General features: G+C 71.1%; 847 protein-coding genes, 2 tRNA genes and 3 riboswitches (2 of these 852 only partly in view). Of the genes, 466 read left to right on the forward strand and 383 right to left on the reverse strand.

Annotation, left to right across the window (positions count from 1 at the left end):
• The 5 genes from HNR30_RS02975 to HNR30_RS02995 all read right to left on the reverse strand — a co-directional run.
• On the reverse strand, window positions 1-3,244 hold the 5' portion of the coding sequence (locus HNR30_RS02975; protein ID WP_181608071.1) for an ATP-binding protein. 11 nt of this gene lie to the left of the window's left edge; 3,244 of the gene's 3,255 nt are visible here — the first part of the coding sequence; it begins with the start codon at window positions 3,242-3,244; its stop codon lies off the left edge, out of view.
• On the reverse strand, window positions 3,244-3,900 hold the full coding sequence (locus HNR30_RS02980; protein ID WP_181608072.1) for a hypothetical protein: 657 nt from the start codon (window positions 3,898-3,900) through the stop codon (window positions 3,244-3,246). Before HNR30_RS02980 ends, HNR30_RS02975 begins: the two co-directional genes overlap by 1 nt.
• Before the next feature lie 2 nt (window positions 3,901-3,902).
• Window positions 3,903-4,871: an endonuclease domain-containing protein gene (locus tag HNR30_RS02985; protein WP_181608073.1), complete on the reverse strand. Its 969-nt coding sequence runs from the start codon at window positions 4,869-4,871 to the stop codon at window positions 3,903-3,905.
• Window positions 4,872-4,964: 93 nt separating this feature from the next.
• Entirely contained in the window at window positions 4,965-6,422 is a 1,458-nt protein-coding gene (locus HNR30_RS02990; RefSeq protein WP_181608074.1) for a S1 family peptidase, read from the reverse strand.
• A 60-nt stretch (window positions 6,423-6,482) separates the two neighbouring features.
• Window positions 6,483-7,415 carry a LysR family transcriptional regulator gene (locus HNR30_RS02995; protein WP_181608075.1) on the reverse strand — a complete coding sequence of 311 codons (933 nt, stop codon included), beginning with the start codon at window positions 7,413-7,415 and terminating at the stop codon, window positions 6,483-6,485.
• Between the two features lie 72 nt (window positions 7,416-7,487).
• Between HNR30_RS02995 and HNR30_RS03000 the strand changes: the two genes are divergently transcribed.
• Entirely contained in the window at window positions 7,488-7,712 is a 225-nt protein-coding gene (locus tag HNR30_RS03000) for a DUF6158 family protein (RefSeq protein ID WP_181608076.1), read from the forward strand.
• Window positions 7,709-7,942 carry a hypothetical protein gene (locus HNR30_RS03005; RefSeq protein WP_181608077.1) on the forward strand — a complete coding sequence of 78 codons (234 nt, stop codon included), beginning with the start codon at window positions 7,709-7,711 and terminating at the stop codon, window positions 7,940-7,942. Before HNR30_RS03000 ends, HNR30_RS03005 begins: the two co-directional genes overlap by 4 nt.
• Here the strand turns inward: HNR30_RS03005 and HNR30_RS03010 are convergent.
• Window positions 7,939-8,739 carry an alpha/beta fold hydrolase gene (locus HNR30_RS03010; RefSeq protein WP_181608078.1) on the reverse strand — a complete coding sequence of 267 codons (801 nt, stop codon included), beginning with the start codon at window positions 8,737-8,739 and terminating at the stop codon, window positions 7,939-7,941. The genes HNR30_RS03005 and HNR30_RS03010 overlap by 4 nt on opposite strands.
• A 68-nt stretch (window positions 8,740-8,807) precedes the next feature.
• On the opposite strand from HNR30_RS03010, the gene HNR30_RS03015 reads away from it, so the two are divergent.
• Both HNR30_RS03015 and HNR30_RS03020 read left to right on the forward strand, forming a co-directional pair.
• Entirely contained in the window at window positions 8,808-11,507 is a 2,700-nt protein-coding gene (locus tag HNR30_RS03015; protein ID WP_181608079.1) for a helix-turn-helix transcriptional regulator, read from the forward strand.
• Between the two features lie 45 nt (window positions 11,508-11,552).
• Entirely contained in the window at window positions 11,553-12,785 is a 1,233-nt protein-coding gene (locus tag HNR30_RS03020) for a serine hydrolase domain-containing protein (RefSeq protein ID WP_181608080.1), read from the forward strand.
• A gap of 15 nt (window positions 12,786-12,800) precedes the next feature.
• Here the strand turns inward: HNR30_RS03020 and HNR30_RS03025 are convergent, their stop codons facing one another.
• The 3 genes from HNR30_RS03025 to HNR30_RS03035 are packed head-to-tail and all read right to left on the reverse strand — an operon-like array spanning window position 12,801 to window position 15,143.
• Entirely contained in the window at window positions 12,801-13,310 is a 510-nt protein-coding gene (locus HNR30_RS03025; RefSeq protein WP_220133152.1) for an NUDIX hydrolase, read from the reverse strand.
• A 10-nt stretch (window positions 13,311-13,320) separates the two neighbouring features.
• Window positions 13,321-13,488 carry a hypothetical protein gene (locus HNR30_RS03030; protein WP_181608082.1) on the reverse strand — a complete coding sequence of 56 codons (168 nt, stop codon included), beginning with the start codon at window positions 13,486-13,488 and terminating at the stop codon, window positions 13,321-13,323.
• Complete coding sequence (locus HNR30_RS03035) at window positions 13,485-15,143, reverse strand: sodium:solute symporter family protein (RefSeq protein ID WP_312894197.1); 1,659 nt, start codon at window positions 15,141-15,143, stop codon at window positions 13,485-13,487. Before HNR30_RS03035 ends, HNR30_RS03030 begins: the two co-directional genes overlap by 4 nt.
• Window positions 15,144-15,190: 47 nt before the next feature.
• On the opposite strand from HNR30_RS03035, the gene HNR30_RS03040 reads away from it, so the two are divergent.
• Complete coding sequence (locus HNR30_RS03040) at window positions 15,191-15,988, forward strand: putative hydro-lyase (protein ID WP_181608083.1); 798 nt, start codon at window positions 15,191-15,193, stop codon at window positions 15,986-15,988.
• Here the strand turns inward: HNR30_RS03040 and HNR30_RS03045 are convergent.
• On the reverse strand, window positions 15,927-16,445 hold the full coding sequence (locus tag HNR30_RS03045; RefSeq protein WP_312894198.1) for a P-loop nucleotide/nucleoside kinase family protein: 519 nt from the start codon (window positions 16,443-16,445) through the stop codon (window positions 15,927-15,929). The two genes, HNR30_RS03040 and HNR30_RS03045, sit on opposite strands and share 62 nt — an antisense overlap.
• A gap of 130 nt (window positions 16,446-16,575) precedes the next feature.
• Here HNR30_RS03045 and HNR30_RS03050 point away from each other — a divergent pair, with 130 nt between their 5' ends.
• The 7 genes from HNR30_RS03050 to secY all read left to right on the forward strand — a co-directional run bounded on the left by HNR30_RS03050 (window position 16,576) and on the right by secY (window position 24,361).
• Window positions 16,576-17,298: a GntR family transcriptional regulator gene (locus HNR30_RS03050; protein WP_181608085.1), complete on the forward strand. Its 723-nt coding sequence runs from the start codon at window positions 16,576-16,578 to the stop codon at window positions 17,296-17,298.
• Complete coding sequence (locus HNR30_RS03055) at window positions 17,295-17,522, forward strand: 4Fe-4S dicluster domain-containing protein (protein ID WP_181608086.1); 228 nt, start codon at window positions 17,295-17,297, stop codon at window positions 17,520-17,522. The genes HNR30_RS03050 and HNR30_RS03055 overlap by 4 nt, the downstream gene beginning before the upstream one ends.
• Before the next feature lie 12 nt (window positions 17,523-17,534).
• On the forward strand, window positions 17,535-18,893 hold the full coding sequence (locus HNR30_RS03060) for an ABC transporter substrate-binding protein (protein ID WP_181608087.1): 1,359 nt from the start codon (window positions 17,535-17,537) through the stop codon (window positions 18,891-18,893).
• Window positions 18,890-19,672, forward strand: coding sequence for an ABC transporter permease (locus HNR30_RS03065; protein ID WP_220133154.1), 783 nt, complete (start codon window positions 18,890-18,892; stop codon window positions 19,670-19,672). Before HNR30_RS03060 ends, HNR30_RS03065 begins: the two co-directional genes overlap by 4 nt.
• On the forward strand, window positions 19,669-20,334 hold the full coding sequence (locus HNR30_RS03070; protein ID WP_181608088.1) for an ABC transporter ATP-binding protein: 666 nt from the start codon (window positions 19,669-19,671) through the stop codon (window positions 20,332-20,334). Before HNR30_RS03065 ends, HNR30_RS03070 begins: the two co-directional genes overlap by 4 nt.
• On the forward strand, window positions 20,335-22,980 hold the full coding sequence (locus tag HNR30_RS03075; protein ID WP_181608089.1) for a fumarate reductase/succinate dehydrogenase flavoprotein subunit: 2,646 nt from the start codon (window positions 20,335-20,337) through the stop codon (window positions 22,978-22,980). It begins immediately after the preceding gene.
• Between the two features lie 109 nt (window positions 22,981-23,089).
• Window positions 23,090-24,361: a preprotein translocase subunit SecY gene (gene secY / locus HNR30_RS03080; RefSeq protein WP_220133254.1), complete on the forward strand. Its 1,272-nt coding sequence runs from the start codon at window positions 23,090-23,092 to the stop codon at window positions 24,359-24,361.
• Window position 24,362: 1 nt separating this feature from the next.
• Here the strand turns inward: secY and HNR30_RS03085 are convergent, their stop codons facing one another.
• From HNR30_RS03085 to HNR30_RS03095, 3 genes are read right to left on the reverse strand one after another with little or no spacing between them, the layout of a single operon-like run.
• The gene (locus HNR30_RS03085; protein WP_312894199.1) at window positions 24,363-25,025 is read right to left on the reverse strand and encodes a response regulator; all 663 of its coding nucleotides are present in this window, start codon (window positions 25,023-25,025) and stop codon (window positions 24,363-24,365) included.
• Window positions 25,022-26,296, reverse strand: a complete 1,275-nt coding sequence (locus HNR30_RS46650) for a sensor histidine kinase (protein ID WP_220133155.1) — start codon at window positions 26,294-26,296, stop codon at window positions 25,022-25,024. The genes HNR30_RS03085 and HNR30_RS46650 overlap by 4 nt, the downstream gene beginning before the upstream one ends.
• A gap of 44 nt (window positions 26,297-26,340) precedes the next feature.
• Window positions 26,341-27,231, reverse strand: coding sequence for a phosphotriesterase family protein (locus HNR30_RS03095; RefSeq protein ID WP_246377119.1), 891 nt, complete (start codon window positions 27,229-27,231; stop codon window positions 26,341-26,343).
• A gap of 131 nt (window positions 27,232-27,362) precedes the next feature.
• Between HNR30_RS03095 and HNR30_RS03100 the strand changes: the two genes are divergently transcribed.
• Window positions 27,363-27,803, forward strand: a complete 441-nt coding sequence (locus tag HNR30_RS03100) for a TIGR02611 family protein (RefSeq protein ID WP_181608092.1) — start codon at window positions 27,363-27,365, stop codon at window positions 27,801-27,803.
• On the opposite strand, the gene HNR30_RS03105 is transcribed toward HNR30_RS03100, so the two are convergent.
• Window positions 27,800-28,120, reverse strand: a complete 321-nt coding sequence (locus tag HNR30_RS03105; protein WP_181608093.1) for a GroES family chaperonin — start codon at window positions 28,118-28,120, stop codon at window positions 27,800-27,802. The two genes, HNR30_RS03100 and HNR30_RS03105, sit on opposite strands and share 4 nt — an antisense overlap.
• Before the next feature lie 166 nt (window positions 28,121-28,286).
• On the opposite strand from HNR30_RS03105, the gene HNR30_RS03110 reads away from it, so the two are divergent.
• The 6 genes from HNR30_RS03110 to HNR30_RS03135 all read left to right on the forward strand — a co-directional run bounded on the left by HNR30_RS03110 (window position 28,287) and on the right by HNR30_RS03135 (window position 33,445).
• Window positions 28,287-29,006 (forward strand): spherulation-specific family 4 protein, encoded by a 720-nt coding sequence (locus HNR30_RS03110; RefSeq protein ID WP_181608094.1) that lies wholly within the window; start codon window positions 28,287-28,289, stop codon window positions 29,004-29,006.
• Window positions 29,003-29,572, forward strand: coding sequence for a DUF1349 domain-containing protein (locus tag HNR30_RS03115; RefSeq protein ID WP_246377121.1), 570 nt, complete (start codon window positions 29,003-29,005; stop codon window positions 29,570-29,572). Before HNR30_RS03110 ends, HNR30_RS03115 begins: the two co-directional genes overlap by 4 nt.
• 81 nt (window positions 29,573-29,653) lie before the next feature.
• Window positions 29,654-30,694: an iron-siderophore ABC transporter substrate-binding protein gene (locus HNR30_RS03120; protein WP_181608095.1), complete on the forward strand. Its 1,041-nt coding sequence runs from the start codon at window positions 29,654-29,656 to the stop codon at window positions 30,692-30,694.
• Window positions 30,691-31,668 (forward strand): FecCD family ABC transporter permease, encoded by a 978-nt coding sequence (locus HNR30_RS03125; protein WP_376771723.1) that lies wholly within the window; start codon window positions 30,691-30,693, stop codon window positions 31,666-31,668. The genes HNR30_RS03120 and HNR30_RS03125 overlap by 4 nt, the downstream gene beginning before the upstream one ends.
• Window positions 31,665-32,657, forward strand: a complete 993-nt coding sequence (locus HNR30_RS03130; protein ID WP_181608096.1) for a FecCD family ABC transporter permease — start codon at window positions 31,665-31,667, stop codon at window positions 32,655-32,657. The genes HNR30_RS03125 and HNR30_RS03130 overlap by 4 nt, the downstream gene beginning before the upstream one ends.
• Entirely contained in the window at window positions 32,654-33,445 is a 792-nt protein-coding gene (locus HNR30_RS03135; protein ID WP_312894200.1) for an ABC transporter ATP-binding protein, read from the forward strand. The genes HNR30_RS03130 and HNR30_RS03135 overlap by 4 nt, the downstream gene beginning before the upstream one ends.
• On the opposite strand, the gene HNR30_RS03140 is transcribed toward HNR30_RS03135, so the two are convergent.
• Window positions 33,432-34,346 carry an endonuclease/exonuclease/phosphatase family protein gene (locus HNR30_RS03140; protein WP_181608098.1) on the reverse strand — a complete coding sequence of 305 codons (915 nt, stop codon included), beginning with the start codon at window positions 34,344-34,346 and terminating at the stop codon, window positions 33,432-33,434. The genes HNR30_RS03135 and HNR30_RS03140 overlap by 14 nt on opposite strands.
• Before the next feature lie 52 nt (window positions 34,347-34,398).
• On the opposite strand from HNR30_RS03140, the gene HNR30_RS03145 reads away from it, so the two are divergent.
• On the forward strand, window positions 34,399-35,652 hold the full coding sequence (locus HNR30_RS03145; RefSeq protein WP_181608099.1) for an ArgE/DapE family deacylase: 1,254 nt from the start codon (window positions 34,399-34,401) through the stop codon (window positions 35,650-35,652).
• Between the two features lie 11 nt (window positions 35,653-35,663).
• Here HNR30_RS03145 and HNR30_RS03150 read toward each other — a convergent pair whose 3' ends face one another.
• Complete coding sequence (locus tag HNR30_RS03150; RefSeq protein WP_181608100.1) at window positions 35,664-35,999, reverse strand: rhodanese-like domain-containing protein; 336 nt, start codon at window positions 35,997-35,999, stop codon at window positions 35,664-35,666.
• 37 nt (window positions 36,000-36,036) lie between these two features.
• Here HNR30_RS03150 and HNR30_RS03155 point away from each other — a divergent pair, with 37 nt between their 5' ends.
• Window positions 36,037-36,633 (forward strand): TetR/AcrR family transcriptional regulator, encoded by a 597-nt coding sequence (locus tag HNR30_RS03155; protein ID WP_312894201.1) that lies wholly within the window; start codon window positions 36,037-36,039, stop codon window positions 36,631-36,633.
• Here the strand turns inward: HNR30_RS03155 and HNR30_RS03160 are convergent.
• Window positions 36,605-37,558: a phosphotransferase enzyme family protein gene (locus HNR30_RS03160; protein WP_181608102.1), complete on the reverse strand. Its 954-nt coding sequence runs from the start codon at window positions 37,556-37,558 to the stop codon at window positions 36,605-36,607. The two genes, HNR30_RS03155 and HNR30_RS03160, sit on opposite strands and share 29 nt — an antisense overlap.
• 45 nt (window positions 37,559-37,603) lie before the next feature.
• Window positions 37,604-38,140, reverse strand: coding sequence for a cysteine hydrolase family protein (locus HNR30_RS03165; protein WP_181608103.1), 537 nt, complete (start codon window positions 38,138-38,140; stop codon window positions 37,604-37,606).
• A gap of 86 nt (window positions 38,141-38,226) precedes the next feature.
• Here HNR30_RS03165 and HNR30_RS03170 point away from each other — a divergent pair, with 86 nt between their 5' ends.
• Both HNR30_RS03170 and HNR30_RS03175 read left to right on the forward strand, forming a co-directional pair.
• Window positions 38,227-39,210 carry a GlxA family transcriptional regulator gene (locus tag HNR30_RS03170; protein WP_181608104.1) on the forward strand — a complete coding sequence of 328 codons (984 nt, stop codon included), beginning with the start codon at window positions 38,227-38,229 and terminating at the stop codon, window positions 39,208-39,210.
• Between the two features lie 66 nt (window positions 39,211-39,276).
• Window positions 39,277-39,885 (forward strand): cysteine hydrolase family protein, encoded by a 609-nt coding sequence (locus tag HNR30_RS03175; RefSeq protein ID WP_181608105.1) that lies wholly within the window; start codon window positions 39,277-39,279, stop codon window positions 39,883-39,885.
• Window positions 39,886-39,888: 3 nt separating this feature from the next.
• Here the strand turns inward: HNR30_RS03175 and HNR30_RS03180 are convergent, their stop codons facing one another.
• On the reverse strand, window positions 39,889-42,279 hold the full coding sequence (locus HNR30_RS03180) for a helicase-associated domain-containing protein (protein WP_181608106.1): 2,391 nt from the start codon (window positions 42,277-42,279) through the stop codon (window positions 39,889-39,891).
• Window positions 42,280-42,444: 165 nt separating this feature from the next.
• Entirely contained in the window at window positions 42,445-42,912 is a 468-nt protein-coding gene (locus tag HNR30_RS03185; protein WP_181608107.1) for an ATP-binding protein, read from the reverse strand.
• Between the two features lie 174 nt (window positions 42,913-43,086).
• On the opposite strand from HNR30_RS03185, the gene HNR30_RS03190 reads away from it, so the two are divergent.
• The 6 genes from HNR30_RS03190 (at window position 43,087) to HNR30_RS03215 (ending at window position 46,473) form a co-directional block, all read left to right on the forward strand.
• Window positions 43,087-43,947, forward strand: coding sequence for a Sco1979 family transcriptional regulator (locus HNR30_RS03190; RefSeq protein WP_246377123.1), 861 nt, complete (start codon window positions 43,087-43,089; stop codon window positions 43,945-43,947).
• Window positions 43,948-44,193 (forward strand): DUF397 domain-containing protein, encoded by a 246-nt coding sequence (locus tag HNR30_RS03195; protein ID WP_181608108.1) that lies wholly within the window; start codon window positions 43,948-43,950, stop codon window positions 44,191-44,193. It begins immediately after the preceding gene.
• Window positions 44,194-44,271: 78 nt separating this feature from the next.
• The gene (locus HNR30_RS03200; protein ID WP_181608109.1) at window positions 44,272-44,517 is read left to right on the forward strand and encodes a hypothetical protein; all 246 of its coding nucleotides are present in this window, start codon (window positions 44,272-44,274) and stop codon (window positions 44,515-44,517) included.
• Between the two features lie 36 nt (window positions 44,518-44,553).
• A complete protein-coding gene (locus tag HNR30_RS03205; protein ID WP_181608110.1) occupies window positions 44,554-45,297 on the forward strand; it encodes a hypothetical protein in 744 nt (247 codons plus the stop codon).
• 28 nt (window positions 45,298-45,325) lie between these two features.
• Window positions 45,326-46,210, forward strand: a complete 885-nt coding sequence (locus tag HNR30_RS03210; RefSeq protein WP_181608111.1) for a maleylpyruvate isomerase mycothiol-dependent enzyme family protein — start codon at window positions 45,326-45,328, stop codon at window positions 46,208-46,210.
• Complete coding sequence (locus tag HNR30_RS03215) at window positions 46,210-46,473, forward strand: RNA polymerase sigma factor (protein WP_181608112.1); 264 nt, start codon at window positions 46,210-46,212, stop codon at window positions 46,471-46,473. The genes HNR30_RS03210 and HNR30_RS03215 overlap by 1 nt, the downstream gene beginning before the upstream one ends.
• Here HNR30_RS03215 and HNR30_RS03220 read toward each other — a convergent pair whose 3' ends face one another.
• Together HNR30_RS03220 and HNR30_RS03225 are read right to left on the reverse strand one after the other, a co-directional pair.
• Complete coding sequence (locus HNR30_RS03220; RefSeq protein WP_181608113.1) at window positions 46,474-47,043, reverse strand: histidine phosphatase family protein; 570 nt, start codon at window positions 47,041-47,043, stop codon at window positions 46,474-46,476.
• An 11-nt stretch (window positions 47,044-47,054) separates the two neighbouring features.
• Complete coding sequence (locus HNR30_RS03225) at window positions 47,055-47,933, reverse strand: TIGR03621 family F420-dependent LLM class oxidoreductase (RefSeq protein ID WP_181608114.1); 879 nt, start codon at window positions 47,931-47,933, stop codon at window positions 47,055-47,057.
• Window positions 47,934-47,977: 44 nt separating this feature from the next.
• Between HNR30_RS03225 and HNR30_RS03230 the strand changes: the two genes are divergently transcribed.
• The 3 genes from HNR30_RS03230 to HNR30_RS49905 are packed head-to-tail and all read left to right on the forward strand — an operon-like array spanning window position 47,978 to window position 50,818.
• Window positions 47,978-48,721 carry a phytanoyl-CoA dioxygenase family protein gene (locus HNR30_RS03230; protein ID WP_181608115.1) on the forward strand — a complete coding sequence of 248 codons (744 nt, stop codon included), beginning with the start codon at window positions 47,978-47,980 and terminating at the stop codon, window positions 48,719-48,721.
• Entirely contained in the window at window positions 48,718-49,650 is a 933-nt protein-coding gene (locus HNR30_RS03235; protein ID WP_312894202.1) for a phosphotriesterase family protein, read from the forward strand. The genes HNR30_RS03230 and HNR30_RS03235 overlap by 4 nt, the downstream gene beginning before the upstream one ends.
• Window positions 49,640-50,818 (forward strand): cytochrome P450, encoded by a 1,179-nt coding sequence (locus HNR30_RS49905; protein ID WP_181608117.1) that lies wholly within the window; start codon window positions 49,640-49,642, stop codon window positions 50,816-50,818. Before HNR30_RS03235 ends, HNR30_RS49905 begins: the two co-directional genes overlap by 11 nt.
• Here HNR30_RS49905 and HNR30_RS03245 read toward each other — a convergent pair.
• Window positions 50,815-51,468, reverse strand: coding sequence for a hypothetical protein (locus tag HNR30_RS03245; RefSeq protein WP_181608118.1), 654 nt, complete (start codon window positions 51,466-51,468; stop codon window positions 50,815-50,817). The two genes, HNR30_RS49905 and HNR30_RS03245, sit on opposite strands and share 4 nt — an antisense overlap.
• A gap of 57 nt (window positions 51,469-51,525) precedes the next feature.
• Here HNR30_RS03245 and HNR30_RS03250 point away from each other — a divergent pair, with 57 nt between their 5' ends.
• The 5 genes from HNR30_RS03250 (at window position 51,526) to HNR30_RS03270 (ending at window position 56,019) form a co-directional block, all read left to right on the forward strand.
• Window positions 51,526-52,374, forward strand: a complete 849-nt coding sequence (locus HNR30_RS03250; protein ID WP_312894203.1) for a Gfo/Idh/MocA family protein — start codon at window positions 51,526-51,528, stop codon at window positions 52,372-52,374.
• Between the two features lie 193 nt (window positions 52,375-52,567).
• Window positions 52,568-53,518: an ABC transporter substrate-binding protein gene (locus HNR30_RS03255; protein WP_312894204.1), complete on the forward strand. Its 951-nt coding sequence runs from the start codon at window positions 52,568-52,570 to the stop codon at window positions 53,516-53,518.
• A 58-nt stretch (window positions 53,519-53,576) separates the two neighbouring features.
• Entirely contained in the window at window positions 53,577-54,572 is a 996-nt protein-coding gene (locus tag HNR30_RS03260; protein ID WP_181608925.1) for a FecCD family ABC transporter permease, read from the forward strand.
• Window positions 54,569-55,342: an ABC transporter ATP-binding protein gene (locus tag HNR30_RS03265; protein WP_181608120.1), complete on the forward strand. Its 774-nt coding sequence runs from the start codon at window positions 54,569-54,571 to the stop codon at window positions 55,340-55,342. The genes HNR30_RS03260 and HNR30_RS03265 overlap by 4 nt, the downstream gene beginning before the upstream one ends.
• Complete coding sequence (locus HNR30_RS03270; RefSeq protein ID WP_181608121.1) at window positions 55,339-56,019, forward strand: adenosylcobinamide amidohydrolase; 681 nt, start codon at window positions 55,339-55,341, stop codon at window positions 56,017-56,019. Before HNR30_RS03265 ends, HNR30_RS03270 begins: the two co-directional genes overlap by 4 nt.
• A gap of 40 nt (window positions 56,020-56,059) precedes the next feature.
• Here the strand turns inward: HNR30_RS03270 and HNR30_RS03275 are convergent, their stop codons facing one another.
• Window positions 56,060-57,649, reverse strand: coding sequence for a hydantoinase B/oxoprolinase family protein (locus tag HNR30_RS03275; RefSeq protein WP_181608122.1), 1,590 nt, complete (start codon window positions 57,647-57,649; stop codon window positions 56,060-56,062).
• Window positions 57,642-59,609: a hydantoinase/oxoprolinase family protein gene (locus tag HNR30_RS03280; protein ID WP_181608123.1), complete on the reverse strand. Its 1,968-nt coding sequence runs from the start codon at window positions 59,607-59,609 to the stop codon at window positions 57,642-57,644. The genes HNR30_RS03275 and HNR30_RS03280 overlap by 8 nt, the downstream gene beginning before the upstream one ends.
• A 94-nt stretch (window positions 59,610-59,703) precedes the next feature.
• On the opposite strand from HNR30_RS03280, the gene HNR30_RS03285 reads away from it, so the two are divergent.
• From HNR30_RS03285 to HNR30_RS03295, 3 genes are all read left to right on the forward strand, one after another.
• Window positions 59,704-61,197 (forward strand): zinc ribbon domain-containing protein, encoded by a 1,494-nt coding sequence (locus tag HNR30_RS03285; protein WP_181608124.1) that lies wholly within the window; start codon window positions 59,704-59,706, stop codon window positions 61,195-61,197.
• Window positions 61,197-62,711 carry a serine/threonine-protein kinase gene (locus tag HNR30_RS03290; protein WP_181608125.1) on the forward strand — a complete coding sequence of 505 codons (1,515 nt, stop codon included), beginning with the start codon at window positions 61,197-61,199 and terminating at the stop codon, window positions 62,709-62,711. The genes HNR30_RS03285 and HNR30_RS03290 overlap by 1 nt, the downstream gene beginning before the upstream one ends.
• A gap of 79 nt (window positions 62,712-62,790) precedes the next feature.
• Window positions 62,791-63,444 carry a response regulator gene (locus tag HNR30_RS03295; RefSeq protein ID WP_181608126.1) on the forward strand — a complete coding sequence of 218 codons (654 nt, stop codon included), beginning with the start codon at window positions 62,791-62,793 and terminating at the stop codon, window positions 63,442-63,444.
• On the opposite strand, the gene HNR30_RS03300 is transcribed toward HNR30_RS03295, so the two are convergent.
• On the reverse strand, window positions 63,393-64,088 hold the full coding sequence (locus tag HNR30_RS03300) for a hypothetical protein (protein WP_181608127.1): 696 nt from the start codon (window positions 64,086-64,088) through the stop codon (window positions 63,393-63,395). The genes HNR30_RS03295 and HNR30_RS03300 overlap by 52 nt on opposite strands.
• Window positions 64,089-64,232: 144 nt before the next feature.
• On the opposite strand from HNR30_RS03300, the gene HNR30_RS03305 reads away from it, so the two are divergent.
• The 3 genes from HNR30_RS03305 to HNR30_RS03315 are packed head-to-tail and all read left to right on the forward strand — an operon-like array spanning window position 64,233 to window position 67,920.
• A complete protein-coding gene (locus HNR30_RS03305) occupies window positions 64,233-66,251 on the forward strand; it encodes a DUF6421 family protein (protein WP_181608128.1) in 2,019 nt (672 codons plus the stop codon).
• Entirely contained in the window at window positions 66,248-66,877 is a 630-nt protein-coding gene (locus tag HNR30_RS03310) for an SDR family NAD(P)-dependent oxidoreductase (protein WP_181608129.1), read from the forward strand. Before HNR30_RS03305 ends, HNR30_RS03310 begins: the two co-directional genes overlap by 4 nt.
• On the forward strand, window positions 66,874-67,920 hold the full coding sequence (locus HNR30_RS03315) for a threonine aldolase family protein (RefSeq protein WP_181608130.1): 1,047 nt from the start codon (window positions 66,874-66,876) through the stop codon (window positions 67,918-67,920). Before HNR30_RS03310 ends, HNR30_RS03315 begins: the two co-directional genes overlap by 4 nt.
• Here the strand turns inward: HNR30_RS03315 and HNR30_RS03320 are convergent.
• Genes HNR30_RS03320 through HNR30_RS03330 form a run of 3 tightly spaced genes read right to left on the reverse strand, consistent with a single transcriptional unit; the run spans window position 67,914 to window position 71,368 of the window.
• The gene (locus tag HNR30_RS03320; RefSeq protein WP_312894205.1) at window positions 67,914-69,293 is read right to left on the reverse strand and encodes an MFS transporter; all 1,380 of its coding nucleotides are present in this window, start codon (window positions 69,291-69,293) and stop codon (window positions 67,914-67,916) included. The two genes, HNR30_RS03315 and HNR30_RS03320, sit on opposite strands and share 7 nt — an antisense overlap.
• Window positions 69,294-69,341: 48 nt before the next feature.
• A complete protein-coding gene (locus tag HNR30_RS03325; RefSeq protein ID WP_181608132.1) occupies window positions 69,342-70,742 on the reverse strand; it encodes a phytoene desaturase family protein in 1,401 nt (466 codons plus the stop codon).
• 17 nt (window positions 70,743-70,759) lie between these two features.
• On the reverse strand, window positions 70,760-71,368 hold the full coding sequence (locus tag HNR30_RS03330) for a DUF305 domain-containing protein (RefSeq protein WP_181608133.1): 609 nt from the start codon (window positions 71,366-71,368) through the stop codon (window positions 70,760-70,762).
• 101 nt (window positions 71,369-71,469) lie between these two features.
• Between HNR30_RS03330 and HNR30_RS03335 the strand changes: the two genes are divergently transcribed.
• The gene (locus tag HNR30_RS03335; protein ID WP_181608134.1) at window positions 71,470-72,210 is read left to right on the forward strand and encodes a thioredoxin-like domain-containing protein; all 741 of its coding nucleotides are present in this window, start codon (window positions 71,470-71,472) and stop codon (window positions 72,208-72,210) included.
• A gap of 2 nt (window positions 72,211-72,212) precedes the next feature.
• Here the strand turns inward: HNR30_RS03335 and ald are convergent, their stop codons facing one another.
• On the reverse strand, window positions 72,213-73,322 hold the full coding sequence (ald, locus tag HNR30_RS03340) for an alanine dehydrogenase (protein WP_181608135.1): 1,110 nt from the start codon (window positions 73,320-73,322) through the stop codon (window positions 72,213-72,215).
• 67 nt (window positions 73,323-73,389) lie between these two features.
• On the opposite strand from ald, the gene HNR30_RS46655 reads away from it, so the two are divergent.
• Entirely contained in the window at window positions 73,390-74,229 is an 840-nt protein-coding gene (locus HNR30_RS46655) for an excalibur calcium-binding domain-containing protein (RefSeq protein ID WP_246377495.1), read from the forward strand.
• On the opposite strand, the gene HNR30_RS03350 is transcribed toward HNR30_RS46655, so the two are convergent.
• The 3 genes from HNR30_RS03350 to HNR30_RS03360 form a co-directional block, all read right to left on the reverse strand.
• Complete coding sequence (locus HNR30_RS03350) at window positions 74,226-75,590, reverse strand: NCS2 family permease (RefSeq protein ID WP_181608136.1); 1,365 nt, start codon at window positions 75,588-75,590, stop codon at window positions 74,226-74,228. The two genes, HNR30_RS46655 and HNR30_RS03350, sit on opposite strands and share 4 nt — an antisense overlap.
• Window positions 75,591-75,652: 62 nt before the next feature.
• Window positions 75,653-75,886, reverse strand: a complete 234-nt coding sequence (locus HNR30_RS03355) for an EF-hand domain-containing protein (RefSeq protein WP_181608137.1) — start codon at window positions 75,884-75,886, stop codon at window positions 75,653-75,655.
• Window positions 75,887-75,921: 35 nt separating this feature from the next.
• Entirely contained in the window at window positions 75,922-78,072 is a 2,151-nt protein-coding gene (locus HNR30_RS03360) for a xanthine dehydrogenase family protein molybdopterin-binding subunit (RefSeq protein ID WP_181608138.1), read from the reverse strand.
• Window positions 78,073-78,166: 94 nt separating this feature from the next.
• Between HNR30_RS03360 and HNR30_RS03365 the strand changes: the two genes are divergently transcribed.
• Entirely contained in the window at window positions 78,167-79,747 is a 1,581-nt protein-coding gene (locus tag HNR30_RS03365; RefSeq protein WP_181608139.1) for a PucR family transcriptional regulator, read from the forward strand.
• On the opposite strand, the gene HNR30_RS03370 is transcribed toward HNR30_RS03365, so the two are convergent.
• Window positions 79,740-82,568 carry an AfsR/SARP family transcriptional regulator gene (locus HNR30_RS03370; RefSeq protein WP_181608140.1) on the reverse strand — a complete coding sequence of 943 codons (2,829 nt, stop codon included), beginning with the start codon at window positions 82,566-82,568 and terminating at the stop codon, window positions 79,740-79,742. The genes HNR30_RS03365 and HNR30_RS03370 overlap by 8 nt on opposite strands.
• A 370-nt stretch (window positions 82,569-82,938) precedes the next feature.
• On the opposite strand from HNR30_RS03370, the gene HNR30_RS03375 reads away from it, so the two are divergent.
• The 4 genes from HNR30_RS03375 (at window position 82,939) to HNR30_RS03390 (ending at window position 87,308) form a co-directional block, all read left to right on the forward strand.
• On the forward strand, window positions 82,939-84,225 hold the full coding sequence (locus tag HNR30_RS03375) for a helix-turn-helix domain-containing protein (protein WP_312894206.1): 1,287 nt from the start codon (window positions 82,939-82,941) through the stop codon (window positions 84,223-84,225).
• 44 nt (window positions 84,226-84,269) lie between these two features.
• The gene (locus tag HNR30_RS03380; RefSeq protein WP_181608141.1) at window positions 84,270-84,872 is read left to right on the forward strand and encodes a copper resistance CopC family protein; all 603 of its coding nucleotides are present in this window, start codon (window positions 84,270-84,272) and stop codon (window positions 84,870-84,872) included.
• Complete coding sequence (locus tag HNR30_RS03385; protein WP_181608142.1) at window positions 84,869-86,833, forward strand: bifunctional copper resistance protein CopD/cytochrome c oxidase assembly protein; 1,965 nt, start codon at window positions 84,869-84,871, stop codon at window positions 86,831-86,833. The genes HNR30_RS03380 and HNR30_RS03385 overlap by 4 nt, the downstream gene beginning before the upstream one ends.
• A gap of 100 nt (window positions 86,834-86,933) precedes the next feature.
• Window positions 86,934-87,308, forward strand: coding sequence for a sensor histidine kinase (locus HNR30_RS03390; protein WP_181608143.1), 375 nt, complete (start codon window positions 86,934-86,936; stop codon window positions 87,306-87,308).
• On the opposite strand, the gene map is transcribed toward HNR30_RS03390, so the two are convergent.
• The 4 genes from map to HNR30_RS03410 all read right to left on the reverse strand — a co-directional run bounded on the left by map (window position 87,295) and on the right by HNR30_RS03410 (window position 91,393).
• Window positions 87,295-88,143 carry a type I methionyl aminopeptidase gene (gene map / locus HNR30_RS03395; protein ID WP_181608144.1) on the reverse strand — a complete coding sequence of 283 codons (849 nt, stop codon included), beginning with the start codon at window positions 88,141-88,143 and terminating at the stop codon, window positions 87,295-87,297. The genes HNR30_RS03390 and map overlap by 14 nt on opposite strands.
• 10 nt (window positions 88,144-88,153) lie before the next feature.
• A complete protein-coding gene (locus HNR30_RS03400) occupies window positions 88,154-89,365 on the reverse strand; it encodes an esterase-like activity of phytase family protein (protein WP_181608145.1) in 1,212 nt (403 codons plus the stop codon).
• 91 nt (window positions 89,366-89,456) lie between these two features.
• The gene (gene npdG, locus HNR30_RS03405; protein WP_181608146.1) at window positions 89,457-90,110 is read right to left on the reverse strand and encodes an NADPH-dependent F420 reductase; all 654 of its coding nucleotides are present in this window, start codon (window positions 90,108-90,110) and stop codon (window positions 89,457-89,459) included.
• Window positions 90,111-90,256: 146 nt separating this feature from the next.
• The gene (locus tag HNR30_RS03410; RefSeq protein ID WP_181608147.1) at window positions 90,257-91,393 is read right to left on the reverse strand and encodes a lipase family protein; all 1,137 of its coding nucleotides are present in this window, start codon (window positions 91,391-91,393) and stop codon (window positions 90,257-90,259) included.
• Between the two features lie 106 nt (window positions 91,394-91,499).
• Here HNR30_RS03410 and HNR30_RS03415 point away from each other — a divergent pair, with 106 nt between their 5' ends.
• A complete protein-coding gene (locus tag HNR30_RS03415) occupies window positions 91,500-92,075 on the forward strand; it encodes a hypothetical protein (protein ID WP_181608148.1) in 576 nt (191 codons plus the stop codon).
• Between the two features lie 84 nt (window positions 92,076-92,159).
• Here HNR30_RS03415 and HNR30_RS03420 read toward each other — a convergent pair whose 3' ends face one another.
• Window positions 92,160-93,131 (reverse strand): LysR family transcriptional regulator, encoded by a 972-nt coding sequence (locus tag HNR30_RS03420; RefSeq protein WP_181608149.1) that lies wholly within the window; start codon window positions 93,129-93,131, stop codon window positions 92,160-92,162.
• A gap of 72 nt (window positions 93,132-93,203) precedes the next feature.
• Here HNR30_RS03420 and HNR30_RS03425 point away from each other — a divergent pair, with 72 nt between their 5' ends.
• Both HNR30_RS03425 and HNR30_RS03430 read left to right on the forward strand, forming a co-directional pair.
• Window positions 93,204-93,455, forward strand: coding sequence for a CBU_0592 family membrane protein (locus tag HNR30_RS03425; protein WP_181608150.1), 252 nt, complete (start codon window positions 93,204-93,206; stop codon window positions 93,453-93,455).
• Window positions 93,452-94,105, forward strand: a complete 654-nt coding sequence (locus tag HNR30_RS03430; protein ID WP_181608151.1) for a cyclase family protein — start codon at window positions 93,452-93,454, stop codon at window positions 94,103-94,105. Before HNR30_RS03425 ends, HNR30_RS03430 begins: the two co-directional genes overlap by 4 nt.
• Window positions 94,106-94,444: 339 nt before the next feature.
• On the opposite strand, the gene HNR30_RS03435 is transcribed toward HNR30_RS03430, so the two are convergent.
• The 8 genes from HNR30_RS03435 to HNR30_RS03470 all read right to left on the reverse strand — a co-directional run bounded on the left by HNR30_RS03435 (window position 94,445) and on the right by HNR30_RS03470 (window position 100,566).
• Entirely contained in the window at window positions 94,445-94,732 is a 288-nt protein-coding gene (locus HNR30_RS03435) for a response regulator transcription factor (RefSeq protein WP_220133158.1), read from the reverse strand.
• A gap of 77 nt (window positions 94,733-94,809) precedes the next feature.
• On the reverse strand, window positions 94,810-94,983 hold the full coding sequence (locus HNR30_RS03440; RefSeq protein ID WP_181608153.1) for a hypothetical protein: 174 nt from the start codon (window positions 94,981-94,983) through the stop codon (window positions 94,810-94,812).
• Between the two features lie 27 nt (window positions 94,984-95,010).
• Window positions 95,011-95,616: a response regulator transcription factor gene (locus HNR30_RS03445; protein ID WP_181608154.1), complete on the reverse strand. Its 606-nt coding sequence runs from the start codon at window positions 95,614-95,616 to the stop codon at window positions 95,011-95,013.
• The gene (locus HNR30_RS03450) at window positions 95,613-96,812 is read right to left on the reverse strand and encodes a sensor histidine kinase (protein WP_181608155.1); all 1,200 of its coding nucleotides are present in this window, start codon (window positions 96,810-96,812) and stop codon (window positions 95,613-95,615) included. The genes HNR30_RS03445 and HNR30_RS03450 overlap by 4 nt, the downstream gene beginning before the upstream one ends.
• Before the next feature lie 22 nt (window positions 96,813-96,834).
• Window positions 96,835-97,566, reverse strand: coding sequence for an ABC transporter permease (locus HNR30_RS03455; protein ID WP_181608156.1), 732 nt, complete (start codon window positions 97,564-97,566; stop codon window positions 96,835-96,837).
• On the reverse strand, window positions 97,559-98,443 hold the full coding sequence (locus HNR30_RS03460) for an ABC transporter ATP-binding protein (protein ID WP_181608157.1): 885 nt from the start codon (window positions 98,441-98,443) through the stop codon (window positions 97,559-97,561). The genes HNR30_RS03455 and HNR30_RS03460 overlap by 8 nt, the downstream gene beginning before the upstream one ends.
• A 45-nt stretch (window positions 98,444-98,488) precedes the next feature.
• Window positions 98,489-99,130, reverse strand: a complete 642-nt coding sequence (locus HNR30_RS03465; RefSeq protein WP_181608158.1) for an alpha/beta fold hydrolase — start codon at window positions 99,128-99,130, stop codon at window positions 98,489-98,491.
• Window positions 99,131-99,150: 20 nt separating this feature from the next.
• Complete coding sequence (locus HNR30_RS03470) at window positions 99,151-100,566, reverse strand: aminotransferase-like domain-containing protein (protein ID WP_181608159.1); 1,416 nt, start codon at window positions 100,564-100,566, stop codon at window positions 99,151-99,153.
• Between the two features lie 59 nt (window positions 100,567-100,625).
• On the opposite strand from HNR30_RS03470, the gene HNR30_RS03475 reads away from it, so the two are divergent.
• The 3 genes from HNR30_RS03475 (at window position 100,626) to HNR30_RS03485 (ending at window position 103,035) form a co-directional block, all read left to right on the forward strand.
• Window positions 100,626-101,795 (forward strand): trans-sulfuration enzyme family protein, encoded by a 1,170-nt coding sequence (locus HNR30_RS03475; protein WP_181608160.1) that lies wholly within the window; start codon window positions 100,626-100,628, stop codon window positions 101,793-101,795.
• Window positions 101,792-102,724, forward strand: coding sequence for a threonine/serine dehydratase (locus HNR30_RS03480; protein ID WP_181608161.1), 933 nt, complete (start codon window positions 101,792-101,794; stop codon window positions 102,722-102,724). Before HNR30_RS03475 ends, HNR30_RS03480 begins: the two co-directional genes overlap by 4 nt.
• A 107-nt stretch (window positions 102,725-102,831) precedes the next feature.
• Window positions 102,832-103,035, forward strand: a complete 204-nt coding sequence (locus HNR30_RS03485; RefSeq protein ID WP_181608162.1) for a hypothetical protein — start codon at window positions 102,832-102,834, stop codon at window positions 103,033-103,035.
• A 58-nt stretch (window positions 103,036-103,093) separates the two neighbouring features.
• Here HNR30_RS03485 and panB read toward each other — a convergent pair whose 3' ends face one another.
• Entirely contained in the window at window positions 103,094-103,933 is an 840-nt protein-coding gene (gene panB, locus HNR30_RS03490) for a 3-methyl-2-oxobutanoate hydroxymethyltransferase (protein ID WP_181608163.1), read from the reverse strand.
• 165 nt (window positions 103,934-104,098) lie between these two features.
• Here panB and HNR30_RS03495 point away from each other — a divergent pair, with 165 nt between their 5' ends.
• On the forward strand, window positions 104,099-105,322 hold the full coding sequence (locus tag HNR30_RS03495) for an MFS transporter (RefSeq protein ID WP_181608164.1): 1,224 nt from the start codon (window positions 104,099-104,101) through the stop codon (window positions 105,320-105,322).
• Between the two features lie 20 nt (window positions 105,323-105,342).
• Here the strand turns inward: HNR30_RS03495 and HNR30_RS03500 are convergent, their stop codons facing one another.
• The gene (locus tag HNR30_RS03500; protein ID WP_220133159.1) at window positions 105,343-106,173 is read right to left on the reverse strand and encodes an intradiol ring-cleavage dioxygenase; all 831 of its coding nucleotides are present in this window, start codon (window positions 106,171-106,173) and stop codon (window positions 105,343-105,345) included.
• Window positions 106,174-106,330: 157 nt separating this feature from the next.
• On the opposite strand from HNR30_RS03500, the gene HNR30_RS03505 reads away from it, so the two are divergent.
• The 6 genes from HNR30_RS03505 to HNR30_RS03530 are packed head-to-tail and all read left to right on the forward strand — an operon-like array spanning window position 106,331 to window position 112,599.
• Window positions 106,331-107,866: an MFS transporter gene (locus HNR30_RS03505; RefSeq protein ID WP_181608165.1), complete on the forward strand. Its 1,536-nt coding sequence runs from the start codon at window positions 106,331-106,333 to the stop codon at window positions 107,864-107,866.
• A gap of 7 nt (window positions 107,867-107,873) precedes the next feature.
• Window positions 107,874-108,479, forward strand: coding sequence for a TetR/AcrR family transcriptional regulator (locus HNR30_RS03510; RefSeq protein WP_181608166.1), 606 nt, complete (start codon window positions 107,874-107,876; stop codon window positions 108,477-108,479).
• Between the two features lie 22 nt (window positions 108,480-108,501).
• On the forward strand, window positions 108,502-110,466 hold the full coding sequence (locus HNR30_RS03515) for a right-handed parallel beta-helix repeat-containing protein (RefSeq protein ID WP_181608167.1): 1,965 nt from the start codon (window positions 108,502-108,504) through the stop codon (window positions 110,464-110,466).
• On the forward strand, window positions 110,463-110,846 hold the full coding sequence (locus HNR30_RS03520; RefSeq protein ID WP_181608168.1) for a cupredoxin domain-containing protein: 384 nt from the start codon (window positions 110,463-110,465) through the stop codon (window positions 110,844-110,846). Before HNR30_RS03515 ends, HNR30_RS03520 begins: the two co-directional genes overlap by 4 nt.
• Window positions 110,843-112,051, forward strand: a complete 1,209-nt coding sequence (locus HNR30_RS03525; protein ID WP_181608169.1) for a hypothetical protein — start codon at window positions 110,843-110,845, stop codon at window positions 112,049-112,051. The genes HNR30_RS03520 and HNR30_RS03525 overlap by 4 nt, the downstream gene beginning before the upstream one ends.
• Window positions 112,048-112,599, forward strand: coding sequence for a TetR/AcrR family transcriptional regulator (locus tag HNR30_RS03530; protein WP_181608170.1), 552 nt, complete (start codon window positions 112,048-112,050; stop codon window positions 112,597-112,599). Before HNR30_RS03525 ends, HNR30_RS03530 begins: the two co-directional genes overlap by 4 nt.
• A 462-nt stretch (window positions 112,600-113,061) precedes the next feature.
• Here the strand turns inward: HNR30_RS03530 and HNR30_RS03535 are convergent, their stop codons facing one another.
• The 5 genes from HNR30_RS03535 to HNR30_RS03555 all read right to left on the reverse strand — a co-directional run bounded on the left by HNR30_RS03535 (window position 113,062) and on the right by HNR30_RS03555 (window position 121,048).
• Window positions 113,062-114,831, reverse strand: a complete 1,770-nt coding sequence (locus HNR30_RS03535) for an NAD+ synthase (RefSeq protein WP_181608171.1) — start codon at window positions 114,829-114,831, stop codon at window positions 113,062-113,064.
• A gap of 13 nt (window positions 114,832-114,844) precedes the next feature.
• Window positions 114,845-116,536: a histidine kinase gene (locus tag HNR30_RS49910; protein WP_181608172.1), complete on the reverse strand. Its 1,692-nt coding sequence runs from the start codon at window positions 116,534-116,536 to the stop codon at window positions 114,845-114,847.
• Window positions 116,533-117,999, reverse strand: a complete 1,467-nt coding sequence (locus HNR30_RS03545) for a BTAD domain-containing putative transcriptional regulator (RefSeq protein WP_246377125.1) — start codon at window positions 117,997-117,999, stop codon at window positions 116,533-116,535. The genes HNR30_RS49910 and HNR30_RS03545 overlap by 4 nt, the downstream gene beginning before the upstream one ends.
• The gene (locus tag HNR30_RS03550; RefSeq protein WP_312894207.1) at window positions 117,974-119,788 is read right to left on the reverse strand and encodes a sensor histidine kinase; all 1,815 of its coding nucleotides are present in this window, start codon (window positions 119,786-119,788) and stop codon (window positions 117,974-117,976) included. The genes HNR30_RS03545 and HNR30_RS03550 overlap by 26 nt, the downstream gene beginning before the upstream one ends.
• 66 nt (window positions 119,789-119,854) lie before the next feature.
• Window positions 119,855-121,048, reverse strand: a complete 1,194-nt coding sequence (locus tag HNR30_RS03555) for an MDR family MFS transporter (protein ID WP_181608174.1) — start codon at window positions 121,046-121,048, stop codon at window positions 119,855-119,857.
• A 60-nt stretch (window positions 121,049-121,108) separates the two neighbouring features.
• On the opposite strand from HNR30_RS03555, the gene HNR30_RS03560 reads away from it, so the two are divergent.
• Window positions 121,109-122,053, forward strand: a complete 945-nt coding sequence (locus tag HNR30_RS03560) for an ArsR/SmtB family transcription factor (protein ID WP_181608175.1) — start codon at window positions 121,109-121,111, stop codon at window positions 122,051-122,053.
• On the opposite strand, the gene HNR30_RS03565 is transcribed toward HNR30_RS03560, so the two are convergent.
• Entirely contained in the window at window positions 122,036-122,986 is a 951-nt protein-coding gene (locus HNR30_RS03565; protein ID WP_181608176.1) for a terpene synthase family protein, read from the reverse strand. The genes HNR30_RS03560 and HNR30_RS03565 overlap by 18 nt on opposite strands.
• A 136-nt stretch (window positions 122,987-123,122) precedes the next feature.
• On the reverse strand, window positions 123,123-123,668 hold the full coding sequence (locus HNR30_RS03570; protein WP_181608177.1) for an EF-hand domain-containing protein: 546 nt from the start codon (window positions 123,666-123,668) through the stop codon (window positions 123,123-123,125).
• Window positions 123,669-123,846: 178 nt separating this feature from the next.
• Between HNR30_RS03570 and glnA2 the strand changes: the two genes are divergently transcribed.
• Window positions 123,847-125,208 (forward strand): gamma-glutamylpolyamine synthetase GlnA2, encoded by a 1,362-nt coding sequence (gene glnA2 / locus HNR30_RS03575; protein WP_181608178.1) that lies wholly within the window; start codon window positions 123,847-123,849, stop codon window positions 125,206-125,208.
• Here the strand turns inward: glnA2 and HNR30_RS03580 are convergent.
• Complete coding sequence (locus HNR30_RS03580) at window positions 125,168-125,797, reverse strand: dihydrofolate reductase family protein (protein WP_181608179.1); 630 nt, start codon at window positions 125,795-125,797, stop codon at window positions 125,168-125,170. The genes glnA2 and HNR30_RS03580 overlap by 41 nt on opposite strands.
• Window positions 125,798-125,827: 30 nt before the next feature.
• On the reverse strand, window positions 125,828-126,697 hold the full coding sequence (locus tag HNR30_RS03585; RefSeq protein ID WP_181608180.1) for an aldo/keto reductase: 870 nt from the start codon (window positions 126,695-126,697) through the stop codon (window positions 125,828-125,830).
• 62 nt (window positions 126,698-126,759) lie between these two features.
• On the opposite strand from HNR30_RS03585, the gene HNR30_RS03590 reads away from it, so the two are divergent.
• The 3 genes from HNR30_RS03590 to HNR30_RS03600 all read left to right on the forward strand — a co-directional run bounded on the left by HNR30_RS03590 (window position 126,760) and on the right by HNR30_RS03600 (window position 130,522).
• Window positions 126,760-127,104 (forward strand): MerR family transcriptional regulator, encoded by a 345-nt coding sequence (locus HNR30_RS03590; RefSeq protein WP_181608181.1) that lies wholly within the window; start codon window positions 126,760-126,762, stop codon window positions 127,102-127,104.
• A gap of 86 nt (window positions 127,105-127,190) precedes the next feature.
• On the forward strand, window positions 127,191-129,614 hold the full coding sequence (locus tag HNR30_RS03595; protein ID WP_181608182.1) for a collagenase: 2,424 nt from the start codon (window positions 127,191-127,193) through the stop codon (window positions 129,612-129,614).
• A 194-nt stretch (window positions 129,615-129,808) separates the two neighbouring features.
• On the forward strand, window positions 129,809-130,522 hold the full coding sequence (locus HNR30_RS03600) for a PaaI family thioesterase (protein WP_181608183.1): 714 nt from the start codon (window positions 129,809-129,811) through the stop codon (window positions 130,520-130,522).
• 37 nt (window positions 130,523-130,559) lie between these two features.
• Here HNR30_RS03600 and HNR30_RS03605 read toward each other — a convergent pair whose 3' ends face one another.
• Window positions 130,560-131,390, reverse strand: coding sequence for an alpha/beta hydrolase (locus tag HNR30_RS03605; RefSeq protein ID WP_246377127.1), 831 nt, complete (start codon window positions 131,388-131,390; stop codon window positions 130,560-130,562).
• Window positions 131,391-131,411: 21 nt separating this feature from the next.
• Between HNR30_RS03605 and HNR30_RS03610 the strand changes: the two genes are divergently transcribed.
• A complete protein-coding gene (locus tag HNR30_RS03610; protein WP_181608185.1) occupies window positions 131,412-132,089 on the forward strand; it encodes a type 1 glutamine amidotransferase in 678 nt (225 codons plus the stop codon).
• Here the strand turns inward: HNR30_RS03610 and HNR30_RS03615 are convergent.
• On the reverse strand, window positions 132,086-132,580 hold the full coding sequence (locus tag HNR30_RS03615; RefSeq protein ID WP_181608186.1) for an HXXEE domain-containing protein: 495 nt from the start codon (window positions 132,578-132,580) through the stop codon (window positions 132,086-132,088). The two genes, HNR30_RS03610 and HNR30_RS03615, sit on opposite strands and share 4 nt — an antisense overlap.
• Before the next feature lie 55 nt (window positions 132,581-132,635).
• Here HNR30_RS03615 and HNR30_RS03620 point away from each other — a divergent pair, with 55 nt between their 5' ends.
• The 3 genes from HNR30_RS03620 to HNR30_RS03630 all read left to right on the forward strand — a co-directional run bounded on the left by HNR30_RS03620 (window position 132,636) and on the right by HNR30_RS03630 (window position 139,080).
• Entirely contained in the window at window positions 132,636-133,199 is a 564-nt protein-coding gene (locus tag HNR30_RS03620) for a TetR/AcrR family transcriptional regulator (protein ID WP_181608187.1), read from the forward strand.
• An 11-nt stretch (window positions 133,200-133,210) separates the two neighbouring features.
• Window positions 133,211-136,081, forward strand: a complete 2,871-nt coding sequence (locus tag HNR30_RS03625; RefSeq protein ID WP_181608188.1) for a bifunctional [glutamine synthetase] adenylyltransferase/[glutamine synthetase]-adenylyl-L-tyrosine phosphorylase — start codon at window positions 133,211-133,213, stop codon at window positions 136,079-136,081.
• A 167-nt stretch (window positions 136,082-136,248) separates the two neighbouring features.
• The gene (locus HNR30_RS03630) at window positions 136,249-139,080 is read left to right on the forward strand and encodes a DUF7824 domain-containing protein (RefSeq protein WP_181608189.1); all 2,832 of its coding nucleotides are present in this window, start codon (window positions 136,249-136,251) and stop codon (window positions 139,078-139,080) included.
• 33 nt (window positions 139,081-139,113) lie between these two features.
• Here HNR30_RS03630 and HNR30_RS03635 read toward each other — a convergent pair whose 3' ends face one another.
• The 5 genes from HNR30_RS03635 to HNR30_RS03655 are packed head-to-tail and all read right to left on the reverse strand — an operon-like array spanning window position 139,114 to window position 144,700.
• Window positions 139,114-140,703 carry an FAD-dependent oxidoreductase gene (locus HNR30_RS03635; protein WP_181608190.1) on the reverse strand — a complete coding sequence of 530 codons (1,590 nt, stop codon included), beginning with the start codon at window positions 140,701-140,703 and terminating at the stop codon, window positions 139,114-139,116.
• Window positions 140,704-140,718: 15 nt separating this feature from the next.
• A complete protein-coding gene (locus HNR30_RS03640) occupies window positions 140,719-141,549 on the reverse strand; it encodes a carbohydrate ABC transporter permease (RefSeq protein ID WP_181608191.1) in 831 nt (276 codons plus the stop codon).
• Window positions 141,546-142,412, reverse strand: coding sequence for a carbohydrate ABC transporter permease (locus tag HNR30_RS03645; RefSeq protein ID WP_181608192.1), 867 nt, complete (start codon window positions 142,410-142,412; stop codon window positions 141,546-141,548). Before HNR30_RS03645 ends, HNR30_RS03640 begins: the two co-directional genes overlap by 4 nt.
• Window positions 142,396-143,676: an ABC transporter substrate-binding protein gene (locus tag HNR30_RS03650; protein WP_181608193.1), complete on the reverse strand. Its 1,281-nt coding sequence runs from the start codon at window positions 143,674-143,676 to the stop codon at window positions 142,396-142,398. Before HNR30_RS03650 ends, HNR30_RS03645 begins: the two co-directional genes overlap by 17 nt.
• A gap of 10 nt (window positions 143,677-143,686) precedes the next feature.
• The gene (locus HNR30_RS03655) at window positions 143,687-144,700 is read right to left on the reverse strand and encodes a LacI family DNA-binding transcriptional regulator (RefSeq protein WP_181608194.1); all 1,014 of its coding nucleotides are present in this window, start codon (window positions 144,698-144,700) and stop codon (window positions 143,687-143,689) included.
• A gap of 143 nt (window positions 144,701-144,843) precedes the next feature.
• On the opposite strand from HNR30_RS03655, the gene HNR30_RS03660 reads away from it, so the two are divergent.
• The 9 genes from HNR30_RS03660 (at window position 144,844) to HNR30_RS03700 (ending at window position 154,055) form a co-directional block, all read left to right on the forward strand.
• The gene (locus HNR30_RS03660; protein ID WP_181608195.1) at window positions 144,844-146,427 is read left to right on the forward strand and encodes an alkaline phosphatase D family protein; all 1,584 of its coding nucleotides are present in this window, start codon (window positions 144,844-144,846) and stop codon (window positions 146,425-146,427) included.
• A gap of 40 nt (window positions 146,428-146,467) precedes the next feature.
• The gene (locus HNR30_RS03665) at window positions 146,468-147,520 is read left to right on the forward strand and encodes a hypothetical protein (protein ID WP_312894208.1); all 1,053 of its coding nucleotides are present in this window, start codon (window positions 146,468-146,470) and stop codon (window positions 147,518-147,520) included.
• Between the two features lie 71 nt (window positions 147,521-147,591).
• Entirely contained in the window at window positions 147,592-148,596 is a 1,005-nt protein-coding gene (locus HNR30_RS03670; protein WP_246377129.1) for an ABC transporter substrate-binding protein, read from the forward strand.
• On the forward strand, window positions 148,593-149,444 hold the full coding sequence (locus HNR30_RS03675; protein WP_312894209.1) for an ABC transporter permease: 852 nt from the start codon (window positions 148,593-148,595) through the stop codon (window positions 149,442-149,444). The genes HNR30_RS03670 and HNR30_RS03675 overlap by 4 nt, the downstream gene beginning before the upstream one ends.
• A complete protein-coding gene (locus tag HNR30_RS03680; protein ID WP_181608197.1) occupies window positions 149,441-150,127 on the forward strand; it encodes an ABC transporter ATP-binding protein in 687 nt (228 codons plus the stop codon). The genes HNR30_RS03675 and HNR30_RS03680 overlap by 4 nt, the downstream gene beginning before the upstream one ends.
• On the forward strand, window positions 150,124-151,137 hold the full coding sequence (locus tag HNR30_RS03685; RefSeq protein WP_181608198.1) for an ABC transporter substrate-binding protein: 1,014 nt from the start codon (window positions 150,124-150,126) through the stop codon (window positions 151,135-151,137). The genes HNR30_RS03680 and HNR30_RS03685 overlap by 4 nt, the downstream gene beginning before the upstream one ends.
• Window positions 151,137-152,054, forward strand: a complete 918-nt coding sequence (locus tag HNR30_RS03690) for an LLM class flavin-dependent oxidoreductase (protein ID WP_181608199.1) — start codon at window positions 151,137-151,139, stop codon at window positions 152,052-152,054. The genes HNR30_RS03685 and HNR30_RS03690 overlap by 1 nt, the downstream gene beginning before the upstream one ends.
• The gene (locus tag HNR30_RS03695; protein ID WP_181608200.1) at window positions 152,044-153,159 is read left to right on the forward strand and encodes an LLM class flavin-dependent oxidoreductase; all 1,116 of its coding nucleotides are present in this window, start codon (window positions 152,044-152,046) and stop codon (window positions 153,157-153,159) included. Before HNR30_RS03690 ends, HNR30_RS03695 begins: the two co-directional genes overlap by 11 nt.
• Window positions 153,156-154,055: an ABC transporter substrate-binding protein gene (locus HNR30_RS03700; protein WP_181608201.1), complete on the forward strand. Its 900-nt coding sequence runs from the start codon at window positions 153,156-153,158 to the stop codon at window positions 154,053-154,055. Before HNR30_RS03695 ends, HNR30_RS03700 begins: the two co-directional genes overlap by 4 nt.
• 62 nt (window positions 154,056-154,117) lie before the next feature.
• On the opposite strand, the gene HNR30_RS03705 is transcribed toward HNR30_RS03700, so the two are convergent.
• A complete protein-coding gene (locus tag HNR30_RS03705; RefSeq protein ID WP_246377131.1) occupies window positions 154,118-155,431 on the reverse strand; it encodes a glycoside hydrolase family 16 protein in 1,314 nt (437 codons plus the stop codon).
• A 246-nt stretch (window positions 155,432-155,677) separates the two neighbouring features.
• Between HNR30_RS03705 and HNR30_RS03710 the strand changes: the two genes are divergently transcribed.
• Window positions 155,678-157,489: a bifunctional metallophosphatase/5'-nucleotidase gene (locus HNR30_RS03710; protein ID WP_181608203.1), complete on the forward strand. Its 1,812-nt coding sequence runs from the start codon at window positions 155,678-155,680 to the stop codon at window positions 157,487-157,489.
• Window positions 157,490-157,596: 107 nt separating this feature from the next.
• Here the strand turns inward: HNR30_RS03710 and glnA are convergent, their stop codons facing one another.
• On the reverse strand, window positions 157,597-159,021 hold the full coding sequence (gene glnA, locus HNR30_RS03715) for a type I glutamate--ammonia ligase (protein WP_181608204.1): 1,425 nt from the start codon (window positions 159,019-159,021) through the stop codon (window positions 157,597-157,599).
• Window positions 159,022-159,121: 100 nt separating this feature from the next.
• A complete protein-coding gene (locus HNR30_RS03720) occupies window positions 159,122-160,174 on the reverse strand; it encodes a hypothetical protein (protein WP_181608205.1) in 1,053 nt (350 codons plus the stop codon).
• Between the two features lie 127 nt (window positions 160,175-160,301).
• Between HNR30_RS03720 and HNR30_RS03725 the strand changes: the two genes are divergently transcribed.
• Window positions 160,302-160,802, forward strand: coding sequence for an RDD family protein (locus tag HNR30_RS03725; protein ID WP_181608206.1), 501 nt, complete (start codon window positions 160,302-160,304; stop codon window positions 160,800-160,802).
• Between the two features lie 9 nt (window positions 160,803-160,811).
• On the opposite strand, the gene HNR30_RS03730 is transcribed toward HNR30_RS03725, so the two are convergent.
• The 9 genes from HNR30_RS03730 to HNR30_RS03770 all read right to left on the reverse strand — a co-directional run bounded on the left by HNR30_RS03730 (window position 160,812) and on the right by HNR30_RS03770 (window position 169,352).
• A complete protein-coding gene (locus HNR30_RS03730) occupies window positions 160,812-161,573 on the reverse strand; it encodes a class I SAM-dependent methyltransferase (RefSeq protein ID WP_181608207.1) in 762 nt (253 codons plus the stop codon).
• Complete coding sequence (locus HNR30_RS47250) at window positions 161,573-162,247, reverse strand: DUF4191 domain-containing protein (protein WP_181608208.1); 675 nt, start codon at window positions 162,245-162,247, stop codon at window positions 161,573-161,575. Before HNR30_RS47250 ends, HNR30_RS03730 begins: the two co-directional genes overlap by 1 nt.
• A 63-nt stretch (window positions 162,248-162,310) precedes the next feature.
• A complete protein-coding gene (locus tag HNR30_RS03740) occupies window positions 162,311-164,662 on the reverse strand; it encodes a glycoside hydrolase family 3 protein (protein WP_181608209.1) in 2,352 nt (783 codons plus the stop codon).
• A 93-nt stretch (window positions 164,663-164,755) separates the two neighbouring features.
• The gene (gene lipA, locus HNR30_RS03745) at window positions 164,756-165,685 is read right to left on the reverse strand and encodes a lipoyl synthase (protein ID WP_181608210.1); all 930 of its coding nucleotides are present in this window, start codon (window positions 165,683-165,685) and stop codon (window positions 164,756-164,758) included.
• An 18-nt stretch (window positions 165,686-165,703) separates the two neighbouring features.
• Window positions 165,704-166,561, reverse strand: coding sequence for a hypothetical protein (locus HNR30_RS03750; RefSeq protein ID WP_181608211.1), 858 nt, complete (start codon window positions 166,559-166,561; stop codon window positions 165,704-165,706).
• A gap of 13 nt (window positions 166,562-166,574) precedes the next feature.
• Window positions 166,575-167,255 (reverse strand): lipoyl(octanoyl) transferase LipB, encoded by a 681-nt coding sequence (gene lipB, locus HNR30_RS03755; RefSeq protein ID WP_181608212.1) that lies wholly within the window; start codon window positions 167,253-167,255, stop codon window positions 166,575-166,577.
• A 14-nt stretch (window positions 167,256-167,269) separates the two neighbouring features.
• A complete protein-coding gene (locus HNR30_RS03760; RefSeq protein ID WP_181608213.1) occupies window positions 167,270-167,989 on the reverse strand; it encodes a Type 1 glutamine amidotransferase-like domain-containing protein in 720 nt (239 codons plus the stop codon).
• Window positions 167,990-168,056: 67 nt separating this feature from the next.
• Entirely contained in the window at window positions 168,057-168,938 is an 882-nt protein-coding gene (locus tag HNR30_RS03765) for a TIGR01777 family oxidoreductase (protein WP_181608214.1), read from the reverse strand.
• A gap of 9 nt (window positions 168,939-168,947) precedes the next feature.
• The gene (locus HNR30_RS03770; RefSeq protein WP_181608215.1) at window positions 168,948-169,352 is read right to left on the reverse strand and encodes an organic hydroperoxide resistance protein; all 405 of its coding nucleotides are present in this window, start codon (window positions 169,350-169,352) and stop codon (window positions 168,948-168,950) included.
• A gap of 82 nt (window positions 169,353-169,434) precedes the next feature.
• On the opposite strand from HNR30_RS03770, the gene HNR30_RS03775 reads away from it, so the two are divergent.
• Window positions 169,435-169,998 carry a TetR/AcrR family transcriptional regulator gene (locus HNR30_RS03775; protein WP_220133161.1) on the forward strand — a complete coding sequence of 188 codons (564 nt, stop codon included), beginning with the start codon at window positions 169,435-169,437 and terminating at the stop codon, window positions 169,996-169,998.
• Here HNR30_RS03775 and HNR30_RS47255 read toward each other — a convergent pair.
• Window positions 169,995-170,954 (reverse strand): GNAT family N-acetyltransferase, encoded by a 960-nt coding sequence (locus tag HNR30_RS47255; protein WP_181608217.1) that lies wholly within the window; start codon window positions 170,952-170,954, stop codon window positions 169,995-169,997. The genes HNR30_RS03775 and HNR30_RS47255 overlap by 4 nt on opposite strands.
• 50 nt (window positions 170,955-171,004) lie before the next feature.
• On the opposite strand from HNR30_RS47255, the gene HNR30_RS03785 reads away from it, so the two are divergent.
• Window positions 171,005-171,595 (forward strand): TetR/AcrR family transcriptional regulator, encoded by a 591-nt coding sequence (locus HNR30_RS03785; RefSeq protein ID WP_181608218.1) that lies wholly within the window; start codon window positions 171,005-171,007, stop codon window positions 171,593-171,595.
• 81 nt (window positions 171,596-171,676) lie between these two features.
• Here the strand turns inward: HNR30_RS03785 and sucB are convergent, their stop codons facing one another.
• Genes sucB through HNR30_RS03800 form a run of 3 tightly spaced genes read right to left on the reverse strand, consistent with a single transcriptional unit; the run spans window position 171,677 to window position 176,081 of the window.
• Window positions 171,677-173,170 (reverse strand): 2-oxoglutarate dehydrogenase, E2 component, dihydrolipoamide succinyltransferase, encoded by a 1,494-nt coding sequence (gene sucB, locus HNR30_RS03790; RefSeq protein ID WP_181608219.1) that lies wholly within the window; start codon window positions 173,168-173,170, stop codon window positions 171,677-171,679.
• Between the two features lie 28 nt (window positions 173,171-173,198).
• Window positions 173,199-174,575, reverse strand: a complete 1,377-nt coding sequence (gene lpdA, locus HNR30_RS03795; RefSeq protein ID WP_181608220.1) for a dihydrolipoyl dehydrogenase — start codon at window positions 174,573-174,575, stop codon at window positions 173,199-173,201.
• Window positions 174,576-174,587: 12 nt separating this feature from the next.
• Window positions 174,588-176,081: a leucyl aminopeptidase gene (locus tag HNR30_RS03800; protein WP_181608221.1), complete on the reverse strand. Its 1,494-nt coding sequence runs from the start codon at window positions 176,079-176,081 to the stop codon at window positions 174,588-174,590.
• Window positions 176,082-176,158: 77 nt separating this feature from the next.
• Between HNR30_RS03800 and HNR30_RS03805 the strand changes: the two genes are divergently transcribed.
• The 3 genes from HNR30_RS03805 to HNR30_RS03815 all read left to right on the forward strand — a co-directional run bounded on the left by HNR30_RS03805 (window position 176,159) and on the right by HNR30_RS03815 (window position 178,955).
• On the forward strand, window positions 176,159-176,506 hold the full coding sequence (locus tag HNR30_RS03805; protein ID WP_181608222.1) for a GntR family transcriptional regulator: 348 nt from the start codon (window positions 176,159-176,161) through the stop codon (window positions 176,504-176,506).
• Window positions 176,503-177,483 carry an SdpI family protein gene (locus HNR30_RS03810; protein WP_181608223.1) on the forward strand — a complete coding sequence of 327 codons (981 nt, stop codon included), beginning with the start codon at window positions 176,503-176,505 and terminating at the stop codon, window positions 177,481-177,483. Before HNR30_RS03805 ends, HNR30_RS03810 begins: the two co-directional genes overlap by 4 nt.
• Before the next feature lie 503 nt (window positions 177,484-177,986).
• The gene (locus tag HNR30_RS03815; RefSeq protein ID WP_181608224.1) at window positions 177,987-178,955 is read left to right on the forward strand and encodes a CPBP family intramembrane glutamic endopeptidase; all 969 of its coding nucleotides are present in this window, start codon (window positions 177,987-177,989) and stop codon (window positions 178,953-178,955) included.
• A 368-nt stretch (window positions 178,956-179,323) separates the two neighbouring features.
• Here HNR30_RS03815 and HNR30_RS03820 read toward each other — a convergent pair whose 3' ends face one another.
• Both HNR30_RS03820 and HNR30_RS03825 read right to left on the reverse strand, forming a co-directional pair.
• Window positions 179,324-180,226, reverse strand: a complete 903-nt coding sequence (locus HNR30_RS03820) for an adenosylcobinamide-GDP ribazoletransferase (RefSeq protein WP_181608225.1) — start codon at window positions 180,224-180,226, stop codon at window positions 179,324-179,326.
• Between the two features lie 365 nt (window positions 180,227-180,591).
• Window positions 180,592-181,830: a phosphotransferase gene (locus HNR30_RS03825; protein ID WP_181608226.1), complete on the reverse strand. Its 1,239-nt coding sequence runs from the start codon at window positions 181,828-181,830 to the stop codon at window positions 180,592-180,594.
• A 76-nt stretch (window positions 181,831-181,906) separates the two neighbouring features.
• Between HNR30_RS03825 and HNR30_RS03830 the strand changes: the two genes are divergently transcribed.
• The 4 genes from HNR30_RS03830 (at window position 181,907) to HNR30_RS03845 (ending at window position 185,556) form a co-directional block, all read left to right on the forward strand.
• Window positions 181,907-182,701, forward strand: a complete 795-nt coding sequence (locus tag HNR30_RS03830; RefSeq protein ID WP_181608227.1) for an ABC transporter ATP-binding protein — start codon at window positions 181,907-181,909, stop codon at window positions 182,699-182,701.
• Window positions 182,702-182,860: 159 nt separating this feature from the next.
• Window positions 182,861-183,904: an ABC transporter substrate-binding protein gene (locus tag HNR30_RS03835; protein ID WP_181608228.1), complete on the forward strand. Its 1,044-nt coding sequence runs from the start codon at window positions 182,861-182,863 to the stop codon at window positions 183,902-183,904.
• An 87-nt stretch (window positions 183,905-183,991) separates the two neighbouring features.
• Window positions 183,992-184,858 carry an ABC transporter permease gene (locus tag HNR30_RS03840; protein WP_181608229.1) on the forward strand — a complete coding sequence of 289 codons (867 nt, stop codon included), beginning with the start codon at window positions 183,992-183,994 and terminating at the stop codon, window positions 184,856-184,858.
• Entirely contained in the window at window positions 184,855-185,556 is a 702-nt protein-coding gene (locus HNR30_RS03845; protein WP_220133276.1) for an ABC transporter ATP-binding protein, read from the forward strand. Before HNR30_RS03840 ends, HNR30_RS03845 begins: the two co-directional genes overlap by 4 nt.
• A 60-nt stretch (window positions 185,557-185,616) precedes the next feature.
• Here the strand turns inward: HNR30_RS03845 and HNR30_RS03850 are convergent, their stop codons facing one another.
• Both HNR30_RS03850 and HNR30_RS03855 read right to left on the reverse strand, forming a co-directional pair.
• Entirely contained in the window at window positions 185,617-186,462 is an 846-nt protein-coding gene (locus HNR30_RS03850) for a bifunctional adenosylcobinamide kinase/adenosylcobinamide-phosphate guanylyltransferase (protein WP_312894211.1), read from the reverse strand.
• A gap of 498 nt (window positions 186,463-186,960) precedes the next feature.
• Window positions 186,961-187,617 carry an SCO2322 family protein gene (locus HNR30_RS03855; RefSeq protein WP_181608232.1) on the reverse strand — a complete coding sequence of 219 codons (657 nt, stop codon included), beginning with the start codon at window positions 187,615-187,617 and terminating at the stop codon, window positions 186,961-186,963.
• Between the two features lie 80 nt (window positions 187,618-187,697).
• Between HNR30_RS03855 and HNR30_RS03860 the strand changes: the two genes are divergently transcribed.
• The gene (locus HNR30_RS03860; protein ID WP_181608233.1) at window positions 187,698-187,904 is read left to right on the forward strand and encodes a hypothetical protein; all 207 of its coding nucleotides are present in this window, start codon (window positions 187,698-187,700) and stop codon (window positions 187,902-187,904) included.
• Between the two features lie 53 nt (window positions 187,905-187,957).
• Here the strand turns inward: HNR30_RS03860 and HNR30_RS03865 are convergent, their stop codons facing one another.
• A complete protein-coding gene (locus HNR30_RS03865) occupies window positions 187,958-188,956 on the reverse strand; it encodes an aldo/keto reductase family protein (RefSeq protein ID WP_181608234.1) in 999 nt (332 codons plus the stop codon).
• A 63-nt stretch (window positions 188,957-189,019) separates the two neighbouring features.
• On the opposite strand from HNR30_RS03865, the gene HNR30_RS03870 reads away from it, so the two are divergent.
• Entirely contained in the window at window positions 189,020-190,108 is a 1,089-nt protein-coding gene (locus HNR30_RS03870; protein ID WP_181608235.1) for an SMI1/KNR4 family protein, read from the forward strand.
• Between the two features lie 84 nt (window positions 190,109-190,192).
• Here the strand turns inward: HNR30_RS03870 and HNR30_RS03875 are convergent, their stop codons facing one another.
• Window positions 190,193-190,804, reverse strand: coding sequence for a DUF3043 domain-containing protein (locus HNR30_RS03875; RefSeq protein WP_312894212.1), 612 nt, complete (start codon window positions 190,802-190,804; stop codon window positions 190,193-190,195).
• A gap of 117 nt (window positions 190,805-190,921) precedes the next feature.
• Here HNR30_RS03875 and HNR30_RS03880 point away from each other — a divergent pair, with 117 nt between their 5' ends.
• The 8 genes from HNR30_RS03880 to HNR30_RS03915 all read left to right on the forward strand — a co-directional run bounded on the left by HNR30_RS03880 (window position 190,922) and on the right by HNR30_RS03915 (window position 198,134).
• Window positions 190,922-191,731 (forward strand): PspA/IM30 family protein, encoded by an 810-nt coding sequence (locus HNR30_RS03880; protein ID WP_220133162.1) that lies wholly within the window; start codon window positions 190,922-190,924, stop codon window positions 191,729-191,731.
• Entirely contained in the window at window positions 191,728-192,006 is a 279-nt protein-coding gene (gene pspAA / locus HNR30_RS03885) for a PspA-associated protein PspAA (protein ID WP_181608237.1), read from the forward strand. Before HNR30_RS03880 ends, pspAA begins: the two co-directional genes overlap by 4 nt.
• Window positions 192,007-192,016: 10 nt before the next feature.
• Window positions 192,017-192,901, forward strand: coding sequence for a M48 family metalloprotease (locus HNR30_RS03890; RefSeq protein ID WP_312894213.1), 885 nt, complete (start codon window positions 192,017-192,019; stop codon window positions 192,899-192,901).
• A 16-nt stretch (window positions 192,902-192,917) separates the two neighbouring features.
• Entirely contained in the window at window positions 192,918-193,463 is a 546-nt protein-coding gene (gene pspAB / locus HNR30_RS03895) for a PspA-associated protein PspAB (RefSeq protein ID WP_181608238.1), read from the forward strand.
• Window positions 193,464-193,499: 36 nt separating this feature from the next.
• Complete coding sequence (locus HNR30_RS03900) at window positions 193,500-193,832, forward strand: NIPSNAP family protein (RefSeq protein ID WP_181608239.1); 333 nt, start codon at window positions 193,500-193,502, stop codon at window positions 193,830-193,832.
• Entirely contained in the window at window positions 193,817-195,166 is a 1,350-nt protein-coding gene (locus tag HNR30_RS03905) for a DUF998 domain-containing protein (protein ID WP_181608240.1), read from the forward strand. Before HNR30_RS03900 ends, HNR30_RS03905 begins: the two co-directional genes overlap by 16 nt.
• Before the next feature lie 4 nt (window positions 195,167-195,170).
• Window positions 195,171-197,411: a serine/threonine-protein kinase gene (locus HNR30_RS03910; RefSeq protein WP_181608241.1), complete on the forward strand. Its 2,241-nt coding sequence runs from the start codon at window positions 195,171-195,173 to the stop codon at window positions 197,409-197,411.
• A 105-nt stretch (window positions 197,412-197,516) separates the two neighbouring features.
• Window positions 197,517-198,134, forward strand: coding sequence for an SIMPL domain-containing protein (locus HNR30_RS03915; protein WP_181608242.1), 618 nt, complete (start codon window positions 197,517-197,519; stop codon window positions 198,132-198,134).
• A 59-nt stretch (window positions 198,135-198,193) separates the two neighbouring features.
• On the opposite strand, the gene nadA is transcribed toward HNR30_RS03915, so the two are convergent.
• Window positions 198,194-199,324, reverse strand: coding sequence for a quinolinate synthase NadA (nadA, locus tag HNR30_RS03920; RefSeq protein WP_181608243.1), 1,131 nt, complete (start codon window positions 199,322-199,324; stop codon window positions 198,194-198,196).
• A gap of 113 nt (window positions 199,325-199,437) precedes the next feature.
• On the opposite strand from nadA, the gene erpA reads away from it, so the two are divergent.
• Window positions 199,438-199,791, forward strand: a complete 354-nt coding sequence (gene erpA, locus HNR30_RS03925; protein WP_181608244.1) for an iron-sulfur cluster insertion protein ErpA — start codon at window positions 199,438-199,440, stop codon at window positions 199,789-199,791.
• A 101-nt stretch (window positions 199,792-199,892) separates the two neighbouring features.
• Window positions 199,893-200,879, forward strand: a complete 987-nt coding sequence (locus HNR30_RS03930) for a carbohydrate kinase family protein (RefSeq protein WP_181608245.1) — start codon at window positions 199,893-199,895, stop codon at window positions 200,877-200,879.
• 4 nt (window positions 200,880-200,883) lie between these two features.
• Here HNR30_RS03930 and HNR30_RS03935 read toward each other — a convergent pair whose 3' ends face one another.
• The 4 genes from HNR30_RS03935 to HNR30_RS03950 all read right to left on the reverse strand — a co-directional run bounded on the left by HNR30_RS03935 (window position 200,884) and on the right by HNR30_RS03950 (window position 204,457).
• Window positions 200,884-202,503, reverse strand: coding sequence for a serine/threonine protein kinase (locus tag HNR30_RS03935; RefSeq protein WP_181608246.1), 1,620 nt, complete (start codon window positions 202,501-202,503; stop codon window positions 200,884-200,886).
• Between the two features lie 52 nt (window positions 202,504-202,555).
• Window positions 202,556-202,975 (reverse strand): CBS domain-containing protein, encoded by a 420-nt coding sequence (locus HNR30_RS03940; RefSeq protein WP_181608247.1) that lies wholly within the window; start codon window positions 202,973-202,975, stop codon window positions 202,556-202,558.
• A gap of 73 nt (window positions 202,976-203,048) precedes the next feature.
• Window positions 203,049-203,294, reverse strand: coding sequence for a sulfurtransferase TusA family protein (locus tag HNR30_RS03945; protein ID WP_181608248.1), 246 nt, complete (start codon window positions 203,292-203,294; stop codon window positions 203,049-203,051).
• A complete protein-coding gene (locus tag HNR30_RS03950) occupies window positions 203,291-204,457 on the reverse strand; it encodes a cysteine desulfurase family protein (protein WP_181608249.1) in 1,167 nt (388 codons plus the stop codon). Before HNR30_RS03950 ends, HNR30_RS03945 begins: the two co-directional genes overlap by 4 nt.
• A gap of 199 nt (window positions 204,458-204,656) precedes the next feature.
• Between HNR30_RS03950 and ctaC the strand changes: the two genes are divergently transcribed.
• The 4 genes from ctaC to HNR30_RS03970 all read left to right on the forward strand — a co-directional run bounded on the left by ctaC (window position 204,657) and on the right by HNR30_RS03970 (window position 208,840).
• On the forward strand, window positions 204,657-205,433 hold the full coding sequence (ctaC, locus tag HNR30_RS03955; protein WP_246377136.1) for an aa3-type cytochrome oxidase subunit II: 777 nt from the start codon (window positions 204,657-204,659) through the stop codon (window positions 205,431-205,433).
• Window positions 205,430-207,103 carry an aa3-type cytochrome oxidase subunit I gene (gene ctaD, locus HNR30_RS03960; RefSeq protein ID WP_181608251.1) on the forward strand — a complete coding sequence of 558 codons (1,674 nt, stop codon included), beginning with the start codon at window positions 205,430-205,432 and terminating at the stop codon, window positions 207,101-207,103. The genes ctaC and ctaD overlap by 4 nt, the downstream gene beginning before the upstream one ends.
• Entirely contained in the window at window positions 207,103-207,516 is a 414-nt protein-coding gene (locus HNR30_RS03965; RefSeq protein ID WP_181608252.1) for a cytochrome c oxidase subunit 4, read from the forward strand. The genes ctaD and HNR30_RS03965 overlap by 1 nt, the downstream gene beginning before the upstream one ends.
• 136 nt (window positions 207,517-207,652) lie before the next feature.
• Window positions 207,653-208,840: a L,D-transpeptidase gene (locus HNR30_RS03970; protein WP_181608253.1), complete on the forward strand. Its 1,188-nt coding sequence runs from the start codon at window positions 207,653-207,655 to the stop codon at window positions 208,838-208,840.
• A gap of 656 nt (window positions 208,841-209,496) precedes the next feature.
• Here the strand turns inward: HNR30_RS03970 and trpD are convergent.
• The gene (gene trpD, locus HNR30_RS03975) at window positions 209,497-210,546 is read right to left on the reverse strand and encodes an anthranilate phosphoribosyltransferase (protein WP_181608254.1); all 1,050 of its coding nucleotides are present in this window, start codon (window positions 210,544-210,546) and stop codon (window positions 209,497-209,499) included.
• Window positions 210,547-210,836: 290 nt separating this feature from the next.
• Window positions 210,837-211,232, reverse strand: a complete 396-nt coding sequence (locus HNR30_RS03980; RefSeq protein WP_181608934.1) for a response regulator transcription factor — start codon at window positions 211,230-211,232, stop codon at window positions 210,837-210,839.
• 202 nt (window positions 211,233-211,434) lie between these two features.
• Between HNR30_RS03980 and ctaE the strand changes: the two genes are divergently transcribed.
• The 5 genes from ctaE (at window position 211,435) to HNR30_RS04005 (ending at window position 216,421) form a co-directional block, all read left to right on the forward strand.
• Window positions 211,435-212,079: an aa3-type cytochrome oxidase subunit III gene (gene ctaE, locus HNR30_RS03985; protein WP_181608255.1), complete on the forward strand. Its 645-nt coding sequence runs from the start codon at window positions 211,435-211,437 to the stop codon at window positions 212,077-212,079.
• Window positions 212,080-212,092: 13 nt separating this feature from the next.
• Complete coding sequence (gene qcrC / locus HNR30_RS03990; protein WP_181608256.1) at window positions 212,093-212,899, forward strand: cytochrome bc1 complex diheme cytochrome c subunit; 807 nt, start codon at window positions 212,093-212,095, stop codon at window positions 212,897-212,899.
• A complete protein-coding gene (gene qcrA, locus HNR30_RS03995) occupies window positions 212,896-214,011 on the forward strand; it encodes a cytochrome bc1 complex Rieske iron-sulfur subunit (protein ID WP_181608257.1) in 1,116 nt (371 codons plus the stop codon). Before qcrC ends, qcrA begins: the two co-directional genes overlap by 4 nt.
• A complete protein-coding gene (gene qcrB / locus HNR30_RS04000; protein WP_181608258.1) occupies window positions 214,008-215,666 on the forward strand; it encodes a cytochrome bc1 complex cytochrome b subunit in 1,659 nt (552 codons plus the stop codon). Before qcrA ends, qcrB begins: the two co-directional genes overlap by 4 nt.
• A gap of 215 nt (window positions 215,667-215,881) precedes the next feature.
• Complete coding sequence (locus HNR30_RS04005) at window positions 215,882-216,421, forward strand: DinB family protein (protein ID WP_181608259.1); 540 nt, start codon at window positions 215,882-215,884, stop codon at window positions 216,419-216,421.
• Window positions 216,422-216,440: 19 nt separating this feature from the next.
• Here the strand turns inward: HNR30_RS04005 and HNR30_RS04010 are convergent, their stop codons facing one another.
• Window positions 216,441-217,019, reverse strand: coding sequence for a hypothetical protein (locus tag HNR30_RS04010; protein ID WP_181608260.1), 579 nt, complete (start codon window positions 217,017-217,019; stop codon window positions 216,441-216,443).
• A 66-nt stretch (window positions 217,020-217,085) separates the two neighbouring features.
• On the opposite strand from HNR30_RS04010, the gene HNR30_RS04015 reads away from it, so the two are divergent.
• Window positions 217,086-217,751 carry a TetR/AcrR family transcriptional regulator gene (locus tag HNR30_RS04015; protein WP_181608261.1) on the forward strand — a complete coding sequence of 222 codons (666 nt, stop codon included), beginning with the start codon at window positions 217,086-217,088 and terminating at the stop codon, window positions 217,749-217,751.
• Here HNR30_RS04015 and HNR30_RS04020 read toward each other — a convergent pair.
• Window positions 217,723-219,006, reverse strand: coding sequence for a UDP-glucose dehydrogenase family protein (locus HNR30_RS04020; protein ID WP_181608262.1), 1,284 nt, complete (start codon window positions 219,004-219,006; stop codon window positions 217,723-217,725). The genes HNR30_RS04015 and HNR30_RS04020 overlap by 29 nt on opposite strands.
• A 119-nt stretch (window positions 219,007-219,125) precedes the next feature.
• On the opposite strand from HNR30_RS04020, the gene HNR30_RS04025 reads away from it, so the two are divergent.
• From HNR30_RS04025 to HNR30_RS04065, 9 genes are read left to right on the forward strand one after another with little or no spacing between them, the layout of a single operon-like run.
• On the forward strand, window positions 219,126-219,836 hold the full coding sequence (locus HNR30_RS04025) for a glutathione S-transferase C-terminal domain-containing protein (protein ID WP_181608263.1): 711 nt from the start codon (window positions 219,126-219,128) through the stop codon (window positions 219,834-219,836).
• Entirely contained in the window at window positions 219,829-221,127 is a 1,299-nt protein-coding gene (locus tag HNR30_RS04030; protein ID WP_181608264.1) for an NtaA/DmoA family FMN-dependent monooxygenase, read from the forward strand. The genes HNR30_RS04025 and HNR30_RS04030 overlap by 8 nt, the downstream gene beginning before the upstream one ends.
• The gene (locus tag HNR30_RS04035; RefSeq protein WP_181608265.1) at window positions 221,124-222,344 is read left to right on the forward strand and encodes an LLM class flavin-dependent oxidoreductase; all 1,221 of its coding nucleotides are present in this window, start codon (window positions 221,124-221,126) and stop codon (window positions 222,342-222,344) included. The genes HNR30_RS04030 and HNR30_RS04035 overlap by 4 nt, the downstream gene beginning before the upstream one ends.
• On the forward strand, window positions 222,341-223,360 hold the full coding sequence (locus HNR30_RS04040) for an LLM class flavin-dependent oxidoreductase (RefSeq protein ID WP_181608266.1): 1,020 nt from the start codon (window positions 222,341-222,343) through the stop codon (window positions 223,358-223,360). Before HNR30_RS04035 ends, HNR30_RS04040 begins: the two co-directional genes overlap by 4 nt.
• On the forward strand, window positions 223,357-224,457 hold the full coding sequence (locus HNR30_RS04045) for an LLM class flavin-dependent oxidoreductase (RefSeq protein ID WP_181608267.1): 1,101 nt from the start codon (window positions 223,357-223,359) through the stop codon (window positions 224,455-224,457). Before HNR30_RS04040 ends, HNR30_RS04045 begins: the two co-directional genes overlap by 4 nt.
• Window positions 224,454-226,070: an ABC transporter substrate-binding protein gene (locus HNR30_RS04050; RefSeq protein ID WP_181608268.1), complete on the forward strand. Its 1,617-nt coding sequence runs from the start codon at window positions 224,454-224,456 to the stop codon at window positions 226,068-226,070. Before HNR30_RS04045 ends, HNR30_RS04050 begins: the two co-directional genes overlap by 4 nt.
• Entirely contained in the window at window positions 226,067-226,984 is a 918-nt protein-coding gene (locus HNR30_RS04055) for an ABC transporter permease (protein WP_312894215.1), read from the forward strand. Before HNR30_RS04050 ends, HNR30_RS04055 begins: the two co-directional genes overlap by 4 nt.
• A complete protein-coding gene (locus HNR30_RS04060) occupies window positions 226,984-227,838 on the forward strand; it encodes an ABC transporter permease (protein ID WP_181608269.1) in 855 nt (284 codons plus the stop codon). Before HNR30_RS04055 ends, HNR30_RS04060 begins: the two co-directional genes overlap by 1 nt.
• Window positions 227,835-229,427, forward strand: coding sequence for a dipeptide ABC transporter ATP-binding protein (locus HNR30_RS04065; RefSeq protein ID WP_181608270.1), 1,593 nt, complete (start codon window positions 227,835-227,837; stop codon window positions 229,425-229,427). The genes HNR30_RS04060 and HNR30_RS04065 overlap by 4 nt, the downstream gene beginning before the upstream one ends.
• Here HNR30_RS04065 and HNR30_RS04070 read toward each other — a convergent pair.
• From HNR30_RS04070 to HNR30_RS04085, 4 genes are all read right to left on the reverse strand, one after another.
• Window positions 229,414-229,797, reverse strand: coding sequence for a PPOX class F420-dependent oxidoreductase (locus HNR30_RS04070; protein WP_181608271.1), 384 nt, complete (start codon window positions 229,795-229,797; stop codon window positions 229,414-229,416). The genes HNR30_RS04065 and HNR30_RS04070 overlap by 14 nt on opposite strands.
• 31 nt (window positions 229,798-229,828) lie before the next feature.
• The gene (locus tag HNR30_RS04075; protein ID WP_181608272.1) at window positions 229,829-230,269 is read right to left on the reverse strand and encodes a MarR family winged helix-turn-helix transcriptional regulator; all 441 of its coding nucleotides are present in this window, start codon (window positions 230,267-230,269) and stop codon (window positions 229,829-229,831) included.
• A 297-nt stretch (window positions 230,270-230,566) separates the two neighbouring features.
• Window positions 230,567-230,854: an Lrp/AsnC family transcriptional regulator gene (locus HNR30_RS04080; protein WP_181608273.1), complete on the reverse strand. Its 288-nt coding sequence runs from the start codon at window positions 230,852-230,854 to the stop codon at window positions 230,567-230,569.
• Between the two features lie 26 nt (window positions 230,855-230,880).
• The gene (locus HNR30_RS04085; protein WP_181608274.1) at window positions 230,881-232,578 is read right to left on the reverse strand and encodes a DEDD exonuclease domain-containing protein; all 1,698 of its coding nucleotides are present in this window, start codon (window positions 232,576-232,578) and stop codon (window positions 230,881-230,883) included.
• A gap of 60 nt (window positions 232,579-232,638) precedes the next feature.
• On the opposite strand from HNR30_RS04085, the gene HNR30_RS04090 reads away from it, so the two are divergent.
• The 3 genes from HNR30_RS04090 (at window position 232,639) to HNR30_RS04100 (ending at window position 237,025) form a co-directional block, all read left to right on the forward strand.
• Window positions 232,639-234,114 carry a serine/threonine-protein kinase gene (locus HNR30_RS04090; protein ID WP_181608275.1) on the forward strand — a complete coding sequence of 492 codons (1,476 nt, stop codon included), beginning with the start codon at window positions 232,639-232,641 and terminating at the stop codon, window positions 234,112-234,114.
• A complete protein-coding gene (locus tag HNR30_RS04095) occupies window positions 234,104-235,456 on the forward strand; it encodes a serine/threonine-protein kinase (RefSeq protein WP_181608276.1) in 1,353 nt (450 codons plus the stop codon). The genes HNR30_RS04090 and HNR30_RS04095 overlap by 11 nt, the downstream gene beginning before the upstream one ends.
• Before the next feature lie 63 nt (window positions 235,457-235,519).
• Window positions 235,520-237,025: a hypothetical protein gene (locus tag HNR30_RS04100; protein WP_181608277.1), complete on the forward strand. Its 1,506-nt coding sequence runs from the start codon at window positions 235,520-235,522 to the stop codon at window positions 237,023-237,025.
• A gap of 35 nt (window positions 237,026-237,060) precedes the next feature.
• Here HNR30_RS04100 and HNR30_RS04105 read toward each other — a convergent pair whose 3' ends face one another.
• Genes HNR30_RS04105 through HNR30_RS04115 form a run of 3 tightly spaced genes read right to left on the reverse strand, consistent with a single transcriptional unit; the run spans window position 237,061 to window position 239,308 of the window.
• Window positions 237,061-238,614, reverse strand: a complete 1,554-nt coding sequence (locus HNR30_RS04105) for a PH domain-containing protein (protein ID WP_181608278.1) — start codon at window positions 238,612-238,614, stop codon at window positions 237,061-237,063.
• Window positions 238,611-239,096 (reverse strand): PH domain-containing protein, encoded by a 486-nt coding sequence (locus HNR30_RS04110; protein WP_181608279.1) that lies wholly within the window; start codon window positions 239,094-239,096, stop codon window positions 238,611-238,613. Before HNR30_RS04110 ends, HNR30_RS04105 begins: the two co-directional genes overlap by 4 nt.
• The gene (locus HNR30_RS04115) at window positions 239,093-239,308 is read right to left on the reverse strand and encodes a hypothetical protein (protein ID WP_181608280.1); all 216 of its coding nucleotides are present in this window, start codon (window positions 239,306-239,308) and stop codon (window positions 239,093-239,095) included. The genes HNR30_RS04110 and HNR30_RS04115 overlap by 4 nt, the downstream gene beginning before the upstream one ends.
• 110 nt (window positions 239,309-239,418) lie before the next feature.
• Between HNR30_RS04115 and HNR30_RS04120 the strand changes: the two genes are divergently transcribed.
• Both HNR30_RS04120 and HNR30_RS04125 read left to right on the forward strand, forming a co-directional pair.
• The gene (locus HNR30_RS04120) at window positions 239,419-240,594 is read left to right on the forward strand and encodes a sensor histidine kinase (RefSeq protein WP_312894216.1); all 1,176 of its coding nucleotides are present in this window, start codon (window positions 239,419-239,421) and stop codon (window positions 240,592-240,594) included.
• Window positions 240,595-240,639: 45 nt separating this feature from the next.
• Window positions 240,640-241,281: a response regulator transcription factor gene (locus HNR30_RS04125; protein ID WP_181608281.1), complete on the forward strand. Its 642-nt coding sequence runs from the start codon at window positions 240,640-240,642 to the stop codon at window positions 241,279-241,281.
• Window positions 241,282-241,289: 8 nt separating this feature from the next.
• On the opposite strand, the gene HNR30_RS04130 is transcribed toward HNR30_RS04125, so the two are convergent.
• Complete coding sequence (locus HNR30_RS04130; protein WP_181608282.1) at window positions 241,290-242,327, reverse strand: phosphotransferase family protein; 1,038 nt, start codon at window positions 242,325-242,327, stop codon at window positions 241,290-241,292.
• Between the two features lie 99 nt (window positions 242,328-242,426).
• Here HNR30_RS04130 and HNR30_RS04135 point away from each other — a divergent pair, with 99 nt between their 5' ends.
• The 10 genes from HNR30_RS04135 to HNR30_RS04175 all read left to right on the forward strand — a co-directional run bounded on the left by HNR30_RS04135 (window position 242,427) and on the right by HNR30_RS04175 (window position 252,332).
• Window positions 242,427-243,746, forward strand: coding sequence for an NYN domain-containing protein (locus tag HNR30_RS04135; RefSeq protein WP_181608283.1), 1,320 nt, complete (start codon window positions 242,427-242,429; stop codon window positions 243,744-243,746).
• An 84-nt stretch (window positions 243,747-243,830) separates the two neighbouring features.
• Window positions 243,831-244,811, forward strand: coding sequence for a C40 family peptidase (locus HNR30_RS04140; RefSeq protein ID WP_312894217.1), 981 nt, complete (start codon window positions 243,831-243,833; stop codon window positions 244,809-244,811).
• Window positions 244,812-244,938: 127 nt separating this feature from the next.
• Window positions 244,939-246,447 carry an alpha-amylase family glycosyl hydrolase gene (locus HNR30_RS04145; protein WP_181608284.1) on the forward strand — a complete coding sequence of 503 codons (1,509 nt, stop codon included), beginning with the start codon at window positions 244,939-244,941 and terminating at the stop codon, window positions 246,445-246,447.
• A gap of 245 nt (window positions 246,448-246,692) precedes the next feature.
• Window positions 246,693-246,838: riboswitch (cyclic di-AMP (ydaO/yuaA leader) on the forward strand.
• Between the two features lie 49 nt (window positions 246,839-246,887).
• Window positions 246,888-247,421, forward strand: coding sequence for a C40 family peptidase (locus HNR30_RS04150; protein ID WP_181608285.1), 534 nt, complete (start codon window positions 246,888-246,890; stop codon window positions 247,419-247,421).
• A gap of 149 nt (window positions 247,422-247,570) precedes the next feature.
• A complete protein-coding gene (locus tag HNR30_RS04155) occupies window positions 247,571-248,344 on the forward strand; it encodes a hypothetical protein (protein WP_181608286.1) in 774 nt (257 codons plus the stop codon).
• Window positions 248,341-249,669 carry a M48 family metallopeptidase gene (locus tag HNR30_RS47260; protein WP_246377140.1) on the forward strand — a complete coding sequence of 443 codons (1,329 nt, stop codon included), beginning with the start codon at window positions 248,341-248,343 and terminating at the stop codon, window positions 249,667-249,669. The genes HNR30_RS04155 and HNR30_RS47260 overlap by 4 nt, the downstream gene beginning before the upstream one ends.
• Window positions 249,666-250,775 (forward strand): glycosyltransferase family 4 protein, encoded by a 1,110-nt coding sequence (locus HNR30_RS47265; protein WP_312894218.1) that lies wholly within the window; start codon window positions 249,666-249,668, stop codon window positions 250,773-250,775. The genes HNR30_RS47260 and HNR30_RS47265 overlap by 4 nt, the downstream gene beginning before the upstream one ends.
• Window positions 250,776-250,833: 58 nt before the next feature.
• Window positions 250,834-251,379 (forward strand): toxin-antitoxin system HicB family antitoxin, encoded by a 546-nt coding sequence (locus HNR30_RS04165; protein WP_181608287.1) that lies wholly within the window; start codon window positions 250,834-250,836, stop codon window positions 251,377-251,379.
• Window positions 251,380-251,397: 18 nt separating this feature from the next.
• Window positions 251,398-252,174 carry a DUF4097 family beta strand repeat-containing protein gene (locus tag HNR30_RS04170; RefSeq protein WP_181608288.1) on the forward strand — a complete coding sequence of 259 codons (777 nt, stop codon included), beginning with the start codon at window positions 251,398-251,400 and terminating at the stop codon, window positions 252,172-252,174.
• On the forward strand, window positions 252,171-252,332 hold the full coding sequence (locus tag HNR30_RS04175; protein WP_181608289.1) for a hypothetical protein: 162 nt from the start codon (window positions 252,171-252,173) through the stop codon (window positions 252,330-252,332). The genes HNR30_RS04170 and HNR30_RS04175 overlap by 4 nt, the downstream gene beginning before the upstream one ends.
• 185 nt (window positions 252,333-252,517) lie before the next feature.
• On the opposite strand, the gene HNR30_RS04180 is transcribed toward HNR30_RS04175, so the two are convergent.
• Window positions 252,518-253,312: an IclR family transcriptional regulator gene (locus HNR30_RS04180; RefSeq protein ID WP_181608290.1), complete on the reverse strand. Its 795-nt coding sequence runs from the start codon at window positions 253,310-253,312 to the stop codon at window positions 252,518-252,520.
• 93 nt (window positions 253,313-253,405) lie between these two features.
• A complete protein-coding gene (locus HNR30_RS04185) occupies window positions 253,406-255,130 on the reverse strand; it encodes a 1-deoxy-D-xylulose-5-phosphate synthase (RefSeq protein WP_181608291.1) in 1,725 nt (574 codons plus the stop codon).
• Between the two features lie 131 nt (window positions 255,131-255,261).
• Here HNR30_RS04185 and HNR30_RS04190 point away from each other — a divergent pair, with 131 nt between their 5' ends.
• The 4 genes from HNR30_RS04190 (at window position 255,262) to HNR30_RS04205 (ending at window position 261,240) form a co-directional block, all read left to right on the forward strand.
• On the forward strand, window positions 255,262-256,293 hold the full coding sequence (locus HNR30_RS04190) for a polyprenyl synthetase family protein (protein ID WP_220133165.1): 1,032 nt from the start codon (window positions 255,262-255,264) through the stop codon (window positions 256,291-256,293).
• Window positions 256,294-256,334: 41 nt separating this feature from the next.
• Window positions 256,335-257,726 carry a family 2B encapsulin nanocompartment shell protein gene (locus tag HNR30_RS04195; protein ID WP_181608292.1) on the forward strand — a complete coding sequence of 464 codons (1,392 nt, stop codon included), beginning with the start codon at window positions 256,335-256,337 and terminating at the stop codon, window positions 257,724-257,726.
• Window positions 257,727-257,806: 80 nt separating this feature from the next.
• On the forward strand, window positions 257,807-259,846 hold the full coding sequence (locus HNR30_RS04200; RefSeq protein ID WP_181608293.1) for a terpene synthase family protein: 2,040 nt from the start codon (window positions 257,807-257,809) through the stop codon (window positions 259,844-259,846).
• On the forward strand, window positions 259,843-261,240 hold the full coding sequence (locus tag HNR30_RS04205; protein WP_181608294.1) for a family 2B encapsulin nanocompartment shell protein: 1,398 nt from the start codon (window positions 259,843-259,845) through the stop codon (window positions 261,238-261,240). Before HNR30_RS04200 ends, HNR30_RS04205 begins: the two co-directional genes overlap by 4 nt.
• Window positions 261,241-261,270: 30 nt before the next feature.
• On the opposite strand, the gene HNR30_RS04210 is transcribed toward HNR30_RS04205, so the two are convergent.
• The 3 genes from HNR30_RS04210 to HNR30_RS04220 all read right to left on the reverse strand — a co-directional run bounded on the left by HNR30_RS04210 (window position 261,271) and on the right by HNR30_RS04220 (window position 265,768).
• On the reverse strand, window positions 261,271-262,308 hold the full coding sequence (locus HNR30_RS04210) for a GNAT family N-acetyltransferase (RefSeq protein ID WP_312894219.1): 1,038 nt from the start codon (window positions 262,306-262,308) through the stop codon (window positions 261,271-261,273).
• A 63-nt stretch (window positions 262,309-262,371) separates the two neighbouring features.
• Window positions 262,372-264,042, reverse strand: coding sequence for a VanW family protein (locus HNR30_RS04215; protein ID WP_181608295.1), 1,671 nt, complete (start codon window positions 264,040-264,042; stop codon window positions 262,372-262,374).
• A 19-nt stretch (window positions 264,043-264,061) separates the two neighbouring features.
• Window positions 264,062-265,768, reverse strand: coding sequence for an AMP-dependent synthetase/ligase (locus tag HNR30_RS04220; protein WP_181608296.1), 1,707 nt, complete (start codon window positions 265,766-265,768; stop codon window positions 264,062-264,064).
• Window positions 265,769-265,828: 60 nt separating this feature from the next.
• Between HNR30_RS04220 and HNR30_RS04225 the strand changes: the two genes are divergently transcribed.
• Genes HNR30_RS04225 through HNR30_RS04250 form a run of 6 tightly spaced genes read left to right on the forward strand, consistent with a single transcriptional unit; the run spans window position 265,829 to window position 270,271 of the window.
• Window positions 265,829-266,596, forward strand: coding sequence for a metallophosphoesterase family protein (locus HNR30_RS04225; RefSeq protein ID WP_181608297.1), 768 nt, complete (start codon window positions 265,829-265,831; stop codon window positions 266,594-266,596).
• A gap of 21 nt (window positions 266,597-266,617) precedes the next feature.
• A complete protein-coding gene (locus HNR30_RS04230) occupies window positions 266,618-267,049 on the forward strand; it encodes an SRPBCC family protein (protein WP_181608298.1) in 432 nt (143 codons plus the stop codon).
• Window positions 267,049-268,197 carry an ArsA family ATPase gene (locus HNR30_RS04235; protein WP_181608299.1) on the forward strand — a complete coding sequence of 383 codons (1,149 nt, stop codon included), beginning with the start codon at window positions 267,049-267,051 and terminating at the stop codon, window positions 268,195-268,197. Before HNR30_RS04230 ends, HNR30_RS04235 begins: the two co-directional genes overlap by 1 nt.
• A complete protein-coding gene (locus HNR30_RS04240) occupies window positions 268,194-268,607 on the forward strand; it encodes a DUF5304 family protein (RefSeq protein WP_181608300.1) in 414 nt (137 codons plus the stop codon). The genes HNR30_RS04235 and HNR30_RS04240 overlap by 4 nt, the downstream gene beginning before the upstream one ends.
• A 14-nt stretch (window positions 268,608-268,621) precedes the next feature.
• Entirely contained in the window at window positions 268,622-269,554 is a 933-nt protein-coding gene (locus HNR30_RS04245) for an ROK family glucokinase (RefSeq protein ID WP_181608301.1), read from the forward strand.
• Window positions 269,555-269,563: 9 nt separating this feature from the next.
• On the forward strand, window positions 269,564-270,271 hold the full coding sequence (locus HNR30_RS04250) for an endonuclease/exonuclease/phosphatase family protein (RefSeq protein WP_312894220.1): 708 nt from the start codon (window positions 269,564-269,566) through the stop codon (window positions 270,269-270,271).
• Here the strand turns inward: HNR30_RS04250 and HNR30_RS04255 are convergent.
• Window positions 270,225-270,671: a DUF1579 family protein gene (locus HNR30_RS04255; protein WP_181608302.1), complete on the reverse strand. Its 447-nt coding sequence runs from the start codon at window positions 270,669-270,671 to the stop codon at window positions 270,225-270,227. The genes HNR30_RS04250 and HNR30_RS04255 overlap by 47 nt on opposite strands.
• Window positions 270,672-270,750: 79 nt before the next feature.
• Here HNR30_RS04255 and HNR30_RS04260 point away from each other — a divergent pair, with 79 nt between their 5' ends.
• Window positions 270,751-271,866 carry a hypothetical protein gene (locus HNR30_RS04260; protein ID WP_246377142.1) on the forward strand — a complete coding sequence of 372 codons (1,116 nt, stop codon included), beginning with the start codon at window positions 270,751-270,753 and terminating at the stop codon, window positions 271,864-271,866.
• A gap of 106 nt (window positions 271,867-271,972) precedes the next feature.
• Window positions 271,973-272,314 (forward strand): VOC family protein, encoded by a 342-nt coding sequence (locus tag HNR30_RS04265; protein WP_181608303.1) that lies wholly within the window; start codon window positions 271,973-271,975, stop codon window positions 272,312-272,314.
• A 36-nt stretch (window positions 272,315-272,350) separates the two neighbouring features.
• On the opposite strand, the gene HNR30_RS04270 is transcribed toward HNR30_RS04265, so the two are convergent.
• Complete coding sequence (locus tag HNR30_RS04270; protein ID WP_181608304.1) at window positions 272,351-272,533, reverse strand: hypothetical protein; 183 nt, start codon at window positions 272,531-272,533, stop codon at window positions 272,351-272,353.
• A gap of 47 nt (window positions 272,534-272,580) precedes the next feature.
• Here HNR30_RS04270 and HNR30_RS04275 point away from each other — a divergent pair, with 47 nt between their 5' ends.
• On the forward strand, window positions 272,581-272,883 hold the full coding sequence (locus HNR30_RS04275) for a DUF1905 domain-containing protein (protein WP_181608305.1): 303 nt from the start codon (window positions 272,581-272,583) through the stop codon (window positions 272,881-272,883).
• Between the two features lie 83 nt (window positions 272,884-272,966).
• Window positions 272,967-273,983, forward strand: coding sequence for a zinc-dependent alcohol dehydrogenase family protein (locus HNR30_RS04280; RefSeq protein ID WP_181608306.1), 1,017 nt, complete (start codon window positions 272,967-272,969; stop codon window positions 273,981-273,983).
• Window positions 273,984-274,122: 139 nt separating this feature from the next.
• On the opposite strand, the gene HNR30_RS04285 is transcribed toward HNR30_RS04280, so the two are convergent.
• A complete protein-coding gene (locus HNR30_RS04285) occupies window positions 274,123-274,623 on the reverse strand; it encodes a hypothetical protein (protein ID WP_181608307.1) in 501 nt (166 codons plus the stop codon).
• A gap of 65 nt (window positions 274,624-274,688) precedes the next feature.
• Window positions 274,689-275,447: an alpha/beta hydrolase gene (locus HNR30_RS04290; RefSeq protein ID WP_181608308.1), complete on the reverse strand. Its 759-nt coding sequence runs from the start codon at window positions 275,445-275,447 to the stop codon at window positions 274,689-274,691.
• Between the two features lie 138 nt (window positions 275,448-275,585).
• Between HNR30_RS04290 and HNR30_RS04295 the strand changes: the two genes are divergently transcribed.
• Entirely contained in the window at window positions 275,586-276,299 is a 714-nt protein-coding gene (locus HNR30_RS04295; protein WP_181608309.1) for a lysophospholipid acyltransferase family protein, read from the forward strand.
• 4 nt (window positions 276,300-276,303) lie between these two features.
• On the opposite strand, the gene mmuM is transcribed toward HNR30_RS04295, so the two are convergent.
• Genes mmuM through HNR30_RS04315 form a run of 4 tightly spaced genes read right to left on the reverse strand, consistent with a single transcriptional unit; the run spans window position 276,304 to window position 282,354 of the window.
• On the reverse strand, window positions 276,304-277,161 hold the full coding sequence (gene mmuM, locus HNR30_RS04300) for a homocysteine S-methyltransferase (protein ID WP_181608310.1): 858 nt from the start codon (window positions 277,159-277,161) through the stop codon (window positions 276,304-276,306).
• Between the two features lie 13 nt (window positions 277,162-277,174).
• Entirely contained in the window at window positions 277,175-279,409 is a 2,235-nt protein-coding gene (locus HNR30_RS04305; protein WP_181608311.1) for an arylsulfatase, read from the reverse strand.
• A gap of 45 nt (window positions 279,410-279,454) precedes the next feature.
• Window positions 279,455-281,779 (reverse strand): VIT domain-containing protein, encoded by a 2,325-nt coding sequence (locus tag HNR30_RS04310; RefSeq protein WP_181608312.1) that lies wholly within the window; start codon window positions 281,777-281,779, stop codon window positions 279,455-279,457.
• Window positions 281,776-282,354: a helix-turn-helix domain-containing protein gene (locus tag HNR30_RS04315; protein ID WP_181608313.1), complete on the reverse strand. Its 579-nt coding sequence runs from the start codon at window positions 282,352-282,354 to the stop codon at window positions 281,776-281,778. Before HNR30_RS04315 ends, HNR30_RS04310 begins: the two co-directional genes overlap by 4 nt.
• A gap of 111 nt (window positions 282,355-282,465) precedes the next feature.
• Here HNR30_RS04315 and HNR30_RS04320 point away from each other — a divergent pair, with 111 nt between their 5' ends.
• Window positions 282,466-282,933, forward strand: coding sequence for a Dps family protein (locus HNR30_RS04320; RefSeq protein WP_181608314.1), 468 nt, complete (start codon window positions 282,466-282,468; stop codon window positions 282,931-282,933).
• Window positions 282,934-283,015: 82 nt separating this feature from the next.
• Here HNR30_RS04320 and HNR30_RS04325 read toward each other — a convergent pair whose 3' ends face one another.
• Window positions 283,016-285,895 carry a KAP family P-loop NTPase fold protein gene (locus HNR30_RS04325; protein WP_181608315.1) on the reverse strand — a complete coding sequence of 960 codons (2,880 nt, stop codon included), beginning with the start codon at window positions 285,893-285,895 and terminating at the stop codon, window positions 283,016-283,018.
• 104 nt (window positions 285,896-285,999) lie between these two features.
• Here HNR30_RS04325 and HNR30_RS04330 point away from each other — a divergent pair, with 104 nt between their 5' ends.
• Complete coding sequence (locus HNR30_RS04330; RefSeq protein ID WP_181608316.1) at window positions 286,000-287,154, forward strand: alkaline phosphatase PhoX; 1,155 nt, start codon at window positions 286,000-286,002, stop codon at window positions 287,152-287,154.
• Between the two features lie 22 nt (window positions 287,155-287,176).
• Here the strand turns inward: HNR30_RS04330 and HNR30_RS04335 are convergent, their stop codons facing one another.
• Complete coding sequence (locus HNR30_RS04335) at window positions 287,177-288,085, reverse strand: bifunctional helix-turn-helix transcriptional regulator/GNAT family N-acetyltransferase (protein WP_246377144.1); 909 nt, start codon at window positions 288,083-288,085, stop codon at window positions 287,177-287,179.
• A gap of 31 nt (window positions 288,086-288,116) precedes the next feature.
• Between HNR30_RS04335 and HNR30_RS04340 the strand changes: the two genes are divergently transcribed.
• Entirely contained in the window at window positions 288,117-289,043 is a 927-nt protein-coding gene (locus HNR30_RS04340; protein ID WP_181608318.1) for a lactonase family protein, read from the forward strand.
• 55 nt (window positions 289,044-289,098) lie between these two features.
• Window positions 289,099-290,478: a N,N-dimethylformamidase beta subunit family domain-containing protein gene (locus HNR30_RS04345; RefSeq protein WP_181608319.1), complete on the forward strand. Its 1,380-nt coding sequence runs from the start codon at window positions 289,099-289,101 to the stop codon at window positions 290,476-290,478.
• Here HNR30_RS04345 and HNR30_RS04350 read toward each other — a convergent pair.
• Both HNR30_RS04350 and HNR30_RS04355 read right to left on the reverse strand, forming a co-directional pair.
• Window positions 290,467-291,201 (reverse strand): Clp protease N-terminal domain-containing protein, encoded by a 735-nt coding sequence (locus HNR30_RS04350; RefSeq protein WP_181608320.1) that lies wholly within the window; start codon window positions 291,199-291,201, stop codon window positions 290,467-290,469. The genes HNR30_RS04345 and HNR30_RS04350 overlap by 12 nt on opposite strands.
• Before the next feature lie 31 nt (window positions 291,202-291,232).
• Window positions 291,233-292,663 carry an FGGY family carbohydrate kinase gene (locus tag HNR30_RS04355; protein ID WP_181608321.1) on the reverse strand — a complete coding sequence of 477 codons (1,431 nt, stop codon included), beginning with the start codon at window positions 292,661-292,663 and terminating at the stop codon, window positions 291,233-291,235.
• A 101-nt stretch (window positions 292,664-292,764) separates the two neighbouring features.
• On the opposite strand from HNR30_RS04355, the gene HNR30_RS04360 reads away from it, so the two are divergent.
• Complete coding sequence (locus HNR30_RS04360; RefSeq protein ID WP_181608322.1) at window positions 292,765-293,790, forward strand: 6-phosphofructokinase; 1,026 nt, start codon at window positions 292,765-292,767, stop codon at window positions 293,788-293,790.
• Window positions 293,791-293,923: 133 nt separating this feature from the next.
• Here HNR30_RS04360 and HNR30_RS04365 read toward each other — a convergent pair whose 3' ends face one another.
• Both HNR30_RS04365 and HNR30_RS04370 read right to left on the reverse strand, forming a co-directional pair.
• Window positions 293,924-294,661: an MHYT domain-containing protein gene (locus HNR30_RS04365; protein WP_246377146.1), complete on the reverse strand. Its 738-nt coding sequence runs from the start codon at window positions 294,659-294,661 to the stop codon at window positions 293,924-293,926.
• Window positions 294,662-294,795: 134 nt separating this feature from the next.
• Window positions 294,796-295,578: an MHYT domain-containing protein gene (locus HNR30_RS04370; protein ID WP_312894221.1), complete on the reverse strand. Its 783-nt coding sequence runs from the start codon at window positions 295,576-295,578 to the stop codon at window positions 294,796-294,798.
• A 151-nt stretch (window positions 295,579-295,729) separates the two neighbouring features.
• Here HNR30_RS04370 and macS point away from each other — a divergent pair, with 151 nt between their 5' ends.
• The 3 genes from macS to thiI all read left to right on the forward strand — a co-directional run bounded on the left by macS (window position 295,730) and on the right by thiI (window position 298,989).
• Window positions 295,730-296,833 carry a MacS family sensor histidine kinase gene (macS, locus tag HNR30_RS04375; RefSeq protein WP_181608325.1) on the forward strand — a complete coding sequence of 368 codons (1,104 nt, stop codon included), beginning with the start codon at window positions 295,730-295,732 and terminating at the stop codon, window positions 296,831-296,833.
• Between the two features lie 281 nt (window positions 296,834-297,114).
• The gene (locus tag HNR30_RS04380; RefSeq protein ID WP_181608943.1) at window positions 297,115-297,756 is read left to right on the forward strand and encodes a response regulator; all 642 of its coding nucleotides are present in this window, start codon (window positions 297,115-297,117) and stop codon (window positions 297,754-297,756) included.
• Window positions 297,757-297,792: 36 nt separating this feature from the next.
• Complete coding sequence (gene thiI, locus HNR30_RS04385; RefSeq protein ID WP_181608326.1) at window positions 297,793-298,989, forward strand: tRNA uracil 4-sulfurtransferase ThiI; 1,197 nt, start codon at window positions 297,793-297,795, stop codon at window positions 298,987-298,989.
• A gap of 122 nt (window positions 298,990-299,111) precedes the next feature.
• Here the strand turns inward: thiI and HNR30_RS04390 are convergent, their stop codons facing one another.
• Both HNR30_RS04390 and HNR30_RS04395 read right to left on the reverse strand, forming a co-directional pair.
• Complete coding sequence (locus tag HNR30_RS04390) at window positions 299,112-299,711, reverse strand: NTF2-like N-terminal transpeptidase domain-containing protein (protein ID WP_181608327.1); 600 nt, start codon at window positions 299,709-299,711, stop codon at window positions 299,112-299,114.
• A 29-nt stretch (window positions 299,712-299,740) separates the two neighbouring features.
• Window positions 299,741-300,319 carry a dienelactone hydrolase family protein gene (locus HNR30_RS04395; protein WP_181608328.1) on the reverse strand — a complete coding sequence of 193 codons (579 nt, stop codon included), beginning with the start codon at window positions 300,317-300,319 and terminating at the stop codon, window positions 299,741-299,743.
• Window positions 300,320-300,396: 77 nt separating this feature from the next.
• Here HNR30_RS04395 and HNR30_RS04400 point away from each other — a divergent pair, with 77 nt between their 5' ends.
• Both HNR30_RS04400 and HNR30_RS49915 read left to right on the forward strand, forming a co-directional pair.
• Window positions 300,397-300,999 carry an ArsR/SmtB family transcription factor gene (locus tag HNR30_RS04400; protein ID WP_181608329.1) on the forward strand — a complete coding sequence of 201 codons (603 nt, stop codon included), beginning with the start codon at window positions 300,397-300,399 and terminating at the stop codon, window positions 300,997-300,999.
• A 57-nt stretch (window positions 301,000-301,056) separates the two neighbouring features.
• The gene (locus tag HNR30_RS49915) at window positions 301,057-303,189 is read left to right on the forward strand and encodes a tetratricopeptide repeat protein (RefSeq protein WP_181608330.1); all 2,133 of its coding nucleotides are present in this window, start codon (window positions 301,057-301,059) and stop codon (window positions 303,187-303,189) included.
• 4 nt (window positions 303,190-303,193) lie between these two features.
• Here HNR30_RS49915 and HNR30_RS04410 read toward each other — a convergent pair whose 3' ends face one another.
• Both HNR30_RS04410 and HNR30_RS04415 read right to left on the reverse strand, forming a co-directional pair.
• Window positions 303,194-303,445: a hypothetical protein gene (locus HNR30_RS04410; RefSeq protein ID WP_181608331.1), complete on the reverse strand. Its 252-nt coding sequence runs from the start codon at window positions 303,443-303,445 to the stop codon at window positions 303,194-303,196.
• Between the two features lie 13 nt (window positions 303,446-303,458).
• Window positions 303,459-303,755: a YiaA/YiaB family inner membrane protein gene (locus HNR30_RS04415; RefSeq protein ID WP_181608332.1), complete on the reverse strand. Its 297-nt coding sequence runs from the start codon at window positions 303,753-303,755 to the stop codon at window positions 303,459-303,461.
• Window positions 303,756-303,864: 109 nt separating this feature from the next.
• Here HNR30_RS04415 and HNR30_RS04420 point away from each other — a divergent pair, with 109 nt between their 5' ends.
• The 5 genes from HNR30_RS04420 to HNR30_RS04440 all read left to right on the forward strand — a co-directional run bounded on the left by HNR30_RS04420 (window position 303,865) and on the right by HNR30_RS04440 (window position 308,258).
• Complete coding sequence (locus tag HNR30_RS04420) at window positions 303,865-304,485, forward strand: molybdopterin-dependent oxidoreductase (protein WP_181608333.1); 621 nt, start codon at window positions 303,865-303,867, stop codon at window positions 304,483-304,485.
• 45 nt (window positions 304,486-304,530) lie between these two features.
• Entirely contained in the window at window positions 304,531-305,661 is a 1,131-nt protein-coding gene (locus HNR30_RS04425; protein WP_181608334.1) for a sensor histidine kinase, read from the forward strand.
• A 76-nt stretch (window positions 305,662-305,737) separates the two neighbouring features.
• Window positions 305,738-306,481: a LytR/AlgR family response regulator transcription factor gene (locus HNR30_RS04430; RefSeq protein ID WP_181608335.1), complete on the forward strand. Its 744-nt coding sequence runs from the start codon at window positions 305,738-305,740 to the stop codon at window positions 306,479-306,481.
• Window positions 306,478-306,771 carry a hypothetical protein gene (locus tag HNR30_RS04435; protein WP_181608336.1) on the forward strand — a complete coding sequence of 98 codons (294 nt, stop codon included), beginning with the start codon at window positions 306,478-306,480 and terminating at the stop codon, window positions 306,769-306,771. The genes HNR30_RS04430 and HNR30_RS04435 overlap by 4 nt, the downstream gene beginning before the upstream one ends.
• Window positions 306,771-308,258, forward strand: coding sequence for a sodium:solute symporter family transporter (locus HNR30_RS04440; protein WP_181608337.1), 1,488 nt, complete (start codon window positions 306,771-306,773; stop codon window positions 308,256-308,258). The genes HNR30_RS04435 and HNR30_RS04440 overlap by 1 nt, the downstream gene beginning before the upstream one ends.
• A gap of 429 nt (window positions 308,259-308,687) precedes the next feature.
• Here the strand turns inward: HNR30_RS04440 and HNR30_RS04445 are convergent, their stop codons facing one another.
• The 3 genes from HNR30_RS04445 to HNR30_RS04455 are packed head-to-tail and all read right to left on the reverse strand — an operon-like array spanning window position 308,688 to window position 311,689.
• Window positions 308,688-309,530 carry a deoxyribonuclease IV gene (locus HNR30_RS04445; RefSeq protein WP_181608338.1) on the reverse strand — a complete coding sequence of 281 codons (843 nt, stop codon included), beginning with the start codon at window positions 309,528-309,530 and terminating at the stop codon, window positions 308,688-308,690.
• A gap of 13 nt (window positions 309,531-309,543) precedes the next feature.
• Complete coding sequence (locus tag HNR30_RS04450; RefSeq protein ID WP_181608339.1) at window positions 309,544-310,113, reverse strand: DUF6624 domain-containing protein; 570 nt, start codon at window positions 310,111-310,113, stop codon at window positions 309,544-309,546.
• Window positions 310,114-310,135: 22 nt separating this feature from the next.
• The gene (locus HNR30_RS04455) at window positions 310,136-311,689 is read right to left on the reverse strand and encodes a PucR family transcriptional regulator (RefSeq protein ID WP_181608340.1); all 1,554 of its coding nucleotides are present in this window, start codon (window positions 311,687-311,689) and stop codon (window positions 310,136-310,138) included.
• A gap of 131 nt (window positions 311,690-311,820) precedes the next feature.
• On the opposite strand from HNR30_RS04455, the gene uraD reads away from it, so the two are divergent.
• The 9 genes from uraD to HNR30_RS04500 all read left to right on the forward strand — a co-directional run bounded on the left by uraD (window position 311,821) and on the right by HNR30_RS04500 (window position 321,203).
• The gene (gene uraD, locus HNR30_RS04460; protein ID WP_181608341.1) at window positions 311,821-312,279 is read left to right on the forward strand and encodes a 2-oxo-4-hydroxy-4-carboxy-5-ureidoimidazoline decarboxylase; all 459 of its coding nucleotides are present in this window, start codon (window positions 311,821-311,823) and stop codon (window positions 312,277-312,279) included.
• A complete protein-coding gene (gene uraH / locus HNR30_RS04465) occupies window positions 312,276-312,569 on the forward strand; it encodes a hydroxyisourate hydrolase (RefSeq protein ID WP_181608342.1) in 294 nt (97 codons plus the stop codon). The genes uraD and uraH overlap by 4 nt, the downstream gene beginning before the upstream one ends.
• A 3-nt stretch (window positions 312,570-312,572) precedes the next feature.
• Window positions 312,573-313,439: a factor-independent urate hydroxylase gene (gene pucL, locus HNR30_RS04470; RefSeq protein ID WP_181608343.1), complete on the forward strand. Its 867-nt coding sequence runs from the start codon at window positions 312,573-312,575 to the stop codon at window positions 313,437-313,439.
• A gap of 5 nt (window positions 313,440-313,444) precedes the next feature.
• A complete protein-coding gene (locus HNR30_RS04475) occupies window positions 313,445-314,302 on the forward strand; it encodes an FAD binding domain-containing protein (protein ID WP_181608344.1) in 858 nt (285 codons plus the stop codon).
• A complete protein-coding gene (locus tag HNR30_RS04480) occupies window positions 314,299-314,772 on the forward strand; it encodes a (2Fe-2S)-binding protein (protein WP_181608345.1) in 474 nt (157 codons plus the stop codon). The genes HNR30_RS04475 and HNR30_RS04480 overlap by 4 nt, the downstream gene beginning before the upstream one ends.
• A 2-nt stretch (window positions 314,773-314,774) precedes the next feature.
• Complete coding sequence (locus HNR30_RS04485; RefSeq protein ID WP_312894278.1) at window positions 314,775-316,145, forward strand: 8-oxoguanine deaminase; 1,371 nt, start codon at window positions 314,775-314,777, stop codon at window positions 316,143-316,145.
• A complete protein-coding gene (locus HNR30_RS04490; protein WP_312894222.1) occupies window positions 316,142-318,439 on the forward strand; it encodes a xanthine dehydrogenase family protein molybdopterin-binding subunit in 2,298 nt (765 codons plus the stop codon). The genes HNR30_RS04485 and HNR30_RS04490 overlap by 4 nt, the downstream gene beginning before the upstream one ends.
• Before the next feature lie 121 nt (window positions 318,440-318,560).
• Window positions 318,561-319,955: an NCS2 family permease gene (locus tag HNR30_RS04495; RefSeq protein WP_181608346.1), complete on the forward strand. Its 1,395-nt coding sequence runs from the start codon at window positions 318,561-318,563 to the stop codon at window positions 319,953-319,955.
• A gap of 63 nt (window positions 319,956-320,018) precedes the next feature.
• Window positions 320,019-321,203 (forward strand): XdhC family protein, encoded by a 1,185-nt coding sequence (locus HNR30_RS04500; protein WP_181608347.1) that lies wholly within the window; start codon window positions 320,019-320,021, stop codon window positions 321,201-321,203.
• Window positions 321,204-321,215: 12 nt separating this feature from the next.
• Here HNR30_RS04500 and HNR30_RS49035 read toward each other — a convergent pair whose 3' ends face one another.
• Window positions 321,216-321,743, reverse strand: coding sequence for a CGNR zinc finger domain-containing protein (locus tag HNR30_RS49035; protein ID WP_181608348.1), 528 nt, complete (start codon window positions 321,741-321,743; stop codon window positions 321,216-321,218).
• Window positions 321,744-321,788: 45 nt separating this feature from the next.
• Here HNR30_RS49035 and HNR30_RS04510 point away from each other — a divergent pair, with 45 nt between their 5' ends.
• Window positions 321,789-323,267, forward strand: coding sequence for a hypothetical protein (locus tag HNR30_RS04510; protein ID WP_181608349.1), 1,479 nt, complete (start codon window positions 321,789-321,791; stop codon window positions 323,265-323,267).
• Window positions 323,268-323,271: 4 nt separating this feature from the next.
• On the opposite strand, the gene HNR30_RS04515 is transcribed toward HNR30_RS04510, so the two are convergent.
• The 4 genes from HNR30_RS04515 to HNR30_RS04530 all read right to left on the reverse strand — a co-directional run bounded on the left by HNR30_RS04515 (window position 323,272) and on the right by HNR30_RS04530 (window position 326,831).
• Complete coding sequence (locus HNR30_RS04515) at window positions 323,272-323,949, reverse strand: NAD(P)-dependent oxidoreductase (protein WP_181608350.1); 678 nt, start codon at window positions 323,947-323,949, stop codon at window positions 323,272-323,274.
• Window positions 323,946-324,917: an NAD(P)-dependent alcohol dehydrogenase gene (locus tag HNR30_RS04520; protein ID WP_181608351.1), complete on the reverse strand. Its 972-nt coding sequence runs from the start codon at window positions 324,915-324,917 to the stop codon at window positions 323,946-323,948. Before HNR30_RS04520 ends, HNR30_RS04515 begins: the two co-directional genes overlap by 4 nt.
• An 86-nt stretch (window positions 324,918-325,003) precedes the next feature.
• Window positions 325,004-325,693, reverse strand: coding sequence for a TetR/AcrR family transcriptional regulator C-terminal domain-containing protein (locus HNR30_RS04525; RefSeq protein WP_181608352.1), 690 nt, complete (start codon window positions 325,691-325,693; stop codon window positions 325,004-325,006).
• A complete protein-coding gene (locus HNR30_RS04530; protein WP_312894223.1) occupies window positions 325,680-326,831 on the reverse strand; it encodes a winged helix DNA-binding domain-containing protein in 1,152 nt (383 codons plus the stop codon). The genes HNR30_RS04525 and HNR30_RS04530 overlap by 14 nt, the downstream gene beginning before the upstream one ends.
• A gap of 181 nt (window positions 326,832-327,012) precedes the next feature.
• On the opposite strand from HNR30_RS04530, the gene HNR30_RS04535 reads away from it, so the two are divergent.
• The 7 genes from HNR30_RS04535 to alc all read left to right on the forward strand — a co-directional run bounded on the left by HNR30_RS04535 (window position 327,013) and on the right by alc (window position 334,182).
• Entirely contained in the window at window positions 327,013-327,375 is a 363-nt protein-coding gene (locus HNR30_RS04535) for an allophanate hydrolase-related protein (protein ID WP_181608353.1), read from the forward strand.
• Window positions 327,372-328,133 carry a hydroxypyruvate isomerase family protein gene (locus tag HNR30_RS04540; RefSeq protein WP_181608354.1) on the forward strand — a complete coding sequence of 254 codons (762 nt, stop codon included), beginning with the start codon at window positions 327,372-327,374 and terminating at the stop codon, window positions 328,131-328,133. The genes HNR30_RS04535 and HNR30_RS04540 overlap by 4 nt, the downstream gene beginning before the upstream one ends.
• Entirely contained in the window at window positions 328,109-328,963 is an 855-nt protein-coding gene (locus HNR30_RS04545) for an NAD(P)-dependent oxidoreductase (protein ID WP_181608355.1), read from the forward strand. The genes HNR30_RS04540 and HNR30_RS04545 overlap by 25 nt, the downstream gene beginning before the upstream one ends.
• A 2-nt stretch (window positions 328,964-328,965) precedes the next feature.
• Window positions 328,966-330,663 (forward strand): glyoxylate carboligase, encoded by a 1,698-nt coding sequence (gene gcl, locus HNR30_RS04550; protein WP_181608947.1) that lies wholly within the window; start codon window positions 328,966-328,968, stop codon window positions 330,661-330,663.
• Between the two features lie 84 nt (window positions 330,664-330,747).
• Complete coding sequence (locus HNR30_RS04555; RefSeq protein ID WP_312894225.1) at window positions 330,748-331,920, forward strand: glycerate kinase; 1,173 nt, start codon at window positions 330,748-330,750, stop codon at window positions 331,918-331,920.
• Window positions 331,921-331,943: 23 nt separating this feature from the next.
• Entirely contained in the window at window positions 331,944-333,257 is a 1,314-nt protein-coding gene (gene allB, locus HNR30_RS04560; RefSeq protein ID WP_181608356.1) for an allantoinase AllB, read from the forward strand.
• Between the two features lies 1 nt (window position 333,258).
• Window positions 333,259-334,182 (forward strand): allantoicase, encoded by a 924-nt coding sequence (gene alc / locus HNR30_RS04565; RefSeq protein ID WP_181608357.1) that lies wholly within the window; start codon window positions 333,259-333,261, stop codon window positions 334,180-334,182.
• A gap of 55 nt (window positions 334,183-334,237) precedes the next feature.
• Here alc and HNR30_RS04570 read toward each other — a convergent pair whose 3' ends face one another.
• From HNR30_RS04570 to thiO, 5 genes are all read right to left on the reverse strand, one after another.
• Window positions 334,238-334,387: a hypothetical protein gene (locus HNR30_RS04570; protein ID WP_181608358.1), complete on the reverse strand. Its 150-nt coding sequence runs from the start codon at window positions 334,385-334,387 to the stop codon at window positions 334,238-334,240.
• Between the two features lie 30 nt (window positions 334,388-334,417).
• The gene (gene pknB, locus HNR30_RS04575) at window positions 334,418-336,334 is read right to left on the reverse strand and encodes a Stk1 family PASTA domain-containing Ser/Thr kinase (protein WP_181608359.1); all 1,917 of its coding nucleotides are present in this window, start codon (window positions 336,332-336,334) and stop codon (window positions 334,418-334,420) included.
• A gap of 165 nt (window positions 336,335-336,499) precedes the next feature.
• Complete coding sequence (locus HNR30_RS04580) at window positions 336,500-337,252, reverse strand: thiazole synthase (RefSeq protein WP_181608360.1); 753 nt, start codon at window positions 337,250-337,252, stop codon at window positions 336,500-336,502.
• Window positions 337,245-337,445, reverse strand: coding sequence for a sulfur carrier protein ThiS (gene thiS / locus HNR30_RS04585; protein ID WP_181608361.1), 201 nt, complete (start codon window positions 337,443-337,445; stop codon window positions 337,245-337,247). Before thiS ends, HNR30_RS04580 begins: the two co-directional genes overlap by 8 nt.
• Window positions 337,442-338,515, reverse strand: a complete 1,074-nt coding sequence (gene thiO / locus HNR30_RS04590; protein WP_181608362.1) for a glycine oxidase ThiO — start codon at window positions 338,513-338,515, stop codon at window positions 337,442-337,444. Before thiO ends, thiS begins: the two co-directional genes overlap by 4 nt.
• A riboswitch (TPP riboswitch) is annotated at window positions 338,505-338,618 on the reverse strand. Its footprint overlaps the gene before it by 11 nt.
• Window positions 338,619-338,646: 28 nt before the next feature.
• Here thiO and HNR30_RS04595 point away from each other — a divergent pair.
• Genes HNR30_RS04595 through thiE form a run of 3 tightly spaced genes read left to right on the forward strand, consistent with a single transcriptional unit; the run spans window position 338,647 to window position 340,831 of the window.
• The gene (locus HNR30_RS04595) at window positions 338,647-339,807 is read left to right on the forward strand and encodes an NAD(P)/FAD-dependent oxidoreductase (RefSeq protein WP_181608363.1); all 1,161 of its coding nucleotides are present in this window, start codon (window positions 338,647-338,649) and stop codon (window positions 339,805-339,807) included.
• A gap of 30 nt (window positions 339,808-339,837) precedes the next feature.
• Window positions 339,838-340,212, forward strand: coding sequence for an Rv2175c family DNA-binding protein (locus HNR30_RS04600; RefSeq protein ID WP_181608364.1), 375 nt, complete (start codon window positions 339,838-339,840; stop codon window positions 340,210-340,212).
• Window positions 340,202-340,831 (forward strand): thiamine phosphate synthase, encoded by a 630-nt coding sequence (gene thiE / locus HNR30_RS04605; RefSeq protein WP_181608365.1) that lies wholly within the window; start codon window positions 340,202-340,204, stop codon window positions 340,829-340,831. The genes HNR30_RS04600 and thiE overlap by 11 nt, the downstream gene beginning before the upstream one ends.
• A gap of 137 nt (window positions 340,832-340,968) precedes the next feature.
• Here the strand turns inward: thiE and HNR30_RS04610 are convergent, their stop codons facing one another.
• Window positions 340,969-342,036 (reverse strand): polyprenyl synthetase family protein, encoded by a 1,068-nt coding sequence (locus tag HNR30_RS04610; protein WP_181608366.1) that lies wholly within the window; start codon window positions 342,034-342,036, stop codon window positions 340,969-340,971.
• Window positions 342,037-342,088: 52 nt separating this feature from the next.
• Between HNR30_RS04610 and metF the strand changes: the two genes are divergently transcribed.
• Together metF and HNR30_RS04620 are read left to right on the forward strand one after the other, a co-directional pair.
• Window positions 342,089-343,012 carry a methylenetetrahydrofolate reductase [NAD(P)H] gene (gene metF / locus HNR30_RS04615; RefSeq protein WP_181608367.1) on the forward strand — a complete coding sequence of 308 codons (924 nt, stop codon included), beginning with the start codon at window positions 342,089-342,091 and terminating at the stop codon, window positions 343,010-343,012.
• Between the two features lie 24 nt (window positions 343,013-343,036).
• Window positions 343,037-343,687, forward strand: a complete 651-nt coding sequence (locus HNR30_RS04620) for a hypothetical protein (protein ID WP_181608368.1) — start codon at window positions 343,037-343,039, stop codon at window positions 343,685-343,687.
• Here HNR30_RS04620 and HNR30_RS04625 read toward each other — a convergent pair.
• The gene (locus tag HNR30_RS04625; protein WP_181608369.1) at window positions 343,679-344,221 is read right to left on the reverse strand and encodes a GNAT family N-acetyltransferase; all 543 of its coding nucleotides are present in this window, start codon (window positions 344,219-344,221) and stop codon (window positions 343,679-343,681) included. The two genes, HNR30_RS04620 and HNR30_RS04625, sit on opposite strands and share 9 nt — an antisense overlap.
• Entirely contained in the window at window positions 344,218-344,694 is a 477-nt protein-coding gene (locus HNR30_RS04630) for a YbaK/EbsC family protein (RefSeq protein ID WP_181608370.1), read from the reverse strand. Before HNR30_RS04630 ends, HNR30_RS04625 begins: the two co-directional genes overlap by 4 nt.
• A 179-nt stretch (window positions 344,695-344,873) precedes the next feature.
• On the opposite strand from HNR30_RS04630, the gene HNR30_RS04635 reads away from it, so the two are divergent.
• A complete protein-coding gene (locus HNR30_RS04635; RefSeq protein ID WP_312894226.1) occupies window positions 344,874-345,620 on the forward strand; it encodes a L,D-transpeptidase family protein in 747 nt (248 codons plus the stop codon).
• On the opposite strand, the gene HNR30_RS04640 is transcribed toward HNR30_RS04635, so the two are convergent.
• From HNR30_RS04640 to HNR30_RS04670, 7 genes are read right to left on the reverse strand one after another with little or no spacing between them, the layout of a single operon-like run.
• Window positions 345,610-346,488, reverse strand: coding sequence for an aldo/keto reductase (locus HNR30_RS04640; protein WP_181608371.1), 879 nt, complete (start codon window positions 346,486-346,488; stop codon window positions 345,610-345,612). The genes HNR30_RS04635 and HNR30_RS04640 overlap by 11 nt on opposite strands.
• The gene (locus HNR30_RS04645; RefSeq protein ID WP_220133169.1) at window positions 346,485-346,766 is read right to left on the reverse strand and encodes a cupin domain-containing protein; all 282 of its coding nucleotides are present in this window, start codon (window positions 346,764-346,766) and stop codon (window positions 346,485-346,487) included. The genes HNR30_RS04640 and HNR30_RS04645 overlap by 4 nt, the downstream gene beginning before the upstream one ends.
• Window positions 346,753-347,736 (reverse strand): aldo/keto reductase, encoded by a 984-nt coding sequence (locus tag HNR30_RS04650; protein ID WP_181608372.1) that lies wholly within the window; start codon window positions 347,734-347,736, stop codon window positions 346,753-346,755. Before HNR30_RS04650 ends, HNR30_RS04645 begins: the two co-directional genes overlap by 14 nt.
• A 3-nt stretch (window positions 347,737-347,739) precedes the next feature.
• Complete coding sequence (locus HNR30_RS04655) at window positions 347,740-348,594, reverse strand: carbohydrate ABC transporter permease (protein WP_181608373.1); 855 nt, start codon at window positions 348,592-348,594, stop codon at window positions 347,740-347,742.
• 4 nt (window positions 348,595-348,598) lie between these two features.
• Window positions 348,599-349,486, reverse strand: a complete 888-nt coding sequence (locus tag HNR30_RS04660; protein WP_181608374.1) for a carbohydrate ABC transporter permease — start codon at window positions 349,484-349,486, stop codon at window positions 348,599-348,601.
• Entirely contained in the window at window positions 349,486-350,979 is a 1,494-nt protein-coding gene (locus HNR30_RS04665) for an ABC transporter substrate-binding protein (RefSeq protein ID WP_181608375.1), read from the reverse strand. The genes HNR30_RS04660 and HNR30_RS04665 overlap by 1 nt, the downstream gene beginning before the upstream one ends.
• Complete coding sequence (locus HNR30_RS04670; RefSeq protein WP_181608376.1) at window positions 350,972-352,267, reverse strand: alpha-L-fucosidase; 1,296 nt, start codon at window positions 352,265-352,267, stop codon at window positions 350,972-350,974. Before HNR30_RS04670 ends, HNR30_RS04665 begins: the two co-directional genes overlap by 8 nt.
• Window positions 352,268-352,377: 110 nt before the next feature.
• On the opposite strand from HNR30_RS04670, the gene HNR30_RS04675 reads away from it, so the two are divergent.
• Window positions 352,378-354,111: a glycoside hydrolase family 97 protein gene (locus HNR30_RS04675; protein ID WP_181608377.1), complete on the forward strand. Its 1,734-nt coding sequence runs from the start codon at window positions 352,378-352,380 to the stop codon at window positions 354,109-354,111.
• Window positions 354,108-355,370 carry a heparin lyase I family protein gene (locus HNR30_RS04680; protein ID WP_181608378.1) on the forward strand — a complete coding sequence of 421 codons (1,263 nt, stop codon included), beginning with the start codon at window positions 354,108-354,110 and terminating at the stop codon, window positions 355,368-355,370. The genes HNR30_RS04675 and HNR30_RS04680 overlap by 4 nt, the downstream gene beginning before the upstream one ends.
• 241 nt (window positions 355,371-355,611) lie before the next feature.
• Here HNR30_RS04680 and HNR30_RS49040 read toward each other — a convergent pair whose 3' ends face one another.
• Window positions 355,612-357,438 (reverse strand): glycoside hydrolase family 36 protein, encoded by a 1,827-nt coding sequence (locus tag HNR30_RS49040; RefSeq protein WP_181608379.1) that lies wholly within the window; start codon window positions 357,436-357,438, stop codon window positions 355,612-355,614.
• Window positions 357,439-358,620 (reverse strand): ROK family transcriptional regulator, encoded by a 1,182-nt coding sequence (locus HNR30_RS04690; protein WP_181608380.1) that lies wholly within the window; start codon window positions 358,618-358,620, stop codon window positions 357,439-357,441. It lies immediately after the preceding gene.
• 542 nt (window positions 358,621-359,162) lie between these two features.
• Between HNR30_RS04690 and HNR30_RS04695 the strand changes: the two genes are divergently transcribed.
• Window positions 359,163-359,609: an SAV_6107 family HEPN domain-containing protein gene (locus HNR30_RS04695; RefSeq protein WP_181608381.1), complete on the forward strand. Its 447-nt coding sequence runs from the start codon at window positions 359,163-359,165 to the stop codon at window positions 359,607-359,609.
• Between the two features lie 1,654 nt (window positions 359,610-361,263).
• Window positions 361,264-361,722, forward strand: a complete 459-nt coding sequence (locus HNR30_RS04700) for a hypothetical protein (RefSeq protein ID WP_181608382.1) — start codon at window positions 361,264-361,266, stop codon at window positions 361,720-361,722.
• Between the two features lie 842 nt (window positions 361,723-362,564).
• Here the strand turns inward: HNR30_RS04700 and bldD are convergent.
• The 9 genes from bldD to HNR30_RS04745 all read right to left on the reverse strand — a co-directional run bounded on the left by bldD (window position 362,565) and on the right by HNR30_RS04745 (window position 371,435).
• Window positions 362,565-363,059, reverse strand: a complete 495-nt coding sequence (gene bldD, locus HNR30_RS04705; protein WP_181608383.1) for a transcriptional regulator BldD — start codon at window positions 363,057-363,059, stop codon at window positions 362,565-362,567.
• A gap of 271 nt (window positions 363,060-363,330) precedes the next feature.
• A complete protein-coding gene (locus tag HNR30_RS04710; RefSeq protein WP_181608384.1) occupies window positions 363,331-364,206 on the reverse strand; it encodes a universal stress protein in 876 nt (291 codons plus the stop codon).
• Window positions 364,203-365,615, reverse strand: coding sequence for an amino acid permease (locus tag HNR30_RS04715; protein ID WP_181608385.1), 1,413 nt, complete (start codon window positions 365,613-365,615; stop codon window positions 364,203-364,205). Before HNR30_RS04715 ends, HNR30_RS04710 begins: the two co-directional genes overlap by 4 nt.
• Window positions 365,615-366,550, reverse strand: a complete 936-nt coding sequence (arcC, locus tag HNR30_RS04720) for a carbamate kinase (RefSeq protein WP_181608386.1) — start codon at window positions 366,548-366,550, stop codon at window positions 365,615-365,617. Before arcC ends, HNR30_RS04715 begins: the two co-directional genes overlap by 1 nt.
• Window positions 366,550-367,557: an ornithine carbamoyltransferase gene (gene argF, locus HNR30_RS04725; protein ID WP_181608387.1), complete on the reverse strand. Its 1,008-nt coding sequence runs from the start codon at window positions 367,555-367,557 to the stop codon at window positions 366,550-366,552. Before argF ends, arcC begins: the two co-directional genes overlap by 1 nt.
• A 23-nt stretch (window positions 367,558-367,580) precedes the next feature.
• Window positions 367,581-368,825: an arginine deiminase gene (locus HNR30_RS04730; RefSeq protein ID WP_181608388.1), complete on the reverse strand. Its 1,245-nt coding sequence runs from the start codon at window positions 368,823-368,825 to the stop codon at window positions 367,581-367,583.
• Window positions 368,822-370,204 carry an amino acid permease gene (locus HNR30_RS04735; protein ID WP_181608389.1) on the reverse strand — a complete coding sequence of 461 codons (1,383 nt, stop codon included), beginning with the start codon at window positions 370,202-370,204 and terminating at the stop codon, window positions 368,822-368,824. The genes HNR30_RS04730 and HNR30_RS04735 overlap by 4 nt, the downstream gene beginning before the upstream one ends.
• 61 nt (window positions 370,205-370,265) lie before the next feature.
• Entirely contained in the window at window positions 370,266-370,481 is a 216-nt protein-coding gene (locus HNR30_RS04740) for a DUF3040 domain-containing protein (protein ID WP_181608390.1), read from the reverse strand.
• A 60-nt stretch (window positions 370,482-370,541) separates the two neighbouring features.
• Entirely contained in the window at window positions 370,542-371,435 is an 894-nt protein-coding gene (locus HNR30_RS04745; RefSeq protein ID WP_181608391.1) for a F0F1 ATP synthase subunit gamma, read from the reverse strand.
• Window positions 371,436-371,574: 139 nt separating this feature from the next.
• Here HNR30_RS04745 and pyrR point away from each other — a divergent pair, with 139 nt between their 5' ends.
• From pyrR to pyrF, 8 genes are read left to right on the forward strand one after another with little or no spacing between them, the layout of a single operon-like run.
• Entirely contained in the window at window positions 371,575-372,117 is a 543-nt protein-coding gene (gene pyrR, locus HNR30_RS04750; RefSeq protein WP_181608392.1) for a bifunctional pyr operon transcriptional regulator/uracil phosphoribosyltransferase PyrR, read from the forward strand.
• Window positions 372,114-373,028: an aspartate carbamoyltransferase catalytic subunit gene (locus HNR30_RS04755; protein WP_181608393.1), complete on the forward strand. Its 915-nt coding sequence runs from the start codon at window positions 372,114-372,116 to the stop codon at window positions 373,026-373,028. Before pyrR ends, HNR30_RS04755 begins: the two co-directional genes overlap by 4 nt.
• Window positions 373,028-374,314: a dihydroorotase gene (locus tag HNR30_RS04760; protein WP_181608394.1), complete on the forward strand. Its 1,287-nt coding sequence runs from the start codon at window positions 373,028-373,030 to the stop codon at window positions 374,312-374,314. The genes HNR30_RS04755 and HNR30_RS04760 overlap by 1 nt, the downstream gene beginning before the upstream one ends.
• Window positions 374,311-375,417, forward strand: coding sequence for a glutamine-hydrolyzing carbamoyl-phosphate synthase small subunit (gene carA / locus HNR30_RS04765; protein ID WP_181608395.1), 1,107 nt, complete (start codon window positions 374,311-374,313; stop codon window positions 375,415-375,417). Before HNR30_RS04760 ends, carA begins: the two co-directional genes overlap by 4 nt.
• Window positions 375,404-378,691, forward strand: a complete 3,288-nt coding sequence (gene carB / locus HNR30_RS04770) for a carbamoyl-phosphate synthase large subunit (protein ID WP_181608396.1) — start codon at window positions 375,404-375,406, stop codon at window positions 378,689-378,691. The genes carA and carB overlap by 14 nt, the downstream gene beginning before the upstream one ends.
• Before the next feature lie 19 nt (window positions 378,692-378,710).
• Window positions 378,711-379,562, forward strand: a complete 852-nt coding sequence (locus tag HNR30_RS04775; RefSeq protein WP_376771725.1) for a dihydroorotate dehydrogenase electron transfer subunit — start codon at window positions 378,711-378,713, stop codon at window positions 379,560-379,562.
• A gap of 23 nt (window positions 379,563-379,585) precedes the next feature.
• The gene (locus tag HNR30_RS04780) at window positions 379,586-380,554 is read left to right on the forward strand and encodes a dihydroorotate dehydrogenase (RefSeq protein ID WP_181608398.1); all 969 of its coding nucleotides are present in this window, start codon (window positions 379,586-379,588) and stop codon (window positions 380,552-380,554) included.
• 8 nt (window positions 380,555-380,562) lie between these two features.
• On the forward strand, window positions 380,563-381,264 hold the full coding sequence (gene pyrF / locus HNR30_RS04785) for an orotidine-5'-phosphate decarboxylase (RefSeq protein WP_181608399.1): 702 nt from the start codon (window positions 380,563-380,565) through the stop codon (window positions 381,262-381,264).
• Between the two features lie 49 nt (window positions 381,265-381,313).
• Here the strand turns inward: pyrF and HNR30_RS47285 are convergent, their stop codons facing one another.
• From HNR30_RS47285 to HNR30_RS04805, 4 genes are all read right to left on the reverse strand, one after another.
• Window positions 381,314-385,156: a discoidin domain-containing protein gene (locus HNR30_RS47285; RefSeq protein ID WP_181608400.1), complete on the reverse strand. Its 3,843-nt coding sequence runs from the start codon at window positions 385,154-385,156 to the stop codon at window positions 381,314-381,316.
• Window positions 385,157-385,265: 109 nt separating this feature from the next.
• A complete protein-coding gene (locus tag HNR30_RS04795; protein WP_312894227.1) occupies window positions 385,266-385,964 on the reverse strand; it encodes a response regulator in 699 nt (232 codons plus the stop codon).
• On the reverse strand, window positions 385,961-387,127 hold the full coding sequence (locus HNR30_RS49920; protein WP_181608402.1) for a sensor histidine kinase: 1,167 nt from the start codon (window positions 387,125-387,127) through the stop codon (window positions 385,961-385,963). Before HNR30_RS49920 ends, HNR30_RS04795 begins: the two co-directional genes overlap by 4 nt.
• 2 nt (window positions 387,128-387,129) lie before the next feature.
• Window positions 387,130-388,032 carry a polyprenyl synthetase family protein gene (locus tag HNR30_RS04805; RefSeq protein WP_246377608.1) on the reverse strand — a complete coding sequence of 301 codons (903 nt, stop codon included), beginning with the start codon at window positions 388,030-388,032 and terminating at the stop codon, window positions 387,130-387,132.
• Window positions 388,033-388,430: 398 nt separating this feature from the next.
• Here HNR30_RS04805 and mihF point away from each other — a divergent pair, with 398 nt between their 5' ends.
• From mihF to rpe, 14 genes are all read left to right on the forward strand, one after another.
• A complete protein-coding gene (gene mihF / locus HNR30_RS04810) occupies window positions 388,431-388,754 on the forward strand; it encodes an integration host factor, actinobacterial type (protein WP_181608404.1) in 324 nt (107 codons plus the stop codon).
• A gap of 30 nt (window positions 388,755-388,784) precedes the next feature.
• On the forward strand, window positions 388,785-389,417 hold the full coding sequence (gene gmk, locus HNR30_RS04815; protein WP_181608405.1) for a guanylate kinase: 633 nt from the start codon (window positions 388,785-388,787) through the stop codon (window positions 389,415-389,417).
• 5 nt (window positions 389,418-389,422) lie between these two features.
• Window positions 389,423-389,692 (forward strand): DNA-directed RNA polymerase subunit omega, encoded by a 270-nt coding sequence (rpoZ, locus tag HNR30_RS04820; RefSeq protein WP_181608406.1) that lies wholly within the window; start codon window positions 389,423-389,425, stop codon window positions 389,690-389,692.
• Window positions 389,693-389,927: 235 nt separating this feature from the next.
• Window positions 389,928-391,124, forward strand: a complete 1,197-nt coding sequence (gene coaBC, locus HNR30_RS04825) for a bifunctional phosphopantothenoylcysteine decarboxylase/phosphopantothenate--cysteine ligase CoaBC (protein WP_312894229.1) — start codon at window positions 389,928-389,930, stop codon at window positions 391,122-391,124.
• Window positions 391,125-391,211: 87 nt separating this feature from the next.
• Window positions 391,212-391,580, forward strand: a complete 369-nt coding sequence (locus HNR30_RS04830) for a hypothetical protein (RefSeq protein WP_181608408.1) — start codon at window positions 391,212-391,214, stop codon at window positions 391,578-391,580.
• Between the two features lie 148 nt (window positions 391,581-391,728).
• Window positions 391,729-392,916: a methionine adenosyltransferase gene (gene metK / locus HNR30_RS04835; RefSeq protein ID WP_181608409.1), complete on the forward strand. Its 1,188-nt coding sequence runs from the start codon at window positions 391,729-391,731 to the stop codon at window positions 392,914-392,916.
• A gap of 135 nt (window positions 392,917-393,051) precedes the next feature.
• Entirely contained in the window at window positions 393,052-395,715 is a 2,664-nt protein-coding gene (locus tag HNR30_RS04840) for a primosomal protein N' (RefSeq protein WP_376771726.1), read from the forward strand.
• A 49-nt stretch (window positions 395,716-395,764) separates the two neighbouring features.
• The gene (locus HNR30_RS04845) at window positions 395,765-397,252 is read left to right on the forward strand and encodes a hypothetical protein (protein ID WP_181608410.1); all 1,488 of its coding nucleotides are present in this window, start codon (window positions 395,765-395,767) and stop codon (window positions 397,250-397,252) included.
• A 31-nt stretch (window positions 397,253-397,283) separates the two neighbouring features.
• The gene (locus HNR30_RS04850; RefSeq protein WP_312894230.1) at window positions 397,284-398,567 is read left to right on the forward strand and encodes a hypothetical protein; all 1,284 of its coding nucleotides are present in this window, start codon (window positions 397,284-397,286) and stop codon (window positions 398,565-398,567) included.
• A gap of 30 nt (window positions 398,568-398,597) precedes the next feature.
• On the forward strand, window positions 398,598-399,146 hold the full coding sequence (gene def, locus HNR30_RS04855) for a peptide deformylase (RefSeq protein WP_181608411.1): 549 nt from the start codon (window positions 398,598-398,600) through the stop codon (window positions 399,144-399,146).
• On the forward strand, window positions 399,143-400,072 hold the full coding sequence (gene fmt, locus HNR30_RS04860; RefSeq protein ID WP_181608412.1) for a methionyl-tRNA formyltransferase: 930 nt from the start codon (window positions 399,143-399,145) through the stop codon (window positions 400,070-400,072). Before def ends, fmt begins: the two co-directional genes overlap by 4 nt.
• A 227-nt stretch (window positions 400,073-400,299) precedes the next feature.
• The gene (locus tag HNR30_RS47295) at window positions 400,300-401,832 is read left to right on the forward strand and encodes an RsmB/NOP family class I SAM-dependent RNA methyltransferase (RefSeq protein WP_312894231.1); all 1,533 of its coding nucleotides are present in this window, start codon (window positions 400,300-400,302) and stop codon (window positions 401,830-401,832) included.
• Between the two features lie 59 nt (window positions 401,833-401,891).
• Complete coding sequence (locus tag HNR30_RS04870; protein WP_181608413.1) at window positions 401,892-402,878, forward strand: phosphatase PAP2 family protein; 987 nt, start codon at window positions 401,892-401,894, stop codon at window positions 402,876-402,878.
• Window positions 402,879-402,891: 13 nt separating this feature from the next.
• Window positions 402,892-403,563 (forward strand): ribulose-phosphate 3-epimerase, encoded by a 672-nt coding sequence (gene rpe / locus HNR30_RS04875; protein WP_181608414.1) that lies wholly within the window; start codon window positions 402,892-402,894, stop codon window positions 403,561-403,563.
• Here rpe and HNR30_RS04880 read toward each other — a convergent pair.
• Genes HNR30_RS04880 through HNR30_RS04900 form a run of 5 tightly spaced genes read right to left on the reverse strand, consistent with a single transcriptional unit; the run spans window position 403,531 to window position 409,262 of the window.
• Entirely contained in the window at window positions 403,531-404,535 is a 1,005-nt protein-coding gene (locus tag HNR30_RS04880) for an ABC transporter ATP-binding protein (RefSeq protein ID WP_181608415.1), read from the reverse strand. The genes rpe and HNR30_RS04880 overlap by 33 nt on opposite strands.
• The gene (locus tag HNR30_RS04885; protein WP_181608416.1) at window positions 404,528-405,535 is read right to left on the reverse strand and encodes an ABC transporter ATP-binding protein; all 1,008 of its coding nucleotides are present in this window, start codon (window positions 405,533-405,535) and stop codon (window positions 404,528-404,530) included. The genes HNR30_RS04880 and HNR30_RS04885 overlap by 8 nt, the downstream gene beginning before the upstream one ends.
• Window positions 405,532-406,512, reverse strand: coding sequence for an ABC transporter permease (locus HNR30_RS04890; RefSeq protein ID WP_181608417.1), 981 nt, complete (start codon window positions 406,510-406,512; stop codon window positions 405,532-405,534). The genes HNR30_RS04885 and HNR30_RS04890 overlap by 4 nt, the downstream gene beginning before the upstream one ends.
• A 57-nt stretch (window positions 406,513-406,569) precedes the next feature.
• Window positions 406,570-408,354, reverse strand: a complete 1,785-nt coding sequence (locus HNR30_RS04895) for an ABC transporter substrate-binding protein (protein ID WP_181608418.1) — start codon at window positions 408,352-408,354, stop codon at window positions 406,570-406,572.
• Window positions 408,354-409,262 (reverse strand): ABC transporter permease, encoded by a 909-nt coding sequence (locus HNR30_RS04900; protein WP_376771732.1) that lies wholly within the window; start codon window positions 409,260-409,262, stop codon window positions 408,354-408,356. The genes HNR30_RS04895 and HNR30_RS04900 overlap by 1 nt, the downstream gene beginning before the upstream one ends.
• On the opposite strand from HNR30_RS04900, the gene HNR30_RS47300 reads away from it, so the two are divergent.
• The 13 genes from HNR30_RS47300 to HNR30_RS04960 all read left to right on the forward strand — a co-directional run bounded on the left by HNR30_RS47300 (window position 409,192) and on the right by HNR30_RS04960 (window position 419,173).
• The gene (locus tag HNR30_RS47300; RefSeq protein ID WP_246377150.1) at window positions 409,192-409,353 is read left to right on the forward strand and encodes a hypothetical protein; all 162 of its coding nucleotides are present in this window, start codon (window positions 409,192-409,194) and stop codon (window positions 409,351-409,353) included. The two genes, HNR30_RS04900 and HNR30_RS47300, sit on opposite strands and share 71 nt — an antisense overlap.
• Before the next feature lie 138 nt (window positions 409,354-409,491).
• On the forward strand, window positions 409,492-410,298 hold the full coding sequence (locus HNR30_RS04905) for an oxygenase MpaB family protein (RefSeq protein ID WP_181608420.1): 807 nt from the start codon (window positions 409,492-409,494) through the stop codon (window positions 410,296-410,298).
• Window positions 410,299-410,379: 81 nt separating this feature from the next.
• Window positions 410,380-410,510, forward strand: a riboswitch (FMN riboswitch).
• Window positions 410,511-410,603: 93 nt separating this feature from the next.
• Window positions 410,604-411,731, forward strand: coding sequence for a bifunctional diaminohydroxyphosphoribosylaminopyrimidine deaminase/5-amino-6-(5-phosphoribosylamino)uracil reductase RibD (gene ribD, locus HNR30_RS04910; RefSeq protein WP_312894232.1), 1,128 nt, complete (start codon window positions 410,604-410,606; stop codon window positions 411,729-411,731).
• Complete coding sequence (locus tag HNR30_RS04915) at window positions 411,731-412,318, forward strand: riboflavin synthase (protein ID WP_181608421.1); 588 nt, start codon at window positions 411,731-411,733, stop codon at window positions 412,316-412,318. The genes ribD and HNR30_RS04915 overlap by 1 nt, the downstream gene beginning before the upstream one ends.
• On the forward strand, window positions 412,315-412,962 hold the full coding sequence (gene pnuC, locus HNR30_RS04920; RefSeq protein ID WP_181608422.1) for a nicotinamide riboside transporter PnuC: 648 nt from the start codon (window positions 412,315-412,317) through the stop codon (window positions 412,960-412,962). The genes HNR30_RS04915 and pnuC overlap by 4 nt, the downstream gene beginning before the upstream one ends.
• The gene (locus HNR30_RS04925; protein ID WP_281389484.1) at window positions 412,959-414,158 is read left to right on the forward strand and encodes a bifunctional 3,4-dihydroxy-2-butanone-4-phosphate synthase/GTP cyclohydrolase II; all 1,200 of its coding nucleotides are present in this window, start codon (window positions 412,959-412,961) and stop codon (window positions 414,156-414,158) included. Before pnuC ends, HNR30_RS04925 begins: the two co-directional genes overlap by 4 nt.
• Window positions 414,155-414,619 carry a 6,7-dimethyl-8-ribityllumazine synthase gene (ribH, locus tag HNR30_RS04930; RefSeq protein WP_181608423.1) on the forward strand — a complete coding sequence of 155 codons (465 nt, stop codon included), beginning with the start codon at window positions 414,155-414,157 and terminating at the stop codon, window positions 414,617-414,619. Before HNR30_RS04925 ends, ribH begins: the two co-directional genes overlap by 4 nt.
• Before the next feature lie 49 nt (window positions 414,620-414,668).
• Complete coding sequence (locus HNR30_RS04935) at window positions 414,669-415,109, forward strand: PH domain-containing protein (RefSeq protein ID WP_312894233.1); 441 nt, start codon at window positions 414,669-414,671, stop codon at window positions 415,107-415,109.
• Window positions 415,110-415,490: a hypothetical protein gene (locus HNR30_RS04940; protein WP_181608424.1), complete on the forward strand. Its 381-nt coding sequence runs from the start codon at window positions 415,110-415,112 to the stop codon at window positions 415,488-415,490.
• Window positions 415,491-415,555: 65 nt separating this feature from the next.
• On the forward strand, window positions 415,556-416,416 hold the full coding sequence (locus HNR30_RS04945) for an AAA family ATPase (protein ID WP_181608425.1): 861 nt from the start codon (window positions 415,556-415,558) through the stop codon (window positions 416,414-416,416).
• Complete coding sequence (locus HNR30_RS04950) at window positions 416,413-417,504, forward strand: vWA domain-containing protein (protein ID WP_181608426.1); 1,092 nt, start codon at window positions 416,413-416,415, stop codon at window positions 417,502-417,504. Before HNR30_RS04945 ends, HNR30_RS04950 begins: the two co-directional genes overlap by 4 nt.
• Window positions 417,497-418,585: an XdhC family protein gene (locus tag HNR30_RS04955; RefSeq protein ID WP_181608427.1), complete on the forward strand. Its 1,089-nt coding sequence runs from the start codon at window positions 417,497-417,499 to the stop codon at window positions 418,583-418,585. Before HNR30_RS04950 ends, HNR30_RS04955 begins: the two co-directional genes overlap by 8 nt.
• A gap of 24 nt (window positions 418,586-418,609) precedes the next feature.
• Window positions 418,610-419,173, forward strand: coding sequence for a nucleotidyltransferase family protein (locus HNR30_RS04960; RefSeq protein WP_181608956.1), 564 nt, complete (start codon window positions 418,610-418,612; stop codon window positions 419,171-419,173).
• Here the strand turns inward: HNR30_RS04960 and HNR30_RS04965 are convergent.
• Window positions 419,153-420,040 carry an endonuclease/exonuclease/phosphatase family protein gene (locus HNR30_RS04965; protein WP_181608428.1) on the reverse strand — a complete coding sequence of 296 codons (888 nt, stop codon included), beginning with the start codon at window positions 420,038-420,040 and terminating at the stop codon, window positions 419,153-419,155. The two genes, HNR30_RS04960 and HNR30_RS04965, sit on opposite strands and share 21 nt — an antisense overlap.
• Before the next feature lie 57 nt (window positions 420,041-420,097).
• Here HNR30_RS04965 and HNR30_RS04970 point away from each other — a divergent pair, with 57 nt between their 5' ends.
• Together HNR30_RS04970 and HNR30_RS04975 are read left to right on the forward strand one after the other, a co-directional pair.
• Window positions 420,098-421,144: an LLM class F420-dependent oxidoreductase gene (locus HNR30_RS04970; protein WP_181608429.1), complete on the forward strand. Its 1,047-nt coding sequence runs from the start codon at window positions 420,098-420,100 to the stop codon at window positions 421,142-421,144.
• A 191-nt stretch (window positions 421,145-421,335) separates the two neighbouring features.
• On the forward strand, window positions 421,336-422,634 hold the full coding sequence (locus HNR30_RS04975) for a dicarboxylate/amino acid:cation symporter (RefSeq protein ID WP_181608430.1): 1,299 nt from the start codon (window positions 421,336-421,338) through the stop codon (window positions 422,632-422,634).
• Between the two features lie 320 nt (window positions 422,635-422,954).
• Here the strand turns inward: HNR30_RS04975 and HNR30_RS04980 are convergent, their stop codons facing one another.
• Together HNR30_RS04980 and HNR30_RS04985 are read right to left on the reverse strand one after the other, a co-directional pair.
• Window positions 422,955-423,437 (reverse strand): hypothetical protein, encoded by a 483-nt coding sequence (locus HNR30_RS04980; protein ID WP_181608431.1) that lies wholly within the window; start codon window positions 423,435-423,437, stop codon window positions 422,955-422,957.
• Between the two features lie 92 nt (window positions 423,438-423,529).
• Window positions 423,530-423,892 (reverse strand): hypothetical protein, encoded by a 363-nt coding sequence (locus HNR30_RS04985; protein ID WP_181608432.1) that lies wholly within the window; start codon window positions 423,890-423,892, stop codon window positions 423,530-423,532.
• Window positions 423,893-424,117: 225 nt separating this feature from the next.
• On the opposite strand from HNR30_RS04985, the gene HNR30_RS04990 reads away from it, so the two are divergent.
• A complete protein-coding gene (locus HNR30_RS04990; RefSeq protein ID WP_181608433.1) occupies window positions 424,118-425,530 on the forward strand; it encodes a serine/threonine-protein kinase in 1,413 nt (470 codons plus the stop codon).
• 83 nt (window positions 425,531-425,613) lie between these two features.
• Here HNR30_RS04990 and HNR30_RS04995 read toward each other — a convergent pair whose 3' ends face one another.
• Window positions 425,614-427,383 (reverse strand): glycoside hydrolase family 9 protein, encoded by a 1,770-nt coding sequence (locus tag HNR30_RS04995; RefSeq protein WP_246377152.1) that lies wholly within the window; start codon window positions 427,381-427,383, stop codon window positions 425,614-425,616.
• 145 nt (window positions 427,384-427,528) lie between these two features.
• On the opposite strand from HNR30_RS04995, the gene HNR30_RS05000 reads away from it, so the two are divergent.
• From HNR30_RS05000 to HNR30_RS05020, 5 genes are all read left to right on the forward strand, one after another.
• Window positions 427,529-428,557, forward strand: coding sequence for a M24 family metallopeptidase (locus HNR30_RS05000; protein WP_181608435.1), 1,029 nt, complete (start codon window positions 427,529-427,531; stop codon window positions 428,555-428,557).
• Window positions 428,558-428,582: 25 nt separating this feature from the next.
• Complete coding sequence (efp, locus tag HNR30_RS05005; RefSeq protein WP_181608436.1) at window positions 428,583-429,143, forward strand: elongation factor P; 561 nt, start codon at window positions 428,583-428,585, stop codon at window positions 429,141-429,143.
• The gene (nusB, locus tag HNR30_RS05010; protein WP_181608437.1) at window positions 429,143-429,553 is read left to right on the forward strand and encodes a transcription antitermination factor NusB; all 411 of its coding nucleotides are present in this window, start codon (window positions 429,143-429,145) and stop codon (window positions 429,551-429,553) included. The genes efp and nusB overlap by 1 nt, the downstream gene beginning before the upstream one ends.
• Window positions 429,554-429,727: 174 nt before the next feature.
• On the forward strand, window positions 429,728-432,760 hold the full coding sequence (locus tag HNR30_RS05015; protein WP_181608438.1) for an AfsR/SARP family transcriptional regulator: 3,033 nt from the start codon (window positions 429,728-429,730) through the stop codon (window positions 432,758-432,760).
• A gap of 50 nt (window positions 432,761-432,810) precedes the next feature.
• A complete protein-coding gene (locus tag HNR30_RS05020; protein ID WP_181608439.1) occupies window positions 432,811-433,137 on the forward strand; it encodes an MmcQ/YjbR family DNA-binding protein in 327 nt (108 codons plus the stop codon).
• A gap of 47 nt (window positions 433,138-433,184) precedes the next feature.
• Here the strand turns inward: HNR30_RS05020 and HNR30_RS05025 are convergent, their stop codons facing one another.
• On the reverse strand, window positions 433,185-434,093 hold the full coding sequence (locus tag HNR30_RS05025) for a cation diffusion facilitator family transporter (RefSeq protein ID WP_181608440.1): 909 nt from the start codon (window positions 434,091-434,093) through the stop codon (window positions 433,185-433,187).
• A gap of 97 nt (window positions 434,094-434,190) precedes the next feature.
• Here HNR30_RS05025 and HNR30_RS05030 point away from each other — a divergent pair, with 97 nt between their 5' ends.
• From HNR30_RS05030 to HNR30_RS05050, 5 genes are all read left to right on the forward strand, one after another.
• On the forward strand, window positions 434,191-434,913 hold the full coding sequence (locus HNR30_RS05030) for a methyltransferase domain-containing protein (RefSeq protein WP_220133171.1): 723 nt from the start codon (window positions 434,191-434,193) through the stop codon (window positions 434,911-434,913).
• A 9-nt stretch (window positions 434,914-434,922) separates the two neighbouring features.
• Window positions 434,923-436,188 (forward strand): DNA polymerase IV, encoded by a 1,266-nt coding sequence (gene dinB, locus HNR30_RS05035; RefSeq protein WP_181608441.1) that lies wholly within the window; start codon window positions 434,923-434,925, stop codon window positions 436,186-436,188.
• Between the two features lie 192 nt (window positions 436,189-436,380).
• Entirely contained in the window at window positions 436,381-436,776 is a 396-nt protein-coding gene (locus HNR30_RS05040; RefSeq protein WP_181608442.1) for an SCO2097 family morphological protein, read from the forward strand.
• Between the two features lie 162 nt (window positions 436,777-436,938).
• Complete coding sequence (locus tag HNR30_RS05045; protein WP_181608443.1) at window positions 436,939-438,624, forward strand: sensor histidine kinase; 1,686 nt, start codon at window positions 436,939-436,941, stop codon at window positions 438,622-438,624.
• Window positions 438,624-439,274: a response regulator transcription factor gene (locus HNR30_RS05050; protein ID WP_181608444.1), complete on the forward strand. Its 651-nt coding sequence runs from the start codon at window positions 438,624-438,626 to the stop codon at window positions 439,272-439,274. The genes HNR30_RS05045 and HNR30_RS05050 overlap by 1 nt, the downstream gene beginning before the upstream one ends.
• A gap of 28 nt (window positions 439,275-439,302) precedes the next feature.
• On the opposite strand, the gene HNR30_RS05055 is transcribed toward HNR30_RS05050, so the two are convergent.
• The 3 genes from HNR30_RS05055 to HNR30_RS05065 form a co-directional block, all read right to left on the reverse strand.
• On the reverse strand, window positions 439,303-441,756 hold the full coding sequence (locus tag HNR30_RS05055; protein WP_181608445.1) for a transglutaminase TgpA family protein: 2,454 nt from the start codon (window positions 441,754-441,756) through the stop codon (window positions 439,303-439,305).
• Entirely contained in the window at window positions 441,753-443,009 is a 1,257-nt protein-coding gene (locus HNR30_RS05060) for a DUF58 domain-containing protein (protein ID WP_181608446.1), read from the reverse strand. Before HNR30_RS05060 ends, HNR30_RS05055 begins: the two co-directional genes overlap by 4 nt.
• Window positions 443,010-443,093: 84 nt before the next feature.
• Window positions 443,094-444,131: an AAA family ATPase gene (locus HNR30_RS05065; protein WP_376771727.1), complete on the reverse strand. Its 1,038-nt coding sequence runs from the start codon at window positions 444,129-444,131 to the stop codon at window positions 443,094-443,096.
• A gap of 416 nt (window positions 444,132-444,547) precedes the next feature.
• Here HNR30_RS05065 and mraZ point away from each other — a divergent pair, with 416 nt between their 5' ends.
• The 18 genes from mraZ (at window position 444,548) to HNR30_RS49045 (ending at window position 465,299) form a co-directional block, all read left to right on the forward strand.
• Complete coding sequence (mraZ, locus tag HNR30_RS05070) at window positions 444,548-444,979, forward strand: division/cell wall cluster transcriptional repressor MraZ (RefSeq protein ID WP_181608448.1); 432 nt, start codon at window positions 444,548-444,550, stop codon at window positions 444,977-444,979.
• Between the two features lie 234 nt (window positions 444,980-445,213).
• Window positions 445,214-446,170, forward strand: a complete 957-nt coding sequence (gene rsmH, locus HNR30_RS05075) for a 16S rRNA (cytosine(1402)-N(4))-methyltransferase RsmH (protein ID WP_181608449.1) — start codon at window positions 445,214-445,216, stop codon at window positions 446,168-446,170.
• Window positions 446,171-446,207: 37 nt separating this feature from the next.
• The gene (gene ftsL / locus HNR30_RS05080) at window positions 446,208-446,582 is read left to right on the forward strand and encodes a cell division protein FtsL (RefSeq protein WP_181608450.1); all 375 of its coding nucleotides are present in this window, start codon (window positions 446,208-446,210) and stop codon (window positions 446,580-446,582) included.
• A gap of 821 nt (window positions 446,583-447,403) precedes the next feature.
• A complete protein-coding gene (locus HNR30_RS05085; RefSeq protein ID WP_446685823.1) occupies window positions 447,404-449,119 on the forward strand; it encodes a peptidoglycan D,D-transpeptidase FtsI family protein in 1,716 nt (571 codons plus the stop codon).
• Between the two features lie 244 nt (window positions 449,120-449,363).
• The gene (locus tag HNR30_RS05090; protein ID WP_181608959.1) at window positions 449,364-450,875 is read left to right on the forward strand and encodes a UDP-N-acetylmuramoyl-L-alanyl-D-glutamate--2,6-diaminopimelate ligase; all 1,512 of its coding nucleotides are present in this window, start codon (window positions 449,364-449,366) and stop codon (window positions 450,873-450,875) included.
• Window positions 450,872-452,314, forward strand: a complete 1,443-nt coding sequence (locus tag HNR30_RS05095) for a UDP-N-acetylmuramoyl-tripeptide--D-alanyl-D-alanine ligase (protein WP_181608451.1) — start codon at window positions 450,872-450,874, stop codon at window positions 452,312-452,314. Before HNR30_RS05090 ends, HNR30_RS05095 begins: the two co-directional genes overlap by 4 nt.
• Entirely contained in the window at window positions 452,311-453,366 is a 1,056-nt protein-coding gene (mraY, locus tag HNR30_RS05100) for a phospho-N-acetylmuramoyl-pentapeptide-transferase (RefSeq protein WP_181608452.1), read from the forward strand. Before HNR30_RS05095 ends, mraY begins: the two co-directional genes overlap by 4 nt.
• A complete protein-coding gene (gene murD / locus HNR30_RS05105; RefSeq protein ID WP_181608453.1) occupies window positions 453,363-454,724 on the forward strand; it encodes a UDP-N-acetylmuramoyl-L-alanine--D-glutamate ligase in 1,362 nt (453 codons plus the stop codon). Before mraY ends, murD begins: the two co-directional genes overlap by 4 nt.
• Complete coding sequence (gene ftsW / locus HNR30_RS05110) at window positions 454,721-455,992, forward strand: putative lipid II flippase FtsW (protein WP_181608454.1); 1,272 nt, start codon at window positions 454,721-454,723, stop codon at window positions 455,990-455,992. The genes murD and ftsW overlap by 4 nt, the downstream gene beginning before the upstream one ends.
• A 4-nt stretch (window positions 455,993-455,996) precedes the next feature.
• Entirely contained in the window at window positions 455,997-457,067 is a 1,071-nt protein-coding gene (gene murG, locus HNR30_RS05115) for an undecaprenyldiphospho-muramoylpentapeptide beta-N-acetylglucosaminyltransferase (RefSeq protein ID WP_181608455.1), read from the forward strand.
• Window positions 457,064-458,452 (forward strand): UDP-N-acetylmuramate--L-alanine ligase, encoded by a 1,389-nt coding sequence (gene murC, locus HNR30_RS05120; RefSeq protein ID WP_181608456.1) that lies wholly within the window; start codon window positions 457,064-457,066, stop codon window positions 458,450-458,452. Before murG ends, murC begins: the two co-directional genes overlap by 4 nt.
• 33 nt (window positions 458,453-458,485) lie before the next feature.
• Entirely contained in the window at window positions 458,486-459,148 is a 663-nt protein-coding gene (locus HNR30_RS05125) for a cell division protein FtsQ/DivIB (protein ID WP_181608457.1), read from the forward strand.
• 194 nt (window positions 459,149-459,342) lie between these two features.
• Entirely contained in the window at window positions 459,343-460,836 is a 1,494-nt protein-coding gene (ftsZ, locus tag HNR30_RS05130) for a cell division protein FtsZ (RefSeq protein WP_181608458.1), read from the forward strand.
• Window positions 460,811-461,554 carry a YggS family pyridoxal phosphate-dependent enzyme gene (locus HNR30_RS05135; RefSeq protein WP_220133173.1) on the forward strand — a complete coding sequence of 248 codons (744 nt, stop codon included), beginning with the start codon at window positions 460,811-460,813 and terminating at the stop codon, window positions 461,552-461,554. Before ftsZ ends, HNR30_RS05135 begins: the two co-directional genes overlap by 26 nt.
• 130 nt (window positions 461,555-461,684) lie before the next feature.
• On the forward strand, window positions 461,685-462,179 hold the full coding sequence (locus HNR30_RS05140; protein ID WP_181608459.1) for a cell division protein SepF: 495 nt from the start codon (window positions 461,685-461,687) through the stop codon (window positions 462,177-462,179).
• Between the two features lie 62 nt (window positions 462,180-462,241).
• Window positions 462,242-462,535 (forward strand): YggT family protein, encoded by a 294-nt coding sequence (locus HNR30_RS05145; RefSeq protein WP_181608460.1) that lies wholly within the window; start codon window positions 462,242-462,244, stop codon window positions 462,533-462,535.
• Between the two features lie 103 nt (window positions 462,536-462,638).
• Window positions 462,639-463,553, forward strand: coding sequence for a DivIVA domain-containing protein (locus tag HNR30_RS05150; RefSeq protein WP_181608461.1), 915 nt, complete (start codon window positions 462,639-462,641; stop codon window positions 463,551-463,553).
• Window positions 463,554-463,574: 21 nt separating this feature from the next.
• Complete coding sequence (locus tag HNR30_RS49045; protein ID WP_181608462.1) at window positions 463,575-465,299, forward strand: hypothetical protein; 1,725 nt, start codon at window positions 463,575-463,577, stop codon at window positions 465,297-465,299.
• Window positions 465,300-465,384: 85 nt separating this feature from the next.
• Here the strand turns inward: HNR30_RS49045 and ileS are convergent, their stop codons facing one another.
• Window positions 465,385-468,528, reverse strand: a complete 3,144-nt coding sequence (gene ileS / locus HNR30_RS05160; protein WP_181608463.1) for an isoleucine--tRNA ligase — start codon at window positions 468,526-468,528, stop codon at window positions 465,385-465,387.
• 439 nt (window positions 468,529-468,967) lie between these two features.
• On the opposite strand from ileS, the gene HNR30_RS05165 reads away from it, so the two are divergent.
• Genes HNR30_RS05165 through HNR30_RS05175 form a run of 3 tightly spaced genes read left to right on the forward strand, consistent with a single transcriptional unit; the run spans window position 468,968 to window position 470,843 of the window.
• Entirely contained in the window at window positions 468,968-469,357 is a 390-nt protein-coding gene (locus HNR30_RS05165; protein ID WP_181608464.1) for a TraR/DksA family transcriptional regulator, read from the forward strand.
• Entirely contained in the window at window positions 469,321-469,917 is a 597-nt protein-coding gene (gene lspA / locus HNR30_RS05170) for a signal peptidase II (protein WP_312894236.1), read from the forward strand. The genes HNR30_RS05165 and lspA overlap by 37 nt, the downstream gene beginning before the upstream one ends.
• Window positions 469,914-470,843 carry an RluA family pseudouridine synthase gene (locus HNR30_RS05175; protein ID WP_181608466.1) on the forward strand — a complete coding sequence of 310 codons (930 nt, stop codon included), beginning with the start codon at window positions 469,914-469,916 and terminating at the stop codon, window positions 470,841-470,843. The genes lspA and HNR30_RS05175 overlap by 4 nt, the downstream gene beginning before the upstream one ends.
• Before the next feature lie 8 nt (window positions 470,844-470,851).
• On the opposite strand, the gene HNR30_RS05180 is transcribed toward HNR30_RS05175, so the two are convergent.
• The 8 genes from HNR30_RS05180 to HNR30_RS05215 form a co-directional block, all read right to left on the reverse strand.
• Window positions 470,852-472,084 (reverse strand): serine/threonine-protein kinase, encoded by a 1,233-nt coding sequence (locus HNR30_RS05180; protein ID WP_246377156.1) that lies wholly within the window; start codon window positions 472,082-472,084, stop codon window positions 470,852-470,854.
• Window positions 472,085-472,133: 49 nt separating this feature from the next.
• Window positions 472,134-472,445: a branched-chain amino acid transport AzlD family protein gene (locus HNR30_RS05185; protein WP_181608468.1), complete on the reverse strand. Its 312-nt coding sequence runs from the start codon at window positions 472,443-472,445 to the stop codon at window positions 472,134-472,136.
• A complete protein-coding gene (locus HNR30_RS05190; protein WP_181608469.1) occupies window positions 472,442-473,095 on the reverse strand; it encodes an AzlC family ABC transporter permease in 654 nt (217 codons plus the stop codon). The genes HNR30_RS05185 and HNR30_RS05190 overlap by 4 nt, the downstream gene beginning before the upstream one ends.
• 14 nt (window positions 473,096-473,109) lie before the next feature.
• The gene (locus HNR30_RS05195; RefSeq protein WP_181608470.1) at window positions 473,110-473,910 is read right to left on the reverse strand and encodes an AraC family transcriptional regulator; all 801 of its coding nucleotides are present in this window, start codon (window positions 473,908-473,910) and stop codon (window positions 473,110-473,112) included.
• Complete coding sequence (locus HNR30_RS05200) at window positions 473,907-475,547, reverse strand: serine/threonine-protein kinase (RefSeq protein ID WP_181608471.1); 1,641 nt, start codon at window positions 475,545-475,547, stop codon at window positions 473,907-473,909. The genes HNR30_RS05195 and HNR30_RS05200 overlap by 4 nt, the downstream gene beginning before the upstream one ends.
• A 13-nt stretch (window positions 475,548-475,560) precedes the next feature.
• A complete protein-coding gene (locus HNR30_RS05205) occupies window positions 475,561-477,351 on the reverse strand; it encodes a serine/threonine-protein kinase (RefSeq protein WP_281389485.1) in 1,791 nt (596 codons plus the stop codon).
• A gap of 75 nt (window positions 477,352-477,426) precedes the next feature.
• Entirely contained in the window at window positions 477,427-478,461 is a 1,035-nt protein-coding gene (locus HNR30_RS05210; protein ID WP_181608473.1) for an SGNH/GDSL hydrolase family protein, read from the reverse strand.
• Window positions 478,462-478,527: 66 nt separating this feature from the next.
• Window positions 478,528-479,883: an amino acid permease gene (locus tag HNR30_RS05215; RefSeq protein WP_312894237.1), complete on the reverse strand. Its 1,356-nt coding sequence runs from the start codon at window positions 479,881-479,883 to the stop codon at window positions 478,528-478,530.
• Between the two features lie 180 nt (window positions 479,884-480,063).
• Between HNR30_RS05215 and dnaE the strand changes: the two genes are divergently transcribed.
• Window positions 480,064-483,594 carry a DNA polymerase III subunit alpha gene (dnaE, locus tag HNR30_RS05220; RefSeq protein WP_181608474.1) on the forward strand — a complete coding sequence of 1,177 codons (3,531 nt, stop codon included), beginning with the start codon at window positions 480,064-480,066 and terminating at the stop codon, window positions 483,592-483,594.
• 335 nt (window positions 483,595-483,929) lie between these two features.
• Here the strand turns inward: dnaE and HNR30_RS05225 are convergent, their stop codons facing one another.
• From HNR30_RS05225 to HNR30_RS05240, 4 genes are all read right to left on the reverse strand, one after another.
• A complete protein-coding gene (locus HNR30_RS05225; RefSeq protein WP_181608475.1) occupies window positions 483,930-484,403 on the reverse strand; it encodes an SRPBCC family protein in 474 nt (157 codons plus the stop codon).
• Between the two features lie 12 nt (window positions 484,404-484,415).
• Window positions 484,416-484,787 carry an ArsR/SmtB family transcription factor gene (locus tag HNR30_RS05230; protein WP_181608476.1) on the reverse strand — a complete coding sequence of 124 codons (372 nt, stop codon included), beginning with the start codon at window positions 484,785-484,787 and terminating at the stop codon, window positions 484,416-484,418.
• Window positions 484,774-485,205 carry an SRPBCC domain-containing protein gene (locus HNR30_RS05235; RefSeq protein ID WP_181608477.1) on the reverse strand — a complete coding sequence of 144 codons (432 nt, stop codon included), beginning with the start codon at window positions 485,203-485,205 and terminating at the stop codon, window positions 484,774-484,776. The genes HNR30_RS05230 and HNR30_RS05235 overlap by 14 nt, the downstream gene beginning before the upstream one ends.
• A 119-nt stretch (window positions 485,206-485,324) precedes the next feature.
• Window positions 485,325-486,083 (reverse strand): DeoR/GlpR family DNA-binding transcription regulator, encoded by a 759-nt coding sequence (locus HNR30_RS05240; protein WP_181608478.1) that lies wholly within the window; start codon window positions 486,081-486,083, stop codon window positions 485,325-485,327.
• 48 nt (window positions 486,084-486,131) lie between these two features.
• Between HNR30_RS05240 and HNR30_RS05245 the strand changes: the two genes are divergently transcribed.
• Window positions 486,132-486,515 carry a DUF4406 domain-containing protein gene (locus tag HNR30_RS05245; protein WP_181608479.1) on the forward strand — a complete coding sequence of 128 codons (384 nt, stop codon included), beginning with the start codon at window positions 486,132-486,134 and terminating at the stop codon, window positions 486,513-486,515.
• Between the two features lie 180 nt (window positions 486,516-486,695).
• Here the strand turns inward: HNR30_RS05245 and HNR30_RS05250 are convergent, their stop codons facing one another.
• Together HNR30_RS05250 and HNR30_RS05255 are read right to left on the reverse strand one after the other, a co-directional pair.
• A complete protein-coding gene (locus HNR30_RS05250; protein WP_181608480.1) occupies window positions 486,696-490,205 on the reverse strand; it encodes a serine/threonine-protein kinase in 3,510 nt (1,169 codons plus the stop codon).
• Between the two features lie 68 nt (window positions 490,206-490,273).
• Window positions 490,274-490,840 carry a TetR/AcrR family transcriptional regulator gene (locus HNR30_RS05255; protein WP_181608481.1) on the reverse strand — a complete coding sequence of 189 codons (567 nt, stop codon included), beginning with the start codon at window positions 490,838-490,840 and terminating at the stop codon, window positions 490,274-490,276.
• Window positions 490,841-491,119: 279 nt separating this feature from the next.
• On the opposite strand from HNR30_RS05255, the gene HNR30_RS05260 reads away from it, so the two are divergent.
• Entirely contained in the window at window positions 491,120-494,593 is a 3,474-nt protein-coding gene (locus tag HNR30_RS05260; RefSeq protein ID WP_312894238.1) for a M28 family peptidase, read from the forward strand.
• Here the strand turns inward: HNR30_RS05260 and HNR30_RS49050 are convergent.
• The 4 genes from HNR30_RS49050 to HNR30_RS05280 all read right to left on the reverse strand — a co-directional run bounded on the left by HNR30_RS49050 (window position 494,590) and on the right by HNR30_RS05280 (window position 502,146).
• Window positions 494,590-497,379 (reverse strand): ATP-binding protein, encoded by a 2,790-nt coding sequence (locus tag HNR30_RS49050; protein WP_181608483.1) that lies wholly within the window; start codon window positions 497,377-497,379, stop codon window positions 494,590-494,592. The two genes, HNR30_RS05260 and HNR30_RS49050, sit on opposite strands and share 4 nt — an antisense overlap.
• A gap of 131 nt (window positions 497,380-497,510) precedes the next feature.
• Window positions 497,511-499,682, reverse strand: a complete 2,172-nt coding sequence (locus HNR30_RS05270; protein WP_181608484.1) for a transglycosylase domain-containing protein — start codon at window positions 499,680-499,682, stop codon at window positions 497,511-497,513.
• 30 nt (window positions 499,683-499,712) lie between these two features.
• Complete coding sequence (murA, locus tag HNR30_RS05275) at window positions 499,713-501,035, reverse strand: UDP-N-acetylglucosamine 1-carboxyvinyltransferase (protein ID WP_181608485.1); 1,323 nt, start codon at window positions 501,033-501,035, stop codon at window positions 499,713-499,715.
• A gap of 4 nt (window positions 501,036-501,039) precedes the next feature.
• Window positions 501,040-502,146: an FAD-dependent monooxygenase gene (locus HNR30_RS05280; protein ID WP_181608486.1), complete on the reverse strand. Its 1,107-nt coding sequence runs from the start codon at window positions 502,144-502,146 to the stop codon at window positions 501,040-501,042.
• 61 nt (window positions 502,147-502,207) lie between these two features.
• Between HNR30_RS05280 and HNR30_RS05285 the strand changes: the two genes are divergently transcribed.
• The gene (locus HNR30_RS05285) at window positions 502,208-503,134 is read left to right on the forward strand and encodes a TetR/AcrR family transcriptional regulator (RefSeq protein WP_181608487.1); all 927 of its coding nucleotides are present in this window, start codon (window positions 502,208-502,210) and stop codon (window positions 503,132-503,134) included.
• Window positions 503,135-503,144: 10 nt separating this feature from the next.
• Window positions 503,145-503,681, forward strand: a complete 537-nt coding sequence (locus tag HNR30_RS05290; RefSeq protein ID WP_246377158.1) for a hypothetical protein — start codon at window positions 503,145-503,147, stop codon at window positions 503,679-503,681.
• Here HNR30_RS05290 and HNR30_RS05295 read toward each other — a convergent pair.
• From HNR30_RS05295 to HNR30_RS05315, 5 genes are all read right to left on the reverse strand, one after another.
• Window positions 503,665-504,366, reverse strand: a complete 702-nt coding sequence (locus HNR30_RS05295) for a response regulator (RefSeq protein WP_312894239.1) — start codon at window positions 504,364-504,366, stop codon at window positions 503,665-503,667. The genes HNR30_RS05290 and HNR30_RS05295 overlap by 17 nt on opposite strands.
• Complete coding sequence (locus HNR30_RS05300; RefSeq protein ID WP_181608488.1) at window positions 504,363-505,640, reverse strand: sensor histidine kinase; 1,278 nt, start codon at window positions 505,638-505,640, stop codon at window positions 504,363-504,365. Before HNR30_RS05300 ends, HNR30_RS05295 begins: the two co-directional genes overlap by 4 nt.
• 16 nt (window positions 505,641-505,656) lie before the next feature.
• Window positions 505,657-506,217 (reverse strand): hypothetical protein, encoded by a 561-nt coding sequence (locus tag HNR30_RS05305; protein WP_181608489.1) that lies wholly within the window; start codon window positions 506,215-506,217, stop codon window positions 505,657-505,659.
• Between the two features lie 78 nt (window positions 506,218-506,295).
• Window positions 506,296-507,666, reverse strand: a complete 1,371-nt coding sequence (locus HNR30_RS05310; RefSeq protein WP_181608490.1) for an amidase — start codon at window positions 507,664-507,666, stop codon at window positions 506,296-506,298.
• Between the two features lie 64 nt (window positions 507,667-507,730).
• Complete coding sequence (locus HNR30_RS05315; protein ID WP_246377159.1) at window positions 507,731-508,543, reverse strand: AraC family transcriptional regulator; 813 nt, start codon at window positions 508,541-508,543, stop codon at window positions 507,731-507,733.
• Between the two features lie 72 nt (window positions 508,544-508,615).
• Here HNR30_RS05315 and HNR30_RS05320 point away from each other — a divergent pair, with 72 nt between their 5' ends.
• Window positions 508,616-509,728: an MFS transporter gene (locus HNR30_RS05320; protein ID WP_181608492.1), complete on the forward strand. Its 1,113-nt coding sequence runs from the start codon at window positions 508,616-508,618 to the stop codon at window positions 509,726-509,728.
• On the opposite strand, the gene ybaK is transcribed toward HNR30_RS05320, so the two are convergent.
• A complete protein-coding gene (gene ybaK / locus HNR30_RS05325) occupies window positions 509,709-510,206 on the reverse strand; it encodes a Cys-tRNA(Pro) deacylase (protein WP_312894240.1) in 498 nt (165 codons plus the stop codon). The genes HNR30_RS05320 and ybaK overlap by 20 nt on opposite strands.
• Window positions 510,207-510,351: 145 nt before the next feature.
• Here ybaK and hisD point away from each other — a divergent pair, with 145 nt between their 5' ends.
• The 9 genes from hisD to hisF are packed head-to-tail and all read left to right on the forward strand — an operon-like array spanning window position 510,352 to window position 516,315.
• On the forward strand, window positions 510,352-511,659 hold the full coding sequence (hisD, locus tag HNR30_RS05330) for a histidinol dehydrogenase (protein WP_181608493.1): 1,308 nt from the start codon (window positions 510,352-510,354) through the stop codon (window positions 511,657-511,659).
• Between the two features lie 38 nt (window positions 511,660-511,697).
• The gene (locus HNR30_RS05335; RefSeq protein ID WP_246377711.1) at window positions 511,698-512,726 is read left to right on the forward strand and encodes a histidinol-phosphate transaminase; all 1,029 of its coding nucleotides are present in this window, start codon (window positions 511,698-511,700) and stop codon (window positions 512,724-512,726) included.
• A complete protein-coding gene (gene hisB / locus HNR30_RS05340; RefSeq protein ID WP_181608495.1) occupies window positions 512,723-513,313 on the forward strand; it encodes an imidazoleglycerol-phosphate dehydratase HisB in 591 nt (196 codons plus the stop codon). The genes HNR30_RS05335 and hisB overlap by 4 nt, the downstream gene beginning before the upstream one ends.
• Before the next feature lie 28 nt (window positions 513,314-513,341).
• Window positions 513,342-513,497: a CG2302 family histidine operon protein gene (locus tag HNR30_RS05345; RefSeq protein ID WP_181608496.1), complete on the forward strand. Its 156-nt coding sequence runs from the start codon at window positions 513,342-513,344 to the stop codon at window positions 513,495-513,497.
• Window positions 513,491-514,132 carry an imidazole glycerol phosphate synthase subunit HisH gene (gene hisH, locus HNR30_RS05350; protein ID WP_312894241.1) on the forward strand — a complete coding sequence of 214 codons (642 nt, stop codon included), beginning with the start codon at window positions 513,491-513,493 and terminating at the stop codon, window positions 514,130-514,132. The genes HNR30_RS05345 and hisH overlap by 7 nt, the downstream gene beginning before the upstream one ends.
• On the forward strand, window positions 514,125-514,454 hold the full coding sequence (locus HNR30_RS05355; protein ID WP_181608498.1) for a hypothetical protein: 330 nt from the start codon (window positions 514,125-514,127) through the stop codon (window positions 514,452-514,454). The genes hisH and HNR30_RS05355 overlap by 8 nt, the downstream gene beginning before the upstream one ends.
• Entirely contained in the window at window positions 514,455-515,171 is a 717-nt protein-coding gene (priA, locus tag HNR30_RS05360) for a bifunctional 1-(5-phosphoribosyl)-5-((5-phosphoribosylamino)methylideneamino)imidazole-4-carboxamide isomerase/phosphoribosylanthranilate isomerase PriA (RefSeq protein WP_181608499.1), read from the forward strand.
• The gene (locus tag HNR30_RS05365; RefSeq protein ID WP_181608500.1) at window positions 515,168-515,557 is read left to right on the forward strand and encodes a Rid family hydrolase; all 390 of its coding nucleotides are present in this window, start codon (window positions 515,168-515,170) and stop codon (window positions 515,555-515,557) included. Before priA ends, HNR30_RS05365 begins: the two co-directional genes overlap by 4 nt.
• The gene (gene hisF, locus HNR30_RS05370) at window positions 515,554-516,315 is read left to right on the forward strand and encodes an imidazole glycerol phosphate synthase subunit HisF (RefSeq protein WP_181608501.1); all 762 of its coding nucleotides are present in this window, start codon (window positions 515,554-515,556) and stop codon (window positions 516,313-516,315) included. The genes HNR30_RS05365 and hisF overlap by 4 nt, the downstream gene beginning before the upstream one ends.
• On the opposite strand, the gene HNR30_RS05375 is transcribed toward hisF, so the two are convergent.
• The 4 genes from HNR30_RS05375 to HNR30_RS05390 form a co-directional block, all read right to left on the reverse strand.
• A complete protein-coding gene (locus HNR30_RS05375) occupies window positions 516,312-517,673 on the reverse strand; it encodes a glutamine synthetase family protein (protein ID WP_181608502.1) in 1,362 nt (453 codons plus the stop codon). The two genes, hisF and HNR30_RS05375, sit on opposite strands and share 4 nt — an antisense overlap.
• 39 nt (window positions 517,674-517,712) lie before the next feature.
• Window positions 517,713-517,874: a cytochrome c family protein gene (locus HNR30_RS05380; RefSeq protein WP_181608503.1), complete on the reverse strand. Its 162-nt coding sequence runs from the start codon at window positions 517,872-517,874 to the stop codon at window positions 517,713-517,715.
• An 86-nt stretch (window positions 517,875-517,960) separates the two neighbouring features.
• Window positions 517,961-518,431 (reverse strand): ABA4-like family protein, encoded by a 471-nt coding sequence (locus HNR30_RS05385; protein WP_181608504.1) that lies wholly within the window; start codon window positions 518,429-518,431, stop codon window positions 517,961-517,963.
• Complete coding sequence (locus tag HNR30_RS05390; protein ID WP_181608505.1) at window positions 518,428-519,351, reverse strand: hypothetical protein; 924 nt, start codon at window positions 519,349-519,351, stop codon at window positions 518,428-518,430. The genes HNR30_RS05385 and HNR30_RS05390 overlap by 4 nt, the downstream gene beginning before the upstream one ends.
• A 95-nt stretch (window positions 519,352-519,446) precedes the next feature.
• On the opposite strand from HNR30_RS05390, the gene HNR30_RS05395 reads away from it, so the two are divergent.
• Window positions 519,447-520,091 (forward strand): MerR family transcriptional regulator, encoded by a 645-nt coding sequence (locus tag HNR30_RS05395; protein WP_181608506.1) that lies wholly within the window; start codon window positions 519,447-519,449, stop codon window positions 520,089-520,091.
• 33 nt (window positions 520,092-520,124) lie between these two features.
• Here the strand turns inward: HNR30_RS05395 and HNR30_RS05400 are convergent, their stop codons facing one another.
• From HNR30_RS05400 to HNR30_RS05435, 8 genes are read right to left on the reverse strand one after another with little or no spacing between them, the layout of a single operon-like run.
• On the reverse strand, window positions 520,125-521,378 hold the full coding sequence (locus HNR30_RS05400) for an endonuclease Q family protein (RefSeq protein ID WP_181608507.1): 1,254 nt from the start codon (window positions 521,376-521,378) through the stop codon (window positions 520,125-520,127).
• A gap of 41 nt (window positions 521,379-521,419) precedes the next feature.
• A complete protein-coding gene (locus HNR30_RS05405) occupies window positions 521,420-522,046 on the reverse strand; it encodes a TIGR03085 family metal-binding protein (protein WP_181608508.1) in 627 nt (208 codons plus the stop codon).
• Complete coding sequence (locus tag HNR30_RS05410; RefSeq protein ID WP_181608509.1) at window positions 522,043-523,137, reverse strand: mandelate racemase/muconate lactonizing enzyme family protein; 1,095 nt, start codon at window positions 523,135-523,137, stop codon at window positions 522,043-522,045. Before HNR30_RS05410 ends, HNR30_RS05405 begins: the two co-directional genes overlap by 4 nt.
• A complete protein-coding gene (locus HNR30_RS05415) occupies window positions 523,128-524,051 on the reverse strand; it encodes a D-2-hydroxyacid dehydrogenase (protein WP_312894242.1) in 924 nt (307 codons plus the stop codon). The genes HNR30_RS05410 and HNR30_RS05415 overlap by 10 nt, the downstream gene beginning before the upstream one ends.
• Window positions 524,048-525,022, reverse strand: coding sequence for a hydroxyacid dehydrogenase (locus tag HNR30_RS05420; RefSeq protein ID WP_181608510.1), 975 nt, complete (start codon window positions 525,020-525,022; stop codon window positions 524,048-524,050). Before HNR30_RS05420 ends, HNR30_RS05415 begins: the two co-directional genes overlap by 4 nt.
• The gene (locus tag HNR30_RS05425; protein ID WP_181608511.1) at window positions 525,019-525,837 is read right to left on the reverse strand and encodes a carbohydrate ABC transporter permease; all 819 of its coding nucleotides are present in this window, start codon (window positions 525,835-525,837) and stop codon (window positions 525,019-525,021) included. The genes HNR30_RS05420 and HNR30_RS05425 overlap by 4 nt, the downstream gene beginning before the upstream one ends.
• Window positions 525,834-526,748 carry a carbohydrate ABC transporter permease gene (locus tag HNR30_RS05430; RefSeq protein ID WP_181608512.1) on the reverse strand — a complete coding sequence of 305 codons (915 nt, stop codon included), beginning with the start codon at window positions 526,746-526,748 and terminating at the stop codon, window positions 525,834-525,836. Before HNR30_RS05430 ends, HNR30_RS05425 begins: the two co-directional genes overlap by 4 nt.
• Window positions 526,748-528,193, reverse strand: coding sequence for an ABC transporter substrate-binding protein (locus tag HNR30_RS05435; protein ID WP_181608513.1), 1,446 nt, complete (start codon window positions 528,191-528,193; stop codon window positions 526,748-526,750). Before HNR30_RS05435 ends, HNR30_RS05430 begins: the two co-directional genes overlap by 1 nt.
• A 146-nt stretch (window positions 528,194-528,339) precedes the next feature.
• Between HNR30_RS05435 and HNR30_RS05440 the strand changes: the two genes are divergently transcribed.
• From HNR30_RS05440 to HNR30_RS05455, 4 genes are all read left to right on the forward strand, one after another.
• Window positions 528,340-529,251 carry a sugar phosphate isomerase/epimerase family protein gene (locus HNR30_RS05440; RefSeq protein ID WP_181608514.1) on the forward strand — a complete coding sequence of 304 codons (912 nt, stop codon included), beginning with the start codon at window positions 528,340-528,342 and terminating at the stop codon, window positions 529,249-529,251.
• Complete coding sequence (locus HNR30_RS05445) at window positions 529,252-530,244, forward strand: LacI family DNA-binding transcriptional regulator (RefSeq protein WP_181608515.1); 993 nt, start codon at window positions 529,252-529,254, stop codon at window positions 530,242-530,244. It abuts the gene before it with no gap.
• Window positions 530,245-530,348: 104 nt separating this feature from the next.
• On the forward strand, window positions 530,349-532,127 hold the full coding sequence (locus tag HNR30_RS05450; RefSeq protein ID WP_181608966.1) for an ABC transporter ATP-binding protein: 1,779 nt from the start codon (window positions 530,349-530,351) through the stop codon (window positions 532,125-532,127).
• Window positions 532,124-533,902 carry an ABC transporter ATP-binding protein gene (locus tag HNR30_RS05455; RefSeq protein WP_312894243.1) on the forward strand — a complete coding sequence of 593 codons (1,779 nt, stop codon included), beginning with the start codon at window positions 532,124-532,126 and terminating at the stop codon, window positions 533,900-533,902. The genes HNR30_RS05450 and HNR30_RS05455 overlap by 4 nt, the downstream gene beginning before the upstream one ends.
• On the opposite strand, the gene HNR30_RS05460 is transcribed toward HNR30_RS05455, so the two are convergent.
• From HNR30_RS05460 to HNR30_RS05470, 3 genes are read right to left on the reverse strand one after another with little or no spacing between them, the layout of a single operon-like run.
• Complete coding sequence (locus tag HNR30_RS05460) at window positions 533,899-534,492, reverse strand: TetR/AcrR family transcriptional regulator (protein WP_181608517.1); 594 nt, start codon at window positions 534,490-534,492, stop codon at window positions 533,899-533,901. The two genes, HNR30_RS05455 and HNR30_RS05460, sit on opposite strands and share 4 nt — an antisense overlap.
• Before the next feature lie 10 nt (window positions 534,493-534,502).
• A complete protein-coding gene (locus HNR30_RS05465) occupies window positions 534,503-536,953 on the reverse strand; it encodes a PEP/pyruvate-binding domain-containing protein (protein WP_181608518.1) in 2,451 nt (816 codons plus the stop codon).
• Entirely contained in the window at window positions 536,950-538,281 is a 1,332-nt protein-coding gene (locus HNR30_RS05470; protein WP_181608519.1) for an MFS transporter, read from the reverse strand. Before HNR30_RS05470 ends, HNR30_RS05465 begins: the two co-directional genes overlap by 4 nt.
• Window positions 538,282-538,416: 135 nt before the next feature.
• On the opposite strand from HNR30_RS05470, the gene HNR30_RS05475 reads away from it, so the two are divergent.
• Entirely contained in the window at window positions 538,417-539,394 is a 978-nt protein-coding gene (locus HNR30_RS05475) for a MerR family transcriptional regulator (protein ID WP_220133175.1), read from the forward strand.
• On the opposite strand, the gene HNR30_RS05480 is transcribed toward HNR30_RS05475, so the two are convergent.
• The 4 genes from HNR30_RS05480 to HNR30_RS05495 form a co-directional block, all read right to left on the reverse strand.
• Window positions 539,346-540,926 (reverse strand): beta-N-acetylhexosaminidase, encoded by a 1,581-nt coding sequence (locus tag HNR30_RS05480; protein ID WP_181608521.1) that lies wholly within the window; start codon window positions 540,924-540,926, stop codon window positions 539,346-539,348. The genes HNR30_RS05475 and HNR30_RS05480 overlap by 49 nt on opposite strands.
• Window positions 540,927-540,964: 38 nt before the next feature.
• Window positions 540,965-541,480 (reverse strand): DinB family protein, encoded by a 516-nt coding sequence (locus HNR30_RS05485; protein WP_181608522.1) that lies wholly within the window; start codon window positions 541,478-541,480, stop codon window positions 540,965-540,967.
• A gap of 77 nt (window positions 541,481-541,557) precedes the next feature.
• Entirely contained in the window at window positions 541,558-542,016 is a 459-nt protein-coding gene (locus tag HNR30_RS05490; protein WP_181608523.1) for an ATP-binding protein, read from the reverse strand.
• Window positions 542,013-542,870 carry an MEDS and STAS domain-containing protein gene (locus HNR30_RS05495; protein ID WP_181608524.1) on the reverse strand — a complete coding sequence of 286 codons (858 nt, stop codon included), beginning with the start codon at window positions 542,868-542,870 and terminating at the stop codon, window positions 542,013-542,015. The genes HNR30_RS05490 and HNR30_RS05495 overlap by 4 nt, the downstream gene beginning before the upstream one ends.
• A gap of 108 nt (window positions 542,871-542,978) precedes the next feature.
• Here HNR30_RS05495 and HNR30_RS05500 point away from each other — a divergent pair, with 108 nt between their 5' ends.
• From HNR30_RS05500 to trpA, 8 genes are all read left to right on the forward strand, one after another.
• Window positions 542,979-543,323, forward strand: coding sequence for an STAS domain-containing protein (locus HNR30_RS05500; RefSeq protein ID WP_181608525.1), 345 nt, complete (start codon window positions 542,979-542,981; stop codon window positions 543,321-543,323).
• A 94-nt stretch (window positions 543,324-543,417) separates the two neighbouring features.
• Window positions 543,418-543,759: a phosphoribosyl-AMP cyclohydrolase gene (gene hisI, locus HNR30_RS05505; protein WP_181608526.1), complete on the forward strand. Its 342-nt coding sequence runs from the start codon at window positions 543,418-543,420 to the stop codon at window positions 543,757-543,759.
• Window positions 543,756-544,193, forward strand: coding sequence for a Trp biosynthesis-associated membrane protein (locus HNR30_RS05510; protein ID WP_181608527.1), 438 nt, complete (start codon window positions 543,756-543,758; stop codon window positions 544,191-544,193). The genes hisI and HNR30_RS05510 overlap by 4 nt, the downstream gene beginning before the upstream one ends.
• Before the next feature lie 67 nt (window positions 544,194-544,260).
• On the forward strand, window positions 544,261-544,839 hold the full coding sequence (locus HNR30_RS05515; protein ID WP_181608528.1) for a DUF4190 domain-containing protein: 579 nt from the start codon (window positions 544,261-544,263) through the stop codon (window positions 544,837-544,839).
• 9 nt (window positions 544,840-544,848) lie between these two features.
• On the forward strand, window positions 544,849-545,259 hold the full coding sequence (locus HNR30_RS05520) for a DUF2752 domain-containing protein (RefSeq protein ID WP_181608529.1): 411 nt from the start codon (window positions 544,849-544,851) through the stop codon (window positions 545,257-545,259).
• 120 nt (window positions 545,260-545,379) lie between these two features.
• Complete coding sequence (trpC, locus tag HNR30_RS05525) at window positions 545,380-546,234, forward strand: indole-3-glycerol phosphate synthase TrpC (RefSeq protein WP_312894244.1); 855 nt, start codon at window positions 545,380-545,382, stop codon at window positions 546,232-546,234.
• 44 nt (window positions 546,235-546,278) lie between these two features.
• A complete protein-coding gene (gene trpB, locus HNR30_RS05530; RefSeq protein ID WP_181608968.1) occupies window positions 546,279-547,484 on the forward strand; it encodes a tryptophan synthase subunit beta in 1,206 nt (401 codons plus the stop codon).
• A gap of 2 nt (window positions 547,485-547,486) precedes the next feature.
• Window positions 547,487-548,284 (forward strand): tryptophan synthase subunit alpha, encoded by a 798-nt coding sequence (gene trpA / locus HNR30_RS05535; RefSeq protein WP_181608530.1) that lies wholly within the window; start codon window positions 547,487-547,489, stop codon window positions 548,282-548,284.
• 53 nt (window positions 548,285-548,337) lie between these two features.
• Here trpA and HNR30_RS05540 read toward each other — a convergent pair whose 3' ends face one another.
• Window positions 548,338-550,026 (reverse strand): glycoside hydrolase family 35 protein, encoded by a 1,689-nt coding sequence (locus tag HNR30_RS05540; protein WP_181608531.1) that lies wholly within the window; start codon window positions 550,024-550,026, stop codon window positions 548,338-548,340.
• A gap of 65 nt (window positions 550,027-550,091) precedes the next feature.
• Here HNR30_RS05540 and HNR30_RS05545 point away from each other — a divergent pair, with 65 nt between their 5' ends.
• The 6 genes from HNR30_RS05545 to HNR30_RS05570 all read left to right on the forward strand — a co-directional run bounded on the left by HNR30_RS05545 (window position 550,092) and on the right by HNR30_RS05570 (window position 554,919).
• Window positions 550,092-550,886 (forward strand): helix-turn-helix transcriptional regulator, encoded by a 795-nt coding sequence (locus HNR30_RS05545; protein ID WP_181608532.1) that lies wholly within the window; start codon window positions 550,092-550,094, stop codon window positions 550,884-550,886.
• Window positions 550,887-550,997: 111 nt separating this feature from the next.
• The gene (locus HNR30_RS05550) at window positions 550,998-551,477 is read left to right on the forward strand and encodes a MauE/DoxX family redox-associated membrane protein (protein ID WP_312894245.1); all 480 of its coding nucleotides are present in this window, start codon (window positions 550,998-551,000) and stop codon (window positions 551,475-551,477) included.
• Entirely contained in the window at window positions 551,477-552,229 is a 753-nt protein-coding gene (locus HNR30_RS05555; protein ID WP_181608533.1) for a DsbA family protein, read from the forward strand. Before HNR30_RS05550 ends, HNR30_RS05555 begins: the two co-directional genes overlap by 1 nt.
• 26 nt (window positions 552,230-552,255) lie before the next feature.
• Window positions 552,256-553,479, forward strand: coding sequence for a prolipoprotein diacylglyceryl transferase (gene lgt / locus HNR30_RS05560; RefSeq protein WP_181608534.1), 1,224 nt, complete (start codon window positions 552,256-552,258; stop codon window positions 553,477-553,479).
• 34 nt (window positions 553,480-553,513) lie between these two features.
• On the forward strand, window positions 553,514-554,338 hold the full coding sequence (locus HNR30_RS05565; protein WP_181608535.1) for a hypothetical protein: 825 nt from the start codon (window positions 553,514-553,516) through the stop codon (window positions 554,336-554,338).
• Complete coding sequence (locus tag HNR30_RS05570; RefSeq protein ID WP_181608536.1) at window positions 554,338-554,919, forward strand: hypothetical protein; 582 nt, start codon at window positions 554,338-554,340, stop codon at window positions 554,917-554,919. Before HNR30_RS05565 ends, HNR30_RS05570 begins: the two co-directional genes overlap by 1 nt.
• A 191-nt stretch (window positions 554,920-555,110) precedes the next feature.
• Here the strand turns inward: HNR30_RS05570 and HNR30_RS05575 are convergent, their stop codons facing one another.
• Entirely contained in the window at window positions 555,111-556,679 is a 1,569-nt protein-coding gene (locus HNR30_RS05575; protein WP_246377165.1) for a bis-aminopropyl spermidine synthase family protein, read from the reverse strand.
• Window positions 556,680-556,805: 126 nt separating this feature from the next.
• On the opposite strand from HNR30_RS05575, the gene HNR30_RS05580 reads away from it, so the two are divergent.
• A complete protein-coding gene (locus HNR30_RS05580; RefSeq protein WP_181608537.1) occupies window positions 556,806-557,363 on the forward strand; it encodes an LGFP repeat-containing protein in 558 nt (185 codons plus the stop codon).
• Here the strand turns inward: HNR30_RS05580 and HNR30_RS05585 are convergent.
• The 5 genes from HNR30_RS05585 to HNR30_RS05605 are packed head-to-tail and all read right to left on the reverse strand — an operon-like array spanning window position 557,358 to window position 563,107.
• The gene (locus HNR30_RS05585; RefSeq protein WP_181608538.1) at window positions 557,358-557,705 is read right to left on the reverse strand and encodes a response regulator; all 348 of its coding nucleotides are present in this window, start codon (window positions 557,703-557,705) and stop codon (window positions 557,358-557,360) included. The two genes, HNR30_RS05580 and HNR30_RS05585, sit on opposite strands and share 6 nt — an antisense overlap.
• 54 nt (window positions 557,706-557,759) lie before the next feature.
• Entirely contained in the window at window positions 557,760-558,431 is a 672-nt protein-coding gene (locus tag HNR30_RS05590; RefSeq protein ID WP_181608539.1) for a response regulator transcription factor, read from the reverse strand.
• Window positions 558,413-560,050, reverse strand: coding sequence for a sensor histidine kinase (locus HNR30_RS49925; RefSeq protein ID WP_181608540.1), 1,638 nt, complete (start codon window positions 560,048-560,050; stop codon window positions 558,413-558,415). Before HNR30_RS49925 ends, HNR30_RS05590 begins: the two co-directional genes overlap by 19 nt.
• A gap of 4 nt (window positions 560,051-560,054) precedes the next feature.
• The gene (locus HNR30_RS05600) at window positions 560,055-562,433 is read right to left on the reverse strand and encodes an ABC transporter permease (protein ID WP_181608541.1); all 2,379 of its coding nucleotides are present in this window, start codon (window positions 562,431-562,433) and stop codon (window positions 560,055-560,057) included.
• The gene (locus HNR30_RS05605) at window positions 562,430-563,107 is read right to left on the reverse strand and encodes an ABC transporter ATP-binding protein (RefSeq protein WP_312894246.1); all 678 of its coding nucleotides are present in this window, start codon (window positions 563,105-563,107) and stop codon (window positions 562,430-562,432) included. The genes HNR30_RS05600 and HNR30_RS05605 overlap by 4 nt, the downstream gene beginning before the upstream one ends.
• Before the next feature lie 233 nt (window positions 563,108-563,340).
• Here HNR30_RS05605 and gltB point away from each other — a divergent pair, with 233 nt between their 5' ends.
• The 9 genes from gltB to HNR30_RS05650 all read left to right on the forward strand — a co-directional run bounded on the left by gltB (window position 563,341) and on the right by HNR30_RS05650 (window position 575,711).
• Window positions 563,341-567,855: a glutamate synthase large subunit gene (gene gltB, locus HNR30_RS05610; protein WP_181608542.1), complete on the forward strand. Its 4,515-nt coding sequence runs from the start codon at window positions 563,341-563,343 to the stop codon at window positions 567,853-567,855.
• Window positions 567,852-568,004 (forward strand): hypothetical protein, encoded by a 153-nt coding sequence (locus HNR30_RS05615; protein WP_181608543.1) that lies wholly within the window; start codon window positions 567,852-567,854, stop codon window positions 568,002-568,004. Before gltB ends, HNR30_RS05615 begins: the two co-directional genes overlap by 4 nt.
• 3 nt (window positions 568,005-568,007) lie before the next feature.
• Complete coding sequence (locus HNR30_RS05620; RefSeq protein WP_181608544.1) at window positions 568,008-569,459, forward strand: glutamate synthase subunit beta; 1,452 nt, start codon at window positions 568,008-568,010, stop codon at window positions 569,457-569,459.
• Between the two features lie 97 nt (window positions 569,460-569,556).
• Complete coding sequence (locus HNR30_RS05625) at window positions 569,557-570,969, forward strand: phospholipid carrier-dependent glycosyltransferase (protein ID WP_181608545.1); 1,413 nt, start codon at window positions 569,557-569,559, stop codon at window positions 570,967-570,969.
• Window positions 570,970-572,565 carry a S8 family peptidase gene (locus HNR30_RS05630; RefSeq protein WP_181608546.1) on the forward strand — a complete coding sequence of 532 codons (1,596 nt, stop codon included), beginning with the start codon at window positions 570,970-570,972 and terminating at the stop codon, window positions 572,563-572,565.
• 25 nt (window positions 572,566-572,590) lie between these two features.
• Window positions 572,591-572,941: a DUF2784 domain-containing protein gene (locus HNR30_RS05635; protein ID WP_181608547.1), complete on the forward strand. Its 351-nt coding sequence runs from the start codon at window positions 572,591-572,593 to the stop codon at window positions 572,939-572,941.
• 35 nt (window positions 572,942-572,976) lie between these two features.
• Entirely contained in the window at window positions 572,977-574,404 is a 1,428-nt protein-coding gene (gene pyk / locus HNR30_RS05640; RefSeq protein WP_181608548.1) for a pyruvate kinase, read from the forward strand.
• Window positions 574,405-574,515: 111 nt separating this feature from the next.
• Window positions 574,516-575,094 (forward strand): dihydrofolate reductase family protein, encoded by a 579-nt coding sequence (locus HNR30_RS05645; protein WP_181608549.1) that lies wholly within the window; start codon window positions 574,516-574,518, stop codon window positions 575,092-575,094.
• A 32-nt stretch (window positions 575,095-575,126) separates the two neighbouring features.
• Window positions 575,127-575,711: a hypothetical protein gene (locus tag HNR30_RS05650; RefSeq protein ID WP_181608550.1), complete on the forward strand. Its 585-nt coding sequence runs from the start codon at window positions 575,127-575,129 to the stop codon at window positions 575,709-575,711.
• On the opposite strand, the gene HNR30_RS05655 is transcribed toward HNR30_RS05650, so the two are convergent.
• From HNR30_RS05655 to HNR30_RS05670, 4 genes are read right to left on the reverse strand one after another with little or no spacing between them, the layout of a single operon-like run.
• A complete protein-coding gene (locus tag HNR30_RS05655) occupies window positions 575,695-576,834 on the reverse strand; it encodes an alpha/beta hydrolase family protein (RefSeq protein ID WP_181608551.1) in 1,140 nt (379 codons plus the stop codon). The two genes, HNR30_RS05650 and HNR30_RS05655, sit on opposite strands and share 17 nt — an antisense overlap.
• Window positions 576,835-576,852: 18 nt before the next feature.
• A complete protein-coding gene (locus tag HNR30_RS05660) occupies window positions 576,853-578,292 on the reverse strand; it encodes a S41 family peptidase (RefSeq protein WP_181608552.1) in 1,440 nt (479 codons plus the stop codon).
• Window positions 578,289-579,356: an ABC-2 membrane transporter-related protein gene (locus HNR30_RS05665; RefSeq protein WP_181608553.1), complete on the reverse strand. Its 1,068-nt coding sequence runs from the start codon at window positions 579,354-579,356 to the stop codon at window positions 578,289-578,291. Before HNR30_RS05665 ends, HNR30_RS05660 begins: the two co-directional genes overlap by 4 nt.
• Entirely contained in the window at window positions 579,353-580,087 is a 735-nt protein-coding gene (locus tag HNR30_RS05670) for an ABC transporter ATP-binding protein (protein ID WP_181608554.1), read from the reverse strand. Before HNR30_RS05670 ends, HNR30_RS05665 begins: the two co-directional genes overlap by 4 nt.
• A 201-nt stretch (window positions 580,088-580,288) precedes the next feature.
• Here HNR30_RS05670 and HNR30_RS49930 point away from each other — a divergent pair, with 201 nt between their 5' ends.
• Together HNR30_RS49930 and HNR30_RS05680 are read left to right on the forward strand one after the other, a co-directional pair.
• Window positions 580,289-581,677 (forward strand): sensor histidine kinase, encoded by a 1,389-nt coding sequence (locus HNR30_RS49930; protein WP_312894247.1) that lies wholly within the window; start codon window positions 580,289-580,291, stop codon window positions 581,675-581,677.
• Window positions 581,674-582,348: a response regulator gene (locus HNR30_RS05680; protein ID WP_181608555.1), complete on the forward strand. Its 675-nt coding sequence runs from the start codon at window positions 581,674-581,676 to the stop codon at window positions 582,346-582,348. Before HNR30_RS49930 ends, HNR30_RS05680 begins: the two co-directional genes overlap by 4 nt.
• Before the next feature lie 114 nt (window positions 582,349-582,462).
• On the opposite strand, the gene dapD is transcribed toward HNR30_RS05680, so the two are convergent.
• Together dapD and HNR30_RS05690 are read right to left on the reverse strand one after the other, a co-directional pair.
• Window positions 582,463-583,440: a 2,3,4,5-tetrahydropyridine-2,6-dicarboxylate N-succinyltransferase gene (dapD, locus tag HNR30_RS05685; protein WP_181608556.1), complete on the reverse strand. Its 978-nt coding sequence runs from the start codon at window positions 583,438-583,440 to the stop codon at window positions 582,463-582,465.
• 17 nt (window positions 583,441-583,457) lie between these two features.
• Window positions 583,458-583,530, reverse strand: a tRNA-Leu gene (locus HNR30_RS05690).
• Between the two features lie 101 nt (window positions 583,531-583,631).
• Between HNR30_RS05690 and HNR30_RS05695 the strand changes: the two genes are divergently transcribed.
• The gene (locus HNR30_RS05695; RefSeq protein WP_312894248.1) at window positions 583,632-584,216 is read left to right on the forward strand and encodes an ANTAR domain-containing response regulator; all 585 of its coding nucleotides are present in this window, start codon (window positions 583,632-583,634) and stop codon (window positions 584,214-584,216) included.
• A gap of 7 nt (window positions 584,217-584,223) precedes the next feature.
• Here the strand turns inward: HNR30_RS05695 and HNR30_RS05700 are convergent, their stop codons facing one another.
• Window positions 584,224-585,057: a hypothetical protein gene (locus tag HNR30_RS05700; protein ID WP_181608557.1), complete on the reverse strand. Its 834-nt coding sequence runs from the start codon at window positions 585,055-585,057 to the stop codon at window positions 584,224-584,226.
• 186 nt (window positions 585,058-585,243) lie between these two features.
• Here HNR30_RS05700 and HNR30_RS05705 point away from each other — a divergent pair, with 186 nt between their 5' ends.
• Window positions 585,244-586,548: an ABC transporter substrate-binding protein gene (locus HNR30_RS05705; protein WP_181608558.1), complete on the forward strand. Its 1,305-nt coding sequence runs from the start codon at window positions 585,244-585,246 to the stop codon at window positions 586,546-586,548.
• A 51-nt stretch (window positions 586,549-586,599) separates the two neighbouring features.
• On the opposite strand, the gene HNR30_RS05710 is transcribed toward HNR30_RS05705, so the two are convergent.
• From HNR30_RS05710 to HNR30_RS05735, 6 genes are all read right to left on the reverse strand, one after another.
• Window positions 586,600-586,992, reverse strand: coding sequence for a hypothetical protein (locus HNR30_RS05710; RefSeq protein WP_181608559.1), 393 nt, complete (start codon window positions 586,990-586,992; stop codon window positions 586,600-586,602).
• Window positions 586,993-587,052: 60 nt separating this feature from the next.
• Window positions 587,053-587,838, reverse strand: a complete 786-nt coding sequence (locus tag HNR30_RS05715) for an ABC transporter ATP-binding protein (protein ID WP_181608560.1) — start codon at window positions 587,836-587,838, stop codon at window positions 587,053-587,055.
• On the reverse strand, window positions 587,835-588,773 hold the full coding sequence (locus tag HNR30_RS05720) for an ABC transporter ATP-binding protein (RefSeq protein WP_181608561.1): 939 nt from the start codon (window positions 588,771-588,773) through the stop codon (window positions 587,835-587,837). Before HNR30_RS05720 ends, HNR30_RS05715 begins: the two co-directional genes overlap by 4 nt.
• Window positions 588,763-589,749 carry a branched-chain amino acid ABC transporter permease gene (locus tag HNR30_RS05725; RefSeq protein WP_181608562.1) on the reverse strand — a complete coding sequence of 329 codons (987 nt, stop codon included), beginning with the start codon at window positions 589,747-589,749 and terminating at the stop codon, window positions 588,763-588,765. The genes HNR30_RS05720 and HNR30_RS05725 overlap by 11 nt, the downstream gene beginning before the upstream one ends.
• A gap of 13 nt (window positions 589,750-589,762) precedes the next feature.
• Window positions 589,763-591,049, reverse strand: coding sequence for a branched-chain amino acid ABC transporter permease (locus HNR30_RS05730; protein WP_181608974.1), 1,287 nt, complete (start codon window positions 591,047-591,049; stop codon window positions 589,763-589,765).
• Between the two features lie 472 nt (window positions 591,050-591,521).
• On the reverse strand, window positions 591,522-591,869 hold the full coding sequence (locus tag HNR30_RS05735) for a PaaI family thioesterase (RefSeq protein ID WP_181608975.1): 348 nt from the start codon (window positions 591,867-591,869) through the stop codon (window positions 591,522-591,524).
• Between the two features lie 110 nt (window positions 591,870-591,979).
• On the opposite strand from HNR30_RS05735, the gene polA reads away from it, so the two are divergent.
• From polA to HNR30_RS05765, 6 genes are all read left to right on the forward strand, one after another.
• The gene (gene polA / locus HNR30_RS05740) at window positions 591,980-594,667 is read left to right on the forward strand and encodes a DNA polymerase I (RefSeq protein ID WP_181608563.1); all 2,688 of its coding nucleotides are present in this window, start codon (window positions 591,980-591,982) and stop codon (window positions 594,665-594,667) included.
• An 874-nt stretch (window positions 594,668-595,541) separates the two neighbouring features.
• Window positions 595,542-596,570, forward strand: a complete 1,029-nt coding sequence (locus tag HNR30_RS05745; protein ID WP_312894250.1) for a polysaccharide deacetylase family protein — start codon at window positions 595,542-595,544, stop codon at window positions 596,568-596,570.
• A 189-nt stretch (window positions 596,571-596,759) separates the two neighbouring features.
• A complete protein-coding gene (gene rpsA, locus HNR30_RS05750) occupies window positions 596,760-598,229 on the forward strand; it encodes a 30S ribosomal protein S1 (protein WP_181608565.1) in 1,470 nt (489 codons plus the stop codon).
• 411 nt (window positions 598,230-598,640) lie between these two features.
• Window positions 598,641-599,855 (forward strand): ArsB/NhaD family transporter, encoded by a 1,215-nt coding sequence (locus HNR30_RS05755; protein WP_312894251.1) that lies wholly within the window; start codon window positions 598,641-598,643, stop codon window positions 599,853-599,855.
• Window positions 599,856-599,917: 62 nt separating this feature from the next.
• The gene (locus HNR30_RS05760) at window positions 599,918-600,826 is read left to right on the forward strand and encodes a hypothetical protein (protein WP_181608566.1); all 909 of its coding nucleotides are present in this window, start codon (window positions 599,918-599,920) and stop codon (window positions 600,824-600,826) included.
• A 38-nt stretch (window positions 600,827-600,864) separates the two neighbouring features.
• The gene (locus HNR30_RS05765; RefSeq protein WP_181608567.1) at window positions 600,865-601,341 is read left to right on the forward strand and encodes a GNAT family N-acetyltransferase; all 477 of its coding nucleotides are present in this window, start codon (window positions 600,865-600,867) and stop codon (window positions 601,339-601,341) included.
• On the opposite strand, the gene HNR30_RS05770 is transcribed toward HNR30_RS05765, so the two are convergent.
• On the reverse strand, window positions 601,289-602,449 hold the full coding sequence (locus HNR30_RS05770) for a pyridoxal phosphate-dependent aminotransferase (RefSeq protein WP_220133177.1): 1,161 nt from the start codon (window positions 602,447-602,449) through the stop codon (window positions 601,289-601,291). The genes HNR30_RS05765 and HNR30_RS05770 overlap by 53 nt on opposite strands.
• A 145-nt stretch (window positions 602,450-602,594) precedes the next feature.
• On the opposite strand from HNR30_RS05770, the gene coaE reads away from it, so the two are divergent.
• The 4 genes from coaE (at window position 602,595) to HNR30_RS05790 (ending at window position 605,833) form a co-directional block, all read left to right on the forward strand.
• Window positions 602,595-603,194, forward strand: coding sequence for a dephospho-CoA kinase (coaE, locus tag HNR30_RS05775; protein WP_181608568.1), 600 nt, complete (start codon window positions 602,595-602,597; stop codon window positions 603,192-603,194).
• 72 nt (window positions 603,195-603,266) lie between these two features.
• Window positions 603,267-604,424, forward strand: coding sequence for an SLC13 family permease (locus tag HNR30_RS05780; protein WP_312894252.1), 1,158 nt, complete (start codon window positions 603,267-603,269; stop codon window positions 604,422-604,424).
• 93 nt (window positions 604,425-604,517) lie between these two features.
• Window positions 604,518-605,549: a M4 family metallopeptidase gene (locus HNR30_RS05785; protein ID WP_181608569.1), complete on the forward strand. Its 1,032-nt coding sequence runs from the start codon at window positions 604,518-604,520 to the stop codon at window positions 605,547-605,549.
• Window positions 605,546-605,833, forward strand: coding sequence for a protealysin inhibitor emfourin (locus HNR30_RS05790; protein ID WP_181608570.1), 288 nt, complete (start codon window positions 605,546-605,548; stop codon window positions 605,831-605,833). Before HNR30_RS05785 ends, HNR30_RS05790 begins: the two co-directional genes overlap by 4 nt.
• Window positions 605,834-605,945: 112 nt before the next feature.
• Here HNR30_RS05790 and HNR30_RS05795 read toward each other — a convergent pair whose 3' ends face one another.
• The 3 genes from HNR30_RS05795 to HNR30_RS05805 are packed head-to-tail and all read right to left on the reverse strand — an operon-like array spanning window position 605,946 to window position 609,540.
• Entirely contained in the window at window positions 605,946-606,719 is a 774-nt protein-coding gene (locus tag HNR30_RS05795) for a sporulation protein (RefSeq protein ID WP_181608571.1), read from the reverse strand.
• Window positions 606,720-606,730: 11 nt separating this feature from the next.
• Window positions 606,731-607,936 carry an SPFH domain-containing protein gene (locus HNR30_RS05800; RefSeq protein ID WP_181608572.1) on the reverse strand — a complete coding sequence of 402 codons (1,206 nt, stop codon included), beginning with the start codon at window positions 607,934-607,936 and terminating at the stop codon, window positions 606,731-606,733.
• Complete coding sequence (locus tag HNR30_RS05805) at window positions 607,933-609,540, reverse strand: SPFH domain-containing protein (RefSeq protein WP_181608573.1); 1,608 nt, start codon at window positions 609,538-609,540, stop codon at window positions 607,933-607,935. Before HNR30_RS05805 ends, HNR30_RS05800 begins: the two co-directional genes overlap by 4 nt.
• A gap of 192 nt (window positions 609,541-609,732) precedes the next feature.
• Between HNR30_RS05805 and HNR30_RS05810 the strand changes: the two genes are divergently transcribed.
• Genes HNR30_RS05810 through HNR30_RS05820 form a run of 3 tightly spaced genes read left to right on the forward strand, consistent with a single transcriptional unit; the run spans window position 609,733 to window position 611,639 of the window.
• Window positions 609,733-610,560 (forward strand): ABC transporter ATP-binding protein, encoded by an 828-nt coding sequence (locus tag HNR30_RS05810; protein WP_246377756.1) that lies wholly within the window; start codon window positions 609,733-609,735, stop codon window positions 610,558-610,560.
• Complete coding sequence (locus tag HNR30_RS05815) at window positions 610,557-611,399, forward strand: ABC transporter permease (protein WP_181608575.1); 843 nt, start codon at window positions 610,557-610,559, stop codon at window positions 611,397-611,399. The genes HNR30_RS05810 and HNR30_RS05815 overlap by 4 nt, the downstream gene beginning before the upstream one ends.
• A 6-nt stretch (window positions 611,400-611,405) precedes the next feature.
• Entirely contained in the window at window positions 611,406-611,639 is a 234-nt protein-coding gene (locus tag HNR30_RS05820) for a helix-turn-helix transcriptional regulator (RefSeq protein ID WP_181608576.1), read from the forward strand.
• Here HNR30_RS05820 and HNR30_RS05825 read toward each other — a convergent pair.
• Window positions 611,631-612,797, reverse strand: coding sequence for an FAD-binding protein (locus HNR30_RS05825; RefSeq protein ID WP_181608577.1), 1,167 nt, complete (start codon window positions 612,795-612,797; stop codon window positions 611,631-611,633). The two genes, HNR30_RS05820 and HNR30_RS05825, sit on opposite strands and share 9 nt — an antisense overlap.
• Window positions 612,798-612,900: 103 nt before the next feature.
• Between HNR30_RS05825 and uvrB the strand changes: the two genes are divergently transcribed.
• A complete protein-coding gene (gene uvrB / locus HNR30_RS05830; RefSeq protein WP_181608578.1) occupies window positions 612,901-615,009 on the forward strand; it encodes an excinuclease ABC subunit UvrB in 2,109 nt (702 codons plus the stop codon).
• 266 nt (window positions 615,010-615,275) lie between these two features.
• On the opposite strand, the gene HNR30_RS05835 is transcribed toward uvrB, so the two are convergent.
• Complete coding sequence (locus HNR30_RS05835; protein WP_181608579.1) at window positions 615,276-615,680, reverse strand: VOC family protein; 405 nt, start codon at window positions 615,678-615,680, stop codon at window positions 615,276-615,278.
• Between the two features lie 54 nt (window positions 615,681-615,734).
• Between HNR30_RS05835 and HNR30_RS05840 the strand changes: the two genes are divergently transcribed.
• The 3 genes from HNR30_RS05840 to HNR30_RS05850 all read left to right on the forward strand — a co-directional run bounded on the left by HNR30_RS05840 (window position 615,735) and on the right by HNR30_RS05850 (window position 617,441).
• Window positions 615,735-616,166, forward strand: a complete 432-nt coding sequence (locus tag HNR30_RS05840) for a MarR family winged helix-turn-helix transcriptional regulator (protein WP_181608580.1) — start codon at window positions 615,735-615,737, stop codon at window positions 616,164-616,166.
• Window positions 616,167-616,368: 202 nt separating this feature from the next.
• Complete coding sequence (locus HNR30_RS05845; RefSeq protein WP_181608581.1) at window positions 616,369-616,923, forward strand: GNAT family N-acetyltransferase; 555 nt, start codon at window positions 616,369-616,371, stop codon at window positions 616,921-616,923.
• 11 nt (window positions 616,924-616,934) lie between these two features.
• Window positions 616,935-617,441: a methyltransferase family protein gene (locus HNR30_RS05850; RefSeq protein WP_181608582.1), complete on the forward strand. Its 507-nt coding sequence runs from the start codon at window positions 616,935-616,937 to the stop codon at window positions 617,439-617,441.
• 90 nt (window positions 617,442-617,531) lie between these two features.
• Here the strand turns inward: HNR30_RS05850 and HNR30_RS05855 are convergent, their stop codons facing one another.
• Both HNR30_RS05855 and HNR30_RS49935 read right to left on the reverse strand, forming a co-directional pair.
• A complete protein-coding gene (locus HNR30_RS05855; RefSeq protein WP_181608583.1) occupies window positions 617,532-617,909 on the reverse strand; it encodes a VOC family protein in 378 nt (125 codons plus the stop codon).
• A 117-nt stretch (window positions 617,910-618,026) separates the two neighbouring features.
• Window positions 618,027-618,902, reverse strand: a complete 876-nt coding sequence (locus HNR30_RS49935) for a serine protein kinase RIO (RefSeq protein WP_181608584.1) — start codon at window positions 618,900-618,902, stop codon at window positions 618,027-618,029.
• 200 nt (window positions 618,903-619,102) lie between these two features.
• Here HNR30_RS49935 and HNR30_RS05865 point away from each other — a divergent pair, with 200 nt between their 5' ends.
• Window positions 619,103-619,645, forward strand: coding sequence for a hypothetical protein (locus HNR30_RS05865; RefSeq protein ID WP_181608585.1), 543 nt, complete (start codon window positions 619,103-619,105; stop codon window positions 619,643-619,645).
• On the opposite strand, the gene HNR30_RS05870 is transcribed toward HNR30_RS05865, so the two are convergent.
• Window positions 619,638-620,249: a hypothetical protein gene (locus HNR30_RS05870; protein WP_312894253.1), complete on the reverse strand. Its 612-nt coding sequence runs from the start codon at window positions 620,247-620,249 to the stop codon at window positions 619,638-619,640. The two genes, HNR30_RS05865 and HNR30_RS05870, sit on opposite strands and share 8 nt — an antisense overlap.
• A gap of 99 nt (window positions 620,250-620,348) precedes the next feature.
• On the opposite strand from HNR30_RS05870, the gene lipP1 reads away from it, so the two are divergent.
• Window positions 620,349-621,260: a LipP1 family hormone-sensitive lipase gene (lipP1, locus tag HNR30_RS05875; RefSeq protein WP_181608586.1), complete on the forward strand. Its 912-nt coding sequence runs from the start codon at window positions 620,349-620,351 to the stop codon at window positions 621,258-621,260.
• 121 nt (window positions 621,261-621,381) lie between these two features.
• Here lipP1 and HNR30_RS05880 read toward each other — a convergent pair whose 3' ends face one another.
• The 3 genes from HNR30_RS05880 to HNR30_RS05890 are packed head-to-tail and all read right to left on the reverse strand — an operon-like array spanning window position 621,382 to window position 623,833.
• Window positions 621,382-621,975: a DUF4126 domain-containing protein gene (locus HNR30_RS05880; RefSeq protein ID WP_181608587.1), complete on the reverse strand. Its 594-nt coding sequence runs from the start codon at window positions 621,973-621,975 to the stop codon at window positions 621,382-621,384.
• A 28-nt stretch (window positions 621,976-622,003) separates the two neighbouring features.
• Window positions 622,004-623,110 carry an NAD(P)H-dependent flavin oxidoreductase gene (locus tag HNR30_RS05885; protein WP_181608588.1) on the reverse strand — a complete coding sequence of 369 codons (1,107 nt, stop codon included), beginning with the start codon at window positions 623,108-623,110 and terminating at the stop codon, window positions 622,004-622,006.
• Between the two features lie 9 nt (window positions 623,111-623,119).
• On the reverse strand, window positions 623,120-623,833 hold the full coding sequence (locus HNR30_RS05890; protein WP_181608589.1) for an MgtC/SapB family protein: 714 nt from the start codon (window positions 623,831-623,833) through the stop codon (window positions 623,120-623,122).
• 81 nt (window positions 623,834-623,914) lie between these two features.
• Here HNR30_RS05890 and HNR30_RS05895 point away from each other — a divergent pair, with 81 nt between their 5' ends.
• Complete coding sequence (locus HNR30_RS05895) at window positions 623,915-625,162, forward strand: FAD-dependent monooxygenase (protein ID WP_181608590.1); 1,248 nt, start codon at window positions 623,915-623,917, stop codon at window positions 625,160-625,162.
• Here the strand turns inward: HNR30_RS05895 and HNR30_RS05900 are convergent.
• Window positions 625,090-627,738 (reverse strand): AfsR/SARP family transcriptional regulator, encoded by a 2,649-nt coding sequence (locus HNR30_RS05900; protein WP_181608591.1) that lies wholly within the window; start codon window positions 627,736-627,738, stop codon window positions 625,090-625,092. The two genes, HNR30_RS05895 and HNR30_RS05900, sit on opposite strands and share 73 nt — an antisense overlap.
• A 69-nt stretch (window positions 627,739-627,807) precedes the next feature.
• A complete protein-coding gene (locus tag HNR30_RS05905; RefSeq protein ID WP_312894254.1) occupies window positions 627,808-628,395 on the reverse strand; it encodes an acyltransferase in 588 nt (195 codons plus the stop codon).
• 161 nt (window positions 628,396-628,556) lie between these two features.
• Here HNR30_RS05905 and pyrG point away from each other — a divergent pair, with 161 nt between their 5' ends.
• From pyrG to HNR30_RS05950, 9 genes are all read left to right on the forward strand, one after another.
• Entirely contained in the window at window positions 628,557-630,191 is a 1,635-nt protein-coding gene (gene pyrG, locus HNR30_RS05910; RefSeq protein ID WP_181608593.1) for a CTP synthase, read from the forward strand.
• A complete protein-coding gene (locus HNR30_RS05915; protein ID WP_312894255.1) occupies window positions 630,188-630,790 on the forward strand; it encodes an NUDIX domain-containing protein in 603 nt (200 codons plus the stop codon). The genes pyrG and HNR30_RS05915 overlap by 4 nt, the downstream gene beginning before the upstream one ends.
• An 11-nt stretch (window positions 630,791-630,801) precedes the next feature.
• Entirely contained in the window at window positions 630,802-631,698 is an 897-nt protein-coding gene (locus tag HNR30_RS05920; RefSeq protein ID WP_181608594.1) for a tyrosine recombinase, read from the forward strand.
• A 115-nt stretch (window positions 631,699-631,813) separates the two neighbouring features.
• Window positions 631,814-632,755, forward strand: a complete 942-nt coding sequence (locus HNR30_RS05925) for an AAA family ATPase (RefSeq protein ID WP_181608595.1) — start codon at window positions 631,814-631,816, stop codon at window positions 632,753-632,755.
• A complete protein-coding gene (locus tag HNR30_RS05930; RefSeq protein WP_181608596.1) occupies window positions 632,752-633,570 on the forward strand; it encodes a segregation and condensation protein A in 819 nt (272 codons plus the stop codon). Before HNR30_RS05925 ends, HNR30_RS05930 begins: the two co-directional genes overlap by 4 nt.
• Window positions 633,563-634,267 carry an SMC-Scp complex subunit ScpB gene (gene scpB / locus HNR30_RS05935; protein WP_181608597.1) on the forward strand — a complete coding sequence of 235 codons (705 nt, stop codon included), beginning with the start codon at window positions 633,563-633,565 and terminating at the stop codon, window positions 634,265-634,267. The genes HNR30_RS05930 and scpB overlap by 8 nt, the downstream gene beginning before the upstream one ends.
• Before the next feature lie 9 nt (window positions 634,268-634,276).
• Window positions 634,277-636,394 carry a pseudouridine synthase gene (locus HNR30_RS49940; RefSeq protein WP_312894256.1) on the forward strand — a complete coding sequence of 706 codons (2,118 nt, stop codon included), beginning with the start codon at window positions 634,277-634,279 and terminating at the stop codon, window positions 636,392-636,394.
• A 66-nt stretch (window positions 636,395-636,460) separates the two neighbouring features.
• Window positions 636,461-636,820 carry a chorismate mutase gene (gene aroH / locus HNR30_RS05945; protein ID WP_181608598.1) on the forward strand — a complete coding sequence of 120 codons (360 nt, stop codon included), beginning with the start codon at window positions 636,461-636,463 and terminating at the stop codon, window positions 636,818-636,820.
• Complete coding sequence (locus HNR30_RS05950; protein ID WP_181608599.1) at window positions 636,817-637,887, forward strand: prephenate dehydrogenase; 1,071 nt, start codon at window positions 636,817-636,819, stop codon at window positions 637,885-637,887. The genes aroH and HNR30_RS05950 overlap by 4 nt, the downstream gene beginning before the upstream one ends.
• Before the next feature lie 20 nt (window positions 637,888-637,907).
• Here HNR30_RS05950 and HNR30_RS05955 read toward each other — a convergent pair whose 3' ends face one another.
• From HNR30_RS05955 to HNR30_RS05965, 3 genes are read right to left on the reverse strand one after another with little or no spacing between them, the layout of a single operon-like run.
• Window positions 637,908-639,686 (reverse strand): PP2C family protein-serine/threonine phosphatase, encoded by a 1,779-nt coding sequence (locus HNR30_RS05955; RefSeq protein WP_181608600.1) that lies wholly within the window; start codon window positions 639,684-639,686, stop codon window positions 637,908-637,910.
• A 42-nt stretch (window positions 639,687-639,728) separates the two neighbouring features.
• Window positions 639,729-641,555: a CheR family methyltransferase gene (locus HNR30_RS49945; protein WP_181608601.1), complete on the reverse strand. Its 1,827-nt coding sequence runs from the start codon at window positions 641,553-641,555 to the stop codon at window positions 639,729-639,731.
• Between the two features lie 30 nt (window positions 641,556-641,585).
• The gene (locus tag HNR30_RS05965; protein WP_181608602.1) at window positions 641,586-642,578 is read right to left on the reverse strand and encodes a chemotaxis protein CheB; all 993 of its coding nucleotides are present in this window, start codon (window positions 642,576-642,578) and stop codon (window positions 641,586-641,588) included.
• Between the two features lie 78 nt (window positions 642,579-642,656).
• Here HNR30_RS05965 and HNR30_RS05970 point away from each other — a divergent pair, with 78 nt between their 5' ends.
• The 3 genes from HNR30_RS05970 to der all read left to right on the forward strand — a co-directional run bounded on the left by HNR30_RS05970 (window position 642,657) and on the right by der (window position 645,700).
• Window positions 642,657-643,238 (forward strand): STAS domain-containing protein, encoded by a 582-nt coding sequence (locus tag HNR30_RS05970; RefSeq protein ID WP_181608603.1) that lies wholly within the window; start codon window positions 642,657-642,659, stop codon window positions 643,236-643,238.
• 371 nt (window positions 643,239-643,609) lie between these two features.
• Window positions 643,610-644,266 (forward strand): (d)CMP kinase, encoded by a 657-nt coding sequence (gene cmk / locus HNR30_RS05975; protein ID WP_181608604.1) that lies wholly within the window; start codon window positions 643,610-643,612, stop codon window positions 644,264-644,266.
• A gap of 33 nt (window positions 644,267-644,299) precedes the next feature.
• Complete coding sequence (gene der / locus HNR30_RS05980) at window positions 644,300-645,700, forward strand: ribosome biogenesis GTPase Der (RefSeq protein WP_181608605.1); 1,401 nt, start codon at window positions 644,300-644,302, stop codon at window positions 645,698-645,700.
• Here der and HNR30_RS05985 read toward each other — a convergent pair.
• Window positions 645,675-646,025, reverse strand: a complete 351-nt coding sequence (locus HNR30_RS05985; protein WP_181608606.1) for a hypothetical protein — start codon at window positions 646,023-646,025, stop codon at window positions 645,675-645,677. The two genes, der and HNR30_RS05985, sit on opposite strands and share 26 nt — an antisense overlap.
• Before the next feature lie 406 nt (window positions 646,026-646,431).
• Between HNR30_RS05985 and aspS the strand changes: the two genes are divergently transcribed.
• Window positions 646,432-647,679, forward strand: coding sequence for an aspartate--tRNA(Asn) ligase (gene aspS, locus HNR30_RS05990; protein ID WP_181608607.1), 1,248 nt, complete (start codon window positions 646,432-646,434; stop codon window positions 647,677-647,679).
• Window positions 647,680-647,735: 56 nt separating this feature from the next.
• Here aspS and HNR30_RS05995 read toward each other — a convergent pair whose 3' ends face one another.
• Window positions 647,736-648,275, reverse strand: a complete 540-nt coding sequence (locus tag HNR30_RS05995) for a CGNR zinc finger domain-containing protein (protein ID WP_312894257.1) — start codon at window positions 648,273-648,275, stop codon at window positions 647,736-647,738.
• A gap of 82 nt (window positions 648,276-648,357) precedes the next feature.
• Here HNR30_RS05995 and HNR30_RS06000 point away from each other — a divergent pair, with 82 nt between their 5' ends.
• On the forward strand, window positions 648,358-649,470 hold the full coding sequence (locus tag HNR30_RS06000) for an MFS transporter (RefSeq protein ID WP_181608609.1): 1,113 nt from the start codon (window positions 648,358-648,360) through the stop codon (window positions 649,468-649,470).
• On the opposite strand, the gene HNR30_RS06005 is transcribed toward HNR30_RS06000, so the two are convergent.
• The 4 genes from HNR30_RS06005 to HNR30_RS06020 form a co-directional block, all read right to left on the reverse strand.
• Window positions 649,449-651,473, reverse strand: coding sequence for a carbohydrate binding domain-containing protein (locus HNR30_RS06005; protein ID WP_181608610.1), 2,025 nt, complete (start codon window positions 651,471-651,473; stop codon window positions 649,449-649,451). The genes HNR30_RS06000 and HNR30_RS06005 overlap by 22 nt on opposite strands.
• A 97-nt stretch (window positions 651,474-651,570) precedes the next feature.
• Window positions 651,571-653,067, reverse strand: coding sequence for an MFS transporter (locus HNR30_RS06010; protein WP_181608611.1), 1,497 nt, complete (start codon window positions 653,065-653,067; stop codon window positions 651,571-651,573).
• Complete coding sequence (locus HNR30_RS06015) at window positions 653,064-653,720, reverse strand: LppX_LprAFG lipoprotein (protein ID WP_181608612.1); 657 nt, start codon at window positions 653,718-653,720, stop codon at window positions 653,064-653,066. The genes HNR30_RS06010 and HNR30_RS06015 overlap by 4 nt, the downstream gene beginning before the upstream one ends.
• A 9-nt stretch (window positions 653,721-653,729) precedes the next feature.
• Window positions 653,730-654,191, reverse strand: a complete 462-nt coding sequence (locus tag HNR30_RS06020; protein ID WP_181608613.1) for a MarR family winged helix-turn-helix transcriptional regulator — start codon at window positions 654,189-654,191, stop codon at window positions 653,730-653,732.
• A gap of 51 nt (window positions 654,192-654,242) precedes the next feature.
• Here HNR30_RS06020 and HNR30_RS06025 point away from each other — a divergent pair, with 51 nt between their 5' ends.
• Entirely contained in the window at window positions 654,243-655,166 is a 924-nt protein-coding gene (locus tag HNR30_RS06025) for a cation diffusion facilitator family transporter (RefSeq protein ID WP_181608614.1), read from the forward strand.
• Here the strand turns inward: HNR30_RS06025 and HNR30_RS06030 are convergent.
• On the reverse strand, window positions 655,163-655,342 hold the full coding sequence (locus HNR30_RS06030) for a hypothetical protein (RefSeq protein WP_181608615.1): 180 nt from the start codon (window positions 655,340-655,342) through the stop codon (window positions 655,163-655,165). The genes HNR30_RS06025 and HNR30_RS06030 overlap by 4 nt on opposite strands.
• A gap of 4 nt (window positions 655,343-655,346) precedes the next feature.
• Entirely contained in the window at window positions 655,347-655,934 is a 588-nt protein-coding gene (locus tag HNR30_RS06035; RefSeq protein ID WP_181608616.1) for a 4'-phosphopantetheinyl transferase family protein, read from the reverse strand.
• A gap of 187 nt (window positions 655,935-656,121) precedes the next feature.
• Here HNR30_RS06035 and HNR30_RS06040 point away from each other — a divergent pair, with 187 nt between their 5' ends.
• Window positions 656,122-657,225: a S1 family peptidase gene (locus HNR30_RS06040; protein WP_181608617.1), complete on the forward strand. Its 1,104-nt coding sequence runs from the start codon at window positions 656,122-656,124 to the stop codon at window positions 657,223-657,225.
• Here HNR30_RS06040 and HNR30_RS06045 read toward each other — a convergent pair.
• The 12 genes from HNR30_RS06045 to HNR30_RS06100 form a co-directional block, all read right to left on the reverse strand.
• Window positions 657,222-658,034 (reverse strand): hypothetical protein, encoded by an 813-nt coding sequence (locus HNR30_RS06045; protein WP_181608618.1) that lies wholly within the window; start codon window positions 658,032-658,034, stop codon window positions 657,222-657,224. The two genes, HNR30_RS06040 and HNR30_RS06045, sit on opposite strands and share 4 nt — an antisense overlap.
• Before the next feature lie 4 nt (window positions 658,035-658,038).
• Window positions 658,039-659,379 carry an MlaD family protein gene (locus tag HNR30_RS06050; RefSeq protein WP_181608619.1) on the reverse strand — a complete coding sequence of 447 codons (1,341 nt, stop codon included), beginning with the start codon at window positions 659,377-659,379 and terminating at the stop codon, window positions 658,039-658,041.
• Entirely contained in the window at window positions 659,376-660,392 is a 1,017-nt protein-coding gene (locus HNR30_RS06055) for an MCE family protein (protein ID WP_181608620.1), read from the reverse strand. Before HNR30_RS06055 ends, HNR30_RS06050 begins: the two co-directional genes overlap by 4 nt.
• Entirely contained in the window at window positions 660,389-661,387 is a 999-nt protein-coding gene (locus HNR30_RS06060; RefSeq protein ID WP_312894258.1) for an MCE family protein, read from the reverse strand. Before HNR30_RS06060 ends, HNR30_RS06055 begins: the two co-directional genes overlap by 4 nt.
• 35 nt (window positions 661,388-661,422) lie before the next feature.
• Window positions 661,423-662,448 carry an MlaD family protein gene (locus HNR30_RS06065; protein WP_181608622.1) on the reverse strand — a complete coding sequence of 342 codons (1,026 nt, stop codon included), beginning with the start codon at window positions 662,446-662,448 and terminating at the stop codon, window positions 661,423-661,425.
• Between the two features lie 2 nt (window positions 662,449-662,450).
• Window positions 662,451-663,494 (reverse strand): MCE family protein, encoded by a 1,044-nt coding sequence (locus HNR30_RS06070; RefSeq protein WP_181608623.1) that lies wholly within the window; start codon window positions 663,492-663,494, stop codon window positions 662,451-662,453.
• A complete protein-coding gene (locus HNR30_RS06075; RefSeq protein WP_181608624.1) occupies window positions 663,491-664,504 on the reverse strand; it encodes an MlaD family protein in 1,014 nt (337 codons plus the stop codon). The genes HNR30_RS06070 and HNR30_RS06075 overlap by 4 nt, the downstream gene beginning before the upstream one ends.
• A gap of 4 nt (window positions 664,505-664,508) precedes the next feature.
• Window positions 664,509-665,363, reverse strand: coding sequence for an MlaE family ABC transporter permease (locus HNR30_RS06080; RefSeq protein ID WP_181608625.1), 855 nt, complete (start codon window positions 665,361-665,363; stop codon window positions 664,509-664,511).
• The gene (locus tag HNR30_RS06085; protein WP_181608981.1) at window positions 665,363-666,154 is read right to left on the reverse strand and encodes an MlaE family ABC transporter permease; all 792 of its coding nucleotides are present in this window, start codon (window positions 666,152-666,154) and stop codon (window positions 665,363-665,365) included. Before HNR30_RS06085 ends, HNR30_RS06080 begins: the two co-directional genes overlap by 1 nt.
• Before the next feature lie 134 nt (window positions 666,155-666,288).
• Window positions 666,289-667,749, reverse strand: coding sequence for a sensor histidine kinase (locus HNR30_RS06090; RefSeq protein ID WP_312894259.1), 1,461 nt, complete (start codon window positions 667,747-667,749; stop codon window positions 666,289-666,291).
• Window positions 667,750-667,757: 8 nt separating this feature from the next.
• A complete protein-coding gene (locus HNR30_RS06095) occupies window positions 667,758-668,444 on the reverse strand; it encodes a response regulator transcription factor (protein ID WP_281389486.1) in 687 nt (228 codons plus the stop codon).
• A gap of 36 nt (window positions 668,445-668,480) precedes the next feature.
• On the reverse strand, window positions 668,481-670,205 hold the full coding sequence (locus HNR30_RS06100; protein ID WP_181608627.1) for an efflux RND transporter periplasmic adaptor subunit: 1,725 nt from the start codon (window positions 670,203-670,205) through the stop codon (window positions 668,481-668,483).
• Between the two features lie 144 nt (window positions 670,206-670,349).
• On the opposite strand from HNR30_RS06100, the gene HNR30_RS06105 reads away from it, so the two are divergent.
• The 9 genes from HNR30_RS06105 to HNR30_RS06145 all read left to right on the forward strand — a co-directional run bounded on the left by HNR30_RS06105 (window position 670,350) and on the right by HNR30_RS06145 (window position 678,198).
• A complete protein-coding gene (locus HNR30_RS06105) occupies window positions 670,350-671,489 on the forward strand; it encodes an efflux RND transporter periplasmic adaptor subunit (protein ID WP_312894260.1) in 1,140 nt (379 codons plus the stop codon).
• Window positions 671,486-672,319, forward strand: a complete 834-nt coding sequence (locus HNR30_RS06110) for an ABC transporter ATP-binding protein (protein ID WP_181608628.1) — start codon at window positions 671,486-671,488, stop codon at window positions 672,317-672,319. Before HNR30_RS06105 ends, HNR30_RS06110 begins: the two co-directional genes overlap by 4 nt.
• Window positions 672,316-673,563, forward strand: a complete 1,248-nt coding sequence (locus tag HNR30_RS06115) for an ABC transporter permease (RefSeq protein WP_181608629.1) — start codon at window positions 672,316-672,318, stop codon at window positions 673,561-673,563. Before HNR30_RS06110 ends, HNR30_RS06115 begins: the two co-directional genes overlap by 4 nt.
• A gap of 12 nt (window positions 673,564-673,575) precedes the next feature.
• Entirely contained in the window at window positions 673,576-674,106 is a 531-nt protein-coding gene (locus HNR30_RS06120; RefSeq protein WP_220133180.1) for a hypothetical protein, read from the forward strand.
• 37 nt (window positions 674,107-674,143) lie between these two features.
• A complete protein-coding gene (locus HNR30_RS06125) occupies window positions 674,144-674,560 on the forward strand; it encodes a hypothetical protein (protein ID WP_181608631.1) in 417 nt (138 codons plus the stop codon).
• 144 nt (window positions 674,561-674,704) lie between these two features.
• A complete protein-coding gene (locus tag HNR30_RS06130; RefSeq protein ID WP_181608632.1) occupies window positions 674,705-675,493 on the forward strand; it encodes a polyphosphate polymerase domain-containing protein in 789 nt (262 codons plus the stop codon).
• Window positions 675,494-676,171: a DUF4956 domain-containing protein gene (locus tag HNR30_RS06135; RefSeq protein WP_181608633.1), complete on the forward strand. Its 678-nt coding sequence runs from the start codon at window positions 675,494-675,496 to the stop codon at window positions 676,169-676,171. It begins immediately after the preceding gene.
• Window positions 676,171-677,649: a CotH kinase family protein gene (locus HNR30_RS06140; RefSeq protein ID WP_220133181.1), complete on the forward strand. Its 1,479-nt coding sequence runs from the start codon at window positions 676,171-676,173 to the stop codon at window positions 677,647-677,649. Before HNR30_RS06135 ends, HNR30_RS06140 begins: the two co-directional genes overlap by 1 nt.
• Before the next feature lie 42 nt (window positions 677,650-677,691).
• A complete protein-coding gene (locus tag HNR30_RS06145) occupies window positions 677,692-678,198 on the forward strand; it encodes a histidine phosphatase family protein (RefSeq protein ID WP_181608635.1) in 507 nt (168 codons plus the stop codon).
• Between the two features lie 37 nt (window positions 678,199-678,235).
• On the opposite strand, the gene HNR30_RS06150 is transcribed toward HNR30_RS06145, so the two are convergent.
• Entirely contained in the window at window positions 678,236-679,630 is a 1,395-nt protein-coding gene (locus HNR30_RS06150; protein WP_312894261.1) for an aminopeptidase P family protein, read from the reverse strand.
• Window positions 679,631-679,772: 142 nt separating this feature from the next.
• On the opposite strand from HNR30_RS06150, the gene HNR30_RS06155 reads away from it, so the two are divergent.
• Entirely contained in the window at window positions 679,773-680,201 is a 429-nt protein-coding gene (locus HNR30_RS06155) for a CBS domain-containing protein (protein WP_181608636.1), read from the forward strand.
• Window positions 680,202-680,204: 3 nt separating this feature from the next.
• On the opposite strand, the gene HNR30_RS06160 is transcribed toward HNR30_RS06155, so the two are convergent.
• Genes HNR30_RS06160 through HNR30_RS06180 form a run of 5 tightly spaced genes read right to left on the reverse strand, consistent with a single transcriptional unit; the run spans window position 680,205 to window position 685,011 of the window.
• Entirely contained in the window at window positions 680,205-680,834 is a 630-nt protein-coding gene (locus HNR30_RS06160; protein ID WP_181608637.1) for an ABC transporter ATP-binding protein, read from the reverse strand.
• Window positions 680,821-681,708, reverse strand: a complete 888-nt coding sequence (locus tag HNR30_RS06165) for an ABC transporter ATP-binding protein (RefSeq protein ID WP_312894262.1) — start codon at window positions 681,706-681,708, stop codon at window positions 680,821-680,823. Before HNR30_RS06165 ends, HNR30_RS06160 begins: the two co-directional genes overlap by 14 nt.
• Window positions 681,705-682,514 carry an ABC transporter permease gene (locus tag HNR30_RS47355; RefSeq protein ID WP_181608639.1) on the reverse strand — a complete coding sequence of 270 codons (810 nt, stop codon included), beginning with the start codon at window positions 682,512-682,514 and terminating at the stop codon, window positions 681,705-681,707. Before HNR30_RS47355 ends, HNR30_RS06165 begins: the two co-directional genes overlap by 4 nt.
• Complete coding sequence (locus tag HNR30_RS06175; RefSeq protein WP_181608640.1) at window positions 682,511-683,479, reverse strand: ABC transporter permease; 969 nt, start codon at window positions 683,477-683,479, stop codon at window positions 682,511-682,513. The genes HNR30_RS47355 and HNR30_RS06175 overlap by 4 nt, the downstream gene beginning before the upstream one ends.
• The gene (locus HNR30_RS06180) at window positions 683,476-685,011 is read right to left on the reverse strand and encodes an ABC transporter substrate-binding protein (RefSeq protein WP_181608641.1); all 1,536 of its coding nucleotides are present in this window, start codon (window positions 685,009-685,011) and stop codon (window positions 683,476-683,478) included. The genes HNR30_RS06175 and HNR30_RS06180 overlap by 4 nt, the downstream gene beginning before the upstream one ends.
• Window positions 685,012-685,085: 74 nt before the next feature.
• Here HNR30_RS06180 and HNR30_RS06185 point away from each other — a divergent pair, with 74 nt between their 5' ends.
• From HNR30_RS06185 to HNR30_RS06195, 3 genes are read left to right on the forward strand one after another with little or no spacing between them, the layout of a single operon-like run.
• Window positions 685,086-685,661, forward strand: a complete 576-nt coding sequence (locus HNR30_RS06185; protein ID WP_181608642.1) for an Rv1352/Rv1906c domain-containing protein — start codon at window positions 685,086-685,088, stop codon at window positions 685,659-685,661.
• A gap of 32 nt (window positions 685,662-685,693) precedes the next feature.
• Window positions 685,694-686,455 (forward strand): cyclase family protein, encoded by a 762-nt coding sequence (locus HNR30_RS06190; RefSeq protein WP_181608643.1) that lies wholly within the window; start codon window positions 685,694-685,696, stop codon window positions 686,453-686,455.
• Window positions 686,452-688,158, forward strand: a complete 1,707-nt coding sequence (locus tag HNR30_RS06195; protein ID WP_181608644.1) for a thiamine pyrophosphate-binding protein — start codon at window positions 686,452-686,454, stop codon at window positions 688,156-688,158. The genes HNR30_RS06190 and HNR30_RS06195 overlap by 4 nt, the downstream gene beginning before the upstream one ends.
• A gap of 12 nt (window positions 688,159-688,170) precedes the next feature.
• On the opposite strand, the gene HNR30_RS06200 is transcribed toward HNR30_RS06195, so the two are convergent.
• The 3 genes from HNR30_RS06200 to dhaK are packed head-to-tail and all read right to left on the reverse strand — an operon-like array spanning window position 688,171 to window position 690,127.
• Window positions 688,171-688,536, reverse strand: coding sequence for a PTS-dependent dihydroxyacetone kinase phosphotransferase subunit DhaM (locus tag HNR30_RS06200; RefSeq protein WP_312894263.1), 366 nt, complete (start codon window positions 688,534-688,536; stop codon window positions 688,171-688,173).
• Between the two features lie 5 nt (window positions 688,537-688,541).
• Window positions 688,542-689,138, reverse strand: a complete 597-nt coding sequence (gene dhaL, locus HNR30_RS06205; RefSeq protein WP_246377176.1) for a dihydroxyacetone kinase subunit DhaL — start codon at window positions 689,136-689,138, stop codon at window positions 688,542-688,544.
• On the reverse strand, window positions 689,138-690,127 hold the full coding sequence (gene dhaK / locus HNR30_RS06210; protein ID WP_181608647.1) for a dihydroxyacetone kinase subunit DhaK: 990 nt from the start codon (window positions 690,125-690,127) through the stop codon (window positions 689,138-689,140). The genes dhaL and dhaK overlap by 1 nt, the downstream gene beginning before the upstream one ends.
• Window positions 690,128-690,193: 66 nt before the next feature.
• Between dhaK and HNR30_RS06215 the strand changes: the two genes are divergently transcribed.
• Window positions 690,194-690,943, forward strand: coding sequence for a lysophospholipid acyltransferase family protein (locus tag HNR30_RS06215; RefSeq protein ID WP_181608648.1), 750 nt, complete (start codon window positions 690,194-690,196; stop codon window positions 690,941-690,943).
• Window positions 690,944-690,968: 25 nt separating this feature from the next.
• On the opposite strand, the gene HNR30_RS06220 is transcribed toward HNR30_RS06215, so the two are convergent.
• Together HNR30_RS06220 and HNR30_RS06225 are read right to left on the reverse strand one after the other, a co-directional pair.
• The gene (locus HNR30_RS06220) at window positions 690,969-691,805 is read right to left on the reverse strand and encodes a serine/threonine-protein kinase (protein WP_376771728.1); all 837 of its coding nucleotides are present in this window, start codon (window positions 691,803-691,805) and stop codon (window positions 690,969-690,971) included.
• Window positions 691,806-691,832: 27 nt separating this feature from the next.
• Entirely contained in the window at window positions 691,833-693,056 is a 1,224-nt protein-coding gene (locus HNR30_RS06225) for an MFS transporter (RefSeq protein ID WP_181608650.1), read from the reverse strand.
• Window positions 693,057-693,119: 63 nt separating this feature from the next.
• Between HNR30_RS06225 and HNR30_RS06230 the strand changes: the two genes are divergently transcribed.
• The gene (locus tag HNR30_RS06230; protein ID WP_181608651.1) at window positions 693,120-693,704 is read left to right on the forward strand and encodes an ArsR/SmtB family transcription factor; all 585 of its coding nucleotides are present in this window, start codon (window positions 693,120-693,122) and stop codon (window positions 693,702-693,704) included.
• On the opposite strand, the gene HNR30_RS06235 is transcribed toward HNR30_RS06230, so the two are convergent.
• The 3 genes from HNR30_RS06235 to HNR30_RS06245 form a co-directional block, all read right to left on the reverse strand.
• Window positions 693,682-695,103 carry a M81 family metallopeptidase gene (locus HNR30_RS06235; RefSeq protein ID WP_220133182.1) on the reverse strand — a complete coding sequence of 474 codons (1,422 nt, stop codon included), beginning with the start codon at window positions 695,101-695,103 and terminating at the stop codon, window positions 693,682-693,684. The two genes, HNR30_RS06230 and HNR30_RS06235, sit on opposite strands and share 23 nt — an antisense overlap.
• Window positions 695,104-695,112: 9 nt before the next feature.
• Complete coding sequence (locus tag HNR30_RS06240) at window positions 695,113-695,925, reverse strand: dioxygenase family protein (RefSeq protein WP_181608652.1); 813 nt, start codon at window positions 695,923-695,925, stop codon at window positions 695,113-695,115.
• Window positions 695,926-696,008: 83 nt separating this feature from the next.
• A complete protein-coding gene (locus tag HNR30_RS06245; protein ID WP_181608653.1) occupies window positions 696,009-696,971 on the reverse strand; it encodes a GlxA family transcriptional regulator in 963 nt (320 codons plus the stop codon).
• Between the two features lie 90 nt (window positions 696,972-697,061).
• Between HNR30_RS06245 and HNR30_RS06250 the strand changes: the two genes are divergently transcribed.
• From HNR30_RS06250 to HNR30_RS06275, 6 genes are all read left to right on the forward strand, one after another.
• The gene (locus tag HNR30_RS06250; protein WP_181608654.1) at window positions 697,062-697,427 is read left to right on the forward strand and encodes a hypothetical protein; all 366 of its coding nucleotides are present in this window, start codon (window positions 697,062-697,064) and stop codon (window positions 697,425-697,427) included.
• Window positions 697,428-697,436: 9 nt separating this feature from the next.
• A complete protein-coding gene (locus HNR30_RS06255; protein ID WP_181608655.1) occupies window positions 697,437-698,330 on the forward strand; it encodes a siderophore-interacting protein in 894 nt (297 codons plus the stop codon).
• A gap of 78 nt (window positions 698,331-698,408) precedes the next feature.
• Complete coding sequence (locus HNR30_RS06260) at window positions 698,409-699,212, forward strand: ABC transporter ATP-binding protein (protein WP_181608656.1); 804 nt, start codon at window positions 698,409-698,411, stop codon at window positions 699,210-699,212.
• Window positions 699,213-699,229: 17 nt separating this feature from the next.
• Window positions 699,230-700,213, forward strand: coding sequence for an ABC transporter substrate-binding protein (locus HNR30_RS06265; protein ID WP_181608657.1), 984 nt, complete (start codon window positions 699,230-699,232; stop codon window positions 700,211-700,213).
• Window positions 700,210-702,285 carry an iron ABC transporter permease gene (locus HNR30_RS06270; RefSeq protein ID WP_312894264.1) on the forward strand — a complete coding sequence of 692 codons (2,076 nt, stop codon included), beginning with the start codon at window positions 700,210-700,212 and terminating at the stop codon, window positions 702,283-702,285. Before HNR30_RS06265 ends, HNR30_RS06270 begins: the two co-directional genes overlap by 4 nt.
• Window positions 702,286-702,295: 10 nt before the next feature.
• Complete coding sequence (locus HNR30_RS06275; RefSeq protein WP_181608659.1) at window positions 702,296-705,196, forward strand: NACHT domain-containing protein; 2,901 nt, start codon at window positions 702,296-702,298, stop codon at window positions 705,194-705,196.
• Here the strand turns inward: HNR30_RS06275 and HNR30_RS06280 are convergent.
• The 3 genes from HNR30_RS06280 to HNR30_RS06290 form a co-directional block, all read right to left on the reverse strand.
• Window positions 705,182-705,598 carry a hypothetical protein gene (locus tag HNR30_RS06280; protein ID WP_181608660.1) on the reverse strand — a complete coding sequence of 139 codons (417 nt, stop codon included), beginning with the start codon at window positions 705,596-705,598 and terminating at the stop codon, window positions 705,182-705,184. The two genes, HNR30_RS06275 and HNR30_RS06280, sit on opposite strands and share 15 nt — an antisense overlap.
• Window positions 705,599-705,764: 166 nt before the next feature.
• Window positions 705,765-707,477, reverse strand: coding sequence for an ABC transporter ATP-binding protein (locus HNR30_RS06285; RefSeq protein WP_181608661.1), 1,713 nt, complete (start codon window positions 707,475-707,477; stop codon window positions 705,765-705,767).
• Window positions 707,474-709,108, reverse strand: coding sequence for an ABC transporter ATP-binding protein (locus HNR30_RS06290; protein ID WP_181608662.1), 1,635 nt, complete (start codon window positions 709,106-709,108; stop codon window positions 707,474-707,476). The genes HNR30_RS06285 and HNR30_RS06290 overlap by 4 nt, the downstream gene beginning before the upstream one ends.
• Before the next feature lie 83 nt (window positions 709,109-709,191).
• Between HNR30_RS06290 and HNR30_RS06295 the strand changes: the two genes are divergently transcribed.
• The gene (locus tag HNR30_RS06295) at window positions 709,192-710,181 is read left to right on the forward strand and encodes a pyridoxal-phosphate dependent enzyme (protein ID WP_312894265.1); all 990 of its coding nucleotides are present in this window, start codon (window positions 709,192-709,194) and stop codon (window positions 710,179-710,181) included.
• A gap of 10 nt (window positions 710,182-710,191) precedes the next feature.
• On the forward strand, window positions 710,192-710,650 hold the full coding sequence (locus HNR30_RS06300) for a hypothetical protein (protein ID WP_181608664.1): 459 nt from the start codon (window positions 710,192-710,194) through the stop codon (window positions 710,648-710,650).
• On the opposite strand, the gene HNR30_RS06305 is transcribed toward HNR30_RS06300, so the two are convergent.
• The 7 genes from HNR30_RS06305 to HNR30_RS06335 all read right to left on the reverse strand — a co-directional run bounded on the left by HNR30_RS06305 (window position 710,643) and on the right by HNR30_RS06335 (window position 720,668).
• Entirely contained in the window at window positions 710,643-712,313 is a 1,671-nt protein-coding gene (locus HNR30_RS06305) for a DUF4832 domain-containing protein (protein WP_181608665.1), read from the reverse strand. The two genes, HNR30_RS06300 and HNR30_RS06305, sit on opposite strands and share 8 nt — an antisense overlap.
• 11 nt (window positions 712,314-712,324) lie before the next feature.
• On the reverse strand, window positions 712,325-714,769 hold the full coding sequence (locus HNR30_RS06310) for a putative glycoside hydrolase (protein ID WP_181608666.1): 2,445 nt from the start codon (window positions 714,767-714,769) through the stop codon (window positions 712,325-712,327).
• A 3-nt stretch (window positions 714,770-714,772) separates the two neighbouring features.
• Complete coding sequence (locus tag HNR30_RS06315) at window positions 714,773-716,416, reverse strand: spherulation-specific family 4 protein (RefSeq protein ID WP_181608667.1); 1,644 nt, start codon at window positions 716,414-716,416, stop codon at window positions 714,773-714,775.
• Between the two features lie 16 nt (window positions 716,417-716,432).
• Window positions 716,433-717,236, reverse strand: coding sequence for a carbohydrate ABC transporter permease (locus HNR30_RS06320; protein WP_181608668.1), 804 nt, complete (start codon window positions 717,234-717,236; stop codon window positions 716,433-716,435).
• Window positions 717,229-718,182 (reverse strand): carbohydrate ABC transporter permease, encoded by a 954-nt coding sequence (locus tag HNR30_RS06325; RefSeq protein WP_181608669.1) that lies wholly within the window; start codon window positions 718,180-718,182, stop codon window positions 717,229-717,231. The genes HNR30_RS06320 and HNR30_RS06325 overlap by 8 nt, the downstream gene beginning before the upstream one ends.
• Window position 718,183: 1 nt before the next feature.
• Entirely contained in the window at window positions 718,184-719,449 is a 1,266-nt protein-coding gene (locus HNR30_RS06330) for an ABC transporter substrate-binding protein (RefSeq protein ID WP_181608670.1), read from the reverse strand.
• Window positions 719,450-719,525: 76 nt separating this feature from the next.
• Window positions 719,526-720,668, reverse strand: a complete 1,143-nt coding sequence (locus tag HNR30_RS06335; protein WP_181608671.1) for an ROK family transcriptional regulator — start codon at window positions 720,666-720,668, stop codon at window positions 719,526-719,528.
• Window positions 720,669-720,743: 75 nt separating this feature from the next.
• Between HNR30_RS06335 and HNR30_RS06340 the strand changes: the two genes are divergently transcribed.
• From HNR30_RS06340 to HNR30_RS06360, 5 genes are all read left to right on the forward strand, one after another.
• The gene (locus HNR30_RS06340) at window positions 720,744-722,003 is read left to right on the forward strand and encodes a Gfo/Idh/MocA family protein (RefSeq protein ID WP_181608672.1); all 1,260 of its coding nucleotides are present in this window, start codon (window positions 720,744-720,746) and stop codon (window positions 722,001-722,003) included.
• A gap of 157 nt (window positions 722,004-722,160) precedes the next feature.
• The gene (locus HNR30_RS06345; RefSeq protein WP_181608673.1) at window positions 722,161-723,036 is read left to right on the forward strand and encodes a MarR family transcriptional regulator; all 876 of its coding nucleotides are present in this window, start codon (window positions 722,161-722,163) and stop codon (window positions 723,034-723,036) included.
• 45 nt (window positions 723,037-723,081) lie between these two features.
• Window positions 723,082-723,486, forward strand: coding sequence for a roadblock/LC7 domain-containing protein (locus tag HNR30_RS06350; protein WP_181608674.1), 405 nt, complete (start codon window positions 723,082-723,084; stop codon window positions 723,484-723,486).
• A 28-nt stretch (window positions 723,487-723,514) separates the two neighbouring features.
• The gene (locus HNR30_RS06355; RefSeq protein WP_181608675.1) at window positions 723,515-723,955 is read left to right on the forward strand and encodes a hypothetical protein; all 441 of its coding nucleotides are present in this window, start codon (window positions 723,515-723,517) and stop codon (window positions 723,953-723,955) included.
• A gap of 71 nt (window positions 723,956-724,026) precedes the next feature.
• Window positions 724,027-724,239 carry a CsbD family protein gene (locus tag HNR30_RS06360; protein WP_181608676.1) on the forward strand — a complete coding sequence of 71 codons (213 nt, stop codon included), beginning with the start codon at window positions 724,027-724,029 and terminating at the stop codon, window positions 724,237-724,239.
• A 60-nt stretch (window positions 724,240-724,299) separates the two neighbouring features.
• Here HNR30_RS06360 and HNR30_RS06365 read toward each other — a convergent pair whose 3' ends face one another.
• The 3 genes from HNR30_RS06365 to HNR30_RS06375 form a co-directional block, all read right to left on the reverse strand.
• On the reverse strand, window positions 724,300-724,482 hold the full coding sequence (locus tag HNR30_RS06365; RefSeq protein WP_181608677.1) for a hypothetical protein: 183 nt from the start codon (window positions 724,480-724,482) through the stop codon (window positions 724,300-724,302).
• A gap of 109 nt (window positions 724,483-724,591) precedes the next feature.
• Window positions 724,592-726,217 carry an L-glutamate gamma-semialdehyde dehydrogenase gene (gene pruA, locus HNR30_RS06370; RefSeq protein ID WP_181608678.1) on the reverse strand — a complete coding sequence of 542 codons (1,626 nt, stop codon included), beginning with the start codon at window positions 726,215-726,217 and terminating at the stop codon, window positions 724,592-724,594.
• A gap of 2 nt (window positions 726,218-726,219) precedes the next feature.
• Window positions 726,220-727,119 carry a proline dehydrogenase family protein gene (locus HNR30_RS06375; protein WP_181608679.1) on the reverse strand — a complete coding sequence of 300 codons (900 nt, stop codon included), beginning with the start codon at window positions 727,117-727,119 and terminating at the stop codon, window positions 726,220-726,222.
• Window positions 727,120-727,196: 77 nt separating this feature from the next.
• Here HNR30_RS06375 and HNR30_RS06380 point away from each other — a divergent pair, with 77 nt between their 5' ends.
• Window positions 727,197-728,243: a PucR family transcriptional regulator gene (locus HNR30_RS06380; RefSeq protein WP_181608680.1), complete on the forward strand. Its 1,047-nt coding sequence runs from the start codon at window positions 727,197-727,199 to the stop codon at window positions 728,241-728,243.
• On the opposite strand, the gene HNR30_RS49070 is transcribed toward HNR30_RS06380, so the two are convergent.
• From HNR30_RS49070 to HNR30_RS06400, 4 genes are all read right to left on the reverse strand, one after another.
• Window positions 728,231-729,676, reverse strand: coding sequence for an AAA family ATPase (locus HNR30_RS49070; RefSeq protein WP_181608681.1), 1,446 nt, complete (start codon window positions 729,674-729,676; stop codon window positions 728,231-728,233). The two genes, HNR30_RS06380 and HNR30_RS49070, sit on opposite strands and share 13 nt — an antisense overlap.
• A 40-nt stretch (window positions 729,677-729,716) precedes the next feature.
• On the reverse strand, window positions 729,717-730,301 hold the full coding sequence (locus tag HNR30_RS06390; protein WP_181608682.1) for an FMN-binding negative transcriptional regulator: 585 nt from the start codon (window positions 730,299-730,301) through the stop codon (window positions 729,717-729,719).
• Window positions 730,302-730,357: 56 nt separating this feature from the next.
• Window positions 730,358-731,473, reverse strand: coding sequence for a glycosyltransferase (locus tag HNR30_RS06395; protein WP_181608683.1), 1,116 nt, complete (start codon window positions 731,471-731,473; stop codon window positions 730,358-730,360).
• A 94-nt stretch (window positions 731,474-731,567) separates the two neighbouring features.
• Window positions 731,568-733,415: a SpoIIE family protein phosphatase gene (locus HNR30_RS06400; protein WP_246377179.1), complete on the reverse strand. Its 1,848-nt coding sequence runs from the start codon at window positions 733,413-733,415 to the stop codon at window positions 731,568-731,570.
• A gap of 73 nt (window positions 733,416-733,488) precedes the next feature.
• Here HNR30_RS06400 and HNR30_RS06405 point away from each other — a divergent pair, with 73 nt between their 5' ends.
• On the forward strand, window positions 733,489-734,199 hold the full coding sequence (locus HNR30_RS06405) for an ANTAR domain-containing protein (RefSeq protein ID WP_181608684.1): 711 nt from the start codon (window positions 733,489-733,491) through the stop codon (window positions 734,197-734,199).
• Here the strand turns inward: HNR30_RS06405 and HNR30_RS06410 are convergent.
• A complete protein-coding gene (locus HNR30_RS06410) occupies window positions 734,185-734,529 on the reverse strand; it encodes an STAS domain-containing protein (protein WP_181608685.1) in 345 nt (114 codons plus the stop codon). The genes HNR30_RS06405 and HNR30_RS06410 overlap by 15 nt on opposite strands.
• A gap of 159 nt (window positions 734,530-734,688) precedes the next feature.
• On the opposite strand from HNR30_RS06410, the gene HNR30_RS06415 reads away from it, so the two are divergent.
• From HNR30_RS06415 to HNR30_RS06425, 3 genes are read left to right on the forward strand one after another with little or no spacing between them, the layout of a single operon-like run.
• Window positions 734,689-735,453, forward strand: coding sequence for a SigB/SigF/SigG family RNA polymerase sigma factor (locus HNR30_RS06415; protein WP_181608686.1), 765 nt, complete (start codon window positions 734,689-734,691; stop codon window positions 735,451-735,453).
• 8 nt (window positions 735,454-735,461) lie between these two features.
• Window positions 735,462-735,863, forward strand: a complete 402-nt coding sequence (locus tag HNR30_RS06420; protein WP_281389487.1) for an ATP-binding protein — start codon at window positions 735,462-735,464, stop codon at window positions 735,861-735,863.
• Window positions 735,864-735,867: 4 nt separating this feature from the next.
• The gene (locus HNR30_RS06425; RefSeq protein WP_181608688.1) at window positions 735,868-737,166 is read left to right on the forward strand and encodes an NAD(P)/FAD-dependent oxidoreductase; all 1,299 of its coding nucleotides are present in this window, start codon (window positions 735,868-735,870) and stop codon (window positions 737,164-737,166) included.
• A gap of 69 nt (window positions 737,167-737,235) precedes the next feature.
• On the opposite strand, the gene HNR30_RS06430 is transcribed toward HNR30_RS06425, so the two are convergent.
• The 4 genes from HNR30_RS06430 to HNR30_RS06445 all read right to left on the reverse strand — a co-directional run bounded on the left by HNR30_RS06430 (window position 737,236) and on the right by HNR30_RS06445 (window position 739,575).
• Window positions 737,236-737,433 (reverse strand): hypothetical protein, encoded by a 198-nt coding sequence (locus HNR30_RS06430; RefSeq protein WP_181608689.1) that lies wholly within the window; start codon window positions 737,431-737,433, stop codon window positions 737,236-737,238.
• A 3-nt stretch (window positions 737,434-737,436) separates the two neighbouring features.
• Window positions 737,437-738,183 (reverse strand): hypothetical protein, encoded by a 747-nt coding sequence (locus HNR30_RS06435; RefSeq protein ID WP_181608690.1) that lies wholly within the window; start codon window positions 738,181-738,183, stop codon window positions 737,437-737,439.
• 269 nt (window positions 738,184-738,452) lie between these two features.
• Window positions 738,453-739,070, reverse strand: a complete 618-nt coding sequence (locus HNR30_RS06440; RefSeq protein WP_246377183.1) for a SurA N-terminal domain-containing protein — start codon at window positions 739,068-739,070, stop codon at window positions 738,453-738,455.
• 79 nt (window positions 739,071-739,149) lie between these two features.
• Window positions 739,150-739,575: a hypothetical protein gene (locus HNR30_RS06445; protein WP_181608691.1), complete on the reverse strand. Its 426-nt coding sequence runs from the start codon at window positions 739,573-739,575 to the stop codon at window positions 739,150-739,152.
• A gap of 97 nt (window positions 739,576-739,672) precedes the next feature.
• On the opposite strand from HNR30_RS06445, the gene HNR30_RS06450 reads away from it, so the two are divergent.
• Window positions 739,673-739,746, forward strand: a tRNA-Pro gene (locus tag HNR30_RS06450).
• A gap of 92 nt (window positions 739,747-739,838) precedes the next feature.
• Here HNR30_RS06450 and HNR30_RS50600 read toward each other — a convergent pair.
• The 10 genes from HNR30_RS50600 to HNR30_RS06495 all read right to left on the reverse strand — a co-directional run bounded on the left by HNR30_RS50600 (window position 739,839) and on the right by HNR30_RS06495 (window position 748,250).
• The gene (locus HNR30_RS50600; protein ID WP_220133183.1) at window positions 739,839-740,096 is read right to left on the reverse strand and encodes a tyrosine-type recombinase/integrase; all 258 of its coding nucleotides are present in this window, start codon (window positions 740,094-740,096) and stop codon (window positions 739,839-739,841) included.
• Complete coding sequence (locus tag HNR30_RS06455) at window positions 740,023-740,469, reverse strand: site-specific integrase (RefSeq protein WP_220133184.1); 447 nt, start codon at window positions 740,467-740,469, stop codon at window positions 740,023-740,025. The genes HNR30_RS50600 and HNR30_RS06455 overlap by 74 nt, the downstream gene beginning before the upstream one ends.
• Window positions 740,470-740,697: 228 nt before the next feature.
• The gene (locus HNR30_RS06460; RefSeq protein WP_220133185.1) at window positions 740,698-741,069 is read right to left on the reverse strand and encodes an MBL fold metallo-hydrolase; all 372 of its coding nucleotides are present in this window, start codon (window positions 741,067-741,069) and stop codon (window positions 740,698-740,700) included.
• Between the two features lie 68 nt (window positions 741,070-741,137).
• On the reverse strand, window positions 741,138-741,686 hold the full coding sequence (locus HNR30_RS06465; protein WP_246377185.1) for a universal stress protein: 549 nt from the start codon (window positions 741,684-741,686) through the stop codon (window positions 741,138-741,140).
• A gap of 91 nt (window positions 741,687-741,777) precedes the next feature.
• A complete protein-coding gene (locus tag HNR30_RS06470; protein ID WP_181608694.1) occupies window positions 741,778-742,809 on the reverse strand; it encodes a zinc-dependent alcohol dehydrogenase family protein in 1,032 nt (343 codons plus the stop codon).
• Between the two features lies 1 nt (window position 742,810).
• Complete coding sequence (locus HNR30_RS06475; RefSeq protein WP_181608695.1) at window positions 742,811-743,509, reverse strand: CBS domain-containing protein; 699 nt, start codon at window positions 743,507-743,509, stop codon at window positions 742,811-742,813.
• Window positions 743,506-744,108, reverse strand: coding sequence for a CBS domain-containing protein (locus HNR30_RS06480; RefSeq protein WP_181608696.1), 603 nt, complete (start codon window positions 744,106-744,108; stop codon window positions 743,506-743,508). Before HNR30_RS06480 ends, HNR30_RS06475 begins: the two co-directional genes overlap by 4 nt.
• 2 nt (window positions 744,109-744,110) lie before the next feature.
• Window positions 744,111-744,794: a CBS domain-containing protein gene (locus HNR30_RS06485; protein WP_181608697.1), complete on the reverse strand. Its 684-nt coding sequence runs from the start codon at window positions 744,792-744,794 to the stop codon at window positions 744,111-744,113.
• A 17-nt stretch (window positions 744,795-744,811) separates the two neighbouring features.
• A complete protein-coding gene (locus HNR30_RS06490) occupies window positions 744,812-747,367 on the reverse strand; it encodes a bifunctional acetate--CoA ligase family protein/GNAT family N-acetyltransferase (RefSeq protein ID WP_181608698.1) in 2,556 nt (851 codons plus the stop codon).
• Window positions 747,360-748,250: an Acg family FMN-binding oxidoreductase gene (locus tag HNR30_RS06495; RefSeq protein WP_181608699.1), complete on the reverse strand. Its 891-nt coding sequence runs from the start codon at window positions 748,248-748,250 to the stop codon at window positions 747,360-747,362. The genes HNR30_RS06490 and HNR30_RS06495 overlap by 8 nt, the downstream gene beginning before the upstream one ends.
• Before the next feature lie 171 nt (window positions 748,251-748,421).
• On the opposite strand from HNR30_RS06495, the gene HNR30_RS06500 reads away from it, so the two are divergent.
• The 5 genes from HNR30_RS06500 to HNR30_RS06520 all read left to right on the forward strand — a co-directional run bounded on the left by HNR30_RS06500 (window position 748,422) and on the right by HNR30_RS06520 (window position 754,999).
• The gene (locus HNR30_RS06500) at window positions 748,422-750,839 is read left to right on the forward strand and encodes a cation-translocating P-type ATPase (RefSeq protein WP_181608700.1); all 2,418 of its coding nucleotides are present in this window, start codon (window positions 748,422-748,424) and stop codon (window positions 750,837-750,839) included.
• A gap of 72 nt (window positions 750,840-750,911) precedes the next feature.
• Window positions 750,912-751,619, forward strand: a complete 708-nt coding sequence (locus HNR30_RS06505; RefSeq protein ID WP_181608701.1) for a universal stress protein — start codon at window positions 750,912-750,914, stop codon at window positions 751,617-751,619.
• 65 nt (window positions 751,620-751,684) lie between these two features.
• Window positions 751,685-752,686 (forward strand): Acg family FMN-binding oxidoreductase, encoded by a 1,002-nt coding sequence (locus HNR30_RS06510; RefSeq protein WP_181608702.1) that lies wholly within the window; start codon window positions 751,685-751,687, stop codon window positions 752,684-752,686.
• A gap of 51 nt (window positions 752,687-752,737) precedes the next feature.
• Entirely contained in the window at window positions 752,738-753,253 is a 516-nt protein-coding gene (locus HNR30_RS06515) for a DoxX family membrane protein (protein ID WP_181608703.1), read from the forward strand.
• 90 nt (window positions 753,254-753,343) lie between these two features.
• Window positions 753,344-754,999: a sensor histidine kinase gene (locus HNR30_RS06520; protein WP_181608987.1), complete on the forward strand. Its 1,656-nt coding sequence runs from the start codon at window positions 753,344-753,346 to the stop codon at window positions 754,997-754,999.
• Here HNR30_RS06520 and HNR30_RS06525 read toward each other — a convergent pair.
• The 6 genes from HNR30_RS06525 to HNR30_RS06550 all read right to left on the reverse strand — a co-directional run bounded on the left by HNR30_RS06525 (window position 754,977) and on the right by HNR30_RS06550 (window position 760,879).
• The gene (locus HNR30_RS06525; protein ID WP_181608704.1) at window positions 754,977-755,396 is read right to left on the reverse strand and encodes a pyridoxamine 5'-phosphate oxidase family protein; all 420 of its coding nucleotides are present in this window, start codon (window positions 755,394-755,396) and stop codon (window positions 754,977-754,979) included. The two genes, HNR30_RS06520 and HNR30_RS06525, sit on opposite strands and share 23 nt — an antisense overlap.
• A 53-nt stretch (window positions 755,397-755,449) precedes the next feature.
• Window positions 755,450-756,091: a response regulator gene (locus HNR30_RS06530; RefSeq protein ID WP_181608705.1), complete on the reverse strand. Its 642-nt coding sequence runs from the start codon at window positions 756,089-756,091 to the stop codon at window positions 755,450-755,452.
• A 96-nt stretch (window positions 756,092-756,187) separates the two neighbouring features.
• The gene (gene pflA, locus HNR30_RS06535; RefSeq protein ID WP_181608706.1) at window positions 756,188-756,919 is read right to left on the reverse strand and encodes a pyruvate formate-lyase-activating protein; all 732 of its coding nucleotides are present in this window, start codon (window positions 756,917-756,919) and stop codon (window positions 756,188-756,190) included.
• Window positions 756,916-759,144 carry a formate C-acetyltransferase gene (gene pflB, locus HNR30_RS06540; RefSeq protein WP_181608707.1) on the reverse strand — a complete coding sequence of 743 codons (2,229 nt, stop codon included), beginning with the start codon at window positions 759,142-759,144 and terminating at the stop codon, window positions 756,916-756,918. The genes pflA and pflB overlap by 4 nt, the downstream gene beginning before the upstream one ends.
• A 107-nt stretch (window positions 759,145-759,251) precedes the next feature.
• Window positions 759,252-760,145 (reverse strand): sigma-70 family RNA polymerase sigma factor, encoded by an 894-nt coding sequence (locus tag HNR30_RS06545; protein ID WP_181608708.1) that lies wholly within the window; start codon window positions 760,143-760,145, stop codon window positions 759,252-759,254.
• 167 nt (window positions 760,146-760,312) lie between these two features.
• Window positions 760,313-760,879: a hypothetical protein gene (locus tag HNR30_RS06550; RefSeq protein WP_181608709.1), complete on the reverse strand. Its 567-nt coding sequence runs from the start codon at window positions 760,877-760,879 to the stop codon at window positions 760,313-760,315.
• Window positions 760,880-761,068: 189 nt separating this feature from the next.
• Between HNR30_RS06550 and HNR30_RS06555 the strand changes: the two genes are divergently transcribed.
• Both HNR30_RS06555 and HNR30_RS06560 read left to right on the forward strand, forming a co-directional pair.
• On the forward strand, window positions 761,069-761,491 hold the full coding sequence (locus tag HNR30_RS06555; RefSeq protein WP_181608710.1) for a CBS domain-containing protein: 423 nt from the start codon (window positions 761,069-761,071) through the stop codon (window positions 761,489-761,491).
• An 18-nt stretch (window positions 761,492-761,509) separates the two neighbouring features.
• Window positions 761,510-761,647, forward strand: coding sequence for a hypothetical protein (locus tag HNR30_RS06560; RefSeq protein WP_181608711.1), 138 nt, complete (start codon window positions 761,510-761,512; stop codon window positions 761,645-761,647).
• A 35-nt stretch (window positions 761,648-761,682) separates the two neighbouring features.
• Here HNR30_RS06560 and HNR30_RS06565 read toward each other — a convergent pair whose 3' ends face one another.
• Complete coding sequence (locus tag HNR30_RS06565) at window positions 761,683-762,141, reverse strand: GbsR/MarR family transcriptional regulator (RefSeq protein ID WP_312894267.1); 459 nt, start codon at window positions 762,139-762,141, stop codon at window positions 761,683-761,685.
• Window positions 762,142-762,311: 170 nt separating this feature from the next.
• Here HNR30_RS06565 and HNR30_RS06570 point away from each other — a divergent pair, with 170 nt between their 5' ends.
• From HNR30_RS06570 to HNR30_RS06585, 4 genes are all read left to right on the forward strand, one after another.
• Entirely contained in the window at window positions 762,312-763,925 is a 1,614-nt protein-coding gene (locus HNR30_RS06570) for a CocE/NonD family hydrolase (RefSeq protein WP_181608712.1), read from the forward strand.
• The gene (locus HNR30_RS06575) at window positions 763,922-764,929 is read left to right on the forward strand and encodes a Rossmann-fold NAD(P)-binding domain-containing protein (RefSeq protein WP_181608713.1); all 1,008 of its coding nucleotides are present in this window, start codon (window positions 763,922-763,924) and stop codon (window positions 764,927-764,929) included. Before HNR30_RS06570 ends, HNR30_RS06575 begins: the two co-directional genes overlap by 4 nt.
• Before the next feature lie 18 nt (window positions 764,930-764,947).
• On the forward strand, window positions 764,948-766,105 hold the full coding sequence (locus tag HNR30_RS06580) for an FAD-dependent monooxygenase (RefSeq protein WP_181608714.1): 1,158 nt from the start codon (window positions 764,948-764,950) through the stop codon (window positions 766,103-766,105).
• A gap of 153 nt (window positions 766,106-766,258) precedes the next feature.
• A complete protein-coding gene (locus HNR30_RS06585) occupies window positions 766,259-766,918 on the forward strand; it encodes a DUF998 domain-containing protein (protein WP_181608715.1) in 660 nt (219 codons plus the stop codon).
• Window positions 766,919-767,179: 261 nt separating this feature from the next.
• Here the strand turns inward: HNR30_RS06585 and HNR30_RS06590 are convergent, their stop codons facing one another.
• Both HNR30_RS06590 and HNR30_RS06595 read right to left on the reverse strand, forming a co-directional pair.
• A complete protein-coding gene (locus HNR30_RS06590; RefSeq protein WP_181608716.1) occupies window positions 767,180-767,380 on the reverse strand; it encodes a hypothetical protein in 201 nt (66 codons plus the stop codon).
• Window positions 767,381-767,711: 331 nt separating this feature from the next.
• On the reverse strand, window positions 767,712-768,359 hold the full coding sequence (locus HNR30_RS06595; RefSeq protein WP_181608717.1) for a helix-turn-helix domain-containing protein: 648 nt from the start codon (window positions 768,357-768,359) through the stop codon (window positions 767,712-767,714).
• Window positions 768,360-768,499: 140 nt separating this feature from the next.
• On the opposite strand from HNR30_RS06595, the gene HNR30_RS06600 reads away from it, so the two are divergent.
• Genes HNR30_RS06600 through hypE form a run of 6 tightly spaced genes read left to right on the forward strand, consistent with a single transcriptional unit; the run spans window position 768,500 to window position 774,624 of the window.
• Complete coding sequence (locus HNR30_RS06600; RefSeq protein ID WP_181608718.1) at window positions 768,500-769,342, forward strand: universal stress protein; 843 nt, start codon at window positions 768,500-768,502, stop codon at window positions 769,340-769,342.
• Between the two features lie 42 nt (window positions 769,343-769,384).
• Window positions 769,385-770,041, forward strand: coding sequence for a CBS domain-containing protein (locus tag HNR30_RS06605; RefSeq protein ID WP_181608719.1), 657 nt, complete (start codon window positions 769,385-769,387; stop codon window positions 770,039-770,041).
• A 6-nt stretch (window positions 770,042-770,047) separates the two neighbouring features.
• On the forward strand, window positions 770,048-772,273 hold the full coding sequence (hypF, locus tag HNR30_RS06610) for a carbamoyltransferase HypF (protein WP_181608720.1): 2,226 nt from the start codon (window positions 770,048-770,050) through the stop codon (window positions 772,271-772,273).
• Between the two features lie 2 nt (window positions 772,274-772,275).
• Complete coding sequence (locus tag HNR30_RS06615) at window positions 772,276-772,485, forward strand: HypC/HybG/HupF family hydrogenase formation chaperone (protein ID WP_312894268.1); 210 nt, start codon at window positions 772,276-772,278, stop codon at window positions 772,483-772,485.
• Window positions 772,469-773,551, forward strand: a complete 1,083-nt coding sequence (gene hypD / locus HNR30_RS06620; protein WP_181608722.1) for a hydrogenase formation protein HypD — start codon at window positions 772,469-772,471, stop codon at window positions 773,549-773,551. The genes HNR30_RS06615 and hypD overlap by 17 nt, the downstream gene beginning before the upstream one ends.
• Window positions 773,548-774,624 (forward strand): hydrogenase expression/formation protein HypE, encoded by a 1,077-nt coding sequence (gene hypE, locus HNR30_RS06625; RefSeq protein ID WP_312894269.1) that lies wholly within the window; start codon window positions 773,548-773,550, stop codon window positions 774,622-774,624. Before hypD ends, hypE begins: the two co-directional genes overlap by 4 nt.
• On the opposite strand, the gene HNR30_RS06630 is transcribed toward hypE, so the two are convergent.
• The 8 genes from HNR30_RS06630 to HNR30_RS06665 form a co-directional block, all read right to left on the reverse strand.
• A complete protein-coding gene (locus HNR30_RS06630; protein ID WP_181608723.1) occupies window positions 774,551-775,012 on the reverse strand; it encodes a hydrogenase maturation protease in 462 nt (153 codons plus the stop codon). The genes hypE and HNR30_RS06630 overlap by 74 nt on opposite strands.
• On the reverse strand, window positions 774,997-776,253 hold the full coding sequence (locus HNR30_RS06635; RefSeq protein WP_181608724.1) for a Ni/Fe hydrogenase subunit alpha: 1,257 nt from the start codon (window positions 776,251-776,253) through the stop codon (window positions 774,997-774,999). The genes HNR30_RS06630 and HNR30_RS06635 overlap by 16 nt, the downstream gene beginning before the upstream one ends.
• Window positions 776,220-776,915 carry an NADH-quinone oxidoreductase subunit B family protein gene (locus tag HNR30_RS06640; RefSeq protein WP_312894270.1) on the reverse strand — a complete coding sequence of 232 codons (696 nt, stop codon included), beginning with the start codon at window positions 776,913-776,915 and terminating at the stop codon, window positions 776,220-776,222. Before HNR30_RS06640 ends, HNR30_RS06635 begins: the two co-directional genes overlap by 34 nt.
• On the reverse strand, window positions 776,912-777,715 hold the full coding sequence (locus HNR30_RS06645) for an FAD/NAD(P)-binding protein (RefSeq protein WP_181608726.1): 804 nt from the start codon (window positions 777,713-777,715) through the stop codon (window positions 776,912-776,914). The genes HNR30_RS06640 and HNR30_RS06645 overlap by 4 nt, the downstream gene beginning before the upstream one ends.
• Window positions 777,712-778,842, reverse strand: a complete 1,131-nt coding sequence (locus tag HNR30_RS06650) for a 4Fe-4S dicluster domain-containing protein (RefSeq protein WP_181608727.1) — start codon at window positions 778,840-778,842, stop codon at window positions 777,712-777,714. Before HNR30_RS06650 ends, HNR30_RS06645 begins: the two co-directional genes overlap by 4 nt.
• 1 nt (window position 778,843) lies before the next feature.
• The gene (locus tag HNR30_RS06655) at window positions 778,844-779,542 is read right to left on the reverse strand and encodes a CBS domain-containing protein (protein WP_181608728.1); all 699 of its coding nucleotides are present in this window, start codon (window positions 779,540-779,542) and stop codon (window positions 778,844-778,846) included.
• An 18-nt stretch (window positions 779,543-779,560) separates the two neighbouring features.
• On the reverse strand, window positions 779,561-780,244 hold the full coding sequence (locus HNR30_RS06660) for a CBS domain-containing protein (protein ID WP_181608729.1): 684 nt from the start codon (window positions 780,242-780,244) through the stop codon (window positions 779,561-779,563).
• A gap of 104 nt (window positions 780,245-780,348) precedes the next feature.
• Window positions 780,349-781,344, reverse strand: coding sequence for an NAD(P)H-dependent glycerol-3-phosphate dehydrogenase (locus HNR30_RS06665; protein ID WP_181608730.1), 996 nt, complete (start codon window positions 781,342-781,344; stop codon window positions 780,349-780,351).
• Window positions 781,345-781,450: 106 nt separating this feature from the next.
• On the opposite strand from HNR30_RS06665, the gene gap reads away from it, so the two are divergent.
• From gap to HNR30_RS06690, 5 genes are all read left to right on the forward strand, one after another.
• Entirely contained in the window at window positions 781,451-782,434 is a 984-nt protein-coding gene (gene gap / locus HNR30_RS06670) for a type I glyceraldehyde-3-phosphate dehydrogenase (RefSeq protein ID WP_181608731.1), read from the forward strand.
• Between the two features lie 49 nt (window positions 782,435-782,483).
• Window positions 782,484-783,059, forward strand: a complete 576-nt coding sequence (locus HNR30_RS06675) for an ABC transporter (RefSeq protein ID WP_181608732.1) — start codon at window positions 782,484-782,486, stop codon at window positions 783,057-783,059.
• A 32-nt stretch (window positions 783,060-783,091) separates the two neighbouring features.
• Window positions 783,092-783,820 (forward strand): hypothetical protein, encoded by a 729-nt coding sequence (locus HNR30_RS06680; protein ID WP_181608733.1) that lies wholly within the window; start codon window positions 783,092-783,094, stop codon window positions 783,818-783,820.
• A gap of 49 nt (window positions 783,821-783,869) precedes the next feature.
• Window positions 783,870-784,388, forward strand: coding sequence for a DoxX family protein (locus HNR30_RS06685; protein ID WP_181608734.1), 519 nt, complete (start codon window positions 783,870-783,872; stop codon window positions 784,386-784,388).
• Between the two features lie 80 nt (window positions 784,389-784,468).
• Window positions 784,469-785,086 carry a GAF and ANTAR domain-containing protein gene (locus tag HNR30_RS06690; protein WP_181608735.1) on the forward strand — a complete coding sequence of 206 codons (618 nt, stop codon included), beginning with the start codon at window positions 784,469-784,471 and terminating at the stop codon, window positions 785,084-785,086.
• 11 nt (window positions 785,087-785,097) lie between these two features.
• Here the strand turns inward: HNR30_RS06690 and HNR30_RS06695 are convergent, their stop codons facing one another.
• Both HNR30_RS06695 and HNR30_RS06700 read right to left on the reverse strand, forming a co-directional pair.
• Complete coding sequence (locus tag HNR30_RS06695; protein WP_181608736.1) at window positions 785,098-785,817, reverse strand: GAF and ANTAR domain-containing protein; 720 nt, start codon at window positions 785,815-785,817, stop codon at window positions 785,098-785,100.
• A complete protein-coding gene (locus HNR30_RS06700; RefSeq protein ID WP_181608737.1) occupies window positions 785,814-786,536 on the reverse strand; it encodes a GAF and ANTAR domain-containing protein in 723 nt (240 codons plus the stop codon). Before HNR30_RS06700 ends, HNR30_RS06695 begins: the two co-directional genes overlap by 4 nt.
• A gap of 251 nt (window positions 786,537-786,787) precedes the next feature.
• On the opposite strand from HNR30_RS06700, the gene HNR30_RS06705 reads away from it, so the two are divergent.
• The 5 genes from HNR30_RS06705 to HNR30_RS06725 all read left to right on the forward strand — a co-directional run bounded on the left by HNR30_RS06705 (window position 786,788) and on the right by HNR30_RS06725 (window position 790,718).
• Window positions 786,788-787,348, forward strand: coding sequence for a GAF domain-containing protein (locus tag HNR30_RS06705; protein WP_181608738.1), 561 nt, complete (start codon window positions 786,788-786,790; stop codon window positions 787,346-787,348).
• A gap of 120 nt (window positions 787,349-787,468) precedes the next feature.
• Window positions 787,469-789,328 carry an ATP-dependent zinc metalloprotease FtsH gene (ftsH, locus tag HNR30_RS06710; RefSeq protein WP_181608739.1) on the forward strand — a complete coding sequence of 620 codons (1,860 nt, stop codon included), beginning with the start codon at window positions 787,469-787,471 and terminating at the stop codon, window positions 789,326-789,328.
• Window position 789,329: 1 nt separating this feature from the next.
• Window positions 789,330-789,959 (forward strand): DedA family protein, encoded by a 630-nt coding sequence (locus HNR30_RS06715; RefSeq protein ID WP_181608740.1) that lies wholly within the window; start codon window positions 789,330-789,332, stop codon window positions 789,957-789,959.
• A 4-nt stretch (window positions 789,960-789,963) separates the two neighbouring features.
• Entirely contained in the window at window positions 789,964-790,524 is a 561-nt protein-coding gene (locus HNR30_RS06720) for an Rv1733c family protein (RefSeq protein WP_181608741.1), read from the forward strand.
• Entirely contained in the window at window positions 790,521-790,718 is a 198-nt protein-coding gene (locus tag HNR30_RS06725) for a DUF1918 domain-containing protein (protein ID WP_181608742.1), read from the forward strand. The genes HNR30_RS06720 and HNR30_RS06725 overlap by 4 nt, the downstream gene beginning before the upstream one ends.
• Window positions 790,719-790,764: 46 nt before the next feature.
• On the opposite strand, the gene HNR30_RS06730 is transcribed toward HNR30_RS06725, so the two are convergent.
• Window positions 790,765-791,139: a hypothetical protein gene (locus HNR30_RS06730; RefSeq protein WP_181608743.1), complete on the reverse strand. Its 375-nt coding sequence runs from the start codon at window positions 791,137-791,139 to the stop codon at window positions 790,765-790,767.
• Window positions 791,140-791,271: 132 nt separating this feature from the next.
• On the opposite strand from HNR30_RS06730, the gene HNR30_RS06735 reads away from it, so the two are divergent.
• The gene (locus HNR30_RS06735) at window positions 791,272-791,616 is read left to right on the forward strand and encodes a spore germination protein GerW family protein (protein WP_181608744.1); all 345 of its coding nucleotides are present in this window, start codon (window positions 791,272-791,274) and stop codon (window positions 791,614-791,616) included.
• On the forward strand, window positions 791,613-791,822 hold the full coding sequence (locus tag HNR30_RS06740; RefSeq protein WP_181608745.1) for a PLDc N-terminal domain-containing protein: 210 nt from the start codon (window positions 791,613-791,615) through the stop codon (window positions 791,820-791,822). The genes HNR30_RS06735 and HNR30_RS06740 overlap by 4 nt, the downstream gene beginning before the upstream one ends.
• Here the strand turns inward: HNR30_RS06740 and HNR30_RS06745 are convergent.
• Complete coding sequence (locus HNR30_RS06745; RefSeq protein ID WP_181608746.1) at window positions 791,798-792,667, reverse strand: universal stress protein; 870 nt, start codon at window positions 792,665-792,667, stop codon at window positions 791,798-791,800. The two genes, HNR30_RS06740 and HNR30_RS06745, sit on opposite strands and share 25 nt — an antisense overlap.
• Window positions 792,668-792,775: 108 nt before the next feature.
• On the opposite strand from HNR30_RS06745, the gene HNR30_RS06750 reads away from it, so the two are divergent.
• The 9 genes from HNR30_RS06750 (at window position 792,776) to HNR30_RS06790 (ending at window position 804,114) form a co-directional block, all read left to right on the forward strand.
• Window positions 792,776-793,660 (forward strand): ABC transporter ATP-binding protein, encoded by an 885-nt coding sequence (locus tag HNR30_RS06750; RefSeq protein WP_181608747.1) that lies wholly within the window; start codon window positions 792,776-792,778, stop codon window positions 793,658-793,660.
• Window positions 793,657-795,222, forward strand: a complete 1,566-nt coding sequence (locus HNR30_RS06755) for an ABC transporter permease (RefSeq protein ID WP_181608748.1) — start codon at window positions 793,657-793,659, stop codon at window positions 795,220-795,222. Before HNR30_RS06750 ends, HNR30_RS06755 begins: the two co-directional genes overlap by 4 nt.
• Window positions 795,219-797,465 carry a heavy metal translocating P-type ATPase gene (locus HNR30_RS06760; RefSeq protein ID WP_181608749.1) on the forward strand — a complete coding sequence of 749 codons (2,247 nt, stop codon included), beginning with the start codon at window positions 795,219-795,221 and terminating at the stop codon, window positions 797,463-797,465. Before HNR30_RS06755 ends, HNR30_RS06760 begins: the two co-directional genes overlap by 4 nt.
• Before the next feature lie 64 nt (window positions 797,466-797,529).
• Window positions 797,530-798,879, forward strand: a complete 1,350-nt coding sequence (locus HNR30_RS06765; RefSeq protein ID WP_181608750.1) for an amino acid permease — start codon at window positions 797,530-797,532, stop codon at window positions 798,877-798,879.
• Between the two features lie 2 nt (window positions 798,880-798,881).
• A complete protein-coding gene (locus tag HNR30_RS06770) occupies window positions 798,882-799,733 on the forward strand; it encodes an ornithine carbamoyltransferase (protein WP_181608751.1) in 852 nt (283 codons plus the stop codon).
• Complete coding sequence (locus tag HNR30_RS06775; RefSeq protein ID WP_181608752.1) at window positions 799,730-800,605, forward strand: amino acid kinase family protein; 876 nt, start codon at window positions 799,730-799,732, stop codon at window positions 800,603-800,605. The genes HNR30_RS06770 and HNR30_RS06775 overlap by 4 nt, the downstream gene beginning before the upstream one ends.
• Window positions 800,605-801,498 (forward strand): ABC transporter ATP-binding protein, encoded by an 894-nt coding sequence (locus HNR30_RS06780; RefSeq protein WP_181608753.1) that lies wholly within the window; start codon window positions 800,605-800,607, stop codon window positions 801,496-801,498. Before HNR30_RS06775 ends, HNR30_RS06780 begins: the two co-directional genes overlap by 1 nt.
• Window positions 801,495-803,024: an ABC transporter permease gene (locus HNR30_RS06785; RefSeq protein WP_181608754.1), complete on the forward strand. Its 1,530-nt coding sequence runs from the start codon at window positions 801,495-801,497 to the stop codon at window positions 803,022-803,024. Before HNR30_RS06780 ends, HNR30_RS06785 begins: the two co-directional genes overlap by 4 nt.
• Entirely contained in the window at window positions 803,017-804,114 is a 1,098-nt protein-coding gene (locus tag HNR30_RS06790; RefSeq protein WP_181608755.1) for a Glu/Leu/Phe/Val family dehydrogenase, read from the forward strand. The genes HNR30_RS06785 and HNR30_RS06790 overlap by 8 nt, the downstream gene beginning before the upstream one ends.
• 3 nt (window positions 804,115-804,117) lie before the next feature.
• Here the strand turns inward: HNR30_RS06790 and HNR30_RS06795 are convergent, their stop codons facing one another.
• Window positions 804,118-804,525, reverse strand: coding sequence for an OsmC family protein (locus HNR30_RS06795; RefSeq protein ID WP_181608756.1), 408 nt, complete (start codon window positions 804,523-804,525; stop codon window positions 804,118-804,120).
• 126 nt (window positions 804,526-804,651) lie between these two features.
• Between HNR30_RS06795 and HNR30_RS06800 the strand changes: the two genes are divergently transcribed.
• The 3 genes from HNR30_RS06800 (at window position 804,652) to HNR30_RS06810 (ending at window position 807,215) form a co-directional block, all read left to right on the forward strand.
• The gene (locus HNR30_RS06800; protein WP_181608757.1) at window positions 804,652-805,464 is read left to right on the forward strand and encodes a universal stress protein; all 813 of its coding nucleotides are present in this window, start codon (window positions 804,652-804,654) and stop codon (window positions 805,462-805,464) included.
• Complete coding sequence (locus tag HNR30_RS06805; RefSeq protein ID WP_181608758.1) at window positions 805,461-806,309, forward strand: universal stress protein; 849 nt, start codon at window positions 805,461-805,463, stop codon at window positions 806,307-806,309. The genes HNR30_RS06800 and HNR30_RS06805 overlap by 4 nt, the downstream gene beginning before the upstream one ends.
• Window positions 806,310-806,519: 210 nt before the next feature.
• Window positions 806,520-807,215, forward strand: a complete 696-nt coding sequence (locus tag HNR30_RS06810) for a sigma-70 family RNA polymerase sigma factor (protein ID WP_181608759.1) — start codon at window positions 806,520-806,522, stop codon at window positions 807,213-807,215.
• On the opposite strand, the gene HNR30_RS06815 is transcribed toward HNR30_RS06810, so the two are convergent.
• The 3 genes from HNR30_RS06815 to HNR30_RS49950 are packed head-to-tail and all read right to left on the reverse strand — an operon-like array spanning window position 807,130 to window position 810,987.
• The gene (locus HNR30_RS06815) at window positions 807,130-808,803 is read right to left on the reverse strand and encodes a SulP family inorganic anion transporter (protein ID WP_181608760.1); all 1,674 of its coding nucleotides are present in this window, start codon (window positions 808,801-808,803) and stop codon (window positions 807,130-807,132) included. The two genes, HNR30_RS06810 and HNR30_RS06815, sit on opposite strands and share 86 nt — an antisense overlap.
• Window positions 808,804-808,807: 4 nt before the next feature.
• Window positions 808,808-809,659: a universal stress protein gene (locus HNR30_RS06820; protein ID WP_181608761.1), complete on the reverse strand. Its 852-nt coding sequence runs from the start codon at window positions 809,657-809,659 to the stop codon at window positions 808,808-808,810.
• Window positions 809,656-810,987 carry a DUF4389 domain-containing protein gene (locus HNR30_RS49950; protein WP_181608762.1) on the reverse strand — a complete coding sequence of 444 codons (1,332 nt, stop codon included), beginning with the start codon at window positions 810,985-810,987 and terminating at the stop codon, window positions 809,656-809,658. The genes HNR30_RS06820 and HNR30_RS49950 overlap by 4 nt, the downstream gene beginning before the upstream one ends.
• Before the next feature lie 50 nt (window positions 810,988-811,037).
• Here HNR30_RS49950 and HNR30_RS47375 point away from each other — a divergent pair, with 50 nt between their 5' ends.
• Genes HNR30_RS47375 through HNR30_RS06835 form a run of 3 tightly spaced genes read left to right on the forward strand, consistent with a single transcriptional unit; the run spans window position 811,038 to window position 812,407 of the window.
• The gene (locus HNR30_RS47375) at window positions 811,038-811,313 is read left to right on the forward strand and encodes a universal stress protein (protein ID WP_246377194.1); all 276 of its coding nucleotides are present in this window, start codon (window positions 811,038-811,040) and stop codon (window positions 811,311-811,313) included.
• A gap of 12 nt (window positions 811,314-811,325) precedes the next feature.
• Entirely contained in the window at window positions 811,326-811,940 is a 615-nt protein-coding gene (locus HNR30_RS06830; protein WP_246377196.1) for a universal stress protein, read from the forward strand.
• Window positions 811,937-812,407, forward strand: coding sequence for a CBS domain-containing protein (locus HNR30_RS06835; RefSeq protein ID WP_181608763.1), 471 nt, complete (start codon window positions 811,937-811,939; stop codon window positions 812,405-812,407). Before HNR30_RS06830 ends, HNR30_RS06835 begins: the two co-directional genes overlap by 4 nt.
• On the opposite strand, the gene HNR30_RS06840 is transcribed toward HNR30_RS06835, so the two are convergent.
• Window positions 812,342-813,169 carry a universal stress protein gene (locus HNR30_RS06840; RefSeq protein ID WP_181608764.1) on the reverse strand — a complete coding sequence of 276 codons (828 nt, stop codon included), beginning with the start codon at window positions 813,167-813,169 and terminating at the stop codon, window positions 812,342-812,344. The two genes, HNR30_RS06835 and HNR30_RS06840, sit on opposite strands and share 66 nt — an antisense overlap.
• A 97-nt stretch (window positions 813,170-813,266) precedes the next feature.
• Between HNR30_RS06840 and HNR30_RS06845 the strand changes: the two genes are divergently transcribed.
• Window positions 813,267-813,758, forward strand: coding sequence for a flavodoxin family protein (locus tag HNR30_RS06845; protein WP_181608765.1), 492 nt, complete (start codon window positions 813,267-813,269; stop codon window positions 813,756-813,758).
• Here the strand turns inward: HNR30_RS06845 and HNR30_RS06850 are convergent.
• A complete protein-coding gene (locus HNR30_RS06850; RefSeq protein ID WP_181608766.1) occupies window positions 813,719-814,759 on the reverse strand; it encodes an acetate/propionate family kinase in 1,041 nt (346 codons plus the stop codon). The two genes, HNR30_RS06845 and HNR30_RS06850, sit on opposite strands and share 40 nt — an antisense overlap.
• Window positions 814,741-817,026 carry a phosphoketolase family protein gene (locus HNR30_RS06855; RefSeq protein WP_181608767.1) on the reverse strand — a complete coding sequence of 762 codons (2,286 nt, stop codon included), beginning with the start codon at window positions 817,024-817,026 and terminating at the stop codon, window positions 814,741-814,743. Before HNR30_RS06855 ends, HNR30_RS06850 begins: the two co-directional genes overlap by 19 nt.
• 138 nt (window positions 817,027-817,164) lie before the next feature.
• Between HNR30_RS06855 and HNR30_RS06860 the strand changes: the two genes are divergently transcribed.
• The 7 genes from HNR30_RS06860 (at window position 817,165) to HNR30_RS06890 (ending at window position 822,864) form a co-directional block, all read left to right on the forward strand.
• Window positions 817,165-817,368 carry a hypothetical protein gene (locus HNR30_RS06860; protein WP_181608768.1) on the forward strand — a complete coding sequence of 68 codons (204 nt, stop codon included), beginning with the start codon at window positions 817,165-817,167 and terminating at the stop codon, window positions 817,366-817,368.
• Between the two features lie 65 nt (window positions 817,369-817,433).
• Window positions 817,434-817,847 carry an Hsp20/alpha crystallin family protein gene (locus tag HNR30_RS06865; RefSeq protein WP_181608769.1) on the forward strand — a complete coding sequence of 138 codons (414 nt, stop codon included), beginning with the start codon at window positions 817,434-817,436 and terminating at the stop codon, window positions 817,845-817,847.
• A gap of 114 nt (window positions 817,848-817,961) precedes the next feature.
• Window positions 817,962-818,378 (forward strand): universal stress protein, encoded by a 417-nt coding sequence (locus tag HNR30_RS06870; protein WP_181608770.1) that lies wholly within the window; start codon window positions 817,962-817,964, stop codon window positions 818,376-818,378.
• Window positions 818,379-818,408: 30 nt separating this feature from the next.
• A complete protein-coding gene (locus tag HNR30_RS06875) occupies window positions 818,409-818,762 on the forward strand; it encodes a hypothetical protein (RefSeq protein ID WP_181608771.1) in 354 nt (117 codons plus the stop codon).
• A 75-nt stretch (window positions 818,763-818,837) separates the two neighbouring features.
• Complete coding sequence (locus tag HNR30_RS06880; RefSeq protein WP_181608772.1) at window positions 818,838-821,285, forward strand: cation-translocating P-type ATPase; 2,448 nt, start codon at window positions 818,838-818,840, stop codon at window positions 821,283-821,285.
• The gene (locus HNR30_RS06885; protein WP_181608773.1) at window positions 821,282-822,136 is read left to right on the forward strand and encodes a universal stress protein; all 855 of its coding nucleotides are present in this window, start codon (window positions 821,282-821,284) and stop codon (window positions 822,134-822,136) included. The genes HNR30_RS06880 and HNR30_RS06885 overlap by 4 nt, the downstream gene beginning before the upstream one ends.
• Window positions 822,133-822,864: a DUF6544 family protein gene (locus tag HNR30_RS06890; RefSeq protein WP_181608774.1), complete on the forward strand. Its 732-nt coding sequence runs from the start codon at window positions 822,133-822,135 to the stop codon at window positions 822,862-822,864. The genes HNR30_RS06885 and HNR30_RS06890 overlap by 4 nt, the downstream gene beginning before the upstream one ends.
• Window positions 822,865-822,955: 91 nt before the next feature.
• On the opposite strand, the gene HNR30_RS06895 is transcribed toward HNR30_RS06890, so the two are convergent.
• Window positions 822,956-823,435, reverse strand: coding sequence for a PNPOx family protein (locus HNR30_RS06895; protein ID WP_181608775.1), 480 nt, complete (start codon window positions 823,433-823,435; stop codon window positions 822,956-822,958).
• A 214-nt stretch (window positions 823,436-823,649) separates the two neighbouring features.
• On the opposite strand from HNR30_RS06895, the gene HNR30_RS06900 reads away from it, so the two are divergent.
• Window positions 823,650-825,023: a WS/DGAT/MGAT family O-acyltransferase gene (locus HNR30_RS06900; protein WP_181608776.1), complete on the forward strand. Its 1,374-nt coding sequence runs from the start codon at window positions 823,650-823,652 to the stop codon at window positions 825,021-825,023.
• Window positions 825,020-826,351 carry a wax ester/triacylglycerol synthase domain-containing protein gene (locus HNR30_RS06905; RefSeq protein ID WP_181608777.1) on the forward strand — a complete coding sequence of 444 codons (1,332 nt, stop codon included), beginning with the start codon at window positions 825,020-825,022 and terminating at the stop codon, window positions 826,349-826,351. The genes HNR30_RS06900 and HNR30_RS06905 overlap by 4 nt, the downstream gene beginning before the upstream one ends.
• A 1-nt stretch (window position 826,352) precedes the next feature.
• Here the strand turns inward: HNR30_RS06905 and HNR30_RS06910 are convergent, their stop codons facing one another.
• On the reverse strand, window positions 826,353-826,589 hold the full coding sequence (locus tag HNR30_RS06910; RefSeq protein WP_181608778.1) for a BON domain-containing protein: 237 nt from the start codon (window positions 826,587-826,589) through the stop codon (window positions 826,353-826,355).
• Window positions 826,590-826,755: 166 nt separating this feature from the next.
• Here HNR30_RS06910 and HNR30_RS06915 point away from each other — a divergent pair, with 166 nt between their 5' ends.
• The 6 genes from HNR30_RS06915 to narI all read left to right on the forward strand — a co-directional run bounded on the left by HNR30_RS06915 (window position 826,756) and on the right by narI (window position 835,882).
• On the forward strand, window positions 826,756-827,820 hold the full coding sequence (locus tag HNR30_RS06915) for a nitroreductase/quinone reductase family protein (protein WP_181608779.1): 1,065 nt from the start codon (window positions 826,756-826,758) through the stop codon (window positions 827,818-827,820).
• A gap of 177 nt (window positions 827,821-827,997) precedes the next feature.
• The gene (locus HNR30_RS06920) at window positions 827,998-829,233 is read left to right on the forward strand and encodes an MFS transporter (RefSeq protein WP_281389489.1); all 1,236 of its coding nucleotides are present in this window, start codon (window positions 827,998-828,000) and stop codon (window positions 829,231-829,233) included.
• Window positions 829,234-829,330: 97 nt separating this feature from the next.
• Window positions 829,331-832,942, forward strand: coding sequence for a nitrate reductase subunit alpha (locus tag HNR30_RS06925; RefSeq protein ID WP_181608781.1), 3,612 nt, complete (start codon window positions 829,331-829,333; stop codon window positions 832,940-832,942).
• Complete coding sequence (gene narH / locus HNR30_RS06930) at window positions 832,942-834,576, forward strand: nitrate reductase subunit beta (protein WP_181608782.1); 1,635 nt, start codon at window positions 832,942-832,944, stop codon at window positions 834,574-834,576. The genes HNR30_RS06925 and narH overlap by 1 nt, the downstream gene beginning before the upstream one ends.
• Window positions 834,573-835,184 carry a nitrate reductase molybdenum cofactor assembly chaperone gene (narJ, locus tag HNR30_RS06935; protein ID WP_181608783.1) on the forward strand — a complete coding sequence of 204 codons (612 nt, stop codon included), beginning with the start codon at window positions 834,573-834,575 and terminating at the stop codon, window positions 835,182-835,184. Before narH ends, narJ begins: the two co-directional genes overlap by 4 nt.
• Window positions 835,181-835,882 (forward strand): respiratory nitrate reductase subunit gamma, encoded by a 702-nt coding sequence (gene narI, locus HNR30_RS06940; protein ID WP_181608784.1) that lies wholly within the window; start codon window positions 835,181-835,183, stop codon window positions 835,880-835,882. The genes narJ and narI overlap by 4 nt, the downstream gene beginning before the upstream one ends.
• A 71-nt stretch (window positions 835,883-835,953) precedes the next feature.
• Here narI and HNR30_RS06945 read toward each other — a convergent pair whose 3' ends face one another.
• Complete coding sequence (locus HNR30_RS06945) at window positions 835,954-836,889, reverse strand: phospholipase A2 (protein ID WP_181608785.1); 936 nt, start codon at window positions 836,887-836,889, stop codon at window positions 835,954-835,956.
• A gap of 224 nt (window positions 836,890-837,113) precedes the next feature.
• On the opposite strand from HNR30_RS06945, the gene ppk2 reads away from it, so the two are divergent.
• Window positions 837,114-837,929, forward strand: coding sequence for a polyphosphate kinase 2 (gene ppk2, locus HNR30_RS06950; RefSeq protein ID WP_312894271.1), 816 nt, complete (start codon window positions 837,114-837,116; stop codon window positions 837,927-837,929).
• A 539-nt stretch (window positions 837,930-838,468) separates the two neighbouring features.
• Window positions 838,469-838,696 (forward strand): hypothetical protein, encoded by a 228-nt coding sequence (locus tag HNR30_RS06955; protein ID WP_181608786.1) that lies wholly within the window; start codon window positions 838,469-838,471, stop codon window positions 838,694-838,696.
• Here HNR30_RS06955 and HNR30_RS06960 read toward each other — a convergent pair.
• A complete protein-coding gene (locus HNR30_RS06960) occupies window positions 838,688-838,864 on the reverse strand; it encodes a hypothetical protein (protein WP_181608787.1) in 177 nt (58 codons plus the stop codon). The two genes, HNR30_RS06955 and HNR30_RS06960, sit on opposite strands and share 9 nt — an antisense overlap.
• Window positions 838,865-838,998: 134 nt before the next feature.
• On the opposite strand from HNR30_RS06960, the gene HNR30_RS06965 reads away from it, so the two are divergent.
• Window positions 838,999-839,520 carry an NUDIX domain-containing protein gene (locus HNR30_RS06965; protein ID WP_181608788.1) on the forward strand — a complete coding sequence of 174 codons (522 nt, stop codon included), beginning with the start codon at window positions 838,999-839,001 and terminating at the stop codon, window positions 839,518-839,520.
• 16 nt (window positions 839,521-839,536) lie between these two features.
• Here the strand turns inward: HNR30_RS06965 and HNR30_RS06970 are convergent, their stop codons facing one another.
• Window positions 839,537-840,079, reverse strand: a complete 543-nt coding sequence (locus tag HNR30_RS06970) for a hypothetical protein (RefSeq protein ID WP_181608789.1) — start codon at window positions 840,077-840,079, stop codon at window positions 839,537-839,539.
• The gene (locus HNR30_RS06975; protein WP_181608790.1) at window positions 840,076-840,600 is read right to left on the reverse strand and encodes an RNA polymerase sigma factor; all 525 of its coding nucleotides are present in this window, start codon (window positions 840,598-840,600) and stop codon (window positions 840,076-840,078) included. Before HNR30_RS06975 ends, HNR30_RS06970 begins: the two co-directional genes overlap by 4 nt.
• 916 nt (window positions 840,601-841,516) lie before the next feature.
• Here HNR30_RS06975 and HNR30_RS06980 point away from each other — a divergent pair.
• From HNR30_RS06980 to HNR30_RS06995, 4 genes are all read left to right on the forward strand, one after another.
• Window positions 841,517-841,792 (forward strand): hypothetical protein, encoded by a 276-nt coding sequence (locus HNR30_RS06980; RefSeq protein ID WP_181608791.1) that lies wholly within the window; start codon window positions 841,517-841,519, stop codon window positions 841,790-841,792.
• A 922-nt stretch (window positions 841,793-842,714) separates the two neighbouring features.
• A complete protein-coding gene (locus HNR30_RS06985; protein ID WP_181608792.1) occupies window positions 842,715-843,215 on the forward strand; it encodes a SigE family RNA polymerase sigma factor in 501 nt (166 codons plus the stop codon).
• A 1-nt stretch (window position 843,216) separates the two neighbouring features.
• Window positions 843,217-844,089, forward strand: a complete 873-nt coding sequence (locus HNR30_RS06990) for a hypothetical protein (RefSeq protein WP_181608793.1) — start codon at window positions 843,217-843,219, stop codon at window positions 844,087-844,089.
• 494 nt (window positions 844,090-844,583) lie between these two features.
• The gene (locus HNR30_RS06995) at window positions 844,584-845,111 is read left to right on the forward strand and encodes a GNAT family N-acetyltransferase (RefSeq protein ID WP_181608794.1); all 528 of its coding nucleotides are present in this window, start codon (window positions 844,584-844,586) and stop codon (window positions 845,109-845,111) included.
• Between the two features lie 487 nt (window positions 845,112-845,598).
• On the opposite strand, the gene HNR30_RS07000 is transcribed toward HNR30_RS06995, so the two are convergent.
• The 3 genes from HNR30_RS07000 to HNR30_RS07010 all read right to left on the reverse strand — a co-directional run bounded on the left by HNR30_RS07000 (window position 845,599) and on the right by HNR30_RS07010 (window position 848,277).
• Window positions 845,599-846,003: a hypothetical protein gene (locus HNR30_RS07000; protein ID WP_181608795.1), complete on the reverse strand. Its 405-nt coding sequence runs from the start codon at window positions 846,001-846,003 to the stop codon at window positions 845,599-845,601.
• Window positions 846,004-846,602: 599 nt separating this feature from the next.
• On the reverse strand, window positions 846,603-846,974 hold the full coding sequence (locus HNR30_RS47380) for a DUF2637 domain-containing protein (protein ID WP_246377200.1): 372 nt from the start codon (window positions 846,972-846,974) through the stop codon (window positions 846,603-846,605).
• 655 nt (window positions 846,975-847,629) lie between these two features.
• Entirely contained in the window at window positions 847,630-848,277 is a 648-nt protein-coding gene (locus HNR30_RS07010; protein ID WP_181608796.1) for a TetR/AcrR family transcriptional regulator, read from the reverse strand.
• Window positions 848,278-848,377: 100 nt separating this feature from the next.
• Here HNR30_RS07010 and HNR30_RS07015 point away from each other — a divergent pair, with 100 nt between their 5' ends.
• A complete protein-coding gene (locus HNR30_RS07015; RefSeq protein WP_181608797.1) occupies window positions 848,378-849,574 on the forward strand; it encodes an FAD-dependent monooxygenase in 1,197 nt (398 codons plus the stop codon).
• Between the two features lie 9 nt (window positions 849,575-849,583).
• Here the strand turns inward: HNR30_RS07015 and HNR30_RS07020 are convergent, their stop codons facing one another.
• Window positions 849,584-850,195 carry a low temperature requirement protein A gene (locus tag HNR30_RS07020; protein WP_281389491.1) on the reverse strand — a complete coding sequence of 204 codons (612 nt, stop codon included), beginning with the start codon at window positions 850,193-850,195 and terminating at the stop codon, window positions 849,584-849,586.
• Window positions 850,196-850,357: 162 nt separating this feature from the next.
• Entirely contained in the window at window positions 850,358-854,026 is a 3,669-nt protein-coding gene (locus HNR30_RS49955) for an nSTAND1 domain-containing NTPase (RefSeq protein WP_181608799.1), read from the reverse strand.
• 217 nt (window positions 854,027-854,243) lie between these two features.
• Here HNR30_RS49955 and HNR30_RS49075 point away from each other — a divergent pair, with 217 nt between their 5' ends.
• Complete coding sequence (locus HNR30_RS49075; RefSeq protein ID WP_181608800.1) at window positions 854,244-861,752, forward strand: LamG-like jellyroll fold domain-containing protein; 7,509 nt, start codon at window positions 854,244-854,246, stop codon at window positions 861,750-861,752.
• A 289-nt stretch (window positions 861,753-862,041) separates the two neighbouring features.
• Here the strand turns inward: HNR30_RS49075 and HNR30_RS49080 are convergent, their stop codons facing one another.
• Window positions 862,042-866,244, reverse strand: a complete 4,203-nt coding sequence (locus HNR30_RS49080; RefSeq protein ID WP_220133186.1) for a LamG-like jellyroll fold domain-containing protein — start codon at window positions 866,242-866,244, stop codon at window positions 862,042-862,044.
• 301 nt (window positions 866,245-866,545) lie between these two features.
• On the opposite strand from HNR30_RS49080, the gene HNR30_RS49960 reads away from it, so the two are divergent.
• Complete coding sequence (locus HNR30_RS49960; RefSeq protein ID WP_181608802.1) at window positions 866,546-867,325, forward strand: IclR family transcriptional regulator; 780 nt, start codon at window positions 866,546-866,548, stop codon at window positions 867,323-867,325.
• A 110-nt stretch (window positions 867,326-867,435) separates the two neighbouring features.
• Here HNR30_RS49960 and HNR30_RS07045 read toward each other — a convergent pair whose 3' ends face one another.
• Window positions 867,436-867,870 carry a MarR family winged helix-turn-helix transcriptional regulator gene (locus HNR30_RS07045; RefSeq protein ID WP_181608803.1) on the reverse strand — a complete coding sequence of 145 codons (435 nt, stop codon included), beginning with the start codon at window positions 867,868-867,870 and terminating at the stop codon, window positions 867,436-867,438.
• Between the two features lie 38 nt (window positions 867,871-867,908).
• On the opposite strand from HNR30_RS07045, the gene HNR30_RS07050 reads away from it, so the two are divergent.
• A complete protein-coding gene (locus tag HNR30_RS07050) occupies window positions 867,909-868,922 on the forward strand; it encodes an FAD-dependent oxidoreductase (RefSeq protein ID WP_181608804.1) in 1,014 nt (337 codons plus the stop codon).
• A gap of 102 nt (window positions 868,923-869,024) precedes the next feature.
• Here the strand turns inward: HNR30_RS07050 and HNR30_RS07055 are convergent, their stop codons facing one another.
• Genes HNR30_RS07055 through kduI form a run of 7 tightly spaced genes read right to left on the reverse strand, consistent with a single transcriptional unit; the run spans window position 869,025 to window position 876,624 of the window.
• The gene (locus HNR30_RS07055; RefSeq protein ID WP_181608805.1) at window positions 869,025-870,515 is read right to left on the reverse strand and encodes an aldehyde dehydrogenase family protein; all 1,491 of its coding nucleotides are present in this window, start codon (window positions 870,513-870,515) and stop codon (window positions 869,025-869,027) included.
• A gap of 11 nt (window positions 870,516-870,526) precedes the next feature.
• Entirely contained in the window at window positions 870,527-871,519 is a 993-nt protein-coding gene (locus tag HNR30_RS07060) for an ABC transporter permease (RefSeq protein ID WP_181608806.1), read from the reverse strand.
• On the reverse strand, window positions 871,519-872,985 hold the full coding sequence (locus HNR30_RS07065; protein WP_181608807.1) for a sugar ABC transporter ATP-binding protein: 1,467 nt from the start codon (window positions 872,983-872,985) through the stop codon (window positions 871,519-871,521). The genes HNR30_RS07060 and HNR30_RS07065 overlap by 1 nt, the downstream gene beginning before the upstream one ends.
• Complete coding sequence (locus HNR30_RS07070; protein WP_181608808.1) at window positions 872,982-873,938, reverse strand: ABC transporter permease; 957 nt, start codon at window positions 873,936-873,938, stop codon at window positions 872,982-872,984. The genes HNR30_RS07065 and HNR30_RS07070 overlap by 4 nt, the downstream gene beginning before the upstream one ends.
• Complete coding sequence (locus tag HNR30_RS07075) at window positions 873,935-875,020, reverse strand: sugar ABC transporter substrate-binding protein (protein WP_181608809.1); 1,086 nt, start codon at window positions 875,018-875,020, stop codon at window positions 873,935-873,937. The genes HNR30_RS07070 and HNR30_RS07075 overlap by 4 nt, the downstream gene beginning before the upstream one ends.
• A gap of 36 nt (window positions 875,021-875,056) precedes the next feature.
• On the reverse strand, window positions 875,057-875,815 hold the full coding sequence (locus tag HNR30_RS07080; protein WP_181608810.1) for an SDR family oxidoreductase: 759 nt from the start codon (window positions 875,813-875,815) through the stop codon (window positions 875,057-875,059).
• Entirely contained in the window at window positions 875,812-876,624 is an 813-nt protein-coding gene (gene kduI / locus HNR30_RS07085) for a 5-dehydro-4-deoxy-D-glucuronate isomerase (RefSeq protein WP_181608811.1), read from the reverse strand. The genes HNR30_RS07080 and kduI overlap by 4 nt, the downstream gene beginning before the upstream one ends.
• Window positions 876,625-876,705: 81 nt before the next feature.
• Between kduI and HNR30_RS07090 the strand changes: the two genes are divergently transcribed.
• Window positions 876,706-877,506, forward strand: a complete 801-nt coding sequence (locus tag HNR30_RS07090) for an IclR family transcriptional regulator (protein ID WP_312894272.1) — start codon at window positions 876,706-876,708, stop codon at window positions 877,504-877,506.
• 19 nt (window positions 877,507-877,525) lie between these two features.
• A complete protein-coding gene (locus tag HNR30_RS07095; RefSeq protein WP_181608812.1) occupies window positions 877,526-877,750 on the forward strand; it encodes a tautomerase family protein in 225 nt (74 codons plus the stop codon).
• Window positions 877,751-878,208: 458 nt separating this feature from the next.
• On the opposite strand, the gene HNR30_RS07100 is transcribed toward HNR30_RS07095, so the two are convergent.
• Together HNR30_RS07100 and HNR30_RS07105 are read right to left on the reverse strand one after the other, a co-directional pair.
• Window positions 878,209-878,883: a dihydrofolate reductase family protein gene (locus HNR30_RS07100; RefSeq protein WP_220133187.1), complete on the reverse strand. Its 675-nt coding sequence runs from the start codon at window positions 878,881-878,883 to the stop codon at window positions 878,209-878,211.
• Window positions 878,884-878,984: 101 nt separating this feature from the next.
• Entirely contained in the window at window positions 878,985-879,437 is a 453-nt protein-coding gene (locus HNR30_RS07105) for a MarR family winged helix-turn-helix transcriptional regulator (protein WP_181608813.1), read from the reverse strand.
• Between the two features lie 94 nt (window positions 879,438-879,531).
• On the opposite strand from HNR30_RS07105, the gene HNR30_RS07110 reads away from it, so the two are divergent.
• The 3 genes from HNR30_RS07110 to HNR30_RS07120 all read left to right on the forward strand — a co-directional run bounded on the left by HNR30_RS07110 (window position 879,532) and on the right by HNR30_RS07120 (window position 882,561).
• Window positions 879,532-880,371 carry an alpha/beta fold hydrolase gene (locus HNR30_RS07110; protein WP_181608814.1) on the forward strand — a complete coding sequence of 280 codons (840 nt, stop codon included), beginning with the start codon at window positions 879,532-879,534 and terminating at the stop codon, window positions 880,369-880,371.
• A gap of 144 nt (window positions 880,372-880,515) precedes the next feature.
• Window positions 880,516-881,961 (forward strand): serine/threonine-protein kinase, encoded by a 1,446-nt coding sequence (locus HNR30_RS07115; RefSeq protein WP_181608815.1) that lies wholly within the window; start codon window positions 880,516-880,518, stop codon window positions 881,959-881,961.
• A gap of 174 nt (window positions 881,962-882,135) precedes the next feature.
• Window positions 882,136-882,561 (forward strand): ATP-binding protein, encoded by a 426-nt coding sequence (locus HNR30_RS07120; RefSeq protein ID WP_181608816.1) that lies wholly within the window; start codon window positions 882,136-882,138, stop codon window positions 882,559-882,561.
• A gap of 467 nt (window positions 882,562-883,028) precedes the next feature.
• Here the strand turns inward: HNR30_RS07120 and HNR30_RS07125 are convergent, their stop codons facing one another.
• The 4 genes from HNR30_RS07125 to HNR30_RS07140 form a co-directional block, all read right to left on the reverse strand.
• Window positions 883,029-884,006 carry an L-threonylcarbamoyladenylate synthase gene (locus HNR30_RS07125; RefSeq protein ID WP_181608817.1) on the reverse strand — a complete coding sequence of 326 codons (978 nt, stop codon included), beginning with the start codon at window positions 884,004-884,006 and terminating at the stop codon, window positions 883,029-883,031.
• Between the two features lie 218 nt (window positions 884,007-884,224).
• Complete coding sequence (locus tag HNR30_RS07130; RefSeq protein WP_181608818.1) at window positions 884,225-885,424, reverse strand: Rossmann-fold NAD(P)-binding domain-containing protein; 1,200 nt, start codon at window positions 885,422-885,424, stop codon at window positions 884,225-884,227.
• Window positions 885,421-885,804 (reverse strand): SDR family oxidoreductase, encoded by a 384-nt coding sequence (locus HNR30_RS07135; RefSeq protein WP_181608819.1) that lies wholly within the window; start codon window positions 885,802-885,804, stop codon window positions 885,421-885,423. Before HNR30_RS07135 ends, HNR30_RS07130 begins: the two co-directional genes overlap by 4 nt.
• Before the next feature lie 179 nt (window positions 885,805-885,983).
• Window positions 885,984-886,952 (reverse strand): alpha/beta hydrolase, encoded by a 969-nt coding sequence (locus tag HNR30_RS07140; RefSeq protein WP_181608820.1) that lies wholly within the window; start codon window positions 886,950-886,952, stop codon window positions 885,984-885,986.
• A gap of 219 nt (window positions 886,953-887,171) precedes the next feature.
• On the opposite strand from HNR30_RS07140, the gene HNR30_RS07145 reads away from it, so the two are divergent.
• Entirely contained in the window at window positions 887,172-888,122 is a 951-nt protein-coding gene (locus HNR30_RS07145; RefSeq protein ID WP_181608821.1) for an ABC transporter substrate-binding protein, read from the forward strand.
• A gap of 55 nt (window positions 888,123-888,177) precedes the next feature.
• Here the strand turns inward: HNR30_RS07145 and HNR30_RS47410 are convergent, their stop codons facing one another.
• Window positions 888,178-888,450, reverse strand: coding sequence for a hypothetical protein (locus HNR30_RS47410; protein ID WP_246377202.1), 273 nt, complete (start codon window positions 888,448-888,450; stop codon window positions 888,178-888,180).
• Window positions 888,451-888,461: 11 nt separating this feature from the next.
• Here HNR30_RS47410 and HNR30_RS47415 point away from each other — a divergent pair, with 11 nt between their 5' ends.
• The 5 genes from HNR30_RS47415 to HNR30_RS07170 all read left to right on the forward strand — a co-directional run bounded on the left by HNR30_RS47415 (window position 888,462) and on the right by HNR30_RS07170 (window position 892,912).
• Entirely contained in the window at window positions 888,462-888,983 is a 522-nt protein-coding gene (locus HNR30_RS47415) for an amino acid ABC transporter permease (protein WP_312894273.1), read from the forward strand.
• A gap of 2 nt (window positions 888,984-888,985) precedes the next feature.
• Window positions 888,986-889,738 (forward strand): amino acid ABC transporter ATP-binding protein, encoded by a 753-nt coding sequence (locus HNR30_RS07155; RefSeq protein WP_181608993.1) that lies wholly within the window; start codon window positions 888,986-888,988, stop codon window positions 889,736-889,738.
• Window positions 889,735-890,850, forward strand: a complete 1,116-nt coding sequence (locus HNR30_RS07160; RefSeq protein ID WP_181608822.1) for a M20 family metallopeptidase — start codon at window positions 889,735-889,737, stop codon at window positions 890,848-890,850. Before HNR30_RS07155 ends, HNR30_RS07160 begins: the two co-directional genes overlap by 4 nt.
• Entirely contained in the window at window positions 890,847-891,989 is a 1,143-nt protein-coding gene (locus tag HNR30_RS07165) for a cyanophycinase (RefSeq protein ID WP_181608823.1), read from the forward strand. Before HNR30_RS07160 ends, HNR30_RS07165 begins: the two co-directional genes overlap by 4 nt.
• Window positions 891,990-892,051: 62 nt before the next feature.
• A complete protein-coding gene (locus HNR30_RS07170) occupies window positions 892,052-892,912 on the forward strand; it encodes a MurR/RpiR family transcriptional regulator (RefSeq protein WP_181608824.1) in 861 nt (286 codons plus the stop codon).
• Window positions 892,913-892,960: 48 nt separating this feature from the next.
• Here the strand turns inward: HNR30_RS07170 and HNR30_RS07175 are convergent, their stop codons facing one another.
• Together HNR30_RS07175 and HNR30_RS07180 are read right to left on the reverse strand one after the other, a co-directional pair.
• Window positions 892,961-893,752, reverse strand: a complete 792-nt coding sequence (locus tag HNR30_RS07175; RefSeq protein ID WP_181608825.1) for an MBL fold metallo-hydrolase — start codon at window positions 893,750-893,752, stop codon at window positions 892,961-892,963.
• Between the two features lie 28 nt (window positions 893,753-893,780).
• Window positions 893,781-894,650: an alpha/beta hydrolase gene (locus tag HNR30_RS07180; RefSeq protein ID WP_220133188.1), complete on the reverse strand. Its 870-nt coding sequence runs from the start codon at window positions 894,648-894,650 to the stop codon at window positions 893,781-893,783.
• A gap of 215 nt (window positions 894,651-894,865) precedes the next feature.
• Between HNR30_RS07180 and HNR30_RS07185 the strand changes: the two genes are divergently transcribed.
• Window positions 894,866-897,121, forward strand: coding sequence for a helix-turn-helix domain-containing protein (locus HNR30_RS07185; protein ID WP_181608827.1), 2,256 nt, complete (start codon window positions 894,866-894,868; stop codon window positions 897,119-897,121).
• A gap of 261 nt (window positions 897,122-897,382) precedes the next feature.
• On the opposite strand, the gene HNR30_RS07190 is transcribed toward HNR30_RS07185, so the two are convergent.
• On the reverse strand, window positions 897,383-898,110 hold the 3' portion of the coding sequence (locus tag HNR30_RS07190) for a cupredoxin domain-containing protein (RefSeq protein ID WP_181608828.1). The gene runs 499 nt beyond the window's last position; the window shows 728 of its 1,227 coding nt (coding positions 500-1,227); the start codon falls outside the window, past its right edge; it ends in the stop codon at window positions 897,383-897,385.

Consider the following 898,110-nt stretch of genomic DNA (forward strand, 5'->3'; position numbering starts at 1 on the left):
TGCGCTCCAGCACCTCCTCCACCGACAGCGGGGCGCGCGGATGGTGGCTCAGGCACAGCGGCGCCTGGATCTTCACGAACGGTTCGCCGTCCAGCGCGGCGTAGAACTGCCCGGTGCGCAGCCGGGCGATGTCGTCGACGGAGCTGCCCTTGGCCGAGGCCAGCTCGCGTGCCGCCGCGATCTGGGCGGGGGCGTTGAGCAGGCCGAAGAACTGGGTGGCCGCGTTGCCGGGTATGCGGTTGTGCAGGCCGCGCGGCGCCTGGGTGGCGAACACCAGGCCGAGGCCGTACTTGCGCGCCTGGGCGGCCAGGGCGAGCGTGCTCTGCGTGCACGCGGTCATGGTGCCGGAGGGGGCGAAGGTCTGGGCCTCGTCCATGACGAACAGGCCGCCGAGCGGCCGGTCGCCCGCCGGGTTCTTCCTGATCCAGGCGAACAGCGCCATCTGGAGCTGGTTGACGAAGCTCTGGCGCTGGTCGTCGGCCTGCAGCCCGACGAAGCTGATGACCGAGATCCTGGCGCGTCGGCCGGGGGAGGGGGTGAGCAGCACTCCGGGGTCGGCGGGTGCGCCCGAGCCGCCGAACAGCGGATCGATGATCATGGCGGCTTTGAGGCTCTCACCGATCTCGGCGGCGATCTTGTGGGCGCCGTCGAGGGTGCTGAGCCCGTCGGGCAGGTCGCACAGCAGGTCGACCAGGCCCGCGAGGCCGGTGCGTCCGCGCCTGCCGTAGAAGTCGATCGCCTCGCGGAGCAGGGCCTGGCCGCGGTGGGTCTTGGCGGTGCGGCCCTCCAGCTTGGCGCGCGGGATCAGGGAGGCGACGGCCGACTCGACGGCCTCGTTGAACTCGTCGGGGTCGTCGATCACCGCGGTGAAGTCGGGGAGCGGCTGGAAGACGAGGGGCCTTCCGCCGTCGCGGCGCGGCGTCCAGACGACGACCTCGGCGCCGTGCAGGTACTCCTCGGCGCGGGCGGCCTCGTGGTGCGGCTGCGGCCAGGGGTCGCCGAGGCGGGCCAGGTCGTTGTTGGGGTCGAGCACGATGGCCGAGACGCCGAGGAGCGCGCACTCCTCGATCAGGCGCCTGATCAGCACCGTCTTGCCCGAGCCGGATCCGGCGAAGATGACGGCGTGTTTGCGGAGGGCCTCCAGGTCGAGGCGGGTGGGGGTGCCGGTGAGCAGGTCGCGGCCCACGGGGATGACCGGCGGCGCGGCCGGTTTCGTGGACGGCTTCGCGGGCGGGCTGGGCGCGACGGCCCGGCCCGGCGTTGACGGCGTGCTTGGCGTTGATGGCGTGCCCGGCGTTGACGGTGTGTCGGGCGATGACGGCGTGTCGAGCGATGACGGCGTGTCGGGTGTCGACCGCACGTCAGGCGTCGATCCCACGTCGGGTGTCGGCCGCAGCCGAGGTGTCGACCGCACGTCAGGGGTCGACACCCCTTCAGCCGGTGTGGCGGGCGCCGGGTCGCCGAGGGCGTCCTGGAAGACCGCCAGGTCGCGGGTGGGGCGGCGGGTGGCCAGCCAGTCCGCCAGCCCCGGCGGATTGACCGCCAGCAGATCCCGCAGCGCCCCCAGCAGCGCCAGATCCTCCGCCCCGAGCGGCAGCACCCGCCCGCCCCGCTTCTCGAACTCCTCCACGGTCGTCCGCGTCACGGGCCCGCCGGGCCAGGCGCCGTTGCGCAGCACGAACAGCCGCCGCTTGGGCACCGCCGAGTCCAGCCCGGCGGCCACGGAGGCGACTCGCAGCCGGGAGAGCACCGCGTTGTGATGCTTGGCGCTGATCGCGCGGAACGCCCAGTGGATCTCGTCCTCGGTGCGCTCGTCGAGCGCCCGGCGCAGCCGCGCGTGCAGGGCGGGCTTGGCGCTCGGCGGGGCGTCCTGCCGGTAGGCGCCCGCCTCGGGCCCCTGCTCCATGATCCAGGCGGCCAGTCCCGCCGCCAGCAGCGGCGGCATCACCTGGTCCTCGGAGTCGGGCTCCAGCCGCGGGTTCTGGTCCGTACGGCTCCGCAGCCCGGCCCAGAGCGCGTCCACTTCCGCGTGGTCGTGCTCGGTGGGCGCCACGGGCACGGAGGGCACGCTCGCCCCGGCGCCGAGCTCCCTGACCACCCCGTCCTTGAGGCAGTCCTGCACGTGCCGGTCGATGTCCAGCAGCAACTGCCGCGGCGTGAACTCGGTGGCCTCGCGGAGGTATTCCGGCCGCACCGGCCAGGTCGGGTAGGCGGGTTCGAAGCCCAGCTCGGAGAACCGTACGGCGAAACGCCGCGCGACCAGTGCGAGCGCCCGGTCCTCCGTGCCGAGGTGCTGCAGGAACGGCACCTCGCGGAACCGGTCCTGGACGGAGTCCGTGGCGTGCTTCTGGATGAGCGTCCAGGTGGAGGGCAGGCAGCTCAGCACGGTCAGCGTGCGGGAGGTGACCTCGCGCAGCGACATCAGCCCGCCTCCGACCCGTTCCACGACGAGCCGGTCGTTCCAGGAGAAGCCCTCTTCCGCCGAGGTGGTCATACCCGCCTGGGCCAGGAGCGTGTCGATCTGGTCGACGGCGATGACGCAGTGCCCGGTCAGCGCCAGCAGCCGGGAGATCCCGCGGACGATCTCCTGGGGCGTGGGCCGCGCGCCGCTGATGCCCCAGCGGCCGCGCTCGCCGGGCTCGCCCTCGGCCACGCAGGTCAGGAAGGACTCGCCGATGTCCTGCAATCCCAGGTCGCCGGCGCCGAGCAGGACCAGGGCGCGGGCGACGTCGCGCTGTTCGCGGCCGGTGCGCGGATGCAGCAGGCGCAGTTTCTCCACCAGCTCGTCGAGCGTGGCCCGGGTCAGCGGGGAGCGGCCGTCGGCCTCGCGCCGTTTCATCCTGGGCAGGTTCGTCTCGGCCGCCAGCTTGGCCAGGAACGCGGCGAGCTGGGTACGGCCGTCCGCCGAAGGCCTGGCCAGGCCTTCCAGCAGGGAGATCACGACGCTCTCCCAGAAACCCTTGGCGTCGAGCAGGCCGACCAGGAAGAAGTAGCCGCCCTCCGCCTGGGTGCGCTCGCGCAGCCAGCCGAGCAGGTGGGTCTTGCCCGTGCCCCTGATGCCGCGTACGGCCAGGCCCACCGGGCTGGCGCCCTGGCTCTGGCGGGCTTCCTCCAGTGCCGAGCCGATCACGCGCTCGGCGGCCGGGTACAGCGCCTCGACGTGGAACGGCGACGGGCGCCAGACGTCGTCGGCGTGCTCGACCGGGTGCAGCCTGAGCGCGGCCAGAGCCTGAAGCTCGCTCATCAGGCGCCGATCGCCAGCAGGTGCTTGTCCTGGTTGCCGATCACGATCGCGGCCGCCCTGTCGCCAGGTGTCAGGGTCTTCTGGTTGCCCTCGGGGATCAGGATGCCGTCGGCCCTGTTGAGCTGGACCAGGGCGGCGTCGACCGCGTCGCGGGGCAGGTCGGCCAGGTGCTCGCGCAGGACGGCGAGGCGGACCCACTCGCCGGGGCGCGCGGCGAGGGCGGCGTAGGCGGCGCGGACCCGCCCTTCCGCGTCTTCGTGGTGCCCGAGCACCGCCGTCGCGCCTTCCGTGGCCGGCGCCGTGCTCGCGGACACCTCGTCGGGGGCGAACAGCTCGGCCAGGCTGCGCTCGCCGCGCCGTACGGTGGCGCCGAGCCAGGCCAGCAGCACACGGGCCGCGACGGTGCCCGCCCGCGACGGCACGGGCACGCCTTCGCGCAGCGCCTCCGCGGCCCTGGCCCAGCCGGAGTCGGTCAGGACGTGCTCGAACCCGCGTCCGTGCCTGTGGCTCTCGACCAGCTTCGCCTCGTTCAGGGTGCGCCGGAGCTGTCCGTCGATGGCGCTGCCGTACCGGTCCTTGAGCACCGTGTTGGTGGCCTGACCTGTCTCGGCCATGAGCATGAGCAGCGCGCTGAGCTGGGAGAGGGGGAGGGTCATGGTCAGCCTTCTCTGCGGGTGCGGAGGAAACGTTCGATCCGTGCCACCACGGACGCCACATCGGTGAGGACGTCCTGGTTGGTGAAGCGGAGCACGGCGAAGCCGTCGAGCTGGAGGTCGACGTCGCGGCGGCGGTCGCGGGCGAACTTGTCCGGCCCGCGATGGTCGGGGCCGTCCGCCTCCACGACACACCTGTCGGCCCGCCACATCAGGTCGGGATGGATGGGCGGGTGCAGCGGCGTGTGCTGGTAGGTCCGGTTCCATTCGCGGCCCGCCGCCCACGGATGGCGGGCCAGGGCCTGCTCCAGCCGCAGTTCGGCGGGGCTGCCCGGATGCGGGCGCCCGGCCACGGGCGGGTAGCACGACGCGGGAAGATCCGGGTGCCAGCGGGAGGGCGGGTCGACGGGCACCTCGGCGCCCTCGATCGGCTCGCGCAGCTCGGCTCCGGTGAGCCAGACGCCGAAGCGGCCGGACCTGGCCAGCCAGTGCGCTCCTGACACGAACGCCCGCTCGTCGGCGGGGTCCAGGCCCTCGGGGACGCGCACCAGGAGGGCCGCCGACGCTCTGCCGTACGAGGCGGCCAGGACTCTGGACAGGCCCACGGCCCTGGTCTCGGCGGGGAACCGGCGCCCGCGCGAGCCGGTGACGGCGCGCTCGGCCAGGTCGCTCAGCCACGGGCCGAAGTGGGAGGTACGGCGGGCGAGGTCGTGGGCCAGGCTCCGCGCGGCGGCCGGCGCGGCGCCGCCGGATCCGGACAGCCCCTCGGCGCCGGGTAACCAGGCGGGGAACAGCCGCAGGCAGGCCGACTCGACCTCGTCGAGCGCCTGCGACGTCAGGTCGCGCCCGCGCGGGCTAAGCACGGCGACGGCGGGCGTCAGCGGGCTGGACGCCGGCGCGTCCGTGCGCGTGCCGGTCACCCGTACGGCCCGGCCCACCGGCAGATCGTTCCACCCCGACCCGATATTCAGCATCAGGCGTGGTTATACACCAACGATCAGCGCATCTGCTGGTTCATACGGGATCCGGACGGTGCCACCCTCGGGAGGCACCGTCCGGAAGGTGGATTACGGACGGTTCAGGCCGATCGTGTAGGAGCCTGAGCCGCTGTAGGCGTGCACCCGGTAGCGGTAGTAGCCGGAGGTGCCGTTGTAGGTGGTGCTCTCATCGGGTCCCGAGCCGCTGCTGGTGGCGACGGTCGCCCAGGAGGAGCCGTTCCACTTCTGGAGGTAGAGGTCGAAGTCGACCCCGGCGGGACCGTCGAGGCAGCCCGCGTGGGTGCCGGAGGCCGAGGAGTAGTAGTAGGAGTTGTTCGGGTGGTACTGGTTCTGGCCGGAGGAGATCGACGCGGTGAACTTCTCGTTGTAGGCCGCGCATCCGGTCGGCGGGTTCGGGCCGCCGCCCGCCAGCACCAGGGTGTAGCCGCGGTTGAGGATCTCGGCGAGCGGCTGGAAGTAGGTGGTGCCGCCGGAGGTGCAGTTGCCGCTGCCGCCCGAGGTCATGCCCTGGGCCTGGTCGTTGGTGATGAACGCGCCGCCCGAGTCGCCGCCCTCGGCGCAGACGGTCGTGCGGGTCAGGCCGGAGACGGTGCCCTCGGGGTAGTTCACCGTCTGGCCGAGCGAGGTGACCGTGCCGCAGTGCCACTGGGTGGTGGAGCCGGAACGGCAGATCGAGCCCTGCGGCTGCGTGACGGTCTGGCCGCGCACCGGCAGGATGCCCGCGCTGTAGCCGTTGACCACGCCGGGCGCGGTCCAGCTGGAGTTCGTCTCGACCCAGGCGTAGTCGTCGCCGGGGAACGACGAGACGCGGAAGGTGCCCTGGGCCTGCTGGTTGGCGCCGTTGGTCGCCTGGCCGACGTCGCCGCAGTGCCCGGCGGTGGTGAAGCCGAGCGCGTTGTCGCTGTTGCGGCGGGCGGCGAAGCCCACGGAGCAGCGGTAGCCGGCGGCCGGGATGTAGTAGGCGTCGCCGCCGCGGATGTCGGCCAGCGGCTTGGGCTGCTCTGCCGACGCGACGATCTTCACGCTCGCGGGGTCCACGCCCGCGGAGGCGATCCACGCCTGCGCGGCGGAGGCGTCGGAGGCGGCCACGACGATCGCGTTGTCCTGCGGGGAGACGCCCCACGAGTGCACCGACGACGACGGGCGCGCGGCCTTGTCGAGGCCTTCCTTGGCGCCGTTGAGCTGGGCCAGGGAACGGGCGACCACCCTGGCCTGGGCGCCGGCGCGGCGGATCGCGCGCGAGTCGGAGCTCTTGACGGTGCCGACCACGAACGTGCCCTCGGGGCCTTCGTACCAGGCGCCCGCGTAGGAGTCGCCGAGCTGCTTGGCCAGGTCAGGAGCGGTGGCGTTACCGTGTGCCTCGTTGGCCAGGCGCTTGATCGCCTGATCCTGGCTGATGCCCAGGTCGCGCTCCATGGCGTCGACCATGCCCTGCGGGGGCTCGGCGGTGGGTGCGGCCGAGGCGGGGACGGGGGTCAGGAGTAAGGCGCCGATCGCGATGGCGACCAGCGCGGGGGTGCGTAGCATGGTTTCTCCTTGCTCGCTGGGGGGTGCCGTCACCGTAACGGCGCTCCCGGCGGCCGAGGACTACCACTTCGCCCCTATCACGGGGTTATGGACCAGCCACGCGTCGTAGACCGGGCTCTGCCGTACCGCCTCCTGGTGGGCGAGCCTGGCCTGGGCCAGCACCCACGAGGCGCCGGGCGTCGACGGATGCCAGCCCAGCAGGTGGCGCCAGCGCAGCGGCGCGCCGCGCAGGGGCAGCATCACCAGGCCGGGCGCGGGCCGGTGGGTGGCCTGGCAGAGCACCACCGCCCGTCCGACCCTGGCCAGGTGGTAGCAGGTCGCCACGTCGGTCTCGTACATGGTGCCCGGGGTGAACCCCGCCCGCGCGCAGGCCGCGGCGAAGCAGTCGCCGAAGCAGCCGTCGCCCGGATTGACCGCCCAGTACTCCCCGGCCAGGTCCGACAGCTCCACGTCGTGCTGCCCCGACAGCCGGTGCCCCTCGCCGACCATGACGAACACCGGGTCGGTGCCGATCGTGCCCCAGCTGATCGACTCTCCCGGCGGCCCCGCGTCGCCGCAGACCCCGACCAGGACGAAGTCGAGCCGCCCGAGCTCCGCCATCGTCGCCAGCTCGTTGGCCGACCAGGAGGTGGAGGTGCGCACGGGACCGTGACCGGCCAGGCGGTCGACCAGGCCGCCCAGCACGTTCCCCGCCGTGGCGCCGATCCGGTAGCCGGTCGTCGGCCCGTTGGCGAAGCGCACCGCCTCGTCCTGCAGCTCCTTGGCCGCGGGCAGCAGCACCTTGGCCCGGTCGAGCACCAGCTCGCCCAGCGGCGTCGGCCGCGCCCCTGTCCTGTCGCGCTCGAACAGCGCCCCGCCGAGCAGCCGTTCGATGCGCTTGAGCTGGGCGGTCAGCGCCGGTTGCGCCAGCCCTAATCGGGTCGCGGCCTTGCTGACACTCCCGGCGTCCGCGACGGCGCGGACGATCCTGAGGTGCCTGAGCTCGAGGTCCATATGCGGAGTGTGACACATATGTCAGGAAATATGACGAGCAACTGTCGGGCATTCCTGGGTAGAGGCTGCCCCATGACAGCCATGGGAATCGACCCGCGCGGCCTGACCGAGGACGACCTGCTCCGAGAGTTGCGCCACCTGCACCAGACCAGGACCGACACGTTCCTGCACGGCTCCGACGACGCCCTGGCCCGGCACACCTCGCGCACCAATGAACTGGAGAGCGAGTACCTGCGGCGCCACCCGGAGCGGCACGTGGAGCCGGGCAGGCTCAGGGAGGGGGCACGAGAGCGATGAGCGATCACGACGTCCAGGGATTGTCCGACGCCGACCTGCACGTCTACGAGGCGGTGGCCGCGGAGGCGGTGGAGGGGAAGGGGGCGTTGTTCGACGACCTGTGCCGGTTGACGGGCCTGCCGGAGGACGCCGTACGGCAGAGCCTGACCAGCCTCGTCGCCCAGGGGCACGTCGTTCCCCGCGGAGAGGGGTACGGACTGGGGGAGCACACGTTCGAGGTGGACTACTAGGCCGGGTGCCCCTCCTGGCCGAGCACGTCGAGCAGGCGGGCCGCGTACGCGCGCGGATGGGTGACGCCCCCGTCGTGGCCGCCGGGAAACACGACCGGCTCGATGCCGAGCAGGCCGGCCAGCTCGGCCGCGCACCGATGGGCGAAGCTCGTCGGCGGCGTCGCCCCGCCGTACGCCGGCACGATGCGCACCGTGCTCTCCCTCAGCGGCGCGTAGTCAACGGCGTCCTGGGTGAGCGCGGTGCAGTCGTGCTCGATGAGGAACCCGAAGTTGACCACCCGCCGCGGGGTGAGCGGGTGCGGTGTCAGTCCGGGCTCGACCGGCGCTTCTGACAGGCCGAACGACCTGGCGACGGCCCTGAAGGCGGCGGCCACGCCGTCGCGCCGGTGGATCTCCTGGATCCCGGCCAGCTGGCGCTCGTAGTGCCCGCGGGCGAGGGCGGGCAGCAGCGGCGGCGCGACGGGCTCGTGCGCCACGAGGGCGCCGACCTGCGCGGGATGGCCCAGTGCCAGGTGCAGCCCGATGACGGCGCCGATGCCGCAGCCGAGCATGCGGACGGGTTCGTCGGTGAGCCCGGCGACGAGGTGGTGGAGATCGTCCGCGTGTTCCGCCATCGTGACCCCGGCTCCTCGCCGGTCCATGGCGCTGCGTGACAGTCCGCGCCGGTCGTAGGTCACCACGGTGTAGTGATCGACCAGCCGGTCGACCAGGTCGACCGTGTATCCGGCGTCGCCTTCGAGTGTCGGAGAGACCACCAGAATCGGCCCATTGCCGCGTTTCTCGTAATAAAGGGTCATGTCGGGCGCAACGCTAAGCTTTGTGGCTGCTGGTCCGAATCAGTAACACGACTGGTGGGAGAAATTACGTGCTCCACGGGCGCGAAGCCGAACGGGCGGTCATCGACAGGTTGGTGACCGACGCCCGGGCCGGCCGCAGTGGAGCGGTCGTGGTGCGGGGTGAGGCGGGGATCGGCAAGAGCGCGTTGCTGCGATACGCGGCCGACACCGCCGAGGGCATGCGGATCCTGCGCGGCGTGGGCGTGGAGACCGAGGTGGGGCTGGCCTTCGCCGGACTGCACCTGCTGCTCGGCTCCTTCGCCGACCGGATCGCCGCCCTGCCGCCCCTCCAGGCCGAGGCGCTGCGCGGGGTGTTCGGGCTGACCGAGGCCCGCCCCGCCGAACGGTTCATGGTCGGCCTGGCCACCCTGTCGCTGCTCAGCGAGCTGGCCGAGGACCGGCCGCTGCTGTGCGTGATCGACGACGCCCACTGGCTGGACCAGGCCTCCGCCGACGCGCTGCTGTTCGCCAGCAGGCGCCTCGACGCGGAGGGCATCGTGATGATCCTCGGGGCCCGCGACGGCGTGCCGTTCGCCGCGCCCGGCCTGCCCGACCTGCGGCTGGGCGGGCTCTCCCGGGCGGCGGGCGCCGCGTTGCTGGCCGAACACCCGACCGGCCTGGCACCCCACGTGCGCGACCAGATTCTCGACGAGGCCCAGGGCAATCCGCTGGCCCTGCTGGAGTTGCCGGGCGCGCTCACCGCGGCGCAGCGGGCGGGCGAGCTGCCCGTCGAGGCCTTCCGGCTGGGCGCCCAGCAGTTGTCGGGCCGGCTGGAGGAGCAGTTCGCCCAGCGGTTGCGTGCGCTGCCCGAGCGGTCGCGGCTGCTGGTGCTGATCGCCGCCGCCGAGGAGAGCGGCGCCCTGGACGTCGTCCTGGACGCGGCGAAGATCCTCGGGGCCTCGCTCGACGACCTGGAGCCGGTGGAGATCGACGGCCTGGTCGGCTTCGTGGACGGCCGCCTCACCTTCCGTCACCCCCTGGTGCGCTCGGCCGCCTACCGGGAGGCCACGGTCACCAGGCGGCTCGCCGTCCACCGGGCTCTGGCCGAGGTGTCCGGCGCGCGCGGCGACCAGGACCGCCGCACCTGGCATCTGAGCGCCGCCGCCATCGGCCCCGACGAGGAGCTCGCGGCGGATCTGGAGCGCATCGCCGAGCAGGCCTTCGCCCGTGGCGGTCACGCCGCCGTCGCCGCCGCCTACCAGCGCTCCGCCCAGCTCACCCCGGACACCGAACGGCGGGCGGAGCGGCTGGCCCGCGCGGCCGAGGCCGCCGCGGACGCCGGCCAGACCCAGGTGGCCGCCGCCCTGGACGAACAGATCGTCGCCTCCACCGCCCGTCCGGACGTCCTGGCGCGCCTGGCCAAGATGAGGATCACCCTCGCCCAGGAGCAGGAGCACGGCGCGCAGGCGGTCGAGCTGGCCGAGGTGGCCGCCAGAATCGCGGGGGAGGCGCCCGCCGAGGCGGCCTTCCTGTTCCTCAACGCCATCGTCTCCGCCTGGTCGGCGGGGGATGTGCCCGCCATCACGGGCCTGGCGGCACGCACCGCGGCAGGATCCCGCGACCCCCTGCTGACCGGCGCCACGAGCGCGATCGCGCGGCTGGCCGACGGCGCGACGGCCCCCCTGCTCGATCTCATGGACTCCATCGGCGCCGACCCGGAACGCGGCCCCCGGGAGCGGCTGATCCTGCACTCGTGGTTGTCGTGGGTGGCCGACGCCGAGGCCGCCCACGACGAGGCCCTCGCCATCGTGCGGGAGTGCCGCGCGCGGGGCGCCATCGGCGCGCTCCCCAAGGCGTTACTGTACGCCGGCCGCGCCCAGTGGCTCCTGGGGCGCTTCCGTGACGTGGAGGTCACCGCCTCCGAAGGGCTGCGCATCGCCCAGGACACCGAGCGCACCCACTACGGCAGGCACCTGGCCGGCCTGCTGGCCTGCGTGGCCGCGATCCAGGGCGACGAGGCGCGGTGCAAGGAACTGACCGACGACATCCTGCGCCACGGCATCACGGAGAGCGGGACCGAGGCCCTGGACGCCCGCGACCTCCTCGACCTCAGCCTGGGCCGTCACGAAGAGGTCCTGAGGTGGAGCGTGCGGGACGTCTCCAGCGGGCTGTTCGCCATGAACAGGACCTACTTCCACCTGGCCGCCCACGTCGAGGCCGCGGTCCGCGCCGGACGGCCCGAGCTGGCGGCCGAGCCCTCGTCGAGCCTGACCGCCTGGGCCAGGGCGACGGGACAGCCGTGGGTGACCGCCGTCGCGCTGCGCTGCCAGGCGCTCCTGGCCGAGGGTGAGGCGGCCGAGCGGCTGTTCGGGCAGGCCGTGCGCCTGCACGGATCGAGCATGGTCCCCTTCGAGCAGGCCAGGACCGAGTTGCTCTACGGCGAGTGGCTGCGGCGCGCACGCCGCAGGGCCGAGGCCCGCCCCCGCCTGCGCAGCGCGCTGGAGATCTTCCTGCGGCTGGGCGCCACCCCCTGGGCCGAGCGCGCCTCCACCGAGCTGCGGGCCACCGGCGAGACGCCCCAGGCCCGCGAGCAGGCCCCCGACCTGCTGGCCCAGCTCACCGCCCAAGAGCTCCAGGTCGTACGGCTGGCCGCGGCGGGCATGAGCAACCGCGACATCGCCGGGCAGATGTTCCTCAGCCCGCGTACGGTCAGCCATCACCTGTACAAGGCCTATCCCAAGCTCGGCGTCGCCTCCCGTCACGAGCTCGCCCGCATGGATCTACGGTAACGCGACAGATTCGGCCCCCCAGGGCCGCCGCCTAGCGTCCTCGGCATGGCGAACCACGAATCACACGGCTTTTCCTCCACCGGGCTGCGCAGGCTGCACGAGACACTGGCCCGGCACGTCGACTCGGGCAAGGTCCCCGGAGTCGTCGCCCTGGTCAGCCGGGGCCGGCAGACACACGTCGAAGCGCTCGGCACGATGGCGGTAGGCGGCAGCGCTCCCATGCGGCGTGACACGATCTTCCGGATGGCCTCCACCTCCAAGCCGGTCACGGTCGCGGCGACGATGGTGCTGGTGGACGAGTGCCGGGTACGGCTGGACGACCCGATCCAGCAGTGGCTGCCCGAGCTGGCCGACCGGCAGGTGCTCAAGCGGATCGACGGCCCCCTGGACGACCTCGTCCCGGCCCGGCGGCCGATCACCGTGCGGGACGTGCTGACCTCGACCTTCGGGCTCGGCCTCGACTTCACGGCGGTGGGCACGCCGATCTTCAACGCGATCTTCGAGCAGGGGCTGACGCCGAACCTGCCGGTGCCGATGCCCGAGCCGGACGAATGGCTGCGCCGCCTGGGCACGCTGCCGCTGATGAGCCAGCCGGGCGAGCGCTGGCAGTACCACATCGGCAACGACCTGCTCGGTGTCCTGGTGGCCAGGGTGAGCGGCCGGCCGTTCGAGGAGTTCCTGCGTGAACGGATCTTCGACCCGCTCGGCATGAAGGACACCGGCTTCCACGTCCCGGCCGACCAGCTGTACCGGCTGCCCGACCTGTACGCGCCCGACCCGGAGACCGGCGAGTTCCACGTCTGGGACCCGGCGGACGGGGGACGCCACAGCCGGCCGCCCGCCTTCCCGTCGGGCGGCGGCGGACTCAACGCCACCGTCGACGACTACGACGCCTACTTCCGCATGCTGCTCAACGGCGGCGTCCACAACGGGCGGCGCATCCTGTCGCGCGCCGCCGTCCGGCTGATGACCACCAACCGGCTCACCGCCGAGCAGAACGCCGCACGCGACGAGCTGGCCCGCGACAACGTGCACATCTCCTTCGGCCAGGGCCAGCACGGCGGCTGGGGCTTCGGCATGGCGGTTCGCACCTACCAGAGCGACTACGCCCCGATCGGCCAGTTCGGCTGGGACGGCGGCAGCGGCGCCTCCGCCTACGCCGACCCGGTCAACGGGCTCACCGGCATCCTCGTCACCCAGGTGGGCCTGTCCGTCCCCAACTCGGCCCACGTCTTCCACGACTTCTGGACCACCGTCTACCAGGCCCTCGACGACTAAGGAGCAGGCGGCGGGCTAGGACCACAGCTCGAACGGCTGGTCGATCCGCTCACCCGCGAGAAACGCCCCCAGCAGCCGTGGCAGCTCCCGCGGGTAGAACAGCTCCGCACTCCCCACCACCTCGTCCACCTCCCACCACCGGAACCCGAAGTAGTCCTCGTCCTCGAACTCCACCCGCCCGCCACCGTCGACGGCGGGTCCTGGCACTCCCAGCCGCACCGCGACCACCACCTCGTGCTGCAGCCGCCGGGTCCCCCGGTACCGGAACGACGCGTCGCGTCGCCACGTGGGCGCCGAGACCTGCTCCGGCGACACGACGATGCCCGTCTCCTCGCGCAGTTCCCTCACGGCCGTCTGCGCGGGGCTCTCGCCCGGGTCGATCCCGCCCCCGGGCAGCTCCCACCACTGCCCCTTCTCGGGCATCGTCGGGTCTCTGGTGTGGAAGAGCAGGATCCGGTCCGCGGAGTCGATGACGACCACGCGGACCGCGTCGCGTTCGATGATCGGCAGGTTCTCGGGTGGCACACCGGCCACTCTAGATCCGCTTCAACCGCGCCCACGCGAGGAAGGCGCCGCCGAAGACGGCCATGGCGGCGCCCGTCCACAGGTTGGGCGCCTCGCCGCCGATCAGGCCGACCGCGATCAGGATGACGCCGTAGAGCAGGAACAGCCCGCCGATGACCTGCCTGATGTCGAGCTTCACAGGATCACTCCGTACATGGCGATGGACAGGACGAGGGCGCCGATGCCCAGGAAGAGCGGGTTGCGGTACCAGCGTTCGTCGCCCTTGAGCGCGTCGTCCTCGACGTCGACGGTGAGCCCGTACACCAGGCCGCGCAGTTCTTCGACGGGCTTGGGCGCGGTGACGAAGGTGACGAGGACGGAGATGAGGATGTCGGAGGCGAACGCCAGGCCCGCCCCCCAGAAGCTGGCGTTGAGCTCGGTGCCGAAGTCGATCGTGCCGCTCTTGTACAGCACGTACGAGGCGATGGCGACGAGCGTTCCGCCGAGCAGTCCCCAGAATCCCGCCCAGGCGGTCATGCGTTTCCAGAACAGCGCGAGCAGGAAGGTCGCGAACAGCGGGGCGTTGAAGATGGAGAACAGCGCCTGCAGGTACTCCATGATGTTGGAGTAGCCCGCGGCGATGAAGGCGGTGCCGACGCCGAGGGCGACGCCGACGACGGTGGCGATGCGGCCGACGCGCACGTAGTAGGCGTCGTCGCGGCCCTTGACGACGTGGGCGGCCCACAGGTCGTTGGTGAAGACGGTGTTGAAGCCACTGATGTTGGCCGCCATGCCCGCCATGAACGACGCCAGCAGGCCGGTGACGGCGATGCCGAGCAGGCCGTTGGGCAGCAGGTCGCGCATCAGCATCGGGATGGCGTCGTTGTAGGCGGAGTCGCCCTGCCCCAGGCCGTCGAACATGACGAGCGCCACCAGGCCGGGGATGACGGTGACGAGCGGGATGAAGATCTTGGGGTAGGCGGCGACGATCGGGGTCAGCCTGGCGGCGTTGGTGTTGCGGGCCGACAGGGCACGCTGGACCTCGGCGAAGTTGGTGGTCCAGTACCCGAAGGAGAGCACGAAGCCCAGGCCGAAGACGATGCCGATCCAGTGCGCCTGCATGGGGTTGTCGCCGGCGGTGTCGGCCCAGGTGTGCAGTCCGGCCTCTCCGAGGGTGCTCTGCCGTACCCGGTCGGCCAGGCCGTCGATGCCGCCCACCCGCATCAGGCCCAGGACGGTCAGCGGGATCAGCCCGGCGAGGATGACGAAGAACTGCAGCACCTCGTTGTAGATCGCCGACGACAGCCCGCCGAGGGTGATGTACGACAGCACGATCAGCGCGGAGACCAGCACGGAGGCGGGCAGCGGCCAGCCGAGGAGCGCCTCCATCACCAGGGCGAGGGCGTACAGGTTCACCCCGGCGATGAGGATCTGCGCGACGGCGAACATGATCGCGTTGAGCAGCTGCGTGGACGGGTTGAACCTCCTGCGCAGGAACTCGGGCACGCTGCGCACGCGTGAGCGGTAGTAGAAGGGCATCATCACGATGCCGAGGAAGACCATGGCGGGCACCGCGCCCACCCAGTAGTAGTGCACGGTCATCGCGCCGTACTGCGCGCCGTTGGCGGCCATGCCGAGGATCTCGATGGCTCCCAGGTTGGCCGAGACGAAGGCCAGGCCGGTGACCCAGGCCGGCAGGCCACGGCCGGCCAGGAAGAAGTCGTCCTGGGTGGTGATCGCCCGGCGGGCGGCGAAGCCGATGCCGAGGACGACGACGAAGTAGATCGCGATGAGCGCGTAGTCGAGGAGGTTGACGTCCAGCCGCATGGGAGCGCCGCTACCCGGAAATGTCACGACATCACGGTCTGGACGGAGCGGGACTCGGGGGGATAAGACCAACTATGGAGGTTGCCAGACTCACCCCCGCCCAGGCGCGCGCCAGGTTCCGCCACGGCGAGAAGGCTCCCACGGCGGGCTGGTGCGCGGGCTGGACCCAGGCGAACCTGATCGCGGTCCCCGAGGAGTACGCCGGTGACCTGGAACGTTTCGCCCGGCTCAACCCCGCGGCCTGCCCGCTGGTCGACGTCGGCGAGCCCGGCGCGCACAGCACCCGCTGGTTCCCCGGAGACCTGCGCACCGACCTGCCCGGCTACCGCGTCTACCGCGACGGGGCCGCGCGGGAACACGGCGAGGTGACCGGGCAGTGGCGCGAGGACCTCGTCCCGTTCCTGATCGGCTGCAGCTTCACCTTCGAGGAGGCGCTGCTGGCGGCCGGAGTGCCGGTGCGCCACCTGGAGCTGGGCCGCAACGTGACGATGTTCGTGACCAGCATCGCGTGCCGGCCCGCGGGGCGGATCTCGGGCCCGATGGTGGTGTCGATGCGGCCGATCCCCGACCGGCTCGTCGCGACGGCGATCGAGGTGAGCCGGAGGTTCCCGCACGCGCACGGCGAGCCCGTCCATGTCGGTGACCCCGAAGAGATCGCCATCAATCTCGACAAGCCAGATTTCGGGGATTTCGTGGAGGTACGCCCGGGTGAGACGCCGGTCTTCTGGGCCTGCGGCGTGACGCCCCAGGTCGCGATCATGGTCAGCGGGGTGCCCTACGCCATCGCGCACCTGCCCGGCCACATGGCGATCACCGACCTGCCCGCCGATCGACCTCCAGGTGAGGTACGGCGGGCGGCTCGTCCACTCTGATCGCCTTCAGCCACTCGTCGAAGCCGGCCAGCTTCGCCGCGTCCTGAGGCCGCCCTCGCGCCTCCAGCCGGGAGCGCAGCGTCGGCCCGTCGGATCGCACCCAGACCAGATGCACGGCGGGCCCGCCGAGCTCCTCCACCCACGCCTCCCACAACGACGCGGAGTGGATCTGCGAGGTGAAGGGCGCGTCGAGCATCACCGGGCAGCCGTGGGAGCGGATCTGCCTGGCCAGGCGGGTGAGCCCGGCGTATTCGTGGCGCTTGACGTGCTGGTCGTACCAGGGGCCCTCGCGCTCGCCGAACGGCCTGCCGTACGCCTGCAGGATCGCGCCGGCGAAGTCGCCGTAGACCGTGTCCTTGTCGAGCAGGGCCGGCGTGGGGGAGAGCGTCGCCAGGAGTTCGGCGGCGACGGTCGACTTGCCCGCTCCCGGCGGTCCGCTGATCACCCAGACATCCACGGACGCCACGGTATCCGGTGGCGGATGTAGCCCCTTACGCCAGGTCGGAGCGGCCGGAGAGTGGCGCAATCCCGCCGTTATTCCCTTATTCCTACCACCTAAGTAGGGTTAATAGGGAAAGGAGGTCGCGATGCGGACACGCGCGGATCGTGCCAGGCAGGTGGCCGACCTGCTACGCCGGCAGGTGCTGCACGGGCAGTTCGGCGACCGGCCGCTGCCGCTGGAGGCGGCGCTCGCGCGGGAGTACGGCACGACGCGCAACACCGTGCGCGAGGCCCTCGACCTGCTGCGGCGCGAAGGCCTCATCGACCGCTGCCCCGGCGTGGGCACCACCGTCGCGGGCGAGAAGTACCCGCACGGCCTGCACCGGCTGCTGGGCCTGGCCGAGACCCTCCACGAGCACGGCCAGGTGGTCAACGAGGTCAGATCGATGACGATCATCGAGGCGCCCGCCGCCGTCGCCGGCCGCCTGCGGATCGCCGAGGGGGAACCGGTCGTCTACATCGAGCGGCTGCGCAGGCTCAACGGGGTGCCGCTCTCGCTGGACCTCACCTACATCGTCACCGACGTGGGCGAGCCGCTGTTCGACGCCGACCTGGCCCACAACGACATCTTCGTGCTGCTGGAGCGGATCGCCGGCCAGCCGCTGGGCAGCGCCGAGCTGACCCTCGAGGCGATCAACGCCGACCCCCACACCGCCGCCGTCCTCGGCGCGCCACGCGGCGCCGCCCTGCTGATGGTGGAACGCCTGGCCCACCTGGCCGACGGCCGCCCCATCGACCTTGAGTTCATCCGCTTCCGTGGCGACCGCCTCACCATGCGCGGCCACCTGAGCAGACAGGAGAGCCCGTGAGTCTCGTCAACCAGCGCGTCGAGGTCCCCGTGACCATCGACCAGGCGCTGTGCATCAGCGGCTGCACGCTCTGCGTGGACGTCTGCCCGCTCGACTCCCTGGCCATCAGCGACGAGACCGGCAAGGCCTACATGCACGTCGACGAGTGCTGGTACTGCGGACCGTGCGCCGCCCGCTGCCCGGCCGACGCCGTCACCGTGAACATCCCCTACCTGCTGCGCTGAAGGACCACCGCCATGAAGCTCCGGACCACGCTCGCCCTCCTCCTGCTGGCGACCGGCTGCTCGCTCTCCCAGGCCGCGCAGCCCGACAAGCCCACCCTGGTCGTCGGCTACCAGTCCAAGACCATCAACACCGTCACCGCCGGGACGCTGCTGCGCTCGCTCGGCTACCTGGAAAGGCGCCTGCCCGGCTACCGGATCACCTGGCAGGACTACGACACGGGTGCCCCCATCACCGCCCAGATGATCGCCGGGAAGATCGACATCGGCTCGATGGGCGACTACCCGCTACTGATCAACGCCTCCCGCTCGGGCGGCAGCACCCAGATGGTAGCGATCACCGGCTACAACCTGCGCGGCGGGCTCAACATGGTCGTCGTCCCGCCGGACTCGACGGTCAAGACCCTCGCCGACCTCGAGGGCGCCAAGGTCTCGGCCAGCGTCGGCTCCGCCGGGCACGGCACCCTGGTCCAGGCCCTGGAGAAGGCGGGCGTCACCGGCGTCGAGGTCGTCAACCACCAGCCCCCCGTCGGCGCCTCCGCGCTGCAGTCGGGCGCCGTCCAGGCCTACGCGCAGTTCGTCGCCTGGCCGGGACTGCTGGCCTTCCAGGGGCAGGGACGGCTGATCTACGACGGCTCCGCGCTGGACGTGCCGACCTTCCACGGCACCGTCGTGCGCAAGGCCTACGCCCAGGACCGGCCCGACGTCGTCGACGCCTTCCTCAAGGCGCAGATCGAGGCCACCCGCTACCTGCACGAAAACCCCCTCAAGGCCGCCGAACTGGTCGCCAAGGAGACCGGGCTGCCCGCCGAGGTCGTCTACCTCTACAACGGCCGCAACGGCATCGCCACCTTCGACACCACGCTCAAGCCGCGACTGCGCGCCGCCCACGAGCACGACGTGCCGTACCTGAAGCAGATCAGCGCCGACTTCGGCTCCGTCGACCTGGCCGCCTTCTACGACGACAGCTACCTGCGCAAGGCGTACGGCCAGGCCTACGACAGCGACACCGCCTCCACGAAGAACCCGGCCGCGATCACCGGCACCGACCCGGTCTGCGGCACCGCCGTCTCCGACCCGGCCCTGGCCTCGGAGGTGTGGATCGAGGGCGCCGCCGACACCCAGCCCGCCGCCAGCCCCACCTGCCTGCTCAGGCAGATCGCCGCGGCCACCGGCAAGGTCCGCGCCGCCTACGTCCCCGACGCCGCGACCGGCACCCGATGGTTCGCCGACAAGGCGGTCTGGGTGCGCGACGGCGACGGCTTCCTGCCGTTCACCACCCAGGACGGCGCCGCCGCCCACCTCAAGGCGCGCCCCGGGGCCACCGAGATCACCTACGCCGACGCGCTCAAGGCGAGCGGTGACGGCCGATGAGCTCGATGAGCTCCTGGGCGCGGCGCATCCTCGCGCTGCTCGCCGCCGCCGGGACATGGCAACTGCTGACCGCCACCGACGCCGTGCTCTGGCTGCGCTTCGACCGCCTGCCCACGCTCGGCGAGATCGCCGCCGAACTGCTCCAGCAGGTGACCACCCCGATCTACTACCTCGACCTCCTGCAGAGCGTCATCCGCATCCTGACCGGCTTCGCACTGGCCGCCGCGGCAGGCATCACCGTCGGCATCCTGATCGCCCGCTCGCCCAAGGCCTCCGACCTGCTCACACCCCTGCTGGAGGCCGTCCGCCCGATCCCCGCCATCGCCCTGGTGCCGATCGCGATCCTGCTCTTCCCCCAGGACGAGCAGGGCATCGTCTTCATCACCTGCGCCGCCGCGTTCTTCCCCATCATGGTCAGCACCCGCCATGCCGTACGGGCCCTGCCGACCCTGTGGGAGGACGCCGTCAGGACCATGGGCGGCGGACGGCTGCACGTGCTGCGCAACGTCATCCTGCCGGGCGCGCTGCCGGGCGTCTTCGGCGGCCTGTCGGTCGGCATGGGCGTGGCGTGGATCTGCGTCATCTCCGCCGAGATGATCTCCGGCGACTTCGGCGTCGGCTACCGCACCTGGCACGCGTACACGATCGTCGACTACCCGGCGGTCATCGTCGGCATGATCACCATCGGCGCGCTGGGGTGGCTCGCCTCGGCCGCCATCGAGCTGACCGGCCGCCGCACCACCCGCTGGCTGCCGCGAGCGGAGGGGAGCTCGGCATGAGCCTGTCGTTCAGACTCGACGGGGTACGGCTCGGCTACGGCCACGGCGCGGTGCTCGACGGCATCGACCTCGACGTCGCCCCGGGCGAGCTGCTGGCCGTCGTCGGCTCCTCGGGATCGGGCAAGTCCACCCTGCTGCGCGCCCTGGCCGGGCTGCTGCAGCCGTACCAGGGCAAGATCCTCGCCGACGGCGAGGAGGTCCGCGGCACCTCACCCGACCGGGCCATGATCTTCCAGGAGGACGGCCTGCTGCCCTGGCGCACCGTGCGCCGCAACGTCGAGCTGCCGCTCCGCATCCGCCGCAAACCCCTCGACGTGAGCGCCTGGATCGAGCGTGTGGGCCTGGCCGGGCGCGAGGACCGGCTGCCGCGCGAGCTGTCAGGCGGCCAGCGCCAGCGGGTCCAGCTGGCCCGCGCGCTGGTCGGCGGGCCGCGCGCGGTGCTCATGGACGAACCCTTCGGCGCCCTGGACGCCCAGACGCGCGCCGACATGCAGCGCCTGCTCCTCGACGTGCTGCGCGACACCGCGGCCACCGTCGTCTTCGTCACCCACGACGTGGACGAGGCGCTGCTGCTCGGCGACCGCGTCGCCGTGCTCGGGCGCGGCGGCATCAAGACCGTGCTCACCTCGGCCACCCGCGAACGCATCCTGGAGGAGTTGTAGATGGACGACCGGCTCGAGCTGGAGTGCGAGGTGCTGGTGGTCGGCGGCGGCACGGCGGGCACCATGGCCGCCATCACCGCCGCCGAGCGCGGCGCGCGGGTCCTGCTGCTGGAGAAGGCCCACGTACGGCACAGCGGCGCCCTGGCGATGGGCATGGACGGGGTGAACAACGCGGTCATCCCCGGCAAGGCCACCCCCGAGGACTACATCGCCGAGATCACCCGCGCCAACGACGGCATCGTCAACCAGAAGACCGTGCGCCAGACCGCCGAGCGCGGGCACGCCATGGTGCAGCGCCTGGAGAGCTACGGCGTCAAGTTCGAGAAGGACGAGTACGGCGAGTACGCCGTGCGCCGGGTGCACCGCTCCGGCAGCTACGTGCTGCCGATGCCCGAGGGCCGCGACATCAAGAAGGTGCTCTACCGGGTGCTGAGGCGCCGCGACATCAGGTCGAAGGTGACGATCGAGAACCGCGTCATGCCGGTCAGGGTCCTCGTCTCCGGCGGCAGGGCCGTGGGCGTGGCCGGGTTCGACACCCGTTCAGGACGCTTCGTCGTGGTCAGGGCCGGGGCCGTCATCCTGGCCACCGGCGCGGCCGGACGGCTGGGCCTGCCCGCCAGCGGCTACCTCTACGGCACCTACGAGAACCCCACCAACGCCGGGGACGGCCACTCGATGGCCTACCACGCGGGGGCCGAGCTCAGCGGCATCGAATGCTTCCAGATCAACCCGCTGATCAAGGACTACAACGGTCCCGCCTGCGCCTATGTCGCCAACCCGTTCGGCGGCTACCAGGTCAACAACAGGGGCGAGCGGTTCGTCGACTCCGACTACTGGTCAGGCCAGATGATGGCCGAGGTCGCCGACGAGATCGCCTCCGCCCGCGGGCCCATCTACCTCAAGCTGTCGCATCTGCCGGAGGAGACCGTCAGCGCGGTCGAGACCATCCTGCACTCCACCGAGCGGCCCACCCGCGGCACCTTCCACGCCGGACGCGGGCACGACTACCGCACCCACGACGTGGAGATGCACATCTCCGAGATCGGGCTGTGCGGCGGCCACTCCGCCTCCGGCGTGTGGGTCGACGAGCACGGCCAGACCACCGTGCCCGGCCTCTACGCCGCGGGTGACCTGGCCTGCGTGCCGCACAACTACATGATCGGCGCCTTCGTCTACGGCGACCTCGCGGGCGAGCACGCGGCCGCCCACCTCCAGACCCCCGGCGAACTGCCGGAGGACCAGATCGCCGAGGCGCACGAGCTGATCTACCGGCCGCTGCGCAACCCCGAAGGGCCCCCACAGCAGCAGGTGGAGTACAAGCTGCGCCGCTTCGTCAACGACTACGTCGCCCCGCCCAAGAGCTCGGCCAAACTGGAGATCGCGCTGGAGTCCTTCGAGCGCATGAAGGACGAGATCGCCGCGATGGGCGCCACGACCCCGCACGAGCTCATGCGCTGCGCCGAGGTGAGCTTCATTCGCGACTGCGCCGAGATGGCCGCGCGCTCCTCCCTGGTGCGCACCGAGAGCCGGTGGGGGCTCTACCACGCCCGCGCCGACCTGCCCGAGCGCGACGACTCCGGTTGGATGTTCCACCTCAACCTGCGCAAGAGCGACACCGGTATGGAGTTCATCAAGCGGCCGGTCGAGCCGTATTCGGTGCCCGTGCCCGAGTTCACGCCCGTCACCGCAGAACCCGAGGTCATCGGCAGCTTCAGCGCCGCCGCCGTCCACCAGGCCACCGCGCGGAACTCCGCCGCCGGGCCGGTCGCGCGCTCGCCGCGCATCCTGGAACTGCTCCGCCTCGCCGAAGGACAGCCCTCCCTGGAACAGATCCGCCCCTTCCTGGCCGACACCGACCCGAACGTGCGCCGCGCCGCCATCGCCACCCTCACCGAGACCACCCCACCCGGAGTCGGCCCCGCCCTCGTGCGGGCCCTGTCCGACACCCACGGCACCGTACGGCGGGCGGCAGCCTCAGGACTGCGGGAACTCGTCGAGGTGCTCACCCCCGACGTCGCCGACGGGCTGCGGGAACTCGCGGGCACCGGCGGCACCGACCCCGTGGTGCGCGCCACCGCCCTCGACGTGCTGCGCGCCCTGCGGCTCGGCCGGCCCGCCCTGTACACCGCGGCCCTGGTCGACGCCGACCACCGGGTGCGCATCGAAGCGGTGCGCGGCCTGGTCTCCCACGACGCCTGGGACGCCGTCGCCACCGCCACCGCAGACGCCTCCCGCGAGGTGCGCGTCTGGGCCGCCAGAGGACTCGGCACCATCGGCAAGCCCGAGTCGGCCGGGGTGCTCAACACGCTCACCGTCGACGCCGACCCGCTGGTGCGCGCCGCCGCCTTCGAGGCGCTCGGCGCGGTGTCCAGGCCCGACGTGGACGCCGCCGTCGCCGCCCTGGCCGACGGCAGCTGGCAGGTACGGGTGGGCGCCGCACGCTGCCTGGCCGCGGCCGGACCGGCCCTGGCGGCCGCGCCGCTCGTGGCCGTGCTCGCCGACGCCAACCTCGACGTGCGCAAGGCCGCCGTCCAGGCTCTCGCGGGCTGGGCCGACCGGGCCGAGGTGGCCGAGGCGCTGCGCGGCGTGCTCGCCGACCCGGACGCCGACGTCCGCGCCTACGCCCGTCGCGCCCTCGCCGCCTGACCTCGGTTTCGATGTGTTGTCTTCCTGCTGGTCGCGGCCCGCCGTACGCTGATCTGCGTACGGCGAAGCCGCGGCTCGGCGGACGCCCGCCAAGGGCCGGGAAGCCAGGCTGTCCGGCATGCTGATGCGTGCCCTGCGCCTGCCCGACCTGCGCAAGAAGATCCTCTTCACCGTGGGGATCATCGTGCTGTTCCGCCTCGGCCAGGTGCTCCCGGCGCCGGGCGTCGACGTGGTGGTCGTACGGCAGTGCCTGGCCGGGGCGTCGGGGGGCTTCTACGACATCGTCCAGCTCTTCAGCGGCGGCGCGATGCTCAAACTGTCGGTGTTCGCCCTCGGGGTGATGCCCTACATCACCGCGAGCATCGTCATGCAGCTCCTGTCGACCGTCGTGCCCCGGCTCGACCAGCTGCGCAAGGCGGGGGAGCAGCGCAAGATCACGCAGTACACCAGGTACCTGACCGTCGCCCTGGCCGTCCTGAACGCCACCACCGTCGTCACCATGGCCCAGAGCGGGCAACTGCTGTCGAACTGCCCGCACCCGCTCCTGCACGACACCGGCCTGCTGGCGATCGCCGTCATCATCGTTACCATGGTCGCGGGCGCCTGCGCGGTGATGTGGCTGGGCGAGCTGATCACCGAGCGCGGCGTCGGCAACGGCATGTCTCTGCTGATCTTCACCCAGGTGGTGGCGGTCTTCCCGTCCTACCTGGCGAGCATCTACGTCGCCAGCCCGTTCGCCCTGGTGGTGCTGCTGGGCACCGGCGTCTTCCTGGTCGCCGCCGTCGTCTACGTCGAGCAGGCGCAGCGGCGCATCCCCGTGCAGTACGCCAAGCGCATGGTCGGACGCCGCATGTACGGCGGGAGCAGCACCTACATCCCGCTGAAGGTCAACCAGGCCGGAATCGTGCCCGTCATCTTCGCCTCGTCGCTGCTCTACCTGCCGGTGCTGCTGCAGCCGGTGCTCGGCGACTGGGTGGCCCTCTACCTGACGCGCGGCGACCACCCCGTCTACATGGCCGTCTACGTCACGCTCATCGTCGGGTTCACCTACTTCTACGTCTCCATCACCTTCAACCCGGCGGAAGTGTCCGACAACATCCGCAAGTTCGGCGGCTTCGTGCCCGGCATCAGACCCGGCCGCCCCACCGCGCTCCACCTGTCGCACGTGCTGTCGCGCCTCACCGCTCCCGGCGCCCTCTACCTGGGCGTTCTGTCGCTGCTGCCGCTCGTCGCGATGGCGGTCCTGCGCGACCCCTCGACGCAGCAGAACTTCCCGTTCGGCGGCGCCACGGTGCTGATCATGGTGAGCGTCGGGCTCGACACCGTCAAGCAGGTCGAGGCACAGCTGCAGCAGCGCAACTACGAGGGCTTCCTGCGCTGAGTCAGGGCAGGGCCAGGCCCGACCTGATCGCGAACACCACCAGCTGCGCGCGGTCACGGGCGTGGAGCTTCAGCATCGCCCGGCTCACATGGGTGCGCACGGTGTCGGGGCTGATCACCAGCTCCCTGGCGATCTCCTCGTTGGACCGGCCGGTCGCCACCCAGGCGACCATCTCACGCTCGCGCGGCGTCAGCGTGTCGACCCCGTCGACCGGCGCGGCGCCGTGCCCCCCGAACCGGTCGATCACCCGGCGGGTGATCGACGGCGACAGCAGGGCCTCACCCGCCGCCACCACCCGCACCGCGTTGACCAGCTCGTCGGGCGGGCTGTCCTTCAGCACGAACCCACTCGCGCCCGCCTGGAGCGCGGCGAACACGTACTGGTCGAGGGCGAACGTGGTGAGTATGACCACCCGCGTCGAGACGCCCGGCTCGGCGGCGATGTCGCGCAGCGTCTGGATGCCGTCCTTGCCCGGCATCTGGATGTCGAGCAGGAGCACGTCAGGGGACAGGCGCCTGACCAGCTCGAGTGCCGCACCACCATCGGGCGCCTCACCCACGACACGCAGGCCGGGCTCGCTGTCGACGAGGGCACGCAGCCCCATGCGCACGACGGCCTGGTCGTCGGCGATGGCGATCGTGATCTCGCCGGAGTTGCCGGTCACGCGGTGATCGCGGGGGAGACGGCGGTCGCGGGCGTCCCGGTCGTCGCGGGCACCGAGGTGGTCGCGGGCGTTGCCGGGAAGCGGGCGACCACCTGGAAGCCGCCGCCCTGGCGCGGGCCCGCCGCGAAGACCCCGCCCGCCGCGGCGACCTGGGCGCGCATGCCCGCCAGGCCCCGGCCCTCCGGGGCGGGCAGGAGGGCCCTGCCCTGGTCGGCCACCTCGACGACGAACTCGCCCGGGGTTGAGGCCAGCTTCACGCAGACGCCTGCCGTACCGGCGTGGCGCAGGACGTTGGTCAGCGACTCGCGGACGACGCCGTAGACGGGGGCGGCGAGGTGGGCGGGAACGGGGTCGCCGGGCGCGACGGCCACCACAAGCCCGGCCGCCCGCACCCCGGCGATCAGCCGCGTGAGATCGGCGCCGGGGACGGGGTCTTCGAGCATGGGATCACGGGGGACGGGATCACCGGGCACAGGGTCGCCGAGCACGGCATCACCGGGCACGGGGCTGCCGGTTATGGGGCTGCTGGTTATGGGGCTGCCGGGCACGGGGCTGACGGGCGTGACTTGAGCGCCACGCACCGGGTGGGTGCCGGGCAGGGCGTGGGTGGCGTGGTCGGCGGCCGGGGGCCGGGCTCCGGAGGCCGGGTCCATGGCGTCTAGTGCGCCCCGGAGCCTGGTCAGAGCCTCGGTGCTGGTGTCGCGGATCGCCTCCAGGGAGGCGCGGGCCTGCTCGGGGTTCTGCTCCAGCAGGCGCAGGGCGATGTTGGCCTGCATGGCGATCGCGGCGAACCCGTGCCCTGCGGCGTCGTGCACCTCGGCGGCCAGCTTGGCCCGCTCCGCGCTGAGCGCCGACGACGTTCCGCCGGGCACCGCCGTACCACTGCCCGCCGACCCGGCGGGAGGATGCTGCACGACCGGGAACGCCGCTCCGGGAACGGTGGCGACGCGAGCCACCTCGTCCGCCGAGGGGAGGGCGTGGACGCGCGTGACCTCGTCCGCCGAGGGGAGGGCGCGGACGCGCGTGAACTCGTGTGTCGAGGGGAGGGCGTGGACGCGGGCGACCTCGTGCGTCGACGGCGGCAGAGCGGTGCCCTGGCCGCCGGTGGTCTCGGTGGCGGTGTGGGCCTGCGCGAGGGCGCCGAACGACCACGGCATCGCCAGCCAGCCCGCCCAGGCGAGCATGGCGACGGCGGGAAGGTCGCCCAGACGCGAGAGGGCCGCCAGCGACGTGCGCAGGCGGCCGTCCGGCTTGGTGCGCGCGGCCCTCATGATGCCTCGAGTTTAGTCACTCCCGACCGCCCCCGCGGCGCCCGTCAGGCGCCGGCCAGCCACCGCAGGGGGTTGTCGTGCACGAGGGTGCGGATGAGCTCCTCGTCCACTCCGGCTTCGCGCAGGCGCGGCAGCAGGATGTGGAAGATGTGGGCGTACCCGCCCCCGGAGTAGCGCTGGATGTGGGCCATCCGGTTGACGCCGCTGCTGAGCAGCAGCCGCTCGGCGTGGCCGTCGGCGATGAGGTCGAGGGCGAGCCGTACGGCGTGGTCGGAGCCGAGGGCGAGGCTGGCGAGCGAGACGTAGGCGCCCGCTTCGGCGATCTTGCGCAGGACGGCGGGGTCGTTGCCCGCGTAGGAGACGCTGACGCGTGAGCCGGGCAGGCCCTCGCCGAGGAGGGTCTCCAGGATGCCGAGGCCGTCGCGGCCGTAGGTGGCGACGGGCAGCTGCGAGGAGCGGGAGGCGCGGGCGGCGGCGACGAGGCAGCGTTCCTCTGCGCCGGTCAGTTCGGCGCCCCAGCAGCCGACCTCGCCGATGACGCCGGGGAAGACGCCGGTGCCGTCGAGGCCGGAGGTGATCTCGTGCATGAGGCGGGCGGTGAGCTCGTCGACGTCGGTGGCGCCGACCCTGGTGAAGGGCTCGGTGAACAGGCCGGTGGCGGCGACGACGGGGACGCGGCTGCCGGTGGAGATGCGGGTGAGGGCGGCGGCGTCACGGCCCATGCCGATGCAGCTGAGCTCGACGACCAGGCCGAGCTGGTCGGAGTGGCGCAGGTCGCGCAGCTCGCCGGTGACGGCCTGCTCCTCGTCGAGCCAGCGGTGCGGGTCGGAGTCGACGCCCACGCCCCAGCGCAGGTCGGTGCGCAGGTGCTCGTGGGGGAGTACGGCGCCGGTGATGGCGGCGACGCGAATCGGGCCGGTGACGGCGCGGAGCATGGGCTCCATCCTGACCTGGGGCATGCCAGACATTAACCGATATTTTTGCGAAAACCATGGTTGAGCCGGAAAGCTTTACCCGGCCAAGCCGTCCTCAACCCATACGCAAGCGACGCCCGTATCCTGGGGGCGTGGACGTGAAGAACTCGGAGACGGGCAATGCCGACGAGCTGAAGGAAGAAGCCGCGCGGCGTTCGCCCCTGCAATCGTGGCTCGACGGCGTGCGCTCCACCCGCACCGGCGCGCTGACGCTCAAGATCGTTATCGGGACGATCGGCGCGGTCATGGTGGTGGGCGGGCTCATCATGGTGCCCTTCCCCGGCCCCGGCTGGCTGGTGGTCTTCGCCGGGCTGGCCGTCCTGGCCACGGAGTTCGACTGGGCGCACAAGCTGCTGGAGTTCGGCAAGCGTGTGCTGCACGCCTGGACCGAGTGGTACAAGCGGCAGGGCTGGACCGTGCGCATCCTGGTGCTCATCGTCACCCTCGCGACCATGGCCGCGATCATCTACCTGGGCATGAAGAGCATCGGCATCGACCTGATCGACCTGGGCCGCGGCTTCCTGGAGCGCTAGAGGTACAGGCCCGTGCCGTGGTCGGTCTCCTGGGTGGCCACGGCGTGCAGGTCGCGCTCGCGCATCACCAGGTAGCTCTTGCCGTGCACGTCGACCTCGAGCTGGTCTTCGGCGTTGAGCAGCACCTTGTCGCCCACCTTGACCAGGCGCACGTTGTTGCCGGTGCCGCACACCTCACCCCAGACCAGGCGGTTGGGCGTCTTGACGGTCGCCGGGATCACGATGCCGGCGCCGCTCCTGCGCTCTTCGGCCTCCTGCTCCAACTGGATCATCACCCGGTCGTGCAGCATCTGGATCTCGAACTTCGGATCTGGCACACGGGCAGTCTAGCCCCGATGGCCCGCTGGACATTTCCCCAGGTAAGTGTCTTCGCCGGTGGTCGATCAGGCGGGCGCGTTATAACCGTTCGATGATTGTGCTGCTGGGCGCCTCAGGATTCATCGGCCGCCGCGTCGAGGCCGCGCCGCGAGAGCGGGCCGCCGGATGACCGGCACGCGTGCCGTACGGCCCGGCCCCACGGCTCCCGCGAAGGGGCGCCAGCAGGCGGTGGCGAGCTCCGTGCCCGCTCTCGTCCCCGCCTACTTCCACCCCGCCACCGCCTCCGACTCCTGGCGCAGGCTGCTGGCCAATCCGCCCAGGATGGTGGTCGTCAACCTCGACGCCGGACCGGGCCGCGCCAAGGATCCCGAGCTAGCCCCCCTGATCGGCCGCCTGGTGGCGGCGGGCACCGAGGTGCTCGGCTACGTCGACACCGACTTCGGCGTGCGCCCGCCGTCCGACGTGCGTGCCGACCTGCGCAGCTACCGCGCCTGGTACGGCCTGCGCGGCGTCTTCCTCGACCAGGCGGCGGCCGACGAGGACAGCCTCGACCACTACCGCGACCTGGTCGAGGGGGTGCGGGGCACGATCGTCCTCAACCCGGGCGTCTATCCCGATCCCGGCTACGCCGACCTCGCCGACGTGCTGGTCACCTTCGAGGGGCCGCTGGCGGCCTACCAGGCGATGAGCGAGCCCGCCTGGGCGAGCGAGCTGGCGCGCGGCCGGTTCTGCCACCTCGTCCACGACGTGCCCTCGCCCGCGCTGGAGCGCACCCTGCGTCGCGCGCTCGGCCACGCCGCCACCGTCTACGTGACCGACCGCAGCGGCCCGCAGCCCTGGGGCGAACTTCCGGCTTACCATGGCAGGCCGATCGTGACAGGATGATCCGCATGATCACGGCGTTCGGCGCATCCGGCTGGCAATGGGTCAATCCGCCGCGAGAATGGGTCGCCGACGACGGCTTGAGCCTGTTCTGTGATCCCGCCACCGACATGTGGCGCGTCACCCACTACGGCTACACCTACGACTCGGCCCACCTGTTCGGCCGGGTCTGCCCCGGCGACCTGCGCCTGAGCACCACCTTCTCCGGCGAGTTCGCCGAGCAGTACGACCAGGCGGGCGTGGTGCTGCGCATCGACGAGCGCTCGTGGATCAAGGCAGGGGTGGAGTACGTCGACGGCGGCCTGCATCTGAGCACCGTCGTCACCCGCGACTTCTCCGACTGGTCGGTGCTGCCGCTGGGGCGCATGGCCGAGCGGGTCACCTTCGACCTCGAGCGCACCGGCGACGCCGTGACCGTGCGTTACGGTCTCGACGGCGGGCCCGCCGAGACGATGCTCCGCCTGGCCTACTTCCCGCCCGGCCAGCCCGCGCTGGCGGGAGTCATGGCGGCGGCGCCGGTCGGCAAGGGGTTCTCCGTACGTTTTCGTGAGTTGTCCATTTCTGGGTGATATGGACCACTCTGGGTCAGAGGTAAGCCTTGCCTACGTTAGGCTTCCCTAAGTTCGGCTGACCCACTGCAAGGATCTTCGATGTCGCCCAGGTTCCACCGCTACGCGGCCGCCGCCGTCGCGGCCCTCTCCCTCACCGCCTGCTCGTCGACTCCCGAGGCCACCACCTCGGCCGCGCCGACGCCCGCGCAGTCCAGCGCGGCAGCGGCCGCCTTCCCCGTCACGATCAAGCACGCCCTGGGCGAGGCGGTGATCAACGAGGAGCCCAAGCGGGTCGTCACGCTCGGCCAGGGCTCCGCGGAGACCTCGATCGCGCTGGGCGTCGTCCCGGTCGGCATCGAGGAGTACACCTGGGGCGCCGACCCCAAGACCGGCTACCTGCCGTGGATCCACGAGGCGGTCACCAAGGCCGGGGGCGCCCTGCCCAAGCAGTTCGCCGGCATGGAGAACCTCGACGTCGAGTCCATCGTCGAGCTCGACCCCGACGTGATCCTCGCCCCGTGGTCGGGCATCACCAAGGAGCAGTACGACGTCCTGAAGGACATCGCGCCCACGGTCGCCTACCCCGACCTGCCCTGGTCCACCAACTGGGACCAGCAGATCGAGACGGTCGCCACCGCGCTGGGCAAGCCCGCCGAGGGCCCGCGGCTCATCGAGCAGGTCAAGAAGCAGCTGGCCGACGCCGGCGCGACCCGCCCGCAGTACAAGGACCTCTCCTTCTCCTACATCTACAACACCGGCCCCGGCACGCTCGGCATCTTCAAGCCCGACGAGCAGCGGGTGGCCTTCCTGTCGATGCTCGGCCTGAAGGTCGACCCGGTCGTCGACGAGTTCAAGGAGACCGAGGGCACAGACTCGGCGCTGATCGGCCTGGAGAACGCCCAGAAGCTCGCCGGCAGCGACATCCTGTTCACCTTCTACATGGACGAGAAGGCCCGCAAGACGGTCGAGGCGCAGAAGCTCTACGCCGAGATCCCCGCGGTCAAGCGCGGCGGCATCGTCTACAGCCACGACACCTCGTTCGTCACCGCGTCGTCGATCATCAACCCGCTCACCGTGCCGTGGGTGGTCGACAAGTACCTGCCGCTGATCGACAAGGCCGTCGCCACCGTCAAGAAGTGACCCGCTTCCTGACCAAGCTCATCGTGGCCCTCGCCGTCCTGGCGGGGGCCATGCTGGCGAGCATCGCCTTCGGCAGCCACCCCACCTCCTTCGGCGACGTCCTGGACGTGCTCTCCAGCACGGCGGACCCGAACGTCGCCACCGTGATCGAGAGCCGCTACCCGCGCACCGCGCTCGGCGTGCTCGCCGGGGTGTGCCTGGCCGTGGCGGGCACCCTGATGCAGGGCGTGACGCGCAACCCGCTGGCCGACCCCGGCCTGCTGGGCGTCACCGCGGGCGCCTCCGCCGCGATCGTCACCTCGATCGCCTTCCTGGGCATGTCGGGCGACGCCGTCTGGTGGGCGCTGCCGGGCGGCCTGCTCGCCGGGCTCCTGGTCCACGTGATCGGCTCGTCCGGCGGCGGTTCCGGGGTGGCCAGGCTGGTGCTCGCGGGCGCCGTCGTCAGCGCCGTGCTCACCGCCTACGTGCAGGCGGTCACGCTCAGCCTGCCCAAGGTCTTCGACAGCTACCGCTACTGGGTGGTGGGCGCGCTCGGCGGGCGCGGCTTCGACGTGCTCACCTCCGTGCTGCCCGTGGCCGTGGCCGGGCTGCTGCTGGCCGCCGTGCTCGGCTCCGGCCTCAACACCCTGGCGCTGGGCGAGGAGTCGGCGGCGGCGCTGGGAGCCAACCCCGGGCTGACCCGCGCGCTCGGCATGCTGGCCGCGGTGCTCCTCAGCACGGCCGCCACCGCCGCGGTGGGTCCCATCGCCTTCGTGGGACTGGCCGTGCCGCACATCGCGCGCTGGCCGGCCGGCAGCGACAGCCGTGCCCAGCTCCTCTTCTCGGCCCTGGTCGGGCCCGCCCTGCTGCTGCTGGCCGATGTCGTGGGCAGGCTGGTGCTGGCGCCGACGGAGCTGATGGTCGGCGTCGTGACCGCCTTCGTGGGCGCGCCCGCGCTGCTGCTGGCCGTACGGAGAATGAAGGCGGCCGCATGATCCGGGTCCCCATCGCGCGCAGGGCCGTGGCCGTCGCGGCAGGTCTGGTCGTGCTCCTGCTGGCCGCGGGAGTCGCCACGCTCACCCTGGGCCGGCTGGGCCTCTCGCTCGCCGATCTGACGAGCTGGCCGCCCACGGGCAAGTCGAAGTTCGTCCTCGAACGGCTGCGCGGCCCCCGCCTGGTCGTGGCGGCCGGCGTCGGCGCAGCGCTGGGCCTGTCGGGCGCGCTCTTCCAGAACGTCACCCGCAACCCGCTCGGCAGCCCCGACGTCATCGGGCTCAGCACCGGGGCAGGGGCCGGCGCCGCCATCGCCGCGCTGCTGTTCCCCGGCGTGGTCCCGACACCGGCCGGCGCGCTGGCCGGAGCGGTCGCCGCCATGGCCCTGGTCTACTTCTCCACCGGCACCGGTTTCCGCCACCCCGGACGGCTCATCGTCGCGGGCATCGGCGTCTACGCGATCGGCACCGCGATCATCCAGTACGTCGTCTACGCCGTCGAGCGCGACAAGGCCAGCGTGCTGACCGCCTACGTCAACGGCAGCCTCAACACCCGCTCCTGGGAGCAGGCGGCGACGATCTGGGTGGTCCTGCTGGCCGTCGTGCCCTTCGTGATGCTGCTGTCGCGCCGCCTGACCATGTCGGAGCTCGGCGACGAGCTCGCCGCCGGGCTCGGCGCGGAGCCGCAGCGGACCCGCGTGGCCGCGGTGGTGCTGGCGATCGTGCTGAGCGCCGGCGCGGTCGCCGTCGCCGGGCCGATCTCCTTCATCGCGCTGACCGCGCCCCAGATCGCGCGCAGGCTGACGCGGCTGCCCGGACCGCACCTGACGCTGTCGGCGCTGACCGGCGCGCTGCTGCTGGTGCTCGCCGACCTGGCCGCCCAGCAGGCGCCGATCCCGGTCAGCCTGCCCGTCGGCATCTACACCCTGGCCCTCGGCGGCCTCTACCTCGGCTACCTGCTGATCCGCGAGTGGAAGAAGGGCACCCTGTGAAAATCGCCACGCGGAACCTGACGATCTCGTACGGCGGAGCCCCCGTCGTCGGCGACCTCACCCTCGACATTCCCGAGGGCGAGTTCACGATGATCATCGGCCCGAACGGCTGCGGCAAGTCGACCCTGGTCAAGGCGCTCGGCCGGGTGCTCAAGCCCGACTCCGGCACCGTGGAGCTCGACGGCAGGGACCTGTGGTCCTACCGCGGCAGGGAGGCGGCACGCAAGGTCGCGCTGCTGCCGCAGAACCCGGTCGCCCCCGAGGGCATCACCGTCTCCGGCCTGGTGCGGCGCGGCAGGTATCCGCACCACACGCTGCTGCGCCAGTGGTCGCGCGACGACGAGGGCGCCATCGCCGCGGCGCTGGAGCGCACCGGCCTGAGCGAGCTGGCCGACGCCCAGGCCGGGCAGCTGTCCGGCGGGCAGCGCCAGCGTGCCTGGATCGCCATGGTGCTGGCCCAGCAGACCGGTCTGCTGCTGCTCGACGAGCCGACGACCTTCCTCGACATCTCCCACCAGTACGAGCTGCTCGAGCTCTGCCGCGACCTGCACGACGAGGGCAGGACCATCGTGGCCGTGCTGCACGACCTCAACCAGGCCGCCCGCTTCGCCACGCACCTGATCGTCATGAACGGCGGCACGGTCGTGGCGCAGGGCCCGCCTTCGCGGATCGTCACCACGGAGCTGGTCCGCGACGTCTTCGGCCTGGCGTGCGACGTGCTGCCCGACCCGCGCACCGCGACGCCGATGGTCGTCCCCCACGCCGGGCGGGTGGCTACGGCACCGTGAGGTCGGCCATGACGGGCCGGTGGTCGGTGCCCGCCAGGGGGAGCACCTCGAAGCCGCGCACCCCCAGGCGGCGGTCGGCCAGCACGTGGTCGATCGTCACCCCCGGCACCGCCCCGTAGCCCATCATCGGCCACGTCGCCGTCAGCCCCTGTCCGGTGACGTCACCCGCGTCCCGGTATCCGCCGTCGAGCAGGTCGCGCACCAGCGGGTGGTCCAGCGTCGCGTTGAAGTCGCCCGCCAGCACGACCGGGCGCTCACCGCCCGCCCGCGGCAGCGCCTCCAGCCCTTCGCGCCAGCAGGGCAGCCGTTCGCCCCGCTGCGGCGCGCACGGATGCACCGAGACGACCTCCACCTGACGGCCCTCCGGCATCGTGACCACCGCCCTGACCTGGCGGAAGTGCCCGTACTCGATCAGCGGCAGCTCCGTCAGCGGATGGCGCGCGTAGATCGCCGAACCGACCGCACCGCCGGTCTCCCGCTCGATCGCGTACGGCAGCAGCCGGCCCAGCCGCCGCTTGGACGCGGGGGTCAGCTCCTGCACCGCCACCACGTCCGGCCGCACCCTCTCGACCAGCTCCAGCACCGCCCCGGCGTCGGCGCCTCCCAGCCGCAGGTTCATCGCCAGCACCCGCAACGGCCGGCCTGCGGGCTCGGCGCCCCCATCGGAGAAGTAGCGCGGCAGCACCGCCGCGGCCAGCGCGAGCGTGGCCACCAGCATCGCCCCGATCGCCGCCCGCCGCCGCGCCAGCACGGCCACGAACAGCCCGAGCGCCGAGGCCAGGGCGACGTACGGGGTGTAGGCCGCCAGGGCCACCCACAACCACACGTGGTCGAGCGGGGAGTAGCGGAGAACGGCCCAGGTCACGAAGAAGCCGGTCACGGCATAGAGGATCCACTTCACACCCGGTATCTCCACTCGCGCGATCAGGAGTTCGCCTGCGAAGGTAAGCCTCATGCATGATGTGGAAGCGCGGGTGCTGAACGCGATCGATGACGCCGAGACGGTCGAGCTGCTGGCCGAGACGGTGAGGGTGCCCAGCGTGACCGGCACCGATGCCGAGTCCGACCTGCAGCACCGGTTCGCCCGCCTGCTGACCGAGGCGGACCTCGACGTCGACGTCTGGAAGCTCGACCTCGACACGTTGCGTGCCTCCGAGGGGTTCCCCGGCACCGAGGCCGAGCGGGTCGAGGGTTACGGCGTGGTCGGGGTGACGCCGGGCGAGGGTGAGCCGGTCCTGGTTCTGCAGGGGCACGTCGACGTGGTGCCGACAGGCGATCTGGCCAAATGGCAGGGCAGCGACCCGTTCGCGGCGCGGATCACGGGTGACACCCTGCACGGGCGCGGCGCCTGTGACATGAAGGCGGGCCTGGTGGCGAACCTGGCGGTGGTGCGCGCGCTGCGCCGGGCCGGGGTGCGGCTGGTGCGGCCCCTGGCGGTGCACTGCGTGGTCAGCGAGGAGGACGGCGGCCTGGGGGCCTTCGCCACCCTGGCGCGCGGGCACTCGGGCGAGGCGGCGGTGATCACGGAGCCGACCAGCGGCACCGTGATCACCGCGAACGCCGGGGCGCTGACCTTCCGGCTGGAGGTCGCCGGGATGGCGGCCCACGGCGCCACCCGCGCGGAGGGTGTCAGCGCGATCGAGATGTTCTGGCCGGTTTTCGAGACCCTCAGGCGCCTGGAGGCCTCGCGCAACCGCGATCTGCCCGCGCTGTTCGACGGCAACGCCCTGCCGTACCCGATCGAGATCGGCACCGTCAGGTCGGGCGACTGGGCCAGCACCGTGCCCGACCTGCTGGTGGCCGAGGGCCGCCTGGGCGTGCGCCTCGACGAGGACCCCGCCGAGGCGCGTGCCGCCTTCGAGGAGGCCGTGGACGGCATCGCGCATCCGTGGCTGCGCGCCCACCCGGTGGCGGTGACCTGGCCGGGCGGGCAGTTCGCCAGCGGGCGGCTCCCGGCGGCGCACCCGCTGCTGGGGGAGGTGAACGCCGCCGTGGCCGCCGTGCGGGGTGGCGTCCCGGCCGAGACCGCCGCGCCGTACGGCAGCGACCTGCGGTTGTACAACGGCGGCGGGATCCCGGCGCTGCACTACGGCCCCGGCGACGTGCGCTTCGCGCACGCGCCGCGCGAGCAGGTGGCGCTGGGCGAGCTGCGCGAGGTCACGCGGGCGCTGGCGCTGCTGGCCGTACGGCGGTGCGGGGTGCGCTAGCGGTGCGTGGGTCAGACGGTGACGCCGGTCTCGACCGGAAGTCCCGCCTCCACCCAGTCCTGGATGCCCTCACGGTACTTGCGCACGTTGGTGTATCCCAGCCTGTCGAGCCTGAGCGCCACGGCCTCGCTGTTGGCGCAGGCGGGGTTGGAGCAGTAGGTGACGATCGCGGCGTCCCGGTCGGGCAGCAGCTCGGCGGCGCGCTCGGCCACCTCGCTCTCCACGAGCGCGATCGCGCCCGGCAGGTGCTGCTGGGCGTAGTAGTCGCCGCCGAGGGCGTCGACGACGGTCACGGTGCCCGCGGCGATCGCGGCCTCGAGTTCGGCGCGCGAGATGAGCTCGGTCATTTGCAGCCTCCAGATCAAGTGGACTACAGTCCGTTTTGTGGATGGCTTGGAAATTACCGGACCGCAGTCCGTTTCGTCAAGGCGGGTTCGTGCCGATGCCGCGCGCAACCGCGAGAAGGTGCTGGCGGCCGCGGCCCGGTTGTTCCGCGAGAAGGGCGTCGCGGCCGTCTCGATGGACGCCGTCGCCGCCGAGGCGGGAGTCGGCAAGGGCACGATCTTCCGCGCCTTCGGCGACAAGTCGGGACTGGCCGTGGCCCTGCTCGACACGCAGGAGACGCTGCTGCAGGAAGGTGTCCTGTCGGGGCCGCCGCCTCTCGGGCCGGGCGCGCCCGCGCGCGAGCGCCTGGGCGCCTTCTTCGACGCCTACCTCGACTACCTGTTCGGCCACCTGGACCTGGTCCGCATGTCGGAGACCGCCAGCCCGGGAGCCCGCTACCGCATCGGCGCCTACCGGTTCTGGCACCGGCACGTGACGGTGCTGCTGGAGGAGGGCGGACCGAGGGCCGACGCGGCGGTGCTCGCGCACCTGCTGCTGGCCGGCGTCTCAGGCGAGCTCGCCGGGGTGCTGGACGAGGAGTACGGCAGGGAGCGGGTGCGGGCCGCGATCACCGCCCTGGTCGAAGCCCTCGTCTGAGCGGCGGCCCGGCGTGTTGGGCGGCGGCGTCGAGGACCCGCTCGAAGGCCTCCATGGTGGGCAGCTTGGCCAGCACGTCCGCGACGGCGTCGACCGCGAAGCGCCGGTGCTCCGGCTCGGCGCCCTCGTCGGCGGCGAGCCGCGCCTGGGCGTCGAGGTAGTTGAGCAGGACGGCCACCTCCATGGAGAAGGCCCCCAGCCCGCCCGGCGGCTCCAGGCCGCAGGCACGCCGGTAGGCGGCCACGGTCGCCTTCACGCCGCCGCCGTCCACCTCGCCGTCGTGGTGGTGCCAGCGCAGCAGCGTGCCCGCCAGCTCCTGCTCGGGCACGCCGGGGCCGGCGTTGTCCCAGTCGAGCACCACCAGGCCGCCATCGGGGGCGCGCATCAGGTTCGACTGCTTCATGTCCAGGTGGCACAGCCGGGCGCGACCCGGATCCGCGGGCCGGACCAGGGCGGCCAGCTCGGCGAGCCGCTCTTCGTACGGCGCGGCCTCGGGGATCTCGCTCCACCGCCCGGGCGCCGCCACCCGGTCGTACCAGGGATCGACGGGCCGCTCCGTGGCCAGTGCGGTCGCGTGCAGGGTGCCCAGGACGGTGCCGACCTCCTCGGCGCCCGCCGGGCTCCCGGGGACGCCGTCGGCCCAGGAGTACAGCCGGACCTGGACGCCGTCACGCTCGGCCAGGTAGCGGCCGCTCGTCGTGGGCAGGTTCAGCGGGGCGCGCAGGCCCAGCTCCACGGCGCGATCACGCAGGGCGGCCTCCTCGTGGACGGCCCGCTCGTCGAGGCCGGCCCAGAAGAACTCCTTCATCGCGTAGCTCCGGCCGCCGCTGTCGAGGCGCCAGACCCTGCCCATCGCGCCTCGCCCGGCCACGCTCATCGTGCCGTCGGCCAGGCCGTACTCCGCGAACACCCACGCCATCGACATGGCACGCAGCCTGCCCGCCCGGCCCGCCTGCGGTCCACCGGATATTCAGAGGCAGTGCTCGCCCGGCGCGGCCTCGGCGCGCATGTTGCAGGTCATCATCCGCATCGCCGCCTCGGCCAGGTCGGCGTGGATGTGGGCGACGCAGTCGGCGGCGACCCGGACGTCGAACTCCCGCACGTAGGCGTCCAGGGCGCTGTAGAGCACGCACTGCTCGGTCACCTGCCCGGCCAGAACCACCGTGCCGACCCCCTTCCTGCGCAGGAGGTAGTCGAGGGAGGTGCCGTAGAAGGCGCTGTGGCGCACCTTGGGCAGGAACGCGCAGCCTTCGGGAGGGAGGATCGGTTCGACGAGGTCGGGCCGCCGCCCTTCCAGGGCGCGCCGCGTGAGCTCCGCCGGGCCGGCGGCGAAGTCGCCGTGGTTGTCGTTGACGTAGACGAGTTCGACGTCGTCACGTTCCTCCGCCTGCCGTATCAGCGCGGCCAGCGGGCCGACGACCTCCTCGACGCTCTTGGCCAGCAGGTCGGCGTCGTCGTGGTCGTAGCTGTTGAGCATGTCCATGACGACCAGCGCGGTGACGTTCATCCCGGTCCCCTACCCAGGCCGGCGTGTCCGTATCTGACAGTTAACTGTCGTTGCAGTCATTCGGTGCATTAAGTGACAATCGAGACATGTCCACCGCACATCGCGTCGTGATCGCGCTCTTCCCTGACGTCGACCTGCTCGACGTCACCGGCCCGGCCGAGGTGTTCGCCCTGGCCAACCGGGTCGCCGGGCGAGCACTCTACGACGTGCGGCTGGCCGGGCCGGAAGGCGGCCAGGTCACCACGTCGGCCGGGGTGCGGCTGCTGGCCGACCTCAGCTTCGACGAGGTCGGCGACCAGGTCGACACCCTGCTGGTGCCCGGCGCGGTCGAGGTCACCCCCGACGGGCCGCGCGCCCTGACGGATCCCCGGGTGGTGGCCTGGGTACGGCACGCGGCACCCGCCGCGCGCCGGGTGGCGTCGGTGTGCGTCGGCGCCCACATCCTGGCCGAGGCCGGGCTCCTCACGGGCCTGACCGCCACCACCCACTGGTCCACCGCCGCCCAGCTGGCGGCCGACCACCCGGAGGTCACGGTCGACCCCGACCCCATCTTCGTGCGCTCCAGCGCCCGGGTGTGGACGGGGGCGGGCATCAGCGCCTGCCTCGACCTGACGCTCGCCCTGGTCGCCGAGGACCACGGCGAGGAGACGGCCCTGGCCGTCGCCCGCGAGCTGGTCATGTACCTCAAACGCCAGGGAGGCCAGAGCCAGTTCAGCGTGCCGCTGGCGCACGCCGCCACCGGACGCCGCGACATCGACGAGCTGCGCCTGTGGATCGCCGAGCACCTCGACGAGGAGCTCACCCTCGTCGAGCTGGCGGCCAGGATGGGGCTCAGCCGGCGCCAGTTCGCCCGGGTCTTCCGCCAGCAGACCGGCACCACACCCGCGGCCTACATCGAGTCCGCGCGGGTGGAGGTGGCCAGACGGCTGCTGGAGACCACCGACCTGCCCCTGCCACGGGTGGCGGCCGACAGCGGGCTCGGCTCGGTGGAGACCCTGCACCGGGCCTTCCGCCGCCGCCTGGGCACCGGCCCCGGCACCTACCGCCGCCGTTTCCACACGGTGGCCTGAACCCGGCTCGCTCGAATGCCGCCACGCGGCGGCGCGAGCGTGCCGGAAAACGAAAGGAATCACGCCATGAGCACCACCGTCTCCACCACGTTGCGCGAGGTCGTCGGCCTGCCCGCGGACCTGCCGCGCCTGGCCGGCACCACCCTCGTCATGATCGACTACCAGAACACCTACCGCACAGGGGTCATGGCCCTGCCCGGCGCGGAGGCCGCGATCAAGGCGGGCGCGCGCCTGCTGGAGCGTGCGCGCGCAGCCGGGGCCGGCGTCGTGCACATCGTCAACGACGGCGGCCCCGGCACGCCGTACGACATCCACGCGGAGATCGGTTCCATCAGCCCGGAGGTCGCGCCGCGCGAGGGCGAGCCCGTGGTGGTCAAGACGGCGCCCAACGCCTTCCACCAGACCGGCCTGGAGCGGGTGCTCAAGGACCTCGGCGCCGGCGGCGACCTGGTGCTGGCCGGGTTCATGACCCACATGTGCGTGACGTTCACCGCCGAGGGCGCGTTCCTGCGCGGCTACCGGCCGGTGGTCGTGGCCGACGCCTGCGCGACGCGCACGCTGGCCGGCCCCGGCGGCACGCCGGTGGACGACGCCACGCTGCACCGCGCCGCCCTGACCACCATCGGCGACCTGTTCGGCCTGGTCGTGCCCACCGCCGCCGCCCTGGAGGACTGAGGCTCAGAAGGTCGCGCGGACCTCGACGATCTCGGCGAGCGGGAACTCCAGGTAGTCGCCCGCCTCCTCACACCAGGCGTCGAGCACGCCCGCCCGGAGCTCGCCGTGACTGATCGTCGCGGTGAGCCCGTCGGTGAGCCGGATCCCCGCCCGCACCCCCCGGTCGACCACGAACCCCAGCAGCGACTGCTGGGCCGTGGGCAGCCTGGTGGCCGTGCGCCCGATGACCGCCCATGTGCGGGCGCCCACCTCCACGCTCTCGTGGGCGGTGACCAGGCGCTTGGCGTGTTCGTGCGGATCGGGGGTCGGCTCGGTGAGCACGTAGGGCGGCGGCAGCTCGGCGACCTGGCCGCCGGGCAGCAGGATGAGCTTGCCGTTCTGCGGCTCCTCGACCCTGGTGCGCCGCCTGATCTCGACCTCGCCGGTGTCGGCGACGGTGACGGGCGCGTAGCCGTTCTCCCGCAGCAGGGCGAGCGTTCGCTCGGCCGGGGCGGAGCTGACCAGCACCGTGGGCGCCAGCAGCCGCAGGCCCAGGCGCGACAGGCGGCGGTGGCCGGCGATCTCGGCCAGCAGCCCCGGGTCGGAGGCCTGCACGATGCAGCCGACCGTGGTCACGGTGACCTCGCCGTGGCGGCGGGCCACGTCGCGCACGAGGTACTCCAGCGGCTGCGGGATGGCGCCGACGGAGGCCAGTTCCTCAAGGAGCTCGTCGCAGTCGTAGCCGTCGTCGAGCGCGCGGCGCACGCTCTCGGCCGAGAAACGCCAGACCGAGGCGGCGCCGCGCGACTCGCGGTCGGCCGAGCGGTCGAGCAGGGCGGCCAGTTCGGCGGAGGGCGGCCCGGTCACCACGGCGGTCAGGTCGGGGCCGAACAGCGCGCTGCGCCGCACGCTGGCCAGGGCGCGGGTGGAGACCTCGACCAGGCCGGGATCGTGCTCGACGACCGGCACGCAGTCGTCGTTCTCGTCGCCCGCCTTGCCCGCCAGGCCCGCGAGCGCCCGGCCCAGGTCGGTCAGGGCGTTGTTGGCCAGGACGCCGAGCAGCCTGGCCTCGTCGAGCACCGCGGGGGCGCACTCGGCGAGCAGGGCCTGGTCGAGCAGCGGGGCGTGCCAGTGGACCGCGCGGACCAGCGCGCCTCGTTCGGCGAACGCGATGCCGGACGGCAACGAGCACAACACCTGCACGACGGCGCGCCGCACGCGGGCGATGGCGGCGCCCGACTGCTCGTCGCCGAGCGCGGTCGGGTACTTGCCGTCGATCTTGCGCAGGGACGAGCGCTCCATGCGCCACCACGCCGACAGCAGCACGCGCAGCCGGGCCGAGCCCTCGTCGAGCCGCCAGCGGTCGAACCGGTCGGTGGGCACCATGCCGCCCGACTTGTCGTCGAGGGCCAGGAGCCGCGCGACGGCGCAGATCTCCAGGAGCAGCCGGGCCTCGTCCTCGTCGCAGCCGGTCTCCTTGGCGAGCCTGCGCACCTCGCGCACGCCCACGCCGCCGGTCTTCAGCAGGGGCAGCGGCGTCTTGGCGGTGTTGTCGAGCAGGGCGGCGCAGCGCTCGACGAGATGCGGCGCGGCCAGGGTCATCAGGTGGTCGACCTCTTCCGGATCGACCGGGATGCCCGGGATCTCGGGGGCGACGGGGGTGAAGGGCGGGTGGTAGTCGGGGCCGCGCAGGCTCAGCGCCACCTCGCGCGGCATCTCGGCGACGTGCCAGTTGGGGCGGTAGAGCAGGCCGTGGTCGGCGGCCCAGCGCTCGGGGGTGCCGGGCAGGACGAAGCGGTTGCCGTCGACGTCGCGCAGCGGGCCGTCCCAGGCGAACTCCTCCAGGAACTGGCGCGTGCCCGCCGGGGCGCTGGACAGCAGGCCGGTCAGGCGGGTGGCGTCGCCGAGCACCTCGGCGACGCGGGAGATCGTGCGCCGCCGGTTGCCGTGCGGCGGGAGCCCCAGGTTGCGGGAGAGCAGGCGCAGCGTGTCGTTGCTGATCGTCCAGGAGTTCAGGTAGTGGTCGAGCGGCTCGCCCAGTCCGAGCGGAGCGGTCCACCACCGCGAGACGGCCTCGGCCAGGTGGATGTGGCCGTCGCGGTCGGGCCAGGCCAGGGCGTGGTCGTAGAGGCCGTCGAGCCAGTGGCGCACGTCGTCGGCGGTGGCGTCGAGGAAGTCCGCGAGCGCGGGGACGGTGGGGGAGTCGAGCACGAGGCAGGTCTGCGCCAGCTCCAGGCAGGGCTGGGGCAGGCTGCGCATCGCCTCCATGACGGCGAAGCCGTTGGTCAGCCGCTGCGCGAGCGATTCCAGCCGCCGGGGCCAGGGCGCCGCGATCGCGTCCTGCCGGTTGGTGAGGACGCGGGCAAGTCTGTCTTCGTCGAGTGTTCGCAGCCAGCCGAGCAGGTGATCATCCATCGGTCAGCACTCTCAGGGGTCGCGCGCGGGACTCGCGAGCTGTTGGGCGCTCATCCCTTCTCGTTCGCTTCGCGGGCGGCTTGCTGCGCCGCGCCGACCGCTCCGCTCACTCGTCGGGTTCGCGCCGCGAGCCATGACCATCCACGGTAGTGCAGATCACCGTTGTCAGGAGAGGACTGCCCAGACGATCTTCCCTTTTGGTGAGAGTGCCGACCACCCCCAGCGGAGCGCCAGCGAGTCGACGATGTGCAGCCCGAGCCCGCCCACGTCGAGCGGCCCGGCGTAGCGCAACACCGGGACCGAGGGCCCGGGGTCGGTGAAGGCGCAGGTCACCAGCCTGCCCCGCCGTACGAGAGACATCTGTACGGCCGGCGGCACCCCACCCAGGGCCAGCCCGTGCCGCAAAGCGTTGGTCGCCAGCTCCGACACGACGAGTTCCATGTTGTCCACGACCTCCGTCAGCCCCCAGGCGGCGAGCGTCCCGGCGGTGAAGCTGCGCGCCGAGTGCACGGACGAGGCCGCGGGGGGAAGGGCGAACGTGGCGCTGGAGGCGGGACCGCCTTCGAGGAGGTCACGGGCCGCGTCGGGCCACCAGCCGACCGGGGGCCACCAGTCGAAGGTGGTCCAAGTCATTGTGGACTGCACATGATCATTCTGAGGCAGAATGTCGTGCATGTGCAAGAGCGAATGCACGTGCAGAGAAGGCGTGCATTCGCTACGGTTACGGATGAAAAAAGGTACTCCGGGGGAAAGGAACCTTCCTGTCAGACTATGAGTTAGGAACCGACTAAGGAGCAGCACGTGTCCATGGATCCACCTGGATCGGGGTCGACCGTCCGGCGCATCATGCTCGGAGCGAGCCTGCGCCGGCTGCGCGAGAACGTGGGGCTGGAACGCGATGCGGCCGGGTTCCATATCCGCGCGTCCGCGTCCAAGATCAGCCGCATGGAGCTCGGCCGCGTCGGCTTCAAGACACGTGACGTGGAGGATCTGCTCACGCTCTACGGCGTCAGCGACAACGCCGAGCGCCGTGCTTTGCTGGAGATGGTGCGAGAGGCCAACACCCCCGGGTGGTGGCACAAGTACTCGGACGTCCTGCCCGGCTGGTTCACGACCTACGTGGGCCTGGAAGAGGCGGCGACCCTGATCCGCACCTACGAGGTCCAGTTCGTGCCCGGACTGCTCCAGACGGCCAACTACGCGCGGGCCGTCTACCGCCTGGGCAACCCCGATGCAACTCCCGAGGACGTAGAACGGCGCGTGCGCTCACGTCTGCAGCGCCAGCAACGTTTCACCCAGAAAGACGGCCCCCGCCTCTGGGCGGTCATCGACGAGGCCGCGCTCAGGAGGATCATCGGCGGTACGGAGATCATGGCCGAGCAGCTTCAGCATCTGCTGCACGTCGCGACCCTTCCGCACATCACCATCCAGGTGATGCCGTTCAAGTACGGCTCGCACGCCGCGGAGGGTGGCGCGTTCAGCATTCTGCGGTTTCCCGAGTCCGACCTGTCGGACGTCGTCTATGTCGAACAGCTCTGGGGTGCTCTCTACCTGGACAAGCGTGAGGACATCGACCCGTACCTCACCGCCATGGACCAGCTGTGCGTGGAGAGCACCACGCCCGGCGGCACCGTCGAGCTCATCGACGCTCATCTCAGAAAGATGTAGATGGACCACACCTACAACGGCATGCCCGCCCGCGACCTCACGGAGCTCACCGGGGCCGCGTGGCGCAAGAGCCGCTACAGCAACTCCCAGGGCAACTGCGTGGAGCTCGCCGAGCTCCCCGACGGGGCGATCGCGGTCCGCAACTCGCGCTTCCCCGACGGTCCCGCGCTGATCTACACCCGAGCAGAGATGCGGGCCCTGGTGCTCGGGGTCAAGGACGGGGAGTTCGACACCCTCCTGGTGTAACTGCGTGTTAACAGCCCGGCGCATCCGCTTAACGCGGGTGCGCCGGTGATGTAACAGGTCAGCGGCACAATCGGGACCATGCTCGACCAGATGACGCTCTACCCGATAGCCGACGACGTCCTCATCGCCCCCGGCGGCAAGGTCGTGGTCCGCACCTACGGCATCGCCTCCGACTCCGAGCGGGTCTCCTACCGCACCTGGGTCACCGGCCTTCGCGACCAGCCCCGCTACTGGCACTGGGGACGCTACGAGGAGGCCGCCACCGGTCACCGCAAGGTGCTCGAGTGGCTGACCGGACGGGGGCCACAGCCGATGGTAGCCTAGCAATCGCTTGGTCAAATCCAGCGAGGAGGGCCGCCGATGCGCCGCGGGATCTACCTGATCGAAGAAGTCGACTTCCGGCCCATGAACTCCCGCAGGCCCCTCGAATACCTCACCTGGCTCACCCGCTACAAACGCGAGGACGAGAACCTCCAGCGGCACACGCTCACCGAGGGCATGTCCATCAGATCCCGCGAGATCGACCTCGTCGGCGCCTTCTACGCCGTCGGCATCACCGGGCACCAGCAGTTCAAGGCCGTCACGCTCTGGCACTGCCACGGAGGCTGGGACGGAGGCTGGCGCCAGATGCTGGAGATCTACGACGGCGTCGGCGACAAGCTGTTCCTGTCCGACATCGACGACCTGCGCTTCTCCGCCTTCTCCCGCCCGCTCGGGGCCGTGCACGGCACCCCGGGGCTGGGCGACACCGTCAGGCCCCTCTACCTCTACGAGAGCGCCACCGTCCGGCCGGGCGCCGCGCTCGACTACCTGGCCGCCGTGCGCGAGGAGCGGCTGCCGGTGCTGCGCGAGCACGGCCACGACCTGGTGGGCCTGTACGAGGTGCTGATGTGCGACAACGAGGTCGTCACGCTGTGGGGCACCACCATCGACGCCCACCTGGCGGTGCAGCGGGCCCGCGACGCCGCGCTCGGGCTCGACGACGAGGTGGCGCCAGACTCCCGCCTGCTCGACTGGTCCAAGCGTGCCCGCGACTACCTGGAGGGCCCGTGGCGCGAGACCCTGCTCGCTCCCTTCCCCGGCTCTCGCCTTGCGCCCGGCTAGCGGGTAGCGTCGGCAGGCGGAGGCACACATGGCCGACGAATACTGGCGGAACGGGCAGCCGCGGCCGTCGCGGCATGGCCCGGACTGCCCGGAGTGCGCTCTCGCACTGGCGTCGATAGGGGTCCTGGAGCAGGAGATCGCCCCGCCGCCGCGCTTACGCGAGGCGGTGCTGTCCAAGGCCGGGCGTGTCAGGCCGCCGGCCAGGCCCGAGGTCGTCGAGGCCGCGGTGCCGTACGCCGCCCAGCTCGCCCTGATGGACGAACTGCTCGCGGAGCTGAGCGAGGACGAATGGAGCGCGCCGGTCGTCAAGCACGGCACGGTGCGCGGCATGGTCGAGCACCTGGCCGCCAACGACCGCCCGGTGGCCGCGCTCATGGGCGTGCCGGAAGGCCCGTGGCCCCGCTTGTGGCGCGGCCAGGCGACCACGCTGCTCGAACGGTTCTCCCGCAACGCCGGGCCGCTGCTGGAGGTCGAGGTGGACCTGGCGGGCCGCGCACCCGCCCGCGGACCGCTGCGCGCGGCGATGGTGCAACGGGCCTTCGAGACGTGGACCCACGCCGACGACATCCGCACCGCCCTGGCCCGGCCGCTGACGGCGCCCGATCCCGAGCACGTGCGCCGTATCGCCGGTTTCGGGATCCCGAAGCTGCCCGGGGCCCGCCAGGGTCCGCCGCGCGACGTCGCGGTGATGATCTCGCTGCTCGGCCCGGGCGGCGGCACCTGGACGGTCTCGCTGTCGGAGGTGCCCGGCCGCAGGGTGCCGCTGGCGCTGACGCTCAGGGCCGACGCCGTCGGCTTCTGCCGCCTGATGGCCGGACGCGTGCCGCCCGACGACTTCCCCTACGAGGCGGAGGGCCGCGCCTCGCTCGCCCACGAGGTGGTCTGGGCCGCCTCCAGGCTGGGGTGTGACTGATGGACGACCACGCGCTGCACATCCGCCTGGTGGCGGGCGACCTCGACGCCCTGGCCGAGCTCTACGACCTGCACAGCCCCTTCGTGTACGGCGTGGCCCTGCGGGTCACCGGCAGCGAGGGCCTGGCCGAGACGATCACCCAGGAGCTGTTCGCCCACCTGTGGGAGCAGCCCGGTCAGTTCGACCCCGCGCTCGGCTCGCTGCGCGGCTGGCTGGTCTCGCGCAGCCTGCACGACGCGGCCACCCGCATCGAAGTCGGCTGATCAGCCCGCCACGGGGGCGTTCCAGGTCAGCACGACCTCCCTGGCGTGCTCGTGGCCCAGCCGCGAGTAGGTGCCGGTGTCGAGGCGGAAGAAACGGCCGTCGGCCGCGGGCAGCCCCAGCCACCGCGCGGTGAGGACCCGCAGGAAGTGGCCGTGCGCCACCAGGGCCACATCGCCCTCCACGTCCGTCACGCGGGCGATCACCCGGTCTGCACGTGCACCGACGTCGTCGGCGCTCTCGCCGCCCGGCACGCCGTCGTCCCACAGGTACCACCCGGGCCTGGACTCCCTGATCACCGGGGTGGTGATGCCCTCGTAGTCGCCGTAGTCCCACTCCCACAGGTCGGGCTCGACCTCGTAACCGGTCAGCCCGGCCAGGTCCGCCGTACGGCGTGCACGTGCAGCGGGACTCACCAGCACCAGGGCGAAATCGTGCGCCCGCGCCACCGGGGCCAGCAGCTTGGCCTGCGACTCGCCGTTGGCGGTCAGGGGCAGGTCGGTGCGGCCGGTGTGGCGCCCGTTCCTGCTCCACTCGGTCTCACCATGCCTGAGCAGCAACATCTCGTTCATGGCTCCATCATCTACGTGCCGCTCAGCTCTTCCACGACGGGGGTGAACCTGTCGAGGTCGTCGTCGTAGTGCAGCACGTAGGTGGAGATGTCGTGCTCCGAGCGCCAGTGCCGGAGCTTGTCGGCGACGTCCCGCGTGGTGCCGGGCAGGACCTGTGGCGAGCCCTCCGACCCCTGGGCGAAGCTCCACGACCGTCCGGGGCGGGCGTCGCCGACCTGGAGAACGCTGGTGCCGAGTTCCAGCTCGTCGTAGCGCTCCGCCGCGCGCAGCAGGTCGACCTTGGCCGCGAAACCCGTGTCGGCCGGGTCGGGGCCGCTGCCGTCGGGCAGCACCCGCGAGGCCAGGTTGATCACGTCGGCCTCGCGCGCGGCGAGCTCCAGCAGGCGCCGGCCGCCCCCGCCGAGCAGCAGCCTGGGCCGCCCGGAGGGCTGCTGGCGCAGCGCCTCGATCCGGTAGTGCTCGCCGTGGAAGGTGAGGGGCTCGCCCGACCACAGACCCTTGAGCACGGTGATCGCCTCGGCCAGCCGTGCGATCCGCGTGCCCGGAGGGTCGAAGGCCAGCCCCGAGCCCGCATAGTCCTGCGCGAGCCAGCCCGTGCCCAGCCCCAGGTCCAGGCGTCCGTCCGAGAGCAGGTGCAGGGTGGCCGCCTCCTTGGCCAGCACGGCGGGATGGCGGAAGTCGTTGGCCAGCACCAGCGTGCCGACGCGCAGTGTGCTCGTGGCGCAGGCGGCCGCGGTGAGGGCGACCATCGGCGCCAGGCGGTCGCCGACGAGATGGTCGGGCACGTAGAGGGCGTCGAAGCCGGTCGACTCCAGCCGCCTCGCCTGCTCGGACCACTGCTTGGCGGAGGCCGCTGAACGCAGGACCGCCGCGAATCGGAAGCGCCGCATGCCCGGACTTTACCAAGCGCTTGCTACACGCAACACTGGACGCCATGCGCGATGTCACCGACCACGAGATCGCCGCCTTCAGGCGCGACGGCTGGGTGCACCTGCCCGGACTGGTCGAGGAGGTGGGCGAGCTGCGCGAACGCGCGATCGAACGGCTTCGTGCCCGCTCCACGGCCCACCTCACGCTGGTGGACGAGGCCTTCGGCCAGAGCCGCGACGTGGCGCTGGAGGAGCGGTGCTTCGCCGGGCTGATGACCTCCTTCGGACCCAACGCCGTCCGGCTGCTGCACGGCGTGGACGCGGTGCGGGTCCAGGTCACCAACCTGCTCGTCAAGGAGCCGGGCGAGCACGGCGCCACCGAGTTCCACCAGGACTTCCCGTGGATGCCGATGGACCGCTCGGCCATGCTCACGCTCTGGGTGGCGCTCGTGGACGTGCCCGCCGAGATGGGGTCGCTGCGCTTCTACACCGGCTCGCACGCCTACGGCCTGCTCGGGCGCAGCTTCGTGCGCGAGGGCGACGACCAGATCACCGCCCATCCGTGGCTGCGGGACCTCACCCTCTCGCCGCCGCTCGACCTGGCCGCGGGCGACGCCACCGTGCACCACAGCCTCACCGTGCACGGCGCCCCCGCCAACCGGGCGAGCGGGACCCGCCTGTCGTTCACCGCGACGTACTTCGACGCCGAGACCCTCTACACCGGCGCGCCGTACAAACAGACCGACGAGCTGGAGCTCAAGGTCAACCAGCCCTTCGACCACCCGAGGTTCCCGTGCCTGAGACCGTGAGAGGCCCCGTCGCCGACCTCGGCGCCACGCTCATGCACGAGCACGTCTTCGGCCTCAGCCCCGAGATCCTGTGGAACTGGCCGGACATCCCCGAGCGGCGCGACATACGGCAGGCCGCCGCCAAGCTCGACGCGCTCAAGGCGGAGGGCATCGACACCATCGTCGACCTGACCGTGGTCGGGCTGGGGCGCTACGTCCCCGCCGTGCAGGAGGTCGCCGCGCTCACCGAGGTCAACATCGTGGCCGCCACCGGCCTGTACACCTACGACGCGCTGCCGCCCTACTTCGGCAACCGCGGTCCCGGCTCGCTGTTCGGCGGCCCCGACCGGCTGGCGGAGTTCTTCGTGCGCGACATCGCCGAGGGCATCGGCCGCACCGGGGTCAAGGCGGCCATCCTCAAGTGCGCCACCGACAAGCCCGGCATGACGCGCGGCTGCGAACGGGTCTTCCGCGCGGTGGCCGAGGCGCACCTGGAGACCGGGGCGCCGATCACCACCCACAGCAGCGAGCCGGGCGGCCTGGAGCAGCAGCGGCTGCTCGCCGAGTGCGGCGTCGACCTGACGAACGTGGTGATCGGCCACGCGGGTGACTCCACGAACCTGGCCTACCTGGAGGAGCTGCTCGCGGGCGGCTCGTCGCTCGGCATGGACCGCTTCGGCATCGACACCTTCTGCTCCTTCGAGGACCGCGTGGCGACGCTGGTGACGTTGTGCGAGCGCGGCCACGCCGGACGCCTGGTGCTGGGCCACGACTCCTACTGCTTCAACGACCGCTTCGACGCCGACGTGGTACGCCGGCGCCATCCGGACTACCAGCTGCTGCACATCCCCCGCGACGTGCTGCCGGAGCTGCGCAAGCGCGGCGTCACGGAGGAGCAGATCACGCAGATGCTCGTCGACAACCCCCGGAGGATCCTCGGTGGACTTTGACGTCTCCTCGGACTGGCACGTCGCCGCGCCGTACGGCTTCCTGCGCACGCTGCGCCACGAGCACCCGGTCTTCCACAGCGAGCACCTGGGCGCCTACGTGCTGAGCCGCTACAGCGACGTGCGCGGCGCCTACGCCGACCCGCGCCGCTTCTCCTCCAAGGGCTCGCTGACGATCTCGCGCAGCCTCACCGAGGAAACCAGGGCCAGGCTGGGCGAGCACGGCTCGTTCCTGTCGAGCTTCGTCGCCAACGTCGACCCGCCCGATCACACGCGGCTGCGCCGTTCCGTCTCGCGCGCCTTCACCCCGCGCGCGGTCGCCAACCTGGAACGACAGTTCCGCGAGCTCAACGAGCGGCTGCTCGACCGCGTCGAACCGCAGGGCAAGGCCGAGTTCGTGGCCGAGCTCGGCCACGAGCCCTCGGTCAAGCTCACCGCCCGCTTCATCGGCGTGCCGGAGGAGGACGAGGCCTTCGTCCAGGCCAGGGTGAAGGACTGGTTCCAGCTGTTCCTGTCGCCGCAGCCGCCCGAGCGCCAGCTCGAACTCGCCGACAGCTTCCTGACCTATCTCGCCTACGTGGACCGCCTGGTCGCCGCCCGCCGCGACGACCCACGTGACGACTTCGTCACCCTGATGACCGGCAGCGAGCTGTCGCACCGCGAGGTGGTGGAGCTGATCTCCACGATCCTGCTGGGCGGCAACGACACCGTCCCCAACCAGCTCGGCAACAGCGTGCTGCGGCTGCTGCGCGAGGGCGTCTGGCCGGTTCCCGGCGACCGGCTGGCCGGAGCGGTCGAGGAGTGCATGCGCATCGACGGCGCCTCGCTCGGTTCCTTCCGCTACGCGACGGAGGACATCGAGCTGCACGGCGTGACGATCCCGCGGGGCTCGCTGGTGCTGCTGTCGACCGACTCGGCCGCCCACGACGAGACCGTCTTCCCCGAGCCGGAACGGTTCGTGATCGACCGGCCCAACGCCGACGCCCACCTGGTCTTCGGCTACGGCATCCACTTCTGCGTGGGCGCCGCGCTCGGCCGCCTGCAGCTGCGCACCGCCCTGGAGGTGCTCGGCGACCGGCTGCCGGGCCTGAGACTGGTCGAGCAGCCGGTCGTCTACCGCACCTCCCTCGTCGGCCGGGCGCTCGCCGCCCTGCCGGTGGAGTGGGCCTAACGCTTGAGCAGGCCCAGGGAGACACCGCCCATGCCGGCAGCCAGTGCGGCCCAGGCGATCGCGGCGAACACGTTGCCGAGCCCGGCGAACCAGGCGACGGGGACCAGGAAGGGCGCCACGATCAGCGTGATCGCCGCCCAGGCGGGACCCGTCCTGCCGAGCAGGACGGCCACGCCCAGGATCACCAGGCCGACCAGGCCGGCGAACCACAGCAGGCCCAGCGGCGAGGTGGGCAGGTCGTTCATCTCCGCGTTGTAGAGCCTGGTCGCGGCGGTCACGTCCAGCCCCGCCTTGCTGGCGGCGTAGAGGGTGTCGTCGGTGTTACCCGACAGGGGAAGCGCCAGCGAGAAGGCCAGGATCATGCCGACCAGGCCGAGCGCGGGTCTGCCTGCGCGCGCCACGCGGGCGACGCCGAAGAGCGCGGGGATCGTCAGCACCATCGCCAGCGCGCCGATCCACGCCGACATGGGGTAGGAGCCGAGGTTGTCGTAGAAGTTCTGGACGTACGGCCGGCCCTCCTCGGTGACCCCGGGCGGGGCGGTGACCAGGAGCAGCACGAACAGCAGCGGCATCAGGAACGCCGAGGCGACCATGGCGTAGCGGGCGAAGGTGTCGGCGCCCGACCTGGACGTGGTGTCGAGACTCGTCATGGCTTCAAGGTCACTCGGCCGGGGACGGCGGGCATGAGTACGCCATACTCAAAACTCGTGGAGCCAGTATCTGTGGGTTTGGTGGGGGCGGGTCCGTGGGCTGAGCTCGCGCACGCGCCGATGTTGAAGTCCGGGCCGCACACCCGCCTGGCGGGTGTGTGGGCGCGCAGGCCCGAGGTGGCCGCGCGGCTGGGCGTGCCGGTCTACGAGCGGATCGAGGAGCTGTTCGAGGTCTGCGAGGCGGTCGCGTTCTGCGTGCCGCCCGGCGTGCAGGCGGACCTGGCGGAGCGGGCGGCCAGGGCGGGCAAGGCCCTGCTGCTGGAGAAGCCCCTGGCCGACTCGCTGGAGAACGCCGAGCGGCTGGCCGGGGTGATCGCCGAGACGGGCGTCGCCTCGCAGATGATCCTCACCATGCGTTACGCGCGGGCCACCAGGGACTTCCTGGCCGCCTGCCGGTCCATCGAGCCGCTCGGCGGCCAGGCCATCAGCGTCTCCGGCGCCCTGCTCGGCGGCGACTTCGCCACCCCGTGGCGGCTGGAGCGCGGCGCGATCCTCGATGTGGCGCCGCACGTGGTCGACCTCATGGACGCGGCGCTCGGCACGATCACCGCGGTGCGCGCGCACGGCGACCCGCTGCGCTGGGTGGGGCTGCTGCTGGAGCACGAGTCCGGCGCGGTCTCCGAGGTGTCGTTGTGCCAGGCCTCCAAGGATGAAATGCAACGATTTGTCATCGTTGGCCGCGACGGCCTGGTCACCCTCGGGCACTCCGACGACGACCCGCTCGACGTCGTCGCCGAGGAGTTCGCCCAGACCGTACGGCAGGGCGGCGGCCACGAGCTCGACGCCCAGCGTGGTCTCCACCTGCAGCGTGTCCTCGCCGAGGCGGAGAGGCAGCTCTTGACGTAAGGCCACTCCGGAGAATTGATAGCGTTTGTCTGACGCGCATTGCTGCAGCGAAGTCCGGTGCGAATCCGGCGCTGTCCCGCAACTGTCATAGCCAGGTCGCCTGCCTTTGCGCTGACGTCATCAACCCTCGTGGAAAAGGGTGATCCGTCGCTTCAACGCGGGTCTCTCGGTTCCAGCAGTGAAAGGACAACTCGTGAGACCCGTAGGAAAGGTCTTCGCGGGCCTGATGCTGGGTGCCCTCGCTCTGGCCGGCTGCGGCCAGAACAGCGCGAGCGCGCCCAGCCCGTCGGCCTCCTCCGCCACCTCGGCCGCGGCCCCCGCTCCCTCCACCTTCCCCGTGACGATCGAGGCGGGCAACGGCTCGGTCGCCATCGCCAAGAAGCCCGAGCGCATCGTCTCGCTGTCGCCGACCGCGACCGAGACCCTCTTCGCCATCGGCGCGGGCGCCCTGGTCGTCGCCGCCGACGACCAGTCGAACTTCCCCGCCGAGGCGCCCAAGACCGCGCTGTCGGGCTACAAGCCGAACGTCGAGGCGATCGTCGCGCACAAGCCCGACCTCGTCGTCGTCGCCAACGACACCGACAAGATCGTCGCCGAGCTGGGCAAGCTCAACGTGCCCGTGCTGCTGGAGCCGGCCGCCATGAAGCTGGAGGACGCCTACGACGAGATCCTCGACCTCGGCGCCGCCACCGGCAACGGCGACCAGGCGGAAGAGCTCGTCAACACCATGAAGGGCCAGCTCACCGAGCTCGCCGCGGCCGCGCAGAAGGACAAGAAGCTCACCTACTACCATGAGCTCGACCAGACGCCCTACGCCGCGACGTCGACCACCTTCATCGGCCAGATCTACTCCCTGTTCGGCCTGGAGAACATCGCCGACAAGGCGCCCGACGCCGCGGGCGGCTACCCCAAGCTGTCGGCCGAGTTCGTCGCCCAGGCCGACCCGCAGCTGATCTTCCTGGCCGATGTCAAGTGCTGCCAGCAGAGCAAGGAGACCCTGGCCAAGCGGCCCGGCTGGTCGAAGCTGTCGGCGATCAGGAACGACCAGGTGATCCAGCTCGACGACGACATCGCCTCCCGCTGGGGCCCGCGCATCGTCGACCTGGCCAAGAGCATCTCCGACGCGGTGGGGAAGGCCGCCTGATGCTCGCGGCCGACCGGCCCCTCCTGCGGGAGCCGCGGTGAGCCGGATCCGGCCGCTGATGGCGGCCGGGGCCGTCGTGGTCCTGGCCGCCTCGATGATCGCCGGGCTGCTCGGAGGCGCGGCGGACATCTCCCCCTGGCAGGTGGTCCTGCAGTGCCTGGACTGGCTGCCCCTCGTCGACGTCGACTCCGGCCTGGCCCCGGTCGAGCAGGGCCTGCTGTGGGAGCTGCGCCTGCCCAGGGTGCTCATCGCCGCCGCCGTCGGCGGCCTGCTGGCGATCGCGGGAGCCGGCTACCAGGGCGTCTTCCGCAACCCGCTCGCCGACCCCTACCTGCTGGGCGCGGCGGCCGGGGCAGGGCTGACCGTCACCCTCGTCATCGTCGCCTTCCCCGGGGCGCCCCTGTCGATCCCGGTGGCGGCCTTCGCCGGCGCGATCGGCGGCGTCATGCTCGCCTACGCGCTCGGCAACACCGCCGGGCGGTCCGGCGGCACCGCCACCCTGGTGCTGGCCGGAGTCGCGGTCACCTCGTTCCTGACCGCCATCCAGACCTTCGTCCAGCAGCTGAAGGTCGAGGAACTCCAGCGCATCTACGCGTGGATCATGGGCGATCTCGGCGGCGGCTGGGACCAGCTCGTCCTCGTCCTGCCGTACGCGCTGGTGTCGGGGGTCGTGATGCTCCTGCACGGCCGCATGCTCGACGTGCTGTCGGTGGGCGAGGAGGAGGCCGTCAGCCTCGGCGTGCGCGCCTCCCGGGTGCGGCTGGTGGTGCTGCTGGCCGCCTCGCTGGCCACCGCCGCCGCGGTCGCGGTCAGCGGGCTGATCGGCTTCGTCGGCATCGTCATCCCGCACGCGGTGCGCCGCGTGTTCGGGGGCAGCTATCGCGTCGTGCTCCCGATGTCGCTCATCGTCGGCGCCGCCTTCCTGGTGGTCGCCGACCTGTTCGCGCGGACCGTCATGGCGCCCGCCGAGCTGCCCATCGGCGTCGTCACCATGTTCGTGGGAGCGCCCTTCTTCGTCGCCGTGCTCCGTACGACCAGGAAGGTGTCGGTGTGATCTCCGTCCAGGGGCTGTCGGTGACGCTCGGGTCCCGCGAGGTCCTGCACGAGGTGCGGGCCGACGTCGCGCGCGGGGAGTGGCTGGCGGTCATCGGGCCCAACGGCGCGGGCAAGTCCACGCTGCTGCGGGCGATCATGGGCCTGGTACGGCACGGCGGCACCGTCACGCTCGACGGCCTGGAGACCGGGACGATCAAGCCGCGCCGCCGGGCCAGGCTGATCGCCTACGCGCCCCAGTCGCCGCTGCTGCCGCCCGACATGACCGTCTTCGACTACGCCCTGCTGGGCCGCACGCCGTACATCCCCTATCTCGGACGGGAGAGCCGCCACGACCGCGAGGTCACCGGCTCGGTGCTGGAGCGCCTGGACCTGGCGGAGCTGGCCGGCCGGCCCCTGGCCCACCTGTCGGGCGGCGAGCGCCAGCGGGTGGTGCTGGCCAGGGCGCTGGCCCAGCAGGCGCCGATCCTGCTGCTCGACGAGCCGACCACCGCCCTCGACCTGGGCCACCAGCAGCAGGTGCTGGAGCTGGTCGACCGGCTGCGGCTGGCCGACGGGCTGACCGTGCTCACCACGCTGCACGACCTCAGCGTGGCCGCGCAGTACGCCGACTCGCTGCTGCTGGTCGCCTCCGGGCACGCCGCCGCCTCGGGGCGCCCCTCCCAGGTGCTCACCGAGGCGCTGGTCTCGCGGCACTTCGGCGCCCATGTGAAGATCGAGCCGGGCCCCGACGGGCGGCCCGTCGTCCACCTGGTCAGGGGAGGACCGTGAACCTGTCGTACCGCGACGAGGACGGCGCCGAGCTCGGCGCGCTGCTGTGGGAGCTGGAGCCGGGCTGGCGGGCGATCTCGTCGGCCATGGTCGGCGGCGGCATCGGGCCGGTGTCGTGGGTGCTGAACGCCCAGGTCGTCGCCGGTTACTCGCGCATGGACCCGGTCGACCACCTGCTGTCGCTTGCGCCCGGCGGGCCGGGCGTCGGCATGATGACCGCCGCGTACGTCTCCCGCTACGTGGCGGTCGACGACGAGGACGTCTCCGTCGTGGCCACGGTCGGGCTGCGGGTGCCCACCTGGGCGGCCGCGCCCGCCGGGACGGCCGACCCCGAGCTGCGCCCGACGCGCGTGGGGACGATCAACATCGTGGCCTTCCTGCCCGTCGCGATGTCGGACGCCGCGCTGGTCAACACCGTGATGACGGTGACGGAGGCCAAGTGCCAGGCGCTGGCCGAGGTCGGCTATCCGGGCACCGGCACCGCCTCCGACGCGGTCTGCGTCGCCGTACGGGCCGAGGGGGAGCAGGAGCTGTTCGGCGGCCCGCGCTCGGTCTGGGGCGCGCGCCTGGCGCGCGCCGTCCACCGGGCGGTACGGCAGGGCGCCGAGGACTGGCGCAGGGTGGCCGAGCGCATCGACTACCAGCCGCTCGCCCGCCCGATCGAGCCCACGCCCTGACGAGCGCCCGGCCGGGCACACGCCGGGACGAGCGCCTGACTCACCGGCCGGGCGCCTGGTCCGGTGTGCCGAGCCCGGCGCCGCCGGTGGTCTCGACCACGAAGGCCTCACCGGCCGCGAAGCGCACGTTGTTGGCCTTCGACGGCAGCCGCTCCAGCGTCCCGTCCAGACGCCGCTTGAAGAAGCCGCCGAGACGCCCGGGGGAGCCGCCGTCCCGCCCCGGCGGCGCGTTCCTGAGCCGGTCGCCCCGGGTGGTCACGTGGGCGTCGGCCAGGAAGCGGTAGACCGTGCGCGACCCGCGCCCGCCCCGGTGGCGTCCCTCGCCCCCGGAGCCCTCGATGACCTCGATCGACTCCACGATCAGCGGGCAGCGGCTCTCCACCGGCTCCACCTGCGGCACCGAGTTGCGCCCGATCCCGAAGTGCACGCCCGTCGCGTCCGGCCCGTCGAGCCCCGGCCTGGCGCCCACGCCGCCGAAGTCGTAGGCGAGGTGGATCCAGTAGGGCGCACCCACCGCGGCGATCGAGAACGGCTGCAGGATGCCGCTGGGCGCGATCGCCCGCTCCGGCACCGCCTCCGACAGCGCCTGGAAGATGGCCTCCATGGCCGCGTAGATGGGGACGAAACGCCCGCCGCACGGGTGCGGGGGAGTGGCGTTCAGCAGTGAGCCGGAGGGCAGGTGGATGTCGATCGCGCGCAGGCACCCGTCGTTCATCGGGATCGACGGGTCGAGGAAGCACCGCACCCCGAACACGGCGGCCGCCAGCGACTGCGAGGCCGAGGCGTTGATCGCCGCCGGCACCTGGGGATCGGTGCCGGAGAAGTCGGCCAGGACGCGCCCGCCCCCGATCTCCAGCGCGAGCCGTACGACATGCGGCCTGTCCTGGTCGATGCCGTCCTCGTCGATGAGGTAGCTCGACTCGAACCGCCCCTCGGGCAGCAGCGCGATCGCCTCCCGCGTGCGCTGCTCGGTGTGGCGCAGGTAGTCGTCGATGCCCTCCTGCAGGCCCGCCTCGCCGTACTCCCCGATGAGCCGTTCGAGGCGCCTGGCGGCGACGGCCGTGCCCGCGATCAGCGCCCGCACGTCGCCCATCACCTTGTCGGGCGTGCGGCTGTTGGCGCGCAGGATCGCCTCGATCGCGCCCTCCACCCCGCGGGCGGTGGCCAGTCTGACCGGCGGGAGCTGCAGTCCCTCCAGGAAGATGTCGGTGGCCAGCGGCGCCATGCCGCCGGCCGACAGGCCGCCCAGGTCGGAGACGTGGATCATCGTGGCGGTGAAGTAGCGCGGTCTGCCGCCGACGAAGATGGGGCGGTAGACGAGCAGGTCGTTGGTGTGCACGCCGCCCCGGTAGGCGTCGTTGAGCGCGTAGACCTCGCCCTCGGCCATCGTGTGCGCGGGGATGTCCTTGAGCACCTCGGGCAGCGCGGTGGCCAGGGCCATGCTGTTCATCAGCGTGGTGGCCGTCGACTGGGCGATCAGGCGTCCCGCCGCGTCGAGGATGGCGGCCGAGGCGTCGGAGCCCTCGACGATGAAGGTCGAGTAGGCCGAGCGCACGACCACGATGCTCGCCTCCTCGGCGGCGACCACCAGGGCGTTGCGCAGGACCTGCGCGGTCAGGGCGTCAGGCATCGCCGCCTCTTCTCAGGTGGACGGCACGCGTCCGGTCGGTGGTCGCCGTCCAGCCGGGCGGGACGACGATGGTGGACTCGGGGTCCTCGACGACGGCCGGGCCCCGCATGACGGTCAGGTGCTCCCTGGCCAGCACGGGGATGTCGGTGGTCCCGCCCAGCTCGGGGAAGAAGGCGGGCCTGGTCGCGTGGACGGGCGGCCCCGCGCCGGGCGGCTGCGCCGGTGGCGCGGCAGGTGAGGCGTCGAAGTGGCGCGTGAGCCGCACCCGGTACGACACGACCTCCACGGCGCCCTCCTGGGCGATGCCGTACACCTCCTCGTAGCGGGCGAAGAACCTGCGCGCCAGTTCCTCGGGCAGGTCCGACCAGTCCACGGTCAGGTCGTGCGACTGCCCGGCGAAGCGCACGTCGGCGGAGCGGCCGACGGAGACGGTTGGGTCGTCGAGCGAGACGCCGAGGTCGTCGGCGGCCGAGGAGGCGAGCGAGGCGAAGACCGCGGCCGGGTCCTCGGCCGCGAGCTGGGTGCGCACCCGCGAGGTCGACAACGACCCGGCCAGCAGCCCGGCCGCCGAGGCGACACCGCAGTGCGCGGGCACGATGACGTGCGAGATCCCGAAGCGCTCCGCGACCCTGCACGCGTGCATCGGCCCCGCGCCGCCGGTGGCGACCAGGGACAGGCCGCGCGGGTCGACGCCCCGCTGCACGGTGACGACCTCGACCGCCGAGGCCATGGAGGCGCAGACGATGTCGTAGACGGCCAGCGCCGCCTCCTCGCGGGAGACCCCGAGCGGCTCGGCGATGCGGTCCACGGCCTTGTGCGCCTGGGCGGGGTCGAGGGGCAGGCAGGCCGAGCCGAGGTAGCCGAGCACCAGGTTGGCGTCGGTGACCGTGGGCTCGGTTCCGCCCAGGCCGTAGCAGGCGGGCCCGGGGGACGAACCGGCCGAGAGCGGTCCGACCCTCAGCGTGCCCGACGACAACCACGCGATGCTGCCTCCGCCCGCGCCGACCTCGGCAAGGTCGACGGCGGGCGTCTTGATGGGCAGGCCGGTGCCCGCCCGGCGCCCGCCGAAGCTGCCCTTGCCGCCGACGTGGAACTCGTGGGTGATCGCCGGCCGCCCGTCGCGCACCACGCAGGCCTTGGCGGTCGTGCCGCCCATGTCGAAGGCGATGGCCGGGCCGTAGGGCACCGCCGCCAGCGCTCCGGCGGCCGGTCCCGACTCGACGGTGGAGACGGCGCGCCGCGCGGCCAGGTCGGCCGAGACGACGCCGCCCGCCGAGTCCATCACGTAGACGGGAGCGGTGATCCCGAGCCCGGCCAGCGCCGAGCGCAGCCGCGACAGGTACGCGGTCATGAGCGGGCCGACCTGGGCGGAGACGATCGTGGTCGTGGCGCGCTCGTACTCGCGGATCTCCGGCCAGATCTCGCACGAGGCGACGACGGAGGGCAGGTGCTCGCGCAGCACGGCGGCGACCTGCCGCTCGTGGGCGGGATTGGCGTAGGAGTGCAGCAGGCAGACCGCGGCCGAGGTCAGGCCGCGCTCCACGATGGCGCGGGCCGCCTCCCGCACGGAGCCGGGATCGAGCGCCGTGAGCACCTCGCCGCGCGGCCCGACGCGCTCGGTCACCTCGAAGCACTCCACGTCGAGCCGCGGGGGAGTGAACCGCAGGTCGTAGCGGTCCTCCTCGACGCGGGCGTAGCGCCCCAGGGGGATCAGGGAACGGAAGCCGCGGGTGGTGACGAAGGCGACGCGAGCCCCCTTGCCCTCCAGGATGGCGTTGGTCGCCAGCGTGGTCGCGTGGACCACCCGGGTGACGTCGATCAGGCCCAGTCGGGTAACACCGTGAACTATTCCGGCGATGGGGTCGTCGTGAGTGGTAAGCACTTTCGCGACCCGGACGGCGCCGGCGCTGTACACAACGTCGGTGAAGGTGCCGCCCACGTCGATGGCCAGGGAACCCATCGCAGTAAGGTAAAACACGTACCAAGCGCTTGTCTCCCTTGACTTACGCTTGGCGCTTGGGACCCTGGTCCTAGGCTCTGCAGGGGAGACAGAGATGGTCCGAGTCACCGCGTCAGCCACCGCATTGGCGGTCGTGCTCCTTGCCATGGGAGCGCTTCCCGCGACGGCTCACGAGCATCCCAGCGGGATCACCGATCTGGTGACCCCGTCGGTGGTGCGCGTCGAAGCCGGCCAGCGCGTCGACATCACCCTCCTCGACCACGTGAGCGAAGTGGTCAAGGTCAAACGCAGCTACGACGTGCCCGTGGGCTCCGGCACCGGCATCATCGTCAACCCCGAGGGCGCCGTCGTCACGCTGACGAGGGTCGTCAAGAGCGATCAGAACGCCGCGATCTACGCGGCCAACCGGATCTTCGCCGACCACCACAAGGTGAAGGTGCCCGCCGACTTCGCCAAGCACACGGTGAAGGACGACATACTCAACCACCACCTGCAGTCGTGCTACACGCCCGAGAAGGACACCTCGGCGTGCATCGTCGAGGTCACCCCGACCATCACGATCTTCCCCAACATCAACCCGCCCGACCCCAAGGGTTACGGCGCCGTCCTCACGCTCGCCGGTGACAAGCCCGACGCGCCCGCCGTGCTGACCCCGGTCGGCCGCGCCGACGGCGGTGTGGGCCTGCCCACCGCGCCGCTGGCCGACAAGGTGCCCGACCAGGAGGGCGCCCCCACCTCGATCGCCGGCTTCCTGGGCAAGCCCGCCGCCGACGTGAAGATCACCACCGAGATCGCCCACCTGGGCAAGGGCGGCGCCGCGGGTGAGGGCGGACGGCCCTTCTCCGACCCGCAGAAGAAGGTCGACGAGCCGGTCAAGCTGGGCGCGCTCGCAGACAAGGGCCTGCTCGGCGCGCCGGTGATCGGCGACAAGGACGGCCACGTGGTCGGCATGCTGATCGGCGGCGGCAAGGACGCCCGCATGATCGGCGTGCGCGAGATCTCCACGACACTCACCAAGGCCAACGTCCCGCCCAGGCGCGGGGTGGTCGACGCGGCCTTCGAGCACGCCCTGGCCCGCTTCCACACCAAGTACTACGCCGAGGCCACCCCCGGCTTCCAGCACGTGCTCGAGCTCTACCCCGGCCACACCGTGGCCGCCGAGCACCTGAAGACCTCGCTGGCCAAGCGCGGCACCGCCGAGGACGCCGGCACCAAGCGGGTCGCCGCCCAGCCCGTCAAGACCACGACGCCGCTCTGGCCCTACATCGCCGCGGCCGCCGCCGTCCTGCTGCTGGCCGCCCTGGCCGGGGCCTTCCTGCTGTGGCGCAGACGGCGCACTCCAGGCGAGCCCGTGCCGCCCCCCGCGGTCACCACGCCTCCGCCACCCCTGGCGCACACGCCGGTGCCCTACGATGAGGGTGCGCACGAGACGGTCGTGGTTCGCCGTTCGCAGCTGCAGGAGGCTCTGCAGCAGCAACCACAGCCCGTCCTGACCGCGCAAGAGGCCACCTTCTGCACGGCCTGCGGGGCGAAGCTGGGCCGGGGACACCGGTTCTGCGGGTTCTGCGGTCACCCCAGCGAGACGTGATGCATGTGAACGAGCGCTCCCTCATCGGCCAGGAGGTGGCTGGCTACTACATCGAGGACGTCATCGGCAAGGGCGGCATGGCCGTCGTCTACCTGGCCCTCGATCCCCGGCTCAGCCGCCGGGTGGCGTTGAAGATCCTCAACCCGATCCTCAGCGTCGACGACCGTTTCCGCCAGCGCTTCATCCTGGAGTCGCGCACGGTCGCCAGCATCGAACACCCCAACATCATCCCGATCTACGAGGCCAACGCCGACGCCGGCGGCGTGCTGTACATCGCGATGCGCTACGTGGAGGGCCTCGACCTGAGGCGTTTCATCCACGAGCGCGGCCCGCTGCCGGTGGGCAACGCGCTGCCGCTGTTCGCCCAGATGGCGGCGGCGCTCGACGTCGCCCACCGCCACGACCTGATCCACCGCGACGTCAAGCCCGCCAACATCCTCGTCGCGGGCGACCACGTCTACCTGACCGACTTCGGCATCACCAAGCACCGCACCTCGATCTCCGGGCTGACCCAGACCGACCAGTTCATCGGGACCCCCCGATACATGGCGCCCGAGCAGATCAACAAGGAGGTCATCGACGGCCGCTGCGACCAGTACGCCCTGGCCTGCGTGGTCTACGAGTGCCTCACGGGCCGCTTACCGTTCGAGCGCGACAACGACATCGCCCTGCTCTGGGCGCACCTGGCCGAGTCGCCCGCACCGCTGTCGCAGCTGCGGCCCGAGCTGCCCCCCGCCGTCGACGCGGTGATGATGAGGGCCCTGGCCAAGGCCCCCGAGCAGCGCTACTCCAGCTGCAGCGCGTTCGTCACGGCGCTGCGCGACGCCATCAGCGGCATCGCCCCGGCCACCGCCCCCACCCTCGGCGCGGTGCCCGCCGTGCGCAAGCCGCCGGGCAGGCTGCCGATCATCCTGGTCTCCGTCGTGGGCGCGCTCGCGGCGGTGGCGCTGATCCTGATGCTGGCTCTGGGCGGCCTCGGCGGCGGCGGCGAACCCGAGTGGAGCGCCTACGCCGGCAACCCCGGCGCTCCGGTGGCCTACGAGCATCCGGCCGACTGGACCGTCCGTACCCACGAGGACCTGTTCTCCGTGGCCTCGCCGAAGGCGCAGGAGTTCGAGACGCTCTTCTTCGCCGGCACGGGCGCCGACTGGACCCCCATCTCCGCGCTGATGAAGTCGGAGCCGGAGTCGGTCACCGGGCTCTACGTGCAGCTGGCCGACGGCATCGACTACAACGCCGACGCGGCCCAGCTGAAGGGCGCGCTCGACGCGATCCTGCCGGGTGAGGTGGAGATCGGCGTCAAGCCGGTCACCGACAGCCTCGGCACCACGACCGCGGCCCGCCGCTTCGAGGGCACCATGGTCGACCGCAAGAGCCGCACCTCCGCGCTGTCGTTCACCGGCTACGTCGTCGACCGGCCGGGCAAGCGGCTGCTCATGCTCTACTTCTGCGCGGGAACGGCCTGCAGCGACACCACCCAGGAGCGGATCAGGAGCAGCTCCCGGTTGATCTGACTTGCGGCTGACTTGTGGCGGGCTTGGCGGCCCCCCACCGGCCCTGTCGCCGCGCGTCGCGCCCGATTACCCTCCCTACGTGGGTATTCGCGTCGTCATCGCAGACGATCAGGCCATGGTCCGGGTGGGCCTGCGCATGGTCGTGGACAACGAGCCGGACATGACCGTGGTCGGTGAGGCCTCCGACGGGCTGGAGGCGGTCTCCATCGTGCGCCGCACCCGGCCCGACATCGTGCTCATGGACATCACGATGCCGCGCCTGGACGGCATCTCCGCGGCCGCTCAGATCCTCGACGAGCCGGGCGCGCCCCGCGTCATCATCCTGACCACCTTCGACACCGACGAGAACCTCTACGCCGCGCTCCGGGCCGGCATCAGCGGGTTCCTGCTGAAGGTCTCGCCGCCGGAGCAGCTCATCGAGTCGATCAGGGTCGTCAACAGCGGCGAGGCGCTGCTGGACCCGGCGGTGACGGGCCGCGTCATCGCCTCCTTCGCCGGGCGGGCGGAGGTCGCCCCGCCGCCCGAGCTCGACGATCTCACGCCGCGCGAGCTGGAGGTGCTGACGCTGCTGGCGCGCGGGCTGACCAACGCCGAGATCGCCCAGGAGCTGTTCGTCGGCGACGCCACGGTCAAGACCCATGTGGCGCGGGTGCTGATGAAGCTGCACCTGCGCGACCGGGCTCAGGCGGTGGTCTTCGCGTACGAGGCGGGCGTGGTGCGGCCGGGCGCGTAGAAGGAGGCCCAGGCCTCGTCGCTCATGCGCAGGATCCGCACGCCGATCCAGCCGATCGCCACGACGGGCGCGGTCCACATCGGGACGGTCGCGGGCCCGTACGGCACCGCGAAGGTGCCCAGGTACCCGGCGGCGGTCACCAGCGGCACCCACCACGGGGCGTGGCCCGCTCGCCAGACCACCACGAGCAGCAGCGGCAGGCCGAGGATGGCCATGAACATCCACGGCATCTGGAAGCCGAACGTGGGACCGGGCAGCCCCATCATCTCCTCCAGGATCTGCTGGGCCCGCTCGGGCGGGTAGTGCTGCCCCAGCCACCACTCGACCGGATCGGTCAGCAGCAGGCCCGAGGCGTTGATGTAGCCGACGACGGTGATCGCGCCCAGGATGTGGCCCGAGCGGAAGTGGCTGCGCCGGGTGAGGTGGATCAGCCCGAGCGCCCCGATGGCCAGCAGGATCCAGCTCCAGTGGTAGAGCACGGACTGCACCTGGGCCAGGGCGGGGTTGTCGCCGAAGCTGACGGTCTCGCGGTCGTCGCCCCAGGTGCCGGGGTCGACCATGACGGCCACCGCCTGCAGGAGCGGGGCGAGGATGAGCAGGATGCCGGAGACGGTCCGGCGGAAGCTGATGTGGTCGGACAACATAGAGCGCGACCGTAGCCGCGTCCGCGTGGGGCCGTCGTCCCCCGCCCGGCCTATCCCGCATCGTCCACCAGGTGGACACCTGGCGGACCATCCCCTCTTTGTGTGTATATTTTCCGTTATTGAACGTATTTGGCAGGAGGATTTATGTTCCCGCGCGTGTTGTTCGACGAGACACACGGTCAGGCCTGGACCATCAGGCGTGAACTGGCCGAGCAGCTGAACCCCGGCCACCCGGACGACAGCAGCTACGCGCGCGCGGCAGGGCATCTGCGCCGCCTGGGCCACCAGGTCACCGCCGGCGGCCTCGACCTCGACGGCCAGGACGTGCTGGTCATCGCCCACCCCTCCGACCCCCGCTTCGAGAAGGTGCTGCCGGGCAGCCCCGTCTACTCCGCCGGCGAGCTCGACGCCATCGAGGAGTTCGTCAGGCTCGGCGGCGGCCTGGTCGTGCTGGCGGAGGAGGAGCAGGACAAGTACGGCAACAACCTGCGCGAGCTGCTGCAACGCTTCGGGGTCGGCGTCGAGCACACCACGGTGCGCGACGTCGCCCGCTCCCACCGCGAGGTGGCCACCTGGGTGCTCGGCACGCCCGGCTCCGGCGGCCTGCTCGCCGGCGCCTCGCGCGCCTGTTTCTACCGCTCCGGCACGCTCGTCGCGCCGCCGTCGGCCCAGGTCCTGTTCGCCTCCTCCCCGTCGGCCTCGCCCGCGGGCGCGCCCCTGGCCGTCGCCCTGCCGTACGGCCAGGGCCGGGTCGTGGTGTTCGCCGACTCCGACCTGTTCGGCGACGACTCGATCGACGACTACGACCACCTCGCCCTGTGGGGCAACATCGTGACCTGGGCGGCGCGGACGCCCGCAGACACCTCGGGCCGCTCGCAGGACCCGGCCAAGGCGGCGCTGTTCGGCGAGCTCAAGGCCGCGATCGAGGAGCTGCGCCCGCTGCAGGCCAAGGACGGCTCCGTCGAGCCCGCCCTCCACGGCCGCGCGCGCGAGCTCGTCACCCGCATCTCCGCCACGGTCGAGAAGCTGGCGCCCTACTTCCCGCACGACGCCGCCTACCTGGCGCAGGTGCGCGCCGACCTGGCCGCGTGGGACCTCGGCGTGCCCGACTTCCTGCGCTCACTCGACCTGTTCCACCCCGACACCCAGCGCGTCGACGGGCTGGAGCACCTCGTGCTCTTCCCGATGTACACCCAGAACGGCAACCCGGGCCGCAACTTCGAGGCCGTCTGGCTGCGCACCATCTGGCCGGACTGGATCGCCGAGCTGGAGTCGTCCGGCTACGACAACCCGATGTTCGTCCCGATCGCCTTCGAGGACTTCACCGCCGGGTACGACACCTTCTCCGCGGTGCTCTTCCCCGAGACCGTCTCGGTGGCGGCCAAGCCCGAGAAGTTCTCGTGGGGCGGCATCTTCGCCGACCGCGAGGCCGCCCGATTCCGCGTCGTGTCCGAGGCCGCCGCGAAGACACTCAAGCTCGACCTGCCGCCGGACGCCGAGCGCCTGCTGGCCTCCCAGCAGCTCGCCCAGGACGTGTTCGTGATGTGGGACCTCATCCACGACCGCACCCACAGCCACGGCGACCTGCCCTTCGACCCCTTCATGATCAAGCAGCGCCAGCCGTACTGGATGTACGCCCTGGAGGAGCTGCGCTGCGACCTCACCGCGTACGGCGAGGCGGTCAAGCTGGAGGCCCAGGGCGTGGCGCACGCGCGCTTCGTGCAGCTGGCCATCCTGTTCGACCGGCTCTTCCGTTTCCCGATCACCGGCGAGCGGGTGCGCAACTACGACGGGCTCGGCGGGCAGTTGCTCTTCGCCTACCTGCACCGCAACGACATCGTGCGCTGGACCGACAACAGCCTGTCCATCGACTGGGCGCGCGTGGCCGACGGCATCGCCGACCTGCGCGGCGAGGTCGAGAAGCTGTACCGCGACGGTATCGACCGGGCCAAGGTCGCGCACTGGCTGGCCGCCTACGAGCTGGTCGCCGAGTACGTCGAGCCGCACCCGATGTCGGCCTGGAAGCGGCGCGAGCTGCCCGAGGAGAACAAGGCCATGGTCGACGCCGTGCTGTCCGACGAGTTCCCCCTGAGCATGTTCTACGAGGCGCTGCGTCGTAAGCTCGCCGCAGTGGTGGAGTCGACGCGAGGGATCCGGGCATGATCATTCTCATCACGGGTGGGGCGGGCCCCACCGGACAGGCTGTCGCGGCACGATTCGCCAAGGACGGCCACACGGTCATCAGCGTCGACAAGGACGACGTCGATCTCCTCGACCGCTCCGCCGTACAGGAGCTGGCCTCGCGCGTCGAGGCCGAGCACGGCCGCGTCGACGGCGTGGTGCACCTGGTCGGCGGCTGGCGCGGCGGCAAGACCTTCGCCGAGACCGACCTGGACGACTGGGACGCCCTCCACAACCTGCTGGTGCGCACCCTGCAGCACGTGTCGCTCGCCTTCGAGCCGCTGCTGCGCAAATCCGGAAAGGGCCGCTTCGTCATCGTCTCCGCCAAGGCCGCCGAGCGGCCCACCGCGGGCGGCGCCTGCTACGCCGCTGCCAAGGCGGCCTCGGAGGCCTGGGTCATGTCGCTGGCCGACGGCCTGCGCGACTCCTCGGCCGCCGCGACCATCCTGGTCGTCAAGGCGCTCCTGAACGACGCGATGATCGCCGCCAAGCCGGGGGCGGCGTTCGCCGGGTTCACGCACGTGAATACGCTGGCCGATGCGGTGGCCGGACTCTACGACCGGCCCGGCACGCAGATCAACGGCACGCGATTGGACCTCACGCAGTGATTCCCCGGCACGACCCCGACCTGAAGGCCTTCGCCAGCGACAACTACGCCGGCGTGCACCCGGAGATCCTCCAGGCGATCGTCACCGCCAACGGCGGCCACCAGGTCTCCTACGGCGACGACGTCTACACCGAGGCGCTCCAGGACGTCTTCAGGCGGCACTTCGGCCCCGACGCCGTCGCCTACCCGGTCTTCAACGGCACCGCGGCCAACGTGGTGTCGCTGCGCTCGATGACCGCCCACTGGGAGGCGGTCATCTGCGCCGAGACCGCCCACATCAACTGCGACGAGGGCGGCGCCCCCGAGGTCGTCGGCGGCATCAAGCTGCACACCGTCGCCGCGCCCGACGGCAAGCTCACCCCCGAGCTGGTCGACCGGCAGGCATGGGGCTTCGGCGACGTGCACCGCGCCCAGCCGCGCGTGGTGTCGATCTCCAACAGCACCGAGCTCGGCACCGTCTACACCCCCGGCGAGATCCGCGCCCTGTGCGACCACGCCCACTCACTTGGGCTTGCCGTGCACCTCGACGGCTCCCGCCTCACCAACGCGGCGGCCGCCCTCGACGTGCCGATCGCCGCGCTGACCACCGACGCGGGCGTGGACGTGGTCTCCTTCGGCGGCACCAAGATCGGCCTGCTGTACGGCGAGGCGGTCGTGGTGCTCAACCCGTCGGCGGCCAAGGGCGTCGACTACATCCGCAAGTCGTTCATGCAGCTGTCGTCGAAGATGCGCTTCGTCTCCGCGCAGTTCGAGGCGCTGCTCGGCGGCGACCTGTGGCAGCGCAACGCCAGGCACGCCAACGCCATGGCCAGGCGCCTGCACGAGGCCGTGCGCGATCTGCCGGGGCTGAGCGTGGTCCGCCCGGTGCAGGCCAACGCCGTCTTCGCGGTCCTGCCCGCCGAGGTGACCGAGCGGCTGCAGAAGCGTTTCCGCTTCTACACCTGGAACCCGGCGACGGGCGAGGTGCGGTGGATGTGCTCGTTCGACACCACCCCCGACGACATCGACGCCTTCGCGGCGGCGGTGGCGGAGGAGCTTCAGTGAGCCCGGCCGCGCGCGCCTAGCCTCAGGTCGACCAGCGCGACCACCAGGGCGCACAGCACGAAGACGAGCACGACGAGCAGGCCGAACCTGAAGGCGGCGGCGAAGTCGCCGTGGTCGCGGGCCACGGCCGCGAAGAAGGCGGAACCGACCGCGGCGATGCCCACCGCGTTGCCCATGCGCTGGCCCGTCTGCAGCACCCCGCCCGCCGTACCTCCCTGCTGGAAGGGAACCTCGGCCAGCGCGAGGGTCTGGTTCGGCGCGATGACCAGGCCACTGCCCAGCCCCGTGACCAGCAGGGGCAGGGCGGTGGCATAGGCCGCGGAGTGGCCGGGCACCAGCTCGACGGCCAGCCAGGAGGCCAGCAGCCCGGCGCAGACGACGACGAGACCGAAGACGATCAGCGCCCGCCCGTACCTGGACACCAGGCGGCCGCCCACGAAGGCGGCGATCGCCGAGCCGAGCGCGAACGGCGTCACGGCGACGCCCGCCTGCAGCGCGGTGTACGACAGACCGCTCTGCAGGTAGACGGTGAAGATGAAGAAGATCGCGGTGAAGCCCGCGAAGTACACCAGGCCGAGCAGCGTGCCCAGGGCGTAGGACCGCAGCCTGAACAGGGTGAGGTCGACCAGCGGCGACTCCACGCGGCGCTCCCACGCCACGAACACCCCCAACACGGCGGCCCCGAGCGGCAGCAGCAGCCACTTGTACGGACCCTCCCACGCCTGCTCCTGCAGGAACGGCAGCATCAGGCAGACGACGCCGACACCCAGCAGCGTGACGCCGACCGGGTCGAGGCCCTTCTGCTCGCCGTAGATCGGCTCCGGCAGCAGCCGCCTGGCCAGCGGCAGGGCGACCAGGCCGACCGGCACGTTGACGTAGAAGATCCAGCGCCAGTCGGCCACCTCGATGAGCAGGCCGCCGAGCAGCGGCCCGACGGCCGTCGCGATGCCGACGACCGAGCCGAGCACGCCGAAAGCCCTGCCGCGCTCGGCCCCCTGGAACTGCTGCTGGATCAGGCCGGAGACCTGCGGCGTGAGGATGCCGCCCGCGGCGCCCTGCACCAGCCGGGCGACGATGAGCAGCTCGATCGTGGGAGCGATGCCGCACAGGGCGCTGGCCACGGTGAAGGCCGCCAGGCCGAACATGAACACCGCCCGCCTGCTGCGGGCGTCGCCGACCCGACCCGCGGGCACCAGCATCAGGCCGAAGGTCAGCGCGTACCCCGACAGGATCCACTGCACGCCGGCGTCGCTCGCGTGCAGCGCGCCCTGGATCGAGGGCAGGGCGACGTTGACGATGCTGACGTCGATCAAGGTCATGAAGGTCGCGACCAGCGCCACCGCCAGCGCGCGCCACCGTCTCCTGTCGTCCACATCTGCGCAGCTCCCCGCCATTCCGGCAAGGAAAACCCCGCAACGCCCCTAGGCCTGGCCGCGGAGCCGGGCCGGGCGCCGGGCGTCGTGGGCGATCAGCCGCGCCGCCTGCCATCCGCCCATGCCGTGCACGCTCCCGCCGGGCGGGGTCGAGGCCGAGCAGAGGTAGACCCCGGGCAGCGGGGTGCGCCACGGGGTGAGCGACCACACCGGGCGCTTGACGAACTGCCCCAGCGTGGCCAGGCCGCCGCCGATGTCACCGCCGACGTAGTTGGCGTTGTGCGCCGCCAGGTCGGCCGTGTTCATGGCGTGCCGGGCCAGGATCCGGTCGCGGAAGCCCGGCGCGAACCGCTCGATCTGCGCCTCGATCTCCGCCGTCATGTCGCGGGTGGAGCCGTTGGGGACGTGGCAGTAGGCGTAGAGCGGATGGCCGCCGCGGGTGGGGTCGGCGGCGTACGGCTGCACGAGCAGCACGAACGGCCTGGGGGAGTGGCGGCCGCGGAACGTCTCCGCCTCACTCGTCACGATCTCCTCCAGGCTGCCGCCCAGATGCACGGTGCCCGCCCGCGCCACCTCCGGATCGCGCCACGGCACCGGGCCGTCGAGCGCCCAGTCGAGCTTGAACACCCCGGGGCCGTGCCTGAAGGAACGCAGCCGCCTGCCGTACGGCTCGGGGAAGTCGGCGGCGAACTGCACGGGCTCGGCGTCGAGCACCACCGTGGGCGAGTCGAGCTCGCGCAGCGAGCGCACCCGGTGGCCGGCCACCGTCTCGCCGCCCAGCTCGCGGAAGGCGGCGACCAGCGCGTCGGCCAGGCGCCCGCTGCCACCCCGCACCACCGGCCAGCCGGCCAGGTGCACCAGGGAGGCGAGCACCAGGCCGTAGCCCGCCGTGATGGGCAGCCGCAGGTCGATCATGGAGTGGGCGGCCATGCCCGCGAAGGCGGCGCGGGCGCGGCCGGTCCGGAACAGGCGGGCGAGCGCGGTCGCGGGCGGCGCGCCGTACAGGCCGAACCGGGCGGCCCGCAGCGGGGCACGCGGGAGGCCGAGCGGCGACAGGAGGGTGTCGATCAGGTCCTGATGGGCGCTCGTGCCCACGGTCGCCCGCCAGGCGCGGCCGTCGGGTCCCAGCTCGGCGACCGTGCGCTCCAGATCGCGGTGCAGGAGGACGGCGGGGCCGTCGTCGAGGGGGTGCGCGGCGGCGACGGGAGGGTGCGCGAACTCCACGTCGGGGCGCAGCGCGCGCATCGCGGGCGAGGCCAGGGCCATCGGCACGACGGTGGCGCAGACGTCGTGCACGACGCCGGGAAGGGTCAGCTCGGCGCTGCGCAGCCCGCCGCCGAAGGTGCCGGCCGCCTCGACGAGCAGGACCCTGCGGCCGGAGCGGGCCAGCAGGATCGCCGCCACCAGCCCGTTGGGACCGGAGCCGACCACCGTCACGTCGTGGGCCACCCGACCAGCCTAGACGGCTAGGTGAGAGGTGCCGCTCCGCGGTGTCGCAGCAGGTCGGTCATGAGCTTGATCTCGCCGCTCTGCCCGCCGACGATCTTCTGCGCCATGCGCACCACCTCGTCACGGTCCGACACCGCGAGCAGCCCCTTGGCCATGTCGACGCCGCCCTGGTGGTGACGGATCATGAGCTGCAGGAACAGGACCTCCGCCTCCTGCCCCTTGAGGCTCTTCAGCCTGGCCAGCTCCTCCTTGGTGGCCATGCCGGGCATCGCGGCGGGGGCGTCGACGGTGCCGCCGTGCCCGTGTCCCACCATCCACGCCATCGGCCGGCGCCCGCCGTTCTCCGGCAGGCCCCACTGCTCCAGCCATCCGGAGAAACGGCCACGCTGGCTGGACTGGGTGTTGATGATGTCGAAGGCGAGGTTGCGCACATCGGGCGCGGTGCCCCGGTCGTAGACGAGCCACGACATCTCGACGGCCTGGCCGTGGTGCACGCCCATGTCGCGGGCGAACCCCGCCTCTGGCGAGGTGTCTGACGGCGGCCGCAGGGAGCTGAACAGCACGAACGCGCCCGCGACGAGCAGCAGGGCGACGGCGGCGGCGAAGAGGGTTCTGGACTTTTGCATGACACGTCCAGGGTACCGACCCACGTATAAGGCGCACTTATTCTCCATATACGCCCCAAGGGCATAGGGTGACCCCTGTTTGGTACGCCGATGGAGGAACGATGACGAAGGAGAAGGCGCAGCAGCGGCGCGATCAGCTCGCCAAGATGCGCGCCCAGCAGCGAGCCAAGGATCGCCGTGGCGCGATGCTCATGTGGGGAGCAGGCGGCCTCGTCATCGTGCTTCTCGTTGGATTGGTCGGTTTCTACCTGGTGAGGCAGGCGCAGCTCACGAACCTCGACGCCGCCATCTCCAAGAAGTACGAAGGCAGCCAGCACGTCTGGGAAGCCGTCAAGTACGAGGAGAACCCGCCGATCGGCGGCCCGCACAACAACCTGTGGCAGCAGTGCGACATCTACGACAAGCCCATCCACAACGAGCACGGCGTGCACTCCCTGGAGCACGGCGCGGTGTGGATCACCTACCGCTCCGACCTGCCCAAGGCCCAGGTCGACAAGATCAAGGAGATCGCCTCCTCCACGGGCCAGCAGGACTTCATGCTCGTCAGCCCGGTCCAGGACCTGCCCTCGCCCATCGTGGCCAGCTCGTGGGGTCACCAGCTGAAGTTCGCGTCGCTGGAGGAGGAGCGCCTGGCGGCGTTCATCAAGAAGTTCCAGAACGGCCCCGACACTCCTGAGCCCGGCGCCACCTGCGGCGGCCAGTACGCGGTGACCACCACCGCCGACCAGGCGCCGCTCCCGCCGGAGCCGCAGCCGGAGGCCACCGCGACGCCGAGCGTCCAGCCCTCCGCCCAGCCGTCGGCCGAGGCCTCCGCCTCGCCGTCGCCGTCCGAGTCCAGGTAGGGCTAGCCTTCCTCGAAGGGCACCCACCCGAGTCCGTGCGCCTGCGCGACCGGCTCGCTGGTGAGGTGCCCTTCGTGTGTGCTCAGCCCCCTGGCCAGCGCCTGGTCCTCGCCCAGCGCCTGCCGCCAGCCCAGGTCGGCGATGGCCAGCGCGTAGGGCAGCGTCACGTTGGTCAGCGCGTACGTCGAGGTGTGCGGCACCGCTCCCGGCATGTTGGCCACGCAGTAGAACAGCGACTCGTGCACCCGGTAGGTGGGCTCGGCGTGCGTGGTGGGACGTGAGTCCTCGAAGCAGCCGCCCTGGTCGATGGAGATGTCGACGAGCACCGAGCCGGGCTTCATGTGCGAGACCAGCTCGTTGCTCACCAGCGTCGGCGCCTTGGCGCCCGGCACCAGCACCGCGCCGATGACCAGGTCGGCCTCCATGACCGCCTTCTGGATCTCCAGCGCGTTGGAGGCCACCGTCTGGCAGTGGCCCTGGTAGATGGCGTCGGCGTGGCGGAGCTTGTCGATGTCGCGGTCGATGAGCAGGACCTCGGCCTGCATGCCGAGCGCGATGGCGGCCGCGTTCATGCCCGAGACGCCGGCGCCGATGACCACGACGTGCGCGGCACGCACGCCTGACACCCCACCCATCAGCACGCCGCGCCCGCCCTCGGGACGCATCAGGTGGTAGGCGCCGACCTGCGGCGCGAGCCGCCCGGCGACCTCCGACATGGGCGCCAGCAGCGGCAGCCGCCCGTCGTCCGTCTGGACGGTCTCGTAGGCGACGGCGGTGACGCCCGAGTCGAGCAGCGCCCTGGTGCACGCCTCGGAGGCGGCCAGATGCAGGTAGGTGAAGAGCACCTGGTCCTTGCGCAGGCGGTGGTACTCCTCGGCGATGGGCTCCTTGACCTTCAGGATCAGGTCGCCCTCGCCCCAGACGTCGTCGGGGCCGGGCAGGATGACGGCGCCCGCCTGTTCGAAATAGGCGTCGGGGATGGCCGACCCGGCTCCGGCGTCGTGTTCGACGAACACCTGGTGGCCGTGACGGACCAGTTCGTGGGCGCCGGCGGGGGTGAGGGCGACCCGATACTCGTGGTTCTTGACCTCGCGTGGGACTCCGACCTTCATAAAACCTCCCCTACCCGCGATTACCCGGCATTCGCCTCTCCTCGATAGGCTCGGGCGCGTGTCGACGATGGAGAACCCCCCGCCCGTCCAGGTCGAAGAGGCCGAAGACGCGACCAAGGCGAGCAAGTTCACCACCATCGTGCTGCTCTCCGCGCTCGTCCTCGTGATCGTCACCGCGGGCGTCCTCGGCACCGTGGCCGTGCTGATGACGCGCAACCCCGACAGCCCCCTGCTGGGCGGCAAGAAACCCGTCCAGCTGGCGCAGGGCATCCACTTCGCCCCGGTCACCGAGACCAAGCCCGCGTGCCCCGGCGAGCAGGCGGCGACGGACGCCAAGAACGTCTGCTACTTCCTGGCCGAGGGCGTCACCGTCACCGCCGTGCAGAAGATCGAGACGGTCTCGCTCGCCGGAGGCACCTACGGCGTGCGCATCGCCTTCGCCCCCGCCTTCCTGGAGCGCATGACCAACCTGACCGAGGAACTGGCCCGCGCGCAGCAGCAACTGGCGGTCGTGCTGGTCGACAACCCGCAGATGGTGCTGGCCGCGCCCCTGGTCACCCAGGCGCTCAAGGGCGACAGCCTCATGATCACCGGCTTCACCAAGGCCGAGGCCGACGCGCTGCGCGACTCGCTTCTCGGCGGGGCGGGCGCCACGCCGACGCCTTCGTCGCCGGTGTCGTCCGGCGCCTCTCCGACCCTGCCGCCGGTGCAGAGCACGAGCCCGCCGGTGGGAGCCACGACGCCCGCGGCGGTGCCCTCCGGTGCGCTCGACCGCAGGTTCTCCAGCTGCCAGGAGGCCATCGACAACGGGTACGGCGGGCCGTACACCAAGGGCGTGCACCCGGAGTACTCCTGGTACCAGGACAAGGACAACAACGGCGTGGCCTGCAACCCGGCCGACTTCTAGCCGAACTGTCCCACGAAGAAGTACACGACGAAGATCAGCGACGTCACCCAGAGCAGCACCGGGATCTCGCGAGGCTTGCCGGACGCGAGCTTGATGACCGTGTAGGAGATCACGCCCGCCGCCACGCCGTTGGTGATGCTGTAGGTGAACGGCATCAGCGCGATCGTCAGGAACGCTGGCACGGCCATCTCCAGGTCGTCCCAGGGGATCGCCCGGCTCTGCGTCATCATCAGCGCGCCCACGAGCACCAGGGCGGGCGCCGCCGCCGCGGCGGGCACGACCGTGGCCAGCGGCGTGAACAGCAGCGTGAGGCAGAACATCGCACCCGTGACCACGCTGGCCAGACCGGTGCGCGCGCCCTCGCCGACACCCGCCGCCGACTCCACGAAGACGGTGTTGGCCGAGGCGCTCGCGGCGCCGCCCACCATGCCCGCGACGCCGTCCACGGTCAGGATCCTGCCCAGGCGCGGCACCCGGCCCCGCTCGTCGATCAGGCCCGCCTCGTCGCTGACGCCGATGATCGTGCCCATCGCGTCGAAGAAGCCCGACAGCACCAGGGTGAACAGCACGACCGTGGCGGTGATCGCGCCCGCCCTGGCGAAGCCGCCGAACAGGTCGAACTGGCCGACCAGCCCGAAATCCGGCCAGGCGATGAGCGCGTCGGGCACTCGCGGCACGACCAGGCCCCACGTGGCGGGATCGATCGTGGCGACGGCGTTGACGACGATCGCGACCACGGCGGTGACGACGATGCTGATGAGGATCGCGCCGGGGACCCTGCGCACGTACAGGGTGATCATGAGGAGCAGGCCGAAACAGAAGATCGCCACCGGCCAGCCCGTCAGGTGCCCGGTCGCGCCCAGTTGCAGGGGGGTGCCCGTGCCCTTGGCCACGAAGCCCGAGTCGACCAGGCCGATCAGCGCGATGAACAGGCCGATCCCCACCCCGATCGCGTGCTTGAGCGCGAGCGGGATGGCGTTCATGATCAGCTGGCGCAGCCCGGAGACCGCCAGCACGATGATGACGAGGCCCTCCAGGACCACCAGGCCCATCGCCTGGGCCCACGTCATGAACGGCGCCGCCTGGTAGGCCACCACGGCGTTCAGCCCCAGCCCGGCGGCCACCCCGAACGGCGCGTTGCCGACCAGGGCCATCAGCAGCGTGCACAGCGCCGCCGCCAGGGCGGTGGAGGTGGTGAGCTGGGCCAGGTCCAGCTTGGCGCCGGTGACGTCGGTCGCCCCGCCCAGGATGATCGGGTTGAGCAGGATGATGTACGCCATCGCCATGAACGTGGTCAGGCCTCCGCGCACCTCGCGTGCGACGGTCGTGCCACGTGCGGACAGCTCGAAGAACCTGTCCACCGATCATCCCCCTCCTGGCGTGCGAGGGGGATGATCGTCGTCCTACCCGTTGCGGTGAGCGCCTACGCGCGCTCGTGCTTGCCGCCCCCGATCAGGGCGACGAACTCGTCCAGGCCGATGAGGCCGTCACCGTCGCTGTCGGCGGCGGCGATGGCGCCCTCGATCTCCGCGTCGGACAGCCCGTCGGTGCCCATCGCCTCGTTCACCTTGCGGATCTCCTCGGCGGAGATCCGGCCGTTGCCGTCGGTGTCGAACCGCTCGAACTCCGCCTTGGCCGCGGCCTGCACATCAGACATCGCACAATCCTCCCGTTAGTCAGGCGGGGGTCAATCTACCGAAGTGCGATGTCCTGCGGGCGCAGGGGGACGCGGTGCAGGTCCAGACCTGTGGCATCGCGCACGGCCGCCATCACCGCCGGAGTCGAGGACAGGGTGGGCGGCTCGCCCGCACCGCGCAGGCCGTACGGGGCGTCCGGATCCGGGAACTCCATGACCTCGACCTGCATGGGCGGCATGTCGAGGACGGTCGGGATGAGGTAGTCGGTGAACGACGGATTGAGCACCCTGCCGTCGCGGACCTGGATCTCCTCCATCAGCGCCAGCCCCAGCCCCTGGGCCGAGCCGCCGTGGATCTGGCCCTCCAGCGCGATCGGGTTGAGCGCCCTGCCCACGTCCTGCACGGCGTCCAGCGCGACGACCTTGACCAGGCCCAGCTCGGTGTCCACGTCGACCACCGCGCGGTGCACGCACAACGCCAGCTGCGTGTGCGAGTCGCCCTGGCCGGTCACCGGGTCCAGCGGCACCGTCGGACGATGGCGGTACTCCCGCGTCTCCTCGATCGGGCCGAACCTCTCCACGGCCTGCGCCGGCGCCAGGCCCTTGCACCTCTCCCGTACGGCCAGGCAGGCCGCACGCACCGCCCCGCCCGTCACGTACGACTGACGCGAGGCGCTGGAGGAACCGGCCGAGCCCACCGAGGTGTCCGCGGTGGCCACCGTCACCCGCTCCACACCCAGCTCGGTGCGGGCGATCTGCGCCTGGACGGTCACCAGGCCCTGGCCCACCTCGGCGGCGGCGGTGTGCACGGTGACGTGGGGCTCGCCGTTGAGCAGCTCCAGGCGCACCCGGGCCGTCGAGTAGTCGTCGAAGCCCTCGGAGAAGCAGATGTTCTTGATGCCCACGCCGTAGCCGACGCCCCGCCGTACGGACTCGCCGTGGGTCGTCTGCGAGACGCCGCCCGGCATCGAGCGCAGGTCGTCGTCGGCGGGGCCGGGCAGCGGCAGCGCCTCCAGCCTCTCCAGGAGCTCGGCCAGCGGCGCCGGGGAGTCGAGCAGCTGGCCCGTGGCAAGGCGCGAGCCCTGCTTGACGGCGTTCCTGCGGCGGATCTCCAGCGGCGTCAGGCCGCACGCCCTGGCCAGCCTGTCCATCTGCGACTCGTAGGCGAAGCACGCCTGCACCGCGCCGAACCCGCGCATCGCGCCGCACGGCGGGTTGTTGGTGTACACGCCGATCGCGGTGACGTCGACGTTGTCGCATTCGTACGGCCCGACGCCCAGCGAGGCCGCGTTGCCCACCACGGCTGGCGAGGAGGAGCAGTAGGCGCCGCCGTCGAGCAGGATCTCGGCCTTGACGTAGACGAGCCTGCCCTCGCGCGTCGCCCCGTGCTCGTAACGCATGCGCGCGGGATGACGGTGCACGTGGCCGAAGAACGACTCCTCGCGGCTGTAGGAGATCTTGACGGGCCGGTTCAGCCTGAGCGCCAGCATGCAGGCGTGCACCTGCATCGACAGGTCCTCGCGCGCCCCGAACGCGCCGCCCACCCCTGCCAGCGTCAGCCGTACCTTCTCCGGCGCCAGCCCCAGGCACGGCGCCAGCTGGTCGCGGTCGACGTGCAGCCACTGGGTGGCGATGTAGAGGTCGACGCCGCCGTCCTCGGCGGGCACCGCCAGGCCGGACTCGGGGCCGAGCGGCGCCTGGTCCTGCATGCCCACCTCGTACTCGCCCGTGACGACCACGTCGGCGACGAAGGTCTCGCCCTTGGTGACCGGCTGCCTGCGCAGGACCCTGGTCGCCTTGGCGGGATCGGTGACGGCCTGCCGTACCTCGTAGTCGACGACGATCGCTGCCGCCGCGCGTCTGGCCGTCTCCGGGTGCTCCGCGGCGACCAGCGCCACCGGCTCGCCCTGGAAGTTGACCTCGTCGATGGCCAGGACCGGCTGGTCCTTGTGCTCCAGGCCGTAGAACTTCTCGCCCGGCACGTCCTCGTGCGTCAGGACGGCCAGCACGCCGGGGATCTTCAGGGCGGGGCCGACGTCGATCGACCTGATCCTGGCCGACGGGTGCGGGCTGCGCAGCGTGACGCCCCAGACCATGCCGTCGAGCCACAGGTCGGAGGCGTAGGCGAACTCCCCGGTGACCTTCAAGGTGGCGTCCGGCCTGGTGGTGCTGGCGCCGACGCCCTGCGAAACGGCGGTGTGCGTCATCTACCGAGTACAGCACTACGGGATGGTCACTCCTATGTCACTACCGTTAAATAACGACATATCTCGGCAACATGCTGCTTGTATATTCCTCCAAATGCGGCTCAGCGACCTGTCCCCGCTGCGCGTCGAACTCCTGGCCGGAGACGCGGAGCGGGAGTTCACCTCGGTCTACGTCACCGACCTGCCCGACCCCGGGCGCTACCTGTCGGGTGGCGAACTGGTGCTGACCGGGCTCATGTGGTGGCACGCGCCCGGCGACTCGGCGCTCTTCGTCCGGCGGCTGCTGGACGCCGGGGTCGCGGCGCTGGGGGCGGGACAGGGGTGGCTCGGGCACGTGCCCGACGACCTGGTGGCCGCCTGTGCCTCGGCGGGGCTGCCGCTGATCGAGATCCCGGCGGACGTGTCGTTCCGGGCGGTGCTCGACCTCACGGCGCGGCGGCTGGCGGGCGACGCCAGGGAGGCGCTCGGCCGCCACCGGCGCCTCGTCGCCGCCGTGGCGGAGGGCGCGGACCTGCCGGAGCTGTTCGCGGCGATGGGAGTCACGGGCGCGGTGCTCTCGGCCACGGGCACCACCATCAGCACCACCGGCCCGGCACCCTCTGGCACCGCTGCGGAATCCGCCACCACCGTCACCACCGCCGCCACCGCCGCCACCGCCACCGTCACCGGCCCTGCCGCTCCGGCCCCTGTCATCGGCCCGGCTCCCGCCCCTGCCTTGTCCGATGCCGCCCTCGCCGACTCCGTTCGGCTGGCGCGGGCCTTCCTCGCCGCTCCTCGCCTGCCGTACCTCGTCTCCGGCCGCACCCTCTTCGCCGTGGGCCGCATGCCGCGCGCCGCCGGCTGGGTGCTGGTCGTCGACGGCGACTTCACCGACCGGGCCGACCTCGGCTACGAGCTCGCCTCCTGCGTCGCCCTCGTGCGCCGCCGCCTCGACGAGGGACGCCTGGTCGAGCGCCGCCTGCTGGCCGAGCTCCTCGACGCCCCCTCCGGCGCCCGCCTGGAGACCTGCGGCCTGTCCCGGGGCGACGCCTTCTGCGTCGTCTCGGCGACCTGCCCGCCCGAGGTCCTCGAAGAGCTCCTCGACCGCCACGTGGTCGCCGCCTCCGGCCCCGCCTCCACCGCGCACTCCGGCCCCGCCTCCGCCGCGCACTCCGTCGCCGTCGTCCCCGCCCCCGACCGTGCAGCCTGGGAGGCCGTCGCCGCCCGCCTCCGCTCCGCCCTGGCCGTCCTGTCCGACCCGTCCCTGCCCGGCCCCTCCCTGTCCGTCGGCCTCAGCGGCCGCCTCATCGGCGCCCCCGCCCTCCGCGGAGGCCTGGAGGAGGCGGGCCACGCCCGCGGCCTGGCCGAGTCACGCTCGGGCGGCGTGGTCACCAGCGACGAGATCTACACCCACGCCCTCCTCCTGGCCACCCTGCCGGGCGACGTGCGACGCTCGTTCACCGGCCACCTGCTGGGCCCGCTGATCGACTACGACGCCGCCCACCAGTCGGAGCTCGTCCGCACCCTCGAGGTCTTCCTCGACAGCGCCGGCTCCTGGCAGGTGTGCGGCGAACGCATGCACGTGCACGTCAACACGGTCAGGTACCGGATCAGGCGGGTGGAGGAGCTGACGGGCAGGGATCTGTCGTCGATGGCGGACCGGGTCGACCTCTACCTGGCACTGCGCGCTAGATGATCTTCGCCAGCCGCGGCCCGCCGTCCGGTCCTTCTGCCTGGGTCAGGAGGGTTTCCTCCTCGTGGAACTCCTTTTCCCAGACGCCTCTGCGCGACCTTCGGCCCAAAATCGCGGCGGCCTCGTTCAGGTGGCGGCGGGCGGCGGGCAGGTCGCCGGCGAGCCGATGGGTCTGGGCCAGGCCGAGAGCGCACTCGAAGGACGTGATCTTCGACTGCGTGACCTGCGCCAGCTCCTGGCCCTCCTTGAGCAGGCGCAATGCCACGTCGTAGTTGCCGAGGCCGAGGTGGATGCGTCCGAGCTTGGCCGTCATGATGCTCACGTGCCAGCGATCTCCGGCCTGGTGAGCCGACTCCAGGGCCCTCTCCATGGAGGTCCGGGCCTGCTCCGGCCGGCCGAGGCCCAGGTGTGCCAGCCCGACGCTCAGGAGGGCGTAGCGCCTGCCGACCTCCGATCCGATCTCGGTGGCGATGCGCAGCTGCTCGGTCGAGTGTTCCAGCGCCTCGCTGTAACGCTGGGCGGTGTCCAGGGTCGCGGCCATGTTCGCATGCGCCCGCTGCTCGCAGAAACGATCGCCCAGCAGGCGGGCGAGCTCCAGCTGGTGCCGATGGTGGACGAGTGACTCGTCGGTGCGGTCGAGCGCGTTGAGCGCCGATGCGACGTGGTTGTGCGCCTCCAGCGCCATCCTGACGTCCTCCAGCCGTCGGCTGAAGTCCAGGACCCGCTCGTTCAGCCGCAGCATGTCCCAGGCCTGGCTGCTGATGTGCAGGTGCCAGTGCAGGCCGAACACCACGGCCACGCCGAGCCGTGCGATCTCGTCGTCGGGCTCGGCCAGCGCCTGGGAGGCCGCTGCCACCAGGTTGGTGTCCTCGCGCGACAGCCATTCGTGGGCGGAGGTGGCGTCGGCCAGGGGGAGCGGCGCGCTGCGGACCTCGGGCGCCACGGCCTGGACCCGGTGCGGGTCCGCCAGCACGGCGGCGGAGCGGACGGTGGCGGCGAAGTGCCCCAGCGCCCGGAGCAGGACCGACCGGCGTTTGGCGGGGGCGAGCTCGGCCGCGAACAGCCGGATCAGATCGTGCATGTGATAGCGGCCGCTGCTGCCCCGCTCGAGCAGGTGCGCCGAGGCCAGGCGTTCGAGCGCCAGGTCGGCCTCGGCCCAGGTGCCGCCCAGCATGGCGGCGGCCGTGTCCGTGGTCACGTCGGGCACCTGGAGCTGGCCGAGCAGCGACAGGGCTCGTGCCGCGCTCCGATCGAGTGCCTCGTCGCTGGAGGCGAGCGCCGACCAGCTCGTCGCGAAGCTCGTGCGCACCGCGAGGTCTCCGGCCTGCAGCTCCTGCAGGCGCCTGCGCTCGTCGGCCAACCGGTCCGCCAGCACGGACATGTGCCATCCGGGCTGATCGGCCAGCCTGGCGCCCGCGATGCGGAGGGCGAGAGGCAGCCCGCCGCACAACCGTACGATGCGTTCCGCATGCTCCGGATCGGCGGCGCAGCGCTCGGCTCCCACCAGCTTCGCCAGCAGGGTGAAGGCCTCCGTCTCCGGCATGCGCCCGAGCCGGACCTGGACGCAGTCGTCGATGTGCGACAGGGACTCGCGACTGGTGACGAGCACGCTGCATCCGGCCGGCAACGGCAACAACGGGCGGATCTGCGCCGGCCCCGCCGCCCCGTCGAGGACCACCAGGATCCGCTGCCCGGCCATGACCTCGCGCAGGCGCTGGACGGCCTCGCCGGGTTCGCGCGGGATCTCCTCCCGATCCTCGCCCAGAGCTCTCAGGAGCCGGCCGATCACGTCCAAGGGGCGCAGCGGTTCGACCCCGGGAGTCGCTCCCTGGAGACTCACGAACAGCCGCCCGTCGGGGAACCCGTCGCCCGCCAGGTGCGCGGCGTGGACGGCCAGGGCGGACTTCCCTGCTCCGGGTGGGCCGGAGATCGCCACGACGGCGGGTGGAGGGGAGCCGTCCCACGGAGCCAGGACGGACCTCAGCCGGATCGTCTCGGCATGGCGGCCCACGAAGCTCTGCAGATCGCGGGGAAGCTGGTTCGGCGCCGCCCGGTGCTCGCGCAGGACGGCGGGGGGCGCCGCCCGCCGGATGATGTCGTGGCAGCGTACGAGGCGCTCGCCCGGAGCCACTCCCAGCTCGTCGGCCAGGATCCGGCGGCCGTCTTCGTAGACGCGGAGGGCGTCGGCGGTCCGTCCCGCCTGGTGCAACGCCACCATGAGCAGCTCGCGCAGCCGCTCGCGCAGGGGGTGCAGGCGGATACGCCCGCTGAGATCGTCGATGGCGTCGTCGGGTCGCTGGAGATCGAGCAGGAGCTGTCCCCGCGTCTCGGCCACCCGCAGGTGAAGCTCCTCGAGGCGCGTGCGCTCGGCTTCCGCGAAGGGACCGGGTAACCCGCAGAGCGGAGTGCCGCGCCACAGGCGTCCGGCGCGTTCCACCAGCGCGAGGGCGGCCTCGGCCGGGAGCTGCCTGGCCTCATGGAGATAGGCGTCGTACAGGAGGGAGTCGACGTCGCGCGGATCGAGGTCGAGCCGGTAGCCCTGTGGGGCCGCGACGAGCAGGGCGGCGGGCGCCCGCGGCCCCCGGTCGGGTTCCAGCGCGCGCCTCAGACCGGCCACATAGGTGTGGAGGTTCTGGAGGGCGCTCCTCGGAACCCGCTCCCCCCACAGATCATCGATCAGGCGATCGGTGGGGACGACCTGGCCTGCGTTCGTCGCCAGGATCGCCAGAACCGCACGCTGGCGGGGCGAGCCCAGGGCGACGGCGGCCGACTTCCTGAGCGCGGTGACCTGACCCAGGAGTCGAACGAAGACGATGCCAGACAACGAGGTGCTCCGCGGTGGCTGGGGGAGATCGGAACCGCAGCCTAACGGCATCACCGACCACAGGTAAGTGTCTGCGGTCATGTAGTTGAAATGTAGAGCTCTCGCCTACCCTGGCCGGTCTCGGCTTGGTCAGAGCCGGGACCCGCCAGGTGCGCTTGGCGCACCTTCACGGGGTGCGCCAAGCGGTGGTCAACAGCAGGGCGAGTCCGCGTATGCACTCAGGGGGGACACGGTGGCGTGTGCGGTCGTACTATTGCCACCAAGTGTTACCAGAGCCGCGACGGCGGCAATGAGCGCGGACAGGGCAATGCGCTTGCGCATGGGGGGTTCTCCCTCGCCAGGTGAGTTGCTGGGACTATCTTCTCAGGGAGTGGAAGCGGTGGCCACATCTGACTTGGTCGGACTGCGAATTAAGACGGTTCGGCGCCAGCGCGGTCTGTCTCAGGCGCAACTTGCTCATCCCGAACTGTCCGACAGCTATATCTCATTGATCGAAAGTGGTAAGCGCACTCCGACTCCCTCCGTCCTCGAACTTCTGGCCCAGAAGCTCGATTGCTCGTTGTCGTATCTGCTCAACGGCGTGACCGCGGAGCAGATGCGCGACCTCGAACTGGCACTGGGCTATGCCGATCTCGCGCTGGAGAATGGCGAAGCCTTCGAAGCTCGTGTCCGATTCGTGGAGCTTTTGGCGGACAGTAATCTGACAGGTCTGACTGCCCTGCGTCAATCCGCGGAATTCGGGCTCGCCCGCGCACACGAGGCATGTGGAGAGCAGAAAGAGGCCATCGTCATCTTCCGCAGGCTTCAGGGCGAGCAGCTTTCCGACGAGCAGCAGATCGAACTCGCCAAGTCGCTGTGCCGCCTTTACAGGGTCAGCGGACGTCTGACCGAGTCTGTCGAGGTGGCCGAGTCCACTCTGGCGTCCCGCTCGGCGTGGTCCGACGCGTATGTCGAGCTCGGCGCCACTCTGCTGGCGGCTTACTGGGAGCGGGGCGACCTGCTGCGCGCCCGTCAGTTCGTCGCCGAACTGCTCGACGCCGCCGAGGCGCTGGGCTCGCCGCGCGCGCTGGTCGCGGCGAACTGGAACGCCGCCTACACCGCCCGGCGCACGGGACACGGCGGCGAGGCGCTGAACTTCGCGGAGAAGGCGCTGGCCGTGCAGGTGGAGAACGGGCCCTCCCGCTTCTCTGGCGCCATGCACGTGACCGTCGCCAACCTCTACCTCCGGTTGCGGCCGGAGCAGACGTCCCGCGCGATCGAGTTCCTCGAGCGGGCCATGCAGATCTTCTCCGAGTCGCCGGCCACCGCCTTCGAACAGGCCAACGCCCGGCTGGAGCGATCGCGCGCCGAGATCATGTCCGGACGCCTCGACACGGCGATCAGCTTCGCCGAGGAGGGTCTGACCCTGCTGCCCGACTCGGCGCAGATCCTCGCTACCGAGGCGCACCTGCTGAAGAGCCGCGCGTACGGCCTGCAGAACCACGCGGAGGAGGCGGCCCGCGAGCTCAGCCTCGCCCGCGACGTGCTCTTCACCATGGAGAAGGCCGACATCGCCGTCGAATACTGGTTCGCCGCTGCCGAGACCTCTGAACTGCTCGGCGACTCCGACGGTGCCGTGGACGCCTACCAGAAGGCGCTGGCGGCGGCAGGCCTGTAGCGACGTCCAGACCGGGTGGTGCCGTGGGTAGCCTTGGGGGTGCCATGAAGAGATCCCCGCTCGCGGCACTCACCGCGCTTCTCGCTGCCCTGCTGGCCCTCGGCGTCGCCACCCCCGCGCTGGCGCACGACACCCTCAAGGGCAGCGACCCCAAGAAGGACTCCACCGTCGAGAAGGTGGAGCAGGTCAAGCTCGAGTTCAACGCCAGGGTCCGCATGCCGTACGTGATCGTGCGCGACGCGGGCGGCAAGGCGTTCCAGGACGGCAAGCCGGAGCTCGACGGCAGGTGGGTCACGCAGGCGCTGACGGAGACGTTGCCCGACGGCGCGTACACCATCGCCTACCGCGTCGTCTCCTCCGACGGTCACCCGATCGAGGGTGAGGTGCCGTTCACGGTCAAGGGCGCGCCCAAGGCCGAGCCGAGCGAGAGCGCCACTCCGGAGGCGAGCGCGAGCGCCGCGGCGACGCCGGTCGGCACGCCGACGCAGGCGCAGGCGACGGCGACCGAGCAGGCGAGTGCCGAGCAGGCGAGTGCCGAGCAGGGTCAGGAGGGCGGCGGGTTCCCGGTGTGGCTGATCGTCGTGGTCGGCGCGCTCGTGGGCATCGGCATCGGGTTCCTGATCAGCGCGCGGAAAGCCAAGCCATGAGCCGGGCGGCGCGGCTCGGGCTGGTCGCGGGCGCGGCCGCGCTGGCCGGTCTGGCGCTGGCGATGGTCCTGGGCGGGGCGGCGTTCCCGAGGATCATCCCGGGGCTGCCGACGGCCGACGCCTTCGTGCGGTGGGCGCTGCCGGTCTCGAGGCTGGTCATGGATGTGGCCGGCGCGCTGACGGTGGGTCTGCTGATGGCGGCGGCCGCGTTCTTCCCCAGTGACAAGGGCATGCTCGGCGCCACCGCGCAGGGGTATGTGAAGGCGGCTTCGTGGTCGGCCGTGGTGTGGGCGGCGGGCGCGGCGGCGACGCTGCTGTTCGGGGCGGCCGACACCTTCCCCGACCCGCTGCCGGTCGTGGTGCAGGATTATCTGACCAGTTACGCCAGCCAGACACCGCAGGGCATCGGGTTGACGCTCGTGGTGCTGTTCGCGCTGGCCATCGCCCTGTTCTCGCGCGGCGCGATCACGGTGGGCGCGGCCGGCGGGCTGCTGGTGCTGGCGATCGCGACGATGTTGCCGCCGTCGCTGACGGGCCACGCGGCCAGCTCGCCCAACCACGACATGGCCATTTCCGGCCTGGCCGCCCACGTCGTGGGCATCGCGTTGTGGGTGGGCGGCCTCGCGGTGCTGTCGTTCCACGCGCTGCGCAAGGGGCCGCAGCTGGAGATCGCGGCCGACCGCTTCTCCCGCATGGCGCTCTGGGCCTACATCCTGGTCGGGCTGTCGGGCCTGTTCAGCGTGCTGGCCAGGCTCGCGGCGGTCGACGACCTCTGGACCTCCTCGTACGGCATGCTGATCGTCGCCAAGATCGCCGCTTTCGTCCTGCTGGGTTATGCCGGGTGGTGGCACCGTCGTTCGACGCTCGCCCAGCTCGGCAAGGGTTCGCAGCAGGCGTTCGTCAGGCTGGCGGTCGGCGAGGTCGTGCTGATGGCGGCGACGATGGGCCTGGCGGTGGTGTTGTCGCGCACCCCTCCGCCGGTGGTCGACCTGCCCGCCGATCGTGCCTTCGAGCTGCTGGGCTTCCTGATGCCGCCGGAGATCTCGGCGGCCAACCTGGCGAGCCTGTGGCGGTTCGACCTGTTCACGGCCTCGATCGCGGCGCTGCTCGGCGGGCTGTACGCCGCGGGTGTCGTCCGGCTGGTCAGGCGGGGCGACGCGTGGCCGTGGGGCCGCACGATCTCCTGGTTCGTCGGTGTGGCCATCCTGGTCGTGGCCACGCAGAGCGGCCTGGCCCGCTACGCCATGGTGATGTTCAGCGCCCACATGGTCGAGCACATGACGCTGACCATGGTGGTACCGATCTTCCTGGTGCTGGGCGCCCCGATGACGCTGGCGCTGCGGGCGCTGAAGCCCGCCGCCAAGCGGGGCGACCGGGGGCCGCGCGAGTGGCTGACGGTGATCCTCAACAGCGGCTTCGTCAAGGTAATCTCGCATCCGGCGATCGCGACGGCGATCTTCGTCGCCTCGACGTACGCGCTGTACTTCACGCCGCTGTTCCAGTCGGCCATGGAGGAGCACCTGGGTCACATCGTGATGACCGTGCACTTCCTGGCCAGCGGGTGCCTGTTCTTCTGGGTGATCATCGGGGTCGATCCGGCTCCGCACCGCCTGCCGTACGTCGGGCGGCTCCTGACGCTCTTCGTCACCATGCCCTTCCACGCGTTCTTCGGCATCGCGCTGATGATGTTCGGCTCGGTGATCGCGCAGGACTGGTACGAACAGCTGGGCCGTACCTGGGGCGGCACGCTGCTGGAGGACCAGAACAACGGCGGGGCGATCGCCTGGGGCTTCGGCGAGATCCCGACGCTGATCGTGCTGATCGCCCTGGCCTACCAGTGGTACCACGACGAGGAGCGCAAGGCCCGGCGCTCCGACCGCCGCGCGGAGAAGGGCGACGTCGAACTCGCCGCCTACAACGCCTACCTCGCCAGGCTCAACAAGGCCGACAAGGGAGAGTAGCCACGAAGGCCTCCCCTTTTTCCGGTGCGCGGGTAGCCTGGCAAGTGGGGGAGGGGCATCGCCACCTACGGAAGGCGAGCGATTGGTGGATGAGACGCGCATGCGCGGGGGGCGGAGCCTGGCCGAAACCTTGGGGGAAGATCTCGACGAGTGGTCCGCGCGCACGGGCATCACGGTCGAGACGTGGGCTCTGCCCGACCATGACGTCCCCCCGAGGCTGGCCGACGGGATCAGGCGGGCGTTGCGCGAGGCGCTGGCCAATGTGGAACGTTTCAGCCGGCCCCGCGTGGTCTCCGTGGCGATCACGGTGTCGCCCAGCGGCCTGCGCATGACCGTGGCCGACGACGGCGAGGGCACCGGCTGGGAGCTCGCCGGGCTGCGCGCCGTCTTCGCCGAGCTCGGCGGGCGGGTCTCGGCCAACCACCTGCCCGGCCAGGGCACCACCCTGACCGGGGTCGTGGCTAGGGCGCGGTGAGGATCTCGCTGCCCGAGTCGGTCACCAGGATGGTGTGCTCGAACTGGGCGGTGCGCTTGCGGTCCTTGGTGACGGCGGTCCAGCCGTCGGCCCACATGTCGTAGTCGATCGTGCCGAGCGTCAGCATGGGCTCGATCGTGAAGGTCATCCCCGGCAGCAGCGTGACCTGCAGCGACGGGTCGTCGTAGTGGGGCACCATGAGGCCGGAGTGGAAGGTGGTGCCGATGCCGTGGCCGGTGAAGTCGCGCACCACGCCGTAGCCGAAGCGCTTGGCGTAGGCCTCGATCACGCGGCCGACGACGTTGAGCTGGCGGCCGGGCGCGACCGCCCTGATGGCGCGGTTCATCGCCTCCTCGGTGCGCTCGACGAGCAGCCGTGACTCCTCGTCGACCTCGCCCACCAGGAAGGTGGCGTCGGTGTCGCCGTGCACGCCGCCGATGAAGGCGGTGATGTCGACGTTGACGATGTCGCCGTCGTTGAGCACGGTGTCGTCGGGGATGCCGTGGCAGATCACCTCGTTGATCGAGGTGCACAGCGACTTGGGGTAGCCCCGGTAGCCCAGCGTGCTGGGGTAGGCGTCGTGGTCGAGCAGGAACTCGTGGCCGACGCGGTCGAGCTCGTCGGTGGTCACGCCGGGCGCGACGTGCTTGCCGACTTCCTGCAGCGCCTGGGCGGCGATGCGACCGGCGATCCGCATGCGCTCGATGATCTCGGGCGTCTTGACGTCGGATTCGCCGGTCTTGGGCCGCTTCTTGCCGACATACTCCGGCCGCTCGATGTGGGCGGGGACCTTCCGCATGGGCGAGATCCGCCCTGGCTGGAGCACTGTCGTCATGGGACCGAGTTTAGTGGAGCGACTCGGCAAGCCGGATCGTCAGGATGCGGCTCCTTGTGCCGGAATCCTTCAGCCTTCCGTCCTGACCGAATTCGCCGACCCCGAAGTCGTTGTCGTTGGCGATGACCAGCGTGCGCGCGTCGAGCAGGGCCACGCCCTCGATCTTGTCGGGGACGCCGGGGATGGCCTCCAGGTCGACGGCGAGCCGCTTGGTGACGGGAGTGACGCCCTGCGTGCCCGTCTCCAGCGGCAGGTCCTTGCCGAGCACGTCGGTGGCCTTGCGCAGGTCGACCACGTAGAGGCGGGCGACGGCGTCGGTGCGCTCCTCGACCAGCAGGCGGTCCTTGCCGAGCGCGACCAGGCCGGAGATCTTCAGGTCCTTCTGCTCGGCCTCGAAGCTCGCGGCGTCCTCGAACCGGTAGACGTGCTCGGCGGCGGGCTTGCCGGTGCGGAGGTCCACGACGAGCAGGCGGCCGGTCCTCGACGACTTGCCGGTCTTGGTGTCGGGGTTGGCCAGCGGGCTCTGCACGGCCAGGTAGAGCCGGTCGCCGTCGATCGCCAGGCCCTCGAAGCCGCGGTTGTCCTGCCGCTTGAGCAGGATCTCGGGCAGCGTCTCGACCACGGGGTAGCCGGCGCCCCTGAGCCCCATGCCCTTGGGCACGTAGCGGGCCAGCACCCGGCCGTCGCCGGCGATCTTCAGCAGGGAGGGCCCGTACTCCTCGACCACCCAGAAGTTCCCGCTCCTGTCGCGGACGATGTCCTCGGTGTCGACGCCGTTGGGGTCGTACGGCAGGACGTCCTGGCCGTCCCAGCCGTACGGCTTCTCGTGGCCTTCCTTGTTGGGCAGGCCGCTCACCGGGGTGCCGTCGCTCTGCTTGATCGTGATGGACCTGGCGATGACCGCCTTGCCCTTCTTGATCTCGACCCTGACGATCGCGGGGGCGAAGTCGGCGACCGGGAAGGTGCGCTTGTCGCCCAGCTCGCCGTTGGGGCCGCGGTCGGTGACCATCCAGAAGGCGCCGCTGTGGTTGGCGGGGAACAGGCCGCTGCCCACACCGCCCAGCTTGACGCCGCGGTCGTCGGCGACCGGCTGGAAGTCGCCCAGCGCGGGGGCGGGCAGCTCCACGTCAGCGATGATCTTCGCGGCGGGGGCCGCGTGGGCGTCGGGGACGGCGAGGGTCGCGGCGATCACCGCGACCCCGGCGGCCAGAAAGCGTTTCACGTTCTCTCCTGCACCAAAAGGGACATACGGCTCGAAACGTAGTGACGCTTCTGGTCGCGGAGATGGCGGCAGCGTGAACGACCGGCTGAGATCAGATGTCGGTGATCCGCAGGCCGGCGTGCGCCTTGTAGCGGCGGTTGATGGCGATCAGGTTGGCGGTGAAGGCCTCGACCTGGTGAGCGTTGCGCAACCGCCCGCCGTACACGCCCCTGATGCCGGGGATCCGCTCGGCCAGCGCCTGCACCAGGTCGGTCGCCTCACGGTCGTCGCCCAGGACCAGCACGTCGAGGTCGACCTTCTCCACCGCGGGGTCGAGCAGCAGCACGGCGGAGACATGGTGGAAGGCGCCCACCACGCGGCTGCCGGGCAGGACCGCCGCCGCCTGCTGGGCCGCGCTGCCCTCCTCGACCGGCAGCGGGAAGGGGCCCTGCTTGTCGAAGCCGAGCGGGTTCACGCAGTCGACCACGATCTTGCCGGCCAGCGGCTCGCGCAGCGACTCCAGGAGCTCCTTGTGCCCGTCCCACGGCACCGCGACGATCACGATGTCGGCGCGGGCGGCCACCTCGGCGTTCTCGGCGCCGGTGGCGCCCTCGCCGATGCTCTCGGCCGCCTCCTGGGCCCGCTGCGCGTTGCGCGAGCCGATGATCACCGGGTGCCCCGCGAGGGCGAAGCGCCGTGCCAGACCCTTGCCCTGGTCGCCGGTGCCGCCGAGGATGCCGATGGAAAGTCCCGTCACGTCTGTCATAGGCCAGATCATGCCAGGGCGACCCCGGCCCCGCCGTACACGGGGGGCTGTACGGCGGAGCCGGGTGGTTCGGTGGCTTCTCCCCGGCGGAGCCGGGTGGTCCGGCGGCTGGAGGGCACGTGGGCCGGTACGGCGGAGCCGGTGGTTCAGCAGGTGGAGAGCGCGGGCACGCCGATCACGCGCAGCGCCAGCCACTCGATGGCCAGCGGTCCTCCCTCGACGGCGCCGATGACGTGGTTGCCGCCGGGGAAGCTCGCCCAGCGCACCGTCACCCCCGCCGAGCAGTACTGCGAGCGCAGCGCGGCGCCGACCGCGTGCGGGATGATCTCGTCGCCCTGGGCGTGGTAGAGGAACATCGGCACCCGGGGAGCCGTCGTGCCGAGCCGGTTCTCGGTGAGCCTGGCGACCCACTTGGGCTGGTTGAGCAGGTCGATCGGCGACAGGTCGGAGAAGCGCAGCCCCGCCAGCTTGCTCAGCTCGCCCACGCAGTCGTCGCTCGCGTCGGCCAGCAGCGCCCGCCCTCGGTCGTTGAGGTCGGCCTCCAGGTCCAGTTCTGGGTAGGCGGCGTCGAAGCCGACGCCGGCTGCGGCGCCCAGGCCGAAGTTCGCCGTGCCGTCCAGGTGCTCGGCGACGGCCTTGAGGTCGGCGGGCACGCCGCCCGCGGCGACGCCGCGCAGGCGCAGGTCGGGCGCGTACGACGGCTGGAGCTGCGCGGCCCACGCCGCCGACGCTCCGCCCTGGGAGTAGCCCATGACCCCGACCGGCGCGGCCGTCGACAGCCCGGCGCCCGGCACGCGCATGGCCGCGCGGACCGAGTCGAGAACCGCGTGGCCCTGCGAGATGCCCGCCATGTAGGTGTGCGTGCCCGGCGTGCCGAGCCCCTCGTAGTCGGTGACCACGACCGCGAAGCCCTTCAGCAGGAAGAGGCTGATGAGCGCCAGCTCCGCCTCGCGTCCTTCGCGCATGCTGGCCGATGGCGCGCACTGGTCGCCCAGGCCGTGGGTGCCGACCGCGTAGCCGATGATCGGGCGGCGGCCGAGCAGCCAGGACGCCTTCGGGACCAGCAGGGTGCCGCTGACGGTGTTGATCTGCCCGATGGCCGAGGTCGAGTTGTAGTGCAGGCTCCAGGCGTTGACCGGGACCTTGAGGAGCTGGCCCGGCAGCAGGTAGACGGTGGTCGGCTGGGCCGAGACCACGGTGCCGGGAGAGGCGGCCCGCGCCGGTGGGGCCAGGCCCAGGGCGGCGATGAGGAAGGCGACGAGGAACAGGACGCTACGGCGCATGTTGAGCCCCTCTCATGTAATTGTGAGCCGATGGTTACTCGGCGGTAACCCCTCGTCAAGACCCAAATGACCCACGGAGGAAGGCTCGGTCAGGCACGATGGGTTGATGGACTCAGGTTCTGTGGAAGTCCTGCGTGACCTGCTCGCCGGCTCCGGCTGGCTCGAGCGCACCAGGGAGTTCGGACTGGCCCTGCGGACCACCCGCTCACCAGGCGGGCTCCTGCTCGTCGGCACGCCGCTCGAGGAGCCGTGGCACCTCACCGCGCACCTGACCGACGAGGCCCGCTACGCCGACCTGCCGCAGCTGACGCCCACCCTCGTCCGCTGGAGCCCGCCGCCGGGGGCGCCGCCCCACCTGGCCATCGGGCTCGAAAGGCTGGAGGCCGCCAGGCGGGGGGAGACGCTCCTCGTGGTTGCCGAGCAGGAGGCGCCCGTGCCGCTGCTGGAGCGGGTCGACGACGCCCGGCGCACCGGGGCCACCATCCTGGCTCTGGAGGGGGGCGACAGGGAGCTGGCGGGGCTGGCGCACGACGCGATCATCGTGCCCTTGGACGCGCCGGTGTCGTTCGACGGGGCCCAGCACCTGGTGAGCGCGGCGGCCGGCGAGATGCCCAAGCGCCCGGGGCTACGGGACCGGCTGGCGCGGCTGCTGGAGCGCGTGAGCGGGCCTCAGGTGGACTGACCGGCTCAGTGTCGCGCCGAGCTCACGCCGGTGTCTCGTGTCAGGCGCTTCAGTGTCGCGCCGGGCTCACGCCGGTGTCCCGTGTCAGGCGCTTCGGTGTCGTGTCGAGCTCACGCCGGTGTCTCGTGTCAGGCGCTTCAGTGTCGCGTCGAGCGCCTGCGTGGCCTCCTCGATCGCGCCGATCACCACGGCCTGCACGGGATCCGGCTCCCCTGAGCGCGTGCGGCTCACGCGCGTCACGACGTCGAGCCGCCGCGCCCCCACGTCCGTGATCGAGCTCACCCGCACCTCGCCCTCCGGCACGTCGAGCAGCGCCAGCGAGGGCACGATCGCCACCCCGTGCCCCGCCGCCACCAGCGCCAGCACAGGCGCGAACTCCGTGATCACATGCACCCTGCGCGGCACGAACCGGTGATGCGCCGCCAGCCGTTCGAGCGCCTGCCCGCAGGCCTGCGATGGCTCGCCCGCCACCCACGGCACCTCGGCCAGCTGCTCCACCGAGTGGTAGCTGTCGGTCCACGAGGGCGGAGTGACGATGCGGTACTCATCGATGTGAATCGTCCGGCTGGCCAGCGAGGGCTGCGAGAGCGCGGGCAGCGACATGTCCTGCTCGGTGATGAGCACGTCCACCGCGCCCAGCCGCAGCTCCTGCAGAGCTGCGGCACCCTCGACCTCGTGGATCAAGGGGATGATCTTCGGATGTTCCGCCGCCAGCGTGCGCATCGCCGGCACCAGCACATGCTTGATCGCGGTGTTGAACGCCGCGATCGACACCGGCCCGGCCAGCCGCTCGGTGAAACGCGTGAGCTCCTGTCTGGCCTCGGCGAGCTCCTCCTCCACCCGCTCCGCGTACCCGGCCAGCACCCGCCCGGCCGGCGTCAGCGAGACCGTGCGCTGGGAGCGGTCGATGAGCGCCAGGCCCACCTCGCGCTCCAGCTGGGCCAGCTGCTGGGAGACGGCGGAGGGGGTGAGGTGCAGCGCCTCGGCGGCGCGCATGACCCCGCCGCGCCGTGCCACCTCGTGCAGCACGCGCAGCCGTCGGGGGTCGATGTCCATGCAGGTCAGCTTACGCTTGGATTTAGATAACGTTATTTGCGCTTGACCTGACAGGCTCGGAAAAATCAGGGCATGAGCATCCTGATGGCGGTCATCGGCTGGGGCGGCGCGGCCCTGCTGCTGTACGGCTACGCCATGGTCTCCAGTTCCCGCATGTCGGGCGACGGCCTGCCGTACCAGCTGATCAACCTCGCCGGCGCGCTCGGCCTGATGATCAACTCGGCCTATCAGGGCGCCTGGCCCTCGGCCATCCTCAACGTCGTCTGGACCGGGATCGGCGTCGCCGCATTGATCAAACTGTCGAGAGTGAAGGCACCACGATGATCGTCGAGCTGAGCCACCGCATCACCGACGGCATGACCACCTACCCCGGCGTGCCAGGGCCCGTGCTCGGGACCCACCTCAGCCGCGAGGACTCCAAGGAGGTCTACGCCCCCGGCACCGAGTTCCACATCGGGACGATCAGCCTGGCCGCCAACACCGGCACCTACCTGGACACTCCCTTCCACCGCTACCCCGACGGGCAGGACCTGGCGCGGCTGCCGCTGGAACGCATGGCCGACCTGCCAGGGCTCGTCGTCCACGCCAAGCCCGACACGCGGGAGGTGGGGGTGGAGCTCTTCGAGGGCCTCGACGTACGCGGGCACGCGGTGCTCATCCACACGGGCTGGGACCGGCACTTCTCCACCGGCCAGTACTTCACGCAGCACCCATACCTGGCCCCCGAGGCGGCGTCGTGGCTGGCGGAGCGGGAGGTGGCGCTGGTGGGGATCGACTCGCTCAACATCGACGACACGCCGCCCCGGGGCGAGCGTCCAGCCCACACGGTGCTGCTGGGGGCGGGGGTCGCGCTGGTGGAGCACCTCACGGGACTGGACGCACTGCCGGACAGCGGGTTCCGCTTTCACGCGGCACCGCCGATGATCGTCGGCATGGGCACATTCCCCGTCCGCGCCTACGCCATCGTGCCGTAGCCACCTCACGCCTGCCGTACGGCTCGCGCCCCGTGGAGCCGCCGCGCCCGCCGTACGGCTCGCATGCCGTCGCGCCTGCCGTACGGCTCTCAGGTCGTGAGGCCGTCGTGTCTGCCGTACGGCCAGCGTGTCGTAGCGGGCTGTGGCGTAGGAAGGGCGCGCTGGCGCCGTGAAAGCCGTCGGCCGCCCGGTGATCCGTGGCGCGCGGGATCAGGCGGGCGGCCGGTCGACGTGCGTGGCGGGGCGCCTCAGACCGTGGTGCCTCAGGCGGCGGTGCCTAAGACTGTGACGCTGTAGGCCGTGATGCCCAAGGCTGTGACGCAGTGGGCGGGTGATGCCTCAGGCTGTGATGCCGTAGGCGAGCAGGGCGGCCTCGGTGCGGTTGGCGGCGCCGAGCTTGCCCCGCGCGTTCTCGACGTGCTTCTCGACCGTGCGCGGGCTGATCTCCAGCTTCCTGGCGATCTGCACGTTCGTCAGCCCCTGCGCCACCAGGCCGAGAACCGCGCTCTCCCGCTTGGTGAGGAACTCGTCGGCGTCCGGGTCAGCGATCAAGATGGCGTGCGGCGACACCGCTCGAACCACCAGACCTTCCGGAAGCGACTCCAGCAAAGCTCGCAACCTCGACATGACGCGACCTCTCTTAAGGGGCGGACCATCTCCGAGTGTGCGGGTGGCGGTTGCAGTTGGCATGAGTACCCCTGTACTCACTCCTCGTCGTCTCTCCCGTCGTAGGCCTCGTTGCGCTCCTTGGCGCGCTGCAGCGCCCCGGCGGCCTCCTGCTCGGAGGCGTAGGGACCCATGCGGTCCTTGTTCGGGCAGCCCTGCTCGGGCTCGACCCGCTGGTGCTTGAGGCAGAACCACCACTGGCTAGTGCTCATGCGGTGGATTCTGCCCCGCGCGCGGGATCACAACCAGCCGGCGTCCTGAGCGATGCGGATGGCGTCGATCTTGTTTCTGGCTCCCGTCTTGGTGATCGCTCCGGTCAGGTAGTTGCGCACGGTGCCCGTCGACAGGTGAAGGCGCTGGGCGATCTCCTCGGCGGAGGCGCCTCGCGCGGCCTCGCGCAGCACGGTCGTCTCACGCTGGGTCAGCGGGCTCTCGCCGTACTCCATGGCCGCCGCGACCAGCTCCGGGTCGAGCACACGCAGGCCCGCGGCGGTGCGGCGGATCGCGTCGGCCAGCCGGTCGCCGGGGGCGTCCTTGACCAGGAAGGCCTCGATGCCGTGGTGCAGCGCGCGGCGGACCTGGCCCGGCTGGCCCATGGCGGTGAGCACCAGGATGCGGGTCTGGGGCCGTCTGGCCCGGAGCTCTGCGGCGGCGGTGATGCCGTCGACCACGGGCAGGTCGATGTCGACGATGGCGACGTCGGGCTCGGTCTGCAGGGCGCGGGGCACGATCTCGTCGCCGCGCGTCACCTCGGCGACCACGTGGATGTCGCTCTCCAGGCGGAGCAGGGCGGTGAGGGCGGCGCGGATCATGTGCATGTCCTCGGCCAGGAGCACCTTGATCACGCGGGCACCTCCACGCGTACGCGGAACGCGCCGCCGTCGCGGCAGGCCGACGACCGGCCGCCCGCCTGTTCGGCGCGTTCGCGCAACCCCGTCAGCCCACCGCCCGCCTCGACCACGCCGCCGTCGCGGGTGGCCACGGAGGAGGAGCGGGGGTTCGCCTCGGCCGCGTCGTGGTGTGAGGGGCCGGCCGAGCCGCTGTTCGCCTCGCCACCCGATACACCGTCGTTGACCACCTCCAGTTGCGCCGACCCGCCGCCCACCACCGTGGTGATCGAGCACGTCGTGGCCCGGCTGTGGCGCAGCACGTTGGTCACCGCCTCCCGCACCGCCCACGCCAGCGCCTCCTCCGAGGCCCTGGGCAACACCGCCGCGGCCAGGTTGACCTGGCACTCCACTCCCGAGGCCTCCAGCAGCGCCACCGCCCGATGTGTCTCCTGGGCCAGCGAGATCTCCCGATACCCCCTGGCCACCTTGCGGACGTCCTGCGCGGCCTCGCGGGCGACGGAGACGAGCTCGGCCACCTCCACCCGCGCGGCCCCCGGGTCGCGGTCGAGCAGCCGCGAGGCCAGGTCGCCCTTGAGCGCGATGGCCGTCAGGCTGCGCCCGAGCCCGTCGTGCAGGTCGCGCGAGATGCGCAGCCGCTCGCCGAGCACGGCAGCCTCGGCGAGGTCGGCGCGGGCCTGCTCGAGCTCGGCGGTGACGCGCACCAGCCGGATCAGGGCGTAGATCGCCGTGGAGCCGAGGAACAGGTTGAGCGCGTTGGTGGTGAGCGTGACGATCGCGACGCCGGCCGGCAGCATCGACGCCGCCGCGCTGTCGAACAGGACCGCGAAGTGGTAGCCCGACATGGCGAGCGTCATCGGGATCGAGAACCGGAGCGGCACGAGGGCCAGCAGGGCGCCGCCCAGCAGCGGCGCGGTGACCCCTGACCAGCCGTCGGGCAGGTAGGCGTCGGGCAGGAAGGTGGCCACCGCCTGCACGAGCAGGGGGAGCGGGTGGAGCGGCGGGCGGGCGCCGTCGAGCGCGGCCCGCATGTTGAGGAAGTGGGGCACGCAGACCCCGGCCACCGCCAGGGCCACGGTCACGCTCAGCCAGGGGATGCCGCGCCCGAGGTAGAGGACCGTCGCCCAGGTGAGATACAGGAGGGAGAAGCCGGCGATGACGGTGATGGCCAGCCTGCGGGCGGTGATGCTCATGCCGGGATGGTAGCCAGCCCGGTCATCGCCGGGGTTCCCAGCGGAACGCCCTGTGGATAACCAGGGCGGCCAGGATCACGCCCGCCCCGACCCGCAGGATCGCGGGAAGGTAGTCGGTCCCGCCCGTGTAGGTCTCGCCGAGGGCGTCGGCGACCGCGATGCCCGGCCACCAGCCCAGCACCTGCGCCACCCAGCCGGGCAGGAGTTCGATCAGCGGCCCGAACCCGCCCGAGCCCAGGCCGGCCAGCATGAAGAACGGCATGGCCAGCACCGGGGCCAGTTCGGCGCGCGGCACCACGACGGTGAACGCCGCCCCGAGTGCCGCCAGCACGATCGCGCCCACGACCACCCACGCCGCGAACAGCACCGGCTGGGCGGGAGGGGGCAGCACGCCCATCACCCAGAGCGCCACCGAGATGATCATGACCTGGACGACCGCCTGGAGAGCGATGTTGGCGATCTCCCCAGCGAGGATGGAGCCGTCGCCCAGGCCGGTGGCGCGCATGCGCTTGGCCACGAGCTGGTCGCGCCTGGCCGTCAGGGTGATGGCGGCCTGCTGGAAGGCGATGATCGTGAACACCATCGCCAGCACGCCGAGGTGCGTGCGTGTGTCGGCCGTCGCCCCGAGCCTGTGCATCATGACGGGCAGCCCGATGCCCAGTCCGAGTGGCAGCGCCAGCCCCACGGTGAGCACCACCCGGTCGCGCCAGTACAGCCGCCCGGCGAACCGGGCCACGGTCAGGGTTTCACGCATCGGTACCCACCTCCAGGAACAGCTCCTCCAGCGACGCCGTACGGACCTCGAGGCCGCGCAGCCGCACACCCTGCGCGGCCGCCCAGCCCAGCAGGGTCTGGGCGGCCAGGTCGGGGTCGTCGGCCGAGCACACCCAGCGCCCGCCCTCGACGCGCACCGGCAGCGGCAGCGATGAGGGGTCGATCCCCGGCAGCGCCTCGAAGATCACCCGCCCGGTCCCGGCGGCCAGGATCTCGGCCATGCCGCCCGTGGTGACGATCTCCCCCTTGTCCATGATCGCCACAGAGCGGGCGAGCTGCTGGGCTTCGTCCAGGTAGTGGGTGGTGAGCAGGATCGCCGTGCCCTCGTCCGCAAGGGAGCGCACGACCTCCCACGTGGCGCGGCGGCCCTCGGGGTCCATGCCGGTCGTCGGCTCGTCCAGGAACAGCACCTTCGGTCGTCCCAGGAGCGCCAGCGCCAGGTCGAGCCGCCGCTTCTCGCCACCCGACAGCTGCCGCACCTTCACCGCCGCCTTCTGCAGCAGCCCGGCCAGCTCCAGCGCCTCGAACGCCGGCCGCGCCGAGGGGACGAAGGCGCGCCACGACTCGGCGGTCTGGTTCACCGTCAGGTCGGGGAAGAACCCGGCCTCCTGCAGCATGATGCCCGTGCTCCGCCGTACGGCACGCCGGTCCTTGACGGGGTCGAGGCCGAGCACGCGCACCTGGCCCGCGTCGGGCCTCTGGAAGCCGGCCAGCAGCTCCAGCGTGGTGGTCTTGCCCGCCCCGTTACGCCCGAGCAGGGCGAAGATCTCGCCCCGCGCCACCTCGAACGAGACGCGCCTGACCGCCTCGAAGCCTCCGTAGGACCTGCTCAGGTCCCGAACCGTGATCGCTGTCATGCCTACGATCGTTGGCGATCGGCGGCGCAGGCGGCAGTGAGGAATTCACAATCTCGCGGCGACCGCCTCCGGGTCGGCCAGGTGGTGCAGGTGGTGGCCGGGGATCTGCTCCACGGTCCAGCCGCGTGCCTGGGCCTCGCGGGCGTCGTCACCGTACGGCGGGCCGTACCAGAGGTAGGTGCAGGGACGCGCGTCCCACCCGGAGGGCACGGGCACCGTCTGCTCGAAGTAATCGAGCGGCAGTCGCGGCTGCTCCTCGCTCACCCGCCTCCTGATCTCCTGCGACGGGAAGAGCGCGGCCACGTCGGGCTCCATCCACCAGTCGGTCCAGCGCGGCAGCACGCCGTCGAGGTCGGCGAGCTTGCGCAGGAACGCCACCTGCTCGTCCTTGCCCGCCGAGACGGACCCCTCCGCGGGAGGCAGCAGCGCGTCGACGAAGACACACCGCTCGACCTCCAGGGCCTGGCACAGCAGCGGGACGAACAGCCCGGCGTTGCTGTGCGGCACGAGCGTCAGCGGACCCGCGGGCACCTGCGCCGCGACCGTCTCGACGACGCTGTTCCAGTACGGCGGAGCCTGCCTGGCGATGCGCCTCAGATCCGGCACCACGGCGCCCGGCAGCAGCGCGGCGACGGGGGACCAGCTGGCGGGACCGAGCAGGGGGCTGTGGAGCAGGACCACGGTCATGCCAGTGACGTTCCCAGATTTCACACGATCAGTGCATGGCGCGTGCTCCTGGCGGCGCTGCCGTCGTAGGCGGCCCAGGCGCGGGCGAGGTCGCGTACGGCGGCGCTCAGCTCCTCCCGCGCGAACAGGAAGTGCAGGCGCATGCGGTCACCCGCGGCGCCCAGGGGGTCGAACCCGCGCCCGGGGGCGATGGCCACGCCGTGACGCTGGGCGAGCTGGGCGAAGGCGTCGACGTCGCCGCGGGGGATGCGCACCCACAACGTCTGGCCGCCCATCGCGGGCCTGAACTCCCAGTCGGGCAGGTGCGCCGCCAGCTCGCGGCACAGGTGGTCGTGGCGCTCCTTCAGCAGCTCGATCCTGCTGCGCCGTACCTCCTCCATACGTTCCAGGAGCCAGGCGGCGGCCAGCTGGGAGGCGACCTCGCCCCCGAGGTCGTGGATGGCCCGCAGCCTGGCCAGGCGCGAGACCAGCGGCGTCGGGGCGCGCACCCAGCCCACCCGCATGCCGCCCCAGACGGACTTGCTCATGGACGAGATCGTGATCGCGCGCTCGTCGAAGGCGGCCAGGGGAGGGGGCACCTCGCCGTCGAAGCACAGCTCGGCGCAGACCTCGTCGTCGATCACCGGGAAGTCCTGCCCGGCGAGGTGCCGACGGGTCGCCGTGTCCATGATCGCGCCGCCGGGGTTGCTGGCCGTCGGGATGACGTACAGCAGGGCCGGGCGCTCGCCCCTGAGCGCACCGCTCAGGGGATCGGTGTCGACGGGCCTGATCACGGCGCTGGCCTGGCGGAAGACCTCCAGCGCTCCCGGATAGGTCGGCGACTCGGTCAGCACGGTGTCGCCGGGGCTCACCAGCAGCGTCGTGAGCAGCGTGAGCGCCTGCTGCGCGCCGGTGGTCACGATGATCTGCTCGGCACTCGTGGGCAGGCCGCGGCGGCGGTAGGAGGCGGCGATCGCCTCGCGCAGGAGCGGATGCCCGGCGGGCTGGTAGCCCAGGTCGTGGCGGGTGCGGGCGATCGTGGACGCCGCGTGGTGGTAGGCCTCGGCCAGGATCGCGGGAGGCTCCTCGGGGGCGGCGCAGGTCAGCAGGCGCACATTGTCGGGCGGGTTGAGGATGTGCATGAGCAGGGGATTGGGGATGACCTCCTTGTTCGCCGACGGCGCGGCGTCCATCTCGGCCACCCGCGTGCCGCTGCCCTGCCGCCGTACGACGCGGCCTTCCTGCTGGAGCAGGTCGTAGGCGGACACGACCGTGCCGCGGCCGACGGCGAGCCGCTCGGCCAGCATCCGGTCGGGCGGCAGCTGGGCGCCGGAGCCGAGCACGCCGTCGTCGATCAGCGCGCGCAGGCGGGCGGCCAGCAGCAGGTAGAGCGGCCCGCGACCGGAGGCCCAGCGGCCGAGCAGGTCCACCAGGTCATCCAGATTGGCTCCATTCATGGACCAATTTTGCATGATTGGCTCTGACATCGGGCCATTTGGCGAGAAATCCTGAAGACATGCGACCTGAGACCCGTACCGTCCGCCTGCCCCAGCCGCCCGTCACCGGCAGCACGCCGATCACCGTCCCCCTCTACCAGACCTCGGGTTTCGTCTTCGACGACGCGCAGGCCATGGCCGAGGGCATGAGCCGCCCCGACGGGGCGTTCGTCTACGGCCGCTACTCCAACCCGACCGTGCGCTCCCTGGAGGAGGCCGTATCGGGCCTGGAGGGCGGCGTCGCCGCGATCGCGACCGGGTCCGGCATGGGCGCGATCAACAGCGTGCTGCTCGGACTGCTCAAGCCCGGCGACCACCTGATCGCCCAGGAGGCCCTGTACGGCGGCACCGCCGCGATGATCAACGAGCTGGTGGCCAGATTCGGCGTCACCGTCACCTACGTGCCCGAGACCGACCCCGCCGCGCTGCGCGCCGCCGCCACCCCCGCGACCAGGCTCGTCTACCTGGAGACCATCGCCAACCCCGTCGGCCAGGTGGCAGACCTGCCCGCCATGTGCGCCGCCGCCCGCGAGCTCGGCCTGACCACCGTCGTCGACAACACCTTCGCCACCCCCGTGCTGTGCCGCCCGATCGAGCACGGCGCGGACATCGTGGTGCATTCGCTGACCAAGTACATCTCCGGCCACACCGACGTGGTCGGCGGCATCGCGGTCTTCGCCGACGACGCCCTCTACCGGAAGGTCTGGCACTTCGCCATCGAGCTCGGCGCCTCCGCCGACCCCTTCGCCGCCTGGCTCACCCTGCGCGGCCTGCAGACCCTGGCGCTGCGCATGGAACGCCACTGCGCCAACGCCCAGCTCGTCGCCGAGCGCCTGGCCGACCACCCGAAGGTCACCAAGGTGCACTACGCGGGGCTGCCCGGCCACGCCTCCCATGAGGTGGCGGCCAAGCTCCTGTCGGGCTCCGGCGGCGTGCTCGCCTTCGACCTGGCCGGGGGCAGGCAGGCGGCCGAGGCGTTCATGCGGTCGACGCGGCTGGTGCTGCTCGCGCCCTCGCTCGGCGGCGTCGAGACGCTGATGCTGCACCCGGCCAGCACCTCGCACCGGGCGCTCGACGAGGCGGAACTGGCCCGTACAGGGATCTCGCAGGGCACGGTACGGCTCGCGGTGGGTATCGAACACGCGGAAGACTTGTGGGAGGACATCGCCCAGGCATTGGACAACGCATGAAATTTCAGGACGCGCTCGACGCGGCCGAGCGGATCTCGGGGTACGTCCTGCGCACCCCGACCCTGCGGGTGACGCCGACGCTGACCTTCAAGCTGGAGCTGCTGCAGCACTCCGGATCCTTCAAGGCGCGCGGCGCCTTCAACCGCATCCTCACCGGTGACGTGCCAGAACCGGGCGTCATCGCCGCCAGCGGCGGCAACCACGGCCTCGCCGTCGCCTACGCCGCCCGGCGGCTCGGCGTGCGGGCCGAGATCTTCGTGCCGACCGTGACCAGCCCCGTCAAGGTGGCGGGGCTGCGGGCCCTGGGAGCCGAGATCACCCAGACCGGGGCCATCTACTCGCAGGCCGCCGAGGCCGCGGCCAAACGTGCCGCCGAGACGGGGGCGCTGCAGGTGCACGCCTACGACCAGCCCGAGGTCATCGCCGGGCAGGCGACGACCGGGGTGGAGGTGATGGAGCAGGCGCCCGACACGGACACGATCCTCGTGGCCGTGGGAGGCGGCGGCTTCGCCGCAGGCGTCTCCCTGGGCAGCGGCGCCGTGCCCGGTACGGCGGGCGGTGGGGGGCCGAAGATCGTCGCGGTGGAGCCCGAGCTCATCCCGACGCTCAACGCCGCCCTGAAGGCGGGCGAGCCGGTGCAGGTGCCGGTCAGCGGGGTGGCGGCCGACGCCCTGGGCGCCTCCAAGCTGGGGGCGCTGGCGTTCGACCTGCTCAGCCGTACGGCACTGACCAGCGTGCTGGTGACGGACGAGGCCATCGAGGACGCTCGCCGTACGCTCTGGCGTGATCACCGGATCGCGGCCGAGCACTCGGGGGCGACGGCCTACGCGGCGCTGCTGTCGGGAGCGTACGTTCCGGCGCCCGGAGAGAGGGTGGTCGTGGTGATCTGCGGCTCCAACACCGATCCGGCCACACTGGTAATCAATTGACAACTCTGAGTCAATGTGATCCACATGTGTGCCGGTAGGGGGCTCGCTAGCATGGAGGAGTGAGCGTACCTAGAGAGGAATTCAACGCCTTGGTCGAACGAGTGGAAGTGCTCGAGACCTGGGCGGGCCCCGGCCAAGCCGAGGCCCTGGCTCAGACGATCAGAAGCACACGTACAGATGTCACCGACATCAAGGGGCGCATGACGAAGATCGAGAGCCGAATGACATCGCTCGAGAGAATGGTCACGGTGATTCAGCAGGAGCACGGCGTGCTCCTGAGGGAGATCCTCGACCGCCTCCCGTCGAAGTAACGGAACAGGTCACTCACGAAGTCCGGGCGACCCAGCGCCCGGACTCCGCAAGCCCGGGTTAGCTGTAACTGTGCTCCCGCGTCGGGAACGCCCCGTTCACGACCTCGTCCGCGAACGAGCGCACAGCCTGGTCCATCGCCTCGTGCATGTTGAAGTACTGCTTGACGAACTTGGCAGGCTGCGGGGTGAGCCCCATGAGGTCCTGCCAGACGAGCACCTGCGCGTCGGTCGAGGGTCCGGCGCCGATGCCGATGGTGGGGATCGACAGCGACGTGGTCACCCGCTCGGCGAGCTCGAACGGCACGCATTCGAGCACCACGGAGAAGGCGCCCGCCGCCTGGAGGTCCTTGGCGTCGGACATCAGCTCGTCGCCCGCCTGGCCGCGGCCCTGCACGCGGTAGCCGCCGAAGGCGTTGACCGACTGGGGAGTCAGCCCGAGGTGCGCCATCACCGGGATACCCGCGCTGACCAGGGCTTCGACCTGGGGCAGGACCCGGCGGCCGCCTTCGAGCTTCACCGCGTGCGCGCCCGCCTCCTTCATGAAGCGCGCTGCGGTCTCGAGAGCCTGCTGGGGAGAGGACTGGTAGGAGCCGAAGGGCAGGTCGGCCACGACCATCGCCCGGCTGGAGCCCCGGACGACGGCGGCGGTGAGCGGCATCAGGTCGTCGACCGTGACGGGAAGGGTGGAATCGTAGCCGTAGACGACCATCGCCGCGGAGTCGCCGACGAGCATGACCGGGATGCCGGCCTCGTCGAACACCCGCGCCGTCATGGCGTCGTAGGCGGTGACCATGGGCCACTTCTCGCCGCGGTCCTTGGCCGCCGCGATGTCGCGGACGGTGATCCTGCGCCCTGCCTTGCCGCCGTAGAGGGTGGTCGGCTGGCTGGTTGAGGACATAACTATCCCTCCAGATGAGTCTCGAGGCGCCCCTAGTGGCGTACCCGGACGTTTCTGATGATTGCACGCGTCGCACTGGATTCAACACCCCTGGGTGCGCAGGTAATCCGGTGGCGAAACTGTCGGTGCCTCCCGTCACAATAGAGGTGGAGGTAAGCAATCAACATGGCTATCGAACCTTACCGGCGTCTGCTGCAACTGCCCGGTGTGCGCACCCTGCTCCTGGTGGGGCTGATCGCGCGCATCCCGGCCACCGCCACGGCGATGGCCCTGACCCTGCACGTCGCGCCCGCGTCCGGCCTCAACATGGGCTTCGCGGCGGCGGGAGTCGTGGGCATGGCCAGCACCATCGGCATGGCCGTCGGCTCGCCGCTGTCGGGAAGGTTCGTCGACCGGTACGGCATGCGTCCCGTCCTGCTCGCCACGACCCTGGCGCAGGCGCTCTTCTGGGGCACCGCGTGGCTCATGCCGTACTGGGTGCTCGTGGTCGCCTCCGGGCTCGCCGGCCTGCTGGCGCTGCCGGTGTTCTCGGTGATCCGGCAGAGCCTGACCGCGATGGTCCCCGTCGAGCAGCGGCGCGTGGGCTTCTCCTTCGACTCGATGTCGGTGGAGTTGTCCTACATGGCGGGCCCCGCCCTGGCCGTGCTCGGCTCCACGATCCTGGGCAGCACGTGGACGATGGCGGTCATCGCGGTGGGCATGACCGGTTCGGGCGTGGCGCTGCTCGTCCTCAACCCCCCGGTGCGCTCGGCCGCCGAGCAGCGGGAGGCCGCTGTCACCGTGTCGCGTCGCAGCTGGTTCACGCCGGCCTTCGTGGCCCTGCTCGGCACGACCGCCGCCGCCACCTTCGTGCTCACCGCCACGGAGCTGTCGCTGGTGGCGACGATGGAGCACACCGGGGCGCTGCAGTGGGTGGCGCTGGCGGTGCCGATCTGGTGTGCCTACTCCCTGGCGGGCGGGTTCATCTACGGCGGGCTGCCGCGCGGGTTCTCGCCGCTGTTCCTGGTCGGCGCGATGGGGCTGCTCACGATCCCGGTGGCGCTGCTCGCGCATGACTGGCGGCTGGTGGTGCTGGCGCTGGTGCCCGCGGGTCTGTTCTGCGCCCCGTCGCTGACCTCGACGGTCGACGTGCTCAGCCGGTGGGTGCCGGCGGGGGCGCGTGGCGAGGCGATGGGCTTCCACGGCACGGCGCTGCTCATCGGCGGCGCGGCCTCGGCGCCGATCGCGGGCGCCATCATCGACTCGGCCGGCCCGGCCTGGGCCTTCGCGATGGCGGGCGGCGTGGGGGCGGGCATGGTGCTGCTGGCCCTGCCGTTCTGGCGGCGCCGCGGCTCGACGACCGAGACGCCGGCGGAGGAGGAGCTGGTGCAGGAGAGCATCCCCGCTTGAGTTCCCCGACTCAAGGCGCCTTATGGAGGCGCTCCTCCACCGCCGCCCTTCGACGTGGCGCCCGGGTCGACGCCCAGCGTCATGGTCAGCGTGTACCCGTCCTCCACCACCGACGGCGTGAGGAGCGTCAGTGTGGGCACCATCGCCTTCGGGTCGCCCCCTGACCGCTCCGCCTCGCCGTACACCTGGTCGTCGGCGAGCTTCGTCGGCTCCAGCACGTGCCGCGCGTACGGATCCAGCCCGGAGTAGGCTCCGACCACGTCGTCGGGAAAGAGGATCTGCGTCGTCTGCACCGTGGTCCCGCCGTCGTACGTCCTGCCGATGTCACCGCCCTGGTGCACCTTGACGTGGATGTGCGTGACCCGCGGGCTGTACCACCCGGGCACGATGCTGGTGAAGGTCGCCACCCCGGACGCGTCGGTGACCTGGACGCCGCGCAGGAACGTCTTCTCGTCGCCGGTTCCGTCCTCGGCGGGCACCTGTCCGCCGGGTGACTTGTCGGTGTAGCCCGAGTAGTACCCCCACGCGTCGCAGTGCCAGATCTCCACGGGGGCGTTCGAGACGGGCGCGCACCCGTCGGTCAGGTCGACCACGGTGAGCGTGAGGGCGAGCGGGAAGCCGGGTTTGCCCTCGGTGATGTCCTGCCGTACGAGCTGGTTGTCGAGGTAGTAGGGCCCCTGGGTGACCTCGGGGGTCATGACGCAGACCGCGCCCGAGGTGGCGGTCGCGGTGCCGCCTGCGGACCCTCCGGCCGCACCGGTCTGGCCGGAGGTGCCGCAGGCGGCGGTCAGTCCGATGGCGAGGCCCGCGGCCAGCACGTCGCGGCGGCTTGGTGCGATGTCGTCCGTCACAAAAGCCACTCTGACCAGTGCGGATCCATGACCGGGCAAAGGCCGGTCCCGTGGCGCCCCCGACTTTACGAAACGAGCCCGTTGCGTATCGGAATACCTTGCGATACGCTCACGTTGCGAAACTCAAGCGTATCGAAATGAGGAATGAGGCGGGACCATGTCTGAGGAAGCCGGACACCCGAAACGCTGGACCATCCTGGGAGTGCTGGTCTTCAGCCTGCTGGCGGTCGTGCTCGACAACACGATCCTGAACGTCGCCATGAAAACGATCGCCGATCCCGTCCAAGGCCTGGGCGCGACCCAGGCCGAGCTCGAGTGGGCGATCAACTCCTACACGCTGGTCTTCGCCGGTCTGCTGTTCACCTTCGGCGTGATCGGCGACAGGACCGGCCGTAAGCGCATGTTGTTCATCGGCATGGCCCTGTTCGGGCTGGCGAGCCTGGCCAGCGCCTACGCGCAGGATCCCATGCAGCTGATCCTGGCCAGGGCGGCGATGGGCATCGGCGGAGCCGCGATCATGCCCGCGACCTTGGCGATCATCTCCAACGTCTTCCCCGCCAAGGAGCGCGGCAAGGCGATCGGCATCTGGGCCGGCGGCGTCGGCCTGGCCGTGGCGATCGGCCCGATCACCGGCGGATTTTTGATCGAGCACTTCTGGTGGGGCTCGGTCTTCCTGATCAACGTGCCGATCGTGCTGATCAGCATGATCCTCATCGGCACCATCGTGCCGGAGTCGCGCGACCCCAAGCCGTCCAGGCTGGACCTCGTGGGTGTGCTCCTGTCGATCATCGGACTCATCGCGCTGACCTACGGCATCATCCGGGCGGGCGAGCTGGCCACGCTGGCGAGCGCCGAGGTGCTCGTGCCCACGATCGCCGGCGTCGCGGTGCTGGCCGCCTTCGTCTGGTGGGAGCGGCGCATCCCGAACCCCATGTTCGACGTGCGCAGCTTCGGCAACGTCCGGTTCTCGACCGCCATCGGCATGATGGGCATCGTCTTCTTCGCCATGATGGGCGGGATGTTCTTCCTGACCTTCTACATCCAGATCGTCAGGGGCTTCAGCCCGATCGAGGCGGGCGCGCTCATGATCCCGTTCGCCGCCGCCCAGCTGATCTTCGCTCCGCTCAGCCAGCGCGTGAACGAGCGCTTCGGCGCCAAGCTCACCGCCAGCGTCAGCCTGCTCGTGGTCACCGGCATCCTGGCCTCGTACGCCACGCTCGACCTGACCACCAACATCGTGCTGATGGAGGTGCTCTTCTTCCTGCAGGGCGCGGCGATGGCCAACATCATGCCGCCCGCGACCACCGCGATCATGGAGTCGCTGCCCAGGGAGAAGGCGGGTGTCGGCTCGGCCATGAGCAACACCGTCCGCCAGGTCGCCGGCGCGATGGGCGTGGCGGTGCTCGGCTCGCTGCTGTCGTCCACCTACCGCGGCGAGATCGCCCCGGCGCTCGCGGGCCTCCCGCAGGACGTGCAGCACGCGGCGGGTGAGTCGCTGATGGCGACCGTGGCCACCGGAAACCCGGCGCTGATCCCGCCGGCCTTCGACGCCTTCCTCGACGGCATGCACCTGACCACCCTGGTCTCGGCCGGCATCACGCTCCTGGGCGTGCTGATGGTGCTCAAGTGGATGCCCGGCAAGGAGCCTGCCGCGCCGAAGCAGCAGGAAACCAAGGAACCAGCGGTAGTGTGAGGCCGCGATGAGCACGACAGAGACCGGTACGGCCCGCCCCGCGGGCCGTCCGCGCAGCGAGAAGGCCGAGAAGGCCATCCTGGAGGCCACCCTCGACCTCATCGGCGAGGGCAGCGGCGTCACCGAGCTCACGATCGAGGCGATCGCGGCACGGGCCGGCGTGGGCAAGACGACGATCTACCGGCGCTGGTCCAACAAGGAGGACCTGGTCGTCGACGCCCTGGCCACGCTGAAGTCGCCGGTGCCCCACCTGTCGGGCGAATCGGTGCGCGGCGATCTCATCGTGCTCATGGAGGCGATGCGGCTCGACGCCCTGCAGAGCGACCGCCGATGCGTGATGAACATCGCGATGAGCGAGTCCGACCGCTATCCCCACCTGTTCGAGAAGTTCCGCCGCATCGCCATCGAGCCGCGGCGCGAGGCGATGCGTCAGGTGCTGCGCAGGGGGGTCGCCAACGGCGAGCTCCAGCCGGATCTCGACATCGACCTGGCCGTGCAGATCGTGAGCGGCCCGATGGTGATGTTCACCCGCTGGGCCGACCCCGAGGACCTGACCGAGGACCTGCCGCGGCGGATCGTCGATCAGGTGCTCGCCGGTCTAGGCAGAAAGTGAACAATGCTCTAGTCTCCGCCGCATGCGCCGTTTATTCGCCCTGGTCGGTCTGACCCTGGGGCTGCTCCTGCCCGCGAGCGCCGCCTTCGCGCACGAGGAGCGGGAGATCACCATCCCCGACGGCTCCGGCTCGGTCCCCGCCCACCGGCAGGCCGAGCCGGACCTGCTCGTCTGCAAGAGCGACAAGGCCGCGTTCGAGCGGGCCGTCGCCGACTTCCCCGCCGAGCTCAAGACCCGCAACCTCCAGCTGTGGGAACGTTGCCAGCAGGACGGCACCCGGCACCTGCAGGAAGCCGTCGACAAGGTCGACCGCCCGGGCATGACGATCGCCATCCTGCCCGGCCTCTACCTGGAGGAGCCCAGCCAGGCCGCCCCCGCCGGAGACTGCGCGAAGCTGCCCGCCCGCTGGTCGGACTGGGGCTACCAGATCCTCACCTTCGAACAGCAGCAGAAGTGCCCGCACAACCAGAACCTGGTCGCCATCCTCGGCAAGCGGGACCTGCAGATCGAGGGCACCGGCGCCGCCCCCACCGACGTGATCATCGACGCGGAGTACCGCAAGCTCAACGCCGTGCGCGCCGACCGTGCCGACGGGATCTACTTCCGCAACTTCACCGCCCAGCGCACCACCTTCAACGGCGTCTACGTGCTCGAGACCGACGGATTCGTCATCGACCGGGTGCTCGGCCGCTGGACCGACGAGTACGGCTTCCTCACCTTCGCCACCGACCACGGCCTCTACACCGACTGCGAGGCCTACGGCAACGGCGACGGCGGCCTGTACCCGGGCAGCGCCTCCAACCTCAACGACGGCAAGGGCCACGACGTCGAGCGCTACGCCGTGGAGATCCGGCGCTGCAAGTCGCACCACAACGCCCTCGGCTACTCGGGCACGGCCGGCGACTCGGTCTGGGCGCACGACAACGAGTTCTACGACAACATGGTCGGCGCCACGATGGACAGCCTCTGGCCCGACCACCCCGGACTCCCGCAGAACCACGCCAAGTTCGAGAACAACAAGATCTACAACAACAACGAGGACTACTACCGCCACCTGCGCGACGGCACCTGCTCCAAGCCGCCCGCCGAGCGCGGCTACGAGAACGGCGTCGTCTGCCCCCAGGTCGGCGTGCCGACCGGCGTCGGCCTGCTGGTCGCGGGCGGCAACTACAACCTCTTCAAGGGCAACCAGGTCAGCGGCCACCGCACCACCGGATTCCACCTGTTCGGCGTGCCCGCCTTCATCCGCGGCGAGGAGGACCTGGCCAAACAGGCCGACACCTCCAACCACAACCGCTACGAGGGCAACGTCTTCACCGGCAACACCCTCGACGTGTGGTGGGACGGCCAGGGCACCGGCAACTGCTTCCAGGGCGACACCGGCGCCTCCAGCCCTGCCGCACTGCCCGTCTGCACCTCCGAAGGGCTGACCGGCGGCTCCAGCCGCGTGCTGGCCGAGCCGATGAAGGTGATGAAGCTCTACCTGTGCTCCGACTTCAGCGCCCGCGACGTCCGGCTGCCCGCCGGCTGCGACTGGTTCGGCGCCTCCGGGATCGGCATGGTCGAGACCCAGGTCGCGCTCGGCGGCTCCCTCGTGCTCGCGCTGCTGGCCGTGCTGTTCGCCGTCCGGGTACGGCGCGGCCTGGTGATCGTCGCCGCTGCCGCCGGAGTCGTCGGCCTGGCCCTGGACGTCTTCGCGGCCGCCACGGGCTCCACGCTGCTCACCGGGGCGGCGGTGGCCCTGATGGGCGCCTGGCTCACGCTGCTCGGCGCGGTGCTGCGACGGGAACGGCCGGTGTTCGGGTGGTTCACGCTGCTGCTGGGCGTGCTCACGCTGGCCGACGCCGTCGACCGGCTGATCTACCTCATCCCGCTGATCCCGCTCGGGCCGGGCTGGTTCAGGGGGCTGTTCACCGGCATCTGGGTGTTGTGGGCGGTCGTCGTGCTGGCCCCCCGGCCCCGCCGTACGGTCAAGCAGGCCGCATGAGGGCCTGGCTCGCCCTCGCGGCCTGCCTCGCCCTGGCGGGGTGCGGGCCGCTGTCCGACACCCACCACCGGCCCGGCACCAGCCACCAGGTGGTCACCGGCACGCCGACGGGCGCCGCCGACGCCAGCGCGACCGTCACCGTGAGCGGCGGCAAGGTCTCGCCGCCGCCCGGCTGGCTGTCGGTGGCCAAGGGACAGCAGGTCAGCCTCACCGTCACCAGCGACGTCGCCGACGAACTGCACGTGCACGGCTACGACGTCACGGCCGAGCTCCCCGCCGGGCAGGCCGTGACGGTCACCTTCGTCGCCGACCTCACCGGCGTGTTCGAGGTCGAGACGCACGGCAGCAAGCTGGTGCTCGTGCAGGTGGCCGTCAAATGATCTTCGCGCACGGGGTCGGCAGCCGCAGCGATCTGCCGATCCCGCTGTTCTACGCCTACGCCGGGGCCTTCGCCGCCCTGGTGATCTCCTTCCTGGCGCTGGGACTGCTGTGGGCCGACTCGCGCTTCGACGCCGACCGCGGCCGCGCCCTGCGGATACGGCCGCCGCTGCGGGCGCTGCGGTGGCTGACCCTGGCCGGTCTCGTCTACACCCTCGGCTGGCTGATCCTCGGGCCCGCCGACGACAACGCCGCGCCGTACCTGATCTACGTGCTCTTCTGGGTCGGCCTCGTCCCGCTGTCGCTGCTGTTCGGGCCGGTGTGGCGCGCCCTGAGCCCCTTCCGCCTCCTGCCCGACCGCCCCCGCGCTCCGCTGCCCGCCCGCCTCGGCTACTGGCCCGCCGCCATCGGACTGCTGGCCTTCACCTGGATGGAACTCGTCGCCCCGGAACCCGCCGCCCCCGGCACGCTCCTGGCCTTCCTCCTGCTGTACGGCACAGCGCAGGTCACCGGCGTGCTGCGCTACGGCCACGCGTGGCTGCAGCGCGGCGACCCGTTCGAGGCCTACTCCACGCTCATCGGCCACCTGTCACCCGTCGGCAGACGCGATGGTGCGCTCGTCCTGCGCAACCCCTTCGACAACCTCGACGCCATAGCCCCGGCGCCCGGCCTCGTCGCCACCGTCTGCGTCCTGCTCGGCAGCACCGGCTACGACGGATTCTCCACCGCGCCCGCCTGGGTCGACGCCCTCCAGTCCGGCCCCCTCGGCCGCGTCGGCCTCGGCACCGCCGGCCTGCTCGCCGCGATCACGCTCGTCGCCCTGCTGTACGGCGCGTGCCTGCGCCTGGCCGGCCTCATCGGCGGCGCCCGCGACCTGACCCCGCGCTTCGCCCACTCCCTGGTACCCATCGCGATCGGCTACCTGGTGGCGCACTACTTCTCGCTCCTCGTCATCGAAGGCCAGCGGGCGGTCATCCTCGCCCTCGGCCTCGACGCGCAGGTCAACCAGGAACCCGTCTCGCCCGGCGTGATCGCCACCGTCCAGGTGCTGGCCATCATCGCCGGCCACGTCCTCGGCGTCGTGGCCGCCCACGACCGCTCCGTGCGCCTGCTGCCCGCCGACCGCGCGGTGGCCGGGCAGATCCCGCTGTTCGTGCTGATGCTGTGCTACACCCTCGGCGGGCTGACCCTACTCTTTGCGGCATGAGGCGAACACCGGTCCAGCAGCGCAGCGTCGAGCGGGTCAACCAGATGCTCGACGCCGCCGCCGAACTGCTCGAGGAAGGCGGCTACGACGCGCTCAGCACCCGCGCCCTGGCCGCGCGCACCGGATTGCCGATCGGCTCCATCTACCGCTACTTCTCCGACAAACGCGCCCTGGCCGAGGCGCTCACACGGCGCAACCTGGAGCGCTTCCGCCAGCGGCTGGAGCAGCGGCTGGAGGGTGTCAGCCGGCTCGAGACGATGATCGACACGGTCGTCGCCGAATACCTCGACATGAAGGCGAACGTGCCCGGCTTCGCCGTCATGGACTTCGGCGACAACAGCGAGGTCGCGGGGGAGCTGGCGGGCATGGTCTCGGTGCTGCTCGGAGCGCCGCTCGACGACCGGCTCCGCCGTACAGTGCTGGCGGCCGTCGAGGCGGCCGACGCGTTGCTGCGCGCGCACCACGACGATCCGGAGATGATCGAGGAGACGAAGGAGCTGCTCCGCGCCTATCTGGGAAGGCGGCTGTCGATCGTTCCCCCTCCCTGAGCCTCCGCTCCATCGCCCGGCCAGGGTCTTTCCGCACTGAGCCGCACCGACCAGTAGGCGGCCAGCAGGCGCCGGAACTCCAGCACCCGCCCCGCGTCGTAGGAGAAGTGCGACAGCAACCACGAGGCAGGGAACGACAGGGAGACGTGTTCGACGATCTCGGCCAGGTCGTAGGCGCGGTCGCAGCGCCCCGCTCGTCCGCTCCACCCGCCCGCCTGGGCGCGCCGTCGGCGGGGCAGGAGTGCAGCGTTTTGATCGCGGCAGCCATCGCCGCCACGTGCTCGGGTGTGATCTGCAGGGAGCGCAGTGGCACTCCCGGCAGGCGGGTCATCACCACCCGCGTCCCGTCGGACTCGATGGGCTCGGGTGCCAGGCCGGGGGCGTGTTCGGCCAGGTATGTCAGCGTGCGCCACTCACGCTCGGCGCCGCCCGGATCGTCAGGGAAGTCCTTGACGAAGGGCGTCACAGCGTCTCGCGCCACCGGTTGGTGATCGGCAGGCGGCGGTCGCGGCCGAAGTTCTTCGGCGTGATCTTCGGCCCCGGCGGATACTGCCGCCGCTTGTACTCGGCGATGTCGACGAGCCGGATCACCCGCGCCACCAGCGCCGGGTCGTGTCCGGCGGCGATCAGCTCGGCCGAGCCCATGTCCTTCTCGACGTAGTCGTCGAGCAGCCGGTCGAGGATCTCGTACGGCGGCAGCGAGTCGGTGTCACGCTGGTCGGGCCGCAGTTCGGCGCTGGGCTCCTTGGTGATGGAGTTGGCCGGGATGGGCTCGGCGGCGTCGAGCATGAACCAGTCGTAGGAGTTGCTGTTACGCCAGCGCGACAGCTCCCAGACCATGGTCTTGAGCACGTCCTTGATGGGCGCGTAGCCGCCCGCCGAGTCGCCGTAGAGCGTGGAGTAGCCGGTGGCGAGCTCGCTCTTGTTGCCGGTGGTGAGCACGAGGTGGCCGTGCTGGTTCGACAGCGACATCAGCAGCATGCCGCGCACGCGGGCCTGGAGGTTCTCGGCCGCGAGCCCGGAGATGGAGATCTCCTTCTCGAAGGCTTCGACGATGTCGCCGACCGGCACGATCTGCGAGGTGACGCCCTGGCGGCGCACGAGTTCCTCGGCGTCGGTGATGGAGTGGTCGGAGGAGTAGCGCGAGGGCATGAGGATCACGTTCACGCGCGAGGGCCCGATGGCGTCGGAGGCGATCGTGGCGGTCAGCGCGGAGTCGATGCCGCCCGACAGGCCCAGGATGACCGACTCGAAGCCGTTCTTGGCGACGTAGTCGCGCACGCCGAGGACCAGGGCGGCGTAGACCTCGCCGATGTCGTCCATGCGCGGGGCGATGGCGGGCGGGTCGGGCGTGTAGGCGGGGACCGGCTCGGACGTCAGCACGAAGCGGTCCACGGTGATCATGCTGCCGTCTCCTGCGTCGAACGGCGTCTGGCCCGGCTCCGCCGTACCTTCTGGCAGGTCGAGGTCGACGACGAGGAGTTCCTCCTGGAACTGCCCGGCGCGGGCGACGAGGTCGCCGGTGGCCGAGACCACGATGGAGTCGCCGTCGAAGACGAGCTCGTCCTGGCCGCCGACGGCGTTGCAGTAGACGAGCGCGCAGCCGGCCTCGCGGGCGCGCTCGGCGCACAGCTCCAGCCGCACGTCGTCCTTCTCGCGCTCGTACGGCGAGGCGTTGGGGACCACCAGTAGCCCGGCTCCGGCCTGGCCGACGACGGAGACGGGGCCGCCCTGCTGCCACAGGTCCTCGCAGACGGCGATGGCCACGTCGACGCCGTGGAGCCGGAAGATCGGCAGCCGGTCGCCGCGCACGAAGTAGCGGTATTCGTCGAAGACGCCGTAGTTGGGCAGGTGGTGCTTGGCGCTGCGGGTGACGACCCGGCCCTCGTGGAGCAGGGCGACGGCGTCGAGCGGCGCGCCCTTGGGCTGGCCGACGCGGGGTGCCAGGCCGGCCCGGTCGACGTAGCCGACGACCACGGGCAGCGAGCCCAGTCCGGCCTCGGCCAGTTCGGTGGCGGCCGATTCCAGCGCGGCGATGGAGGCCTCCACGAAGGAGGCGCGGAGCACGAGGTCCTCGACGGGGTAACCGGTGAGGAACATCTCGGTGAAGACCGCGAGGTGCGCGCCTTGTGAGGCGGCCCGACGGCTCCACTCGATCAGCTTGGCGGTGTTGGCGGCGAAGTCGCCGACCACCGGATTGGTCTGTGCCAGGGCAATGCGCAGCTGTCCCACATCAGGAACCCTATCACCTCTCGTCAGAGTGACGATAAGTAGGGTGCAGTCCGTGGACCAGCTCCCTCACCTCGCGCGCGACCTGGTCCATGCCCGCGTGCAGATCGGCCAGCAGCCGCTCGGTGTCGGCGGGCGCTCCGCGCAGGCCCGCCACGGCGACGTCGACCGTCCCGGCCATCCTGGCCAGCGCGGGAGCCAGGCCGTCGTGCAGGTCGCCGCGCAGCCGCCGTCGCTCCTCCTCGCGGGTGGCCAGGATGTGCTCGCGCGAATGCTGCAGGTCGGTGGAGACGCGCACGGCATGCGCCACGTCGGCCGCGTACGGCACGGCGGCGGCGATCAGGCGCTCCACGTAGTCGGCGGGGAAGTGGCGCGCCCCGGGCGGCCCGACGAGCAGCGTGCCCACGGGCTCGCCGTGCCAGACGAGCGGCACCTCCCGCGACCACGGTCCTTCGCGCCCCACCTCCACGCTGCGCCCGTCGCGCACGCGGATGGCCAGTCCTGCCGTGCCCAGCCCGTCCATCGTCACCTCGGCGACCGCCCCGAGCGCCCGCATCGGATCGGCCGCGCCCACCTCGGCGGCCAGGCGCCTGGCCAGGCGGCGCGGATCGCCGTGCGTGCCGTACATGGCCTGGTCGACCAGGCTCCGCAGCCGGAGGCGCAGGGGCTGGAAGAAGATGCCCGCGATCATCGCCGCCGCGAGCCCGGCGAGCGAGTCGTACTCCGAGACGAGCAGGCCGGCCAGCGCGGAGACGCCCAGGTAGACGGCGGCGACGGCGGCGAAGATCCCGCCGCCGACCACGGCCCGCCCGACCAGGACGTCGATGTCGAGCAGGCGGTGCTTGAGCACGGAGAAGGCGATGGACGTCGCCGTGAAGATCACTCCGAGCTGGGCGGGCAGCCAGAACGACGGCCCGGCCACGATCCCGGCGACGTAGAGCACGTAGCCCGCCGCGGGCCAGGCGATCTGCCGCCTGACCAGCGCGTCGCCCCGCCGGGCGCGCACCACGAAGGCGATCAGCGCCAGGACCAGCATGCCCTGCATGGAGGCCATGTAGAACAGGCGGATCGGCTCGCTGAGGCCGAACAGGTGGAAGGCGTGCGGGTTGGGGATCACCTCCGGCCAGGGATATCGCGACATGTCCGGCGGGTTCGGGCGCACCAGGTTGCGCACGATCTCGACCACCATCAGCGCGATCGCGAACGGCACGACCCACCGCCACCGCCGCGAGGGCAGCTTCCCGTCAGGCAGGTACAGCGGCAGCAGCCCGGCCAGCAGGACGCCGCCGATCACCCAGCCGATGTGCGCGGGCCAGCGCAGCGCCGCCGCGAGCTCCAGGTCGCCCGAGGCCGCCGCGGCCAGCATCGCCGTGGTCATGGAGACCTTCACCGCGCAGCCCAGCCCGCCCGCCACCGCCAGCCAGGCCAGCCGGTAGGTGGGCCGCTGAGCCAGGATGAAGGCGCCGATGGCGGGGAAGGCCAGCGCGGCGGCGAAGTCGGGGATGACGGGCGCGCCCTCGTTCGCCAGGGACGGCCGCCAGGCTTCCGGCAGCGCGTAGCCGTACGCCAGCCCCCAGACGGCCAGCACCGTCGACAGGCCCGTCAGCATCACGGCCGCCGTGGGCGCCGGCCCGCACCAGGTGATGTCGCGCAGCGCCCTGCCGTCGAGGAGCCGCAGGGCGAGGCCTCCGCGAGAACGTGTGGTCACGACGAGGGCTTCACCAGGCCCGACTCGTAGGCCAGCACGACCAGCTGGGCCCGCTCGATCAGCCCGAGCCGCCCCAGCAGCCCGGCGATCGCCGTGCCCACGTCGGGCTCGTCGAGGTGCAGCGTGGCGGCGATCTGCGCGTTGGTGAGCCCGCGCGCCACCAGCCTCACCAGGTCGAGCTCCTCGTCGCCGAATCCGGCCAGCGCCGGGGGAGCCGTCGGGTCGCTGCGCCCGGCGAAGGAGGCGATCAGCCGTGTCGTGACCGCCGGGTCGATCAGGGCGTCGCCCGCGGCGGCGGCGCGCATGGCGGCGATGAGCTGCTCGGGAGGCGAGGTCTTGAGGATGAACCCGCTGACCCCGGCCCGCAGCGCGGAGTACAGGTTGTCGTCGGTGCCGAACGTGGTCATCATGACGACCTTCGGCGGGTCCGGCTGCGACAGGATGCGCCGCGCGGCGGTGAGGCCGTCGACGTTGGGCATCTGGATGTCGAGCAGCACCAGGTCGGGCCGGTGCGCGCGGACCGCGGCGATGGCCTGCTCGCCGTCGGACGCCTCGCCGGCGAACTCCAGGCCGGGCTCCGACTCCAGCACCACCCGCATCCCGGTGCGGACCAGCGCCTGGTCGTCGGCGACGAGCACCCGCAGCCCCGCCCCCGCCGGGACGGCCGGGGCGGCGGGCGCGGGCGGCACGTCGAGCCGCTGGGCCAGCATGTCGCCTTCGAGCTGCTGCAGCGCGGCCGACAGGTCGAGGCCGAGCTCTTCGCGCCAGGAGTGGCGGGCGCGCCGCAACGCGCCGAGCGCGTCGCCCTGACGTCCCGTGCGATACAACGCCAGCGCCAGCAGCCGCCAGGCCTCCTCGCGCAGCGGGTGCGCCGAGGCGTGCGCCTCCAGGTCGGGGACCAGCGCCCCCGCCTTGCCCAGCTGGATGCCGGCGTCGGCGCGCCGCTCGACCGCCATCAGCCGCAGCTCCTCGAGCCTGGCCGCCTCGCTGGCCGCCCACGGCAGGTCGGCGAACTCCGCCAGAGCCGGGCCGCGCCACAACGAAAGCGCCTGCTCCATCGCCGCCCACACGGCTTCTGGACCGCCTGCCGTACGGACCACCAGGCTCTCCAGCCGCCAGGAGTCGACCTGGTCGGCGGGCACCCTGATGGCGTAGCCGGGCGGCGCCGACACCAGCACCGCGGCCTCCTCGCGCGGCGCGCGCTCGGGCTCCAGCGAGCGCCGCAGCCGCGACACGTAGCCCTGGATGGTCGACAGGGCCTGCGCGGGCGGGCTGCCCGGCCACAACTCGTCGATCAGCATGCTCACGGGTACGGCACGGCCACGCGCCACCAGCAGCCGCGCCAGCACCGCCATCTGGCGCAGCCCGCCCAGATCGAGCGTCTCGTCACGCAGGCGCACCTGGAAGGGGCCGAGCGTGTGGAAGCTCAGGAGCTTCTCAGAGTGGTAGGTCGGCGTGGACAACCGTTCCGCCCCCTTCTGCGGGCCGTACCGTGCAGGTGCCGCCGAGTTCGGCGGCACGCTCGCGCATGGAGCCTAGTCCCACGCCGGCCTGCGGCCGTAGGGGCAGCCCGCATCCGTCGTCGCTGACGCTCACCCGCAGCCGGTCGCGTTCGCGCACCAGGCACACCTCGATCGTGCGCGCTGCCGCGTGTTTGCGCGCGTTGGTGATGGCCTCCTGCAGGATGCGGTAGGCCGCGACCTCGACCGCGGCGGGCAGGCCCGCCAGCTCGCCCTCGGTGCGCACGGCAGCGTCCAGGAGCTGCTCGGCGGCTCCGGCCAGGCCGAGCTCGTCGAGGGCGGGCGGTCGCAGGCCGTACACCAGGGTCCTGATGTCGTCGCTGACCTCGGCCATGCCGGTGCGCAGACGGCCCAGCAGCTCCTCGGCGGTGTCGGGGGAGTCGCGCATGGTCATCCTGGCCAGGTTGATCGACATCGCCATGCCGGTCAGCGACTGGCCCAGGCCGTCGTGCAGGTCGCGGCGCAGGCGGCGGCGTTCCTCCTCGCGCGCGGTCAGGATGCGCTCGCGTGAGCGTTGCAGGGCCGTGGTCAGCCGTACGGCATGCGCCGCGTCGGCCAGGTACGGGGTGAGCGTGGCCAGCACCCGCTCGTCGTGCGCGGCCGGGAAGCGCCGCTTGCCGGGCGGCCCGATGAGGAGCGTTCCAACCGGCTCGCCGTGCCAGGTCAGCGGGATCTCCCTGACGGTGTGGGTCAGGTCGCCGCTGGTCGTGGTGCCGCCGTCCAGGCGTACGGCGGCTCCGGTCACGGCCAGGCCCTCGCGCAGCACCTCCAGCGTGGCGAGCAGGCCGTCGGCTGGCTCGGCCTGCTGCAGGCGGCGCTTGATCTCCTCGGCGAGCGCGGCCGGGTCGCCCGTGCTGCCGTACAGCATCCGGTCGACGCCGCGCTGCACGAGCTTGCGCATCGGCTGGAAGAACACTCCGGCCAGCAGCGCGGCGCCCAGGCCCGCGACCTGGTCGACGCCCGACAGCAGGACACTGGAGGCGGCGACGCCCGCGAAGTACACGCCGACGATCACGATGGCCAGGGCGATGCCGATCAGTGCCCGGCTGATCAGGGTGTCGATGCCGAACAGGCGGTAGCGCAGGATCGCCACCGCGATCGCCGCGGGGATGAGCGGGATGGTCAGCGTCGAGACCCACCACACCGGATCGCCGATGATCCACGGCACGATGACGAACGGCAGGGCGACCAGCAGCCAGAGGATCTGCCTGCGCTCGGCCTCGTCGGACTTGCGGAAGCGCAGCACCAGCGACAGGAACGCCACAGCCAGCACCAGGCGGTGGGCCTGGTCGAGCAGAGGGCGCCAGTCAGGCGTGCCGAACCAGTACACCGCCGACAGCACGGGCGCGGCGATGATCAGCCAGCGCCAGCGCGGCGACGGCAGCCTGCCGTTCGGGTAGAGCAGGGGCAGCAGCAGCCCGCACAGGAACATGAACAGCTGCCACGACAGGGCCACGACCGGCCAGCGTGCCGGGTGCGAGCCGGCCAGCCAGGCGGCGTTGGCCGACACGATGTTGACCGCCGCCGCCAGCCCGCCCAGGGACAGCAGCCACCCGATCACCAGGCGCGGGCGGTGGTGGACCAGGATCGCGCCGAAGATCGGGAAGGCGGTGCCCGCCATGTCCTCGGGCTGCATGGGCAGGGGGGTGTAGGGAGAGGGGGGCAGCTGGGCGGTGATCCAGACGTCGGTCAGTTCGAGCACGACGGCGAGCGTGGCGATGCCGATCGCCACGCTGCGAGCCCACTGTGTCCGTCCCATGATTGATGGGGAACTTAGCGGACATTTGCCAACAACCGATCAAAACTCGTTCAATGCGGCACGCTCGCGGATCGCCGGGCCCAGCGTGAGCAGGGCGGCGGCCGAGACCAGGCCCACCCCGGCCACGGTGAACCACAGCGCCATCGGGCTGATCTCCAGCAGCGCGCCGCCGAACAGCGGCGCCAGGACCGCGGCCAGCGCCCAGGCGAAACCGAACAGCCCCGAGTAGCTGCCCCGCAGGTGGGCGGGGGCCAGCGCGGCGACCACCGTGCCCGCGATGCCCGCGGTCGCGATCTCGCCGGCCGTCCACACCACGATCGTCAGCGCCAGGCCCATCGTCGAGGTGACGAACGCCGTCAGGCCGAAGCCGATCGACATCACCGCGATGCCCAGCGCCATCGTCCTGGCCCAGTCGAGCCGGGCGATCAGGTCGGAGACCAGAGGCTGGACCACCACGATGAGCACGCCGTTGAGCGCCATCGCCAAACCGAACTGCCCGGTCGTCAGCCCGGCCTCCGTCATCGCCACCGGGAGCATCGTGACCGTCTGCATGTAGACCAGCGCGTTGCCGAGCACCACCAGCGTGAAGACGACCATCAGCCGGTCCTTCAGCACGATCGCGAAGCCCGTGCCCCTGGCCGTGGACTCCGGCCTGGTCTCGGGGACGGCCCGCCACACCAGCACCGCGAAGACCAGGCTGGTCGCGGCGTTGATCCAGAACAGCCAGGTGAAGCCCATCTCGGCCAGGCGCCCCCCGGCCGTCATCCCCACCGCGTAGCCCAGGTTGATCGCCCAGAACAGCAGGCCGTACGCCCTGGGACGGTCGTGCGGCGAGATCAGGTCGGCCACCATCGCGTTCGACGCCGGCCGGTAGGCGTCGATCACCAGGCCCAGCAGGAACATCGCGGTCAGCAGGGCGGGCAACGTCGTGCTGTAGCCAAGAGCGATCATCGTCGCGGCGGTGGCGAGCATGCCCCCGGTCAACGTGGCGCGGCGGCCGATCCGGTCGGTCAGCACCCCGGCCACCAGCTGCGACAGCAGCGCGCCCGCGCCGTACACGCCCATCACCAGGCCCGCCGCCGCCACCGACATGCCGCGGCCCTGCGTCAGGTACACGCCGATGAAGGGGGAGACCACCGTGCCCAGGCGGTTGACCAGCGTGCCGCCCCACAACGCCCAGAAGGGTTTCGGCAGCCCGCCCACTTTTGCTTGCATGAAAGTCGTCGCACTCATGCTCGCATCATGCGGAAACGCCCGTCGCCGCTGCGATCGATTTAGCCTAGATTAAAAGGTATGGCCATCGAATGGGTGCTGACCGCGGAGGATGTGGCGCGCATCCGGTTCGCCTTCTCGCCCCTGTGGGAGCTCGTCGCCAGCGTGCGCACCCTCCAGGACCCGGCGCGCCAGTCCATCCACCTGCCGTGGATCAAGGCCGTGCGCAGCCGCCTGCCCGACCTGTCGGAGCTCGTCGAACTGGTGCCGCGCGAGGGGTACATCGCCGACTTCATCACCCCGCCGCCCAACACGCCCCTGCCGGACTTCCACGAGGAACTGGCCAGAGTACGGCGCACGCCACCCGAGCAGGCGCTCGACGAGATCGGGAAACTCTCCGGGCTGGAGCGCTTCAGGGCCGACCCCGCCGCGGGCGTGCAGCGCGTCGCCGACACCCTGGAGGCGTACTGGCAGGCCTGCTTCGCCGAATACTGGCCGCGCATCTACGCCCTGCTCGAACGCGACGTGCTGCGCCGCTCACGCCAGCTCGCCGAGGGCGGCGCCCAGGAACTCTTCGGCGCGCTCGACCCCGCCGTGGTGTGGACGGGGGAGCGGCTGCTCATCGACCGGCCCCACTGCAACCGCGAGGCCCTCGGCGGCGAAGGCGTGCTCCTGGTGCCCAGCGCCTTCTACTGGCCCGCCGTCGCCGTCATGTCGATGCCCTACCAGGCGACCGTCATCTACCCCGTGCAGGGCGTGGGCACCCTGTGGGAGCAGGGGCCACCGCCCGCCCCCGACGCGCTCGCCTCACTCATCGGGCGCAGCAGGGCCCAGATCCTCCTCGCGCTCGGCGAGCCGGCGACCACCTCCTCGCTGGCCCGCCGCGTCGAACTCACCCCCGGCGCCGTCAGCCAGCACCTGGCCGTCCTGACCGGCAGCGGGCTGACGGTCGGCATCCGCGACGGCAAGCGCGTGCTCTACCGCCGCACCTCCATGGGCAACGCCCTGTCAGGCGTACCTGGTTGATTCCAGCAGCCAGTCCAGGTGCGCGCGCGGAGCGGCCAGGAAGGCGCAGGCCACCTTGCTGACGTCGCGGGCGGTCTTCGGGTCGACGTCGCCCAGCGGCAGCGTCCTGGCCGCCACGTGCATGTCGTAACAGCGCTCGGCGATCCGGTCCAGCACCCAGGCGGTGGCCGCCTGCTCGTCGAGGCCGTACTCCCTGGTCGCCAGCACCACCAGGTTGTGCGGGTCGCCGTGCTCCTTCGGCTTGCTCGCCACGTCGTTGCACCACGCCGTCACGTCGCTGCACGCCTCGACCAGCTCCTGCCACGGCTCGCTGCTGTGCAGCCAGGCCGGGACCTCCACGCGCAGGCACGGCTCGACCAGGTCGAACAGGTACGGCCCGACCGTGCCCCTCCTGAGCGCCGGGTACTCCGTGAGCGTCGGGGTGCGGCCCGTCAGCCGGTTCTCCGCCTCCGTACGGCACGCGTCGTACTGGATCTTCAGGTGGCCGGCGAACCGCGAACGCCAGTGGTCGCTCATCCGCGAACTCGTCACCCGCCACAGATCCGCGAACGACGACTCCAGCGGATGCTCGGCCGAACCGTTGAGCAGACCGTGGAAGATGTCCAGCGGGCACGGGCCCTCGTCCAGCTCGTCGTCGAGATGGAACAGCCACGTCAGCCACTGCGCGAACAGCGCCGCCGCCGCCGCGTCGAACTCGGCGAACGCCCGGCCCGCCAGCCGATGGAAGCCCACACCGGGATCGGCGCGCAGGCCCGTACGGCGGGCCCAGTCGATGACGGCCGCCTCGATCGCGTACACCGACGGGTGCATCCGGCACGGCGCGGCCATCGCGGGGACCCGCTCCACCAGCGGCAACAGGTCCTGCGCCGCGATCCTTGCGGGGACGCGGCTGCGCGGGATGAGACTGGACAGGGATTTCAGGACCGACCTCACAGCGACCTCGACTCTTCCACGCTGACCTTCACCGGGGTCCGCGCAGGACCCCGCACAGGACCCCGCACGCAGGCCCTCACAGGGACCCGTGCGAAACCCCTCACCGGGCCCCCGCGAGGGACCCTCACAGGGACCCTCACAGGGGCCCGAAAAGCCAGTTGCCCGGGGCGTGGGGATCGTCGCCCGTGTAGTACTCCCTGACCGCCAGCACCAGCTCGGAGACCGTCAGAATGCCGTCATGATCACGGTCGAGCCGGTCGAACGCCTCGCCGACGTCGTCGTAGGCGGTGCCGAACGCGCCCAGCATCAGGCGGAACTCGCGCATGCCGATCGTGCCGTCGCGGTTCTGGTCGCACAGCTCCGCCACCGCCTCGACAGCCGGGCGGAACACCGCGTCGTAGCCGGACCCTTCGACGAAGGCGGCCGTCATGCCCTTGCGGAAATCCTCGGGCGACAGCCGGGCGTCGTTGTCACGCTCCAGCGACCGCGTCAGGGCCGTCCAGATCCCGTCGAACCCGTCGACGAGCCTGCGCCCGATCAGCGAGGTGGGAGACTCGCCGAAACCCACGAGGAGCCGGGCGCCCAGGCCCAGCACATCCTCGCGATCGATCTCGCCCGTGCCGCTCACGTCGAGATGACCAAACGCACGATCGAGCTTGTGATCGCGCAGGTCAATAGGCATTTTGCCTCCCCCGAGACTCTGCTTGGATCACATTAGGGGCAGTGGGTGAGGTTTGTCAGCGAGGCGCGTCGTCAGCGGCTTCGCCGGGTCTTTCACAGAACCCCCTCGTAACGTGTGCGAAACACGGACACGGCATGCTGGTATGGAGACACCGCCGTCTATTTCGCAAGGGGAATCCGTGGACCGTCAGCAGGAGTTCGTGCTGCGCACGCTGGAAGAGCGTGACATCCGGTTCATCCGGCTGTGGTTCACCGACGTGCTCGGCTTCCTCAAGTCCGTCGCCATCGCCCCCGCCGAACTGGAAGGCGCCTTCGCCGAGGGCATCGGCTTCGACGGCTCGGCCATCGAGGGCTTCGCCCGCGTCTACGAGTCCGACATGCTGGCCAAGCCCGACCCGGCCACCTTCCAGATCCTGCCCTGGCGCAGCGAGATCCCCGGCGCGGCCCGCATCTTCTGCGACATCCTCATGCCCGACGGCTCGCCCTCGCACGCCGACCCCCGCTGGGTCCTGAAGCGCGCCCTGGCCAAGGCCGCCGACATGGGCTTCACCTTCTACACCCACCCCGAGATCGAGTTCTTCCTGCTCAAGCAGCGGCCCGCGCCCGGCGTCAAGCCCGAGCCGATCGACGCCGGCGGCTACTTCGACCACACCCCGCACAGCGCCGGCCACGACTTCCGCCGCCAGGCGATCATGATGCTCGAGTCGATGGGCATCTCCGTCGAGTTCAGCCACCACGAGGGCGCCCCCGGCCAGCAGGAGATCGACCTGCGCTACGCCGACGCCCTCACCACCGCCGACAACATCATGACCTTCCGCCTGGTCATGAAGGAGGTCGCGCTCGAGCAGGGCATCTGGGCCTCCTTCATGCCCAAGCCCTTCACCGAGCACCCCGGCTCCGGCATGCACACCCACATGTCGCTCTTCGAGGGCGACCGCAACGCCTTCCACGAGCCCGGCGCCGACTACCAGCTCTCCAAGATCGGCCGCTCCTTCATCGCGGGACTTCTCAAGCACGCCGCCGAGATCACCGCGATCACCAACCAGTGGGTCAACTCCTACAAGCGCCTGTGGGGCGGCGCCGAAGCCATCGCGGGCATGGGCGGCGAGGCGCCCTCGTACGTCTGCTGGGGGCACAACAACCGCTCGGCCCTCGTGCGGGTGCCGATGTACAAGCCCCACAAGGGCGGCTCGACGCGCATCGAGTTCCGCTCGCTCGACTCGGCGTGCAACCCCTACCTCGCCTTCGCCGTCATCCTCGCGGCTGGGCTCAAGGGCATCGAGGAGGGCTACGAGATGCCCGCCGCGGCCGAGGACAACGTGTGGGCCCTGACCAGCTCGGAGCGCCGCGCGCTCGGCATCAGGCCGCTGCCGCAGTCGCTCGACGAGGCGATCGGCATCATGGAGCAGAGCGAACTGGTGGCGGAGACGCTGGGGGAGCACGTGTTCGACTTCTTCCTGCGCAACAAGCGCAGCGAGTGGTCGGAGTACCGGCGCCAGGTCACGGAGTACGAGCTGGGGCGCTACCTGCCCGTCCTGTAGCTCCCACCCGATAGATCAAATGCAGCACCCGGTCCCCCTCCACCACCGCCCGGGGGTTCCCCAGCATCGTCAGCGGCCCCCCGAACCCGCCGAAGAACCGCTTGCCCGTCCCCAGTAGCACCGGCACGACGTTGAGGTTGATCTCGTCCACCACTCCCGCCTCGAACGCCTGCCCGCCCACCTCTCCCGCGGTGACCGACACCACCCCGTCCCCCGCGTACGCGCGCGCCTGGGCGATCGCAGCCGTGACCCCGTCGGTGACGAACGTGAACGGCGCGTCGGGGAAGGGCCAGTCGCCGGGCGCCTCGTGGGTGACGACGAAGACGTGTTCCCCGGCGGCCGGGACGCCGTTCCAGCCGTTGGTGAAGTCGAACAGGGTGCGCCCGATCACGCAGGCGCGCACGTCCGCGGTGCTGGACCGGATGAACTGCGCGCTCTGCGGGGTGACGTGGAAGACCCTGTCCGGGTCGCCCATGGTGATGGGCACCTCGCCGTTGCCGTACCAGTCGAAGAGCGGGTCGACGGTGTTGTCGTGGTGGGCGATGAAACCGTCGAGGGATACCGTCGCGCTGACGATCACTGTGGCCATGTCCGTACAGACCGGCGCCGGCGGGAGAACTCATCGAATCCTCGCGAACTGCTCCGCGCTGAGCCTCACCTCCAGCGCCGCCACGTTCTCCTCCAGGTGCCCGATCGACGTGGTCCCCGGAATGGGGATGATCGTAGGCGACCGGTGCAGCAACCACGCGAGGGCCATCTGTGCCGGGCTGGCGCCCAGGTCGGCGGCGATCTCGGCGACGGGTGACCCCGCCCCGGCGTGGCCTCCCATGGCGATGGGGAAGAACGGCAGGAACGCGATCCCTTCTCGCGCCGCGTGGTCCACAACGTCGTCGTGGCCGCGTGCGGCGAGGTTGTACAGGTTCTGCACGGCCGCGATCGGTGTGATGGCGGCGGCGGCCGTCAGCTCGGCGACCGTGACCTCGGACAGCCCGATGTGCCGCACCTTGCCCTCCTCGCGCAGCCGGTGCAGGGCACCGATCTGGTCGGCGAGCGGCACCGTGGGGTCGATGCGGTGCAGCTGCAGCAGGTCGATGCGTTCGACGCGCAGGCGCCGCAGGCTGAGTTCGGTCTGCTGGCGCAGGTATTCGGGGCGGCCGAGGGGCACCCATTCGGCCGGGCTGGGCCGTACGACGCCGACCTTGGTGGCGACGGCGACGCCGGGGAAGGGGTGCAGGGCTTCGGCGACGAGTTCCTCGTTGCCGCCGAGGGCGTAGGAGTCCGCGGTGTCGATGAGGGTGACGCCGAGTTCGACGGCGCGGCGCAGGAGGGTGATGGCGGAGGCGCGGTCGGCGGGGGTGCGCCAGATGTGGGCCTGGTCGGCGGGGCGGGTCCTGGGGTCGTCGCTGAGGCGCATGGTGCCGTAGCCGATGCGGTTCACGCGCAGGTCGCCGCCGAGGAGGAAGGTCTGGTCGATCTCGTGAGTTGTCATGGCTGAGAAGCTAGGACTTCTCACTGATGTGAGATTCAAGTCGATGTGAGGAGCGTCACACCGTGAAGATCGGGGAGCTGTCTCGGCACACCGGGGTGAGCGCGCGCCTGCTGCGCTACTACGAGGAGCAGGGGCTGCTCGCGTCTGTCAGGACCGAGGGCGGCCATCGGCATTACGGCGCCGACGCGCCGGAAACGGTGGCGCACATCCGGGCGCTGCTCGACGCGCGGGTTCCGACGAGGACGATCCGCGAGCTCCTGCCGTGCGTGGAGGGCGAGGGGCCGTCCGGGCCACGCATCAACGCGTGCGTCTCCGGCCTGCTGCGGGATCATCTGGAGGCGATGGAGCGGCAGATCGCCGAGCTCCAGCAGTCGCGGACGGCTCTGACCGGCATTCTGACCGCCTGACAGCTCGCGGAAAATTGGGCCTTGCCTCCCGGTGAAGCTATGTGAAATTTTACACATCACATTCCATAGCCCCCCGGGAGTGTTCCATGCGAATCGTGTTAGCCACCCTCCTCACCCTGGCCGGCTTAGCCGTACCGGCCCAAGCGGCGACAGCCGCGGCCCAGGAACCCCCGCCCAGGCCCGCCGCCACCGCGCACGACCACGACCACGACCACGAGCAGCTCAAGCCCGAGGACCGCCCGCCGCTGTCCGCCGACAGCAAGCAGGAGCTGCGCCGAGAGTACGACGACGCGAACAGCGCCCGCCCCCAGGCCCGCTCGCTGGCGGCCGCAGCCTGCGACGTCGCGAACTTCACCGGCAACACCGGCTCCGCCCTCGTCGCGGCGATCAAGGCCGCCGACACCACCTGCGTGAACACGCTGTTCTCGCTCACCGGCACCCAGGCCAGCCAGGCTTTCAGGGAATCGCAGATGGCCACCGTGGCCTGGGCCCTGCGCGACAACGGCCAGTCCTACCCGGGTGACAACAGCACCCAGACCCTCCAGCTGGTGATGTACCTGCGCGCCGGCTACTTCGTGCAGTGGTACCACCCGTCGGACGTCGGCTCCTACGGCCAGACGCTCAAGACCGCCATCCAGGCCGGTCTGGACGCCTTTCACAACAGCTCGGGCGCGGCACGCGTCACCGAGGCCAACGGCGAGGTCCTCGGCGAGGCCGTCACCCTGATCGACAGCGCCCAGGAGAACGCCCGCTACCTCGGCGTCGTCAAGCGCCTCCTCACCGGCTACACCAGCAGCTACGGCTGGTACATGCGCAACGCCGTCAACAACGTCTTCACCGTGCTGTTCCGCGGCCACCAGACGACCGGCTTCGTCGCCGCCGTCCAGAGCGACACCGCGGTGCTCACCACGCTGCGCGACTTCGCCGTGCGCCACCTGAACCTGCTCGGCACCGACAGCAGCTTCCTGCCCTCGAACGCCGGCCGCGAGCTGGCCCGCTTCGTCCAGCACTCCGCCCTGCGCTCGACGGTCCGCCCGATGCTGACCGACCTGCTGCAGCGCACCCAGATCACCGGGCCGACCGCGCCGCTGTGGGTCGGCGTCGCCGAGATGGCCGCCTACTACGACGACTGCGCCTACTACGGCCTGTGCGACCTGGCGACCCGCCTGACCGCCGCCGCGCTGCCCATCACCCATACCTGCGGCGCCACCCTGAAGATCCGCGCCCAGCAGATGAGCTCCGCCGAGCTGGCCGCCACCTGCTCCAGCCTCGCCGGGCAGGACTCCTACTTCCACGGCATCGCCCGCGACAGCGGCCCGGTCAGCGGCGACAACAACGCGGCGCTGGAGGTCAACGTCTTCGACTCCAGCACCGACTACCAGACCTACGCCGGGGCGATCTTCGGCATCGACACCAACAACGGCGGCATGTACCTGGAGGGCGACCCCAGTGCGGCCGGCAACCAGGCCCGCTTCATCGCCTACGAGGCCGAGTGGGTGCGCCCCGACTTCCAGATCTGGAACCTCAACCACGAGTACACCCACTACCTCGACGGCCGCTTCAACATGTACGGCGACTTCGGCGCCGGGGTGAGCACGCCGACCATCTGGTGGATCGAGGGTTTCGCGGAGTACGTCTCGTACGGCTACCGCAACGTCGTCTACGACGCCGCCCTCACCGAGGCGGCCAAGAAGACCTACGCCCTGTCGACGCTCTTCGACACCACCTACGACCACGACACCACCCGCATCTACCGCTGGGGCTACCTGGCCAGCCGCTACATGATCGAGAAGCGGCGCAGCGACATGGACACCGTGCTCGGCCACTACCGCTCCGGCAACTGGAACGCCGCCCGCACCCTGCTCAAGTCGCGCAACTACGACGCCGACTTCGCCGCCTGGCTGGGCACGCTCGGCGGTGGCGGCGGCACCAACCAGGCGCCCGTCGCGAGCTTCACCTCGGCGGTCAACGGCCTCACCGTGAGCCTCGCCGACACCTCGACCGACTCCGACGGCACCATCGCCGCGCGCCTGTGGGACTTCGGCGACGGCACCACCGCGACCACCGCCGGCCCGTCCAAGACGTACGGCACCGCGGGCACCTACACGGTCAGGCTCACCGTCACCGATGACGACGGCGCGAGCGCGACGACGACCAGGAGCGTCACCGTGACCAGCACGCCCGAGTGCCCGGGCTCCGACACGCGCGCCCTGGGCAAGAACTGCAAGCGCGGCAACGTCGCCCACTCCCAGGGCAACTACGCCTACTTCTACATCCTGATCCCGTCGGGCGTCCCGAGCCTGACCGTCACCGTCTCCGGCGGCACCGGCGACGCCGACCTGTACTACAACGCCGCCTCCTGGGCGACGACCGGCTCCTACACCCAGCGCGCCACGGGCGCGGGCAACAACCACACCCTGACGATCACCAACCCGGCGGCCGGATACCGCTACATCAGCCTGTACGGCACGGCGGCCTTCTCCGGGGTCACCGTGACGACGTCCTACTAGAAGGAAGCTCTCCGGGCCGCCGTGTGTCACAAATCACGCGGCGGCCCGGAAGTCTCGTGTGCACAGTGGCGTTACCCAGGCATAACGACCCCGCAATCACCCCCTGTTTGGCTGGACGAACCAGGGATCCGGTAAAATCGGTCCGCTCAAAACCGATATTTCCGGACTTGACCCCTTTTCAGGAGTGGTGTGGCATGACGACGGCTGCCCTTCAGACCTCGCTCACGGTGCCCGAACGGTTCCGCGGCCCTGCCGGGATCGCCAACGGCGGCTGGATCGCGGGAACGGTGGCCGACGCGCATCTGGGCGAGCACTCCACCGTCGAGGTCACCCTCCACGCGCCCACCCCGCTGGAGACCTCCCTGTGCCTGTCGCAGGTCGCCAACACCGCCTCGCTCTCGCACGGTGAGAAGCTGCTGGTGGAGGCCATCCCGGTGGCCGAGGACCTGGAGGCCCCGGCGTTCGTGCCGCTCATCGACGCCGCCCGCGCCGAGGCGGGCTTCGCCGGGCTGCAGGGTCACGCCTTCCCCGAGTGCTTCGTCTGCGGCCTGCGCGAGCCGGGCGACGGCCTGCGCATCTTCCCCGGTTCCGCGGAGGGCGCGGACGTGGTCGCGGCCTCGTGGCGGGTCCCGCACTCCGTCGTCGAGAACGGCGTCGTGCCCAACTCGATCATCGGCGCGGTGCTCGACTGCGTCACCGGCTGGGCGCACTTCGCGCCGGGCGAGTCGGCGCTGCTGGGCCGCCTGACCCTGCAGGTGCACCGTCCGGTCAGCCCGGGCGGCAGCTACTCGGTCGTCGGCAAGGCCACCGGCCGCGAGGGGCGCAAGCTCTTCGGGCAGAGCGCCATCTACGAGGTCGACGGGTCCCTGGTGGCCACCGCCAAGGCCGTTTGGATCGTTCCCCGCTAGTTTCCTCGAAGGACGGCCCTTGTACGGGGGCCGTCCTTCATGCTGTCAGGCGGTCGGCCACCAGCGCGGCGCAGCGGGGGTCGAGCAGGATCGTGTAGTGGTTGCAGTCGTCCACCATCTCGTCACGCACCCGCGAGGACCACGGCGCGACGAGCACGTCGGGCACGAAGGGCTCCGGCTGGTCCAGCAGCCCCCGGGGAGCCCGCAGCAGCGTGATCGGCGCGGAGACGCGCTCCAGCGCCCCGGCGATCGCCTCGCCCCGGGTGCGCAGCCAGCGGCCGTCCTGCCGTACCGCCTCCTCGACCGCGCGCGAGCGCAGGGCGCCCTCGGGGCCGACCAGGTCGTAGGTCACGTAGTCCTCGGCGTCCTGGTTCCATCCGCCCGCGAACGCGGGATGCCGCTTGAAGAAGTCGACGTAGGCGGCCTCGTCGGCGAAGGTCAGCCCCAGGCGGGCGACGGCCGGGCCCAGGGTCTGCTCCATCACCGCGTCGACGTCGGCCTCCGGCGGCAGCGGCGGCAGCGGCAGCCCGCCGTCGACCAGGACGACCTTGCCGAACCGGCGCTCCGCCGCCGCCAGCACGGCGACGAAGGCGCCCATCGAGTGCCCGGTCAGCACCTCGGGGCGGTAGCGCTCCGCGACGGCCAGCACGTCCTGCGCGTGCCGCGGCAAGCCGTACGGCCCGGGCAGGTCGCGGCTGTGCCCCCGCCCGCGCAGGTCCATCGCGACCAGCGACCAGTCGTCCGGCAACCTCCTGGCCACCGCCTGCCAGGCCATGAGCGAGGCGGTGATGCCGTGGACGGCGACGATCGTGCGCTCGCCCGTCCCGAACCTGGCCACACGCAGGCCGTTCACCGAATCGATGTCCATGCGCATACCCTATGAGCCACTATGCGCATCACCGTCATCGAGCACGAGGCCGACGCGGGCCTCGGCTATCTGGAGTCCTGGCTCGGCATCCCCTGCGACGTGGTCCGTCCCTACCTGGGCGAACCCGTGCCGGAGCGGGCCGCGGACGGCCTGATCGTGCTCGGCGGCGAGGCCTCCGCCTGGGACGACGCCGGTTACCCGTGGTTGCCCGCCACCCGTGACCTGCTGCGCCGTGCCGTGGAGGACGGCGTTCCCACCTTCGGCATCTGCCTCGGCGCGCAGCTCGTGACCCTCGCCCTCGGCGGGACCGTCGAGCGCGGCGCGGCGGGTCTGGAGGTCGGCGCCTGCCCGGTCACCGCCCTGCCCGCCGCCGACGCCGACCGGCTCCTGGCCGGCCTGGGCACCGCCGTCGCCGTGCAGTACCACCAGGACGCCATGACCCGCCTGCCCGAGGGCGCGGTGCTGCTCATGACCGGCGCGCAGTATCCCCACCAGGCCTACCGGATCGGCTCGTCGGCGTGGGCGGTGCAGTTCCACCCCGAGGCGACCCCCGAGATCTTCTCCTCGTGGACCGCGGCCGGCGGGAAGCAGGAGCTCGACGCGGCCGTCAAGGCCGCCGAACCCGCCCTCGTCGCGGCCTGGCAGCCTGTCGCCACCCGCTTCGCCGCCGTCGTCCGCGAGCGGGCGGCTGAGGCCTAGAACCAGCGGTCGGCGGGCGGCGTGCTGAGCAGCTTGGCGATGCCGTGCACGCCGCCGACCGCGACCAGGAACAGCGCCACGCCCGACAGCGCCGACCGGCCGCCCGACACCTGCACGCCCTCGGCCCTGAGCCTGCGCCAGGCCCAGACGGAGTACGGCAGGACCACGGTCGCCGCGGTGAGCAATCCGGGCGTGTACCCCCGTGTGAGCAGCCCCTGCGCCAGGTGGATCACCCCGTGCAGTCCGAACCCCGCCAGCGCCGTCTGGAAGAGCCGGCTGCGCGGCCCCGCGGCGCACGCGGCCGTCATGACCAGCCCCATCAGCCCGATCGCGATCGTCACATGGCGCTGCGAGACCCGCAGCAGATCCCATCGGATCCACGGGTACATGCGCTCCAGCCGCGGCCGTTCGCGTTCGACCCATCCGGCCATCGTCGCCAGTTCCTCGGCGTCGTGGACGGCCCAGGCGACCAGCAGACCCCACGGTGACATGAGATCCTCCTTCCAGGAGAGTGCAACGCAACGTTGCGTTGTATTATTGACCACTATGGCACCCAGAGCACAAGAGCGCATCTTCGAGGCGACCCTCCGTCTCCTGGCGGAACACGGCTACGACGGCCTGACCGTCGAGGGCGTCGCCAAGGAGTCCGGCGTCAACAAGACGACCCTCTACCGCTGGTGGAGCTCCAAGGCGGCCCTCGCCAGGGACGCCCTGGTGCACAGCGAGCTGCTCGCCCTCGACCCGCCCGACACCGGCAGCCTGCGCGGCGACCTGATCGCCCTCGTCGAGCACGTGATCGGCCTGCTGACGCTGCCGAGCGTGCGCGCCGTCGTCGCCGCGATGGCCGGGGCCGCGGGCAACGGCGAACTCGCCGAGACCGCCAAGGCCTTCTTCGCCGACCGCTTCGACCGGGAACAGGCGATCTTCGAGCGGGCGCGGGAACGCGGAGACCTGCCTCCGGGAGCCGACCCGATGCTCGTCGTCGACCTGCTGGCCGGAGCCGTCTGGACCAGGCTGCTGCTGCGCCAGGAGCCCCTCGGCGACGCCTTCGCCGCCCGCGCCGTCGATCTGGTCCTCGGGGGTTCTCCTGGATCTCCCCGCCCTGCGTAGACAATGGACGGGTGCCCAGGATCGAGTCCAACGCCGCCCGGTTGGCCAAGCTCGGCTTCGCCGACGCAGCGCGGGCCGAACGCCTGCTCGCCGGGATCGGCGGGCTGCCCGACCCGGTCATGGAGGTGCTGACCGAGGTCGCCGACCCCGACCTGGCCCTCACCTCGCTGACCAGGATCGCCGAGCGTGCGCCCGAGGCGGCGGGGATCGACGGCCGCCTGCTGCGCGTGCTGGGCGTGAGCGACGCCCTGGGCGAGCACCTGGTCCGGCACCCGGGCGACCTCGACCGCCTCGACCGCCCCCGGCGCAACGCCAGGGACGAACTGCTGGAGGCCGTCGGCGCCGCCGACATCCAGGCCGCGGAACCGGAGGCGCTGGCCAGGCTCCGCGTGGCCTATCGCGGGCGCCTGCTGGCCCTGGCGGCCCGCGACCTGGCGGGCGAGGCCACCTTCACCGAGGTCACCGCCGAGCTGTCCGACCTCGCCGCCGCCGCGCTGGAGGCCGCGCTGGCGATCGGCCGCGCCGAGACCGGCGCCGATGCCGTACGGCTGGCGGTCGTGGGCATGGGCAAGTGCGGCGCCAGGGAGCTCAACTACATCAGCGACGTCGACGTGATCTTCGTCGCCGAGCCGGTCGAGGGCGCCGACGAGGTCGAGGCGCTGCGCCAGGGCACCCGCCTGGCGCAGGCGATGATGCGCGCCTGCTCGGCCGTCACCGCCGAAGGCGCGCTGTGGGAGGTCGACGCCGGGCTGCGCCCGGAAGGCAACGCCGGACCGCTCGTGCGCACCCTCGCCAGCCACCTGGCCTACTACCGCCGCTGGGCCAAGACCTGGGAGTTCCAGGCGCTGCTCAAGGCCCGGCCGGTCGCCGGCGACCTGGAGCTGGGCGCGGCCTACGTCGAGGAGACGAGCGAGCTGGTCTGGTCGGCGGCCACCAGGGAGAACTTCGTCGAGGACGTGCAGGCGATGCGCCGGCGCGTCGAGGAACACGTCAAGCGCGAGGGCGAGCGGCAGCTCAAACTGGGCCCTGGCGGACTGCGCGACATCGAGTTCGCGGTGCAACTGCTCCAGCTGGTGCACGGCCGCCTCGACCCGCTGCTGCGGCGCCGCGGCACGCTGCCCGCGCTCAACGCGCTGTCCAGGGGCGGCTACATCGGCAGGGACGACGCCAAGGCCCTGGCCGAGGCCTACACCTACCTGCGCCGCATCGAGCACCTGCTGCAGCTTCACCGGCTGCGCCGTACCCACCTCGTGCCCGAGGGCGAGGCCGACCTGCGGCGGCTGGGCCGCGCGTTCGGCCAGTACACCGACCCGGTCGGGGAGTTCACCCGGCGCTGGAAGCAGCACGCCAGGGAGGCCCGCCGCCTGCACGAGAAGCTGTTCTACCGGCCGCTGCTCCAGGCGGTCGCCCGGCTGCCGGAATCGGAGGACCGGCTGTCGCCGACCGCCGCCGCGGCCCGGCTGCGGGCGCTGGGCTACGAGGACCCGCAGGGCGCGCTGCGCCACATCGCCGCCCTGGCCACCGGCGTGACCAGGCGTGCCGCCATCCAGCGCACCCTGCTGCCGGTCATGCTCGGCTGGTTCGCCGACACGCCCGACCCCGACGCGGGCCTGCTCGGCTTCCGCCAGGTCAGCGACAAACTCGGCACCACCCCCTGGTACCTGCGGCTGCTGCGCGACGACACCGCCGTCGCCGAACGCATGGCGCACGTGCTCGGCAGCAGCCGCTACGCCACCGGCCTGCTGCTGCACGCGCCAGAAGCGGTCGCGCTGCTCGGCTCCGGCGCCGAGCGGCGCGGGCCCGCCGAGTGGGCGGCCGAGGCCGCCGCCGCCGTGACCCGCCACGAGGAGGCCGAGAGCGCGGTGGCCGCCGTCCGCTCCCTGCGCCGCCGCGAACTGTTCCGTACGGCCGTGGCCGACCTCGGCGGCGAACTCGACATCGAGCAGGTCGGCGTCACCCTCTCCGACCTCAACGACGTCACCCTCCAGGCCGCGCTCGACGCCGCCATTGCCAAGGTCTGCCTCGAACGCCACCGCCGGCCCCGCTTCGCCGTGATCGCCATGGGCAGGCTCGGCGGCATGGAGTGCTCCTACGCCAGCGACGCCGACGTGATGTTCGTGCACGCCGACGGCGACGAGAGCGAGGCCGCCTTCGCGGTCGCCAACGAGCTGCGCCGCCTCCTGGCCCTGCCCGCGCCCGACCCGCCGCTGCTCATCGACCCCGACCTGCGGCCGGAAGGACGCCAGGGCCCCCTCGTCCGTACCCTGGCCTCCTACCGCGCCTACTACGCGCGCTGGTCGTCGCCCTGGGAGTCGCAGGCGCTCCTGCGCGCCCGCTTCTGCGCGGGCGACGCCGCGCTCGGCACGGAGTTCGCCGCGATGGTCGACGAACTGCGCTACCCGAAGGGCGGGCTGCCCGAGACGTCGGTGCGTGAGATCAGGCGGCTCAAGGCCCGCATGGAGGCCGAGCGGCTGCCCCGCGGCGCCGACCCCGCCCTCCACACCAAACTGGGCCGCGGCGGGCTGTCCGACGTGGAGTGGGTCGCCCAGCTCCTGCAGCTGCGGCACGCGTCCGACCACCCGGGGCTGCGCACCACCAGGACACTCCAGACCCTGCGCGCCGCCGTCGCCGCGGGGCTGCTCGACGCCGCCGACGAGGCGGTGCTCGGCGAGGCCTGGCGCTTCGCCTCCCGCATCCGCGACGCCATCATGCTCGTCAAGGGGAGGGCGGGCGACATGGTGCCCGCCGACGGCCGCGACCGCCGCCTGATCGCCCGCACGCTCGGCTACCCGCCCGACGGGTCGGAGGACTTCCTCGACGACTACCGCCGCGTCACCCGCCGCGCCCGCCAGGTGGTGGAACGGGTCTTCTACGGCGACTGAGCGGGCCGCACGATGAGATGGAGCGGTACGTCCGCGCCGATCGACAGGGCCTTCCTGGCCGCGGAATCGGGTTTCCTCCGCCCCGGACGCTGATCCCCCAGGGCCGCCGCCACTGGCTCCTCCACTGACGCGATTTCTGTCGGCTCAGGCCGATATCCTGCCCCATCATGAGCGCCTGGACCGACATCCGCGACCTCATCGACCGGCACGACGCCGACTCCGTCGCGGCCAGGGTCGCCACCCTCACCGCCGACGAGCGGCGCGAGGTCGCCAAGCAGTTACCCGGGAGGCTCAAGGAGCTGCGCCAGCTCCACGACAGCTGGCGCGGCGCGGGCGACCACGCCGAGGCGCTGCGCGCGGCGGGCGCCGGCACCATCGAGAGCGCCACCTCCGTCGCCTCGTGGCTGACCAGGCGCGGGCTCATCGGCGCCAGGGAACGGGTCGCCGACTCCGGCCGCCTGCTCGCCCTGGTGCGCCGGCGCGACCCGGCCTGGCAGGTCACCCTCGCGCAAGAGCTGGCCGGCCGCCTGCGCGGCCGCGACTCCAGCTACGAACTGGCCGCCATGCTCATCCGCGACACCGGCATCGACCCGCCCGACGGCGACGGCTTCGTGGCCGGCTGGGTCGCCGCCTGCGTCCAGGAACGCGACGTCGCCGCCGTGCTGGAGGCCGACCCGCTGCTCGACCTGCTGCTGCCGCGCGTCTTCCGCGCGCAGGGCGTCGCCGAGATCCTGCAATGGGAGAACGACCCCGCCAACTCCATGAGCATGCTCGGCGGGCTGTGCCGCCTGGTGGAGCGGGGGCGGCTCGACCGGCAGGCCTTGCTGGGGGAGTGCGTCGCCCGGTTCCTGCGTGGCGGCACCGCTCTGGAGCTGCGCTTCTTCGTCCGGCTGCACCACGCGTTGCAGCCCGCCTCGAACGAGGCGTTCCTGCGCGACTACCTGTGCCTGCTGCCCGTCGCGCCGGGGCCGGTCGCCGAACTGGCCCTCGATCATCTGCGCGAGCACGACGGCTTCACCCCGGCCGAGCTGGGGGAGGCGTGGCAGGCGCTGCTGTTCCGTCCGGAGAAGAAGCTCGCCAGGGCCGCGCTCGGCTGGCTCGACCGCTCGGCCCGGCTGTCGCCCTCCCACCGCGAGGAGGCGGCCGTGGCCCTCATGGCCGCCTTCGCCCACCCGGCCTACGAGTTGCAGGATCGCGCGGTACGGCTGGCGCGCAGGCTCGGGCTGGTGGAGGCCGTGTCGAGCGCGGCCCACCTGCTGCCCCCGGACCTCAGGCGCGACTTCGCAGCGTCGTTCCCCACCCCGGAGACCGCCGGGGGAGAAGACCACGAGGGGCCGCCTCACGCCGCCTCGACGGGCCTGGCACTGGGCGACATATCGCCGGGCGACGTGGGGCCGGGCGACGTGGCATCGAGCGACGTGGAGCCGGGTGGCGTGGCATCGGGTGGCGGGAGGTCAGGTGGCGGGTCGCCGGACACGGACCCAGGTGGCGTGGCGGCCGACGACATGCGGCTCGCGGGCGGGGCAGCGACCGCGGGCGTGGCGGCGGGGGGCCTTCCCCTCACGGGCGTGGTGCCAGGGAACGCGGAGCTGGCAGCTCCTCCCGTGCTTCCCCCGATGCCGCCCCCTCTCACCACCCCCGGCGAGATCGTCGCCACGATCGAGCGCCTGACCGACCCCCGCGACCTGAGCCCGATGCCCGAGGAGTGGTGGCTGCTGCCGCGCCGCGAAGACATCGACCCCGTCCTGGAGTGGCTGCTCATCGAACGTCTGATGGCCGCCCTCGTCACGGTGGCGCAGCCCGGCGACGAGGGCGCGCGCGACGCGTTGAGCCGGGTGGGCAGGGTGGGCGGCGACACCCCGCTGGCCTGGATCACGGCCGCCTGCCGCGATCTGGCGACCGGGCACGTGCCCGAGTTCGCGATGCCCACGTGCGCCGTCGGCCTCGACCGGCTGATCATGCGGCGAGTGGCAGAGCTGCGCCGGGCGCTCAGCAGGCCCGGCCTGCCGCCCGTGCTGCTGGCCACTCCCACCCGGTCGAGCGGTCACGTCGACCCCGGCGTGCTGCTCGCCCGGCTGGAGGCCGTCGAGGCGGCGGGCGCCGAGCCGCTGCGTGCCGACCTGCAGCAGGCGTTGTTGCGGTTGCCGCGCCGCATCGATCCCGCCGACGCCGCGCGGGCGGCCAGGCTCGGGAGCGAGGCGGGGCGGGTCGTCGCCGGGTGGATGGCGGGCGACCGGCCGCGGGTCGAGAGCTCGGTCCGCTACATGAACGACGGGCGCGACCATTTCACCGAGGCGCCGCTGCCGGGGCGGGTCTCCTTCACCTCGCCCGTGCCCTGGCCCGACCTGGCGGCGCAGCGGTGGACCGGCCTCGACCTGATCGACGGCCTGTTCCACGAGCCGCAGCGGTACGGCTACGGCCGCGGCAGGTTCGCGGGGTGGTGGGCCTTCGTGGTGCCGTCCGACCCTGAGGTGGCGGCGGCTCATCTGATGCCCGATTTCTTCTACAACGGCGGCTTGCGTTCGCCTGGTCCGGTCGTGTTGCGCGGGCTGGCCGGGGCCGACGGCGGGCTCGGTGCCGCGTGTGCCGTCGTGTTGATGTCGCAGCTCAACCATGACGATCCCGGGGAGCGGGGGTCGGTGGGTGATGTGCTGCTCTCCCTGGCCGCTCGCGGGGTGTTGCCTGGTCACGAGCTGGGTGACCATCTGGGCAGGCTGGTGCGCATCGAGCAGGTCATGGTGACGAGGGCCGTGCCGGTGCTGCGGGAGCTCGATCGGATGGGGGTCGATCTCTGGCCGGTGGTGGCGGGGGCGCTGGCGTGGCTGATCCCGGCCGAGGGTGAGCGGCCGGCCGCGGGACTGGCCGACCTGATCGCGCTGGGAGTGGCGGGTGCGCACCCGGACGCGGTCGCGTCGGTGCCGGGCCTGGCGGAGCTCGCGGCGCGCAAGGGGTCGAGCCGGATGATCAAGGAGGCCCGCCGCCTGGTCGCGATGAGGTAACGCGACCAGGCGGGCCTCAGTCGCAGGCGGGCCTCAGTCGACCGTCGCGCGGCGGATGTCGTCCGGCCAGGCCAGCGGGACTCCCAGCGCGCCGCTCAGCAGCTCCTGGAAGTCCCGCGGCTCAGCCCGCACCTCGGCCGGGGTGCGGCCCGTGTCGAGGCAGTGAACGGCGAGCGCCCCCGCTGCCTCGCCGATCGACCACTCCACCGGGTGCAGCCGGTAGGCGCCGTTGGAGATGTGTGTGGTGCCGATGTTCTTGTTCGCGGGCACGAAGTTGGCCACGTCCGGCGACACCAGCGCCCCCAGCGGGATCTGGAACGGATAGGACGCGATGTCCACGTAGGTGCGCCCTGACGTCGAGGGGTGCAGGTCGATGCGGTAGTAGCCGATGCCGACGCTGTCGTCGAAGATCGCCGATCCGGCGCCGGGCCCGCGCATGGCGTGTCCGACGTGCGCCTCGGTGACGGTGAACAGCGCCTTCATGCGCCGCGACTCCCTGATGTAGGCGGTCTTGGCCAGCCCGTCGAGGGTGCCCAGCACGTCTCCGCGCAGCCGCAGCTCCGGATAGCCCTTGCCGCCGTCGTGCCGTGGCGCCTCGGTCTGCATCCAGCGCACGAAGGAGAGCGTCAGGTCTCGCGCCCTGCGCAGCGCCGTCTGCCGGGTCTGGGCGTCGACGCCGAGCAGCGGCAGCTCCCAGTAGTCGGTCTGCGGCCAGTTGATCAGGGAGATGTCCGCGAACCCGGGGCGGTCCAGGAGTGCGCGCGACAGGATGCGGCGGTAGTGCCACAGCCCGCGGTCGTCGTGGCAGGCCGCCTCGTCGGGGTCGCGCAGGAACAGCGGCCTGTCGCGCTCCTCCAGGGTGATCGGATGCACGTCGAGCCACGACAGCTGCGGCCCTGGCCAGCGTTTGTCCACGGTGTCGCGCCAGTGCCGGTATCCGGCGGGCTCGTCGATCACGTGCGACTCACCCGCCCGGTACTCCACCGCGGCGCACCAGGTGATCGCCTGCTGGTCGAGAGGGTCGGCCCGGTCCGGCGCGTGCAGTTCGCCGGTCTGCGCGCGCGACTCCGCGCCCATGACGTACGGGATGTGCGCCAGCTCCAGCAGGTCGCCCAGTTCCGTGGCGTCCAGGATGAACCCTGCGCCGAGCCGTACGGTGGAGCCGTCGCGGTGCCGTACGGTCACCGAGGTCAGCCGGTCGCCGTCGCGGGCGGCGGCGACCGGCTCGTGCTCGCGCAGGACCAGCAGGCGGCCCTGTGCCACCCACGACGAGAGCATCTCGTCCAGGACGGCGGCGGCGACGCGCGGCTCGTGGCAGAGCGCGGAGACGAAGCCGTGTCCGGGGTTGAGCAGCGGGTCGCCGAGGGCGGACGGGGTGAGCGGGTAGGCGCGCCGGTAGTGGTCGCGGATGCCTTCGCGTAACGCGCGGTAGCCGCGCGAGCCGTGCTGCTCGATCCACGGGTGCTCGTCGGGCGGCACGCCCTGGCTGGTGAGCTGGCCGCCGAGCCAGTCGGTGGCCTCGGTGAGGATGACGCTGCGGCCCAGGAGGAGCGCGGCGCGGGCGGCGGCGACCCCGCCGAGCCCGCCGCCCACGATGACGACGTCTGCTTGGTGCTGGTTCACGTGACCCCGAATCTGTTAGCCCTTGATGCCGCCCTCGGACAGGCCCGCGATGAATCCCCGCTGGTTGGCGAGGAACACGGCCATGACCGGGAGGCTGACCAGGATGGTGGCGGCCATCAACGCGCCGTACTTGACGTTGCCGGTGGAGGCGAAGACGGTGATCGCCAGCTGCACCGTGGTGCTCCGCTCCGAGGTGGAGACCACCAGCGGCCACAGGAAGTCGTCCCACACCCCGGTGAAGGAGAAGACGGCCACCAGGGCCAGCAGCGGGCGTGCCAGCGGCAGGTAGATGCTAAGGAAGATGCGCAGCTCGCCGGCGCCGTCCATGCGCGCCGCCTCGGCGAAGCCGCGGTCGAGTCCGGAGAAGTACTGGCGGGACAGGAAGATGTTCATGGTCCCGACCAGGTACGGCAGGAGCAGGCCGCCGAGCGAGTCGAGCAGCCCGCTGCCGCCCTGCCCGAGCAGGTCGTTGCCGCCGGTCAGGGGGAAGTGCTTGGCCATCAGGAAGAGCGGGATCAGCGTGACGGAGACGGGGATGGCCGCGGTGGAGATCAGCCCGTAGAAGATCACCTTGCTGCCGCGGAACGGCAGGTGGGCGAAGGCGTAGCCGGCCAGGACCGGCACCACGCAGTTGGCGGCCACCGCGATGATCGTGACGATGGAGGAGTTGGCGAAGGCCCGGTCGAGGTCGGCCGCCTGGACGGCGGTGCCGAAGTTGTCGAGCGTGGGCCGGTCGGGCACGAAGCCGATCGGGTCGCCCTCGGGGGTCAGGGCCAGGCTGATCATCCACCAGAACGGCAGGAGCACCACGGCGGTCACCGCGGCCAGGACGAGCGCGCGCCTCATGACTTCCTTCCCCTGATGACCAGCACGGTGAAGCCCGCGATGAAGGCGAACAGCACGAACGCCATGGCCGAGGCGCTGCCCATCTCGTTGTACTGGAAGGCCTCGGTGTAGATCAGGTAGTTGACCGTGGTGGTGCTGCCGTACGGCCCGCCCTGGGTGAGTACGAAGATCTCCGGGAAGCCCTGGGCGAGGTAGATGACGTCCATCGCGACCACGTAGGTGAGGATCGGCCGGATGCCCGGCAGGGTGACGTGCCGGAACCGCGCCCACCTCCCCGCGCCGTCGACCTTGGCCGCCTCGTAGAGCTCGCGCGGGACGGTGTGCAGCCCGGCCAGCAGCAGCACCATGTTGCTCCCGAGGGCCTTCCACACGCGCATCGCCGAGGCGGCGTTGAGCGCGGCGTCCTCGCTGACCAGCCAGCGTTGCTCGGGCAGCCCCAGCAGCGCCAGCACGTCGTTGACCAGGCCCTGCTCGGAGTAGATCCACAACCAGATCATGCTGACGGCGGTCAGCGAGACGATGTGCGGGATGTACAGGGCGGTGCGGAAGAATCCGACCCCGCGGAAGGCCTTGCCGGCCAGCAGGGCCAGGCCGAGTGCGATGCCGACGGTGAAGGGCAGGACCTGGAGCACGTATCGCCCGGTGACCAGCAGCGCCTGGACGAACTCCGGGTCGTCGAGGAGAGCGGCGTAGTTGTCGAGGCCGACGAAGACGGCGCCCTCCCGGCTGAGCGGGCTGTAGCGGCTGAAGCTGAGCACCAGGCCGTAGAGCACCGGGCCGAGCTGGAAGATCGCCACGTACAGCGCGGCCGGGAGGACGAACAGCAGGCCGAAGAGCCTGCGGCGGTCAGGAGCCCGTCGCAATGATCTTGTCCACGTCGGCGGTGGCCCGCTTCAGCGCCTCGGCGGCGGGCAGCTTGCCGTGCAGCGCCATCTCCAGGCTCTTGCCCATGGCGTCGCGCATGCGCACCCAGCCGGGCACGTTCGGGTTGGCGTGGTTGACGGGCAGCGCCTCGACGGCCTTGCGCAGCTCGGCGTTCTGGCCGATGTAGGGCGAGTCGACCGAGGAGGCGCGCACGGGCAGCGCGCCGAGCGCCTCGGCGTAGCTCAGGCTGGTGTCGGCGCCCATCATGTGGGCGATGAACTGCCAGGCCGTGTCCTTCTGCCTGCTGTCCTTGTTGATCATCAGGCCGTTGGCCGGGCCGCCGAACGCCCGGGGGCCGTGGCCGTGGAAGCCGGGCGGCGGCATCAGGCGCAGGTCGCGGTCGGGGGCGGCGGCCTGGTACTTGACGATGTCACCGGCGTTCGACAGCTGCATCGCGGCCGCGCCGGTGACGATCGGCTGCTCGGCGGGCGGCGAGTTGGCCCAGGTGGCCCCGAGGGTGTTGTCGACGGCGCTCGCGCCCTGGTAGAGCCCGGCGAAGAACTCCAGCGACGCCAGCGCCTGCGGGGTGTCGAGGGTCGCCTTCTTGCCGTCGGGGGAGAGGAACTCGCCGCCGTTGGACCACAGGAGCGTGCCGTACGACTGCTGGATGCCGATCGGGTTGCTGGGCAGCACCAGCCCCGCCTTGACGATCTTGTCGCCCTCGCGCTCGGTCAGTTTCTCGGCGGCGGCCCTGACGTCCTGCCAGGTCTCGGGCGGCACCTCCGGGTCGAGCCCGGCCGCCTTGAAGTCGGCGCCGCTGTAGACGATCATGCGCAGCGTCATGATGAGCGGCACGATGTACTGCTTGCCGCCGACCTGACCGCCGGGCAGCGCGGCGGCCAGGTCGGCGCGCCCCTCCAGCTTGGCCACGTAGGGGGTCAGGTCCTCGATGCGGTCGTTGGCCGCCAGGTCCGCGGTGGCGGCCACGCCGTGGCCGATCACGTCGGGGGCGGTGCCCGCGGCGAAGGCGGCGTTCAGCTTGGGCGAGAGCTCGGCCCAGTCGACGTAGGTGACCTCGACGTCGGCGCCGCTCGCCTTCTCGAAGGCGGGCACGATGCTCTCCTTGACGAGCTTCATCTCCGCCTCGCTGTTGCCGGGGAACCACACGGTCAGCTTGCCGGGGGGCTGCCCGCCGGAGGGGGCGGCGGAGGAGCACGCGGTCAGGACCAGGGCGAGCAGGCCCGCGGTGAATAAGGTGCGCATGGGGGACCCCCTAGGAGATGCGGTTCAGCGTGGCGCCGGGTGCGAAGCCGCAGGGCAGCCGTTCGTGGTAGTGCAGGTCGCGCCGGCCGTCGAGGACTTCGAGCAGCAGCTCGACGGCGCGGGCGCCCATGGCGCGCCGGGCGACGACCAGATGGGTCCAGTCGTGGGTGACCGGGGTGGATTCGTTGATGGAGTCGAGGCCGACGGCCGACAGCCTGCCGGGGATGTCGACGCCGAGGGCGGCGACCTCCTCCAGTTGCTCGGTGCTCTCGACCAGCAGCACGGTGGTCTCGCGGGCGAGCAGGCCGTCCAGCCAGGCCCGGTCGAGCTCGCCGTGGCCGGCGAAGCTCTCCCCGGTGACGGTGAGCCCCAGCTCGGCGCAGGCCGCGGCGAAGGACTCGCGGCGCTCCACGCGCGGCTCGGCCCGGTCGGCCAGGCCCAGGTAGGCGACACGGCGGTGGCCGTGCTCGTGGAGCATGGCCACGAGCTGCGCCATTGCGGGGGCGTAGTCGGCGGTGACGTACGGCATCAGCGCGGCGGCGCGCTCCCTGCGCCCGATGAAGACGAAGGGGAACCCCTCGGCGGCCAGCCGCTCCAGCTCGTCGTCGTGCTGTTCGAAGCCGAGGATGATCGCGCCGTCGGCGATGCGCAGCCGGTTCTGGCCGCCGCGGAAGACACTGGGGTCGCCTCCCTGGTGCATGGAGGTGAACAGCACCAGGTCCTGCCCCGAGCGGATCGCCTGCTGCTCGATGCCGATCATGAATTCGTCGTAGTAGGACTCGCGCCCGGTCGGGAACAGCGGCTCGAAGGTGTGCACCCCGAGCAGGCCGTTGCGCCCGCCGCGCAGGGCCCGGGCGGTGACGTTGGGCACGTAGCCGAGTTCGCGGATGGCGTCGAGGATCTTCTGCTCGGTCTCTCTGTTGATGCCGAGCTCGGCGGTCTTGCCGTTGAGCACGAGGGAGACCGTGGTCTGGGAGACGCCCGCCAGCTTGGCGATGTCTCTCTGGCGCGGCCTGCGTGTCACGGCTGGGACCCTTCTAATTGGAATTAGACGGGATCGTAGACAGACCCCCGATTACTGTCAACGGCGCCTTGGATGGCTCTAGCACGAATCTAATTTGTATTAGATGGCTTGACGGCGGGCGGAGCGGCAAGGACTGTTCGAGCATGTCTGGAAATATCGCCCGACGCCGGTTTCTCGGCTACTCCGCCGCGGGCGCCGCGGCCGTCATGCTCGGCACCGGCGCGTGGTCGACGAACGCGGCCAGAGCCGCCGTCTTCGCCAGCACGCCCTTCACTCTCGGAGTCGCCTCGGGTGACCCCTCGCCTGACGGGGCGGTGCTCTGGACCAGGCTCGCCCCCGACCCACTGGCCGCCGACGGCCTGGGCGGCGTGTCCGGCACCGCTCCCATCGCCGTGGAGTACGAGGTGGCCGAGGACTCCGCCTTCACCGCCGTCGTCCAGCGGGGCACCGTCCACGCCACCAGGGAACTGGGCTGGTCGGTGCACCCCGAGGTCGCCGGGCTGCGGCCGTGGCGCCTCTACTGGTACCGCTTCAGGTCAGGGGGCCACATCTCGCAGGCCGGCAAGTTCAGGACCGCGCCGGCCCCGGGCACCATGCCCTCGCAGCTGAGATTCGCCTTCGCCTCCTGCGCCAGCTACGAGGGCGGGCGCTACACCGCCTACTACTACCTGGCCAGGGAGGACATCGACCTGGTGGTCTTCCTGGGCGACTACATCTACGAATACGGCGTCACCAGCACCGCGCACCACTACGACATCCCGCTGCCGTCGTACATGGCCGCCAAGTGCACCGACCTGACCCGCTTCCGCCTGCAGTACGCCCTCCACAAGCTGGATCCGAACCTGCGCAACGCGCACGCCAACGCGGCCTGGATCATGACCTACGACGACCACGAGGTGGAGGACGGCTTCGCCGCCGACCTGTCCAGGTACGGCACCGATCCCGCGGTGTTCCGGCGGATGCGTGCCGACGCCTACCAGGCGATGTACGAGAACCTGCCGTTACGCCAGACCCAGGTGCCCTCGGGACCCTCCATCGGCATCCACCGGCGCCTGCAGTACGGCCTGCTGGCGGACTTCACGATGCTCGACACCCGGCAGTACCGCACCGACCAGCCGGTCTGCTCGACCGGTTGCCCCGAGCGGTTCGACCCCAACGCGACCATGCTCGGCGCCGCCCAGCGGCAGTGGCTGATGGACGGGCTGACCACGTCGCAGGCCCGCTGGAAGATCGTCGGCAACCAGCTGCCGATGGCCGAGACCGACCGCGACGACAGCGCGGCCAAGGTGGTCTGGACCGACCCGTGGGACGGTTACGTGGCCGAACGCAACGCCATCCTCGGGCAGGCGCGCACCGCGGGGGTCAAGAACCTGGTCGTGGTCACCGGCGACCGGCACACCAACTACGTCATGGACCTCGAGACCACCTACGAGAACACCAGCGGCGTGAAGGTGGGCACCGAGTTCGTCGGCACCGCGATCTCGACCATGGGCGACCGCGACCCGGCCGAGATGGCCGCCATCGCGGCGAAGTACATGCGCGCCAACCCGCACATGAAGTGGTGCGACATGCTCCACGGCTACAGCCGGGTGACGGTGACGGCGGCCCAGCTGGTCAACGAGTTCCGAACCGTGCCCTACATCGAGGTCACCGGAGGTGGCATCAGCACCAAGGCCACCTTCGTCGTGCAACACGGTGTACCGGGTGCGCAGGTGGCCAGCGTGTAGTGTTGCGCGCTCCCCGCCGCGGGTGTATCAAGGCGCGGGGGTGATCGCTTTGCTGTCGCTTTACGCGGACCTGGCCGTCGGCCTGGTGATGCTCTTCCTGCTCATGTCGCTGCTGGTGAGCGGCCTCAACGAGGCGTTCGTCAGGCTGCTGTCGATCCGCTCCAAGTTCCTGTGGGCCTACCTGCGCGACACCATGGACGGCAGCGACGAGCAGGGCAAGTCGTGGCTGCCGGCCAAGGTGCGCGACGTCTTCGCCGCGCTGCCCTTCCAGCGTGACCCGCGGCCGGAGTTCAGCGACCAGCCCGCGCCCAGCGATGCCGCCCCCGCGCCGACGGCGGCGGAGGAGGCGCCGGCTCCGATGACCGAGCGCCTCTACGAGCGCGTGCAGGAGATCGACCATCCCAGGACCGGCAGGACCAGCATCGCCAACATCCCGCCCGAGCGGTTCGCGGTGGCGGTCGTGGAGATGGCGGCGGCCGAGCCGGAAGGTGTCGAAGGCCTGCTCGGCAAGCTCCAGGAGCTCAAGAGCCCGCTGCACGGCCACCTCAAGGGCGTCTGGGAGGGCGCCCAGCGCGACATGGACCGCTTCCGCCAGGGTGTCGAGATCTGGTTCGACGCCGAGATGCAGCGCCTGTCGATGCTCTACAAGAGGTACGTCAAGTGGGTCGTGGCCGTGCTCGGCCTGCTGATCACGCTGATCTTCAGCCTCGACGGGGTGGAGTTCGCCAAGTCGGTGCTGCGCGACAACGGCTACCGCGCCGCCGTCGCCGCCGCCGCGTCGGGAGGGCCGGAGGTGGTCGAGCAGCTCAAGGTCAAGTGCACCCAACCGGGGGAGTCGAGCGACCTGGCCGGCTGCATCACCGAGACCCTCAGCTCGCCCGCGCTCATCCAGGCGCTCGGCAACGCCGTCGTGAGCGTGTCGGTGCCCGCCGAGGGCGACCCCAGCGTCCAGTGGAACGGCGGCGCCTGGTGGGACCGGCTGACCACCTGGACCCACTGGCCCGGATTCCTGCTCACCTATGTCGCGCTGCTGTTCGGAGCGCCGTTCTGGTGGGACATCCTGCGGCGAATCACCGGTTTCAAGCGGTCCTGACCTATGACGACCACCTTGTGTAGACATCGCCTGACTTGACTACCTAAATTCCTACCGGGATTATGGGGAATATGCGGATTCCCCATCGTCTCCTGCCCGTCCTGACCGCCCTCGTCGTCACCGTCACCGCCTGTTCGTCCGCGGGAGCCAGCCAGGGAGCCGCTGACGCGGCGGTGCTCAAGCTCCAGGACCCCGGCAACGCCGGACCCCTCGCCTACGCCAAGAAGACCGGCATCCTCGAGCAGCGCCTGGCCAAGGTCGGCGCGAAGGTCGAGTGGGGCGGCAGCTACGCCTCCTTCACCGCCACGATCGACGCGGTGCGCTCCGGCTCCGTCAACGTCCTGCAGGGCGCCATCTCGCCGGTCCTCGGCTACCTGGCCAACAGCAAGGACATCAAGATCTTCTCCTTCACCGACCGGGTGACCGACCCGGCCGCTCCCAAGACCGACGGGCTGGTGGTCCCGGCCGGCAGCCCCGTCAAGGACATCAAGGAGCTGGCAGGCAAGCAGGTCGCGGTCAACAAGGGCGGACGCGGCGAATACCTGCTGCTGCTCGCCCTGGAGCAGGCCGGAGTCCCCGTCGACCAGGTCAAGCGCGTCTACCTCAACCCCGACCAGGCCGCCTCCGCCTTCGCCACCGGCAAGGTCGACGCCTGGTGGGCGATCGTGCGCGCCTACCCGGAAGTGATCGCCAAGGGCGCCCGCGTGCTCGTGCACAGCAACGCCCTGCCCGACCAGGACATCAGCATCTACGCCGCGCGCAACGAACTGCTCGACCGTCACCCCGAGGCGGTCAGGACCTACCTCGACGTGGTGCGCGAGCTGACCGAGGAGGCGAAGAAGAGCCCGGAGAAGTTCCAGAACGTCTTCCTCCAGCAGGGCCCGACCGCGCTCAGCGGCGAGCGGCTGCAGATCGAGCTCGACAAGTCCCGTTACGCCAACCCGCCCCGTCCGGCGACCGCCGCCGACGGAGCGTTCGTGACCGACGTCGCCTCGATCTTCACCAAGTACGGCGTGCTGCCCGCCGCCATCGACCCCGCCTCGGTGATCCACGAGTTCAGGAAGGCGGCGGCGTGAGCACGCTCGCGCAGAGCCCGGCGCTGCCGGCGGAGGCGGCCGGCACCCTCGAGACCCCGCGCCACCTCGGCGTGCGACGCCGGCCCGCCGCCCTCTCCCTGACCGTGCGGCTCAGCGTTCCCCTGCTGCTCCTGCTGGCCTGGTGGTACGGCTCGGCGTCAGGCGCCCTGTCACCCGACGTCCTGGCCGGACCCGGCGCCGTCCTCGGCGCGCTGGGCGAGCTCATCGCCACCGGGCAGCTCGGGGAGTACCTGGCCGCCTCGGCCGTGCGCGCCGGTCTCGGCGTCGCCGTCGGCGCGGGACTCGGCCTGCTCCTGGGCGTGCTGTCCGGCCTGTCGGCGCTCGGCGAGGAGCTGATCGACCCGACCATGCAGATGAAGCGGGCGGTGCCGTTCCTGGCACTGGTCCCGCTGTTCATCTCCTGGTTCGGCGTCCAGGAGACCTTCAAGGTCGTGCTCATCGCCGTGGCCGCCGCCGGACCCATGTACGCCTACGTCTACCTGGGCGTACGCGGCGTCGACCGCAAGGTCGTCGAGGCCGCGCGCGGCTTCGGGCTGCGCGGCGCCCGCCTGGCCTTCGGCGTGATCATTCCCAGCGCGCTGCCGAACATCCTCATGGCCCTGCGCATCTGCCTGTCGATCTCGCTCACCGGCCTCATCGCCGCCGAGCAGATCGGCGCCACCGAGGGCATCGGCTACCTGGTCACCCTCGCGCAGCAGTACTACCGCAGCGACTACATGGTGTTGTGCATCGCCATCTACGCGGTGCTCGGCCTCGCCATCGACCTGGCCATCCGCGGGGTCGAGCGACTGGCGATGCCCTGGCGTGCGCACCTGGCGGCCCGATGAGCGCCGTCAAGATCAGCGGGCTGCGCAAGAGCTTCGGGCCCAAGACCGTCCTGGACGGGGTCGACCTGGAGATCCGGCGCGGGGAGTTCTTCGCGCTGCTCGGGCCCAGCGGCACCGGCAAGACCACCCTGCTGCGCATCCTGGCCGGACTCGAACTGCCGGACGCGGGCACCGTGCTCGCCCCGCCGCGCCGTACGACCGTCTACCAGGAACCCCGCCTCGTGCAGGCCCGCCGTACGCTGCCGAACGTCACGATCGGCCTGCCGCGCGGCTCGCGCGCCAAGGGCGCGCAGGCGCTGGCCGAGGTGGGCCTGGAAGGGTACGGCGCGGCCTGGCCCGCCACGTTGTCGGGCGGCGAGGCCCAGCGCGTCGCCCTGGCCCGCGCGCTGGTGCGCGAGCCCGAGCTGCTCCTGCTCGACGAGCCGTTCGCCGCGCTGGACGCGCTCACCCGGCTGCAGATGCAGGAGCTGGTCGCCGAGCTGTGCGCCCGCCACCGGCCCGCCGTCGTCCTGGTGACCCACGACGTGGACGAGGCGGTACGGCTGGCCGACCGCGTCGCCGTCTTGCGCGACGGCCGCTTCGCCGTCGAGCAGCCGATCGAGCTGCCGCACCCGCGCGACCGCGACGACCCCGACTTCATCGCCCACCGCCGCCTGTTCCTCTCGACTCTTGGAGTGTCATGACTCAGATCTGGTACACCCGCTGCCCGGTGCCCACGGCCAGCGGCCTGGCCCACCGGCTCGGCTGGCTGGCCGACGAGCTCGGGCAGGTGGGAGTCCTGCAGGACGCGCCGCCCGAGATCGCCAGGCACCACTTCGACCACCAGCTGCTCGGCCTGTTCCGCGAGGGCGGCAACGTGCCCGCCCTGGCGGCCCGCTCGGAGGGCGCGCCGACCCGGCTGATCGGGCTCACCTGGATCGAGGAGTGGCAGTCGATCCTGGTACGCCCCGATTCGGGGATCACCGACGCCGCCGGGCTGAAGGGTGCGCGCTTCGCGCTGCCGCGGTGGGCGGCCACACGCGGGGAGAGCTTCCCGCGCGCCATGGCGCTGCACGGCGCCAAGGGGGCGCTCGCGCAGGCCGGGCTGACCCTCGACGACGTCACCCTGGTCGAGGTCGAGCAGCCGCCCTCGCGCATCGGCCGCGCCGAGCCCGGCGCTCCTCGCGGAGCTGCCTGGTCGTGGCCCGGCATCGCCGAGCTCGCCGCCGGTCAGGTCGACGCCGTCTACGTCAAGGGCGCTCGGGCGGCCGAGCAGGCCGCCGAGATCGGCGCCGTCGTCGCGGTCGACCTCGACGCGCACCCCGACCCGCGCACCCGCGTCAACAACGGCACGCCCCGCCCGATCACCGTTCACGAGCAGCTCCTGAAGGAGCAGCCCGAGGTGGTCGTCAAGTTCCTCGTGCAGTCGCTGCGCGCCGGCGACTGGGCCGCCTCCAACCTGCCAAGCGTGCACGAGATCCTCGCGGGCGAGACCAACTCCGGCCTCGACGGCGTGCGCACCGCCTACCGCAACGACTTCCACCTCGACCTCCACCCGGACCTGTCGGCCGAGCGGCTGGAGCTGCTGGGCATCCAGAAGCGGTTCCTGCTCACCCACGGTTTCCTGGCCGCCGACTTCGACCTGGAGTCATGGGCCGCCCCCGAGCCGCTGGAGCAGGCCCGGGCGCTGCTGGCGGACAGGCAGGCCGCGTGATGGCCGTGGAGTTCCACATCACCCTGCCCACCCGCGCCCGTCGCCGTCGCCCCTTCCCCGAGCACCTCACCGACCCGGCACGCCCGGTTCTCGGGCACGCGCCCGCCGACCCCTACGACCACATCGCCCAGGTCGCGCGCGCCGCCGAGCTCGCCGGGCTGAGCGGTGCCGTGGTGCCGTTCGACCCCGACGGCGAGGAGAGCTTCATCGTCGCCGGGGGAGTGCTGCGCCGCTCGCGCCACCTGCGCGTCGCGGCCGAGTTCCACCCTGCCATCGCCACCCCCGTCTACGCCGCCAAGCTCTCCGTCTCCCTGGCCCGCTTCTCCGGCGACCGGCTCGACTGGAAGCTCGGCGACCTGGACCCGCTGACCGCCCGCGCCCACGGCGACTTCCTCGACGGCCCCGAGCGCCACCGCCGCGCGGCCGAGTTCCTCACCATCGCCAAGGGGGTGTGGTCGCAGAGCGGTTTCACCTACGAGGGCCGCCACTTCCAGGTGCTGGAGGGCGGATTCGCCTCCGTGCTCGACGACGGCGTGCCCTCGCCGCTCGGCGGGCGGCCCTTCCCGCGTGTGCACCTGTCTGGCACCTCGCCCGAGGAGCTCGACCTGTCGGCCGAGCACGCCGAGGTGCACCTGTTCGACCCGTGGGACGACATCGAGTCGGCCGTCGAACGCCTGCCCGGCCTGAAGTACGGCGTGCGCCTGCGCGTGGCGGCCCGCGAGGACGCGGCCGAGGCACGAGACCTGGAAGGAGACCTGGTCGGCAGCTACGACAACGTCGCCGCGGGCATCAGGGAATTCGTCTCGCGGGGCGTCACGATCTTCCACCTGGAGGCGACGCCGCACCTGGAGGAGACCTACCGGATCGGCGAGCACCTGCTCCCGCTGCTGACCAAGGAGAGTGCCGATGTCCATTGACGTCTACTGGCGCATCGGCACCCACGGCGACCAGCCCTCGCTGCGCCGCCGCGTGTCCAGCAGGGGCGGCTGGGCGCCTGTCGGGCCCGGCAGCCTGGCTCCCGGGCTGCGCGACGGGCGGCCGGACGGCTACAGCCACGTCGAGCACATGGGCGACGTCGCGAGGGCCTCCGAGAGCGCCGGCTTCGTGGGCGGGCTGCTGCCGTCCTTCCCGTTCACCGACGACCCGTGGTCGGCCGCCGCGACGCTGGCCAGGGAGACCTCCACCTACCGGTTCATGATCGCCTTCCAGCCCGGCTTCCTCCACCCGGTGCAGGCCGCGCGCATGTCGGCCTCCCTGCAGCGGGCCACCGGAGGGCGTGTCGTCTACAACATCATCTCCGGCGGCGGAGGCCCCCAGCAGCTGTGGTGGGGCGACAAGGTCGACCACGACGACCGCTACGCGCGCACCTCGGAGTTCCTGGACGTGCTGCGCGGAGTCTGGAGCGCCGAGCCGTACCGGCACAAGGGCCGCTTCTACCAGGTCGACGGCGCCGCGCTTCCCGAGGAACTGGCCGCGCAGCCCTTCCCGGAGATCTACTTCTCCGGCTCCTCCAAGGCCGCGATCGACGCGGCCGGGCGGCACGCCGACTACTACCTGTCGTGGCTGGAGCCGTTCGGGCCGCTGGCGGAGAAGTTCGCCCAGGTGCGCGAGGCCTCCGACCGGGACCCGCGTTTCGCCGTGCGCATCGACGTGGTCGCCCGGGAGAGCGAGGAGGAGGCCTGGGACGAGATCCGCCGCGGATGGGACAACATCGACCCCTCCGTGCTGCGTGACGCCACCGGCGACTCCATCGGCTGGCAGCGCAGCCGCTCGTTCGTCACCGGCAAGGTCACCGGCCACCGGGACCTGGAGGTCGAGCCGAACGTCTGGGGCGGCTTCCACCTGCTGCGCGGAGGGCCCGCGTTCGGGCTGGTCGGCAGCTACCAGCAGGTCGCGCAGCGGCTCGACGAGCTGATCGAGCTCGGAGTCGGATCATTCATCCTCGCCGGTGTCCCGCACCTGGAGGAGGCCTACCGGGTGGGCGAGAACGTCCTGCCCTTGTTGAAGAGGAGCACGTCATGACGGTCCGTGTTGGATATTTCCCCCACAACAACTCCCTGTGGGTGCTGCGGCACCGCGGCATCCTGGAGAAGAGCCTGCCGTCGGTCGAGTGGGTGGACTTCCGCTCGCTGCCCGCGGGCGAGCGTCCCTCTCCGCAGGAGGGCCTGCCCACCGCGCACGGTGACCACCTGTTCGACGGCGGATACGACTTCATCGGCACCGGTTCGACCCCTCCGGTCACCGCGCAGGGGCAGGGACACGACGTCGTCTACGTCGCCGTGTCGGGCTCCCGTCACGAGAACGGCCGGCTCGTCGTGCGGGCCGACTCGCCCGTGCGGTCGGTCGCCGACCTGAAGGGCCGGCGCGTGGCGCTCGGCCACGGGTCGTGGCAGACGACGTTGCTGCTGTTCGCCCTGGACGACGCCGGGTTGTCGTGGAAGGACATCGAGCCGGTCGACGCCGGGGTCAACGCGGCCCAGCTGCTGATCGACGGCGAGGTCGACGCCTGGGTGGGCTCCTACCCGTCGCTCGGCGGCATCGAGGAGCAGACCCGCACGCTGGTCGAGACCGACGGGCTGTTCAGCCACCGCTCGCTCTGGTTCACCCGCCGCGACTTCGCCGAGAAGCACTTCGAGGAGCTGTCGGCCATCGTCGCGGCACTGAAGGAGTCGGACTCCTGGATCACCGGCAACTACCGTGAGGCCGCCGAGCTGTTCGCCGCCGACGACGGCGGCGACGTCGAGCGGTGGGAGCACGCGCTGCGGCACCGGCCGTTCGGTCTGGAGCCGGTGACCGACGAGTTCGTCGCCGAGCAGCAGCGGGCCGCCGACCTGTTCCACGCCGCGGGACTCATCGACAGGAAGGTCGTCGTCGCCGACGCGGTGCTGCCGGAGATCAACGAGCTGGTCAGCCGCTGACGGTGGGGTGAGCCAGGCCGGGGCGATGGCGCGCGCCCCGGCCTTTCCCCGTCTCGCTCGGTCTAGCCGAAGGTCAACCAGTTCACGTTGACGAAGTCGGCCGGCTGACCGCTGCTGAAGGTCAGGTAGACGGTGTGGGTGCCGGTGGTCGCGGCGAGGGCGCCCGGCACCGTCGTCCAGCTCTGCCAGCCTCCGGTGTTGCCCACGGCGAAGTCACCGATCGGTGTCGCCGTGGGGCTGCCCAGCCGTACCTGGACCAGGCCCGACACGCCACCCGCCGCGCCCGAGGCCACCCGGACCCTGAACTGGGTGGCGGCGGTCGAGCCGAAGTTGACGTTGTCGAAGCGCAGCCAGTCGCCGTTGGCGATCCAGCCGACGTTCTGCCCGCCGCCGCTGTCGGAGGTCGCCTCCAGCGCCGTGCCCGACTGCGCCTGATAGCTCTCGGCCTGGATCGTGGAACGCGCGTCGACGCCGCCGGGATCGCTCCCGCCGCCGTTCGACTGCCACACGGCCACGTAGTCGACCACCATCGGACGGCCGGAGACGGTCTGCGCGGTCGGCGTGGCGAAGCCCGCGACGCCGTTGGGGAAGGCGCCGCCCATCGCGACGTTGAGCAGGATGAAGTACCCGGCGTGGCCCGTCATGTTCGACCAGGTCGTGGCGTCGAACTGGCTCTGGCTGACGCTGTGGAACTGCTGGCCGTCGACGTACCAGCGCAGCTGGTTGGGGCTGACGCTGCGGTCCCATTCGAAGCGGTAGGTGTGGAAGGCCGACTGGCAGGTCGAGCCGGGGCAGGCGCGGCTGGCGCCCAGGCCGTTGTTCTCGTTGCACGGCCCGCCGGGAGCCACGCCGCAGTGCAGCACGGCCCAGACGGAGTTGATGCCGTTGACGTTCTCCATGATGTCGAACTCGCCGATGGCCGGCCAGTTCCAGTAGTTGCCGCGGTACGGCGAGCCGAGCGCCCAGAACGCCGGCCAGTAGCCGAGGGCCTGGTTGCCCGTCACGTTCGGCATCTGGATGCGGCCCTCGATGCGCAGGATCCGGCCGTCGGCGGGCTTGAAGTTCGAGCGCACGGTCTCGATGCGGGCGCTGGTCCAGCTCTGGCTGCTGCCCAGCGGGGTGATGCGCAGGTTGCCGGAGCCGTCCAGGCTCACGTTCTGGGGGCTGTTGGTGTAGTTCTGGATCTCACCGGTGCCCCAGTTGGCGGGGCCGCCTGGGTAGTTGTGGCCGGTGTCGATGATCCAGTTGGCCGAGCTCGGCAGGCTGCCCGCCGTACCGTTGAAATCGTCCGACCAGACCAGGGACCAGCCGCTCGGCGTCGGCGGCACGGCGGCCGACACGGGCGCCGCGGACAGCACCAGGGCGGCCGCGGCCATAACAATCAGGACTAAGCGTGGCATCGGCAGGCTCTCTCCTTTGGGGGGTGCAGGGCTAGAGAGCGCTCTCTGAGAGAGATGTGAACATGCCCTTTACTCCGTGTCAACCGCAGGTTTCGCGCGGTGTGAGAGCGCGTTCTCGGCGGCGGTGCGGAAACGGCGGCCGGCGGGTCCCCGCCGCATCGGTCACCAGGGCGGATCGCTATCTTTCTGGGGATCGTCCTCCCTGAGTAAGGTGACCCCCGCATGAAGCAGTTTCCCGAGATCAGCCGCCGACAGGCCCTCGGCGGCCTGAGCGCCACCGCCGCCCTCGCCCTCGCCGGCTGGCCCGGCGCCGCCCACGCCTCGCCCGGCGGTCCGGTCACCATCACCGTGATGGGCACCTCGGACCTGCACGGCAACTGCCGGAACTGGAACTACTTCAACGATGACGTCTACAAGGACTCCGCCGGCAACCACATCGGCGTCGCCAAGGTCTCCTCGCTCGTCAAGCAGATCCGCAAGGACCGCGGCGAGAAGTACACCCTGCTGTTCGACTCGGGCGACACCATCCAGGGCACCCCGCTCACCACCTACTACGCCAAGATCAAGCCGATCACCGAGACCGGCGAGCTGCACCCGATGGCGCGGGCCATGAACCCGCTCCGGTACGACGCCGTCACCCTCGGCAACCACGAGTTCAACTACGGCATCCCGCTGCTGAACGCCTGGGCCGAGCAGATGAACGCCCCCGTCCTCGGCGCCAACGCCCTCGTCCACGGCACCGGCAAGCCCGCCTTCCGCCCCTACATCGTCAAGCGGATGCGGGTCCCCGGCCAGGGCAGGCCCATCCTCGTCGGCGTGCTCGGCCTGACCAACCCCGGCTCGGCCGTCTGGGACAAGGACAACGTCGACGGCAAGCTCGACTTCGAGGACATCGTCGTCTCGGCCAGGAAGTGGGTCAAGGTCCTCAAGGACCAGGAGCGCTGCGACGTCGTCGTGGTCACCGCCCACGCCGGCGACGACGGCTTCTCCTCCTACCTCGACGTCAACAACGGCGGCACCATCCCCGTCGAGAACGCCTCCAAGCTCGTCGCCCAGCAGGTCCCCGGCATCGACGTGATCATCTTCGGCCACGCGCACAAGGAGGAGAAGGGCTACCTCGCCTCCGGCCCGAACGGCGAGCAGGTCCTCGTCTGCTCGCCCAGCAAGTGGGGCATGCGCCTGGCCGTCGTCGACCTCACCCTCGCCTGGAAGCGCGGACGCTGGACGGTCACCGCCAAGACCTCCACCACCGTCAACGCCAACACCGTGGCGGAGGACCCCGAGATCGTCGCCGCCGTCGACGCGCAGCACGAGGTGACCAAGAAGTACGTCAACACGGTCGTCGCCACCTCCACCGAGGCCATGTCGGCCGCCGAGGCGACCTACAAGGACGCGCCGATCATCGACTACATCCAGTACGTGCAGACGAAGGTCGTCAAGGAGGCGATCGCGGGCACGGAGTACGCGTCCCTGCCCATCGTCTCGATCGCCGCGCCCTTCAGCCGCACCGCGGCCTTCCCCGCCGGGGAGGTGTCGATCAAGAACATCGCGGGGTTGTACATCTTCGACAACACCCTCATGGCGAAGGTCATCACCGGGGCGCAGATCAAGGACTACCTGGAGGACAGCGCCGACTACTTCAACACGGTGCCGGTAGGCGCTCCGGTCGACGTCGCGACCCTCACCAACGCCGTCGTGAACGGGCAGGCGACGCCTGACTACAACTACGACCACATGGCCGGGGTCTCCTACGACATCGACATCTCCAAGCCGGCGGGGTCGCGGATCGTGAACCTCACCTTCGAGGGCGCGCCCGTCGACCCGGCGCAGCGGTTCGTGATCGCGGTGAACAACTACCGGGCCACGGGGGCGGGGCAGTTCAGGCACATCGCCGGGGCGCCGACGATCTACAACAAGCAGGTGGAGATCCGGCAGGCGATGATCGACACGGCGGTGGCCGAGGGCGTGATCGACCCCTCGACGTTCGCGGTGTCGAACTGGAAGCTCGTGCGCGAGGGCGTGCCCGTCTTCTGACGGTCCGAGCTCCCGGGATCCGAGGATGGTTCGGCACCCGCCCATACGAAAGGCCATCGGCCGCGCCCCGTGAGGGCCGGCCGATGGCCTCCGGAACTCCTGGGAGATCAGACGTCGTAGTACAGCTCGAACTCGTGCGGGTGCGGACGCAGCCGGATCGGGTCCACCTCGTTGACCCGCTTGTAGTCGATCCACGTCTCGATCAGGTCCGGCGTGAACACCCCGCCCTCGAGCAGGTAGTCGTGGTCGGCCTCGAGCGCGTTGAGCACCTCGGTCAGCGACCCCGGCACCTGCGGGATGTTGCGCGCCTCCTCCGGAGGAAGCTCGTACAGGTCCTTGTCGACCGGCTCCGGCGGCTCGATCTTGTTGCGGATGCCGTCGATGCCCGCCATCAGCATCGCCGCGAAGGCGAAGTACGGGTTGCACGACGGGTCGGGCACCCGGAACTCGATGCGCTTGGCCTTCGGGTTGGAGCCGGTGATCGGGATGCGCACGCAGGCCGAGCGGTTGCGCTGGGAGTAGACCAGGTTGACCGGCGCTTCGTACCCCGGCACCAGGCGGTGGTAGGAGTTCACGGTCGGGTTGGTGAACGCCAGCAGCGACGGGGCGTGCCTGAGCAGGCCGCCGATGTAGTAGCGCGCCGTGTCGGACAGCCCCGCGTAGCCGACCTCGTCGTAGAAGAGGGGCGCGCCGTCCTTCCACAACGACTGGTGGCAGTGCATGCCCGACCCGTTGTCACCGAAGATCGGCTTGGGCATGAACGTGACCGTGTGACCGTACTCCAGCGCCGTGGACTTGATGATGTACTTGTACAACATCAGGTTGTCGGCGGTCTTGAGCAGCGTGCCGAACTTGAAGTCGATCTCGGCCTGGCCGGCGGTGCCCACCTCGTGGTGCTGCATCTCGACGTCGATGCCGCACTCAATGAGGTTGCGGACCATCTCGCTGCGCAGGTCGGTGAAGTGGTCCATCGGCGGGACCGGGAAGTAGCCGCCCTTGTAGCGCGGCTTGTAGCCGAGGTTGCCGCCCTCCGAGGCCTTGCCGGTGTTCCAGGCGCCCTCGATGGAGTCGATGGAGTAGAACGCGGCGTTCTGCTTCGTCTCGAAGCGCACGTCGTCGAAGATGTAGAACTCGGCCTCGGGCCCGAAGTAGACCGTGTCGGCGATGCCGGTGCCCTTGAGGAACTCCTCCGCCTTGCGGGCGACGTTGCGCGGGTCGCGGCTGTAGGCCTCGCCGGTCAGCGGGTCGTGCACGAAGAAGTTGATGTTCAGCGTCTTGTGCTGGCGGAACGGGTCGAGCACGGCCGTGCTGGGGTCGGGCAGCAGGAGCATGTCCGACTCGTGGATGGCCTGGAAGCCGCGAATCGACGAGCCGTCGAACATGAGGCCGTCGCTGAAGACGCTGGCGCTGAAATTCTCCACGGGAAAGGTGAAGTGGTGGGTCGTTCCGGGCAGGTCGGTGAACCTGACGTCGACGAACTGCACCTCTTCTTGCCCGATGAATTTAAGGACCTCGTCGGCGGAGTTGAACACTCTCGAAACCTCCCAAGGGACGGGCTATCAGCCCGACGCTAGGGCTCTGGGGTTTCCGTACCGTGTCTCGTTTGTTTCGAGGTTGTTAAGGAGACTTGCGTCACACCGGCTTCGTCCACCGGCAACCATCCCGGTCGTCCTCGTCGAGTGCGTACGGGTCGACCAGCTCCCTGTCCTTGACCTTGAGGGCTTCCTGGTCGGGCGCCGAATCGTCGTAGTAGGGGTGCACGAAGCCGTCGCCGACGTCGCATCGGGCGCCCGACACGCCCCCGCCGTTCCACGATCGCACCCAGTGCACGCCGTTCGGGTAGAGCCACACCTCGCCGACGTTGTGGGCCACGATCCGCCGGGCGGTCCGCGGCTGGCCGGGCCGCTGGATGGCGTAGACGAACAGGAAGTTCACCTTGACCTTGGCGCCGCGCCGGCCGTTTCTGTCCTCGAAGGCGCCGAGGCTGGACCTGCCGTGCACCTTGATCACGTCGGTCACCAGTTCCGCCGTCTTCGGGGCGAAGCTCGTGACCCACTCCCGGGTGTCGCTCTCGTCCTTCTGCTTGTCGAGGTGCGAGGTGAACCACCGGCGATCGGAGGGATCGAGCAGCTTCATCAGCGCCTTGGGCTTGCCGCCCATCAGCGTGGCGCGGTCGAGGTGCGAGGCGGCGAGCATCGCCCGCACCCGCTTCAGCCCTGCCGCCACCTGCGCCTTGGAGACGCCGCCCATCGCCTTGGCCTTCGGCATGGCCAGCCCCGCCTGCCCGTCGGCGTACTGCTCGGCCGGCGATCCGGCGAACGGCCCCGCCGGCGTCTGGGCGGCGGTGGGCGTCGCCGAGGCCTCCACCGTGCTCTCAGCCGCACCAGCCGCCGTGCTCTCGGCCGTACCCTCCGCGTCGGACGGCGGGCCCATGCGCACGGGCGCGGTCTCCTCCGGGATCGGCCCCGTGGCCTCCAGCGAGGCCGAGCCCAGCCACTCCGGCTGCAGCGTGACCATCACTCCCGCCACCGAGACGACGGCCACCACGGACCACGCCGCCAGCCAGGCCCGCCGCCGGCGGTGACCTCGCACGCTGGGATGCCGCTGACGCGCCGCCTTGGCGGCGCCCTTGGAGGCGGCCGCCCGCATGCGGCGGCGTTCCCCCTCGTCGAACTGCTCCATCAACTCGGCAAATCGTGCGTCAATGTCATCCCCGTGCGACATGGGGACAATGATGCAGACGGCGCAGATCAGGGTGAAGCGCGGTTGGGTCACGATCCCGACCGGCCACCAGGCCGGATACCGTTAGTACATGAGCAAGGGCCCCCAGTCCAAGAAACCCCAGAAGAAGTCCGAGCCGGTCAATCCGCGGTGGACGCAGACCTGGCTGGGCGGGGTGCGGTCGGCCGGAGTGGATCTCGGCTACCCCGGCGAGCGGCTGGGCCTGCCCGAGGAGGGCCCCGAGTCGATCGCACGGTTCGGCCGGCGCATCGGCGCGCTGGTCATCGACTGGATGATCTGCACGTGGGCGATCACCCAGGCGCTGCTGCGGATCAACCCCGGCGAGTCGCCCTGGGTGCCGGTGGTCGTCTTCGGCGTGCAGTACCTCCTGCTGGTGGGGCTCACCGGCCAGACGTTCGGCCACCGCCTGCTCGGCATCCGGGTGGCCGCGATGGACGGCGGGCGCCCCGCCTGGTTCCCCACGCTGGTGCGCACGGTGCTGCTCTGCCTGGCCGTACCCGCCCTGATCTTCGACCGCGACCAGCGCGGCATCCACGACCGCGCCTCCAACACGATGGTCGTGCGGAGCTGAAAGACGCCGTCAGGGCTGTGCGCCGCAGATGAAGATCGCGGTGCCCGGCAGGTGGTGGCCGCGTAGCGGGCTCCAGCCGCCCCACACGCCCGTGTGGCCTTCCGGCCACTCCGGCTCCACCAGGCCTTCCATCCGCAGCCCCGACGCGACGATCAACGCGATCCAGTCGCCGAGCGTGTGATGGTGCTCGATGTAGGTGACACGCGAACCGTCGCGTTCGGCGTACGGCGTGCGGTCGAAGTAGGAGCGGTCGGAGGTCAGCCCGCGAGGCCCCGGATCGTCGGGGAAGGCCCACCGGATCGGATGGCTGGTGGAGAAGACGAAGCGGCCGCCGGGCCGCAGCACCCGCCGCACCTCCGCCAGCACGGCCGCCGGATCGGCGACGAACGGCATGGCGCCGTAGGCGGAGCAGACCAGGTCGAACGAGCCCGCCGAGAAGGGCAGCTCTTCGGCGTCGGCCTGGACGACTGGGACGGTCAGGCCGCTGTCGAGATCGATGCGCTGGGAGTGGCGCAGCTGGCGGTGGGAGATGTCGAAGGCGGCCACGCGGGCGCCCTGGGAGACCAGCCAGCGGCCGCACTGGGCGGCCCCGCAGCCGATCTCGAGGACATCGCGGTCCTTGACCTCGCCGAGCAGCCCGGCGGAGGCCTCGTCGAGCCCCTCGGGACCCCAGATGAAGGTGGAGTCGCCGAGAAACTCGCCGTGTTCGACCTGGTAGTCGTCGGCGTTGCCGTCCCACCAGTGCCGGTTGGCGGCGCTGGAGACCCGCACTACCGCATCTTCGGGCCGCGCGGCATGCGCGTGCCCTTCGGCATCGGACCCTTGGGCATCGGGAGGTTCTTGGGCAGGGAGCGCAGCCGGTCCTTGACCTCGTTGACCGAGGGCTTCTTGAGGTTGCGCGGCAGCTTCATGATGTGGCGCTGCAGCTTGGCGATGGGCACCTGGCCCTCTTCGTCGCCGCACTGGATGTCGTAGATCTCGACGCCGAGCACCACGCGGGCCACGCGCTTCTTCTCGGAGGCGAGCATCTTGCCCACCCGGCTCTTGGGACCCTCGGAGACGAGGATGACGCCGGGGAAGCCGACCACCATGTGGATGAGGTCCTGGTCGCGGTTGACCGCGATGGCCGGGGTGACCTGCCAGTTGCCGCGCATGCCCTGCAGCACCGCGGCGGCGGCGCCGGTCTGGCCGTGGAGGATGGAGTACTGCGCCTTCTGGGCGAGCTGGCCGAAGACGATCAGGCCGACCAGGACGGCGAGCATGAGTCCCAGCGGGATCGCGTACCAGACGAACCCGAGCAAGAGGCCGAGCACGACGACGACAGCCAGCGTGGCCACCGCCGAAAGGAAGACGATGGGCATGCCCTTGGGATTGGCCTGCTGGATGATCTGCGCGATCATGCGGAGCTGCTTGATGCGCCCCGGCTTCTCGTCGGACGTCGCCATACTCTGAAGGATATCGAGAAAGCGGGCCTGCTCCTGCATTGGGAGCAGGCCCGTCGTGCCGTACTAGAGGGTGATCTGGTCGCTGAGGCGGATGTCGGCGTAGGAACGCCCCACCTCGACCGTGTACGAGCCGTTCGCCGTGTGCCACGCGCCGTCTTCCCACTCCTGGAAGGCCCGCTCAGGCAGGAAAAGCGTGGTGACGACCGTTTCGCCGGGACCAGCCTCGATCACGTCGAATGCGGCCAGTGTACGGTCGCGTCCCTCGCCCGAGACGTACGCCTGGACGACCTCCCGGCCCCGCCGCGAGCCGGTATTGGTCACCGAGACCGTGACAGAACCGTTGCCGGCCTCGACGGCGTTGTAGCCCCACTCGGTGTACCCCAGCCCGTGCCCGAACCAGAAGGCCGGCGCGACGTCGCCCCGCGCCCAGGCGCGGTAACCGATGAACACCCCCTCGGTGTACGGCACGGCGCCGTCGACCGGGGTGACGTCCACGACGGGGCAGTCCTCCAGCGTGACCGGCCAGGTCGTGGGCAGGCGCCCGCCGGGTTCGGCGTCGCCGTACAGCACGTCGGCCAGCGCGAGCCCGGCCTCCTGCCCCGGGAACCACGTGAGCAGCACCGCGGCGACCTCGGACAACCACGGCATCTCGACCGGCGAGCCCGCGTTGACCACGACGATCGTGCGCGGGTTGGCCGCGGCGACGGCCGCGATCAGCTCGTCCTGGCGGCCGGGCAGCTTGAGGCTCTTGCGGTCGAAGCCCTCGCTCTCGACCTCCAGCGTGGTGGAGGCGACCACGACGGCCACGTCGCTGGAGGCCGCGGTGGCGACCGCCTGCGCGATGAGCTCGTCCTCGCCGAGCGTCGGGTTGGCGTGGCCGAGCGTGAACATGATCAGGACCATGCCGTTGAAGCTCGAGACCGCGTGCTGGCGCAGGGTCAGCTCGATGCGTTCGCCCTCGTCGAGGGTGACGGGGAAGCGCCGCTCGGGCGCGTGCAGGAACGCCACCGCCGGGTCGTCGCCGTCGGGCGCGATGGAGTCGTCGAAGACGACCGTGTCACCCGCGGTGAGGGTGAAGCGGCCCACGCCGGAGATCGAGAACTGGTGCTCGCCCGCGGCGTCGGCGGTGTAGGCGGTGCGGATCTCGACCGCGGCCAGCCGTTCGACGTCGACGTCCGAGGGCGCCTGGCCGACCCAGCGGGCCTCGGAGTTGGGCACCGCGTGCTCGGCCAGCACCTCGCCGGAGGCGTCGAGGAAGAACGCGCGGCTCTCGGCGGCGATGGGGGAGAGCTTGACGCGCGGGTCGGTGCCCAGCGCGTAGCGCACCTCGACGGTGCGCTCGCTCAGTCCCTGCAGCGGCGAGACGATCCTGTCGGGGAAGACCTGGGCGCTGCCGCCGCCCATGATGCGGGCCTCGTCGGCTGCCGAGCCGATCAGGGCCAGGCTGTTCACGCCGGCCAGCGGCAGCAGGCCGCCGTCGTTCTTGAGAAGGGTGAAGGAGCGGGCCGCCACCTCCCGGGCGAGCGCGATGCCGTCGATCTCCTCGCGGACCGGCTCGTCGAGGTCGCCCAGGGCCCCGGTGCGGTGCGCCAGGCGCAGGATCCGGCGGACCTTGTCGTCGATCACCGATTCCGGCACCCGGCCCTCGCGGACCGCCTCCTCCAGCTTCTCCCCCCAGGGGCCGTTGGGCCCCGGCATGGCGACGTCGGTGCCGCCGACCGCCGCCGGCTCGGTGCTGCGCACCGCGGTCCAGTCGGACACGACGAAGCCGTCGAAGCCCCACTCCCGCTTGAGCACCCCGTTGACCAGGTCGGAGTGCTCCGACATGGTCGTGCCGTTCACGGAATTGTAGGAGGTCATCAGGCCCCAGGCCCCGGCCCCCACCACCCGCTCGAAGGGGCGCAGGTAGACCTCGCGCAGCACCTTGTCGGTGACCTTGACGTCGACTGTGAAGCGGTCGGTCTCGAAGTCGTTGGCCACGAAGTGCTTGGGCGTGGTGGCCACCCCGCCGCCCTGCACGCCCTCCACGTACGCCGCGCCGATCTCGCCGGTCAGGTGCACGTCCTCGGAGAAGCACTCGAAGTGCCGCCCGCCCAGCGGGCTGCGGTGCAGGTTGATCGTGGGAGCGAGCAGCACGTGCACGCCCTTGCGCCTGGCCTCCTGGGCCAGCAGGCCGCCGACCTTCCTGACCAGGTCCACGTCCCAGGTGGCGGCCAGCGCGGTCGGGCTGGGCATGGCGATCGACGGGTCGGCCGAGCTCCACTGCTCGCCGCGCACGCCGATGGGGCCGTCGCTCATCACCAGGCGCTTGAGCCCGATGCCGGGTACGGCGGGCAGCGACCACATGTCGGCGCCGGTGAGCAGGTTGACCTTGGTAGCGAGGTCCAGTTTGGAGATGAGTGCGTCGAAATCCACTCGCCCAGTGTTATACGTCTAACCGAGTACTAGCTAGGTTTGTTACCTTGAGGTTATAAAAAAGGCCGCTCCCCAGGGGGAGCGGCCTTGATCTCAGACGTTCTGTCTGGCCTCGATCGCCTGCTTGTAGAGCTTGCCCGCCCGGTAGGAGCTGCGGACCAGCGGTCCCGACAACACCCCGGCGAACCCGATCGCCTCGGCCTCCGCCTGCAGCTCCACGAACTCCTCCGGCTTGACCCAGCGCTCCACCGGGTGGTGGCGCGGCGTCGGGCGGAGGTACTGCGTGATCGTCAGCAGGTCGGTGCCGGCCTCGTGCAGGTCGCGCATGGCCTCGACGATCTCGTCGCGGGTCTCGCCCATGCCGAGGATGAGGTTCGACTTGGTGACCAGCCCGGCGCGGCGGGCCTTGGTGATCACCTCGAGGCTGCGCTCGTAGCGGAACGCGGGCCGGATGCGCTTGAAGATCCGCGGAACCGTCTCGATGTTGTGCGCGAACACCTCGGGCTTGCTGGAGAAGACCTCCTCCAGCTGCTCGTCGACGTTGTTGAAGTCGGGGACCAGCAGCTCGACGCCGCAACCAGGCAGCAGGTCGTGGATCTGGCGCGCGGTCTCGGCGTACAGCCACGCGCCGCCGTCGGGCAGGTCGTCGCGGGCGACACCGGTCACCGTGGCGTACTTCAGGCCCATCTGCTGCACCGACTCGGCGACCCGGCGGGGCTCGTCCTTGTCGTACTCCTTGGGCTTGCCGGTGTCGATCTGGCAGAAGTCGCAGCGCCGCGTGCACTGGTCTCCGCCGATGAGGAAGGTCGCCTCGCGGTCTTCCCAACACTCGTAGATATTCGGACAGCCCGCCTCTTCACAGACCGTGTGCAGGCCCTCGCGGCGCACCAAGGATTTCAGCTCGGTGTACTCGGGACCCGTCTTCAGCTTGGTCTTGATCCACGGGGGCTTGCGCTCGATAGGGGTCTGGGCGTTGCGCACCTCAAGTCTGAGGAGCTTGCGACCATCAGGAGCAACTGTCACGTTGCCAGCTTACGTCCATCACGAGATCAGGCCGAACCCGCGTACCGCCCGGATGTAGTGCCTGCTCAGCTCGTGATCTACCGCCGCCGACGCTTCGTCCGTGAGCAGGGCGTTCGTTCCCTCGGGCACCCGCTCCAGCACGCCCCGCCTGATGGCCTCCACGCTCTCGCCCCGCAGCGCCGCGGCCTGGATGGGGGCGATCCTGCGCGAGTCGAGCGGCCGCGGCACCGCGGGAGGGCCGGCCAGCGCCGTCAGCCCCCGCTCGGCCAGCAGCACCGGGCCGACGAACACCCGGCCCAGCGTACGGCCCAGCATGCCGGTCACCTCGTAGGTGGTGTCGGGCGCTCCCAGGCTGATGGCGGCGGTCATCTGCGTGTTTGCCTCGACGCGGCTGCTGAGCGGAGCCGAGTGCAGCAGCGCGTCACGCCAGGCCTCCAGCGTCGTCAGGGCGCTCTCGACCAGCAGGCCGCGGTCGTGGCGGCTGTAGACCTCGACCAGGTGCTCGACCCGTTCCGCGGGGGAGAGGGTCAGCCAGGCGGGCAGGCCGATGACGAGGACACCGCGCACGTACTCGCTGGTGGTGCCCAGGTCCCTGATCGCCACCGCCTTCGGCCGTACGGCACCGCACGCCTGCGCCACACGTTCGGCGGCGCCGTACAGCATCTGGGCCCGCGCCCGGTCGAGCACCTCGGCGTCGGCGGGCACCCGCCTGCGCCTGGGCCGCAGCAGCACGCCGACGGCGATCAGCAGCCCGCCCAGCAGCCAGGCGGGCCACAACGTGCGGTTGACCAGGATCACCCAGAGACCGAGCAGCAGGAAGGCGAGAGTCGTGAGATGGACGGATAAGGCCAGGACGACAGTGGTGACGCGCTTCACAGCGCGATGATAACTACACCCGCCTCAGGTCTTCCTCGTGCATTTCGTACGGCTCCCGCCCGAGCATCTCCGCCAGCCGCTTCTCGGCGATCGGCATCACCTCGTCGACCACGATGCGCCGCCCGGTCTCCGCCGACAGGCTCGACACGCCCGCGCCCGCTATGCCGCACGGGTCGATGCGGTTGAACCAGCGCGGATCGTTGGCGCAGTTGAGCGCCATGCCGTGCATCGACACGCCCTTGACCAGGCGCACCCCGACCGCGCCGAGCTGCCGGTCGGGCAGGCCGAGCGCGGCGTCGCCGGTGGCCCAGACGCCCGCGCGTCCCAGGATGCGCCGGGCGGTCACCCCGAAGTCGGCGCAGACCTGGATCATCGTCTCTTCGAGCCGCCCGACGTAGTCGCGCGCGTCGGTGACCCGCATGATCGGATAGGCGACCAGCTGTCCGGGGCCGTGCCACGTGATGCGTCCGCCCCGGTCGACGTCGACGACGGGCGTGCCGTCGGCGGGCCGCTCGTGCCCGGCGGTGCGCCTGCCCGCGGTGTAGACGGGCGCGTGCTCCAGGAACAGGACCGTGTCGGTCACCTCACCGGCCACGCGCTGGGCGTGGACGGTGCGCTGCAACTGCCAAGCCTGCTCGAAGGGGACGTCAACCCCAAGGCGGACAATCGCGAGGCGGGAGGGACCTGTGTGCACATATCAAGGGTAAGTCAGCCCGTAAGGAGCCGAGGCTCGATCCTGAACTCCTTGTCCCTTTCGATCTTGTATGCGTAGCCCTGGGGGTCGACCGTCACGGCCTGGATGAACTCGGTGCCGACGTAGTGCAGCCCCACGCCCTCGTCCGCGGCGTAGCCCTCGGGCAGTTCGCCGCTGGCCACCGATGCCTGCAGCAGCTCTCGCCGCTGCGGGTCGGAGTTGTAGTGGACGCCGCAGGAGTACGGCAGGAAGCCCAGGCCCTCGGCCCAGACCTGCAGGGTGGGCCCGAAGGAGTCGGTGTTGCCTCCCACGTGCCAGCACAGCGCTCCCGCGCTCTGCCCTGACAGCACCACGCCCGCTTTCCAGGCCTCGGCGAAGGCCTCGTCGAGGCCGTGCAGCCGCCACAGCGCCGCCAGGTTGGCCACGCTGCCGCCGCTGACGTAGATCATGTCCTGCTCGAGGATCCACTGCCGGGGGTCGGCGACGTTGGGCATGGGGAAGACGGTCAGGTGGCTGACCTCGACGTCCCATCCCGCGAACGCGCCGTACATCTTCAGCAGCCAGTCGGCGTTGTCGCCCGTCGCGGTGGCGAGCAGGCCGAGCTTGGGGCGATCCTGGCCGGTCAGATCCAGGGCGTAGCGCAGCAGGGGACTGGCCTCGATGAAGCCGTATCGCTCACTGGGACGGAAGGATCCTCCGCCGATCGCGAGAATGTGAGACTGGCCGCTGCTCATCGTTGGAACTCCCACTGGTTGTGCTCGTAGAACAGGCGCACCCTACCGCCTCGCCTCGCCCGCCTGGTTAGAGTACGGCGGCCAGCGCCTGATCGAGGTGGGTATGGGCGAACGCGTAGCCGCTGTCAACCAGCTTTTTCGGGATAATGCGGTGGCTGGACAGCAGGGCCTCGTCGCCGAAGTCACCCAGGCCCAGTTTGAGCGCGGTTTTCGGCACGGGGATCGGCATCATGGGGCGCTTCAGGGATTTGGCCAGGATTTGTGAGAATTCACGATTGGTGACCGGATTGACCCCTGTGAGATTTACTGGGCCACTTATTTCCGGATTTTTCAGGATGTGAACGGTGGCCTGGACCCAGTCGTCGACCGTGATCCACGACCACCACTGCCTGCCGTTGCCCAGCGGTGCGCCCAGCCCCATTTTGAAGATCGGCAGCATCGGCTTGAGCGCACCGCCCTTGCCGGTGAGCACCAGCCCGGTGCGCAGCTGGGCGTTCCGTGTCGCGGACGTGTCCGCCGCGGCCTCCCACTGCTCGCACAGGTCGGCCAGGAAGCCGTGGCCCTTGGGGGCGCTCTCGTCGATGGTCAGCTCGCCGGTGTCGCCGTAGAAGTCGACGCCCGACGCGGTGACGAAGACCCCTGGCGGGTCGTCGAGCCGTTCGATCGCCTGCCTGAGCGTGCCCACGCTGCGCAGGCGGCTCTGGACGATGTCACGCTTGGCGTCCTCGCTCCAGCGGCGGTTGATCGGCGTGCCCGACAGGCACACCACCCCCTCGGCGCCGCGCAGGACGCCGTCGTCAACGTGGCCGCTCCCCGGGTCCCAGCGTGCCTCGTCAGGGGATGCCGGCGCTTGCCGTACGAGTCTGGTCACCTGCAGGCCGGCGGCCCGCAGGCCGCCGATCAGCGCGGTGCCGAGCAGGCCCGAGGCCCCGGCTACAACGATCGCCATACGACCTTTCTACTCGATCACCAGCTCGACCGGGATGTTGCCACGCGTCGCGTTGGAGTACGGGCACACCTGGTGGGTGGCCTCGACGAGGGCCCGGCCCTGCTCGGGGGTGAGGTGGTCGGGCAGTTCCACGCGGAGCGTGGCCGCCAGCCCGAAGCCGCCCTTGCCGTTGCTGTTCAGCTCGATCTCGGCGGTCACCGACGCGTCGCCGATCTCCAGCGACTGCTGCTTGGCCACCAGCTGCATCGCGCTGGTGAAGCAGGACGCGTAGCCGACCGCGAACAGCTGCTCGGGGTTGGTGCCCGAGCCGTCGCCGCCCAGCTCGGTGGGGAGCGAGAGCTTGACGTCGAGCTTGCCGTCCGAGGTCACTCCGCGGCCTTCGCGCCCGTTCGCCGTGCCGATCGCCGTGTACATGTCGTCTCCCTCAAGAATCGAACAGACAGGTCTGTCTGGCTGTGAGCCCACAATAGACAGGTCTGTCTGGTATCGTCAAGGCGTGTCCACTCGTTCCGTGTCCCCGGCCCGCCGGAGGGTCCTGTCGACGGCCAGCGCGCTCTTCTACGCCGAGGGCATCCACGCCGTCGGGATCGACCGGATCATCGCCGAGGCGGCGGTGGCGAAGGCCACCTTCTACCACCACTTCCCGAGCAAGGACGCCCTCGTCCACGCCTACGTCGAAGAGCAGGCCCGCACCCAGCGCGAGGCCATGGCCCAGGTCACCGAGACCGCGCCCCGCGAGCGGCTGCTGCGCGTCTTCGACGCCATGGGCGAGATCGGCGCGCTGCCCGGCTTCCGCGGCTGCCAGTTCATCAACGTCGCCGCCGAATACCCCGAACGCGACCATCCCGTACGGCAGGCGGTCGACGCCCATCGCCGCTGGTTCCACGAGGAGTTCCGCTCGGAGCTCGCCGCCATGGGCGACCCCGACCCCGCGGCGACGGCCTCGATGCTGATGCTCGTGCGCGACGGCATCGCCGTCGGCGCCAACCTCGACGACCCCGCCGACGTGCGCGCCATCGTGCGCCAGGCCGTCACCCGGCTGCTCGGACCGGCCGTCTAGACCTCGTCGTCCCAGGCCATGGAGCTGATCCGCCAGCCGTCCGGCGTGCGGACGAACTGGGTGGTCTTGTGCCCCGCGCCCTCGAACGCGTCGCCGTCGAGGCGGCCGGCCTTGCGGTAGTGGCTGAAGCGGTGGGCGACCGTCCCGTGGATCTCGGTGCGCTCGGCGACCTCCCACTCGGAGAAGTCCGTCAGTGTCCCGTCGGTGAGCATGCGCTGGCGGGGCTCGATGAACGCGCCGAGGTCCTGCACGACCGGCTGCGCCCCGAGATTCTTGATGATCCTGGCCTCGGGGATGAACACCTGGCGAAGGCTCTCCAGGTCCGGCCGCCGGCCGCCGGTGTTGTCGAACGCGCCCAGGAAGGCGGCCGCGAGCCGGTCGAGCTCCTCCTTGTCGCCGGAGCGGCCGTCGTCGTGCCGCCACTCCGAGGCCAGCACCGACCAGATCTGCACGTCGCGGCGCGGTCCCTCCCGGCCGGGCAGGACCTGGCGCAGGGTGCCGTCCAGGCTCATGCCCAGGCGCTTGGCCACGGCGACGCTGCGCGTGTTGCCGGGCAGCGTGCGCCACTCGGCCCGGCTCAGCCCGCGCACGCGGAACGCCCAGTCGATCATCATGCGCGTCACCGGCGTGATCAGCCCGCGTCCCTCGGCCGCCGGCTCCAGCCAGCAGCCGAGCTCGCACACCCCTGAAGCGGCGTCGAACGAGACGAACATCGTGCCGCCGACCAGGACGCCGTCGAGCCAGATGCCGAACAGCCGCCGCCGGTCGGCCGCCTGGTCGTCGGCATAGCGCTGCAACACCCGGCGTGCGCCGTCCAGGCCGGACGCGACGAAGCTCTCGCCGACCCACGGGGCGATGTGGGCACGGGCGCGGTCCAGGTGGGCGGCGAACTCCTCGGCGTGGTACGGCTCCAGCGGGCGCAACTGGGCGTGGCCTGGCAGGGACAGGGCGAACATGGCGGCCTTCCGTTTACATAACAAGCGTTGTGCGAATGTATCCTTCCGGCATGCCGCGCCACAAGGGAGACCACGACGCCCGCCGCCGCGAGGTGTCGGGAGCCGTCAGGAGGGTGCTGGCCGTGCACGGCTTCGGCGGCCTGACCCTGCGCGCGGTCGCCGCAGAGATGGGGGCCACGACCGGGCTCCTCACGCACTACTTCCCGAGCAAGCGGGACCTGGTGGCCTACGCCCTCGAGGTGCTCGACGAGCAACGCACCAGCCGGCCCAGGCCCGCGCCCGACACGGGGGAGGGCCTGGCGGGAGTACGCGCGATGCTCGCCGACATCCTGCCGACCACGGCGGAGTCCGTGGCGTCCAACCGGGTCTGGGTGAGCTCGTGGGACGCGGCGCTCGGCGACCCCGAGCTGGCCGCCGGGCACGCGGCCCGCTACCGGCGCTCGCGCGAACGGCTCCAGCGGCACGTGGAGGCCGCGCAGGAACGGGGCGAGGTGGCCGAGGGCGACGCGGGGGAGGTGGCGGCGGCGCTGCAGTCGTTCGTGCTCGGGCTCATCGTCCAGGTCCTGCTGGAGGTGGACGCCTTCCCTCCCGAGCGGCAGCTGCGGCTCCTGGACGACTACCTGGCGTCGCTGCGCCCCTGAGCCCGGACCGCTCCGCCGTACCCAACGGAAAAGCCGGGCACGACCGCGACGGTCGCACCCGGCCTCTCGCCGTCAGGCGTGTTACGCGAGCCCGAGCTGGGCCTCGAAGCGGCCCTCCTCGAGGCGCTTCTTGATGGTGGTCAGGAAGCGCGCGGCGTCGGCGCCGTCGACCAGGCGGTGGTCGTAGGTCAGCGCGAGGTAGACCATCGACCGCACGGCGATGACCTCACCCTCGGGGGTGTCGACCACGACGGGACGCTTGACGACGCCACCGGTGCCCAGCATGCCGACCTGCGGCTTGTTGAGGATCGGGGTGTCGAACAGGGCGCCGCGGCTGCCCGTGTTGGTCAGCGTGAACGTGCCGCCGGCCAGGTCGTCCGGGCTGATCTTGTTGGTGCGGGTGCGGTCGGCCACGTCGGCGATCTTCCGGGCCAGACCGGCCAGGTTGAGGTCACCGGCGCCCTTGACGACCGGGACGATGAGGCCCTTCTCGGTGTCGACCGCGATGCCGAGGTTCTCGACGTCGAAGTAGGTCACCTCGTTGGTCTCGTCGTTGATCGTGGCGTTGAGCTTCGGGTGCTGCTTGAGCGCCTCGACCGCGGCCATCGCGAAGAACGGCAGGAACGACAGCTTGGCGCCCTCACGGCGCTGGAAGTCGGCCTTGGCCCGGTCGCGCAGGCGAGCGATCTTGGTCACGTCGACCTCGACCACCGTGGTGAGCTGGGCCGAGGTCTGCAGCGACTCCAGCATGCGCTTGGCGATCGTGGCCCGCAGGCGCGTCATCTTCTCGGTACGGCCACGCAGCGTGGTGTCGACCTCGACCGACTCGGGAGCCGCGGACGCCGGGGCGGCGGCCGGAGCCTGAGCCGCGGGCTGAGCCTGCTCCTGGGCGGCCGGAGCCGGGGCCTGCGCCGCGGGAGCGGCGGCCGGAGCGGCCTGCTCACGCTGGGCGTTGGCGGCCTCCAGGACGTCCTGCTTGCGAATGCGGCCACCCACGCCGGTGCCGGTCAGCGAGTTGAGGTCGACGCCGTGCTCGCTGGCGAGCTTGCGCACCAGCGGCGTGACGTACGGGCTCTCACCGGACGACGGCAGCGGAGCCGGCGCGCTCGCCGGGGTCGTCGCGATCGGCGAGGACTGCTGCTGAGCCTGCTGCGGCGCCTGCTGGGGGGCCTGCTGCTGCGGGGCCTCCTGCTGCGGCGCGGGAGCCTGCGCCTGCTCCGGAGCGGGCTGCGGGATCGAGGAGGCCGCGGGGGCGGGCTCGGGCTCCGGCTGGGGCTCGGGCTCCGGCTGCGCGGCCGGAGCCTGCTCCTGCGCGGGGGCAGAGGCGCCTTCGGTGCCGTTCTCGTCAATGATGGCGAGCTCGGCGCCGACCTCGACGGTCTCGTCCTCCTGGACCACGATCTTGGTGATCACACCGGCGGACGGAGAGGGGATCTCCGTGTCGACCTTGTCGGTCGAGACTTCGAGGAGCGGCTCGTCGGCCTCGACGCGCTCGCCCTCCTTCTTCAGCCAACGGGTGACCGTGCCCTCGGTCACGCTCTCACCGAGCTGGGGCATCTGTACAGAAACCGGCATCGTTTTATCTCTCGCTATCGAGGGCCTGTTAGTTGTGAACGTGGAGCGGCTTGCCCGCGAGAGCCAGCATGGCCTCGCCGACAGCCTCCGACTGGGTCGGATGGGCGTGGATCAGCTGGGCGACCTCCGAAGGGAGCGCCTCCCAGTTGTAGATCAGCTGCCCCTCGGTGACGAGCTCGCCGATGCGGCGCCCCACCATGTGGACACCGACGACCGGTCCGTCCTTCTGCGCGATGACCTTGACCGCGCCAGCCGTACCGAGAATCTGGCTCTTGGGGTTGCCGGCCAGGTCGTAGACCTGCTCGACGATCTCCAGGCCGCGCTCGCGCGCCTGGGCCGAGGTGAGGCCCACCGAGGCCACCTCGGGGTCGGAGTAGGTGATGCGAGGCACCCCCGCGTAGTCGATCGGCGCCGGATCGAGCCCCGCGATGTGCTCGGCGACCAGGATGCCCTCCGCGAAACCGGCGTGCGCCAGCTGCAGGGTCGGGATCAGGTCGCCGATGGCGTAGACGCCGGGCACCGATGTCCGGCAGCGGTCGTCGACCACGACGGAGCCGCGCTCGACCGTGACGCCCTGCTCCTCGAAGCCCAGCCCCGCGCTCACCGAGCCGCGGCCGACCGCCACCAGGAGCTGGTCGGCCTCGAACGTCTTGCCGTTGGCGAGCGTCACCACGACGCCGGTGTCGGTGGTCTTGACGCCCTCGAAGAAGACGCCCAGCTCGAACTTGATGCCACGGCGGCGGAAGGCCCGCTCCAGCAGCTTGGAGCTCGACTCCTCCTCGGTCGGCAGCAGGTGCGGCAGCGCCTCGACGATGGTCACCTCGGCGCCGAAGGAGCGGTAGACGCTGGCCAGCTCGACGCCGATCACGCCGCCGCCCAGCACGATCACCGAGGCCGGGAGGCGGTCCATGGTCAGGACGTGCTCGCTGGTGATCACCCTCGAACCGTCGATCTCCAGACCGGGCAGCGACTTCGGCGCCGAACCCGTGGCCAGCACGACGTTGGCGCCCTCGACGATCTCGCCGTTGACCTGGATCTGCCGCGGGCCGACCATCCGGCCCTCGCCCTCGATGACGGTGACGCCGGCGGACTTGAGCAGGCCCTGCACGCCCTTCCAGGCGCGGGTGATGATCTTGTCCTTGAAGGCGTGAACGCCCGGCAGGTCGATGCCCTCGAAACGGGCCTTGACGCCGTACGCCTCGCTCTCGCGCGTCTCGTCGGCCACCTCGGCCGAGTGCAGCAGCGCCTTGGTGGGGATGCACCCGCGGTGGAGGCAGGTGCCGCCGATCTTGTCCCTCTCGATCAGCGCGACGGACTTGCCCAGCTCGGCAGCTCGCAGAGCGCAGGCATAGCCGCCACTTCCGCCACCCAGGACGACGATGTCATAGGCCACAGGATTGCTCATGACATCATCTTTTCACTTGGCAAGGCCGGATGCGTGCCGCTCGGCCAGTCCGATGAGGGTGCGCACGAAGGCGCCGGTGCCGCCCTTGGGGGTGTAGCCGTGGGGCTCGCCCCGGTTGAAGGCGGGTCCTGCCATGTCGATGTGCGCCCACTTGACGCCGTCGGGCACGAACTCCTTGAGGAAGATGCCCGCGGCCAGCATGCTGCCCCAGCGCTCCGGCTGCAGGTTGGCGATGTCGGCGGTGGGGGAGTCGAGACCCTTGCGCAGCTCCTCGGGCAGCGGCATGCCCCAGGCGCCCTCGCCCTGCTGGCCGGCGACCTCGACGACCAGCTCGCGGGTGGCGTCGTCGTTGGACATGACGCCTGCCGTACGCCAGCCGAGCGCGACGATCTGCGCGCCGGTCAGGGTCGCGACGTCGACGATCAGGTCGGGCTCGTCCTCCAGCGCGCGGGCGATGCCGTCCATGAGCACCAGGCGGCCCTCGGCGTCGGTGTCGAGCACCTCGACGGTCTTGCCGCTGTAGCTGTGGAGCACGTCGCTGGGGCGCTGTGCCGTACCGGAGGGCATGTTCTCGGCCAGGCAGAGGTAGCCGACGGCGTTGACCTTCAGGCCCAGCCTGGCGATGCCGACCAGGGCGCCGAAGACCGCGCCCGCGCCGCCCATGTCGGACTTCATCCAGTCCATACCGGCGCTCGGCTTGATCGACAGGCCGCCCGAGTCGAAGGTGATGCCCTTGCCGACGTAGGCGACGGTCTTGTCGGCCTCGGGGTGGGTGTAGGACAGGCGCACCAGCCGCGGCGGGCGGGCGGAGCCCTGGCCGACGCCGAGGATGCCGCCGTAGCCGCCCTCCTTGAGCTGCTTCTCGTCGAGCACCTCGACCTTCAGTCCCGCCTGGCCGCCGGTCTCCTCGGCGATCTCGGCGAACCGGCCGGGCCACAGGTCGGACGGCGGCGTGTTGACCAGGTCACGCACCAGGTTGACCGCGTCGGCCAGCGTCCTGGCCCGCTCGGTGTCGCCGTCGGTGAGCACGTCGAGCGCCTCGACGCTCTCGTGCTTGTCGGCGCGGTAGCGGTTGAAGGTGTAGGCGCCCAGCAGCGCGCCGAGCGCGACCGCCTCGGCCTGCTCGGGGCTGCCCGCGGGCAGCGCGAGCGCCGCGCGCTTCGTGCCGGCCAGCGAGCGTACGGCGGCGCCGGCCGCGCGGCGCAGGCCCTCGGAGTCGGCCGACTCGCCCAGGCCGACGGCGACCAGGACCGGTGCGGTGATGGAGCCGAAGGTCGGCACCTTGGCGACTTCGCCGGCCTTGCCCTTGAAGCCGAGAGACTTCAGTGTCTGGGCGAGCTTGCCGCCGAAAGCCTGCTCCAAGCCCTCGACGCCCGTCGTGGGGGCGTCGGAACCCGGGTGGAACCCGACGATGAGTGCGTCGGTGTCGTACGAGACAGGGTCTGCTGAGTTCAGCCGCACAGTGGTCACGTAAACCGATGCTATCCAGGGTTTGTCCCTATGCATAACACAGGGTCATCCCATCAATATGAAGCTACCGGGGGTGGCACCATCCGGCTGATGGTGCTAGTTTCATTGGCATCATGCTGCTGACGCTGAACCTGAACGACCCGCGGCCACTCCACGAGCAGGTGGCCTCGGCGATCCGCCATGCGATCGCCGAGGGCTCCTACTCGGCCGGAGACCGGCTGCCACCCGCCCGCGACCTGGCCGACGCCCTCGGCATCAACGCCAACACCGTCCTGCGGGCGCTGCGCGAGCTGCGCGACGAGGGCGTGCTGGAGTTCCGGCGCGGGCGCGGGGTCAGCGTCGCCAGCGTGGTCGAGGGCCGGCTCGCCATCCTCACCAAGGCGCGCGAGCTGCTCGAAGAGGCCCGACGCTACGGCTACAGCCGTGATGACCTGATCGAGATCGTGAAGGAGTTGCCATGACCTCCCGCAACCGTGCCCTTCTGGCCGGCGCCGCCTGGGGCGTGCTCGTCACCGCCGCCGTCGTCGCCGTCTCCTTCGCCTTCCGTGATCGATTGCCCTCACCGCTGGCCACCCACTGGGGCTCGGGCTTCGAACCCGACGGCAACTCCGGCTTCACCGCCATCCTGCTGTCGGTGCTGGGCATGTGGGCGCTGTTCTGGGTCGTCCTGATGGGCATCGCGGCCGACGGCCGCGCCTTCGCCCGGCGGCTGTCACGCGCCTACTGGTGGGGCGCGCTGATCTGGAGCGGCTCCTTCGTCGCCCTGATGCACGCGTCGACCATCCTGGCCAACCTCGACGCCCCCGCCTGGACCGACGCCCACCTGTCCGGGTGGAGCGTCGCCGCCGTCGTCGCCGTCCCGTTCGCCCTCGGCGCACTCGCCGGCTTCCTCGGTCGCGGCGAGCCCGACCAGCCCACCCCCGCCGGCGAGGCCCCGCCCCAGCTCCGCCTGCGCGCCGGCCAGCGCTCCGCCTGGGTCAGCCGGGTGACCAACGCGTGGCTCTACCCGCTCTCCGTCGTCCCCCTCGCGGTCGCCGTCGTCGCCGCCGTGCTCTGGCTGACCGGCGTCCTGCCGCCCGGCGTCACGGCCACCGTGGTGCCGCTCATGTTCGTCGCCGCGGCCGCCGGGATCGCCACCTGCGCCGTCACCGTCCGCGTCAGTGACGACGGCGTCGCGATCGGCTTCGGGCCCTTCGGGTGGCCGGTGCGGAGGATCCGGCTCTCCAAGATCGAGTCCGCTTGGGCGGAGGAGCGTTTCCCCAGCCAGGTCGGCGGCTGGGGCTTCCGCGGGGTGCCGGGGATGGCGGCGATCATGATCAGGGGAGGGGAGTGCCTGGTGCTGCGGTACCACTCCGGGGGGCAGCTGGTGATCAGCATCGACGATGCGACGCGGGGGGCCTCGCTGCTCAACGCACTCATTCAGGAGCGAGTGTCATGACCACCCATCCCGAACCCGCCGCCCCCGCACCCCGCCCGGTGCCCGCCCCTGCTCCTACCTCTGCCTCCGGCCCTACCTCTGCCTCCGGCCCTGCCCCTGATTCTGCGCAGGGCCCCGGGCCTGCCCCTGCCCCTGCTTCTGCTCAGGGCCCCGGTCCCGCCTCTGCCTCCGCCTTCGCACCCGCCTCCGCACCCGGCGAGGCGGGGGCACGCCCGGCCTCCACGTCAAGCGAGGCTGGGGCTCGCCCCACGCCCTTGCCCAGTGAGGCCGAAGCTCGTTCCGCCTCCGCACCCGCCTCCGCCTCTACCCCCGCCTCCGCCTCTACCCCCGCCTCCGCCTCTACCCCCGCCTCCGCCTCTACCCCCGCCTCCGCCTCCGCGCCGACGCTCACACCCGGCGAGACCGGGGCTCTCCCGGCGTCCATGCCCGCCAAGGCCGCAACCCGTAGCCCCAAGCCCTTGCCCGGTGAGGCCGACCCTCGCCCCACGCCCTCACCCGGTGAGATGGCCGAAGCTCGCCCCACGCCCTCGCCCCGCGTGGCCGAAGCCCTCCCTACGCCCTCGCCCAGCGAGGCCCGAACTCGCCACTCCACCCCCACACCCAAGCGCGACCTCGTCGTCTTCCTCGCGGTGTCCTTCGGCCTGTCATGGCTCGTCGCCCTGCCCCTGTGGCTGGGCGACGGGCTGGAGTCCACCCAGTTCCTCCTCTGGGGCTCCCTCCTGATGCTCACCCCCACAGTCGGCGTCCTCGCCGTCTGGCTCACCCGCCGAACCCCGTTCCGCCGCTTCGCCAACGAGACAGGCCTCACCCTCGGCCCCGCGCGAGGCCGTACCGCACGCCTGATCCTGGCCGCCTGGCTGGGCATCCCGGCCATCATCCTCACTTCGATCGCACTCAGCCTGCTGCTCGGCTGGCTCCAGCCCAACCTGTCCGGCCTGGCCGCCACCCTGCGCTCAGCCGGCCTCCCCGTCCCCGCCGACCTCGCACCGGCCTTCATCGCCCAGGTGGTGGGCGCCACGCTGATCGGGCCGTTGGTCAACGCCGTCCAGAGCTTCGGCGAGGAGTGGGGCTGGCGCGGCTGGCTGCTACCCCGCCTCGTCGAGGAGCGCGGCGTGTGGTTCGGCGTGCTCGTCTCCGGCGTGATCTGGGGCGCCTGGCACGCACCCCTGACCTTGCTCGGCTACAACTACCCCGACCTGGGCGCCTGGGCCGCACTCATGTTCGTGGGAGCCACGGTGCTGATCGGCGCCCTGTTCGGGTGGTTGCGGCTGCGCTCGGGAAGCGTCTGGCCTGCTGTGGTGGCGCACGGGTCGCTCAATGCGGTGGGGCCTGTGGTGCTGGCGTTCGGCGGCTCTCCCAACGCCGCTCTCGTCGGCGTCGCGGGGGTGGCCGGGTGGGTGGTCCTGGCGGTGGTGACGGCGGTGCTGTTCCGCGCGTTCCCGGTGCGGCGGGCGGAGGTGGCCGGCGCCTGAGGCTGCGGTGGCATGAGGCACACGGCGGGGGCATTCAAGGGTGCCGTGAAGTCTGCCCGCGCGATCGTGGCGCGTTTGAGACGGGCCCCGCGTGATGCTGGCCCCTCGCGCGGGGGGATGTGTGCAGGGCCTGTGGTGTGCTGGCCCGCGTGATGCCGGGTCCGCATGGCGTCGGCTTGCATGGCGTCGACCTGGGTGGCGCTGGTCCGTGTGGTGCTGGCCTGCGTGGCGTCGGCCCGTGTGGTGCCGGCTCGCGTGGCGTCGGTCTGTTTGGCCGTGGGCGTGTGGCGTCGGTCCGCGGCCAAAGACATTAAGGGGCGTCGTGATGCCGAGCGGCCGCGGCAGAGCGTGCGAGGCTCGTGCGGCCATCACACGAGCGCGGCGAAGACGACCAGGGCCGCCGTGGTAGCGGTCTCGACGAGAGCGCCGAGCACGTCGCCCGTGACGCCGCCGAGCCGCCGCCTGGTGTGACGGAGCAGCAGCAGCGCCACCGCCAGCCCGCCCAGGGCGGCCAGCGTAGGCGTGAGGGTGACGAGCCAGCCCTGCTCGACGAGCGAGCCCTCCGCGAGCCCGCTCTGTTCGATGACCGCGTCGTTTGCTGCGAGCCGGGTTTGTTCGGCAGGCGAGCTCGCGGCAACCGGCAAGCTTTGCTCGGCGATGCGAGCTGCGCCTGTCGCCGGCACGATCCACTGCGTGCCCACGCCCACGAGCGGCACGGCACCGACCACGACCAGGGTGACGACGAGCACCCAGCTCCGCCGTACGGTGCCGGCCACCATGGCGCCGAGGCCGTCGGGGCGGGCGCTCGGGACGGTGGTGCGGCAGGCCCAGGTGAGGGCCAGGCGTCCGGAGACGGCGGCTGTCACCAGAGCGACGGGAGCCAGGCCGGGGCCGAGGCTGGAGAGGGCGGCGGCCTGGGTGAGGAGGAGGAAGATCAGTGACATTACGCCGAAGGGGCCGATGTCGGATTTCTTCATGATCTGCAACGCCTGGTCGGCGGGTTTGCCGCTGCCGAGGCCGTCCGCCAGGTCGGCGAGGCCGTCGAGGTGGAGGCCTCGGGTGAGGAGGGCGAGCAGGCCGAGGCTGAGCGCCGCCCCGAGCAGGTCGGGCCGCCACCACAGGGGGGTGGCGGCGATGAGGCCGAGGAGGAGGCCGGCCGCTGGGGCGAGTGTCATCGCCCGGCCCGCCACGTCGCGGTTCACGACGGTCACGTGGATCGGGAAGATGCTCAGCGTGCCGACTGCGAATCGGGCACCCGCACTCCAGGACATGACCGTTGATCCTAGGCGGGTCCGTGTTCGCCCTGGTCGGGTGCCTTGGCGACGGGCCGGTGGGGGTGAGTAGGTGACCCTGGTGGTGGGACGGGTCGGGGAGCCGTGGTGGCGGGCGAGCTTGGCGGGTGGACGGGGCAACCGGCCGGTGCCGGTAGGAGGGGCGAGGTTGGTGGGCCGGTGGAGATCGGCGTGCCCGGCCGCGGAGCCGGTGAGGCGAGTGAGACCGGGTGAGGCGAGTGAGAGCGGGTGAGGCGGGTGAGGCTAGTGAGGCGAGTGAGGGCGGGGGAGTTCGGTGGCGGGCCCAGGTGAGTGGGCGAGCTTGGCCCGTGGGTCGGTTGCGGGCGCCGGTGAGGCGTGGCGCGTTAGAAGAGCTCGTCGATCAGCCGGTAATACGCGAGCCTCGCCGTATCCGGCGCGTGCAGGCCGTACGCCGTGAAGAACTCCCCGACCGCCCCTTCCCCGAAGTCCTCGCGCAGGTCGCGGACGGCCAGTGCGAGGTCGCGGTAGCGGTCGCCTGTGCCCACGCGCCCGAGGTCGATGAGCATCCCGCCGTTCAGCACGTTCGACGGTGTGAAGTCCCCGTGCGTGACCACGAGGTCCTCGTCGCGGGGCCGCTCGGCGTGGAGCCGGTCGAGGACCTGGCGGGCGGTGAGGCCGAGGTTGTCCTCGTCGAAGTCCTCGACGTCGACGAGGCCTTCGATGACCTGCCGCCGCGCCCGGGTGAGTTGTACGTCGAGGCGTTCGTCGAAGGGGCACGTGGCGACGGGTAGCGCGTGGAGAGCTTTCAGCACCGACCCCATGACCGCGCCGATCCCGGGTGGTGGGGAGGTGGCGAGGCTGGGTGCGCCGGCGTCGGCGAGGACGAGCACGTCGTCCTCGAAGGCGGCGACCTCGGGTACGGCGATGCCGTGCGCGCCGAGCCAGGTGAGCCGCTCGTGCTCGCGGCGGGCGTGGGGGCCGCGTTTGACGTAGTACGCGTCGTTGACGAAGGCCACGGTGCCGCTGAGCCCCTCGTGGGCGTCCGACCAGGAGGGGGAGGGGCCCAGCAGGGCGGCCACGGAGGGCGGGAGGGGGAGGACGAAGGCGGGGTCGTCGAGGGCGGCCAGCGCGGCGCGGGTGCCGGCCGCGAGCGACGGGTCGCCTGGAGCGGCTTTGCGCACGGTCAGGTCGCTTGGGGCGGCTTTGCGCACGGTCAGGTCGTCTTGGGCGGCTTCGCGCAGGGCCAGCGCTTCGGTCAGCAGGTCGCGGGCCTCGTCGAGCCGGCCCTGTTCGCCCAGCGCCTTGCCGAGGTGCTGCAGCGCGAACGAGACATACACGGGAGCGGCCGTGCGGGCATGGGAGAGGGCGCGGCGGTAGAGGGTCTCGGCTGTGGCGGTGTCGCCCGCGTAGCGGTACACGTCGGCGAGGTTGATCGTCACGGCGACCACGCGCGCCGGGGTGTCGGCCAGTTCCATCGCCTGGTCCAGCAGGTCGAGTGCCTGGTCGTGGGAGCCCAGCGCGAGGTGGCCGATCGCGGCGGCCCGCAGGTCGGCGAAACCGGAGGGCGGTGTGGGGGAGAGTGCGACGAGAGCGGCTAGGGCGTCACGATCGCCCGGGATCATCCGCTGCCGAGCGTCATACGTGATCAGTTGATTTATCTGCTCATGTAGCACGTTTACGCACGTTATCGTGAGCTGCGTGTATGCGCTTGAGCTGACCGGGGTCACCGTCAACGTCGTAGGCAGGACTCTCCTGGCGGGAGTCGACTGGCAGGTGGGGTACGGCGAGCACTGGGTGGTGCTCGGCCCGAACGGAGCGGGCAAGACCACGATGCTCTCGCTCGCCGCCGCCGTACGGCACCCGAGCGAGGGTACGGTCACCGTCCTCGGACATCGCCTCGGCCGGGTCGACATGCGTGAGCTGCGCCGCCACCTCGGCCTGGTCAGCGCCAGCCAGCACCTGATCGACGAGGAGCTCCTGGAGGAGGAGGGCGCGACCGCGCACACGGTCGTGCTGACCGGGCACACCGGCACGAGCGCGCCGTTGTGGGACAGGTACGGCCCCGCCGAGCGCGAGCGTGCCACCCGCATGCTGGCTGACCTGGGCTGCAAGGAGCTGGGGGAGCGGCCGTTCCGTGTCTGCTCGCAGGGGGAACGGGCGCGGATCAGGGTCGCCCGTGCGCTGATGCCCGAGCCGTCCGTGATTTTCCTGGATGAGCCGTTCGCCGGGCTGGACCTGCCGGCCAGGGAAGATCTGATCGAGGCCGTGGAGGAGTTGGCGGGCAACCGGCCGATGCTCACCACCGTGACGGTGACGCACCATCTGGAGGAGATCCCCGCGACGACCACACACGCGTTGCTGATGAAGGACGGCAGGGTTCTGGCGCAGGGCGAGGTCGAGCAGGTGCTGACCGGGGAGCTGCTGTCGGAGTGCTTCGGCCGTCCGCTGCGGGTGGAGCGCGACGGGGGGCGCTGGTACGGCAGGCGGGGCTGACCAGGGGCGGAGGATAATTTCATATAAAACCAGTAGGAAATGTTGACTTAGCCTCATGCCCTCCTTACCGTTGAGGGCATGACGTGCTGTTGCCGCTCCTGAGGCGGCCCTTTTCGGCCCCTTCGCGCCACTCATCCGTTTCACGTTGAAGGGTTAGCCATGTCCCCCCGTTCACTCAGGTACGTTCTGCCTGCCCTCCTGCTGGCCCTGAGCTCCGCCTGCGGCTCCGGCTCCGAGACCGCGGCCGCTCAGCTCAAGCCCACCGACCCCCTGCCGACGACGGTCCCGCAGGGTACCGTCCTGAGAGTGGGCGACCCGTCCACCAAGGTGGCGCTGACGTTGTCGGGCCAGATCGACTCGTTCTCCTTCAAGATCGAGTGGGCCAACCTCAGCGGAGGCCCGCAGACCTCCGAGGCCTTCCGCGCCAAGGCGCTCGACGTGGGCGCGGTCGCCGAGATCCCGCCCATCCACGCCGCCTGGACCGGCCTGCCGACCAAGATCGTCGCATCCCGCTACCGCAAGGACGCGCTCAACCACCCGACCTACGTCCTGGGCGTCGCGCCCGGCACCGCCGTCACCACCCTGCAGGAGCTGCGCGGCAAGAAGATCGCCTTCAGCCCCGGCCAGGCCCAGGGCGCCCTGATCCTCAAGGTGCTCAAGAAGGCGGGACTGACCAAGGACGACGTCACCCTGATCGAGCTGCCGAGCACCGGCGACGTCTACGCCAAGGCGCTGGCCTCCAAGCAGGTCGAGGTGGCGCCGATCGGCGGCGTGCAGATCAAGCGCTACCTCGCCCAGTTCGGCAAGGACGGCGCGACCACGGTCAACCACGGCCTGCGCGACGATCCCGGCCACCTCTACGTGCCGACCGAGGTGCTGCAGGACCCGGCCAAGGCCGCCGCGGTCAAGGAGTACGTGGCCGCCTGGGCGCGCGCCGTCAAGTGGGTCCACGAGCACCCGAAGGAGTGGATCGACGGCTACTACGTCAAGGACCAGGGCCTGACCCCCGAGGACGGGCAGTACCTGGTCGACGCGGCAGGGGAGCCCGAGCTGCCCGCCGACTGGAGCGAGGCGATCACCCGGCACCAGGAGACCGTCGACCTGCTCGCCGCGGAACTGGGCAACAAGCCGCTGAAGGCGGCCGACCTGTACGACCTGCGGTATCAGACCGTGGGAGCCGACGCGATCAAGGCAGGTGCCTGATGACGACCGTCCACGCCCCCGCGACAGAAACGGCAGGTGCCTGATGGCGACGCCCCAGGAGTCCGCGACCGGAACGGCAGGTGCCTGATGACGACGCTCCAGGAGTCCGCGGCCGCCGCGGCGAGTGCGCTCTCGCCTGCCGGACCGCCCCTGCCCGCCCCCGTACGGCGCGCCAGGCGCGGCACGCTGCGGCCCGGCGCCCCGATCAAGTTCGGCTTCCTCATCGGCCCCGGCCTCATCCTGGCCGCCTGGGTGATCGGATCCGCCGCCGGGCTGATCGACCCCAGGTTCCTGTCCGCCCCCTGGCAGGTCGTGGCCACCACCGTCGAGCTGATCGAGAGCGGGCGCCTGCAGCAGAACCTGCTCGCCTCGGTGCAGCGCGTCGCCCTGGGCCTGGGCTTCGGCGTGCCGATCGGTGTCGCCCTGGCCGTCGTCAGCGGCCTGAGCCGGGTGGGCGAGGCCCTGATCGACGGCCCGATCCAGCTCAAGCGCTCGATCCCGTCACTGGCGCTGCTGCCGCTGCTGATCCTGTGGCTCGGCATCGGCGAGGGCATGAAGGTCACCATCATCGCCCTCGGCGTGATGATCCCGATCTACATCCACACCCACAACGGCCTGCGCAGCATCGACAGCCGCTACATCGAGCTGGCCGAGACGGTGTCGCTGAGCAAGGTGCAGTTCATCCGCACGGTGGTGCTCCCGGGAGCGCTGCCCGGCTTCCTGCTGGGCATGCGGTTCGCGGTGACGATCTCGTGGCTGTTCCTGGTGGTCGCCGAACTGATCAACTCGACCGCCGGCATCGGCTACATGATGGACCTGGCCAGGACCTACGGCCAGACCGACATCATCCTGGTGGGCCTGGTGCTGTACGGCCTGCTGGGACTGTTCTCCGACGCCGCCGTGCGGCTCGTCGAAAGGAAGGCCCTGTCGTGGCGCAAGACGCTGGCGGACTGATCACGCAGGCGCCTGCCGTATCGTCGCAGGCTCCTCAACTTCGTATACGGATCAGGAACCTGACCAGGACGTACGGCGAGCGCGCGGTCCTGGACGACCTCGACCTCGACATCCGGCCGGGCGAGTTCGTCGCCCTGCTGGGGCACAGCGGCTCGGGCAAGAGCACGCTGCTGCGCGCGCTGGCCGGGCTCGACTACGACGTGAGCGGCCACGGGGAGCTGGACGTGCCGGCCCAGGTGTCGGTCGTCTTCCAGGACGCCCGCCTGCTGCCGTGGCAGAAGGTCCTCGACAACGTCGTCCTGGGCCTGCCCGGCGCGGAGGACAGGGGCAGGCGGGCCCTGGAGGAAGTGGGGCTCAAGGGGCGGGAGAACGCCTGGCCCAACGAGCTGTCCGGTGGCGAGCAGCAGCGTGTCGCGCTGGCCAGGTCGCTGGTCAGGGAGCCGGAGCTGCTGCTGGCCGACGAGCCGTTCGGCGCGCTCGACGCGCTGACCAGGCTCAAGATGCACGCCCTGCTGAAGAAGTTGTGCCTCGCGCACAACCCGGCGGTGCTGCTGGTCACGCACGACGTGGACGAGGCGATCGCGCTGGCCGACCGGGTGCTCGTGCTCGACAACGGCCGCATCGCCGCCGAGCGGCGCAGCGACGAGCAGGGCATCAGGGACGACCTGCTCCGGGCGCTGGGGGTGACGGCGGCCTGACCGCCTCCGGGGACGGGCCCACAACGGCGTGGCCCCTCCCCGGGCTCCACCGGTCGCGGCTCACAGCCGCGTGACACGTCCCGCCACGACCAGGCAGACCTCCTCGGACTCCGCCGCCAGGCGCTGGTTCACGCGTCCCAGCGCGTCGCGGAAACGGCGTCCGCTGGTCGTGGCGGGCACCACGCCCATACCGACCTCGTCGGAGACGGCCACGACCGGCGCCGGCGCCTGCCGCCAGGCCTCGACGAGGTCGTCGCAGCGGGACTCGAACCCGCCGGGGTCGAGCCACTGCACGGTCGACACCCACGTGCCGATCCCGTCGATCAGCAGCGGTGTCTCGGCCCCGGCGATGACCTCGGCCAGGTCGGTGCTCTCGACCGTGCGCCAGTGGGCGGGCCTGCGCTCGCGGTGGGCGGCCACCCTGGCCGCCCACTCAGGGTCGTCGTCGCCGGACGGGCCGGTCGCGACATAGGTGACGTACGGCTCGGCGGCCAGCCTCAGCTCGGCCTCGGCCGACTTGCCCGACCGTGACCCGCCCAGGACGAGGGTGCGCCGGGGCATCGGCCGCGCGGCCGAGGGGGCGCGGGTGTCGAGGACGAATCCGTCAGGTACGGCACGCGCACCCCACAGGGCCAGGCGGCGCTCCAGCTCGTCGAGGGAGCGCACCCGGTGGTCCAGGCCGACGGCCACCACGTGGACGGAGCCGTCGAGCCCGGCCCGCCGCAACTCCGCCAGGCGCTCGGGCAACGTCGCCACGTCGAGCAGCACCACATCGGGGGGCAGCTCGGCGGGGACCGTCGCCAGCGGCGCCCGGTGGTGTTGCGGCGGCGCCAGACAGGACCTGCACGCGCAACCGGGCGCCGCCCAGCCGCCGGGGGCCGCCGTACCGAGGAAAACGATCTCCACGGGGCCCAGTCTCCCAGCGCGGGCCGAGGGACGGGCAAGCGGGGCGCCCGGCGACGCGGCGCCCCGGAGCACGCCCCGGCGTGGTGACCTGGAGCGCCCCTGCGTGGTGGGCCGGTGTGGTGGGCTGGCGTAGTGCCCCCGTGGCCCCCGGCGTGATGCCCCGCGTGGCCCCCCGCGCCCCCGGGCGTGGCGCTCCGGCGTGGCCCCCCGGAGCGGTGGGCCGGCGTGGTGGGCCGGCGTGGTGGGCTGGCGTGGTGGGCTGGCGTGGTGCCTCGCGTGCCCCCGCATGGCCCCCGCATGGCCCCCGCATGGCCCCCGCATGGCCCCCGCATGGCCCCCGCGTGGCCCCCGGCGTGGCCCCCCGGCATGGTGGCCCGGCACGGTGGGCCGAGAGGGGGTGGGCCGAGAGGTAAGGGGCGGCCGGGGGTGGGTGGTGTGCGGCGGTGCCGGGTCAGCGGTGAGCCGGGCCGGGGGTGGGTGGTGTCCGGCGGTGCCGGGTCAGTGGCGGGCGGGGGTGCGGCGGCGGGTCGCGAGGAGTGCGCCCCCCGCCACCAGCACCACCGCGCCCGCCCCGCCGAGGATCCAGCCCCACGGCACCCCGTCCGACGCGGCGGCGGCGGTGTTCTGCTCGCCCGCGCCCGCCGGGGCGGCCAGGTCGGTGCCCTGGGCGCGAGCCGGGTACCCGTTGACCGCGACCACCTGCTGCGACCCGTCCACTCGCGCCTTGGCGGCGCCGGCCAGCAGCTGCAGGGCGGTGGCGTCGGCGGAGCCCGTGGCGCAGGTCAGCACGCCCTGGGTGGGCGGCTGATCACCGGGGTGGGCGTCGACCTCGGCGTCGCCGAAGTCGACGGCGATCACGACGCGCTTGCTGCCCGCGGGCGCGGCGGCCTGCTTGCCGCAGACGGTGGCGAAGTCGGGCACCTCGCCGCCGGGCGGTTCGGTGTCGGTCCCGGCGGAGAAGCGCCAGCCGATCACCGAGCCCTCGGGGGGCGACTCGGCGGAGGAGGCGGACAACCAGGCCGTGCCGTCGCTCTGCCAGAAACTCCAGCTCCGCGGAGCGTTGGGGTCGGCCAGAGCGGGGGAGGACAGGGTCAGTGCGGTGACGAGTGAGGTTGCGACGGCGGAAAAGGTGGCGACACGAAATGCGCGCAGCATCGATCGGCCTCCATGCTCGGGAGTAGGGTGCAGCCTGAATGATGGTCCGCGCGAACCGGTGTGAAAGAGGAGCGTAATTCATGACATGGCGGTGGCGTTATGAAAACGCCAATGGTGGTGAGGTAACGGATCGCCCTCTGCCCAGAGAGGTCTTTCCGAGCCAGGCGGATGCGGAATCCTGGCTCGGCGAGAACTGGCGTGAGCTGCTGGAATCCGGAGTAGAACAGGTCGCGCTCCTCGAGGACGACAGAATTGAATACGCCGGTATGTCATTGCGCCCCGAGTGAATGAGAAAACCCCTTGAGTCGAATGTGACTCAAGGGGTTTTCGCATTCACCGGTTACGGACGGGTCGCCGGGCTGACGGTCTTGGCCGGGTCGCGCTCCACGATCGGGTCGAGGATCGCGTCGATCTTCTTCAGGACCTCGGAGTCGAGCTTGACGCCGGAGGCCTTGACGTTGTCGCGGACCTGCTCGGGGCGGGTCGCGCCGACGATCGCCGAGGCCACGTTCGGGTTCTGCAGCACCCACGCCACCGCCAGCTGCGCCATCGTCAGGCCCAGGTCGGCGGCGATCGGCTTGAGCTCCTGCACGCGGGTGAGGACCTCGTCGGTGAGCATGCGGTTGATGAAGCCGCCACCCGCCTCGGAGGTGGCGCGCGAACCCTCGGGCGGCGCCTGGCCGGGAAGGTACTTGCCGGTCAGCACACCCTGCGCGATGGGCGACCAGACGATCTGGCTGACGCCCTCCTTCTCGCTCAGCGGCACGACCTCGGACTCGATGACCCGCCAGAGCATGGAGTACTGCGGCTGGTTGGAGACGATGCGGTCGAAGCCCATCTCGTCGGCGATCTTCAGCGCGGCGGCGATCTGCTCGGCGTTCCACTCGCTCACGCCGACGTACAGGACCTTGCCCTGGCGGACCAGGTCGTCGAAGGTCTTGAGGGTCTCCTCGAGCGGCGTGAAGCGGTCGAAGCGGTGGGCCTGGTACAGGTCGACGTAGTCGGTCTGCAGGCGGCGCAGCGAGCCGTTGATCGACTCGGTGATGTGCTTGCGCGACAGCCCGCGGTCGTTCTTGCCGGGGCCCGTCGGCCAGTAGACCTTGGTGAAGATCTCCAGGCCTTCGCGGCGCTGGCCCTTCAGGGCCCGGCCCAGGACCTCTTCGGCCTTCGTGCCCGCGTAGACGTCGGCTGTGTCGAAGGTGGTGATGCCCTCCTCCAGCGCCGCCTGAACGCAGGCCTTGGCGGCGTCCTCCTCTACCTGGGAGCCGTGGGTGATCCAGTTGCCGTAGCTGATCTCGCTGACGAGCAGGCCGCTACGGCCGAGGTGACGAAATTCCATACATCCGACCTTAGGGGCTTGGGACAACCGCTGCCGCCACGGCCTGGCGATAGGGTCGTCGCCGTGGCGAACATCCTGCGGGCGTTGCTCACCGCCGCCGTCCTGGCCGCGATCGTGGTGCGGCTGCGCCGCCGCGGAAGCCGTACGAAAGCCGAACCTGTGCCGTCGCCCGCGCCAAAGGCCGGGGAGAGCCGGGAGAGCCCGGGGAGTACGGGGAGCCGGTGGGTGCCCGTCTCGGTGGCCGCCGGTGCGCTGGTGATCACGCTGGCTGTGGTGCTCACCCCCTCGGTCTCGCGGGGCGAGCGCGCGGACTCCGTCGCGGGCCCGCACGTCACCCCGGCCGCGAGCGCAGCGCCGGGCTTCCGGGCCACCGGTTGGATGTTCGGCTCCCGGACCACCGGCTCCCAGAACACAGCCTCACCGACCGGCTCCCAGAACACAGCCTCACCGACCGGCTCCCTGGCCACAGCCTCGCCGACCGGCCCCCTGGCCACCGGCTCACCGATCGGCGCCGAGGCCGACCCGGCCGCGGGCCCCACGCCGTCGCCCTCCGTCACGCCGCCGCCCCTCGCCTGCCCGGCGCCGCGTCGGACGGTCACGGTCCGCGCGATCTCACCGCAAGTACGGCAGGCGGTCGCGCGCCAGTGGCGGCGTATCGAACGCTGGATGGCGGCCAACGCCCCGCGCTCCCTCGCCGAGCTGGGAGGCCGGGGCCGGGTCGGCACGGTGGCCGTCGCCGAGGCCCGTATGGGCGTCGACCTGCCCGACGACCTCAGGGCCTCGCTGCTGCGCCACGACGGAGGGCTGATCCTGCCGCCGATGCAGGTCGGCCCCGCTTACGGCACGCGGCAGATCCTGCGCTCCTGGCGGGAGCACTGCGCGGGAGGCGGCGGCGTGCTGGTGAGGGCGGACGACGGAAGCTGGGCGGTGCGCCCTGTCATCCCGGTCGCGTCGTTCGCCTGGCTCGACCCGGTCACCGGCGCGGTGGACTACACCCTCCCCCAGAGTTCCTCGTCGTTCCCCGTCCGCCTGGGCGCTTCGTGGGCGCACGCGCTGCGTGCCGTCGCCGTTGCCCTGGAAGGAGACCTTCCTGTGAACGGTTTCCGTCCTCGCGTGGTCGACGGGCGCCTGCGCTGGGAGACGGCGAACTGAAACGCGCCGAGGTGCGCGGGCCGAGCGCCCGCGCACCTCGTCTCAGGCACCGCGATGAAGAAACCCCCAGGAAAGGGCAAAAACTCAGCGCTTGGGCTGAACGGGCTTGCCGCCGGGCGCGAACTGGGGCGGCGGGAAGCGCAGCTTGCGGATCTGGAGCGCCCGCATGGCGGCGTAGAAGCCGATGCCCTTCATCGACTCGCCGGGGAACTTCGCCAGCGCCTCCTTCTTCACCTTCCACGAGACGTAGATCGAGGTGAAGAGCACGCCGACCATCATGATCGGCCAGCCGACCGTGATCACGTAGGTGTAGACGAGCCCCTGGGTCTGCGGGTTGCCCCACGGGATCCAGGTGAGCAGCAGGATGAGCAGCGAGAACGGCAGGAAGTACTGCGAGGGCAGGCGACGCGAGTCGACCCAGTCACGGGCGAACTTGCGGACCGGGCCGCGGTCGCGGGCGGGGAAGTACTTCTCCTCGCCGCGCATCATGCCCTCGCGGGCCCGCGAGCGCTCGGCGGCCTGCTTGGCCCGCAGCTGCCGGTAGGCCTCTTTGCGGTCCTTGGGCGCGCTCACGGGCTGGCGCCGGCGCCCTTCGGCGTCTCGGCGCTTGGGAGTGGGTCGTCCTTTACCCTGGGGCTTAGGATCGTCAGCGGGGACGGGGGAGTCCGCGGTGGTCTGGGAACGGCGTCGCAACACGACGTCAACCCTACCTGGACTGCAACTTAGTGACGCCCCCGTGCGTTATGCGTAGGGTAATCCCAAGGCGGCTTGGGTGACCGACAGCACAACCTAAGAAGGGGATGGCCGACGCGCATGAGCGTGATGAAGAGACTTTCCATGATCTTCAAGTCCAAGGCCAACAAGGCCCTGGACAAGATGGAGGATCCGCGCGAGACGCTGGACTACTCCTACCAGCGACAGCTCGAGCTGCTGCAGAAGGTGCGCCGCGGCGTCGCCGACGTGGCGACCTCGCGCAAGCGCGTGGAGCTTCAGATCAACCAGATCGAGGCGCAGGCCAGGAAGCTGGAGGACCAGGGCCGCAAGGCGCTGTCCGTGGGCCGGGAGGATCTGGCCCGTGAGGCGCTGACCCGCCGTGGCAGCCTGAACACGCAGATCGCCGACCTGCGGGTCCAGCACGACAACCTCCAGGCCGAGGAGGAGAAGCTCACCACGGCCTCGCACCGCCTGCAGGCCAAGGTCGACGCCTTCCGCACCAAGAAGGAGACCATCAAGGCCACCTACACCGCGGCCGAGGCGCAGACCCGCATCAACGAGGCCTTCTCCGGCATCTCCGAGGAGATGGGCGACGTGGGTCTGGCGATCCAGCGCGCCGAGGACAAGACCGCGCAGATGCAGGCCCGCGCGGGCGCCATCGACGAGCTGCTGGCCAGCGGCGTGCTCGACGACTTCAGCGGCAGCCGTGGCGACGACATCCAGCTGGAGCTCGACCGCATGGGCGGGCGCGACGTGGAGCTGGAGCTGGCCAAGATGAAGGCCGAGCTCGGCATGGGCTCGCAGCCGCAGCAGTCGATCGAGCAGGGTCAGGGCGAGCCCCAGGCGCAGCCGACCCAGCAGAACCACACGCAGCAGCAGCCACAGCGCCAGCCGGGGGAGGGCGTATGATCATCAGGATCATGGGCGAGGGGCAGGTGGAGGTCGCACCCGACGACATCGCGGTGCTCAACGACCTCGACAGCGAACTCGAGGCGGCCATCGTCGCCGACAACGAGGACGAGTTCCGTACCAAGCTCCACGCGCTGCTCGACAAGGTCCGCCACGTCGGCAAGTCTCTCCCCGACGAGAGTCTTGAGCCGTCGGAGCTGATCCTCCCTCCCGCCGACGCCTCGATCGAGGAAGTGCGGGAGATGCTGACCGACCAGGGTCTCATCCCCGGTTAGGCCAGCGACCGTGCGTTCGCGGTTCGCCCCCGACGCTCGCCTGATCCGGCGCATGCTGGTGACGCTGGCGCTGCTGTCGGTGCTCTATGTCGCCTTCGCGGCCGCCCTCATCGCCTTAGGCGTGGGGGCGGCCATCGCCACCGGGGTCGTGGTGGCCGTCCTCGTGGTGCTCCATCTGGCCGGTGACCGCATGGTCGTGGCGGCGATGGGGGCGCGCGAGGTCTCCCCGGCCGAGGCTCCCGAGCTGCACGCCATGCTCGACCGCCTGTGCGCCCTCGCCGACCTGCCCAAACCTCGCCTGGCCGTCTCCGAGTCGGCCGAGCCCAACGCCTTCGCCGCCGGGCACACCTCGCGCCGGGCGGTCATCTGCGTGACCAGGGGCCTGCTCGACCGGGTCGACCGGCGCGAGCTCGAAGGGGTCCTGGCCCACGAGCTGAGCCACGTGGCCCACCGCGACGTGGCGCTCGGCACGATCGTGTCGGTCTTCGGCGTGGCCGCCGGGCTGCTGTGGGGCATGGCGATCGGTCTCGGCCTCGGGCCGCGCCGCCGCTTCCTGATCCCGCTCGGCCTGGTCGTGGCCGCGGTCGCCGCCGTCGTCCACGTCGTCAGCCTGCTGCTCACCCGGGCCTTCTCCCGCTATCGCGAGCTGGCCGCCGACCGTGACGGCGCCCTGCTCACCCAGCAGCCCTCCGCCCTCGCCTCCGCGCTGACCAAGATCACCGAGGATCTGTCGGCGCAACCGGCCCACGCGCTGCGCGGCTCCCACGCGCTCAACGGCGCCATGTTCGCCCCCGGCCTGTCGGGCGACCGTGTCAACGCCCTGCTGGCCACCCATCCACCGACCGCGCGCCGCCTGGAACAGCTGCGATGGATCGCCACCGAGCTGGGCACATGAACCTTCCCGGCCGCCCGTGAGGTGGCTCGACGCTCTGCTGGGGCGCCAGGCTCCGGCGGAGCCCGACCTCGACGCGCTGTTCGCCCTGCCGCAGGCGGCGCCCCACCTGGAGGGTGCCACCGGCCTGGCGCCCACCGGTCAGGGAGCCGTGTGCTTCCGCGCCGCCGAGGGCAGGGCCTTCACCCGCGTGCAGAAGGACGCCAAGGCGCTGCTGGGCAGCCGTGTCCGGGAAACCTCCGACCCCTACGGCTACACCTGGCTGACGGTCGACCATCCTCTCGACAAGCTGGTCGCCGAGCTCCACTCGGTCAACTCCACCCTGGAGGGCGCCGACTTCGCCCCCTCGCTGCTCTGCTCGGCCGTCGCCTTCGCCAACGGCTCGCAGCGCCTGGCCATGGTCTACCTGTACCGTCGCGGCAGCTTCTACCCCTTCGCCCCGCTGGCCGGACGCGGGCGCGACACCGCGCTGGAGCGCAAGGTCGCCGCGACGCTCGCCGGCGACCTGCCCGTCGAGCCCGACGAGGCCCGGTGGTTCGCGCTCTGGGACAGCCCGATGGCGTGACAGAGGATGTCAGTGTTCGCCGCCTAGAGTGCGCCCATGATCTACGAGGTCCGTACCTACCGGCTCAAGCCGGGCACCCTCGACGACTTCGTCCACGTCATGCGGACCCAGGGTGTGCCCCTGCTGCGCAGCTTCGGCATCACCGTCGTCGCCGCCGGGCCCTCCCTGGTCAAGGAGGGCGACTGGGAGGAGGCCTACATCATCAGGGCCTTCGCCGACGCCGACGAGCGCGACCGCCTGGAGGAGGCGTTCTACGGCAGCCCGGAATGGCACAACGGCCCACGAAACGCCATTCTGGAGCGAATCGAGCACTACCACACCGTAGTGATTCCGGACAGTGATCTAATGATCACGTGGAGCGAAGACTGATCATCGGCGCCGCCTGGGCCTTCGTCATCGCGGCGATCTTCTACAGCGCGTGGGTGACCGGCCAGTTCGTCGACCCGGCGGTCGACCGCAGCAGCGGCTACGTCAGCGAGCTGGCGGCGCGCGACCAGTCGTGGTCGGCGATGTTCAGGCTGACCACCGCGGTCGCCGGGCTGGCCACGCTCGCCGGCGTGGCGCTGGTGCCCAGGGTCGCGCACGAGTGGGCGGGCTGGCTCGCCCTGGGGCTGTTCGGCCTGTTCACCTTCGGGGAGGCGCTCTTCCCGCTCGACTGCGCGGCGCTCAGCGACCCCGCCTGCGAGCGGGGCGGACGATCGTTCTCGCACCACGCGCACTACGTCACCGCCGCCCTGGCCATCGCCTCGGTGACGGTCTCGATGCTGCTGCTGAGCCGTACGAGACTCGCGTGGGCCGTGACCGGCGCCGCGCTGCTGGCCACCGTCGCCGAGCTGGCGGCCATCGCCGCCGGCACCCTGGCGGGCCTGGCCCAGCGGACGCAGCTCGCACTGATCGCCGTGTGGCTGCTCTACATCGCGCTGCGGCTGGTCACGCATCGCCCGGTGATCGACCCGGGCGTTCAGCACGTGGTCCGCGCGGGAGAAGGGCCGGCCGTCCTGATCACCTCGGGGCCTTCCGGCGCCTGGTACCACTGGGACAGGGTCGCCGACGAGCTGGCCGTACGGCACCGCGTGATCCGCTTCGACCGGCCGGGCCTGGGCCTGAGCGCCTGCGAGGAGCTCCCTCCCACCCTGTACGGCGAAGCGGCCAGACTCGCCGCGCTGTCGCCCGCGCACCCCGAACTGGTCACCGTGGTCGCCCACGCGACCTCCGCCTGGCACGCCGAGGCCTTCGCCCGCCTGCACCCCCTGCGCATCAGGAGCCTCGTCCTGGTCGACCCGGTCGTGCAGCGCGCCCGCAAACGCGGCACCAGCCAGCTGGGCCGTACGGTGGGCCGCTGGCTGCCGGCCCTGGGCGGCACGTGGGGAGCGCACGCGGCGGCCGTGACCGCCGGGCCCGCCCTGCATCGCGCGGTCACCGGCGCGAGCGACCGCAGCGGCCTGTACCGCTCGGGACGGGTGCTCGCGGCGACGCTGGGAGAGTGGCTGGCGGGCCGCGACATGTGCGCCGAGCTGTGGAAGGTGCGCGAGGAGCACGACTTCCCGGCGATCCCCGTCGTGATCATCAACGCCGGCCGCCCCGACGCGGGACAGGAGGTCCTGGCCCGCTCGCTGGGCGCCCGCATCGTGCGCGCCGAGGAACGGGTTCAGTGGCGGCAGCCCGATGTCGTCGTCCGGGCATGCGCGCCACAGGCACAATAGGGGCATGTTGGACCTGAGGCCGGGCGATCCCTCCTGGGTGGGGGAGTACGCCCTGACCGCCCGCTTAGGCGAAGGCGGGCAGGGCACCGTCTACCTGGCCGAGGCCAAGACCGGCGGCAAGGTCGCCGTCAAGCTCATGCGCGCCGACCTCGCGGGAGACCGCGAGGCCTCGGAACGGTTCGTCCGCGAGGTCTCGCTGGCCCGCCGCGTCGCGCCCTTCTGCACCGCCCAGGTGATCGAGACGGGCATGTTCGGGCAGCGGCCCTACATCGTCAGCGAATACGTCGCCGGGCCCACGCTGGGCGAGGTGGTGCGGGCGGAAGGCCCGCGCTCGGGCTCCTCGCTGCACCGCCTGGCCATCGGCACCGTCACCGCGCTGGTCGCCATCCACCAGGCCGGGATCGTGCACCGCGACTTCAAGCCCTCCAACGTCGTGCTCGCGCCCGACGGGCCGCGCGTCATCGACTTCGGCATCGCCCGCGCGCTCGACCTGACCTCCTCGCTGACCGCCGCCGCCATCGGCACGCCGTCGTTCATGGCGCCGGAGCAGCTCGTCGAAGGGCAGCCCGGGCCCGCCTCCGACCTGTTCGCCTGGGCGTGCACGCTGCTGTACGCCGCCTCGGGGCACGCGCCGTTCGGGACCGACAGCCTGCCGGCGGTGTTCAACCGCATCATGAACGTCGAGCCGGACCTGGGGGTGGTGGCCGATCCGGCGCTGCGGGCGCTGGTGGCCGACTGCCTGGCCAAGGACCCCGCGCGGCGGCCCACGGCCAGCCAGGCGCTGATGCGGCTGCTCGGCCACACGGGCGCCACCACGACCGGCGGCCAGAGCGGGCCCGCCCCCTGGACCCCGAGCCCGCCCAGCCGGCCCACGAGCCAGCCCACCGGCCAGCCCACCGGCCAGCCCACCGGCCAGCCCATTGGCCAGCCGCACCAGGTGCCCGCCGGGCCGCCCTCGGGTCCCGCGCTCCTGGCCCAGGGCAGCGCCGCCTCCGCCCCGCCGCCCCACGCCACGCCCACGTCACCGCCACCCCACGTCTCGGGGCCGCAGAACCCGGCCCACCCAGGGCCCCACCCGCACGGGCCCGTCTACACGGGATCCCACCCGGGCGCCTACCCGTCGCAGCCCCACGCCCCCGGACCGCACCCGCCGAGCCGTCCCGCCGTGCCGTACGCCCAGCCCGCCCCGGGCGCCCGCCCGAACGCCGGGCGGTCGGGCCGGTGGGCGATCGTCGTGTCGGTGGTCGCCGCCGTCGTGGTCCTCGTCGCGGTCATCTACGTGGCCGTACGGCTGACCCGCCCGCCCGAGGTCACCGGCACCGGCCCCACGCCCACCCTCACCCCCGTCACCCAGCCGCCGGCGTCGCCCTCGATCGCCCCCACCGGCACCGCGCTCAAGCTCCCCGGCGCCCCCGTCACCCTGACCGAGCACGCCTCCGACCCGATCAGGCTGGCCAGCTACAGCGTCGACGGCGGCACCAAGCTGTACGTACGGCAGGGCAGGACGTTCGTGCTCAACGCCGACTACTTCGAATACGCCCTCAGCCCCGACGGCAAGCAGGCCCTGGCCACCGATCGCGACTACACCAGCGACAGCTACGCGCAGGTCTCGATCGTGCAGCACGCCACCGGTTCCAGGAAGGCCATCACGCTGAGCAAGGCCCCGATCTACCCGACCACGCCGCGCTGGTCGCCCGACGGCGGCACCGGCCTGGTCACCCTGTACAAGGCGGAGGGCGACAGCAGCGTCGCCTACGGCTTCGGCACGATCGACATCGCCACCGGCACCGTCAAGATCTTCCCCGCCAAGGAGAAGGGCGCGGGGGAGTGGCGCTACTTCTGGGCGGGCGAGGACCGGGTGGCCACCTGGGCGGGCGGCAGGATGCGCTTCTACGACCTCGACGGCACGCTCGTGAGCTCCGAGGGCTCGGTCGGCGCGCCGCTCTGGGTCGAGAGCGGCACGGTGTCACCGTCAGGTGAGTATTTCCTGTCCCACTGCACCACGGCGGGCAGCGCGGTCTGCGCCCATCCCGTGTCGGGCGGAGGCGAGCCCGTCACCATCCCGCTGGTCAGCACCCGCCTGATCGGGTGGTTCGGCGACGATCACATCGCCGGATGGGTCGCCGACGGCACCGGGCAGAAGGCCGTCATCGTCGACCTGCGCGGCAAGGTCGAACGTGTGCTGGCCACCACGACTGACCCGGTGGCTCTCGGGAAGATGGGCCTGCGCTTCACCGGTGCCTAGAGATGGTCAAGTCACCGCGTCGTATCCGGGGCCCCCGGACGGGTGGTGACATGACTCATATGATCAAGTTGACTCCCGGCCGCTGCTGACGCTGCGAGGCTGACGATGGACCACACACACGAGCAGATCACGGTCGTCGGAGAGGGCGCGATCACCGCGGCCCCCGACCTGATGCGGCTGATGGCCGGGGTGGAGGTGCGGCGCGCCACGCCGGGCGAGGCCTTCTCCGCCAGCCGCACGGCCGCCGCCAAGCTGACCAGGACTCTCGTCGAGGCCGGCATCGACGCCAAGGACCTGCGCACCAACGAGCTGTCGCTGGGGCCGGAGTACGAGGCCTACCCGAAGGTCGCCGGCTACCGCGCCGCGCAGGGCGTCGAGGCGGTCATCCGCGACCTGGTCAGGGCCGACGAGATCATCGACACCGTGGCGGGCGTCGGCGAGGAGGTGCGCCTCAACGGCGTCGCCTTCGAGTTGTCGCAGCCCGACCAGGTGCTGGAGAAGGCACGCGAGCGCGCGTTCGGCAACGCCGCCGCCAAGGCCGGGCAGTACGCCACGCTCGCCGGACGACGGCTCGGCCGCGTCGTGTCGGTCAGCGAGGAGGTCAACAGCCCGCCGCAGCCGCTCATGGCCGCCGCCGAGTCGTTCGACGCCAAGGGGTCGGTGAGCCCGGGCCGTCAGACGATCTCCGTCACGGTCAGAGTCGTGTACGGCTTCGCGGACTGACCCCGCCTGCCCCCGGCGGCCTGGTCACCGCCGGGGAGCTCTCCCGGGCACCGCCCCCGTTACGGCAGGGCGAGCATGCGGTCGAGCGCGACCCTGGCCCAGTGGGCGGTGTCGTCGTCGACCGTGATCTGGTTGACCACCTCGCCCAGCACCAGCGACTCCAGCGCCCACACCAGGTGCGGCAGGTCGATGCGGTTCATCGTCGAGCAGTAGCAGACCGTCTTGTCGAGGAACGAGACGTTCTTGTCGGGGAACTGCTGGGCCAGGCGCTTGACCAGGTTGAGCTCGGTGCCCACCGCCCAGCTGCTGCCCGGCTCGGCCGCCTCCAGCTTCCTGATGATGTACTCCGTCGAGCCCACGTGGTCGGCCTTGGTCACCACCTCGTGACGGCACTCCGGGTGGACCAGGACGTTCACGCCCGGCACGCGCCGCCGTACGTCGTCGACCGACTCGGCGGTGAAACGGCCGTGCACCGAGCAGTGGCCCTTCCACAGGATCATCTTCCTGCCGCGCAGCTCCTCGGCCTTCGGCGGCCGGTGGGGGCTGTACAGCACGCAGTCGTCGAGCGACATGCCCATCTCCAGCACCGCGGTGTTGCGGCCCAGGTGCTGGTCGGGCAGGAACAGCACCTGCTTCTTCTGTGAGAAGGCCCACTCCAGCGCCCGCTTGGCGTTGGAGGAGGTGCACACCGCGCCGCCGTGCCGTCCGCAGAAGGCCTTGATGTCGGCACTGGAGTTCATGTACGTGATGGGAATCACATCGTCGGCGATCCCCGCGTCCTCCAGCGCCTCCCACGCCTCCTCGACCTGGTCGAAGGTCGCCATGTCGGCCATCGAGCAACCGGCCGCCAGGTCGGGCAGGACCACCTTCTGCCGCGGCGTGGTCAGGATGTCGGCCGACTCGGCCATGAAGTGCACGCCGCAGAAGACGATGTACTCGGCCTCGGGGCGGGCCGCGGCCTGCTGGGCGAGCTTGAAAGAGTCACCGGTGACGTCGGCGAACTGGATGACCTCGTCACGCTGGTAGTGGTGGCCCAGGACGAACAACCGGTCGCCCAGCGCCTCCTTGGCCTTGCGCGCGCGCTCGACCAGGCCGGGGTCGGAGGCGGCGGGCAGCTCGCCCGGGCAGTCGACCCCCTTCTCGCTGTGCGGATCGGTCTCCTGGCCCAGGATGTACAGCGGAATCGCCATGGCGTACCCCTTATCGTCGAAGTGACGAGTATGGAGTCTACACGCCGGGGAATGTGTGGCATCGGCGCGGTGTTGGTAGCGTCTTAGTAGGACCTCAGAACGGGAGTCAGCACATGACGGTTGAGAGCAGCGAGACCACGGCGCAGGGCCTGAACCTGACCGACGCGGCCGCGGCCAAGGTCAGGAGCCTGCTCGAGCAGCAGGGTGAAGAGGGTCTGCAGCTGCGCGTCGCCGTGCAGCCGGGCGGCTGTTCGGGCCTGCGCTACCAGCTCTTCTTCGACGACCGGTCGATGGACGGCGACGTCGTCACCGACTTCGGCGGCGTCGGCGTGGTCACCGACAGGATGAGCGCCCCCTACCTGATGGGCGCCACGATCGACTTCGTCGACACGATCGAGAAGCAGGGCTTCACGATCGACAACCCCAACGCCACCGGCTCCTGCGCCTGCGGCGACTCCTTCAACTAGAAGGGGTGGTGAGGCCTCGTTCGCCTTTGGGGTGAGCGGGGCCTTCGCGTATCCTCGTGTGGCTTCACTTTGGCCTGCTGACAACGAGGAAGAAGAATCCCGTGCGCATCGCCGTCACCGGCTCTATCGCGACAGACCACCTGATGACCTTCCCCGGCAGTTTCGGGGAGCAGCTCATCGCCGAGCAGCTCGACCGGGTATCCCTGTCGTTCCTGGTCGACGACCTGCAGATCCGTCGCGGTGGATGCGCGGCGAACATCGCCTTCGGCATGGGATGCCTGGGGCTCAGCCCGATCCTCGTCGGCGCTGTCGGCAACGACTTCGCCGACTACCGCTCCTGGCTCGAGCGCCACGGCGTCGACTGCGCCTCCGTGCACACCTCCGACGTGCACCACACCGCGCGCTTCCTGTGCACCACCGACGAGCACCACAACCAGATCGCCTCCTTCTACACCGGCGCGATGGCCGAGGCCCGCCAGATCGAGCTGGGCCCGATCGCCGACCGCGTGGGCGCCCTCGACCTGGTGCTGATCAGCCCGAACGACCCCGACGCCATGCTGCGCCACACCGACGAGTGCCGCCAGCGAGGCATCCCGTTCGCCGCCGACCCCTCCCAGCAGCTGGCCCGCATGGGCGACGAGCAGATCCGCCTGCTCATCGACGGCGCCGCCTACCTCTTCTCCAACGACTACGAGAAGGGCCTCATCGAGCAGAAGACCGGCTGGTCCGACGAGGAGGTCCTCGACCGGGTCGGCGTCCGGGTCACCACGCTCGGGCCCAAGGGCTCGCGCATCGACCGCAAGGGCGAGCCGTCCATCCACGTCACCCCCTCGCCCGAGCTGGGCAAGGTCGACCCCACCGGCGTCGGCGACGCCTTCCGCGCCGGATTCCTGGCCGGTCTCGGCTGGGGGCTGTCGCTGGAGCGCTGCGCCCAGATCGGCAACCTCACCGCCACCCACGTGCTGGAGCGCGTCGGCGGGCAGGAGTACGAACTGGGCCAGAAGGTCTTCCTCGAGCGGTTCACCGCCGCCTACGGCAAGGACGCCGCCGCCGAGGTCGCCGAGCACGTGCGCTGCCACCACGCGTGAGCCGCTAGCTCTTCCTGCAGTCGACCGACCCCTGGGTCCCGGTCGGCACACCGGCCGTCGTGCCGGGGTACTTCCACTGGCACACCTGGTGCGGGCTGTAGAAGTCCATGCCCGAGGTGATGCAGGACAGGTTGTACCACGACCCGGCGGCCGTGCCTCCCTTGGCGGCGCAGAACGCCTCGGCGTCCGCCCATACCAGCGTCCCGCTCTCGGCCGCCTTCGGCTCGGAGGTGGGCACGGGGGACTGGGTGGCGGTCGGTTTGGTGCTGGGCTTGCTGCTCGGCTTCGAGCTCGGCCTGGCCGTGGTCCTGTCCGGGGTGGGCTCGGGCTGGACCGCGGCCTTCGTGGTCTGGGCGGTCGGTCCTGGGTTGGTGTCGCCCTTGGGCGAGCGTGCCGGGCTCGTCGGGGCGGCGGTCTTGCGCTTGCCGGGCTCCTGGCGTTGCCGGTCACGGTGGGCCGGGGTCGTGGTGGGGCTGGGGGAGACCGGGTTGAGGGTCGGGGACGGGGTCGTGGTGGCCGCCGACGCCGGGGGCACGGTTATCGGATCGGAGGGCCACAGGGCGTAGCCGGTTCCCGCGGTCGCGACGAGGACGACCGCCCCGGCCCACGCCAGCCGCCGCCGAAGCCGCCGCGGGTGGTGGCCGGGCGCCGAGGCCTGCACGGCCGGTGACGGCTGCGTGGGCCGTGCCGGTACGGCGGGCGGGTGTGCTTGAACGGCGGGCGGACGGTCCGTCAAGGCGGGTGGGTGTGCCGGTCCAGCGGGCGGACGTGCCGTTGATGCGGGCGGTCGGGCCGACTCCACTGTCGCCTGCCAGGCCGGGGCAGGCAGCGCGCGCAGGCGCTCGGCGACCGACGCCGCCGAGGGCCGCAGGCTCGCATCCTTGGCCAGGCACTCCAGCAGGATCCCCCGCAGCGGATCCTCCAGCGTGCCCAGATCCGGCTCGCCGTACACGATCGAGTGCATGAGCGCCGGAATCCGTTCCCCGGGAAAGGCGTGCCGCCCGGTGGCCGCGTAGACCATGGTGGCCGCCCAGGCGAACAGATCCGCCGCCGCTCCCACGGGCCCGCCCGCGAACTGCTCGGGAGCCATGTAGGCAGGCGTCCCGACGATCTGGCTGCTGATCGAGGACCGCGTCAGGTCCACGGCGCGGGCGATGCCGAAATCGATCACCACCGGCCCGTCAGGGCTGAGCACCACGTTGCCCGGCTTGAAATCCAGATGGATCACGTCCGCCGCGTGGATGCCCGCCAGCGCGGTCACTGTGTTGATGGCCAGCCGCTGCAACGCCCCCGCTCCGCGCGGGCCGGAGTCGCGGACCGACTCCTGCAGCGACGGCCCGTCGACGAACTCGCTGACGATGTACGGCCGGGAGCCGTGGAAGCCCGAGTCGAGCACCTGGGCCGTGCAGAACGGCGCCACCCGCTTGGCGGTCTCGACCTCGTCGAGGAAGCGGTCGCGGGCGCCGTCGAGTGGCGGGTCGAGCAGCTTCACGGCGACGGAGGCCCCGTCGGACCCCCGCGCCGCGAACACCGTGCCCTGGCCGCCGGAGCCGAGCCGGGCGTGCACCTGGTACGGCCCCACGCTGGGCGGATCTTCCGGCAGCAATGGCCGTAAGCTGGGCACATCGCCTCCAACTCCCTCGACTGGGGATGATCGTATCCCCGTCGAAGGAGTGTCAGGCGCCCGCGTAGATCCGGTGCACGAAGTCGGCGAGCTGGTCGTCCGGCAGGTGCTTGGCCAGATCGGCCTCGCTGATCATGCCGATGATCCGGTGATCCTCGATGACCGGGAGCCGGCGGATCTGGTTCTCCTGCATCCGCGTGAGCGCCTCCTGAACCGTGGCGTCGGCCGGCACCCACACCAGGCCGGTGGCCAGGTCCGCGGCGGTGACCTTCGACGGGTCCTTGCCCTCGGCGATGCACTTCACCACGATGTCGCGGTCGGTGATGATGCCCTGGAGCCGGTCGTCAGGTCCGCAGATCGGCAGCGCGCCGACCCCGTGGTCGCGCATCATCTGCGCCGCGCGGTCGAGCGTCTCGTGGGACGGGATGCACTCCACGCCCGAGCTCATCAGATCGCGAGCGGTCTCGCTCATCGGATTCTCCCCCGGAATGTCGATGATGTTCCGAGGTTGATTTACCCATTTCGTCCGGACCGCAACGGAGGGCTCAGTAATTCCGCCGCACGTGGATGGCCCACCCGCCCTGCGGCAGTTCATACGTTCCAACATGCGGATGCGACTTCAGCCTGCACCACGCCGGCACGTCCGTGTAGGCCGCCGGGTCGTCGGCGAGCACGGCGACCACGGCGTTGAGCGGCACCGCATTGATCTGCTCGGCCAGCATGATGATCGGGATCGGGCACTTCTTCCCGAGCGCGTCGATCGTCAGAGCGGGCTGAACCGGCGAACTCATGCGACTCCTGCGTCTAGGCGGATCCTGCGCACCACGTCGGGAAGAACGGTCAGGAAACGCTCCACATCGGCGGCCTGCGCGCCTCGCGGCAGCGAGACCCGGACGTTGCCGTGGGTGAGCACCCCCATCGCCTCCAGAACGTGCGATGGACGTAGCGTACTAGCGGTGCATGAACTGCCCGACGAAACGGCGAATCCGAGCCGGTCGAGCTCGGTCAGCAGCACCTCGCCGTCGACGTACAGGCACGAGAACGTGACGATGTGCGGGGCCCGCTCGACCGGGTCGCCGATGACCTCCACGTCGGGCACGAGCTCCGGGACCCGGCGCCTGACGAGGTCGACCAGGGCCGACAGCCGGGCGTTCTCGGCCTCGGCCTCGGCGAGCGAGGCGCGCAGGGCGGCGGCGGAGGCGACGATGGCGGGGACGTTCACGAAGCCGGGCACCCGGCCGCGCTCACGCTCGTCCTCGGGCAGGGCGGAGCGGAAGCGGGTGCCCTTGCGCACGGCCAGCACCCCGACGCCCGACGGGCCGCCCCACTTGTGGGCGCTGGCGGCGAGCACCGACCAGCCATCGGGGACGGGCAGCCGCCCCGCGGTCTGGCAGGCGTCGACCAGCAGGGGCACGCCTGCCGTACGGCACGCGGCCGCCGCCTCGGCGACAGGCTGGAGCGTGCCGACCTCGTGGTTGGCCGTCTGGAGGCAGGCCAGCGCGGTGCCCTCGGCGGACACGGCCGCGGCGAACGCGGCCAGGTCGACGCGGCCGGTGAGCGACACGGGGACGGTCACCAGCCCCGGCGAGCCGGACGCCGTCGCGGGTGCCGTGGCGGGCGTCGTCGCGGATCCGAGCGTGGCCGCGTGCAGGACGCTGGAGTGTTCGACGGCGCCGGCGACCACGCGGGAGCCGACCCGGCGGCGCCCGCCGAGAGCGCCCAGCACGCCGAGGTGGACGGCCTGGGTGCCGGAGGCCGTGAACGACACCTCGTCGGGCCGGGCGCCGAGCGACTCGGCGATCTCCGTGCGGGCCTGATCGAGCAGGAGCCGCGCCCGGCGAGCCGATCCGTAGAGCCGTGCGGGGTCGGCCCAGCCGGTGTCGAGCGTGGTCAGGAGTGCTTCGCGGGCCGCGGGGTGGAGCGGCTCGGTGGAGGCCGCGTCAAGATACGCCACGATAGTTATCGTCCCATCGAGGGGTCGCGCGGGAGGCCGGGGGGCCTGCACGCTAATGTGTCTGGCTATCAGCTGTGCATGACTTGAGTAACTGGAATACGAGCGCCCAGGAGGGACTCCTGGGCTTCATCTGTGGGGTAGGCGATCCGTGAGTCCGACCCGCCGTTCGATGCGGCGTCCGTGGGCCCGGCGTGGAGTGATGAGCGCCGCCGCTTTGGCGTTGCCGCTTATGCTCGCGACGGCGTGTAGTGGTGATGAGGGCGCGAGCCTGAGCAAGTCGGCGCAGGAGGGTTTTCTCCCGCCGGAGGGGCGGATCACGGCCGAGGCCGACATCGTCCGCAATCTGTGGGACGGCGCCTGGATCGCCGCTCTCGCCACGGGCGCGGTGGTCATCGTCCTGATCCTGTGGGCGTGTTTCTTCCACCGTAAGCGCAAGAACTCCGCCGCGCTTCCGGCGCAGGTGCGCTACAACCTGCCGATCGAGATCTTCTACACGCTCGTGCCGCTGGTCATGGTGTCGGTGTTCTTCTTCTTCACCGCGCGCGACCAGAACGCCATGCTGGCCGTCAACAACGACGCCACCGTCAAGGTGAAGGTGGAAGCGGTCCAGTGGAGCTGGCGCTTCACCACCGAGTCCGGTGGCAAGGTCAAGCAGGTGATGGGCAAGCCGGTGAGTGACTACACCCAGGGACCCCAGCTGGTCCTGCCGGTCGACACCAAGGTCGAGTTCCAGCTCGAGTCGCCTGACGTCATCCACTCGTTCTGGGTTCCCGCCTTCCTGTTCAAGCGCGACGTCATTCCCGGCATCGCCAAGGAGAAGAACCGCTTCGAGGTCACCACGCTGAACAAGCCGGGCGTCTACGCCGGGCGTTGCGCCGAGCTGTGCGGTGTCGACCACAGCCGGATGCTCTTCAACGTCAAGCTCGTCTCGAAGCAGGAATTCGAGCAGAACCTCGCCGCGGGGAGCTCGCAGTGACCGCCATTCAGGAACCCATCAGCACCACCGGTGTCCGGCCGGTCACCAAGGGACAGATCATCGCCAAGTGGCTGTCCTCGACCGACCACAAGGTCATCGGTCACCTGTACCTCATCACGTCGTTCATCTTCTTCCTGATCGGCGGCGTGATGGCCCTGGTGATGCGGGCCGAGCTCGCGGGCCCGGGGCTGCAGTTCGTCAGCAACGAGCAGTTCAACCAGCTGTTCACCATGCACGGCACGATCATGCTGCTGCTCTTCGCGACGCCGCTGTTCGCGGGCTTCGCCAACGAGCTCATGCCGCTGCAGATCGGCGCCCCCGACGTGGCCTTCCCGCGTCTGAACATGGTCAGCTACTGGCTCTACCTGTTCGGCGGCATCATCACCGTCTCGGGTTTCTTCACCCCCGGCGGCGCGGCCAGCTTCGGCTGGTTCGCCTACGCCCCGCTGTCCGACGCGATCTACTCGCCCGGCATCGGCGGCGACCTGTGGATCATGGGTCTGGCCCTGTCGGGCCTGGGCACGATCCTCGGCGCGGTCAACTTCATCACCACGATCATCTGCATGCGCGCGCCGGGCATGACGATGTTCCGCATGTCGATCTTCACCTGGAACGTCCTGCTCACCAGCATCCTGGTGCTCATGGCCTTCCCGGTGCTGGCCGCCGCGCTGCTGGCGCTGGAGGCCGACCGCAAGCTCGGCACCCACATCTTCGCCTCGGAGACCGGCGGTGCGATGCTCTGGCAGCACCTGTTCTGGTTCTTCGGGCATCCCGAGGTGTACATCATCGCCCTGCCGTTCTTCGGTATCATCACGGAGATCCTGCCGGTCTTCAGCCGCAAGCCGATCTTCGGCTACATCGGCCTGGTCGGCGCGACGATCGCGATCGCCGGTCTGTCGATCACCGTGTGGGCGCACCACATGTACGCCACGGGACAGGTGCTGCTGCCGTTCTTCGCGTTCATGACCTTCCTCATCGCGGTACCGACCGGTGTGAAGTTCTTCAACTGGATCGGCACGATGTGGCGAGGCCATCTGAGCTTCGAGTCGCCGATGTTGTTCTCGGTGGGCTTCCTGATCACCTTCCTCCTCGGTGGTCTGACCGGCGTCATCCTCGCCAGCCCGCCGCTCGACTTCCAGCTGTCCGACTCCTACTTCGTCGTGGCGCACTTCCACTACGTGGTCTTCGGCACCGTGGTGTTCGCGATGTTCGCGGGCTTCTACTTCTGGTGGCCCAAGTTCACCGGCAAGATGCTCAACGACAAGCTCGGCAAGCTGCACTTCTGGCTGCTGTTCATCGGTTTCCACGCCACCTTCCTGGTGCAGCACTGGCTCGGCGCGATCGGCTTCTCCCGCCGCTACGCCGACTACAGCGTGATCGACGGCTTCAGCACGCTGAACATGTTCTCGTCGGTCGGCGCGTTCCTGCTCGGCGCCTCCACCATCCCGTTCCTCTACAACGTGTGGCGGACCTGGAAGACGGCGCCGAGGGTCACGGTCGACGACCCCTGGGGTTACGGCGGTTCGCTCGAGTGGGCGACCTCCTGCCCGCCGCCGCGGCACAACTTCACCTCGCTGCCGCAGATCCGCTCCGAGCGCCCCGCGTTCGACCTGCACTACCCGCACGTGTCCGCCAAGCGTCCCGTCGCTGCCGTCGAGGGTGAGGCCTGATGAAGGTTCAGGGTTGGTTGTTCCTGCTCTGCGGCGTCTTCTTCGCGGCCGCGGACATCGCCTACTGGTTCTGGACCAAGGCGGAGAACGGCGTCGGCGAGCCGGTCGGCACGACGGCGATGGCCATCTCGGTGGCCTTCGCCTTCATGATCGGCTACTACCTGATGTTCACGGCCAAGCGCATCGGGCACCAGCCCGAGGACGACAAGCAGGCCGACATCAGCGAGGGCGCCGGTGAGATCGGCTTCTTCTCGCCGAGCAGCTGGTGGCCGCTGTTCGTCTGCCTCGCCGCCGCCTTCGCCTTTGCCGGCTTCGCGGTGGGCCTGTGGATGTTCATGATCGGCACCGCCTTCGTGATCATGGCGATGGTCGGCTTCGTCTTCCAGTACTACCGGGGGAACTTCTCCCACTGAGCAGTCGAGGATCAGCAGCCGGTACGCCTCGCCGTACCGGCTGCTTTTTCGTTGTTTTGACTCGCCGGATGTGGCTAATCGATCACTTAGGGTAATAACCCGGTGACAAGCTGGATCTTTCGGTGGGGGAGTTCCCATGGTGCGCGGCACAGTCGGGCTGCTGGCCCTGTCCTCGATGGTCGCCTGCTCGGCGGTGAGTGCGTCGGACGGCGAAACGGCCAGCCCGGCGCCGGTGGCCGAGGCGAAGCTGACGGTGTTCCCGCAGCACAAGGCGGACAACGTCGACACGGACGCTCTGGTGACCGTCGGGGCGGTCGACGGGACGCTGCAGAGCGTCAAGGTCCGGGCGGCGGGCGGGGAACTGGCCGGCGACCTGAGCGCCGACGGCACCCGCTGGCGCAGCGTGCGCACGGCCAGGCCGGGCACCACCTACACGGTCACCGCCGTCGCGGTGAACCCGCAGGGGCGCAAGACCGAGACCAAGACCACCTTCACCACCGACGACGCCGAGCGCACGTTCGACATCGAGCGCATGCTGCCGAACAAGGACGAGACCGACCTCACGGTCGGCGTCGGCATGCCCATCATGATCGAGTTCAGCCGGGACATCACCGACCGCGTCGCCGTCGAGCGCAACCTCATCGTGCGCAGCTCCAAGCCCGTCGAGGGCGCCTGGCACTGGTTCGACGACCGGCACATCGACTTCCGCCCCAAGACCTACTGGCCCGCGCACACGCGCGTCAGGCTGGAGGCCAGGCTCGCGGGCGTCGCCGGCGGCGACGGCCTGTACGGCAAGCGCGACCACGTGCTCAACTTCAAGATCGGTCGCGAGCAGATCACCAAGGGCAACATCGACAACCACCACCTGACCGTGCGCCGCAACGGCAAGGCGATCCGCGAGATCCCCATGAGCGCCGGGCAGGGCGGGGCGTGGAAGTACTACACGACCTCCGGCGTGCACCTGGCGATGTCGCGCGAGCCGGTGACCATCATGATCTCGCCCGGGATCGGGCCGGGGCAGGCGGGCTACTACCGCAAGACGGTCTACAACACGGTGCGCATCTCCAACTCGGGCGAGTACGTGCACAGCGCCCCCTGGTCGGTCGGGTCGCAGGGCTACGCCAACGTCAGTCACGGCTGCGTCAACGTCAGCCCAAGTCACGCCTCGTGGTTCATTAGAAACACTTTGATCGGCGACCCCATCGTGTTGACCGGCACACCGCGTAAGTTGGAGCCGACCAACGGTTGGGGGCACTGGCAGGAGGACTGGAAGCAGTGGCTCAAGTGGAGCTCCACCAAGTCCTTCCCCACCGGCACGCTGTAGTCACGCGCCGGCGGGCGCCCGTTCGCGCGTCCTGCACGGCACCGGGGCTCCGCCCGGACGGACGGGCGTCTCGTACGGCACGCGGGCTCACCCCGGACGGACGGGCGTTTTGTACGGCACGCGGGCTCACCCCCGCCCGCCGTACGGGGCCGGGCTCTGTCCAGGGAGACGCCACTGCGGTGTGCGTGGCCGGGCGCCGTGACGCGACGGCTAATCGGCAACGGGTCGCACCCGCTTGGAGGGTGGGTGTGGCCTGCTCCGGGGCGGTGTCCGCCGCTGCGGCGCCCCGGGTGCGTCGCCCCGCCGTGAGCGTGCCCGTTCCCCAGGGTGGAAGGCGAGGGTGTGCGGTGGCCGGGCAGCACGCGCAGCCCGGCGACAAGCCGCGCCCGTTATTAGCCGGGCGGCCGCTGTGGCCGCTGTGGCCGCCGTGCCGCCGTGGTCGCTGTGGCCGCCGTGGTCACCTTGTCGCTGTGGCCGCGCGCAATTCCGGTAGGCGGTGCTGTCGAGGCCGCGACCCTGCCGTGGGCCCTGACGCTGCGGCCCCATAATCCTCTGAGCGGCCCTGATGCGGCCGCCTGCGACCTCCGGCGGCCGGACGCACCCCCGGTGCCGCCGCGCCCCGATGATCGGCTCAGCGACGTCTGCAGGGCCCTGGCTCAGCCCGCGGGGCGGAACGAGCGGCTGACCTCGATCCAGCGGTCGAGCGTCGAAGCCGCGCGGCCCGAGTCCACCGCCTGGATGGCCCGCGCGTAGCCGTCGATCATCGCCGAGTCGAGATCGTCGCCCGCGCCCTCCAGCGACACCAGCGCCGCCGCCGCGTTGAGCAGCACCGCGTCGCGCACCGGCCCGTGCTTGCCGCGCAGCAGGTCGTGCACCGCCTGCGCGTTGAAGGTCACGTCGCCCCCGCGCAGCGCCCCCACGTCGGCCCGCGCGATGCCGAGCACGGCCGGGTCGAACGTCGTCCGCGTGGCCTGCCCGTCGCGGACCACCCACACCGTGGAGGTGGTCGCGATGGTCAGCTCGTCGAGGCCGTCGTCGCCGCGGAACACCAGCGCCGAGACGCCGCGCTCGGCGAAGACGCCCGCGAGGACCGGCAGCATGTCGGTGTCGTAGACGCCGATGGCCTGGGCGGCCGGGCGGGCGGGATTGGTGAGCGGGCCGAGGAAGTTGAAGACCGTCGGGACGCCGAGCTCCTTGCGCGGCGGTCCGGCGAAGCGCAGCGCGGGGTGGTAGACGGGGGCGAAGCAGAAGGCGATGCCCGCCTCCTGGGCGACCCGCGCGGTCTGCTCGGGGGACAGGTCGAGCACGATGCCCAGGTGCTCCAGCACGTCGGCGGCGCCGCACGAGGAGGAGGCGGCCCGGTTGCCGTGCTTGACCACGCGCGCGCCCGCGGCGGCGGCCACGATGGCGGCCATCGTGGAGACGTTCACCGTGTGGGCGCGGTCACCTCCGGTGCCGACGACGTCGACGACCGGGCCGGGGACGCTCAGCGGCGTGGCCAGGTCGAGCATGGTGCGGGCCAGGCCGGTGACCTCGGCCACGGTCTCGCCCTTGGCGCGCAGCGCGATCGCGAAGCCGGCGATCTGGGCGGGGGTCGCGGTGCCCGACATGATCTCGCGCATCGCCCAGGCGGTCTCGTCGGCCGTCAGGTGCTCGCCGGCGAGCAGAGCCGACAGCAGCGCCGGCCACGTGGTGCGGGAGTCCATCGCAGTACCTACTTCGCGTCGTCGTGGGCGTCTGTCGGGCATCTGTCGGGCGTGTGCCGGGCGTGTGCCGGGCGTCTGTCGGGCGTGTGCCGGTGGTCGGTCGGGCGTCTGTCGGGCATGTGCCGGGCGTCTGTCGGGCGTCTGTCTGGCGGCCGGCAGTTGGAGGCGCCGGGCGGTAGGGCGGGCTTGGTCCGGCCGGTCCTGTGGCCTTCGGCTGGTCCCTGCGGGCCGGCCGCCCTGGGGAGGCGGCCCGCGGGATCACGGGCGCCGCGCCGTACGCCCAGGTGCGGTCAGGCGGTCAGGCGGGTGGCGGTGCGCTTGCGCATCAGCTCGGCCACGGCGTCGGCCACGGCCACCGGCTCCAGCGGCTGCGCCACCACGGCGTCGGCCTTGGACCAGTCGGCCAGCCACCGGTCGTCGCGCCGCGCGATGAGCAGCAGCACCGGCGGGCAGTCGTACACCTCGTCCTTGGCCTGGCGGCAGACGCCCATCCCGCCCGCGGGCTGGGTCTCGCCGTCGAGGACGGCCACGTCGATCTCTCCGGAGGCGAGCCACTGGTGGACCTTGGGCTCGGTGGCGCACTCCACGATCTCCACGAGGGGGAGGTCCGCGGCGGGACGTCGGCCGATCGCCAGGCGCACCTTCTCCCTGGTGTTGGCGTCGTCGCTGTAGACGAGGACCTTCATCGTGTCGTCGGCGGTGGTGCTCACGTCACGGCTCACTATCGGTCGTAGCTTGTCTGGTCATCAGGATCGTACCGGGGTGCCAGGTCGGATACCGAGGGTGGCGGTACCGGTAGGTGATTTATTCCCATTATCCCTGCTTGGTGCGACCTCACTTGCCACTATCGGGGGGTCGAGAAGCGACCCGACCATGGGAACCGCAATAATGCTGCCCGTGGCGACAGCATCCGCAATAACTTCGACGACAGCACACTCGTCGCGCAGACCGAACCTGGTCAGCGTGGGGACGATCGTGTGGCTGTCCTCTGAGCTCATGTTCTTCGCGGCGCTGTTCGCGATGTACTTCACCATCCGGTCGGTGAGCCTCGGCGAGGGCTTCGCGTGGGAGCCTTCGCTCCCGCCCGCGGGCACCGAGGGCACAGCTCACCTGAACATCCCGTTCGCGACGGTCAACACGATCATCCTGGTTCTGTCCTCCGTGACGTGCCAGCTGGGCGTGTGGGCCGCGGAGAAGGGACAGGTCGGCAAGCTCCGCTTCTGGTACATCGTCAGCTTCCTGATGGGCGCGGTCTTCGTCGCCGGTCAGATCTACGAGTACATGGAGCTGGCGCACGAGGGCGCGACCCTGTCCGCGAACGCCTACACCTCGGTGTTCTACCTGACGACGGGCTTCCACGGCCTGCACGTGACCGGTGGCCTGATCGCGTTCCTGTTCATGCTGGGACGCACGTACGCCGCGAAGCGCTTCACGCATGAGCAGGCCACCAGCGCGATCGTCGTGTCCTACTACTGGCACTTCGTCGACGTCGTCTGGATCGGTCTTTTCGCGACCATCTACATCATCCGATAGGGACGGGATCTCTGTGTCTAGGATCACCGCTCGACGGCGGCATCCCCTCGCGAGATACGCCGTCCTGATCTTCGCCTTGGCGATCTTCGGTGTGGGTTACACCACGATCGCCAAGTTCTCGCGTCCGGCCGAGGCGACACTGGCCACCGGCCAGGACCCCGTGGCCGAGGGCAAGAACCTCTTCCAGGCGCACTGCTCCAGCTGCCACGGCCTCAGCGCCGAGGGCACCTCGACCGGCCCGACCCTGATCGGCGTCGGCGCCGCGGCCGTCGACTTCCAGGTCAGCAGCGGCCGCATGCCGGCCGCCAACCCCGGCGCCCAGGCGCCGCGCAAGCCGACGGCTCCGTGGGTGACCCCGGAGAAGATCGAGGCGCTGGCCGCCTACGTGCAGTCCCTGGGCGGCGGTCCGACCGTGCCCGAGGAGAAGTGGCTCGACGCCTCGCTGGGCAGCGAGGCCAAGGGCGGAGAGCTGTTCCGCGCCAACTGCATCCAGTGCCACAACTGGGCGGGCGGCGGCGGCGCGCTGACGCAGGGCAAGTACGCCCCGGCGCTCAACGCCCCGTCCGAGAAGCAGATCTACGAGGCGATGGCCACCGGTCCGCAGGCGATGCCGGTGTTCAACGACAGCACCATCACGCCCGAGCAGAAGCGCGACATCATCGCCTATGTCAAGGGCGTTCGTGAGCAGACCGACCCGGGAGGTTTCGGTCTCGGGCGCATCGGCCCGGTCACCGAAGGCCTTGTAGCGTGGATCGTGGGCATCAGTGTGCTCGCCCTCGCCGCCATCTGGATCACCGCGAAGAAGCGACAGAAGCCATGACAGACAACGAGCACGAGATCGAGCAGCCGGAAAGCCGCGTTCCCAAGCGCGTCATCGGCACCCCTGCGCCGGGCACCTCGATGCTCGGCGCCCAGGAGGCCAGGCACGACTCCGACGACGAGCCGGGCGTGATCCTCCCCGACGAGGTCAAGGCCCGCAAGGCCGAGAAGATCGTGGCCCTGTGCTTCATGGTCACCTTCGCCGCGGCGATCGCCTTCCTGGTCTTCTACGTCATCCTGCCGGTCGACAGCCTCGACAACACGGCGCTGTCCAACCTGGCGCTGGGTGGCACGCTGACGCTGGCGCTGCTGGGCCTGGCCTCCGGCATCGTGATCTGGGTCCGCCAGCTCATGCCGAAGTACAACCTGGTCCAGGAGCGTCACCCGATGGCGACCGACGGGGAGACCCGCGGCTACGTCGAGGAGACCTTCCTCAAGGGCGCGAACGAGAGCGGCTTCGTCAAGCGCAAGATGCTGCGCCGCACCCTGCTGCTGGCCTCCGCGCCGCTGGGCCTGCTTCCTCTGGTCCTGCTGCGCGACCTCGACAACAACACGCCGCTGCCCGCGTCGAAGTTCCACACGACGCTCCGGCACACGGTGTGGGGCACCAAGACCAAGGAGGGCAAGAACCTCCGCCTGGTCGTCGAGGGCACCGGCCAGCCGATCAGGGCGGCCGACTTCAACTCGCCCGGCGGCATCCTGTCGGTCGTGCCGGAAGGCTACGAGCACGACCTCAACGCACTCGCCAAGGCCACGCTCATCCTGATCAAGTTCCGCCCCGAGGAGATCAAGGGTGGCGTGAACAAGAACTGGACGCACGACGGGATCGTGGCCTACTCCAAGATCTGCACGCACGTGGGCTGCCCCGCGGCCCTGTACGAGCAGACGACCCATCACATCCTGTGCCCCTGCCACCAGTCGACGTTCGACGCGGCCGACGGCGCCAAGGTCATCTTCGGCCCGGCCGCCCGGCCGCTGCCGCAGCTGCCCATCGCCGTCGACGAGCAGGGCTACCTCATCGCCCAGGGAGACTTCGCGGTGCCGCCCGGCCCGTCCTACTGGGAGCGCGGCGACGCCGAGCAGCTGGCCCGGGAAGAAGGTAAGTCAGCATGAGCGAACTGAAGGCGACTCCCAAGGCGATCTCCGGCCCGTCGAGCTTCATCGACGACCGCATCGGCGCGGGCAGCTTCCTCAAGCGCAACATGCGCAAGATCTTCCCCGACCACTGGTCGTTCCTGCTGGGGGAGATCGCGCTCTATTCCTTCATCATCCTGCTGCTGACCGGTACGTTCCTGACGTTCTGGTTCCAGCCGAGCATGGGCCACGTCGAGTACAACGGCCCGTACGCACCGCTGCAGGGCGTCATGATGTCGGAGGCCTACGCCTCGGCGCTGGAGCTCAGCTTCGAGGTCCGTGGCGGTCTGCTCATGCGGCAGATGCACCACTGGGCCGCCCTGCTGTTCGTCGCCGGCATGATGGTGCACATGCTCCGCGTGTTCTTCACGGGTGCATACCGCAAGCCGCGCGAGCTCAACTGGGTCATCGGCGTGCTGCTGCTCACGCTGGCCCTGGCCGAGGGTCTGACGGGCTACTCCCTGCCCGACGACCTGCTGTCGGGTGCCGGTCTGCGCATCACCGAGGGTGTGGCGATCTCGCTGCCGCTGGTCGGCACGTACATCACGTTCTTCCTGTTCGGCGGCGAGTACCCGGGTGTCGATGTCATCTCCCGGTTCTACTCCCTGCATATCCTGCTCATCCCCGGCATCATCCTGGCGCTGGTCTCGGCCCACATGGTGCTCATGTGGGTGCAGAAGCACACCCAGATGCCGGGCAAGGGCCGCGACAACAAGAACGTGGTCGGCGCGCCGTTCTACCCCGCGTTCATGCTCAAGGCCGGGGCGTACTTCTTGTTCACCTTCGCGGTGATCGCCGGCCTGGGGACCTTCGCCCAGATCAACCCGATCTGGATCTTCGGTCCGTACAACCCGGCCGACATCTCCGCCGGTTCGCAGCCGGACTTCTACATGGGCTTCCTCGAAGGCTCGCTGCGACTGATGGTGCCGTGGGAGATCAACCTCGGCGGCACGAACACCTGGGGCACGCTGCCACTGAGCGTGATCATCCCGGCGCTCGTGCCGATGGGCATCATCATGACGGGCCTGGCGCTCTATCCGTTCCTGGAACAGTGGATCACGGGCGACCGGCGTGAGCACCACATCGCCGACCGTCCGCGCAACAACCCGCACCGCACCTCGATCGGCATGGCCGCGATCGCCTTCTACGGCGTGCTGTGGCTGCTGGGCGCCAACGACGAGCTCTCGTGGGTCTTCTCGATCAGCCTGAACTGGACGACCTACATCGGCCGGGTCGCGGTGTTCGTGCTGCCGGTGATCGCCTACATCGTGACCTACCGCATCTGCCTCGGTCTGCAGCGTTCCGACGCGGCGATCATCGGGCACGGGGTGGAGTCCGGTGTCATCAAGCGGCTGCCGCACGGTGAGTTCATCGAGATCCACACGCCGCCGGCGGACGACATCGAGGCTCACATGCGCGGCAAGGAGGCGGTGCCGATGGTGCCGGTCCTCGTCGACAGCGCGGGCATCCCGCCCAAGGGCATGCGCGGGCCGATCGGGAAGCTGCGGGCCCGGATGTCCAGGGCCTACGGCGGGGAGAAGATCCCCTTGGACGACGGTCACGGGCACGACGGTCACGGCGACGACCACGCCGCGATCGGTACGGGTGGCGACGAGAAGTCGATCACGCACTGACCTGATCGCTTGAAGGAGGGGCCCGGGCGGGGATTCACCGCCCGGGCCCTTTCGCTTGCCGTACCGCAGGAGCCAGGGGCCAGTGGCCGGGGCCGTGTCGGACGGCAGGGCCAAGGGGCGGGGGCCTGTCGGACGGCAGGCGGCGCGGGGCGCCTGCCGCGTGGCGTACGGCGGAGCCTGTCGCCTGTCGGTGATCGGCCCTACACTCACCCCTCATGACCGAAGTAGACGAGCACGGCCGTCCGGAACCGCCGCTCGCGGGGGACGAGGTCGGAACGCTCCTGACGTTCCTCGACTACCAGCGCGCCACCTTCGCCTGGAAGTGCGAGGGCCTCGACGCCGAGGGGCTGCGCGCGACGGTGGGCGCCTCGTCGATGACGCTGGGCGGCATGCTGAAGCACCTGGCCTACGTCGAGGACGACTGGTTCGGCCACTGGCTGCACGGCCTGGAACTGCAACCGCCGTGGGACGAGGTCGACTGGGACGCCGACCCCGACTGGGACTGGCACTCCGCGGCCGAGGACCCGCCGCAGGAGCTGCGTGAGCTCTGGCAGGCGGCGGTGGCGCGCTCGCGGGTCAGGATCCAGCAGGCGATGGCCGCGGGCGGCCTGGAGTACCTGTCGCTGCGCGGGTGGCCCGACGGCAGGGCGCCGAGCCTGCGCTGGATGCTGGTGCACATGATCGAGGAGTACGCGCGTCACAACGGGCACGCGGACCTGATCCGGGAGTCCGTGGACGGCACGACGGGCGAGTGAGGCGCCCGGCCCGCGCCCGTCAGGCGGTGGCGGCGAGGGCCGGAGCGCTCCGTCCGGCCAGCCACAGCCGCCTGGCCATCCAGGCGACCCCGATCGCGGCCATCACGAGCCCGCCCAGGTAGACGGGTTCCGGTACGAGGTTGCGCAGCGATCCCGGCGTCATCCCGGCCGCGTACAGCACGACGGCGGGCACGGCCATCGCGCGGCTGCGGATGGCGGCCGCGCTGAAGGCCAGCACGCCCAGGAGCAGGATCACCGAGGTGACCAGGAACGCCCGGCCGGTGGTTCCGGCGAGCAGGCCGGTGACGACCGGCCGGTCGAGGTAGGGGAAGACGAAGTGGAGGATGTACTCCACGGCGAAGGCGCCCGTCAGCCCGGCCGCGTTGAGGACGAATCCGGCGAGCCCGAGCCGTCCGGCGGAGTCGCGGATGAGCAGGTAGATCCCGACGATGGCGAATAACCCGGCGAGTGCGGCGAACGGTGCGATGGCATGGGTGAAGGCGGTTTCCGGCAGGAACCCGCCGCGCCGTGCGGCGTTGACGACGAGAAGGGCGGCGCAGGCGAAGCCCGCTGCCGCGCTGACCTGATAGATCCTCACTGTGCTCTCCTTCCGAGGGCGATAACGCTTGTTATGATGCGCGTTATCGCGGGATATGGTGAGAGCGTGGCGAGAGACGTAAGCACCTCGAAAGATCTCGGCTCGCTGCGCCGCGACCTGCTCGACGCCGCCGTGCGCGTGCTGCGCGACGAGGGGGCCACGCATCTGACGCTCCGCCGCGTCGCCGACGCCGCCGGCACCTCCACGATGGGGATCTACACCGCGTTCGGCGGCCGGGCCGGGCTCCTGGAGGCGGTCTACGAGTACGGCTTCGGCGTCCTTCACGGGTCGCTGACGGCCTCACTGGAGGGGCACGCCGATCCGATCGGCCGGATCCTGGCGGTGGCGCACGGCTACCGGGAGTTCGCCCTGGCGGATCCCCGCCTCTACGCGCTGATGTTCGAGCGGCCGCTCGCGGGCTTCGATCCCTCGCCCGAGGTGCGCCGAGCCGCGCTCGACCGTACCTTCGCCCTGCTCACGGCGGCGATCGAGGCGGCATCGCAGGCGGGTCTCATCCGTCCGCCGGATCCGGTGCGCGCGGGCTATCTGGTGTGGACCACGATCCACGGCATCGTCAGCATCGAGCTGACGTGCGGCGGCAGGAGCCGGTTGCCCGGCTGGTTCCTCGACTCCCGCGAGGAGGGCGAGCGGGTGCTGGCCGAGGGGGTCGCGACCCTGCTCGCCGGGCTGGGCGCCCGCGAGGTCACGGCCGCCCGACGCTCATGTAGGTGAAGCCGAGCGCGCGCATCTTGGCCGGGTCGAGCAGGTTGCGCCCGTCGAACATGACGGGCCGCCGCATGAGGTCGTGGGCGTCGTGCCACGGCAGCTCGCGCAGCTCCGGCCAGGCGGTGGCCAGGATGACCGCGTCGGCGCCGTCGAGGGCGTCGAGCGCGCGCGGGTGGCGAGTGGTCTGCGACCACGGCTCGGGCAGCTCCTGAGGCGCCAGCGGGTCCCAGCAGCGCACCCTGGCGCCCTCGGCGAGCAGCCGGGCCGCCAGGACCGTGCTGGGCGACTCGCGCATGTCGTCGGTGCTGGGCTTGAAGGTCATGCCGAGCAGCGCGATCTCGGTGCCCTCCAGGCTGCCCAGGGCCTGCTTGAGGGTCTGGATGGCGCGCCGCTTCTGCAGGTTGTTCACCTCGATGGCGGCGTTGAGCAGCTGCGGGTGGTATCCGGTGTTGCTGGCCAGCTGCTTGAGCGCCTCGGAGTCCTTCGGGAAGCAGCTGCCGCCCCAGCCGATGCCGGCCTGCAGGAAGTGGGAGCCGATGCGGTGGTCGAGCCCGATGGCCTTGGAGACGAGCTCGACGTCGGCGCCGGTCAGCTCGCACAGGGCGGCGATCTCGTTGATGAAGCTGATGCGGGTCATGAGCGCGGCGTTGGCGGCGAGCTTGGTCATCTCGGCGGAGGCGACGTCCATGATCTCGATGGGCGCGTTGATGCCGTGGTGCAGGTCGGCGACGAGGCGGATGGCATCCTGGTCGGAGCCGCCGATGACGATGCGGTCGGGGGTCATGAAGTCGGCGACGGCGCGGCCCTCGGCGGTGAACTCGGGGTTGGAGGCGTAGCCGACGTGCTCCAGGCCCGACTCGTTGAGCACCGTGCGGATCCGTTTGCCTGTGCCGACCGGCACCGTGCTCTTGACGACCACGGCCAGCAGGGCGGGCGCGCCCCTGAGGGAGTCGACGACCGACCACACGCGTGACAGGTCGGCGTCGCCCGAGACGGTCGGCGGGGTGTCGACGCAGACGTAGGCGACCTCCGCGGCGGCCAGGGCGGTGGCGGCGTCGAGGGTGAAGCTGAGCCGCTCGGTGTTGCGGGCGATCATCTCGGCCAGGCCGGGCTCGAAGATGGGGACCTCGCCCGCCTGCAGCCGCTGGACCCGGTCGGGCTGGATGTCTCGGACCACGACGGCGTGCCCGAGCTCGGCCAGGCAGGCGGCGGTGACCAGGCCGATGTATCCGGCTCCGAAGACGGCGATGGTGCGTGGCATGGCAGCCCGTCCTGTATGTGATCGCTGGCGGTCAACCACCTTACCGCTGAGTTCATGCATTGACATATAAAGCCTATTTTCCTACTGTCTATGTAGGTAATGTGGAGAAAGGGACCGGAATGACGGCAAGCCCTGTTGACCTGGACACCTACGGCCCCTACGGCAGGGGCACGCCGACCTACCCCTTCCAAGGACGGATCGGCTCTCCCCGATTCCCGGCAGAACCCGGCCGCTACCACCTGTACGTCGCGTGGGTCTGCCCCTACGCGCAGCGAGCGGTCATCGTGCGCCGGCTCAAGGGCCTGGAGGACGTGGTGAGCCTGTCGTACGTCGACGACGAGCGCGACGGCAGGGGCTGGGCCTTCAGGCAGCGGCGCGGCGCCGACCCGATCAACGGTTTCGACTTCCTGGAGCAGGCCTACCATGCCACCGAGCCCGGCTACCCGGGCCACATCTCGGTGCCGGTGCTCTGGGACAAGCAGCAGGGCGTCATCGTGAGCAACAACTACCCGGACATCACGATCGACCTGGCCACCCGGTTCGGGGGCGGCGGGCCCGACCTCTACCCCAAGGACCGGCGCGCCGAGATCGACGAGCTGAACGACTGGATCTTCCACAACGTCAACAAGGGCGTCACCCCCGGCAGCCTGGAGGTGCTCGACGACCGGCTGAAGGACCGGCCGTACCTGTTCGGCGAGGAGATCACCGAGGCCGACGTGCGGCTGTGGCCGTCGCTGGTCCGCCTGGCGCCCTTCCCGGAGCACAAGCACCTGTGGGACTACACCGGCCGCCTGCGCGAGCACGACGCCTTCGGACCGACCCATGCGTAAGCAGGTCCACCTCGCCGCGCACTTCCCCGGCGTCAACAACACCACCGTCTGGGCCGATCCCCGCTCCCTGAGCCAGATCGCCTTCTCCTCCTTCGCCCACCTGGCCCGCACGGCGGAGCGCGGCACCTTCGACTTCTTCTTCCTGGCCGAGGGGCTGCGGTTACGCGAGCACAAGGGCCTCATCCACGACCTCGACGTGGCGGGGCGGCCCGAGGCGCTGACCGTGCTGTCGGCGCTGGCCGCCGTGACCGACCGCCTCGGCCTGGCCGGCACGGTCAACGCCACCTTCAACGAGCCGTACGAACTGGCCAGGCGCCTGGCCAGTCTCGACCACCTCAGCGCGGGCCGCGCGGCGTGGAACGTCGTCACCACCTCCGACGCCTTCACCGGCGAGAACTTCCGGCGCGGCGGCTATCTGGACCGCGCCGACCGCTACCGCAGGGCGGAGGAGTTCCTGCACGTGGCCGGCGCCTTCTGGAACTCCTGGGAAGCCGACCCCTTCCAGGGCCAGGACTTCGTACGGCAGGGCGCGATCAGACAGGTCACCCACGAGGGCACGCACTTCGGCGTCACCGGCACCGCCACGCTGCCCGGCGGCCGCCCGGTGATCATCCAGGCGGGCGACTCCGACGAGGGCAGGGAGTTCGCCGCACGCAACGCCGACGTCATCTTCAGCCGCCACGGCACCCTGGAGGACGGCAAACGGTTCTACACCGACGTCAAGACCAGGCTGGCCGGGTACGGGCGCAAGCCGTACGAACTCAAGATCATGCCCGCCGCCACCTTCGCCCTCGGCGGGACCGAGGAGGAGGCCAGGTCCAACGCCGACGCCATCCGCCGCCAGCAGGTCGGCCCGCGCACGGCGCTGGCCTTCCTGGAGCAGGTGTGGGGGCGCGACCTGTCCGGCCACGACCCCGACGGCCCGCTGCCCGAGACCGACCCCGACGACGGCGAGGGCGTCACGCAGGGCCGGGTGCCGCTGGGCGACCGGCAGGCGATCGCGGCCAAGTGGCGCGCGCTGGCCGCCGAACGCGGCCTGACCACCCGCGAGCTGGTCATCGAGGTCACCGGCCGCCAGACCTTCGTCGGCACACCCGAGCAGGTGGCCAGGCAGATCGACGAGCACGTGCAGGCCGACGCCGCCGACGGCTTCATCCTCGTGCCGCACCTGACACCCGGCGGGCTCGACGACTTCGTCGACACCGTCGTACCGCTGCTGCGCGAACGCGGCGTCTTCCGCGAGTCCTACAGCGGCTCGACCCTTCGAGAGCACCTGGGGCTGACCCGATGAGCCTGCACCTGGCGGTGGCGCTGGAAGGCGCCGGATGGCATCCCGCGGCCTGGCGGGAAGGGCTGCTCACCCCGTCGGAGGTGTTCGACGCGCAGTACTGGACCGCGCTGGTGCGCGAGGCCGAGCGGGGGCTGCTCGACTTCGTGACCTTCGAGGACTCCTTCGGCCTGCAGTCCACCCTGCTCGACGGCCTCGACTCGCGCACCGACCAGGTGCGCGGGCGGCTCGACGCGGTCCTGCTCGCCGCCCGCATCGCGCCCCTCACCACCCACATCGGGCTGGTACCGACGGCCACGACCACGCACACCGAGCCGTTCCACGTCGCGATCGGCATCGCCTCGCTCGACTTCGCCAGCGAGGGCAGGGCCGGCTGGCAGCCGCGGATCTCGGCCCGCTCGTCCGAGGCCGCGCTGATCGGCAGGAGGGACTTCCCGATCCTGGGCACGGGCACGCGAGCCCAGGCGCACGAAGGGCGCCCGACGGCCTTCGAGGCGGCCATGGACGACGACTTCCGACGGCACGTCGCCGGCCTGTTCGAGGAGGCGGGCGACGCGGTCGAGGTGGCCAGGCGGCTGTGGGACAGCTGGGAGGACGACGCGGAGATCCGCGACGAGGCCACCGGGCGATTCCTCGACCGCGACAAGCTGCACACGATCGACTTCGAGGGGCGCTTCTTCAGCGTCAGGGGCCCGTCGATCACCCCGCGCTCGCCGCAGGGCCAGCCGGTGGTGACCGCGCTGGCGCACTCGCGGGTGCCGTACGAGTTCGCCGTGCGGCACGCGGACGTGGTGTTCGTGACGCCGCATTCACGCGAGGAGGCCGCGGCCACGGTCGCAGAGCTCCGCGACCTGGAAGCCGGCTCCTCGCGCGGACCGGTCAAGATCTTCGCCGACCTGCTGGTCTTCCTGGGCGACGACGCCGCCGAGCGCAAGGCCCGCCTGGACGCGCTGGACGGCGCCCCGCTCGCCTCGGACGCGCTCGTCTTCGCCGGGAGCGCCGAGGAGCTCGCCGACCTGCTCCTGGACTGGCGGGAGGCGGGCGTCGAGGGCTTCAGGCTGCGCCCCGGCGCCCTGCCGTACGACCTGAAGGTCATCGCCCGCGAGCTGACCGCCGTCCTGCGCGCCCGCGGGGCCTTCCGCGACGCCTACGAGGCCGGCACGCTGCGCGGCCATCTCGGCCTGACCAGGCCCGCCAGCCGCTACGCGGAGGTGTCATGAAATTTCTCGGCATCACCCTGATCACCCACCTGGACGGCTCCACTCCCACCGAGCGGCTGCGTGAGGTGGTCGACACCGCGGTGCTCTTCGAGGAGCTCGGCTTCGACGGCTTCGGCGTGGGGGAGCGGCACGAGCGGCCCTTCATCTCCTCCTCGCCGCCCGTGGTCCTCAGCCACATCGCCGCCAGGACCCGCGACATCAGGCTCTTCACGGCGGTGACGACGTTGTCGCTGCTCGACCCGGTGCGCGCCTACGAGGACTACGCCACGCTCGACCACCTGTCGGGCGGGCGGCTCGAACTGATCATCGGCAAGGGCAACGGCGCCGCCCAGCGCGAGCTGTTCAGCGTCACCCCCGACGACCAGTGGGAGCGCAACCGGGAGGGCTACGAGCTGTTCCGCAGGCTCTGGCGCGAGGACAGGGTCACCTGGAGCGGGAAGTACCGGCCGCCGCTGCGGGACGCCGAGGTGCTGCCCAGGCCGCTGCAGAGGCCGGTCCGCGTCTGGCACGGCAGCGCCACCAGCAAGGAGTCGGTGGAACTGGCCGCCGCGTACGGCGATCCGCTGTTCTCCGCCAACGTCACCAACCCCATCGGCCCCTACGCCGAGCTGGTCGACCACTACCGCGAACGCTGGGCCCACCACGGCCACGACCCGGCCAAGGCCCTGGTCGGCGCCGGAACGGCCGCCTTCTACGCCGCCGAGAACTCCCAGAACGCGATCGAGACCTACCGGCCGATCTTCACCGAGCGGCTGAAGCTGTTCGAGCGGGCCGGCCTCGACCCGGTCTTCCCCACCGTGGAGGACTTCGCCGAACGCAGCTCCGCCCTCATCGGCAGCCCTCAGCAGATCATCGACAAGGTGCTGCGCTACCACAAGCGCTTCGGCCACGAGGTGATCCACATCCCGGCGGACCGCGAAGGGCTCACCGAGGCCCAGCACCGCCGCACCCTTGAGCTGTTCCAGAGCGAGATCGCCCCCGTGCTGCGCGACGAGATCCCGGCGGTGAAAGCATGACCGCGTTGTCCATCCTCGACCTGGCCCCCATCCCCTCGGGCGGCACCGCGGGCCAGGCCCTGCGCAACAGCATCGACCTGGCCGTCAAGGCCGAGCAGTACGGCTACCGCCGCTACTGGGTGGCCGAGCACCACTTCGCCAGGGGCGTGGCGAGCGCGGCCCCCGCCGTGCTCATCGGCCTGGTGGCCGCCGCGACCTCCCGGATCCGGGTGGGATCGGGAGCGGTGCAGCTCGGGCACCAGACGCCGCTGTCGGTCGTGGAGTCGTTCGGCCTGGTGGACGCCCTGTATCCGGGACGCGTCGACCTGGGCATCGGACGCTCGGGGCAGCGGCGTGCCGAGCTGGCGGCCGAGGCGCCGCCGCCGCCCAGGTCCGAGGCTCGTGTGGTCGACGGGCTGCTGATCCCGCCGCCGTTCGACTACTCCGTCCTGGTCAAGCACCCGCAACTGCGCCACCAGATCGCCTTGCTGCAGCAGCCGGGCGCGCAGACGCCCGACTTCGCCGACCAGATCGACGAGGTCGTCGCCTTCCTCGACGGCACCCACCAGGCGCCCGCCGTCCCCGGCGAGGGCGCCCGGGTCGAGCTGTGGATCCTCGGCAGCAGCGGCGGGCAGTCCGCACGGGTCGCGGGGGAGCGGGGGCTGCCCTTCGCCGCCAACTACCACGTCGCGCCCTCCTCGGTCCTGGAGGCGGTCGAGGCCTACCGGGAGGCGTTCAAGCCGTCCGCCACGCTCGCCGAGCCGTACGTGATCGTCTCGGCGGACGTGGTCGTGGCCGGCACCGACGACCACGCCCGCGAGCTGGCCTCCCCGTACGGGTTGTGGGTGCGCTCGATCCGCAGGGGCGACGGCGCGATCCCGTTCCCCACCCCGGAGGAGGCCGCCGCCTTCGACTGGAGCGAGGAGGACAGGGCCCTGGTCCAGGACCGGCTCGACACCCAGTTCACCGGCTCGCCCGAGACCGTGGTGGAGCGGCTGCGGACCCTGCGCCGGGTGACCGGCGCCGACGAGCTGCTCGTCACGACCATCACGCACGACCACGCGGACCGGGTCCGCTCCTACGAACTGCTGGCCAAGGCCTGGGAAGGACGAAAGTGAAGATCCTGCGGGCAGTGCTGCCCCTGGTGTTGCTGGCGGCGGCGTGCGGGACAGGGGCGCCGCAGGAGGCGGCCACCGGCACCGTCACGGGCACGAGCCTGACCTGGGCGATCGAGACGCAACCCGTGACGCTCAACCCGCACCAGTGGGCGCAGAACAAGGCCAGGCTGCTGGTGTTCAACCAGTTCGACGCGCTGATCGCCCGCGACAAGACCGGAAATTTCGTGCCGTGGCTGGCGAAATCGTGGCAGGTTTCGCCCGACCACCTGACCTACACCTTCGAGCTGCGTGACGACGTCACCTTCCACGACGGGACGAAGTTCGACGCCGCCGCGGTCAAGGCGAACCTCGACCAGTTCGGCAAGGCCGACTACAACGCCGTCGTCAAGGCCATCCAGCTGCGCAACCTCGAAAGGACCGAGGTGCTGTCGCCGACCTCGGTCAGGCTCACGCTCAAGAATCCCGACGCGCTGCTGCTGGACTTCCTCGCCTCGCCGTACGGAGGGCAGGTCTCGCCGAAGTCGCTGCAGAACGCCAAGGACCTCAAGGCGGGCGGTCCCGACCTGGTCGGGACCGGGCCGTTCGTCCTGGAGGCGTTCGTGCCGGGCCAGGAGATCCGCTACCGGCGCAACGACGCCTACGCGTGGCCGCCCGCCACCGCCGCGCACCAGGGCCCCGCGCACCTGTCGACGCTGACCTACCGCATCCTGCCCACGGCCTCCGTGCGCGTCGGCGCGCTCACCTCGGGCCAGGTCCAGGTCGTCGAGGGCGTGCCGGCCACCGAGATCCCCCTGATCAAGGCCGATCCCGAGCTGACGTTCGCCAGCGAGCTGAACACCGGCACCTCCTTCACCTACTACTTCAACGTCTCCCGGGCCCCCTTCGACGACAAGCGGGTACGGCAGGCCTTCCGCGAGGCCGTCGACGTCGACAAGGTCCTCGCCTCCGTCTACCAGGGCAGCGCCAGCCGCGCCTGGAGCCTGGTCGGCAGCCGCAGCCCCTTCTACGACGCCTCCCTGGAGAAGAGCTACGGCGGTGACACCGCCAAGGCCAACGCGCTGCTCGACGAGGCCGGATGGACGGCGCGTGACGCCGAGGGCTTCCGCACCAAGGACGGCAGGCGGCTCACCGTCAGGACCGTCGCGGCCGCCCCGTTCGTGCGCGACCGCCGCGACGTGCTGGCCCAGGCCATCCAGGCGCAGGTCAAGCAGAGCGCGGGGATCGACTTCCAGGTGAAGATCGTCGACGCGGGGACCGCCACGAAGGCGGTCGAGGACAACGAGTACGAGCTGTTCGAGAACTCGCGCGGGGACTCCGACGTGGGGGCCGCGCTCAACCTCATCCTCCCGGCCAAGGGCGCGATCAACCGGACCAGGCGGGACGACCCGGAGCTCGACGCCTGGCTGGTCGAGGCATCGACGACGTCCGACCCCGCGCGGCGCAAGGAGCTGTACCTGAAGGTGCAGCAGCGGGTCGTGACGGAGGAGGCGATCGTGCTGCCGGTCTACCAGCCGGCCGACCAGATCGCCGCCCACCGGAGCGTCGGCGGGCTCGGCTTCGACCCGTCGTCGGGCACGCCCGGCAGCGCCTACGACGTGCGGATCGGCACGTGAAAACCGTCGTCGTCCGGCTCGCGGGAGGCGTGGGCGTCATGTGGGCCGCGGCGACCGCCTCCTGGCTGGCGTTGCTCGTCGCGCCGGGCGACGTCACCAGCATCCTGCTCGGCGACGGCGCCGACACCCCCGAGATCCGCGCGGCCATCGCCCGAGAATGGGGCCTCGACCAGCCCCAGATCGTGCAGTACCTGTCGTATCTGGCCCGGCTCCTCCAGGGCGACCTCGGCCGCTCCTACACCCTCCAGCAGGGCGTCGGCGACCTCCTGGCGGGCCAGCTCGGACCCACCGTCGAGCTGATGCTGGCCGCCACCGCGACCGGCATCGTCCTGGCGCTCCTGCTGGCCGTCGCGACCGCCGGCAGGGGCCGCTGGCTGCGCGGCGCCGTCTCCGGCGTGCAGCTCGCCTGGGTGTCGGTGCCGCCGTTCCTGGTGGGCATCCTGCTGCTGTTCGTCTTCTCCTTCACCCTCGGCTGGTTCCCCGTCTCCGGCGCGCGCGACACCTCGGCCCTGGTGCTGCCCGCGCTCACGCTCGGGCTGCCCATCGCGGGCTCGCTCGGCCAGGTGCTCAGGGAAGGGCTCGAACGCGCGCAGGAGCAGCCGTTCGCGGTGACGGCGAGGGCACGCGGGCTGACCGAGAGCGCCCTGGTGGTGCGTCACACGCTCCGGCACGCCTCGCTGCCCGCCGTCACGCTGGCGGGCATGCTGACCGGCAGCCTGCTGGGCGGCGCGATCATCACCGAGTCCCTGTACGGCAGGCCGGGGCTGGGACAGCTGACCCTGACCGCGGTGACCAGTCAGGACCTGCCCGTCATGATGGCGATCGTCATCCTCGCCGCCGCCCTGTACGTGCTGATCAGCACCGTGCTCGACCTGCTCTACCGGATCATCGACCCGAGACTGCGGAGCGCGTGATGGCCGGAGTCCTCGCCCCCACACCCTGGGCGCCACGCCTGGGCGCCCGCATCGTCACCGCGCAGCTGTTCCTGCTGCTCCTGGCTCTGGCGGCCGCCGTACCCTCCCTGCTCACCCCCGTCGACCCGCTCCAGGCCGACCCCCTCACGGCGCTCGCCCCGCCGAGCTCCGAGCACTGGTTCGGCACCGACCACCTCGGCCGCGACGTGCTCGCGCGGGTCGTGCACGGCGCACGCTTCTCGCTCGGCATCTCCCTGGCCGCCACCGGCCTGGCCCTGACCGCGGGACTGCTGCTCGGCCTCGCGGCGGGCCTGGCGCCCCGCTGGCTCGACGAGCTCATGACCCGCGCCTTCGACGTGCTCTCCACGCTGCCGGAGATCCTCTTCGCCCTGCTCGTCATCGCGATCATCGGCCCGGGCACCGCCAACGTCGTCGTCGCCATCGCGATCGCCCAGCTGCCGAACTACGCCCGCGTCGTGCGCGCCCAGACCTTCGTCGTGCGCCGCTCCGGCTACGTCGAGCAGGCCGTCACCCACGGCCACCGGCCATGGGTGATCACCACCCGGCACGTCCTGCCCAACGTGCTCGGGCCGCTGCCGGTGCTGGCCACCATCGGGCTCGGCACCGCCATCGTGGCCGCGGCGGGGCTCAGCTTCCTTGGCATGGGACCGCAGCCGCCCGCGGCCGAATGGGGCGCCATGTTGTCCGAGGCGCGCAACTATCTGCGCGTGGCCTGGTGGGAGGCGTTCTTCCCCGGGCTCGCGGTCACCGCGACGGTGATCAGCCTGACCGTCGTCGGCAGGCGCCTGCAGCGGCGCTTCGAAGGCCGGCCTTCCGAGAGGGGTGTGGGGTGAGCCTGGTCAGCATCGACGACCTGCGGGTCTCGTTCGCGGGGACGCAGGTGGTCAGGGGGATCTCGCTGACGATCGAGCCGGGCGAGTGCGTCGCGATCGTGGGCGAGTCGGGGTCGGGCAAGAGCGTGACCGCCAGGTCGCTGCTCGGCCTGGCCGGTCCCGGGTCACGGGTGGAGGCGTCGCGGTTCCTGCTCGGCGGGGAGAACGCGCTGGCCTTCGGGGAGAGGCAGTGGCGGCGGGTGCGGGGGCGGTTCGCCGGTCTCGTGCTCCAGGACGCGCTGGTCTCGCTCGACCCGCTGCGCACGGTGCGGGCGGAGATCGCCGAGTCCCTCCGCCGCCCGGGACCCTCCGCCGCGCTCGCCCCCGCCGGTTCGACACGGCAGAGAGTCCTCGACCTGCTCACCGCCGTCGGCGTCCCCGAGCCGGAGACGCGCCTCGGCCACTACCCCCACCAGCTCTCCGGAGGCCTGCGCCAGCGTGTCCTCATCGCCTCGGCCATCGCCGCCGACCCGCCCCTGATCATCGCCGACGAGCCCACCACCGCCCTCGACGTCACCGTCCAGGCCCAGATCCTGCGCCTCCTGGCCGAGCGCAAGGCAGCGGGCACAGCACTGCTCCTCATCAGCCACGACCTGGCCGTCGTCGCCTCCGTCGCCGACCGCATCCTCGTCATGAAAGACGGCCTCGTCGTCGAACAGGGCAGCACCGCCCGCGTCCTCGGCGAACCCACCCACCCCTACACCCGCCGCCTCCTGGCCGCCGTGCCCTCCGCCGCCTCTCGCGGCCACCGCCTCTCGGACGGCACCCGCGTCACGGCCGAGCGCCCCCGCTCCGACGAGGTGGTCCTGTCCGCCTCCGGCCTGTCCTTCTCGTACGGCACGCGCACGGTCGCCCAGGACATCGGCTTCGTCCTCCACCGCGCGGAGACGCTCGGCGTGGTCGGGGAGTCGGGCAGCGGCAAGACCACTCTCGCCCGCCTGGCCCTGGGCCTGCTGAAACCCACCTCGGGCACCGTCACCCTCCTGGGCAGCCCGTGGAGCGGCGTGACCGAGAAGTCCCGGCGCCCCCTGCGCCCCCGCATCCAGGTGATCTCCCAGAACCCGCTCGACTCCTTCGACCCCCGCTACACCGTGGCCCGCCTCGTCTCCGACCACCGCCGCCTGCCGGAGGAACGCATCGAGGAACTCCTGGAGTACGTCGGCCTCGACCTGTCCTTCGCCGCCCGCCGCCCGCGCGACCTGTCGGGCGGGCAGCGCCAGCGCGTCGCCATCGCCAGGGCCCTCGGCTACCGGCCCGACGTGCTGATCTGCGACGAGCCCGTGTCGGCGCTGGACGTCTCCGTGCAGGCGCAGGTCCTCGACCTGCTCGCCGACCTCCAGGCGGAGCTGGGGATGGCGATGGTGTTCATCTCCCACGACCTGGGAGTGGTGCACCACGTGTCGGACCGGGTGCTGGTCATGAAGGACGGCCGGGTCGTGGAGAGCGGGGAGGCGGACGACATCTTCTTCGACCCCGGCCACCCGTACACGAGGGAGCTCCTGGCCGCCGTCCCCGGCCCGGTCGTCGGCGTGGCGGCTATTGGCGAGTGAACCGGGTGGGCCGCACCACCAGCACCACCCGCCGCTCGGCATCCCCCACCGGCCTGTCGTACGGCAGGCCGTACCGCCGCGCGAGCACGTCGAAGAACTCCCCGCCGGGATCCGCCTCCACCCGCTCGACCGTGCCGCGCACCTCCAGGTACCGGTACGGCTGGTCGGGATCGTTGATCGACATCGCCACCCGCGGCCGCGCGGCGGCGTTGCGCCCCTTCTGACGGTCATGGGTGGTGGTGAAGCGCAGGAACTCGCCGTCCCAGATCGTCCACACGGGCGTGACCTGCGGGCTCCCGTCGGGCATCAACGTCGCCAGGTGGGCGAAGAGCGGACGGTCGAGCAGATCGGCATGAGTCTCAGGAATCATGCCGAGCAAACTATCAAAGCTTTTATGGTTATCAAGACTCGAATGCTCCGAGCGTCTTCGTCGCCCTCTCCAGCAGCGCCCGCAGCTGCGCCCGCTCGGCCTCCGAGAACGCGTCGAACAACCGCCGCTCGACCCCCGACGCCGCCTCATCGGCCCGCTCGACCAGCGCCTCGCCGTCGGGAGTGAGCCGGGTGACGAGCACCTGGGCGTGATCGGGCGAAGGGGTGCGCTCGATGAGCCCCCGGCCCTCCAGGGTCTTCAGCACCGTGGTCATGCTCTGCGGCGTCACCAGGCACAACCTGGCCAGCCGCGCCCCCGAGACGCCGGGCACCAGCCACAGGGACAGCAGGGCGGCGTACTGCGGCACCGTCAGCCCGAAGGGGCGCAGCACGCGTGTCTTCTCGGCGATCAGCGCCTGCTCGGCCTGCTTCACGTACCCGCCGAGCCGCCACTCGGTCGCCTTGATGCTCATGGGTCGAGGGTATGCCATCAGGGGGTTGACGGTTCATCAGCGCGCTGGGCGCCGCATCGGCCTCGTCGGCTGGATCACGCGATCACCGGCGGCCCACTGACGCCACGCTCATCGAGGCCGCACCACCCTCTCCAGGGAAGCGCCGCACGACGTCCGCCACCGAACCAGCGCCACGACCGGGGTCCGGGGCCGGCAGGCCCCGGCTGGGGGTCGTGGAGGGCTTGGCCCCCGCTGAGGGAGCCCGAGCTCGGCCCGCGCCGAAGGCGCACGACCGGCGAGGAGCTTGCCGTGACGAGGTCAGTCGGATTCGGTCAGCCCGATGGAGAACGCCGCGTCCAGGTCATGCTTCGAATACGCCCGGAAGGCGATGTGCGTCTCGGTGTGCAGCACCCCGGGCACCTTGTTGATGCGCCCCGGCACGACCTCGGCGATCTGCTCGTAGGCGGGCACGCGGACCATCGCCAGCAGGTCGTACTCGCCCGTGATGGAGTACACCTCGCTGACCCCGCCGATCTCGGCGATCGTCTGGGCGATCTCCGGGATGCGGTCCACCTCGGCGTTGATGTGAACGATTGCCGTGACCATGAGCCACACTGTATCGGCCCCCGGACTCAGCGCGGATACCCGCCTTGGTAGGCCTGGTCGAGCCGGGCCTTCACGCGTGCCGCGCCGTGCACCGGCAGGGCCCAGTCGCCCTCCACCTGGACGAGCCGCACGCCGGGTGACTCCAGCCAGCGCAGGATGGTCTCGCTCTCCTCGGCGGTGGCGGCGTGGACGGGGCCGTGGCCCGGGATGACGGTTTCTGCGCGGGCGATGAGGGAGTCGACGAACGGGGTCGGGTGGGCGCCGCGGGGCATGACGCCGGCGGCGCACAGGCGGCCGTGGCGCACCACGTGGATCTCCCAGCCGCCGTCGAAGGCGGGGGAGGCGGCCACCAGGTGGGGGATGCGGGTGAGGGCGGTCAGGCGTTGCATGCGCGCCGCGGTGCGGACGTAGACGGCGAGCCGGTCGCGGTCGAGGGAGGCCTCTTCGTAGCGTTGCTCGACCGACAGGCGTTCCATGCGGGCGAGCAGCGCGGTGTAGACGGGGGTGATGTCGGTGAGCATGGCGCGGCGGGCCACGTCGGTGTGGACGGAGTAGTCGGCGACCGACTCCCTGCCCTCGCAGGGCGCGCCGCAGCGGCCCATCTCGTAGAGCACGCACGCGCGGCGGCTGCCGGTGAGCGACAGCCGGTCGGAGCACTGGCGCAGCGGCACGGTGTCGTAGAGGGCGGTGCGGGCGTCGTCGGCGGCCCGCTGGTTGGGGAAGGGGCCCAGGTAGGTGGCGGAGTCGCCGCGCAGCTCGCGCACGATCGACAGGCGCGGGAAGGGTTCGTCGGTGAGCTTGAGCCAGACGACCTTGTCGGGAAATTTCGACCGCCGGTTGTAGCGCGGCTTGGCGCCGCCGATCAGCCGCAGCTCGCGCACCTCGGCCTCGAGCGTCGTGGCGCACACCACGTGGCGCACCCGCTCGGCGATGCCGATCATCTCGCGGATGCGGGGGCGGGTCTCGCTGGCGGTGAAGTAGGAGCGCACCCGGTTGCGCAGGTTGGTCGACTTGCCGATGTAGAGCACCTCGCCGCGCTCGTCTTCGAACAGGTAGACGCCGGGCGCGTGGGGGACGTGCTCGGCCAGGTGGCGTTTGCGCTGCTGCTCGGGCGTGGGCGCGCGGACGAACGACTTCAGCTCCTCGAAGGTGTGCACCTGGAAGGAGCCCGAGCGGGCGATGAGGCCGTGGAGCACGTCGACGGTGGCCCGCGCGTCGTGCAGGGCGCGGTGGATCGGCTCGGTGGTGCTGTGGAAGAAGCGGGCGAGCGTGCCGAGCTTGTGGTTGGGGGTCTCGTCGCGCGTCAGCACCCGCCTGGCCAGGTCGACGGTGTCGAGCACGGCGTTCTTCGGCGGCGCGTAGCCGTGTTTCTGGCAGGCGGCCTTGATGAAACCGGTGTCGAATCCGGCGTTGTGGGCCACGAGCACCGTGCCGGAGATGAATTCGAGAAAGGAGGGCAGCACCGCCTCGATGCGCGGCGCGGCGACCACCATGGCGTCGGTGATGCCGGTCAGCACGGAGATGAACGGCGGGATCGGCCCGCCGGGGTCGATCAGGGTCGCGAACTCCCCGAGCACCTCGCCCCCGCGCACCTTGACCGCCCCGATCTCGGTGATGGCGTGCTCGGCGTGGGAACCCCCGGTGGTCTCGAGGTCGAAGACGACGAAGGTCACCTCCTGAAGGGGTGTGCCCAACTCGTCGAGAGTGCCCTGAACCGCGTCCACGACCAAGACCTTAGAAGGGGCCACCGACAGTTCCTTGGCAGGTCCGTTACTCTGCCCTTTATGTCTGGGGGACGACTGGCCGGGCGCTACACCTTCATCCGGCAGCTGGGCGCCGGCGGTATGGGGACCGTCTGGCACGCCCGCGACGAGGTCCTTGACCGTGAGGTGGCGGTCAAGGAGCTCACCCTGCCCGAGGGCATCGACGAGGCGAGCAGGCGCGAGATGCTCACCAGGGCGGTGCGCGAGGCCCAGGTGACCGGCAGCCTGCGCCATCCGGCGATCGTGGCGCTGCACGACGTGGTGGAGGAGTACGGCAGGCCGTGGCTCGTCATGGAGCTGCTGCGGGGCCGCAACCTCGGCGACGCCGTACGCGATCACGGCCCGATGTCCCCCGAGCAGGTCGCCCGCATCGGCGCCGAGGTGCTCGACGCGCTCATGGCCGCCCACGCGCAGGGGCTGCAGCACCGCGACGTCAAGCCGGGCAACATCTTCCTCACCGATACCGGCCGCGTCGTGCTCACCGACTTCGGCATCGCCCGCCAGGAGGGCCAGGCGACGCTCACCCAGGCCGGGATGATGATCGGCTCGCCCGGCTTCATCGCCCCCGAGCGCCTGGAGGGCGAGCTCGGCGGCCCCGGAAGCGACCTGTGGTCGCTCGGCGCCACGCTCTACTCGGCGGTCGAGGGCCGCCCGGCCTACGAGGGCCACGCGGCCGACCGCATCCGCGCCACCCTGAGCGGGCCGCCGCCGCCCTGCCGGGTTCCGCTGTTCAACGCGATGATGGCGCCCCACCCGGCCTCCCGCCCGTCGACGCAGGCGGCGCTGCACGCCCTGCGGCAGCTCGCCGCGGGCCGGCAGGTCGATCTGCCCGAGGCGACCCGGCTGAGCCGCAGGCCCCGCCGTACGAAAGCCGCCGCGATCGTGGCGACGGCCGCGGCCGTGCTGGTGGCCGCGGGCGTGGGCGGCTACCTGTACCTGAACCGCGCGCCGGCCAAGCCCACCGCCTTCACCCTGCCCGTCGACCTGTGCACGCTGCTCACCCCCGAGCAGGTCGGCGCGATGCTTCCGGCCAAGAACCCTCCCAAGGGCGTGTCCGACACCGACGACGAGGGGCCGTCGTGCGGGTGGACGATGGTCAACATGGGCCTGCAGGTGCAGGCGCAGAAGGACTCCGACGCGCCCAGCCCGTGGGCGATGACCCCCGAGCGCGCCCGCTCGCTGATGATCGCCCAGGACCGCAAGTGGAGCGGGTCGAAGGGCACCTGGTCCTGGCCGGAGATCGGTGTCGGCAAGGCGCAGAAGGCGGCCTTCACCAAGTCGCGGTGGCTGCAGGGTGTGGGCGAGGAGGCCTTCGCCATGGAGATGACCGGCCCCGACGGGCGCGTGCACACCGGGCGCGTCTACTACCGGCTGGCCAACCTGGTGGTGCGCGTCGACTACACGACCATCATGAGCAGGCCCACCGACGACGACATCCGGCAGACCGCGCTCAGGGCCGCCAAGGCCACGGAACAGGCACTGAACCGTGCAGGGTGAACTGGCGGGCCGCTACCGGCTGCTCGAACGGCTCGGCGAGGGCGGGGCGGGCACCGTCTGGCGTGCTCACGACGTGATGCTGAACCGGCTCGTGGCCGTCAAGCAGGTCCGCATGCCCGCCGACCCGCGCCAGCGGGCGGAGTTCGCCCAGCGCGCCATCCGCGAGGCGCAGTCCGCCGGGCGGCTGCGCGACCCGGCCATCGTGCTCGTGCACGACGTGGTCGTCGACCACGGCCAGCCGTGGATCGTCATGGACCTGGCCACCGGCCGCTCCCTCGACAAGGTCATCGCCGAGCACGGCCCGCTCCCCGCCGAGCACGTGGCCCGCATCGGGCTCCGGGTGCTGTCGGCCCTGCGGGTCGCGCACACGCACGGCATGCTCCACCAGGACGTCAAGCCCGGCAACATCCTGCTCGACAGCGACGGCACCGCGATGCTGACCGACTTCGGCATCGCCACCCCCATCTACGGCAGCAGCGACGGCTTCAGCAGCGCCGGCTCGCCCGCCTACATGGCGCCGGAGCGGTTCAACCACCAGCCCGCCGGGCCCTCCTCCGACCTGTGGTCGCTCGGCGCGGCCCTCTACGCGGCGGTGGAGGGACGCGGGCCGTTCGAACGGCCGATCCCGGCCGCCGTGGTCGCCGCCGTGATCATGCAGGATCCGCCCTTCCCCAAGCGGGCGGGCAGGGAGCTGGGCTCGCTCATCATGGACCTGCTGGCCAAGGACCCGGCGCGCAGGCCGGGCGCCGACGAGGTCGAGCGGCGGCTGTCGCTCGGGCCGTCGCGGGCGCCGGTCGGCAGGAAGTGGCTCCTGGCGCCCGTCGCGCTGGTGGTGGCGGGCGGGCTGGCCTGGGGCGGCTTCGCCGTACTGAACAGACCGGCCGAGACCGGGAGGTTCGCGACGGCGCCCGACCCGTGCGCGGTGATCACCGCCGACCAGGCGGCGGGCCTGCTCGGCGGCAAGGTCGAGCTGTCGCGCGGACCCGCGGGCGTGTGCGGGTGGAAGAGGTTCGTGCGCAGTACGGCGGAGCGCACGCTGACGCTCAGCCTGCGGCCCCAGCGGCCCTCGGGCAGGTCGAGCGGCCCCGAGGTGGCCAAGCGGGTCTTCGACGGCGAGCGGGTCAACCAGGGCGACGTCGCCGACCTGCAGGGAGTCGGAGAGGCCGCCTACATCCGGCACGACGACCAGACCGGCAGGAACCGGGGGAGAAGCACGGTGCGCTTCCGGCTCAGCAACCTGCTGGTCGAGGTCTCCTTGGACGTACGGCGCGACAGCGGGCTCTCCCCGCAGGACCGCGACATCGCCCAGAAAGCCGCCCAGACCATCGCGAAGGAGCTTTAAGCATCCTGCAAGCGCCATTACTAGCATGTGTGGCCATCTGATGGGCTTACCTCAGGAGTCTCAGTGACCGAACCCCCCACCAACCCCTACCGAATGCCGCAGCAGCCCTACTACCAGCCGCCGACCCAGCCTCCGACCCAGCCGCAGCAGCAGCGGCGGCGCGGCTGGATCCTGCCCGTTGGCGCCGCGGTCGTGGTCGTGCTGGTCGGCGGGGGCGTGGGCGGCTACCTGTGGCTCGAGAACCGCTCCTCCGGCAGCCCGGCGGGCACGCCCGACGTGGTCGACGTCAAGACCTCCCAGGCGCCGGTCGCCGCGTCGGCCGCCGCCCCGCCCGACGTCTGCACCATGCTGCCCAAACAGGAAGTCGAGCGCCTGGTGCCCGACGCCACCGTCCGCGGCGACTCACGCGAGAGCGACTACACGGTCGACTTCGACTGCACCTGGGAGAACCTCAACATCTCCTTCGGCGAATACACGCGCTCGCGCACCATCGAGGTCAAGATCGACCAGCACAAGCCCGACGGCGCCAAGACCGGCCGCGCCATGGCCGAGCAGTCCTACGACTTCGACTACACCTCCGCCCGCTACCGCGAGACCCACAAACCCACGCTGAAGCCGGGCGAGAAGGACTACTCCTCCTCGGTCACCGAGATCCCCGGCGTCGGCGACGGCGCCTACGCGCAGTACACCTGGCGCCGCGACAAGGTCCTCGCCTACGCGTACGGCCAGGCCTTCGGCCGGGTCGGCGACATGACGATCGAGGTCCGCTTCCAGGCCGGCCAGCAGCGCAAGGACGCCCTGGTGCTCACCAACGACACCAAGCAGTCCATCACGGAGGCCAACGCCATCCGCGAGGTCAGCGGCATCATCGGGCACATCGCCAAGGGCCTGGCCGACTGGCAGGCCAAGCACCCCGGCGCGCTCGCCTCACCCAAACCCGCCGCCACCACCTCGCCCAGCGCCCGCCCCACCCCCTCGCAGTCGACGCTCGCCGCCATGCCCCCGCTCTGCCAGGCGGTCTCGGAAGCGGCCACGGCGCTCGTCCCCGAGCCCCTCGTGCGCACCCGCGCCCAGGAGGACGGCAACGACAGGCAGACCGAATGCCGCTGGCTCACCCAGAACGGCCCCGCCTCCGCCGGGATGAAGCGGCTCGCCTCCGTCATGATCACCATCCACGACTTCGCCAACCGCGCCGGCACGGCGGACCCGGTGTCGGCGAAAGGGTTCTACACGAAGAAGTACGGCTCGGCGAAGCTGATGCAGGACTTCATCGGCGACAAGCGCATGACCTGGGGGCCGCTGACCGACCACAAGGGGCTGGGGGAGGCGGCGTTCTCGCAGTACCTGGGGGATCGCAAGAACGAGTTCTTCAACGGCAGCACGAACCTGTTCGTCAGGAAGGGCGCGCTGGTCGTCGAGATCTCGTACGGCGGGGCGGTGCTGCCCGTCGACGCGGCCAACAACAGCCCGAAGGTGAAGATCTTCGAGCCCAAGGAGGCCGACGCGGGGGCGTTGAGCGTCGCCAGGGCGGTGGAGGCCTATTTCAAGGGCGGCGCCACAGGCAGCTGACAGGCAGCTGACGGGGCATGGCCGCGCGCCGTGCCTCACCGTACCACGAACGGCTCCAGCAGCCCCGGCACCGCCTCTCCGGCCAGCTCCAGCCCGTCGTCCTGCCCCACGTCCACCACGTCGTAGTGCCCCGCCCCCGCGGCCGTCGTCGCGCGGACGGTGATCAACCCGAGCCGCCGCTGGAAGTACGACTGCTTGATCTCCCACCCGATGATGCCCTTGCGCTCCAGCGCCACCGTGCGCAGGTTGCTCACCCCCATCCGCGTGACCAGGTGCCGGGGCGCCAGGGCGTTGCCGAGGGCGCGGTAGTCCGCGCGGGCGTGCCACAGCGTGAACGGGACGTAGGCGATCAACGCCGCCCACACCCACGACGGCAGCCACAGCCAGTCGGCGGCGGCGAGCGCGGCCACGACGACGGCGACCTCGACCAGCGACATGCGCACCCGCTTGGCGCGGGCCGCCGGCGGGTGCGGGTGCAGGCGGGGGAGGGGGCCGCCGGTGAGACGGTCCGCGAGCCGTACGGCATCGGCGCGGGGCAGCGGCGGCGTCAGCGCCGAGAGGTCCTCGGCCGTCTCGTTCTCCTCCGCCTTGCGCTTGAGACCCGTGGCCACCACCTTGAGCCGCGCCGCGCCGCCCAGGCGGGCCAGCAGCGGCTCCGACAGCTCCACGCCGCGCAGGCGGCGCTCCTCCATCGTGAGTGAGCGGGTCGTGAGCAGGCCGCGGCTCAGCTTCAGGCGTCCCGGCTCCTGCTCCAGGCGATAGTTGCCCCACTGGACGGCGAACACGACGGCGGCGCCCACGACGCCGAGCAGCACGTTGGCCAGCAGGATCAGGGGGACGCGCAGCCACGGGTCGGCGGTCAGCCAGTTCCAGGCGGCCTCGCGTACGGCGTTGTCCCACAGGTCGACGCCGAGCCAGCCGAGCGGCTTGGAGACGATGCCGACGACCAGGGCGGCGCCGATGAACGACCACACCGTCAGCGGGGCGAACCTGGTCCACGACCAGTCGAAGCTCGACAGCGGGCCCTGCTCGGCGGCCGTCCCCTCGGCGGCCTGGTGCCCGGAGTGGAGGAGCACGCCGCGCAGGTGCTCGGCCTCCGTACGGCTCAGCGGGTCGAGGGTGAGGGTGCTGTCGCCTCCGGCGTTGTGCTCGCCGGTGCCGACCTTGACGACGGACAGGCCCAGCACGCGGCGCACGGGGTCGGCCTTGAGGTCGACGCTGCGCACCCGGTCGCGGGGGATGGAACGGTGCTGGCGTACGGCGATGCCGCTGCGCAGCTCCAGGCGCTCGGCGGTGAGCCGCCAGGTGGTGGTGCGCAGGCGGAGCAGGTCGTAGGTGAGCACGGCGACTATCACCAGGACGAGGGCGGCGGCGCAGGCGGCGACGACCCAGGACATCGGCCAGTGCTGACCGTTGGCGAAGCGCAGGACGGCGAGCGTGACGGGGACGGCGATGGCCAGGGAGAGCACGGAGGAGGCCGCCAGGCTCCTGTTGTCGAGGGTGCGCCAGGCGGGCGCCCCAGGTTCCGGTGCCGTGCCGAGGTGCTCCGGCCGCCTGGTCGGGCCGGTCGGGCCGGTGGTGCCGCTCACGTGGCATCTCCGGGCGTCGCCTGGGTGATCGCGGTGAGCCGCGCCGCGAGGTCGGCGGCGAGGTCGGCGTCCAGCGCCTCGATGGCGATCGCCCCCGACGCCGACGCCGTCGTCACCTTCACGTCGGCCAGCCCGAACACGCGCTGCAACGGCCCGCGCTTGGTGTCGACCGTCTGGATGCGCGACATCGGCGCCACCCGCCAGGTCTGCTCGAACCATCCCTTGCGGGTGTACACGGCCTCCTCCGTCACCTCCCACCGCTGGAAGCGGTAGAGCATCCGCGGCCCCACGAACGACATGACGAAACAGAACACCGCGAGCGCCGCCACGAGCAGCGTCAGCCACCACGGCCGGTCGGTGAAGAACCAGTAGGCGGCGAACGCGACACCCACCACGATCACGGAGAGGATCAGCCGCTCGGTCGTCCACCAGGCCACGGCCCTGGGGTCCACCTGGTTGCGCGGAGGTCGGAGTGTGGTCACCGTCGTTCCTTCTTCTGGACATTGCGAGAACTCTGCGACGCCGCCGCCAGGCAGGTCGCCGTGCCGAGTACGGCGACGGCGATGCCCGCGAACAGCTCGTGCCCGTCGAGGACGGGCAGCAGGTTGATCACGAACCAGCCGCTTTCACTGATGGCGGCGCCGACACCCTGGATCACGGCCAGGACGCCGACGACCTCCAGAAACACCCTCATGCTCCCAGAGTGGCCCATGGGAGGCGCCCGCCACGTCGGACGACAGTCGAACGACCCACCGACTTTGGTAGCTGTCTTCTCGCAGGTCGCAGCGCCTAGGCTCGGATGGTGTGACGGAGTATCGGTGGCTGCTCCCCTCGGTGCTGCTGGGGGACGGGCAGGACGGACGGACGGTCAGGCGCTCGACGCGTGACTGGTTCGTCGACATCGTGATCTTCGCGTTGTGCGCGTTCGGCACGCTGGCGCTGCTCGGCGAGCTCCAGGCGTCGGGCACCCGCGTCTCCGACTTCGAGCAGCTCCTGGCCGCGCTGGCCTGCGTGGCGGTGTGGCTGCGGCGGCGGTGGCCGGTCGGGTTGTGCCTGGTGCTGACGGTGATCACCACCTACTTCATCCTCGCCGGGCCGCCGGCCGCGGTCGCGCTGTTCACGGTGGCCGTGCATCGCGCGTTCAACGTGTCGGGGCCGATCCTGCTGCTCAACCTGCTCACGGTGCTGCCGTCGGCGCAGCTGCGGCCGGATCCGACGCTTCCGTTCTGGGTGAACGTGGGGATCACCGAGGCGGCGCTGCTGGCGATCTTCGCCTGGGGCATGGTGGTCAGGGCCAGGCGGCAGCTGGTGTGGTCGCTGCGGGCGCAGGCCGACAAGGCGGCCGAGGAGGCCAGGCGGCTGGAACGCGAGCGCATCGCCCGCGAGATGCACGACGTGCTGGCCCACCGGATCTCCATCCTGAGCCTGCACGCGGGGGCGCTGGAGTTCCGTCCCGACGCTCCGGCGGAGGAGATCTCCAGGGCGGCGGGGGCGATCAGGGGCAGCGCGCACCAGGCGTTGCAGGATCTGCGCGAGGTCATCGGGGTGCTGCGCGCCGGTGACGCCGAGGAGCCGACGCCCGAGCGTCCCCAGCCCACGCTGGACGACCTGCCAGGGCTGGTCGCCGAGTGCCGTCAGGCGGGGATGCGGGTGGAGCTGGAGGTCGAGGCGGGAGAGGTGCCCGAGCGGGTGGGACGCGACGCCTACCGGATCGTGCAGGAGGCCCTGACCAACGCGCGCAAGCACGCTCCCGAGGTGCCGGTGTCGATCAGCGTGGGCGGGGTGGCGGGTCAGGGGCTCGGCATCCGGGTGCGCAACCGCCTCCCGGCCAGGGCAGGGCGGGGGATGGGCATCCCGGGCTCGGGGTCGGGGCTGATCGGGCTCACGGAGCGGGCCTCGCTTCTGGGGGGACGGCTCAGCTACGGGCCGACGCCGGGAGGCGAGTTCGAGGTCGAGGCCTGGCTGCCGTGGAAGACGTGAGCGGGCGATGAGAAGCGGGGAGGTGGGTGTGACATGGTGGACGGCATGATCCGTGTGGCCATTGTCGACGACGACGCCCTGGTGCGGGCCGGTCTGTCGATGATCCTCGGCGGCGCCGCCGACGTCGAGGTCGTGGGGGAGGCCGCCGACGGCGCCGAGGTGCCCCGGCTGGTGGCCCTGCACAAGCCCGACGTGGTGCTGATGGACATCCGCATGCCCGAGGTCGACGGCCTGACCGCCACCGAGGCCCTCAGGGCGGCCCCGGCGCCTCCCGAGGTGGTGGTGCTGACCACCTTCCACGCCGACGCCCAGGTCCTGCGGGCCCTGCGCGCGGGGGCGGCCGGCTTCCTGCTGAAGGACATCCCGCCGGGAGAGCTGGTGGAGGCCATCCGCAGGGTCTCGCGCGGCGAGCCGATCCTGTCCCCGGCCGTGACGCGCCAGCTCATCACGCACGTCGCCGACGGCAACGACGACCGCCGCACCCGGGCGCGCACCCTGCTCGGCAAGCTCAGCGACAGGGAGCGCGAGGTGGCGATGGCGGTCGGCCAGGGCAGGTCGAACGCCGAGATCGGCGCGGAGCTGTACATGAGCGTCGCCACGGTCAAGGCGCACGTCTCGCGCGTCCTGACCAAGCTCGACCTGAACAACCGGGTGCAGATCGCCCTGCTGGTCTACGACGCCGCGTAGACCCGGACTCAGTCGCCGAGCATCTGTTCTATCGCCGCCCGGTGCATCACCAGGTCGTCGGGATCGTCCGGCATCTCCTGCTCCCCGAAGTGGATCCGCCGATGCCACACCCTGGCCATGATGATCCCGTGCCGGAGCGCCGCGTACATCTCGTAGAACTCCATGTCCCGCGGCTCATGACCGGAAATGTCGTGGTAGGTGCCGCAGACGTCGTCCCGCCGCATGAAGTCCGGTAACCCGGGCAGCTCGAACACCTCGGCGACGTCCTGGAAGAACCGGTGCAGGAAGATCATCCACCCCAGGTCGACCTCCCGTGGCGCGTGCGCCGCCATCTCCCAGTCGAGCACCGCCACCGGCGAGAAGTCGCGGTACATCACGTTCCCGATCCGCGCGTCGCCCCAGTTCAGCACGTCGGGCCCGGGCGAGGCCGGCCAGTGCTCCTCCAGCCACCCGAACGCCCGCTCCAGCACCGGGATCCGCATCGCCGCGTGCGCCCACTCGTAGTAGGCCCGCGAGGCGTCGACGTGGGCGCGCAGCCCGGAGACCGGGAACAGTCCCGGCGGCACCTCGGCCTCGTGCAGCCGCGCCAGCAGCCCGACCGTGCGGTCCTGCAGGGCGCGGCGCTGCTGCGGCGCCGCCTCCAGGAGCCAGCCCTCGAAGGTGTACGGCATGACGTCCGGCGGCACCATGCCCTCCTCCCGCTCCATCACCAGGAACGGCGCCCCGAGGAAGCCGGGATCCGGCTCGTACCACAGGGCCCTGGGCGCGGCGACCAGCTCTCCGGCCAGGCGCATCACCTCGAACTGCGTGCCCAGGTCGTAACTGGGGAACACGGGGACGGCCTCCGCGGCGGGGGCGAGGCGGGCGACGCAGCGCTGTGCCGTACCGATGGTGAAGAAGAGCGTCTCGCTGGACATGCCGTTCGCCTCCGGCCGCTCCAGCTCGGAGACGGTCGCGGGTGCGCCCAGGCGGCCGCCGAGCCAGGCGGTCAGGCGGGCGCGCAGGTCGTCGAGATCCCTGGTGGAGGTGCGCAGCTGCTCCGGCATGGCACAGTCGTACACGCCAACCAAGCGCTTGTCTAGGTTCACCACTTGTTCGGCAGCCGTACCCTTGTGACAGAAAGACAACGTGATGGAGGCACCGGGATGAGCTCAGCCGGAGAGGGCCTGTCTCGTCCGCTTCCTGAGCAAGTTCGGCTCAACGTGGTGGATCTGGCGGCTCAGGTGCTCGGGTCGATGCCCGCTGCGCTCGTTCCGCCGCCCCTGCGCAACATCGCGAAGTTCGACCCTCGCAAGCGCGCCAAGCTGGGCAGCGCCCCCATCGCCGCGCAGCTCGAGAACGACAAGGAGTTCCGCGAGGCGGTCGCGGAAGCGGTCGAGAAGGGCTGGCCCGAGCTGGCCGCCAGCCTCGCCGAGGGCACCGTCCCGCCCGCCGCCGACCCGGTCGTGGTCGCCGCCGCCGCCTACCTCATGCGCCCGCCCGGCTGGCCCGACATGGTCGAGGCCGCCCGCGCCGACCTGGAGCAGGTGGCCGCCGCGGCCGAGGGCAACGCGCAGGAGCAGACGGTCACACGCCTGCGCGAGCAGCTCGCGGCGCAGAAGAGCTCCTCCAAGGAGGAGATCGAGCGGGTGCGCGAGCAGCTCAAGGCCGCCCGTGCCGAGAACGCCGACCTGCGGCGCAAGCTCCACGACGCTCGCGAGCGCGCCAAGGCGGCCGACCACCGGGCCACCGAGCTCGACCACGAGGCGCACGCCGCCCTGGAGTCGAAGGCCGCCGCCTCCGGCGCGCTGGAGGCGGAGCTGCGCCGTCTCAAGGAGCGACTGGCCGACGTCGAGAGGCAGCTGGAGGCCTCGCGCCGGGCCGCGCGCGAGGGCCGCAGCATCGAGGACGCCCGCATCCGCGTGCTGCTCGACGCGCTGCAGGACGCCTCGGCGGGCCTGCGCAGGGAGCTGGCGCTGCCCACGACCATCCACCGGCCCGCCGACTCGGTGGTCGGCGCGAGCGCCGAGGGCAGTGGCGTGCGCGTGCCGGCGCGCGCCCTGGCCGACGACGACCCGCAACTGCTCGACCAGATCCTCGCCCTGCCCCAGGTGCACCTCATCATCGACGGCTACAACGTCACCAAGACCGGCTACGGCACCCTCACCCTGGCCGACCAGCGTGCCCGGCTGATGACGGCGCTGGCCGGCCTGGTCGCGCAGACCCGCATCGAGGTCACCGTGGTCTTCGACGGCGCCGAGCTCAACTCGCACGTCGCGGTCAACGCGCCGCGCGGTGTCCGGGTGATCTTCAGCCCGCACGGCCAGATCGCCGACGACATGATCCGCCAGCTGGTGCGGGCCGAACCGGCCGGCAGGGCCGTAGCCGTGGTCTCCTCCGACCGCGAGGTGGCCGATTCGGTGCGGAAAATGTCTGCCAGACCCGTTTCGTCTGCGTTGCTGCTGCGCAGGCTCGGACGGGCTTAGGTTACAAATCGGGCGAAGGTGGGTTTTCCCATCCGCCACTTCTGTACTATTTCGCCCCAGGCGTGATCACTGGGAGGCGAAGCTGTGAGGTTGGGCCGGGTGCCGCTGGCCGCCGCGATGGCGGCGGGGGTGTTGCTGATGCATCCCGGTGGGGCCATGGCCGATCCCAGACCCACGATCAAACAGGCCAAGGCCCGCCTGGAGAAGCTGAACGACAAGGCCGACAAGGTCGTGGACCGCTACAACAAGGCCGCGGAGGAGTACCGCGCGGCCCGCGGCCGCTACACCAAGCTCAACGGCACCTACAAGGAGAAGCTGGCCACCGTCGCCGGGCTGCGCGGCCAGGTCACCCAGATGGCCGCCGACACCTACCGGATGGGCACCACGGTCGTCTCCTGGCCCGCCATGATGGGCGGCGACGACCCCACACTCCTGCTCAACGGCATGGCCCTGTCCAGCCAGATCACCGGCGAGCGCGCCCAGCGCCTGCAGCAGTTCGACGCGGAGAACCGCGGGCTCAAGGCCAGACGCGACGCGGCCCAGGCCGCCCTCGCCGAGGCCGACAAGCACCGCGACGGCGCCGCCGCCGAGCGCGCCGAGGTGCTCAAGCTCATCAAGCAGCAGAAGGCCCTGCTCGTACGGCTCGGCGCCTACCGGGTCGGCAACCCCAACAGCACCGGCATCAAGTACTCCGGTCCCGCCACCGGCAACGCCGCCGCGGCCCTGTCGTTCGCCTACGCCCAGGTCGGCAAGCCCTACCAGTTCGGCGGCACCGGCCCCGGCGGCTACGACTGCTCGGGGCTCACCCAGGCCTCCTGGCGCCAGGGCGGCGTCGACCTGCCCCGCACCACCTGGGACCAGTGGAACTGGGGCAAGACCAACAACCGCATGGTCGACCTGAACTCCCTGCAGGCCGGCGACCTCATCTTCAGCGAGGGGCTCGGCCACGTCAGCCTCTACGCGGGCGACGGGAAGATCGTCCACGCGCCGCAGACCGGTGACGTGGTCAAGGTCGTGTCCCTGTCCGACTACGGCAGGCCGCTCGTCGGAGCCGTACGGCCGTAAGGCGTGTCGCTCCCTCCTGGCCGCTCGCCGGTCGCCCACCACGGCCCCAGCCGCGGCTGACCGGTTACAGGGGGCTTCGTCGGGGGATGCTGGCGGGATATATCCCCCTTTGATCGCGAGGCCCTCGATGACCGACTGGCTGCGTGACGCAGTGCTGTACCAGATCTACCCCCAGAGCTTCGCCGACGGCAACGGCGACGGCATCGGCGACCTGGCCGGCCTGGAATCCCGCCTGGAGTACCTCGCCTGGCTCGGCGTCGACGCCGTCTGGCTCAACCCCTGCTTCGACTCCCCGATGGGCGACGCCGGCTACGACGTGCGCGACTACCGCACCGTCGACCGCAGGTACGGCACGCAGGACGACATGGTCAGGCTCGTCGAGTCCGCCAGGAGCAAGGGCATCCGCGTCCTGCTCGACCTCGTCGCCGGGCACACCTCCGACCAGCACGCGTGGTTCCGCGCCGCCGCCGACGACCCGTCCGACGACCGTTACATCTGGTCGGACGGCCAGGTCACCGGCTTCGTGCCCTCGCCCGGCAGCCGTCCCGGCTCCTACCTGCCCAACTTCTTCTCCTTCCAGCCCGCGCTGAACTTCGGCTACGCCCGCACCGACCCCGCCGAGCCCTGGCGGCAGCCGGTCGACGCCGAGGGTCCCAGGCGCAACCGGCAGGAACTGCGCGACATCATGACCCACTGGATCGATCTGGGAGTGTCGGGCTTCCGGGTCGACATGGCCGCCTCGCTGGTCAAGGACGACCCCGACCGCGCCGAGACCGCCAAGCTCTGGCGCGAGCTGCGGGGCTGGATCGACCACAGGCACCCGCAGGCGGTCCTGCTGAGCGAGTGGAGCGACCCCAAGGTCGCGGTGCCGGGCGGCTTCCACGCCGACTTCTTCCTGCACTTCTCCGGCATGGCCTTCCGCTCGCTCTGGGACAACGGCGCCGTCAAGACCCGCTGGGCGAAGGTCGAGTCGTGCTTCTTCGACGCGGCCGGCCTCGGCTCGCCCGAGGACTTCCTGGCGGAGTGGCGCGAGGCCGTCGAGGCCATCGACGGCAGCGGCCACATCTCCCTGCCGACCTCCAACCACGACTGGCCGCGCCTGGCCAGCGGCGCCCGTACGGCGGAGCAGCTGCGCGCCGCCTACACCTTCCTGCTGACCTGGCCGACGCTGCCGGCGATCTACTACGGCGACGAGATCGGCATGCGCTACGTCCCCGGCCTGCCGGACGTCGAGGGCAGCCAGATCACCCCCGACTACAACCGGGCGGGCTCGCGCACCCCGATGCAGTGGGACAAGGCGGACCCGGCGGTCACCTACCTGCCCGCCGACCCCTCGCCCGACCGGCCGAACGTGGCCGACCAGCGTGCCGACCCCGGCTCGCTGCTGCACACCGTGCGCGACCTGATCGCGCTGCGGCGCGCGAACCCGGAGCTCGGCACCTCGGGGGAGGTCGAGGTGCTGCACGCCGGATACCCGCTCGTCTACCGCCGCGGGCGGTTCCTGGTCGCGGTCAATCCCGGGGCCGCGCCCGCCGCCGCGCCGATCGATCCGCCCCGGGGGCGGCTGATCTTCGGAGCGGGCGCCGAGGGCGCGCGGCTCGACGGCTTCGGCTACGCGATCTACGAACTGGTGTGACATATGTGACAGGAGTGACTTGACCGTCGCTGTGAGGAGGCGAGTGTGACGAGCATCACATCCTGGTAACGTTCCACGGATTTATCAGGAGCTGACGCCCTGACTGTTAGGCGTCGAAATTCTGACTCTTTACGTTCGCTTTGCCCTGCCCTCATGAGCCGAGTACCTTCTGGCCTCGCGGCGCTCAAGCCATGTCGCCGCATTTCACGCATCGGCCGCCCCAATGCCGCCGATCTGGACAGATAGAGATCCGCTTGCCGAATCCGCGCAGCCAGGAGGCGCGGAACCGGGGACCCAAGGTACTGGGGTGAGTCGGCGCGACATCGTGCCGTAGGGCGACTTCCACGCCCGAATCCGTCAGCTAACCCGGTAGGCGTTCGTGGAAGTCCCAAGGAGACACACTGTCTACCCGTCGAATCCCCCGTCTGTCGTGCCTTGCCATGGGTGGAGTCGTCCTGACCACAGGACTGGCCGTCACCCACACCGCTCCCGCCTCCGCCTCCACGCGGCCGGTTCAGGTGCAGGCAGCGCCGACAGGCACCCAGGCCGTCACCGGCGTCAGGACCGCCAAGGTCACCCTGAGCGCTCGTGCGGCCAGGGCCGCCAGGCAGAAGGCGAGGGCCTCCAAGGCCGTCGCCACCGCCAAGGCCCAGCTGGGTGACCCGTACCGCTACGGCGGCACCGGTCCCGGCTCGTTCGATTGCTCCGGCCTCGTCCAGTTCTCCTGGAGGAAGGCCGGGGTGAAGATCCCCCGCGTGACGCACAGCCAGTACGCGCGCATCCGCACGAAGGTCTCGTGGCGCAACCTGCGCCCCGGCGACCTGATGTTCTTCAGCGGTCGCGGGCACGTGGGCATGTATGTCGGCAACGGCAGGATGATCCACTCGCCCAGCACGGGCAAGACCGTGCGCATCGAGAAGCTGGACGGCTGGCGCAAGCGGTCGTTCGCCGGCGCGGTGCGTCCGGGAGGCTGACCCGCGCACGAAGGCCCCGGCCCCCCCAGGCCGGGGCCTTCGCGCTGTCCGCCCGGCTCCCACCCGGGTCGGCGCCTTCGGCGGCCCCCTGGTCTCACCCGGGTCGGCGCCTTCGGCTGTCCGCCCGCCGCCCGGATACTCTTGCGAACGTGTCCGTCCAGGTGAGCCGCAGAGCAGCAGCGCTCGCGTTCCTCACCGTGACCGCGGCGGCCGCGGCGCCCACGGGCCTGTCCTCCTTCTTCGCCGACGCCGTCTTCGCCCGGGGCGAGCGCTCCACCGTGATCGGCCACCGCGTGCCGTACGGCCTGCTCGACGATCTGGCCCGCAGGGCCGACAGGGCGGCCCTGCGAGTCGGAGCGGTTCTGGGGACCCCGGTGCGCCCTCTGGTCGTCGTCCCCGCCTCCGACGCCGAGGCCGCGTCGCTGGCTCGCACCGGCGCCGTCGACGGGCTCGCCGCGCTGGCCGACCGGGGCAGGGTCATCGTCGTCCCCACCACCTTCGCCACGCTCTCGCCGACGGGCCGCGACGTGGTGCTGACCCACGAGCTCACCCACGTGGCCGCGGGCACCGGCAGGGCGCCGCTGTGGCTGCGCGAGGGCCTGGCCGACTACGTCGCCTACCGCGACGCGGGGCTGCCCGTGCCCGTCGCCGCCGCGGAACTGGCCGCCGAGGTGCGCGCGGGCCGGGTCCCGCGAGTGCTGCCAGGCCCGGAGGCGTTCGCTCCCGGCGGGCCCCGGCTGGCGCAGGCCTACCAGGAGTCGTGGCTCGCCTGCCGCATGATCGCGGCCGAGTTCGGCGAGGAACGGCTGGTGAGGCTCTACCGTGATGCCCTGGAGGGTGACACGGATTTGTCGCCCTTCGGCGACGTCACCACCCGATGGCGCGCCTATCTGCGCGAGCAGCTCGAAGGGGGAGCGGGATGAGCGAGCGGCAGGACACCGAGCCCGACGCGGGCCAGGCGGCAGCAGGCGGCACTGGCCTGGCCGATGCGGCGGGCGCGGGGAGCACGCGGACGCTGCGGCGGGAGGCGGGCGTCGCGCTGGCGGTGCTGGGCGCGGCGATCGTGGCGGTCGTCGGCTTCACCACGCCCTGGCAGCTCCTGCCCCTCACCGTGCAGCCCGACCCCGCCCGCGACTTCACCGCCGCCGAGATCGCCCGCTCCCAGGCCTTCGACGCCGCCGTCAGCACGCCCAGCTATCTCTCCCTGGGCCTGACGATCCTGTTCGCCGGGATCCTCGTCGTCACCCCCTTCGGCCGCAGGACTTTGGCCCGCCTGAAGGGCCCCTGGTGGATCCAGGTGCTGCTGGCCGTCCTGGTGCTCACCGCGATCGTCGAGGCCCTGCGCTGGCCGCTGGGCATGTGGTACGAAGTCCAGCTTCGCGACTTCGGCCTGTCCACGCAGGACTGGGCCTCCTGGAGCGCCGACCGGCTGAAGAACATCGCGGTGCGCGTCGTGATGCTCGGCATCATGATCGTCGTCCTGGTGGCCCTGGCCGGACGCCTGAAGCGGTGGTGGATCCCGGCCGCCGCCGGAGCGTTCGCCTTCACGCTGCTCGCCTCCTTCATCTACCCGCTGGTCTTCGAGCCGCTCTTCAACGACTTCCGCTCGATGCCGCCGAGCAAGCTCAGGACCGACCTGCTCGCCATGGCCCAGCGCGACGGCGTGCCGGTCGAGGACGTGCTCATCGCCGACGCCTCGCGCCGCACCACCGCGCTGAACGCCTATGTCTCCGGCTTCGGCGCCACGCGCCGCATCGTCGTCTACGACACGCTGCTCAAGGCCCCCGAGGACGAGGTCGAGCTGGTGGTCGCCCACGAGCTGGGTCACGCCAAGAACAACGACGTGCTGCACGGCACGCTGGTCGGCGGGCTGGGCGCCGCGTTCGGCGCGGGGCTGCTGTTCCTGCTCTTCCCGCTCGTGCGGCGGCGCGCCGGGGTGGCGTCGATCGCCGACCCGAAGGCCGTGGGCGTGGTGATGGGCCTGATGAGCCTGGCCACGGTGCTGTCGGGCCCCGCCCAGAACGTCGTCAGCCGCCACATCGAGGCCAGGGCCGACCTCAACGCGCTCGACCTGACTCGCGACCCCGCCACCTTCATCGCCATGCAGAAGCGCCTGGCGACCACCAACATCGCCGACCTGTCGCCGGATCCGCTGGAGTACGTGCTGTACGCCTCGCATCCCACCGCCCCCCAGCGCATCGCGATGGCCCGCGCCTGGGCCCTGGTGAACCGGCTCCCAGAGCCGTGACGCGGGTCCTGGTCGTCACCAACGACTTCCCGCCCCGTCCCGGCGGCATCCAGTCGTTCGTGCACGGCCTGGTCTCCAGGCTGCCCGGCGTGCTCGTCTACGCGCCGTCCTGGCCCGGTGACGCGGACTTCGACCGGCGCCAGCCGTACCCCGTCTTCCGCCATCCCACCTCGCTCATGCTGCCCACCCGCGACGTGGGCCGCCGGGCCGCCGCGCTGGTCGAGCGGCACGGCGTCGACACGGTCGTGTTCGGCGCGGCGGCCCCGCTCGGGCTGCTCGCGCCCCGGCTGCGCGCCGCCGGGGCTCGGCGGATCGTCATGCTCACCCACGGCCACGAGGCGTCCTGGGCGGCCACCCCCGGCTTCCGCGCGGTGCTGCGCCGCATCGCGCGCGGCGCCGACGCTGTCACCTACCTGGGCGGCTACACCCGCCGCAGGCTGGAGGCGGTGATCCCGCCCGCTCTGCTCGTGCCGCTCGCGCCCGGCGTCGACCCCGGGCGTTTCCATCCCGAGGTGCCGGGGACGGTGGTCAGGCAGCGCCTCGGCCTGGGCGAGCGCCCGGTCGTCGTCTGCGTCTCCCGGCTGGTGCCGCGCAAGGGCCAGGACCGGCTGATCCGCGCCTGGCCGCGGGTGCTGCGCGGGGTGCCGTCCGCGGTGCTGCTGCTCGTCGGCGAGGGACCCTACCGCCGCCGCCTGGCACGGCTCGGCGCGGGCCTGGGCGACGCGGTGCGTTTCGCGGGCGCGGTGCCCGCCGAGGAGCTGCCGCTCTACTACGCGGCGGGTGACGTCTTCGCGATGCCCTGCCGTACCCGATGGCGCGGGATCGACGTCGAAGGCCTCGGCATCGTCTTCCTGGAGGCGTCGTCGAGCGGCCTGCCCGTGGTCGCCGGCTCCTCCGGCGGAGCCCCCGACGCCGTACGGCACGGCGAGAGCGGCCTTGTCGTCGACGGCGACGGCGTCGATGAGCTGGCGGAAGCCCTGGTGGACCTGCTGTCGGACCCCGTGCGGGCCCGCAAGATGGGCGAGCTGGGCCGCGAGTGGATCCTGCGGGAATGGGCCTGGGACCAGGTCATGACGCACTTCGACGACATCCTGCGTCATCGGTGACGCCGACGACTGTCATGGAGGACTTGCGCTGACGTCGCGATGATGTCATGATGACGTCATGGAGTTGACGACCTACATCGAAACCCTCCGCCGGGAGCTCGGCTCCGCGGCGGAGGTCGCCGGGCCGGAGGTGAGCGCCGCCGCCGAGCGGCTGGCCATGGCCCTGGACCCCGCGGTCCGCATGACGCTGATCGAGGTCCTGTCCGACGCGGCCGACGAGGTCACCAGGCAGATCGACCCGGGCGTCGTCGAGCTGCGGATCAGGGGCCGCGAGCCCCAGTTCGTGGTCACCGCGCCGCTCGTCCACGAGCACGCCGCCCCGATGGAGCCCCCGGCGCCGCCGGCCCCACCGGCCCCGCCCTTCCCGGGCGAGGGCGAGGACGGCACCGCCCGCATGACCCTGCGCCTGCCCGAGTCGCTCAAGTCGCGCATCGAGCAGTCGGCCGCCTCGGCCGGGGTCTCGGTGAACGCCTGGCTGGTCAGGGCGCTGGGAGCGGCGGTCGGCAACCAGCAGTCCGGCCCGCCCTACGGCCCCCCGCCCGGCTACGGCCCGCCCCCCGGCCGTCAAGGCCCCGGCAAGCGCATCAGCGGCTGGGCCCGCTGACCCACGAGAGGACCAGAGATGACCGAGTTCCCCACGCCCAAGCCGATCACGCTCCACGTCGACGTTCCCGCCGGACGCGTCGACATCACGGCCTCCGACCGCCCGACCACCGAGGTCGAGGTGAAGGCGGCCAGGTTCACCGACGAAAGCTACGCCGAGCAGGTCAGGGTCGAGCAGAACGGCGACACCGTCTCCATCGTCGCCCCGCACGAACGCCGCGGCCTGCGCTCCTCCAGCCTGCGCGTCACGGTGTCGCTGCCCACGGGCTCGCGCCTCGACGTGACCACGGCCTCCGCCGACGTCACCGTCACCGGCCACGTCGCCGACGTGATGCTCGGCACCGCCTCCGGCGACGTGAAGGTGGAGTCGGCCGACAGCGTCCGCATCAAGACGGCGTCAGGTGACGTCAGATGTGACGTCATCGCCGGTCAGGCCACTGTCACGACCGCCTCGGGTGACATCGTCCTGCGCTCGGTCGGCGGCGCCGCCGAGGTCGGCACGGCCTCGGGCGACATCACGCTCACCGACGTCGGCGGCGACCTGCTCGCCAAGTCCGCCTCCGGCGACCTGTCCTTCGGAGCGGTGCGCGGCGGCCGCGCCGAGGTGCGCTCCACCTCGGGCGACGTGCGGCTCGCAGTCCCCGAGGGCACCGCCGCCTGGCTCGACGTCTCCAGCCTGTCCGGCGACATCTCCTCCTCCCTCCACCAGGGCGAGCAGCCCTCGGAGGGCGAACGAACCATGGAAGTCAGCGTCCGCACCCTGAGCGGCGACATCTCGATTGTGAGGACCCGATGAACGACGACATCATGCTCCAGGCTCTGACCATCGAACACCGCGAGCGCATCGCGCAGGCCGACCACCACCGCCTCGTGCGCAAGGCGCCCCGGCGCCGCAACCCCGTCCGGCACCGCATCGCCAGTGCCCTTCACCACCTCGCCAACGCCATCGACTGACGGCGGCGCGTCATGAGAACGACCGCGAACCCCGCTCCGGCAGGCCCCACGGGTTCTGCCGGACCACTCCCCGGCGTGGCGGACCGCCACACCTGCCCGCCCTCCCGCCCGGCCGCCGATCGGCCCGGAGCTCGCCCCGCAGGCCACCCCGCAGGTCACCCCGCGGGTCGGCTCGCTGGGCAGGGTCAGGTCGGAGAGCCGCGGCGGGTGCGCAGGGCGGTGGTCGTGGCCAGTGCCACCCGCCAGACCGCCAGGCCGTGCTCGGCCAGCCTGGCCTCGCCAGCCTGACCGGCCACCCCGACGGCCATGCAGATCCGCCCGTCCGGCCCGAAGACCGGGGCCGCGGCGCAGGAGAGGCCCCCGGAGAACTCCTCGCGCGAATAGGCCACCCCTCGCCGGTGCACCACCGCGAGCTCCTGCTCCAGGGCGGAGAGCCGGGTGATGGTCCGGCGGGTGAAACGTTCCAGGACCCCGTGGCCGAAGAACGCCCGGCGCAGGCCGGGATCGAAGGCCAGCAGCACCTTCCCGGCCGCCGTGCAGTGCAGCGGAGCCCGGTCGACACCGTCGGAGGGCGACTCCACCCGGTCGTAGCCGTAGAGGCGCTCGATGTAACCGGCCTCCAGACCCTGGCCCACGGCCAGGTTGACCGTCTGCCTGGTGGTTTCGTACAGGTGGAGCAGATGCGGCAGCACCACCCGGCGCGTGCCGGGCACCCGGGTGCGCAGCGCCCCCGTGAGCTCGGACAGCTCCTGGTCGAGTGTGTAGTCCGTGCCCACCCGGCGGGCCAGCCGCTGGCCGCACAACATGCCCAGCAGCCGATGCACCGTCGACTTGGGCAGGCCCGTCTGCCGTGACACGTGGGCCACGCCGACCGGATGCGCGTTGCCGGCCAGCGCGCGCAGGATCTCGACCCCCTTCTCCAGACTGCTTGGCTGCGCTTGCGTGGAAACATCCTCATGAACGGAGAGGGTCCGCGCCATCCGTTGATCGAACCTCTCTGTGGCCCCGATGCCGTGCAGGTCAAACCCTCCTCAGTGGAGGTCAAAACTTTGACTACCCTGCGTCGCGGGCGATCACACCTGGTGTTCCAGCCGGACGGCGCGCGCGATGGCCGGTCCTGTCAGCCCCGCGGATGCCAGGAGTTCCTCCCGCGTGCCGTGCTCGACGAACGTCCGCGGGAGCCCGAGTGTGCGGACCCGGGCTCCCGGGGCGCAGGCCTGTATGACGGCGGCGCCCACGCCGCCGCTGACCACGCCGTCCTCGACGGTGACGACCAAATCGTGCTCGGCGGCCAATTCGGCCAGGCCGGGCGTGACCGGCAGCGCCCAGCGCGGATCGGCGACCGTGACGCCGATCCCGGCCGAGGTCAGCCGCTCCGCCGCGTCCACGCAGGCCGCCGCCATCGCGCCGACGCCCACCAGCAGCACGTCCCGGCCGCTGAGCCACAGGATGTCGAGGCCTGCGGACCGTTCCAAGGCGGCGAGTTCCGCGCCCGCCGGGCCCTTGGGGAAACGCAGCACCGAGGGTCCTGGCAGTGACAGGCATTCGCGCAGCAGCTCGCGCAGCCGTACGGCGTCTCTCGGAGCGGCGACGGACAGGCCGGGCACGGCCGACAGCATCGCGAGATCCCACATGCCGTGGTGGCTGGGGCCGTCGGGTCCGGTGACGCCCGCGCGGTCCAGCACGATCGTCACCGGCAGCTCCCGCAGCGCGACGTCGAGGAGCAGCTGGTCGAAGGCGCGGTTGAGGAAGCTCGCGTAGATCGCGACGAGCGGGCGCAGCCCGCCCAGTGCCAGGCCCGCCGCGGAGGCGACGGCGTGCTGCTCGGCGATGCCGACGTCGAACATGCGGCCCGGATACCGGGCGCCGAAGGCCGACAGCCCGGTGGGGCCCGGCATCGCGGCCGTCACGCACACCAGGTCCGGGAGCTGTTCGCCGAGCGCGCACAGCTCCTCGGAGAACACTCTGGTCAGCGAGCGCGCGCCGGCGGCGGGCACCGCGTGCAGGTGATCCTCCAGATCCTGCTCGGCGGGACGGTAGCCGGCGCCCTTGCGGGTGATGCAGTGCACCACCACGGGACCCCTCAGTTGCCGGGCCGTGCGCAGCGCCGACTCCAGGGCCGCCAGGTCGTGGCCGTGCACCGGGCCCAGGTAGCGGAAGCCCAGGTTCTCGAAGACGGTCACGCTCAGCCGGTCGCCGCGCAGCGCCGCCAGGTGGTCGGCGATCGCGCCGTGGGTGGGGGCGTAGGAACGGCCGTTGTCGTTGAGGACCACGATCACCGGGCGGTCCTTGGCGGTTCCGAGGTTGTTCAGCGCCTCCCAGGCCATGCCGCCGGTCAGCGAGCCGTCGCCGACGACCGCCACGACCGCGTGCTCGCGGTCGCCGGCCAGCTGCCTGGCCTTGGCCAGGCCGTCGGCGTAGGACAGGGCGGTGGAGGCGTGCGAGTTGCCGATCACGTCGTGCGGCGACTCGGCGGGCTCGGGATAGCCCGACAGGCCGCCGCGCTTGCGCAGCTTGTCGAAGCCCGCACGCCGCCCCGTCAGCAGTTTGTGCACGTAGGCCTGGTGGCCGGTGTCGAAGAGGATCGTGTCGCCGGGGGAGCGGAAGACCCGGTGCAGCGCGATCGTCAGCTCCACGACGCCCAGGTTCGACCCGAGATGCCCGCCCGACGCGGTGACCTTGCGCACGAGGAAGCTCCGGATCTCCGCGGCGAGCGCGGGAAGCTGTTCCGGCGCGAGCGCACGGAGATCGTCCGGGGAGGAGATCCGCGCCAGCAGCCGGCTCAGAGTCGTCGACATGTGGTCGAGTGTGGGCGGATCGGGCGTCCGAGTGAACACATTGTTCCGCTCTTCGGGATGCGGCATTTACTTCCTGTGATAGATACATGACCTTGCGTATACCGAAGGTTCGGGGGACGGAAGGTTCTGGAGTGACGACTGAGACCATGGGACGCACCGACGATCGCACGCGCTGGCTGCGCGCGCGCGTGGACGAACGGCTGGCCGCGTTCTTGACCGAGCACGTCTCGCCGGTCGACGACCCCGACGTCGTCTCGGCCTACGCCCTGCTGCGGGAGTTCGTGCTCGACGGCGGCAAGCGCATCCGCCCGGTCCTGTGCTACTGGGGCTGGCGCGGGGCGGGAGGCGACGACTGCGAGGAGATCATCTCGGCCGCCGCCTCGCTGGAGTTGTGCCACGCGGGCCTGCTGATCCACGACGACATCATGGATGCCAGCAACACCCGCCGAGGCCGCCCGACCGTGCACCGGGTGCTGGGCGAATCACCCGCGATCCTGCTCGGCGTGCTCGCCATGACCTGGGCCGACGAGCTGATGGCCGGCTGCACCTCCGACGCCGCCCGCCTGCGCGGCGCCCGGCTGCGCTACGACGCGATGCGCACGGAGGTCATCACCGGCCAGTACCTCGACCTGCTCGCCCCCGCCCGCGACGGCGTCACCGTCGAGCAGACCCTCACCACCATCCGCTACAAGACGGCCAAGTACACCGTGGAGCGCCCGCTGCAGATCGGCGGGGAGCTGGCCGGGGCCGACGCCGCCTTGCTGGGCGCCTACAGCCGCCTGGGCCTGCCCCTCGGCGAGGCCTTCCAGCTCCGCGACGACATTCTCGGCATGTTCGGCGACCCCGCCCAGACCGGCAAGTCACGCCTCGACGACCTGCGCGAGGGCAAGCACACCGTGCTCATCGCCCACGCCCGCGACCACGCCGCCGGGTCCGCCGCCCACTACCTGCGCACCTGGTACGGCAACGCCGCCCTCGGCGAGGAGCACGCGGAGCAGATCCGCGAGATCGTCGCGGCCACCGGCTCGCTCGCCCACGTCGAGCAGCTGATCGCCGACCGGGTGGGCCAGGCCCTGGAGACCCTTCACACCGCGCCGATCACCGAAGAAGGGCGGCAGGCGCTCAGCGCGCTGGCCGACCGCATCGCCAATCGCTCGCGATAACCGCGATCGATGTCCTTACCAACTGATGGGTGGTGTTCAGCATGACCGAAACCGTCGAGAACGGCCAGAGCCAGCTCAGCCTCGGTACCGCTGCGGCGAGGAACCTCGCCACGACCACGAAGACAGCCCCGCAGATGCAGGAGATCACCTCCCGCCATCTGCTCAAGGTCCTGCCCTGGGTACAGGTCGTCGGCGGCGCCTACCGGGTCAACCGCCGCCTGTCCTACGCGCTGGGTGACGGCCGGGTGACCTTCACCAACACCGGCGCGACGATCCGCGTCATCCCCGCCGAGCTGTGCGAGCTGGCCCCGCTGCGCGGCTTCGACGATCCCGAGGTGCTCAACGAGCTGGCCGAACGGTTCGTCCAGCGTGAGTACGAGCCCGGCCAGGTCATCGCCGAGGCGGGCGCCCCCGTCACGGAGGTGCTGCTGCTGGCCCATGGCAAGGTGAACAAGATCGGCGAGGGAGCCTACGGAAACCAGACGCAGCTCGGCGTGCTGGCCGACGGCGACCACCTGGGCGACGAGGTGCTCACCGGAGAGGAGGCGGCCTGGTCGTTCACCGCGACGGCGGTGACCGCGGTCACCATCCTGGCCCTGCCCGCCGCAGCCCTGAACGACCTGCTTGACCGTGAGGAGGGCCTTCGCGCGCACCTGCTGCTGCAGCGCGACGGCGGTGACGGCAGGGCGTCGAACGCCTTCGGCGAGGCGGCGATCGAGCTGACCTCCGGTCACACGGGCGAGCCGGTGCTGCCGGGCACGTTCGTCGACTACGACCTGGCGCCCCGCGAGTACGAGCTGAGCGTCGCCCAGACGATCCTGCGCGTGCACTCGCGCGTCGCGGATCTGTACAACGAGCCGATGAACCAGACCGAGCAGCAGCTGCGCCTGACGATCCACGCCCTGCGCGAGCGTCAGGAGCACGAGCTGGTCAACAACCGCGACTTCGGCCTGCTCCACAACGCCGACCTCAAGCAGCGCATCCACACCCGCTCGGGCCCGCCCACCCCCGACGACATGGACGACCTGCTGGCCACGGTCTGGAAGGAGCCCGCCGTCATGCTGGCGCACCCGAGGGCCATCGCCGCCTTCGCCCGCCAGTGCAACGCGCGCGGGCTCTACCCCGACGCCGTCGAGATCAACGGGCAGAAGGCGCCCTCCTGGCGCGGCGTGCCGCTGCTGCCGTGCAACAAGATCCCCGTCACCGAGCACGGCCTCAGCTCGATCATGGTGATGCGCACCGGCGAGCAGAACCAGGGCGTCATCGGCCTGTGGCGCACCGGCCTGCCCGACGAGTACGAGCCCGGCCTCTCGGTCCGCTTCATGGGCATCAACGACCAGGCGGTCATCAACTACCTGGTGACGACCTACTACTCCGCCGCGGTGCTCGTCCCCGACGCGCTCGGCATCCTGGAGAGCGTCGAGGTCGGTTAGTGTCCAATGAGTCCGGGCTCGCAAGCCCGCCCTTCAGTGTCGACTACTACCTCCCGTATCCGGCCCGCCTCAATCCCCACATGGAGCGGGCCAGGGCGCACACCAAGCAGTGGGCGCGCGACATGGAGATGATCGACGACGTCGTCTGGACCGAGGCCAACTTCGACGGCATGGACTACGGGCTCATGTGCGCCTACACCCATCCCGACTGCCCGGCCGAGGAACTGGACCTGGTCACCGACTGGTACGTCTGGGTCTTCTTCTTCGACGACCACTTCCTGGAGACCTTCAAGCGCAGCAGGGACATCGCGGGCGGCCAGGCCTACCTGGACCGGCTGGAGCTGTTCATGTCCGACGACCCGCCCGAGCCGGGCAACCCGTGCGAGCGCGGGCTGAAGGACCTGTGGGAGCGCACGGTCCCGCACCGCAGCCAGTGCTGGCGCGACCGCTTCGTCGACGTCACCCGCGACCTGATGCAGGAGTCGATGTGGGAGCTGTTCCACATCGAGACCGGCCAGGTCTCCAACCCCATCGAGTACATCGAGGAACGCCGCAAGGTCGGCGGCGCCCCCTGGTCGGCCTGCCTGGTCGAACACGTGTCAGGGGCCGAGGTGCCCCCGCGTGTGGCCTACAGCAGACCGGTCAGGGTGCTCATGGAGACCTTCTCCGACGCCGTGCACCTGCGCAACGACCTGTTCTCCTACCACCGCGAGGTCGAGGTGGAGGGCGAGCTGTCCAACTGCGTGCTGGTGTGCGAGCGCTTCTTCGGCTGCGACACCCAGCAGGCGGCCGACCTCACCAACGACCTGCTCACCTCGCGGCTGCACCAGTTCGAGAACACCGTGATGACCGAGCTGCCGCCGCTGTTCGCCGACCACGGCCTGCTCCCGCACGAGCAGGCGGCGGTGCTCAGCTACGTCAAGGGGCTGCAGGACTGGCAGGCGGGCGGCCACGAGTGGCACATGCGCTCCAACCGCTACACCAAGGGCGGTCAGAGCGCGGGCGTCTCACCGCATCACCTGCTCGGACCGGGCGGGCTGCGCAACCTGACCGCCCCGCCGTACCCGAACGTGGGGGTGGTCGACGAGCCCGACTTCTACATGCCGTTCAAGGCGGGCGACAACCCCCACTACGACGCCGCGCGCAGGGCGGAGCTGGCGTGGGCGCATGCCATGGGCTTCAACGACGGTGTGTGGACCGCCCACAAGATCGACATCTTCGACTTCGCGCGGTGCGCCGCGGGCATCGACCCCGACGCGACCGAGCGTGAGCTGATCCTGTCGACCAACTGGCTGACCTGGGGCACCTACGCCGACGACTGGTTCCCGGCGGTCTTCGGCCGCCGGGACCTGACGGCGGCCAAGGCGCAGAACGCCAGGCTGTCGCTGTTCATGCCGCTCGACCTGGTGCCGGTGGCGACCCCGCTGAACCCCCTGGAGCGCGGCCTGGCCGAGTTGTGGCTCCGTACGGCCGAGCACATGGAGGAGCCCGGCCGCGCGGTCTTCCGCCACACGGTCGAGACCATGACGAGCAGCTGGATCTGGGAGCTGGCCAACGTCATGCAGAACCGGGTGCCCGACCCGGTCGACTACATCGAGATGCGCCGCAGGACCTTCGGCTCGGAGCTGACGGTGGAGCTGTCGAGGCTGAAGGCCGGGCGCGAGGTGCCGGCCGACGTCTGGCGCAGCCGCCCGCTGTGGAGCCTGACCAACGCGGCCCACGACTACTGCTGCCTGATGAACGACATCTTCTCCTACCAGAAGGAGATCCAGTTCGAGGGAGAGGTCAACAACGGCGTCCTGGTGCTGAAGACCTTCTTCGGCTGCGACCTGCCCCAGGCCATCGGCATCGCCGACGCCCTGATGACCTCCCGGATGCGGCAGTTCGAGCACGTGGCCGCCACCGACCTGCCCGCCTACCTCGACGACTACCAGATCGGTGAGAGCGCCAGGGCGAGCGTCGCCGGATACGTCGACGGCCTGCGGGACTGGATGTCGGGCGTGCTGCGCTGGCACCGCGAGACCGGGCGATACGTGGAGTACGCCCGCTGGGAACCCGGTCCGCGTGGCTTCGGCACCGCCACCACCCGCATCGCCAACCTGCTCGGAGGAGCTCGATGACCACAGACCAGTCCGAGATCGCCTCACAGCTCAGCCTGAGCACGGCGGCGGCTCGCAAGCTCGCCTCCCTGAGCAAGACCCCGCCGCAGATGGCCGAGATCACCCCTCGCCACCTGCTGCGGGTGCTGCCCTGGCAGGAGGTGACGGGCGGCGCCTTCCGGGTCAACCGCCGCCTCACCTACACCGTGGGCGACGGCCGGGTCTCGTTCGTCAACACCGGCGCGTCGGTCCGCGTCATCCCCGAGGAGCTGCGGGAGATCCCGGCCTTCCGCGACCACGACGACGTCGAGGGCCTGGCCGGGCGGTTCGTCCAGCACGACCTGCGGCCCGGCGACCGGGTGCCCGACGCGGGGCTGGTCCTGGTCGCACACGGCAAGATCAGGGCGTTCGGCGCCGGCACCTACGGCTCGCGCGCCGACCTGGGCGTGTACGCCGACGGCGACCACTTCGCCGTCGCGTCGGCCCCCTCGGTGCCCGCCCCGGCCGCCGAGGCCATGCCCAGCTTCGTGCCGTCGGTCGAACCCGCCGCACCGGGCGTCAGGCCGACGGCCGGGCGCGAGGTGCGCGAGGCCGAGGCGATCACTCCCTGCACCGTGCTCACGCTCCCGGCCGAGGAGCTGGCCCGCGTCGCCGGGGAGGGCGACGCGGACCGGCCGGCCAGCAACAGGTACGGCGAGGCGGCGATCGAGCTGACCTCCGGCCACAGCGGAGAGCCCGTGCTGCCGGGCACGTTCGTCGACTACGACGCGGCACCCCGCGAGTACGAGCTGAGCGTCGCCCAGACGATCCTGCGCGTGCACACCCGCGTGGCCGATCTGTACAACGAGCCGATGAACCAGACCGAGCAGCAGCTGCGCCTGACGATCCACGCCCTGCGAGAGCGTCAGGAGCACGAGCTGGTCAACAACCGCGACTTCGGCCTGCTCCACAACGCCGACCTCAAGCAGCGCATCCACACCCGCACCGGGCCGCCCACCCCCGACGACCTCGACGAGCTGCTGTCGCGCCGCCGCAGCTCGCACTACTTCCTCGCGCACCCGAAGGCCATCGCCGCCTTCGGGCGCGAGTGCAGCAGCCGCAGGATCTATCCCGACACGGCCGGTCCCGGCATCATCGCCTGGCGCGGCGTGCCGATCCTGCCGTGCGACAAGATCCCCGTCTCCGACCGCGGCCTGACCTCGATCATCGTCATGCGCCTCGGGGAGGAGAAGCAGGGCGTGGTCGGCCTTCGCCGCACCGGCCTGCCCGACGAGTACGAGCCCGGCCTGTCGGTTCGCTTCACCGGCATCAACGAGCAGGCGGTCGCCTCCTACCTGCTGAGCACCTACTACTCGGTGGTGCCGCTGGTGCCCGACGCGCTCGGCGTGCTGGAGAGCGTCGAGATCGGCCGGTGAGGATGTCCTGAACCGGGCGGGAGCCGGGGGTCAAGGGGTGCGGTTGCGCAGCCTGCCGTACGTCTTGAGCAGGCGGTCGGCGGGCGCCCGCAGGGCGGGGCTGGCCAGCACGGTGTTGCGCAGCGCGCGCACGGGCACGGTGGTCGCCCAGTGCAGCGCGGCGGCAGGCGTCGCGCGTGCCAGCCGCCCCTCGGCCACCGTCAGCGCGCCGTTGCTGAGCTTGTCCTTGTACTCCTTGGCGCCGCGGCCCAGGTCGATGAGGGCGATGCCGTGGGCGGCGGCCTCGCGTGCCATGGCCAGGTGGTGGATGAGGCCGGGGGAGTAGCGGGAGAAGGCGGGGTCGTAGGCGGGGAACCAGCCGGTGAGCACCTTGTCGCTGCGCAGGCCGAAGTGGCCCGCGACCGGCAGGCCGTCGGCGTAGACCAGGTCGAGCACGCCGCCGAAGCCGGGGGTGTCGATCAGCAGCAGCTCCTCCACCAGCCGCACGATCCACGGTGCGGCGAAGCGGTCGGTGCGCCCGGTGCGCCGGTACTGCCTGCTCTTCCAGCCCAGCAGCGTGCGCAGCGCCTCGGGGTCGGTGGTGGCGTAGTCGTGGCGCACCGCCCCGATGTCGCGCTCGAGCTTGCGCTCCTTGGCCATCGTGGACTTGACGGTCTTGTTGGACGGCAGGCCCTTGCGCAGGTCGATGACGGGGGAGGGGTGGCGGCTGGTGTGGAAGGCGGGGAACTGGTCGGCCACCAGATGGTCGAACTCCCACACCGACAGCCCGCAGGCTTTCAGCAGCGCGCCCACCTCGAGCTCCAGGCCCTCGGCCAGCGCGGCGCCCTGGGCGTCGGTGAGGCCGGCGCCGACCGGCCTGCCGATGCCCAGCCGGTCGCGCTGGAAGGGCAGGAAGCCGGCCGTCCGGCCCGACTCCTCGATCACGGCCACCCGCACGTCGTCACGGCAGCGGCCGACGGCCTGGGCGAACTCGGGCGCGAGGAACGGGTTCACCAGCTCGTGGCGCGACCGCAGCAGGTCGTGCCAGGTCGTCACCTCGCTCGCGCCCAGCTCTTCCGGGCGAATCACAGTGATCTTCAGGGAACCCACAAGAATTCACGCTAGGCCGGGCCCGTGAAGATTGGATGAGATTCAGCTGCAGGTTAGCTTCGGCTCCGGCGCGTAGACCGTGTGGAAACGCTCCTCCTTCAGGACCTTGCCGTCCCGCTTGAAGATGCGCCAGACGTCGATGTCGAAGCCCTGGGCTCCCGGCATCGGGATGCACTCGGGGCCCGACTCGCTGAGCGTCTCGAACGAGCGGTGGTTGTACGGTCCCGACGTGCGCGAGGAGATGTCGTAGCGCTTGGTGCTCCAGAACTGCACGGTCACCGAGGTGGCGGTGTAGGAGGCCTTGACCAGCACGCCGTACTTCGAGTCGTTCTTCCACCGGAAGTCCGGCTGCGGGAAGGAGACGGTCGACTCGCGTCCGGCCGGGTAGCGGGAGATGTAGTACTGGTGCGCCCGGTGCTGCACGTCCTTGAAGCCGCCGAAGAACACCGCGTTGAACATGGTGGTGGCGAACTGCGAGACGCCGCCGCCCACGTCGTTGACGAACCGGTTGTTGAGGATCATCGGCGCCTCGACGAAGCCGCGGGCCTTGTCGCGCTTGCCGACGACGCCGTTGAGCGAGAACGTCTCGCCCGGCATCACGACGTGGCCGTCGAGGATGTCGGAGATCACGTGGATGTTGGTCACCCGCGGCGCGCAGCAGGGATAGTTCGTGGTGAACTGGCTGACCTTCTCCTTGATGCCGAGCTTCTCCGCCTTCTCCGTGGTGAGCTTGGGAGCGGTCTCCTTCAGCGGCACCTCGACCGTACGGCTGCCGCCCTGCGCCAGGGCGGCGGCGACGGCCTGGCCGAGCGCGGGCTCGTCCAGGCCCTTGCCGGGTACGGCGGGCACCACGCGCGGCCTGCCCTTGACGATCTTGAAGGAGGCGTCCTTGGGCAGGTGCTCCTCGTCGACGAGCCGGCCGCCCAGGTCGGAGGTGAGCTTGCCGGCGTTGAAGCGCGGCTCGAAGCCGCCCTTGCCGTCGGACAGGAAACGCAGCCTGGCGGCGAGCTGCTCGCGGGTGAGCGTCGCCTTCCTGGATCCGCTGGTGAGCGTCAGCGGGGCCGCGATCGCCTCGCGCGCGGTGGTCGCGGCCAGCTTCTCGACCGTGGCGCGGTCGGCCTGCGGCAGCACCGGCTTGACCGGGATGGTGATCGGGCCCTCGGCGCGCAGGTACGCCTGCCGTACGGCCTGGGCGGCGGCGTCCCTGTCGACGGCGCGCCCCGCCTTGGGCAGCACCGTCACCGGCTCCAGGCCCCGGTAGAGCACGCCGCCCTCGCGCGGTTTCTGGTCGACCTTCTTGGCCTCCTCGGCGATGGCGGCCGACAGCTTGGCGTCGTCGACCTTGACGACCGGCGGCACGGCTCGGCGCCCGAACAGGGAGCGGGCGACGCCGGCCGGGGTCAGCGCGCCGTCGCGGGCGGTGGCCACGGTGGCGGCGGTGTCGAGGGAAAGGCCGAGTTGTCCGGGCCTCAGCCGTACCTCGGTGCCGGCGAAGTCGAGCGTCAGGGGTCCGTCGGCCAGGTAGGCCAGGTCCGTGGCGAGCTTCGCCTCGGCGGCACGGGGATCCAGGCCGCCCAGGTCGACGTCGGCCACGCGGGTGCCCGGCGGCACCTCGCCCGCCAGCGTGGCGGCGGGGATGCCGTAGGCGAGGGCCGGGAGGAGGACCAGCGCGGCCGCGAGCATGATCCAGGGCCGCTTAGCGTGCGTCCTCATGGGCACACTTTAGTGGGATTTAGCCACCATAAAGGGCGTCGATCTCCCCGGCGAAGTCCCGCATGACCAGGTTGCGCTTGACCTTGAGCGTCGGCGTGAGGTGCCCGGACTCCTCGGTCAGGTCCGACTCCAGGACCACGAACTTCTTGATCTGCTCGGGCCGCGAGACGGTCGCGTTCGCGGCGTCGACGGCCTTCTGCACCTCGGCCTGGATCTGCTCCTGCGTCAGCCGCACCTGCGCCAGCGCCTCGGGGTCGAGCGTGACCAGCACCGCCACGAACGGCCGGTTCTCGCCCACCACCATCGCCTGGGAGACGATCGGGCTGGCCCGGACGATGTCCTCCAGGGGCCCCGGCGCGACGTTCTTGCCCGCCGCGGTCACCAGGATCTCCTTCTTGCGCCCGGTGATGCGCAGGTAGCCGTCGCCGTCGAGCTCGCCCACGTCGCCCGTGGCGTACCAGCCGTCGGACAGCGCCTGGGCGGTGGCCTCCGGGTTGTTCCAGTAGCCGTCGAAGATGTGGCGGCCCCTGGCCAGCACCTCGCCGTCGTCGGCGATGCGGACCGAGGTGCCGGGCAGCGGGCGGCCGACGGTGCCGACCTTGTTGCCGCCCGGCATGTTGACCGAGATCGGCGCGGTGGTCTCGGTCAGGCCGTAGCCCTCGAAGACCTCGATGCCGACGCCGCGGAAGAAGTGGCCGAGCCGCTCGCCCAGCGCCGAGCCGCCGCTGACGGCCGCGGTCAGGCGGCCGCCCGTGGCCGCGCGCAGCTTGCCGTACACCAGCCTGTCGAAGATCCAGTGCAGGAACTTCGGCGAGCCGGTCCTGCTGTAGGAGACCGCCACCGAGGCGGCCTTGGCGAAGATCCTGCCCTTGCCGTCGGCCGTCGCCTTCTGCTCGGCGCCGTTGTAGACCTTCTCGAACACGCGCGGCACGCCCAGCAGGAAGCTCGGCTGGAAACTGGCCAGGTCGGGCGCGACGTTCTTCATGTTCGGCGTGTGGCCCAGGACGGCGCCGGTCTCCACGAAGACCACCTGGATCACCCGGGCGAAGATGTGCGCCAGCGGCAGGAAGAGCAGCGCCGAGACGCCGGGACCCGAGAACAGCGGCGCCAGCGGCCCCTTGACCACGTTGAGCGCCACGAACAGCAGGTTGTCGTGCGTGATCCGGCAGCCCTTGGGGCGGCCGGTGGTGCCCGAGGTGTAGACGATCGTGGCCAGGTCGGCGGCCTTGAGAGCCGCGCGGCGCGCGTGCAGCTCGTCGTCGGAGACGCCCGAGCCGTCGAGGGACTCGTCGACGCGCCAGACGTTCTTCAGCTCCGGCACCGCCTCGGCGACCGTCTTGGCGTGGTCGTCGAGCTCCACGAAGGCCGCCTTGGCGCCGCTGTCGGTGAGGATCCAGCGCACCTGCTCGGCGGAGGAGGTCTCGTAGATCGGCACCGTGACCGCGCCCGCCGCCCAGATCGCGTAGTCGACGAGGGTCCACTCGTAGCGGGTGCGCGACATCAGCGCGACCCGGTCGCCGGGGCCGATGCCCGCGGCGATCAGACCCTTGGCCACGGCGGCGACCTCGTCGCGGAACCGGGCCGCGCTCACCTCCGGCCAGGCGTCGCCGTCCTTGCGGCGCAGCACCACCGCGTCGGGCTGCTCCTGGGCGCGTCGGAAGACGGTCTCGGCCAGATTCGCCGACTCGGGCACATCCACCAGGACAGGGACGCTGTACTCACGCACGGAAATACTCCTCAGGACGGACGATACTCACGCTAGCAGCAGCTCCGTAGGATGACGGCCATGCGACTTCATGTCGTCAGCGACGTCCACGGCAGGGCCGACGCCCTCGCCCGCGCCGGTGAGGGCGCCGACGCCCTGATCTGCCTGGGAGACCTCATCCTCTTCGTCGACTACGACGACCCCGCGCAGGGCATCTTCGCCGAGCTGTTCGGCGCCGACAACGCCGCGCGGTTCATCGCGCTGCGCACCGCCAAACGTTTCGACGAGGCCCGCGCGATGTCGGCCGCGCTGTGGGCGTCGCTGGACGGCGATCCGCGCGAGCACATCGAACGCAACGTGCGCCGGCAGTACGAAACGCTGTTCGCCGCGATGCCGGAACCCGCCTACCTCACCTACGGCAACGTCGACCTGCCCCGCATGTGGGCCGACCACCTGCGGCCCGGCCACCGGGTGCTCGACGGCGAGACCGCCGAGATCGGCGGGCTGCGCTTCGGCTTCGTCGGGGGAGGGCTGCGCACCGTCTACCGCACGCCCAACGAGCTCGACGACGACGTCTTCGACGCCAAGGTGGCGGCCCTGGGCGAGGTCGACGTGCTGTGCACACACATCCCGCCCGCCGTTCCCCAGCTGCTCTACGACACCGTCGCCCGGCGGCACGAGCGCGGCAGCGAGGCCACCCTGGAGCTGATCAGGAGAGTCCAGCCCCGCTACGCCCTCTTCGGCCACGTGCACCAGCCGCTCTACCCGCGCATGCGCATCGGGCGCACCGAGTGCGTCAACGTCGGACACTTCCGGGGAAAGGGCGTTCCCTACATCCTCGAATGGTGACCTGACCGGTACGGTGGTCGCATGGCTGATCGCACCACTTCGAGCATCACCATCGCCGCCGACCGCGCGAGCGTGATGGCGGTCATCGCGGACTTCGCCGCCTACCCCGAATGGGCCGGGCAGGTGAAGAAGGCGGAGGTCCTCAGCTACCACGACGACGGGCAGCCGGCCGAGGTGCGCTTCGTGCTGGACGCCGGGGTCATCAGCGACGCCTACACCCTGCTCTACCAGTGGGAGCACTCGGGCGTCTCCTGGCAGACCTCCGAGTCGGGCACCATGGTCTCCACCCTGACCGGGAGTTACCTCCTGGCCGACGTGGGCAGTGGAACCCAAGTGACATACGAACTGGCCGTCGAGCTCAAGGTGCCGATGATCGGCATGATCAAGCGCAAGGCCGAGAAGGTCATCGTCGACACGGCCCTCAAAGGCCTGAAGAAGCGTGTAGAGGCTTGATGAGGGTCCTGCTGTTCACCGGCAAGGGCGGGGTGGGCAAGACCACGGCCGCCGCCGCGACGGCCACACTGGCGGCGCGGCGGGGGCTGAAGACCCTCGTGGTCTCCACCGACACGGCGCACTCCCTGGCCGACGCCCTGGGGGTCGAGGTCGGGGACGAGCCCGTCGAGATCGCTCCGGCGCTTCACCTGCACCAGGTCGACACCCAGCGCTCGCTAGAGCGCCACTGGGGCGAGCTGCAAGACTACCTGCGCAACGTCCTGGGCGAGCTGGGCCTCGACGAGATCACCTCCGAGGAGATCACCGTCCTGCCCGGCGCCGAAGAGGTCATCGCCCTGCTGGAGCTGCGCGAGCAGGCCCAGACCGGGCGCTGGGACGTGATCGTGGTCGACTGCGCGCCGACCGCCGAGACGCTGCGCCTGCTGGCCCTGCCCGAGGCGCTCGACTGGCACGTCAGCAAGCTGCTGCCGGTCGGCCGCAGGATCCTCAAGATCGTCGGCCCGTTCGTCAAGAGCATGGCCAGGGTCAGCACCCCGGGCGACGACGTCATGAGCGCCACCGAGCGGTTCCACCGCGGCATGCTGGAGGTGCGCGAGCTGCTCACCGGACCCGGCGCCTCCGTCAGGCTCGTGTTCACCCCCGAGTCCGTGGTGCTCGCCGAGGCACGCCGCACCCTGACCCTGCTCAACCTGTACGGCTACCGCGTCGACGCGGTGATCGCCAACCGGGTCTTCCCCTCCGAGGGCGCCGACGCCTGGCGCGCCAGGTGGGTCGAGGCGCAGTCGCGTTTCCTGGGCGAGGCCGAGCAGTCGTTCGCGCCCCTGCCGATCCACACCGTGCCCTACCTGGCCGCCGAACCCGTCGGGGTCGAGGCGCTGGCCGAGGTGGGCCAGGCCCTGTACGGCGACGCCGACCCGTTCGCCGCTCCCACGATGGAGCCGCCCCTGCGCGTCGAGGGCACGACGCTCACCCTCGACCTGCCAGGAGCCCGCAAGGGTGACGTCGACCTGGCACGCAAGGGAGAGGAGCTGATCGTCACCGCCGGGCCGTACCGCAGGATCATCGCCCTGCCTGCGGCGTTGTCGCGGCGCAAGGTCGCCTCGGCGGCGCTCGACGACGGCGTCCTGGAGGTACGGTTCGAGGCATGACTGAGACTCCCAGGCAGCCGGGCAAAGACCCCATCGGCACCGTGACCGACGAGGCGCGCAAGCTCTTCGAGGCCATCCAGGGCCGCGCCACCCGCCAGGTCGGCAAGTCGGTGCTCGGCTCCTTCACCGGGGGCGGGCGCCAGGACCGCGGAGACGTGTGGAGCGAGGCGGTCTCCGAACACGACGAATACATCTGCCGGGCCTGTCCCTGGTGCCGGGCGATCGCCGCCCAGCGCGAAGCCGGAGGGTATCGCGAAAGCGGCGCCGACGTCGCCGAGCACCTGGCCGCGGCGGGTGGCGAACTGTTCGCCGCCTTCCGCCAGGCACTCGACACGCTGAGCCGACCCGCACCCAGGCGACGCCCAGACGACGAGACCAGGCAGAATGTGGAGCACATCGACCTGGGCTGAAAGGGATCGGCGGAATGCTCACGATCGGCATTGACATCGGCGGTACGAAAGTGGCCGCGGGCGTGGTCGACGAGGAAGGCACGATCCTCGCGCAGGCCCTGCGGCCCACCCCCGCCGACCGGCCGGACCAGGTCGCCGAGACCGTGGCCGACGTGGTGCGCGAGCTGTCGGCCGACCGGCAGATCGAGGCCATCGGCGTGGGCGCCGCAGGATTCGTCGACGAGACGCGCTCCGTGGTGCGGTTCGCCCCCAACCTCGCCTGGCGTGAGGAACCACTGCAGAAGAAGATCACCGAACTGGTCGGCCTGCCCGTGGTCGTCGAGAACGACGCCAACGCCATGGCCTGGGCCGAGAGCAAGTTCGGCGCCGGACGCGACCAGGACCACATCGTCTGCATCACCGTCGGCACCGGCATCGGCGGCGGCCTCATCTTCGACGGCGCCCTGTACAGAGGGCGCTGGGGCATGGGCGCCGAGCTCGGCCACATGCAGGTCGTGCCCGAGGGCAAGAAGTGCGGCTGCGGCAACCTCGGCTGCTGGGAGCAGTACGCCAGCGGCAACGCCCTGGTCGCCCACGCCCGCGAGATCTCCACGGCCACGCCCGAGCGCGCGCGAATCCTGCTGGAGCTCGCAGGGGGCAGCATCGAGGGCGAGGAGGTCACCGAGGCCGCCCGCCAGGGCGACGAGGCCTGCCTGGAAGCCTTCGCCTCCCTGGCCGAGTGGCTCGGCCAAGGCATGGCCGACCTGGCCGCCATCCTCGACCCCGGCTGCTTCATCGTCGGCGGCGGCGTCTCACGCGCCTCCGACCTGTTCCTCGACCGCGCCCGCGACAGCTTCCAGCGCAGGCTCACCGGCCGGGGCCACCGGCCCTTCGCCGAGGTGCGCCTGGCCGAGCTGGGCGCGTCCGCCGGACTCGTCGGGGCTGCGGACCTGGCCCGCCAGCGCTAACGTCTGGGTGTGCGGATCGGCACCTACAACATCAGGGGCATGCACGACGACGTCCCCGCCCTGGTCAGAGTCATCCAGGCGATGGACTGCGACGTGTTGTGCGTCCAGGAGGCCCCCAAGTTCCTGTGGTGGCGCAGCAAACGCCACGAACTGGCCGACCTCACCGGCATGCGCATCGCCGCCGGTCGCCGCCTGGCGGGGCTGGCCGTCTACGTCCGCCCGGGGGTGAAGGTCCTGCACGAGGAGACCCACGTGCTGAAGATCTTCTTCCCCCGGGAGATCCGCGGTCTGGCCCTGGCCGTCGTCGAGGTCGAGGGCGTACGGCTCGCGGTCGGCTCGATCCACCTCGCCCTCGTGCCCGCCCAGCGGCTGCACCACGCCAACCAGATCATGAGCCTCGTCGAGGCCGCCGCCGCCCGCTTCTCCGCCATCCCCGTGGTCTGCGGCGACCTCAACGAGACCGACCACCAGCCGACCTGGCGCTACTTCGCCGGCCGGCTGTCCGACTGCTACCCGGCGGCGCCACGCGGCGACGGCCGCACCTTCACCGCCCGCAACCCCTCCTCGCGCATCGACGCCGTCTTCGCCGGGCCAGGCCTGCGGATCGACTGGTGCGGCGGCGCCGAGGCCGCCCCCGCGGACCTCGTCAGCGCCACCGACCACCTGCCGGTCATCGCCTCGCTGACACCGGCACCTCCGCCCGCCGATACTCCATGAGCCAGTTCGTCTCGTAGGTCACCCCGTCGTCCTGCGAGACCGCCTGCTCCCACGCCACCGTGCCGTCCGCCCTGCGCTCCCAGCGGAAGCGCAGGCCCGGCGCGTGGAACTCGCCGTGGTCGCCGTCGAACCTGCCCACCACCGGCGTGAAGTCGGGGGAGACCCGCGAGTCCAGCCACGCGTGGTGCCACAGATCCGTCGCCGGGTCGTAGGCGATGATCGCCAGGCCCTTGACCCGCTGACCGTCGGGGAAGACGGCCTGGAAGTTCTCCAGGATCACCCGGCCGTCGAGCCTCGGCTCGGCCGTCACCTGGGCCGTGAACTCCTGCCACTGGCCGTCGCGTGATTTCTTGGAGTTGACCACGGTCCACGAGCCGAGCAGGAAGTCGAATGCGTTCATGGGCCCAGGCTGCCGGGGCGGGGCCGCTCACAGCCACCATTCAGCCGTGGCCTAATCCACGTCACGGTACGATCAGGACATGACCCGTCGCTACCTGCGGCGTGCGATGGCTACGTGGGCGGCCGCCCTGCTCGCAGCATTCGCTGCCGGGCCAGCCGCGCACGGCGATCCGAAACCTCCGACGACGATCGAAGCCTGGCAGCAGTCGACCAGCATCAGCCTCGACGCCGACGGCGCGCTGACCGACGTCCAGGCGCTGCCCTCCGGCGACGTGTGGGCCGTCGGGCAGCAGCAGATCTGGGACGTCTGGCGCAATCGCGGCGCCATCCGTCACTGGAACGGCACCACCTGGAGCGAGGTGGCCGTACGCGACTCCATGGGCGCCAGCCTCCTGCGCGGCGTCTCGGCCTCCTCGGCCACCGACGTGTGGGCGGTCGGCGACGGCCACGACGGCCTGCCGTACCTGGCCCACGGCGACACCTCCGGCTTCGACCGCATCCGCGTGCCCGCCCTCACCTCCCGCGACCGCCTCACCGGCGTCGACGTACGGCCCGGCCGCGTCTTCGCCGTCGGCAGCCGCGGCGGGCACCCGCTCATCCTCACCGGTCAGCAGCAGCAGTGGAACGCCACCTCCTTCGACCGGACCGGCTCGCTGTACGCCGTCTCCGGTTCCATCGCGGTCGGCGACACCGGCAAGGCGCCCCTCGCCTTCCGCTACGCGGCGGGCACGTGGAGCCCGATGCCGATGCCGTCCGTGCCCGGCGGCTACCTGCGCGACGTCCAGGCCGACGGCGCCAAACGAGCCGTCGCCGTCGGAGGCGTGTACACCCAGGCCGGCGACGTGCAGCCGCTCGTGCTCTCGTGGAACGGCAAACGGTGGAGCCGCCTGGCCCTGCCCGTGACGGGAGCGCAGCTGTACGGCGTCGCCGGCGACGGGCAGGGGCGCTTCTGGGTGTCGGGGTTCGACCCGTCGACGCCGGGCGAACCGTTCCTGATGCGGCTCGAGAAGGGGGCCGCGACCGTCATCCGGGGCGGATCGGTGGCCGGGCGCAGCAGCGTGCGGCTGCAGGCGGTGACGTATCTGCCGGACAAGCGGCTGGTGTGGGCCGTGGGACACGCGGTCGACGCGGACGACCGCTACACGGGCGTCGTGGAGACCTTCGGGCCGCGCACGGCCAAGTCGACGGTGAGCTAGCTTCTCACCCTCGACTTGACCGTGCGGCGATGACTTTTCCCGGCGCGGCGAGTCTCCCCCTTGGGCAGAGGGACCTTCCCTGCCCCACGAGAGAGGAGATCCGGCCATGGCCGTGGGAATCTTCGCGGGAATCCCCGTGCGCGACTGCAAGAGCGCCGTCGAGTGGTACACCAAGCTGCTCGGCAGGGATCCGGCGTTCTGGCCCAACGACGTCGAAGCCGTGTGGCAACTGGCCGACGACCTGTACGTGTACGTCATCGAGGACGCCGCGCGGGTCGGGGGCGGCGTGAGCATGATCTGGGTCGACGACCCAGCCTCCGAGGTCGACAGGATCGCGGCGCGCGGGATCAGGCCGACGGGCAAGGAGGAACACGGCGGCGTCTGCAAGTGGGTCTTCCACGACGCCGACGGCAACGAGACCGGCATCGGGGGACAGGTCGCGTCATAGCGGCCTGCCGGGCGGCACCGTCCATCCGCCCGCAGGTCAGATGCCGCGGGTCTGGTAGGTGCAGCTCGGATCCGACGCGGCGCCCGTGTCGAAGAGCACGGCGAACCTCACGAACACCTGGTGGCCCTTCGGCCTGCTCACCGCGATGTTGTGCTGGCCCGTCCCGCCCCCGGTGAATCTCAGCGCCTTGAACACGATGTCCGGCTGGGCGTCCCGCATGAAGGAGAACCGGATATGTTGTCGGACCCGCCTGCCATGCTGGGCGCGTGAAGGTCGTATTCGATGCCGAGTTGTGGATCTGGGACGCCCGCAGGGCCGACAGCTGGACCTTCGTGAGCCTGCCGGTGGAGGAGTCGGAGGAGATCCACGACCTGACCGGCGGGTCGCGGCGCGGGTTCGGCTCGGTGCGGGTGCGGGTGACGATCGGCGTGAGCAGTTGGAAGACGTCGATCTTCCCCGACAAGGGCAGCGGCCGCTACGCGTTGCCGATCAAGCGAGCCGTACGGCGGGCGGAAGGACTCGACGCGGGCGACGTGGCGAGCGTCACCGTCGAGCTCGTCGACTTCTGACGCCCAGGACCGGGGCCGGTCCGAGGAGCGGCGAACACTCTGGGTTACAGTCCGTTGCATCAGGTGACAGCGAGGGGGCGGTCATGCGTGGTGTGGTCATGCACGGAGCCGGAGACGTCAGGGTCGAGGACCGTCCCGATCCGGTGATCGTGGAGCCGACCGACGCGATCATCCGGGTGAGCGCGGCCTGCGTCTGCGGCTCCGACCTGTGGCCCTACCGCGGCCTGGAACCGGTCACCGAACCCCGGCCGATGGGGCACGAATACGTCGGCGTCGTGGAGGAGGTCGGCGACCAGGTCACCACCCTCAGACCGGGCCAGTTCGTCGTCGGCTCGTTCTGGGCCTCCGACAACACCTGCGAGATCTGCCGGGCGGGCTACCAGAGCGCGTGCGTGCACCGGGTGCTGATGGGCACCATCGGCACCCAGGCGGAGCGGGCGCGCATCCCGCTGGCCGACGGCACCCTGGTCGCCACCCCCGGCGTTCCCGCCGACGACCTGGTGCCAAGCCTGCTGGCCGCCTCCGACGTGCTCGGCACGGGATGGTTCGCGGCCGTCGCCGCGCAGGCGGGGCCGGGCAAGACCGTGGCCGTCGTCGGCGACGGCGCGGTCGGGCTGTGCGCGGTGCTGGCCGCCCGCGAACTGGGGGCGGAGCGGATCATCGCGATGAGCCGCCACACCCCGCGTCAGGAGCTGGCGCGCCACTTCGGCGCCACCGACATCGTCACCGAGCGCGGAGCCGAGGGCGTGGCGCGGATCAGGGAGCTGACCGGCGGGCTCGGCGCGCACAGCGTGATCGAGGCCGTCGGCACCCAGGAGTCGGTGATGCAGTCGATCGGGTCGGCCCGGGCGGGCGGGCACGTGGGGTTCATCGGCTACCACGGCGAGGTTCCGGTCGAGGAGCTGTTCTACTCGCTGGTGCACCTGCACGGCGGGCCCGCTCCCGTGCGCAGGTTCCTGCCTGAGCTGGTGGAGGCGATCTGGCACCGGCGCATCGATCCCGGCGCCGTCTTCGACCTGGAGCTGCCCCTGGAGGAGGCCGCCGAGGCCTACCGCGCGATGGACGAACGCCGGGCGATCAAGGCCCTCCTGCGCCCGTGACCTGACGGACCCGCCGACCCGCCGACCCGCCGAGTCGTGGGGGGTCGTGTGGCGGGGTCGTGTGGCGGGGTCGTGTGGCGGGGTCGTGTGGCGTCGTGGGCCGGGGGCCGGGCGGCCGTGGGGTCACGGCCGGCCCGGCTTACACGACGGCGCCGTCGTCCCAGCCCGAGTCGTTGGGCGGGCCGTCGCCCATGCGCACCACCAGCACCACGAAGCCGCCGATGAAGGCCGCCACCGCGAGGATGACCGCCCACCCCTCCAGCGGCCACTTCGCCATCGCCGCCACCAGGAGGTAGGCGGGCCCGCCGAACAGCGCACCCCAGGCGATCTTGGTCGTGACGTCGACCTTGGGCAGCGGCGGGGGCGGTGGAGGGGTGTATCCGTCCTCCTCCTCGGCCGGCGCCTCGCCGTCGTCGTCGTCCTCGTCACCCGCTTCGCCCGCGTAGCGTTCGCGCGCGAACTCGCCGGCACCGGAGCCGGAGTCGGGGTCCTCGGTGGGCTTGACCACGCGACGGCTCGGCTCGGCGGGAACGTTCTCGCTGTCGGGCCATGGCTGATCCGCCGAGTCGCGCTCGGCCGTGTCGTTGAAGGACGCGACGATCTGGCGCCAGACCTCGTCCTCGTCACTCTGGGGCGTCACCCTCGCGCCTTCCCCTCCGCACGAACACACGTACTCCACCGGACCTGGTGCCCCCCGGCGTGCGTTCAGTCCCTCTGCAAGGGTACCGAGGCATGTGTCCTGATGAAGTCGAGGCTCCCGGCAAAGATCGTGTCCGCATCGTTGTCCAGAGTCGCAACATGATAGCTATCTGACAATTCCTCAATCTGGGTGTTAGGCAGGATTCTTCTGATGATGGCGACACTGGTCGGTTTCACCACGTGATCGTCGGTGCTGTGGTAGACGAGCAGCGGCTGGGTGACCTTCTCCAGCTCCGCCTGGACCAGCGACCACAGCCGGGGCAGGGTCGAGGCGGCGGCGACGGGCGTGCGCGTGTAGGCCAGCTCCGTCACCCCCTCCTTCTTGACGTCGTTGGCCACGCCCGGCACGGAGCGCACGAACCAGCGCAGCACCGGAGCGATCCTGAGCAGGGGCACGTCGTTGGCGATCGACGGGTTCACCGCGACGACCCCCCTGATGGCCTCGCCGTGCACCTGGGCGAGCCGCAGCGCCATGCATCCCCCCAGGCTCAGCCCGGCGACGAACACCTCGGGGCAGCGCCCGCGCAGATCCTGGAAGGCCTTCTCCAGCTCCGAATACCAGTCCTCCCAGCGCGTGCGGTTCATCTCCTGCCACGTGGTGCCGTGGCCGGGCTGGCGTGGCAGCGACACGCTCAGTCCGTGCGCGGCCAGGTACTCCGCCCACGGCCGCAACGACTGCGGCGTCCCGGTGAACCCGTGGCAGAGCAGCACGCCGACCTGCCCCGCTTCGTGCCTGTACGGCTCCGCGCCCGCCATGAGCGGCATAACAAGCTCCTCGGATGGAAATCATCCCGAATTTCCCGATCGTTGCACGATCGGGGGCGGTTGTGCGAGAGCTGGGTGTAGGAGCACACGCGAACTGATGCGAAGATGACCGTGCACGACATTGATGGAGGTGGCCGGGTGTTCTACTGGGTGGCTAAGGCGATTCTGGCGCCGATCCTCCACCTGCTGTTCCGCCCCTGGTTCGAGGGCATCGACAACGTGCCCAAGCAGGGTCCGGTGATCCTCGCGGGCAACCACCTGTCGTTCGCCGACCACTTCTTCGGGCCGCTCCAGCTCAAGCGCAAGGTCATCTCGCTGGGCAAGTCCGACTACTTCACCGGGCGCGGCATCAAGGGATTCTTCACCCGGCTGTTCTTCAGCGGCGTGGGCACCGTCCCCATCGACCGCTCGGGCGGCAAGGCGTCGGAGGCGGCGCTGCGCACGGGCCTGCGCATCCTGCGCGAGGGCCAGATCCTCGGCATCTACCCCGAGGGCACCCGCTCGCCCGACGGCCGCCTCTACAAGGGCAAGACCGGCGTGGCCCGGCTGGCCCTGGAGTCGCGGGCGCCGGTCATCCCGTGGGCGATGGTCAACACCTTCGAGATGATGCCTCCCGGGCACCCGCTGCCCAAGATGGGCATCCGTCCCGGCGTGCGGTTCGGCAAGCCGCTCGACTTCTCCCGCTACTACGGCATGGAGGACGACCGGCTGGTGCTCAGGGCGGTGACCGACGAGATCATGTACGCCCTGATGGAGCTGTCGGGCCAGGAGTACGTCGACAAGTACGCCGCCAGCGCCAGGGTCGAGATGGAACGCGCCGCCCGCGCGGCGTCGTCCGCCGAGTCTCGCTAGGGGGTCACCCCGGCAGGTGGGCGCGGACCTGCCTGATGTGCTCGGGCGTGGTCCTGCAGCACCCTCCGACGTAGCCGGCGCCCCACGCGGCGGCCGCCTCGCCGTACTCCACCGGGTCGGCCAGGCCCTCCCAGCGGCGCGCGGCCGCGTCCCACCGCTCGCCCGAGTTGGGGTAGGCCACGGCAGGCTTGCCGCTCAGCCGCTCCAGGAGGCCGGGCACGAAGCGTGGCGCGGTGCAGTTGACCCCGAACGCCACCACCTGCGGCAGGTCGGCGAAGAGCTTGGCCGCCTCGTCGATGGGCGTACCGTCGTTGAGATGCCCGTCGTCGCGGCACGACACGGCCACCCACGCCCGGGTGCCGGGCGACTCCTGTAGCAGGCGGGCGACGGCCCTGAGCTCTACGACCGAGGGGACGGTCTCGACGGCGAGCAGGTCGGCTCCCGAGGTGGCGAGGATCTCCCAGCGCGGCCGGTGCCAGGCGACCAGCCCGTCCTCGTCGAGGTCGTAGTCGCCGGTGTATTCGGCGCCGTTGGCCAGATACGCGCCGTACGGCCCGACGGAGGCGGCCACGAGCCCGGAGCCGTGCGTGTCACGGGCCTCGACGGCGAGCGACACGGCCTTCCTGATCAGCGCCTCCGCCTCGCCCACGCTCAGCCCGCGGCGCGTGAAGCCCTCGAGGGAGGCCTGGTAGCTGGCGGTGGTGGCGACCTCGGCGCCGGCCGCGAAGTAGTCGCTGTGCACTTGCCGGATCAGGCCGGGGTCCTCCAGCAGCAGCCGCGCCGACCACAGCTCGTCGCTGAGGTCGGCGCCGAGGGTTTCGAGATGGGTGGCCAGGCCGCCGTCGAGTACACGCGAAGTCATCTGATCAGGCTACTCACTCGTAGCGCTGCCCGATCTGCCTGACCACCTCCACCCAGTTGGCCCCCGCGTCAGGGGCGTACTCGCCCGGTGTGTAGACCACCTCGGTGATGCGCCCGGTGAACGGGAAGGAGCCGTTCTCCCACACGACGGGCGAGCGGCGGTCGACGCCGACGTCGATGCCCTCCATCGGGCAGAAGCCCGTCAGCATCGGCAGCCCGGCGAGCTTGCCGCGTTCCTCGCCGTCGACGCTGACGGTGGCCTCCCACATCCAGCCGCCCGGCGCCGCCACGTCCAGGCGGACGCGCTCGCCCGGAGGGCCGCAGCGCAGGGTGCGCAGCTCGCCGTGGCCGTTGTGGGTGAAGGTCAGCTCGTCGTCGACGTAGAGCACGTAGCCGCCGCCCTGGCCGCCGTGAGCGACCAGGACGCCCCTGCCGGGCCGCGCGAGGGTGACGTCGACGGTGAACGCGCGCCACTGGATGAGCTGGAGGGAGGTCCAGCGCTCCAGCGTGTGCACCTGCGGCGTCAGCCGTACCGGGGCCGGGGCGGAGTGCCACGGCGGGCGCAGCAGGAAGCGCAGGCGCGAGCCCTCGTCGAGGGGGTAGACCTGGTTGGCGTGGGCGGCCCGCTCCCACGCCCCGGCCAGTTCGGCGACCAGGTCGGGACGGTCGGCGGCCAGGTCGTGGAGCTGGGTGCGGTCGGCGGCGCGGTGGTAGAGCTCCCACTCGTGGTCGCCGAACGGCGTGAGCGGCTGGTGACGGGTGACGATCTCCCACTCGCCGCGCACGTAGCCGCGGTGGCCCTGCAGCTCGGAGTACTGCTCCTGGTGGGCGTGGGCGGCCGTGGCGTCGCCGACGATCCCGGCCATGGAGTGCTCGGCGCCGGGCTGGAGCCCGGCCAGGTCGAGCAGGGTGGGCAGCACGTCGGTGACGTAGGCCCACTGGTGGCGCAGCTCGCCGCGCTGGGGCAGGGCTGCGGGCCACGACAGCAGGAAGGGTACGGCGTGGCCGCCCGAGTGGGTGTTGCACTTGTACAGGCGGAAGGGCGTGTTGGAGGCCATGGCCCAGCCGCGCGGGTAGTGGGCCAGGACCCGGGGGCCGCCGATCAGGTCGTAGCGCTCCACGTCGGCGGCGGGGTCCTCGCGGTCGTTGCCGCTGATCTTGGAGATCAGGGTGCGCAGGTACTGCGTCGTGCCGTACTCCTCGCCCTCGCGGGAGCCGCCGTTGTCGGAGGTGAACACGAAGATCGTGTTGTCGAGCTCGCCCAGGTCGGCCAGGGCGGCGCGCAGCTGCCCGACGCTGCGGTCGATGCCGGCGACCATGGCGGCGTAGACCTCCATGTAGCGGGCGTAGAGCCGCTGCCGCTCGGGCGGCAGCTCCGCCCAGGCGGCCACGTCGTCGCCCGGCTCGGCGTTGCGTCCTGGCAGCTCGGTGCCGGGCGGGATCAGGCCCAGCTCCCGTTGCCGCTCGAAGCGGCGGCGCCTGATCTCGTCCCAGCCGTCGTCGTACACGCCCGCGAAGGCCTCGATGTCGCAGGCGGGGGCCTGCAGCGGCGCGTGCGCGGCGCCGTGCGCCAGGTAGAGCAGGAACGGCTTGCGCGCATCCGAGGCCTTGGCCTGGCGGATCATCGACACGGCCTGGCCGGTGAGGTCGTCGGTCAGGTAGTAGCCCTCCGGGTACTCGTCGACCTCGACGGGGGAGTTGTCGCGCATGAGCCGGTGCGGCTGGTGGAAGTTGGTGAACGCCTCGAGGAATCCGTAGTAGCGGTCGAAGCCGCGCTGCAGCGGCCAGGCGTGCTTCGGACCGGCCTCGGACATGTCGCTGTCCTTGGTGAGGTGCCACTTGCCCACCGCGAAGGTGTGCCATCCGGCGGCGCGGAACAGCTCGGCCATCGTCGGCACGTCCGCGGCGATCTCGCCCGCGTAGCCGGGGAAGCCGGGGTCGGAGTTGGCGATGTGGCCCACTCCCGCCAGGTGCGGGTTGCGCCCGCTGAGCAGCGCGGCCCTGGTCGGGGAGCACATCGGGGTGGAGTGGTAGTCGGTCAGCCGTACGCCCGCCCCGGCGAGCTCGTCGAGGTGCGGGGTGGGGATCTCCGACCCGTAGCAGCCGAGGTCGGCGAAGCCGACGTCGTCGACGAGCACGACCACCACGTTCGGCGCCCCCGCCGGGGCGGCGGGGCGCTCGGGCCACCACGACTCGGATCCGGCGATCGTACGGCCGACGCGGCCCTGGAACCCGCCATAGGGGATCATTCCCGGAGTATAGAACGATGTTCTACACTCCGGGCGTCTCCCAGGTCAGCCGCGCTTCCAGAACGGCCTGCGCTCCGGTGTGCCCTCGGGCCCGGCCAGGCGTGCCAGCACGTCGATCGCCCGCTGCCACAGCGCGCCGACGTCGGCGCCCGGCCGGTCGGCCCGCTCCAGTTCGCGGGCGAGCGCCTCCAGCTCGGCATGGCCGCCGAGGAAGGCCGCCAGCGCGGACAGGCGGCTCGCCAGGTCGGCCAGATAGAGCTCGCGGTCAGCGGTCACCTCGCGCAGCCGGACGAGCTCGGCGGCCAGCTGAGCCTGCACGTGGTCGGTGGGGGCGGGTGCGGGACGCATGGCACGCTTGGCGAACCCCCGGCCGCGTGCCGCGGGCGGCGGCGGGGGACCGGCGGGCGCGCCGGGTGCGACGGGACCTCGCGCGGGTGCGCCTGCCTGGGCGGCTCCTCCGGCGAGGAAGTCGGGCAGGTCGAGCTCCGCCTCCTGCGCGGAGTAGGCGGCGGGCGCGAAGGAGCGGGAGGCGGGCTTGGGCATCGGCATGGCGGCGGCCATCATCGGCGCCGCGGCGGCCACCGGCATCTCCCAGCCGCTGGGCAGCTCCACGGGCTGGATCACCCGGTGCTGCGGCCCGCCCTCCGCCACCACCCGGTTGTCGATCGCGACATAGGCGGTGAAGCGGCACAACACCCCGTGGTCGAGCGAGAGCCGCACGATGCGCGGCTCCAGCGCGTGCTCGCCCATCGCGTAGCGGTCCTCGAGCTCACGCAGCCGCGCCCGCGCCCACAACGCGGGCAGGGCGGGGTTGGCGACGGTCACCGGGGCGACGCTCTGCTCCCACGGGCTGCCCGCCGCCAGACCGTGCACGGTGAGTGGCCCCTCGCCGGAGCAGCGCCCGAACACCTGCAGCGGCACTCCGGGGAAGATCGACCCCAGGTGGGTGACCTCCTCCAGCCCCTGGCCCTTCAGGGACAGGTCGGTGACGAGCGGCGCGCCGATCCTGCGGTGGATCTGCTCCATCGCGGCGTCGAGCCGGTCCTCCGACTCCACCAGCTCGCAGCGGCCCGCGCCGAGCCCCGCCAGCCGTCCCAGGAACCCGGCGTTGACCGCCCTGTCGATGCCCACCACGTGCACCCGCATGGCCGACAGGGCGCCGCCGACCTGCTCCAGGATGTGGTCCTCGTTGCCGACCTGGCCGTCGGTGACCAGCACCACGACCCGCTCCCTGCCGGGCTCTCCCAGCAGGGATACCGCCTGGCGCAGCGGGTCGAGCAGTTCGGTGCCGCCGCGCGCGTCGACCCGCGACAGGTGCTCCACCGCGCGGAAACGGTTGCGGTCGCTCGCCTCGCGCAGCCCGTCGAAGGCGGACTCGACCACGCTGTCGAAGGCGAGGACGGCGAAGCGGTCGGCGGCGGTGAGGGTGTCGACGATCCTGGCCGCGGCCCGGCGGGCGGCGACCATCTTCCAGCCGCCCATGCTGCCCGAGCGGTCCAGGAGCAGCACCACGTCACGCGGCACCCGGCCCTCCGGTACGGCGGGCGGCACCACGGTGAGCGAGAAGGCCCCGCCTTCGTCCACCTGAAGCGACGTCGAGGCGGCGAAGCCCAGGCGCAGGATGAAGTCACGGTCGAGCCGCTCGCCCGGCCGCACGCTGACCGTCGTGCCCTCCTGCTCCACCACGTGCAGGCTGGAGGCCAGCTCCGTCAGCTCCAGCCCGGCCGCGTCGACGGTGGCCGACAGGCTGAGCCGTACCGGATGGGGGAAGCCGGGCAGGAGCACGGGCGGCGTGATCCGGGAGGCGTCGGGCACCTGGTCGGTGTCGGGGTAGGCGCCCGAGCCCGCCTGCTCGCCGTCGAGGGGCGCGCCCGGGATGTAGCGGGGGGCGACCACGAGCGGGAAACGGAAGGTGGCCGCGCCGTCCTCGTACGGCAGCGGCTGGCTGAGCGTCAGCCGGACCGTGACACGCTCGCCGGGCACGATGTTGCCCACCGTGATGGTGAAGACGTCGGGGCGGTCCTCCTCCGCGAGCGCCGCGCGCCTGCCCTCGCGCACGGCCTGGGCGTAGTCGGCCCTGGCCTGGCCGCGCTCCTTGAGCACGCCCTCGATCACCCGGTCGTCGGCCTCCATGCGGAAGCCGGTCACCGCCGCCCTGTCGGGCAGCGGGAAGACGTAGGTGGCCTCCAGGGAGACGTCGAACGGGTTGCGGAAGCCCTGCGCCACCTCCACGCCGGCGATCAGGCCGGTGATGGACGCCTTGACGTCGAGGGACTCGAGAGGCAGGTTGCCCTGCTCGGTCCTGAGGGCGCCGAAGCCGGAGTCCTCCAGGGGGAGGCACAGGGTCGGGTCGAGCGAAGTGATCTTCACAGGAGGCTCCGTTCTTCGAGTACCTCGAGGAGCGGCCCGGCGGCGGCCAGGACTGCCTCGATGTCGTGTGGAGTGGGGGTGCGGGTGGCGCCTTCGAGGAGGAGCGTGACGTGCGGGGTGAGCTTGATGCCGTGCAGCGGCGTGGGGGTCGCAGGGGCGGCTGAGGGAGTGGTCGTCGGGCGTGCCGTCCAGAACCTGGGCGCCGCACGTGTCGCGCCGGGCGGCGGCTCGGCGGGCGGTGCGTCAGTGAGTGGTGCTTCGGGCGGTGGCGTGTCGGCCACCTTGGCGAGCACTGAGTCGGGCGCCCCCGCCAGCGCGGCCTGGATCTCGGCGATCGACAGCCCGCTCGCCTGCAGCCGCTTGACGGCCACGAGCTGCAGCAGGTGGCGCCTGCCGTACCTGGCGACCCGGCCGCGGCGGGTCAGTGGCGGGTCGACCAGGCCGATCGTGGTGTACCAGCGGATGAGCCGCTCGCCGGGCACCTCGCGCACGCGCCCGTTGGCGGCGGGGGATCCGCCGCCGAGGGCGTCCGCCGCCTGCTGGGCCAGCTCGCCGATCGTCCAGGTCTCGCTCATGCTCCCACAATGACACTGTCATAGTTACAGTGTCAAGGTGGGAAGATTCGGGCGCTGGAAGTGGTTCTTTAAGGGGTAGGACAAACGCCGAACGACGGAGGAAAACAGCTCATGGCACCCATCACCGGCCCGCTGTCCGGCACTGACAAGGCGACTGTCGCGGAGGCGCTCCAGGGCGCGCTGGTCGACCTCGTCGACCTGTCGCTCGTGGCCAAGCAGGCGCACTGGAACGTCGTAGGCCCGCACTTCCGTTCCATCCACCTGCAGCTCGACGAGCTCGTCGCCATCGCGCGCGAGCACGCCGACACCATCGCCGAGCGCGCGGTGGCGCTGGGCGTCAACCCCGACGGCCGCTCGGCCACCGTCGCCGGGAACACCGCCATCCACCAGCCCGAGAACGGCTGGATCGAGGACGGCAAGGTCATCGCCACGATGACCGACATCCTGGAGGGCGTCGGCAAGAGGCTGCGCGAGCGCATCGCCGCCACCGAGGAGGCCGACCCGGTCACCCAGGACCTGCTGATCGCCGTCGCCCAGGACGTCGAGAAGCAGCACTGGATGTTCCAGGCGCAGCGGTGACCCCCGCGCGGCGCCCGGCAGACGACGGTCTGCCGGGCGTTTTCGCGTTTAGAGGGCCGTGAGACTCGCGTGGGAAGGGCCGTCAGAGCAGGTCGCGGGCCAGCCGGGCGATCGCCGGGCGGGTGGCGAGGAACTGGCGCAGATCCCCCTCGTCGGTGAGATCCGCCTCCATGAGGGCGCGGGCCCAGGTGTCGCCGTCGGCGTTCTGCGCCGCCGTCTCCAGGCGGGCCAGCAGGCTGGTGCCCGGATGTGACTCGCGGCCCAGGGCCGCCAGCAGGTGCGGCCAGCGCACGGTCAGCGCGGCGAGCTTGGCCACCTCCATGTCGGTCACCCTGACGCCTCCCGCCTGGTGGCGGCGGAAGGTGACGAAGGCGTAGAAGCGGTAGACGTTGAGGTAGCGCTTGACCTCGCGGGGATTGCGCAGGCCCAGCGCGGGGAGGGCGGCCTCGATGGCGCGGAAGGCGTTCTCGTCGCTGTGGAGCTCGTCGAAGACCCGCTCGGCGGCGATCCTGGCCGGCTCCGACAGCCGTCCTGGCCGGGTGGGGAAACCCAGCGTGTCCTCGGCCCGATGGGCGGCCTCGTCGAGGGTGTCGATGGTGGGGGCGTGGGCGCGGATGAGGACTTCGAGGTGGTCGACCAGCTCGGGGTGCACGACGGTGCGGGCGGCGGCGCGGGCGTCGATCCGGGCGGCCGGGGGCACGCTCGCCGCGGGTCCGGACGTCGCGCTCTTGACGCCCGGCTGCGCCGTACTCCCCCCTGTCGTCTCGGCGACGTGAGGCGCGGGGGCCTCCGGGGAGGGCGGCAGGCCGAGGAGGGTGCGCACGTAGGCGGGCAGGCGCTCGTCGTCGTCGAGCAGCGGCACGCTGAGCGGCAGCTGAACGATCTTCTCCAGGAACCTCCACCCGATGCTCTCGTCGGGCAGGTGGCACATCAGCTGCCGATAGGCCACCTGCACGTGCGCCGCCACCACTTCGGGCTCCATGGCCAGCACGAACACGCAGTTGGGGAACTCCCCGGCCAGGAACAGGTTGATCGCCTCGATGACCTGCGCGACCGTGCTCGACGAGCACCGGTCGAGGTCGTCGACGAAGACCACCAGCGGCCGGTCCTCGGTGGCGACCAGGGCGAGCACCCGGCGCATGTCCGTCTGCACCAGGTGCAGGAATCCCGCCTTGGAGCTGTAGGCGTGCTCGGGGATGATCCCGCTGGTCGCGAAGGGGTCGGGCTGGTTGATCAGCGTGCCGAAGGCCCCGTTGGCCGATTCGCCGAAGAAGGTGCTCAGCCGCAGGGTGCCGGCCACGACCGAGGCCAGGCATCCGGCCGAGGCCACGCCGGCCGCCGCCTCGGCCAGCCACGGGAACAACGTCGACCCGGCCCAGGCCGAGCCCGACAACACGAGCGTGACCGCGAGGCCCAGGGCGACGGGCGCCAGCCTGGTCACGGCCAGCCGGTACATCCGGCGCCTGACGGCCTCCCTGTCGATGCGCGACAGGTTGAGCTCCAGCCAGAACCGCTCACGGTCGGTGCGCGACATGCGCCCGGTGACCTGGCTGATCAGCTCGTGCGCCAGCCCGGCCCACACCTGCTCGCCGTTCTGGTACATCCACGGGTTGAACCACACGGTGGGCCGCCAGCCGGGGTCGGCGACGGACTCGGCGCTGTCGTACGGCACGCCGCCGGTGTGCAGCCGCTGCAGCACCTCGGCGTTGGTGACGTCCCCTGCCCGCCCGCCCAGCCGCAGCGTGCCCGCCGAGCCCGGGTCGAGCAGCTCGCGCACCATGCGCATCAGCGAGGTCTTGCCCGCCCCCCACGGTCCCTTGATGCCGATGGTCAGCGGCGGCGCGGTGTCGGGGTGGCGGATGAAGGCGGCGATGGCCTCCGCGTACACGCGGTGCCCGAGCCGGTCGTCGACGGTCCACTGGTCGGGGGTCAGCCGCGTCCTGGGCGGCACGGGACGGCTCTCGGCCCGGTGGCGGCGCAGCAGGACCGAGACGCGTGCCGCCTCGTGGGAGGGCATGCGCGCCAGCCCGAGCTCGCGCACGGCCGGGTGCTGCGGCCCGGTGAGCGCCCATCCGGCCAGTTCGGCGAAGCCGTCGGCGGCCTCCAGCCGGGCGGCCAGGTCGGGGGTGAGCGGCTCCCGCAGCAGGCAGGAGCGCCGGAGCAGGGTCTGGGCGGCGGGCGACAGGTGCAGGTCGTAGACGCGGGAGGCGATCTCGGCGGGGGTGCGGGGCAGGGACTGCTCGCCCCGCTCTGCCAGGCGCCGCAGCGTCTCGGCGAGCGGGTCCTCGACCGCCTCGTGCCCGCTCTGCGCCGGGACCAGGGGGAGCGCGTCACCCGGCGGGCGTCCCGCCGAGACCTCGACGTCCTCGATGTCGCCGTGGCTGAACAGCATCGGGCACAGCTGGGAGCCGAGGCGCTCGTAGTGCTGCTTGGCCAGGCCGTACAGGTCCTGGACGGTGACCCGGCCGCGTCCGGTGAGCAGGCCGTCGGCGAGCACCTCGGTCAGCGAGGGCGCCGCGCCCGGCCGCTCGCCCGCCGCCGCGGACGAGGCGGTGAGCGAGGCGGTCAGGGCGGCGGCCGCGACCGGCGGGTCGCCCGGCACGTTGAGGCGGGCGTGGCCCGGCTCCTGCGGGCCGGCGGACAGCACCCAGCCGAAGTCCACGACGAGCAGCAGCGCGGTGGCGCTGGAATGGCCGACCCCCCGCCCGAAGTCCATGATCAGCTTGGTGAAGGAGCTCGGCACCCATCCGGATCCGGACGGCCAGCGGATGACCAGCAGCTCCCCGGGCGCGGCCGCGCTCAGGAAGGCGGCCAGCGCGGGGTAGGGATCCTCCCCGGTGTCGGTGGTGACCTCGAAGCCCGACACCCGCAGGGCGTGGGCGAAGCGGGCCGCCTCGCCGTCGAGGAAGACCAGGGCCCGCCGGGCGCGGATGGCCGGAGGCAGCTCTACCAACGCTGTCATAGGTGAGGAATGTGCCGACTCGGGGAAGCCGTCAGCGTAGGGTTTGCAGAGAGTTTGACGTTCCCCAGCAGCCTCATTCATGTTCCCCCAGTCGGATAGTGCTCATGTTGCGCAGAACTCTCCTCCGCAATGGCGCCCTGGCGGCCCTGGCCGGTTCGTTGTGGCGCGGCTCGTGCGAGCCCGCGGGGGTGTCACCGGCCGCCAGGACGACCCCGGCCGGTCCGCAGGCCCCCTACGGCCCGCTGCGCCCGCCGAACACCGACGGCCTGGCCCTGCCGGAGGGCTTCTCCAGCCGCGTCGTGGCCCGCACCGGCCGCAAGGTGGCCGGTTTGCGCTGGCATCCCGCCCCCGACGGCGGCGCCTGCTTCCCCGACGGCGACGGCTGGATCTACGTGTCGAACTCCGAGGTGCCCGTGGTCGGCGGCGCCTCGGCGCTGCGGTTCGGCGCCGACGGCCGGGTGCGCGAGGCCTACCGGATCCTGTCGGGCACCGACGTCAACTGCGCGGGCGGCGCCACCCCGTGGCGCACGTGGTTGTCGTGCGAGGAGGTCGAGCGCGGCCGGGTCTTCGAGTGCGACCCGTACGGCACGCGCTCGGCCAGGCCGCGCCTGGCGATGGGCCGCTTCAAGCACGAGGCCGCCGCCTGCGACCCCGAGCACGAGGTCGTCTACCTGACCGAGGACGAGCCCGACGGCTGCTTCTACCGTTTCACCCCCACCGACTGGGGCGACCTGACCGAGGGCCGGCTGGAGGTGCTGTGCGGCGAGGGGCGCGAGGTGCGCTGGCGCAAGGTGCCGCAGCCGGCCGCCCTCCACCAGCAGACCCGCCATCAGGTCGAGCAGGCCCGCCACTTCAACGGCGGCGAGGGCTGCTACTTCTCCGGCGGCGTCTGCTACTTCACCACCAAGGGCGACAACAAGGTCTGGGCCTACGACGCGGAGCGGTCGACGCTGGAGGTGATCTACGACCGTCACTCGCCGCTGACCGGCGTCGACAACATCACCGGCACCCCGGCGGGCGACCTGTTCGTCGCCGAGGACGGCGGCAACATGGAGATCAACGTCATCACCCCCGAGCGGCTGGTCGTGCCGTTCCTGCGCCTCGACGGCCACGGGCGCTCCGAGATCACGGGACCCGCCTTCTCGCCGGACGGCACGCGGCTGTACTTCTCGTCGCAGCGCGGCCGCAGCGGGGTGCGCGAGGGCACCGACGGTCACACCTTCGAGGTCACCGGCCCCTTCAGGGCGGCCTCCGGGTGACGGGCCGCCCCCGAGCTCGTGGTCATCGTTCCAGCGTCCGTGACCAGATCTGCTCGGTGACCGGCAGGCCGTTCTCCGTGCCGGGCTCCGACGACTCCAGCTCGAAGCCCGCCGCCTCGTAGAGCTTGCGCGCGCTGGTCAGGCAGTCGCGGGTCCACAACATGATCCGCTTGTAGCCGGAGGCGGTCGCGTGCCGCAGGCACTCGTCGAGGAGCCGCCCGCCGATGCCCAGGCCGCGCGCGGACGGCTCGACGAGCAGCATGCGCAGCTGCGCGGTCTCGGGATCCTTCTCGTAGCAGAAGACGCAGCCCGCCCGCTCGCCGCCGACCTCGGCGATCCAGCCGGCGTCGGTGCCGGGCCGGTAACCCTCGCAGATGCCCAGGACGACCTTCTCGAAGCCGTGACCCCAGCCGTATTCGCGGGCATAGACCTCGGCGTGCCGCCACGCCACCCAGCTCAGGTCGCCCGAGCGCGGAGGACGGATCACATACGGCTCGCGGGCGTCGTCGGGCTGGAGCACCTCGCGGATGGCGGCCATGCTCCGCGCCAGCCGCTGCTGACCTGCCTCGGGCAGGTCGTGGAGCATCGCGCGGACCTGCTCGGCGCTGAGCCGGTCGAGCTCGGCGAAGGCCTGCGAGCCCGCCTCGGTCAGCCGCAGCACCTGCTTGCGCGCGTCGGCGGCCGAGCGCTCGCGCACGAGGAGCCCCTCGGACTCGAATCGGGTCAGGATGCGGCTGAGGTATCCGGCGTCGAACCCGAGCATGCGGCGCACCTCGCCGGTCTCGAGCCGGCCCGCCTGGGCCAGCTCGAACAGCACCCGCCCCTCGGCGAGAGAGTACGGGGAGCCGTGCATGCCGCTCTGGAGCACGCCGATGACCTTGGTGTAGAAGCGGTTGAACGCCCGGATCTCCGAAACCCTTGCTTCCGTCAACGAATTCATTGTCATAGTCAACCATGAGAGGATGCCTGCTGTGAAGCACCTCTACCTCGGCGGGTACGGCCCGGCCGTCGTCCTGATCGACGAGGCCCTGCAGCCCCGGGCCCGCGCCCCCTTCCCCCGCGCCTCCTTCCTGGCGCTCCACCCCACCCAGCCGGTGCTGTACGCCGTCGGCGAGACGGACGAGGGTGTGGTCGCCGCCTTCGACCGAGACGGGCTGACCCCGACCGGCGAGCGCTCCAGCGGGGGATCGGTCGCCTGCCACCTGGCCGTGCATCCGTCGGGCGACGTGCTCGCGGTGGCCAACTACGGCGACGGCACGGCGAGCCTGCACCTGCTCGACGAGCGTGGTCACTTCACCGGCGAGCCGATCCTGCTGCCCCACACCGGCAGCGGCCCGGTCTCCGACCGCCAGCAGAACCCCCGCGCCCACCAGGTGGTCTTCGAGGGCGACGTGCTCCACGTCTCCGACCTGGGCACCGACGAGATCCGCCGCTACAGCCTGTCGGGCGAGCCGCTCGGCTTCGTCCGGCTCGCGCCCGGCCTGGGCCCGCGCCACTTCGCCTTCGACGGCGCCCACTGGCACGTGGCCGGCGAGCTCGACAACTCCGTGACCTCCTACGACGCCTCCTGGCAGCCGGTCGCCCGCGCCGACGCCTCCGCCACGGCGGGCAGCTTCCCGTCACACCTGGAGGTGCGCGACGGCCTCGTCTACGTGGCCAACCGCGGCCCCGACACGATCAGCGTGCTGCGCGCGGGCAACCTGGAGAAGGTGGCGGAGGTGCCGTGCGGCGGCGCCTGGCCCCGCCACTTCGCCCTGGCCGACGATCGCCTGCTGGTGGCCAACCAGAACTCCGGCGAGGTGGTGGGCTTCATCCTGAAGGACGGCGTGCCCCAGCCCGACGGGCTCGTCATCTCCCTGGAGAGTCCTGCCTGCGTCTTGCCCGCGTAAGGAGCTCGCCAAGCCGGTCGTGGGTCACGCGCGGGCCGGTCCAGCATCGTGGGTCGTGCGCATCCTGTTCATCATCGCCGCCCTGCTGCTGCCGTCCGCGTGCTTCGCCGTACCCGACGCGGAGCCTCCGCGACGGGCGGCCCAGGGCGAGGCCGCGCTCGACGGCACGGCCCTCGGCGGCGAGACGGGTCGGGGCGGCGCGGCCACGGCGGGCCGGGCCGCGGGCACGCCGGTCGACTGGCGCATCGAGCGCCCCCGCGGCGTCGAGGGCTTCGCCGACCGGGTGAGCGTGCTGCCGGGGCAGAGCTTCAGGCTCTACGTCTCCACCCGCGCGCCCCGCTTCGTCGCCAGGGCGATGCGGGTGGGCTCGCCCACCACCCAGGTGTGGGTCTCCGGGCCGGTCGAGGCCGTCAGCCAGCCCGCCGCCCGGCTGACGGGCGGCATGGTGAGTGCCTCCCACTGGAAGCCGTCGCTGACCGTCGAGACCACCGGCTGGCCCGAGGGCGCCTACCTGATCAGGCTGGAGACCTCGCGCGGCCACCGCTACGTGCCGATCACCGTGCGCTCGGCCTCGACCGCGGGCAAGGTGGTCATCCTCAACGCCGTGACCACCTGGCAGGCCTACAACCAGTGGGGCGGCAGGAGCCTGTACAGCGGGCCGGGCGGATTCTCCGGGCGTTCGCCACGGGTGAGCTTCGACCGCCCCTACGACCGCTCGGGCGCGCGGCTCTTCCTCGACTTCGAGCGTGACGCGATCGAGCTGGCCGAGCGCAGCGGGGCGCCGCTGGCCTACCTGACCGACCTCGACCTGGTGCCGGGGGCGCTGGACGGCGCGACCGCCCTGTTCTCGCTGGGCCACGACGAGTACTGGTCGCCGACGATGCGCTCGGTCGTCACCCGGGCCCGCGATCGCGGCACCAACCTGGCCTTCCTCGGCGCCAACGCCGTCTACTGGCGCATCGCCGTCAAGGGCAGGGTGGTCGAGTGCGACAAGGCGGTCAGGTGCCGGCTGTGGCGGTCGGTCAAGCCGGAGAGCGAGCTGGTCGGGCAGCAGTACGACTGCTTCCCCGCCGAGGCCGCCTACGTCGTGACCAGGGCCGACCACTGGATCTTCGAGGGGACCGAGGGCAGGAGGTTCCCCGGCCTGGCCGGGGTGGAGACCGACAAGGTCTCGCCGGGCTCGCCCGCCAACGTGCGGATCCTGGCCGAGTCGCCGGTCAACTGCGGCGGGCGGCGGACCGTCGCCCACTCCACCTACTACGCGGCCGACAGCGGGGCGGGGGTGTTCGCCTCCGGCACCATGCGCTGGATCTGCGGGATGCGCGGCAGCGCCTGCGGCCACGGTGTGACGGACGCGGCCGCGGCCTTCACCCGCCGCGCCACCATGAACCTGCTGCGCCGCTTCTCCGCCGGTCCCGCCGAGTCAGTCCGCTGAGGGCTTCCTGCCCGCGATGAGCGCGTCGAGCTGGCGCTTGATGTCGTCCTCCGCCTTCTGCCTGGTGACGCCCATCTCCTCCAGCACCACCACGCCGGGGGAGTCGGCGCCCAGGTGGAGCAGGCCCAGCAGGATGTGCTCGGTGCCGACGTAGTTGTGGCCGAGCCGCAGCGCGTGGCGCAGGGTCAGCTCCAGCGCCTTCTTCGACGAGGCGCTGAACGGGAAGGGCGGCGACAGCTGGTCGGAGGCGGGCCTGAGGCAGGCGGTCACCCGCTCGCGCACGTCGTCGAGCGAGGCGCCGAGATTGACCAGCGTCTTGCCCGCGATCGCGTCGGGCACGTGCAGCAGGCCCAGGATGAGGTGCTCGGGCTCGATGTGGCTGCAGTTGGACAGGCGCGCCTCCTCCTGCGCCGCCACCACGACGTGGCGGGCGCGCTCGGTGTAGCGGCTGGCCTTCTCGATCTCCTCGGCCAGCGAGGAGCCGCCCTCCTTGGGCACGAAGCGCTTCTGGGCGGCCTGCTTGGACACGCCCATGCTGCGGCCGATGTCGGTCCACGAGGCGCCGCCGCGCCTGGCCTGGTCGACGAAGTGGCCGATCAGGTGATCGGCCACCTCGCCCAGGTGCTCGCCCAGGGTCACCGCGTCGCTGAGCTGGTGGAGGGGGTCGGTGTCGCGGCTCTTGATGGCGTTGATGAGGTCGTCCAGGCGGACTGTGTTCTCCATGCGTCAACCATAGGTTGACGACTCGGAAGCGTCAACCCTGAGTTGACGCCAGCCGTACGGCATGCCGCCAGCGTTCGTAGGCCTCCTCGTCCCGCGTGCCCGGGTCGAAGCGGCGGTCCAGCTGCCACGTCTCGTGCAGCTCCTCCTGCGACTTCCAGATCCCCGCTCCCAGCCCCGCTAGGAACGCCGCGCCCAGCGCCGTCGTCTCCTGGATGCGCGGGCGCTCCACCGGCACCCCGAGCTGGTCGGCCTGGATCTGCATGAGCAGGTCGTTGGCACTGGCCCCGCCGTCGGCCTTGAGCACCGAGATGGGCGGCATCACCCCCACGACGTCGCGCACCTCGTAGGCGACCGCCTCCAAAGTCGCCCTGACCAGGTGGGCGCGGGTGGTGCCGCGGGTGATGCCGGTGATCAGGCCGCGGGCCTCCGGGTCCCAGTGAGGTGCGCCCAGGCCGGTCAGCGCGGGCACGAAGACCACGCCGCCGCTGTCGGGCACGGTCCTGGCGACGGCCTCCGACTCGGGCGCGCTGCCGATCACGCCGAGCCCGTCGCGCAGCCACTGCACGGCCGCGCCGGTGACGAAGATCGAGCCCTCCAGGGCGTAGGTGAGCTCGCCCGACGGGGTCTGCCAGGCGACCGTCGTGAGCAGGCCCGCGTCGGAGCGCACGATCTGCGTGCCGGTGTTGACCAGGATGAACGAGCCGGTGCCGTAGGTGCACTTCACGTCGCCGGGGGTGAAGCAGGTCTGGCCGAACAGCGCCGCCTGCTGGTCTCCGGCCACGCCGCTGATGGGCAGCTCCAGGCCGAGGAAGACGCCCGGGTCCGTGGTGCCGAAGTCGCCGTAGTTCGGCAGGATCTCGGGCAGGCAGTCGCGCGGCACCCCGAACAGGTCCAGCATCGCGGGCTCCCAGCCGCCCGACGCCAGGCCGTACAGGAGGGTGCGCGAGGCGTTGGACGGGTCGGTCACGTGGCGCGCGCCGGCGGTCAGGCGGGCGATGAGATAGGAGTCGACGGTGCCGATCGCGTAGTCGGCCAGGTTCGTCCCGTTCTCGGCCAGCCAGGTGAGCTTGGTGGCGGTGAAGTACGGATCGAGGCGCAGGCCGGTGAGCTCGGAGACCTCGCTCTCGTGGGGCCTGAGCCGTTCGCACAGCTGGGCCGTCCGGCGGTCCTGCCAGACGATCGCGCGGCGCGGCGCGGCCAGCGTGCGCCGGTCCCACAGGACCGCCGTCTCGCGCTGGTTGGTGATGCCGACGCAGGCCGGCGCCACCTTCGTCTGCGCCAGGGCACTCTGGCACGCCGCCAGCGTGGCCTGCCAGATCTCCTCGGGAGCGTGCTCCACCCAGCCCGGGCGGGGGAAGTGCTGCGCGAACTCCTCGTAACCGCGCGCGGCGATCCGGCCGTCCTCGGTGACGATGAGCGCGGTGACTCCGGTCGTTCCCGCGTCGATGGCCAAAACGCTCACGTGCGGAGCCTCCTTATGACACCGTTTGGTCTAGACCAATGCCCGCGCGCGCGGGCACAATGCGATTCTGGTTCGTGAACCCCATCGGGAGGAACCCCGCCATGCGTATAGGAGTGCTGACCGGAGGCGGCGACTGCCCCGGTCTCAACGCTGTGATCAGGGCTGTCGTGCGCAAGGGGGTGAGCGTATACGGGCACGAGTTCGTCGGATTCCGCGACGGCTGGCGCGGCCCGCTCGAAGGCGACACCATGCCGCTCGACATCCAGGCCGTCCGCGGCATCCTCCCGCGCGGCGGGACGATCCTGGGCTCGTCCCGCACCAACCCGATCAAGATCGAGGGCGGGGTCGACCGGATCAAGGACAACCTCGCCTCCGGCGACGTCGACGCGTTGATCGCCATTGGCGGCGAGGACACCCTCGGCGTGGCCAAGCAGCTGTTCGACCGGGGGGTGAACGTCGTCGGCGTGCCCAAGACGATCGACAACGACCTGTCGGGCACCGACTACACCTTCGGCTTCGACACCGCGGTCAACATCGCCACCGAGGCCATCGACCGCCTGCACACCACCGCCGAGTCGCACCACCGGGCGCTGATCTGCGAGGTCATGGGACGCCACGCGGGCTGGATCGCGCTGCACGCAGGCCTCGCCGGCGGCGCCAACGTCATCCTCATCCCGGAGAAGCCGTTCGACATCGACCAGGTCTGCGAATACGTGGAGTCGCGCTTCCGCACCCGCTACTCGCCGATCATCGTGGTCGCCGAGGGCGCGCACCCGACCGAGGGCTCGATGGCCGTGCAGACCGGCGAGCTCGACTCCTTCGGCCACGTACGGCTCGGCGGCATCGGCGAACTGCTGGCCAAGGAGATCGAGAAGCGCACCGGCAAGGAGGCCCGCACCACCGTGCTCGGCCACATCCAGCGCGGCGGCACCCCGACCGCCTACGACCGGGTGCTGGCCACCCGCTTCGGGCTGGGCGCCATCGACGCGGTGCACGACGGCGACTTCGGCAAGATGGTCGCCCTGCGCGGCACCGACATCGTGCGCTGCGGGCTCGACGAGGCGACGGCCGAGCTCAAGACGGTGCCGCCGTCGAGGTACGCCGAGGCCGAGGTCTTCTTCGGTTAGGAACTTGCAGGCGGGCTGCAAGCGGCCCGCCTTACGTTGAACACGCAAATCCCCTTCGAGAGTACGGCTGGCGCCGGATCCATCGGCGGCCCACCACACCCGGTGCCAAGCCGTACTCTCTCTTTTTTCGCCCTCAGGCCTTGAAGAGGTTGCCTTCGCTGGAGGTCGGCTCGTCGTCGCGGCGGTTGAGCCGGGCGCGAAACTCCTCGTCGCCGCGCAGTTCCTTCTCCGACGGCGAGAGCAGCACGGTCAGCAGCAGGCCGACGGTGATCATGCTGATGCCGACGATCAGCGGGAGCAGGAAGTCGATCGCCTTGGCGCCGTGGATCTCCCCGTGGTCGGCCATGACCTGGACCGACATCGAGAACATGCCGGTGTAGTGCATGCCCGTGACGGCCACGCCCATGATCAGCGCCGCGGCGCCGATGGCCACCGCGCCGCGCACCCGCAGCGTGAACCACAGCGCCACGGTGGCGGCCACGACCGCGATGAGCACCGACAGGGCGACGATCTTGATGTCGTAGTTGACGTGGCCCGCCATGTTCATGGCCGCCATGCCCAGGTAGTGCATGCCCGCGACGCCGATGCCGGCCAGGGTGCCGCCGCCCAGCAGGTAGGCCGGGCGGCTGCCGCCCCTGTTGACCAGGAACAGGCCGGCGCCCACGACGATCACGGCGAGAAGGGCCGAGACGACCGTGCGCAGCACGTCGTAACGGATGGTCGTGCCCTCGACGGAGAAGCCCATCATCGCGATGAAATGCATGACCCAGATGCCGGTGCCGCCGATGGACACGGCGGCCCCGACGAGCCACCAGCGCGCTTCCTTCGGGCTGAGCAGCCGAGCGCGCGAGGTGAGCAGGAGCCCCAACATGGAGCCGGCGCTCGACATGATGTAGGCCAGAGCGGGTGTCAGAGCACCAAAGGAGAAATGATCAATAGGCGACATGGGGGTCCCTTGAAAAGTGAATTCAAGGGAGTATGAGGGATATTCATATAAAAGGGCAACTAGCGGTGAGCGGGTGGCGGCAGAGGGCTGCGGTGATGGGTCGTGCGGCGGGCTCGCAGGCGTTCCAGGAGCTCTTCGTCCTCACGCTGCTCGGCCTCCGACGGCGACAGGATCGCCATGAGCAGCATCGTCAGGGTGATGAGGCTTACCACGGTCATGAGCGGCACGAGGAAGTCGATCGCGTCGGCGCCCGCGACATGGGCGGCCGGGTCGGACAGGGTCACCTCCATGGCGAACATGCCGGTGTAGTGCATGCCCGCGACGGCCACGCCCATGATGGCCGCGGCGAGAGTGATCCAGACCGTCTTCCTGACCCGCACCGTGAACCACAGCGCGACCGTGGAGGCGACCACGGCGATGACCACGGACAGGGCCACCGTGGGCAGCCGGTAGGCCACGTGCGCGGACATGTTCATCGCGTACATGCCCAGGTAGTGCATGCAGGCCACGCCCAGGCCCGTGAGCAGGCCGCCGCCCAGCAGGGCGGGCAGCCGGCCCTCACCGGCCGAGACCAGGAAGAGCCCCGCGCCCACGACGGTTATCGCCACCAGGGCCGAGGCGACGGTGAGCGGCACGTCGTAGCGGATGGTGGTGCCATGGACGTCGAAGCCCATCATGGCGATGAAGTGCATGACCCAGATCCCGGTGCCGCCGATCGAAATCGCGGCGCCCGCCAGCCAACGGTAACGCGTCGCCCCGCGGCTGCGGTGAGCCTGGGCGGTCAGGCGCAGGCCGAGCATGGATCCGACGCATGACATGGCATACGCGAGCAGCGGAGTCACGGGGCCATAGATGAAATGATTGACAACGGACATATAACGGTGCATCCCATCGATCAGGTACCTTTCCCGATTTTTACGGGGATCCCGTACGTCACGCATGGATATCCCAACTATCTGTCAAGAAGCTCTGTCGGAAACGCGAGAATTTTTCATGGGTATTGAGGGGCCCTTCTGGCGGGCGATCGCGGTCTTCCGCGTCGCCTCCCTCGCCTACGCGGCGGCGCTGATGGTCCAGCACGACGGCTACGCCGAACCCGCGCTCGGCTGGACCGTCATCGGGCTCATGGCCCTGTGGACCGCGGCCTCCATCTACGCCTACTCCGTCGAAACCCTGCGCCGCTGGCCGCTGCTGGCGATCGACATGCTGGTCACCCTCGCCTGCCTCCTGGCCACCCCCGACGTGCAAGGCGACCTTCAGGCCGGACCCGGCACCATGCCCGTCCCCGCCACCTGGGTCGCCGGACCCGTCCTGGCCTGGGCCGTGTACGGCGGGCGCCGCCTCGGAGCCGTCGCCGCCGCCATCGTCGGAGCCGTCGACATCTGGCTGCGCTGGCAGGTGCCGGGCGTACCCATCCTGCTCAACGGGACCGTCCTGCTTTTCCTGTCAGGAGTGGTCGTCGGACACGTCGCCCGGCTCGCCAAACAGGCCGAGGAACGCATGCAGCGCGCCGCCGAGATGGAAGCCGCCCAGCGCGAACGCGACCGGCTCGCCCGCGGCATCCACGACTCCGTCCTCCAGGTGCTCGCCCTCGTCCAGCGGCGCGGCCAGGAACTCGGCGGAGAGGCGGCCGAACTCGGACGGCTGGCGGGCGAGCAGGAGATCGCGCTCAGGCAGCTCATCGCCACCCGGCCCCAGTCCTTGGAGGAGGGCTCGACCGACCTGCGCACGCTGCTGCTGCCGTACGCCACCGCCCGCGTCACCGTCTCCACGCCCGCCACCCCGCTCGACCTGCCCGCCCGGGTCGCCACCGAGACGGCCGCGGCCGTGGGGGCGGCGCTCGACAACGTCCGCGAACACTGCGGGGCCGACGCCCGCGCCTGGGTACTGGCGGAGTCGGGGGAGGGGACGGTGATCGTCAGCATCAGGGACGAGGGACCCGGCATCCCGGACGGCCGCCTGGCCGAAGCGGCGGCGCAGGGGCGCCTGGGGGTGGCACAGTCGATCCTCGGGCGGGTGGCGGACCTCGGGGGGTCGGTGGAGGTCGTGTCGCGGGCGGGGGAGGGGACGGAGATCGAGATCACCGTGCCCACTTGACCGGCCCCCGCCTCTTCTCGCCTCGCGCGCCACCGCTCCCCGCCGCCCACCTCTGTCTCCGCGCACTGTCTCCGCGCCTTGGCTTCGGCGTCCGCGCCCCGGCCTCGGCGTCCGCTGCCCGGTCTGCGCCTCGACTTGCCGCCCGCCTCGCTCGCTCCCGCGTCCCGACCTCCCGCGTCCCGACCTCCCGCGCGGCCGCGCCCCCGCTTCCTGCGCGCCCGCTTCGCCCGGTGGTCAACCTCCTTCTCCTGCTCCTCGGCGCCCTGAAGTACGCTGCCGACATGGTGCGGGTCATGGTGGTCGACGATCACCCGATGTGGCGCGACGGTGTGGCCAGGGACCTGGCCGAGGCGGGCTACGAGGTCGTCGCCGCCGTGGGCGAGGGGCGGCAGGCGGTGCGGGTGGCGCAAGCCGTACGGCCCGACGTCGTCGTCCTCGACCTGCAGCTCCCCGATCTGTCGGGGGCCGAGGTGGCGCGCGGTCTGGCGACGCTGGAGCAGCCTCCGCGGGTGCTCGTGCTGTCGGCGAGCGCCGAGCAGGAAGACGTGCTCGAAGCGGTCAAAGCGGGTGCGTCGGGATATCTGGTGAAGTCGGCCCAGCGGGAGGAGTTCCTCGACGCCGTGCGCAGGACGGCCGACGGCGACGCCGTGTTCACGCCGGGGCTGGCCGGGCTGGTGCTGGGGGAGTACCGGCGGCTGGCCGCGCAGCCCACGCCCGCCGAGGGGCCGCGCCTGACCGACCGCGAGACCGAGGTGCTGCGCCTGGTCGCCAAGGGCCTGTCGTACAAGCAGATCGCCGACCGCCTCGTGCTCTCCCACCGGACCGTGCAGAACCATGTCCAGAACACCCTCAACAAGCTCCAACTGCACAACCGGGTCGAGCTGGTCAGATATGCGATCGAGCAAGGTCTGGACGAGGACTAGACTGGAGGGCTGTCCCCCACGGAAAGGTCCCCTGTCATGACGATGTCCGCCCTGGGTGAGCCATGCGTTCTGCTCAAGCTGGGCGAACTCGTGCTGAAAGGCAAGAACCGCGAGCTGTTCGAGCGGCGGCTGGTCGGCAACATCCGCGCGGCGCTCAAGGAGTTCGAGCTGAAGGTCGACGTGCGCGCCCGCCACGGCGTGATCGCGATCTTCCTGCCTGAGGGCACCACGGTCGAGCAGGCCGACGCCATCGCGCAGCGCGTCACCGACGTGCCCGGCACCATCTGGATCCACCGCGCCTGGCGCGTGGCCAAGGATCCCGACTCGGTCGTGAAGGCCGCCGTCGAGCTGGTGCGCGACCGCCCCGAGACCGCCCGCGGCGCCTCCTTCCGCGTACGGTCGCGCCGCCGCGACAAGCGTTTCCCGCTTACCTCCGCCGAGCTCGACCGCATGGTCGGCGGCACCATCAACGACGAGTTCAAGCTGCCGGTCGACCTGAAGAACGCCGAGCTCAGCATCTACGTCGAGGTCGACCGCGACGAGGTCTTCGTCTTCACCGACGGCCTGCCCGGCCAGGGCGGCCTGCCCGTCGGCATCAGCGGCCGCGCCCTGGTCCTCATGTCCGGCGGCATCGACTCGCCGGTCGCCGCCTACCGCATGATGCGTCGCGGCCTCCACGTCGACTTCCTGCACTTCTCCGGCATCCCGTTCACGACGAGCGAGTCGATCTACAAGGCGTACGCCCTGGTGCGCAAGCTCGACCGCTTCCAGGGCAGGTCGCGGCTGTGGGTGGTGCCGTTCGGCAAGGCCCAGCAGTCGATCCGCACCTCCGGTCAGGACCGCCTGGCCGTGATCGCCCAGCGGCGGCTGATGCTGAAGACCGCGGAAGAGGTGGCGCACCGCATCAGGGCCGAGGCCCTCATCACCGGTGACGCGCTCGGGCAGGTCTCCTCCCAGACCCTGGCCAACATCACCGCCCAGGACAACGCGGTCGAGCTGCCGATCCTGCGGCCGCTCGTGGGCTGGGACAAGACGGAGATCATGGCCGAGGCCCGGCGTATCGGGACACTGGAGATCTCGGAGCTGCCGGACGAGGACTGCTGCTCGTTGCTGGCGCCCAAGCGCGCCGAGACGCGGGCGAAGATCGAGGATCTGAAGCAGATCGAGAAGCGGCTGGATGCCGAGGAGCTGTGCGTGCAGCTGGCGGACTCGATCCAGGAGTACACCCTCTGAGCGCACGGGGTGTTCGCTGGGGGAAGCCGGCGGGCGGGTAACCGGGGGGAGCGGAGTCGAGGTGGCTGCGTCTCGCGACGAGCGGGTCAGGGCCGGGCTTGGCTGCTCCTGACAGTAAAGACCTAACCGCCGGCGTCACGCTGCGCCAGCGTGGCGACCAGCTTCAACCCCTCCCTCTCGAACAGCGCCCCCGCCTGTTCTCCCGGCGCCCGTTGCTCCAGGAGGACCAGGCGGGACGAGCCGTCCGGCTGCCGGACCACCCGGACGGAGCGCACCTCGCTGGAGCCGATCTCCTGCAGCCCGGGGTGGATCGCCGTCGGCGACCAGGTGACCTTCCAGGCGCGGTCGAACTCGATGACCTCGAACTCTCCCTGGTAGGAGTAGGGCACCGGGCCGTCGAGGGTGACGGAGAAGGTCACCAGGTACGTGGCTGCCTCGCCGACGTTGAGGTGCTCCTTGGCGCGCAGGCCAATCTCCCCGACCGTGATCCGCCTGACCTGGGCGCCCTCGGTGAAGGCCGCGTAGGCCTGGTCGAAGGACCGTGGCGCTTCGACCACCTGGGCTCTCATGGCCGCCAGATCCCCACGCTGCCATGCCGACAGGAAGGCGGTGGCGGTCTGTTCCGGTGAGCCCGGGGTGCGCGTGGCCAGGTAGGCGGCGGCGGCCAGGGCGATGAGGATGACCGTCGCAAGAGCGGCGGTGAAGCGGCGGGAATGGGTCATTGCCGGACAAAGTGTAGAGGGCCCGGCCGTCAGTCGATGGCGGCGAGGAAGGCGAGGGTGCGCCGCGTCAGCGCCGCCGAGGCGTCGGCGTCGTAGGTGGGCAGGCTGCTGTCGGAGAACAGGTGCCGATCGCCCGGGTAGAGGAACAGCTCTCCGCGCTTGGCCGAGGCGACCAGGTCGCGGGCGGCGTCGAGGTCGCCCTCGCCGGCGAAGCTGGGGTCGGCGTCCATGCCGTGGATCTGGACCGGCAGGTCGTCGGGCCAGGAGGCGCCGAACTCGGAGGCGGGCAGGCACGCCTCGAAGAACAGGGCGCCCCGTGCCCCCGGCCTGGTCTGGGCGAGCTTCTGGGCGGGCATGACGCCGAGCGAGAAGCCCGCGTACACGAGCTCGCCCGGCAACGGGTCGGCGGCGCGGGTGCCGCGCTCCAGGAGGGTGGCGAAGCCGACCTCGCGGGCGTGGGACAGGCCGTCGTCCAGGGTGGCGAAGGTGCGGCCGTCGAAGAGGTCGGGCGTGTGCACGGTGTGGCCGGCGCGGCGCAGTTGACCGGCGAAGTCGAGGAAGCCGGCCGTCTGGCCCTGGACGTGGTGGAACAGCAGGACCTCGGTCATGAGGGTCGCCTTTCATCCGGCAAATGCTGAACGTCCGGGAAATCCCGAACGATCGATGAGGCTAGACTAATCGCACCATGTCCAGCAATCCACCGGTTCCGGAGGGCGATCCGGCCGTCCCGGACTACGACCTGGCCGAGGTGATCGAGCTGACCACTCCGGCGCAGGTCAGAGCCATCGGCGATCCGTTGCGGACCACCATCCTCGGCCTCCTGCACGAGCGCGCCGCGACCGTGACGGAGCTGGCCGCCGCGGTCAGGCGGCCCAAGGGCACGGTCGCGCACCACGTCAACGTCCTGGCCGAGGCGGGGCTGCTGCGCGTGGTGCGGACCCGGCGGGTGCGGGCGCTGGAGGAGCGCTACTACGGCCGTACGGCACGCATGTTCTACGTCGGCGTCGGCGAGTCCGCCGACGGGGGGACGATGCCGCTCGACTTCAACGACTTCGAGGTGGCGGCGAAGGAGTCCGCGGCGGCGTTCCAGGCGCACCGGCTGTGGGCGTTCATCCGGCACGCCCGGATTCCGGAGGAGCACGCCACGGCGTTCTGGCACCGGATCAAGGAGCTGGTGCAGGAGTTCGACCACCTGCCTCGCTCGGGTGAGACGACCTACGGGTTCGCCGTGGGGCTGTACCCCATCACCGACTACCCGGCGCTGCCGGTGCGGGACGAAGGCTCTTGATCTCGAGTGTGAGCTTGTGCATGGTGCGCCCGCCCGGCCTGTGAAACCTTCGTCGGTGTGAGACGGTCACGCGTTCTGATCGCGACCCTCGCACCGCTGGCCACGGGTGGGCTGGCGTGGTGGGCGTGCGTCGCCGGGGGCATGGATCTCGACACCACCGGGATCGTGGTGGGGCTGGTGGTGCTCCTGCCGGCGACCCCGCTGGCGATCTGGGCGGGGGCGGGGGAGTCCAGGCGGGCTCCGGTGCGAGAACCGGTGAGGCCGGAAGGCGGCGCCGCCGCGATCGGGGAGGTGCCGCGCCGGCCCAGGGCCTTCCAACAGCGGCCCGGCCTGCGTGACCGGATCGAGGAGATCCTCGCCTCCGGCCGCCCCTGCTGCCTCATCGGCGGCAAGGGCGTGGGCAAGACCCAGCTGGCCGCCGCCTACGCCAGGACGTGTCTCGACGACGGCGTTCCCGTCGCGTGGCTGGCCGCGGAGCCGCTCACGGCGGCGCTCGCGGAGATGGCGGGGGAGCTCGGCCTGCTGCGCGAGGGCGACGGCCCGGAGGAGGTCCGGCGCAAGGTCAGGAGCTGGCTGGCCGGGCGGCGCGAGCCGTACGTGCTGGTCCTGGACAGCGCGGCCGATCCGGACGAGGTCGCGGCGCTGCTGCCCGCCACCGGCGGGACCCGGGTGCTGATCACCACGAACACGCACGCCTTCGAACGGGTCGCCGAGCCCGTCGTCGTCGACCGGTTCACGGCGGGGGAGGCGCTGGCCTACCTTCGGGAGCGAGTCGGGCCGGGCGACGTGGCCGCCGCGCGGGCGCTGGTGCGGGAGCTGGACCGGCTGCCGCTGGCGCTGGCCGTGGCGGCGGCGTGCATGGTGGGCCCGCCGAGGCTCCCCTACAGCGCCTACATCGCGCGGCTGCGCGCCGAGCCGGTGGACCGGCTGCTGGAGCGGCCTTCGGGCGAGCCGTACCCGAGGGGGGTGGCGCAGGCGATCCTGCTGTCGCTGCGCGCGGTGGGCCGCGCATCGCGCGAGCTGCTGGCGGAGCTGTCGGTGATGGCGCCCGCCGGGGTGGGGACGGAGTTCCTGGAGGGCGAGCGGCTGACGGAGCTGGCGGGGCAGTCGCTGATCAGCTTCAGCCGCGACGGCTCGACCGTGGTCGTGCACCGGCTGGTACAGCGCGTCGTCAGGGAGAGCGAGGGCTCGCTCGCCGCGACGGTGGAACGTGCGGGGCGGCGCCTGCTCGGGATCCGGGAGGTGGCCGACGAGGACACCTGGCGGCGCCTGCCGTACATCAACGCGGTCGACGGGCACGCGGCGGCACTCTGGCAGCACACGAAAGGCGACACGAAAGGCGACACGAGAGGCGGCCCGAGAGGCGGCCCGAGAGGCGACGCGGCCGCGGAGCTGGTCCTGGAGGTACGGCAGGCGGTCGCGCAACACTTCCTCTACCTCAACGACGGCCTGAGGGCGGCCCCGATCCTGCGGGAGGTGGCCGAGGGGTGGGCGCGGCTGCACGGCCAGGACGATCCCCGCGTCCTGGAGGCGCGGCACCGGCTGGCGACGGCGCACGAGTTCGCCGGCCGCTTCGAGGAGGCCGTCGAGCGGTTCGGGCAGGTGGTCGCCGATCGTGCGCGGGTGCTGGGCTCCGGCCATCCCGACACGCTGCACTCCAGGGCCAGGCTCGCCTCGTCGCTCAGCGGCGCGGGGCGGTTCGCGCCGGAGTTGTTCGAGAGCGTGGTGGCCGACCAGGCGCGGGTCCTCGGCCCGGACGATCCGGCGACGCTGATCACGCGCTTCAACCAGGCGCTCGCCCATGCCGGGGCGGGGCGGCACGAGGAGGCGGTCGCGCTCTTCGAGGCGGTGGTCGCCGACCAGGGGCGGGTGCTGGGCGAGTCCCATCCGGAGACGCTGGTGTCGCGCGGGCGGCTCGCTCAGGCGTGCGCGGGCGCCGGGCGTACGGGGGCGGCGATCGTGTTGTTCGAGCGGGTGCTGGGCGATCAGGAGCGGGTGGTGGGGGCCGATCACCCGGACACGCTGATCACCCGTCTGGGGCTGGCCGCGGCCTACGAGGCGGCGGGCGAGCGGGAGGAGGCGCGGCGGGAGTACGGGCGCGTGGCCGAGCGGATGGAGGCGGTGCTGGGCGCGCAGCAGCCGATGACGGCGGCGGCGTGGGAAGGGCTGGCGAGGGTGTCGGCCGGGTGAACGCTCAGGCGGTCCCGGTCGCGGTGCCCTCCTCCGGCGCGTGCAGATCGGCCAGGTTCACGATCTCCTCCAGCTCGTGCAGCTGGTAGTAGCCCGGCACCCCCAGGGCCATTCCGCGCCGGGTGATCCGGTACCAGACCTCTCCTGGCTGGGCCCCCGGCTCGCGGATCTGGGCCATGAGCAGGTGAAGGCTGCCTGCCTTCAGCTGGACGGGCTCGACGCGGAGCCCGTCCGGTCCCTCGAGGTATGGAGACACGCCTCCAGATGTATCACGCGTCCACTTTGAACGGATCGTGCTGGGCGAGCAGTTTGTCGAGCCGGGCCTGGTCGACGCGCGTGGAGACCGTCGACAGCTCCTGACGGTCGCGCACGACCTTGGCGAGCATGAAGCTGGAGGTGACCAGGTAGAGCATGCCCACGGCGAGGAAGCCGCGGACCCAGGCGTCGGCCGGCAGGTAGGCGATGCCGAGGGCGACGGCGACGAGGGCGAGGCCGAAGGAGATCACGGCCTGCAGATAGAACGCGGTGGTGCTGGTGGGCTGGATCGGCTTTGTCGTCGAAGTCATGGTCACATGCTGATTCAGCGCGATATGGCGGCACATGAGGGGAAGTACTCAAGTTACCCGTGAGTACAACGGCAGCCCGCTGCAGCCTCCCCCGACCCCCGGTGGCAGTATGGCCAGGGTGAGTGAGGCCAAGAGCGAAGAGTCGCGCCTGCCCCCGGGCCAGTACGTTCCTCGTGGGAGGCCCGTCATTCACTACGGAAGGGTGCCGGAGTTCAAGCCCGACAAGTGGGACTTCCGCGTCTTCGGCGCCACCGCCGACGGCCGGGAACACGTCTTCACCTGGCCCGACTTCGATCAGCTGCCCAAGACCGCTGCCCTGGCCGACTTCCACTGCGTCACCCGGTTCTCGATCATGGGCAACGAGTGGGGCGGGGTGGACCCCGCCGTCCTGCTGAAGATCGCGCCGCCCGATCCCGGCGTGAGGCACGTCATGATCTGGGCGGAGTACGGCTACAGCGCCAACATCCGCATGAGCGACCTGACGGCCGACGGCACCCTGCTCGTCACCGAGCTCGACGGCAAGCCCCTGACGGCCGACCGCGGCTTCCCGCTGCGCATCGTGGTCCCGCACCTGTACGCCTGGAAGAGCGTCAAATGGGTGCGCGGCATCGAATACCTCCTGGAGGACCGGCGCGGATTCTGGGAGGAGCGCGGCTACCACAACGTGGCCGACCCCTGGCGGGAGCAGCGTTACTCCTACCAGGAGGAACCAGGCGAGGGCCCACCTTAGGTATTCGTCCCGCTACAGAGGGCAAACGCCGCTACGGTTACCCGCATGTCGACCCCGGCCTGGGTGGCCCTTGTCGCGATCGCGTTCGGGTGCGGCCTGCTGCTCTCGCGCCGCCGCCCCCACCTGCCCTCCGGTGGATGGAAGGACGAGGCCACCTTCACCACGCTCCACATCGCCGCCCTGGCGGGCCCGTCGTTGCGCGACGGCCTCACCCGCGACTCGGCCCGCAAGGCCGTACGGCACCTGCGCTGCCTGCTGGGCACCGAGGCCGTCGCGCTGACCTCCACGGAGGCGGCGCTCGCCTCCGACGGCCCGTGCGGCGGCGACGTCCTCGCGCAGGTACGGCAGGCCCTGGCCTCGGGCCGCCCCCAGGTGACGGGCGCCTCCGTAGCGGTGCCGCTGGCCGTGGCCGGGCGTACGGTGGGCGCCCTGGCCGCCTATGACGCCGAGGTCAACGGGGCGCTCGTGCGCACGGTCACCGAGGTCGCGCGATGGATCGGCGGGCAGCTGGAGCTGGCCGAGCTCGACGCGGCGCGGCGGGAGGCGCTGGCCGAGCTCGACTCCTCCAGGCGGCAGGCCGTCGAGGCGGAGATGCGCGCGCTGCGCGCCGAGATCTCCCCGCACTTCATCTACAACGCCCTGACCACGATCGCCTCCTTCGTGCGCACCGACCCGGTGCGCGCCCGCGACCTGCTGCTCGACTTCGCCGACTTCGCCCGCTACGCCCTGCGCCGCACCCGCGACTTCACCACCCTGGCCGACGAGCTGACCTGCGTCGACCGCTACCTGCTGCTCGAACGTGCCCGCTTCGGCGACCGGCTGCGCTTCACCGTCCAGGTCCCGCCCGAGGTCCTGCCGGTGCCCGTGCCGTTCCTGTGCCTGCAGCCGCTGGTCGAGAACGCCATCAAGCACGGCATGGGAGGCGAGGTCCGGGTGGTGGTGCGCGACGCCGGCCCCGAGGTGGGCATCAGCGTCGAGGACGACGGGGTCGGCATGGACCCGGAACGCGCCCGAGACCTGCTCGACGGCGACACCCGCCGCGAGGGCGGCATCGGCCTGGCCAACGTCGACGTGCGGCTGCGCCAGATCTACGGCGAGGACTACGGGCTCGTCGTGGAGACGGCTCCCGGGGCGGGCACCAAGGTGCTCCTGCGCATCCCCAAGACCTCCACCTAGCTCTTTGTAGTCAAACTTTTACCCAACGTAGGCGAGTCGCTTGTGAAGGACGCGCTCTTGCGGCAGGTTGGTGGGCATGCTGCGCGTGCTCGCCGTCGATGACGAGGTGCCGGCCCTGGAGGAGCTCGCCTACCTTCTGCGCCGCGACTCACGGGTGGAGCACGTCGTGACCGCCTCCGACGGGGTGAGCGCGCTGCAGGACATGGTGGCGATGATCGGCGCGGGCGAGCGGATCGACGGAGTCTTTCTCGATATCCGCATGCCGGGCCTCGACGGCCTCGACCTGGCCAGGATGATCGGCGGTTTCCCCGATCCGCCCCGGCTGGTCTTCGTCACCGCCCACGACGACAGCGCGGTGCAGGCCTTCGAGCTGCGCGCGGTCGACTACCTCCTCAAGCCGGTGCGGGCCGAGCGGCTGGCCGAGGCCGTCCGCAGGCTCGAAGCGGTCACGGCGCCGGTGGCCGACACCGGACCCGACGACGTGATCCCCGTGGAGCTCGGCGGGCGCATCCGCTTCGTGCCGCAGCAGGCGGTCTGGTTCGCCGAGGCCAAGGGCGACTACGTGCGCCTGCACACCGGCGACGGCAGCTACCTCGTGCGCATGTCGCTGGCCGCGCTGGAGCGGCGCTGGGCGAGCGCGGGCTTCATCCGCGTGCACCGCAGCACGCTGGTTTCGGCGCGCCACGTCACCGAACTGCGCTTCGAGCAGGGACGGGTGCTGCTGACCGTGGGCACCGAGACGTTGCCGGTCAGCCGCCGTCACACCCGCCAGGTGCGCGAGCAACTGGTCCACCAGTTCAGGGCGGGGCTGGTGTCGTGAAGCGCGTGACCGTCGAGCGGCGCCCGGCCCCCGTCGGCCGCGTCGTCCTCGAACGTGCCGCCGATCCGCACGGCCACGACCCGCTGAGCGTGGCCCGCGTCAAGGCCGCCCAGCTGCGCCAGGCGCTGGCCACCGTCGCCGTGGTCCTCGGGGTCCTGGTCGGCCTGCCGCTGCTGGTCGCCGCGCTCGACGGCCCCACCGGCTGGGCGGTGCTCACGCTCGCCGCGCAACCGCTGTGGATGGCCATAGCGGTGTGGCAGCTGCGGCGCGCCGAGCGTCTGGAACGCTGATGCTCGCCGCGGTGCTGGCCGGCGTCGCCGCGGTGCTGGTCCTGTCGGTCGTTGTCGGGATGGTACGGCCCCGCCGCTACGCCACGGTGGAGCAGTTCTACCTGGCCGCCCGCGCCGTGCCGCCCCTGCGCAACGGCGCGGCGATCAGCTCCGAATACACCTCGGCCGCCGCCTGCCTGGGCCTGGCCGGGCTGATCGCCACCCACGGCTCCCAGATGCTCTGGTATCCGGTTGGCGCCGCCGCCGGGTTCGTGGTCCTGCTCGCCCTGGTCGTGGCGCCACTGCGCCGTTCCGGCACCTACACGCTCTCCGACTTCGCCCAGTGGCGTTTCGGCTCCTCCGGCCTGCGGCGCCTGACGACCTGCACGGTGCTGGTGATCGGGCTGGTCTACCTGGTCGCCCAGTTCCACGCCGCGGGCGTGGTGCTGCGCCTGCTGACCGGGCTGCCCGCGTGGGGCGGCTGGCTGGCGGTGGCGGTGCCCGCGGTCGGGATCGCGCTGGCCGGGGGCATGCGGAGCGTCACCCGGGTGCAGGCGACGCAGTTCTGGCTCAAGCTCGTCGTCTTCACCGGCTGCGCCCTGGTGCTGTGGTGCACCTGGCGCTGCCTGGCGGCGCCGGAGCCGCTGCGGGTGGCCGGGTTCGCCGGGCCGTACGAAGGGGCGGGCACCCTGGCCGGGGCGGGGGACCCGTCGCTGCCGGGCATCCTGACCGTGCTGCTGGCCTGCGCGCTGGGCACCATGGGGCTGCCGCACATCGTGGTGCGCGTCTACGCCAACCCCGACGGGCGCAGCGCCCGCCGCTCCATCGTCGCCGCGCAGGTGTTGCTGGGCGTCTTCTTCCTCGTCCCGCCGCTGTACGGCATCCTCGGGCGGGTGCACGTGCCCGACGCGCACTCCGACGAGGTCGTGCTGCTGCTGCCGTCCATGATGCTGCCGGGCGCGGCGGGCAACGTGCTGACCGGCCTGCTGGCCGCGGGGGCCTTCGCCGCCTTCCTGGCCACCTCCTGCGGAGTCCTGGTGGCGGTGGGCGGCGCGGTCTCCTCGTGCGTCAGCCGGGTCTCGGTCACCTCCTTCCGCGTGGCCGTCGCGGTGGTCGCGGTGGCGGCCCTGGGCATGGCGGCGCTCACGAGCCCCGGCAGCTCGGTCCTGCTCGTCCTGGTCGGCTTCAGCCTGTCCGCGGCCACTTTCTGCCCCCTGCTGGTCCTGGGGATCTGGTGGCGCCGGCTGACGGCCGCCGGGGTGGTGGCCGGGTTCGTGGTCGGGGGCGGCCTGACTCTGACCCTTGTCTACGCCGATCTGGTGGGCTTGAAGGCAGGGCTCGCGGCGGCCTATCCGGCGGCGTTCTCGGTGCCGGCGGCGTTCGTGGCGATGGTCGTGACGTCGCTGGTCACGCGGGGTCGGGTGCCGGGGAACGTGGATGCGCTCATGGCGCGCATGCACTGGCCGGAAGACCGCTCGTCGCGCCAGGATGCCCGCTCGTCGTTCTGACACTCTCCGTATGTCGATGACTACAGACCGTTGGGCGAGCTGTGCCGAAACCGGGGTTCGCTTCCAAGATCGCGACCGTAGTGTCTACGCATCGGAAGCCACACCGCCGCAATGGGGGGGCACGGAGCCACAGGCTCAGGACAGGCCCCTTGCGTCGGATCCACGGCGGCCCTCGGGGCCGCCACGGTCGCCGGGCCCTCAACCGGGGGGTAGGGCCCGGCGACCGAGCCGTGGAGGGATGTCCGCCGGGCCGCGGAAAGGACCGCGATCCGGCCAAACGGGGGCGGCCGGATCGCGGGGCGGACATCCCTTCACAGGCACGACCCCGGGGGTTCACGGGGCCAGGGCGGGCGACAGCCGCCGACGAGCAGGACGTGCACGAGGACGCCTCCCTGGCCGGGGTGACCCGATGCCAGGGAGGCGTCCTCGTCACGCGTCGCGCAGAGACTTCAGCAACGCGATGTCGACCCGGTAGTCGTCGGCCTTGCCCGGCGTCTCGATGCAGAACGGGATGCCCGCCGCCACCGGGTGCGCGAACAGCTCGGCGAAGGCGCGCTCGCCGATGTGGCCCTGGCCGATCTTCTCGTGCCTGTCCTTCTTGGCGCCGCAGACGTCCTTGGAGTCGTTGGCGTGGATCAGTTTGAGCCGGCCCGGCGCGATCTTGTGCAGCGCGTCGAGCGTCTCGGCCACCCCGCCCTCGGCGGCGAGGTCGTGGCCGGCGGCGAAGGCGTGGCAGGTGTCGAAGCAGACACCCGCCTTCGGGTGCCAGTCGAGCGCCGCCAGGTACGGCTCGAGATCCTGCACGGTCGCGCAGAGCATCGCCCCCTGACCGGCCATCGGCTCCAGCAGCAGGTCGGGGCCGCCGTCGGGGATCTCCTCCAGCAGGGGGAGCAGGTGCTCGTGGAGCTGGCGCATGGCGTCGTCGCGCGGCTGCGAGACGGCGCTGCCGGTGTGCACCACCACGCCCTTGGCGCCGGTCTCGACGCCGCGCCGCAGCGTGTAGCGGGTCAGCGCGATCGAGTTGGCCAGCGTCTCGGGGTTGGGCGAGCCGAAGTTGACCAGGTAGGGGAGGTGGATGTAGCTCTCCACTCCCGACTCGGCGAGCTTGGCGTCCTCGTCGGACTTTCCCTCGGTCAGCGCCCAGGCGCGGGGATTGGTGACGAACACCTGCATCATCTCGGCGCCGATGTCGGCCATGTACTTCAGGCCGCCTGTCGCCAGGCCGCCCGCGACGGACACGTGTCCGCCGATCAGTGATGTGTGAGAGCTCATGATGGCGCCAAGTCTAGGAGATGCCCTGGAGCTCCTTCAGATATTCCGCCAGCGGCCGCAGTCCCGCCTCGGCGCGGCGCTTGTCGACCTCGGCCTCGTTCTCGATGCCGATCTGCGGCTTCCACTTCCCCTGGGCGTCGGTCTCCCACTGCGTGCCGTACACCTGGGGCTTGTTGTCCTTCACCCTGACCCGGTCGGTGAGGTAGGCCAGGTCGCCCTTGGAGGCGTCACCCGCCTCCACGGCCTTGCGCAGCAGGCCGAGGCCGCGCCGCTGGAAGTCGGGGTCGAGGTCGGCGTGCTGGACGAGCGCCCACGCGGCCGTGGAGCCGTCCTTGCCCACCATGGCCCACCCCGGCCAGCCGTACTGGTCGAGGACCTGCTTCATGCGGGCGGTGTTGGCCTTCTCGACGCGGTCGAACTGCTCGTCGGTGACCTCGGCCGTGCGGGTCAGCTGGTCCTCGTCGAGCATCTTCAGCAGCTCCGCCCGCAGGAGCGGGTTGCTCGGGCGGCTCGGCGGCTCCTGGGCCGTGGAGCACGCCGCCAGGGTGGCGAAAGCCAGGAATGCGCAGAAAAGTGCTCGCACGGACGCACCGTACCACGGAGCATCAGCCCAGGCGGAGGGCCAGGAAGAAGTCCACCCGGTCCTCCAGGCGCGACAGGTCGCGGCCGGTCAGGTCCTGGATGCGCTGGATGCGGTAGCGCAGCGTGTTGACGTGGACGTGCAGCAGCTCGGCGCACCTGGTCCAGGAGCCCGAGCACTGCAGGAAGGCCTCCAGGGTGCGCACCAGCTCGGCGCGGTGCACCTGGTCGTAGGAGCGCAACGGGTCGAGCAGGCGCACCCGGAACATGTGGCGCACGTCGTCGGGGACGCTGGCCAGCAGCAGCACGTGGGTGGCCAGCTCGTCGTGGCCGACGACCGCGTCGGGGCCCGACGCCGAGACCGGCCGGCCCTCGGCCATGCGCCGCGCGTAGCGGGCCTCCTCGACCGCGCCGCGCAGGCCCTCCACGGGAGCCACGCCACTGACGCCGACGGTGAGCCGGGTGCCGCCGAGCCCGGGCGCCAGGGCGTGCACGGCGGCGCGGATGCGGGTGGTCAGCTCGGCGTCGGCTGCGGGGATGAGAGCGATCGCCTCGTCCTCGATGACGCCGATCACCGGGTGTATCGGATGTGCCCCGGGTGCCGCTGCGGCTCCGCCGTACAGGATCTCGCGCACCACCGAGCGCAGCTCGCCGGGACGCAGACCGCCGTCGGAGCCCCCGCTGGCCTGGGCGGCGACGGCGACGAAACCCTCGGCGCCGGCCAGCCCCGTGACCTCCAGCCTGGGCAGGATGTCGCTGGGCTTGCCGTCGGTCAGCACGAGCCGCACCAGCTCCTGGGCGATGCGGCCCTCCGGGCTGAGCCGGTCGTCCTGCCGCACCCGCTCCAGCGCCGCCACGGCCGCCAGCTCGCCCGCCAGCGCCTGCCGCTCCTCCGGCCAGTCGTCGTAGGAACCCTCGAAGGCGACGAACCAGTCGGCCACCCGCGAGGTGGTCTGCTCGTCGACCGGGAAGATCGAGTAGCCGCCGCGCACGCACGGCATGCGCTTGGCGGTGAGGAAGACGCGGGCCAGCATGGCCGCGGCGTCCGCGGCCAGCTCGGCGTTGCCCGACACGACCCGGCCCGACGCCGTCAGCACGGCGCACCGCATGCCCAGGTCGCGGCCGATCATCTCCAGCACGGGATCAAGCCCGGCGCCCGAGACGAGCTGCCGGTGCCGGTCGAGCACGGCCTTGACGTCGGAGGCCCGCTCGCCCGACAACCGCCGCACGATGTGCTCGGTGACCTCGGCGAACCCGAGCGCCTGGGGCACGTGGAAGAGCGGCACCCGATGGCGGGCGCACGCCTCGACCAGGTCGGCGGGCAGCTCGCCGCTGGAGGCCTCGCACGCGCCCAGCGCCGACACGCCGGCGCGGGCCAGGGCCGCCACGAAGGTCTCGCTGTCGGCCGGGCGGGTGCGCCAGACGAGCCCGGTCAGCACCAGCTCTCCACCGGTCAGGTAGCGGCCGGGATCGAGCAGGTCGGTCGTCACCACCCAGCGGATGGGGCGGGCCAGCTCGTCGTGCCCGCTGAGCGCGGACAGGCCGAGCTCGGGCATCTCGAGCAGGGCTTGCAGTCGCATGTCTATTAGTAACGCACAGGTGAACGTGCAAAGAACTTGGAGCATGACACGAAAGGGCCAGGCCAAGCCTTGGGCTGTTTCGGAGTTCTCGCCGCTGGACCGGGCATGCCGGGCATGTGTGTACTGCTGGCATGCCGATCGCTCCAACCGAGCAGGACCTGCTGACCTGCTGCGCCTCCCGGGCCTTCGCCCGGCATGTGGCCGCCCTGCGCCCCTACCGGGACCTGGCCCAGCTGACGACCGTGGCCGACGCCGCCGTGCGCGGCCTGGAGTGGCCGGACGTGCTGGAGGCGCTGGCCGCCCACCCGCGCATCGGGGAGCGCGCCGCAGGCGCCGACCGTGAGGCCGCCTGGTCGCGCCAGGAGCAGTCGGGCGTGACCGACGGCACGCGCGCCGAGCTGGCCGAGGGCAACAAGGCCTACGAGGAGCGGTTCGGCCACGTGTACCTGATCTGCGCGACCGGCCTGAGCGGTGAGGAGATGCTGGCGCGGCTGCGCGAGCGGCTGCTCAACGACGCCGAGGCCGAGCAGGCCGTGGTCCGCGAGGAACTGGCCAAGATCACCCGACTGCGATTGGCGAAGATGCTGTGAGTTTCTCCAGTCATGTTCTGAACGCGGCTAGCGGCCGCCCGGCCCAGGGCGTGCACGTACGGCTGGAGCACGAGGGGCAGACCGTCGCCGAGGGCCGCACCGACGAGGACGGCCGCGTCAAGGGCTGGAATCCGGGCCCAGGAGTCCACCGGGTGATCTTCACCGACCTGCCCTACCAGGACTTCTACCCCGAGGTGATCATCACCTTCCGGATCGACGACCCCGCCCAGCACTACCACGTCCCCCTGCTGCTGAGCCCCTTCGCCTACTCCACCTACCGCGGGAGCTGAACCGTGACCCTCCTCCTAGGCCCCAACAGGTACGGCAAAGCCGAGACCCGCCTGGTGCGGGTCGTCCGCGACGGCGACGTCCACCACCTCAAGGACATCAACGTCTCCTCCTCGCTCTCCGGCGAGATGGAGTCGGTGCACCTGACCGGCGACAACGCCGCGGTGCTGCCCACCGACACGCAGAAGAACACCGTCTACGCCTTCGCCAGGCGGCACGGCGTCGACCAGATCGAGGACTTCGCGCTGCTGCTGGCCCGCCACTACGTCGACAGCCAGCCCACCATCCACCACGCCAGGGTCGAGATCGAGGAGTACGCCTGGGAGCGCATCCCGGCGACCGGCCACTCCTTCGTCCGCACCGGCCAGGAGGTGCGCACCTGCGTCGTGCACTACGACCGCGACGGCTCGGTCAGCGTCGTGTCGGGGCTGAAGGACCTGGTGGTGCTCAACTCCACCGGCTCGGAGTTCCACGGCTACATCGTCGACGGCTACACGACACTGAAGCCGACCACCGACCGCATCCTCGCCACCGCGGTGACGGCGCGGTGGCGGCACTCCGTTACCGACGTGGATTTCGGGAAATCATACGCTGAAGTGCGGAAACTCCTGTTGGAGGCCTTCGCCGACACGCACAGCCTGTCCCTGCAGCAGACGTTGTACGCGATGGGGCGGCGGGCCCTGGAGGCCAGGCCCGAAGTGTGCGAGATCAGGTTCGCGATGCCGAACAAGCACCACTTCCTGGTGGATCTGGAGCCCTTCGGACTCGACAACGACAACGAGGTGTTCTACGCGGCCGACCGGCCCTACGGGCTGATCGAGGGCACGGTGCTGCGCGAGGACGCCCCTGACGCCGGACAGGCGTGGGAGTGACGGGCATGGACTTTCTGCGACCTTCGAGCTGGGACGAGGCACTGGCCATGAAGGCCGGGACGCCCGGCGCCGTACCCATCCAGGGTGGCACCGACGTCATGGTCGAGATCAACTTCGACGTGCACAGGCCCGCCGCGCTGCTCGACCTCAACCAGGTGCCCGAGCTGTTCACCTGGGAGCGGATCGACGGCTCCTACCGGGTCGGCGCCGGCGTGCCGTACGTGCAGATCATCGCCGAGCTCGGCCACGAGCTGCCCGGGCTGGCCCAGGCGGCGCGCACGGTCGGCTCGCCGCAGATCCGCAACCGCGGCACCGTCGGCGGCAACCTCGGCGCGGCCTCGCCCGCCGGCGACAGCCACCCGCCGCTGCTGGCCGGCGACGCGATCATCGAGGTGGCCTCGGCCGCCGGCACCCGCATGATCCCCGCCCACGAGTTCTACCTCGGGGTCAAGAAGTCGGCGCTGCGGCCGGACGAGCTGATCAGGGCGTTCTGGATGAAGCCCGCCGACGGGCCGCAGTACTTCTCCAAGGTCGGCACCCGCAACGCCATGGTCATCGCGGTCTGCTCCTTCGCCGTCGCCCTGCACCCCTCGGAGCGGCGCGTCGGCACCGGCATCGGCTCGGCCGCGCCCACGCCGCGCAGGGCCCTCGAAGCGGAGGCGTTCCTCGCCGAGTCGCTCGACTGGGAGGCGCGCATGGATCCCGAGGTGCTGCGCCGCTTCGGTGAGCTCGTCGCGGCCGCCGCCTCGCCGATCGACGACGTGCGCGGCACGGCCGACTACCGCAGGCACGCCCTGGCGGTCATGGCCCGCAGGACCCTGACCTGGGCCTGGAACGACTACCGGAAGGTTCGTGCGGCATGAGAGTGAACTTCACCGTCAACGGCCGCGCCGAGGCCGTCGACGACGTCTGGGAAGGCGAGAGCCTGCTGTACGTGCTCAGGGAGCGCGTCGGGCTGCCCGGCTCGAAGAACGCCTGCGAGCAGGGCGAGTGCGGATCGTGCACGGTCTACCTGGACGGCACGCCGGTGTGCTCCTGCCTGGTCGCGGCCGGGCAGGTCGAGGGGCGCACGGTGCGGACCGTGGAGGGCCTGGCCACCGAGGACGGGCTCGACCCCGTGCAGGAGGCCTTCGTGGAGTGCGGGGCGGTGCAGTGCGGCTTCTGCACCCCGGGCCTGATCGTGCAGGCGCACGACCTCATCGACCGCGTGCCGGACCCGTCCGACGCCGAGATCCGCGAGGCCCTGGCGGGCAACCTGTGCCGCTGCACGGGCTACGAGAAGATCCTCGACGCCGTACGGCTCGCCGCCTCGCGGAAGGCCGTCAGCTCGTGATCATCGAAAACGTCTACATCGCCCCGGTCGCGGGCGCCGAGATCGAGTCCGGCTACATCCGCATCGAGGGCGACAGGATCGCCGACCTCGGCCCCATGACCCAGGCGCACGCCGTACCCGGTGAGCGCATCGACGGGCGCGGCATGCTGGCCACCCCCGGCCTGGTCAACACCCACCACCACCTCTACCAGTGGGCCTCGCAGGGCCTGGCGCAGGACGCCACGCTCTTCGAATGGCTGGTGGCGCTCTACCAGGTGTGGGCGGCCATGGACGCCGAGGTCGTGCACGGCGCCGCCTCCGCCGGGCTCGGCTACCTGGCCCTGTCGGGCTGCACCCTGTCGAGCGACCACCACTACGTCTTCCCCAAGGGCCGGGGCGACCTGTTCGCCGCCGAGATCGAGGCCGCGCGGAGCATCGGGCTGCGCTTCCACCCGGCGCGCGGCTCCATGGACCGCGGCCAGTCGCAGGGCGGCCTGCCCCCGGACGTCGTCGTCGAGCGGCTCGACGAGATCCTGGCCGCCACCGCCGAGGCCATCGACATCTACCACGACCCCTCCTTCTCCTCGAAGCTGCGGATCGCGGTCGCGCCCTGCTCGCCGTTCTCCGTCAGCCGCGACCTCATGACCGAGGCCGCCTCGCTGGCCAGGGGCAAGGGCGTGCGGCTGCACACCCACCTGGCCGAGACGGTCGACGAGGAGGAGCACTGCCTGGAGCAGTTCGGGCTGCGGCCGGTCGACTACATGGAGAAGCTCGGCTGGCTCGGGCCCGACGTGTGGTTCGCCCACAGCGTGCACCTGTCCGACGCCGACATCGACAAGTTCGCCCGCACCGGCACCGGCTCGGCCCACTGCCCCTCCTCCAACGGGCGGCTGGGCGCGGGCATCGCGAGGGTCTCGGAGATGCTCAGGCGCGGCGCCAACGTCGGGCTCGGCGTCGACGGCAACGCCTCAAGCGAGCTGACCCCGATGGCGGGCGAGATGCGCCAGGCGATGCTCTTCCAGCGCGCCAGGTACGGCCCGACCGCGCTGACCGCCCGGCAGGCGCTGGAGATGGCCACCCTCGGCGGCGCACGCAACCTGGGCCGCCAGGGCGAGCTCGGCACGCTGGAGGTGGGCAAGCTCGCCGACATCGCGCTGTGGCGCGTCGACGGCCCCTTCACCTCGGCCGTCGCCGACCCGGTCGCGGCCCTGGTCTTCGGGCCGCAGCCGCCGCTGGCCAGGCTGCTCGTCGGCGGCGAGACCGTCGTGCAAGACGACGAGCTGAAGACCGTCTCCCAGGACCACGTCGGCCGGCTGGGCGCCGAGGCCTCGCGCCGGCTGCTGGCGCTGGCCGAGAAGAAGGGCATCACCGCCCAGAAGGAGGTGCACCAGTGACCACGCCGCTTCGCGCGCCTCGCGAGATCGCCGCCCCCGGCAACGGGGGAGTGGGCGACAGCCCGCTGCGGCCCGACGGGACACTCAAGGTCCGCGGCGAGTTCGCCTACTCCAGCGACCTGTGGATCGAGGGCATGTTGTGGGGCGCGACGCTCCGCAGCCCGCACCCGCGCGCCCGCATCGTCTCCATGGACATCGGGCTCGCCCTGGCCATGAACGGCGTGCACGCCGTCCTGACCCACGACGACGTGCCGGGACGCAAGCACTACGGCCTCGACCTCACCTGGGACCAGCCGGTCCTGGCCATCGGCGAGGTGCGCCACCAGGGCGAGCCGATCGCGCTCGTCGCCGCCGACCACCCGGAGATCGCCCGCCGCGCCCTGAAGGCGATCGCGATCGAGTGGGAGGTGCTCGAACCCCTCACCGACGCCCGCAGGGCCGCCTTCGACCCCACCTACCCGCAGGTGCAGGAGCGCCCCAACCCCGCCCGCTACCAGCCGGTGCGCTTCGGCGACGTCGAGTCGGTGCGCGACCGGGCCGAGGTCGTCGTCACCGGCACCTACGAGGTCGGCATCCAGGACCAGGCCTTCCTCGGGCCCGAGTCCGGCCTGGCGGTGCCGCGCGAGGACGGCGGGCTCGACCTGTACGTCGCCACCCAGTGGATGCACAACGACCTCAAGCAGATCGGGCCGTGCCTGGGCCTGACCGACGAGCAGATCCACATGACGCTCTCGGGCGTCGGCGGAGCGTTCGGCGGGCGCGAGGACCTGTCGATGCAGATCCACGCCGGCATGCTCGCCCTGCGCACCGGGCGGCCCATCAAGATCGTGTACAACCGCGAGGAGTCGTTCTTCGGCCACGTGCACCGGCACCCGGCCGAGATGCGCTACGAGTACGGCGCCACGCGCGACGGCAGGATCCTCTACGCCGACGTGGAGATCCTCCTCGACGGAGGCGCCTACACCAGCGCCACCCTCAACGTCGTGGGCAACGCCGCCTCCCTGGGCGTCGGGCCGTACGCCATCCCGAACGTCAAGATCGACACCTACGGCGTCTACACCAACAACCCGCCCTGCGGCGCCATGCGCGGCTTCGGCGCGGTCCAAGCGTGCTTCGCCTACGAGTCGATGATGGACAAGCTCGGCGCCGCCTGCGGCATCGACCCCGTCACCATCCGCCAGATCAACGCCGCCTCCCAGGGCACGCCCCTGGCCACCGGCCAGATCATCTGGGCCCCGCTGCCCATGGCCGAGATGCTGGAGCAGGCCAGGCGGCTGCCCATGCCCGCACCGCTCGACGCCTCCGACATCCGCAACCTGCCGGGCGGCGCCTCCCAGACGACGCACGGCGAGGGCGTACGGCGGGGCGTCGGCTACGGGGTCGGGCTCAAGAACATCTGCTTCTCCGAAGGCTACGACGACTACTCCACCGCCCGCGTGCGGCTGGAGGTCATCGGCGGCGTCGCCACCGCCCTCGTGCACACCGCCGCCGCCGAGGTCGGCCAGGGACTGGTCACCGTCGAGGCCCAGATCGCTCGCACCGAGCTGGGAATCGAGCACGTGGTCATCCACCCGGCCGACAACGGCGTCGACAGCGCCGGGTCCAGCTCCGCCTCCCGCCAGACGTACATGACCGGAGGCGCGGTCAAGACCGCGTGCGAAGCCGTACGGCAGGAGCTGTTCGCGCGGGTGCCCGGCGGCCACACCGACCTGTCGCTCGTCGGCGGGAAGATCGTCTCGGAGAGCATGGGCGTGCTGGCGGCCATCGAGGACGTCCTCGGCGAGGACGCCATCGAGGAGACCAGGCGCTTCCACCACCACCCCACCACCGGCATGGACAAGCGGACCGGGCAGGGCGACACCCACGCCCAGCTCGGCCTGTGCGTGCACCGGGCCGTCGTCGACGTCGACGTCGAGCTCGGCCTGGTCAAGGTGGTCGAGCTGGCGGCCGTCCAGGACGTCGGCAAGATCATCAACCGCCTGTCGCTCGAAGGCCAGATCCACGGCGGCACCGCCCAGGGCCTGGGCCTGGCGGTGATGGAGGAGATCGTGGTGCGCGACGGCAAGGTCCGCAACCCCTCCTTCACCGACTACCTCATCCCGACGATCCTCGACATGCCGCCCATGCGGCTGGAGATCCTCGAGAACGCCGACCCGCGCGCCCCCTACGGCCTGCGCGGCGCCGGAGAGCCACCCACGCTCTCCTCCACGCCCGCCGTCGTCGCGGCCATCCGCGACGCCACCGGCCTGGACCTCACCCGGGTCCCCGTACGGCCGGAACACCTCACGGAGTGATCCCTGCTCCGGGTTAGTTGATCAACAGGGGCAGTCCCCCAGCGGCTCCACAACCAACCCGAGCGGCAGGACTCGACGAGTCCTGCCGCCGGTCGACCACGCCCTTAGGAGGGCCCGACCGATGACCCAGCTCCAATCCCCGCCCACCACCGGCCTCGACCGGTTCTTCCAGATCACCCCGCGCGGCAGCACCGTCGGCCGGGAGGTGCGCGGCGGCATCACGACCTTCGTGGCCGTCGCCTACGTCATCCTGCTCGTGCCGATCATCCTGTCCGGCGCGAAGGACGTCACCGGCGCCTCGCTGACCATCCCGCAGCTCACCACCGCCGTGGCGTTGTCGGCCGCCATCACCACCATCCTCATGGGACTGGTCGGCAACGCGCCCTTCGCCCTGGCCTCCGGCCTCGGCATCGCCCCCGTCGTCGCCTTCCAGGCAGCGCCCCACATGACCTGGTCGCAGGCGATGGGCCTGGTCGTGCTCGAAGGCGTCGTCATCGTCATCCTCGCGCTGACCGGCGTCCGGCAGCTGATCATGGACGCGATCCCCACCCCGATCAAACACGCCATCGGCGTCGGCATCGGCATGTTCATCGCCCTCATCGGCCTCGTCGACGCCGGCTTCGTCGGCAAGGGCGCGGGCACCCCCGTCACCCTCGGCGAAGGCGGCCACCTCGTCGGCTGGCCGATGGTCGTCTTCTGCGCCGGCCTGCTGCTCACCTTCGCGCTCTACGTGCGGCGGGTGCCCGGCGCGATCCTCATCGGCATCGTCGCCTCCACCACGCTGGCCATCGTCGTCAACGCCCTGGTCTCCGGCATCAAGTGGCCCGGCGTCGTGCAGCCCACCATGCCCTCCGACATCGTCGCCCTGCCCGACTTCGGGCTCTTCCTCGACATCGACCTGTTCGGCGGATTCGCCCAGGCCGGCCCCCTGACCGCACTCGTGGTGCTCTTCACCCTGGTGCTGTCGGGCTTCTTCGACGCCATGGGCACCATCCTCGGCGTCGGCGAAGCGGCCGACATGGCCGACTCCCAGGGCCGCATCCGCGGCATCGGCAAGATCCTCACCATCGACGGCTTCGGCGCCATCATCGGCGGCGCCACCGGCGGCTCGGCCAACACCATCGTCGTCGAGTCGGCGGCGGGAGTAGGGGAGGGCGCTCGCACCGGCCTCGCCAGCCTCGTCACCGGCACCCTCTTCGCCGGCGCCATGTTCCTCACCCCGCTGGCCGCCGTCGTCCCCGCCCAGGCAGCCGCGCCCGCCCTCGTCCTGGTCGGCGCGCTCATGATGACCGCCGTCCGCAAGATCGAATGGGACGACCTGGACCTGGCCATCCCCGCCTTCCTCACCATCTCGCTGATGCCGTTCACCTACTCCATCACCAACGGGGTCGGCGCCGGCGTCATCGCCTACACGGTGATCAAGGCCGCCCGCGGGCGGCTCGACCAGATCCACTGGCTGCTGTGGGTGATCAGCCTGATCTTCGTGGGCTACTTCGGGATCGGCATCCTCAGCTGATCCGGCGGTGCGGGCCGCGCCCGTCACCCCGGCGCGGCCCCCTCTTCTCGTAAGGAGCACGTCATGCGGGAACTCGCCCCGGCCCTGCGCGCCTGGCTCGCCGAGGGACGCGCCTTCGCCGTCGCCTCGGTCGTCTCCACCAGCGGCAGCGCCCCCCGCCAGCCCGGCGCCGCCCTCGCGGTCAGCATCGACGGCGAGGCGATCGGGAGCGTGTCGGGCGGGTGCGTGGAGGGGGCGGTGTACGAGCTGTGCCTGGAGGTGATCTCCACGGGGCAGGCCGTGCTGCGGCGCTTCGGGTACAGCGACGACGAGGCGTTCGCGGTGGGGCTGACGTGCGGGGGGATCATCGACGTGCTGGTGTGGCCGGGGGCGGACGGGCTGGCGGGGTACGTGGAGTCGCTGGCCGCGGACGAGCCGGTGGCCCTGGTGCGCACCCTGCCGGATTCGGAGGTCACACCGTATTCGCCGCCCGATCGGGGCCTCACGCCCGCCTCGCCGCCCGATCTGGGCTTCACGCCGCCCGCGTCCCCCGATCTGGGCCTCACGCCCGCTTCGTCGTCCGCTTCTCCCGGCGCGACGCGGCCCCGGCTCACCGTCGTCTGGCCCGCCCGTGACAGCGGCGGCGACCCCGAGCTGGTGGCCGAGGTTCGGGCCATGCTGGAGGCCGGCCAGACCGGCGTGCGCGACCTGTGCTCGCGCCGCGTCTTCGTCGAATCCCACACCCCGCCCCCACGCATGATCGTCTTCGGCGCCATCGACTTCGCCGCCGCCCTGACGAAGGTCGGCCGCCTCCTCGGCTACCACGTCACCGTCTGCGACGCCCGCCCCGTCTTCGCGACCCCTCGCCGGTTCCCCGACGCCCACGAGGTCGTCGTCGAATGGCCCCACCGCTACCTCGCCCGCACCCCCGTGGACACCCGCACCGTGATCGCCGTCCTCACCCACGACGCCAAGTTCGACGTCCCCCTCCTGGAGGTGGCGCTGCGCCTGGACGTGGCCTACGTGGGCGCCATGGGTTCGCGCCGCACCCACGACGACCGTCTCGATCGCCTGCGCGCGGCCGGCCTCACCGATGGCGAGCTGGCCCAGCTGCACTCGCCGATCGGCCTCTACCTCGGCGCCCGCACGCCTGAGGAGACCGCGCTGTCGATCGCCGCCGAGTTCGTCGCGCTGCGCCGCGGCGGCACGGGCCTGCCGCTGTCGGCGACCACCGGCCCGATCCACTCCCGCCTCCGCCCGGCCGTCTGAGCGCCTCCGGGCCTAAGGTGTGCTGTCCGGTGCCTGCCTGATCCGTTGCCGGTATGCGCGGACCTTGGCGATGCTCCCGCATCCGCGTGCCTCGCTGCCGCCCGGGTTCATCACGCACCAGCGCCTGCTCCCGTTGCGGCTGTGGTCGTAGAACACCCATCCGCAGTCCGGGCACGCCTTCAACCTCGCCCACCGCCCAGCCCCCACCGCGTCGGCCACTATCGCCAGGATCCGGCCGACCGCACCGTCACGCTCGGGCCTCAGCACCACCCCGCCCTCGGTGAACTCCACACGAAGGGGGTGCCGCTCCGCCCACTCCTGAAGCGCCACCGGGTCACCCAGGGCCTCGCGCAGTGCCGTACGAAAGCCCTCCAGGCCGGCCTCGGCCGGGATCCCCGGCATCTCCCGCCGCCATGCCCCCGCGTCGGCGGCGAGTGCGGGGAGGCGGTCCTCCGGGACGCGGGTCTCGTTGGGCAACCACCACGTGTTGAGGAAGGTTCTGACCTGCTCCAGCTCGCCCGGTGCCTCGCTCTCCGACATGTAACCACTTTACCACTTAGCCGGTAACAGTTACCGTCTATAGATATGACTGGTAACAGATACGCGCAAGTCCTTCGTGCTCCCGGGCTGCCCGTCTGGCTCGCGGTGCTGGTCGCCCAGCGGTTCCCGGTGGCGATGGCGCCGCTCGCCCTCGTCTACCTGGGCCACGCCGCGACCGGTTCGTACGCGATCGGAGCGTTGCTGGGCGGCGTGCACGCGCTCGCGGAGGCGGTGGCCGCCGCGCCGCTGGGACGTCGCTTCGACCGTCGCCCCGCCCGGCGGGAGGTGGCCGTGGTGCTGGCGGTGGAGGCCGTGGTGTTCGCCGTACTGGCCCGGTTCTCGGGGGAGTTGCCGCTGGCCGGGCTCCTGGTCCTGGCCGCGATAGGCGGGGCTGCTCCGGCGGGCGCGCACGGCGGGTTGCGGGCCTGGGTGGTCCGTACGGCGCCCGCGAGCGCGCGGGTGCCGGCGTTGAGCGTGGAGTCGGCACTGAGCACGTTGGTGTGGACGGCCGCGCCGGGGCTCGTCGCGCTGCTGGCCGTCGTGGCGCCGTCGGCGGCCGTGTACGGCATGAGCCTTCTGGCGGCGGTGGGGGCGCTGACCGGATTGTGGCTGCGCGACCCGGCGGCGCAGGGAACCGCCGGGCGGGGGAGGGACGGGACCGGCGACGAGACGCGGGGGAGCGAAGGGGCCGGGGACGGGAGGCCGGGCGTTGGCAGGCCAGGCGATGGCAGGACAGGCGATGGCAGGACAGGCGGTGGCGGGACGGGCGGCGAGGGGCCGAGCGGTGGAGAGGCCGGCGGCGTGACATCGGCCGGGCGGCGGGAGGCGGGGCTCTGGCGGGTGGCGTGGACGGCGATGGCCTTCGACGCCGGGCTGATGTTCGCCTTCGCGGGCCTCAGCTTCTGCCTGCCCCTCCTGCTCACCGGCTTCGGCGCCGGCGCGGGCCTGGCCGGTCCGATCCTCACCGGCTTCTCGCTGGCCGGCATCGCGGGCGGCCTGCTGTACGGCGCGCGGACCTGGCGGGGTACGCCGTTGCGGCACGCGGTGGTGCTGTACGTGGCGATCACCGGGGCTCTGGTGATCGCCGTGTCCATGCCGTCGTTGCCCGCCGTGGCGGCGCTCGTGGTGGTGGCGGGGGCGTTCTCCACCCCGGCGCTGACCGCGCGGGCGGTGGCCCTGCAGGACAGGCTGCACGAGAGGCAGTGGGCCGCCGGATTCTCGGCCGCCTATGCCGCCGCGGGGGTGGGGTTCGGGGCGGCGGGGCTGGTGGTGGCGCGGATGGTGGAGTCGTGGGGCGCCCAGGCGGCGATCGGGCTGTGTGCGGTGGTGGGCGCCGTCGTGGCGCTCGCCTCGTCGGCGGCGGAGGCGCGTGCCCGGCGCACCACCGGGCAGGCCGCCATGCACCTCCAGAAAGCCCCGGAGCAGGCCGCCGAGCAGGCCACCGAGCAGGCCACCGAGCAGGCCACCGAGCACGCCGCCGAGCAGGCCGCCGAGCACGCCACCGAGGCGGCGCGGGGCCGGTGAGCGCTCAGGCGTGGGCCAGCGCCGACGGCGTGCGGCACCCGTTGATGGCCGGAGCCTCCTGGACGAGCGTGTCGTCGGTGAGCGCCGCCACCATGAACAACGCGAAGTCCACCCGCCGCGTCATGTTGCTGGCCAGGATCGGGTCCCCCACGTGCCTGCTCCAGACCGGCAGCCCCTGGCTCTCGCCCTCCTCCAGGTCGCTCCCGCGCACGACGGTCCACCGGGTGTCGCTGGCGAAGATGCGGCGGCAGGCCTCGATCTGGTCGTCGATCTCGGCGAAGCGTGCGAGCCGCATCAGCGGGGCGACGACCTTCAGCATCAGCCGGAAGGTCCACGGGTAGACGTCGCGCCCGTCGCGGGTGATGTGCCACCCGCACGAGAAGATCAGCCGCGCTCCGGGCTCGGCGTGGTCGAGCACCGCCTGGGCGGTGCCGCTGGAGTACTGCTGCACCCTCCACGGCACCAGGACCGACAGCACCCCGTCGCACCCGGCGACGGCCTTGCGGATGACCTCGCGGTCGTTGGTCTTGCCGGGCAGGATGGTGATGCGGTCGGCGTACGGCGCGAGCTTGCCGACGCTGCCGGGCCGGCAGACGCCGACGACCTCGTAGCCTCGCTCGAGGCAGTGCTGGACCATGTAGCGCCCGAGTTTCCCCGAAGCGCCGACGATGCAGACCTTCATGCGATCCCTCCGATGACGACCTTGCCACGGGCGTGGCGGCTCTCGACGTGGCGTACGGCCTCGGGCACTTCGGCGAACTGGAAGACCTGGTCGATGACGGGCCTGATGTCCCCCGCCTCGGCATGTGCGGCGAGGCGGCGCAGCGACTCGGCGCCCGGCTCCCAGGTGATGGGGGTGATGTTCTGGCGTACGAAGCGCGTCATGAGCGAGCCCGTGACGATCTGGATGAGCGGCCCGAACAGCCGTCCGCCGCCGGTCAGCCCGCCGACCAGGGCGAGCGTGCCGCGGGGGGCCAGGGCGCGGCGGAAGCGCCGCAGCGAGTGGTTGCCGACGAGGTCCACGATGAGGTCGTAGCGCTCGCCCGAGCGGGTGAAGTCGGTGCGGGTGTAGTCGACGACGCGGTCGGCGCCGATGGAGCGCACGAGGTCGGCGTTGCGGGTGCCGCACACGCCGGTGACGACGGCTCCGGCGGCCTTGGCGAGCTGGACGGCGCAGGTGCCGATGCCTCCCGCTGCCCCGTTGACCAGGACGTGCTGGCCGGGCCGCAGCGTCTCCAGCGCCTTCATGGCGGTCTGGCCGGCCATCGGCAGGGCGGCGGCCTCCTCGAAGGTGAGGCCGTGGGGCTTGGCGGCGAGGCGGCCCTGCGGCGCGGAGACGAGTTCGGCGAAGGCGCCGAGCTGCACGTCGCCGAAGACCTCGTCGCCGGGGCGGAAGGCGGAGCCGGCGGGTGCGTCCTCGACGACTCCGGCGAGGTCGGCGCCGAGGATGGAGCCGGGCTTGGGGCGGCGCAGTCCGGCGTACAGCCGGATGAACTGCGGGTCGGCGCGCAGGTGGCGCCAGTCGTAGGGGTTGACGGAGGCGGCGCGCACCCGCACCAGGACCTCGCCCTCCTTGCGCAGGGGCGGGTCGATGTCACGCATCTCGAGCACGTCGGGAGAGCCGTAGCGCTCCCAGGTCCAGGCCTTCATGATCGCTCCATACGCTGTAAGGTTGCCATACGCCATAAGGGTGCCATACGGCGTAAGTCTGTCAAGGCCCAGAACTGAGAGGGTTCTCAGGAGGAGCGGCGGCGCTCCAGGCCCTCAAGGAGCAGATCGAGCCCGAACTCGAACTCGGACTGGTCGTCGCACCAGCTCAGCGTGGTGTCGGGATCGTCGTGCACGATCGCCGCCATCATCCCCGCGATGTTCGGGAACTGCTGGGCCATCATCGCCATCATCTCCGGGTCGTCGTCACCGGAGCCGGCGTCGTCGGGCTGGAAGAGCTCCATGGCGAAGCCGATCGCCCTGCTGCCCAGGGCGTGGATGGCGTGGTGCGCCAGGTCCCAGGAGAAACCGCCGGATCGCAGGATGGCCAGCACGCCGTCGTAGTAGGCGATCAGCGGCGCGGCGATCTCCTTGCGGGTCTGGAAGACCGCGGGCGCCCACCGGTGGCGCAGCAGCACCTCGCGGGCGGCCAGGATGCGCCGCCGCAGCGCCGCCTGCCATCCGTCGTCGCCGGACAGGCCGCCCACCGCCTCCAGGATCTCCCCGACGATCACCTCGATGAGGCCGTCGAGGATCGCCTCCTTGTTGGCGACGTGGTGGTAGAGCGACATGGGCTCGACGCCGAGCTCGGAGGCCAGCCGCCGCATGGTGAGCGCCTCGACGCCCGCCTCGTCGGCGATCGCGACGGCGGTGCGCAGGACACGGCGTCTGCTCAGCGGGACGCGCGGCTGCGCGTCGGTCTCCTCATCGATCCACATGGGACAGCTTACGCTCCAGGGGAGTACGGAATCTCGGAATCACCTTCGCACCACCGAGCCACTTCGACAGGCTCGCCGCCTCGGCCTCGATCAGCGCCCCGGCGTCGGACCCGACGTCGTCGAGCAGCTCCCAGACGATCTCGCCGTCGGCGCGGGTCGCCCAGCCGCCGACGATCCTGCCCTCCCACCATACGGTCGGCCCGATGTTGCCGCTCCGGTCGAACAACGCCGCCCGGTGCTCGGGCTCCAGGTAGAAGTCGCGCTGCTGCCAGCCCATCGGCGTCGGGTCGAGCGCGGGCAGGAACGCCGCCCAGGGGCCGGGCGCGGCGACGGGTTCGAGGTCGTCGGGCAGGACGAACCCGCAGTCGACCTCCACGGCCCCGACCGCCGCGAGCGCCCTGCGGGTGTCGCCCAGGTTCCAGCCGGTCCACCACTTGACGTCGGCCTCGGTGCCGGGGCCGAAGGCGGCCAGCCAGTGCCGTACGAGCCGCGCCTGCGCCTCGCGCACGTCGAGCTCCAGGAGCGGCGGCCCCGCCGACCAGTTGTGCTGCTGGCTGATCCAGGTGCCCGCGGTGCGGCCGCGCCGGACGATCCTGCCCTCCATGCCGAGCAGCGCGATCAGCCGCGAGCCGATCGCCTGGCTCGTTTCGTACGGCTTGCCGATCCCGAAGCGCATCTGCTCGCGCAGCCGCGGCTCGGCGGCGGTCAGCTCGTTCACGCTGATCTCGCCGTGCTCGGCCACCAGCCGCAGCACCGCCGCCTCGACGTCGGCCATGTCCTCGGGGCTCCATGCGAGCCCGCCCTCGGCCATGTGCTTGACCAGCTGCCTGCGCTCGCGCACCGCGATGGCGGCACTGGTGGAGAAGTGCACGACGGGCGCGAGCTCGGCGGGCACCACGAAGACGGTGCGGCGCATGCCGTGCAGGCGCACCAGCGAACCGTCGTACAGCTCCCGCTCGATGCGCTCCAGCCCGGGATCGGCGATGCGGGCCCCGGCCGACAGGTAGACGGTGGCCGGGTCGGTGGCGTGCAGGGCCACGACCGCCGAGGCCGCGGCGGCCACGCCGGGAGCAGGAGCCGTCAGCGCGTGCCGCACACCCAGTCGGGCGCGGCGCTCGGCAGCCGTGATCGTACGCACAGCACCGATTGGACCATGGCACAACTCCGGCGCGCCAACCGGCACGGAGCTTCGGACGTCTTGCCGCTATCGCGAGCGCCGGAGCGGATTGTGTACTGGGACACACGAAGCCAGCAGGTACCGCGCCGCCCGGCTCGCACCCGGGCGGACCTACGGGCCTCACCTTGCGAGAGGACCTGCGATGGCCCTGATGTTCCTCAACGGCGGCGCCATGCGCGGCGGACCCCTCCACCACCTGCTGGACGGGTCGCCGCTCGTCGCCGAGACCGAGACCGCAGCCAAGTACCGCTTCTACTCCGTCGGCGGGCGCTGCCCCGCCCTGTCGCCCGTCTCCCACGGCGGCGCCGCGATCGCGGGCGAGCTGTACGACGTCGACCTGGACGTCCTGCGCGACAGGCTCCTGCCCGCCGAACCACCCGAACTCGAGCTGGGGGTGATCGAGCTGGCCGACGGCGGCTCGTCGCTGGCCATGCTGCTGCGCCGGCCGGTCGTCTCGCACGCCGAGCTGGTCGACATCACGACCCGGGGCAGGTGGGCCGGATGATCAGATTCGACGTGAACTGCTCCATCCTCTTCACGCACCTGCCGGTGACCGAGCGGCCCGCCGCCGCTCGCGCCGCCGGATTCGAGGGGGTGGAGTTCTGGTGGCCGTTCGCCGCCGACGTGCCAGGGGAGCGCGAGGTCGACGCGTTCGTCCGCGCGGTGGAGGACGCGGGGGTGCGCCTGGTCGGGCTGAACTTCGCCGACGACATTCCCGAAGGCGGGCGCGGGCTGTTCTCCCGTCCCGCCGACGCCGTACGGCTGCGCGACAACCTCGACGTGGCGGTCGGCATCGCCGGGCGCCTGGGCTGCACCGCGCTCAACGCCCTGTACGGCAACCGGGTCGGCGGCCTCGACGCCCAGCAGGACGAGCTGGCGCTGGAGAACCTGCGCCTGGCCGCCTCCAAGGCCGCGGGCATCGGCGCCGTGGTGCTGGTCGAGGCGCTCAACTCCTACGAGTCGCCCTCCTACCCGCTGGTGTCGGCCAGGGCCGCGCTCGACGTGATCGAGGCGGTCGGCGAGCCCAACGTGCGCTTCCTGTGCGACCTGTACCACCTGGCGCGCATGGGCGAGGACCTGCCCGCCGCGCTGGCGCACCCCCTGACGGGACACGTGCAGATCGCCGACAACCCCGGCCGCGGCCGCCCCGGCACGGGCGAACTGCCCCTGGCCGAACTGCTCGACGGCTACGACGGCTGGGTGGGTCTTGAGTACAAGGACCCGGATCTCGACTTCGAATGGATCAAGGAGTTCACGCAGTGAAGATCGCCTTCATCGGGCTGGGCATCATGGGCCGTCCCATGGCCGGGCACCTGGTCGCCGCCGGGCACGATGTCACCGGCCACGACCTGCAGCCGGTCGACTTCGGCGGGCGCTTCGCCGACAGCGTGGCGCAGGCCGTACGGGAGGCCGAGGTGGTCATCACCATGCTCCCCGCCGACCCCCAGGTCCTGGCGGTCTTCCCCGAGATCGCCGAGCACGCCCCGGCCGGCGCGCTGTACATCGACTTCTCCACCATCACCCCGCAGACCTCCCGCACGCTCGCCTCCCAGTGGAAGCGCACCCTCGACGCCCCGGTCTCCGGCGGCGAGAAGGGCGCGGCCGACGCCGTCCTGTCGATCATGGTCGGCGGATCCCAGGACGACTTCGAGGCGGCCCGCCCGATCTTCGAGGCGGTCGGCAAGACCTTCAAGCTCGTCGGCGGCCCGGGAGCGGGCCAGTTCGTCAAGGCGGCCAACCAGCTCGTCGTCGGCGGCACCTACGCCCTGGTCGCCGAGGCCATCGTGCTGATGGAGGCCGCGGGCGTCGACGCCGGGGCCGGGCTCGACGTGCTCGCCGGAGGGCTGGCGGGCTCGCGCATCCTGGAGCTCAAGCGCACCTCGATGCTCAACCGGGAGTTCGCCCCCGGCTTCCGCATCGACCTGCACCACAAGGACATGGGCATCATCCTCGACGCCGCTCGCACCGCCGAGGTCGCCCTGCCCATGGGCGCCCTGACCGCCCAGCTCATCGCGAGCGCCCGTGCCCAGGGGTACGGCTCGCTCGATCACTCCGCTCTGCTCAAGGTCGTCGAAGGGTTGTCGTCCCGATGAAGATGCCCGCAATGAACGCCGTCGTCCACGTCATGCGCGACGAGGGCGTGGACGTGGCCTTCGGCTGCCCAGGCGCGGCGATCCTGCCGCTGTACAAGGCGATGGAGGAGCTCGGCGGCATCGAGCACCTCATCGTCCGGCACGAGGAGGGCGCCACCCACATGGCCGACGGCTGGGCCCGCACCAACGGCAGGGTCGGCGTCGCCATCGGCACCAGCGGCCCGGCCGGCACCAACATGATCACGGGCCTGTACACCGCCTTCGCCGACTCCATCCCGATGATCGTCATCACCGGCCAGGCGGCCTCCACGAAGCTGCACCAGGAGGCCTTCCAGGCGGTCGACATCGTCGAGATCGCCAAGCCCGTCACCAAGTGGGCGGTCCAGCTCAAGGAGGCCGGCCAGGCTCCGTGGATCTTCCGCGAGGCCTTCCGCGTCGCCCGCTCGGGACGGCCGGGCCCGGTGCTCATCGACATCCCGGTCGACGTCGCCAGGCAGATCATCGAGTACGACCCCGCGATCGACGCCCCGCTGCCCGTCACGAAGGTCGAGCCGCACGCCCCCCGCGTCGAGCGCGCGCTGGACATGCTGCTGGCCGCCGAGCGCCCGCTCATCCTCGCGGGCGGCGGTGTGATCCTCGGCGAGGCCTCGGCCGAACTGCGCGAACTGGCCGAGCTCCTGCAGATCCCCGTGCAGGCCACCCTCATGGGCAAGGGCTCCATCGACGAGGACCACCCGCTGTACGCCGGCATGACCGGCATCCAGACCTCCCAGAGGTACGGCAACGCCTCGTTCCTGGAGTCTGACCTGGTCCTGGCCCTCGGCGCCCGGTTCGGAGACCGCCACACCGGCACCCTCGACGTCTACCGGGGCGAGCGGCAGTTCATCCACGTCGACATCGAGCCCACCCAGATCGGCAGGGTCTTCGAGCCCGACCTGGGGGTCGTCTCGGACACCCGGCTGTTCCTCCAGGCTCTCATCGCCTCGGCCACAAGCCGTGGCCTGAGCCGTACGCCCGGAGCGTGGACGGCCCGCGTCGGCGAGCTCAAGCGCACCCTGACCAGGCGCGAGGACTTCGACGACATCCCGGTCAAGGCGCCGCGCGTCTACAAGGAGATCAACGACTTCTTCGACGACGAGACGTACTTCGTCACCGCGATCGGCCTCTACCAGATCTGGGGCGGCCAGCACCAGAAGGCGGGCAAGCCCCGCCGCTACCAGGTCTGCGGCCAGGCGGGCCCGCTCGGCTGGGAGATCCCGGCCGCGATCGGCGTCAAGAAGGCCGCCCCCGAGGCGCAGGTCGTGGGCGTGGTCGGCGACTACGGCTTCCAGTTCCTCGTCGAGGAGCTGGCCGTGGCGGCGCAGTACGACGTGCCGTTCGTGCTGATCATGCTGAACAACGAGTATCTGGGCCTGATCCGCCAGGCGTCGATCCCGTACTCCATGAACTACGAGGTGAACATCCACTTCGACGAGTACGGCACCGACAACGTCAAGATCATGGAGGCGTACGGCTGCGCGGGACGCCGGGTGTTCGACCCGGCCGACATCCGGCCCTCGCTGGAGTGGGCGGTCAAGGAGTCGCAGCGGCTCTCGCGGCCGGTGCTCGTCGAGATCATGATCGAGCGCGAGGCGAACACCCCGCACGGTCCGTCGATCGATGCGGTGGCCGAGTTCGAACCGCTCGCGGCCCAGGTGTGATGATGGGGCACGCCTTCCTGCCCGCTCGCACCGGGCAGGAAGGCGTGTTCCGCCTATTGTTCATCATCGCCGGAGGAGTTCGCAGTGGTTGACCCCGTCCAGAACCACGCCCGGAACCATGTGTTGATCGCACCCGACAAGTTCAAGGGCTCGCTGACGGCCGCCGAGGTCTGCGCCCACCTGGCGGCCGGGCTCGGCGTGCCCAGTGTCGCGCTGCCCGTCGCCGACGGGGGAGACGGGACTGTCGACGCGGTGGTGGCCTGCGGTTTCGCACGGGTCGAGGTGTCCGTCACGGGGCCGACGGGGGAGCCCGTGACCGCCTCCTACGCCTGGGACGACTCCGGCCGCACCGCCGTGATCGAGCTGGCGGAGGCCTCGGGGCTGCGGCGGCTGCCCGGTGAGCTGCAGCCGTTGACGGCCACCAGTTTCGGCACCGGCGAGCTGATCGCCCACGCCCTGGACGCCGGCGCCCGCCGCATCGTGCTCGGCCTCGGCGGCAGCGCCTGCACCGACGGAGGCGCGGGCCTGGTCCAGGCGCTCGGCGCCCGCCTGCTCGACTCCTCCGGCGCCGACCTGCCCAGGGGCGGCGCGGCGCTGCGTGAGCTCGACCGCGTCGACCTGTCGGGTTTCACCGGCCTCGCGGGAGTCGAGGTCGTCGTGGCGAGCGACGTCGACAACCCGCTGCTCGGCCCGCACGGCGCGGCCGCCGTGTACGCCCCGCAGAAGGGCGCCACCCCCGACGACGTCGCCCTCCTGGAGTCGGCCCTGGCCCGCCTGGCCGCCGTCGCCACCCACACCCACGGTCTCGTGGGCGCCGTCGAGCACGACGGCACCCCACGCCCGATGGGCGTCGCCGGAGCTCCGGGCGCGGGCGCCGCGGGCGGCGTCGGCTTCGCCGCGCTCGCCTTCCTCGGCGCCGAGGTACGGCCCGGCATCGAGTACCTGCTCGACCTCCTCGGCTTCGGCGAGCACGTCACCGGCGCCCGCCTGGTCATCACCGGCGAGGGCTCGCTCGACGCGCAGTCGCTGCGCGGCAAGGCGCCCGTCGGCGTCGCCCAGGCGGCGGCCAAGGCGGGCGTGCCCGTGATCGCCGTGTGCGGCAGGCGCGACCTCGGCGACGAGGAGCTCCAGGCCGCCGGCATCGAGGCCGCCTACGCCCTCACCGACCTCGAACCCGACACCGGCCGCTGCATCGCCGAGGCCGGACCCCTGCTGGAGAAGCTGGGCGCGGTGGTGGCGCGGGAGCGGTTGTCATGAGCCACGAAGGAGGACAGGCGAACATGAGCGAGCACGACCTGGTGATCCGCTCCACCAGGGTCGTCACGCCCGACGGCGTGAGACCCGCGACGGTGGTGGTCGACCGGGGCAGGATCAGCGCCGTCGAGCCGCACGAGTCCGGCGTGCGCGGAGCGCGCGAGGTCGACCTCGGCACCAAGGCGCTCCTGCCGGGCCTCGTCGACACGCACGTGCACGTGAACGAGCCGGGCAGGACCCACTGGGAGGGTTTCGCCTCCGCGACGCGCGCGGCGGCGGCCGGCGGCGTGACGACGATCGTCGACATGCCGCTGAACTCCCTGCCGCCGACGGTCGACGCCGACGCGCTGCGGACCAAGCAGAAGGCCGCGACCGGCCAGTGCTGGGTGGACGTGGGCTTCTGGGGCGGGGCGATCCCCGGCAACCTCGCCGACCTGGCCGCCCTGCACGTGCAGGGCGTGTACGGCTTCAAGTGTTTCCTGTCGCCGTCGGGCGTCGAGGAGTTCCCGCACCTGAGCCTCGACGAGGTGCGCCAGGTCATGACCCGCCTGGCCGGGCTCGACGCGCTGCTCGTGGTGCACGCCGAGGACCCCCAGCTGCTGACCGAGCCGGAAGGGCCCTCCTACGGCCAGTTCCTCGACAGCAGACCGGGCAGGTCGGAGCGGCGGGCCGTCGAGCAGGTGATCGAGCTCGCCCGGCAGACCGGGGCCAGGACCCACATCCTCCACGTGTCGAGCGCCGAGTGCCTGGAGCCCCTGGAGGCGGCCCAGCGGTCGGGCGTACGGATCACGGCGGAGACCTGCCCGCACTACCTGACCCTGGAGGCCGAGCTGGTGCCCGAGGGCCAGACGGCGTTCAAGTGCTGCCCGCCGATCCGCGACTCGGCCAACCGTGACCGGTTGTGGGAGGGGCTGGCGCGGGGGGTGCTGAGCTGCGTCGTCTCCGACCACTCGCCGTCGACCGCCGACCTGAAGGTGCCCGACTTCTCCAAGGCGTGGGGCGGGATCGCCTCGCTCCAGCTGGGGCTGACGGCCATCTGGACGGAGGCGTCGCGGCGGGGGCACACGCTGAGCGATGTGGTGCGGTGGATGGCCGAGGCACCGGCCGCTCTGGGCGAAATTTCAGGAAAAGGTGCTATTAAGCCGGGTAACGATGCCGACCTCGTCGCCTTCGACCCGGAAGCCGATCACCTGGTCGACGCCGGAGCCCTGCACCACAAGAACCCGGTCACGCCTTACCACGGCCGGCGGCTCAGGGGAGTGGTGGAGACCACCTGGCTGCGCGGCGGCGAGATCGGCAGCGAGCCGTACGGAATGTTCCTGAAGAAAGTGAGCACGTGAGATGACCCGCTTCACCAGCCTGCCCGATCTGGCGCTGCGCGGCCACGGCGGGGCGGTGATCGCCGCCAACGACGAGTCGTTCGCCGAGAGGGAGAGCCTCATCCGCCCGGGACGTCCGGCCTTCCAGGCCGAGACATTCGGCAACAAGGGTCAGGTCTACGACGGCTGGGAGACCCGCCGCCGCCGCGAGCCCGGCCACGACTGGGCGATCGTGCGCCTCGGCCTTCCCGGCGTGATCCGCGGCATCGTGATCGACACCGCGTGGTTCAAGGGCAACTACCCGCCCCACGCCTCCGTGGAGGCCAGCGCCGACCTGGAGACCTGGGTCGAGATCGTGCCCAGGAGCGAGCTCAAGGGCGACGCCGAGCACCACTTCGAGGTCGACGACGACGCCACCTACACCCACGTGCGGCTCAACATCTTCCCCGACGGCGGCGTCGCGCGCCTGCGCGTGCACGGCGAGGTGCGCACCGACCTGTCGATCTACGACGGGCTCGGCCTCGACCTGGCCGCCCTGGCCAACGGCGCCCTGGTGACCGAGTGCTCCAACGAGTACTACTCCGCGCCCAACAACGTCATCGCGCCGGGGCTCTCCCGCCACCAGGCCGAAGGCTGGGAGACCGCGCGCCGACGCGTCGAGGGCAACGAGTGGCTGGTCATCCGGCTGGCAGCGCGCGGCACGATCAAGCTGGTGGAGATCGACACCACCAACCTGATCTTCAACGCGCCCGGCTGGGTCTCCCTCACCGGCATCGACGGCGACACCGAGGTGGAGCTGCTGCCGAAGACCAGGCTCGACCCCGACGCGCCGCACCGCTTCCGGCTGGCCGACGCGCCACCGGTCACGCACGTGCGCGTCGACATCTACCCTGACGGGGGCCTGGCCAGGGTGCGCCTGCTGGGTCACATCACCGACACCGTGTGATTCCCCGGCAGGCCGACCCGCTGCACCATCAGGTACGGCAGGCCGGGCCGTACCGTCACCACCGCCCCTGAGTAGCCGGCGGGACGCACCGCCCCACGGGCGTGCGCCCGCCGGAGCCGGTGTCCAGCACGAACACCTCGTCACCCGAGACCAGCAGCCGAGCCGCGGCCCGGTGGCCGGGCGGCCTGCCCGACAGGGGCGTCATCGGCGCGTGCATGCCCGCCCCGGGCTGGGATCAGTGCCAGAGCGTGACGGTCGAGCCCGGGGGCACCTCCGCCAGCGGCGGACCGGGACGCTGGAAGCGCACCACACCGGTGCCCAGCAGCCGCTTGACCTTCACCTTGAAGCCCAGCTGCTGCAGCTCCTGCTGGGCGTCCTTGAGGTTCTTGCCGACCACCGACGGGACCGTGGAGAAGCCGCTGTCGTCGCGCGCCTCGCCGTCGTTGCCGCGCATCCACCAGTCGGGCAGGCTGAAGCCGCAGTTGACGACGGTCAGCTGGGTCTGCTGGCCCTTGGTGACGGGCGACTTGGCCTTGGGCACCTGCGCGATGACCGTGCACGGCTCGGCGTCGTCGTCGACCTCCTGGACCTGCACACCCAGGCCGAGCCCCTGCAGGTGCGCCTCGGCCTCCTGGCGCGGCAGCCCGGCCATGTCGGGCATGAGCATGCCGTTGCTGATGCGCACCTCGACGGTGGTGCCCGCCTTGACCTGCTCGCCGGCCGCGGGACGGCTCTCCAGCACCTTGCCCCGCTCGACCTCCAGGTTCTCCATCTTGACGACCTTGGCCTTGAGCCCGGCGTCGGCGAGCTGGGTGCGGGCCTGCTCCTCTGTCAGGTCGCGCAGGCCGGGCACGGTGACCAGCTTCGGCCCGAGCGACGGCACGATCGAGAACGCCGAGGCCTCCTCGACCGAGGTGCCCGCGGGCGGGTCGGTCGACAACACCCTGCCCTTGGCCACCTTGTCGTCGTACTGGCCGTCGACGACGGTCACCTTGAAGCCCTTGGAGGCGGCCGCCTGTTTGGCCGTGGTGACGTTCTGGCCGACCAGGTCGGGGATCTGCACGTAGGTGGGCTGGGCGACGAAGTAGGCGGTCAGCCCGATCGCCGCCGCCATCATGATCGCCAGGCCGATGAGGAACCAGTTGGGCCGGAACCCGCGGCGCTCGGCCCGCACCTCGGCACGCGGCTGGATGAGGGTGTGCGAGGGCGCGGCCTGCGGCGCGCTCGGCATCGCGTGCACGCCCGTCACCGGCGGCGCGGGCATCGGCGACGCGGTCACCTGATGCGCCCCGCTCCCGCCGTGCCTGGGCAGCAGGCGGTGGGCGTCGACCGCGGCCACCAGCATCGCCGAGGCGTCCTGGTAGCGCCGCTCCGGCTCGTGCGCCGTGGCCTGGGCGATCAGCATGTCGATCAGCTGGGGCGTGTCCGGGGCCAGCGAGGCGGCCGGGGGCACGGTCTCGTGCACGTGCTTGTAGGCCACCGCCATCGGGGTCTGGCCTTCGTACGGCTGCCGCCCGGTGATCAGCTCGAACAGCATGATGCCCGCGGAGTACACGTCGCTGCGCACGTCGGCGCCGCCCGTGGTCACCTGCTCGGGCGACATGTAGCCGATCGTGCCGATCATCATGCCGGTGCGGGTCTGGTTGGTCGCCTCGATCGCGCGCGCCAGCCCGAAGTCGACGACCTTGACCCGGCCGTCGTCGGTCAGCAGGACGTTCTCCGGCTTGACGTCGCGGTGCACCATGCCCGCCTGGTGGGCCGCGCCGAGCGCCGCCAGCACCGGGATCATGATCTCGAGCGCCTCGCGCGCGGCCAGCCTGCCGCGCTCGCGCAGGATGTCGCGCAGGGTGCGACCCGGCACGTACTCCATCGACAGGTACACCACGTCGTTGTCGGTGCCCTGGTCGAAGACGTGCACGACATTCGGGTGCGACAGGCTCGCCACCGACTTGGCCTCGCCGATGAACCGGCGCACGAAGGCGGGGTCCTCGGCCAGGGAGCGGTGCATCACCTTCAGCGCGACCGTGCGGTCGAGCCGGACGTCCAGGGCAAGATAGACGGTCGCCATTCCGCCGCGGGCGATCCGGGACTCGACGCGGTATCGCCCGTCGAGTAGCCGCCCGACGAGGGGGTCCGCAGTCGTCGTGTCCACGGAGCCGAGTTTACGGGCGATTTGCCACCGGGAGGGCAGGAGCATCCGAAACCGATGCCGTTTCGATGGCCGGAGCGCCTTCCCGCAGGTCGTTTTGGGCCGATGTGAGTAGTGGGGGTGAAGGGACGGCCACGACGGGGCCCGGCCGGGCCCCGCCGCCCCGCCTCAGTCCATCGGCGACGACGCCAGCGCGTGGTGCCGCTTCGGGATGCGGCCCGCCTGCCTGGCCATGCGCCCCGACTCCACGGCCAGGCGCATCGCCCCGGCCATCAGCTCGGGGTCGCGGGCGCGCGTCACCGCGGTGGCCAGCAGGACGGCGTCGCAGCCCAGCTCCATCGCCAGCGCCGCGTCGCTCGCGGTGCCGATGCCCGCGTCGAGGATGACCGGCACCCCGGCGGCCTCCACGATCAGCTCGATGTTGTGCGGGTTGCGGATGCCCAGGCCCGAGCCGATGGGCGCGCCCAGCGGCATCACCGCCGCGCAGCCCGCCTGCTCCAGCCTGCGCGCCAGCGCCGGGTCGTCGCCGATGTACGGCAGGACGACGAAGCCGTCGGCGACCAGTCGCTCGGCGGCGTCGAAGGTCTCGATCGGGTCGGGCAGCAGGGTGCGCTCGTCGGCGATGACCTCCAGCTTGACCCAGTTGGTGTCGAGAGCCTCCCTGGCCAGGCGGGCGGTCAGGACGGCCTCGCCCGCCGTGAAGCACCCGGCGGTGTTCGGCAACACCCTGATGTCCCGCTTTTTCAAGACATCGAGCACGGAGCCCCGCGCCCCCGGATCCAGCCGCCGCATCGCCACGGTCGTCAGCTCCGTCGCCGACGCGACCAGCGCCCGGTCCAGCACCTCCAGCGAAGGAGCGCCGCCCGTGCCCATGATGAGCCGCGAGGCGAACTTCTCGCCCGCGATGATCAGGTCATCCACCTTGCACCGCCGTCAGCACCTCGACCCTGTCTCCTTCGTCCAGGGCGGTGGACTCCCACGCGCCCCGCCGTACCACCTCGTCGTTGACCGCGACGGCCACACCGGTGGTCTGCTCGGTCAGTTCTCGTACGGCCTGCGCCACGGTGATGCCCTCGGGCACCTCGTGCGCGGCCCCGTTGATCGTCAGCTTCATAGGAACCTCTCCGGTGAGCACAGCGCCGCCGGCTCGCTCGCCTCGCCCAGGACGATCGCGGCGGTGAGCGGGGCGAGCAGCACCCCGCCGCGGTGATGGCCGGTCGCCAGGGTCAGGCCCCGGTGCGGTCCGATGAGGGGAAGGTTGTCGGGAGTGCCGGGACGCAGGCCCGCCACCGACTCGGCCAGCTCCAGCTCGGTGACCCCGGGAACCAGCTCGCGGGCGTCGCGCAGCAGCTCGTAGACGCCTCCGGCGGTCACCGTGGTGTCGAAGCCGAGCTCCTCCTGGGTCGCGCCCACGACCAGCTCGCCGTCGCCGCGCGGCACGAGGTAGACGGGGCGGCCGTGCACCAGGCCGCGCACGCACCTGGACAGCAGCGGCCTGGGGGAGCGCAGGCGCAGGATCTGGCCCTTGACCGGGCGCACCGGCACGTCGGCCAGCCCGCCGCTCCAGGCCCCGGCCGCCAGCACCACCCGTTCGGCCTCGACGACCTCGCCGCCCTCCGTCAGGACCGCTCCGGGCCGCACCTGCTCCGCCCTGGCGCGCACCAGCCGGCCGCCGCGGCGGCCGAGGGCCCTGAGCAGGGCCGCCGTGACCTTCCTGGGGTCGACCCAGGCGTCCTGGGGCGCGTGGATGCCGCCACGCACCGACGGCGCCAGCATCGGCTCCAGGCGGCGGCACTGGCGGCCGGTCAGGCGCTCGACGGGCAGGCCGAGCTTGTCCATGAAGGAGGCCAGCTCGTCGAGTGCCGCCAGGTCGTCGGCGTCGAAGCCCACGTCGAGCGTGCCCTCGGTCCGGTAGTCGAGCATCGCCGCCCAGTCACCGGCGGGTGCGGCGTCGGCGGCGAGTTCGGCCGCGAACGACGGCCACAGCCGCAGCGACTCCACCCCCAGCCGCAGCAGCGATTCCTCGGTGTAGTCGGTCTCGCTGGCCGGGGCGAGCATGCCCGCGGCCGCGTGGGAGGCGCCGGAGGCGGGCGCCGGATCGACGACCGTCACCGGTCGTCCCGAGCGGGCCAGCCTCCAGGCCACGGAGAGCCCGGCGACGCCGCCGCCCACGATCACATCCATGTCCGCTCCCTTCGCCGGCATGATCCGGATCAGGTGTCTGCGGTCGAAGGCCCGCGAAGCCTTCCTCTCAGCCCGGTTCGGCCGGACTCCCGCGCGTCTTGCGGCTTCAGCCTACCGGTTAGGGTCTGAGTGTGAATCGAGTGGTGGTCGTCGGCGCCGGTCTGGCCGGAATACGCAGCGTTGAGGCCCTTCGCGGGCGCGGCTTCGAGGGACACATCACCCTGGTGGGGCAGGAGAGACACCGCCCCTACGATCGTCCACCGCTGTCGAAGGCGGTGCTCATGGGCCAGACCGACACCACCACGGTCGACTCCGACCTCGAGGCGCTGCGGGTCGACTTCCGGCCGGGCGTGGCCGCCAAGGGCCTGCGTGAGGGCGTCGTCGAGACCACCGAGGGGGAGCTGCCCTTCGACCGTCTCATCATCGCCACCGGCGCCGACCCGATCACGCTGCCCGGCGACGGGCCGCAGCAGACGTTGCGCACCATCGACGACGCCCACCTGCTGCGCGTGACGTTCGTGCCGGGCGCCCGCGTGGTGATCATCGGCGCCGGCTGGATCGGCGCCGAGGTCGCCACCGCCGCCCGCAAGGCCGGATGCGACGTGACGGTCGTCGAAGCGGGTCCCGCGCCGCTGAGCCACGTCCTCGGCTCCGAGATCGGCGCCCGCACCCTGCCCTGGTACGAGCACATCGACCTGCGCCTGCGGACCATGGTCAGGGAGGTCGACGAGGGCGGCGTCCTGCTGGCCGACGGCGAGTTCCTCGACGCCGACGTCGTGGTCACCGGCATCGGCGTGCGCCCGGCCGTCGAATGGCTGGCCGACGCCGACATCGACCTGCACAACGGCGTCGTCACCGACGAATACCTGCGCGCCTCCATGCCGGGCGTCGTCGCCGTGGGCGACTGCGCCAGCTGGTGGTCGCGCCGCTACGGCCGCCACCTGCGGGTGGAGCACTGGGACACCGCGCTCAGCGCCCCCGAGGTCGCCGCCGCCACCGTCCTGGGCGAGGAGCAGGCCTACGACCCGGTGCCGTACTTCTGGTCGGAGCAGTTCGGCCACATGGTCCAGTTCGCCGGAGACCAGCAGGGAGCCAGGCTGGTCTATCGCGGCGAGCAGGAGCCGAAGTGGACCGCGTGCTGGCTCACCGACGACGACCGGCTCAGCGCCGTCCTGACCGTCGACCGCCCGCGAGACCTCGTCCAGGGCCGCCGTGTCATCGAATCAGGTCAGCATGTCGACGTGGCGTTGCTGGTGGATCCACAGGTATCTCTACGAGACTGTGTAGTTTGAGCAAGGACGGCATGTGGTAGTTGTGGTGTCGTGACGCTCTCTGTTGCACAGATAGACCGGGAGACCGAGCAGCTCGTCGACGAGTGGCTGACTCTCCCCGAAGTGGCCAAGCGCCTCGACCTGACGATCGGCCGGGCCAAGCAGCTCCTGAAGGACCACAAGCTCCTCGGCGTACGACGGGGCCCGGGCGGGCCGCAGGTGCCCGCCGCCTTCCTCGACGGCAAGGACGTGTGGAAGGGCTTGCCCGGCACCCTGACCGTGCTCTTCGACGCCGGCTACGACGACGTCGAGGCGCTGCGCTGGTTGTTCACGCCCGACGAGTCGCTGCCGGGCGCGCCCATCGACGCGATCAAGGCCGGTCGGCACACCGAGGTCAAGCGGCGGGCACAGGCCCTTGCTTTCTGACGCCAGGCTCTACCTCTGCACCGACGGACGACGGGAGCGCGGCGACCTGGCCGACTTCCTCGACGCGGTGCTGGCAGGCGGCGTCGACATCGTCCAGCTCCGCGAGAAGGGGCTGGAGGCGCGAGAGGAACTCGCGCTGCTCGAGGTCTTCCGCGACGCCTGCGACCGCCACGGCAAGCTGCTGGCGGTCAACGACCGCGCCGACATCGCCTACGCCGCCAAGCCCGACGTGCTGCACCTCGGGCAGGACGACCTGCCGGTGGCGGTGGCACGCGACCTGCTCGGGCCCGACATCCTGATCGGCCGCTCCACGCACTCCGTCGAGGAGGCGTCGGCGGCGGCCGTGGAGGAGGGGGTCGACTACTTCTGCTGCGGGCCGATCTGGCCGACGCCGACCAAGCCGGGGCGCCACGCCCCTGGCCCGGCGTTGCTCAGGCACGCGGCCGGGCTGGGCACCGGGCGGCCGTGGTTCGGCATCGGCGGCATCGACCTGGACAATCTCGACGAGGTCATGGCGTACGGCGTGCGCCGCGTCGTGGTGGTCAGGGCGATCACCGAGGCCGGCGACCCGGGCGCCGCGGCGTCGGAGTTCGCCAAACGCCTGAGCCAAGCCGCCTGACCCCGAGCCGCCTGACCCGAGCCGCCTGAGCCCGAGCCGGCAAACCCGTCCGAGCCAACCCGCCCGAGCCAACCCGCCCGACCAGGGCGGTCCTTCTTCGAGCCGCGCAGCCCCATGGTTGCGCGGCTCCTGACTTTTCAGGTCTTGCGCGCCGTGGCGGCGATGGCCAGCTCGATGAGCGCCCGCCGCGAGTCGTCGGTGATCGGCGCGCCGTCCAGCGCGGTCAGCGCCTGCTCCAGGTAGTCGGCGATCAGGTCCTCGCACTCCTGAAGAGCCCCCGTGTCCTCGAAGATCGCGCGCAGCGTGGCCACCCCCGCCGCGTCGAGCCCCGGGTCGCCCAGCAGCTCGCGTACGGTGGCCGCCTCGGAGGGGGAGGCGGCGGCCAGGGTGCGCGCCACGAGCATGGTGCGCTTGCCCTCGCGAAGGTCGTCACCGGCGGGCTTGCCGGTCTCCACGGGGTCGCCGAACACACCGAGGATGTCGTCGCGCAGCTGGAAGGCGATGCCCACGCGCGTGCCGTACCCGACGCACAGGTCGTCGATCCAGGGCGCGGGCGCGCCGTTGCCGAGGGTGAGGCCGAGCCGCAGCGGCTGCTCGACGGAGTACTTGCCGCTCTTGTACAGGGCCACGCGCAGCGCCGAGTCGAAGGTGTTCTCGCCGTGCGCCTGCTCCAGCAGGTCGAGGTACTGCCCGCACATGAGCTCGGTGCGCATGTGGTCGTGCACCGGCTGCGCGGCGGCCAGGGCCTCGGGCGGCAGGCCGCTGGTGCGCCACATCTCACCCGACCAGATGAGCAGCAGGTTGCCCAGCAGGATGGCGGAGCCGACGCCGAACTGCTCGGCCGAGCCGTACCAGCCGGACTCGGCGTGCAGCGCCTCGAAGCGGCGGTGGGCCGAGGGCTTGCCGCGGCGCAGGTCGCTGGAGTCCATCACGTCGTCGTGGACCAGGGCGCTGGCCTGCAGGAGTTCGAGTGAGGCGGCGGCGGTGAAGATCTCGGGGGTCTGCTCGCGGCCGGCGGCGCGCCAGCCCCAGAAGCAGAAGGCGGGACGCAGTCTCTTGCCGCCGGACAGCAGCTCGCCGGCCGCCTGGAGGAGCGGGGCGAGCTCGGGTCCGCTGACGATGGCCGTCTGCCGGTCGACGAACTCGCGCAGGGCGTGCTCGACCGAGGTGCGCAGGCCGTCCATGCTCGCGGCTTCGATGGTCATGCTTTGAGACTAGTGGCTGGGTCGTAGCTCCCAGTGTCGGTACCCTTGGTGCATGGCTTTGGGTCGCCCCTCCGTTCTGCCCGACCGTGTTCCGACCGTCCGCGAGCTCCTCGCGACGGGGCGCCGCACGTTCTCCTTCGAGTTCTTCCCGCCGAAGGACGACGCGGGCGAACGGCAGTTGTGGCGGGCGATCCGGCAGCTTGAGGCGTTGCGGCCGACGTTCGTCTCGGTGACGTACGGCGCGGGCGGCTCGACGCGCGACCGCACGGTCGACGTGGTGGAGCGCATCGCCCACGAGACCACGCTGACCCCTGTGGCGCATTTCACGGCCGTCAACCACTCGATCCGCGAGCTGCGCCACCTGGTGGGGCGCTTCGCCGACGCCGGGGTGCGCAACATCCTGGCCGTGCGCGGCGACCCTCCCGGCGACCCGATGGGCGAGTGGGTCCAGCACCCCGAGGGCGTGCTGTACGCCGAGGAGCTGGTCCGGCTGATCAGGCAGTCGGGCGACTTCTGCGTGGGCGTGGCGGCCTTCCCGTACAAGCATCCGCGCTCGCCGTCCATCGAGTCCGACGTGTCCTACTTCGTCAAGAAGTGCGAGGCGGGCGCCGACTACGCGATCACGCAGATGTTCTTCGACGCCGACGACTACCTGCGGCTGCGCGACCGGGTCGCCGCCGCCGGATGCGACACCCCGATCATCCCGTGCGTCATGCCGGTGACCGCGATGGGCACCATCGCCCGCTCCGAGCAGCTCACCGGCGCGCCCTTCCCGGCCGCGCTGGCCGCGAGGTTCGAGGCGATCGCCGACGACAAGGCGGCCGTGCGCAGCCTGGGCATCGACCACTGCGCCGAGATGAGCCAGAGGCTGCTCGACGAGGGCGTCCCGGGCCTTCACTTCATCACCTTCAACCGCTCCAGCGCCACGGCCGAGGTCTTCCAGCGCATCCAGACCGCGCAGGCACTTTCCGCCTGACGGAGCCGATGTCATAGTCGAGGTATGCGAGCGGACCTCGCCGCCGGGGCGCGGGCAGGTCTGGTCATGGGAGCCGTGTTCGGCGCGCCGCTGGCGCTCGCCGCACCCGGTTCCCGGATCCTCCTGCTCGTCTGGCTGCTGATCTTTCCCGCGGGCTGGGTGGTCGCCCGATGGTGCAAGGTGCGCGATCCGGCCATGACCGCGATCTGCGCGCCCGTCGGGGCGCTGGCCGCCCTCCAGCTGGCCGAGGTGCCGGTGGCCCTGAGGTACGGCGGGGCGATCCTGCTGGCCGTGGCGAGCTACGCGGTGGCGGCCTACGTGACCGGGGCGCCACTCTGGCAACGGATCACCGCCGCGCTGCTGCTCGTCGTGGTCGCGGTGGTGCCGGTGGTCACCGACAGGGCCGCGGAGGCGGTCCCGGCACCGATGCCCCTGCAGGTGGAGTTCCCGCCCGAGCTCCTGGAACCTGCCGGTCCCGTCCGCCTCGACGACCCGCACAGGTCGTACGTCGAGACCTACCTGCGCGACTGCCTGATGCTCGACGACGAGGCCACGGAGCGGCTGATCGAGGACATGCGAGCGGTGCGGATCGTCCCGCTGACGAAGGAGGAGCAGGAGAGCGTCCGCGACTCGATGCAGGCGACCCTGGAGCTGCTGGAGAAGGACTCACCGTAGCGGCAGCGTCGTCCCCGCGATCGCGTACAGCTCGTGCCCGCCGGGGAACACGAACGGGCTGAGCAGGTCGACGAACCCCAGCTTGCGATACAGGTGCCGCGCGATCGTGGGCTGGTCGTGCGTCGACAGCACGACGGAGCGCTCCTGCCGCCCCGCGCACAGGGCCTTGATGAGCGCCCGCCCGACCCCTTTGCCCTGGTAGTCGGGGTGCACGTGGATCTCCGCCAGCTCGAAGGCGTTGCCCAGCCAGGCGTCGGCCGCCTCCCTGCCCTGCTGCTCGGCCAGGGCGCGGTGCACGACGTCGTGCCACCACTGGCCGTGCGCCCCGTGGAAGCCGTAGGCGAAGCCCACCGTCCGGCCGTACAGCTCGGCGAACAGGCACTGGAACGCCGGGTAGGAGCCGTGGCTGCGCATGATCGACTTGCGGCCCGGCAGCTGTTCCACCGGCGCGCGCATGGCCTGGGCGTAGACGTCGATCACCTCGTCGAGGCGGGTGTCGAACTCCGCCGCTTCGGCACCGCGCAACTCGATCATTCGACGTCCACCGGGGTCCCATCCGTGATCCGCAGCAATTCCTCGAAACCGGTGGGGAAGACGGTGTGCGGATGTCCGCCCGCCGCCCACACCACCTCGTGCTTGGCCAGCCAGGTGTCGACCAGGGTGCGCACCCTGGCCGGGTGGCCCACGGGCGCGACGCCTCCGATCGGCTGCCCCGTGGCCGCCCGCACGAACTCCGGCGTGGCCCGGCGTACCTTGCTCACCCCGGCGGTCCTGGCCAGCAGCTCCACGTCGACCCGGTGCGCGCCGCTGGTCAGCACCAGCAACGGCTCGCCGTCCGCGTCGAAGATCAGGCTGTTGGCGATCGCCCCGACCTCGCAGCCCAGCTGGGCCGCGGCGGTCGCCGCGGTGGGCGCGGACTCGGGCAGGACCACGATCTCGCCGGTCGCGCCGAGCTCACGCAGAGCGGACGCTACCCGTACGGCGTTGGGGTGCAACTTTTCCGACATGCGGACACTCTAAACAGCTTGACCGGCGAAATACCCTTTCATGGTGGTGCGCTAGGGTCGCTTGATTCGATTGTTAACGCTATGTGGGGGTGATAATTGTGAGCCTTCGGCAACGGGGATTGGCCGTGGCGCTCCTGACAGCGGGTGCCGTCCTTGTCGCGGGATGCGGTTCCGCATCCGTGCCGGACAGGATCGCCGCTTCGACGATCCTGTCCACTCCGGTTTCCTCGGTCTCCACGCTCGTGCCCACGGCCGCCGCGGGGGCGGCGGTCGATCCTGTGGTGGCACCGGGCAAGACTCTCAAGCTGGGAGCCAAGGGCAAGGCCGTCAAGTGGCTGCAGCAGCGGCTGAGCTCGCTGGGCTACCGTCCTGGCAAGGCTGACGGGAAGTACGGCGGCAGCACGCTGACAGCGGTGTGGGCCTTCCAGAAGGTCAACGGCATCAAGCCGACGAGCACGATCGGCAAGAAGACCTGGGTGGCGCTGGAGAACCCGGCCACGCCCAGGGTCCTGGTGCCCAAGGGCAAGCCGACCAGGGCCGAGGTCGACCTGACCAAGCAGATCATGGTCTTGTACGTCGACGGTGAGCAGAAGCTCATCACGCACATCTCCTCCGGCAGCGGCGTGCCGTACTGCGAGACGGCGGTCTGGCAGGGCAAGAGCCAGCGCTTCTGCGGGTCGGCCACCACGCCGACGGGGAACTACAAGACCACCTGGCGGCGCGACGGCTGGCACAAGTCCTACCTGGGCCAGCTGTACAACCCGATCTTCTTCAACGGGGGCATCGCCTTCCACGGCGCGCTCTCGGTGCCGCTCTATCCCGCCTCCCACGGGTGCGTGCGGTTGCCGATGAACGTGGCCGAGGCGCTGCCCGCGATGCTCGGGAAGGGCGTGCCGGTGCACGTCCGGGGCAAGTTCAAGCGCTGACACCCGGGCAGAGCTCTTCCCAGAGCGCTTCGGGCACCCGGCGGCCGAAGGCGGCGACGTTGGCCAGGACCTGTTCCGGCTCGTGTGCGCCGAGCAGGACCGAACCGACCGCCGGGTGACGCAGCGGAAACTGCATCGCGGCGGCGGCCAGCGGCACACCGTGCCGGTCGCAGGCCGCCGCGATGGGCTCGACCTCGCGCGGCACGGGCTCGGCGCCGGTGAGCACACCCCGGTGGAACACTCCGGCCGCCACGACCGTGATGCCCCGCTCATGACACAGCGGGAGCAGTTCCTCGAAGGCCGAGCGGCGCAGCAGTGTGGCCTGGTTGGCGGCCAGGATCACGTCGGGGTCGGCGTGCCTGACGAAGTCGACAAGCATGCGCGACTGGTTCATGCCCACGCCGATCGCCCGCACGACGCCCTGCGAGCGCAGATCGGCCAGGGCGGGGAAGGCCTCGTCGAGCGCCTGCGGCCAGTGGTGGTCGGGATCGTGCAACAGCAGCAGGTCGATCCGGCTCACGCCGAGCCTGCCCAGAGACTGCTCCAGGCTGCGCAGCACCCCGTCGCGCGAGAAGTCCCACTCGGCGTGCCGGGTGTCGGAGATGGCGAAGATTCCGGGAGCGCCCGGACCGGGCTTGACCAGGCGCCCTACCTTGGTGGACAGGATGTACTCCGAGCGCGGCCGGTGCCGCAGCGCGCGCCCCATGCGGATCTCCGACAGGCCCAGGCCGTAGAAGGGGGCCGTGTCGTAGTAGCGGATGCCCGCCTCCCAGGCCGTGTGCATGACGGCCTGGGCCTGGGCGTCGGAGATGGGTCGAAGGTAGTTGCCGAGCGGTCCGCCGCCCAGGCCCAGAGCGGGCACTCTCACGCGGGCTCCAGGTGCATCCAGGCCGTGACCACCTCGGTGACCGCCTCCAGATGGTGCTCCTCGCCCGCTTCGACGATCAGCACGTCACCGGCGGCGAAGCCGGAGGCCGTCCCGTCGATGTGGGCCACCCCTGCGCCCGAGACGATGACGAAGATCTCGGGCCCCTCGTGCACGTGCGTCCTTCCCGCGTGGCTCACCGCGCCGGGAGGCAGGGTGGACACGCCCTGAGTGCCGATCCGGTAGCCCGGCGGGCACAGGCTGCTCCTACGCAAGGACACCAGCCTCCTTGGCGGTCCTGTCGATGAAGGCGAGCTCGTCGTCGGTGAAGCCGAGCCGGTCCACCGCCGCCACGTTGCCCTCCAGCTGCTCGGGACTGGAGGCTCCGACCAGCAGGGAGGTGACGCGCGGGTCGCGCAGCGCCCAGGCCAGGGCCAGCTGGGCCACGCTCTGGCCGCGCTCGGCGGCCAGGTCGTGAAGGGTCCGGACGAAGGCGACGACCTCCGGCTTCACGTCGGAGGCGGTCAGGAACCGGCCGCCCGCGGCCCGGCTGCCGGCCGGGATGCCGTCCAGGTAGCGGTCGGTCAGCAGGCCCTGAGCGAGCGGAGAGTAGACCACGCAGCCCACCCCGTGCTCCTCCAGGACGGCGAGCAGGCCGTCCTCGATGCGGCGGCGCAGCAGGGAGTACTGCGGCTGGTGGACCGTCAGGGGGGTGCCCAGCTCGCGCAGCAGGGACGCGGCCTCGGCCGTGCGCTCCGGCGTGAAGTTGGAGACGCCCACGTACAGCGCCTTGCCCTGGCGCACGATGTGGTCGAGCGTGGCGACCTGCTCCTCCAGCGGCGTTTCCTGGTCGTCGCGGTGCAGGTAGTAGATGTCGACGTGGTCGAGGCCGAGGCGCTTCAGCGACCGGTCGAGCGTGGCCAGCAGGTGCTTGCGCGAGTTGCCCGCGCCGTACGGTCCGTCCCACATCGGGTTGCCGCCCTTGGTGGAGACGACGATCTCGTCGCGCAGGCCCCGCAGGTCCTTGCGGTAGATCGTGCCGAAGGCCTCCTCGGCGGCCCCCAGCGGCGGGCCGTACCTGTCGGCCAGGTCGAGATGGGTGATGCCGAGCTCCAGGGCCTTGGCGATGATCGCGCGCTGGTCGTGCAGCGTGCGTTCCTGGCCGAAGTGGAACCAGAGGCCGAGGGAGATCGCGGGCAGCTTCAGGCCGCTGCGGCCGCAACGGCGGTACGGCTGGCGTTCGTAATTCAAGGATCACCTTCCTGAGATGCCGGTCATGGTGATGCCGCGGATGAAGTGTTTCTGCGCGGCCAGGAACACCACGACGACGGGGACGAGGGCCATCAGCGAGACGGCCATCATGAGCTGGTACTGCTGCTCGAACTGCCCGCGGAACAACGCGATGCCCAGCGGGACGGTGTAGAGCTCGGTGGTGCGCAGGTAGATGAGCGGGTCGAGGTACTCACTCCAGTTGCCGATGAACGCCATCAGCGTGACGGTGGCGATGGCGGGCTTCGACAGCGGGATCATGATCCGCCACAGGATCCGCAGCTCGCCCGCTCCGTCGATGCGAGCGGAGTCGACGAGCTCCTGCGGGATGGTGGTGAAGAACTGCCGCAGCAGGAAGATGTAGAGGGCGGTGCCGAAGAAGCTGGGCAGCACGATCGGCCAGTACGTGTCGACCATGTCGAGCTTGGAGAACATGATGAACTTCGGCACCAGCGTGACCTGGCCCGGGATCATCATCGTGGCCAGCATCGCCGCGAACATCGGTCCGCGCAGGCGCGAGCGCAGCCGGGCGAAGGCGTAGGCGGGCAGGACGCACGAGATCAGGCTGCCGATCACCTGCAGGCCGGTGAGCAGCACGCTGTTGGCCAGGAAACGATTGAACGAGGTGGAGTTCCACGCGTTCCAGTAGTTCTCCCAGTGGAACTCCTCCGGGAGGAAACGCGGCGGGAACTCCAGCACGCTGCGGGCGTCCTTGAGGGAGGTGGTGATCATCCACAGCAGCGGCAGCAGGAACGCCGCCGTGCAGACGATCAGCAGCAGGTAGGCGCCGGTGCGCTGGACCTTCCTGATCCGCTCGGCCTGTTCCGGGGAGTGGGTCATGGCCTCACCTGTGCTCGTAGTGGACCCATCGCCTGGCCAGCAGGAACTGCAGGGCCGTGAAGACGATGACGACGAAGAACAGCGCCCAGGCGATCGTGGAGGCGTAGCCCATGTCGAAGAACTTGAACGCGTAGCGGTAGACGTACAGCCCCAGCACCAGCGAGGCGTTGCCGGGAGCGCCGTCGGTCATGAAGAGGATCAGCTGGAACGCCTGGAGGCTGCCGATGAAGCCGACGACCAGGTTGAAGAAGATGACCGGCGACATCATCGGCACGGTGACGTGGCGGAAGCGGCTCCACCAGCCCGCGCCGTCGAGCTGCGCGGCCTCGTAGAGGGAGACGGGCACGCCCTGCAGCCCCGCCAGGAAGATGATCATCGCGTTGCCGGTCGTCCAGACCGACATCAGGATCAGGCCGGGAACGGCCCAGTCCTGGTCGATGAGCCAGCCGGGCCCCTGGATGCCGACGCTGCCGAGCAGGTGGTTGATCAGGCCGTAGTCGGGGTGCAGGACGTGGATCCACAGCAGGGCCGTGGCGATGCCCGACAGCACCGAGGGCATGTAGATGATCGTGCGGAAGATCGCCTGGCCCCGCAGTCGCATGTTGAGCAGCAGCGCCATCGCCAGGTTGACGATCACGCTCAGGACGGCGGAGCCCGCGCCGAAGTACAGCGTGTTGTCGAGCGCGGTCCAGAAGACGTCGTCGCCGAGCAGCTTGTCGTAGTTGTCCAGTCCGATCCACCGGGGTGTGCCCAGCAGGTCCCACTGCGTGAAGCTGATGGCGATCGAGGCGATGATGGGCCCGCCGCTGAAGAAGACGAAGCCGATCACCCAGGGGAGGGCGAAGAGCAGGAACCTGCGTGACTCGCGCCGGGCCAGCGGACCGGCCGCCATCAGGCGTTCTCCGACAGGATCGGGGTGACGTCTTCCTTGATCTTCTTGAGTCCCTCGGCCAGCGGGATCGTGCCGATGCGCACCAGGTCCCAGGTGGCCAGCGTCGTGGTGAGCACCTTCGGGGTGGCGGGGCCCTTCAGCACGCCGTCGGCCGTGCCGTACGTCTCGACGGCCTTCTTGGCGACCTCGGTGGCGGCGGCGGGAGCCTTGATCGCCGCCAGGTTCTCCTCGAAGGCCGACAGGCGGGCGGGCGGCATGTTCATGAAGAAGCGGGTGCCCGCGGCCGACAGGAACGCGTTGAGCACGATCCAGGCGGCGTCGGGATGGGCGGACTTGCCGGTGATGCCGAAGGAACTGCCCACGACCGGCGCGAAGCGGCCCTCCGGGCCCTCGGGCAGGTCGGTGAGCCCCCATTCGTACGGCGTGGCGTTCTTCTGGGCGATGACCGCCTGCAGGATCCACAGGCCGTTGACCGACAGCGCCGCCTTGCCGGAGCGGAACGGGTCGACGTTCTGCAGCGCCTGCTTGTCGGCGATGGTCAGCACGGCGTTGTGCTTGAGCTGCAGGTCGATCCAGGGCTGCAGCACGTCGACGGCCTGGTCGATCATGACCGTGCGCTCGTCCTCCGACAGGAAGCGGGCACCGAAGGGCCGCAGGTAGATCGGGGTGATGTCGGTGAACGGGTCTCCGGGGAACTGGGCGAAGCCGAAGGTCCTGGTCGCGCCCTTGCCCTGGGTGAGCTCCTTGGCGGAGGTCTGCAGCCGCTCCCAGGTCCAGGAGGAGTCGGGCACCTTCGCGCCCGCCTTGTCGAAGATCGTCTTATTGTACCAGAGCAGCTTGGGCGCCGAGTCGGTCGGCACCGCGTAGAGCTTGCCGTCCTTGGTGAAGTAGCTGAGCGCGGCCTGGGTGAAGTCGTTGTCGCGGCCGAAGCCCGCGCTGGCGGCGATGCGGTCGTCGAGCGGGATCAGGATGCCGTGCTTGATGAAGTTCTGGGCCCAGCTGTAGTGGCAGTACATCAGGTCGGGCAGCGAGCCGCCGGCGGCCTGGGTCATGTACTTGGTCAGGTAGTCGGCGAACGGGGTGATCTCCCGTTTGATCTCGATGTTCGGGTGCAGCTCGGTGAAGAACTTGGCGAACTGCGCGTGCCGTACCTCCGAGTCCTCGCCCGCGGTGATCGCCATCGTGACCGTCACCTTGGAGGTGGGTTCCGGCACCTGGGTGGCGGGCCACTCCAGCGACTTGAACAGCTTCTCGGCCTCGTCGAAGGGGTAGACGGCATTCTCGGGACGGTCGGCGTCGATAGGCGCGGTCCTGGCGCCCTGCGGGGTGGCCGAGGGTCCGGCCTGGCGGGTGCGCTGGTCGCCGCCGCAGGCCGCGGTGATCGGTACGGCCATGGCCGCCATCGCCGCCAGCCTCAGGGCCTGGCGCCGGTTCATGCGGGAGGAGTCGAGCCTGGCCAGGTTCTCCAGGAGCAGGCGCTGGTCGTCATTCATGGAGGGCTCCGTTTTCCAGGAAGAGCTCGATCACGGGCACCGCGACGTCGGGGCGTTGCACCGGGAGCTGGAGGGTGAGGGTGCCGTCGGGCAGCGAGCCCAGCTTCGTGTGGCCGCTGTCGAGGGCGGGATCCGGATCGAGGATGCCGATCTCGGACGCGTCGTTCAGCAGCTGCGCGTAACGGACCAGGCCCTTCAGCCCGGGCAGGTGCAGGTGCCGGTACGGCCAGGCGAACAGGTGCACGTACAGCCGGTCGCCGCGCCGGGTGTAGCGGCAGTCGGGCGGCGGCGTGAACGGGGCGGCGTCCGCGCCGTGGATGGAGCGGCCGTGCAGGCGCATCCACTCGCCGATGCCCCGCAGGCTCGCCAGCGCGCGGGGGCCGAGCTGGCCGCGCCCGTCGGGCCCGACGTTCAGGAGCAGGTTGCCGCCCTTGGAGACGGTGTCGATCAGCATGCGGACCAGCAGGTCCACCGGCTTGTCGTCGAGGTTGTCGCGGTCGTAGCCCCAGCTGCCGTTGAGCGTCTGGCAGGCCTCCCACACCTGTCCGGGCGCCGCCGGGGGCTGGAACTGCTCGGGGGTGACGAAGTCGCCGGGGATCTCCAGCCGGTTGTTGATCAGGATGCCGGGCTGGAGCCTGCGGCACAGGTCCATCAGCTCCTGCGAGCCCCAGTCCTCGGCGCCCTTGCCGCCGGGGGTCAGCAGGCCGTTCCTTCTGCGCTGGGAGTAGGAGAAGTCAAACCACATCGTGTCGATGCGGCCGTAGCGGGTGAGCAGCTCCTCGACCTGGCCGTGCAGGTAGGCGCGGTATTTCGCGATGTCCCCGGGCCTGTCCTCGGGGTAGCGGGGGTGCAGGCCGTCGATCGGGAAGTCGGGGTGGTGCCAGTCGATCAGGGAGTGGTAGAAGCCGACGCCCAGCCCGCGCTCGCGGAAGGCCTCGACGATCGGGCCGACCAGGTCCCTGCCGTAGGGCGTGGCGCTCACGTCGTAGTCGGTCAGCGCGGAGTCCCACAGGCAGAAGCCGTCGTGGTGCTTGGTGGTGAGCACGACGTAGCGCATCCCGGCGCCGGCCGCCGCCTCCGCCCAGGCCGCCGGGTCGAAGAGGTCGGGGTCGAAGACGTCGAGGTAGCGGTCGTACTGCTGGTCGGTGAGGTGCTCGCGCTGCTTGACCCATTCGTGCCGGGCGGCGAGCGCGTACAGGCCCCAGTGGATGAAGAGTCCGAACCGCTGGTGACGAAATTCGGCCAGGCGGGCCTCAGAGGTCCGATGAATGCCTGTCTGATGCGGCATGGCCGTACCGTAAGGGCTCTAATTAACTTCGTCAAGAATTGAATCGGAACGTGTTGCACTCTACGCTTTTGCGCACCGTGAAAGCCCTTTCCTGACAGAAGGCAGTAGCCATGACCGAGTGGACGATGCGGGAGGACGACCTGGAGGCGGTGGTGCGTCTCGACGCCGCCAGCCGTCCGATGATTGAGGTGCGGCACGCAGGGGTGACCGTCATCCGGCCGTCACGGCTGGGCCTGCGGACCGCGCACGCCGACCTGACCCGTGACCTGCACGCCAGCGGCCTGTCGGTGCGCCGGGTCGAGGAGGACTACACCACGCTGACCGGCAAACGACGTGAGCACTCCTACCGGGCGACCGAGTGGACGCTGGCCTTCTCCGAGGGACTCGAGCTCCAGGTGCGGATCGGTGGCGGGGGAGTGGCCTACCGCTACCGGGTGACCTGGAGCGGCCCGGTGACGGTCTGCGAGGAGGTGTCGGAGTACGTGCTCGACCCCGGCGCCCGCGCGGTGCTCCTGCCGTACGAGAACGGGCGGTGCGACTACGAGGAGATCCACCACCACACCACCGCCGGCCTGGCCGAGCCGATCCTCTACGGCTACCCCTCGCTCTTCCAGGTGGGCGAGAGCTGGGTGCTGCTGACCGAGTCGGGGCTCGACAGCGGGTACGCCGGGTCCCGGCTGGCCTTCAACGGCCGCGAGTTCCAGCTCGACCTGCCCGACCCGTACGTCGTCGCGGCCAGCCCGCTCGTCACCCCGTGGCGCACGATGGTCATCGGATCTCTGGCCGACGTCGTCGAGAGCGACCTGGTGACCTCGCTGGCCCCGCCCAGCCGCGTCGCCGACACCTCCTGGATCAGGCCGGGCGCCGCCGCCTGGTCGTGGTGGTCGGACGGGCCCTCCTGCCGGGACCTGGAGGCCCAGCGGGGCTGGGTGGACTTCGCCGCCGAGATGGGCTGGCCGTACCTGCTGGTCGACGCCGGCTGGAACAAGGAGTGGATGCCCGAGCTGATCGCCTACGCGGCGTCGAGGAACGTCGGGATCTGGTTGTGGTCGCACTGGCAGCACGTCGACACCGAGCTCGAGCACCGCGAGAAGCTGGCGCTCTGGAAGAGCTGGGGCGCGGCCGGCGTGAAGATCGACTTCACCGAGTCCGACGGCCAGGACCGCATGCGCTGGTTCGACTCCATCCTGGCCGCCACCGCCCGCCTGGAACTCATGGTGGTCTTCCACGGCGGCACCATCCCGCGCGGCACCGAACGCACCTGGCCGCACTTCATGACCGCCGAGGCGGTCAAGGGCGCCGAGTGGATCAAACCCAAGCCCGGAAAGGAGCCGCTCTACCAGCCCTCCCACTACCTGTCGCTGGCCTTCACCCGCAACGTGCAGGGGCCGATGGACTTCACCCCCTGCACCTTCACCGCGGTCCGCAGCATCTCGGCCGCCTTCGAGCTGGCCCTGTCGGTCATCTTCGAGTCCGGCGTCCAGCACTTCGCCGACGGCATGGACGCCTACCGCTCACGCCCCGAGGCCCGGCGCCTGCTCGCCGAGGTGCCGGTGGCCTGGGACGAGACCCTGATGCTGTCCGGCGACCCGGCCGACCACATCGTGCTCGCCCGGCGCGACGGCTCCGACTGGTACGTCGGGGCTGGCTTCTCGGGCGAGCCCCGCACGTTCACCCTGTCCTTCGACTTCCTGCGCGAGGGGGAGTGGCGGGCCGAGCTGTACCGCGACGCTCCCGGCGACCGGATCGTCCACGAGGTCGTCACCGTGGGGCCGGCGGGCAAGCTCGCCGTCCCCGTCGGCCACAACGGCGGCTTCACCCTGCACCTGAGGAGAACTTCATGAAGTACGGCTTACGCCTGGCCGCCGTGCTGGCGGCGCTCGCGCTGTCCGGCCCGCTCACCCCCGCTCTCGCCGCGGCGGACCCGCTCACCCCGGCCGCAGACCCGGGCTCGTCCGGCTCGTCGGGTTCGTCGGGCTCGTCCGGCTCGTCCGGCGACTGGCGGTTGCGCTGGCATCCCAGCCCCTCCCGTGACGGGCTCAAGGCCTTCGAGGCCATGGAGGACGACCGCCGCGGCTCCCACCCCGAAGGCTTCCCGCACGTGTATCCCGAAGGCCACGCCTACAGGTTCACCATGCACCTGGAGGATCGCGACGGCTCCGACCGCCAGCGCAACGAGGTGCGGGGCATGCGCGACCGCGAGGGCCGCGCACTGGAGATCCGCAAGGACGAGGTCTGGCGCCTGACCTGGGACATGTACCTGCCCGACACCCTCGACGCCACCTCGAACTTCACCCACATCTGGCAGGTCAAGACCTCCGACACCAGTACGCCGGTGATGCAGCTGAGCCTGCCGGTCAAGAGCGGGGTGCCGTCGATCGAGGCACGCTACTGGACGCTCGCCGACAACCAGGTGCACCCCTTCGCCGCAACGCCCCTGGAGCCGCTGCAGAACCGGTGGATCACCACCACCGTGGAGTGGAAGTCCTCCGACGCCGGGTACATGCGGTGGATCCTCTCCGAGGGCCGCAGGACCCTGGTCGACCAGCGCGTGGACGGCATCGACCTGCACTGGAGCGAGGAGCAGTACAACCGGCCCAAGTGGGGCCTGTATCGCAGCATCCGCAGCGCCGGGCTGCAGGACACCTTCATGCTGATCAGGAACTTCAAGGCCTGGCAGCTCGGCCCGGCCACCCCGCCCGTCCAGCTGCCGCCCCCGGACCGTTCGCCAGGCGCCTACGAGGCCGAGCGGACCGGCAACATCATGGAGGGTGCCGCGGAGCCGGTGTACTGCCGCATCTGCTCGGGCGGGCTGAAGACCATCCTGATCGGCGGCAACCACTACGACTACACGGTGGTCAAGGGCATCTGGTCCGACACGACGGCGACCAGGGAGATGACCGTGCACGCGATCGTCAACGGCACCCAGTCCTTCCGGATCAGTGTCAACGGCGCGGACTCCGTCGAGGTGCCCATGACGGGCACCCCTGACAAGATCACCACGGCCACCGTTCAGGTGCCTCTGATCAACGGCGTCAACCAGATCAGGTTCTTCAACCTGACGGCCCGCACTCCCGAGCTCGACAAGATCGTCATCAGGTAGGGAATCCTGCAGTCAGCCGGATGACCTCACTCGCCGCCGGGGGCGCGCCGGCGCTCCCGGCGGCCCCGGCCACGCCCGCCGGGGCCACCACGGAAGATTCACCGAACTCCAGCGAGGGCCACCGCCGCCGGTCGCAGGCGCTGCTGTTCGACGGGCACCAGGAGATCGACCCGCACCACGTGGCGGCCAGTACCAGGCCCAGTTCCTCGACCGGCTGCGCGATGGGCCCAGGTGAGCGGGCTCAGGTGAGCTCCAGCAGTCCTCCGACCGGGACCTCGAGGACGTGAACACCGGGGCGCAGGCGCAGAGCCCGCGCCCCGGTCCGTTCGCCCCGGCAGTCCACGACGGTGGCCGTGGCCGTACGGGGAGCCGGGACGGTCAGGACGACGGCGGTCGAGGCGTCGGCGTTGGCCAGCAGCAGGCGGCCGGTGGCCGGAACGGGCACCGGCAGCGGGCCGTAGCGCGCCGTCACGGTCGTGCCGTCGCCCTCCGCGCTCACCAGGGGATAGCCCAGATCGGGCCGGAAGGGACGCAGGCGCCCGTGCTGGAGCACATCGACGTGGCGGCGGCAGAAGTCCAGCCAGAAGCGCAGCACGGCCAGCCGGTCCTGGTCCAGAGCGGTCAGGTCGACGGAGATCTGCGGGACCGAGAAGAGCGTGTTGATCAGCTGGACGGCGATCCGCTCGGGGCTCTCGTCCCGGTGCCACATCATCATGTCGGCGTGTACGGCCAGCGGCCCGGCGACCAGCCGCAGGTCGATCGTGCGCTGGCGGTTGTGGGCCAGGCCGAGCGGACAGTCGGAGGCGCGGATCATCGTGGCGTACGGCCACAGGGCGGGGCTGACGTACGGCTGGCGCAGCTCGACGAGCGCGCCCTCGGGCAGGCGGGCGCCCAGCTCGGCCAGCAGGCGGCGGACGCCCTCCGTGACGCTCTCGCAGTCGGCGCCCGCGGCAGGGGCGGGCGCGTCGGGGACGTGGAACTGGTCGATGAAGTCGATCTTCAGGCCGTCGGCGCCCCACTGGGTCACCGCCTTGGCCAGGCTGCCGGCCAGCAGGTCGCGGATGTGCGGGTGGCGCGGGTCGACGATCGCCGCGTCCATGTGCTCCTTGAAGGCCAGCGTGTACGGCTGCACGCGCTCCCACAGGGTGGTGCGGCGGCCGACGAAGGGCAGGGCGTACCACAGCAGGTAGGCGAGTCCTAGGGCGCGGACCTTGGCGACATGGGTAGCCATGTCCGGAAATGTCGTGCGTGACGGTTCCCATTCGCCGACGAACGCGTACCCGCGGCCCCGGTCGTCGCTGTGCCACCCGTCGTCCACGATGACCGCCTCGCAGCCCAGCTCCGCCGCCGCGGCCGCCTGCCGTTCGACCCCCTCCGCGTCGACGTGCTGCTGCATCGCGTACCAGGTGGAGTAGGCGGGCAGACGCGCCGGGCGCGGAACCTCGCGCGTGCCGTACTCCCGCCCCCACCAGCGAGCGACGCCGGCGAGGGTGTCGGCGAAGTGCCGCCCGCTCAGGTCCAGCCGCAGGCGCAAGGGGCGGTCGGGCCCGGCCTCGTGCTCGGCCCAGAAGCCGAAGTCGCCGGTCTCCTCGACCACGCCGGTGCGGATGCGCACCTCCCGCACCACCTCCGCGACCGCGTAGGTGACCAGCGACCTGTCGTCCGCTCCCACCAGGGCGCCGACCGGGGCGCCCTTCTCCAGGGAACTGGTGCGGGGACGGCGCCAGAAGGGCGGCAGGCTGCGGTGCTCGCCGCTGTCGGGCACCCAGAAGGCCGTCACGCCGACGCAGGGCACCTGCCAGGCGACCCTCACCACCTGGGGCCGCGCCGGGACGATCTCGACCTCCCAGACCCCGGCGGGCGCCGCCCGGTCCGCCTCGCGGCCGTCCGCCCGGTCCGCCTCGCATTCGTCCGCCCGGTCCACCGCCAGCGCCCGGACCGCCGCCGTGTGCTCACCCGCCGAGACCGTGACGTCCAGTCCACCCACCCGTAACCGCGTGATCGCCACCGGCCCGGACGCGGCGTCGTGCGGCTGCCAGATCCCCGTCGCCGTCATCCCCGTCGTCACCTATCTCTCCCTGAGGGTGAAGAGCGTCTTGATGGCGATGGCCGCCGCGCCACGCGCCCAGTGCTCGAACGTCCGCGGACGCAGCACCACCTCGCAGCCGGCCGCCGCCCCGAACGCCTGCCCGGCGAAGGTCTGCCTGAGCTGCCCCTCCAGCAGGCCGTACGAGGCGAGCCCGGCCACGTCGCCGGTGACGACGATCCGGGCGGGACCGAAGAGGTTGGCCATCGCCGCCATGGCCAGCCCGATGGCGTGCCCCGCTCGCGCGAAGACCTCGCGCGCCCGCTCGTCGCCGTCGTGCGCGGCCTGAATGGCCTCGTCGATCGTCATGCCGGGCCGGTTCGTCGCGGCCCTGACGGCCGCCAGAAGCGGCCCGGTGCCGGCGATGGCCTCGACGCAGCCGTGGCCGCCACAGTGGCAGGGCGGAGCCTCCCCGCCGACCGGGATGTGGCCGATCTCTCCGGCCACGCCGTGCGCGCCCACCACCACCCGGCCGTCGATGACCAGCCCGCAGCCGATGCCGATGCCGATGGTGACCAGGGCGAAGTGCGACAGCCCGATGCCCTCGCCGAACCACTGCTCGGCGGCGGTCAGCGCCTTGACGTCGTTCTCGATGGTGACGACCAGGCCCGTGGCCTGGGCCGCGTACGTCGCCAGGGGCACCTGGCGCCAGCCCAGGAAGGGCGAGTAGCGCACCATCCCCGTGTCGTGGTCGACGTCGCCCGAGATCGACAGCCCGAGATGATGGCAGCGCTCGCCGTACTCCGGCCGTCGCGCGCGCAGCCCGGCCACCAGCGCGGCCAGGTCGGCCAGCACCGACTCCACGCGGGCGTCGGCCAGGGGACGGTGGTCGGTCTCCAGCACCTGCGCGCGCAGGTCGGTGAGCACGCCGATCAGGCCGTCGTCGGTGATCTTGACGCCGATGAAGTACTCACGCTCGGGCCGGATCGCCAGCGGGCTGGCCGGACGCCCGGCGCCGGGGCCCGTGTGCTCGGTGGCCTCCATCTCCTCCAGATAGCCCGCCTCGATGAAGGGCCGGGCGGCCTTGGTGACCGCGGCGGACGACAGGCCCGTCCGCTTGGCTATCTCGACGCGCGAGACCGGGCCCTGGGTGAGGACCATGGTGAAGACCGTGGCCGCCGCCGGGCTGGTCAGGGGCTCGGGGCGGCGCGTCAGAGCTGGCATGCGCGCATGGTAGCACTAATTAACTTCCTGAAGAATTGAATTCTTTCACTCTCTGCCTATTTGCATGCGACATCGGGCAGGCGGCTACCTGCGCGCCCTCGACGGCGAAGGGGCCGACGCGAGGATCCCGGTGGCCTTCCGTGACCCCAGCCCGGCGCGACCGCCACGCGCCCCTTCATAAGGCCATGGTCAACGACTGATCACCGCCGTCACCACATCGTTGATCGAACCCATGTTCGGCGTTTCAGTTGACACTGGCGGTGATCGAAATTATGTTCGATGTAGCGATGTGAGGCTCGCGGCTCACGTCGAGAGCCTGGTCGGGGGTGTCACTTTCCCCAAGTGGCGCCCCGGGCCGGGCTCGCTCGGGCGAAGGGCGCGTCCTCGTCGTCGGCGGAGACGAGTGGGCGTGTCCCGGCCGGACGGGGAGAGGGGAAGCTCCTCGTCCGGCCGCCCGGCGGAAATGTCGGTGGGGTCTGCAATCGTTGGCTTCACCGGTGGAAACGCTGGGAACGGCCATGACCCCAAGGAGGCTGGCAGAGATGACCCCGCGGCGAGACGACGCGCACGGGCCCCGGCTGTCGACCGCGGTCCGGGCACACCTCAACGACTCACGTTCCTGCCTGGCGGAAGCGGCCACGGCCCGCACTCCGGCGACCCGATACCAGTCGGCGCACATGGCGGCCCTGCGTGCGGCCGCGGCCATCCTGGCCGCCCGTCCCCTGCCCACCCAGGGCCGGCGCCGGCGCCTGCGCAGCGCCTGGGACCAACTGCCCGAGGCCGAGCCCCAGCTGGCCGAGTGGGCGGCGCTGTTCAGGGCCAGCGCCACCAAGCGCGCCGAGGTCGAGGCGGGCATCGTCCGCAACGTCTCGGCGTCCGACGCCGACGAGCTCCTGGCCGAGGCCGAGACCTTCGTGACCCGAGTGGAGGAGCTTCTGGGCGTCCCCGCCCAGCCCCTTCTACCCCTCGAGGTGCCCTTGGCCGGTTGAAGAGTGAAGCCCGAGATCAACCGCCCAGCATGACCGAGAGGATCAGCGCGGCGGTGACGGCGAGGATGACCATGGTCCAGTGTGCAATCTTGCGCATCTCCTCAGCGTGAGAGCGCCCTCTTGTGACCGGGTTGGAGCTCGCAGGTAGCGACCAACCGACTGTCCGGGGCGTCGTGGAAAACCGGGGAAGTTTTCCTCACGCGTGAGGGACCCGGGCGTCGCCCTCCCTCTGACCACGTCGTCGCCGAAGCGGCTCACCATGGCCAGGGTGATGTCCGCGCAGGACACCCGACGAGGTGATGCTCAGGTCGCGTTCCGTGAGCGGGCCCATCAGCAGTCGGCCGTTCAGGAACTGCGACGACCTTCCTCGGCCTCGTGGCGGAGCCGTACCCCTCAGGCCCTTGAGCGCCGTGGTCAGCAGGGCCACCAGGCGATGACGCAGCCGGGCCGTCGAAGCGGAAGCGACGTCGTCCCGTGACGGCTGTCCCGGCATCCCTGGTGTAGAGCTCCATGCATGGGCCTGTCCGCTGCCGTGGATCGTCCAGGCCTGCTCGATCTACAACCCATCGCCATCAGCGTGTCGACAAAGCCCTCGGTGCCATCCGCCCACAGGGGCGGTGGACGGTCGTCGTGCGTTCGGCCGCAGCGGTGAGAAAGCAGGACGCGGCCAGGATCGACTTGGAGCCCGGGATGGGGGATGAGAGGCACGATTGACCCCACGAAGGGCGATCTTTCTCGCTTTGCCGGGGATGTCTTTGCAGGTAGAGCGATATTTCCTGACAGCCAGGAAAATACGCTCATCTCTATGAGCAGCGATCCGCGCCCTGCGTCCCGCCCTTCTCAGCCCGGCTCGCCCTACGGCGGCGTCGCCTCCACCGGCAGCCCACCTGAACTGGGTGCAGCCCCTTACGGGGGTGTCGGGGCGGGTGAGCGCCCTTCGCGGGCTTCTGAGCGGCCTTCAGGGGGCTTGGGGCAGGACGGCGCTCTCAGATCCGGGGGTCCAGCCGGGAACCCCGTAGCGGGGGCTCCAGGGCCAGAGACGGGCGGTGAGAGCGTGACAGGCGCGGGGCCCGGCGCCCAGGCATCCGGCGGTCCGGCATCCGGCGCCCAGGCATCCGGCGCCCAGGCATCCGGCGGTCCGGCATCCGGCGGTCCGCCATCCGGCCCCCCGGCGTCCGGGGGTCCCGCTTCCGGCGCCCAGGCACCCGGCGCTCTGGCGTCCGGTGATCCCGCGTCCGGCGGTTCGGCGCTGGGCGGTCCGTCGCCCGGTGATTCGACGCTCAGTCGTCCCGCTGCTCCGGACCCGGCGACGCGGCCCACCTTCCAACCGCCACCACCTGCCGGTGCCATGCCTTCGGTCGCTCCCGGAGCTGCCGGGGGCGGTCACGCGGGTGCCCCACCGCCGCCCACCTCGGGTGCAGGGGCTCCAGCCCCCGCCCCAGCGTCTGGCATGGCACCCGGCCCCGCGTCCGATCCGCCGCCCGGTCCGCCGCCCGGTCCGCCGCTCAGTCCGCCACCCGGCCGAGCGCCTGGCATGGCGTCCGGCTCAGTGCCCGGCTCAGTGCCCGGCCCGCCGCCCGGCCCGCCTCCTGGTGTGGCGTCGAGTTCAGCGCCTGGCATGGCACCTGGCCCAGTGTCCGGTCCGCCGCCCGGTATGGCGTCCGGGGCGGCGACCGGGCAGGTGGCCAAGGTGGGCATCGTGGCCGCGGTGGCGTTGGCGATCACGGCGCTGCTGCCGTGGGTCTCGATCGACTTCCTGGTCTCGACGTCGATCGCCGGGGTGAGGTCACCGGAAGGCAAGTTCGTCCTGCTGTTCGGCGTGGCGGCCGTGGTGCTGGCGGCGTTGTGGCTGACCAGGCGGCAGGTGGCCTTCCTGTACGGCACGGCGGCGGCGGGAGTGCTTGCCGTACTGACACTGGTCATCTTCGCGGCCCGCATCGGGTCGTCCGTCGAGGACGCGCTTCCACCGGGCGGGGTCGGCGACGAGCTGGGCCGGTTGGCCAGGGAGGCGGTGGGCCTTGACTTCGGGTGGTACCTGGCCATGCTCGCCGCCTTGGCGCTGGTCGGCGTCGCCGCCTACGGCTGGTGGTCGAGCCGCAAGGAACGCAGCTGACGCGCCGCGTGAAGAGCTGAAGAACCGCTGAACGCCGCGTCTGCGGCCTTCAGGGCACCTTCACGAGTGCTGAAGGGGCCGCTGTCACCGTCACCGCAAGGTCAGACGTGGCAGGAGACGCGCCATATGACAGGTCGGGGACAGCCGCCTTATCGGTGGTTCTGGCCGGGTCCGGGGAGGTGACGAGCCTTGCCTGAACGAGCAGGACGGCCCCGAGGCCGCCGCCCAGCCGGCGTGAGACGGCGTGTCGATGGCGTTCACCGTCAGTGGCTGGTTCCTGCGGCGACGTGGACACCTGTGCGGCGAGCAGCATGGGCGTGACGGGCTCCTAGTACGCCTTGCTCGGGTCGAGGAGCTGCACGTGTTCCTATTTGATCGAGTGATCCGCGCGGGGGTCCGGCATTACTTTCGGCGAGGCGATCGAGCTGCACGGCTGGCGGCTCCGCTACAAGCGGGCGGGCGGATAGACGGATGCACCTTGGGGCGCGGCGGAAACCAGGGCGACATCGGCTACTACAGCACAGGTTCGTTGGCCCCGGCCCGCACCTTCTACTACGACTCGCTACGTCGATGCGCAGGATCCGTACCCCTCTTAGGGTGACGCCCTCTGCAAGTTCGGCCGCAGCTGCACGACCATCCACGGCACCAACCACCTCACCGTTTTCAGCATCCTGGCGAAGGACGGCAAGTGCGCCGACCGTGACGGTGGCGGTCCGTGGTACGTCTACGGCAGGGAAGCCCATGGCGTGCGCTTCGGCGGAACTCACTTCCGCTGCGCCACCACCCGCGACAAAAACGCCCTTAACCCGAAAAATCGGGTCAAGGGCGTTTCCTTGAGAACGTCAGAACGACTCGACCGCGCGGCGGGCCTCGGCGTCGAGTACGCCCCAGCTGATGAGCTCCTCGGTCAGCTCGCTGGGCGACTTGTCGTAAATGACGGCCAGGGAGCGAAGGTCCTCCTGCCGGATCGACAGGACCTTCCCGTTGTAGTCACCGCGCTGCGACTGGATCGTGGCCGCGTACCGGGCCAGGGCCCCGGCCTTCTCCTTCGGCAGCTGAGCAAGGCGCTCAAGGTCGATCACAAGCTTGGGCGTCGGCCCGAGCGGCGACGGCGCGGCACCGCCGGGCAGCAGCTCGGAAACAGGAACCCCGTAGAAGTCGGCAAGCTCGGCCAGCTTCTGCACGGTGACCGCACGGTCGCCGCGCTCGTAGGAACCCACGACCACGGCCTTCCATCGGCCACGCGACTTCTCTTCGACTCCGTGCAGGGACAGGCCCTGCTGGGTGCGGATGGCGCGGAGTCGAGCACCCAGCGACTTTGCGTACTCAGACGGCATCGTGTGGCCCCCCGGCTTCTCTATGTAGTGCTCTCAGTAGATTGTGCTACCTCGCGGCTTATGCCCGAGCCACCGGGGGGTCTGGTGCCACGAGAGCGCCATCGGTAGCCATGGGTCTGGTTCACCCAGAATCGCCACGAGGTGTGGTTACGCACAGTGACGGTAAAGGTGTGGGAGCCTAAGGTCAAGCTGATTGGAAAAAAGATGCCGAATCCGGTCCGGCGGGATGTGCCTCATATGTCCCAACGACACCACCTGCACCACTACGTCGTCATTGTTTGCCAGGCTGTCTAGTGAGGATCATCACAGGACGCTGAGCGGCCTTGATGATTTTCAGCGAGGTGTCCCCGAGGAAGACGCGGCGCAGGGGACCGGTGTTACTGGACGCGCAGATGATCAGCTCGCCCGGCAGCCACTCACACGAGTCGAGCCCCTGCTTGACCGAGCCGCCCTCCAGCATCTCCACCTCGACCTGGATACGCCGCCGCTGGCCGCGCGCGGCCGCCTTCAGGTCGGCGATCGCCTGTTCGCGCAGGCTCTCCAGCATCTCCCGCTCGATCTTGGCCGTCCGGCCGGAGGAGACGACGAGAGTGACCAGCCGGAGCGGTACGTCGAGCAGGACGGCGGCCCGCGCGGCTGCCTTGACCGCCCCGTCCGCGCTCGGCCCGCGCCGGTAGGCCAGGGTCAGCCGCTCGAACTCCGGCGGCGGCGCGTCGCCGTACCCTCGCGGCGCCAGCAGGACCGGCACCGAGGAGGAGTGCAGCAGCTGGTCGGCGGTGCTGCCCAGGCCGATGCGCCCCCTGGCGCCGCCGGGGGCCGATCCGATGACCACCACGTCGGCGTCCTGCTTGCGCGCGAGCTCGACGAGCCCGCGCCCGCTGCCCTTGTGGGAGCCGACGATGTACTCGGCCTCGGGCCCGGCCAGCTCGCGCGCCTGCTCCAGCGTGGCCTCGGCCTGCTCGCGCAGGTAGCCGAGCCACGCGCCCTCGTCGGCCCGGGCGGGGCCGGGAGGCTGCCACCGCGGCGGCTGCACGACGGCGACGCTGAGCGCCGCCCGCGCCTGCCTGGCCAGGAGTACGGCCAGCGCCAGCCCGTCCCTGCCGCGCGACTCCGGGATGAACCCGTTCAGCACTTTGTCGATCTTCATGCCAGCCTCGAATGGCGGTAGCCGTACAGGAAGTAGGCCAGCAGCCCGATCGCCATCCAGATCAGGAACGCCAGCCAGGTGACGCCCGCCAGGCCCGCCATCACCAGCACGCAGAAGATCACGCCGAGGATCGGCGTGATCGGGAACAGCGGGGTGCGGAAGGAGCGCGGCAGGTCGGGACGGCTGTAGCGGAGCACCAGCACGCCGACGTTGACGATCGCGAAGGCGAACAGGGTGCCGATGCTGGTGGCCTCGGCGAGCTGCCCGAGCGGGATGAGGCCGGCCAGGATCGCCACGAACACGCACACGATGATGGTGTTGGCCACCGGTACCTGGCGGCGCGGGTTGACCTTCTGGAACACCTTGGGCAGCAGCCCGTCGCGCGACATCGCGAACAGGATGCGGGTCTGGCCGTACAGCACGGTCAGCACGACGCTGGCGATGGCGATGACCGCCCCGAAGGAGACGACCAGGCCGGGCCAGGTCTGCCCGGTGGCCTGGTTGACGATCAGGGCGAGGCTGGCCTCGGTGCTGTCGGGGTCGAACTCGGTCCACGGCATGGCGCCGATCGCGGCGATCGCGACCAGCACGTAGATCGCGGTCACGATGACGAGGGAGAAGATGATGGCCAGCGGCAGGTCGCGCCTGGGGTTCTTGGCCTCTTCACCCGCCGTGGACGCGGCGTCGAAGCCGATGTAGGAGAAGAACACCTGCGAGGCCGCGGCGGTCACGCCCGCGATGCCCATCGGGGCGAAGGGCGTGAAGTTGCCCGACTGGAAGGCGGTGAAGGCGACGATGCAGAAGAACGCCAGCACCGCGATCTTGACGAGAACGAAGATCGCGTTGGCCGTGGCCGACTCCGACGAGCCGCGCAGCAGCAGCCAGGTCGCCAGCACCACGATGAGGATGGCGGTCAGGTTGACGACGCCGCCCTGGTCGCCGGGGGAGTGGGTGATGGAGGCCGGCAGGCTCCAGCCGAACATGCCCTCCAGGAACGTGTTGAGGTACTCGCCCCAGCCGACCGCCACCGCGGCCACCGACACGGCGTACTCCAGCATCAGGCACCAGCCGCAGATCCAGGCGACGATCTCGCCCATGGTCGCGTAGGCGTAGGAGTAGGACGAGCCGGAGACCGGGATGGTGCCGGCCAGTTCGGCGTAGGACAGGGCCGAGAAGAGGGCGGTGACGGCCGCCAGCACGAACGCCAGCACCACCGCCGGTCCGGCCTTCGGCACCGCCTGGCCGAGGATGACGAAGATGCCGGTGCCGAGGGTGGCGCCCACGCTGAAGAGCGTGAGCGACCACAGCGACATGGTGCGGCGCAGCTCGCCGCCCTCGCCCTGGCCTCCCTCGGCCACGATCTGGTCGGTCGGTTTGATGCGGAACAGCCGCTGCGCCAAGGTCGACATCAGAGCGTGCTCTCCAGGGGCCAGGTGGCATTCGGTGTGACGATGGTTCCCGCCGTGCCGTCGAGAATGTCCATGGCCTCGTCGAGCTTGCCGACGGCGGCCATGTCGCCGGTCGTCTCCACGAAACGGCAGATCGCCTCGACCTTCGGGCCCATGGAGCCGGCCGGGAAGTCGATGGAGCGCAGTTCGTGGGGCGTGGTGTGGCTGATCTCGCTCTGCTGCGCCGTCCCGAAGTCGCGCATGATGCGCGGCACGTCGGTCAGGATCAGGAAGGCGTCGCACTCCAGCGCCTCGGCCAGCATCGAACCGGTCAGGTCCTTGTCGATGACCGCCTCGACGCCCGACAGGCGGCCGTTCTCGTCGCGGATGACCGGCACGCCGCCGCCTCCCGCGCAGACCACGGTCACGCCGTCGCGCACCAGCTTGCGGATCAGCCGGGTCTCGACGACCCGCTGCGGCTTGGGCGAGGGCACGACGCGCCGCCAGTACTGGCCGTCGGGCTTGACGGTCCAGCCGTTCTCCTTGGCCAGCTTCTGGGCCTCGGCCTGGTCGTAGACCTGCCCGACGAACTTGGTCGGGTTCTCGAAGGCCGGGTCGACCGCCGAGACCAGGGTCTGCGTGATGATCGACAGCACCTGGCGGCCGGGCAGGGCGTTCTGCAGGGCCTGGAGCATCCAGTACCCGATCATGCCCTGCGTCTCGGCGCCGAGCGTGTCGAACGGGTAGGGCCTGGTCAGGTTGGGGTCGCCGGCGCTCTCCAGCGCCAGGACCCCCACCTGGGGGCCGTTGCCGTGCGTGATGATCAGCTCGTGCTTCTCGGCGACCTGGGCCAGCGTCTTGACCGCCGTCTGCACGTTGGCGATCTGGATGTCGGCGTCGGGGGTGTCGCCGCGTTGCAGCAGCGCGTTGCCCCCGAGCGCGACCAGGACTCTCATCACTGGTCCCCGAGGGTGGCGACCATGATGGCCTTGATGGTGTGCATGCGGTTCTCGGCCTCGTCGAAGACGATCGAGCGCGGCGACTCGAAGACGCTCTCGGTGACCTCGAGCGCGTCGAGCCCGGTCTTCTCGTAGATGTCCTCGCCGACCTTGGTGCCGCGGTTGTGGAAGGCCGGCAGGCAGTGCATGAACTTCACGTTCTGGTTGCCGGTGGCCTTCACCACCTTGTCGTTGATCTGGTACGGCTTGAGCAGCTTGATTCGTTCGTCCCACACCTCCTTGGGCTCTCCCATGGAGACCCACACGTCGGTGTAGAGAAAGTCGACGCCCTTGACGCCCTTGGCGACGTCGTCGGTGATCGTGACGGTCGCGCCGGTCTGCTTGGCCAGGTCCTTGGCGGGCTTGACCACCATCTTGGAGTCGGGCCACAGCGACTTGGGAGCGACGAGCCGCACGTCCATGCCGAACATCGCGCCGGTGACCAGCAGCGAGTTGCCCATGTTGTTGCGGGCGTCGCCGAGGTAGGCGAAGGAGATCTCCGACAGCGGCTTGTCGCTGTGCTCCTGCATGGTGAGCATGTCGGCGAGCATCTGCGTCGGGTGCCACTCGTCGGTCAGGCCGTTCCACACCGGGACTCCGGAGTAGGCGGCCAGCTCCTCGACGTTGGCCTGGGCGCTGCCGCGGTACTCGATGCCGTCGAACATGCGGCCCAGTACGCGGGCTGTGTCCCTGACGGACTCCTTGTGGCCCATCTGCGAGCCCGAGGGGTCCAGGTAGGTGACGTGCGCGCCCTGGTCGTGCGCGGCGACCTCGAACGCGCAGCGGGTGCGCGTGGAGCTCTTCTCGAAGATGAGCGCGACGTTCTTGCCCTTGAGGCGCTGGCGCTCGACCCCCGCGTACTTGGCCGCCTTCAGGTCGGCCGAGAGCTTCAGCAGGAAGCCGAACTCCTGGGGCGTGAAGTCCAGCTCCTTGAGGAAGCTGCGCCCCTTGAGGTTGAAAGCCATGACGTTTCCCCCGAAAGTCGTGTCTAGATGCCGTCGCGCTCGAGCGGGCAGCTCATGCAGCGGGGTCCGCCCCGGCCGCGTCCCAGCTCGCTGCCCCGGATGGTGATGACCTCGATGCCCTCGGAGCGCAGGAAGTTGTTGGTCGTGGTGTTGCGCTCGTAGGCGACCACCACGCCGGGCTCGATGGCCAGGACGTTGCAGCCGTCGTCCCACTGCTCGCGTTCGGCGGCGTAGACGTCCTGGGTCGCGGTGAGGACCTTGATGTCGTCGAGGTCGAGCGCCCTGGCGATGGCCTTGTGCATGTCTTCCGGAGCGTGGTCGGTGACCTTCAGCTCCTTGTCGTTGTCGCCCGGCTCGATCGTGTAGGACGGCAGCATGCCCAGACCGGCGTACTTGGTGAAGACGCCCACGTCCACGTTGGTCATGACCGTGTCGAGGTGCATGAACGCCCGCGCCTTCGGCATGTTCAGCGCCACGATCTTCTTGGCGGCCCCGTTCGAGAACAGGTTGTGTGCGAGCATCTCCACGGCCTGCGGCTGGGTGCGCTCGCTCATGCCGATCAGGACGGCGCCGCGGCCGATGACCAGGACGTCGCCGCCCTCGATCGTGGCGGGCGCGGCGGCCTGGCCGGGCATCCACACGTGGAAGCCGCCCGACTGCGGCCGGCCGTAGCCGTCGGCGAACAGCGGGTGGTAGCGGTAGATCGCCTCCATGTTGACGGTCTCCCGCATCCGCGCCTTCTTCTTCATGGCGTTGATGGAGACCCCGTTGTACACCCAGCACGAGGTGTCGCGGGTGAACAGGTGGTTGGGCAGCGGCGGCAGGATGAAGTCGTCCATCTCCAGCACGCGGAAGGCGACGGACTTGGGGTTGCACCCCATCTCCATGAGCTCGCGCTTGGTGATGCCGCCGGTCAGGTACGGCTGGAGCGTGGCCGAGTCCATCGAGTCGAGCGTGTTGCGGATGGCGTCGGTGGCCATCGGCCCGAACCAGCGGTCGTCGATGATCCCGTCGAGGATGTGCTTGCGCGCCTCGGGGATGTCGGTCGACTGCTGGAGCAGCTCGGCCAGCATGTAGACGGTGATGCCGCGGTCGCGCAGCACCTGCTGCCACTCCTCGTGCTCCTCCAGGGCGCGCTGAACCCACAGCACGTCGTCGAAGAGGAACTCGTCCTTGTTGGTCGGGGTGAGGCGCTTCAGGGCCAGCTCAGGCTTGTGCAGCATGACCTGGTAGAGCTTGCCTACCTCGGAATCCACGTGAAATGTCATGACTTGGCCACTCCATATTCGCCACGCCTGGCCTTCTGCCAGATGTAGACAGGTACCCCGATGAGCATGATGAGCATCGCCAGCAGCACCGCGTCGGCGCCGGAGCCGTAAACGATCCAGAACGAGAAGAAGATCGCGATGATGGCGATGGTGATGTCCTTGGTGAGACTGCCCTTGTGGACCTGGCGTTCACCGGTGTAGAGCCACCACAGCTGCGCGCAGGCCGAGAAGAAGTAGGGAATCGCCGTGGTGAAGCTGGCCAGCAGGACGACCGAGTTGAAGGCGTTCTCCTGGAAGTAGGCGAACACCGCCATCAGCGAGGTCAGGATGGTGCCGATGAGGATGCCGTTGATCGGCGCCCCGCGCCGCGACTCCTTGGCGAACAGGGTGGGGAACATCCCGTCCTTGGCCGCCGCCAGCGGCATCTCGGCGACCAGCATGGTCCAGCCGTTCAGCGCGCCGATGCCGGAGATGATGGCGCAGGCGGCCATGATGCCGCCGCCCCAGGTGCCGCCGAACATCGTGTTGATGGCGTCGGCGAAGGGCGCCGCGGAGTTGACGAGCTGGCCGTGCGGGACGATGCCCATCACGGCGACGGTGCTGAGCAGGTAGAGCACCGCGCAGGCCAGGACTCCCAGCAGGCTGGCGCGGCCGATGTTGCGGGCCGGGTCCTTGATCTTCTCCGCCGCGATCGTGACGCTCTCGACGCCGGAGTAGATGAACAGGGTGATCGCGCCGGCCGCGCTGATGGCCACCAGCGTGGCGGCCAGGCCGGAGCCCTCGGCCAGGAACGGGCCGAAGTTGCCGCCCTGGATGAAGAAGATGCCGACCAGGCCGACGAAGAGCAGCGGAACGAACTTCAGGACCGTGGTGACCATCTGGAAGAGCGCCATGTTCTTGGCGCCCGCCATGTTGATCAGAGCGGGGATCCACAGGCCGATCAGCGCGATCACGATCTTGCCCGGCCTGCTGTCCCACGGGACGAAGTAGTTGACGTAGGCCACCCAGCCGACGGCGATGGCGGCGTTGCCGATCCAGGCGGTCAGCCAGAACGACCAGGCCGTCCAGAAGCCGATGAACTCGCCGAACGCCTCGCGCGCGTAGGCGTACGGCCCGCCGCCCGCGGGCACGCGTGCTCCGAGCTTGCCGAAGACCAGGGCCAGCGCGACGGCGCCGATCGTGCACAGCACCATCGCGATGAGGCTGACGGTGCCGAACGCGGCCAGCGAGGTGGGGAGCACGAAGATGCCGGTGCCCACCACGTTGCCGACGAGCAGGGCGATCGCGGCGCCCAGCCCGAGCGTGCGCTTGCCGTCACCGGCGGCGACCGCCTGCTCGGGCGTCGTTGTCAGGCCGCCAGGCGGCCTCGGTTCCCCCATGAGTGCCCCCGCACATTACCCCCCGATATTACGAAGAGTGACGTGCCCGGCACTAAAAGTGTCAAAACGTAGTGGTCAGGGTGAGTGTGACGGCGAACACGGCCAGGCAGACGGCCAGGAGCGCGATCGGCCAGGCGTCCCAGCGGCCAGGGATGCGCTCGGCGGTCACCGAGCCCCGGCCGTGATCGGCGAGGTCACGGCTGAGAATCGGGTCTTCGGCGATGAGCTGCGCGGCGATCTTGCGGAGCTTGCGCTCTTCCCGAGACGTCAAGGCCATGGAAACCTCCCCCAATGAGACTTGAGGGATGTTTTATCCGTTTTTACCGTTTTGTGCCAACTACTGCTTCAGTGCCTCGACGCCGCCCACGATCTCCGTGAGCTCGGTGGTGATCTCCGCCTGCCTGGCCTCGTTGGCCTGCCTGGTGAGGGCCGAGATGAGGTCGTGGGCGTTCTCCGTGGCCGACATCATCGCCGTGCGCCGCGCCGCCCACTCCGCGGCGGCCGAGGTGAGCATCATGAACCAGATCCGCGAACGCACGTACTTGCGCAGCATCTCGTCCAGCACCTCCCTGGCCGAGGGCTCGAACTCGTAGGGCGGCAGCGCCGTCCCCTCGCCGCCCTCCGGTGCCTCCTCGATCTCCATCGGCAGGATCCGGTGCACGGTCGTGCGCTGGTTGAGCATCGAGACGAACTCGGTGTAGATGACGTGCACCTCGCCCACGCCGCCGTCGCGCGTGGGCATGTCGAAGGCGTCGATCAGGCGCTGTCCCACCTCGGCCGCCGTGGCGTAGTCGGGCTGGCCCGTCATGCCCGCCCACTGCCCGGCCATCTCGCGGTCGCGGAAGCGGAACCAGTCGACGCCCTTGGAGCCGATCACGTAGTACTCCGGCTGCTTGCCCTCCCCGCGCAGGAGCTCGGTGAGGGCCTGGGCCTGGCGGATGACGTTGTTGTTGTATCCGCCGCAGAACCCGCGGTCGCTGGTCATGAGCACCACGGCCACCCGCGAGGTGTCCGGCCGCCGGTTCAGCAGCGCGTGGTTGACCGCCAGATTGTGGCTGACCAGGATCGAGGCCGCCTTGGCGATCTCGCGCGCGTACGGCCCGGCGGCGAAGGCGCGGTCGCGGGCCTTGCCCACACGCGACGAGGCGATGAGCTCCTGGGCGCGGGTGATCTTCGCGGTCGACTTGATGGACTTGATCCGCTGGCGGATCTGGCGCAGCTGCGCACCCACTGCATCCCCCCGATGGCAGAGTGTGATCACCCACGGTACCCCCCACCTGTCGCAGCAGGTGGCGCCTGGTACTGTGTGTCTCGACCGACACCCTTTTAAGACCCGTCCCGTGAGGCGGGAAAGGCGGTGAGCTTTTCGCATGTCCGAAAACTCCTCATCCAGGGCCGTGCTTGAAGGCCCTGACATCCACCGGGCTCTGACCCGCATCGCCCACGAGATCCTCGAGCGCACCAAGGGCGCCTCCGACGTGATCCTCCTGGGCATCCCCACCCGCGGCGCCACCCTCGCCCATCGCATCGGCGAGCGGCTGGAGCAGGTCGAGGACGTCAAGGTGCCGGTCGGCTCGCTCGACATCACGATGTACCGCGACGACCTGCGCACCAAGCCCGCCCGCGCGCTGGGCCACACCGAGCTCCCCGCCGACGGCATCGACGACAAACTGATCGTCCTGGTCGACGACGTTCTCTTCTCCGGTCGCACCATCCGCGCCGCTCTCGACGCGCTCAACGACCTGGGCCGGCCGCGTGCCGTACAGCTGGCCGTCCTGGTCGACCGAGGGCACAGAGAGCTGCCCATCCGAGCCGACTACGTCGGCAAGAACCTGCCGACCGCCAAGAGCGAGAAGGTCAAGGTCTTCCTCGCGGAGACCGACGGACGCGACGCCGTGGAGCTGATTAAGTGAACAAGCACCTCATTTCCGCAGCCGACCTGTCCAAGGACGACGCGCTGCTCATCCTCGACACCGCCGAGGAGCTGGCGAGGGTCTCGGAACGTTCCATCAAGAAGCTGCCGACCCTGCGCGGCCGCACGGTGGTCAACCTGTTCTTCGAGGACTCCACCCGCACCCGCATCTCCTTCGAGGCCGCCGCCAAGCGCCTGTCGGCCGACGTCATCAACTTCTCGGCCAAGGGCTCGTCGGTCTCCAAGGGCGAGTCGCTGAAGGACACCGCGCTGACCCTGGAGGCCATGGGCGCCGACGCGGTCGTCATGCGCCACGGCGCCTCCGGCGCGCCGTACCGCCTGGCCAACTGGATCCGCGGCAGCGTCGTCAACGCGGGCGACGGCACCCACGAGCACCCCACGCAGGCCCTGCTCGACGCCTTCACGATGCGGCGTCACCTGAAGAACCTCGAAGGCCGCAAGATCACGATCGTCGGCGACGTGCTGCACAGCCGCGTGGCCCGCTCGAACGTGCTGCTGCTCAGCACCCTGGGCGCCGACGTGACCCTGGTCGCGCCGCCCACCCTGCTGCCGGTCTCGGTCGGCACCTGGCCGTGCGACGTGTCCTACGACCTCGACGCGGTGCTGCCCAAGTCCGACGTGATCATGATGCTCCGGGTGCAGAAGGAGCGCATGAACGCCGCCTACTTCCCCAGCGAGCGCGAATACTCCCGCCGCTACGGTCTCGACCGCGACCGGTTCGCCAAGCTGCCCGACGACGCGATCGTCATGCACCCAGGGCCGATGAACCGGGGCATGGAGATCGCCGCCGAGGTGGCCGACTCGGCGCGCTCCACCATCGTCGAGCAGGTCGCCAACGGCGTCACCACTCGCATGGCCGTCCTGTACCTGCTGCTCGGGGGAGAGATCTGATGATTATCAAGAACGTTCGCATCCTGGGCGGCGAGGCCGCCGACATCCGGATCGAAGACGGCGTCATCGCCGAGATCGGCCAGGACCTGACCGGCCCTCAGGAGATCGACGGCCGCGGCGCCATCGCGCTGCCCGGCCTGGTCGACCTGCACACCCACCTGCGCGAGCCCGGCCGCGAAGACGCCGAGACGGTGCTCACCGGCACCCAGTCGGCCGCCAAGGGCGGCTACACCGCCGTGCACGCCATGGCCAACACCATGCCCGTCGCCGACACCGCGGGCGTCGTCGAGCAGATCTGGCGGCTGGGCCAGGAGCACGGCTACTGCGACGTGCAGCCGGTCGGCGCGGTCACCGTCGGCCTGGAGGGCAGGCAGCTGGCCGAGCTGGGCGCGATGGCCGACTCGGCCGCCCGCGTCCGGGTCTTCTCCGACGACGGCAAGTGCGTCGACGACGCGGTGCTGATGCGCCGCGCCCTGGAGTACGTCAAGGCCTTCGACGGCGTCGTGGCCCAGCACGCCCAGGAGCCCAAGCTCACCAAGGACGCCCAGATGAACGAGGGCGTCGTCTCCGGGCGCCTGGGCCTGGCCGGCTGGCCGGCGGTCGCCGAGGAGGCGATCATCGCCCGCGACTGCCTGCTGGCCGCGCACGTCGGCTCGCGCCTGCACGTCTGCCACGTCTCCACCGCCGGCTCCGTCGAGATCATCCGCTGGGCCAAGGGCAAGGGCTGGAACGTCACCGCCGAGGTCACCCCGCACCACCTGCTGCTCACCGACGAGCTGGTGGAGGAGTCGCCGGTCGGCTCCTACAACCCGATCTACAAGGTCAACCCGCCGCTGCGCACCTCGGCCGACGTGGAGGCGCTGCGCGCCGCGCTGGCCGACGGCACGATCGACATCGTCGCCACCGACCACGCCCCGCACCCGGTCGAGGACAAGGAGACCGAGTGGGCCGCGGCGGCCATGGGCATGATCGGCCTGGAGACCGCGCTGAGCGTGGTCCAGGAGGCGATGGTCGACACCGGCCTGCTCGACTGGGCGGGCGTCGCCGAGCGCATGTCGGCCGCCCCGGCCCGCATCGGCCGCCTGTCCGGCCACGGCCGTCCGCTGGAGGTGGGCGCTCCGGCGAACATCGTGCTCTACGACCCCACCGCGCGGACCGAGATCAAGCCCGACATGTTCGCCTCCAAGAGCCGTAACACCCCTTATGAAGGCATCTCGCTGCCCGGCAAGGTCGTCGCGACCTTCCTGCGCGGGAAGGCCACCGTCCTCGAAGGGAAACTCGCTTGAGTAACGCCGTCCTGGTCCTGGAAGACGGACGCGTCTTTCGGGGCACCCCCTACGGCGCCGAGGGTGAGACCTTCGGCGAGATGGTCTTCAACACCGGCATGACCGGCTACCAGGAGACCCTCACCGACCCCTCCTACCACCGCCAGATCGTCGCGATGACCGCGCCCCACATCGGCAACACCGGCGTCAACGACGAGGACCCCGAGTCGTCGAAGGTCTGGGTCGCCGGATACGTCGTGCGCGAGCCCTCCCGCGTCGTCTCCAACTGGCGGGCCAACCGCTCGCTCGACACCTACCTCAAGGAGCAGGGTGTCGTCGGCATCGCCATCCAGGGCACCCGCGCCCTGACCCGCCATCTGCGCGAGCGCGGCGCGATGCGGGCCGGGATCTTCTCCGACCCGTCCGAGTCCGTCGAGGCCCTGGTCGAGAAGGTGCGTCAGGCGCCCCAGATGACCGGCGCCGAGCTGGCCACCGAGGTCTCGGCCGCCGAGCCGTACGTGGTCGAGGCGATCGGCGAGAAGCGGTTCACCGTCGCCGCGATCGACCTGGGCATCAAGGGCATGACGCCGCAGCGCATGGCCGAGCGCGGCTGTGAGGTGCACGTGCTGCCCGCGACCGCGACCTTCGAGCAGATCACCGCCGTCGCCCCCGACGGCGTCTTCTTCTCCAACGGCCCCGGCGACCCCGCCACCGCCGACGTGAGCGTGCTCCAGCAGGTGCTCGCCGCCAAGATCCCCTTCTTCGGCATCTGCTTCGGCAACCAGATCTTCGGCCGCGCGCTCGGGCTGGGCACCTACAAGCTGCGTTACGGCCACCGGGGCGTCAACCAGCCGGTCCAGGACCGGCGCACCGGCAAGGTCGAGATCTCCGCGCACAACCACGGCTTCGCGGTCGAGGCTCCCCTGGACCGAACCTTCGAGACCCCGTACGGCGATGCGGAAGTCTCGCACGTCAACCTCAACGACGACTGCGTCGAAGGGCTGAGGTTGCTCGACGGCACGGCCTTCAGCGTGCAGTACCACCCCGAGGCGGCCGCCGGTCCCCACGACGCCGCCTACCTCTTCGACGAGTTCTGTGAGGTCATGAGCCGTGCCCAAGCGTGACGACATCAGGTCGATCCTGGTCATCGGTTCAGGGCCGATCGTCATCGGCCAGGCCTGCGAGTTCGACTACTCCGGCACCCAGGCCTGCCGGGTGCTGCGCGCCGAGGGGTTCCGGGTCATCCTGGTCAACTCCAACCCGGCCACGATCATGACGGATCCGGAGTTCGCCGACGCCACCTACGTCGAGCCGATCACCCCGGAGTTCGTCGAGAAGATCATCGCCAAGGAGCGCCCCGACGCGCTTCTGCCCACCCTGGGCGGCCAGACCGCCCTGAACACCGCGGTCGCGCTGCACGAGGCGGGCGTGCTGGAGCGCTACGACGTCGAGCTGATCGGCGCCGACTTCGACGCCATCCAGGCGGGGGAGAACCGCGAGAAGTTCAAGGAGATCGTCGCCAAGGTCGCCGCGGAGAAGGGCCTCAACGCCGACTCCGCGCGCAGCGTGATCTGCCACACGATGGAGGAGTGCCTGGCCGCGGTCGACGTGCTCGGCTACCCGCTGGTCGTGCGGCCCTCCTTCACCATGGGCGGGCTGGGGTCCGGCTTCGCCTACGACGAGGACGACCTGCGCCGCATCGCCGGTGCCGGGCTCGACGCCTCGCCGACCACCGAGGTGCTCCTGGAAGAGTCGATCCTCGGCTGGAAGGAGTACGAGCTGGAGGTGATGCGCGACAAGGCCGACAACGTCGTCATCGTCTGCTCGATCGAGAACATCGACCCGATGGGCGTGCACACCGGCGACTCGGTGACCGTCGCCCCGGCGCTGACGCTGACCGACCGCGAATACCAGAACATGCGCGACGTGGCCATCGCCGTCATCCGCGAGGTCGGCGTCGACACCGGCGGCTGCAACATCCAGTTCGCCATCGACCCGCGCACCGGCCGCATGATCGTCATCGAGATGAACCCGCGCGTCTCCCGATCCTCCGCCCTGGCCTCCAAGGCCACCGGATTCCCGATCGCCAAGATCGCCGCCAAACTCGCCATCGGCTACACCCTCGACGAGATCCCCAACGACATCACGAAGGAGACCCCCGCCTCCTTCGAGCCGACGCTCGACTACATCGTGGTCAAGGTTCCGCGCTTCGCCTTCGAGAAGTTCCGCGGCGCCGACCAGACCCTCACCACCCACATGAAGTCGGTCGGCGAGGCGATGGCCATCGGCCGCTCCTTCCCCGAGGCGCTGCAGAAGGCGCTGCGTTCGCTGGAGAAGAAGGGTTCCTCCTTCTCCTGGACCGGCCACGTCGCGCCCAAGGGCGAGCTGCTCGACGACTGCCGCACCCCCCACGACGGCCGCCTGCGCACGATGCAGCAGGCCATCAGGGCGGGTGCGACACCCGAGGAGCTTTTCGAGGCGACCAACGTCGACCCGTGGTTCATCGACCAGCTCTTCCTCATCGACGAGCAGGCCCGAGCCGTCGCCGCCGCCCCGCAGCTGTCGCTGGAGGTGCTGGCCACCGCCAAGCACCACGGCTTCTCCGACGCCCAGATCGGCGAGATCCGCGGCATGGACGAGTCGCGCGTGCGCGACCTGCGCCACGCCCTGGGCCTGCGCCCGGTGTACAACACCGTCGACACCTGCGCGGCCGAGTTCGCCGCCAAGACGCCCTACCTGTACTCCACCTACGACGAGGAGACCGAGGTCCCGTACGGCGACCGCCCGAAGGTCATCATCCTCGGCAGCGGCCCCAACCGCATCGGCCAGGGCATCGAGTTCGACTACGCCTGCGTCCACGCGAGCTTCGAGCTGTCGCGCGCCGGATTCGAGACCGTCATGGTCAACTGCAACCCGGAGACGGTCTCGACCGACTACGACACCTCCGACCGGCTCTACTTCGAGCCGCTCACCCTCGAAGACGTGCTCGAGGTCGTCCACGCCGAGCAGCAGACGGGCCCGGTGGCGGGCGTGATCGTGCAGCTCGGCGGCCAGACCCCGCTGGGCCTGGCGCAGGCGCTCAAGGACGCCGGGGTGCCGGTCGTCGGCACCTCGCCGGAGTCGATCCACCTGGCCGAGGAGCGCGGCGCGTTCGGGCGCGTGCTGGCCGAGGCCGGGCTGCCCGCGCCCAAGCACGGCACGGCGCTGACCGTCGGCGAGGCCCTGGCCATCGCCGAGGAGATCGGCTACCCCGTCCTGGTCCGCCCCTCCTACGTGCTGGGCGGCGCGGGCATGGCGATCGTCTACGACGACGAGACCCTCACCACCTACATGGCGGCGCAGGAGGGCGGGCACCCCGTCCTGGTCGACAAGTTCCTCGACGAGGCCATCGAGATCGACGTCGACGCCCTGTTCGACGGCGAGGAGCTCTACCTCGGCGGCGTGATGGAGCACATCGAGGAGGCCGGCATCCACTCCGGCGACTCGGCGTGCGCGCTGCCGCCGATCACGCTCGGCGGCGCCGACATCAAGCGCATCCGCGAGGCCACCCTCGGCATCGCGCGCGGCGTCGGGGTGCGCGGCCTGCTGAACGTGCAGTACGCCATGTCCGCCGGCGTGCTCTACGTGCTGGAGGCCAACCCGCGTGCCAGCCGTACGGTGCCGTTCGTCTCCAAGGCGACCGCGGTGCCGCTGGCCAAGGCGTGCGCGAGGGTCATGATGGGCGCCACCATCGCCTCCCTGCGCGAGGAGGGCATGCTCCCGGCCGAGGGCGACGGCGGCACGCTGCCGCTCGACGCCTCGATCGCGGTCAAGGAGGCGGTGCTGCCGTTCAACCGCTTCCGCGGCGTCGACACCGTGCTCGGACCCGAGATGCGCTCGACCGGCGAGGTCATGGGCATCGACGAGTTCTTCGGCATCGCCTACGCCAAGTCGCAGGCCGGAGCCTACGGCGAGCTGCCCACCAAGGGCCGCGCGTTCGTCTCGGTCGCCAACCGCGACAAGCGCTCGATGATCTTCCCGGTGCGCGCCCTGGCCGACCTCGGCTTCGAGATCCTGGCTACCGAGGGCACCGCGGAGGTGCTGCGCCGTAACGGAGTCCATGCCAAGATCGTGCGAAAGCAGAGCGACGGCGCGGGACCCGACGGCGAGCCCACGATCGTCCAGCGCATCCTCGACGGAGAGGTGGACCTGATCGTGAACACCCCGTTCGGCAGCCCCGGGCAGTCCGGGCCGCGGCTGGACGGCTACGACATCCGCACCGCTGCGGTGCTGCGCGGCATCCCGTGCATCACCACGGTCCAGGGTCTGGCCGCCGCGGCGGCGGGTATCCAGGCGATCGTGCGGGGAGATGTGGGCGTACGGTCCCTTCAGGAGCACGCACGATCCTTGCGGGGGTGAGCTTACGGCCACGACGCCGGTGCAGGTGACCGGCACGGTGCTGACGACGCGCCGTGTCGATGCCTACCATGCGCTGACCGTGGTGGCGCCCGGCATCGCCGAGCGGTTCCGCCCCGGCCACTTCGTCTCGGTGGCCGTCGGCGGCTCGCGCTCGTCGATGCTGACGCGGCGCTCGTTCTCCGTCCACGACGTGCGATCCGACTACGGCGGCACGGTGGAGCTGGTCTTCACCGTGCGCGGCCCCGGCACCGAGTGGCTGGCGGAGCGGCGTGCCCGCGACACCCTCGACCTGGTCGGACCGCTGGGCAGGCCCTTCCCGGTGCCCCGCGACCCGGTCAGCGTGGTGCTGGTCGGCTTCGAGTACGGCTCGGCGGTCCTGTTCCCGCTGGCCGACACTCTGCTCGCGCGCAGCTGCCGGGTCGACTTCGTGCTGGGCGGAGGCTCCGCCGACCGGGTCTTCGGCGCCATGCGGGCACGGCGCATCGCCGAGACGACGACACTGTCCACCCGTGACGGCTCACTCGGACTCCGTGGGGAGGTGACGGACGTGCTGGCCTCGGTGATCACCGACACCCGCGCCGACGTCGTCTACGCGTGCGGTCCGATGGAGGTGATGCGGGCGGTGACCTCGGTGGCGATCAAGTTCGACATCCCGGTCCAGGTGGTCGCCGAGGAGGCGATGGCCTGCGGGATCGGCATCTGCATGACCTGCGTGCTGCCGGTGATCGGCGACGACGGGGTGACGCGGATGGTGCGGGCGTGCGTCGACGGGCCGGTCTTCCGCGGTGAGCGGGTGCGGTTCGAGGACGTGGGCACCATCCCGTTCGACGCCCAGGGAGCGCCAGGAGGAGGCGCCCGCCATGTCAGCTGAGCACCGGCAGGGAGGCGCCCGCCATGTCCGTTGACATGCGCACCTTCCTGGCGCACGTGGAGCTCGACGGTCCCGTCATCACGGCCGCGGGCTGCGCGGGCACCGGCAGGGAGCTGGCGCAGTTCTTCGACCTGCACCGCCTCGGCGCGCTGACCACCCCGTCGATCACCATGGCGCCCCGCGCGGGCCGGCCGACGCCGCGCATGGCCGAGACGCCCTCGGGCCTGCTCAACGCCGTCGGGCTCCAGGGCCCCGGCATCGACTCCTTCCTGGAGCGGGAGCTGCCCTGGCTGGCCCAGCGCGGCATCAGGACCGTCGTGTCGATCGGCGGCGGGACGGTCAACGAGTACTCCGCGCTGGCCAGGCGGCTGGCCGACGCGCCGGGCGTCACGGCCGTCGAGGTCAACCTGGCCTGCCCCAACATCGAGGACCGCGGCAGGGTCTTCGCCCGCGAGGGCGCCGCCTCCGCCGAGGTGGTCGGCTCGGTGCGCTCGATCATGCTCGGCGACGTGCCGGTCATCGCCAAGCTCTCGCCCGACGTGGCCGACATCGTGGCGGTGGCCACGGCCTGCGCCGACGCGGGCGCCGACGCGCTCTCCATGATCAACAACCCGCTGGGGATGGCGATCGACACCGCGACGCTGCGGCCCGCGCTCGCCGCCGGCACCGGGGGCCTTTCGGGGCCGGCGATCCTGCCGCTGGCCGTCCGCTGCGTCTGGCAGGTCCACGCGGCCCTGCCGCGCGTGCCGATCATCGGCATGGGCGGGGTGCTGACCGGCTCCGACGCGCTCCAGCTCATCCTGGCCGGAGCCTGCGCCGTCGGCGTCGGCACCGCGCTCTTCCACGACCCGTACGCGTGCCTGCGCATCGAGCGAGAACTCGCCGATCTGCTGCAGGCACGCGGATTCCAACGTCTCGCCGACGCGGTCGGCGTGGCCCACCGGCCGCCCGGCAGCCCGGCGCGGCACCTGCACGAGGAGAGTTCACTGTGAATTCGGGCATGACTCCCGCCCCCATCGCCGTCGCCCTGGACGCGCCCGACCTGGAGACCGCCGCCCGCTGGGCCGCCCTGGTCACCCCGCACGTCAGCACGGTCAAGGTCGGGCTGGAGCTCTACCTGCGCTACGGCCCCGACGTCATCGCCTCGGTGCGCGGCGCCTCGGGCGTCCAGGTCTTTCTCGACCTCAAGCTGCACGACATCCCCAACACCGTCGCGGGCGCCACGCGCGCCGTGGCCCGGCTGCGGCCGGCGTTCCTGACCGTGCACGCCGCGGGAGGCCCGGCCATGATCCGCGCGGCGGTCGAGGCCGCCCCGCACACCCAGATCGCCGCCGTCACCGTGCTCACCTCCCTGACCGACGCGGACCTGGCCGCCGTGGGCCTGGCGGGTCCCGCCGAGGACGCCGTGCGCCGCCTGGCCGCCCTGTCGGTCGGCGCGGGCGCCCGCGCCCTGGTGTGCTCGCCGAACGAGGTGGCGGCCGTGCGCGCCGAGGTGGGTCCCGGCATCACGCTCATCACCCCCGGCGTGCGGCCGCCAGGAGCCGACTCCCAGGATCAGGCCAGGGTCGCCACGCCCGAGCAGGCGCTGGCCGACGGGGCCGACCTGCTGGTGATCGGGCGGCCCATCACCGGCTCCGCCGACCCCGGCGCCGCGGCGGCGGGCATCGCGGCCTCGCTGCGCCGCACCTCGCACCCGGTCTGACCGCGAGAACCGCTCCGGGGCCCGGCGGCGGGCCCCGGAGCGGCCGTCCCTACGGGGTGACCGTGATGTTGGTCAATCCCGTCACCGCGTTCGCCACGGTGTTGGAGGCGTACACGACATTGGGGTCCGCCGCGCACTTCGAGGTCGAGCTGATGTAGATCGCGTACTTCCCGGTCCCGCCGAGGTTCGAGCCGTTGCCGCGCCAGACGTTGCCGCATCCGTTGAGGAACGACGGCGTCGTCGACGGGTTGTGCGTCTCGTAGCCGTTGGCGAAGGTGCCGGGGGAGGAGAAGGTGCCGGTGTTGCCCTCGATCACGTAGCCGGTGCCCTTGACGTCCACCCAGGAGTCGCCGGAGTTCTGCCCGGAGATGCCGGTGCCGTTGAAGGTGTTGTCCTTGATGAGGCCGCCGGAGGTGCCCTCCTTGACGTCGATGTGCTCGGCGGCGATGCCGGGGCCGAAGGTGTTGCCGACGACCTTGACCCGGTCGGAGCGGTCGACGCCGCCCGAGTTGCCGTGGCAGCCCCAGTTGGAGGCGGCCGAGCCGAGGTAGACGCCCTCGCCGTAGCCCGGCTGGACCAGCCCGGCGTGGGTGATCGTCGAGTTCTGGATCACCCCGTCGGCCGAGGACCTGCGGAAGTGCACGCCCTCCTCGTCGGTGTGGTGCACGGTGACGCCGTCCAGGGTCACGTGATGGGAGTCGTCCAGCACGATGCCCTTCTTCGACTCCTTGACCGTGAAGCCGGTGAGCTTCCAGTACGGCGCGCCGTACAGCCACACCCCGTAGCCCGAGTCCCAGCCGGCGGCCGGCGCCGGGCACGACGGGGCGCTGCCCGAAGGACCGTCGTTGATCAGGACCGCGTTCTGCGGCCCCGTCAGGGTGATCGGGGAGGAGGCCGTCCCGGCCCGCTGGGTGACGAAGGAGCCGCGATACTCCCCGGCCGCCAGGCGGATGGTCTGGCCCGGCTGGGCGGCGGCCAGGGCGCTGCTCAGCTGGGCGGCGGTGGAGACGTCGACGACGGTGCCGCCGCCCCCGCTCTGGGTGGTGGCGGTGACGGCGTCGCTCGCGCCGGAGGTGTTGCCCGCGGCGTCGCGGGCCTTGACGGTGTAGGTGTGGCTCGTCGAGGGGGTCAGTCCGGTGTCGGTGTGGGTGGTGCCGGTGACGGTGGCGACGAGGGTGGACCCCCGGTAGAGGTCGTAGCCGGTGACGCCGACGTTGTCGGTGGCGGCGTTCCAGGCCAGGCTTATCGTGGACGACGTGGTGCCGGTCGAGCGCAGGCTGCCGGGCACGCCCGGCGGGGTCGTGTCGCCTCCGCCCGATCCGGGCGTGCCGTACACCTGGACCTCGAACAGGGAGTAGCCCCACTGGGTGCCGCGCGCCGTGCCGTACACCCGCACGTAGCGTCCGGTGCCGCTGACCGCGATGTCGTCGACGCCGCCGTCGCCGGTGGCCGTGCTGTGGACGCTCGTCCAGGTGGAGCCGTCGGGTGAGGTCTCCACGCGGTAGCCCCTGCCGTAGGCCGCCTCCCAGGTGAGCTTCACCCGCGAGATGGTCGCGCTCGTGCCGAGGTCGACCTGGATCCACTGCGGATCGACGCCCTCCAGCGACGCCCACCGGGTGGAGGTGGTGTTGCCGTCGAACGCCTTGGCCGCCTCGAAGCCCGGCGCCTCGATCGAGGAGGCGGTGGCCGGGCGGCCCTGCGAGAGCAGGCTCTCGGCGCCGCCCTGGGCGGTGGTGGCGGTGACGGCGTTGCTCGCGCCGGAGGTGTTGCCCGCGGCGTCCTTGGCCTTGACCGTGTAGGTATAGCTGGTCGAGGGGGTCAGTCCGGTGTCGGTGTGGGTGGTGCCGGTGACAGTCGCCACCAGGGCGGAGCCGCGGTAGAGGTCGTAGCCGGCGACGCCGACGTTGTCGGTGGAGGCGTTCCAGGCGAGGGAGACGCTCGTCGTGGTCGTGCCGGTCGAGCGCAGGCTGCCGGGCACGCCGGGCGGCGTGGTGTCACCCGGTTCGCCGCCGGAGCTCTTCAGGAAGAGCGAGCCCGACGAGTCCGTCATGGAGGCGTGCACGCCCGAGCCGGTGAAGTCCACCGTCTCCCGCCCGGCCCAGTCGGGGATGGTGCTGCCGCCGGTCGCCAGGTGCTGGAACCGCGAGGCGTCGGAGGCCGAGCTGCCGAACTGGTAGAGGCGCTGCCGGTCGGGATAGTAGGCCTGGTAGGCGCCGCCCTGCGTGGTCTGCTTGGTCAGCTGGTTGTTGTAGAACACGTTCTGGGGGCCCGTGGAGCCCGACCACTTGGCCGCCTTCGGCCCCGCACCCCACCAGATCGGCCACCAGCTCGAATCGTCGGGCTCGGCGCCGCCCTCGCCGCCGCAGTTGGCCCGGCAGTTGCCCGACGCGTGCTCGTACGGCACGGCGACCTTGTTGTTCTCGAACAGGTTGCGCCGCTCCCAGCCGCCGTGCAGGTTGAGGTCGGAGTCGAAGTCGTTGCCGATCGCCACGTTGTTCGACGCCGACCACTGGAAGGTGAAGTGGCGCAGGTTGCGGCTGGTGTTGTGCGCGTACAGCGAGTCCCACACGCGTGAGCCGCGGAAGTAGCCGTTGCCGCCCTTGCCCTTGTTCCACGAGCCGTCGAAGCTCGACTCCTGAACCTGGATGTTCTTGGCGCTCTCGGTGACGACGGCGTGCGAGCCGGTCATCAGCGTGCCGACCCGGCGGATCCACACGTTGGCCGCCCATTTCAGGACGATGCCGTGCTGGGCGTACTCCGGCGCCATGTTGCCGTAGTTGAACCTCGCGTCGTCAGGGGTCACGTCGTAGGTGCCGCCGCCGAGCTTGGGCATGCCGTCGAGGTCCTGGGTGAGGGTCAGGTCCTCGATGCCGACGCCCTGCACGACCTTGAGCGGGGTGACGCGGCTGGGGTAGACCGTGCCGCCGATCGCGGCGGAGCCGTCGGAGGTGGAGTTGAGCGGCAGGTCGTACTCCAGGGGCTTGTCGATCGTGAGGTGCCTGCCCGAGGCGTCGACGGCGGTGATCTGGAAGATCTGCTGGCGCATGTGCAGGTTCATGTACTGCGCGGTGTCGGTGACCGTCTGCTGCTGGTAGAACTTCACGCTGTTGGCCGCGCCCACCCACAGGTGGCCGCCGACCTTGAAGCGCGACATGTCGGCGTTGGTGGCCAGCTTGATCTGCGTGGCGCCGGTCGCCGAACCCTCACGCAGCGGCACGCCGCCGGCCCAGTGCTGGTTGACGCTGCCCTCGAAGATGTCCTTGCGGTTGGCCGGGGCGGAGGAGTAGTCGGAGGCGTACTTGCTGTGCACCTCACGGGTCTGCACCCGCAGCAGGCCGCGGCCCGGCCACGTCCAGCCGCCCTTGCCGGCCCCGTGGGTCATGCCGTCCTCGTCCCAGTCGCTGCCGTCCGGGGTGAGGGTGTCGTAGCGGGTGTTCACGTCGGGGCGGAAGGCGAGGATCGTCCGGCCCATCCCCGCGCCGCGCAGGATCAGGTAGTCGGCGTCGAGGCCGAGCTGCCTGGAGACCACGATCCGCCCGGCCGGCAGCGTGATCGAGGCCAGCTTGTCGTAGCCGCCGCCGGGGGTGCAGGTGGTGCGGACGAAGTCGATCGCCCGCTGCAGCCCGGCGCTCGCGTCGCTGCCGTCGGCGCGCACGCCGTACTGGGAGGCCAGCGTCGCGGGGGTCAGGTGGCAGGCCGTGTCGGGGTGGCCGGGGCCGGGCAGCGCGGCGCCGCCCCGGTAGCCTGCCTTGCTCCAGTCGGGCAGGGCAGGGATGGGGGCGCGCCGGTTCGCGCTGGTCAGGTCGGGTACGGCTGCCGCCGGCGCGGCGGCGTGCGCCACGAGGGGCGTGGCCGAGAGGGCGAGAACGACAGCGGAGAGAACACGTAACATCCAGTGCTCCTGGCTGGGGTTTAGTTAGGAAGGATTCCTAACTTTTCCGGGAGCGTAGGTCGCCGCCACAGGTCTCGGCAAGGCCCAAATTCAGTCGGCTGTCCTTTGTTCACATATGTGGACGTTGCGGGGTGACGAGCCCCGACTCGTAGGCGAGCACCACGAGCTGGGCCCTGTCACGCAGGCCGAGCTTCACCATCGCGCGGCTGACATGCGTCTTCGCGGTCAGCGGGCGCATCCCCAGACGACCGGCGATCTCCTCGTTCGACAGGCCCGCCGCCACCAGGGCGACGACCTCCCGCTCCCGATCCGTCAGCACGGCCAGGTCGCCAGGCGCCGCACCCGCGGCCGGATCGCGGTGCAGCTGCGCGAAACGCTCGATCACCGTCCTGGTGACCCCGGGCGACAGCAGGGCGTCGCCCCGCGCGACCACCCTGATGGCCTGGAGCAGCTCCTCGGGCTCGGCGTCCTTGGCCAGGAAACCGCCCGCGCCGGCGGCCAGGGCGGCGAAGACGTTGGCGTCCTCCACGTACGTCGTCAGGATCACCACTCTGACCCCGTCCAGCGCCGGGTCGGCGGCGATCAGCCGGGTCGCGGTCAGGCCGTCGACGTGCGGCATGCGGATGTCCATGAGGACCACGTCCGGCCTGAGCTCGCGGGCTTGCTGCACCGCCTGGCCGCCGTCGCCGGCCTCGCCGACGACCTCCACGCCGGGCTCGGTGCCGAGCAGGGCGCGGAACCCGGTGCGCACCAGCGCCTGGTCGTCGGCGATCAAAACCCGGATGGGACGTTCCCGCGCCTCGCTCACAACGGCAGCCTCGCCGTGACCCGGAAGCCGCCCCGCGGGCCCGCCCCCGTCTCCAGGGAGCCGCCCAGGGCCTGGCATCGTTCCCGCATGCCCGCCAGGCCGTGCCCCGTCGCGGGCGACCCTGCGGGGCCCCGGCCGTCGTCGCTGACCTCGATGGCCAGCTCCGCCGCGCCGTAGCGCAGCAGAACCCGAGCGGTCGCGCCCGGCCCCGCGTGGCGCAGGACATTGGTGAGCGACTCCTGCACGCACCGGTAGGCCGCGTGCCCCGTGTCGTCGGGTACGGCACGCGCCCGGCCCTCCACCTCGGCCTCCACCGGCACCCCGGCGTTGCGCACCGCGTCGAGGAGCGTGCCGAGCCGTTCGAGGCCCTCGGCGCGCGCGCCGCCCTCCCGCAGCTCGCCGACCGTGGCGCGCAGGGACGCCAGCGCCTCCTTGGCCGCCGAGCGGATCGAGGCGACGGAACCGGAGACGGCGTCCGTGTCGTGGGCGGGCAGGCGCTCCAGCATGCGCAGCGTCGCCGCCGCCTGGACGGCGATCCCCGCCATGCTGTGCGCCACCACGTCGTGCAACTCCCTGGCGATACGCAGGCGCTCCTCCACCACCCGCCGCTCGCCCTCACGCCGCGCCTGGGCGACCCTGGCCTCCGCCGCCTCCCTGCGGGAGGAGACCATCTCGCCGAGCAGCACCGGGCCGCCGAAGATGGCCGCCACGACGCCGAAGAACGCCACCACGGTGCCCGTGGCCGTGGCCGCGTCGCCGTACAGGGCCACGATCCTGGGCACCCAGCGGGCGGCGGCCAGCACCGCGACCGCCAGCGCCAGCAGCACCTCGCGCCGGTGCCTGCCGGTCAGCGCCGCCGTGAGCAGGCAGAGCATCACCGGCAGGACCACGGGACCGACGGGGTAGCCGCCGGCCATGTACGCGGCGAACAGGCCCACCGTCAGCCACAACGCCAGGCGCGGACGGGTGGAGCGCACCACCAGGGCCAGGGCCGACAGGACGAGCAGGGTGAGCGCCAGCCAGTCGAGATCGGTGTTGCCGAGGCGGACCGGAGGGTTGCCTCCGGTGTCGTAGACGTAGACGGGCACCGACACGGTCAGCGCGCCGGCCAGCTGGACCGGCACCATCGCCAGGGCCAGGAGCCAGTCGCGGGTGGGGGGCACGGTCAAATCGTACGGTGCACGACCTGCCGGCTCAGGGCCAGCAGCACGTCACGGGCGGGATTGGCGGGCAGCGCGCGGGCCACGGCCGCGGCCTCGGCGGCGTAGCGCTCGACCTCGGCGCGGGCGGTGAGCATCGCGGGGGAGCCGCGCAGCAGCGTCAGGGCCTCGGCGTGCAGGGAGGGGTCGGTGAGCGGGCCCAGGGCCAGCAGCTCCGCCAGCCGCCCGGACTCCAGGGCCAGGGCGTGCAGCGCGGGAAGCGTCAGGACCCCCGCCCGCAGGTCGGTTCCCGCGCCCTTGCCCGACTCGTCCGGCTCCGACAGCACGTCGATCAGGTCGTCCGACAGCTGGAACGCCATTCCCAGCAGCTCGCCGTACTCCGCCAGCGCGGCCGTGACGTGCGGCGGCGCGCCCGCGCACAGGCCCCCGAGCCGTGCCGAGAACCGGATGAGCGCGGCCGACTTCTCCTGCAGAACCTGCAGATAGTGGTCGAGCCGGTCGTCGCCGGGCGCGGGACCGGCGCTCTCGCGGACCTGCCCCGCCACCAGGTGCGCCACGCATCTCGCCTGCTCCACGCGGGCCTGCTCGGGCAGCTCCAGCCCCGCCGCGCGGGCGAAGAGGTAGTCGCCCACGAGGATCGCGACCTTGGTGTCCCACTTCACGTGCGCGCTCGGCACCCCGTGACGCAGCGGGGCCTCGTCCATCACGTCGTCGTGGTAGAGCGAGGCCGCGTGCACCAGCTCCACGCTCGCCGCCGCCGGGATCACCGACGGCGCGCCCGGATCGCCGAACTCGGCGCCGAGAAGCACCAGCAGCGGGCGCAGCCGTTTGCCGCCCGCCTCCAGGAGATGTCCGGCCGCCTCGCGCAGCATCGGGAAGCCGTCGGAGACCGCCTCCCTCAGGTGCATTTCCACGAGTTCTAGCCTGTCCGAAACTCGGGCGGCCATGGCGGGGCCGCCCGCTCGCACCAGTTCCCGCATGCTCGGCAGACCCGGATCCGGCTTCATGTCGATCTCCCTCCGTCCCTTCGATGCTGCCGCCCGGCGCGCGCGGGATCATCGGCCCGCAGGAGGGTTCCGAGACTGCGCCCGGGGGAGAAGGCTGCTCCCCGGGGAGTAGTTCGCGGGAGGCTGAATACGCGGAAGTGAGGGCGATTTGATGGACGGGCGGTAGTTTTTTCGGCACACAGGGTGATGAAGTTGATTTTGTGATGAGAGAAACCGCTCTTGACGTTGCTAAGGAGCCGTTGACCAGCTACTTTCCCTTTTCGACCGAGTACATCGACAGAAATTCGAGGTGACCCGGCGTGGCTCTTCCTCCCCTGACCCCTGAGCAGCGCGCCGCAGCCCTGGAGAAGGCTGCCAAGGCCCGCAAAGAGCGTGCCGAGGTCAAGAACGATCTCAAGCACGGTCGCATCGCGCTCGCTGAGGTGCTCAAGAACGGGCAGACCGACGACGTCATCGGCAAGATGAAGGTTTCGGCCCTGCTGGAGTCGCTCCCCGGCGTGGGCAAGGTCCGCGCCAAGCAGCTCATGGAGCGGCTGCAGATCGCCGAGTCCCGCCGCGTGCGGGGCCTCGGTGCGAACCAGCGGGCAGCCCTCGAGCGCGAGTTCGGTGCCGGCGAGGGCTAATCTCGTTAGCACCACAAGCGCTAGCAGTACATGGGGGTAGGAGAAGTGACCGAAGGTTCCATCATTGGTGACTTCTCTCCCTCGAGACGCCTGACGGTCCTGTCCGGTCCGTCGGGCGTCGGCAAGTCCACGGTCGTCGCCGAGATCCGCAGGGCACACCCCGAGGTGTGGCTGTCGGTCTCGGTGACCACCAGGAAACCCCGCCCCGGCGAGCAGCACGGGGTGGAGTACTTCTTCGCCGACGACCCCGAGTTCGACCGCCTCGTCGCGAGCGGCGAACTTCTGGAGTGGGCGGAGTTCGCGGGCAACCGGTACGGCACGCCGCGCCGTCCCGTGCTCGACAAACTCGCCGCGGGCGTGCCCACCCTGCTGGAGATCGACCTCCAGGGCGCGCGCCAGGTACGGCAGAGCATGCCGGAGGCGCTGCTGGTCTTCCTCGCCCCGCCCACCTGGGAGGAGCTGGAGAAGCGGCTGCGCGGCCGGGGCACCGAGCCCGACGACGTCATCGCCCGCCGCCTCGACGCGGGGCGCGTCGAGATGGCCGCCGAGCCCGAGTTCGACACCACGCTGGTCAACACGGACGTCCACGATGTATGCGTGCAGCTGATAGCCTTGATGACTGACCCATCCGCGGTCACTATCGCTTCCAACCGAGAGGTCTGACGCACGTGGCAGGCATTGTCCCGGTGGCCGAGGGCATCACCAACCCGCCCATCGACACGCTGCTCGACATCGTCGACAGCAAGTACTCCCTGGTGATCATGGGTGCGAAGCGGGCTCGCCAGATCAACGCCTACTACTCCCAGCTGGGCGAGGGCCTGCTGGAGTACGTGGGGCCGCTGGTCGAGACCCACGCCCAGGAGAAGCCGCTCTCGATCGCGCTGCGCGAGATCTCCGAGGGGCTGCTCACCGCCGAGCCCATCGAAGGCGCGGTCTGAGCCAGGCTCCACAGACGCCCGGTGGCCGGTGCCACCGGGCTTCGCTGTGCCCGGGATCTCCGGCGCCTGCGCGCCTCCCGCTCCCACGCCCTGGGCCCCCGTCCCTTTACCCCCTTCACCCCCGCTTTCCCGGGGCCGGATGACCATCGGGTCGCCGGCGATGGTTGGCTGGGCTCGGAAACCTCGCGCCTCGGCGAAGGCCCGCGCGATCGGTGACACGGAGGAGGGTCCGGCAGTGAAGAACGTCGTGCTGGGAGTGGGAGCCGGCATCGCCGCCTACAAGGCGTGCGAGCTGCTGCGCCACTTCACCGAGTCCGGCCACCGGGTCCGGGTGGTGCCCACCCGCGACGCCCTGCGATTCGTCGGCGAGCCCACCTGGGCCGCCCTGTCCGGGCAGCCGGTCACGACCGACGTGTGGGACTCCGTCCACGAGGTGCCCCACGTGCGCATCGGCCAGGAGGCCGACCTCGTCGTGGTGGCGCCCGCCACCGCCGACATCCTCGCCAAGGCCGCCCACGGCCTGGCCGGCGACCTGCTCACCAACACCCTGCTCACCGCCCGCTGTCCGGTCGTGTTCGCGCCCGCGATGCACACCGAGATGTGGGAGCATCCCGCGACCAGGGCCAACGTCGAGACCCTGCGCTCGCGCGGCGCCATCGTCATCGACCCGGCCGTCGGCCGCCTGACGGGCAAGGACACCGGCCCCGGCCGGCTCCCCGACCCGTCGTCGATCTTCGAGGTCTGCTCGCGCATCCTGCGCGGCGCGCCCCACGATCTCGCCGGCCGTACGGTCGTGATCTCCGCGGGCGGCACCCGCGAGGCGATCGACCCGGTGCGCTTCATCGGCAACCGCTCCTCGGGCCTGCAGGGCTACGCGCTGGCCCGTACGGCCGCCGCGCGCGGGGCCGAGGTGGTGCTCGTCGCCGCCAACGTGGCGCTGCCCGATCCGGCCGGGGCGAAGGTGGTGCGCGTGGAGTCGGCGCTGGAGCTGCGCGAGGCGGTGCTGGCCGCCTCGGCCTCGGCCGACGTGGTGGTGATGGCCGCGGCCGTGGCGGACTTCCGTCCGGCGGACCCGCGCGGCTCGAAGATCAAGAAGACCTCGGGGGAGCCCGACCCCATCGACCTGGTGAAGAATCCCGACATCCTGGCGGAGCTGGGCGAGCGGCGCCGCGACGGTGTGCCGTACCCGCGCGTGATCGTCGGCTTCGCCGCCGAGACCGACGACGTGCTCGCCAACGGGCAGGCCAAGCTCGAACGCAAGGGCTGCGACCTGCTCGTGGTCAACCAGGTCGGCGGCGGCCTCGCCTTCGGCACCCCCGACAACGCCGCGACCGTCCTGGTGGCGGGCGGGCAGCCGGTGGAGGTGCCGCGCGGTCCCAAGGACGACGTGGCCGACGCGGTCTGGGACCAGGTCGCCGCGCGCCTGTCCTGACAGGCCGGATCCGGACATTCCGCTTGCCTGATCAGCTGTTGCACCCCCTGGCCCGGCTGCGGATACTGGGCCAAAGGGGGACAGTGCATGCCGGTGAGCTCCACTATCAGAGACCGTTGCCGGACCTTCCTCAGCCGTGACGAGGAGATCCGCTACGTATTCCCGGCCCTGTCGGTGGGGCCGCCCGGAATGACCAACTTCCTCGTCGTGGTGACCGGCCGCTTCGTGCGCGTGCTGGCCACCCGGATGTTGCGCGCCGACCGGCCCGTCTCGGTCTACGCGACCTACCCCAGGAAGACGCGGCTGGGACCACTCCTGTACGGCCCCGGCCCGCTGATCGAGGTGGGACCGATGACGCTCGAGATAGACGAGGAGTACGCTGCCGTGGTCTGCGCCGCAGACGCGGAGGTGTTCGCCCCGGAGACCCTTCCGCCCGATCCCCTGCCCGATCTTTGAATCCACGGGGTTCGGTATCTGGACGATTTCGCTACGCGTCCCGGGGTACGGCTACACTTCGGCGAAGCCTGATTCGACGGAGTGGCGCCGGTCAACCCGCCGCAGGCGTTACAAACCGTCAGCAGCCGCTGCATGAGGAGCCACTGAGTTGTCACGTCGCCTGTTCACTTCCGAGTCGGTCACAGAGGGCCACCCGGACAAGATCGCCGACCAGATCAGTGACGCGATTCTCGACGCCATGCTCAAGGACGACCCCAAGAGCCGGGTCGCCGTCGAGACGCTGATCACCACCGGCCAGGTCCACGTCGCGGGCGAGGTGACGACCGAGACCTACGTCGACATTCCCGCGCTCATCCGCGAGACCATCCTGGGCATCGGCTACGACGCCTCCCACAAGGGCTTCGACGGCGCCTCCTGCGGCGTGTCGGTGTCCATCGGCGCGCAGTCGCCCGACATCGCCCAGGGCGTCGACGACGCCCACGAGCACCGCGAGGAGGGCGCCGGCGACGAACTCGACCGCCAGGGCGCCGGCGACCAGGGCCTCATGTTCGGCTACGCGACGAACGAGACCGCCGAGCTGATGCCGCTGCCGATCCTGCTGTCGCACAAGCTCGCCCGCCGCCTGTCCGAGGTGCGCAAGTCCGGCACCGTGCCGTACCTCCGCCCCGACGGCAAGACCCAGGTCACCATCGAGTACGACGGCGACAAGCCCGTCCGCCTCGACACCGTCGTCGTCTCCACGCAGCACGCGGCCGAGATCGACCTGCGCGAGATGCTCACCCCCGACATCAAGGAGCACGTCGTCGACTTCGTGCTCAAGGACGTCGACATCGACACCGAGGGCTACCGCCTGCTGGTCAACCCGACCGGCCGCTTCGAGATCGGCGGCCCGATGGGCGACGCCGGCCTCACCGGCCGCAAGATCATCGTCGACACCTACGGCGGCATGGCCCGCCACGGTGGCGGCGCCTTCTCCGGCAAGGACCCGTCGAAGGTCGACCGCTCGGCCGCCTACGCCATGCGCTGGGTCGCCAAGAACGTCGTCGCCGCCGGCCTCGCCGACCGCTGCGAGGTCCAGGTCGCCTACGCCATCGGCAAGGCGCACCCGGTCGGCCTGTTCGTCGAGACCTTCGGCACCGAGAAGGTCGAGGTGGAGAAGATCCAGCAGGCCGTGCTCGCGGTCTTCGACCTCCGCCCGGCCGCGATCATCCGCGACCTCGACCTGCTGCGCCCGATCTACTCCGAGACCGCCGCCTACGGCCACTTCGGCCGTGAGGGCTTCTCCTGGGAGTCGACCGACCGCGCCGACGCCCTGCGCCAGGCCGCCGGCCTGTAACCCGCGCCCGTCCGAAGGAGCCGCACCCCGGGACCGGGGTGCGGCTCCTTCGTTCATGCCCGCACGACCGGGTACGGCCAAGCGCGCCGGTGGCGGTTGGCAATCGATCATGGCGGGGTCTGGTAGACCTTTCCCGTGACCGACGACGCCCTCCTACCCCTTGAAGCCGTACGCGGCAAGACCAGTGCCAAGGGGGCGGTGGTCGCGGCCGACAGGCTGCCGGTCGCCCGGGTCGCCGTCGACAACCCGCTGCCCCACCTCGACAGGACCTTCGACTACCTGGTGCCGCAGACGCTCGACGACGCCGCCCGGCCGGGGGTGCGGGTGCGGGTACGGTTCGCGGGCAAACTGACCGACGGATACCTGCTGGAGCGGGTGGAGCGAAGCGACCACGAGGGGCGGCTGACGCCGCTGGAGCGGGTGATCTCGCCCGAGGTGGTGCTGACGCCCGAGATCGCGGGCCTCGCGCGGGGGGTGGCCGACCGCTACGCGGGCACACTCGCCGACGTCCTGCGCCTGGCCGTACCGCCTCGCCACGCCCGCGTGGAAACCGAGGCCCCGAAACCGGACCCCCGGCGCGCCGCCGCCTCGAAGCCGCCCGTCTCGGAGCCGCCCGTCTCGGAGCCGCCCGTCTCGGAGCCGCCCGTCACGGGGGCCGTCTCGGAGGCCGTATCCGCCGCCTACGACGCCGTCGCCCCTGTCGGCGCTTCGTCTGACGATGCCCCCGCCTCCACCGATGCTTCATCTGACGACGCCTCCGCCGCTTCGCCCGCCATCGGCGGCGCCGTCGCGTCGTCCAACGCCGCCTCCTCTCCCGGCGACGAGGCCGCCTCCGCTAGCGGTTCGTCCGATGACGCCTCCGACGCCTCCGGAGCCTCGGCTCCGGCCTCCACCTCTGCCTCGGCCCCGGCCTCCACCTCTGCTTCGGCCCCTGCCTCGGCCTCCGCTTCCCAGCCCAGTGCGTGGGACGAATACCCCATGGGCCCCTCCTTCCTCGATGCGCTGGAGCACGGCAGGGCGCCCCGGGCCGTCTGGAACGCTCTGCCCGGACGGTGCTGGGCGCGGCCGGTGGCGGAGGCCGTGGGGGCGACGCTGGCGGGCGGCAGGGGCGCCGTGGTCGTGGTGCCGGACGGCAAGGACGTCGCCTACCTCGACGAGGTCCTCACCGAGCATCTGGGCCCCGGCAGGCACGTGGCGCTCACCGCGCAGCTGGGTCCCGCCGAGCGTTACCGTCGCTGGCTGAAGGTGCTGAGAGGCGAGGTGCGGGCCGTCGTCGGCACGCGGGCCGCCGCCTTCGCGCCCGTCGCGGAGCTCGGCCTGGCGGCGATCTGGGACGACGGGGACGACCTGCATGCCGAGCGGCTGGCGCCGTACCCTCACGCGCGCGAGGTGCTGGCCCTGCGCGCGCACCGCACGGGCGCGGCGATGCTGATCGGCGGCCATGCCCGTACGGCGGAGGCCACGCAGCTCATCGCCACCGGCTGGGCGCGGCAGATCGTCGCCCGCCGCGAGACGATCAGGGCGGTCGCGCCGAGGGTGCGGCCCGCGGGCGAGGACGCGGAGCTGGCCAAGGACCAGGCGGCCAGGGCGGCCCGGCTGCCCAGCCTGGCGTGGAAGGTGCTGAAGGAGGGGCTGGAGCAGGGGCCGGTGCTGATCCAGGTGCCGCGGCGGGGGTACGTCCCGGTGATCGCCTGCCAGAACTGCCGCGCCCCTGCCCGCTGCAACCAGCCCCCGACCCGCCACAGCCGCCAGGAGCCCACCGGACGACAGGAGCCGCCCGGCCGCCAGCGGCCGACCGCGTCAACGCCCGGCTCGCCATCCAGCACGCACTCCGGCTCGCCGTCCAACGCGTCCTCCGGCGCATCGTCCGGCGCGCCTTCCGGTTCGCCGTCGGTCCTTGCGTTGGGGCTGCCGGGCCTCGACGCCGACGCGCCGCGAGGTGGCGTGAGGGGAGCGGGCCCCGAGTCCGGTGACCCCGGCCACGGCGCCGAGGGCGACGGCTACGCTCTCGGCGCAACCCCCCGGAGCGAGCAGATCTGCCACGGCCCTCTGGCCCTCAGAACCGGCCACGCCGCCCCCTACTGCCGCTGGTGCGGCCGGGTCGACGCCGCGTGGCGGTGCCCGGCGTGCGGCGGTGGGCGGGTGCGGGCCGTCGTCGTCGGGGCCAGGCGCACCGCCGAGGAGCTCGGCCGTGCCTTTCCCTCCGTCCAGGTGAAGACGTCGGGCCGCGACGGCGTCCTGGCCACGATCGGCCCGAAGCCGGCGCTCGTCGTGGCCACGCCGGGCGCCGAGCCCTCTCCGGAGGGCGGCTACGCGGCCGTCGTGCTGCTCGACGGCTGGTCGATGCTGGGCAGGGCCGATCTGCGCGCCTCGGAGGAGGCGCTGCGCCGCTGGATGAACGCCGCCGCGCTCATGCGCCCGGCGGCCGAGCTGGTCGTCATGGCCGACGCCGCGCTCCCGGTGACGCAGGCCCTCATCCGCTGGGATCCGATCACGCACGCGGAGCGGGAGCTGGCCGAGCGGGCCGAGCTGGGGTTCCCGCCTGCCGTCCGCATGGCGACGCTCACCGGCGGCGCGCCCGCGTTGCGCCAGATGCTGGAGGAGACCCGCCTGCCGCCGAACGCCGAGGTCCTGGGCCCTGTCATGGTCGGTGACGACCAGGAACGCATGATGGTGAGGGTGCCGAGACAGGAGGGTGCGGCCCTGGCGGCCGCGCTCAAGGGGGCCAGTGGGGTGCGTGCGGCCAGAAAGGCGCCTGACGTCGTGAGGGTGAGTGTCGACCCACTCGACCTGATTTAGTCCTTTTCCCCGATTCGCGGGCATGGCGGTAACCCGTTAGCGTGCCCCTGTGTCCATCGATTGGGTGAACAGAGCCATCGACGACCTACGAGCATGGGGGCGGGCCGGCGGCGTCGAGGTGGATGCCGACGAGATCCGGTTGTTGTGCGACTACGCCAGCGACTACCTCAAGGCCGAGCAACTGGCCGATTTCACCCCGGCGACCTTCGACGAACTCCTGCTGTCCATCTACCCCCGCAAGGTCATCGCGCCACCCGAGAGCGCTCCGGAGACCGTCGCGGCGGCGCGCACGCTGGTCGACTTCCTGTGCGCCGAGGGCCACACCGGCCCCGAGACCGCCGCGGCCATGCGCGTGCGGCTCGACGACATCGCGATCAGGCTGCCCGAGGCCCTGGCCGACGAGTCGAACTTCGGCATGACCAAGAGCCTGTTCAGCTCCATCGGCCCCGAGTCGCTGGAGCAGCCGATCTCCATCCCGTCGGGGGAGCAGCCCCAGCAGCACTCCGAGTGCGACTGCCCGGGCTGCTCGCCGCTGCCCGCCGTACGGCTGGCGCCCCTGCCCGAGCTGGTGGCGGCGGCCCGCGAGGTGCCGCTGCTGGCCGGCGAGAAGCCCGGACGGCTCGACGAGCACCTCGACGGCGTCACCGACCCGCTCGACCGCTGGGCCGCCACGGTGGAGTTCCTGCTGGAGCACGACACCGGCGGCGAGATCACCGGCAACGAGCAGGCGGACGCCGAGCTGTACGACCTGTTCGACATGCTCTTCCGCCTGCAGGTGCCGGTGCCGGTGGCGCTGATCGCCGAATACCTGGAGGAGATCGTCGAGGTCGGTCCCGTCGAGGTCGACAGGGCCGTCGCGGGCCTGGTGCACGCCGGGCTGGTCGCGCTCGACGCCGAGACGGTGGCGCTGACCCCGCTGGCCGTCTGGGGGCTGCGCGAGCTCTACCTCGAACGCGGCATGCACTCTCCCGAGGCGCCCGACCTGGCCGACGCCGACGCGATGGGGCTGATCGAGGGGCTGCTGCAGGGCATACCCACCGAGCTGGCCGAGGAGGACATCCGGCGCTGGCTGGAGGGTCGCACACCCGCCGAGGCCGCCGACGAACTGCTCGGCACCGCGTCGGGCGCGCCCGCCGTGGCGCGCGGCATCGCGATCACCATCGTCGACCGCCTCGGCAAGGAGGCCGAGCCCGCCGTACGCTCCTGCCTGGGCGACCCGGAGCTGCGCCCGCACGCCATCCACTGGCTCAACGCCCGCGGCCTGCCCGCGCCCGCGCTGACCCAGCAGGAGCTCCTGTGGGTGAGTGTCGACATGCTCGCCCTGGCCATGCCCGCGGCCGAGGACGACCCCGAGATGTTCGCCGAGAACATGGCGGCCTCCGGACCGCCCGCGCATATGATCGAGGAGATGTGGCGGGTCGACCACCCCGACGTGGTCGAGGTCCTGGAATTGCTGGGCCGCTCCCTGCCCGACGGCACTGTGGCAAAAGCTGCCAGAAAGGCCGCCTTCAAGGCCCGCTCTCGCGCGATCGGGTGAGCCTGTTACTGAAGTGATGTAAGTTTCCTGGGTGGCAAACAACGTCATCGACCTGCGCAGGCCCACCGGAGAAGGCTGCGGCTGCGCAGCCTGCGAGAAGCTGAGCTTCCCCCCGGTCGAGCTGGCCGCCGACGCCGAGCTGGCCGCTCGGGTGCCGGTGGTGCCGCTGGTGGCGGACGCGGTCGCCCTGGCCCGATGGACCGGCACCCGGCCCGTCGGCCCGGAGGCGATGCTGCCCGAGGCCGACGCCGCGCGGGCGGTCCGGGAGCTGGGGTTGCGGCCCGAGCGGCTGCGGCTGCTGTGGGTCGTGGCGGTCAACACCGGCCTGCTGCGCATCACCCGCCAGCAGGCCGTGCCGGGGCCGTTCACGTTCGGCAAGGGCGTGGAGGCCACGCTGGAGTTCTGGGACGGCGTCGTCATGGACGTGCTCGACCGCGCCGACGAGGGGCTGACCGGCTCGGCCGTCATCGATGAGCACCTGGCCGAGACGCTGGCCACCGTCTACTCCGTGCGCACGGGGGTGTCGGTGCCGGTCCTGGCCAAGGGCATCCTGCAGTCGCACGAGGTCGCCTGCGGGCCGTACAAGGGCGAGTCGATCCTGCGCGAGCTGACCTCCGCCCTGGAGCTGCTGGCCTACTGCGGGCTGGTCGAGACGACGGGCGAGCCGATCGCGTCGGGCAGCCGCATCAGGCTCACCCCGCTCGGCACCTGGGCGGTGCGCCAGGACCTGCGACGCGAGGGCCACGACGCGCCCACCGCCGCCCAGGTCAGGGTCTTCGCCGAGCTCGACGCCTCCGAACTGGTCGCGGCCATGGTCGCTGGCGGCGTCACGCCGAGCGCGGTCGCCTCGTGGCTGGAGCGCCGCTCGCCGCTCGAGGCGGCCCGCGCTCTGACGGCCATCGCGGCGTACGGCAACGCGGGCGAACGCGGCGCGGCCGGCACCGTCCTCGACGAGCTCGGGCCCGAGGCGGAGGGCCCCCTGCGCGCGGCGCTCACCGAGCCTCTGCTGTGGCGTTACGCCGCCTCCTGGCTGCACATCCGCGACCTCCAAGCGCCGTCGCTGACGCCCGACGACCACGCCTGGCTCGCGGTCGACACCCTCGCCGCGCTGCTGTACCTGTCCGACGCCCCCGGCACGCTCGGCGGCCTCGACGAGGACCTGCCCGGCCTGGTCGCCCAGCTGCCCTCCGTCGACCACCCCGACACGCTGGCGGTGCTCGACCTGCTCGCCTCCCACCACGACGACCAGGTGGTGGCCAAGGCCGCGCGCAAGGCCGCGATGAAGGCCAGATCGCTGGGGCCGCTTAAGCTGTAGGGGTTCGATTCCGACGAGAGAGAGGTTCCCTTGGCGATCCAGGCGATCCGGCTGTTCGGAGACCCGGTGTTGCGCACCCCTGCGGCTCCGGTCGTCGACTTCGACAAGGAGCTGCGCAAGCTGGTCAAAGACCTCACCGACACGATGATGGACGCCCCGGGCGCAGGCCTGGCCGCTCCGCAGATCGGTGTGGGGCTGCGCGTGTTCACCTACTACGTCGACGACCAGCTCGGCCACCTGATCAACCCGGACCTCGACCTCTCCGACGAGCTCGACGAGGAGGGGGAGGAGGGCTGCCTGTCCTTCCCCGGCCTGTCGTATCCCACCCCGCGTGCCGTACGAGCCGTCGCCAAGGGCTTCGACATGCACGGCGAGCCGGTCGTGCTGGAGGGCACCGACCTGATGGCCCGCTGCTTCCAGCACGAGACCGACCACCTCGACGGCATCCTGTTCATCGACCGCATGGACCTCAAGCAGCGCAAGCTGGCCATGAAGGCGATCCGCGAGGCCGAGTGGACCGGCGCCGCGGCGCCGACGTTCAAGCTGTCGCCCCACGCCACCGGCGGGCGGGCCCTGTGAGACTCGTCTTCGCGGGCACCCCCGAGACGGCCCTGCCGTCGCTGCGTGCCCTCATCGACTCGCCCCGGCACGAGGTCGTCGCCGTCGTCACGCGGCCCGACGCGCAGTCGGGACGCGGGCGCAAGGTGCACCCGTCGCCGGTGGCGCAGCTGGCCGAGGAGTCGGGCATCGAGGTGCTGCGCCCGGCCAAGGCCTCCGACCCCGCCTTCCAGGAGCGGCTGCGGGAGATCGACCCCGACTGCTGCCCGGTCGTCGCCTACGGCGCGCTGCTGCCGCAGTCGGCCCTCGACATCCCGCGCCACGGCTGGATCAACCTGCACTTCTCGATCCTGCCCGCCTGGCGTGGCGCCGCGCCCGTGCAGCACGCCGTGCTCCACGGCGACGAGATCACCGGGGCGTGCACCTTCCAGATCGTCAAGGAGCTCGACGCCGGGCCCGTCTACGGCGTGGTCACCGAGGAGATCCGGCCTGCCGACACCAGCGGCGAGCTGCTGGAGCGGCTGTCGATCTCCGGCGCGGGGCTGCTGGCCGCCACCCTCGACGGGGTGGAGGACGGCGCGCTGGAGGCTCGCGCGCAGCCGCTCGACGGGGTGTCCTACGCGGGCAAGATCGGCGTCGACGACGCTCACGCCGACTTCACCGCGCCCGCCATGCGGGTCGACCGGCTGGTGCGGGCGTGCACACCGAACCCGGGCGCGTGGGCGGAGTTCCGCGGTCAGCGGGTCAAGCTCGGTCCCGTACGGCTCGCGCCCGACGCCGAGCGGCTGGCGCCGGGGGAGATCCTGGCGTCGAAGAAGTCGGTGCTGGTCGGCACCGCCACGCATCCGGTCGAGCTCAGCGACGTCCAGGCGCAGGGCAAGAGGGTGATGAGCGCGGTGGAGTGGGCACGCGGCGTACGGCCGGCGCCCGAGGATCGGCTGGGCTGATGGCTGGAGGATCGGGGGGATCCGGCGAGCGCCGAAACCAGAGCGGCCAGCGAGGCGGCGGTCCGGGGCAGCAGAGCGGTGGTTCCGGACAGCGGGGTGGCGGTTCCGGGCAGCGGAGCGGTGATTCCGGGCAGCGGAGCGGTGGTTCCGGGCAGCGGAGTGGCGGTTCCGGGCAGCCGGGCGGTGGTTCCGGGCAGCGGGGCGGGGCTGGGCGGCCGGGCAAGCCGGTGCGTGACGACGCGCGCAACGCCGCCTACGACGTGCTGCGGGCCGTCGACGAGCGCGACGCCTACGCCAACCTGCTGATGCCCAGGCTCCTGCGCGAGCGCGGTCTCGGCGGGCGCGACGCGGCCCTGGCCACCGAGCTGGCGTACGGCACGCTGCGCGGCCTGGGCTCCTACGACAAGATCATCGCCGCCTGCGTCGACCGCGACCCCGACCCCGAGGTGCTCGACGCGCTGCGCCTGGGCGCTCACCAGCTGCTGCGCATGCGGGTGCCCCCGCACGCCGCCGTGGGCACGACGGTCGACCTCGTCCGGCTGCGCATCGGCCAGGGCGCGGCGAAGTTCGTCAACGCCGTGCTGCGCAAGATCGCGGCTCGCACGATCGACGAGTGGCTGCCGATCGTGGCTCCCGCGAAGGAGGCCGACCTGCTCGGCCACCTGGCCGTCACCCACAGCCATCCGCGCTGGGTGGTGGCCGCCTTCCGCGACGCCCTGGGCGACGACGCCCGGCTGCCCGAGCTGCTGGAGGCCGACAACGCCCGGCCGGCGGTCACCCTGGTCGCGCGCCCCGGCCGCAGCGACGTGGCCGAACTGGAGGAGTCGGGCGCCGAGCCGGGGCGGTACTCGCCGTACGCGGCCTACCTGCCCGAGGGCGATCCCGGCAGGATCCCGGCCGTGGCCGCCTACCGGGCGGCGGTGCAGGACGAGGCCAGCCAGCTGGTGGCTCTGGCGCTGGCCAGGGTGCCGCTGGAGGGGCCCGACCGGTTGTGGCTCGACATGTGCGCGGGCCCCGGCGGCAAGGCGGGCCTGCTCGACGCCATCGCCGCCTACGGCGACGAGGCGGGGCTGGAGCGGGAGAAGAGAGAACACGAGGAGAACGGCCGTCGCGCGGCCTCCGACGGCGCCTCCGACGGCGCCTCCGACGGCGCCTCCGACGGCGGATTCGACGGCGGATTCGACGGCGGATTCGACGGCGGGCCTGGCAGTGGGCGCGGCGGTGGGTCCGGCGGGTTCGAGGCCGTCCAGGCTTTCCCCGGTGGCGCCCACCTGGTGGCCGCCGACGCGCAGCACCATCGCGCTCGCCTGGTGTGGGAGACCACCCGCGAGGCGGCGGTGATCACCGCCGACGGCACCGAGCCGCCCTGGCGCCAGGGCGTCTTCGACCGCGTCATGCTCGACGCCCCCTGCACCGGCCTGGGCGCCCTGCGGCGGCGTCCCGAGGCGCGCTGGCGGCGCGACGCGCGCAGCGTGCCCGAGCTGACCAAGCTCCAGCGTGCCCTGCTCGACTCCGCCGTCGCCGCGCTGCGCCCCGGCGGCGTCCTGGCCTACGTCACCTGCTCGCCCCACCTGGCCGAGACCCAGGTGGTCGTCTCCGACGCCCTCAAGCGCCACCCGGAGCTGGAGCAGCTCGACGCCCGCGCCTACCTGCCCGAGGTGGGGGATCTCGGTCAGGGGCCGCACGCGCAGTTCTGGCCGCACCGGCACGGGACGGACGCGATGTTCCTCGCCCTCCTCCGGAAAACAAGCAAGCGTTAGGTCACAGTTCGGGGACGAAGGCTTGCCTGACGCGAGCCCTCGTGTGATGCCATCACGGCGTGAGCCCCCTCGACGACCTGCGCGCCGCCGAACTCGACCCCATCGTCTGGCTCCAGAGCCTGCCCACGGCACTGGAGCCGGTAATGGAGTTCGTGTCGCTGTTCGGCACCGAGACCTTCTTCCTGTTCCTGCTGCCGCTCTTCTACTGGTGCGTCAGCCCGCGCGCCGGCCTGCTGATGGGCGCGGTGGTGCTGGCGAGCGCCTCCACGAACCTGGTGGGCAAGCTCCTGTTCCACGCGCCCAGGCCGTACTGGATCGACGCCAGGATCCGGCCGCTGGGCGTCGAGGAGCAGTTCGGCATGCCCTCGGGGCACGCCCAGATCGCCACGGCCACCTGGGGCGCCCTGGCGAGCCTGGTGCGGCGGCCGTGGGCCCCGTGGGCATGGTGGGCGGCGGGCGTGATCACCGCGCTGATCGCGCTGTCGCGGGTCTACCTGGGCGTGCACTTCATCTCCGATGTGGTCCTGGGCGTGGTGCTCGGGCTCGGTGTCCTGCTGGCCGTCCTGGGTCTCGAAGGGCGCGTCACGCGCTGGTGGCTGGCCCGGTCGCTCTGGGCGCAGTTGCTGTTCGCCGCCGCCGTGTCCGGCATCATGATCGGCGCCGCGGTGCTGGCCAACCTGCCGCACGACGGCTGGACGCTGCCGCAGGCGTGGGCGGCGGCCGGGCGGATCGACCCGGAGAACCTCGACTACATGGTGGCCCTGTCGGGTTCGGCGCTCGGCATGCTCGCCGGCGTCGCGCTCATGTGGCGCCTGGGCTGGTTCACCACCGCGGGCCCGGTACGGCAGCGCGTGCTGCGCTGGGCACTGGGCTCGGCGGTGGTCGGGCTGCTCTGGTACGGCACGCGCGAACTGCTCCCCGACGACAGCGCCTGGAGATATCTCCGCTATGCCGCGATCTCCCTGTGGGTGCAGCTGGGCGCCCCCCTGACCTTCATCGCGCTCGGACTCATGACCCGCGAGAAGATCGGGGCTCGCGCGCCCTAGACTCGGATCCATCATGGCCATGCAGATATTTCCCAGCATCCTGTCCGCCGACTTCGCCCGGCTGGCCGACGAGGCGGCGCGCGTGCCCAACGCCGACTGGCTGCACGTCGACGTCATGGACTACCACTTCGTGCCCAACCTGACGCTCGGCCTGCCCGTGGTGGAGTCGCTGCTCAAGGCGACCGGCACGCCGCTCGACTGCCACCTGATGATCGCCGAGCCCGACCGGTGGGCGCCCGCCTACGCCGAGGCGGGCGTGGGCAGCGTGACCATCCACGCCGAGGCGGCCAGGGCGCCGGTGCGCACCCTGCGCGAGATCCGCAAGCAGGGCGCCCGCTCGGGCTTCGCGCTCAGCCCCGCCACGCCGGTCGAGCCGTACGAAGACCTGCTCGGCGAGATCGACATGCTGCTGCTGATGACCGTAGAACCGGGCTTCGGCGGGCAGAGCTTCCTCGACATGGTGCTGCCCAAGATCAGGCGGACCCGCGAGCTCATCGACCGCCACGGCGGCGAGATCTGGCTGCAGATCGACGGCGGGGTGTCGGAGGAGACCATCGAGCGCTGCGCCGAGGCGGGCGCTGACACCTTCGTCGCGGGCAGCGCGGTCTACGGCGCCGCCGACCCCGCCGCGGCGATCGACAAGCTGCGGGCGCTAGCTCAGGGCGGGGTCCAGGACGACGTCTGACCCGTGGGTCGTGGGCGCCTCGGGGAAGTGACACGCGGTCAGGTGCCCTTCCGCGTTGCCGCCGAGCCGTACGAGAGGCGGCTCCTCCAGGGCGCACCTGTCCCGCGCCTTCCAGCAGCGGGTGCGGAAGCGGCAGCCACTGGGCGGGTTGACCGGGCTCGGCACGTCCCCGGCCAGCCTGATGCGCTCGCGGCGCGGCGTGTCGGGATCCGGGTCGGGCACCGCCGACAGCAGGGCGTGGGTGTACGGATGCCGGGGCCGCTCGTAGAGCGAGTCCCGGTCGCCGATCTCGACGATCTTGCCGAGGTACATGACGGCGACCCGCTGCGAGAAGTGCCGCACCACGGCCAGATCGTGGGCGATGAACAGGAACGCGATGCCCATCTCCCTGCGCAGCCGCTGCAGCAGGTTGACCACCTGCGCCTGGATGGAGACGTCCAGGGCGGAGACGGGCTCGTCGGCGACGATCAGCCTGGGCTTGAGCGCCAGCGCCCTGGCCACGCCGATGCGCTGGCGCTGGCCGCCGGAGAACTCGTGGGGGAAGCGGTTGTAGTGCTCGGGGTTGAGCCCGACGATCTCCAGCAGCTCCTTGATCCCGCGCTCGGTGGGCCGCAGCCCGTTGACCTCCATGGGCCCGCCGATGATGGTGCCCACGGTGTGGCGGGGATTCAGTGACGCGTACGGGTCCTGGAAGATCATCTGGATCTCGGAGCGGATGGGCCGCATGCGCCGCCTGCTCCAGTGGCTGATGTCCTGGCCGCGGTAGGAGACGGTGCCGGACGTCGGCTCCTGGAGCCTGGCCACCAGGCGGCCGGCGGTGGACTTGCCGCATCCCGACTCGCCGACCAGGCCGAGCGACTCGTGCTCGCCGATCGACAGGCTGATGCCGTCGACCGCGTGCACCACGACGCGGCGCCGCTTGAGCGGGAAGTGCTTGGTCAGCTCGGTGAGCTGCAGGAGGGGCTCAGCCACGGATCTGGTCCTTCACGGTCTGGGACAGGTAGCACGCGCTGGAGTGCCCGGTGCGCGGATGCAGGTCGGGCCGCTCGGTGCTGCACAGGTCCACCGGCACCCGGTCGGCGTAGTCGCAGCGCGGGTGGAACGGGCAGCCGGACGGCAGGGTGAGCAGGCTGGGCGGGGTGCCGCGCACCGGGCGCAGCGGGCTGTCGGGATCGGTGGCCAGGTGCGGCATCGAGGCGAGCAGGCCCCAGGTGTAGGGGTGGCCGGGCGCTTTCAGCACCTCGCGCCGGGTGCCGCGCTCGATCGCGCGTCCCGCGTACATCACCATGACCTCGTCGGCGACGTCGGCGATGACCCCGAGGTCGTGGGTGATCATGATGATCGCGCTGCCGGTCTCCTCCTGCAGCGCCTTGAGCAGGTCGAGGATCTGAGCCTGCACGGTGACGTCGAGCGCGGTGGTGGGCTCGTCGGCGATCACCAGCTCCGGGTCGCACACCAGCGCCATCGCGATCATCGCGCGCTGGCGCATGCCACCGGAGAACTCGTGCGGGTAGGCGTCGACCCGCAGCTTGGGCTGGGGGATGCCGACCCTGGCGAGCATCTCGATCGCCCGCTCGCGGGCCTCGCGCCTGCTCGCCCCCGTGTGCTTGGTCAGCACCTCGCCGATCTGGCTGCCGACCGTGTGGAACGGCGACAGCGAGCTCAGGGAGTCCTGGAAGATCATGGCGACCTTCCTGCCGCGCAGCGCCTCCATGCGCCGGGGCGTGGCGGTCAGCAGGTTCTCCCCGTCGAGCCAGACCTCGCCCGAGACCTCCGAATAGCGGGGGTCGTGCAGGCCCATGACGGCCATGCTGGTCACCGACTTGCCGGAGCCCGACTCGCCGACGATGCCGAGCGTCCGGCCGCGATCCAGGCCGAACGACAGGCCGTCGACCGCCTTGACGACGCCGTCCTCGGTCTTGAACTGGACATAGAGGTCACGCACGGTCAGGAAGGAAGGGTCGGGGATCATGACAGGCGCACCCTGGGGTCGATGACGGCGTACAGGGCGTCCACCACCACGTTGATCAGCACGATGGCGCCCGCGCTCAGCACGGTGATGCCCAGCAGCATGGGCAGGTCGGTGTTGGTGAAGGCCTGGGTGACCAGCTCGCCCAGGCCGTGCAGGCCGAAGGTGAGCTCGGTGACGATCGCGCCGCCGAGCAGCACGCCCAGGTCGATGCCGAACTGGGTGACCACCGGGATCATCGCGCCACGCCAGGCGAAGCGGAAGAAGGTCGTACGGCGGGACATGCCCTTGGCGCGTGCCGTACGGACGTAGTCCTCGTTGAACTGCTCCAGCAGCATCGACCGGGTCAGGCGGGTGTAGTTGGAGTAGAAGATGACCGACAGCGCGATCCACGGGATGAGCAGGCCGACGAACCACTTGGCCGGATTGTCGCCGAACTCGGTGTAGCGGGGCCGGGGCAGCAGGCCGAGGGTGTCGCTGAGCACGAACACCATCAGCGGGCCGACGAAGAAGATCTGCATGCCGCCGCCGATGTTGGACAGCGACGTGGCCAGCGAGTCGATCCAGGTGCCGCGCTTGGCGGCGGCCAGCATGCCCGCGCCGATGCCGACGGTCAGGATGACGGCCGCGCCGCCGAGGCTGAGCGAGACGGTGACGGGCAGGCGGTCCAGCACGGTCTCGGTGACCCATTCGCCCTTGGCGAAGGAGTAGCCGAAGCAGGGCGCCTCGCAGCGGCCGACGCCCGGGAAGTCGCGTCCGGCCACGACCCCCTGGGCCCAGGCCAGGAACTGCTGCCAGATCGGCAGGTCCATGCCCATCTCGTGACGCAGCAGCTTCAGGTTCTCCGGCAGGCACAACTTGCCGCAGAAGGCACGGGCCGGGTCTCGGGGCAGGGCGTAGAAGAGCAGGAAGACGGTGGCCGCGACCACCATGACGATGCCGGCGGCGCTGACCAGCCGCCGCAGGAGGAAACGGATCATGTCGCTCCAGGGGAAATGCGGCCCCGGGGAGGAGTTCGGGGCCGCACGCTCGGCTGCTTACTCGTTCACGTAGGCGGTCAGCAGGTTGGTGCCGCCCCAGTAGTAGTCCATCTCCGCCCAGACCTTGGAGCCGCGCATGTCGATGTAGGTCAGGTAGAAGCCGGGGATGAGCGCCGCGTCCTTGACGATCATCTCGTCGATCTTCGACCAGGCCGCGCCGCGCTCCTCGGCGGTGGCGAGCTTGTCGGCCTCGTCGATGGCCTTGTTGACCTCGGGGTTGTCGTAGTTGGAGTAGTTGCTGGCCCCGTCGGCGACCAGGCGGCCGTCGAACAGCGGCGGCAGCACGGTCTGGCCGTCGGGCCAGTCGGCGCCCCAGCCCGAGCGGTGCACGTCGATGGCCTTGTCGACCTGGCCGATCGTGTCGCCCCAGCTGTTGGCGTCGATCTCCTTGCCGACGTACGTGAAGCCGGCCTTGGTCAGCGCCTCCTGCACCAGTACCGCGATCTTCTGCTGCAGCGGCCGGTTGGCGTAGGCGTAGACGATGGTCGGGTTCTGCTCGCCCGCCTCGGCCAGCAGCTTCCTGGCCGCCTCGACGTCGCCGTCGGGCTTGTCGAGCTGCCCCCAGACGTCGAACTTGCGGAAGCCCACTCCCGTCGGGCTCATGATCGTCGTGCCCAGGTAGCCGAAGCCCATGTCGCCGCCGGCGAGCTTGTGGATCGCACCCATCGGCCAGGCCTTGATCAACGCCTCGCGCACCTTGGGGTCGGTGATCCGCTTGGTGTTGATCGCCCAGTACTCCGTGAAGGGGGTGATGCCGGTGATGGCGCGCTTCATCAGCTCGGGGTCGGCCACCACCTCGGGCAGCCGCTCGGGGCCCAGCCCGAAGATGTTGACCGCGTACTGGTCCTCGCCGCTGTCGGCGATGAAGCGGTCGGTGGCCTGCTGGACGGTCACGCCGAACTCGAACGTCCACCGGTCCGGGTAGGCGTTGCGGATCGGGTCGGTGGCCGCGTCCCAGTGCGGGTTGCGCTCCATCTCCATCGACTTGTCGGGCGTGTGCTTGACGATCCGGTACGGCCCGCTGGCGTGCGGGCGTTTGTCGTAGTTCTTCTCGTCCTTCACGTCCTGGGTGTGCTTCTTGGGCACGATCGCGTAGCCGGGCATGCCCAGCGCCATGTTGAAGTCGCCGTGCTGCTTGTCGAGGTGGAAGACGACGGTCCTGGCGTCAGGCGTCTCGATGGTCTTCAGTCCCTCACCGCCCTTGTAGGGCCCCGGGTACTTGGCGCGGTAGTCCTTGGAGCCCACCAGCCACTGCTGGACGTAGGTGGGGCCCTGGTTGATCACCGGGTCGTAGAGGCGCTCGAAGCTCCACTTCACGTCCTCGGAGGTGATCGGCGAGCCGTCCTCCCACTTGACGCCGTCCTTGAGGGTGAAGGTCCACGTCTTGCCGCCGTCGCCGCTGGTGCCGGTGTCGGTGGCCAGGTCGCCGACGATCAGGATGTTGCCGTCGCGCTGCTGCTTGAAGCCGATCAGGCCGCGGCTGATCAGGCCGGCGATCTGCGACTGGTCGGAGTAGTAGATCTGCCCGGGGTCCAGGTGGGCCGGGCCGACGCTGAACAGTCCGGTGATCGTGCCGCCGCGCTTGGCGCCGGAGACCTCGGTGGCCGGTCCCTGTGAGTCGGCGGCGCCGCCCACCCTGATGGTGGCCACCTTCGACTCGGAGGTGGCGGTGGGCATCGGCGGCGGCTGGGTGGCCTGCGACCGGGGTGCGCCGCCTCCCTTGGCGCACCCCGCCAGGACCAGGGCCCCCGCGGCCAGGACGGCTAACGCTCTGTTTCTCATCACAGCCCCTTGGTTTTCGGATCCAGGGCGTCGCGGATGGCGTCGCCCATGAGGTTGAAGCAGACGATGAAGATCAACATCGCCAGGCCCGGCCAGAGCAGGTACGGGAAGTCCAGGTGGTAGTACTGCACGCCCTCCAGGAACATCCGGCCCCAGTCCGGCACGTCGGGACCCAGCCCCACCCCGAGGAAGCCGAGCCCCGCCTCGACGCCCACCAGGATCGGCAGCTGCCAGGTGGCCAGCACGATGATCGGCGACCACAGGTTGGGCAGGATCTCGCGGAAGATGATGCGCGCCGGGGAGGCGCCGCTGACCTTGGCCGCCTCCACGAACTCCCGCTCGCGCAGGCTCAGCACCTGCGAGCGCAGGATGCGCGCGCTGCCGGCCCAGCCGAGCGCGGTCAGCACGATGCACAGGGTCGCGAAGCGCAGCCAGGTGGGCGTGGCCTCCTCGGGCCCGACCAGCATGCTGTCGACCACCGGCACCAGGGCGATCAGCATGAGCTGGCTCGGGAAGGCCAGCAGCACGTCGATCACCCGGCCCGCCCAGTAGTCGGTCCTGCCGCCCAGGTAGCCCGCCGCGATGCCGACCGTGATGCCGATCAGCATCAGGCCCACGGTGGCGATCAGGGCGATGGCGAGCGAGGTGCGGATGCCGAAGACCAGCTGCATGAACACGTCGCGGCCGAGGCCGGGCTCGATGCCGAGCCAGAACTCCGGGCTCATGCCCCCGGTCGGAGGGGGCGGATATCCGCTGGCGTCGAGAAGCCGGTACCCATACCTTTCATGGGCATTCTTTCCATAAGCCAGTGAAATCAGAGGAGCGGTCGCGGCGATAATGAAGAAGGTCGCCGACACGAAAAAGCAGAATACCCCGGTGCGATTTCTCTTGAATCGTCGCCAGGCGATCCTCCCTGGTGAAAGCCCGATGGTCACGGTGGGCTCGGCCGTTTCCGGCAGCACGACGGTCGCCATGATGCGCACGATGGCACCGTTTTAGCGGCCTGTGAAACACATCACGGAATTGTGACCTGGCACGGACGATACCGGCTAATCATCTTGAGTCCGTGACGTTCCCTGCACGGGAGTGTGACTTACCGCGGAACGGGGTAATGTTTTACTTACAGGAGGTGTCAGAATGGATCACGGGCTGTTCGGTCCGCAGTCGGTCACCTGGCGGGTGATGGGGGAGCCGATCCTCCTGGTGGGCGGCTTCCGCGCGCTGCTGATGCAGGGGCTGCACCCCTGGGCGATGCGGGGCGTGCTGCAGAACTCCGCCTTGATGGACCCGCGCGAGGCGTGGTCGCGCTTCCTGCGCACCACCGAGTTCGTCCGGGTCAGGACCTACGGCACGCGCGCAGAGGTCGAGCAGGCCGGCAGCCGGGTGCGCAGGATCCACGCCACCCTCGGCTTCGACGACCCCGACACCGGGCTGCGCCACCGCCTCGACGAGCCGGAGGCGCTGCGCTGGGTGCACGTCGGCGAGGTCGACTCCTACCTGTCGGTCGCCCGCCGGGCCGGGGTGCGGCTGTCCGACGCCGACGCCGACCGGTTCGTCCTGGAGTGGCGCTCGGCCGCCGAGGTCGTCGGGCTCGATCCCGCGACCGTTCCCGGCGACGTGGCCTCCCTCAGGTCCTACATCGACGACGCGCGGCCGGGGCTGCGCTTCGTGTCGGAGGCGGCCCATCCGCTGCGGCTGTCGCTGAACGCGCCGCTGCCGGTCTACCTGGCTCCGCTCAAGCCGGTCCTGCCCGCGCTGACCCTGCTCGCCTTCGCCACGCTGCCGCGCTGGGCCCGGCGCCTGTACGGCCTGCCCGCCACCCCTGTGGGCGACCTGTGGGCCACGGCCACCCTGCGCAGCCTGCACGCCGGGCTCAGTTTCGTGCCCCCTCAGGTGCGTTACGCCCCGGACGCCCGGCGCGCCAGGAAGCTCATGGCCGCTTGACCAAGCGACCGCTTGGTATCAGGATGGGGGTGCGTCGCGACCGCTTGAAGCGGCGTGGCACACTGTGAGGAAGAACAGAGCTAGCGTGCTCCGGGGTCGGTGAAAGTCCGAACCGGCGGTGACAGTCCGCGACCCGGCCGATGCCATCGGCCGGTTGACCCGGTGGAATTCCGGGACCGACGGTTAAAGTCCGGATGGGAGGAAGCGCGCAGGTGTCCGGCCGTGCAGGCTGGGCGCCGCTGTGGTGCTTTGGCACCCTTATGTGACCCCGGGGACCGCTCCTTGCGTAACGAGGAGGTCCAGGGGTGGCCGATCCCACCGGTCCCGACCAGGCGCACATGGCACGCGCCGTCGAGCTGGCCGCTCTCGGGCGTGGCACCACCAGCCCCAACCCCGTCGTCGGATGCGTCATCACCAGCGCTTCCGGCGAGGTCGTGGGCGAGGGCTACCACGCCTACGCCGGCGGCCCGCACGCCGAGATCGCCGCCCTGAGCCAGGCGGGCGAGCTCGCCCGCGGCGGCACCGCCTACGTCACCCTCGAACCCTGCGACCACACCGGCCGCACCGGGCCGTGCTCCGAGGCACTGCTCGCCGCCGGCGTCGCCAGGGTCGTCCACGCCGTCGCCGACCCCAACCCCCGCGCCGGCGGAGGCGCCGACCGGCTGCGTGCCCACGGGGTGACGGTCGAGCAGGGCCTGCTGGCGGAGCGGGCCGAGGCGGTCAACATCGAATGGCTGACCTCCGTACGGCTCGGCCGGCCGTACGTGACCTGGAAGTTCGCCGCCACCCTCGACGGACGCTCGGCCGCGGCCGACGGCAGCAGCCAGTGGATCACCTCCGCCGAGGCGCGCGCCGACGTGCACCGGCTGCGGGCCGAGGCCGACGCCATCGTGGCCGGGATCGGCACGATCCTGGCCGACGACCCCCGCCTGACCGCACGCCCCACCCTCGACCTCACCGCGGACCGCGCGCCTGAGGGGGCGCCCGGGCCGGGCAAGCGTCTCCTGCGCGTCGTGGTCGACGCCGACGGCCGCACGCCGCCGACGGCCAGGGTCCTCGACGGCCAGGCGCCCACCCTGGTGGCGGTCGCCGACGACGCCGACGCGCGCCCCGACGCCGACCTGGTCCGCCTGCCCAGGACCGAACACGGCCTCGACCTGCGCGCCCTGCTCAAGGAGCTGGCCGGCAGGGGCGTGGTCAGCGTGTTCCTGGAAGGAGGGGCGACCCTGGCGGGTTCCTTCCTGAGAGACGGGCTGATCGACCGAGTCGTCGCCTACCTCGCCCCGGCCTTCCTGGGCGAGGGCCGGGCGGCGGTGGGCCCGGCGGGCGTCGGCACCATCGCCGGCATCCACCGATGGCACTACCAGGACATCCGGCTGATCGGGCCGGATCTGCGGATCATCGCACACCCCCTAGAGATGAAGGAGCGGTGATGTTCACCGGAATCGTGGAGGAGCAGGGCGAGGTCGTCGCCCTGGAACAGCTGGGCGAGGCGGCCCGGCTGAGCGTGAGAGGCAAGATCGTGACCGGGGACGCCGGCCACGGCGACTCCATCGCGGTCAACGGCGTGTGCCTGACCGTGGTGACCGTCGAGGGCGAGGTCTTCACGGTCGACGTGATGAGGGAGACCCTCGAGCGCAGCTCGCTCGGTGGGCTCGTGAGCGGCTCGAAGGTCAACCTCGAGCGTGCCGTACGGGCCGACCAGCGGCTGGGCGGGCACATCATGCAGGGCCATGTCGACGGTGTGGGCACGATCCTGGCCAGGGAGCCGGGCGAGCACTGGGACGACGTGACCGTCGCCCTGCCCGCCGACTTGAACCGTTATGTGGTGGAGAAGGGCTCGATCGCCGTCGACGGGGTGAGCCTCACGGTGACCAAGGTCGGCGCGACCAGCTTCGGGATCAGCCTGATCCCGACCACGCTGCAGCTGACGAACCTGGGCGCCAAGCAGCCGGGCGAGCAGGTCAACCTCGAGGTCGACGTGATCGCGAAGTACGTGGAGAAGCTGGTGGCGCGATGAACTGGGCGGAGTCGGGATTCGAACTGTTCGGCCTGCACGTCCTGTGGACCGACTTCGTGGGCAGCCTGGCCGCCCTGGTGCCGGTCGTGCTGGCGATGCGCAAGTCGATCTGGAACTGGCCGATCCAGTTCGTCGCCGCGGTGCTGCTGGCCATGGCCTACGCCACCATCCCGGCGACCGGCAGCGTGCTGAAGAACATCATGATGGCCGGCCTGGCCGTCTACGGCTTCGTCAAGTGGCAGCGCGGCATCCGCGACGAGGGTGAGCTGGTCATCCGCCAGGGCACCTCGCGCGAGCGGATCGGCATGCTGATCGCCCTCGTCGGGGGCACGGCGCTGTTCTGGGTGCTGTTCTACGTCACCGGCTGGTCGTGGGGCCAGTACTCCGAGCCGCCCGAGCGCTACTTCCTCATCGCGGCCGACGCCTACATCTTCGTCGGCGGCGTGGTGGCCACCTGGGCGATGAGCAAGGCGCTGGTGGAGTTCTGGCTCATCTGGATCCTGGTCGACCTCGTCGGCGTGCCGGTCGCCTTCCGCGGCGGCATCTACTTCAACGGCTCCGTCTACGTCGTCTTCTTCGTCCTGGCCCTGGTGGGCTTCTTCAACTGGCTCAAGCAGTCGCGACCGCAGGGGGTGACCGCATGACGATGCTCGACTCCATCGAGCGGGCGATCGAGGACATGCGCTGCGGCCGCCCGATCGTCGTGGTCGACGACGAGAACCGCGAGAACGAGGGCGACCTCATCTTCGCCGCCTCGAAGGCCACGCCCGAGCTGCTCGCCTTCACCATCCGCCACACCAGCGGCGTCATCTGCGTGCCGATGGAGGGCGACGAGCTCGACCGGCTCGGCCTGCCGCTCATGGTGCACCAGAACCGCGAGCGGCTGCGCACCGCCTACACCATCAGCGTCGACGCCCGTGACGGCGTGACCACCGGCATCTCGGCCGCCGACCGCGCTCTGACCATCCGCGCGCTGGCCGACCCCGCCACCGAGCCCGACGAGCTCGTACGGCCCGGCCACATCTTCCCGCTGCGCTACCGGCCCGGCGGGGTCCTGGTACGGCGGGGCCACACCGAGGCGGCGGTCGACCTGGCTCGCATGGCCGGGCTGGCGCCCGCCGGGGTCCTGGCAGAGATCGTCAACGACGACGGCACCATGGCCAGGCTGCCCGAGCTGCGCGTCTTCGCCGACGAGCACGACCTGGCGCTGGTCTCCATCGAGCAGCTGGTCGACTACCGGCGCCGCACGGAGAGCATGGTCACCAGGGTCGCCCAGACCCGCCTGCCCAACCGTTACGGCGAGTGGCAGGCCTACGGCTACGCCAGCGCCCTCGACGGCGGCGAGCACGTGGCGCTGGTCCTGGGCGACCTTGAAGACGGCGAGAACATCCTGGTCCGCGCCCACTCCGAGTGCCTGACCGGCGACGTCTTCGGATCCCTGCGATGCGACTGCGGCGTGCAGCTCGACAACGCCATGGCGATGATCGCCGAGGAGGGCCGCGGCGTGGTCGTCTACCTGCGGGGCCACGAGGGCCGCGGTATCGGCCTGCTGGCCAAGCTGAAGGCCTACGGCCTGCAGGACAACGGCAGCGACACCGTCGACGCCAACCTGGAGCTGGGACTGCCGGTCGACGCCCGGGAGTTCTCCAACGCCGGGCAGATGCTGGCCGACCTCGGCATCAAGTCGATCAGGCTGGCCACCAACAATCCGGCCAAGCTGCGCGGCATGGACGGCTACGGCATCAAGGTGCTGGGCCGCGAGCCGATGCCGGTGGCGCTCAACCCGCACAACGAGAGATACCTGAAGGCCAAGCAGGAACGATTGGGACATCTGACATGAGTGGAGCAGGGCGGCCCGCGGTGGCTTCGGTCGAGGCCGAGGGGCTGAGCGTGGGCATCGTCGCGGCCAGCTGGCACGGGAAGATCACCGACCAGCTCGTGGCGCGTGCCGTACAGGCGTGTGAGGACAGCGGGGCCAGCCCGACGGTGGTGCGCGTGCCGGGGTCGCTGGAGATCCCGGTCGTGGCGCAGGCGCTGGCGCGGCGGTTCGACGCGGTGGTGGCGCTCGGCGCGGTCATCCGCGGCGAGACGGCGCACTTCGACTACGTCTGCGACTCGGTCACCTCGGGGCTGACGCGGGTCTCGCTCGACGAGGAGACGCCGGTCGGCAACGGCGTGCTCACCTGCGACACCCTCGACCAGGCCCTCGACCGCAGCGGCCTGCCGGGCAGCGTCGAGGACAAGGGGTACGAGTCGACCGTGGCCGCCCTGGAGACCGCGCTGCTGCTCCGACGGCTCTGACCCCCCCTGCCGCCATGGGGGCGTCCATCGCCGCTGGTAGGTTGACCGGGTGAATCCTCCGGCCCTGCCCGTGACCTGGCGCCCCCACCGCACGCGGTTCGTCGCGTACGGCTTCGCGGCGCTGATCATGATCGGCGCGGTGGTCATGGCTTTGGCCATGGCCGAGCCGTGGACCTGGCTCGACCGGCTCTTCCTGGTCCTGTTCGCCGGCCTCGTCGCCGGCATCCTCCACCTGCTGGCGCGGGTGCGGGTGACCGCCGACGAGCGGGGACTGACGATCGTCAACGCGCTCAGGACCCACCGCCGCACCTGGCCGGAGATCATCGACGTGGGCATGGTCCCCGGCGAACCCTGGCCCAAGATCGACTTCTCCGACGGCACCTCCGTCGGCGTGATGGGCATCCAGGGCTCGGAGAAGGCCAACTCCGCCCGTGCCCTGGCCGAACTCGACGCCCTCATCCGTGACCACAGCGACTCCAAGGACATCTGAATGCCCGCCTCGGTCGACCTGACCTCCTGGCCCCTGCTCCGCGCCGTCCAGGGCGGCCGCCTGACCGTCGAGGAGGCCGAGTCCCTCGCCGCCGGCCTGAGCGAGGTGCTCGACCGGGCCCGCGCGGAGGACACCCGCTTCGCGATCGTGGTCGACCAGCGCGACCGCCAGGCGCCCCAGAAGGGCGCCCTGGAGGGCATCCACGCCTTCTGGGCCGAGCACGCGGAGCAGATCGCCCGCTGGTGCTGCGGCTACGCGAGCGTGGTGGCCACCCGGGAGCTCGCTGACCTGGTGGTCAACCCGGGCCCCGGCGGGCTCGTGGTGTTCGGCTCCGTCGACTACGAAGAGGCCCTGTCGTGGGCCAAGGCCCGCCTGGAGTGATCGGCCCTTCCGCTTTCCGAGTGGCGCAGTAGCCTGAAAGCGTGCTGCGGCGGACAATCAGGGCAATGAACATCGAGTCGCCGGACAAGCTCGTCGAGCTGCTCGACCGGCATGCCTACCTGGCCGACGAAGGCCTGGCCACCGCGGCCTTCCTCGCCCTGCGCATGGGCCGGCCGCTCTTCCTCGAAGGCGACGCGGGCGTCGGGAAGACCGAGCTGGCCAAGGCGCTGGCCGGGCTGCTGAAGGCGCCGCTCATCCGCCTGCAGTGCTACGAGGGCATCGACGCGGCCCAGGCCCTCTACGACTGGGACTTCGCCCGGCAGCTCCTGCACCTCAAGGCCGCCGAGGCGGGCGGCGTGCACGACGTGGGCCGGCTGGAGGCCGAGGTCTACGACCGGCGGTTCCTCATCGCCCGGCCGCTGCTCCAGGCGATCGAGACGCAGCCCAGCGTGCTGCTGGTCGACGAGGTCGACCGGGCCGACGACGAGTTCGAGGCGTTCCTGCTGGAGGTGCTGTCCGACTTCACGATCAGCATCCCCGAGCTGGGCACCGTCAAGGCCTCGACGCCACCGGTCGTGGTGGTGACCTCCAACCGCACCCGCGAGGTGCACGACGCGCTCAAGCGCCGCTGCCTCTACCACTGGCTGGAGCACCCCGACTTCGACCGGGAGGTGGCGATCCTGCTGCGCAAGGTGCCCGGCTGCGGAGAGCAGCTGGCGTTGCAGGTCGCCAAGGCGGCCGAGCGGCTGCGCGCGGCCGACCTGGTCAAGCCGCCCGGCATCGCCGAGACGATCGACTGGACCCAGGCGCTGCTGACGCTGGGCGCCAGGGACCTCGACCCCGACCTGGCCGCCAGGACGCTGGGGGCGGCGCTGAAGTACCGCGAGGACGTGCAGGCCGTCGTCTCGAACGGGTTGCTCGCATGACGATCGCCGCCACCATGATCGGATTCGCCCGCACTCTGCGGGCGGCCGGGGTGGCGGCCGACCACGAACGCACCCAGCACCTGCTCAGAGCGCTGGAGCACCTCGACGTCACCGACCGCCGGGGCGTGTACTGGGCCGGGCGCCTCACCCTGTGCGCCACCAAGGACGACCTGGCCCGCTACGACCGCTGCTTCGAGGCCTACTTCGGCGGCATGCGCGCCGGACGTGCCCAGGTCAGGACCGTGACCAAGGGCCTGAGCGCGGTCGACGACGGCGACGGAGAGGGTCAGGGCCGCGCGTTGCGCGCCAGCGCCAGCGAGCTGGAGGTGCTGCGGCAGCGCGACGTCACCTCGCTGACCGAGTCCGAGCGCGCCGAGGTGCATCGCCTGCTGGGCCTGCTGTCGGGCCGCCGCGCCAGGCGCAGCTCGCGCAGGTTCCGTACGGCACGCGGCGGCCCCCTCGACCGCGCCCGCACGATCCGCCGGGCGCTCAGGCGCGGCGACGTCGCCGAGCTGCTGCACCACCGCCACGGCAGCAGGCCGCGCACGGTGGTCCTGCTCGTCGACGTGAGCGGCTCGATGGCCGCCTACGCCGAGACGCTGCTGCGTTTCGCGCACGCGCTGGTCAGGAGCGAGCCGGGGGCGACCAGGGTGTTCTCGGTGGGCACCAGGCTGACCCCGATCACCGCGGAGCTGCGCCACCGGGATCCGGGCACGGCCCTGCGCGAGGTGTCGAGGAGCATCCCCGACTGGAGCGGCGGGACCCGCCTGGGCGAGGAGCTGCGCTTCTTCCTGAAACGGCACAGCGCGCGCGGGGCGATCACCGTCATCGCCTCCGACGGCTGGGAGCGCGGCGACCCCGCCCTGCTGGGCGAGCAGGTCGCCCGCCTGTCGCGCCAGGCGCACCGGTTGATCTGGGTCAACCCGCACAAGGGGCACGCGGGTTTCCAGCCGCTGACCGGGGGCATGCGTGCGGCCCTGCCGTACCTGGACGACCTGGTGGCCGGGCACAGCCTGGCCGCCTACGAGGATCTGGCGGAAAGGCTCTCGGGGGAGCGGCGAGGGACGGGAGGTCCGGTCCATGCGTGACGTGTTGCCCGAGATCATGCGCTGGTGGCGCTCGGGGCTGAGGTTCGGCCTGGCCACGGTGGTGAGCACCTTCAGCAGCGCCCCGCGCCCGCCGGGCGCGGCGATGGCGGTGCGCGGCGACGAGGTGGTGGGCAGTGTCTCGGGCGGCTGCGTCGAGGGCGCGGTGTTCGAGCTGGCCTCCGAGGTGGAGGCGCCGGTCCTGCAACGGTACGGCGTGAGCGACGACGACGCCTTCGCCGTGGGCCTGACCTGCGGCGGCATCATCGACATCCTCATCGAACCCATCTCCATCGAGACGTATCCGGAGATGGGGGAGATCTACCGCTCCGTCCAGCGCCACGAGCCCGTCGCCGTCGCCACGGTCATCGACGGGCCCGGCGTCATCGGCGCCCGCCGGGTGATCTGGCCGGAACGTTCGTCCGGCACCCTGGGCGTGGCCAGGCTCGACGACGCCGTCGACGACGACGCCAAGGGCATGCTGGCCCAGGGACTGACCGGCGTGCGCCACTACGGCGGCCACGGCGAGCGGCGCCTCGACGAGCTGTCGGTGTTCGTGCAGTCGTTCGCCCCGCCCCCGCGCATGCTGGTCTTCGGGGCGATCGACTTCGCCGCCGCGGTGGCCAGGATCGGCAAGTTCCTCGGCTACCACGTGACCGTGTGCGACGCCAGGCCGGTCTTCGCCACGCCCAAGCGGTTCCCCGACGCCGACGAGGTCGTCGTCAGGTGGCCGCACGACTACCTGGCCACGCAGACGGTCGACGAGCGCACTGTGATCTGCGTGCTCACCCACGACCCCAAGTTCGACGTGCCGCTCCTGGAGGTGGCGCTGAAGACCGACGCCGGCTACATCGGCGCCATGGGCTCACGCCGCACCCACGAGGACCGCCTCGACCGCCTGCGCGAGGCGGGCGTGCAGGAGGAGCAGCTGGGCCGCCTGCGCTCGCCCATCGGCCTCGACCTGGGCGCCCGCACCCCGGAGGAGACGGCCGTGTCGATCGCCGCCGAGCTGATCCAGCTGCGCTGGGGCGGCACGGGACGGCCGCTGACCGACACCGAGGGGCGCATCCACGGGGAATCGTGATCAGCCTGCGACGATGGAGGCATGATGGACTCTCGGGTGGCGGGGCTGCTGCTCGCCGCGGGCGGCGGCACCCGGCTGGGCACGCCCAAGGCGGCCCTGGAGCACGATGGCGAACGCCTGGTCGACCGCGGTGTCCGGGTGCTGGAGGAGGGCGGCTGCCATCCGGTGGTCGTCGTGCTCGGCGCGGCGACCCTCCAGGTGCGGCGGGCGGTGGTGGTGCAGAACCCCGACTGGCGCTCCGGCATGGGCTCCTCGCTGTGCGTCGGCCTGCGGGCACTGCCGCCGCAGGCGGAGAAGGTGGTCATCGCCCTGGTCGACCAGCCCTTCGTGGAGCCTGAGGCGGTGCGCCTGCTGATCGGCAGCGGCGCCGGCGTGGCGGTGGCCACCTACCAGGGACGGCGCCGCAACCCGGTGCTCGTCGCCCGCGAGCACTTCGAGCAGGTGATGGAGTACGCCGTCGGCGACGTGGGGGCCAGGGAGTTCCTGCGCGCCTACCCCGAGCTGGTCACGGAGGTGGAGGTGCCGGGGGATCCCCGCGACATCGACACGCCCGAGGACCTGCGTTACCTACAGCCGGAACGCGGCTAGCGCCGCGCGGTGGTCGCTGCCGCTCGCCGGGGCCACGTCGGCCCAGGTGGCGGTCATGCCCCGGTAGAGCACGTGGTCGGGCCGCACCACCGGGAACGTCGAGGGCCAGGTGAAGCCGAACCCGTCGCCCGCCTCGGCCTGCGCGTTGAGCAGGGGAGGGGTCAGGCCGTCGAGGGCCCGGTCGGTGGTGGCGGTGTTGAGGTCGCCCAGCAGCAGGATGCGCTCGCTCGGGTCGTCGTCGATCAGCTCGCGCGCGGCGGCCAGTGACTTGTCGCGCGCCGCCGTCTGGCCCGGCCGTGCCGAGCCCAGGTGCATGACGTAGACGGTCACGTCGCCCTTCGGCGTCTTGAGTACGGCACGCAGGGCACGCTTCCAGCCCAGCCCCGGATCGATGGACTTGCGCTCCACGATGGGATAGCGGCTCCACAGGCCGATGGTCGAGACGGTGTAGGAGTTGTCGAACATGGCGTTGAGCTGCTTGGCCGCCGGCCCGCCAGGGGTCAGCTCCTGGGCGGCCAGCACGTCGAGCTCTCCGGCGACGGTCTTGACCGCCACGCCCGAGTTGTTGTTCACCACGCCCACGTTGACCGTGCCCACCCGCAGGTCGCTGTCGCCCCCCGGAGGGTTGGCCAGGGCGGTGCCGCCGTACATCACCGCCCACACCGCGCCGGGCACCAGCGCCGCCGCCAGGGCCAGGCCCGAGCGCGCGGCCAGGGCCAGCAGGAGCAGGACCGGCACGCCCCAGCCGAGCCAGGGCAGCAGGCTCTCGAGGATGGTGGTGAACCCCTCGAGAGGAGGCAGCAGGCTGTGCAGCGCCAGCACGGCGGCCAGCAGCAAGGAGGCGACGATCACAGCCCGCTTCAGCATTCCGCCAGGCTATTATGCGAAGCGACAGAACAAGATTCGGTTGGTGAGGGGCGCGGCATGCGAATCGGGATGGCACTGAACTATTCGGGCGGTTTCAAGGAGACCGTCGCCGAACTGGCCGACTTCGAGAAGGCCGGGCTCGACATCGTGTTCGTGGCCGAGGCCTACAGCTTCGACGCCGTCAGCCAGCTCGGATACATCGCCGCCCGCACCGAACGCCTGCAGATCGCCTCCGGCATCCTGCCCATCTACTCCCGCACCCCGACCCTGCTGGCCATGACCGCGGCCGGACTCGACTACGTCTCCGACGGGCGGTTCACCCTGGGCCTGGGCGCCTCCGGGCCGCAGGTGATCGAGGGCTTCCACGGCGTGCCGTACACCGCTCCGCTGGGCCGTACCCGCGAGGTCATCGAGATCTGCCGCAAGGTCTGGGCCCGCGAGCGTGTCACGTACGAGGGCAAGCACTACACGCTGCCGCTGCCCGTCGAGCGCGGCACCGGCCTCGGCAAGCCGCTCAAGCTGATCAACCACCCTGTGCGCCAGAACATCCCCGTCCTCATCGCCGCCATCGGCCCGAAGAACGTCGAACTGGCCGCCGAGATCGCCGACTCCTGGCAGCCGATCTTCTACCTGCCGGAAAAGGCCGCCGACGTCTGGGGCGCCTCGCTGGCCGCGGGCAAGGCCAGGCGCTCGCCCGAACTGGGCGAGCTCGACACCGTCGGCCAGGCCTTCCTGGCGATCGGCAAGCCCGAGGAAGTGCGCCCCTACATCGAGCTCGGCCGCCCGATGGCCGCGCTCTACATCGGCGGCATGGGCGCCAAGGGCAAGAACTTCTACAACGACCTGGCCCGCCGCTACGGCTTCGAGAAGGAGGCCGAGCAGATCCAGGAGCTGTACCTGTCGGGCAAGAAGGACGAGGCCGCCGCACTGGTGCCGCAGGAGCTCATCGAGGGCATGTCGCTCATCGGCGACGAGGGCTTCGTGCGCGACCGCATCCAGGCGATGCGCGAGTCGGGGATCACCACGCTCAACGTGGCGCCCCTGGGCAGGACCCACGAGGAGCGCATCAAGCTCATCGAGAGGGTGCGCGAGCTCTCTATGTGACGCAGATCACTCTATTTCAGGGAATCTGAGTGGGTTAACCGTCTGTTGAGAAATCCTGTGAGGTTTCTTGTGACGCACGTGTGGCTGGTGGAGCGGCTGCACATCGACCTGTGCCGGGCCACCGGCGCGACGCTCTGTCGCTGAGTCCGTTCTTCGCGCCCTTCCTCATCCCATCTTTCGGAGCTCCACAAGTGAAGAGACTCAGCTTCTCCCTGCAACTTCTCCTGGGCCTGGTGGCGGGCGTCGCCATGGGCCTGGTGGCCAGAACCTGGGACGTGTCCTGGCTGGCCGCCACCCTCACCCAGGTCGGCGCGATCTTCGTCCAGCTGCTCAAGCTGGCCGTGCCGCCGCTCGTCTTCACCGCGATCGTCGTCAGCATCGCCAACCTGCGCAACGTCGGCGGCGCCGCCAGGCTGGCGGGCAAGACCCTGCTGTGGTTCCTCATCACCGCCCTGGTCGCGGTGGCCTTCGCCATCGCCCTCGGCCTGATCATCAACCCCGGCCAGGGCGTCACCCTCGACCTCGGCAAGGCAGAAGCGGTCGACCTCGAAGGCCGCGGCACCTGGTTCGACTTCCTCGTCGGCATCGTGCCCACCAACATCTTCACCGCCTTCTCCGAGCCGAACGTGCTCCAGATCGTCTTCCTGGCCGTCGTCTTCGGAGCCGCAGCCATCGCCGTGGGCGAGAAGGCCGAGCCGTTCCTCAACCTCACCCGCTCGGTGCTCGAACTGATCCAGAAGGCCCTGTGGTGGGTCATCCGGCTGGCCCCCATCGGTACGGCGGCGCTCATCGGCAAGTCGATCGCCAACTACGGCTGGGACCTGCTGGCGCCCTTCGCCAAGCTCACCGCGGGCGTCTACATCGGCTGCGCCATCGTGCTCGTCGTGATCTACCCGGTGCTGCTGCGAGTCTTCGGCAAGGTCAGCCCGCTGCAGTTCTACAAGAAGATCTGGCCCGCCTTCGAGCTCGCCTTCGTCTCCCGATCCAGCGTCGGCACCCTGCCGCTCACCCAGCGCGTCGCCATCGAGCGCCTGGGCGTCGACCGCGACTACGCCAGCTTCGCCGTGCCGTTCGGCGCGACGACCAAGATGGACGGCTGCGCCTCGGTCTACCCGGCCCTGGCGGCGATCTTCATCGCCCAGATCTTCGGCGTCCAGCTCGGAGTCGGCGACTACCTGCTCATCGCCCTCGTGTCCGTGATCGGCTCGGCGGCCACCGCGGGCCTGACCGGCGCGATCGTGATGCTCAGCCTCACGCTCACCACCCTCGGGCTGCCCCTGGAGGGGGTCGGGCTGCTGCTGGCGATCGACCCGATCCTCGACATGATCCGCACCGCCACCAACGTGACGGGACAGCTGGTCGTGCCGGTGATCGTCGGGCGGTCGGAGGACAAGCTGGACGACAGCGTGTACGACGCGCCTCCGCAGGACCTCGACGACGCCCCGTCCGAGCCGGTGAACACCCGGACGACGGAGCCGGCACTGGCCTGACGTTCTGACCGCGAAAGGGCGGGGAGCTTCGGCTCTCCGCCCTTTCGTGCTGTTCGGAGGCGGCGTCGACCACGCGGTTCCACGCCCGGAAGTCCAGTAGCGGCGTTAACGGAGTGATCCAGCCGACTTCCTGCTCGATCGTGGGCGTGTATCGCCAGCGACCGTCCTGGTAGGCGAACCCGGAGGCCCACTCGAGACCGCAGCAGCTCGTCTCGTTGGCTCGCGTGACTGCTCGGGCGACGTGTGGCTCCCGTACGCACTCTTCTTCGTCAGCGGCGCGGCGACGGACACGTGCAGGCGCGGTCCTGATCTCGCCGCGGTCAGGCGAGCGGCCACCCGCGGATGAAGATCACCGCCATGCTCAGCGCCTCCAGCCCCAGCCCCACGTACATCAACATCTGCCCCGCCTGATACCACCGCTTCTTGCGCTCCCACACCCCGTACCGGCCCGCCCAGAGCTGGCGCGCGTGCTTGGCGTCCGCCGAGGCGAGGCTGCGCACGATCGCCATGCGCGCGTAGTGCACCGCACGGACGTAGGCGAAGAAGGCGATCGCCGAGGCGCCGAGCGAGAGCAGCCCGAGGAAGAGCGTGAGCCTCACCGCCAGCGCCTGGCCGAAGACCAGCTCGTGCGGGAGCTGCGTGAGGAACGCGGCGACCACGGCCAGGGCGAGAGACACGTTGAGCGTCACGTGGCGCGCGTCCTCGGCGGCCGTCTCGATCAGCCCCTTGATGTACTCGACGCGCAGTTCCTCCGGCCCTTCCAGGTCGGTCAGGTCCGCCGGGTAATGGATCTCGTCGCTCACGTGCACCTCCACACGGAGATCTGCCGCACGGGGACCAGAGTTACGGCAGATGGCCACCGCGTGACGATCACGCGGTGGCCATCCGGGGTGTCCTAGGCGGTGAAGGAGCGCGAGCCGCGCGAGATCGTGGTGCCGCGCTCGCCCCAGTACGACCGGGCGGTCGCCGTGTAGGTGGCGTTCTCGGTCAGGCTGACGGTCCAGCACAGGCTGCCCGGGTCACCGTAGTAGTTGTTGTTGTCACGGTAGGTCCGGCCGTTGATCCGCACCTCGACCCAGCGGGCGCCCTCGCTGTCGTAGGCCTCGACGCAGAGCCGGTTGCCCGTGTCGACATAGGTGATCAGGCCGTCGCCGACGTTCCAGGAGAACGAGCTGGCGGAGGCGGGCTGGGCGATGGCCAGGGTGGCGGCCGCGAAGCCGATTCCGGCGACGGCGGTCTTGACAATGTTCTTCAGCATTGTTTTCCCTTCCGAATCTGGCGGAACGACACGATCTTGGATCGGGCCGTCGACCAGCGGAAGGCCGGCGAAGGAGTGTTCCTCGACGCTTTGCCGGGCGTCTGGAAACGTTAATTCCCGGAGTGCGAAGGGGGCCGTGAGTTCATCGGCTCTTCTTCCTTCAAGCGCGCGACCGCTGTGACCGATGGGGCAGGGGCGCTCCCCGTCCCCTTTATTGTGTCTTGGGTGAGCGATGGACAGATGCCGGAACAGGTGCTGAGCGGGCGTTACCGGCTGGATGAGGTGATCGACCGCACCGGCACCAGCGAGGTCTGGCGTGGTCACGACCTGCAGGCGGACTGGGCCGTCGCGGTCAAGCTCCTGGAGGAGGGCGGCGACGCCGTCACGCGGGGCCGCTTCGCCCGCCGGGCGCAGGCGCTCGCCACGGTGCTGCACCCCAACGTGGTGACCGTGCTCGACGTGGGCGACCGCTTCGTCGTCATGGAGTACCTGCCCGGCAAGGGCCCGGCGGGCCCCAGCCCCTCCGACGAGGTGCGGACCGTGCTGGGGCAGGTCGCGTCCGGGCTGGAGGCGGCGCACCGGTCCGGCATCGTGCACGGCAACCTCAGCCCCGCCGACGTCCGGCGCGCCGGCAGCGGCGTGCTCAAGGTGACCGGGTTCGGGCTGCTCGGCGACGGCCTGCCCGTGCCCGAGGTGCCGGTGACCCCGTACCGCGCGCCCGAGCAGCTCGACGGGGAGACCGGCAAGCCCGCCGACGTCTACGCCCTGGGCTGTGTCGCCTACGAGCTGCTCACCGGCCAGCCGCCGTTCGAGGGCGACGACCTGGAGGCGCAGCATCGCACCGCCAAGCCTGAGCGGCTGTCGGGCGTCCCGGAGGAGCTCGGCACGCTGGTGCAGTCGTGCCTGGCCAAGGATCCCGCCGCCCGCCCCTCGATGTCCGCCGTACGGCAGGCGCTCACCAGCCCGCTCGGCGCCCCCCGCGAGCCCGTGGCCGCGGCGCCGTCCCAGCCGGTGTACGGCACCGCGGTGATGGAGCAGCCGCTGGGCGACGAGACCGCCCTGTACGAGCAGCGGCACGAAGACCTCGACCGTCCCGACAGGCGCATGCTCGTGCAGCTGGGCATCGCCCTGGCGATCATCGTCGCGGCGGTGGCGGCCTTCGCCTTCTGGCCGCGCGGCTCCGAGACCCCCGACCCGGTCGTGCAGGCCACGCCGACCACGGTCACCGAGGAGCCGACCCCCGAGCCGACCCCGTCGCAGACGCCGAGCGCCAGTGAGAGCCAGGAGCCGCCCTCGACCGTCGGGCCGGTCCAGACGCTCGGGCCGCAGCCGGTGGGCGACAGCTACGAGCTGCGCACCGACGTGCCTCCGCCGGGCGGGTGGGACACGTGGCTGGGGCGCTTCCACGAGGCCGTGGAGGACGAGGAGGACGCCCGCGCCATCGAGCCGGGCGTCGCCCAGCGTGCCCACCGCGACATCGACGACGCCGCCAGGCGGATCCGCCAGGGGCGCGTCGATCGTGGCATCAGGGATCTGCGCAAGGTCGCCGCGGAACTGGGCCAGGCCCGCGACCGCGGCGACGTGCGGGGTGACGGATCGCTGGCGGAGTTCCTGACCAAGTTCAAGCTCTGGCCCTGAGCCCTGAGCCCTGAGTTCAAAGACCCCCCTCCGGTACGGCAGCAGTGCGCATGCCGTACCGGAGGCGAGAGGCCGCCCGAGGGTCAGTCGCCCGCCATCAGCGTCAGCGCGTAGAACGCGATCGCCGCGAAGTCGTCGGCCGGCTCGGAGGCCTGCCACGACCGCACGTCGTCCACGAACCGGCTGTCATGCCCGGTGAACCTCTCGTACCGGTCCACCTCGTCGGCCGGGCACGCGGGCATCTCGTCGAAGCGCCCGCCGAGCCCGCCCTCGAACAGCGAGACGTTGTTCGGCCCGTTCACCACGGCCCCCACGACCGGCTTCCCGGTGATGTTGGAGATCTGGTAGTGCGGGCACGTGATCGCGTTCTCGCCGACCCCGGCGACGAACGACACGCCCCACGGGTTGCCGCCGAGCGCCCAGTTCCGCTGCTGGGTGCCGAAGGCGTCGTAGGAGCGGTCGCCCGTCACCCGCTTGTAGAGCCGCGAGGTCGCCGCCAGCCCGAACGTGCGCGGCACGGAGTCGAACTGGTCGTAGCGCGCCCCGGCGCGGAAGGGGTCGGCCGAGGCGCGGGCCAGGCCGATCTCCAGCTGGTCCTTCAGTCCGGCGATCAGCCCGGCCTCGTCGATCGCCAGCCCGGTGGCGCGGGACTTGCGCAGGGCCTTGACCAGGTCGGCGTGGGCGAGGGCGCTGACGTCGTAGAGGTTGAGCGTGTCGCCCGCCTCGTGCTCCAGGTACTGCGCCGCCCAGTGCGCGGCCTGCCGTACCCACTCGCCGGCACGCGAGTCGCCGAGCCTCAGCGCGGCCAGGGCCAGCTGCGCGCCGCCGAGCTCCATGTCGTCGCGCCACACGCTCTCGGGGTAGAACGCATGCGGCAGGCTGGTGACGAGCTGGCCGACGTTCTCGGTCCTGGCCATGGCGTAGACGGAGGCGGCCTTCTCGAGCCACCGCGCGGCCTTGCGCGGGTCCGGTTCCACCTGCGCGGCCAGGGCGAAGGCGGCAGCCGTACGGCCGGCGAGGTTGGGGCTGATCGGCTCGCCGGGAGCGGCGGCGCGGAAGACGGGGCGGTTGCGGATGTACTGGCGTCCCTCGGCCGTGTCGTGGTCGTCGGCCTCGGGCAGGCGCCAGATGTCGTGGTCGCCGGCGAAGGTGCCCTCGGCGTTGCCCGCGCCGATGCCGACCTGGATGTAGAGCGTCCTGGACTGCTCGTCCCACATCTTGTCGAGGTACTTCAGGCCGTGGGTGGCCTCGGCGCGCAGGCGCGGGTCCACGGCGCCGTCCCTCTTGGCCGCCCAGAGCATCGTGTCGACGTAGGACAGGATGTGGGTGAACTTGAGGTAGTCGCCGGCGTCGAACCAGCCGCCCTCGACGTCGACCGGGCCGCCGATCTTCGTCAGCTCGCCCTTGATCTGGTCGGTGTCGGGACCGGTGAAGACGGGCCAGTCGTAGACGGAGGCGCTGCGGTCGTTGAGGTGGCTGGGCTTGCGCAGGGCGTGCGCTCCGTCGCGCTGGCCGCCGAAGAAGGTCACGATCTTGGCCGCGGGCACCGCCAGCAGCGCGGAGGGGGCGATCGTGAACTCGGCGGAGACCAGGGACCCCGCCTTGATCCGGTAGTTGCCGGGGGCGCGCAGGCGGCTCAGGTCCAGGTCGTAGACGTGGGGGTAGGCGGCGTTCCAGGTGCCGAGGTCACGCCCCGCCGTACCTCTGAGAACCTGGCGGCCCCGGCGGTCGACGACCGTGAAGCGGGTGGCCGGGGCGCCGGCCTCGGTCATCAGGTAGGCGTGCTTGGCCTCGCCGGGGGCGAAGCCGACCTGGTCGACCCGGATGAAACCCTGCGCACCGGGTGAGGCCATCGCGGGACTCCCTGTGATCACGACTGCTAGCGCGGCTGCGGCGGCGGCGAATCTCATAAGACCTCCAAAGTTAGGAAACCTTCCTAACTTGCTGGGGACGGTAGCCGGGGCGCGAGGCGAAGGTCAATACGCGTACATTGACGAAATGACCGTCAATTTCGGAGAGCGCCGGGCACAACTGGCGGCGATCCTGCCCGGGGTGCCCGCACTGCTGGTCACCCGCCCGGTGAACGTGCGCTACCTGACCGGACTGGACAGCTCCAACGCGGCCGTCCTGGTCTGGGCCGACGGCTCGGCCACCCTGGCCACCGACTCGCGATACATCGAGATGACCCGCGGCCTCGACATCGAGGTCGTCGAGGACCGCGACGTGGTCGGCCGCCTGGCCGCGCAGGGCGTCGGCGTCGAGGCCACCCACATGACCGTGGCCGCCTTCCGCCGCCTCAACGGCGTCGTCCCCCTGGACCCGCTCGTCGAGCAGCTCAGGATGGTCAAGGACGAGCACGAGATCGAACTGCTCCGTACGGCGTGCGCCATCTCCGACCGCGCCTTCAGCGACATCTCCGGCAGCATCCGCCCCGGCGTGTCGGAGAAGGACCTCGCCCGCATCCTCGAGGCCAGGATGATCGAGCTGGGCGCCGACAAGCCCGCCTTCGACACCATCGTGGCGGCCGGGGAGAACGGCGCGGTGCCCCACCACTCGCCGACCGACCGGCAGCTGCGCCCCGGCGACCTCGTCACCATCGACTTCGGCGCCCGCTACCGCGGCTACCACGCCGACATGACCAGGACCGTGGCGGTCGGGCACGCCGCCGACTGGCAGCGCGAGCTGTACGACCTGGTCGCCGCCGCGCAGCAGGCCGGGGTCGAGGCGGTCAAACCCGGGGCGATCGCCGGCGATCTGGACGCCGTCTCCCGCTCGATCATCGAGGCCGCCGGGCACGGCGAGGACTTCCGGCACGGCCTGGGACACGGCGTCGGCCTGGAGATCCACGAGGACCCGTTCCTGGGCCCCGCTCGTACCGGTAAACTAGAGGATCGAGTTCCTGTGACCGTTGAGCCGGGGGTCTACCTCCCCGGCCGGGGCGGGATCCGCATCGAGGACACCCTGGTGGCCCGCGACGCGGGCCCGGAACTCCTCACCAAGACGACCAAGGAGCTGCTCGTCCTTTGAGCGGCCGCACGCGGGAGAATGACGAGTGGCGACGACCAACGACCTGAAGAACGGCCTGGTGCTGAAGCTCGACGGTGGTGAGCTCTGGTCCGTCGTGGAGTTCCAGCACGTCAAGCCGGGTAAGGGCGGCGCCTTCGTGCGCACCAAGCTCAAGAACGTCCTCTCGGGCAAGGTCGTCGACAAGACCTTCAACGCCGGCGTGAAGGTCGAGGTGGCCAACGTCGACAAGCGCGAGATGCAGTTCTCCTACAAGGACGGCGACGACTTCGTCTTCATGGACACCGAGACCTTCGACATGGTCAACGTGCCCTCCAAGACCGTCGGCGGCGCCGCCAACTACATGCTCGAGAACACCAACGCCACCGTGGCCTTCAACGAGGGCGCGGCGCTCTACGTCGACCTGCCCGCCGCGGTCGAGCTGATCATCTCCAACACCGAGCCGGGCCTGCAGGGCGACCGCTCCACCGGCGGCACCAAGCCGGCCACCCTCGAGACCGGCGCCGAGATCAAGGTGCCGCTCTTCATCACGACCGGCGAGAAGGTCAAGGTCGACACCCGCAGCGGCGAGTACCTCGGCCGCGCCTGATGTCCGCACGCGGTAAGGCGCGCCGGCGCGCGCTCGACATCCTCTTCGAGGCGGAGCTGCGGGAATCCGACCCGCTCGCCATCCTCGCCGAGCGGGTGGCGCGCGCCGAGCCGCCGGTCAACGAATACACCTCGGCCATCGTCGAAGGCGTGGTCCGCCACCGTGACCGCATCGACGAGCTGATCACCACCTACGCCGAGGGCTGGACCCTCGAGCGTATGCCCGCGGTCGACCGCAACCTGCTGCGCGGCGGCACCTACGAGCTGCTGTGGATGCCCGACGTGCCTGAGGGCGTGGTCATCAGCGAGTGGGTGCACCTGGCCAGCGAGCTGTCCACCGACGACTCGCCGACCTTCATCAACGGGCTGCTCGCGCGCTTCAAGGCCCTCAAGCCCACGCTCGCGCTCTGAGCCCGGACGGCGAGCGCGCCTTACCCCGGCCGCCGGGAGCGCCGCGGCGGGGCCCCGGGTGTGGCCCAGGGTGTGGCCCACGGCGGGGTCCGCGGCGATGCGCACGGCGGGCCCCACGGGGTCCGCTCCCGCGGATCTTCGGCGCCGTCGCCGCCCGATGGTACGGTGACCGCCATGGCGGTTGACGAGGTCGAGTTCAGGATCCTCGGTCCGCTCGAAGCCGTGGTCCACGGGCGTGTGGTCAAGCTGGGCGGTCCACGGGCCCAGGCGGTCCTGGCGACACTCCTGCTCGACTACGGGCGCACCGTCTCCGTCGACCGGCTGGCCACCCTGTGGGGCCACCCCCCGCCCTCCTCGGTGCGCAACCAGGTCATGATCGCCGTCGGCACCCTCCGCAAGGCCCTGCGCGAGGCGGGAGCCAAGGCGACGATCATCGAGACCGTCGGCCAGGGCTACCGCGTCGCCACCGGCAGCCTCGACGCCCGCTCCTTCGAGGAGAGCGTCACCGCCGCGCGCCAGGCGGCGGCGGGCGGGCGCCACACCGCGGCCGCCGTGCTCTACTCCCAGGCCCTGGCCACCTGGCGCGGTCCCGCGCTGGCCGGGCTCGACCTCGGCACGAGCGTCACCGCCGAACGCTGGAACGACCTGCGCCCCGCCGCCGCCGAGGAGTGGGCGGAGGAGGAGCTCACCCTCGGCCACCACCGCGAGGCCGCCGCCGAACTGCGTGGCTGGCTCGCCGAGCACCCCCTGCGCGAGCGGCTGCGCGGCCTGCTGATGCTGGCCCTGTACCGGTGCGGGCGCAAGGCCGAGGCCCTGGAGACCTACCGCGAGGGCCGCACGCTGCTCGGCGAGGAGCTCGGCCTCGACCCCGGCCCCGAGCTGCGGCGCCTGCAGGAGGCGATCCTCAACGACTCGCCCGAGCTCCAGCCCGCGCCGGCCGCGGCGTCCGGCCCCCGGGTCGTCCCCGCGGAGCTGCCCTCCGACGTGGCCGGGTTCGCGGGCCGCGTGGCCGATCTCGACCAGCTGAAGCGCTGCCTGTCGCCCGGCTCCTCCACCACCGCCCCGATCGTCGTGGTGTCGGGAAACGCGGGCGTGGGCAAGACGGCGCTGGCCGTACGGTTCGGTCACCTGATGGCCGACGAGTTCCCCGACGGGCAGCTCTACGTCAACCTGCACGGCTACTCCCGGGCGCCGGCCATGAGCTCGCTGGAGGCGCTGACCCGGCTGCTCGGCTCCCTGGGGATCGCGCCCGACCAGATCCCGCCCGACGAGGACGCGGCCGCCGGGCTCTACCGCTCGCAGCTGGCCGGTCGCCGGATGCTCGTCCTGCTCGACAACGCCCTGTCGGCCGAGCAGGTCAGGCCCCTGCTGGCGGCGGCGCCCGGCAGCGTGGTGATCGTCACCAGCCGCGACAGGCTCACCGGCCTGGTCGCCAGCCACGGCGTGCGGCGCCTGCCCCTCGACGTGCTTCCCGTCGACGAGGCGCTGGAGCTGGTGGGCGCGGTGGCCGGGCCGGAGAGCCTGGCCGCCGAGCCCGAGGCGGCGCTCGAACTGGTCAGGCTCTGCGGCGCGCTGCCCCTGGCCCTGCGCGTCGCCGCGGCCACCCTGGCCGACCACCAGGACCCGGGCCATGATCCAGGTGAGGGGGGCGGTGCGCTGGAGGGCTACGTGGCGGCGCTGTCCGCCGGGCGGCTCGACACCTTACGGATCGACGGCGACATGGCCGTCGGCGGCGCGCTGGAGCTGACCTACGCCCGGCTCCCGCAGCCCGCGCGCCGCCTGTTCCGCCTGCTCGGCCTCATGCCCGGCCAGGACATCACCCCGGGCTCCGCCGCCGCCCTGTGCGGCCTCGGCCACGACGCGGCGGGCCCGCTGCTCGACCGGCTCGCCACCGCCAGCCTCCTCGAAGAGCACAGGACCGGCCGGCTGACCTTCCACGACCTCGTGCGCGAACACGCCCACGAGGTGGCCATGCGTGAGGAGCCCTACACCGAGCGCCAGGCCGCTCTCACCCGCCTGCTCGACCACTACCGCCACCTGGCCGACGCCGCCCACGACCTGATCAACCCCAACCGCAGGCGCCTGCTCCCGCCCCCGCCCAGGCCGGAGGGCGACCAGCCGGGCCACGCCGACCGGCAGGCCGCGATGGCCTGGCTCGACGGTGAGTGCGGCAACGTGATCGCCGCCGTCCGCGCCGCCGTCCAGGCGGCCGGGCACGTCGCCGACCGGCGGCACGACGAGCACGTGTGGCAGATCGCCACCGACCTCAACCCCTACCTCATGGTGCGCGGCCGATTCGCCGAGAGCGCTGCCCTGAGCGACGTGGCCGCCTCGGCCGCCCGCCACCTGGGCAGGCCGCGGTTCGAGGCGCTGTCGCTGTTCGCCGCCGCCCTGGCCGAACAGGCGCACACCGGCCGCTACCGCCAGGTCCTGGGCTCGCTCCAGCGAGCGCTCGACCTGGCCGGCGCGGCGGACGACCGGTGGATCCAGGCGCAGTGCCTCGGCCTGGCCGGATACCTCCACCACTACCTGGGCGACTACCCCGAGGCGCTCCGCTGCCAGCGCCAGGCGATTGCCGCCCACGAGGAGGTCGGCAACGCCCTCAAGCAGGGGCTGGCCCACTCCGACCTGGCCGGCACGCTCATCGTGCTCGGACAGTACGGCCCGGCCGACGAGTCGCTGAAACGCGCCCTGACGATCTTCCGCGAGATCGGCTTCCAGCTCGGCGAGGCCGCGGCCCTGCACCACGTGGCCGAGTCGCTGTGCGGCCAGGGGCTCCACGAGCAGGCGCTCGACAGCCTGGCCGACAGCCGCCGCCTGCTCACCGCGCTCGGCGACCCCGTCATGCTGGCCACCGTCGTCGGCTCCATCGGCGACACGCTGCGGTGCCTGGGACGCCTGCCCGAGGCGCGCGCGGCGCTCGACGAGGCGTTCGCCCTCATCGAGGGGCTCACCGCGGTGAGCGTGTCGGCCGCGCTCTCCAACCAGCTCGGCCTGCTCCTGGCCGACCAGGGCGACCCGCTGTCGGCCGTGACCGCGCACGAGAAGGCGTTGCGCCTGGCCGCCGGGTCCGAGCTCCGCCTGGAGGAGGCGCGGGCCCACCACGGCCTGGCCGCCGCCCGCCAGGCCTGCGGCGCCGACGCGGCGGCGGCGGAACACCGGGAGCGGGCCGCCGCGCTGTTCGACGCCCTGGGCGTCAACCCCTGACCCCACGCCGGGGACGCCGCGATCGATGGCGCGCGGGATACCGTGGGGGGATGGCCACTGAGGATGACGCGCGGACCCTGGCCCTGGCGCTGCCCGAGACCTCCGAGCGGCCGATGTACGGCACGCCCGCGTTCTACGTCGTGAAGAAGTGGTTCGCCCGGATGCACGAGATGCCCGGCGTGATGGTGCTGCCGCTGGCCGCGGAGGAGCACAAGCACGAGCTGGTCGCGGCCGATCCCGGCGTGTTCTTCACCACCCCGCACTACGACGGCTACGCGGCGGTGCTGGTGCGCCTGGCCGAGATCGGCCACGAGGAGCTGGGGGAGTTGCTGGCCGAAGCCTGGCGCCTGCGCGCGCCCAGACGCCTCCAGCGCTGACCGGCCCTCGCGCGCACCCGCCGTCTCGCGCTCTTCAGGCGCCCCGCTCAGGCATGTTTGGCCCCCTCGTGGTCCAGGTGCCCGCGCGGCTCCAGCTGCAGCGTGGAGTGCTCGACGTCGAAGTGCCCGCGCAGGCAGTCGTGCAGCTCGTCGAGCAGCCGCCCGTCGCCCAGCCGCGAGTCGTCGACCACGATGTGCGCGGTCAGCACCGGCAGCCCCGAGGTGAGGGTCCAGGCGTGCAGGTCGTGCACGTCCACGACGCCGTCGCGGCCGAGCAGGTGCGCGCGCACGTCCGACAGGTCCATGCCCTTGGGCGTGGCCTCCAGCAGCACGTCGACGGCCTCCTTGAGGAGGTTCCAGGCCCGGGGGAGGATCATCACCGCGACCACCACCGAGGCGACGGGGTCGATGACGTACCAGCCGGTCAGCTTGATGGCGATCGCCGCGACCAGCACCGCCACGGAGCCGAGCAGGTCGCCCATGACCTCCAGGTAGGCGCCCCGCACGTTGAGCGACTCCTTCTGGCCGCGGTAGAGCAGCACCATGGAGACCGCGTTGACCGCCAGGCCCACCAGCGCCACGACGATCACCAGCCCCGACTGGACCTCGGGCGGGGCGAAGAAGCGTTCCCACGCCTGGGAGAACACCCAGATCGCCACGCCGAACAGCAGCACCGCGTTGGCCACCGCGGCCAGGATCTCGATCCGGTAGTAGCCGAAGGTGCGCCGGTCGGTGGCGGGCCTGGCGGCGAAGTGGGCGGCGACCAGGGCCATGAAGACGCCGGTGACGTCGGTGGCGGAGTGCAGGGCGTCGGAGATCAGCGCCAGGCTGTTGGCCACCAGCCCGCCGATCACCTGGGCCACCAGGACCACCGCGGTGACGCACAGGACGACCAGCATGCGTGAGCGGTGCTGCGCCGTGGCGCTCACCTGCCCGTGCCCGTGTCCCCCGCCCATGTGTCCCCCCGGATCATCGCCCGGACTCCTTCCTACCCTTCCCCCGCCCGCCTGCCACCTGGCATAGGCTGGCCCAAGACCTAACGAGGAGGCGGGCTTGCAAGGGGTCACGAGAGCTCCGGGGGTGCGGACCGCGGTGGTGTGGGACGCCCTGCGGGCGGTGCTGGCGGGCAGGGACCGGCTCGACATCGTCGACGCCGGTGGCGGCACGGGCGGCTTCGCCGTACCGCTGGCCGAGCTCGGACACACGGTGACGGTCGTCGACCCGAGCCCCGACTCGCTGTTCGCGCTGGAGCGCCGGGCCGCGGAGGCCGGTGTGGCGGTGCGGGCGCTGCAGGGCGACGCCTCCGACCTGGGCGACCTCCTGCCGGCCGACAGCGCCGACCTGGTGTTGTGCCACAGCGTGCTGGAGTACGTCGACGATCCGGCCGGGGCGCTGGCCACCGTCCACGGCCTGCTGCGCGGGGGCGGCGCGGTCAGCGTGCTGGCGGCCAACCCGGTGGCCACGGCGATCCACCGCGCGGTCGCCGGCCACTTCGACGAGGCCAGGCAGGTCCTCGACCAGGGCCGTTGGGGGGCCAAGGACCCCACGCCCCGCCGTTTCACCGCGCAGGAGCTGGCCGCGCTGCTCAGGGAGGCGGGTTTCGAGCCCGCCCAGACCCACGGCGTGCGGATCTTCGCCGACCTGGTCCCGAGCCGGCTCACCGACGGCGAGGCGGGTGCCGCGGAGGCGCTCATCGCCCTGGAGAAGGCGGCCGCCGACCATCCCGTGCTGCGCGACATCGCGACGCAGCTCCACGTCGTCGCCAGTCGAACATAGAATCGAAGCGTGGCGAGAAAGCAGATCACCGGAGTCGGGCCGACTCCGCGGGGCGGTGCGGGCGACAGCGCCGGTGGCGGTGTCGACGACGACGGCTGCCCGATCCTCCACGTCGACATGGACGCCTTCTTCGCCAGCGTGGAGCTGCTGGAGCGTCCGGAGCTGCGCGGGCTGCCGGTGATCGTCGGCTCGCCGTCCGGGCGCGGCGTGGTGCTCAGCGCCACCTACGAGGCCAGGGCCTACGGCGTGCACTCGGCCATGCCCATGAGCCGGGCCAGGCGCGTCTGCCCGCAGGCCACGATCATCCCGCCCAGCCACGGCAAGTACGGCGAGGTCTCCAAGGGCGTGATGGAGATCTTCCACTCCGTCACGCCACTGGTGGAGCCGATCGCCTCCGACGAGGCCTTCCTCGACGTGGGCGGGGCGCGCAAGCGGCTGGGCTCGCCCGCGACGATCGCCCGGCTGATCCGCGCCCAGGTGCGCGAGCGCTACGGCATCACCTGCTCGGTGGGCGTGGCGAGCAGCAAGTTCGTCGCCAAGCTGGCCTCCAAGCAGTGCAAGCCCGACGGCCTGCTGGTGGTGCCCGAGGCCGATGTGGTCGCCTTCCTCCACCCGCTGCCGGTGAGCGCCCTGTGGGGAGTCGGAGAACGCACGGAAACGGCCCTCACGCGGCTTGGAATCCGGACTGTGGGGGATTTGGCAAGAGTGCCCGTTCCGACGCTCCAGCGCGAACTGGGGCCCGCGGCGGGGGGTCACCTGGCGGCGCTGGCCTGGGGGCGTGACGAGCGCCCGGTGACCGCGCACGTGCCCGACAAGAGCATCGGCAACGAGGAGACCTTCTCCGTCGACATCGACGACCCCGAGGTGATCAGGCGCGAGCTCCTGAGATTGTCCGAACGCGTGGCCTCCAGGATGCGTAAGAGCGGCTATGTGGGAAGGACGGTAAGCGTGAAGCTTCGCCGGGCCGACTTCTCCACGATCAACCGGTCCAAAACTCTCAGGGAACCCACAGATGTGGCCCAGAAGATCTACTCGACCGCCTGTGCCCTGTTCGGGGCGTCGGGTCTCGAGCGGGTCCGCCTGCGCCTCGTCGGCGTCCGCATGGAGCAGCTGACCCCGGCCGACGGTGCGACGCACCAGCTCAGCCTGGGTGAGCGCGAGAGCGGTTGGAGAGAGGCGGAAAGGGCTATGGACAAGGCGATCCGGCGTTTCGGGCCCGATGCGGTGGTCCCGGCTTCACTGGTGCGAGGACGACTTGATGAAATGGATGCATGATGGGCCATGTGGGGACTAGGTCCGGGGGTGCGGGAATGATCTCTTTGTCACCTCCGGTTTGGTCTGCGTTGGCCGTTTTCTTTCGCCTACGTCTACAGCCTCGTATTCTGGGGATAACCGACCGCGAGGTTCGGACACCCCGTGTCGTCCGTTGCCGTCTTCCCCGTTATGGGGCCGTCCTTGGGAGGCGCCGTGCCGCTCTCTGAGCACGAGCAGCGCTTGCTCGACCAGATCGAGCAGGCCCTCTACGCCGAGGACCCGAAGTGGGCCAACACCGTAAGGATCAGTGACCCACGCAACCATTACAAGCGACGTCTGATCAAGGCCACCATCGGCTTTGTTCTCGGCATCGTCCTGCTGATGGTCGGCGTGGTCATGAACATGATCCCGCTCGGCGTCGGCGGTTTCGTGGTCATGCTCGCCGCGTGTCTGTGGGGCCTGTCGAGCTGGAAGCGTATGAGTGGAATAGGTGACGCGGCCGCGTCGGGGGCAGGGGTGCCTCCGGCGAAGGGCTCGCGTCGTGGTAACCGCGGATCCTTCATGGAACGCATGGAGGAACGCTGGCGTCGTCGTCACGACGACCGCTAGAACGTCGATGACCGCCTCCCGCCAGGGGGGCGGTCCGCTCGAATCGGTTACCGCTCCACGGCTTCCTGCGTGCTGCCGTCGTGCTGCCCGCCGGGAGCTCTCGTCGTGCGGCTCAGGGTTAACCCCCTTCTCAGCGTGCTTCACGCTGCCGAGACTGGGGCCATGCGCACCACGGCGATCATCCTGGCCACCCTGGCGTACGGCCTGTGGGCGGTATGGCCCACCTACGCCTACGACGCCCCGAAGGCCACCCTGCTGCTCGTCGGCCAGGTCGCGCTGGCCGCCACGGGCGCCCTGTTCCTGGCGGAGTCGCGCCTGATCGGCGTGCTCTTCGTGGCCGCCGCCTGGGCGGAGCTGACGGCGGAGCTCGTCAACCGTGCCTGGGGCTGGTACCCGTTCGTCGCCGCCGTGGCCAGGCCCGTGCCGGCGCTCGTCCTGATGACGATCCTGCTGAGCTATCCGCGCGAGCGGATCGGCTACCCGCGCTTCGTCGCCGCGGCCTGGGCGCTCATCCTCATCGGCAACGCCGCCGACAACCTCACCTGGGATCCCGACCCTCCGGGACAGCCCGCGGCGCCCTTCGCGTGGGTGACCGTCTTCTCCAGCGGGGCCGAGCAGCGTCCCGGCTACGGCCTGTACTGGTTGTCGGTGATCGCCGTCGTGCTGGCCGCGCTCGCCCTCGTCGTGCACCGGGCGCTCAGGTCGCGCGGGCTGGAACGCCGCGAGCTCGCCCCGGTCTTCCTGGCCTCGGCGGTGTACGGCTTCGCGCTGATCTCCACCTCCGTCTGGATGGTCATGCCGTGGATCACCGGGGCGGGCGACCCCATGGAACGTGCCCACGTCCCCGACGTGGTGTCGATCTCGCAGGTCGCCGCGCCGCTGCTGATCCCGCTGGCGTTCCTGGCGGCCGCCGTCAGCCGCGGGCTGGACCGGGCCAGGGTCGCCGACCTGGTCACCGGCCTGGCCCGCCCGGCGACCCTGGAGTCGGTACGGCAGGCGCTGCGCGACGCGCTGGCCGATCCGGACCTGGATCTGGTCCTCGGCGAGGCGCCGCAGCGATCGAACCGTCTCGTGCTCCCCGTCACCGGCCGCGCCCACGTGCTCACCGCACCCGAACTGCGCAGACGCGACGACGTGGTGCGTGCCGCCCTGGAGGCCGCCGCGCTCGCCCTCGACCACGCCCGCCTCCACGCCGACCTCCAGGAGCAGGTCCGCCAGGTGGCCGAGTCCCGCGCCAGGATCGTCGAGGCGGGCGTCGCGGAGCGCCGCAGGGTCGAGCGCGACCTGCACGACGGCGCCCAGCAGCGCCTGCTCACCCTGGCCGCGACCCTGGGCCGCCTGCAGGCCACCAGCGACGATCCGGCGGTGCGCGAACTCGTCGACGAGGCCAGGAGCGGCCTGCGCGCCGCCCTGTCGGAGCTGCGCGACCTGGCCAGGGGCATCCACCCGGCGGTGCTGGAGCAGATCGGCCTGGCCGCCGCCGTGCGCGGCGTGGCGGAGGCGCTCCCGGTCGAGACGGAGATCGACATCCCGCCCGTCTCCGTCAGCCCGGCCGTGGAGACCACGGCCTACTTCGTGATCTGCGAGGCCCTGACGAACGCGATCAAGCACGCGCGTGCCCGCCGGATCACGATCGCGCTGGCCGCCCACGAGAACGTGATCACCGTCACCGTGGCCGACGACGGCACGGGAGGCGCCGTCCTCGCCCCGCGCGGCGGTCTGGCCGGGCTCCAGGACCGGGTCGCCGCCCTGGGAGGCTCGCTCACCGTCCAGAGCCCTGCCGACGGCGGTACGCTCCTGCGGGCGGACCTGCCCGCCGCGCCCTCCGAACCGGCCGGGAGCCCTTGATGCGGATCATGCTCTGCGACGACTCGGCCCTCTTCCGCCACGGCGTCGCCCTCCTGCTCCAGACGGTGGGCGTGGAGGTCGCCGGTCAGGCGGGCAACCTGGCCGAGCTGCACGAGCTGCTCGCAACGGATGTGCCGGACGCGGTGATCCTCGACATCAGGATGCCGCCCACCTTCACCGACGAGGGGCTGGCCGGCGCCGCCGACCTGAGGGCCGCCCATCCGGGGCTGGGCCTGCTGGTGCTGTCGACCTACGCCGAGAGCGCCTACGCCAGGCAGCTGCTGGAGATCGGCCCGTCCGGCGTGGGCTACCTGCTGAAGGACCGGGTCGACGACGCGGCCACCGTGCGCGACGCGTTGTCGCGCGTGATCGCGGGGGAGTCGGTCATCGACAGCGAGATCGTCTCGCGGCTGTTCACCCGGCGCACCGCCGTCTCCGGCCTCGACAGCCTGACAGAGCGCGAGCAGTCCGTTCTCACACTGATGGCGGAGGGCCGCTCCAACGTCGCCATCAGCAGGCGGCTGCACCTGGGCGTCAAGACCGTGGAGACGCACATCGCCGCCATCTTCGGCAAGCTCGGCCTGGAGCCGGGCGCCGACGACAACCGCCGGGTGCTGGCCGTCCTGACCTGGGTGCAGTCGGGCGGGTGAACCCCTCGGGGACCACCCGCCCGACCGATCACCTGTTGACCAGCTCCCGCGACGTCGTCTCCTCCTCGGAGCCGCCGCGCCGCAGCCGGATGTTCTCCAGCCGGTCGAAGCCGTCGAGCAGCTTCTCGCCCAGGCCGCGGATACGCTGCATGGTCGAGGGAGGCATCAGCGCCGCCCTCAGCCTGCGGCCGCGCGTCACCGTGTCGGCCAGCGCCCGCCGTACCGTCTTGAGATGCGGCTTGAGCGGATCGATGACGCCGGGCTCGCGGGCGAACAGCACCCGCTCGACCGCCGTGGAGATCGCCGCGATGGCCTTCGCCGCGTCGGCGTCGAACTCCAGCTGCTCGGTCAGCCGCCTGGCCAGCGCCCTGGGCGTCTCGCTGGGCTGCCTGGCCATGCCGTAGTCGCACAGCACGTCGTCGAGCTCGGCCCAGGCTGCGGCCACCGGCGGGCTGACCCGCGCGGTCTTGGCCGTCACCTCGTCCGACGGCCCCGAGATCCTCCACGACAGCGACCGCACCCGCCTGCTCCTGGTGACCAGGCGCATCGCGGCGGGGATGAGCAGGAGCAGCAGCAACGCCGCCGCGCCCAGCCCGATCTTGCCCCAGAGCGGCATGCCCTCCTCGACCATGAGGCTGCCGTTGCCCGCCAGCCGGTCCTGCTCCAGCTCGCGGATGTTGCGCAGGGCGTTGGGGTTCAGGGACGGCACCTCGCCGACCTCGGGGTTGACCGTGTTGTCGGGGCCGGTCGTGCTGGAGCTCTGCTCCGTCGGGCGCACCGTGTACCCGGGCACCCGGGCGGTGCCCTGGCCCAGCGGCGCGGAGGCCGTCGGGGTGGGCTCGAAGGCCAGCCAGCCGACGCCCTCGAAGTACAGCTCAGGCCAGGCGTGCATGTCGGCGGTCGTGACCTGGAAACCGTTCTCGACCTTGCTGCCGCCGGTGTAGCCGATGGCCACCCTGGCGGGGATGCCCACCGCGCGTGCCAGCAGCGCCATGGCGGCCGCGTACTGCTCGCAGTAGCCCGTCTTGCTGTAGATCAGGAAGTCGACCAGGGCGTTGTTGTTCTGCCCCTGCGTCTGCAGGCTGTAGGTGAAGCCGTTCGTCTTGTCGGTGAACAGCTCCTGGAGCATGGTCGCCGCTTCGTACGGGTTCTTCGCCTTGGCGGTGGTCGTGTCGGCCAGATCCCTGATCTCCTGCGGGAAGCCGGGCGGCAGCTCCAGCAGCTTCTGCTCGACCCGGTCGGCCGGGGCCGGCTGGGAGGCGGCCAGCAGCTCGGGCGTGGGCTTCGGCTCGATGCTGGAGACCTCGTACTCCATGCCCGAGGCGTCCTCCTCGGTGGTGAAGACCATCAGGCTGCTGACGTCGGCACGCCAGTCGCCGTCGGCCCGCACCTGGGAGGCGGGGTAGGGGGTCGGCAGGAACCGGAGATCCTCGACCTCCTCACTGATCTGGATCTTGGTGTTGACCTCCTGCACCGGAGTGCTGTCGCCCAGGCCGGGCGGCCGGGGGAGCGGGCCGTTCTCGGTCCTGTTCTCCGGCGCGCCCTTGGGCGGCGTCATGCGGAACTGCTCGCCGTCGAAGACGTCGAGCGAGTAGATCCGCAGGTACCTGGGCTGGTTGTCGCTGTTGGAGTAGGTCAGCACCGTGCGCTTCTCCGGAAGCTGCAGCTGACCCTTCAGACCGGCCACCGGATCGGGGATGGTGATGGAGTTGCCGCTGCCGCCCCTGCCCGAGCCGCCCACGCCGAAGGTGAACGGCTGGAACGGCTCCATCGTGGGCACCAGCGCCGGCAGCACCAGCGCCGCGCCGATCGCGGCGAACCCGATCCGCTTGCCCGACAGCCGCAGCCCGCGGGTGTCGGCGGTGTCACGCGGGCCCGAGGTGGCGTGGCGGGTCCTGCGCACCAGCACCGCGCGTCCCCAGTGGCCGATGCGCTCGCGCCCGTCGGCGATGAGCAGGCCGGTGAAGCCGAGCGCGGCGATGATGAACGACGGCCAGCCGATCGGATCGCTGAGGATCGTCGCCGGCACGGTGACCAGCGCCAGCAGCGGCAGTCCCGCCAGGGCCGCCCGGCGCAGCCGCGTGGACAGCAGGTCGACGATGATCGCGATCCCGCCCACGCCCGTGGTGGTCAGCAGCGACACACCCGTGTTGGAGGGCACCGGCGCGGCGTACCGCTGGATGTCGGCCCAGCCCGCGGCGTACAGCTTGCCCAGGTGCGGGATGGAGTCGGTGGTCGGGAAGAGCAGCGCCCAGGCCTTGGTGCCGCTGAAGACGGCCGTGATGTAGAGCAGCATCGCCAGCACGCCGACGAACGGCGCCGCCCAGGCGGGCAGGGCGAGCTTGCCCGACAGCACGCTCGCGCCGAACACCACCACCACGGCTCCGAGCGAGCCCCAGAACCAGCCGCCGCCCGACAGCAGCGGGTAGAGCACGATCGCCACGGCGAACGTGGCCACGGCCGACGCCAGCGAGAGCCTCATGCCGCACCTCCCGTGAGCGTGAAACGGTTCTTGTTGGCCGCGTCAGGCCAGACGGCGGCGATGGAGGCGCCCGCGGGCAGCCTGACGATGCGCCAGCCGAACCCCGCCATCAGGTTCGTCACCGTCTGGTAGTTCTCCGCCGAGCCGTACGAGCGCACGTCCCACGACTCCACGTCCATCAGGACGGCCACGCCCGTGACGCCGCCGTGGCGCAGCTTGGCCAGGTCTCTGGCCTCCTCGGGGTCCAGCGAGCCCAGCACCGCCACGATCAGACCGTCGCCGCCGTCCTGCCGCAGGGCGGAGATGCCCATGTCGAGTGAGCGGTTGGGGCTGCCCTTGACCACGGCCAGGGTGTCGAGCAGCGAGTGGGACACGCCGCTGTCGGTCAGGTGCTCGGCGCCCTGGTCGGTGACCAGCCGCAGGCCCAGGCCCTCGTGCGCCAGGTGCACGCCGATCGAGGCCGCCGCAGAGACCGCCACCTCGAAGGAGGAGCGCGGGCCCTCGCCGCGGTGGGCGTAGCGGCGGGTGTCGAGCAGGAGCGCGCCGCGGCTCTGCCACTGCTGCTCCTCGCGGCGCACCATCAGCTCGCCGTGCCGCGCGGTCGAGCGCCAGTGCACCCGCCGCAGGTCGTCGCCCTGCCGGTACTCGCGAGGCGCCACGTCGTCGTCGCCGGCCGCCGCCACCGACCGGGTACGGCTGTCGCCGCCGCCCGTCCACTCTCCCGACAGCCGCACGTGAGGCAGGGAGAGCACCTGGGGCGTGACCGTGAGCGTGTCGGTGATGGTGAAGGCACGCGTCAGCTCGACCAGGCCGAAGGGGTCGGTGATCCGTACGGCCAGCGGGCCGATGGAGAAGCGGCCCCGCAGGTCCGAGCGGACCCGGTAGTCGATCTCGCGGATGCCGCGCGCCTCCACCCGGTCGAGCACGAACCGGGGACGCACGCCCAGCGCGTAAGGGACGGTGTCCTCGATCAGCAACAGCCCGGTGGGCAGCCGGGTGACGTTCTCCAGGCGCAGCGTCACCGTGGTCTCGCCGCCCGCCTCCACGCGTGCGGGCGACAACCGCCGCGCGCACGACAGGCGGTACCTGGTGCGCGCCACCACCATCGCCGCCAGCAGCGGCAGGGAGGCGATCAGCACGCCGATCCGCAGCAGATCGTGCTCGCCCAGCAGCACCGCCATGAGCAGGGCTGCCACCCCCGCCGCGAGGAAGGAGCGGCCGCGTGAGGTGAGAGCGCTGAGTCCGGCTCTCATGGCCCGGCCCTCCTCGTCAGGGTCATCGCCGCGCCGGCTCTCATGGCCCGGCCCTTCTCGTCACTGTCCTCGCCGTACCGGCTCTCATCGGCCTCGGGTCTCCGGGACCGGCACGCGCCGGATCAGCTCGGAGACGACCTGGTCGGGGGTACGGCGCTGGCCGTGCGCCTCGACGCTGGGCAGCAGCCGGTGGGCCAGCACGGGCACCGCCAGCTCCTGAAGGTCGTCGGGGATGACGTAGTCGCGGTTGGACAGCGCCGCGTGGGCGCGCGCCGCCCTGATCAGCTGCAGCGTCGAGCGCGGCGAGGCGCCCAGGCGCAGGTCGGGGGAGTGGCGGGTGGCCACGACCAGATCGATGGCGTACTTCTTGACCGCCTGGGAGACGTAGACGCCGCGCACCGCCTCGATCAGCGCCTTCACCTCCTCCGTGGTGGCGACCGGCTGCAGCTTGTCGATCGGCGAGGTGCCGCCGTGCACGTCGAGCATCTCCAGCTCGGCGGCGGGCTCGGGGTAGCCCATGGCCACGCGCGCCGTGAAGCGGTCGCGCTGCGCCTCGGGAAGGGGGTAGGTGCCCTCCATCTCAATGGGGTTCTGCGTGGCGATGACCATGAACGGGGTCTCGAGCTCGTAGGTCACGCCGTCGACGGTGACCTGGTGCTCCTCCATGCACTCCAGCAGCGCCGACTGGGTCTTGGGCGAGGCCCGGTTGATCTCGTCGCCGACCACGATGTTGGCGAAGATCGGGCCCGGCTTGAACTCGAACTCCCTGGTCTGCTGGTTGTAGGCGCTGACCCCGGTGATGTCGCTGGGCAGCAGGTCGGGAGTGAACTGCACGCGCCGCACCGACGAGTCGATGGAGCGCGCCAAGGCCTTGGCCAGCATCGTCTTGCCCACACCCGGCACGTCCTCGATGAGGAGGTGGCCCTCGGCGAGCATGACGGTCACAGTGAGGCGGACGGCGTCGCTCTTGCCCTCGATCACCGATTCGATCGCCTGCCGAATCCGGTGAGCCGTGGACACCAGCTCATCGAGCTGAGGCGGGACGTCATGGGTTACTGCCACCAGGCCTCCATGAGAGATGTGAAGGCTTTCCCGCGCGGGGGTGCTATTTGCGGGAGCCATACCATTCCTTTTTCATTGTGTGTACCGACCCTACGACGCGGCGGGTTCGCAAGCGACTTTTGCCGAACATTCGGACAGAACACTCAGTGTCGGGGTGATGGGTTCGGTTCTTGTCGCGTGGACGTGCCAATCCCGTGACGTGGCGTTCCACTTTCCTCCACCGCGTTCGGGATCGCCGCCGCAGAAGGGCTTCCCGCCGTCCTTCCGGCGCTCGGCGACACGCCCAGCACCCTGTCGGGCCCCTCCGTGCCCTCCACTTCGCTCCACCGCTTTGACCTGCGGAAACGTTGTGTCAAGTGGCGCTGAGCTGGATTGGAATCAGTTGACGGTGGAGAGAAGTGGAGTATGGTGGTGCGCAGTGGAGGGCCGGTGCGCCAGCGCACTGACACTTCACAAGGCGTGGGAGGTGGGAGGCGATGTTCCTCGGCACCCACCAACCGCGCCTTGACGACAAGGGACGGCTGTTCCTGCCGGCTAAGTACCGCGAGGAGCTGGCGGAGGGTCTTGTGATCACCAAGGGCCAGGAGCGATGCCTCTACGTCTTTCCCGTAGAGGAGTTCCAGCGCATTACCGAGGCTCTCCGCACTGCGCCCGTCACGGCCAAGGCGGTACGCGACTATAGCCGCGTCCTGTTCGCCAGCGCATCCGACGAGACACCCGACAAGCAGGGACGCATCACGATCCCGCAGAGCCTGCGCCAGTACGCGGGGCTGGAACGTGACTGCGTGGTCATCGGAGCCAACACCCGGCTCGAGATCTGGGACTCGGCGGCCTGGGACACCTACCTCAACGAGCAGGAACAGGCGTTCGCTGATCTGTCCGAGGAGGTGCTGCCAGGGATTCTCTAGCAGATGAGGCCGCCTGAGGCGGCCGGCCGTCGGTGATGTCGTTCGGCGAGGTCTCCAGCCGCAACCGTGCGCCTTCCAGCTGATGCACCTTCCCCGGTGTCAGGTGGGTCGGCGCTAGCAGAGGATGCGGATGGGGACCTGGCCGGACGGCACCGGGTCGGCGAAAGTACACAAGGTGGGGGTTCCGGGCTGTTCGCCGACGAATGTGGTCAGCCGCGAGAGGGGGGTTCGACGATGAGCGAGAGCGTGCACGTTCCCGTGCAGCTGGAGCGCGTGCTGGAGCTGCTGGCTCCCGCGCTCGAGGCGCCCGGCGCCGTCGTCGTCGACGCCAACCTGGGCCTGGGAGGCCACTCCGAGGCGCTGCTCGCCGCACACCCCGGTCTCCACCTGATCGGCATCGACCGCGACCCTTTCGCGATCGAGCACTCCACACGCAGGCTCGCGCCGTACGCGGACCGGGTCACGCTCGTGCACGCGGCCTCCGACGACCTGCCGGCCGTGCTGGCCGACGCGGGCCGTAAGACGATCAACGGCGTCCTGTTCGACCTGGGCGTCTCCTCGCCGCAGCTCGACGAGGCGGGGCGCGGGTTCGCCTATTCCTACGACGCCCCGCTCGACATGCGCATGGACTCCACTCAGGAGCTCACCGCCGAGGTGGTCGTCAATACCTACTCCGCTCCCGAGCTTGTCCGCATCCTTCGCGATTACGGGGAGGAACGGTTCGCACAGCGTGTCGCGGGCCTAATCGTGCAAGAAAGGGCCAAGGAGGCCATAACGTCGACTTTGCGGCTGGCGGAGATCGTTCGTGCGGCGATTCCCGCGGCCACTCGACGTACCGGGGGCAACCCCGCCAAAAGGACTTTCCAAGCGTTGCGCATCGAGGTCAACGCGGAGCTGAGCGCTCTAGAAGCGGCGCTCCCCGCCTCCCTCGACGCGCTGGCGCTCGGTGGGAGGGTCGTCGTGCTCTCCTACCACTCCCTCGAGGACCGGCTGGCCAAGCAGGCCCTCGCGGCGCGAACCAAGGACACCAGCCCGCCCGGGCTCCCGGTGCCGCTTCCGGCGCACCAGCCTCGGTTCCGCCTCCTGACGAGGGGAGCAGAGCTCCCCACGGACGAAGAGGTGGCCCGCAACCCGCGGGCGGCCTCGGCCCGGATGCGGGCGGCAGAGAGGATCCGACTTGACGAGGACTGAGCAGGAGATCAGACCCCAGCGGGGCCGCGGTAGCACCATGCCCAGGAGCCGCGCGGCGCGGCCCGCGAGCGGTGCGGTTCCCCGGCCGCGCGTCGCAGCGCAGCCGCGCCGCGTGCCCTCGCAGGCGCGCCGCCCCGGCAACCCCCGCAAGCAGCGCACGCCGTTCGTGCTGCTCGTCGTCGGACTCATGCTCGGCGGGCTGGTCAGCCTGCTCCTTCTCAACACCGTCCTGGCCCGCGACTCCATCACCGCCACGCAGCTGCAGGAGGAGATCGCCACCGCCAAGCTGCAGAAGGCCTCGCTGGAGCGCGAGGTCTACCAGGCGCAGCTGCCGGAAGAGGTGGCCAAGCGCGCCGAGGGCCAGGGCATGACGCCCGACGACGGCATCAACTGGCTGGGTAACGGTCGGTGAGAGACTCCGGCGGCCGGGGCCAGGGCCCCGGCCGCAGCTCAGGCGGCGCCGGCTCTCCGGGAGGGTCAGGCGCCGTTCGACGTGGCCCGGGCGGCCCGGGCCGGTCTGGGCGCCCCGGCGCGTCCGGGGGAGCAGCCCGCTCCGAGGGGGCGGGCCGCCCGGGTCCCGAGGAACCGCCGCGCCGCCGGCCCACGCCGTCGGACCCGATCGACCTGCCGCGCTTCGAGCCGCCCCGCAGCCGCGACCGCCGCAACCCGGCCGACCGCCGCCCCGCCGACGAGACCGACTCCGCCCGCCGCGGCCGCCCCGACGACACCGACCCCGTACGGCGCAGCCGACCGGGTCGTGAGGACGACGTGGACGGGGTTCGACGCGGCAGGTCGGGCCGTGAGGATGACGCGGACGGGGTTCGACGCAGCAGGCCGGGTCGTGAGGACGACATGGACGGGGTCCGGCGAGGCAGGCCGGGCCGTGACGACGACGCCGCCGACGGTGCGCGCCGGGGCCGGTTCGACGACGAGACCGACGAGTTCCCGCCATCGCGGGGCGGCCGCAGCCGATCCACCGACGACGGCCGCAGCCGCTCTACCGACGACGGGCGCAACCGCTCCGCCGACGGCCGGGGCCGTACGGGCGAGTCCCGGCAGGCGCGTGAGTCGGCCAGGCGCGGACCGGCCGGGCGAAGCGGCGAGAGCAACGCGCCCGGCCTGGGCGTGCCGCGCCCCCGTGGCGCCACCCCGCAGCGCGAGGGTGTGAGGCGACCGGGCCCGCCCGGACGCAAGCCGCCGCCCCCGAGGCCTCCGCAGCCGCCGCGCCCGCCGATGGTCGTGCGCCTGGGCAACCCGCGCAGGCGCATCAAGATCGGCGTCATCGCCATGGCCTTCATCCTGTCGATCTTCGCGGGCCGCCTGATCCAGATGCAGGGCCTCGACTCCAAGGTCTACGAGGCCGCCGGCGCCGCCAACCGCGTGCGCACCGAGGACATCCCCGCCAAGCGCGGCACGATCGCCGACGTCAACGGCAACCCGCTGGCACTGACCGTGGAGGCGCGCGAGATCTCCCTCGACCCCTCCAAGATCGTCCCGGCCAAGCGGCCCGACGTGGCGCGCAAGCTCGCCGCGGCCCTCGGCGTGCCCGAGGCCGACATCCTGGCCAAGCTGGCCAAGACCAGCACGCGTTACCAGCGCATCGCCAAGGACGTCGAGCCGCTGGTGGCCGACGCGGTGCTCAAGCTCGACCTGCCGACCGTCTCGGCCAAGAAGCACTACAAGCGCATGTACCCCGCCAAGGACCTGGCCGGAAGCGTCATCGGCTTCGTCGGCGCCGACGGCGCGGGCCTGTCGGGCCTGGAGGCGGCGAAGAACACCCTGCTCGCCGGCCAGGACGGCACCCAGCGCGTGGAGATCGGCCGCGACGGCCAGCGCATCCCGATGACCAGCAGCCAGCGCAAGCCCTCGGTCGACGGCCGCGACATCCGCCTGACCATCGACCGCGACATCCAGTGGGCCGCGCAGAAGGCCATCGCCGAGCAGGTCGCCGCCACCAAGGCCGACAGCGGCACGGTCATCGTGATGTCGGTCAAGGACGCCCACGTGCTGGCCATGGCCAACGCGCCCGAGGTCGACCTGAGCAACTGGGGCAGGGCGCCGAGCTCGCTCTTCGTCAACCGCGCCGCCGCGGAGGTCTTCGAGCCGGGCAGCACCAACAAGGTCATCACGGCCGCGGCGGCGCTGGAGAGCGGCGTCCTGCGGCCCGACACGACCCTGACGGTCGCCGACAAGATCAAGTGCTTCGACAAGGTGCTGCGCGACTCCCACCCGCACCCCACCGAGAAGATGACCTTCCAGAAGGCGATGTCGCAGTCCAGCAACACCGCCGTCGTCCAGGCCGCCCGCAGGATCGGCAACGAGCGCCTGCACGCCATGCTGAAGGCCTTCGGCTTCGGCAGCAGGCCGGGCGGCGGCATCCCGGGCGAGGAGGCGGGCATCCTGCCCGACCACCAGAAGTGGTCGGGCAGCCAGAGCTGCACGATCGCCTACGGCCAGGGCGTGTCGGTCACGGCGCTGCAGATGGCCAGCGTCTACCAGACCATCGCCAACGGCGGCGTGCGCATCGAGCCTCAGCTGATCGCCGGGCAGACCGACGAGTCGGGCGTGTTCGTCCCGGCCGTTCCCGGCCGGCAGACCAGGGTGGTCAGCGACGCGACGGCCAAACAGCTCACCGGCATGCTCGAAGGCGCCGTCGGGGCCGACGGCACCGGCCAGGCCGCGGCCATCCCGGGCTATCGGGTGGCGGGCAAGACCGGCACCGCCAACCGCTACGACGCCGCCATCGGCGACTACAAGGGCTACACCGCCTCGTTCGTCGGCTTCAGCCCGGCCGACGCTCCGCAGCTGGTGGTCCTGTCGGTGCTGCAGAACCCCACGGTGGGCCACTTCGGCGGGCAGATCGCCGCGCCGGTCTTCAAGGACGTCATGACCTTCGCGATCAAGAGCAAGAAGATTCCACCCTCCGGCGCGACACGCGCCGCAGGATGAGCGGGGAAGGTACGCTCTCGCCGTGCTCTCCCCGTCCAACACCGACCGCGCCGGGTCCGCCAGAGACGCCAAGGCCGCCAGAGCGGCGGCCGAGGCGGGCTCGGGCGTGCCCGCTCACCACGCCGACGACGTCGTGTCCGGTCCCACCTCCGCGCCCGCCGGCGACCGGCCCATGGGCCCCGCCTCCGCGTCCGTCGGCGACCGGCCCATGGGCCCTGCCTCCGCGTCCGTCGCCGACCGGCCCATGCGCCCCGCCGACAGCCCGCCGCGCCCGCTGAGCGGGCTGGCGACCATGCTCGACGCCGACACCTCCCGCTCGCCGCACGCCGCCATCACCGGGGTCTCCATCGACTCGCGCAAGGTACGGCGCGGCGACCTCTACGTGGCGCTGCCCGGCAACGTGGCGCACGGCGCCGCCTTCTCCGCCGAGGCGATGTCCCACGGCGCCGCCGCCATCCTGACCGACCCGGCCGGCCACGACGACGCCGCCCGCACCGGCCTGCCCGTCCTGATCGTGCCCGACCCGCGCGGCGTGCTCGGCCAGATCGCCTCGTGGGTGTACGGCCAGCCGGCCCACGAGATCGCCGTCATCGGCGTCACCGGCACCAGCGGCAAGAGCACCTCCACCTTCATGCTGGAGGCGGGACTGCGCGCGGCCGGTCACACCACGGGCCTGATCGGCGGGGTCGAGATCCACGCGGGCGACCTGGAGTTCGCGCCCCGCCTGACCACGCCCGAGGCCTCCGAGCTGCACGGCCTGTTCGCCCTCATGCGCGAGCGCGGGGTCAGCGCGGCCACGATGGAGGTCTCCAGCCACGCGCTCGCGCTCGGCAGGGTCGACGGCCTGTTCTACGACGTGGCCCTGTTCACCAACCTGTCGCAGGACCACCTCGACTTCCACAAGGACCTCGACGACTACTTCCTGACCAAGGCCAGGCTCTTCCAGCCGGAGTTCAGCCGCGTCGGGGTGACCAACCTCGACGACGCCCACGGCCGCGAGCTGCTGCGGGTCGCCAAGGTGCCGATGACCACGTTCTCGCCGTCGGGCTCGGACGAGGCCGACTGGCGGGCCGTCGACGTCCGGCTCGGCGCCGACGGCAGCACCTTCCGCGTGCTCGGCCCCGGCGGCATCGAGGCCGACGTCGAGGTGGCACTGCCCGGCCCGTTCAACGTCGCCAACGCGCTGGGCGCGATCGTGGCCCTGGTCGAGGCCGGGGTGTCGCTGCAGGCGGCTGTCACCGGCGTCGGCGGCATGCGGGGGGTGCCCGGCCGCATGGAGCGCGTCACCGAGCCCGGCCACCCGTTCCAGGCGATCGTCGACTACTCCCACAAGCCGGGCGCGGTCGAGTCGGTGCTGGGCGCGCTGCGCGAGGTCACCACCGCCCGCCTGACCGTGGTGCTCGGCTGCGGGGGAGACCGCGACAGCGGCAAGCGCCCGCTGATGGGCGAGGCCGCCGCCCGCCTGGCCGATGTGGCGATTTTCACCAGCGACAACCCCCGCTCGGAGGACCCGCTGGCCATCCTTGTTGCCATGATGGACGGAGCACTGCGCGTGCCGAGCGCCGAGCGAGCCCACGTGATCGTGGAGCCGGACCGGCGCGCGGCCATCGGCCTGGCGATCGCCGGAGCCCGGCAGGGCGACGTCGTCGTCGTGGCGGGCAAGGGGCACGAACAGGGCCAGTACATCGCCGGCGAGGTGATCCCGTTCGACGACCGCGAGGTCGTCGCCGAAGCACTCAGGAAGGTAGTTCCATGATCCCGATGCCGCTGGCGCGGATCGCCGAGATCACCTCCGGCGCTCTGTCGGGGACAGCGGACCCCCGGGCCGTCGTGCGCGGCCCGGTCGTCACCGACTCCCGTGCCGTCGAGCCGGGATCGTTGTTCGTGGCCATCCGCGGCGAGCGGGTCGACGGCCACGACTTCGCGGCCGAGGCCGTGCGCTCCGGCGCGGTGGCCGTCCTGGCCGCCCGGCCCGTCGAGGCTCCCTCGATCATCGTGCCCGATCCCGTGACCGCGCTGGCCGACCTGGCCTCGGTGGTCGCCTCCTCGCTGCCCGCCGCCACCGTCGTCGGGGTGACCGGGTCGGCGGGCAAGACCACCACCAAGGACCTCATCGGCCGGCTGACCGAGCTCGCGGGCCCGACCATCGCGCCGGTCGGCAGCTACAACAACGAGATCGGCCACCCGCTCACGGTGCTGCGCGCCGACGCCGACACCCGCTACCTGGTGCTGGAGCTGAGCGCCCGCAACACCGGGCACATCGCCTTCCTGGCCCGCATCGCCCCGCCGTCCATCGGCGTGGTGCTCAACGTCGGCACCGCCCACCTGGGCGTCTTCGGCGGCAAGGAGGCCATCGCCAAGGCCAAGGGCGAGCTCGTCGAGGCACTGCCGTCGGGCGGCGTAGCGGTGCTGAACCACGACGACCCGCTCGTGCGCGAGATGGCCTCGCGCACCTCCGCCCGGGTCACCTGGTTCGGCGAGTCGCCCGACGCCCACGTGCGCGCCGTCGACATCGTGCTCGACCCCTCGGGCCGCGCCGCCTTCACCCTGGTGACGCCCTCCGGCTCGGCGCCCGTCTCGCTGAGCCTGTACGGCAGGCACTCGGTCTCCAACGTGCTCGCCGCCGCCGCGGTCGGATGGGAGCTCGGGCTGCCCGTGGCGACCATCGCCCGCGAGCTGTCGGCCGCCGAGCCGCGCAGCAGGTGGCGCATGGAGGTCACCGAGCGGCCCGACGGTGTCACGGTCGTCAACGACGCCTACAACGCCAACCCCGACTCGATGCGCGCGGCCTTCTCCGCCCTGGAGTCGCTCGGGCGCGGACGGCGCCGCTTCGCGGTCATCGCCGCGCTGCGCGAGCTGGGCGACGACAGCCCCGCGCTGAACGAGGAGCTCGGCCGCCTGGCCGGGGGCAGCGGCCTGACCGGCCTGGTGGTGGCCGGGCCCGACGCCGAGCCGGTCCTCCAGGGCGCCCTGTCGGCGGCCGCGTCGACGACGGCGCAGGCTCCCACTCTCGCGCCCGCCGCGCTCCCCGACTACGCCCCCAGGGTCGAGGTCGTCCACGTCCCCGACGCCCAGGCCGCCGCCACCCAGCTGACCGCCTGGCTCAAGCCCGGCGACGTGGTCCTGGTGAAGGGCCCCAGGGCGATGGGACTCGAACGCACGGCCGCGCTCCTGCTCGGGGGTGCCGGCCAGTGACCAACATCATCATCGCCGGAGCCGTCGGCCTCATCCTGTCGATGCTCGGCACCCCCCTGGCGATCCGGCTGCTGAGCCGGAAGAACTACGGCCAGCAGGTCCGTGAAGACGGCGTCCAGGCCCACCTGGGCAAGAAGGGCACGCCCACCATGGGCGGCATCGTCTTCGTGCTGGCGGCGCTGCTGGCCTACGGCGCCTCCCACCTGGCGATGTGGGACCCGCCGACCGTCAGCGGCGGCCTGGTGCTCTTCCTGATGACCGGCCTGGGCCTGGTCGGCTTCCTCGACGACTTCATCAAGATCTACAAGCAGCGCAGCCTGGGCCTGCGCAGCGGCGCCAAGGCCCTGGGTCAGCTGATCGTGGGCGCGGTCTTCGCCGTCCTGGTGACCAACTTCCCCGACCCCTACGGCATCACCCCCGCCGAGACCCGCCTGTCGTTCCTGCGCGACTTCGGCCCCTCGATCGGCCTCATCGGTTTCACCATCTGGGTCCTGATCATGATCGTCGGCTTCTCCAACGCGGTGAACCTGACCGACGGCCTCGACGGCCTGGCCTCCGGCGCGACCGCCACCGTGCTGGCCGCCTACGTGCTGATCGGCAACTGGCAGCTGCGCAACAACTGCATCGACCAGCTCGGCCCCAACTGCTACATGGTGCGCGACCCGCTCGACCTGGCGGTGGTGGCCGCCTCGGTGCTGGGCGCGCTCATCGGCTTCCTGTGGTGGAACGCCCCGCCCGCCAAGATCTTCATGGGCGACACCGGCTCGCTGGCCCTGGGCGGCGTGGTGGCCGGTCTGGCCATCTGCACCCGCACCCAGCTGCTGCTCATCATCCTCGCCGGCCTCTGCGTCATGATCACGATGTCGGTGATCATCCAGGTGGGCTTCTTCAAGATGACGGGCAAACGGGTCTTCCGCATGGCGCCGCTCCAGCACCACTTCGAGCTCAAGGGCTGGGCCGAGACCACCATCGTGGTCCGGTTCTGGCTCATCGCCGCCCTGTGGGCCGCCGTCGGCATGGGCCTGTTCTACGTGGAGTGGATGCCCAAATGACCGTGACGTGCGTGGCCGGGCTCGGAGTCTCAGGCACGGCCGCCGCCCGCGCGCTGGCCGAGCGCGGCGAGCGCGTCGTGGTGGTGGAGGCACTCGACACCGACGCGCAGCGACTGGCCGCCGAGGCGCTCGAACGGCTCGGCGTCCAGGTGCGCCTGGGCAGCCAGGAGCTTCCCGTCGAGGCCTCCAGGCTGGTCACCACCGGCTGGGCGCCCCACCACCCGCTGATCGCCGCCGCCCTGGAGCGCGGGGTCGAGGTCGTGGGCGAGGTCGAGCTGGCCTGGCGGCTGCGTGAGGGCCAGGCCGCGCCGTGGCTGGCGCTGACCGGCACCAACGGCAAGACGACCGCCGTGCGCATGCTCACCTCGATGCTGCTGGCGGCCGGCCGCAAGGCGGCCGCGGTGGGCAACGTCGGCGTGCCCGTGGTGGAGGCCGTCGGCGAGCCGTACGACGTGCTGGCCGTGGAGCTGTCGAGCTTCCAGCTCCACTACAGCGACAGCCTGGCCCCGCACGCCGCGGCGATACTCAACCTCGCGCCCGACCACCTCGACTGGCACGGGTCGATGGAGGAGTACGCCAGGGCCAAGCAGCGCATCTTCGACCGCGCCGGAGTCGTGATCTACAACGCCGACGACCCGCGGGTCGCGGCGCTGGCCGAGCCGTACCCCTCCAAGGTGGGCTTCACCCTGCAGGTGCCGCGGCCCGGCGAGGTCGGCCTGGTGGAGGAGCTGCTGGTCGACCGGGCGTTCGTCGACGACCCGCGCGAGGCGGTGGAGCTGGCCACGCTGGCCGACGTCAGGCCGTTCGCACCGCACAACGTGGCCAACGCCCTGGCCGCCGCGGCCCTGGCCCGCTCGCTCGGCGTGCCCGCCGAGGCCGTACGCCAGGGGCTGCTCGACTTCCGCCCCGACCCGCACCGCCTGGCCCACGTGGAACGTGTGGGCGAGGTCGACTACGTCGACGACTCCAAGGCCACCAACCCGCACGCCGCGGCGGCGGCCCTGAGCTCCTACCGCACGATCGTGTGGGTGGCGGGCGGCCAGCTCAAGGGAGCCGACGTCGACGAGCTCGTACGGCAGGCGGCCCCGCGGCTGCGCGGCGCCGTGCTGATCGGGGTCGACCGGGCCAGGATCGCCGAGGCGCTGGCGCGACACGCGCCGAATGTCCCTGTGGTCGACATCGCCGAGCGCGACACTGGGGTGATGGACCGTGTCGTCGCCGAAGCCGCCCGGCTCGCCTCCCCTGGGGACACCGTGCTGCTGGCTCCCGCGGGAGCCTCCCTTGACATGTTCGCCAACTACCCCGCGCGGGGGGAGGCCTTCGCGCGTGCCGTACGGGCGCTGAAGGCCGGCGCGTGACCACCACCAGCGGCGCCGGCGAGCGCGCGCGGCGCGCGCAGGAGGAGGGCCCGGTCAGCTGGGGCCGCGAGCAGTTCGGCGTGCTGCGCGACCTGCTCGACCGGCCGCTGACCAGCTACTACCTGATCATCGGCTGCAGCTCGCTGCTGCTGGCGCTGGGCCTGATGATGGTCCTGTCGGCCTCCAGCATCGAGGCGCTGCAGCTGACCGGCAGCCCGTTCTCGTGGTTCATCAAGCAGTCGTTCTCGGCCGCGCTCGGCCTGCTGCTGATGTGGCTGTGCTCGCGGCTGCCGCACAAGTTCTTCAAGTGGGCGGGCTACCCGCTCATGGCGCTGTCGATCCTGGCCCTGGTCATGGTGCTGTTCATCGGCTCGTCCGAGTTGGGCGCGCAGCGCTGGATCTACATCGGCTCGCTGACCATCCAGCCGTCGGAGCCGGCCAAGCTGGGCCTGGCGCTCTGGGGCGCCGACATCCTCGCGCGGCGGGCCAGGATGGGGCGCATCGAATGGCGCCAGCTGCTGCTGCCGCTCCTGCCCGGCGTGGCGCTGCTGGCCGTGCTGGTCATGCTCGGGCGCGACCTGGGCACCACCCTGGTGCTGATGATGATCTTCCTGGCGCTGCTGTGGGTGGTGGGCGCCCCGATCAAGCTCTTCGGCGGCATCCTGTCGGTGGTGGTCTTCGCCGCGCTGGTCATGATCTGGGTGGAGCCGTACCGCCTCGACCGCATCACCTCGTTCCTGGCGCCGTGGGACGACCCGCAGGGCGACGGCTACCAGGCCGTCCAGGGCCAGATCGCGATGGGCTCCGGCGGCTGGTTCGGCCTGGGCCTGGGCGCCAGCCGCCAGAAGTGGAACTGGCTGCCCCACGGCGAGAGCGACTTCATCTTCTCGATCCTGGGCGAGGAGCTCGGCCTCATGGGCACCCTGGCCGTGGTCGCGCTCTTCGGCCTGCTGGGCTACGCGGGCCTTCGCGTGGCCTCGCGCACCACCGATCCGTTCATCCGGCTGTCGTCCGCCGCGGTGGTGGCGTGGATAGCGGGACAAGCCATCGTGAACATGGGCGCCGTCATCGGTATCCTGCCCATCACCGGCATCCCGTTGCCTTTGGTGTCCTATGGTGGTTCCGCCCTGTTGCCCACCCTCGCCGCGCTTGGCATGTTGTTGTCGTTCGCCAAACGCGAGCCGGGGGCGCGCGAGGCGCTGGCCGCTCGTGGCCCTGGGCCGCTGGTCCGGGCTCTAAGCTGGCTGGGACTTCAACGAAGGGGCTGACCACATGAGGGTGGTGCTCGCGGGCGGCGGTACGGCCGGCCATATCGAGCCCGCGCTCGCCCTCGCCGAGGCCATGCGCAGGCTCGACCCGTCGACCTCGATCACATGCCTGGGCACCGAGCGAGGCCTGGAGACCAGGCTGGTTCCCGCACGCGGCTACGACCTGCAGCTCATCCCCGCGGTGCCGCTGCCGCGCACGCTGACCCCGGCGTTGCTCAGCATGCCGGGCCGCCTGTCGGGCGCGATCAACGCCGCCGCCGCGGTGCTCGACAAGGTGCGGGCCGACGCCCTGGTCGGGTTCGGCGGCTACGTGGCCGCCCCCGCCTACCTCGCCGCCAAGCGGCGCGGCATCCCGATCATCGTGCACGAGGCCAACCCCCGGCCGGGGCTGGCCAACCGGCTGGGAGCACGCTACGCCGCACACATCTTCAGCGGCCACCCCGAGTGCTCCCTGCCCAAGGCCGACTACATCGGCACTCCGCTGCGCGGCCAGATCGCCTCTTTGGAGCGTTTCTCCATGGGCGACAAAGCCCGCTCCTGGTTCGGCCTGCAGACCGACCGGCCGACTCTGCTGGTCTTCGGCGGCTCCCAGGGCGCCCGCTCGCTCAACCACGCCGCGCTGGCCGCCGCGCCCACGCTGCGCAGGGCGGGCGTGCAGGTGCTCCACATGCTCGGCCCCAAGAACACCCTCGACGAGGAGCCGCCGCCCGGCGATCCGCAGTACGTCGTGCTGCCCTACGTCGACCGCATGGAGCTGGCCTACGCCGCCGCCGACCTGGCCCTGTGCCGCGCCGGGGCGCTGACCTGCGCCGAGCTGACCGCGGTGGGCCTGCCCGCCGCCTACGTGCCGCTGCCGATCGGCAACGGCGAGCAGCGCATCAACGCGGCGACGATCGAGCGGGGCGGCGGGGGCCTCATGATCGACGATTCCGACCTGACACCTGATTGGATCATCCAGAACGTGCTGCCCATCCTTCGTGACCCCAACAGGGTCGCCGCCATGTCGGAGGCCGCCTCGGCCCTGGGACGCAAGGACGCCGACGTCGTCCTGGCCAGGAAGGTGCTCTCTCTATGAGTCTGGTGAAACTGGTCGACCCCGTCGCGGCCGAGGAGCTCGGGCGGGTGCACTTCATCGGCATCGGCGGCGCCGGCATGTCCGGCATCGCCCGCATCCTGCTCAAGCGGGGCGTGAAGGTCTCCGGCAGCGACGCGCGCGGCTCCGACATGGTCGCCGAGCTGCGTGAGCTCGGCGCGGTCGTGCACATCGGCCACGCCGCCTCCCACATCAGGGACATCGACACCGTCGTGGTCTCCACCGCCATCCGCGACTCCAACCCCGAGCTGGGCGAGGCGCTCAAGCAGGGGCTGCGGGTCATCCCGCGCGCCGCCGCGCTCGCCTCGGTGATGGCCGGGCGCACCGGCGTGGCGGTCGCGGGCACGCACGGCAAGACCACCACGACCTCGATGCTCACCGTGGCGCTGCAGAAGTGCGGCGCCGACCCGTCCTACTGCGTGGGCGGCCAGCTGGTCACCACCGGCCTGGGCGCCGACGAGGGCAGCGGCGGGGTCTTCGTGGCCGAGGCCGACGAGAGCGACGGCTCCTTCCTCATGCTCGCCCCGGAGATCGCCGTGGTGACCAACGTGGAGCCCGACCACCTCGACAACTACGGCGACGAGCGCGCCTACCGCGCGAGCTTCGACCGCTTCGCCCAGCGGGTCGGCGGCGTCCTGGTGCTGTGCGCCGACGACCCCGGCGCGATGGCGCTGGCCTCGCGCACCTCCGCGCGCGTGGTGACGTACGGCGTCGCGCAGGGCGCCGACTACCAGGTGGCCGACGTGCGCCCCGACGGCTTCGGCGTGGTCTTCACGGTCACGGGCCGGGGCGAGGTCCGCCTGGCCGTACCCGGCGCCCACAACGCGCTCAACGCCACCGCGGTCATCGCCGTGGCCGAGGCCCTGGGCCGGCCCTTCGACGACGTCAAGGCGGGTCTGGCGGCCTTCACCGGCGCCAAGCGCCGCATGGAGGCCAAGGGCGAGGCGGGCGGCGTGGCCGTCTTCGACAGCTATGCCCACCACCCGACCGAGCTCGCCACCGACCTGCGGGCCGCGCGCGACGTGGTCGCCTCCTACTCCGGCGACGGGCGCGTCATCGCGATCTTCCAGCCGCACCTGTACTCCCGTACCCGCTTCTTCGCCGACGAGTTCGGCACCGCGCTCGGCCTGGCCGACGAGGCGGTCGTGCTCGACGTGTACGGCGCGCGCGAAGATCCCGAGCCCGGCGTGTCCGGCGCCATGGTCGCCTCGCGCATCCCGCACGAGCGCGTCACCTACGTGCCCGACAAGACGGCGGTGCCGCGTGTCGTGGCCGATCTGGCCCGGCCGGGTGACATCGTGCTGACCATGGGCGCGGGCGACGTCACGGAGCTGGGCCCGCTGATCGTGCGGGAACTGGGCGCCTGACCGGGTGGCCCGCCGCGGGGAGGGGGTCGCCGGGTGAGAGCGCGCACGCTGTTGATCGTGTTGCTGACCGCCTGCGTGGTGGGCAGCGCGGCATGGCTGGTCTTCGGCTCGCCGGTGCTCGGCGTGCGTTCGGTGGCGATCGTGGGAAATCTCACAGTCGCCACCGACGAGATCAGGCGCCGCGCCGCCGTGCCCGAGCTGCAGCCGCTGGCCACGGTCGACCTGGCGGGGGTGGAGGGCAGGGTCATGGAGATCCGCAAGCTCGCCGCCGTCGAGGTGAGCCGGTCCTGGCCCAGCACGCTGACGATCGAGGTGGTCGAGCGGGAGCCGGTCGCGGTCGTGCCGGTCAACGGCAAGGCCGCGCTGATCGACCGCGAGGGCGTGGTGACGGAGATCAGAGACGTCGCCCCGCCGCGGCTGCCGGTGCTCAAGCTCGACCGGCCGGGCCCGGCGGACCCGGCGACACGCGCCGCGCTGCTGGTGGTCAACTCGCTTCCGCCGGATCTGGCGCGGCAGGTCGACCAGATCAGGGCGACCTCCGCCGACGGCGTCTCGCTCCTGCTCGCCGACGGGCGTCAGGTGGTCTGGGGCGCCCCCGACCAGGCAGAGGCCAAGATCCGGGTGCTCGGCACGCTCCTGGCCAAGAAGGCCAGGATCTACGACGTGAGCTCGCCGGACGTCGTCACCGTGAAATAGGACAGGCGGACCGTGCGCGACACGCCGAGGCGCTTGCGGCGGGGTTAGTTGACCCGCCCGGAGGGGGCCCCTACTGTCCGTATCGACCCTCAGGTTGACATAAATCTGAATCTCAACTTGAGGTTGAGAGTTTGACCCGCGGAAATCATTCCGCACCCGAAATGGCAAGTCAACGAGCGGAAAGGCCCCTCGTCGTGGCAGCACCGCAGAACTACCTCGCGGTCATCAAGGTCGTCGGCATTGGCGGCGGCGGAGTGAACGCCGTTAACCGGATGATCGAGGAGGGACTCAAGGGCGTCGAGTTCATCGCCATCAATACCGACGCCCAGGCGCTGCTGATGAGTGACGCCGATGTCAAGCTGGACGTGGGTCGCGAACTGACCCGCGGCCTGGGCGCCGGGGCCAACCCGGAAGTGGGCCGCAAGGCGGCCGAAGACCATCGTGAGGAGATCGAGGAGGTCCTCAAGGGGGCCGACATGGTCTTCGTCACGGCGGGCGAGGGTGGCGGCACCGGCACGGGCGGCGCGCCCGTCGTGGCCAACATCGCGCGCTCGCTGGGCGCGCTGACGATCGGTGTGGTCACCAGGCCCTTCAGCTTCGAGGGCCGTCGCAGGGCCATGCAGGCCGAGGCCGGCATAGAGACGCTGCGCGACGAAGTCGACACCTTGATCGTGATCCCGAACGACCGGTTGCTGTCGATCTCCGACCGGCAGGTCAGCGTCCTCGACGCCTTCAAGGCCGCCGACCAGGTGCTGCTCTCCGGTGTCCAGGGCATCACCGACCTGATCACCACGCCCGGCCTGATCAACCTCGACTTCGCCGACGTCAAGTCGGTCATGTCGGGCGCGGGGTCGGCGCTGATGGGAATAGGGCATGCGCGCGGTGACGACCGTTCCGTGGCAGCCGCCGAGATGGCCGTCTCCAGCCCGCTGCTGGAAGCCTCCATCGACGGTGCCCACGGCGTCCTGCTGTCGATCGCGGGCGGCTCCGACCTGGGCCTGTTCGAGATCAACGAGGCGGCGCAGCTGGTCTCCAACGCGGCCGCGCCCGACGCCAACATCATCTTCGGCACGGTCATCGACGACGCCCTGGGCGACGAGGTGCGCGTCACCGTCATCGCCGCCGGCTTCGACGAGGTCAAGCCGCTGCCGAAGGAGGCGCCCAAGCCGCAGGCCCGTCCTGCCGCCGCCGCGCCGGTGCGCCCGACCGTGAAGGCCGAGCCGCCGCGACCGGAGCCGACGCGCCCCGAGCCGGTGCGCTCGGAGCGTCCCGACTACCGCAGCGAGCCGGCCCGCACCGAGTACCAGCCGCGCGCCGACTACCCGACGCAGCGGCCCGAGTCGCGTGCCGACTACCAGGCTTCGCGTCCCGAGCCCGCTCCCGCTCGCCAGGAGTACCAGGCGCCGCGTCCCGAGCCGGTTCGCCCCGAGCCGGTGCGCCCGGTCGAGAGCGTGACCCCGGCTCCCGCGCCCCAGCCCGCTCCGCAGTCGGCTCCCCAGGCGTCCGCCCCGGCCGCCGAGCCCGCCGCCGAGACGCCCGCCGCTCCGGTCTCCATCCCGAAGCCGGCGCCCGAGCCCGCCAACGCGCCCACGCCCATCACCTCGCGGCTGAACGAGCCGGGCAAGCGGCGGCCGGTGGTGTTCGAGGAGCAGGAAGAAGAGCTTGACGTCCCCGACTTCCTCAAGTGATCTGAGCCGCCGCGACGAGATCGCCGCCAACCTGGCGGCGGTTGAGGAGCGGATCGAGCAGGCCTGCCGAGAGGCGGGCCGCGCCCGTTCCGAGATCACCCTGATCGCGGTGACGAAGACCCGTCCCGCCGCCGATGTCCGGATCCTGTCCGAGCTCGGGGTGCGCGACGTGGGGGAGAACCGCGACCAGGAGGCGGCCGGCAAGGCGAGCGAATGCGCCGAGCTGCCGCTGACCTGGCATTTCATCGGTCAGTTGCAGACCAACAAGGTGCGCTCGGTCGCCGGATACGCCGACGTGGTGCACTCGGTCGACCGCCCGCGCCTGGTCTCCGCGCTCGGCCGCGAAGCGGTGCGGGCGGGCAGACGGATCGGCTGCCTGATCCAGGTGGACCTCGACCCCTCCGAGGGACCGGCCGACGGCCCGGGGGAGCGCGGTGGCGTACGGCCGGACGGCGTGCTCGATCTGGCGGCGCTCGTCGCGGAGGCCGAAGGGCTGAGGCTCGACGGCATCATGGCCGTGGCCCCGCTGGAGGCGGATCCCGGCCCGGCCTTCGCCCGGCTCGCCGAGGTGGCGGAAGCCGTCCGGAAGGTACATCCCTCGGCCACCACGGTCTCGGCCGGAATGAGCGGGGATTTGTCCCAGGCTGTGGCACATGGTGCGACACACGTGCGGGTTGGTACGGCGTTGCTCGGCCGTCGCAAGCCCTTCGTCAGGTAATGTCCCTTCACGCGGGCCGGGTGGCCCGCACAAGCGGTGGGCTCCAAGGGGGGTAAGGCTGGGGAGTGGTCCCGAGCGGACCAGGCCCCTAACACCGCCTCTGGACCGACAGCAGGAGGACGACGGAACGATGGCCGGCGCGATGCGCAAGATGGCGGTCTACCTCGGTCTCGTCGAAGACGACCGCTACGAGAGGTACGAGACCTACGAATACGGCTATGAGGACGAGCCGTCCCGAACCGGCGAGGATCGGGCGGTGGTCACGCAGGAGCCGGAGGAGGACTCCCAGGCTGGGGTCCCCGCTCCCAGGCCCGCCACGACCGTCCTGGAGCGTCGTACGACCGATCTGGCGCGCATCACGACCCTCCACCCGCGCACCTACAACGAGGCACGGACCATCGGTGAGCACTTCCGCGAGGGCACCCCGGTCATCATGAACCTGACCGAAATGGTCGACTCCGACGCAAAGCGGCTGGTTGATTTCGCAGCAGGTCTGGTCTTTGGCCTACATGGCACGATTGAACGTGTTACCAACAAGGTGTTCCTGTTGTCCCCTGCCAATGTCGAGGTGACCGCCGAGGACAAGGCCCGAATCGCGGAACGCGGATTCTTCAACCAGAGTTAGAGTCTCTGTATGTCATCACCCTCGACCCGAGGGCAGTTCGATGGAGGAGGCGCGGCCGACCCGTGGCGATCGTGAGTCAGATCTTGGTCGTAGTCCTTTCCCTCTATCTGGTGCTGCTCATCGGACGGATGATCTTCGAGACCGTGCAGGCGTTCGCCCGTTCGTGGCGGCCTTCGGGGGTCGTTCTGGTCCTCGCAGAAGCCACATACACCGCGACTGACCCGCCTCTCAAGTTCCTCCGCCGTTTCATTCCTCCCCTCAGGTTGGGTACGGTGGCCTTTGACCTAAGCTTCACAGTGCTGTTCATCGTGGTCCTGATATTGATCCAACTCGTTGGGTCACTGGGCAGGCTGTGACGTCCCGGTCAAGATCCGACTCGTGTCCGCGCTGAAGTGATTCGCACGGCCTGTCCCGCTGGGAAGGGACAGACCTTCAAAGCGCGCCAAGGAGACCAAAAAGATGCCGCTGACGCCCGCTGATGTGCGGAACAAGCAGTTCAGTACGACCCGGCTGCGGCCGGGCTACGACGAGGAAGAGGTGGATGCCTTTCTCGACGAAGTCGAGGCTGAGCTTGACCGCCTGATCCAGGAGAACGAGGAGCTTCGCGCCAAGCTGGCCGAGTGCCTGCGTGGGAAGGTGCCAGGGGGCATGCAGATGCCCATGGCCTCCGCCCCGGTGCAGCACGCGCCTGAGCAGCAGCCGATGATGGCGCCGCCGATGCCGATGCAGCAGCCGGAGCCGCCGAAGCCGGAGCCGATGCATGCGCCGCAGCCGCAGCAGCAGCAGCAGCCCGTCCCCGTCGGCATGGGCATGCCGCCCGCCGAAGACAACATGGACACCGCGGCCCGCGTTCTCGCGCTGGCTCAGCAGACCGCCGACCAGGCGATCGCCGACGCCCGCCGTGAGGCCGACGAGACCGTCACCCGCGCCCGCCGCGAGGCCGACGACATCCTGACCAAGGCGCGCCGCCAGGCCGAGCAGGTCATCGGCGACGCCCGCGCCCGTGCCGAGACGCTCGAGCGCGACGCCCAGGAACGTCACCGCCAGGCCATGGGCTCCCTCGTCCAGACCCGCGACGAGCTCGAGCGCAAGGTCGAGGAGCTGCGCAGCTTCGAGCGCGAATACCGCAGCCGTCTCAAGCTCTACCTCGAGAACCAGCTGCAGGAGCTCAGCGCCGGCGGCGAGGTCGGCGGCAGCGGCGGCTTCGGAGCGATCTCCGGCGGCCCGTCCGGTGGTGCCCCCGCGATGGCCCACGCCATCCCTCAGGGTGGCGCCCAGCCCCTGCCCGGCGGTCAGGCTCCGTTCGGCGGTGAGGCCCCGCAGCACCAGGGCGGCTTCCCCGGCGCCGACGGCCCGCACAACGACCGCAGGTAACAGCTCCAGACAGGCCCCCCTGTGATCCTCATCAGTGCTGGACTGGTGCTCGCGGCCATCGTTTTGCTGATCGCGGGCTTCGTCCTGACCAAGCCGTTCCTGATCATGTGGTCGATCGTGGTGTGCGTGCTTTCCGCGCTCTTCCTCGTGATCGGAGCGTACCTGCGGCGTCATGAGCTGTTCCCGGGCGGACGCAAGGCCGGAGCTCCCGTGGAGCCCGGCCAGAAGGCGGCCCAGCCTTCCGCCGTCACCGCCCCCCACGCTCACGTCGGACAGCCGCAGGCCGTCCCCCCTCGGACGCCTGTCCTCCAGGCCCAGCCGATGGGGGCGCCCCCCACGCTGCCTCGCCCGCACCCGGTCCCCCCAGGACGCCCGCACAGCCGCCCCGCGGCCGGCGGGATCTCCCCCGACGCGCTCGTCCTGGTCATCCCCGGACGCAAGCGCTACCACGTGGCCGGCTGCAGGCAGCTCATCGGACGGGATCACGAGGAGCTGACCTACGAGGAGGCACGGGAGGAGGGCTTCTCGCCCTGCACCAGCTGCCTTCCCGACGCGGCTCTCGGCGGACGGCAGCTGCCGCCCGTCGACCCCACGGAGTCCGGCACGACGTCGGCCTCCCCGAGCATCGGGCTCCCCGCCTCCGGCGGCGCCCCACCCGGTGCTCACCCCAGCACCCCACGCCCGGGCGCCCCGTCGTCTGGCGCGCCTTCGACCGGTGCGGCTTCGCCCGGGGCAGCTTCGACGGGCGCAGGTTCGACGGGTGCGGCTTCGTCCGGCTCGGTTTCGTTCGGTGCGACCTCGGCTGGCGCCCCGCCGTCCGGGCCCCCGTCGGCTGGCCCGGCGTCGTCCGGCGCCTCGCCCTTGGGCGCCACGTCGCCCGGCTCTGCTGCGTCCGGTGCACATTCGTCCGGCGCCACGCAGCCCGGCGCCCCTTCACCCGGTGCCGCGTCGCCCGCGTCTTCGGACGACGACGCCGCGGCCACCACCGGGAGCGACGACCCGCGCATGGCCGGGCCTACCCGCGAGCTGCGAGTGCCGCGGCCCGGTGACCTGGCCGCGGCGACACCGTCACCCGCGCAGACGCCCGCTTCACCGAAGCCCGAGGCGACAGGCGGATGGTTCACGCGTGAGGAGCCCGAAAGCGCGGGCACCCGCGTCAACCCTTACGCCGCCGAGCGGGCTGAGGCGCCTTCTGAGGGCGCCGGGAGTCAGGCCACGGGGCGCGAGACCCCCGCGAGCGGCAAGGCCGTCACGGGGGCTTCTGAGGGCACAAGGCGCGCGGAGGACGAGCTGCCCGCCGATGACGCGTCGCCCGCCGCGGCGAGCGCCTCCGAGCCGGTGACCACAGCCGACGAGCGCCCCGCGACACAGCCGGAGAGTAGCGGCCCGACGAGTGGCGACGCCGCGCCCGAGGAATCCGTCCCCGAGGTCTCCGCGCCCGGGGAATCCGTGCCCGAGAGCTCGGCGCCCAAGGCCCAGACCGCCGAGACCGTGTCCGAGGCGGAGGCGCCTCGCGGGGATGACGACACGGGGCCCGTGCCGGTCGTGAGGGCGGAGGACGAGGGTGGTGGCCGTTCCGGCACCGTGACGGTCATCGTCGGCACGCGTCGCTTCCACAGCGCCACCTGCCCGCTCGTGAAGGGCGCCGGTGACAACGGCGTCGAGAGCATGACCGTCGCCGCCGCCGAGGCGGCCGGGCTGACCGCCTGCTCCGTGTGCCAGCACGAGCGCGAGAGCGTCGGCTGACGCACCCCGCTTCCGGCGGCCCGCCGTACGACAACACGAAAGGTGGCCGGTCCCTTCACGGGACCGGCCACCTTTCTTCGTACGGCTACGCGCGGCGCAGCTGGAAGGTGAGCCCCAGGTCGGGCTCGCCGTGCACCGGCAGTTCGGCCGGAGCCGCCCCCTCCGTCAGCGACGACGCCAGCACCTCGTCGGCCACCGTCTGGCCCGACGACCGCAGCGCGGCCGCCAGTTCCTCGGACGAGGAGTTCCACCACAGCTCGATGCGGTCGGTGATGGACAGCCCGGTCGACTTGCGGGCGTCCTGCACCAGCCGGATGACCTCGCGCAGCAGGCCGGCGCGGCGCAGCGCGTCGGTGATGGCCAGGTCGAGCGCGACGGTCTCGCCGGTGCCCGTGCCGATGGCGCCCGTCTCGACCGCCCAGCCCGCCTTCGGCTGCTCGGTGACGATGACGTCGTCGGCCTCCAGGGTGACGGTGCCGAGCTCCTCGACCTCGACGGTGACGGGCGAGCCCGAGCGCAGCGCGCCCGCGAGGGTCGCCGGGTCGGCCGCGGTGACGGCCGAGGCGACGAGCTTGGTCTGGGAGCCGAACCGCTTGCCGAGAGCGCGGAAGTTCGGCTTCACGGTGAAGGACACCAGGCCGGCGTCGTAGCCGGACAGGTCGTGCAGCTCCTGGACGTTGAGCTCGTCGGAGATCAGCTCGCGCAGCGACTGCGGCATCGCCGACCAGCCGGGAGCCGACACCAGGGCGCGGCCGAGCGGCTGACGGGTCTTGACGCCGGAGGAGGCGCGGGCCGAGCGGCCGAGCTCCACCAGGCGGCGCACCAGCGCCATCTGCTCCGACAGGGCGGGGTCGAGCAGCGCCTCGTCCACCGCGGGCCAGCCGGTCAGGTGCACCGACGGTGCCGCGTCGACGCCGCGCAGCACCTCCCACACGTAGTCGGTCAGGAACGGCGTGATCGGCGCCATGAGCCGCGTGACGGTCTCCAGGCACTCGTAGAGCGTCGCGAAGCCCGACACGTCGCCCGACCAGAAGCGGCGGCGCGAACGCCGGACGTACCAGTTGGACAGGTCGTCGAGGAAGTCGCTGAGCAGCCGTCCGGCGCGGGTGGTGTCGAAGCCGTCGAGCGCCTCGGTCACATCGCGCACGGTCTTGTGCAGCTCGGCCAGTGCCCAGCGGTCGAGCAGCGGGCGGTCCGCGGGCGCGGGCGCCTCGGCCGCCATGGACGGCGACCACGACTCGGCGTTGGCGTAGAGGGTGAAGAAGGAGACGGTGTTCCAGTAGGTCAGCAGGACCTTGCGGACGATCTCCTCCAGCACCGAGTGGCCGATGCGCCGCTGCGCCCAGGGCGAGCCGGAGCACGCCATGAACCAGCGCAGCGCGTCGGCTCCGTGCTGCTCCATCACGGGGATGGGGGCGAGCACGTTGCCCAGGTGCTTGCTCATCTTGCGGCCGTCCTCGCCGACGAGCAGGCCCTGGCAGAGCACGTTCTCGTAGGAGGACTCGCCGAACACCAGGGTGCCGACGGCCATGAGGGAGTAGAACCAGCCGCGGGTCTGGTCGATGCCCTCGCAGATGAACTGCGCCGGGTACATGCCCTCCGGCTTGCCGCGCGATCCCCACTGGGCGAAGGGCATGGATCCGGAGTCGTACCAGGCGTCGATGACGTCGGGCACACGCGCGGCCGTACCCTCGCAGGACGGGCAAGGGAAGGTCACGTCATCCACAAAGGGACGATGTGGATCCAGGGTGGACAGATCTTGACCCGCGTATTGCCCGAGCTCCTCCAGGGAGCCGACGCACGTGACGTGGGAGTCGTCGGCCGAGCACACCCACAGCGGCAGCGGCGTGCCCCAGTAGCGGGTGCGCGACAGCGACCAGTCGACGTTGTTGCGCAGCCACTCGCCGAAGCGGCCCCACTTGACGTTGTCGGGGTACCACGCCGTCTTCTCGTTCTGCGCGAGCAACTGGTCCTTGACCGCGGTGGTGCGGATGTACCAGGAGGGGAGCGCGTAGTAGAGCAGCGGGGTGTGGCAGCGCCAGCAGTGGGGGTAGGCGTGCTCGAAGTGGCCGCCGCGGAACAGCAGGCCGCGTGCCCGCAGGTCGGCGGTGAGCGCCTCGTCGGCGTCCTTGAAGAAGACGCCGCCCACCATGGGGACGTCGTCGACGAACTTGCCGTCGGGCCCGACCGGGTTGACGATCGGCATGCCGTACGCCTTGCAGACGGTCATGTCGTCGGCGCCGAAGGCCGGCGCCTGGTGGACCAGGCCGGTGCCGTCCTCGACGGTGACGTAGTCGCCGAGCACCACGTAGTGGGCGTCGGGGATGTCGACCAGGTCGAAGGGGCGCTTGTACGGCGTGCGCTCCAGGTCGCGGCCGGTGTAGCGGCCGACGACCTCGACGCCCTCCTCGCCCAGGACCTTGGCCAGCAGCGGCTCGGCCACGACGAGGACCTCGCCGCCGACCCTGGCCGCCACGTAGGTGACGTCGGGGTGTACGGCCACGGCAGTGTTGGAGACGAGGGTCCACGGCGTGGTGGTCCAGATGAGCAGCGAGGCGCCTTCGAGCGGCCCGGCGGTGACGGGCATGCGCACGAACACCGAGGGGCTGGTGACGTCTTCGTAGCCGCCCGGCTGGCCCAGCTCGTGGTCGGACAGGCCGGTGCCGCAGCGGGGGCAGTAGGGCGTGATGCGGAAGTCGCGGAAGAGCAGCCCCTTGTCCCAGATGACCTTCAGCGACCACCAGACGGCCTCCACGTAGGAGGGGTCCATGGTCTTGTAGGCCTGGGACAGGTCGATCCACTGGCCGAGCCGGTGGGTGAGCGTCTCGAACTCGTCGACGTGGCGCAGGACGGACTCGCGGCAGCGCTCGTTGAACGCGGCGATGCCGTACGTCTCGATGTCCTTCTTGCCCGACAGGCCCAGTTCCTTCTCGACCGCGACCTCGACGGGCAGGCCGTGGCAGTCCCAGCCTGGCTTGCGGGGCACGTTGAAGCCCTGCATGGTCTTGTAGCGGGGGAACAGGTCCTTGAAGACGCGGGCCTCGGTGTGGTGGACACCGGGGATGCCGTTGGCGGTGGGAGGGCCGTCGTAGAAGACCCAGGTGGGGCCGCCTTCGTTCTGCTCGATGGAGCGTTCGAAGATCTTGCCGTCCCGCCAGCGGTCCAGGACCTCACGCTCGAGCGCGGGCAGGTCGACCTGCGCGGGAAGGGAGCGGAAATAGTGGGACATCTGTGGCGGGGCCTCCTTCAGCCGGTGTGGACACAGCCGAAGGGACGAGGCCGGAGCCCCGCGGTACCACCCTTCTTGGCCCCCTGACGGGAGCCCTCTTCGTTTGTCTGCTGCCGGTTCTACTGGGCCGGTGGGCCGTTCTTCCGGCGGCTCGGGAGCGATGCCCCTGTGAGATGGCTCACAGGGCTCCTTCGGCGCCTTGCAGAGCACCACCATAACGCAGAGTGGAACCCGGAGCTTCCCGGTTTTGGGGCTGCTGCGAGAGCCGAGTCGCAAGTCATCACAAAGAGCGGGGAATGGAAGGTTCAGAGGAGGAGTTGAACGGCGCGGGCGGGATAGTACGGACCTGGTAATCCCAGCGGCGGGTCGTTTGCCGATCTGTTATCGGCGGCCTAAGCTTCCCGCACCATTAAGGACCTTGATCAGCATGGAGGCAGCCATGACGGCAGTCACGCAGACCGCCACCCCGTCGATGTGGTCAGAGGCAGAACTGGCCGAGGTCCGCGCCGCGCTCGCGCAGGAGGTGGCCGAGCTCAACGCCGACATCCTCCGCCACGAATCGGAGATCGCCTCCGGCGACGTCACCAAGGGCGCCGGCGACGACCAGGCCGACGCGGGCGCCAAGACCTATGAGCGGGAACGCGAGATCGCCCTTACCCTGAATGCACGCGACCTGGTCGCGCAGAACGAACGTGCGATCGCCAGGATCGACGCAGGGACTTATGGAGTGTGCGAATCGTGCCACAAGCCGATCGGCAAGGAACGCCTTCAGGCGTTCCCGAGGGCGACGCTGTGCGTGACCTGCAAGCAGAGGGAGGAGCGCCGGTAGAACCGGCCTCCGAGGCCGAGGCCCCCGCGCCCGTCGCGGGGGCCCGCCGCAAGCTCGTCGTCCTGCTGGCATGCCTGGCCCTCGGCATCTACGCCGCCGACCTGATCACCAAGACCATCGTCCTGCGGACCCTGCCGGAGTACGGCCCGCCGACGGTGGTCATCCCCGAGGTGCTGCAGTTCCGGCTGATCTTCAACTCCGGCGCCGCGTTCAGCATCGGCACCGGGATGACGATCATCTTCACCATCATCGCCGCGTCGGTCGTCGTGGCGATCATCCGCACCGCGCGCAAGCTGCGCAGCCTCCCCTGGGCGATCGTCCTGGGCATGCTGCTGGGCGGGGCGCTGGGCAACCTCACCGACCGCCTGTTCCGCCACCCCGGCGGGCTGCAGGGTCACGTGGTCGACTTCATCGAGATCTTCCCCGGCCACTGGCCCATCATCGAGAACTTCCCCATCTGGAACATCGCCGACGCCTCCATCGTGTGCGGCGGCATCCTGGCGGTGATCCTCGCCTGGCGCGGCTACCAGATCGACGGCACCAGGGAGACGGGCAAGTGAGCGAGACCCGCAGTCTTCCCGTCCCCGACGGCCTGGAGGGCGAGCGCCTCGACGCCGCCCTGTCGCGGCTGTTCGGCTTCTCCCGCACCAAGGCCGCCGAGCTCATCGCCTCGGGCGACGTCACCGTCGACGGCAGGGAGCCGGCCAAGTCCGACCGCGTCCACGGCGGCGCCTGGCTGGAGGTCACCCTCCCGCCGCCGGTCACGACGCCGATGCCGGTCGCCGAGCCGGTGCCGGGCATGACGATCGTCTACGAGGACGACGACCTCCTGGTCGTCAACAAGCCGATCGGCGTGGCCGCCCACCCCACCGTCGGCTGGACCGGGCCGACCGTCATCGGCGGGCTGCTCGGGGCGGGCCACACCATCGCCACCAGCGGCGCCGCCGAGCGGCAGGGCATCGTGCACCGCCTCGACGCCAACACCACGGGCGCGATGGTCGTGGCCAAGAGCGAATACGCCTACTCGATGCTCAAGCGCGCCTTCAAGGAGCGCACGGTCGACAAGCGCTACCACGCGCTGGTCCAGGGCCACCCCGACCCGTTCCGCGGCACCGTCGACGCCCCGATCGACCGCCACCCGTCGGGCGACGGCCGCTTCGCCGTGGTCGCGGGCGGCAAGCCGAGCGTCACCCACTACGACACGATCGAGGCCTTCCGCGCCGCCTCCCTGCTCGACATCAAGCTGGAGACCGGGCGCACCCACCAGATCCGGGTGCACATGTCGGCCCTGCGCCACCCCTGCGTCGGCGACCTGCTCTACGGCGCCGACCCCACCCTGGCCGCCAGGCTGGGCCTGACCAGGCAGTGGCTGCACGCCGTCCGGCTGGGCTTCGAGCACCCCTCGACGGGCGAGTGGATGGAGTTCTCCACCACCTACCCCGACGACCTGCAGCGGGCGCTCGACATCGTCAGCGCGGAGTCCTAGCCCCGGCCTCAGCCCTCGTCGTCGCCTTCCACCGAGCTGGGTTCGACCCGGCCGGGCCCGTCGTCGTTGTCCTCGGGCTCGTCCGCCTTCGACGGCTTGCCGGACGGTTTGTCGGACGGCTTGCCGGTCGGCTTGCCCGAGGGCGACGCGGGCGTCTTCGACGGCTTCGAGCCGCGGGTCGGGGTGCCCGAGGGGTTCGACGAGCCGAGCCGCTCGGGTGTGGCCCCCGAGGGGGTGTCCGACGGCTGGCTCGGGGTGCCCTGCCGTACGCCGTCGTCCGTCCGCGAGACGCTGCTGGAGGCGGCGGGCGGGGCGGAGGGGCGCTCGCCCGCGGCGCCGCGGTTGGTGAACCAGGCGGCGCCGCCCGCGACCAGGGCGACCGCGAGCGCGGCGGCCGCCACGGCCAGCACCCTTCGCCGCGGGCCGGGCCCGGAGTCCGGCGGCGGGGGCACGGGCCCGGTGGGGCCCGCGGGCGCTCCGGTGACGATGGCCGCCAGCCGCTGCTCGGTCTCCTCCATGGTCATGCGCTCGTCCGGGTGCTTGCGCAGCAGCCCGGTGATGACCGGCGCCAGCGCTCCCGCCCTGGCCATCGGGGCGGGCTGAGCGTGGATCACCGCGCCCAGGGTGGCCAGGGGGTTGTCCCGCTGGAAGGGGGAGCAGCCCTCGACCGCGTGGTAGAGCGTGACGCCCAGCGACCACAGGTCGGAGGCGGGCGTCGCGTCGGAGCCCATGGCCCGCTCGGGGGCGATGAAGGCGGGCGTGCCGACCAGGACGCCCGTCCGGGTCACCGTCACGTCGTCGGGCGTGGTGGCGATGCCGAAATCGGTCAGCACCGCCCTGCCGCCCTCGGTGAGCAGCACGTTGTCGGGCTTCACGTCACGGTGCAGCACCCCGGCGGCGTGCGCGGCCCGCAGCGCCGCCAGCACCTGCAGCCCGATCTCGGCCACCCGGCGTGGTGGCAGCGGCGCCAGCGAGCCGAGCGTGTCGGAGGGCACCAGCTGCATGACGATCCACGGATGGCCGCCCTCCTCCAGCACGTCGTAGACGGCGGCCACGCCGGGATGCGAGACCCGGCCCGCGGCGCGCGCTTCACGGAAGGTGCGCCGGGTGAAGGCCTCTCGGTCCTCCTCGGTCAGGTCGGCGGGAGGGAACACCTCCTTGACCGCCACGTCACGGTCCAGCACCTCGTCGTGCGCGTGCCAGACCTTGCCCATGCCGCCACGCCCGATGGGCCGAAGCAAGCGATATCGTCCACCGACTATCCCCGCACTGTCGGACATGCCGGACGCGCTACCCGAGAAGCAGCCTCACAAGCGCGGTGACCACGGCGGCCGAGGCCAGGATCACGAGAAAGGGCGCGCGCAGCAGCAGCGCCACCACCGCCGCCCCCAGCCCGCAGGTGCGCGCCACGTCGAAGTGCAGCTCACCGCTCTGGGTGAAGGTCTGCACCGCGATCAGCGCCGCCAGCAACGCCACGGGCACCAGTTCGGCGAAGCGCCGCACGCGGGGATGGTCGAGCACCCGGCGCGGCGCCGCCAGGCCCGCCACCTTCAGCGCGTAACACCCCACGCAGACCACAATGATCGCCCACCACAACGTCATCGCATCATCACCACCAAAACGGCCACGGCGGACAACAGGACGGGAACACCGGCGGGCAGCAGCGGGGTCGTCGCCAGGGCGATCGCCACCGCGCCGAGGGCCAGCAGGCGCAGCTCGGGACTCTCGGCCAGGCGCGGCCACAGGATCGCCAGGAAGGCCGCCGGGCCCACGGCGTCCAGGCCGAAGGCGGCGGGGTCGCCCAGGAACTCGGTGCCGACCGCCCCGGCCAGCGTCGTCAGGTTCCACATGAAGTAGAGGGTCACGAAGGTCGTGGTGAAGCCCTGCCGGGCGCTCTCGGGGTCGGGCTGGGCCATGGCCACGGCGGTGGTCTCGTCGATCACGCCCTGGGCGACCAGCAGCCGCCTGGGCCCCGACACCTTCAGCACGTCGGCCATGCGCAGGCCGTACAGGGTGTTGCGGCCGCCGAGCAGCAGCGCTCCCGCGCTGGCCGCCAGCAGGTCGCCGCCCCCGGCGACGGCGCCGATCAGGGCGAACTGCGACGCACCGGTGAAGGCCAGCAGGCTCAGCACACAGGCCTGCGCCACGTTCAGGCCGGAGGTCACCGCGGCGGCGCCGAAGGCCACCCCCGACAGGCCCACGGCGAAGCCGACCCCCAGTCCATCGCGGATCGCGGTGGAAATCTGTTTCATACTTCTGAGGGTATTTAGTGCGTCTTGTACGTTCCTGCGGCCCTCTGGTAGGCGGCGGGCGGCACCCCCACGATGCGCTTGAAGTGCCGCGTCAGATGCGCCTGGTCGGTGAAGCCCACCTCGGCCGCGACCCTGGCGGCCGGCATGCCCGCGGCCAGCAGGCGCCGGGCCTCGCGCACCCGCAGCGTGGTCAGGTAGGCGTGCGGGGGCAGGCCGGTGGCGGCCTTGAACGCCCGCAGCAGCGGGAAGGGCGCCGACCGCACCGCCTCGGCCAGGCCCTCCAGCGAGGGCGGCTCGACCAGGCGCTCGTGCAGCAGCTCCACCGCCTGCCGTACCTCCTGCGAACCCGCGGCGGCCTCGCGCGGAGGTCTCGGCGAGGCGTGGCGGGAGACCAGCTCGGCGGCGAAGGTGCGCATGAGCGTCGAGGCCGCCAGATCGTCGCCGTGCTCGGCGGCCGCGTGCGTGCGCAGCAGGAGCCCGGCCAGCGCCGGGTCCTCGATCACCGGATCGCCGAAGTACGGCGTGCCGCTCTCGGAGATCGTCTCCACGGGTGGATACATCATCCGGTAGGCCCAGCCCTCGGGCACGCCCGCCTGGCCGGTGTGCTCGTACTCAGGGCTCACCACGACCAGCTGGCCCGTGCCCGCCCTGTAGGTCGAGCCCCGGCAGGCGAACTCCTCCACCCCGGCCACGATCACGCCGATCGCGAACTCCTCGTGCGTGTGACGGGCGTAGCGGTGGGTGACGTAGCGGGCGTGCAGCAGGTCGACCCGGGGCAGGGCCGGGTGACGCCAGAACCTGGCCTGCTCCTTCATGACGGGCGGAAGGTCCTGGCGAAGGCGTCGAAATACTTCAGGTCCGCGGCCCAGCTGTACTGCGGCGCCTCCCAGTACAGGGCGAACGGGCGGCCGTCGGCGGTGCGGAAGCCGCGGTTGATCACGTGGATCTGGATGCCGCCGCGCTCGCGGACGAACTCCCAGTCGGCGGCGGGCACACCCTGGTAGGTGAGGTCGCGGATGGCGATCCTGCGGTAGGCCTTGAACTCGCCGCGCTCCATGATCTGGCTCTCCAGGTCCCGCCAGTGGGCGCTCTCGTCGGAGTAGTCCTTCTCGTGCTCGGTCCACTCCACGGTGAGCTGGCCCTGGACGCCGGGGCCGCTGAAGTTGACGCTGGCGCGGGTCCGGTGCTTGGTGGCGGTCCAGCCCTTGGGCAGGCCGATGGAGAAGCCGCCCGCCTCGGAGGTGACGCGCCGCCAGCCTCGGGGGAGCGCGGTCGGCGCGGGCGTGCGGGTGACGGTCGGGCTCTGGGTCGGGGTCGGGGTCGGGGTCGGGGTCGCGGTGGGGCTGGGGCTCGTGGTGGGGCCCGAGGCGGTGCCGGTGCCCGTGCCGCTGAGCCACCACCAGCCGCCGCCCGCCGCGGCGGCCACCACGATGGCGGCTGCGGGAACGATCCAGAGGGCGGGGCGCCGCCTGGACGGACGGGTGGGCGGCCTGTGGGTGCCGTGGAGGGTGGAGGGCGCGGGCGTCACACCCGGGGGACCGTACGGCGCGCCTGGTCCACCCGGTCCACCCGGTCCTCCCGGTCCACTCGGTCCACTCGGTCCGCTTGGTCCGCTTGGTCCGCCCGGGAAGGAGGCCGAGGTGCTGTGCTGCGCCTGGGCGGCGTGCAGGATCGCCTCGGCCTGCGCCGCGCTCATGCGCGCGGCGGGGTCGGCGTGGAGCAGCCCCATGATGGCCGGAGCCAGGGGACCCGCCAGGCGCGGCGGCTCGGGCCTGTCGCGCAGCACCGCGGCGACGGCGGCGGCCCACGAGTCGCCCCCGAAGGGCGCCCGCCCCTCGGCGGCCGTGTACAACGTCGCGCCGAGCGACCACAGGTCGGAGGCGGGGGTCGCGGGCAGCCCGTTGAGCCGCTCGGGCGGCATGAAGGCGGGCGTGCCGACGAGGTGGCCGGTGCCCGTCATGGCGGGATCGGACTCGGAGGAGGCGATGCCGAAGTCGGTGAGCACGACACGGCCGTCGTCGGCCAGCAGGACGTTCTCCGGCTTGACGTCGCGGTGCAGCACCCCGCCGGCGTGGGCCGCGCGCAGGGCGCTCAGGACGGCCAGGCCGACGCGGGCGACGTGGGGCACCGGCAGCGGGCCGTGCCTCTTGACCGCGGCGGCCAGCGAGCGCGAGGGCACCAGCTGCATGACGATCCAGGGACGCCCGTCCTCCTCGACGACGTCGTGGACGACGACGATCGCCGGATGGTCGAGCCGGCCGGCGGCTCGGGCCTCGCGGACGGTGCGCCGGTTGAGCTCTTCGCGCCGGCGGTCGCCGACCCCGGCGTAGCGGACCTCCTTGACCGCGACGACGCGGTCGAGCAGCTCGTCGTGGGCGCGCCAGACGATGCCCATCCCGCCCTCGCCGAGGGGTTCGATCAGCCGATACCTCTTGGCGACGTGCCTGTCCACCCGCGAAGCCTACCTACTTGGCCGGCTTGAACGTGTCGGCAAATGTCTCGAAAAAGTGGAAGTCCTTCTTCCACCGGCTGTCGAGGTTGTGCCAGTAGATCGAGTAGCCCATGCCGCCCTTGGTGACGAATCCCCGGTTGAGCACCCGCGTCTTGCCCGAGTTGGTGACCCAGGTGAACTCCCAGTCCGCGGCCTTCTCCATGTAGTCGACGGCCTTGATGCCGACCAGCTTGTAGCCCCCGAAACGGCCGGGGGCGCCCTTGTCGGAACGCTTCCAGTCGGCGACCGGGTCGGGACCGGCCTTCTTGACCTGGTCGATCGCCATGAACGCGTTGGAGGCGGCGCCCGGGCCGCGGAAGAAGACCTGCGAGCCCTCGCGCTTGTACGGCTCCCACCCCTTGGGCAGGCCGACCTGGAAGCCCGACTCGTCCTTGTACATCTTCCAGCCGTCGGGCAGCGCCGCCTTGGGCGGCTCCGTGGAGGCGGAGGGCGTGGGGCTGGGGGCGGCCGTGGTCGGCGGGGCGCTGGGGCTCTCGCTCGCCTGCTGGGAGGCGCTCGGGGTGGAGGACGGCGTCGAGGAGGCCTTCGCGGCCTGGCTCTGCGGTGTGACGGTGCTCTCGGGGTCGCCGGCCGACTTCATGCCCAGCCAGGTTCCCAGGCCCGCCACGACCGCCACGGCGGCGACCACGGCGACGATCGCCCCGACCTTGCGGTTGCCGGGCCGGTCCGCCTCCACCGTGCGCTCGGGGGCTAGGCGGGCGCCCGTCTCGGGCAGTGCGGGAGGCTCGGGGCTGCGGGCCGCCTGGGCGGAGGCCTTGGCGGAGCGCGCGGGGGCGGGCGGCACCGGACGCAGGTTCGGGTCGGTGGGCGTGTCGTCCTCTACCGGCATCACTTCAGTGTGTGCCCGTTGCGTCACATTGCGCAATGTCGGCGGGGGAGCGGCGGGCCGTTCGGGGGCGGACACGTCGCGCAGCTTGCGCATCGCGTCGCCGTACGACAGCCGGTCCTCAGGCTCTCTGGCGAGCAGGCCCAGGATGACCGGGGCCAGCGGGCCGGCCTTGGCGGGCGGCGCGGGGTCGTCGTTGAGTACGGCGTGCATGGTGGCCATGACCATGCCGCGCTCGTGCGGCGCGCGGCCCTCGACGGCGGTGTAGAGCGTGGCGCCGAGCGACCACAGGTCGGACTCGCGCCGCGCGGGCAGGCCCTTGAGCCGCTCGGGCGCGATGAAGGCGGGCGTGCCGGCCAGCCCCGTCATGGTGAGCTGGGTCTCGGTCTCCAGGGTGGCGATGCCGAAGTCGGTGAGCACGACGCGGCCGTCGTCGGCCAGCAGGACGTTCTCCGGCTTGACGTCGCGGTGCAGCACCCCGGCCTCGTGCGCGCCGTGCAGGGCGTCGAGGACGGCCAGGCCGATCTCGGCGACCCGGCGGTACGGCAGCGGCCCGTCCTTCTTGATCACCGTGCCGAGGGAGCGCGAGGGCACCATCTGCATGACGATCCAGGGCTGGTCGTCCTCCTCGATCACGTCGTAGACGACGATCACGTTGGGATGCTCGAAGCGGGCGGCGGCCCTGGCCTCGCGCATGGTGCGCCGGTTCAGCAGCTGCACCTCCTCGCCCAGGTCGCTGCTGTAACGCACCTCCTTGACCGCCACGGTGCGGTCCAGGAGTTCGTCGTGGGCACGCCAGACGATGCCCATTCCGCCCCTGCCGATGGGCTCCTGCAGTTGGTACCGACCGGCGATCCGGCGACCAGGGTTCTGTCTCAACGGCCACAAACCCCCTTCTAAGCCAACAGATACTCCCATAGCGATCGGTGATCGGCGACTCGCGTGGGAGCCAGGCTTACGGCATGGCGAATCGCCTGCCCGATTGGAGATGATTTATGGCAAGGTGAGGTTGTTGAGTAGGCGCTTCGGGCCGGAATCGATCTGCCTGGCGACCAACTCGCCGAGCCGCCGGTAGCCGTCCGCGGTCGGGTGATAGCTGCGGCTGTAGACCAGCAGGCGCTCCACGTTGACGTCCAGGGCGTTCATGTACGGCTGGGCGCGGCCGATCTCGTGACCCTCGAAGGCATCGTAGGGATCGACGAACTCCGCGCTGCCAGGACCCTTGAACGCCGCGATCGCGCGGTCGAACTCGGCGACCGCCGCCCCGATGGTCTCGTTCAGGCGGCGCCCGACCCGGTTCAGCCAGCGCTGGTCGTCGGGGGAGAGGTTGTCGACCCGCCCGCCCGGGTCGCGCGGGAAGATCCGCGGGTAGCCGACCACGACGACACGGGCCTGCGGCGCCCGGTCGCGGATGGCCCGCAGCACCTCGCGCATCCTCGGGCCCAGGTCGTCGATGCGCTTGAGCACGGCCGGCTCCTGCTCGACGCACGTCGACGACCACGGCAGCCGCACGATGCACTCCTTGAGCACGTCGGTGAAGCCCGCGTCGTTGCCGCCGATGCTCACCGTCACCAGGCTCGTCTCGGCCGTGACCCGGTCGATCTGGGGGCTGTGGCCGTGCTGGCCCTTGAGCAGGTTCGTGGTCGTCGCGCCCGCGCACGCCCAGAACGAGGCGCCGCCGGCGAACGGGTGGCTCCTGGTGATCTGCGGCACGTAGGAGCCGCTGGAGCGGTGGCACAGGCCCGCCCCCCGGTCGATCGGTGGCGCGCCCGGATCGTAGACGCCCTCACCCGAGGAGAAGGAGTCGCCGAGGGCGATGTAGGCGCCGCTGAGCGCGGCCTGCTTCGGCGTGAGGCGCTTGACCTGCGGGAGCGTGCCCGTCGTGGTGTCAGGACAGCCGATGCCGAGGGCCTTGCAGGCGACGACGTCGAAAGCGCCCGTCCAGAACGCGGTCAGCGCGAGCGCGACCCCGAGGACGGCGGAAAGTACGGCATGCGTGAATGGGCGGTTCGCCGCGTCCAGAGTCATCCTCCCCGATTGCCTCTTTGGGGAGGATAACCCGGCGTCGAGATCGTTACGCCAGGCGTTTTCCGGTCAGGCGCCTGGTCCGTTCACGCGCCTTCTGCCGATCATGCGCCAGCCCGCCCAGATCGCCAGCGCCAGCAGCGGGATGCAGAAGAAGGCGATCCGCTGGTCGGCGTCGGCGAAGGCCATCAGCACCACCACGAGCGCCAGGAAGGCCAGCGTGCCCCAGTTGGTGTACGGCGAGCCCGGCATCGGGAAGCTGGAGCGGTGACCGGTCCTGCGCAGCATGATCTGGCAGTACACCAGCGTCCCCCAGGTGGTGATCACGCCGAGGGAGGCGATGGCGGTGGCGATGTTGAAGGCCCGCTCCGGCACGGAGGAGTAGAGCGCCACGCCCAGCAGGAACACCGCGGCCGTCATCAGGATCCCGCCGTACGGCACGTGCCTGGCGCTCAGGTTCCTGGTGAAGGCGGGCGCCTCGCCCTTGAAGCCCATCGAGCGCAGGATGCGGCCGGTGGAGTACAGGCCCGAGTTGCACGACGACAGCGCGGCGGTGATGACGATGAGGTTCATCGCGTCGGCCGCCCACGGGATGCCCAGCTTGCCGAACACCGTCACGAACGGCGACTCTCCGGCGCTGTAGGCGGTCCACGGCAGGACCATCGCCAGCAGGAGGACCGAGCCGACGTAGAAGACCGCGATGCGCCACACGACGCCGTTGATGGCCTTCGGCATCACCTTGCGCGGCTCGGCGGTCTCGCCCGCCGCGATGCCGACCAGCTCGATCGAGGCGTAGGCGAAGACCACCGCCTGCAGGCTCATCAGCACCACGGGGAAGCCGTTGGGGAAGAACCCGCCGTGCGCGGTCAGGTTGGCCGGACCCGCGCCCTCGATCGCGAAGATCACCATCACCAGGCCGACGACCAGGAAGGCGCAGATCGCCAGCACCTTCAGCAGCGCGAACCAGAACTCCAGCTCGCCGAAGAGCTTGACGGAGACGAGGTTGACGACCAGGACGAAGGCCAGGCTGACCAGGGCCGTGAGCCACTTGGGGAAGTCGGGCGCCCAGTAACCGACATACGTGGCGACCGCCGTCAGCTCGGCGATGCCGGTGAAGGCCCAGTTCAGCCAGTACATCCAGCCGCTGGTGAAGGCCGCCCACGGGCCGATGAACTCCCCGGCGTACTCCACGAACGAGCCGCTGGTGGGGCGGTAGAGCACCAGCTCGCCCAGGGCGCGCATGACGTAGAAGGCGGCCAGGCCGGCGAGCGCGTACGACAACACCAGCGCCGGGCCGGCGGCCGCGAGGCGTCCTCCGGCGCCCAGGAACAGGCCGACGCCGATGGCGCCGCCGATCGCGATCATCTGAACCTGGCGGTTGCCCAGGGACGGCTCGTAGCCTTCGTCAACGCGTGATCGACTCACTACGCAACGATATCGACGCTGCTGGGAGGAGGGTGACGGACACGCCCTAGGGGGCGGTGTGTCGGGAAGGTCGGTGCGTGCCGTACAGATCGTCAGCGTCTCGCGAGGCTGCGCCGGACTGTCGGTCGGGGCCACTAGAGTCAGAGCCGCACATCTCTAGCTTGAGGGGGTCTCCGCTCCATGACGTCCAGTGACTCGTTCGTTCACCTTCATGTGCACACCGAGTATTCGATGCTGGACGGGGCGGCGCGCCTCAAGCAGATGTTCAAACAGGTCGGCGACCTGGGCATGCCGGCCATCGCGATCACCGACCACGGCAACATGCACGGCGCCAACGACTTCTACAAGCAGGCGACCGCCGCCGGCATCAAGCCGATCATCGGCATCGAGGCCTACGTGGCGCCCGAGATGCGCCACAACAAGAAGCCGGTGCTGTGGGGCGAGCCCTCGCAGAAGAGCGACGACGTCTCCGCGGGCGGCTACTACACCCACATGACGATCTGGGCGCGCAACAAGTCGGGCCTGCACAACCTGATGAAGCTCTCCTCGCGCGCCTACACCGAGGGCTTCGTGCGCAAGTGGGCGCGCATGGACGCCGAGACGCTGGCCGAACACTCCGACGGACTGATGGCGACCACCGGCTGCCCGTCGGGTGAGGTGCAGACCCGCCTGCGGCTGGGGCAGTACGACGAGGCCGTGAAGGCGGCGGCGAAGTACCAGGAGATCTTCGGCAAGGACAACTACTTCCTGGAGGTCATGGACCACGGGCTCGACATCGAGCGCCGCGTCCGCGACGGGCTGATGCGCATCTCGCGCGAGCTCGGCATCCCGCCGCTGGTGACCAACGACTCCCACTACACCTACGAGGCCGACTCCGCCTCCCACGACGCGCTCCTGTGCATCCAGACCGGCAAGCAGCTGTCCGACCCCGACCGCTTCCGCTTCGACGGCTCCGGCTACTACATCAAGACCGCCGACGAGATGCGCGCCATCCACGCCAACGACGAGTTCTGGCAGGAAGGCTGCCGCAACACCCTGCTCGTCGCCGAGAAGGTCGACCCCACCGGGTTCTTCGAGTTCAAGAACCTCATGCCGACCTTCCCCGTGCCCGAGGGCATGACCGAGGAGGAGTACTTCCGGCAGCAGACGTGGGAGGGCCTGGCCCGGCGCTTCCCCGAAGGCGTCGACGAGGAGCACCGCGCCTGGGCCGAGAACGAACTCGGCGTCATCATCCAGATGGGCTTCCCGAGCTACTTCCTCGTGGTCGCCGACTTCATCATGTGGGCCAAGAACAACGGCATCCGGGTCGGACCCGGCCGTGGATCGGCCGCCGGATCCCTGGTCGCCTACGCCCTGGGCATCACCGACCTCGACCCGATCCCCCACGGACTGATCTTCGAGCGGTTCCTGAACCCCGAACGTGTCTCCATGCCCGACGTCGACATCGACTTCGACGAGCGCAGGCGCGCCGACGTGATCAGGTACGTCACCGAGAAGTGGGGCGCCGACAAGGTCGCCATGATCGCCACCTTCGGCACCATCAAGGCCAAGGCCGCCGTCAAGGACGCCGGACGCGTCCTGGGCTACCCCTACGCGCTCGGCGACCGCATCAGCAAGGCCTTCCCGCCCGCCGTGATGGGCAAGGACATCCCGCTGTCGGGCATCTTCGACAAGGAGCACCAGCGCTTCAACGAGGCCGGAGAGCTGCGCAAGCTCTACGAGGAGGACGTCGACGTCAAGGCGACGATCGATCTCGGGCGCGGCCTGGAGGGCCTGATCCGCCAGACCGGCGTGCACGCCGCGGGCGTCATCATGTCGTCGGAACCGCTGACCGACTACATCCCGATCATGCGCCGCGACTCCGACGGCGCGATCATCACGCAGTTCGACTACCCGACCTGCGAGTCGCTCGGCCTGCTCAAGATGGACTTCCTGGGCCTGCGCAACCTCACGATCATCGACGACTGCATCAAGATGATCGAGTCCGGCCGGGGCGAGAAGATCGACCTGCTGGCCCTCCCGCTCGACAACGTCAAGGCCTACGAACTCCTGGCGCGCGGCGACACCCTGGGCATCTTCCAGCTCGACGGCGGCGGCATGCGCACCCTGCTGCGGCTGATGAAGCCCGACAACTTCGAAGACATCTCCGCCGCCCTGGCGCTCTACCGTCCCGGCCCGATGGGCGCCAACTCGCACACCAACTACGCCCTGCGCAAGAACGCCCAGCAGGACATCACCCCGATCCACCCCGAGCTCGAAGAGCCGCTTTCGGAGATCCTGTCCACGACCTACGGCCTGATCGTCTATCAGGAGCAGGTCATGGCCATCGCCCAGAAGGTCGCCGGCTACTCCCTCGGCGGCGCCGACCTGCTGCGGCGGGCGATGGGCAAGAAGAAGAAGTCCGAGCTCGACAAGCAGTTCGAGTTCTTCGAGAAGGGCATGCAGGACAACGGCTTCTCCGCGGCGGCCATCAAGGCGCTGTGGGACATCCTGCTGCCGTTCTCCGACTACGCCTTCAACAAGGCCCACACGGCCGGCTACGGCCTGGTCTCCTACTGGACCGCCTACCTGAAGGCCAACTATCCGGCCGAATACATGGCGGCGCTCCTCACGTCGGTCAAGGACGACAAGGACAAGTCGGCGCTGTATCTGAACGAATGCCGCCGCATGGGCATCAAGGTCCTGCCGCCCGACGTCAACGACTCCGACTTCGACTTCACCCCGCGCGGCACCGACATCCGCTTCGGCCTGTCGGCCATCCGCAACGTCGGCGGCAACGTCGTCGACGGCATCATCGGCGCGCGCAAGGAGAAGGGGCGCTTCGCCGAGTTCAAGGACTTCCTGCGCAAGGTGCCCGCGATCGTCTGCAACAAGCGCGTCATCGAGTCGCTCGTCAAGGCCGGAGCCTTCGACTCGCTCGGCCACGTCCGCAAGGGCCTGGTCATGGTGCACGAACAGGCCGTCGACGCCATCATCGACATCAAGAAGAACGAGGCCATCGGCCAGGACTCCCTGTTCGGCGCCGTCGAGGACGGCGAAGACCAGACCTTCGACGTGCAGATCCCCGTCGGGGAGTGGGACAAGACCACCCTGCTGCAGTTCGAACGCGAGATGCTCGGCCTCTACGTCTCCGACCACCCGCTGCTCGGCGTCGAGCACATCCTCTCCGCCGGGGCCGACTGCTCCATCGCCGCGCTCCAGGACGAATCCCGGCCCGACGGGCAGATCGTCACCGTGGGCGGCATCCTGTCCGGGGTGCAGCGCAAGGTCACCAAGAAGGGTGACACCTGGGTGCTCACCCAGCTGGAGGACCTCGAAGGCGCGATCGAGGTGATGATCTTCCCGTCGGCCTACCAGCTGTGCTCCACCATCCTCGCCGAGGACGCGATCGTGTTCGTCAAGGGGCGGATCGACAAGCGGGAAGACGTGGCCAAGATCATCGCGATGGAGGTGTCGGCGCCCGACCTCACCGTGGAGGCCGGGGGGCCGCTGCTGGTGTCGATGACCTTGCAGAAGTGCATTCCGCCGGTGGTGTCGCGGCTGAAGGAGATCCTCACCACGCACCCGGGCACCTCGGAGGTGCACCTCCAGGTGCACAACGGGCCCCGCACCACCGTGCTGCGCGTGGAGGACCGGTACCGGGTGACGCCATCGCCGGCGCTGATGGGGGACTTGAAGCAGCTCCTTGGGGCCAACTGCCTCGGCGGCTGACAGCTCGGTCCTCGCGGGGTCGCGCGCCTTCGGGCATGGGCCTCGCGGGGTCGTGCGCCTTCGGCGCCGGCGGGCTCGGGCTGTGCCCGGTGGGGGTGGTCCTTCGGCCCACCCCCACACCCCCGAGGTCGATGGCCTGGGGACCATCGGCAACCCGTGCGGGTTCGCGGGTGTGCGCCCTCAAGACTGGGCCGGGGCGCCTTCGGTAGAGGGTTCAGGCTGTGCGTGGTTCTTCGGTCCTCGACGCCCCGAGGGCTATGGCCAGGCAAACCGGTGACGAGACTATCCGTGGCCAGAGGCGCCCCCGCAGCCTGAACGCACGTGAGAGGCCCCTCCTAGCGGATGGACGTTGCTTGTCGGCGGGCGAGGTCTCCGGGGCTGCCGAGCGGGCTTCCGTCGCCGACCTCCAGGTAGTCGCGCAGGCTCGACATGTAGTGCTGCCAGCTGCGGGTGCACATGCCGAAACACTCGAGCTCCTCACTCAGGCCCCGGTGGCGGAAGAAGAGCTCGGTTGTGTCTCCGTCGCCCGGGGTGATGGTGAACGTGGGCCTGGTGCCGACCCAGTCGGGCAGGAAGGGGCAGTCCACGACGGTCCATCGCACCGACGACGGCCGGGTCGCCTCCTCGACGTGGATCACGAGGGGATGGGAGGCGTTCATGTGAAACCGGAGCTCGCCGCCGGTCACGCCGGACCCGGTGGCTGGATTCCACCAGGCGGCCAGGCCCGTGACGGTGGTGAGCGCGTCGAAGAGGGCGTCAGGGGAAGCTTTCGCCCGCACGGTCGTCTGGTAGTCCGCTGTAGTTGTCATGGAGAGGTCCTTTCAGTCCGGACGCTGGTCGTTGTGGCGCGGGAGTGGCGTACTGCTGTCGAGATGCTCGCCGAGCGCCTGGAGGCGGTCGTCCCAGTCGTGGGCCAGCGCTGCCAGGAACTGCTGCGCGAGCCGGACGGGTGCGGAATGGAGCCGGTAACGCACTCGCCGCCACTCGCCGCGTTCCGGGCTCACCAGACCCGCGTCCGTCAGCAGGGCGAGGTGTTTGGCGATCGCCTGCCGCGTGATCGGGAGGTGATCGGCCAGGTCGGTGGCCGTGGCTGGGCCGTGTGCCGCCAGCCTGGCCAGGATCGCTCGGCGCGTGGGGTCGGCCAGGGCTTGGAAGACCTGCTCCGCGATCGCCTCGATGTCAGGCGGCGTCAAGGCGACGGGCCAATGCGTCGAGCTTGCCCGCCCATCCTTCGGCGTGGCTTTCGTAGGCTTTGCCGCGGAAGCCGTCCGGCATCTGAGCGAAGCCGGTCTCGACGACCCGCAGGCGTGTGCCGGAGCCGGACGCTTCGAGGGTGAACTCGACGTAGGTGCGGCGCGGATCGTCGTCGGGAAGATCGGGGAGCCGCCAGGTGAACCCGAACACCACCGGTTCCTCGACCCGTTCGACCCGCATGTCGACGGTGCGCCCGCTGCTGACGGTCAGCTGGGCGGATCCGCCGGGCCGCAGGTCGATGGTCACGTTCTCGCCGAGCCAGGACGACAGGCCTTCGCACGTGGTGAGCGCGGCCCATACCTGCTCGGGCGTGCTGGCGAGCAGCACGCTTCGCTCGATCCGGTCGGGGAACGCCATCGCAGCCTCCAGCACATAGCAACCAGTCGGTTGCCATCTTATGGCAACCGACTGGCTGCATCAAGGGTCCGGGGGAGCGGCTGTTGGTCGTATGCCTCTGAGAGGCGATGGGTTGATGCTCAGCTTGCCGTAAGGACCTCCACTCCGAGCGCCTTGACCTGTTCGACGACCGGGTGGTGCGCGTCGGCGTCGGTGATCACGCCGCTGACCTTCTCCCACGGCAGTACGCGGAAGCGCGAGGCGGTCCCGAGCTTCTCCGAGGAGGCGAGGATGTACGTGTCAGCCGCCCGTGCGGACAGGGCGCGCTTCATCGCCGCCTCCTCTGCGTCTCCCGTGGTCAGGCCCACCTCGGGGTGGACGCCGGTGACGCCGAGCAGGCACAGGTCCGCGGAGACGTTCTGCGCGGCCTCGACCGCGGCGGCTCCGCAGGTGACGGCCGAGTGCTTGAAGACGCGGCCGCCGAGCAGGAACAACTCTGCCCGCGGGTGATCGAGCAGGGCGGCGGCGATCGTGGGGCTGTGGGTGATCACCGTGCAGGAGAGCTCCTTCGGGAGCGCGTGGGCGACGGCGAGGGCGGTGGTGCCGCCGTCGAGGATCACCGCGCCGCCGGGCCGTACCAGCCCCGCGGCGACGGAGGCGACCTTGCGCTTGCCGTCCGGGGTCACGGTCTGCCGGGCCGCGTAGTCGGCCACGGCGGGTGAGACGGGCAACGCGCCGCCGTAGACGCGCTGGCACAGACCTTCGGCGGCGAGGTCGCGCAGGTCACGCCGCACGCTGTCTTCGGAGATGCCCAGGTCGGCGGCGACATCTTTGGCGACGACCTTGCCCTGGCGGGCGAGGAGTTCGAGCAGGTGGTCGCGTCTCTCAGCGGCTAGCATTCACGTTGTCTCCTGTTCTTGCACGTTTATGCATGTATTGTAGCGGTCATGACAGACAAGCCCATGCTCATCCTGATCGCCGGACCGTATCGTTCCGGGACCGGCGGCGATCCGCAGGCCATGGCGGCCAACCTCGCCCGGCTGGAGGCCGCCGCGTGGCCGATCTTCGCCGCCGGTCATCTGCCGGTGATCGGCGAGTGGATCGCGCTGCCGGTGCTGCACTCCGCTGGTGCGGGGCCCACTGATCCGCTGGCCGACCAGGTGCTCTATCCGGCCGCCGACCGGCTGCTCGGCCACTGCGACGCCGTGCTGCGGCTGCCCGGCGATTCGGCGGGGGCCGACCAGGACGTCGCCACCGCGCGGCGGCGCGGCCTGCCGGTGTATTACGACGTGGCGGACATTCCGCGCCTGGCCAAGGAGGAGGTCGGGTGACGGGTGGTCACTGCGTAGCGCCCGGCTAGGAGCTTGACCTGTCCGAGCGGGGGGTCGGCGCCCGTGACGGCGGTGTCGACACGACCCCGCGCAGACAGCCCCTCCGAGCCCCTGACGCCCGGACCCGCGACAGCCCCAGGACCCGCGACAGCCCCAGGACCCGCGACAGCCGCCGAGCGGTCAGCAGACGTCACGGTAGGGCACCCCCGGCAGGTGCTGCTCCCACTCACCCCGCGTCAGCTGCCGTCCCACGCGGGCGCACAGCAGCTCCACCGCTCGCTCGGCGTCCGTGATGTGCGAATACACGATGCCCGTGCTGGTCACGGCGTGCAGGGTGCGCCCGTCAGGGGAGAAGCCCAGCGCGAGCACGGAGTCGTCCCATCCAGGAAAGGCCAGGTCCGACACGGCCCCCGTGGGGGCGTCGAGCAGCCGGATGCGGTTGCCCCGGTCGGCCGTCGCCAGGGTGCGGCCGTCCGGGGCGGGGGCGGTGGAATCCACGCCGTCGGCCCCGGTGAGCGGGGATTCGAGCAGCCTGCCCGTCCCGAGCTCCACCTGGTGGAGGGCGTCGGCGGGCACGAGCGCGGATCGGGCGTCCGGGGTGAGCCCTGTCAGGCCGATGACAAGGTGGCTCGTGTCGGTGCGCCATCGGAGCCGCCCGGTGGCGGGGTCGATGAGGACGAGGCCGTCGTTGTCCAGCGCCACGAGTTCGGTGCCGTCCGGGGTGAAGGCGAACGGGCCCCGGACGCCGGGCGTGGTGTGGGCGCGCCGCCATCCGGAGGCTGCTGTCCAGGTCTGGGTGACGAGCTCCGCCCGGTGGCATCCGGGCGGGACGCGGTGGGCTCCGGAGGCGACCAGCGTCCTGCCGTCCGGGCTGAAGGCGACGGCCTGCTGCCCCCACGTGTCGCCCGGCCGGCGGGCGGGGCGGTCGACGAGACGGGCCACCTCGCGGCCGGTGCCGACCTCGCTGACGCGAACCGCGTCGTCGGGGGTGATGGCGGCCAGGAGGGTGCCGTCCGGGCTGAGGTCCACCTCACGGAACGGGTCGTCGCCTCCGGTGCAGGCGGACGTGCTCTTCGGCTCAGAGGAAGAGGAGCTGGGAGAGGTGTAGACGGTCGTGGGGCCGATCTGGCGGCGTGAGTGCAGGTCCCAGACGCGGATGCCGTCCGGTGCCGTCATGGCGATCCGGCCGGACCGCGTCGACAGGGCGGCGCCGGTGGCTTCCCCGCCCATGCCGTGCAGTCGCGGGGGAGCCGTGTAGGGGACGAGGTCGACGGCCAGCGGTTCGCCCGTCCTGGGCAGGATCACCAGGCTGCGGGCCTCCTGGGCGAAGGCCATCTCGTCGGCTGCCTGCGGCAGCGGGGACATGACGGTCGTCGAGCGGCCGGTGCGCAGATCCCACAACCGCACGCTCTGCCCGTCGGCGGTCGCCAGCCATCGGCCGCTCGCGTCGAGCGCGAACTGGTGGGTGATGTGACCGGCGCCTACGTGATCCACACGCTCGGCACCGGAGGAGGGGTCCCAGAAGCGGAGCTCGCCGTTGTTCGAGACGAGCGTGGTCCCGTCGGCGGTGAACCTCAGCCTGCGGACCTCCTGCTCGCTCGCCTGCTCGACCTCCTCGGCCGTCTCGGGCACCGTGAACGCGCGAGTCGTCCGCCCCGAGGCGAGGTCCACCAGTTCCACCCGCCGCCCTTCGACGGCGATGGCCAGCGTGGAGGCGTCGGGGGACAGGGCGACCGCCATGACGTTCTTCCTGGTCACGTCCGCCACCCGGTTGCCGCGCGTGAGGTCGAACACGGTGACCGGCCTGCCGGAGGCGTAGGTGAAGGTCGCCGCGCGGCGGCCGTCGGCGCTGAAGGCGGCGCTGTTGCCGGGCGCGGAATCCTCGCCGAGGAGCCTGCCGCTTCGCACGTCGTAGACGCGGGTGACGGTCTGCGACGCGTCGATGGTCAGGAGCGTGGAGGCGCCGGGGCTGAGGAAGGCGTTCGTGCAGCACCCGGGTGAGCCGATCGTGGCGACCCGGGTGCGCGAACCGGGGTCCCAGATCTCCGCCCGGTCGCTGTCCCACGACAGGACGCGGCCGTGGTCGGCGACCGCGAGATACGCCCCCTTGATCCCCAGCGCCACCTGCGGCTGAGCGAGTGACGACAGCACGCTCGTGCGCGCCTCGGCCACGGGCGAGATGCGCCAGGCGGCCACGCTGAGCAGTTGGGCGGTGGACGGGGCGAGGGTGCGCAGGGAGGGCACACGCGCCGCCAGGCCGCGGGCGATCGCCTCGTCGCGCTGGGCGACGACGACCCGGCGCTGGCTCTCGGCCAGCGTGGCCAGGACCGCTGTCAGCGACAGCAGCAGCGCGAGAGTGATCAGCAGGAGCCGGCGGCGCCGCACCCGCCGTCCGGCCAGGGCGGACGACGCTGCCAGGAAGTCTCGTTCGAGGGGGTTGAGCCTCAGGTTGCGCCTGGCTCCCGCCGCCCAGCGGTTGTCGCGTTCGAGCGCCGAGCCCTGGTCGAGGTCGGCGTCCCTGCGGCCGTTGGCCGCCCACATGCGCGCCGCCTCGCGCAGGCGGTGGTGGTCGGCCTGCCCGGGCCTTTCCTCGTCGAGCCAGCCGGTCAGCCGGGGCCAGGCCACCGGCAGGGCGGGGGCGGCGATGGCGACGCCGTCGCCGGACGTGGTCAGGATTCCGGCGCGCGCGAAAGCCTCGACGACGGCGCGTACGGCGGGGTCGTCGCCGAGTTCGTCCGTGGGCGCGGTCCTGAGCCGGTCGTCCGGGCCCAGTAATCGCAGCAGCACCCCGGCGGCCGCGGCCTGCTCGGCCGGGGGCAGCGCCCGGAAGACCCGCTCCGCGCGCTCGCCCAGCGGCGGATCCTCGGCGCTGTCGCGCGGGCCGATCACGCCGGCCGCCGCGCGTCCCGCCTCCATCAGGCGAGCCGGGTCCGGGCGGTGGTCGAGCAGCCGCAGGAGCAGGTCGCGGCTGTCCGGCCGGTCCTGGGGGTGTTCGGCCAGCCCGGACAGGACGAGCGAGCGCACGGGTTCCGGCAGCTCGGCATAGGGCGCGTGGGCCCGGTACGGCAGGCGGGCGGTGGCGGCGTAGAGGATCACGGCAGCCCAGCCGTACACGTCCGCCGCCTGACCTGCCGCCGAGCCGCGCAGCACCTCGGGTGCCATGTACACCGGCGTGCCGACGGGACCGTGGGCGCCGGAGGAGACCGGGCCGGTGAGCAGCCGGGCGATGCCGAAATCGATCACACGCGGACCGCCGGGGCCGAGCAGCACGTTGTCCGGCTTCAGGTCACGGTGCACGACCCCGGCGTTGTGAACGGCCACCATCGCGGTGGCCGTCCCCACGGCGAGCCGATACAGCTCCTCGCCGCGCAACGGCCCGTGCTCCTGGACGACCGCGCGCAGGCTGGGGCCGGGGACGAACTCGCTGACGAGGTACGGCCGGGCGGCGTCGAGATCGAACTCGATGATGCGGGCCGTACAGAAGGGAGCCACCCGCAGGAGCGCGGCCACCTCCCCGTTCATCGGGCGCAGCATGGCCACGTCGGCGTGAAGCACCTTGATCGCCACGCGGGCACGATCGGGGCCGTACCCCTCGAACACCACCCCCTGGCCGCCCGCGCCGAGCCGCCCCGCCAGGACGTAGCCGCCGATCCGCTGGGGATCGCCTTCGGCGAGCGGGCTGGCGGCCATGATTCATTCTGACGCGGGGTCCACGCGGGAGGAAGCCACGCCCGCTCCTCCGGAGCCGCGGGCGTGGCTCAGGTTCCCGCCTGCGGCAGTGCCGTACGCAGCCGGGCCTGGGCCTGGCGCATGCGGGTGCCCTCCAGTGCGAGCGCGGGGTCGAGCAGCGACTGGAACAGCAGGCCGTTGAACATCGCCAGCACCAGCCCGGCCGCGTCGTGGCCGGCCGGGTCGTCGCCCAGGCCGAGGACGGCGGCCAGCGCCGGGCGTGTGCGCAGGAAGCCGTCGGCGAGCAGGCTCCTGACCCGCTCGTCGTGCTGCGCCTTGGCCAGGGAGGTGAGCAGGTGGGCGGCCAGGCCGGAGCGGCGGCTCGTCTCCAGCAGGTCGCCCGCCCGGCGCGGCCGCTCGGGCTTCGGCACGGAGGTCAGCTCGTCGGCGATGCGCGACAGCCACCGGTCCAGGCCGAGGATGACGGCCTCGGTGATCAGGTCGTCCTTGGAGCCGAAGTGGTAGCTGATCGAGGCCGCGTTCGCGCCCGACTCCTCGGCGATCACCCGGGCCGTGATGCGCTCGGGAGGCAGGCGCTCCAGGCAGCGCAGGGTGCCCTCGATGAGGGCCAGGCGATTGCTGCGCTGCGGGCTCACCGGCGCGATTGTATGTGCATCCTCCCAGTCAGGACAGGCAGTAAGGAAGATCCCTCAGGGGGGCCTACGCACCGTTCCGAGGAGTACGTAATCCTCGGAGATCGCCCAGTGGGGCGGCTTTTACGTACGGATACCGATCCCGATACGGATGTCCTGCCACCCAGTGAGGATCTACGGTCAAGCCGCCAGGTGAGCCTAGCTCACCTCACCCCCCAGATAGCGTCCGCGCCTGCCCCCACGAGGGTCAGGCGCGGAGGCAACCATGAAAGGAGCTGGCGAGTGAGACGACAAGCCCTCCTCGCGGCTGTCGCCGGGCTGGCCACCACAGCCGCCCTGGCGATCTCCCCTGCCGCCGTGGCGGCGGCACCGCCGAAGGATCCCCGACCCAGCCTGACCGCAGCCGACCCCGGGGCGCGTGCCGCCGCGGCGGCCGACCAGGCCGTCTCCAGCGGCCTCGACGCCTTACGCAAGGGACCCGACGAGACCTACTGGCGCCGAGCCGTCACGGCCGGCGCCAGTGGCATGTTCTACGTCTCCTACGACAGGACCTACAAGGGCCTGCCCGTCGTGGGCGGCGACGCGGTCGTGGTGACCGACTCGGAAGGCAAGGTGCAGGACACCACCGCGGCCAGCGGGCCGAGCCCGGAGAACCTGGGCATCCGGCCCAGGGTCAACGCCGAGCGCGCGGCGAGGATCTCGCGCGGCAAGCTGGACAAGGTCGACCTGGCCGAGGCCCCGAGGCTGGTCGTACTGGCCTGGGGCGCGCAGCCGATCCTGGCCTGGGAGACCGTCGTGCACGGCGTCGCCGCGGGCAAGCCGAGCAAGCAGCACGTCTTCGTCGACGCCAGGTCGGGCGCGATCGCCGACTCCTACGACGAGGTGCGCCTGAGCAGCTTCGGCACGCGCGCCGCCGTCCAGGGGCCGGTCAGCGTCAAGGCGGGCGCGCAGAGCGCCCTGGCCGGCTCGGGCAGCGGCTACTACAACGGCAGCGTCACGATCGACACCAGCCAGGCCAGCGGCACCTACCGCATGGTCGACACCAGCCGTCCCGGCCTCCAGTGCGGCGGCCAGAACGGCTCGGCCTACACCGGTCCCGACGACGTCTGGGGCAACGGCCAGGGCACCAACCTGGAGACCGCCTGCGTCGACACGCTGTACGGCGCGCAGACCGAGTGGAAGATGCTCAGCGAGTGGCTCGGCCGCAACGGCATCGACGGCGCCGGCAGGGGCTTCCCGGCCCGCGTCGGCCTCGCGGACGTCAACGCCTACTGGAACGGCAGCTACACCAACTTCGGCCGCTCCCAGGACAGCCAGCGCCAGGTGACCCCGATGGACGTGGTCGCCCACGAGTACGGCCACGCCATCTTCCAGACGACGCCGGGCGGTGCCGGAAGCGGCAACGAGAACGGCGGCATCAACGAGGGCACCGGCGACATCTTCGGCGCGCTCACCGAGCACTACGCCGGCAACGCCAACGACCCGGCGGACTACGAGGTGGGCGAGGAGGTCAACCTCGTCGGCCAGGGCCCGATCAGGTACATGCACGACCCCAGCCGCGTCGGCGACCCGAACTGCTGGTCCAGCAGCATCCCCAACACCGAGGTGCACGCCGCGGCCGGACCGCTGAACCACTGGTTCTATCTGCTCGCCGAGGGTTCCAGCCCCGGCGGCGGCAAGCCGAACAGCCCGATCTGCTCCGGTGGACCTTCCTCTGTCACCGGAATCGGCATCCAGAAGGCCGGCAAGATCTTCATGGGCGCGCTCGGCCGTAAGACCTCGTCCTGGCGTTACGCCAACGTGCGCAGCGCCAGCCTGGCCGCGGCGGTGGAGCTCTACGGCGCCAACAGCGTCGAGTGCGCCACGACCAAGGCCGCCTGGAACGCGGTGAGCGTCCCGGTCCAGTCCGGCGAGCCCACCTGCCAGGCGCCGTCCCAGGACTTCTCGATCTCGACCAACCCGGCCTCGGGCACCGTCGAGCCGGGCCAGTCCGCCACCACCACGGTCGGCACCCAGACGACCTCGGGCAACGCGCAGACGGTGAACCTGACCGCGAGCGGCCTGCCCTCAGGGGCGAGCGCGAGCTTCAGCCCGGCCAGCGTGACCAGTGGCAACTCCAGCACGCTGACCATCTCCACGTCCGCACAGACCCCCGCGGGCACCTTCACGGTGACGATCACGGGCACCGGCCAGACGGCCACGCACACGGCCACCTACTCCCTGCGTGTCGGCTCCGGGCCATCCCCGACCGACCCGCCGGACATCAGCCTGGCCAACGTCAAGGCGCACGTGAACCAGTTCGGGACGATCGCCGCCAACAACGGCGGCAACCGTCGCTCGACGGGACCCGGCTACACCGCCAGCGTCACCTACATCGAGCAGAAGCTGCAGGCGGCCGGCTACACGACCAGGCGGCAGAACTGCGGCTCCACCTGCACCTCCGGCGCGGGACCCAACCTGATCGCGGACTGGCCGGGCGGTGACACCAACCAGGTGATCATGGCCGGCGCCCACCTCGACGGCGTCTCGGCCGGCCCCGGCATCAACGACAACGCGTCGGGCTCCAGCGCACTGCTGGAGGTCGCCCTGACGCTGGCCGCGAAGAACCCCACGATGGCCAAGCACGTCAGGTTCGGCTGGTGGAGTGACGAGGAGCAGGGCCTGAACGGCTCCGAGGGCTACGTGGCCTCCCTCACCACCGCCGAGCGGCAGGCGATCCAGGTCTACCACAACTACGACATGGTGGGCTCGCCCAACGGCGGCTACTTCATCAACAACATCACCACCACCGCGGCGCAGCACCTGAAGGCGTTCTACGACGCCCTCGGCCTGCAGCCGGAGGAGAACACCGAGGGCGCCAACCGCTCCGACGACGCCTCCTTCCGCAACGCGGGCATCGCCACCTCCGGTGTCGCCGCCGGCGCCAGCTACACCAAGACCACGGCGCAGGCGGCCAAGTGGGGCGGTACGGCCGGACAGGCCTACGACCGCTGCTACCACGCGGCGTGCGACACCGTCAGCAACATCAACGACACCGTGCTGGACCGGGCGGCCGACGCGGCGGCCTACGCGATCTGGAAGCTCGCCGTCGGGACCTCCACTCCCGGCCAGGACTTCTCCATCGCCACCAACCCGTCCAGCGGCAGCGTCCAGGCCGGCCAGGCGGTCACCACCCAGGTGACCACGCAGACGACCCAGGGCAACGCGCAGACGATCAACCTCAGCGCCTCCGGGCTGCCGAGCGGGGCCACCGCCTCGTTCAACCCGGCCAGCGTCACCAGCGGCAACGCCAGCACGCTGACGATCAGCACCACGGCCTCCACCCCCGCGGGGAGCTACCAGGTGACGATCACCGGCGCCGGTGCGAGCGGCAGCAAGACCACCGTCTACTCGCTGACCGTCCAGGGCACCCAGCCAGGGCGGACCTTCCGCAACGACACCAACTACACGATCCGCGACTACACCTACATCCAGTCGCCGATCACCTCCACCGCGACAGGGACGGCGCAGTCGCCGGTCCAGCTCTCGGTGACCAGCAACCACACCTGCATCGAGGACCTGGGGATCTGGCTGCGCGGCCCGAACGGCACGTGGTACCAGCTCCGGGCCCCCGGCGGCACCTCCTGCTCCGTCTTCGGCACCCGCACCTTCTCGGTGCCGGTGACCCAGCAGGCGGCCGGCACCTGGGTCCTGTACATCGAGGACGTCTACGCCGGTGACACCGGAATCCTGGACTGGTGGAGCATCACCGTCTAGTGATCGCCCGTCGTGGTTCCGGCTGACTGATCCTCAGCCGGAACCACGATCTCGGTTCTCGATCGCACGCCGAGTTTGCGCAGGAGGGTCGCGACGTGGGTCTCGACAGTGCGTCTCGACAGGAACAGCACCTCGGCGATCTCCTTGTTCGTACGGCCCAGCGCGACGAGGCGGGCGACCTCCCGTTCGCGCTGGGACAGCACCCCGGTGCGCCTGGGCGCGGGTGCGGCCACGCCGTACTCCCGCAGGGCGTGCCTGCACCGGGCGGCGTCCCTGGTCGCGCCCAGAGCCGCGAACCGTTCCGCCGCCTCGGCCAGCACGTTCGCCGCCGCCGTACGGTCACCCAGCGCCAGCAGCGCCCCCGCCTCGGCCTCGCCGGCCCTGGCGGCCGCGTACGGCTGGGGCATGGCGGCGTAGGCGCCGCGGGCCCTGGCGTAGTACTCGGCGGCCCGACGGGGATCGCCGGAGGCGAGCAGGCCGCGCGCGAGATGCAGCCCAGCGCCGGCCGAGGGCGCCATCTTGCCCTCGATGCCCTGCGCGAGCTCCTCGACCAGCACGGTGGCCTCGTGGGAGCGCTCCACGGCCAGGTAGGCCGAGACGGCGGCGGGCACCAGCTGGTCGCCCCAGGCCCACACCCCCTTGCGCCGCAGCCTCTCGACGGCCAGATCCGCCTCCCGCGCGGCCGCCTGCGGATTGCCCCTGGCCAGATGCAGTTCGATCATGCCCGCCCAGGCGGCGAAGACCATCGGCACGTAGATGGAGTCGGGCTGGTTGACCCCGGCGGCGGCCAGGTGGCTCTCGGCCTCGGTCCACTCGCCGGCGGCCATCGACAGCCAGCCCAGCACCAGATGCGCCTCGACGCCGCTGAAGGGCAGGTCGGCGGTCTCCTCGACCAGCGCGGCGGCCCGCGCGGCCAGTCCCTCCCACCGGCCGGTCATCCAGTCGATGCGCAGCGCCACCCCCTGCGCGAGGAAGGCGGGGAAGGGCGCACCCACCTCCTCGGCCAGCGGCATGCCGACGCTGCCGTACTCCTTGGCCAGGGTGAACAGGCCCAGCGTGGCCGACAGGTCGTACAGGTTGCAGTAGGCGCGGGCCACCTGGCGCCGCACGGCGGCCGACGGGTCGTGCACGGGCAGGCGCGGAGCCAGCTCCAGCACCTCGGGCGAGCCCATCGCCATCGCCAGCGCGGCCCGGTTGGCCTGCACGGCGGTGCTCTGCTCCGGGTCGCCGCCCGCGGCGGCCAGCCGTTCGGCCAGCGCCATCCATTCCTCCTGGACCGACACGTGCTCGCCGCCCCAGCCCGGCATGGCCAGGCTGGCCCAGCCGCGGGCGGCCAGCGCGGGCTGGTCCTCCAGCTCCCTCAGGGCTGCTTTGAGGACCGGGCGTCCGGTCGCCACCTCGCCGACCTGGAAGGAGAGCATCATGCCCAGCGCCAGCCTGGCCTCGCCGCGCAGGTCGCGCGAGAGCTCCTCGTCCGACAGCAGGTGGCGCAGCAGCCGGATCACCCGCCGGTGCGACAGTCCCGCGATCGCCAGCCTGCTCAGCTGCAGCACCAGGGGCGCGCGCTCGGAGGCGGGCAGGTCGGGATCGGCCAGCAGGCTCTCGATCACCTCGACGGCCAGCGGGGTGTCGCCGATCGCGGCGGCGCGTTGCGCGGCCGCCGTGCCGTACTCCAGCCACGCCTTCAGATCGCCCGCGCGCCGCGCGTGGAAGGTGAGCTGCACCAGCGGCGGCGGGTCGGCGTCGGCCAGGGCGGCCACGGCGCGCTCGTGGGCCTGGCGGCGCTCGGGGCCGGGGATGGTGGCGTAGGCGGCCTCCTGGGCGAGCGGGTGGCGGAAGCCGTAGCGGCCGTCGCCGTGCTCGTGCAGCACCCCCAGCCGCAGGGCCTCGACCAGGCCGTCCAGGTCGCCGGCGACGACGGCCAGCGGGCCCTCGCCGACCGGCAGGCGCAGGACGGCGGCGGCGCGGGCGACGGCCAGCCCGGCGGGGGACAGGCGGGCCAGCTGCTCGGCGGTGGCCTCGCGCAGCATCAGCGGGACCGGCAGCTGTTCCAGGCTCTGCTGCGGGCCCAGCGCCCGCACCACCTCCTCGACCAGGAACGGGATGCCGGAGGTGCGTTCGTGCAGGCGCCCGGCGAAGTCGGGCGGCAGGTCGGAGCGATGCAGGAGGGCGGCGGCCAGCAGGCCGACGTCGCGGGCGTCGAGCGGCTGGAGGGAGACGACGACGTTGGCGTAACCGAGGGGCAGCCCGGTGGCGGGCCGGCGGTAGGTCAGCACCAGGGCCAGGTCTTCGGGCGGGCGGCCGGTCAGGAACCGTAACAGGTCCTGGGTGCCGTCGTCGGCCCAGTGCAGGTCCTCGATGATCAGTACGGCGGGGCCGGCCGCGGCCAGCAGCTCGCGCACCGCCCGGAACAGCCGGTGGCGCTCGGCCCCCGGGTCGGCGAGCGGCGGCGGCGCGGGCGGCAGCACGGGCAGCAGCTCGGGCAGGTGCGCGTGGAGCGCCCCGGTGACGGGGCTGAGCTCGCCGAGCCGCTCCTGCGGCAGGTCGCGCAGCGCCTCGAAGACCGGCCCGTACGGGAACGGCTCGCGCAGCTGGTGGCAGTGGCCCAGGAGGAGGGTACGGCCGGGCCCGCAGGTCTGCGCCGCCGCGGCGCGCACCAGCCGGGTCTTGCCGATGCCCGGCTCGCCTTCGACCAGCGCGACGGAGGGCGGGTGGGTCATGACCTCCCGCAGGATCCGCATCTCGCCGTCGCGTCCGACCAGCCTGGCCGCGGCCACATCGCTCATCTACGACTCCGTGGGCTAGGGGACCCCCTCCGGAAGTTATCCACCCCCTGACACAGCGGGTCAATCCCGTCACATAACCGCGTTATTGCGATGCGGTGACGAAACCCTCAATGGAAGCGGAACGGAACAGGTCAGTGGCGACGGTACCAGCGAAGGCGGGGCAAACGGTCACGAACCCATCGCGGACTGTTCCCCCACCGCCGCGCCTCCGCGGCCCGGCGCTCCGCCTTGAGCGCCTTCTCCAGGCCCGGCGTGTGGCCGCCGCCGAATCGGCCCATGTCAGGCCCCACGAAGCCGGTGCCACGCGTGTCGCGCAACGCGCCCGCCATCGACGACACCCAGATCGGGCCGGGCAGCGCGGCGCCCTGGACGGAGCCGTAATAGCGGGAGCCGATCTGCACGCCGGTGAGCGGGTAGCGGTAGGAACCGCGGATGTCGCCCACGCTCACCGCCGCCGCCAGGTCCGGCGTGTATCCGGCGAACCAGGCGGAGGTGTAACCGTTGTTGGTGCCGGTCTTGCCCGCGGCCGGCCTGCCGATGCTCTGGCCCTTCATGGTGCCCTGCGAGAAGACACCGCGCAGCACGTGGTTGACCGCGTCCGCGACCTCGCGGTCCAGCGCCTGCTCGCAGGCGGGTGAGATCCGGGTGCGCTGTCCCTCACGGTCGAGGATCTCCACGATCGCCTGCGGGCGGCAGTAGCGGCCGCGGGCGCCGAACGAGGCGAACGACGCCGCCACGGTCACCGGGTCCATCTCGTTGACGCCCAGGGTGAAGGTGGGCACCTCGCGCAGCTTGCCGCCGTCGGCGCGGGCGATGCCCAGGGACCTGGCGGTCTGCACGACGTTGCAGAGCCCGACCTTGCGCTCCAGCATCATGTAGAAGATGTTGACCGACTTCCAGGTGCCGGTCGACAGGCTGTGCGGCCCGCCCTTGCCCTCGCCGCTGGCGTTGTAGATCTTGGCGTTGGGGTCGTTGACCGGGTGGCCCGAGCAGTCGCGGAAGCCCGCCGACGGCACGAACCTGCCCGGCGTGCCGAAGCCCTGGTTGAAACGCCAGCCCTGCTGCAGCGCGGTGGCCAGGGTGAAGACCTTGAACGTGGAGCCCGCCTGGAAGCCCATGCCGCCGCCGTGCGCCACGTCGGCGGGCAGGTTGTAGGTGGTGCGCGGCCCGTTGTTCTTGTTGCCGGGATTGCGGCCGAACTTCTTGCTGGCCGCCATCGCGCGGATCAGCCCGGTGCCCGGCTCGACCATGGCCTCGGCCGCCACCTCGGTGTCCTGCGGGCGCACCCGCGAGGAGATCGCCCGCTCCGCCGCCCGCTGGGCCGTGGGGTCGAGACTGGTCTTCAACACCAGGCCGCCGCGCGACAGGCGGCGGCGCCGCTCCTGGACGGTGTTGCCGAAGACCGGGTTGGACAGCAGCTCGCGCTGCACGTAGAGGCAGAAGAACGGATAGCGGCTGGCCTCGCAGCCACCCGGGACGGGCGTCATGCGCAGGCCCAGCGGAGCCCTCTTGGCCCCGGCCGCCGCCTTGGCGGTGATCACGCCGAGCTCGGCCATGCGGTCCAGGACGGTGTCGCGGCGCTCGGCCAGCTTCAGGCGCTGCTTGGAGCCCAGCGACGGGTCTGTCGAGAACGGGGTGCGCACCGCGCCGGCCAGCGTGGCCGCCTGGGGCAGCGACAGCCTGGCCGCCGGGACGGAGAAGAACCGGCTGGCAGCCGCCTCGATGCCGTAGGCGCCGGCGCCGAAGTAGGCGATGTTCAGGTACCGCTCCAGGATCTCGTCCTTGCGGTACTTCTCCTCCATCGCCAGGGCCAGGCGCAGCTCGCTGATCTTGCGGGCCAGGCTCGGCGCCGTCGCGTCCTTGCGCTCGGCGTCGGTCTCGGCATTCTCGACCAGGATGTTCTTGACGAGCTGCTGCGTCAGCGACGAGCCGCCCTGCCGTACCCCTCCGGCCTGGGTGTTGGTCAGGGCGGCGCGCAGCGTGCCCTTGATGTCGAGGCCGCCGTGCTCGTAGAAGCGGGCGTCCTCGATCGCGACGATGGCCTTGCGCATGACCGGCGAGACCTTCGACAGGGGCACGGTGGTCCTGTTGGCCTCGTAGAACTGCGCGAAGCGGCGGCCGTTCTTGTCGAGCAGGGTGGTGACCTGCGACAACGGCTCCTCCCGCGGGGCGGGCGGGAGGTCGACGAAGGTGGTGGCCACATTCCTGGCCGCGAGCCCGGCTCCGCCCACGGCCGGGATGACCAGCGCCGCGGCGAGCACTCCGCCGGCCGCTCCGGCCGCACCCAGTTTGATCACCTTCACAGAAGGTGATCTTTTACCGGGAGCCGCGGCTCAAACGCGGGGTGCCGTTCCTTTGCTCAGATTCAGGCCAAGCGAGACGAACTGTTCGAAGGGGTGGTGATAGCCGCGTTCGATGTGATGCACCCCGCGCAGCACCGACGCGCCGTCGGCCACCGCCGCCGCCAGAACCGCGGAGAAGCCCGCCCGGATGTCGGGCAGGGTCACGTCGGCGCCGCGCAGCTTGGACACGCCGCGCACGACCGCCGAGTGCTTGGCGTTGGTGTCGTGGTAGCGGCAGGCGGGACCGCCCAGGCACTGGTCGAACACCTCGATCTCGCAGCCCATCTTCTGCAGCGCGGGCACGTAGACCAGGCGGTTCTCGAAGACCGTCTCGTGCAGCACGCTCATGCCCTGCGACTGGGTGAACAGCACCATGAGCGGCGTCTGCCAGTCGGTCATGAAACCGGGATGGGTGTCGGTCTGCACGGCCGCCGAGCGCAGCCCCTCCGGCGGTTTGGTGGCGCAGAGGTACTCGTCGTTGATCTCGAACTGGGCGCCCATGCGCGCCAGCGTCGTGATCGCGGTCACCAGGCGGTCCTGGTGGCATCCGTGCACCCGCACCTCGCCGCCCGTCACCAGGCCCGCGGCCAGGTAGGAGAAGGCCTCGATGCGGTCGCCCGCGAGCCACGTCGAGGCGCCGTGCAGGCGCTCGACGCCCTCGATGACGATGCGGCGGTCGGGCGACAGCTCGATGAGCGCGCCCATACGCTGCAGGAACAGCGCCAGCTCCACGACCTCGGGTTCGGTGGCGGCGTTCTTCAGCACCGTCTTGCCCTCGGCCAGGACCGCCGACATCAGGATCGTCTCGGTGGCGCCCACGCTCGGGTACGGCAGGACGATCCGGGTGCCCTGCAGCCGCTTGGCCTTGGCGTAGACGCCCTTGTCGGAGATCTCGACCTCGGCGCCCATCTGCCGCAGCGCGTCGACGTGGAAGTCGATCGGGCGGCGGCCGATGGGGTCGCCGCCCACCAGCGGGACGAACGCCTCGCCCGCCAGGTGCAGCAGCGGGCCGAGCATCAGGATGGGGATGCGGTTGAGCCCGGTGTACTCGGCCGGGACCCGCGGGTTGATCTCCGGGCCGCGGGCGATGCGGATCTCCGAGTTGGAGATCTCCACCTCGATGCCGAGCGCCCGCAGCATGGCGGCGGTGATGTGCACCTCGCCCACCTCGGGGGCGTTGTGAATCGTGCTCTCCCCGCCGCCCAGCATGGCGGCGACCATGTGCTTGGAGACGCCGTTCTTGGAGCCCCGGACCACGACATCGCCGCGCAGCGGCCCGGAGGGCTCGATGTGCCAGACCTCTTCTTCGTTCACTCGCCTAAACGTAGTCCTTTAGGGTGATCAAAGCCGACACCTCGTCCACCGACGGCGGCGCGCCCTCCTGGTTGCGCTGCCAGACGTTCATGCGCAGGGCGAAGTCCTGGTTGGCCTCGCTGAAGGGGCGCATGACCTTCTCGTAGCCCGCCTGGCCCTCGCCCCTGGCGAGCTCACCTGCGAGGACGTAGGCGCCGACGAGGGCCATGCTGGTGCCCTGGCCCGACAGCGGCGAGCCGCAGTAGCCCGCGTCGCCGATCAGCGTCACCCGGCCGGTGGACCAGGAGTCCATGCGGATCTGCGCCATCGCGTCGAAGTGGAAGTCCGTGGACCTGCGCATCTCGGCGAGCAGCCGGGGCACCACCCAGCCGTCGTCGGCGAAGCGCTCCTCCAGCAGGCGCCTGGGCGTCTCGGTGTCGCGGTGGTCGAGGCCGAGGGGCGGCGAGAAGAAGCCCATGACCGCCCTGGCCTCCCGGTTGCCGCGCACGGTGTACAGCCCGCACATGCGGTCGTCGTGCCGGTGGAAGGTCTGCCAGCTGTCCAGATCGAGGAAGTTGGGGACGCTGAAGACGGCCAGGTAGGTGTCGAGGTGGTGCAGGTAGCGCTGCTCGGGGCCGAAGGCCAGGCGGCGCACGGTCGAGTGCATGCCGTCGGCGCCCACGATCAGGTCGAAGCTCTCCGGCGCGTGCTTCTCGAAGGTGACGTGGCCGGTACCGGCGTCGACGGAGGTGATCGTGTCGTCGAAGAGGTAGCGGGTGGAGCCCCGGGTGGCCTCGTAGAGGATGTCCGCCAGGTCGTCGCGGAGGATCTCGATGTCGGGGTTGTCGATCACGCCGCCGGTCAGGGTGGCCTGGGTGTCGCGGAATAGCTCCGTGCCCTCGCCGTCCACGAACGACATGCCCTCCATGTGCACGGCCGCCTCGCGCAGCTCCCGCATCAGGCCCATGCGCTCGATGACGGTCAGGGCGGTGCCGCGCACGTCGACGGCCTGGCCGCCGGGGCGGATGCCGGGGGCGCGCTCGACGATCGTGGTGGTGTAGCCGTAGCGGTTGAGCCAGAAGGCCAGGGCGGGTCCCGCGATGCTCGCGCCGGAAATCAGAACGTTTCTCATGTCGATGAAGGTACGGCGTACCTTGTAGGCGTCACAACTGGTCTGTACTAGGATAAGGCAGGTGGCTGTACTAGGACAGAGGTATCAGGAGATCGCCGCCGACCTGCGGCGCGGCCTCGGCGGGCCGGGGGAGCCGGTGCCCTCCACCCGGCAGGTGGTGCGCACGTACGGCGTCGCGCTGGCCACCGCGGCCAGGGCCCTCGACGTGCTCAGACAGGAAGGGCTGATCGAGGCGGTGCCCAGGGTCGGATACGTCGTCGCCGCCCCGGCGAAACGGCGCCCGCGACGACGCGACCACGCCGAGCTCGTCTTCGACCGCATCGTGGCGGCGGCCCTGGACCTGGCCGACGAGGAGGGACTCGACGCGGTCTCCATCCGCGGCGTCGCCGGACGCCTCGGCGTGCCCGCCATGTCGCTGCACCGGCACATCGGCGACAAGGAGACGCTCGTCCTGGCCCTGGCCGACGCCGCCTTCGGCGACCTGGTGCTGCCCGCCGACCCCGGGGGCGGCTGGCGTGCGCGGCTGGAGGCGTCGGCCCGCGCGCAGTGGCAGCTGTATCGCAGGCGGCCCTGGCTGGCCCAGCTCAACCCCCTCGGCCGTCCCGTCCCCTCGCTCAACCTGCTGCGACACGCCGACTGGCTGATGGCCTCGCTCGTCGACCTCGGCCTGACCCCCGAGACCCAGATGACCATGCACATCACGCTGTTCAACTACGTGCGCGGCATCGCCGTCAACCTGGAGGCCGAGGCCAGGGCGCAGGCGGAGAGCGGGCTGAGCGAGGACGAGTGGCTCGAGCGGCAGACCTTCCCCGACGTGGTCGCCTCGGGCGAGTTCCCCAGCTTCACCCGCGTCGTGGGCGCCCTCGCCGAGGGCTACGACTTCGACCTGGATCACCTGTTCGGCTTCGGGCTCGCCGCGCTGCTGGAGGGATTTGCCGGGGTTGTCCGCGAGGCGGGTTACCATCGGGAAGGTCCTGACCCTTCCTGAGGAGCGTGGCGTGCGGCGGCAAGTGCGGGCGTTCGCGGTGACCGTCGGCGTACTCGCCGCGCTCGGAGCCGTCGCCGGGCTGACCTGGTCATGGGTGGCGCCGCGCGCGCCCTACCTCCCGACCGACAGGGGCCTGATCCTCGCCGACCCCACCACCCAGGCGCTGATCGCCGCCGACGGCTGGTTCGCGATCATCACCGGCGTGCTCGGCCTGGCCTGCGGCATGGTCGCCTGGTGGCGCGGCCGCGAGACCGGCCTGGCGGTGGTGCTGGGACTGGCCGCCGGAGGCGTGCTGGCCTCGTTCGTGACCTACTGGGTGGGCACCCGCTTCACCGTCGGAGCCGCCACCGTCGCCGCGGCCGCACCCGGCCTCGACGTCGTCGGCGGGCTCGACCTCACCACCCAGAGCGTCCTGGTGAGCTGGGCGTTCATGGCGCTGGCCGTCTACGCCGCCATCGAGGGCGTGCTGCTCTACCGGCGTTCGCCGCTGCGCCAGCCCTATGGCGCGCAACCCTACAACGGGGGCATCGCTAGGCTCCCGGAGTGACCAGCCCCGACTCGTAGGCGGCGATCACCGCCTGCACCCGGTCACGCAGGCCCAGCTTGGTCAGCAGGTTGCTGACGTGCGTCTTGACCGTGTGCTCGCTGAGGACCATCGTCTCGGCGATCTCCGCGTTCGACAGCCCCCGGGCGATCAGCTCCAGCGTCTGACGCTCGCGCTGCGTCAGGACGGCCAGGCGGCCGGGCGAGAGCGTCCCGGAGGCCGGCCTGGCGGCGAAGTGGGCGATCAGCTTGGTGGTGATCGCCGGGGCGAGCAACGACTCGCCCGCCGCCACCACCCGCACCGCGTGCACCAGGTCGTCGCGGCGCACGTCCTTGAGCAGGAAGCCGCTCACCCCGGCACGCAGGGCGTCGTAGACGTAGTCGTCGAGGTCGAAGGTGGTCAGCATGATCACCTTGGTATCGCCTCTGGCGCACACGATCCTGGCCGCCTCCAGGCCGTCCATCCTGGGCATGCGGATGTCCAGGAGCAGGATGTCGGGGCGGTGCTCGTCGACCAGGGCGATCGCCTCCAGGCCGTCACCCGCCTCGGCCACCACCTCCAGGCCGGGCTGGGCGTCGAGGATCATCGCGAAGCCGCCCCTGACGAGCTCCTGGTCGTCGGCGACGACCACCCGCACCGTCGCGCCGGCCAGATTGGCCGGGTTGGCCGAGGCCCGCTCGTGGCTCACGGGCGTGCCACTTCGCTGGTAGCGTCAGCGGCTCCGGCCGCCGGGCGCGCTTCCCCGGTCTCCGCGTCGCCCGCTTCGGTCGCGCGTGGGTCCTCGGTCTCTTCCTCGGTCGCGGCTCCGGCCGCTTCGGTCGCCGGGCGGGTGGTCGGGCGGTTCAGCGGGAGCCGTACGAGCACCTCGAAGCCCCGGCCGTCGCCGCGGGGGCCGGCGGTGGCCGAGCCGCCGCAGGCCGCGGCGCGTTCGCGGATGCCGATCAGCCCGTGGCCGCCCGAGGGCGGCGCGGCGCCGGCGCCGTTGTCGATGATGCTCAGCATCAGGTCCTCGTTCTCCCACTCCAGGCGGACGACGGCGCGGGTGGCGCCGCTGTGCTTGACGACATTGGTGAGCGCTTCCTGGACGATGCGGTAGGCGGCCACCTCGCCGTCGGGGGTGAGGCCGCCGGGCTCGCCGGCGCGGGTGAGGACGACCGTGACCCCGGGCACCTGCTCCACGAGCGCGTCCAGGCCGTCCAGCGTCGGCTGCGGCTCCAGCCCTGCCTGTCCAGGCTCCTCCTTGAGGACTCCCAGCAGGCGGCGCAGCTGCACCATGGCGTCGCGGCCGGTCTCGGCGATGGCGTCGAAGGCGCGCTCGGCCCGGCCGGGATCGGTGCGCACCACGACCGGGCCCGCCTCTGCCTGCACCACCATGAGCGCCACCGCGTGCGCCAGGATGTCGTGCATGTCGCGGGCGATCCGCGCCCGTTCACGCTCGGCGGCCCGCTCGGCCTCCAGGCGCCTGGCGTGCTCCAGCCGCTCCGCCTTCTCCTCCAGCTCGGCCGCGTGGGCGCGGGAGGCGGCCGAGGCCCGGCCCAGGGCGTAGGCCGCCACGCCGAGCACGGTGCCGCGGACGAGTGTGTCGGATGAGCCGACGGTGAGGGCGCCACCGGCCAGGGTGACCGCGGCGATGGCGATGCGCGGCAGGAAGGCGCAGTGCGCGGCGACCGTGTACATCGCCAGCAGCGGGCCGTACCAGACCGGCTGGGGGGCGGCGTGGTCGGCCAGGTCGTACATGCCGCTGAACACGGTCGTGACGATGGCCACCGTGATCGGGGCCAGGCGGCGCACGACCAGCGGCAGCGAGGCGCCGCACGCCGCCGCGTACCCCCACCAGTGCCAGGCGACACCGTCGGGCGGGACGCGGGTCAGCAGCGGCCAGAGCTGGACGACCAGGACCAGCCCTGCGAGGCCGCCGTCGAGCCACAGCGGCGGGATCCTGGTCCTGAGCGTCGCGATCATCGCCGTCCATTGTGGACTAGGCGGACGCAAACCGGCGCTCCCGTACGAGGGGGACAAAAGCGACGAGCATCAGGATTCCGGCCAGGGGGAGCAGGTCCAGGCTCACGATCGGCAGCGCCACGGAGACCGCGACGGCGACCGGCGACCAGACCGGCATCCGCCGGGCCACCGCCAGCTGGACCGCCAGCGCGAGCAGGGCCAGGTAGAACAGGATCGGCCCGAAGGCGTAGACGACCGGGACGACGCCCGGCACCGACTGGACCTGGTCGAACAGGGCGCTCATCTCGGCCTTGTCGGCGGCCATCAGCCCGACCGCGATGTCGATGACGAACTGCGCCGCCGCCGCCGCGATCCCGGCGAACCCGGCGGCCACGGTGACGGTGGCGGCGGTTGTACGGCCCAGCGCGGAACGCATGCCCAGGAAGACCGGTACGAACAGCGCCAGGGCGGCGAGGAAGGCCAGATGGCCGAGCGTCCACAGGGCGCCGGGGCCGCGGGCGCCGTCGAGGCCGTCGAGCAGACGGATCAGGCCGTAGGCGGTGACGAGGGCGGGGGCGAGGACGAAGGGGAGTCTCATGCCCCTCATCCTGGGTTTCCGCCCTCGTCCGGCGGATCGCCGGTGCGGCCCCATCCACGACTCACTCTTGAGAGTGAGTCACAGTGCCGGGCGCCGCGTGCCGTACCCCGTGACCTGCTCGAACGCGCGGGCGAAGCGCAGCACCGTCGCGTCGGCGAAGGGCCGGCCGACGATCTGCACCCCGACGGGCAGGCCGGACTCGGTGAACCCGGCGGGCACGCTCGCGGCCGGGGCGTGCAGCACGCTGACCCAGTAGGCCGAGCGCATCCAGGCCAGGTAGTCGGGCATCGGATCGCCGTCGACCTCGGTGACGTACGGCTGCTCGACCGGGAAGGGCGGCACCTGGCTGACCGGCGCGATCAGCACGTCGTAGGTGTCGAAGAAGGCGGCCATGCGCTGGTAGAGGCCGGTACGCAGCTGCTCGGCGCGGGCCAGGTCGTCGCCGGTGACGCGCCTGCCCTGCTCGACGTTCCAGGCGATGTTGGGCCCCGGATCCCGCAGCCCGGAGAAGTTCATCGCGTAGCTCCAGGCCCGGTAGACGCGGAAGGCGTCCTCGGCGTCCGACAGGTCGAGGTCGACCTGCTCGACGTGGGCGCCCAGGCTCTCGAAGACCCGCGGCGCGGTGGCGGTGACGGCGGCGGTGGCCGGGTCGACCGGCAGGCCGCCCAGGTCGGGGGAGTAGGCGACGCGCAGGCCCTGCACCGACAGCTCAGGGTCCGGGGCGAAGGGCTCGGTGATCGCGTACGGCGAGCCGGGGTGGAAACCGGAGATCACCTGGAACATGAGCACGAGGTCGTCCACGGTCCTGGCCATGGGACCGAGTGTCGCCAGCGTGAACCAGGCCGCCCTGTCGGCGATGTCGGGCACCCGGCCGGGCGTCGGCCGCAGGCCCACCACGTTGCAGAACGAGGCGGGGTTGCGCAGCGAGCCGCCCATGTCGGAGCCGTCGGCCAGGGGGACCATCCCGGATGCCAGCGCCGCCGCCGCGCCGCCGCTGCTGCCGCCCGCGCTCCTGGAGCGGTCGTAGGGGTTGCGGGTGGCGCCGAACACCTCGTTGACCGTGTGCGAGCCGGTGCCGAACTCGGGCGTGTTGGTCTTGCCGACCGTGATCGCGCCCGCCGCCCTGAGGCGGGTGACGATCAGGTCGTCGGACTCGGGCACGTGATCGGCGAACTGCAGCGAGCCGTACGTGGTGCGGATGCCGGCGGTGTCGACCAGGTCCTTGTGGGCGATCGGCAGGCCGTGGAGCGGGCCGCGCGGGACGGACGTGTCGGCCTCCTTCGCGCGTTCCAGCGCGCTCTCCGCGGTCAGCGTCACGATCGCGTTGACGCCCGGGTTGACCTGCTCGATCCGGTCCAGATGCGCCTGGACCAGCTCGACGGCGCTCACCTGGCGGGTGCGGATCAGCCTGGCCTGCTCGACGGCGCTCATGTAGTGCAGTTCGCTCACCTGTCCGATCCTGCCTCACGGGCCGGTGGCGGAACGATGGCAGGGTTTGCCGAGATGTCGTGATCTACATTGTAAAGGCGCGGCCCGGGGTGTGGCCGAAGGCCTGCTTGTAGACGTGGATGAAGGCGCTCGCCGAGGCCCAGCCGCAGCGGTGGGCGACCGTGGTGACCTGCGCGCCCTCGGCCAGCAGGAGCAGGGCGCGGTGCAGGCGCAACTGGGTGCGCCACTGGGGGAAGGTCATGCCCAGGTCGCGGCGGAACAGGCGGGCCAGCGTACGGCCGCTGGCGCCGGCGACCCTGCCGAGCTCGTCCAGGGTGCGCTCGTCGGCCGGGTCGTCGTGCAGGAGGCGGCAGAGCCGGGCCAGGCGAGGATCGGCGGGGGAGGGCAGGTGCACGGGCTGCCGGGGGGCCAGGTGGAGGCGGTCGAGCAGGACGGCCCGCAACCTGTCCCGCTGCGGGCCCTCGAAGGCGCTGCCGCTGCCGGTTGCGGTGTCGGTGTCGCTGTCGGTGTCGCTGTCGGTGTAGGCCAGGATCAGCTCGCGCAGCAGCGGGTCGACCGACAGGACGGCGGGCCGGTCAAGCGGCAGCCGCCACCCGGCGGCCACGTCGCCCGGCGATTCGTGCACGAGATCCTGAGTCACCATCTCGCCCGGGAGGCCGATCAGGCGGAGCTCGGTGGAGCCGTGGGCGCGGTGCTCGTGGACGGTCCCGGCCGGGATCCACAACGCCCTGCTGGGCGGGGCCACCCAGCTGCCCGCCTCGGTGATCACCTCGATCACCCCGCTGCGGGCGTGGACGATCTGGTGGTCGTCGTGCCGGTGGGCGTCGATCCCGGTGCCGGGCGCGAGGCGGCGGCTCCCGGTGGGGGCAACCGGCATGTGGCGAGAATTCGACATAAATCGGCATTTTATGGAAAGCGGGCCACCTCCTAACCCGCCCAGGATGGCCTCATGGCCAAGCACAGGATCGCCCTGCTCTCGGTGGGGCACGCCGGCGTCGACTTCTACCAGGGCGCGGTCCCGGCCATGGTCCCGTTCCTGGTCGCCGAGCGCGGCTACGGCTACGTCGCCGCCTCGGGCATCGTGCTGGCCCTCACCCTGCTCTCCTCGGTGGTGCAGCCGGCGTTCGGCGCGGCGGCCGACCGGTGGCGCATGCCGTGGGTGGTCCCGGTGGCCATGACCACCGCCGGGCTCGGCGTCGCCGTCTCGGGAGTCACCGGCGACTACCTGCCGACGTGGCTGGCGGTGGCGCTGACGGGCCTCGGCGTGGCCGCCTACCACCCGGAGTCCGCCCGCCTGGCCAGGCAGGCCAGCGAAGGCAGCCACGTCGGGATGAGCTGGTTCTCGCTGGGCGGCACGCTCGGCTTCGCGCTGGCCCCGGTGCTGGTCACGCCGCTGCTGGCCGCCGGTGGACTGGCCGCCTCGCCGTATTTGGTGATCCCCGGGGTGCTGGGCGCGCTGCTGACGGTGTCGGCCATGCGCGGCGGCGCGGCCGGGCCGGGCGCGGGCGGCCCCGCCGGTGACGCGCGCGACGACTGGCGGGCGTTCCTGCGGCTGGGCGCCGTCATGGTGTTCAGGTCGATCGCCTACGTGGGCCTCAGCGCGTTCGCCGCGCTGCACGCCGGCGGTGGTACGGCAGGCGCGGTCGCGCTGTTCCTGCTGTTCGCCGGGGGCGCGGCGGGCACCGTGCTCGGCGGGAAGCTGGCCACGCGCTTCGGCCGGGTCAGGGTGCTGCGCTGGGCCTACGCGCTGGCCGTGCCCGCGGTGCTGGCGGCGGTGCTGATGCCGCTGGCGGGGATCTTCTTCGCAGGGCTGGCGTTGTACGTGCCCTTCTCGCTGCACGTCACGCTGGGCCAGGACTACCTGCCCAACCGCCCTGGCACCGCCAGCGGTGTCACGCTCGGCCTGGCCGTGAGCGTGGGCGGCCTGGCCAGCCCCCTGGTGGGCGCGCTCGCCGAGGCCACGACGCTGGGCGGCGCCCTGCTGGTGCTGCCCGTCTTCGCGGCCCTGGCCTGGCTGGTGTCGTGGCCGCTGGCCGAGCCCGCTATCCGAGTTTCGCGATAGGGGCGGTGATCGCCCCGGCGAGGTCGACGAGGTTCGCCGGGGCGGTCTCGATCTGCAGGCCCCGCTTCCCGGCCGAGAAGTAGATCGTCTCGAACTCCAGCGCCGAGGCGTCGATGACGGTCGGCAGGCGCTTGCGCTGGCCGAGCGGGCTGATGCCGCCGACCACGTAGCCGGTCACCCGCTCGACCTTGGCCGCCTCGGCCATCGCCGCGCGCTTGCTCTTCAGCGCCGCCGCGAACGCCTTGAGGTCGAGCTTCCCGGCCACGGGCACGACGGCCACCGCCAGGCCGCTCTCGACCTCGGCCACCAGCGTCTTGAAGATCCGGTCGTACGGCACGCCGAGCGCGTCGGCCGCCTCCTCGCCGTAGGCCTGCGCGTTGGCGTCGTGATCGTAGGGGTGCAGGGTGAACTCGACCTTCGCACCGGTCAGAGCCACGGTGGCGGGAGTGCCCGTGCCGCCCTTCTTCGCCTTGCTCACCAGCCGATCGTAGCGTCCGGCCGGCAGGCCGTCGGCTTCACCCAGCCTGCCCGTCCTTGACCGCGGACGGGACCGACCGCTTCCGCGCGGTGTCCGGATGATGGACAAATCGGGTCCACGCATGAGGACTCCGTAGACTGGTGGGGTGATTTCCCGTATCGACCTGCGCCACGGTCTGCCCGAAGACCTGCGCGACGTGCTGCCCCGCGCCGAACTCGACGTGGAAGCCGCCCTGGAGAAGGTGCGGCCCATCTGCGAGGACGTGCATCATCGCGGGGCGGCAGCCGTACGGGAGCTGACCGCCAGGTTCGACGGTGTCGCGGTGGAGTCGACCAGGGTGCCGCGCGAGGCGCTCACGGAGGCGCTCGAGAGCCTCGACCCGAGGGTCAGGGCCGCGCTGGAGGAGTCGATCAGGCGCGCCCGCCTGGTCCACCGCGATCAGCGGCGCACCGACACCACGACGCAGGTGGTCCCCGGCGGCACCGTCACCGAGCGGTGGGTGCCGGTCGACCGGGTGGGGCTGTACGTCCCCGGCGGCAGGGCGGTCTATCCGTCGTCCGTCGTGATGAACGTCGTCCCGGCGCAGGAGGCGGGGGTGCGTTCGCTGGCGGTGTCGAGTCCGGCGCAGAAGGAGTTCGGCGGCCTGCCGCACCCGACGATCCTAGCCGCGTGCGAGCTGCTGGGCGTCGACGAGGTGTACAACGCGGGCGGCGCCCAGGCGGTGGCGATGTTCGCCTACGGCACCGAGGAGTGCGAGCCGGTCCGTATGGTCACCGGCCCCGGCAACATCTGGGTGACGGCGGCCAAGCGGCTGCTGAAGGGCCGCATCGGCATCGACTCGGAGGCGGGTCCGACCGAGGTGGCGGTGCTGGCCGACGGCACGGCCGATGCGGTGTTCGTGGCGTCCGACCTGATCAGCCAGGCCGAGCACGACGTGATCGCGGCGGCGGTGCTGATCACCGACAGCGAGGAGCTGGCCGACCAGGTCGGCAAGGAGCTGGCGGTGCAGGTCGAGGCGACCAAGCACGGCGAGCGGATCAAGGAGGCCCTGGCGGGCCGCCAGTCGGGCATCGTGCTGGTGAAGGATCTCGACGACGCGGTCGAGGTGGCCGACGCCTACGCCGCCGAGCACCTGGAGATCCACACCGCCGACGCGGCCGCGGTGGCTGCGCGCATCAGCAACGCGGGTGCGATCTTCGTGGGCGCCTACGCCCCGGTGTCGCTGGGCGACTACCTGGCCGGTTCCAACCACGTGCTGCCCACGGGCGGCTGCGCCTGCCATTCGGGCGGGCTGAGCGTGCAGACGTTCCTGCGCGGCATCCACGTCATCGACTACACGCGTGAGGCGCTGGCCGATTCGGCGCTGCATGTGACGGTGCTCGCCGACGCCGAAGACCTGCCCGCGCACGGAGCCGCCATCCGCGCCCGTTTCGACTGGAATGTGCCTCAGTGAACCTGGAAGACCTCCCGATCCGCGACGACCTGCGGGGCATGAAGGCCTACGGTGCCCCCCAGCTCGACGTCGCGGTCCGGCTGAACACCAACGAGAACCCCTATCCGCCCTCCGAGCGGCTGCTCGACGACCTGGCGCTGACCATCAGGCGTGAGGCGGCCGAGCTCAACCGCTATCCCGACCGCGACGCGATCGAGCTGCGCGAGGAGCTGGCCGCCTACCTCGGCCACGGCCTCGGGCGTGAGCGGGTCTGGGCGGCCAACGGCTCCAACGAGGTGCTCCAGCAGATCCTGCAGGCCTTCGGCGGTCCCGGCCGCACGGCGATGGGGTTCGAGCCGAGCTACGCCATGCACCCGCTGATCACGACGGGCACCAACACGACCTGGGTGCGAGCCTCCAGGGAGGCCGACTTCTCGCTCGACCCGGCCGGCGCCGTCGCGGCGATCAAGGAGCACGACCCCGACATCGTCTTCCTCACCTCCCCGAACAACCCGACCGGCACCGCGGTGCCGATCGAGACGATCGAGGCGGTGATCGAGGCCGCCCGGGGCATGGTGGTGATCGACGAGGCGTACTTCGAGTTCGCCCGCACCGGCACGCCGTCGGCGCTGACGCTGCTGGGCCGCCATCCGCGGCTGATCGTCACCCGCACGATGTCGAAGGCCTTCGCCATGGCGGGCACCCGCCTGGGCTACCTGGCCGCGCATCCGGCGGTGATCGAGGCGCTGCTTCTGGTGCGCCTGCCGTACCACCTGTCCACGGTCACCCAGGCGACGGCGCGCACCGCGCTGCGCCACCGCGAGGACCTGCTGAAGGACGTGCAGCGGCTGCGCGAGGAGCGCGACGCGACCGTCGGGTGGCTGCGCGGCAGGGGGCTGGAGGTGGCCGACTCCGACGCGAACTTCGTCATGTTCGGCCGCTTCCCCGACCGCCGGAAGATCTGGCAGGGTCTGCTTGATCAGGGAGTGCTGATCCGCGAGGTCGGGCCGCCGGAGTGGCTGCGCGTCTCGATCGGTACGAAAGATGAAATGTCGGCATTCCGGCAGGCGATGGAGAACGTGCTGTGAGAATCGGGCGTATTGAGCGGGTCACCAAGGAGACCTCGGTCCTGGTCGAGGTCAACCTCGACGGCACCGGCAAGGTCGACGTCGCGACGGGCGTCGGCTTCTACGACCACATGCTGGCCCAGCTCGGCAAGCACGGCTCCTTCGACCTGACCGTCAAGACCGAGGGCGACCTGCACATCGACTCCCACCACACCATCGAGGACACCGCGCTCGCCCTGGGCGCGGCCTTCCGCGAGGCGCTGGGCGACAAGGCGGGCATCAAGCGCTACGGCAACGCCTCCTGCCCCCTCGACGAGGCGCTCGCCGAGGTCACCGTCGACCTGTCGGGCCGTCCCTACCTGGTGCACCACGAGCCCGAGGGCATGGCGCCCATGATCGGGCCCGAGTACGACACGACGATGACGCGCCACATCTTCGAGTCGTTCGTCGCCCAGGCGGCCATCTGCCTGCATGTGCGCGTGCCGTACGGCAGAAACGCCCATCACATCGTCGAGGCCCAGTTCAAGGCGCTGGCCAGGGCGCTGCGTTACGCCAGCGAGCCCGACCCGCGCGCCTCGGGGATCCCGAGCACCAAGGGCGTGCTGTGAGTGTCGCGACCGGCATGAGCGTGGCCTCATGACCGACAACTGGATCGCGATCGCGATGACCTTCATCGCGCTGTTCCTCATCGGCGGCGTGGTCTCCATGTTCAAGCAGGGTCTGAAGATCGGTGCGGTCATCTGCGGCGTGCTCGCCGCCGGTGCCGCCGTAGGGGCGGTGTTGTGGTGGTGAGCAAGCCGGACGTCGTGGTGCTCGACTACGGATCGGGCAACCTGCGCTCCGCCGAGCGTGCGCTGGTCAGGGCGGGCGCCGAGGTGACGGTGACCTCCGACTTCGATCAAGCGCTGGAGTGCGACGGGCTCTTCGTGCCCGGCGTGGGCGCCTTCGCGGCCTGCATGTCGGGCCTGCTGCAGGTGCGCGGCGAGCAGATCATCGGCCGCCGCCTCTCGGGCGGCCGCCCGGTGATGGGCGTCTGCGTCGGCATGCAGATCCTGTTCGCCAAGGGCGTCGAGCACGGCATCCAGACCGAGGGCTGCGGCGAGTGGCCCGGCACGGTGGAGCAGCTCGACGCGCCCGTCCTGCCGCACATGGGCTGGAACACCGTCGAGGCACCCGAGGGCAGCGTGCTGTTCGACGGCCTCGACGCGGCCACCCGCTACTACTTCGTGCACTCCTACGGCGTGCGCACCTGGGAGCTGACGCCCGGCGAGGGCTTCAGGGAGCCGCTGGTGACGTGGGCCGAGCACGGCGTGCCGTTCGTGGCGGCCGTCGAGAACGGCCCGCTGTGCGGCACCCAGTTCCACCCGGAGAAGTCCGGCGACGCGGGGGCGACCCTGCTGCGCAACTGGGTCCGCACTCTTGAGTAAGGAACGTGCCCAGCGCCGGGCCCAGCGGGAGGCCGAACGGGCCGAGGCCGCCCGGCGCAACGAGGAGCGCATGGCGCGCAGGTCGCGCCGCCGCGCCCTGACGCAGCGGCTGACGCCCAGGCCGGTGCGCATCGCCCGGCAGGGCGGGGTGCTGGCGCGCCGCCGCCGCGTGCAGAATGCCGTGGTGGCGCTGGCGTTCGTCCTGGTCCAGGTGCTCGCCTGGCTGGTGTGGGGCTCGTGGGGGATCAGCCTGGCGGTCCTGGTGCTGTCGGTCCTGTTCGTCCCCGTGATCGTGACGTTGGCCTTCGACCGGAGGAACTAGATGTCGTTCGTACTGCTGCCCGCCGTTGACGTGGCGGGCGGCCAGGCCGTGCGCCTGGTGCAGGGTGAGGCGGGCACCGAGACCGGCTACGGCGAGCCGCTGGCCGCCGCGCTGGCCTGGCAGGAGGCGGGTGCCGAGTGGATCCATCTGGTCGACCTCGACGCGGCCTTCCGCCGCGGCTCCAACCATGAGATCACCCGCGAGATCGTCGGGCGCGTCGACGTCAACGTCGAGCTGACCGGCGGCATCCGCGACGACGAGACGCTGGAGGCGGCTCTGGCGACGGGCTGCGCCCGGGTCAACATCGGCACCGCCGCGATCGAGAACCCCGAATGGTGCCGCAAGGTCGTCGCCGAGCACGGCGAGCGCATCGCGGTCAGCATCGACGTGCGCGACGGCAAGGTCGCCACGCGAGGCTGGACCGAGGAGCGCGGCGAGTTGTGGGAGCTGCTCGAACGGCTCGAATCGGAGGGCTGCCCGCGCTACGTCGTCACTGACGTGACCAAGGACGGCATGCTCCAGGGACCCAACCTCGATCTCTACCGCGAGCTGTGCGCGCGCACCGACAAGCCGGTGGTGGCCAGCGGTGGTGTGTCGAAGCTGGACGATCTGGTGGCGCTGGCGTCACTGAGCCCTGCCGGGCTGGAGGGTGTCATCGTGGGCAAGGCGCTCTACTCTGGCGCTTTCACGCTTCAGCAGGCGTTGGGGGCGGTATGAAGCGATCGGGCAACCGGGTCTTCTCCGGTGGAGTGTGGGAAGAGCGTTACGGCTATGCCAGGGCGGTGGTGGCCGGGCCGCGCGTGGTGGTCTCCGGCTGCACGGCGACCGTCGACGGCGAGGTGCAGCACGTCGGCGACGCCTACCAGCAGTCGCTGACGGCCATCGACATCGCCCTGCAAGCCGTCCAGGTGGCCGGGCAGGGTGCCGAGGACGTGGTCATGGTCCGTTACTACGTGGTCGACGACCGGGCCTTCGACGAGTTCGGCCGGGCCTTCTTCGAGGTGTTCGGCAAGGTGCGCCCGGCGTGCACGGGTTTGCGCGTGGCCGGGCTGGTCGACCCGCGCATGCTGGTCGAGGTGGAGATCGAGGCGTACAAGATATGACAGTCGCCGTCAGGGTCATTCCCTGCCTGGACGTGGACGCCGGCCGCGTGGTCAAGGGCGTCAACTTCGAGAACCTCCGCGACGCCGGAGACCCGGTGGAGCTGGCCCGCCGCTACGACGAGGAGGGCGCCGACGAGCTGACCTTCCTCGACATCACCGCCTCGTCGGGCGAGCGCGAGACCATGCTCGACGTGGTCAGGCGTACGGCGGAGCAGGTGTTCATCCCGCTCACCGTGGGCGGGGGCGTGCGCTCCACCGACGACGTCAACCGGCTGCTGCGGGCGGGCGCCGACAAGGTGGGCGTCAACACCGCGGCCATCGCCAGGCCCGAGCTGCTCACCGAGGCGTCGCGGCGTTTCGGCGCCCAGTGCATCGTGCTGTCGGTCGACGCCCGCCGCGCTCCCGGCACCCCGTCGGGGTTCGAGGTCACCACGCACGGCGGCCGCCGGGGCACCGGCATCGACGCCGTCGAGTGGGCCGCGCGCGGCGAGGAACTGGGGGTGGGCGAGATCCTGCTCAACTCCATGGACGGCGACGGCACGCTCGACGGCTACGACCTGGAGATGATCAGGGCCGTACGGCAGGCGGTCAGGGTGCCGGTGATCGCCAGCGGGGGAGCGGGCAGGCTCGACGACTTCCCGCCGGCGATCGAGGCCGGCGCGGACGCGGTGCTGGCGGCCAGCGTCTTCCACTTCGGCACCTTGAAGATCGGCGAGGTGAAAGACTCCCTGAGGTCGGCCGGGAACCCCGTCCGCTAGAAGACCCGCAGGTGGTGGAAGAGCTCGTAGGCGGTGTCCTTCTGCTTGAAGGCCGCCGCCTCCGACCGTTTGACGGCCAGGTACGCCCGGGTGCGCAGCGGTCCGAGCGCCCGCGTCAGCACCTCGTCGCGTTCCAGCGCGTCGAGCGCCTCCTCCAGCGATGACGGCAGCCGGGGGTAGCGGTCGGGCACGGTGTCGGGATCGACGGTGGCCGGCTCGCCGGGATCGAGCTTGCGCCGGATGCCGTCGAGGCCGGCGTGGATGACCGCGCCCAGCGCCAGGTAGGGGTTGGCCGAGGAGTCCGACGGCTTGAGCTCCAGGTTCGGCTCGCCCGACTCGCCCAGCGGCGAGCACACCCGCACGGCCGCCTCGCGGTTGTCGGGACCGTGACAGACGTAGGCGCTCGACCACATGCGCGGCGCCAGCCGCCGGAAACTGTTGACGCTCCCGCAGGTGAGCGCCGTGAGCGCGGGCAGGTGTTCGAGGAGCCCGCCGATGAACCACTCGCGCACCTCCTCGGAGCCGCCGAAGACGTTGCGGTCGTCACGCCAGAGCGACAGGTGCAGGTGCGCGCCGTTGCCCGCCTGGTCGGCCAGGGGCTTGGGCGCCAGGGAGGCCCACATCGCCATGCGCAGCGCCACGCCGCGCACCGTCTCGCGGTAGAGCACGTGGTTGTCGGCCGCGCGCAGGGCCGGCGCGTGCCGTACGGACAGTTCCTGCTGGCCGGGGCCGAGTTCGGGGTGGTAGTGCTCGACGCGCAGGCCCTGCGACTCCAGGGCGCGGATGAGCTTGATCGTGTAGTCGTGGGCGGTGTCGAAGCCCAGCCCCGCGTAGCAGAGCGTGTCGTCGAGCGGCACCAGCCGGTCGGGGCCGCCGTCGGGTGAGGGCAGGCGGCGGCCCAGCGTGAACTCCGGCTCGAACGCCGCCACCAGGGTGTAACCCTCGTCGGCGAGGGTGGCCACGGCGTCCTTGAGGAAGGTGCGCGGGCACGCCTCCCATGGCGAGCCGTCGGGCTGACGCAGATCGGCCATCATGGCGGCGGCGCCAGGAGAGTAAGGGAGAGGGACGAAGGTGGACGGGTCGGGTACGAGCCGTACCTCGCCCACCGGGCCCAGCTGCTCGACCTGCTGGAGCTGGTCGAGCATGTTCATCGCCATCATGGCCACGGTGTGCCCGATGCCGGTGTCGAGCCGCTCTGCCAGCCGCGAACGTGACGCCGCCTTACCGCGGATGACTCCGCCGTGGTCGGCGTAGAGAAAGCGGATCAGCTCGACGCCCTCGATCTCAGCACGTTCGAGAATACGCTGGGCGGCTGGATCAGGCTGCTTGAGCTTGGTGACGCGCTGGCGATCTCTCATCATGTCTGCGTAACACGAACCGCCGGCGCGGGGAAGCTGTCACCTGATAACGCTGGTAAAGAATGTCGCAAGCTGGTTGGCGCCGGTGATGATGCCACCGAATACACCGTTCACCGCGTCGGCAGCTTCGGCCGGGCGGGTGAACAGGTAGAAGACCACGAACGCCACAGCAACGTATGTGACGATCTTCTTGACCTGCATGGGGGGCCTCCCGCAGTCAGTTCCCAGCCGTGTATACCCATCAAGCTTCAGGACGATGTATTGATCTTAACGGGACGGAGCGATTTCTAGGCCATGCTACGACCAACGGGTCTGACCGGCGTGGCGCTTGGCGGCCTTTTTCTCAGGTACGGCAGGCGCACGAGCAGGTAGAGGGGCAGGGCGAGGGGCGACAGCAGAATCGTGAAGATCAGCAGCGGGGCCATGAGGAAGGGGTTTATGCCCAGCTCGCGACTGTCGAGATAGATCCACCGGCCCAGGAACAGGTCCCAGGCGAGGATCTGGGCCCACAGGGCGGTGAGTGCTTCCGGGTCGGAGACCAGGCGCTGCACGCCTTCGAGAGTGGGATTGCTCACGGCCGTCCAGAACTCCGGAAGAATCGGGACGAGGAGCACGATCTCCACCGCGACGGTCGGCAGGACGATGTACGGCGTGGCCATGACCGCCCGGGTGACCCGCCATCCCGGCGCCACGATCATCAGCGCCCAGAACGGCGCGGCCACGTAGAAGGCGAGCTGGAACAGGGTCGCGGTGCTCATCGGTGGCTCTCCGTCTTCGGGGTCGCGGTGTTCGCTGCGGCCTTCTCCGTCTTCTTCAGGCCGGCGACGATCGCGCCGAGCGTCACGACCAGCAGGACACCGAGGGCCGACAGGGTCAGCCCGTCGGGCTGGAGCAGCGGCTGGCCGCGCAGGGCCTGCCAGGTGGCCAGCGCCAGCAGCCCGGTGTAGAAGCCGCCCGCGATGAGGACCAGGCGCAGCCGTACGGTCTCGGAGGCGACGATCAGGGCCAGGCCCATGGCCAGCAGGGGCATCAGCTGCAGCCCGTGCATGCCGACGAAGTGGGGGATGCGCAGGTCGCCTCCGGTGGTGCTCCAGCCGACCAGGGGCAGTCCTGGGCCGCCGTCCGGCACGCCGACGCTGTGGGCGCCGGCGATGCCCTCGGGGAAGTCGGTGCCCAGCACGGGGAAGGCCATCAGGGCGCCGAGCCCGATGCCGACGGTGGAGATGACCAGCCCGAGCCGGATCGCCCAGGTGCTGACCGGGTCGGCCTGCCGCTCGATGAGCACCAGCGCGGCGGCGATGACCTGCGCGAACAGCAGGACCCCGATGGTGATGCCCATCAGTGCCCAGATGGTGGCGTCGAGCGGCGTCGACTCGTTGAAGTGGCTGCGGTGCACGCGGGCCGCCTGGTAGACGATCAGGCCGACCTCGATGACGCCGAACACGGCCATGACGGTGCCCGACCACCAGGCCGTGCGGGTGGCGCGGTGGCGCAGGGAGAACAGCCAGGCCCAGGTGAGGAAGTACAGGGAGAAGGAGACGGTGAACTTCAGCGGCTTGGCCCATAACGGCATGCCGTCGAGCTGCCTGCCGTCCGCTAAGTAGAGGACCAGGAAGGCGGCGGCGGCCAGGGCCATCAGCGCCGTCGCCGCCATCAGGGGCTTGTGCCACGTTCTCATGAGCTGTCCTCATTTATGGATAGTGGATAGTGCTACTTACTACTATCTATAGCTAAGCTATCCAAGGAGCGCAAGAGGAGAGTGAAGCTGTGCGGATGGCCGAGCTGAGCGCGGCGACCGGGGTGCCCGTTCCGACGATCAAGTACTACGTCCGTGAAGGCCTCGTGCCCGCGGGCCGCCCCACGGGCCGCAACCAGGCCGACTACGACGACGGGCACGTGCGCAGGCTCAAGCTCGTGCGCTCGCTGAGCGAGTACGGCGGGCTGTCGATCGCGGTGATGCGCGACCTGATGCAACGGCTCGACAACCCGGAGGAGCACGACTTCGACCTGCTCGGCGCCGCCCAGAAGACCATCACCGAGCACCGCGAGGCGTCACCGGGGACCGACAGGGACCAGGCCGAACAGGAGCTCGCCGAGCTCGTCGCCCGGCGCGGCTGGCGCTGGGAGCCCCACCACCCCGCCACGCGCACCGCCATCGGCATCCTGGCCAGCCTGCACGAGGTGGGTCGCGACGACATGGTCGAGGTGCTCGACTCGTACGCCGCGGCGGCGGAGCTGATCGCGGAGACGGACATCCGGCTGCTCGGCGACGACCTGACCGACCGGGAGCGCGCGGTGGAGATCGTGGTGATCGGGACGGCGGTGGGCGACACGCTGATCGCGGCGCTGCGCCGCATCGCCCAGGCCACGCTGGCGCGCCGCACCTACCCGGCGGAGCGGGCCGGCCAGAGCCGCTGACGCGCACGCCCCGCTAGGGGCCGCCGGCGCGGGTCAGTCGCCGGCGACCCTGATCACCCCGAACTCGCCGTCGAACCCCGGCTCCCGGCCGACCTGTCCGCGCCTCATCCGGACGACCGCCTCCGCCAGCTCGGGCGACTGCCCGGCCAGGACCTCACCCGGTAAGTCCCGCAGGATCACCAGTTCCGCCCCCAGTGCCGCGACGAGCCGGTCGGCCTCCATGGCCACCTTCTTGCTCCTGGGCCCCACGCCGAGGATCTGGCCGAGCACCTCGGGCAGCGGGACGAGGTTGACGAACCCCGCCGCGCCGCGCGGCCGGCGGTCGGTGGGCTGGTCGGAGGGGCGGTCGGCGAGGTCCTCGACACGGCTCAGCACGCCGACCGTGAGCTTCCTGCCGCACACCGGGCAGCGCCCGCCCAGCCGCCGCGTCTCCTCGGGCTCCAGCCGGACGCCGCACGCGCGGTGCCCGTCGACGTGGTACTTCCCGTGCTCGGGGAAGAACTCGACGGTGCCCTCCAGGCCCTTGCCGGTGCGCATCGCCTCAAGGACGGCGAAGTAGTCGAGGTCGGTCTCGAAGAGGGTGCTCTCGCGGCCGACGATGGGCGGCGAGTGCGCGTCGGAGTAGCTGACCAGCCGGTAGCGGTCGAGTGCCGACACCCGCCGGTTCATGGCCGGGTCGCTCGACAGGCCCGTCTCCAGCGCGAAGATGTGCTCGCTCAGGTCGCCGAAGCACTCCTCGACGCTGTCGAAGCCGGACTTGGAGCCGAGGATGCCGAACCACGGAGTCCAGGCGTGGGCGGGGACCAGGCAGGCGCCGGGCCCGCAGGCGAGGGTGATCTCCAGCAGGTCACGCGAGCTCAGCCCGACCGTGGGGCGGCCGTCGACGCTCAGGTCGGCGACCTTGGCCAGCTCCCTGTTGAAGCGCTCGACCTGGTCGAAGCCGGCCAGGTGCACCAGGTGGTGGATCTTGCGCGAGCGCCCGCCCTGCCGGTAGACGGCCGAGACCTCGACCGACAGCAGGTAGCGCACGGGCGCCTCGGCGACCGAGGCGGGCAGCGGCGCCGACGCCTCGCGGTCGATCTCGTCGCGCAGCCTGAACAGGCCGGGCTCGGCGGGTTCGAGCGAGGTCCTCAGCTGCTCCAGCCAGGCCGGGTGGGTGAAGTCGCCGGTGCCCATCAGGGTGACGCCCTTGCGGCGTGCCGACCTGGTCAGGTTGACCAGGTCGCTGTGGCGGCTGCAGGCGTAGGCGTACCTGGAGTGCATGTGCAGGTCTGCGTGGAAGCGCACGGGCACCTCCTGACCCGCTCAGGGCATACGAAACTCCGGGATCACAACCCGATCGCGGCGTTGCGCAGCCGGGCGACCGCGTCGTCGTCGCCGACGTAGTCGACCCTGGCGTGCTTCTGGCGGCCGAAGCAGAACAGGATCAGCTCGCTCGCCGGTCCGCGCACCTCGACCTTAGGGCCCTCCGACGGCCCGGCCAGCGCGACCTGGCCGTCGTGGCGCAGCACGACCCCGACGGGGGCCTTGCGCAGCATGAGCTTGGCGCCCATGCTGACCCGCTTCCACATCAGCCGCTCGAGGTCGGCAGGCAACGCGCGGGGTTCCCACTCGGGCTGGGCGCGGCGCACGTCCTCGTGGTGGACGAACATCTCCAGCGTGTTGACCTGGGCGTCCAGGAACGACAGCAGGCCGTACAGCCCGCCGGGCTTGCGGACCATGGAGACGAGCTCGGGGAAGGGGTGCTTGGCCTTGAGCCCGCGCTGCACGGACGCGGTGTAGCCGGCCAGCGGCTTGATCGCGATGCCGCCGGCGGCGTCGAGCCGCCGCTCGCGCAGCACGAGGTGGGCGGCCAGGTCGTAGGCGGTCCAGCCCTCGCACAGGGTCGGCGCGTCGGGGCCGACCCGGTCGAGCAGGTCGCACAGGGCGGTACGTTCGGCGCGGGCATGTGTCACGGTCCCACCCTAGCCGCCCGCCTGATCCACTCCTCGTCCACCTCGATCCCGAGGCCGGGGCCCGCGGGCACGTGCGCGACGGGGCCCTCGACGGCCAGGCCGCTCGCGTACGGGCTGGCCAGGAACTGGCGGCCGTTGAGATCGACCGGCGTGCCGAGGCCGAACGCGGCGAACAGGTGCAGGGAGGCGGCCAGCCCGATGTCGGACTCGGTCAGCCCCGACCCCCAGACGGCCAGCCCGCACGCCTCGGCGAGGTGGAGCTGGCGCAGCGCCAGGGTGAGGCCGCCGACGCGCTGCACCTTGGCCACGACGACGTCGACCGCGTTCATGCTGACGAACGTGGCCAGGTCGGTGGGGTGGCGCAGGCTCTCGTCCACGGCGATCGTGACCGGGCTCGCCTCGCGCAGGCGCCTGAGCCCGGCCAGGTCGTTGGCGGGCACGGGCTGCTCGAACACGGCGACGTCGAGCTCCTCCAGGCGGCGCGCCAGGCGCAGGGCGGCGTCGGCGGTGAAGGCCTGGTTGGCGTCGACCCAGACGACCGCCTCGGGAGCCGCCTGCCGTACGGCACGCACGGTCGTGAACGGGTCCTGGCCCGGCAGCCCGACCTTGACCTTGAAGTGGCGGTATCCGGCCGCCAGTCCCTCCTCCACCGAGCCGGGACCGGTGACGATCCAGGCCAGCTCGATGGTGTCGCGGCGGCGCTGCCCCCACAGCTCGCCCAGCGACAGACCGCGCGAGCGGGCGAGCGCGTCGTGGCAGGCGACGTCGATCGCCGCCCTTGCCAGGGGCATGCCGATGGAGTAGCCGCGGTTGAGCGTGCGGTCGAACAGCCGGACCAGGCCGTCGAGGTCCCACAGCGGACGGCCGAGGGCGGCCGGGGCGAGGTAGCCCTCGATCGAGGAGACGATCGACTCGGTGGTCTCGTAGGTCCAGGCCGGGATGGGTGTGGCCTCGCCCCAGCCGGCCGAGCCGTCGTCGGCGGTGACCTTGACCAGGACCCGCACCGGGTCGACCCGGCCGCCGGAGATCGCGAAGGGCCGCAGGGCGGGCAGGGGGACGGTGAAGGTCTCGATGCGGGCGATCAGTGCCATTGGTCCTTGTCCACCACGTTCATGAGGGGCAGGCCGGCGGCGAACCGCCGGCAGTTCTCCAGGAGTACGGCGAAGCGGCGTTCGTCGGCGTGCGGCCCGGCTCCGGCCACGTGCGGCGTGATCAGTGCCCTGGACCACAGGGGATGGCCGTCGGGCAGCGGCTCGGTCTCGAAGACGTCGAGGGCGGCGCCTTTGAGCCGGCCGGAGTCCAGGGCGTCGACGAGGGCGTCGAGCCGGACCGTGGGGCCGCGGCCGACGTTGACGAACAGCGCGCCCGCCCGCATGAGGGAGAAACGCCGCGCGTCGAACAGGCCCTCGGTGGCGGGGGTGTGGGGCACGGTGACGATCACCAGGTCGGCGTGGGGGAGCAGGCCGTCGAGCTCCTCCGGAGGGCCGAGGCGGGCGAACCCGGCGGGCGGGTCGCCGGTGCGGCGGGCGTCGACGCCCGTCACGCGGGTGCCGAAGGCGGCGAGCAGGCGCCCGATCTCGGTGCCGAGCGCGCCGACGCCGACCACCAGCGCCGTGCTCTCGCCCAGCGGCACCACCAAGGAGGGGTCCCAGTCGGGCTGCCAGCTCGTCGCCCTGGCATAGCGGGGGATCTGCCGGCACAGTGCCAGGACCAGGGCCATCGTGTGGGTGGCCACATGGTCGGTATAGGTGTCGCGCATGTTGGTGACGACCACCGGGTGCTCGACGAGCGCCCGGTGGTAGAAGCCGGGCGGCGGTCCCGCCTGGGGCGCCTGCAGCCAGCGCAGCCGCCCCGCCCTGGCCAGGTCGTTCTCGTCCAGCCCGCCGTACACCGCCTCGGCCTCGGCCAGGTCGGCGGTGAGCCGCACCCCGGCCGCCTCCAGCCGCGCGGGCCAGTCGGCGGGATGCGGGGCGAGCAGCATCAGGGGCCGGCCCGCCGTGCTCACGCCAGCAGCTCCAGCCGCTTCTCGGTGATCTCGTGCAGCAGCGGCTCGCCCGCCACGTACCTGTCCAGTTCCTCGGCCATCAGCCGCCCCTGGCGGCGCCGCTCGGTGCCGAGGCTGCCCGCCAGGTGCGGCGTGAGGACCACGTTCGGCAGCGTGTACAGCGGCGATCCGGGCACCGGGGGCTCCGGATCGGTGACGTCCAGGACGGCGAACAGGTCGGGGCGCTCACGCAGCACCTCGATCAGCCCCGCCTCGTCGACGAGGCCGCCGCGCGCGGTGTTGACGAGCGTGGCGTACGGCCTCATCGAGGCGATCAGCTCCCGGGTGATCATGCCGCGCGTCTGCTCCAGCAGCGGGGCGTGCAGGCTGACCACGTCGGAGGTGGCGAACAGCTCCTCGAGGGAGACCGATCGCACCCCGTCGATCGTGGTGAACGGGTCGTAGGCCTGCACCACCACATCGTGGCGGGCCAGCCGCTCCGCCGTACCCCTGCCGGTCGCCCCCAGCGAGACCAGCCCGACGACGGAGCCGTTGGCGCCCGCCTCGCTCGCGCGGCGCAGAAGGGAGCCCTCGGAGCGGGCGTGCAGCATGTGCCGCCAGACCTGTTTGAGCGACATGAGGATCTGCGCGAGCGCGAACTCGGTCACCGGGATCGCGTTCGCCGCGGCGGCCGAGGTGATGCGCACGCCGCGCGCCCACGACTCGGGCGTCACCACCGGGCGGACCGATCCGGCGCCGTAGAGCACCAGCCGGAGCCGGGGCGCCGCGGCCAGGAAGGCGGCGTCCATGCGCGGTCCGCCCCACGAGGTGACCAGCACCTCGACCTCGGCCAGCAGCTCGGGGGTGAGCCGGTCGGCCTCCATCGGAGGGGCGGGGATGCGCAGGTGCCGTTCGAGTGCCTGCCGTTCGAGAGGTCCGTAGACGTCGTCGAACCGGTGGAGGTGCATGACGTAAAGGCCGTTGAGTGTCATCCCTTGGTCGCTCCCGCGAGGCCGCGTACGAAGTACTTCTGAAAGAACAGGAAGATGATGAGCATCGGTGCGAAGGAGATCGTCATCCCTGCGGCGAATCCGGTCCAGTCCGTGACGTGCTCGCCCTGGAACGACAGCATGCCCACCGCGAGGTTCTGCAGCTCGGGCTGGCCGAGCGTGAAGACCAGCGGGATGTTGAACTCGTTCCAGTTGGCGATGAACTGGAAGATCACCACCACCGCGATGACCGGCTTGGCCAGCGGCAGGATGAGCGAGAAGGTGCGCAGGAAGCCCGCGCCGTCCATCTTGGCGGCCTCGAACAGCTCGTCGGGCACGCTGGAGAAGAAGCCGATGAACAGCAGCACGTAGAGGGCCCCGGCGGCGCCCGACATGGCCAGGATCACCCCGGCGCGGGTGTTGAGCAGGCCGAGCTGCTCGATGAGCACGAACTGCGGGACGATGATCGACGCCACGGGCACGAACAGGGTCGCGATGATCATCTTGTGCAGGAAGTCGCGCCCGGGGAACCGGTAACGCGCGATCACGTAGCCGCACAGCGCCGACTTGACCAGCTCGATGAGGGTGGAGCTGACCGTGTAGAGCACGGTGTTGGCGAAGAACCGGGAGAAGCCCGCGTTCACCCAGGCCCGCTCGAAGTTCTCGAAGCTCCACAGGTCGGGCATCAGGCTCGCGCCGCCGGTGAACATGCCCTGCTGCGTCTTGAAGGCGGCCGAGATCGTCCACAGGAAGGGGTAGGCCCACACGGCCCCGACGACGAGCATCACCAGGGTGACGGTCCAGCGTCGCGCGGTCATACGCCGTACTCCTTCCGCAGCTCCTGCGCTCGCTTGACGATCAGGCCCTGGCCGCTGACCAGGATGAAGGCGAGGAAGGAGAAGAGCAGCGCGGCCGCCGAGGCGTAGCCGTACTGGAACGGGATCGAGCCGAAGGCCTCCTGGTAGATGAAGTAGGAGACCACGTAGGTGCTGGTGCCGGGACCGCCGCCGGTGAGCGTGACCACCAGGCCGAACACGTGCATGGCGTTGACCAGCGCGAGCAGCAGGATGATGACGGCGACCGGCTTGATCAGCGGCAGCGTGATGCGGGTGAGCTTGGTCCACTCGCTCGCACCGTCGAGGTCGGCGGCCTCGTAGACCTCCTCGGGCACGTTCTGCAGGGCAGCCATCCAGTAGAGCATGTACTGCCCGAAGATCTGCCAGATCGACACCAGCACCAGCGCCAGCATGGCGCTCCAGCGGCTGGCGAAGACGTCGAACGACTTCTCGATGATCCCCAGGTCGCGCAGGATCGAGTTGAGCGCGCCGTTGGAGGGGTTGAGCAGGTAGGTGAAGACCATGCCTGCCATGGCCACCGGGATGACCAGGGGAGCGAAGAACATCGTGCGGAACACCCGCTTGAGCCGGACCCACCGGCGGGTCATGAAGATCGCGGCGACCAGTGAGAGCGGGAGCTTGATGGCGGTGTTCACCACGGCGAACAGCACCGTGTTGCCCACCGCGAGCCAGAACAGCTCGTCCTGGACGATCGAGGTGTAGTTGCCCGCCCCGACGAAGGTCTCGATCGGCCCCATGCCCGACCAGTCGAAGAACGAGTAGTAGACGGTCGCGGCCAGCGGCCACAGCGTGAAGCCGAGGAACAGGACCAGGAAGGGGGCCAGGAAGGCCGCGATCCACAGCCGGTCGAGACCCTTCGCCGGGGTCCGCATCAGTACCTGTCCAGTCCGTAGTCGGTGACGTAGTCGAAGTCGGGGAAGGTGTAGCAGTCCATCGAGACCTTCAGCCCGCTCGCCGCCTCGGCCTTCAGCCCCTCCTCCAGGGCGCTCTGCCGCGCGGTGACCAGCTCCTTGGCGGCGGCGTCGAGGGTGCCGCCGTTGTTGAGGGTCTCGGTGATGATCTCGGAGGCCCAGTCGGGGCGCTTGGAGATCGCGCTCTGGTAGGCCTTCGACCTGGCCAGGTCCGGGCACTTCAGCAGCGGCACGGGGATGTTCACCCGGAAGCCGGGTGTCTCGGCGATCTCCATGATCTTCCTGAGCGCCGGGTCGGTGACCATCTTCTTGTTGTCGGCGTAGCTCAGGGTGCCGAAGCCGCCCTTGTAGTACTCCTGCACGAAGAAGCCGTCGGGCTTGGTCATCCAGTCGAGGAAGGTCCAGGCCGCGTCGTGGTTGCCGGTCTGGGAGCTGACGAAGTACTTCTCCAGGTTCGGCTCGCGTCCCGGTGCTCCGGTACGGCCGGCGTCCGGGAGAGGCTGGGCGGCGACGGAGTACTTGTCGCTGGTGAAGCCCTGGCTGGTCCACACGCTCGGCATCCAGGTGCCGTCGAAGTAGATGGCGGCCTGCCCGGCGGCGAACTGCTGGCGGGAGAAGTTCTTGTCGTTGGTTCCCGGGGCTATGTACCCTGCTTTATTCAACTCCTGAATAAAGTTGAACGTAGAAAGGATCTTGGGGTCGTCCAGGCTGAACCGCCCGTTCTTGAGGTCGAACCCGCTGCCGTTCATCACGACACCGGCGAAGGAGTCGAACAGGCGCATCACGTCGGCGCCCTTGTTGGGCGAGGTGATGCACTCCGCCTTGGTGGCCGACCTGATCTTCGCGCAGGCCGCCTTGAGCTCGGAGAAGGTTCTCGGCGGGCTGGCGGGGTCGAGGCCGGCCTGCTTGAACACGTCGTTGTGCATGAACATGTAGCCGCCTCCCCAGTACAGGTTGTCGGTGAAGGGGAAGCCGTGGGCCTTGCCGTCGATGAGGTTGACGCCCTCGATGAACGAGCCCTGCGGCCAGCGCTTGATGAACTCGTCGGGGGCGGTGCCACTGGGGTGCAGCGGCTTGATCCAGCCGTTGTTCAGCAGGATCCGGGAGTTGAGCGGCCCGTTCTCGCTCCAGTAGAAGATGTCGGGGGACTGGCGGCTCTGAAAGGCCAGGGGCAGCGTGGTCTTGTACTCGGCCTGGGCGATCGAGCGCCATTCGACCTTGATGTTCGGGTGTTCCCTGGTGAACTGGTCGGTCACCTTCTTGTGGAACTCGACCTGCTCCATGGAGAAGTCCCAGATCTTCAGGGTGATCTGGCCTCCGGTGGTGTTCTGGCTGGACCCGCTCGTGCCGCAGGCGGCTGCGGTCAGGAGCAGGAGGGCGAGGCCGGTGGCGGCGGCTGGCTTCATGGGGTCTCCCTGGAAAGCGCTTGCCGCGAGAGTAGCCACGACGGGAGCCGGAAACAAGCCTGCTGTGAATGCGTTTTCACGTCTACATTACTTTGAGACATGCGGTGTTAACCGCCTATGCAAACGCTTTCAGAAGGAGGACGGGCATGCGGCTGCTGGTCTTCACCAAGCCTTTCGGCGCTGCTCAACCGGGCCGGCTCGCCGAGATGGTGGCCACCACCGGAGCCGACGGCGCCGACCTCGTCGTGCGCGACGGGCAGAGCGTCACCCCAGGTACGGCGGCACTGCTACCGGTTGCGGCGCGTGAGCTCGCGGCGGCGGGGGTGCCGCTCGAGCTGGTGACGACCGACTTCCTGGCGGCCCCGCGCGCTGCTCCCGCCTCCGTCCCGCCGCACGCCCCGCCGCACGCCCCGCCGCACGCCCCGCCGCACGTCCCGCCGTACGCCTCGCCGTACGCCTCGCCGTACGCCTCGCCGTACGCCCCGCCATATGCCCCGCCGTACGCCTCGCCCGATGTCGAGCGGGTCTTCGCCGCCTGTGCCGAGGCCGGCGTCACCCTCGTCCGCGTCGGCTTCTATCCCTACGACCCCGCCCGCGGGTACCGGGCCTGCCTCGACGACGCCCGCCGCGGCCTGGCCTCGCTCGCCGGCCTGGCCGCCCGCTTCGGCCTGCGCCCCCTGCTCCAGCTCCACCACCAGACCATCCACCCCTCGGCCGCCCTGGCCCTGCGCCTGGTCGACGGCCTGGACGTCGGCGTCTACGGCGACCCGGGCAACCAGACCAAGGAGGGCGCGGAGGACTGGCGCATGTCCCTCGACCTGCTGGGCGACCGCCTGGCCGCCGTGGGCGTGAAGAACTCCTCCTGGAACGGCTCCCGCGTCGACTGGCAGCCGTTCGCCGACGGCGGCATCGTGCCCTGGCCGGAGATCACGAGAGGCTTGCGTGAACGCGCTTTCAGCGGCCCGCTCTCCCTGCACGTGCACTACCCTTCTGATGACCCGGTGGCCGCCGTGACCAGGGATCTGGCCCATCTGCGCGGCCTGGTCGTGGAGGTCTAGGTGCGCGGTCGTCGGGCGACGATCAACGATGTGGGACAGGCGGCCGGAGTGTCTCCCGCCACCGTGTCCAGGGTGCTCAACGGCTCGGCCCCGGTGGATCCCGCGCTGGCCGAGCGCGTGCTGGAGGCGGTGCGCGCCCTCGGTTACCGTCCCAACGCCGCCGCGCAGGGCCTGGCCAGGGGCGAGTGGGGCACGCTCGGCGTGCTGGTGCCCGATCTGGGCAACCCCTACTTCCCCGACGTGCTCAAGGCGATCTCGGCCGCGGTGCAGGCCAGCGGGCGGCGCGTCATGGTGATGGAGTCCGACGAGCGGCCCGAGCGCGAGCGTGAGCTGGCCGAAGACCTGATGCGCTGCTGCGACGGCGTGCTGCTGTGCTCGCCGCGAATGGACCGCTCCGACGTGGTCGACCTGGCCGCGCGCAGGCACCCGATGGTCCTGGTCAACCGCATCGTCCAGGGTCTCGACGTGCCCGCCGTGTCGGTCGACTTCTTCGGGGCGATGACCCTGGTCTGCGGCCATCTGACCAAGCTGGGCCACCGCCGCGTGGCCTATCTCAGCGGCCCGCCGTCCGCCTGGGCCAACACCGAGCGCATCAGGGCCTTCGAGGCGGCCAGGGCCTTCGGCCTCGACACGGCGATCATCCCGTGCGGCGCCACGAGCCAGCTCGGCTACGACGCGCTCCCGAAGGCGCTCGGCACGGGGGCCACGGCGGTGGTCACGTATAACGATCTGGTTGCTTACGGCGCCTTCACCCGCCTGCAGGAGATGGGCGTGGAGGTGCCCGGCGAGGTGTCGCTGATCGGTTTCGACGACCTGGCGCGCGAGCACCTGGCCGGATTCCAGGTGACCACGGTCTCCGTCAGCCGCCGCAGTCTCGGCACTGTGGCCGCTCAGCTGCTGGTCGACCTGCTGGCAGGGCGCCACGACAGCGAGCCCCGGTTCCTGCCCGTCGAGCTCCAGATCCGCGAGACGTGCGCCCAGGCGCGGGTGTGACCCACGGGAATAACCAGCAGACCTGCCGTGATAGTCACTTATGGAGAATTATCCCCCGCTTGGAAGGATCCCCCCGAGTGACGAACAAGGTCACCTCCGCCGTCATGCGCGACGGCCTGCGCGTGCTCGGGGTGGCGATCCGGGCGGAGAAGCTGGTGTTCACCGCCGCGGTGCTGGCCAGCGGACTGTACGGCGGCATGACGGTCGCCTCCGCCTGGGCGCTGGGCTGGGCCACCGAGAACGTCGTCCTGCCCTCCTTCGAGTCCGGTGACGTCACCTCGGCCGCCCTGTGGACCGGCGTGCTCTTCATCGTCGGCACCGCCGTCCTCAAGGCGATCGGCGTCGCGGGACGCCGCATCTGGGCCGGAACGATGCAATACAACATGCAGGCCCGCTCGCGTCGCGACGTGACCAAGCAGTACCTGCGCCTTCCCCTGTCGTGGCACCACCGCCACCCCACCGGCCAGCTGCTGTCGAACGCCAGCTCCGACGCCGAGGCGGCGTGGGCGCCGCTGGCGCCCCTGCCCATGGCGGTCGGCGTCATCGTCATGCTGATCACCGCCGCCGTCGCCATGGTGATCACCGATCCGGTGCTCGCCCTCGTCGGCTTCCTGATCTTCCCCGCCATCGCCGTGCTGAACCTGGTCTACCAGCGCAGGCTCAGCCCCCTGGCCACCCACGCGCAGCAGCTGCGCGCCGAGGTCAGCGAGATCGCGCACGAGAGCTTCGACGGCGCCCTGGTCGTCAAGACCCTGGGCCGCGAGGAGCTCGAGACCGAGCGGTTCCAGAACCGGGCACACCGCCTGCGCGACGCCAACATCGCCGTGGGACGGGTGCGCGGCCTGTTCGACCCGCTGCTGGAAGCCCTGCCCACGCTCGGCGTGCTGGCCGTCCTGGCCGTCGGCGGGATGCGCCTGTCGTCGAACGCCATCACCTCGGGCGAGCTGGTCCAGGTCGCCTACCTCTTCACGCTGCTCGCCTTCCCGATCAGGGCGCTCGGCTGGGTGCTGGGCGAGCTCCCCCGCGCCGTCGTCGGCTGGCGCCGGGTGCAGGACGTGCTCGAGGCCAGCGGCTCCATGGAGTACGGCGAGGCGGAGCTCAAGGGAGCGCAGCCGGCCACCCTGGAGGTCGACGGCCTGACCTACGCCTACGAGGAGGGCCGCGAGGTCCTGCACGGGGTGAGCTTCACCGTCGCCGCCGGCCGTACCGTCGCCCTGGTCGGGCCCACGGGTTCGGGCAAGTCGACGCTCATCCAGACCCTCGTACGGCTCGTCGACCCGCACGAGGGCGTGGTGCGCCTCGACGGCGTCGACCTGACGGAAATCGCTTACGGCGGCATCGCCGACACGGTCGCGCTGGTCCCGCAGCAGACCTTCCTGTTCGACGACACCGTGCGCGGCAACGTCACCCTCGGCCTGCGGATCGACGACCAGGATGTCTGGGCGGCGCTGCGGCTGGCCCAGGCCGACGGCTTCGTGAGCAGGCTCGGGGACGGGCTCAACACGCGCGTCGGCGAGCGCGGCACGACCCTGTCGGGCGGCCAGCGCCAGCGCCTGGCCCTGGCCCGCGCGGTGGTGCGCCGGCCCAGGCTGCTCGTGCTCGACGACGCGACCTCCAGCGTCGACCCCCAGGTGGAGGCGCGCATCCTGACCGGGCTGCGCGACGCGTCGGCGACCGTCGTCGTGGTGGCCTACCGCATGGCCACGATCGCGCTGGCCGACGAGGTCGTCTATCTGGAGCACGGCCGGGTCGTGGACCGCGGCCCCCACGACGAGCTGCTGACCAGGTGCGGCGGTTACCGCAACCTGGTGACGGCCTACGAGCGGGAAGAGGCCGAGCGCGCGGCCATCGAGGCGGACGAGGAAGAGGAGATCAGCGCGTGAGCACGAGCATCGTCAAGGACAACGAGCGCTCGGCGCTGGCCACCATCCGCCGTGGCCTGTCGCTGACGCCGGAGTTCCGCAAGGGCCTGGCGGTGACGCTGATGCTGGCCGTCGTGGCGACGGTCGGCAAGATCATCGTGCCGATCGCCGTGCAGCAGACCATCGACTCCGGCATCAAGAACGGCACCCCCGACGTCGGCTACATCGTCCAGGCCGTGTCGTGGTGCGCGCTGGCCGTGCTGCTGACCGCGCTGGCCGGCTACCTGATGAACGTGCGGCTCTACCGGGCCACCGAGTCGTCGCTGGCCACCCTGCGCATCCGCGGCTTCCGCCACGTGCACGACCTGTCGGTGCTCACCCAGAACACCGAGCGCCGCGGCGCGCTGGTCTCCCGCGTCACCAACGACGTGGACCAGATCAGCACGTTCATGCAGTGGGGCGGCCTGATGATCATCGTGGCGTTCGGCCAGCTGCTGGTCGCCACGGTGCTGATGTTCGTCTACTCCTGGCAGCTCACCCTGCTCGTGTGGGCCTGCTTCATCCCGCTGATGATCGCGCTGCCGCGCTTCCAGCGGTGGTTGTCGTCTGCCTACACCATCGTGCGCGAGCGCACCGGCGACATGCTCTCGGCCGTCAGCGAGTCGGTCGTCGGCGCCGCCGTTATCCGCTCGCACAGCTCCGAGCAGCGCACCGCCGAGCGCATCGACGCGGCCGTCGAGGGCAACCGGCGCGCGCAGCTGCGCGCGCAGAAGATCGTCGCGTTCGTCTTCCCGCTCACCGAGATCGTCGCCGCCGTGGCCATCGCCGGGATCGTCCTGCTGGGCGTACGGCTGGGCCTGTCGGGCGGCATCACCCAGGGCCAGCTGATCGGCTTCCTCTTCCTCGTCACGCTGTTCGTCTCGCCGCTGCAGATCGCGACCGAGGTGCTCAACGAGGCGCAGAACGCGGTCGCCGGATGGCGGCGCATCCTCGGCGTGCTCGACACCCCGCCCGACGTGGCCGACCCCGGCGACGAGGGCGTCGCGCTGCCGCGCGGGCCCATCTCGGTGGCCTTCGAGGACGTGCACTTCGCCTACCCGGGCGGCAGCCCGGTGCTGCGCGAGGTCACGCTGGAGATCCCGCCGCGCACCCGCATCGCGGTCGTCGGCGAGACCGGCTCGGGCAAGACCACCTTCGCCAAGCTGCTCACCCGCCTGATGGACCCGGTCGCGGGCCGCGTCACCGTCGACGGCGCCGACCTGCGCGAGGTGCGCTTCTCCTCGCTGCGCGAGCGCATCGTCATGGTGCCGCAGGACGGCTTCCTGTTCGACGGCTCGCTGGCGGAGAACATCAGGTACGGCAGGCCGGACGCGACCGACGCCGAGATCGCCCTGGCCCTGACCGAGCTGGGGCTCGCCGACTGGCTCGACGGCCTGCCGGCCGGCCTGGCCACACCGGTCGGGCAGCGCGGCGAGTCGTTGTCGGCGGGCGAGCGCCAGCTGGTCGCGCTGGCCCGCGCCTACCTGGCCGACCCCGACCTGCTCCTGCTCGACGAGGCCACCTCCGCCGTCGACCCGGCCACCGAGGTACGGCTGGCCAGGGCGCTGGAGGGTGTCACCCGGGGCCGGACGGCGATCTCCATCGCCCACCGGCTCTCGACCGCGGAGAACGCCGACGAGGTGCTGGTGTTCGACTCGGGGCGCCTGGTGCAGCGCGGGCCGCACGCCTCGCTGGTGGAGGAGGACGGCGTCTACGCCGACCTGCACGCCTCCTGGATCTCGGCCGCCCGCAGCTAGGGCCTGCTCGCCAGGAGCGGCAGCAGTACCTCGTCGACGATGGCGACGATCGTCTCGTCGGGGATCGGGGTGCCGTGGAAGAGGAACTCCTGGCGGAGCATGGCCTGGGCGACGTCGAGCCGCCGGGGGGTGAGCACCCGGGGGTCGACCTCGCCTCGCCCGGCCGCCCGGCGGCAGATCTCCTGCATGCCGCGGCGGCCGCCGCCGCGCGACAGGTCGCGCAGTTCCCTGGTGCGGCCGCGGTCGCTCAGCACGTCGCTGAGCAGGCCGCGCAGCGCCTCTCCCGCCGGGCCCGCCAGCACCTCGGCGTTGCCGCGCAGCATCGCCAGCAGGTCGCCGCGCAGGCTGCCGGTGTCGGGTGGCGAGGCCGGGTCGGGCAGCGAGTGGTAGACGGCCTCGACGGCCAGCTCCATCCGGCTGGGCCAGCGCCGGTAGAGGGAGGCCTTGCCGGTCCTGGCCCGTTCGGCCACTCCTTCCATGGTCAGCCTGGCGTAGCCGACCTCGGCCAGCTCCTCCAGGGCGGCCTGGAGGATGGCGGCGTTGAGCTCCTCGCCCCTGCGGCGGGGGAGACTGCGGTGGTCGGCTGCCATGGCGGCGATCCTACGCATCCGCGCCGCGGCCGGGAGCCGCGGTGGCGGGGCCAGGGGTGGCGGGATCAGGGGTGGCGGGATGAGAGGTGGCGGGATCAGGGGTGACGGGATCAGGGGTGGCAGCATCAGGGGCGGCGTCCGGGGCCTGGGCGGCGGTGACGTGGCCGGTGTCCCCGTCGACGGTCACCATCTGGCCGTCGTGCAGGACGGTCGTGCCGTCGGCGCTGCCCATGATCGCGGGAATGCCGTACTCCCGCGCCACGATGGCCGCGTGCGAGGCCATCGAGCCCGCGTCCACCACGACCGCCGCCGCCCGCTGGAACAGCGGCGTCCACGACGGATTGGTGTACGGGCAGACCAGCACGTCACCGGGCTCCAGCTTGCCGAACTCCGACGGCTCCCTGATGACCTTCACAGGACCGGTGGCCAGGCCGTTGCCGCCGGGCGTGCCCGATACGAGCGCGTCGCCGTGCTCACGCGGCGGGAAGACGGAACGCGGGTCGATCAGCCGCACTCCGGCCAGTTCCTGACGCCTGGCCCGCCGCGCGGTCATCGTCTCGCGCAGCCCGTCGCCGCCGCTCTCCAGCTCCTCCAGGCGCAGGTGGAAGACGTCGTCCGGCGCGTCGAGCACGCCCCGCTCCGCCAGCCGACGCCCGATCTCCAGCAGGGACCTGCGCAGCACGGGCAGGGGCAGGGTGAAGTAGAAGTGGCTGTCCTCGCGGAAGGCCACCCCCGCCTGCGCCGCCCTGACGAGCCTGGACGGCTCGGGCGTGTGCCGCTCGCCGGGCCTGGGCGGCGAGGAGGCCAGCATCCGGACCGTGTCGAGCACCGTCTGGGGCTGCTCTCCCATCGTGGGCGGGGTGACCAGGATCGGGGAGGCGGTCTCGCGGTGGCCGTACTCCGCCAGGAACGCCTCGAAGGACGCGGCGAACTCCGGGAAGGCCGCGATGCCGTCAGGCGTGAGCGCGCCGGCCAGGCCGGGAGTCGTGCGCACCTGCCCGGCGAGGCGTTCGAGAGCCTCGTTGGCGTCGGTGGTGCGGGTGCTCGCGCCCGCGATCAGGTCACCCAGCCGCCTCCTGCGCCCGGTCAGGGTCAGGACGGCCAGCAGTCTGAGCAGGGCCAGGCCGGTTCCCGGCAGGTAGTCGATGCGCAGGCGGGTGACCGAGCCGACCAGGTCGAGCGCCCGGCGGGGGACCCGGATCAGCTCCTCCCAGGACATGGCGGCCAGGTCCTCGGCGGCCAGCGCCTCGCACGCCGCCGTGAACGCGGTGAAGCGCGGATCCTGGCGCCAGCGGGCCGGATCGTGGCGGCGGGCCTGGGCCACCAGCCGGAACGGCAGCGCCAGCATCTTGGGCGTCGGCCGCGGCGCTCGGGGAACGAGCCGGTCGACCACGCCGTCGACCTCGGGCAGGATGCCGGCGAAGACGCCCTTGAGCCCGTAGTGCTCGCCGATCTTCGCCATCATGCCGACGGGTCCGTGGGGGATCCAGGTGGACATGTCGATGGGGTAGGGCCTGATCGGCAGGTAGTCGAGCAGGATCGAGCCCATCTTGCGCTCGACGGCGTTGAGCTTCACGGGAGGCGGGGGCAGCGCGGTCATGGGACGGGCCTGGACCAGGAAGACCGTGCCGTCGTGGCCGACGGCCCACTCGGTGTCCTGGGGCCGGCCGTAGTGCCCGGCCACCGCGCGGCCCAGCCGTACCAGCTCGGCGAGCTGAGCTTCGCCGAGCCGTACAGGCGTGCCGGAGGCGGCGTCGTGGACGACTCCGCCTCCGGCGGCGGCCCTGATGACCACCTCGCGGCGGCCCGCCGTGAAGCCGACGACGCGGCCGTCGAGGTCGAGCACGTAGTGGTCGGGCGTGACCAGCCCGGAGACGACCGCCTCGCCCAGCCCCGCGCTGGAATCGACGACGATGCGGTCGCGCGCCCCCGTCACCGGGTCGGCGGTGAACATCACTCCGGCGAACTCCGCCTCGACCATCACCTGCACGACCACCGCGATGCGCACCTCGCCCTCGAGGCCGAGTTTCGCCCGGTAGGCGACGGCCCGGTCGGTCCAGAGCGATCCCCAGCAGCGTCGCACCGCGTCGATGACCGCGTCCTCGCCGGTCACGTTGAGGTAGGTGTCCTGCTGCCCGGCGAACGCCGCGCCCGGCAGGTCCTCCGCGGTGGCGCTCGACCGCACGGCCACCGGCCCGCCGCCCAGCTCCCGGAAGGCGGCGGCGATGAGCTCGCGCAGCGGCGCGGGCACCTCGGCCCGCTCGAAGGCGGCGCGGATCGCCGCGGGCTCGGCCGTCAGGTCCACCTCCGCCGCGACCAGCGCGTAGGCGTCGGTGGTGACGACGAAACCGCCGGGCACGGGGAAGCCGTGGGACACCAGCTCGCCGAGGTTGGCGGCCTTGCCTCCCGCCCGGTCCAGGTCGTGCTTGCCGAAAGCGCTCAAGGGCGCGACGAGACTCATACCGTCTCCTTGACGTAGGCGGTCGTGCGCAACGGACGCACGGGCAGGGCGAACGAGAGCAGGAAGGCGACCACGAGCAGCGGCGCCATGATCGCGAACACGTGCGGCACGGTCGTGGCCAGATCGCCGCCCGTGACGACGGCTCCGGCGACGGCCACGCCCGCCGAGGCGCCGATCTGGCGCAGGAACGTCACCGAGGCGGTCGCCACGCCCAGGTCGTCGCGGGAGGCGCCGTTCTGCGTGATCAGCACCATGACCTGCATGACCAGTCCCACCCCGAGCCCGATGACCGGCATCGCCAGCACGAGCGCCACGGGTCCCGGGTCCAGGACGGCCAGCGCCGCCAGCCCCGAGGCCGCCAGGGCCGTTCCGGCGATGGGGTAGGGGCGGTAGCGCCCGGTCCTGGTGATCAGCCGCCCCGACAGCACCGTGGTGACCAGTACCCCGGCCATCAGGGCGGTCACGATCAGGCCGCCTCCCGTCGCCGAGGCGCCCTCGGTGATCTGCAGGTAGGCGGGCAGGTAGGTCAGGGTGCCGAACAGCGCGAAGCCGATGAGGAAGCTGATGGTCACGGGTACGGCGAAGCCCCGGTCGCGGAACAGCCGCAGCGGCAGCACCGGGTCCCGCGCCCTGAGCGCGGTCACCGTCCAGAGGGCGGCCCCGGCCACGGCGACGCCCAGCCAGGCCGGCTCGCGGGTCTGGCCGAGCATGACCACACCGACGACCGCGACGGCCAGCGCGGCGGCTCCGGCGTAGTCGATGCGGGCGCGGTGCGACGGCCGGGGCAGGCGCAGCGTGAGCGCCAGCAGGACGAAGGCGATCAGGCCCAGGGGCGGGTGGATGGCGAAGATCCACCGCCAGCTAGCCCGGTCGACGACCAGGCCGCCGATCAGGGGGCCCGCCACGATCGCCACCGCGTAGGCGGCGCCGATGAGGCCCAGGTAGCGTCCCCGTTCGCGGGGGCTGACCAGCTCGCCGATGATCGCCTGCGAGCCGACCATCAGGCCGCCGCCGCCCAGGCCCTGGATCACCCGGAAGGCGATCAACTGGGGCATGGTGGCGGCCAGGGCGCACAACACGGCCCCGGTGACGAACAGGGCGATCGCCGCGAGCATGACCGGCTTGCGGCCGAGGGCGTCGCCCAGCTTGCCGTACAGGGGCATGACCACCGTGGCGGTCACCAGGTAGGCGGTGACGACCGCGGGCATCTGCTCCAGGCCGCCCAGGTCGCGGGCGATGGCGGGGAGCGCGGGGGTCATCAGGGTCTGGTCGAGCGCGGCCAGCAGCATCGCGAGCAGGAGGCCGGGAAGGACCCGCGAGATCGACATGGCCGCCCCTTAGAGAACGTATCGTCTTCTAAGGACAGTAGTCGTTCATTGTTGGGAACGCAACGTTCACTATCTCTTCGCCAAAGGGGAGACGTATTTGCGCCTCCCCCAGGGGGAGCGGGCAGGGTGGACGGCATGTACACCATCGGTGAGCTGGCCGGACGCACCGGGCTGACGGTCAAGGCCATCCGCTTCTACGCCGACCGCGGCATCGTGCCCGAGAGCGGGCGCAACGCGGCGGGACACCGCGTCTACGACGGCGACGCCGTGGCGCGGCTCGAACTCGTGCGCACGCTGCGGGCGCTGGGCATCGACCTGGCGACCGTGCGCAGGGTCGTGGAGCGGGAGAGCACGCTCGCCGAGGTCGCCGACGCGCACGCCCGCGCGCTGGAGGTGCAGATCCGCACCCTCCGGTCGCGCCGCGCGGTGCTCACGGCGGTGGCCAGGCGCGGATCGAGCCCCGAGGAGATGGATCTGATGCACAGACTCGCGAGCCTGTCGGCAGCCGAACGGCGGCGGCTGGTCGACGACTTCACCGGCCAGGTGTTCGCCGGGATGGGAGAGGGCGTCGTGCGGTCGGTGACGCCCGAACTTCCCGACGACCCCTCCGACGAGCAGGTGGTGGCATGGGTGGAACTGGCCGAGCTGACGGGGGACGACGGCTTCCGCGAGGCCGTGGCGCGCATGGTGGAGGGCTTCGTCGCCGAGCGGCCGGAGGGGCTGCGGGCCGACGTCGTGGCCGTGGCCGTCACGCGGGCGCGGCCGGAGCTGGATCCCGCCTCGCCCGAGGCCAGGGAGATCGTCGACGACCTGGTCCGCCGCCACGCGCGTGAACGAGGGGAGCCGGGCGGCGCGCAACGGCTGGCGACCCGCCTGGCCGAGGCGAACGACCCGCGCTGGGCTCGCTACCGCGTCCTGCTCGCGGTGATCAACGGCTGGGAGGCGCCCCAGGACCATGCCCCTGCGCTCGACTGGACACTCGCGGCGATCCGCGCCTCAACGGGACCGGCTGCCTCAACGGGACGGGCTCACCCGGCTCACCCGGTCCACCCGGATCACCCGGATCACCCGGTCCACTCGATCTCGCGCGAGCGGTGGAAGCCGATCCCCTGAGCCTCCCAGCGTGCCGCGTGGGGCGACAGCCGCGAACGGAACCCCTCCCAGTCGCGGCTGTCCGCGCTCGACCAGCCGACCTCCGCCAGGGCGGGCAGCCGGGGAAAGGCCATGTGGTCCAGGTAGACCGACGGTTCCGGGTACTGCTCGTGCGAGGTCGGCAGGCTCGTGCTGTCGCGGTAGGCACGATCCGACCACAGCGGCGCCCCGACCCCGAGGATCTGCTCCTCCCGCAGCCCCAGCATCTCGGCCGGCTCCCACGCGTAGGCCTTCTCCACCGGCACGAATCCGGCCCAGCGCAGGCCGTACGGCGTGCCGGCGTCGTACTTCATGTCCAGGTAGGCCCGGTCGGCGGGTGACAGGACCACCTTCGCCCCCTGCGCCAGGGCCTTGGCGACCAGGTCGGAGTCCTCGCCGTCTGGCGCCCAGTACTGCACCACGCTGCCCGGCGGCAACGGCCCCTCGCCGATCTGGTGCCAGCCGATCACCCGCTTGCCGTTCGCGGTGACCGCCGCGCCGGCCGTCCGGATGTAGGCGGCATAGTCGGCGGCGGTGGTCGAAGGCACCTCGTCGCCGCCGATGTGCAGATAAGGGCCGGGGAACAACGCCGAGACCTCACGGAACACCGTCGACACGAACCTGCCCACCGCCTCGGTGTTCTTCAGGCACAGCACGCTCACCTTGACGTCGAAGCCCTGGTACGGCTGGCGGGCACGCCCCGAGCAGTTCAGCTCCGGCACCGACGCCATCGCCGCGGCGGTGTGACCGGGGCCGTCGATCTCCGGCACCACGGTCATGTAGCGCGCGGCGGCGTACGCCACGACGTCGCGGATCTCCTGCGCGGTGTAGAACCACGGGCCGCCGCTCCAGCCCGCCTGGGTGGAGGCGCCCACGCCGGTCAGCGCCGGATATCCCTCGACCGGTACCCGCCAGCCCTGGTCGTCGGTGAGGTGCCAGTGGAAGACGTTGACCTTGTACTGCGCGGCCTGGTCGATGAGACGTTTGACCTGCTCGACCGGGACGAACCTGCGCGCCACGTCGAGCATCACCGCCCGGTAGGCGAAACGCGGGCGGTCGGAGATGTCGACCGCGGGCACGCTCACCTGGCCGCCCGGACGGGCCGGAAGGAGCTGACGCAAGGTCTGCAGCCCGCGGAACAGCCCTTCGGCGGTGTGGGCCCGCAGGGTGATCCGGCCGTCCGCCTTCAGCAGGTAGCCCTCACGGCCCAGCTCCGACGGGCCGAGGGCGTCGAGCGTGATCGCCGCCTCACCGGACTCCCTCACCGGCAGCGGCAGCCCCGTGACCTCGCGCAACTGCCCGGCGAAGGCCTGGATCTCCTCCGGCTGGCCGGGACCGATCAGGATCGCCGACCCGCCGTCGAGCCGTACGGCGGAGCCCTCGGGCCGGCCCACCGACACGGGCTGCGGGACGAGGGCGAGACCCGGCGCGACGGACGGGCGCTCGGGCGCCGCCGCGCACGCCGGGAGCGAGACGGCCAGCAGGAGCCCCACCAGGGCCAGACGCGGCGACACGGTGGCCATGATCCCCGATCGCCAGGTGCCCGACAACGTCAGGCGTGGGCGGCGCGGTAGTGGAAGCGGCCCTGGCCGACCTCGGCGGCGTTCTTCATGAGCTCGACGTTGGCCCAGCCGATCACGTGGCCGAGGGGATGCGGGAACCAGGCGACCTCCTGGCCGAGATCCGTCACCGTGTCGAGGGCCGCCGACCACTGGTCGTGCAGCGCCGTCAGCCAGGAGACCGTCGACGGCACGTCACCCGGCCACAACACGGTTCGCACCTTGTCGTCCCAGGTGAAGGCCTGGCCGCGGGCCGTACCGAACGTGTGGTCGTAGGCCGAGCTCCACCACAGGCCGATGTGCCAGGTGACCCAGGCGACCGACGGTGGTGAGGGGTCCTCGGGCTCCGGCATGATCCAGTCGCCCAGCCAGCCGCCTTCGCCGCGCCGTACGGTCCACGACTGCGGCGAGGGCTGCCACAGGGCCTCCTCCTCGGTCAGGCGGTCGAGGTGGTGGGTCAGCAGCGACCAGGAGACGTGGAGCTGCCAGCGCAGGGGTTCGATTGTCACCGGGCGAAGGTAGGCGGCGGGCGGGGGCAGGCTCAACGGGTTTTCGGGTCTCACCGGCTCGCGGGTCTCTCGCAGGCTCACGGGGATCGCGCGGCGAAGCGCACGATCGTGCCGGTGCCGCCGGGGCCGGTCACGAAGCTGATCTGCGAGCACAGGCGGCGGATCAGCCAGATCCCGCGCCCGCCCCCGGAGAAGCTGGCCGGCAGCCGGTCGCGGTCGATCCACGCGGCGGGAATGCCAGGGCCCGCGTCGCTCACCTCGCACCACACGCGGCCGTCCTGGCGCCACAGGAGCAGCTCGCCCGAGCCGCCGCCGTGCACGACGGCGTTGGTGACGATCTCGTTGACGGCCAGGACGAAGTCCTCCAGGGCGCGGCCCGACAGGCCGCGGAAGGCCGCCTGCTCGCTCACCGCCTGGCGTACGGCGGTGATCCGGCCGCGCGAGAAGGACGCGGCGAACCGGGAGCCGTCGGAGCCCGGCTCTCCCGCCTCGCGCGAGGAGGGTGTGTCGTCGCCGGCCCGGCGATCGCCGGTCATGGCCCCGCCGGCCGCACCGACAGCCGGTCGACGTCGTCGGCCCTGATCAGCGACAGCAGCCGCGCCACCGCGGGCGAGCACACGATCACCGTCTCGTTCACCCGCAGCTCGGCCGTGCGGGCGAGGAGCCTGGCGCCCTCCGCGTCGAGGTAGCCGAGCGCGGTGGCGTCGATCGTGAGAGCGCGCGCCACCGGCACCAGGGTGTCGAGCACCGACGCCAGTGCGGCGATGTTGGTGCCGTCGACCTCGCCCGCCAGCGTCAGGCCGCCCGGCGTGCGCGCGAACCGCAGCTCGGCCTCACCGGGCGTGATCGGGTGCACGGCGGCGGCCTGGTCGAAGGCCTCGCCGCTGAACCGGCGGCGGTCGTACTGGCACACCAGCGCCATCCAGGACCCGGCGAACAGCGCGTTGCCGCGGGCCTCCACCTCCAGCGACAGGCCGGGATCGGCCCGCAGCCGCCAGGAGGCGTCGACGAGCACGCTCACGCCGCTCGCCCCGAGCCGTTCGGCATGACGGCCGAACGCGGCCAGGCACGTCAGCGCGAGGTCGGGGTCGAAGCGCCCCCGGCTGAAGTGGCTCTCGTCGGCGGGCAGGATGGTGAGCCGCCCGCCCGCCTCGGCGGCCTCGGCGTCGAACCATTCGCCGGTTCCGTCGCCGGGCCCGGCGAGATGGCCGCGCACCTGCTGAGGGGTGTCGGACTCGGTGACGAGCAGCACCAGCCGCCCTTCGCGCAGCCCGTTGAGGGTGATGGCCCGCACGGCGGCGATCCGCTCGCCGTCGGTGTCGAACGGCAAGCAGACGTGGTCACCCAGCCGCGGGTTGAGCGCGGAGCCGGTCGTGCGCGCGCCGAGCACAAGGGCGAGCGTATCGCGGCTGTCCGTCATCGCCAATGCACGCGCGGTGAGCGACGTCCGGGTGTACCGTCAGGGCGGAAATATCGGCATCGCCTGGGAGTAGGGCCCATGAGCATGCTGGAGATGACGCAACGTCGCGAACGCGGGCACACCGTCGTCGCCCTGGAGGGCGAGGTCGACCTCGACAGCGTGGACCGGCTGAGGGAACGGCTCGACGGGATCGTGGCGATCGACGGCCCGTGCCTGATCGTCGATCTGACCGGCGTACGGTTCATCGACACGACCGGCCTGGGCATGTTCGTGCGTTTCCTCGACGGCGTACGGCGGCGCGGGGGCAGCCTCGCGCTGGTGGCGCCCCGCGGGCAGCCGCTGCGGGTGTTCAGCCGGACCAACCTGGCCAGGCTCTTCCCCATCTACGACTCGGTCTCCGACGCGGTGGCCGGCGCCGGTTAGGGCAGGCGGAACCCGGGGCCAGGGGACCATGGCGGGTGATCGTGTGGATCGGGGCAGTCCCTGGACTGCCCGCCGGACCTGGTTGAATGGCCGCATGTCCCTCGACCCCGCGATCGCAGAGCGGCTCAAGCGCACCTCCGACGGGCTCGTGCCCGCCATCGTCCAGCAGTACGACACCGGCGAGGTGCTCATGCTCGCCTGGATGGACGACGAGGCGCTGCATCGCACGCTCACCACGGGCCGGGGCACCTACTGGTCGCGCAGCCGCCGGTCCTACTGGGCCAAGGGCGACACCTCTGGCCACGTGCAACACGTCAAGTCGGTGGCGCTCGACTGCGACGGCGACACGCTCCTGGTCAAGGTCGACCAGGTGGGCGCGGCCTGCCACACCGGCGACCGCACCTGCTTCGACGCCGGGCTGATCGAGCAGTCGTGAAGCGCGAGATGTGGCTCTGGCTGGGCGTGACCGCGCTCGGCGCCGTCGCCGTGCTGCTGGCGGCCGGTCGCGAGTGGGGCGCCGCCTCCGACCCGGCGGGCGCTCCGGCGCTGACGCCTCCCGCCCTGGCCGCGCTGGCGGGCGTGGTGGCGGTGCTGGCCGCCAAGGGCCTGGGCCGCAGGATCGTGGGCGGGCTGATCGCGCTGTGCGGGGTGATCACCGTGATCGCCGCCTGGGGGCCGTTCGGCACCGTCTGGCCGTATGTGGCCATCGGCGGCGGCCTGCTGGTCCTGCTGGGCGGGATCGCCACGGTCGTGCGCGGGGTGCGCTGGCAGGCCATGTCGGAGAGGTACGGCAGGGACCGGCCCAGGACCGAGGACGGCGACCGTTCCATGTGGGATGCCCTCGACAGGGGAGAGGATCCAACCTCGTGAGGTATCTCCTTGAGATGGTGGTTTGTCGGTAAACTGCGAGCCTCAAAAGCCAAGAGGAGTGCAGACGATGACCTACGGTCCCCAGGACGGAAGCGGCGGTTACGGCCAGCAGCCGCCGAGCGGCGGCGGCGGTTACGGCCAGCAGCCCGGTTACGGCCAGGGCGGCTACGGTCAGCAGCCCCCGAGCGGTGGCGGCGGTTACGGCCAGCCCGACTATGGCCAGCAGCAGCCTGGCTACGGCCAGCAGCCCGGTTACGGCCAGCAGCCGCCGAGCGGCGGCGCCTACGGCTCGGGCCCCCAGCAGGGTTACGGCCAGCCCTACGGCGGTTACTCGCCCCCGTCCGGCGGTTACGGCCAGCCCGGCGGCTACGGCGCGCCCCCGCCCACCAAGACCAACGGCATGGCGATCGCCTCGCTGGTGTGCGGCCTGGTCGGCCTGGTGCTGTGCGGCGTCAGCTCGGTCGTGGGCATCATCCTCGGACACATCGCCCTCAACCAGGTCAAGCGCAGCGGCGAGGAGGGCAAGGGCATGGCGGTGGCCGGTCTGGTCACCTCCTACATCGTCGTCGGCCTCTGGCTGATCTTCGCCGTGATCTACTTCGTCGTCCTGGGCGCGGCGCTCTCGTCCTACTCCAGCTACAGCTAACCTGGGGCGATGACGGCGCTACAGGCATCGAGGGGCAGGGCGCTCCTGGCGCCGGCCGGTGTGGCCGCGGCCACGCTGGCCGGAGTGGTCTTCGTCGGGATGGTCGACCCCAACGAGCCGGGCCACTACCCCGTCTGCCCGTTCTACTGGGTGACGGGGCTGTACTGCCCCGGCTGCGGCACGCTGCGCGCCGTCCACGGCATGGCCACCTTCGACCTGGGCGCGGCGATGTCCATGAACCCCCTGCTGGTGGTCATGGTCCCGGTGCTGGTGTTGTGGTGGGCGCGCTGGATGACGGCCGCCTGGAGCGGCAGGCGCCTGTCGTTGCCGCGCCCGGCCGTGATCTGGAGCTTCATCGGGGTGCTCGTGGTCTACTGGGTGGTGCGCAACCTGCCGTTCGCGGCCTTCCTGGCCCCGTAGCGTCCCGTAGCCGGGACCCGGCGGTCGGCCGAGCCCGGCCAGGCCGATACCATCGCAGCGAGGCGGGATGTGATTTATCTCGCCCACCCCCACACAGTCGACCGGAGGGACCCCAAGCGCGTGAGTGAGCGGACAGAATCTTCCGCGGCGGGTGGCCTCGGCGTGCTCGAAGGCATCATGGCTGGCGTCCGCGAGGACCTTGCCGAGCGGCAGAAGACCACCTCCCTCGACGAACTCAAGGAGCGCGCAGGGCGGGCTCCCGCGCCACGCGACGTCATGGCGGCGCTCGGCGGCGCCCGCGTGTCGGTGATCGCCGAGGTCAAGCGCTCCAGCCCGTCCAAGGGCGCGCTGGCCGCCATCGCCGACCCCGCCGCGCTCGCGGCCGACTACGAGGCGGGCGGCGCCCACGTCATCAGCGTGCTCACCGAGGAGCGCCGCTTCGGCGGCAGCCTGGCCGACCTGGCCGCGGTGCGCGCCAGGGTCGACATCCCGATCCTGCGCAAAGACTTCATCGTCACCTCCTACCAGCTGTGGGAGGCGCGGGCGCACGGCGCCGACCTGGCTCTGCTCATGGTGGTCCTGCTGGAGCAGGAGGCCCTGGTGTCGCTGATCGAGCGGGCCGAGTCCATCGGGCTGGTGCCGCTGGTCGAGGTGCACACCGAGGAGGAGTTGGAGCGGGCGCTGGCCGCCGGGGCCAAGGTCATCGGGATCAACGCGCGCAACCTCAAGACCCTCGAGGTCGACCGCGACGTCTTCAGCAAGATCGCGCCGAAGATTCCCGACGGCGTGATCAGGATCGCCGAGTCCGGCGTGCGCGGCCCGCACGACCTGCTCGCCTACGCCCGCGCCGGTGCCGACGCCGTCCTGGTCGGCGAGAGCCTGGTGACCGGCAAAGACCCACGCAAGGCCGTGGAGGCGCTGGTGACGGCCGGCGCCCACCCCGCCACGCGTCCCGACCACGGATCAGAGGGATAGAGACAGCAGTGGCACACGACGGCACCATCCTCACCGCAGCGGATCTGGCGGGCAACGGCACCTACGGCAACGACCCCGACCTGCGGGGCAAGTTCGGCATCTTCGGCGGCCGCTACGTTCCCGAGGCGCTCATCCCGGCCCTCGACGAGGTCGCCCAGACCTACGAGAAGGCCAAGAACGACGCGAGCTTCATCCGCGAGTTCGACCATCTGCTGCGCACCTACGCGGGCCGTCCGACCACGCTGACCGACGTGCCGCGCTTCAGCGAGGAGGCCGGGGGCGCCCGCGTCATCCTCAAGCGCGAGGACCTCACGCACACCGGCGCGCACAAGATCAACAACGTGCTGGGCCAGGCACTGCTGACCAAGCGGCTGGGCAAGAAGCGGGTCATCGCCGAGACCGGCGCCGGACAGCACGGCGTGGCCACCGCCACCGCCGCCGCGCTCATGGGCCTGGAGTGCGTCATCTACATGGGCGCCGTCGACTGCGAGCGCCAGGCGCTCAACGTCGCCCGCATGAAGCTGCTCGGCGCCACCGTCGTGCCCGTCCACAACGGCAGCAAGACGCTGAAGGACGCCATCAACGAGGCCTTCCGCGACTGGGTGACCAACGTCGACAGCACCCACTACCTGTTCGGCACCGTCGCCGGGCCGCACCCCTTCCCCGAGATCGTGCGCGACTTCGCCCGCATCATCGGGGTCGAGGCCCGCCGCCAGATGCTGGAGCTGACCGGCCAGCTGCCCACCGCGGTCTGCGCGGCCGTCGGCGGAGGCAGCAACGCCATCGGCATCTTCCACGCCTTCATCGGCGACCGCGACGTGCAGATCCACGGCTACGAAGCCGCCGGCCGCGGGCTCGAGTCGGGCGAGCACGCCCTGACCCTGACCGCCGGCAGCGTCGGCGTCCTGCACGGCTCGCGCACCTACGTGCTGCAGGACGACGAAGGCCAGACCATCGAGTCGCACTCGATCTCGGCCGGTCTCGACTACCCCGGAGTCGGCCCCGAGCACGCCTGGCTGAAGGACTCTGGCCGCGCCACCTACCACGGCGTCACCGACGACGAGGCGATGGCCGCCTTCTCGCTCCTGGCGCGCACCGAGGGCATCATCCCCGCCATCGAGTCGTCACACGCCCTGGCGGGCGCGCTCAAGCTCGGCCAGGAACTCGGCCCGGAGGCGACGATCCTGGTGAACCTGTCCGGTCGCGGTGACAAGGACATGGGCACCGCCATGAAGTACTTTGGACTGTGATCATGACGACTCTCCAGGACGTTTTCGCCAAGGCGAAGGCCGAGAACCGTGCGGCCCTGATCGGATACCTCCCGGCCGGCTTCCCGAGCAAGGAAGGCGCGGTCAAGGCCGCCGCCGCCATCGTCGAGGCGGGCTGCGACGTCATCGAGATCGGCCTGCCGTACTCTGACCCACTCATGGACGGCCCGACCATCCAGGACGCCGTGCACGTGGCGCTGAGCCAGGGCACCCGCATCGCCGACGTGATGCGCACCGTCGAGGGCGTCGCCGCCACCGGCGCCGCCACGCTCGTCATGACCTACTGGAACCCGATCGACCGCTACGGCGCCGACCGGTTCGCCCGGGACCTGGCCTCCGCGGGCGGAACGGGCACGATCACGCCCGACCTGACGCCCGAAGAGGCCGAGCCGTGGCGGGTCGCCTCGGCCGAGGCCGGCATCGACACGGTCTTCCTGGTCGCGCCGAGCTCCACGCCCGACCGCATCAAGGCGGTCGTCGACTGCTGCACCGGCTTCGTCTACGCCGCCTCGCTCATGGGCATCACCGGCGCGCGCGACTCGGTCAACGCCGCCGCCGAGGGCCTGGTCGCGCGCACCCGCGCCCACACCGACCTGCCGGTCTGCGTGGGCCTGGGCATCGGCAACGGCCGCCAGGCGGCCGAGGTGGCCGCCTACGCCGACGGTGTCATCGTCGGCTCGGCCTTCATCCGGCTGCTGCTCGACGCCCCCGACGAGGCGTCCGGCCTGGCCGCCGTGCGCAAGCTGGCCGCCGAGCTGGCCGAGGGCGTCCGGCAGCGCTGACACGATCACGACGACGAGGGCGGGCGCTCCCAGGGAGCACCCGCCCTCTCGCGTCACGCGGCGGTGAGGCGTACCTCCAGCGGCCCCACCTGGTCGAGCTCCAGCACCACGATCTCGTTGGCCCCCGCGCGCAGCAGGGGAGCGGGCACGTACAGGCGCTGCTGCGGCCCGCGCTCCCAGTAGCGCCCCAGGCAGAAGCCGTTCACCCAGACGTACCCCTTGCCCCAGCCCGGCAGCTCCACGAAGGTGTCGCCCGGCTCGGCGACGTCGAACTCGCCGCGGAAGAAGCTGCGCGGCTCGGCCACGACCTCGCCGAACCCGGCGGGCACGGTCAGCGGGTAGGCCGTCACCTCCCAGTCGTGCAGGAACTGCTGGTGGTGGCGCACCCCGCGCAGGATGCCCTTGCGCTCGCCCAGATGCGGGCCGAAGTTGGTGCGTCCCATGGACTCCACCAGCAGCTCGATCTCGGCGGGTCCGGGAATCTCCAGCGCGTCGTCGGCGTCGCGGGAGAACACCGCGCGCAGCTCGCCGTCGACGAACACGTGCGCCCGGTCGTGCAGGCCGTCGACGACCAGCTTGTACGGCTTTCGCGGACCGGGGACACGGGTGCGGTAGGAGACCAGGCCGTGCTCCAGCCCGAGCTCCTCGAAGGTGGGCGGGAAGGGGGCGGTCGAGCGGATGCCGGTGCCCGCGTCCGCGAGCCGTACGGACCCGGTCAGGGCGACCGCCGACGGCGGGAGAGCGGCGGGCGCCTGCGGCACCTCGGGCACGTCGGGGTTGTAGCGGCGCAGAATGTCGCGGAAGAGCCAGAACTTCTCGGTCGGCGCGCCGTTCTCGGCGATGGGCGCGTCGTAGTCGTAGGAGCTGATGGTGGCGTGGTAGGCCTCGTGCCGGTTGGCGCCCGACCAGGAGCCGAAGCTGGTGCCTCCGTGGGCCATGTAGAGGTTGACCGAGGCGCCCATCGCCAGGATGCGCTCCAGCGAGTCGGCCGCGTCGGCCGGTTCGCGCGTGATGTGCTCGCCCGCCCAGTGGTCGAACCAGCCGCACCAGAACTCCATGCAGAACAGGGGTTCGCCGGGCCGGTGGCGCTTGAGCGTCTCGAAGGCGCGCTCGGGCTCGGAGCCGAAGTTGACGGTGGCCAGCAGCCCTGGCACCGTCCCGCCGGTCAGCCACCAGTCGCCGGGCCCGTCGGAGGTGAACAGCGGCACCTCGATGCCGTGCGCGATCAGCTCGTCGGCCAGGTGGCGCAGATAGGCCTGGTCGGTGCCGTACGAGCCGTACTCGTTCTCCACCTGGACCATGATCACGTTGCCGCCGCGGGTGATCTGCCGCTCGGCCACCGACGGGATCAGCTCGGCGAAGAAGCGGTCCACGTAGCGCAGGTAGCCGGGATCGGAGGTGCGCACCCGCACGTCCGTCAGCCACCAGGGCAGGCCGCCGTTGTCCCACTCGGCGCAGATGTAGGGCCCGGGACGCACGATGGCCAGCAGACCCTCCTCGGCCGCGGCGTCGAGGAAGGCTCCCAGCAGCTCCAGGTCACGGAACTCGCCGGGCCGCGGTTCGTGCAGGTTCCACGGCACGTAGGTCTCGACGGTGTTGAGCCCCATCGCGTGCAGCATGCGCAGCCGGTGGGCCCACTGCGAGGGGTGGACACGGAAATAGTGCATCGCGCCGGACAGGACGCGGAAGTCCTGCCCGTCCAGCCTGAACGACTCGCCATCGATAACGAAATTTCGGGACATGGATAGAATTTCGCAGGTCAGCGGGGCCGCGGTCGATGGACAAACCTGGATGGGGTGTTGGACTGATGTATCACCATTGGTCGCGCTACCTCACCCCCGACCCGCTCCACCTCGACCTGGGACTGGCCTGCCTCGGCGTCGGCCACCAGGAGGGCCGCCTGCCCGTCGTCGGCCCGCGGGTCCTGCCGCACCACGTCGCCGTCCTGGTCACCGCGGGCTCCGGCTGGTTCGGCCAGGTCCCGGTCGAAGCCCCGGCCGTGTTGTGGCTGACGCCGGGCGTCGCCCACCACTACGGCCCGCACGAGGAGTGGACCGAGTGGTTCGTCGACTTCGCAGGGCCCGCCGCCGCGGCCTACGCCGAGCTGGGCTTCATCGGCACCGGCGTGCAGGCCCTGGAGACGGCCGACCCGGTGGCGCACGAGATCGGCCGCATCGCCAGGGTCTGCCGAGAAGAAGGCCCCTACGCCCAGGTCGAGGCCTCCTCGCTGGTGCACGGCGTGCTCATGGCCATCAGGCGCAGCCGTACGGCCGAGCACGCCGACCCCCTGCTGCAGGCGCTGGCCAGGGACGCCTGCCTGCCCATCCCGGTGACCGAGCACGCCAGGCGCCTGGGCGTGCCGCTGTCGGAGCTGCGCCACATCGTCAAGCGGCTGACCGGCGCCAGCCCGAAGGACTACCTGCTGGCCATCAGGCTCAACCGCGCCAAGGACCTACTGGCCACCTCCGACCTGCCGGTCGCGGCGGTCGCGCGGCGGGCGGGATACGACGATCCCGCCTACTTCACCCGGATCTTTACCCGCCGGGTCGGCATGCCGCCCAGCGAGTTCCGGGCACAGCAATACCGTGGTCACACCGCTTAGCTGAGGCTTATTCCAGGCATGGTCGGATGGTTCCGGGTACTGTGCGGATCCCCAAGCCCGCTCACATAGGAGTCGATCGTGTTCGCGTCGCAACAGTCACGCAGAGGTGCGGTGGCGATACCCTGGGTCACGACCGTTGCCCGGCTGATCCTGGGCGTCGTGCTCATCGCCGCCGGGCTGCCGAAGTTCCGCGACCCGATCCAGTCCGTGACCGCGGTCAAGGCCTACCAGCTCCTGCCGGAGTCGATCGCGACCACGGTGGGGCACCTGCTGCCGATCGCTGAGATCATTCTGGGGATCCTGCTGGTGGTGGGCCTGCTCACCAGGATCAGCGCGGTGCTCGGCGGGCTGCTGATGCTGGCGTTCGTCTTCGGCATCGCCTGGGCCTGGGCCAACGGTCTGAAGATCGACTGCGGATGTTTCGGCGGTGGCGGGCAACTGGCGGCGGGCCAGGAGCCGACCTACCTGCTCGACATCGTGCGCGACTTCGGCTTGGTGGTCTGCGCGGTCTGGATCGCGCTGTTCGCGCCGGGGCGCCTGGCGCTGGACACCAAGCTGGGTCTCGGCAAGAGCGAGAGGGAGAACGACTGATGGGCAAGGCTGACCGCGAGAAGTCGGCGCGCGACCGGATCAAGCAGCAGCAGGCCGAGGAGCGCGCCCGCGAGAAGCGCAAGAAGATCGTCACGTATGTGACGGCCGGTGTCGTGGCGCTCGCGGCCGTCGGGGCGGGCTACTGGTTCAACGCCAGCCGCACCCAGACGGAGGAGGCCGCCGCGGCGGCGCTGGCGCCGATCACCGTGGCCGCCGACGGCTCCATCGTGATGGCCAAGCAGGGCGTCGAGAAGCCCGTGCTCGACGTCTACGAAGACTTCCAGTGCCCGGCCTGCAGGGAGTTCGAGTCGGTCTCCGGCCAGACCTTCAAGAACCTCGCCTACGAGGGCAAGGCCAAGGTCGTCTACCACCCGCTGACGATCTTCAGCATGGAGCCGACCAAGGGCAACTCCGAACGCGCGGGCGCCGCCGCCATGTGCATCCCCGGCGGCAGCCAGTGGATGGCCTTCCACGACAAGCTCTTCGAGGAGCAGCCGCCGGAGACCGTCGAGGGCTTCAAGGTCGACGACATGGTCGGCTGGGGCGAGGAGGTCGGCGTCACCACGCCGGGCTTCGCCGACTGCGTGCGCAACCAGAGCAAGCTCGCCGCCCACACCGCCTTCTCCAACGCCCAGCTGGAATCCGCCAAGATCCAGGGCACGCCCACCATCAAGCTCAACGGCACCCAGCTCGAGGGCAACCAGCTGACCCCTGACGGGCTGCGTCAGGCTGTTCAGGATGCGGCCAAGTAGCCCAGGGTCCGCTACTCTCACGTGACATGCCCCTAGCATCGATTCCCAGCCCCGCCCAGGCGGTCTGGTACCTCGGCCCGATCCCCCTCAGGGCCTATGCGCTGTGCATCGTGCTCGGCGTCATCGTCGCCGTCTGGCTGGGCGAGCGCCGCTGGCGCGCCCGCGGCGGCGTGCCGGGCACGATCGTGGACATCGCCGTGCCCGCCGTCGTGTGGGGTCTGATCGGTGGCCGCCTCTACCACGTGATCACCGACTGGCAGATCTACTTCGGCAGCAAGGCGGTCAAGGAGCCCTACGAGGCCCTGTTCATCTGGGAAGGCGGCCTGGGCATCTGGGGCGCGATCGCGCTCGGCGGCTTCGGCGTGTGGCTGGCCTGCCGCAGGCGCGGCCTGTCGCTCAGCGCCGTGGCCGACACCCTCGCCCCCGGCATCGCCTTCGCCCAGGCGATCGGACGCTGGGGCAACTGGTTCAACCAGGAGCTGTTCGGCGGCCCCACCGACCTGCCGTGGGGCCTGGAGATCGAGCCGGGACGCCCCGGCACGGTCGAGGGCTACACCGGGCTCTACCACCCGACCTTCCTGTACGAATCGCTGTGGAACGTCGCGCTGGGCTTCCTGCTGCTGTGGGCGGGCAAACGTTTCGCGCTGCGCCACGGGCGCCTGTTCGCGCTCTACGTGGCCGGCTACACGCTGGGCCGCTTCTGGATCGAGGGGCTGCGCACCGACCCGGTCGGCGGCGTCAACCAGGCGGTGGAGTTCTTCGGGCTGCGCATCAACCAGTACACCGCGCTGGTGCTGTTCGTGGGGGCGCTGGTCTACTTCTTCATGACGCGCGACAAGACCACGCCGGAGATCGTCAACCCGGAGTCGCCCAAGCACGGCGGGGTGCCCGTCGCCGTGGGCGCGCCGGCGGCGGAGGAGTCGGCGGAGACCGCGGCCGCTGAGTCGACGGCCTCCAAGCCCGCGGCCACTGAGTCGACGGCCTCCAAGCCCGCGGCCGCTGAGTCGACGGCCTCCAAGCCCGCGGCCGCTGAGTCGACGGCCTCCGACCCTGGCGCCGCCGAGCCTGCCGCCGCCGAGGCCGCGGCGCCGGAGCCCGAGTCGCCCAAGCCCACGCCGTCCAAGCCCGCGGCCGCTGAGACGGCGGGCACCACGGCGGGCACCACGGCGGGCGAGAGCACCTCCGCCGAGACCGGTGACTCCACTTCCAAGGACAAGGAGGAGAAGCCGGGGGAGAATCCGGCTTCATGACGGACCTCGACCGTCGGACCGGGATGGGCACGCCGTGAGAACCTCCGCCCCGCCGCGCAAGCGCCGCCGCCCGCCCAAGTCCGACTGGCAGTTCCCCGGCCTCACCGGCATGGGGCTCAAGCCCCAGCAACAACGCCTCCTGGTGATCATCGGCACCGTGGCGGCCGTTGTGCTGGCCGCCACCGGCCTGGTGGCGATCCTCACCAACCTGGGCAGCGGGGCCAGTGCCCCGCCGCTCCCGGCCGGTGACGATCCGCCGCCGGGCCAGGCCAGGCCCGCCGAGTTCCAGGGCTGGGTCTCGCCCAAGCTGTTCGCCCCCATCGCCGACCGCGGCCAGGACGCCAAGCCGCTGACGGCCAAGGAGCTGTTCGGCGGCGCCAAGACCCTGGCGGTCAGCAAGAAGGTGTCGCTCAAGCTGGCCGCTCAGGACCTGACGCCGTCGTGCGCCACGGTGACGTGGGGGCGCGAGCTGATCGAACAGGTGTCGGCGGCGGGCTGCTCCCAGGCGGCGCGCGGGCTGTACGTCAGCTCCGACCAGCGCTACATCGCGCAGTACACCGTGCTCAACCTGCGCGATGTGAAGGCCGCCGACGAGCTGGTGCAGTCGCTCAAGACGCTCTACCTCGGCGGATGGGTCCAGCCTCTGCCGTACGACAAGGTGCCCTTCCCCTCCCACGGCCACACCGAGGGGGCGGCCTACGCGCTGGGACACTACGTCGGCCTGGTGTGGCTGGCCCGCGCCGACGGCGCAGAGCGCGGCGCCAAGGACGACTTCTCGGCGCTGGGGCTGGCACTGCGCGCGGTGGAGAAGCCGCTCTACCGCCGGATCGTCGCGATCACCGGACCGGGGACCTCCTGATGCGGACCAAGATCATCGCCACCCTCGTGGTGGCCGTCGCCGCCGCCGGGGCGGGCGCGTTCTGGCTGGCCGGGCGCGACTCGGCGGTCAGGCCCGCCTGGTTCAGGGGCGAGGCCAGCTCGGCGCTGTACGCGCCGATCGACACGCGCGAGGCCGACGGCTCGCCGCTGACGGTGGCCGAGCTGTTCCCCGTGGCGACCGTGGGCGGGCTGGCGCGTGGCGCGACCGGCGAGTTCGCCGACTGCGCCGAGGTGCTCGACGGGGTCGACGCCGCCGGCTGCACGCAGGCGTTGCGCGCGGTCTACTCGGGCGGGCCGGTCGCCGGGCAGTTCGTCGTCTTCAACCTCGCCGACTCGGGCGCCGCCGACGCCCTGGTGTCCGCGCTGGGCAAGCAGGGGTTCGTACGGCAGGCGATCGCCTTCGAGGCCGGGCGCAGCCGTGCCCAGGCTCGCGCGCTGGGCCACTACGTGACGGTGAGCTGGGTCGGGCCGGTCTCGGGCGCGGCCGACGTCTCCGAGGCGCACGTGGCGCTCGACGGCGTGAGCCAGGCCCTGCTGCCCCGCGTGGTGGCCGCCGGCTAGTCCCGCCGACCGACCCGGATTCTCCCGACGCCGCGCCGGGCGGCTCCGATGGCCCGCCGGGCGGCTTCAACGGTCCGCTGGGCGGCCCCTATGGCTCGCCGGGTGCCCCCCAGGCCCGCCGGGTTGCCTCCCAGGGCTCGCCCGGTGGCTCCGGTGGCGGGGCCGGTTTCCGGGCGATCAGCTCCTGGCGCTCACGTGACCGCGCCGACGCGGCGCAGGGTGGCCTCGATCGCCGCCGGCAGCGCCTCCAGCAGGTGCATCGGCGCCTCCACCGGCGCCAGCCCGTCGGCCCACGGCGCCGCCTCGGCGATGATCGCGCGCGCCTCGTTCTTGGTGAGCCTGACCTTCCGCTGCTTGGCGTGCCAGATGAGCGGCTCGCGCCAGGTGTTGCCCAGCTTGCCGTGCCCCTTGCCGAGCAGGCGCTGCGTCAGTTCCGCGACCGGGTCCTGCGGCGGGTCGAAGGGCCAGTCGAGCCGGATGCCCTGGACCACGGGCCCGCGCGTGGAGATCATGTACAGCGGCGCGAGCACCCGCTCGATCCGGTCGAGGTCGCCGGGCAGTGCCTTCATCCAGACCCTGATCCTGCCGGGGTGCCCGGCCAGCAGCACCCTGACCAGCGCCGCCTCCATGCCGGAGGGCAGCGAGACGGCCACGTTGGCCTGCGGTCCGGCGAACGGCTTGGCCAGCCAGGTCGCCAGCTGTGCGCGTGGCAGGTCGACGTCCTTGGACCACTCGCCGACCAGCAGGTTCCAGTCGAAGTCGCCGAAGTCGTGCCCGGGGGTGCGCACGAACGGGGTGGCCGCCTCGATCGACTGGGGGCCGTGGGTGTAGATGGCGGTGGCGTAGCGGTCGACGCGGGCCGCGACGGCGGGCCGGGTCTTGGAGGTGGGCCGCAGGATGTAGAGGTCGGCGGCGGACCCGATCGCCTCCGCCCCGAAATAGCGGTTGAAGTCGGGATACATGGCCTCGTAGGCGAGGTTCAGCTCCGACAGGCTGTTCTGCACCTTCAGCGCCAGCATCGGGGTGCGCTCCGAGGCGCCGTAGGCCAGCAGCACGCGCCCGTCGTCCTTCAGCCCCTCGACCGCGCGCGCCACGAACAGCCCGATGCCCTCGGGGGTGTACGGCGGGTCGGTGATCGCCAGGTCGTGCTCCTGGACCGAGGCGGGAAGCCCCAGCCGCAGGTCCGCCCAGCGGGTGCGCACCCCCAGGCCCTGCGCGTCGATGTAGGCCAGGATGCGGTCGTCGACGTCGACCACGGTGACCTCGGCCTCGGGATGCACGAGCTTGATCGCCAGCGAGGTCAGGTCGTGGTCGCCCACGCACAACACCTTGGCGCCGTGCAGCCAGAACCGCGCACCGAGCAGCAGCGCCCGGCGCATCACCGTCTCGGGCGTGGCCGAGACGTGGTCGAGCTCGGCGCGGGCGCCGGGCGCCGCGGCGATGAGCCTTTCCAGCCGCTCCAGCACGTCGCGGTAGTGGGGCAGCAGGTGCTCGACCGGGTCGGCGGGCGGCGGCGCCATCGCGAACAGCGCCTGGTGCTCGCCCGCCTTTTCGAGCGGCACGCGGAAGCGCTCGCCGTCGTGCTCCAGCTCCAGCGCGCCGAGCAGCGCCTCGATCGAGCGCCTGGAGGTGGCGCTGCGGCGCACCAGGTCCGCCCGGGTCCACCACTGGCCGTCGCACACCAGCATGAGCGCGTGGCGCAGCCGTCTGCTGTCGGCGCCCGCGGTGTCCAGGAGGGTGTCCAGGCCGGTTCCAAGCATGCGATCACCCTAGAGGACGTGGTGCTGGCATCCCGCGCGCATCTCCGTGCTGGCACCCTCGTGGGCCTCCCGCGTGATCTCTACCGTCGTAGACAGCTGAAGAACGACCAGGGAGGGAACCCCGAGATGCGCGCACTGCTCGCCGCCGCCGTCGCCGCGGCCGCACTGATCACCGTCACCCCCGCCGCCCAGGCCCGGACCTCGGCGTGCGACCCCGGCCTGATCCCGGAACCCAACAGCCTCATCCGCCGCCTGTGGGAGTACAAGGGCGGGGAGAACAGCGCCTACCGCTGCCCCGTCACCAAGGAGTACGGCTACGCGGACAAGCGCGGCTCGTGGCAGGTCTTCCAGTACGGCAAGATCGTCTGGTCGCCCAACGTCTCCGAGCGCATGCTCCTGCGCGTCTACCGCCAGGACTTCGGCATCTCCTTCGCCTGGGAAAGCCTCAAGACCGAGCGCTACAACGTCATGTGGAAGACCCAGAACGGCTCCTGGCAGCAGTGGGGCGACATCAGGAACCTCTACATGAGGATCAACAAGAGCTTCTTCCTGCCCGACGGCGACGAGTCGAGGACCGCCCGCGTGCACTTCAAGGTGCAGGGCTGCAACAGCGGTGGTTTCCTGGCGAGCTCGAAGTGCACCGCCTGGAGCTACCCGATCGCCCTCGACTGGCCGGCCTCATAGGGCACGCAGCTGGGCGGTGGACAGCTCGTCCTTGCGGATGTAGCGCACCGCCCCGCAGGTCAGGGCGCCGGGGGGAAGGTCGTCGACGGCGTAGCTCGACACCAGCACCACCTTGGTCGCGGGGGCGGCCGCCAGGATGAGCCTGGTGGCCTCGATGCCGCTGATGTCGGGCAGGTGGATGTCCATGAGCACCACGGCGGGCCGTACGGCCAGGGCCTGGGTGACGGCGTCGTGCCCGGTCTCCGCCTCGCCCAGCACCCGCCAGCCGGGCAGCGCCCCGACGAGGGCACGTGCCACGGACCTGAAGGGCCGCTGGTCGTCCACGATCAACACGGTTGCCACCCCACCAGAGTGGGGCGGGGGACCCGCCGCGGCCAAGGGTGCTGGCACGAGGGCTCAGGAGCCGCCGTGGGCCGACAGGTACAGCAGGACCGCCATGACCCGCCGGTTCAGGTCGGGCTCGTTGCCCAGCCCGAGCTTGGGGAACAGGGCGTTGATGTGCTTCTCGACGGCCCGCTCGGTGAGGAAGAGCGAGGCGGCGACCGCGGCGTTGCTCTTGCCCTGGGCGATGTGGGCGAGCACGTCGCGTTCGCGTGGCGTGAGCGCGGCCAGCGGCGAGCTGCGGGCCAGCACGTTGTCGGCGACGAGCGCCTCCACCACGAGCGGGTCGATGACCGAGCCGCCGCGCGCCACCGCGCGGACCGCCTCGGCGAGCGCCCCTGGATCGCCCACCCGCTCCTTCAGCAGGTAGGCACGGCCGGAGCTGCCGCCCGACAGCAGCGGGGTGGCGTAGGCGGGCTCGGCGAACTGCGACAACACCACCACCCCGACGCCCGGATGGGTGCGCTGGAGCGTGGTCGCGGCCTGGATGCCCTCGTCGGTGCCGGTGGGCGGCATGCGGATGTCGGTCAGGACCACGTCGGGCGTGTGGTCGCCGACGGCGGCCAGCAACCCGGGCAGGTCGCCGCAGGTGGCCACCACCTCCAGATCCTCCTGCAGGTCGAGCACCCGGCGGACGCCCTCGCGCACGAGGAAGGAGTCTTCGGCGATCACGATCCGGATGGCCACCCGGCCAGCCTAGTGAGTGGGATCTCACCGCGCACCACCGTGCCGGCGCCGGGGGAGGACTCGACCTGCAGCGCGCCGCCGATCGCGCCGAGGCGGTCGGCCATGTTCACGAAGCCGTGCCCGTCGCCGCCGGAGCCCGGCTCGAAGCCGCGCCCGTCGTCGCTGACGGTGAAGCGCAGCGCCGCCGGGTCGGCCCAGACCCGCACGCGCACCGAGGCGCCCTCGCCGGCGTGCTTGCCGGCGTTCTGCACCGCTTCCAGGCAGCAGAAGTAGACCGCCGCCTCCACCTGCTCCGGGTAGCGCTCGGCGGTGGAGACCTCCACGCTGTACGGCAGCGCCACGCGCCTGGCCACCGATCGCAGCGCCTGGCCGAGCCCGTGGTGACGCAGCAGCGGCGGATAGATGCCGTGCGCCAGCTCGCGGACGGCGGCGTTGGCCTGGCGCACGTCGTCGCGCAGCTCCTCCAGCAGCGCGGGAAGCGTGGCGGGCTCCTGGCGCAGCAGCTCGGCCGCCAGTCCCAGCTTGACGCTCAGCGCCGCCAGGTGCTGCTGGGCGCCGTCGTGCAGGTCGCGCTCGATGGCGCGGCGCGAGGCGTCGGCGGCGGTCACGATGCGCAGCCGGGAGGCCTGCAGCTCCTCGTTGCGCCGCCGCAGCTCGGCCAGGGAGGCCTGCAGCGCCGTGTCGAGACGCATGTTGTGCAGCGCCAGGGCGACCTGCCTGGCCAGCTCGACGAGGATGCGGTCGTCGTCGTCGGTGAAGTCGCCCTCGCCGGGCGCTCGCCGTACGACCAGCAGGCCCAGCAACTCGCCCAGGTGCGCGGCCGGGGCGGCGCGCACCGGCGCCGGGCCGTCGAGCAGGGCGGGCAGCCACACCGACAGCCACGTGTTGCCGCCGGTCCTGGTCCTGCCGACCACGACGCGCTCCTTGGCGTCGAGGACGAGCTCGGCCGCCTGCCGTTCCGGCACGCTCGCTGCCAGGGAGAGCCGGCCGTCCGCGCCGACCCACACCTCGGCGCCCGCCGGGCCGAGCGTGGCCCTGAGCGACTCGACGAGCTGCAGCAGCAGCTCGTCGAAGGGGACCGCGCGGCTCATCCTGGCGCCGAAGGAGGCCAGCAGCTCGGCCGGGTCGGGACCGTGGCGTTGCAGCAGGGAGTGGCCGAGCGCCACCAGGCGGAAGCGCATCGGCAGCGCCAGCGCGACGGCGGTGATCGATGACAGGATGCCGGCCAGCAGGACGTCGCGCTCAGCGCCGACCGGTGAGCGGCCCAGACCCACCACCACGGTCAGGTACACCGTCACGACCAGCACCGTCAGCCCCGCCACGACCAGCGACTCCACCAGGACGCGCCCGGCCAGCCGGGCGGTGGCGGGTAACCGGCCCAGGACCAGCCCGGCCGCCGGCAGCACCAGCGTCGCCGGCACCCACGGCAGAGGGGAGGCGGGGAAGCCGAGCAGCAGGTGCAGCGCCAGGAGTACGGCCTGCGCCGCGCCCGCGACGACCGTCGTGGCCGCCAGCCACTGCAGCCTCCTGCGGCGGGCGGCGGCCAGCCTCGCCACGCGCAGCACCAGGCCCACCACCAGCGCCATGACCCAGGTGAGCGCGAGCGAGGCGATGATCACGGGCTCACTCCGCCCGGAGCACGTGGCCGATGCGCATGCGCGCGGCCCGCCGTCCCGGCCAGACCGCCAGCGCGTTGGCGACCAGCACCGCGACCGGCGTCACCAGCAGCAGCGCCCAGAACGCGATCGGCGGCTGGTAGAACAGCGGCGTCTGGTCGGCGACCACCCGCCACAACGTGCGTCCCAGTGCCACTCCCAGGGGCACGCCGAAGCTCAGCCCGATCACCGCCAGCAGCGTCGCCTGCATGATCACCACGGTCCTGGCCTGGCGCCTGGTCATGCCCAGCGCCCGCATCACCGCGACCTCGACCGCGCGCCGCCGTACGGCTGTCGCCAGCGCGTGGCCGACCGCGCCCACGGCCAGGACCGCCAGGAAGACGGCGAGCAGGATCGGCAGGACCCGCAGGTTGCTGATCTCGGTGGCGGCCTCGGGCGGCTGCACGAAATCGACCGACATGGTGTTCTCGCCCGGCAGCGACCGCAGGGCTGCGGCCAGCCGTTCGTGCACGGCGGCCGGGTCGGCGCCGGGGCGCAGGGCCAGCATCGCGCCGAAGTACTTGAAGCCGTCGCCGAACATGGCGCGGAAGCCGTCGCCGGTGAGCCAGCCACCCTCGTGGTACTCGTTGTGCGCGGCGGGCATGACGAAGCCGACGCCGGTCACCCGCAGCTCGTGCCCGGAGAGGGTGACCACGTCGCCCACCTCGGCGCCCAGCGCGCGGGCCGACGACACGCCCAGGGCCACCTCGCCCGCGCCCGCGGGCATGCGTCCCTCGGTCAGCACCGCGTCGACGGGCGTGCCGTCCGGCTCGAAGGAGAACAGCGCGACGGAGGTGTCGTCGGCGTTGCCCACATCGCTGTAGGCCAGGGTCACCCCGGCGACGCCGGGATCGGCGGCGGCCAGGCGCGCGGCCTGCTCGGTCGGCCCGAAGACCCTGCCGCCCTCGCCCATGAAGAGCATGAGCTGGTAGGTCATGCCGAAACGGGCGGGATTGGACACCGCGTCGGTCACGCCGGCGGAGAAGGTGAAGGCCGCGAGCACGCCGAGCACCCCCGCGACCGCGCTGAACAGCGCCGGGCGGACGGGCACGCTGGTGCGGCCCCGGCCCGGCTCCAGGGCGAACCGGGCGCCGACCACCACCGGCACCGGCAGCCCCGCCCGGGCGGCGGCGGTGGCCACGGCCGACCGGCGCGGGGCGCCCGGCGTCGTGAGCGCCAGCCGTCCCGCCAGCAGCGCCCCGGCCAGCACCAGCACCGGTACGGCCACCAGCCCCGCGATCAGCACAGGCCAGTCGGCGTCGAGGCCGGGATCCGGCTCGACCAGCGAGGCCGCGCCGATCGGGGTCCACCACGACGCGGCCAGGGCCAGCGCCACCCCCAGCGCCGCGCCCGCCACGGAGACCAGCACCGGCGCGGCTACCGCGGCGGCCAGCGACTGGCGGCCGGTCAGCCCGCTCGCGCGCAGCGCCTGGAGTTCGCCGACCGAGGCGGTGGTGTAGCGGGCGACCGACTGGCCCACCAGGACCATCGCGGCGATCAGGGCGGCCAGCGCGAAGGCCAGCAGCGAGTCGCGCTCGAAGCCCTGCATACGCTGCAGGTGGCGGGTCTTGTCGTGCAGGTTCATCAGCTCGATGTTGGTGCGGCCGGTCGCCTCGGCCAGGCTCTTGCTGAACGCGGGAATGGCCTGCTCGCCGCCGCGCAGCCGGACCAGGGCGTTGACGAAGCCGAAGTCGCGCCGGGCGCCCAGGAAGTTGTCGGTGTACCTCTGGACGAGGGCGGGGGAGGGGAACAGGTTGCCCGGCGTGGTGATGCTGTCGGAGAAGAACGGGGAGCGCACGACGCCGACGATGCGCGCGGGCACCAGCGGTCCGCCGCCCGCGCCGCTCCACGTGCTGAGGTCCTCCGCCTGCTGCGGGGTCATCAGGCGCAGGGTCAGCGTGTCGCCCAGGCGCTTGCCGTACGTGGTGAGGAAGAGCGGGGTGGCGGCCACCTCGTTCGCCCGTGCCGGGTCGGGCACGCGGCCGTCGAGGACCACCGGGCGCTCGATGGTGCGCATCGCCTCGGTGTCGGCGGGCGGCAGGTAGCCGAAGAACTCGGGCAGGCCCTCGACGAAGAACGGGGCGATCGCGATCCCGGACAGCGCCTCGACCTCGGGCAGCGCGCGGATCGGCGCCCAGTCGAAGCCGGGCTGGTTGGGCAGGGCGATCACGTCGGCGGGCAGGGTGCGGGCCGTCAGCCGCTCGATGGCGCTGTCGCCGCGCCTGGCGGCGGCGACGCCGGCCAGCACGGTGCCGGAGGCCAGCGCGATCAGCAGGCCGAGCGCCGTCAGGCTGCGCAGGCGCCGGCGTAACTCCAGCCGCAGCCAGTGGGCGGTCAGCGCGTTCATGCGACCCGCCCGTCGCGCATCAGGATCGCCCGGCTCGCGCCCGCGGCGACCTCGGGGGAGTGCGTGACCATGATGATCGTCTGGCCGTCGTCGTGCAGGCGGCGGAACAGCTCCAGCACCTCCAGCCCGCCCTCGCTGTCGAGCGCGCCGGTGGGCTCGTCGGCCAGCAGCAGCGTCGGCGCGTTGACCAGGGCGCGGGCGATCGCCAGGCGCTGGCGCTGCCCGCCGGAGAGCACCGAGGGCAGCTGCTGCGCCCGCTCGCCCAGTCCGAGCAGGTCGAGCAGGTCACGGGCCCGCGACTCGGCCGCCCTGCGCCGCATCCCGGCCAGCAGCCCCGGCATGACCAGGTTGTCGAGCGCCGAGACGCCGTCGAGCAGGTTGAAGAACTGGAAGACGAACCCCACGTGGTGGCGGCGGAAGCGCGCCAGCCAGTCGTCCTCGCGCCCGTCGACGCGCTCACCCGCGACCTCGACCGTGCCCTCGTCGACGACGTCGAGCCCGGCGATCACGTTGAGCAGCGTCGACTTGCCGCAGCCGGAGGGCCCCATGACGGCGACGAACTCGCCTTGCGCCACCTCCAGGTCCACGCCGCGCAGAGCCCGCACCGGCGCCAGCTCGGCGGCGAACGTGCGCCGCGCGCCCTTGACCCGCACCGCCATCGTCGTCTCACCCACGAGGGCATTCAACCGGGCGTGCGAGCCGGGTGGAAGGGTGCTAGCACCCCCGGAGATCCCGCGTGATGGGATAGCGCATTCCAGATGGCAAGACCCGGCTAATGTTCGCGATCCGGACCTGGTGGGCACTATTCCGGCGAGGTGCGGTAACCTTCTACGCACGAACGCAGCAGGGCCAACGTCGTCCCCGCCTGCAAGCAAGTGACGCAGACGAAGACGACGGGAGGGTTTCTATGCCTGCTGCCCGCTCCGGCTCCTTTGGGGGATTCCCCGAGCCCCAGGGCCTGTACCACCCCGCCAACGAGCACGACGCCTGCGGTGTCGCGATGGTCGCCGACGTGGCCGGACGCCGTGGACACGGGATCGTGGTGAAGGCGCTGACGGCCCTGGTCAATCTCGATCACCGGGGGGCCAAGGGTAGTGAACCGGACACCGGTGACGGTGCCGGCATCCTCACGCAGGTACCCGACGCGTTCCTCCGCTCCGTGGCGGAGTTCGAGCTGCCCGCGGCCGGCGCCTACGCCGTGGGCATGGCCTTCCTCCCCTCCGACGAGGAGGCCCGCGGGATCGCCACCCGCATGATCGAGGAGATCGCCGCCGAGGAGGGCCTGACCGTCCTGGGCTGGCGCGACGTCCCGGTCGACAACCTGCTGCCCGGGCCGAGCGCCCGCGCGGTCATGCCGTTCTTCAAGCAGCTGTTCGTCGGCTCGCCCGACGGCCTGAGCGGCCTGGAGCTCGACCGGCTGGCCTTCTGCCTGCGCAAGCGCGCCGAGCACGAGGCAGACGTCTACTTCCCCTCGCTGTCGAGCCGCACGCTCGTCTACAAGGGCATGCTCACCCCCGACCAGGTCGAGCCGTTCTTCCCCGACCTGTCGGACGAGCGGTACGACTCGGCGATCGCCCTGGTGCACTCGCGCTTCTCCACCAACACCTTCCCGAGCTGGCCGCTGGCCCACCCGTACCGCTACATCGCGCACAACGGTGAGATCAACACGGTCAAGGGCAACCGCAACTGGATGCGGGCCCGCGAGGCGATGCTCTCGTCGGAGCTGATCCCCGGAGACCTGGAGCGGCTGTTCCCGATCTGCGACCCGGACGCCTCCGACACCGCCTCCTTCGACGAGGTGCTGGAGCTGCTCCACCTGGGTGGCCGCTCGCTGCCGCACGCCGTGCTGATGATGATCCCCGAGGCGTGGGAGAACCACACCGAGATGGACCAGGCCCGCCGGGCCTTCTACGAGTTCCACGCCTCGATGATGGAGGCCTGGGACGGTCCGGCCTCGATCACCTTCACCGACGGCACCCTGGCCGGCGCCGTGCTCGACCGCAACGGCCTGCGCCCCGGGCGCTTCTGGGTCACCGAGGACGGCCTCGTCGTGCTCGCCTCCGAGGCGGGCGTGCTCGACATCCCCGAGGACCAGGTCGTGCGCAAGGGCCGCCTGCAGCCGGGCCGCATGTTCCTCATCGACACCGAGCGCGGCAAGATCATCGAGGACGACGAGATCAAGGCCGAGCTCGCCGCCGCCCTGCCGTACGAAGACTGGCTCCACGCCGGGCTGGTGCGCTTCGAGGAGCTGCCCTCGCGCGCCCACGAGGTGCCCACCCACGAGGCGCTCATCAAGCGCCAGCAGACCTTCGGCTACACCGAGGAGGAGCTGCGCATCATCCTGTCGCCGATGGCCTCCTCCGGCATCGAGCCGATCGGGTCGATGGGCACCGACACCCCGGTGGCGGTGCTGAGCGAGAAGCCGCGCCTGCTGTTCGACTACTTCTCGCAGCTGTTCGCGCAGGTCACCAACCCGCCGCTCGATGCCATCCGCGAGGAGCTGGTGACGTCGCTGGCCAGCGTGCTGGGCCCGGAGGGCAACCTCCTGGACCCGGGACCGAGCTCCTGCCGCCAGCTGGTGCTGCCCTACCCGGTGATCGACAACGACGAGCTCGCGAAGATCATCCACATCAACGACAAGCACGACCTGCCGGGCTTCCACCCGTACGTCATCTCCGGCCTCTACGAGGTCGCCGGCGGCGGCCAGGCGCTGCGCGGGCGCCTGGAGGAGATCAAGGCCGAGGCCTCGCAGGCCATCGAGAACGGCGCCCGCATCCTGGTGCTGTCGGACCGCGGCTCCACCGCCGAGCTGGCGCCGATCCCGTCGCTGCTGCTCACCGGCGCGGTGCACCACCACCTCATCCGCGAGAAGACCCGCACCCGCGTGGGCCTGGTCATCGAGACCGGCGAGGCGCGCGAGTGCCACCACATGGCGCTGCTCATCGGCTACGGCGCGGGCGCGATCAACCCGTACCTGGCCATCGAGACGGTCGAGGACCTGGTCGACACCGGAGTCCTCCAGATCGACAAGACCAAGGCCGTGCGCAACCTGATCAAGGCCTACGGCAAGGGCGTCATCAAGGTCATGTCGAAGATGGGCGTGTCCACGGTGGCCTCCTACACCGGCGCGCAGATCTTCGAGGCGCTCGGCCTCGGCTCCGAGGTCATCGACGAGTGCTTCACCGGCACCACCTCCCGCCTGGGCGGCGTGGGCTTCGACATCCTCGCCGAGGAAGCCGCCAGGCGTCACCGGCAGGCCTACCCGCGCGTGGAGAACGCCCACCGCAAGCTCCGGGTCGGCGGCGAGTACCAGTGGCGGCGCGAGGGCGAGCCCCACCTGTTCAACCCCGAGACCGTCTTCAAGCTGCAGCACGCCACCCGCACCCGGCGCTACGAGATCTTCAAGGAGTACACCGGCCTCGTCGACTCCCAGGCCGAGAAGCTGATGACGCTGCGCGGACTGTTCAAGTTCAGCAGCGACAGGAGCCCGGTGCCGCTGGAGGAGGTCGAGCCGGTCAGCGAGATCGTCAAGCGCTTCTCCACCGGCGCGATGTCGTACGGCTCCATCTCGATGGAGGCCCACGAGACCCTCGCCATCGCCATGAACCAGCTGGGCGCCAAGTCCAACACCGGCGAGGGCGGCGAGGACCCCGAGCGCCTCTACGACCCGTCGCGGCGCAGCGCCATCAAGCAGGTGGCCTCCGGCCGCTTCGGCGTGACCTCGGAGTACCTGGTCAACGCCGACGACCTGCAGATCAAGATGGCCCAGGGCGCCAAGCCCGGCGAGGGCGGCCAGCTGCCCGGCCACAAGGTCTACCCGTGGATCGCCAAGACCCGGCACTCCACCCCGGGCGTCGGCCTCATCTCGCCGCCTCCTCACCACGACATCTACTCGATCGAGGACCTGGCCCAGCTCATCCACGACCTGAAGAACTCCAACCCCGCCTCGCGTGTCCACGTGAAGCTGGTCGCGGAGGTCGGCGTCGGCACCGTCGCCGCGGGCGTGTCCAAGGCTCACGCCGACGTGGTGCTCATCTCCGGCCACGACGGCGGCACCGGAGCGTCCCCGCTCACGTCGCTGAAGCACGCGGGCGCGCCGTGGGAGCTCGGCCTGGCCGAGACCCAGCAGACCCTGCTGCTCAACGGCCTGCGCGACCGCATCGTCGTCCAGGTCGACGGCCAGCTCAAGACCGGCCGCGACGTGGTCATCGCCGCGCTGCTGGGCGCCGAGGAGTACGGCTTCGCCACCGCTCCGCTCGTCGTCTCCGGCTGCGTCATGATGCGCGTCTGCCACCTCGACACCTGCCCCGTCGGCGTGGCCACGCAGAACCCCGAGCTGCGCAAGCGCTTCAGCGGCAAGCCGGAGTTCGTGGTCAACTTCTTCGAGTTCATCGCCGAGGAGATCCGCGAGTACCTGGCCGAGCTCGGCTTCCGCTCGCTCGACGAGGCGATCGGTCACGTCGAGGCGCTCGACATGAGCGCCGCCGAGGACCACTGGAAGGCCCACGGCCTGGACCTGTCGCCGATCCTGCACCAGCCGGAGCTGCCCGCGGGCACCCCGCTGCGCCAGGTCGTCACCCAGGACCACGGCCTGGAGCACGCCCTCGACAACACCCTCATCCAGCTGGCCGAGGGCGCGCTGGCCAACGGCACGCCGGTCATGCTGGAACTGCCCATCCGCAACGTCAACCGCACGGTCGGCACCATGCTCGGCCACCAGGTGACCAAGCGGTACGGCGGAGCCGGGCTGCCCGACAACACCATCGACATCGGCTTCACCGGCTCGGCGGGCAACTCCTTCGGAGCGTTCATCCCGCGCGGCATCACCCTGAGGCTGACCGGTGACTCCAACGACTACCTCGGCAAGGGCCTGTCGGGCGGGCGCCTCACGCTCAAGCCCGCCGGCTCGCTCGACGGCCACATCATCGCCGGCAACGTCGCCCTCTACGGCGCGACCTCCGGCGAGGTGTTCATCCGCGGCGTGGTCGGCGAGAGGTTCTGCGTCCGCAACTCCGGCGCCACCGCCGTCGTCGAGGGCGTGGGCGACCACGGCTGCGAATACATGACCGGCGGACGCGTGATCGTCCTGGGACCGACCGGCCGCAACTTCGCGGCGGGCATGTCGGGCGGCATCGCCTACCTGCTCGACGCCCACCACGAGCGGGTCAACCGCGAGATGGTCGCGGTCGAGCCGCTGGCCGAGGCCGACGGGGAGTTCCTGCGTGAGCAGGTCGACAAGCACTTCGCGGAGACCGGCTCGCCGGTGGCCAAGGAGCTGCTGGCCGACTGGCAGGGCGCGCTCGCCCGTTTCACCAAGATCATGCCGACCGACTACAAGCGGGTCCTGCGCGCGGCCGAGGCCGCCCGCATCGAGGGCCGCGACGTCGACGAGGCGGTCATGGCGGCGGCGGTGCAGGCATGACCAAGTTCGTCAACACTCCTGGCGCCGGGCCCCGCCGTACGGTCTCCCGGGCCCTCGTGGCCCGCACGCTCGTCCCGCGCACCCTCGCCCCGAGGTCGCTCACCCCGCGAGTCCTCGCCCAGACGAAGATCCAGACGAAGGAGGCGTAACCGATGGCCGACCCGAAGGGTTTCCTCACGCACGACCGGGAGCTGCCGGCACGCCGCCCCGTCGACGTCCGCATCCAGGACTGGCGGGAGGTCTACGAGGACTTCCCGGCGCCCAAGCTGACCAAGCAGGCCGCCCGCTGCATGGACTGCGGCATCCCGTTCTGCCACAACGGCTGCCCGCTGGGGAACCTCATCCCCGAGTGGAACGACCTGGTCTACCGCCACGACTGGCAGGAGGCCATCGAGCGGCTGCACGCCACCAACAACTTCCCGGAGTTCACCGGCCGCCTGTGCCCGGCTCCGTGTGAGGCGGCGTGCGTGCTCGGCATCAACGCCGACCCGGTGGCGATCAAGCGGGTCGAGGTCGAGATCATCGACCGCGCCTTCGCCGAGGGCTGGGTCAAGCCGCAGGTCCCGGCGGTGAGGACCGGTCGCCGCGTGGCGGTCGTCGGCTCCGGGCCCGCCGGGCTGGCCGCCGCCCAGCAGCTGTCGAGGGCCGGTCACGACGTGACCGTCTACGAGCGGGCCGACGCCGTCGGCGGGCTGCTGCGCTACGGCATCCCCGAGTTCAAGATGGAGAAGCGCCACATCGACCGCCGCATCGAGCAGATGCGGGCCGAGGGCACGACGTTCGTCACCGGCTGCAACGTCGGCGTCGACGTCACCGCGGCCGAGCTGCGCGAGCAGTTCGACGCGGTCGTCCTGGCCGGTGGCGCCACCCAGTGGCGTGACCTGCCCATCGCGGGGCGCTCGCTCAACGGCGTCTACCAGGCGATGGAGTACCTGCCGCCGGCCAACGTGTCGATGGCCGACTCGCCGATCAACGCCCGCGGCAAGCACGTGGTCGTCATCGGCGGCGGCGACACCGGCGCCGACTGCATCGGTACGGCGATCCGCCAGGGTGCCGCCTCGGTCACCCAGCTCGAGATCATGCCCAAGCCGCCGGGTTCCCGCGCCGGTTCGCAGCCGTGGCCGACGTTCCCGACGCTGTTCAAGATGGAGAGCGCCCACGAGGAGCTCGAGGACGGCGGGGGAGCGCGCGTCTACGCTGTCTCGACGGTCGAGTTCGTCGACGACGGCGAGGGCAACGTGCGCGCCCTGCGGGTCGTCGACGTCGAGGGTCCGCAGACCGGCTTCAAGCCGATCCCCGGCACCGAGCGGGAGATCCCCGCGGACCTGGTCACCCTGTCGATGGGCTTCGTCGGCCCGGAGAAGGGCGCGCTGCTGACCGACCTGGGCGTCGACTACGACCCCCGGGGCAACGTGGCGCGGGACAAGACGTACATGACCAGCGTCTCCGGCGTGTTCTCGGCCGGTGACATGGGCCGCGGGCAGTCGCTGATCGTCTGGGCCATCGCCGAGGGCCGCGCCGCCGCGTCGTGCGTCGACCGCTTCCTCACCGGCGAGACCGCCCTGCCGTACCCGATCCTGCCGACCGCGCGACCGCTGGTCTAGCGAGAACGTGGAAGGTCCCGCCCGGCGGCCCGGGCGGGACCTTCTGCCTTTGCGGGTGGTAACGCCGGGGTTATGTCCGTCCCGGTGAAATCGGGCCGTGCTCTCGCTGCTGTCACGCCATCGCCCCTTCGCCGTGATCATCGCTCTGGCCCTGCTGGTCAGAGCCGCGGTCGTCCTCGGCTATCCGCCGGCCCGGCTGTACTGGGGCGACTCCTTCTCCTACCTGGACATCGCCCTCGACCTGCGCCCGGAGCCGACGCTGCGGCCGGTCGGCTATCCGCTGTTCCTGCGGGCCCTGGCGCCGCTGCACAGCGTGGCGGCCGTGGCGGTGGTGCAGCACCTGATCGGCGTCGCCACCGGTGTCCTCGTCTACGCCGTGGCGCGCCGCCGCTCAGCGCCCGCCTGGGCGGCGAACGCCGCCACCCTGCCGGGCCTGTTCGGCGAGGGGTTCCTGCGCCTGGAGCACGCGATCCTGGCCGACACGCTGTTCGTCTTCCTGATCGTGGCGGCGCTGGCGGTCGTGCTGTGGCGGACGGACCTGGGCCATCGGGCCGCGCTGGCGGCCGGGGTGCTGCTGGCCTACGCCACCCTGGTGCGCACGATCGGCGTGCTGCTGATCGGCGTGGTGATCGTCGTGCTGACCGTGGCACTGCTCCTCCGGCGCCGGGGCCTGCGCCCGCTGCTGACCTTCGCCGCCGCGGCCACCCTGCCGCTCGCCTGCTACGCCGCCTGGTACGGCACGCATCACGGCAGGTTCGCCGTCAGCGGCGCCGACGGCGTCATGTTGTGGGCACGCACGATGACCTTCGCCGACTGCGCGAAGATCAGGCCACCGGCCGACCTGGCCGCCCTGTGCCCGAACGGCACCGTGACCGACGCGGCCTCCGAATACGTCTGGCACCCGGAGTCGGCCGTCAACCTGCTGCCGGGCGGCGCCTTCGCCAACAACGACCGCGCCCGCGGCTTCGCGCTGCGCGCCATCGCCGCGCAGCCGCTCGACTACCTGTGGCACGTGGCCAAGGACACCTCCATCGCCTTCCGCTGGACACCGGAACCGCATCCCGACCGGACCACGCCCGCCTTCGGCTTCGCCCACGGCCGGTGGGACCTGCCCGGCGTGCCGCTGGTCGAGCGGCTCAGGCGCGACTACGCGCCCGACATCGGGGCGATGCGGTCGGTCTCGCCGTACGCCGACCTGCTGATCGCCTACCAGTACGCCGCCCACCTGCGCGGGCCGGTGCTGCTGGCCGTCCTGGTGGCGGGCGCGCTGCGGCCGCGGCGCACGCTCCTGCCGTGGGCGGCGGCGATGACCTTGCTGGTGGGACCGGTCGCGGTGCTCGACTTCGACCATCGCTACGTGCTGCCCGCGATCCCCGTGGCGTGCCTGGCCGCCGCGCTGGCGGCGGTTCGCCGCCCAACCCAGCTAGCATTTACCGAAATGTCAGGATTTATTGCTTCGCGCAAACCATCTCAAGACGTCGCACGTCTTAAGGCAGTAAAGGGGGCATAGATGGGCAAGATCGGCGCAGCGGCCATGGCGGTGGCGATGGCGGCCTCAATGCTCGCCTGCGCCCCCGCCTCGCCCCGATCGGCGCACACCGACAGCTACCTCGTCTTCTACGCCGACCCGGCAGGCGCCAGGTCCGCCGTCGAGCGGGCCGGTGGACGCTTCGTCAGCGACGAGCCGAAACTCGGCTACCTCATCGCGGAAGGCGACCGCTCGCTGCCCGACGAGCTCGACGGCGACCCGGCCGTGGCCGGCGTCTCCACCGACGGTGTGATCGGCCGCGCCACCGCCGTCCCCGCCGCGATGCCCGCCGCGATGCCCGATGTGTCGTCCATGACGCGCAAGGGCGACCCCGCCAAGGCCGAGCCGCTGGCCCGCCGCCAGTGGGACATGAAGATGATCGGCGCCGACCGCGCCAACGCCGTCCTGCCCGGCTCGAAGAAGGTCCTGGTCGGCGTCATCGACACCGGCGTCGACGGCAGGCACCCCGACATCGCCCCCAACTTCAACCGCGAGCTGTCGCGCAACTTCGTCACCGACATCCCCAAGGACGCCGACGGCGAGGAACTCGACGGCCCGTGCGAGGTCAAGAGCTGCAAGGACCCCGTGGACGTGGACGACGACGGCCACGGCACCCACGTGGCCGGCACGATCGCCTCCCCGGTCAACGGCATCGGCATCGCCGGCGTCGCCCCGAACGTGCAGATCGTCAACCTGCGCGCCGGCCAGGACTCCGGCTTCTTCTTCCTCAAGGCCAGCCTCGACGCCCTCACCTACGCCGCCGACATCGGCGTCGACGTGGTCAACATGAGCTACTACGTCGACCCGTGGCTGTTCAACTGCGCTGACAACAAGGCCGACACCAAGAAGCAGCGCCAGCAGCAGCGAGCCATCGTCACCGGCATGCAGCGCGCCCTCGACTACGCCCGCGGCAAGGGCGTCACGCTGATCAGCGCCCTCGGCAACGGCTCCACCGACCTCGGCGACCCGCGCTCCGACGAGGGCAGCCCCAACTACCCGCCCGGCCGCGAGAAGACCCGCCGCGTCGACAACTCCTGCATCAACGTGCCCGCCGAGTCCAAGGGCGTCATCTCCGTGGCCGCCGTCGCCCCCAGCGGCACGAAGGCCGGCTACTCCGACTACGGCCTGGAGCAGACCGACCTGTCCGCGCCCGGCGGCGACATCAGCGACGGCAGCGGCATCGCGGTCACCCGCTCCATCCTGGCCCCCGCCCCCGAGCACGTGCTGCGCGCCACCGGCAAGCTCGACGCCGACGGCAGCCCGAACACCAGCGAGGTCGTGCGCGACTGCACCGCCGGCCCCTGCTCGTACTACCAGTACCTCGACGGCACCTCGATGGCCGCGCCGCACGCCACCGGCGTCGCCGCCCTGCTGATCAGCCGCTTCGGCAAGCCCGGCAAGGGAGGCCTGCACCTGGACCCGGCCACCGTCGAGAAGTACCTGTACGGCACCGCCACGAAGAAGGCCTGCCCGGCCTCCTACCCGCTGGGCCACAAGTGCGAGGGCGACAAGGCCAGGAACGGCTTCTACGGCCGCGGCGTCGTGGACGCGTTCAAGGCCGCGACGTTCCGGCCCTGACCTTCCGCGACGTAGGGTCGGCGCCATGATGTATCGCCTGATCGGGGAAGCCGCGATGGTGGTGCACTTCCTCTTTCTCGCCTTCATGGCCGTCGGCGGCTTCCTGGCCTGGCGCTGGAAATGGCTGATCTGGCCGCATCTGGCGGTCGCGGCCTGGGGGATCGTCTCGGTCGTCACCGGCATCGAGTGCCCGCTCACCGTCGTGGAGAACTGGGGCCGCCACCACGCCGGCCTGGCGGGCCTGCGGCCGGGCGGCTTCATCGACACCTACATCGAAGGCGTAATCTATCCGGAGGAACACACAAATCTGGTACGGCTAGGCGTCGTGATCCTGGTGTTGACCTCCTGGACCGGTTTTGTTCTCCGAAGACGGTGACTGCCAAGTGGTCTGTACCAATTAAGGTAGGACCTGTGACTCGTCGCGCGAAAATCGTCTGCACCCTCGGCCCCGCAACCTCCTCCCCGGAACGGCTCCGCGAGCTCATCTCCGCCGGGATGGACGTCGCACGCTTCAACCTCAGCCACGGCACCCACGAACTCCACAAGGAGATCTACGACCGGGTGAGAGAGGTGGCGGCCGACCTCGGCCGCGGCGTAGGCGTCCTGGCCGACCTGCAGGGGCCGAAGATCCGCGTGGGCAAGTTCGAGGAGGGCCCGGTCCGCCTCGGCTTCGGCGACGTGTTCACCATCACCACCGAAGACGTCGGCGGCGATCGCGAGCAGGTCTCCACGACCTACAAGGGCCTGCCCAACGACGTGCGCGCCGGCGACACCATCCTCGTCGACGACGGCCGCCTCGTCCTGGAGGTCACCCGCGTCGACGGCCAGCGCGTCACCACCCGCGTGGTGATCGGCGGCATGATCTCCGACAACAAGGGCCTCAACCTGCCCGGCGTGAACGTCTCCGCGCCCGCCCTCACCGACAAGGACGAGGCCGACCTGCGCTGGGCGCTGCGCACCGGCTGCGACATGATCGCGCTGTCGTTCGTGCGCAGGCCGTCCGACGCCGACGTCGTGCGCAACATCATGGAGCAGGAGGCCGTCAGGCTTCCCCTGCTGGCCAAGATCGAGAAGCCGCAGGCGGTCGACCGCCTCCCCGAGATCGTCGAGGCCTTCGACGGCATCATGGTCGCCCGCGGCGACCTCGGCGTCGAGCTCCCGCTCGAAGAGGTGCCGATCGTCCAGCGCCGCATCATCGAGCTGTGCCGCGAGAAGGCCCGCCCGGTCATCGTCGCCACCCAGATGCTCGACTCGATGATGCACAGCCCGCGCCCGACCCGCGCCGAGGCCTCCGACGTCGCCTACGCCGTCATGGACGGCGCCGACGCGGTCATGCTCTCCGGCGAGACCTCCGTCGGTAGCTACCCGGTCGAGTCCGTGGCCACCATGGACCGCATCGCCTGCGCCGCCGAGAAGGCCTCGCTCACCGCGACCCACAACCTCGACCGGCTCCCCGAGACCACCGGCGGCGCCATCGCCCGCGCCGCAGCCGAGGTGGGCGCCATCGTCGGCGCCAAGGCGCTGTGCGCGTTCACCATGTCGGGCGAGACGGCGCGCCGCCTGGCCCGCTACCGCTCGCCGATCCCGCTGCTCGCCTTCACCAGCGCCCCGCACGTGCGCGGCCAGCTCTCGCTCACGTGGGGCGTCGAGACCTTCCACGTGCCGTTCGTCCACCACACCGACGACATGGTGCGCCAGGTCGAGGCGTCGCTGCTGGCCCTCGGCAAGGTCGAGAAGGGCGACAAGGTCGTCATCGTGGCCGGCTCGCCTCCCGGCACCCCCGGCTCGACCAACGCGCTGCGCGTCCACACCATCGGCTCCGCGGTCTCCCACCCGTAGTCTCACGACGAAGGTCCCGCCTTTCGAGGCGGGACCTTTCTCGTTGCCGGTGAGTTTCGCCGCCCGCGCGAGTCGGTATCTGTGACACACCGTCACCGCGAGGAGGGCACCATGACCGCCACCTACACCTTCGACGTCTTCTCCAGCCTCGACGGCTTCGGCGCCGCCACCGGCGACTGGACCGGCTACTGGGGAAAGCAGGGCCCCGAGCTCCTGGCCCACCGCCTGGCCGTCTACAGCGAGGACCAGCACATGGTCTTCGGCGCCACCACGTACCGGTCCTTCGCCCGGATGCTCGCCGAGAGCACCGAGGACTCCGACGTGCGCGACCCGTGGGTCACCCGGATGATCACCCTGCCCGCCACGGTGGTGTCGACCACGCTCCAGGGCCCTCTCGGCGAGCTTGACGCGGACATCGTGAGCGGCGACGCCGTCGAGGTGGTCGCCAGGCTCAAGGAGGAGTCCGCCGTACCGCTGCGCTCGCACGGCAGCCTGGCGATGAACCGCGCGCTGATGGCCGCCGGGCTCGTCGACCGCGTCCAGGTGACGCTCTTCCCCGTGATCACCGGGCGGACCGGGCTGGACCCCGTCTTCGGCGGCGCGGCCGACTTCGACCTCGAGCTGATCGAGCACCGCACGCTCGACGGCGACATCCAGGAGCTGGTCTACCGCCCCACCCTGCACGGCTGAACCTGAGCCGCGATCGCGGCGTCTGACCTTTCATGATCCTCCTGCTGGCGCTGACCCTGGCGGCCATCCCGCACGGCTTCCTCACCCTCGACGCCACCGCCGCCCTGCCCGACCACGACGAAACCTGGAGCGAGGTCAGCAACGATCCCGGCAAGCAGCTCGTCCTCAACCCGTGCGCGCGCAAGGCGCCCGTGACAGGACGCTATGCCGCCCGCACCATCATGATCAGCACCTCGGCGCCCTCCGCCTACGGCGAGCAGCTGGCGCTCTACCACGACACCGCCGACGCCAAGGCGCACTTCTCCCGCCTCAAGACCGACCTGAAGCGCTGTGCCAGGAAGACCAAGGGCCACCGCTACCTGGCCACCCGCACCCGCGTCGGCGACGAGGCCGTCTTCGTCCGTGGCCGCACGTACTACAGCGAGATCAGGGCGTGGGAGTCCTCCCAGTGGTGGATCGTCGCCCGCCGCGGCGGCGCGCTGATGGTGTACACCTCCACCTACGGCCACTCGACGGGCGACGCCGACGCCCGCAGGGAGCTCACGGCGGACGCCAGGCGCATGGCGGCCAAGGTCTGCGGGCTCAGCAGCGCCGAGCGGCCTAGCGGCCCGTGCTGACGGCGAACCTCACCTCGGGATGGCGCGACGGCCCTTCCAGGACTCCCTGCTGGCGCCCCTTCAGGTGCAGATCGAGAAAGGCGCCCACGTACGTCCTGGTGAGCTCCGACCCGCGCTCCGCCGCCGGCATCCCCGGCAGCGGCTCCAGGCCGATCGTGCGCGCCAGCAGGGGGACGTCGGTGAACGACTGGTGCTCGCCGTTGGTCAGCACGATCCAGCGTTTCCACCCGGTCAGCAGCTTCCAGTCGCGATCCCACGTGTGGTCCCGCCCGCCGGGGACGTGCTCGCGCGAGCCCAGGAACATGAACGGCCGGGACAGCCCGCCCTGAGGGATCCGCGCGTACGTGGTCCCGTCCATGTCGATCCCCGCCCGGACGCGGGGATCGACGACCATGGCCGCGACCGCGCCGGCCCCGCCTATCGACTGGCCGACCATCGCGATCCTCTCCCGGTCGATCACCTCCGCGTGCGCCCACCGGGACGCGAGCTCGTCCAGGACGAAGGAGACGTCGGCCGCCCGCACCCTGACGAGCGCGGCGCGGAAGCCGGGGTCGGTGTCGCTGTCGCAGGCCAGGCATTCGGCCACCCGGCCGTCGGCCAGGGTCGTGGCGTAGCTCTCGTAGGTGTGGTCGACGCCCGCCACGACGTACCCGCGGCTGGCCAGGTCCTCGGCCAGGGAGGTGAGGGTGCTGACCGGCTTGGTGAAGCCGGGTGAGAGCACCACCAGCGGCAGCGCCCGCCCGGCGGGGGCGGCGTCCTTGACGGCGTGGGTGCGCGTCATGCTCAGCGCGGAGGCGGGCGAGGTCGAGCTGCCCGAGCCTCGCAGCAGGAGTTCGGCCTCCTTGACCGACATGTACGGCGCGCGCGGGCCGTCACGCCGCGCCGCCGGGTACCACAGGGTGACCTTGAGCTCCCTGGTGTCGGCGTCGAGGTTCCAGGGATCGGGGCGCGAGCCGTCGGTCAGGTGCAGGACCGTGGTGCCGACCGGCCGGGGACCGGTGGGGGCGGGCAGGGTGACGGGACCTGACGGTTGCGCCTGCCGTACGGCGGAGCGTGGAGGCGCGGGCGCGGAGCAGGCGGTCAGGACGGCCAGCCCCGCGGCGACGATCAGAAGTCTTCTCATGGCGGGTGACGGATCCCTTCACGCGGGCAGCAAGGACAGCGCCTTGGCCAGGGCGGCGTCGTGCCCGGCCGCGGCGTCGTGCCCGGCCGCGGCGTCGGCCGGGGTCGCGGGCACGTGGTGGTCGGGCGGCACGCCGATCCGGTCGATCACCTCGCCGCCCGGCGCGCGGTGGTGCCTGGAGGGCAGGCTCAGGAAGGTGTTGTTGGCGAGCAGGTACGGCCGGGCCGGACCGGAGATCAGCCCGGCGGTCCTGGTGCCGACGAGCGGTCCGAGGCGCAGGTCCTTGACGGCGGCGGCGAAGTGCTCGCAGGCCGAGGCGCAGCCCCGGTCGGTGAGCACCACGAGCGGCAGGCGCAGCAGCTCGACGGTGTCGTCGGTCGGCGTGGTCTGGCAGGCGCCCTCGGCGGTGCACTGGTAGGCGGTGTTCTCGCCGTGGACGAACGCGCTCAGCAGCCGCGTCGCCTCCACCGGGCTGCCGCCGCCGTTGCCGCGCAGGTCGAGCACGACGCCGGCCAGCGTGCGCCCGGCGCGCATCCGGATGATCGCGCGCAGGACCCGGTTGGCGGAGTCGGGGGCGAATCCGGTCATCTTCACGTAGGCGACGTTCCGCAGGAGTTTCGACCGCACCACCTGCAGGCTTTCCAGGTCACGCGGGAAGAGGCCGGGCTTGAGCGTGACGTTCCAGCGGGTGCTGTTCCGCAGCAGGCGCAGCCGTACCGGCCGTGCCTCGGGGTAGGCCGGATGGAGGGCGGCAAGGACGGGGGAGGCGCGCCCGTCGACGAAGGGCGCGGAGCCGTTGATCGATTCGATGACGTCGCCGGGCCGCAGCCCGGCGGCCAGGGCCGAGCCTCCCTGGACGGCGGTGACGAACAGCGGCGGCGCGGCGGCGGCCAGGTCGCCGGAGGCCTGCCTGCCGCTGACGCCGGCCTCCAGGCCCAGGCCGTAGCCGTCGCCGTCGTAGAACCCGGGCGGGCGCGGGACCTGACGGGTCCAGGTGGCGTGATTGTCGCCGAGGGCGGCCACGAGCGCTTCGAGCGTGACGACCGCCAGCCGGTCGCGCAAACCGGGAACCCGCTCGGTGACACTGTCGATGATCTTGCGGTAGGCCGCCTCGAATGCCGCCCAGTCGGCCGTGCGGTCGCCGCTCAGCGCGGGCATGACGGCCTCGGGCACGTCGTGACCTGACCGGTCGAGTTCTCTGGTCAGCGCGGCGAAGGCGGCGACCAGCAGGGAGCGGGCGTCGAGGGTGGCGCCGCCGTAGTGGTTGCCGAGGATGCAGCGGTAGGCCTGCCCGATGACGTCGATCGTGGTGGCCGTCTCCGCGCCCGGTGCGGCCCCGGGCGGAGCGCAGGCCGTACCGGACTGCGCGCCCGCCTCGGCGCGCGGCGGCGCGGGCGCCGTGCAGGCCGCCGCCAGGACGAGCACGAGCGCCGCCGCCATGATCCTGGCGATCGTCATGACAGGCGCCTCCTGATCCACCAGAAGGAGAACACCGTGAGGCCGAGGGTGAGCAGGCCGTAGATCCCGCTCTCGATCCACTGGAACGGCCAGAACCGCTCGAGCGGATGGTAGGTCGCCTGCTGCCGGTAGCCGAGCCGGTTGATCTCGGCCGTGCACCCGCCTCCGGTCAGCGCCTGCGGCGAGCAGGGGCCCGACGTCGTGGAGACCGGTACGGCGCGCACGATGGTCGACGACGGTCCGGAGCTGCCGTCACCGGCGGAGACCGCACGGCCGGACCGATCGATGAGCCTGCTCGACAGCACCCAGGCACCGGGGTGCCCGGGAACGGCCGAGGTCCTCAGGAACACCTGCAGCGATCCGCCCTGTGGCGCGCCGATGCCGTCGAGGTTCTCCCGGCCGAGCTCGAAGGTCCCGCTGACCGGCGGCATCAGGTGGGGGCGGACGAGCAGCGGGACGGCGAGCTGGATCGCGGCGAAGGCGACCAGCGTCAGGGCCATGGCGGGCAGCATGCGGCGCACGAGCATGCCCACGGTCACGCCCAGGACGAAGGCGAAGGCCGCGTACCCCATCGGGGCGATGCCGCGGGCTCCGAACACTATGGGCGCCATCTGCGCCATCTCCGGAACGGCCGACCTGTCCAGCGGCGCCGACCACCAGGTCACCGCCAGGCCGCACACCCCGGCGGCGGTCATGGCCGCCAGGCCCGCGAGCCCGAGCTTGACCGCCAGCCACCGGCCGCGGGTGACGCTCTGGTTCCACACGAGCAGGTGGGTGCCCGCCTCCAGCTCCCGGCTGACCAGCGGCGCTCCCCAGAAGAGCCCGACCAGCGCCGGCACGACCAGCACGACCAGGGTGAGGGCCAGGAAGGCCATGTCGTGCTCGGCGAAGAACCGGTCGAAGAAGTCGATGCAGGTGCCGTCGGGGACGCATGCCTCGATCCCTACGGCGTAGGTGGAGGCCAGCTCCGGCCCGGTGAGGGCCAGGGCGGTGGCCAGGACGACGAGGACCGCGGCCGTCATCGTGGCGGAGCCGCGCAACTGGCGCCAGGTGAGCCAGATCATCGCCGCACCTCCGCGACCGCGCTGCCGTCCATGTAGGCCAGCACGAGGTCCTCCAGGCCTAGTGGGGGATGGCCGGCCAGCAGCCGGCCGACCTCCCCGGCCACCTGTACGCGTGATCCGGCCAGGACGATCACGTAGTCGCAGATCTGCTCCAGGTCGGAGACCAGGTGGGAGGAGAGCAGCACGCTCAGCGCGTGCTCGGCGGCCGCCTGCGTCAGCTCCTGCAGGAACGCGCGGCGGGCCAGCGGGTCGAGCGAGGCGACGGGCTCGTCGAGGATCAGCAGCTCGGGTCGCTTGGCCAGGCCCAGGGTCAGGGCGAGCTGGGCTCGCTGCCCTCCGGACAGCCTGCCCGCCTGCTGCCCGCGCGCCAGGCCGAGGCGCTCGACGCGCTCCAGGGCCAGGGGCGCGTCCCAGCGGGGGTTGAGCCTCGCGCCGATCCGCAGGTGGTCGGCGACGGTCAGAGTGTTGTAGACGGGGGTGCCCTGGGCGACGAAACCGACCTTGGCCAGCTGCGCGGGCTCGTGCCCCGGCCTGCCGCCGAGCACGGTGACGGCGCCCGAGGTCGGTTCGAGCTGCCCGGCGGCGAGCTTCAGCAGCGTCGTCTTGCCCGCGCCGTTGGGGCCGACCAGGCCGACGACGCGGCCGGCCGGGATGTCGATGGTGCAGTCGCGCAGGGCCCAGCGCCTGCCGTACTTCTTGCCCAGGGCCTGGGCTTGTAGGACCGAGGTCACGCGATGTCCTCCTGAACCGCTTCGTCGGGGTCTCGACCGTAGGCGCGGCCCGCTCGGCGACGCCTCGGCCGCCGAAGCGATATCGCCTCCGTCGCCAGGACGACGGGCCGCCGGGTCATCCCCGCGACCTACTCCCTGAGGTCACGAGGCTCGTCACGGCGGCCGATGCGGCGACGGCGGCGCGGGCATGACAATGGGCCCGTGGAGAACGGCGAACGGCCGCCCTGGTGGCGGCATCGGCTCGGCCTCGGCAGCGGGCGTGGGGCGCCGCCGGGCGGGGAAGGACCGCCCAGGCCCTCACGCCGGGCGCTGGCCGCCGACGCGGCGGTCGCGGTGGTGCTGACCGTCGTCGCGCTCGCCGTCGCGTCGAGGCACCCGGCGATCGGCCCCGTCGCGGACCATCCCGACGTGCTCGACTACTTGCAGCTGCGGCCCGCCTCGCCCGCCACACCCGACTCCGCGCCGCTGCCCGATCCTCCGATCGGCCACCCGCCGGCCGCCGACGTGCCGTTCCCGCCCCCCGACCCCGTGCCGTCCGGCCCGCGGCCGTACGACCCGCCCGAGGTGCTCGTGGCGCTGACGGCGCTGCCGCTGGCGGCGCGGCGGCGCTTCCCGCTCGTCACCTTCTGGGCCGTGATGGCCGCGGCGCTGGCCACGCACCAGGGGGCGACCTGGATCACCGTGCTGACCTGCGCCGTCGCGGCGTACGGCGCCGCGGCCCACGGCCGTAACCGGTTCCTGGCCGTGGGCGGTCTCGTGCTCGCGGCCGGTCTGGCCGGAGGCGCCTTCCGCGACGTCGCGCCCGCCCTGCCGGACTGGATGGGACCCTTCGTCGTCCTGCTGGGCGTCGGCGCCGCCGGGAGCTTCGCGCACGTCTGGCGGCGCCAGCTCGGAGCCAGCAGGAGCCGCTTCGCCGAGCTGGAGCAGGCGCAGGCCGACGCCATGCGAAGGGCCGTCGCTGAGGAGCGTTCGCGGATCGCCGCCGAACTCCACGACGTGGTCACCCACAACGTCAGCGTCATGGTCATCCAGGCGGGCGCCGCTCGCAAGATCATGGACGAGGAGCCGGAGCAGTCGAAACAGGCCCTGCTCGCCATCGAGTCCGGTGGCCGGGCCGCCATGTCCGAGCTGCGCAACGTCATGGGCCTGCTCGCCGGTCCCGGCGGCGACCGGCTCGACGGACCGGCCGACGGCCTGGCGCCGCAGCCGGGGCTCGACCAGCTGGGCGAGCTGGTCGAGCGGGTGCGCGCCGCAGGGGTGCCGGTGCGCGTCACGGGGTCGCCGCCCGTGCCCCTGCCGCCCGGGGTCGATCTCGCCGCCTACCGCGTCGTCCAGGAGGCCCTCACCAACACGATCAAGCACGCCGCCGGGTCCGCCGCGTCCGTGACGATCGGCCACGAGGGCGACTGGCTGGAGATCGAGGTGAGCGACACCGGCGGCGGGCGGACCGCCGGCCCGCGGGCCGGCGGCGGCAGGGGGCTGATCGGCCTGCGCGAACGGCTCGCCGTCTACGGTGGCACCCTGCACGCCGGGCGTACGGCGGGCGGCGGATTCCTGATCAAGGCCCGTGTCCCGTGGAGGACCCCATGACCGGACGGCTTTGCGTCGTCATCGCCGACGACCAGGCCCTGGTGCGCACCGGCTTCCGCATGATCCTCGCCGCCGACGGCATCGAGGTCGCCGCCGAGGCCGCCAACGGCGAGGAGGCCGTCGCCGCCGTCCGCCGCAGCAGACCCGACGTCGTGCTCATGGACATCAGGATGCCGCAGATGGACGGGCTCGAGGCCACCAGGCGGATCCTCGCGGGCGGCGCCGAGGGCACCCGCGTGCTGATCCTGACCACCTACGACCTCGACCACTACGTCTACGCCGCGCTCGCCGCGGGCGCGAGCGGATTCCTGCTCAAGGACGTCACGCCGGAACACCTGGTGGCGGCGGTGCGCCTCGTGCGCTCGGGCGACGCGCTGCTCGCGCCCACCATCACCCGCCGCCTGGTCGAGCGCTTCGCCCGGCGCGACAACGCCCGGCCCGACCTGCACCGCGACCTGTCGGAGCTGACGGCGCGCGAGCTGGACGTGCTGCGCCTGCTCGCCACCGGGCTGAGCAACGCCGAGCTCGCCGACCGGCTGACGCTCAGCGTGGCGACGGTGAAGACGCACGTCGCGAGCATCCTGTCGAAGCTCGGCCTGCGCGACCGCGTCCAGGCCGTGGTGGTCGCCTACGAGACCGGCCTGATCGCTCCCGGCGGACCGGCCTCGTAAGCCCCGGCTCGGCCCTCTGGTTCTCCGGTGTGGGCCTGCTGAGCCCCAGGTCGGCCCTGTGGGGCCTTTAGAGCCCAGGTCGGCCCAGTGGGAGCCCGCGGGCTTCAGGAGGCCTCAGTTGGCGTGCAGGGCCGCGTTGAGCTCGATCCCGGTGCCCTGGCGCTGCACGGCCTCCACGGCGCCGTTGCGCGAGTTGCGGCGCAGCAGGAGCCCGTTGCCGCCGGACAGCTCCTTGGCCTTGACCACGCGCCCGTCGGGCAGCGCCACCTTGGTGCCCGCCGTCACGTACAGCCCGGCCTCGACCACGCAGTCGTCGCCGAGCGAGATCCCGATGCCCGAGTTGGCGCCCAGCAGGCAGCGCTCGCCGACCGAGATGACCTCCTTGCCGCCCCCCGACAGCGTGCCCATGATCGAGGCGCCGCCGCCCACGTCGGAGCCGTCACCCACGACCACGCCCGCCGAGATGCGCCCCTCGACCATCGAGGCGCCCAGCGTGCCGGCGTTGAAGTTGACGAAGCCCTCGTGCATGACCGTCGTGCCCGAGGCCAGGTGCGCGCCGAGCCGTACGCGGTCGGCGTCGGCGATGCGCACCCCGTACGGCATGACGTAGTCGACCATGCGAGGGAACTTGTCGACCCCGTAGACCGCCACCGCGCCGCGCGCGCGAAGGCGCAGCCTGGTCCGCTCGAAGCCCTCGACCGGGCACGGCCCGTGGCTGGTCCACACGACGTTGGCGAGCAGGCCGAAGATCCCGTCGAGGTTCAGCCCGTGGGGACGCACCAGGCGCGACGACAGCAGGTGCAGGCGCAGGTAGGCGTCGTGCGTGTCGGCGGGCGGCTCGGACAGCTTGGCGATGGCGGTGCGCACCACCACGACCTCGACGCCGCGCGCCGGGTCGGGACCGGCCAGCTCGGCGAACTCGGCGAACTCGGCGGCGCGCTCGTCGCCCGCGGTCAGCCGCTCGGTGCCGACGAAGGACGGCTCGCCCAGCTCGGGCGCGGGGAACCAGGTGTCGAGGACGGTGCCGTCGGCGGCGACGGTGGCGAGGCCCGTGCCGTAGGCGCCGGTCACGGTGGGATCGAAAGCAGTCACGTGCCCAAACTACTGGGTGCCCTGGGTGGGATTCGAACCCACACTTGACGCTGTTTGAGAGCGCTCTCTCTGCCGTTGGAGTACCAGGGCAAGGGAAATTTCCCCGTTGGTTGCCGTCAGCTTACCGTCGATCAGATCCACGGGGGCTCCGGCCTCGCTCTAATCTAGCGGACCTCGGTACTCTTGCGCTCGTGAGTACGCAGCGGCGAGTAGTGATCGCGGAAGACGAGGCCCTGATCCGCCTTGACCTCAAGGAGATGCTCCAGGAGGAGGATTACGTCGTCGTGGGCGAGGCCGGCGACGGCGAGAGCGCGATCAAACTGGCCACCGAGCTCCGCCCCGACCTGGTCATCCTTGACGTGAAGATGCCCATTCTCGACGGAATCTCGGCGGCCGAGCGCATCGTGGCCGAGCGGATCGCCCCGTGCCTGATCCTGACCGCCTTCTCCCAGCGTGACCTGGTCGAGAGGGCCAGGGACGCCGGCGCGATGGCCTACCTGGTCAAGCCCTTCACCAAGGCCGACCTGGTCCCGGCGATCGAGATGGCGGTGAGCCGTCACGAGGAGATGGTGGCGCTCGCCCAGGAGGTCTCCAGCCTCAGCGGCCAGCTCGAGACGCGCAAACTGGTCGAGCGGGCCAAGGGTCTGCTCATGGCCAAGCACGGCTGGAGCGAGCCGCAGTCCTTCCGCTGGATCCAGAAGGCCTCCATGGACCGCAGGCTGAGCATGAAGGAAGTCGCCCAGCTCGTCATCGACGACGCGGCCCAGAACGGCTGAGGCGCGGCTACGGCAGCCCGCAGACCTCCTTGGCGTAGTCGAGCATGAGCCGCTGGCTCTGCTCGTCGGGCACGACGATCACGACCTTGGCCTCGTCCTGGCCGAGCGCGGCGCGGACGGGGAACAGGTAGGCCTTCTTGGCCTCGGCGAAGGCGTGCGGGTCGCAGCGGCCCGGCAGCACCACCACGGGCACCTCCAGCCGCTGCTCGGTGCCCTTGAGCACCGACTTCGGCGCGCTGATCTGGTAGTGGGTGGTGCCGTCGACGGACACCACGGTCACGGGATCGGTGCCGGTGCGCCTGCTCACCTGGAGCGTGCCGTGCAGTTCCTCGCCCTTGCGCGTCCACGCGGACCCGAAGGTGAGGTCGACGACCTGCTTGATCAGGTAGGCCTGGCACTCGTCGCGCAGGAGCCGCTGGAGCAGCGGGTCGGGGTGCGGCACCGGGAAGATCACCTTGCGCAGCGGCTGGTCGCCGACGCGGATGTGCGCGACCACCGAGGCGGGCTGGAGCGGGGGAACGCCGTCAGGACGGCATCTGGCCGCGCCGTACGGCATCTTGAGGTCGGTTCGTTTCGTACGGCGGAGCGTCGCGTCGGTGCGCGCGGGCGGCAGGATCTCGAAGGAATCGCTGACGAGCTGGACATCAGCGAAATAGATGGGAATGTCGGTCGAATTTTTAACCGCCGCCTGTAAGCGGTGGACGGGTTCGTCCATCCGCCACTGCCCCAGGCCGACCGTGACGCCGACCGGCGGGTCCGTGGAGGGCGGCGGTTTCGCGGTCGTGGCGGGCTGGGCGGAACAGGCGGCGACGGTCAGGATCGCCAGCAGTACGCGCTTCACCTCTCGCACATTAGGGCTGACCTTCACTCTCGTAAGTTGAGGAGTGATTACGACTCCGCATCCAAGTGCCGACAGTTCTTCCATGACTCTGGCCCAGATCAGCAGGAGTTTTGTACGTTTCCGTCATTCGATCGGGAACCGTCGGCGGTGCTGACCTCTCCCGGGCCTGGATGGAGGAGACATTTCATGATCCGCATTGCCCCTCTCGGGCGCGCGCTGGCCGTCGCGGCTGCGGCGAGCCTCGCCCTGGCGGCGTGTGGCGGCGGGGGAACCACCGCCAACCCACCCGCGGCCACCGACACCGGCAGCGCGGCGCCCGCCACCTCGGCCGCTGCGCCTGCCAAGGGTGACGGCACGCTGATTCTCGGCACGCTGCTGCCCCAGACCGGCTCGCTCGCCTTCCTCGGCCCGCCCGAGTTCGCCGGCGTCGACGTCGCTGTTCAGGAGATCAACGAGGCCGGTGGTGTTCTCGGCAAGCAGGTCGAGAAGATCCACACCGACTCCGGTGACACGACCACGAACATCGCTTCGCAGTCGGTCGACAAGCTGCTCGCGCAGAAGGCCGACGCCATCATCGGCGCCGCCTCGTCCTCGGTGTCCGAGTCCGTGATCGACAAGATCACCGGCGCCGGCGTGATCCACTTCTCGCCCGCCAACACCTCGGACAGCTTCACCACGATCGAGGACAAGGGCCTGTACTTCCGCGCGGCTCCGCCGGACAAGCTGCAGGGCCGCGTGCTCGGTGACCTGATCCTGGCCGACGGCAGCGACACCGTGGGCATCATGGCCATGCAGGACTCGTACGGCACCGGTCTGGCCGACAACACCACCAAGGCCGTCGAGGCCGGCGGTGGCCAGGTCGTCGCCCGTGTCGACTACGACCCGAAGGCCGCGGACTTCTCGGCGGACATCGCCAAGATCAAGGCCGCGAACCCGAAGGCGATCGCCCTCATCGGCTTCGAGGAGACCGCCAAGGTCATCCAGGAGCTCGTCAAGCAGGGTCTGACCGCTGACAAGCACAAGTGGTACATGGTCGACGGCAACCTGTCGAACACGAACTACGTCAAGATGCCCAAGGGCACGCTGACCGGCGTCAAGGGCACCCAGCCCGGCGCCGCGGCTCCGGAGGACTTCCAGAAGAAGGCCCTGGCCATCAACCCGGACCTGAAGGACTGGAACTACGCGGCCGAGTCCTACGACGCCGCCAACCTCATCGCCCTGGCAGCCGAGGCCGCCAAGTCCGACGCGGGCGTCGACGTCGCCAAGGAGCTCATCAACGTCTCCAAGGGCGGCGAGAAGTGCAAGGACTTCAAGACCTGCGTCGAGCTGCTGAAGGCCGGCAAGGACATCGACTACGACGGTCTGTCCGGCCCGATCGAGTTCGACGAGGTCGGTGACCCCGCCGTCGCCACCATCGGCATCTACACCTACGGCGAGGACAACACCCTCACCGACAAGGTCGACTACCGCACGGGCAACATCGCCGGCTAAGTCCGCCTGAGCACGACGAAACAGCCCCCGGCCGTCACGGCCGGGGGCTTTTCACTTGCCCGCGCAGTGTTTCCTGATCTCGTCGGTGGCCGCCCGGTACTGCCTGAGCAGCTCCACCTGCCTGTCGTGGGGTGTGTCGGCGATCGAGAGCCCTGCGGCCGTGCGCTCCACCTCGGCGGCCGCCGTACGGGCCTCGGCGGGCAGCCGCCCGCCGAACTCGGCGTTGATGCCCCGCGTCTCGGCGATGCGCCCCAGGACGGCGGGCTCGAAGTTCTGACCCTCCTCCTGGCCCTTCGGCGACAACATCAGCTCGGCGTACCCGATGGCCGACACGACGCGGGCGCAGGGGGAGTCGGTGTTGGAGTTGCTGCTGTACTTGGGGGGCGGCTCGCTCTGGCAACCGGTCAGGAGCACCAGGACGGCCAAGACCAGAAGAGATCTCACCCGTCCCACACTAAAGGGGTACGGCCGGCCGGCCGTACCCCTTGTGAAGCGGACGAGACGTCAGGCGCGCGCGAGCGTGCCCAGGTAGAGCTCGATGACCTTCGGGTCGTTGGCGAGCTGCTTGCCCGTGCCGGAGTAGGCGTTGCGCCCCTGGTCCAGCACGTAGCCGCGGTGGCAGATCTGCAGGCAGCGCCTGGCGTTCTGCTCGACCATGATGACCGTGACGCCCGCCTTGTTGATCTGCTGGGCCTGGATGAACACCAGGTCCTGCAGCTTGGGCGACAGGCCGGCCGACGGCTCGTCGAGCAGCAGCACCGACGGCTCGGTCATGAGCGCCCTGGCCATCGCCACCATCTGCCGCTCACCGCCCGACAGGGAGCCCGCGCGCTGCTTGCGCCGCTCCATGAGGGCCGGGAAGAGCTCGGCGACGAAGTCGAAGCGCTCCTTGAACCTCTTGGGCTGCTGGAAGGCGCCCATCTCGAGATTCTCCTCGATGGTCAGGCTCGGGAAGACGTTGTTGGTCTGCGGGACGTAGCCGACGCCACGGGAGACCAGCGAGTGCGCCTTCATGTTGGTGATGTCCTCACCATTGAGCTTGACGGTGCCCCGGCGCACGTTGACCAGGCCGAACATGGCCTTGAGCAGCGTGGACTTGCCGGCGCCGTTGGGGCCGATGATGCCGATCAGCTCGCCCTGCTGGGCGTAGAGGTCGGAGCCGTTGAGGATGTTGACGCCGGGCAGGTAGCCGGCGATCAGCTCGTCGCAGCGCAGGACCGCCCCTTCGGCGCCGCTGAGGTGGGAACTGCGGTCGATGACCGCCGCCTTGGACTCGGATGCGGAGCTCATTTGGCGGCCTCCTCCTCTGCGGCCTCGGCCTCGAGCGCGGCCTCGGCTTCGTGCAACTGCTGCTGCAGCTCCTCCTCCGACAGCGGCGCGTCGTGGTGGGCGCCCAGGTAGGCGTCGATCACCCGATGGTCGGACATGATCGAGTCGGGCGGGCCCTCCGCGATGATCGCGCCCTGGGCCATGACGATGACCCAGTCGCTGATGTCGCGGACCATGTCCATGTCGTGCTCGACGAACAGCACCGTCATGCCCTGCTCGCGCAGGTCCTTGACGTGGCCGAGCAGCGACTGGGTGAGCGCCGGGTTGACGCCCGCCATGGGCTCGTCGAGCATGACCAGCTCGGGGTTGACCATCAGCGCCCGCGCCATCTCCAGGAGCTTGCGCTGGCCGCCGGACAGGCTTCCCGCGAAGTCCTCGCTCTTGGCGTCGAGCTTGAAGCGCACCAGGAGTTCCTCGGCGCGCTTGGTGATCTCGTCCTCCTGGCCGCGCCACGAGCCGGGGATCAGGGCGCGGAAGAAGTTCTCGCCCTTCTGGCCCTGCGCGCCCAGCCGCATGTTCTCCATGACGGTGAGCTTCGACAGCGCCTTGGTCAGCTGGAAGGTGCGGACCATGCCGGAGCGGGCGACCTTGTGCGCGGGCACGCCGTTCATGGCCTTGCCGTTGAAGCTCCACGAACCCGCGTCGGCGGTGTCGAAGCCGGTGAGCTGGTTGAAGAACGTGGTCTTGCCGGCGCCGTTGGGGCCGATCAGCGCGGTGATGGAGCCGCGCTGGATCTCGACGTGGCCGACGTCGACGGCGGTCAGGCCGCCGAAGCGCCTCACCACGTTGTCTGCGGTCAGGATCGCGTCGGGCTTGGCCACGCCGGGCTCGTGCTCCAGCCCCTGGAAGGCGGCCAGCGCGGCGGCCTTGCGGGTGGTCGTCTGGTTATCGGGCATCGAGTGCGATCTCCCTCTTGTCACCGAAGATGCCCTGCGGCCGGAAGACGAGCAGCAGGATGAAGCCGAGACCGACCAGGGCGTAGCGGATGGGCCCGACCTGAGTCTCGGTGATGACGGTGATGTACCCCGCCCGGACCGCCTCGCTCAGGAAGTTGCCGATGAAGACGAACAGCACCCAGAAGACCATCGCGCCGACGACGGGCCCGAGGACGCGGGCCGCGCCGCCCAGGATGACGATGGTGTAGGCGAAGAAGGTCATCTCGGTGCCGAACACGTCGGGCTGGACCGAGCCGTTGTACAGGCCGTAGAAGAAGCCGCCCAGGGCGCCGATGACGCCGCCGAGGATCAGCGACTGCATCTTGTAGGAGAAGACGTTCTTGCCGAGGCTGCGCACGGCCTCCTCGTCCTCCCGGATGGCCTTCAGCACGCGGCCCCACGGGCTCTTCATGAGCAGGTAGACCACCGCGCAGCACACCGCCAGCGTGACCCAGCCGACGACGAGCAGCCAGAAGGTGCGCTCGTTGAAGCCGAACGGGCCGATGCCGTAGTGGCCGGGCGGGAACGGGTTGATCTCGTAGAAGTCGTTGTTGAAGCCGCGCCGGCCGTCGGATCCGCCGAAGGTCTCCTTGAAGGCCACCGAGCGGAAGATGAGCCGGATGATCTCGGCCGCGGCGATCGTGACGATCGCCAGGTAGTCGGCGCGAAGCCGCAGCGTGGGCACACCCAGCAGGAGGGCCAGGAGCACGGCTCCCGCCAGGCCCACGAGGATGCCGACCCAGAACGGCAGGCCGATGACGACGATCGTCACCGCCAGGCCGTAACCGGCGACCGCCATGAAGGCCGCCTGACCGAAGTTGAGCAGGCCCGTGTAGCCGAAGTGGATGTTGACGCCGATCGCGGCGAGGCCGTAGACCACCACCTCCCAGCCGATCGCGGCGTGGACGGTGGTCGTGAGAATCGTTAGCCAGTCCATGAGTTACCCCCCGTCAGCCGATCCGCTCGCGGCGGCCCAGGATGCCCTGCGGCCGGACGAGGAGCACGATGATCAGAATGGCCAGCGCGCCGACCGACTTCAGCTCCGGCGGCACCCAGAGCGTCGAGACCTGGATGAACACGCCCACGACGATGGAGCCGACGAGCGCGCCGAACGCGGTGCCGAGGCCGCCGAGGGTGACGCCGGCGAAGATCAGGAGCAGGATGTCCTGGCCCATGGTGAACTTCAGCGACTGCGACAGGCCCAGCATGATGCCGGCCAGCGCGGCGATGGCGGCGCCGAGAGTCCAGATGATCCGGATCACCCGGTCGACGTCGATGCCCGAGGAGGCGGCCAGCGCCGGGTTGTCGGAGACCGCGCGGGCGGCCTTGCCCAGGCGGGTCTTGAGCAGCGCCACGCCCACGACGATCAGGACGAACAGCTCGATGCCCATGGCCCACAGGTTCTTGGGGGCCACGGTGATCGGGCCGAGCTCCATGCCGGCCTGGGCGGTGTAGTCGGAGAACGACTCGTTCTGGGCGCCGAAGAAGAACTGGATCATGTTGCGCAGCAGGATCGCCACACCGATCGAGATGATCATCATCGCGATCACGCCGGTGCCGCGCTTGCGCAGCCGGCCCCAGAAGAAGCGGTCCTGGAAGTATCCGAAGGCGCCGCAGACGATCAGCGACAGCAGGGCCGCCAGTTCCAGAGGCATGCCCGACCAGCCGAAGATGCCGGTGTTGAACATGAACGCCACGACGGCGCCCAGGGTCACCAGCTCGCCGTGGGCGAAGTTGGTCAGCCCGGTCGTTCCGTAGATCAGCGACAGGCCGAGTGCGGCCAGGGCGATGATCAGGCCCAGGTTCAGGCCCTCGAAGGCGAGCTGTGCCGCCTGACGGAAGAGGGCACCCTCGCTGGGGTCCGCCGCCGGGGCCTCACCTGGCGCCGCTTTGGCTTCCAAGGGGAAGAGCACCGTACTGACGTTGCCCTCGAAGACCTGCGGCGTACGGACGTTCTGTCCTCCACGCGGCTGGAGGTTGGGGGGCAACGTGCTGGCGTCCAGAGTGACCTTGTACTTCCCGGCCTTCGGGACGGCCACTTCCCACGTGCCCTGGGCGTTGGTGGTGAGCTCCTGGACGGGTTGACCGTCCTCGGTGGTCACGACGATTTTCGCGCCATTCACTGGTTGGCCTTGGTGTGTGAGAGTGCCCTTAAGCCCCTCGCCTTCGGCCGCGGCGCTTGCCGGGCCGGCGAACAGGAAAATGAGCCCACCCAGGAAGGCCGTGAACGCGATCACGGCTCTGCGCAATCTTGCTCCCTTGAAGTCCGAGGGGGTCCGGTCAGGACCCCCCTTCTCGACACGCAGGCATCGCAGGCACGACTGGGATGCTGTTGCGGGAGCCTATTCCGGGTACGCCCGGTTCCAAACCGTTCGTCACCAATTAGTGATGGGACTGATGTAAGGAATCCACCGAGGTCAGTGACCTGGTAGGGGCAAAATTGGGACTATCGGGGAAATGTCCTACGAATTCCTTTGGGAGTGGTCCCCGCGGGGATTGAGGGCGTCCGGAAGTCGTCACGGACGGTGGTGGGGAAGATCGAACCCGGGGGAGGACCTTTGGGACCATGAAGGGCTTCCCCGGCCCCACACGTTATCTACTCGGCCTCCCCGCGGGCTCTGCTGGGACAACGGTAGCGACCCCGGGAGCCGTGCGCAAAGGGAGACCGAAACTCACAGAAGGTTCACTGGTCGCAAGGTGTGTCGCCCGTTACGGGCGGTCGCGCAGCATGCACGTGATGCGGGAGGTGCACACGCGCCGGCCCTGGTCGTCGACGATCTCCACCTCGTAGGTCGCCAGGGTGCGCCCGGCGTGCAGGGCGGTCGCCGTACCCGTCACGAAGCCCTCGGTGGCCGAGCGGTGGTGGGTGGCGTTGATCTCGATCCCGACCGCGATGCGCTCGGGACCGGCGTGGATGGCGGCGGCGATGGAGCCGACCGACTCGGCCAGCACGACCGAGGCCCCACCGTGCAGCAGGCCGTACGGCTGGGTGTTGCCCTCCACCGGCATCCGGGCCACCACGCGCTCGGCGCTCGCCTCGAGGAACTCGATGCCCATGCGCTCGCCGAGGGTGCCCTGGTTCAGGGAGTTGATGAAGTCGGTGTCTGTCAAGGTCAAGGTGTCGTCTCCTCAGGTTTTCTGTCGCACTTGGAGACTAGGCTGCGTGTGTGCCGAAGAGTGAAGCGACCCCCGTGAGGCCCCGTCTCCTGCTGCTGGACGGGCATTCCCTGGCGTACAGGGCGTTCTACGCCCTCAAGGACGCGAACCTGATGACCACCGACGGCCAGCCCACGGCGGCCGTCTACGGGTTCACGTCGATGCTGACCAACATGATCAGGGATGAGCAGCCCACGCACATCGCGGTCTGCTTCGACCGGTCGGAGCCGACGTTCAGGCACGAGACCTACGGCGAATACAAGGCCAACAGGTCGGCCACCCCCGACGAGTTCCGCGACCAGATGCGGCTCATCTTCGAGCTGCTCGACATCCTGCACGTGCCCTACCTGTCGAAGCCCGGCTTCGAGGCCGACGACCTCATCGCCACGCTGGCCACCCAGGCCGCGGCGGCCGACATGGACGTGCTGATCGTCACCGGCGACCGCGACGCCCTGCAGCTGGTCAACGAGCGCATCACCGTGCTCATGACGCGGCGCGGCATCAGCGACATGACCCGCTTCACCCCCGACGCCGTCTTCGAGAAGTACGAGCTGACGCCGCAGCAGTATCCCGACTTCGCGGCACTGCGCGGCGACCCCAGCGACAACCTGCTGTCCATCCCCGGCGTGGGCGAGAAGACCGCGGCCAAGTGGGTGCGCGACTTCGGCTCGCTCACCGCACTCGTCGACCGGGTCGACGAGGTCAAGGGCAAGGTCGGCGAGAAGCTGCGCGACCACCTCGACCAGGTGCTGATGAACCGCCGCCTCACCGAGCTGCTGCGCGACGTGCCGATGGACGTCGCCATCGACGAGCTCAAGCAGGGCCAGTGGCAGCGCGAGGAGATCAACAAGCTCTTCGACTCCCTCCAGATCCGCGGCGAGCTGCGCGAGCGCGTGTTCAAGGTGCTCGGCACCGGCGAGGCCGACCCCGAGCAGGGCTTCGAGGTCGAGACCGTGATCCTCGGCCCCGGCCGCGTCGCCGGCTGGCTGTCGGCGCTGCCCGAGGGCCGCGCCGGGCTGGCCTTCAAGGGCGCGTACGGCAGCGGCACGGGCCGCATCGACGCCATCGCCGTGGCCTCGCCCGACGGCACCGCCGCCCACATCGACCCCGTCAAGCTCACCGAGGACGACTTCACCGCCCTGGCCACCTGGCTGGCCTCCGACGCCCCCAAGGCCGTCCACGACGCCAAGGGGCCGATGCTGGCGCTGTGGACCATGGGCATGGAGCTGGGCGGCCTGTCGTGCGACACCGCGCTCGCCGCCTACCTCGCCATGCCCGGCCAGCGCACCTTCGACCTCGAAGACCTGGCCCGCCGCTACGTCAACCGCGACCTGCGCGCCGAGACCGAGTCCAGCGGCCAGGCCGCGCTGTTCGGCGACGACGAGGACGCCCCCGCCAAGGACCTGGCCCTGCGCGCCGCCGCCGTGCGCGAGCTCGCCGACGCCCTCGAAGACTTCCTGGGCGAGCGCGGCGGCACCAACCTGCTCGGCGTCGTCGAGCTGCCGCTGCTGCGCGTGCTGGCCGAGATGGAGCGGGCGGGCATCGCCGTCGACCGCGCATACCTCTCGGGCATGGAGGCCCAGTTCGCCGCCGGGGTCAAGCAGGCCGTCGAGGAGGCCCACCGCGTCGTCGGCGAGCAGTTCAACCTCGGCTCGCCCAAGCAGCTGCAGGAGATCTTCTTCACCAAGCTGGGGCTGCCCAAGACGAAGAAGACCAAGACCGGCTACTCCACCGACGCCGAGCAGCTCGCCTGGCTGGCCACCCAGACCGACCACGAACTGCCCGTCATCATGCTGCGCCACCGCGACCAGCAGAAGCTCATGACCACCGTCACCGGGCTGCTGGCCGAGATCTCCGACGACGGGCGCATCCACACCACCTTCAACCAGATCGTCGCGGCCACCGGACGGCTGTCGTCGGAGAAGCCCAACCTCCAGAACATCCCGATCCGCACCGCCGAAGGCCGCCGCATCCGGCAGGGCTTCACCGTCGGATCCGGCTTCGACACGCTGCTCACGGCCGACTACAGCCAGATCGAGCTGCGCATCATGGCCCACCTGTCGGAAGACCGGTCGCTGATCGAGGCCTTCGCCTCCGGCCACGACTTCCACCAGGCGACCGCCTCGCGGGTGTTCGACATCCCGCCGGAGCAGGTCGACGGCGAACTCCGGGCCAAGATCAAGGCGATGAACTACGGCCTCGCCTACGGCCTGTCCGACTTCGGGCTGGCCGGGCAGCTCAACATCCCCGTCGCCGAGGCGCGGGCCCTGAAGGACGAATACTTCGAGGAGTTCGGCGGCGTGCGCGACTTCCTCCAGGCGATCGTCCAGCAGGCGCGCACCGACGGCTACACCGAGACCATCATGGGACGGCGCCGCTACCTGCCCGACCTCACCAGCGACAACCGCCAGCGGCGCGAGATGGCCGAACGCATGGCGCTCAACGCGCCCATCCAGGGGTCGGCGGCCGACATCATCAAGGTCGCCATGCTCAACGTGCGCCAGGCGCTGGGGGAGGCGGGGCTGGCGTCGCGGATGATCCTCCAGGTGCACGACGAGCTCGTGTTCGAGGTGGCGGCGGGGGAGCTGGAGGCGCTGACGGCGCTGGTGCGCGAGCAGATGGCGCAGGCGTATCCGCTGCGGGTGCCGCTGGAGGTCTCCGTCGGCGTCGGCCGCACCTGGGAGGACGCGGGCCACTGACCCCGCCTCCGGCCGGGCCTCGCGGTTTCGTCCGGCCCCGACGCCTCGGCCGGGCCTCGCGGTTTCGTCCGGTCCCGACGCCTCGGCCGGGTCTGCGGTCCCGGCCGTCGCCCCGGAGCCGTCGCCCCGGAGCCGTCGACCCGCCGCCTTCGGCGCTCTCTTCGGCCCGCCCCCTTCGGCCCGCCCCCTTCGGCCCGCCCCCTTCGGCCCGCGGCCTAGGTCGCGGATCCGCGGCCTCCGCCGTGGCCTACGGTCTCGGCCGTCGACCAGTCACCTTCGGCCCGGCCCTGGAGTCTTGGGGCCGCCGCCTTGGTCATGGCGTCGCCGCCTCGGTCGTCCGAGGCTCCGCCTTGATCACGGCGCTGCCGTCTCGCCCGTGGGGCCGCCGTCTTTGTCGTGGGCTCGCCGTCTGAGGCGCGGGCCCAGGCCGGGCGCTCGTTGCCCGCAGCCAAGACGCTCGTCGCGTGGCGCGAGGGGCGACGGCTCCCGCCCCCGGCCACGTCCCGTGCTGCTCCAGGGCCGGACGCCCCGTGCTGCTCCCAAGCCCGGCGTGGCGCCCCGTGCTGCCCCGCGAGTCCACTCCTCCCCGTGCTGCCCCGCGAGCCCACTCCTGCCTGGGCGGCTCCGAGCCCGCCGCTCTCCCCGTGCCACCCCCGTGGAGCCACTCCACGGGGAGTTCGTGACCAGCCCGCCCTCACCCCCATGCGCGCCAGGTGAGCCCCAGCGGTCATGACCGTGGTCCCCCTCCGTCATGTCCGTATTTGCGCCCGGTTCCACTACGCTGAAGATTTGCTGGCAGCCCCTTCGGCCATGGAGTTCCGTGCGGAGTACAGCGTCACTCGCCCGAATCATCGCGACAGCCAACGTCGTCGTCGTGGTCCTCGCTCTGGCGGCCCTGTGGTTACTGCCCTCCGGCGAGCCCGACACGGCGGTGCGGCCCGCGGCTGACCGGCCGAAGCCGCAGCCGAGCGCCGTCTACCAGCCGCCGCCCGGCGTGGTGGCGACGCCGGCCTTCGCCAAGCAGGTCAAGGCGAACGAGTCGGGGCTGATCCCGGTGCTCATGTACCACCGGATCATCAAGAAGCGCCTGGCCTCCATCGATCGCACGCCGTCGCAGTTCCGCAAGGAGCTGGAGAAGCTGGCCAGGCAGGGCTACGTGCCGATCACGGCCAGGCAGTTCGCGACGGGCGACATCCGGGTACCGGCGGGCAAGTACCCGGTGGTGCTGACCTTCGACGACGGTCATGAGTCGCACTTCCGCCTGGGCGCGGACGGCCGCCCCGAGCGGCACACCGCGGTGGGGATCCTCATGGACGTGGCCAGGAAGTACCCCCACTTCCAGCCGGTGGCGACCTTCTGGATCAACAAGCGGCCCTTCGGCCTCGACGACCCGGCCGAGCAGGCCAGGGCGGCGCAGTGGCTGGTGCGCAACGGGTTCGAGGTGGCCAACCACACCTGGAGCCACTACAACCTGCGCACGCTGAAGACCAAGAAGGTGCGCGAGCAGATCGTGCGGCTGGAGCGGCTGCTGAAGAAGCTGGGCGTGGAACCGTCCCAGACGATGGCTCTGCCGTTCGGGAGCATGCCGCGCAGCAAGAAGGCGGCGGCCAAGGGTTCGTGGGACGGCACGCCGTACGGCATCGCGGGTGTGTTCCTCGCCGGGGCCGAGCCGTCGGTTTCGCCCTACGCGAAGTCTTTCGACCCGGGAGCGATCCAGCGGATCCAGAGCAACGGCAAGAAGGGCGAATGCCGCAAATGGTGCTCGCAGTACTGGCTGGAATGGCTGAACAAGCACCCAGGTGAGAGGTATGTCTCCGACGGAGACCCTGATCACGTCTCCGTTCCCAAGGCCCTCCGAGGTAATATCCACCCCAAGCGGAAGGGCCAGATCATCGCCTACTAGGCGGCTGCCGAACCGGCCTCGGATTGACCCCTGGCTCCAGGTCTCATATGCTGATCGCTGCGCTGTGGGCTCGCGCGCGCCTCAGACGGAGCGGGCTCGCGCTCGATCTGGTCGAACCGGCTTGAACGAACAAAGGCCTGCAACGCGCCCGCCAATCGACTTCTGTCCGCGTTCGGAGCAATTCCACACATGACGTCCAGCACTGAGGCCACCTCGACCACCCCGCAGGTTGCGGTCAACGACATCGGGTCCGAGGAAGCCTTCCTCGCCGCGATCGACGAGACCATCAAGTACTTCAACGACGGCGACATCGTCGAGGGCACCGTCGTCAAGGTCGATCGAGACGAGGTTCTTCTCGACATCGGCTACAAGACCGAGGGTGTCATCCCCTCGCGTGAGCTTTCCATCAAGCACGATGTCGACCCGGCTGACGTCGTGGAAGTCGGCGAGCACGTAGAGGCTCTCGTCCTCCAGAAGGAGGACAAGGAGGGCCGCCTCATCCTGTCCAAGAAGCGCGCTCAGTACGAGCGGGCCTGGGGCACGATCGAGAAGATCAAGGACGAGGACGGCATCGTCACCGGCACGGTCATCGAGGTCGTCAAGGGCGGTCTCATCCTCGACATCGGCCTGCGCGGCTTCCTCCCGGCCTCCCTCGTGGAGATGCGCCGGGTCCGCGACCTGCAGCCGTATGTCGGCCGTGAGCTCGAGGCGAAGATCATAGAGCTCGACAAGAACCGCAACAACGTGGTTCTGTCGCGCCGCGCCTGGCTCGAGCAGACGCAGTCCGAGGTCCGCCAGACCTTCCTCAACACCCTCCAGAAGGGCCAGGTCCGCAAGGGCGTCGTGTCCTCGATCGTCAACTTCGGTGCCTTCGTGGACCTGGGTGGCGTCGACGGTCTGGTCCACGTGTCCGAGCTGTCCTGGAAGCACATCGACCACCCCTCCGAGGTCGTCGAGGTCGGCCAGGAGGTCACGGTCGAGGTCCTCGACGTCGACATGGAGCGCGAGCGCGTCTCCCTGTCGCTCAAGGCGACCCAGGAAGACCCGTGGCAGCAGTTCGCCCGCACCCACCAGATCGGCCAGGTCGTGCCGGGCCGCGTCACCAAGCTGGTGCCGTTCGGTGCGTTCGTCCGCGTCGAGGAGGGCATCGAGGGCCTGGTCCACATCTCCGAGCTGGCCGAGCGCCACGTGGAGATCCCGGAGCAGGTCGTCCAGGTCGGCGACGAGATCTTCGTGAAGATCATCGACATCGACCTCGACCGTCGCCGCATCAGCCTCTCGCTGAAGCAGGCCAACGAGAACGCCGGTGTCGACGTCGAGTTCGACCCGACGCTCTACGGCATGGCCGCGACCTACGACGACCAGGGCAACTACATCTACCCCGAGGGCTTCGACTCGGAGACCGGTGAGTGGCTCGAGGGCTTCGACAAGCAGCGCGAGGAGTGGGAGCGGCAGTACGCCGAGGCCCAGACCCGCTTCGAGGCTCACAAGAAGCAGATCGAGGAGGCCCGCAAGGCTGAGGCCGAGGCCGGCGAGGTTCCGTCCACCTACACCGGTGAGACCGCCCCGTCCGCCCAGGCTCCTGCCACGCAGGGCGCCCTCGCCTCCGACGAGGCTCTCGCCGCTCTGCGCGAGAAGCTCGCCGGCGGCCAGAGCTGAGCTCGGCTCTGAGGTAGCTTCATAGAACGGCCCCGCACTCCGGTGCGGGGCCGTTTCTGCGTTCCCGGCGATCGCTCGGGAAGCCCGCGATCCGATCCCCCGATCCGATCCCCCGATCCGATCCCGTGGTCCCGGCGTGTGCCCCCGGCCTCTGGTCGCGGGCCGCGCGGTCGCTCGTCATGTACGGCACGCATGGGTCACCCCCACCCGCCGCACGGGGCTGGGCCCCCTCCAGGGACACGGGCGACGAGCGGGCGTGGCGGGCCGCCGTGACGATCCGGGGCGGTTCGGGTCTCTCACCCGCGATCCACGAGGCCCTGCGGTGTCTCCAAGCCCACCCCAAAGGACGGACAGTCCGTGCCCGGCGGAACCTGGGCCGGGCACGCGGTCGTTCCCAGGGCAGTGACTCCCGTGGAGCGACATCACGCCCCCCGGCGCCCCAGCCGATCGGCCAGGGCGCGCCCCCTGCTGTGGGCCCAGGTGGCCGTGCTGGCCGCGGGCCTGGGGTGTGTGGCCACCGGCCTGCTGCCGATGGCCGAGGCGCAGGCGAGCATGGTGCGCATCGCCCCCATCCTGCTGTTCCTGACCGGGGTGCTGGTGCTGGCCGAGCTGACCAAGCAGGCCGGGGTGTTCCAGCTGATCGCCGCGAGGCTCGCCTGGCTGGCGGGGGGCAGCTACCTGGCGCTCTTCCTGCTGTGCTCGATCTTCGTCGCCCTGGTCACCATGTTCCTCAACCGTGACACCGCGGCGGCACTGCTCACCCCGGTCCTGCTGGCGCTGGCGCCCAAGGCGCGCATCAAGGTGCTGCCGGTGGCGATCATGTCGGTGTGGCTGGCCGACACCGCGAGCCTGCTGCTGCCGGTCTCCAACCTCACGAACCTGCTCGCGATGAACCGCCTCGGGCTGAGCACGCACGAGTTCGCCGCTCGGATGTGGGTGCCGCAGGTGGTGTCGCTGACGGTGTCGATGTCGTTCCTGTGGCTGCTGTACTGGCGGCGGGGCAGACGTCAGGCCGACCGCTACACGCCCCCGGAGCCCGAGCGGCCCGCGGACCGGGTGCTGTTCGGCGCGGCGGCCCTGGCCTGCGCTCTGTTCGTGGTGCTGGTGCTCGCCAACGTGAGCGTGCACGTGGCCGCGCTGGTGGCGGTGACGATCGTCGTGGCGGCCTTCGCGGCCAGGGCTCGGGAGAAGCTGACCTGGGGGCTGATCCCCTGGCAGTTGCTGATCTTCGTGACGGGCCTCTTCCTCGTCGTGCCGACCCTGGGCCTGCACGGGCTCGACACGATGATGCGCTGGCTGATCGGGGCGGAGGGCGGGGCGGAGGGCGCCTTCAGGGCGGCGGCCGCGGGGGCGGCGTTGTCGAACCTGGTGATCAACCTTCCGGCGTACGTGGCCGGGGAGCACGCGTTGGCGGGGGCCGGCACGGATCAGCTGCTGGCGTTGCTGGTCGGGACGAACGTGGGGCCGATCATCACGCCGTGGGCGTCGTTGTCGACTCTCATCTGGTTCGAGTACATCAGGCGTCATCGGGTGACGATCTCGGTTCGTTCGTTCATGCTGGCGGGAGCGCTCCTCGCCGCGGGAGCCGTGCCCGCCACCGTCGTCGCGCTGCTCCTGACCACCTGACGCCCGCTCCCGACCGCCTGAGCCTCACCCCGACAGCCCCGCCCATCCAAGGAGGTTCGCTGGTGAAGTCGCCCGGCTGGTTCCGCCGCATGACCCGCGCCCAGCTCGGCTGGGCGTTGTTCGGCCTGATCGTGCTGGGAGGAGTGATCGCCCTCGGCTCGGGCGACATCTACAAGATCTACAAAGCTGACGAGTCCTTCGTCGCCGGCTCGATGCTGGCCTTCACCGGCTTCTGCTTCGGCCGCGCCTTCTCCCGCCGGGGGATCGATGACGCGCGGGCGATGGTTCACCAGGGCGAACGGTCCGAGCTCGCTGAGGAGCTGGCCGAGGAGTTCGCCAGACGGCTGAACGCCCGCCAGGCGTTCCCCGAGCTCCGGGAGGCGCGGCTGCACATCGCCGCCGAGGTGAGGAAGGCGACCGAGAACTACGACGCGCTCGCCAAGGACCCGCGCTCCTACGAGCAGGTCACCGAGATCCGCAACCGCCTGATCAACCTCGACCGCTCGCTGGCCGCGCTCGTCAGGCTGGAGCTGGCGATGACCTCGGGGGCGGGCAGCTCCTACGTCTTCGACCCCGGCGACGTCTCTCACCTGGAAGCCGCCCAGCGCGACACCCGGGAGGCCGTACAACGCGGCCTGGACGCGTTCGTCCCCCTGTCGGAGCTGGTGCCGTACACGACCGCTGACGCGTTGTGGGGCGCCTTCAGCGTGCTGTGGTCCGACACCCTGAAGGCGCTGCGTGACGTCGAGTCCCTGATGGTGGGATGCTTCGCCCATCCGCCGCTGGGAGCCCTGGTGACCGTGCGCGGGTACCTGAGCGCCGCGCTGGCGCGATCGGAGGAGCTGCAAATGATCATCAAGGAGCGGCAGCTGCAGATCCCGCCGGCGTTGCAGACGATGAACACGGACCTGGCCAACGCGCTGCACCGGCTCCAGGACGTGGGACTCGGGCGGCTTCCCGCCGGTGGGTGAGCGGGCCGGATGATGAGTAGGGTGGCCGCGTGGCGCACATGACGCGGATCGAACAGGCCCTGCCGGGCGACGCCGGCGAGATCCTCACCCTCACCAGGGCCGCCTACGTCAGCGAGGCCCAGCTGTACGGCGACCCGTTCATCCCGCCCCTGGTCGAGTCGCTCGAGCAGGTCCGCAAGTCCATCGAGACCGGCATCGTGTTCACCGCGCGCGACGGCACGCGCGTCGTGGGTGCGGTCCGCGCCCGGATGGCGGGCACGACCTGCCTGGTCGGACGCCTGGTGGTGGCGCCCGACGCGCAGCGGCGCGGCATCGCGACGGCGCTGCTGGGCCACCTGCACGAGCGGTGCCCGGACGCCGAGGCGTTCGACCTGTTCACCGGCCACCTGTCCGAGGGCAACCTGAGGCTCTACCGGAAGCTCGGTTACCGCGAGACGCACCGCGAGCGTATGGACGACCACCTCACGCTGGTCCACCTGAGGCGAGTGCGACCCGGCGATGGTGGAGGCCGATGACCGGCGTCTCCAGCGGGGTCCCGGCGTACAGGTAGTGGGTCATGCCGAGCAGCAGCCGCCGCACGTCGGGGCTGGGCCGTACGACCAGGCGCAGGAACTGGCTGGTGGTCCCGAGCTTGTTGCCGCACTCGCGCACGTGCACGTTGTGCCGTTCGAGCAGGTGGTCGCGCAGCTGCACCCCGTCGTGGCCGTCGGGCAGCTTGACCAGCAGGAAGTTGCCCTGGGAGGCGAAGACCGTCAGCCCCGGCATGGCTCCGAGCTGCTGGAGCATGATGTGCCGGTCCTGCGCCAGGCGGCGCAGGCTGTCGCGGTAGTCCGCCAGGTGCTCCTTGAGCATGAAGACGACGACCTCGGCGAAGGAGTTGAGGTTCCACTTGGGCAGCGCGCCGCGGATGCGCCCGGCCAGGGCGGGGTTGGCGATCAGGTAGCCGAAGCGGATGCCGTGCAGGCCGAAGTTCTTGCCGAGGCTGCGCAGGACGATCACGTTGGGCCGCACCGCGGCCTCTCCGGCCAGCCCCGGGTACGGCTCGGCGTCGACGAAGTCGCCGAACGACTCGTCGACGATGACCAGGTCGAGGTCGATGAGCCGGTCGAGCAGCCGCACCACCTCGTGCCTGGGCAGATAGCCGCCGTCGGGGTTGTTGGGGTTGCAGATCACGGCCACCCGCGAGCCGCGTGAGCGGATGAACCGCACGTAGTCGTCGACGTCGAGGGTGAAGTTGCGGCTCTCCAGCAGGGGGTACATGTCGACCCGCTTGCCGGTCTCCAGGGGCTGGTCGGTCCAGCGGCCGAAGGTCGGGATGGGGATGGCCAGCGATTCGCGCACGAGCAGGTGGTCGATCCAGGTGATGAGCTCGGTGGAGCCGTTGCCCATGACCACGGTGCGGGGGTTGAGCCCGAGGGTGGCGCTGAGCTCGGCGGCGATGGTCTCGGAGTCGCTCGGGTAGTACTTGAGGATCGCCTCCAGGTTGCCGCCCAGCGTGTCGAAGATCTCGGGTGTGGGGAAGTACGGGTTGCACGGGATGCAGAAATCCACCGGCGCCTGCTGCCCCGGTGCCTCGCGCACCAGCGAGAAGTGGGAACGGCTGTGTGCCTGTGCCAGGTCCAACGCGACCTCCGAGATGAGCCCGTCCGTTATGCGGGGATACGCGGGAGCCGTTGAGAAGGTTCAACCTGGTTGGCAAGCGCTTTCCCGAGGGGTGGCGGCGGCACCTTCACCGGCGCGGTGAGGGTTCGCCTATAGGCTTGCCTCTGTGCTGAAAGTAGGTCTCACCGGAGGAATCGGGTCGGGTAAGAGCGAGGTCGCCAGGCGGCTGGCCGAGCGGGGCGCGGTCGTCATCGACGCCGACAAGATCGCCCGCGAGGTGGTCGAGCCCGGCACCCCGGGCCTGGCCCGCGTGGTGGCGTCCTTCGGCACCGAGGTGCTGCACCCCGACGGCTCGCTCAACCGCGAGAAGCTCGGCTCGATCGTCTTCGCCGACCCCGAGCGCCTGGCCACGCTCAACGGCATCGTCCACCCGCTCGTCGGCGAGCGGGTGGGCCTGCTGCAGAGCCAGGCGGCCGATGACGCGATCGTCGTCTACGACGTGCCGCTGCTGACGGAGAACAAGCTGGCGCCGCTGTACGAGGTGGTCGTCGTGGTCGACGCCTCGGAGGCCACCCGCATCGCCCGCCTGGCCGAGCATCGCGGCATGGCGGGGGAGGAGGCGCGGGCGCGCATCGCCGCCCAGGCGACGCGCGAGGAGCGGCTCGCGGTGGCCGACGTGGTGATCTCCAACGAGGGCTCCCTCGAGGAGCTCGAACGACAGGTCTCCGAGCTCTGGGAGCGGCTGACCGCACGGGCACGGGCGTGAGGTAACTCGCGGCGGCGGCCTCAGCAGCGAAGACGGCTGACCGCACGCGCGCGGGCGTGAGAGCATGCCGCTGTGCGGTGGCGGCTGAGCTTTCTCGACGGGGTGGCCGTGGGGCTGCCGGTGCTGGGCGTACTGCTCGTCCTCGTGGGCCTGTTACCCGTCGAGGACGTGGTCGAGAGCCTGGACGAGGTCGTCCCGCTGCTGGGTTTCCTGACCGGCCTGATGGTGCTGGCCGCGCTCAGCGCCAGGGCGCAGGTCTTCGACGCGGTCGCGGCCCGCCTGGCGGTCCTGGGCCGGGGCAACTACGCGCTGCTGTTCGCGGCGAGCGCGGGGTTCGCCACGGTGGTCACGATCTTCCTCAACCTCGACACGACGGCGGTCCTGCTCACCCCCGTCCTGCTGGCCCTGGCGGCCAGGTCGGGCATCTCGCCGCTGCCCCTGGCCATGACGACCCTCTGGCTGTCGGCTGCGGCCAGCCTGCTGCTGCCGGTCTCCAACCTGACGAACCTGCTCGCCACCGACAAGATCCACCTGTCGGCCGCCGAGTTCGCGCGGCTCATGCTCGTGCCGCAGGCGGCCGTCCTGGCCGTCACGCTGGTCCTGCTGTGGGTGATGTTCTGGCGGCTGGCCAGGCGCGGCGAGCGCCGCTACGAGCCCCGGCCGCCCGAGCGGGTCGCCGACCGGGTCACCCTGACCGCCTCCGCCGTGGCCTGTCTGCTGTTCGCCGCCGCGATCGTCGCCGGGGCCGAGGCCTGGCTGGCCGCCCTGTCCGCCGCCGCGATCGTCGTCGTGGTCTTCGTCGTGCGCGACCGCTCGGCGCTGTCGTGGTCGCTGATCCCGTGGCGGCTGCTCGGCCTGGTCGCCGGCCTGACCCTGATCGTCCCGGCCCTGGCGGCGTACGGCCTGGCCGACCTCATGGCGGCGCTCGTCGGCGACGACCGGGCGCGCACCGCCGCCACCGGGCTGGTGCTGGCCAACGCCGTCAACGGCCTGCCCGCCTACCTGGCCGTGCAGCTCGCCGTCCCGGTCGGGCGGCCCGAGCAGCTGGCCGTCCTGCTGGCCGCGGTCAACGCAGGGGCGGTGATCACCCCCTGGGCCTCGACGACGACGCTGCTGTGGCTGGAGAGCTGCCGGCGGTACGGCGTGAGCGTGCCGCTGGGGCGGTTCATGGCCTCGGGGCTCGTCCTGGCCGTCGCGGTCACGGTCACCGCGGTCCTGGTCACCGGATAATCACCTTTCCGGCTTCGGACAAGCACCGGCGCGCCGCATCAAAAGCGGAGATCGTGGATCCACCAGCTGTCAGCCGACCCAGGGAGGGAACCCATGCTCTGCTCGATCGTCCCGCCGGACCTGCTGCTCGACCTCGGCGTCGACGCCCGCCAGCTGGAGCAGGCGAGCGTCATCCGCACCCAGCGCACGCTGCTGGCGGCCGCCCAGCGCAGCCTCAACCTCCGCCTCACCCTCGACGAGGAGGCGCCCGGCCTGCTGCGCACCATCTACGACGCCGGGCACGGCTCGTTCGGCAGCCTGCCGGGGGTCAAGGTGCGCGGCGAGCACGACCCGGCCACCACCGACGAGGCGGTCAACGACGCCTTCGACAACGCCGGCCGTACCTACGCCTTCTACAAGGAGATCTTCGACCGCGACAGCATGGACGACCGGGGCATGGAGCTCGTCTCGTCCGTGCACTTCGAGACCGACCACAACAACGCCTACTGGAACGGCTTCCAGATGATCTACGGCGACGGCGACGGCGAGGTCTTCCTGCGCGGTTGTTTCCCGAAGCTGCTCGACGTGGTGGCGCACGAGCTCACCCACGGGGTCACCGACTTCACCGCCGGGCTCGTCTACAGCAAGCAGCCAGGCGCGCTCAACGAGTCGTTCTCCGACGTCATGGGGGCGCTGGCCACGCAGTACGCCCTGGGCCAGACGGCCGACCAGGCCGACTGGCTGATCGGCAAGGGCTGCTTCGGCCCGGCGATCGCCGGTGAGGCCCTGCGCTCGATGAAGCAGCCGGGCAGCGCCCACCCGCACGACCGCCAGCCCGCGCACATGCGCGACTACCTCGACCTGCCCGACGACGGCGACCCGCGCAACGACCACGGCGGCGTGCACCTCAACTCGGGCATCCCCAACCACGCCTTCTACCTGGCCGCGACCGCCCTGGGCGGATACGCCTGGGAGCGGGCGGGAAGGATCTGGTATGTCACACTGACGGAACGGCTGGGACCGGTGTCGCAGTTCGACGACGTGGTGGAGGCGACCGTGGCGGTGGCGGGGGAGTTGTACCAGGCGGACTCCGACGAGCAGAAGGCCGTGCGGAGCGCCTGGCAGCAGGTGGGCCTGCTGCCGTGAAGGTGACGGTAGTGCAGGGAGGCGGATTCGGCGGCCTGGTGCTCACCACCACCGCCGACACCGCCGCCATGCCCCTCGACGACGCCATCAGGGTGCGCGAGGCGGCACGCGGCTTCTTCGACCTCCCGGCCGTCGTGGGCGGGCCGGGACACGCCGACCAGCTGCTCACCGAGATCACCGTGGAGGACGACGAGGGCAAGAGCCACACGGTGCGCTTCGCCCAGGACGAGCGGCTGGGAAACCTGGCCGCGCTGGTCCGCGCCGCGGGCAGGCCCGGCGGATGACACCCGACGATCCCGAGCGGCGTGAGCTCCTGCTCGACGCCGCCCGGCATGTCGTGAGCGACCCCTGCCCCTCCCCGCGCGGCCTGAGCGGCCGCCTGCCGTACCCCTGGGGCTAGAACCAGCCGCGGTGCCGCGCCATCGCCTCCAGGCCCCGCTGGAGGGCCTGGTCGGCGGTGGCGGGCGGGTCGGTGTAGCGGACGGTGAAGCGGTTGTACGCGTCGTGGCCCGAGCTCAGGAAACCGCCGCGCTTGTCGGCCTCCAGGATGACGTCCATCTGCGCGGGACCGGCGATGAAGGTCAGCTCCAGCTCGTTGAAGTAGCGCCGCCAGTCGCCGCCCGCGTAGTACTCGATCTCCTGGAAGAACGGCATCGTCGAGCCGTACAGCGTGCCGCGCTCAAGGTCGGCCTTCTTGAAGTGGAAGCCCATCCGGTCGAGCGCCGCGATGACGTACTCCTGCACGGGCAGCGGGTTGACGAACAGCGGGTCGAGGTCGCCCTTGTCGAGCGCGCCCGCCAGGGCCAGCTCGGTCTGCACGCCCAGGCGCATGCCGTGCAGCGGGTGGCCGCCGATCGCGCTGATCGGGGTCTCCCACGGCATCGGGATCTCGAACGGCTGGCTGTGCGCCGCCCCCGCGGCCAGCTGGAACGATCCGGCCACCTGCTGGCGCAGGAAGCTGTAGGTCGACTTGTACTCGTTGTCGCCGCTTTCCACCTCGACGACGGCGGTCAGGTCGATGAAGATGCCCTCGACCTTGTAGTCGGAGCTGCCGCCGCGGAAGTTGACCACTCCGCGCAGCAGCTCACCCGGGCGGACGCTGGTGCCGCTCAGGACCGTGTCGACTTCGACGCCCGCCCCGAAGGCGGCCATCAGCTTGCGAAACACCATGGGGTTCTCTCCTAGTGGGGTTCTTTCCCGTTTGCGGCGATTCTCGGGAGGAGCTGGGCGAGCAGGAGCGTGGACAGGGCGGAGTCGTCTCCGTTGCCACGCGTGCGGACGACCAGCGGCTGAGGGGCGCTCTCCGCGAGCTTCGCGCCGACGTCGAGTCGCCGGCGAGCCAGTTCGTACTGCAGGACCGCGCGGTTGTCGCGGTAGGACTCGGCCAGCCGGCGCAGCGCCTTGGCCTCGTTCTCCGCAGCGGTCAGTTCGGCACGGCCGCGGGCCTCGATCTCCCAGCGCACGCGCTGAGCCTCGGTCTCGTGCTCCTCCAGCATGCGCGCGACGTCCTTCTTCGCCTTGTTCAAGGAGGCCTTGACCTCGACGATGCGGGCGTCGCGGGTCTTCTTGGCCCGCTCGATCTCCATCGACAGGGTGTCGATGCGGCGCTTGCGGGTCAGCTCCCACTCACGCTCGTAGGCCGACAGCTCCTTGGCGACCTTCTCGCGCGTGGCCAGGTGCTGCTGGTACTGGTCGGGCAGCTGCACGTCGGGGATGTTGGCCCCCGTGACGCGCACGCCGTAGCGGCCCAGCTGGCGGTTGAGCGCGTCCTGCATGTCGCCCACGTCGCTGCCGCGCAGGTCGTAGGCGCGTTCGGTGTTGACCCTGCGGCCGCGCTGGCGGATCGCGTCCTGGACGGCGCTGGAGAGCACCAGGTCGAAGTTGCCCGCGCCGATGGTGCGGACGAACGCGACCGGGTCGACGATCCTGAACTTCAGGAAGAACTCGATCGACTTCAGCGGGACGTTCTCCGCGGTCGGGCAGGCCACGATCGGCGCGGAGTAGGGGATCTCGGTCGACGTGTCGACGACCGCGTCCACCCGGTCCCACGGCAGCCACAGGTAGTGCCGCCCGGGCGGCAGCACGCCGGTGATCGCGCCCCACCGGCTGCGCACGCCGGTGGTGCCCTCCTCGATCTCGATGATGGCCCTGCGCCACATCCAGACCAGGGCGACGAGCATCAGGAGCAGCCCGATCGCGATGCCGAACGGGTTGAGCGTGCCGATCGCGTACAGCGCCAGGAAGATCAGCGAGATCCACGCGAAGCCGCGCCGGTCCTTGGGGATGACGACAGGGACCAGCTGGCCCTGCTCGCCGCCGCGCAGCAACTGGCGGATCTCCGACCAGGAGGCCAGAGATTCCTTGATCTTGGAGAATTCACGGCTCATCGGACCTCACCACCCGGAAGGGCGCGCTCCACGGTCGTCTCGCTGTCGATCTCAGGCTCCCTGACCTCGGGTGTCTCCGTCTTGAGCAACGAAGAGATCTCCTGCTGGCGTTCCGAGATGCGCTGGGCAATTTCGGAGAGGCGGCCACGGATGGCGGCCATGTCCTCGTCGGAGAACAGGGCGGTGTCCTTGCTGCCCACGAGCTGCTTGGCCAGCGCAAGGAAGTCGATGTCGGTGTCGTCGCCGACCTGGACCACCTGCGGCAGGCGCGCGGCCACGCCCTCCAGCTTGTTCATCAGGTCCTGCTGGAAGCGGTAGTCGAGGATCTGCGGCGCCTCGGCGGCGCTGAGCGCGCGGATGTCGAGCGCCTGGGCCTCCAGGAGCGCCGCGTTGGCCTTGGCCGTGGTCTCGGCCTCCACCAGCCGCTGCTGGGCCTGGGCCTTGGCCTGGTGCGTCGCGCGCTCCAGGGCCGTGTCCATGCGGGCCTGGTAGGCGGCGATCTCGGCCTGGATGGCGCTGAGCGTCTCCTGCAGCCCGGCCAGCTCCTTGATCAGGTCGCCCTCGTTCTGCTCCTTGCGCAGCACCAGCTCGTACTCGTAGGTGTAGGCCTCCTTGGCCACCCTGACCATCTCGGGGGCGGCCAGGTCCATGCGGTACTCCTGGCTGGACGGCTCGGCGTGCGTGATGTTCACGTCCGTGAGCCGTACGGCGGGCAGGAACTGCTGGTTGAGCGACTCGAGCATGCCCTGGGTGCTCTCGCCCACCAGGTCGTAGATGTCCTCGGCACGCTGCGCGTAGATGAGGCTGCGGGTGACCTCGCTGATGGCGTTCTGCAGCTTGGAGGAGAACCCGCTCACGCTGCCGAGCACGAAGATGAACTCGGCCGGGTTCTCGATGCGGAACTGCAGGAACAGGTCGACGCTCGCCTTGACGCCCTGCTGGGTCGGAGCCTCGCGGATGGGGGCGTTGAACGGATACTCGCGCGTGGTGTTGACGATGTAGCTGACCCGCTTCCACGGGTTGAACAGCGTCACCCGGCCCGGCGGCGCGACCTGCACGAGCTTGCCGAACTTGGTGATCAGCGCGTGCGAGCCGTCGGGCACCATGACCACGCTGCGCCTCCACCACAGGAAGGCCAGCGCGAGCACCAGCACGATCCAGTAGTGGATGCCGAACAGCACCGCCGCGATCTCGATGAAGCCGCCGAGCAGCCCGATCAGTCCCAGGCCCACCAGGACGATCATCGGGATGATCAGCTTGGCCGTTCCCGCCTTCGGGATCACCACGGGCGAGATCACGTGGTTGCCGGCCTGGTCGGTGAAGCTGCGGGCGAGCACCTCGCCGGCCTCGTTGATGGAGACGCTGCGCGCCTCGATGACGGTGCCGATCGAGACGCTGCCGTCCCTGGCCGCGGCGAAGTCGCGCGGGTTGAGGGCGAACGCCCCCTGCTGGCCCTGCTGGCCCGGCTGCCCGCCGGGGCCCATGACCTGGCCGACCGCCTGGTCCATGGCCTGACCGACCGCCTGCCGTACGTTCCCGCCCTGGACCACGGCTTGCGCTATACCCTGCCCTGCCTGCAGCAGGGCCTCCCTGGGTCGTGACATTGCACCTCTCTTCGCAAATCCCCGTGATTCCGACCGTATCTATCCCGACTTGCTAACCGCTTGCAAGCGATGTCGCACACCTCTTGCCATTTGTAGTAGGTGTGCTACAAACGGAGCATGAGTGCTATGCCTTCGTTAGAAGACGCAGTGCACGATTTGGCAACGGACGTCATCCGCGTCCACGACCTGCGGATGAGCTACGGCCCTGTCGAAGTGCTCAAAGGCGTCGATTTCACGGTACGGCGGGGCGAGGTGATCGTGCTGCTGGGACCGAACGGGGCGGGCAAGACGACCACCATCGAGATCCTCGAAGGTTTCCGCATGCGCTCCGGCGGCCAGGTCACGGTGCTCGGCGTCGACCCGGCGCGCGGCGACGAGGCCTGGCGTGCCCGCCTGGGAGTGGTGCTGCAGTCGTGGCGCGACCACGGCCGATGGAAGGTCGGCGAGCTGCTGGCCCACCTGCGCGCGTTCTACACGCCCTACCGCACCCCCTTCGACCTCGACGAGCTGCTCGCCGCCGTCGGGCTCGCCGAGCACGCGGGCCGGCGCCTGTCGAAGCTCTCCGGCGGGGAACGCCGGCGCCTCGACGTCGCCATCGGCATCGTCGGCCGCCCCGAGCTGCTCTTCCTCGACGAGCCCACCGCCGGCTTCGACCCGCACGCGCGGCGCGACTTCCACGACCTGCTCCACCGGCTGTCCGACCTGGAGGAGACCACCATCCTGATGACCACGCACGACCTCGACGAGGCGGAGAAGCTGGCCGACCGCATCCTGATCCTCGACGAGGGCGGCATCGTCGCCGACGGCAGCCCCGACGCGCTCGCCCGCAAGGTGGCCAGGGACGCGCAGGTGCGGTGGAGCGTCGACGGCGAGCACTTCGTGCACGCGACCGACGACGTGACGGCGTTCGTGCGGGGACTGTTCGCCCAGCACGGCGACGCCGTCCAGGACCTGGAGATCCGGCGGGCCACGCTCGAGGACACCTACATGGCGATGGTGCTGAAGGAGGTGCGGCGATGATCTGGCACGCCGTACGGCTGGGCCTGCGCCGCGGGCTGACGGAGACGAAACACGCCTTCCGCGAGCCTCAGGAGATCTTCTTCACGCTCTTCTGGGCCGGATCCTTCCTGGTGGTCATCTACTTCCAGCGCGACGCCACCATCGCCGGGGTCTCCCTGGCCGCGCTCACACTGCCCAGCCTGGTCACCCTGGGCATCGCCTTCAACGGGCTGATGGGCATGGTCGGCGGGCTGGCCGTCGAGCGAGAGGACGGCACCCTGCTGCGCGCCAAGTCGGTGCCGCACGGGATGGTCGGCTACGTGATCGCCAAGGTGGTGCTGATCTCGCTGAGCTCGCTGACCGGGTCGATGCTGGTCCTGCTGCCGTCGTTGTTCATGGTGTCCGCGCTCGACGCGGTGGGCGTGCCCGGATGGCTGGGCCTGTTCGGGATCCTGATGCTCGGGCTGCTGGCCACCCTGCCCTGGGGGGCCGTCATCGGCTCGTTCGCGAGCAACCCGCAGACCGGGGCCGGGTTCTCGATGCTGGGCCTGGCGGGACTGGCCGCCATCTCCGGGATCTTCTACCCGATCACCTCGATGCCCGGCTGGCTGCAGGTCGTGGCCCAGGTCTTCCCGCCGTACTGGCTGGGACACGGCGCCAGGGCCGCCGTGCTGCCGCCGGGATTCGCGGCGGCCGAGCTGACCGGTGCGTGGCGGGTCGAATGGTGCGTGCTGGTACTGGCGCTCTGGGCCGCGGCGGGTTTCCTGATCGCGCCCGGCGTTCTGCGTAGGATGGCGCGCCGGGAGTCGGGTTCGGTGATGCAGGCCCGGCGTGAGCGTGCGATGCAACGAGTTGGCTGATATTTCGTGACCGAGACCGTGTACAACCGCATTGCCCTGCTCCGCGCGGAGCGGGGCATCAGCCGTCGCCAGCTGGCCGACGCCCTGGGCGTGCACTACCAGACCGTCGGCTACCTCGAACGCGGCGAATACAGCCCGTCGCTCTTCCTGGCCCTGCGGATCGCGAGCTTCTTCGAGGTGCCCGTGGAAGTGATCTTCTCGGTCACCCCGTTCCCTCGCATCGGCGAACGGTCAGCCTAGGAGCTCGTCGAGCAGATCGTTCCGGAATTTCCCCTCCGGGTCGAACCGCCCGGCGAGCTCCAGGAACCGGGGATCGATCCCGGGCCGGGCGACGAAGATCTTCCCCCAGTGCGGGCGGGGCTCGAACGGGCTCAGCACGCTCTCGACCAGCTTCACCGCCTCCATCACCCTGGCGGGCTCCTTCAGCCAGGTGAAGTGCACCGCCACCGTCGCCCTGCCGTACGCCGGGCTCAGCCACAACCCGTCGGCCGCGACACTGCGGATCTCCGAGACGTGCAGCACCGGCCGCAGCCGCTCGCCCACCTTCGCCAGCTCCGCCAGCGCCTCGTCGGCGTGCTCGCGCGCCACCATGAACTCCGACTGCAGCTCCTCGCCGGCACTCGGCAGGAACTCGGCGCGGAAGTGCGGCAGCCGCTCGTGCCACGGGCCGGGCACGCCGAGCTGCTGGGTGCAGTTGCCGGTGGGCATGCCCGCGATCGGATGCCGCGGCCCGTCGGCCGCGGTCCTGGACACGCGCGGCGGCGCGGTGTCCTTCACCCAGAGCTGGGCGCCGTCCCAGTCGGTGAAGACGCTCACGCTGTAGCCGGGCGTGGCGTAGTCGGTCGTCAGGGCGTCGTCGAAAACGTACTGCCCCAGCTCGAACGCGGGCACCAGATCCAGCGTCAGCGCCGTCACCACGCCCAGCGCGCCCAGGGAGACCACCGCCCCGTCGAATCCCTCGTCGCCCCTGCTCAGTGTGACCACGTCGCCGTGAGCGGTCACCAGCTCGACGGAGGCCACCGACGTCGACAGGCAGCCGTTGTGCTCGCCCGACCCGTGCGTTCCCGTGGCCACCGCCCCGGCGACGGAGATGTGGGGGAGCGAGGCCAGGTTCGCCAGCGCCCAGCCCTCGGCGTCGAGCCGGGGGCAGATGTCGGCATAGGTCAGCTCGCCGCCGATGCGCACCTGATGGCGGTCGGTGTCGAGGTCGAACGTCCGCGGCATGCGCGCCAGGCTCACCAGGTCGCCCGTGGTGTCGGTGAGCTCGTTGAAGGTGTGTCCGGTGCCGACGACCCTGAGCCGCGGCGATCGGGCGACCAGAGCCTGGAGGGAGGGCCCGGTGGAAGGAGAGTGGAGTTCCCTGGCGCGGAAGGTGACGTTGCCAGCCCAGTTACGCATCACGTCACAGATCGTAGGCTCCACCGTCTCCTTAGGCGCCGGACGCACCCCACTTCTCGGAGCGATGCAAGAAATGTCGGAGCGGTTTCCTACAGTGGACACCATGCGACCGGTGACAGACTTGCAGCGTAAGGTGGCCCCCTTCGAGGTCGTCACCGAGATGACCCCGTCCGGCGACCAGCCCACGGCCATCGCCGAGCTGGAGCGCCGCGTCCTGGCGGGCGCCAAGGACAACGTGCTGCTCGGCGCCACCGGCACCGGCAAGACCGCCACGGTGGCCTGGCTGATCGAGCGCCTCCAGCGCCCGGCCCTGGTGATGCAGCCGAACAAGACCCTCGCCGCCCAGTTCGCCAACGAGCTGCGCGAGATGCTGCCCAACAACGCGGTGGAGTATTTCGTCTCCTACTACGACTACTACCAGCCCGAGGCGTACGTCCCGCAGAGCGACACCTACATCGAGAAGGACTCCTCGATCAACGACGAGGTCGAGCGCCTGCGCCACTCGGCGACCAACTCGCTGCTCACGCGCCGCGACACGATCGTCGTCGCCTCCGTGTCGTGCATCTACGGCCTGGGCACCCCGCAGGAATACGTCGACCGCATGACCCGGCTGAAGGTCGGCATGGAGGTCGAGCGCGACCAGCTGCTGCGCCGCCTGGTCGACATGCAGTACACCCGCAACGACCTGTCCTTCACGCGCGGCACGTTCCGGGTGCGCGGCGACACGATCGAGATCATCCCCAAGTACGAAGAGCTCGCCGTCCGCATCGAGATGTTCGGCGACGAGATCGAGAAGCTCTCCACGATGCACCCGCTGACCGGCGAGGTCATCACCGAGGACGAAGAGCTCTACATCTTCCCCGCCTCCCACTACGTCGCCGGCGAGGAGCGCATGGCCAGGGCGGTGGGGCAGATCGAGGTCGAGCTGGAGGAGCGCCTGGCCGAGCTCGAACGGCAGGGCAAGCTGCTGGAGGCGCAGCGGCTGCGCATGCGCACCACCTACGACATCGAGATGATGCGCCAGATCGGCACCTGCTCCGGCATCGAGAACTACTCGCGCCACATGGACGGCCGCGAGGCGGGCAGCGCGCCCAACACCCTGCTCGACTACTTCCCCGAAGACTTCCTGCTGGTCCTCGACGAGTCCCACCAGACGGTGCCGCAGATCGGGGCCATGTACGAAGGCGACGCCTCCCGCAAGCGCACCCTCGTCGACCACGGCTTCCGCCTGCCCTCCGCGCTCGACAACCGCCCGCTGAAGTGGGAGGAGTTCCTGGAGCGCATCGGCCAGACCGTCTACCTGTCGGCCACCCCCGGCGCCTACGAGCTCGGCCGCTCCAAGGGCGAGGTCGTCGAGCAGGTCATCCGGCCGACCGGCCTGGTCGACCCCGAGGTCGTCATCAAGCCCACCAAGGGCCAGATCGACGACCTGGTCCACGAGATCCGCACCCGCGCCGACCGCGACGAGCGGGTCCTGGTCACGACACTGACGAAGAAGATGTCGGAAGACCTCACCGACTACCTCCTCGAGCTCGGCATCCGGGTGCGCTACCTCCACAGCGAGGTCGACACCCTGCGCCGCATCGAGCTCCTGCGCGAGCTGCGCCTGGGCGAGTTCGACGTCCTGGTGGGCATCAACCTCCTGCGCGAGGGCCTCGACCTGCCGGAGGTGTCGCTGGTGTCGATCCTCGACGCCGACAAGGAGGGCTTCCTGCGCTCGGAGACCTCGCTCATCCAGACCATCGGCCGTGCCGCGCGAAACGTCTCCGGCCAGGTCCACATGTACGCCGACAAGATCACCCCCTCGATGGAGCGGGCGATCGACGAGACCAACCGCCGCCGGGCCAAGCAGATGGCCTACAACGAGGCCAACGGCATCGACCCGCAGCCGCTGCGCAAGAAGATCGCCGACATCCTCGACTCGCTGCAGCGCGAAGACGCCGACACCGAGCAGCTCATGGGATCCGGACGCCAGCAGTCCCGCGGCAAGGCGCCGGTGCCGGGCTTCGTCGCGAAGCAGGCCGGGCAGCACGCCAAGGCCATCGCCGGGGAGCTGCCCAGGGCGCAGATGGAGTCGCTGATCGAGTCGCTGACGGAGCAGATGCACCAGTCCGCGGCCGACCTGCAGTTCGAGGTCGCGGCCCGGCTGAGGGACGAGATCAAGGAGCTGAAGCGGGAGCTGCGCGACATGAAGGAGGCGGGGGTCAAGTAGGGGCTCCCACCGCTCCCACCCTTCCCGCCCGCCCCACCCCGCCCCCGGTCCTGCTCGGGCTGGGGCTTCTGGCAGTGACCCGCCGCCGTGGTGGTGGCTGGTGGCGGGCCGCGGCGTGTTTGGCTGGGCGCCGTTCGCCGCCGTTCGCGGGGCGACGCTCGCGGCGTGGGCTGAGGTTCGTGGGGCGACGCTCGCGGGGCGGGGCTGAGGTTCGTGGGGCTGAGGTTCGTGGGGGTCGACATCCGCACGCCCCCGCAGCCGTCCGTTCAGGCGGCGGTGCCGTACGACTGCAGCTCCAGCAGGTTGCCGTCGGGGTCGCGCAGGTGGGCCGTGCGCAGGCCGCGGCCCCAGTCCGGCCGGTCCGCCGGCGCCGCCACCAGGGTGCCGCCGTGGCTCAGGCACACCTCGTGGGCGGCGTCGACGTCGTCCACCCGGCACACCAGCATGGCCCGGTCCCGCCCGGTCCCGCCGCCGGTCTCGGCCAGGCCCGCCATCCCCGCCTGGTCGAACAGCGACAGCACGCCCTCGCCTTCCACATCCCAATGGGCGTAGGGGCCCTCGGCCGATCCGTGAGCCCGTACGGCTCCGGCGATGCGCGGGAGCACCGCGTCGTAGAAGGCGAACGCTGCCGGGAAGTCGTTCACCAGCAGCCGGGGGTGCAGGGCATCCATGTCTCTCCAATCGTGGGCTAACACCAATCGTTGGTGTGACCCTACAATAAGGGCATGATCGATGCTCCGCCGACGCTGCTGGCGCTCAGCGCCTACCTGCTGTCCAGGGCGGGCAAGTCCGCCCGCGCCCGCGTGGCCGTCCACCTGGCGGCCGAGGGGTTGCGGTTGTGGCACATGGCCGTGCTGGCCGCCCTGGCCGACTTCGGTCCGCACGTGCAGGGTGACCTGGCCGCGCGGCTGGGCATCGACCGCAGCGACATGGTCAAGGTCGTGGACGAGCTGTCGGAGGCCGGCTTCGTCGAGCGCACCCGGGACCCGGCCGACCGGCGACGGGTCCACGTGAGTCTGACCCCGGCCGGTGAGGCGGCGTTGCGGCGGCTCGTGTCGGATGCCGGGGCCGTGGACGACTCCCTGCTGCGACCGCTCGATCCTGAGGAGCGCGCGACGCTCCGGACCCTGCTTCTGAAGATCCTCGCGGCGAACTGACGCCCGCTCGGGCGGGGTCGCGAATGATCAGGTTATCGGCCAGGACCACCGGGCGGACGGGCCCTCCGGAACGATGACGCGCTCGTTGACGGCGAGCGTGGGCGCGGTGGCGCGTACCTCGTTGACAGCAACGGGGCGGATCTCTTGCAGGAAGGAATCCGTGTGGTTTGCCGACGAACCGCCCGTCCGATAGGAAGGTCGGATGTTGCGAGGCGACAAGGTCGGGCTGCGCGCCCGGTACGAGGCCGACATCCCCATCCTGCTGACCGAGCTCTACGACGACCCGGTCAACTCCTCACGCTCCGAGAGTCGCCCGTGGCGGCCGATCACGCCGGGGTCCAAGGATCCCCGGCTCGTGGTCGACGACACCCAGCAGGGGCTCGTCCAGTTCTCGATCGTCGAACTGGAGGGCGGCACGCTGGTCGGCACCGCGACGTTCTGGGGCATCGACACCCACAACCGCAACGCGCACCTCGGGCTCGGCCTGCTGCCGTCGGCTCGCGGCAAGGGGTACGGCGCCGACGCGGTCGCGGTGTTGTGCCATTACGGCTTCGTCGTGCGCGGATTGCAGCGGTTGCAGATCGAGACGCTGGCCGACAACGCCGCGATGTTGCGTTCGGCGGAGCGCAACGGGTTCGTGCGTGAGGGTGTGCTGCGCTCGTCGGCGTGGGTGATGGGGGAGTTCCTCGACGAGGTCGTGCTCGGATTGCTCGCCCAGGACTGGAAGACTCTTCCCGGCGCCGGTAACTCATCGTAGAGTGAATTTCTGTGCGAAGAGCCCACGCGGTCACCGGCTCCACCGTCTTCTTCTTGCTGGCCCCCGGTACGGTGGCCGCCCTCGTGCCCTGGTGGATCACCGGCTGGCGGATGCTCAGCCCGCTTCCGTCGTGGGCGATGCTCCCGTTGCGGGTCGTCGGCGTGCTCCTGATCCTCGCCGGGCTGCCGGTGCTGGCGGGGGCGTTCGTCAGGTTCGTCGTGGAGGGGCTGGGGACGCCTGCTCCGGTGGCCGCGCCGGAGAAGCTGGTCGTCGGTGGTTTCTATCGGTATGTACGCAACCCGATGTATGTCGCCGTCTTCGCGATCATTCTCGGGCAGGCCGCTCTGCTCGGTCAGGGGTCATTGGTGGTCTACGCCGCCGTGGTCGCGGTTCCCGTCTACCTGTTCGTGCGGTTCTACGAGGAGCCGACCTTGCGGGCCAGGTTCGGCGGCGACTACGACGCGTACCGGGCCCAGGTGCCGAGCTGGTGGCCGAGGTGGCGTCCGGCCCGGCGGTGAAGGGCCGGCGGTGAAGGGCCGGTGGTGAACGGGCCGGTGGTGAACGGGCCGGTGGTGAACGGGCCGGACGCATGAGGAAGGAGCGCGGCGCTACATCTGCGCCCGGTGTTCCTCGCTGAGCTGGATGAGCTGCACGTAGTTGCCGTCGGGGTCGATGGCGGTGGCGAAGAGGCTGCCGTCGCGGTCCTCCAGCTCGGCCAGCCAGGTGACGCCCAGCGTGTTCAGGCGCTCGACCGTGGCGCGGGCGTCGTCGACCTCGAAGTTGAGGATGACGCGCCCCGGCTCGGGGTTCTTGTCGCCGATGTCGTTCCGGCTGTCGATGAACAGGTGGAAGCCCGCGAAACCCAGCACGCCGTAGTGGTCGACGTCGGTGTCGCGCGCGGGCTGGAACGCCTCGGTGTACCAGGCGCGAAGCCGCGCCGGATCGGTGCTGGACAGCAGGACGCTGCCGAGTTTGGTGTCACTCATGACGATGCAGACTCGCCGCCCGCCGGAAACTCATCGCGGGAGCGGGCGGCGATTCGCCTGCGGGCCGAGCCCGTTGCTCACAAGCCGAGCCCGTTGCTCACAAGCTGAGCCGGTTGCTCACAAGCTGAGCCTGGCCTCGCGCAGCAGCAGCGCCGCCAGCGCGTCGGGATCGGCCGCGGTGACGCCCTTGGAGGCGAACCAGGTGGCCACGTTGCGCGCGTCGCGCTCGAGGAACTCGGGCCCGCTCGGGTGGGAGATGACGTCCACGATCTGCGGCAGGTCGATGACGACCAGCCGCCCGTCCTGGACGAGCAGGTTGTAGGCCGACAGGTCGCCGTGGGCCAGGCCCTCGTGCGCGAGCCGTACCATCGCCTCGACCAGCTGCTCCCACAGTGACTCCAGGCCGTCGGAGACGGTGGCGAGCCGGGGGGCGGCGAAGCCGTCGGCGGTGCCGATGAACTCCTGCAGGATCTCGGTGCCGACGATCTGCACCGGGTACGGCACCGGCAGCCCGAGTGAGTGCAGCCGGCACAGCGCGTCGAACTCGGCCTGCGCCCACTGCCCCGCGATGAGCTTCATGCCGAACGAGGTGCGCTTGGCCATGGCGCGGTTCATGCGGCTCTCCTTGACCGTGCGGCCTTCCAGGTAGCCCGCGTCGCGGTGGAAGAGCCGGTGCTCGGAGTCGCGGTAGCGCTTGGCGGCCAGCAGGCACACCCGGTCGGTGCCGGGCACGCCGCGTGAGATCAGGTGGACGTCGGCTTCCTTGCCGGTCTTGAGGATGCCGAGCTCGGTGTCGACCGCGGCCAGCTCGGTGACGAGCCAGGCAGGGTACGGCTTGGGCCCGCGCTCGGTGGGCGTGGACTGGTCCCAGGTGGACCAGCGGTCACCCGTGGGCGGAAGGTCGTAGTCGACGGGGTTGGCCTCCAGCCACTCGACGTCGTCGGCGTCGAGAGCCTTCTTGCCACGGGAACGGTACTGCGTGTGCTTCGGCACGGTGGGTTTCTCCTGAACGAGAGTGGTGCCCCACCGGCGCGCAGGTCAGAGCGGCGTCCGCCCGGTGGGAGGAATGAGGAGCGTGGAAGGCACGCGGACAGGCGTCATCACGGTCTCATCCTCCTTTCGCGTCGCAGCGATCAACGGGCATGAGTATGGCCTGCGAAAATGCGGTTGCGCAAGTCGTTATTGTCGAAGGCATGGACAGGTGCGCCGACTGCGGGCATTTCGCGCCCGCCGGCGCGCCCGAATGCGGGGTCTGCGCGGCCCAGGTCGACGAAGTGGTCGAGCAGGGCTGGCGGGCCTTCGTCGCCGACTGGGACGACGCCGACGAGGTGGAGCTGGCCCGCATGGTCGCCGACGAGCCCGACCGGCACGAATGGCGGGTCGTGGACGCCGCCTACGACCGGCTGCGCTGCCCCGACTGCGGCGAGCGGCTGACCAGGGGACCGGTGGGCTGCGGGCCGTGCAACCTCAACCACGGCTTCCGGTTCTCGGCGATCGAGATCGACCGGCCGGGCGTGCCGCCGGGCAACGAGCACGGGCTGAGGGTCAACGTCGCGGTGGTGCGCAGGCCGCACTGGACCTCCGCCAACGAGCTGCTGGCCCGGCGCCTGGCGCTGCCGATCCTGCTGGCCGGGCAGCTGCCCGACACAGCCAGGGCCCAGGCCGCGGCGGCGATCCTGCGCACGCGGGGGCGCGAGGCCTACGAGGACTACATCTACCGGGAGTGGGTCAGCTGACCGGCGGGTCGTGCTTGTCCTGCATGGCGCGGCGGTAGAGCTCGTCGATCTCGTCGAGCGGGTCGACCGTGCGGCGACGCGCCTCCAGCTCCAGGTCGGTGCGGGTGCCCAGCTCGTCGATGCCGCTGGTGGCGTGGTGCATCTGGGCGCTCATGAGGTCGGCGCGGATGCGGGCGCAGATGGCCGTCAGCTTCGCCTGGTGCTCGCGCAGCCGCTCCAGCGTGACGTGGTCGACGTAGGGGGAGGTACGGCGCTGCGCGGCGTACATGCCCAGCTGGGTGTCCTGGATGTCGGCCTGTCGGGTCAGCTCGGCGAACACCTCGGGCAGCTCGCCCAGCCCCCAGCCCTGGCGCTGGGCCTGCTCGATGCCCTGACGGGTCAGCCCCACCTCGCGGCGCAGGTCGAGACGCAGGCGCTCGACCTCGGCGGCCTCGCCGGTGCCCATGGCGTTGACATGGGCCGAGAGCCGGGTGGCGGTGTCACGCGCCTTGACGGCGGCCTTCCTGCCCAGCTTGACCATGAAGAAGACGGCAAGGCCGCCCAACACGAGGAACAGCAGCAGGAAGATAGCCAGAAGCGTAAGCCCGAGCTCGATCGGAGACACCTCCCAGAAGGGGAACCTGCTTCGAGCATAGTCGCCGTCTCGGACCCGGGGTCCGGGCAAAGTCTTGTTGAACGTTGATCTATGTGCCAGATTCGACGCATGACGGTGGAACCCACCACACGCGCCGTCATCGACGCCATGACGGAGCTCTTTCCCAGGGTCGGCGTCAACGTGCACGACGCGGTCGAAGCCCGGCAGGTGATCGCCCAGATCCCGCCGCTCGAGGCCGCGCCGCAGCCGGTCCACGCGGTCGAGGACCGCAAGGCCGGCGAGATCCCGGTTCGTGTCTACTGGCCGGGCCCGCAGCTAGGGCTGCCCATCCTGATGTACTTCCACGGTGGCGGCTTCTCGCTGTGCACCCTCGACACCCACGACAACGTCTGCCGCGCGCTGTGCGCGGACGCGGGCGTGATCGTCGTCTCGGTCGACTACCGGCTCGCGCCGGAGGACCCGTATCCCGCGGCGGTCGACGACGCCTACGCGGCCACCCGCTGGGCCCACGAGCACGCCGACGAGCTGGGCGGCGATCCCGGCAGGCTGATCGTGGCGGGCGACAGCGCGGGCGGGAACCTGGCCGCGGTCACCTGTCTTCGCGCCCGCGACGAGGGCGGCCCGCCGATCGCCTTCCAGGTGCTCGTCTACCCGGCGACCGACGCGGCCATGGACTCCTCCTCGCACAGGGAGAACGCCGACGGCTACTTCCTGACCGGCGACGCCATGCGCTGGTATTGGAACAACTACATGCCGGATCCGGCCAGGCGGGAGGAGCCGTACTGCTCGCCCATCAACGCCGACCTGCACGACCTGCCGCCGGCGCTGGTGCTCACCGCTCAGTACGACCCGCTGCGCGACGAGGGCGAGGCCTACGGCGCCCGGCTGCGTGAGGCCGGGGTCAGGGCGCGCACCGTGCGCTTCGACGGCATGTTCCACGGTTTCTTCGGCCTCGGTGCGATGCTGCCCGCCGCCAAGGAGGCGATGGCCGTGGTGTGCGAGGCCGTCAGGAGAGTGTGAGAGCCCGGCGGCGACGCACCGACGCCGCCGGGCTCTGAACCCGTGAGCACGTGGGGCGGGGGCCACCGAGGCGCTCACGAGGAACACCGTAGAAGGCCGGACCCCGGCGGCGGATCCGCCGCTAGGGTGATCGCCGATCAGCCCTCCGGCGGACCCGCCTGACCTTGCGGATCGCCCACCAGGCCAGCAGAGCCAGCACGATCAGCGCCAGGATCACCAGCACCGGGGTGAAGATCGCGATCAGGCTCATGCCCAGCGAGCCCGCGTCCTCGACGGTCGAGACCACCGGAGCGCCGACCCCGGCGGTGCCGGCGTTGACGACCGGCCGCGCCGTCGTCTTCAGGGCGTGGACGGCCAGCGCCACGACGATGCCGAGCAGCCAGCCCATCCACGGGTTCTCCGCCATCCAGGTGGAGTTGTCGAGCTCGGCTGCGGCCGTGGTGGCGCTGAAGACCACCCCGCCCGACGCCGGCCGTACGGCGGTCTGGATGAGGTCGTTGACGCTGTCGACGGCCGGGATCTTGTCGAGCACGAACTCGGCCGCGAGCAGGACGGCGATGACCGCCAGCACGCCCCAGTTCGACAGCCACGTGTAGCCGTCGGGCAGCTTCACGGCGTCGGTGAAGTTGGCCAGGATGCCGACGACCAGCAGCGGGATATAGGCGTTCAGACCGGCCGCGGTCGACAGACCCAGGCCGGTGAGAGCAGCGAACATGACACCTTCCTACCCGACGGGGCCGGGTCTAGGGCGCCAGGCGCTCGACCGCCTCGGCATACTCGCTGATCATCTCGTAGACGACCTGCTTGGCGGGCTTGACCTGATCGAGCTGGCCGACGACCTGGCCGACGAAGTAGTTGGCCAGCTCCACCGCGCCCGGCTCGCCCCGCTCGGCGGCCGGGCCGATCGTGGCCATCGCCCCTTCGGCCAGGAGCATCTGCAGCGGCATGCCGAGCGGTCCCGGGCTGTTCTCGCCGTCCCACTCCCTGGTCCAGGCGGAGCTGAGCTGGCGGGCGGGCTTGCCGGTGCGCGAGCGGGAACGCACGGTGTCGAGCGAGGAGGCGGCCAGGAACTTGCGCTTGACCGCCTGCGGGGTCTCGGCCTCCTCGGTGGTCAGCCAGACCGACCCGCACCACACGCCCTGGGCGCCCAGGGCGATCGCCGCGGCCATCTGGCGGCCCGACGCGATGCCGCCGGCGGCCAGCACCGGGATCGGGGCGACGGCGTCGACCACCTGAGGGACGAGCACCATGGTGGAGATCTCGCCGGTGTGCCCGCCCGCCTCGGTGCCCTGGGCGACGATGATGTCGGCCCCCGCCTCACGCTGGCGCAGCGCGTGCTCGACGGTGCCGACCAGGGCGGCGACGGGCACGTCCGCCTCTCGGGCCAGCGCCACCATCTCGGGCGGGGGCGGGCCGAGCGCGCTGGCGATCAGGCCGATGCGGTGCTTCAGCGCGACCTCGATGAGGCCGGTGGCGCCCGACGCGGTGACCCTGCGTGCGACGTCGTCGGCGGCCGAGCCCGCCTGGGAGCCGGTGGCGCGGGAGGGCGGCGCCATGCCGTACTTGGAGAAGAGCGTGTCGAGGAAGGCGCGGTGCTCCTCGGGGATGAGGTCGGCCACCCGCACGCCGCGCGCGTCGAGCTTGCCCGGCACGAGCACGTCGACCCCGTACGGCCGGCCGCCGGTCTCGCGGTCGAGCCACGACAGCTCGGTGTCGAGCTGCTCGGCGGAGTAGGCGACGGCGCCCAGGACGCCGAAGCCGCCCGCGTTGGTGACGGCGGCGACGACGTCGCGGCAGTGGCTGAAGGCGAAGATGGGGACGTCGATGCCCAAGCGCTCGGTTAACCGCATGCACCGACTTTACGAGTCGTCCTCATCATCGTCATCCCCTTCGACGGTCCAGGTGACCGAGGTGACCGACGGTTCCAGGCTCAGCCGGCTCGTGGCCCGCTCGAACAGGCCCTCGTCGCGCTTGAGGCTGTCGACCATGGCGTGCACCTCGACCTGGCCGCGCACGTCCGCGTCGTGGCTGTGCAGGCTGCGCAGGCGCAGCTCGGGGCGGGTGAGTGCGGCGACGATGAGGCTGCGGACGTGCGCCTCGTCCTGCTTGGGGCACAGCACCTCGAAGCGGTAGCGGGTGCGCTGGCGGGCCCGGCGGCGGTCCAGGAAGCGTCCCAGCGGCCGCATCAGCGTGTTGGCGCCGACGATGAGCAGGGTGCCCGCGGTGGCCAGGACGAACATGCCGGCCCCCGCCAGCGATCCGACCGCCGCCGCGCACCACAGGGTGGCGGCGGTGTTCAGGCCGCGGATGTTGAAGCCCTCGCGCAGGATCACGCCCGCGCCCAGGAAGCCGATGCCCGAGACGATCTGCGCGGCCACCCTGGTGGGGTCGGCGGTCCCCGCGTCGTTGCTGAAGCCGTAGGCGCTGAGCAGGACGAACAGCGCCGATCCGACGGCCACCAGCAGGTTGGTGCGGATGCCCGCCATGCGGGCGCGCCACTGGCGCTCCATGCCGATCACCGCGCCGAGCCCGCCTGCGACGATCAGGCGCAGCATCAGCTCCAGATCAGCCATGTCAGGACATTTCCCCAACTGTGATGGCCTCTGGCAGTCGCTGACAGAGGTTTGGCAGAGGCATGGGCCAGCGTTTGACCCATGACACACGTACTGATCGCCGGCGCCGGGCCGACCGGTCTCACCCTCGCCATCGAGCTGGCCCGCAGGGGCGTCGACCTCCGCATCGTCGAACGTTCGCCCGAGCACCCGTCCGGCGTGCGCGGCAAGGGGCTGCAACCGCGCACGCTGGAGGTATTCCACGATCTGGGGGTGATCGACGAGATCCTCGCCACCGGCTCGGTCTACCCGCCGATCCGCGGCTACCAGGACGGCCGGGTCGTCTGGGAACACCGGATGCACGAGCCGAAGCAGCCCTCGCGGGCCGTGCCGTACCCGATGGTCGTCATGCAGCCGCAGTGGCGCACCGAGCGCATCCTGCGCGAGCGGCTGGCCGCCCTGGGACACCACGTGGAACTGGGCACCGAAGTGGTCGCAGCCGAACAGGACGGCGAGGGCGTCACCGTGACGCTCGGCGGCGGCGAGCGGGTGCGCTGCGCCTACCTGGCCGGCGCCGACGGCGGCAGGAGCACCGTGCGCAAGCTGGCCGGGATCGGCTTCCACGGCGAGACCTTCGAGACCGAGCGCATGACGCTCAAGGACGTCAGGGTCGACGGGCTCGACCGCGACCACTGGCACATGTGGGGCGACGAGAACGGCTTCGCGGGACTGTGCCCCATGCCGCACAGCGACGTCTTCCAGCTGACCTGCACCCCAGGCGTCGAGCCGCCCGTCGAGATCCGCGAGGTGCTGTGGGAGTCGGAGTACCGGGTCAACATCCGCATGGCCGAGCGGTTCAGGAACGGCCGGATCTTCCTGGCCGGCGACGCCGCCCACGTGCACTCGCCCGCCGGTGGACAGGGGCTCAACACCGGCGTCCAGGACGCCTACAACCTGGGATGGAAGCTCGCGCTCGGCCTCGACCGGGTGATCGACACCTACGAGGCCGAACGGATGCCAGTCGCCGAGCACGTCCTCGGCCTGAGCACCCGGCTGCTGCGCGAGCAGGACCTCAAGCGCGACGAGGAGACCCAGCAGCTCAACCTCGGCTACCGGGACAGCCCGCTGTCGGAGGGCGAGCGCGGCGGCGAGCGGCTGCCCGGCCGCCTGGAGGAGCTGCGCGGCACGCACTTCACGCTCTTCGGGGCGGCCGAGATCGCCGACCCGCGGGTGCGCGTGCATCCGGGGGAGGGGTTCCTGCTGGTGCGCCCCGACGGCTACATCGGCTTCGACGGCGACGACGAGAGCAGGCTGAGGGCGTACCTCTCCGGGCTCGGCATCGTGGCCTGACCCGAGCGCAGCGCCCGCGCCGCGTCCAGCAGCCGCTGCGAGCCGCACCAGGCGGCGGCGTGCTCCAGGACGATCGCCCGCGCCGTGCGGTCCGGGTGCCCGTCCATCAGCTCCAGGGCCCGGCGCAGCGGCTGCGGCGAGGCCGTCGCGTAGGCCAGCTCCACCTGGACCTGGGCGGCGAACTGGTCAGGCGCCTCCTGCCCCATCAGCAGCCGCAGCGCCTCCTCGGCCCGCTCGCGGTCGGGCGTGCCGCGCCTGCGGGCCACCTCGGCGCGCGCGTGCGCGATTCTGGCCAGCGCCAGCGGATCGTCGACGTCCAGCGCGTCGAGCGCCGCGTCGGCCGCCGCGAATTCACCCAGCTCGGCCTGGAGCCGGGCCACGCGCACCCCGAGATGGGCGGGACCGGGAAGCGCCTGCACCCCGCCGATCTCCGTGGCGGGCTCCACCGAGCGCAGCGCCAGCTCCAGGGCCCCGGCCGGGTCGCCGCGGTTCTCCGCGGCCAGGGAGAGCCAGTACAGCGCCAGGGCCAGCCCCCAGCGGTCACCGGTGGCGCGGAAGCCGTCGAGCGCCTCAGGCAGCAACCGCTCGGCGCGGGCGGCGTCGCCGTACTCGAACTGCGCGATCCCCGCCATCAGGGCGGCCACCGGATCGCCGGGACGCCGGGAGACCTCCCCCTCGGCCAGCTCGATCACGTCACGCGGCGGGGCCAGGCGCACCGAGAGCGCCCACCCGGCCCTGGCCGCCGGATGGCCGGACTCCGTCAGGCCGGGCGGCAGCTCACCTGTCGCGATCAGCTCGCACAACCCGCGCGCCGCACCCGTGGTGCGATCCAACAGGGCGGCGGCCCAGGTCTGCGCCTCACGGCGCCTGCCGCGCATCATCCAGAACCAGACCCTGGCCAGGAACGCCCGGTCGGGAGACCAGGCCATGGCGGCGTCGAGATTGCCCGACTCCGCCTCGAACAGGGCCAGCGCGCCGAGCTGCCGCGCGCCGCTCCTGAGCTCGGGCTCGGCACGTTCGGCCAGCTCGACGAAGTAGCGGGCATGGCGTGCCGCGAGCCCGTCGTCGTCCAGATGCTCGGCGGCGAAGCGGCGGACCGTCTCCAGCAGGGCGTAGCGCTCCCCGCGCAGCTGCACCAGCGACTTGTCGACCAGCGACGCCAGCACCTCGCCCTCGGCCCCGCACACCTCCAGCACCGCCCCGGACGTGGCGCCGCCGGAGAAGACCGACATCCGGCTCAGCAGCCGCTGCTCGGCGGGTTCGAGCAGGCGCCAGCTCCACTCGATCACGGCGCGCAGGGTGCGGTGCCGCGGCTGGGCCGTACGGCTGCCCCTGAGCCCGAGCACGTCGGCCAGCTGCTCCGACACCGTCGAGGCCGGCATGGTGCGCAGCCGGGCGGCGGCCAGCTCGATCGCCAGCGGCAACCCGTCGAGGCGGCCGACCGGGACCGACTCCACCTGCGCGTCGGCGCGTACGGCCAGGGCCCGCTCGGCGAACAGCCTGGCCGCCTCCCGCTCCGGCAGCGGCGGCACCACGTGGACGCTCTCGCCCGTCACGTCGAGCGCCTCCCGGCTGGTGGCCAGGATCCGCAGCCTCGGATGCGCCGACAGCAGCCGCTGCGCCACCGCCGCCGCCTCGTCGACCACGTGCTCGCAGTTGTCGAGCACCAGCAGCGGCGCGCTGTCCTTGAGCGGAACGACCGCCTCGACCGCGGCCCGCACGTCGGCGGCGCCCGCGAGCTCCACCAGCCAGGCGCCGTCGGGGACGTCCAGGGCGGCGGCCACCTCCAGGGCCAGCCGCGTCTTGCCGACACCGCCGGGACCGGTGAGCGTCACCAGCCGGTTCGACCTCACCAGGCCGCGCACCCGCTCCACGTCGGCCTGCCTGCCCACGAACCCGGTCAACGGGGCGGGCAGGTTGCCGCGGCGCCGCTCACGAAGCGCGTCGAGATGCGCCTGCCGCAGCTCGGGGCCGGGATCGGCGCCCAGCTCCCCGGCCAGTCTCGACCTGATGCGCTCGAAGGCCTCCAGCGCCTCGCCCCGCCGGTCCGCGCCGGCCAGCGCCCGCACCAGCAGGGCGTGGAAGGGCTCGCGCAGCGGGTGGGCGGTCGTGAGCTCCTCCAGCTCCGGCAGCACGTCGTGCTCGCCCAGGTCGTCCTCGATGCGGGCGGCCAGCGAGCGCAGGCGCAGCTCCTCCAGGCGCGCGGCGGGAGCCTGGGCGAAGGGCATGCTCCGGGCGTCGGCCAGGGCCGTACCGCGCCACAGGGCCAGGGCGGCGCGGTGCTCGCCCGCGCGGGCCAGCCGCTCGAAGAGCGCGGCGTCCACCTCGGCGTCGAGCACGTAGCCGGCCGGATGGGAGGAGATCACGCCGGGCACCTCGCGCCGGGCGCGGGAGACCAGCGACTGCAGCGCCGCCGCGGGATGCTCGGGCGGCTCCTCCGGCCACAGGTCGTCGATCAGGCGCTCGGAGGTCACGACCCGGCCGGGCTCCAGGGCCAGGCGGATCAGCAGCACCCGCAACCGGCTGCCGCCGACCCGGCGCCCCGAGATCTCCAGCGGCCCGAGAACGCCGATCATCGGGCCGGGCTCACGCGGGCGTCCGGCCCGTGGCACACCCGGCGGGCGGGCACGGGATGGGTACGGGGCTCACGCGGGCCGGTCCAGGGCGGCCACGCCCGGCGTACGCCAGCCGTCCTCCGGCGTGTAGGTGCGCACGACCCGCCCCGGCACCCCGGCGATCACGCTGTGGTCCGGGAACTCCCCGCGCACCACCGCGCCGCCCGCCACCACGCACTGCCGCCCGATCCGCGACCCCGGCAGGATGATCGCCCCGGTCCCGATCCACGAGCCGCTGCCGATCGACACCGGGTTGTTGCGCGGCCACTGCCGCCCGATCGGCACCTCGGGATCGTCGTAGACGTGGTTCTGGTCGGTGATGTAGACGTACGGGCCGGTGAAGACGTTGTCGCCGATGTCGATCGACTGGTGGCCGACGATGTGCGAGCCCCGCCCGATCGAGCACGACTCGCCGATCCGCACGATGGAGTGCGGCCCCAGATCGGGCCCCGGCATCATGCCGCAGGAGATGGAGACCCGCTCACCGATCAGGGTGCGCGCGCCGATCTCGATCCACCGCTCCCCGAAGATCGCTCCTGGCGGGAAGGCGATGCTCACACCCTCGCCGAGACGCCGGAAACGGTACCCGGCCGGGTTGGCGGGGGAAATCGCCCCCACTCGGCGGATCATCGCGTATGCGCGGTGAACCAGCGCGCCCACAAATGACATAGCCCCTTAAGTTACCGGTCGGTCCCTCCCATTCACGCATGTGGATGGCGTTGTTTGATATCCTGAGAGCCCGTGGACACAAGGCCACACCTCGAGCCACGGGAGACTCCTTGCGCAGCGCATCGCAAACCAAGCATCTGTTCGTCACCGGCGGTGTCGCCTCCAGTCTCGGCAAGGGCCTGACCGCCTCCAGCCTGGGCAGGCTGTTGAAGGCGCGGGGGCTGCGGGTCACGATGCAGAAGCTCGACCCCTACCTCAACGTCGACCCCGGCACGATGAACCCGTTCCAGCACGGCGAGGTCTTCGTCACCGACGACGGCGCCGAGACCGACCTCGACGTCGGCCACTACGAACGATTCCTCGACACCGACCTGCACGGCAGCGCCAACGTCACCACCGGCCAGGTCTACTCCAACGTGATCGCCAAGGAGCGCCGCGGCGAATACCTGGGCGACACCGTCCAGGTCATCCCGCACATCACCAACGAGATCAAGGAGCGCATCCGCGGCATGGCCGGTCCCGACGTGGACGTGGTCATCACCGAGGTGGGCGGCACCGTCGGCGACATCGAGTCGCTGCCCTTCCTGGAGGCCGTGCGCCAGATCCGCCACGAGGTGGGCCGCGACAACGTCTTCTTCCTGCACGTCTCGCTCCTGCCGTACATCGGGCCCTCCGGCGAGCTCAAGACCAAGCCGACGCAGCACTCCGTGGCCGCGCTGCGCAGCATCGGCATCCAGCCCGACGCCATCGTCTGCCGCTCCGACCGGCCGATCACCGTGTCGCTGAAGCGCAAGATCTCCCTGATGTGCGACGTCGACGAGGACGCCGTCGTCTCGGCCGTCGACGCCGCCTCCATCTACGACATCCCCAAGGTGCTCCACTCCGAGGGACTCGACGCCTACGTCGTGCGCCGCCTCGGCCTGCCCTTCCGCGACGTCGACTGGAAGGAGTGGGAGCAGCTCCTGCGCCGCGTGCACCGCCCGGCCAAGGAGGTCACGATCGCCCTGGTCGGCAAGTACATCGACCTGCCCGACGCCTACCTGAGCGTCACCGAGGCGCTGCGCGCCGGCGGATTCGCCAACGACGCCCGCGTCAACATCCGCTGGGTCAAGTCCGACGACTGCGAGAGCGAGGAGGGCGCCGCCCGCGAGCTCGAAGGGGTCGACGGCGTCCTGATCCCCGGCGGGTTCGGCGTGCGCGGCATCGAGGGCAAGATCGGCGCCATCCGCCACGCCCGCGAGCACCGCGTCCCGCTGCTGGGCATCTGCCTCGGCATGCAGGGCATGGTCATCGAGGCCGCCCGCAACCTGGCCGGCATCGACGACGCCAACAGCGCCGAGTTCGACGCCGACAGCAAGCACCCGGTCATCTCCACCATGGCCGACCAGCAGGACGTGGTCTCCGGCGAGCGCGACATGGGCGGCACCATGCGCCTGGGCTCCTACACCGCCAAGCTCGGCGAGGGCACCCTGGCCCGCCAGCTGTACGGCAAGGCCAAGGCCGACGAGCGCCACCGCCACAGGTACGAGGTCAACAACTCCTACCGCGAGCAGCTCGAGAAGGTCGGGCTCGTCTTCTCCGGCCTGTCGCCCGACGGCCGCCTGGTGGAGTACACCGAGCTGCCCGCCGACCAGCACCCGTTCTTCATCGGCACCCAGGCCCACCCCGAGTTCAAGTCCCGCCCCACCCGCGCGCACCCGCTGTTCAAGGGCCTGGTCGCGGCGGCGCTTGCGGGGCAGAAGTGACCATCTCCGACTACCCCGAGCAGTGGCCGGTCACGGCCACCAAGGACCACTTCCAGGGGCGCGTGTTCGGCGTGCGCACCGACACGGTCGAGATGCCGGGCGACGACGTCGCCGACCGCGACTACATCGTGCACATCGGCTCCGTCGCGGTGCTCGCGCTCGACGACGACGACCGGGTGCTGATGATCAGGCAGTACCGTCACGCGGCCGGGCACCAGCTGTGGGAGCTGCCCGCCGGCCTGCGCGACGTCGAGGGCGAGCCGCTGGCCGAGACGGCCGCACGGGAGCTGGCCGAGGAAGCCGGGCACCAGGCCGCCACCTGGTACACCCTCGTCGACCTGATGAGCTCGCCCGGCATGACCAACGAGCGCATCCGCGTCTTCCTGGCCCGCGACCTGTCACCCGTGGAGATCGACTTCGTGCGCACGCACGAGGAGACCGACATGCCGGTCGAGTGGATCCCCCTGCCCGACGCCGTGGAACTTGCCCTGATGGGTAAGATCCACAATTCTCCGGCCGTGGCCGGTATTCTCGCCGCATACGCGGCATCGGCCGAGGGTTTCCACACGTTGCGCCCCTCCGACGCCCCGGAGGCCTGAAGGGAGTCCCAGTGGAGGCGGTGCTGTCCAGCTACCTCGCCCACCTGGCGGTGGAGGAGGGACTGGCCGCCAACACGCTCGCCGCCTACCGGCGAGACCTGCGCCGCTACCTCGAACACCTGCGAGACCTGGGACGCAGCAAGATCGACGAGGTGGGCGAGGCCGACGTCCTCGCCTTCCTGTCGGCCCTGCGCCAGGGCGACGGCGAGCGCCCCGCCCTGGTCGCCAGCTCCGCCGCCCGCGCCATCTCCGCCGTGCGCGGCCTGCACCGCTTCGCCCTGCGCGAGGGCATGGCCGGCCACGACCCGGCCCACGAGGTCAGGCCGCCCAGGCGCCCGCGCCCGCTGCCCAAGGCGATCTCCGTCGCCGAGGTCGAGGCGCTCCTGGCCGCCGCCGGACCCGCCGACGCGCCCCTCACCCTCCGCAACCGCGCGCTCCTGGAGCTGCTGTACGGCACGGGCGCGCGCATCTCCGAAGCCCTCGCCCTGGCCGTCGACGACCTGGAGCCCGACCAGGTGCGCCTGCACGGCAAGGGCGGCAACGTCCGCGTCGCCCCCCTCGGCACCTACGCCCGCCAGGCACTCGACGCCTACCTCGTGCGCGCCAGGCCCCTGCTGACCCCCCGCACGCCCGCCCTCTTCCTCAACGCCCGCGGCGGCCCCCTGACCAGGCAGGGCGCCTGGGAGGTGCTGCAGAACGCGGCGGAGAGAGCGGGCATCGACGGCGTGTCGCCGCATGTCCTGCGCCATTCGTTCGCAACTCACCTCATTGACGGCGGGGCTGACGTTAGGGTGGTGCAAGAGTTGCTCGACCACGCCTCGGTGACGACCACTCAGGTCTACACCCTGGTGACGGTCGACAAACTTCGCGAGGTCTACGCCGCGGCGCACCCTCGCGCCCGTCAGTGATCTATAGTCTTTGCCGACGTGCGGCTATGCGGTGTGTTGCCTTGCCGTACAAAAGCTGACGCCATAGTGTCCGTCCGGACGGTCCGGTTCGGGACCGTCAGGGAGGTTCGAGCTGGTGACTGTGACCGCCAATGGTTCGACCCCGGGGACCCCCGAGAACCCCTGGGGTGACACGAAGACCGACACCGCCAAACGCGGCGGGAATCTCGGCCCCACCGGTCGTCCCCGACCGGTGTTCCCGGAACCCGTCCTGCGCGACACGCACGGACCCGCCCGGGTGGTCGCGATGGTCAACCAGAAGGGCGGGGTGGGCAAGACCACCACGACCATCAACCTGGGCGCCGCCCTGGCCGAGCTCGGCCTGAAGGTGCTGCTGGTCGACTTCGACCCCCAGGGCGCCCTGTCGATCGGCCTGGGCATCAACCCGCTGCAGCTCGACCTGACCGTCTACAACCTCCTGATGGACCGCGACGTCTCCGGCGAGGACGTGCTGCTCGAGACCGGCGTCGACAACCTCGACCTGCTGCCGTGCAACATCGACCTGTCGGCCGCGGAAGTCCAGCTCGTCACCGAGGTCGCCCGCGAGCAGGTGCTCGGCCGCGTGCTCAAGCCGCTGCTGCCGCACTACGACGTCTGCCTCATCGACTGCCAGCCGTCGCTCGGCCTGCTCACCATCAACGCCCTCACCTGCGCCCACGGCGTCATGGTGCCGCTGGAGTGCGAGTTCTTCGCCCTGCGCGGCGTGGCGCTGCTCATGGACACCATCATCAAGGTCCAGGAGCGCCTCAACGACGAACTGGTCATCGAGGGCCTGCTGGCCACCATGTACGACGCCCGCACCCTGCACGGCCGCGAGGTCCTCGCCCGCGTCGTGGAGGCCTTCGGCGACAAGGTCTACCACACGGTGATCAACCGCACCGTGCGCTTCCCCGACGCCACCGTCGCCGGGGAACCGATCACCAGCTTCGACCCCACCTCGCTGGGCGCCAGCGCCTACCGCGAACTTGCCCGCGAAGTGCTCTCGCGGTGGCCGGTGCCTGCGACAATCGGTAGGTGACGTCGGGAGAGGTTGAGCAGCAGCAAGGCTTCCAGGTTCACCTGGACGTCTTCGAAGGCCCCTTCGACCTGCTGCTCGGCCTCATCTCCAAGCACAAGCTCGACATCACCGAGGTCTCCCTGTCCAAGGTGACCGACGAGTTCATCTCCTACATCAGGTCACGCGGCCCCGAATGGGACCTCGACCAGACCTCCCACTTCCTGCTCGTCGCCGCCACCCTCCTCGACCTGAAGGCCGCACGCCTGCTGCCCTCCGGCGAGGTCGAAGACGAAGAGGACCTGGCCCTGCTGGAGGCCCGCGACCTGCTGTTCGCGCGGCTCCTGCAGTACAAGGCCTACAAGGAGGTCGCCTCCGTCTTCTCCGGCCTCATGGCGCGCGAGGCACTGCGCCACCCCCGCATCGTGCCCATGGAGCCCGCCTTCGCCGACCTCCTGCCCGAACTCGTGCTCGGCATCGGCCCCGACCAGCTCGCCCGCATCGCCGCCCGCGCGTTCACCCCCAAGCTACCGCCGACCGTCAACCTCGGGCACGTTTACCAACCGCTCGCCAGCGTGCGCGAGCAGGCCGCTATCCTGGTCGCTCACCTGCGACGCCTGCGGGTGGCCACCTTCCGGCAGCTGACCGCCGACTGCGAGGGCACCATCGAGGTCATCGCCCGATTCCTGGCGGTGCTGGAGCTCTTCAGGGAGTCAGCGGTCACCTTCGAGCAGCTCGAACCTCTCGGCGACCTGCACGTGACCTGGACCGGCACCGACGACGGCGACGTCGCGGTCGGTGACGACTACGAGGAAGAGAACCGCTCCGACGATGAGTGAACGGCTCGACGATCTCCCCGCGCCCCGGCGCTCCCTCGAGGGCGAGCACTCCCCGCCCCTCACCGGCGCCGTCCCCGCCCAAACCCCCGCCGACGGTACGGCGGAGCCCGGCACCTCATGGGCGCCGTCGTCGTCCCCGGACGACGACGAGGCGCCCGCGAGCGGCCCCGGCCTGCACGCCGCCCTCGAAGCCATCCTGCTCGTCGTCGACGAACCGGTGGCCGAGATCACCCTCGCCCAGGTCCTCGAACGCCCCACCCACGAGGTCGCCGAGGCCCTGCGCGCACTCGCCGCGGAATACACGGAGGCCGGACGGGGTTTTGACCTGAGAGAGGTGGCCGGCGGCTGGCGTTTCTACACGCGCGCCGACTGCGCACCCCTCGTCGAACGGTTCGTCCGCGACGGCCAGCAGACCCGGCTGACCCAGGCGGCGCTCGAAACCCTCGCAGTCGTGGCCTACCGCCAGCCGGTCAGCCGCGCCCGCGTGGCCGCCGTACGCGGCGTCAACAGCGACGGCGTGATGCGGACCCTCGTGGCCAGAGGCCTGGTCGAAGAGGCCGGACAGGATCCGGAGAGCCAGGCGGTTCTCTACCGCACAACCGCATATTTCCTGGAACGACTGGGCCTCAAGGGCCTCGACGAGCTTCCCGAGCTCGCCCCGTTCCTTCCCGACGACATCGACAGTCTCGACTCTTAGGAGAGTTCAGTGAACAACAGGCGTAGCACCCCGTCCGGTGATGGACGCGGTCGTGGACGCAGTGGGCGTCCCGCCTTCGGATCGAACGAGCGCCGCGGAGGGCCGCGCCGCAACGACTCCGGATCCGGCCGCGACTCGCTGCGCGCCGGACGCGACGGCTCCAGGTCCGGCGGCTCCACCGGCCGCGACGACCGCCGCGGCGGCTCGGGCTCGCGCGACCCGCGCGACTCGCGCGGCGGCTCGTACGGCTCCGGCTCGCCCCGCTCGGGTGCCTACGGCTCGGGCTCGTACGGCTCGGGTTCTTCCGGCTCGGGTTCTTCCGGCTCGGGTTCTTCCGGCTCCGGCTCGTACGGCTCTGGCTCGTACGGCTCCAGCGCGCGCGGTGACTCGCGCGGCGGCTCCTACCGCGACTCCGGCGGCGAGCGCGGCGGCTACTCGCGCGACTCCCGTGGCGGCGGCCGCGACTCCCGTGACTCGCGCGGCGGCGCCCGCGATTCGCGCGACTTCCGCGGCGGCTCGGGCCGCGACTCCCGCGGCGGCGACCGCGGTGGCTTCTCGCGCGATGAGCGTGGCGCTTCGGCCCGTGGTGGCGAGCGCGGCGGTTTCTCTCGCGGCGGTGAGCGCGGTTTCTCGCGTGACGACCGCGGCGGCGACCGCGGTGGCTTCTCCCGCGATGAGCGCGGCGCTTCGGCTCGTGGTGGCGAGCGCGGCGGCTTCTCCCGTGGCGGGGAGCGCGGTTTCTCGCGCGATGACCGTGGCGGGGACCGTGGTGGTGAGCGCGGCGGTTTCTCCCGTGGCGGTGGCTACTCCCGCGACGACCGTGGCGGGTCCTACGGGGCCGGGCGGCCGCGTGGCGGCTCCTACGACGGCGGCTACGAGCCGCGCGACGAGCGTTCGGCTCCGCGAGCCGGGCGTGGCGGTTCCCGCGTCGACAGCGGTCACGACTTCCGCGACACCTCGGCCGGCGCTGGCACCCGTGGCCGCTACGGACGACGCGACGACTCGTCGCAGGAGCGCGGCTTCGGCGGCTCCGGCTACGGAACCCGCGACTCCGCCCAGCGCGACAACGCCCCGCGCGACTACGCCTCCCGCGACGACCGCCACGACGGCCGCCGCGACGACCGTGGCGACCGCCGTGATGACCGGCGCGACGACCGGCGCGACGACCGGCGTGGAGGGTCCACGCGGGAGAGCGTGAGCCGTGACTTCGGCCGCGGCAGCCGCCCCGGCTCGGGTTCCGCTCGCCCCGGCGTGCAGACCATCGGTGGCGGACGCGCCTCCACCGGCGCGGGCCGTACGGCCGGCGGCGGGCAGCGTGACCGCTTCAAGAGTGCCCGCCCGGTCAAGGACCGCGACTTCTACGAGCCGTGGGACCAGGAGGAGCGCGACACCACCGAGGTTCCCGACGGCGTGCGGCTGCAGAAGGTGCTCGCCCAGGCGGGCGTCGCCAGCCGCCGCGCCTGCGAGGAGATGATCGGCGAGGGCCGCGTGACCGTCAACGGCCAGGTCGTGCGCCGTTTCGGTGCGAAGGTCGACCCTGCCAAGCAGGTCATCCACGTCGACGGCAAGCGCATCCCGACCGCCCCCGACCTGGTGTACTACGCCCTGAACAAGCCCATCGGGGTGGTCTCCACGATGGAGGACCCGGACGGCCGCCCGTGCCTGGCCGACTACGTGCAGGAGCTGGCGCCGCGCCTGTTCCACGTGGGCCGGCTCGACACCGAGACCGAGGGCCTGCTGCTGCTCACCAACGACGGCGAGCTCGCGCACCGGCTGACGCACCCCAGCTACGGCGTGCAGAAGAAGTACTGGGCCAAGGTGCCGGGCCCGATCCCGCGTGACCTGGCGCGCCGCCTGAAGAAGGGCATCGAGCTCGAGGACGGCATCGTCAAGGCCGACAGTTTCGCGATCGTGCAGGAGCACGGCCAGCAGGCGCTGGTCGAGATCGTCCTGCACGAGGGCAAGAAGCACGTCGTGCGGCGCATGCTGGAGGAGGCGGGCCACCGCGTGATCGACCTGGCCAGGATCGAGTTCGGTCCGGTCAAGCTGGGCCGTACGAAGCCTGGCACGCTGCGGGCGCTGTCCCTGCACGAAGTCGGCGAGCTGTACGCGGCGGTCAAGCTGTAATCTGTCGGGACATGTCGGGGCCCGTGCTGGGCTCCGGCAGCCGTCTTTTTCTAAGGGGCACGACGCATGGTGCGGGCGATCCGCGGAGCGATCCAGGTTGAGGCCAACGACCGCGACGCGATCATCGGAGGAACGGCGGAGCTCGTCACGACGGTGATGGAGCGCAACGAGCTGTCCACCGACGAGGTGATCAGCGTGTTGTTCACCGCCACCCCCGACCTGACCGCCGAGTTCCCCGCCCTGGCCGCGCGCAAGCTCGGCTTCCACGAGGTCCCGCTGATCTGCTGCACCGAGATCGACGTGCCCGGCGCGCTGCCTCGCGTGGTGCGGCTGATGGCGCACATCGAGACCGACCGGCCGCGCGACCGGATCCAGCACGTCTATCTGCGCGGCGCTGTCGCGTTGAGGCAGGACATAGCCCAATGAGAACCGTTCTGATCCTCGGCACCGGCCTGATCGGCACCTCGATCGGCCTGGCCCTGCGCGGCAAGGGTGTCGAGGTGCTGCTGGCCGACCGTGATCTGACGTCGGTTCGGCTGGCGCGCGAGCTGGGCGCGGGCGACGAATGGCACTACGACGACAAGGTCGATCTGGCCGTGGTCGCGGTGCCTCCCGCCCATGTGGCGAGCGAGCTGAGGGGCCTGCAGAGCCGCGGCGTGGCCCGGTTCTACACCGACGTGGCGAGCGTCAAGGCGCAGCTGATCGACGACGCTCAGGCACGCGGGTGCGACATGTCCACCTACGTGGGTTCTCATCCGCTCGCGGGCCGGGAGAAGTCCGGTCCAGGAGCGGCGCGCGCCGATCTGTTCCTCGGCCGCCCCTGGGCGTTGTGTCCCACCGGCGAGACCGCGCCCGAGGCCCGTCAGGCCGTGCTCGACCTGATCGGCCTGTGCGGCGCCAACGCCGTCGAGGTCTCCGCCGAGGAGCACGACCAGGCCGTCGCCGTGGTCTCGCACGCCCCGCACGTGGCCGCGAGCGCCGTGGCCGCCCGCCTGGCCGACGCCTCGGACGTGGCGCTCGGCCTGGCAGGCACCGGCGTGCGCGACGTCACGCGGGTGGCCGGCAGCGACCCTGGGCTGTGGCTCGGCATCCTGTCGGGCAACGCGACCCCGGTCGCCGAGGTGCTGGAGGCGGTCTCGCGCGATCTCGCCGAGGCGGCGGTCGCGCTGCGCGGCCTGGCCTCGGGCGATCCCGCCGCCGCCGAGGACGTCACCCAGCTGCTGAAGCGCGGCGTCGCCGGGCACGGCCGCATCCCCGGCAAGCACGGCGGTCCCGCCGCGCGCTACGGGGTCGTGCAGGTCGTCATCGGCGACCGTCCCGGCCAGCTCGCCCGCCTGTTCCAGGTGTGCGACGAGCTCGGCGTCAACGTCGAGGACGTACGGCTGGAGCACGCGCCCGGGCTGCCGCTGGGCATGGCGGAGCTGTCGGTGCAGCCCGACGCCGTCACCACGCTCACCACCGGGCTGCACGAGCGCGGCTGGCAGGTCCCCTAGACAAGGGGATCGCGGATCTTCTAGAACTCTGGCTCGTCGTCGACGCGCAGCACCAGCAGGGCCGTGTCGTCGCCTCCTCCCTTGGTGGCGAAGCGCCGCAGGTCCTCGTGGACGGCGTGGATGAGGTCGTCGGCGGTGAAGCCGGGCGCCGCGGCCAGGGCGGTCGACAGGCGCTGCGGCCCGTAGAGGTGGCCGAACTCGTCGCGGGCCTCGGTGACGCCGTCGGAGTAGACGATGAGCGCCTCGCCGTACGCCAGCTTGATCTCGTAGCGGGAGTAGCTGGCGTCCTCGAACAGGCCCAGCGGCAGGCCGCCGCCCTCCGCCTGCCGTACGACCCCGTCGGCGCCGCGGACCAGCGCGGGCGGGTGGCCCGCCGACGCCAGGCGCACGGTCATGCCGCCGCTCACCTGCTCGACCTGCGCGACGATGGCCGTGACGAACCGTTCGGTGTCGGGGTGGCGGATCAGCGCCTGGTTGATCTCCTGGAGCAGCTGGGCCGGGTCGCCCGTGCGCCCGGCCAGCACGCGCAGGCCGTTGCGCGCGATCGCGGTGATGGCGGCGGCCTCGTCGCCCTTGCCGCACACGTCACCCAGCACCAGCCCCCAGCCCGCGCGGCAGGGGAAGACGTCGTAGAAGTCGCCGCCGACCAGCTCGCCCTCACCGGCGGGGGAGTAGAGCGACGACAGCTCGCAGCCGGGCACCTCGGGCAGGCGGCGCGGCAGCAGGCTGGCCTGCAGGGCATGGGCGGAGCTGGTGCGGGCGCGGCGGACCCGGTCGGCGCGCAGCGCCAGCGCCACATGGCGGCCGATGCGTTCGGCCAGGCGCAGGTCGTCGGTGTCGAAGCCGGAGCGGTCCGAACGCCGGATGAGGGTCAGCGTGCCCTCCATGCCCGTCTCGTCCCCCACCGGGACGATGACCGCCGATCCGGCGCGCAGCAGCGTGAGTGCGGGCAGTCCTGACTTGTCGCGCCCCAGGGCCAGCTCGTCGTCGATGGGGTTGAGCAGGGTGCTGTAGCGGGTCTCCAGCGGCGGCAGGCTTTCGAGCAGACCGATGCTGTCGAGCTCGCCGGGGTCGCCGACCACGGCGGCGCGGTGGCGGGCGCCGTCGGCCCGGTCCCGGTCGATCACGGCCAGGTCGGCGTAGGCGGCGGTGAGCACCTCGGCCGAGCGGCGCAGCAGCCAGCCCTCGTTGCACTCGCGGTCGGACAGCAGCACGGTCGTCAGCTCGGTGATCACGTCGAGCCGCCCGTCGGGCAGGGCCCGGGCGGGCGCGAGGTCGCTGCCCGGCAGGCTCACCGTGACCGCGACCTGGTCCTCGACGGGCAGGTTGATCAGGGCGAGGTCAGCCTCGACGGCCTGGCCCCCGAGACACAGGCGGGTGGCCAGCGGAAGCCGGGGCAGGCCGCGCAGCACGGCGCCGAGGTGGGAGCGGAAGACCGGCCGGTGCGGCAGGTCGACCAGGACCGCGAACGGCTTGCCTTCGAGGGACTGCCGACGGCGTCCGAAGGGGTGCCCGGCCGACCGGTTGGAGCGCACGATCGTGCCGTTGCGGTCGAGGATGAAGATCGGGAGCGGCAGCTGGTCGAGCAGCGCGCACAACGACCGCCGGTGGTGGTGTCCGCTCCGGCTGGACGCGGCGATCTCGTCGCGGTAGGTGGTGAGCTCGTCGCTGGCCTGCTCCAGTTCGAGCAGGGCCGCCTGCAGGAGCTGCGGTGTCTGCGCAGGGTCGAGGTGGGACACGGCCTTGAGAGCGGAGATCCGCTCGCTCAACGTCATCTCGGCGACCCGGGCGCCATCCATGGACCGAGGGTAGCGGACCGTAACTGTGAGCGAGCGGAATTCTCAGGAGTTGTCCTCCACATTCATGACCAGGATGACGCCCTGGGGCGATCCGCCCTCCGCGCGCAGGCCGGTGAGCTGGATCGTCAGCCGGGTGGGCCGGCCGCGGCGGTTGACCGCGTCGACGGTCAGCTCGTCGGAGAGGTCACCGTCGAGATGCGGAGCCACCTGCTCGTACGGCAGGCCGATGTCGAGACTGTCCAGAGGCTTGCCCACCGCCTCCTCCGAGCGCAGCCCCCACAGGTCGGCCGCACCCGGGCTCCACACGAGCACGCGGTGCTCGCCGTCGAGGACCATGACCGCGTCGCCGATGCTGCGCACCAGCGAGCCGAGGAAGTCGTTGGCCAGGTCGAGCTCGATGCTGCGCGCGTTGAGGGTGTCGTTGATGTGCTGGAGCTCGTCGTTGGTCGACTGCAGCTCCTCGTTCATCGTCTCCAGCTCCTCGTTGGTGGACTGGAGCTCTTCGTTGGTGGTCTCCAGCTCCTCGTTGGTGGACTGGAGTTCCTCGTTGGTGGTCTCCAGCTCCTCGTTCAGCGACTGGAGCTCCTCGTAGGCGTGCTCCAGCTCCTTGTTGGCCTGCTCCAGGTCGTCGCGCAGGCGGCGGTAGCGGGTGATGTCGTAGAAGCTGATGCCGACGCCCACCAGCGACGCCTCGGGATCCTGCAGCGGCGTCACCGAGATGTCGAACACGTTGGCCTCCGCGGCGCCCGGCCGGTGCCAGACGACCTCACGCAGCTCGACCGGCCGCAGCTCCACCTGGACCTGCTCGATCACCGAGCGCAGCTCCACCGGCCGGTAGGAGACCTCCAGGTCCTGGAAGGGCCGGCCCACGTCGCGCGGGCTCAGGTTGAACAGCACCTCCGCGCGGGAGTTCACCAGCGCCAGGTGTCCCGACAGGTCGAGGGCGATCTGCGCGACGGGCCCGGCGGCCAGGGCGGCGTGCTCCAGCTCGCTCACGCGGGCGCCGGGATTCTGGAGCGTGTGCCCGGAGATCCACGGCGAGCGGTGGCCCGTGTCGTTGTGCACCTTCTTGAACAGGCGCATGCGCAGGTCGACGGGTTCGAACTTGTCGCTGTGGTTGAGCAGCATCTCGGCCTTGCCCAGGAACAGGTAGCCGGGGTTGGCCAGCGCGAAGTGGAAACGCCGCACGATGCTGAGCTGGGTCTCGGCGTTGAAGTACATCAGCGTGTTGCGCGCCAGCAGCAGGTCGACGCGGGAGTTGGGCGCGTCGCGGGTCAGGTCGTTGCGGCCGAAGATGAGCTGGCGGCGCAGGTCACGGCGGAAGGCGAACCCCTGGTCGGCGGGCTCGAAGTAGCGTTCGCGCAGTTCGGGAGGCAGCTCCGCGAGCTGCCGCTCGCCGTACGTCGCGGCCCTGGCGACCTGCAGCGCCTTCTCGTCGAGATCGGTGGCGTAGATCTTGACCCGCTCGCGGAAGGCGTCGTGGCCCAGCTCCTCCGCCAGCGCCATGGCCAGGCTGTAGGCCTCCTCGCCGGTCGCGCACCCGGCGCTCCACACCCGGACCGCCTTGCCCGACGGCTTGCCCGCCAGCAGGGCGGGGATGATCTGCTCGCGCAGCGTCTGCCAGGCGGGCGGGTCGCGGAAGAAGCTGGTGACGTTGATGAGCAGGCTGTCGAACAGCCTGCCGAACTCCTCGGGTTCGAGCTCCAGGTAGTCGCGGTACTCGCCGTAGTCCTGCAGCTTCAGCGACTCGAGGCGCCGGCTGATGCGGCGCATGAGGGTGGTGCGCTTGTAGCCGGTGAAATCGAAACCGCGGGTCTCCTTCAGCATGTACAGGAGATCGTCGAATTCCCGGTCGTCTTCCGCCTTCACAGCAGACCACCCTACGCCTGATCGGCCTGCTCAGGAGGCTGTCGGAGCGCCACCGATCTGTTGCTGGAGTGCCCGTAGCGTCTCGAGTGCCTCCCTGGTGCCGTCACGGTCCTCCTCGAAGCGCCGGGCGGTGTGGTTCTGGCCGCGGTCGCGGGCCGAACGCACCATGCGGTCGAGGAGCCTGGCACGCTCCTCCAGGCGCAGGATCGCCATCCACAGCGCCCGCTCCACCGACTCGCCCTGCGATTCGATCATGGACTGCGCCGACCAGGCGTGACCGACCCTGCACTCGTAACGTTCGGGCGGGCCCTCGTAGATCGGGCCGCTGCACTCCGGGCAGGTGAAGGCCGTCAGGTTGCCCACCGGCGTGCCTATGGCCTCCTGGCGGAGGAGCAGCGCGATCTCCCGTTCGAGCTCCGGGTCCCTTCTCGGCTCGTGCGTCACTACGGGACTCCTGCTGTGCGTGACGATCCAATCGGCGATCTTCGCCGCGGGCAGCACCTGCGCTCCGGTCGTGGCCGCCAGGGCGGCGCTGGGCATGCCGGAGAAGGCGCTCTCGTCGGGATCCTGTACGGCGACGGCCCCGCCGTACCTCTCGATGGCCGCGCTGCCCGTCGCCCCGTCGTCGAGCGTTCCGCTGAGCACCACGCCGATGGTGCGCGGACCGGCGTCGATGGCCGCGCTCAGGAACAGCGGATCCGCCGCCGGACGCATGCCGTTGTGGCGCGGACCGCGAGACAGACGGGCGGTCTGCCGATGCACGAGGAGGTGGTGGTCGGGGCGGGCGACGTAGACCCGGCCGGGCTGGAGCGGTTCACCGTCGCGGGCCGCCGAGCAGGGCAGTGGTCCGGAACGGTTGAGGATGCCGGACAGCGCGCTGCCTCCGCGCGGTGAGATGTGGACGACGACCAGCAACGCCGCCTGCAGGCGGCTGGGCAGACGGCCCAGCAGGGTGCGCAGCGGCTCGATGCCACCCGCCGATGCCGCGATGACCACGAGGTCGCGGCCGGGATGCTCGTCCACCATGTGTCCCTGTCCACATCTCCACGAACTATGCGCGGTGAGGGGAAAAACGGGTAGGGGACCATGGTGGGGCTGACAGTGGAGTTCGTTCGCCGAGACCGCGACCGGCTCAGCCTGCGACTGGTGGGCGAGCTGGACATCGCGGCCTCCACCTGGTTGCGCACCGGCCTCGCCGCGCTGCCCGCGCAGGGAGTGCGGCGCCTGGAGGTCAACGTCGTACGGCTGAGCTTCTGCGACGTCGGCGGGGCGCGGGTGCTCAAGGACGTGCACGAGCACCTCAGGGATCTGGGCGGGGGCCTGGTGCTGGTCGGCGGCGGCATGGTGCGCCGGGTTCTGGAGCTGGCCTGGCCTCAGGACTACCCGCACGGGCGGGCCGTGGGCCACCCGCTGCGGGTGCGCGGCGGAGCCCGGCCCCGTACGGCCATGCGACAGCCGGCCGAGCCGGCCCGGCACCCGGCGCTGGAGCGCGCCGAACGGCTCAGGAAGGAGGCGTCGCTGCGGGTCGAGATGGCCCGGCGGAGCAGCGCGCTGATCTGCCTGCGGCTGGCGCAGATGCACGAGTCGCTGGCCTCGCTGCACGCGGGGCTGGGTTCGCAGGAGAGCTGCCGCCACCTGGAACTCGCCCGCGGCTACCGCGAAAAGGCCCTCGCCCCCGGCTAACGGCCCCCGGCTCCGGCCCGCGACCCTGGCTGGGGCGTCTGCCCCGGCCTCCGACCCCGGTCCTCCGATCACGGCCTCCGATCACGGCCTCCGATCACGGCCTCCGATCACGGCCTCCGATCACGGCCTCCTTCCTCGGCCTTTGCGCCCGGCCGCCGGTCCCGTCCCCTTACGGCGTTGCCGGCCGACGCCTCTGCCCGTCCCTTCCCGGCCCTCGCCTCATACCCGGCCTCCCTCTCCGCCCGTGACTCCGTCCGACCGCGTCCGCCCTCTCCAGTCACTGGTGACCGGTCGAGCGGCCTGAAGGGCGTGGCGAAGCCGGTAACCTTGACAGGTTGATTCCATACCGCGCCTTGAGCCTGGGGAGAGCCGTGTCCGCTCTGGTCATCGCCGTCGACGGACCTTCGGGGTCCGGCAAGTCGAGCGCTTCGCGTGGCGTCGCCCGCGAGCTCGGCCTGCGCTACCTCGACACCGGTGCGATGTACCGCGCGATGACGTGGTGGATGCTGCACCACGGCGTCGACGTGCACGACTCCGAGGCCGTCGCGGCCAGGGCCGCGGACCCGGGCATCGTCTCGGGCACCGACCCCGACGGCCCGACGATCCACGTCGACGGCGCCGACGTCTCCGGTCCCATCCGCGAGCAGGAGGTCACCGCTGCGGTCTCGGCCGTTTCGGCGGTGCCCGAGGTGCGCAGGCGCCTGGTCGCCCTGCAGCGGGAGATCATCGGCGAGGGTGGCATCGTGGTGGAGGGGCGCGACATCGGATCCGTCGTCGCCCCTGACGCGCCCGTCAAGGTCTACCTGACGGCCTCGGCCGAGGCTCGCGCGCTGCGCCGTACGGCGGAGCTGGCGGGCACGACGGTGGAGGCGCAGCAGGCCGCGATGCGGCAGCGTGACACCCTGGACTCAACGCGGAAAACGGATCCGCTCTCGATGGCGGCTGGCGCCGTCGAGCTCGACACCACGGCGCTCGACCTCGACGAGGTCATCGCGTCGGTGTTGAGACTGGTCAAGGAGCGCGCCTGAAGCACAGGTGCGGTACTCAAAGGATGAAAAATCATGTCAACGGGGGATTCCGGCTGGATCGAGGCCGAGCTCGCCGACCTTGAGGTCGACGCCGAGCACGGCGCGGCCGACGAGGGCCCGCTTCCGGTCCTGGCCATCGTAGGCCGACCCAACGTGGGCAAGTCCACGCTGGTCAACCGCATCATCGGCCGCCGCGAGGCGGTCGTCGAAGACGTGCCTGGCGTCACGCGCGACCGTGTCACCTACGACGCCAACTGGCGCGGCAGGCGCTTCACCGTCGTCGACACGGGCGGCTGGGACCCTGAGGCGACGGGGATGAACCTCCGCATCGCCGAGCAGGCTCAGGTCGCCGTCGAGCTGGCCGACGTGATCCTGTTCGTGGTCGACGCCACGGTCGGCATCACCGACGCCGACCAGGAGGTCGGCAACGTGCTGCGGCAGTCGGGCAAGCCGGTCATCCTGGCCGCGAACAAGGTCGACAACCAGCAGCTGGAGCTCGAGACCCACGCCATGTGGTCGCTCGGCCTGGGCGAGCCGTTCCCGGTCAGCGCCCTGCACGGCCGCTCCAGCGGCGACCTGCTCGATGAGGTGCTCGACAAGCTGCCGGAGACGCCCGCCGAGACCTTCGGCGCCGAGCGCGGCCCGCACCGCGTCGCGCTGCTCGGCAAGCCCAACGTCGGCAAGTCGTCGCTGCTCAACAAGCTCGCCGGCGAGGAGCGGGTGCTGGTCGACCCGATGGCGGGCACCACCCGCGACCCGGTCGACGAGCTGATCGAGCTGGGCGGCAAGACCTGGCGTTTCGTCGACACCGCCGGCATCCGGCGGCGCGACCGCGAGCTGCAGGGCGCCGACTTCTACGCCGCGATGCGCACCCGGGCCGCGCTGGAGAAGGCCGAGGTGGCGATCGTGCTGATCGACGCCAGCGAGCCGCTCACCGAGCAGGACCTGCGCATCATCGGCCTGGTCATCGAGTCGGGCCGGGCCATGGTCGTGGCCTTCAACAAGTGGGACCTGGTCGACGAGGACCGGCGCTACTACCTGGAGAAGGAGATCGACCGGCAGCTCGTGCGCACCCCGTGGGCGCTGCGTGTCAACATCTCCGCGCTCACCGGCCGCCACGTCGACCGGCTGGTCCCGGCGATCGAGACCGCCCTCGACTCGTGGGCGACTCGGGTGCCCACCTCCAGGCTCAACGCCTTCCTCACCGAGTTGGTGCAGCAGACGCCGCCTCCGGTGCGCAGCGGCAAGCAGCCGAAGATCCTTTTCGCCACGCAGGCCTCCACCGAGCCGCCCAAGTTCGTGTTGTTCACCTCGGGCTGGCTGGAGGAGACCTACCGGCGCTTCATCGAGCGGCGCATCCGTGAGGAGTTCGGCTTCGCCGGCTCTCCGATCGAGGTGACCATGAAGATCAGGGAGAAGCGAAAGAAGCCCTGAGCTCGGGCGGCAGCCTGATCAGCCCACCGTGCGGCAGGCGCACGAGACCGCGGTCGTCGGGGACGACCGTGGTTTCGTGCTCTTCGAGGTAGAGCATGCCCGCGTAGACGCTGACGAGCATGCAGGCGGGCACGTCCGTCTCGGTGTAGCACACGGTGTAGCAGCGCTCGGAGCAGGTCGCGAGCTCGGCCGTGGCGGCCGGGACCTCGATCGGCGCGGTGGGCCGGGGCAGCGGTTCCGCGATCGGCCGGGCGTTCACGGGCGCCGGTTGGCACCCCGCCGCCAGCAGGGCCGCCGCCGCCAGCGCGGCCAGATGTCCTCTCATGAGCCCAGGGTCGCGGCAGCGCCAGGGCGGGGCATGAGTATGCCCTACTCCACTCTGGCGATCCCGTCGGCCGGGGCGCGCTGGGGATCTGGCCGGTCGACGGCGCCGGAATCCGGTTCGGCGCCGCCGGAATCCGGTTCGCCGCCGGAATCCGGTTGGCCGTCGCCGGTGGCGGTGGTTATGCTCGTCGGCAACGCGCTGAGGGAACCGAGTACCCCGAGGAGCACGCGGGCCGAGAGAGCCGCCGGCAGCTGGGAAGGCGGCCCCGCGTCCACGGGCGAAGACACTCCCTCGCGACGGCGCGCGCACGGCAAGAGGCCGCCGGTCCGGCGGCGAAGGTGTGGTGGCACCGCGAGTGTCCCTGCTCGCCCGCACCTCCCAGGGCTCACTCTGAGGAGGTGTGAAGATGTCACGTGTCCTGTCCGCCGCGCTCACCGAGCACGCGGGACACTCCGTCACGATCGCCGGCTGGGTCCATCGCCGCCGCCGGTTGAAGTCGGTCTCGTTCCTGATCGTCCGCGACCGCGCCGGGCTCGCCCAGGTGGTCGTCCACGAGGGCGAGCTGCCGCCCGAGGAGAGCGTCGTCGAGGTCACCGCCACGGTCGTCGCCAGCCCGCAGGCCCCGGGCGGGGTCGAGCTGGTCGAGCCGGAGATCACCGTGTTGTCGGAGCCGGCCCAGGCGCCGCCGTTCGACCTGTTCCGCCCTGCCGTACCCGCCGCGCTGCCCACGGTCCTCGACCACGCGCCCGTGGCGCTCAGGCATCCGGCGCTGCGCGCGGTGCTGGAGATCTCCGGCGCGAGCGTGTCGGGTTTCCGCGCGACGCTCGACGGCGCCGGGTTCACCGAGATCCACACGCCCAAGCTCGTCGCGTCGGCGACGGAGTCGGGCGCGAACGTCTTCCCGGTCGACTACTTCGGCCGCACGGCCTATCTGGCGCAGTCGCCGCAGTTCTTCAAGCAGATGATGGTCGGCGTGTTCGAGCGCGTCTACGAGGTCGGCCCGGTCTTCCGCGCCGAGCCGCACGACACCGCGCGGCACCTGGCGCAGTACACCTCGCTGGACGTCGAGCTGGGCTTCGTGCGCGACCACCGCGACGTCATGGCGGTGCTGCGCGAGGTGCTGTCCGGGATGGTCGAGTCGGTACGGCACCGCGGCCACGCCGTCGGGCTGCCGCACGTGCCGCAGGAGATCCCCGCGCTGCACTTCACCGAGGCCAAGGCGCTTACCGGCGACGACGGCGAGCCCGACCTCTCACCGGCGCAGGAGCGGGCACTGTCGGAGTGGGCGCTGCGCGAGCACGGCTCGGAGTTCGTCTTCGTCACCGGCTACCCGATGGTCAAGCGGCCGTTCTACACCCATCCCGACCCGGACAGGCCCGGCTACTCCAACGGCTTCGACCTGCTCTTCCGCGGGATGGAGCTGGTGACGGGCGGCCAGCGGCTGCACCGGTACGCCGACTATCTGGCCGCTCTGGACGAGCGTGGTGAGCCGGTGGAGCCGTACGAGGGCTACCTGTCGGCCTTCGCCCACGGCATGCCGCCGCACGGCGGCTTCGCCATCGGCCTGGAGCGGTGGGTGTCGCGGCTGGCGGACCTGCCGAACGTCCGGCAGGCGGCGCTGTTCCCGCGCGACCTGCACCGGCTCTCGCCCTAACCGCAGGGCTCTCCCAGGGCTGATCACTGGGCTGATCACTGGGCTGATCACTGGGCTCAGGGCCGCTGCCTTTCGCGGAAGGCGGCGGCCTTGGTGCGGCTGCGGCAGGCAGGGGAGCAGAAGTGCCGCGCCCCGTTGCGCGAGCCGTCCACGTAGACCCGGTCGCACTCGGCCGCCTGGCAGACGCCGAGCCGCCCGCCCAGGTCGGAGCCGATCGCGAGCGCCAGGCTCGCCGCGCAGCCCGCGCTCCACCCCACGGCCACGGTGTCGTCGGGCCCGTGGAAGTGCACCTGCCAGGGCTCGCCCGGCGCCTTTTCGAGCTGCGGCCGGGCGCCGGTGGCCAGCAGCAGGGTGTTGACCACGGTGGCGGCGGTGTCGAGGTCTCCGGCGTGCGCGGCGTCGAAGACCTTGCGCATCTCCAGCGCCGTGCCGACGAACCTCGCGGCCTCCCGGTCGGTCACCGTGGCCCTGGTCGGCAGCGCGGCGCCGATGGCGGCGGGCAGGTCGGGGCCGCGGGGCGCGGTGTAGGGACGGCCGCGGGCGTGGCCGTCGGTGAGCAGGTTGACCAGGGACACCGAGGCGTCCAGCAGATTCACGATGTGACCATCGAACAGCATTTGACTGGTCATCCCTTCGCAAGGCATAGTGACCGGCGAAACACGTTTCGGAGGTCATCCTATGCCGCGTACCGTCTGGCTGCTCATCGGGGCCAGGGCGATCAACCGCCTCGGCGCGTTCTCGATGACGTTCCTGACCGTGCTGGTCGCCACCGAGTTCGGCGTGCCCGCCACCACGGCGGGGCTGGTCGCGGCGGCCTTCGGCGTGGCGACGATCCCTTCGCGGCTGCTGGGCGGCTATCTGGCCGACCGTGTCGGGCGGCGCACGACGATCCTGCTGGGGCTGCTCGGCTGTGCCGTCGCCCAGGCGGGCATCGCGGTGGCGCCCTCGCTCGCCGTGCTGACCGTCTTCGCGGTCCTGCTCGGGCTGGCCTTCGAGCTCTACGAGCCGCCCAGCCAGGCGATGATCGCCGACGAGGTGCCCGTGGCCCTGCGCACCCGCGCCTACAGCCTGCTCAACGCGGCGATGGCGGCGGCCGGGCTGGGCGCGGGCCTGATCGCGGCGGCCGTGGGACGGTGGGATCTGCGCTGGTTGTTCGTCGTGGACGCGGTGACGTGCCTGGCCTGCGCGATCGTCGTGCGCCTGGTGCTGCCCGCCGACCGTCCCGCCCGCCGCGGCCCCGCCCGGTCCGCCGTGTGGCGCGACCGCGCGCTGCTGGCGATGCTGGGGATCGGCACGGTCTTCGCGACCGTCTACATGACGATCGTCATGGTGCTGCCGCTGACGCTGCCGGTGCCCGCCGACGCGGGCATCCTGTCCACGGTCGCCGCGCTCACGCTCATCGCCGGCCAGCCCTTCGTGCGCCGCCAGAGCCTGACGCTGGGATTCGTGCTGCTGGCCGCCAACCTCGTCGGGTACGGCTTCGCGGACTCGCTGCCCGAGCTCGTCGCGTTCACGGTTCTCGGCGGTGTCGGCGAGCTGTTCCTCATGGGCCGGCTGATGGCGATCGTCGCCGATCTCGCCCCCGACGACGCCCGCGGGCGCTACCTGGCCTTCTACGGCATCTGCTGGGGCTTCGCGACCGTGATCGCACCGCTGGCGGGCACGTGGCTGCTGGAGTCGGCCGGAGCGCGGGGCCTGTGGCTGACCCTGGCGGGAGTGACGCTGGCCCTCGCCGCCGGCACGGCGAGGGCCAGGGTGACGCGCGTGGCTCAGCCCAGCGCGTTGAGGTAGGCGCGGTGGCTGCGGGAGAACTCGAACCCGTTGTACTTGTCCCAGTTGATCGACCAGGTCATCAGGCCGCGCAGGTTCGGGTAGACCCCACGGGGCTTGTACGGCCCGCAGTTGGTGCCCTTGGCCAGGCAGTCGAAGGCCTTCTGCACCTCGGCCACGGTGGTGAAGCCGTTGCCCGCCCACGGCGCGGCGGGCAGGCCGATGGCCACCTGGTCCTGGCGCAGCGCGGGGAAGACGTTGTTGACGTCGCCCCTGATGGGGAAGCCCGCGAGCAGCATGTCGGTCATCGCGACGTGGAAGTCGTGGGTGCCCATGGTGTGGTACTGGTTGTCGAGGCCCATGATCGGCCCGGAGTTGTAGTCCTGCACGTGCAGCAGGGTCAGGTCGTTCCGCATGGCGTGGATGACCGGCAGGTAGGAGGCGCTGCGCGAGTCGGCGCCGCCGGTGCCGGGACCGTAGAACTGGTAACCGAGCTGCACGAAGAAGGTCTCCGGCGCCATCGTCAGCACGAACCGCGAGCCGTACCTGGACTTCAGGGTGCGCAGCGCGGCGATCAGGTTGACGATCACCGGGGTGGTCGGCGCCGACAGGTTGGTGTCGCCCGCGTTGAGGTAGAGCGAGTGGCCCTCGAAGTCGATGTCGAGGCCGTCGAGCCCGTACCTGTCGATGATCGCCGACACGCTGGAGACGAACGCGTCACGTGCGGCCGTGGTGGTGAGCTGGACCTGGCCGTTCTGGCCGCCGATCGAGATCAGCACCTTCTTGCCGAGCGCCTGCTTGGCGCGGATGCCCGCGATGAAGTCGGCCTCGGACTCGACGTTGGGGCACTCGGCGACCGGGCACTGGCGGAACCTGATGTCGCCGGAGGTGACCGAGGTCGGCTCGCCGAAGGCCAGGTTGATGACGTCCCACTCGTTGGGCACGTCGGCCATGCGGATGTAGCCGGAGCCGTTGGCGAAGGAGGCGTGCAGGTAGCCGACCATCACGCGCTTGGGCAGCGTGCCCGGGTTGCCCGCGACGGTGACCGACACCTGGTTGGACGCCGCCGACTCCACGCCGCTCGTGTGGAAGGCCCTGACGTGGTAGGTGTGCGTGCCGGGTCCGGGGGAGTCGGTCGCGGCGGTGCCGGTGACCGTCGCGACGCGCGTCGTGCCTCGGTAGAGGTGGTAGCCGGTCGCGGTGGGGGCGGCGTTCCAGGACAGCGAGACCGCCGAGCCGCTGACCGTGCCGGTCAGGCCGGTGGGCGCGGGCGGCGGCGGGGGCACGTCGTTGCCGACGGTCACCGAGACGGCCGCCGACTGCGCCGACTCGCCGGCGGCGTTGGTGGCGCTGACCCGGTAGCTGTAGGTGCCGGGGCTGGGGTTGTCGGTGTAGGCCGCCTCCGTGGCCGAGCCGACGCGCGTGCCGTTGCGGAAGATGTTGTAGCCCGTCGCGCCGGTGACGGCGGTCCAGGTCAGCCGGGCCATGTTCATGCCGCCGGTCCCGGTGAGCCCTGTCGGTACGGCAGGCGGCTGGCCCTGCCCGGGCGGACCGTCCAGGACGACGTCGTCGGCGTGGTAGGCGCCCTGGCCGTACCAGCCGTTGACGTGGATGGTCACGCTGTTCACCCCGGTGCCGGTGGTGAACGAGGTGGTCAGCTGCGACCAGGCGGCTCCGGGCGAGCCCCAGGTGCTGGCGTTGATCCCGGTGCCGGTGGCGCCGAGGAAGACGTAGGCGCCGCGCACCCAGGCCGACAGCGTGTAGGCCTGGCCGGGCTGGACGGCGAGGGTCTGCTGGCAGCGGGCGGTGTCGCTGCCGGCGGGGGTCGCCTGCAGGGCGCGGGTGCCGCCGTGCACGGGTGTGGTGACCGCCTGGGCTCCTGAGGTGGCTGAGCAGGTCCAGCCGCTCAACCCGCTCTCGAAGCCGGGGTTCGTCACGATGTTGGCGGCGTGGGCGGGGGAGGCGGGCGCCAGTAAGGCGCCCAGGAGCAGCGCGGCCAGGGCCGCCGGCTTCCAGGCTCTCATCATGGACCTCGTGGGGGGTGAGGCGGCTTTCTTTTAGGAAAGTTTCCTAAGAGTTGCCGTGATGGTAGTCCCGGCCGACGACGCGGGCAAGGCCCAACTAGCGCTCCCGCATGAAGATCGCCAGGACCACCCCGAGTACGCACAGCACACCCGTGACGAGGAACATCTCGGTGTACTCCACGTGCAGGGCGGCGTTGATCTTCGCGGCGTACTCGGCCATCTGCCTGGCGTAGGTGATCGCGTCGACACCTACCGGGAGCGGGGTATCAAGATCCGCGGTCAGCGACTGGAACCGGTAGAAGCCCCACGACGACACCGCCGCGACGCCGATCAGCATGCCCATCATGCGGGCCACGACCACCGCGGCCGAGGCGACGCCGTGTTGCTCGGCCGGTGTGGTGCGCAGGACCGCCGAGGAGACCGGGGCGATCACCAGGCCGAGGCCGGCGCCCGCGACGATCAGGGCGATGTCGATCGGGTGGTTCTTCAGGTCGAGTGGCCACTGGTACATCAGGACATAGCCGACGGCGGCCAGCAGCATGCCCGCCACCGTCACCGGCCACTCGCCCGCCCGCCGTGCCAGCCAGCCGCCCAGCAGCGCGGCGACGGGCAGGGCGATGAGGAAGCGGGCCAGGACGAGCGAGGCCTCCAGCGGCGGCAGGCCCAGCAGCGTCTGGGCGGCCAGCTGGACGAACACCATCGTGACCAGCAGCGCGGCGCCGGTGGTGAAGCTGACGCCCAGCGTGGCCAGCAACGGCCCCTTGCGGGTGCCCGACAGGTCGAGCACCCGGACGGGGGAGCGGATCTCCCACCAGACGAACGCCCCGGCGACGGCCAGGCCGGCGGCGATGAGCGGCAGGCCCCACGGCGGGAGCACGGCCTTGGCGGGGTCGGGGTTGTAGAGGCCGACGACGAGGAGGGCCAGGCAGGTGGCGAGCAGGAGGCCGCCGGTGAGGTCGATCTTCGGCGCGGGCCGTACGCGGACGTCCTTCCCGTGCGCGGTGCTCGTCGTGGCGAGGGCCGGGCTCGGCCGGACGCCGCCGGGGACCGTCAGCTGGACGGCGATCGCCGCCAGGGCCACCAGCGGCAGGTTGATCCAGAAGATCGCCTGCCAGCTCCCGAACGCCAGCGCCAGGAATCCGCCGTACAGCGGCCCGAGCGCGCTGCCCAGTTCCTGGGCCGCCCCCACCGCCCCGAGGGCCACCGGCCGCTCGCGCTCCTGCCACAGGTCGCCGATGAGCGCCATCGTGATCGGCAGCAGCGCCCCGCCCGCGATCCCCTGCAGCGCACGCCCCGCGACGACGGTCCACAGCCCGGTGCTGAGCGCGGTGATCAGCGAGCCGATCGCGAAGGCGGCCAGGCACGCGTGGATCAGCGGACGCCTGCCGTACCGGTCGGACAGCTGCCCGAGCAGCGGCATCGCCGCGATGTAGCCGAGCAGGAAGCCCGTCACCACCGGCGTGATGCGCTCCAGCCGGTTCACCGGCACGCCGACGGTGTTGGCGATGTCGAGCAGCACCGTGACGACGACGTACGCGTCGAGCGCGGCGAGCAGGACGACCGCGCCGCCCGCCGCGAGAGCCAGACGCCTCATCCGACCGGCGGCGGGGTGACGGTGACGGCGGCGTCGTAGTCGGACAGCGACACGATCACCGAGCCGCCCTGCAGCGGCAGGGTGACCTTGGTCAGTCGCGACGTGGCCTTGTCGACCAGCAGCTGGGCGCTGACGTCCTGGGTGACGCCGGGCACCAGCGTGGCCAGCTGCGCCTTGGTCAGCGCCGCGGTGACCTTGTACGCGCCGCCCTCCTCGCCGTCGACGGTGGGGTTCGTGGCGGCGGCCAGCAGCGTGGAGACGCCCTTGTCCGGGCTGAGCACCATGGAGGGGTCGTACTGCAGCAGCTGCATCAGCTGGGCGCGGGGCATCTTCTGGTAGGAGCCGGTCGGTCCCTTGAAGTAGACCGTGTCGCCCTGCAGCACGAAGTTCATCTCCGTGAGCTGCCCGAACACCTCGACGGAGATCGTGCCGTCGGCGTCGCCCGCGGACGTGATACGCCCGTCGGCCTTGCGCAGCGGCACCTGCGGGGTGCCTTCTGTGGCTATGGAGAACGAAGCCGACTTGACCGCCTTCATCGCGTCGGCCGTCTTCTTCATCAGGTCGGGCCCGGAGGGGAGTGCCGTCTCGCCGCCACCCGCGCATGCGGTGGAAACCATGAGCGCGACCAGCAGGAGCAGGAGCCGTTTCACCATGAGGGGAGTCTACGAGCGCAGGCTCTTGAGATGTTCCACGATCGGGGCATATGCCCGTTGCATCTCGGTCAGCTGGTCGGTGCTGAGCCGGTCGACGAAGTGTTCGCGCACCGCCGCGACGTGGTGGGGAGCGACCTCCTTGATCGTGTCCCAGCCGTTGTCGGTGAGCACCGCGAAGGTGCCGCGCCGGTCGTCGGCGCACTCCTCCCTGGTGACCAGGCCCTTGGCCTCCATGCGGGAGATCTGGTGCGACAGCCTGCTGCGCGACTGGATCGTGGCGTCGGCCAGGTCGCTCATGCGCATGCGATGGCCTGGACTCTCGGAGAGGTTCACGAGGATCTCGTAGTCGTTGATCGACAACCCGAACTCGTGCAGCTCGCGATCGAGTCGGTGCATCAGCAGCTTGTGCACCACCAGATGCGCACGCCAGGCCTGCTGTTCTGCCTGGCTCAACCACCTTGGCGCACTCATGATCTGAATGTACCGCAAGGTGGGATAACCGGATGCGTACGATGATCTACCATGAGTGACAGCTCGGGAGAAAGCCTGATCACGGTCGTCGTGGCGGGCCTGGCCAACCTGGCCATCGCCGTGGCCAAGCTGGTCGCGGGCCTGATCAGCGGCTCGGCGGCGATGTTGTCGGAGGCCGCGCACTCCTTCGCCGACACCGTGACCGAGGTCCTGCTCGTGGTGGCGGTGCGCTCGGGCGCCAAGCCCGCCGACCGGCGCCATCCGTTCGGGCACGGCCCCGCGGGCTACTTCTGGGCGCTGCTGGCGGCGGGCGCCACCCTGGTCGGGGGGGCGGGCTTCTCGATCACGCACGGCCTGCACACCATCTCCCACGGCGAGGACCTGTCCGACCTCACCCTGTCCTACATCGTGCTGGCCGTGTCGTTCGTGATCGAGAGCGTCTCGTTCCTGCGCGGGCTGTCGCAGGTGCGCGGCGAGGCCCGCAAGTGGAACGTCAGCTCGTTCCGGCTCGTGCGCGCCACGCCCGACACCGCGCTCAAGGCGGTCATGCTGGAGGACACGGCGGCGCTGATCGGTCTGGTGCTGGCGGCGCTGGGCCTGCTGGGCAGCCAGCTCACCGGCTCGGCGCTCTGGGACGGCCTGGCCTCGGTGGCCATCGGCGTGCTGCTGCTGGCGGTGGCGCTGAGCCTGATCGTCGCCAACGCCTCGCTGCTGATCGGCCGGTCGGCGCCGCGCACGATCGAGGGGCTGATCCGCACGGTGCTGATGGAGCAGCCCGAGGTCGAGGACGTGGTCGAGCTGCTCACCATGATCCTCGGGCCGAACGAGGTGCTGGTCGCCGCCAAGGTCGACTTCACCGACGAGGCCAGCGCGGCCGGGGTGGAACGTGCCTGCGAGGAGGTCGACCAGCGGCTGCGCGCCCGGGTGCCGGGCGTCGCGCACGTCTTCCTGGATCCGACTCCGAGCAGGCGTTAGACGTCGAGGGCCATGACGATCGCGATGCCGACGACGTGCATGACGACGACGATCGTGATCAGGGAGATGAACACGAACTTGGCCGGACCGTGCTCGAAGGTCTTGCCCTCTTCGAGCGGCTTGCGCTTGGCCACCCGCTCGGCGATCCGCTCTTCGATGGGCTTCTTGTAGAACACCCCCTCAGCGTATCCGCAGAGGTGGGGCATCGGTAATCGAGGCGGCCATCACCCCGTCGGGCTCCTCCCACTCCAGCAGGTGCCCGGTCGGGCTCCAGGGCATCGAGGAGAGCGAGTCGAGAGTGAGTTCACCCCGTTTGACCAGGGCTTCCTTGCGGGTCCACAACCTGATCAGCTCCCGGTTGTCGGACACGTGCTCGCCGGGGGCGCACAGTTGTGTGACCAACACCTCCACCAGCGGCCCGTCGGGCACCCGCTCGGCGTCGACGCCGACCCGGCCGGGGCCGACGGCGGCGCACACGTAGCCGCGCGTGTGGCTGAGGCTGACGCCGAGCTCGGGGGCCTGCTCCAGGTACGGCACGCCGTGACCGGGGCCGTGCACGGGGCAGTGCTGCAGCAGCGTCACCGTGGCGGGATCGAGGCCTAGGTAGTGGGCGGCGCACTGCCGTACGAGCAGGTGGGCCGCCACGAACGTGACGCGGTCGTCGTCGCGCAGGAACCGCTCGGCCCGTTCGCGCTCGGCCTCGGTCAGCCAGTCCATCGATCCGCCGACGTCGCCCGACCGCGCCGCCATGATCACCGCCTGCTCCATCGGGCCAGCCTAGCCTCCGACGGAAGGGTGATTTGTCATTACAAATGCTAGTAAATCTTGTAAATGGGCCTTGTGTAACCACTTGAGGTTATTCATATTGGGGCGGTACCCGGGAGAGGCGCCCTCCCGACCTACCCCCCGAGGCCAGCCGACGGGGCTGGCCGGCATCCCCCAGGAGGCTCCGCACATGAGCATCCGTCCCCCGCGAGCAGGGCTGATCGTCACCGCGGCCGCTCTGCTCACCGGATCCCTCATCCTCTCGCCGACGGCGCAGGCGACCCCGCCGACGCCGGAGGCGGCCGACCCGGCGGCCCTGGCCGCCACCACGCTCGACGCGCAGCTGGGCGTGCGTGACGCCGGCTCGTACTTCGATCACGCGCAGGGCAAACTCGTCGTCACGATCACCGACGACGCCGACGCGCAGGCCGTCCTGGCCGCCGGAGCGATCCCGAAGAAGGTGGTCCGCAGCTCCGACGACTTCGACAAGATCATGCGCAGGCTCGACCGCGCCGCCCGCGTCGTCGGTACGGCATGGGCCGTCGACCCGGCCACCAACCAGGTCGTCGTCTGGTTCGACGAGTCCGTCGACGCCGGCCAGCGCCAGCGTGTCGAGGCCATCGTCAAGCAGCTCAACGACGAGGAGGCGGCCAAGAGCGTCGAGCGCGCCGCGGCCGGACCCGCCGTGCGCACCGAGAACCAGGCGGGCACATTCGACCTGTTCATCCAGGGCGGCGACGCCATCTACACCGGATCCTCCCGCTGCTCGCTCGGCTTCAACGTGCGCAGCGGATCGACGACGTACTTCCTGACCGCGGGCCACTGCACCAACATCGGCTCGACGTGGTACGCCAACTCCTCGCGCACCACGGTCCTGGGCACCAGGACGGGCAGCAGCTTCCCGGGCAACGACTACGGCATCGTGCGCTACACCAACACGAGCATCGCCAAGCCGGGCAGCGTCAACCTCTACAACGGCAGCTCGCGTGACATCACCGGCGCGGGCAACGCCTACGTCGGCCAGTCCGTGCAGCGCAGCGGCAGCACGACCGGCCTGCGCAGCGGCACCGTCACCGCGCTCAACGCCACCGTCAACTACGCCCAGGGCAGCGTCTACCAGATGATCAGGACCACCGTCTGCGCCCAGGGCGGCGACAGCGGCGGACCCCTGTTCTCCGGCGGCACCGCGCTCGGCCTGACCTCGGGCGGCAGCGGTAACTGCACGACCGGCGGCACGACCTTCTTCCAGCCGGTCATCGAGGCGCTCAACGCCTACGGCGTGGCCGTCTACTAGTCCTTCTTCGAAGGTTCGGGGCTCGGCGTGGTCTTCTGCGGGTCGCCCAGCGGCGTCTCCTGCTCCTTGGCCGCGCCGAGCACCGTCACCTCCTGGACCTTCCAGCCGTCGGGCTCCTTGATCATCAGGAGCTTCAGGTGGGAGTCGCTCACCACCCGCATCGCCTGCTCGGACTTGACCTGGGAGTCGACCACCACGATGGCCCTGGCCGTGGTCTCGCTGACGTCGGCGAGGTAGACCTCGCGGGAGGTCGCCTGGGAGACGGCCTTCAGCTTGATGATGACCTGCTCCATCGCGCCGCCGAACTCCTGGTCGTACAGGGTCTGGAAGTCGCCGGTGGCCAGGTCGCGCAGCTTGGCCCTGGCGGAGGGCAGATCCTGGTAGTCGTAGGTGAGCAGGGCCTGGGCGAAGTTGTGGGCGGCCTCGGAGACCTCCAGCCGCAGGGTGCGGTCGGCCTCCAGGCGGGCCTGGGCGTCGCGGGCCTGGCCGGCGCCGATCCACTGGATGAGGGCGAATCCGGTCAGCGCCAGCACCGCCACGACGGCTACGGCGGCCGTGATCCACCGCGTCCACGAGACACCGTTGGCCGGTGGGACGCTGGACGGTGCGGCGGTGGACGGCGCACCACCCTCGGCGGCCTGCTCGCTCGCGCCATCATCCGCCGTCTCGTCCGTGGCCGTGTCCGTGTCCGTGGCCTCGTCCGCTACCTCGTCTGCGGGTTCGCTCAGCGGGAGAGGCTTGGGCGTGATGCGCCAGGCTCGCCGGACCGCGGGCTTCTGGCCGACGGCAACGTCCTGCTCGGAAGGCATACTGCTACTCCGTTCCACGGCGGCGGGCCGCCCGGCCCACGGCGATCCAGCCCACGATGCCACCGCTTGCCGCGACTGCGAGGAAAATCGCCACAATCAGCGGAGTGGTGTCCAGCGGGGCGGGGGCGGCCACCTTCTTGGGGCTGCTGGATGTGGTTTCCAGGGGCTCGAGCGTCGGCTCGGGCTCGGTCGTCTCGTCCTGCGTGGGCGCGGCCCGCCGTACCTGCCGCTCCTGCGGCTCCTCCCGCTCGCGCTCGCCGCCGGGCACGGCGGCGTCGGGGTGGGAGTGCTCGGCGGCCACGGCTTTGGGGCACGAGCGCACGCCGGGCACCGCCGGCGGGCCCAGCGGGTCGGCGTACTCGTAGGCGGGCGTCGGGCCGCCCGGCACGCTGAAGATGAACGTGTTGCGCCCGTACGTCGTGTTGCCCTGCCGGTCGCTGATGTCGTCGGCCAGGGCGAGCGTGGTGGGTACCAGCCCGAGCAGATGGTGGGCGTAACGCTCGGACTCGGCGGAGAAGGCCGGCCGGTGCGGCAGCCCCGCGGCGGTCAGCGCGCACGAGAAGCCGGGCCTGGCCTTCAGCATGAGCTCGTGGAGCTGGGCGAACACGCCGGGTCCCTGGTCCAGGAAGGCGTACAGGTCGGTGCGCGCGTCGACGACGGAGTCGGTGACCAGGCCGGTGTCGCGGATGGCCGAGGAGATCTTGTGCCGTTCGCCCGCCAGCGTGTGGGTGAGCCTGGTCAGCTCCACGGCCAGCTCGTCGAGCACCTTGGAGTTGTCGGCCAGGGTGTCGGTGACGTCGTGCGCGTCGTCGATGATGGCGCGGATGTCGGGCGCCCGCCCCTCCAGGGCGACGGCCAGCTCGTGGGTGATGGTCCGCGCGTCCTCGGGCGGCACGGCGTTGAGCAGCCTGCCGACCCCCTGGAACAGCTTGCGGTAGTCGAGCGGCACGGAGGTCCTGGCCAGCGGGATGAGGTCGCCGGCGGCCAGCACCGGTCCGCCCGCGCCGGTCTTGGGCGGGGTCAGCTCCACGTACGGCTCGCCGATCGCCGACTTGCGGCGCACCTCCGCGGTGACCGACCTGGGCAGCCTGATCTCCTTGTCGATGTCGAGTCCCACGACGATCTTGCCGGGCGCGAGCCGTACGTCGCCGATCCTGCCGACACGCACGCCGAGGTAGGCGACGTCGAAGCCGTGCACCAGGCCGGGGGAGGAGGCGAACTCGGCCTCGACCCGGTAGGGCCGCTCGATCACGTCGAGCTTGATGATCGTGCTGAACGCCCAGACGGTCATCACGATGCCGAGGATCGCGAAGACGGCGAGGTTGAGGTAGACCCGGTTCCTCATCGCGGCGGCTCCATCAGCAGGCGGAAGTCCTCGGCCCGGTTGGGTTCCGGGCCGCGGGTGACCTTGGGGTCGTTGGGGACGGTCTGGCCGCCCGGCAGGATGAGCCCCTTCAGCCACACGTAGATGAGCACCTGCCCGTTGACGGTGATGGGCGGCGCGTCGATGAACTTCTGCATGCGGTCCACCAGCGTCTTGAGGTCCTCCTTGCCGCGCACCATCGCCGAGGTGATGCCGTCGAGCTCGCGCAGCAGCTCTCGCAGGCGGGCGGCGTGGCGCGGGTACACGGTCGTGTTGGCCTCCTCGGCCAGCTCCGTCAGCGCGGCGAGGGCCTGCTTGATGTGCTTGCGCCCGTGGTGCACGCGCTCGGTGGCGCGGGCCAGCTCGCCGGGCAGCCTGTCGAGATCCTTGCTGCCCTTGGCCAGGTCGTCGCCCAGTTTGGCCAGGGCGTCGACGGTGGTGGCGATGTCCTGGCGCGCGGCGGCGTAGGCGTCGGTCACCAGCGCCGTCTGCTTGATCAGCTTGTTGACGTCGTCGCCCTTGCCCGACAACGCCGTCGAGGCGGCGTCGAGGATGGCGTTGACGTCCTGCGCGCCGAGCGCCTCGATGAGCGGCCCCGCCCGCTCGGTGACCTGCTCGATGTCGGGTTCGACGCTGGTGTCGGTGATGGTCGAGCCGCTTTTCAGGTACGGCCCCGCGTCGAGGGCCCCGGGCGGCACGAGCTGCACGTAGTTCTCGCCGAGGATCGAGGTCTTGGCGACGGTGGCGGTGGTGCCGACCGGCACCTGGTCCACCGACTCGATCGACATCGTCACCTTGGCCTGGTAGCCCTCCAGCGCGACCGCGGTCACGGTGCCGACCCTCACGTCGGCGATCTGCACGCTGTGCCCGGCGACCAGGCTCTGCACGTCGGTGAAGACCGCCGACAGGGTGTAGCCGCCGCCCCCGGCGCCGAGCGTCTGGATCGAGCAACCCCCGGCGGCCAGGAGCGCGAGGATCGCGACGGCCCTTCTCATCGGCTTCTCGCACAGTTGCTCAGCCCGCCCGGCAGGCACGGCACCCGGCCCAGGTTGAGCGCCTCGAACAGCGGCGTCAGCCAGGCCCTGGTCATGGCGTTGAGCACCACGCGGATCTTCAGCAGGTGGTTCTCCCTGTCCCACGCCTCGACCAGCACGTCGGCGAAGTCGGCCGAGCCCTTGATCGCCTTGGCCATCGAGTCGCTGTTGGCGCGGACCACCAGCACCAGCTCGGCCAGGGTGCCAGCGGCCTGCGGCAGCCGCTCGCTGTAGGCCTCGATCAGCACGTCGCCGCGCCGGACGAAGCCCGCCATGCCCTCGATGAAGCCCTTGAGCCGCTGCCGTTCCTCGGCGAGGATCGCGCTGGCGTCGGCGAAGGCGTCGATGGTGGACTTCACCTGCCGCTCGCGGCTGTTGAGGTTGGCGGCCAGCCGGTTGAGGCCCTTGGCCAGGTCGATGAGCTGCTGGTCCTGCTTGGCCAGGGTGCCGGTGAGCTTGGCGGTGTCGTCGAGCGCGTTGTTGATCGCCTTGCCGCGGCCGTCGATGCCGTCGGCGAAGTCGCTCGTCACGTCGCCGACCTTGTCGGCGTCCAGGGCCTCGGTGAGCCTGGTGAAGGCGTCGAGCGCGTCGTCGATCTCCACCGGCAGGTCGGTGCGGTCGAGGGGGATGGTGGCGCCCGCCTGGATCCGCTGGTCGCCAGGCTTCCACGGCGGGTGGAGCACGACGTTGCGCTCCCCCAGGGTGTTCTGCGGGGCGACGACCGCCTTGACGTCCGAGGGGAGCGGGATCCGCGGGTCGATCGAGAGCACCACGCGCACCCTGTCGCCCTCGATGGCGATGCGCTCGACGTATCCGGCGTCCAGGCCCATCACCTTGACCCTGGCCTGCTCGTAGAGCGAGGGCGCGGAGGAGAAGATCGCGGTCAGCCGGAGCGGCTGGGGGCCGAACAGGGTGCAGCCGCCGCCGGTGAGCAGGAGCAGGAGAGCGGCAGCCACGGCTGTCAGCCGTCTGCCCGCCGTACGAGGGAAGCTCATCGGGCGTCACTCCGATCCCTGGCGATGGCGCCGATCACCTCGGGGTTGATCGGCCCGAGCCCGGCGGCGATCGCCTCGATCCACGGGCCCTGGCCGCCCATCGTGGCCAGGCCGGAGAAGGTCGGCCCGACCCAGGCGAGAACGCCGTTGAACTGGGCCTTGGTGGCGGCCAGCCGGGTGGTGATGGCGCGGTTGTCGTCGAGCACCTGAATGAGGCTCTTCTCGTGCTCGCTGATCAGCCGGGTGGTGCTGGTGACCAGCTCGCTGCCGGAGCCGAGGAGCAGGCGCAGCTCGTCGCGGCGCGAGCGCAGCTCGGCCAGCATGACGTCGAAGGCGTCGATGAGCCGGTTGATCTCCTTGTCCTTCTTCTCCAGCACGTCGATGATGCGGTTGCCGTTGTCGAGGAGCTTCTGCAGCTGCGGCTCGCTCTGGCTGATGGTGTCGGACAGGTCGCCGATGTTCTTCAGCAGCCGGGTGATGCGCCCGCGCCTGCTCGTGTCGATCTTGCCGAGCTCGGTGAGCAGGTCGTCGACCGCCTCGGTGTCGAGCCGCTGGACCAGCCGGGTGGCGTCCTTCAACGCGTCGTTGATGAGCGTGGGCACGCCGGTGCGGTCGGCGGGGATCACCCGCTGCGCTTCCGGCAGCTGGTCGATGTAGGGCTCGGAGACGGCGCCGGTGAGCTTGACGTAGCGGCCGCCGAGCAGGTTGGAGAGCGTGACGTCCGCGCGGGTCTGGCGGCCGAGCCGGACGTCGGCGTCGACCCGCCAGGTGACCACCACGTGGCCCTGGGTGTAGTCGGCGCGCACCTCGGTGACCTCGCCCACCCGCACGCCCGCCACGCGCACGTCGTTGCCGGACTTGAGCCCGCCGGAGTCGGCGAAGATCCCCGACATGGTGTAGCCGCCCTCGAAGACGCCGAGCGTGCCGACGAGGAAGGTGCCGACCAGGATTGCGGACAGGACGGCCAGCGAGACCAGGCCGACCAGGACGCGGTTGCGGTCGCGGAACGACTTCGGCGCCATCGTCAGCCCCCCACCAGCAGCCGCCGCAGGTCCTTGGCGGTGGAGACCCGGTAGCTGTCGCGCAGCGGAGGCGGCGTGTTCATGGCGTAGGGGCACGGCGAGGGGCCGAGCGCCAGGCAGGGCACCGCCGAGACGAAGTAGTGGCCCCGGTTGACGCTGCTGAAGGCCCGTTCGAACAGCGGCTGGATGGTGGTGATCGTGCGCTCGATGCGGCCGACGTTGCGCCGGATGCCGCCGGTCAGGCCGGTGAGGTGGTCGGTGAGCAGGCCGAGCTCGCGGGCGTTGCGGCCGAGCACCTGGTTGGCGGTGTCGAACTCGGCCGACAGCTGCACGATCGAGTCGTCGACGAGCCTGCGGTTGCGGGCGAAACCCTCCGACAGCAGGACGAGGTTGTCGACCAGCCGGGCGATCTGCTTGTGGCGCTTGGCCACCACCTCGGTGACGGTGGCGTAGTCCTTCAGCAGTTCCTTGATGGTTTCCTTGCGCTGGGCGACCGTGCCGGTGATGTCGTTGACGTTGTCGAGCAGGCGCGGCAGGTTCCTGTCGTTGCCGTGCAGCGCCTTGGCCGCCGCGGTGAGCAGCTGGTTGATCTGCTCGGGGTCGAGGCTCCTGGTCAGCGGGCCGAGGTCGCTGACCAGCTCGCCGATGTCGACGACCGAGGAGGTGCGGGTGATCCGCGAACCCGCGGCCAGCCTGCCGGGCGCGGTGCCGGGCACCAGGTAGACCACACGCTGGCCGATGGCGTTGCGCCAGCGCACGGCGGCCTCGGTGTCGGCGGGCACCCTCACCTTCTCGTCGACCTCGAGCACCACCTCGGCGCGGCCGCCGACGACGCGGATCGATCTGACCTGGCCGACCGGCGCTCCGGCGATCTTCACCTGGTCGCCTTCGAGCAGGCCGGAGACGTCGTCGAAGACGGCGGTCAGGGTGTAGCCGCCGCCCGTGCTGACCCGCGCGATCTGGATCGTGATCACCACGATCAGGCTGAGCGTCACACCCAGGAACAGCAGGAAGCGCGCCATCAGCCAGAGGCGGGAGGACCTCATCGTTTCCTCCCGTCGGTGGGGCCGCAGGAGCCGACGATGAGCTGGCAGACGTCGCCGAGCAGGAAGGAGACGGTCTGCAGCTGGTGGGCCTGGCCGGGACCCGGCGCCTCGATGAGCTCGTTGAGCAGGTCGACCAGCGTGGTCAGCCCGCGCACGCCGTCGCCTGCCAGGCCGAGCTGGGCGTAGACGAGGGAGGCGACCCGCTCGCCCGAGTGCACGCCCGCGCGCAGGTTTCCGCGGTGCTTGCGCAGGCCGTGGGCGCCCAGCTCGGAGACGGAGGCGATCTCCTTGAGCAGGACGCGCACCTTGTCGGCGCGCTGGAGCAGCTCGGGGGTGAGGGTGTTGATGTCGCGGGCGATGAGGACCAGGTCGTCGCCCTTGTCCTGCAAGGTGCCCGACAGCAGGGCGCTGTCGCTGAGGAACCGCCTGGCCCGGTCACGGTGACGGTAGGCGACCTCGATCACGGTGCCGGAGTCGTCGATGAGCTCGCGCAGCGGCCTGCCCTTGCCCTCCAGGCCCTTGGCCAGCGTGTGCACGATGACGGTGACCTCGCGCGGGTCGACCGCGTCGACGCCCCGGTACAGGTCGCCCAGGGAGTCGGACAGGTCCACCGGCTCCTCGCCGTCGCGGATGACCGCGCCGGAGGCCAGGTAGGGGCCGGTGCTCTCGCCCGAGCCGAGCTTGAGGTCGACGAACTTGGGGCCGAAGACCGAGCTGGGCTCGATCGCCGCCGTGGTCGTCTGCGGAAGCCGTACGGCAGGCTCGATGTGCATGGTGACCACGGCCCTGCCCTGCGGATCGAGCGTCACGGCCGTCACGTCGCCGACGGTGATGCCGCGCACCTTGACCGGCGAGTTGGCGTCCAGTCCCTGGCCGGCCCGGTCGAAGATGGCCACGATCCGGGTGCCGGCCACCTCGGTGACGCCGCGCACCACGAAGAAGGTTCCGGCGGCCAGCGCGGCCACGACGGCCACGGCGACGGCCAGTCTCAGCGGCAACGAGTGGTTCACGCCCTCACCCCGTCAGCTTCAGGCTTCCGCCGCCGCCCCAGAAGAGCCACGACAGCAGCAGGTTGAGCAGGACGATGGTGACGATCGACTGGCGGATCGCCCGGCCCGCGGCCACCCCGACGCCGACGGGGCCGCCGGTGGCGTAGAAACCGTGGTAGCAGTGGATGACGATCACCGTGAAGGCGAAGACGCCGACCTTGACGACGCTGAAGACTATGTCGCTGACCGGCAGCCCGATGTAGAAGTAGTAGTCGTAGACGCCCGGCGCCATGCCGAACAGCACCGTGCACATCAGGCGGGTGGCGAAGAAGCTGGCGAACAGAGCGATCAGGTAGATCGGCATCAGCGCCACGAGCGCGGCGACCACGCGGGTGCAGATGAGATAGGTGAAGGCGTTGATGCCCATCACCTCCAGCGCGTCGATCTCCTCGGAGATGCGCATCGCGCCCAGCTCCGCGGTGAAGGCCGAGCCCACCTGCGCGGCCAGGGCGGTGGCGGCGATGATCGGGGTGATCTCGCGCACGTTGGCGAAGCTGCCGACCAGGCCCATGAACGACTCGGCGCCGATCGAGGCCAGGCCCTGGTAGCCCTGCAGCCCCACGGTGGCGCCGACGACGAAGGCCATGGTGAAGACGACGAAGATCATGCCGCCGCCGATGACGGTCGCGCCGACACCCACGACCACGTCGCTGATCTGGCGTAGGACGACCTTGAAGTACTTCAGCCGCAGGACGACGTCGCGGACGGCGTAGAACAGCACCTTCCACACGAACAGCGGCCAGTCGCCGAGCTGGGCGAACCGCTCGGCCAGGTCGCGGCCCTTCAGCGCGGCCCTGGCGCCCGCCGTCCTGGCGACCATCAGAAGGCCTTGGGCGGGTAGGCGAGGAAGTACACGGCCGAGATCACGTAGTTAAAGGCGAAGACCAGCATGAAGGTCACGACCGTCGACTGGTTGACCGCCCTGCCCACGCCCACCGGGCTGGTCTGGCAGGTCATGCCCTTGTAGCAGGCGACCGCGGCGGCGATGAAGCCGAACACCCAGGCCTTGAAGAGGGTGACGTACAGGTCGCTGCCGACGACCAGGCTGAGCGCGCCGTCGAAGTAGGCGCCGGGCGTGACACCCTGGACGACGACGTTGAAGAAGTAGCCACCGGTCGCGCCCGCCAGGATGACCAGCGGGCACAGGCACACCGCGACCGTCGAGGCCGCCCACATGCGCGGGGTGACCAGGCGGTGGATCGGGTTGACCGCCATGACCTCCATCGCGGCCAGCTCGTCGCGGATGTTGCGGGCGCCGATGTCGGAGGTCATCGCGCTGCCACCGGCCCCGGCGATGAGCAGCGCGCTGGCCAGCGGCGCGACCTCGCGGATGAGGCCGACGAAGACCGCGCTGCCGGTGGCGCTGGCCGCGCCCAGCTGCCAGGCCAGCTCGCCCACCTGTAAGGCCACCGTCGCGCCCAGCGGCAGGCTGACCAGCAGGACCGGGACGCTGGTGATGCGGGCCAGGAACCAGCACTGCGCGACGAACTCCCAGAACCAGTTCCGCACGTCCCACGTGCGGCGCAGGCCCTCCAGGACGATCACGAACAGCTCGCCCACCTGGCCCAGCGCGGACCCGGCCTTCCGGCCGACGAAACCGGTCAGGGCCATCGGCACCTCGACATCGTGGGGGGCTACGGATCAGCAACCTTACTGACGGGTTGTCCAGTAAGTCGATGATTTGGCGGTAATTTGCGGTTTCCGTATGACTGCAGGCCAGGCGATTGTCGGAGGCGGATAATCCCCTACGAACGCGCCCCCGGAAGCCACACCGTGAACACCGTGTCACCCGGGACGCTGGAGACCTCGACCCTGCCCCCGTGAGCCGCGGTGACCGCCGCCACGATGGCCAGGCCCAGCCCGGTGCCGCCCACCTGCCGGGAGCGGCCCGCGTCCCCACGCGTGAACCGGTCGAACAGGTCGGGCAGCACCTCGGCGGCGATGCCGGGGCCGTCGTCGCGCACCCGCAACGCCAGCCATCCCGACTCGACCGTGAGGGTCGTGGTGACCGTGGTGCCGGGCGGGGTGTGGGAACGGGCGTTGGCCAGCAGATTCGTCACCACCTGGTAGAGGCGGTCGGCATCGCCGACCACGCACAGCTCGTCGTCGGCCAGCGCCCCCGGCTCGGTGGCGTCTGGCTCGGTGGCGTCCGGCTCGTCGTCGCCGGGGCCCGGCTCGGGGCCGGCGCCGGGAAAGTCGACCAGCCACCTGTGCTCGCGCGAGGCCGCGTACGCGTCGCTCACCGCGTTGACCAGCAGCGGCCGCAGATCCAGCTCCTCGCGGGCGAGCGGCCGCCCCGCGTCTAGCTTGGCCAGCAACAGCAGATCCTCCACCAGCGCCGTCATCCGTGTCGTCTCCGAGCGGATGCGCCGCAGCGAGTGCTCGTGGGTGCCGGGGTCGCGGGCGGCCAGCTCGGCATAGCCGGCGATCGAGGCCAGCGGGGTGCGCAACTCGTGGCTGGCGTCGGCGACGAACTTGCGCAGCCGTACCTCTCCCGCGTGCCGGGCGGCCAGCGACTCCTCGATGTGCCCGAGCATCTGGTTGAGCGCGACGCCCACCTGACCCACCTCGGTGCCGGGATGGGAGTAGGCGTCCGGCACGCGTGCCAGCCGTACCACGTCACCACGGTCCAGCGGCTGCTCCGAGACGCGGGTGGCGGTGGCGGCCAGGCGGTGCAACGGGCGCATCGCGCGCCGCACCATGGCCGTGCCCAGCAGGGCGGCCAGCACGACGGCGGTCAGCGCGACGACGGCCTCCATCGCGATGAAGCGGCTGATCGTGGCGTTCATCGGCGCTTCCGGCAGGCCCGTGACGATCACGTCGCCGGTGCGGCCGCGCTCGGCCACCATGCGGTAGTCGCCCAGCTCGTCGCCCAGCGACACGGTCACCGGCCGGCGGCCGACGCCGAGAAGCGCCGGCGGCGCGTCGACCGTGTCGATCGCGGTCTCCGACGACAACACGGTCGCCTCCGCCACCGCGCCGTCGCGCAGCCGCGCGCCGAACGTGCCGATGCTCTGGCCGGGCACGAACAGGTAGTCGGCGGGCGCGTCGCCCGGGATGCGCGAGGCGGCCATCACCGCGCGCCTGGCCGCGTCACGGACCCGGTCGTCGAGCTGGGCACGCTGCGAGGCGTGCAGCTGCAGGGTCGTGGCGGTCGCGATGACCAGCGTCAGCGCCGTCAGCAGGACGATCGCGACCGCGACCACCCGGCTCGTCAGCGAGGCGGTTTGACGACGTAGCCAGCCCCGCGGACCGTGTGGATCAGCTGCACGCCCAGCTTGCGGCGCAGGTACGACACGTACAGTTCCACCACGTTGCTGTTGCCGCCGAAGTCGTATCCCCACACGTGCTCCAGGATCTGGGTCTTGCTCAGCACCCGCCGGGGGTTGTTCAGCAGGAAGCGGAGCAGCTCGAACTCGGTGGGGGTGAGCTGGACCGGCTTGCCCGCCCGCCACACCTCGTGGGTGTCCTGGTCCATGACCAGGTCACCGAGCGTCAGCCGCGAGTCGGGCGGCGCCTGGGCGGCCCCCGAGCGGCGCAGGAGGCCGCGCATCCGCACGATGATCTCCTCCAGGCTGAACGGCTTGGTGACGTAGTCGTCCGCGCCGGCCGTCAGCCCTGCGATCCGGTCGGCGACCTCGTCCTTGGCCGTCAGCATCAGCACCGGCAACGTCGGGCTGAGCGCCCGCAGCCGCTGCAGGACCTGCAAGCCGTCCATGTCGGGCAGCATCCAGTCGAGGACGACCGCGTCGGGCAGTACGGCACGCGCCTGCTTGACGGCACTCTCCCCGTCGTGCGCGGGCAGCGCCTCCCAGCCGGCCAGCCGCATCGCCATCGTGAGCAGCTCGGTCAGCGGAGGCTCGTCGTCCACCACGAGGATGTGGATCCGCCTGTCGTTCATGGATTCCAAGGAAACGCGCCCAACGTGAGAAAAGGGTTAGAACCCTTCCGGCCAGCTGCTGTCGGGGAACCCGCCCGCCGACGCGTCGGGCAGCACCACCTGATCCTTCTCACCCAGCCCTGAGACGATCTGCACGTACTGGTCGCCGCGCACGCCGACCTCCACGAGCCTCTGGCCGTCGCGGGTGGTGACCACCGAGGTGCCGTCGGGGCGGGTGGTGACCGCCTGAACCGGCACGTAGACGGCGGCGTCCGCCTGGTCGAGGGTGAGCACCACGCTCGCCGTCTGGCCGATCATCAGGCCGGGCGGCGGCTCGTCGAAGGCGACCGTGACCGCGTAGCGCACCAGGCTGTTGCTCGTCGTCGCGGTGGGGGAGATGTGGGTGACCGTGCCGGTGAGCCTGCTCTCCGGGGCGTTCGCCAGGGTCACCGCGGTCTCCTGGCCGATCTTGACCTGGGCGATGTCGCTCTCGGTGAACAGGGCCTGGACCTGGAGCTCGTCGAGGTCGCCGAGGGTGACGAAGGCGCCGGAGCCGGAGCTCTCGCCCACCTGGCCGGCGACGGCCAGCACGGTGCCGGCGGCGGGGGCGACGATCTTCGTGCCGGTGAGCTGCTCCCTGGCCTTCTCCAGGGCGGCTTCGGCCTGCTGCAGCTGAGCTTCGGCCCTGTCTCCGGTGGAGCTCCCCGTGGTCGCGGAGCCGCCGGTGGTCGCGGAGCCGCCGGTCGTGGAGCCGCCGGTGGCCGAGGTGGTCCGGGTGCCGCCGGTGGGGGTGGTGCAGGCGCCTGGCTTGGTGGTGTCCTTGGCGCTCGTGGTGGGGCGGGCCGACGCGTTCCCGGACGGCCTCGTGGACGGGCTGACGGACGGGCCGGCGGTCGGGCCGGCGGTCGGCTTGGCCGATGGCTTGGGCGTGGTCTCCCCGCTGGCCGGCGGTGAGGTGGCCGGGGAGGCGCTCCTGCTCGGGGCGGCGCTGCTCGGGGCCGGGGTGCCGGGTGCCGGGGTACTGGGGCCGGTGGTCGGGGTCACCGTGACCGTCGCGGTGGCCGTGACCGTCGCGGTGGCCGTGACCGTGGCTGTGACCGTGGCCGTCGCGGTGACCGTCACGGTGACGGCGGGCTCGGGCTCGGGTGAGTGCTCGCCGGTGGGCCGCGGGTCCGGCTCGGGCTTCTCCCCGGTCGCCGAGGGGGACGGCGTGGCCGGGCCGAGCTCCAGGGCCGCGGGCCGTACGGCGGCGCGCGTTCCGTCGATGCTCCCCGGCGTGGCGGCGTCCCCTGACGTCGATGCGGTCACGCTCGCCGATGCCCTGGGCGACGCCGAAGTGCTGGGTGACGACGACGGTTGCGTGCCCGCCGTACAGGGCGCCGGCGACCCCTTGCCCGTCGAAGCCTCCGAGGCGTTCGAAGACGACGAATCCTCCACCGCCTCCTTCGCGGCGGCCAGATCCGCCTTCGCCTGGACGTAGGCCTCCTGGGCGGCGGTCGCGTCGATGCGCGCCAGCACCTGCCCCTTCTTCACCCGGTCACCCACCTTGACGCTCAGCCGGGTGACCGTGCCCGAGGTGGAGAAGGCCAGGTCCCGGCTGTCGCCCGCGGCCGTGTTGCCCGGAGCGGAGATCACGGACGTCACCGTCCCGCGCTCGGCGGAGGCCAGCCGTACCCCTACCGCCTCCGGAGCATCGTCACGGAGAGTGAGGTAGCTCGCGCCGGCAACGGTGAGGGCCACCGCAGCCGCCAAGGCGCCGATCCGCACCCTTTTTGCACTCATGGGCGGCCATCATGGCTGGTAGATATGGGAATTTGCTAGGCGCGGCCTGTGTCTTTCCTATGGTTGCCTGTGCGGTTCCTTTCTCATCAGATTTTAAGGAAAACGCAGAAAAATCCACATCTGAGCGTGCCACGGTCACGCAGTGTGAAGTTCAGACGCAGAGGCCTGCTGATCAACGGGGCACTCGGAATCCTCCTGCTGGGTGGCGCGGGCGCGATCTACAACGCGCTCGGCCTCGGCGGGGCCACGCAAGAGGCCGCCGTGCGCACGGTCGCCGCCTCCCGCGGCACCGTCGTCGCCTCGGTCTCCGCCTCCGGCTCCGTCGAGAGCGCGCAGACCCGCTCGCTGTCCTTCGACACCAGCGGGACGGTCGAGAAGATCTACGTGCAGGTCGGCGACAAGGTGAGCAAGGGGCAGATCCTGGCCCGCCTCGACGACGACAGCGCGCGCGAGGGCCTGGAGGCGGCGCTGGCCGACTACCAGGCCGCGGCCGAGGACTCCGGCTCCTCCGCCGCCGCCTACGCCTCCTATGTGAAGGCGCGCATCGCCTACCGCGAGGCGCAGCGTGAGGTGGCGGGGACCGTGCTCAAGGCGCCCTTCGGCGGCACGATCACCGCACTCAACGGCACCGTCGGAGGCTCGTCCTCGGGCGGCTCCGTGGCGAGCACCACAGCCGGCTCCGGCGCGAGCACCTCAGGCGGCTCCGGCGCGAGCACCGGCGGGTCGACGGGCTTCCTGACCGTGACCAACACCGCCAAGCTGCAGCTCACCGGCAACTTCACCGAGACGGACGTGGCCAGGCTCAAGGTCGGACAGGAGGCCACGGTCACCTTCGACGCGCTCTCGGGCGTATCGGGCAAGGGCGAGATCACCCAGATCGAGCCCGTCTCGGCCACGAGCAACAACGTCGTGCAGTACCCGGTGACCGTGGCGTTCACCGAGGTGCCCAAGCAGGTCAAGCTCGGCCAGACCGCCACGGTCAGCGTCGAGGTGGGCCGCGCCGCCGACGTGATCGCCCTGGCCTCCAGCGCGATCACCACCGCCGGCGGCCAGAGCACGGTCACCCTGCTCAAGAACGGCCGGCAGGTGCGCACCCCGGTCACCCTCGGCGTCAAGGGCACGGTGACGACCGAGATCAGGTCCGGCCTGTCGGAGGGCGACCAGGTCGTCCCGCCCGCCACCACGACCACCACCGGCCAGCAGGGCAACCAGATGCGCGGATTCGGCGGCGGCGGTGGCTTCACCGGCGGCGGCGGCCAGCCCCCGGGCGGTGGCGGCCGATGAGCCATCCCGTCCTGCGCGTGGAGAACCTGGTCAAGGAGTACGGCGAGGGCGACGCCACCGTGCGCGCCCTGCGCGGCGTCACCCTCGACGTCGAGAAGGGCGACTACGTCGCCATCATGGGCGCCTCCGGATCCGGCAAGTCGACCCTGATGAACATCCTGGGCTGCCTGGACGTGCCGAGCGCCGGCCGCTACCTCATCGACGGCGTCGACGTGGGGGATCTCGGCGAGCACCAGCTGGCCGTCCTGAGGAACCGCAAGATCGGGTTCGTCTTCCAGTCGTTCAACCTGATCCCGCGCATGAGCGCCCTGGCCAACGTCGAGCTGCCGCTGACCTACGGCGGGGTCGGCTCGGCCGCCAGGCGCGAGCGGGCGCTGGCCGCGCTGGAGCAGGTGGGCCTGTCCGACCGTGTGCACCACGACCCCAACCAGCTCTCGGGCGGCCAGCAGCAACGGGTGGCCGTCGCCAGGGCGCTGGTCACCGCCCCCGCCATGCTGCTGGCCGACGAGCCCACGGGCAACCTCGACACCAGCTCGACGCGGGACGTGCTCGACATCTTCGACCGGCTCAGCGTCTCCGGACGCACGATCGTGATCATCACCCACGAGGACGACGTCGCGGCGCACGCCAAGCGGGTGATCAGGCTGGTCGACGGGCGGATCATCGAGGACCGCCGCCAGTCGCCCGTCGACGGTCCGCCCCCGCGCACCTCGGAGGCGGACCGCCCCCAGGCGACCGTCGTGGGTCGGCCTCCGACCACCTCGGAGGCGGACCGCCCCCTTGCGCCCGTCGACGGCTCGCCTCCGCGCACCTCGGAGGCCGTGCTGTGAACCCGCTGGAGATCCTGCGCTTCGCGCTCAAGGGCCTGGTGGCCAACAAGCTGCGCAGCGCGCTGACCACGCTCGGCATCCTCATCGGCGTCGCCGCCGTGATCCTGCTGGTCGCGGTCGGCGAGGGCTCGTCGCAGTCGATCACGCAGAACATCCAGCGGCTCGGCGCCAACACGCTGACGATCTCCTCCTCCACCACAGGAGGCGGCGGCTTCCCCGGCGGTGGAGCGGGCCGGTCCAACAGCGGCCCGCGCACCCAGGCACGCCAGCTCACCCTGGCCGACGCCAAGGCCCTGACCGACCGGGCGCAGCTGCCCTCGGTCACGACCGTCTCGCCGATCGTCACCGCGAGCTCGGCCACCGCGACCTTCGAGGGCGCCAGCCACTCGATCGCGCAGCTCGTGGGCACCTATCCCAGCTACTTCGAGGCCGCCAACAAGCCGGTGGCCCAGGGGCAGTACTTCGTCAACGCCGACGTCAGCGCCGCGCGCAAGATCGTGGTGATCGGGCGGACCGTGGCGGAGAACCTGTTCGGCGCCCAGGATCCGATCGGCAAGGCCGTCACGATCTCCGGCGTGCCGTTCACGGTGGTCGGCGTGCTCAAGGAGAGCGGCTCCAGCGGTATGCAGGACGCCGACGACGTGGCCATCGCGCCGCTGCCCGCCGTACAGCAGTCGCTGACCGGCTTCGGGTCGCTCAGCCAGATCCTCGTCCAGGCCACCTCCGCGGAGGCGGCGACCACGGCGCAGGCCGAGATCACCGCGGTGCTCAACCAGCTCCACGGCATCCCGGCCACCGGAACCGCCGACTTCCGCATCCTCAACCAGGCCACCCTCCAGGAGACCGTCAGCGCGGCCACCGGCACCTTCACCGTGCTGCTCGGCGCGGTGGCGGCCATCTCGCTGCTGGTCGGCGGCATCGGCATCACCAACATCATGCTGGTCACCGTCACCGAGCGGACCAGGGAGATCGGCATCCGCAAGGCCATCGGCGCGCCCAGAGGGGCGATACTCGGCCAGTTCCTGCTGGAGGCGACGCTGCTCTCGCTCGTCGGCGGCCTGTCGGGGGTGGCGATCGCGGTGATCGGGGCGCAGTTCACCATCGCCGGGATCGAACCGGTGATCGTGCCCTCCTCCATCGTCCTGGCCCTGGGCGTCTCGGTCGGCATCGGGCTGTTCTTCGGCAGCTATCCGGCCAACCGGGCCGCCAAGCTCCGCCCCATCCAGGCACTCCGGCACGAATAGAGGTTCATGATCATGAAGGACACGCTGGAGAGCTCGCCGTTCGACGGCGATCTCGAGGCCGAGCTGCGGGCCGCGCCGAAGAAGGGGGTGGGCAGGCTCACCGTGGTGCTGGGCGCGTGCGTGGTGCTGGCCGGCGGGGTGCTGCTGGGCATCCAGGCGCAGAAGGCCTTCGGATCGTCCAGTGCCTCGTCCGGTACGGCCCAGCAGGCCGGCGTACGGCCCGGCGGCATGGGCCAGATGGGCCAGATGGGCCAGAACGGCGGCATGGGCCAGAACGGCGGCCGCCAGATGGGCGGCTTCGGAGGCCAGGCGACCGTGGGCACCGTGACGAAGGTCGACGGCGACACGCTCACGCTCAGAACCCAGGACGGCACGGAGATCACGGTCACCACGACCGACGAGACCGCCGTGCTGGTCACGGGGAAGCTCTCGGAGCTGAAGAAGGGCGGCACGGTCACCGTCCAGGGCGCCACGGGCGACGACGGATCGGTCAGCGCCACGACGATCAGGGAGGGCGCCGCCGCGACCCGGCCGTCGCGGTGAGTCCTCGATCCCCTCGAACAAGGACAGTCCAGTGAAGATGCGTATCGTTCTGGCCACCGGCGGCCTGCTGCTCGCGGCCCTGACCGCGTGCGGTTCCGGCGAGGAGACCACGACGGCCACGGCCGGGGACTTCGCGACATACCAGGAATGCCTGAAGGAACAGGGCGTCGAGCTGCCCCGGGGGCGGGGCGGCCAGGGACGCCCCAGCGGCCGGCCCTCCGGCGACCCCGGCGCCGGCCCCTCCGGTCAGCCCAGGACCAGGCCCTCCGGGCAGCCGAGTGGCCGGCCGTCGATGTCGGCCGAGATGCGCAAGGCCATGGAGGCCTGCGCCCGGTATCGACCGGAGGGCGGCGGCTTCCCCGGCGGTGGCCAGGGCGGTCAAGGAGGTCAGGGCGGCCAGGGCGGCCAAGGCGGCCAGGAGCGGCCCGCAGCCGAGCCCACCGGCGATTCCTGACCATTGCAGGAGCGCAGGCCCGGCCGTTCACTCCACGGCCGGGCCTGCGCCTTTCACCGGCCTGTGTATCAGCTGTGAACGCCCATAACCCACGCACAGGTTCATTTCATCTTCCTTCAATGTTCACCTGGTGTTCTACCGGTCATGGAGATGAAGGACGCCGGTCACGCGCTCCGGGCGCCCAGCAGGCTGCACGCCTTCAACCGGTACGAAATCAAGTATCTGGTCGACCAGTCGGTGGTGCCCGCGCTGCGCGAGGATTTCGCACGACGGCTCGACGAGGACGAATACTCGGGATACGGCGGCTATGCCGTCGAGAGCGTCTATTACGACACCCCCGCGCTGCGTTTCTACTGGGAGAAGATCGAGGGCCTGCGTTTTCGCCGGAAACTGCGCGTGCGGCATTACGGCGACAGCGCCGGGCTCACCGATGAGACGCCCGTTTTCGTGGAGATCAAGCAGCGGGTCAACCGGGTGACGCAGAAACGCCGCATCCGCGTGCCGTACGGCATGGCCAGGAGGTTGTGCGACAAGCGCGAGATGATCCCGCACCACGAGTCCCAGCGAGGCTTCGTCGAGGAGGTGCTCGGGCTCGTCGGCACGCTGGACCTGCGGGCGGTGGCCACCACCGGCTACCAGCGGGAGGCGTTCAAGGGCCGCGACGCCGACGTGGGGTTGCGCGTCACGATGGACCACCGGGTGCGCGGCAGGGACCGGGACTTCGAGCTCGGCGCCGCGGCGACCAACCGGTTCACCGTCGCGCCCCACCTGGCGGTGCTCGAGGTCAAGGCCAACGAGCGCGTGCCGTACTGGATGACCGATCTCACCGCCCGCCACGGCCTGCAGGTCGTGCGCATCTCCAAGTACTGCCAGAGCATCGAGGCGTTCGGTCTGGCGCCCCGATCCGTTTTCCACGTCCCCGAGGAGCTGTAAGTGGACTTCAGTTTTCAGGACCTGTCCGGCACGTTCAGCGTGGCGGACATCGCGATCTCGCTCGCGCTGTCACTCGTGCTGAGCATGATGATCGGCTGGGTCTACCGCGCCACGCACCGGCACGTCTCCTACAGCCAGTCCTACGTGCACACCCTGGTCATCCTCGGCATGCTGGTCTCGGTCATCATGCTCGTCGTCGGCTCGAACATCGCCCGCGCCTTCGCGCTGGTCGGCGCGCTGTCGGTGGTGCGCTTCCGCAACGCCATCAAGGAGACCCGCGACGTCGGCTTCATCTTCCTGGTGATGGCGATCGGCATGGCCGTCGGCACCCGCTTCTACGCGCTGGCCGCCATCGCCGCCGTGACGATCTGCCTCGTGGTGCTGGTGCTGCAGCGTTTCAACCTGTTCGCCCTCAACGTCCAGCGCCAGGTCGTCAAGGTCCAGGTGCCCGCCGACGAGGACCACACCGGCGCCATCCAGGACGCGCTGATCGCCCACACCGACGAGTTCGAGCTGGTCAGCCTGGAATCGATCAGGGGCGGCGCGCTGACGGAGCTGATGTACACGGTCAAGCTCAAGAAGGGCAAGGAGCCCGGCGAGCTCATCAGCGTGCTGCGCCAGCGCACCTCGGGGCAGCGGGTGACCATCCTGACCGGGTACGACCAGACGGACCTGTGATGAGGCGGCTCCTGCATCGGCTTCCGGTACGGCTGCGCCACCACTGGAAGCTGCCCGCCGCCTTCGCCGCGTTCCTCCTCGTCCTCGGCCTGGTCGCCGGGACCGTACGGATCACGCCGATCGTCGCCTCGGGCGGCAGCGAGGTCGAGGCCGCCGTGGCGCAGGACGTGGCGGGGCGGGAGGACCTCTGGGACGCCTCCGCCCCCCACACGATCTCGGTCAGCTACGACGCCACCGCCTACGACGAGATGCTCGACGACTATTTCGACGACGACGAGAAGACCTGGATCAAGGCGGACGTCGTCATCGACGGCACCACGATCCAGAACGCCGGCCTGAGGCTGAAGGGCAACTCGACGCTGCGCGGGCTGAAGGACGCCCGCCCCGGCGCCAAGACGACGACGCGGCAGCAGGGTCCCGGCGGCCGGGGCGGGTTCGGCGGCATGACGAACCTGTCCACGGACAAGCCCGCCGACCTGCCCTGGCTCATCGACTTCGGCAAGTACGAGGAGGGCCGCACCTACCAGGGCCTGGAGCAGCTGTCGGTGCGTCCCGCCGCGCAGGGGTCGGAGCTGAGCGTCAACGAGGCGCTCGCGCTCTCGCTGGTCGCCGAGTCGGGCGAGCCGTCACAGAGGTACGCCTACTCGTCGTTCACCGTCAACGGCGGCCGGGCGGCCACCCGCCTGGTGGTGCAGCACCCCGACGAGGAGTACGCCTCCTCGCTCGGCGACGGCGTGCTCTACAAGGCGCTGGCCACGGGCGCCTTCTCCTACCAGGGTGACGACCTGACCGAGTACACCGACGACTTCAAGCAGATCAACAAGACCGGCTCGCAGGATCTCACGCCGGTCATCAGGTTCCTGAAGTGGCTGGACTCGGCGTCGGACGAGGAGTTCGCGGCGCACCTGGCCGACCACGTGGACGTGGAGTCGTTCGCGAAGTACGCGGCGCTGCAGAACCTGCTGCTGAACTTCGACGACATGGCCGGGCCGGGCAAGAACTTCTACCTCTGGTACGACCTGGGCAGCGGCAAGCTCAGGGTCATCACCTGGGACCTCAACTTCGCCTTCTCGGGCGACACGGCGCTCAAGCCGGGGGAGACGGCGAGCATGGGCGGCGGCATGATGCGCCCCGGCGGCCAGCAGGGCCAGCAGGATCAGCAGGGCCAGCGCCCGGAGATGCCGGAAGGCGGCCCACCCGAGGGCTTCCCCCAGCAGGGCGGCCAGGAGGGGCGAGGCGGCGGGATGCGGATGGGCAACACGCTCAAGACGAAGTTCCTGGCCGCGGAGGCGTTCAAGGACGACTACGAGCAGGCGTATCGCGAGCTGTACCGGACCCTCTACGCGGACGGGGCCGCCACAACCGTCCTCGACGCGCTGGAGAAGGTCGTCGGCGCCGGCCAGGTGACCCGGCTGCGCGAGACCGTCGAGGCCCGCACCAAGGCTCTCGCCTCGGACCCGGTCATCACGGGCGGCTGAGCCGATGCGTCAGGCCATGGCCACCCCACGTAGCCTTCCCGAGTGTTGATCCTGGTACGGCATGCGATGCCCGCTTTCACCCCCGACGTTGCGCCCCACGAGTGGGAGCTGAGCGACGAGGGCCGGGAGCGGGCACGCGAGCTTATGGCACGCCTGCCCGCCCCCGCGCACCTCGTCTCCAGCGCCGAGCCGAAGGCCTGGCAGACCGTGGGCGGGTCCGCGGCTCGTGACGGGCGGTTCAACGAGGTCGGCCGGGACGAACCGTGGGGCGGTGACTTCCGCGAGCGGCGCCTGGCCTACGTCAGCGGCGCCGATCACCCCGGCTGGGAGCCCCGGCAGGAGGTGGCCGGAAGGTTCGACGCCGGGATCCGTGAGCACCTGGAGGCGGCCGGCGGCGGGCCCGTGGTGGTGGCGACCCACGGCATGGCGATGACCGTCTGGCTGGCCGCCCGCATCGGCCTGCCCGACCCCGGCGAATTCTGGAGCGGGCTGCGGTTCCCTGACGCCCACGTGGTCGACCTCGACGCGGGCGTCGCCCGGCGGGTGTGAGTGCGCCACGGGCGGACCGCGTGGCGCACGGCGACGATCAGTCCAGGAGCGTCGCCATCCACCCCTCGACCTCGTCGGGGTGGCGCGGCAGCCCCGCTGACATGAGCCGGGCGCCGTCGGAGGTGATGACCAGGTCGTCCTCGATCCGCACCCCGATCCCCCTGAACTCCTCCGGCAGCGTGAGGTCGTCCGCCTGCAGGTAGAGGCCGGGCTCGACGGTGAGGACCTGGCCCTCCTCCAGCACCCCGTCGAGGTACACCTCCGCCCGCGCCCTGGCGCAGTCGTGCACGTCGAGGCCGAGCATGTGCCCGCTGCTGCACAGCGTGTAGCGGCGGTAGAGGCCGGATTCCATCAGCGCGTCGACGCTGCCGTCCAGGAGTCCCCACGAGGTGAGGCCCTCGCAGATGACCCGCATGGCCGCCTGGTGGAAGTCGCGGAAGCGGGCGCCGGGCTTGAGGGCGGCGATGCCGGCGTTCTGGGCCTCGTAGACGAGGGAGTACACCTGCCGTTGCACGGGGGAGAAGGTCCCGGACAGGGGGAGGGTACGGGTGATGTCGGCGGTGTAGAGGGTGTCGGTCTCGACGCCCGCGTCGAGCAGCAGGAGCTCGTCGCGTGACAGCCGGCCGTCGTTGCGGATCCAGTGCAGGACGCAGGCGTGCGCTCCAGAGGCGACGATGCTGTCGTAGCCGACCGCGTTGCCCTCCAGGCGCGAGCGCAGGCCGAAGACGCCTTCCAGGTAGCGCTCGCCGCGTGCCTCGCGCAGGGCGGCGGGGAAGGCGCGGACGACGTCCTCGAAGCCGCGGGTGGTGGCGTCGACGGCGTGCTGCAGCTCGCCGACCTCCCACTCGTCCTTGACCAGGCGCATCTCCGACAGGAACGAGGCGAGCTCGGTGTCGCCGTCGCCCGAGGGCAGGGCGGCGTCGACGGCGGGGTCGACGCCGCGCAGCACCCGGGCCGGGCCGGACAGGGACAGGTCGCGGATGTGGGCGGTGGTCACGCCGTACAGGTCGGAGGCTTCGCGCAGGTCGGGGCGGCGGCCCACCCAGAACTCGCCGTAGCGGCGGTCGCGGTAGAACTCCTCGCCCGACGAGCGCGGGGAGCGGGGACGCAGGTACAGGACGGCCTCGCCGGAGGGTTCGACGACGAGCACGTCGTCGGGTTCGCCGTGGCCGGTGAGGTAGGAGAAGGCGCTGTGCGGCCGGAAGCGGAAGTCGCTGTCGTTGCTGCGTACCTTGAGCGTGCCCGAGGGGATGATCAGCCGCTCGCCCGGGAACCGTCCGGCCAGGACGGCGCGCCGCTTGGCGGCCCAGGGGGCGATGGGCAGCGCGGCCAGGTCGGTGCGGGCGGTGTCGGCCCAGCCGGTGGCCATGAAGGCGCTGAGTGCCTCGGTGACCGGGAGGTCGTGGCTCCCGGTGTTCAGCTGCTCGGTCACGGTGGAGGATCCCCTTCAGGCAAACTTAGTGGTATTTCACATACTAATCAGGAAAACGTGCTCTAGGTGTTTGCCCGATCCTGCGCTTAGTCTGGTGCCTCCAAGGGGAATGTCCCTCCTATCGGCCGCCGAGGAGGTACACATGCTGATCGGATCGATCCTGCGTGCCAAGGGCAGCGAGGTCATGACCGTGTCGCCGGATGCCACCGTACGTGAACTGCTCGCCCAGCTGGCAGAGCACAACATCGGTGCCGTGGTGGTGTCGTCGGACGGCACGACGATCGCCGGCATCGTGTCCGAGCGTGACGTGGTGCGCAGGCTGCACGACCGGGGTCCGGAGGTGCTCGACGCCACCGTCTCCTCGATCATGACGACGGAGGTGCGGACCGTGGGTCCCAACGCCAACGTCGACGATCTGCGCCGCACGATGACCACGCACCGTTTCCGCCACGTGCCCGTGGTCGACGCGGGGCGCCTGGTCGGCATCGTCAGCATCGGCGACGTGGTCAAGAGCGCCATCGAGGAGCTCGAGACCGAGCGCGCTTCGCTGGTCGACTACCTGCACCGCTGACCGCTACCCGTGGAGGGGGCGGGTCTCGTCGGCCCAGCGCCTCAGCAGCACGTCGTCATGGCTGATCGCCAGGACGCCGGCCCCGCTCTCCTCCCGGTACTGCCGCACCACCCCCACCAGCAGCGCCTGCGTCGAGGCGTCGAGCATGCTCGTCATCTCGTCGCACAGCAGGTAGCGCGGCCGCATCGCCAGGGCGCGTGCCAGGCAGGCCCGCTGCAGCTGCCCGTCGGACACCTCGTGCGGCCGTCGCGTGAGCAGGTCCGCGGTCAGCCCGACGCGGTCGAACACGCCGTCGTCGAGCGTCACCCGGTTGGCCGCGCACGGCTCCGCGACGATCGCGCGCAGCGTCAGCCGCGGGTCGACCGCCAGCCGCGGCTGCTGGTAGAGCAGGGCGACGCCGGTGCGCAGCGCGCGCGGCGCCCGCTGACGCCAGCCGCGCACCGCCGTGCCGTCCACGCTCACCGTTCCCGACGCGGGCTTCAGCATGAGCGCCAGCACACGGGCCAGCGTCGACTTGCCGCATCCGCTCGGCCCGGCCAGCCCGACGATCGCGCCGGGCTCCAGCTCGAAGGCGAGCCCGTCGAGGACGGTCCGCCTGCCGTACCTAACCGTGATGCCGTCAGCTCGCAACATGGCAGGCCACCCCGTTGTCGAAGGCCGGTACGGCGGAGCAGGCCGGCACCGCCGAGGCGCAGCGCGGCTCGAACGCGCACCCGGAGGGCAGGCGGGTGAGCTCGGGCGGCGTCCCGGGGATGGGGACGAACGCCCGGTCGGGCTGCGCGTCGACCAGGCCGCGCGCGTAGGGGTGGCGGGGCGCCTCCAGGGAGCCGATCTCGACGACGCGCGAGGCGTACATGATCGCGAACTCGTCGGCGATGCGTTCCGCCGCCCGCAGGTCGTGGGTGATGAGCAGGACGGCCCTGCCCTCGTCGCAGAGCGAGCGCAGCTCGTCCATGGTGCGCTCGACGAGCGGCCGGTCCAGGCCCGAGGTGGGCTCGTCGGCGACGAGCAGCCCGGGATCCCCGGCCAGCGCGATCGCGTTGGCCACACGCTGCGCCATGCCGCCCGACAGCTCGTGCGGGTAGCGGTCGAGGTCGCCGGGCCGCAGCCCGAACCGCTCGGCCAGCGACGAGGCGTCGCAGGTCGATCCGAGCTCGCGCAACGCCTCCTCCAGCTGGGCGCGGGCGGTGCGGACCGGGGTCAGGTGGGTGGCGGGACTCTGCGGGATGAGCCCGACCCTGCGGCCGCGCACCCGCCGCGCCATGACCGGCGGCGGCGCCGAGACCAGGTCGAGCTCCCCGTCCAGTACGGCCGAGCCCGACACGGAGGCGTTGCCCGGCAGCAGCCCCAGCAGGGCGTGGGCGAGCACGGACTTGCCGCATCCCGACTCGCCCACCAGCGCCAGGCAGCTGCCCGGCCGTACCTGGAAGGAGACCTCGGAGACGGCCCGCACCACCCCGCCGGGGATGCGGAAGGTCACGGTCAGCCCTTGGACGTCGAGCTTCACAGCGCCAGCTCCGATCGCATGCGGGGGTTGAGGCGGTCGCGACCGCGTTGCGCCAGCACCGAGACCGCCAGCGTCGGCGCCAGGATGAACAGGCCGGGCGCCAGGCTGGACCACCAGTCGCCCGCCAGCAGCGAGCGCTGCCCGTCGTTGATCATGTTGCCCAGCGAGGCCAGGTGCGGCGGCAGGCCCAGGCCCAGGAAGCTGAGCGCGGTCTCGTGCCAGATCGCGTGCGGCACCATGAGCACCATCGCCAGCAGCAGATGGGGCAGCAGGTGCGGCAGCAGGTGCCTGGTCAGCAGCCGGCGGCGGCTCGCGCCTGCGGAGATGGCGGCCTCGACGAAGGGCCGCTCGCGCAGCGACAGCACCTCCGAGCGCACGATGCGCGCCGCGGTGGTCCAGTGGGTGACGCCCACCGAGACGATCACCGCGTACGGGCTGGGCGCGAACATCGCCACGATGAATATGCCCAGCAGCAGGTGCGGCAGGGAGGAGAAGCCGTCGACGCAGCGCATGAGCAGGCGGTCGGGCAGGCCCCCGAGGCTGCCCGCCACCAGGCCCACGGTGCCGCCGATGATCATGCTGACCAGGGCGGCGACGAGGCCCACCATGAACGACACGCGCAGGCCGTACACGCAGCGCAGCAGCACGTCGCGGCCGACCTCGTCGGTGCCGAGCGGGTGGGCGGGTGAAGGCGGCAGACCCGCCTGGGACAGGTCGACCAGGTGCTGGTCGAGCTGGACGATCGGCGGGACCAGCAGCACGGCCAGGCCGAGGACGACAAGGGTGAGAGCGGCGAACCTGGTCATACGGCGACCGTCCTGGTGCGGGGGTCGGCGACCCGGTAGGCGAGGTCGGCCAGCAGGTTCCCGGCCACGACCGCGATCGTGCCCATGAGGGTCAGGACGGCCAGCAGCGGGAAGTCCACGGCGAGCGCTGCCTGCACGGAGGTGGAGGCGACGCCCGGCCAGGAGAAGACGGTCTCCACCAGGATGGCGCCGGTGACCAGCTCGGGCACGCGGGCGCCGAGGATGGTCAGGAACGGCAGCAGCGCCGAGCGCAGCGCGTGCCGTACGAGCACGGTCCGCTCGCGCAGGCCGCGGGCGCGGGCTCCGATCACGTAGTCCTCGCGCAGTGTCCCGATCACCGACTCGCGCACGTACAGCACCAGCCACGACGACTGCGAGATCGCCAGCACGACGACCGGCAGGACCAGGTGGTGGGCGACGTCCAGCGGCTCCAGCGTGCTGGAGGACGCGTCGCTCAGCCCGCCCGCGGGCAGCCAGCCGAGCTTGAGCGCGAACACGTAGATCGACAGCAGCGCCAGCCAGAACACCGGCACCGACTCGTTGGCGAACGCGCCCCCGGTGATCACCCGGTCCAGGAGCGAGCCCTTGCGCCAGGCCGCGAGCGTGCCGGCGACCAGGCTGCCGGCCAGCATGAGCACGATGGCGCCACTCGTGGCCATCAGGGTCCAGGGCAGCCGCTCCGCGACGATCTCGGCCACCGGGCGGTGGAAGGAACGGGACTCGCCGAGGTCACCGGTGACCAGGTTGCCCAGCCAGGTGGCGTACTGCTCCAGGAAGGGCCGGTCCAGGCCCCAGTTGGCGCGGATCTGCTCGACGACGGCCGGATCGGTCACCATCGCGCGGTCGCCCAGATACTGCCTGACCGGGTCGAAGGGGGAGGCCTGGGCCAGGGCGAACATGCCCGCCGTCACCCCGACCAGCAACGGCAGGGCGAAGGCCGCCCGCCAGGCGATCACTTTGATCATGCCGCGCGCTTCCAGGTGTGCAGGTCGCGGAAGAGGCCGCCGGTGGCGTGCTCGTGGGCGTCGACGCCCGGCCGCACACCCTCCACCTGGCCGCGGATCACGTAGACGTGCTTGAGGAAGACCAGGTGGACCCAGGGCTGGTCGTCGTGGACGAGCTGCTGGAAGCGGGAGTAGGCCTGCTTGCGCTCGGCCTCGTCGCCGGAGGCGCGTCCCTTCTCCAGCGCCGCGTCGACCTCGGGGTTGTCGTAGTGGCCCGGGTTGAAGAAGCCCTTGCCCGCGTAGGCGGAGTGGTAGAGCTCGTAGTTGACGTAGTCGGGGTCGTACGGCGAGCCGTACCCCATGATCAGCGCGTCCTTCGCCATGCGGGGCTCGATGGCGTCCCAGTCGAGGCCCTCGGGCGTGACCTCCAGGCCGATCTTCTTGGCGTCGGAGGCGGCGGCCAGGGCCAGCTCCTTGCGCAGGGAGTCGCCGGCCGGGTACATGAGCGTGAAGGCCGCCCTGACACCGTCCTTGGCGCGCACGCCGTCGTCGCCCTGCTTCCAGCCGGCGCCGTCGAGCAGGGCGGCCGCGGCGGCCTGGTCGGGCTTGGGCGATCCGGTCGCCGCCGGGTCGTACCAGGCGATGTCGGGGGAGATCGGCCCGAAGGCGGGCTTGCCCGCGCCGGCCAGGATGGTGTCGACCATGGCCTGCCGGTCGACGGCCAGTCCGAAGGCCTTGCGCACGGACACGTCGGCGGTCACGGGGTTCTTGAAGGGGAACATGACGCCCCGGTAGTCGGCGCTGTCGACCTGGTGGACGGTGGTGCCCTGCTGGTTCTCGAAACGCCTGGCCGCCTTGGGCGGCAGCACCGTGGCGTCGAACTCCCCGGCCGCGAGGCGGGTGGCGCGCACGTTGTCGTCTTCGGCGAAGGCCAGCACCACCCGCTTGATCGAGGGCGCTCCGCCGAAGTAGGCGTCGTTCGATTTGAGCGTGATCTTGTCGCCCGGAGTCCAGGAGACGAAGGAGTAGGGCCCGGTGCCGACCGGCTTGGCGGGGTCGGTGACGCCGCCGGGCACGATGCCGAGCGTGGTGCGCTGCACGAAGGGCGCGTAGGGGTACTTCAGCCGGAACTCCACCGTGCGCGGGTCCTTGGCGGCGACGCTCTCGACGGCGGCGAAGTCGCCGCTGATGGGGGAGTTGGTCTTCGGGTCCAGCACGCTGCGGTAGGTGGCCACGACGTCCTCGGCGCCGAGCGCCCGGCCGTCGTGGAAGGTGACGCCCTGGCGCAGGGTGAAGGTCACGGTCCTGCCGTCGGGCGCGGTCACCGGCGCGGCGTCGGCCAGCGACGGTTCCAGCGTCAGGTCGGGCTTGCGCCTCATCAGGCCGTCGAACATCAGCGCGCCGCCGTCGGCGGCGAAGCCCAGGACGGGGCTGAGGTTCTCGAACTCCGAGCTCAGGCCGATGACGAAGGCGTCCTCGGCGGGGGCGGCCGGTGCCTGGCAGGCGGCCGTCAGGCCGGCGGCGACGATCAGGGCTGCTGCGCGCGTCCTCATGGTTGCGAGACTCTAGTAGATGCAAATAAATCGCAATAAGCCGGGGGTAAGGGATGGCATGGCAGGCTTGCCCTGTGACGTACGGCCCCCCAGAACCCACGCGCGCACCCAGCAGCCCGACGATCCTGTTGCTCGTCTCCGGGCTCACCGGCATGATCGGCTTCCTGATCGGGCTGTTCGCCGGGATCGGCATGGCGGATCCCGTCGCGCAGGAACGTCCGAACCCCTCCTCGACGCTGCACCTGGAGCCCGAGGAGACTCCCGGCGCCGAGACCACCGCGCCCGTCACGGAGATGCCGACCCTGCCGCCGGAGCAAGCCACCGATCAGCCCACCCCGCCCACGACCCCGCCCACGATGCCGCCCTCGACCCCGCCCGCGACGCAACCCCCGGCGCAGGCGACCGACGGGCCCCTGGGCGGCATGCGCGTTCTGCTCGTCGGCACCGACATCCAGCCGGGCACCTACCGCACCACCGGCCTGGCTCCCGGCCAGCAGCAGTGCTTCTGGGCCCGGCTGAGCAGCACCGATCCGGCCCTCGACAGCGTCATCGACGGAGGCATGGCCACGGGCGAGACCACGGTCACCATCCAGCCGACCGACAAGGCCTTCCAGACCAGCGGATGCGCCGAATGGGTGCGTCAGGGCTAGCCAGCGGCGTCGCGGCACACGAAGATGCCCTCATGTCGGTCCTGCAAAGCTTCGTCACCAGCATCCGCAGCGGCGCCATCGAGGTCATCGACCTCACCGCGCCCCTGTCGTCCGAGACGCCCATCCTCCAGCTGCCGGAACCCTTCGGCAACACGATCCCCTTCAGCCTGGAGGAGATCAGCCACTACGACGACCGGGGCCCGGCGTGGTACTGGAACGACATCCACACCGGTGAGCACACCGGCACCCACTTCGACGCGCCCGTCCACTGGGTGACCGGACGCGAGGGCCACGACGTCGCCCAGGTTCCCGTCTCCCGGCTGCTCGCGCCCGCCGTGGTGCTCGACTTCACCGCCGAGGCCGGCAAGGACCCCGACTTCCTGCTGCGGATCGAGCACGTACGCGAGTGGGAGCGGGTCAACGGCGCCCTGCCGGAGGGCGGCTGGCTGCTGTACCGCACCGGCTGGGACCGGCGCTCCGACAACGCCGCGGACTTCCTCAACCAGGGCAGCTGGCCCGGCATCTCCATCGAGTGCGCCGACTACCTGGCCTCCCAGACGGCCATCCTGGGCCTCGGCGTCGAGACCGTCGGCACCGACGCGGGCGCCGCGCACTCCTTCGACCCGCCCTTCCCGTGCCATTCGTTCTTCCTGGGCAACGACAAGTACGGTCTGACCCAGCTGCGCAACCTGGAGCGCCTGCCGGTCACGGGCGCCGTGATCGTGGCGCCGCCGCTCCCCATCGTCGGCGGCTCCGGCAGCCCCGTGAGGGTGCTGGCACTGGTCGAACGATGATCGTCGCCCAGGCCGTCGGCCGCGTCCTGGCCGCTCTGGGCTGCGACGCGGCCTTCGGCGTGGTCGGCAGTGGCAACTTCCACGTCACCAACGCCCTCATCGAGCACGGCGTACGCTACGTCGCCGCCCGGCACGAGGGAGGCGCGGCGACCATGGCCGACGCCTACGCGCGCCTGAGTGGCACCGTCGGGCTGCTCACCGTGCACCAGGGCCCCGGCCTGACCAACGCGATCACCGGGCTGGCCGAGGCGGCCAAGAGCCGCACGCCGATGATCGTGCTGGCGGGCGAGGCGACCGACCCGCGCTCGAACTTCGCCGTCGACCAGGAGGCGCTCGTGCGCTCGGTGGGCGGCGTCGCCGCCCGCGTCCGCAACGGCCACACCTGTGTCGAGAAGACCATCGCCGCCTTCCGTACGGCGGTGCACGACCGCACCGTGGTGCTGCTCAACCTGCCCCTCGACGTGCAGCAGGAGCAGGTGCCCTGGGACGGCGCCGTCGCCGCCTTCCACGAGCGGCTCATCCAGGACGCGGCCCTGGGCCCCGCGCAGCCCGCGCTCGGAGCCGGGCCGCGCACCCTGGAACGCACCGCGGTCGAGGCCCTGGCCGAGATGCTCGCCACGGCGGAGCGCCCGGTCTTCATCGCCGGTCGCGGCGCCAGGCACGCCAGGGCCGAGCTGGAGGAGCTGGCCGGCCGGTCCGGGGCGCTGCTGGCCACCTCGGCCGTGGCCAGGGGCCTGTTCCGCGGCAGCCCGTGGGACCTCGACGTCAGCGGCGGCTTCGCCACCCCGCTGGCCGCCGAGCTGATCGGCGCGGCCGACGTGGTCGTCGGATGGGGCTGCGCGCTCAACATGTGGACCACCCGGCACGGCAGGCTGATCGGGCCGCGCGCCAAGGTCGTGCAGGTCGATGTGGAGGTCGCGGCGCTCGGACGCCAGCGCACGGTGCACCTGCCGATCCGCGGCGAGGTCTCTGCGGTCGCCTCGGCCGTCTCCCGCGCCTTCGACGACAGGCTCGGACGGCCGCCCGGCGAGCAGGGTGACCCGCCGCAGCCGGGCTACCGATCGCCGGATCTGGCCGAGCGCATCGCCGGGCAGGGGCGCTGGCGAGCCGTGCCGTACGAGGACGACAGCGGCGGCGGCAGGATCGATCCGCGCACGCTCACCATCGGCCTCGACGACCTGCTGCCCGCCGAGCGGGTGATCGCCACCGACTCGGGCAACTTCATGGGCTACCCCGCCATGTTCCTGGAGGTCCCCGACGAGCAGGGCTTCTGCTTCACCCAGGCCTTCCAGTCGATCGGACTCGGCCTGGCCACCGCCGTCGGCGCCGCCCTGGCCAGACCGGACCGGCTGCCGGTGGCCGCGCTCGGCGACGGCGGCGCGCTCATGGGAATCTCGGAGCTGGAGACCGTGGTCCGCCTGGGGTTGCCGATGGTGATCGTCGTCTACGACGACGAAGGCTACGGGGCCGAGGTGCACCATTTCGCGGGCGGGCCCCTGGAGACCGTCACCTTCCCGCCCGTCGACTTCGCCGAACTGGCCAGGGGGTACGGCTGCGCGGCCGTCACCGTGACCGGGCCGGGCGACCTGTCGGGCGTGGCCGAATGGCTGAAGGGGCCGCGCGAGCGCCCTCTCCTGGTGCACGCCAAGGTCACCGGGGACCGCGGATCGTGGTGGCTGGAGGAGGCCTTCAGGGGCCACTGACCCCCGGCACCCTCACCCGCTCTTGCGGAAGCCCCGCGCCTCCTCCGCGGCGGCGAGCACCTGCTCCAGCGAACCGCCGCCGCCCGCGGTCACGGCGGCGGCGATCGCGCCCTCCACGAACGGCACGTCCGCCAGCACGATCCGGCCCGGCTCCTCCAGCAGCCGCGCCGTCAGCACCGAGCTGCCCAGATCCGGCACCAGCACCACGCCGTCACCCTGGTCGACCGCGGCGACGGCCGCCTCGATCAGGTCCACGCTCGTGCCCAGCCCGCCGTCGGCGTCACCGCCGGCCGCCGCGACGGGCACCTCGCACCCGGCGATGCCGCGCGCCAGCGCCGCCGCCTCCGCCGCCAGCCCCGCGCTGTGCGAGACCAGCACGAGCCCTACCACGTCGCCGCCAGGGCCCTGATCAGCAACGCCGCCGAGGTCGCCCCCGGATCCCGGTGGCCCTCGCTGCGCTCGCCCAGGTAGCTCGCGCGCCCCTTGCGCGCCCGCATCGGCGTCGTGGCCGCCGCGCCCTCCTCGGCGGCCCGCGCCGCCCGGTCGAGGGCCTCCCTCACGCCGATGCCCTCCTGGACGGCGAGCGCCATCGCGTTGGCCGCCGGGCGGAGCGCGTCGACCATCGTCTTGTCGCCCTCCACCGCCTTGCCCAGTTTCTCGACCGCCTCGACGGCCTGCTCCAGGGCGGTGCTCAGATCGGCGCCCTGGGACAGCGCCTTGCCCATGGACCGCAACGCCGAGCCGTACAGCGGGCCGGAGGCCCCGCCGACGCGGCGGATCAGCAGCGAACCTGCCGCCACGAGCTGCGCGCCCGGCTCCGCCTCGTCGCCGAGGTCGAGCTCCGCCACGATCGCCTGGAAGCCCCTGTCGAGATTGGCGCCGTGGTCGGCGTCGCCGATGGCGGCGTCGAGCCCGGTCAGCCGCTCACGCTCGGCGGCGACGACCCTGGCGCACTCCTTCAGCCACGCCCCGGCGGCCATCAGCGCCCCCATCGCAGGCCGGGGGTGGATACCGGGGCGTCCCACAGGCGGGTGAGGTCGTCGTCGAGACGGCACACGGTGACGGAGAAGCCCTGCATGTCGAGGCTCGTCACGTAGTTGCCGACCAGGCTCCTGGTGATCGTCGCCCCTTTGCCCTTCACGTAGGCGGCCACCTCGGCGAACACCCCGTACAGCTCGATGAGCGGCGTGCCGCCCATACCGTTGACCAGCACCAGCAGCTCGCCCTCCAGCGGCAGGTCGCCGTGGACGGCGTCCATCGCCACCTCGGCCAGCTCCCGCGCGCTAGCCAGCGGCACCCGGCGCCTGCCCGGCTCCCCGTGGATGCCGATGCCCACCTCCACCTGGTCCTCCGGCAGGTCGAAGGTGGGCTTGCCGGCGGCGGGCACCGTGCAGGAGGTGAGCGCCACGCCGAAGGAGCGGCTGCGCGCGCCGACCAGCTCGGCCACCGCCGCCACCTTGGCCAGCGGCGCGCCCGTCTCGGCCAGCGCCCCGGCGATCTTCTCCACGAACAACGTCGCGCCCGTGCCGCGGCGGCCCGCGGTGTAGAGGGAGTCCTCGACCGCCACGTCGTCGTCGACCAGAACGCTCGCGACCTCGATGCCCTCCTCGGCGCACAGCTCGGCGGCCATCTCGAAGTTGAGCACGTCACCGGTGTAGTTCTTGACGATGTGCAGCACCCCCGCGCCCTGGTCGGCGGCCTTGGTGGCCTCGATGAGCTGGTCGGGGACGGGGGAGGTGAAGATCTCGCCAGGACACGCCGCGTCGAGCATGCCGTACCCGACGAACCCGGCGTGAAGCGGCTCGTGCCCCGATCCGCCGCCGGAGACCAGCCCGACCTTGCCGGGCGTGAGCGCCGCCCTGGTCACCACCTGGTTCTCGAGATCGACGGCCAGTCCGGGATGCGCGAGCGCCAGCCCGCGCAGCGCATCACGGACCACGGCGTCGGGGGCGTTGATGAGCTTCTTCATGGTCATAACCTGTACCCAAGCCCGCCATATCGCAAGGTTACGGTGGCGTAGGTTACTGTTCAGTTCATGGCCGAGCTCGTCTATACCCCGGTGATCGCCGCAGCCAAGACCGTCTTCCGCGTCATGGACTACCGCTTCCGCATCGAGGGCACGCACAACGTGCCACGCAGCGGTGGCGCGGTCCTGGTGAGCAACCACATCAGCTACCTCGACTTCATCTTCGCCGGATACGGCGCGTTGTTGTCGGCGGGCAGGCTGACCAGGTTCATGGCCAAGAAGCAGGTCTTCGACCACCCCGTGTCGGGACCGCTGATGCGCGGCATGCGCCACATCCCCGTCGACCGCGCGGCCGGCGCCGACTCCTACGCGCGGGCCGTCGGCATGCTGCGCGCGGGCGAGGTCGTCGGCGTCTTCGCCGAGGCCACCATCAGCCGCTCGTTCACGGTCAAGGAGATCAAGAACGGCTCGGTGCGCATGGCCCAGGAGGCCGGGGTGCCGCTCATCCCGATGGCCCTGTGGGGCACCCAGCGCCTGTGGACCAAGGGCCGGCCCAAGCAGCTCGGCCAGCGGCACGTGCCCATCACGATCGTGGTCGGCGAGCCGATGCGGGTCTCGCCCGGCGACGACGTCAACGCCGTGACCCTGGACCTGCGCGAGCGCATGACCGCGCTGGCCGAGCGGGCCCAGAGCGACTATCCCGACCGTACGGCCGGCGCCTGGTGGCTGCCCGCCCATCTGGGAGGAAGCGCGCCCACTCCTGAGGAGGCGGCGGCGATGGACGCCGAGGAGGCGGCCTCGCGGCGCAAGGGCGACTGACCGCTCAGATGGCGGCCGGGACCGCTCAGATGGCGGCAGGGTAGGAGGGGCGCAGGTCGGCCAGGAGGATGGCGGCCTGCTCCTGGGTGAGGCGGCGCGCCGGGTCGGAGCGCAGCAGGCCCTCGATCACCGGTCGCAGCGCCCCCGCCCGGCGCGGGGGCGGGTAGGAGCCGCTCTGGACCATCGCCACCACGGTGGGCGCGTCCTTGCCGGGAAAGGGCGGCGTGCCCTCGACGGCGGAGTAGAGGGTGGCGCCGAACGACCACATGTCGGCCTCCTTCGTCGCCGCCCCGCCGTACAGGCGCTCGGGGGCCATGAAGGCGGGCGTGCCGCGCAGGCCGCGGGAGGTCGTGGCGGTCGCCGTGCCGCTGTCGGCGGTGGCGATGCCGAAGTCGGTGAGGACCACGCGGTCGCCGGTGAGCATGACGTTGGCGGGCTTGACGTCGCGGTGCAGGACGCTGGAGCGGTGCGCGTTGCGCAGGGCGGCGAGCAGGTGGCGGCCGATCCCGGCCACCGACTGGGCGGGCAGGGTGCCGACCTGGGAGAGCAGCTGGTGCAGGGAGAGCCCGTCGAGGTACTCCATGACGATCCAGAGCCGTCCGCTCTCCTCGATGAGGTCGTGGACGGTGACGATGTTGGGGTGCGACAGGCCTGCGGCCATGCGGGCCTCCCGCAGGACCCTGCGGCGCACGGCCGCGGCCTCCCCGGTCAGCGTCAGCTCCTTGAGCGCCACCTCTCGGTGGAGAAGCTGGTCGAACGCCCGCCAGACAACGCCCATCCCCCCACGACCGGCCTCCTCGTTAAGGAGGTACCGTCCGCCGATCTCCCGCATACCATCCCCTCGTCGCTCGATCGTAATCATGTCACTTGATCGAGGCGTGAGGGACACTTACCGTGATCCGGATATGCCCGCCAGAGCGGTCTCGCAGGTCAGGCGGGGCGAAATCAGTTGCGGGAAAATCAGCGCCCAGGCGATCAGGCACAGGGCCACGGTGGTGACGAAGACGGCGGGCAGGCCGAAGGCGGTGCCGATGAGACCGCCGATGAGCGAGCCGAGCGGCATGCCGCCCATGCCGATGAGGCGGTAGGCGGAGTTGACGCGGCCCATCAGCTCGGTGGGGATGAGGCGCTGGCGCATGGAGATGACGACGACGTTGCTGCCGGCATTGGTCAGTCCGAGCAGGAAGGCGACGGGGAACAGCGCCCAGAGCGTGGGAGCCAGCAGCGGCACCAGCAGCAGGAGGCTGTTGACCAGCCAGGCGCCCAGGACCGTGTGGCCCTCGCCGAGGGCCGCCGAGACACGTCCGGCGAGCAGCGAGCCGATGATCGCGCCGGTGGCCAGGACCGCGGAGATCGGGGCGAAGGCGGCGGGCTCCAGGCCCATGCGGGAGCCGGGGCCGACGGCGTAGAGCACGAACACGGCGAAGTAGGCGGAGTTGGCCAGGTTCATCAGGCCGGCGCAGGCCGCCAGGCGGCTCAGGAAGCGGTGGTCGCGCAGGTAGCGAAGGCCCGTGGCGATGTCGCTCATCAGCGGGGCCGTGGAGACCGTCGCGGGCCGGTAGGAGCCGCGCATGCCCAGCAGGAACAGCGCCGCCCCGGCGAACAGCAGCGCGGGCAGGCCCAGCACCGCCGCGGGGACCGCCGCGACCACCAGTCCGGCCAGCGGCGCGCCGAGGAAGTCGGTGCCGATCGTCTGCGAGCTCACCACCCGCCCGTTGGCCCTGGCCAGGTCGCCGGGCTCGACCGTCATCGGCAGCACGCTCTGCGCCGAGGTGTCGGAGAAGACCTCGGCCACCCCGGCCAGCAGCACCGCCACCAGCAGCAGCCACAGATTCAGCACGCCGAGGGAGGCCAGCAGCGCCACCCCGCCGAGGGAGACGGCGCGTGCCGTGCTGGCCAGCATCATGATGCGGCGCCGGTCGGCGCGGTCGGCGATGGCGCCCGCGTGCAGGGCCAGCAGCAGCCACGGCAACGTCGTGGCGACGCCGATCAGGGAGACGAGCGCCGGGTTACGCGTCATCGTCACCGCCAGCAGGGGAGCGCCGGCCTTGAGCACGCCGTCGGCCAGGTTCGACACGACGCTCGAGGAGAGCAGGTAGCCAAAGGGTCGCATGGGTTATCCTCGTTGCAGAGAAAGGTGTGCATAACTTCCTTTGCAAAGATAGGTGTGTAAGCCGTGAACCGCAAGCTCGACGCCCGGACTCTGAAGTCGTTCACGCATCCGCTGCGCCTACGGATCTACGAACTGCTCGAGGACCAGGGGCCGCAGACCGCCACCACCCTCGCCGTCGAGCTCGGCGAGAACACCGGCGCCACCAGCTACCACCTGCGAGAACTGGCCAAGCACGGCATGATCGAGATCGCCGAGGGCGTGGGGAAGGGCAAGGAGAAGTACTGGCGCGTCACCCCGGGCGGGTTCATGACCGGGCCACCCTGGGAGGAGAAGGACCCGGCGGCCGCCGCGGGCGCCGAGGTGATGCTCGACAGCACGCTGCGCCGCCGGGGCGAGGAACTGGCCCGCTGGCGGGAGGAGGGCGCCACGACACCCCAGGAGTGGATCGAGGCGAGCGTCCTGGCCCACCGCGTCTTCCGGCTCACCGCGCCGGAGATGGGGGAGATGACCCGCGAGGTGCTGGCCGTGCTGGAGCGTTACCGGCTCATGAGCGAGGCCCACGTGGAGAGGCGGACCGAGGACGCCGCTCGGGTCGTGGTGCACTTCGACACCTTCCCCGTGGGGGTCAGCGCAGCACCACCGGCGTGAGGTCGGGATCGGCCATCGAGGCGTCGAGCGGATGGATCGGGCGCTCCAGGCGCCGGTAGCCGAGCGAGTGCAGATCCTGGCAGACCCCGCCCAGGCTGAGCGCCAGCACCGAGCCCGCCGCCACGCGGTGCAGGTCGGGTTCCAGATAGCCGATCTTGATCGCGGTCAGGTCGTGCTCGCGCGGATCCAGGCCGAGTTCGAGCAGGTCCCTGACGAAGTGGTACGGCTTGCGCCGGCTCGTCAGCACAGCGTGCACGCCTCCCGCCCTGACCACCGCCAGGTCGCCGCCGACCGGGTCGCCGAGCCGTACGGCATGCACGACGCCGGACAGGGGCGTCGGCTCGTCGCCGGAGAAGCAGCCGCCGACGGCCAGGTCGACCCGGCCCCCGACACCCGCCGCGAGGCAGGCGGCCACGGCCGCCGCGTCGACGCAGGAGGCCCAGATCGCGCTCCTGCCCCCGGGCACGGTCTCCAGGAGGTCGGCCAGCAGCCAGGTGGCGTCGCCTGAGCCGCCCGCGGTCGGGTTGTCGCCCGAGTCGCTGACGAAGTACGGCCTGGCGGGCGAGGCCAGGGCCTCGGCGATCGCCTCGCGCGGCGCCAGCGCGGGCACGCAGAAGGCGAAGTCGTCACGCGCCCGCCACAACCGTACGGCCAGCTCGCGGGCCCGCCGCTCCACGGCCCGGGCCGAGGTTCCGCAGACGAGCACGTTGACGCTGCTGCGCGGGGCGTCGGCCCAGGCGTACCCGATCCAGATCGAGGAGTCGAGCACCCCGTCCGGCCGCTCGTCCAGCTCCGCGTAGATCGACCGGGCGGGCTCCAGCCGCGTGCTGGTGCGCTCGCCCGGCAGCAGCAGCGGCACCCTCACCCAGGCACGCACCGGCCGCTCACCCGAGCGCAGGCACTCCACCAGCATCCGGCAGGCACGCTCCCGGGTCTCCTCCACATCGACGTGCGGCGCCGTGCGGTAGGCGGTGGGCAGCTCCACCAGTTCGGCGAAACGCCGCGAGACCTGGCCGTGCAGATCCATGGAGGCGGCCATCGGGCAGTCAGGCCCGACCACCGAGCGGACGCGCCCGGCCAGCTCCGCCTCGACGTCGTCACGTCCCTCGACGTGCATCGCGCCGTGCAGGTCCAGGTAGACGCCGTCGAAAGGTCCGGAGGCGGCCAGGCGCTCCACCAGCTCACCCTCCAGTGCGCTGTAGGCCGCCTCCGTCACCTGGCCGCCGGGCAGCGCCCGGGCGACCAGGATCGGGACGAACTCCACCTCGTCCCGCCACTGGTCGAGGAAGGGATAGCGGGACAGGTCCCGCCACACGGTGAAGTCGCTCTCCACCGTGCGGTGGGCACTGAAGGTGCTGGACTCGGTGCCGATGCCGGCGATGGCGACGCGCTTGCTCACCAGAGCTTTCTACAGGCGCTGCCAGAGTGCGGGGACGTTCGGGGGCTCCCAGCCGACCTGGGCGGTGTGCCCCTGCAGGCACCGGTAGCTCGCTCCGCCGTAGGTGACCGTGTCACCGGCGCGGTAGGTGGTGCCCGCCCGCCACGTGCCGGTGGGCGGAGGCGAGGTGGGCGGAGGTGAGGTCGGAGGGGGCGAGGTCGGCGGGGTGCCGGGGACGTTCAGCACGAAGTCGAAGCTCGCCTCGCGGGCGTTGCCGACCGTGCGCACCGTCATCAGCAGCGCCGGGTTGAAGATGGTGTCGGTGGAGTTGCGAGGCTCACCCGGGAAGTACAGCTGGGTGGTGAGCACCGGGCGGCCCGGCGCCTGCACCTTGACGTGGATGTGGCGGGTGCGGCCCGGATACAGGCCGGGCACGATCGTGGTCAGGCGGAAGGCGCCCGTGGCGTCGGAGAACTGGTGACCACGGAAGTTGTAGCCCACGTTGTCGTAGCCGCCGTTGTTGTCGGCCTGCCAGAAGTCCAGCAGCGCGTTGGCGATCGGCTGGCAGGCCAGGCCGAACACGAAGCCGCTGACCGTCAGCCGCACGCCCGGCGTGGTCGAGGTGATCAGGGAGGTACGGCGGGGCGAGCTGGGCTTGAAGTAGGGCCCCTCGGTCTGCGGAGGCGTCGGGTCGTCGCCGTCGTCGCAGAAGGGCGTCGGGGTGAGCGGCTCGGTGGCGCTCCTGGCCAGTGCGGGCAGTTGTGGCACCAGCAAGGGCAGGGGAGCGGCCACCAGAGCGGCCTTCAGCAGAGTCTTGCGAGACAGGGGTGTGTCTTCGGACATGGGCTCGGCTCCAATCGGCTGTGCGGTCAACGCTGACAGCCGCACCCGGTGGCGAACACCCTACGGATCCCTATCCGGTGCTGTTATGGCTGGTTCCTGGCGGCGCGGTAGTGTGCGGGCGGCGTGCCGTACTGGCTGGTGAAGGCCTGTCTGAGGGCTTCGGCCGTACCGAAGCCGCACCGGGCGGCGATCACCGAGACGGGCAGCCCGGTGGTCGTCAGGAGGTGGGCGGCGGCCTCGGTGCGTACCCGGCGCACGAACCTGGCCGGGCTGATGTCGAGGTGGCGCGCGAACAGCCGGGCCAGGTGGCGCTCGCTGACGCCGGTGGCGGCGGCGAGCGCGGGCGTCGACAGGTCGGCGGCCAGGTCGGCGGTGATCAGCTCGACCGCCTGGCGCACCACGGGGTCGCCCGCGGGCGGCGCGGCGGTGAAGATGCTCATCTGCGCCTGGTCGCCGGGGCGCTGCAGGTAGGTGACCAGGTGGCGGGAGACCTCCCGGGCGATCTCGGGGCCGCGGTCCTCCTCGACGAAGGCCAGGGCCAGGTCGAGAGCGCTGGTGACCCCGGCGGCGGTGATCACCCGGCCGTCACGGACGAAGATCGGCCGGGCGTCGAAGCGCACCTCGGGATAGCGTTCGGCGAAGATCGGCGCCCACATCCAGTGGGTGGTCGCGCGGCGCCCGTCGAGCAGGCCCGCGGCGGCGAGCACGGCCGAGCCGGTGCAGACCGAGGCGACGCGGCGGCTCTCGCGGGCCAGGCGGCGCACATGGGCCACGATGTGCCGGTCGGCCGCCGCCTCTTCGCAGCCGACGCCGCCGGCCACGACGAGGGTGTCGAGCGGGCCCTTGACGCGCTCCAGGGCCTCGTGCGCCTGCACGGTCAGCCCGTTTCCGCAGGTGACGGGCCTACCGCCGAGGGCGGCCAGCCGGGTCTGGTAGATCGCCGGGCCGGGGTGGAGGTTGGCGGTCTCCAGGGTGGTGGTGACGGCGGCGATCTCCAGGAGCTCGGCCGCGTGGTAGCCGACGATGACGACCTGCTGGATGTCCACGCCCGCAATCTACGTCATGTATCCCAAGATTTCCGACATATTGCGACTCGATCCTTGGGTCCTCGCGCGAGCCCGGCCACAGTGGGGCCCATGAGATTCTGGCTGCACTACCTGGAGATGATCCTGGCGATGGTCGCGGGCATGCTCCTGCTCGGCCCCCTCGCCGACCTGCTGTTCGGCGACCTGCGGCCGGACGTCGACGCGCTCGTCATGGCCACGAACATGAGCATCGGCATGACCGTCTGGATGCTCATCAGGCGTCACTCCTGGCGGGAGATCCTCGAGATGGACGCCGTCATGTACCTGGCCTTCGCCGTGCTGCTGGTGCCGTACTGGACGGGCGTTCTCGACGAGCACGGCCTGATGATCGGCGGGCACGTGATCATGCTGCCCGCCATGCTCCTCGTCATGGTGGTCCACCAAAGAAGGAATAGGTTAGCCTTGCCTAAGTTCTAAGGAGCAAACATGGTCGAACCCTTCCGAATCTTCGATGTCCGCGTGCGCCGCCTGGAGCGGCTCAGCCCTCATTTCCTGCGAGTCACCTTCACCGGCGACCGCCTGCACCTGTTCGCGGACAACGGGTTCGACCAGCGGATCAAGGTGATCTTCCCGCTGCCGGGCATCGGCGTGGCCACCTTCCCCCGCGGCGCCGACTGGTTCTCCGTCTGGCGCTCGACGCCCTCGGGAGAGCGGCACGAGATGCGCACCTACACCGTGCGCGCCGTACGCCCCGAGGCCGGGGAGGTCGACGTCGACTTCGTCATGCACGGCGACGAGGGCCCGGCCGCCCGGTGGATCAACCGTGCGGAACCCGGCGTCGAGGCGGCCCTGTTCGGCCCGCAGGCGGGCTACGACGAGCGGCACGGCGGGCTGGAGTTCCGCCCGCCCGCCGACTGCGGCACCGTGCTGCTGGCCGGGGACGAGACCGCCACCCCGGCGATCCTGACGATCCTGGAGGGACTGCCGGCCGGCTTCACCGGTGAGGCGCTGCTGGAGGTGCCGGGGCCCGAGGACTTCCTCGAGGTGCGCGGCTCCAGCGACGTCAAGGTCACCTGGCTGGCCCGCGGCGACGGCGCCTGGGGAAGCAAGCTGCAGCCCGCCGTGGAGCTCGCGGCCGGCCGCCTGCTGGTGCGCGGCGACGGCGCCGAGTCCTTCGTCGACGTCGACGTCGACGCGGAGGAGCTGTGGGAGGTGCCGGAGGAGACGCTGCCCTCCGGTTCGGTCTACGCGTGGCTGGCCGGCGAGGCCGCGATGATCCGCGGGCTGCGCCGTCACCTGGTGGCCGAGCGCGGCATGGACCGGCGCGCGGTCGCCTTCATGGGCTACTGGCGCATGGGCCGCGCGGAAGTCACCGAGTAAACGGGACCCCGGTGTTGGCACCGAGGTAAGGCAAGGCTAACCTAAGGGTACTTGCTGTCGCCTTCCCCCGGAGAACCCATGTCCGACGCCCTGTCCGGCACCGACCTGGTTTTGGGCTACGCGGGCGGCACCGTCGTCGACGGCGCCAGCCTGAGCCTGTCCACGGGGCGCGTCACCGCCCTGGTGGGCCCCAACGGCAGCGGCAAGTCCACGCTCCTACGTGCGCTGGCCAGACTGCACCGGCCCCAGGCCGGCGACGTGCGCCTCGGCGACGGAACCTCCGCACTGGGGCTGGCGGCCCGCGACTTCGCCCGCCGGGTGACCCTGCTGTCGCAGAGCCGGCCCACCCCGACGGGCGTGCGGGTCTGCGACGTGGTCGGCTACGGCCGCCACCCCTACCGGGGACGCTGGCGCACCGGCGACCCCGACGGAGACCGCGCCATCGCCCGCGCGATGGAGCTGACCGGCGTCGGCGCCATGGCCGAGCGCGCCGTCGACGAGCTGTCCGGCGGCGAGATGCAGCGGGTCTGGCTGGCCACCTGCCTGGCCCAGGACACCCGCGTGCTCCTGCTCGACGAGCCGACCAACCACCTCGACCTGCGCTACCAGGTCGAACTGCTGGAACTGGTGCGCGACCTGGCCGACAACCACGACGTCGCCGTCGGGGTCGTGCTGCACGACCTCAACCAGGCCGCCGAGATCGCCGACCGCGTGGTTCTCCTGCACCACGGCCGGGTGCTCGCCGACGGCACACCCCCCGAGGTGCTCACCGAGGACCTCCTGACCCAGGCGTACGGCATCCGCGTGGAGGCCACGATCGACCCCCTCTCCGGGACGGTGCGGACGCGGCCGGTGGGCCGCCACCTCCTGGCGAGAACCTGAAAGGACAACCCCGAGTCATGCGTTCCCTCCTGGCCGTGCTCGCCGCCGCCCTGACACTGACGGCCTGCGGCACCACCGAGGCCCCGGTCGACACCGCGGCCGGCGCGAGCCCCGCCCCGAGCGCCTCCGCGACCCCCATCACCATCACCGACGGCCACGGCCGCGAGGTCAAGCTCGACAAGCCCGCCACCCGCGTCGTCGGCCTGGAGTGGGGCGAGATCGAGATGCTCGTCACCCTCGGCGTGATGCCCGTCGGCGCCGCCGACGTCAAGGGCTACGGCACCTGGGTGACCTCCGCCCCGCTCGACGCCTCCGTCAAGGACGTCGGCACCCGCCAGGAGCCCAGCGTCGACTCCATCGTCGCCCTCCAGCCCGACCTCGTCGTCATGGAGTCCGAGCGCGACGCCGCGCTCGTCGAGCAGCTGGAGAAGTTCGTCCCCGTCCTGGTGGCCAAGGGCAGCGACGCCTCGGGCAACCTCCAGCGGATGCGCGACGACCTCACCATGATCGCCACCGCCGTCGGCAAGACCGACGTGGCCACCAAGGTCCTGGGCGACTTCGACGCCGCCCTCGCCGACAGCAAGGCCAAGCTCGCCGCAGCCGGCGCCGCCGGCAAGAAGTTCGTCATGGCCGACGGCTGGAAGGAAGGCAGCAACGTCAACGTCCGGCTGTTCGGCAAGGGCGCGCTGGTCTCCGACGTCGCCACCGAGCTCGGCCTCGTCAACGCCTGGACCGGCGAGGTCGACCCGGCCTGGGGCCTGGGCACCACCGACGTGGAGGGCCTGACCGCGCTCAAGAAGCAGGACGTGCGCTTCTTCTACAACGCCTCCGACGGCGAGGACGTCTTCGCCGACGGCCTCAAGGACAACGCCATCTGGAAGTCGCTCGACTTCGTGACCAAGCAGCAGGTCACCAAGCTGCCCAACGGCATCTGGACCTTCGGCGGCCCGCTGTCGTGCCAGCAGTACGCCGAAGCGCTGGTCAAGGCCTTCTCCGCGTGATCGACACCGCCAAGGCCCCCGTCGAACCCATGACCCCTCTGCGGGGGCTGGGCGTGGCGGGGGCCTTCGCCCTGGTCCTGGCCGCCGTCGTCGTGCTCTCGGCCGTGCACCTGACCCAGGGCACCTCCAGCGTGGGCGCGGCCGACCTGGCCAGGCTGATCTTCGGCGGCGACGACCAGGAGACGCTCAGCGTCCTGGTCGCCTCCCGCCTGCCCCGCCTGCTGGCGGGCATCGCCGTGGGCGTCGCCCTGGGCGCGGCGGGCACCCTGCTGCAGTCGATCGCCCGCAACCCGCTGGCCTCGCCCGACACCCTGGCCGTGAGCAACGGCGCCTACCTCGCCGTCGTCATGGCCTCCGCCCTGGGCATCGCCCTTCCCGTCCTGCCCTCGGGCGGGCTGTCGTTCCTCGGCGGCCTGGCCGCCGCAGCGCTCGTGCTGGCCCTGTCGGGCGGCGGGCGCACCGGCACCACCCGGCTCATCCTGGCCGGCTCGGCCGCCTCCCTGGCCTTCAGCTCGCTGGCCACCCTCCTCATGATCCTCTTCGAGGAGCAGACCACCGGCCTGTTCGCCTGGGGCAGCGGCTCGCTCACCCAGAGCGACCTGGTCGCCGTCACCCAGATGGGCCCGCTCATCCTGCTGGCCCTCCTGACGGCCATGCTGCTCGGGCCCCGCCTCGACATCCTCGGCCTCGGCGACGACACCGCCGCGGTGCTCGGCGTCAACGTGCGCAACCTGCGCCTGACCGTCACCCTGCTGGCCGTCCTGCTGTCGGCCGCCGCGGTGACCGTGGCGGGACCGATCGGCTTCGTGGGCCTGTGCGCCCCCGTGATCGTCCGCCTCATCGGCCGGATCCTGCCGGGCGTGCACCGCCACCGCGTCATGCTGCCGCTGTCCGGGCTCGCCGGCGTCGCGATCATGCTCGCCGCCGACATCATCCTGCGGGCCGTCCTCGGTGGTCAGGCGGGCGTCGACATCCCGCCGGGCGTGGTGACCAGCATGATCGGCGCGGTCGTCCTCATGTGGCTGGCCCGGCGCCACCGCGACGCCGGGCCCACCCGCCAGCCTCCGACCGTGCGCACCGGGCACCGCTCGCGCACGGGCTTCCTGGTCATCGTCTCGCTCTGCGCCGCGCTCCTGGTGGCCGCCGCCTTCGCCGGGATGCTGCTCGGCGACACCTGGCTGCTCGGCGGCGACGTGACCAACTGGCTGCAGGGCCGTACGGGCAAGGCCCTCACCTACGTGCTCGACCAGCGCTACCCGCGCGTGCTGGCCGCCATCCTGGCCGGGGCCGCCCTGGCCGTGGCGGGCACCACCATCCAGGCGGTGTGCCGCAACCCCCTGGCCGAGCCCAGCGTGCTGGGCATCACCGCCGGAGCGGGCGCGGGCGCCGTCGGCCTGCTCACGCTGGTGCCGCTCGCCGGCATCGGCGGGCTGTCGATGGCCGCGGGAGCGGGCGCCTTCGCCGCCTTCGCCCTGGTCTACCTGCTGTCGTGGAAGGGCGGGCTCAGCTCCGACCGGCTCCTGCTCATGGGCGTCGGCGCGCAGGCCCTCTTCACCGCGGTCACCGTGCTGATCATCGTCAAGTCCGACCCGTGGAACACCGCCAAGGCGCTGACGTGGCTGTCAGGCTCGACCTACGGCCGCATCCCCGCCCAGCTCATCCCGGTCGCGCTGGCGCTGGTGCTGTTCCTGCCGCTCGCCTACCTGCTGCGGCGCGACTTCGACCTGCTGGCGCTCGACGAGCAGACGCCGCGCATCCTCGGCGTGCCCCTGGAACTGGTACGGCTGGCGGCGCTCGGCGGCGCCGTGGTGCTCACCTCCACCGCCGTCGGAGCCGTCGGCGTGGTCGGCTTCGTGGGGCTCGTCGCCCCGCACGCCGCCCGCGCACTCGTCGGCGGCCGCCACTCCCGGCTGCTGCCCGTCGCAGCCCTGCTGGGGGCGCTGCTGGTGAGCCTGGCCGACACGCTGGGCCGTACGGTAATCGCTCCGGCGCAGGTGCCGGCGGGACTCGTCACGGCACTGCTCGGGACGCCTTACTTCGTCTGGCTGTTGTGGAGATCACGAGCCCGATAGAACTGGAGGCATGGACACCAGCCAGCTCCTCCCGTACGGCGGCGCCATCTTAGGCCTGTTCCTGCTGCTGTGGGTGCTCGACAAGTTCACCGGCGGCATCGTGGAGGAGCTCGGCAAGCGCACCCTGGACCGGCTGGTGCGCCGCCCCCGCCAGGGCGGCCTGTTCGGGCGCCGCGCGCTGCGCTCCTACGCCTGCGCCGTACGGCACGCCTTCGGCACCCACACCATGGGCTTCCGCAAGGACGACGCCCCGGTGACGGTCGAGGAGGTCTACGTCCCGGTGCGGTACGAAAGCGAGGGCCGCGGCGCCGAGCTGGAGCAGCTGCTGGCCACCCGCACCCGCACGATCGTCGTCGGCGAGCCCGGCGCGGGCAAGTCGATGCTGCTCAAGCACCTCATGCTCGGCTGGGCCCGCGAGCCGCGACGCGACCGCCGCGTCCCGGTCCTGGCCGACCTGCACCAGTTCGGCGCCCTGACCCTGCTCGACCTGCTGACGCGCTCCCTCAGCGGCGGGCGGCACCCGGTCACCACCGAGCAGGTCCGCGAGGCGCTCGGCGACGGGCGGCTGCGCGTCTACTTCGACGGGCTCGACGAGGTGGGCCGCGACCACCTGCCCGCCGTCCTGGCCGAGCTTCGTGAGCTGGCCCGCGACCACCCCGACTGCCCGATGGTCGTCACCTGCCGCGAGTCGGTATACCAGGGCGAGCTGGCCGCCGAGTTCGGCGCGCCCGTCAAGGTCGTCGAGCTCGACGACGCCGCGCTGAGGGTGCTGCTGCGTCACCTGGTCGGCGCGGGCGAGCGCGCCGACCGGCTGCGGGCCGCGCTGCACGCCGGCCACGCGGTGCTCGAACTGGCCCGCAGCCCCATGCTGCTCACGATGATCTCCTACCTGTTCCTGGAAGGCGTCTTCGGCGAGCGCGCCGAGAGGCTGCCCAGGTCACGCTCGGAGTTCTACGAGCTGGCCGTCTCCTACCTGCTGCGCCGCGACGCCGCCCGCGGCCTGGGCGGCGCTACGCGCTTCGACTCCCCGGTGAAGCTGGCGGTGCTGCGGCGGCTGGCGCTGCACCTGATGAGCAGCGGCGACGGGCGCACCATCGGCCACCGTGACCTGCTGGCGCTCGTGCGGGCCGAGGCCGGCGACTTCAACCTCGACCCCGCCCAGGCGGCGGCGCTCGTCGACGAGATCGTGGATCGCAGCCGGCTGCTCATCCGGCTCGCCTCGGGCGAGGGCGTCTACGCCTTCAGGCACCTGACCCTGCAGGAGTACCTGGCCGCCCTTGAACTGTCGAAGCGCGGCCAGGAGCTGGCGGAGCGATACCGGGCGGCCCCCGCGGCCTGGCACGAGGTCGTGCGGATCTGGTGCGCGGTGGTCAGCGACGACTGCACCTGGCTGCTGCGCGACCTCTACGCCGACACCGACTCCCACGTCCTGGTGCTGCGCTGCCTGGCCGAGGCGACGCGGGTCGAGTCCGGCTTCGCCGAAGCCGTCATCGACGGCTTCCTGGCACAGGTCAGGCATCGTGTGCCGCTGCCCGATCCGGCGGTGAAGGCGCTCGGCGCGCTGGCGGCCATCGACAGCCCGCGCGGGAACCGGGCGTTCACCGAGCTGCTGCGCCTCACCTCCGCCGACCCAGGCGACCAGACCGCCTACATGGCGCTGGCCGCCTCGGGACGCCCCGGGGCGCTCAGCGCCATCGTCGCGGCCGCACAGGAGTCGGGAGCCGCGCGGGAGGCGCTGAGCTCGATGGGTGACCTCGCGGTGCCCGAGCTCCTCAGGGTCGGCACCGACTGGGCGATCGACGAGCTGGGCTGGATCGGCACCCCGGCCGCCGCCGAGGCGCTGGCGCTGCTCGTGACCGAGTCGCGCAAGGTCCGCGCCGCCTGGTGGCTGGCGGTCCGCCTCAACCGCGACGACGTGCGGGCGGGCTTCAACGCCCAGCGTGACCACGCCCCCACCTCCGTGCTCAGCGAGCCGTACCGCGACGACTGGTCGCCGCGCCTGCGCGCGGTCTTCGAGGAGGTGGTCCGGGCCCTCGGCGGCGCCGACGCCCCCGGCGCACGGCCGGAAGGGCTGCTGCCGATCTTCCCGCCCGTGGCCCTGGCGGTCATGGCCCTCGACCGCACACCCGGCGTCGGCACCGTGTCGAAGGCGCCGCTCGCCGACGACGCCAAGCGGGCGACGCTGATGGTCCTGTCGCAGGTGCGCACGAAGCCCCTGCTGACCGGGCGTGACGACACGCAGATGGCACTCGTGGCGCTGGCGGAGGTCACCGAGCGCCACGGCGAGGACCAGGACGTGGCGAACGCCGTGCGGCGCCTGTCCACCCAGCTCGTGCTCCGCATGACGATGCTCCCCGCCACCAAGGCCGTGCTCCGCTCCGTCGAGTGGCACGCGCAGGCGGCCATGCTGGGCCGTTTCCCCAAGGGCTGGGGCCTGGACCAGTGGAAGCTGCTGGCCGTCGAGCGGCCAGAACCCAGGGCGCTGCGCCGGGCCTCCATCGCCTCCGTGGTCGTCCTGTCGCTGGTCGTCGCCGGGATGGGAGGCTACGGGCTGCTGAGCGCCATGACCGGCTCCATGCCCGTCACCCCTTCCTGGCTGCCCGCGCTGACGCTCGCCGGCACGTTCGCGTTCCTCGCAAGCCTCTTCAGAGTCGAGACGGTGCTCGGCTTCGTGTTCTTCGTCATCGGCGGGCTGGCGGGAGCCTTCGGCTGGTTCTGGTTCGCCGTGTCGACGATGACCGATTCGTTAGGCTTCAACGCGGGCGGCGGGCTGATGGCCGCCCTGACGATGCTGCCCTTCGTCCTGCGCCTGGTCTACTCCCACCGCAGACGGCGCTGGGCCAACCCCTTCCGCGAGGTGCTGGCCCAGTGCGCTCCCCGCTTCCTGCCGCGCGGGTCACATCCCCGCTGAGCCGAGCCTGCCGGTGGCCAGGAAGTCGACGGCGATCCGGTAGAAGCCGGAGATCGACTCGCCGCCCTCGGTCCCGTCGAGGAACTGCTTGCGCACCTTGGTGAAGGGGAAGGCGACGGCGTTGTTGGGGAAGCGCACACCCCAGCCGTCGTCGCCGGTGTGGTGCCACGCGCCGCCGGCGGCCTCGACGAGGCAGGCGCCCAGGAAGGAGCCGAGCACGCCGACGAGGCCGTCGATCCGCTCGGGGTCGAAGTCGGGGCGCTCCCGCTGGCGGTCGATGAAGCCCTCGACCCAGGCGACGGAGGGCGCGTTGAGCCCGAAGTCCACGTCGCTCAGGGGGCCGAGCTCGTCGATGGCCAGGCGCACGTTCTCCTCGATCATGCGCATCTCGTCGTTGGTCATGGCGAAAGGGTGACATCGGCCGCGGCGGGCGATCAATCGGAATTCCCGCCGACGGCGCCCGGCTGCTCAGGAGCGCCCGTCCCGCCAAGCGGCCAGAACGCCGCGGACCCGGCTGCTCAGGAGCGCCCGTCCGGCCAAGCGGCCAGAACGCCGCGGACCCGGCTGCTCAGGAGCGCCCGTCCGACCAGGCGCGCCACAACGCCGCGTAGCGGCCGCCCGCGGTCAGGAGCTCGGCGTGGGTGCCGGTCTCGACGACGCGGCCGCCGTCCATGACCACGATCCGGTCCGCCGACGCGGCCTGGGTGAGGCGGTGGGCGACGACGAGGGTCGTACGGCCGTCCGACGCCCGGTCGATGGCACGTTCGAGCACCCGCGCGCCGGCGCTGCCCGCCTCGGCGGTCGCCTCGTCGAGCACGGCGACCTCCGGGTCGGCCAGGATCAGGCGGGCCAGGGCGAGCTGCTGGCGCTGGGCGGGGGTGAGGCGGTGGCCGCCCTCGCCGACGACGGTGGCCAGGCCGTCGGGCAGCGCCTGCGCCCAGTCGAGCGCGCCGACCAGCGACAACGCCCGGCGCAGCTCGTCGTCGGTGGCGTCGGGCCCGGCCAGGCGCAGGTCCTCGGCGAGCGGCCCGGCGAACACGTGGACCTCCTGGGTGACCATGCCGACGCCGCGCGCGGCGACCTTGCCGCCGGTCGGGGTGTGCAGGCCGGCGATCAGCTTGGCCAGGGTGGTCTTGCCCGCGCCGCTCGCGCCGACCAGGGCGACCCGTTCGCCGCCCGCGACGACCAGGTCGACGTCGTGCAGGACGGGACGTCCCGTCACGTAGGCGTGGCCGAGGCCGCGCACCTCGACGGCGGCCTCGCCCGACGGCTCGACGTGGGCGGCGGGCGCCGGGAGCGGCAGGTCGGTGACGCCGACCAGGCGGGCCAGCGCCGCGGTCGCCGACTGGGCGTCGTCGAGCAGCGCCAGCGCCGTGTTGACCGGTCCGAAGAGGCTGTGGAAGTAGAGCGCGGCGGCGGTCGCCTCGCCGATCGAGGCCTGGCCGTTGCGGACCAGGAGGAAACCGGTGATGAGGACGGCCGCCAGGCCGGCGTACTCGGCGATGTGCAGGCGGCTGTAGAAGCCCATCGCCAGGCGCAGGCCGCGCATGGTCAGCTCGACCGCCGCGAGCGAACGGTTCTCGACACGGCCGAGGTGCTCGTCGTGGCGCAGGAACGCGCGGACCGTCGGCGCGCCGCCGATGGTCTCCAGCAACTGCTGCTGCTGGGCTCCCGCGGCGGTCCGCTGGGCGGCGTACAGGGGTACGGCGTGGCGGACGTACCAGCGGGCGGTCAGCACCTGCACCGGCACGGCGATCAGCGCCGCCACGAAGAAACGCCAGTCGACCAGGGCGAGCGCCCCGAGTGTGAGCACGATCGTGAGCGCCGAGCGGGCCAGCTCGGGCAGCGCGCTGCGCACCGCGTCGGCGACCCTGCTGACGTCGGCCGTGACGCGCGCGGTCAGGTCGCCCGAGCCCGCCCGCTCCACCTGCTCCAGCGGCAGGGTCAGGGCCCGCGCGACGAAGTGCTCGCGCAGCTCGGCCAGGACGGTCTCGCCCAGCTGGGCGACCTTGGCCAGCCCGAGCGCGGTCAGCGCGCCGGCGGCCAGGGCGACCACGACCAGCAGCGCGATGGGCGGCAGCAGCGCGCCCTCGCCCGCGGCGACCAGGTCGATGACCCAGCCGAGCAGCGGCTGGGTGGCCAGTCCCGTCGCGGTGGCGACGACCATGACGCCGAAGCCGTACACCGCCAGGCGGCGGTGCGGCCTGACCAGCTCGCGTACGGCGGAGCGGGTGCGCGCCGGGGTGGCGACGGGCAGCAGGTGACGCTCGGGGGCGCTCATGCCAGCACCGCCGTCCGGTAGGTGTCGCTCTCGTGGACGAGTTCGGCGTGGGTGGCGTCGGCGGCGACGCGTCCGCCGTCGACCAGGACGACCCGGTCGGCCGCTGCCAGCAGGGCGGGGCTGGTCGTGACCAGGATGGTGGTACGGCCGGGACGCGCCTCCCGCAGCCCGGCGGCGATGCGCGCCTCGGTGACGGCGTCCACGGCGGTGGTGGGTTCGTGGAGCACCAGGACGGGGCGGTCGGCGGCCAGGGCGCGGGCGAGCGCGACTCGCTGGCGCTGCCCGCCCGACAGGCTGTTGCCGCGCTCGCCGACCAGGCTCTGACCGCCCTCGGGGAGCGAGTCGATCACCTCGTCGGCGCCCGAGGCAGCGAGCGCGGCGGGGGTGTGGGCGCCCAGGTTCTCCAACACGGTGCCCTCGAACAGGTCGGCATCGTGCGCGGCCACCAGGATCGCTTCGCGCAGGGCCGCGGGGTCGACGCCGGTGAGGTCCACGCCGTCCAGCTCGACGACGCCGCCGAGGGGATCGGCCGAGCGTCCCAGGCAGTGCAGCAGCGCCGAGGCCGCCGCAGGATCGGGGGCGACCACGCCGAGCAGTTCGCCGGGCCGTACCTCGAGGTCGAGGCCATCGAGTCCGCCCAGGCGCACGCCGCGCAGCCGTACGGAGCCCTGGACGGGGGAGGGCGCCGGCGTGGAGCCGGGGGCGACGGCGGGCGGGGCGGCGAGGACCTCGGCGACGCGGGCGGCCGAGGCGCGCGCCTGCGCCAGCTCGCTGTTGACCCAGGCCAGCAGGTGCAGCGGCCCCATCAGGAACAGGGCCAGGCCCACGGACGAGACCAGCTGGCCCAGGCTGATGGTGCCCTCCTGGGCCAGGCGGGCGCCGATGTAGGCGACGAGGGCGACGAAGAGCCCGGTCAGCGCGAGCACCAGGCCGTTCTGCAGCGCCTGGGCGCGCGCGGCGCGCATGGTCGCGGCGAGCGAGTCGCGGCTGGTGCGCCTGTAGCGCTCCACGGCGGCCTGCTCGGCGCCGATGCCCTTGAGCACGCGCAGCCCGGCGACCAGGTCGGCGGCGACGCCCGAGGCGTGCGCGGCGCGCTCCTGCTCGGTGGAGCTGCGCCGCTCCAGCGGCTTGGCCAGCAGGTGGCCGAGCCAGGCCAGGGCGGGCGTGCCGAGCAGCACCAGCAGGCCGAGCGGCAGCGAGGTGTTGAGCAGCACGACGGTGCCGACGGCCAGGCCAGACAGGCCCGCCGCGGCCACCGCGACGACCAGGTTGACCGCGCCTGCGCGCCGCACGTCCTCGGTCGCGATGGTGGTCAGCGCGCCGGGCAGCCTGCCGTCCTCGGCGCCGCCGCCCGCGTGCAGCACCCGGCGCACCACCCGCAGGCGCAGGTCGTGGGCGGCACGCTCGGCCGAGCCTTCGGCGATGCGCCCGCCGAAGCGGTAGCTGAAGGACAGCACGACGTACACGCCGGCCAGCACGCCCAGCCACGACAGCAGCGACGACAGCTCGGTCTCGTCGATCATGACGCCGATCAGGACCGGGATCAGCGCCTCCGTGGCCTGGTGGAGGGCCAGCAGGAACGCGCCGAGAATGACGGCGCCCCGCTGGCCGCCGATCGCCTGCCGCAGCACACGGACTCCTTCACGAAACGGTTGAACTTAGGCAAAGCTAACCTAAGGGGCGCTAGGTGACCAACCTATGTCACCCTGGGACGGTGTACGTCCGCCCTGACGCCCGTGACTGGAGGTGCGAGCCCGCACCCGCCGACGTGCGCGCCTTCCACCGGGACCTGCCCGGATACGCCCCCACCCCGCTGACCGGCGTGCCCGCCCTCGCCGCCGAACTGGGCCTCGGCCGCGTGCTGGTCAAGGACGAGTCGCGGCGCCTGGGCCTGCCCGCCTTCAAGGTGCTCGGCGCCTCGTGGGCCATCCATCGCGCCGTGCCGGCGGGCAGCCGGGCGCACCTGGTGACCGCCACCGACGGCAACCACGGCCGCGCGGTCGCCCGCATGGCGCGCCTGCTCGGCCACACCGCCGAGATCCTCATCCCCGGCGGCGTGCCCGAGGAGGCCGTCGCCGCCATCGAGGGCGAGGGCGCCACCGTGCGGCGCGTCGACGGCTCCTACGACGAGGCAGTACGGCAGGCGGCCGGGGTCGAGGGCGCCGTGGTCGTCCAGGACACCGCCTGGCCCGGCTACGAGCGCATCCCCGGCTGGATCGTCGAGGGCTACTCCACCCTCTTCTCCGAGATCGACGACGAGGTCCCCGACCCCGACCTGGTCGTCGTCCCGGCCGGTGTCGGGTCGCTGACCCAGGCCGCCGTCACCCACTACCGGGGCCGACCAGGACGCACCGCGCTGATGACGGTCGAGCCGGAGTCGGCCGCCTGCGTGCTGGCGAGCCTGCTGGCGGGCCAACCCGTCACCGTGGAGACCGGGTTCACCGTGATGACCGGCCTCAACTGCGGCACCGTCTCCAGCCTGGCCTGGCCGTACCTGCGCGACGGCCTGGACGCCGCGGTCGCGGTCGGCGAGGACGACAGCCTGCGGGCGGTGCGCGACCTGGGCGCGCTCGGGATCTCGGCCGGCCCGTGCGGCGCGGCGGCCCTGGCCGGGCTGCGTGCGGCCCGCCGGCGGCTCGACCTCGGACCGGAGGCCACGGTGGTGCTGCTCAACACCGAAGGATTTGTCGGTGGCGGAGATTAATCTCCTGCCCGTGGAACCGTTACAGATGCCGCCCCTGGTTCTCTTCCAGGGCAACACCCCCGCGTTCCTGCTCGCCTGGCGTCGCGAGGAGTCATGGGAGGGCCGGCTGGCCATCCCGCAGTCCAGCCGCGACGTGCGCGGCGAACTGGTCCACGGGCACAACTACCGATGGGCTCCCGCCGCCGATTTCGCCAGCCTGCCGGGCGCCGACTACACCGGGGTGCCCAGGGACGGCGCCGAGCCGTTGCGCCTGCCGCCGCTGGTGCTCTACAGCGGGCACCCCGCCTTCCTGCTGGCCTGGCGCCCGTTCGAGACCGACGGGCGCCAGGGCTGGCAGGCGAGCCTGGCCGTGCCCCCGATCGCGGGCGAGCCGCCCGAGCTGACCTATCTGCAGGTCGGCGCGAGCAGCGTCACCCGGTTGCCGGAGGTCGACTACAGCCAGGTGAAACGGGGCACCGCGGTCAGCTGACCGTGATGGTGTGCAGCAGGCTGTTCAGGCCGGTGCCCGCCTCCCACGTGCCGGTGTTGGCCAGCCGGACGGCGTAGTCCGGCCGGGAGCCGAGCTGCGGGTCCGGCAGCGACAGCAGCAGCGTGTACGATCCGGCGGGGATCGACGCCGGCACCGTCAGCGTGCGCGAGACCGTCGTGGTCGTGCCGCCGAGCCAGGTGCGCGGGTCGGCGCCCAGCGGCAGCCGGTAGGTCCCGCCGCTGCCGCGCAGCACCAGGTCCAGGCCGCGCGGGTTGACCGGTGCCGCCCAGCCCTCGTTCCTGATCGTGATGCTCACGGGCAGCGCGCCGCCCCTGGCCGCCGTCGCCGGGTAGGTGCCGCTCTGCAGCGCCAGGCGGTAGCCGAGCTTGCGGGTGACGTCGGCCATGCAGCTCGACCAACCGGCCAGCACGCCGGGGTGGTAGTCGGTGTTCAGGTAGGTCCAGTGGAAGCGCGACATCTCGCCGACCGCCGTCGGGCAGTCGGAGCGCGGCGAGTTGGGGTTGCACGTCTCGCCGCCCATCGAGGTGTGGGCGGTCTCGGCCTCCAGGTAGGGGTACTCCACGGCGGGGTTGGTGTAGGTGCCGTAGTCGTCCGGGCTGGCCAGGAAGCAGTCGTTGTGGTGCCCGAGCCTGGCCACCGCGCTGCCGTTGTGCGCCTGGCCGGGGGTCAGCGCGGCCGTGCCGTACATGGTGCGCTTGATCGCGGGCGTGCGCAGCTGCACCGTACGGCTCGCGGGCAGGACGCTCAGCAGCTTGTCGGTGACGGCCTTGCGGTTGGCCCAGTCGGCGGCGCTGACGACGCCCGCGTTGCCGAAGTTCTGCGTGTAGTACCACTCGCCCCACGCGCCGATGAAGCCCGCCTGCATGACGTGGATGACGTCGGCGTTGGCCTGAAGGATGGGCCGGAGCTGGTCGAGGTGGGCCATGACGCGGTCCCTGGGCGCGTCGGCGCCGTCGGTGGCGGCGGTGTAGGCGAAGCGCAGGATCATCTTCAGCCCCGCCGCGCGCACGGTGGTCAGCTGCTGCTGGAGCTGGTCGAGCGCCGCCTGCCCGATGGGTGCGTTGCGATACTCGGCCAGGTAGAACACGCACATCACCAGCGAGATGTGCTGGCCGGCCCGGTAGTCCTGCAGGGTGGCCTGGGAGAAGTCGTTCTTGTCGCAGTCTCCTGTGTGGTGGTAGAAGCCGCGGTCGGGGTTGGCGAACGCCGCGGTGGACGGGCTGTAGGTGACCGTGGCGCCGGAGCCGCCGCCCGAGTAGACGTGGGTGAGCCTGGCGGAGGTGTCCAGCGGCGCCTCGGTCTGGAAGACCAGGTCGGCGTCGTTGGGTGTGGCGCTCTCTCCGAGGTCGGCGCGGTCGACGGTCCAGCGGGCGGTGCCGCCCGTGGCGCTGTGGGTGACGGTCCTGACGGTGGTCCAGCTCCAGCCGCCGCCGTTGTGCCGGTAGAGGGTGGCGTTCTCCAGCAGGTAGTCGGCGCCGACGCCGCCCTGGGCGAAGCCGGTGGCGGCGTCGCGGTCGGTGTCGACGTAGACGCGCGTGTAGGCGGGGGCGCCGGTGTAGGAGAACTGGTAGGTCACGGTGGTGGCGGTGTTGGTGGCCGTGCCGCCGGTGATGGCCAGCAACAACGCGAGGATCAGACGCATCGCGGTAGCTCCTAGGAGAGGGTGAAGGAGGCGAGCGTGCCGGACGCGGCGGGCAGCCGGTCCGCGGGGTGGTTGTTCTTGATGAAGCCGATCCTGAGCCTTTGACCCGCGCCCAGGGTGCTGAGCGGGATGGCCGCCTCGACGACGGTGTCGTTGCGGGCGAAGGGGACCTGGCCGCGCGGGCTCCACGACCAGCCGGAGCCGCCGTGGCGGTAGAGGTTGGCGTTCTCGAGCATCCATTCGGCGCCCGAGGGGTTGCTCCAGCCTCCGGCGTTGTAGCCGGTGGCGGGGTCGTGGTCGGTGTCGAGGAAGAACTGCTCCAGCACGTTGAGGCCGCTGCCCTGGGCGAGCAGGTAGAGCTTGGCGCCGTCGGTGGCGGCCTTGAGGGTGTGCACGCCGGCGGTTCCGGTCAGCAGTGCGGGCACGGCCGACCAGTCGGAGGCGTTGCCGTCGATCGTGAAACCGCTGCCGGGGGTCGGCGTGGGAGTTGGGGTGACGGTCGGCGTGGGTGTGGGCGTCGGCGTGCCGGTCGGTGTGGGTGTGGGTGTCGGTGTCGGTGTGGGGACGGTTCCCGGCACCGTGAACCTCACCGGCGAGCCGCCGAAGTTCGCCACCCGGAACCACGTCCAGATCTCCCGCCCCGCCATCGACGCAGGGAAGACGTGCTTGCGCGAGAACTCCAGCTCCGCCCGGTTGCCCGCCTGGGCTACCCGCACCGGCCAGCCCCGGTTGCCGGGTGCGCCGGCGCTGGAGAAGCGGAACACGTCGCCCTGCCCGGCCACGTGCGGCAGCAGGTAGGCCTGGTGCGGCGACTCCAGGTAGACGCGCGCGTCGGGCGAGGTCGGCCACCACGGCTGCCACCCCGACGGCCCGTCACGGTCGTGGTCGAAGTAGATCATCTCCTGCGCCAGGCTGAGCGCCTGCCTGGCCTCGACCATCATCAGGAACCGGTCGCCCGCGAAACGGGCGAACACCTTCGTGATGCCCTTGCCGTTGGCTCCGGCCGGATCGCTGAAGATCGGCGTCTCGCCCGACCACTCGCCGAAGGAGCCGTCGGCGGCGAAGCCCCCGCTCGGGTGCACCCCGGCCTGCGACGGCGCGGTACGGCCCTGCGCGTCGAGCCAGTTCTTCGCGTCGTCGTAGATCGCGGAGTTGAAATGGGTCGCGCCGCTGACGTCGTAGGCCAGGTAGCCGCTGTTGGCGACGACCTCGGTCATCCACCTGTGGGTCCCGCTGGAGGGCACGCGGAAGTCGATGATGACGACGTTGAACCCGTCGGCCGCGCCGGCCTGGGCGTTGACGTAGTCCTTCCAGAAGCCGCCGAAGTTGTCGCGGTGCCGGTAGGTCGCCGACGAGCGGTCGGTGTTCCAGTTGCCGCCGTAGCCGGGGCTGGTGTCGTAGAAGCCGGGGATGTAGGCGTTGTAGTACCACGACTCGGTGACGAAGATGTTGATCGCCCGCCGGTAGCGCGCGGCGAACTGCGAGGTGCCCTCGTCGGGGTTGAAGTACCAGTAGCCCCGGTTGGCCGCGACCACCCTCGACGGATCGACGGCCTTGATCTTCTCCACCAGCTCGACCATGCCCTCGGCGGTGAAGCCGAAGTTGCCGCGCGGACCCCACGACACCGACGGCCCCGCCCCGCCGACGGGGTCGGGCGTGTCGACGGTGTCGAGGAAGACGCCGTCGTAGCCGCCGTCGTTGACGATCTTGTCGGTCTGGTAGGTGACGAACGCCTGCCAGGCGGGGTCGCCGCCATTGACGTAGCCGCCGCCGTAGGTCTTGTTGACGTCGACCACGCCGTCGCCGCTCCTCCAGTACCCGCCGTAGGGGTAGCGGGCGTCGGCCACCCAGGTGCCCTGCTGGTCCAGGTACCAGGGCATGACACCCTTGCCGCCCCACCTCAGGTGCTGCTCCCAGGAGGGGAAGGACGCGTCGTAGGTGCCGTCGGGCGCCGCGCCGCCCTCGATGTCGAGGTAGCGGCCGGAGGCGTCGTAGTTCCACGGGTTGGGCCCGTGCACCGGCCCCGACGGGCCGCTGTAGCCCGCCGGGAGCAGCCCCATCTCGATGCCCTTGGCGACGCTCAGGTGCCCCGACGAGCCGGGGATGATCGTCGGCAGCATCTCGCCGATCGACAGGTAGCCGAGCACGATGACGTCGTCGGCGTTGCCCATCACGCCGTCGAGGCCGCGCTTGATCTCCTGCACCTGCGTGCTGGTCACCGACTCGAAGTAGAACTCGTCACGCGTCACGTTCAGCACGCGCAGGGTGGGTTCGAGCACCACCAGGTCGTAGGCCTTGAGCTGCGTGAGCTTGGCCTGGTCGAGCTGGCCGTACCAGAAGGCGGTCCGGCTGTCGGCGTTGAGCGTGGGCACCTTGCCGTAGAAGGCGGCGGCGGTGCTCCGCGCCGCCGGTAGGGGCAGCAGCAGGGTCAGGGACAACAGCAGCCTCGATAACATGCGCTACCCCACCTCGACGATCGTGCTGTAGGCCTCGGGCGAGCTGCCCGAGCCGTGGAAGAGCACGCGGTGCGGGCCCGCGTCGCCGCGCGGCACCCGCCAGACGTACAGGTCGTCGGCCGAGGAGACCAGCGGGCTGGGCCCCTCGACGGGCGTCCAGTTCCAGCCGGTGCCGGTGTGCCGGTAGTACCAGCCGTTCTCGATCAGGTAGTCGGCGCCGATGCCCTGGACCCCGAAGCCGGTGGCGGCGTCGGCGTCGAGGTCCACGTAGACGTGGTGGAAGTCGAACGGCAGCGTGTACTGCGCGCGGTAGGTGACGGTGTCGCCCTCGATGGAGCCGGAGGCGTCGGTGATCGGCTCGCCGCTGGGCAGTGGCGTGGTCACCGTGAGCGGCCCGGCCGCCGGTGAAAGGTTGCCGCTCGCGTCGCGGGCGGTGACGGTGAACGTGTACGTCCCGCCCGGCGTCAGCCCGCTGACCGGGATCTGCGTCGTACCCGCCGGCAGCCGCAGCAGGGTGCGGCCGTCGAGCGCCACGTCGTAGGAGGCCGCGTCGGCCACCGCGTCCCAGGCCAGGCGGACACTCGCGACCTTGACCTGCGACGGGCGCAGGTTCGCGGGCGCGGCGGGCGCCGCCGCGTCGGCCGCCCTGGTGGAGATCTGGACGGCGCGGCCGAGCTCGGAGGTGTTGCCCGCCGCGTCGCGGGCGCGCACGGCCACGGTGTGCCGGGCGCCCGGCAGCAGGTCCCGCACGGTGACGGCAGGCGTACGGCCGGCCGTACCGGTGACGCGCAGCCCGTCGACGTAGACGTCGTAGCCGACGGCGTCACGCACCGGGGGCCAGGCCAGCGTCAGCGAGGTGGAGGCGCGGGCGAGCGCCACCGGCGCCGGCGGGCGGCCGGGCGGACGCGTGTCGGTGGAGCGGGCCGCGGCCAGCTCGGACTCCCAGTAGTCCGGCAGAGTGTCCCACGGATTGGCCAGCACGTCCGGGGTGACGTAGATGAAGCCCGCCCCGCGCTCCTTGCCCAGGCGCATCGCGTCGGCCATCTGCTCGGCCGTGGAGGTGGCGTGCACGAGGTGCCAGAACCGGCGCGGATCCCGGCCGCGGTGCCAGTCCGGCGGCTGCCAGGTCCGGTAGGTCTCGTAGGTGCCCTCGAAGGTCAGGCTCACGTCGCCGATGTCGGCGTAGCAGTCCTCGGTGCCGATGCCCGGGTTGATGACGGTGAACGCGCCCCGGTGCAGGCTCTTGACCGAGCGGTCCAGCCAGCGATACGTGCCGGCGTACTGACAGACGTTCTGCACCTCGTCGAGGAAGACCCCGCCCAGGCCGTGCTCGCCGTACAGCCGGTACCAGGTCGCCACGTCCTGCTGCGCCTGGGCCAGCCAGGCGGCGTCGGTGGTCTCGCCCAGCCGGGTGGCGCGCCCGGTGCTGCCGAGGTAGCCGGTGGCGACGTAGCCGAGCACGGTGACGCCCTTGTCGCGGGCCCGGCGGATGGCGGCGGCGTAGCTGGGGTCGAAGTCCTTGCCGGGGCCGGAGAAGGGGTTGGCCACCACGACGGAGGCCTGGTCGAGCTGGTCCCAGAGCGGGCCCGGGTAGAAGTAGGCGGGCACGGCGATTCCCTGGCCGCTCGCGATGGAGACGGCCAGCATGATTTTCCCTAACATTTCAGCCCTTGATTCCGGTGTGGGCGATGCCCTGGATGAACTGGCGCTGCAGGAACACGAAGACGGCGATCACCGGCAGCGAGGCCAGCAGCGAGCCGGCCATGAGCACGGGGTAGTCGGTCTGGAACTGGCCCTGCAGCGAGGCCAGACCCGCCGAGAGGGTCATCTTCTCCGGGTCGGTGTTGACCACCAGCGGCCAGAACAGGTCGTTCCACGACCACAGCAGCACCAGAACCGCCAGCGCGACCAGGCCGGGACGGGCCAGCGGCAGCATGATCGACCAGTACACGCGCACCGGTCCCGCGCCGTCGAGGCGGGCGGCCTCCTCCAGCTCCTTGGGCAGGCTCATGAAGAACTGCCGCAGCAGGAAGACGCCGAACGCGCTGAACAGGCCGGGCACGATGAGCGCCTGGATGCTGTTGAGCCAGCCGAGATCGGCCATGATCTGGTACTGCGGGATGACGAACAGCTGCGGGGGCACCATCAGCACTGACAGGAACACCCCGAAGATGACGTTCTTGAACGGGAAACGCAGCCGGGCGAAGGCGTAGGCGGCCATCGAGCACAGCAGCACCTGCCCCGCCGTACGGCCCACCGCCATGAGGACGGTGTTGAGGAACTGGTCGCCGAAGGGCAGCAGGTCGAACATGCGCCCGTAGTTCTCCCACCGGCCGCTCGGCAGCAGGCTGGGCGGCACCTGGGTGGCCTCGCTGAGCGTCTTGAGCGAGGTGACGATCTGCCAGGCGAACGGCGCGACCATCACCAGCGCGGCCGGGATCAGGACCGCGTGGACACGCTTAGCCATAGTGCACCCACCTGCGCTGGAGCCGGAACTGCAGGACGGTCAGCGCGATGATGATCACCAGGAGCATCATGACGATCGCCGCCGCGTATCCGCGGTCGTTGGTGACGAAGGCGCGGTCGTAGAAGAGCTGCACGACCGTCTGGAGCCGGGGGAAGGCCGGGTTGGCCCGCGCCGCGGCGCCGGAGCCGCTCATCACGTAGACCAGGTCGAACAGCTGCAGCGAGCCGATCACCGACACCACCGAGACGAAGAAGGCGGTCGGTGACAGCAGCGGGACCGTCACCTTGAAGAACTGCCTGATCGGCCCGGCGCCGTCGATGGCCGCGGCCTCGTAGTACTCCTTCGGGATGGCCTGCATGCCCGCCAGGAAGATGATCAGGTTGTAGCCGAGGCTGCTCCACACCCCCACGACGACCAGCGCGTACAACGCGGTCGCCGGGTCCGACACCCAGTTGGGCCCGTCGAGGCCCACCAGCGCCAGCAGGTGGTTGATCAGGCCGTAGTCGCCGTTGTAGAGCCAGCGCCACACCATGGCGATCGCCACCGGCATGGTGACCACGGGCAGGAAGAACAGCGTGCGGTAGGCGCCGACGCCGCGCAGGCCCTTCACGTTGAGCAGCGCGGCGAAGACGATCGCGAGCGGGATGGCGGCCAGGCCGAGCGCGGTGTAGAGCAGCGTGTTGCGCAGCGCCTGGCCGACCTCGGGATCACCGGCCAGCCGCAGGTAGTTGTCGAAGCCGGTCCAGGTGTGCCCGCCGAACGCGCCCCACTCGGTGAGGGAGAAGTAGGCGGTCTGCAGCACCGGCCACAGGTAGAAGACGGCCAGGCCGAGCCCGGTGGGCGCGATGAAGGCCAGCCCCCACAGCGCCTCGGAGCGGCGGCTCCTGTCCTTCCCCTTCACGGGCGCCGCGTGCGCTGCGCCCGATCGGGTGGTGGTGAGCGTCATGTCATTCCTTGGCGAGCAGGTCGTTCATCGTGGCGGCCAGCGTGGCGGCCGCCTGCTCGACGGGCACCTCCCCGGTCCAGGCCTTGGTGAGCTGGGTCAGCTCGGCCTCGTTCCACGCCGCGGTGTTCTTGGAGACCGGGAACGGCGCGGCGTAGGAGACCGCGTCGAGGAAGGTCTGCAGTTTGAACTCGGGGTGCGCGCCCACCCAGTCGCCCTGGGTGCCGGTGTAGGCGGGGATCGGGCCCTTCTTGCCCAGCAGGTCGGCGGCCTGCTTGGAGCCCAGGAACTTCACGAACGACCACGCCTCGGCCGGGTGCGCGGTCTTGGCCGACATCACGTTGGCCACGCCGTGGATGATGGTCGCCTGCTTCTCACCCTTGGGCAGCGGGGCGACGTCGACCTTGTCCTTGGTGTAGTCGTTGCCGGAGAACTCGGTGACGTTCCAGCTCCCGCCCCAGTACATGGCGATCTTGCCCGCCTCGAACAGCTGCAGCGGGGTGGTGTCGGTCATGGTCTTGAGGTCGGGGGAGTGCTTGGCCGTGATGAGGTCGGTCCAGAACTTCAGCCCGGCGATGGTCTTGGGGTCGTCGTAGCCCGACTTCCTGCCGTCGGGCGAGATCACGTAGCCGCCGGCCTGGGTGATCGTGTTGTACTGGTACTCCTGGAAGCTGCCGAGCTGGGCGGCGGTGCCGTACACACCCTTGCCGGCGTCGGTCAGCTTGGCGGCCGCCTGCTGGAAGTCGGTCCACGTCCAGCCGTCCTTCGGGTACGGCACGCCGGCGGCGTCGAAGAGGGTCTTGTTGTACCAGACGCCGATGGTGTCCATGTCCTTGGGCAGGCCGTACAGCTTGCCCTGGTAGGTGTAGAGATCGACCAGCGGCTTGGGGTAGACCGACGCGTCGACCTGCTCCTCGATCGGCCTGATCACCCCGTTCGAGGCGTAGAGCTGGAAGTTCGGGCCGTTCATCCAGAAGACGTCGGGGGCGGCGCCGCCGGTGGCCGCCGCCTTGAGCTTGGTCCAGTAGTCGGCCCACGGGGTGAGCTGGACCTGGACCTTGACGGTGGGGTTGGCCTTGGAGAACTCCGCGGCCAGCTCCTCCATCACGGGCTTCTGGTTGGCGTCCCACACCGCGTAGGACAGGGTGACCGGGCCGCTCGCCTCCTTGGGCGCCTGGGTCCCCGCCCCGCTCCCGGTACCGCTCGAACAGGCTGACAGGGCCACGATCGCCCCGAAGACTCCCGCGCCGACGCGCGTCCACTTCCGCATTCCCGGCCTCCTATGAGTGCCCAAAACCTTGGGATAATCATGGGTTCCAGGGAAATTAAGTCAAGCCTCGATTCGGTCACGCGAGGAAGCTGGAGGGGGCGGCGAGCTCCCCAGGGCGGTTCAGAGCTGCGTCGACGTGGTCGAGAGCCAGGCGAAGAGCACCCAGGGCGACCCCTTCGTCGGCGAGCGCGGAGGCCCGAACTTCGGGAGTTCTGATGCATCTTCTGTCGAGTTCGGCGCGCAGGGTCCCCAGGATCAGGTCGGCGGAACGCGAGAATCCGCCGCCGACGACGACCAGTTCCGGGTCGAGGGTCAGCACGAGGGCGGAGGCGCCGACGGCGATGTCCTTGACGTAGCGGCGGATCGCGGCGACGGCCTTGCGATCGCCGTCGCGCGCGGCCTGGAAGATGTTGGTGACTCCCGGGCCGGGTGTCCAGGCCTTCAGATGTTCCTGGGCCCTGATCCATCCCACCTGCGGCAACGCCCCTATCTCGCCCGCGGCGTTGCCGAAACCGCGGTGCAGCTTGCCGTCGATGATCAGGCCGGCGCCCGTGCGCAATCCCGCGAGCAGGAACACCACGTCCTTGGCGTAGCGCGCCACGCCCCGCCACGACTCGGCCAGCGCGGCCAGCTTGCTGTCGTTCTCGACCAGCACCGGTCCCGAGACCCGGCGCGAGACGTGCCCGGCCACGTCCACCCCCGTCCACTCGGGCAGCGCCTCCGACAACATCACCCGCCCGGTGCCGTCGACCAGCCCGGTCGTGGCCACACCTGTCGCCCACACGTCGGCGGTGGAGACCCCCGCCCCGGCCAGCGCCCCGGCGATGGCCCGGTCGACCGCGGCCAGGCGCTCCATGCGCCCCATCGACGGATCGACGCCCACCCGCTCGCTGTGCAGCACCTCGCCGTCGAGGTCGGACAGGAGCGCGAGCACCTTGTGCCCGCCGATGTCCACGCCGAGCACCCGCCCGGCGTCGGCGCGGAAGCGGTAGCGGCGGGCGGGCCGGCCGACGGTGCCGACCTTGAGCTCCGCCTCGGCCACCCAGCCGCGTTCGAGCAGGTCGCGCACGACGTCCTCGGTCGAGGCGCGCGACAGGCCCGTGCGCTGCGCCAGCTCCGTCAAGGTCAGCGCCGACCCGCCGCGCAGCGTGCGCATCACTGTCAGCGCGTTGAGCTGTCGCAGCCGGTGCAGATCGCCGCCGCTGAGTTCCTCGGTCACCGCTTCCCCCTTGAGTCTTGCTCGATCAGACCTTAATAATGATGGAATCCTGAATAATCATGGCGGAAGGATCCCATGTCCGGTGTGACTCTAGCCCTCGTCGGCGCCGGTCTGCGCGGTCAGTCGTACGCGCGTCACGCGGTCGCGGCCAGGAGCGGACGCGTGATCGCGATCGCCGAACCCGATCCGGATCGCAGGCGGGCGGTGGCCGAGGAGTTCGGCGTGCCACCCGAGCGGGTCTTCGCCGACTGGGCCGACCTGGCCGCGGCGGGACGCCTGGCGGAGGCGGCCATCGTCGCCACCCAGGACCGCATGCACACCGCGCCTGCTATCCGGCTGGCCGACCTCGGTTATCACATTCTCCTGGAGAAGCCGATGGCCACCAGCGAGGACGAGGCGATGCAGATCGCCGACGCCGCGCAACGCAACCGCATCATGCTCGCCGTCTGCCACGTGCTGCGCTACACGCCCTACACCCGCCTGCTCAAGCGCCTGCTCGACGAGGGCCGCATCGGGCGGCTCATCAACGTGCAGCACCTGGAGCCTGTCGGCTGGTGGCACCACGCCCACTCGTTCGTGCGCGGCCACTGGCGCAGCCAGGAGAGCTCGGCGCCGATGCTGCTCACCAAGGCCTGCCACGACATCGACTGGCTGATCTACCTGACCGGGCAGCTGCCCGCCCGCGTGAGCTCCTTCGGCAACCTCACCCACTTCCGCCCCGAGGAACGGCCGGAGGGCGCCGCCGACCGCTGCCTCGACTGCTCGATCGAGCCGACCTGCCCCTACTCCGCCAAGCGCCTCTACCTCGGCTGCCTGGGCGATCCCGCCAGGGAGTTCTGGCCGCTCGGCGCGCTGACCGAGAGGCGCGACCTGGAGGGCGTGCTCGACGCGCTGCGCACCGGGCCGTACGGCCGCTGCGTCTACGCCACCGACAACGACGTGGTCGACCACCAGGTGGTCGCCATGGAGTTCCCCGACGGCACCACCTGCTCCTTCACGATGGCGGCCTTCACCCCGATGGAGCACCGCCGCACCCGGCTGCTGGGCACGCACGGCTACCTCGACGGCGACGGCCAGACGCTGCGCCTGGTCGATTTCCGCACGGGGGAGGAGGAGCTCATCGACACCAGTCTCGCCGCCGGGCACAGCGCCGCCGACGGCCACGGCGGCGGCGACGAGGCGCTCACCGCCGCCTTCCTCGCGGCCGTCGCGGGGGGTGATCCGAGCCTCATCTCCTCGGACGCGGTGTCGAGCCTGGCCAGCCACCGCGTCGTCTGGGCCGCCGAGCTCGCCCGCACGACGGGAACGGTGGTCCGGCTGACCGAGGAGGAGTGACAACTACCGGGAAATGCGAATTAAATTCAATTTCCCGCTTTATTGAGAAAGTGGTTGACCGCCCAGCGAGGAAGCCGATTGGATATTTCCCGTGATACCGGAAATTTCCGGTTGATCGGGGGCTCCAATTTCGGGCGTTCTGAGAATGGTAAATGCGTTGACCAGCCCTTCCGGCTTACCGGTGCCCGTCGGCGCCTCGGCCGCGCTGCACCTGCTGCAGGCGCTGGCCAGGGTTCCCGCGGAACGCCTGAGCGGCACGCTGACCGTGACCGGCTACCCCGGTGGCGTCTTCCACCTGCGGGAAGGCTCGGTCATGGCCGTCGAGTCGCCGGGCGCTCCGAGCGTCGCCACGATCCTGCTGGCCACCGGCCGCATCACCGAAGGGCAGTGGGCGGCGGGCTCGGGAGCACTGGCGCCCGAGTCGCTCGCGCGTGCGTCCGTCGGTCCGGCGACGCTCCACGCGATGCAGGCGATGGTGACGCTGGACGGCGCGTTCGCCGTCGCCGCGGGCCGGATCGACGAGGTCGAGCTCATCGAGGGGGAGCCGGCCGCCGGCTGGGACCCGGCTCACGGCGTCGAGCCGGGCGTGCTCCTGGGCGAGGCGGAACGCCGCCTGCGGGCCCTGGCCCTGAGCCGGGTGCCGATCTGCCCCTTCGGTGACCGGCCCCTGCTCGCGGGCCCGGTCGCCGCCTGCGCCAACCGGGCTCGCCGCGAGGTCCTCGAGAAGGTGAACGGCAGGCGCAGCTGCCGCGACATCGCCTTCCTCCTGGGCCGCGGGCTGTACGTCACGACGATGGAGGTCGCCGGCCTGCTGGCCGAGGGGATGGTGAGCCTGCCCGAACCTCCGGGCGAGGATCCGCCGCGGGACGGTGCGGCCCCCGACGTTCACGCCGCCGCGCTCCCGCGCCGTAGCCGGGGTGCGAGCGGTATAAATCGCCCAGAGGTTGTACGAGCCACCTTTCGCCCCCCTTTTCAAGCGAGAATGCGCATTCCGGAAAAAGGGCCTATCGAGCCGGACGAAGCGCCGGAATAGCCGTTCTCCGTTCATTTTTGGCGTTTCTTCTTGGTGGGAGGATTCGTGGCTTCCGACGACGACAGCGAACTGATCGCGGTGATGAGGGCCCTGCGCGAGCAGGTGGTGGGAGTCACCGACGTCGCCGTCGCGACCAGGGACGGGCTGCTGATCGCCGCTGACTCCGGCGAGGAGGTCGACCTGGACCGGCTCGCCGCCCTGGCGGCGGCCACCCTCGGCCTGGCCTCGGGCGGCGGCGCCGCGGTGGACCGGGGCGTGCCCGGCCAGGTGACCCTGGAGTACAGCAGCGGCTACCTGGCCGTGCGGCCCGTCGGCAGTACGGCGCTGATGGTGGTCCTGGGCGACCGCGGGATGGACCTGGCCGGGTTCCGGGCGCACGCGCAGGCCGCGGTCGAGGGACTCGGCACCCTGCTCGCCGCCGAGAAGGTGCACGCGCACACAGACATCTGAGCGGACACGAGAAAGGACCGTGATGAACATGTCCTCCAAATCAGACACCAACGCGGGGCTGAGCCTCAGCGACCGGGTGGGGCTCCTCGTCAAGGACCTGCGGACGGAGGTGCCCGACTGCGTCGCCACCGGGGTCATCGACATGTCGACCGGCATGCTGATGTCGGTCGAGACCGTCGACTCCCACCCGCCGGAGGTGCTCGACATGCTGGCGGCGGCCACGCTGGAGCTCTTCCAGGGCCGCAACGTGACGATGATCGAGAACATCTTCAAGGAGCGCCGCGGGATCGTCAGCGACCGCCACTACTTCCAGGAGATCCTCGTCAACAGCGAGAACCTGGCCCACCTGTTCATGCGCCTCGACAGCGCCGACGACGTGGTCGCGGTGGTGGTGTGCCGCAAGACGGTCAACGTGGGCATGCTCTTCGCCCAGGCCAGGCGGGTCCTGAAGGACCACGGCCGGCTCTGAGCGCCCCGGGGTTTGCCGCCGCGGCTCCCGGATAGCTGAAGGGTCCATGACGCTGGACAGGGAGGAACATCATGGGCCTGGACGACAAGGTGAACAACAAGGCCGAGGAGCTCGGGGGCAAGGTCAAGGAAGGCGCCGGCCGGGCCACCGGTGACGGGCGTCTGGAGGCCGAGGGGAAGGCCCAGCAGGGCGAGAGCAAGCTCAAGCAGGCCGGGGAGAAGATCAAGGACGCGGCCAAGAACGTCAAGGACGCGATCACCCCTGATCACAAGGACCGGCGCTAGCGGGTCACCGCGGCGAAGGGGGCGGCATCCTCACCGGATGCCGCCCCCTTCGTCTGCCTGTCACCTGGACCAGGGGCGCTCGTTCACCCAGATCACCGCAGCGAGGATCAGCCCGGCACAGCCGGCGAGGATGACGCCGGTGGCGATGTCGATGTCGACCGGGCGCAGCGCGATCCCCGCCACGAGGAGGACCGCGCCCAGGCCCAGCGACCAGCGCAGGATCTTCTTGTCGAGGCCGCTCACCTTGGCTCCGCATCGTGCTCGTGAATCGGGCGTCCCATTGAAGCACGACCCAGGCACGACGGCGGACGGCACCCTCCCTCGGTGCCGCCCGCCGTACGAATCTGGACGATCAGCCCATGTGCGGGTAACGGTGGTCCGTCGGCGGCACGAACGTCTCCTTGATCGTGCGGGCGTTGACCCACCGGATCAGGTTGAAGATCGACCCCGCCTTGTCGTTGGTGCCCGAGGCGCGGGCGCCGCCGAACGGCTGCTGGCCGACGACGGCCCCGGTGGGCTTGTCGTTGATGTAGTAGTTGCCCGCCGCGAAGCGCAGCCGCTCGGAGGCGGAGGCGATCGCGTGCCGGTCCTGCGCGATGAGCGAGCCGGTCAGGGCGTACGGCGAGGCGGACTCCATCTGGTCGAGCACCGCGTCGAAGCTGGCGTCGTCGTAGACGTGCACGCCCAGGATCGGCCCGAAGTACTCCTTGACGAAGATCTCGTCGGTCGGGTCCTGGCCCAGCAGGATCGTCGGCTTGACGAAGTAGCCGGCCGAGTCGTCGTAGGAGCCGGTGAGCACCTCGATGCCGTTGGTCGCGCGGGCCCGGTCGATGGCCGCCTTGTGCTTGGCGAAGGCGCGGTCGTCGATGACGGCGCCCATGAAGGTCGACAGGTCGGCGGCCACGTCGCCCACGGTGAGCGACTCGGCGGTCGAGACCAGCTCGTCCTTGATGGCCGACCAGAGCGAGCGCGGCACGTAGGCGCGCGAGGCGGCCGAGCACTTCTGACCCTGGTACTCGAAGGCGCCGCGGATCAGGGCGGTGGTCAGCACGGCGAGGTCGGCCGACGGGTGGGCCAGCACGAAGTCCTTGCCGCCCGTCTCGCCGACCAGGCGCGGGTAGCCCTTGTAGCCGGTGATGTTCTCGCCGATCGTGCGCCACAGGTGCTGGAAGGTGGCGGTGGAGCCGGTGAAGTGCACGCCGGCCAGCTCCGGATGGGTCATGGCGACCTCGGAGACGGCGGCGCCGTTGCCGGTGACCAGGTTGATGACACCGGGCGGCAGGCCCGCGGCCTCCAGCAGGCGCATGGTGAAGTGCGCGGCGAACTGCTGGGTGGGCGACGGCTTCCACACCACGACGTTGCCCATGAGGGCGGCCGACGTCGGCAGGTTGCCGGCGATGGCGGTGAAGTTGAACGGCGTGATGGCCAGCACGAAGCCCTCGAGCGGCCGGTACTCCATGCGGTTCCACACGCCGGGGGAGGAGATCGGCTGCTCGGTGTAGAGCTGGCGCGCGTACTGCACGTTGAAGCGCAGGAAGTCGATCAGCTCGCACGCGGCGTCGATCTCCGCCTGCTGGGCCGACTTCGACTGGCCCAGGACCGTGGCGGCGTTCAGCGTCTGCCGCCACGGGCCCGCCAGCAGGTCGGCCGCCTTCAGGAAGACCGCCGCGCGCTCGTCGAATGCCAGCGCCCGCCAGGCGGGGGCCGCGCGGAGAGCGGCGTCGATCGCGGACTGCACGTCCTGGGCCGTAGCGTCGTTGGTACGGCCCAGCACGCTGCTCGTGTTGTGCGGCTGCACGACGTCGATCGCCGCCCCGCCGCCCATCTTCTCCACGCCGTCGATCGTCATCGTCAGGTCGATGGCGTTGCCCGCCAGCTCCTTGATGCGGTTCTCCAGCGCGGTGCGCTCCGCGCTGCCCGGCGCGTAGCCGTACACCGGCTCGTTGACCGGAGCCGGGACGTTGGTGAAGGCATCCATGATCACTTACCCCCAAGGGCACGAAGGAAGAAGGCGACGTTGGCCGGGCGCTCGGCCAGGCGGCGCATGAAGTAGCCGTACCAGTCGTCGCCGTAGGGCACGTAGACACGGACCGTGTGCCCGGCGGCCGCCAGGGCCTCCTGCCGGTCGGTCCGGATGCCGTACAGCATCTGGTACTCGTAGTCGCCGAAGGAGCGGCCGAAGCGGTCGGCGAGCAGCTCGGTGATCGAGATGATCCGATCGTCGTGCGTGGCCACCATGGGGTAACCCTTCCCCGCCATGAGGATCCTCAAGGCCCGCACATAGGCCTTGTCGACGTCGTTCTTGTTCTGGTGGGCGACCGAGGCGGGCTCGCGGTAGGCGCCCTTGACCAGGCGCACCCGCGAACCCTCACCCGCGAGGTCGCGCAGGTCGCCCTCGGTGCGGTGCAGGTAGGCCTGGATGGCCACGCCCGTCTGCGGGAAGTCCTTGCGCAGCTCGGCCAGGATGCCCAGCGTCGAGTCGACGGTGGTGTGGTCCTCCATGTCGAGGGTGACCATCGGGCTGGCCGCGCAGATCTCCCGCGCGTGCTCCAGCGCCATCTTCTCGTCGAAGGCCTGGCCCACGGCCGACAGCTTGACCGACGCCTCGGCGCTGACCCCGGCCTCGCGCAGCGCTCCCATGAGCGTGATGTAGGCCTTGGCCGTCGCGGTGGCGGCGGCCGAGTCACGCGTCTCCTCGCCGAGGTGGTCGACGGTGACGGCGAGCTTGGCGTCAGCCAGGCGCTGGATGGCGGTGACCGCCTCCTGGGTCGTCTCACCTGCCACGAAACGATCGACGACCTTGCGCGTGAGCGGCATGCCGGACACCGAGCGGCGTACCAGCGTGCTCCGCGAGGCGGCGAGCAGAAGTTGACCGAGCATGTAACCAAGCCTAAAGGCCCAGTTCAGAGCGCATCCATCGACGTCCGTAACGCGGGATGTGGCATGCTGTCATACAAATGCTCAACACCCTTCAGCTCCAGGAGACCGTCGACGAAATCGCCCGCGTGCTCGGGGCTTCCGCGACCCTGGAAGATCGATCGTTCCGCCTGCTGGCGTACGGCGCGCAGCACGGCGAGCTCGACGCCGTGCGCCAGGAGTCGATCCTGCGCCGCGCCGCCTCGCCCTGGGTGCGCGACTACTTCGAGAGCTTCGGCATCGTCAAGGCGGAGGGCCCGGTGCGCATCCCGGCCACCCCCGACCTCCAGGCGCGGATCTGCTGGCCGCTGCGCCACAAGGCGGTGACCTACGGCTACCTGTGGCTGCTCGACTCCGGCGCCCTGCCCGATCTGCAGCAGATCGCGCCCCTGGTCGAGCGCACCGCCGCGCTGCTGGCCCAGGAGGCGCGCAGCCGCCGCGAGCAGGGCCGCGAGCTCGACCTGCTGCTGTCGCCCGACCCGGAGGAACGTTCGGCCCTCGACCTCAGGGGCCCGGTGACCGCGATCGCCGTCCGCGAGTCCGACCGGGTCGCGGCGTTGTGGACCCTCCCGCGCGAGGTCCTGGCCCGCGCGGGCTCGCCCGTCGCGCTGCTGGCGCCCTCGCACCTGGCCGTCGAGGTCGCCCTGACCGTCCAGAGCAGGTACGGCACCGCGGCCGGCCTGGGCGCCCCCCGCCAGGAGGCCTCCGACGCCTGGCAGAGCTGGCGCGAGGCACGCCACGCGCTGCGCATCGCCGAACACTTTCCCCGCTTCGCCCCGGTGGCCCGCTGGGACGACCTCGGCGTGCACCGGCTGCTGGCCCGCCTGTCCACCGCCGACCTGCGCGAGCTGTCGTCGTTCGTGCCGGGCCTCGACCCCGAGCTGGCCGCCACCGTCGAGACCTACCTCGACCTCGGCGGCCACGTGCAGAAGGCCGCCGCCGAGCTCGGCATCCACCGCCAGACGCTCTACTACCGCCTCGGCAAGGCCGAGAAGGTGCTGGGCCGCGACCTCGACGACGGCGACGACCGGATGGCCGTCCATCTCGGGCTGAAGGCCGCACGCCTGCTCGACGGTCAGCCCCGGTAGAAGCGGCCGCCCTTCACCCGGACCGGCCCGGGCATCGGCGGGCCCACCGCCAGGTCCAGCGGCTCGGCCGTGCTCTCGCCCGACCCCAGCAACACGCGCGTGAGCGCGGCCCGGTCGTCCGTCATCTCCCGCAGCGCCTCCAGCAGGCGCGGACGCGACCCCTCCCGCAGCCCGGCCAGGACCGCCCGCCTGACCAGTTCCTTGAAGAACGAGGCCGTCACGCCCTCGGTGGCCTCCACCACCGCGTCGAGGTCGTCCGTCAGATCCAGCTCCTGCCCGTACAGGCGCAGCAGTTTCGCCCGCGCCTGGGCGTCGGGCTTGGGCACCTCGACCGCCAGATCCACCCGGCCCGGCCGGTCGGCCAGGGCCCGCTCCAGGACCTCCACCCGGTTGGTCGTCAGCACGAAGGTGACGTCGGCGTCGGAGCCGACCCCGTCCATCGCGTCGAGCAGGCTGAACAGCAGCGGGTTGCCGTCGGTGCCGAAGCTGCGGTCGTGGGCCACCAGATCGACGTCCTCCAGCACCACGACCGCCGGCTGCAGCCGCCTGGCCAGCGCCGCGCCCTCGGCGACGAAACGCATCGCGGCGCCCGTCATCACCACGACCGTGACCTCGGGCAGGCGGCCCATCAGGTAGCGCACGGTGTGCGTCTTGCCGGCGCCCGGCGCGCCGTACAGCAGCAGCCCCCGCTTGAGGTGCTGGCCCAGGGCCCGCAGGGCGTCGGCGTGCTCGGCGATGCCCACCACGTGCCGCTCGATGGTCTCCAGCACCCCTTCGGGCAGGACGACCTGCTCGGAGCCGAGCGAGGGCCGTGGCACGAAGCTGACGAGCTTGTTGCCGCGATGCTCGGAGAAGCCGAAGGTGAGGATCTGCCCCTTGAAGACCTCGTGCTCGGTCATCAGGCGCTGGATCTCGTCGCGCGTGGCCGTGGCGTCGGCCCGGGAGCGCGCCAGGATCTCGATCCTGCAGCCCTCCATGCCGAACTGCTCGGCCGGGCCGCGCATCACGAGCACGACGGGCGCGCCGCCGGGCGCCTGGGAGAGCACGAACCCGAAGGTGACGACCTCGGTGGTCGCGTCGGGGCCCACCGCCGCCGTCGCGTAGTCGACCGAGCCGATCTCGAAGCGGTCGAGCCGCCGCTCGGCGATGGTCAGCATGTCGATGGTGTCCTGGTGCTGGCGGCCCTGACCTGCCAGGCCGAACCACTGCGCGCCGTCGCCGAGATAGGCGTCGACGCCCCGCTGCAGGTTGACGTGCTCCCAGACCGGGAAGGTCTGCGTGACCACCACCAGGTGCTTCAGGCCGCAGCCCACGTGACCGATGATCCTGGTGACGATCTCCGACGGCGGTTCCGACTCGTCGATGACGATGTGGGCCCGCTCCAGCACTCGCTTCAACGCCAGGGCTAACGACCTGGCTTCGTCGGTCTCCATGCGGCCACCCTGGCACACGGGGGAGCGGGGCGCGTGCCGCCTAACGCACCCGCGCGGCCACGTCGGTCTCGCCGCGCTCGACGAGCAGGTCGCGGACCCTGGCCCGGTGCTCGTCGCTCTTGTGGCCGTCGTACTTGAACTTGCCGCGGATCTCCTCGATCGTCAGGCGCAGCCCGCGGATGCCCGACAGCAGCCGCGGCATCCGCGCCGGATCGCCCAGGCCGGGATCCAGCTCGGCCAGCTGGGCGCGCAGGATCTCCAGCTTGCCGCCGGCCTCGGTGACGATCTCGGCGTGACAGACCAGCTGCACGGCCGAGTAGTAGGTGGTGGGCACGCCCAGGCTGGGATCGGTGCCGGGCTCGGCCCGCCAGGCGCCCGGCACGTAGGTCCAGTTCTCCGCGACCGACAGCACGACCTTGGGGTTCTCCTCGATGGCCGCCCAGATCGGGTTGGGCCTGGCCAGGTGCAGCGCCACGGTGCGCCCGGCCTCCAGGAGGAACTGGGTGGGCACCACGACCGGCACGTCGCGGCCGCGCCCCGAGGCGATGAGGTGGCCGAACTGGTGGGCGCGGACGTAGGCGAGCGCGCTGTCGTCGTCACCGGCGTCCCAGGGGTGAATCAGCATAGTGGGCACTGTAAGGCCCGTACGGCTGAGCCGTACGGGCCGGGGGTCGCCGCCGGTCAGGCGGTGGCGGCGAGGGTGTCGGAGTAGACCCGCAGGAGCTCCTGGCCGATGCGCTCCCAGCTGTAGCGGGAGCGGGCCCGGTCGGCGCCGGCGTAGCCGATCGCCGTGCGGCGGGTCGGGTCGGCCAGCAGCTCGCGGGCCAGGCGCGCGGTCCTGGCGGGCTTGTCCGGCGGCACCAGCAGCCCGGTGACGCCGTCGACGACCGAGTCGAGGTGCGCGCCCACCGCCGAGGCGATGACCGGCACGCCGCAGGCCATGGCCTCCAGCGCCACCGCGCCGGTGCCGGGCTCGGAGGGCAGGGTCACGACCACGTCGGCGCCGCGCATCAGCTTGGGCACCGTGGTGCGGGGCACGTGACCGAGGACGGTCACCCGGTCGGCCACGCCGAGCCGCTCGGCCAGCGCCCGCAGGCGGCGGGCGTCGGGGTCGTGCTCGAGCTCGTCGGGCGCCGGGCCTCCGGCGATGACCAGCTCCACGTCCGGCAGCCCGGCCAGCGCGCGCACGATCGTCTGCGCGCCCGCTCCGGCGCCGATGCGCCCGACGTGCAGCAGCCGCTGGTGCGTGCCGCGCGCGGCGGCCGGGCCCTGGCGGCGGAACTTGTCGGTGTCGACCCCGTACGGCACGACGGCGATGTGCTCGCGGGGTACACCCAGCCGGATGAGCGTGGCCTCCTCGTCGAGGCATCCGGCGATGACGGCGTCGGCGCGCCGCCCGAGCGCCCGCTCCAGGCGCAGGTGCGCGGGCTGCTTGACCGGTCCGAAGGTCTGGGTGACCGGCACCCGCAGGCCGTCGGCGCCGGCCACCGCGGCCAGCCCTCCGGTCCAGTTGTGGGCGTGGATGAGGTCAGGCGGCTCGTGACTCCAGCGCTTGGCCAGCTCGTCGCCCACCTGGGCGAGGTAGGGGGCCACCTCGTCCGCGGCCAGGGCGCGGGCCGGACCGATGTCGAGCTGCTCGAGCACGACGCCGGGAGCGGGCTTCGTCCTGGACTTTCCCTCGGTGCTTTCGCGGCGGGAATAGATGGTCACGCGGTGCTCGCGGCCCAGCTCACGGGCGGTGGCGAGGATCTGCTGACGGCGACTGCCTCCGGTGGAGGCGACAATGGCTATGTTCATGGCACACCTGTAAAGGGCAGGGGGCTCCTTAGGGTGTGCCTGCGTCTTAGGCACGTTCAGCTAATGACCATGTATACCCTGGTTTGCTGATTTTTCAAACCGCCCGCAGGGCAAGAACTACGACTTCGTCCCAAACCTGCCCGCCGGAGAAGGCGTGCCGGTCCTCCTCCAGGGTCTTCACCACCGCCGCGGGAGCCTGCCCGACGCACCTGGCCAGCGCGTCGGCCAGGCGGTCCTCGCCGTAGGTCTCGCCCCGGGCGTTGCGCGAGGACAGCAGGCCCTCGGAGTAGAAGACCAGCAGCTGGTCATGGCCGAGAGTGATCTCCTCGACCTGCGTCTCGCTCTCCGGCGAGATGCCGAGCGGCACCCCGCCACCCGAGGCGAAACGCACCGTGCCGTCGGCGTGGACCAGCGCGGCCGGGTGATGACCGGCCGACGAGACCCGCAGCGTGCGGCCCGACACGTAACCGGAGACGGCCATCACGAACATGCCGGTGCCCTGCGACACCAGCGCCTCGTTGACCTTGCGCACGGCCTGGTCGGGATCGCTCTCCCAGGCGCTGAGCACCCGCAGGCCGCCGCGCACCACGGCGCTCACGGACGCGGCCTCCTGGCCCTTGCCGACCGCCCCGCCCATCGTGAAGCCCCAGCCGCCCGGCCTCGGGAAGACGTCGTAGAACTCCGCGCCGACCGACGAACCCGGGTTGTAGATGGCCGCCGCCTCGAAACCCGGCACGTCGGGCAGCGTGCGCGGCACCACGCTCGTGACCAGCGCCTCGGCCGCCCGCGAGCGGCTGACGAAGCTCTCCTGCGCCCGCAGCGCCAGGCCCAGCTGCCGGCCCAGCTCCTCCACCAGGCCCAGATCGGCCAGCGTGAACGGCGGGCGGTCGTGCGAGCGCAGCAGCGTCAGCACGCCCTGGTCGCGCCCGATCGGCGCGCACAGCAGCGAACCCGCCTCGATCACGGTCAGCAGCGGCCCCTCGGCGGTCACCCCGAACAGCAGCTCGTCGTCGACCATCTCGTGCACCTCGCCGGAGCCGCGCTCCAGCACCTGCGTCACGACCGGGCAGGCCGAGGGTTCTGCCTGCTCCACCGTGCGGACCAGGCCGCCCAGCGGCTGGTCGCGCGGCGCCACCACCGAGCTGCGGTGCAGGCGCCCGTCGCGCACCAGGTCGGCCACCACCCAGTCGGCCAGCTCGCCGCCCAGCAGACGGGCGGCGCGGGCCAGCGCCACGGGCTGCAACAGGCTGTCGGGGTCGAGCAGCAGAGCCGCCATCCTGGCCAGCAGCTCCTGGCGGCGGACCGCCGCCACCAGGAGTTCGGGCTGGTCGAGGCTGCCCGCGGTCAGGCCGGGGCGCGGTGGCTCCACCTCGGTCGGCAGCGCCACCGCGAGAACCATCTGCTGAGGCTCACCGGGAAGCTGCAACGGCGTGAGCACCAGCTGCACGGTGTGGGTGCGGCCCTGGTGGATCAGGCGCGTCTCGAACGCGGCGCTCTGCCCCGTCTGCAGAGCCGAGGTCAGGTGCGAGCGGAAGGCCGCCCTGCGCGAGACGTCGACCAGCAGCGGAAACGAGCGGCCGACCAGGTAGCCGTCAGGGCTGCCGAGCACCCGGGTGGTCTCGCTGTTGACCCGGCGCACCACGCCGCCGCCGTCGAGCACCACCACCGGCACGGGGAAGGAGCGGAAGACCTGGCGCAGCAGCTTGAGCTCCCGCTGCCCGCCGCCCCCGCCGCCCTTGCGCGCCGCACTGCCCGACCTGCGCATCTCCGCGCGCGCGCCGTACAGCAGCTCCACCGCCGTGTCGAGCTCGGCCATGGCGGCATCGAGCGTCGGGGCCAGGTCCTTCGGATAGGCCGCACCGGCCCCCCGCAACGACGAAACCCGCCTGGCCAGCTCGTCCACCGCGTGTTCGAGCGCGGCCAGCCCCATCGGCTCAGTCAAGGTCGCCTCCCATGGCTTCGACGCTACGCCATCGCGCATTAACGTAGCCATATCGGGAAGGGGTCTGCGCACCATGGAATCGACGGCTATGATCACGCCTGGCCTGGCGAGAGAACTCGCCACGCTGGCCAGGCTGGGTGACGACACCTCCACCGAGAGCGTCCTGAGGTCGCTCACGACCACCCTGGCGGCGGGCGTGCCCGGCTGCTCGGGCGCCACCGTCGAGCAGTGGCGCGAACGGCGCGCCCTGGTCTCGGCCTCCCACAGCGAGCTCATCGCCCTCGTCGAAGGCGAACGCCGGCTCGGCCAAGGACCCTCCTTCGAGGCGCGCGGCACTGGACGCAGGGTGCTGGCCAGCGACCTGCTCACCGAACGGCGCTGGCCCGGCTACGCCGCGCTCGCCGTCACCTGCGGCGTGCGCTCCCAGCTGGTGCTCCCCATCGAGGTGGGCGCCGTGCAGTTTCTCGTCGGGCTGCACTCCGTGCGCGCGTCGGCCTTCGCCGACCAGGCCGCGCCGCCGCTCGCCTCCATGCTGGCCGAGCAGCTGAGCGTGGCGATGGCCAACCTGTGGGACTTCGAAGAGGTCCGCACCGACGCCGCCCAGCTGCAGGAGGCCATGGCGGGGCGCGCCATCATCGACCAGGCCAAGGGCATCATCATGAAAACCAGCGGCTGCTCGGCCGAGGAGGCCTTCGACGAGCTGCGCCGCATCTCCCAGCACCATCAGGTCAAGGTCGCCGATCTGGCCAGGCTGCTGGTGGAGGAGCACTCAAGCCGACGCTAGGGCCGTCTCGAGGTCGTCGAACATGGGCAGCCGCTCCGCCAGACCGGTGATCCACATCACCTTGGCGGTGCTGTAACGCACCCCGACCAGGGCGAAACGGTTGCCCGCCGCCACGTTGGTCTGCCAGCGGTGCACGATCAGGCCGAGCGCGCGAGAGTCCATGAACGTGACACCGGTGAGGTCCAGGAGCAGGTCACCGGGCGATCCGGCCAGGCCGTCGGCGAAACGCTCACGCGTGGTGGCGTCAAGGGCGCCCTCGACCCGAACCAGGGTGAACCCGTCGACCCTCGAAGAGGTCAGGCCAAAGGCGGGATCATCTGGGATAGTCACGAAGCAACCCTACTGTGACGGCGAGTGAGTTGAATACTCGGGCGGTTATGGGGCACACTTGGTCCCAAGTCCAGCAGAGGGCTTGTGCGAACGTGTGGCCTCTGCATGGGCTTTTTTGCTTTCCCAGCGCAGAGGCTCCTCCCATAGAAGGAGCGCAGAATGCTTCTGCGAGAGCTCGAAGAGATGACGGCCGAAGACCTGCTGGCCGACATGAACCGTCCGGAGATCTCCGACTACGACCGTGAGAGGCTGCGGGAGCGCATCGTCGAGATGCACCGTCCCCTGGCCATGGAGATCGCCCGTCGCTACCGTTACCGCGGCGAGCCCCTGGAAGACCTGCTCCAGGCCGCCTACGTGGGCCTCATGAAGGCCATCAACGGATTCGACGCCGAGCTCGGCCACGCCTTCAGGGGCTACGCCGTCGTCACCATGACCGGCGAGGTGAAGCGTCACTTCCGTGACCGAACCTGGGCCATCCGCGTACCCCGCCTCTACCAGGAACGCCGTTCCGAGCTCAACCGGCTGGTCTCCGACCTGTCGCAGGACCTCGGGCGTTCCCCGACGGTGGCCGAACTGGCCGCCAGAATGAACATCAGCGAGGAGGAGGTCCTGCTCACGCTCGACGCCTCCGCCGCCTACAGCACCCTGTCGCTCGACGCCCCCATGGGCTCCGACGACGACGCCGCCTCGCTCGGCGAGGTCATCCCCGAGGACGACGACACGCTCGGCACCCTGATCGACGCCGAGGCCGTGCGTCCCCTCATCGACGCCCTCCCGCACCGGGAGAAGAACATCCTCCTGCTGCGCTTCTTCGGCAACATGACACAGGCCGAGATCGCGGCGGAGTTCGGAATATCACAGATGCACGTCTCCAGAATCCTGCGGAAGGTACTTGACCAGCTTCGGGCGGAGCTGGTCGGCTAATACAGCACATGGACGGTATCCCTTGCCCGCCTGCTGGAGTGCACTCACTGGCATTCCGGCTGGCAGACCTGCCCCGAGTCCGGCAACTCACGGAGGAGTCGGCTCGCAGACTGGGCATGGCAGAAGCCGTCATCGAAGACGTGGTGATCGCCGTCAACGAGGTCGCGACCAACGCCGTCACCCACGGCGAGCACCACACCGCCCACCTGCGCCTCTGGATCGAGGACGGCAGCCTGCTGGTGGAGGTCCACGACACCGGGTCGTGGACCCCGCCGGAAGACCGGCGGCCCGGGCCCTACGCCACCAGCGGCATGGGCCTGTGGGTCGCCAGGCTGCTGGCCACCGAGATCTCCTTCACGAGCGGATCGGAGGGCAGCGCGGTAACCATGCGCTTCGCCGGGAAGGGGTGAGGGCATGAGTCCTCGCATCCTGATCCTGGGCGGCGGCTACGTGGGTATGTACACCGCGCTGCGCCTGCAAAGAAAGCTGAGGCGCGGTGAGGCGCGCGTCACCGTCATCGACGCCGACTCCTACATGACCTACCAGCCCTTCCTGCCCGAAGCGGCGGCGGGGAACCTGGAACCGCGTCACGTCGTGGTGCCCCTGCGCCGCGTGCTCAACCGGTGCACCCTGCTCAGCGGCTGGGCGACCGCCATCGACGTCGCCGGCCGTACCGTGGACTTCTCGCCCCACCGCGGCGAGTCACGCAAGATCGAGTACGACGTGCTCATCGTGGCGCCCGGCTCCGTCTCGCGCACGCTGCCCATCCCCGGACTGGCCGAGTGCGGCATCGGCTTCAAGACCGTCGAAGAGGCCATCCACCTGCGTAACCACGTTCTGGCCCAGCTGGAGCTCGCCGCCTCCACTACCGACCAGGCCGTACGGCGCGAGGCGCTCACCTTCGTCTTCGTCGGCGCCGGCTTCGCGGGCGTCGAGGCGCTGGCCGAGCTGGAGGACATGGCCCACGACGCGCTGCGCTACTACCCCGAGCTCAAGGCCGACGAGCTGCGCTGGTACCTCATCGAGGCCACCGACCGCATCCTGCCCGAGGTCGGGCCCGAGATGGGCCGGTGGACCCTGGAGCAGCTGAGGGCCCGCGGCATCGACGTACGGCTCGGCACCAAGCTGGAGTCGGCCAAGGACGGGCGCATCGTCCTCGACGACGGCACCGAGTTCGACGCGGCCACCCTCGTCTGGACGGCCGGCGTCAAACCGCACCCCATCGTGCGCCACAGCGACCTGCCCATCGACGCCAAGGGACGCGTCAAGGCCACCTCGCGGCTGACCGTCGAAGGGGTCGACGGCGTGTTCGCCGCCGGAGACTGCGCCGCCGTACCCGACCTGACCAACCCCGGCGAGTACACCGCCCCCAACGCCCAGCACGCCGTACGCCAGACCAAGGTCCTGGCCGACAACGTCCTGGCCCACCTGCGCGGCGGGAAGATGGGCGACTACCGGCACGCCTACGCCGGGTCGGTGGCCAGCCTCGGGCTGCACAAGGGCGTCGCCCAGATCTACGGGCGCCGGCTGCGGGGGCCGCTGGCGTGGTTCGTGCACAGGACCTACCACCTGTCGCGGGTGCCGACCGTCAACCGGAAGGTGCGGGTGCTCATCGACTGGACACTGGCGCTGTTCTTCCGGCGCGAGATCGTCGCGCTGGGAGCGCTGAGCGAGCCGCGCAGGGAGTTCGAGCTGGCCACCCGCGACAAGTGACCTCCTCCGCACACGGGAAAGCGGCCACCCCCCTGCTCGGAGGTGGCCGCTTGGCTTGACTTGTGTCTCCTACCTGCGGGTACGGTTACGGCCGCGCCAGCCGCCGTAACTCCGCACACTCGCCGTGCCGATGCCCGCCTGGTGCAGTGCCAGCAGAGCCAGGCCCAGCAGGATGAACGAGGTGTTCGAGATCCCCGCGATCTGCGCCCCGATCAGGTCCATCAGGAACCCGATACCGAAGATGATCGCCGCGACGATGGCCAGCATCGGTTACCGCCCTTCCGTGCCCGACAGCGACATCAGCCGCTCCAGCACCTGCCTGTAGTCACGCAGCGCCAGCCGCAGCTGCTCGGTGTCGTTGTCGTCCGTGTTCTTCCACCTGTCGCGCAGCTCGTTCGTGCGCGTCGACAGGGCGGTCGTCAGCGACGTGACGACCTCGTCGATCAGCTGGTCGGCGCGCTCCACCGACTCGCGGGGCTCGTCGACGAAGCCCGACTGCACGTCGCGCCAGCGTTCGCGCAGCTGGGTGGTGTCCTGCTCGAACAGCTCCAGGTTCTGGGGCTGGGTCTGTCCCTGGTACGGCACGGCGTGCGCGGGGACGTGCTCCTGCGCGTCCGTGGCGATCAGCACGTCGCCGGGGGAGCCGGCGGGGGTGACGCCGGGGGTGACGTCGGCGGTGCGCTGGCTCGGGACCAGCAGCTCGTCGCGGTCGCCCTGCAGGTCGTCGTGGTGGTCGACGGTGGCGCCGACGCCGTCGTGCAGTCCGCCGCGGTCGTTGCCGGGGTCGCCGTGAAGGTGCCCGTCGCGGTCGTCGTCGGCCACGCCCTGCAAGTGCCGGTCACGGTCATCGTCGGCCACGTCCTGCAAGTGCCGGTCACGGTCGTTGTCGGTCACGTCCTGCAGGTGCCGGTCGCGGTCGTTGTCGGTCTCGTCGTGAAGCCCGTCGCGGTGGTCGCCCAGGACACCCGCCTCGTCATGCCGCTCGCCGCCACCAAGCCGGTCATCGGATCCGTGCACCCGATCCCCATGGACGCCATCGTGGGCGGCATGAACGCCGTCGTGGGCGGCGTCATGGGCGGTGTCATGAGCCGCCGCGTCGTCGACATCATTCGGCCGGTCGCCCGTGAAGCCCTGCCCCTCGGGATCGGTCGTGATGTCCCGGCGCTCGTCCCCGTCACCGGTGCCGTGCTGATATGGGTGCGTACCGTGCCGATGAGCCTCTTCGTGGCCCACGTCCGGATCGTTGTCTCTCAGTGCCTCTTCGGCCGTCTTCCTGTCATTCATCATCATCGATCGTCACGTCCCGCTTCTCGAGGGTGGGGGGTCGCGTGGCCGTTGGCCGACTTGCGGTGATGGTCATTGGCCGGCGTCTCGTCGAGCAGCTCCTGGAACAACGCGCGATAGTGCACCATCGCCTGCCGCAGGTCCTCGGTCGAGGCCTCCTTGCGAGCGGCGCGGCTGCTGATCTCATGCGCGCTGCGGTAGTGGTCGAGGGTCGCGCCGTGGCCCACCGACAGGGTGGACAGCCGCTCCTCGAAATCGTCGGTGGGGTAACCGCGCTCGGCCATCACCGCCGTCACCAGCTGGTCGGCCTCGGTCACCGCGAACCCAGGCGCGTCGACGAACCGCTCCTGGACCTCGTTCCACCGCTTGGCGTAATTGCCACGGCTCTGCTCGTCGAGCGGCCGGATGTCGAGCTCGTCGAACCGCTGCTCGCGAGCGATGAGTTCCTGCTCGGCCTGCCGCCGGTTCTCCGACTCCGACATCAGGCGGTCGTACTCGGGGCCGAACCTCGTGCGGAGGCGGTTACGGCGTTGCTGCTGCAGCACGACATAGCCGACTGCGGCGATCGCCACCACCGCGACCACGACGACGGCCACCCAGATCAAGGTCTCAGCGGACATATCTGCGCCTCCGGTCATCTCTTTCGTGACCCGGCGACTGCCCTCCCGCTCGAGGTCGAAACGCCCGAGAGCCCCGCCGTCAGCGCTCCTGCAGCACCTTCAACGCCTCATCCAGCACCCGCGCCACGTGCGAGCCCTCAGCCCCGGCCGCCACCTCACGAAACCCCTCCACGGGGTCGTAATCGACGTCCAGCCCCTGATCCACCAGCCGCCGCGCCCAGCGCACCGCCGTGTTCTCCTTCTCCCGCGTCACCGGCCCCCCTTGGGCGATCGCGGACAGATTCCGCAGATTCGTCGCCGGGCCGCTCTGCGCGTGCTGCCTGGCCAGCTTCCAGGGCAGCGCGGCGCTGTGGTCCATCATCGGCTTCGACAGCCCGGCGGCACGCTTGGCCTGGAGCACGCCCGACTCGCTCACCCCGAAGTGCTCGGCCAGCTCCCGCACCGTCCGCCCCTCGGCGACCAGCCTCGCCAGTTCCCCCCTGTCGACCGCCGCCCTCCGGCCCACCAGCCACCTCCGCTCCGGGCCCACGAGTGTGCGCAGGCGCCTCCGATGTGCGCTAAGGTTATGACGTCCCGCCGCGAAGAGCGGCCGGAGACACAACCGGGACGTAGCGCAGCTTGGTAGCGCACTTGACTGGGGGTCAAGGGGTCGCAGGTTCAAATCCTGTCGTCCCGACGGTTGGAACAGGCCGGTCGCCGAGGGTGAAAGCCCAGGTGGACCGGCCTTTCTGTTTGTCGGGGCCGTTGTGGTGATCATTCAGTCCGCCTTCAGTTTGGGACCAAGATCCGGAGCCGTTCCTGCGGCGATGGCGTCGCGGTCGGGTGGAGGTAGCGCTGCGTGGTGGTGAGCGAGCCGTGGCCGGCGATCTTGCGGGAGTAGTGGAGCGGTACCCCGGCACCGGCCATCCAGGTGAGCCCGGTGTGGCGACGGTCGTGGCGGCGGAGGGTGTTCTTAGCCGAGTTTGGTGACCACCTCGTCCCAGTGAGTGGCGTTGCGGAGGATCGCGGTGCTGATCCGTCCCCCACGCGGCCCCGTGAGCAGGCGGGCCGCCGGATCCCGGTCCGTCGCCGCGATGCGATCCGGGACGAGCTCGCGCACCTCGGCGATGATGGGCACCTTCCTGGCTCGCTTGCCTTTGGTGCCCTTGTCGACCAAGCCGCCAGGGCTGGGTGTCGTCTGTCTGTGGACTGTCCAGGTCCAGGAGGTGGTGTCGATATCGGCCACGCGAACCCCTGAGACTTCGCCGATGCGCGCGGCCGTAGAGGCGGCGAACTTCACTGGGAGCGAGAGTGTTCTGGGGTCGTCGAGTTCGTCCTCGAACTTCTTGTACTCGCTCAGCCAGCCAGTGACCTTGGCGGGGTTGCGGTCGATGATGGCGTCGCGAACCGCCTGCTCCATGATGCGGACGAGGATGGCGAGGCTTTGAACCGAATCACTATGCCCGTTTGGCCTGCGAAGGCATCACCCTGGATGGGGTGTGATGATCCCCGGGCTTCCTCGGTACGTCGTATCCAGGAAACGACGATAGCCGGTGTCGGTCTACTGGCTGGGATCGCCGCCATCGTCTCCTTCCGCCACGTGCACGAGCTGTCTTCGCCACGGTGCTCATCCCGCTTGCCGTGGACTTCACCATCGTGGTCGTCCCGACGTCCATTTGAGCGGGTTGGCGTACTCCGGCAGGACGCCTCCACCGGCCGCCGGGAACTCGGCCGGGTGGGCGTAGACCGGCGTGTTCCACATGTGCGCCAGGTCGAGAACGGACCCCGAATGGTCGGGGTGCACGTGAGTGACGATGATGGCGGCCGGGCGCGTGCCGGGACCGAAGTGCGCCTCCGCGGCCGAACGGATCTGCTTGGCCTTATGCGCCCAGCCGGTGTCGATGAGGATCCAGCTTTCGCCCGAGCCGACGAGGTAGACGTTCGACGCGGTCGGCCCGCGGCCCAGTCGTAGGAGATGGACGTCCGCCCCGATGGGCGCCTGTCGCGGTTGCTTGTCCACGCGTCGCATGACTTCAGCGCCTGGCGGACCGCTGTGAGCCGCCAGGGATGTAGGTCCTCCCGGTGTACCTATGACGCGCCGAGCTGCTCGCCGGAGCCGGACCCCGCGTTGCGTTTGAACGGGCGCCGGAGGAGGCTTCGACGTTTCTCATCGGTCGCGGGGGCGGGCGGAAGCGGCGTAGCGACCGAGACGATTGTGGCGGTGGAACGACGCTGGCAGTAGCCCGCAACGGTCCCCGACTCTCTCCCCACGACCAGCAGATCGGTGCTCCTGGACAGTTCGGCGAGGACAGGCCCCGCCGCACCCGGCCGAACGCTGGCGGAGACCTCGACATCCTGGAGCTGCCCTCCGGCGACCTCCTTGAGCAGGCGCGCGATCATGGCGGCCGCGGTGGCCTGGGCCGCCGCGGCGCCGGTCGACAGCCAGGGACCGCCGGCCGGGCTGACGGTCTGCTGGTAGGCGTGGACCAGGTGCAGTGGCAGGCGGCGCAGGCGCGCTTCGCCGAGGGCCCAGGCCAGCGCCCACCGGGCGCCGGGCGAATCGTCCACACCGACGATGATGCGCGGACCGTTGGGCGGTGGTTTCTGCACGGCGCTCTCCAATCCCGAGCTCTGCATCGAGAGTGCGTCATGGACCGTGACCGGCGGGAGAGGCTTTGGTCCCTTCCTCGGTTCTCCGGTCCGGGCCGGTGCTCGCGGACGGCCCTGGTCAGGCCCGGGTCAGCACGACTTTCAGCGCGCCCGTCTCCTGCGGTGCGGAGAACACCTCGTAGGCCTTCTCCATCTCCTCCATCGCGAAACGATGGGTGATGAACGGGGAGGCGTCGATACGCCCGGCGGCGATCATCGAGAGGAGGGTGGGCGTCGAATACGTGTCCACGAGCCCGGTCGTGATCGTGAGGTTGCGGATCCAGAGGTCCTCCAGGTGCAGCGTGGCCGGCTTGCCGTGGACGCCGATGTTGGCGACGTGCCCGCCCGGCCGGACCAGGCGCGTGCACAGCTCGAAGGTCTCCGGTACGCCGACCGCCTCGATGGCGACGTCGGCGCCCAGACCCGCGGTGAGGTCGGCGACCCGCTGGAGCGGATCGTCCTTGATCACGGTGTCCGCGCCGAACCGCGTGGCCGCCTCGAGCCGGGACTCGGCCAGGTCCACCGCGATGATCCGGCCGGGGGAGAAGAGGCGGGCGGCGGAGACGGCCGCCAGGCCGATGGGCCCTGCGCCCACGACGACCACGGTGTCGCCCGGCGCCACGCGGCCGTTGAGCACGCCGACCTCGTAGGACGTCGGCAGGATGTCGGCGAGCATGAGCACGTGCTCGTCGCTGACCCCTTCGGGCACGAGGTGGGTGGAGGTGTCGGCGTACGGCACGCGGACGTACTCCGCCTGCACGCCGTCGATGCGGTGGCCGAGGATCCAGCCGCCTCCACCGAGGCACTGCCCGAAGGAGCCGGTACGGCAGTAGCGGCAGCGCCCGCACGCCGTGATGCAGGACACGAGCACCCGGTCTCCGGGCTTACGGTCCGAGCCGGGGCCGGCCTCGACGACGGTGCCCACGGCCTCGTGGCCGAGGACACGACCGGGTCCGACGGTGGGCACGTCACCCTTCAGGATGTGCAGGTCCGTGCCGCAGATGGTGACGGCGTCCACGCGGACGATCGCGTCGGTCGCAGCCTGGATCCGCGGTTTCGGCACGTCCTGCCAGGAACGTTCACCGGGGCCGTGGTAGACGAGTGCTTTCATGTCACGCTCCTCCGTACATCGGATAGTTCTGTGCCAGGTCGTTCGTCTTCCAGCCCAGCTCGTCTCGCAGGCCGACGACGCCGTCCACGTTCTCCGCGTGACGGGCGGCGAAGAGAGCCTGGCTGTACTTGTCGACCTGTCCGGTCAGGGTCACGATGCCGTCTGCCACCGCAACGTCGATCTTGGCGACGGCGTGCAGGGGCAGACCGCGGACCACCTCCTCCTTGATGGCCTGGTCGTCGCGGACGAAGACCCGGATCAGGTCGCGGCGGCTGACGATGCCGATCAGCTTGCCGTCGGCGTCGACGACGGGCAGGCGCTTGATGCCGTGCCGGTCCATCAGGCGGGCGGCGGCCACGACGGGCGTGTCCCGGATGGTGACCACGGCGGGGGAGGTCATCAGATCGCGCGCCGTCTCGCCGAGGGACTTGTCGTAGCCGCCGCGCTCGTGGTCGGTGAGATGCCGCAGCCGCGCGCGCAGGGGCGGGCGGTAGTCGTCGCCGTAGTACTGCTGCTTGAACTCCTCCTTGCGGAGCAGGTCGGCCTCGGAGATCACGCCGACGACGTGGTCGTCCGCGTCGATGACGGGCACGCCGCTGACCGACGTCTGGATGAGCAACTCGGCCACCGTGTGAAAGGCGGCCTTCTCGTTGACGGCGACGACCTCGCAGGTCATCACGTCGTTGACCTTGACTCTCATGGAATTCTCCTGTGCCTGACCCGGACGATGCCGGGCACGGTTCTGGCGATGACGTCGGCGATGCTGTCGGCGTAGGGGTTGCTCTGGCCGCTGAGTTCCGCGATGCCGTTGTGGACGTCGATCTCCCAGCGGGGCCCGAAGGGGTACTGCTCCCGCAGTGCGGCGGTGACGTCGTCGCGCAGGTCCTCGTCCGGACGGGCGAGCATGCCCATCAGGTCGCGGCGGCTGACGATGCCGACCAGCTTGTCGCCACGGGTCACCGGCAGGCTCTTGATCCGCTTGCCGACCATGAGGTCGACGGCGTAGGTGACGTCGGTGGTCTCGGAGACGGTGATCACGTGGCTGGTCATGACCTCGGCGACGGTGCGTGGAGGTGGTTCGTCGAGGCCGTGGACGGGGAGCGCGTGGGCGCGGGGGTCGGGTTCGAACTCGCCGCGCAGCAGGTCGAGTTCGCTGACGACGCCGACGACGCGTCCGGTGCGGTCGATGACGGGGGCGGCGGTGATGTTGCGCTGGTAGAGCAGCCGGATGGCGTGCCGTACCGAGTCGGTGGGGTGGACGGTGACGACCGGTCCGGTCATGACCTCGCGGATGAGCATGGCTACTTCCCGCCCCAGGTGGGTGTGTCGTCCTCGTACCAGGTGAGCTCGCTGATCAGATCGACGACGCCGTTGACTCGTGCGCTCATGCGGGCGGCGATCTCGGTCTCGCTGCGGCGGTCCATGCGCCCGCTGAGGGTCACGATGCCGCCATGGACGCTGACGCTGACGCGGGAGGTGTCGACCCACAGTGCGCGGCCGAGGATCTCGTCGCGGATCTCGCCGGCGATCTCCTCGTCCGGCCGGACGAAGACCTTGAGCAGGTCGCGGCGGCTGACGATGCCGATCAGGCAGCCGTCGGCGTCGGTGACGGGCAGCCGTTTGACGCCGTGTTCGTCCATGAGCCTGGCGGCGGCGACGGTCGAGGCCTCGGCTTCGACGGTGATCGCGGGTGTGGTCATGATCTGGAAGGCGTGGTCGCCGAGCGCCTTGCGCGGGGCGTCCCGGTGGCGTCGCCGTACACGCAGCGGGGGCTGGTATCCCTCGCGGTAGAACAGTTCGCGGAACTCCTCCTTGTAGAGCAGGTCGGCTTCGGAGACGATGCCGACGAGGCGCCCGTCGGCGTCCAGGACGGGGACGGAGCTCACTTCGTGGGTGATGATCGCTTCGGCGACGTCCTTGAACGGCGTGCTGCCGTCCACCGAGACGACCTCACGGGTCATGACGTCTTTCACCTTGGTGCGCATGGTTGTTCCTCCTTGGTTCAGCGCAGGTGGCGCAGCAGGGGTGAGGGGCGTGCCTCGCAGGGCGCCAGCCGGATCCGTACGTCGACGGCCGCCGCGCCGTGCGGGCTCACGATGATCGGGTTGAGGTCGAGTTCGGCGACCTCGGGCAGGTCGTCGAGCAACCTGCTGACGCGCATGACCTGGTCGGCCAGGGCCTCGACGTCGGCGGGCGCGCTGCCGCGGTAGCCGTACAGCAACGGGGCGCAGCGCAGCTCGCCGATCATCTCGATGGCCTCGGCCCTGGTGAGAGGCGGGACGCGGAAGACTCGGTCGCCGAGGAGGTCGGCGGTGACGCCGCCCATGCCGACCATGACCAGCGGGCCGAAGGCGGGGTAGGAGACGCCGCCGACGATGACCTCGACGCCGGGCGGGACCTGGTGCTGCACGATCGCGCCGGTCATCCCGGGCACGGAGGCGGCCATCTCCCGGTAGGCCTGCCGTACCTCCTCCTGCGTCCCCAGGCCGAGACGCACCCCGCCGACGTCGCTCTTGTGCACCGGGCCGGTGGCCTTCAGGACGGCCGGCAGCCCGATCAGGCCCGCGGCCTCCGCTGCGGTCTCCGGCCCGTCGACGCCGATGGTCTCGGCGACCATGACGCCGTAGCAGGACAGCAGCCGCGCCGTCAGGGCAGGATCGGCCCAGCAGCCGTCGGGATGAGTCTTCAGCGCCTCGCGTACGAGGTCACGAGCGGCGTGGTTCGGTTCCGGCAGGCTCGCCGCCGTGACGCGCCCGCGGGACTCGGCGTAGTCCGCGGCGCGGGCGAGCGCCGCGACAGCCTGCTCGGGAAAGGCATAGCTGGGCACCCGGCCGTCGATCAGGCCGTCGTGGCCGATGACGCACGCGACGACAGGGACGTCGACCTGGCACGAGGCGATCACCTGGCGGGTGCGCTCCAGCCCGGAGCCGAAGGGCGGGGTGTAGACGACGAGGACCGCGTCGACCTCGGGGGCGAACGTCTCGATGGCCTCACCGATCTGCTCGGCCGGAGCCTCGGCGGTCAGGTCCACGGGATTGCCCAGAGCCGCTCCGGCCGCTGCCTTGAACTTCCGGGAGGTGAGCTCCGGCACGATCAGGCCGTGCCGTTCGCAGGCGTCGGCCGCCATGGCCTCGGGGCCGCCGGAGTTGCCGATGATGGCGACGCGCCGCCCGCGGGGGAGCGGCTGGGAGGACAGCAGGCGGGCGGTGTCCAGGAGCTCGGCCACGCTGTCGAGGCGGATGACTCCGGAGGCCCGGACCAGAGCGTCGACGGCCAGGTCCGGTGTGGCGGCAGCGGCGGTGTGCGAGCGCACCGCGCGGTCTCCCGAGTCCGACCGGCCGCTCTTGACCAGCAGGATCGGCTTCTTGGCCGACACGCGCCCGGCGATGCGCAGGAACTTGCGCGGGTTGCCGAAGGACTCCAGGTAGAGCGCGATGACGTCGGTGTCCGGGTCGTCCTCCCAGTACTCCAGCAGGTCGTTGCCGCTGACGTCGGCCTTGTTGCCGACCGAGACGAAGGTGGAGACCGGCAGCCGGTCCAGGATGGCGGCGCCGACCGCGCCGGACTGCGACATGAGCGCCACCCTGCCGGGCGCCGGCTCGAGGGGCAGGAAGGTGGCGTTGAGGCCGATGGCGGTGTTCAGGATGCCCAGGCAGTTGGGGCCGATCAGGCGCATGCCGGCGGTCCGGCAGATCTTCAGCAGCTCGGCCTCGCCGCCGTTGCCCGCCTCGGCGAAGCCGGCCGACAGCACGACCAGGCCGGCGACCTGCGCCTCGGCGCAGTCCCTCGCCACGTCGAGCACGTGCCTGGCGGGGACGGCGATGACCGCCAGGTCCACCGGTCCCGGCACGGATCGCAGGTCCGGGTAGCAGGTGTCGGAGCGGGGGTTGATCGGGTGGATCGGCCCCGCGAAGCCGCCGTCGCGCAGGTTGCGGACCACCCGGTGACCGACGCTCGACGGGTCACGGCCCGCGCCGATCACCGCGACCGAGCTCGGGTGCAGCACCCGCGCCAGCGACGCGCGCTCGGCCTCGTGGTCGCGCTGCTCGATCCTGTCCCGCAACCCGGTGGTCGGCTTGGCCTCGATGCGGACGTTGACCAATCCTTGGTCGAAGCGCTGCACGACCTCGGCGCCCAGATCGCGCAGGACCCGGATCATGGGCCGGTTCTCCGGCAGCACCTCGGCCACCAGCAGGCGCACGCCGTGCTCGGCGGCGTCCAGGGCGACGTGCTCCAGCAGGAGCGTGCCCAGACCGTGGCCCTGGGCGGAGTCGTCGATGAGGATCGCCAGATCGGCTCGCTCGTGGCCGCTCGGGATGTACTCGGCGACCGCCACGAGGCGGCCTTTCATCAGGGCGACGGTGGCGTGCCCCTGGTAGCCGTCTCCGGTGATGCGGTCCATGTAGAGGTGCGCCGTGGAGCGGCCGCCGGTGAAGAACCGCAGGAAGGCGGAGCGTTCCGAGGTGCGTTCGACGAGGTCGTGCAGGCTCGGGCGGTCTTCGGGGCGCAGCGGCCGCACCTGGGCGATGCCGCCGTCCCTGAGCAGTACGTCATACATCGAGTGCCCTCCGGGGTGCACGAGGTACGGCGGGGCCGTAACCGAGTCGCATGATCATCTGTGGGTGGCCGCCACGGTGCGGCGGGTCGTTGCGCCGGCGCATGTCGCGCAGGTCGAGCGGCTGGTTGAGGAAGGAGGCCGAGATGCCGTGGACGGTGGCGGTCAGCAACACCCGCTGGAGCGCCTGCCCGGCCCGCAACCAGTCCAGAGGGCCGTCACCGGGAGTGGCCAGGACGGCAAGCTGGGGCTCGGTCTCGAATCGGGCGTCGCCGGTGCGGTGGCCGAAATCGCGGATGGGGTCGGGGCTTCCGGTGGCCTGCGGCCCGTGCACGTAGGAGGGCATGGCGGCGGTTGCCAGCTCGGCCTGGTAGGCCGCGTCGAGGGCGAGCTCGTCCTCGGCGAGCGCGGCGAAGTCCAGCGTCTCCTGACTGGGGCGCAGCAGCGAGGCTCCTTCGGCTGCCGCGGCGGCGCGTAGTTCGGCGAGCACATGGGGCGGGATACGCCGGGCGGTGAAGGGCTGCCTGTTCGTGCGCCGTACCGGAATGGCCTGGTAGAGGCCGAGGGTGGCCTCGGTGGGCGGGCCCGACTCGGCCACGCGGACGGCGGCCAGCACCTCGGGCTCCTCGTCGGGGGAGGGCAGCAGCCACACGAGCGGCTTGTGCCGCGCGAGCCGTACGGACAGGCGGACGTTGAACAACGCGGCCCCGCAGCTGACGTGCAGCGAGCGGCCGCGCGGGTCGCTGATCCGAAGCCAGCGGTCCCAGTCGGCGTGGAGCTCGGCGAACTCGCCACGCGGCGTCGTCAGCCGCCAGGGCTGCGTGTTGTGAACCGACGGCGCCTGGGCCGCAGCGAGGCCGAGACGGCGTGCGAGCGATGTGACCATGACGCACCTCCCTGCTCTCGACCCTCGCGGAGGGAGGGGAAGGCAGGCAGAGCCGTAGGGCCCGCGCGGGCGGGCCGAAGGTCCCGGAGCGACTACTCGGAGCAGGTAGGCGCCGGTTGTCGGGGCCAAAGCCCCTACCCGTCGTCCCAAGCCGTGACGAACGTGGCGGGCATGACGCGACTCTCGACGGCCATGCCCGGCCTCACCTCCGCCGAAGCCGCCGCCCGGCTGGCGGCGGACGGACCCAACACGCTGCCCGCGACCCGGCGTCCCAGTGCCGTGCTCCTGCTGCTGCGCCAGCTGGTGCACTTCTTCGCTCTGCTGCTGTGGGCCGCGGCGGGCCTTGCCTACGTGGCAGGCATGCCGCAGCTCGCCGTGGCCATCGTGATCGTTGTCCTGCTCAACGGAGGCTTCGCCTTCGCCCAGGAATACCGCGCCGATCGTGCCGCACAACGCCTGTCGGACCTGATCCCCGCCAAGGCGGTCGTCCGCAGGGACGGCAGGCGCGTCCAGATGGACGCGGCGGCGCTGGTCGTGGGCGACGTGGTGCTGCTGGAGGCCGGTGACCGGATCTCGGCGGACCTGGAGCTCGTCGAGGTGCGCGGTCTGGCGGTCAACGAGTCGATGCTCACGGGGGAGAGCGTGCCGGTCCGTCCGGCGCCGGGCGGACCGGTTTTCGCGGGCACCTTCGTGGTGGAGGGCGAGGCTGAAGCGTCCGCGGTGGCGACAGGGGCACGAACCCGGCTGGCCGCCATCGCGGCGCTGACCCGTCAGGCCTCCCGCCCGCCGAGCCCGCTGGCGATCCAGCTCGCCAAGGTGGTCAGATTCGTGGCCGCGATCGCCCTCGGGGTCGGCGCCGGCTTCTTCGGCCTGGCCATGTTGATGGGCATGGAGCCGGCGAACGGCTTCCTGTTCGCCCTCGGTGTCACGGTCGCCCTCGTACCCGAGGGGTTGCTGCCCACGGTGACCCTCTCGCTGGCCCGCGCGGCCCAGAAGATGGCGGCACGCAAGGCGCTCGTCCGGCACCTGGAGGCGGTGGAGACGCTCGGGTCGGCCACCTTCATCTGCACCGACAAGACCGGGACGCTCACGCTCAACCGGATGACCGTCGCCGAGATCTGGGGGATGCCCGAGGAGGTGCTGCGCTCGGCTGTGCTCAGTTCCACCGGACGCCTGAGCGACGGCAAGCCGGTGGGTGACCCCATGGAGGTCGCGCTGCACGTCGAAGCGCTCCGCCTAGGCGTTGACGTCGAGGCGGAGATCTCCGGGCGTCGGCCGTTCGACGCCGTGCGGCGCCGTACCTCGGTCGTCGCGGGCGGGTCGCTGCACGTCAAGGGCGCACCGGACGCCGTTATGCCGCTTTGCGCCGCCGTACCCCCGCAGGCCGAGCGGATCCTGGCCGAGATGGGCGCGCGGGGCCTGCGCGTGCTGGCGGTGGCCAGGGGTGAGGGCGAGCAGGAGCGGGACCTCGCGCTACTTGGCCTGGTCGGACTGGAGGACCCGCCGCGCGAGGACGTCGCGGAGGCGATCTGGAAGTGCCGGATCGCGGGCATCAAGCTGGCGATGGTGACGGGAGACCATCCCAGTACGGCACGCGCCATCGCTCGCGCCGTCGGCCTGGACGGCCCGGTGGTCACCGAGCTGCCCTCCGATGACGCGAAACTGGGCGAGCTGGTCGACCGGGACGGCGTGGTGATCGCCAGAGTCACCCCGGAAGACAAGCTGCGCATCGCGCGTGCCCTGCGGTTGCGCGGCCACGTGGTGGCCATGACCGGCGACGGCGTGAACGACGGTCCGGCCCTGCGGGAGGCCGACATCGGCATCGCCATGGGCGACTCCGGCACCGACGTGGCCAGGGAGGCCGCCGACCTGGTGCTTCTCGACGACCACTTCGCCACCATCGTCTCGGCGATCGAGCTGGGCCGCGCCACCTACGCCAACATCCGCCGCTTCCTCACCTACCACCTGACCGACAACGTCGCCGAGCTGACGCCGTTCGTGGTGTGGGCGCTGTCCGGCGGGCAGATCCCGCTCGCCATCACCGTGCTGCAGGTACTCGCCCTGGACATCGGCACCGACCTGCTGCCCGCCCTCGCGCTCGGCGCCGAGCCCGCCAACCCGCGCACCATGAACGGCCCGGCGCGGGGCGGAAACCTCATCGACCGGCGGCTGCTGAGGAGGGTCTTCGGCGTGCTGGGCCCGGCCCAGGCGCTGGCCGAGATGGCGGCGTTCACGAGCGTGCTCTGGCTGGGCGGCTGGGTCTTGGGCGCCGAGCCCGGCGCGGCCCTGCTCGCCTCCGCGTCCGGGACGGCCTTCGCGGCCGTCGTGCTGGGCCAGTTCGCCAATGCCTTCGCCTGCCGCAGCGAGTCACGATGGGTCGGACGGGTGCGGTGGGGCGGCAACCCCCTGCTCCTGGGTGCTCTGGCCTTCGAGGTGGCGATGCTGGTGCTCTTCCTCGTCCTGCCTCTCGGCGGCACCTTCCCGTCACCTGCCGGGTGGGCGCTGGCCGCTCTGGCCGTCCCGGCGGTGCTCACGGCCGACACCCTGCACAAGGCCTGGAGGACCAAGGTCCTGAAGCGGGGGGCCTAGCGCCTCTATGGACGGCGGTGGCATCAGCGCAGGCTGGAGTGCGCGTCAGCCATCGGACAGGAGCGAACTGACATGGACATCGTGGTCGGCTATGACGGCTCCGACTTCTCGATGCAGGCCCTGGACTGGGCGATGGACGAGGCCGAGCTGCGCCGGGCCGAGCTGACCGTGTGCCACGCCTGGCGCTGGCCGTACGGCGAGGCCGACCGGGACACGGTCCTCCACCTGCGCAAGGCGGCCGAGCACGTGCTGTGGCACGGCGCCGACTGCGTACGCCACACCAGCTCGCTGACCCGCGTGCAAACCGACCTGTACGAAGGTGACGCGGCCGACAGGCTCGTCGAGCTGTCGGCATCGGCGGAACTGGTCGTCGTGGGCTCGCGCGGCCTCACCGGCGCGCCCAGCGCGGCGCTCGGATCGGTGGCCGCCCGGGTGGCGGCCGGCGCCCGCTGCCCCGTCGTGGTCGTGCGTGGACCGGGGCCGCTCCCCGCAGCCGCCCACCCCGGCCCGGTCGTGGTGGTCGCGCCAGAAGGCGTTCCGGACATCGTGCCCGCGTTCGCCTTCCGTGAGGCCGCCCTGCGCCGCCTGACCCTGAGAATCGCCGGGGAGTCCGCGCTCGGCCGGTGGCGAGACCAGTACCCGGGGATCGAGCACGGGCGGCTCGACGGGACGAGCAGCCTGCTGGTGGTCGGCCGGGCCGGCGCGGGAGACCTCGGCGAACCGGCCCGTCGGCTGCTTGACGAAGCTCGCTGCCCGGTCGTGGTGGTTCCCGTGGACTGAAGGCCCCCCGTCACAGGACCTTCGACCCTGCAAGTATCCCGGCTGCGGCTGGTGTCCTGGAGGGTATGAGAAGCGACGCCGTGACCAGGTCAGACGCGATCCGCGAGGCGCTGGACGCCGCCCGATGGGCGCCTTCGGTGCACAACACGCAGCCGTGGTCGTTCGTGGTGGCGGGTGAGGAGATCAGCGTCCGGGCCGACAGCGATCGCCGGCTGCGCGTCAGCGACCCGGCCGGCCGGCAGATGCTGATCAGCGGCGGAGCGTCGCTGTTCACCCTGCGCACGATGCTGCGCTGCAAGGGCTATGAGCCGATCGTGCGGGTGCTGCCCGACCCCGACAGGCCCGCCTTGCTGGCGATCGTAAGCCTCGGCGACCAGATCACACCCGACGAGTCCACTCTGCGGCTCGGCAACGAGATCCGCGGCCGCCGGACGCATCGCGCGGGCTTCACCCGGCTCCCCATCCCGACGAAGGTCCTGGACGCGCTGGTCCAGCAGGCCTCCGCGGAGGGCGCGCTGCTGACGCCGGTGGAGCATCCGCGCGCGATCCAGATCCTGTCGGCGCTGACCACGGCCGCGCAGGCCCTGCAATCCGTGGACCGGCGCTTCACCCTGGAGCTGATCCGATGGGCCGCGCCGCCGGGAAGCCGCCGCGACGACGGCGTCCCCGCCGGGAGCTATCCAGACGCGCAGCCGGGGACGGAGCCGGCCTTCGCCCAGCGTGACTACGGCGCGGGCCGCGGCTGGGGCGCGCACACCGACCAGCGCTTCTCCACCTCACCCGGCATGGTGACGTTGCTGACCACGACCGATGACGGCAGGCAGGCCTGGATCGCCACCGGCCAGGCCCTGCAACGGGTCCTGCTGCACGCCTCCGGGTACGGCATCAGCGCCGCCTTCCACACCCAGGCTTTGGAGTTCCCCTCCATGCGCGAGCTGGTGCGCACCGAGCTGTGCGGCGGCCGGCACCCGCAGATGATCATGAGGCTCGGGATCACCTTCGACGACAGCACCGGTGTCCGGAGACCGCTGTCGGAGGTCCTCGAAGTCCGGGACCAAGGTCTCTAACCGTACCGAGCCGGAAACGGTGAGATGGAGCCATAGGAACAGGAGGACATCATGACCGCGACCGTCAGCCGGAACGCCGGTGCAACCGTCACCGCGACCCCGGCCACCCCCCTCAACTACGTCTGGGCCGCCGCCCGCATCAGCCTCGGCTGGATCTTCCTGTGGGCGTTCCTCGACAAGACCTTCGGCTGGGGTTTCGCCACTCCGGCCGAGCGCGCCTGGATCAACGGCGGCAGCCCGACGACCGGGTTCCTGAAGGGCACCGGCGAGAACGCCCTGGGCGGCTTCTTCTCGGGTCTGGCCGGGCAGGTCTGGGTGGACTGGCTGTTCATGGCCGGTCTGCTCGGTATCGGTGCGGCGCTGATCCTGGGCATCGGCACCCGGGTGGCGGCCGCGACCGGTGGCCTGCTGCTCGTGCTCATGTGGGCGGCCGAGCTGCCGCTGGCCAACAACCCGTTCATGGACGACCACATCGTCTACGCCATCGTCCTGGTCGGCCTGGCTCTGGCCAACGCCGGCGAGACGCTCGGGCTGGGCAAGTACGTGCGCCAGCCGTACCTCAAGTGAAGTAGATGAGAGCGCGAGAAACGCCCATCCCCAGCGGGATGGGCGTTTCGCGTTCTTGGTGCGAGACTCGGATCTGTGTCGAATCCGTTGATGCCGAACATGCGCCTGGACGAACTGCTGTCGGAGCTGCAGGTGCGGCTGAACGCCGTCCTGGCCACCCGCGACCGGGTGCACGCGTTGCTGGACGCGGTGGTGTCGGTCGGCAGTGACCTGGATCTGGAGACGGTGCTGCGTCGGATCGTGGAGACCGCCACGAACCTCGTCGATGCCAGCTACGGCGCGCTCGGCGTGGTGGGCGAGGAGCACACGCTGCTGCAGTTCATCCCGGTCGGGCTGAGCGAGGAGGAGATCGCCGCGATCGAGCACTGGCCGCACGGCCTGGGGCTGCTCGGCCTGCTGATCAAGGATGCCCGGCCGCTGCGGCTGGCGCGCATCTCCGACCACCCCGAGTCGTACGGGTTCCCGCCCGGTCACCCGCCGATGGGCAGCTTCCTCGGCGTGCCGATCCGGGTGCGCGACGAGGTGTTCGGCAACCTCTACCTGACCGAGAAGCGCGGCGGCGCCGAGTTCGACGAGGAGGACGAGGCGATCGTCATCGCGCTGGCCACCGCAGCCGGTGTCGCCGTGGAGAACGCCCGCCTGTACGAGGAGACCCGCAGCCGCGAGACGTGGCTGCGAGCGTCGTCGGAGATCACCACGAGCCTGCTGTCCGGCGTCGAATCGCACGACGTGCTGCAGATGATGGCGGTCAGCGCCCGCCAGATGACCGACGCCGACCTGTCCGCCGTCCTGCTACCGGACGGCGAGAGCCTGAAGGTCGAGATCGCCGACGGCGACATTTCGGAGGACCTGATCGTCCCCATGGAGGGCAGCCTGGCCGGGGTGGCCTTCACCCGGGGTGAGTCCGTGAGCGAGGGGAATCTGCAGAACTCCTCCTACGCCAACTCCCCCTTGAAGCAGCTGGGCTTCGGCCCCGGCCTGGTCGTTCCGCTCGGAGCACTCCCTGCCGTACGAGGGGCCCTCATGCTCGCCAAGCTGCCAGGCCGCATCCCCTTCAGCGGTGGTGACCAGAAAATGCTCGAGGCCTTCGCCGGTCAGGCGGCGATCGCGCTGGAGCTGGCCGAGGCCCGCAAGGACGCCGAACGCCTGGGCCTGCTGGAGGATCGCGACCGGATCGCCAAGGACCTGCACGACGTGGTCATCCAGCGGCTGTTCGCCATCGCCATGACGCTGATGAGCGCGGTGCGCCTGGTCGACCGGCCGGAGGCCTCCACCCGGCTACAGCACGCCATCGACGAGCTGGACGTGACGATCCGGCAGATCCGCTCGACCATCTTCGCCCTGCAGGGCGTGCGTGAGCCCGGCGCGCCGAGCCTGCGCGCCCAGATCGTGGATCTCGTCGAGAGCGCCCGCGGCCACCTGGGCTTCATGCCGGGCCTGCGCATGGAGGGGCAACTGGATCACCAGGTCCCCGACGGGCACGCCGAGCACCTGCTCGCGGTGTTGCGTGAAGCCCTGTCGAATGTCGTCCGGCACGCCAAGGCGAGCCGCGCCGACGTGGCCGCCGAGGTCGCGCACGGGCAGCTGACGCTTGTGGTGGAGGACAACGGCGTCGGGATCGGCGAGTCCGGGCGCCGTAGCGGCCTGCGGAACCTGGAGGAGCGCGCAGCGCAGCTGGGCGGCGCGGTGGAGCTGGAGACGCCTAGCGGGGGAGGGACACGGATCAGCTGGCACGTGCCGCTGTGATCCGCCGGCCGGTCACCTGCTCGACGGCTACCACGATGTAGTGGTCGCGCCCGCCGGGCGCCCACGGCTCCAGGGGCAGCGCGGCCAGTCGGCTGATCTCTTCGGGTTCGAGGACGGCCCTGGCATGCCCGACGGCCGTGACCGACCAGCCGGTGCGCTCGTGCGTGTCGAACTCGTCCGCTTCGAAGGCGACCACGGCATGCCGGGTCGCCGCGGCGAGCTTGGAACCCTTGGCAGTGCGGATGACGATGTTCTCGCCGTCGAGCACGTAGTTGACCGGCTGGACGGCGGGCAGAGCGCGATCGGTGAAGACGATTCGTCCGATCTCCGCGGCGGCCAGCAGGTCCAGGCACTCCTGCCGGGACAGGACCTGGAGACCGGAAGCGTCGTAGTGCATGCCGTCCAGCATGGTCGCTTCACACACGCCCGGGTTAGGGGCGAAAGTCCCTCTTATTCGTGACGATCCGCTTTGAGCCTGGCGGCCATCGCCGCGGCCTGGGTACGGCGTTGCATGTTCAGCTTGCTCAGCAGGTTGGAGACGTAGTTCTTGACCGTTTTCTCCGCCAGGTACAGCCGTTCGCCGATCTGCCGGTTGGTCAGGCCCTCGCCGATCAGCTCCAGGATGTGCCGCTCCTGCTCCGACAGCGCCTGCAGCGGGTCCTTGCGCGCGGCCTGCTCGCGCAGCCGGTGCAGCATGGCGGCGGTGGTCTGCGGGTCGAGCAGCGACTGCCCGGAGGCGACCGTACGCACCGCGCCGACCAGGTCGGAGCCGTGGATCTGCTTGAGCACGTAGCCGGAGGCGCCGGCCATGACCGCGTCGAACAGGGCGTCGTCGTCGGCGTAGCTGGTCAGCATCAGGCAGCGCAGCTCGGGCAGCTTGGAGCGCACCTCGCGGCAGACGTCGACGCCGTTGCCGTCGGGCAGCCGCACGTCCAGCACCGCGACATCCGGCTGGAGCGCGGGGATGCGGGCGACCGCCGACGACGCGGTCCCGGCCTCGCCGATCACCTCGATGTCGTCCTCCGACTCCAGCAGGGCGGCCACGCCCCGCCGTACCACCTCGTGATCGTCGAGCAGGAACACGCGAATCATGCTTTGACGCTATCCCTTGCCCGGACGGTCGGGTAGGGACCAAAGTCCCGGGCGTTGATCTCCATGAGTTCATCCCGTTGCGACACCGCTGCCGGGCTATCTGCTCTGTACCCCGTGAGCGCGGAACTGCCCGCGCACCCGGTCGAGGAGGGCCTGGTCCGGCGGTTCGACGCCGGCCAGCGGGAACCGCATCCCCAGGCGCTCGTACTTGGCGGCGGCCATGCGGTGGAAGGGCAGCACGTCGACCACCTCCACGTTGTCCAGGCCCGCGACGAAGGCCGCCATGGCGTCGATGTCGTCCGGGTCGTCGGTCAGCCCCGGCACCAGGACGAATCGCACCCAGGTGGGGCGTCCCAGATCCCGCAGCCGCCGCGCGAAGCGCAGGGTGGGCTGGAGGGCCCCGCCGGTCAGCCGCCGGTAGCGGGCCACGTCGAAGGCCTTGATGTCCAGCAGGACCAGGTCGGTGTCGGCCAGCATGGCGTCGGTGGCGCGCTCGCCCAGGAAGCCCGAGGTGTCGAGTGCGGTGTGCAGGCCGATCTCGTGGCAGCGGCGCAGCAGCTCGGCCGTGAAGCCGGGCTGAAGCAGGGGTTCACCGCCGCTGACGGTCACCCCGCCGCCGGCCACGGTGATGAAGCGGCGGTAGCGGTCGATCTCCGTCATGAGGTCGTCGACGGTGACGGGCCGCCCGTCGCGCATGCGCCAGGTCTCCGGGTTGTGGCAGTACAGGCAGCGCAACGGGCAGCCGCAGGTGAACACGACGAAACGGGTCCCGGGACCGTCGACGCCGATCGACAGGTCCCAGGACTCGATGACGCCGCTCCCGTTCACAACGCCTCGTGGAAGGTGCGGCCGATCACGTCGAGCTGCTGCTCGCGGGTCAGGCGGACGAAGTTCACGGCGTAGCCGGAGACGCGGATCGTCAGGTTCGGGTGGTTCTCCGGGTGCTCCATGGCGTCCAGGAGCACGGCGCGGGTGAGCACGTTGACGTTCATGTGGAAGCCGCCGGCGTCGACGTAGCCGTCGAGCACGCCGACCAGGTCGCCGACGCCGTCGGGGCCGAGGCCCGCCGGGGTGACGGTGGTGGTCAGCGAGATGCCGTCGAGCGCCTCGTCATAAGGCAGCTTGGCCACCGACAGCGCCGAGGCGACGATGCCGTGGCGGTCGCGGCCGTTCATCGGGTTGGCGCCAGGGGCGAACGGCTCGCCCGCCCGCCTGCCGTCCGGCGTGTCGCCGGTGTGCCGGCCGTACACGACGTTGGAGGTGATCGTCAGCACCGACTGGGTGTGCTCGGCGCCGCGGTAGGCCGGGTGGCGGCGCACCTTGGCCATGAACGAGCGCACCAGGCCGACGGCGATGTCGTCGGCGCGGTCGTCGTTGTTGCCGTAAGCCGGGTAGTCGCCCTCCACCTCGTAGCCGACGGCCAGGCCGCTCGGGTCGCGCACGACGCGCACACGGGCGTGCCTGATGGCCGACAGGCTGTCGGCGGCCACGGACAGCCCGGCGATGCCGCAGGCCAGGGTGCGCTTGACGGGGTAGTCGTGCAGGGCCATCTCAAGGCGCTCGTAGGCGTACTTGTCGTGCATGTAGTGGATGATGTTGAGTGCGTTGACGTAGGTGGCGGCCAGCCAGTCCATCATCCGGTCCATGGCCGCGGCGACCTCGTCGTAGTCGAGGTGGTCACCGGTCAGGGGCGGCAGGGCCGGGCCGACCTGCTCGCCGGTCATCTCGTCCCGGCCGCCGTTGATGGCGTAGAGCAGCGTCTTGGCCAGGTTCACCCGCGCGCCGAAGAACTGCATCTGCCTGCCCACAGGTGCGGCCGACACGCAGCAGGCGATCGCGGCGTCGTCGCCGAAGCGCGGCCGGATCAGCTCGTCGCTCTCGTACTGGATGGCGCTGGTCTCGATCGACAGGGCGGCGCAGAACCGCTTGAACGGCTCGGGCAGCCGGGGCGACCACAACACCGTGAGGTTGGGCTCCGGTGCCGGTCCGAGGTTGCGCAGCGTCTGCAGGAAGCGGTAGGTGGTGCGTGTCACCAGCGGGCGCCCGTCCTGGCCCATCCCCGCCAGCGACTCGGTCACCCACGTGGGGTCGCCGGAGAACAGCTGGTCGTATTCGGGGGTGCGCAGGAAGCGCACGATGCGCAGCTTGATGACGAGGTCGTCGACGAGTTCCTGGGCACGCTCCTCGGTGATCCGGCCCTCGGCCAGGTCGCGTTCCAGGTAGACGTCGAGGAAGGTCGACGTACGGCCCAGCGACATCGCGGCGCCGTTCTGCTCCTTGATCGCGGCCAGATAGCCGAAGTACAGCCACTGGATCGCCTCGTGGGCGGTGGCGGCGGGTCCGGAGATGTCGTGACCGTAGGAGGCGGCCATCTGCTTCAGCTCGTGCAGGGCGGCCACCTGCTCGGTGAGCTCCTCCCGGTCGCGGATGACGTCCGAGGTGGCGAAGGCCGCGTCGAGCGAGGCGAGCTCGTCCCGCTTGGCCTCGATGAGCCGGTCCACCCCGTAGAGGGCGACCCTGCGGTAGTCGCCGATGATCCGGCCGCGGCCGTAGGAGTCGGGCAGTCCGGTGATGATCCCGGCGCGGCGGGCGTTGCGGATCTCGGGCGTGTAGGCGGCGAAGACCCCGTCGTTGTGGGTCTTGCGATATTTGGTGAAGATCTCCCTGACGGCCGGGTCGAGCTTGTAGCCGTAAGCCGCCAGCCCGCCCTCCACCATGCGCAGCCCGCCCAGGGGCATGATGGCGCGCTTGAGCGGGGCGTCGGTCTGCAACCCGACGATCAGCTCCCGGCCGCGGTCGATGAAGCCGGGACGGTGTGCGGTGATCGACGACGGGGTGGAGCTGTCGGCGTCGAGGATGCCGCGACGGCGCTCCTCGGCGAACAGCGGCGCCAGCGTGTCCCAGACGGCACGAGTGCGCGCCGTCGGGCCGGTCAGAAAGTCCGCCTCGCCCTCGTAGGGGGTGTAGTTGGCTTGCACGAACTCCCTGACGTTCACGTTCGCGCGCCAGGTGTCGCCCTGGAATTCCCGCCATGCCGCCACTCGTGTGGTCACTGGACGCCCTCTCTCTGGTCTCACCTCCACCCTCGGCCACGACCGTGCGCGGCGCCCGTGCCGAAGGTCCCGAACTTCCTGGACCGATGGTCATCCGGCGAGGGGTGTCAGGCGGCCTGGTGGCCTTCGCGCAGCCGGGCCAGCGCCTGGGCAATCAGGCGTCGCGCTCGGTCCGGGCCGAGTCCGAGGCGGTCCGCGACCTGCCGCATACTCTTGGGGAGTCCGTCGTCGAGGCCGAAGCGGAGGGTGACGGCCCTCGCCTCCGCGGAGGGAAGGCGGTGGACATCGCGACGCAGATCGTCGAAGGCCATCCGCGTCACCGCGATCTCCTCGGGCCCGTACTCCTCCTCGTCCTCGATCAGGTCGCCGAGAACGAGGCCGTCGTCACCGATCGGCACATCCAGGCTGACCGTGGCCTGGGTGAGGGCGCGCAGCCGATTGACCTCCTCTGGAGAGGCTCCGGCTTCCCGTGCGAGCTCATCGACGGTGGGTTCGCGGCCCAGCCGGATCGACAGCTGCCTCTCGATCCTGGCGTAACGCGCCAGTTGCTCGGCGACGTGCACGGGGAGCCGGATGGTTCTGGCGCTGCCGGCCAGACCCCGCTGGATCGACTGCTTGATCCACCAGATGGCGTAGGTGGAGAACTTGTAGCCTTTGGTGTAGTCGAACTTCTCCACCGCCCGGATCAGCCCGAGGTTGCCTTCCTGGATGAAATCGAGCATGGGCAGGCCCTGCCCGATATGGCGCCTGGCCACCGAGACGACCAGGCGCAGGTTGGCCTGAATCATGTGGCTTCTGGCGCGCTCTCCATCGTCCGCGACGGCCTCCAGGTCCGCCTGGCCGGTGGTTACGCCGCTGTCCAGGAGCTTGCGGGCGAGCACACCGGCCTCGATCCTGCGGGCCAGGTCGACTTCTTCCTCGGCGGTGAGCAAAGGGATGACACCGATCTCGCAGAGATAGCGGTCGAGCGGATCACGACTGTCCTGGCGCTTGGTCCGCATGCCGTACACCTCCTGCTCGATCGGCCCTTCAGCTGCCCGCCGTTCCACCTACTTCTTCTGGCGGGTGATGTAGGACGAGGCGATGACCATGATCGCTATCACGATGGCGATGATCACAGTGGCGGTGGGCCAGTCCATGGTTCCTCCCGGAATCGTGCTCGACCCTGTCATTGCACGCCGATGCGTGACGCGGGGGACCGGGCGAAGGTCCCGGATGTGGAGGTCGTCGGTCCTCGCGAGCCCGCGGCGGTGAACGCCTGCACGCCACGCAACATGCGGGCAGCCGCTTCCAGATCTCCAGCGGCCTCCAGGGCCCGACCGGCAGCCGTGGCGAGGCGGATCAGCAGATCCTCGGCGTTTCGGTTCAGCTCGGTCCCCGCCACCCAGATGACCGCCTGGTAGCGGATCCCGAACGGCACCGGCACGCCGACGAAACCGACACCGGCGATGCTCCTGCACACCACGTCAGAGGTTGAGGCGACCGCCGTCAGGAGCCCGGAGTCGGTTAGCCATCGCTCGGCCGAGCGCACTTCGGCAGGAGCGGCGCCGGTGTGCACCGGCCGGGCGCGGGCGTGGACCGGATCGACCTCGATCAGGCCCGCCCACGTGGCCGAGCAGATCTCCGCCGCCGCCGCGGCAACCCGCTCCAGCAGGCGGCTGCGGCGGCAGGCGGTCAGGCCGTCCAACAGGTCGCTCAGAGCGGTCGGGGTACGCGGCCTCGTGGATTCCGTCATGGTTGGATGCTCCGGCCGCATCCGCTCGCCTTCCAGAGGCGAAGGTCCCTGGAGGGCCGCAATCGGGTCGAAGGGCGCCACCTGGCGGGCCATTCGCCTCATGACCGGACTCTCTCGACTCGTCACGCTTGGAACGCGGGGCCCGTTCCGCCTCGGGGCGCCGTGGAAGCGAGCAGGAGGGAGCCTGCGATGAAGATCAAGGATGTGATGTCCACTCCTGTGGTGGCCGTTCCTGGCATGACGACCGCGCGAGAGGTCGCTCAGCACATGGACCATTCCGGGGTCGGTTGCGTCATCGTCACCGACGGCCGCGACGTCATCGGGATCGTCACCGACCGGGACCTCGTCCTGAGGGTTCTGGCCAGGGGACGGAGCGCGGACACCCCGATCGTCGAGGCGATGACCACGAAGCCGGTGGGCGTGCGCCCTGACGACGATCTCGACGTCGCTTTCGAGACGCTTCGCCGCCACGCCATCCGGCGTCTTCCGGTGGTGGAGGGCGACACGGTGCTCGGCATGGTGACCCTGGACGATCTGCTGGTGCACAATCACGAGCTGACGGGTTCGCTGCTGCGGCCGGTTCTCAGCGAGATCAGTTTCCCCCAGCACTGACACCGGTGATCACGGGCTATGCCGGTGCGCCTGGGCGATTGCCGTGCGTTCGGTCTCGTCCAGGGCGAGTTCCAGGCGCGCCTGAGCCTGTTCCAGGGCTGGAACCCACTTCCCCGCCTCGCCACGAAGGTCGGTGAATTCCTCGACGCTGGCTGAGCGCGACTCCTGGTCGGCAGGTCTCGGGGCCGCGGTCAGCCGCTCTGCTGATGCCAGCGGCTCAGCAGAGCGGGCAGCTCGCCGAGCAGGAATTCGTAGAAGGCGTGCATCTGGGCCAGCCGGACATGGGCGGGATCGCCCTCGTCGGTGGCGGCCATTCCGGCGGCCGCAGCCTGGAGCATGGCCTGAATGACGGTGTTCTGGCTGGTGAACAGGGTGGCCCAGGCATCCTCACGCAGCCGGTAGTGCTCTCGGCGGCTCCCAGGCGCGGGCAGACGTTCGATCAGCCCGACCGTGGCCAGGGATTTGATCGCGCCTGAGACCGAGCCTGCGCTGGCCTCCAACTGGGCGGCGATCTCGCCGGCGGTGACGCTTTCCTGGTCGGTGAACAGGAAGACGGCCAGGGTGCGGGCGGTCATGCGCTGCATGCCGCCCTCGATCAGGGTCAAGGCCAGCCGTTCGGCCGCCTGCCACGGCTCATACCGGTCGTTCACGTGTGCCTCCTTGCAGGAAGCAGAATACCGAACTCCATGAATCTTCAGAAATTTCTGAAAAGTCGGTATAGTCGTCGCATCGGCCTCTCGTGACGGGTTCGATGGTGTGCCGGGAAGCCTGGTCGGCGATGTGATCTCTCATCAGCCTCGACACGAAGGAAACCCCGGCCATGACCCTGCTCAGCCGCCTGTACGGCGTGCGCCCCGCCCTGCGTCACCGGGTGCGGGTGCGGCGCAACGTGGAGATCCCGGCCGCCGACGGTGTGCGGCTGCTGGCCACCCACTACTACCCGGCCGGTCAGCGGCGGCCGCCGCTGGTGCTGCTGCGCAGCCCCTATGGCCGCGGCAACGCCCTGGACCAGCTTCCGGCACTGCTGGCCGAGCGCGGCTACCAGGTGCTGTATCAGAGCCTGCGCGGCACGGCCGGCTCCGGTGGCCGTTTCGACGGGTTCGTCATCGACCCGGCCGACGGCGACGGCACGCTCAGCTGGCTGCGCGCCCAGCCGTGGTTCGGCGACCAGCTGGCCACCTGGGGCGCCAGCTACCTCGGTCTCGTGCAGTGGGAGCTGGCCGCCCGCGACATCCCGGAATGGAAGATCGCACTCATCCAGGACGCCCCCTCGGAGTTCGCCCGCGGCTTCATGTATCCGGGCGGAGCCTTCGCAACCGGAAACGCGCTGGGCTGGGTGCAGCTGGTGGAGCGCATGTTCACCGGCGGCTACGGCATCGTCCGCCAGATGGCCGGCATGGTCGGTGCCGCGCGGCGGCTGTCGGATGCCACGCTCACCCTCCCCCTGCAGCAGGCCGATCAGGCGCTGACCGGGCATCCCGTGCCCTGGTTCCGGGACTGGGTCCGCCACGGTCCCGGCGAGAAGTACTGGGCGAGCACCGATCACCGCGCCAACGTCACCCGCATGCCGCCGGTGGTGCACCTGCAGGGCGGCTGGCACGACTTCTTCCTGCCGGGCATGCTGGCCGATTACGCCGGCCTGGTCGCTGCCGGACGTCGGGTGCGGCTGCTGGTCGGCCCGTGGAGCCATGGCCGCGGGCTGTACACCCGCCAGGGGCTGGCCGACGCGCTCACCACGCTGGATGCCGCGCTGCTCGGGCGGCCGACGCCCTCGGGCGTGCGGCTGTTCGTCACCGGCGCCGACCGCTGGATCGACGAGTCCGCCTGGCCGCCCGTGCACGAGCCGGCCTCCTGGTTCCTGCATCCGGGCGGTTTGCTCAGCCGTACCCCACCAGGTGGCCGGGCGGAGCCCAGTCGCTACCGCTATGACCCCGCCGACCCCACCCCCACGGTGGGCGGCACGCAGGTGGGCCTGTCGGCGGGTGCGAAGGACAATCGCGCCATCGAGGCCAGAACCGACGTGCTGACCTTTACCACCGCGCCCCTCACCGAGGATGTCGAGGCCGTCGGGCCGGTCCGTGTCCGCCTGCACGCGCGCTCGGCCAACCCGTATGTCGACTACTTCGCCCGCGTCTGTGACGTCGATCCGCGCGGCCGCTCGGTCAACGTGTGCGACGGCATCGTCCGGCTGACCCACCCCGGCGACATCCGGGTCGCCAACATCGTCCTGTGGCCGATGGCCCACTGCTTCAAGCGCGGCCACCGCATCCGGCTACAGGTCTCCAGCGGCGCCCACCCACGCTTCGGCCGTAACCCCGGCACCGGTGAACCCATCGCCACCGCTACGAGCCTGCGCCCCTCGAAACACGAAATCTTCCACGACCACAGCCACCCGTCAGCTCTGTGGCTGCCCCTCACTTCAGGAGCATCATGAAAGTCCTCATCCTCGGTGGCACCCACCACGTGGGCCGCGCCCTCGTGGAGGCCGCCCTGGAGCGCGATGATGAGGTGAGCACGCTCAACCGCGGCCTCAGCCGCGAGCCCGCAGCCGGCGTGCGGGCGCTGATCGCCGACCGCGCCGACCCCGAATCTGTACGGCGGGCGCTCGGTGACGGGCGGTGGGAGGCGGTCATAGACACCTGGGCCTGGGCGCCGCGGGTGGTGCGCGAGGCCACCCGGCTGCTGGCCGACCGCGCCGGACACTACGGATACGTCTCCAGTCGCGGCGTGCACCGCTGGCCCTGGCCGTCCGGTGCCGACGAGCGCGCGCCCCTGGTCGACGGCGACCCCGGCAGCATCGACGACGCCGACTACGCCGCCGCCAAGCGTGGCGGTGAGCTCGCCGTCATCGAATCCTTCGGCGAGCGGGCGCTGCTGGCCAGGGCCGGGATGATCCTCGGCCCGTATGAGGACGTCGGCCGCATCCCGTGGTGGCTGCGCCGCCTGGAGAAGGGCGGCCGGGTTCTGGCCCCCGCCCCCGCCAACACGCCCCTGCAGTACCTCGACGTCCGGGACTTGGCCATCTGGATGCTCCAGTCCGCCGAACGTGGCCTGGGCGGCGCCTTCACCGTGACCGGCCCGCCCGGCGCGATCACCCTCGGCGAGCTGCTCACCACGGCGTTGGAGGTCACCGGCTTCGGCACCGAACTGGTGTGGGCCGAGCCGGACCTGCTGATCCGCCACGGCCTGCCGCTCGGCATGGAGCTCGGCCTGCGCATGCCCGACGGCAGCGCGCCGAGCGGCATGCACGACGCCGACGTCAGCGCCGCCCTGGCCGAAGGTCTCACCGCGCGCCCGCTGCGCGAGACCCTGGCCGACACCTGGGCCTGGCTGCAGGCCGAAGGCGACCCCACGCCTCGCCCGGACGCGCCTTCCCCCGACACCTGGCTGGATGCCGCTGCCGAACAGCGGCTGCTCGACCAGCTCTCTCACTCATAGAAGAAGGCAGCAACTCTCATGCGCGCCATCATCATCGGAGCCGGCATCGCCGGCCTGGCCGCCGCCCTGCGTCTGCACCAGATCGGCTGGGACACCCTCATCGTCGAACGCGCCCCGGCCCGCCGCGGCGGCGGGTACGCCGTCACCTTCGCCGGCATCGGCTACGACGCCGCCGAACGCATGGGCATCCTGCCGGACCTGCTCAAGAAGGGCTTCATCACTGACGAACTCGTCTACCACAAGCCGAACGGCGAACGCCGCTTCGCCCTCGACCGCGCCACCATCGCCGCCACCACCGGACCGCGCTCGATCACCATCCTGCGCGGCGACCTCGAAGCCGTCCTGTACGAGAAGGTCGAGGGCCACACCGAGGGCCACACAGAGATCCGCTTCGGTGCCACCCTCACCGCCGTCGACCAGGATGAGCGCGCCGTACGCGTGAGCTTGACCGACGGCACGGTCGAGGAGGCCGACCTGCTGATCGGCGCCGACGGCCTGCACTCGGCCACCCGCGCCCTGCTCTTCGGCCCGGAGAAGGACTTCCTGCTCGACCTGGAGCACAAGGTCGCCGTCTTCATGCTCGACCAGCGCCCTGCCGGCATCGCCACCGGCGCCACCGGCACCCTGTCGTCCGGCGGGCGCACCGCCGCGGTCATCAGCATCCCCGACGGACGCAACGTCGCCTTCTTCGGCTACCGCGCCGGCCACGCCCGCCCGGGTGAGGACGTCGCGACCGAACTGCAGCGTGTCTACGGCGACCTCGGCTGGGTCATCCCTGAAGCCCTGGCCGGGCTGGCGCGGGCCGACTCGGTCTACTTCGACACCATCAGCCAGGTCGTCGCACCCTCCTGGAGCAAAGGCCGCGTGGTCCTGCTCGGCGACGCCGCCTGGTGCGTCACCCTGTTCGCCGGGTACGGCTCCGCGCTGGCCGTCGGCGGAGCCGACCGGCTCGGCACCGAACTCGAGGCCTACCCCGGCGACATCCCCGCCGCTCTGGCCGCCTGGGAGGCCGCCATCCGGCCCGAGGCCGAGCGCAAGCAGAAGCTCGGCCGCCGCGTCAAAGGCGTCTACGCCCCCGCCAACCCGGTGGTGCTGTGGCTGAGCCAGCTGCCGCTGCGGCTGGCCGCCCTGCCGCCGGTCCGCAGGTACATGATCCGCCGCTTCATCAAGGGCTGAGCGTGGTGAGACACCTGGCCGCCCGCGCGGTCAGGTGTTACATTCCAGGCGACTACTAGGAGCGCGCCCCCGCAGGGGGTGCCGACGTCGGTGAGCCGGGAAGCCTGGTCGGCCCGCGATCTTCTGATCGTGGAGCTAGGAGGCTTGCTCCCGATGCGCCCGACCACAACCACCATCCTGCTCGCCTGCGGTATCGCCGCCGGCGCACTCGTCCCTGCGGTGCTCCTGATCGACGGCGCCACCCGGCCCGGGTACAGCCTTTGGCACCATGGCGCCAGCCAGCTCGGCACCGGCGAGCGCGGCTGGCTGCAAACGGCCAACTTCGTCATCGGCGGGCTGCTGCTGCTCGCCTTCGCCGCAGGGATACGCCGCGTGCTTGTTGTCGGCCGGGCCGCCGTCTGGGCGCCGGTCCTTCTGATGGCCGGTGGCCTGGCGATGGTCGTGGCCGGGATCGTGCCCACCGATCCTGCCCTCGGCTACCCGCCCGGTCTGCCCGAGGTGGTCACCACTGCGGGCCGCGTCCACGGGTTGGCCGGGCTGGTGCTGTTCGCCGCACTGGCGGCGGTGCCGTTCGTGCTGGCGCGTAGCCCGGGCGTGGGGAGCCGCGGGTGGGCGCGCTACTCGCGCTGGTCGGGGGCGCTGGTCATCGCCTTCGCCATCGCCGCAGGCCTCGCCTTCCGCCTGGACGTGCAGGGCGTGGTCCGGCCCGCGCCCGCCGGGTTGCTCGAACACGCCGCCCTGCTGGTCGGATTCGCCTGGATCATCGCCGCCGCCGCCCGGCTGCGCCGCCGTCCCGTCCGTGTGGAGGTGTGAGGCGGAGGTCATGCTGAAGATCCTGCTCGGCCGTACATCGTGCATCCCTTCAGCAGTCCCTTCAGCTCGGCCAATGCCTGTGTGGCGCGGGCCCGACTTCGGAAACTGACGAGGGCGAGCGATCCTTGGCCCAGGACTCGATGTCATCCGCTTGTCGGCGGGCGCCCGACTCGACGGCGGCGCACTCTGCGGCGGTGCGTCGCCACGCCTGCGCGGCTGGCAGCTCGCGTTCGGCAGAGGCACGCAGTCCCGCGTCGGAGATCACGGTCGCAGCTGTGTCCTGGCCTCATCGACGAGGGCCAGCGCGTCGGCGTCGTCCACGATTCTCCGGCACCGGTCGCCGCTGGCGGCGAAGACGGGTTCGAGCCCCGCCGCACGATCGGCCGGCACTCCCGCGGGGGCCGCGGCGCCGGGTACGCCGGCAGGGCGGAAGCGCCCGGTGAAGTCCCGCAGCCATGCCATGGTCTCACTCCATCATCAGGGGTCCCGGATGGGACGGGCCGAAGGTCGGCCTCCGATCGGTCCTTGGACCTCAGTACGGCAGGCGGCGCCCGGAGGGCGTGCGCAGATCCTGCTCTCGCGGAGGGCGAGCCGGTTTGGGGCGTGCGACGATGCGGACGGTCTTCATCGGATTCGACCTCCTCGATGTGGTGTGCCTCCGACTCTGTCCTTGTCGCCGCCTGCTTCCCAGGGACCTAAGACCCCGTTCGGCGGGCCGGCCGGCCCCACCGTGGGGGGCGAAGGGCATGAGGAAGGCCCGTCGCCGGAAGGCGGCGGGCCTAAGGCGGAGCCGTCATCGAGTGGCTGCGATCCGGCGGCCGGTCACGTGCTGCGGGCGGATCCGCACGAACAGGTTGCGCTCGCCGCCCGCCCAGGGCCGGACGTCGACGGGCATCTCCCCGTGCGGCAGGTGGTGGACGGGTCCCTGGACGAGCACGCTCCATCCTTGGCGCATGGCGTCGTCGACCCGATCGACCTCGAAGGCGATGACGATGTCCACGTCGCTCAGACCGGTGCGCAGGTCCCCGTCCATCACCCCCTCGTCGCGGGTGCGGATGATGATGTCGCCGTCGTGCACCCGGTAGTTGACGGGAAACACGACCGGCCCTCCGAAGCCGTTGAACGCGACCCTCCCCACACCACCGGGCGAGATGAGCTCCAGGCACTCCTCCCGGGTGAGCTCCTGCAGGTGAGGGGAGTGGGATGCGGTTCCACGACCGGGAGGACGCTCGGTGTCGCCGCCGAGCAGGTCGTCCGCGGTGGTCTGGAGAGCCCCGGCCAGGCGGAGCAGGGTGCCGTCGGTCAGCGTGGCGGGGTTGCTCTCGATGTAGTCGACGTAGCCGGGGTCCATGTGGGCGCGCTCGGCGAGGTCCTGGACGCTGAGCCCCAGTTCCTGACGTCGGTGGACGATTCTGCGGGCGAGGTCGCCGCGGTTGGACATGGTCGTCACCTCCTGGTGCCTCGACGCTAAACGGCATCCGGCGGCGCGCAGCACGGGCGTTGGGCCCGCGATCAGGGGACCAAAGGCCCTACGTGGCGACCCCCCGGTCAGGGTCCGATGGAGCTGACGAAGGAGGAACCATGATCATCGTGGGTGTCGACGGCTCCGAGGCGAGCCGCGCTGCAGTGGAGTGGGCGGCTGACGACGCCTGCCGTACGGGAGAGCCGTTGCGGCTGGTGCATGCCGTGGATCGCTGGCCGTACCAGATCAACCGGTATCCGGCCCCCGAGCTGACCGACTGGCTGACCCGGGGCGGGGAGAAGATCCTGGCGCAGGCCGAGGAGATCGCCAGGGTCCGGCAGCCGCACGTGGAGGTGTCCACGGCGCTGGTCGAGGGACCGGTGGCGCTGACACTGCGAGACCAGGCCAAGGACGCCTCCGCGATCGTGGTCGGCAGCCGTGGGCTGGGCGGGTTCGCCGGCGCGTTGCTGGGGTCGGTCAGTGTTCATGTCGCCGGCCACGCGCACTGCCCGGTGGTCGTGGTCCACGCGGATCAAGGGCCGGTCAAGGGGCTGGTGGTGGTCGGGGTGGACGACTCGCCCGAGTGCGAGCCGGCTCTGGAGTACGCCTTCGGCCAGGCGGCGATGCGGGGCGCGCGGGTGATGGCGGTGCACGGCTGGCAGCTGCCGATGCGGCTGGGCTCGCCGGAGCTGTACATCGACATGGACGAGATCCGTACGGCGCAGCACCGGGTCGTGACCGACCGGCTGGCGGCGATGGCGGAGAAGTTCCCGCAGGTCCAGGTGGACGAGGTGGTGCGCAACGCGCATCCGGTGGACGTACTGGTGCAGGCGTCCGCGGAGGCCGACCTCGTGGTCGTCGGCTCGCACGGGCGCGGGGCGGTGCGTTCGGCCCTGCTGGGCTCGGTGAGCCGGGGCGTGCTGCACCACGCCAGGTGCGCGGTCGCCGTCGTCCGTTCATGACCGTGCGGCCCGGCCAGTCAGTGTGAACCGGAGGAGGTAGTGATGTCCATCGAGGTCAAGGACGTGATGGGACGGGTGGCCATCGCCGTCGTGCAGGAAGCGTCGTTCGCGGACATCCTGGCCGCGATGAGACGCTACGCCGTCGGAGCGGTCACCGTCATCGACGCGGAACGGCGGCCCGTGGGAGTCGTCTCCGAAGACGATCTGCTCCTCAAGGAGGCCGACACCGAACGGCACCCCGTCTCGATCTTCGAGAGCCGCAGGCGCCGCGCCGAGCACCACAAGGCCTCCGGAGTCACCGCGAGGGAGCTCATGACCTCGCCGGCCATCACCGTCGTGCCGGGTACGGCCCTGCGCGAAGCCGCACGGCGTATGCACGAGCGACACGTCAAGCAGTTGCCGGTGGTCGACCCGGTGTCCGGCCGGATCGTCGGCACCCTGCACCAGTCCGACGTGCTGCGGGTCTTCCTGCGGCCGGCCGAGGAACTGGTGACCGAGATCGAAGCGCTCCTGGCCGATGCGACCGCGTTCACGATCACGGTCGACCGGGGAGTGGTCACCGTCGGCGGGACCGTCGAACGCCGTTCCCAGGCCATCCAGATCGTCGAGCGGATCCGCCGGGTCGAGGGGGTCATCGACGTGGTGTCCGAGCTCGCCTCCGAGACGGACGACATCGTGGTCGTCCCGCCGCTGATGTAGGCCGGCATGGATGCGACATGGCGGATCGAGGTGCGCGGGATCGTGCAGGGTGTGGGATTCCGCCCCTTCGTGCACCGGCTCGCCCATCGGGCCGGGATTCGCGGCACGGTCCGCAACGCCGGTGGTCACGTGGTCATCGACGCGACCGGAACCCGGCCGCGACTGGAGGAGTTCGTCTCGGGCCTGAGGAGGGGACGGCCCGAGGCGGCCAAGGTCGACGAGGTGCGGGTCTCGACCGTTCCCGCGGACGACCCCGCCGGCTTCTTCATCGTGGACAGCTGCACGGCGGGCGGGACCCTGCCGCAGATCCCGCCCGACCTGGCCACCTGCGCCGGCTGCCTGCGCGAGTTGTTCGACCCGGCCGACCGCCGGTATCGCTACCCCTTCGTCAACTGCACCGCGTGCGGACCGCGGGCGACGATCATCGAGGCACTGCCGTACGACCGCGAGCGCACCACCATGCGCGACTTCTCGATGTGCCGGGCCTGCGCCGCCGAGTACCACGACCCGGCCGACCGCCGCTTTCACGCGGAACCGATCGCCTGCCCCCGGTGCGGGCCGCGACTGAGCTTCCTCGGCACGACGGGTGACGCCGCGCTGCCCGCCGCCGTAAGCGTGATCGCCGAAGGTGGCGTCGTGGCGGTCAAGGGACTCGGTGGGTTCCAGCTCGTGTGCGACGCGACCAGCGAGGACGCCGTGACCAGGCTGCGGTCGCTGAAGGCCCGCGAGCTCAAGCCGCTGGCGGTGATGGTGCGCGACCTGACGACCGCATGCGTGATCGCCGAACTCTCCGACGACGACCTGCGGGTGCTGTCGTCCCCTTCGGCGCCCATCCTGCTCGCCCCCCGCCACCGCGGCATCCTGGCCACGGGCGTCGGCCACGGCCTGCCCGACGTCGGAGTCTTCCTGCCCACCACACCCCTGCACCATCTGCTGCTCGACGATTTGCGCCGGCCACTTGTCGTCACCAGCGCCAACGTCGGCGGCAGCCCGATGCCGATCGAGGCCGTCGTGCTGGAGACCGACGGCGTGCTCGGCCACGACCGGCGCATCCTTGGCAGATACGACGACTCGGTGGTCCGTTCTCTGGGCAGACGTGCTACCACCATCAGGAGCGGCAGGGGACTCGCTCCACTGCCGCTGGAGCTGCCCATTCCCACGTCGAGGCCGCTACTGGCCGTCGGCGCCCAGCTCAAGAGCACCTTCACCCTGGCCGACGGCGAGCGTGCGGTGGTGGGGCCGCACATCGGCGACCTCGAGGACGCCGAAACGCTGGAGGCCTTCCAGGACGCCGTGGACCGCGCGCAGGCGGTCCACGGCGTCCGGCCCGAGCTGATCGCTCACGACCTGCACCCCGGCTACCTGTCCACCCAGCTCGCCCACGCCTCCGGCAAGCCGCGGATCGCCGTGCAGCACCATCACGCCCACGTCGCGGCGGTGGCCGCCGAGCACGGACTGCCCGGCCCCTTCCTCGGCGTCGCCTATGACGGGCTCGGGCTCGGCGACGACGGCACCTTCTGGGGAGGCGAACTGCTGCTGGCCGATTACGTCGGCTACCGGCGGCTGGCCCGCTTCTCCCATGCTCCGATGCCCGGTGGCGCGGCTGCCGTACGCAGGCCCGGCCGCATGGCGCTCGGATATCTCGTCGGGGGCGAGACCGCTGTCCGCAAGCCCTCACCCCAGCGGCTCGCCGCCGACTCTCCCTCACTGCGCCGCATGATCGAACAACGCGTCAACTGCCCTGTGGCCTCCAGCGCGGGCCGGCTGTTCGACGCGGCCTCCGCCCTGCTCGGCCTGTGCGAGGTGAACTCCTTCGAAGGGGAGGCCGCGCTGCGCCTGGAGAACGCCGCCACCGGCCACAACGCCGAGCCGCTGGCCTGGCGGCTGGAACGCAGGGACGGGTTGTGGGTGTACGACGGGGTGGCGACCCTGCACGACCTGCTGGCGGCGCGGGACGACGGCGAGCCGGTCGGGCGGATCGCCGCAGCCTTCCACGCCACCGTCGCCGCGGTGACCGTGCTGATGTGCGAGCACGCCGCGACCGAGACGGGCGTGAGCACGGTGTGCCTGTCGGGCGGGGTCTTCCAGAACCGGCTGCTGGCCGTGGACGTCCTCGACCGCCTGGAGGCGGCGGGATTCGACGCCTACATCGGCGAGCGCGTCCCCGTCAACGACGCGGGCATCAGTTTCGGCCAGGCGGCCGTCGCGGCGGCGAGGTCGTCGTGTGCCTAGGCGTGCCAGGCCGGATCGTGGGGCCCGGCCTGGTCGACTTCGACGGGGTGCGCCGCGATGTCTGCCTGGAGTTCACGCCCGAGGCGCGGATCGGCGACTACGTGATCGTCCACGTCGGCTTCGCCATCTCGATCGTGGACGCGGCCGAGGCGGAGCGCACGCTCGCGATCCTGCGCAGCATCCCGGGAGGGCTCGATGAGGTATCTGGATGAGTACCGCGACCCCGTGCTCGCCCGCCGCCTGATCACCGAGATCCGGGCCGCCGCCACCCGCGAATGGTCGATTATGGAGGTCTGCGGAGGCCAGACCCACACCATCGTCCGGCAGGGCATCGACGAACTGGTCCCCGTCCGTATGGTGCACGGACCCGGCTGCCCGGTCTGCGTCACCCCGCTGGAGGTGATCGACCGGGCCCTGGCCATCGCGGCGCGCCCAGAGGTGATCTTCACTTCGTTCGGCGACATGCTGCGGGTGCCCGGCTCGGTCACCGATCTGCTGTCGGCCAAGGCCCGCGGAGCCGACGTCCGCGTGGTGTACTCGCCGCTGGACGCCGTACGGCTGGCACGCCGCAATCCCGGGCGCGAGGTGGTCTTCTTCGCGGTCGGCTTCGAGACGACGGCTCCGGCCAACGCCATGGCCGTGCTGAAGGCCGCCGAGGAGGGACTGGCCAACTTCAGCATGCTGGTCAGCCACGTGCTGGTGCCGCCGGCGATCGCCGCGATCATGGAGTCGGCCACCGTGGACGCCTTCCTGGCCGCCGGGCACGTGTGCGCCGTCATGGGATGGACGGAGTACGAGCCTCTCGCCGAGAAGTACAGGGTGCCCATCGTGGTCACCGGCTTCGAGCCGCTCGACCTGCTCGAAGGCATCCTCATGGCGGTCCGCCAGCTGGAGGAGGGCCGCTTCGCGGTGGAGAACCAGTACGCCAGGGCGGTGCGCCGCACCGGCAACCCCGCGGCGCAGGGGGCGATGCGGCGAGCGTTCAGCGTGAGCGACCAGACGTGGCGCGGTATCGGCCCGATCCCCGCCAGCGGCCTGGTGCTGGCCCCCGCGTTCGCCTCCTTCGACGCCGCCGTCCGCTTCGGAGCTCTGGGGGTCACGGCGGTGGAGGATCCCGCCTGCATCGCCGGGGAGATCCTGCGCGGCACCAGGACCCCGCTCCAGTGCGCGGCGTACGGCACACGCTGCACCCCACGCAGGCCGCTCGGTGCCCCCATGGTGTCGTCGGAGGGCACCTGCGCCGCCTACTTCAACGCCGGAAGGGAACCACAGCCGTGACGACGCACCCCATGACGAGGCCGCTCGCCCTGTCCGCCGATCCGATCGCGGCGACCTGCCCGGCGCCCCTGGCCGAGAACGAGCGCGTGCTGCTTGGCCACGGCTCGGGAGGGCAGCTCATGGCGGAGCTGCTCGCCGACCTCACCCCGCGTCTGGGCACGCCCGCGCTCGACGACGCGGCGATTGTTGTGACCGGCAGACCGGAGATCGTGCTGAGCACCGACAGCTTCGTCGTCACCCCGCGTTTCTTCGCCGGAGGCGACATCGGATCGCTCGCGGTCCACGGCACCGTCAACGACGTGGCCATGATGGGCGCCCGCCCAGTGGCGCTCAGCCTCGCCTACATCGTGGAGGAGGGCCTGCCACTGGAAGAACTGCGCCTGGTCACCGCCTCGGTGGCCCGAGCGGCCCGCGCGTGCGGAGTGCCGGTCGTGACGGGCGACACCAAGGTCGTCGGCCGGGGCGCCGCCGACGGGCTCTACCTCACCACCACCGGCGTGGGCGTGCGCCTGCCCGGCGCGTGCGTCTCCGCCTCCCAGGCCCAGCCGGGCGACCTCGTCCTGCTGTCCGGGCCCATTGGCCTCCACGGCGTCAGCATCCTCAGTACGCGCGAGGGCCTGGGCTTCGACAGCGAGATCGCCTCCGACACCCGGCCGTTGCACCGGCTGGTCGCCACGATGATCGCGGCCGGTGCGCAGGACGTGCACGTCCTGCGCGATCCCACACGAGGCGGCCTGGCGAGCGCGCTCAACGAGATCGCCACCGCATCGTCGGTGGGCATCGAGCTGGAGGAGTCGTCGTTGCCGGTTCCGGCCCAGGTCGCCGCGGCGTGCGAGGTGCTCGGGCTCGATCCGCTGCACGTGGCCAACGAGGGCTGCCTGGTGGCGTTCGTCGCGCAGGAAGCCGCGGGCCGGGTGCTCCGGGCGATGCGACGGCTGCCCGAAGGCGCGCGGGCCAAACTGATCGGGCGAGCGTGCGACGCCCATCACGGGCGGGTGGTCATGCGGACCCTCGTCGGCTCCCGCCGGATCGTGGACATGCTGGTGGGCGAGCAACTTCCGCGCATCTGCTGATCAGCTCGGGCAGCGCCTGCCGTACGGCGGGCGACAGCGGCGCGCCCAGCTCGAAGCCTGCGCCCTCGACGGTGACGACGACCAGGCGGCGCGGCAGCCGTCCCAGCGCGCGACCGAGGTCCAGGGCGTCGGCCAGGCTGAGCCCGTGGGTGCTGGTGTGCCCGGCGGGCGGCAGGCCGAGCCCCGCGTGGCAGCGGATGGTGCCCGGCGGGTCGTGTGCGTGGGCGCAGTCGATCACGACGGCGAGGTCGGCCCCGGTCCAGGCCTCGACGAGCTCGGCCGGATCGCCGCCGTTCTCCAGCCCGCCCAGCGCGCGGGCGGCCTCCAGCCCCGCGCCGTCGTCGCCGCGGTAGTCGTTGCCGATCCCGATGATCACTGTTCGAGACATAGCTCAAGGAAGTGCGCCGAGCAGGAGATGCACGGGTCGTGGTTGCGGATGGCTCTCTCGCACAGCGCGGTCAGTTCGGGCACGGGAAGGCCGAGTCGTGGTTCGACGAGCACTCGCAGGTCGTCCTCGATACGGGCCTGGTTCTGTGCCGTGGGCGGCACGATGTCGGCTTCGGCGATCAGGCCGTCGTCGTCGATCCGGTAGCGGTGCAGGAGCGTGCCGCGTGGTGCTTCCGAGGCGCCGTGCCCGACGCCCGGCCGTGGTTCGACGGGTACGGTAGGCGCGTCAGGCGGTTTGTACCGGTCGAGGATACGCAGCGACTCGTCGCAGGCGTGCACGGTTTCGATCGCCCTGACGACGATGCTCTTGTACGGGTTGAGGCAGACCGGGCCCAGCGCCGAGGCGGCCTCGCGGGCGCGGGGCGAGAGCTTGGCGAAGTTGAGGTTGTAGCGGGCGAGCGGCCCGGTCAGGTAGCCGCGCCGGCCGTCGAGCCGCGAGTGCAGGGCGGTGGAGTGCGGCACCTGCTCCTCGGTGATGTGCAGGGGCCACTCGTCGACGGGAAAGCCCGGCAGGTCGCCCGAGAGGATGGCGTACTCGTCGGGATGGGTGAGCGCCAGGAAACGGTAGTCGTGCTCGACGTCGGGGAAGTCGAAGCCACTCACCCAGTCGACGGTCTCCAGCGCCAGCGTGAGTGCGTGCTCCAGCCGTTCGGACAGGCCGCGCAGGTCCGGCAATCGATGGAAGCCGCCGAGCCGTACGTTGACCGGATGGATGGCGCGCCCGCCCACGGCGGCGACCAAGTCGTTGCCGGCCTTCTTGAGCGCCAGGCCGCGCTCGACCACGGCTCGGTGGTCGCGGGCCATGGCGATGCCGCTGGGATAGCCGAGGAAGTCGGGCGCGTGCAGCAGGTAGATGTGCAGGGCGTGGGACTCGATCCATTCGCCGTAGTAGAGCAGCAGCCGCAGGTCGCGCAGCGGGCCATCGACGGTGACTCCGCAGATCGACTCCAGGGCCTGGCAGGCGCTCATCTGGTAGGCGACCGGGCAGATGCCGCAGATGCGAGCGGTGATGTCGGGCGGTTCGGTGAAGGCGCGCCCGCGCAGGAGCGCCTCGAAGAAGCGCGGCGGTTCGTAGATGCGCAGTTGCAGGTCGTTGACCCGGCCGTCGCGGGCGCGCACGAGGAGCGCGCCCTCACCCTCCACCCGGGTCAGCCCGCCGACTCTGATCGTTCTGTGTACCACGGTGACTCCACGGTGATCTTGAGAGCGGCAGGGTTGGGTGTCTCCATCGGGCCGAAGCAGCCGAAGCAGCCGCGGTTGAAGGCCGGGCACAACGCGCCGCAGCCCGCCTGGGTCACCGGGCCGAGACAGGGGGTGCCGTGGGCGACGAGCACGCACGGATTGCCGCGCGCCTTGCACTCGACGCAGACGCTGTGCGTGGGGATCACCGGCCGCCTGCCGGCGAGGAAGGCCGCGATGACCTCAAGGAGCTGCCGTTTGTCGATCGGGCAGCCGCGCAGCTCGAAGTCGACCGGCACATGCGCGGAGACCGGGGTCGCGCGGTCGAGGGTGGCGATGTAGCCGGGCCGGGCGTAGACGACCGGCAGCAGCGCGGGGGTCTCGCGCAGGGCCTGGATGCCACCGGCGGTGGCGCACGCGCCGATCGTCACCAGATGCTTGGAGATCCTCCGGACGTGCCTGATCCGTTCCCGGTCCTCGGGCGTGGAGATGGAACCCTCCACCAGGGACAGGTCGTAGGGGCCCGGCGACGAGACGCTGCTGGCCTCGGCGAAGTGGGCGATCTCGATCCTGGCGGCGACGGTGAGCAGCTCGTCCTCGCAGTCCAGCAGCGTCAGCTGGCAGCCGTCGCACGAGGCGAACTTCCAGACGGCGAGCTTCTTCACAGCTGCCTCACCTCCAGCAGGGGCGCGGCCATGTCGTAGGTGACCACCGGGCCGTCGGCGCAGGTGAACAGGGGGCCGAGCTGGCAGTGACCGCATCGGCCGATACCGCATTTCATGTTGCGCTCCAGCGACAGGGCGATCCGGCCGGGCCGTACACCCCGGTCGGCAAGCAGGGACGCGGTGGCGCGCATCATGATCTCCGGACCGCAGACGAAAGCGTAGGTGCGGGCCGGGTCGAACACCGCGCGGCCCACCAACTTGGTGATCAACCCGGTCGGTCCTCGCCAGGCCCGGTCGGGATGGTCCACCGTGACCAGCACGTCGAAGTCGCGCGCCCAGCGGGCGAGCTCGCGCGGGTAGATCACGGTCGACGGGGTGCGGGAGCCGACGAGCAGGGTGATGCGGCCGAAGCGCGAACCGTGCGCGGCCAGGTGCCGGACGACCGGCCGCAGCGGCGCCAGGCCGAGCCCTCCGGCCGCTACCACCACGTCCAGCCCGTGCGCCAGGCCGAGGTCCCAGTGCGTGCCGAACGGGCCGCGCACGCCGATGATCTCCCCCCGGCGGGTACGGCACAGCGCCCGGCTGACGGCGCCCACCGCCCTGACGGTCTGCACGTAGCCGCCCGCCCGGGCGTGCCCGCTGATGGAGATGGGGATCTCGCCCACGCCCGGCGCGTACAGCATGGTGAACTGGCCGGGCAGGAACGGCGGCGCGGCACCCTCGACCGGGTCGAGGGTGAGCGTGACGGTGTCGGCCCGGTCGGGCCTGCGCGAGCGCACACGGTAGGGGACGGGGATCATCGCAGGCGCTCCAGCGCTGTGCTGACGGTCGCACTCGCTTCCGTGCCCTGCGTGGTAACGTCGCGGGTTCCTGCCTCCTCGGTCACGGCTCTTAGCTCCTCGGTGAGGTCGATGCCGGCCGGGCACCAGGTGACGCAACGGCCGCAGCCGACGCAGCCGTAGGTGCCGAACTGGTCGACCCAGGTCGAGAACTTGTGGGTGAGCCACTGCCGGTATCGGGCACCCCCCGAGGAGCGGACCGGCTCGCCTCCGAGCTCGGTGAAGCCGAGCGTGAAGCAGGAGTCCCATCGTTCGAAGCGTTCGTCGTCGGCGTCCTCGGTGGTGACGCAGAAGCAGGTCGGGCAGACCATGGTGCAGCTCGCGCACATCAGGCAGCGGGAGGCGATCTCGTCCCACAGCGGCGACTCGCGCTGCTCCACCAGGCGCTCCCTGATCCCGTCAAGGTCGACGCGGCGGCCCATGCGGGCGGCGGCCGTACTCTCGATCCGCTCGGCGGCCTCGCGGTCGTCTTCGGTGGCGGGGCGGTGGGGGAGGGCGGCGAGCAGGTCCCGGCCTCTGGCGGTGCCGGGTTCGGCGAGGAAGCCGTCCGCCAACTCGGTGAGGGCCACGTCGAAGCCTGTCGTGGCGCGCGGTCCCGAGCCCATGGAGGCGCAGAAGCACGTGCCGCCGGGCGTGGAGCAGGTGACGGCGATGAGGAACAGCGCCTCCCTGCGGGCCCGGTAGGCCTCGTCCGGATGCCGCCCGCCCAGGAAGACCCGGTCCTGGACGGCGATCGCCGCCAGGTCGCAGGCGCGAACACCGAGCAACGCCAGGCGCGGCGCCTCCACGGGGGTTTCCACGGCGGTGTCCTCGATCCAGCGGAACAGCGAGGAACGAGGCGGATGCGTGTACCGCTTGACGGAGTCGGGGCTCGCCGCGAAGCCGAAGACCTCCGCCGGCCCGGACGACGCGTGGAGCCGATATCTGCCCGGCTCCTGTTCGTCGCGCCATCCGGCAGGCAGGTCGGCGGCCGACGACAGCTCGGCGAAGCGGATCACACCGTCGCGGACCGTGGGACCCACGACGGTGTGCCCGCCCTCACGCAGAGCCCTGATGAGCGGCTCCAGTGACGCAAGGACGACGTCCATGTCAGGTTCCGCCGAAGTAGGGCAGGTTGGCGGCGATGTCGTCAAGCTTCCACGTGAGCTCGTCGCGCAGGCCGACGACGCCGTCGACGTTCTCGGCGTGCCTGGCCGCGGCGATCGCCTGGCTGTTCTTGTCGACCTGGCCCGTCAGCCCGACGACGCCGTCCTTGACCGTGACCTCGATGCTGGAGACCGCCAGAGGCGGCAGGCCGTTGACGACATCGTTCCTGATGGCCTCGTCAGAGCGGGTGAACACCTTGAGCAGGTCGTGACGGCTGACGATGCCGACGAGCCTGCCCTCGGCGTCGACGACGGGCAGACGCTTGACGCCGTGCCGGTCCATGAGCCGGGCGGCGCGCACCACGGAGTCGTTCGGCGTGGCGACGACGGCGGGCGCGGACATGAGCTCGCCGGCCGTGTGGCCGACGGACTTGCGGTAGATGTCGTGCTCGCTGCCGGCCATGTGACGCACGCGCGCCCGCAGCGGTGGCCGGTAGTCGTCACCGTAGAAGCGCTCCTTGAACTCCGCCTTGCAGAGCAGGTCGGCCTCCGACACGACGCCCACGACGTGGTCGTCGGAGTCGATCACCGGAAGGCCGCTCACCGAGCGGTCGATGAGGACCTGCGCGACCACGTGGAAGGGGGCCTTCTTGTTGACGGCGGCCACGGTGGTGGTCATCACGTCCTTGACCTGGATTCTCATGGCTCCTCCTGTGCCTGGTTACTGGCCGCCCCACTTGGGCGTGTCGTCCTCGTCCCAGGTCAGCTCGTTGATCACGTCCACCACTCCGTTGACGCGTGCGCTCATGGCGGCGGCGCTCTCGGTCTCGCTGCGGTGGCGCATCCGCCCGCCGAGGAAGATCTCGCCGTGGTGCGCGCTGACCCTGACCCGGCTGATGTCCACGAAGAGTCCCCGCCCCAGGACCTCGTCGCGGATCTCGGCGACCAGCTCGGCATCCGGCCGCAGGAAGACCTTGAGCAGGTCACGGCGGCTCACGACGCCGACGAGGTGATCCTCGGCATCGGTGACCACGAGCCGCTTGACGCCGCGCTCGTCCATCAGCCGCGCCGCGGCGACGGTCGAGAGCTCGGGCCTGATCGTGATGGCTGGAGCGGTCATGATCTGGCTGGCCCGGTCGCCGAGCGCCCGGTGCGGTGCGTCGCGGTGACGGCGCCGCACCCGGAGCGGCGGCTGGTAGCCCTCGCGGTAGTACAGCTCGCGGAACTCCTCCTTGTAGAGCAGGTCGGCCTCGGAGACGATGCCGACGACCCGGCCGTCCCCGTCGACCACGGGGACCGAGCTGACGCCGTGAGCGATGATCATCTCGGCGATGTCCTTGAACGGCGTGCTGCCGTGAACCGACACGACCTCGGCGGTCATGACGTCCTTCACCTTCGTGCGCATGGTTCCTCCTTCGCCTCCATTCCAGACGTCCGGGCAGGCGGCACGCAGGGCCGTTGGTCCCGCCGTTGGTCACTTCGCGGTGCGGCGGTCCACGTCCGGAGTGCTCACCACGGCCCCGCCTCATGCCCGGCCGGCGTGTGGCGCAGTCCCCGGTAGGCGTCGTGGACGGTGATCTCTCCCGACAGCACCTGGCTGATCGTGCGGCAGATCGGCATCGGCAGGCCGTACCGATCGCCCAGCTCCACCGCGGCGGGAGCCGCGCGCACGCCCTCGGCCACCTGCACCATGCCGGCCAGGACGTCGTCGAGCTCCCGCCCGCGCCCGAGTTGCTCGCCCACGTGCCGGTTACGGCTCTGCGGGCTGACACAGGTCGCCATGAGGTCGCCCAGGCCGGTCAGCCCGGCGAAGGTGGCCGCCCGGCCGCCCATGGCGACGCCCAGCTGGGTCAGCTCGGCCAGGCCCCTGGTGATGACGGCGGCTCGCGTGTTGTCACCCACTCCCAGGCCCTGAGCCATGCCGGCGGCGATGGCGATCACGTTCTTCAGCGCTCCGCCCAGCTCGCAGCCGATGACGTCGTCGTTGGTGTAGACGCGCAGCAGGCCGTGTTGAAAGATCTCCTGCAGGAGCTTGGCCACCACTTGATCGGGGGTTGCGACGACGGTCGCGGCGGCCTGGCCCGCGAGGATCTCCTTGGCGAGGTTCGGCCCGGTGAGCGCGGCGACGGGATGGCCGGGCAGGACCTGACCGATCACCTCGGTCATGCGCAGCAACGAGCCGTGTTCGAGGCCCTTGGCCAGGCTGACGATCGGAATCCACGGTTCGACCCGGCCGCGCACCGATTCGAGCACTTCACGGAAGGCGTGCGACGGCACGCCGACGATCAGCACCTGAGCCCTGGCGGCTGCCAGCCCCGCGTCCCCGGTCGCCCTCAACCGTTCAGGGAGGGAGAAGCCCGGCAGGTAGACGGGATTGTGATGCCGATGGCTGATCTCCTGCGCCAGGGCCGGCTCACGAGCCCACACCACGGCCTCATGCCGTCGGGAGACGAGGGCCGCGACCGTGGTACCCCACGACCCGGCGCCCAGGACGCTGATTCTCATCCCTCCATCGCACGTCGCGCCGACCGGCCGTACAGGGGCCGGAAGTCCCCGAGTGGCAGGCCGGTCGGCCCTAACCCGAAGACGGATCGCGGCGGAGCCTGAGGTCATGAGAATCGGAATCAACGGATTCGGCAGGATCGGCCGGGCCGTCCTGCGTCGCGCCCTCGTCACCGACCTCGAGATCGTCGCGATCAATGACATCACCGACACCGAGACGCTGGCGCATCTGCTCAAACACGACTCCACCTACGGGACCCTCCCGCTGCCCGTCTCGGTGAGCGGGCCTGCCATCACGGTCGCCGGCCGGGAGATCGCGGTCACCGCTGAGCGTGATCCGGCGGGCATCGACTGGCGTGGCTACGGCGTCGACCTCGTCATCGAGGCCACCGGCCGGTTCCGCACACGCGAGGACGCGGCGCGGCACCTGAAAGCGGGGGCCCGCAGGGTGCTCATCTCGGCTCCGGGCAAGAGCGTGGACGCGACCATCGTGCCCGGCGTGAACGACGCCGCCTTCGACCCGATCCGTCATGAGATCGTCTCACTGGCCTCCTGCACCACCAACTGCGTCGCCCCGATGATCAAGGTGATGCACGAGAACTTCGGGCTGGTCAAGGGCTTCATGACGACGATCCACGCCTACACCGGTGACCAGAACCTGCTGGACGCCCCGCACAAGGATCTGCGGCGGGCCAGGAGCGCGGCGGTCAACATCGTGCCGACGACGACGGGAGCGGCGCGCATGGTCGGCCAGGTCCTGCCGGAGCTGGCCGGGCGGCTGGACGGGGTGGCGATCCGGGTGCCGGTGGAAGACGGCTCGATCACCGACCTGACCGCGGTTCTGTCACGTGAGGTGACCGCCGAGGAGGTCAACGAGGCCTTCGAGGTGGCCGCCGAGAGCAGCCTGGACGGCATCCTGCGCTTCAGCAAGGCGCCGCTGGTCTCGCGTGACATCGTCGGCGACCCCGCCTCCTGCGTCTTCGACTCCGCCCTGACCCAGGCCGACGGCGCTCTGGTGAAGGTGTTCGGCTGGTACGACAACGAGTGGGGGTACGCCAACCGGCTCGTTGAGATGGCCGGGCGGATGACATGAACATCGCCTACGAGGCACGGAGGGGGCTCAGGTTACCTTCCCGCCGCCGGTGCCCGCCGACGGCGTCGCCCAGTTCGCCGGCAACGCCGCCCAGATCGGGCTGCTGGTCGTCGTTTTGGTGGCCGCATCCGCGCTGGCCTTCGACGCCCGCCGTGAGATGGCCGTCTTCCTGCGGACCAGGGTCCGTGGAGTGGCGTCCGTCATCCTGCCCGCCTATCTCGTCACCACCGGCGCCGCCGCGGCGGGACTGGCGCTGGGCACGCTGGCCGCCTGGTACGAAACCGCCGTCCTGCTCGGCGAGCTGCCCGCCGGGGCCGTGCTGCTGGGCCTCGGGTGCGGGGTGATCTTCCTCGCCTTCGCCGTGGCCGTCGTCGCGCTGATGGCCGCCCTGGTCCGCGGCGTCGCCGCCGCCGCGGGCTGCGCGCTGGCCCTTCTGCTGGGCCTGGCCGTCGTGGGCGGGCTCACGGGTACGGCCTGGCTGCCGGTCACGCTGGCCACTGCGACGGAGGCGCTGGTCCGTGGCGAACCGGCTGCCGGATTGCTTCCGGCGCTGCTTCTCACGGCCGCGCTCACCGTGTTCGCCCTGATCGCCGCCGTGCGGCTGGCATCGAGGCGCGAGATCTAGCCCGACCACCGGCAACTCTTCAGGAGGTTCACATGAAGGCAACCGTGGGCGGTCGCTCCAGGGAACGATGGGGAGCCGCGTCCGGGCTGGTGGCGGTCGGGGCGGGCGCGACGGCCATGGTGTTCGAACGGGGAGGACTCAGCCCGTCGGCGCCTCCCGGGGAGATCGCCGAGTTCTTCACGAGAAACGGGCCGGCACAGCTCACCCAGAGTTTTCTCTTCGTCCTCGGGGCCGGGGCCCTGTTGTGGTTCGCAGGCTCCCTGCGGAGTTTCCTGGTGCGAGCGGAAGGTGACGCCGGACGGCTGTCGGCGGTGGTCTTCGGAGCGGCGATGGTCCAGATCACCGTCAACCTGGTCGCGCAGGCCTTCCAGATCGGCATGGCCGGCACGCCGGGCGGTCAGGTGTCACCCGCGCTGCTCGGTGTGGCGAACGCGCTGTTCATCCTGGCCAACCTGCCGATGGCGGTGATGCTCCTGGCCACGGCCCTGGTGTCCTGGCCTCACGGAGCCTTCCCCCGCTGGCTGGACTCGCTGGCCGTGGTGGCCGCGGCGGCGCACGCGCTGCTGGCCGGGAGCTTCGCGGTGCGCGGCGGGCCGCTGGCGCCGGACGGGTGGTTGGCGGCCTCGCTCTACCCGGCGTTCGTGGTGTGGCTGGTCCCGGCGGCGATGTTCATGGTTCACCGGGCGGGGAGGCCTCGCGGCGCCGGCGGCCCTCGACAACCGCGGCCAGAGGTCCGCGAAGCCAGGGACCAAGGTCTCTGACCGTACGACGCCGGAAGCGGTGTGCTGGGAGGCGAGAGAGGAGAACATCATGACTACGATCCACCACAAGCCCGTCATGGACGCCGACCCGAGCGAGAACACCACCCGTCCCGTCGACTACGTCTGGGCCGCCGCCCGGATCAGCCTCGGCTGGATCTTCCTGTGGGCGTTCCTCGACAAGACCTTCGGCTGGGGTTTCGCCACTCCGGCCGAGCGCGCCTGGATCAACGGCGGCAGCCCGACGACCGGGTTCCTGAAGGGCACCGGCGAGAACGCCCTGGGCGGCTTCTTCTCGGGTCTGGCCGGGCAGGTCTGGGTGGACTGGCTGTTCATGGCCGGTCTGCTCGGTATCGGTGCGGCGCTGATTCTGGGTGTCGGCACCCGGGTGGCGGCCGCGGCCGGTGGCCTGCTGCTCGTGCTCATGTGGGCGGCCGAGCTGCCGCTGGCCAACAACCCGTTCATGGACGACCACATCGTCTACGCCATCGTCCTGGTCGGCCTGGCTCTGGCCAACGCCGGCGAGACGCTCGGGCTGGGCAAGTACGTGCGCCAGCCGTACCTCAAGTGAAGGAGAGGCGAGCGGGCGGGAACGCCGAGGATGAGGATTGGGCGCGGATCACCCGCGTTGCCGGGGCTGGATCCGCGACCTTGTCGCTGCGTCGCGCCCTGGCCGACTGCGTGGAGCTGGCCGGAGCCGACGGCGGTGGCCTGACCCTGGTCGGTCGCGGGGGCACCACGGTGCCCGTATGCGCCTCGGACGAGAGCAGCGACCGCTTGGGGGAGCTGCAGGCCGCGCTTGGCGAAGGGCCTGCCGTGGACGCTCTCGACAGCGGTGGTCCGGTGCTCGCGCCAGACCTCGCCTCGACGTGGGTCCGTGAACGATGGCCGCGGTTCACCGCCGAGGCCCTACGCCTCGGTCGCCGAGCAGCGTTCGGTCTGCCCATCCGGTCGGGGACGACGATCCTCGGAGTGCTTGACCTCTATCGGGAACAGCCTGGACCCATGGCGGAGCGAGCCTGCGCCGATGCCTCCACCTGTGCCGAGGCCGCGTTGGCGATCGTTGCGGGAGACGGGGGTCTGTCAGACCGCCATGCCGAGGTTCTCCAGGCCGCAGGCGTGATCTCGGTTCAGCTTGATGTCAACGTAGGAGAGGCCATGGCCCGCCTGCGCGCCTTCGCCTACCGTCGCGGGCGGTCACCGGCCGACGTCGCGAGGGATGTGCTGGAGCGGCGCCTACGCTTCACTCATCGCATGGACGACATCTGACGCGGTGTGCTTCAAGGAGAAGAGCGCCAGGCCTGTCCGCGGCTGTCGACGACCCGGGCGGCCAGGCTCTGGAGCGACTCGCCACTCGACTTCGCGCGTTCGTGCAGGAGCGAGAACGCGTCCGTCACCGGTAGATCAAGAAGCTCCGCCAGGACTCCCTTGGCCTGCTCGACCGCGATCCTCGCGTTCAGCGTCGCCTGGAGCTGGTCAGCGAGAAGCTGACGATTGCCGGCCGCGCGTTGTTGCATGACGCCGACCGTCGCCACGTCGGCGAGGGCTTGGGCGAGGGTCGCGTTGCTCGAGACCAGCCCGGTCGCCCGCTCGCTCAGCAGGTTCATCGTCCCGATGGTGTGGCCGTTCAGACGCATGGGTACGGCATGCGCGGCCGCGTAACCGGCGTCGAGCGCGGCCGGGGCGAAGTCAGGCCAGGACTCACGCTGACGGCCCAGGTCGCCGCAGAGGATCGGCTCGCCGCGGCTCAGGCACTCCGCGCCTGGGCCCTGCTCGGCCTGGAGCTGGAGCAGATCGAGCAACTCGGGCTGCTCGCTGGAGGTCGCCACCAGCCCCCGGACGCCGTCGTGACCGGCGAGCACCAGCCCGGCGGCGGAGACGTGCAGGAGATCGACGCACCGTTGGGCCACGGTGTGCAGCAGGTCCAGGACGTCGAATTCGATCACCAGCCGGTCGGCCAGCTCCACGAAGATCTGGGCAGCTCGCTCGTGCTGGGTCATCGCCCCTCCTCTCGCTGGAGATCGTCCCTGCCGTCGGCCGGGCCCAGCCGCAGGGTGCGGGCGAGTACGTCGCGCGCCACCTGGAGAAGCGGCCTGTCCGCGGCGTAGGCGTGGGCGCGCAACCGTGTCAGCGCCTCGTCGACCCCGATGCCCAGCTGCACGGAGACCATGCCTGCCGCCTGATGGACTTCCGCGCGGTTGTGGGTGAATCCGCGCTCGAACTCGTCCGACTCGAGGCTCGCCAGGGCGACCGCGAGTGCCGCGTCCGCGCACGCCAGCGCGTTGTCGAACTCCCTGTCCGAGAGTGCGCCGGCCTTCTTGCGATAGACGTCCAGCGCTCCGATACGGGCGCGGTCCGGGCCCAGGGGAAGGGCGAAGACCGCTCGCACGCCGTTCTCGAGGGCGGCGGAGGTGTAGCCCGGCCAGCGACCCGCGGCAGTGACGCTCGTCAGGTCGGGGACCAGGACGGGACCGCCCTTCCTGAGTGCATCGTGTCCTGGGCCTTCACCCAGTGCGTACTGCAGTTCCTCCAGACGCCGGCTGCTGGCGTCGGAAGAGAACAGCGGTTCCTTGTTTCCCGTGGTGCTGACGAGCATCACGCCGGCGCCGTCCACCTTGATCGTCGTCAGGCAGGCGTGGAAGACATGGCGCATGGAGACCCGCGCACGATCGTCTCGCGCGGCCCTGTGGACCGACGCCCACACCCGCTCCATGCTCATCCCGGCTCCGCAGTCCGATGTTCCTCGGGGCCAATCCAAGCACGAGTCAGGTCATGGCATCGCTATCCGCTGATCGCACGTGTGGATAGCATCGGGCCCAGACAGGAGCCATGCCCATGCCCCTTGACCGCAGAGCGCGGCTGCGCCGTGCCGTCATCGATCGCGCGCTGGCGGAGGGTACTCCGCTCTCTTTGCGTCACGTCGCTCTGACCTGCGCGGAGTCCATCTCCGACTCCGGAGTCGGAGTGTCCATGGCCGGCAGCTTCGGGCTCTTCGAGCTGCGCTATGCCAACGATCGTGCGACTCACCTTCTCGCGGATCTGGAGGCGGTGATCGGCGACGCACCAGGGCCGACGGTTCTGCGCGAGAGACGGCCTGTCCTGGTGCCGGACCTGTGCGCTGGTGATGCGCATGCCCGGTGGCCGGGCTTTGTGGAGCGGGCCGCGGAACTCGGCATCCGGTCGTTGTTCGCCTTCCCGATCGGGCAAGGCGGGACGCTGACGGGCGTGCTGGAGATCAACAGGACCCGCCCGGGTGCGCTGTCGGAGCCGGAGACCGAGGACGCGCTGTTGTTCGCCGAGGTCGCCCTGGTCGTGGCGGCCCCTGAAGCAGCACGGAAGGCTCGTGCCGGCCTGCGTGAGGTCACCTGGTCGGCCCTCGTCTACCAGGCCGGAGGCATGGTCAGCGTGCAGCTGGGCATTCCGGTGACAGAGGCCCTGGCTCGTCTGCGGGCCCATGCGTTCGCCTCCGGACGGACTCTGACGGAGGTCTCCGGAGACGTGGTGAACCGGAGGCTCCGCCTGCACGCCTGAGGCTCTCACGGCCTGCCCCGGTCGAGGCCGGCCAGACGCCGTGACGCGGTCTACCTTCTTCTGGGACGGACGGGTCCTTCGGCCCTGGCCGGCGCACCGAGGCGTTCCGAGACTGGCGCCATGACCATCAGACGGTTTCGCCTGCCGCCCGGCTCCCAGCCGCGACGGCAAGGCTGGGATCGCTGGCTGATACCGATCGCGATCGTCGCCGTCCTGGCCTGGTCGCTGGCGCCCCTGTTGCTGGTGGACGACGTGAGAATCCAGGCCGTCTCCTACACCGAGTTCGTCGCCGCCGTGGAGGCGGACCGGGTTTCGGCCGTGACCGTCGACGATCTCGGAGGCGTCACCGGAACCTGGAAGGACGGCGAACAGTTCTCGTCGCAGCTTCCCACCGCGCTTGACTCCAGCCTTCCCGAATCACTGCTGCGGAGCCACAACGTGGACATCAGCGCCACCAGAGCCACGGGATCCTTCCTGGACGTCCTGCCCGCGTTCCTTCCGCTCCTCCTGGTCGTCGGCGTTTTCTGGCTGCTCGGGCGCAGGGCTCAGAAATCGCTGGCGGGTGGGCTGGGCGGCTTCGGCCGTGCCAAGGCGAAGGTGATCGAAGCAGAACGACCGGCCACAAGATTCGCCGACGTCGCCGGCTACGAGGGCGTCAAACAGGAGATCTTCGAGATGGTCGACTTCCTGCGCGCCCCGGAGCGCTACTCGGCAGCTGGGGCCGAACCTCCCCGCGGCGTGATCATGGTGGGTCCGCCCGGCACAGGCAAGACGCTGATTGCCCGGGCGGTAGCCGGTGAGGCCCGCGTCCCGTTCCTGTCCGTGACAGGTTCGGCGTTCGTCGAGATGTTCGTCGGCGTGGGCGCCTCGCGCGTACGTGACCTGTTCGAGGACGCGAGAAAGCGTGCTCCCGCGATCGTCTTCATCGACGAGATCGACGCCATCGGCGGGCGTCGCGGCATCGCCGTCACCGGCGCCAACGACGAGCGCGAGCAGACCCTCAACCAACTGCTGGCGGAAATGGACGGCTTCGACCAGTCCAGCGGCATCGTGGTGCTCGCGGCCACCAACCGGCCCGAGACGCTCGACCCCGCTCTCTTGCGGCCCGGCCGGTTCGACCGGCAGGTCACCGTCCCCCTGCCGAACCAGGCCGAACGGGCAGCGATCCTGGCCGTGCACGCGGCGGGCAAGCATCTGGCCGCCGATGTCGACCTCTGCATGACCTCCCGGGGCACACCCGGCTTCTCCGGCGCCGACCTGGCCAACCTGCTCAACGAGGCGGCCATCCACGCGGTGCGCGACGGACGTACCACGATCGGCGTCGACGATCTGGACCTGGCCCGCGACCGGGTCCTGCTCGGCCGCCGGGAGAGTTCCAACGCGCTGTTGCCTCAGGAACGGCTGGCGGTGGCCGTCCACGAATCCGGGCACGCGCTGGTCGCCGCCCTCTGCGGACACGCGGACCCGGTGGCCAAGGTGACGATCCTGCCCGCCGGGCTGACCCTCGGGGCCACCGAGCAACTCCCGGAGGCCGAGCGGCACCTGTACAGCGAGAGTTACCTGGGCGACCTGCTGGCCGTACGGCTCGGCGGACGCGCCGCCGAGCTGGTGGTCTTCGGTGAGGGCTCGACGGGCGCAGCGAACGATCTGATGGGCGCGACATCGATCGCCACCCGCATGGTGCGCGACTTCGGCCTCTCGCCCCTGCTCGGCCCGGTCGGCTACTCCACTCAGAGTCCCCAGTTCCTGGGCGAGGACGGCCGGGAAGCGGCACGCAAGCCGTATTCGGACAAGACCCAGTGCCTGATCGATCAGGAGGTGGCGCGGATGCTGAGGGAGGCCGAGCAGCGAGCCGTGCATCTGCTGGAGCGGCATCGCCTCGCGCTCGACCGGCTCGCCGGACTCCTCCTGGAACGCGAGACCGTGGACGGCGACGTCGTCGGCGAGGTGCTGCGGGAGGAAGACGCGGCGGTGAGCTGACGTGCTCGACGTTCACGATCCCCTCCTGGGCGCGTTGCTGCTTCTCATCGCCCTCGCTGCCGAAGGGTCACTGCTCCTCGGGCTGCTGGTTCCGGGTGATCTCGCCATCCTGGCCGTGGGAGGCGCGCTGAACGGTCCCGCCGAGCTGGCGTTGGCGGGCGTCGCGGGCCTGGCCGGCTGCTACCTGGGCGCGAGCGGCGGCTACCTGCTGGGGCGAAGCTTCGGCCCCGGGATCCGGTACGGGAGAGCGGGCAGGTGGGTGGGTGATCGCCGGTGGAGACGAGCGGAGGCGCTTGTGGGCGAAGGCGTGGTGCTCTCCCTGGCCTACTTTCTTCCCGTGGTGCACGCGCTCACGCCGGTGCTGGCAGGTGCCCTCGGCGTGCCGTACAGGCGGTTCGTCCGGCGGGCCATGGCGGGTGCGATGGCCTGGGTCGGCCTCTACCTGCTCGTCGGCAACCTCGCCGGGAGCGCCGCCAGGGAGCACCACCAGCTGATCGTGCCGGTGGCCGCCGCCGTCGCCGTGATCGTGGCCGGGGTGGCCTGGCTGGTCGAGCGGATCGTGAAGGCCAAAAGTCCTTCGCGATCCGAGCCTTGCGACTCTGCACCTGCCGATCGCCACGTCGCACGGTAGAGCCATGAGGAGACTGATTCGTCTGTACCTGAAGCGCGACAACCCGTTACGCAGGCCGAGCGATCGGCTGGAGGCAATGGGGGTGTGGATGGTCGTGGCCCTGATCGTCCTGAGCCTGTGGCCCGCGACCTGGGTGGCAGGCCTGGTGGCCGGCCAGGAGCGCGCCGACCGCGGCCTCCGCCACCAGGCCGAGGCGACCTTGCTGCAGGACGCCGCCACGCTGGACCTGTCCTTCGGCGAGTTCACGCAGCAGGCGTCCGACGCGGAGGCGCGCTGGCTGTCGCCATCGGGTGAGGAACGCGGTGGCCGCATCCCGGTGCTCCCGACCGCCGTGGCCGGGACGACCACGACGGTCTGGATCGACGCCGGCGGGGAGCTCACCGCCGCGCCGCTGGACGAGCCCGCGGTCAGGCTGAAGGCCATCCACGCGGGGACCTTCGTCGTGGCGAGCGTGGCCGCGACGTTGTGCCTCGTCTTCCTGGGATTCAGATGGGCGCTGAACCGGCGGCGCTATGCCGACTGGGACGCCGCCTGGGAGCAGGCGGACACGAGGAGGACACCATGAAGGCAGCAGTCGGCGACAAACTGGTCGTCGAAGGCACCAAGGGTGGCAATCTGCGGCGGACGGGCCTGGTCATCGAGGTCGGCCACCTGGACGGATCGCCGCCCTACCGGGTCCGCTGGCTCGACGACGGCCGCGAGAGCCTGGTCTTCCCCGGCCCGGACGCACGCGTCGTCCCGGCAGGGCATGCGTCGTGATGCGGACGATCCTCGGTGGGCGGCCATGGCGCCACCACCCGGCCCGTCATCGCCGAGGGCGCCCTGTCCTCCGATGCGCGGAACCGCGGCGCGTCGTTCTGATCGTCCAGTAGACCGGAGCCAAGGCCGCCGTGGACAGGCCGCCGACGCCCAGGAGCCACACCATCGGAACGAGGTACGGGGTGTCGCCGAGCACCAGCAGCGTGCCGGCCAGGACGGCGGCCGTGGCGGACAACGAGCTGACGACGTAGCCCGCGACAGCCGCGCGATGGGCGTATGACAGCAGAACGAGCAGGCTGCCCGCGGCCAGAAGGGGGATCATCGCCCCGAAGGCGTCGGCGTCCCCACGCGTGATGACAGCGCAGCCCACCCACATCGCCGTCCAGACCACGGCGGCGCCGGCGCGACGAAAGGTCTCCATCCCCGATCCTCCACCCTTCGTGTCCGCGGCCAGTGTGCGCGCAGGACGGTGGCGCGTTCAGAGCCCTAGGCCCCCGGCGCCGAGGACCTTGTCCTCCTTTCGCGCCCACATCCTCAGCGGGAGTGTTGAGGCATGGACATCACGGAAATGATCGACAAAGCGCAGGACTCCGTCACCGTCGGCCGGGTGTTCGGCGAACCGAGCACGCGCAACGGGATGACCGTCATCCCGGTGGCCCGCATCGCGGGCGGCGGTGGCGGCGGCAGCGGCAAGCAGGAGGGCGAGCGCCCCGGTGAGGGATCGGGTGGCGGGTTCGGCCTGGGCGCCACACCCGCCGGCGTGTTCGTCGTCACCGACGACGAGGTCCGGTGGCTGCCCGCCATCGACTACACCAAGGTCATCATGGGCGCGCAGACCGTCGCGATCGTCGCCCTGCTCGTCATCGGGCGTTATCTGAAGAGGAGGGCACGGCGGTGAACAAGAAGTGGCACGAGCTGACGCCCGGGCAGCGAGGCGCGATCCTCGTGGCCGGGTCGATCGAGCTGACGCTCACGGCCATGGCGGCCAGAGACCTGTGGTCCAGGCCCGCCGAGCAGATCCGGGGCCGCAAAGGCCTGTGGTGGCTGGGGATCTTCGTCCAGCCCGTCGGGCCGGTGGCCTACCTGCTGGCGGGACGCCGGTGAGCTGAGACGACCGCCACCGGACACGAGGCGTGGTGGAGCACACCGTGGCTGACCGAGCCCAGAAGCGCCGACCCGATCGTCCCGCGACCGCGCGAGCCGACGACCACCAGGTCGGCATGGGCGGAGGCGTCGCACAGCGCGCCCACGGGGTGCCCATAGATCATCGACGCGGTGACGGGCACCCCGGGATGGGCCTCTCGCCATGGGCCGAGCATCTCGTGCAGCATCTTGCCCTCGGTCTCGGCGACCTGCTCGCCGTACAGCTGCAGCGCGAGCTCGTACTTCGACGGCGGCACGTACCAGGTGCGGATCACGCGCAGCGCGCACCCGCGGCGCTCGGCCATGGCGAAGGCATAGTCGAGGGCCGCACGCGAGGCCTCCGACATGTCGACGCCGACGACGATCTCGCGGTGCAGCAGCACGTGCGGGCCTCGCACGACGATGACCGGCACGTCGACGTGGCCGGCCAGCTTCACGCCGACCGAGCCCAGCACCAGTCCGGTGAACCCGCCCAGTCCCCGGCTGCCGACGACCAGCGCGGCCGCCCGGGTGGCCTCCTCGGACAGTGATGGTGCGACGTCGCCGTGAAGCAACTCCGTGGTGATCGCCAGGCCATCGTGCCGCGATCGCACCAGGGTCACGGCCTCGTCGAGCAGCGCGGCGCCCCACTCCGAGTATGCGGTTCCGTCTCGGACCACCGTGGCGGTCACGCCTTGCAGCAGAGGTTCGGCGACGTGGACGAGGCGCAGCGGCCGTCCGCTGAGGGCGGCGTCGTCCGCGGCCCACAGCGCGGCGGACATCGCCGAGCGGGAGCCGTCCACGCACGCGACGATCGGTTCGGTCATGGTGGCGATGTTCTCGCCGGCCAAGAGACGTCGAGTAGGGCCGAAGGTCCTCTGAGCAGGGACCTTCGGCCCTCCAGACGCGCCGCGACGGTCCGTAGCTTGCGTGGTATGGCTACCGCAATCTCCGTCTCCGGCCTGGTCAAGTCCTTCGGCCGGACGCGCGCGCTCGACGGCCTGGACCTGGACGTCGCCAGGGGCGAGGTGCACGGTTTCCTCGGGCCCAACGGCGCGGGCAAGACCACGACGCTGCGTATTCTGCTCGGCCTGCTCAGAGCCCAGGCGGGCACGGTCGGCGTGCTGGGCGGTGACCCCTGGCGCGATGCCGCGGAACTGCACCGGCGAATCGCCTATGTGCCGGGCGACGTCACCCTCTGGCCGAACCTCACCGGAGGCGAGATCATCGATCTGCTCGGCAGACTCCGAGGCCGGGCCGACGCCGGGCGGCGCGCGGCGCTCGTGGAGCGTTTCGAACTCGACCCGACGAAGAAGGCCCGCGCGTACTCCACCGGGAACCGGCAGAAGGTCGCCCTCATCGCCGCACTCGCCTCCGACGCCGAGCTCCTCCTGCTCGACGAGCCCACGCTCGGCATGGACCCGCTCATGGAGTCCACCTTCCGCGACTGCCTGGCCGAGGAGCGCAGGGCGGGCCGTACCGTCCTGCTCTCCAGCCACATCCTGGCCGAGGTCGAGGCGGTCTGCGACCGGGTGACGATCATCCGGGCGGGCCGGACCGTCGAGACCGGGACCCTGTCGGACCTGCGCCACCTGACCCGCACCTCCGTCAAGGCCGAGCTGGTCATCCCGATCGACCTGGCGGGCCTGCCCGGTGTTCACGACCTTCGTGCCGAGGGCACGACCGTGAGCCTTCAGATCGACGCCGCACACCTGGACGATCTGCTCAAGCAGTTCGCCGCGGCCGGCGTGCGCAGCCTCAGCAGCCACCCGCCCACCCTGGAGGAGCTGTTCCTGCGTCACTACGGAGAGCGGAGATGAACGCGACACTCCAGCTCGTCCGGCTGGCGCTGCGCCGTGACCGGCTTCTGCTACCCGCCTGGATCCTCACATTCGTCGTCATGGCGGCCGGTTCCGCCGCCGCCACGGTGCCGCTCTTCCCGACCGAGTCCTCGCGGATCCTGGCGGCCAACGGTATGAACGCCATGCCGTCGCTCGTGGCGTTGTACGGCAAGATCTACGATCCGACGTCCGTCGGCGCCCTGGCGATCATCAAGATGGGCGGCCTGGGCGCCGCACTCGTAGCTGTTTTCGCGATCGTCGTGATGGTCCGTCACACCCGCGCCGACGAGCAGGCGGGACGGCTCGAACTGGTCGGCGCGACGCCGGTCGGCCGCCACGCGCCGCTGGCGGCCGCTGTGCTGGTCGCGCTGGGCGCCAACGTGGTGCTGGCGGTGCTGACCGCCTCCGGGCTGATCGCCGCCGGACTGCCGGTGGAGGGGTCGATCGTCTTCGGCCTGGCCTGGGCGAGCGTCGGGCTGGCCTTCTCCGGGATCGCCGCGGTCGTCTCCCAGCTGACCAGAAGCGCTCGCGCGGCTGTCGGGCTGTCGTCCATGGTGCTCGGCGTCGTCTACGTCCTCCGGGCGATCGCGGACGCCGCCCAGCCCGAGTGGCTCACCTGGCTCTCGCCGATCGGCTGGGGCCAGCAGTTCCGCCCGTACGCGGGCAACCGGTGGTGGGTCCTGCTCATCACCGTCGGCTTCGCCGCGGCGGCGGCCGCCCTGGCCCATGCGCTGGCCGTACGGCGTGACCTGGGAGCGGGCCTGCTGGCCGACCGCGAGGGACCGGCCACGGCGGCCCCGTCTCTGCGCAGCCCGCTCGCCCTGGCCTGGAGGCTCCAGCGCGGCCCGCTACTGGCCTGGGCCGCGTCCTTCCTGCTCCTGGGCCTGGTCTTCGGCAACATCTCGTCCACCGTGGGCGAGTTCTTCGACGCCCAGGGCGCGCGGGAACTCATCACGGCGCTGGGCGGTACGTCGAGGCTCACCGACGCCTTCCTCTCTTTCGAACTGAGCATGACCGGCGTGATCGCCTCCGTGTACGGCGTGCAGGCCGCGATGCGCCTGCGGGGCGAGGAGAACGAGCTCCTGCTGGCCGCTCCGGTGGGGCGGGCCCGGTACGCGCTCAGCCACCTGACGATCGCCGTTCTCGGCTGCGCCCTGCTGATGGCGCTGATGGGACTCGGCGCGGGCATCGCCCACGGCGCACAGATCGGCGATCCCGGCCAGACCTGGCGGCTGCTGGGGGCGGCGCTGGTACAGCTCCCAGCTGCTTGGGTGCTCGTGGGCATCACCACCGTGGTCTTCGGCGCGGCTCCCCGCGTGCTGGCAGGCGTCTGGGCGGTGCTCCTGGCCTTCGTCCTGCTCGGTGAGCTCGGCCCGCTCCTGAAGCTCGACCCCTGGGTCATGGATCTGTCGCCGTTCGCACACACGCCGAAGCTCCCCGGCGCCGCCATGGAGGTAGCGCCACCGGTCGTCCTGACCGGCATCGCCCTGATGGCCGTCCTCGCGGGTGTGACGGCCTTCAGGAGACGTGATCTCGGATGAGGTGGTTCCTCGCCGCATTGACCCTCGCACTGGTGGCGGGCGGGCTGCTCCACCTGCTGGGCTCGGCGCAGGCGGGAGACCTGGCCTGGGCGGCCGCGACCTCGCTGGCGATCGCTCCCGCGATCTGGTGGGTGGTCAGCGCGCTGCGGCAGCGCAGGCTCGGCGTCGACGCGATCGCCGTGCTCGCCCTCGCGGGCACGCTCGTGGTCGGCGAGTACCTCGCGGGCGCCCTGATCGCGATCATGCTGGCCGGTGGCAGGGTGCTGGAGGACTACGCCTCCCGGCGGGCCAAGCGTGACCTGGTCGCGCTCCAGGAACGAGCACCCCGTACCGCCCGCCGCTACACCGGCGGCGTGCCGTACGAGATCGAGGCCGCGCAGGTCCGTCCTGGGGATCTCCTGCTGGTGGCGAGCGGCGAGATGGTCCCCGCGGACGGAGTCGTCGTGGAGGGGACCGCGCTGCTGGATGAGTCGGCCCTGACGGGCGAGTCGCTTCCCGCCGAGCGCACCAGGGTGCGCAGCGGCGTGGTCAACGCCGGGCCCGCCTTCGACATGCGGGCCGCCGTCAGCGCCGAGGACAGCTCGTACGCCGGTGTCGTGCGGCTCGCCCGCGAGGCTGAGACGGCCAGCGCACCGGTCGTACGGCTCGCCGACCGCTTCGCCGCCTGGTTTCTGCCCGCCACCCTCCTGGTGGCCGGCGCCGCGGGTCTGTCGAGCGGTGAGCTGGTGCGCGCGGTCGCCGTCCTGGTCGTGGCCACTCCGTGCCCGCTGCTGCTGGCCGCTCCGGCGGCGATCGCCTCGGGACTGTCGCGGGCCGCCCGGCTCGGGGTGGTGATCAAGGGCGGTGCCGCTCTGGAGACCCTGGGGCGCGCACGCACGCTGGTGCTCGACAAGACCGGTACCCTCACCGCCGGCAGGCCGCAGGTCGTGGATGTCGTGCCCGCCCCGGGCCATGACGCGGATGAGATCCTGCGCCTTGCCGCGGCGGTGGATCAGCAGTCCTCGCACGTCCTGGCAGCGGCCATCGTCCGTGCCGCCCGCGAGCGCGGTCTGACGCTTCCGGTCCCCGCGGGAATGCGGGAGGAACCGGGACGCGGGACCAGCGCGCGGGTCGCGGACCACGACGTCCAGGTGGGCAAGGCGGCGGGCGACTCTCCCTGGATGTCCCAGCAGCGTTCCAGAGCGGCCCTGGACGGCGCGATGACCGTATGGGTTCGTGTTGACGGCTCGGTCGCAGGAGTGATCCTGCTTCGCGACAACGTCAGAACGGACGCCGCCCGCACACTCCTGCGGTTGCGTACGGCCGGCATCGGGCGCGTGGTGATGCTCACCGGAGACCGGAAAGAGGTCGCCGAGGGCGTCGCGGCCGTACTCGGCATCGACCGGGTGCTGGCCGAGCAGACACCGGCCGCCAAGGTCGAGGGCGTCCAGGCCGAGGCCCGGCATGCGGTGACCGTGATGGCGGGAGACGGAATCAACGACGCTCCGGCTTTGGCCGCCGCGGACGTCGGTGTGGCGATGGGAGCCCGAGGCTCCGCCGCCTCCACCCAGGCGGCGGACGTGGTGCTCACCGGCGACCGGCTCGACCGGCTCGCCGACGCCATGGACGTCGCCCGCCGCTCGCGCCGCATCGCGATCCAGAGCGCGGCCGTCGGCATCGGCCTGTCTCTCGTCGCCATGGTGGTGGCCGCCCTGGGCCTGCTGCCACCGGCTGCGGGCGCGCTGTTGCAGGAAGCGATCGACGTGCTGGTCATCGTCAACGCCCTGCGCGCGTTGCGCTCGGGGCCGCGGGCCGTGCCCGATCCCGAGACGGAGGCCCTGCTGCGCCGCTTCGCCGACGAGCACGTGAGGCTCCGGCCGCCGCTCGACCTCGTCCGCCACGTCGCGGACGGCGTCGGCACCGAACCGCCCGCACGGACGCTGGACGGGATACGCCGTGTGCACACCTTCCTCCGCGACGAGTTGCTTCCCCACGAGCAGGCGGAGGAACGCCGCCTGCTCCCTGCCATGGGCGGCCCGGAGGCGACCATGACGATGAGCCGGGCTCACGCCGAGATCGACCGGCTCGTCCGCAGGCTGGGCCACCACGTGGAGCTCGCCGGGCCGGACGGCCCCGGGCCTGACCAGCTCGACGACCTGCGCGCCTGCCTGTACGGCCTGCACGCCGTGCTGACCCTGCACTTCGCCCAGGAGGAAGAGGCCTACTTCTCGCTGAGACAGGCCCAAGGTCCCCCGGACCGGTGACCTTCGCCCGGAGGCCTGGCCGCCCGCGCCAGGTCTGCTTGAGGTGACATCAAGGAGGACTGCCATGTCCGTCACCGCCTTACCTCAGCGGCGCAAGCTGGGATCATGGATGGCGACCGCGCTGGTCGTCGGCAACATGATCGGCTCGGGCGTGTTCCTGCTGCCCGCCTCCCTGGCCGCCTTCGGCAGCGCCAGCCTCCTGGCCTGGGCGCTGACCGCCACCGGCGCGCTCCTGCTGGCACTCGTCTTCGCCAGGCTCGGCCGCGCCTACCCCAGGACGGGCGGGCCCTACGCCTACGCGCGCCGGGCCTTCGGCGACTTCGTGGGATTCCAGACCGCCTGGGGTTACTGGATCGCCGTCTGGGCCGGAAACGCCGCCATCGCGGTGGCCTTCGTCAGCTACCTGGGATACTTCTGGCCCGCCGTCGCCGAGACGGCGCTCCTGGCCGCGGGCGTCGCGCTGGCCGCCATCTGGACGCTGACCGCCGTCAACGTGCGCGGCGTACGGCAGGGCGGCTGGGTCCAGGTCGTTACCACGATCGCCAAGCTGCTCCCGCTGGTGGCCCTGGCCGTCGCGGCGCCGTTCTTCGTCGACGGCGGCGACTTCACACCCTTCAACCCCAGCGACCAGAGCACCTTCGGCGCGGTGAGCGCCGCGGCGGCCCTGACGTTGTGGGCTTTCATCGGCATCGAATCCGCCACCGTTCCCGCTGAGGACGTGCGCGACCCCGAGCGGACCATCCCGCGCGCCACGATCGTCGGCACCGTCGTCACCGCCGCCGTCTACATCCTGGGCACCGTCGCGGTCTTCGCCGCCGTGCCAAGACAACTCCTGGTGGAGTCCACCGCGCCCTTCGCCGACGCCGCGGCCGCCATGTTCGGAGACTGGGCCGGCACCACGGTGGCGATCGGGGCGATCATCAGCGCCTTCGGCGCTCTCAACGGATGGATCCTGCTGCAGGGCCAGGTGCCTCTCGCCGCCGCCCGCGACGGGCTGTTCCCCGCGGTCTTCGCCAAGCTCACCCGCTGGGGCACGCCCGCCGTCGGCCTGATCGTCTCCAGCGTCCTGGTCACCGGGCTGATGCTCATGAACTACAACGCCGGGCTCGTCGAGCAGTTCAACTTCGTGATCCTGCTGGCCACTCTCACCACGCTCATCCCGTACGCGTACTCGGCCATGGCCCAGCTGATGCTGGCCCTGACCGACCGCGAACGTTTCGCCGGGCGGCGCCTGGCCGTCGACGCCACGATCGCGGTGCTGGCCTTCGGCTACTCGCTGTGGACCATCGCGGGTTCCGGCTACGAGGTCGTGTACAAGGGCTTCCTCCTGCTGCTCGCAGGAGTGCCCGTCTACGTCTGGCTCAAGCGCCGCGAGGAGCGCCAGAACACCCACGTCGTGGAGAAGGCGGCCTGACCATGCGACACCTGCTGCGCATCTCCCACCTCCACCCGTGGGACCTGGAATACCTGCTGGAGCGGGCCGAGCACCTCAAGCGGCACCCCTACGCCTCACGCCAGGTGCTCAAGGCCCGCACCGCCTTGCTGTACTTCGCCAAGCCCTCCACACGCACCCGCCTGTCCACCGAGACGGCCGTCGTGCGCCTCGGCGGCGTGCCGCTGACCGTCGGCCCTGACGAGCTGCAGCTGGGGCGGGGTGAGACGATCGCCGACACCGCCAAGGTCGTGGGCTCCTACGCCGCGGCCGCCGTCATCCGCACCTACCGGGACGCCGACGTCGAGCAGTTCGCGCTGCACTCCGGCATCCCCGTGGTCAACGCCCTGACCGACGGCCACCACCCGCTCCAGGCGATCACGGACCTGATGACCATCCGGGAGTACTTCGGCGAGCTGTCCGGACGCAAACTGGCCTACGTCGGTGCGAGGAACAACGTCTCGACCAGCCTGGGCGAGGCCGCCGCGCTCGCGGGCATGGCCATGTCGACGGCCGGTCCGGGGATGGGCGACGATCCGTTCGACGCCGTGAAGGACGCCGACGTCGTCTACACCGACGTCTGGACCTCCATGGGAGATCCGGAGGCTCGGCGAGCGGAACGACACGCCATCCTCGAACCGTTCCGGGTCACCCCGGAGCTGATGGCCGCGGCACACCCCCACGCGATCTTCATGCACTGCCTGCCCGCCCACCGCGGTGAGGAGGTCGCCGCGGAGGTGATCGACGGTCCCGCCTCAGCCGTCTTCCGGCAGGCGGCCAACCGGCTTCCGGTCGCGCAGGCCGTCCTGGAGACCGTGCTCGGCGGTGCGTCATGAGGGTCGTCGTGGCCATCGGCGGGAACGCACTGCTGCGCCGAGGGGAACGGGCCGACGCCGCCACGCAACTGCGCAACGTCGGAGCCGTCACCTGCGACCTGGCCGCGGTGGCCGCCGAGCACGAACTGCTGATCGTCCATGGCAACGGCCCGCAGGTGGGACTGCTGGCCGAGGAGAGCGAGCGCGACCCCACTTTGGAGCGCGGCTACCCGCTGGACACCCTCGTGGCGGAGACCCAGGGCATGATCGGCTACTGGCTGGCCCAGGGGATCGGCAGGGCGTCGGACAGGCCGGTGGCGGCCGTGGTCACGCAGGTGGTCGTCGACGCCGACGACCCGGCCTTCACATGCCCGAGCAAGCCCGTCGGCCCCTACTACCCGGAGCCGGGTGACGAGGGAGCCTTCAAGAAGGACAGGTACGGCTGGCGGCGCATCGTGGCCTCGCCCACTCCGGTGCGCGTCGTCGAGCTGCCGGTGATCGCCCGGCTCCTGGAGTCGGGCTGCACGGTGATCGCGGGCGGCGGAGGCGGAGTTCCTGTCCTGCCCGACCTGACCGGTGTGGCGGCCGTCGTGGACAAGGACCTCGTCGCCGCGCTGCTCGCCGAGCGGCTCGGCGCCGGCCTGCTGGTCATCCTGACCGACGTGCCCGCGGTCATGCAGGACCACGGCACCCCGTACGAGCGTCCCATCGGGACGGTCACCCCGAATGACCTGGATCCCCGCGACTTCGCACCCGGATCCATGCGGCCCAAGATCGAGGCCGCCCGCCGCTTCGTGACCGCGACGGGCCGGGCCACGCTGATCGGCCACCTGAACGACATGGCACTCGTCCTCAAGGGCGAGGCCGGTACCCGTATCCAGAAGGAGCAGTGATGTCCGCGGTGACGGTGGAAGGGCTGCGCAAGCACTACGGCCCGGTGCGCGCGGTCGACGGGGTGAGCTTCACGATCGAGCCGGGAGAGGTGTTCGCGCTGCTCGGCCCCAACGGCGCGGGCAAGACGACGGCGGTGGAGATCCTGGAGGGCCACCGCATCCGCGACGGCGGCACGGTGTCGGTGCTCGGCTTCGACCCGGCGACCGGAGGCCGGGCCTACCGCGAGCGCATCGGCATCGTGCTGCAGGAAGCGGGGTTCGAGGAGGAGTTCTCCGTCGTCGAGCTGGTCCGGCTCTACGCGGGCTTCTATCCCAGGCCGCGCCTGCCCGACGAGGTGATCGAGCAGGTGGGGCTGAAGGACAAGCGCGACGCCCGGGTGCGGACCCTGTCCGGAGGCCAGCGCCGGCGCCTGGACCTCGCGCTCGGCCTGGTCGGGCGGCCCGAGCTGTTGTTCCTGGACGAGCCGACCACGGGCTTCGACCCGTCGGCCAGGCACCGGGCCTGGGAGCTGATCGACGGCCTGCGCGACTCGGGCACCACGATCCTGCTCACCACCCATTACATGGACGAGGCCCAGCAACTCGCCGACCGGGTCGCGGTGCTGCGCGAAGGGCACCTGGTCGCGATCGGCTCGCCGGACTCACTGGGCCAGGCCGAGCGCGTCAGCGTGGTCTCCTTCCGGCTGCCGGACGGCACGGCCCTGGCGGACCTGCCGTCGCTGACGGGCCGCGTCGAGGCGGACGGCTCCGCCGTGTCCGTCCACACCAGGCAGCCTGCCAGGGACCTGCACACCCTCACCGGCTGGGCCCTGGAACGAGGGACGGAGCTGGCGAACCTCACAGCGACGCGGCCGACCCTGGAGGAGGTCTACCTGGAGCTGGTGGAGTCATGATCACGCGACTTGTCCGGCACGAGGTGCTCTCGTTCTTCCGCACCCCCCTCGCGGCGATCTTCACGGTGGCGATGCCGGTGCTGATGATGGTGATCGTCGGCGCCGCGGTCGGCAACCAGACCGTCGACCCGGCCACCGGCGTGCGGGTCATGCAGTTCGTCGTCCCGGTGATGACCGTGTTCGGCGTCGCCCAGGGATGCTTCGGCGCGCTGACGCTCCACCTGGCCGATCTACGCGACCGGGGCTGGCTCAAGCGCCTGCGCGGCACCCCGGTGCCCGCCTGGGCGGTGCTCGCCGGCCTGGCGGGCTCGGTGCTGGTGATCTCGGTGATCACCGTCGTGCTGCTGCTGGGCGTGGGACTGGTCTTCTACGACCTGCAGATCGTCTGGCGTACCCTACCCGCCCTTCTGGTGACCCTCCTGCTCGGTGCCCTGACCTTCACCGCGCTGGGCTTCGGCGTGGTCGCGCTGGTCCGCAGCTCCGCGGCGGTCCAGCTCCTGGGCACCGGCTTGCTGCTGGCCCTGGCGTTCATCTCCGACGTCATCCTGGTGGGCGGGAAGCTGCCGGCCTGGCTGGACACCGTCGGATGGATCTTCCCCCTGCGCCACATGGCCAACGCGGTACGGGACTGCTTCAACCCGTACCTGACGGGCGCGGGCTGGTCCGCCGACCACCTCGCCGTGCTCGCCGCATGGGGGGCAGGCGGGGCCGCAGTGGCGTTGTGGCGCTTCCGCTGGGAGCGCCGACCCGGCAGGCAAGCCGCGGTCCGGGTTTCCCGCCGGCGCGGAGTGGGCCGGTCCGTCCTGCTCGACCAGACGGCGCACGCGCTCACCGGACTGCGCCGCGAGCCGGCGACGGTGTTCTTCACGGTCGCGCTGCCGGTGCTGCTGTTCGCGCTCGTCTCCCTCATCTTCCAGGGTGCCATCGTGAACGGCGTCGACCTGCCGGTGTTCATGCTCGCCGCGATGATCACCTACACCGTGGGCGCGGCCTGCTACCTGAACCTGGCCGAGGCGCTGGCGGGTGACCGCGAGAAAGGGGTGCGCAAGCGGCTGGCCGGCACCCCGTTGCCGCGCTGGGCCTACTACGGCGGGCGGCTGGCGGGCGCGTTGCTGGTCACCGCCGCCACCGCCGTCGTCCTGGGCGTGGTCGCCGGTCTCGGGTACGGCGTGACGGTCACGTTCGGAGCGCTCCCCGGCCTGACGGCGGCGATCGCCATCGGCGCCGCCTGCTTCGCCTCGCTGGGTGTCCTGGTGGGCGAGCTCGCCTCCAAGCAGCAGGTCGCCAACGCCGTGGCCCTGGGTACCTTCCTGCCGCTCGCCTTCGTCTCGGACGTGTTCGTCATCGGCGGGCCGTTGCCCGGTGTCCTGCAGTCCGTCGGGGACGTCTTCCCGATCAAGCACGTCTCGCACGCCCTGCTGTCCGCCTTGACCGGCGGGCCTTGGCCGTGGGCGGATCTCGCCGTGGTGGCCGCCTGGACGGCGGTCGCCGTGATCGTTCTTCGATGGAGGAGGAGTCATGCATGAGTGGCACGCCGACGAGCTCGGACCGGCCGAGGTCGTGCACCTGCGGCCGATGCCGGGGATGGAGGCGGTGGTGGTCGTGGACAACCTCGCTCTCGGCCCGGCCATCGGCGGCGTACGGCTGACGCCCACGGTGAGCACCGTGGAGGTGGCACGTCTGGCCAGGGCTATGACCCTGAAGAACGCCGCCGCCGGGCTCCCGCACGGCGGCGGCAAGGCGGGCATCAGGCGCACGGCCGACCTCGACGGGATCTCGCGCGAACGCCTGATGCGGGCCTTCGCCAGGGCCATCGCCCACCTCACGGACTACATCCCCGGGCCCGACATGGGAACCGACGAGTCATGCATGGCGATCGTCCACGACGAGATCGGCCGGGCGGTCGGCCTGCCGTCGGCCCTGGGCGGGATCCCCCTGGACGAGGTGGGCGCCACCGGATACGGCCTGGCCTGCTGCGCGGACGCCCTGGCGCTGAAGGGGCTGCTCGTGCTGGAGGGGGCCGACGTCGTCATCGAGGGGTTCGGCGCGGTGGGCACGCATGCCGCCCTCGCCCTCGCCGAGCGCGGCGCCCGGGTGATCGGGGTGTCCGACAGCAGGGGAGCGGTCTTCAACGAGCAGGGGCTGGACGTGCCGAAGCTCGTCGCCTTCAAGCGGCAGGGCGATCAGGTGGCCGCCTTCCCCGGAGGCGTCCCGCGAACCGCGCACACGGTCGGCGAGCTCGACTGCGACATCCTCGTCCCCGCCGCCCAGGCCGACGTCTTCGATCGCCGCAACGCGGCACGGGTGAACGCCAGAGTGATCCTCCAGGGCGCCAACCTGCCCGCCACCGCGGACGCGGAACGGATCTTCCACGGGCGGGGGGTGCTGTCGATCCCCGACATCATCGCCAACGCCGGGGGCGTGATCTGCGCGGCCGTCGAGCACGCGGGCGGGAGCCGTACCCAGGCGTTCGCCGCCATCGCGGAGAAGATCGGCGACAACGTGGCAGAACTGCTGGATCGCACGTCGCGCGAGAACTGCCTGCCGCGCCAGGCGGCTCAGACGATGGCGCTGGCCCGTATCCGAGCGGCGAGCGGCTACCGCCGTTCCTTCTGACGGTCACACGGGGACGGCTTCCTGATCGCCGGAAGCCAGGATCGTGAAGCCGACCTCGGCGGGCTGCCGCAAGGAATTGTGCACGGTGCAGTGTTCGATGACCGCCTCGAAGGACCTGCGCAATCCCGGCGGGAGCCCGGGCGCGTGCACCTCGAGGTCGATCCGGCCGACGCGTTGCGGGTTGTCGGCCATCTCGTAGCGGGCGGTGACCGACAGTCCCGAAGGCAGCTGCCGCCTGCGCAGGTAGCGCACCGCGTAGAGGGCCACGCACGAGGCCAGTGCGCCGACGAAGAGCTCGACCGGGGTGGGCCCGCTGTCCAGCCGAGGCTGGTCGGTCCGCACGACGTGGTCGCGGATGTCGATGTCGAAGCTGTCGCCGCCTTGCCAGAGGACTTCGATGTTCTCGCTCATGGCCCCAGCCTCCGCCGCCGGGCGCAGCCGTAGTAGGGCCGTTCGGCGCACCGCCGGGGGATAACGGCCCTAACCCTGGAGCTCCCGCCTTGCGATCGTAGAGATATGAGCGAAATAGGAGTTTTGGTGGGCTATGACGGCTCTGCCGCGGCCGAGCGCGCCGCCCAGTGGGCCGTCGCCGAGGCGATCGGCCGCAGGCTGCCCCTCACGCTCTGCCGGGGGTGGAAGTGGCCCTATCCGAAGTGGCCCGGCGAGCGAATCCCGGAGGACCTCGCGGCACGCATGCCCCAGCGCGTGCTGGACGGCCTGGCCGGCCGGCTGCGCAGGAGCCATCCCCTTCTGGACGTCGGCACGATCCTGGAACGCGCCTCGTCGGCGGCGCTGCTCGCCTCGCTGAGCGAGCACGCGGACCTCCTCGTGGTCGGAGCACGGCGCGGCTCACTGGGCGCCCGCGTCGCCACCGGCGCGCCCTGCCCGGTGGTGGTCGTGCGCGGCGAGTCCAGCGGACCCGTCGTGCTCGGCTTCGGTGCTTCCTACGAGGCGATGAGGCTGGCGGCCGAGGAAGCGGTCCTTCGCCAGGTCCCCCTGAAGGTCCTGGTCGCGGGCGCCGACGATCTCACCCGATCCCAGCGCAGCGGCTGGGCGTGGAGCGAGCTGCAGCACTGGCGGCACCACTACGCACAGCTCCAAGCCGACGTCGAGACCGTCGGCCGTGCTCCGAAAGCCGCCCTGCTCGAGGCCTCGTGGCAGGCAGGGCTCATCGTCGTGGGCTCGTCCGGACCGATCAGCCGGACCCTCGTCCGGCATGCCGCCTGCCCTGTGGCGATCGTCGGCAGAGTGAGGACCGAAGTCCTGCCCGACCAGGACCAACGGCCATGGGCCGGTCGACCGGCGGCCGGTGTCATGGAGCCGACACACCAACGAAGGAGAGCGTCATGATCGTGGCCGGAGTCGACGGCTCGCGTGCCGGGCTGGAAGCGGTGGCGTGGGCCGCCAGGGAAGCGCGCCTGCGTGACGTGCCGCTCCGCGTCGTGCACGCGATGCCGCGATGGGTCCTGGAGAACCGCACCGGGCACTATCAGCAGGTCGCCGCATGGATGCGTGACGGTGCCCGATCGGTCGTGGAAGCAGGGCTCGACCGGGCACGCCGTGAGGAGCCGAAGGTGACCGCCGACTCGGCCTTCCTGCCGGGCGATCCCCGCCAGGCCCTGATCGAAGCGGCGCGCGACGCCGAACTGCTCGTCCTCGGCAACCTGGGCCTGGGCGGCATCCGCGGCCTGCTCGTCGGCTCCGTGGCGTACGGCGTGGCCGGGCACGCGCCCTGCGACGTCGTCATCGTGCGCGACCTGCCGTCACGGCCGCACGCTGAGGTGGTTGTGGGCGTCGACTGCTCGGATGCCATGACCAAGGAGCTCGGATTCGCCTTCGCCGAGGCTCAGCTGCGCGGTGCCCGGCTGCGGGCCGTGCACGCCTGGCGGTGGTTGGAGGCAGGCGGCGGCTTCATGCCGGTGCCCGACGACTTCGACGACGAGCGGGCCGAGACGCGGCGGCTCGCGGAGACCCTCGCCGGCTGGCAGGAGCGTCACCCCGACGTCGAGGTGGTGCGGGAGGTCGTGAGAGGCCACCCCGCAGAGGTGCTGCGGCAGGCGGCCGAGCACGCCGACCTGCTCGTGGTCGGCTCGCACGGGCACGCGGAGTTCGCCGGGCTGGTGTTCGGCTCGGTGAGCCAGGCCATGGTGCATCACGCCCCCTGCCCGCTGGCCGTCATCCGCACGCGCCGATGAACGGCCGTACCCGGCCGGGAGCCGCCTCGACGGCCCCGGCCGGTCGGCGTGATTCAGCCCGCCTGTGCCAGATATGGCCGCCGCCCTCGTGCCGCTTGCCAGCAATGGACGGCCCCGCGGCCAGGAGCGACGAAACCCGAGTCCAACGTCCCGCCGGGACATGCCGATGGTCCCTCGATCCGGACGCCCGGCAGGTGCGACGGTGATCACATGAACACACCCCTGCTGAACGCGGAAGAAGAAGTCGCCCTCGCCAGGCGCATCGAGGCGGGCCTGTACGCCGAGCACCTCCTCGAAACCCGAGGTCACGATCCCGATCTGGAGGCGGTCGCCGCGGACGGCAGGGCCGCGCGCGAGCGCATGATCTGCGCGAACCTGCGGCTGGTGATGTCGGTCGCGAAGCGGTACGCCCATCGAGGGCTGCCCTTCGCCGACGTGGTCCAGGACGGCAACGTCGGCCTCATCCAGGCCGTCGAGCACTACGACCACACGAGGGGGACCCGGTTCTCCACCTGTGCGACGTGGTGGATTCGCAAGGCGATCCTGCAAGGGCTGGAGCGGGCGAGGACCATCCGCATCCCTCCGCACCCGGTGCGGGCGCCGTGGGCGTGCGTGACCCTCGACATGACCCTGGGCGAGGTGCTCGCCGATCCCGACGTCAAGAGCACCGAGCAGATCGTGGAGAACCACCTGCTGCACGACTCGCTCCTCCCGGCGGTGGACACGCTGGCGCCCCGGCAGGCCCTGATCATGCGCATGCGGTTCGGCTTGGACGGGCACGCGCCCCGCACACGACGTCAGGTCGCCACCGAGCTCGGGCTCACTCCGACGTGGGTCCGCTCCCTGGAGCAGGAGTCCCTGGCGTGGTTGCGGCGCCGTCCTGAGGTGTATCAGCTGGCCGGTTGAGATAGGCGTCGACCGCGGTTGGCAGGGTCGGGAACAGCCGCTCCTCGCCGATCGAAGCCGTCAGGCCGTAGGCGTCGAGCGCCGTCCGCAGATCCTGCTTGACCCTGGCCATGGCGAAGACGACCCCTTGCCGATCCAGCTCGGCCCGCAGCGACTCGAGCGCGTCGAGCGCGGTGATGTCGACCTCGACGTTGGCCTCGACGTTGAGGACGAACCACGACGTTCCGGGGGAGAGCGCGGCCAGCGCGCGGCGCCGGAAGTCCTGGGCGTTGGCGAAGAAGAGCGGGGAGTCGTAACGGTAGACGACCAGGCCCGGAACGGTCTTGGCCGACGGGTAGTCGTCGATGTCGTGCATCCCGGCCAGCCCGGGGACGAGCCCCTGGACGGCGTCGTGGGGGCGGGCGATGCGGTGGAGCATCTCGGCGACCGACAGCGCGACCGCGAGCAGGATGCCGTACAGGATGTCGAAGACCAGCACGCCGGCGGCGGCCGCCAGCGCGAGCAGCAGCTCGCTGCGGCGGAAGGAGGCCAGGCGGCGGAAGGCCGGCAGGTCGATGAGCCGGATCGCGGCGTACACGACGATCGCGCCGAGCGCGGCCGTGGGGAAGTCGGCCAGCAGCGGCCCGGCGAACAGCAGCACCGCGACCACGCCCGCCAAGGCGACGAGTGAGTAGCGCTGGCTGCGGGCGCCCGCGGCGTCGGCCAGCGCGGTACGGCTACCGCTGCTGCTGACCGGGAAACCCTGCAGCACCCCGGCGCCCAGGTTGGCCGCGCCGAGCGCCAGCAGTTCCCGGTTGGCGTCGACCTCCTGGCGGTGCCTGGCGGCGAACGAGCGTGCGGTGAGCACGTTGTCGCTGTAGCCGACGAGCAGCAGGCCCAGTGCGGGCAGCAGCAGTGCGGGCAGGTCGCCTGGGGCGGGAAGCGCGGGCGTGGGCAGGCCGGAGGGAATCTGCCCGACCACCTTGATGCCGAGGTCATCCAGGCCGAAGAGAGTGACGCAGGCGGTGGCCAGCAGGACGGCGAGCAGCGGGCCCGGCAGGCGCGGGAGTTTCCACTGGAGCAGGAAGAGGAAGGCCAGCACGGCGAAGGCCATCAGCAGTGTGGGCAGATGGAGTCCGGGAAGGTCACGCGCGAAGCCGATCAGGTCGTAGCCGTCCATCGGAACGCCGGTCAGCTTGCCCAGCTGGCCGAGGATCATGATGATCGCGACGCCGGTCAGATAGCCGACCAGGATCGGCCGTGACAGCAGGTCGGCGACGAAGCCGAGTCGCAGCAGCCAGGCCACCAGGCAGAGCAGGCCGGCGACGATCGCCAGCGCGGCGGACAGGACCGCGTAGCGGCCGGGATCGCCGGCCGCCAGGGGCGCGACCGCCACCGCGGTCATGAGCGCGGTGGTGGACTCGGGGCCGACCGACAACCGGCTCGAGGACCCGAGGAGGGCGTACAGGGCGAGCGGGGCGAGTGCCGCCCACAGGCCGGCGACCGGAGGCAGGCCCGCCACCGTGGCGTAGGCCATCACCTGGGGGACGAGGTAGGCCGCCACGGTCAGCCCGGCCAGGAGGTCGCCGCGGAGTGGGCCGGAGATCATGCGCTCAGTGTCGCACCACCACGATCGGGCACCGGGCGTGGTGCGTCAGCGCGTGGGCCGTGGGCCCGGGGCTCAGCAGTCCGCCGCGTGCCCCCACGACTACGAGGCCCACGTCCGCCGAGACCCGCACCAGCGCGGCGCCGGCCGACGTGTGCCGTACGTCTTCGCGCACGGGCACGTCCGGATGCTTGTCGCGCCAACCTGCCAGCGACTCGGCGAGCAACCTGCCCTCCTCCTGGCCGACCTCCTCCGTGTCGTAGACGAGGGGTTGCATGTCGCCGGGCGTTCTGGTGGCCGGATGGGACCAGGCGTGCACGGCGCGCAGCCCGGCACCTCGCAGCTCCGCCTCGCGGAAGGCGAACTCGAGCACGGCCTCCTGCCCCGGCAGGCCCGTGACGCCGACGGCGACCTCGCCGCCGTGCCGGGGACGCTGCCCTCGGACGATGGCGACCGGGCAGGCGGCCCTGGCCGTCAGGTGCCGGCCCACGGAACCGAGCAGCATGCCGGCGAAGCCGCCTCGTCCCCGGCTGCCCACCACGATGAGCGCCGCCTCGTCGGAGATGGCGGTCAGCGCGTCCTCGGCGCCGCCGTCGGTCAGCTCCGCGCTCATGTCGACGCCCGGTGCGCACTCACGGGCGCGCTGGACCGCCCGGTCGAGCATCATCCCGGTGGAGACGGCACGTTCGGCGTCCCAGCGGTGTGGTTGTCGCACCAGGGGCAGCCGCTCGTTCCAGCGCAGGGTGGCGTGGACGATCCGCAGGGGAGCGTCGCGCAGCGCCGCCTCGTAGGCGGCCCACGCGGTGGCGCGCATCGAGGAGGCGGAGCCGTCCACGCCGACGATCACGGCCGGGGTCATGGCGCGCTCACCGGGTGCTCCACGGTGACCAGCCGCAGACCCGCCACGATCAACCCGGCTCCGAGCAGCAGCAGGACGGCCGCGGCGGCGAGCGTTCCAGCTGTCAGGGCTCGCAAGGACGGCAGGGTCGCCGCGACCGCGACCGAGGCGTCGACTCCGGCGCCGCCGTCCTCGTTCATGATCACGAAGGCCCAGTCGCCGGGCTGGACGGTCCAGGTGAGCGTGCCGTCCGACTGCGCGGCCCAGATCTGCTGGACGCCGGGCGGCGTCGGCGGCGGGCCTCCCGGCAGGACGCCCCGGGACGGCAACCGGTCGTGCGCCACGCCACGCAGGTATTCGTCGAGATCGCGCTGCCGTGCGATGCCCACGAAGAGCGGCTGATCCACCGCGACGGCCCGCACTCGCACGGTGCCCACCAGATCGCGCAGGAACGCCGACCCGGGCCGGTCCACGACGAACTCCTCGCTGGTCAACGCGTAGCCTGAGGTGGTCACTGTCCTGACCGGGCTGCTGACGTATCCGTCGTCGCCGCGGGCCAGCGCCAGCCCCGCTCCGCCGACGGCGGTGGCCAGTGCGCCCAGGACGAGTACCGCGCCGATCGACAGGGCGGCGATGGACGAGCCGGTGTGCCGGACGTGCCCGTCGTGCCCGTCGTGCGGTACTGGGGCGAACTCGCCTGGGCGGTCCTCTCCGCCCTGGTCGAGACGGAAGGGCGGGTAGGCGTCCGTCATGAGCGCCGCGTAGGCGGCGACCCGCAGGGCCCACCGGTTCATGCCGGTCACCAGGTCGAAGAGCCCGCGCGGATAGCGGCCGGTGAACAGCAGGGTGATCGCGGCGATGATCACCAGGATGCCGATGACGCCGCCCAGGTCGATGGTCCTGGCGACGCCGTTGTCCCACGAGACGAGGCTGCCGCTGGTGAACAGTGCCACGATCACGTAGTGGGGGATCGCCAGCAGCCACCACTTGACCAGGACCAGCCCGCGCGACAGCTGTTCGGGAAAGGCGATGTCCAGGGTGGCAGGGTAGCCGGGCTCGGCCTGGAGCGAGAAGGGCGGGTAGCGGTCGGTGCCCAGCGCCCCGAAGCTGTAGTAGGTCACCCGCCAGCTCCACCGCAGCACGCCCAGGTTGAACGCGAAGATCGAGCGCGGGTAGCGGCCGGTGAACAGGATGGCGAAGAAGGCGACCGCGGTCAGCACGACGAACGCCATCCACAGGAAGGCGAGCAGGAAGTAGTGCGGAAGGGCCAGGATCGGCTTGACGATCCACAGCCCGCGGCTCAGCGGCTCGTCGAGCCGGGCCGTGACGCGAACGGGATAGGTCTCCATTCCACCAGCGCATCACTCGCCGCATCTCGTGACAGGGGCCGAAGGTCCTCATGACCAGGGACTTCGTCCTCATGTACGCCGGGTTGGAGCCCGCCACGCTGGGAGCGAGGGGAGTGGTGGCGATGAACCCGGTGATTCTCGTCGGCGTGGACGGATCCGAGCCCTCGACAGCCGCCGTGGGCTGGGCGGCGGAGGACGCCAGGAACCGTGGGCTAGGGGTGCGGCTCGTGCACGTGTGCGAGCAGACGGAGGTGTACGCGCAGCTGTGCGAGCTGGCGCTCAAGGCGGCGAAAGAGGAGGCCTGCCGCCTGGCGCCGGGCGTGTAGGTCGACACGGCGATGCTGAGCGGGCCCGTCATCGAGACGCTGATCTCCGAAGCGGGCGAGGCTGACTGTGTCGTTGTCGGCAGCCGCGGGCTGGGCGGATTCACCGGGCTGGTGCTCGGCTCGGTCAGCCTCGGCGTCGCCGGGCACGCGTCGGGTCCCGCTGTCGTCGTCCGGCGTCTGCCGCGAGTCGTCCACCGCGACGTGGTCGTCGGTTTCAACGGCGGCGAACCCTCCCGTCTCGCGCTGGACTTCGCCATCCGCCAGGCCCACGCCCGGCGGGCACGGCTGCGTGTCGTGTACGGCTGGCAGCCGCCGGCAGCCTCGCCCTACGCCACCGAGTTGGGCCACCTGCAGGCCGAGACGTTCCAGGACTACGCGGGCATGGTGCGCGAGCAGGTCGAGGAGCAGCGCGCGCGTCACCCCGACCTGATCATCGAGGAGAACCTCGTCTGCGAGCACCCCGTGTCGGCCATCGCCCGAGCTTCCAGCACGGCGGACCTGGTCGTGGTCGGAAGCCGGGGGCTGGGCGCCGTCGGCTCGGCCCTGCTGGGTTCGGTGAGCCACGGAGTCCTCCACCACGTGCACTGTCCCGTCGCCGTCGTCCGGCCGCGCAAGGAGGAACCATGAACATCGAGAAGCTGCCCGCATCGCGCGTCATGAGCCGGATCCTCGTGGCGATCAAGCCGGAGGAGTCCCCGCTCATGGCATGGGAGCTGATGCGGCGTGCCGAGGTGCACCACCTGCCGGTCGTCGATCAGGGCCGCTTCGTCGGCCTCCTGACCCGTGAGGACCTGCTGGCATCCTGGTACGGCGGGCCGGACCTGCAGTCCCGGCGCACCGTGCGGGCTCTGCTCGGACGGCGCCGCACGCCGTGCACATCACCGGACGAGGTCCTTGGCGAGGTGGCCGCACGCATGCTCGGTGCGGGATGTGACGCGCTGCCGGTCCTGGCCGGGGGCGGGCGCCTGGTCGGCCTGATCACCACCACCGACGTGCTCGCCGCCGTCGCGGGGCGGCTGCCGGAGGAGTCAGGGGCGGGCGAGGTGCTGACGAGAATGTTCCACCTTGAGCCGGTGCTCCCCGGGCAGTCCTGAGACCACGGCGACCGGGCAGGTCGAACGGCGCAGCACACCGTGGCAGACCGAGCCGAGCACCGCCCTGGCGACCGCGCCGCGATGACCCGGGCCCAGCACCACGAGGGCGGCGTCCTTGGCTGCGGTCAGCAGGACCTCGGCAGGGCCGCCGCAGGCGACGTTCCCGGTCACGGGCACGTCGGGCCATGCGCGCCGCAGCGGCGCCAGCCTGTCGTGCGCCAGCCGGTAGGCCGCCCGCCGAGCCTTGTCGAGGTCGAACTCCAGCACGTGCGGCGGGACCTGCCACGCGTGCACCGCGAGCAGGCGGGTCCCGCGGAGGGCGGCTTCGGCGAACGCGTGGGCCAGCGCCGCGTCGCTGTCGGCCGTCTCCGAGACTCCGACGACCACCTCTCCGGCGACGGGCGGGGATGGACGGACGATGACCACGATGCCGGTCGCCTGGGCGGCGACGCCGAGGCTGACGGAGCCGAGCACCTCGCTGGCCAGCCGGCCCAGCCCCCGGTTGCCGAGCACCAGCTCGGCCGCGTTCCGCGCGCGGTCTCGCAGCACGGCGACTGCCGCCCCGTCGATCGCTTCTGTGGTCACCGCCAGATCCAGCCTGTTCGCTCGCGCGGCGTGCTCCGCCGCGGCGAGGGCTCGGGCGTCGGTTCCCACGTGCAGGATGTGCAGCGGCAGCCCCTTGCGGACCGCGTCATCGGCAGCCCACTCGACGGCGGCCAGGGCCGATGCGGAGCCGTCGGTCGCGACAACGATGGTGTCCATAACGGCATCCTGCGACCCCGCCGGGCCGTGCAGTAGGGCTGAAAGTCACGACCGTTCGGCCCTGCCCGCATGGCGTGGCCCGGAACAGCATGGAGCCATGCGTGCACTTGTGATCTACGAATCGATGTTCGGCAACACCCGGCTGATCGCCGAGGCGGTCGCCGAGGGGCTCGGAGCGGACGCGGTGGAAGTGGGCGCGGCGCCCGACACGGTCACCATGGACGTCGACCTGCTGGTGGTCGGCGGGCCCACCCACGCGTTCGGCATGACGCGGCCCTCCACTCGCAAGTCCGCCGCCGACCAGGCCACCGGGGAACTGGTGTCGAAGGGGCGGGGACTGCGCGAATGGCTCTCGGGCGTCCGCATGGACGGTACCGTCGCGGCGGCCTTCGACACACGGGTGAGCAAGCCGCGGCTGCCGGGCTCCGCGGCGAAGGGGGCGGTCCGGCGCCTGCGCCGCCTCGGTGTGGCCCTGGCAGCCCCGCCCGAGAGCTTCTACGTGACCGGGACGACAGGGCCGCTCGTCGAGGGCGAACTGGAGCGTGCCCGTCAGTGGGGCGAGGCGCTGGCCAGGACCGTCAGCGTCTGACGGGCGATCTCGCCCTCCTCGTCCGCGGGCAGGACCAGGACGGCCACCTCGGCGTGCTCAGGTGAGACGACCTGGTCGCCCGCCTCGTTGCGGGCGGGATCGACCATGATGCCCAGGCGTTCGAGCCCGGTGAGGGCACGGGCGCGGACCTCGGGGGAGTTCTCTCCCACGCCGCCGGTGAAGATGATCGCGTCCACGCTCCCGAGGAGCGCGTAGTAGGCGCCGACGTACTTGCGGATGCCACGGCAGTAGATCGCGAGCGCCTGTTCCGAGCGCACCTGCCGGAGGTCGGCCGTGCCGGCGAGAGCCTTCAGCCCCGAGTCGTGGGTGAGGGCTTCCTCGACCGCTCGGGTGTCCAGGCCGTGGACGCGGGCGAGGTAGCCGGGCAGGCCGGGATCGACGTCGCCGCAGCGGGTGCCCATGACCAGGCCCTCCAGCGGGGTCAGTCCCATGGAGGTGTCCACGCTGTGACCGTCACGGACGGCCGTCGCCGAGCAGCCGTTGCCGAGGTGCAGCACGATCAGGTTGCCCTCGTGGCCGAGCGCCGCCGCCTGCCGTACGGCTGATGCGCATGAGGTGCCGTGGAAGCCGTAGCGGCGCACACCCCACTCGCGCGGCACGGCGTAGGTGTAGGCCTCCGGGGGCAGGGTCTGGTGGAAGGCCGTGTCGAAGACCGCGATCTGAGGAACGCTGGGGAAGACCTCCTGACATTTCATGATTCCGTGAAGGTTGATCGGGTTGTGGAGGGGGGCCAGCGGCTCCAGCTCCTCGATGGCGGCAATCACGTCAGCGTCGACGAGCACCGGGTCGCGGAAACGGTCGCCGCCGTGCACCACCCGATGCCCGATCGCCTCGGGCACCGGATGGTCCTGGACGAGGCGTGCGAGCAGATCGTCGAGCCCGTCCACGCCTTCCAGCCTTCCTGCCGCCAGCCGTACCTCACCCTCGATCAGCTGGTACTTCACGCTGGACGAGCCGGTGTTCAGGACGAGTACGGCCATGTCCACTCCCTGATCTCGGGGGCGTCCTCGCCGTGCTCCCTGGTGTGGGCGCGGGCCCGCAAGCGGGCGTCGGCCATGTGCTGGCGCAGGTGAGCCTGCTCCACGGCCAGGCCGGGCACGCGGTCGATGACGTCCATGACCAGGTGGTAGCGGTCGATGTCGTTGAGCATGGCCATGTCGAACGGCGTGGTCGTGGTGCCCTCCTCCTTGTAGCCGCGCACGTGCAGGTTGGCGTGGCCGGTGCGCCGGTAGGTGAGGCGGTGGATCAGCCACGGGTAGCCGTGGAAGTTGAAGATGACCGGCTTGTCGGCGGTGAACAGGGCGTCGTACTCGGCGTCCGATAGTCCGTGGGGGTGCTCGCTCGGCGGCTGCAGCCGCATCAGGTCGACGACGTTGACGACGCGCACCTTGAGCTGCGGCAGGTGTTCGCGCAGGAGCGCGGCGGCGGCCAGGGTTTCCAGGGTGGGCACGTCTCCCGCGCAGGCCAGCACGACGTCGGGCTCTTGGCCGGCGTCGGTGGAGGCCCAGTCGATGATGCCCAGGCCGCGGGTGCAGTGGGTGATGGCCTCGTCCATGGTGAACAGGTCGAGGACTGGCTGCTTGCCCGCCACGATCACGTTGACGTAGTCGCGGGAGCGCAGGCAGTGGTCGCCCACCGAGAGCAGGGTGTTGGCGTCGGGCGGGAGGTAGACGCGCACGACGGAGGCTTTCTTGTTGACCACGACGTCGAGGAAGCCGGGGTCCTGGTGGGAGAAGCCGTTGTGGTCCTGGCGCCACACGTGGGAGGACAGCAGGTAGTTGAGGGAGGCGATCGGCCTGCGCCAGGGGATGTCGCGGCTGGCGTCCAGCCACTTGGCGTGCTGGTTGAACATGGAGTCGATGATGTGGATGAAGGCCTCGTAGCAGTTGAACAGGCCGTGGCGGCCGGTCAGCAGGTAGCCCTCCAGCCAGCCCTGGCACAGGTGCTCGCTGAGGACCTCCATGACGCGGCCGTCGGGGGACAGGTGGTCGTCGCCGGGTTCCAGGTCGGCGTTCCAGGTGCGGTCGGTGGCCTCGAAGACGGCCTGCAGCCGGTTGGAGACGGTCTCGTCGGGTCCCATGAGGCGGAAGCTGGCGGGGTTGGCGGCGATCACGTCGCGCAGGAAGCCGCCCAGGGCGCGGGTGGGTTCGCTCTCGTGCGAGGCGGGCGCCTTGACCTCGACGGCGTGCTCGCGGAAGTCGGGCAGCACCAGCGGGCGCAGGATCTCGCCGCCGTTGGCGTGCGGGCTCCCTGACATGCGCTTGTCCGGTACGGCACGCAGCACGATCTCCCGCGGCCGCCCGTCGGCGTCGAACAGCTCGTCGGGCCGGTAGGAGCGCATCCACTCCTCCAGCTGGGCCATGCGCTCGGGATGGTGGCGGACGTCAGCCAGGGGGACCTGGTGGGAGCGCCAGGTGCCCTCGACGCGCTGGCCGTCGACCTCGCGCGGTCCAGTCCAGCCCTTCGGCGTGCGCAGGATGATCATGGGGAGCGGCCCGCCGTCGCGCATCTCGTCGAAGACGGTGTCCAGGGTCTGGGCCATCTCCTCGTGGGAGGGCCCGACCACGTGCGGGCGGTAACCGTACCCGCGCATGAGGTCGAGCAGCTCGGATTCCGGGATGCGGGCGAGCACGGTGGGGTTGGCGATCTTGTAGCCGTTGAGGTGCAGGATCGGCAGGACCACGCCGTCACGGTCGCGGTTGAGGAACTTGTTGGAATGCCAGCTCGCGGCCAGGGGCCCGGTTTCCGCCTCGCCGTCGCCGATCACGCACGCCACGACCAGGTCGGGGTTGTCGATGGCGGCGCCGTAGGCGTGGGCCAGGGAGTAGCCGAGCTCGCCGCCCTCGTGGATGGAGCCGGGCGTCTCAGGTGCGACGTGGCTGGGGATGCCGCCGGGGAAGGAGAACTGGCGAAACAGCCGCCGCATCCCGGCCGCGTCTCTCGAAATATCGGGATATTTCTCGCTGTAAGTGCCTTCCAGCCATGCGTGTGCCACCGCCGCCGGTCCGCCGTGTCCGGGGCCGGCGATGTAGATCATGTCCTGGTCGCGCTCGGCGATGATCCGGTTGAGGTGGGCGAAGCAGAAGTTCAGGCCCGGCGTGGTGCCCCAGTGGCCGAGCAGGCGGGGTTTGATGTGCTCGGGCCGGAGCGGCTCGGTGAGCAGCGGGTTGTCCAGGAGGTAGATCTGGCCGACGGACAGGTAGTTGGCCGCTCGCCAGTAGGCATCGATGTGCTCCAAGGTGTCCATAAGGGGACTCTCGCCGGAGATCCTTGTCTCATACCAGGGACGAAAGTCCCAGACCTTGGCGGCGCCATGTGAGTCCTTCGACTCGGACGCCGGAGGGCACGCCGTGTGATGGTGGTCACACGACAGAAAAAGCCCTGAATGAAGGTGATCGAAATGGCCGTCCTGCTGACTTCGACCTGCGTCGACAACGACCCGCTGACCGAGGCCTACTTCAGCAGGGCAGCCGGCGAGCTGGGCACGCACCGCTCCGACGGGTCCGGCTCGTGTGCCTGCTGCCGTGTCGTATGGCCCTGTCCTAAGGCCCTGGCCGCCGCCTTCCTTCTCGACATCCACAGTGCCTGAAGACCCTGGGCGCGGGCTGCGCGCAGGAGTGTGCTGGAGGCGTGGGAAAAGGAAAGGAGGCTGTGATGATCCTGCCAGAGCGCCGGGACACCAGGTTCGGCCTCCCGGAGCTGTTCGAGTGGCTGGAGCACCCGATGTTCGGGTTCCGCCCCTTCGGACAGGTCATCCGGGTGGAGGACTACGTGGCCGACGGCAGGTACGTGCTGCGCGCCGAGCTCCCCGGAATCGACCCCGACAAGGATGTCGAGGTCACCGTGGGTGAGGGCGTCCTGCACATCCGGGCCGAGAAGATCCACAAGGTCACCGAGCCGCAGCGCTCGGAGTTCACCTACGGGTCGATGACCCGGACGATCCCGCTGCCGAAGGAGGCCAAGACGGACGACGTCAAGGCCACCTACAAGGGCGGCGTGCTGGAGGTCAGCGTGGGGCTGGCCGAAGGCAAGAAGACGGAAGGCCGGCGCGTCACCATCGAGCACTGACCCTCTGAAGCGGTGCGGGCGGGAGAGTAACGGGGCTCCCGCCCGCACCGCTGTCTCGTGCACAGGGTCCAAAGCCTCTGGTGGCCCCTTCAGCCACGTCCGATCGTGGATCGTATGAGAAACGGACGAGTGGTGGTGGGGGTCGACGACTCGGCCGCGTCCCGCGCCGCCCTGAGATGGGCCGAGCTGAAGGTCACGCGTGACGGAGGCGAGTTGGTCATCGTCCACGTGCACGAACCGCCGGCAGTCGCGCCCTACGCCCGGGTGCGCGGCAGAAGCGGTGGCGTTCCCGACATCGCCGCCCTGGTAGTGGTGGGCAATCCTGTGCGGGAGCTGATACGGCTTGCCGAGGACGCGGAGTTGCTGGTGCTCGGCTCGAACGCGAACACCCACCGCGATGAGCGGCTCGGAGCGGTCCTGATGGCCTGTCTCCTCCATGCGCCGTGCCCCGTGGTCGTGGTGTCGCCGCAACCGGCGGACGACCCTGCTCAGAGGAGCCTTTCGGCACTGCCCGCCGCCTCCCTCCGCTGACACTCTCGGAAGGGAAGGGAGGTGGACAGGATGAGGCTGACCTGGAAGGACGCGGTGGCGACGATCTCCGCGGCCGCCGTCGTCGCGGTCTACGTCATGTTCCTGACCGGAGCGGACGTGCCGATCGTCGACAGCGTGCGCGGCGCGACAGGCACGATCCTGTTCCTCGGCATGGTCGGCGGCTGCGCCATGAGCCGCGCCGACGTGCCCAAGGGCGCCTACACCGTGCTCACGGGCATGTTGGGGACGGTCGCGCTGCTGGCCGCCGCGGTCGCGCTGATCGCCGACGCGGAGATCGCGTTGCTGGTCTTCGTTGTCGCGACGCTCGCCCTGTGGGCGGTGGCGACCGTACGGCACGCGGCCACGCCCATGGTGAAGGTGTGAGTCGGGCCGAAGGTCCCGCTGACGCGGGCCCTTCGGCTCACGCCTGCCCGGCCCCGCCGATGATCTGGTGAAGGCATGACTGTCGTGAACGAGCTGTCCGCCCATGCTGCCGCGCGCCTGCTGGCCGAGGTGGGCCCCAACGAGCTCCCGCAGCCGTCGCAGCCCTCGCTGCCCGCCCGCGCCGCGCGGCACCTGGCCGATCCGCTGTCGCTGCTCCTGCTGGTGGCCGGGCTGGTGACCCTGGGAGTTCTGGGGGAGATCCCGGAAGGTGCGGCCATTTTGACGATCCTCCTGGTCAACGTGGTGATCGGGGTGAGCCAGGAGGTCAGGGCGGAGCGCGCCGTCAAAGCGCTCAGGACGTTGACGGCGCCCATGGCCAAGGTCCGCCGCGACGGCATGACCGTGCGGCTGCCCGCCGTACAGGTCGTTCCCGGTGACGTGATCGAGCTGGCCGCGGGGGATCGTGTGCCCGCGGACGCCCGCGTGGTGGAGGCCTCGGCGCTCGCAGCCGACGAGGCGATGCTGACCGGGGAGTCGCAGTCGGCGGCCAAACGGGCGGGCGGAGCGACCGACGGGCCCCTGGGGGATCGCGACGGCGCCCTGTATTCGGGCACGCTGGTCGTGCGCGGCTCGGGCGTCGCGATCGTCGAGCGCACCGGCGCGCACACCGAGATCGGCCACATCGCCGCGGCCCTGGAGGGCACGGTCAAGGGGCCACTGGAGATCGAGCTGGCGCGAGTCTCCCGGCGCATCGGCGTTCTGGCGGTGGCGGCCGGGGTGCTGATGGTCGTCCTCGGCCTCACCAGGGGCGGGATAGCTCCGCTGGACCTGGTCCTGGCCGGAGTCGCCCTCGCCATCGCGGCCGTACCCGAGAGCATGGCGGCGGCCGTGACCACGGCCCTCGCACTCGGATCGCAGCGTATGGCCCGGCTGGGCGTGATCGTCCGGCGCCTGTCGGCGATCCAGGCACTCGGCGCGACCACGGTGATCGCCTCCGACAAGACCGGCACGCTGACCACCGGACGCCTCACCGTCACCGACTCGCTGTCCCACCCCTGGCTCGCGGCACTTCGGTGCAACGACGCCCGCGACGGGCTGGGCGACGCGGTCGACGTGGCGCTGGCCATCGCGGCCGACCGGCGGGGGGTACGGCTGCCGCCGGGCGAACAGCGGCTGACCACCCGGCCGTTCGACGCCGAGACCCGCAGCATGGCGGTGATCACGGACGGGCCTCTGCTCACCGTCAAAGGAGCACCGGAGGTGGTGCTCGCCCGCTGCGTCCAGGACGAGGAGACGGTACGGCTGGAGCGAGCCGTATCCGGTCTCGCCCGGCGCGGGCTGCGGGTCCTGGCCCTGGCCGAGAAGCGCACGGACGACCTGGACGCCGACGGGCTGACAGCGGTCGGCCTGGTGGCGCTCAGCGATGAGATCCGCCCCTCGGCCCGGCAGGCCGTGGCCGACTGCCGCCGGGCCGGCATTCGTGTGATCATGGTGACCGGTGATCACGCCGACACGGCGCGCGCCGTCGCGGAGCGCATCGGGATCGAGGCGGAACCGGTCGTGACAGGCTCGGAGCTCGGAGCCGACCGGGCGGAGCGGTTGCGCGCGGCAGGGGTTCTCGCCAGGGTCGATCCCGCGACCAAGCTCGACCTGGTCTGCGCCCTTCGCGAGCGTGGCGAGGTGGTCGCGATGACCGGTGACGGCGTCAACGACGCGCCCGCGCTCAGGCACGCCGACGTAGGCGTGGCCATGGCGGGCGATGAGGGCACCGACGTGGCGCGGGAGGCGGCCGCCGTCGTCGTCACCAACGGTGAGCTCGGCACGATCGTCTCCGGCGTGCGCGAAGGGCGTCGCCTCCACCACAACGTCTCCTCGATGATCGGCTACCTGCTAGCGGGCAACCTCGCCGAGATCTTCCTCGTCCTCGTCGGCCTGTTCGCCTGGCCCGACCTCGTCATCCCGCTGCTGCCGGTGCATCTGCTCTGGATCAATCTCGTGCTCGACGGCATCCCCGCCATCGCTCTGGGCGTCGACCGCGCGGCCGGAGACCCGCTGGAGACCAGAACCGGCCGGTTGTTGTCGGGGCGTGTGCTCGCCCGCATCGCCGTACGCTCGCTGGTGGTCGGCGCGCTCGTCTTCGCCGCGATCGAGGCGGCCAGAAGGCTCGGCTGGAGCGAGGAGCAGGTACGCACCCAGGCCGTGCTGACGCTGGTGTTCGCCCGCCTGACGCTGGCCTACGTCGTGCGGGCTCGCCGCTGGACGTTCGAGAGGGGCTGGTGGCGCGGCAGGGCGGTGCTGGTCGCCGTCGCCGGCACGGCGGCGCTCCAGGCCGTCCTCACCCTGGTGGCGCCGCTTGGCCTGCTGCTGGCCCTGGTGCCGATCCCGCCCGCTGGATGGGCGATGGCGGCGGGCGCCGCGGCGCTCACGCCGTTGGTCTGCGACCTGCTGGGCCGGAGGTCCCGAGCTTCAGGGTCGTTCGCCCGCAGCGACAGCGGGGCCTCTCGCGGTGCGATAGAGGCATGAACAGACACATCATCGTCGGCACAGACGGCTCCCCCGCGGCGACCGACGCCGTGCGGTGGGCGGCGACCGAAGCGGCGCGCACCGGGCGGCCGCTGCACATCGTCCACGTCAGCGGCGTGTGGGCCTACGACCTCCCCACCCGCAACGCGCTCAGCACCATCGAGGAACTGCGTCACCACGAGGGCGCGATCCTGGCCGAAGCGGCCCGCGTCGCCCGGAAGGAGGCGGACGTCGAAGTGACGACGGCCGTGGTCTGGGGCAAGGTGAACATCGCCCTGCAGCGCGCGTCCGCGAAAGCGGACCTGCTGGTGGTGGGCACTCATGGGCACAGCTGGACGGCCTCCCTGCGCATCGGCTCCACGGCCGCCTCCATCGCCGCGCACGCCGCCTGCCCTGTGGTCGTCGTTCCCGGATTCGTGCACGAGCCGCATGAGGAAATCGTGGTCGGCTTCGACGAGGACACGAGCGGCGCGCTCGACTACGCCTTCGCGGAGGCGTCGCGCCGCGGAGTCCGGTTGCGCGCCATCCATGCCTGGCAGCCCCCTGCCTTCTCTCCGTTCATCGCCGGCTGGCCGCCCATGTACCAGGGCGTGTTCGACGCGGCCAAGGAACGGGCCCGCCGCATGCTCCAGCCCTGGCGCGACCGGTACCCGCACGTCGAGCTGATCGAGGAGACCGTCTGCGGCAGCGCCGCAGCCGCGCTACGCGGAGCCTCGGCCCGCGCCGACCTGCTCGTCGTGGGCTCGCGCAAGGCCTTCCTCGGCTCGGTCACCAACGCCGTGCTCCACCACGCGCGCTGCCCCGTCGCGGTCGTGCAGCATGCCAAGGTCCACGCCGTGAGCGCGCCATGAGCCTCGTCATCGCCCCTGCCGCGCTCACCGACCAGGCGACCGGCGACTGGGCGCACTTCCAGCAGGAGACCCCCGAGCCCGAGCCGTTCGACCCGGCCGCCGCCGACCGGCTGCCGGAGCCCGCACGCCGATGGGTACGGCACGCGATCCGTCCCGGCGCACCCCTGCGACGCTCGGTCGTTTTCCACACCCACGGGATGATCAAGCTGGGCTCCTGGCGCTCGTTCGACGCCCACCAGGCGCTGACGCCCTTCGACGGCTACGTCTGGGCCGCGCGCACCGGTCTGATCCGGGGGTTCGACCGGTATCGCGCCGGTGAGGGCGAGATGCGCTGGCGCCTGCTGGGCCTGTTCCCGGTCATGTCGCAGCGTGGCCGGGACGTCAGCAGGAGCGCGGCGGGGCGGCTGGCCGGGGAGTTCGTCATGGCTCCGGCCAGCGCGCTCGACCCGCGAATCGTGTGGAAGCCCGTCGACGACCGCAGGGTCGTGGCGGTCGTTCCAGGCGGCAACGATGTCACGCTCACGATCGCCGGCTCGGGGCGGCTGGAAGCGGTGTCGCTGCAGCGCTGGGGCAACCCCGACGGCGGCGCGCCCCGCTACCTGACCTTCGCCGCCGCCATGCTGGACGAGGTCACCTTCGACGGCTACACCATCCCGGCCGAGGTGCGCGGCTCGTGGGACGGGGACGAGTTCATCTGGTACGTGATCGACGAAGCCATCTTCCGCTGAGTGGCGGGTGCCGGCTTGACCAACCACGCGTCCCCCTTGGGCCGAGAAGCGTAGCTGGTCAGGCAGCCGGCCGATCACACACGATCGACGTTCAGGCGTCAGGACGAATCCGGAAGACGGGCAGGTCGGCGGCCACCCGGTCGTAGTCTGCGGCCGGCGAATCCAGTGCCAGGGGCACATGCGGCCTCGCTCCGGGCGCGACCTGCAGATAACGCCGGACAACGGGTCCCCGGGCGGCGGGAGGAACCGCCTCCAACCGCACCCTCTCTCGGCGGCCGTGCCGCAGGACCGCCCGGTCTCCGGCGGCGCGCACGTTGGCCACCCAGTTGGCGCCCCCGCCGAGCATGGCCACCAGGTAGCGTTCTCCGCCGTAGTCCGCCACGACCAGGGGAAGGCGGATCAGCTTGCCGGAGACGCGTCCCGGCACTTCCAGCGTGACCAGGCGCTCGGGCATGATCAGGCCCGTGTCGTGCACGGCCACCTGGATCCGGTTGAGCACCCTGCAGAGCCGGTTCGGGCGCCCGCCGCGGTAAAGCCAGCGGATGTACCGTCCGTGCAGGCCGCTAGACATGGGCGGTCAGGAAGGGCGTGACACCTGCGACGGTGACGACCTTCGGGTCGATGCGTGTGACAAGGCTGTTCACGGGTCCTCCGGGTGCGCGGGTGGGCGATGTCTCACGCCCACACTGTCGGCTCCGCCGTACCCCGGAGACAGAGACCAAAGTCCTTCCCCTGAGGGCTGAACAGCCCTCACCTTCGAGGGGATCCCGGCGGAGGCTGGGGGTATGCGGCAGCTCACTGCTCTGGACGCCCAGTTCCTCAACTTCGAAACCGCCACCAACGTCGCCAACGTGGGCGGATTGTCGATCCTTCACGGACCGGTGTCGAGACAGGAGGTTCTCGCCCGGATGGCGGAGCGCATCGACGGCGTGCCGCAACTGCGGCGCCGCCTGGTGCCGGTTCCGATGGGCCTGGACCATCCGTACTGGGCCGACGGCGGCGTCGACCTCGACTATCACGTGCGCGAGCTGGCCCTGCCCGCGCCTGGGGACGCACAGCAGCTCGCCGAGCAGGTGGCCAGGATCCATGAGCGGAGGCTGGATCGCACACGCCCGCTGTGGGAGATGTACGTGATCCGAGGTCTGGCCGGGGCGCGGGGTGCGATCTACACCAAGGTCCACCACGCCGCGGTGGACGGCCTGACCGGGGCCGAGGTGCTGGCAGCGCTCATGGATCCCGCGCCGCCTCCGCTGCCGTGCGAGCCCGAGCCGGTTCCGGAGGCGTGGCAGATGCTGACCAGGGGTGCGGCTCACCTCGTGGCCAACCCCCTCCACCTGCTGCGGTTCCTGGCCGAGGCGGTGCCGCTGCTCGACCAGCTCCCCGTCGCCTCGCGGCTGCCGGGGACACGATGGTTGTCCCGCAGGGCCCACCTGCCGGAGCTTCCGGAGTTCGTCGCCCCCTGGACCCCGTTGAGCGGACCGGTGTCCGCGCACCGGCGGTTCGCCTTCGTCTCGCTCCCGCTGGAGGAGATCAAGCAGGTCAAGAAGGCGGCCGGGGTCACCGTGAACGATGTGGTGATGGCCGTGTCGGCAGGAGCTCTGCGACGGTGGCTGATCGCGCACGACGCGCTTCCGGACCGACCGCTGATCGCGGGCGTGCCGTTCTCCCTGCGCGCGCGTGCGGAGGCCGGGGAGGGCAACCAGGTCACCATCATGATCACCGAGCTGGCCACCCAGATGGCTGACGCCGCTGAGCGGCTGGCGGCCGTCAGCGCGGCGATGAGGCTGATCAAGGAACGCTTCGCGCTGAGCCCCGCCGGCTGGCTGCACGAGCTCACAGGGAGCCTGCCGGCGGCGCTGAACGGCCTGGCGGACCGTGCCGCTTTCGCGCTGGTCGGCAGGACGATGCCGCCGATCAATGTGATCATCTCCAATGTCCCGGGGCCGCAGATGCCCCTGAGCATCGCCGGGGTCAGGGTTCTGGCCCACTATCCGCTCTCGGTCGTGACCAACGTCAGCGGCGGGCTCAACCTGAGTGTCTTCTCCTATGACGGGGCGGTGCAGTTCGGGATCACCGCCTGCCGGGAGCTGGTCCCCGACGTGTGGGACTTCCCCGGCTACCTGCGCGAGTCGCTCGACGAGCTTCGGGAGGAGGTGTGAGGCCGCCCATCGAGCGTGTCACCTCCGCCGACCTCACCATGCGCGCCATCAGCGCGCGCGGACGGGTGCCGCAGCACCTGGGCGCCGTGCTCGTTCTCGACGAGTGCGACCCCGGGGCGACGGCGCGGCTGCTGGCCGAGCGAGCCGCGCTGGTTCCCGGGCTGCGCAGGAGGCTGGAACCCGTGCCTCCGGGTTGCGGGCGGCCGATCTGGGTGGACGACGGTTCCTTCGACGCCCGGCGCCATGTCCGCCGCGTGGCGTGTCCCGAGCCGGGAGACGAGGGCGCGCTGCTGGACCTTGCCATTGACATCGTGCTCCGGCCACTGGCATCCGACCTTCCCCTGTGGTCGGCGACCGTTGTCACCGGTCTGACGGACAGCGCCGTGGCGGTGGTCATCGTCGCCGATCATGTGCTCACCGACGGCATCGGCGGGCTCGCGGTCCTGGCCCGGCTCCTGGACGGTGCCGGCCCTGTTGACGATGTCCCCGGGTTCGCGACGGCGCATCCCGCGCAGCCACCCGGCCGGCCGCCGCTCCGGGCGCTGATCGCGGACGCGTGGCGCGACCGCTGGCAGGCCGTACGCGGGCTTCCCGGCCATGTGCGGCAGTTGGGCGCGGCGGCCGGAGGCGGGGAAGCGGCCAAGCTGACGGCGGCGCGGCGATGCTCGCTGCTCCGCCCCACCGGACCCAGGCGCGAGGTGAGGGTCGTGAGAGCCGACGTCGCGACGTTGAAAGCCGCGGCCCACCGGTACGGGGGAACGCTCAACGACGCGATCCTGACCCAGGTGGCGGGTGCCCTGCATCAGCTGCTCGCCAGGCGCGGTGAACGCGTCGAGGAGATGTGCGTGGTCATCCCCGCCGCGCTGAGCCGTACCGAACACCTGGGCAACCTGGTCAACCCCGTGCTGGTCACCGTACCGGGAGCCGGAGAGCCGGCACGGCGGCTGGTGCGTACCGTCACAGCCATGTCCGCGGCCAGGGCCGTCGCGTCGCGGCCTTCGCTCATCGCTCAGCTGGGACCGGCGTTCCGCCTCCTCGCCCGGCTCGGGGTGCACCGGTGGTGGATGGCGCACCAGCGCTTCATGCACACGCTGGTCACCAACGTGCACGGACCCGACGAAGCGATGTTCCTGGGCGGTGTCAGGATCAGGGAGATGATCGCGATCCCGGTCTCGGAGAACGGGAACATGCCGGTCACCTTCGCGGTGCTGTCCTATGCGGGCACGGCGATGATCAGCGTCATCGCCGATCCGGAGGCCCTGCCCGACCTGCCGCAGCTGATGGAAGAGCTGCGGGAGCAGGTCACAGTCGTGTGCTCGCGAGATTGAGTCAGGCCGCTGGGACGAGCACGACGTCGCGGTGCTCGGACCTGACCTCCGAGACCAGCTCGACCACGCCGTCGAGGTCACGAACCAGCCTGATCAGCCGGATCGCGTCAGATGTCCATTCGACGCTTCCCGTAAGGGTGACCTGACCCTGATCGACCTCGATGCCGAGAGACTCGCAATCCCATCCCAGACGCTCCTCGACGGCTGTCCTGATGGCATCCGCTACCTGGGTTGTCATCGTTCTCACACTCCCTTCACCGCGAGGTTCGCATCGGGGGAAGAGCCGGTGTAGTGGCGAAGGTCCCTGGAGTCCGGGACCTGCTCCTCAGGGCCAGAGCCCGAGACCCTCGCACACTGGAGGTGCAGGGCCGGGGTGCCCGCCCGGCTCCGGGACGGAGGCCGCCATGAGCCGATGGACGGACCGCGTGCAGACGTCGATCGTCAATCCGAGCGTGCGGCTGCTTCTGCGCGCCCCCCTGCACGACCTGCTCTCCAGCCGCGTGGCCGTGGTGTCGGTGCGCGGACGCCGGAGCGGCAGGCAGATCGGCGTGCCGGTGCTGTACGTCCGGCATGGCGACGCTCTCACCCTGGTCAGCCGGCGGTCTCGGCTCTGGTGGCGCAACCTCGGCGACGACCGGTCTTCTCGCGTACGGCTGCGCGGTGTGGAGTACGGTGCGCGGGCCGAGGTGAGCCACGATGCCGCCCGGGTCGAAGCAGCCGTGCGAGCGGTGGGCGGCGGTCGGCTGGTGCTACCGGTCGCGGACGCCGTGGCGATCACGCTCCGCCTGGGTTCCCCGGTGCAGGCCGCCCGCGAGCGCCCCGGCCTGTGGCGGAGTTGGTTCTTCGCCGTCACGCTGGGGGAGATCTTCGGCTTCGCCGTACCCGCCCTGGCCGCTGCCGCGGTGGCGGACCCCGCGTGGGGAACGCTCGGCATCGCGCCACTCATCCAGGCGGGCGTCATCGTGACGGCGGGCCTTGCCGAGGGCGCGGTGCTGGGCGCGGCCCAGGCCTACACCCTTCGGCAGTGGCTCCCCGACATCAGCACCGTGCAATGGGTGAAAGCCACCGCCGGAGGCGCCGGGATCGCATGGGTGATCGGTTCGTTGCCCGTGGTCCTGGGAGAACGGCTCCTGAGCTGGCATCCGGTCGTGCTGGGCGCGCTCGGGATGCTCCTGCTGGCTGCCATGGGCGCTCTGCAGTGGCGGTTGCTCCGCCGCCACATACGCCGCGCCGGGTGGTGGATACCCGCGACAGCGGGAGCATGGCTGGTCGCCCTGGCTGCCTTCGCCGCGGTGACGACTCCGCTGTGGCAGGAGGGCCAGGCCGGATGGTTGGTCGCCGTCATCGGCCTGCTCGGTGGAGTGGTCATGGCGGCCACCGTCGCCGCGCTCAGCGGCTTGGTGGTGAGGTGGCTGGTGGGCTCGGCGGCGGCCGACCCGGCGGCCGGCGACAGGCTGCTTGCCGCCTGACAAGTCGTCCTGCGCGGGGCCGGCGGCCAAGCGACGGCGCAGGGCCGGAAGTCCCAGCCATCAAGGGACTTTCGGCCGTGGGCACCCACCGCCGCGGCCGGTGTCATGGGGAAAGCCGGTGCGGGCCAAGCCATGCGGGCAGCCCGATCGAGCCACATCGACCACCGAGGACGGATGATGACCACCGATCCAATCGAACGCCCCGAACCCTCCAACCGGCTGCGGCGCCCGGTGGTCATGCTGACCTTGGCGACGGTCGGGTTCGCCGTGAACTTCTGGGCCTGGGCCCTGCTCAGCCCGCTCGGGCCGCGCTTCAAGGAGCTGCTCGGCCTGTCGGCGTCCCAGCAGGCGCTCCTGGTGGCGGTACCGGTCGTGGTCGGCTCGCTGGGACGCATTCCGGTCGGAGCGCTCACGGACCGGTTCGGAGGGCGGGTGATGTTCCCGCTGATCTCGGCGATGACCATCCTGCCGGTGCTGTTCATCGGCGTAGCCGGGCAGGGGTCGCTGGCGGCGCTGCTGGTGGGAGGGTTCTTCCTGGGCATCGGCGGGACGGTGTTCGCGGTGGGCGTGCCCTTCGTCAGCGCCTGGTTCCCGGCCGAGCGTCGCGGCCTGGCGGTCGGCGTCTTCGGGATGGGCATGGGCGGCACCGCGATCAGCGCGCTGACCACGGTCAAGCTGGTCAGGACCGGCGGTTCGGCGACACCTTTCCTCATCACCGCCGCGGTCCTGGCCGTCTACGCGGTGGTCGCCTGGTTCGTGCTGCGTGATGCCCCGGGACGCATCCCGCCGGCGCAGTCGACGGCGGCCCGGCTGGGCGCGGCCGTGCGGCTGCCGATCACCTGGCAGGCGTGCCTGCTCTACGCGGTGGCGTTCGGCGGGTACGTCGCCTTCTCCGTCTACCTGCCGGTCTACCTGCAGTCGGCCTACGGGCTGGAGCAGGCCGACGCCGCCAATCGCATGGCGGGCTTCGTGATCCTGGCCGTGGCGATGCGCCCGGTCGGCGGCTGGCTTTCCGACCGCTTCGGCGCCGTTCCCGTGCTGGCGGGCGTCTTCGGGGTGGTCGCGCTGTGCGCGGCGGTGCTGACGGCCACCCCACCGCTGATGCCGGGGGGAACGATCGCGTTCCTGATGATGGCCGCAGCGCTCGGTTCCGGTAGTGGGGCGACCTTCGCGCTGGTCGCGGCCGTGGCCCCCGCCGACAAGGTCGGAGCGGTCACCGGCCTGGTCGGCGCCGCCGGCGGCCTCGGCGGGTTCGTGCCGCCGCTGGTCATGGGGCTGGTCTACACCGTGTTCGGATCCTACGGGCTGGGCCTGGCGCTGCTGTCGGCTGTCTCCGCACTGACGCTGCTCCTCACCCTCACCGCGGTCCGCTCGACCGCGCGTGGCGCTCGGACCGGTGCGGTGATTCGCTGAAAGTCGGGACCAAAGACCCTGATCTGTCCGTGACCCGAGCCCACAGAATCGGATCCTCGGCGGGGATCGTTCGCTCATGAAAGAAGGAGTCAGACCCATGGCCGCTACGGACGGTCCGTTCAGCGACGCTCTGCTGAAACTCGGACGGCATCTGCGGCCGGGTGCCGTCTCCGCCGACCTGAGGACCCTGCATCAGATCGGCGGCCGGGAGGGCGACGTATTCTACCGAGACCGGTGGAGCCACGACAAGGTGGTGCGCTCGACCCACGGCGTGAACTGCACGGGCTCGTGTTCCTGGAAGGTGTACGTCAAGGACGGCGTGATCACGTGGGAGGCGCAGCAGACCGACTATCCGAGTGTGGGAGGCGACCGGCCGGAGTACGAGCCGCGCGGTTGTCCCCGTGGTGCCGCCTTCTCCTGGTACACCTACTCGCCAACCCGGGTGCGCTACCCGTACGCCAGGGGCGTGCTGGTGGAGATGTACCGCGAGGCGAAGGCGCGCCTGGGCGACCCGGTGGCCGCCTGGGCGGAGATCACGGCCGACCCGGTCAAGCGCCGCCGCTACCAGTCAGCTCGTGGCAAGGGCGGGCTGGTGCGCGTCACCTGGGACGAAGCCTGCGAGATCATCGCTGCGGCTCACGTGCACACGATCAAGTCCTACGGGCCGGACCGGGTGGCCGGATTCTCTCCGATCCCGGCGATGTCGATGGCCTCGCACGCGGCCGGCGCCCGCTTCGTCTCGCTGATCGGCGGGTCGATGTTGTCGTTCTACGACTGGTACGCCGACCTCCCGGTCGCCTCGCCGCAGATGTTCGGCGACCAGACCGACGTGCCCGAGTCGGCCGACTGGTGGGACGCCGCCTACCTGATGCTCTGGGGCTCCAACGTCCCGGTCACCCGCACACCCGACGCCCACTACATGACCGAGGCTCGTTACCGGGGCCAGAAGGTCGTCGTCCTGTCGCCCGACTACAACGACGCGGCCAAGTTCGCCGACGAGTGGCTTGCACCGCATCCCGGCACCGACGGCGCCCTGGCCATGGCCATGGGCCACGTGATCCTCAAGGAGTTCTTCGCCGACCGGCTCACGCCCGCCTTCGACGACTACGTCAGGCGCTACACCGACCTGCCCTTCCTCGTACGGCTGAGCGAGCGTGACGGCGCTTACGTGCCCGACAAGTTCCTCACCGCCGCCGACCTGGGTCAGGAGGGCGAGGAGGCGGCCTTCGCCACGGTGCTGCTGGATGCCCGCGACGGAGAGCCCGTCGTGCCGAACGGCTCGCTCGCCTTCCGCTACTCCGAACAGGGACAGGGGCGCTGGAACCTCGACCTCGGCGAGGTGGAGCCCCTGCTGTCGCTGCTCGGCGGTGAGCCGGCCGAGGTGCTGCTGCCCCGCTTCGACACCGACGGCGTGCTGCGCAGGGGAGTGCCGGCGCGGCGGGTCAACGGGCAGCTGGTGACCACGGTGTTCGACCTGATGCTCGCCCAGTACGGCGTGCCCCGCGACGGACTGCCCGGGACGTGGCCGCAGGGCTATGACGACGCCGCCGAGCCGTACACGCCCGCCTGGCAGGAGGCCATCACGGGCGTGCCCGCGGCCGCGGCGGCGCGTATCGCGCGGGAGTTCGCCCGCAGTGCCGAGGACTCGGGCGGCCGATCCATGATCATCATGGGGGCGGGGACGAACCACTGGTTCCACTCCGACACGATCTACCGCTCGTTCCTGGCGCTGACCACGCTGACCGGCTGCCAGGGCGTCAACGGGGGAGGGTGGGCGCACTACGTCGGCCAGGAGAAGTGCCGTCCCGTCACCGGGTGGGCGCAGCTCGCCTTCGGCCTCGACTGGTCGCGTCCGCCCAGGCAGATGATCGGCACCGCCTTCTGGTACCTGCACACCGACCAGTGGCGTTACGACACCTACACCGCCGACGTCGTCTCCTCACCACTGGGTCAGGGCAGGTTCGCCGGCAAGGCCACGGCCGACCTGCTGTCGCAGTCGGCGCGGATGGGCTGGATGCCCTCCTATCCCACCTTCGACCGCAACCCTCTCGACCTGGCCGACGAGGCGGGAGAGGATGTGGCCGCCTACGTCGCCGAGGAGGTCGCCGCCGGCCGGCTGGGATTCGCCTGCGAGGACCCCGACGCCCCGCGGAACTGGCCTCGGGTGCTGACGGTGTGGCGGGCCAACCTGCTCGGCTCCTCGGCCAAGGGCAACGAGTACTTCCTGCGCCACCTGCTCGGCACGGACTCCTCCGTGCGCGCCGAGGAGGCGGCGCCCGAGCAGCGGCCGCACGATGTGACCTGGCACGAGGAGGCGCCACAGGGCAAGCTCGACCTGCTGCTGTCGCTGGACTTCCGGATGACGTCCACCACCCTGTTCTCCGACATCGTGCTGCCCGCCGCCACCTGGTACGAGAAGCATGACCTGTCGTCGACCGACATGCACCCGTTCGTGCACGCCTTCACCCCGGCGATCGACCCGCCCTGGCAGACCCGCACCGACTTCGCCGCCTTCCACGCCATCGCCGAGGCCTTCAGCGCGCTGGCCGAGCACCATCTGGGCACCCGCACCGATGTCGTGGCCGTTCCGCTGCTGCACGACACCCCCGACGAGCTGGCCAGCCCGCACGGACGGGTGCACGACTGGAGGGCCACTGGCCGTACCCCCACACCGGGACGCGACTTCCCCAAACTCGTCGCCGTAGAGCGTGACTACGGTGCCGTCGCGCGCAAGATGGCGGCGCTCGGGCCGCTGGCCGATCGGCTCGGCGCCACCACCAAGGGCCTGACCTACGACCTGTCGGCCGAGGTCGAACGGCTGCGCCGCATCAACGGCGCCACCGCGGAGGGGCGGCCCTCGCTGGCCCGCGACGTGGACATGTGCGAGGCCATCCTGGCCCTGTCGGGTACCACCAACGGGCATCTGGCCGCACAGGGCTTCGCCACGCTGGCCCGCCGTACGGGAACCTCGTTCGACGGGCTGGCCGACGAGCACAGGCAGATCACCTTCGCCGACACCCAGTCCAGGCCCGTGCCGGTGATCACCTCACCCGAGTGGTCGGGCAGCGAGAGCGGCGGGCGCCGGTACTCCGCCTTCACCATCAACGTGGAGCACCGCAAACCCTGGCACACCCTCACCGGGCGCCAGCACTTCTACCTCGACCACGACTGGATCCACGAGGCGGGCGAGGCCCTGCCCGTTTACCGGCCGCCGCTCAACATGACCGCGATGTTCGGGCCGGAGAAGGCCGAGGGCGTGCTGGTGCGCTATCTCACCCCGCACTCCAAGTGGTCGATCCACTCCGAATACCAGGACAACCTGCTGATGCTCACCCTGTCACGCGGCGGGCCGACCATCTGGATGTCGCCGCAGGACGCCGCGAAGGCCGCCGTCTGCGACAACGACTGGGTCGAGGCCGTCAACCGCAACGGCGTCGTCGTGGCCCGCGCGGTGGTCTCGCACCGCATGCCGGAGGGAACCGTGTACATGTATCACGCCCAGGAACGCGTGGTGGACGTCCCCAAGTCTGAGACCTCCGGCAGGCGCGGAGGCATCCACAACTCGCTGACCCGGCTGCTGGTCAAGCCCACCCACCTCATCGGCGGCTACGCCCAGCTCAGCTTCGCCTTCAACTACCTCGGACCCACCGGCAACCAGCGCGACGAGGTCACCGTGATCCGCCGCCGCTCCCAGGAGGTCGACTACTGATGCGCGTCATGGCACAGCTGGCCATGGTCATGAACCTGGACAAGTGCATCGGCTGCCACACCTGCTCGGTCACGTGCAAGCAGGCCTGGACCAACCGCGCGGGCGTCGAGTACGTCTGGTTCAACAACGTCGAGACCCGCCCAGGCCAGGGCTACCCCCGTACCTACCAGGACCAGGAAAGGTGGAAGGGCGGCTGGGAGCTCAACCGGCGCGGACGCCTGCGCCTCAAGGCCGGCGGGCGGCTCCGCAAACTGCTCACCATCTTCGCCAACCCGCTCATGCCGTCCATCCAGGACTACTACGAGCCCTGGACCTATGACTACGACCGCCTCTTCTCCGCCCCCGCCACCCAGGACACCCCGGTCGCCCGGCCCAGGTCGCTGATCAGCGGCGAACCGACCAAGATCACCTGGAGTGCGAACTGGGACGACAACCTCGCCGGCGACCCTTCGCCCGACCCGGTGCTGCGCAAGGTGTCCGACCAGGTCAAGCTGGAGTTCGAGCGGGCGTTCATGTTCTACCTGCCGCGCATCTGCGAGCACTGCCTCAACCCCTCCTGCGTGGCCTCCTGCCCGTCAGGCGCGATGTACAAGCGCTCGGAGGACGGCATCGTGCTCGTCGACCAGGACCGCTGTCGCGGCTGGCGCATGTGCGTGACCGGCTGCCCTTACAAGAAGGTGTACTTCAACCACCGCACCGGCAAGGCCGAGAAGTGCACGATGTGCTACCCGCGGGTGGAGGTCGGCATCCCGACCGTGTGCTCGGAGACCTGCGTGGGCCGCCTGCGCTATCTCGGCCTGATCCTCTACGACGCCGACCGCGTCGCCGAAGCGGCGTCGGTCCAGGACGAGAAGGACCTGTACGAGGCCCAGCGTGGCGTTATGCTCGACCCGCACGACCCCGAAGTGATCGCCGCGGCGCGGGCCGAGGGGATCCCCGACGACTGGCTGGAGGCGGCCCGCAGCTCGCCGATCCACAAGCTGATCTTCGAGTACGGCGTGGCGCTGCCCCTGCATCCCGAGTACCGCACGATGCCGATGGTCTGGTACATCCCGCCCCTGTCACCCGTGGTCGACGTGCTGGCCGGGACCGGCCACGACGGCGAGGACGCGGGCAACCTGTTCGGCGCGATCGACGCCCTGCGCATCCCCATCGGCTACCTCGCGGAGCTGTTCACCGCCGGCGACCCCGCGCCGGTCCGCGGCGTCTTGCAGCGGCTGGCCGCCATGCGCTCCTACATGCGGCGGCTCAACCTCGGTCAGAAGGCCGACGAGTCGATCGCCACCGCGGTGGGGATGACCGGCCCGCAGATCGAGGGGATGCACCGCCTGCTGGCCCTGGCCCCCTACGCCGAGCGCTACGTCATCCCCAAGGCCCACGCCGAGCAGGGCAGGCAGCTGGAGGAGAGCGCCACCGGCTGCAGCCTCGATTACGACGGAGGGCCTGGCATGGCCGGACCGTTCGGCGAGGCCTCCGGCCTGCCCGCTCCCGTCGCGGTCGAGAACTTCCACGCTCTGCGCCAGCGCCAGGAAGGCGACGAACACGACCTGCGCGGCCGGGTCAACCTGCTCAACTGGGACGGCAAGGGCACCCCGGAAGGCCTCTTCCCCAAGCGCGACCAGGAGTCGTCATGAACGATCTGCGGACCACCCACCTGGTGGCCTCGGTGCTGCTCGGCTACCCCGACGAGCGGCTGTACGGCGCGCGCGCCGTGTTGTCCGACGCGGTGGCGGGGCTGCCGGTGGGGGAGGCCCGCTCGCTGCTGACCGCCTTCCTGCGACATGTCGAGAACACGGTCCCCGGCGAACTGGCCCGCCACTACGTGGAGACCTTCGACCTCAAACGGCGCTGCTGCCTCTACCTGACCTACTACGCCTACGGCGACACCCGCAAACGAGGCGGGGCGCTGCTGCGCTTCAAGCACGCCATGCGCGAAGCCGGGTTCGAGCCCGCCGACGGCGAGCTGCCCGACCACCTGGCCGTGGTGTGCGAGCTGTCCGGCCGCGGGGCCGTCCAGCAGGCTCTGCGCTTGCTGCGCGAGCACCGTGCGGGGCTGGAGTTGCTGCGCACGGCGCTGGAGGAGGAACGCTCGCCGTACGCGGACGTGGTGGGCGCGGTGTCGGCGACGCTTCCACCGGCCGGTGCCCGCGAGCGGGCGGCGGCCCTGCGCCTGGCGGCCGAAGGACCGCCGGCCGAGGAAGTCGGCCTGGAACCCTACACGGTCACGGAGGCGTCGCAATGAACGTCCTGCTGTGGGTCGTAGCGCCCTACGTGGCGCTCACCGTGTTCGTGCTCGGCCACGTCTGGCGCTACCGCTACGACAAGTTCGGCTGGACCACGCGCTCGTCGCAGCTGTACGAGTCGAGGCTGCTGCGCATCGGCAGCCCGCTGTTCCACTTCGGGATCCTCGTCGTGCTGCTCGGCCACATCGGCGGGCTGGTCATCCCCAAGAGCTGGACCGAGGCGATCGGGATCGGTGAGGAGGTCTACCACGTGGTGGCCGTCACGCTGGGCACCATCGCGGGCGTCGCCACGCTCGGCGGGCTAGCCATCCTCGTCTACCGCCGCCGCACCGTCGGGCCCGTGTTCACCGCCACCACCCGCAACGACAAGCTCATGTACGCGGCCCTGGGACTGACCATCGCGCTCGGGCTGGCGGCGACGGTGATGGCGAACATCGTCGGCGGCGGCTACGACTACCGCACGACCATCTCGCCGTGGTTCCGCTCGGTGTTCTACCTGAGCCCTGATCCGTCGCTGATGGCAGGCGCGCCACTGCTGTTCCAGCTGCACGCGCTGAGCGCGCTGGCGCTGTTCGCGATCTGGCCGTTCACCCGGCTGGTGCACATGCTGACCGCGCCGATCGGGTACCTCACCCGGCCGTACGTGGTCTACCGCAGCCGGGACACAGGCGCACCGCCGGCCCGGCGCGGCTGGTAGCCGGGCCAGCCGGTCGCGTGGAAGGGGGCGGCATGGGGTCGCCATGGCCGTGACCCATGCCGCCCTCACCGTCACCAGTAGAGCGTGCGCCACCGCTGCTGGGACTGTCCGTTGCAGTCCCACAGTTGGACCCTTGTGCCGTTGCCGCCGATGGTGTTGAGGTCGGCGTCCAGGCACTTCGTGACATCTCGGCCGTTGCGGATTTCGTAACCCCGATGATCCTTGCCGGTGACGATCCAGAACTGCTGGGACTGTCCGTTGCAGTCCCACAGCTGGACCTTGGTGCCGTTGCCGCCGATGGTGTTGAGATCGGCGTCCAGGCACTTCCGGCCGCCGTTGACGGCGAACTCCAGGGTGCCCATCCCCTTGATGTTCCTGAAGGCGGCGGTCTGGACTCCGTTCCTCCGATTCTGGTTGTTGCAGTCCCACAAGCTCACCGGCGTGCCGTTGGCGGCCGATGACCGTGGTGCGTCGAGGCAGCGGCCGCTGCGGCTGCTGGGAATGACCACGGCCACGGGGATACGGCCCTTGGCGAACCAGTCGCCGGCTATGCGGACCACCCTGCGGTACAGCCTGGCGGTCGTACGGCACGCACGTGCCGAGAGGGAGGAGCCGTTGCCGCAGGCCTTGAGGAGATCGCTCCTCAGGGTGTCGTCGATGCGCCTGCGGTTTGCTTCGGTGAAGCGCCCCTGGAGCTTGTAGTTGCGGTATCCGAAATCATGCCGTCGGCAGGCGTCGTCGAATTTGCGTCCCAGGAATGCGTCGGGAGATTTCGAGCAGTCGTCGGCCGACCAGGACAGGAGGGCGTCGGCCCCTGATTTCGGCTGAGCGTTCCAGACGCCGGCGAATTCTTCGAGGCTGGCACTGAACAGGTAGTAGTCGGTCCTCTCGTAGATGTCGGCGGAAGTGGTCCCGATAGTCGACCCGAGGCTTGGAGCAGCCAGGACGGTCGCTGCGGCGAGGATTGTGGTGGCGAGGATGGTCGACGTTTTCTGCAGGCGATTCAAGGGTGTCCTTTCTTGGGGCCACGTGAATTCTTGAACACCTTGAACTTTGACGACGCATTATTGTTCGCTCAAGTGCCACTGGACTCTGGCTTTTGTAACCTAGGACCTTAACTGCACATTTATTTATTATGGTGCAATTCAGTATTTATTGGTTTCGGCATTTGTTTAGGGTGTGACCTATCGGAGTCGCGACATGTCATGATGCGTTTTGGAGGCTTCGTGACGTGCGACGAGGGTGGCAGATGGGCAAGGGCAAGGTGCGGCGCAAGCCGTACGAGAAGGAGCTCGTCCGGCTCCAGGCGGAGCTGGTCAAGCTCCAGGAGTGGGTCAAGGCCGAGGGCGAGCGCCTGGTGGTGATCTTCGAGGGCCGGGACGCGGCGGGGAAGGGCAGCACGATCAAGCGGGTGGCGGAGTATCTGAACCCGCGCGTGGCGAGGATCGTGGCGCTGCCCGCGCCGACCGAGCGGGAGCGCACGCAGTGGTACTTCCAGCGCTACGTCGAGCACCTGCCGGCGGCGGGGGAGATCGTGCTGTTCGACCGGAGCTGGTACAACCGCGCCGGTGTGGAGCGGGTGATGGGGTTCTGTACGCAGGAGGAGTACACGCGGTTCCTGCACCAGTGCCCGATCTTCGAGCGGCTGCTGGTGGAGGAGGGGATCATGTTGCGCAAGTACTGGTTCTCGGTGAGTGACGCCGAGCAGGAGCGCAGGTTCCGCGACCGGCTGGAGGACACGATGCGGCGGTGGAAGTTGTCGCCGATGGACATGGAGTCGTTCTCGCGGTGGGAGGAGTACTCCCGGGCCAAGGACGAGATGCTGGTGCACACCGACATTCCGGAGGTGCCGTGGCACGAGGTGGAGAGCGAGGACAAGCGGCGGGCGCGGATCAACATGATCTCGCACCTGCTGTCGACGGTGCCGTACCACGAGGTGCAACGGCCGCCGCTGGAGATCCCGACGCGGCCGGAGAGTACGGGCTACCGCAGGCCGCCGCGCCGGCCTGAGGGGTTCGTGCCTGATGCTGCTGACGCGCTCAGGTAGCTCACGTCCATGGTGTGGGTTTTGCGAATCTACAACGTAAAGGTGAGTCATTGAGCACTCGTCTACTTCAAGTCGCGGGCTTACATGCCGCGCTCCACTTCAATGTATGCGTCTATGCCACACCGCCCAGCTATCGCCGTTCATTGAATGCCCAAGAATGTCACGCCATGTTTGAGTGCGCCGTCGACCGCAGAGCACCGATCACGATCCGGTGGTCGCCTGCTGTTCTCATGGCGAACCCTTGACCGTCGAAATCAGCGTGGCTTGGCCCTATCAGGCCCTCTCTCCCTACAACGATGGGCCCCGAGGGTCTGCGTGTGTTAGCCAGCCGGTGGGGTAACTGCGGGTTCGGCCGCGCTGCCCGTGGCGGGCCAGCTGTCACGTCTTTACAGCCGTTGTGCGCGGCGCGTTCGATCGAGGCCAGGAGCCGTGATTGCGGGCGGCGGTGTGAAAGCGGCGCGTGCCGCCAGTATCCGGCCGCGAACTCCGGAGCGGTAGCGTTTCCCCCAGACTCCGGCCGCAGCATCAGAAGAACACCCGTGAACATTGCCGACATCGAATTCACGCGAATTCGGTCACTCGGCCCTGGTGGGCAACGCGATGGGTGGGAGCAGTTCATCTGGCGACAGGTTGCACAGGAACCACCCACGGCCAACGCCAAGTTCATCTCGCTGCATGGAGCCGGAGGCGAGGGCGGTGTCGAATGCTACTGGATGCTGCCTAAAGGCACCGAGCACGGCTGGCAGGCTAAAGAGCTCCTAACGTAATGACGTCAGACGTCGCCAGGAGATGAGGACGCAGGCGAGTTTCAGGAAGGCTTCGTGGATGTCGGCCCAGACTTCGGCCGCATCCCCGACGAGAAGGCCGACACCTGCGCCGCATTCCTGCACCGCATTCCTCCGCCGCGCGGCCGCCTTCTTCCACACCCACGGCATCACCCACATCGAACGAGTGATGACCGAGAAGGCATCGGGTCCCCATCTCTGTGTTGGTGTTGGAGGTTGGTGTGGTGAATCGTGGGTGCGGATGGGGAGGGGGCGTTGTCAGTGTCCGGACGTAGCCTGGCGCGATGATCCGTCATCCGTGGGTGCAGCGCTCGTTGGAGGCTGCCGTCTTCGATGCCCAGTCGGCCGTGCTGGAGTTCGATCAGGCCTGTTCCTGGCTGCGCTCGGCGTTGACCAAGCCGATGGAGCCGTTGGGTGCCGAGGTATGGGTGCTGGATCCCGCGCTTGAGCAGATCGTCCTGGTCCAGCATCCCTGGCGCGGCCTGGTGCCGCCCGGCGGCAAGGTCGAGCCGGGCGAGAGCCCGCGCCAGGGTGCGGCTCGCGAGTTGGCGGAGGAGACGGGATTGCGCCCGCGGCTGCTGGAGCGGCCCGCCGCAGTGGCTGTTCGCTCCTTCCACCCGGACTTGCCGGTGACGTTGTCGTTGTCCTATGCCGCGATTGCCGACCCGGCCCAGCCGCTTTCAGCGGAAGCCGGGCAACCGGCGCTGTGGCGACGGTTGGATGAGGATTGGGACGGCTACTTCCCTCAGGATCCAGGCCGGGTCCGGCAGTATGTGAAGGCATTGAGGATCGACGGGGTGGGTTGAGCGGGCAGCCATTGAGTCAAGGGTGCAGACGGTGCAGCCCGAACATCCAGTACGCCGCTCCGGGGTCCGTGAACTCGGCCTGATCGGGACTCGGTACCGCGTCCGCGAGGTCGACCGACAGGTCACCGGCTTTCGCCAGGGCTCGGGCGAGCACGTTCAGCAGCAGCCGGGCGATCACGGCGTCGGTGTCGTCGGCCAGCGAGGTGACGGTCTTGAAGGCCCGTCCGACCGCGATTGCGACCAGAAGCACCAGCTCAGGCATCGACTCGGTCATTTCAGATGACGCCAGGTCCAGAGCCTTCGCGACGGCTGCGACCGTGCCGCGTACCCTCTCCGAGGCTGGGAACGCCCCGGCCAGCGCGATGGCGAGAAAATCGGCGTGACGCAGCTCGTCCGTGACGTCCGCCAGCCGGGCATGGGTCATCGCCAGGCCGATGGGATCGGGCACGACGTCCAGCAGGCGTTCCAGCGACGGTCCTGTGTCGGTGCATGCGCCGATCTCCTGCTCGAGTGCCTCTCCCGAGCGCTTCAGCATCTTGTCGAACTCGTCGTCCGTCACCGCGGATCACCGCTCTTGCCGTGGTAGGCGAGCAGGGCGACGCGCAGTGCCGTACGGGCTCGTTTGATCAGGTCGCGCGACTGCTGCTCGGTGATGCCCAACTGCTCGGCGATGACGGGGTGCGTCAGATCCTCCAGGTAGTAGGCCATCGCCAGTCGCTGGTCCGGCGGCACCCTCCGCAGGGCGGCGCACAGATCCGAGGTCACCACCGCCTGCTCGATCTCGTCTTCGACCGCCCGGTCATGGCCGGGCAATCCGGTCGTGAGCGGCACGGTTGGCGCCTGGGTTCGCCGCTGTCCCCGCGGCCGTGCGAGCGCTCGGCGCGCCACCTGGCGGATCCACAGTCGTGGATCCTCGATCGTGATCCACGCGGCTGGTTGCGTGATCAGTAACTTCCACGTGTCAAGGAACGCATCCTGAACGGCGTCCTTGCTGTCCTCTAAGGATGCGCCGTTGTACATCAGGAATCTGATCAGGCGGGCGGACTCGCTTTCCATAAAGGAGATGAAGGCTGCACGCACGGACTCGTGCGTGCCGGCCGCGGTCGTCGTATGCCGTCTTCGGGGGTCGGCTGGCCCTTCGCTCATCGGTTGCTGCTGCTCCTTCTACGGCCCGGCGGGCCTCGCTTCAAAGTGGCCGCAGCTCTGCATGATCGGGAACAGCCCGTGGGCGGGACGGGTGAGGTTTGTGCGACTTGGGAGGGTTTGTTTCATCCGTGGAGATGCGGGATTGACGATCGCCTCATGCGCGGCGCACGTTCGCGAGCCAGTAGGCGCGACGGCCCTCGGTAGCGGAGGACCTGGGTGCGATCCCCATCGTCATGTGCCCGGGGAGTGGAACGACAGCATGCACCTGGCCATGACCACAAGTAGGCGCAGCAGCTGAGTGGTGCTGGAGGCGTCCGTACGGGGCTTGGCGAGAAGGCGCCAGCCCTTCAAGGTCGCTCCGGCCGCGATCTGCACGGCTTGGCCTGCGGTTCGCCGTATGGCTCGACAGCCCGCCGCGTGGCGCTCTGTCGCGCCGGTGCCAAGGCCCTGAAGATCGCACCCGCTGAGGATGGCCGGATCTCTGTCGTGACAGGAATGATCTGTCTCTAGAGACAGTCAGTACTGATCCAGGCAGGCCGAACGAGGTGCGCCACTTTCGGGTATAGCTTGGTGATCTCGTCTCACGCTGGCCCCCTTACCGATCGGCCTTCAGGACTCCCTCCTGACGCCCGCGCTCCTCATCGTCGTCGCGCTGCTACTGCTTGGCCAGCTCCGCCATAGGCACGTTGCAATCGAGACCCGAGATCTTCTCCACACGGTCTCCTACAACGTCCAAGCTGGCCGGGGCCATCGCTACGTTGGCGATGACGAAAGCCTGGAGATCAAATTCGGCGAGCTTGCTTCTCGCCTGGAAGAGACATTCGACGAACTCTCTGCGCTGGAAGCTGCGATGAGGGCACGTGCAGCAGTAGCTCGGCGCCTCGCGGCAGAAGCAGAAGAGAATCGACTGGAAGCTGAGTCGAGCCGAGAGGCAGCCGAACGGCGTCGAGAAGAGGCCGAAGCCTTCGAGTTACTCCTCCAGCAGCAGATCGATACGGTTGCCGACCGCGTCGAGAAGCGCAGCCAGGGAAGCCAGCGGAGATACCTGCTCTACGGGGTTCTGGCAGGCGCGCTCGCCACGATCGTCCTCGACGCCACCAAGACCTATTGGGCCTTCTGGATGTAGGTCGGTGGAACTGCGCCTGCCGATAAACGCATCCGGGCCAGGTCATGGCTCTGCGGGGATTTCGCGTGGCGTACGCGAGCTCCTCCGACTCGGAAGGCGGAAGTGCGTACGGCAGGATGATCCGTTGTGCTCCTTCACCTGCCTACCTCGCCGCTACGCACGCGTTCGCCGCACTGCGGTTGCTGTCTATGGGCGATCGGGACAAGGACGTGGAGGTCCTCGTCCTGCGCTATCAGGTCACCGTCCTTGCACGCCAACTCGGCCCTGATACCACAGTGCGATTTGCGCCTGAGGACCGGGCCTACCTTGCCGCTTTCCTGACATCGCCGCCTCGCGAGGTCCTGCGCCAGTTGCGGCTTCTCATCCTTCTGACACGGTCTTGCGCTGGCAGCGTGATCTGATGGGACGTCGTCACACCCGCCTCTGCCGGCCGAAGCGGCGAGGGCGACCGCCCACGGTCGGCTTCATCCGCACACTCGTCCTACGCCTGGTTCGGGAGAATCCGGGCTGGGGACATCGGCGGGTGCATGGTGAGCTCGCCATGCTTGCATCAAGGTCGCGCCGTCCACGGTCTGGGGGCTCCTCAAGCGAGAAGGCGTCCCCCCGGAGCCCGAGCGGGCGTCCACCACCTGAGCCGGCTTCCTGCGCTCAATACGCGAGTCCGACCTTCTCCAACGGGCACCGGCCCCACCGGCTCTGCGACAGGCTGCCCCGGCTCTACTCGTTGATCCTGATATCGACTCGGCCTGGATGACCTCGTTGGACGTCTGCCGGCGTGATCGGCTCGGAGGTGTCCTGAAGGAGTACCGGCATTGTGGCTTGACCTGGCCGGATGATTAATGGGCACTCGCAGCCCTCTGGCGCCACGCCATAGATTCGCGAGCCCGCCCGCATCTAGGTGGGTGAGACCAGAGGAGAACCTTTGCACCCCGACCAGCAGCGAGCCTTCACCGAGTTCGTCACCACCCGCTCCGACAGTCTGATCAGGCTCGCCTACCTCCTGACCAACGACCAGCACGCCGCCGAGGATCTGCTCCAGACCGCGTTAGCCAAGACTGCCGGACACTGGCGGCGCATCCGCGACAATCCGGAGGCGTATGTACGCAAGGTCATGTACCACGAACAGGTCGGTCGCTGGCGAAGTCCGCGCTGGTCCCGCGAACGGCTGGTCCTATCGCCTCCTGACCGGGCCACAGATGACCGGACTCGCGAGGTCGAGACGCGTATCACCCTGGCCCAGGCGCTACGGATCCTGCCGGCGCGCAAAAGGGCGGTCCTGGTGCTTCGTTACTACGAAGACCTCTCGGAGTCCGAAGTCGCCAAGATCATGGGCTGCTCGGTAGGGACCGTGCGTAGCCAGACTCACCAAGCCATCGCCCGGTTGCGCGCGGTGATCGGCAAGACCGTCACCCTGGAGGCCTGAGATGACTATCGACGAGCAGCAAATCTCTGCGGAACTGCGACTGATGGCGGAGAAGGCCAGGCCCATTGACGCGCTCGCCTACGCCAGGCAGGCACGGATCGGCTCCCTGCGGCGTCGGCGCATGTCATGGTCAGTCGCCGGGCTCGCCGCAGCCGCTTCGGTGATCGCCTCGGTGATCGTGGTGACGTCCGGAGGCTCCGGTCAGGTCACCGGGGCGAGGATGGAACGCCTGCCGGACAACACCCCTCAGCAGTTGCAGGCCGTGCGCGAGTGCATGCCCCAGGGAGGCCCGGTGCACAACATGGACGGTAACCGGCGCCTCCCTGAATATGGCACGGTCAAGGACTTCCGGTTGCTCGTGGAGTATCGCGACGAGGCCGGGTCGACGGCTCTGGTCGGTAGCCTGTCCGGCTTTGTCCTATGCACGCCGACCTCACAGAAGGATTTCGCGGAGCGAGCGATCTTCACCTACTGGGGGTTCAAGGCTCCGGGGAACATGACCGGCTTCTCGGGGGGCCTTCAGGTGGACGCCTACACCTCGCATATGCACTCGTATACGTTGGGGCCGGAGCGGAGTCAAAAAGACGACATCTACCGGGTCGTCGCCGGTCGGGTGCAATCGGACGTGATACGGGTCGAGATCGACTGGGCGGACGGTCGGCGTACCGATGCGCGCGTGGCCAACGGCTTTTTCGTCGCCCGGGTGCTGGGGAGATCAGTCCCGGACCCCGATGGTGGTGAGGACCCGCTGGGCGGACCTCTCACCATCCTGGATTCGCCACCGGTCACGGTCACCGCCTACGGCTCGCAGGGTCAGATCCTGGAGCAGGATGAGGATGTGGCATTCGGGCCGTTGGGCCGGGGAAGCGACTGACCAGGCCCCGAGGCAAGCCAATGAGCCGGCGCTTTACGGAGCCATCGAGGTTAGGCTCAATAGAGATACGGGCTGCCCCCGGCTCCCCACAGTACCCTGCGCCTGCCGATGATTCCGTCCGGCAAGGTCATGGCCTTGCGAAGCCCCGGACGGCATGGCGGTCTCCACTCGTTCGTGGAGGAAGACCGTGCGGCATGATGATCGTTCGTGCTTCTTCGTCTGGCCCATCTGACCGTTACGAACGCCTTCGTAGCGGTACGGCTACTGCCGATGAGTGATCGCGACAAGGATGCCGATGTTTTCGCTCTGCGTCATCAGATCATGGTCTTGGAATGGCAGCCCGGTGCCGATGTGCGGGTAGAGTTCGCCCCTGCAATGCCCGGACCGGAGCTCGGAGTCGAGCGTCGCGGTTGTCAGCAGCTGGGTCCCGTCGTACCGTCCCCCACCCCACTTGCTCTCTTGAAGCCTGTTCTTCACCCGCTACTATCCGCACCGTGATCAGCATCGAACGGGCGACCAACGACGACATCGACGAGTTCCTCCGCTCCGCCATCGCCCTCGTCGCCGAGGACGCCGGCCGCCACGACCCGGACGCGACCGACCTCGGCTGGGCCGACCGGTCCGGCCGCGCCTACGCGGAAGGCGCCCTGTCCGGCCGCGCCTACGCGGAAGGCGCCCTGTCCGGCCGCGCCTACGCGGAAGGCGCCCTGTCCGGCGACAACGTGGTCCTGCTCGCCCGCGACGGCCAGACCGTGGTGGGCCACCTCGTCGGCCGCCTCGTCGGCCCGGGCAATGTCCACCCGATCCGCGGCGCCGAGCTGGAGAGCATCCACGTCTATCCCGAGCACCGCGGAGGCGGCGCCGGGACGCTCCTCGCCGAGGCATTCCTAGAGTGGGCCGCCCGGCACGGGGCGGTGCGGGCTTCGGTTACGGCCTACGCGGCCAACGAGGCGGCACTGCGGTTCTACGCGCGCCACGGATTCACCGCCCGCTCAGTGATCCTCGACCGCCCCCTCCCCTGACCCCGTCTCTTCCGCCCCCGCTCGCCTTCACCGGATACACCCATCTAACCGCCATGTATGTGCGCAGCGGCCGGATCCGCGGCCGTACCTCCGTCGCCTCGTTGGCCGCTACACCCCCGTCTCACCCTGAGCGCTGGTAGGAAGGCCGCGACCCGGCGAGTCGGCGGACAGGGCCGTAGCGGGCGCGGATGTCGTAGCCCACGACGGGGGTCAGCCGATGGCGATCCACTCCCCAGGCCGCTCACGCGGATCAGCTGGCGGCCGGATCGCTTCCTCCTCGACCGCATGGGAGTCGTCGTTTGAAGGTCGGCCGGTACGGCGTGAGGTTGGACGCACGGCCTCGTTCGTTCCCCGACACGCTGCCCTGCGCTGCCCCTCTGCGCTTTCGTCCGGCGAGTACTGATGGGGCAAGCTGGCCGCCTGCTACGAGGCCAGCTTGCTCATCGGTGTCCTCGGCGACCGGCTGCCCCGGTCGCCGGGTCGTTTGTCAGCCGTTGCAGGGAGCGGTCCAGGGGGAGACCCAGATGGCGGAGATGACCTCGACGGGGCCACCGCCCGGGACGACGATGTTCTTCTTCTCGCCCTGGTGGATGCACCGGACCGCGCGATGGACCTCGCCACCGGCCCTGTATTCGTAGGTGAGCTTGATGTGGTCCCAGCCGCCCGGCGATCCGTTGTTGAAGATCGAACGGACGCCGCTGTGGCGTCCGAGGTTACCCTCGGACTTCCTGGCGGGCCGTCCTCCGCCGTTGGCGCTGTAGTAGGTGCAGACATTTCTGTAGCCGCACTCATTCCATGAGGACGCCTTGGCTGCGGCCGGCAGGGAGGTGGAGAAGAGGGCGACGGCCGCTGCGGTGATGGCGACGGAGGTGGAGATCAGCATTCGCTTCATGCGATCGCACGCTAGGCAGGGGCGCTTTGGATCTGCTTTTCGAAGCCTTTTCGGCCCAGCCGCTCGGCGTCGCAGTACATCGAACGTCCGGTCGTGGCGGTCACCAACTGGCCCGAGCCCGCGATGAAAGGGCTGGACACTCTGACGCCGCTCTGTGCTCGGAGTGGAGAACGCTTCCGCGCACCACGGGAGCGCCAGAGCCTGTCTCAAAGTGAGGCCAAGAGCCGGTCGTCGCTGGCCGTCCTTCGACAGCTGGCGATGTTGGAATCGCTACAGTTCGCCAGCAAGTCCGGCCTTCTTCACCAGTCGACCCCAGCGTGGAGAACGGGCAAACTCGCATGCGATGGCCATACTGCTGGGAAGCTCCCCGGTGGGGTCGGTGTGGATTTGTGCCCATTTCCATGCAGCTCGCTGGACGGAGTTGTCGCCCTTCCTCGGGCGGGCGATAGGCCCCTCTGGGACGCTGCCGCCGCGCTGGCTTCGGCGGGGTGAGCTGTTCTTGGCGTGCTTGTGGTGGGCGAGCATGCGGATCTGGCTCATGAGCATTTCATAGGCGCCGATCAACGCGAGGCTCGGCCAGCCTGCGATCAATCGGGCGATCAGGGTTGGTTCGGCGGCGGCGTGTTGGCTCCCAGGCTGGCGAAGCTGCTGACGAGCAGCATGGTCCAGGGCAGTGGGCCTCCTCGTGATCCGTTGCGGTTAGCGAGGAGAAGTGACATGGATGCGGCAACGATGGTGCCGTCGACGGCTAGCGGAATGAGCGCCGCTGCCAATGAACCTTCTCCGTGCGTGAGCGCGAGGTGGTGCATGTGTCTAAAGGACACGACCGCGGCGATGGCCGCGAGGATGAGGACGCTGGTGGTGGTCGTTCGTCGGATCCAGACCTCGATGGGGGAGCGCGCCGACGTGGTGGGCTCTGATGACATCGTCTGGGATCGACCGGTGGACTTCGCCGGGGTGGTTCTAGCCATCGGACCACTGGAATGCCTGGGACCACACGCGTTGCGTGTGCCTGCACAACGCCAGGATGAGGGAACGTCCTGGGATGCCTCCGGGGGGCGTTCGAGCAGCGCAGAGTCCTGCACTTATGTCCTGGGGGTCAAGGGGTCGCAGGTTCAAATCCTGTCGTCCCGACGGTTGGAACAGGCCGGTCGCCGAGGGTGAAAGCCCAGGTGGACCGGCCTTTCTGATTGTCGGGGCCGGTGTGGTGATCATTCAGTCCGCCTTCAGTTTGGGACCAAGATCCGGAGCCGTTCCTGCGGCGGCGGCGATGGCGTCGCGGGTCGGGGTGGTGGTACCGCTGCGTCGTGGTGAGCGAACCGTGGCCGGTGATCTTGCGGGAGCAGTGGAGCGGTATCCCGGCATCGTGGCGACGGTCGTGGCGGCGGAGGTGTTCGTAGCCGAGCTTGGTGACGACCTCGTCGGTGAACAGGCGGGCCGTGGGATGGGATCGAGGGCCTGGCCGGACCAACGCCGGATGAGGATCTCCTGGACGTGATGCCCGGGGCGTTCGACGGCATCCAGCGTGAGCATCCCTGTTGGTCCCGTTTCCCAGGTTCGCGGTTTCGGGAGGTATCGGCCGAACTTCTCATCCAGTGCATCGTCCGCGCCCGGTGCTGAAGCGCATCACACCATGGTCTGGTCGAATTCCTGCGGGTCAAGTGCCCGGTGGGCCAGTGGGGTCGGGCTGTTGCGAGCGGGGCGCAGGCCGTCGAGAAGGACGGTGAGGTAGCGTCGCCACAGCTCCGGCGCGACGTCGCGGCTGTGCTCGGCCGTCGCCCCGATCATCATCTGGATGAAGGGGAAGTCGGTCACCTCGAGGTCGTCCCGGAGGTGTCCGGCCTGCTGGGCGCGAGTGAAGACGGCGTTGACCGCGGGCGTGAGCTGCTCCCTGGCGGCGGCCACCCGGTCCCTGCCGAGTCTGCGGTTCACCAGGACCTCCCGCAGGCCGCGGTTACGGGCGACGTGCTCGCCGGTGGTCAGGAGGAGCTGTACGACCCCCTCCCAAGGATCTTGGTGAGTGAGAGCCGCTTCGGCAAGGGCGATCATCTGGCGTACCTCGGACTCGAAGGCCGCGTCGATGAGTTCTGCGTGGTCGGCGAAGCGGCGGTAGGCGGTGCCGATGCCGACGCCCGCATGGCGGGCGATGTCGTCGAGGGTGACCTCCACCCCTCGTTCGGCGTAGACCTCCTGGGCGGCGGCGATGAGGCGCTGTTTGTTGCGTTCCGCATCCGCGCGCAGCGGGCGGTCCGTGGACTTCTCCGAGGCGGTCATGGGCCCAGCCTACCTGGATAACTGGAGAATTATCTCCAGTTATGGTTATACTCCAGGGCATAAGTGGAGAAACATCTCCACATGCCTGAGGAGGACCGATATGAACGCATCCCGCGTCCTGATCGTCGGCACGGGCATCGCGGGCCTGGCCACGGCGATGCGCCTGCGAGAGATCGGCTGGGAGCCCGTACTCGTCGAGCGCGCCCCGGAGCGGCGATCCGCCGGCTACTTCATCGGCCTGTTCGACACCGGCCGCACCGCGGCCCAGCGCATGGGCGTGCTCGACGCCATCGGCAACCGGGCCGCGCCCGACAGCATCACCTACAACATCGACCGAGCCGGCCGCCGCAGGCCGGGCATGGGGTACGCCGACCTGCCCGGGCAACCGAGCCTGATGCTGCGCGGGGACATCGAGGCGGCCCTCCACGACACCGTAGCCCCGCACGTCGAGATCCGTTACGGCACGACCCCGGTCGCCATCGAGGAGCACCCCGACGGCGTCCACGTCACGCTGCGCTCCACAACCGAGACCACAGAACGCTTCGACCTCGTGGTAGGCGCCGACGGTCTGCGCTCCACCGTGCGCCGCCTGGCCTTCGGCCCGGACGCCGACTTCCTGCGCCCCTTCCACCACATCATCGGCGCCGCGCTGCTGAAGGAGCCCGTCCCCGGCTACCGGCTGTCCGACGGGCTCGTGCTGGCCGAGACCGGTCGCTCCGCGTGGATCTTCCCCTTTGCCGATCACCTGCCCACCGTGCTGTTCAGCTACCGCACCGGCGACGAGGACGCCCAGTTCCGCCGCCCGCCCGTCGAGTCACTACGGCGCGCTTTCGGCCCCGAGCCGACCGGCCCGGTGCTGGAGCACCTGCTCAGCCAGTTCGAGCAGGCGGACGACTACCTCTTCGACTCCGTTCACCAGGTGGAGATGCCCGCCTGGCACACCGGCCGCGTCGTCCTGCTCGGCGACTCGGCCTGGTGCCTGACGCTCTACACCGGCATGGGCGCCTCCAGCGCACTGGCCGGCGCGGATCTGCTGGGCACCGTACTGCACCGCAACGCCGGCAACACCGCACGCGCGCTGCGCGAGTGGGAGCAGCGGCTGCGGCCGTTCATCGCCGCGCAGCAGAGGTCCGGCCGTACGGAGGGTCTGACGATGTTCGTCCCCCAGACCCGGCGCGACCTGGCCATGCGTGCCCTCACCCAGAAGGTGACCAGGGTTCCGCTCGGCAAGCGGCTGATGATGAACGCCTTCGCCAAGCAGTTCAAGCTCAAGTCCCTCGACATCGCCGCCATCTAATGGGAGTCGCTATGCACCCCAGGCTGATGACGCCGTTTCCGAACTGCCCGCCGACACCTCCCACCTGATGGATTCCTGGTGGTTCGCCGCCCGGCTCAGCGCCGGTGAACCGTCGGCCTTCTGCCGCTGGGAGAGGTCTGTGAGGCGGGCGAAGTGGCACGTCCCAGCTCGGCCCGCGAGGGCGAGATCGAGGTCGTCCGTCAGGCTGGCGATGATGGCACCGGCCCAGGGCTCCGATTGGCTGGGGTTCGCCCGAGCATCCACCACGCACGCGGCCGCGACCAGAATCACCCCGATGATCATGATGAGGTGGGCGCCGGTGAACGCGTAGTAGGCCAGCAGCTGGCGACGTCGCTCTCCGGCCCGCACCTCGGCGCTGTCGAAGTACACCCACCACAGCCCGGCCGCGATCGCGATGCCGAGCACGACGCCGAGCGCGAGCGGCAGGTCCACGGCGTGCCCGTCCGGGCTATGCGCGCCGATGCCGATGGCGACCACCGACTCTCCCAGCACCACCATGAGCAGCAGCGCGAGCCGCCGGCCAGGACGTCTTCCACTACCCCGTGCAGGTGGTCCCGCGCTGGCGCGAAGACGGACTGCGTCTGACGCGGAGTTCTCCATTGGCCTCCTCACACGATCTGGAGGAGGTCCTGGAGTGCGCCACCGGGGCGGGTGAAGTGGGCAGTCACCAGGTGCGGCCACTGCCCGCGAACGAAATCAGGAGCCTCAGCGTGAACGTGCTGAGCGGGCAGAAACGGCTCTCGCTCTTGCGGTCACGGGTGGTCACGGTTGAGAAGCGGGGCAGGGCGGCCGGAAAGGCACGTCGGCCACATGTTTGCGCCATTCGGCCTCGGTGATGACGTCCCCGGACTCGCGGCAGACCCGCTCGGCGATCCGCGCCGGATCGGTCTCCCAGAGACGGACGTCGCCCCCGGCGCTGGCCAGCATGCTCCCGTCCGCGCTGAAGGCCAGCTCGGTGAAACTCTCGCCCGGGCTGTTGATGGCGAGCCGGCCCTGCGGGCGCGCGGGATGGGTGATGTCCCACAGCCACAGCTGTCCCGCGCCGGTGCCCATCGCCAAGGTGCGGTCATAGGGGTCGAAGGCCACGGCGAAGATCCTGCCGTCCGGCCCGGCCAAGGGCGCCCCCAGCTGGATCGGCCGGGCGGGGTCGGTGATCTGCCAGATCCGGGTGGTGCCGGAGGCGTTGCCCGCCGCGAGCAGCCTGCCGTCGTGGCTGAAGGTCACCGATCGTACGTCGTCGCCCAACGCTGTCATGAACCTGGCGGTGAGCGCCGGTGCGGCCGCGACGTCCCACAACGCCACCGTCCCGCCTTGGAGGGCCGCGGCCAGCGTGCGCCCGTTCGGGCTGAACGCCACGGCGAAGACCCGCCCTGAGCCGGCGTCGAGCGTGCCGAGCGGCTGCCAGGTGCGCGCGTCCCACAGGCGTACGGTGCCGTCGTCGCTGCCCGCCGCCAGCAGAGCGCCGTCCGGGCTGAACGCCACGGTCTGGATCAGTGCGCTCGGACCGAGCAAGCTCTTGCCGCGCCCCGGCCTGGCCGGGTCGGTGATGTCCCACAGCAGGACGGCGTTGCCGAGTCGAGTACCGCCGGCCAGCGTGCGCCCGTCCGGGCTGATGGCCACCGTACTGCCCATCCGGTCGTAGGGAGGCGGCGCGGTCAGCGGCGGGGTCACCGGCACCGGGCGTCGTCCGGCCACGTCCCACAACCGGATATCGCCCGCGGCTGTGGCGAGCAGAGTGGATCCGGGCCGGAAGACCACGTTGTCGATCGGGACATCGGTCTGCTTGATCACTGGCCCCGGCAGATCCCACAGCCGGGCCACTCCGTCGGCCGCGTTGGTGATGAGCAGGCGGTCCTCGTCGCCGAACCGCACGCCCGTCACCGGTTCACGGTGCGGCAGGACGCTGACCACTTGCGCCGCGCCGACATCCCACACCCGTGCCTTGTTCGAGCTGCCAACGGCGAGCAGGCGCCCGTCGGAGCTGAAGGAGACCATGTTGACCCATACACCGACCTCGGCGACCAGCGGTTTCCCGAGTTCTTCCGGCTTGTCGGGGCGGGTGGTGTTCCACAGCCGCACCGACCCGTCGTTGCTGCCCACCGCGAGCAGACTCTCGTGGTAGGCGACGGTGTTGATCCGGCTCGGTTGCGCCAGCGGCGGGCCCGCAGGCTGGACGTTGGCGAGGTCGCTGGTGTTCCACAGCTGCAGCGCACCCTCCATGTCGGTGCCGTTGCCCGCCGCCAGGACCCGCCCGTCGGCGCGAAAGGCCAGCGTCCGCACCGCGCCTCCGGGGCCGGTGCGCGGCGCGGAGAGGGTGGAGGTACGCAGGTCCCAGAACCGGATCGTTCCGTCGCGGCCGCCGATCGCCAGAGCGCGCCCGTCCGGGCTGAAGGCCAGCGCGTACACGGTGTCGGCCAGCCCGGTCACCGGGGCGCCCAGCGGCTGCGGGCGGGAGGGGGAGCTGACGTCCCACAACCGGACGGTGCGGTCCTTGCTGCCGGTGGCCAGGACGCGGCCGTCAGGACTGAACGCCACCGCGTAGACGGAACTGGTGTGCCCGCTGAGCGGAGCGCCGACCCGCACCGGGCGGCGCGGAGTGGTCAGATCCCACAACAGGATCGTGCTGTCGGTGACGGCCGCGCCGGCACCGGCCAGCAGCCGCCCGGAGGGGGAAACGGCAACTGTCTGCGAGGCCCGGCTCGGGCGGACCAGCCGGGTGACCGCCGGGGAGCCGGTGAGCTCCGCCAAGCCGGAGCGGGCCTCGAGCGTCGGCGCGATCCGATAGGCGGCCACCGCGAGCTGGGCGGCGAGCGCCGGATCGGTGACGCGCAGCCGAGCCGCCGTCATCGTCACGGTCCGGGAGATCGCCACATCGCGCGCCTGGTCGGCCTCCATCCGCTCACTCTGGGAGTAGACGGCCAGCCCGCCTGCCACGAGAGCGAGCACCGCAAGGGCGGCCAGAAGCTGGTGTAGCTGCCGGTTCCGGCGGCGATGCTGGCGGAGGCTGGTGTCGAGGAACCGCCGCTCCAGCGAGTTCATCGCGGCGCGGTGGTCCGGATCGTCGGCCCATTCCCGCGCCGCCTCCAACTGCCCGCCTCGATACAGCACGCCGGAGTCCAGGCCGCTGGACTCCCACAGCTGGGCGGCCTGGGTGAGTTGCTGCAGCACTCGCAGCCCTGCCCGGTCCGCGTCGATCCACGAGCGCAGCCGCGGCCAGGCCGACAGCAGCGCCTCGTGGCTGATCTGCACGGTGTCGGCGTCCACGGTCAGCAGCCGGCGCGCCACGAAGCGTTCCAGTACCGGCTCGATCTCGTCGGCCAGCTCGTCCCGGCTCACCCGGCGGCGGGTATCGGCGGTGGAGGTCCCGATGTGGGTCATCCGGAGGAACAACTGCCGAGCCAGTTCCCGCTGACCGGCATCCAGCTCGGCGTAGACGGCTTCGGCCGTGGTGGCGACCGCCCCGTGCAGGCCGCCGCTGGCCCGGTAGTGCTCCAGCGTCATCCGGCGGCCCTGCCGGTTCTCCCAGATGGCCAGCAGCGTGTGCGACAGCAGCGGGAGGGCGCCCGCCTCCTGCGGGACGATCTCACGGAGCAGCAGCTCCACCAGCGCGGGATCGATGTCGATGCCGGCGCGGCGGGCCGGTTCCTCGATGGCCTGCCGTAACTGGCCGTCCGTCATCGGGCTGATCACGAACTGGCGGCTTTGCAGAGCGTTTGCGAGTGCTGGATGGCGCAAAGCGTGCGGATAGAAGTCGGCCCGCATGCCGACCACGACGGGGGTCGTGGTCGCGAGCTCCGCCAGCTCGTCGATGAAGCGCAGCCGATCGCTCTCCGGCATCTCCGAGGTGAAGATCTCCTCGAACTGGTCGACGATCACGACTCGGTCGCCAAGCTCCGGATCCAGGCTTTCGCCGGGGGGCAGCATCGCCCAGGACGCGAGCGCCGGAATCAGCCCGGCGCGCAGCAACGACGACTTGCCCGAACCGGACGGACCCACCACCATGGTCAGCCCCGGCGAGACCTGGTCGACCAGCTGGACGGTCAGCTCCTGCCGTCCGAAGAACCAGTCGGCGTCGCCGGGCTGGAAGCTCGCCAGCCCCCGGTACGGCGCCGGGTCGTCGGCCGGCCGGCGGCCTGGCGACCGCCGTACCCGTACCAGCGCCCGCACCCACCGCTCGCGCTCTGCCGGATGGGTGACGCCACAGACGGTGAGGACCTTCTCGAACTGGTGCACCTGCGAGGCCAGCGGCACGTTCGCGCCCCGGAACCAGCCGCCCAGGGTGCCGTACGGCATGGCCGCCGCCGCGCCCAGCTCCCTGATCGTTTTTCGCGCCGTGGTGCGCAGCAGCGTGAGCTCGCGCCCCAAATCCTCACGGGTGGCGACCCGATCAGGGTCGGACCGGGCCACATCCCGGGCGAGACCGTCGGCCACCCCTGCCTCCGCGGAGCCGGCACACCGCGGCACCACGTGGGCAAACGCATCCCATCATGTGCGAGGTTGTGCGAACAATTCATGACCTGTAGCCGCACACCCTATAGGCACCTTTTACTGACCTCGCTTTGCGCCGTGAGCTCCGTTTCATGCTCGCTCGGAGTTCGTCTCGGCCTTGTTCCGCAGGTCTGCGATCCCTCGACGATTGGTGCCCGCCATGTTCAGTGCCCGCGCCTTGAAGCGCCTGGCCGCGGTCGTAGTCATCAGCTTGGCCGCGGGGCTGGTAGAGGGGGTGCCTGCCCAGGCGGCGCGGAACGCCACGGCCGCCGCCTCTCACAAGCCGGCCTGTGTCACCGAGCGGCCTGACGTCTCCTCCGCTCTCACCACGGCTCGCCTGTGCGATCTGAAGGTGGAGGTGACCAGTCTGACGACGGAATCCCTCCGGGTGCACGCCAACCCCGAAGGGACGCTCACAGCCGAGCAGCATGCCGGACCTGTCCGTGTCCGCCGGGACAAGAGCTGGACGACGGTCGATCTCACCCTCCAGCACCATTCCGATGGTTCCGTGTCCGCCAAGGCGCACCCGCGCGACCTCAAGCTGTCGGGGGCGAAGGCGGAGGGCGAGCATGAGCTGGCCACAGCCGCGGGGGATGGCGGGTCGGTCGCGCTGGTGTGGACGGGCGCCCTGCCCACGCCCCAGCTGGATGGGGCGAGCGCCACCTACCCGGAGATTCGCTCCGGCGTCGACCTCGTGGTCAACGCCACGCCGACCGGATTCGAACAGTTCCTGGTGGTCAAGAACCGGGCCGGGCTCGCGCATGTCCGCTCCACGCCGATAGCGTTGCGGGCCAAGGGCTGGAAGACCGTCGCCGACGGCGCGGACGGTTTCGCCTTCACTGATGCCGCCGGGCGGGTGCGGGCACGTTCACCGCAGCCGCTGATGTGGGATGCCAGGAAGGACAAGGCGACGGGTGAGCCGCTGGCGGTCACCAAGGTGGCGGCGCGGATGCGCAAGACGGTGGGCGAGCTGTCCCTCACCCCCGATCAAGCGTGGCTGAACGCTCCCGACCGGCAGTTCCCCATCGTGATCGACCCGCAGGTGACCATCGGACCCTCGTTCGACACCTTCGTGCGCTCCAACGAGGACTACGACCGGTCCGGCATGAACATGCTGGAGCTGGGGCGGACCACCGGCGACCCCGTCTGGACCTCCCGGTCGTTCCTGCACTGGAACACCGCGCCGTTCGCCGGCGGCCAGGTCTCCTCGGCCACGGTGCACTTCTGGAACTGGTACTCGACCACCTGCGCCCAGACCGCGTGGGAGCTGTGGTCGGTCGGCTCCTTCGACGCCTCCGTGCGCTGGCACAACCAGCCCGAATGGCGCTTCAACGAGGCCACCTCCACCCAGACCAAGGGCCTCAACTCCTCCTGTGACGACGGCTGGGTCACCATCGACGGCAGGGGCTTCTTCCAGCGGGCCGCCAACGAGCTGGCCCCCGTCGGATACATGGGCCTGAAGGCGGCCGACGAGAGCCGGACCGACTCCTGGAAGCAGTTCCGCTCGATCAACGCCACGGCATCGGTCTTCCCGTACGCGCTGGTGACCTACACCGCCGCGCCTCAGGTCTCCAGCCCCTCCACGAGCCCCACGACGAGTTGCGCCACCGGAACGGCGCGGCCGTACATGACCTCCCGCACGCCGCAGCTGCGCGTGACGGTCAGCGATGCCGAGGGCGCCGCCGCCAATGTCGCGTTCGAGTGGCGGGTGGCGGGTGCGGCCGACAAGCTGGGTGAGGCCTTGGCTACCGGGGCGCCGTCGGGCACGGTCGCGTCGGTGACCGTGCCGGGTGGCCAGTTCGCCGAAGGCGGCGCCTACGCGTGGCGGGCCCGCGCCTCCGACAGTGTGGGCGCAGGCGCCTGGTCGCCGTGGTGCGAGTTCACGGTCGACAGCGTCAAACCCGGCGCGCCGTTCGTGTCCTCGGCCGACTATCCGGCAGACGGCAGGTGGTACGGCAAGGCCGGGCAGGCCGGCACTTTCACTTTCCGGCCCGCGACCGACGATGCCGATGTCGTCGGCTACCGCTACCAGCTCGACACCGACACCGCGCCTCGCGACACCACGGATACCACGGTGTCGATCGCACCGCCTGAGGAAGGTCACCGGACCCTGACGGTGTGGGCCAAGGACCGGGCAGGCAACCTGTCGGAGAACCCTGCGGTCCACCGGTTCCTGGTCGGCAAGGCGGGTCTGGCGCAGCCCGACATGGGCGCCACAGTGGTCAAGCGGATGAAGATCGCGGTGGACCGGAACGACCCGGCCTACACCCGGGTGACGTTCCAGTACCGTCGCGGGCCCGGCAGCGTCGAGTCCGACATCCCGCTGGCCAACCTGCGAAAAGCCAACGGCGATGCGATCACCCAGTCGCGGGTCCCGCTGGCCGATCTCGGCGCGCACGCGACGTGGAACGCCATGGACACGCTCGGCTCGATCGGCGGCGTCGCCGACGTCCGCGCCCTGCTCTACACGGCCAACGACGCCGATCCGCCGTACGCCACCGCTTGGGTACGCACCACCGTGGACCCGAACGGTGACGGCGCCGCGGCCACGGAGGTCGGGCCGGGTTCGATCAACCTCCTCACCGGCGACCACACCCTGAGTGCCACGGACGTCAACGAGCTGGGCCTTCAGGTGAACAGGGTGGCCTCATCGCGTGAGCCCACCGAGGGCTGGATTGCGCAGGGGCAGCTGCTGTCGGCCAACCAGACGCAGGTATCGGCCGACGTCACCGGCTTCGACGCTCAGGGGACCTCCACCCTGGTCAGAGCCACCGGCCGTGGTCAGGGATCCAGCACCGACTCGCTCGAGATCACCCCGGTGGCGGCCAGCGGCGATACGTTCGCCGCGCTGGGCGGCGACTTCGGCGCGCTGCGCCTGGGCATGAAGCCGGGCCGCCGCTACCGCGCCAGCGCGTGGATCTACGTGCCCGCCGCGACCGGCCTGAACCTCGGGTACGGCAACCGCGGGCAGCAGATCCTTGCGTTCTACAAGGACGGCTCCGGCTATCGCGAGGTGGCCAGCAGGAGGGCGGCCTGGACCGACGGGTGGCAGGAACTCACCGTCGACCTGCAGATCCCGCCGGGTGCCAGCGAGGCGTTCATCCGCCTGTACAACGGCGCCACGGGCGGGTCGGGCAAGAAGGTCTACTGGGACAACATCTCCGTCCGCGAGGTGCTCGCGCCCTTCGGGCCGCAGTGGCGAGGCGGCGCCGGCGATGGCGTCGTCGACGGCCAGTACACCACGCTGGAGTTCCCCGAGCTGGAGATGGCGCACGTCAGCACCGTCACCGGCGGCTGGGTGACGTTCTCGCGCAACGCCTCGGGCGCCTTCTTCCCCGAGCCCGGCGCCGAAGGCCTCTCCCTCACCAAGGTCAGCGAAGAGGTCTACCGGCTGTCGGAGCTGGGCGACTCGACGACCGAGTTCACCAAGCGCGGCCAAGCCTTCGTGGCCACCGCCACCTGGACCAGTGAGGCATCGAGCACCTCCCGCTACCTGTACGACACCACCGACAACCGGGCGCTGCTGAAGCGAGTGATCAACCCGCAGGAAGCGGGCGTGGGTGACTGCACCGCCGCCGTCCCCGCCCGGGGCTGCGAGGTTCTGGAGTACGACTACGCCACCACGACAACCGCGACGGCCGCCGCCCAGGGCGACTACGCCGACCGGGTCAGGTCGGTGAAGGTCTGGACGTGGGATCCGCAGGCGTCGGCCATGAGCGCGGTCGAGGTGGCCCGCTACGCCTACGACGCCCAGGGCCGCCTGCGAGAGGTGTGGGATCCGCGGCTCTCCCAAGCGCTGAAGAACACCTACGACTACGACACCACCGGCCGGGTGGTGAAGGTCGCCGCACCCGGCGAACTGCCGTGGATGTTCGACTACACCGGCACCGACGTGGACACCCCCGCGCTGCGGTGGGACCTGGACGACATGAGCGGGACGACGGTTACCGACTCGTCCGGCAACTCGAGAACGGGTGCCTTCTCGGGCGGCGGCCGCTGGGAGCCGGGCGACGACGTCGCCGACCCCGCCGATGGGGGTGCCGGATTCACCGGGACGCACCCACAGCAGCTGGCCGCCGCCGGCCCTGCCGTACCCACCAACAAGTCGTTCACCGTCTCGGCCTGGGTGCACCCCACCAACGCGGCCGTCACCCGCACGGCCGTGTCTCAGGACGGCGCCCGTACCAGCGGTTTCTTCTTCAACCTCATCCCATCCCTGAACCGGTGGGCGTTCTCGATGGTCACCTCCGACAACGAGGCGGCCACCCCGGTGCGGGCCCTGTCGACGGGCCCGCCGGCGCTGAACGCCTGGACGCATCTGACCGGTGTGTACGACGCCGCGGCCGGCCAGTTGCGGCTCTACGTGAACGGTGTGTTGCAGGGCTCGGCCGCCTACTCGGCGGCGTGGGACGCAAGCGGCCCGTTCGTCGTCGGCCGTGCCAAGTGGAACGCCTCCACCAACACCAACCTGTGGCACGGGGGCGTCGACGACGTCCGGGTTTATCCCAAGGTCCTGTCCACCTCGCAGATCACCGCGCTGGCCCTGCAGGATCAGGCCGGGCGGCTGCTGAGAGTGCGCAGGGCGACGCTGGCCGCCGGGTCCAAGGACCAGGTGGACGGCGAGGTGGCCACGAACGTGGTCTACAACGTCCCGCTCACCCGAGCGGGCGGCGGCCCGCATGACATGGACCATGCGGCCGTATCCACCTGGGCCCAGCAGGACGTCCCGACCGACGCGACCGCCGTCTTCGGGCCGGAGACCCCGCCCGCGGTGCATTTCGCCTCCGCCTCCGCGCCGGGATCCGGCGGGTACGGCACGGCGACCGTCCACTACCTCAACGCCTCCGGCCAGGAGACCAACACCGCCACCCCGGGCGGCCATATCGACACCACCGAGTACGACAGGTTCGGCAACGTCGTCCGCACGCTGGAGGCCACGAACCGGACCCTGGCCCTGGGCACCCATCCAGAGGCGGCGACGCTGGCCGGCGAGCTGAGCCTGCCCGCCGGCACCGCGATCCGGGCGCAGCTGCTGTCGAGCTACCAGACCTACAGCGGCGACGGCCTGGACCTGATCGACACCCTCGGCCCCCTGACCCGGATCGTGCTGGAGTCCGGCCTGTCGGACCCGACGGGCACCCTTCCGGCGCTGCCGGCCGGGTCCACCGCCCTGGCGCGGGCGCACGGCGTCAACGTCTACGACGAGGGCAAGCCTGACGGGTACGCCTACCACCTGATCACCACCGAGATCGACGGTGCGAAGGTCGACGGCTACCCCGCCGACGCCGATCGGCGAGTGGTCAGGCACGGCTACACCGCGGAGAAGGGCGGCACCTCCGGCTGGAAGCTGAGGAAGGCGACCTCCTCCACGACCGATGCCGGCAGCGCCTATGTCGTCTTCGACGACGCCGGGCGCGCGCACGAATCATGGGGGATCGGCGCCAACGGCTCCGACGCCAGGACGAAGAAGACGATCTTCTACACGGCGGGCGCCAACACCGCCGACGCGGCCTGCGGTAACCGCCCGGAATGGGCGGGCCAGCCCTGCGTCACCTCGGCCGCGGGCGCCGTGACCGGGCACGACCCGGCCCGCATGCCAGGCGTGCTGCCCGTCAAGCGCGTCGAGGCCTACTCCCGCTTCGGCGAGCCCACGGTCGTGACCGAGACGGCCGCAGGCAAGACTCGCCGCGGCGTCACCGTCTACGACGGCGCCGACCGCATCACCCGGATGGAGATCACCTCCGACGAGGGCGTCGCGATCATGCCGGTCACGACCGAGTTCGACCCGGTGACGGGTGACGTGGTGAAGACCACCATGGGATCGGTCTCCGTCATCCGCGAGTACGACAAGCTCGGCCGCCTGGTGAGCTACACCGACGCCGACGGCGGCGTCACCCGCAACGAGTTCGACCGGTACGGCAAGCCGACCAAGGTCGTTGACCCAACCGGCTGGATGTCGTTCACCTACGACCGCGCCGCCGAACCCCGCGGCCTGCTCACTTCCGTCACCGACTCAGTGGCCGGCACCTTCACCGCCCGCTACTCACCCGACGGCCAGCCCGTCCAGCTGACCTACCCCGGAGGGATCACCAGAAAGGATCGGCTCGACGCCGCCTTCAACCCGGTCGAGCGCACCTTCACCCGCACCGGCGACGGCCAGATCCTGTACGCCGAGTCCATCGTGGAGAACACCGCCGGGCAGTGGGTGGCACACACCTACACCGGCGGGGCCAAGCGGTACGGCTACGACAAGCTGGGCCGCCTCACCAAGGTCGACCACCTCGACTCCCTGGGCCAGTGCACAAGCCGCGCCTACGAGTACGACGCGCGCACCAACCGCAAGCACAAGCAGACCTTCGCCCCCGCGGCCGACGGCACCTGCCAGAGCGAGACGGCCGAGCCCTCCTCCCAGCACGCCCACGACTCGGCCGACCGCCTCACCGACGCCGGGTTCACCTACGACGCCTTCGGCCGCAGCCTCACAACACCAGGCGGGCCGTCCAACACCTTCTACGTCAACGACCTGGTGGCCGCCCAGCACCTGGGCGACACCCGCCGGTCCTGGACACTCGACCCGATCCACCGCCTGCGCGGCTTCGTCACCGAGCGCGAGGTGAACGGCCAGTGGACTCAGGCCTCCAGCAAGGTCAACCACTACGGTGACGACTCCGACGAACCCCGGTGGATCGTCGAGGACGCCCAGGGCACCGTCACCCGCATGGTGTCGGGTCCCGACGGCGACCTGGTCGCCACCACCTCGGCCGGCGGCGATGTCCGCCTGCAACTCAACAACCTGCACGGGGACGTCGCCCTCACCATCGACCCGGCGCTGACCGCGCCGCAAACATACGACTACGACGAGTTCGGCATCGCCCGTCCTCAGCAGGACGACGTCCGGTACGGCTGGCTCGGCGGCAAACAACGCTCGGGTGAGGCGCTCGGCGACACGATCCTCATGGGCGTCCGCCTCTACAGCCCTACCTTGGGTCGATTCCTCCAGACCGACCCGGTCGCGGGCGGCAGTTGCAACGCCTACGACTACGTCTGCCAGGATCCGGTCAACCAGTTCGACCTCGACGGCCGATGGGGCTGGTTCAAGAAGGCGCTCAACGTGGTCGCCAAGGTCGCCGAGGTCGCCTCCTACATCCCCGGCCCGATCGGCACCATCGCCGGCGGCATCTCGGCCGTCTCCTACGCCGCCACCGGCAACTGGCGCAAGGCCGGCGAAATGGCGCTGGTCGCCGCCGCCAACCTGGTTGGCGCCGGAGCCGCCGTCAAGGTCGGCTTCGCCGTGGCCCGGGGCGCGGCCCGGGGCATCGCCCGCGCAGGAGCGAGCATCGGCTCCTGGGCGGCCAAGAAGGCGAAGCCGTACGCCTACGTCGGAAAGCACCAGGGCGTCGGCCGCGCGCCCTTCAAGTGGCCGAAGATGCGAGATCTGAAGCACATGGGGCGTGGCGCTCTCATCAACGTCAATCTGGCTCTGGGTGGGGGAGGCGCGGTCCAACGGGGCAGCCTCAGGGGCAGGTCAATGGCCTGGACCGTGGCCTCGAGCGCAGCCAAGGCCGCCTGGCAATGGTGGCCGCGCCACCACGCCAGGCACGCCAAACCCAGCAAACTCAAGCCCAAGCTCGACTCGATCGCCAGAAAGATCAACCGCTGGCTGCCTTGACCATCTGGGTCGGGCTCAAACTACGGGCAGCCCCGGGGTCGTCAGCAGGCCACGCGGCGGGCGGGGCTGTCGCTGGGCTGCGGGTTCAGCGATGGCGGCCAGGAACCTCAGGCCTGGCCGCCTCATCGGGTGTGGCGTGACGGTGACATGGTGCGCCGTCACGAACTCACCGAAGCCGCCTGGGCCAGGATCGGCCGCTACTCCCGGCAGATCCCGGCCGAGGTGGCCGCTGGCGAGACCACCGACAAGCCATCAACGGCATCGTATGGAAGATCCGCACCGGAGCCGGTTACCCACGCCCCTGATACAGCCTGGTCACATGATCGGCGCTCAGTTCGTAGGAGTACAGCCGGAAGTCGTCGATCAGCCCGTCGAAACGGTCGTCACCCCAACTGGTGCCTCCGATGTAGTTGGCCGCGGTGTTGCCCCCCACGCCCACTTCGCCGATGGTGATGGTGAAGTCGTTACGGGTGGCCTGCAGGACGCCATTGAAGTAGATCTTCCCGGTGGACCCGTTCATGGTGAACACCACATGCGTCCACGCACCAAGCGGTAGATCTCGTCCCGATCCGAGCAGCAGCCGCTCCTGGGTGGCGATCCCCGGCTCCTTGAAGGTGGCGCCGAACCCGGTGGTACCTCCATTCGTGGCTGATTGGAGCAGGAAGAACGTGTCCGTGCTGCTGCCGATCTGCACCAGGGGCACCCAGTTCGGCAAGGTGTCCGGGCGAGCCCAGAAGGACACCGTGAACTGGTTGGTCAGACCGGCCTCGATGTTGTCCGCCAGCCGTACCTGGTTGCCCGTGCTCGCGGCGCCGCCCGGCAGGGAGAGCGCCCCGCCGTACTGGCCGGTTGGGCTCCATGACGTGGTTCCCTGCAACGTCGCCGCGCCGATCGTCGCCTTCGTGCCGGTGTTCGCGGCGGTGGTGCCCGACCCTTCGTCGAAGGTGTGGCGGATCGACACGCCTTCGTTGTACATCGCGGCGATGTCGGCGGTGGTGAGCGTGGATGTGTAGAGGCGCACGTCGTCGATCAGGCCGTCGTATGCCGCGTCCGGGTAGCCGTTGCGGCCCAGCCAGTTGTTGGTCGTCGGGCCGACTTCTGTCATGCCGACCGTGAAGTTCGTCCGGGTCGCGATCACTTCGCCGTTGAGGTAGAGGGTGCCGATCGGACCCTGGCGGGTGAAGGCGATGTGGTTCCACTGGTTGGCGACCACATCTCGCGCCGGCGTGGAGTAGACGCGCTCCTCGGGGCCGGTCTTGCCCTTGAAGGTGACGGCCAGCCCGGTGCTTCCGGAGGCCTGGGTCTGCATCTGGATCTGGTAGTAGCTTCCCGCCGAACCCAGCCCGTCACCGATGTGGAACAGGCCTGTCCAGTTGTTCTTCGCGTCGGGCCGGACCCAGAGCGAGGTGGAGAAGTTGGTGGCGCCCAGGAGCAGGTTGTCGGGCAGGTCGACCGCGTTGGCGGTGGAGCCGCCGGGCAGGTTGACCGCCTTGCCGAGCACGCCGTTGGCGGACCAGCCGGTGGTCCCGGTCAGGACGGCCGGGCCGGCCGAGGCGAGGGTGCCGGTGTTGGCGGCGGCCGTGCCGGTGCCTTCCTCGAATTCGTAGTGGATGGGGATGCCGGTCGTGGGCGGCGGCGGGTTGTCGCCCACGATCACCAGGTCGTCGATCATCGTGCCGGCGCCGGTCCCGGCGGTGGCCGCCAGGGTGAGCTGCTGCGAAGCGGTCGCGGCGGTGAAGGTGCCGCTGTAGGTGGCGTAGGCGGCGGTCGACGGCTGGGCCGTGGTGGAGGTGAGTGTCACGCTCAGCCCGCTGATCGACAGGGTCGCGGTCGACGGGGCGGTGCCCGCCGACCGGGCGTCACGGGCGTGGCGCAGCGAGACCCGGTACGACGTCCCGGGAGTGAGATCGCTGACGGTGCGCTGGATGCTGCCCGACGTGCCCAGGGCGAGCTGGTAGCCGGTGAAGCCGAGACCGCCTTGACCGGTCGAGTTGCCGCGCACGAGCTGGACCTGGCTGACGACGTTCCACGGCACCATCCGGGTGTTGCCGGCCGCGACGTCGACGGTCGCGGGCGGGTTGTTGGTGCGCCACTCGGCCGGCAGCCGCGGGTACTCGAACTGGTCGACCACGCGCGGGTTCAGCTGCGTCATGACGACGGCGGGGTCGATCTGCAGGACCTTCGCCACCGACGGGGTGCCGGTGTTGTCCCAGACGAACAACATGTACGAACCGGGCGGCGCGTAGTTGCCGTTGAGCGGCGAGGTGATGTTCACCGTGCTGCCGCTCTGGCTGAACGTCAGGTCCTGGAAGTTCTGGTCGTTGTTGAACCCGTGCGTCACCGAGCCGTTGCGGACCAGGGTCACGCGCGAGATGGTGCCGGTGGAGGTGACCTGGAAGGTCCCGTTGTAGCCGACCTTCTGCGGTGCGGCGCTGATCACCGGGCGAGGGGCGGCGGCGTTGCCGTTGAACAGGTAGCCGGGCGAGTAGTACTCGACGTCGGTGTAGTTGCGCGGGCCGGGTGTGCCGCCGCCGCCGACCATCACGCGGCCGTCGGGCAGCAGCAGCGCGGTGGAGTGGTAGAGCCGGGCGTGCTCGTGCGGCAGGACGACCTCGGTCCAGGCGCCGGTGGCAGGGTCCCAGATCTCGGGGTTGGTGACGTAGCCGTCGTTGCCGTTGTTCACCCGGCTTCCGCCGGTGACCAGCACTCGGCCGTCGGGCAGGAGCGTCGATGTCGCCCAGTGGCGCTGGTACTTCATCGGCTGCGTCGCGGTGATGACGGGGTTGGCGGTACCGCCGGTGATGTCGATGACGAAGCCGGCGCGAGCGCCGTCCGGGCCACCGCCGTTGCCCCACCAGCCGCCGCCGACCTGGAGGATCTTTCCGGGACGGAACATCGTGGCGGTGGAGGTCGCGCCGACCGGGTTGCCGTTCACGCCCTGGTTGGCGATGTTGGCGGGCAGGGTGCCGCGGAGGGTCAGTTGCCCGGTGCCCGCGGGGTTGAGTTCGTACATCTGCGTGCCGGTGATGTTGAACAGGGTTCCGGTCGTGGGGGCGACGAACGCGCGCGGGTACCACCAGCGGTTCTCGTCCGCGCCCGCGTGGTCGGCTCCGCCGTCGCCGTACGCGGCCGGGCTCCTGGCACCGTCGAGCTTCTTCCAGCCCGAGCCCGCCATCGGCGTGTAGATCTCCGGGGTGAGAACACCGCGTCCGCCGGGCCCGCCGGTCAAACTGCCGCCCTGAACGACGACGGACCCGTCGGGCATGGTGGTCCCGGTCGGGTACCACCGGGGGAAGTTCAGGGGTGCCTTGTTCTGCAGCCCGTTGTTCGTGGTGTAGCCGGTGACGCCGATCGCGCCGTCGTTGGGCGAGTTCCCGCCCATGCCGTCGTCGCCGCCGACGGTCATGGTGGAGTGGTCGTGCGGGTTCTGCACCTGCATGGCGCAGAACAGGTCGGTGTAGGTGGTGTTCGGGATGAGGCCGCTGTTCACGTTCGACAGGGTCCGGGGCTGGGCGGGGTTCCAGATGTCGATCTCCATCTGCCCGCCCTGGGTGACCGTGTCGTTTCCGGTCCAGTCGTACGGCGTCGCGTCGGTCAACCAGCCGCCCACGCTACCGAAGGACTGCACTCGTCCGTCCGAGGTCAGCGACATGTTGATCGGGACCAGCGGCCACGGCGTGACTCCGCTCCAGGCGCCGGCCTGGTCCTTCACCGGCGGCGTGCAGTCGGCGGGCAGCAGCTTGGTGGCGTAGGCCAGACCGTTCTTCATCTGGGCGAGCATGTACGGCTCGGCGTAGGCGGTGCCCTCGTGGCCCATCGCGGTGTACCAGGAGCGACCGGAGTCGATCTGCTGGCACCAGGTGATCGGGTGTGAGGAACCCTGCCGGCCCATGCCGTACGAGGACTCGTCCGCCTGGATCAACGTGCGCACCGAGGGCGCCGGGTTCACGACCCAGTCGTACCACTCGTCGCTGCGGGTGATGCTGGCGGTCACCCCTTGGACCAGGGGATGACCGGAGTCCGTAACGAACACCCGGCCCGGCCGGACCCCGGGATTCTCGGGGTGTCCCTCGGAGACCGCGCCGACCAGGCGGGCGTAGAACGGGTTGACGTCGTGCTCGCTCTGGCCGACCGACCAGCCGGTGTAGTGCAGGCCCATGAAGCCGCCGCCCCCGCGGATGTAGGACTCCAGGGCGGCGCGTTGGGCGGCGTCGAAGAGCACACCGCCGGTCTGGGCGAAGACCACGGCGTCGCGGACGGCGAGGTTCGCGGTGGTGAAAGCCGCCGGATCGTCGGTCTCCTGGATGTCCACCGGCTGGTTGTACTGCGCGCCGAGCTGGGTGGCCAGATCGCGTACGGCTTGCCGGGCCTGCACGTTGGAGGCGTGGAAGTTGGGTTTGTAGAACAGGAGGATCCGCAGCTGCCCGTCGGTGTCCGGGGCGGCGAAGGCTGGAGCCGGGACTGCCGTCAAGGCCGCGGCAACCAGCAGCAACGCAACCAGTCTCGCGAGGGGTCGAAGAGGAGAGCGGATTGATCTGCGGGGCACTTCCATACAGAGCTCCCATGAGGGTTCGGACAGACCCCCGACGCCCAGAACGTACGACAGTCGTAAAAACACTGTCAAGAATTTGTTTCATGTATATGAACAAACAGGGTGCTCAGTTCTCATATGTGAACCAGAACTGAACATTGTGCCGCCGTTCTGGAGTGGTCAGTCAGGCCCATCCATCCATGTGAACGTGGTTTAGTCTGATAAAAGAGCCCGACACCATGACTGACGATGAGGAAGCTCTGTGGACGCAGACAAGAAGGCCGACCTCCCCCTTGTCAAGTCCGCTGGGCGCGTCCTCGACATCCTCGACGACATCGCAGCCAACGGACCCAGCACCCAGCTGCAGCTGGCCACACGACTGGGCATCCCGAAGAGCAGCCTGCACTCGCTGCTGCGCACCATGTGCGCCCGCAACTGGCTGGAAACGGACCAGACGGGCAACACCTACCGGCTCGGAGTCCACACGCTGACGGTCAGCTCGGCCTTCATCGACGGCGACCCCGTCCTCATGCGTGCGAGCACGATCCTGGACGAGATCGCGGCCGCCACCGAGGAAACGGTGCACCTGGGACGCCTGGACGGCACGGAGGTCATCTACACCGCCAAACGTGAGTCGAAGTACCCGCTCCGCATGTTCTCGGCCATCGGCCGCAGGCTTCCCGCCCACAGCACCGCACTGGGCAGGGCGATGCTCGCGGAGATGCCGGTGGAAGCCCGCGAGGCGTTCGTGCCCGAGCAGATCAAGGCGATCACCCCCCTCACGATCACCGACCGGGGCGACCTGCTGACGATCATCGACAAGGCCGCCCAGCTCGGCTACGCGGAGGAGAGCGAAGAGTCCTGCCTGGGCGTGCGCTGCTTCGGCGTCGCGCTCCCCTTCTCCCACCAGCCGGTCGATGCGCTGAGCGTCGCGGTGCCGATCAGCCGGCTCAAGCGCGGCCGAGAGGACATCATCATCGAGGCCCTGCTGAGCGTGAAGGCCCGCCTGTCGGCCATGCGCACCAACAGCCTGGTGCGCTGATCACCGCGACCGGCGGACCCACACTCCGGCGCTCGGCGCGTCGGAGGTGAGCAGCCGGGCGGGACGGGTCAGGCGGTGGCGGATGGTGGCCTTCGCCTGACGCCAGGCGGTCAAGCGTCCGAGCCCTCGTCGCGGTGCAGGTTGGTGAGCATGCGGCGCAGCAGCTGGGTCGCCAGCTTCTGGTCATCCGCCGACAACCCGGCCATCAGCCGCTCTCCCACCTGCCCAAAGGCGGGGAAAACGCGGGGGAGTAGCTCCTTTCCCGCATCGGTGACGTCGACGATCTGGGCTCGCCGGTCGGACGGATGCGGGCTCCGCCGTACCAGGCCCTTGGCCGCCAGCCGGTCGAGCAGCCGGGTCATGCCCGCCGTGTCGGTGCCGACGAGCACGGCCAGCTGGTGCGGCGCGTTCTCTCCCAGTGCCACGCGCATGAGCACCGCGCCCTGCTGCGCGGTCAGACCCAGCGGCGCCAGGGACGCCTCCACCTGCGCCCGGAGTTCGCGAGCCAGCTGCGGGATCAAGGACGGCACTCCCTCTCCAAGCATGTCTAGACAGTAGCTGTCATGACAGCTAACGTCCAGACATGAACATTGTGATCATCGGAGCGGGCATCGGAGGGCTCTGCCTGGCACAGGGGCTCAACCGGGCGGGCATCCCGGCGACCGTCTACGAGCGCGGATACGGCCAGGGCCAGGGCTGGCGCGTGTCCATCAAAGACGAAGGCAGCCAGGCGTTGCATGCATGTCTGCCCGAAGAACTGTTCAACGAGATACGAGCAGACGCCCTCCTGCCCGCGAGCCGACTCGTCTTCACCGACCATCTACTCAACCCGAAGTTCAGCAAGCCCATCCCGCCGGTCGAAGGGCACTTCGGCATCAGCAGGCAGCGCCTGCGCGACCTGTTGAAGACCGGCCTCGACGTGCGGTTCGGCCAACAGTGCGTCGGCTTCGCCGGCAACACGGCGCACTTCGCCGACGGCAGCACGGCGACAGGAGACCTCCTCGTCGGCGCCGACGGCACCCGCTCCGTGATCCGCGCCCAGTTGCTCCCCGAGGCCGCCTTCGAGGACCTGGGTACAGCCTTGTACGGCGTGACGCCCTTCACCACGCTCGACGGGGTGCCAGAAGTCCTCGTCCACACCTTCAACCGCATCACCGACCCGGCCGGCACCGCCATGGCCATCGCCACCTGCCGCCCCGGCGACTACTTCACCTGGACCATCACCCCAGCCGACGGCGCCATCGACGGCTGGCATCCGGCCGTCCGCCGCATCGTCGCCGAGGCACGCACCACCTTCCCCGTCCGCCTGCGCAGCGCCCTGCCGATCGAGCCCTGGCACGACCCGCACGTCACGCTGCTCGGCGACGCGATCCACACCATGACCCCGGGCCGCGGCGACGGCGCCAACACCGCCCTGCACGACGCGCGCCTGCTCACCACGGTCCTGTCCGAAGTCGCGGCCGGGCGGGTCCCGCTCGGCCCCGCCAAGCAGCTCTACGAGCAGGAGATGCTCTGGTACGGCTTCGCGGCAGTGGCCACCTCGCGCTCGACGCCGTTCACCCCAAGAACCGGCTCACCCCAAGGTCCTCGGTTGTGACGTGGCCGGACGCAGAAAGCCCGGACGCTCATCGAGGTCATGCGGCAGGATGCGCCGACGACTCACGCGACGTCGGGCTGACTGGGTGGCCGCCAGTGGGCTTCAGCCGATGTCGGCCACCACCGTCTTCAGCTCGGTGAAATCGTCCAAGCCGAACGATCCCAGCTCCCGCCCCCAGCCGGACTCCTTGTACCCTCCGCGCGGCAGCGTCACGTCATCGGCGTGCCAGGCGTTCACCCACACCGTCCCGGCGCGGAGCGTGGCGGCGATCCGGTGTCCACGGCCGAGGTCGCGGGTCCAGACTCCGGCCGCCAGGCCGTAGCGGGTGTCGTTGGCCATGGCCACGACCTGCTCGGCGCTGTCGAACGGCACGGCCGTCACGACCGGGCCGAAGATCTCCTCGCGTTGCACGGCCATGTCCTCCGATACGCCGGTCAGTACGGTGGGCTCGACGAAGTAGCCGACCGCCCGGGCGCGCTCGCCGCTTCCGGCGGCGGCCGCCGCGCCGGAGGCCAGGCCGCCCCGCACGTACTCCAGCACCTTCTCGTGCTGCTCGGCCGAGACGAGCGGCCCCATGTCGGCGTCGTCGAAGGTGCTGCCGAGCCGGATCTTGCGCGCCGCCTCCGCGATTCCCTTGACGACTTCGTCGTAGACCGGCCGCTCGATGTACAGGCGGGAGCCGTTGACGCAGCACTGCCCCTCGTTGAAGAACCCGGCCAGGGCCGCGCCGGCGACGGCCCGCTCCAGGTCGGCGTCGGCGAAGATGATGTTGGGCGCCTTGCCGCCCAGCTCCAGGGAGACCTTCTTCAGGTTGCCCGCCGCCGCGGCGACGATCTTCTTGCCCACCTCGGTGGAGCCGGTGAAGGCCACCTTGTCCACTCCGGGGTGGGCGACCAGGGCGGCGCCGGTGTCACCGTAGCCGGGCAGGACGTTGACCACGCCGGGCGGGAAGCCGGCTTCCAGCAGCAACGAGCCGAGCCACAGGGCGGTCAGCGGCGTCTGCTCGGCGGGCTTGAGCACCACGGTGTTCCCGGCCGTCAACGCTGGGATGATCTTGAAGCAGGCCATCAGCAGCGGGAAGTTCCACGGCACGATGGCCGCCACCACTCCCACCGGCTCGCGCCTGGTGTAGGCGTGATAGACCCGGTCGGAGGAGGACATGGGAATGGTGGTGCCCTCGATCTTCGTGGCCCAGCCGGCGAAGTAGCGGAACAGTTCGGCGGCGGTGGCGATGTCGCCGTCCCGGGCGGCGCCGACCAGTTTGCCGTTGTCGAGCGACTCCAGCTGGGCCAGGATCTCGGCATCGCGCTCGATGAGCTCGGCCATCCGCCACAGCAGTCGGCCGCGCTGCCGTGGGGTGGTCCGGCTCCAGGCCGAGCCCGGCTCGAAGGCGGCGCGTGCGGCGCGCACGGCACGCTCGACGTCCTCATCGCCGGCCTGAGCCACCTGCGCCAGGTCGGTCTCGGTGGCCGGGTCGACGGTGGCGAAGGTACGGCCGTCGGCCGCCTCCGTCCACCCACCGCCGATCAGCAGGTGCTTGGGAGAGCCCAGGAAGTCGGCGACGGCGGAGTGGAATCCCTCGGGGAGAGTCACGGGTCAGTCCTTCACTTCACGATGGAGAGTTTGGATCGGTCGATGGTGAGAGCAACGGCGCCGACGATCAGCACGCCGTACAGGATGGACTCGTAGGCGGCGTCCACCCCGGCGTACGACAGCCCGACCCGCAGGAGCGTGACGATGCCCGCGCCGACCAGCGTGCGCCACAGCGCGCCGTGACCGCCGGTGATCGCGGTGCCGCCGACGACGATCGCGGCGACGGCGGGCAGCAGCAGGCTGTCGGCCAGGGTGGGCGCGCCGCTGAAGGTCCGCGCCACCAGCAGCGCTCCGGCGAGCCCCGCGGTGGCCCCGGACAGGGCGAAGGCGATCACCTTGACGCGCGCGATCGGCAGCCCCGCCAGCCGGGCGGCGGGTTCGGCGTGGCCGATGGCGCGGACCCAGCGACCCAGCGGGGTGAAACGCATGAGCGCGGCGAGCGCCACCACGGTGGCCAGGGCGACGAGCACGGCCGAGGGCACCAGCCCGCCCAGCCGGGTGAAGGCCCAGTCCGTCGGCGTGCTGTCGGGCATCGGCACCGTCGCGGCGCCGGAGGCGAGCAGGGCGACGGCCGACCACAGGGTCATGCCGCCGAGCGTGACGACGAAGGAGGGGATGCGGAAGGCGACATGGACCAGCCCCTGGACGGCCCCGGCCACCGCGCACGCGGCGACCACGGCGGGTACGGCGGCGCCGGACAACGCCGGCACCCAGGAGGCGAGGAGCACCGAGGCCAGGGAGGCGAGGGCGGCCACGGACAGGTCGATGCCGCCGCACAGGACCACGACGGTGGCCCCGGCCGCCAGCACGGTCAGGGGCGCGGCGGAGTCGGCGAGGGTGAGCAGGCTGCCGGTCTCCAGCAGAGCGGGGGAGGCCACGGCGAGCGCGGCCAGCAACACCAGGAAGGCTGTGACCGGCATGGCGGTCACGACCACGTGGCGGCGCTCGGGCACCCGGGCGGCCAGGCGCCCACGCAGCCCGGCGACGCGAGCGGCGTCGGCCATCAGACCATCTCCTTGACCACGTCGACCGGGTCGGGCTTGGCGCCCGGCGGGGTGTCCAGCGTCACGGTGACGCGGCCCTCCTTCATCACGAGCACGCGGTCGCTCAGGGCGATGCACTCCTCCAGGCTGTCGGCCAGCAGCAGCACCGCCACTCCCGCCGCCGCCAGTTCGCGGATCAGCCGGTAGACCTCCGATTTGGCGCCGACGTCCAGCCCGCGCGTGGGATGGTCGAGCAGCAGCACCCGCAGCGAGCCGGTCAGCAGCCAGCGCGCCAGCACCACCTTCTGCTGGTTGCCGCCGGACAACGAGCCGATCGGCGTGCGGCGGTCCGGCGTCTTGATGCGCAGCCGCCCGATCCACTCCTCGACATCCTGAGGCCGGGTGTAGGGCAGGGTCATGTTGTCGGCCACCGACATGGCGCTCACCACCCCTTCGACCTTGCGCTCGGACGGCACGTAACCCAGTCCGGCCCGTACGGCTCGGCGCGGGCCGGTCAGACTGACCGCCTCTCCGTCGATCAGCACCTGACCGGCGGTGACGGCCCGCGCGCCGAACAAGGCCCGGCACAGTTCCTCGCGCCCGGACCCGTGCACGCCGGCGACCGCCACCACCTCGCCCCTGATCAGGTCGAAGGAGATGTCGGTGAAGCCCTCGCCGCACAGCCCGCGCACGCTCAGCCGTACAGAAGAGCGCTCCGGTGGACGGTGCAGGTCGTCGTGGTAGTGGCTGCCGGTGGCCTCGGCGCCGATCATCATGCGGTGCAGGCCGGCCGCGCCGGCGGTGGCGGGGTCGACCTCGCCGGCGACCTGCCCGCCGCGCAGCACGTAGACGCGGTCGGAGACCTGGAGCACCTCGTCGAGGCGGTGGGAGACGAAGACCACGGAGGCGTGCTTGCGCAGTCGTTCGATCTGGCCGAAGAGGGTCTCGATCTCTTCGGCTTCGAGCACCGAGGTGGGTTCGTCCAGGAGCACGACGGGCTGGGCACGCGTGCGCTCCTCGATGGCCAGCACCTTGGCGATCTCGACCATCTGGCGCTCGGCGAAGCTCAGCGTCTCGGTGCGCGCCATGGGGTCGACCCGTGAGCCGATCTTGTCGAGCTGGGCCTGCGCCAGCTCGCGCAGCCGCCGCCACCGGTACAGGCCCAGCCGTACGGCGGAGCCTTCGCAGCCCAGCAGGATGTTCTCGGCGGCGGTGAGGTTGGGCACCAGCGACTGCTCCTGGAAGACCATGCCGATGCCCTCGGTGGCGGCCTGGGCCACGCCGCGCAGCCGTACCTCGCGACCACGGATCCGGATCGTGCCGGAGTCGGGGCGCACGAGGCCCACCAGGGCCTTGAGCAGCGTCGACTTGCCAGCGCCGTTCTCCCCGGCCAGGCCCACGACCTCGTGCGGGCGGATCTGGAGACTCACCCCGTCGAGCGCGACGACACCGGGGTAGGCCTTGCGCAGCCCGCTGACCTCGATCACTTGACGACCTCCAGGCGGTGGCGCAGGGGCCAGAGGGTGGCGCCGACGGCGACGACGACGATCACGCCCTGGACGGCCCGCTGGACGTAAGGGCTGACGCCGATGAGGACCAGGCCGTTGGCCAGCACGGTGAGGATGAGCACGCCCACCATGGAGTGCGCGATGCCGCCCCGGCCGCCGGCGAGCTGGGTGCCGCCGACCACGGCCGCGGTGATCGCGGCGAAGCTGAGCCCGGCGCCCGCCTGCACGATGCCCGAGCCGAGCTGGGCGGTGACCATCGCGGCGGCCAGGCCGTAACAGGCCCCGGCGACGGTGAAGGCGCCCACCTTGTAGCGGCCGACCTGGATGCCCGACAGCCGCAGGATGTCCTCACCGCCGCCGATCGCCGTGGCATAACGGCCCAGCCGGGTGTGCCGCTGGACCAGCCAGGCCAGCACCACCACGGCAGCGGCCAGGTAGGTGACGCGGGTGAAGCCCAGCCAGCGCCCGCTGGCCCACTGCAGCAGCCACGGGTCGGACACGGCGGGTTGCACGCCGGCGAAGAGCACGGTCGCCACGCCCAGGCCTATCGCCGAGACGCCGAGCGTCGTCATGAACGACGGCACCTTCAGCCCGACCGACAGGGCGCCGCTGAGGCAGCCGAAGGCCGCGCCCAGCGCCACGACGAGCAGCACCCCGAGCGGGCCCAGGTCGAGGGCGGTGCGGCTGTTGGCCACCAGGAGCGAGACGGCCAGGGCGCAGGCGCCCATCACCCCGGCCGCCGACAGGTCGATGCAGCCCAGCAGCAGGACGTAGGTGGCGCCGATGGTCACCACCGCCAGCACCGCCCCGGCGTCCAGGAGGTTCTGCAGGTTGCCCAGGGTGCGGAACTGCGGTGACAGGACGGCGAAGACGGCGGCGAGCGCGAGCAGCGCCGCCGTCGGGCCGTAGGTCTGGAGTCGATCTGCGGTCACGAGATGGGGCCCGTGGCGCGCTTGAAGAGGTTGGCGCACTCGAACTCGGCCGGGTCCACCTTGGGCGTGGCGAACTGGGCGGCGTTGTCCTTGGTGATGAGGAACTGCTTGGCGAAGAACGCCCTGGTCGGGATCGTGGAGACGTCCAGCTGGCCGGTGGCGGCGCAGTAGCCCATGGCCAGGCCGATTCCGCCCTGCCAGGGTCCGTCGCTGGAGACCGTCGCGGTCATGGTGCCGCCGCTGACGGCCTTGATGGCGTCGGGCACCGCGTCGATGCCGACGACGGCGACCTTGCCGCTCTTGCCCGCCGCCTCCAGCGCCTGGAGCGCGCCGAGGGCCATGTCGTCGTTGGCGGCCCAGATGCCCTTGATCGCGTCGCCGTGCTTGGTCAGCAGGGTCTTGGTCAGGGTGAGCGCCTTGGCCCGGTCGAAGTCGGCGGTCTGCTGGTCGAGCAGGGTGACCTCGGGATGCTCGGCCAGAGCCGCCTGCAGTCCGGCGAAGCGGTCCTTGGCCGCCGCGGTGTCGAGGATGCCCTGCAGCGCCACGATGCCGCCGTTGCCGCCGATCGCGGTGATCAGCGCGTGGGCGATCTGCTTACCCGATTCCTTGCCGTCGTAGGTGATGTGCGCGATCCACTTGTCGTAGTCGGCCGGCTTGAGGTCGGCGGGTTTGTTCCACTGGGTGACCACGTAGGCGCCGGCGGCCTGGGCCTGCTTGACGATGGGGGTGGTGTCGGAGTCGCCGTTGGGCAGCACGTTCAGCACCGAGCAGCGCACGTTGCCGGTGGCCAGGACTTGGCGGATCTGCTCCTGCTGCTTGGCCGACTCGCCGTCGTAGGTGAGCCGCTGCTGGGTCAGGCTCACCTTCTTGGCGAACTCGTCGCCGCCCTGCAGCCATGCCGCCTCGTACGGGTTGGTCTGGTTGCGCACCTGGCCGATCAGCTTGACCTCTTCAGGCTTGCAGGCGCCGCCGGGTGCCTGCGCGGCGGTGGTGGCGCCGCTGCCGGAACCGGTGCCCCCGCACGCGGTGAGCAGCAGGGTGCCGGTGGTCAGGAGGGCGAGCGTGGCGCGGAAGGTGGTCATGGGGGGTGTCGCCTCATCTCAGATGTTGTGCGGGGATCAGCGGGCGGTCCAGCCGCCGTCGACGACGAGGACGTGTCCGGTGACGTAGTCGGAGGCGCCGGAGGCCAGGAAGACGGTGGCGCCGACGAGATCGTCGGGCTCGCCCCAGCGTCCGGCGGGGATGCGGTCGGTGATGGCGTGCGCGCGGGTCGGATCCTCGCGCAGGGGGCGGGTGTTGTCGGTGACGATGTAGCCGGGCGCGATGGCGTTGACCTGCACCCCGTGGCCGGCCCACTCGTTGGACAGGGCACGGGTGAGCCCGGCGATGGCGTGCTTGGTCGCGGCGTAGGAGGCGACGTTGAGGCCGCCCTGGAAGGACAGCAGGCTGGCGACGTTGATCACCTTGCCGGACCGGCGGGAGATCATCGGGCCGGCCAGCTGCTGGGTGAGGAAGAACAGGCTGTTGAGGTTGACGTCGAGGACGTGCGCCCAGTCCTCCGGACGGATGTCGGCCGCCTGCCGGCGGTCGATCACCCCGGCGTTGTTGACCAGCACGTCGACTCGCTCCTCGGCGGCCAGGCACGCGGCCGTGGCGCGCACCTGGCAGGGGTCGGACAGGTCGAGGTCGACGACGCGGACCCGGCGGCCGAGCTTCTCCGCGGACTGCGCGGTGCCGTCCTGGGCTCCCGTACGGCCCAGCAGCACCAGATCGGCGCCCGCCTCGGCCAGGCCGAGCGCCAGCGAGCGCCCGATGCCCCGGCCCGCGCCGGTGACCAGCGCGGTCCTGCCGTCCAGCGAGAACAGGGCAGCCGTCACAGCTGCTCCAGCGGCACGACCTGGAGATCGCCGTAGTCGGTGTTCTCCCCGGCCATGGCCCACACGAAGGCGTACGGCCCGGTGCCCGCGCCGGCGTGCACCGACCACGCGGGGCTGATCACCGCCTGCCGGTCGGCGACGAGCAGGTGGCGGGTGGCCCCCGGGCGGCCGAGAAGGTGGATCACCCGGTCGTCCGGCGAGAGGCCGGTATAGAGGTAGATCTCGGTGCGCCGGTCGTGCAGGTGGGGTGGCATGGTGTTCCACACCGAGCCCTCGCGCACGACGGTGACGCCGAACTGCAGGCGGCAGGAGGGATGGCCGCCGCCCCACACGTAGCGGTACAGATCTCGCCGGCTGGCGCGATCGCCGTCGCCGAGCGGCAGCGGCTCGACGCTGTCACGGCTGAAGCGGGCGGTGGGGTGGACCGCGTCCGCTGGTGCGGAGACCAGCAGGTAGCAGGCGCCCTCGCCGCCGAGCAGCACGTGCGAGCCCCGTCCGGCGTAGAGCCCGTCGAGAGTGCCCAGCTTGTGGGCGCTCCCGTCCACGATCACGTCTCCCGGCTCGCCCAGGTTGACCACGCCCAACTCGCGCCTGCTCAGATGCGCGTCCGTGCCGAGCGCCTCCCACGCGGGGATGGCCAGCGGCTCCTCCAGCGGCGTCGCCCCCGCGACGACCATCCGGTCCTCATGGGTGTAGACGCCTCTGACCTCGCCGGGGACGAACAGGTCGGTCACCAGGTAGCGATCGCGGAGCTCGGCCGTGGTGGCCGTTTCCACCGAGTCGGGCGCGGTGGCGTGGCGGATCTCCATGGCCGATCTCCTTGACATATTCATGTACCTGAACGAGATTCATGCATCAGGATCACGGTGGATGGCCAAGGAGTCAAGCATGTGGATGAGATCCTGTATTCTGAACGCATGGGCGAGAACTCAGGGGGGACCCAGCCGGTCAAGTCCGCGGCGCGAGCGCTGGACATTCTCGAAGACCTGGCGGCCAACGGACCCGCCTCGCTCCACGTCCTCGCCACGCGCATGGGCCTGCCCAAGAGCAGCCTCCACGCGCTGCTGCGCACGATGCAGGCTCGCGGCTGGATCGAGACGGACGCCACCGACACGCTCTACGCGCTGGGCATCCACTCGCTGCTGGTCGGCTCGGCCTACCTCGACGGCGATCTCATCGTGGGCCGCACGGCGCCGCTGCTGGACGAGCTCGCGCGGGCCACCGGGGAGACCGTGCACCTGGCCAGGCTCGAAGGCGGTCATGTGGTCTACACGGCCAAGCGCGAGTCGGTCCACCCGCTGCGAATGTTCTCGGCGGTCGGCCGCCGCCTGCCGGTCTACTCCACCGCACTGGGCCGGGCGATCCTGGCCGAGATGGACGACGAGCGGGCCAGGGCGCTCCTGCCGGCCGTGCTGGACCCCGTCACCCCGCACACCAACACCGATCCCGAGCGGCTGATCGGCCTGCTGGCCGAGGTCCGCCGCGATGGCTACGCCGTCGAGCACGAAGAGTCCTGCATAGGGCTGGCCTGCATCGCCGTCGCGTTGCCCTTCACCCAGCCCGGCCGCTACGCCATCAGCGTCTCGGTGCCCCTGGCCAGGCTCGACGACGAGTCCCGCAAGAACGTCGTCGAGCAGTTGCTGGCGGCGCGGCAGAGCTTGGAGCATCAGCCGTTCTCCCGCAAGTCCTGATCCCCCGGAGGGACGCTCCATGCCCAACATCACCGTCGAGCTGCTGCGTGGCCGCACCATCGACCAGCGTCGCGAGTTCGTCGAGGCCGTCACCCAGGAAGCCGTCGCGATCCTCGGCGCCCGCCGCCAGGACGTCCGCATCGTCTTCACCGAGATCGGCGGCGACGACGTGGCCAACGGCGGCGTGCTGGCGATCGACGACAGCTCCCGCGCGGAGGTGCTGGCCCGCCACAGCCAGTCCTGAGGGCGGGCTTCTGTCTGCCTGATCCCACCATCCCGACCTGGACGACGACCGGTTCCTGTGCGGGGTTAACCTGATGCGGGAGCTCGCCTGGCCGTACAAGTTGAGCCGTGACGTGGCGCCCCAACCGTCGGCGTGGCCGATCAGGGCGCGGTACTCCCCGGCCCGAGGGACACTCGCGGAGGAGGCCACCTGATCGCCCACGTTGTCGAGACCGCTCTGCCATGCGGCCCGGATCTGAAGACCTGCCCCCGTTCAAGCACGCGGGCCAGCCGGCCGACCCCGCCGACAAGATGACGGCGCTGCCGTACAAGGGCAGCCCCGTCTCGGCGCGCGTGTACGGCCGGCAGGAGGTCTACGAGCACGCCAAGAAGATCACCGGTACGGCCGACGACGTCCATGAGCTCTACTGCGCGGGCGCTCCACCTTCGTCGGCGGTGACGCCATCGCCTAGAAACAGATCAGATGACGGGAACGGAGCGCCGGTAGATCAGGTGTGTCACCCCGACGCCGACGATCACCTCGGGGTCGCCGAAGTCGACCGGCGCCTTCCCGACGCCGTCCAGCATGCGTACACCGCCGCCGAGCACGACCGGCACCAGGTCCAGCCGCAACTCGTCCAGCAACCCCAGGTCCATGGCTTGGCCGACCAGGCTTCCCGGGCCGACGCCGACATCGCGCGCACCGGCGGCCGCGACCGCCTGCTGAATGGCCGACTCGACGCCGTCGGTGACGAACGTGAACGGAGTGACGGTATTCACCCAGCCCGCGGGTGGCCGGTGGGTCACCACGAACACGGGCACGTCCCCGATCGGATGCGACCCGCCCCATCCACCGGTCAGATCGAACTGGCCCCGGCCGACCACCAAGGCCCCGGTGCGCGCCATCGTGTCGCGCAGGTAGCCCGCCGTTCCGGCCGAGGTGCGGTAGGTGAGCCGGTCGGGCTGCGCCGACGGGGTCTCTACCTCACCAGCGGTGCACCACGCGAACAGGCGGTCGAACCCCGAACCGCCCGGCCCCGCGATGAACCCGTCCAGGGACACCGATGCCTGCGCAATGACCTTGCCCATTTTCGCCTCCGCCTCGTCGATCATGCCGTTGTGCCAGGAGAGACCGCGCGCGGGCGGAAAACTCATCGGCTGCGGCCAACATTGTTGAGAGAACCGGTGGTTCCTGCCGGAGGCGCCGACGGTGCGGTCCGGCAGTCAGCTCAGCCGCTGGATGATGCGGCACACGGTCAGTCGCGCAGGCGGCTGAGCGCCTGGGGAGACAGGTTCCGGGCGAGTTCCTCCAGGAGGGCGATGATCTCGGCGACCCTGGACGGGTCGTCGATGGCCAGTGCTTTGGCCAGGGCTGCGTCGATGGGGGCCGAGCGGATCTGCTCCACGCGGCTGGAGATCTCCGGGGCGGGTTGGATAAGGAGTCGTCGGCGGTCGCGGGTATCGGGTTCCGTGACGACGGCGCCCGCCTCCCGCAATCGGGCCACCGCCGTCGACACGGCGCTCTGGGGCAGGCCGGTGCGGGTGACGATCTCGCTGATCGCGCTGCCGGGGTGCGTGCGGATGTCGCTGACCACGATCAGCACGGTCCGGGCGCTTCCGGGCTGGTCGCCCAGCCCTTCGGTGGGCAAAGACTGTTCGCCGATCTTCATCAGGGTGCGCCCCAGCAGGAACAGGTCCACTCCGTTCATGTGATCGAGATTACATCAAAGAAGATGCATCAAGATTGATGTATCAATAATGATGGAATATGGTGATCGCGATCCAAGGCGAAAGGACCCTCCCATGAGCACGACCACCGACTACCTGTCCGTCCCGGGCGCCAGCCTCTACTACGAGATGCGCGGCAACGGCCCCACGCTGCTGATTTCCCAGAGCGGAGAGGGCGACGCGGCACGCAGCGCCGATCTGGTCGAGCGGCTCGCCGACGCCTACACCGTGATCACCTACGACCGGCGCGGCCTGTCCCGCAGCACCCTGGACCACCCCGGCAGCGCTGCGACGATGACCGAGCATGCCGACGACGTCCACCGGCTGCTGGCCGCCGTCACCGACGAACCGGCGGCCATGCTCGGCTGCAGCCTGGGCGCGGTCATCGGCCTCCACCTGGCCCTGCGGCACACGGGGCAGCTCAGTACCCTCATCGCGCACGAGCCGGTCGCGCCCCGCCTGCTGCCCGTTCCGGACCGAGCCCGGCATGAGGCCGAGCTGGCCGAGATCCAGCAGCTCTACCGGGAGCAAGGCCTCGCGCCGGCGCTCAGGGCGGTCGCCGACGTCCTGGGCATCGACCCGGCCAACCCCGACGCCGAGCCCGGCCTGACGCCGCAACCCATGACCTCGCGGCGAATCGCCAACTTCGGCTTCTTCATCGAGAACGACTTCACCGCCCTGATCAACGACACGCTGCCGGTCAACGACCTGGCGCACACCCCAACCCGTATCGTTCCCGCCGCCGGCCGTACCACCCCGCGCGCCGTCTTCGACTACCGCTGCGCACAGGAGCTGGCGACGCTGCTCGGCGCCGAGGTCGCCGAGTTCCCCGGCGGCCACAACGGCAACACCACCCACCCCCGCGCCTACGCCGCCCAACTGCACCAGATCCTGCAGACGGCGAAGGTTGGATGACGTTCGCTCTCCCGATCCGCTCCGTACCCCGTCACCGAGATATCCGTGTATTTGGGCCTGTGCCGTGATGGTGATCTACGGCATGATGCCCGGACACGATAAGGCCGGGTATGAGACGACGTTGATCGGGTAGATCGCGGACCTATGTCAGATTCCGAGCGCTTTCAGGGGTGGCTGCTGGCCGGCCGCTACCGGCTGCAGGCCGAGCTGGGCCGAGGCGGCATGGGCAGGGTCTGGCGCGGCCATGACGAACTGCTGGACCGGCCGGTCGCCGTCAAAGAGGTCACCCTGGACCGGCGGCCCCAGCCGGAACGTGAGGAACTGCTGGGCCGGACGATGAGAGAGGCCCGCCTGGCCGCTCGGCTGTCTCATCCGCACATCGCCGCCGTCTACGACGTGGTGGTGGTCGACGAACGGCCCTGGATCGTTCTACAGCTGGTCAGCGCTCCCACCCTGGCCGACGTGCTGACCGGACAGGGTCCCCTGCCACCCGCCACGGTGGCCCGGATCGGGCTTCAGGTCCTGCAGGCGCTTCAGGCGGCTCACGCGGCGGGCATCGTGCATCGTGACGTCAAGCCCGCCAACATCCTGCTGGACGCCGACGAGTATGTGATGCTGACCGACTTCGGCTTGGCGGCCAGCGCGGAGCCGGCAGGACACCTCGATGAGGGTCTTACCCGCGAGGGTCTGGTGGTCGGCACCCCCGCCTACATCGCTCCCGAGCGTGCCAGAGGTCAGGTGCCGGCCCCGCCCAGCGACCTGTGGTCCCTGGGTGTCACGCTGTATCGGGCGGTGGAAGGCCGCTGCCCGTTCGGGCAGGGCAGCGTCATCGCCACCCTGAGCGCCGTGCTGACCGCTGCGCCCGCCCCGTTCAACCTCGCGGGGCCGCTGGCACCGCTGATCGCCGGCCTGCTGGCCAAGGACCCCTGCGAGCGCACCAGCGTCGAGGACGCCCTGACGCAGTTGCAGCGCCTCAGCGCTCCGTCGCTGGAGCAGATGCCCGTCACCGGCGCCATGGCCCTGGCCCCGGTAGCCTCTGCATCGCCCATGGAAGAGGCGGCGGAGGGGTCCTCCCAGTCGAAGGCCTCCCGGCATCTCACCCCGGCTCCCGCACTCGACGCGGCCCCCATGGTCAGCCCTGTCGGCCCCGGCACCGCGGCAGACCTCGAGCCGGCGACGGACCCGATCGCGGAACCGGCTACGAGGCCGGAAAAGCGTCGGCGAGGGACCATGGACGTGAGGTTCGCAGCCGCGGTGGCCGCGTTGGTCGTCGCTGTGCTGGCGACCACCTTCTGGCACAGTCAGCGCCTCGGCCCGGCGGTCGTGGCGCAGCCGATGCCAACCCCCATGCCGGCATCCACCGCTCCACCCGACGACCCGGCGCCTCTTCCATCGCCTGCGGTCCTGCAACCGGTGCTCGTGCCCGTCAACCGCAGCACGCCGGCCGCCACTCGGGAGCAGGACCCGCCGCAGGCCAGGACCATGGTGAGCATCGGCAAGAACGGCAAGGTCAAGCAGGGATCCAAGGAGGGCTGGCCGGCCGAGGGCAGCGGCAGGCCGGCCAAGAGCAACGGCAAGGGCCAGAAGTGAACGCCCCGCCGTTCGCGGACTCGGTGACCTGCCGGTGCGGCCCGAGCCATGCCCGGTGCGATAATGCGGGTTTGTTACCTCCCGAGGTGAGGTGACGACGCCTTCGTGGGCAGAGCATCCTCAGGGCGTCACCACACGGCGGCGAGCCGACGGTGTGACCGGCTGGGGGCAGCGATGCAGGACACCGGGCTACTTCAACCATCCGGCCCCGCCGGGGAAGCGGTTGCTCGCTTCACCCTGGCCCGGCTCTCATCCGTCCGAGCCTTCGCCGCCGACAGCGCTCGCTCCTTCGGCATGAAGGCCTCGGCCTTGCCGGACGTGCTGATCGCCATCAACGAGATCGTCACCAACGCCGTCACCCATGGCCAGGAACCCGCGCAGGTGCGGATGTGGCGCGAGGCCGACGACCTCGTCGTCGAGGTGCACGATGGCGGTCGCTGGACAGACGCCGCGCAGCTGTCCGACCGGCCACCTGACCTGCCGGCCGACACCTCGCCTGGCGGTCGCGGTCTGTGGATCGCTCGCGCCGTCGCCGATCTGGTCATGGTGGGCACCGGTGACACCGGCACCCGCGTCACGTTGAGATTCACGCTGGCCTGAACGCACCTGACCACGAATGCCATTTACGCGGCGCCCAGAGCACCCGGAGGCCACGGTGGCCTTCTCGCAACGGGACGCAGGCGGCGTCACCATCTCGTCGCTCAGCGGCGAGCTGGACGCAGCCCGCGAGCCGGCCTTGCGTGCAGCCGTGGAGGAGGTGCTGACGCGACCCGATGGACGCCTGGTCATCGGCTTGGCATCGGCGACGTTCACGGACTCCCTTTCCCTCAGGCCTCGGCCCACATCATCGGCTCGGCCGTCCACGGAAAGCGGAGAGTGCGCCTCTTCAGCCGCGATCCGCTGGCCCGCCACGCGGAAAGCGGTGACATCCGGCCGGTCGTGGACACGGTCCACCCACTGGCCGCCATCGCCGGAGTCATCGGGCGTTGGAGGCGTGCGCGGCAAGCACGTCATCAGCATCGGATGACACATCTGAGCAGTCGACGTCTCTCCGCCGTGGAGCGTGCTCAGTCGGGGAGCCGGGGCCCCGCGGCGCGGAGCAGCCGGTTGGCGATCGCCAGGCCCAGTCCCTCCTCCACCGGCAAGGACGCGACGATGAGGTCGCACCCCCGCTGGTCGAGCTCGCGCAGGAACCCGTAGAGCCCCCGCGCGTAGGCAGTCGTCGAAGCGGGGACCGCGACCACGGCGTGCGCCTTCACCGCGGCGTCGGCCAGGGCGGGAGGAAGCAGCACACCCACCCGGTGCCCCAGCTCTTGCGCCAGCTCCGCCTCGATGATGACCTTCTCGGGCTCGACCAGAACCACCCGCGCGCGCGGCGCGTAGTGCGAAGGGTGCTGGCCCGGCACCCGGACACGGCTCGTGGAGTGAACCGCGAGCGCCCGCCCCAGCACGGCCTCGAGGTCTTCGCGTGTCACGCCGCCGGGCCGCAGGATGCTGGGCGCGTCGCCGGTGGCGTCGACGATGGTCGACTCGACCCCCACCTGGCACGGGCCGCCGTCCAGCACGAAGTCGACGGCCTCACCGAGCTCCGCACGGACGTGGCCGGCCGTGGTGGGGCTGACCGAGCCGAAACGATTGGCGGACGGCGCCGCGACGCCTCCGGCGAAGGACGACAGCAGCGAGAGCGCGATCGGGTGATCGGGCACCCGTACGGCCACGGTTTCCAGCCCGCCGGTGGCCGCGAGGGACACCCGGCGGCCACGCCGCAGGACCAGCGTGAGCGGCCCCGGCCAGAAGTGCTCGGCCAGCAGACGCGCGCTCGCGGGCACCTCCGCGGCCCAGTCGGCCAGGTGCTCCGCGCCGGCGAGGTGGACGATCAGCGGGTGGGTGGGCGGGCGGCCCTTGGCCTGGAAGACGCGCGCGACGGCTGCGGGGTCTTCGGCGTTCGCGCCCAGACCGTAGACCGTCTCGGTCGGGAAGGCCACCAGGCCTCCGGCACGCAGGAGATCGGCCGCCGTCTCGATGTCATCGGTTGTTGCCCCCACCGCGCCATTCTCTCACTGTTCCTCGCGCCTCATGCCCTGATCATGTCAACGCGGGGCGTGCGGCCGTCGAGCTGCCATGCCTGCCGTGCGACCGCTAGGCCAGGTTCGATGACGCCGCCATGTGACCTATGCCTCTGGGCGTGCACGGGGCGCTGCCGGTCGATGGTCGCCCGTGGAGACGCGTCCCGGGACAGGAAGCCCTCGCAGCACCGGCGCGGTTACTGTCGGCTGCCGGGTGCGTGATCGTAGACCGGGAGGACCAGGGCGGTGTTCGCGGCGCGGCCCTCCGCACCCGAGGGCAGGGCCGTCTGGGCGCGCAACATCGCGTTGCGCGCGTCGAGGCGCTGCCGGGTGCGCGGGGCGACCACGCCGCCGCCCTCGGTGGCCAGGGACTGGTTCTGCTCCACGAAGCCGCGGACAGTCTTCTCGTATGCGGCGAAGGCGGTGGTGTGGTCGTCGTGGGAGGCCAGTTCACCGGCCAGGACGTAGGCGCCCACCAGCGACACGCTCGACCCCTGGCCGGACATGAAAGAGGTGGCGTAGGCGGCGTCGCCGACCAGGGCGACACGGCCGGTGGACCAGACCGGCATGTGGATCTGGCTGACGACGTCGAAGAACAGATCGTCGGCCGCCCGCATCGCCGTCACCATCCGCGGGATCTCCCACACCGTGTCGGGGAAGATCGAGGCGACCAGGTCGCGCTGTGCCTGCGGGGTGCGGAAGGCCGCGAAGGGCGGGTCGTCCTGGGCGAAGGTGAGGAAGCCGTGCATCGGATCGCCGGGCTCGTGCGCGTAGAGGGCGGCCGCTCTGCCGGGAACGTTCCACAGCACCCCCTCGTGGGAGAGGCCGAGGTCGTTGGGCATGGTGAAGCCGGCGAAGCAGAAGCCGAGATAGCGGTGGTAGAGCTCCTCCGGGCCGAAGGCCAGGGCGCGGGTATGGGAGTGCAGGCCGTCCGCGCCGATGACCAGGTCGAAGTCTCGCCGTACGCCGCTGGCGAAGGTGACCCGCATCTGGTTGCCGCCGTCGTCAAGACTGGCGATGGAGTCGTTGAACAAGAACTCGACCCTGTCCTTGACCAGGCCGTAGAGGCTGTCGCCGAGGTCGCCCCTGCGGACCTCGAGGTCGAGTCCCTCGGCGCCGCCGGTGAAGGTCTCCGGGCGCAGGCCGGCCAGAACGCCGCCGCCGGGGTCCAGGAAGGTGATCTGGCGGGTGTCGACGTGGAGTCGCCGCAGGCGTGGGAGCAGGCCCATGCGTTCGACGACGTCGCGGGCGGTGCCGCGGATGTCGACGGCGTAGCCGCCACCACGGAGGTGGGAGGCCTTCTCCACGACGGTCACGTCGAAGCCGTAGCGGTCCAGCCAGTACGCCAGAGCGGGGTCGGCGATGCTGGCTCCGGAGATGAGGATCGTGCGGTTCATGAGGTGCCTTCCCTGTCAGGCATGGCGGCCGTCGGGGTCGAGGTGGACCGGCCGGCCTTCTGGGGGACCACGGGGTTGCGCTCCGCGCCCTGCAAGGAGAGCAGAACGACCTTCCGTACCCCCAGGCGGCGCGCCGCCTCCATGGCGGGGAACATGTCACGGCCCACGTTGGAGATCTGCGGCGGCCTCATGAGGAACATCCGGTCGACACCGTCGAACGCCTCGGCGAACGTGGACGGTTCTGTGAAGGAGAACCGGACGGCGCCGGGGCCCTGCGGCCGGGTCATCGCCTTGCGGACGACGGCGCCTGCCGCCTCGAGCTCCGCGGCCACGTGCCGGCCGACGCGTCCGGTCGCCCCGGTGACCAGAACATCCCCCATGAGATCACCGTAGGAAGCCGAGCTCGCTCAGGTCTCGATGCCCACCCGCTCGTGACGCCGAACTGGCGGACACCTGACCTTGGGCATGAACAACCGCTCTCGGCGTCCGTGCCGGTCGCCGTCCGGCTGTGGAGGGGCAGGCGACCGGCTCGTGGTGACAGGGTTCGGGCGCAGGCCGGTCAGCCGAGTGTCTGGATCACGCCGGAGCTTCGCAGGCTCTCGTAGGAGGCCCCGCCGGGGTAGAGGTCCGGATCCGGTGAGCCTGTCAGGTAGCCGGTCGCCCAGCCGGTGGCCAGTCGTTGCAATGCCGCGACATTCTGCGCCTGGGGAGTTCCGCAGGTGAGCTTGCCGATGCCGTCGGCGCTGGCGCCTTCGGCGTCGGTGTGCGCTCCGCTGACCAGCCGCACCCCGAGGAACGGCTTGTGGATCTGCGCGATCAGCTCCGCCGTACCGCTGGCGTTGCTGTTGCACGTGTACGGCGGCGAGGAGATGGCCTGGATCGGGAGCGGCGTGTTGTCGAGGTGGTTGAGTGCGGCGCCCAGATTGTTGCCGACGGGTGATTTGACCGGGTCGAGAAGGATGAGTCCCGCCAGGCGAGGCCAGGCGGCGGGATAGTCCGAACGTAGCTCCTGGGCCACGTAGCTGACGGCTTCACCGCCGGCGGAGTGCCCGGCGAAGACGTACGTGGCCGGCAGATTCAGCCCGGAGCGCCCCGCTTTGGCCTTGGCGTCGGCGAAGCTGCGGCCGAGCTTGTCGCCGGGATCGGCGGCCTTGCCGAACAGGTCGGCGACGTTGTGGAGAAAGTCGGTGTTGTTGCCCGTGTTGTTCACCGTGCAGCCGAACAGGTCGGCCGAGGGCAGGGTGGGTGCGAAGACCAGCCAGCCGGCCGCGGCGTAGGCGCGGGCCAGGTCGTCCAGGTGGTCGTTGGACCGGCTGAAGCCGTGCTGGAGCCAGAGCAGTCCCTGGGGGTTGCCGCTGGGGAAGAACCAGTCGCTGCTCTGCCGGTAGTTCAGGAAGGCGCAGCGGATCTCCACCGTGTTCTCGATCTTGGTGGCGGCGGCGCGGGCGTGAGCCGGGGGTGCCGTCGCCAGAGCGGCGGCGGTGAGCAGGACGGCCAACGGGGCGGAGATGGAGCGGGGGATGCGCATTGGGCGTCTCCATGCCTAGGCGTTTCGCTGAAGGAAACGATGTTGCCTATCGTGTAACGCCAATGTGAAGCGATCTGCCGCGCCCGTCAATCCGTGATCTCCGTCATAGAGCCCAACCCGAGCTGGTCGGGCAGCCGATCTGTAATGTCCAATACATATTGGCTTTGAAACGAGTTATCTGTAATGTCTGCGTCACTCCTTCTCCTGACGAGGTGTGACATGCGCAGACCTTCCCTCCTGCTCGCCTGCCTGGCCGTCCTCGGCTCCGCCGTGGCCTGCGGCGGCGCGGCCGAGCCCGCGCCCGCCCAGCCCAGCGCGGCGGCTCCGGCTCCCGTCCAGACCGTCGCCGGTGTCGCCATCGCCGCTGACCCCGCCCTGGCCGCCCTGCTCCCCGAGCGCATCCGCAGCGCCGGCAAGGTCCGGGTGGCCACGGACGCGCCCTATCCGCCCTTCGAGATGTTCGTCACCGAAGGCGGCAAGGAGCTCACCGGCATCGACTACGACCTCGGCCAGGCGCTCGGCGCCAAACTCGGCGTGCCGTTCGAGTTCGGGCTGCAGAAGTTCGACGGCATCATCCCCGCCATCCAGGCCGGGCAGTACGACGCGGTCATGTCGGCCATCACCGACAACAAGGAGCGCCAGGCGGTGCTCACCTTCGTCGACTACTCCGTCTCCGGCACCGGCATCCTGGTCAAGAAGGGCAACCCGGACGGCGTCTCCACCTACACCGACCTGTGCGGCAAGAGCGTCGCCGTCCAGGCGGCCACCAACCAGTCCAAGCTGGTCGACAAGTGGCAGCAGGAGTGCAAGGCGGCGGGCGAGCCGGAGATCTCCAAGAAGGAGTACCCGAAGGACACCGACGCCCAGCTCGCCATCAAGGCCGGGACGGTCGTGGCGTCGCTGCAGACCAAGCCCGCCGCCATCCACACCGCACGGACCGCCGAGGGCGGCGCCGCCTTCGAGGCGGTGGACGACCCCTCCGCCCTCGGCGGCTACCACGCCTCCCCGAACGGCATCGGCGTCGCCAACAAGGACCGGCAGCTGGCCGAGGCCATCCAGAAGGCGCTCCAGGCCCTGATGGACGACGGCACGTACGGCAAGATCCTGGCCACCTACGACGCCGAGTCGATCGGGCTGAAGACCGCCACCATCAACGCCGCCGTGGACTGACCGTGACGCTGACGGACACCTCCGCGAGGCCGACCACCGTCGTCCCGGTGCGCCACTACGGCCGCTGGGTCTCGGCCGCCGTCGTCGTGCTGCTGCTGGCGGCCGTGGTCACCTCACTGGTGCGCAACCCGAACGTCGGCTGGCCCGTCATCGGCCGGTACCTGTTCGACCCGGTCATCCTCGAAGGCCTGGTCACCACGATCTGGCTGACCGCAGCCGCCATGGCCATCGGCCTGGCCGGCGGCGTGGTGGTGGCGGTGATGCGCCTGTCGGCCAACCCGGTGCTGTCGATGACGGCGGCCGCGTTCGTCTGGCTCTTCCGCGGCACCCCCGCTGCTCGTGCAGATCCTCTTCTGGGGCTTCTTCGGCATCTTCTACCCGGAGATCGACCTGGGCGTGTGGTCGGCGCCGGCCAACGAGGTGATCACCCCGATGGTCGCCGCGCTGCTGGCCCTCGGGCTGAACGAGACCGCCTACGCCGCCGAGATCATCCGCGGCGGCATCCAGTCCGTCGACCGCGGCCAGAACGAGGCCGCCCACTCCCTGGGCATGACCCCGGCACTGACCATGCGCCGGATCATCCTGCCTCAGGCCATGCGGGTGATCGTGCCACCGATGGGCAACGAGACCATCAACATGCTCAAGACCACCGCCCTGGTCTCCGTCATCGCCGCCGCCGAGCTGATGACGCAGGTCCAGCGCATCTACAGCCAGAACTACCAGACCATCCCCCTGCTCATCGTGGCCAGCCTCTGGTACCTGGTCCTCACCTCCCTGCTGTCGATCCCGCAGGCCTACCTGGAGCGCAGGTACGGCAGGGGCACCGGCGTGACCAGGCGCCTGTTCGGAGGTGTGCGATGACCATGGTCGCGGCCGAGGGGGTGCGCAAGCGCTTCGGGTCGTTGGAGGTGCTCAAGGGCATCGACCTGGAAGTACGGCATGGCCAGGTGCTGTGCCTGCTCGGCCCGAGCGGCTCGGGCAAGAGCACCTTCCTGCGCTGCGTCAACCACCTGGAGAAGATCGACGCCGGGCGGCTGAGCGTCGGGGGCGAGCTCGTCGGCTACGTCCGGCGCGGCGACCGGCTGCACGAGCTGCGCGAGAAGGACATCGCCCGCCGGCGCCGCGACATCGGCATGGTCTTTCAGCGCTTCAACCTCTTCCCCCACATGACCGCCCTGCAGAACATCGTCGAAGCGCCGATCCGGGTGCGCGGCGAGGCGCGGGCCTGCGCCGTACGGCACGCCCGCGAGCTGCTGGAGCGCGTCGGCCTCGCCGGCCGCGAGGACAGCTACCCGGCGCAGCTGTCGGGCGGGCAGCAGCAGCGGGTGGCGATCGCCCGCGCGCTGGCCATGCGTCCCAAGCTCATGCTGTTCGACGAGCCCACCTCGGCGCTGGACCCCGAACTGGTCGGCGAGGTCCTCGACGTCATGCGCGACCTGGCCGCCGAGGGCATGACCATGATCGTCGTCACCCATGAGATCGGATTCGCCCGCGAGGTCGCCGACGTCGCGGTGTTCATGGACGACGGCGTCGTCGTGGAGTCGGGCGATCCGCGCACGGTGCTCACCGACCCCTGCCACGAACGCACCCGCGCGTTCCTCTCGAAAGTGCTATGAACGACATCCTCTCCGCCTTCGTCCGCGACCTGCGCACCCTGGTCTCCATCGACTCCGGCTCCTACGACGCGGCCGGTGTCAACAAGGTGGCCGACGTGATGGCCGACCGGCTGGGCGACCTCGGCTTCACGATCGAGCGGACCACGCTCAGCCCGGACCTCGGCGACCTGGTCGTCGGCCGCCGGCCCGGCAGCGGGCCGCGCGTGCTGCTACTGGCCCACATGGACACGGTTTTCGGGCCCGGCACGGCCGCCGTCCGGCCGTTCCTGATCCAGGACGGGCGCGCCTACGGTCCCGGCGTGTGCGACGACAAGGCCGGGCTGGTCGCCGGGTTGCTGGCGGCCGCCCTGGCACCCGAGGCCGAGCTCACCTTCTGCTGCTCGCCCGACGAGGAGATCGGCGCCCCCGGCAGCCGCGAGGCGATCGAGAAACTCGCCCGCGAAGCGGACTACGTGCTCAGCCTGGAGTGCGCCCGGGAGAACGGCGACCTGGTGATCGCCCGTAAGGGGATCACCGACGTCACCCTCACCGTGCGGGGCAGGGCCGCCCACGCCGGGATCGAGCCCGAGCGCGGCGCCGACGCGGCCCTGGCCGCCGCCCACCTGGTCGTCGGCCTCGACCAGCTCGACGGCCTGGCGCCCGGCGTGACCGTCAACGCGGGCGTCATCCGGGCCGGGACGCGCCCGAACGTCGTCGCCGCCGAGGCGGTCATCGAGGTGGAGGTCCGGGCTCATGCCGTACGCGACCTCGACGCGGCGCTCGCCGCGATCGACCGGCTGGCCGCGCGCTCACCCGTGCCGGACACAAGCGTTCTGGTCGAGCGCGCCGCCGCGTGCCCGCCCATGGAGGCGACGCCCGCCTCCCTGGCCATGCTCGCCCTGGCCGCAGACATCGCCGCCGAACTCGGCTTCCCCCTGGCCGGAGCGGCCACGGGCGGGATCGGCGACGCCAACCTGGCGTCCGGCACCGGCACTCCCACGCTCGACGGCCTCGGCCCGGTCGGCGGCGGCGACCACTCCGACGACGAATGGCTCGACCTGTCCAGCGTCGAGCCCCGCATCACCCTCCTCGCCTCCCTGATCAGGCGCCTACCCCCCACGGAGAACCCATGAGATCCCTCGTCACGATCGTCGCAACGCTGGCGTGCTTACTGACCGGCCTGCCCGCCTCGGCAAGCACGCCCGGCGCCCTCATCCTCATCGGCGGCGCGCTGTCCGACGACAACAGCGCCGTCTACGGCGAGATCGTCGCCCGCTCCGGCGGCGCGCACGCCCGCATCGGCGTGATCACGACAGCGTCCTCCGACCCGTACGGCACCGCGGAGGACTACATCGCGCTGCTCAAGCAGTACGGCGCCGGCCAGGCCGTCCACGTGCCGGTGACGAGCGACGCCCCGCAGAAGGCCGAGGATCCGCAGCTCGCGCACATGGTCACCGGCCTGACCGGGGTCTTCTTCGGCGGCGGCGACCAGTGGCGCTACGTGCGCACGCTCATCCGCCCCGACGGCTCCGACACCGCCGTCCTGGCCGCGATCAGGTCCGCGTACGCCGACGGCGCGCCCGTGGCGGGCACGAGCGCCGGCCTGCACTTCCTCAACGGGCCCGACATGGTCACCGGCGGCGACTCCTACGAGGCGCTGCGCGACGGCGCCAAGGTGGGCTACTTCGACGATCCGGCCGTGCTCGGCTACCACCCGGCCGGCGGGCTCGGGCTGTTCACCGCCGGGCTGCTCGACAGCCACTTCTCGGCCCGCGGCCGCCAGGGCCGAGCCGTACGGCTCGCCGCCGACACCGACCACGACCGCGTCTTCGGCGTGGACGAGGACACCGCCCTGGTCGTCACCGGCTCGACGATGCGCGTCGTGGGCCGCCAGGGCGTCAGCGTGCTCGACCTGCGCCGCGCCACCGGCTCCGGGCGCGAGGTGTCGGGAGTGCGCTGGTCCTACCTGACCTCCGGCGACCGCTACCACGCCGGCACCTGGACGACTCGCCCGGCGCCCGGCAAGCTGCCACTGGTCCCGAGAGCCGGGAACGCCGAGCCGGTGGCCGGCGTGTTCGGCGAGGACACGCTGCGCACGCTCGCCCTCGACCTGGCCGCGGCCCGGCGGCAGCTCAAGGCGCGAGGACGCACCGAGCAGAGCAGCCCCGCCTTCGTCGTGGAACTGACCAAGGCTCCAGGATTCGCCGCCTTCGGCTCCGATGGCCGGGTGGCCTCCTTCGCGGGGCTGCGGCTCGACATTCACGCCGGCTGACCACATGATCGACGGGCCGCCTCCACACGGCGGCGGCCCGTCCGGAAGGAGTTCGACCAGGGATGCCACGGCTCAGCGACATCATCAAGGAGCGCCTGGGGGAGTGCAGCCCCGCCGAGCGCAAGGTCGCCCGAGCGTTGCTGGCCGCCTATCCGGCCGCAGGCCTGGAGACCACGGCCAAGCTGGCCGACCGCGCCGGGGTCAGCGCGCCGACCGTCCTGCGCTTCGCCTCCCGGCTCGGGTTCGGCAGCTTCGCCGACTTCCAGGAGAGGCTGCGCGCCGAACTCGGCGGCCGGGAGGCCTCACCGGCCTCCCTCTACGACGCCGGAGGCTACGGCTCACGTCCCTCCTCGGCGGCCGAGCTGCTCCACCTGGCCGGACAGAGTCTCGGCAGCGCGGTGGCCGACACCTTCACCGACCTGCCGCCCGACGACCTGCAGGCTGGCGTCGACCTGCTGGCCGATCCCGGACGCCGCATCCTGGTGGCCGGTGGCCGCTTCACCGGGCTGCTCGGCCGCTACCTCGCCCTCCACCTGGCGCAACTGCGCGGCAACGTCCACCCGCTGTCGGAGATGGCCGTGGAGCGCGCCGCCACCCTGGCCACCGCCGGCCGCAAGGACGTGCTGGTCGCCCTCGACTACCGCAGATACGAGCCGCCGACGCTGGAGCTGGCCCGATACCTGCGCGACCAGGGGGCCAGGATCGTGCTGCTCACCGACCCGTGGTTGTCGCCCATCGCCCCGATCGCGGACGTGGTGCTGCCCAGCAGGGTCGGCTCGCCCTCGCCGTACGACAGCCTGGTGCCCGCGCTGGCGGTCATCGAGACGCTCATCGCCGGAACGCTGACGGCGCTCGGCCCGGCCGGGCACGACCACCTGCGTCGCAACGAGGAGGTCGCGCGCGCGGCCGGCCTGTACGGGTGAGGCGCACGCCCGGTGCGACGCGGCCCCCGTCGCTCATCCCCGGTGAGGTCAGACCTGGAACTGCGTCGCCGTACCTCGCGGGAGCCACTGGAACAGGCCCCTGATCTGTTCCGGTGCCCGCGCCAGGTCGCGCTCGACGCCGTCGCGGCCCTGCCGGAAGTGCGCCCAGCCCTCGTAGTGGACCGGCAGCACCGTGCGCGGGGTGAAGGTCTGGCACAGCCGTACGGCCTGGCGCCCGGTCATGCTGTACCGCAGCGGCCCGGTCAGGGGGAAGCCGACGCCGCCCAGGTGGAGCAGCACCGTGCTGGGCCGGATCGCGGCGGCGGCCCGGCGCAGCGCCCGATGGTCGACGGTGTCTCCGGTGATCCACAGCGGCCCGTGGGCCTGGCCCGGCCAGCTCAGGGCGAAGCCGATCACCTCGCCGGTGATCGGGCGGCTCAGCGGCGGCCCGTGCCGGCAGGGCGTGGCCAGGATGTCGATGGGCGGGCGGCCGGGCGCTTCCAGGCGGGTCGACTCGCCGGCGCGCAGACCGCGAGCCTTCATCGGGAGCGACCGCGCTCCCGGCCGGGTGGTCACGACGGTTCCCGCGCCCGGCAGCAGGGCCCGGCCGCCGCTGTCGAGATTGTCGCCGTGGTGGACGTGGGTGAGCAGGATGGCGTCGATGGGTGGCAGATCGGCGGCGCTCACGGCTGGTCCGGTGAGTTTGCGTGAGGAGGTGCCCCAGCCGAAGGAGTAGGTCTGCCCGGGAGCGTCGAAGGTGGGATCGGTGAGCAGGTGCCAGCCGCCGAACTCGATGAGTACGGTCGGCCCGCCGATATGGGTGAAGTGGACGTTCGTCATGTGACGCTTCCTTGTGGTGTGGTGCGGGTCAGAACCCGCAGGCCGATGATGGCGGGAGGAGGGTGCCGCCTGGAAGGAGATCCGCCGCCTCATGTTCGCCGTGGCCGGCGTGCCTGAGCGCCCAGTCCAGGGCGTGGTCGGCGACCTCGTCCCAGCCCTGCTGGGCGGGGATCAGATGGGAGCGGCCCGGAAACTCGACCACGTCGGTGATCGTGTCCGGCGCCCTGTAGTGCCTGGCGTTGGAGCGCTGGATCTGCGGCGGCATGAGGTTGTCGTGCTCACCGGAGATGAACAGCAGCGGCTTGCGGGCGTTGTTGTGGTAGTCGACGTAGGTGTCGTCCTTTCCGGGGTGGATGTTGGCCAGGGCGCTGCCCCAGAAGATGTGGCCGGAGGCCGGGACGTGGTAGCGCTCGTAGGCGGCCCGCGCCTCGCTCTCGGGGAAGGTGCTGGTGAAGGCGTAGCGCCAGTGCTCGTAGTCCAGGCCGACCGCCTGGTGCCGGTTGGCGGGGTTCCCGAGCATCGGGAAGGTGGCCTTGACCTGCGAGAGCGGGATGACCTTCACCCCTTCGGCCGGGGCTGAGCTGACCGCCACGCCGGCCGCGCCGTACCCGTGGTCGAGCAGGATCTGGGTGAACACCCCGCCGGCGGAGTAGCCCATGAGGATCGGCGGCCGCTCCAGGCCGCCGACGAGCTTCTCCAGGGAGTCGATGATCTGCGGTACGGTGACCCGCTCGATGGGCGTGGGGTCGGCGTTGAGCGCTTCGACCTCGACCTCGAAGCCGGGGTAGGCGGGGGCGAGCACCCGGAACCCCTTGGCCTCGTAGTGGGCGACCCAGTTCTCCCAGCTGCGCGGGGTGACCCAGAAGCCGTGGATCAGAACGATCGTGTCGGGTTTCACCGGGTTCTCCTGGCGGGTTGAGGTGTGGGCGGCGAGGCTCCGTCGCCGGCGGTCACGTACGGCATGTCGGATTCCCTTGCTTGACGTGGGCTTCGTGGTCTTCATCCAAGTCGCGCATGTGTGGCGCGACCATGCAGAACCGCACGCAGAAGTAGCCCCGATCCACGATCCGGACACGTCGCTCCGCAACCGGTTCGAGCCAGTAGATTCGACGCATGGTCAGCCAGTTCGGTCTGCTCTTGCGGCGCGTGCGGCAGGACGCGAAGCTGACGCTCGAGGAGCTTTCCGTCGCGTCGGGCGTGAGCGCGCGGGCGATCAGCGACATGGAGCGCGGCCACAGCCGCGGCCCGCAACGGCGTACGGTCGAAGCCCTGGCCGACGCCCTCAAGCTCGACACCGGCCAGCGGGCCGCGCTGACCGCCGCCGCCAGGGCGGGCCGTCCGAGGCCGGCCGGCCCCGCGCCCGGTTCGTGCGAGCTGCCGCGCGGCGTCGGCGACTTCACCGGGCGAGCCGCCGAACTGCTCCAGCTGCGCCGGCTGGCCGAGCAGGCAGGCTCCCCGGCCGCGAGCGTCGCCACCGTCTCGGGCACCGGCGGGATCGGCAAGACCGCCCTGGCCGTGCACGCGGCCGGGCAGCTGGCCGCCCTGTTTCCCGACGGCGGCTACTACCTCGACCTGCGCGGCATGGACGCCACGCCCCTGCCTCCGGCGGTGGCGCTGGCGCGGCTGCTCAAGGCGCTCGGCGTCCCGGAGAGCGGGATCCCAGGCGAGGAGGAGGAACGAGCGGGGCACTACCGCGCGCTGCTGCGCGAGCGCAGATGCCTGATCGTCCTGGACAACGTCGCCCACGAGAGCCAGGTCCGCCCGCTGCTGCCGCCGGACGGCGCCACGATGGCCATCGTCACCAGCCGCAGGACCCTCGCCGGGCTGGAAGGCGTGCGGCAGGTCCCGCTGGCCCCGCTGTCCGGTGAAGAGGCGGCCGGCCTGCTGCGCACGATCGTCGGCGAGGAACGTTCCAGCTCGGATGCGGCCGGTCTGACCAGGCTGGCCGAACTCTCCGGCCACCTGCCGCTGGCCGTACGCATCGTCGGCAACCGGCTGCAGAGCCGGCCCGGATGGACGCCCAGCCAGCTGGCCGGACGGCTCGACGACGAGGAACGGCGGCTGGAGGCCCTGGCCGCCGGCGACCTGGCCGTCGCCGCGGCGTTCTCGTTCTCCTACGAGCAGCTGTCCGGTACGGCACGGCTGGTCTTCCGGCGCTTGGCGCTCGCCGCCGCACCGGACTTCGGTGTCCCGCTGACCGCGATCCTGAGCGAGATGGAGCCGGAGGAGGCCGAGGACGCGCTGGAGGAACTGGTCGAGCTGGGCCTGCTGCAGTCGCCGTACCTCGCCCGCTACCGCTTCCACGACCTGGTCCGCCTCTATGCCCGCGCCCGGCTGGCCAAGGAGGACTCGATCGAGGCACAACACGGTGCGCGCCGGCGCATGGAGAGCTGGCTGCTGGACGTGGCGGTCGTGGCCGGGCGCTGGTTCGAGCCCGGGTACGGCAAGCCGCCTCCCGGCTGGCGTTCCCTGATCGAGCTCGGCAGCCGGGAGGAGGCCGGCACCTGGCTACGGGAGGAGGGGACGGCCTGGCTGGAGGCGCTGCGCTCGGCGGCGCGGCGGGGCGAGCACGCGACCGTCGTCGAGGTGGCCGAGTCCATGCACTGGTTCTCCGACCAGTGGATGTTCTGGGGCTACTGGCGCGAGATCTTCGAGCTGTCCTCCGGCGCGGCGCGGGCCATGGGCGACCGGCTTCAGGAATCGGTGCATCTCGGCTACCTGTCGTGGGCGCTGGTCTTCTGCGAAGCCCGCCCGGCGGAGGGGCGGACGGCCGCGTTGCGGGCAGCGGAGCTGGCACGGGCCGTGGGCGACGTACGCCAGGAGGGCTGGGCCCTGCTCTACGCCGCCTGGGCCGAGCAGCCGGAGACGTCGAGACAGGAGAACGCGCTGGAGTACGCCCGCCAGAGCGCAGACCTGCTGCGCCGGGCCGGAGACCCGGAGGGCTACCCGCAGGCTGCCACCACGGTGATGGTGTCGCTGGGCCGGCTGGGGCGGATGGAGGAGGTGCTGGAGCACGGCCGGGCGTGCCTGGCCACCCTCCGGGATCCCGGCTACGGCGGCGATCCGGCCATCATGGCCTACAGCATCGGCGTAACCCTTCACGACATGGGACGAGCCTACGTCCGTATGGAACGGTGGGAGGAGGCGATCGACACCATCCAGCAGGCGCTGCCCGAACTGAGCGCGCACCCCATCGCCGTGACCCTGGGGTATGCGCACCGCAACCTGGGAATCGCGTTGGCCAGGACGGGCCGCTCCGGGGAAGCACGCCAGGCTTTGGAGGAGGCGCGGCGGATCCTCGAAGCGACCACCGAGACCGAGGTCGTGGCCGAGGTGCTCCAAGAGCTGGCCGGCCTGCCCGAGCGGTGAACGCATCCAGCGACGCCGGCGTCCCGACGGTAACCCTCCTCGCCGAACGCCTGCGCAGCGCGCACGGCGGGCTGGTCCGACGGTGCGGGGCGACCACATGCGTCCGCCAGCAGCACGTCTGAGCGTCGGCGCGAGGCCTGCGTGCGCCGCGACAGGTTCGCGAGCTCGGGCCGTGTCGCGGGTGGCCCGTCCCGCGGCGAGGCAGCGCGGTCATCATTGCTCCGCGGGATCATGGCACAGGCCGCCACCGAATAGAGCGCGCTAGCGGATGATCAGCGTGCCGTGCATGCCGACGGCGCGATGGACGGTGTCGGAGCAGTAGAACTCATACGTCCCGGCCCGATCGGCCGTGAAACCGCCCACGGCCGTCTCGCCCTTGTCCGCCTGGACGAACGCGCCCAGTTCCTCAAGGGTGAAGTTGTGCGGGATGTCGAGCGAGGTCAGCTCCACCGCCACGTGCTCGCCCACCCTGGCCTCGATCTCGGCGGGCTCGAAGGAGAACGAACGGCAGGAAACAGCGACGCGCCGGGCACCTTCACGCACCGGTGAGTTGGCGCGGGCCATCTTCCTGAGGTTCATCGTCCCCACCGTGCGCCGGGCCATCTCGCCGGGAGGGACGACGCCGGTGGGGTCGCAGGCGATGGAGAGCTGGCCCGCGTCCGGGAAGGACGCCGTCATGATCCCGCCGAACTCGAGCGGTTCGAGCCTGAGCAGTCCCGTCTCGACGCCGTATTCGATGACCTGGTGGTGGTTGAGCCTCACCCAGTGCTCGCCGATGCGGATGCGGTGGGCGAGCGGCGCGTCCGGGATGCTGTCGGGCGGGCACGGATCGGTCAGGACGTTGCCGTCGTCGCCCTTGGGCCCGCGCAGGACGAAGAAGCCGAAGCTGTTGTGCGGGCGGTTGCCGGGATGGGTGTCGGTGGTGTTCTGGTGGGGGATCAGCGTCTTGGTTCCGGAGGCGGTGGGCACCTGGCGGACGGGGGAGCTGA

It is taken from the genome of Nonomuraea soli (genome assembly GCF_013761175.1).
GTDB lineage: Bacteria > Actinomycetota > Actinomycetes > Streptosporangiales > Streptosporangiaceae > Nonomuraea > Nonomuraea soli.

Excerpts from the sequence above, each read along its gene's own strand:
- HNR30_RS04905 (WP_181608420.1), top strand. The coding sequence starts at position 409,492 with ATGGATCACGGGCTGTTCGGTCCGCAGTCGGTCACCTGGCGGGTGATG.
- HNR30_RS04400 (WP_181608329.1), top strand. The coding sequence starts at position 300,397 with ATGTCCAGCAATCCACCGGTTCCGGAGGGCGATCCGGCCGTCCCGGAC.
- HNR30_RS47375 (WP_246377194.1), top strand. The coding sequence starts at position 811,038 with ATGACCAGGGACTTCGTCCTCATGTACGCCGGGTTGGAGCCCGCCACG.
- uraD (WP_181608341.1), top strand. The coding sequence starts at position 311,821 with ATGCCGATCGCTCCAACCGAGCAGGACCTGCTGACCTGCTGCGCCTCC.
- HNR30_RS06020 (WP_181608613.1), bottom strand. The coding sequence starts at position 654,191 with ATGAGTGCGCCAAGGTGGTTGAGCCAGGCAGAACAGCAGGCCTGGCGT.
- HNR30_RS03555 (WP_181608174.1), bottom strand. The coding sequence starts at position 121,048 with ATGAGTGCGACGACTTTCATGCAAGCAAAAGTGGGCGGGCTGCCGAAA.
- HNR30_RS05185 (WP_181608468.1), bottom strand. The coding sequence starts at position 472,445 with ATGACGTTGTGGTGGGCGATCATTGTGGTCTGCGTGGGGTGTTACGCG.
- HNR30_RS05000 (WP_181608435.1), top strand. The coding sequence starts at position 427,529 with ATGACCGTCAATTTCGGAGAGCGCCGGGCACAACTGGCGGCGATCCTG.
- HNR30_RS05540 (WP_181608531.1), bottom strand. The coding sequence starts at position 550,026 with ATGTCCCGAAATTTCGTTATCGATGGCGAGTCGTTCAGGCTGGACGGG.
- narJ (WP_181608783.1), top strand. The coding sequence starts at position 834,573 with ATGAACGATCTGCGGACCACCCACCTGGTGGCCTCGGTGCTGCTCGGC.
- HNR30_RS05725 (WP_181608562.1), bottom strand. The coding sequence starts at position 589,749 with ATGGACTGGCTAACGATTCTCACGACCACCGTCCACGCCGCGATCGGC.
- HNR30_RS03280 (WP_181608123.1), bottom strand. The coding sequence starts at position 59,609 with ATGGGTTCCCTGGCCATCGACGTGGGCGGCACCTTCACCGACGTTGTG.
- mraZ (WP_181608448.1), top strand. The coding sequence starts at position 444,548 with ATGTTCCTCGGCACCCACCAACCGCGCCTTGACGACAAGGGACGGCTG.
- qcrB (WP_181608258.1), top strand. The coding sequence starts at position 214,008 with ATGAGCGAACTGAAGGCGACTCCCAAGGCGATCTCCGGCCCGTCGAGC.
- HNR30_RS05515 (WP_181608528.1), top strand. The coding sequence starts at position 544,261 with ATGACCTACGGTCCCCAGGACGGAAGCGGCGGTTACGGCCAGCAGCCG.
- HNR30_RS05865 (WP_181608585.1), top strand. The coding sequence starts at position 619,103 with ATGGACAGGTGCGCCGACTGCGGGCATTTCGCGCCCGCCGGCGCGCCC.
- HNR30_RS03415 (WP_181608148.1), top strand. The coding sequence starts at position 91,500 with ATGGACTCAGGTTCTGTGGAAGTCCTGCGTGACCTGCTCGCCGGCTCC.
- HNR30_RS06095 (WP_281389486.1), bottom strand. The coding sequence starts at position 668,444 with ATGAACGACAGGCGGATCCACATCCTCGTGGTGGACGACGAGCCTCCG.
- HNR30_RS03420 (WP_181608149.1), bottom strand. The coding sequence starts at position 93,131 with ATGGACATCGACCCCCGACGGCTGCGCGTGCTGCACGAGGTGGCACGG.
- HNR30_RS06600 (WP_181608718.1), top strand. The coding sequence starts at position 768,500 with ATGATCATCGTGGGTGTCGACGGCTCCGAGGCGAGCCGCGCTGCAGTG.
- HNR30_RS06735 (WP_181608744.1), top strand. The coding sequence starts at position 791,272 with ATGGACATCACGGAAATGATCGACAAAGCGCAGGACTCCGTCACCGTC.
- HNR30_RS06885 (WP_181608773.1), top strand. The coding sequence starts at position 821,282 with ATGAACAGACACATCATCGTCGGCACAGACGGCTCCCCCGCGGCGACC.
- HNR30_RS06875 (WP_181608771.1), top strand. The coding sequence starts at position 818,409 with ATGAGGCTGACCTGGAAGGACGCGGTGGCGACGATCTCCGCGGCCGCC.
- HNR30_RS06190 (WP_181608643.1), top strand. The coding sequence starts at position 685,694 with ATGTCGGTCCTGCAAAGCTTCGTCACCAGCATCCGCAGCGGCGCCATC.
- HNR30_RS05420 (WP_181608510.1), bottom strand. The coding sequence starts at position 525,022 with ATGACACTCAACGGCCTTTACGTCATGCACCTCCACCGGTTCGACGAC.
- HNR30_RS07100 (WP_220133187.1), bottom strand. The coding sequence starts at position 878,883 with ATGAGTTTTCCGCCCGCGCGCGGTCTCTCCTGGCACAACGGCATGATC.
- HNR30_RS03970 (WP_181608253.1), top strand. The coding sequence starts at position 207,653 with ATGGTGCGCGGCACAGTCGGGCTGCTGGCCCTGTCCTCGATGGTCGCC.
- HNR30_RS05305 (WP_181608489.1), bottom strand. The coding sequence starts at position 506,217 with ATGAGACTCCCCTTCGTCCTCGCCCCCGCCCTCGTCACCGCCTACGGC.
- HNR30_RS04495 (WP_181608346.1), top strand. The coding sequence starts at position 318,561 with ATGACCCAGCTCCAATCCCCGCCCACCACCGGCCTCGACCGGTTCTTC.
- HNR30_RS04025 (WP_181608263.1), top strand. The coding sequence starts at position 219,126 with ATGACGGCAAGCCCTGTTGACCTGGACACCTACGGCCCCTACGGCAGG.
- HNR30_RS03570 (WP_181608177.1), bottom strand. The coding sequence starts at position 123,668 with ATGCCTATTGACCTGCGCGATCACAAGCTCGATCGTGCGTTTGGTCAT.
- rpe (WP_181608414.1), top strand. The coding sequence starts at position 402,892 with ATGGCCATGCAGATATTTCCCAGCATCCTGTCCGCCGACTTCGCCCGG.
- HNR30_RS06250 (WP_181608654.1), top strand. The coding sequence starts at position 697,062 with ATGAGATTCTGGCTGCACTACCTGGAGATGATCCTGGCGATGGTCGCG.
- hypF (WP_181608720.1), top strand. The coding sequence starts at position 770,048 with ATGGATGCGACATGGCGGATCGAGGTGCGCGGGATCGTGCAGGGTGTG.
- HNR30_RS06395 (WP_181608683.1), bottom strand. The coding sequence starts at position 731,473 with ATGAACATAGCCATTGTCGCCTCCACCGGAGGCAGTCGCCGTCAGCAG.
- HNR30_RS07120 (WP_181608816.1), top strand. The coding sequence starts at position 882,136 with ATGCAGGACACCGGGCTACTTCAACCATCCGGCCCCGCCGGGGAAGCG.
- HNR30_RS06010 (WP_181608611.1), bottom strand. The coding sequence starts at position 653,067 with ATGAGGCGTCTGGCTCTCGCGGCGGGCGGCGCGGTCGTCCTGCTCGCC.
- HNR30_RS06830 (WP_246377196.1), top strand. The coding sequence starts at position 811,326 with ATGCTGAGCGGGCCCGTCATCGAGACGCTGATCTCCGAAGCGGGCGAG.
- HNR30_RS03940 (WP_181608247.1), bottom strand. The coding sequence starts at position 202,975 with ATGAGCGAGACCGCTCGCGATCTGATGAGCTCGGGCGTGGAGTGCATC.
- HNR30_RS03160 (WP_181608102.1), bottom strand. The coding sequence starts at position 37,558 with ATGTCGATGGCGTGGGTGTTCGCGGAGTACGGCCTGGCCGACGGCACG.
- HNR30_RS03410 (WP_181608147.1), bottom strand. The coding sequence starts at position 91,393 with ATGCGCCGTAGCGTCCTGTTCCTCGTCGCCTTCCTCATCGCCGCCCTG.
- HNR30_RS04655 (WP_181608373.1), bottom strand. The coding sequence starts at position 348,594 with ATGACCCACTCCCCGGAACAGGCCGAGCGGATCAGGAAGGTCCAGCGC.
- trpD (WP_181608254.1), bottom strand. The coding sequence starts at position 210,546 with ATGGACTCCCGCACCACGTGGCCGGCGCTGCTGTCGGCTCTGCTCGCC.
- HNR30_RS06960 (WP_181608787.1), bottom strand. The coding sequence starts at position 838,864 with ATGCCGTGGGTGTGGAAGAAGGCGGCCGCGCGGCGGAGGAATGCGGTG.
- HNR30_RS06815 (WP_181608760.1), bottom strand. The coding sequence starts at position 808,803 with ATGATCTCCGGCCCACTCCGCGGCGACCTCCTGGCCGGGCTGACCGTG.
- HNR30_RS06805 (WP_181608758.1), top strand. The coding sequence starts at position 805,461 with ATGATCGTGGCCGGAGTCGACGGCTCGCGTGCCGGGCTGGAAGCGGTG.
- HNR30_RS03805 (WP_181608222.1), top strand. The coding sequence starts at position 176,159 with ATGCTGCTGACGCTGAACCTGAACGACCCGCGGCCACTCCACGAGCAG.
- HNR30_RS06965 (WP_181608788.1), top strand. The coding sequence starts at position 838,999 with ATGATCCGTCATCCGTGGGTGCAGCGCTCGTTGGAGGCTGCCGTCTTC.
- HNR30_RS07155 (WP_181608993.1), top strand. The coding sequence starts at position 888,986 with ATGGTCGCGGCCGAGGGGGTGCGCAAGCGCTTCGGGTCGTTGGAGGTG.
- HNR30_RS04245 (WP_181608301.1), top strand. The coding sequence starts at position 268,622 with ATGCTCACGATCGGCATTGACATCGGCGGTACGAAAGTGGCCGCGGGC.
- HNR30_RS06845 (WP_181608765.1), top strand. The coding sequence starts at position 813,267 with ATGCGTGCACTTGTGATCTACGAATCGATGTTCGGCAACACCCGGCTG.
- HNR30_RS06045 (WP_181608618.1), bottom strand. The coding sequence starts at position 658,034 with ATGCCTTCCGAGCAGGACGTTGCCGTCGGCCAGAAGCCCGCGGTCCGG.
- HNR30_RS03305 (WP_181608128.1), top strand. The coding sequence starts at position 64,233 with ATGTTCCCGCGCGTGTTGTTCGACGAGACACACGGTCAGGCCTGGACC.
- HNR30_RS04430 (WP_181608335.1), top strand. The coding sequence starts at position 305,738 with ATGCTGCGCGTGCTCGCCGTCGATGACGAGGTGCCGGCCCTGGAGGAG.
- HNR30_RS06140 (WP_220133181.1), top strand. The coding sequence starts at position 676,171 with ATGAGGCGGCTCCTGCATCGGCTTCCGGTACGGCTGCGCCACCACTGG.
- HNR30_RS04320 (WP_181608314.1), top strand. The coding sequence starts at position 282,466 with ATGGCACCCATCACCGGCCCGCTGTCCGGCACTGACAAGGCGACTGTC.
- HNR30_RS05985 (WP_181608606.1), bottom strand. The coding sequence starts at position 646,025 with ATGAGAGGACATCTGGCCGCGCTGGCGGCGGCGGCCCTGCTGGCGGCG.
- HNR30_RS05735 (WP_181608975.1), bottom strand. The coding sequence starts at position 591,869 with ATGGGCATCGAGTTCCTCGAGGCGAGCGCCGAGCGCGTGGTGGCCCGG.
- HNR30_RS47380 (WP_246377200.1), bottom strand. The coding sequence starts at position 846,974 with ATGGCTAGAACCACCCCGGCGAAGTCCACCGGTCGATCCCAGACGATG.
- HNR30_RS05630 (WP_181608546.1), top strand. The coding sequence starts at position 570,970 with ATGGGCAAGATCGGCGCAGCGGCCATGGCGGTGGCGATGGCGGCCTCA.
- HNR30_RS06000 (WP_181608609.1), top strand. The coding sequence starts at position 648,358 with ATGCCGCGTACCGTCTGGCTGCTCATCGGGGCCAGGGCGATCAACCGC.
- HNR30_RS05570 (WP_181608536.1), top strand. The coding sequence starts at position 554,338 with ATGCGGACCAAGATCATCGCCACCCTCGTGGTGGCCGTCGCCGCCGCC.
- HNR30_RS05885 (WP_181608588.1), bottom strand. The coding sequence starts at position 623,110 with ATGCGGTTAACCGAGCGCTTGGGCATCGACGTCCCCATCTTCGCCTTC.
- HNR30_RS06750 (WP_181608747.1), top strand. The coding sequence starts at position 792,776 with ATGGCTACCGCAATCTCCGTCTCCGGCCTGGTCAAGTCCTTCGGCCGG.
- HNR30_RS03520 (WP_181608168.1), top strand. The coding sequence starts at position 110,463 with ATGAGGGCCTGGCTCGCCCTCGCGGCCTGCCTCGCCCTGGCGGGGTGC.
- HNR30_RS06340 (WP_181608672.1), top strand. The coding sequence starts at position 720,744 with ATGTCCGGTGTGACTCTAGCCCTCGTCGGCGCCGGTCTGCGCGGTCAG.
- HNR30_RS06470 (WP_181608694.1), bottom strand. The coding sequence starts at position 742,809 with ATGAAAGCACTCGTCTACCACGGCCCCGGTGAACGTTCCTGGCAGGAC.
- HNR30_RS04215 (WP_181608295.1), bottom strand. The coding sequence starts at position 264,042 with ATGAGGACGCACGCTAAGCGGCCCTGGATCATGCTCGCGGCCGCGCTG.
- HNR30_RS05815 (WP_181608575.1), top strand. The coding sequence starts at position 610,557 with ATGATCTGGCACGCCGTACGGCTGGGCCTGCGCCGCGGGCTGACGGAG.
- HNR30_RS04365 (WP_246377146.1), bottom strand. The coding sequence starts at position 294,661 with ATGTTGGGGCTCCTGCTCACCTCGCGCGCTCGGCTGCTCAGCCCGAAG.
- HNR30_RS06260 (WP_181608656.1), top strand. The coding sequence starts at position 698,409 with ATGTCCGACGCCCTGTCCGGCACCGACCTGGTTTTGGGCTACGCGGGC.
- HNR30_RS05825 (WP_181608577.1), bottom strand. The coding sequence starts at position 612,797 with ATGCGTAACTGGGCTGGCAACGTCACCTTCCGCGCCAGGGAACTCCAC.
- HNR30_RS07115 (WP_181608815.1), top strand. The coding sequence starts at position 880,516 with ATGTCAGATTCCGAGCGCTTTCAGGGGTGGCTGCTGGCCGGCCGCTAC.
- HNR30_RS03695 (WP_181608200.1), top strand. The coding sequence starts at position 152,044 with ATGTCCATTGACGTCTACTGGCGCATCGGCACCCACGGCGACCAGCCC.
- HNR30_RS05720 (WP_181608561.1), bottom strand. The coding sequence starts at position 588,773 with ATGCCCGATAACCAGACGACCACCCGCAAGGCCGCCGCGCTGGCCGCC.
- HNR30_RS06720 (WP_181608741.1), top strand. The coding sequence starts at position 789,964 with ATGAGGAGACTGATTCGTCTGTACCTGAAGCGCGACAACCCGTTACGC.
- murD (WP_181608453.1), top strand. The coding sequence starts at position 453,363 with ATGACCGTGACGTGCGTGGCCGGGCTCGGAGTCTCAGGCACGGCCGCC.
- HNR30_RS06705 (WP_181608738.1), top strand. The coding sequence starts at position 786,788 with ATGGCCGGCAGCTTCGGGCTCTTCGAGCTGCGCTATGCCAACGATCGT.
- aspS (WP_181608607.1), top strand. The coding sequence starts at position 646,432 with ATGTCACGTGTCCTGTCCGCCGCGCTCACCGAGCACGCGGGACACTCC.
- HNR30_RS03815 (WP_181608224.1), top strand. The coding sequence starts at position 177,987 with ATGGCCGAAGCTCGCCCCACGCCCTCGCCCCGCGTGGCCGAAGCCCTC.
- HNR30_RS03435 (WP_220133158.1), bottom strand. The coding sequence starts at position 94,732 with ATGTCGAGGTTGCGAGCTTTGCTGGAGTCGCTTCCGGAAGGTCTGGTG.
- HNR30_RS06035 (WP_181608616.1), bottom strand. The coding sequence starts at position 655,934 with ATGGAGCAGGCGGTGATCATGGCGGCGCGGTCGGGCGACGTCGGCGGA.
- HNR30_RS06310 (WP_181608666.1), bottom strand. The coding sequence starts at position 714,769 with ATGTTATCGAGGCTGCTGTTGTCCCTGACCCTGCTGCTGCCCCTACCG.
- HNR30_RS03245 (WP_181608118.1), bottom strand. The coding sequence starts at position 51,468 with ATGACGAGTCTCGACACCACGTCCAGGTCGGGCGCCGACACCTTCGCC.
- HNR30_RS03050 (WP_181608085.1), top strand. The coding sequence starts at position 16,576 with ATGCGGACACGCGCGGATCGTGCCAGGCAGGTGGCCGACCTGCTACGC.
- HNR30_RS04440 (WP_181608337.1), top strand. The coding sequence starts at position 306,771 with ATGCTCGCCGCGGTGCTGGCCGGCGTCGCCGCGGTGCTGGTCCTGTCG.
- HNR30_RS05705 (WP_181608558.1), top strand. The coding sequence starts at position 585,244 with ATGATCCGCATTGCCCCTCTCGGGCGCGCGCTGGCCGTCGCGGCTGCG.
- HNR30_RS03855 (WP_181608232.1), bottom strand. The coding sequence starts at position 187,617 with ATGCTGCGCGCATTTCGTGTCGCCACCTTTTCCGCCGTCGCAACCTCA.
- HNR30_RS06680 (WP_181608733.1), top strand. The coding sequence starts at position 783,092 with ATGAAGGCAACCGTGGGCGGTCGCTCCAGGGAACGATGGGGAGCCGCG.
- HNR30_RS03680 (WP_181608197.1), top strand. The coding sequence starts at position 149,441 with ATGAGCGCCGTCAAGATCAGCGGGCTGCGCAAGAGCTTCGGGCCCAAG.
- HNR30_RS05795 (WP_181608571.1), bottom strand. The coding sequence starts at position 606,719 with ATGGTGTTTCGCAAGCTGATGGCCGCCTTCGGGGCGGGCGTCGAAGTC.
- mmuM (WP_181608310.1), bottom strand. The coding sequence starts at position 277,161 with ATGACTTCGCGTGTACTCGACGGCGGCCTGGCCACCCATCTCGAAACC.
- HNR30_RS03180 (WP_181608106.1), bottom strand. The coding sequence starts at position 42,279 with ATGGATGATCACCTGCTCGGCTGGCTGCGAACACTCGACGAAGACAGA.
- HNR30_RS06880 (WP_181608772.1), top strand. The coding sequence starts at position 818,838 with ATGACTGTCGTGAACGAGCTGTCCGCCCATGCTGCCGCGCGCCTGCTG.
- HNR30_RS03145 (WP_181608099.1), top strand. The coding sequence starts at position 34,399 with ATGCATGATGTGGAAGCGCGGGTGCTGAACGCGATCGATGACGCCGAG.
- lpdA (WP_181608220.1), bottom strand. The coding sequence starts at position 174,575 with ATGAGCAATCCTGTGGCCTATGACATCGTCGTCCTGGGTGGCGGAAGT.
- HNR30_RS03190 (WP_246377123.1), top strand. The coding sequence starts at position 43,087 with ATGGATCCACCTGGATCGGGGTCGACCGTCCGGCGCATCATGCTCGGA.
- HNR30_RS05210 (WP_181608473.1), bottom strand. The coding sequence starts at position 478,461 with ATGACTCTGGACGCGGCGAACCGCCCATTCACGCATGCCGTACTTTCC.
- ribH (WP_181608423.1), top strand. The coding sequence starts at position 414,155 with ATGAGTGGAGCAGGGCGGCCCGCGGTGGCTTCGGTCGAGGCCGAGGGG.
- HNR30_RS04265 (WP_181608303.1), top strand. The coding sequence starts at position 271,973 with ATGGCCGTGGGAATCTTCGCGGGAATCCCCGTGCGCGACTGCAAGAGC.
- dhaK (WP_181608647.1), bottom strand. The coding sequence starts at position 690,127 with ATGAAGAAGCTCATCAACGCCCCCGACGCCGTGGTCCGTGATGCGCTG.
- HNR30_RS03725 (WP_181608206.1), top strand. The coding sequence starts at position 160,302 with ATGAGCAAGGGCCCCCAGTCCAAGAAACCCCAGAAGAAGTCCGAGCCG.
- HNR30_RS05335 (WP_246377711.1), top strand. The coding sequence starts at position 511,698 with ATGAAGGCCTACGGTGCCCCCCAGCTCGACGTCGCGGTCCGGCTGAAC.
- HNR30_RS03215 (WP_181608112.1), top strand. The coding sequence starts at position 46,210 with ATGGACGACCACGCGCTGCACATCCGCCTGGTGGCGGGCGACCTCGAC.
- HNR30_RS04415 (WP_181608332.1), bottom strand. The coding sequence starts at position 303,755 with ATGACTTCGACGACAAAGCCGATCCAGCCCACCAGCACCACCGCGTTC.
- HNR30_RS05225 (WP_181608475.1), bottom strand. The coding sequence starts at position 484,403 with ATGACAACTACAGCGGACTACCAGACGACCGTGCGGGCGAAAGCTTCC.
- HNR30_RS06475 (WP_181608695.1), bottom strand. The coding sequence starts at position 743,509 with ATGAGAGTCAAGGTCAACGACGTGATGACCTGCGAGGTCGTCGCCGTC.
- nadA (WP_181608243.1), bottom strand. The coding sequence starts at position 199,324 with ATGGCGATTCCGCTGTACATCCTGGGCCAGGAGACCGATCCGCACAGC.
- HNR30_RS05025 (WP_181608440.1), bottom strand. The coding sequence starts at position 434,093 with ATGGGCGGGGGACACGGGCACGGGCAGGTGAGCGCCACGGCGCAGCAC.
- HNR30_RS03785 (WP_181608218.1), top strand. The coding sequence starts at position 171,005 with ATGCCGCGCCACAAGGGAGACCACGACGCCCGCCGCCGCGAGGTGTCG.
- HNR30_RS04195 (WP_181608292.1), top strand. The coding sequence starts at position 256,335 with ATGACCGAAACCGTCGAGAACGGCCAGAGCCAGCTCAGCCTCGGTACC.
- pspAA (WP_181608237.1), top strand. The coding sequence starts at position 191,728 with ATGATCATCAGGATCATGGGCGAGGGGCAGGTGGAGGTCGCACCCGAC.
- HNR30_RS06630 (WP_181608723.1), bottom strand. The coding sequence starts at position 775,012 with ATGTCTCGAACAGTGATCATCGGGATCGGCAACGACTACCGCGGCGAC.
- HNR30_RS04695 (WP_181608381.1), top strand. The coding sequence starts at position 359,163 with ATGACCCCGCGGCGAGACGACGCGCACGGGCCCCGGCTGTCGACCGCG.
- HNR30_RS03660 (WP_181608195.1), top strand. The coding sequence starts at position 144,844 with ATGTCTGGAAATATCGCCCGACGCCGGTTTCTCGGCTACTCCGCCGCG.
- pyrF (WP_181608399.1), top strand. The coding sequence starts at position 380,563 with ATGACTCCCGCCCCCATCGCCGTCGCCCTGGACGCGCCCGACCTGGAG.
- HNR30_RS05440 (WP_181608514.1), top strand. The coding sequence starts at position 528,340 with ATGCGGCTGCTGGTCTTCACCAAGCCTTTCGGCGCTGCTCAACCGGGC.
- thiI (WP_181608326.1), top strand. The coding sequence starts at position 297,793 with ATGACGATGTCCGCCCTGGGTGAGCCATGCGTTCTGCTCAAGCTGGGC.
- HNR30_RS05315 (WP_246377159.1), bottom strand. The coding sequence starts at position 508,543 with ATGCCGGTTGCCCCCACCGGGAGCCGCCGCCTCGCGCCCGGCACCGGG.
- HNR30_RS06375 (WP_181608679.1), bottom strand. The coding sequence starts at position 727,119 with ATGCTCGGTCAACTTCTGCTCGCCGCCTCGCGGAGCACGCTGGTACGC.
- HNR30_RS04735 (WP_181608389.1), bottom strand. The coding sequence starts at position 370,204 with ATGGGGGAACCGAGGCCGCCTGGCGGCCTGACAACGACGCCCGAGCAG.
- HNR30_RS03460 (WP_181608157.1), bottom strand. The coding sequence starts at position 98,443 with ATGACAGCGATCACGGTTCGGGACCTGAGCAGGTCCTACGGAGGCTTC.
- HNR30_RS06725 (WP_181608742.1), top strand. The coding sequence starts at position 790,521 with ATGAAGGCAGCAGTCGGCGACAAACTGGTCGTCGAAGGCACCAAGGGT.
- HNR30_RS04455 (WP_181608340.1), bottom strand. The coding sequence starts at position 311,689 with ATGCGACTGCAAGCCCTGCTCGAGATGCCCGAGCTCGGCCTGTCCGCG.
- HNR30_RS06285 (WP_181608661.1), bottom strand. The coding sequence starts at position 707,477 with ATGAGCGCCCCCGAGCGTCACCTGCTGCCCGTCGCCACCCCGGCGCGC.
- HNR30_RS05410 (WP_181608509.1), bottom strand. The coding sequence starts at position 523,137 with ATGGCACTGATCGCCCGCATCGAGACCTTCACCGTCCCCCTGCCCGCC.
- HNR30_RS03020 (WP_181608080.1), top strand. The coding sequence starts at position 11,553 with ATGGCGAACCACGAATCACACGGCTTTTCCTCCACCGGGCTGCGCAGG.
- HNR30_RS05320 (WP_181608492.1), top strand. The coding sequence starts at position 508,616 with ATGGCCAAGCACAGGATCGCCCTGCTCTCGGTGGGGCACGCCGGCGTC.
- narH (WP_181608782.1), top strand. The coding sequence starts at position 832,942 with ATGCGCGTCATGGCACAGCTGGCCATGGTCATGAACCTGGACAAGTGC.
- HNR30_RS49070 (WP_181608681.1), bottom strand. The coding sequence starts at position 729,676 with ATGGAGACCGACGAAGCCAGGTCGTTAGCCCTGGCGTTGAAGCGAGTG.
- HNR30_RS03585 (WP_181608180.1), bottom strand. The coding sequence starts at position 126,697 with ATGACAACTCACGAGATCGACCAGACCTTCCTCCTCGGCGGCGACCTG.
- HNR30_RS04390 (WP_181608327.1), bottom strand. The coding sequence starts at position 299,711 with ATGACCCATTCCCGCCGCTTCACCGCCGCTCTTGCGACGGTCATCCTC.
- HNR30_RS04540 (WP_181608354.1), top strand. The coding sequence starts at position 327,372 with ATGATCAGATTCGACGTGAACTGCTCCATCCTCTTCACGCACCTGCCG.
- HNR30_RS49035 (WP_181608348.1), bottom strand. The coding sequence starts at position 321,743 with ATGTCGGAGAGCGAGGCACCGGGCGAGCTGGAGCAGGTCAGAACCTTC.
- HNR30_RS06890 (WP_181608774.1), top strand. The coding sequence starts at position 822,133 with ATGAGCCTCGTCATCGCCCCTGCCGCGCTCACCGACCAGGCGACCGGC.
- hypD (WP_181608722.1), top strand. The coding sequence starts at position 772,469 with ATGAGGTATCTGGATGAGTACCGCGACCCCGTGCTCGCCCGCCGCCTG.
- gcl (WP_181608947.1), top strand. The coding sequence starts at position 328,966 with ATGCCCGCAATGAACGCCGTCGTCCACGTCATGCGCGACGAGGGCGTG.
- HNR30_RS03210 (WP_181608111.1), top strand. The coding sequence starts at position 45,326 with ATGGCCGACGAATACTGGCGGAACGGGCAGCCGCGGCCGTCGCGGCAT.
- HNR30_RS07075 (WP_181608809.1), bottom strand. The coding sequence starts at position 875,020 with ATGACCACCTTCCGCGCCACGCTCGCCCTCCTGACCACCGGCACCCTG.
- HNR30_RS06700 (WP_181608737.1), bottom strand. The coding sequence starts at position 786,536 with ATGAGCATGGAGCGGGTGTGGGCGTCGGTCCACAGGGCCGCGCGAGAC.
- HNR30_RS05880 (WP_181608587.1), bottom strand. The coding sequence starts at position 621,975 with ATGTTCGCTGCTCTCACCGGCCTGGGTCTGTCGACCGCGGCCGGTCTG.
- HNR30_RS03170 (WP_181608104.1), top strand. The coding sequence starts at position 38,227 with ATGTCCACCGCACATCGCGTCGTGATCGCGCTCTTCCCTGACGTCGAC.
- HNR30_RS04500 (WP_181608347.1), top strand. The coding sequence starts at position 320,019 with ATGCGGGAACTCGCCCCGGCCCTGCGCGCCTGGCTCGCCGAGGGACGC.
- HNR30_RS04070 (WP_181608271.1), bottom strand. The coding sequence starts at position 229,797 with ATGATTCCTGAGACTCATGCCGATCTGCTCGACCGTCCGCTCTTCGCC.
- HNR30_RS05645 (WP_181608549.1), top strand. The coding sequence starts at position 574,516 with ATGACCGCCACCTACACCTTCGACGTCTTCTCCAGCCTCGACGGCTTC.
- HNR30_RS06685 (WP_181608734.1), top strand. The coding sequence starts at position 783,870 with ATGACTACGATCCACCACAAGCCCGTCATGGACGCCGACCCGAGCGAG.
- HNR30_RS47300 (WP_246377150.1), top strand. The coding sequence starts at position 409,192 with ATGAAGAAGGTCGCCGACACGAAAAAGCAGAATACCCCGGTGCGATTT.
- HNR30_RS03980 (WP_181608934.1), bottom strand. The coding sequence starts at position 211,232 with ATGAAGGTCCTCGTCTACAGCGACGACGCCAACACCAGGGAGAAGGTG.
- HNR30_RS06855 (WP_181608767.1), bottom strand. The coding sequence starts at position 817,026 with ATGGACACCTTGGAGCACATCGATGCCTACTGGCGAGCGGCCAACTAC.
- HNR30_RS05950 (WP_181608599.1), top strand. The coding sequence starts at position 636,817 with ATGAGAACCGTTCTGATCCTCGGCACCGGCCTGATCGGCACCTCGATC.
- HNR30_RS04665 (WP_181608375.1), bottom strand. The coding sequence starts at position 350,979 with ATGAATGACGACCAGCGCCTGCTCCTGGAGAACCTGGCCAGGCTCGAC.
- HNR30_RS04940 (WP_181608424.1), top strand. The coding sequence starts at position 415,110 with ATGCCCGCCTCGGTCGACCTGACCTCCTGGCCCCTGCTCCGCGCCGTC.
- HNR30_RS47355 (WP_181608639.1), bottom strand. The coding sequence starts at position 682,514 with ATGACCAGGTTCGCCGCTCTCACCCTTGTCGTCCTCGGCCTGGCCGTG.
- HNR30_RS04165 (WP_181608287.1), top strand. The coding sequence starts at position 250,834 with ATGGAGTTGACGACCTACATCGAAACCCTCCGCCGGGAGCTCGGCTCC.
- HNR30_RS03095 (WP_246377119.1), bottom strand. The coding sequence starts at position 27,231 with ATGCTCCGCGCCGTCACCGGCCCGATTCGCGTCGCCGCCATCACCGGC.
- HNR30_RS06005 (WP_181608610.1), bottom strand. The coding sequence starts at position 651,473 with ATGAGAGCCTGGAAGCCGGCGGCCCTGGCCGCGCTGCTCCTGGGCGCC.
- HNR30_RS04510 (WP_181608349.1), top strand. The coding sequence starts at position 321,789 with ATGACTGGTAACAGATACGCGCAAGTCCTTCGTGCTCCCGGGCTGCCC.
- HNR30_RS06480 (WP_181608696.1), bottom strand. The coding sequence starts at position 744,108 with ATGCTCATCCGCGAGGTCATGACCGGACCGGTCGTCACCGTCCACCCC.
- HNR30_RS06655 (WP_181608728.1), bottom strand. The coding sequence starts at position 779,542 with ATGAGAATCCAGGTCAAGGACGTGATGACCACCACCGTGGCCGCCGTC.
- HNR30_RS02980 (WP_181608072.1), bottom strand. The coding sequence starts at position 3,900 with ATGACCCTCCCCCTCTCCCAGCTCAGCGCGCTGCTCATGCTCATGGCC.
- HNR30_RS04950 (WP_181608426.1), top strand. The coding sequence starts at position 416,413 with ATGACGATCGCCGCCACCATGATCGGATTCGCCCGCACTCTGCGGGCG.
- scpB (WP_181608597.1), top strand. The coding sequence starts at position 633,563 with ATGAGTGAACGGCTCGACGATCTCCCCGCGCCCCGGCGCTCCCTCGAG.
- HNR30_RS03065 (WP_220133154.1), top strand. The coding sequence starts at position 18,890 with ATGAGCTCGATGAGCTCCTGGGCGCGGCGCATCCTCGCGCTGCTCGCC.
- ald (WP_181608135.1), bottom strand. The coding sequence starts at position 73,322 with ATGAAGGTCGGAGTCCCACGCGAGGTCAAGAACCACGAGTATCGGGTC.
- HNR30_RS04175 (WP_181608289.1), top strand. The coding sequence starts at position 252,171 with ATGAACGACGACATCATGCTCCAGGCTCTGACCATCGAACACCGCGAG.
- HNR30_RS03355 (WP_181608137.1), bottom strand. The coding sequence starts at position 75,886 with ATGTCTGATGTGCAGGCCGCGGCCAAGGCGGAGTTCGAGCGGTTCGAC.
- HNR30_RS03185 (WP_181608107.1), bottom strand. The coding sequence starts at position 42,912 with ATGACTTGGACCACCTTCGACTGGTGGCCCCCGGTCGGCTGGTGGCCC.
- HNR30_RS03195 (WP_181608108.1), top strand. The coding sequence starts at position 43,948 with ATGGACCACACCTACAACGGCATGCCCGCCCGCGACCTCACGGAGCTC.
- HNR30_RS04475 (WP_181608344.1), top strand. The coding sequence starts at position 313,445 with ATGGACTTTCTGCGACCTTCGAGCTGGGACGAGGCACTGGCCATGAAG.
- HNR30_RS05620 (WP_181608544.1), top strand. The coding sequence starts at position 568,008 with ATGGCCGACCCGAAGGGTTTCCTCACGCACGACCGGGAGCTGCCGGCA.
- map (WP_181608144.1), bottom strand. The coding sequence starts at position 88,143 with ATGACGACAGTGCTCCAGCCAGGGCGGATCTCGCCCATGCGGAAGGTC.
- HNR30_RS03200 (WP_181608109.1), top strand. The coding sequence starts at position 44,272 with ATGCTCGACCAGATGACGCTCTACCCGATAGCCGACGACGTCCTCATC.
- HNR30_RS06055 (WP_181608620.1), bottom strand. The coding sequence starts at position 660,392 with ATGAGAAGGGCCGTCGCGATCCTCGCGCTCCTGGCCGCCGGGGGTTGC.
- HNR30_RS04290 (WP_181608308.1), bottom strand. The coding sequence starts at position 275,447 with ATGCCGCTCATGGCGGGCGCGGAGCCGTACAGGCACGAAGCGGGGCAG.
- HNR30_RS04150 (WP_181608285.1), top strand. The coding sequence starts at position 246,888 with ATGGGTGGAGTCGTCCTGACCACAGGACTGGCCGTCACCCACACCGCT.
- HNR30_RS06895 (WP_181608775.1), bottom strand. The coding sequence starts at position 823,435 with ATGTCTAGCGGCCTGCACGGACGGTACATCCGCTGGCTTTACCGCGGC.
- HNR30_RS06560 (WP_181608711.1), top strand. The coding sequence starts at position 761,510 with ATGCCGGTGCGCCTGGGCGATTGCCGTGCGTTCGGTCTCGTCCAGGGC.
- HNR30_RS03945 (WP_181608248.1), bottom strand. The coding sequence starts at position 203,294 with ATGAGTTCGCCGGTTCAGCCCGCTCTGACGATCGACGCGCTCGGGAAG.
- HNR30_RS05150 (WP_181608461.1), top strand. The coding sequence starts at position 462,639 with ATGCCGCTGACGCCCGCTGATGTGCGGAACAAGCAGTTCAGTACGACC.
- thiO (WP_181608362.1), bottom strand. The coding sequence starts at position 338,515 with ATGGATGTGATCGTGGGCGGCGGCGTCGCCGGGCTCTCCGTGGCCTGG.
- HNR30_RS06520 (WP_181608987.1), top strand. The coding sequence starts at position 753,344 with ATGCCGAACATGCGCCTGGACGAACTGCTGTCGGAGCTGCAGGTGCGG.
- HNR30_RS05470 (WP_181608519.1), bottom strand. The coding sequence starts at position 538,281 with ATGTCGATCTCGCGGGTCCTTCCCGGCCTCCTGCTCGCGATGCTGCTG.
- HNR30_RS04730 (WP_181608388.1), bottom strand. The coding sequence starts at position 368,825 with ATGACATTTCACGTGGATTCCGAGGTAGGCAAGCTCTACCAGGTCATG.
- HNR30_RS04005 (WP_181608259.1), top strand. The coding sequence starts at position 215,882 with ATGACCGAAGTAGACGAGCACGGCCGTCCGGAACCGCCGCTCGCGGGG.
- HNR30_RS07130 (WP_181608818.1), bottom strand. The coding sequence starts at position 885,424 with ATGAACCGCACGATCCTCATCTCCGGAGCCAGCATCGCCGACCCCGCT.
- HNR30_RS06915 (WP_181608779.1), top strand. The coding sequence starts at position 826,756 with ATGAGCCGATGGACGGACCGCGTGCAGACGTCGATCGTCAATCCGAGC.
- HNR30_RS03010 (WP_181608078.1), bottom strand. The coding sequence starts at position 8,739 with ATGACCCTTTATTACGAGAAACGCGGCAATGGGCCGATTCTGGTGGTC.
- HNR30_RS06050 (WP_181608619.1), bottom strand. The coding sequence starts at position 659,379 with ATGAGGAACCGGGTCTACCTCAACCTCGCCGTCTTCGCGATCCTCGGC.
- HNR30_RS04040 (WP_181608266.1), top strand. The coding sequence starts at position 222,341 with ATGAAATTTCTCGGCATCACCCTGATCACCCACCTGGACGGCTCCACT.
- HNR30_RS04520 (WP_181608351.1), bottom strand. The coding sequence starts at position 324,917 with ATGAAGGCCTGGACCTGGGAGCGCTACGGCTCTCCCGACGTGCTCGAG.
- HNR30_RS49950 (WP_181608762.1), bottom strand. The coding sequence starts at position 810,987 with ATGGAGACCTATCCCGTTCGCGTCACGGCCCGGCTCGACGAGCCGCTG.
- HNR30_RS05190 (WP_181608469.1), bottom strand. The coding sequence starts at position 473,095 with ATGAAACAGATTTCCACCGCGATCCGCGATGGACTGGGGGTCGGCTTC.
- HNR30_RS06580 (WP_181608714.1), top strand. The coding sequence starts at position 764,948 with ATGCGCGCCATCATCATCGGAGCCGGCATCGCCGGCCTGGCCGCCGCC.
- HNR30_RS03335 (WP_181608134.1), top strand. The coding sequence starts at position 71,470 with ATGACGAAGGAGAAGGCGCAGCAGCGGCGCGATCAGCTCGCCAAGATG.
- HNR30_RS06110 (WP_181608628.1), top strand. The coding sequence starts at position 671,486 with ATGAGCCATCCCGTCCTGCGCGTGGAGAACCTGGTCAAGGAGTACGGC.
- HNR30_RS05665 (WP_181608553.1), bottom strand. The coding sequence starts at position 579,356 with ATGATCTGGCTCACCTGGCGCCAGTTGCGCGGCTCCGCCACGATGACG.
- HNR30_RS03770 (WP_181608215.1), bottom strand. The coding sequence starts at position 169,352 with ATGTACACGGCGATCGGCACGGCGAACGGGCGCGAAGGCCGCGGAGTG.
- ftsH (WP_181608739.1), top strand. The coding sequence starts at position 787,469 with ATGACCATCAGACGGTTTCGCCTGCCGCCCGGCTCCCAGCCGCGACGG.
- metF (WP_181608367.1), top strand. The coding sequence starts at position 342,089 with ATGGCTTTGGGTCGCCCCTCCGTTCTGCCCGACCGTGTTCCGACCGTC.
- HNR30_RS06645 (WP_181608726.1), bottom strand. The coding sequence starts at position 777,715 with ATGATCCCCGTCCCCTACCGTGTGCGCTCGCGCAGGCCCGACCGGGCC.
- HNR30_RS05475 (WP_220133175.1), top strand. The coding sequence starts at position 538,417 with ATGTACACCATCGGTGAGCTGGCCGGACGCACCGGGCTGACGGTCAAG.
- HNR30_RS03810 (WP_181608223.1), top strand. The coding sequence starts at position 176,503 with ATGACCTCCCGCAACCGTGCCCTTCTGGCCGGCGCCGCCTGGGGCGTG.
- HNR30_RS03860 (WP_181608233.1), top strand. The coding sequence starts at position 187,698 with ATGACATGGCGGTGGCGTTATGAAAACGCCAATGGTGGTGAGGTAACG.
- HNR30_RS06215 (WP_181608648.1), top strand. The coding sequence starts at position 690,194 with ATGGCCGAGCTCGTCTATACCCCGGTGATCGCCGCAGCCAAGACCGTC.
- HNR30_RS04660 (WP_181608374.1), bottom strand. The coding sequence starts at position 349,486 with ATGGCGGCCGGTCCGCTGGCCCGGCGCGAGTCACGCAGGTTCCTGCTC.
- HNR30_RS06080 (WP_181608625.1), bottom strand. The coding sequence starts at position 665,363 with ATGGTCGCCAGGACGGCGGGCGCCAGGGCCGCGCTGAAGGGCCGCGAC.
- HNR30_RS04610 (WP_181608366.1), bottom strand. The coding sequence starts at position 342,036 with ATGACCATCGAAGCCGCGAGCATGGACGGCCTGCGCACCTCGGTCGAG.
- panB (WP_181608163.1), bottom strand. The coding sequence starts at position 103,933 with ATGTCCTCAACCAGCCAGCCGACCACCCTCTACGGCGGCAAGGCAGGG.
- HNR30_RS07010 (WP_181608796.1), bottom strand. The coding sequence starts at position 848,277 with ATGACCGCCTCGGAGAAGTCCACGGACCGCCCGCTGCGCGCGGATGCG.
- pruA (WP_181608678.1), bottom strand. The coding sequence starts at position 726,217 with ATGGATGCCTTCACCAACGTCCCGGCTCCGGTCAACGAGCCGGTGTAC.
- HNR30_RS04090 (WP_181608275.1), top strand. The coding sequence starts at position 232,639 with ATGTCTGGGGGACGACTGGCCGGGCGCTACACCTTCATCCGGCAGCTG.
- HNR30_RS47285 (WP_181608400.1), bottom strand. The coding sequence starts at position 385,156 with ATGTTACGTGTTCTCTCCGCTGTCGTTCTCGCCCTCTCGGCCACGCCC.
- rpsA (WP_181608565.1), top strand. The coding sequence starts at position 596,760 with ATGACGTCCAGCACTGAGGCCACCTCGACCACCCCGCAGGTTGCGGTC.
- HNR30_RS03965 (WP_181608252.1), top strand. The coding sequence starts at position 207,103 with ATGAAGGTTCAGGGTTGGTTGTTCCTGCTCTGCGGCGTCTTCTTCGCG.
- HNR30_RS03060 (WP_181608087.1), top strand. The coding sequence starts at position 17,535 with ATGAAGCTCCGGACCACGCTCGCCCTCCTCCTGCTGGCGACCGGCTGC.
- HNR30_RS06785 (WP_181608754.1), top strand. The coding sequence starts at position 801,495 with ATGATCACGCGACTTGTCCGGCACGAGGTGCTCTCGTTCTTCCGCACC.
- HNR30_RS06590 (WP_181608716.1), bottom strand. The coding sequence starts at position 767,380 with ATGGCATGGCTGCGGGACTTCACCGGGCGCTTCCGCCCTGCCGGCGTA.
- HNR30_RS04620 (WP_181608368.1), top strand. The coding sequence starts at position 343,037 with ATGCGAGCGGACCTCGCCGCCGGGGCGCGGGCAGGTCTGGTCATGGGA.
- HNR30_RS06405 (WP_181608684.1), top strand. The coding sequence starts at position 733,489 with ATGGAATCGACGGCTATGATCACGCCTGGCCTGGCGAGAGAACTCGCC.
- HNR30_RS04690 (WP_181608380.1), bottom strand. The coding sequence starts at position 358,620 with ATGCCAGCTCTGACGCGCCGCCCCGAGCCCCTGACCAGCCCGGCGGCG.
- HNR30_RS03290 (WP_181608125.1), top strand. The coding sequence starts at position 61,197 with ATGCATGTGAACGAGCGCTCCCTCATCGGCCAGGAGGTGGCTGGCTAC.
- HNR30_RS04135 (WP_181608283.1), top strand. The coding sequence starts at position 242,427 with ATGAGCTCAGCCGGAGAGGGCCTGTCTCGTCCGCTTCCTGAGCAAGTT.
- HNR30_RS05840 (WP_181608580.1), top strand. The coding sequence starts at position 615,735 with ATGATCGATGCTCCGCCGACGCTGCTGGCGCTCAGCGCCTACCTGCTG.
- HNR30_RS06730 (WP_181608743.1), bottom strand. The coding sequence starts at position 791,139 with ATGGAGACCTTTCGTCGCGCCGGCGCCGCCGTGGTCTGGACGGCGATG.
- HNR30_RS03510 (WP_181608166.1), top strand. The coding sequence starts at position 107,874 with ATGAGCACGACAGAGACCGGTACGGCCCGCCCCGCGGGCCGTCCGCGC.
- HNR30_RS03230 (WP_181608115.1), top strand. The coding sequence starts at position 47,978 with ATGCGCGATGTCACCGACCACGAGATCGCCGCCTTCAGGCGCGACGGC.
- HNR30_RS06125 (WP_181608631.1), top strand. The coding sequence starts at position 674,144 with ATGCGTATCGTTCTGGCCACCGGCGGCCTGCTGCTCGCGGCCCTGACC.
- HNR30_RS06545 (WP_181608708.1), bottom strand. The coding sequence starts at position 760,145 with ATGCGGACCAAGCGCCAGGACAGTCGTGATCCGCTCGACCGCTATCTC.
- HNR30_RS04710 (WP_181608384.1), bottom strand. The coding sequence starts at position 364,206 with ATGAAGATCGACAAAGTGCTGAACGGGTTCATCCCGGAGTCGCGCGGC.
- HNR30_RS03365 (WP_181608139.1), top strand. The coding sequence starts at position 78,167 with ATGCGGCTCAGCGACCTGTCCCCGCTGCGCGTCGAACTCCTGGCCGGA.
- HNR30_RS05890 (WP_181608589.1), bottom strand. The coding sequence starts at position 623,833 with ATGGCTGATCTGGAGCTGATGCTGCGCCTGATCGTCGCAGGCGGGCTC.
- HNR30_RS04995 (WP_246377152.1), bottom strand. The coding sequence starts at position 427,383 with ATGGCCTCACCCGGTGCGCAGGGTTTCATCCGGGTCGACCAGGTCGGC.
- alc (WP_181608357.1), top strand. The coding sequence starts at position 333,259 with ATGACCCGCTTCACCAGCCTGCCCGATCTGGCGCTGCGCGGCCACGGC.
- HNR30_RS03915 (WP_181608242.1), top strand. The coding sequence starts at position 197,517 with ATGGACCACACACACGAGCAGATCACGGTCGTCGGAGAGGGCGCGATC.
- HNR30_RS03700 (WP_181608201.1), top strand. The coding sequence starts at position 153,156 with ATGACGGTCCGTGTTGGATATTTCCCCCACAACAACTCCCTGTGGGTG.
- HNR30_RS05835 (WP_181608579.1), bottom strand. The coding sequence starts at position 615,680 with ATGGATGCCCTGCACCCCCGGCTGCTGGTGAACGACTTCCCGGCAGCG.
- HNR30_RS05765 (WP_181608567.1), top strand. The coding sequence starts at position 600,865 with ATGACGCGGATCGAACAGGCCCTGCCGGGCGACGCCGGCGAGATCCTC.
- HNR30_RS03120 (WP_181608095.1), top strand. The coding sequence starts at position 29,654 with ATGTCGCCCAGGTTCCACCGCTACGCGGCCGCCGCCGTCGCGGCCCTC.
- HNR30_RS04805 (WP_246377608.1), bottom strand. The coding sequence starts at position 388,032 with ATGCACCTGAGGGAGGCGGTCTCCGACGGCTTCCCGATGCTGCGCGAG.
- HNR30_RS04890 (WP_181608417.1), bottom strand. The coding sequence starts at position 406,512 with ATGATCCGTTTCCTCCTGCGGCGGCTGGTCAGCGCCGCCGGCATCGTC.
- HNR30_RS04045 (WP_181608267.1), top strand. The coding sequence starts at position 223,357 with ATGACCGCGTTGTCCATCCTCGACCTGGCCCCCATCCCCTCGGGCGGC.
- lgt (WP_181608534.1), top strand. The coding sequence starts at position 552,256 with ATGCCCCTAGCATCGATTCCCAGCCCCGCCCAGGCGGTCTGGTACCTC.
- gltB (WP_181608542.1), top strand. The coding sequence starts at position 563,341 with ATGCCTGCTGCCCGCTCCGGCTCCTTTGGGGGATTCCCCGAGCCCCAG.
- HNR30_RS04240 (WP_181608300.1), top strand. The coding sequence starts at position 268,194 with ATGACTGAGACTCCCAGGCAGCCGGGCAAAGACCCCATCGGCACCGTG.
- allB (WP_181608356.1), top strand. The coding sequence starts at position 331,944 with ATGAGCGAGCACGACCTGGTGATCCGCTCCACCAGGGTCGTCACGCCC.
- HNR30_RS05065 (WP_376771727.1), bottom strand. The coding sequence starts at position 444,131 with ATGGCTCCCGCAAATAGCACCCCCGCGCGGGAAAGCCTTCACATCTCT.
- npdG (WP_181608146.1), bottom strand. The coding sequence starts at position 90,110 with ATGACAGACGTGACGGGACTTTCCATCGGCATCCTCGGCGGCACCGGC.
- HNR30_RS06040 (WP_181608617.1), top strand. The coding sequence starts at position 656,122 with ATGAGCATCCGTCCCCCGCGAGCAGGGCTGATCGTCACCGCGGCCGCT.
- HNR30_RS04230 (WP_181608298.1), top strand. The coding sequence starts at position 266,618 with ATGGCTGATCGCACCACTTCGAGCATCACCATCGCCGCCGACCGCGCG.
- HNR30_RS04130 (WP_181608282.1), bottom strand. The coding sequence starts at position 242,327 with ATGCCGGAGCAGCTGCGCACCTCCACCAGGGATCTCGACGACCTGCGC.
- HNR30_RS04420 (WP_181608333.1), top strand. The coding sequence starts at position 303,865 with ATGGCCAGGGTGAGTGAGGCCAAGAGCGAAGAGTCGCGCCTGCCCCCG.
- HNR30_RS03385 (WP_181608142.1), top strand. The coding sequence starts at position 84,869 with ATGAGCCGGGCGGCGCGGCTCGGGCTGGTCGCGGGCGCGGCCGCGCTG.
- HNR30_RS03640 (WP_181608191.1), bottom strand. The coding sequence starts at position 141,549 with ATGAGGCGCGCGCTCGTCCTGGCCGCGGTGACCGCCGTGGTGCTCCTG.
- HNR30_RS06575 (WP_181608713.1), top strand. The coding sequence starts at position 763,922 with ATGAAAGTCCTCATCCTCGGTGGCACCCACCACGTGGGCCGCGCCCTC.
- HNR30_RS07110 (WP_181608814.1), top strand. The coding sequence starts at position 879,532 with ATGAGCACGACCACCGACTACCTGTCCGTCCCGGGCGCCAGCCTCTAC.
- HNR30_RS03285 (WP_181608124.1), top strand. The coding sequence starts at position 59,704 with ATGGTCCGAGTCACCGCGTCAGCCACCGCATTGGCGGTCGTGCTCCTT.
- murC (WP_181608456.1), top strand. The coding sequence starts at position 457,064 with ATGAGTCTGGTGAAACTGGTCGACCCCGTCGCGGCCGAGGAGCTCGGG.
- HNR30_RS03710 (WP_181608203.1), top strand. The coding sequence starts at position 155,678 with ATGAAGCAGTTTCCCGAGATCAGCCGCCGACAGGCCCTCGGCGGCCTG.
- HNR30_RS03605 (WP_246377127.1), bottom strand. The coding sequence starts at position 131,390 with ATGGACATCGATTCGGTGAACGGCCTGCGTGTGGCCAGGTTCGGGACG.
- HNR30_RS06225 (WP_181608650.1), bottom strand. The coding sequence starts at position 693,056 with ATGCGACCCTTTGGCTACCTGCTCTCCTCGAGCGTCGTGTCGAACCTG.
- HNR30_RS06315 (WP_181608667.1), bottom strand. The coding sequence starts at position 716,416 with ATGCTGGCCGTCTCCATCGCGAGCGGCCAGGGAATCGCCGTGCCCGCC.
- HNR30_RS49075 (WP_181608800.1), top strand. The coding sequence starts at position 854,244 with ATGTTCAGTGCCCGCGCCTTGAAGCGCCTGGCCGCGGTCGTAGTCATC.
- HNR30_RS06485 (WP_181608697.1), bottom strand. The coding sequence starts at position 744,794 with ATGCGCACCAAGGTGAAAGACGTCATGACCCGTGAGGTCGTCTCGGTG.
- HNR30_RS06415 (WP_181608686.1), top strand. The coding sequence starts at position 734,689 with ATGCTTCTGCGAGAGCTCGAAGAGATGACGGCCGAAGACCTGCTGGCC.
- ileS (WP_181608463.1), bottom strand. The coding sequence starts at position 468,528 with ATGTCCCACTATTTCCGCTCCCTTCCCGCGCAGGTCGACCTGCCCGCG.
- HNR30_RS05165 (WP_181608464.1), top strand. The coding sequence starts at position 468,968 with ATGACGGCAGTCACGCAGACCGCCACCCCGTCGATGTGGTCAGAGGCA.
- narI (WP_181608784.1), top strand. The coding sequence starts at position 835,181 with ATGAACGTCCTGCTGTGGGTCGTAGCGCCCTACGTGGCGCTCACCGTG.
- HNR30_RS03835 (WP_181608228.1), top strand. The coding sequence starts at position 182,861 with ATGTCCCCCCGTTCACTCAGGTACGTTCTGCCTGCCCTCCTGCTGGCC.
- priA (WP_181608499.1), top strand. The coding sequence starts at position 514,455 with ATGTCGTTCGTACTGCTGCCCGCCGTTGACGTGGCGGGCGGCCAGGCC.
- HNR30_RS05805 (WP_181608573.1), bottom strand. The coding sequence starts at position 609,540 with ATGTCACGACCCAGGGAGGCCCTGCTGCAGGCAGGGCAGGGTATAGCG.
- HNR30_RS03220 (WP_181608113.1), bottom strand. The coding sequence starts at position 47,043 with ATGAACGAGATGTTGCTGCTCAGGCATGGTGAGACCGAGTGGAGCAGG.
- HNR30_RS04205 (WP_181608294.1), top strand. The coding sequence starts at position 259,843 with ATGACCACAGACCAGTCCGAGATCGCCTCACAGCTCAGCCTGAGCACG.
- HNR30_RS06525 (WP_181608704.1), bottom strand. The coding sequence starts at position 755,396 with ATGCACTACGACGCTTCCGGTCTCCAGGTCCTGTCCCGGCAGGAGTGC.
- HNR30_RS02990 (WP_181608074.1), bottom strand. The coding sequence starts at position 6,422 with ATGCTACGCACCCCCGCGCTGGTCGCCATCGCGATCGGCGCCTTACTC.
- HNR30_RS06835 (WP_181608763.1), top strand. The coding sequence starts at position 811,937 with ATGAACATCGAGAAGCTGCCCGCATCGCGCGTCATGAGCCGGATCCTC.
- der (WP_181608605.1), top strand. The coding sequence starts at position 644,300 with ATGTCAACGGGGGATTCCGGCTGGATCGAGGCCGAGCTCGCCGACCTT.
- HNR30_RS06790 (WP_181608755.1), top strand. The coding sequence starts at position 803,017 with ATGCATGAGTGGCACGCCGACGAGCTCGGACCGGCCGAGGTCGTGCAC.
- HNR30_RS05450 (WP_181608966.1), top strand. The coding sequence starts at position 530,349 with ATGCGCGACGGCCTGCGCGTGCTCGGGGTGGCGATCCGGGCGGAGAAG.
- HNR30_RS06510 (WP_181608702.1), top strand. The coding sequence starts at position 751,685 with ATGAGAAGCGACGCCGTGACCAGGTCAGACGCGATCCGCGAGGCGCTG.
- HNR30_RS03205 (WP_181608110.1), top strand. The coding sequence starts at position 44,554 with ATGCGCCGCGGGATCTACCTGATCGAAGAAGTCGACTTCCGGCCCATG.
- HNR30_RS05385 (WP_181608504.1), bottom strand. The coding sequence starts at position 518,431 with ATGAGCACCGCGACCCTGTTCCAGCTCGCCTTCTACGTGGCCGCGCCG.
- HNR30_RS03440 (WP_181608153.1), bottom strand. The coding sequence starts at position 94,983 with ATGAGCACTAGCCAGTGGTGGTTCTGCCTCAAGCACCAGCGGGTCGAG.
- HNR30_RS05460 (WP_181608517.1), bottom strand. The coding sequence starts at position 534,492 with ATGGCAGCCGACCACCGCAGTCTCCCCCGCCGCAGGGGCGAGGAGCTC.
- HNR30_RS06695 (WP_181608736.1), bottom strand. The coding sequence starts at position 785,817 with ATGACCCAGCACGAGCGAGCTGCCCAGATCTTCGTGGAGCTGGCCGAC.
- HNR30_RS05855 (WP_181608583.1), bottom strand. The coding sequence starts at position 617,909 with ATGAGTGACACCAAACTCGGCAGCGTCCTGCTGTCCAGCACCGATCCG.
- HNR30_RS07185 (WP_181608827.1), top strand. The coding sequence starts at position 894,866 with ATGGTCAGCCAGTTCGGTCTGCTCTTGCGGCGCGTGCGGCAGGACGCG.
- HNR30_RS06265 (WP_181608657.1), top strand. The coding sequence starts at position 699,230 with ATGCGTTCCCTCCTGGCCGTGCTCGCCGCCGCCCTGACACTGACGGCC.
- HNR30_RS05650 (WP_181608550.1), top strand. The coding sequence starts at position 575,127 with ATGATCCTCCTGCTGGCGCTGACCCTGGCGGCCATCCCGCACGGCTTC.
- HNR30_RS04445 (WP_181608338.1), bottom strand. The coding sequence starts at position 309,530 with ATGAGCTCTCACACATCACTGATCGGCGGACACGTGTCCGTCGCGGGC.
- HNR30_RS06220 (WP_376771728.1), bottom strand. The coding sequence starts at position 691,805 with ATGATTACGATCGAGCGACGAGGGGATGGTATGCGGGAGATCGGCGGA.
- HNR30_RS05245 (WP_181608479.1), top strand. The coding sequence starts at position 486,132 with ATGACAGACAAGCCCATGCTCATCCTGATCGCCGGACCGTATCGTTCC.
- HNR30_RS04350 (WP_181608320.1), bottom strand. The coding sequence starts at position 291,201 with ATGGAGAACACAGTCCGCCTGGACGACCTCATCAACGCCATCAAGAGC.
- HNR30_RS06065 (WP_181608622.1), bottom strand. The coding sequence starts at position 662,448 with ATGGCGCCGAAGTCGTTCCGCGACCGCAACCGCGTCCTGGTCGGCCTG.
- HNR30_RS04075 (WP_181608272.1), bottom strand. The coding sequence starts at position 230,269 with ATGAGCATCAAGGCGACCGAGTGGCGGCTCGGCGGGTACGTGAAGCAG.
- HNR30_RS03275 (WP_181608122.1), bottom strand. The coding sequence starts at position 57,649 with ATGCCTGACGCCCTGACCGCGCAGGTCCTGCGCAACGCCCTGGTGGTC.
- HNR30_RS03560 (WP_181608175.1), top strand. The coding sequence starts at position 121,109 with ATGGCCATCGAATGGGTGCTGACCGCGGAGGATGTGGCGCGCATCCGG.
- HNR30_RS04380 (WP_181608943.1), top strand. The coding sequence starts at position 297,115 with ATGGTGCGGGTCATGGTGGTCGACGATCACCCGATGTGGCGCGACGGT.
- HNR30_RS06920 (WP_281389489.1), top strand. The coding sequence starts at position 827,998 with ATGACCACCGATCCAATCGAACGCCCCGAACCCTCCAACCGGCTGCGG.
- HNR30_RS05240 (WP_181608478.1), bottom strand. The coding sequence starts at position 486,083 with ATGCTAGCCGCTGAGAGACGCGACCACCTGCTCGAACTCCTCGCCCGC.
- HNR30_RS05045 (WP_181608443.1), top strand. The coding sequence starts at position 436,939 with ATGCGCACCACGGCGATCATCCTGGCCACCCTGGCGTACGGCCTGTGG.
- HNR30_RS06900 (WP_181608776.1), top strand. The coding sequence starts at position 823,650 with ATGCGGCAGCTCACTGCTCTGGACGCCCAGTTCCTCAACTTCGAAACC.
- HNR30_RS06840 (WP_181608764.1), bottom strand. The coding sequence starts at position 813,169 with ATGGACACCATCGTTGTCGCGACCGACGGCTCCGCATCGGCCCTGGCC.
- murG (WP_181608455.1), top strand. The coding sequence starts at position 455,997 with ATGAGGGTGGTGCTCGCGGGCGGCGGTACGGCCGGCCATATCGAGCCC.
- HNR30_RS03800 (WP_181608221.1), bottom strand. The coding sequence starts at position 176,081 with ATGCATAGGGACAAACCCTGGATAGCATCGGTTTACGTGACCACTGTG.
- HNR30_RS03580 (WP_181608179.1), bottom strand. The coding sequence starts at position 125,797 with ATGGCCACAGTGATCGTCAGCGCGACGGTATCCCTCGACGGTTTCATC.
- HNR30_RS04515 (WP_181608350.1), bottom strand. The coding sequence starts at position 323,949 with ATGAAGGTCTGCATCGTCGGCGCTTCGGGGAAACTCGGGCGCTACATG.
- HNR30_RS07015 (WP_181608797.1), top strand. The coding sequence starts at position 848,378 with ATGAACGCATCCCGCGTCCTGATCGTCGGCACGGGCATCGCGGGCCTG.
- dhaL (WP_246377176.1), bottom strand. The coding sequence starts at position 689,138 with ATGGCCGCCGGGGCGTGGCTGAAGGAGTGCGCCAGGGTCGTCGCCGCC.
- HNR30_RS04885 (WP_181608416.1), bottom strand. The coding sequence starts at position 405,535 with ATGATCCCCGACCCTTCCTTCCTGACCGTGCGTGACCTCTATGTCCAG.
- HNR30_RS06860 (WP_181608768.1), top strand. The coding sequence starts at position 817,165 with ATGAAGGTGATCGAAATGGCCGTCCTGCTGACTTCGACCTGCGTCGAC.
- HNR30_RS06820 (WP_181608761.1), bottom strand. The coding sequence starts at position 809,659 with ATGACCCCGGCCGTGATCGTCGGCGTGGACGGCTCCGCCTCCTCGATG.
- HNR30_RS05800 (WP_181608572.1), bottom strand. The coding sequence starts at position 607,936 with ATGAGCCGTGAATTCTCCAAGATCAAGGAATCTCTGGCCTCCTGGTCG.
- HNR30_RS05015 (WP_181608438.1), top strand. The coding sequence starts at position 429,728 with ATGGCGGTTGACGAGGTCGAGTTCAGGATCCTCGGTCCGCTCGAAGCC.
- HNR30_RS06505 (WP_181608701.1), top strand. The coding sequence starts at position 750,912 with ATGGACATCGTGGTCGGCTATGACGGCTCCGACTTCTCGATGCAGGCC.
- HNR30_RS03505 (WP_181608165.1), top strand. The coding sequence starts at position 106,331 with ATGTCTGAGGAAGCCGGACACCCGAAACGCTGGACCATCCTGGGAGTG.
- HNR30_RS05390 (WP_181608505.1), bottom strand. The coding sequence starts at position 519,351 with ATGAGAACGTGGCACAAGCCCCTGATGGCGGCGACGGCGCTGATGGCC.
- HNR30_RS03670 (WP_246377129.1), top strand. The coding sequence starts at position 147,592 with ATGCGGATTCCCCATCGTCTCCTGCCCGTCCTGACCGCCCTCGTCGTC.
- HNR30_RS03300 (WP_181608127.1), bottom strand. The coding sequence starts at position 64,088 with ATGTTGTCCGACCACATCAGCTTCCGCCGGACCGTCTCCGGCATCCTG.
- uvrB (WP_181608578.1), top strand. The coding sequence starts at position 612,901 with ATGCGACCGGTGACAGACTTGCAGCGTAAGGTGGCCCCCTTCGAGGTC.
- kduI (WP_181608811.1), bottom strand. The coding sequence starts at position 876,624 with ATGGAGATCCGCCACGCCACCGCGCCCGACTCGGTGGAAACGGCCACC.
- HNR30_RS06015 (WP_181608612.1), bottom strand. The coding sequence starts at position 653,720 with ATGGTGAAACGGCTCCTGCTCCTGCTGGTCGCGCTCATGGTTTCCACC.
- HNR30_RS03040 (WP_181608083.1), top strand. The coding sequence starts at position 15,191 with ATGGAGGTTGCCAGACTCACCCCCGCCCAGGCGCGCGCCAGGTTCCGC.
- HNR30_RS03495 (WP_181608164.1), top strand. The coding sequence starts at position 104,099 with ATGGCTATCGAACCTTACCGGCGTCTGCTGCAACTGCCCGGTGTGCGC.
- HNR30_RS03005 (WP_181608077.1), top strand. The coding sequence starts at position 7,709 with ATGAGCGATCACGACGTCCAGGGATTGTCCGACGCCGACCTGCACGTC.
- HNR30_RS03620 (WP_181608187.1), top strand. The coding sequence starts at position 132,636 with ATGGCACCCAGAGCACAAGAGCGCATCTTCGAGGCGACCCTCCGTCTC.
- HNR30_RS06755 (WP_181608748.1), top strand. The coding sequence starts at position 793,657 with ATGAACGCGACACTCCAGCTCGTCCGGCTGGCGCTGCGCCGTGACCGG.
- HNR30_RS06570 (WP_181608712.1), top strand. The coding sequence starts at position 762,312 with ATGACCCTGCTCAGCCGCCTGTACGGCGTGCGCCCCGCCCTGCGTCAC.
- HNR30_RS03765 (WP_181608214.1), bottom strand. The coding sequence starts at position 168,938 with ATGGCGATCGTTGTAGCCGGGGCCTCGGGCCTGCTCGGCACCGCGCTG.
- HNR30_RS06810 (WP_181608759.1), top strand. The coding sequence starts at position 806,520 with ATGAACACACCCCTGCTGAACGCGGAAGAAGAAGTCGCCCTCGCCAGG.
- HNR30_RS03705 (WP_246377131.1), bottom strand. The coding sequence starts at position 155,431 with ATGGCCGCGGCCGCCCTGGTGCTGTCCGCGGCGCCCGTGTCGGCCGCC.
- HNR30_RS06130 (WP_181608632.1), top strand. The coding sequence starts at position 674,705 with ATGGAGATGAAGGACGCCGGTCACGCGCTCCGGGCGCCCAGCAGGCTG.
- HNR30_RS03000 (WP_181608076.1), top strand. The coding sequence starts at position 7,488 with ATGACAGCCATGGGAATCGACCCGCGCGGCCTGACCGAGGACGACCTG.
- HNR30_RS03525 (WP_181608169.1), top strand. The coding sequence starts at position 110,843 with ATGATCTTCGCGCACGGGGTCGGCAGCCGCAGCGATCTGCCGATCCCG.
- pyrR (WP_181608392.1), top strand. The coding sequence starts at position 371,575 with ATGTCCGAAAACTCCTCATCCAGGGCCGTGCTTGAAGGCCCTGACATC.
- HNR30_RS03900 (WP_181608239.1), top strand. The coding sequence starts at position 193,500 with ATGATCTACGAGGTCCGTACCTACCGGCTCAAGCCGGGCACCCTCGAC.
- HNR30_RS04425 (WP_181608334.1), top strand. The coding sequence starts at position 304,531 with ATGTCGACCCCGGCCTGGGTGGCCCTTGTCGCGATCGCGTTCGGGTGC.
- HNR30_RS04035 (WP_181608265.1), top strand. The coding sequence starts at position 221,124 with ATGAGCCTGCACCTGGCGGTGGCGCTGGAAGGCGCCGGATGGCATCCC.
- ctaE (WP_181608255.1), top strand. The coding sequence starts at position 211,435 with ATGCTGCCCGTGGCGACAGCATCCGCAATAACTTCGACGACAGCACAC.
- HNR30_RS06175 (WP_181608640.1), bottom strand. The coding sequence starts at position 683,479 with ATGATCAAAGTGATCGCCTGGCGGGCGGCCTTCGCCCTGCCGTTGCTG.
- HNR30_RS06495 (WP_181608699.1), bottom strand. The coding sequence starts at position 748,250 with ATGGTCACATCGCTCGCACGCCGTCTCGGCCTCGCTGCGGCCCAGGCG.
- HNR30_RS05615 (WP_181608543.1), top strand. The coding sequence starts at position 567,852 with ATGACCAAGTTCGTCAACACTCCTGGCGCCGGGCCCCGCCGTACGGTC.
- HNR30_RS06650 (WP_181608727.1), bottom strand. The coding sequence starts at position 778,842 with ATGGACGTCGTCCTTGCGTCACTGGAGCCGCTCATCAGGGCTCTGCGT.
- HNR30_RS05195 (WP_181608470.1), bottom strand. The coding sequence starts at position 473,910 with ATGAAGGAGCAGGCCAGGTTCTGGCGTCACCCGGCCCTGCCCCGGGTC.
- HNR30_RS04945 (WP_181608425.1), top strand. The coding sequence starts at position 415,556 with ATGAACATCGAGTCGCCGGACAAGCTCGTCGAGCTGCTCGACCGGCAT.
- argF (WP_181608387.1), bottom strand. The coding sequence starts at position 367,557 with ATGGCTTTCAACCTCAAGGGGCGCAGCTTCCTCAAGGAGCTGGACTTC.
- HNR30_RS06160 (WP_181608637.1), bottom strand. The coding sequence starts at position 680,834 with ATGTTGCGAGCTGACGGCATCACGGTTAGGTACGGCAGGCGGACCGTC.
- HNR30_RS05555 (WP_181608533.1), top strand. The coding sequence starts at position 551,477 with ATGGGCAAGGCTGACCGCGAGAAGTCGGCGCGCGACCGGATCAAGCAG.
- HNR30_RS06530 (WP_181608705.1), bottom strand. The coding sequence starts at position 756,091 with ATGATTCGCGTGTTCCTGCTCGACGATCACGAGGTGGTACGGCGGGGC.
- HNR30_RS05845 (WP_181608581.1), top strand. The coding sequence starts at position 616,369 with ATGTTGCGAGGCGACAAGGTCGGGCTGCGCGCCCGGTACGAGGCCGAC.
- HNR30_RS05435 (WP_181608513.1), bottom strand. The coding sequence starts at position 528,193 with ATGAAGCCAGCCGCCGCCACCGGCCTCGCCCTCCTGCTCCTGACCGCA.
- HNR30_RS04260 (WP_246377142.1), top strand. The coding sequence starts at position 270,751 with ATGACCCGTCGCTACCTGCGGCGTGCGATGGCTACGTGGGCGGCCGCC.
- HNR30_RS04060 (WP_181608269.1), top strand. The coding sequence starts at position 226,984 with ATGGCCGGAGTCCTCGCCCCCACACCCTGGGCGCCACGCCTGGGCGCC.
- HNR30_RS47255 (WP_181608217.1), bottom strand. The coding sequence starts at position 170,954 with ATGTTCGCCCTGTCCCTGCCAGGCCACGCCCAGTTGCGCCCGCTGGAG.
- HNR30_RS04955 (WP_181608427.1), top strand. The coding sequence starts at position 417,497 with ATGCGTGACGTGTTGCCCGAGATCATGCGCTGGTGGCGCTCGGGGCTG.
- HNR30_RS04715 (WP_181608385.1), bottom strand. The coding sequence starts at position 365,615 with ATGTCGACCTTGGCGCAGCGGCTGTTCCGCATCAAACCGACCGACCAG.
- HNR30_RS03690 (WP_181608199.1), top strand. The coding sequence starts at position 151,137 with ATGGCCGTGGAGTTCCACATCACCCTGCCCACCCGCGCCCGTCGCCGT.
- gap (WP_181608731.1), top strand. The coding sequence starts at position 781,451 with ATGAGAATCGGAATCAACGGATTCGGCAGGATCGGCCGGGCCGTCCTG.
- HNR30_RS06355 (WP_181608675.1), top strand. The coding sequence starts at position 723,515 with ATGTCCTCCAAATCAGACACCAACGCGGGGCTGAGCCTCAGCGACCGG.
- HNR30_RS03865 (WP_181608234.1), bottom strand. The coding sequence starts at position 188,956 with ATGGAATTTCGTCACCTCGGCCGTAGCGGCCTGCTCGTCAGCGAGATC.
- HNR30_RS05395 (WP_181608506.1), top strand. The coding sequence starts at position 519,447 with ATGGCCGAGCTGAGCGCGGCGACCGGGGTGCCCGTTCCGACGATCAAG.
- HNR30_RS05280 (WP_181608486.1), bottom strand. The coding sequence starts at position 502,146 with ATGAGAAACGTTCTGATTTCCGGCGCGAGCATCGCGGGACCCGCCCTG.
- HNR30_RS04315 (WP_181608313.1), bottom strand. The coding sequence starts at position 282,354 with ATGAGCGAGACCTGGACGATCGGCGAGCTGGCCCAGCAGGCGGCGGAC.
- HNR30_RS04970 (WP_181608429.1), top strand. The coding sequence starts at position 420,098 with ATGCGAATCGGGATGGCACTGAACTATTCGGGCGGTTTCAAGGAGACC.
- HNR30_RS06085 (WP_181608981.1), bottom strand. The coding sequence starts at position 666,154 with ATGGCCCTGACCGGTTTCGTCGGCCGGAAGGCCGGGTCCGCGCTGGGC.
- ctaC (WP_246377136.1), top strand. The coding sequence starts at position 204,657 with ATGAGCGCCGCCGCTTTGGCGTTGCCGCTTATGCTCGCGACGGCGTGT.
- HNR30_RS06665 (WP_181608730.1), bottom strand. The coding sequence starts at position 781,344 with ATGAGAATCAGCGTCCTGGGCGCCGGGTCGTGGGGTACCACGGTCGCG.
- HNR30_RS07135 (WP_181608819.1), bottom strand. The coding sequence starts at position 885,804 with ATGGGGGATGTTCTGGTCACCGGGGCGACCGGACGCGTCGGCCGGCAC.
- gmk (WP_181608405.1), top strand. The coding sequence starts at position 388,785 with ATGGGGGTAGGAGAAGTGACCGAAGGTTCCATCATTGGTGACTTCTCT.
- HNR30_RS06980 (WP_181608791.1), top strand. The coding sequence starts at position 841,517 with ATGAGGGCACGTGCAGCAGTAGCTCGGCGCCTCGCGGCAGAAGCAGAA.
- HNR30_RS03380 (WP_181608141.1), top strand. The coding sequence starts at position 84,270 with ATGAAGAGATCCCCGCTCGCGGCACTCACCGCGCTTCTCGCTGCCCTG.
- HNR30_RS49050 (WP_181608483.1), bottom strand. The coding sequence starts at position 497,379 with ATGAGCGATGTGGCCGCGGCCAGGCTGGTCGGACGCGACGGCGAGATG.
- HNR30_RS04545 (WP_181608355.1), top strand. The coding sequence starts at position 328,109 with ATGGATCAAGGAGTTCACGCAGTGAAGATCGCCTTCATCGGGCTGGGC.
- HNR30_RS05575 (WP_246377165.1), bottom strand. The coding sequence starts at position 556,679 with ATGCTTGGAACCGGCCTGGACACCCTCCTGGACACCGCGGGCGCCGAC.
- HNR30_RS06430 (WP_181608689.1), bottom strand. The coding sequence starts at position 737,433 with ATGCTGGCCATCGTCGCGGCGATCATCTTCGGTATCGGGTTCCTGATG.
- HNR30_RS04895 (WP_181608418.1), bottom strand. The coding sequence starts at position 408,354 with ATGAGAAACAGAGCGTTAGCCGTCCTGGCCGCGGGGGCCCTGGTCCTG.
- HNR30_RS04080 (WP_181608273.1), bottom strand. The coding sequence starts at position 230,854 with ATGGTCACGGCAATCGTTCACATCAACGCCGAGGTGGACCGCATCCCG.
- HNR30_RS03475 (WP_181608160.1), top strand. The coding sequence starts at position 100,626 with ATGCGACCTGAGACCCGTACCGTCCGCCTGCCCCAGCCGCCCGTCACC.
- HNR30_RS06025 (WP_181608614.1), top strand. The coding sequence starts at position 654,243 with ATGAGTGACAGCTCGGGAGAAAGCCTGATCACGGTCGTCGTGGCGGGC.
- HNR30_RS03530 (WP_181608170.1), top strand. The coding sequence starts at position 112,048 with ATGAGGCGAACACCGGTCCAGCAGCGCAGCGTCGAGCGGGTCAACCAG.
- HNR30_RS46655 (WP_246377495.1), top strand. The coding sequence starts at position 73,390 with ATGGAGAACCCCCCGCCCGTCCAGGTCGAAGAGGCCGAAGACGCGACC.
- nusB (WP_181608437.1), top strand. The coding sequence starts at position 429,143 with ATGTCCGCACGCGGTAAGGCGCGCCGGCGCGCGCTCGACATCCTCTTC.
- HNR30_RS04125 (WP_181608281.1), top strand. The coding sequence starts at position 240,640 with ATGATCCGTGTGGCCATTGTCGACGACGACGCCCTGGTGCGGGCCGGT.
- HNR30_RS04630 (WP_181608370.1), bottom strand. The coding sequence starts at position 344,694 with ATGTCGGAAAAGTTGCACCCCAACGCCGTACGGGTAGCGTCCGCTCTG.
- HNR30_RS07095 (WP_181608812.1), top strand. The coding sequence starts at position 877,526 with ATGCCCAACATCACCGTCGAGCTGCTGCGTGGCCGCACCATCGACCAG.
- HNR30_RS06910 (WP_181608778.1), bottom strand. The coding sequence starts at position 826,589 with ATGACAACCCAGGTAGCGGATGCCATCAGGACAGCCGTCGAGGAGCGT.
- HNR30_RS46650 (WP_220133155.1), bottom strand. The coding sequence starts at position 26,296 with ATGAGGGCCGCGCGCACCAAGCCGGACGGCCGCCTGCGCACGTCGCTG.
- HNR30_RS03450 (WP_181608155.1), bottom strand. The coding sequence starts at position 96,812 with ATGAGCATCACCGCCCGCAGGCTGGCCATCACCGTCATCGCCGGCTTC.
- HNR30_RS06585 (WP_181608715.1), top strand. The coding sequence starts at position 766,259 with ATGCGCCCGACCACAACCACCATCCTGCTCGCCTGCGGTATCGCCGCC.
- HNR30_RS03260 (WP_181608925.1), top strand. The coding sequence starts at position 53,577 with ATGGCGGCCGGGGCCGTCGTGGTCCTGGCCGCCTCGATGATCGCCGGG.
- HNR30_RS06490 (WP_181608698.1), bottom strand. The coding sequence starts at position 747,367 with ATGTATGACGTACTGCTCAGGGACGGCGGCATCGCCCAGGTGCGGCCG.
- HNR30_RS05680 (WP_181608555.1), top strand. The coding sequence starts at position 581,674 with ATGACCGGACGGCTTTGCGTCGTCATCGCCGACGACCAGGCCCTGGTG.
- rsmH (WP_181608449.1), top strand. The coding sequence starts at position 445,214 with ATGAGCGAGAGCGTGCACGTTCCCGTGCAGCTGGAGCGCGTGCTGGAG.
- HNR30_RS06420 (WP_281389487.1), top strand. The coding sequence starts at position 735,462 with ATGGACGGTATCCCTTGCCCGCCTGCTGGAGTGCACTCACTGGCATTC.
- HNR30_RS03225 (WP_181608114.1), bottom strand. The coding sequence starts at position 47,933 with ATGCGGCGCTTCCGATTCGCGGCGGTCCTGCGTTCAGCGGCCTCCGCC.
- ftsL (WP_181608450.1), top strand. The coding sequence starts at position 446,208 with ATGCCCAGGAGCCGCGCGGCGCGGCCCGCGAGCGGTGCGGTTCCCCGG.
- HNR30_RS06515 (WP_181608703.1), top strand. The coding sequence starts at position 752,738 with ATGACCGCGACCGTCAGCCGGAACGCCGGTGCAACCGTCACCGCGACC.
- HNR30_RS05580 (WP_181608537.1), top strand. The coding sequence starts at position 556,806 with ATGCGCGCACTGCTCGCCGCCGCCGTCGCCGCGGCCGCACTGATCACC.
- HNR30_RS04340 (WP_181608318.1), top strand. The coding sequence starts at position 288,117 with ATGCCTGCTGTGAAGCACCTCTACCTCGGCGGGTACGGCCCGGCCGTC.
- HNR30_RS04680 (WP_181608378.1), top strand. The coding sequence starts at position 354,108 with ATGAAGTACGGCTTACGCCTGGCCGCCGTGCTGGCGGCGCTCGCGCTG.
- HNR30_RS06255 (WP_181608655.1), top strand. The coding sequence starts at position 697,437 with ATGGTCGAACCCTTCCGAATCTTCGATGTCCGCGTGCGCCGCCTGGAG.
- HNR30_RS06765 (WP_181608750.1), top strand. The coding sequence starts at position 797,530 with ATGTCCGTCACCGCCTTACCTCAGCGGCGCAAGCTGGGATCATGGATG.
- HNR30_RS04330 (WP_181608316.1), top strand. The coding sequence starts at position 286,000 with ATGTTGCGCAGAACTCTCCTCCGCAATGGCGCCCTGGCGGCCCTGGCC.
- HNR30_RS05375 (WP_181608502.1), bottom strand. The coding sequence starts at position 517,673 with ATGAGAGATCGCCAGCGCGTCACCAAGCTCAAGCAGCCTGATCCAGCC.
- HNR30_RS05810 (WP_246377756.1), top strand. The coding sequence starts at position 609,733 with ATGAGCTACGGCCCTGTCGAAGTGCTCAAAGGCGTCGATTTCACGGTA.
- HNR30_RS04200 (WP_181608293.1), top strand. The coding sequence starts at position 257,807 with ATGGAGCGGGCCAGGGCGCACACCAAGCAGTGGGCGCGCGACATGGAG.
- HNR30_RS05140 (WP_181608459.1), top strand. The coding sequence starts at position 461,685 with ATGGCCGGCGCGATGCGCAAGATGGCGGTCTACCTCGGTCTCGTCGAA.
- HNR30_RS03470 (WP_181608159.1), bottom strand. The coding sequence starts at position 100,566 with ATGAATGGAGCCAATCTGGATGACCTGGTGGACCTGCTCGGCCGCTGG.
- HNR30_RS07020 (WP_281389491.1), bottom strand. The coding sequence starts at position 850,195 with ATGGAGAACTCCGCGTCAGACGCAGTCCGTCTTCGCGCCAGCGCGGGA.
- HNR30_RS03910 (WP_181608241.1), top strand. The coding sequence starts at position 195,171 with ATGTTGGACCTGAGGCCGGGCGATCCCTCCTGGGTGGGGGAGTACGCC.
- HNR30_RS05380 (WP_181608503.1), bottom strand. The coding sequence starts at position 517,874 with ATGCAGGTCAAGAAGATCGTCACATACGTTGCTGTGGCGTTCGTGGTC.
- HNR30_RS06305 (WP_181608665.1), bottom strand. The coding sequence starts at position 712,313 with ATGCGTCTGATCCTCGCGTTGTTGCTGGCCATCACCGGCGGCACGGCC.
- HNR30_RS06865 (WP_181608769.1), top strand. The coding sequence starts at position 817,434 with ATGATCCTGCCAGAGCGCCGGGACACCAGGTTCGGCCTCCCGGAGCTG.
- HNR30_RS06555 (WP_181608710.1), top strand. The coding sequence starts at position 761,069 with ATGAAGATCAAGGATGTGATGTCCACTCCTGTGGTGGCCGTTCCTGGC.
- HNR30_RS03165 (WP_181608103.1), bottom strand. The coding sequence starts at position 38,140 with ATGAACGTCACCGCGCTGGTCGTCATGGACATGCTCAACAGCTACGAC.
- HNR30_RS06500 (WP_181608700.1), top strand. The coding sequence starts at position 748,422 with ATGACGCGACTCTCGACGGCCATGCCCGGCCTCACCTCCGCCGAAGCC.
- HNR30_RS05900 (WP_181608591.1), bottom strand. The coding sequence starts at position 627,738 with ATGATCGGCGTTCTCGGGCCGCTGGAGATCTCGGGGCGCCGGGTCGGC.
- HNR30_RS05660 (WP_181608552.1), bottom strand. The coding sequence starts at position 578,292 with ATGACGATCGCCAGGATCATGGCGGCGGCGCTCGTGCTCGTCCTGGCG.
- HNR30_RS03330 (WP_181608133.1), bottom strand. The coding sequence starts at position 71,368 with ATGCAAAAGTCCAGAACCCTCTTCGCCGCCGCCGTCGCCCTGCTGCTC.
- HNR30_RS05205 (WP_281389485.1), bottom strand. The coding sequence starts at position 477,351 with ATGGGAGTATCTGTTGGCTTAGAAGGGGGTTTGTGGCCGTTGAGACAG.
- HNR30_RS06280 (WP_181608660.1), bottom strand. The coding sequence starts at position 705,598 with ATGACCAACGACGAGATGCGCATGATCGAGGAGAACGTGCGCCTGGCC.
- HNR30_RS04480 (WP_181608345.1), top strand. The coding sequence starts at position 314,299 with ATGAGAGTGAACTTCACCGTCAACGGCCGCGCCGAGGCCGTCGACGAC.
- HNR30_RS06925 (WP_181608781.1), top strand. The coding sequence starts at position 829,331 with ATGGCCGCTACGGACGGTCCGTTCAGCGACGCTCTGCTGAAACTCGGA.
- HNR30_RS04535 (WP_181608353.1), top strand. The coding sequence starts at position 327,013 with ATGGCCCTGATGTTCCTCAACGGCGGCGCCATGCGCGGCGGACCCCTC.
- HNR30_RS07140 (WP_181608820.1), bottom strand. The coding sequence starts at position 886,952 with ATGCGCATCCCCCGCTCCATCTCCGCCCCGTTGGCCGTCCTGCTCACC.
- thiS (WP_181608361.1), bottom strand. The coding sequence starts at position 337,445 with ATGAAGCTGACGATCAACGGGGCCGCGCACGAGGTGCCCGAGGGCATC.
- hisI (WP_181608526.1), top strand. The coding sequence starts at position 543,418 with ATGTCCCTCGACCCCGCGATCGCAGAGCGGCTCAAGCGCACCTCCGAC.
- HNR30_RS06070 (WP_181608623.1), bottom strand. The coding sequence starts at position 663,494 with ATGAGGTCCTCCCGCCTCTGGCTGATGGCGCGCTTCCTGCTGTTCCTG.
- HNR30_RS05095 (WP_181608451.1), top strand. The coding sequence starts at position 450,872 with ATGATCCCGATGCCGCTGGCGCGGATCGCCGAGATCACCTCCGGCGCT.
- HNR30_RS04625 (WP_181608369.1), bottom strand. The coding sequence starts at position 344,221 with ATGATCGAGTTGCGCGGTGCCGAAGCGGCGGAGTTCGACACCCGCCTC.
- HNR30_RS06320 (WP_181608668.1), bottom strand. The coding sequence starts at position 717,236 with ATGGCTAAGCGTGTCCACGCGGTCCTGATCCCGGCCGCGCTGGTGATG.
- HNR30_RS07165 (WP_181608823.1), top strand. The coding sequence starts at position 890,847 with ATGAGATCCCTCGTCACGATCGTCGCAACGCTGGCGTGCTTACTGACC.
- HNR30_RS04305 (WP_181608311.1), bottom strand. The coding sequence starts at position 279,409 with ATGATCCCCTATGGCGGGTTCCAGGGCCGCGTCGGCCGTACGATCGCC.
- HNR30_RS02985 (WP_181608073.1), bottom strand. The coding sequence starts at position 4,871 with ATGCTGAATATCGGGTCGGGGTGGAACGATCTGCCGGTGGGCCGGGCC.
- HNR30_RS04965 (WP_181608428.1), bottom strand. The coding sequence starts at position 420,040 with ATGCTGAAGCGGGCTGTGATCGTCGCCTCCTTGCTGCTGGCCGCCGTG.
- HNR30_RS06380 (WP_181608680.1), top strand. The coding sequence starts at position 727,197 with ATGCTCAACACCCTTCAGCTCCAGGAGACCGTCGACGAAATCGCCCGC.
- HNR30_RS03685 (WP_181608198.1), top strand. The coding sequence starts at position 150,124 with ATGACTCAGATCTGGTACACCCGCTGCCCGGTGCCCACGGCCAGCGGC.
- HNR30_RS04325 (WP_181608315.1), bottom strand. The coding sequence starts at position 285,895 with ATGACAGCGTTGGTAGAGCTGCCTCCGGCCATCCGCGCCCGGCGGGCC.
- HNR30_RS06745 (WP_181608746.1), bottom strand. The coding sequence starts at position 792,667 with ATGACCGAACCGATCGTCGCGTGCGTGGACGGCTCCCGCTCGGCGATG.
- HNR30_RS03820 (WP_181608225.1), bottom strand. The coding sequence starts at position 180,226 with ATGTCCTGGAGTGCGGGTGCCCGATTCGCAGTCGGCACGCTGAGCATC.
- HNR30_RS07000 (WP_181608795.1), bottom strand. The coding sequence starts at position 846,003 with ATGAAGCGAATGCTGATCTCCACCTCCGTCGCCATCACCGCAGCGGCC.
- HNR30_RS03150 (WP_181608100.1), bottom strand. The coding sequence starts at position 35,999 with ATGACCGAGCTCATCTCGCGCGCCGAACTCGAGGCCGCGATCGCCGCG.
- HNR30_RS07175 (WP_181608825.1), bottom strand. The coding sequence starts at position 893,752 with ATGACGAACGTCCACTTCACCCATATCGGCGGGCCGACCGTACTCATC.
- HNR30_RS05055 (WP_181608445.1), bottom strand. The coding sequence starts at position 441,756 with ATGAGGCTCTCGCTGGCGTCGGCCGTGGCCACGTTCGCCGTGGCGATC.
- HNR30_RS04360 (WP_181608322.1), top strand. The coding sequence starts at position 292,765 with ATGCGTATAGGAGTGCTGACCGGAGGCGGCGACTGCCCCGGTCTCAAC.
- HNR30_RS47260 (WP_246377140.1), top strand. The coding sequence starts at position 248,341 with ATGAGCGAGCGGCAGGACACCGAGCCCGACGCGGGCCAGGCGGCAGCA.
- HNR30_RS05300 (WP_181608488.1), bottom strand. The coding sequence starts at position 505,640 with ATGATCGCGACGCTCAGGACCAGGATCCCGCCGCTGTGGCTCGACGGC.
- HNR30_RS04395 (WP_181608328.1), bottom strand. The coding sequence starts at position 300,319 with ATGACCGAGGTCCTGCTGTTCCACCACGTCCAGGGCCAGACGGCCGGC.
- HNR30_RS03595 (WP_181608182.1), top strand. The coding sequence starts at position 127,191 with ATGCGAATCGTGTTAGCCACCCTCCTCACCCTGGCCGGCTTAGCCGTA.
- HNR30_RS06455 (WP_220133184.1), bottom strand. The coding sequence starts at position 740,469 with ATGGAGCAGGCGGTTCGCGACGCCATCATCGACCGCAACCCCGCCAAG.
- HNR30_RS05020 (WP_181608439.1), top strand. The coding sequence starts at position 432,811 with ATGGCCACTGAGGATGACGCGCGGACCCTGGCCCTGGCGCTGCCCGAG.
- HNR30_RS03840 (WP_181608229.1), top strand. The coding sequence starts at position 183,992 with ATGACGACGCTCCAGGAGTCCGCGGCCGCCGCGGCGAGTGCGCTCTCG.
- HNR30_RS06780 (WP_181608753.1), top strand. The coding sequence starts at position 800,605 with ATGTCCGCGGTGACGGTGGAAGGGCTGCGCAAGCACTACGGCCCGGTG.
- HNR30_RS06760 (WP_181608749.1), top strand. The coding sequence starts at position 795,219 with ATGAGGTGGTTCCTCGCCGCATTGACCCTCGCACTGGTGGCGGGCGGG.
- HNR30_RS06425 (WP_181608688.1), top strand. The coding sequence starts at position 735,868 with ATGAGTCCTCGCATCCTGATCCTGGGCGGCGGCTACGTGGGTATGTAC.
- HNR30_RS06100 (WP_181608627.1), bottom strand. The coding sequence starts at position 670,205 with ATGAGTGCAAAAAGGGTGCGGATCGGCGCCTTGGCGGCTGCGGTGGCC.
- HNR30_RS05250 (WP_181608480.1), bottom strand. The coding sequence starts at position 490,205 with ATGGCCGCCAGCCCGCTCGCCGAAGGCGATCCCCAGCGGATCGGCGGC.
- HNR30_RS05345 (WP_181608496.1), top strand. The coding sequence starts at position 513,342 with ATGACCGACAACTGGATCGCGATCGCGATGACCTTCATCGCGCTGTTC.
- HNR30_RS06990 (WP_181608793.1), top strand. The coding sequence starts at position 843,217 with ATGACTATCGACGAGCAGCAAATCTCTGCGGAACTGCGACTGATGGCG.
- HNR30_RS05060 (WP_181608446.1), bottom strand. The coding sequence starts at position 443,009 with ATGAGAGCCGGACTCAGCGCTCTCACCTCACGCGGCCGCTCCTTCCTC.
- HNR30_RS04030 (WP_181608264.1), top strand. The coding sequence starts at position 219,829 with ATGCGTAAGCAGGTCCACCTCGCCGCGCACTTCCCCGGCGTCAACAAC.
- HNR30_RS05955 (WP_181608600.1), bottom strand. The coding sequence starts at position 639,686 with ATGGATGGCGCCCGGGTCGCCGAGATGACGTTGAGCGAGCGGATCTCC.
- HNR30_RS04225 (WP_181608297.1), top strand. The coding sequence starts at position 265,829 with ATGCGACTTCATGTCGTCAGCGACGTCCACGGCAGGGCCGACGCCCTC.
- HNR30_RS06195 (WP_181608644.1), top strand. The coding sequence starts at position 686,452 with ATGATCGTCGCCCAGGCCGTCGGCCGCGTCCTGGCCGCTCTGGGCTGC.
- HNR30_RS04675 (WP_181608377.1), top strand. The coding sequence starts at position 352,378 with ATGACCGAGTGGACGATGCGGGAGGACGACCTGGAGGCGGTGGTGCGT.
- HNR30_RS03425 (WP_181608150.1), top strand. The coding sequence starts at position 93,204 with ATGAGCATCCTGATGGCGGTCATCGGCTGGGGCGGCGCGGCCCTGCTG.
- HNR30_RS06870 (WP_181608770.1), top strand. The coding sequence starts at position 817,962 with ATGAGAAACGGACGAGTGGTGGTGGGGGTCGACGACTCGGCCGCGTCC.
- HNR30_RS04830 (WP_181608408.1), top strand. The coding sequence starts at position 391,212 with ATGCCGGTGAGCTCCACTATCAGAGACCGTTGCCGGACCTTCCTCAGC.
- HNR30_RS05490 (WP_181608523.1), bottom strand. The coding sequence starts at position 542,016 with ATGACCGGCGATCGCCGGGCCGGCGACGACACACCCTCCTCGCGCGAG.
- HNR30_RS06595 (WP_181608717.1), bottom strand. The coding sequence starts at position 768,359 with ATGTCCAACCGCGGCGACCTCGCCCGCAGAATCGTCCACCGACGTCAG.
- HNR30_RS03130 (WP_181608096.1), top strand. The coding sequence starts at position 31,665 with ATGATCCGGGTCCCCATCGCGCGCAGGGCCGTGGCCGTCGCGGCAGGT.
- HNR30_RS05635 (WP_181608547.1), top strand. The coding sequence starts at position 572,591 with ATGATGTATCGCCTGATCGGGGAAGCCGCGATGGTGGTGCACTTCCTC.
- erpA (WP_181608244.1), top strand. The coding sequence starts at position 199,438 with ATGACGGTTGAGAGCAGCGAGACCACGGCGCAGGGCCTGAACCTGACC.
- HNR30_RS04235 (WP_181608299.1), top strand. The coding sequence starts at position 267,049 with ATGAGGGTCCTGCTGTTCACCGGCAAGGGCGGGGTGGGCAAGACCACG.
- HNR30_RS04570 (WP_181608358.1), bottom strand. The coding sequence starts at position 334,387 with ATGACGCCCCTGTCGGGCAGGCCGCCCGGCCACCGGGCCGCGGCTCGG.
- pnuC (WP_181608422.1), top strand. The coding sequence starts at position 412,315 with ATGAACTGGGCGGAGTCGGGATTCGAACTGTTCGGCCTGCACGTCCTG.
- HNR30_RS06850 (WP_181608766.1), bottom strand. The coding sequence starts at position 814,759 with ATGGCCGTACTCGTCCTGAACACCGGCTCGTCCAGCGTGAAGTACCAG.
- HNR30_RS04115 (WP_181608280.1), bottom strand. The coding sequence starts at position 239,308 with ATGAGGGTGTTTCTGGAGGTCGTCGGCGTCCTGGCCGTGATCCAGGGT.
- HNR30_RS05365 (WP_181608500.1), top strand. The coding sequence starts at position 515,168 with ATGAAGCGATCGGGCAACCGGGTCTTCTCCGGTGGAGTGTGGGAAGAG.
- HNR30_RS05545 (WP_181608532.1), top strand. The coding sequence starts at position 550,092 with ATGTATCACCATTGGTCGCGCTACCTCACCCCCGACCCGCTCCACCTC.
- HNR30_RS05050 (WP_181608444.1), top strand. The coding sequence starts at position 438,624 with ATGCGGATCATGCTCTGCGACGACTCGGCCCTCTTCCGCCACGGCGTC.
- HNR30_RS06390 (WP_181608682.1), bottom strand. The coding sequence starts at position 730,301 with ATGCTGATTCACCCCTGGGACGCCGGTGACGACGACAGCGCGCTCGCC.
- HNR30_RS07045 (WP_181608803.1), bottom strand. The coding sequence starts at position 867,870 with ATGCTTGGAGAGGGAGTGCCGTCCTTGATCCCGCAGCTGGCTCGCGAA.
- HNR30_RS03600 (WP_181608183.1), top strand. The coding sequence starts at position 129,809 with ATGACGACGGCTGCCCTTCAGACCTCGCTCACGGTGCCCGAACGGTTC.
- HNR30_RS03430 (WP_181608151.1), top strand. The coding sequence starts at position 93,452 with ATGATCGTCGAGCTGAGCCACCGCATCACCGACGGCATGACCACCTAC.
- HNR30_RS03360 (WP_181608138.1), bottom strand. The coding sequence starts at position 78,072 with ATGACGCACACCGCCGTTTCGCAGGGCGTCGGCGCCAGCACCACCAGG.
- HNR30_RS04925 (WP_281389484.1), top strand. The coding sequence starts at position 412,959 with ATGACGATGCTCGACTCCATCGAGCGGGCGATCGAGGACATGCGCTGC.
- HNR30_RS03110 (WP_181608094.1), top strand. The coding sequence starts at position 28,287 with ATGACCGGCACGCGTGCCGTACGGCCCGGCCCCACGGCTCCCGCGAAG.
- HNR30_RS04960 (WP_181608956.1), top strand. The coding sequence starts at position 418,610 with ATGGACTCTCGGGTGGCGGGGCTGCTGCTCGCCGCGGGCGGCGGCACC.
- HNR30_RS03310 (WP_181608129.1), top strand. The coding sequence starts at position 66,248 with ATGATCATTCTCATCACGGGTGGGGCGGGCCCCACCGGACAGGCTGTC.
- qcrA (WP_181608257.1), top strand. The coding sequence starts at position 212,896 with ATGACAGACAACGAGCACGAGATCGAGCAGCCGGAAAGCCGCGTTCCC.
- HNR30_RS05465 (WP_181608518.1), bottom strand. The coding sequence starts at position 536,953 with ATGAGTCTCGTCGCGCCCTTGAGCGCTTTCGGCAAGCACGACCTGGAC.
- HNR30_RS03630 (WP_181608189.1), top strand. The coding sequence starts at position 136,249 with ATGAGCGCCTGGACCGACATCCGCGACCTCATCGACCGGCACGACGCC.
- HNR30_RS04180 (WP_181608290.1), bottom strand. The coding sequence starts at position 253,312 with ATGGCGCGGACCCTCTCCGTTCATGAGGATGTTTCCACGCAAGCGCAG.
- HNR30_RS04740 (WP_181608390.1), bottom strand. The coding sequence starts at position 370,481 with ATGGCCTTGACGTCTCGGGAAGAGCGCAAGCTCCGCAAGATCGCCGCG.
- HNR30_RS07145 (WP_181608821.1), top strand. The coding sequence starts at position 887,172 with ATGCGCAGACCTTCCCTCCTGCTCGCCTGCCTGGCCGTCCTCGGCTCC.
- HNR30_RS05425 (WP_181608511.1), bottom strand. The coding sequence starts at position 525,837 with ATGACCGCGCGACGCTGGACCGTCACCCTGGTGATGCTCGTCGTCGGG.
- HNR30_RS03465 (WP_181608158.1), bottom strand. The coding sequence starts at position 99,130 with ATGACCGTGGTCCTGCTCCACAGCCCCCTGCTCGGTCCCGCCAGCTGG.
- HNR30_RS03075 (WP_181608089.1), top strand. The coding sequence starts at position 20,335 with ATGGACGACCGGCTCGAGCTGGAGTGCGAGGTGCTGGTGGTCGGCGGC.
- HNR30_RS06330 (WP_181608670.1), bottom strand. The coding sequence starts at position 719,449 with ATGCGGAAGTGGACGCGCGTCGGCGCGGGAGTCTTCGGGGCGATCGTG.
- HNR30_RS04525 (WP_181608352.1), bottom strand. The coding sequence starts at position 325,693 with ATGTGGATCGATGAGGAGACCGACGCGCAGCCGCGCGTCCCGCTGAGC.
- HNR30_RS05785 (WP_181608569.1), top strand. The coding sequence starts at position 604,518 with ATGCTCTGCTCGATCGTCCCGCCGGACCTGCTGCTCGACCTCGGCGTC.
- HNR30_RS03515 (WP_181608167.1), top strand. The coding sequence starts at position 108,502 with ATGCGCCGTTTATTCGCCCTGGTCGGTCTGACCCTGGGGCTGCTCCTG.
- HNR30_RS04915 (WP_181608421.1), top strand. The coding sequence starts at position 411,731 with ATGTTCACCGGAATCGTGGAGGAGCAGGGCGAGGTCGTCGCCCTGGAA.
- HNR30_RS06440 (WP_246377183.1), bottom strand. The coding sequence starts at position 739,070 with ATGTCCGCTGAGACCTTGATCTGGGTGGCCGTCGTCGTGGTCGCGGTG.
- HNR30_RS07105 (WP_181608813.1), bottom strand. The coding sequence starts at position 879,437 with ATGAACGGAGTGGACCTGTTCCTGCTGGGGCGCACCCTGATGAAGATC.
- aroH (WP_181608598.1), top strand. The coding sequence starts at position 636,461 with ATGGTGCGGGCGATCCGCGGAGCGATCCAGGTTGAGGCCAACGACCGC.
- HNR30_RS06605 (WP_181608719.1), top strand. The coding sequence starts at position 769,385 with ATGTCCATCGAGGTCAAGGACGTGATGGGACGGGTGGCCATCGCCGTC.
- HNR30_RS03115 (WP_246377121.1), top strand. The coding sequence starts at position 29,003 with ATGATCCGCATGATCACGGCGTTCGGCGCATCCGGCTGGCAATGGGTC.
- sucB (WP_181608219.1), bottom strand. The coding sequence starts at position 173,170 with ATGCCGGTTTCTGTACAGATGCCCCAGCTCGGTGAGAGCGTGACCGAG.
- bldD (WP_181608383.1), bottom strand. The coding sequence starts at position 363,059 with ATGCCGTCTGAGTACGCAAAGTCGCTGGGTGCTCGACTCCGCGCCATC.
- HNR30_RS06240 (WP_181608652.1), bottom strand. The coding sequence starts at position 695,925 with ATGTCCGAAGACACACCCCTGTCTCGCAAGACTCTGCTGAAGGCCGCT.
- HNR30_RS04255 (WP_181608302.1), bottom strand. The coding sequence starts at position 270,671 with ATGAACGCATTCGACTTCCTGCTCGGCTCGTGGACCGTGGTCAACTCC.
- HNR30_RS03390 (WP_181608143.1), top strand. The coding sequence starts at position 86,934 with ATGCGCGGGGGGCGGAGCCTGGCCGAAACCTTGGGGGAAGATCTCGAC.
- HNR30_RS05715 (WP_181608560.1), bottom strand. The coding sequence starts at position 587,838 with ATGAGCTCCGCATCCGAGTCCAAGGCGGCGGTCATCGACCGCAGTTCC.
- HNR30_RS05600 (WP_181608541.1), bottom strand. The coding sequence starts at position 562,433 with ATGAACGCGCTGACCGCCCACTGGCTGCGGCTGGAGTTACGCCGGCGC.
- HNR30_RS05500 (WP_181608525.1), top strand. The coding sequence starts at position 542,979 with ATGAGCATGCTGGAGATGACGCAACGTCGCGAACGCGGGCACACCGTC.
- HNR30_RS06465 (WP_246377185.1), bottom strand. The coding sequence starts at position 741,686 with ATGCAGAGCTCGGGATTGGAGAGCGCCGTGCAGAAACCACCGCCCAAC.
- HNR30_RS06360 (WP_181608676.1), top strand. The coding sequence starts at position 724,027 with ATGGGCCTGGACGACAAGGTGAACAACAAGGCCGAGGAGCTCGGGGGC.
- HNR30_RS07170 (WP_181608824.1), top strand. The coding sequence starts at position 892,052 with ATGCCACGGCTCAGCGACATCATCAAGGAGCGCCTGGGGGAGTGCAGC.
- HNR30_RS04280 (WP_181608306.1), top strand. The coding sequence starts at position 272,967 with ATGCGTGGTGTGGTCATGCACGGAGCCGGAGACGTCAGGGTCGAGGAC.
- macS (WP_181608325.1), top strand. The coding sequence starts at position 295,730 with ATGGGTATTGAGGGGCCCTTCTGGCGGGCGATCGCGGTCTTCCGCGTC.
- HNR30_RS04270 (WP_181608304.1), bottom strand. The coding sequence starts at position 272,533 with ATGCGGGACGCCCAGCCGGACATCGTGTTCAAGGCGCTGAGATTCACC.
- HNR30_RS03610 (WP_181608185.1), top strand. The coding sequence starts at position 131,412 with ATGCGCATCACCGTCATCGAGCACGAGGCCGACGCGGGCCTCGGCTAT.
- arcC (WP_181608386.1), bottom strand. The coding sequence starts at position 366,550 with ATGAGAGTCCTGGTCGCGCTCGGGGGCAACGCGCTGCTGCAACGCGGC.
- HNR30_RS06120 (WP_220133180.1), top strand. The coding sequence starts at position 673,576 with ATGAAGGACACGCTGGAGAGCTCGCCGTTCGACGGCGATCTCGAGGCC.
- HNR30_RS04700 (WP_181608382.1), top strand. The coding sequence starts at position 361,264 with ATGGCGTCCGGGGCGGCGACCGGGCAGGTGGCCAAGGTGGGCATCGTG.
- HNR30_RS05655 (WP_181608551.1), bottom strand. The coding sequence starts at position 576,834 with ATGAGAAGACTTCTGATCGTCGCCGCGGGGCTGGCCGTCCTGACCGCC.
- HNR30_RS04020 (WP_181608262.1), bottom strand. The coding sequence starts at position 219,006 with ATGCCACGCACCATCGCCGTCTTCGGAGCCGGATACATCGGCCTGGTC.
- HNR30_RS06660 (WP_181608729.1), bottom strand. The coding sequence starts at position 780,244 with ATGCGCACGAAGGTGAAGGACGTCATGACCGCCGAGGTCGTGTCGGTT.
- HNR30_RS03650 (WP_181608193.1), bottom strand. The coding sequence starts at position 143,676 with ATGCGCACCTTATTCACCGCGGGCCTGCTCGCCCTGGTCCTGACCGCG.
- HNR30_RS06180 (WP_181608641.1), bottom strand. The coding sequence starts at position 685,011 with ATGAGGACGCGCGCAGCAGCCCTGATCGTCGCCGCCGGCCTGACGGCC.
- HNR30_RS03070 (WP_181608088.1), top strand. The coding sequence starts at position 19,669 with ATGAGCCTGTCGTTCAGACTCGACGGGGTACGGCTCGGCTACGGCCAC.
- HNR30_RS03615 (WP_181608186.1), bottom strand. The coding sequence starts at position 132,580 with ATGTCACCGTGGGGTCTGCTGGTCGCCTGGGCCGTCCACGACGCCGAG.
- HNR30_RS05085 (WP_446685823.1), top strand. The coding sequence starts at position 447,404 with ATGGTCGTGCGCCTGGGCAACCCGCGCAGGCGCATCAAGATCGGCGTC.
- HNR30_RS04670 (WP_181608376.1), bottom strand. The coding sequence starts at position 352,267 with ATGCCGCATCAGACAGGCATTCATCGGACCTCTGAGGCCCGCCTGGCC.
- HNR30_RS06795 (WP_181608756.1), bottom strand. The coding sequence starts at position 804,525 with ATGAGCGAGAACATCGAAGTCCTCTGGCAAGGCGGCGACAGCTTCGAC.
- HNR30_RS04170 (WP_181608288.1), top strand. The coding sequence starts at position 251,398 with ATGACCGAGTTCCCCACGCCCAAGCCGATCACGCTCCACGTCGACGTT.
- HNR30_RS02995 (WP_181608075.1), bottom strand. The coding sequence starts at position 7,415 with ATGGACCTCGAGCTCAGGCACCTCAGGATCGTCCGCGCCGTCGCGGAC.
- HNR30_RS05895 (WP_181608590.1), top strand. The coding sequence starts at position 623,915 with ATGACACACGTACTGATCGCCGGCGCCGGGCCGACCGGTCTCACCCTC.
- HNR30_RS04185 (WP_181608291.1), bottom strand. The coding sequence starts at position 255,130 with ATGTCGACGACTCTGAGCCGGCTGCTGGCGCGGATCTCCTCCCCGGAC.
- HNR30_RS47250 (WP_181608208.1), bottom strand. The coding sequence starts at position 162,247 with ATGGCGACGTCCGACGAGAAGCCGGGGCGCATCAAGCAGCTCCGCATG.
- HNR30_RS03455 (WP_181608156.1), bottom strand. The coding sequence starts at position 97,566 with ATGCGTGAAACCCTGACCGTGGCCCGGTTCGCCGGGCGGCTGTACTGG.
- HNR30_RS07060 (WP_181608806.1), bottom strand. The coding sequence starts at position 871,519 with ATGGCCGACGCCGCTCGCGTCGCCGGGCTGCGTGGGCGCCTGGCCGCC.
- HNR30_RS07160 (WP_181608822.1), top strand. The coding sequence starts at position 889,735 with ATGAACGACATCCTCTCCGCCTTCGTCCGCGACCTGCGCACCCTGGTC.
- HNR30_RS04985 (WP_181608432.1), bottom strand. The coding sequence starts at position 423,892 with ATGCTGAAGAACATTGTCAAGACCGCCGTCGCCGGAATCGGCTTCGCG.
- HNR30_RS03175 (WP_181608105.1), top strand. The coding sequence starts at position 39,277 with ATGAGCACCACCGTCTCCACCACGTTGCGCGAGGTCGTCGGCCTGCCC.
- HNR30_RS05235 (WP_181608477.1), bottom strand. The coding sequence starts at position 485,205 with ATGGCGTTCCCCGACCGGATCGAGCGAAGCGTGCTGCTCGCCAGCACG.
- HNR30_RS04145 (WP_181608284.1), top strand. The coding sequence starts at position 244,939 with ATGACCGACTGGCTGCGTGACGCAGTGCTGTACCAGATCTACCCCCAG.
- HNR30_RS06775 (WP_181608752.1), top strand. The coding sequence starts at position 799,730 with ATGAGGGTCGTCGTGGCCATCGGCGGGAACGCACTGCTGCGCCGAGGG.
- HNR30_RS05520 (WP_181608529.1), top strand. The coding sequence starts at position 544,849 with ATGACGGCGCTACAGGCATCGAGGGGCAGGGCGCTCCTGGCGCCGGCC.
- hisF (WP_181608501.1), top strand. The coding sequence starts at position 515,554 with ATGACAGTCGCCGTCAGGGTCATTCCCTGCCTGGACGTGGACGCCGGC.
- lipP1 (WP_181608586.1), top strand. The coding sequence starts at position 620,349 with ATGACGGTGGAACCCACCACACGCGCCGTCATCGACGCCATGACGGAG.
- HNR30_RS04780 (WP_181608398.1), top strand. The coding sequence starts at position 379,586 with ATGTCCGTTGACATGCGCACCTTCCTGGCGCACGTGGAGCTCGACGGT.
- HNR30_RS06275 (WP_181608659.1), top strand. The coding sequence starts at position 702,296 with ATGGACACCAGCCAGCTCCTCCCGTACGGCGGCGCCATCTTAGGCCTG.
- HNR30_RS03760 (WP_181608213.1), bottom strand. The coding sequence starts at position 167,989 with ATGAGCAGCGGCCAGTCTCACATTCTCGCGATCGGCGGAGGATCCTTC.
- trpA (WP_181608530.1), top strand. The coding sequence starts at position 547,487 with ATGACGACTCTCCAGGACGTTTTCGCCAAGGCGAAGGCCGAGAACCGT.
- dnaE (WP_181608474.1), top strand. The coding sequence starts at position 480,064 with ATGACGTCCAGTGACTCGTTCGTTCACCTTCATGTGCACACCGAGTAT.
- HNR30_RS05430 (WP_181608512.1), bottom strand. The coding sequence starts at position 526,748 with ATGCGGACCCCGGCGAAGGGTCTCGACCGGCTGTGGATCGCGGCCTTC.
- HNR30_RS03480 (WP_181608161.1), top strand. The coding sequence starts at position 101,792 with ATGAAATTTCAGGACGCGCTCGACGCGGCCGAGCGGATCTCGGGGTAC.
- HNR30_RS06325 (WP_181608669.1), bottom strand. The coding sequence starts at position 718,182 with ATGACGCTCACCACCACCCGATCGGGCGCAGCGCACGCGGCGCCCGTG.
- HNR30_RS06155 (WP_181608636.1), top strand. The coding sequence starts at position 679,773 with ATGCTGATCGGATCGATCCTGCGTGCCAAGGGCAGCGAGGTCATGACC.
- HNR30_RS03825 (WP_181608226.1), bottom strand. The coding sequence starts at position 181,830 with ATGATCCCGGGCGATCGTGACGCCCTAGCCGCTCTCGTCGCACTCTCC.
- HNR30_RS06550 (WP_181608709.1), bottom strand. The coding sequence starts at position 760,879 with ATGACGGAATCCACGAGGCCGCGTACCCCGACCGCTCTGAGCGACCTG.
- HNR30_RS06770 (WP_181608751.1), top strand. The coding sequence starts at position 798,882 with ATGCGACACCTGCTGCGCATCTCCCACCTCCACCCGTGGGACCTGGAA.
- HNR30_RS07050 (WP_181608804.1), top strand. The coding sequence starts at position 867,909 with ATGAACATTGTGATCATCGGAGCGGGCATCGGAGGGCTCTGCCTGGCA.
- HNR30_RS05090 (WP_181608959.1), top strand. The coding sequence starts at position 449,364 with ATGCGCCCCGCCGACAGCCCGCCGCGCCCGCTGAGCGGGCTGGCGACC.
- HNR30_RS03880 (WP_220133162.1), top strand. The coding sequence starts at position 190,922 with ATGAGCGTGATGAAGAGACTTTCCATGATCTTCAAGTCCAAGGCCAAC.
- HNR30_RS04760 (WP_181608394.1), top strand. The coding sequence starts at position 373,028 with ATGATTATCAAGAACGTTCGCATCCTGGGCGGCGAGGCCGCCGACATC.